This window comes from Mesorhizobium sp. RCAM 06353 (assembly GCF_059683585.1).
This window is the reverse complement of the sequence record NZ_CM185031.1, coordinates 800994-1701902: the sequence shown is the minus strand read 5'-3', so window position 1 is coordinate 1701902 and position 900909 is coordinate 800994. Positions and strand designations below refer to the sequence as shown.

Below are 900909 nucleotides of genomic sequence, written 5' to 3'. Positions count from 1 at the left end.
GCGTCAGCAGTCGGTGGCTGGTGCCATTGCCCCAATCCACGAAGAAGTCAGATTTTTCTACATCAGCCAATTGTCTGGTGAACATGCTTTCTTTCCCTGCCAATACCGTTTGCGGTAGGAGGTTCAAAGATATAGCCGATTTTGATGGTATTTTCGCTGGAAACTCCTAACCGGCCACAGCAATGCCGCAGGATTTCCAGGCGTTCAAATGATTGCTTCTCATCTCATATGTTAGTATATTTGACAGATGGAATATGTCCCGCTGAACGCCATACGCGCTTTCGAGGCTGCTGCGCGGCATTTGAGTTTTTCGGCTGCCGGCGAAGAGCTGCATGTCACGCATCCGGCCATCAGCCACCAGATAAGGCGATTGGAGGAGTGGCTGGGGACGCCTCTTTTCCACCGGGACACACGCAAGGTACGGCTGACGGATGCCGGCGTGATCCTGCAGGCGTCCGCGAGCGGCGCCCTTGCCGAGCTTGGCGCCACATGCCGGCGCATCCGCCGCAACGCGGCATCAGTGACACTGTCCGTAGGCTGCATACCATCCATCGCCAGCCGCTGGCTCGTTCCTCGCCTGCGGGACTTTACCGCCAGTCATCCCGGTATCGGCATGCGGGTCGCTTATGCCAAGGCCGAGGACAGGCTCGGAGATGATGAGAACGACGTGCTGATCACGCTCGGAGCCGATCCGACGCCTGGCGTCACCAGCCTCAAACTGTTTTCACGCCTCAACCGGCCTGTGTGCAGCCCGCATTATCTGGCTGGCAAGGAGTTGCGCACCCCTTCGGGGATCGCCGGCGCGGACCTGTTGCACGACGAGAACCGGCAGGGCTGGAGTGAGTGGTTCTCCGAGGCCGGACTGGCCAATGTCGATGTCGGCAACGGACCCGTCTTCGCCGATTTCAATATCCTCGCAACCGCGGTCATCGCCGGCCACGGCGTCGCGCTTTGTCCCGTCGACGTCTTTCGTGACGAACTGAAGCGCGGCGATCTGGTGGTGCTGTCCGACGTCTCGACCAACCGCGACAAGAGCTATTTTCTGACGATGTCGGTGGATGCCTCATCAGCCGCGCTCACCTTCGCCGACTGGTTTCGCCGTGCGGTCTCGGTCGATGCTGATGATCAGCGGTCCGCCGCTATCACTTGACGACGAAACCATGCGCGAACGGATCGCGGTCGTCGATGAAGATCGTGTTCAGTCCGGTCATGCGTGCCCAGCCGCCGATCGAGGGAATGATCGCCGGCTTGCCCGCGACGGTGACCTCCTTTTCGACCTTACCCTTGAACAGGGAACCGATGATCGATTCATGCACGAAGGCGTCGCCGGCCTTGAGCTTGTCCTTGGCATGAAGCTGCGCCATGCGCGCCGAGGTGCCGGTGCCGCACGGTGAGCGGTCGATCGCCTTGTCGCCATAGAAGACGGCGTTGCGGGCATCGGCCCCCTCCACCGTCGCCTTGCCGGTCCACAGCATATGCGACAGCCGGTTGATGCCGGGGTTTTCCGGATGCACGAAGCTGTATTTCTCGTTCAGCCGCTGCCGCACCACCGGGCTCCAGGCGATGAGGTCGCCGGCGGAATAATCCGCCATGTCGCGATAATTCGCCTGCGGCTCGACGATGGCGTAGAAATTGCCGCCATAGGCGACATCGACGGTGATCTCGCCGAGCCCGGGGCATTCGACCGTCAGGCCTTCTGCATGGAGGAAGGACGGCACGTTGGTGATGCGCACCTCCTCGACATAGTCGCCGACCTGTTTGTACTCGGCGATGACCAGGCCTGCCGGCGTGTCGAGCCTCAGCACACCTGGCGTCTTCGGCTTGATCAGCCCGTGCTCGATGGCCATCGTCACCGTGCCGATGGTGCCATGGCCGCACATCGGCAGGCAGCCGGAGGTCTCGATGAACAGGATGGCGATGTCGCAATCCTCGCGCGTCGGCGGATAGAGGATCGAACCCGACATCACGTCATGGCCGCGCGGCTCGAACATCAGGCCGGTGCGGATCCAGTCATACTCGGCGAGGAAATGCGCGCGCCGCTCCATCATCGTCGAGCCCTCAAGCAGCGGGCCGCCGCCGGCGACCAGACGCACCGGATTGCCGCACGTGTGGCCGTCGATGCAGAAGAAGGATTTCTTGGCCATGTCGTTCCTCGAAAAATTCAAAACCGCGATGAACTCAAAAACGTTGTGGACTGAAAGGGTTCAGATCAACAGGCGGAGTCTGCCCCAGGATGATTTCCCGGATCAACCGTCCGGTTGCCGCCGCCTGGGTCAGGCCGAGATGGCCGTGGCCGAAAGCATAGACCACCGGCCGGCTTCCCGACGCCTTGCCGATGACAGGCACCGAATCCGGCAGCGAAGGCCTGTACCCCATCCATTCGCGCCCGCCCGAGGGATTGAGCCCCGGCAGGAATTTCTGCGCCTTCTGCAGCAGCGCCTTCGACCTGGCATAATTGGGCGGCCGCTCGATGCCGCCGAGTTCAACGGCGCCGCCGACGCGCAGGCCCGTCTCCAGCGGCGTGATGACGAAGCCATGGCCGGAGAAGATCAGCTGCCGCTTCACGTCGAAGGCGCTCTTGGGCAAGGTCGTGTTGTAGCCGCGCTCGGTCTCCAGCGGAATGCGGTCGCCAAGCTGCCGCGCCAGAAGGTGCGACCAGGCGCCGGCGGCGACGACGAGCTGCCTCGCCTGCCTGGTCGTGCCATCTGCCAGTGTCAGTGTCGCGCCGTTCTGGTCCGCCGCGACCCGGTCGATGCGGGCCATTTCAAAGCGGGCGCCCTTGGCCTCGGCGTAAGCCCACACCGCCTTGCCGAGCAGCTTTGGATCGGCGATCGTCTTCCAGCCCGGCACGAAGGTGCCCTTGATGAAGCGCGGCGACAGGCCCGGCTGCAAGCCCGCCAGGCTCTCGCCCTCTGCATGGCGAAAGCCGATACCGAAGCGTTCGCGCGCGGCCCAACCCGGCAGCGCGGCGCGAAACTCGGCCTCGCTCTCGTAGAGTTCGAGCGAGCCGTCCTCGCGCAGCATCGGCCGCGCGCCGGAGCGATCGAGCAGACCCATCCATTCCGCTTCGGCGAGCTTCATCATGCCGGCCTGGGCGGCGAGGCTGGCCTCGTATTTTTCCGGCGCGCCGGCGCGCCAGAAGCGGATCAGCCAGGGCACGAGCTTCGGCAGGTAGGTCGGTGGAATGCTGAGCGGGCCGAGCGGATCGGCCAGCCATTTCGGCAGGTTCTTGATCATGCCCTTATGCGCCAGCGGCAGCACGTCGGAGAAGGCAAAGGCTGCCGCATTGCCAGAACTCGTCTCCTCGCAGATGCCGGTGCGGTCAAAGACCGTGACATCCAGCCCTGCCTCGGCAAGGAACGCCGCCGCGCAGATGCCGATGATGCCACCGCCGATGATGGCGACGTCCTCGCCTTCCCCCGTGAACGGGGAGAAGGTGCCCCAGTGGCGGAGCGTTGCTCCTGTTCCGGGGATTTGGAATTTCCTGGCACGTCGGTGCTGTCCCTTATTCGGCTGCCACCAGTCTGTCCGCCGATAGAGGAGACGTCTGCAGCGGCGGCAGCTTCGGCCGCACCGCCAGCGCATCCCTTATGATCTTCTCCACCGCTTTGCGGCGCTCGCCCGACAGGGGCTGACGCGGCATGCGCACGCGGTCATTGGTATCGATTGCCAGCACTTCGGCAAGCTTGATGTTTTGGACCAGATAGGTCGAGACATCGAGATCGAGCAGCGGCCGGAACCAGCGGTAGATGGCGAGCGCCTCCTCGCGGCGGCCCCGCTTCATCAACTGGTAGATGGCGACGGTCTCGCGCGGGAAGGCGGTGACGAGGCCGGCCACCCAGCCGATGGCGCCGACCGACAGCGCCTCGAAGGCGAGATTGTCGACACCGGTGAAGAGGTCGTAGCGGTCGCCCAGCCGGTTGATGATCTCGGTCGAGCGCCTGATGTCGTCGGAGGATTCTTTGATGGCCACGAAGCGCTTGTCCGATGCCAACTCCTCCATCTGGTCGACGGTGACGTCGACGCGGTAGGCGAGCCGGTTGGAGTAGATCATGACCGGCAGGTCGCCAGCCTCGGCGACCGCGCGAAGTGCGGCGACCGTCTCCTCCGCGTTGGTGTGGTAGATCGGGCTCGGCACCACCATCAGGCCATTGGCGCCTTCCTTGGCGGCGCGCACTGGCGATGCTGGCGGCCTCGCGGGTGCCCGCCTCGTTGACCGTCATCAGCACCGGCTTCTTGCCGGCGACTTTCTGTGCGGTCTTCAGCACTTCGATCTTCTCGTCGGGCGACAGCATCGGCCCTTCGCCGAGCGAGCCGCAGACGATGATGCCGTCGCAACCCGCCTCCATCTGCAGGTTGAAACAGCGCTCCATCTCGGCATGGTCGAGCCGATCGTCGGCGGTGAATTTGGTCGTGACGGCGGGGAAAACTCCAGTCCACATGGTCATTGCTCCATCTGATATATCAGTCGTATATCTGTCAGGAAACCCGCTGTCAATGCGAAATCTGTTATGATATATACAAGATATATCAGGAGACCGCCTTTGATATCCACTGAAGCAGCCATGACGTCCGAGCCGGCGGCGGCCAAGGCTTACCGCGTGCTCGAGCATATGATCGTCACGCTGGAGCTGGCGCCGTCGAGCTTTGTCACCGAAGGGGCGCTCATCGAAAAGCTGGCGCTCGGCCGCACGCCGGTGCGCGAGGCGATCCAGCGGCTGGCCTGGGAAGGGCTGCTGGATGTGCGGCCACGCGCCGGCATCGCGATCGCGCCGCTGCATCCCGGCGACTGGCTGCGCGTGCTCGACGCCCGGCGCGGTGTCGAGGTGGTGCTTGCCCGTTCGGCCGCCCGCTTCGTCACCCGCGAGGCCGCCGACCTGTTTCACGAGGCAGCGCTGGCCATGCAGAAGGCGGTCATCTCGGGCAATGTGCTTGCCTTCATCCAGGCCGACAAGGCGCTCGACGAGGCCCTGGCGCTGGCCGCAGACAACCCGTTCGCCGCCCGGCTGGCCGCTCCCTTGCAGACCCACAGCCGCCGCTTCTGGTTCCGCTACAAGGCGGATACGGGCCTCGCCGAGTCAGCCGAGCATCACGTCGCGCTGATCCGCTCGATCCTCGACGGCGACGAGGAGGCGGCCGCCAAGGACGCCAAGCGGCTGATGGCGCTGCTGCGCGGCCACGCCGAGGTTGCCGCGACGCGCTGACCGGCGATCAGATCCCTTGCCGATTAGATCCCTTGCGCCGTGGTGATGGCGGTATTCTCCCACCCGTCACCGGTCGCGAAAATGCAGCTTCGGCCCTGCACATCGGTCACCAGCATCGACCAGGTCCCACTTGCCGAAACATAGACCTCGACAATGGCGGCCTGACCAACCACACCGTAGCCCATCTGCTTTTGTTGCAGGGCCTTTGCCAACGCCGCAACAAGGTCACTGTGGCCGCCGCAGATGAACTGCGCCTGTGCCGATAGCGTCGACAGCGCCAGCGCTGCGCCGATCGCGGCTATCCTGATCCATCGAAACGAAAATTTGTGTGCCATTTGGCACCTCCTTCGCCTTCGCGTTCCGGCAAAGGGAGGCACATAGGCAGCCTCAATACACCGAAACGCTCCAGGCCGGGTTCGACGTCGTCATCACGTCACTCCTTCTGGTTTCCGGTCTGTCGTCAGGGAACTTTATCATTCCCTGGAATCGATATGGTGAGGCCCCGATCTGAAAACAAGCGCCATTTCGGCCCTTGCGGCGCGTTGCCGGAACGACGATCGGCGTCAGGTTTTCGAGGGTTCACGGAGTGCCGCCCATTTCAGCAAAGCGTCGAGAGCCGGGCACAGCGCCTGCCCCCAATCGGTCAGGCAATACTCGACCTTGGGCGGCACCTGATGATGCACGATACGGCGCACGATACCGTCGGCTTCCATCTGTCGCAGCTGCTGGATCAGCATTTTCTGCGAGATCGCCGGGATAGCCCGTTCGAGATCGGAAAAGCGCAGCACCTTGCCGCCGAAAAGGTGGAAAAGGATCACCAGTTTCCAGCGTCCTTCGAGGATGCGCAGCACATTCTCGACGCCGCTTGCCGCGGACAATGGCGTCAGCGTATCGGGCTTGCTTTCAGACCCAACCTTACTTTCAGGTAAGTACCTTACTTTTTCGTCGGTTCTTGTCATTTCACCAGCATATCGCATTTTAGAAGCCGGACAAGCGCCGCCAGCCGGCGGCAACCCGCACCGGAGACAGGCCATGACAATAGAACTACCTCAGCCGCTGGCGGATTATTTTGCCGCCAAGAATCGCCACGATATCGACCATATGCTCATCCCTTTCGCTTCGGACGCCAAGGTCCGGGACGAAGGCAAGACGCATCAGGGATCAGCCGCCATCCGCGACTGGATGGAGGCAACCACACGCAAATACCGGGTGACCGTCGAGGTCGCCGACGCGACCGTCAATGGCGATACATGGCGGATCGCCGGCATCGTGTCGGGGAATTTCCCGGGCAGCCCTGCGACGCTCCACTACGTCTTCACCCTGGCCGAGGACCGGATCACGCGACTGGAGATCGGCGCATGACCATCGTTCGGAAATTTGCGGTCGACGACCGGGAATTTGCCGGCAAGCGCATTCTGGTCACCGGCGGCACCAAGGGCGCCGGCGAAGCCATCGTTGCCAGGCTCTCGGCGGCTGGCGCGGTCGTTCTCACAACCGCCCGCTCGGCGACCGAAGCATGCCAGCCGAACCTGTTCGTGCAGGCCGATGTGAGTACTTTGGCGGGCACCGAGACAGTGGCCGCGGCCATCATGGAACAGCTTGGTGGCATCGACATCATCGTTCACAGCGTCGGCGGGTCAAAAAGCCCCGGCGGCGGATTTGCCGGACTGACCGATCAGCTCTGGCAGGACGAGCTCAGCCTCAACCTGCTGGCGGCGGTGCGGCTCGATCGCCTGCTTGTCCCGCATATGATCGACCAAGGCGCCGGCGCGATCGTCCACATATCGTCGATCCAGCGCCGCCTGCCGCTGCACGAATCCACGATCGCCTATGCGGCCGCCAAGGCCGCCCTATCGACATACAGCAAGGCACTGTCCAAGGAGCTCGGCCCGAAAGGCATCCGTGTCAACTCAGTGGCACCGGGCTGGATCCACACCAGCGCATCAGAAGCCATGGTGAAGCGGCTGGCCGCCCATTCCGGTTCGGACGAAGAAGCCGCCCGCCAGGGCATCATGGATGCGCTGGGCGGCATCCCGATCGGCCGGCCGGCATGGCCGCAGGAGGTTGCGGAACTTGTGGCTTTCCTTGTCTCGGACCGCGCCTCGGCGATCCACGGCGCCGAATACGTCATCGACGGCGGCACAATTCCGACGGTGTGACGAGGCAAGCGACCGACAAAAACAAAAAAGAGGCGGGATGACCCGCCTCTTCTCATTTTAGAACGTTTCCCGATCAGTTCATCGTCGGGATGACGAATTCCGCACCGTCCTTGATGCCGGACGGCCAGCGCGAGGTCACCGTCTTGGTCTTGGTGTAGAAGCGGAAGGCGTCAGGGCCGTGCTGATTGAGGTCGCCGAAGGACGACGCCTTCCAGCCGCCGAAGGTGTAATAGGCGATCGGAACCGGGATCGGCACGTTGATGCCGACCATACCGACCTGGACACGGCTTGCGAAGTCCCGCGCGGCATCGCCGTCGCGGGTGAAGATGGCGACGCCATTGCCCATTTCGTGGTCGTTGGCGAGCTTGATCGCGCTCTCATAGGTCGGTGCGCGCACCACCGAGAGCACCGGCCCAAAGATCTCTTCCTTGTAGATGCGCATGTCCGCCGTCACATTGTCGAACAGGCAACCACCCATATAGTAGCCATCCTCATAGCCCTGCATCTTGAAGCCGCGGCCGTCGACGACGAGCTTGGCGCCTTCCTTGACACCGGTGTCGACATAGCCCTTCACGCGCTCCAGCGCCTGCGCCGTCACCAGCGGGCCGAAATCGGCGCCCGAATCCGTCGACGGGCCGACCTTCAGGCTCTCGACGCGCGGGACCAGCTTTTCCATTAGCCGGTTGGCGGTGTCGTTGCCGACCGGCACAGCCACCGAGATCGCCATGCAGCGCTCGCCGGCCGAGCCGTAGCCGGCGCCGATCAGCGCGTCGACGGTCTGGTCCATGTCGGCGTCGGGCATGATGATCATGTGGTTCTTGGCGCCGCCGAAGCACTGCACGCGCTTTCCCGCTGCGGTACCGCGCGAATAGATGTAGTGGGCGATCGGCGTCGACCCGACAAAGCCGATGGCCTTGATGTCCGGATCGTCGAGGATGGCATCGACCACATCCTTGTCGCCATTGACGACGTTGAGGATGCCTGCCGGCAGGCCGGCCTCGAGGAACAGTTCGGCGATGCGTAGCGGCACGCCCGGGTCGCGCTCCGACGGCTTCAGGATGAAGGCATTGCCGCAGGCGATCGCCGGCGCGATCTTCCACAGCGGGATCATCGCCGGGAAGTTGAATGGGGTGATGCCGGCGACGACGCCGAGCGGCTGGCGCATCGAATAGACGTCGATGCCGGGGCCGGCGCCATCGGTGAACTCGCCCTTCATCATATGCGGCGCGCCGATGCAGACTTCGACCACTTCGAGGCCGCGCTGGATGTCGCCCTTTGCGTCGGCGATCGTCTTGCCGTGCTCGCGCGCCAGGATGTCGGCCAGTTCGTCATAGTCGCGGGCGACCAGTTCGAGGAATTTCATCAAGACGCGCACGCGGCGCTGCGGGTTGGTGGCGGCCCATTTCGGCTGCGCCGCCTTGGCGTTCTCGACCGCCGCGCGCAGTTCCGCCTGCGAAGCCAGCGCCACCGTGCCGCGCACCGAGCCGTCCATCGGCTGCATGACGTCCTGCTTGCGGCCGCTGGTGCCGGCGACATGCTTGCCGCCGATGAAATGACCGTATTCGATCATGAGGTCTCTCCCTTGTTTGTGATGCCGCATTGTCTGCCTTTGCAGGAGCGATGGCAACGCGAGGGAGAACGCAACCGTTGTGCGTAAATTAGATATCGATTGACGGGCGAGCATCAATTCCCGCAAATAGCGGGTCATAAGCTATCTCCTGGGGATGCCCATGAACTGGGATGACGTCCGCATCTTCCTCGCCGTTGCCCGCGCCGGTCAGATCCTCGGCGCCGCCAAACGGCTGGAGCTCAACCACGCCACCGTCTCGCGCCGTATCGCCGCACTCGAAGACGCGCTGCGCACGAAACTCTTTCGCCGGCTGACCACCGGCAGCGAATTGACGCCCGCCGGCGAGCGCTTCCTCGACATTGCCGAGCGCATGGAAGGCGACATGATCGCCGCGCGTTCGACCATATCGGGCGAAGGCGACGATATCGCCGGCACCGTGCGCATCGGCGCACCTGACGGTTTTGGCGTCGCCTTCCTGGCCCGGCGTCTCGGCGAACTGACGGCGCTGCATCGCGAATTGACGATCCAGCTCGTGCCGGTGCCACGCTCCTTCTCGCTGTCCCGGCGCGAAGCCGACATCGCCATCACCGTCGAGCGGCCGTCCGAGGGCCGGCTGGTGGCGGGAAAGCTGGTCGACTATTCGCTCGGCCTGTTTGCGTCGCGTGCCTACGCCGATGCCAATGGTCTGCCCAAAACAGCGGCCGAACTCGGCCAGCACACCCTCGTCGGCTATGTGCCTGACCTGATCGTCAGCCCCTCGCTCGACTATGCCTCTGAATTCAGCGCCGACTGGCGCACCAGCTTCGCCATTTCCTCGGCGCTCGGCCAGGCCGAAGCGGTGCGCTCGGGCGCCGGCATCGGCATCCTGCACACCTTCGTCGCCCGCTCGATGCCGGAGCTGGTCGCCGTCGATGTGGTGGCGCCCATCCGCCGCGCCTACTGGCTGGTCTATCACGAATCGGTCAGGCCGCTGCGCCGGGTCCAGATCGTCGCCGGCTTCATCACCAAAGCGGTGGAGCGGGAAAGAAGCCTTTTCCTGTAGAATAGAAGCGCCGCGACAATAACACGGACGGGCCAGACACGCCGCCTTTTCCTTGCCACAAAACCGGGCAGTGTGGCATCAGGCATGCGGTCGTCGGCCACGCGGCGAGGCCGCCCGGTGGGGAAATCGTTCAGAAAGCTGGCGCGGATAGACATGCGAGCCGTTCTTGCCATCCTGCCGCTGCTGTTCGTGTCTGCCTGCGCCAACCCATGGACCAAAGTGCCTGAAGCCGAATTGCCCAAGCCGATCCGTTACGCCATGGCGCGCCCCTCGCCCTTCGTCATCGGTAACTACTGCGGTCCCGGCACCCGCACCGGCGATCTGTCGGCCCGACCGGTCGACCGGCTTGACGCGGTGTGCCAGGCCCATGACGCCTGCTATATCGCCCGTCACAATCATTGCGACTGCGACGGCGCGCTCGTCGCCTCGGCCAGGGCAATACGCGACGACAAGACGGCGCCCCGCAAGATGCGCGACGAGGCGGAGCTGCTGATCGCTACCTTCGCTATTCCCGTCTGCAAGGTATTTCCACAGGGCTTCATGCCGCCGCGCGATCCGGCGCAGTTGACCGCCATGAAGGCCGGAGCCGCCGGTTGAACCGCCGCGCATCCATCATCCTTGCCCTCATCGGGCTGGCCGCCCTTGCCGGTTGTACCGGCACAGGCCGCAATGCCTGCGACCTCCTGCCGGGACAGGAAGCCTGCGCGCGGCCCTCTCTGTCGGCAGGCACGCCCGGGCCGCAGGTCGCGGCGTCGCAGTTTTTCGGCGATGCCGGCGCCAGCGACTACGAAAGACGCTTCCTGGCGCTGCTCGCCCACAACCAACTCGGCGCCATGGATCGCGCCAACGGCACCGGCCCATTCGGGCGCAACCGCCGCGACGTGCAGAACAGTGACTTCCAGGCGACCTATTCGACGCTGCAGCAACTGGCAGGACCGGTCGCCAAGCCACATCTGCCGCCGGCCAATGGCGGCAGCGGCGAGGGCCATTTCGAAGGCCGCTGGCGGGTGTCGCGGCAGACGCTTTACATCGATGCGGCTGCGCGGCCCTCGGCCCCCAAGACTTTCGATTTCTCGGGTCTGCAGGCACGCAGCACCGAGATTGTCCTGCGCCAGGCCGGCCAGCAGCCCGCCGACATCGAGGCCACCTGCGACGGTCCTCTGGCGATCCGCGCCGCCGGCGCCTCACGCACCATCGCCGCCGGCGCGGCGTTCCGCTTTCGCCTGTCGGGCGAAGACGACACGGTCAGCCTGTTTCCAAGCGACAGCCTGAACCGCTGCACGGCGAGGATCCGTTCCAGCCTTGCGCCGGCCGGCGCGTCGCTCACCATCCGGCGCGAAGAGATCGCGGATCCGGCACTCGCCAGCTTCGACAGCCGCTACCAGCGCTGCCCGGTCCCCAACAGCACCGGCCTCGACGCGCTTGAGCGCGCTTTCTATGCCAGCCGCTGGCTGTCGCAGACCTGCGCCCTGCCGATCGGCGCGCCCAGGCTGCTGCGCAAGTCGCGCGACGGGTTCAACGCCAAGGTCGAGGCGCTGATGGGCGCGCCGCTGTCCGATGCGGCAATAGACAAGGGCGATCCGGAATTGCCGCTGGATTTCTCCAGGGCGCCAAGGCTGAAGCTGATCTATCTGTCCTCGCTCGAATTCAAGGCCGACTTCTCCGGCCGGATCATCGAACGGCTGATCCGCCATCATGCAGCGCTTGGCACCACGGTGCGCATCATGGTCACCGACGTGCTGGAGCGCGAGAAGGACGATGCCATGCTGCACCGGCTGGCGGCGGAGTTTCCCAATGTCGAATTGCAGGAATATCGCTGGCGCGCCGATCATGGCGCGCCGATCGACGAGCAGATCTCACAATTGCACAAGGTCCTTCACATCAAGATGCTGGCGACGCTGGCTGAGGACCCCGCGCGCTCGCGCGTCATCATCGGCGGACGCAACATCCATGACGGCTTCCTGTTCCATCAGCCGATCGACCTGTCGCGCTATCCGGACCTGCAGCAATACGGCAAGACCGACGGGCTTTCGCTGAACTACTATTCGAACTGGAGCGACTTCGACATCGAGTTCGCCGACAAGGCGACGGTCGAGACACTCGCCGCGCATCTGTCGACGATATGGTTGCGCGACGCCGACACCAATCTGGCGCGCCCCTTCTCCATCCCAGCCTACGGGGATGGCCGCCCCCGAGGCAACGCCCGGCATTTCATCTCCGTGCCTTACGAAGACGACCATGCGCTGGAGGCCTATTTCGTCGAGCTGGTCGACGCCGCCCAGCGCCATATCCAGATCGTCAATCCCTACCTCAATCTGACGCCGAGCCTCGCCCAGGCCGTTGACCGGGCGCTCGCGCGCGGCGTCAAGATCGACATCGTCGGCCGCATCGATCTCAAGGGCGATATTGGCGGCAGGTTCCTCACGGCGCTCAACAAGCTGTTCGTCGAGAAATATGGCGACCGCATCAACATCCGCGAGTTCAAGGCGCCTGACGTGGTGCTGCATTCCAAGATCATGATGATCGACGAGAGGCTGGTCGCCATCTCCTCGGTCAACCTCAACAACCGCAGCTTCTTCCACGATTCGGAGAATGGCATGATGGTGCTCGATCCCGCCTTCTACGTCAGGATGAAGCCGGTTTATGACGACTATCTCGCCCACTCGAACCCGGTTTCCACCAACGTGACGATCCCGTGGGCCTACCGGCTGCTGTTCGACGAGGCCTGGGTCAGGCAGGCGTTCTGACCCCAGCGCTGCCTATTTCAGGTAGCGTTCCTGCGCCAGGGCACGGGCATCGATATCGGGCACCTTGTTCGACATGATGTCGGCCAGCACCTTGGCCGAGCCGCAGGCCATGGTCCAGCCGAGCGTGCCATGGCCGGTGTTGAGGAAGAGATTGGAAAGCTCGGTGCGGCCGATAAGCGGCGGGCCATCCGGCGTCATCGGCCGCAGTCCGCACCAGAAGGTCGCCTCGCGCATGGCGCCGGCGCCCGCAAAGAGATCGCCGACCGAATGTTCGAGCGTGCGGCGCCGCGATTCGTGCAGCCTGAGGTCGAAGCCGGAAATCTCGGCCGTGCCGCCGACGCGGATGCGGTCGCCCAGCCGGGTGATCGCCACCTTGTAGGTTTCATCCATCACGGTCGACACCGGCGCCAAGGCGGCGTCCTTGATCGGCACGGTGATCGAATAGCCTTTGACCGGATAGACCGGGATCGACCGCTTCATCCGGCGCATGAAGCCCGCCGAATAGCTGCCCAGCGCCATCACATAGGCCTCGGAGGCCTTGAAACCCTTACTGGTGCTGATGTTGGAAATGCGGTTGCGGCTGCGGATGACGCGCCAGATCGTCGTGTCGTATTCGAACTTCACGCCACGCGCGACGCAGAGCTCGGCCAGTTTCTCGGTGAAGATCTTGCAGTCGCCGGTCTCATCATGCGGCAGCCTGAGGCCGCCGACGAACTTCTCGCGCACGCCGCCCAGCCCCGGCTCCGCCGCGATGCAGCCGTCCTGGTCGAGGATCTCGTAGGGCACGCCATATTTCTTCAGCACCTCGACATCGCCACCGGTGCCATCGAGCTGCTTTTGCGTGCGAAACAGCTGCAGCGTGCCCTGGGTGCGCTCGTCATAGGTGATGCCGGTCGTCTCGCGCAGCGCCTTCAGCGTGTCGCGGCTGTATTCGGCCAGCGGCACCATGCGCGACTTGTTGATGGCGTAACGCTCGGCCGTGCAGTTGCGCAGCATCTTGACCAGCCACGTCCACATATGCGGATCGAAAGCCGGCCGCACCACCAGCGGGCCATGCTTCATCAACAGCCATTTGATCGCCTTCAGCGGAATGCCGGGTCCGGCCCAGGGCGAGGCATAGCCGGGCGAAATCTCGCCGGCATTGGCGAAGCTGGTTTCCAGCGCCGGGCCTTTCTGGCGGTCGAGCACCGTCACCTCGTGGCCGGCCTCGGCGAGATAGTAGGCCGTGGTCACCCCGATGACGCCACCGCCCAGCACCATGATCTTCATCGCATCACGCTCCACACCGCCACTGCCACCGGGCATGCCATTCCCTGTCTGCCGGATTTTGCGGCGCCCGCCAAGAGGCTGGCCCCAAGGGTTACTCGTTGACGTAGCGCCGGTGAAAGCGCGGCCCGAGACTGGCCAGGATTTCATAGCCGATGGTGCCGGCATGGCCGGCGGCATCGTCGACGCTCTGCGAAGGACCGAGCAGTTCGACCAGATCGCCCTCGCGCAGTTTGCCGGACGGCAGGGCGGAAACGTCGAGAATGATCGAATCCATCGACACACGCCCGAGAAAAGGCAGGCGCACCCCCTCGAACCACGCCGCCGAAGCGGAGCGGCGCAGCCAGCCATCCGCATAGCCGAACGAGATCGTCGCCAGGCTCAGCGGGCCTTCCGCGTGGTAGGTGTGGCCGTAGCCGATGCCGGTGCCCTCTTCGACACGGCGCGTCTGCGCCACCTTGGCTTGCAGCCGCACGACAGGCAGCATTGGATTGGGTTCGCCGGGCGTCGGGTTGATGCCGTAAAGCGCCGCCCCTGGCCTGGCGAGGTCGTAGTGGTAGGGCTGCCCAAGAAAAATGCCGGAAGAGTTGGCGAGCGAGGCGGGCGCCTCGGGCAGCATGGCGCGCAGCCGCTCGAACGCCAGTCGCTGCTGCTCATTGGCCGGATGGCGCGGCTCGTCGGCGCAGGCCAGATGGCTCATGGCATATCTGACGTCGATGCCATCGAACGCGCTGGCATCCCCGGCCAGTGCCTCGACCTCGGCGGGCGCCAAGCCAAACCGCGACATGCCGCTGTCGACCTGGACGGCAGCCGCCAAATCGCGGCTGGCGCTGCGTGCTGCCTCACGCCAAGCCTTCAGCTGCGCGCCACTGCTGATGACCGCGCAGAGATCAGCCGCCACCGCTTCCCGTTCGGAGCCCGGCGGCAGCCCGTTCAGCACGTAAATGTCGGGTCCAGCCCCGATCGCCTTGCGCAGCTTGATGCCTTCGGCCAGCAGCGCGACGAAGAAGATGTCGCAGCCTTCCCGCATCAGCGCCGATGCCACTTGGGCGGCACCGAGGCCGTAGCCGTTGGCCTTGACCACCCCGGCGCAGCGCACGCCCCCCAACCGCATCTTCAGTCGGCGGTAGTTTTCACGGATCGCACCAAGGTCGATGGTGAGGATGGCCCCAGCAGCCGCCTCGCTTGTGGCGGCATCCTCGGGCGATGACCTCTTGGGGGCGTCGTGCATGGCGACCCTTATTGTGGCGGATAGACATCAATAGGGCCGTCGGGCCGGCGCGGCAACCGCGATCGTTTCAGAGGCCGCCGCTCGCCCTGCTATCTCTTTGTTTTAACGCAATTCCCTAGGGAAAGCGCTACGCGCTTTTCCCGGGAAAACCGCTCACACCTTTCCTGGAATTGCTCTATCGCGCCAGATGGCTGAACGCCGCCACCACGTCTTCATAGACCTTGCGCTTGAACGGCACGATCAGGTCGGGCAGCTCCCGCATCGGCCGCCACGACCATTCGTCGAACTCGGCGGTGTGGCCGCCCGGCGGTGGGTTGATCTGGATTTCGCTGCTGTCGCCATGGAAGCGGAAGGCGAACCATTTCTGCGTCTGACCGCGATACCGGCCCTTGAAGGCAATGCCGACGAGATGGTCCGGCAGATCATAGTTGATCCAGTCCGGCGCCTCGGCGAGCAGCGAGACGCTGCGCATGCCGGTCTCCTCATAGAGCTCGCGCTCCGCCGCCTGCAGCGGCTCCTCGCCCTTGTCGATGCCGCCTTGCGGCATCTGCCAGAGCTGCGTCGTGCCGGCAAATTCGCTGTCGGGTTCGGCAATGCGATGCCCGACCCAGACCAGGCCCTCGCCATTGAGGATCATCAACCCGACACAGGGACGATAGGGCAACGTTTCACGATCAACTGTCTTTGTAGCCATCTGACGCTCTCTGGCCGTTCCCTGTGAGTTCATGGCGATCAGCAGATCGCTAGCCTTTTTGCGGGTCGATGGCCACCGCTGAAATCGGCACGATCTCGATGCCGCGTTTCTTGGCCTCGGCAATCCAGGACGACACGGTGTCGACCGTCAGGTCGAAGGCCGAGCCGATGCCGACGGCTGAGCCTTTGGCCCGCGCGGTGGCTTCGAGACTGTCCAGTTTCTTCAGGATGGCGCCGCGATCCTGCACCGCGTCGATCGCCATGTCGCCGGCGACGAAGGGCACGCCGTCCTTCAGCGCCAGGTCGGGTGCCAGGCTGCGCGCCGACGAGCCGTCGTCGATATAGGCAAGGCCGCGTTTGCCGAGCTCGGCCATGAACGGCTCCATCGCCGCCGTGTCGGCGGAAAAACGCGCGCCCATATAGTTCATGACACCGGTATAGTTCGTCGTCCGCGACAGCGCCCAGTGTAGGTTCTTCAGGTTCTCTTCGGCGCTCGCCGCCACGGTCAGCGTATTGCGGCCGGGGTTGACGTTGGGATAGTCGAACGGCTCGAGCGGCACCTGCATGACGATCTCGTGGCCGCTCTGCCTGGCGGCCTGCATCCAGCGGCCGATGCTGTTGCCTTGCGGCGCGAAGCCCAGCGTCACTTCCGGCGGCAGCTTCGCAATGGCCGCCTGGGTACCGGTCTGCGACACCGCAAGTCCGCCGATGACGATCGCCACGCGGGCACCGCGCGCGCCGGACCACGGCCGCGCATAGACATCGAACGGCCGCCGCCCATCGGCGGAGCGCATCGGCAAGGGTCCGGTGTCGCTGGTCTCGATCAGCGCCTTGTCGGGAATATGCGCGATCTTCAGGTTCTGGCCGATGCTCGACGGGTCACGGATGACGATGGCCGTCTGCGGAGGACCATCGCCCTCCTCCTTCTGCACATGGATGATCTGCGGACCACCGGTCTTGGTCGGCGTTTCAACCTTCGGCGCCGCTGCCGGAGCCAATGCGGGCGCCGATGCAGCGGGCTCGGCGGCCACAGTCACTTTCGGCGTCGAAACGGCGACCTCTTGCGGCTTTCGAAACGGCTTTTCCCTGAGCGCGATTGCAGCCGAGACGCCGACCACCGCCAGCACGACAACGGTCGACACGATCACGCCCGCGCTGACCTTGCCGGCAGCGCGCGGCGCCCGGACGGTCTGTCCAAGCGGGCGTTCGATGTCCTTGCCGATATCAGCCAAGCCCTGTCCCCGGGGCGCATGGTTCCGAAGGTGATCCCTTCGGGAGGACATGCGCGAATTCATCAATCCTGGCGCACCCCTGGCGCCATATCTGGAGGCCTCGCCTTGCCTCCCCGAATCAAACTGCCGGAACCTTTCGGTCCCGGCAGCATCGCATTGCTTCGTTCAACCGGCCAGACTGTTGCTGGCTTACTGGTTGAGCACGGCCTTTTCCGGATTGGGCGGGAAGGCCGGATCGGTCTTCTGGCCGCGCAGCAACTGCTCGGCGAAGATCAGTTGCAGATCGTCCTTCGGATCCGGCGGCACATAGGCTGCCGAGCCCGAGCCGGTCGAACTCTCGTCGGCGCCCTTGATGTGACCCTTGAGATCGGATTCACCGCGCGTCAAATCCCTGCCCTGCAGTTCCGGCGGCAGCGGCTGGTCGACCTTGATGTCGGGCGTGATGCCCTTGCCCTGGATCGACTTGCCCGACGGCGTGTAATAGAGCGCCGTCGTCAGCCTGAGCGCACCATTCTCGCCGAGCGGAATGATGGTCTGCACCGAACCCTTGCCGAAGGACTGCGTGCCGACAACCGTGACGCGGCGCAGATCCTGCAGCGCGCCGGCGACGATTTCGGAAGCACTGGCCGAGCCGCCATTGACGAGCACGATGATCGGCTTGCCGTTGACGTCGTCGACCTGCTTCGGCTTGGCGTCGAAACGGGTGACGTCCTTCGGATCGCGGCCGCGCGTCGAGACGATCTCGCCACGCTTCAGGAAGGCATCGGACACGCTCACCGCCTGGTCGAGCAGGCCGCCCGGATTGAGGCGCAGGTCGAGCACATAGCCCTTGAGTTTGTCGTCCGGCACCTGCTTCTTGATGGTGTCGATGGCATTCTCGAGGTCGTCATAGGTCTTTTCGGTGAAGGAGGTGATCTTCATGTAGCCGATGTCGTTCTCGACCCGGAACTTGACCGCCTTGACCTTGATGATGTCGCGCACCACCGTCAGCTCGATCGGCTTGTCGGCGCCCTGACGCAGGATGGTGAGCTTGATCGGTGTGTTGACCAGGCCGCGCATCTTCTCGACCGCGTCGTTGAGCGTCAGCCCGCGAACCTCTTCGCCGTCGATCTTGGCGATATAGTCGCCTGCCAGAACGCCGGCCTTGGCAGCCGGTGTGTCGTCGATCGGCGTGATCACCTTGACCAGGTCGTTCTCCATGGTGACCTCGATGCCGAGGCCGCCGAACTCACCCTTGGTCTGCACGCGCATGTCCTGCGCCTGTTCGGCATTCATGTAGGAGGAGTGCGGGTCGAGAGAGGAAAGCATGCCGTTGATGGCGTTCTCGACCAGCGACTTGTCGTCGGGCGGCGTGACATATTGTGCCCGCACCCGCTCGAAGATGTCGCCGAAGATCGCCAGCTGCTTGTAGGTCTCCGATCCCGCAGCGTTCGCCGACGAGCCAGGAGCGCCATAGACAAGGCTCATGGCGGATGCGCCCATCAGCGCACCGGCAAACAGAAGCGACAGTTTCCGCATCATTTCACGTCCTTCCAGAAAAACGGTCCGCCCACCATGGGGCCGGATCGACGGGTTTTCCATCCTTGCGGAACTCGACATAGAGTTCCGGCGTGGCATTTCCATTCTTCGAAACCGAGGTGCTTGCCACCCGGGCCTCTCCCATCGCGCCGACCGGCTCTCCTGCGAGCACCGACTGGCCGGTCACGACGCTGATTCTGCTCATCCCCGCCAGAACGACATGATAGCCGTCCCCGGCATTCAGGATCAAGAGTTGACCATAGGAGCGAAACGGCCCCGCATAAAGCACATTCCCATCCGCCGGCGCGGTGACGATGGCTCCCGATTGTGTCGCAAGCATGTCTCCAAGCATCACCGCGCCGTTACCGTCATCGGCGCCAAACCTGCGTTTGATGCGGCCGGTAGCCGGCAGCGCGATCTGCCCTTGCAGCGCCGAAAATGGCGCCGTCGCGGTGAGCCTGTTGCCTTCGGGAACCGGCAGTGACGCCAGCGATGCCGTTGTATCGCCGCCAGTCTGATCGTCACCCGTCTTGTCATCCCCTGCCTGGCCCGCGGCGGCCGCCCTGGCGGCATCCGCGGCCTTGCGGGTCTTGTCTGCCTGTGCTTCGAGCGACGCGATCAGGTCCTTCAGGCTTGAGGCCTTGGCCGCCAGCTGCTCGGAACGCTGCTGTTCGGCCGCCATCTGCGCCTGCGTGTCGGTCTCGAGCTTCTGCTTCGCTTCGAGCAGCATGCCGAGCCGCTTCTTTTCCGCCACCTGCTCGCCGACCGCTTCCGTCAGCCGCGCCCGCTCGGCCTCGATCGAGGCAGTTACCCGGGTCTGCTCCTTGAGGTCGGCCAGCAGGCTATCGGTCTGCTGGCGCAATTCCGGCACCACGGCGCCGAGCAGGATGGCGCTGCGCACCGACGACAGGGCGTCCTCCGGCTTGACCAGGATCGCCGGCGGCGGGTTGAGCCCCATGCGCTGCAGCGCGCCCAGCACTTCGGCCAGTACGTCGCGCCGCGCCATGAGCGAGGCGCGGATTTTCTGTTGCTGGCCCTTCAGCCCTTCCAGCTTGGCGCCGATGTCCTCGATGTCCTGGCCGAGCTTCTGCTCGGTCATTGCCGACTGGATCAGTGCGGCGGTGATCGAGGCGTGGTCCTTCTTGACCGCGGCGATATCGGCGGCGAGCTTGGCCAGCCGTTCCGACGACAGCGTAATTTCCTTGGAAACCTGTTCGTATTCGGCGCGGCTCTGGTCGGGATCGGGCGCCATGTCGAGCGTGTTCTCGGCCTGCGCCGCGTGGAACGACAAGAGGACAGCCGCCGCCGCGATGCCGCAGCGCACGCGCCAGGAGCCCGCTGTTGATAAACTCAGTGTCGATTTCCGGCCTTCAGACATTCGCGATCTATACTATCCGCGGCTCGTTAACGAACCATCAACCATGTTTGAACAGCCCGTCCCAGAATGCATGTCGCCCAAAAGTGGTCCCGGTTTTGGGAAAACGACATGCATAAAACTAGAGCTTACGCTGCATTGGGGCGGAAATCCGGGCAACCGGCGACGAATCACAGCTGCCGGCAACTGTAGCGGCAGGCTCACGCGCGATGATAGGGGTGGCCGGAGAGGATCGTCGAGACCCTGTAGAGCTGCTCCCCAAGCATAACCCGCACCAGTTGGTGCGGCCAGGTGAGCGCGCCGAACGACAGCACCAGATCGGCCTGGTCGCGCAGCGACGGGTCGTGACCGTCGGCGCCGCCTATGGCGAGCACCAGCGCCTTGCGCCCGCCATCGCGCAACTGTCCGATGCGATTGGCTAAATCCTGCGAGGAAAGGCTCTTGCCGCGCTCATCGAGCAGGATCAGCGCCGTGCCCGGCTGCAGCTGCGCCTGCAGCCTGGAGCCTTCGTCGCGCTGGCGCTCGGCAGCGCTCTGCGCACGGCCCTCGGCGATCTCGGTTATCCCGGCGAATTCAAGCCCGACTGCTGGCCCGCTCTTGGCAAAGCGCTCGAAATAGCGGTCGGCCAACTCCCGCTCGGGGCCGGTTTTCATTCGGCCCACGGCATGAACTGAAATCTTCATCCTCGCCTCTATAAGCCGCTAATGCGTGTCACCCAAAAGTGGGAAGCGGTTTTGGGACAATGACATGCATAAAAACAAAGGCGGCTTAGTGGAGGGTCTCTTCCTCGAAATCCGGCGCCTGCCACATCTTTTCAAGATTGTAGAATTCGCGGACTTCGGGGCGGAAGACATGGACGATGATATCGCCGGAATCGATCAGGACCCAGTCGGCGCCGGACAGCCCCTCGACGCGCGCCGTGCCGAGGCCGGCATCCTTGAGCGCCTTGAGGAGATGGTCGGCAACAGCCGAGACATGACGGTGCGATCGGCCCGACGCGACAACCATATAGTCGCCGAGGCTCGATTTCCCCTGAATGTCGATTGAGACAATATTTTCGGCCTTGGAGTCTTCCAGACTGGCAAGGACTGTCTTGATGGCACGGGACACGGCGTCGTCTACGCTGATCCTGGCCGGCGAAGGCATGATATCGGCCTTCTTCCGCAGTGCTGTTCTCAGTGTATTTCCTTTCGCAGCAAGAACAACCAAATCACCCCCAAAAGCAGGTGACACCGCTTAGATAGGCAGAGTTCCGTTGCAGTTTCAAGACGCAGCCCCGCCACGCACGAACGTCTTGTTGGTTCTGTGGTTCCGCCGCATCCCCTAAAAGATCGGAACTCAGGCCGCCCACATGGGTTATCGGCTCATCGACCAACCGGGATTCCAGTATGCCGATCGACCCGCAAAATGCTCTTCTTACCGTCCAGGCCAGCCTGGCCCAGCTCAGCACGCTGATCGTCTCCTATTCCTTCTCCGCCATCGGCGCCATCATCCTTCTGGTGGTCGGCTACATCGTCGCCGGCCTCGCCGAGCGCTCGATCTTTGCCGGGCTTGGCCATATCCACGGTTTCGACGCGACGCTGCGGCATTTCTTTTCCAAGATCGTCCGCTACGCCATTCTGGTGCTTGTCGTCATCATGGTGCTCGGCCAGTTCGGCGTGCAGACCGCCTCGATCATTGCGGCGATCGGCGCCATCGGTCTTGCCATCGGCCTGGCGCTGCAAGGCACGCTGCAGAACATCGCCGCCGGCATCATGCTTCTGGCGCTGCGGCCGTTCCGCATCGGTGAATCCGTCGAGGTCGGCTCCATATCAGGCTCGATCGAGGAAATCGGCCTGTTCGCCACCAAGCTCAGGACCGCCGACGGCGTCTATATCCTTGCGCCCAATTCGACGCTGTGGAACCAGCCGGTGCGCAATTTCTCGCGCAATGGCGTGCGCCGCGCCGACATCACGCTCTCGATCGGCTCGTGGAACGACATCGACCGCGCCCAGAAGACGTTGCTTGCCATTGCCGGCGCCGAGAAACGCGTCCGTCGCGAGCCTGCACCGATCGCCTTCGTCGCGACCTTGGGCGACAGCACCGTCTCGATCACCTTGCGCTACTGGACATCATCAGCGGATTTCTTCGCCACCCAGACCGATCTGACCAAGCGCGCCAAGCAGGAGTTCGATAGCGAAGGCATATCGATCCCGCTGCCGCCGCCGGAAGCACCGGCGCCCGAAGCGCGCCGGCAGTAATCAATCGCCCTTATAGCGATCCTGTTCATCCGGGGCATAGGCGAGTTCGACCGGCAATGGCGCCTGCGCCGTCATCGGTGCGAAGCTGCCGGTCTCGGCGGCAGGCACGGCCTGGGTGGTGAACACCCGCAACAGCACGAACAGGCAGAAGGCGCAGGCGATGACGATTGCCACATAGATGAAGGCCTGCGTGCCGAAGACGGCCGACAGTGCGGTGACGATGCCCGGCACGATGAAACCCGACAGCGACCAGGCAAACAGAAGCGAGCTGGACAGCGCCACCATGTCGTCCTTGCCGGCACGGTCGGCGGCGTGCGCGCTGGACAGCGAATAAATCGATTCCGACGCGCCGTCCCACAAGACATAGATCACCAGCAGCGCCGGCAGCGCGCCACCATCGAAGCCGAGCGCGAACATCCCGGCCAACGCGGCAATCGCGGATGCCCCGATCAGCACATAGCGGCGATCGGTGCGGTCGGAAATCCAGCCGAACGGAAGCTGCAGGATCAGCGTGCCGAGCGGCATCACCGACAGCAACAGCGCCACATCGGCCTGGCTATAGCCCTTGGCGGTGGCATGGATCGGCGCAAAGCCGGCAATCGACATCGACAGGCCGCCGACCGCCAGCATGCCGGCAACGCCGACCGGCGAAATCCGCCAGGCCCGGCGCAGCGCCACCGAGGCCGCCTGCGGCGCCGGCGGCTGCGCCAGCCGTGTCATGCCGACGGGCAGGATCGACAGGGCAGTAAAGACGATGCCGATCAAGGGCGCATCCGCCGTTCTGATATCGACCAGCGCCAGCGTCGCATAGCCGACACCGAGCCCTGCGACATAGGCAACGTAGAAGAACGCCATCACCCGTCCGCGTATGGCGTTGGCCACGGCATCGTTCAGCCAGCTCTGCGCGACGATGAACAGGCCGCATATGGCAAAGCCGTACAGAGCGCGGGCAGCGATCCACAGAACCGGATGCGGTCCAGCGCCGACGGCTGCATTGGCAAGCGCAATCAGCGCCGACAGCACCATGAAGGCGCGGGCGTGGCCGACCCGGCGCACCAATGGTCCAGTCAGGATACAGCCTGCGAGGCCGCCGGCCGACAGTCCGGTGATGATCAACCCGGCCCAGGTTGGATCGAACCCTTCTGCGCCGAGCCGGACCGGGATATAGGCAAACATCAGCCCGTTGCCGATGGCGATCAGCGCCATCGACACGATGACGCTGGCAATCGCAATCAGCGGCGTGGGCGCGTTGCCATGCTCCGGCTCGACTGCGAGGGTTTTGGTTTGAGTTGCCATATCTGGTCAGCATCGCCGATCGGCTGGACAAGCGCCGCTGTAAAAACGACATGGCCGGGCAGCTGAAACGCAGCCCCTTCCCCTGGCGGAGAGGCCCTACCCCTTGGCCATTTTCCGGATCGCGCTCGACGACAGCGACGAGCGCGGGCCGTGAATGAAGGTCCAGGCCGGCGCCTTCATGCGGGCGAGCAGCGGCGCGTCACCCTCATCGATACGGGCATAGTCGAAGGTCTTGGCGACGACCGATGACAGGAACGACAGCGTCGCACCCGGCCGGTCGATGACCGCGATCGGGAAGGTCAGCACGATCTCACGCCAGCGTTGCCAGCGGTGGAAATCGCGCAAACTGTCCGCCCCCATGATCCAGACGAACTCGACGCCTGGATTGCGCGCCTTGACCAGCGCCAGCGTGTCGGCGGTGTAGCGCACATGATGCGCCGCCTCGAAGGCGGTGACCTTGATCTTCGGATTCCTGGCGATCTTCTCCGACAGCTGCAGCCGCTCGGCCAGCGCCGCTAATTCGCGCGTGCTCTTCAGCGGATTGCCCGGCGTCACCATCCACCACAACTGGTCGAGCGCCAGGCGCCTGAGCGCAATCTCGGCAACCAGCGCATGGCCAGCATGCGGCGGGTTGAACGAGCCGCCGAACAGGCCGACGGTGAGGCCTTTTTCGGCGTGCGGCATCTTCAGGTAACGGGAGGGGACCGCCGGTTCGGAAGATGCCAGCATCGCCTCAGGCTCTAGCGACGAAAAGCGTCAAGGCCTCACCTGTCCCGACCCGCGCACCCGGTATTTGAACGAGGTCAGTTGCTCGACGCCGACCGGCCCGCGCGCATGCATCTTGCCGGTGGCGATACCGATCTCGGCGCCCATGCCGAACTCGCCGCCATCGGCGAACTGTGTCGACGCATTGTGCAGCAGGATTGCCGAATCGATCTCGTTGAAGAACCGCTCGACGACCTTTGGGTCCTCGGCGATGATCGCCTCGGTGTGATGCGAGGAGAAGGTTTCGATGTGCTCGATCGCACCACCGATGCCGTCGACCAGCTTCACCGCGATGATGGCATCGAGATATTCGGTCACCCAGTCGGCATCGGTCGCCGGTTTGGCGTCGAAAAACACCTTCAGCACCTCGGCGTCGGCATGGATTTCGCAGCCGGCGGCGCGCAGTGCATCGAGGATCGGCACCAGATGGGTGGACGCAACCGCACGGTCGACCAGCAGCGTCTCGGCCGCGCCGCAGACGCCGGTGCGCCGCATCTTGGCGTTGACGGCGATCTTCACCGCCATGTCGAGATTGGCCGACCGGTCGATGTAGAGATGGCAGATGCCTTCAAGGTGGGCGAAGACCGGTACCCGTGCTTCGCTCTGCACCCGCCCGACCAGGCTTTTGCCGCCGCGCGGGATGATAACGTCAAGCGTGCCGCCGAGTCCCTTGAGCATCTCGCCGACCGCGGCGCGGTCGGTGGTCGGCACCAGCTGGATGGCGTCTTCCGGCAGGCCGGCTTCCTTCAGCCCCTCGACCAGGCAGGCATGGATGGCGGCGGATGAATTGAGCGAATCCGAGCCGCCGCGCAGGATCACCGGATTGCCGGCCTTGAGGCACAGCGCGCCGGCATCCGCCGTCACGTTGGGGCGACTCTCATAGATGACGCCGACAACGCCGAGCGGCGTGCGCACGCGCTCGATCCGCAGGCCGTTCGGCCGCTGCCACGCGGCGATCACGTCGCCGACCGGATCCTTGAGTTCGGCGATCTCGCGAATGCCGTCAGCCATGGCACGAATGCGCGCCGGATTGAGCTTCAGTCGATCCATGAAGGAACCGGACAGACCAACTTCCTCGCCATTGGAGACATCAATGGCGTTGGCGTCGAGGATGGCCTGCTCGTGACGCAGGATGGCGTCAGCCATGGCGGTCAGCGCGGCGTTCTTGGCGGCGGTGGTCGCAACAGCCAATGGTCGGGCGGCGGCGCGGGCCTTGCTGCCTATCCTTGCCATCAAACTGGCTACATCTTCGCCTTGGTGTTTGTTCAGCATCTGACCGTTCCGGTAAAGCTTGGTGGATTTACACGCGGCTGGCCCTCGCGGCAATGGCTGCGAATTTGGAGGCAGCATGAAGAGCACCGTAGTCCTCTTTGCATTGGCCACGATGCTGGCGCCCACCGGCCTCCGCGCCGCCGATTACTGTGATGACAAGATCGAGCCCGGCGAGAGCCCGGACGGCATGGCTATGATGATGGTGAGCTTGATGTTGGATCTTGCCCTTGCCGAGCGCTATTGCGGCGCGCCACCTACACCACCTCCCCAGATCGCCGTTGTTGTTGAGGAACTCCATGGTTGCGGGCCGCGTGCCCGACTTGAGACGGAAGTCGAAAAAAGGATGAAGGAAGACGACGGGGCGGCAGTAGCGTCTACCGACGAACTCATCCGCGATATGGTCGCTGGAGAGAACAAGGATATTTCCCAAGCCGAACTGGATCGACAAGCCAAGGCTGCCATCGAAACCGAGTTAGGAGGTTGCGGCGAGCTTCTGAAAATGCAGCAGGACTTTCAGAAGCGATACCGCAATCCGCCCAAATGGCCACCTAGCTCCGACAAGTAACGCGTCTGGAGCCTTGCCTCAGCCGGCCGCGCCGCTCACCACAAGGTCATCGCGGTGGATCATCGCCGAACGCGCTTCGTAGCCGAGCACGGTTTCGATCTCGGCCGTCTTCAGGCCTGCGATCCTTACGGCATCGGCGGCATCGTAGGCAACCAGCCCGCGCGCGATCTCGCGGCCCTCGGGCGACAGGATCGCCACCGTATCGCCGCGCGAAAAATTGCCGCTGACCAGCTTGACGCCGGCCGGCAGCAGCGATTTGCCCGAGGTGAGTGCGCCGACGGCGCCGGCATCGACGGTCAGCCGGCCGGCCGGTTCGAGCTGGCCGGCGATCCAGGTCTTGTAGCCTTTCACCGGATTGATGCTCGGCCGGAAGAAGGTGGCGCGCTCGCCGCGCTCGATCGCCATCAGCGGCGACAGCCGCGTGCCCGATGTGATGATCATCGCGGTGCCGGCAGCGGTGGCGATCTTGCCGGCATCGAGTTTTGTCCGCATGCCGCCGCGTGACAGCTCGGACGCGGCCGCTCCCGCCATCGCCTCGATATCAGGCGTGATGCGGTCGACAACCGGAATGAATTTGGCTTGCGGATCGCGCGCCGGCGGCGCGGTATAGAGCCCATCGATGTCGGAGAGCAGGACCAAAAGGTCGGCGCCCATCATCGTTGCCACCCGCGCGGCCAGCCTGTCATTGTCGCCATAGCGGATTTCGGAGGTCGCCACCGTGTCGTTCTCGTTGATGACCGGCACCGCCTTCATCTTGAGCAGCGTCGAGATCGTCGCCCGCGCATTGAGGTAGCGGCGGCGCTCCTCGGTATCGCCAAGGGTCAAAAGAATCTGGCCCGATTTCAGCGCGCCCTTGCCAAGCGCATCCGACCACGCGCCGGCCAGCGCGATCTGGCCGACAGCGGCGGCGGCCTGGCTTTCCTCGAGTTTGAGCGCCCGCTTGCCCAACCCCAGAATGGTGCGGCCAAGCGCGATGGCGCCGGAGGACACGACGAGGATTTCAGCGCCGCCCTGGGCGAGCAGGGCAATGTCGTCGGCAAGCGAGGCCAGCCAATCGCGCTTCAGCCCGCTCGCGCGGTCGACGAGCAACGCCGAGCCGATCTTGACGGTGATGCGCCGGTATTTTTTCAGCGACTGCATGCCTTACTTTTCCCAGCGCGTCTCGACCACGGGCGCAGCCTCCGCGCGCGCCTCGGCAATCACCCTCATCAGCGCCCGCAGCACCGCCTCCACCCCTTCGCCGGTGACGGCGGACAGAAGCATCGGCGCGCGGCCGGCGGCTCGCTTCAGCGAAGCGACCTTCTTCTTGCGCGCATCGGCGTCGAGCGTGTCGACCTGGGAGAGTGCCACGATCTCCACCTTGTCGGTCAAACCATTGCCGTAGGCGTCGAGTTCGGCGCGCACGGTCTTGTAGGCCTTGCCCGGGTTTTCCTCCTGCGCCGAAACCAGATGCAGCAGCACGCGCGTGCGCTCGACATGGCCGAGGAAGCGGTCGCCGATGCCGACGCCCTCATGCGCGCCTTCGATGAGGCCGGGAATGTCGGCGATGACGAATTCGCGCGCATCGATGCGGGCGACGCCGAGGCCAGGATGCAGCGTGGTGAACGGATAGTCGGCGATTTTCGGCTTGGCCGCCGTGACGGCGGCGAGAAAAGTCGACTTGCCGGCATTGGGCAGCCCGACCAGCCCGGCATCGGCGATCAGCTTCAGCCGCAGCCAGATGTTGAGCTCTTCGCCGGGAAGGCCGGGATTGGCGCGGCGCGGCGCCTGATTGGTCGAGGTCTTGAAATGCTGGTTGCCGAAGCCGCCATTGCCGCCCTTGGCGAGCAGGAAGCGCTGGCCGACCACGGTGAGGTCGCAGATCAGTGTCTCATTGTCTTCCTCGAACACTTGCGTTCCGGCCGGCACTTTCAACGTGACATCGGCGCCCTTGGCGCCGGTCATGTTGCGGCCCATGCCATGGACGCCGGTCTTGGCCTTGAAATGCTGCTGGTAGCGATAGTCGATCAGCGTGTTCAGGCCGTTCACCGCCTCCAGCCAGACATCGCCGCCACGGCCGCCATCGCCGCCATCCGGCCCGCCGAACTCGATGAATTTCTCGCGCCGGAACGACACCGAACCGGCGCCCCCGTCACCGGAGCGGACATAGACCTTGGCTTGATCGAGAAATTTCATGGGATTGCAGTTTCTTTTCTTGGCCTTGCGGCATTGCTCTAAACATTGCGCCTTGATCTAAACCAAGGCGCGGCGAAGGGCGAGGCGTTTTGTGACGAGGCCGCTTGGGGTCGGCCGGAGGAATATCGGTATGAAGCTTGTAACCTACAACATTCAGTACGGCATCGGCCTTGATGGGCACTACGACGTCGGGCGGATCACCGATGCCGTGCGCGGCGCCGACGTGATCGCGCTGCAGGAGGTCACCCGCAACAATCCGCGGAACGGCGGGCGCGACATGGTTGCGGAGATCGGCGAGGCGCTGCCCGACTATTTCGCCGTTTACGGCAGCAATTTCGAGGCCAATATCGGCTCGCGCATCGAGAACGGCCGCGCCATCACCACGACCTTCCAGCTCGGCAACATGATGCTGTCGAAAACGCCCATTCATCTGTCGCGCAACCTGCTGTTGCCGCGCAGCCGCAGCTTCGAGATGATGAACTTCCAGCGCGGCGCGCTGGAGGCACTGATCGAGACGCCGCTTGGCTTCATCCGCTTCTATTCCATCCATCTCGATCACCGCAGCCCGGTCGAACGCGCCAGCCAGATCCAGTTCCTGCGCCGGCGCCTGTTGAACTATGCGCTTGAGGGCGGCGCGCTGTCCGGCGTCGCCGAGATCGGCCTGCCGGAATTGCCGCACCCCGAGGCGTTTGTGGCCTTGGGCGATTTCAACATGCTGGCCGGCTCGCCCGAATATGTCGAACTCGCCGGCCGGCCGGACCACCAATTCGGCATGCCGCTGACCGCCGACTTCGCCGTCGATGCCGCCGTGCGCCTGAACGTCACCGGCGACGATCTCGTCAGCTGGGTCGACCCCAAGGACCCCGCCAACGCCGGTCGCCACAAACGCATCGACTACGTCTTCACCAGCGCCTCGCTTGCCAGATCGCTGCAGCGACTCTGGGTCGACCGGCAAGCAACCGGTTCAGACCACCTGCCGGTGTGGGTCGAACTGGGCTGACGGCTCTTTATCCGGCTGCGTTTTCGCGTTCGACGATCGCCATCATAATCGCATCGCGATATTCCCCATCGATATAAACCGCGTCGCGCTGCACGCCTTCCCTGACAAATCCGACCCTGTCGTAAAGCGTGATGGCGCGGGCATTGTCGGAATGTACGAAAAGCTCGATACGGACAAAGCCGTCCTTGCGCGCTTGCGCCACGGTTGCATTGATGAGCTTCCGTCCAAGGCCACGCCCCCGATAAGACGGGACAATGCCCATCCCAAGCGCGCCGCGATGAGCGTGTATGGGCCGGTCATGGCGAGTGATGTCGCACCAGCCGACAACCTCGCCACGAACAGCTGCTACATAGCCTGGATCGCCTCTTGCGATTCGGTCCATCACAAATCTTCTGGCTTGATCCAGCGGTGGCGCCTCGAGAAAGGACAAGTACTTTCGCTCACGCGAAACGACATCGAGCGCGTGATGAAAGCTTTCGATATGCTCCGGTGCGAACGGCACGATCGCGACCGTTTCAATATCGCTGCGGCCATCAACCATTGGCTTCACCAACGCCACACATCAGAAGTGAACCCAGTTACGCAGGCTGGTCCACGTCTTCCTGTCGAGCCTGTAGCGTTCGACCGGCACCTGGCCGGCGACGATCGAGTTCAGCATGCCCTGGCCGGCATACTGGAAGCCGCACTTGTGGATCACCCTGCGCGAGGCCGGATTGATGACCCGCGTCGAGGCATGCAGCACCTGGATCGATGTCTTCTGGAAGGCGAGGTCGACCAGCGCGTGGGCGGCTTCGGTCGCATAGCCGCGCTTCCAGTGGGGTTCGCCGATCCAGTAGCCGAGCTCCAGCCCGCGATCGGTGGTATTGAGCCCCGCGCAGCCGACGAAGGTGTCGGTGCCGGCCAGCGTCAGCGCATAGACAATGCCGGCGCGGCGCGACTTGGTCATGGCCAGGAAGGCGCGCGCCTCGGCCTCGCCATAGGGGTGCGGCATGCGCGCCAGCATTTCGGCGACATGACGGTTGTCGGCAAGCTCGATCAGTTGCGCGACATCGCTTTCGCGCGGCGCCCGCATCACCAGCCGCTCGGTGACCAGCACCGGACAGTCTATCGCGTAACTTTCGTCTTCTGAGTCTTCCGCTTCGGCAACCATTTGAAGTCCTCCAGGCAAAGAAAAAGGGAGATGGAAACCCATCTCCCCTGATCCTTTTCCTGGCTTTGCCAGACACCGGTCCCCGAGATGGGCGCCGGTGTTCTAGTGCGGAACCGGCTACTCCGCGGCTTTGGCAATCGGGTTGACCGATACGTAGGTTCGGCCATTGGCTTTTTTGTTGAACGTCACGGCGCCGGATTCGAGCGCGAAAAGGGTGTGGTCCGTGCCCATGCCGACATTGACGCCGGGATGCCAGGTCGTGCCGCGTTGACGAATGATGATGTTGCCCGGGATGACGGCTTCGCCGCCGAACTTCTTCACGCCCAGACGCTTGGAATGCGAGTCGCGACCGTTGCGCGACGAGCCGCCAGCTTTCTTGTGTGCCATCTAACTAACTCCGTTGCGCCGCAAGGCGCCTAAAAGGCCTTATGAACGCGTTCGCGTTCCGTTTCAAGTCCGATCCGGCGACCTAATCGCCGGAAAAATTACTTCTTCGCCAGTTCCTTGGCCTGCTCGCGCCAATCCTTGATCTGGTCGGCGCTGAACGGCATGTGCTCGTCGATCTTGGCGACATCCTTGTCGGTCAGCTTGGCGAGCTGGGCGAAGGTGATGATGCCCTGCTCGGCGAGATCCTTGGCAGCGACCGGGCCGATGCCCTTGATCACGGTCAGATCGTCCGGCTCGCCCTTCGGCGCCTTGAACAGCGGCGCGGCGGCCGTCTCAGCCTTCACTTCGTCCTTCGGAGCTTCTGCCTTGGCTTCCTTCTTGGCCTTGGCCTCCTTCGGCGCGGCTTCGGCCTTCGCCTCGGTAGCAACCTCAGCCTTGGCTTCCGCCTTCACGGCAGCCTTCTTGGCCGGCTTGGCGCCACCCAGCAGGATCTCGGCGATCCGCACGGTGGTCAGAAGCTGGCGATGGCCGATCTTGCGGCGCGAATTCTGACGGCGGCGCTTCTTGAAAGCGATGACCGTGCGGTTCTTGCCCTGCTCGACGACTTCGGCGGTGACCAGAGCGCCATCGACGAACGGCGCACCGAACGTGACATTCTCGCCCTCGCCATGCGCGAGCACGTGGCCGATCTCGACGATATCGCCGACATTGGCTTCGACTTTTTCGATCTTCAGGAGATCGTTGGCGGCAACGCGATACTGCTTACCGCCCGTTTTAATGACTGCGAACATTTTTTGCCTTTCGCTGTTCGGTCGGCCTTGATGAACCGCCTGAGGCGGTTCGGCCGTCTTTTTGTCAGTCTGCGGGTTCAAAAAACAAGCGGCGTGGAAGAACCCTCCACGCCGATTGCGCGCTGTCCCTAACCGAAGGTTGAGTGGGAGTCAAGGCAACAGCCGTTGCCGAGACTGTTATTGGCCGGCAAAGACCGGGCGTGTCAACATGGCTGCCCAGCGCCGCCGTGGCCCGAGGCGAGGATGCCTGGCTGGCCCGTGAAACCGCGTGGCCTCGACTGTAAACGCCGACATGAATCCGCCGCTTGTCCGGTAAGCCAAATATCGGCGGATTTGGCCTTGTAACCTGCCCGTTCAGCCGTTATCTAGTGCGCCGCGCCGGCAACGGCCGACCATGACCGCGGAGAGGTGGCAGAGTGGTCGAATGCACCGCACTCGAAATGCGGCATGGGTGCAAGCCCATCGGGGGTTCGAATCCCTCCCTCTCCGCCACTCTTGCGACGGAAGCTACGAAGTAGCGTAGGGTGACCTGCCTCGGTCACTTCCCGCACGACCTTCAACAGCACTCATGCAGGGTCATGACGCGATAAGTTCGACCAGCTGCTTAGGTTCCGGCGTCCGGTTCGCCAATGCCATCTATTTCAATAGATCTGTACGCCAAGCCGCTCGTTTTTCCTCCACCGCACCACGGCGCGATATTCGACACCATCTGCATGGACGTGCAGGACGAACCGCTCGGGAACAACCACGCCCGGCTCCACCCGCAGCTCCGCACCGTGAGCGTGCTGATTTCTGACCGAGCAAGCGATCGTCATATCCTCGGTGATAATGGTTCCATCCTTTAGAACGGCCGTTCGGAGATGTGAGCGCCGTTCAATTGGTGGATCATCGGGGTTGCTGCTCATCTTTTTATTCCTCCCGATAATCTTGCAGCGAAGCGCATGAACTGACCACGACGATCGCGATTCAATTAGCATACGCTAAAATAGTTCCGGAACTTTTACCGCGATGCGAGGTCCGATCGGCGCCGCCCAATAGGCAAAAAGAGCCCGCCCGGAATGGGGACCAAGGGCGGGCCAAGAGGTGGCTAGGGATCAGCCCAGCTTTGGTCAACGAGCGGCGGAGGGGTTGGTTGCTTTGCTCAAGCAGCCAAAGCACTCACGCTGGTTTGACTGCTTGCATTTTAGCTAAATTAGTTGTGTCACTGGTCATGGAATTCCGAGCGGGGGCTCATGACCACAGACCTGTTTCTCACCGCGATCGCGGCATTCGCAATGCTTGTCCCGCTCTATTTCATTCTCAAGTGACAGATAACGATGGGGTCTGCCACAGGGACGCCGGCTAATGTGAAGGCCTACCTGCAGTAGGTTGTGGCCAGCTTATCGGCGGTCGGCTATGCCCCCCGAATTGCTGTTCTTGTACTTCATTCGTATGGCTTTAAGAATATTAGCATGGGCGCATATATTCGCCAGCCCACGGCGCCGTTCTCACAAACCGCCCCGTCGGGTTAGGCCCGGTGTCCTATCTACATCCCAACAAAGAATGCCGGGCCGCTTTCTAAAGTTCCAACACAAAAATCCCGCCGCCCCACTCACAGCAGCCGCGCGTTTGGGCGCGATCTGCGGCAGGCGAAATGAGGGAAAACGCCCGCCGGCTCACGTCAACTCGGCAATCCGCCTGCCGCGGATCACGCACAGCGGCGCCAAGGCGAGGGCTCCAAACAGCCGGTGTGCCGCTACCGTCGGAGAACGGATTCTAAGCCTTGCTGCAATCGCTTGCCCGCGGACGGAGTTCCCGGCAGTGACCCAGCGCGCGTTCATCACCTTGCTTATCCTGCTGGCGGCGGCGGTTGCGCTGTCGGCGACAGCGTTTCCGGGCTCGATGATCGGCTTCCTGTTCGCGATCACGGCAGTTTTCTTCGTGGCGATACCGGGAGCCGCCATCGGCGATGCGCTCAAACAGGGCGGCATCCCGGTAACCGGCGAGCAGCTCCTGTCGGCGCTGGCCGGCCTCTATGCCTTGCTGGCTCTCGGCGCCGCCGTGCAGGCATGGTTGCGGCTCCGGCGACGTGATTTCGACGGAGCCCGATCGGCTGTGCCTGGCACTCCTGCTGGCGCTGCCGCTGATTGCCTGGCTGTCGGTCAATTCGACGCAACACGCCTGGCCGTGAGGGTTGGTCAGGGCTGCCGCGCTTTATCGGAACATCGACCGCCCGCCGGCCTTGCGCCGGTCATTTTTTGGGGCGTCCGCGCATTAAGTTTATTTTCACCGGCTTCGATAGAACAGTAGGCTGAGCCGCCGATTGCCGCATGGGATCGGTATTGCCGTTCCTATGCGCATAGAGGCCAGCTTGAGCATTTTCGAAAGATTTTCCCTGCAGGGACGCGTGGCGCTGATCACCGGCGGCGGACGCGGTCTCGGTTTCGAGATTGCGCGCGCCTTTGCCGAAGCCGGAGCCCATGTCGTGGTGACCGGACGCACGGCCGCCACACTTGACGGCGCCGTCGCCGCCATCACCGGAAATGGCGGCAGTGCGCAGGCTGCGGTCTTCGACGTGGCCGACATCGGGGCGGGCCGCGCGATGATCGCAGAGATCAGCAAGACCCGAGGCCGGCTCGACATCCTCGTCAACAATGTCGGCGCCCGCGACAGGCGGCCGCTTGCCGCCTTCAACGACGACGACATCCTTGACCTGATCAGGACGGATCTTTTGTCGGCGATCTCATTGTCGCGCGATGCGGCGGAGATCATGAAGGCCCAGGGCCATGGCCGGCTGATCGCGGTGACCTCGATCGTCGGCGAGATGGCGCGGCCCGGCGACGCCATCTATCCCGCCGCCAAGCAGGGGCTGACCGGCTTGATGCGCAGCATCGCTGTCGAATATGGCGCCTATGGCGTGACCAGCAACGCCATCGCGCCGGGCATGTTCGCCACCGAGACCAATGCCGCGATGGCGGCAAACCCTGATCTGGTTGCCTTCGCCCGCCAGCGGGTCCCGCTGCAGCGCTGGGGCCGGCCGCAGGAGATCGCCGGCGCCGCGCTTTTCCTCGCCAGCGAAGCGGCGTCTTTCGTCAACGGGCACGTCCTGACCGTCGATGGCGGCATGTCGATACAGATGTGACGATTGCAGGGCCGGCCTTCAGGCCGATCCACCCGCCTGGTGCGCCGCAATGGCGCTCAGAAAAGCCTGGCCGAACTCCTTGAGCTTGGCAGCACCCACCCCATTCACTTCGGCGAAAGCATCAAGGTCGCGCGGGCGGCGTTCGGCCATGTCGATCAGCGTGCGGTCGGAGAACACCACATAGGCCGGCACCTGGCGCTCCTTGGCGAGACGCAGGCGCAAGGACTTGAGCGTGGCCAGCAGCGAAGCATCGACGCCTTCGGCACCAGAACCCTCGGCCGCTCGCATCTTGCGCAAGGCGCGGCTGCGCATCTCGACACGGTAGTGGAACGGGATCTCGCCGCGGCCAAGCGCATGGCCTTTTTCGGCAATGGCGAGCCCGCCATGGCCGCTCGGGTCCGGCTCCAGCAAACCGTTCGCGACGAGCTGCCGGATCAGCGACATCCAGAAATCCTTCTTCTGCGCCGCGCCGCTGCCGAAGCAGGCGAGCCTCTGATGGCTTCTGGCCTGCACCTTCTCCGTCTCATGGCCGATAAGGATGTCGATCACGTGTGCCGCGCCGAAGCGCTCGCCGCTCTGCGCCACGGCCGCCAGGATGATGCGCGCCTCGGCCGCACCATCGGCGCGCGGCACCTGGTCGAGGCAGTTGTCGCAATTGCCGCAAGGCTGCGCCTCCTCGCCGAAATAGCCGAGCAGCACCTGGCGGCGGCACTGCGCCGTCTCGCAATAGCCGATCAAGGTGTTGAGTCGCTGATGCGATCGTTTTTTGTGCTCCGCTGATGCGTCCTCGTCGTCGATGAACAGCCGCCGCATGCGGATATCGCCGAGGCCAAACAGCATATGCGCCTCGGCATCCCGCCCATCGCGGCCGGCACGCCCGATCTCCTGGTAATAGGCCTCCAGGCTGCCCGGCATATCGGTGTGGAAGACATAGGCGACATCGGGCTTGTCGATGCCCATGCCGAAGGCGATGGTCGCCACCATAACGACGCCCGACAGCGTCATGAAGGCGTTCTGATTCGCCTCACGCGCCTCCTTGCTCATGCCGGCATGATAAGCGAGCGCGGTGACGCCGTTCTTCTCGAGGAAGTCCGCCATCTCCTCCGTCTTCTTGCGCGACAGGCAGTAGACGATGCCGCTCTTGCCGGCATGGCGCTCGATGAAACGCAGCAATTGCCGCTTGCTGTCCTGCTTGGATTCGATCGCCAGCTTGATGTTGGGCCGGTCGAAACCCAGCACCAGCGTTTCAACCTGCTCGGCAAACAGCCGGGCGGCGATGTCGCTGCGCGTGCTCTCATCCGCCGTCGCCGTCACCGCGATGATCGGCACGTTGGGGAAGATGTGCCGCAACCGCGATAGGTCCTCGTACTCAGGCCGGAACGCCGGTCCCCATTGCGAGATGCAATGCGCCTCGTCGATAGCGATCAGGCTGACGTCGAGCCTCGACAGCGCCTCGAGCATGCGCTCGGTCATCAGCCGCTCAGGCGCCAGGTAAAGCAGCCGCGTCTGGCCGGACGCCACGCGCCGCCAGGCCGCGACATTGGCCTCGCGGTCGATCGAGGAATTGATCGTATCGGCGCCAACACCCGCCAGCCGCAAGGCGGCGACCTGATCCTGCATCAGCGCCACCAGCGGTGACACGACAAGGGTGAGCCCGCCCAGAACCAGAGCCGGCACCTGGTAGCAGAGCGATTTGCCCGCACCCGTCGGCATCACGGCCAGCACATGGCGCCCGCCGAGCAGCGCGTCCATGACATCGGCCTGGCCGGGGCGGAAATCGTCGAAGCCGAACACGTCCTTCAGGACGCGCCGCTTGGAATCCTCGGCCCGAAGGCTCGCTGTCTGTGCCGACATTACGCAGCCACCTTGATCGGCGGCATATCATAGCCGAACTCGGCGCAGAAGCGCTCGACGTGGATGAGAAATGCCTGCGACAGGTCTTCGAGATAGGTCCGGAAGTCCTCATTCCGTTCCCATTTTCGCAACGAAGCCGCCCGGATCGGATTGTTCGGGTCTTCACTGAAGCGAATCCGCGCCTTCAGCCCAAACCGCTGCGCGATTCTCTCCTGCATGGCATCGGGTCTGCTGATCATGTCTTCATAGCGGACGAAAAAGATCTGTCTGTTCGGTTGTGCTTTCATCAACCGGGTCAGCGCATCGTATTCGGCCAGCCAGCGATCGGGTGTGACGTGGAAGCGGCGCTCCTTGAGTGTTTGCGGATGCGAACTGGTCAGTGTGTCGAATGGATGGCGCAAGCAATAGATCAAGCCAATCGAAGGAGGCAGCTTCGCCAGATGCGCAAAGCTACGCGCATCGCGCTTGACGACGAGGTTAGATTCGGGCCGATCCAGCATGTCCAGGACCGTGTATCGCACCTCGGGCGAGTGGACGAAAATGTCCTCGAAACACCTCATCAGCCGCTGTGTCAGCGTCGTGCCGCTACGCGCGCAACCCGAGATGAAAATTCTGTTGACTGCGGTCTCGCGTGGGTATGTGCGTTTTTGCATCCGTCTCTTCAGGGACAATGGCACGAACCGCTGAAATTCCCTGATAACCCTTTGCGATGCTGCGCCAAGAGCAGTCTCTAGCTTATCAATGCCCGTCATCCGCATCTCCGCCAGTGCAAGGCGGCTCTCGCCGGCGACCGCCTGCAAGGCGTAGCCCGACAAGCTCGCGTGATGCAGAGCCATATAGTCCCGGTCGCATTTGCCGGATGTTCTCCCAAACCCGCCCCCTTCAAAGCCTGATCTCGTCGGCGCGACAACAGGCGCCTTCCCCTACGACGATTTGGTGGTGATTCCTGCCTTGTCGTCTTCGGTAGAACGACATGCATAAAAACGGAAGGTTAAAGCATATGATCTGGTTGCATTCAAACCCGGCGTGCCGATCCGTCGACGCTTCCCGACCTCGACCGGGAACGTCGAACTTGGGCCGATTGAACGCGCCCACAAAGAATGCCTTCCCTCGCGACACCCGCACCCCCGCTGGATTCCTGCGCTCCCGGATGTAAGGTTGGCCGGCAAAAGCCAGGGAGGGCACGATGCTGCAGGTGAGACAGGATGTCCTCGGCGAACGGTTTAAGCTGCAGCGCGCTGCTTTCGAGAAACAGCCCTTTCCCGACTTGGACGTCCGAAAGGACCGCCTGAAGCGCCTGCTGGCCCTGACCGAGCGACACGAAGCTGAGATCTGCGCCGCGATCAACGCCGACTTTGGCAGCCGGTCAACACACGAGACGCGCCTTGCCGAACTGTTTGTCGTGCGCGCCGGCATCCGCCACACGCTGTCTCATCTGAAAGGCTGGATGCGGGAGCGTCGTGTCGCCACCACCTTGCCGTTCCTGCCGGGCCGCAATCGCCTCTTGCCGCAGCCGCTTGGTGTCGTCGGCATCGTCTCGCCGTGGAATTACCCGTTCCAGCTTGCCGTCGCGCCGGTCACGGCAGCGCTCGCCGCCGGCAACCGCGTGCTGGTCAAGCCGTCCGAACTGACACCGGCTTTCTCGGAGTTGCTGGCAAAACTCGCCAGCGAGCATTTTTCGCCCGACGAGTTGAGCGTCATCACCGGCGATGCCGAGACAGGCAAGGCCTTCGTGTCGATGCCGTTCGATCATCTGCTGTTCACCGGTTCGACAGCTGTCGGCCGCCATGTCGCGATGGCCGCGGCCGCCAACCTGACCCCGGTCACGCTCGAACTCGGTGGCAAGTCGCCGGCAATCTTCGATCCCTCCTGCGATCTCGGTGCGGCAACAGCCAGCATCGCCTATGGCAAACTGCTCAATGCCGGGCAGACCTGCATCGCGCCCGACTATCTCCTGGTGCCCAAGGGACAGGCAGGCACGGTCGCCGCCAAGCTCGCAACCGCGGTGGCGCGGCTCTATCCCACGCTGCGCGACAATCCCGACTATACCGCCATCATCAGCGACCGGCACTTCCAGCGCCTGCGCGCCATGATCGCGGAAGCCCGCGATGCCGGCGCCGATGTCACCGAAATCAACCCGGCCGGCGAAGATCTCGGCACCACGAGCCGGAAGCTGCTGCCGACCCTGGTCAGCAATGCCGGCCCGGACCTGCGGCTGATGCGCGAGGAGATTTTCGGCCCGGTGCTGCCGATTGTCGAATATGCCACCGTCGACGAGGCGATCAGCCATGTGAACCAGGCCGACCGGCCACTGGCGCTCTACTGGTTCGGCAACGACAGCGGCAACCGCCGGCGTATCCTGCGCGAGACCGTCGCCGGCGGCGTCACCATCAACGACTGCATGCTGCATCTGGTGCAGGAGAACCAGCCCTTCGGCGGCGTCGGCGCCAGTGGCATGGGCGCCTATCACGGGCAATGGGGGTTCTGCACCTTCAGCAAGCAGAAGCCGGTTTTCCTGCAGTCGCGCCTGAGCGCCGGCGCCCTGCTGCGCCCACCTTACGGCAAGACGTTCGAGCGGCTTTTCGGCCTGCTCCGGCATATCACCTGACCGACGTCGCCGCTTCAATGCCGAAATGACGAGGCGGGGTGGCGGCGATGCAGCTCGGCACCGCCCGCATTATTACGTTCGGCGCATATTCCCTCTGGATTCAGCGGGGAATTGCTGTCTTCTAGGGTCGTGTTCTCAGAAGCTGGCTCCCCTCTCGACGCCATACCCTAACGGATCCGCCTGGCCATGGATTTGCCCGCGCCGCTGCTGATTTTCTACGTCCGCAACGACGCCCTCGGGGACGGGTTGCTGAGAATACCAGCCTTGCGGGCGGCAAGAACGGCCTTTCCACGAAGCCATATCGTCTATGGCTGCCAGGGCAAGTCTTCGCTCATGGGCATGTTGCACAAGCATGCCGCTCCCCTGGTCGACGACTTCAGGATGAAGCCGCTTTCCGACATTCTCGCTGAATTCGCACAGCCTGGCAGACAGAAGACGGTCGTCGACTTCCGGACGGGCGTCCCCGGCCTGATGGTGACCGGGTTGCAGCTTCTCGGCCGCGGCGTTCACTACGAGCCCAACTTTGCCGGCTATCTCCTATCGCTGCGTTGGGGCACCAGATGGACCTGGCGGCCCGAACACAATGCCTGGCGCTACCACCGGCTGATCGAGCGCCTCGCCGGCCGGCACCTGCCATTCGATCACAGGCTCGACGTTCCGCACTCCGCCCGGGCCCTGGCGCGCCGGCTCGTCGGCGCCGACGACCGTCCGCTGGTCCTGCTTGGCGGCAACGCCAGGGGCAACAAGTTCATGAGCGACGACCAGGTATCAGCCGTTGCCCGCAATCTCATCGATGTCGGCTACCGGGTGCTGTATCTGGTCACCCCGGGCAAAGGACCGACGCCACAGAGCCTGGCCGCCCGAGAAAGCCGGCTCACGATGATCGGTCCTGACCTTGGGCTCGATGTCGAGACGTTCGGTGACCTGCTGCTGGCGCTCGGCGAGATGGCCGCCGCCTATGTCGGCATGGAAGGTGGCCTGGGGCACCTGTTCGCCACGGTCATGACGCCGACGGTCATCGTCAACAACGGCGCCAATCTGGAGCGGTGGCGGCCGCTATCGAACATGGTCGAGGTGGTGACGGCGCCGAGACGCGGACGCAGGGCTGACGTCGCCGACGCACCGGTCGAGGCTATTCTCGAGGCCACGCATCGCTTGCTTGCCGCCGGCCGCCGTGACCATGCGGACGCTCGCGCATTCAGGTGAGAAAATCGGCCCTGTGCGGCGTGAAATTGTCGACCAGCCGCCCCGCCTCCAGCGCCTTGACGCCGTGCACCAGACCCGACGGCACGATGAAGCTGCCGCCTGTCCCGAGGATTTCGGTTTGGCCGTCTATTGTCACCTCGAAACGGCCTTCGGCAACGTAGCTTGACTGGACATGCGGATGCGAATGCAGAGCGCCGACGCCGCCCTTGTCGAAACCGAATTCGACCAGCATCAATTCATCGGTGGAGAGGAGAACCCGCCGCCTGTTGCCGTCAGGCGTCGGCGTCCAGGCACCCTCGCCGGCATGCGCGAAGATTTTCGGCTTCGTCATCGTCTTCTCCTCATCGCGGACGGCTGGCCTACGCTGATCGCGCCAGCATGCATCAGAGCCGATAGGCTTTCTTGGCCAGCGTATAGGCCAATTCCCCTGCCAGCTCATGCGCCTCGTCCTCGCGCAGCCGATGCTCGGCGACGAGCCGCGCCAGGAAGGCGCAGTCGACGCGACGCGCCACATCGTGGCGGGCCGGGATCGAGGGAAAGGCGCGGGTGTCGTCGTTGAAGCCGACGGTGTTGTAGAAGCCGGCCGTCTCCGTGGTCATCTCGCGGAAGCGGCGCATGCCTTCCGGACTGTCATGAAACCACCAGGCCGGCCCGAGCTTCAGCGCCGGATAGACGCCGGCCAACGGCGCCAGTTCGCGCGCATAGCTGGTTTCGTCGAGCGTGAAGAGCACAATGGTCAGGTCACGCTCCAGCCCGACGCAGTCGAGCAACGGCTTCAGCGCCGTCACATAGTCGGTCCGGGTCGGAATATCGAAGCCCTTGTCGCGGCCGAATCTCTGGAAAACAGAAGGCGAGTGATTGCGCCAAGAGCCAGGATGGATCTGCATCACCAGCCCGTCGTCCCGGCTCATCTTGGCCATCTCGGTCAGCATCTGGGCGCGGAACAGTTTTCGCTCGCGCTCGTCCTCCGAGCCGTGGCGGATGCGGTTGAACAGCTCCTGCGCCGCCGCGTCGGAAAGGTTGGCGGTCTCCGCCGTCGGATGGCCATGGTCGGACGAGGTCGCGCCAAAACTCTTGAAGAAGGCGCGCCGCTGGCGATGCGCGTCGAGATAGCCGGCCCAGCCGCCGGTGTCGCAGCCGGTTATCTCGCCCAGCCGATCGAGATTGGCTGAAAAACCTTCGAAATCGGGATCGACGACCGCGTCCGGCCGATAGGCCGTGATAACGCGGCCCTCCCAGCCGCTGTCGCGGATCATCTTGTGCCATTTGAGATCGTCGAGCGCGCCTTCCGTCGTCGCGATGACCTCGATATTGAAGCGCTCGAACAAGGCGCGCGGCCGGAAATTCTCCCACTGCAGCAGCGTCGCGATCGTGTCGTAGTGGCGATCGGCCGTCTCGGCACTCAATGGCTCTTCGATACCGAACAGATGCGCAAGCACATGGTCGAGCCACAACCGGGTCGGCGTGCCGCGGAAGAGGAAATAATTTTCGGCAAAACGCCGCCAGATGGTCCTGCCGTCGGCCTCGACTGGTGACCCATCGAGAGCAGCAATGCCGAGATCCTCCAGGCGGACACCCTGGCTGAACAGCATGCGGAAGATGTAGTGGTCGGGCACGATGAGCAGTTGCGCCGGATCCGGAAACGGTTCGTTGAGCGCATACCAGCGCGGATCGGTGTGGCCGTGCGGGCTCACGATGGGCAGGTTCTTGATGCCGGCGTAGAGGTCGCGGGCAAGCGAGCGCGAATGCGCTTTGGACGGGAACAGCAGGTCCGGATCGGTCAACGCGACCATGGGAAAAGCGGCTCCTTCCAATCTGGATATCGGTACGTTCGGGTCAAAGCGATGTCAATGTGTGCTGGCAAAGCGGCATCCTTGCGGCAAGCGCAAACAGGTGTTACGCCGCCTGTCATCCGCCGCTTCCCAAGCCCTCAGCCCCGGTATCGTGATGACCAGAAGCCATCTGTCCGACGCCACGCTACAAAAGCTGCCCGAGGGGACCAAAATCCCCGCATATGACCGCGACAAGGTTGTATCGGGCATCGTGCATCTCGGCGTCGGTGCCTTTCATCGCGCCCATCAGGCCGCTTATGTCGACGACTGCCTGGCGGCGGGCGAAACGGACTGGGGCATCGTCGGCGTCTCCTTGCGCAGCGCCGACACACGCGACGCGCTCTCGCCGCAGGACGGGCTCTACACGCTGGCGATCCGCAGCAGTGGCGAGGAGGAGCTGCGCGTCATCGGCTCGATCCAGTCGCTGCTGGTGGCGCCGGAAAACCCCAGTGCCGTGCTGGCCGCGCTGACCGATCCGCGCACCCGCATCGTTACGCTGACCATCACCGAGAAGGCCTATCTCAGGGCCGCGGGCGGTGGACTGGACGCCACCCATCCCGACATCATCCACGATCTGGCCAATCCGCGGATGCCGAAGACCGCGCATGGTTTTCTGGCCGAGGCGCTTGCCCGAAGGCTGGCCGCGGGAACACCGCCCTTTACCGTGCTGTGTTGCGACAACCTGCCAGCCAATGGCACCACTCTGCACCGGTTGCTGACCGAATTCGCCGCGTTGCGCGATGCCGGGCTCGGCTCAACGGGCGATGCCAACCTCGCCGACCACATTGCTGATCACGTCGCTTTTCCGTCGAGCATGGTCGACCGCATCGTGCCGGCAACGACCGATGCCGATCGGGAGCGGATTGCTGTCGAACTCGGCGTCGAGGATGCCTGGCCTGTGATGACAGAGCCGTTCTGCCAATGGGTGGTAGAGGACAATTTTCCGGGAGGCAGGCCGGCCTGGGAAAGATTCGGCGTCACCATGGTCCGCGATGTCGGGCCCTTCGAGGACATGAAGCTGAGACTTCTCAACGGATCGCATTCGGCCATCGCCTATCTCGGCCTGCTCAGCGGCCACGCCACGGTCGACCGCGCTTTCGCCGACCCGGCGATCCGACAATTCGTCGATGCATTGTGGGCCGAAGCCATTCCGACTTTGCCGGAGGATGCCGGGCTCGATACATCAGCCTACACAGCCGAGCTTACCGAGCGTTTCTCCAACACTGCGCTCGCCCACCGCACCGCCCAGATCGCCAATGACGGCAGCCAGAAACTGCCACAGCGCATCATCGCATCCGCCATCGAGTGCCTCGAAGCCGGAACTGAGTTCGTGCATCTCACGCTGGTGGTAGCGGCCTGGATCGCCGCCTGCGCCGCGCGCGGGAAAACCTTGCCCGAAAACCATTTCACCGATCCGCTCGACGCGGCACTGACGGCGCTTTTGAGCCAGCAGCTACCGGCGAACGAAACGGTCTCGGCCGTATTCGAACTTGCCGGTTTCGCCAGGGATCATGCCGAGCGGCAGACGCTGATTGAACTCGTGGCCGTGCATCTCGTGCACTTGCGACGGGATGGTCCGACACTGGCCTTCGCCGCCTTGGGCATCTAAGACAAAAAAGCGAGGCAGGGCCCCGCTTTTCATCAAGTCATCTAGGCCGAATTTCAGGCCGGCAGAATGGCGCCTTCCAGCGTGGTTAGCTGGCTAAGGAACTGTTCCGCCTTGCTGCGGGTCTGATCGTCCTTGGCGTCGGCGGCATCTTCCTTGGCTTCCTGGATGCGGCGGGCGAGATCCGCACGGTCGACATCCTTCACCGCGACAGCCGATTCCGCCAGCAGCGTGCAGCCGGCCGGGACGATATCGGCAAAACCGCCGAACACGACATAGCGTTCTTCGCCGCCCGACGCGGTCTTCACCGTGACGACACCCGGCTTGATCGTGGTCATGACCGGCGCGTGATGCGCCATCACCGTCATCTCGCCTTCGGCACCCGGAATGACGACGGATTCGACCTGCTCGGAAACCAGCAGGCGTTCCGGCGAGACCAGTTCGAACTTGAAAGCTTCAGCCATGGTGTCTCACAAACTTGGATCGAAGGCAGCGCGGCAGTACCGCGCTGCTGATAAGGGAATTAAGCCGCTTCAGCCGCCAGTCGCTGAGCCTTCTCGACCGCTTCCTCGATGCCGCCGACCATGTAGAAGGCAGCTTCCGGCAGGTGATCGTAGTCGCCGTTGCAGAGGCCCTTGAAGCCCTTGATGGTGTCGGCGAGATCGACCAGCTTGCCCGGCGCGCCGGTGAACACTTCGGCGACGAAGAACGGCTGCGACAGGAAGCGCTCGATCTTGCGGGCGCGGGCCACGGTCTGCTTGTCCTCTTCCGACAACTCGTCCATGCCCAGGATGGCGATGATGTCCTGCAGCGACTTGTAGCGCTGGAGGATCGACTGCACCTGGCGGGCGACGCCATAGTGCTCGTCGCCGACGACCAGCGGGTCGAGCATGCGCGAGGTCGAATCCAGCGGATCGACAGCTGGGTAGATGCCCTTTTCGGCGATGGCGCGGTTGAGCGTCGTGGTCGCGTCAAGGTGGGCGAACGAGGTTGCCGGCGCCGGATCGGTCAAGTCGTCGGCGGGCACGTAGATGGCCTGCACCGAGGTAATTGAGCCCTTGGTGGTGGTGGTGATGCGTTCCTGCAGCGCGCCCATGTCGGTGGCGAGCGTCGGCTGATAGCCGACGGCCGATGGGATACGGCCAAGCAGAGCCGACACTTCCGAACCCGCCTGTGTAAAGCGGAAGATGTTGTCGACGAAGAACAGCACGTCCTGACCCTGGTCGCGGAAATACTCCGCAACCGTCAGGCCGGTCAGGCCGACGCGGGCGCGCGCACCCGGCGGCTCGTTCATCTGGCCGTACACGAGTGCGGCCTTGGAGCCTTCGCCGCCGCCCTTCTTGTTGACGCCGGATTCGATGAACTCGTGATAGAGATCGTTGCCCTCGCGGGTGCGCTCGCCGACGCCGGCGAACACCGAATAGCCGCCATGCGCCTTGGCGATGTTGTTGATCAGCTCCTGGATCAGCACGGTCTTGCCGACGCCGGCGCCGCCGAACAGGCCGATCTTGCCACCCTTGGCGTAAGGTGCCAGCAGGTCGAGCACCTTGATGCCGGTGATCAGGATCTGGGCTTCCGTCGACTGCTCGACATAGGTCGGAGCCGGCTGGTGGATGGAGCGCATTTCGGTCGCATCGACCGGGCCTTCTTCGTCGACCGGCTCGCCGATGACGTTGATGATGCGGCCGAGCATGCCCGGGCCGACCGGAACGGTGATCGGCGCGCCGGTGTCGCGCACTTCCTGGCCGCGCACCAGACCTTCGGTGGAGTCCATGGCGATGCAGCGCACGGTGTTTTCACCGAGATGCTGAGCCACTTCGAGCACCAGGCGGTTGCCGACATTGGTCGTCTCGAGCGCGTTCAGGATCGCCGGCAGGTGATCGCCGAACTGCACGTCGACGACGGCGCCGATGACCTGACGGACCTTGCCGACAACGCCGGTTGCCTTGGTGGCAACAGCCGAAGTCTTGGCCGCAGTGGCCTTTGCGGGCACTGCCGCCGTCTTTGCCGGAGCTGCCTTCGCGGCTGCTGCCGGAGCCTTGGCCGCCTTCGCGGGGGCTGCGGTCTTCGCGGCTGCGGCCTTGGGGGCCGCCGTCTTGGGGGTCGCTGCTTTCGCCATCGTCTTTACCCTTTTTCGTCCTTTGTTTCTCACGCGGTCCGGTCGCGGGTCGATGACCCGCGGACCGCGCCTAGAGCGCTTCGGCGCCCGAAATGATTTCGATCAGTTCCTTGGTGATCTGCGCCTGCCGCTGGCGGTTGTAGGTGATCGACAGCTTGTTGATCATCTCGCCGGCGTTGCGCGTCGCATTGTCCATGGCGCTCATCTTGGCGCCCATTTCGCCGGCGGCGTTTTCGAGCAGCGCCCGGAAAACCTGCACGGAAATGTTGCGCGGGATGAGGTCGGAGAGGATTTCGCCCGGCTCCGGTTCATATTCGTAGACCGCGTTGCCGCCATCCAGCGCCTCGGCTGGAGCCGAAGCCACGCCGGCCGGGATGATCTGCTGCGCGGTCGGGATCTGGCTGATCACCGATTTGAACTGCGAATAGAACAGCGTGCAGATGTCGAAGCCACCCTCGTTGAACAGGTGGATAACCTTCTTGGCGATGGCATCGGCGTTGACGAAACGGAGCGTCTTGACCTCACGCAGGTCGACACGGTCGATGATCATCGATGCATAGTCGCGGCGCAGGATGTCGAAACCCTTCTTGCCGACGCAGATGATCTTGACCTGCTTGCCGTCGGCCAAAAGCCGGCGGATATGGTCGCGGGCCAGACGGGCGATCTGCGAATTGAAGCCGCCGCACAGACCGCGTTCAGCGGTGCAGACGACCAGCAGATGCACGGCATCCTTGCCGGTGCCGGTCATCAGCGCCGGGGCATCGCCGCCGCCGCCGATTGCCTGGGTGATGTTGGCCAGCACGGAACCCATGCGCTCCGAATAGGGGCGCGCCGCTTCCGCGGCCTCTTGCGCACGGCGCAGCTTCGCCGCAGCGACCATCTGCATCGCCTTGGTGATCTTCTGCGTCGCCTTGACCGAGGCGATACGGTTACGAAGGTCTTTTAATGAAGGCATGCTTCAAACCTGATCCCGTCTTGTCGCTTCGCTCAGGCGAAGGTCTTGGCGAAAGCGTCGATCTCGGCCTTCAGCTTGGCGCGCAGATCGTCCGACAGTGCCTTTTCCTTGCGGATGGCGTCGAGAACGTCCTTGCCGGCCGCACGCATGTGGCTGAGCAGGCCATGCTCGAACTTGCCGACCTGGTTGACCGGCAGCTTGTCGAGATAGCCATTGACGCCGGCGAAGATCACCGCGACCTGCTCTTCCGTCTTCAGCGGCGAGAACTGCGGCTGCTTCAGGAGTTCGGTCAGGCGCGATCCGCGATTGAGCAGGCGCTGCGTGGCGGCGTCGAGATCGGAGCCGAACTGCGCGAAGGCCGCCATTTCACGGTACTGCGCGAGCTCGCCCTTGATCGAACCGGCAACCTGCTTCATCGCCTTGATCTGCGCGGCCGAGCCGACGCGGCTGACCGACAGGCCAACGTTCACCGCGGGACGAATGCCCTGGAAGAACAAATTGGTCTCGAGGAAGATCTGACCGTCGGTGATCGAGATCACGTTGGTCGGGATATAGGCCGACACGTCGTTGGCCTGCGTTTCGATGATTGGCAAAGCGGTCAGCGATCCGCCGCCCAGATCGTCATTGAGCTTGGCGGCCCGCTCGAGCAGGCGCGAGTGCAGGTAGAAAACGTCGCCAGGATAGGCTTCGCGGCCCGGCGGGCGGCGCAGCAGCAGCGACATCTGGCGATAGGCGACGGCCTGCTTCGACAGATCGTCGTAGCTGATCAGCGCGTGCATACCGTTGTCGCGGAAATATTCGCCCATGGTGGCGCCAGCGAACGGCGCCAGGAACTGCATCGGCGCCGGGTCGGAAGCGGTGGCGGCGACGATGATCGAATATTCGAGCGCGCCGCGCTCTTCCAGAACCTTGACGAACTGCGCGACGGTCGAGCGCTTCTGGCCGACGGCGACGTAGACGCAGTAGAGCTTTTCCTTCTCGGGGCCGTTGTCATGCACCGACTTCTGGTTGAGCATCGTGTCGAGAATGATGGCGGTCTTGCCGGTCTGACGATCGCCGATGACCAGCTCGCGCTGGCCGCGGCCGACCGGGATCAGCGCATCGATGGCCTTGAGGCCGGTCGACATCGGCTCGTTCACCGACTTGCGCGGGATGATGCCGGGCGCCTTGACGTCGACGCGCTTGCGTTCGGTCGCCTTGATCGGGCCTTTGCCGTCGATCGGGTTGCCGAGCGCGTCGACGACGCGACCGAGCAGGCCCGGACCGACCGGAACGTCGACGATGGCGCCGGTGCGCTTGACGATGTCGCCTTCCTTGATGTCGCGGTCGGCGCCGAAGATGACGACGCCGACATTGTCGGCTTCGAGGTTGAGCGCCATGCCGCGGATGCCGCCGGGGAATTCGACCATTTCGCCGGCCTGGACATTGTCGAGGCCGTATACGCGGGCGATACCGTCACCGACGGACAGCACCTGTCCAACTTCGGAGACCTCGGCCTCCTTGCCGAAATTCTTGATCTGGTCTTTCAGAATTGCGGAAATTTCCGCGGCGCGGATGTCCATCAGCCGACCTCTTTCAGTGCAAGCTTGAGCGAATTGAGTTTGGTTTTGAGCGACGTATCGATCTGACGCGAGCCCATCTTGACCACCAGCCCGCCGAGCAGCGACGGATCGACGGTGACGGAGATGGCCACATCCTTGCCGGCAACGCTTTTCAGCGCGGCCTTCAGTTCTGTTTGCTGGGCCGCTGTCAGCTCATGTGCCGACGTGACATCAGCAGTGGTCTCGCCACGCGCTTCGGCAGCAATCTGACGGAACGCCTTGATCATGCCGGGAATGGCGAACAGCCGCCGGTTCTGGGCGACGACGCGCAGGAAATTGCCGGCGAGGCCGGCAATCCCCGCCTTGTCGGCGATCGCAGCGATAGCCTTGGCCTGGTCCTCGCTGGAGAACACCGGGCTGTTGATCAGGCGGGTAAGGTCGGCGCTGCCTTCGAGCATGGCTTCGAAACTGTTGAGGTCGGCCTCGACCTTGGCGACCGAATTTGCCTGCCGCGCGAGTTCGAACAGCGAACCCGCGTAGCGTTCTGCAACACCTGAGATTGGCGATGACGATTGAGCCACGGACCGTCTTTTCTCTTGTCTGACAGGCCGCAGATTGTTGGCGCGAGCAAAAACTCTGGCTAAATCTTTGACCTTACTGCATTTTTTCAAGCACGGAGGCGCGGCTTCCGCTATCCCCGGCCGAAAGTCGATTGCCGTCTAGCACAGGCATTTTAAGACCGCAATGCGTCGTTCCGCATGGTTTTCAGGCACTATTGTCGCATCCGGCAAAAGAGTCTCGTCTCACACCCCGGAATAGCTAGGGATTCAGGGCACAAAGCCGAAGGCAAAGGCGAGCGGCAATGCCGCCAGGATCAATTCCACCACAATGGAAACCCAATTGAAAGGTGTGTTGGCGCCATCCGACATCATCGACAGCAGCCGGCCGAAGGCGGTGAACAGCCAGGAGAAGCCGAGCGCCATGTAAACCAGCGGCTGCGCCAACAGGATGCAGCACAGCCCGACGCCGAGATAAAAGCCTGACATCCTGCCCCGCCCCTCGGCAATCGCCGCCGCTTTCTCAGGCTTGGCCTGCAAGCGCAGGATGCGGAAGGCGAGGCCAGGCGCCAGAAAAAACAGAAGGCCGAGCAGCACGGTGAAGACAGCGCTCGACCAGGCCAGCCATTCGCCCTGGCTCGTCGGCCATGGTAGCGCAAAATCCATACTGTCCCCTCGAAATGTCTGTTTTGAAATTGCGGGCATTCTAGCGAAGGAAAAGAAGCGCGCCAGATGGTTCAGGGCACTTTAGGAGCAGCGCATCAGCCGAGCGCGAATTCCACCGCCGCCTCGGCATGGATGCGGGTGGTGTCAAAGACCGGAATGTCGAAATCGCCCTGTCCAATCAGCATGGTGATCTCAGTGCAGCCCATGATGATGCTGTCGGCGGCCTCTTCCCGGCGCAGGCGTTCGGCCTCTTGTATATAAGCCGCCTTCGAGACGTCGGTGACGATGCCCTGGCAGAGCTCGTCATAGATGACGCGATGCACCATGTCGCGCCCGGCCGCATCCGGCACCACCGGCGACAGGCCGTATTTGTCGGCGAGCCGGCCCTTGTAGAAATCCTGCTCCATGGTGAAGCGCGTCGCCAAAAGCGCCGGGCGCTGCATGCCAGCACGCTTGATCGCTGCCGCGGTGGCATCGGCGATGTGAATCAGCGGGATGGAGACGGACGCCTGCACCTGGTCGGCCAGCTTGTGCATGGTGTTGGTGCACAGAAGCAGGCCTTCCGCGCCACCGGCCTCGAGCTTGCGCGCCGCTTCGACAAGCAGCACGCCGGCGCCCTCCCAATCGCTATGGTGTTGCCGCTCGGCGATCTCGGCGAAGTCGAACGACCAGAGCAGCAATTTCGCCGAATGCAGCCCGCCGAGGCGCTCGCGCACGATCTCATTGAGCAGCCGATAATAGATGGCCGTCGATTCCCAGCTCATGCCACCGAGCAAACCAAGGGTTTTCATGTGATCTTCCGTTTCTCGCTGGCCTGCAGCGTATCGCCGATATCGCGACCTTACAAAAAGCTCTGCGGGTCGATATCCACCTGCACCCGGACCGAACCGCGCTGTTTCGGTCCGTTGGCCAGCATGGCGCGGATAAACCCTTGCATGTCGGCGCGTCGTTCGCCCTGGATCAGCAGGCGGAAACGATGGCGGCCGCCGAGCAGGGCTAGCGGCGCCTCGGCCGGCCCCAGCACGAACAGGTCTGACGCCTCAGGCGCGGCGCGGCGCAGGCCGCGTGCATGGCCCTCGGCTTCCGCCCGCGTCACCGCGCTGACGATGACGCCGGCTAGCCGGCCGAAGGGTGGCAAGGCCGCCCGCTCGCGCTCGGCGATCTCGCGCTCGTAAAAGGCCTCGGCATCACCGGAGACGATCGCCCGCATCACCGGATGCTCGGGCTGGAAAGTCTGCAGCAAGCCAAGGCTCTTCTTGCCGGTGCGGCCGGCGCGACCGGTGACCTGGCTGAGCAATTGGAAAGTACGCTCAGCTGCGCGCGGATCACCATTGGCAAGGCCGAGATCGGCATCGACGACGCCGACCAGGGTCATATTGGGAAAATTGTGGCCCTTGGCGACGAGCTGCGTGCCGATGACGATATCGGCCTCGCCATCGGCGATTGCCTCCAGTTCCAATCGCAGCCGCCGCACGCCACCCATCAGGTCGGATGACAAGACGATGGTGCGCGCATCGGGAAAATGCGTGACGACTTCCTCGGCAATGCGCTCGACGCCGGGCCCGCAAGCGACCAGATGATCAAGCGTGCCGCATTCCGGGCAGGCTTCGGGGCGGCGCTCATTGTGCCCGCAATGATGGCAGACCAATTGCCCGCGAAAGCGATGCTCGACCAGCCAGGCCGAGCAGACCGGGCAACCGAAGCGGTGGCCGCAGACCCGGCACAGCGTCAGCGGCGCATAGCCGCGCCGGTTGAGGAACAGCAGCGACTGCTCCTTCCTTTCCAGCGTCTTGCGCATATGGTCGAGCAGCACCGGCGACAGGAAGCCGCCCCGCGCCGGCGGCGCGCGCCGCATGTCGATCGACTTCAGCTGCGGAAGTGCGGCCTCGGCGAAACGGGCGGAGAGAACGGCTCTGTTGTATTTGCCTTGGCTCGCATTGACCCGGCTCTCGACCGATGGTGTCGCCGACGCCAGCACGACCGGAAAACTGCCGATATGGCCGCGCACCACGGCCATGTCGCGCGCATTGTAGAAGACCCGGTCCTCCTGCTTGTAGGCCGGGTCGTGTTCCTCATCGACGACGATCAGGCCGAGCTCCCTGAACGGCAGGAACAGCGCCGAGCGCGCGCCGGCAACGACACGCACGCCACCTTCCGCCACTTGCCGCCAGACTTTTTCGCGCATCCTGGGCGGCAGATCCGAATGCCATTCGCCCGGCTTGGCGCCGAACCGCTGCTGGAAGCGTTCGAGGAAAGCATGGGTCAGCGCGATTTCCGGCAGCAGGATCAGCACCTGCTTCCCCTGGTCGAGCGCGGCCGCCACCGCCTCGAAATAGACCTCGGTCTTGCCGGAGCCGGTGACGCCGTCGAGCAGCGCGACATTGAACACGCCGGCCGCGACATTGGCGCGCAGCATCGATGCGGCGTCGCTCTGATCAGGCATAAGCTCAGGCACGGCGTAGCTGGAGTCAGGCGCGGCCACCACCGGGCGCGGCGGGATCATCACCGTCTCGAACACGCCTTGCGCCTTCAGCCCTTCGATCACCGTCGACGACACGCCTGCCGCATGCGCCAGGCCGGACCGCGTCCAGGCCAGACCGCCCTCGGCCGTCTCCAGCACGCGCGCCCGTGCATCCGTCATGCGGTCGGGAACGACGAGCGTGCGCTGCAGCCCCTCGATCCAGGGTTCCGGGTCAAAGGCCTCCGGCGCACGCAGCAGCATGCGCGCCACCATGCCCGGCGCCGACAGCGTGTATTGCGCCACCCAGTCGACGAAGCGGCGCATGGCGCGGTCGATCGGCGGGCAGTCGAAAACCTGTTCGATCGGACGCAGCTTTTTCGCATCGATATTCTCGACCGTTCCGTCCCAGACGATGCCGGCGACCTGGCGCGGCCCAAGCGGCACGCGCACGATCGACCCCGGCACAACACGCATGCCAGCCGGCACGGCATAGGTGTAGGGGCGTTCGGCAGGCATCGGCACCAGCACCGGTGCGGCTGCGACAAAGGGCGAATCTTCGATCATGAGGCGTGACCTTGCCCCGACTTTGGTCTAGATCAAAGAGCAACGCTGAACGTGCCTTCCCAAGCACGACGAAATCGTCAGGAGACCCGCCATGAAATTTTTTGTCGACACCGCCGATATCAAGGATATCCGTGAGCTCAACGATCTGGGGCTGCTCGACGGCGTCACCACCAATCCGTCGCTGATCCTCAAATCCGGCGGCAAGATCGCCGACGTCACCAAGCAGATCTGCGATATCGTCGCTGGCCCGGTCTCGGCGGAAGTCGTGGCGACCGAATACAAGGACATGATGGCGGAAGCCGAGGTGCTGGCCAAGATCGCGCCCAATGTCTGTATCAAGGTGCCGCTGACGCTGGATGGTCTCAAGGCCTGCAAGACGATCCGCACCCAGATGAACCGCATGGTCAACGTCACGCTGTGCTTCTCGGCCAACCAGGCGTTGCTCGCCGCCAAGGCCGGCGCCTCGTTCATCTCGCCCTTCGTCGGCCGCATCGACGACACCGGCTCGGACGGCATGGAACTGATCCAGGAGATCCGGCAGATCTACGACAATTACGATTACCAGACCGAGATCCTGACCGCTTCGGTGCGCACGGTGAACCACGTCAAGCAGGCCGCCCTGATCGGCGCCGATGTCATTACCGCGCCGCCGGCAACGCTGAAGGCGCTGGTCAAGCACCCGCTCACCGACAAGGGCCTGGAACAGTTTCTCGCCGACTGGGCCAAGACCGGCCAGAAGATCGGCTGAGGTCACGCTGCTTCAATGAGAAAAGGCCGGGCAACCGGCCTTTTTTATTACGCGTCGGAAAACGACCGATCGCCGAAAAGGCTTCCGCTCAATCCGCGCCGTCATCGTCGGGTGCGGCTACCGGCGGGCGCCGCCCCATGATGATCTCGCGCTTGCCGACATGGTTGGGCGCGCCGACCAGCCCTTCTTTTTCCATGCGTTCGACCAGAGATGCGGCGCGGTTGTAACCGATGCCGAGGCGGCGCTGGATGTAGGATGTCGAGCACTTCTTGTCGCGCACCACCACCTTGACCGCCTCGTCATAGGCATCACTGTCTTCGGCGGCAACGGAGCCCTTGTCGAAGACCGCGCCCTGGTCGTCTTCGATCTCCTCCTCGTCCTCGTCGGCCGTCACGGTTTCCAGATATTCCGGGCGGCCCTGCGCCTTCAGATGCGCCACGACATGCTCGACCTCCGCGTCGGAAACGAAGGGGCCGTGCACGCGCGAAATCCGTCCGCCACCCATCATGTGCAGCATATCGCCCTGGCCAAGCAGCTGCTCGGCGCCCTGCTCGCCCAGAATGGTGCGGCTGTCGATCTTGGAGGTGACCTGGAAGGAAATGCGGGTCGGGAAGTTGGCCTTGATCGTGCCGGTGATGACGTCGACCGAGGGTCGCTGCGTCGCCATGATCAAATGGATGCCGGCCGCGCGCGCCATCTGCGCTAGGCGCTGGATGGCGCCTTCGATCTCCTTGCCGGCGACCATCATCAGGTCGGCCATCTCGTCGACGATGACGACGATGTAAGGCATCGGCGCGAGATCGATTTCCTGCTGCTCGAACAGCGGCTCGCCGGTGCCCTTTTCGAAGCCGGCCTGCACCGTCATGACGACCGCCTCGCCCTTGTCGCGGGCTTGGGCGGCGCGCTCATTGTAGCCGTCGATGTTGCGCACACCGAGCCGCGCCATCTTGCGATAGCGGTCCTCCATTTCGCGCACCGCCCATTTGAGCGCTGTGACCGCCTTTTTGGGGTCGGTTACGACGGGGGTCAGAAGATGCGGGATGCCGTCGTAGACGGAGAGCTCGAGCATCTTGGGATCGACCATGATCAGCCGGCACTCTTCCGGCTTGAGCCGGTAAAGCAGCGACAGGATCATCGTGTTGATGGCAACCGACTTGCCGGAACCGGTGGTGCCGGCGACGAGCAGATGCGGCATCTTCGCCAACTCGGCGATGACCGGCTCGCCGCCGATCGTCTTGCCGAGGCAAAGCGCCAGCTTGCAGCTGGTTTTGCGAAAACCCTGCGATTCGATCAGTTCGCGGAAATAGACGGTCTCGCGCGTCTCGTTGGGAAGCTCGATGCCGATGACGTTGCGGCCGGGCACGACGGCGACGCGTGCCGAGATCGCCGACATGGAGCGGGCGATATCGTCGGCGAGGCCGATGACGCGGGACGATTTGACGCCCGGCGCCGGCTCGAACTCATAGAGGGTGACGACAGGACCGGGGCGAACGTGGATGATCTCGCCGCGGACGCCGAAATCCTCCAGCACGCTTTCCAGCAGATCGGCATTCTGCTCGAGCCGCTCCTGCGACATGTAGAAGCCCTGACCTTCCGGCGGCTGCTGCAACAGCTCTTCCGAGGGAAGTTCGTACGCCTCGCCTGTCGTGGCCGGCACGATCTTGCCGACCCGAGGCAGTGGCGCAGACACGCGCAGCGCTGGAGTCTGCACGGCCTCCTCCACGCCTTGCGCGACCTGTGGCGGAACGCCGTTGCTGGCAGCAGACGGAATTGCAACCTTCACCCGGGTCCGTTGCGGTGCGCTGCTCGTTGCCGGTTGAACCACGGCTTCGTTCGAGTTGGCCGGGCGGACTTCCGGCAGGGTCGACGGAGCCTGCTGGCCTGGAAGGCATTCGATGATCCGGAACAGCGCGGTCGGATCGCCCGTGGCTGGGTGGATGTCGACCCGTGGGGAGACGACCGGCGCTGCCGGGCGCGAAGCCGGAACCGCCCGCGGCGCCGGCAACGGGCTCTCGATCATGTAAGGCGCCATGAGTTCGAAGAAGACGTGATTCGACAGATAGGGCCAGCGTACGGTTTCGCGGCCTGGTGTTTTGACCGGCGCCGCCATTGCCTGGGCAGACGATGCCGGTGCGGATGCACGTGCCGTCACCGCTGTCCTCGCACCCGCCGGCGCAGCAGCCCGTGCATGTTCGCCAACATGCCTTGGCGCAACTGGTGCCGCAGCCGGTGCTGGCGGCCTCTCAGGCGTCACGGCTCTATTACTGGCAGGCGGCCAGGTGGCCTCCGAAGCGGAGTTCCGGCTTTTCATCGTCGCCGACAATGACGGGGTCGAGACTGCGGAGGACGTCGCGGCCGCAGCAGGCTGTGCGACTGCTTGTCGCGCCGGCAGCGGATGCGGTTCGCCTTGCTCAGAGGCGATCTGGGGTGGCTGGCGTGTGTTGGCGTCATAGTCCGGCGTGCGGGTGAACCGCACATTGGGCGCCAGGAAGAAATAGTCCTGCCAGGCCGGGCTTTCGTTGCCGCCGAGATCGACAGGCGGCGGGGGATTGCCTGATCTGGCCGCGCCGGCCCGCTGGCCATCCACCTTGTTGTTCAAACGCTCACCCTCGGGATTATCGGGCGAAACTGTCAATGAATTGACCCGAGGAAAACGCTTGGATTCCATTCTCAAGACTCACGCTGAACCGTCTGCTGAGCAATAGGGAGCGAGTGGTTAACAGTTGCTTCCCATCAGCACCGTTGGAGCGACCGAAACGTATCTTTCGCAACGATGACGAACGAGCCGGATCGAGCCGGCGATCGTCACCCACGATCATCCACTCATCGACATGCGTGGGGCTGAAAAGGAAGAGCTCTCGGCCAGCGCAAAGCGGGCCGAGATGGCGTCTTTCGTGAAAGGAAAAGTGGCGCTAGCTAGTCTTCTTGCCGTGCCGGACCAGATCCTGGGCGATGGACAGTTGCAGTGCTTCGGCCAGTTCACGCGCCGCACGATTTTCGGCGTCGATCTGCGCCCGGTAGGAGGCAAATTCCTGGCGCGGCCTGTCGAAGGACGAGGTGATCGCGCGCTTGCCGACCGTGACGACGGCGCCGGTTGTCGCATCGGTCAGCGTATAGCTGGCGGTCAGTGTCACCGAACCGGCGGTCGGCTCGTCCTGATCGGTTTGGACCTGCACGAGGGCCGAGGATTCGACGGCCTCGGTCACGGTGAGATCGAGCGAATAAACCGGCGAGGCCGGTTCGCCGGCGCCGCGCCCGAAGCCGAAGATCAGATTGTTTCGCACCTGCTGGGCATAGCGCGTCTTGACCGGCTTGATGGCGATCGACGCCAGCTCGGAATTGGCTGTAGCGTTCGAGCCGGGCGACAGCAGTGCGTTGGAATAGAGCGGCCGCACCGTGCAGGCCGAAACCAGCGCAAGCGAGCCGATCAGGCCGGCAAGCGCGGCGCGGCGCAGCAAACGGCTCAGCTCTGTCTTTTCCCGATCAGGCAACGACATTGACGATCCTCTGCGGCACGATGATCACCTTGCGCGGGGCCTTACCTTCGAGCGCTTTCTGCACGAAGTCGAGAGCCAATACCGCTTTTTCGACCGCACCTTGGTCCGCGTCGCGGGCAATTGTCAAATCCCCCCGCTTCTTGCCGTTGACCTGCACTGGATAGGTCACTTCATTGTCGACGACCAGTGCCGGATCGAAGACCGGCCACGGCCGTTCGGCGACCAGATCGGTGCCGCCGAGCGTCTCCCAGCACTCTTCGGCCAGATGCGGCATCACAGGTGCGACCAGATGCACCAGGATCTCCACTGCCTGGCGACAGGCGCCTTTGAGTGCCGAATCGGCCTTGCCTTCGGCCACCTGGTTGAGCGGCGTGGTCAGCAAATTGGCCAGTTCATAAATGCGGGCGATGGCACGGTTGAAGCCGAGCCTCTCGATGTCCTCGCCGACTGCCTTCAGGATCTTGTGCGTGGCCTTCGAGACCGCTCCCGCCTCACCGGCGTCAGCCGCGGCAGGCTTGACGCCTGCCAGCGTCTCGGCCGCAGTCGCCACCAGCCGCCAGATGCGCTGCATGAAACGATGCGCGCCGGCGGCGCCATCATCGGTCCATTCGACGTCGCGCTCGGGCGGCGAATCCGACAGCATGAACCAGCGCGCCGTGTCGGCGCCGTAGCCATCGGTGATGTCTTCCGGGCTCACCGTGTTCTTCTTCGACTTCGACATCTTCTCGAGCGGGCCGATGGTGACCGCCTCGCCGGTGGCGATGTCGAAGGCGCGGCGTTCGCCGTCGAGGCCCTCCAGCCGCACCTCTGTCGGCGCCAGCCAGCGGCCGTTCGACGCCGAGCCGACACGATAGGTCTCGTGAACCACCATGCCTTGCGTGAACAGGCCCTTGAACGGCTCGGCCAGGTCGACATGGCCGGTCTCGCGCATGGCACGGGTGAAGAAGCGCGAATAGAGCAGATGCAGGATCGCATGCTCGATGCCGCCGATGTACTGGTCGACCGGCAGCCATTCATTGGCCGCCTTGGGATCGGTCGGCTCATGCGCTTGAGGCGCGGTGAAGCGGGCGAAATACCAGGACGAATCGACGAACGTGTCCATCGTGTCGGTTTCGCGACGCGCATCGCTACCGCATTGCGGGCACTCGACGTGCCGCCAGGTCGGATGCCGGTCGAGCGGATTGCCCGGTCGGTCGAAATCGACATCGTCCGGCAGCTTGACCGGCAGGTCGGCCTTCGGCACCGGCACCACGCCGCAAGCCTCGCAATGGATCATCGGGATCGGGCAACCCCAGTAGCGCTGGCGCGAAATACCCCAGTCGCGCAGGCGGAAATTCACCTTGCGCTCGGCCATCGGCCGGTTGCCGATCGTCTTCTGCTCCAGCAGCTTCGCCACCTCGTCGAAAGCCTGGGTCGGCTTCATGCCATCGAGGAAACGCGAATTGATCATCGCGCCATCATCGCCATACGCCACGTCGATGATCTGGAAGGTCGCCTGATTCTCGCCCTCCGGCATCACCACCGGCACCACCGTCAGGCCGTATTTGTTGGCGAAGTCCAGGTCGCGCTGGTCGTGCGCCGGGCAGCCGAAAATGGCGCCGGTGCCGTATTCCATCAGCACGAAATTGGCGACATAGACGGGCAGCGTCCAGCTGTCGTCAAAGGGATGAACGACGCGGATGCCGGTGTCGAAACCTTTCTTCTCGGCCGTCTCCAGCGCCGCCACCGAAGTGCCCATATGGCGGACCTCTTCGATGAACTTCGCCAGTTCTGGATTGTTCTCGGCGGCTTTCTTGGCCAGCGGGTGGTCGGCGGCGATCGCCATGAACGACGCGCCGAAAATGGTGTCGGGCCGCGTCGTGTAGACCTCCAGCTCATGCTCGCCGGCAACGTCCGAGGCCAGAGGCCAGCGGATCAGCAGGCCTTCCGAACGGCCGATCCAGTTCTGCTGCATCAGCTTCACTTTTTCGGGCCATTCGTCGAGGCCGTCGAGCGAATCAAGCAGGTCCTGCGCAAAATCGGTAATCTTGAAGAACCACTGCGTCAGCTCACGCTGTTCGACCAGCGCGCCCGAGCGCCAGCCGCGGCCGTCGATGACCTGCTCGTTGGCGAGCACCGTCATGTCCTCCGGGTCCCAGTTGACCTTGGAGGATTTGCGCGTCACCAGCCCCTTCTCGACGAAATCGAGGAACAGCATCTGCTGGCGGTGGTAGTAATCGACATCGCAGGTGGCGAATTCGCGCGCCCAGTCCAGCGACAGGCCCATGACCTTGAGCTGCTCGCGCATGGTGGCGATGTTCTGATAGGTCCATTCCTTGGGATGGACCTTGTTCTGCATCGCCGCGTTCTCTGCCGGCATGCCGAAGGCGTCCCAGCCCATCGGGTGCAGCACATTGAACCCCTTGGCCCGCTTGTAGCGCGCCACCACGTCGCCCATCGTGTAGTTACGGGTATGGCCGATATGGATGCGCCCCGACGGGTACGGGAACATTTCCAGCACGTAATATTTCGGCTTCGGGTCGTCATTGTGCGCTTCGAACAGCTTCTTGTCGGCCCAGGCCTTCTGCCATTTGGGCTCTGACGCGCGCGGATTGTATCGTTCGGTTGCCATGGGACGTTTTTCACTTAAAAGCAGGCGCGAACCGCGCGCGACTGGCTCGGCGGTTCAGGGAATGTGGTCCGGGTGTTCACCATGGTTTGGCAAACCCGTCAACCATATGGGCATCGCGGTGGCTAAAAACGCGAGTCAAAACAGCGGGATTTGCATATGGGTGACACCGTTCAGCAGTTTTTCGCGGTCAAGGCGAAGATCGCCGCCGCCGAGCAGGAGGCCCGCCGCGAAGCCGGCGTCGTGAAGCTGGTGGCCGTCTCCAAGACTTTTGACGCCGCCGACATCCAGCCGGTGATCGAGGCCGGCCAACGGGTCTTCGGCGAGAACCGTGTCCAGGAGGCGCAAGGCAAATGGCCTGATCTGAAGCAGGCGTTCCCGGATATCGAACTGCATCTCATCGGGCCGCTGCAGTCGAACAAGGCGAAAGAGGCAGTGGCGCTGTTCGACGTCATCGAGACGGTCGACCGCGAGAAAATCGCCGCCGAACTCGCCAAGGAAATTGCCCGGCAGGGCCGCTCCCCAAAGCTGTATGTCCAGGTCAACACCGGCTCCGAGCCGCAGAAGGCCGGCATCGAGCCGCGCGACGCCGTGGCCTTCGCCGCCCGCTGCCGCGATGTCCACGGTCTCGCCATCGAAGGCCTGATGTGCATCCCGCCGGCCGACGAAAACCCCGGACCGCACTTTGCCTTGCTGGAGAAACTTGGGCGTGAGGCCGGCGTTGACAAACTGTCGATGGGCATGTCCGGCGACTATGAGACGGCGATCGCCTTCGGCGCCACCAGCGTCCGGGTCGGCTCGGCGATCTTCGGCAGCCGCTGACAAGCCGCAGGCGTTGGTCCAGTTTGGCGAGGCGGCTGCGCCACCACTAGAAACGAAACGTTCCGTTCCTATTTGTTTTGTGTCATCACAATTCTCCTGGAGCCTTCACCATGCGCTACAACCAGCTTGGCAATACGGGGATGTTCGTCTCCGAACTGTGCCTCGGCACCATGACCTTCGGTGCCGCCGGCGAAAATGCCCAATGGGGCCTGATCGCTAGCCTCGACCAGAAGGGCGTCAACGAGATTGTCGGCCGCTCGATCGCCGCCGGCGTCAATTTCTTCGACACCGCCGACGTCTACTCTTTCGGTCAGTCCGAGCGCCTGCTCGGCCAGTCGCTTAGGGATCTCGGCGTCGCCAGGTCGAGCGTGGTCATCGCCACCAAGGCCCACGGCGCCATGGGCGACGGGCCGAACCAGCGCGGCTCCTCGCGCGGCCACATCATGGATTCGGTCGATGCCAGCCTCGAACGGCTGCAGCTCGATCATATCGATCTCTATCAGCTACACGGCACCGATACGGTGACACCGATCGACGAGACGCTGCGGGCGCTGGACGATCTCGCTGCCAGCGGCAAGGTCCGCTATGTCGGCGTTTCCAACTGGGCGGCGTGGCGTATCGCCAAGGCTCTCGGCATCGCCGACCGCAAGGGCTTTGCCCGCTTCGAGACCATCCAGTCCTATTATTCGATCGCCGGCCGCGACCTCGAGCGCGAGATCGTGCCGCTGATCAACGAGGAAAAGCTCGGCCTGATGGTGTGGTCGCCGATGGCCGGCGGCCTGCTCTCCGGCAAATACGGCCCCGGCGCGCCCGGCAATGGCGAGGGTCGCCGCGCGTCCTTCAATTTCCCGCCGGTCAACGAGGACCGTGCCTGGGCGGCGGTCGCCGTCATGCGCCAGATCGCGAAGAAGCATGATGTCGGCGTCGCCACGGTGGCGCTCGGCTATGTCCTGGCCAAGCCTTTCGTGATGAGCGTGATCATCGGCGCCAGCCGCATGGAGCAGCTCGAGCAGAACCTTGCCGCCACTGAAGTTAAGCTCGACGCGGACGATCTCGCCAAGCTCGATGAGGTCAGCGCACTGCCGTCCGAATATCCCGGCTGGATGCTCGAGCGCCAGGCGGCTGGCCGGCGCCCTGCCCCCTTCGTGCCGAAGGCGTAATCCGTCTCCGGTTCGACGCGATTTTCCGTTTTCCGTAAGCCGCGTGGCCCTTCGGGCGCGCGGCTTTTTCCAAGGCTGCAGGGTCGCCTTGTACCGGACACGGTTTCGCGGCTACCATCATGACGCTGGAGCGGCATGCCGGAATGTCCGAGGGCGACAATGACACCATCAGCCGCCCGGCGATGGGTCGGCTCGGCATCAAAGCGGATTGGCAAAAGTGTTGCAGTCCGCGATCGCTTTTCCGGCAAGGCCCCGATCATACCAGCGGATCCGCTGTTCTGAGGTACCGTACCGCTTTGCCGTCGCATTGGCGGCCTGATCGTCTCCGAGAGATCGCAGCAGGTCCCTGGCCTCAGTCAGATCGGCGTCTTGCAGCAGGTGCTGGTCCCAGACATAGCGGCTCCATAGGCCGGCAAAACAATCGGCTTGGAGCTCCACCTGTTCCGATCGGATGATGGCGGCTTCCTGGTCGCCGGCGGTAACAGCCGTGTGCGGAACGTCAGAGATGTTTTGCACGTGATGCCCAACCTCTCGGGCGACAATCAACGCCTTGGCGAAATCTCCCGTCAAACCGATCTGCCGAACCTCGGGGAACGCCGGATCAAGATAAATTTTGTGGTCCGCCGCACAGTACAATGTCCCTGAAACAGGGCCGCATGCGGTGGCGATAGTGCCGGTATACAGCACCAGCTTGGGCTCCTCATATTTCAATCCGCCGGCTTTGAAGGTGGCGCCCCAGAAATCCTCGGTTTCAGCCAAAGCCACGGAAAGAAGCTGCTTGACATCATCCGGTTGGGCGTTTGGAGCGGGCACCGCAGCTGTCGAGACCTCGGCTGCCTCGGAGATCGTTGGGACATGCAGCCAAGCCGCGACGGCAAGCAGGAATGCCGTGACCAAGCACAAGCGGACCAATTCACGCCTCCCGAATTGCCAACGCCCCGGTGCCTGGGTGAGAGGCGCCTGCGATGACCGGACGAGATTCCATATCCTGACCCTGCTGGGTTGTCGAACGGACCTTGAAAGCCGCGCGTCGTCAGAGCCGCACGGTCTCGGCCAGGAAATCGAGAAAAGCCCGCACCCGCGCTGGCAGGTGCCGGCCCTGACCGACATAGACGGCGTGGGTCGCCTCCTCGTCGCCCGGATTGAAATCCTCCAGCAGCGCCACCAGCCGCCCGGCGGCGATATCGGCCGCCACATGCCAGCGCGCCAGCCGGGCAATGCCGGCCCCGGCCAGTGTCATCAGCCGCATCGCCTCGCCATCGCTGACCAGCGTGTTGCCGGCGATCGGGACCATGACCGCGCGGCCCTCCGCGTCGCGGAACGGCCAGCCGTCGATATGCCTGACGAAGCCGAAGCCCATGCGGTTGTGGCTGTCGAGATCGGCCGGCGTCAGCGGTATGCCATGCGTTTCGAGGTAGGAGGGTGCCGCAACCACGACCACCGGGCTCTGCCCGAGCTTGCGCGCCACCAGCCGTGATTCGCCGAGCGGACCGGCGCGGATGGCGACGTCGGCGCGTTCGGCCATCAGGTCGATGACGCTGTCGGTCAGCACCAGATCGACTGATATTTCGGGGTAGCGTCCGAGAAAACCCGGCAAAAGCGGGATCAGCCGGTGCACCCCGAACGGCACATAGGTGTTGACGCGCAGCCGCCCACGAGGTGCGGCACCCGCCGCCGCCTCGCGCTCGGCCGCCGCCATATCGGCGAGGATGCGCAATCCGCTGTCGTAGAACGCCGACCCTTCCGGCGTCAGCTGCAGCTTGCGCGTCGAGCGGCTGACCAGCCGCGCGCCAAGCCGGGCTTCCAGTCGCGCGATCAGCTTGCTGACGGCCGACGGGGTCATACGCAGCGCACGCGCCGCGGCGGAAAAACTGCCCGCCTCGACGACGCGGACAAAAACTTCGATCTCGCCGGAGCGGTTGATGTCGGATCTCGCCATCTGTGACTCTATTTCACAGAAAATGTGCCCAACGCAAGTCTGGTTCACAGTGCATGGCGACACGATCTTTCGGTTCGGGCGCGGGTTTGGACAAGGCGCTCGTCGCCTTAACGGGCCGTCTTCGAAGTGGAAACCGCCATGCCTCTTGCTCTCTACGCCCTCGCCGCCGGTGCCTTCGGCATCGGTGTCACCGAATTCGTCATCATGGGCCTGCTGCTCGATGTCAGCAAAGACCTCGGCGTCTCGATCTCGGCCGCCGGCCAGCTCATTTCGGGCTATGCGCTGGGCGTCGTCATCGGCGCGCCGCTGCTGACCATCGCCACCGGCAACTGGCCGCGCAAGACCGTGCTGCTGGCGCTGATGGCGATTTTCACCATTGGCAATCTCGCCTGTGCGCTGGCCCCCGACTATTGGACGCTGATGGGCGCCCGCATCATCACCGCCTTTGCCCATGGCACCTTCTTCGGCGTCGGCTCGGTCGTCGCCACCGGCCTGGTCGCGCCCAACAAGAAGGCATCGGCGATCGCATTGATGTTCACCGGGCTCACCATCGCCAACATCCTCGGCGTACCCTTCGGCACCTGGCTCGGTCAGGCCTTTGGCTGGCGCGCCACCTTCTGGGCAGTGACCCTGGTCGGCCTGGCGGCCTTCGCCGTCATCCTCGCGCTGGTGCCGCGCAGCCAGGAGGCACCCGAGAAGAGCGATTTGCGCGCCGACCTCGCCGTGCTGCGCCGCACGCCTGTCCTGCTCGGCCTCGCCACCACCGTGCTTGGCTATGCCGGCGTCTTCGCCGTCTTCACCTATATCGCGCCTTTGCTGACCGAGATCAGCGGCTTCAGGGAAGCCGCCGTATCGCCGATCCTGCTCGTCTTCGGCGGCGGTCTCATCGCCGGCAACCTCGCCGGCGGCAAGGTTGCCGATCGCTGGCTGGTGCCGGCCGTGCTGGGCAGCCTCGTGGTGCTGGCCCTGGTGCTGGCAACTATGAGCTTCGCTATCCACGGCCAGGTCATGGCCGTCATCTATGTCGGCCTGCTCGGAGCCGCCGCCTTCGCCACCGTGGCGCCGCTGCAGATGTGGGTGCTGGAAAAGGCGCAAGGCGCCGGTCAGAGCCTTGCTTCGTCCTTCAACATTGCCGCCTTCAATCTCGGCAATGCAGCCGGTGCCTGGCTTGGCGGCGCGGTCATCGCCCATGGAATGGGGCTGGGTTCACTCACCTGGGTCGCCGCCTTGCTGCCGGTCGCGGCACTTGGCGTGGCGGGACTGGCCCTGCGTCTCGATCGCACCAACGCGCTCGGCGCGCCTGTCTCCGTCCGGCCCTGACGATCGTCGGCGGCCCGAATTTTCGACACCTCTTTCCAAACCACCAGGAGCTAAGAAATGGATTATCGACGTCTCGGCACTTCGGGCCTGAAAGTGCCCGCACTCTCGTTTGGCGCGGGAACCTTCGGCGGCTCCGGCCCGCTGTTCGGCGCATGGGGCAACAGCGATGCCAGGGAAGCGCGGCGGCTGGTCGACATCTGCCTGGAGGCAGGCGTCAATCTGTTCGACACGGCCGACGTCTATTCGAACGGCGCTTCCGAAGAGGTGCTCGGCGAAGCGATAAAGGGCCGCCGCGACGCCGTGCTGATCTCGACCAAGACGTCTTTACCGATGGGCGACGGCCCGGCCGATTACGGCTCGTCGCGCTCGCGGCTGATCAAGTCGGTGGACGCCGCGCTGAAGCGCCTCGGCACCGATTACATCGACCTGTTGCAACTGCACGCCTTCGATGCGGGCACGCCGATCGAGGAGGTGCTGTCGACGCTGGACGACCTCGTGCGCGCCGGCAAGCTGCGCTATGTCGGCGTCTCCAATTTCTCCGGCTGGCAAGTGATGAAGTCGCTGGCGGAAGCCGACAAGCATGGCTACCCGCGCTACGCCGCGCATCAGGTCTACTATTCGCTGATTGGCCGCGACTATGAGTGGGAACTGATGCCGCTCGGCCTCGACCAGGGCGTTGGCGCGCTGGTGTGGAGCCCGCTCGGCTGGGGCCGCCTGACCGGCAAGATCCGTCGCGGCCAGCCTCTGCCGGAAAAGAGCCGGCTGCATGACACGGCAGATTTCGGCCCGCCGGTCGAGGACGAACATCTCTTCCGTGTCATGGATGCGCTTGACGCGGTGGCGCAGGAAACCGGCAAGACCGTGCCACAGATCGCCATCAACTGGCTGTTGCGACGCCCGACCGTTTCCTCCGTCATCATCGGCGCCCGCAACGAGGAACAACTGCGCCAGAACCTCGGCGCCGTCGGCTGGTCGCTGACGCCGGAGCAGGTAAAGAAACTCGACGCCGCAAGCGAAGTTACCGCGCCCTACCCGTACTTCCCCTATCGCCGCCAGGAAGGTTTCGCCAGGCTCAACCCGCCGGCGGTCTGACATCTCCTTGCCTGGGTCGTGTAGCGCACGGCCCAGGCCCCGGAACGCCCTATCCCCAGATCGGCCAAAGTGCCGGCTGGCCGCTGCCGATCAGGGCTATGACGATCAGGCAGACGATCCACAGCGCCGGATATTCCCAGCCACCGCCTGCATTGGTGAACCAGAAACCATTCTTGCCATGAACGAGCACGATTGTGCCCAGCATGAGGGGAATGAGCAGGATAGCCGCCAGCCGCGTGGCAACGCCGAAGATCAGGCCCAGCCCGCCGGCCGTTTCGGCGGCGATGGCGATCAAGCCGAGATAACCGGGCACGCCGAGCGACTGGAAATAGTCGGTTGTGCCCTTGGGCGTGAAGACGAAGTATTTCAGATAGGCATGGGCAAGAAACAGGCCGCCGACGCTAACCCGAAGCAGCAGCGCGGCATAGTCGAAAGCGGTCATGTCCGTTCTCCCGATCGCGGACGCCGCCCTGGGCACCCTGCCTTGCCGCGCCGCCAGCAAAGGATAGCCGACGGCCGCTTTGCTGTCGCCGCACGAGAATGGAAACAGACCGTCTGCGGCAGCGTCAGTGCAGGACGAACTCGCCGTCCACCTTGCGCCATTCATTCGGTGCGATCAGCTTCTGGTGCGTGTAGACGACCGAATGCAGCGGCCCGTCGAGCTTGGCTTTCCAGAATTCGATGAACTTGATCAGCACCGGAAACGTCGGCGCCAGGTCGTAGTCCTGCCAGATGAAGCTCTGCAGCAGGTGCGGATGATCGGGAAAATGATAGAGAATCTTGGCCGTGGTCAGGCCATAGCCTTTGAGCATCAGGTCCATTTCGGAATGGTCGCGCATTTTGGTCCCCTTGGGCGGTCCCCAGGTTGAGTCTCCTTTCCTCCCAACGTCAGATTGTGCGCGCCGTTGCTTAACTGTCTATTGATTTTTCCTGATCGAAACAGGCTTTTCGACGCGAAAACATACAGTTAGCAGCGAGCTGACCTGAGTGCTGACAACGTAGGACAATGCCCCTGCGGCATCCCGCCACGCGAATCCAACGTCTAATGTTGCCGTCACGGCGGAACTGGTAATAATGCCGCCGAATTCGCGGCTGCGTCGCCGCGATCCCGCCGGCGTTTCAAGCCGGCGGATTGGTTCGGGAGGAAAATCAGGAATGTCCGAAGTTCATGTCCATCGCGTCCAGCCGGCGTGGAAAAAGAATGCGCTGATCGACAACGAGACCTACCTGAAATGGTACGCCGACAGCATCAAGAACCCGGACAAGTTCTGGGGCAAGCACGGCAAGCGCATCGACTGGTTCAAGCCCTTCAGCAAGGTCAAGAACACCTCCTTCGACGGCAAGGTCTCGATCAAATGGTTCGAGGACGGGCTGACCAACGTTTCCTACAACTGCGTCGACCGCCACCTGAAGAAGCGCGGCGACCAGACCGCCATTATCTGGGAAGGCGACAACCCCTACGACGAGAAGAAGATCACCTACAACGAGCTTTACGAGCATGTCTGCCGGCTCGCCAATGTGATGAAGAAGTACGGCGTCAAGAAGGGCGACCGCGTCACCATCTACATGCCGATGATCCCGGAAGCCGCCTATGCGATGCTCGCCTGCACGCGTATCGGCGCCATCCATTCGATCGTCTTCGGCGGCTTTTCGCCGGACGCATTGGCCGGCCGCATCGTCGACTGCGAATCGACCTTCGTCATCACCGCCGATGAAGGCCTGCGCGGCGGCAAGGCCATTCCGCTGAAGGAGAACACCGACAAGGCGATCGACATCGCCGCCAAGAACTTCGTCATGGTCAAGAACGTCGTCGTCGTGCGCCGCACCGGCGGCAAGATCGGGTGGGCGCCCGGCCGCGACCTCTGGTATCACGACGAGGTCGCAACGGTGAAGGCCGAGTGTAAGCCGGAGAAGATGAAGGCGGAAGACCCGCTGTTCATCCTCTACACCTCGGGCTCGACCGGCAAGCCGAAGGGCGTGCTGCACACCACCGCCGGCTATCTCGTCTATGCCTCGATGACGCACCAATATGTCTTCGACTATCATGACGGCGATATCTACTGGTGCACCGCCGATGTCGGCTGGGTCACCGGCCACAGCTACATCGTCTATGGCCCGCTCGCCAACGGCGCCACCACGCTGATGTTCGAAGGCGTGCCGAACTACCCGTCGCAGTCGCGCTTCTGGGAAGTCATCGACAAGCACAAGGTCAACATCTTCTACACCGCGCCGACGGCGCTGCGCGCGCTGATGGGCGCCGGCAACGATCCGGTGACGAAGACATCGCGCAAGTCGCTGCGCGTGCTCGGCTCGGTCGGCGAGCCGATCAACCCGGAAGCCTGGGAGTGGTATTTCAACGTCGTCGGCAACGGCAAGGTGCCGATCGTCGACACCTGGTGGCAGACCGAGACCGGCGGCATCCTGATCACGCCGCTGCCGGGCGCCACCGACCTCAAGGCCGGTTCGGCGACGCGGCCCTTCTTCGGCGTCAAGCCGCAGCTGGTCGACGGCGAAGGCAAGGTGCTGGAAGGGGCGGCAGACGGCAATCTCTGCATCACCGATTCCTGGCCCGGCCAGATGCGTACCGTCTATGGCGACCATGACCGCTTCGTGCAGACCTATTTCTCCACCTACAAGGGCAAGTATTTCACCGGTGACGGCTGCCGTCGCGATGCTGACGGCTATTACTGGATCACCGGTCGCGTCGACGACGTCATCAACGTCTCCGGCCACCGCATGGGCACGGCCGAAGTCGAATCCGCACTTGTCAGTCATGACAAGGTCTCGGAGGCCGCCGTCGTCGGCTATCCCCACGACATCAAGGGCCAGGGCATCTACAGCTATGTCACCTTGATGAAAGGCGTGGAGCCGACCGAGGAGTTGCGCAAGGAACTCGTCGCCCATGTCCGCAAGGAGATCGGCGCCATCGCCTCGCCCGACAAGATCCAGTTCTCGCCGGGCCTGCCCAAGACCCGTTCCGGCAAGATCATGCGCCGCATCCTGCGCAAGATCGCCGAGGATGATTTTGCCGCCCTTGGCGACACCTCGACACTCGCCGACCCGGCCGTCGTCGACGACCTCATCGCCAACCGGCAAAACAAGAAGGGCTGATGCGGGACGAGGCGGTATTGGGCTCTGTCACCCAGTTGTGGCGCTATCCGGCGAGTTCGCTCGCCGGCGAGCGTCAGGATGCTGTCGTGGTCGGACCAGCGGGCATGGCGGGCGACCGCATGTTCGGCCTCGTCGATACCTCGGACAACGAGATCGCGCGGCCCGACCGCGAGGCGAAATGGCACACGGTGCCGCGCATCCGCACCCGGCTCACCAATGACCGCGACCTGGAGGTCGCCATCCCCAACGGCGACTGGCTGAGCGCACCCAGTGCGGAATGCGACCACGCCATATCGGCCTATCTTGGCTTCGCTGCCTCGATCCGGCCGTTCGGCCGGGAGAACGCGCCGCCGGCCTATGCCGGTCCGGTCACTGCGGCCCGCTATACCAAGGCGCCGATCCATCTCTTGACCACGGCCTCGCTGGCTCGCTTGAAGGCACTGCATCCGGATGGTGCCGCCGATCCGCGCCGCTTCCGCCCCAACATCGTCGTCGACATGGCAGCGGTCGAAGGCTCGTTTCCCGAGACCGAATGGATCGGCCGCAAGCTCGCCATCGGCGACCTGCTGGTGACCATTTCCGAACCATGCCGCCGCTGCGGCTTCACCATCATCGGCCAGGACGGCTTCGACCACGACCCCGGTATCCTGCGCAACCTGGTGCGCCACAACGCGCACAATCTCGGTGTCTATTGCACGGTAGACCGGCCGGCCCGCGTCGAGATCGGCGCGCCGATGCGCTTCGTCTAAATCATACCGCCGACGCCAGGCCGCGTCGCGGCGGCATGATCCCCGCACCTCGCGGCGGGCTTGGCGCAGCGTGTAATACGCATGACAGAAAACGGCGTCATACAGCCTCGGCGCGATCCGTCTTGCCGCCCGACATCCTGAAATCTCACCGATCGGAGTGCCTATGACTTCCCTGCCCGTTCTTGGCGCCGCCATGACCCTGGACGACCTCGAAAACCATCGCGACTGGCTCTTCGAAAAGCAGCGTGACCTGGAACTGCAGAGCTTCACCGAGGCCAGTGTTCTCAACGGCGACTGGGCACCGCTCGCCGCCCGCGCCAGAAAACTTCTCGACGGGCACAAGGGGCGCCTCGGAATTCACGGGCCTTTCTGGGGCTTCACCATTGCCTCGCAGGACCCCGATATTCGCGATGTCGTCAGCAAACGTCTGGTCCAGGGCATCGAGGTCTGCGCCGCCATCCGCGCCACGCAGATGGTCGTCCACAGCCCCTATACGACCTGGTCCTACAACAATCTCGACAACAATCCCGGTGAGCGCGAGAAGATTGTCGGCTATTGCCAGCTCACCCTGCGCGATGCCGTCAAGCGGGCGCAGGACATCGGCTGCACGATGGTCCTGGAGAACATCGAGGACAAGGATCCGCACATCCGCGTGGCGTTGGCCGACAGCTTCAACTCCCCCGCGGTCGCCGTCTCGATCGACACCGGCCACGCCTATTATGCCCATGGCTCGACCGGTGCTCCGCCGGTCGACTACTATGTGCATGCTGCCGGCAACCGCCTGCAGCACATCCATTTGCAGGATGCCGACGGCTACGCCGATCGTCACTGGAGCCTCGGCGAAGGGACGCTTCCATGGCGCTCGGTCTTTGCCGCCCTCGCGAAACTCGAAAGCAATCCGCGCCTCATCATCGAGATCAGGGACAAGTCCAAGATCCCCGCTTCGGCGGCTTACATCGCCTCGCTTGGCATCGCCGAGTAAGGCGCGAGCGGCTCGCGCTACCGATAAAGGTCCGCCCGCGTCGGCGGCAGGCCGCTCGGGCCACGCGCGCGCTTGGTGACGACGGTCTGGAAAATCTGTGCAGAGCCGCGATCGAAGGTGATCGAACAGCCGGTGAGATAGAGCAACCAGAGCCGCGCCTTCGGCTCGCCGACCTCGGCGATCGCCTCGTCGAAACGGGCCTGCAGGCGCTCGGCCCACAGCCTGCAGGTGCGGGCATAGTGTTCGCGCAGGTTCTCGACATCGGCGATGAGAAAACCGTGCGCCTCGAGATTGCCTGTTGTCATGCCGATCGTGTCGACCTCGCCGCCAGGGAAGATGTATTTGATCAGCGCCTTGTATTCCGCGCCCTTGCGCAAAGTCTTGCGCGTGCCGCCCTTGCCGCGCCTCGTGATGGCGTGGTGCAGATAGATGCCACCCGGCTTCAGCAGCCGGTGGACGGTCGAGAAATAGGTCGCGTGGTTGGCAAGACCGACGGCTTCGAACATGCCGATGGACGAGATCTTGTCGTAGCTGCCGTCGAGCTCGGTGTAGGACTTGATGTCGATGGTGATCTTGTCCTCCAGCCCTTCGGCGCGGATGCGCTCGCGCGCCAGCCGGGTCTGCTCCTCCGACAGCGAGACACCATGGCCGATGGCGCCATAGTACTTGGCGGCATGGATCAGCATCGCCCCCCAGCCGCAGCCAATGTCGAGCAGCCGGTCGCCCGGCTTCAGCCTGAGTTTGCGGCAGATATGGTCGAGCTTGTCCTGCTGCGCCTGGTCGATGCCATTGGCGAAATCGGTGAAATAGGCGCAGGTGTAGACCATGCGCTCGTCGAGGAAGAGCCGGTAGAAGGCGTTCGAAATGTCGTAGTGATGTTCGATCGCCTGCTTGTTCGAACCGCTGACAAAGGGATTGCGGCCGGCCAGATCGGCCCGTTTCGTCATCTGTCGTCGCGAGAACAGGACGGCGGGCAGGTCGCGCAGGATCGCCAGCTTCGGCAACGCCTTCAACCTCAGCTTGCCCTTTGAAGGCAAGGCGTAGAGATCGAACAGCGACCCGTCCTCGACGTCGATGGTCCTGGAAATCCACATTTCGAGCAGCGTCGAGAAATTGGGCCGGCGGGCCAACTGCCAGACGATGTCCTGATCGTTGATGGCAAGCACCGCACCGCTGGCGGGACCGATCCGTTCCCCAGTCCACAGCCTGACGGCAAAGCCCGGCTTCAGCGCCTCGATCACCGTTCGAACGATGCGCGCGGCTCTTTCGGTGGCGTCCATGTCCTTCTCCCACGGCCCGATGGAACGATCTTGTCCGTTTGGGCAGTGGATCGCAAGCCGAAGCACGCGGATGTGGCACGGCGGCATTTTCCGGCAGGGTGCCTTTTTCAGCCAGGCATCTTGTCATTTGCTGCAACGCACCCCATCATGTCTGTGTGTTCAACAAATCGAAAGGAGGTGATCCGATGTCGAGTGATTTCGTTTTCCAGAACGTGGCCTCAGCGGATTGCACTTTCGGGAAGCAGTCTTCCCGTTAAGGCGCGAGATGCGCGGCAGGTAACCCGAAGGGGTTGCCGCCACAGGCCGCGCCACGGACGGAAACACGGAAGGCCGCCGGCTTCGAAAGAAGCGGCGGCCTTTTCCTTTTGACTGACGTCGCCAAGGACCATCTGGCGCTCAAGATTCACTTGGCGATGGTCAGCCGCTCGATGTTCTGCACGATGGCATTGAACGCATCGTTCAACTCGGAACCCGTGGCCGCCTCGTAATAGTGTTTCAGGTTAGAACTGTCCGCGGTCGAGCAATCCTGAAGCACGCTCTTTGCCTGATCCCGCTCGGTCGATGTCATCGACGGATCGTCGAGGTCGAAGCCGATGGTGAATATCTCGATGCCGTCGCGCTTCATGTTGTCGCAAATGCTTTCGGCATTGCTTCGTGACATCTGGCCCGCATTCTGCGATCGGGGCGCGCCGCGCCCGCCGGCAAAAGCCGTGTTGAACTGGCCGTCCGTCATCAGAATCGCGACCTTGCCGACTTTTCTGTTGTCGAAATTGGCGGGACCGGCGCCCAGCCGGGCGTCGACGATGGTCGAGCGCCAGGAGGGTGAAAGCATGTAATAGCCCCATTGCACAGCGATGCCGCCTGCGGTCACACCAGCCGCCTTGAAGCCGGCAATCGTGTCGAGCAGCTTCTGTTTGTCGGCCGACAGCGGAATGAGCTCCGGCTTCGGACAAATCCCCATGCGATCGTCACGATTGACCTTGGCGAGATAGGTCTTGCCCTGATTGTTCAGGCGCGGCGTCGACGGCCCATCGGACGAATAATCCGCATAGCCGTCCTTGTCCTTGCGCTCGGTGGCGCAGTTGTCCGGCCGCGTGGGCACCGATGAGCCCACCGGGATCGGTGTGTCCACTGGTGGCGGCAGATTCGAACCTCCTGCCTGCTCGACGAAAACGCTGTCCGCGAGGCCGCCTGTATTCACCGCTTCGGCATAGGGAACAATCGCCACACGCACACGCGGATTCTTCGGATCGATGTTGTTGTCGAGCAGGTTCTCGACAGCCGTCGAAGCGGCGGCTTGCAGGTCGCCGATCTTGTCGGTCTTTGCCCACCAGTTGGCGGCCATCGATCCGGTCACATCGAGCATCATCGCCACTTCGATGGTCTTGTCGGAATAAAGCGATGTCGTTGACGCGGTGACACGCTTCGTATCGCCCATGCCGAAAATCGGGAAGAACAGGGCGACATCGACATGGGCATCCGCCTGCACCGTTTTGGCGCTCCTGTCGACGATCAGCTTGTCGAGCACGATCTGGTCGGGCTGCAGAATGCCCGCAGTGCTGTTGGCCACGAGAAAGTTCTGCACCGCCTTGTTGGCATCGGCTTCCTTGATGACGCCGGTCGTCAGGTCGCGCGCTGTCGACGTCACCGCGGCGTCGACCACGCCCTGCAGGCTTGATCTGGCGCTGTAGAGTTGCGAGATGTTGACCGAGAAACCGCCCGCTAGCGCCAAGACCGAGGCAGCAAAGCCGAACAGGACCGCGAAATTTCCACCGCGATCTCTGGCGAACCCGCCGACCGCGTGAACAAGACCCCCGTGATTCCGCATCTCCAACTGCCTCCGCTTGCCTCGGCCTCGTCGCCGCAACAGACGCAATGCAGGATTCCAGCCGGATGACGTCGCAGCCCTCACAGGGCAGACGGTTAACAGCTAATGTATTGTTTTTGTTTGGTTCTGGCCTGCAGCAAGGTGAATGACCGGTAAATGCGAAACCATCAACGCAGTTTCGTTTACGAGGCGCTTACCATGTTGGACCCATGGATCGCGACATACCCGACTGCGTCCTGTTGCGGCACAGCGCTTGTGTGCCGAAGCGGACCATCTGTCCCGCAGCCAAAAATGGTGCAGGGAACTGCCGGAGGTGCGTCGAGGATCAGATCAGGCCATTTGCAGACCAGCAATCCCCTGAACATCAACCCACCCTACGCGAGCATCTGCGCGCTGGCCGTCCGGTCGATGCCGTGATGGGGTGGGTTGAACAGATTGCCTTCCTGTTCATATGTCCACACCTTGAACAGGCTGAGCCGGTGCGGGCCGAAGCTGTGCAGCAAAGGCACGTCGGTGGCGTCGCGGCCGCGCGCGATGACGACGCGGCCGGTCCTGGGGTGGTTGTGGCGGGGATCGAACGTGTACCACTTGCCGTCGAGGAAGACTTCCATCCAGGCTGAGAAATCCATTGGCGCCGGATCGACCGGCACGCCGATGTCACCGAGATAGCCGTTCACATAGCGCGCCGGAATGTTCATGCAGCGGCAGAGCGTGATCGCCAGATGAGCGAAGTCACGGCAGACGCCGACCCGTTCCTCATGCGCCTGCGCCGCCGTGCGGGTCGAACGGGCATAGCCGTAGCCGAACGACAGCCGGTTGTGGACATAGTCGACGATCGCCTGAACCCGCGCCCAGCCGGATGGAAGATGGCCAAACAGCTGCCAGGCGAGGTTGCTGAGGTGATCGGTCTCGCAGTAGCGGCTGCCAAGGAGATAGCCAAGCACCTCGTCGGGCAATTCGGCCACCGGCACTTCCCGGGCCAGTGTGTTGACCGCGTCCGTCTCGCCGCTGTCTTCGACCACCGCATCGTAGAGGATGCGGAAGGTGCCGGCAGGCGCGGTGAAGCGGCGGCAGCCATTGCCATGCAGGTCATGGTAGAGCTTGGTCGGCACCGAAGGCGATGTCAGCACCCGCGTCTGCCGCTTGATGTCGGCCTGCCTTTCCTTGTGGATCTCGAGCAGCGAAATCACCGGAGTGGCCTCGATGCATTCGATGGCTATTTCGTAGCCGAGCCGGATCAGCATTGCAGGTCCCCCTTCGATCGTTATGAAAAAACGGTTTTGCTCAAACGTCACAAGGTGGCTGTGGTTCCCTGGACCGCCGCAAAATACGCCTCGTGCCTTTCCATGTCAGCACCTTGACGTTACGGTTGCGCCCTCACTCGACACACTCCCCGGACTTCAAGGAAAATCATGTTTGCTGGCAGAAAATTCGCCGCCTTTCTTTTTGACATGGACGGCACTCTCATCAATTCCATCGCCTCGGCGGAGCGGGTGTGGAGCGATTGGGCACGCCGGCACGGCCTCGACGTCGCGGCCTTCCTGCCGACGATCCACGGCGTGCGGGCGATCGAGACCATCACCAACCTTGCCCTTCCAGGCGTCGACCCGGCGCATGAGGCCGACCTGCTGCTGAAGGCCGAGGCCGCCGATCTGGATGGCATTGTCCCGATTCCCGGCGCCGTGGCGTTTCTCAAGGCGCTGCCGGGCGAAAGCTGGGCCATCGTCACCTCGGCGCCACGTTCGTTGGCGCTTGCACGCATGCAGGCTGCCGGCATTCCTGTCCCTGCGGTCATCGTGGCGGCGGAAGACGTTTCCCGTGGCAAGCCGGCCCCCGACTGCTTCCGACTTGGCGCACAACGGCTCGGTGTCGATGCGCGCGACTGCCTGGTGTTCGAGGATGCCCCGGCCGGCATCGCGGCGGCCGAGGCGGCGCAAGCCGCGGTCATGGTGATCAACGCCACTCACGCGCACCCGATGCAAACGCCACATGCCGCGATCGCGGGCTACGGCAATGTCGGCATCACCATCGACGAACGCGGCTGGCTGGCGCTCGAGCCGCAGCGCAGCGCTGCCTAACGATGTAGGCAACGCCCGTCCAAAGGTGTGTTGAGATTCAGGTCAGGCCGAGTCGAAAGCGATGGTTTCCGAGAACCGGAGCGGAGCGTACTAAAGTACGTGGGCACCGGAAGCGCAGGGAACCAACACTTGCAGGCCGGCTTCACCTGAATATCAACATACCTTAGAAGTCGCTGGTCAGGCCTTTGACTTCCCAGTCGCCATAGCGGCCGGGTTCCTTGCCGCCGCGGCCGCCAATTTCCTTCGGCAGCGCGGCTTCCTTCTCGCGATACGCGGTGCGCCTTGCCTCAGCTTCCGCCAGCGCGCGGCGGGCGGCAAGCGTCAGCTCCTTTGGTGGCGCGTCGTCATCCGGGCCGGCAGGCGTTTTACTGGTTTCGTCGGTCATGCGATATTCCCCGCGGATTGAAACAGGGGCAGGTGTTTCCCATCATATAGCGATGAACCCACGACGATCGACCCCTTTTTGCCACCACAACGACAGGAGCAGACGATGAACACTTTGCGCACCGCCATGCTTCTTGCCGCGATGACGGCGCTGTTCATGGGCGTCGGCTTTCTGATCGGCGGTTCGGGCGGCATGATGATCGCCTTTGTGATCGCCGCCGGCACCAATTTGTTCAGCTATTGGAATGCCGACAAGATGGTGCTGTCGATGAACCGCGCCGTCGAGGTCGACGAGAAGAACGCGCCCGAATATTACGCCATCGTCCAGGCGCTGGCCAAGCAGGCCGGGCTGCCGATGCCGAAAACCTATCTCATCGACAACCCGCAGCCGAACGCCTTCGCCACCGGCCGCAATCCGCAGAACGCGGCGGTCGCCGCTTCCACCGGCCTGTTGCAGCGGCTGACCCATGAAGAGGTCGCGGCCGTCATGGCGCACGAGCTCGCCCACGTCCAGCATCGCGACACGCTGACCATGACCATCGTCGCCACCTTTGCCGGCGCCATCTCGATGCTCGGCAATTTCGCCTTTTTCCTCGGCGGCAATCGCGACAACAATCCGTTTGGCTTTGTCGGCGTGCTGGCGGCGATGATCGTGGCGCCGTTTGCCGCCATGATCGTGCAGATGGCGGTCAGCCGCACCCGCGAATACGAGGCCGACCGGCGCGGCGCCGAAATCTGTGGACACCCGCTGTGGTTGGCATCCGCCCTTGACAAGATCGCCCGTGGAGCAGAACGCATCCCCAACCCCGATGCGGAGCGCAATCCGGCGATGGCGCATCTCTTCATCATCAATCCCTTGCATGGCGAGCGCATGGACAGTCTGTTCTCCACCCACCCGAGCACCGACAACCGGATCGCCGCGTTGCAGGAGATGGCCCGGCAGATGGCAGGCGGCGACACCCGGGCCGCTCCGCGCCGGGCACCCGTGCCGCGGCAGGCCGAGCAACAACAGCCGTCCGGCCCGTGGGGCCAGGCAGCGCAGCCCGAGCAGCCGGCGGAGCCTGAGAAGCCGAAGGCCAATCCGTGGGGTCGCAACCCGACCGGGCCCAAGGGCCGGTGGTCGTGAGCGTGGCGGCACCTCGGCGCACGGGCTCAGGCGATCAGGATCATAGGGACGGCGGCGAATTCGTTGCCGGTCTGGCCGCCCGCAAGGCGGCGGCGCGCCTGCTTGCCGCCGTCATCGATGCCAGGACGCCGCTCGACGGCCTGACCGACCACGAAAACGGCCACCCGCAATACAAGGCGCTCGATTTGCGCGACCGTGGCCTGGTGCGGGCCATCCTGGTCACAGCGCTGCGTTTCCGCATGACCATCACCGGGCTGCTGGCGCGCAGGCTGGAAAAGCCGCTGCCCCCCAACGCCACCGCTTTGTCGCACATACTGCATGTGGCGGCAGCGCAAATCCTGTTCCTCGATATTCCCGACAGCGCCGCTGTCGACCTTGCGGTGACGCATGCCAAGTCCGATCCGCGCACGCAGCGCTTCTCCGGCCTCGTCAACGGCGTGCTGCGGACACTGGCGCGTGCCAAGGACACAGAACTGCCCGCCGCCCTTGCCGCCACCGACGAAGCGCCAAAATGGTTTTCCGACCGGCTGACGGCCACCTATGGCGCTGACAAGGCCAGGCAGATCCTCGAAGCCCATCGCGTTGAGGCGCCGGTCGATTTCTCGGTCAAGGCCGATCCCGAACTCTGGGCCGAAAAACTCGGCGGCATCGTCTTGCCGACCGGCACGGTGCGCGTGGAAAATCTTGCCGGCGCCGTCACCGAACTGCCCGGCTTCGCGGAAGGCGCCTGGTGGGTCCAGGATGCGGCGGCCAGCCTTCCCGCCCGCCTGTTCGGCGATGTCACAGGATTGCGCGTCGCCGATCTCTGCGCCGCGCCGGGCGGCAAGACCGCGCAGCTCATTCTCGCCGGCGCCAAGGTCACCGCGGTCGACACCTCGAAGAACCGGTTGGCCCGGCTTACGCAGAATCTCGAGCGTCTTGGCCTGTCGGCCGACATCGTCCAGGCCGACCTCATCAAATACGAGCCGGAAGAACTGTTCGACGCCGTGCTGCTTGATGCGCCGTGCTCGTCGACCGGCACGGTGCGCCGGCATCCAGATGTGCCATGGACCAAGACGGCCGCCGATGTCGAAAAGCTCGCCGACCTGCAAAAGCGGTTGCTCGCCCGCGCCGTCACACTGGTCAAACCCGGCGGCCGCATCGTCTTTTCCAATTGTTCGCTCGACCCGCTCGAAGGCGAGGAGCTTTATCGCGCTTTCCTCAAAGGGACGCCGGCGGTAGTCGACGATCCGTTGCGGCAAGGCGAGATCGCCGGCATCGATTCGTTCCTGACGGCACAAGGCACGCTGCGTACCACGCCCGCCGATCTCGACCTCGGCGCGCCGGAGCGCTCGGGCCTGGACGGCTTCTTCGCGGCGCGCCTTCGACGAGTCGACTAACGATTTAACCATCCGTATTTGCTGACTTTTTTAGGTAGGGTATGGGGCACCGGACCCCATCCCCGGAATTCGCCTTCGCACGACTAGTTCAATCATGTAAACTCGGCGCCGGGGTAGAGGACGACCAGGAGGGCTTTTGGCACTCGTTGCCAGCAACACGACGCGTCTGTGGACGCTTGTCGCGAAGGAGTTCTGGCGCAAGACGCGCCGGCGCCTGCGTGCCGGGCCGGTCTATCGTTGGCGCTATTCCGGCCGCACGCCCGAACGCGTCCTGATCGCGCCACCGGACCTGCGCCTGGCCGACCCGCAGATCGCGCTCGAGATCTATTACGGCCGCTACCCCCTGTCGGGGCATCTGGTCGAAACCGGCGGCAAGTCGCCTTTCCAGATCAATGTGCCCAATCATGGCTGGCAGAAGACGCTGCATGGTTTTCGCTGGCTGCGCCACATGCGCGCCGCCGGCACCGAGCTTGCCGCCGCCAATGCGCGCGCGCTGGTGTCCGACTGGATCGCCATGCATGGCAACAACATTGCCGGTGTTGCCTGGGAGCCCGGGACGACGGCCAAGCGTATCATCGCCTGGCTGCAGCATTCCTCCGTCGTGCTGCAGGGCGCCGAGTTTCCCTTCTATCGCGCCTTCCTGAAATCGCTGGCCGTCCAGATCCGCTACCTCAGGTCGATGGCACGCGAAATGCCCGACGGCAAGGACCGGCTGCGCGCCCGCATCGCTCTGGCCTTCGCCGCCCTTTCCCTGCCGGCGCCGGCTTCGGCGCTGCGCGGCGCCACCCGCAACCTTGCCGAGGAACTCAACCGCCAGATCCTCGCCGATGGCGGCCACATCTCACGCAATCCTATGGCGGTGCTGGAAATCCTCGCCGACCTTTTGCCGCTGCGCCAGACCTATGCCAACCAGGCGGAAACTCCGCCGCAGGCGCTAATCGGCGCCATCGACCGCATGTTGCCGGCGCTGCGCTTCTTCCGCCACCAGGACGGCAGCCTTGCCCGCTTCAACGGCATGGGCGCCACCATCCATGACCGCATCGCCACGATATTGCGCCATGACGACACCGCCGGCGCGCCGCTGCTGCACGCGCCGCATTCGGGCTATGAACGGCTGTCGATGGGCGGCGTCACCGTCATCGCCGACACCGGCCTGCCGCCGCCTGTCGACGTTTCCAACGCCGCACACGCCGGCTGCCTTGCCTTCGAACTGTCGTCCGGCCGCCAGCACTATATCGTCAATGCCGGCATCGACACTTATGGCGCCGCCGAGTTCCGGCCGCTGGCCCGCGCCACCGCCGCGCACTCGACCGCCACCATCAACGACACCTCTTCGGCACGCTTCAGCCATTCGATACGGGTCAACGACCTGCTTGGCTCGCCGCTGATCGGCGGCCCACAGCATGTGCAGTGCAAGCGCATCGACCAGAAGGGCGTTCACGGCTTCATCGCCCGGCATGACGGCTATGTCCCGCGTTTCGGCTTCCTGCATGAGCGCGAGCTGAAGCTGTCGACGGACGGCAACGTGCTCGCCGGCAGGGACCGGTTCCTGCGCCCCGGCAATGCCGCGATCCGCAACAATGGCCGCGACTTCATCACCGTGCGCTTCCATGTCCATCCCGACATCACCCTTTTGCAGGACGAGCACGACCGCCTGGTGCTGACCGCCGATCAGGCCGACAGCTGGGTGTTCACCGCAAGCGAAGTAGTGCCCGAGGTCGAGGAATCGATCTATTTCGCCGGTCTTGGCGGCCCGCGCCGCAGCCGGCAGATCGTGCTGGCCTTCAAGGCCTCCGACGTGTCCGAAGTCCACTGGCAGCTGACGCGCACCAGCATCGCCGGTTATCCCGAAAACAACTGAGGCGGCCCAGGCTCAGGACCTATTAAAGTTCTCGCGGACGCTGGCAGTGAGACGTATCGATCCGGATCCGGCCAATCTTGGCACCTTGGCAGTCTTTGGCACATCACTCGCAAGGATGCGTTCTTTTTGAGTGATCTGTCTTTCGAACGGCCTGGCCGGAACGTCACGTAAACGTGTATCTGCCAAGCCTTGGCCAAAGGTGTTTGATGCTTTAGCAGTTGTTCATAAGATGAGTTGGGAGGTATTGATGCAACGCTTGGCTATGTTTGGCATTTTACTGGCGGGACTTTTCCCTATGGTGGCAATCGCTCAGACGCCGGCCAGTGACGCCAAGCCTTCGGAGATCCAGCAGCCGCCTTCCTCCGACCCCGCTGCATCAGATATGCGCCCGGTGGCCGTTGGCGATCACTGGACTTATCTCAGTCGGGACAATCTTACCGGCGACCTTATAGGCGAGTTTACCCAGACGGTCACAGACGTTGGAAGCACGGATGTGAGCGTCAGCGTGAAGTGGCTCGGACTGGGGATCCCATCATATAGCGTGTTTGATCGGCTATGGAATGTAAAAAGCACCAATATTGCTAAGTTCGAGCCAAATGACGGAACAGGCGTGAATAGCACTATGAAGATCAGCGATAGATGGAACTCAAAGGCGTCGGATATACGCTCCTCCCGGACGCTGTGGAAGCGGGTGGAGACCTCCAAGGTTACTGGTCAGGAATCTGTTACGACGAGTGCGGGCACATTCAATGCCATCAAATATGAGACGGTGACCAACATTCGCGGTGCTGTTGACCCTTCCCAGAAAGCCACGGTCACGACTACCACCTGGTGGGTGCCAGAGATCAATCATTGGGTGAAGCGCTCCGAGAAAACCTTCAGCGATAAGCAGGTGAAATCAAACTGGACGGTCGAGCTTACCGACTACGGACGGTCTTGAACCTCCCCACTGTGAAAGGTCTATCATGACACCGATCAAGCTATTACTGGCTACGGCGGCGCTCATTATTTCCAGCGAATGTGTATTTTCTCAGGAAACAAATGCGCCGGCGGGACAATCAAAAAATACTACAATCGAAGCGGCGGATACCCAATCTGTAGCAATGCCGCAGGCTGATGTCGGTGATCATTGGAGTTACGACATCGTTGACAACATAACCGGTGGCGTGAAGGAGAGCCGGACATGGTTGGTTACGGATGTTTCTCCCAAGGATATCACTTGCAGAGTAGAGATTTCTGGGGCGACTGCTCCTGAAAGCGTTATTATCTACGATGCTGCCTGGGATATTGTGAAAGACGGCGGAAGCCGCTGGTCGCCCCATAATTTCGGCGGGGTGCAGCTGCCGCTCGAAGTTGGAAAATCTTGGACTTTCAAAGCCAGCGAAATCGATGCGAAGGGGCAAGTCTGGAAAAAGTCAGGCAAGTCGCAGGTGACCGGTAAGGAAGCCGTCGCTACCAAGGCCGGCAGCTTCGATGCCTTCGTTGTCGAAACCAAGTACACCACGCGCAACGGCAATGACGCATCACGCAAGTCAGACTTTACTGTCAAGACATGGTACAGCCCTGTTATAGATCACTGGGTCAAGCGCAGCACGGTCATGAGCCAGGATGGTCATGTCGTGCAAAACGATACTGTTGAACTAACGAGTTATGGCCGACGGAAAACCTAGGCTCAGGACTCATTGATTGAGCCAGAAAATGAAGGTTGCTGCGATACAGATTGCAGATATGAAGGTGTGCGCACAGCGGCTCGATGCGGGCGCATCTGCGCTTCCGACAGCCAGATCAAATCCCCCATGAAAGCGTCTCTTACGCCGCCATTGAATCAACCGATCCCTATCTTCTCAAGCGATTGATAGGTCCTGAGCCCAGGCCGGTTTGATTTCCAGGCGTCATGTGCTACGGCGCGGGCTTGCCCCTCCAGCCGTGAAAGGCCGCCAGCCCATGGCCGTCGCCGCCAAGAACATTCCAGCTCCGGATCTCGTTCCCGTCCGCCGTGCCTTGCTCTCCGTTTTCGACAAGACCGGCCTTATCGACTTCGCCAGGGCATTGGCCGCGGCCGGTGTCGAACTGGTCTCGACCGGCGGCACCGCCAAGGCGATCGCCGAGGCAGGCCTGGCGGTACGCGACGTCTCCGAGCTCACTGGCTTTCCCGAGATCATGGATGGCCGCGTCAAGACGCTGCATCCGTCCGTCCATGGCGCGCTGCTTGGCGTCCGCGACGACCCCGAACACGCGGCGGCAATGCGCAAACACCACATCGAGCCTATCGATCTTCTCGTCTCCAATCTCTATCCGTTCGAGGAAGTCCGCCGCTCCGGCGCCGACTATGCCGCGATCGTCGAGAACATCGACATTGGCGGCCCGGCGATGATCCGCGCCTCGGCCAAGAACCATGCCTATGTCGCCATCGTCACCGACCCAAGCGACTATGCCTCGGTGCTGAATGCGCTGGAGATGAACATCGGCTCGCTGTCGCTGGACTTCCGCAAGAAGCTGGCGGCCAAGGCCTTTGCCCGCACCGCCAGCTACGACGCGGCGATTTCTGGCTGGTTCGCCGAGGCGCTGGAGATCGAGCATCCGACCTGGCGCGCCTTCGGCGGCAGGCTGACCGAGGTGATGCGCTACGGTGAGAACCCGCACCAGAGCGCCGGCTTCTACGTCAACGGCGACAAGCGGCCGGGCGTCGCCACCGCACGGCAGCTGCAGGGCAAGCAGCTCTCCTACAACAACATCAATGACACCGACGCCGCCTTCGAACTGGCCGGCGAGTTCGATCCAAGCCACTCCGCCGCTGTCGCCATCATCAAGCACGCCAATCCGTGTGGCGTCGCCGAGGGCGCTTCGCTCAAGGCTGCCTACGCCAAGGCGCTGGCCTGCGACCCAGTCTCCGCCTTCGGCGGCATCGTCGCCTTGAACCGCCCCCTCGACGCCGAAGCGGCGCAGGAAATCGTGAAAACCTTCACCGAGGTCATCATCGCGCCCGACGCGACCGACGAGGCGGCGGCAATCGTCGCGGCGAAGAAGAACCTGCGTCTGCTGGTTACCGGTGGCCTGCCCGATCCGCGCTCACCCGGCACGACGGTCAAATCCGTCGCCGGCGGCATGCTCGTCCAGGGCCGCGACAACGCCGTGGTCGACGACCTCGAACTGAAAGTGGTGACCAAGCGCGCGCCGACGCCGGCCGAAATGGCCGACCTCAAATTCGCCTTCCGCGTCGCCAAGCACGTCAAGTCGAACGCCATCGTCTACGTCAAGGACGGCGCCACCGTCGGCATCGGCGCCGGCCAGATGAGCCGGGTCGATTCCTCACGCATCGCCGCCCGCAAGGCGCTCGACGCGGCGGAAGCGGCCGGCATGGCCGAACCGCTTACCAGGGGCTCGGTGGTCGCCTCCGACGCCTTCTTCCCCTTCGCCGACGGCCTGCTCGCCGCAGTCGCAGCTGGCGCCACCGCCGTTATCCAGCCCGGCGGCTCGATGAACGACAAGGACGTCATCGCCGCCGCCGATGAGCATGGCATCGCGATGGTGTTTACGGGGGTTAGGCATTTCAGGCACTGAGCGCGTTTACCCTCCCCTCGATGGGGAGGGTCGGTGCGCTCGCTTGCGAGCGCGCCGGGGTGGGGTGATGGCGCTACCCCCACCCCGCTCCGCTTCGCGGATCGACCCTCCCCACAAGGGGGAGGGTAAGGCGCTACTCCACAGGCTGGTCCGCCGGATACGGCGTGCGAACCAAAATCGCCATGCCGATCGCCAGGAACAGGATGATCACCGCCATGCCGAGCCGCGCCGAATCGCTGAGCGCGGTGATGGTCGCCACCATGAACGGCGCCAGGAAGCTGGTCGCCCGGCCAGCCAGTGCATAGATGCCGAAATAGCGGCCGGATTCCGCCGCCGTGACGCTGCGTGCCATGTAGGAGCGCGACGACGCCTGCACCGGGCCGAAGGCCAGCCCGATCAGCAGGCCGTACATGATGTAGGCCTTCTCGGCCGCCGTGCCGAACAGGCCGCCCGAATCGGTGGTCGAGAGCTGGATCAGGCCGAGCAGCGTGAAGCCCGGGCCGGTCGAGACGACGCCGACGGTGGCGATGGACAGCATCACCAGCGAAATCATCACCACCGCCTTGGAACCGAGCGCGGTGTCGAGCCGGGCGGCGATCCAGCAGCCGAAGATGGCGACGACATTGAGGATGATGCCGAACATGCCGATCTCGGTGATCGACCAATGGAACATGCCAGCCGCGAACGTGCCGCCGAGCGCCAGCAGCGCGTTGACGCCGTCCTGGTAGATCATGCGGGCGACCAGGAAGCGGAATATGCCGCCGCGCTTGCGCACCTCGGCCAGTGTCGATTTCAATTCCGACAGGCCCTCGCGCACAGCCGGCCCGATCGGAATGCCCTTGATGGCGTCAGGCGTGAAGAAGAACATCGGCAGGATGAACAGGAAGTACCAGCCGGCCGACAGCGGCCCGGTGGCCCGTGCATCCTCGCCGAGCTTCGGGTCGAGTCCGAACAGCGGGTCGATGCCGATGATCGTCTTGCCGGTCTCTGGTGAGCCGGCGAAACAGGTGACGACGAAGATCAGCGCGATCATGCCACCGAGATAGCCGAGGCCCCAGGCCGTGTTGGAGATGCGGCCGATCTCGCTCTTCGGCACCAGCCGCGGCATCATGGAATCGTTGAACACCGTGGAGAATTCCGCCGCCACCGAGGCCAGCGAGAACAGCGCCACCACCAGGAACAGGTTTGAGCCCGGTGCAGCGAACCAGAGCAAAGCGAGACTGGTGATCTTGATCGCCGCAAAGAAGGCAATCCATGGCTTGCGTGGCCCGGTCTGGTCGGCGATCGAGCCGAGGATCGGCGAAAGTATCGCGATGACCAGTCCGGCCGCGGCAATGCCATAACCCCAGACGGCCTGGCCGGTGTTGGGATCGCTCGCCATGCGCGAAACGAAATAAGGGCCGAAGATGAAGGTGGTGACGACCGTGAAGAACGGCTGCGCCGCCCAGTCGAAGAACATCCATCCCCAGATGCCGCGCCCGGACGCACGCTGCACTGCTGCCTCGGCCATATCCCCTCCACTCGCCTCATGTCGCTGGCGGTTCGCGCCATGTCTGCATGTTTTCCGATGGTCATGCAAACGAACAAGCGTCGCGGGCACCCCCTTGTGGGGAGGTCGGACCGAAGGTCCGGGTGGGGGTCGGCGCCGCCCCCACCCCGCTGCTTCTCAGCGACCGTCCCCACAAAGGGGAGGGTAAGCCTCACATCCCCGTCAGATCGCTCATCAGCCCGGATGCCACCGACAGCCGCGATACGGTGATGTCGCCGCCTTCGGTCAGCGCCTGCAGCCGCTCGCGGATGCGCGCTACGCGCTCGCCACCGGCTTCCAGCCAGGCCGCCACCGGATCCGCCGTCTTGGCATGGCCGGTAAGTGCCGCCACCGCGATGCCGCGCCGTGCAGCACCGATCGTGTCGGTCGCGCGGGACAGAGCGAGCTGGTCATAGTAGTCCGACGGCGTGATCGAGCGAGCGGCGTCCTCGACACGCGGGATGCGGAAGGCATCGCTGACCGCGAAGAACGCCTTGGCAGCGGCGACGATGTCGGCATTTGCCATCCGCGCGGTCAGCGCGATGTCGGGGATCAATTCCGCCACGTCGCTCAGCGCCAGCTGCTCGGCGAGCTTTTCCGGCGCGCCGGCCTTGAACAGCCCGTGGCGCTTCTCCTCGATCCGCTCGCGCGAGAAGGCCGGCAGCAGCGGAACGAGTTTCGGCTCCAGCGCCTTGCGCGCCTCGAGCAGTTCGGCAATGCGCTGGCCGAGCGGTGCCGTGCCGGCATCGTTCTTCAGATACCAGCCGCTGGTGACGTAGATCAGCCGGCTCACCATCTGGTAGAGGTCGAGCTGCACCTGGCCATCGATCTGGTTGTCGAGTGCGTCGATCTCGCGGTAGAGCGCCGGCAGCGCAAAGCCGTCACGCACCACGGCGAAGGTGCGCACCACATCGGCAGCGGTGCGCCCCGTGGCTTCCTGCAGCCGGTTGACGAAGGACGGGCCACCGCGGTTGACCAGATCGTTAGCGACGACGCGGGCGATGATTTCGCGGCGCAGCCGGTGGCCGTTGATCTCGGTGGCGTATTTCTTCGCCATCCGGTCGGGGAAATAGCCCATCAGGTCGCGGTCGAAATGCGCGTCATCAGGCACGTCGCTGGCGACGATATCGGAAAACAGCACGATCTTGGCATAGGCGAGCAGTACGCCGAGCTCGGCCCTGGTCAGCGGCTCGCCACGCGCCTCGCGCTCGGCGAGCGCGGCCGGTGATGGCAGGGTCTCGACCACGCGGTCGAGCAGGCCGCGCGCTTCCAGCGCCGTCATGAAACGGCTCTGATGCGCGATGTCGGCAAGGCCGCGCTTGCGTGCGATCGAAAGCGCCAGCGTCTGCTGATAGTTGTTGGACAGCACCAGCCCGCCGACCTCGTCGGTCATCTCAGCCAGCAGCTTGTTGCGGGCCGGACGCGTCAGCGATCCCTTGCGCATGGCCGAGGCCAGCGCGATCTTGATGTTGACCTCGACGTCGGAGCAATTGACGCCGCCCGAATTGTCGATAGCGTCGGAATTGCAACGGCCGCCATTCATGCCGAACTCGATACGCGCCCGCTGCGTCACGCCGAGATTGGCGCCCTCGCCGATTACCTTGGCGCGCACGTCGAGCGCCGTGATGCGGATGGCATCGTTGGCGCGGTCGCCGACCTCGGCATTGGTTTCTGTGGAGGCCCGCAAATACGTGCCGATGCCGCCGAACCACAACAGGTCGACCGATGCCTTGAGGATGGCAGTCATGATCTCGACCGGCGTGGCGGTCGTTTTTCCGAGGCCGATCGCCGCCGCAGCCGCGGCCGGCAAGGTGATCGACTTCTGGCTGCGCGAGACGATGATGCCGCCTTCCGACAGCTTGCTCTTGTCATAGTCCTGCCAGCTCGAACGGGCGAGAGCGAACATGCGCTCGCGCTCGGCCATCGAGGCCGCCATGTCAGGATCGGGATCGATGAAGATGTCGCGATGGTCGAAGGCGGCGATCAGCCTTGTCTGCGGCGACAACAGCATGCCGTTGCCGAACACGTCACCCGACATGTCGCCGACTCCGACGACGGTGAAGGGCGAGGTCTGGATGTCGCGGTTGATCTCGCGGAAATGCCGCTTGACCGCTTCCCAGGCGCCCTTGGCGGTGATGCCCATCTTCTTGTGGTCGTAGCCGGCCGAGCCGCCGCTGGCGAAGGCGTCGTCGAGCCAGAAGCCATGCTTCTCGGAGATGGCGTTGGCGGTGTCGGAGAAGGTCGCCGTGCCCTTGTCTGCGGCAACGACGAAATAGGGATCGTCCTGGTCGCGCCTGATGACGCCGGCCGGCGGAATGACACCGTCCAGCCCAATATTGTCGGTGATCGACAACAGGCTGGAGACGAAGTTCTTGTAGGCCGACGTGCCCGCCTCGAAGATCGCGTCGCGGCTGCCGCCCGCCGGCAGGCGCTTGGGGAAGAAGCCGCCCTTGGCGCCGACCGGCACGATGACGGCGTTCTTGACCTGCTGCGCCTTGACCAGGCCGAGCACCTCGGTGCGATAGTCCTGGGCGCGGTCCGACCAGCGCAGGCCGCCACGTGCCACCGGGCCGAAGCGCAGATGCAGGCCTTCGACCTCGGAACCGTAGACGAAAATCTCGCGCCACGGCCGTGGCGCCGGCAGTCCTTCGACCGCCTGCGATTCGAGCTTGATCGCCAGCGACTGGCCTTTCTCTTTCGTATCGGCAACGAAATGATTGGTGCGCAGCGAGGCCTCGATCAGGTTGAGGTAGCGGCGGATGATGGTGTCGTCGTCGATGTTGGGCACATCCTCCAGCGCGTCCTTGATCTTGGCCTTGAGGTGCTTTGCCGCCACCACGCCTTCGCCCTCGGCCGTCGGCCCAAGCCTTGCGATGAACAGCGCATGCAGGCCGCGCGCGATGTCGGGATAGCGGTTGAGCGCCGCGGCGATGAAATCCTGGCTTTGCGGAATTCCGACCTGCTGCAGATACCGGCCATAGGCGCGCAGGATGGTGATTTCGCCTGACCACAGGCCGGCGGTCTGGGCAAGGCCGTTATAGCCATCATTGTCGACGTCGCCGCGCCACACCGACAGGAACGCGTCCTCGAACAGCGCGCCGCCATCGCTAAGGTCAATCGGCTTGCCGTAGCTGTTCTCCAACTCCATGTCATGGATGAAGACCATCCCGGACTGCTCGTCGCCGACCTCGAAGGTGCGCTCGCTGATGACGCGGAAGCCGATGTTTTCCAGCACCGGCACGCGCCGCGACAGCGCCACCGGGCTGCCATGGTGATAGATCTTCAGCGCCGCCTGATGCGGCTTTTGCTCGGCATGGCGATAATAGTCGATGGCGATCGGATTGCCGGCGCTGATCCTGGCGATGCGCCCGGCATCGGCAAGCGCCACGGTCGGCGAGAAACTATCGCGATAGCTTTCGGAAAACCGCGCCGCGATCGCCGTCCGTGCGGGATCGGCTCCAGTCTCCGCCGCTGTTTCCCGAAGCGCGTCGTCCCAAGTGCGGACAATGTCGCGGATCGCTTCCTCGATCGTCGTCTGTTCGATTTTCGGTGTCTTGCCGCCGGAGCGGCCGATGATGAAATGCACCCGCGCCAGCCCACCTTCCGGGAAGGCCGGGTAATAGGCCGACAGCCGGCCCTCAAACACGGTTTTCAGATAGGCGCCAATCTTCTCGCGCACGACGCTGTCGTAACGGTCGCGCGGCACGAAGACGAGGATCGAGACGAAGCGGTCGAACTGATCGGCACGCACCAGCGCCCTGACGCGAGGACGCTCCACCAGGCCTAGAATAGCCTCGGCGTGCTTGCGCAGGATCGGCACCGGGACCTGGAACAGTTCGTCGCGCGGATAGCTCTCCAGCACGTTGATCAGCGCCTTGCCGGAATGATCCCCCGGATTGAAGCCGGATTTGGCGATGATGGTTTCGGCCTTCGACCGGAGATACGGTATCTTCATCACCGATCGCGTGTAGGCGGTCGAGGTGAACAGGCCGACAATGCGCAGTTCACCCGACAGCACGCCCTTGGCGGTGTAGGTCTTGACGCCAATGTAGTCGAGATAGATGCGGCGGTGCACGGAAGACTTGGCGTTGGCCTTGGTGACGATCAGCGGCTCCGGTCCGTGCAGGAAGGCGCGGATTTCGGGGGTCGTCGTCACCGCTTCGGTGCCGCGCCTGAGCACCAGCACATCGGGATCGGACAGGATGCCTAGGCCCGGCTTGTCGGCACGCTCCAGCATACCGCTCTTCTCACTGCCGGTGTATTTGAACTCGCGCATGCCGAGGAAGGTGAAGTTGTCGTCGCGCAGCCATTCGAGGAAGGCTATCGCCTCTGTGACGCTGGTCTTGTCGAGCGGCACCGGTGCGTAGCGAAATTCGGAGATCGCCTGGTCCAGGCGGGCCAGCATCGGCTTCCAGTCGGTGACAGCGGCACGCACCTGGCCGAGCAACTTCTTCAGCCGACCCGCCAAGGCCTCGGCCTGGTCGGGAGGCAGCCGACCGATATGGACATGAATCACACTAAGACGGTCGTGGCCGGTGTCGCCCCTGGCGAAGCCGCCGTCGCCGAGGATCTCCTCGACGCCGCCCTTCCCATGCTTGACGACGATGACTGGATGAGTGACCAGCAACGGCTCGCCGGCGCCGTCGGTGATTTCGCCGAGGATGGAATCGAACAAGAACGGCATGTTATCGTTGACGACAGTGATCACCGTCACCGGCCGGCCCTGGCGGACAACCCCGGAATCGACATCTATGGCGACGACGCAGTCACCCTTCTTGTGCCTGGCGACAGCGCGCGCGGCGAGATCGGCGGCGCGCACGAGATCGGCAACGTCATAGGCAGCAATGTCTTCGGCAGGGGCCCGGGCCAGCAGATAGTCGGCTAGCTTGCCAGACTTGTCTTCCCCCCTTGCCGTGCTCTTTCTTTTCGGATTTGCGGCTTTCAAGCTGGCCATGACGCTAATTCCCTCCCGTCACATGCTTTTGCGACTATGGTAGCAGATGACCGCTGTTTGGCGACAAAGGTTTGACGGCTTGCAAAGAAATATCGGAATTCGGCGGCAAGCCACAGCGTGACGAGGAGAAACACCCGATGACCGGCAGGATTACCGCGCTTGACCTTGGCAACGCGGGCCACAGTGACGCAACAAAAACCTATTTCGCCAAATGCGAAGAGAAGCTCGGCCTGGTCCCCAACGTGCTCAAGGCCTACGCCTTCGACGACAAGAAATTGCGCGCCTTCACCGACATGTACAATGATTTGATGCTGGGTGAATCGGGTCTGTCGAAGCTGGAGCGCGAGATGATCGCGGTCACTGTTTCCTCGATCAACCATTGCTACTACTGCCTGACCGCGCATGGCGCGGCGGTACGCCAGCTGTCCGGCGACCCGGCGCTCGGCGAAATGATGGTGATGAATTTCCGCGCCGCCGACCTCTCGCCCAAGCAGACCGCGATGCTCGAATTTGCCGTCAAGCTGACCGAGGAGCCGGCCAAGATCGTCGAGGCCGATCGAGCCGCGCTTCGAAAGGCAGGCTTCAGCGATCGCGACATCTGGGACATCGCCTCGACAGCAGCCTTCTTCAACATGTCGAACCGGGTGGCCGCGGCGATCGATATGCGGCCGAACGACGAATACCACGCCATGGCGCGATAGCGGATCGCAGCTGCTGCTCACCGCGCCATATATATTAGCAATCGCGCATTCCCGTTGCTTCTCCGCCAGTTTGGTCCGATGATCGGCGCGCGGCATGACCGCATGCCGGTTCGATGCCGCTCACCAAGGGAGGAGAACATGGCGAAGTTTCTCTATGTCTATCACGGCTCCGGCAAGATGCCGACGAGCGAAGCCGAGCAAAAGGCGATGACCGACGCCTGGACAGGCTGGTTTGGAAAGCTCGGTTCGGCCGTTGTCGACCCAGGCAATCCGGTCGGCATGTCGAAGACCGTCCTGCCCGGCGGCAAGATAGAAAACAACGGCGGCAGCAACCCGACCGGCGGCTATTCGATCATCGAGGCCAGGGATATCAACGATGCCGCCGAGAAGGCCAAGGGCTGCCCGATGCTGGCCATGCCAAACTGCAATGTCGAGATCGCACCGATCATCAATATGATGGGCTGACGCTTCGCCTCAGGACCGCGCCGCGATGGCCGCCGCGGCACCGGCCATCGTCGTGGCGCTGATCCGGTTGGCGATCTTCATGGCGCGCTTGCTTTTCAAAAGCTTGCGCGCCTGCGAGGCGGCGAGCACCCAGGCGAGATCGATGGCGATCAAAACCACCGCCATGGTCGCCGTCAGCTCGGCCCAGCCGACGATGCTGACCGAAGCGAGATCGATGATGGTCGGCAGCAGCGCCAGGTAAAACATCATGATCTTGGGGTTGCCGAGCGTCACTGCCATGCCGGCAAAAAACAGCTTGATCGCCGAATCCTCGCGCGGCATCTCGCCTTCCTTCGCCTCGACAGGCGCCGTCCACATCTTCCAGGCGAGGTATGCGAGATAGGCGACACCCACCCATTTCATGACAACAAAGGCGAAGTGAAAAGTCTGCGCCACCACAGCCAGCCCGAACACCGCCAGCGACAGCCAGATGCCCTCGCCGATCCACATGGCAAGCAGGAACGGAAACACATCGCGAAAGCCCTTCGAAATGACGCGCGCGACGAGGGCCGCGATCGACGGGCCGGGCGAACCGGCGGCAACGAACAGCGCGGCGGCGAAGATCAGGAGCGAGGTGAGGTGCATGGCACTGCCTTCCAAGCGGTTGAAGGGCGCACGATATCCGATCGACATCTCCGCTTGCAACGTCGGCGCTAGCAGATCCCAGACCGGCTCCGCATTCGGCCATGCCCTTGACTGCCAGGCCTGACTTGCAGTCAGGTTGATCTTGCCGAGCAGGCGGGAGGAGGAGTTTTCGTGGTTGTGCAAAGTTGGCACACGGAGTTTCGACGATTCTCAATGCCGGCTGTCCTGGTAGCCAGCATGGCGCTGAGCGGAGCGCCCCAGGCCGTAGCATCGTCGAGGCAGCCGCCGAAATATGATCACGTCGTTGTCGTGATCATGGAGAACCACACCTTTGAGCAGATTTCTCTGGCGGGACGAGCTGCTCCCTATTTGAACAAGTTGGCAAAAGGCGGCGCCCTGTTCGATCGATCCTATGGGGTCGCTCACCCCAGCCAACCCAATTACTTCGCACTGTTCAGCGGCTTGACACAAGCTGTCCATGACGATGGCATGCACAGCTTCGCAGCGCCCAACTTGGCCGCTCGCCTTCGGGCTCATGGCAAGACATTTGCGGGCTACGTCGAAGCCGGATCGCCGCGAAAGCATAATCCCTGGGAATCGTTTGCGGACGCGAAGGGCTTTGAGAAGTCTTTGGCCCAGTTCCCTCGCGACTATGCGAAGCTACCATCCGTCAGCTTCGTGATCCCCAATCTCGAAAATGACATGCATGATGGCACGATAGCGGCGGCTGACAGCTGGTTGAAAAATCATCTTGGAGGTTACGCCGTTTGGTCGAAGAAGAACCACAGCCTTTTGATCGTGACGTTCGATGAGGACGACTACCATACGGAAAACCATATATTCACTGTATTCTACGGATTTGGAATTGAAGGGGGACGTTACACTGAAAGGATTGATCACTATTCGGTCCTGCGAACCATTGAAGACATAGAGAGCGTACCTCCGTTGGGCGTCAGCGCCATCAGATCGGTGATCGCAAGTGGTTGGAGCCGACGGTAAGTTCCCACGGGCCGTCTCCAAATGATCCTTCCCAAATAAAGCAGGAAGACATCATTCGTTGGAAGTTACCGCCTCCCTTGCCGTCCTCGCCGGCTACGGCTAGAAGACCCGCCGCGAAACAAATTCGAGCTTCACTTTGCCTCAGTAACCGCCGGTCTCGCCAACTCCCCCGACACACTTGCATGGCGCCGCATTCGTGGTGCCTGTTTCATGTTCATGTGTTCTTCTGGGCGGCGGTTCGAGACCGGTTTGGCACTGCTGAACCGCTGTCGCGCGCTTTCCGGCCGCGACACCTGACTTCACAATCTCCGCAGCCTACCGCCACGCCGCGCCCGCATGGGCATCTCGATAGTGCCGACCTGATGAACTTCCCGACGGGAAGGGCTTATCGGCATGTCTTCTACTCTGCGTATCCACTGGGCGATCACGCCTGCAATCGCACCCCAACCGCTGATCAACTGCAATCGTTGCGGCGGCGTGAAGGCCTATCGCTGCAGCGGAAAATTCCGCGTCAACGCCAACGGCAAGCGAATCGACGTCTGGCTGATCTATCGCTGCGTCGACTGCGACAATTCCTGGAATTTCGGCATTCTCGAACGCTGCAACCGCCGCGACATCGAGCCGGCGCTGCTGCAGGCGCTCGAAAGCAACGATGTGGGATTGGCGCGGCGCCATGCCTTCGACATCGTCGCCTTGCGCAACAAGGTGGGGCGTGTCGAGGAGTTTGCCGATGTTGCGGTATGCAAGGCAGTGCTCGGCGGCACCAGGGAAAGCGCGGCGGCCCTGGAACTCCAGCTTGGGCTGGAGATGCCGACATCGCTCCGGCTCGACCGTCTGCTTGCCAATGAACTCGGCATTTCGCGGTCGCGGCTTCAAGCGTTGGAGGAGCGGCGCCTGCTGGTCGTCGATCCGGACGGAGCCAAAGCCCTGCGCAAGCCAGCCCGCGAGGGAATGACGGTTCGTGTCGATCTGGGCGGCGAGCCGGATCACGAAGCCATCATCCAAGCGGCCGGTGGGTGAACGAGAGAGGGGCGAAGCATCAGGTGCTCCGCCCCTCTCTCATACAATCAGAAGTCAGAAAATTACGCCGCGCCGACAACCTTGGCCGACTTCTCGAAACGCTTGCGTTCGTTCGGGTCGAGATAGAGCTTGCGCAGGCGGATGGTCTTCGGCGTCACCTCGACCAGCTCGTCGTCCTGGATCCAGGCCAGCGCGCGTTCCAGCGTCATGCGGATCGGCGGGGTAAGCTTGACCGCCTCGTCCTTGCCGGCGGCGCGGATGTTGGTCAGCTTCTTGCCCTTCAGCACGTTCACTTCGAGATCGTTGTCTCTGCTGTGAATGCCGATGATCATGCCCTGGTAGACCTTGACGCCTGGATCGATGACCATCGGGCCGCGGTCTTCCAGGTTCCACATGGCGTAGGCCACGGCCTCGCCCTGTTCGTTGGAGATCAGCACGCCATTGGTGCGGCCCGGCAATTCGCCCTTGTAGGGCTCATAGGCATGGAACAGGCGGTTCATCACGGCGGTGCCGCGCGTGTCGGTCAACAGTTCCGACTGGTACCCGATCAGGCCGCGTGTCGGCGCATGGAAGACGATGCGCTGACGGTTGCCGCCGGAGGGGCGCAACTCGACCATCTCGGCCTTACGCTCCGACATCTTCTGCACGACGATGCCGGCATGCTCTTCGTCGACGTCGATGACGACTTCCTCGACCGGCTCTAGCAATTCGCCGTTCTCGCCCTTCTGCATGACGACGCGCGGACGCGACACGGCGATTTCAAAACCTTCGCGGCGCATCGTCTCGATCAGCACGGCCAGCTGCAATTCGCCGCGGCCGGAAACGAAGAACGAATCCTTGTCGGGCGATTCCTCGATCTTCAGCGCGACATTGCCTTCGGCCTCGCGCAACAGGCGGTCGCGGATGACGCGGCTGGTCACCTTGTCGCCTTCGGTGCCGGCGAGCGGGCTGTCATTGACGAGGAAGGACATGGTCACGGTCGGCGGATCGATCGGCTGCGCGTGCAGCGCCTCGGTCACCGCCATGTCACAGAACGTGTCGGCGACGGTGCCCTTGGACAGGCCGGCAATGGCGACGATGTCGCCCGCCTGGGCCTCCTCGATCGGCTGGCGCTCGAGGCCACGGAAGGCGAGGATCTTGGAAATGCGGCCGGTTTCGATCTGGGTGCCGTCATGGTGCAGCACCTTGACCGCCTGGTTCGACTTCAGCGTGCCGCTCTCGATGCGGCCGGTGATGATGCGGCCGAGGAACGGGTTGGCTTCCAGGATGGTGCCGATCATGCGGAACGGGCCGGGATGAACGGTCGGCTCCGGCACATGCTTGATGACGAGGTCGAACAGCGGCGCCAGGCCCTGATCCTTCGGGCCCTCCGGGTTCTCGGAGACCCAGCCATCGCGGCCCGAACCGTAGAGAATTGGGAAATCGAGCTGGTCGTCGGTGGCGTCGAGCGCTGCGAACAGGTCGAACACCTCGTTGACCACCTCGACATGGCGGGCGTCCGGGCGATCGATCTTGTTGATGACGACGATCGGCTTCAGGCCGACCTTGAGCGCCTTGCCGACGACGAATTTGGTCTGTGGCATCGGCCCTTCGGCGGCGTCGACCAGCACGATGGCCGAATCCACCATCGACAGGATGCGCTCGACCTCGCCGCCGAAATCGGCGTGGCCGGGCGTGTCGACGATGTTGATGCGCGTGTCCTTCCAGTCGACCGAGGTCGCCTTGGCGAGGATGGTGATGCCGCGTTCCTTTTCGAGGTCGTTGGAATCCATGGCGCGTTCGGCGACGCGCTGGTTGTCGCGGAAGGAGCCGGATTGCCGCAGCAATTGGTCGACGAGGGTGGTTTTTCCATGGTCGACGTGCGCGATGATCGCGATATTACGAATTTTCATGTTCTGGTCTCGGAAGCGTTGCAGGCAGCAGGCCAAAGGCGCTGCCTCTTTCGGTTGCGCGGCTCATACAGGGTTTTTCGCAGTTGCGAAAGAGGACGCGCGACACCAAATACTCATCAAATCTTAAGCATCTGCGTGTGAGATGATTTTGTTAACCAAGGCGGGAACCTTTCAGGGCCCGGGCAGTTCGACCATCATGACCGACAAACTCAACCGATTTTGGCCCCTCATCGCTTCGGTGGCCTTTGCCTTGCTGCTGGCGGCCAACGCCGCACAGTCGGCTGCCTCGACGCAGAAGGGTGCGCGCGCTGTTGCCCAGTCCGACACCCAGACGGCCGAACAGGCCTTTGCCGATGCGCCTGATGGCGTTGACCCTATGGTGACGGGACCGGTCAGCACCGCCTTCAAGCAGAGACAAGCCAGCGCCAACTGCGACAGCGCCGTGTGGCCGAACATTCCGATGGTCTGCTACCCCGACTGAGAATCGCATCGCAGGACTAGCGGCGAGGTCGAAGCTGCTGATCTCCCTCCTTGACGGGGAGATGGCCGGCAGGCCAGAGGGGGTCCTTGCGCGTGAAGTGCCAGCCTCTAGCGTCCGCAGTAAGATTTAAGAGTTGAGCCTGGTCGAACCGACCCCCTCTGTCGCCTTCGGCGACATCTCCCCTCTAGGGGGGAGATTATAGGCCGCGCCTCAAGCGGCCTGCGGCTCCGGGTCGAATGCCGGCCGGCTGGTGTTGATCAGCAGCGAGATACAGGCCGCAGCGATGGCCGTCATGCCGGCAATCAGGAAGGCCAGTTCGTAATTACCCTGCAATTCGCGCATGGTGCCGCCGAAGGCGGCCGCGGCGGCGGCACCTACTTGGTGGCCGGCGACGATCCAGCCGAACACGATCGGGCCGCTGCGGTCGCCGAAGGCTTCGTTGGCGAGCCTGAGCGTCGGCGGCACGGTGGCGATCCAGTCGAGACCGTAGAGCACAGCGAAGATGATCAGGCTGGTCGCCGAGAAGCCGGAATAGGGCAGGTAGATCAGCGCCAAGCCGCGAATGCCGTAATAGACGCCGAGCAGCTTGCGCGGGTCGAAACGGTCGGTGAGCCAGCCCGACAGCGTCGTGCCGATCAGGTCGAAAATGCCCATCAGCGACAGCAGGCCGGCCGCCTGCACCTCGCCGATGCCCATGTCGCCGCAAAAGGAGATGAGATGCGTGCCGACCAGCCCGTTGGTGGTGAAACCGCAGATGAAGAAGGTGGCGAAAAGATACCAGAAGACGCGGGTGCCGGCGGCGCGGCGCAGCGTGTTCAGCGTATGCGCCAGGAAATTGCCTTGCGATGCCGGCGATGTCGGCGGCACATCATCGGCCTCGGCGCCATAACGCACCATGCCGATGGAAGCGGGACGCTCCGGCACCAGCAGCCAGACCAGCGGCAGAAGACAGGCAGTGGCAACAGAGACGGCAATGGCGACCGGCTGCCAGCCGCCGGACTGGGCGAGCGAGGCGAGCAGCGGCAGGAACACCAGCAAGCCGGTAGCGCTGGAGGCAGACATTAGTCCCATCACCAGGCCGCGATTGGTCTTGAACCAGCGATTGACGATGGTGGCGCCGAGCACGGTGGCAACCGCGCCGGAGCCGATACCGGAAAACACGCCCCAGGTGAGGAACAGGTGCCAGGGCTCGGTCATCAGCAGGCTGAGCGCCGTCGAGCCCGACATGATCACCAGCGAGGCAAGCAGCGTGCGGCGCAGACCGATACGCTCCATCAGCGCGGCGGCGAACGGCCCGGTCAGACCATAGAGGAAGATACCGATGGCGGCGGCAATCGAAACGGTGTCGCGCCCCCAGCCGAAGCTGTTGTCCAGCGGCAGCATCATCACGGAGGGCGCCGAACGAAGCCCGGCCGCGATCAGCAGGCAGAGGAAGATGACGCCGACCACGACGAAAGCGTAGCGCTGGCCAAAGGGACGGGATTGAGCTATCATGTTACTGACCGGTACGTTGCAGGGTGAGCCATGTATACGTACCGATCGGTAACACGTCAATCGAGTCACATGATGCCAACGGACAAAAATATTGAACTGACCATCAACGACCGTCATGCGGCGTCGCCGCCCAAGGCTGCCAAGAAGATCCTCGACGTCGCCTATGACCTGTTTTATCGACGGGGCATCAGGGCGATCGGCGTCGACGAGATCGTCAAGCGCGCCGGCGTCACCAAGCCCAGCCTCTATCGCAGCTTTCCCTCCAAGGACCAATTGGCCGCTTCCTATCTCCGGCAATACGATCGTGAATATTGGGAGCGTTTCAACGAGTCGGTGAACGCCCATCCCGGTGATCCGCGCGCGCAGATCAAGGCTTTCCTGACCCGCATCGGCAAGCGCACGCAAGTGGCCGACTATCGCGGCTGCGGCATGACCAATGCCGCGGTCGAGTATCCCGAACACAGCCATCCGGCCCGCGTCGTCAGCGAGGCCAACAAGCAGGAACTGCGCCGCCGGCTGCGCGCCATGGCCGCCGCGATGGGGGCAGAAGATGCCGACACGCTGGGCGACGGGCTGCTGCTCCTCATCGAAGGCGCCTATATCAGCGGCCAGTTGTTCGGCCTCGGCGGTCCGGCGCAGTCGGTCGCCCGCAACGCCGACCTGCTGATCGAAGCGAGCTTGAAGAAATAGCGATTGGCGGTACGCTGCTCCGGCCTGAACCGGAGATGTCCGTCATGCGTGCCATTCTGATCCCGCTTGCCCTCGCCGGTCGCTGCCAGGTGGCACATGCCGGCGGCATATCGAGCGCTTACACCGATCTCGACTGGAAAAAGGACTGCGTGACCTACGCGCAGGCCGGAGAAGGCGACGGCGACTGGGCCGATCTCGCCTGTTCGGGCTATCGCGGCTATCCCGTGTTGATCGCCTACGACGACGCCCGCGAATCGCTGTTCTACGGTTTTCCGCCCGGCGGCGACATGACGTCCGCCTGGGAGAGTTTTTCAGGCTTCAATTCATCCGGCGCCAAGGTCGAATGGCGCATCGAAACCAATGGCGACAAGGCCGTGCCCTTCGCGGTCATCCACCGCCGCTCAATCAGCAATGGCGAGGACGCGAACAAATCGACCGACGTGCTGCTTGTCGCCAAGGTCGGCCAGATGGATGCGCGAGAAAGCTGCACGGTCGGCCTTGTCCTGGCCACCGGCAACCCGCAAGCCAACGACCAGGCGCGAAAACTCGCCGACGAAAAGGCGCGAACCTTCGCCTGCGGCAAGGATCGGCACACCGCCATCGGCAACGTGCCGCCCTTCGGCCGCGTCGATAATTAGCACCTCGGCGATTGGCCGAAGCGCCCATCACTTCGTCATCCACGGGCGAAGCAAGGAGCGTAGCGACGCGGCGCAGACCCGAGGATCCATGCCGCGACATCAACACCGCCGCAACGTTGCGGAATTCTGTTCCGCCCCGCACTTCACCCGGTGTCACGGCATGGATACCAGGGTCTCCGCGACGCCGCTTCGCGGCTGCTCCGCCCTGGTATGACGAAGCTGAGAGGCTTTGCCAAACCTACCTAGCCGTCCGAGGCTCGGCCTTATTTAGCCGCCTTCGCCCGCGCGATCGCGTCGACGATCATCTTCTTGGCATATTTGGAATCGTGCCAGCCTTCGATCTTGACCCATTTGCCGGGTTCGAGATCCTTGTAGTGCTCGAAGAAGTGCTGCACCTGCTGGCGCGTGATTTCGGGCAAATGCGTGTATTCGGTGACGTTCTCGTAGCGCAGCGTCAGCTTCGGTGACGGCACCGCGATGACCTTTTCGTCCTGACCGGCATTGTCTTCCATCACCAGCACGCCGATCGGCCTGACATTGATGACGCAGCCCGGCACCAGTGCGCGCGTGTTGCAGACCAAAACGTCGATCGGATCGCCGTCACCTGACAGCGTGTGCGGCACGAAGCCGTAATTGCCGGGATAACGCATCGAGGTGTGCAGGAAGCGGTCGACGAACAGCGTGCCGGCTTCCTTGTCCATCTCGTACTTGATCGGCTCGCCGCCGATCGGCACTTCGATGATGACGTTGATGTCCTCAGGCGGATTCTTTCCGATGGCTATGGCTTCGATGCGCATGGTTTTGTCCCTCTCTCGGTTGGGGAGGAGATAGCGGGCGGCGCAGAATGGCGCAATGCGGCGAATCGTATTCGCGGACGTCAGGCGAGACACGATGCCATCCGACGCGTTCAATCATCGGCACAAGATGTTTCAGCCTCGTGATTTCACGGGGATACGCGCGGCGTATCGGCTTTGGCCTCCGCGATCATCCCCAGGCGGTCATTCCCAGACGAAGGCGACCTTCTTCAGCGCTTTCTGCTCGAAGATCTCGACACCCTCGGCGACATCGCGGCCGCCGGCGCCGGCATAGAAGGCCAGCGCATTCTGATTGTCTTCCAGTGCCCACACGACCATGCCCTTCAGGCCATGGTCGGCAAGGCGCGCCCTGGCTGCCGAAAACAGGCGCCGGCCGAGACCGATGCCCTGATATTCCGGGCGCAGGTACAATTCGTAGATCTCGCCTTGCTGCTTGAGCTCCCGGGCACGGTTCTTGCCGATCGTCGCATAGCCGGCGATGGTGCCGCCGATTTCAACGACCAGAACGGTGGCGGCGCGGCGAATCGCATTCGCCCACCAATCGGCGCCGCGACGATTGATCATCGATGTCAGCGTGCGGTGCGGAATGATGCCGGAATAGGCGCCGCGCCAGGCTTCCAGGTGCACTTCGGCGATGGCGCCAGCATCGCGCGGGTCGGCTTTTCGGATGTCGATCGTCAGCGTATTCATGATTTGTTAACCATAAACCCGCATCGCCCGATTGCAAGAGTCCGGAAGGCTCGCCGACCGCTTTCTCACAGCCGATCCTGACACTGCTGACATCGACCAGAGACAGTCCGGAAGCAGGCCGGTGGCGCCTGCAGGCAGGCTTTTCAGATTTCGACGAGGTGGTCGTCCAACTCGTTGGTATCGCCTGAGGTGACCGGGAAATGCTCGGCCAGCACCGCCCCCACCTGCTCGATCGCCTTGACGAAACCGTCGGCAAGCCGATCGTCGCTGGCGTGCGCCGTGAGATCACGCACCACACCGTCCCAGACATGCTGGCCGACCTTGGCGTCGATACCCGAATCGGCGACCACCTCGGCGTAGCGCTCTGCGATCGAGACAAAGACCAGCACGCCGGTGCGCGCCGTGGTGCGGTGGACGTTGCGGGCGAGGAACTGCTTGATCGCATTGGCGTGCGCCGCCTGATAGCGCAGCCGCCGTGGCACCATATGGATGCGCAGGCCGGGCAGCGCCCATAACAGGGCCAGCACGCAGGCCAGCGCCAGCAGTTGAGCGATGACGAAATGCGGCAGGCGGATGGTAAGCCACCATGCCTCCAGCCCATAGGCGACGGCGAGGCTGACGACCAGCATGCCAAGCGTCGCCATCAAGGCGGCGGGGGCGAAATAGCCGTCGCTGGCATGCGCCACGACGCAGTAGATCTCGCCATCGGTTTTGGCCTCGGCGGCATGGATCGCATCGGCGATGCGCTCATGATCTTGCGGGCTGATCGGTCGTGTTGCCATTGTCTCACCAGCTTCCTGAAGAACCGCCACCACCGGACGAGCCGCCGCCGCCCGAAAACCCGCCGCCGCTGCTGCTTGACCCGGACGACCAGCCACTGCTGGAGCTTCCCGACGACCAGCCGCCACCCGACGAACCTGACGTCCAGCCGCTGCTGCCAGACGATCCACTCGGCCCCCGGCCGTAACGAAACGTCATGCCCAGCCATCTATAAACGCCCGGCGACAGCTTGGTGCCGAACATCGGCGGCAGGAACGCCATCGCGATGCCGCCGAAGAACATCGTGCCCCACAGGATCAGGAACACCGCGACGATCGGGTCGATAGGCGTGCTGCTGTCGGCGGGATTGCGCTTGCCGCGCGCTTCGAGCTCTTCGGGATTGCCTTCCAGCACCATGACCATGTCGTCGACGGCCTTCGAGATGCCGCCCGAGAAATCGCCAGCGCGGAACGCCGGCACCATGTCGTTTTCGATGATCAGCTTTGTGTGCAGGTCGGTCAGCGTGCCTTCCAGCCCATAGCCGACCTCGATGCGCATCTTGTGATCGTTCTTGGCCACCAGCAGCAGCACGCCATTGTTCTCGCCGGCCTGGCCGAGTTTCCAGAAACGGAACAGCCGGTTGGCATAGGGTTCGATCTCCTCGCCATCGAGGCTGGGAATGGTGGCGACGACGATCTGGTCGGAGCCCTTCTTCTCGAAATCGGCGAGTTTCTGCGTCAGCGCCGCCTTGGTGCCGGCATCGATGATGCCGGCATTGTCGACGACCCGTCCGGTCAGTGCCGGCAACTCGGCGGCGAAAACAGCGAAGCAGGACAAAAGCAGCGCCAGCGCGGCCAGGAAAGCATGGATCGCCGGGTTGAAATGGCCAGGCCTCAACAGGCTGATGGTGCGCGTCGTCATGCCCTCACCAGCTTCCCGAGGAGCCGCCACCGCCGGACGAACCGCCGCCGCCGGAAAAGCCACCGCCGCCACCGCCCGAAGACCAGCCCCCGCCGGAACTTCCAGAAGACCAGCCGCCGCTTGAGGAGCGCCGGCCGGGCTCGAAGGTCATGCCGAGCCAGCGATAGCGTCCCGGCCCGAGCTTCTGGCCGAAGATCGGCGGCAGGATGGAGGCTGCCATGCTGCCGAAGAAGATGATCGCCCAGATGCCGATGAACACTGCGAAGAACAGATTGTCGGTATTGAACGGTGCTTTCTGGTTGCGCTCGCCGCGCGCCACCAATTCCTCAGGATTGCCTTCCAGCACCATGACCATGTCGTCGACGGCCTTGCTGATGCCGCCGGAGAAATCGCCGGCGCGGAAGGCCGGCACCATGTCGTTTTCGATGATCAGCTTGGTGTGCAGGTCGGTCAGCGTGCCTTCCAGACCATAGCCGACCTCGATGCGCATCTTGTGGTCGTTCGGCACGACCAGCAGCAACACGCCATTGTTCTCCTTGGCCTGGCCGAGCTTCCAGAAGCGGAACAGCCGGTTGGCATAGGGTTCGATCTCCTCGCCATCGAGGCTGGGGATGGTGGCGACGACGATCTGGTCCGAGCCCTTGGTCTCGAAGTCGGCGAGTTTTTGCGTCAGCGCAGCTCTAGTCCCGGCATCGATGATGCCGGCATTGTCGACGACGCGGCCCGTGAGCGCCGGCAGGTCGGCGGCGAAGGCTGTGAAGCCGACGAGCAAGACGGCGATGGCCAACAAGGCGGCGCCTGTCAGGGTCACGAAACGGCTGTGCCGGCTGATGATGTAGGCGGTCATGTCGTCACCCGCTGCCTTCCAGCACCATGACAATGTCGTCAACGGCTTTGGAAATGCCGCCGGAGAAATCGCCGGCGCGGAAGGCCGGCACCATGTCGTTTTCGATGATCCGCTTGCTCTGCAGATTGGTGAGCGTGCCTTCCAGCCCGGAGCCGACTTCGATGCGCATCTTGCGATCGTTCAGCGCCACCAGCAACAGGACGCCGTTGTTCTCCTTCGCCTGGCCGAGTTTCCATAGATTGAACAGCCGGGTGGCATAGGGTTCGATCTCCTCGCCGTCGAGGCTGGGAATCGTGGCGACGACGATCTGGTCGGAACTCTTTGTCTCAAAGTCGGCAAGCTTTTGCGTCAGCGCCGCCTCGGTCGCGGCATCGATGATGCCGGCATTGTCGACGACACGGCCTGTGAGCGCCGGGAGATCGGCGGCGAAGGCGGTAAGGGGCAGGAAAAGGATGAGGAGCACAAACGCGAGAACGCGAATGCCGTGCCGCCCCTCATCGGCCTGCAAGATCACGACGTTAGGCTCCGGCTATCACCCGCCCTGCTTCGTGCCGAAATCGACCTTCGGCGGCTGCATCTTGTCTTCGTCGACGGTGAAATTGGCGTAGGGCTCGTTGCTGCGGAACCAGAAGGTCGCCCACAGCACCGACGGGAACGTCTTCAGCGTCAGATTATAATCCCTGACCGCCTGGATGTAGTCGCGCCGTGCCACCGCAATGCGGTTCTCGGTGCCCTCGAGTTGCGCCTGCAGCGCGAGAAAGTTCTGGTTGGCCTTGAGGTCGGGGTAGGCCTCCGACACCGCGATCAGCCGCGACAGCGCGCTGGTCAGCCCGGCCTGGGCATCCTGGAACTTCTTGAGGGCTTCGGGATCCTTCAGCGTTTCCGGCGTCACCGTGATCTGGGTCGCCTTGGCGCGTGCCTCGACCACCGCGTCGAGCGTGTCCTTTTCATGCGAGGCATAGCCTTTGACCGTCTCGACCAGATTGGGGATGAGGTCGGCGCGGCGCTGATACTGGTTCAGCACCTCGCTCCAGGCCGCCTTGGCGTTTTCCTCCGCCGTCGGGATCGTGTTGTAGCCGCAGCCGGCAAGCAGCGGCAGCACGATTGCCATCATCAGGAAGGCGGGCAGCGTGCGGAATGTCGATGGTCGAGCAAGGCGCTGGGCAAGCATGATGGGGTCCCTCGGTAGAAGTTGCATGCGAAGCATTACCACAATCAGCGCGCAAGAAAACGGCCTCGACCTCTGGAGTAGGCCTGGCATCTATTGCGCTGTCGCAAGGCCCTGTGATTGGCCGCGCGTACGCGGTAAGGTCCGGTCGAAACGGGACATCATCATGGCGGAACGCCACGACAGCGAGAGGGAATCGCGCCGCATCCTCGAGCGCGTTGCGCGCGAGACGGATCCGTCCGGCACCTCGTTTGTGGCGCGGACCACGAAAGGCGTGCGCGACCACGTCGCCGCGGCCGATGCCGACCGCGACGATCCGATCGAAGTCTGGGGCACCCGCATTGGCCGAACACTCGGCCTGCTCCTGACGCTGGGCCTGATGGTCTGGCTCGTGCTTTACGTCATCCGGGGCAGTTAGGAATCAAAGAACAATGAGCGCCGAGCAAACCGACGCGCCGCGTGCGGTCATAGTCATTTCCAGCCATGTCGTGCGCGGTTCGGTCGGCAACCGTGCCGCCGTGTTTGCGCTGGAAACGCTGGGCTTTCCGGTCTGGGCCGTGCCCACGGTGACGCTGCCCTGGCATCCTGGCCACGGACGAGCGACCCGCATCGTGCCGCCACTTGACCAGTTCAAGGCGCTGATGGCCGATCTCGAGCGCGCGCCATGGCTGGGCGAGGTCGGCGCCGTGCTGTCGGGCTATCTCGGCGAAGCCGGCCAGGCCGAGGCCCTCGCCTCGCTGGTCGCCGCCGTCAAGGCCAGGACGCGGGATGCCGTCTATATCTGCGATCCGGTGATGGGCGATTCCGGCGGCCTCTATGTGCCCGAACCCACCGCCGCCGCCATGCGCGACCGGCTGATGCCGATCGCCGACATCGCCACGCCCAACCGTTACGAGTTGGAATGGATGGCCGGCGTTCCCTTGCCCGACCTCAAATCAGTGATCTCGGCCGCACTCCATGCCGGACCGTCGACCATGCTGGTCACCTCGGCACAGTCGATGATGATTGATGGTACAGGCAATCTGCTGCTCGACGGCAACCAGGCGCTGCTGGCCGAACACCGCCTGATCGACAAGCCGCCGAACGGCCTGGGCGATCTGACGGCGGCCGTCTACCTCGCCCGCATCCTCTCCGGCCAGCCACCGATCAAGGCGCTACAGTCGACCACGGCGGCGGTCTACGAGATCCTGGCGCGCACCGCAAAACGCGGCGGCGACGAGCTGCAGCTCGAAACCGATGCGCAAAGCCTGTCGCACCCGATGGCCATGGTGCAGCTGCGCCACCTCACACATCCGGGGCGGGACCGCCGGGCGTGACCTCTGACGTCGCGCTTGTCGGCGCCGACGGCTGCAAGGCCGGCTGGATCGCCGTGCGGCGCAACCCCGGCATGGCGCCTTCCGTCGAGGTTTTTGTCAGTTTCGCGGCACTGCTCGCGGCTAATCCCGACGACGCGATTGTCGCTGTCGACATGCCGATCGGCCTGCCGGAGTTTTCGAGCAAGGGCGGTCGCGGACCGGAGGCGCTGCTGCGCCCACTGCTCGGCGCACGCCAATCCAGCGTGTTTTCGATCCCGTCCCGCGCCGCGCTCTATGCCGACACCAGCGACTTCACCACAATCGAAGCCTGGTATGCCGCGCATCGTAGGGCAAGCGAGGTGGCCAGGGCGACATCCGATCCGCCGCGTGGCGTTTCCATCCAGGCGTTCGGCATCTTTTCGAAGATCCGCGAGATCGACGCCTTGCTGATCGCACGCTCCGATCTGCGCCGCCGCATCTTCGAATCGCATCCGGAAGTCGCCTTCTGCCGCCTGAACGGCGACCAGGCCATGCAGCTGCCGAAGAAGATCAAGGGCAGCGTCAACCCGGCCGGCATGGCGGAGCGCAAGGCGCTGCTGTGCCGGCACGGCTATGACATGGACTTCCTCGACCAGCCGCCGCCGCGTGGCGCGGCCGCCGACGATTTCCTCGATGCGGCTGTCATGATGCTGATCGCCGGCCGTATCGCCGGCGGCAAGGCCAGGCCGTTTCCGAATCCGCCGCTCGCTGACGGTTTCGGCATACCGGTCGCCATCTGGGCGTGACAGTGTCGGTCGACGTCGCGCTTTGGCGCATGGCATTTATGGCCAGCCCTCACAATTCTGCATTGCTCGCAGCAGGCTTTTACCGTTAGAGCCTTTCTCGACCGCAAAGAGCTGCCGCCTCCAACCTGGAAAGCTGCCCATGCCTCATCTTCCCGACCACCTCCTCGCCGGCTACCGCAATTTCATGAATGGCCGCTACCTCACCGAAAGCGGCCGCTATCGCGAGCTCGCCCGCGAGGGGCAGGCCCCGGAAACCATGATCGTTGCCTGCTGCGATTCGCGCTCGGCCCCCGAAGCGATCTTCGACGCCGGGCCGGGCGAACTCTTCGTGCTGCGCAATGTCGGCAATCTGGTGCCGCCCTACGAGCCGGACGGCGAGTTCCATTCGACCTCGGCCGCGCTCGAATTCGCGGTGCAGAGCCTGAAGGTCAAGAACATCGTCGTCATGGGCCACGGCCGCTGCGGCGGCATCCGCGCCGCGCTCGACCCGAATTCCGCGCCGCTGTCCCCCGGCGATTTCATCGGCAAATGGATGAGCCTGATCGCGCCGGCTGCCGAAACCGTGTCCTCCAGCACCTTCATGACGGCAACGGAGCGCCAGACCGCGCTTGAACGCATCTCGATCCGCTATTCCATCGCCAACCTCAGGACCTTTCCTTGCGTCTCGATCCTTGAGGGCAAGGGGCGGCTGTCGCTGCACGGGGCCTGGTTCGACATTTCGACCGGCGAACTCTGGGTGATGAACAAGGAGACCGGCGACTTCGAGCGGCCAGTGCTGGAATGAACGGGACAGTGCGCCAGGTGATGAACGTCCGCTCGGTCGTTTTCACTGCGGCCGCACTGCTGGTAGCAATCATTGCCGCCCGCGCCGATGACGGCGCCATCATCAGCCGCTGGTATTCGGCGCTGCTGGTCGCCGACCGCACCGAACTCGCCGACCTGCTCGCCGACGATGTCCGCATCAAGCTCGATGACCTCGGCGTCGTTCAAAGCAAGCAGGAATTCATCGCCTCGCTCGACGAATGGAAAGGTGCCGTTGCCGGTGCTGTGATCCGCCACCGCATCGAGAAGAGTGAGGGCGGCGTCACCACGGTGATCGCCTGCTACGATTTCCCCGGCAATGACATGCTGATGCAGGAAACCTTCGCGGTGGCCAACAACCGCATCACCGCCAGCTCGCAGGCGGCAATCGCCGAAGACTGCGAGGGCTATTGACGAAAACCTGACAGCCGGCGCGGTTGCGCGCGGCAAACCAGCGCCCTACATCGGTGGTGACCCACCCCTTCCCCTCGCCGTCATATCCGAAAGACAACTCATGACTTCAAAAAAAGCCATCGATCTCGCCGCCCACCCGCTGACCACGTGGCAAGGGCCGCTCGGCCTGCCCGACTTTGCCCATATCGGCGACGACGATTTCTCCCCGGTCTTCGACGCGGCGCTGAAGGCACATGAGGCCGAGATCGAGGCGATCGCCGGCAACACGGATGCAGCGACCATCGAGAACACGCTTGAAGCGCTGGAACTCGGCGGCGAGGCGCTCGATCACGTCTCCTCGATCTTCTGGTGCCGCGCCGGCGCCCATACCAACGACGCCATCCAGGCGCTGGAGCGCGACATTTCGCCAAAAATGTCCAGGCACTTCTCGGCGATCTCGATGAACGAGAGACTGTTCGCCCGCATCGACGACCTTTACCAGCGCCGCGACAGCCTCGGCCTCGACGCCGAGACCTTGCGGGTGCTGGAGAAGACCTGGAAGGGTTTCGTCCGTTCCGGCGCCAAGCTCGACGCCGACGGCAAGAAGCGGCTGGCGAAGATCAGCGAGGACCTGTCATCACTCGGCACGACGTTCGGCCAGAACGTGCTGGCCGACGAACGCGACTGGGCGCTGTTCCTCGACGAGGCCGACCTTGCCGGCCTGCCCGACTTCGTGAAGAGCTCGATGGCGGAAGCCGCCGAAATGCGCGGCCAGAAAGGCCGCTACGCCGTCACCTTGTCGCGCTCGATCTACGAGCCGTTCACGACCTTCTCGGAACGCCGCGACCTGCGCGAGATCGCCTTCCGCGCCTTCACCATGCGCGGCCAGAATGGCGGCGCCACCGACAACACGTCAGTCGTGCGCGACATGCTGAAGCTGCGGGCCGAAAAGGCGAAGCTGCTCGGCTACGCCTCCTTTGCCGCGCTGAAGCTCGACGACACCATGGCCAAGACGCCGAAGGCGGTGCACGACCTGCTCGATCCGGTCTGGGAAAAGGCGCTGGAGAAGGCCGCCGCCGACCAGAAGGAATTGGAGCGGCTGGCGGCGGAAGCCGGCAGCAATGAGAAATTCGCCGCCTGGGACTGGCGCTTCTACCAGGAGAAGCTGCGCGCGGAGAAATTCGCCTTCGACGAGGCGGAACTGAAGCCCTATCTGCAGCTCGACCGCGTCATCGACGCCTGCTTCGACGTCGCGACCAAGCTGTTCGGCATCACCTTCGAGGAGAAGAAGGGCATCGCCGCCTGGCACCCCGACGCGCGTGTCTTCGTGGTGAAAAATGCCGATGGCAGCGAGCGCGGCCTGTTCCTCGCCGATTATTTCGCGCGGCCCTCCAAGCGCTCCGGCGCCTGGATGAGCGCGCTGAAGTCCGGCTACAGACTGGGTGGCGGCTCGAAGCCGGTGATCTACAACATCATGAACTTCGCCAAGCCGCCAGCAGGGGAACCCGCACTGCTGTCGGTCGACGAGGCGAAAACCCTGTTTCATGAGTTCGGCCACGCGCTGCACGGCATGCTCACCGACGTCACCTGGCCGTCGGTCGCCGGCACCTCGGTCAGCCGCGATTTCGTCGAACTGCCCTCGCAGCTCTACGAGCACTGGCTGACGGTGCCGGCGGTGCTGGAAAAGCATGCGCTGCATGTCAAGACCGGCAAGCCGATGCCGAAGGCGCTGCTCGACAAGATGCTGGCCACGCGCACGTTCGGCGCCGGCTTCGCCACGGTCGAATTCACGTCCTCCGCCTTGATGGACATGGCCTATCACGCACGGCCGGACGCTCCGGCGGAACCGCTTCGTTTCGAAGCCGAAACGCTCGACAAGCTTGATATGCCCGATACCATCGCCATGCGCCACCGCACCCCGCATTTCGGCCATGTCTTTTCAGGCGATGGCTATTCGGCCGGCTACTACTCCTACATGTGGTCGGAAGTGCTCGATGCCGATGCCTTCGCCGCCTTCGAGGAGACCGGCGATCCCTTCAACCCGGCGCTGGCCGAACGGCTGAGGAAGAACATCTACGCCGCCGGCGGCTCGAAGGACCCGGAAGAGCTTTACACCGCGTTCCGCGGCAAGATGCCTTCACCGGAAGCGATGATGGTCAAGCGGGGGCTGGTGTAGCGCCGGCTAATCTCCCCCTCGAGGGGGGAGATTGTCACTTCCACGGATCCGCCACCCGCGGCCACACCGGCCGCGTCAGCTTCTTGTAATCGGTCACCGCCGGATTGCTCGGATATGAACTCGGCGCCGTGACATAGATGATCTCCGCCGCGATCGGCTCGAAGCCGGCGTAGAAATGATTGGTCGACTTGATCAGCAAGATATCCTTGCTCATCGGATCGACGCCAATGTTGGAAAAGATGTCCGGCTCAAAGGTCTGCGTGCGGTTGGTGTTGAGGATGATGTCGACCTCGGTGCCTTCGATACGAACCAGCGCCGTCGGTCCGAGCGTCACCCGGCTCGGCCCGAAACTCTGCCAGCCCTCCGCAACGGCCTTCAGCACCTTGACCCGGGCGTCAATCGGCTCGCCCGCCAATGGCCCAGCCTTGCCGCCGAAACGCAGGTCGATGACGGCCCCCTCGCCCGCCGCCTGACAGAAGGTCACGGCAATCGGATCCCAGATCGTCGCCACGCCGACATTGTTCAGGCCACGTTCCAGCATGGCGCGCAGCACGACTGTGCCGTCACCGGCAACGCCGCCACCCGGATTGTCCCAGATGTCGGCGATGACCACCGGCTTGTCCTGTTTTTCCGCGCGCACCGCCAATGCGCGATCGATGCCGTCGGCGGTATCCAGCATCGTCATCGCCGTCTTCTCGCGCAGGGCGTAGAGCTCGCGTCCCAGCCGCTCCGCCAGCGCATCGCCCTTGGCCTTGTCATTGTCGGTGACGACCAGGATGCGCGTACCCATCTCGGGCACATCGGCGGCCATGAAGCCGTGGATGACCGAGACCGACAGCACGCCATCCTTGCCATGCAGCGCCTTGATGCGGTCGACGAAGGACCGCATCGGTTCCCGGCTGGTCGGCAGCACCTGGATCATGCGGCAATCGAAGGTCGAGATGACGGGCTTGATCTCGCCGCGCGCCGCCGCCAGGCCAAGCTCGACGACATGCTCGCCGCGCTCGTAGAAATCGGTGTGCGGGAATTCGAGGAAATAGGCCATGACATCGGACGCCGCCACGCGCTTCGGCGTCAGATGGCTGTGCGGATCGAACTCGGAGGCGATCACCACGTCAGGCCCGACAATTCCGCGCACACGTTCCAGCAGATCGCCCTCGCAATCGTCATAGCCTTGCGCCACCATGGCGCCGTGCAGGCCGAGGATGACGGCATCGACCGGCAGAGCCGCTTTCAACTGGTCGAGGATTTCGTCGCGCAGCGCCTCAAAGGTCTGCCGCTGTACCAGGCCGCCCGGCTCCGCCCAGGTGGCGGTGCCTTCGATCACGGTCAGGCCCTCTTTTGCCGCGCGCCGGCGCAAGGCGACGATCGGCGAGGAACACAGCGTCGGCGTCTCCGGATGTTTGCCCGGCCCGGCATAGAACGCCATCTCGAACGAGGCCCGGTCGGTCGGCACCGGCGAGAAGGTGTTGGTTTCCGTCGCCAGCGAGGCGGTGAAGATGCGCATGAAAGCTCCGTGGTGGACTTTTTGTTTTTCGCAATTCCGGGCGGAAAACCGCTTCGCACTTTCCTGGAATTGCTGCGATTGCTATTTGACCGCCCCGAGCGCCAGCCCGCGGACGAGATAGCGCTGCAGCCAGATGAACAGGATCGCCACCGGCAAGGTCGCCAGCAGCGTCGCGGCCATGACGTGATGCCACTCGATCGTGTAGCGGCCGGCGACCAGCGAAAACACCTGGATCGGCAGCGTATAGCTCTCCTGGCTGCGCAGCATGGTCAGCGCGACGACGAATTCGTTCCAGGCGTTGATGAAGGTGAAGATCGCCGTCACCGCGATCGCCGGCAGGCAGAGCGGCAGGAACACTTTGCGCAGGGTCAGCCAGCGGCCGGCGCCTTCCATCCAGGCCGCCTCCTCGAGATCGCGCGGAATGGTGTCGAAATAGCTCTGCAGCATCCACACCGTGAAGGCGACGTTGAAGGCCATGTAGATGAAGCCGAGCGCCGTGGTGCTTTCCACCAGCCCCCAGGCAGCCATCAGCCGGAACAGGCCGAGCACCAGCACGATCGGTGAGATCATCTGCGAGATCAGCAGGAACTGGCGGAAGGCGCCATAGCCGGCAAAGCGAAAGCGCGACATGGCGTAGGCCGCCGGCACCGAGATGAGGATGGCGCCGACGGTGGCGATGATCGAGACGTAAAGCGAATTGGCCAGCGCCTGGCCGAAGCCGGTCGCCACCCACATGTCGGCAAAATTCGACCAGCGGAACTCGCTCGGCCACCAGGTCGGCGACAGCACCTCCTGCCTTGGCTTGACCGCGGTGAGGAACATCACCGCAAAGGGAAAGATCGTCACCACGATCAGCGGCGCCAGCAGCAACCAGGCGATGACAGTGCGCTTCAGTTTGCTTGTCATGCGCGCTGCTCCCGCATGGCGAGGCGAACATAGATCATGGTGAAGACCAGCAATATGGCGAACATCACCAGCGACACCGCAGACGCCTCGCCCAGTTTACCGATGCGGAAGGCGAGCTTGTAGAGGTGGGTGACCAGGATGTCGGTCGAGTTGGCCGGCCCGCCCTGCGTCATCACCCAGATGATCGGGAACGAATTGAAGACGTAGATGGTGTTGAGCACGATGGCGATGTTGATGAACGGTTTCAGCAGCGGAAAGGTGATCTCGCGGAACTGCTGCAGCGCCGTCGCTCCTTCGAGCGCCGCCGCCTCGTAGAGATCGTCCGGGATCGACGACAGGCCGCCGAGGAAGATCGTCGTGGTGAACGGCACCGTCACCAATATACCGATCAACACCTGCATCGGGAAAGCGGTACTGGCCTGCGCCAGCCACTGGATGTTGTGATCGATGATGCCGAGGCCAAGCAGCGCCGAATTCAGCATGCCGCTTTCGCCGCTCAGCGCCCAGCGCCAGACCACCGCCGTCATGGTCAGCGACACTGCCCAGGGCAGCATGATGATGACCCGGGCGATGCCGCGGCCGTAGAAGTCGGTGTTGAGGATCATCGCCACCGGCACCGACAGCAGCAGCGCGCCGCCGACCACCAGCACGGTCCATAGGCCGGTGCGCCAGAGTGCGGCGACGAAGTCGGGATCGGCGGCGAGTGCCGCGAAATTGGCAAGGCCCGAGAACTCGCGCAACTGGCCGAAGCGGTTGACGTCATGCGTCGAAATCTGGATCAGGTCCCAGACCGGCCAGAAGATGACGACCGCCGCCAGGAACAGGCTGGGCAAGGTCAGGAGATAGGGCAAGAAACGATTTTGCATCGGCTGGCCTGCGCCTCGGCGCGTGGATCAGAAGTTTCTATGCGAATTTCGGATCGGGAAACCAAGGGAGTGGCGCGCCCCGCCTGAGTCTGGGGCGCGCCACGGGCGCAGGGAGATACGCCCTATTTGTTGAGCTACTTCTTCAGCACTGCATTGGCCTTGGCCGCCGCGTCCTTCAAGCCTGCCTCGGGGTCGCCGCCGAGATAGATCTTCTGCATGGCGTCCGAGGTGATCTGGGCGACTTCTTCCCAGCCCGGAATGACCGGTGCGAAGCGGGCGTCGGGCAACAGCGCGGTGAACGCGGCCAGATCGGCATTGTTGACGTAGTAATCCATCTTGGCCTCTTCCTTGTTCACCGGCAGGAAGCCTTCGCCTTGCGTGAACTTGGCGCGCTGCTCGGTGGTGAACAGGAAGTCCATCAGCTTCCAGGCCTCATCCTTGTTCTTGGAGTTCTTGAACATGATCATGGAATCGGTGACGCCATAGGTGCCGCGCGCACCGGTCGGGCCGGCCGGAATGGCGGCGACGCCATATTTCAGGCTCGGCGCCTCGTCCTTGATCTGGTTGGACAGGAAGGGCGCGGTGATCATCATGCCGACCTTGCCCTGCTTGAACAGGTTCTGCACGTCCTCGCGGTTGTTGGAGGTGACGCCGGGCTCGGTCAGCCCCTCGTCGATCATCGACTTGTAGAGCTTGGCGGCTTCGAGCGCGCCCGGCGTGCCGAGGCCCGACGTGCCGTCCTTGTTGAGGATCTCGGTGCCCTGCGACCACATCGCATAGTAGTAATAGACGTCGGTCTCGATCTCCTTGCCCTGCAGGCCGAAACCGAAGGTGCCGGATCCCAGCGCCTTGATCTTGCGGGCATCGTCCTGCAACTCGGTCCAGGTCGCCGGCGGCTTGGCGATGCCGGCCTTCTCGAACAGCTCCTTGTTGTAATACATGGCGCGCGCCGAGGCGGCGATCGGCAGGCCGTAGGTTTTGCCGCTCATGATCGAGGGCGACAGGAAGGTGTCGATGAAGCGGCCCTTGAATTCAGGCGTGATGTAGCCGTCGAGCGGCTCGGCGACATCCTGCTGGACGAAGTCGATCAGCCAGCGCGTGCCGATGATCGAGAGGTCCGCATTGGTGCCGGCGGTGATGTCGGTGGTCAGCTTCTGCAAGAGCACATCCCACGGCACGACTTCGAACTTGACGGTGATGCCGGGATTCTTGGCTTCGAATTCCTTCTTCACCGCTTCGAAATACGGGCCGGTCTTGGCGCTGTATTCGGCGACGGTGACGCGCACTTCACCCGCATTCGCCTGCGCCGCGAGGGCCAGCATGCTCATTCCGGCCATCAGGCCGACAGTCCATTTCGCAAGGCTCATCTGATCTCTCCCATTTATTCCCACTATTTGCGCTCCTTGTGCCGATTGCTGGCACAAGATTTATGTGACTTTCCTACATTATCGAGGAATTTACCGCATGCAAGCGGATTATCGTGTTGCTTAATTACATTCCATTCATTAGCCTGCCGACATCTGCCTGACCTGCCGGAGGAGCGAGCGCCGTGGTTTCGAAAGCCGAATTCGAGGGCCGCACTGTCGTCGTCACCGGTGCCGGCGGCGGTCTTGGCTCGGCGATCGTCGCACTTCTGGCCGGGAGGGGCGCGCGGGTGGTCGGCTGCGACCAATCCGAGGAGGCGCTGGCCAGCCCGCACCTCGCATCGCGCCATGTCTTCAACCTTCTCGACCGCGCTTCGATCGAGGCGGGGATCGCAGCCGTGCTCGACAAAGACGGCGTTCCCGACATCCTGATCAACAATGCCGGCTGGACACGCGCCGAGACGATTTCCGCGCTCAACACCGACAAGATCGAGCACGAGCTCGACCTCAATTTGACCGGGGTGATGATTTTCGCCGACCCTCTTGTGAAGGCGATGGCGGCGCGCGGTTCAGGCAGCGTCGTCTTCATCTCCTCCGTCAACGCCATCGCGCATTTCGGCAACCCTGCCTATGCCGCGGCCAAGGCCGGCATCAACGCCTATGCCAAGTCGATCGCCGTCGAGCTCGGCCGCAGCGGCGTGCGCGCCAACGTGGTCTGCCCCGGATCGATCCGCACCGCTGCCTGGGACCATCGGCTGGCCAAGGATCCGGAAATCCTGGGCAAGCTCAAGCGGCTCTATCCGCTCGGCCGCATCGTCAACGCCTCGGAAGTGGCGGAAGCCGTGGCTTTTCTTGCATCGGATCGCGCATCGGGCATAACAGGCGTGGTGATGCCCGTGGACGCCGGGCTGACCGCCGGCTGCCTGCCGTTCATCGACGACATATTGGGAGCGTGACCATGACCGACGTCCTGTTTCGCAACCTGTCGAAATCCTTCGGGCAGCACAAGATTCTCGAGGACATCAGCCTCGACATCAAAAGCGGCGAGTTCGTCGTGCTGGTCGGCCCTTCCGGCTGCGGCAAGTCGACCCTGCTGCGCATGCTGGCCGGCCTGGAGACGATCAGCTCCGGCGATCTGCTGATTGGCGGCACCCGCGCCAACGACCTGCCGCCGCAGCAGCGCAACATCGCCATGGTGTTCCAGTCCTATGCGCTGTTCCCGCACCTCAAGGCATCAGACAATATCGGCTTCGGCCCAAAAATCCGTGGCGAGAACCGCACCGCCATCGATGCAAAGGTCAAGAAGGCGTCCGGCGTCCTCAACCTCTATTCCTATCTCGATCGCTATCCACGCCAGCTCTCGGGCGGCCAGCGCCAGCGTGTCGCCATGGGCCGCGCCATCGTGCGCGAGCCCTCGGTGTTCCTGTTCGACGAGCCGCTCAGCAATCTCGACGCGCAACTGCGCGTGCAGATGCGCACCGAGATCAAGGCGCTGCACCAGCGGCTAAAATCGACCATCGTCTATGTCACCCATGACCAGATCGAAGCCATGACCATGGCCGACCGCATCGTCGTGATGGACCGTGGCCGGATCCAGCAGGTCGGAGCACCGCTCGAGCTCTATGACAAACCGGCCAACAAGTTCGTCGCCGGCTTCCTCGGCTCGCCGTCGATGAGCTTTGTCTCCGGGGCCCTCAAGTCGACGTCTGACAAAAGCTGGTTCGAGTCGGCCGGCGGTGGGCGGCTCGCGCTTGCCGGCAAGGCGGTGCCGGCGGACAGCGTTGTGGAGGCCGGTATTCGGCCTGAGCACTTCATCATCGGTGAAGCCACCGATGCCATGGCAATCAAGGTGGATGTCGTCGAGCCGACCGGCTCGGAAACCCATGTCTATGGCGCCATCGGCACGGATACGGTGCGCGCCGTGTTCCGCGACCGGGTGCCGGTCAGGCCGGGCGATGTGCTGCCGGTCTCGGTCGATCCCGGCAACATCCACCTGTTCGACAAGGCAACGGGTCTGCCGCTATAACGCCTACCCCTGCGAAGGCAATGGCATGAAGACGAAGCGACAAATATGAAGACGCCGGCCGACATCATCACGCGGCTGCAGCTGATGTCGCAGGACGGCACCAAGTCGGACCGCCGGCTGGCGAGCCTTGTGCTCTCCGATCTCGATTTCGCCTCCAAGGCGGCAATCTCCGAGATTGCCGCGCGCGTCGGCGTCAGCGAACCGACGGTCACCCGCTTCTGCCGCAATCTCGGCTGCGAGGGCCTGCGCGATTTCAAATTCTACTTGGCCCAGGCCATCGCCATTGGCGGCCAGTATCTGTCGCCAGAGCCGCTAAGCCGCGACGCGCGCGAGCAGCGCATCGCCACCGCCATCACCGAAGCGGCGATCTCGGCCATCCAGCGCGCCAGCGAGAACCTCGACATGACGACGCTGGTCGCCGTCGCCGAGCGGCTCGCGACGTCGGGCAATGTGCTGTGCATCGGCTCCGGCGGCATCTCCTCGATGATGGCGACCGAGATGCAGAACCGGCTGTTTCGGCTCGGCCTGCCGGTGCTGGCGCAGATCGACGGCCAGTTGCAGCGCATGTACGCCGCCGTCGCCACTCCGGACACAACCGTGGTCGCTTTTTCGGTGTCCGGCTATGCCCGCTCGGTCATCGAGGCGGTGCAGGTTGCCCAGCAATATGGCGCCACCACGGTCGCCATCACCGCGCCCGATTCGGCGCTGGCCAAGGCCGCCGACACAGTCATCCATTTGCAGCCGCTCGAGGACGGCAACATCTACAAGCCGACATCGTCGCGCTACGCGCTGCTGGCGATCGTCGACATGATCGTGACATCGGTTGCCGAGACGCGCGGCCCGAAGGTGCTTGAGAATTTGCGCCGCATCAAGCAGAGCGTCAACACGCTGAAGGTCGATGATCCCAGGCTGCCGTTGGGCGATTGAACTTCAGGCTCAGGATTGAACGCTGAGGGTTTGAATGCTCCGTGCCAGCGCCTCAGGATCACCCGCGACACGCAGCGTCTTGAGCCGGGCCGTGCCGCCGGCGACGACCGAGACGGACGATCCCGGCACGCCAAGCGTCTTGGCGACCAGCTTCTCCAATGCCTGATTGGCGGCGCCGTTTTCCGGCACGGCGCGGACCCGCGCCTTCAAATGGCTGCGTCCGTCCGCCGATGTCTCGACGCCTTCCAACCGTTCCACGGAAGACTTTGGTGTCAGCCGCACGAACAGGTCTATGCCGTTCTCGCGGAGGCGGAACGGCGCGCTCATGCAGTCGTCAGGCGCCCAGCAACAGCGGCGCTATCGTGGTGAGAATGAACTGCCTGAGGAAGAACAGGATCAGGAGCAGGATGATCGGCGAAATGTCGATGCCGCCGAGGTCCGGCATGAATCGGCGGATCGGTCGCAGCGCCGGCTCGGTCAGCCGATAGAGCATGTTGCCGATGCTGCCGACGAACTGATTGCGCGAGTTGACGACGTTGAAGGCGTAGAGCCAGGAAAAGATCGCCGAGGCGATGATGACCCACCAATAGAGGTCGAGCGCCATGACGATGGTTTGAATGAGGGCGAGCATGCCGGTCTCCAATTGTTGCCGACATGTAGCCATTGCGCGCCAAACCGGCAAGGGCCGGCAGCCGACGCGCCACGCAACAAGGATTTCGGCAAAACGCCGCCTTGACAGAAATCCGCCACGCCCGATAAATGCGCCATCCGTTGGACGGGGCTGTAGCTCAGCTGGGAGAGCGCGTCGTTCGCAATGACGAGGTCAGGAGTTCGATCCTCCTCAGCTCCACCATCGGAACAATCGATATTCCACTTTTCTGCCACGCCGCTAGGGCGCTCGCCATCACGATGCGGCGCCGAGCGCCAATGTCATCCCAAAAAAAGCCATAGGCGATTTCGCAGCCTCCGGGGCACGGCAATTGTCAATTGGACTTATGGCGATGGCCGCCCGCTGGATCGGCGCTATTTTTTTTGCAAGCCGTCCCATTAGACTGGCGCTCTCAAATCAGTTTTTTCTGTGTGTTGTGACAAGGCGTTTCGGCTGGGGCGACCGAAGGCGCTATATGGATTCCGAGTCGGAATGAAGCAGTCGCCTGCGAAAGCAAATACGTGTCCATTCGCGAGAACCTCGCTGCAAATCTCAGACGCCTCTGCAAGGACCATGCCTCCGTTAGCGCGGTATGCCGTGAGTTGGGGATCAACCGCACGCAGTTCGAGCGGTACCTGCAGGGGCAGACCGTTCCGAACAAGGCCACGGCCAAACTGATCTGCGACTACTTCCGCATCGATGAAGCCGAACTGTACCAGGACCCCGGTACTCCCGAGCCCACAGCCCCCGGCCTGCCGCCGATTTCCGAAAGCCTGTTCAACCAGATGATCCGCCCACCCGCCCCATCGATCGCGGGCGGCACCTATTTCACCTACTTTTCGATCCCGGCTCGCCCCGACCTGTTGATGCGGTCGGTGACCTTCGTGCGTCGCGAGGCCGAACTGGTCACATTCCGCCGGGTCACCGGATGGTCGGAACGCCGTGGCTCGACATGGGCGCGGGCGCGCGGCAACCACTATGGCGTGGCGATCTCGCGCCTGAACTGGATCTATTTCAGCGGCGTCAACCGTCGCCAGACCGGCGAACCGTCCCTGATCTCCGTGCAGTGGGCTCCCATCTCCGAACCGGTGCTGACGGGCAAGGCCATGCTTCTGACCGAGGCTGGGCCGGCATTCGTATCGGTCATCATGCGGCAGGATATGTCCGGTATCCGGCCACGGCATGCGATCCGCATGGCGCATGTGGTCAGGCTTGACGACCCGGGCATCGATCAACTCGTCGTCAGCCTCGCCCGGGACGGGCTGGGCTGATCCGCTTCGCGTCGCGATGGATGCGGCGACGCCCTTCAGGTCTTTGTCTCTGTGTACGTCGTCTCCCCAAAAGCCGGGGGGCGCCTTTGGGCGACGTGCGCCAGCTGATCGCTTACGCTAAATAAGAATAAGAATATCTCGAAAAAGCGTATGCTAGCGATTGCCTACTCCATATTTGAGCAAAATCGATATTTTAGACTTTACCACCAATAAAGATATTTTAGATCCCATTGGCTTTACTACAATTTTAACAAACCATTAACTCTTCCGACCTTACCTTTCTTCTCGCGGATCCCGGTGTGTGGATCGTTCAACAGATCCCATTGGGGGTCGGGAAAGGGACAAAATGGCCAAGAAAGTGAACAATGCCCCGAAGCTGACGGTTGCAGCGGGCACGCAGACCGTCTTCTTCTCGCAGGGCATGCACTACAACAAGCGCTGAAGTCGTTCGGCGCCGACGGGCTGTCAGCCAGTCGGCGCCTCAAATTCACAAAACGGCATTCAGCATCATGAAAATGCGATCTTCAAAAACGCTTGTCTTCTATCCCGGGACCAACAAGGTCACGGCCTGCAACTTCCTGACCAGAAACGTCTTTGAATGCAGCCCCGAGGTAATCGGCCTTCTTGCATCCTGGGACGAATGGGCCTCCACGGCGGAAATCGCGCGCGCCCACGGATGGTCGAAATCCGACCTCAACGCCGTCGTCCCGCAATTGCTTGATTTTTCCGCCCTGGTCACCGCCGGCTCGCCGCTGGCCGAACAGGAAACAAAATTTTCCGGACAGTGGAGGTGGGGCATCCCGACCGCGCTGATGCATTTCTGCGTCCAGGACGCGGAGTTCATGACTATTGAACAGGCCGAGACACACCAGATCGACCGCGCCGGGCACGTCGCGCAGCCGGATCTCGTGCTCAAGAATGCCATGGGCGCCATTCGGCTGCCGAACGCACTCGACGACAATGAACTTCTGAGCCTGATGGCGCGGCGCCGCACCAACCGCACCGCGGCCGCGCCCACCATCACCGCCCAGCAGCTCTCCGACTGCTTGTTCGCGGGCATGGGCATTACCGGCGAGACCAGCAACTGCGTCGGCGCCCTGCCGCTGGGCATGACCCCTTCGGGCGGCGCCCGGAACCCCTATGAGGCCTATGTGGTTGCGCTTGGCGTCGAGGGGCTGGAGCCCGGCGTCTATCACTATTCCGCCGCCGATCACGATCTTGGCAGGATCTCGGCCAACCATCTGCCGAAGATCTCCGAACTGGTCGGCGGGCAGGAATGGGCTGATGCCATGCCTTGCCTGATCCTGCTTTGTGCCAGGCTCGACCGCACCATGTGGAAATATGAGGATGCCAACGCCTATCGCGTCGTGCTGATCGAGGCCGGCCATATCGGCCAGAACATGATGCTGGCGGCGACCAGGCATGGTCTGTCGGCCTGTCCCACCGCAGCGCTCAGCCATTCGCCGATCAAGCGTCTTCTCGGCCTCGACCGCCTTACCGACGCACCCATCTACGCGTTGACACTTTCAACCCCAGAACCAAGCCCGCATTCGGTGGGTCAGTCGATTAATTAGCCATCTTATAATGTCCAGTGCAACCAGTATGCGTCCCCTGAGTTCCACTAGATGACAGGAGAAGAAACGTGCCAAACCAGACCCTACGTCAGTCAGAGATCGATAGTCTTCAATATATCGCATCGATGAGCAATGAGCTGGTGCAGATGGCCGAAGCAAGCCGTTTTCCCATGATCTCCTATCTCTTGGGCATGGCCTATGCCGAAGCCTTCGATGTCCTGCGCGGCGCGCGGCCGGCAAGGCATGCGCAGCTCAGCGGCAACCCGATGCATCCCAAGGCGAATGCAAAGGAAAGCCACGCTCAGCCAAGGAGAGCGTAGCGAATGCAACCATCAGCCTTATGTGCGCCGGCCGGCTCGCGGCCGAACCGGTGGGAGACCGTCTGTGCGCTGCAAAGCCTGCTGCCGCTCCTGAAAAAGTCCGCCGCCGATCTTGGCCGCGCCGACATGGTCTACTGGTTCGAGCAGGCCGACGCCGAACTCGCCAACATCATCAGGGGTCGGCCATCCGACTCCGCCGCGATCCCCGCCTTGATCGCCCGCAGCCCACAGACTTGAGGGGGACCCGCAATGAACATGATCGCACCCATCAGGAGCGCCGACGCCAGGGAGAGCGTCTTCGGCCGGCTCCAACTCCTGATCGCCAGCCCGCCGGGTTCACCGGATGCGGCGCGCGTCGAGGCCCGGCACCTGATTTCCCTGGCGATGGCCGACACCTGGCAGGCCGACAGCCTTTGGGGCGCGGCGGACGCCTTTCACATCCATTTCGATTTCATGATGCAGACCATCGAAATCAATGGCGCCGACGACCCGAACCTCAGGACGCTGCGTACGAAATGCCGCTTCTACCTGGAGCAGGTCGAAGCGCTGTGCCAGTCGATGAGCTGAACCGCTCTAATCCCGCAAGTTGAACACGAACGGCGCCGTGCGGCTGACGCGCGAGCCGAGTTCCGGCGGCGGCGCCGGCACCGTTGCGCCCTGCAGCACGGCGAGCGCGGCGCGGTCGAGGTCAGCATCGCCTGAAGAACGGGCCACGCGCGCCGACATCACCCGGCCGGAGGAATCCACCGTGAAGGTCACGTTCACATTGCCCTGCGCGCGCCTGGATTTCGCGGCGCTGGGATAGCGCTTGTGCCGATTGATCCATGCCGTCAGCCGGGATTCCCACTTGGCCGGGCTGACGCCTGAAACCCCGGCTGCCGATTTTGGCGCGGCCGCCCTGGCCGCCGGCTTAGTCTGCGCGCTTGCGGTGGCGACCGTCTTTGCCGGCTCGGCCTTTTCCTTCCTTGGCTTCGGTTTGGGCTTTTCGACCGGCCTCTTCGCCTTGGCCTGGACCGGTTTCTTTTCCCTGGGCTCCTCGACCGGCTTTGGCTGCGGCAGCGGAACGACAACCTCTGGCGCCGCGGCCTCGACAACGTCGGGAATGACCTCATCCGAGGGCGGCTGATCGACCGGTTCGGCCTCGGTTGTCTCTGTCGGCTCGGTCTGGTCGGGCGGCACCGTTTCCGGTTGCTCGACAGTCGGTTCGGCTTGTTCGATCACTTTCTCGGGCTCGGCCTCAGTGACCTTTTCGGTCTCCTCGACGGGTTCGGTCTGGTCGGGCATCGCCGCATCCAGCATCGCGGCCTGTTCCGGCACGGCCGGCGTCACCACCATCGCCGCCATTTCGATCACCGGGGCCGGCGGCGGCCCGCCATCCGTCTCGATCGGACTGAAGCTCTGCACCGCGTAGGCGACCGCGACATGCGCTCCAAGCACCAGTGCCGCCGCACCTGTCCACAGGCCAAGATCGCGCCAACCGAAGCGCGACAGCTGTACCGTGGGCAAGGCGGCTAACCGCGTCATGGCGCGGCGGCTCCCGCTGGGGCGGGTGCCGGGGCGTCGGCCGTGGGCGCCGTCTCCAGGCCGACCAGCGCGATCTTCAGGTAGCCGGCGCCGCGCAACAGGTTCATCGCCTCCATCAGGTCGCCATAGGCGACCGCCTTGTCGGCGCGCAGGAAGATGCGCGTCTGCTTGTCGCCCTTGGTCTTGGCGTCCAGCGTGGCGGCAAAGGCCGGGCGCGGCACGGTGTCGTTGCCGATCGCCAGCGTGAGATCATCCTTCAAAGTCAGGAACAGCGGCGTTTCGGGCCGGGGCGCGGGCGTCGCCGTCGAGCCCGGCAGGTCGACATTGACGTCCACCGTTGCCAGCGGTGCGGCGACCATGAAGATGATCAGCAGCACCAGGATGACATCGATGAAGGGCGTGACGTTGATCTCGTGGCTCTCCTCGAGATCGTCGTCCATGGTCTGTCGGAGTCTGCTTCCCATGGCGTCGCTACTCCGCCGCCAGCGCCGTCGCCGGCGCGACCGTGCGGAAATCCAGGTCGCGGCTGACCAGCCTCTCGACGCCAGCCGAGGCATCGGCGAGGATCTGCCGGTAGCCGGCTATCGAGCGGGCGAAGACGTTGTAGATCACCACCGCCGGAATTGCCGCGACGAGGCCCATCGCGGTGGCCAGCAGCGCCTCGGCGATGCCGGGTGCTACGACGGCGAGATTGGTGGTCTGCGCCTGTGAAATGCCGATGAAGGCGTTCATGATGCCCCAGACGGTGCCAAACAGGCCGACGAAAGGCGCGGTGGAGCCGATCGTCGCCAGCACGCCGGTGCCGCGCGACATGCGCCGCGACGCCGCCGCCTCGATGCGCGACAGGCGCGAGGTGACCCTTTCCTTCAGTCCGTCACCGCCGACATGGTCGAGCGCACCGGCCGAAAGTGCGGCCTCTTCCTCCGCCGCCCGCACCAGCAGCGCGCCGGGACCGCCGCTGCGGTCGAGCACGCGGCTTGCCTGCTTCAGCGTCGCGGCCTCGCCGATCGCGCGCACGGCACGGCTGATGCGCAGCTTGCCGCCAAAAATCTCCAGCGATTTGGCCAGCCATATCGTCCAGGTCACGAGCGACGCGAAGGCCAGTCCGATCATCACCGCCTTCACGATGATGTCGGCGGCCATGAACATGCCCCATGGCGACAAATCGTGCGGCAGGCTCAGTTCCATCGCCCCCGCCGCCGCGGCCGGCTGGCCGACTGGCTGCGCCGGTGCCATCGTGGCTGGTGCCGCCGCGGGTGTAGCGGGCGTGGATATGGTGGATACAACGGGCGCCGGTGCGGGTGCAGCAGCAGGTGCCACCGCTGCGGGCGCCACAGGGGCCCCGGTAGCCGGGGCAGCGCCGGCCGGTTGCTCCTGGGCCGTCGCACTGCCCGCGATGCGACCAACGCCGCCAACAAACGAGTTCTAGACAACAGCTTCTTCCTTGTTCTCACAGCGGCGAGCGCTTCCTATTCCGCCACCGCATCAAATCTCGTCACTGCACATAGCCGACGGGTTGGCCGGTGACCGGGTGCGCGAACACGCCCATCTCCACGCCGAAAATGCCCTTGAGCACGTCGCCCCGCATGATTTCGCCGGGCGTGCCGCGGGTCAAAAGCTTGCCGTCCTTCAGCGCGATCAGCTCGTCGCAATAGCGCGCTGCCATGTTGGGGTCGTGCAGCACGACGACGACGCAGAGGTCGCGTTTGCGGCTGAGTTCCTTGACCAGCCCCAGCACCTCGACCTGATGGGCGATGTCGAGCGCCGAGATCGGCTCATCGAGCAGCATGACGCCGGCATTCTGCGCCACCAGCATGGCAAGCCAGGCGCGCTGCCGTTCGCCGCCGGACAATTCGTCCACCAGCCGCTCGGTGAAACCGTCCATGTCGGTCAGCACCAGCGCCTCCTCGACATGCCGCCTGTCTTCCGCGCTGAAGCGGCCAAGCGCGCCATGCCAGGGGTAGCGGCCGAGCGTTGCCAGTTCGCGCACCTTGAGGCCGGTTGCCGCCGGCGTCGTCTGCGGCAGATAGGCGAGCGCGCGCGCGAGTTCGCGGGCACCCCATTGCGGCAGCGGCCGCTTGGCGAAGGTGATGGCGCCCGAGCTTGCCGGCTGCTGGCGGGCCAGCAGCTTGATCAGTGTCGACTTGCCCGAACCATTGTGGCCGATCAGCCCGTAGACGCGCGAGCGCTGCAGCTCGAGCGAGACTGGACCGAGCAGCGTCCGCTCGCCGACGGCAAACCGCACCGCGTCGATATGAAAGGCAGTCTCGGCTCCAGCCACGGTCATGGTTTTCTCCAGGTCGGCCGCCCGCATTTCCGGCCTCGGCAGTCCAATGCCCGGTTGACTATGAAACATGACCTTACTAGTCAACATTTAAGATGACTGCAACAATCAACAAATCGTCGTGGCAGTCGATATCGCGGCGAAATTCGCAAAAGCAGGGGGTGCAGCGGACGATCACTGGACGGCAGCCAAGCTGGCGGATTGGACTTGCGCGCAAAGGCCTGCGCGGCATTTCGAACACCAATGAACCTAAAATCAGCTTTTGCTTTTATGTGCGGGTTTCAAGACTTGGATGCAGGAACTATCAGAATTCAGGACATTTCAGTTTCGGCAATGTCTAGGAGTCGGCGAGAGGTTTCCACCTGCGATAAAATAGCTGGCATCAAACAGCACATGCTGCCGCGTGGTATGCCTCGCCCCAAGATGGAAAGCCCGCCAGCGGAGCCAGCGGGCTTGAGTATGAGGTGTCCATATCAGGGTCAGCTTAGAAACGTCGCCGATGCCGCCAACCTGACAGTCGCGCTATCAGTCGTCACCCCCGCCATCACCGCCGCCTTCTCCACCCCCGCCACCGTCTCCACCACCGCCACCGCCGCCGTTGTCGCCCCCTGTATGGTCGCCGTCATGGTCGTCACTGCCGTCATGACTGGAGTTCTCAGCCTGATCGTCGTCACCCTGTTGCTGGCCGGCGGTGACACTGTCGTCGCTCTGGTCGCCGTTGCTGGCTTCGCTTTCGACCGCATTATCGTCGTTCTGTTCGCCGGTGCTGGCATCCTGGCTTTCATGATTGGATACGATGGCAGTCGCTGGACCACCGTGATCGGAGACCTGATTTGCGAATGCATTCGCCGTCGCGAGAACGCCTAGAACACCGACCGAGGACGCTAACAGCAAGGGAAACGTTTTCATCGATTCCTCCAATATAGCTTCCCACCCCACCGTGACCGATTCGATTTATTGGCCAGCGTATATTGCCAAGCACTTAAGTGCAGAGAAGCAATTTTAGCGACAGCTAAATCTGAGAGTGCATGTCGCGAGCGTGCTCGGGCCCAGCGGGTACCGCTGGCAAGGCTCGCACCAGGACCCGATCCATGTCGACGGCGTCTACCGGCGGCTGCATGACGCCCAGCATCTGGTGTCGGCGCATTGAACGATTATGGTTGGTCGAAACAGAGAACCACCGATGATCAGGGCAACACCGTTCGACTATCCCTATGACGGCAGGCTGGTGGCTGAAAACACCGCACTTGTCGTCATCGACCTGCAGCAGGATTTCCTGTCGACGACGGGTTATTTCGCCAAACAGGGATACGACCCCTCGCCGCTGCGGGTGATCCTGCCCACCGTGAACCGGCTGATATCAGCCGCGCGCAAAGCCGGCGTGAGGGTCATCCACACCAGGCAGGGTTATCGCGCCGACATGGCCGACATGACGCCCTACGAGAAATGGCGCCGCAAGCGCTCCGGTCTCGACGGCACCGACATCCTGCTGCGCTCAGGCGCGGGATTCCAGATCGTTCCGGAGATCGACGTCGCGCCTGATGACATCATCGTCGACAAGACCTGCAACAGCGCCTTCACCTATACGGATTTCGAGCTTGTGCTGCGCGCCCAAGGCATCACGCATCTGATGCTTTCCGGATGCACGACCGATGTCTGCGTCCACACCACGCTGCGCGAGGCCTGCGATCGCAATTTCCAATGTCTGACGATCTCGGATGCTTGCGCCAGCGGCGACAGACAAGCCCACGAGGCGGCGCTTCACATGGTGACGGTCGAGGACGGCGTCTTCGGCGCGTTGGCCGATTCAGCCGCCGTCATCGACGGCCTGTCGCGGCTTGGCGACAGGCGTTAGACTACAGGAGATCGACGGGCTTCAGCCCGTTGCCCGCGTCTCCAGCCCGGCGCGAGGCGAATAGGCCCCCGGCTGGAAGGCATCATGTTCGCGGCGCGCCAGCGAGTTGCGCAGCAGGGCGATCGTTTCCCGGCCGACCGTCGCGATCTCGCGTGCCGTGTCGACGCCGACGATCATGAATTCATCGATCCCGAGCCCGGCATAGGCAAGCAGCGACAGCGCGACCTGAGGCGGCGGCCCCGACAGGTCGACCGCTTTTTGGCCGGTGGCGGCAGTGCCCCGGTGAATCCGCACCGGCAGCGCGAAGCGCAGCTTGCCGGCCCGGCCATGTTCGGCGGCGGCGCCGCGCACGCGCTCCATCAGCTGCCGGACCTCATCGATCGAGCCGGGCGCCAGTTCGAAGACATCGGCATGCCGGCCGGCCACTTTCAGCGCCGTTCCGGACTGTCCACCCATGCGGATGGTCAGGTCTGCGCCGTGCGGACCCTTGCGCGGCACATAGCCGCCCTTGATGCTGTAGAACGCGCCTTCATGATCGAAGGGCCGGTCGTTCGACCACAATCGCTTGAGCAGCACCAGATATTCGTCGATACGCTGCCAGATGACCGTGTGCCCGACCGGCCGTGACTCGGCGTCGTCATCGTTCAACGGCTCGCTGATCATCCTGAGCGCCAGCCGTCCGCCGCTCTTTCGATCCATCGATGCCAGCTGGCGGGCCGCCACGGTCGGTTCGACAACGCCCGCCCAGTGGGTCAGCACGACCTCCAGCGACGCGGTACGATCCAGCACCTGGGCGGCCAGATCCATATTGGTCAGCAGTCCGGCCGAATCGTCGACGACGATCTTCTGGAAGCCGCCGTCCTCGATCAGCCCGAGCTTGGTCGCCGTCTCGGCAAAGTCGTAGAAAAACGGAATGGCGGCATCGGCGGTCTTGCCGGGGACATGGGTGAATTCGATCGGCATTGTCATCTCCTCCATTGCTGGAATCATGGATGCGATAAACTTCGAACCACGGTCGCGCGCAAACGCTCCGGAATCCGGTTCATTCAACTCCGATTACCTGAAATTAAGGGGTAACTAGCCCCAGTCAGCCTGCAGCCTCAGGGAATGAGGCCCAGAACGACTGCCCCGGTGAACACGAACGCAAGGGCAAAGACGAGATAGGCGAAAGCGCCGGCATAGGCCGGGCGAAAAGTCTGGGCATTGGCCAGCCTCTGGCCGCTGCTGTCAGTCTGAGCGTTCTGGATATAGGACATATCGACCTCCGTCTCGCCCGTTAATCTATAAAACTTGTAGACTTTGTCGATTGCTATTTTCGCGCCATAAGCAGAATAATTTTTCCTTATGCGTCGTCTAATTGGTCGTCGATTGCTGAGCGGTCGATTGGAAGAGCCGCCCGCATCACCCTAAGCGCTGAATGAACCAATGGCTTTATATCAAGGTTCCTCGACCCACGGAAAGGGCACTAGGTCTTACCGCTCTTCCCGCCGGAATGGCTTGAGCAGCGCCGATGGCGCCACCGCATTGCGCGACATCACGGCCATCGCAACGATGGTGAAGATGAAGGGCAGCATCAGGAACGCTTCGTAGGGGATATGCCCCAAGCCGCTCGCCTGCATGCGCAGCTGCAGCGCATCGACAAAGGCAAACAGCAGCGCGGCCCCTGCTGAGCGCCACGGGTCCCAGCGGCCGAACACGACCAGCGCGATCGCCACCCAGCCCCGCCCTGACACCACGCCAAAGGTGAAGGCGTTGAACTGTGCCATCGACAGGAAGGCGCCGGCCAGCCCCATCAACGCCCCGCCAAGGATGACAGCCTGGAAGCGGGTGGCAATGACGCTGACGCCAGCCGAGTCCGCAGCGCGCGGGTTCTCGCCGACCATGCGCACCGACAGGCCCCAGGGCGTGCGGTAGAGCACGAAGGCGGCGAGCGGGATGGCGATGATCGCCATGTAGACCAGTGCAAACTGGTTGAACACCGCCGGCCCGAGCACCGGAATATCGGACAGAAGCGGGATCGGCAGCGTCTGGAAACCCTTGATGCTTGGCGGCACCGATTGCTGGCCGAAGATCAGCCGGTAGAGAAAATAGGCAAGGCCCGACGAGAACAGCGTGACGCCGATGCCGCAGACATGCTGGCTGAGGCCGAGCGCCACCGTGAACAGCGCGTGCAGCGCGCCCATCAGCATGCCGGTCAGCACCGCAACCAGCACGCCGAGCCACAGGCTCCCGCTGAGGCTGGTGGCGGTGAAGCCGGTCATGGCGCAGAGCAGCATGATGCCTTCGATGCCGAGATTGAGCACGCCGGCGCGCTCGGAGAACATTTCGCCGAGCGTGGCAAAGGCCAAAGGCGTGGCAATGCGGATGATGGCAGCGAGGAAGCCTACCTGAAAGATTTGTTCGAACACCGCGCTCATCGGGCAGCCCCGACGCGGCGGACGCGATAGGCGGTGAACAGCAGCGCCACCAGCATGGCCAGCAAAGCGGTGCCCTGGATGACGTCGCTGAGGAAGGCCGGAACGCCTGTCGCGCGCGACATCGCCTCGGCGCCGGTCATCACGGCGGCCAGGAAGATCGCCGCCGGCACGACGCCGAGCGGATTGAGCCGCGCCAGCATGGCAACGACGATGCCGGAATAGCCGTACCCCGGCGAGATGTCACTCATCACCTGGAAATGCACGCCGCCGACCTCGCCGACGCCGGCGAGCCCCGCCAGCGCGCCGGACAGCAGCGCGGTGGAGAGCAGCACGCGTTCGACATTGATGCCGCCATATCTTGCAGCTTCCGGATTCTCGCCCGTGACCCTGATCTTGAAGCCGAGCGTCGTGCGCGCGATCAGGAACCAGATCAACGGTGCGGCGATCAGCGCCACGACGACGCCGAGATGCAGCCGCGTGCCTTCGATCAGCACCGGGAAATTGGCTGAATCCTCGATCGGCGGCGAGATCGGGTAGCCGCTGAAGCTGTCCTTCCACGGTCCTTCGATCAGCGCCATCAGCGCGTAGTAGATGACCGAGTTGAGCAGCAGCGAGCTGACGACATCGTCGACCTTGAATTTGACCCGCAGCGTCGCCGGCACCAGCGCGACCACGGCACCGGCGGCGGCGCCGGCGATTGCCATCAACAGCATGGCAAGCGCTCCCGGCATCGGGATGGCGCCGACAAAACAGCTCGCCACCGCGCCGGCCAGCAACTGGCCCTCGGCGCCGATGTTCCAGAACTTTGCCCGGAAGGCGACGGCGACCGCCAGCCCGGTGAAGATCATCGGTGCGGCGCGCACCAGCGTTTCTGTGATGGCGTAGCTGTCGCCGAGCGAAGCCGTGAACATGACGCCATAGGATTCGAGCACGCCCGCACCCGCCAGCGCGATCAGGCCGCTGCATAGGAGAAGAGTCACCGCGATAGCCACCAACGGGAGCGCCAGATTGAACCAGGTCGGCGTCGAGGTGCGGACTTCCAGGCGAAACATCAGCCGTGCCCCTCCGCCCCGGTCATCAGCAGACCGAGCCGCGCGATCGTCGCATCGGCGCTGTCCAGCGTGCCGACGATGCGGCCCTCATACATCACCGCGATGCGATCGCAGAGCACCAGCAACTCTTCCAGATCCTCGCCGATGACGATGATGCCGCAGCCCTTGCCGCGCATGTCGAGGAACTTTTCGTGGATGAAGCGGGCGGCACCGATGTCGAGACCGCGCGTCGGCTGCGAGACGATCAAAACCTTCGGATCGAAAGCGAGTTCGCGCGCCAACAGCGCCTTTTGCAGATTGCCGCCCGACAGCGCCCCGGCACGGGTCATCGGTCCGGGGCACCTGATGTCATAGGCCTTGATCTGTTCTTCGGCAAAGGCGCGGATCGCATCCGGCTTGAGCAGGCCCTTGGCTGAAAAGGCGGCGGTGCCGATGCGCGGCAGCACCATGGAATCGGCCAGCGGCAGGTTAGTTACCAGCCCCGTCGTCATGCGGTCTTCCGGGATGCGGCCGAGGCCCAGCGCCTGCACCTCGCGCGGCGAGAACCGGGTGACCTTCTGGCCGGCAATCGTCATCCGGCCGGTATCGGGCGCACGCACGCCGGAGATCACCTCCGCCAGCGCCCGCTGGCCATTGCCCGACACGCCGGCGATGCCGAGGATTTCGCCGGCACGAACGGCAAGCGACACGTCGCGCAGCACCGTGCCCGAATGTTTTGAAGTGGAAATGCCGTCGAGGGTCAGCACATCAGCACCGGGTGTCGACGGCCCCCTTGCGGGTGGTACGATCTCATGGCCGCACATCAGTTGCGCCATGGCGGCCGAAGTCGTGTTGGCGGGATCATCGACGCGGCCGGCGACACGGCCAAGCCGCAGCACCGTGCAGCGATGCGTCAGGGCCCGCACCTCATTGAGCTTGTGCGAGATGAAGATGATGCCGAGGCCTTGCGCCGCCATCGAGCGCAACGCCGAAAACAGCCCGTCGACCTCGCTCGGCGCCAGCACCGCGGTCGGTTCGTCGAGGATCAGAAGCCTGGCGCCGCGAAACAGCGCCTTGACGATTTCGAGCCGCTGCTGCTCGCCGACCGACAGCGCCGAGACCGGCAGGTCGGGATCGAGCGTCAGCCCATGCTGGCGGCCGATTTCGGCGAGCCGCGCCAACCCGCCGGCGCGATCGATCCGCCCCGATTTGCCCGGTATGCCGATGAGCAGGTTATCCAGCACCGTCAGCCGTGGCGCCAGATGAAAATGCTGATGCACCATACCGATGCCGGCGGCCAGCGCATCGGCCGAACTGGTGATCCGCACCGGCCGGCCCTGGATCAGGATTTCGCCGGCATCCGGCGCATAGGCTCCGAACAGCACGTTCATCAGCGTCGTCTTGCCGGCACCGTTCTCACCCAGCAGCCCGAGGATTTCACCCGGCGCCACGCTGAGGTCGACAGCCTCGTTCGCCTTGACGGCGCCAAAGCTCTTGGTGATGCCGCGCATTTCGATGAGTGGGGCGGGCGTCGGCAAGGATTCTCCTGATCGGAATTGGCTTGCTTACCCTCCCCCTTGTGGGGAGGGTCGGCTTACGATCGCAGCGAAGCGAAGATCGTAAGACGGGGTGGGGGTGCGGCGCCGAAGACCCCCACCCGATCCGCTACGCGGATCGACCCTCCCCACGAGGGGGAGGGTAAAGACCTCAATCCGAAACCGGCGTGTTCTCGTCGACATCCACCCGGAAATTGCCTTCCAGAATCTCGGCCTTCTTCTTCTCGACCAGATCCTTGACCTCCGCCGGCAGCGTCTTGTCGAACTTGTGGTAGGGGGCAAGATAGGAGCCGCCCTTGGCCATGCGCGAGAAATCGCCATAGTCCTGCGCGGTGTAGACGCCGGCCTTGACCAGTTTGATCGCCTGTTCGACCGTCGGGTACATGTCCCAGACCGGGCCGGTGATGACCGTATCGGGGCCGAGGCTCGACTGGTCCGACATGTTGGAGATGGCGAGAATCTTTTTCTCGACCGCCGCCTCGATGACGCCGAAGCGCTCGGCATAGATGACGTCGACGCCGGCATCGATCTGCGCCACCGCCGCTTCCTTGGCCTTGGGTGGATCGAAGAAGGAGCCGATGAAGGCGACCTTCTTCTTGATGTTCGGATTGACCTCCTTGGCGCCGGCGAAGAAAGCGTTGACCAGCCGGTTCACTTCCGGAATGCCCATCGCCGCCACGGCACCGACCGTGCCCGATTTCGACATCTTGCCGGCGATCATGCCGGAGAGATAAGCGGGCTCGTGGATCCAGTTGTCGAAGACACCGAAATTGGGTTCTGCCGGGCCGGCACCCGAGCCGAACAGCCAGGCGGTCTTCGGGAACTGCTTGGCGGTGCGGCGCGATTCACGCTCGGCGGCGAAGGCATCGCCCAGCACCAGCTGGTAGCCGCCTTGCGCATATTCACGCATGACGCGGCTGAAGTCGGCGGTCTGCACCTTCTCGGACCATTTGTAGTCGATGCCGAGTTCCTTCTGCGCCTTCTGCAGGGCGACATGGATCTGGTTGTCCCATGGCTCCTCGATCGGCGTGGCAAAGATCGCCGCCACTTTCAGCTTCTTGTCCTTGGCGAACGCGGCGCCCGGCAGCATCGCCGCCGCGAGACCCAGCGCGCCGAGTTCCAGCACGTTGCGCCGCGAAAGCCCTTCGCGATTTATCTGGAATTTGTTCTTGCGGTTTTCCATTGCATTCCCCTCTGTTCGACAGCCGTGTCGAGCCGGCTGTTCCTAGAAATGTCAGACGGGGAACTATGGAACGGGTGCGGACTTTTGTCCACGTGGTCAAATTTGTCGACACGCCGAATCTAGTCTTGATTCCGGCCGGCCAAAAAGCCTTCTATCAAACCCGTGCGAGGGCGATGGCGATGCCTTGGCCAACGCCGATGCACATGGTGGCCAGCGCATAGCGGCCACCGCGTTCGCGAAGCTCCAGAGCCGCCGTGCCGGAGATGCGCGCACCCGACATGCCCAGGGGATGGCCGAGCGCGATGGCGCCGCCATTCGGGTTGACGTGCGGCGCGTCCTCGGCGATGCCGAGCTGGCGCAACACCGCGATGCCTTGCGAGGCAAAGGCTTCGTTGAGCTCGATGACATCGAACTGTTGTGGCGTCAGGCCAAGGCGCGCGCACAATTTTTGCGTTGCCGGCGCCGGGCCGATGCCCATGATGCGCGGCGCAACGCCGGCGGCGGCGCCGCCGAGGATGCGGGCGATCGGCGTCAGGCCATATTTTTTCACCGCTGCTTCGGAGGCAACGATCAGTGCCGCCGCGCCGTCATTGACGCCAGAGGCGTTGCCGGCCGTCACCGTGCCACCTTGCCGGAACGGCGTCGGCAGTTTGGCCAGTGCCTCGACCGTGGTGCCCGCGCGGGGATGTTCATCCTTCGAGACGACAACCGCATCACCTTTGCGCTGCGGGATGGTCACCGGGGTGATCTCCTTGGCCAGCCTTCCATTGGCTTGTGCCGCGACCGCCTTATCCTGGCTCCGCACGGCAAAGGCGTCTTGATCCGCGCGCGACACGGAAAAATCCTCGGCGACGTTCTCGCCCGTCTCCGGCATCGAATCGACGCCATACTGCTTCTTCATCAGCGGGTTGACGAAGCGCCAGCCGATGGTGGTGTCGTAAATCTCGGCATTGCGCGAAAACGCCGTGTCGGCCTTGGGCATGACGAAGGGCGCGCGGCTCATCGACTCGACGCCGCCGGCGATCATCAACTCCGCCTCGCCGGCCTTGATGGCCCGCGCGGCGATGGTCAGCGCATCCATGCCGGAACCGCACAAGCGATTGACCGTCGAGCCCGGGATTTCCTTCGGCAGGCCGGCCAGCAGCAGCGCCATGCGTGCCACGTTGCGGTTGTCCTCGCCGGCCTGGTTGGCGCAGCCATAGACGACGTCGTCGACCGCCAGCCAGTCGATGCCGGCATTGCGCTCGGCCAGCGCCTTCAGCGGTATGGCGCCGAGGTCGTCAGCACGCACCGAAGACAACGAGCCGCCAAAACGGCCGATCGGCGTGCGGATGTAGTCGCAAATATAGGCCTCGGCCATGTCATGCTGCCTTTGCTTTTCCGGTTCCTTCATGCGCCGCCTTGGTGCGGGCCTGCAGGTCGCGCAATGTCTTGAGTTCGAGTTCGCTTGGTACCGGTGTTTCGTCAAGCGTATCAGTGAACTTAACCACCCAGCCACAGCTCTCCTGCACCTGCTGGCGCGAGACGCCCGGATGCAGCGACACGACGGTGAATTCCTTGGTCACCGGGTCCGGCTTCCAGATGGCCAGATCGGTGATCAGCAGCGTCGGGCCAGCGGTGTCGATGCCGAGGCGCTGGCGATGGTCGCCGCCCTCGCCATGGCCGAAGGAGGTGAAGAAATCGATCTTCTCGACCATGCCGCGCTTGGTCTGCGCCATGGTGATGTAGATCTCCTTCGACGACGTCGCGATCTCCGGCGCGCCGCCGCCGCCGGGCAGCCTGGTCTTCGGGTGGAAATAGTCGCCAATGACGGTGGTGTTGATGTTGCCGAACTTGTCGAGCTGGGCCGCACCGAGGAAACCGATCGAAATGCGGCCGCCCTGCAGCCAGTACCGGAACATCTCCGGCACCGCGACGGTGGTGACGGCGGTTTCGCACAACTCGCCATCGCCGATCGACAGCGGCAGCACGTCGGGTGCGGTGCCGATCGTGCCGCTCTCATAGATCAGCGTGATATCAGGCGCATGCGTCAGCCGCGCTACGTTGCAGGCGGCCGACGGCGCGCCGATGCCGACGAAGCAGACATCGTCATTCCGCAGCGCACGGCTGGCGGCGATCGTCATCATCTCGTTAGGGGTGAAACCCAGCTGATTGTCGCTCATGCCGCTTTCCTCAAATGGTCGACGCGGGCCGCGAAATCGTCGGCGCTCTTCTCGATGACATTCGCCTGCATCCAGGCCTGGAATTTCTCGCGATCGGCGGCGATGTCATCCCATTCGAGGTAGGCGGCATTGTCACGCGGATAATAGCCGTGAGCGTAGGACGGGTGCGATCCGCCGGGCACGACCGAGATCGCCGCGATGGTCCAGCGTGGCAGCACGGTCAGATTGGGATGCAGATCGTCGAAATTGTCGACCACTTCCTCGACCGTCACCACGGCGCGCCTGGCCGCCAGCACCGCTTCCTTCTGGATGCCGATGATGCCCTCGACCAGCACATTGCCTTTTTTGTCGGCCTTCTGCGCATGGATGAAGGTGACGTCAGGCCGGATCGAGGGAACGGCCGCCAGCACCTCGCCGGTGAACGGACAGGTGACCGACTTGATGTTCGGATTGACCGCCGCAAGACCGGCGCCACGATAGCCGCGGAACACAGCGCAAGGCAGGCCGGCCGCGCCCGCCTCATAGGCGTTGGCCATGCCGGCATGGCTGTGTTCCTCGACCTCGAGCGACCGGGGAAACCCGTTCTCGATGGCGTCGCGGGCGCGCCGCAGCAGGCCGACGCCGGGATTGCCGACATAGGAGAAAACGATTTTCTTCGCCATGCCCATGCCGATCATCTGGTCGTAAATCAGGTCCGGCGTCATCCTGATCAGGGTCAGGTCGCGAAATCCCTGGCGGATCGCCTCATGCGCGGCGGCTGTCGGGATCAGATGGGTGAAGCCTTCGAAGGCGACGGAGTCACCATTGTTCAAATTCTCGACCACGGCCTGTTTGAGCGGCAGGAACTTGACCATCGATCGGTCTCCAGATTCAAAAAGTTCGTATTACGAACAATTGTTTTACATGGGATACTTTCTAGGCTATCGTATGGCCCGGAGTCAATCCTGGCGACGATGTCGTTTGGCGGAGGTGAGATGGACGAAGAGGCCGCTTCCCGTGACCATGTCGGCTCGCTTGAGCGCGGCCTTGCCGTCATGGAGATCCTCGCCCGGCATCCCACCGGCATGACGCTGACCGAAATGGCCGAGGAAGCCGGCCTGACCCGCGCCGGCGCCCGCCGCTTTCTGCTGACGCTTGTCGCCACCGGCTATGCCACTCAGGACAGCCGTAATTTCTCGCTGTCGCCACGCCTGCTGACCGTTGCCCGCACCTGGCTCGGTGGCGGCTCGCTGTGGAGCTTCGCCGCACCCATCATGCGCACGGTTGCAGCACAGTTGAATGAGGCCTGTTCGGCGGCGATCCTGTCGGGCCAGGATGTCGTCTATGTCGCCCGCATTCCCGGCCGCCGCATCCTCAGCGTGTCGCTCGATGTCGGCACCAGGCTGCCCGCCTATTGCACCTCGATGGGCCGCATCCTGCTCGCCGGATTGACGCCAGAGGAACTCGACAAATTTCTGCACCAGGCGGCTATCGAGAGACGGACGCCGAAGACGATCACCGACATCAAGCTCCTGGCCGGCGCCGTCGGCAAGGCCAAGGCGGACGGTTTTGCCATCGTCGACGAAGAACTCGAGCTCGGCCTGCGCTCGATCGCCGTGCCGATCCGCGACCGCTCAGGAAGCACGGTCGCGGCAATCAACGTCTCGACCCAGTCGGCGCGGTTCACCGTCGCCGAGATGGAGCGGGAGATCCTGCCGGCGCTGCTTGAGGCCAGGCAGCGCGTCGAGGATTTCTTCGTGGTTTAGGTCGCTTCTCGCGACCTCAATGCTTGATCCTGTCCCGCATCGCGTACCACAGCATGCCGAGCACATAGAGCGGCCCACGCAGCGCCGTGCCGCCGGGGAACGGCATCGGTGTCAGCGTCGAGAAGAGATCGAGCCGTGAGGCGTCGCCGGTGATCGCCTCCGCCAGCAGTTTGCCTGACAGCGTCGACAGGATGACGCCCTTGCCGGAATAGCCATGCGCGAAATAGACCTCGCCATAGTGCCCGACATGCGGCAGCCGCGATGTCGTCACCGACACCAACCCGCCCCAGGCATGGTCGATGCGGCAGCCCTTGAGCTGCGGAAACGTCGCTTCCATGTGCGGCCGCACGAAGCCGGCAATGTCGGCCGGCGGCGACGGCGTGTAGCGCTCGCCGCCGCCGAACAGCAGGCGTCCATCCGCCGACATGCGGTAATAGTTGACGACGAAGCGTGTGTCCGACACGGCGACATTGGCCGGGATGACGTTGCGTTTGCCCTCCAGAGGCTCGGTGGCGACGATGTAGTTGCCCACCGGCATGATGCGGCTGTTGACGCGCGGCTCCAGCCCATTGAGCAGCGCATCGCCCGCCAGCACGACATGCTTGGCCCGGACCGAACCCTTGGCCGTCGAGACCCGGATCGAAGGCTCGCGCTCGAGCTTCACCGCCACCGAGTTTTCGTGGATGACGACGCCGGCGGCCACCGCCGCGCGGGCAAGGCCGAGCGTGTAGTTCAGCGGATGCATGTGGCCGCCAAGCGGCTCATACATCGCCCCATGGTAAAGCGTGTCGACCTTGGTGCGGGCGTCCGCCGCCGACAGGATCTCGACATCGCGGAATTTCATCACGCTTTCGAGGCACTTTGCTTCGTCCTCGAGGTCTTTGAGGTCGGAGCCGTTGACCGCGCCGACCAGATGGCCGGTCAGTCTCAGATCGCAGTCGATGGCGTGACGCTCGATGATGTCGAGCACCAGCCCGCGTGCTTCGAAGGCAAGGTCGAACAGCACCTTCGCCCGCTCGGGACCGTAGAGCTTGACCAATCCCTTGGCGCCCTTGCGCAGGCCGGGGATCATCTGGCCGCCATTGCGCCCCGATGCGCCCCAACCGATCTTGCCGCCTTCGAGCAGCACCACCTTCAGGCCACGCTCGGCGGCATGAAGGGCGGCCGACAGGCCGGTACAGCCGCCGCCGACCACCACCAGATCGGCCTCGACATCGCCGAGAAGCGCCGGATGGTCCGGCGCCGGATTGGCGGTGGCGACATAGTAGGATTTGCCGATATCGAGACCGGAATTGAAACCTGTTGAAGATGCCATGATCACACCTTCAGCAGCAAATGGTCGCGTTCCCAGCTCGTCACCACGCTCTGGAACAGGTCGAGCTCGACGCTCTTGACGCGCAGATAGGTCTGGAAGAAATCTTCGCCAAGCAACTGCCGCACCGGGTCGCACGCCGTGAACCGGTCGAGTGCCTCCTCCATGGTTTTCGGCAGCGTGCTCTTGATCTTGTAGGCATTGCCCGAAGCCTCGGCCGAGCGCGCCAGTTTTTGTTCGACGCCGAGATAGCCGGCGAGCAACGAACCGGCGATCGCCAGATAGGGGTTGGAATCAGCGCCCGGCAGCCGGTTCTCCACCCGCCGCGCGGCGCGGCCACCGGCCGGCACGCGCAGGCCGCAGGAGCGGTTGTCATGCGACCACTCGATGTTGGCCGGCGCGCTGTGGTTCGGCCTTATGCGGCGGAACGAATTCACGTTCGGTGCAAACAGCGGCATGATCTCGGGCACATATTTCTGCAGGCCGCCAATGAAATGGCCGAACATCTCGGTGTCGGCATCGTCATTGCTGGCAAACAGCGCATTGCCCGCCCCATCGACGACAGACATGTGCAGATGCATCGAGCTGCCTGCCTGGGCGGCGATCGGCTTGGCCATGAAGGTGGCGTGCATGCCGCATTGCTGCGCGGCCTGGCGCGTCAGCCGCTTGAACAGCAGCACCTGGTCGGCCAGCGGCAGCGCGTCGCCATGCAGGAGATTGATCTCCAGCTGCCCCGTGCCCGATTCATGGATCAGCGTGTCGAGCGGCAGCCCGGCGGCCGCGGCATAATCATAGACGCGGCGGATCACCGGCTCGAATTCTTCCAGCGCCGCCATGTCATAGGGATGCTGCACGCCCTCCGCACGGCCATTGGCGCCGACCGGCGCGGTCAGCGGCTTGTCCGGATCGGGATTGGGCGCGGTGAGATAGAATTCGAGTTCCGGCGCCACCACCGCACGCCAACCGCGCTGGCGGTAGAGATCGAGCACGGCGCGCAGCACATGGCGCGGCGAGGCCATCCATGGCCTGCCGTCCATGTGGAAGGCGTCGGCAAAGACATAGGCTTTGCCAGCGCCCGCACCCGGCGCCAGGCACAGCGTCGAGACATCAGGCACCATGCGCATGTCCGGGTCCGAATAGGCAAAACCCTCGTCGATCGAGCCGGAATAGCGGCCGTCGATGCTGACCAGGAAGGCGCTGCTCGGCAGATAGAGCGCGCGGTCTTCCAGCGCCTTGACAAATTTGGCCGTCGGCAGCGCCTTGCCGCGCAGCACGCCGTTCATGTCGGGCACCAAGCATTCGACCTCGTTGATGCCGTGCTGTGCCAGCCAGGCCTTGGGGTCGTTGGAGATCGCAGCGTTATTCGTGTTCTTGTCAGGCATTTCGTTCAAGTCCGTATCAGAGAGAGTATGGCTTGCGCGGCCATTTCCGTTCCGGGTTTCAGCGCCATCTCCGCTGCATTTCCCTTCAGGCGGGCGCGCATGGCATCGTCGGCCAGCAGGCCGAGAATAGCCTTCTCCAATACTCCTTCCGTCCAGCCATCACGGCCGATATGGTCGCCGGTGCCGGTCTCTTCGGCGCGGCGCGCATTGTCGTGCCCGTCCCAGCAATAGGGCATGATCAGCGACGGCACGCCGAAGCGCAGCGCCTCGCAAAAACTGTTGTTGCCGCCGTGGTGGATGAACAGGTCCGACTTCGCCACCACCGAGGGCTGCGGAAACCAGGCGTCGAGATAGACATTGTCGGGAACCGCCCGATAGGCATCGCGCAGGCCGCCGACATTGACGATGAAGCGCGCCGGCAGCCGGTCGAAGACGGCAAGCATACGCTCGATCAACCCGACATCCATGGCGCCGAGGCTGCCGAAGGCGACATAGACCAGCGGCCCGCCATTGCGTGGAAACACCGGCACCTCGAACGGCCCTTCCGAGCGCACGCAGCCTTCGAGATAGACGAAGCGTTCGGGGTCGAGCGGCACGGCCCGCTCGCGCCGCACGATCGACGGCGTCAAAAGCAGATTGAGGTCGGGCGAGCTTTCGAGGAACAGGCCTTTGGGCAGCGGCGCCAGGCCGGCATCGACGCGAAAGCGGTTGAAGCGGTCATGCGCCGGCGCCGAGGCAGAGAGATAGCGAGCCTCGAATGCCGCGCGTCGCGGGTCATCCGCACCCATTCCCGAGAGGTAGGGCGGCACTTCGGCGTCGGGCAATTCCGTCTCGGCGCAGGAGACGACACGCACCCACGGGCAGCCGGCGGCGGCGATCGCCGGGAACATGATGACATTGTCGAGCACCACGGCGTCGGGCTTCAGCCGCGCCAGCAATTGACGCAGCGGCGCCTCGGCATTGACGGCTGTATCGACGATCGCCTGCCAGGTCGGCGCGACATAGGTCTCCAGCTGGTCGATCGGGCTCAGCCGGAAATGCGGCAGATGCCGGCGCACGAAGGCCTGCCAGTAACTCTGGCGCTCGCTGTCGCTCAGCGGTTCGTCGGTCGGCAGCTGGTATTCCTGGAAACCATAGTCGGCAAAGACACCGGAGAAACCGGCATGGCAGATGAAGACGGGCCGCGCGCCCTTGGCGCGCAATGCCTGTGCGATGCCGACGCAATTCAACGCCGCGCCGAAGCTTGCTTCGGGGAACAGCGCGATGGTCGGGCTGGCTTTACGCGTCAATTAATCCTCGTCATTCCGGCCGGCTGATCATGCCGAACAGCGCGGGGGCTCCGCGGCTGGCCGCTTGCGGTCGCTGATTGCGGGAGAGCCGCAGGTGGATGCGAAGCAGATCGGCAGCCACCTCATACTGCCGGCTTTCGAGATGGTCGAGTATGTTCAGATGTTCCAGCAAGGATTGCCGCAGCCGGAAGACGTTGACGCCGGCATAGATGCCGGGCAGCCGACGCAGCCTGAGATGATCGACCAGCGCGTCGGCGACGAAACGGTTGGCGCAACCCTCGGCGATCATGCCGTGAAAATCCATGTCCAGCCGCTGGAATTCGCGCGTGTCGAACGCGGCATCCGGCAGCGCCGACAGCGCGTCCATGCCTTGCCGCAACGCCGCCGCCCGCGCGCCGTCCAGCCGAAAGCCAGGTGTCAGGATCGCAGCGGGCTCCAGGAGCAGACGGAATTCGTAGCTTTCGCCTTGCGCTTCCGGATCGTCGGGCGTGCGGCGGAAAAGCCAGGACTGGCCGGGTGCACGGTCCAGCAGATTCTCTTCCGTCAGTTTATTAAGCGCTTTTAGTACCGTCTTTCTCTCGGCACTATACCGCCTCATCAACCCGGCGGCGGTCACTGTCTGGTCCAATCGCCGCGCCGACCGGTCGCGCAGGATTGCCTCGGCGAGCTCGTCTTCCTCGGTGACGGGCAATTCGGCTGATAGGGCCGTCTGTGCGGTAAGGTCGACGGCCAGATGATAGCCGGTATCGGCCTCCCAACGCACGACGCCCCGCTCCGCCAGCAGGCTGAGTGCCGCCCGCACCGGCGTGCGCGAAACATTGCACAGCGAGGCGATCTGCTGCTCCGGAAGACGCGTCCCGGGCTCGAAACCGCGCTGCCGCGCCACATCCAGGATGCGCTGCGCCAGATCGAGATGGTTGGTGCGAGGTCGTCGGGCTGCGGCTTGCATGGACTGGTCTCGGCGGATGGATGGAGCCTTATTGGTTTGGCCGATCGCCGGCACAAGCGCAATCGGTCAGATTCCTCGGTCAGTTGACAAATTATGGATTGACGTACTTTTTTCCGCAATAGTACTGTCTGCGCAATCGGCAACAAAAGACCGAGGGAACGGATCGGAGCAGCGGCATGGGTCGCGCCGGGTCCAAAGACAGAATTCGACGATCAACCGGAATGGGAGTCTGCCATGACCGCTACCAGCCCGCGGCGCCGTGCGCTCAAGGTATCTTCAATCGCTCTCGGCCTTGCCTTGGCGCTGTCGGCGCGGGCTGACGCCGCCGATCTCGTCATCTCCAACTGGGACGGCTACATGGCGCCCGATGCCATGGCCGCGTTCAAGACCGCGACCGGCGTCTCCGGCGAAGTGGTGGTGCACGCCACCAATGAGGAGATCATGGGCAAGCTGATTGCCGCCGGCGGCAAGGGTTATGACGTGGTCTTCGTCTCCTCGCCCTTCGCCGAAGTGCTGAACAAGCTCGGCCTGACCGAGCCGGTGGACCATGCCAAGATCCCCAACCTCGCCAACCTCTACCCGGAAGCGACCAAGCTGCCGCACGATGTCGGCAACACTTTCTCCGTGCCCTACACCTGGGGCACGACAGGCCTCTGCTACCGCTCGGATCTGGTGAAAGTAGCGCCGACGAGCTGGAGCGATCTGCTCGCGCCTTCCGACGCGTTGAAGGGCAAGACCACCATGCTGGCGACCGACCGCTGGCTGCTCGCAGCCGGCCAGCTCGACAAGGGCTTTTCCGTCAACGAGACCGATCCGGCCAAGATGGCCGAGGTCAAGGACCTGCTGATCTCGGCCAAGAAGACGCTGCTCGCCTATGACGACACCACCTTCTATTCCAAGCTGGTGTCCGGCGAGGCGCTGATGGTGCAGGCCTGGGACGGCTGGTGCAATTACGGCATCGCCGAAAAACCGGAGATCAAATACGTCATCCCGAAGGAGGGCTCGGACCTCTGGGTCGACACGATGGTGGTGATGAAGGCTTCCGAACACAAGGACGACGCCTTCAAGTTCATCAACTTCATGCTCGACGCCAAGAACCATGCCTGGGCGGCACAGAACATCGACTACAAGGTGCCGAACAAGCCGGCGATGGAAAGCCTGCCGGCCGATTTCCTGGCCAAATTCCCTAACATGGCGATGCCGGTGGCCGACCTCGTCAAGTTCGAACAGCTACGTGACGTCGGCGAAGCCCAACGCGACTATTCGAAGATCGTCAGCGAGATCAAGGCTGCGCAGTAAGCGGCGCAGACATCACGGCCGGCGGCGCCTCTGCCGCCGGCCCTGAGCGGTACCCGAGAAATTGTCCCAGACCCGACTTCGTTCCTCCCTGCTGATGGCTCCGGCGCTGGTCTGGTTGGCCGCGTTGATGGTGGTGCCGTGCGCGCTGGTGCTGGCGCTCGCCTTCTTCCGGCGCGGCATCTATGGCGGCATCGACTACACCTTCACGCTGGAGAATTTCGGGCTGGTCTTCGACCCGCTCTATGCCGGCATCTTTCTCAAATCCGCGCGCATCGCCGGCACGGCGACGCTGATCGCGGTGGTGATCGGCTATGCCGCCGCCTATGCCATCGCGGCGGCACCGCGCCGGTGGCAGCCGGTGTTTCTGTTCTTTGCCGTGCTGCCGTTCTGGTCCAACTATCTGATCCGCACCTATGCCTGGATCGTGCTGCTCAACCGAGAGGGCCTGATCACGCAGCTGCTGCGCTGGTTCGGCTACACCGGCGAGCCGCCCTCGATGCTTTACACCGAAGGCGCCGTCATCGCCGGCCTCGTCTACAACTACCTGCCCTTCGTCATCCTCGCCTGCTATGCGCCGTTGTCGCGCCTCAACCCGGAACTGGCCGAAGCCTCGCGCGATCTCGGCGCCTCGGCAGCCACCACATTCCGTCGTGTCATCCTGCCGCTGACCGTGCCCGGCATCGCCGCCGGCGCCGTCTTCGTCTTCGTGCTGTCGATCGGCAATTTCGTCACTCCGGCACTGCTCGGCGGCGGCCGCTTCCAGATGATCGGCAATCTCGTCTACGATCAGTTCCTGACCGCCAATGACTGGCCGTTCGGCGCGGCCCTGGCGATGGCCCTGATCGCCATCATGCTTCTGGTGCTGATGGCGCAGGCGCTCGCCGCTGATCGCGCCGCGGGACGTGCGGCTGAGGCAAGAGGTAACGCCGATGGCTGAGCGCTCCCCTGCCACGCGGCGCACGCTCTGGCTCGTGCTCGGCCTCGTCTTCGCCTTCCTCTACATCCCGATCGCCGTGCTGGTCGCACTGTCCTTCAACGAAGGCGGGCTGCCCACGGCGTGGTCGGGCTTTTCGCTGAGATGGTATGTCTCGCTGGCCCACAATTCCGCGATCCTCTCCGCCGCGCTCAACACGCTGGTCGTCGCGCTGGTCTCGACGGCAATCGCCACCTTGCTCGGAACGCTGCTGGCGATCGGCGTCGAGATGCGCCGGCAATATGGCAAGGGCCTCGAAGCCCTGATCTTCGCGCCGATGATCATCCCCGACATCGTGCTGGCGATCGCGCTACTGTCGTTCTTTTCCATGCTCAACCTAACCATGGGCCTGCACACCATCATCCTTGCCCATGTCGTCTTCAACCTTGCCTTCGTCTGCTCGGTGGTGCGCGCAAGGCTGAAGAGTTTCGACTGGTCGATCGTCGAGGCCTCCGCCGATCTCGGCGCTTCGGCCGTCACCACCTTCCGGCGGGTGACCTTGCCGGTGATCCTGCCGGCGGTGATCGCCGGCGCGCTGCTTGCCTTCACGCTCTCGGTCGACGAATTCATTATCGCCTTCTTCACCGCGGGCGCCGGCCGCGCCTCGACGACGCTGCCGATGCAGATCTACGCCATGATCCGCTTCGGCATCACGCCGGAGATCAACGCGCTGGCAACCATCGTCATGGCGGTTTCTATCACCGCGCTGACCCTGTCGCAGCGGCTCAACCGTGGGATTATCGGCCAATGAGCGAACCGCGCACGCTGCTGACCATCGATCATGTGTTGAAGACTTTCGGCCGCGTCACCGCCGTCGACGGCATCTCGCTCGATATCAGGGAGAACGAGTTCTTCGCCCTGCTCGGCCCCTCGGGCTGCGGCAAGACCACGCTGCTGCGCATGCTGGCCGGTTTCGAGACGCCGAACGACGGCCGCATCCTGCTCGACGGCAAGGACATCGCCAGGACCCCGCCCAACAAGCGGCCGGTCAATCTGATGTTCCAGTCCTACGCGCTGTTCCCGCATATGAGCGTCCGCGCCAATGTCTCCTACGGCCTGGAGATGGAGCGTTTGCCGGCGGCCGAGATCCGCACCCGCGTCGACGCCATACTGGCGACGACCGAACTTGTCCCCTTCGCCGACCGCAAGCCGGAGCAATTGTCCGGTGGCCAGAAGCAACGCGTTGCGCTCGCCCGCGCCCTGGTCAAGCGGCCCCGGCTGCTGCTGCTCGACGAGCCGCTCGGCGCCCTCGACAAGAAGCTGCGCGGCGCCATGCAATTGGAACTGAAACGCCTGCAGCACGAGGTCGGCATCACCTTCGTCATCGTCACCCACGACCAGGAAGAATCGCTTGTGATGGCCGACCGCATGGCGGTGTTGAAAGACGGCAAGCTGCTGCAGTGCGACACGCCGCATGCAATCTATGAACATCCCGCCGACCGCTTCGTCGCCGACTTCATCGGTGTGATGAATTTCGTCCCGGGCAGGGCGTCAGCCGATGGCGTGATCGCGGCCAACGGCGCGCGCATTGCCAGCAAAGTTCCCGCAGCGCTTTCGCCCGGTGCTTCCGCTGTCGCGTCGGTGCGGCCCGAACGCATCCGGCTGTTCCCGCCGCCCGAGACCGCGAACCGCACCACCGGCACGGTCGAGGCACTGGCGTACCACGGGCTGGATCTGCAGCTGCACGTCCGCACGCCGCTGTCGCCCAAACCGTTCCTGGTACGCGTCACCGCGGATGCCGCCGACCGCCGGCCGGTGTCATCGGGCGACCAGGTCGAACTCGGCTGGGATGCCGCCGACGTCAGAATTTTTGAGGAATAGAGGAGAAGCCTTATGGCGCAGAAGACGATCGCGTTCTTTCCCGAAGCGGCCTATGGCCCGGCGCTCAATTCCGTCGGCATCGCGCAAGCCGTCGAGGCGCGCGGCCACAAGGCGGTGTTCCTGTCGGACCCCGGCTTCGTCGAGGTCTACAGGGGCTACGGCTTCGAGGCCCATCCCGTGAACCTGTCCGAACCGATGCCACCCGAGCAGATGGCGAAGTTCTGGGAGGATTTCATCAACGGCCACATCCCTAACTTCCGCAAATCGCCCTACGACCAGGTCGACAATTACGTGAAGGATTGTTGGACGGCGATCGTCGACAGCGCCAAATGGGCGCAGAAGGATTTGCCGCGCGTGCTGGCCGCCATCAAGCCCGACGTGATCTGCGTCGACAACGTCATCCTGTTCCCGGCCATCAAACAGTTCGGCAAGCCGTGGGTGCGCGTTATCTCCTGCTCGGAAAACGAGATCGAGGACGAGGACATCCCGCCGCATCTCTCAGGCTGCGGCGAGAACGACCATGCCGGGCACCAGCGCTATCGCGATCATTTCAACGGGGTGATCAAGCCGATCCATGACGACTTCAACGCCTTCCTCACCGCCAACAACGAGGCGCCCTACCCGATCGGCCAATTCTTCGAGGCGTCGCCCTATCTGAACCTGCTGCTCTATCCCGAGGCGGCAAAGTTCAAGCGCCGGCATCCACTCGATCCGGCACAATTCCAGTACCTCGAAGGCTGCGTGCGGCAGGAGAAACCTTACGCTGTACCGACCTTCGCGAAAAACAATGACGGCCCGCTGCTCTATGTCTCCTTCGGCAGCCTCGGTGCCGGCGATGTCGAGCTGTTGAAGCGCATCATCGCGACGCTCGGCAAGACGCGTTACCGCGCGCTGGTCAATGTCGGCGGCTACAAAGACCAGTATACCGACGTGCCCGGCAATGTCATCGTCGAGAGCTGGTTTCCGCAGCCTTCGGTCATCCCGCAGGTTGATGCGGTCATCCACCATGGCGGCAACAACTCGTTCACCGAATGCCTCTATTTCGGCAAGCCGGCGATCATCATGCCCTATGTCTGGGACGGCCACGACAACGCCACCCGCGTCGAGGAGACCGGCCACGGCTTCGGCATGCCGCGCTACGACTGGACCGATGCCGAGCTGATCGCCAAGATCGAAACCTGCCTGACCGACCCGAAGATGAAGGCGAAGCTGGCGAAGACATCGGCACAGATGCATGCGCAGAACGGGCCGGAGAAAGCGGCTGGTTTGCTGGAGGCGCTGCTGTGAGTGGGATGCTTGAGATGTCGAGCCAAGGCACCCCCCTCTGGCCTGCCGGCAATCTCCCCCGCAAGGGGGGAGATTGGCAGCTTCGCCGCCGGTTCTCACTCTGCAATCTTGGTGATTGGCGAAAGCCGAGACGGCATCTGATCTCCCCCCTTGCGGGGGAGATGTCCGGCAGGACAGAGGGGGGTGCCTTGGCGCAACATGCCAACATTAAGCATCGCACCAGCGGAGCACGCCCATGACCTCCTCCGCCCCGCACCTCTACCAGGCATCAACCCGCACCGATCTCGTCGACTGGGGCACCCAGCCTGACGCACTGGCAGGCGCCTCACATTCCACCGGCAAGCTCGTGCATAAGGGTCCAAACAACCAGCCGGAATCCGGCATCTGGGTGTGCACGCCGGGCCGCTGGCGGCTCTCGATCCCGCGCGATGAATTGTGCCATTTCGTCGCCGGCCGCGCGACCTACCGCTCGGATGTCGGCGAAGTGATAGAAGTGTCGGCCGGGACCGTGGTCATGTTCCCCGCCGGCTGGACGGGCGAATGCACCGTGCATGAGACCATGCGCAACGTCTACATGCTGGCCTGACAGATAGGAGCAAGACATGTCGACACCGCAATGGCCAAAAGCCTCGAGCGTGGAACTGGAGGATTGGGGCGCGGGCAGCAACACGCTTGCCGGCGCACCGCGCGCCTCCGGCAAGATCCTGTCGCAGAACCCGGATGGGTCGAGCGAATGCGGCCTGTGGTCATGCACACCGGGCACCCGCAAGGTCACCTTCGGCGCCGACGAGTTCTGCCACTTCCTGTCGGGCAACGGCAGCTATGTTCATGACAGTGGCGAAGAGATTCCGGTCGCGGCCGGCACACTCGTTTTCTTTCCCGCCGGCTGGACCGGCATCTCCATCATCACGCAAACGCTGACCAAAGCCTTCATGTGCCGGTGAGCCTTTTTCAAGGAAATCGATATGACCACGCCAATCATGCAATCGCCGCTCGCCATTACTGACCTGGTCGACTGGGGCGTCATCCCGACCATGATCGAGGGCCAGTCCCACACCTCGGGCAAGCTGCTCCACAAGGGGCCGGAAGGTCGCTCCGAATGCGGCCTGTGGGTCTGCACCCCCGGCAAGTGGCACTGCCACGTCACCCGCGACGAGTTCTGCCACTTCCTTGAGGGCCGCTGCACCTACGTCCACGAATCGGGCGAAGTTATCGAGATCGAGCCGGACACGGCAGCCTTCTTTCCGCAGGACTGGAAAGGCGTCTGCACCGTCCATGAGACGATCAAGAAGGTCTACATGATCCGCTAAGCGGGTCTGAGAGGATGTCCATGCACTTCTCCCCCGAGCGGCCGACCTTCTTCGTCAATCCGGACTACCGGCCGATGGCTGGCGCGAACAAGCCGGTGATCGATCCGGCCACACTCGAAACCGTCGGCGCCATCACTGGCGCCAGCGACGGCGAGATCGATGCCGTGCTCACCGCCGCAACCACGGCGCAAGCCGCCTGGAAAAAGCTCGACGCCAAAAGCCGGGCCAAGCATCTGCACGCCGTGGCCAACGCCATCGAGGCGGCTGACTTCAAGCGCTGCGCCGAACTGATGGTGCGCGAGATGGGCAAGCCCTATCCCGAAGCCATCGGCGAGATCGCCAATTGCGCGCCGATCTTCCGCTACTATGCCGAGATGGCGCGCGACGATGCCGGCAAGATCGCCGGCACGACGCAGGCCGGCTCGTTCCAATATGCGCGCTACGAACCCTATGGCGTCTCCGTCCACATCATGCCCTACAACTTCCCGATCCTGCTGATGTGCTGGACCGTCGCGGCCTCGCTCGCCGCCGGCAATGCCTGCATCATCAAGCCGGCCGAAGCGACGACGCTGTCGACACTGGACTACATGACCGTGTTCCGCTCGTTGCCGGAAGGGCTGGTTTCCTGCCTGCCCGGCGGCGCGGCGACAGCGCAGGCGTTGATCACTTCCAACCGCACACACGCCGTCGCCTTCACTGGCTCGGTCGCCGCCGGCAAGGCGGTGGCGGTCGCTTGCGCCGAACGCATGAAGCCCTGCGTCATCGAGGCCGGCGGCAGCGATCCGCTGATCATCAGTGAGCACGCACCGCTTGAGGTCGCCGCAGCGGGCAGTGTCACCGCCGCCTTCCACCTCACCGGCCAGGTCTGCACATCGGCCGAGCGCTTCTTTGTCGTCGATGCCGTGCATGATCGCTTCGTCGAACTGTTCGCCGAAAGGACACGGGCCCTGCGCATCGGCAACGGCATGGACAAGACCGAGATCGGCCCGCTGGTCAGCGAGGCTGCCCGTGCGAAAGTCATGCGGTTGGTCGACGATGCGATTGCCAATGGCGCCAGGGCAATCACCGGCGGGCGGATCCCGCCCGCGCACAATGTCGGCTGGTTCTACGAGCCCACCATCCTGACCGGCGTCACTCCTGATATGGCCATCGTCCGCGAGGAATGTTTCGGCCCGGTCGCCGCCATCTGCCGCGTGAAGGATTTCGACGAGGCGATCCGGCTTGCCAATGACAGCCCGTTCGGCCTCGGCGCTTCCGTCTTCACCACGGATCTTGCCGAAGCGCATGAGGCGGCCGAACGGCTCGAGGCCGGCATGGTCTGGGTCAACAACCCGCTGATCGACAATGACGCCTTGCCCTTCGGCGGCTGGAAGGCATCAGGCCTCGGCCGCGAACTCGGCCGTCAGGGGCTCGACGCCTTCCGCCGCTCGAAGATGGTGATCATCGACCACAGACCGGCAATCCAGGACTGGTGGTACCCCTACCCCGACGCCTGGTTCCGCGAGACCGGCGGCCGCAAGCACGTGTGAGCAAAGGCCAAGACGCCCCTCAGTCGCGCCCATATTTGGAAGAGCCTGTCGCTGACAACGCGCGAATATGTCGTCGACCTGGTGTTGCAGGGGCACTCCACGGAATCGATCGCCAGAGCCATGCGCATCGTGCCGGGAACGGTGAAGGGTCCATCGCCGCAACATCTACCGCAGCTCAAGATCAAGTCGCAGGCCGGCTGTTCGCGCGCTTCGTCGAGATCATCGACGCGCGGATTCGGGAGAGGGACTTCCAGGCCTCCCGGACCACCGCTTGCTCTTGGCGCTTGATGCACAGGCGGGTTCAGCGGCCGGCACCGGTCTCTCGGTCATTCCATGCAATTTTCGCTGCAATTTCCCGCAGGTTTCGTTGCAGCTTCACGATGTCCGGCACGTGCCTGGCTATCCTCGTCTTCGCTGCTATCGACAGCAGTTCCAAGACGGAGACAACGCCATGATGACGATCGATCACTTCATCGGTGCCGAAGCCGGCCGCGGGCCGCATGCTTCCCTCTCACGGACATTTCGGCTGTATGCGACGGCGAAATGGGCGTTGCTGTGGTTGCCACGCTTCTGGAAGGCGCGCAGCAATCTCGCTCTTCTCGCCGCCATGAGTGAATGCGAGCGCCGCGATATCGGCCTGACGGCCTGCGACATCGAGAGCGCTTTGGCCTTGCCCGTCGACCGCGACCCCACCGTCGTGCTGGCGCGAGTCGTGGAAGACCGTCGCCTTCGCCGCGGACTCTGATCGCCGGCGGAGCCGCGATCATGATATCGCGGATGGTGACGGCCGGGCCGGCTCAGTTCGGCAGGCCTGCCACGCGAAGGCCGGCCACGATCCGTTCCATTGTGCTTGAACCGAAAGGCAGAGCATCGCAAACCTTGGCAATGGTCAGCCCCGGATAGCTCTCAAGCAGCCTGCTGCATTCGCGCCGCGCGTCGTCCCGGCGACCGGCATGAACCATGGCCGTCACCAGCTGGCGCAACGCCCATGTCGCGGCGGGCTGTTGGCTCAGGCCACGCTGGGTCAAGGTCACGGCCTCGTCATAGCGCGAGGCCACGAAATGGGCGGCGCCGATACCGATCTGCGCCATGTAGCCCATCGGGTCGATCGGGCTCAGCCGTTCGAACCGCTCGAACTGCTCGATCGCCGCTGAAGGCCGTTCGCGATAGACATCGAGCCAGGCACTACGCATCCACACCCAGGCCGAATTCGGGTCAAGCGCGCGGGCTCGCTGCAGATGGGCGTCGGCGACATCGTAGTCGCGCGCGAAGGAGTGCGCCGCGCCGAGCACGGCAAGCACCATCGGGTCGTCGCTGGAGAGTGTGGCGGCCTTTTGCGCCAGGCGCAGGCCTTGATTGCGCGCGGAGACCGGCGTCTCGGTCCAGTTGTAGACAGCCCGCTGCTCATGGCACCAAGCCAGCAGCGAAAGCGCCAGCGGATAGGTCGGCTCGATTGCGATCGCCCGGTCGAGCAATGCGCCGGCCGTCTCGTTTTGCGTCTTATCCAGGGACCAGACCAGCGGAAAGGCGCGGAGCACATAGTCGTAGGCGACCAGACTTTCCGGGCGCTTGCGCCGCGAGCGCTCGATCTCGGCCGAGAGGATGGACGGTTGTATAGCGCCGACGACGCTTTCGGTTATGCGATCCTGAAGGTCGAAAATATCGGCCATCTTGCCGTCGTAACGGTTCGCCCAGATGGTCTTGCCGGAGGACGAGTCGATGAGCTGGCCGGTGAGGCGGATATGGTCGCCGGCCTTGCGCACGCTGCCTGTCAGAACGTAGCGTACGCCGAGTTCGTCGCTTACGCGCTTCACCTCGTCGGGACGACCCTTGTAGGCTAGGCTCGAATTGCGCGCGATGACGAACAGCCAGCGCATGCGCGACAGCGCCGTGGTAATCTCTTCGACCATACCGTCGGCGAAATAATCCTGTGCCGGGTCGCCGCTCAGATTCTCGAAGGGCAGAACGGCTATCGATGGCGTGTCCGTCAGGCGATGGTCCTCGATCCGAACGGGTGCCGTTCCGCGATCCTCGACGCGGCGGACACGGTCTTCATCGATCACGTAGCCTCGCCGCATCATGGTGCGGATCAGGCCGTCCGCATCCGGCCCCAGCGCCTTGCGAATGTCCTTCATGCATTGCGTGAGGGAATCGTCGGAGACGGCGATATTGGGCCAGACTGCGTTGACCAGCTCATCCTTGCCGATCACACGGCCGGCATTTTCAAGAAGATAGACGAGCAACGAGAGCGATTTCGGACGAAGGTCGATGTCGACGCCAGCCTTCTGCAGCCTGCCGCGCCGCAGATCGAGTGTGTGGCCGGAAAATTCGAACGTTGTCATGTCGCCCTTCAGAGAAGACGTCAAACCACTTCGAGCGAAGACTACCAACCTATATCAACCAACGCCCTCGCATGTCTGAAGACACCACGCCCGTGCCGTGACATCAAGGCTTGCGCCCACTGAAGATGGCATGGCCGGCGAACAGCCAGGCGCAATCGACACCGACGAGACCAACCTCCGAAAACCACGCCAGCTGTTCGGCCAATGAAGACGGCTTGTCGATCGGTTCGCCATCGGGATTGCGGAAATAGTTCCAGCCCAGACGGTTGAACTCCGCGAAGGCCGCCAGGTCGCCATCGATTGCCAGCGCCCTCGAACGCACGGCCTCGTCCCACTGCCGCGCCGCGATCCCGAGGCCGCTTTCGTTTGGCGGGCGTACGATATCAGCCACGATGAGAATACCGCCGGGACGCAGCGCCGATGCCAGATCGGCGAACAGCGTGCGCTTCTGTTCGCCGTCAAGGTGATGGATGGCAAGCGAGGAGACGATGGCGTGCGGCGGTTCGGGAAAATCGCGCCAGTCGCGATGTTCCAGTTCGAACGCGGCCGTGGTCAGGCGATCGGCCTGGTCGCGGCAGGTTTCCAGCGTCTGCACGCACATACCCGCCGAACCGTCGAGTGCAAGCACGCGGCAGTCCGGAAAGCGTGTGAGCAGCGCATGGCTGAGCAAGCCCTCACCTGGGCACAGTTCGACCAGCAAACTGCCGCTGCGAGGCGGCGGGATCAGGTCGGTGATAATCTCGATCTGGCGTTCGCGCTCTGGAATGAAATAGCGACCGTAATTCAGGAAACTGCGGGAATGGTTTTCGTCCCAATGCTTGATGTCTGCCATGATGTCTGTTCTCGTCCGATATCGGGCGTTGCGGCTCTGTCGCGATGGAAACCGCTTCCATGGCGTGATTCCATCGTGCTTGGATCTCGGCCTGACGTCCTGATCTCGGGCTGAAATTGAGCTGAAATTGGTGTGAGAGCCAGTCGATGTCCAAGCCCCGGCCACTTGCTCATGGGCGGTGATCAGGTGCTTTGAGATTGTCGAAACCCAAGCCGAAACGTTTGGCAAAGGCGTCGACGGTCGGCATATGCCAAGGCACGCCAATTCGCAGATCCATTCTGGGAGTCGAGCGCGATTTCGTGCTGGCAATAGACCGGGGATAGGTGGTCCCTGGCCGCTGCGGCAATCAGGCCCCGGCCTCCCAGGAACCGGTCTCGGCCATCCGCTTCAGCAGCGGGGCCGGCTTGAACACGTCCTTGCCGGTCTGCTGATGCCAATAGTCGAGCCGCTCGATGATCGTGGCCGCACCTTCGAGGCCAGCCCAGAACATCGGGCCGCCCTTGCCGATGGGAAAGCCGTAGCCATTGACCCAGACGACGTCGATGTCGGAGGCGCGAGCCGCTATGCCTTCCCCCAAGATCTTGGCGCCCTCATTGACGAGGGGATAGAGCGTGCGCTCGATGATTTCTTCCGCACCGATCGCGCGCGGCTCGATGCCCTTCTCGGTTGCCTTGTCGCGGATCAGCGCCTCGACCTCGGGATCGGGAACGCCCGCCCGGGCGCCGGCCGCGTAGAGGTAGAAACCCCGGCCCGTCTTCTGGCCAAAACGCCCCTGTTCGCACAGCGTGTCGGCGATCACGGCCGTGAGGCCGCGCGCCTTGCGGTTGCGCCAGCCGATATCGAGGCCGGCGAGATCGCCCATCTGGAACGGTCCCATCGGCCAGCCGAAATCGGTGAAGGCCTTGTCGATCTGGCTGGGCGTCGCGCCCTCCAGCAGAAGCGCCTCCGATTCCGAACCGCGCGCGGCCAGCATGCGGTTGCCGACGAAGCCGTGGCAGACGCCGACGACGACCGCCACCTTGCCGATCCGCCGCGCAAGGTCGACCACGGTCGCCAGCGCATCGGGTGCGGTCTTTTCGGCCCGCACGATCTCCAGGAGCTTCATGACATTGGCCGGCGAGAAGAAATGCAGGCCGACCACATCCTGCGGCCGCGAGATCGAGGCGGCGATCTCGTTGATGTCGAGATAGGAGGTGTTGGTGGCAAGGATCGCGCCTGGCTTCGCCACAGTATCAAGCTTGCCAAAAACCTCCTTCTTCACCGCCATGTCCTCGAACACAGCTTCGACGATCAGGTCGCACTCGGCGAGATCGGCATAGTCGGTCGAGCCCTTGAACTGAGCCAGCCGCTGTTGCTTGGCGTCCTCCGTCATTGAGCCGCGCGAAACGGAGACGGCATAGTTCTTGTCGATCGTGCCAAGTCCGCGCTGTAGCGCTTCCTCGCTGGTTTCCAGCAAGGTGACCGAAAAGCCGCCATTGGCGAAGGCCATGGCGATGCCGCCGCCCATCGTGCCGGCGCCGATGACGCCAACGCGCGCGATCCTGCGCTTGGGCGTGTCCTTGCCGGGAACCTTTGCCGCCTTGCGTTCGGCGAAGAACAGATGACGCTGCGCCCGCGACTGGTCGCTGGCAACCAGCTTCACGAACAGCGCGCGCTCCGCCGCCAGCGCCTCGTCGAAGGGCAGTGTGACGGCATTGCGCACCGCTTGCGCACATGCGATTGGCGCTTCGAGACCACGTGCCTTTTTCGCGAGGTCTGCCGCCTCGGCATCGAAGGCCGCCAAGTCGGTTTCCCCAAGCAAGTCATCGCGATCACGCATCGGCGTGAACGGACCACCCTTGCGGGCGATTTCCCGGGCGAAGTTCAAGGCATGCGTGGCCAGATCGCCTTCGAAGACAGCGTCGACGAGCCCCGCTCCATGCGCCTCGGCAGCGCCGACCGGCGTGCCCGAGACAATCATCTTCAGGGCCTTCACCGCGCCGACCAGGCGCGGCAGCCGGACCGTGCCGCCGCCACCGGGAAGGATGCCGAGCTTCACCTCCGGCAGACCGAGCTTGGCGCCGGCATCGGCAACGCGGAAATGGCAGCCGAGCGCCAGTTCGAGACCGCCGCCGAGCGCGGTGCCGTGGATGGCGGCAACGGTCGGCTTGGCGATGGTTTCCAGGGTCGCAACGATGGCGCGAAGGTCAGGCTGCTGCACCGGCTTGCCGAACTCCGTGATGTCGGCGCCGGCGACAAAAGTCCGCCCAGCGCAGGCGATGACAATAGCCGCGACCGAAGCGTCATCGCGCAAGTCAACGAGCGCCTGCATCAGCGGTTCACGGACATGAAAGCTCAGCGCGTTGACCGGCGGATTGTCGATGGTGACGAGGGCGACGCCATTCTCGTTCACGACGCTGACAGAACTGGACAAGCGGAGCCCTCCCGAGGCCAACTGCGACCGCGGAAGGGTTTACTAGGCCGCGCCGCGAATGGGAACCCGATGTTGGGCTGGCCTAACGATTGTCCGGGAGCCCAGCGTCAACGCGTCGTAATCCTTCACGCTAACGCACCGCCTTTTCCCCACCCGCCGCCGTAATGACCCCGACAATGATCAGTCCGGTCAGCAGCAGCCGCACGCCGGCACTGACCCCAAATGTGTTGAGCATGGTCAGCAACAGCACCAAAAACAGCGCCGCCCCCCAGACGCCCGGAACATTGGCCTTGCCGCCGGCCACCGACGTGCCGCCGATGACGACGACGGCGATCGAGGCCAGCAGATATTCATTGCCGATATCGACATTGGCGCCGCGGAAATAGCCAGCCAGCAGCGCGCCGTCGATGCCGCCGAGCGCGCCCGACAGCGTGTAGGTGAGGAAGCGGATACGGCCGACATTGACGCCGGCGAGCCAGGCGGCGCGGATGTTCTGGCCGATCGCCAGCACCGAGCGGCCATAGATCATGCGCTGCAAGGCGATGGCCGCCCCAATGGTGAACAGCACGGTGAGGATCGCCAGCACCGGAATGCCCAGGACCTGCCAATTGGCGAAATCGGCAAACCCTGGCGGCGGCTTGATCTGCAGCCCGCGGCCATAGCTGATGTCGATCGACTGGATGATGAAGCTCGCCGACAGCGTGGCGATGATCGGTGGAATGCGCAGCGCCCAGATCAGCAGATAGTTGACAGCACCGATCGCAGCACCGCAGGCGAGTGCCGCCAGCAGCCCCACCACGATCATGGAATCGCTGCCGGCCATGACCTTCATGGCGACGGCGCTGGCCAGGCCGATATTGGCCGGCAGCGACAGGTCGACATTGCCCGGCCCGAGCGTGATGACGAACATCTGGCCGACGCCGACGATGACGGTGAACACCGCGAGCGACAAGGCCGCCGTGACCATGCCGCCGGCGCCGTAGCCGCCGGTGAAGGCGATCGTCGCCAGCCACACCAGAAGCGCGCCGACAAACGACCAAATCCAGGGTTTGGTAACCAGCGATCTAACCACTGCCATCGCTCACCTCTCCCTGCGGCTGATCAGCACCCGCGCCGCCAGAACGATGATCAGGATGGCGCCATTGGCCGCCACCTGCCAGTCTGGTGGGATGTGCATGAAGGTCAGCAGCGGCGAAGCCGCCAGCGCCAGAGTCAGCGCGCCGATCACCGCACCGATCGGCGAAACCCGGCCGCCGACGAATTCGCCGCCGCCGAGGATGACGCCGGCGACGGCCAGCAGCGTGTAGCCATTGCCGATATTGGCATCCGCAGAGGTGGTGATGCCGATCAGTGCCATGCCTGACAACACGCCGAACAGGCCCGCCAGCGCAAACAGCACGATCTTGGTCTTCAGCAGCGACCAGCCGGCGCGCTTGAGTGCCGCCGGATTGCCGCCGGAACCGCGCAGGATCACGCCATAGGAGGTGCGCATCAGGCCGAAATGGACGATGAGCCCGATCAGCAGCGCCGCGATGATCGGGAACGGCACGAAAGGCGGCTTGAACGCCGTGAGCCCAAGCAGCCAGTCCGGCGCCTTGCCGCCGGGCTTGGGCAGGACGAGGATGGCGAGCCCCTGCCAGACGAAGCTCATGCCGAGCGTCACCACGATCGACGGCAAATTGCGCAGATGGATCAGCGCGCCGAGCAGCGCATAGACGCCGATCGACCCGAGCAGGATGGCGACACCGATCAGCGGCGCGTCCTTCAGCCAGGTCGCGGTGACGCAGCCGACGAAACCGACGAAGGTGCCGATCGACAGGTCGAGCTCATTGCCTGCTATGACGAACATCTGGGCGATCGTCGCGAGCGCGATCGGGATCGCCAGATTCAGCATCAGGCTGAAGCCGAAATAGCTGATGGCGCGCGGGTTGAGCCAAGCGATGGCGAGCAGCACCAGCGTCAGCGACAGCGCCGGCAGGAGCCCGCGCAACAGGCGGGTGCGGGCCAGTGCGCCACGCTCGGCGGAGTTCTTTCGGCCGGTGTCGAGGCTGGCAGCGGTCATGTCAGGCCGCGTCGCCGAAGGAGGACTGGATGATCTTCTCTTCCGTCAATTCGTCGCGGCGCAGATTGGCGACGATGCGGCCGTTCTTGAAGACATAGACATGGTCGCAATTGTCGAGCTCTTCGGTTTCCGTGGTGTACCAGAGGAAGGTGCGCCCATTGCGCGCCTCTTCGCGAACAAGGTCATAGACCTCAAGCTTGGTGCCGATATCGACGCCACGCATCGGATCGTCCATCAGCACGATTTCCGCATCCGAGCCGAGTGCACGGGCAAACAGCGCCTTCTGCTGGTTGCCGCCCGACAGCGAAAAAATGTTGTTGTTCATGTCGGGCGTGCGGATGCCGATCTTCTTCTGCCAGACCGCGGCAAGTTCGGCCTCGCGTTGCGGCGAGATCAGCAGCCCGTTGCGCAGCCGCGCCAGCGAGCGGATGCCGATATTTTCAGCGATCGACCATTGCGGGAAGATGCCGTCCGACTGGCGGTCCCCGGCGACCAGCGCCACAGGTGCAGTCACCTCGATGCCTGCCTTGGCGCGCGAGGCGCCGCTGAAGATCGCCAGCAGCAGGTCGGTCTGGCCATGTCCCGCCAGCCCTGCAAGGCCGATGATCTCGCCGGCACAGGCGACAAGGTCGGTGCCGTCCTTCTGCGCGGCGGGACGCGCCCGAACCCGCAACGGGCTGGCCGCCGGTTTGGTTGCGGCAATCTCCGCCGCGATTTTCTGGCGTGCTTCCGCGCCGCCCATTGCCGTCACCAGCCGGTCGCGGTCGAAGGCACTTGCCGCGTCGGCGACGACCACCTTGCCGTCGCGCATCACCACGATGCGGTCGGCGTTTTTCAGCACTTCCCCCAGCACATGCGAGATCAGGATGCAGCTTTTGCCACCGGCGACGAAGCGGCGGACAAAGGCCAGCAACTGGCCGGCCGTATGCGCGTCGAGCGACGAGGTCGGCTCGTCGAGGATGACGAGGTCAAGCCGATCCTGCGTCACCGTGAAGGCGCGCGCCACCTCGACCATCTGGCGCCGGCCGATCGACAGGTCGCCGACAATGTCCCAGGCCGAGATGCCGTGGTCCGGAAAGATTTCGTCCAGCTTGGCGGTGATCAGTGCTGCCGCCCTGCGCCGCCAGCCGAAGCCTGAGAGCGAGGCGTGGTTGATGCGTGTGTTCTCGGCGACGCTGAGATTGGGGCACAGCGACAGTTCCTGGAACACGCAGCGTATGCCGAGTTTTTGCGCCCGCGACACCGAGTAATTGTCCTCGATGCCGCCATGCACGCCGATCTTGCCGCTGTCGGGCGTGAGCGTGCCCGCCACCATGTGCATCAGCGTCGATTTGCCGGCGCCATTATGGCCGACCAGGCCGACGCACTCGCCGGGCCCGACGTGGAAATCCACCCCACCAAGCGCGCGAACGGCGCCGAAATGTTTTTCGGCGCCGTTCAGTTTGATGATGTCAGCGTTCCCTTCAGGCATGCTTAGAGATATCCGCGCGATGGTACGAAGGGCAACGCTGCCGTGACACTTACTTGATGTTGGCCTTGATCGCCGCTAGGGCGTCTTCCTGCGTGTATTCGTGGGTGGCGACGCCGCCTTCCTTGATCTTCGGCAGGGCTGCCTCGAAATCGTCCTGGGTGAAGGCGAGATACGGCACCAAGAGATCGTGCGGAATGTCCTTGCGGCCATCAAGCACCTGCTGCGCCACCCAGAAGGCGAGCGACGACACGCCGGGCGCGATCGAAGCCGACCAGGTCTTGTAGCCGTCCTTGTCCTTCTGTTCCTTCCACCACTTCAGCTCATCCTGGCGGTTGCCCATGATGATGGTCGGGCGCGGCTTGCCGGCGGCGGCGAAGGCTTGCGCCGCGCCATAGCCGTCACCGCCCTGGTCTACGATGCCGACGACATCGGGCAGCGAGGGCAGGATGGTGGCGACCGCCTTCTGGGCGGTGGTCTGGTCCCAGTCACCGGTCACCGAGCCGACGATCTTGAATTCGGGATGGGCAGCGACGCCTTCGAGGATGCCGGCATGGATGGCATCGTCGATCGAGGTGCCGGCAAGGCCACGGATTTCCAAAAGGTTCCCGCCCTTGGGCTGGAACTTGGCCATCTGCTCGACTTCCTGCTTGCCCATATCCTTGAAGTCGACGACGACGCGGTAGGCGCAGGGCTCGGTGACGGTGCCGTCGAAGGAGACGACGACGATGCCGGCATCGCAGGCCTGCTTGATGGCGCCATTGAGCGCGTCGGGCGAGGCGGCGTTGATGACGATGGCGTCATAGCCCTGCAGGATCAGGTTCTGCACCTGCGCCGCCTGCGTCGGCACTTCCTTGTCGGCGGTGGTGAAGATGTCGGCCGCGCCGACCACCTTGTCGTCGACCGCCTTCTTGGTGACGATGCCGTAGCTGTCGAGCATCGCCTGCCGCCACGAATTGCCGGCGTAATTGTTTGAGAATGCGATCTTCTTGCCGCTGGTGTCGGCAAGTGCGGTGCCCGAGGCCAACATAGCCGCCAGCGCACCCAGAACGAGCAGTTTCTTCATATGATTTCCTCCCAAAGTTGCTAGTTTCGCCTGATGATCGTTACGCCCAGTCCCTGTTTTTTATCTATTGTCAGACAAATTCAGACGAACCGCAAGCTGTCAACTGCAAAGCTTGGCATGCCTTCGATCAACTTGCGGTGCGATGATTGAAAAAGCTGCCGGCACATGGTCTAGGAGCACGACAGGAGGCCAATTGATGGCAGTGACGCCGACCGTTGCCATAGGCGCGCCCGGAATACCGGCCCGCTGGACATCAAGCGCCAAGAGTGGCGTTGGCACCGCGTTTTCGGCCAAGAGCCCACTCTGGTTCACGATCAGCCACGGCATCTTGAACGAGATCTACTATCCGCGTCTCGACAGTGCCTGCACACGCGACATGGAACTGATCGTCACCGGCCCTGGTGGCTATTTCTCGGAAGAGAAGCGCGACGCCGCCCACGCCATCGCGCCTTTCGAGGATGGCGTGCCGGGCTACAGGCTGACCAACACCGCGACAGATGGCGCCTACCGTATCGAAAAGCGCATCATTACGGATCCGAAACAGCCCGTCCTGCTGCAGGAGATTGCATTCGTACCGCTGAAAGCCTCAGTGGTCGACTACCATGTCTACGCGCTGCTTGCGCCGCACCTCGTCAACGCCGGCATGCGCAACACTGCCTGGGCCGGTGAACACAAGGGCCAGCGCATGCTATTCGCCACCGGGCGCGGCGTATCCCTGGCGCTGGTCTCCTCACTGCCCTGGACTACCTGTTCGGCCGGCTATGTCGGTTTCTCCGACGGATGGCAGCAATTGCAGAACGGCGGTGCATTGGATCCCTCCTGCCAACGGGCGGAAGACGGCAATGTCGCCCTGACCGGCGAGATTGGCTTTTCCGCCGGCAAGACCACGGCCTTGCTGGCGCTCGGCTTCGGCGCGTCGCCGGAAGCAGCCGCCGACCTGGCGCTGGCCAGTCTTAAGCAGGGTTTCGACGCCGCCGCCGCGACCTATGTCGAGAACTGGCGAACATTCCAGGCCAGGCTCGAGAAGCTCGATCGCCACACCGCCTCCGGGCTGAACACCTATCGTGTGAGCACAGCGGTTCTGGCCTCGCATCTCTCGGTCGCGAGACCGGGTGCCGCCGTTGCCAGCCTGTCGATCCCATGGGGCTTCAACAAGGGCGACGACGATCTCGGCGGCTACCATCTGGTCTGGCCTCGCGACCTGGTCGAGACCGCTGGTGGTTTCCTTGCCGCCGGCGACGGCAAACAGGCGCTGCAGATCTTGACCTATCTGCGCTCGATCCAGCAGCCGGACGGTCACTGGCCGCAGAATGTCTGGTCGGACGGCACCGCCTATTGGCCCGGCATCCAGATGGATGAATGCGCCTTTCCGCTGCTTCTGGCAGACGCCTTGCGCCGCGCGGGCCACCTGCCGCGCGCCAGGCTCGCCGATTTCCTGCCGATGATCGAAGGCGCCGCCTCCTACGTCGTACGCAACGGCCCCGTCACCGGCGAGGACCGCTGGGAGGAAGACGCCGGCTACAGCCCGTTCACGCTGGCCGTCGAGATCGCGGCGCTGCTTGCCGCCGCGGACATGCTGGACATCGTCGGAAAGAGTGAGCCGGCAAACTACCTGCGCGAAACCGCTGATTGCTGGAACGATCAAATCGAACGCTGGACCTACGTCACGGGCACTCAGCTCTGCATCGACGCAGGCGTCAGAGGCTATTATGTCCGCATCGCGCCGCCGGACGATGCGGGCGCCGCTTCGCCGAAGGACGGCTTCGTGCCGATCAAGAACCGTTGCGCCAGGCGACACCGACAAGCCGGCGGAAGCCATAATCAGCCCCGACGCCCTGGCCCTGGTTCGCTTTGGCCTCAGGGCGGCCGACGATCCGCGCATCGTCGATACCGTCAAGGCCGTCGATGCCCTGTTGCGTTGCGATCTGCCGCAAGGCCCGGTCTGGTACCGCTACACCAGCGACGGCTATGGCGAGCACGAGGATGGCACGCCTTTCGACGGCACCGGCCGGGGACGCGCCTGGCCCCTGCTCACCGGCGAGCGGGCGCATTACGAGCTGGCGGCTGGCCGCAAGGAGAAAGCCGCGGAGCTTCTCGAAACCTTCGAGCGCTCGGCGGGTATAGGCGGGCTGCTGCCGGAACAGGTCTGGGACAGCCCGGATGTGCCGGATCGCGAACTGTGGCTGGGCAAACCCTCCGGCAGCGCCATGCCGCTGGTCTGGGCGCATGCCGAGCACATCAAGCTGTTGCGATCGCTGCGCGACGGTGCGGTTTTCGACATGCCGCCGCAAGGCGTCGAGCGCTACATCCAGGGCAAGACAAGCTCTCCGCTCAGGATATGGCGCTTCAACAACAAGATCCGCTCCATCCCCACCGGCAAGGTTTTGCGGGTCGAGCTTTCGGCGCCGGGCGTTGTCCATTGGAGCAGCGACAAATGGCTGACGATCGAGGACCACAAGACCAGGGAAAACGCTTTCGGCGTCCATCTGGTCGACCTGCCGGTCGCCGAACTGGAGCAGGGGAGCACCCTGGTCTTCACTTTTTCTGGCCCGATGCGATGCGTTGGGAGAATGTCGACTTCAGCGTCGGCATTGACGCATCATGATTAAAGCAGCCGGGCCGATAGATTTTTTCTTTCCTCAAGCAATCGGGACGAAACCATGCAGATCGGAATGATGGGACTGGGCCGGATGGGCGCCAACATGGTGCGCCGCCTGATGCGCGACGGCCATGAATGCGTCGTCTATGACATCAACGCGGCAAGCGTCGCGGCCCTGGTGAGCGACGGTGCGCTCGGGGCGGCATCCCTGACGGAATTCGTCGGCAAACTCGCCAAGCCGCGCTGTGTCTGGTTGATGCTGCCGGCGGCGATCACCGGCAAGATCATCGATCAGGTCGCGGCCCTGATGGAGCCCGGCGACATCGTCATCGACGGCGGCAATTCCTACTATCATGACGCTGTCGACCAGGCGGCGAAACTGGCCGGCAAGGGCATCCATCTTGTCGATGTCGGTACCAGCGGCGGTGTCTGGGGCCTGGAGCGGGGCTACTGCCTGATGATCGGCGGCCCCGACGTGGCGGTGCAGCATCTCGATTCGGTCTTCGCCACGCTGGCGCCTGGCGCCGATGCCGGCGCGCCGACCCCGGACAAGGCTGGCGGAACCGCGCCCTTCGGCTACCTGCATTGCGGACCGAGCGGCGCCGGCCACTTCGTCAAGATGGTGCACAACGGCATCGAATATGGTGTCATGGCCGCCTATGCCGAAGGCATGAACATCCTGAAATCGGCCAATGCCGGCAAGCGGCAGCGGACGGCGGACGCCGAGACCAGCCCGCTGGAAAACCCGCAATACTACCAGTTCGACATCGACCTTCCCCAGGTGGCCGAGGTCTGGCGGCATGGCAGCGTCATCGGCTCCTGGCTGCTCGATCTCACCGCCGGCGCGCTGAAGAGCGATCCCGGCCTGGCGCAGTTTGGCGGCCGGGTTTCGGATTCCGGCGAAGGCCGCTGGACGCTGAAGGCGGCGATCGACACCGGCGTGCCGGCGCCGGTGCTGTCCTCGGCGCTGTTCGACCGCTTCTCCTCGCAAGGCGAATCCGAATTCGCCGACAAGCTGTTGTCCGCCATGCGCTATGCCTTCGGCGGCCATATCGAGAAGCCGAAGGCCGGCAAGTGACGCCACAGCGGGAGACGCACGCATGAGCCAGGAACGGTCCGATACGCTGGTGCTCTTCGGGGCGACCGGCGACCTCGCCCACAAGAAGATATTTCCGGCGCTGTACCAGATGGTCGCCAAGGGCACGCTCACCGAACCGGTGATCGGCGTCGCCTTCGATGCCTGGGATTTGAAGCAGTTGCAGGACCGCGCCCGCGACGGCATCGTCCATGCGCTCGGCGCCATCGACGAGACGGTGTTCGCCAAATTCGCCTCGCTGCTGCGCTATGTCAGCGGCGACTATCGCGATGGGGCCACGTTCGAGAAGCTGAAGACAGCACTGGGCAGCGCCCAGCGGCCGCTGCACTACATGGCGGTGCCGCCGACCATGTTCGAGACGGTCGTGCAAGGGTTGGAACAGTCGGGCACCGCGCATGGCGCGCGGCTGATGGTGGAAAAGCCCTTCGGCCATGATCTGCAGTCGGCACGCTGGCTGAACCGGGTACTGCATCTGGTGTTCGACGAACAGTCGATCTTCCGCATCGACCACTATCTCGGCAAGGAAGCGATCCAGAACCTGCTCTATTTCCGCTTCGCCAATTCTTTCCTCGAGCCGATCTGGAACCGCAATTACGTCGAGAGCGTGCAGATCACCATGGCCGAGGATTTCGGCGTCGAGGGCCGCGGTAAATTCTATGACGATGTCGGCTGCATCCGGGATGTCATCGAGAACCATCTGCTCAACATCCTGTTGCTGCTGGCCATGGAGCCGCCGGTCGGCCGCTCGGCCGACGACCTGATCGACGAGAAGGTGCAGGTGCTCCGGGCCATCCGCACCTTGACCAGGGACGATGTCGTGCGCGGCCAGTTCACCGGCTATCTCGCCGAGCCCGGCGTTAAGCCGAACTCGCCGGTCGAGACCTTCGCGGCGGTGCGCTTCTTCGTCGACACCTGGCGCTGGCAGGACGTGCCGTTCTTCATCCGCGCCGGAAAGAATATGCCGGTGCATGTCACCGAAGTGGTGGTGCGGCTGAAGCGGCCGCCGCTCGACGTCTTCGACCCTATCAAGCCCGCTGATCAGAATTACGTGCGCTTCCGTATCGATCCGCAGGTGGTGATCGCCATCGGCGCCCAGCGCAAGGCGCCCGGCGACGACATGGTCGGCGAGCAGGTGGAGTTGACGGCGCTCGACGACAGCAAGAGCGACATGCCGCCTTACGAACGGCTGATCGGCGACGCCATGAACGGCAATGGCCAGCTGTTCACGCGCCAGGACGCGGCCGAGCTCGCCTGGCGCATTGTCGGGCCGGTCCTCGGCGACACCACGTCGCCGCATCTCTACGAGCCCAAGACATGGGGGCCTGCTGACGCCATGGCCGGCTTCGGACCGCCCAATGGCTGGATCGACCCAGTGGCATGACTGGAGGGGACGCGATGGCCGAGGCCGCAAAGCAAACAGCATCCGATGCCGAGAAGATCGTGCTGGCGATCGATATTGGCGGCTCGCACGTCAAGATCCTGACCAGCTCCGGCGGTGAGGAGCGCCGGGCCGATTCCGGCCCGGATCTGACGCCGCAGCAGATGATCGCCACGGTGAAGAAACTCGCCGAGGGCTTGTCCTATGACGTCATCTCGATGGGCTATCCCGGCCCGGTGCGTCACAACAAGCCGGTGCTCGACCCGATGAACCTCGGCAAGGGTTGGACCGGCTTCGATTTCGCCGCGCAATTCGGCAAGCCGGTCAAGGTGGTCAATGATGCATTGATGCAGGCCATCGGCAGTTATGAAGGCGGGCGCATGTTGTTCCTTGGCCTCGGAACCGGCCTCGGCGCGGCGATGATCGCCGACCATGTAGGCCTGCCCATGGAACTCGCCCACCTTCCTTACAAGAAGACCAGGAGCTTCGAGGACTATGTCGGCGAGCGCGGCCTGGAAAGGCGCGGCAAGAAGAAATGGCGCGAATCTGTCTTCGACGTCGTCAACCGGCTGCGCGCCGCCCTGCAGCCAGACTATGTCGTCATTGGCGGCGGCAATGTCGACAAGCTCGACGAGTTACCGGCCGACTCCAGGCGCGGTGACAACACACGTGCCTTCGAAGGCGGATTTCGTCTGTGGCGAGACAAGGCCTTGATCGTCTGATAGTATTACAGTTTAGTATAGTTGTTCAAAATAACGTGTGACGCCGCGCTAAATCATTGCGTTATGCAGATTTGCCGACTAGGAATTTCGCGCACTGCCCGCGTGCTCCACTGGATACGCTAAAGACGCTTCAGCATTTTTTGATTTTTGTGCCTCGTCCTTTCGAAAACGATCCCCATTTTCGAGGCCGGGCGCCATAGACGGAGGAAGAATTGACCGACGATAGCAACGACGCTCGCACCGACCTTCTCGAGCTGACCGCCCACATCGTGTCCGCTTACGTTGAGAAGAACCGCCTGCCCGTCTCCGGCCTGGCCGATCTCATCGCCAGCGTCGCCACCTCGATCGGCGGGCTCGGCAAGCCGGTCGTGCCGGTGGCAGCACCGCTGGTTCCCGCGGTCAACCCGAAGAAGTCGGTGACGCCGGATTTCATCATCTGCCTCGAAGACGGCAAGAAGTTCAAATCGCTGAAGCGCCATCTCGGTGTGCATTTCAACCTGACCCCGGACGCCTACCGCGCCAAATGGGGCTTGCCGTCGGACTATCCGATGGTTGCTCCCAACTACGCCGCCTCGCGCTCGCAATTGGCGAAGTCGATAGGCCTCGGCCGCAAGGCCGTCGAAGTGGTGCCCGTCAAGGCCAAAGTCCGCAAGGTCAAGGTTTCGGCCTGAGCAATTCAGTCCTGAGCCAATATTTAGGACGACTGGAACAGAAGCCTGCCGGCGAACCGCCTTGGCAGGCTTCGTGTTTTTGTGGCTTGGATAGACCAGACAAAAGGTAATCTGGGGGAAGCCATGAACTACACCAGGATGGTGATCGAGAAAGAGGCACCGGAGGAATACGGCTACGACCGTATTCGCTACAATCTCTCCGAAAGCTCGATCGCCGACCAGAAACTCTCCGACATCGGCCTGTCCTTGCCTGATCTGACGCTCTTCTATGGCGAGCATCGCGGCGACAAGGGGTTGCGGGCGTTGATCGCGGCGCAGGATGCCGGCGTTTCGCCCGGTGATGTCCTTGTCACCGCCGGGGCCGCCGGGGCGCTGTTCATCATCTCGACATCGCTTCTGTCGGCGAGCGATCACCTCGTCGTCATCAGGCCCAATTACGCCACCAACATCGAAACCCCACGCGCGATCGGCTGCGCCATCAGCTTTGTCGACCTCGCCTTCGACGACGGCTTTGCCATCGACGTGGAGGCCGTCAAGACAGCGATGCGGCCGAACACGAAACTGATCAGCGTCACCTGTCCGCACAACCCGACCGGCACGATGATGAGCCGCGCCGATCTCGACGCGCTGGTGGCGCTCGCGGAGGCCAGCAACTGTCATCTGCTGGTCGACGAGACCTATCGCGACCTTTCCTATGGCAGGCGCCTGCCGTCGGCGGCCTCGCTGAGCAAGAAGGCGATCAGCGTCTCGTCGCTGTCCAAGGCCTTCGGCATTCCCGGCATCCGCATCGGCTGGCTGATCACCAGCGATGCCGCGCTCCAGGAAAAATTCCTCGCCGCCAAGGAGCAGATCGGCATCTGCGGCAGCGTCATCGACGAAGGCATTGCGCGCGGCATGCTGGAGCGCCGGGATGCCTTCTTGGGCGTGCTGCTGCCCGAAATGGCCAGGCGCCGCGACATCGTCCAGGCCTGGATCGACCGCGAGCCGCTGGTCGACTGGATCAGGCCCGAAGGCGGCGTCGTCGGCTTCCCGCGCCTCAACGTCGAACCCGGTTTCGACCTCGACCGGTTCTATGCGAACCTGCTGGAAGACCACGGCACCTATGTTGGACCGGGCCACTGGTTCGAAATGGAAAAACGCTTCTTCCGCGTCGGTTTTGGCTGGCCGACGGAAGCCGAGTTGCGAGGCGGGCTCGAGGCAATTTCGGCCGCGCTGCGACCGTAACTTCCTTGTGCGATCGAAGGAACAGGCTGAAAATCCCTTGATCCAGCCCTGATTTTAACGCACATCCCGCCGCGAACTTTGTTAGACGTTCCATTGGTCGGACCAGCGCCCATCCGGGAAGTGCCCCGCCGATCAATGCCATCGCAACGGGGCCTCTCTCCATGACACCAGTACAAACTTCACCGGAGCAGCGTTACGCCGCCTTCCGGCACAAAGCCTTCCTCAGCTACTGGACGGCGCGCTTCCTCACCACTTTCGCGACCATGATCGTCTCGGTCGCCGTCGGCTGGCAGATCTATGATCTGACGCGCGATCCCTTCGATCTCGGCATTGTCGGCATCGTCCAGTTCCTGCCGTCGCTGCTCTTGGTGCTTGTCACCGGTGTCGTCGCCGACCGCTTCGGCCGCCGCCTGATCATGGCGCTGGCAACGGTGGTCGAGGCGGGCTGCGCGCTCGTTCTCCTTTACTTCACGCTGCGCGGCCTCGTTAGTCCGCTGCCGATCTTCGTCGTTCTGGCGCTGTTCGGCATGGCGCGCGCCTTTTACGGACCGGCCTCGTCGTCGCTGTTCGCCAATCTGGTGCCGCCGGAGGATTTCGGCAATGCGATTGCCTGGAACTCGTCCGCCTGGCAGACGGCGACCATCGTTGGGCCGGTCGCCGGCGGCCTGCTCTACGGCGTTTCGCCGGAGGCTGCATACGCCGTCGCCTCTGTGCTGATGTTGGTGGCCGGCCTGCTGATCTTCACCATTCCCAAGCCTGCCCAGCAGACCGCCACCGACAAGCCGACGATGGAGACGCTGTTTGCCGGCTTTCGCTACATCTGGAGCGAGAAGATCGTGCTCGGCGCCATCTCGCTCGACCTCTTCGCCGTGCTCCTCTCCGGCGCCTCGGCGCTGCTGCCTGTCTATGCGCGCGATATTCTTGAACTCGGCCCCTGGGGCCTTGGCCTGCTGCGCTCGGCGCCCGGCATCGGCGCCATCTGCGTTGCGGTCTGGCTGGCCGGGCACCCGCTTCGCGACAATGCCGGCAAGATCATGCTCGGCTTCGTCGCGGCATTCGGTGCCTGCACCGTATTGTTTGGCCTGTCGACAGTCACCTGGCTGTCGATCGTCGCACTGGCCCTCCTCGGCGCCACCGACATGTTCAGCGTCTACATCAGGGAAACCTTGATCCAGTTATGGACGCCGGACGAGGTCCGTGGCCGCGTCAATGCCGTCAACCAGGTTTTCGTCGGTGCCTCCAACGAGGTCGGCGAATTCCGCGCCGGCACCATGGCGGCGCTGATCGGTACCGTGCCGGCGGTGGTGATCGGCGGCGTCGGCGCCATCGCGGTCGCCGGGCTGTGGGCGTATCTGTTTCCGCAATTGCGCAAGGTGCGCCACCTCAACGGGCGAAACTGACGCTCAGCAAGAATCACCCTGTCACAGGAGCTCCCATGATCACCTGTTACCTGAAATATGTTATCGACCCTTACAAGCTTGCCGAGTTTGAAGAATACGGCCGTCGCTGGATCGGTCTGGTCAATCGCCTGGGCGGCAACCATCATGGCTATTTCCTTCCCAGCGAAGGAGCGAACAATATCGCCTATGCCATGTTCAGCTTTCCGAGCCTTGCCGACTACGAGGACTATCGCAAGCGGATGGCTGCCGACCCGGAATGCCAGGAGGTGTTTGAAACGGAAAAACGCAATCGCAGCATTCTCAGCTATGAGCGCAGCTTCCTGCGGCCGGTGCTCGAACCCTAGAGAAACGCGAAACGGTTCTCCGTCCGGAATTGCCAAGACAAGGAGACGGAGCTATCGCACCGCCGGCCTGCCGAACACCATGCGCAAAAACTCGTCCAGCCAGCGTTTCAGATGCATGTCCCAGATCAGCCGGCCGCCGAGGTGATCGCGGCCGGGCTGCGCGCCCGGCAATTCGAAGCGATGCTCGCCGCGCACCACCCAGCGCTGCATCATCACCCTTGTCAGTTCGCCATGGAACTGGATGCCCCAGGCATTGTCGCCGTAGCGAAAGGCCTGGTTGGGATAGGTATCGGCCGTCGCCAGCAGCGTCGCGTCCCTCGGCAGTGAAAAGCCCTCGCGGTGGAACTGGTAGACCATGTCAGGCCAGTGCATCAGTGCCCTGCCGGCCTCGGTCGCCTTGAGCGGGTACCAGCCGATCTCGACCAGCCCTTCGCCGTGACCCTCGACCTTGCCGCCGAGATGATTGACCAGCATCTGCGCGCCGAGGCAGATGCCGAGACATGGCCGGTTTTCCCTGAGCGGAATTTCCAGCCAGTTGGTCTCGCGGCGGACGAACTCGTCCTCGTCATTGGCGCTCATCGGCCCGCCGAACACCACCGTGCCGGCATGGCCATCCAGCGTTTCCGGCAAGGAATCGCCCAGTGGCGGGCGGCGGATATCGAGCTCGAAACCCTCTTCGAGCAGCATGTGGCCGACGCGTCCGGGGCTCGAATTCTCCTGGTGCAGCACGATCAGGATCTTTGGCTTCGAACTCGTTCTGCGCGGCATCGTCAGGCGAAATCCCGTCTATTCGTCGCTGGACGTTCCACGCGCACCCGGCACCTGCGCCGCCGCCTTGCGGCGCGCCTCGACCCGGTCGTGGCGCTCGACGCCGATCAGCTCGGCGACACGCCAGACCGTATTGTCCTCGAGCTCGTGCAGCTCGCCATCGGCATAGACGATCTCCCACATCAGGCCGATGAAGGCCTTGCGCCCCTCGGCGTCGAGATGGCGCTTGAGCACGCTGGTGAAGGCATAGAGATCGATCGCCTCATTGTCGGCACGCTCGCCGGCGGCGGCGAGCGCTTCGAGTTCGGCACCGCTGATCGAGTAGCTTTCGGAGAGCACCGCCTTGAACCGCTCCCACTCGACATCCTGGCGCACGCCGTCGGCATTCATCACATGGTAGAGCAGCGCCGAGGCCGCGACGCGCGGATCATCCGTGCTGGCATGCGCGCTGGACGCGGCCGGTAAATCCCTGAGAAACGACAGAACGCGTTCGAACATCAATCCATTCCCCAACGGCCCAAGGGCCGGCCCAATATCAAAACAGCCGGAACCGGCGCGGCGACTTTTCCGCTTCCTCGTCCGGATCGACGCCTGGATCGTCCGGCAAGCGCGCCAGTTCTTCCGCCGGCTCGACGGCCTCGGCATCAGCCGGCACCGCTGCGAAGGCAGCGGCCGTGACCGGCGTGACATGATCTTCGCTTCTATCGGTTCCTTTGCCGGTTGCCTCGCTGCCCTGGACAGCATGATCGACGACGTCGACCGGCTTTTCCGACACCGGCCTGGCCGGCGCTTCGATAGCGACAACTGCGGCGTCCGGCACATCGTCACGGCTGTCGATCAACTGGCCAAGCCGTTCCATCGGCGCGCGCCACTCGAAGGCGTCCAGCCGTCCAGTGACCGGCGATACCGGCGCCCAGCGCTCGGAAACCACGCCATCGGCGACCCAGGCCGGATCGCGCGGCGCCCGCACCGCCTTGGACAGCAGCTGCCGCACCTTGCCCTGGTCGCCGGTCTCGGCCTCCTCGATATCGGCCAAAAGCAGATAGGCACCCTCGCGGCGGTCCATCCGGATCGCGGCCTCGGCTTCGCGCCGGGCGGTCAGGAAATCCTGCGCGTCGAGCGCGGCACGCGCCACCGTCATCGACGATTCGGCGTGGTTCTTCTTCATTTCCTGCAGCTTCTTCGCCCTGTTGAGCCGGTCGAGTACGGCATCGCCCGGCCTTGCATGGGTATAGAGCTCGGCAATCTCCGGATGCGGCTCGGCCTTCCACGCGGCTTCGAGGACCTTCGAGCCCTTGCGCACATCGTTCTGCTTGAACAGGGCGGCGGCGGCGGCAACGGCGGCAGGCGCGAAATCCGGCTGCAGCTTGTTGGCTTCGAGCGCCGCCGTCCTTGCCGTGGCAGGATCGCTGCCGGCGAGCGCCTGCGCCTTGGCGGTCAACAGCACGGCGCGGCGGCGGTTGGCGGCGTCGCGTTCGATCTGCCGCGTCGACTTCTGCGCATCGACGAGTTTCAAGGCGCCGTCCCAATCGCCGCGCGCGGTCAGCTCTTCCAGCGTCGATTCGGCTGCCCAGGCCAGTTGCGGCGCCACGGCGGCGGCACGGCCGGCATAGTGCCGCGCGGCGTTGCGGTCGCCGAGCCGTTCGGCTTCGAGATAAAGCCCGCGCAGGCCGAGCAGCCGCATTTCGGGATCGTCGAGCATGCTCTCGAACTTTTGGCGCGCGCCTTCATGATCGCCTTCGAGCAGCGACGCCTGCGCCTCGAGCAGATGGATCAGCGGTTCCTGGTCGGAGCGAATCAGCTTGGCCGCTTCCTTGGTCTTCTTGCGGGCCAGCGCGCCATCGCCGGCGCCGGCCGCGATCATGCCGGTCGACAGCGCCTGATAGCCACGGTCGCGGCGGCGCACGCGGAAATAGCGCGAGATGGTGTAGGGGCTGTTCCACAGCGACTTGACCAGCCACCACAGGATCATCACAGCGGCAACGACGGTGACGACGGCCACCGCCGCCACCATCAGGCTGACCTGATACTGATAGCCGTTGAAGGTGACGACCATATCGCCCGGCCGGTCGGCCAGCCAGGCAAAGCCCAGCCCGAGCGCGAAGACGACGATGAGGAAGGCGAGCAGGCGGATCATAGTGTTGCCCTCATGCCTTCATCGCGCCGGAGATCAGCGCGTCGACCTGGGTTTCGACCTCGATGCGCGCCTTCAGTTTGCCGGCAAAATCGGCGCCCGCCGCCTTCACAGCTTCGGGCAGCGTGCCATATTCGCTGAGCGCCTTGGCATAGTCGCCCTGGGTGACCGCAACCTCCATGCGCGCCACGGTTTCCGGCGCGCCAGGGCCTTCGACGGCACCAATCGGCCGGACCTTGACCAGCGATTCGGCGCTCGACATCAGGTTCTGCAGGAAGCCGGCATTCTCATCGGCCGGCGTTGCGGCGGCGACCATGGCATTGGCGGCGGCATCCATCTGCGAGGCGATCTCGGTGCGGGTGGGCACGCCCTTTTCGGCATAGGGCCGCAAAGTCGCGATCTCAGGCGCATTAGGCGAAATCGCGGCCAGCGTATCGAGTTCGGCCGAGAACGGCGCACCGCGTTCGAGCGCCGACTTCAAAGCCGACGCGGCGATGGCGAGCGCGATCTTCGGCTGTCCTGCCGCCGCCTCGACCTTGCCGGAAAGCTGCGACACCGACTGCTCAAGCGCCGTGAGCCTACCATCCTGCGCCTTCGCCGCCTCGCCGGCGGACTTCACCTGCGCGTCGAGATCGGCCAGCTTTTCGTTGAGCGGGCCAAGATCGACGGGTGCCGCGCTGCCGGCCTTGCCGAGGGCGGCGACCGCGGTTTCGATCTGCTTGACCTTGTCGCCAAGGGCGGCAAGCCCGGCATTGTCGCCTGCGCCGCCCTGTTCGACCGCCGATTTCAGCGCAGCGACATCGGCCTTTACCTGCTCCAGGCCCGAGGAGAGCCCGACCATTTTGGCCTCTGCGTCGTTGTTGCCGCCGCCCTCCTTCAGGCCGGCGATGTCGCTCTTCAGCGAAGCAATCTCGCCATTGACGCCGTCCAGCGAGACACCGGCGCCGGAACCCGGTGCGCCGAGCAGACCGGCAAATTGCAGGCCGCCGGCGCCGACCAGCGCGATGACACCGCCGATGATGCCGGCGGCGACGCCGTTGAGGCCGCCACGCTTTGCCGCAGCAGGTGTTGGCGCCATCTTTTCGTCCCGCGTCTGAGTTTTCGCCTTGCCGTCGTCGCTGCGCTTCGCCGATGCATCCTCGAAATTGTAGTCGGATGCCTTGGTGCGGCTGGTGGGGGGCGTATCCGAACCCGGATAGGGCAGGTCCGGCTCAGCGGCTTTGGCCTCCGCGGATGTGTTTGCTTCGGGCGATGCTGCGGCGGCATCGGTATGCTCCCAAGGCTCGAGATCGGCTTGGTCGGCATGCACCGGCTCTTCAGGAATCTCGGCTTGAGAGGTGGTCTCCACCAGCGCTTCTTCGGCGTCAGACTCCGGCTTGGCGGCATCCTCGTCGACGACGCGCGAGACAGCGCCCGGCTCGAGATCGATGGTCACCGGCTCGCGGCGGCTTTTCGAGTGTCGCATCTTCGGCGTCTTGACCATGCCGGGGCTCCGCAAATTCGCTTCGTCTCAACGCCTGGCGGCGTGTGATGGTTCAGAAAGGGTCTAGCACATCACCAAGCGGTGAAAAGGGGCGGTGTGATGACGCGGCTCAGGGCAGCACCCGCAAAAGTGCCAGCAGCGCCTCCTCGTCGGGCTGTGGGGCAATGCCGATTGCTTTGCCAGCACTGGCGTTGAAAGCAGCGGCGATGCGCGCGGAAAGAGCGAAAAAACGCGCCTTTTCAAAGACCTCTTGCAGAGCCGGCCGTCTGGCCAGAACCTGCATCGCGGCCGCCGCCTTGGCCGAATAGAGCAGCACCGCATCGATCGGTTGGCCGGATAGTCGTGCTAGGACCGTCTCGTCCGAATACCGCATCGGAATCGTATCGTATGTCTCCACGGCACGGACCTGGATGCCAGCCGCAGCCAGTCGCTCCTCAAACACCGGAAACCGCACGCGGCCGCAGAGATAGACGATCGTCTTGTCCCGCAGCTCTGCCACGATGCCGTCGGCCAGCGCCTCGGCATCGCCAGAGCCTTCAATGACGGACGAAAAGCCCATCTTGCGCGCCGCTTCGCCGGTTCTCGCTCCCACGGCATGGCAAGGCAGAGCAGCAAGCGCCGCGATCACCTCTTTTGAAGCAAGGCGCACCGCATTGGCGCTGGTGACGGCAACGGCGACAGCCTCATCTGGAATGAGCCCGGCATCGACCGGCAAGACCACAGTTTCGGTCAAAGGCAGAACAACCGGCTGGAATCCCATGTCCTGAAGCCGCCGCGCCGTGCGCGATGCGCCCGGTTCCGGCCTGGTCACCAGGACGCGAAGCATGTTCAGAGCCAGCCGTCGAAGAATTTTTCGCCGGCCTTGGCCCGCACCGTCCGCGCGGCCTCATCACCGATGCGGGCGGCATCCTGTGCCGGCCCCTGCAGCTCGACCGTGTGCGACTGGATGCCGTCGGGCGAGATGATCAGCCCGGCGAAAGAGAGTTTTCCGGCCTCGATCGCCGCATGGCCGGCGATCGGCGTGCGGCAGGAACCGTCGAGCGCCGCCAGGAAGGCGCGCTCGCAAGCGAGCGCCTGTCCGGTCGGCACGTCGTGGATCGCCATCAGCATCTTTTCGACGCCGCCATCGCCGATGCGGGTCTCGATGCCGATCGCGCCCTGTCCGGGTGCGGGTGGAAAGATGTCGAGCGGTATCAGGTCGGTAACGACATGTTCGAGCCCCAGCCGCTTCAGCCCAGCATAGGCGAGGATAGTGCCGGCGGCGACCCCTTCGTCCAGCTTGCGCAGCCGCGTCTGCACATTGCCGCGGAACATCACCACGTCGAGATCCGGCCGCATGCGGCGGATCAGCGCCTGCCGCCTGAGCGACGACGAGCCGATTTTTGTCCCGTGCGGCAGTTCGGCAATCGTCTTCACCGCCTTGCCGACAAAGGCGTCGCGCGCGTCCTCGCGCGGCAGGAAGGCGGAGAGCTCCAGGCCTTCGGGCAATTGCGTCGGCATGTCCTTCGACGAATGCACGGCGATGTCGATCGCGCCGGCGAGCAGCGCTTCCTCGATCTCCTTGGTGAACAGGCCCTTGCCGCCGGCTTCCGACAGCGGACGATCCTGGATGCGGTCGCCGCTGGTCGAGATGACGACGACCTCGAACGCCTCCGCCGGCAGGCCGTGCGCGGCCATCAGCCGCGCCTGGGTTTCATGCGCCTGTGCCAACGCCAGCGGGCTGCCGCGTGTTCCGATTTTCAAGATTGTTTGCATGGCGCGCGGTCCGTGATAACCCCCGGCTGGCTTTGCGTTTCCGGCATTCTCCCTAACGAGGAACGTACGGCTACACAATCTCTAGGGATAGCGACGAATTGATCCGCGTTCTGGGCATTGAGACGAGTTGTGACGAGACCGCCGCCAGCGTCGTGGCACTGGAGGGCGATGCCGCGCCGAAAATCCTGTCCAATGTCGTGCTTTCCCAGATCGAGGAGCATGCCGCCTTCGGTGGTGTCGTGCCCGAGATCGCCGCGCGCGCTCATGTCGAGGCGCTGGACGGCATCATCGAGGCGGCCCTTGCCGATTCGGGCACGGCCCTTGCCGATATCGATGCCATCGCCGCCACCGCCGGCCCAGGCCTGGTCGGCGGCCTGATCGTCGGGCTGATGACGGCCAAGGCGATCGCCGCGGCGGCAGGCAAGCCGCTGATCGCCATCAACCACCTCGAAGGCCACGCCTTGACGGCGCGGCTGACCGACGGGCTCGAATTCCCCTATCTGCTGCTGCTGGTCTCCGGCGGCCACACGCAGATCCTCGCCGTGCGCGGCGTCGGCGACTATCAGCGCTGGGCCACCACCATCGACGACGCGCTCGGCGAAGCCTTCGACAAGACCGCCAAGATGCTCGGCTTGCCCTATCCCGGCGGGCCGAATGTCGAAAAGGCGGCACAGAGCGGCAATGCCGCGCGCTTTGCCTTTCCCCGCCCCATGAAGGGCTCGGCGCAGCCCGACTTCTCCTTCTCCGGCCTGAAGACCGCCGTGCGCCAGGCAGCAACGGCGATCGAGCCGCTGAGCGACCAGGACGTCGCCGACATCTGCGCCTCATTCCAGGCGGCGGTCGCCGATGCGCTGGCCGACCGCGTTTCGCGCGCGCTGGCACGATTCAGCCAGACATTCCCCGGCACGAGAAAGCCCGCGCTGGTGGTCGCCGGCGGCGTCGCCGCCAACCGCACCATCAAGGCAACGCTGGAGCGGCTCTGCACCGACGCCGGTTTCACCTTCGTCGCGCCGCCGCTTAAACTTTGCACCGACAATGCGGCGATGATCGCCTGGGCCGGCATCGAACGGCTGCGGGAAGGCATGGCGCAGGAGAACGGCTTCGATTTCGTGCCGCGCTCGCGCTGGCCGCTGGACAGCATCTCGGCGCCGATGGTCGGCTCCGGCCGGCGCGGAGCCAAGGCATGACTGCTGAAGCCAAAAACAATCCCGACAAAAGCGGCTGGCGCGTCACCGTGCTCGGCGGCGGCGCCTGGGGCACGGCGCTGGCGCTGGCCATGCTGCGTGCCGGCCATAAGGTGCGCCTGTTCGCGCGCGACCCGGAGACCGTGGCCGCCATCGGCCAAGGCCAGAACCCGCGCTATCTGCCCGGCATCGCCATTGCGCCCGGCATCGAAGCGACATCAGACATCAAGGCAGCGCTCGCTGGCGCCGATTGCGTGCTGGCGGTGACCCCGGCGCAATCCTTGCGGGCGACGCTGGCGGCGGCGAAAGACCATGTGCCTCCTGGCATCCCGCTTGTTCTTTGCGCCAAGGGCATCGAGCGCGACACCGGCGCCTTGCTGTCGGCAATCGTCGAGCAGATCCTGCCGCGAAACCCGGTCGCCGCGCTGTCCGGCCCGAGCTTCGCCACCGATGTTGCCAGGGGCTTGCCGACAGCTGTGGTGGTCGCCGCCGGCGACGAGGCGCTGGCCGCCGACCTTGCCGCCCGCTTCTCCGCCGAAAACCTGCGCTGCTATTCGAGCGACGACCTCATCGGGGTCGAGATCGGCGGCGCCTTGAAGAATGTCTTTGCCATTGCCTCGGGTGCTGTCACCGGCGCCGGGCTTGGTGCCAGCGCCCAGGCCGCCATGGTGACGCGCGGCTTCGTCGAACTGCGCCGCATCGGTGCCGCCTTCGGCGCCAGGCCCGAGACCTTGATGGGGCTTTCCGGCCTTGGCGACCTGCTGCTGACCTGCTCGTCGGCGCAATCGCGCAATTTCGCCTATGGGCTGGCGCTCGGGCAAGGCAAGGCGCTTGCCGGACTGCCGCTGGCCGAGGGCGTGCCGACGGCGGCGATCGCCGCCCGCATCGCCGCCGAGCGCGGCATCGACGCGCCGATCATCGCCGCCGTGGCTGCCATACTGGACGGCACCATCACCATCCGCCAGGCCGTGACCGCCTTGATGACCCGGCCGCTGAAAACCGAAACCAACGATTGATCCCGACCACTTTGATCCCCAAAAACTCGATCCCATCGACCAGGAGAAAGACCATGCTGTTTGCTTTTGTTTGCAAGGACAAGCCCGGAAGCCTGCAGGTGCGCCTCGACACGCGGCCCGTGCATGTCGCCTTCCTCGAAGGCCTGAATGCGGAGAAGAAACTGGCTTTTGCCGGTCCGTTCCTCGATGCCGACGGCAAGCCCAATGGCAGTCTCGTCGTCGTCGAGGCGCCTGACCTGGCGGCAGCGCAGGCCTTGTCGGCCGCCGACCCCTATGCCAAGGCCGGGCTGTTCGAAAGCGTCGAAATCCGCCAGTGGAACTGGACGTTCAACAAGCCGGCGGCTAGTTAATTTCCGATAGCCCGCAATTGGCTCGCAAGGAGGAGAAAGAATGAACTACTGGCTGTTCAAATCGGAGCCTTTCAAGTTCTCCTTCGAGATGCTGAAGGCCAAGGGCAAGGCCGGCACGCAATGGGACGGCGTGCGCAACTACGCCGCCCGCAACAACATGAAGGCGATGCAGATCGGCGATCTCGGTTTCTTCTACCATTCCAATGAGGGGCTCAACATCGTCGGCATCGCCGAAGTCTGCGCCTTGGCCCATCCCGACACCACTTCGGATGATCCGCGCTGGGAATGCGTCGACATCCGCGCCGTCAGGGACGTGCCGAACCCGCCCACACTGGAACAGGTCAAGGCCAACCCAAAACTTGCCGAGATGGCGCTGGTGCGGCTCGGGCGGCTTTCCGTGCAGCCGGTCACTCCGGCGGAATGGAAGGAAGTCTGCCGCATGGGCGGCCTGACGCCTGCTCCGTGACGGCGCTCACCCCACACAGCGCCAAGCAATTCATTCTCGACAACACGGCGCTGATGGCGCCGCCGCATGTGCCGGAGATTGTTCTGCGCCTCGCCGATGAAGCGCACGATCTTTGGCAGCGGACCGAGGACGAACTGGTCGAGATCGGCCTGCCGCCGCCCTTCTGGGCCTTTGCCTGGGCCGGCGGCCAAGGCCTCGCCCGCTATATCCTGGACAATCCCGACACGGTGCGAGGCAATCGCGTGCTCGACTTCGCCTCGGGCTCCGGCCTTGTCGCCATTGCCGCCGCCAAGGCGGGTGCTGCTCAAGTGATCGCCGCCGACATCGACCCGTTCTGCGCCACCGCGATCCGCCTCAACAGCGAGGCCAATGGCGTCGGCATCGAATTCCTCGGCACGGACTGTATCGGCACCGATGCCGGCTGGGACGTGATCCTGGCCGGTGACGTTTTCTACGACAAATCCTTCGCCGATAGCCTGATGCCGTGGTTCGCGACGCTCAAGGCGCGCGGCGCCGCGATCTTCGTCGGTGACCCCGGCCGGTCGTATATGCCCAAAGCCGGCCTGGAGCCGCTTGCGGTCTATGAGGTCGCCGTCACCCGGGCACTGGAGGATTCCCTGGTCAAGCGCACCACCGTCTGGCGCTTTGCTTGACGCCATCGCCGAAGCGCTTGATACAACGGGCATGCAGTTCGTATGGCCTGCATCTGGAGGGGGAAGCTCATGGATTTTTCAGCAGTGAACTGGCTGGCGGTGATCGTCGCCGCCATCGTCGCCTGGTTGTTCGGCGCCGCCTGGTACATGGCGTTGAGCAAGCCGTGGCTGAAGGCCGCCAGGCTCGATCCGGCGACGATGAAGAAATCGCCGCTGCCTTTCATTATCAGCTTCATCGCCGAACTGCTCATGGCCACCATCATGGCGCTGGTTGTCGGCGCCATGACCGGTGGTGAACCGACATGGCTTGCCGGGCTTATCTTCGGCTTCGTGCTTTGGCTGGGTTTTGTCGCCACGACGCTGTCGGTCAACCATCGCTACGAGAATTTCGGCTGGGACTTGACCCTCATCGACGGCGGCCACTGGCTGGGTGTCTTGTTGATCATCGGCGCGGTGATCGGCTGGTTCGGCGCCGTGGCAAGCTGAACGGTACGTTGACGATGGCAGACGGATTTCCACGCGACCTGGTGTTCACCCGGATCTGCCACGTCAAGCAGGGCTATGACGACCGGCGCCGCCACATCGTCCGCGAATTCGAGCGGCGTGGCGTACCGGTCTATTTCTACACGGACTGGGACCGGCCCGATATCACGCCGGAGATCCGCAACGAGCTGGTCGCGCCTGCCTTTACCCACCCGCCGGCCGTCTCGCTGGCGCTGAAGCATGTCGGCATCTGGCGCGACTTCCTCGAGACCGACCTGCCCTATTGCCTGGTCTTCGAGGATGACGTCTTCCTCGCCCGCGACTTCGTCGCCAAGTTCCGGCAAGGGCTGGCTGAGCTCGGCAGCCCCGCGCGCAAGGCCGTCATCTATCTCGGCAATGGCAGCAACTACTACACGCCGAGCTGGAAACTGCGGAAGGGCCAAAGACTCTACCCGGCGCTGCATGCCAGATGCACCGATTCCTACCTCATCACCCGACCGGTCGCCGAAGCCCGTTGTGCCTGGATCGAGCAGAACAAGATCTACACCTCGATCGACCACCAGGTCGAACAGATGGACGAGAAGCTCGGCATTGAAATGCTGTGGTTCGAGCGGCCCATTGTCGAACAAGGCAGCGAGAACGGAGCGTTTCAAACATCCATTTCCGCGAAAAACTACCCGCGTTTGTACAAGAGCCTGAAATGGACGTGGAAGAAATACACTCGCATGATCTTCGGCCACAACGCCCGGTCGTGACCGAAAGACCGGGCTCGGCGCAGCCGGCTCATGCCTCCGTGCCGTGGGTCTTTGCCGCCTCCTCGAGAAGCCATTCGCGAAACGCGACGATGCGCGCGTCGTCCTTCACGGTTTGCGGATAAACCAGGAAATAGGCGAACTCCGGCGCGACCTTGATGCCGAGCTCGAAAGGGCGGACGAGACGCCCCTGCGACAAATCGTTGGCGACCATGGCGAAGTCGGCCAGCGCCACGGCATTGCCGTCGAGTGCTGCCTGCGTGGCATCGGTCGAGGAGCCGAAGACGAGGGTGCGGCTGTCGTCGAAATCGTCGACGCCTGCCGCCTGCATCCACATGCTCCAGTTCGGCCAGGTGACGCCTTGCCGCGACCATTCGATATGCGCCAGCGTGTGCCGGAAGAGGTCGCGCGGTTCATTGAGCGGCGGCCCTGACACCAGCAGCGCCGGGCTGCACACCGGGATGATGATGTTGTCGAACAGCCGATGCGCGCAAAGCCCCGGATACTTGCCGGTGCCAAACCGAATGCCGATATCGACGTCGTCGCGCTCGAAGTCCCTGACATCGTAGGTGATGTCGAAGCGCAACTCGATGCCCGGCCTTTGACGGCGGAAATCGTCGATGCGCCGCATCAGCCATTTTGTCGCGAACTGCGCGTCGAGCGTCACTTTCAAGAGCGCGGTGCCACGCGTCATCTTGCGGGCGCGGGACACCGCCCGGTTGAGCAGGTCGAGCGCGTCGATCGACGCCTCGAACAGCACGTTTCCCGCTTCCGTCAGCCGCATGGTGCGGCTGGTGCGCGTGAACAGCACCAGCTCGAGCTGCTCCTCGATTTCCTTGACCTGGTGGCTGACCGCGGCTGGCGTCAGCCCAAGCTCGTCGGCGGCGCGGGTGAAATTGAGGTGACGCGCGGCCGCCTCGAAGGTCCTCAGCGCACGCGTTCCGGGCAGGAGGCGGGACATCGGATCTCCAAATAAAACTTGATAATCTGAAAAGAACTACTCGTTTCCCGTTTGTTTTTCAATCCAGCATGATTGCGGCATCGAGATACCTTCAAACCGGATTTGATATCCGGAGAAACCGGATAAAGCCATGACCGAGATCGCCCTGAAGTCCCACACCACCCTGAAAGCATCTCTCCCGCAGTGGCTGCGCGCCACGATCGACTGGCTGCGCCAGGCCAACGTCGCCGCCAGGCTTCCCTTGGAACCGGTCGACGGCCTCTCCGACCGTGAACTGCGCGATATCGGCGGCGAACGCCGCGACATCGCCAAGGCGGTGGACCGGGAGCTTCGCGAAATCGGACTGCTGGGTACGGGTTGGCAGAAGCCGGGGCGGCCGAACCTTTGACGTGCGTGGGGCTGTCGAGATTCAGGTCAGGCCGAGTCGAAAACGGTGGGTTCCGAGAACCGGAGCGGAGCGTACTTAAGTACGTGAGCACAGTTCTGCTGCGGCGCAGTAGAACGGGGAAGCGCAGGAAACCGCCGTTTGCAGGCCGGCCTCACCTGAATATCGGCAGCCCCTACCGCACCACCCTCATCACCGTCCTATCCGACAGCAGCGGCAAGAGCCGCTTCATCGTGCGCGCGGTCACCGCGACGCAGCCTTCCGTCGGTGTGAAGCCGGGACGTGCCAGGTGGAAGAAGATGGCGCTGCCGCGTCCCTGCGGCGCGGCGAAATATTCCAGTCGAGCACCAGGCAGGCGTCGTAGAGCCGGTCGTCGCGCCGCATGCGTTCGTGGCTGGCGCCGTAGGGGATCTTGACCGGCCTGTTGTAGTTGCGGTCATCAGGCACTTCGCACCAGCCGAGATCGGGCCCGATCGGCGTCATCGCCAGCCGCGACCGGCGGCCACCGGCAAACTGATCTCCACGAAAATAACCCGACAGGATCCGCATCGAGCCAAGCGGCGTGGCGCCGTCGCCTTCGCGCTTGTCGGCCGAGATGCCGCCGCGCCCCAGCGCGCAGGCAAACACCGCATTTCCGGCCTGCAGCAGGCCCTGGCTGGGGTGGCCAGGCCTTGCCCGCACGGTCAGCACACGCAGCCGTTTCAGCAAAATTGCGCCGGCTGCATTGCGATCGCGTTTTTTCTTGTATGATCGTGCCACGGAACAAATCACTGTGAGAGGCTATTGTGTCGGCCAGCTTCCGCATAAATACGCAGCGGTCAACTGAATTCACTTTTCAAAACAACGGATTGATCCATGACTTCACGCACCATTCTAATCGTTGACGACGATGACGACCTGCGCGGCACACTGGTCGAGCAACTCGCCCTCTATGAGGAATTCGACGTGCTGCAGGAAGCGACTGCGGCAAAAGGCGTCACCGCGGCACGCGGCGGCCTCATCGACCTGCTCATCATGGATGTCGGCCTGCCCGACATGGATGGCCGCGAGGCCGTCAAGATCCTGCGCAAGGGCGGCTACAAGGCGCCCATCATCATGCTGACCGGCCACGACACCGATTCGGACACGATTCTGGGTCTCGAAGCCGGCGCCAACGACTATGTGACCAAGCCGTTCCGCTTCGCGGTGCTGCTTGCGCGCATCCGCGCCCAGCTGCGCCAGCATGAGCAGAGCGAGGACGCCACCTTCTCGGTCGGCCCCTACACCTTCAAGCCCAGCCAGAAGCTGCTCATCGACCCGCGTGGGGGCAAGGTGCGGCTGACGGAGAAGGAAGCCTCGATCATCAAATATCTCTACCGCGCCGACCAGAAGGTGGTGACGCGCGACGTGCTGCTGGAGGAGGTCTGGGGCTACAATTCCGGCGTCACCACGCACACGCTGGAAACCCATGTCTACCGGCTGCGCCAGAAGATCGAGCGCGATCCTTCCAATGCTGAAATTCTTGTGACAGAAAGCGGCGGCTACAAGCTGGTTCCTTAAACATTTCATTATCCAATAAGCGGTCTGGGCGGGGCCGCGTTCGGGTGCGATCCTGTTGGAGGAGATTCAGGATCTGCCCGTGAAGGAGGGATTGGACTGACCGTTCGGGGACGCAGCTAGAGATGGCGTTGGATGACGACATCCGCATCCTGTCCGCCGTGAAGCTCTTCCAGGGTTTCACGCAGGAACAGCTGCGTCTGCTCGCCTTCGGCGCCGAGAACACCCTGCTGCAAGCCAACCACAAGCTTTACCGCGAGGACGATGAGGCCGATTCGGCCTATGTCGTGGTCAGCGGACGCATCGTGCTCTATCGCGAGCAGACCGGCGAGCGCATCCCGCTCGGCACCGCCGGCCCCGGCACCATCCTGAGCGAACTGGCATTGATCGCCGACAGCAACCGGCTGACCAGCGCGTCGGCCGAAATCGATTCGGAAGTGATCCGGCTGAGCCGCAAGATGTTCCGTCGCATCCTGGAGGAGTATCCCGACGTGGCGGTGAAACTGCACCAGCGCATCCTCGACGATTTCCAGGCCATGATCGCCCGCATCGAGAAGCTGGCGCCGCGGTTTGGCGGGTAGGTCTAACTACCGTCTCGAACGGGTTTTGGCCTGAACAGGCACCAGAATGGCTTCCCGGGCGCAAGTTCACCTTGGCCGAGGAGTTGAAACCCGCAGCGCTCATAGAAAGCCAAATTCTTGAGTTGTGCGGTTTCGAGAAACGTCCCTGCCGAGACAGGATCTCTTTCGGCAAGATCGCAATAAGCCGTGATGAGCGCGCCGCCAGCCCCCTTTCCCTGCATCGAGGGGTGAACGCCCAGGACCCCAAGGTAGAAATGCGGTTCCTGCGGCTTGTATTCTTCACTTATGGCGTCTGCCCTCTCGAAGCGCGAAGCCATCGATGCCTGCCTTTGCTGAAGCAAAGCCCATCTCTGCTGGTGCGCCGGAGGCCATTCAGGCCGCTGCGTATCATAGCCCATCACCGCGCCAAGGATGCGACCCTCGCTCTTTGACAGCAGCACAGGCATTCCAAGCGCCAGGCGCGCCGCCATCAGGATCGAGAAGAACTCAGTCACCAGCACCTGACGCTGCGGAGGATCGCCCGAGAAGAAAAAAGCCATCTGCGGATCATCGGCAAAGGCAGCCGCCAGACAGTCGGCCGTCGATGTCACATCCGGCTCTCGTGCTGCCACTATCTCCATTCAACGCCCCTTTGACCGCCGGCCTAGTCCAGATCGAACCGCGCAATCACCGGCACATGGTCCGACGGCCGGTCCCAGCCGCGTGCGGCACGCAGGATGTCGTAGCCGGCAAAGCTGGGCACCAGGTTCGGTGACGACCAGACATGGTCGAGCCGCCGGCCGCGGTTCGACGCTTCCCAATCCTGCGCGCGATAACTCCACCAGGTGTAGAGCTTCTGGTCTGATGGCACATCGTGCCGCATCAGGTCGACCCAGTTGCCGGCGAGCCGCATCGCCTCGAAGTTTTCGGTCTCGACCGGTGTATGGCTGACCACGTTCAGCAACTGCTTGTGCGACCAGACGTCGTGCTCGAGGGGCGCGATGTTGAGGTCGCCGACCAGCACCGAGGCGGACACTTCGCTGTGCTCGGCGCGGATGGCGTTCATCTCGGCGACGAAATCGAGCTTGTGCTTGAACTTCTTGTTGATCTCGGGATCCGGTTCGTCGCCGCCCGCCGGAACGTAGAAATTGTGCACCAGGATCGTCTTGCCGCCGGCACGCACCGTCACCGACAGATGCCGGCTGTCCTCGATCTCGCAGAAGCGACGTTTTTCGACCACCTCGATCGGCCGCCGCGCCACCGTCGCCACGCCGTGATAACCCTTCTGGCCATGGAAGGCGATGTGCTGGTAGCCGAGCCTGCGGAATGCCTTTTCGGGAAACAGCTCATCGGGAACTTTCGTTTCCTGCAGGCAGAGCACATCGGGGGCGTATTCGTCGAGCAGCCGCTCGACGATCGGCATGCGCAGGCGCACGGAGTTGATATTCCAGGTGGCGATGGAAAAGGGCATTGGCAATCCGGAGGCAGCGCACTTCCCAGCCAGGACAGATGGACCCTGACGGAGAAGACGCCTTTTGAGGGAGTCAGTCCGGAAACTGCCAGCCGGGCGCCGCAAAGACAAGCCGGGCTGTGCTTGGAACTTGCTCAGCAGGTGGCCCCAAGCCGCGCTGAGATTCTGGTCAGGCCGAGTCGAGAATGGTGGATTCCGGGGTCGCCCTTGCGACGAGCGGAGCTCACGTTTGGGTACGTGAGCCCCGTTCTACTGCGACGCAGTGGAACGGGGAAAAGCGCAGGAAGCCGCCATTCACAGGCCGGCCTCACCTGAACATCTGCGTACCTTAGCGCGTCTTGGTGTTCAGCTCTCGGTTGGCCGTATAGTCGATGGCAAACGTGTCTGGCGCGAAGCTGACGCCTTCCTTGGTGTTGAAGATCATCACCGTGGTGTCCTTGCCTTGCGCATCGGTGATCGTCCATTGGCGCAGATCATAGGTTTTCGGATCGAACATCATGGTGATCATCGCATTGCCGAACACCGACTTGTCGGCGAGCTTGATAGTGGTGAGGTCGTCTTCTTCCTTGACGCTCTTGACGCGGTCGCCGGAGAGATCGATCCGGTCGTCGAGCAGCAATTTCAGCGGCGTCTTCGACAGCGGATAAAGATCGGAGGTCTTCATTTTCTTGTTGAGGATGACCACCGACTTGCCGTCCGAAATCACCTTGAAATTCGATGACCCGTCATAATTGAAGCGGATCTTGCCCGGACGCTCGAGGAAGAACTTGCCGCCGGTCTGTTCGCCCTTGGGGCCGAACTGCACGAATTCGCCGCTCATCGATTTGACCGAGGAAAAATGGTCGGCGATCTTCTGCGCGGCGGCGGGCACGGCGGCCTGCGCCGAAGCCAGCAATTCGAAGCCGGGTATCACATTGAGGGCGGCTGCACCCACAGCGACAAGGCCAAGGCCAAGCAGCTGGCGGCGGGTGGGAGCAAAATCGCTGAGTGCGGAAAGATCGTTCTTCATGTCGGTCACTCGCTTGGTGGTTCCTGTATCTGTCGCTGTCGTGAACCCCCAGTTGGGCTGAAGTTTGGCGGTAGAGCGGCGCTGCTTCGCCTCAACGCGCCAGAGGGTTCAAAGTTGCCGTGAACTCCCCGCCATCAGAATTTGTCGTCTTCGGTCGGCACCAGGATCTCGCGTTTTCCGGCATGGTTGGCGGGGCCGACAATGCCTTCCTTCTCCATCTTCTCGATGATCGAGGCGGCACGGTTGTAGCCGATGCCGAGACGGCGCTGGATGTAGCTGGTCGAGGCCTTGCCGTCGCGCAGCACCACGGCCACCGCCTGGTCGTACGGGTCGTCGGAATCGTCCAGATTGCTGTTGCCGCCACCGCCGCCGGAACCGCCCTTGCCGGACGGTTCGTCGTCGTCCTCGCCGTCATCCTCGGTGATGGCGTCGAGATATTCGGGCACGCCTTGCAGCTTCAGATGCCCGACGATCTTCTCGACCTCGTCATCGGAGACGAACGGGCCGTGCACACGCTGGATGCGGCCGCCGCCGGCCATGTAGAGCATGTCGCCCATGCCGAGCAGCTGCTCGGCGCCCTGCTCGCCCAGGATGGTGCGGCTGTCGATCTTCGACGTCACCTGGAAGGAGATGCGGGTCGGGAAGTTGGCCTTGATGGTGCCGGTGATGACGTCGACCGAAGGACGCTGCGTCGCCATGATGACATGGATGCCGGCGGCACGCGCCATCTGCGCCAGTCGCTGCACCGCGCCTTCGATGTCCTTGCCGGCGACCATCATCAGGTCGGCCATTTCGTCGATGATGACGACGATGTATGGCATCGGCTCGAGGTCGAGATTCTCCGTCTCGTAGATCGCCTCGCCGGTCTGGCGGTCGAAGCCGGTCTGAACGGTGCGCGAGATCTTCTCGCCCTTCTTGTCGGCCTGCTGCACGCGAGCGTTGAAGCCGTCGATGTTGCGGACGCCGACCTTGGACATCTTGCGGTAACGGTCCTCCATCTCGCGCACGGTCCATTTCAGCGCCACCACCGCCTTCTTCGGATCGGTGACGACGGGTGTCAGCAGATGCGGGATGCCGTCATAGACGGACAATTCCAGCATCTTCGGGTCGATCATGATCAGCCGGCATTCCTGCGGCGTCAGCTTGTAGAGCAGCGACAGGATCATGGTGTTGATGGCGACGGATTTGCCGGAGCCGGTGGTGCCGGCGACCAGCACGTGCGGCATCTTGGCGATGTCGACGATGACCGCTTCGCCGTTGATGCTCTTGCCCAGCGCCAGCGCCAGCTTGGACTTGGTCGTCTCGAAATCGCGGCTGGCCAATATCTCCCGGAGGTAGACGGTTTCGCGCTTGGCATTCGGCAGTTCGATGCCTATCGCGTTGCGGCCGGGAACCACGGCGACGCGGCAAGCGATAGCGCTCATCGAGCGGGCGATGTCGTCGGACAGGCCGATGACGCGCGACGATTTGATGCCGGGCGCCGGTTCCAGCTCATAAAGGGTGACCACCGGACCGGGTCGCACGGCGATGATCTCGCCTTTGACGCCGAAATCCTCCAGCACGCCTTCCAGCAGCCGCGCATTCTGCTCCAGCGCATCCTTCGACAGGCTTGCGTCCTTGGCGACGTTCTTCGGTTCGGACAGGAAATGCAGCGACGGCATTTCGAACGTGTCCGAGCCGATCAGCGAGGTCTGCGCCTCGCGCTGAACGCGCGCGCCCGGCACGGGGCGCGCCGCCGGCGCCTCGACGCGGGTGGCGGCGTCGGAGCGGAACTGCTGCACCTTGGCCGTTGGTGCGGCACGGCGCTGGGTGACGGGCTCGTCATCGAAATCCATGTCCTCGTCATCGCGCTCGAAGATATCGTCATCGTCCGGATCGACGGAAACGCTGCGGTCATTGACCATGGCGGCGAAGAATTCCGGTTCGACACGGGCGCGGCCGTCCTGGCTCATCCGCGACTCGGCGAACTCGGCCGATTCGACCCTTTCGGCGGCGCGGCGCCAGGCGGTGGAACGCTGCTCCATCTGTGGCTCGTATTCGTCCCGTTCCTGCCTGCGGCGCACGGCGCGGCGATGCATCCACGCGCGCAGCGAGAGCCACCAATGGGTGATGGCGCCGAGCGCCAATATGCCCTCGTCGCCCTCATCCTCGTCATTGTCGAACAGAAGATCATCTTCGCGTGGATCGGCGGCGGCAGGTTCTTCCATGACGGCAAAGCCGTTCTTGCGCCCGATCAGCGCCGCGCCATAGGCGAACAGCCAGAGCGTCGGCGCGGCCAGCAGAACGGCAAGCACGCTGGCGATCAGCCCGGTCGGGTAGCCGCCGATGAGCACGCCGGGAATCTTGAGCACCATGTCGCCGAACACGCCACCGAGGCCGGTGGGCAGCGGCCAGGTCTTGGGCGGAACGATGCAGCCGGCGATCGCGGCGGCGAGCAGCGCGAAACCGAACCAGAACAGCCCGCGCTTGGGCAGCCTGTCGACGCCGCGCGCCGAAAACAGCAGATACCCCCAGATGACGGCGGGAACCAGCGCGGCAACCGCGGCGAGGCCGAAGAACTGCATGGCGAGGTCGGAGAACACGGCACCGGCATAGCCCATGGCGTTGGTGACGGTGTTGTTGGTGGCGTGCGAGAAGCTTGGATCGGCAACGTTCCATGTGGCGAGGCTGGCGACCCCGAAGGCGACAGCCAGGAACAGCCCGGCGCCGACCAGCCGGCCGACCTGGCGCCGTGCGAAAGCCTGGATGCCGTGCCCCGTATCGGCCAGCGCGAGCGGTGCTGAAGCCCCTGAACGCATGCTCTTCCCCGTCATATTGCCTGGCCCGAGCGCATGACGCACTCCGGCAGATTCGGAGGTCAGACTAGCCGTGGGAAGGTTAAGGCCGCATTAACCATGGCTTTTTACCAACGCCTCATGAAGACAAAGATGGCGGGCCGTGAATCCCGCCATCGCTGTCTTGAAAACGCCGGTTGGATCAGGCCCCCTCGGGACCCGATCTCGCGCAATCACTTGTGGCCGGCATACATCATCAGATTGGCGCAGAATTCGGCATGAGGCTTGCTCATCGCCGCGTCCTGGCACTCCTTCATCATCGTGTCCTGCTTGTCCTTGGCCGTCGAGGCCCAGGCCGACTTGAAGTCTGCCTCCGACTTCATGGTCTTCATCCCGGCATCGGTGAAGAACGGCGCCATGTTGTCAGGTTCGTCGAGGGCGCCGGCCAATGCAACGCCGCTGACCATGGAAAGCGCGAGTGCCCCGAGGCAGATAGTCTTGAAGTTCATGAGAAGTTCCTTCCCTGTGTTTTTGCGCACGAGCGCCAAAACGACGATCGCATTCACAGTTCGGAACCACGGCGGTCGATGTTTCTTCGAAAAGCCTCTTCACGCGAACGTGATTGCGCGAAGTCGACCTCGATCAGAACGAATTTGCCAAAAAAAGAGGCCCGGATCGCTCCGGGCCTCAATGCGTGAGCCTCTTTCGAGAACGTCACGACGGGATCTCTGGAAATCTGGGACCGGCGGGAGGAGGATCCGCCGGTCCCTTGGCGAGGCTGGCCTTACGGCACCACTTCGCCATGCTGGGAGATGTCGAGGCCTTCGACCTCTTCCTGGGTCGTCGGACGCAGGCCGACCAGCGCCTTGACGATGTAGAGGATCACGAAGGTGGCGACCGCCGTCCACAGGATGGTGAAGGCGATGCCATAGAGCTGCTTGCCAATCGACGCGTCTTTGCCGAGCGCATTGATCGCCGGATCGGCTAGCACGCCGGTCAGCAACGCACCGACCACACCGCCGACGCCATGGACGCCGAAGGCATCGAGCGAGTCGTCATAGCCGAACATATGCTTCACCTTGACCGCGGAGATGTAGCAGACCACGCCGGCGACGATGCCGACGATGAAGGCGCCGGTCGGGTTGACGAAGCCGGAAGCCGGCGTCACCGCCACCAGGCCGGCGACAGCACCCGAGATGATGCCGAGCACGGAAGGCTTCTTGGCGACGATCCATTCGGCGAACATCCAGGCCAGCGCGGCAGCGGCGGTGGCGACCTGCGTGTTGAGCATGGCAGCACCAGCAAGACCGTCAGCCGCCAGTTCCGAACCGGCGTTGAAGCCGAACCAGCCGACCCACAGCAGCGAGGCGCCGATCACCGAATAGACCAGGTTGTGCGGCGCCATGTTGGTGGTGCCGTAGCCTTCGCGCTTGCCGAGAACCAGCGCGCAGACCAGACCGGCGACACCGGCGTTGATGTGGACGACCGTGCCGCCGGCGAAGTCGAGCACGCCAGCCGCGCCAAGGAAGCCGCCGCCCCAGACCCAATGCGCGATCGGCGCATAGACGAACACCAGCCACAGCGCCATGAAGATCAGCAGCGCCGAGAACTTCATGCGCTCGGCGAAGGCGCCGGCGATGAGGGCAGGCGTGATGATGGCGAAGGTCATCTGGAACATCGAGAAGACGAATTCAGGAATGTTCGCCACCCCTGGCAGCCACAGCGTCGAAACGGTGATGCCGTGATGGAAGAATCTCGAGAAGCCGCCGATATATTGGTTCAGGCTGGCGGAATCATTGGTGGTGAAGGCGAGCGAATAGCCGAACATGAACCACAGCACCGTCACCAGGCAGGTGATGGCAAAGCTCTGCATGATGGTGGCGAGCACGTTCTTCTTGCGCACCATGCCGCCGTAGAACAGCGCCAGGCCCGGAATGGTCATCATCAGCACCAGCGCCGTCGAGGTCAGCATCCAGGCGGTGTTGCCGGTGTCGAGCACCGGGGTGGGAGCGGCGGCCGGTGCGGCGGCGGCAGCGGCCGGAGCTGCTTCCTGCGCGAAGGCGGCGACGCTGCCCAATGCTGCGAGAGCAAGCGAGCCCAGAAGGGCCGCCCGTCCCGTCGTCTTCAAGGTGGAAGGAATATTCATTGAACTCTCCATTGGAATACGTGTTCGCCGCTCAGAGCGCGTCGGTGTCTGTTTCGCCGGTGCGGATGCGCACCGCCTGGTCGATGCCGAAAACGAAAATCTTGCCGTCGCCGATCTGGCCGGTCTTGGCCGCGGCGGTGATGGCTTCGACGGCCTTGTCGACCGTGTCGGCACTGACCGCGACCTCGATCTTGATCTTCGGCAGGAAACTGACCGCGTATTCCGCTCCGCGATAGATTTCCGTATGCCCCTTCTGACGCCCGTAGCCTTTGACTTCGGTGACGGTCAGGCCCTGGATGCCGACGGCGGTAAGCGCTTCGCGTACCTCGTCCAGCTTGAACGGCTTGATGATTGCCATCACGATTTTCATAAGGTTTCACCCTTTGCTGTTGCGGTCCCCCGCGTTTGCACGACTTCACCGATCCCAAAGAGCCGGAGAGTGCTCCCAAGAATTCAAGCTTCGTGCCAAGTGCCGAAGCAGCATGTTAACGTGTTGTAAATAAAGGGAATGAAGTGGCCGAGGCCAGCAGGTGCCGAGACCTGTGACACGCCACATGCTCAAAAATTATGCAATTTTTCGAATTTGCCTAATTTGCCGGCTTTGGGCATGGCGCCGAAAAGCGGAGCCCGGTTTTTGGAAATGACTGTGCTCAAACAAGACTCGGAATGCTCAGCGCTTGAGCCGGATCAAGCCTTCCTGAGCCATGGAGGCGATCAGCGTGCCGTCGCGGGCATAGAGCGTGCCGCGGCTGAAGCCGCGCGATCCCGAGCTTGACGGGCTGTCCTGCGCATAGAGCAGCCAGCCGTCGAGTGAATGCGGCCGGTGGAACCACATCGAATGGTCGAGGCTCGCCGCCTGGATGTCGGGATCGAACAGGCCACGGCCATGCGCGAAGGTCGAGGTGTCGAGCAATGTCATGTCGGAGAGATAGGCGAGCAGCACCGACTGCAGCGCGCGATCGTCGGGAACCGGGCCGGCGAGGCGGATCCAGACATTCTGCCGGGGCGGCAGCTTGTCGCGGCTTTCATAGTGTTGGAGATTGACCGGCCTGAGCTCCAGCGGCCGCTCGCGCGCCCAGAAGCGGCGTACCGCTTCCGGCACCCGTTCGGCCCTCTCGAGCAGCTGCCGCTGCGTCTGCAGCCCTTCCGGCGGCGGCACGTCATCGGGCAGCGCGAACTGATGCTCGAGCCCCTTCTCGTCGACCTGGAACGAGGCTTCCAGCGAAAAGATCGCCTGGCCGTGCTGGATCGCCAGCACGCGGCGGGTGGTGAAGGAGCCGCCGTCGCGGATGCGGTCGACCTCGTAGACGATCGGCACCCTGATGTCGCCCGGCCGCATGAAATAGCCGTGCAGCGAATGCACGAAGCGGTCCGGCTCCACCGTCCGCTGTGCCGCCACCAGCGCCTGGGCGATGGTCTGGCCGCCGAACACGCGCTGCCACTCCACCTGGGGGCTGCGACCACGATACAGATTGTGTTCCAGCCTCTCGAGGTCGAGAATGCTCAGAAGCTCGTCCATGGCCGCCGTCATGTTTTGTGACCTCGCCGCAAAATTGCTATGGCGGTTTCCGACAGGAAGAACGAGCCGTCAAGGGCGCAGGCCCGGGCCGGCGCGCAAGGAGCCAAGACGATGGAACGCAAGGCGGACGCCAAGACCAGATCCAGGCTCGATGTCCTCGTCGCCGGCGCCGGCTATGTCGGGCTGGCCACCGCCGTTTCACTGAAGCAGGCGCGGCCTCATTTGGCCGTGGCGCTGGTCGATGCCGCGCCCGCCGGTGCCTGGCAACGGGACGGCCGCGCCTCGGCCATTGCCGCGGCCGCCTGCCGCATGCTCGACCAGCTCGGCGTCTGGGCCGAGATCGCGCCGCAGGCGCAGGCGATCACCGAGATGATCATCACCGATTCGCGCAGCGCCGATCCGGTGCGCCCGGTCTTCCTGACCTTCGGCGGCGAAGTGGCGCCGGGCGAGCCCTTTGCGCATATGCTCGCCAACAGGGCGCTGAACGGCGCCTTGCGCGCCAGGGCCGAGACGCTCGGCATCGACATCATCGAAGGTGTGGCGGTGCAGGGTTTTGAGACCAGCGGCGCCGGCATATCGGTGCATCTGGCCGACGGCGCCGCGCTGACCGCACGGCTGCTGGTCGCCGCCGACGGCGTCAATTCGAAGCTGCGCGACATGGCCGGCATCAAGACGGTGAAGTGGGACTATGGCCAGTCCGGCATCGTCTGCACCGTAGCGCATGAACGCCCGCACAATGGCCGCGCCGAAGAGCACTTTTTGCCGGCCGGCCCCTTCGCCACCTTGCCGCTGAAACCCGACAAGGACGGCACCAACCGCTCGTCGATCGTCTGGGTCGAACGTGCCGAAGATGCAAAAGCGCTGGTGGAGGGCGACGATCTCGTCTTCGAGCATGAACTCGAACAGCGCTTCGGCCTGAAACTCGGCGAGATCCGCGTTGCCGACAAGCCGCGCGCCTGGCCGCTTGGCCTGACCATCGCACGGGCCTTCGTCGCACCGCGCGTGGCGCTTGCCGGTGACGCCGCCCACGGCATCCATCCGATCGCCGGACAGGGCCTCAATCTCGGCTTCAAGGATGTGGCAGCGCTTGCCGAGGTGATCGTCGAGGCCGACCGGCTCGGCCAGGATATCGGCGCGCTCGACGTGCTCGAGCGCTACCAGCAATGGCGCCGTTTCGACACGGTGCAGATGGGCATCACGACGGATGTGCTGAACCGGCTGTTTTCCAACGACATCACCCCGCTGCGCACCGTCCGCGACATCGGCCTTGGCCTGGTCGAGCGCATGCCGCGCTTGAAGGAATTTTTTATCCGCCAGGCCTCGGGACTGTCGGCCGGCACGCCGAGGCTGTTGAAGGGCGAGGCGATCTGAGCGTCTCGCCACACGCCCGACTTCGTCATCCACGGGCGGAGCAGCCGCGAAGCGGCGTCGCGAAGACCCGAGGATCCATGCCGCGACCTAGGCCATAGGTGCAGCGGAAGTGGAATTCTGCACCGTGGCGGCGCTTCCGAGTCCCGGCATGGATCCTATGGTCTGCGCCGCGTCGCTTCGCTCCTTGCTCCGCCGTAGGATGATGACTCAAGGGCGTCTCGCGCCAATCGCCAAGGCCGGCGATCTCAATTCACTTCGAAACCCAGCTTCTGCCGCAGCCGCAGCATGCGCTGGTCGGCGATCTCAAGGCGTTTCTCGCCGCCCTGGGCAGCTCGGTTGACCATTTGCAGCAGGTCGTTTCGCTCGGCGACGTCGAGACGCTCGCGCAGGAATGGCGCGAGCTTGTCGATGACAACCGTGGTGTCGTCGATCTGTGATGCCGCCCATTTGGCGTAGATTACCGCCTCATCGGTCTTCTTCTTGTCGGCGATCTCGGAAATGACAGCGCGGATGACGGCCTCGCGCTGCGGCAGGATCGGCCCGCTCTCGGAAACGATCGATGTAATCAGCGTCGCGGCGGCCACCACCGGATCGTCGATCGCCGTCAGCGGCGACAGGGCCGCCTGCTTGCGCAGCTTCTTGCGTCGGATGTTGCCTTGCACGCGCCCGACGACATCGGCGACCTCGCGCGCGGCATCGTTCATGGCCTTCATCCGGTACCACCAGAACGCCGCCGCTCCGAGCACGCCAAGGATCGCTAACAGGAAAGGCATGTCGACATCCCCCAGGAATCCGCGCGACGATAGGAGAACTGTCGTGTTGCTTCAACACGCAAGAGTTGCCTGCGGCCAGGAAAATTCAATTTGCGGCTGGTGGCGCTTAGGCGATTAAACAAGCCGATGCGCGCTGCCAAAGCCGGGTTCCGCCTATGACCCCGGTACATCGTAGATCGGCCGCACCTCGATCGTGCCGAGTTCGGCCAGCGGAATGCCGGCCGCGATGTCCAGCGCTTCGTCGAGAGTGTCCGCTTCGACCATGACGAAGCCAAGCAGCTGCTCCTTGGTTTCGGCGAAGGGACCGTCGATGACAAGGCGCTTGCCCTCGCGCCGTCGCACCGACTTCGACGTCCTCACCGATTGCAGCGCCTGCGCGATGATCAGCTTGCCCTCTTGGTCCAGGGACCTGTCATAGGCCAGCGAATCGGCGTCGAGCTTGGCCCCCTGATCGGGCGTCAGCGCATAGAGGTCTTTCTCCTCGCCATAGACCAGGCAGACATATTTCATTTCCAGCTCCCTTGCTGCGATGAACCATAGGATGCGGTGACGAGCGTGTCAGCCTTGCCGTCGACCGCGGCCGCATGGTCGAGAAGGCATGCCGCGACACCGATGATGGCAACAGCCGCCAGCAACCTGCCGAGTATGGGTGCCGGCGGATCCAGCCAGAAGTCTTCCTGTCGCTCAGGCCTATCGCCCGGGCGCTTCCACAGTGCAAAAAACAGACTGTCCATGTGAACCTCCATCCGGCCAAAATCCCATGGCCGCCCGCAGGACGGCCGGGCCGGATGGAAGTCGACATTTTTGCGCGAATATTTTTCTGAAAAGCACGAATATTTTTCCGGACGCTCCGGAGGCAATGAGCCGTCATCATGCCGTGGTCTAAACAGCGCAGTGGTCTTCGCGCCCGCCCGCGCTATAGTTGAACGGACGCCGGGGCTCACCCAGGCCAAGTTCACAAGGTCACGACAACCCCAAGTTCACGACAACCAAGGAGGACTTCATGGATCGCACCGCAACAGCCGTCTGGAAAGGCAATCTGAAAGAAGGCAAGGGCACGCTCGACAGCCAGAGCGGGACGCTCAAGGGCACGCCCTATTCGTTCAAGGCGCGCTTCGAGGATGAAAGCGGCAAATCCGGCACCAATCCGGAAGAGCTGATCGCGGCCGCGCATGCCGGCTGCTACGCCATGCAGCTTTCGCACTTCCTGGCCGAGAACGGCACGCCCGCGGCCGAACTCGACGCCAAGGCCGTGGTGACGCTGGTTCCCGGCACCGGCATCACCGGCAGTGCCCTCACCGTGGTCGGCAAGGTGCCAGGCATCGATGCGGCGAAGTTCAAGGAATTGGCCGAGAAGGCCAAGGCCGAATGCCCCGTCTCCAAGGCGCTCGGCGCGATCAAGGTGTCGCTCGACGCCAGGCTCGGCTGAGAACGATGACCTGAAGTGACGAACGCCGGCCTGAGAGCCGGCGTTTTCATGTTATTGCTGGCGGCCTCAACCGCCCAGCGCGTCAAGCCGGGCGCGAAGGGCCGCGACTTCCTGCTCCAGCGCCTCCACTCTCGCTTCCAGGTCGGAGTGAGGCATGGCCGGCGCACTCCGCTGGGCCGAAAGGGCCGCAACATCCACCGGGCCAGCGAGGAGATGCACGTAGCGATCCTCGCGCTGGCCTGGCCCGCGCGGGATTTCTTGGATCAGCGGCGGCCGGCGGCCGATCAGCATGTCGAGTTCAGCGCGCAGGTCTTCGATCGACGAAAACCGCGCCATGCGTTCGGCTCGCGCCAGGAGTTCATGCGCCGTCTGCGGTCCGCGCAGCAAGAGCAGGCCGAGCAAGGCGGTCTGCGGCGTGGTCAGCGAGAAGCGCTGCGCCATCTGATGCTCATAGCGCTCGACGCGTGAGCCGAACATCTGCCGCACCAGCCCCTTCTGCTCGAGCAGCTTCAGACCCCGGTGCACCTCTGTCTGCTCCAGCGCCATGACAGGCTCGCGCGCCGTCTTCTGGTTGGCGGCGGCAAGAGCTGCGTTGAGCGTCAGCGGGTAGACATCCGGCGTCAGCTCCTTCTTCTCGATCAGGCAGCCGAGCACGCGCGCTTCGATCGGGGAGAGGATGGGAAGGTCTTCGCTCATTGGGTTACAATCCTTTCTGAGGCTGGCGGGACAGCGCCCCCCTCTGTCCTGCCGGACATCTCCCCCACAAGGGGGGAGATCGGCAGCTTCGCCGACAGCGCGCTATCCTTCAACCTTGGAGATTGGCGAAAGCCGCAATGACAGCCAATCTCCCCACCCGTGGGGGAGATGTCCGGCAGGACAGAGGGGGGCGCCAAGGATCGCTACGTCCGAAGGTTGCAGCAAACCTGCTCCGCCTAAACCCGCCGCTCCACCATCATCTTCTTGATCTCCGCGATCGCCTTGGCCGGGTTGAGGCCCTTGGGACAGGTCTGCGCACAGTTCATGATGGTGTGGCAGCGGTAGAGCCGGAACGGGTCTTCGAGATTGTCGAGCCTCTCGCCCTTAGCCTCGTCGCGGCTGTCGATCAGCCAGCGATAGGCCTGCAGCAGCGTTGCCGGGCCGAGATAGCGGTCGCCGTTCCACCAATAGCTCGGGCACGAGGTCGAGCAGCAGGCGCACAAAATGCACTCGTAAAGCCCGTCGAGCTTCTCGCGGTCCTCATGGCTCTGCAGCCATTCCTTGGCCGGCTGCGGCGACACCGTCTTCAGCCACGGCTCGATCGAGGCATGCTGGGCGTAGAAGTTGGTGAGGTCGGGCACCAGGTCCTTGACCACTTGCATATGCGGCAGCGGGTAGACTTTCACGGCGCCGGAAATATCGTCGCAGCCCTTGGTGCAGGCCAGTGTGTTGGAGCCGTCTATGTTCATGGCGCAGGAGCCGCAAATGCCCTCGCGGCAGGAGCGGCGCAAGGCCAGCGTCGGGTCGATCTTGTTCTTGATCCACAAAAGCGCGTCGAGCACCATCGGCCCGCAATCGTCCATGTCGACGAAATAGGTGTCGATGCGCGGGTTCTCGTCATCGTCCGGCGACCACCGGTAGATGCGGTATTCCCGCAGATTCGTGGCACCCTCCGGCTTCGGCCAGGTCTTGCCTTGCTGGATCTTCGAGTTCTTGGGGAGCGTCAGTTCGACCATTACCTCAGGTCCTTTCGGATGACGAGCTTCAGCCCGGACCAGATTTCATTGACGGCGGCGACCTTGACGTCGACGAGGTCGCGCTTCAGCGCTTCAGTGCGGACAACACCCTCGGTGACATCGGTCGGCACTTTCGATGCCTTTTTCGGCCAGGACACCCGGACCATGCCATTGCGCTTGATCGCCGCCTCGACGTCGCCAAGGCGATCCTCGATCTCGGCGCGCTGTTTGGTGAAGGCATGGATGGCGTCGTATTTGAGAGCGGCCCCTGCAATGGCAGACCAATCGGTCAGCCGATCGACTTCGGCAAAAGCCACGGCATCGGTCAGGTCGTCGAGCTCCGGTGGCAGCGCTATGAAGGCGGCAGTCATGCCGTCCTTCAGGCCGAGCTTGGCCGGAAGGGGCGTGCCGGAATAGCCTGAGCCCGCCAGCGCCATCATCAGTACACCCTGGCCTTGGGCGCGATCTTGGCGAGGCTGATGCCGCCATCCTTTTCGGCCAGCAGCGGTTCGGTGTGCACGGGCCGGTAGGAGAGCGTCACCTTGCCGTCTTCGCTCAGCCTGGCCAGCGTGTGCTTGCGCCATGTGGCGTCGTCGCGTGCGGAAAAGTCTTCACGGGCATGCGCGCCGCGGCTCTCCTTGCGCGCCTCGGCGCTGTAGACGGTGGTGATGGCGTTGGCCATCAGGTTTTCCAGCTCCAGCGTCTCGACCAGATCGGAATTCCAGATCATCGAGCGGTCGGAGACTTTGATGTCCTTGAGCTCGCCCCAGATTTGCGAAATGCGCTTGCAGCCGTTTTCCAGCGATTCCTGCGTGCGGAACACGGCGGCGTCTTCCTGCATCGCCTTCTGCATCTTCTCGCGCAGCACCGCCGTCGGCGTCGAGCCATTGGCGTGGCGCAGCCCGTCGAAGCGAACCATGATCTTCTCGACCGAGGCTTCGTTGGGCGAAGGGATCGCCGACTTGCGATCGATGACCTGGCCGGCGCGGATCGCCGCGGCGCGGCCGAACACGACCAGATCGATCAGCGAGTTCGAGCCCAGCCGGTTGGCGCCATGCACCGAGGCGCAGCCCGCCTCGCCGACCGCCATCAGACCGGGCGACACCCGGTCCGGGTTCTCTGCCGTCGGGCTCAGCACCTCGCCCCAGTAGTTGGTCGGCACGCCGCCCATATTGTAGTGCACCGTCGGCAGCACCGGGATCGGCTCCTTGGTCAGGTCGACGCCGGCGAAGATTTTTGCTGATTCCGAAATGCCCGGGAGCCTTTCGTGCAAGACCGCCGGGTCAAGATGGTCGAGATGAAGGAAGATATGATCCTTCTTCTTGCCGACGCCACGGCCCTCGCGGATCTCCAGCGTCATGCAGCGTGAGACGACGTCGCGCGAGGCAAGGTCCTTGGCCGATGGCGCATAGCGCTCCATGAAACGCTCGCCCTCGGAATTGACGAGATAGCCGCCCTCGCCGCGCGCGCCTTCGGTGATCAGGCAGCCGGCGCCATAGATGCCGGTCGGGTGGAACTGCACGAACTCCATGTCCTGCAGCGGGAAGCCGGCTCTAGCCGCCATGCCGCCGCCGTCGCCGGTGCAGGTGTGCGCCGAGGTCGCCGAGAAATAGGCGCGGCCATAGCCGCCGGTCGCCAGCACCACCATCTTGGCCGAAAAGCGGTGGATGGTGCCGTCATCGAGATTCCAGGCGACGACGCCGGTGCAGGTGCCGTCCGGCTCCATGATCAGGTCGAGCGCGAAATACTCGATGAAGAACTGCGCATTGTTCTTCAGCGACTGGCCGTAGAGCGTGTGCAGGATGGCATGGCCGGTGCGGTCGGCCGCGGCGCAGGTGCGCTGCACCGGCGGGCCTTCGCCATAGTTCATCATGTGGCCGCCGAACGGCCGCTGGTAAATCTTGCCCTCTTCGGTGCGCGAGAACGGCACGCCATAGTGCTCGAGCTCGTAGACGGCAGCAGGCGCCTCTCGCACCAGATATTCCATGGCGTCGACATCGCCCAGCCAGTCCGACCCTTTGACGGTGTCGTACATGTGCCACTGCCAGGAATCGGGGCCCATGTTGGACAGCGAGGCGGCGATGCCACCTTGCGCGGCCACCGTGTGCGAGCGCGTGGGGAACACCTTGGTGATACAGGCGGTGCGCAGGCCCTGTTCGGCCATGCCGAGCGTGGCGCGCAGACCCGCACCGCCGGCGCCGACCACCACCACGTCGAATTTGTGGTCGACAAAGGTGTAGCCTGCCGTGTTGGCTGATTTCGTGTCCTTGGCCAACTCAGCCTCCGAATGCCAGCTTGAGCAGGGCGAAGATCGAGGCGACGCCAACCGCTATGGTGAAAAATGTGTTGAGCGCGATCAGCGCCAGCTTCATGCCTTCGCCATGCACGTAGTCTTCTATGATCACCTGCATGCCGAGCCGCATATGGATGAGCCCGGAGACCAGCACCAGTATGATGATCAGCGCGACGAATGGATTGGCAAGCGCGGCGCGGACCTCGGCATAGCCGGCGCCGTTGAGCGCGATCAAGAACCCGACGAAGAACAGCGTCAGCGGGATATTTGCGATGGCGGTGAGGCGCTGGCGCCAGAAATGCCCGGTGCCTTCGCGGGCCGAACCCAAACCGCGGACCTTGGCCAGCGGCGTGCGCATGTCGGTCTTGCCAGTGCTCATGGTCAGGCTCCCCGTGCCATATAGCCGGCGATCCAGATCAGCAATGTGAGCAGGATCGACCCGGCAAGCGTCGCCCAGGCGATCTTCGAGGCGGTGAGCTTCTCCAGCCCCGCGCCCGTATCCCAGACCAAGTGGCGCACGCCGCCGAGCATATGATGCATCAGCGCCCAGGTGTAACCGAACAGGATGAGCCGGCCGAGCCACGTGCCGAAAGCCCAGTTGACCCAGTCGAAGGTCGCCTGCGAGCTTGCCGCCGCCATCAGCCAGACGGCGACCAGCAGCGTGCCGAAATAGAGCACCCCGCCGGTGATGCGATGGATGATCGACATCGTCATCGTGATCGGCGGCCGGTAGATCGACAGATGCGGCGAGAGCGGCCGTTCACGTCTGGCGAATTCGCGGGTGGCTGGTGATTTGCTCATGGCTCCCCCAGTTTCGGCGTCTCTGAACCGCAGGTGAAAATGCGGCATTGCCGCTTCCGGTTGCGACTTCGGACAGCCGGTTTCTAATGCTCTTTTTGCACCGCGTCAAAGCCAGAAAATCGTTTTGGAAACGTCATTTAGTCTGACAAAAAGGCAGATCCTGGCTTCAATCGATTAGGGGCTGATGGCCGGCAGCCGGCTCTATATCGCTGCAGTGCAGCATATCTGGTCCAGGGCTCGGCTGCGTTGAGATTCGAACTATCGCTTGCAGGTCTGCGGCGTCGAGCCCCTCTTCATCACCAGCGCCTCACGCCCGTCGATCACGATTGCGTTATGCGTGGCAGCCTCCTGGTAGCGGCTGGACTGGTTGGCGGGCGACGCCACAAACTCTTCGGTCCCGCCACCCGGCTCGATCACACGCAACGACGAGCCGAGATTCTGGATGGTGATCGCACTGCCATTGCCGCATCCATAGGTCGCTGTACCCACAGTGGATCGCGGCGCGGTAAGATCGGTGGTGATCTTGGTCGCCGGTGCTGGAGGCGCGGATGCCGGGGGCGCCACGGCTGCGATGGACTGCTGAGCCGGAGCGGGCGGGACGGTATTGGCCGCCTTCGGCGCGCCATCCTGCGGCACACAGGCAGCGACGATAGCGAGCAATGGGAAAACGGACACCCAAACCGTCCGGCGTAACGCCATATGCTGTCCTCCCATGCGACAAGCTAGCCGCGATGCTTTGCCAAGATCAAGGGCACCCACCGCTGTCGCATTCGGAGCCGGCCGCGATGGTGCGGCCAAGCATGGCCGAATGATGGCCGTCGAGTTTTCCTCCCAGTCGGAAATTAACCATGTTCGACAAGACATCGCCGCGCAACGCGCCAGCCTCTTAACAAAGGTTAATAAAAGGTTAATTTCTGATTCGAGGAGGCTCCTCGAAAAGGAAGACATCATGCGTTCGAACTCTGGCAGATCGCGCCTAGCGGCGCTCATCCTGGCGGCCACGGTCGCCAGCCTGGCGGCGCCCGCACTTGCCGGCGCGCGTCATGAGGATCGCGTCTACGCCGATTCCTTCGGCAATCTCGTCATCGAAAGCGCCGCTGGCTACAAGCGCATCATCGTCGGCGAAGGCAAGCTGGCCAAACAGCTGTCCGACTACACCAGCGCCGGCCAGCCCAAGGTGATCTACCAGAACGAAGCCGACGAAATCTCGGGCTACAGCGATTGCTACCGGCCTCCGGTTTTCGTCAAAGGCCGCAGCTACATGTACGGGCTGTCCGACGGCGAGATGCCCGAACTCAGCCCTTGCCGCTAGAGCAATTCCAGGAAAAGTGTGAGCGGTTTTCCGTCAGGAATTGCGTCAAAACAAAGAGTTAGAGCGGTTCGCCGTTTCCATGAAACGGTGAAACGCTCTAGAGCATGATCCCGAAAAGTGGGAACCGGTTTTCTCGGACAAACGGGTTCCCGTTTGTCCAGAGATCATCCTGATCTAGAGCTCATGACGATCGCGTTGGATGACCATTCGCCTCCCGGTCCGGCCGAGACACGCACGCAGTCGCGCCCGGCATTCTTCGCCAGATAAAGCGCCTCATCCGCGCGCCGCATGAGATCGGCGATGGTTTCGCTAGGATGAAGTTCGGCGACACCGAAACTCGCCGTGCAGCGATTGTCCGCCGGCAGTCCGTCGATGGGCAGCGTGCCGAACGCGCTGCGCGTGCCCTCGGCGAACAGCCGGGCGGCGGCAAGGTTTGTCCCCGGCAGGATGATGGCGAATTCCTCGCCGCCGATGCGGCCCGCGACATGGTGTCCGGCGGCGGCCTCGCGCAGGAAACCGGCGAAGGTCTCGATCACCCGATCGCCGGAGGCATGGCCGAAACTGTCGTTGATGGCTTTGAAATGGTCGAGGTCGGCGATGACCAGCGTGACCGGAACGCCTTGCCGCACGGCGCCAAGCAACGCGTGCTCGGCCTGGCGCGTGAAGGCACCGCGATTGAGCAATCCCGACAGCGTATCGGTCTCCGACCTCGACGTCACTTCAGCCAGCACCTCGAGAACCAGGATGGCCAGTATCAGCAGCGCCAGGGCCAGGGCAAAGACGGTGCCGAGCGATTGCGACACCAGCGCGTAGTTACTTTGTAGATAGGCCTGCGGATTGGCGCCCCAGCCACCGAGCGCATGCGCGATGAACGGCTTTGACGCGAACTGCACACCGCTGGCGGCGAGCACGGCCATCAGGATACGATCGAGCCGGCCTCGCCTTTGCCTCGACAACCAGACGATGGCCAGGCCGACGAATTGCATCACGGCATAGGGAAGCTGGTAGGCCATCATGCGGGCCAGCGACTGGCGCGGCAGGTCCTGGACGAAGTAGACGGCGATGGTGGCGGCGACCAGGAAGAACAGCATCGGCGGCCATGGCGGCGCCACGCCGTATTTGCGGGCCAGCCCGGCATTGAAGGCTATTGTTGCGCCAAGGAAGACCGCAAAGGCGGTGACCACCGGGATCCGGGCATCGGTGAAGACGGGAATGCTGAATTCGATCGCCGAATAGGCCATGCCCAGGACATAACCAAAGGCGAACCAGCGCGCCGGGGCGCGGCCGACATCGTGGAACGCGACCGCCATGAAGGATGCCGCCAGCAGGCCGGCAACCGACAGATTGATCAACAGGATGAAGTTCGCGCCGCTCATCTCTTTCACACCCGTGCCTCAGCTAAGCATCGACGGGCGAAAAAGACGTTAACGTGCGCTAAAATAAGCGGGTGTCAGCCGGTCTTGGACGGCTCCGGCACCAGCGCCATTTCCGGCCGTTCGTAGGAGAGGCGCACGCTGTCGCGGCCATTCTTCTTGGCCTTGTAGAGCGCCTCGTCGGCGCGGTGCATCAAGGGCTCAAGCGCTTCGTCGCCGCTGCGGGCGGCCACGCCGAAACTGGCGGTGACCTTGGTGCCGGGGGGCAGCCCGTCGACGCCGCCTGCAGAGTAGAGCGTGCGTACAGCCTCGGCGAACAGCCGCGCGGCCGCCAGATCGCTCAACGGCAAGAGCACGGCGAACTCCTCGCCGCCGATGCGCCCGGCAGCTCCGCGCGCGCCCGTAGCCGCGCGCAGCTTGGCAGCGAAATCGGCGATCACCCGGTCGCCGGCGGCGTGCCCATGCACATCGTTGAGCGCCTTGAAATGATCGAGGTCGGCCAGCACCAGCGCCACCGGGAACCTGGCCACCGCGCAGTGTTGCAGGAGCTGGGCCGCGCGCTCCTCGAAGCCGCGCCGGTTGAGCAGGCCCGACAACGGATCGGTATGCGTCTCGGCCTTCAGCGCCTGCATGACGTCGAGGGCGGCGGCGGTGAACAGGCAAAGCGCGATCAGCAGTGACAGCAGCGCGTGCGACAGCAGCGCCGTCGTCCAGTAGGAGGAGCCGTAGAACCCGTCATAGCTGGTGAACGGGCCGTGCGCGATGACGACGCCAAGCGTGCGCACGAAGAAGTTCAGGCCCGACAGCAGCGACAGCACGAACAGGATTTTCTCGGTCGGGCCGTTGTTGCGCACCGGTCGCAATTCGGCGGCGACCAGAAGGCTGATGCCGCCAAAAGCAAAATTCATCGCCAGGATACGCCAGGTGAGATCCGGCGCGACGAACAGGAACCAGCAAAACGATGCCAGGCCACCGCCTGCCAGAACGCCGATCCCGACATAGGGCACCTTGCGCCCGTAGCGGGCGACGATGGCGCCCGACAGGCAACAGCCGGCAATGGTGAAGCAGATGTTGGATACCAGCTTGGTCAGCGCCATGCCGATGGGCAAGGTGAAGTACTGGAACAGAAAGCCGGGCGCCGAAACACAATAGCTGAGCGCCAGCATGGCCAGATAGGGCCGATGGCGCTGATAGGTCCATAGCACAAGGAAGGCCGCGCCGAGTGCCAGCGCGATCGTCGGATTGAGCAGCGCTATGAACAGACCGGTGTCCAAAGGACGGTGACTTCCCCTCGCTTGACGTCAGGGAAGAGCTTAGAGCGCAAGCCCAAACAAGCGGTTAAGTCCAGGCGAATATGTGGGCCGCACGAATGAAAAAGACCCCGGAAGCGCAAGGCAGTCCGGGGTCTGGCAATCACAAGGACGTGTAGACGGGACGTTATTTCCAGTCGCGGATGTCGACGAAGTGGCCGGCGATCGCCGCCGCCGCCGCCATCGCCGGCGACACCAGGTGGGTGCGGCCCTTGAAGCCTTGCCGTCCCTCGAAATTGCGGTTCGAGGTCGAGGCGCAGCGTTCATGCGGCTTCAGCCGGTCGTCGTTCATGGCGAGACACATCGAGCAGCCCGGCTCGCGCCAGTCGAACCCGGCGGCGAGGAAGATCTTGTCGAGACCCTCGGCTTCCGCCTGTTCCTTGACCAGGCCGGAGCCCGGTACGATCATGGCGTTGACGCGCGGATTGACGGTCTTGCCCTCGATCACCTTGGCGGCGGCGCGCAGATCCTCGATGCGGCCATTGGTGCAGGAGCCGATGAAGACGCGGTCGAGCGCGATGTCGGTGATCTTGGTGCCCGGCGTCAGGCCCATATAGTCGAGCGCGCGCTGCTTGGAGGTGCGCTTGTTCTCGTCGGTGATATCGTCCGGGTTCGGCACGATGCCTTGCACGGAGACGACATCCTCGGGCGAGGAACCCCAGGAGACGATCGGCGGCAGCTTGGCCGCGTCGAGCACGATCACCTTGTCGAAATGCGCGCCTTCGTCGGACTGCAGCGTCTTCCAGTATTCGAGTGCCGCATCCCAGGCCGCGCCCTTCGGCGCGCGCGGCTTGTCCTTGACATAGGCGAACGTGGTCTCGTCGGCGGCGATCAGGCCGGCGCGCGCGCCGCCCTCGATCGACATGTTGCAGATCGTCATGCGGCCTTCCATCGACAGCGCGCGGATCGCCTCGCCGGCATATTCGATGACATAGCCGGTGCCGCCTGCGGTGCCGATCTCGCCGATGATGGCCAGGATGATGTCCTTGGCGGTGACGCCTTCCGGCAACTGGCCGTCGACGCGCACCAGCATGTTCTTGGCCTTGCGCTGGATCAGCGTCTGCGTCGCCAGCACATGCTCGACCTCGGAGGTGCCGATGCCGTGCGCCAGCGCGCCGAAAGCACCGTGAGTCGAGGTGTGGCTGTCGCCGCATACGATGGTCATGCCGGGCAAGGTAAAGCCCTGCTCCGGGCCGATGATGTGGACGATGCCCTGGCGGATATCGTTTTCGGAATAATATTCGACGCCGAAATCCTTGGCGTTCTTGGCCAGCGCCTCGACCTGGATGCGGCTTTCCTCGTTCTTGATGCCGAACTTGCGCTCGGGCGAGGTCGAGACATTGTGATCGACCACGGCCAGCGTCTTTTCCGGATGGCGGACTTTGCGGCCGCTCAGGCGTAGGCCTTCGAAGGCCTGCGGGCTGGTCACTTCATGGACGAGGTGGCGGTCGATGTAGAGCAGGCAGGTGCCGTCGTCCTGGCGGTCGACGACATGGTCGTCGAATATCTTGTCGTAGAGGGTGCGCGGTGCGCTCATGTGCGTAAATCCGTCGATATGAGAAGGGAAAGAGCAAAGCCGGCAATCACGGGCCGGCGAACGACCTGGACAGGTCGGCCTAGCTAAGTCGGCTGGTCAGCGCACCGCTGACGCGCGCGGAAAAGCGCGACGGCAGGCGTTTTCTGTCCTGCAGCACGAAACCCTTGTAAGCCGGATCGCCAAAAAGCTCTTCCATGGCGTGGCTCATACCAATGTTTTGGCTTTTCGGCAATTGCGGCGTGGCGGTGCGGCTTTCCCTTTCCTTGTGGGAGAAGGGAAGTTGGCGCCGCTCACATCACCTCGAACACAAACGTCTTCACCAGCGCATCCGGTTCGGCGATGGCGTAGCAGCGGAACCACGGGCTCTGTTCGACGAGCCGCCATTTGCCCGCCTGCTCCAGCTCATCAAAAACGCCCTGAAAGCCGCCGCTCTCAAACACCTGGTCGCGCACGGTGAAGATGGCGTGGCCGCCTTTCCCGGTGATGCGCACCAGTTCATGCAGTCCCGACGCCGGCGCATGGCTGATGGTGAACACGCCGGTCGAGAAGAAGGCGCGGAAATGGCCGTCCGGCCATGGCAACGGCCCGCCCAGCATCGCCTGTTTCAGCTCGCTATAGGCGTTGCGGCTGCCAGCGATCTTCAGCATGTCGTCCGACAGGTCGAGCCCCACAATGTCGCCATAGCCGAGCGCCTTCAGCGACGGCCCCGACAGGCCGGTGCCGCAGCCGGCATCGAGCAGCGGCCCTTCACCCGCCGGCACATGGCGCGCCACCCAGGCGGTGATCAGGAACGGCAGCAAATAGCCGAGCGAGGCGGTCTCGCTGTCATAGGTCGCGGCCCAGGCGGCATAGGCCTGCGCCAGCGTTTCCGGCGTGTCGGCGCCGTAGACGGAATCCAGCGCCGCATTGGCCTTGTCGACGATCATGAGACCTCCTCAACGAGATATGCCGGGGATCGTAGCGCCGTCTTCGCCGGAAAACTATTCCTGATGCTGGTTTCGCAGCCGCCGTTCCAGCGCCCTGAGCGCCAGCGACAGGCTGACGGTCAAGATGAGATAGATATAGGCTGTTATCGAATAGGTCTCGAAGAAGCGGAACGAGCCGGCGGCATAGACCTTGCCCATCTGCGTGATGTCGGCGACGCCGAGCACCGAGACCAGCGAGGAATCCTTGACCAAAGCGACGAAATCATTGCCGAGCGGCGGCAATATGGTGCGGATCGCCTGCGGAAAGACGATCAGCCGGAAGCGCTGCGAGCGGCTCAGGCCGAGCGCCTTGGCCGCCTCGATCTGGCCCTTCTCGACCGCCTGGATGCCGGCCCGGAAAACCTCGGAGATGAAGGCCGAATAGCCGATGGTCAGCGCCATGATGGCGCGCCACAACAGCGACACGTCGCGCACCAGGAGCTCGCCGAGATAGCCCGCACTTTGCAGCGGCGCGGTCAGCGCATTCCAGGCCGCGACGAAGGCCGGCGCGCCGGCAAACGCGATCCAGAACAGCAGCACCAGGATCGGCACGCCGCGGATGATCTCGACATAGAAGCGGGCGATCTGCCGCAGCCAGGGCGAGCCCGACAGGCCCATCAGCGCAATGCCGAGACCGATGATCGACGCCAGCGCGAAAGCCACCACGGTGACGAAGACGGTGACGCCGATGCCCTTGGCGACAGTGGCGAAGACCTGGGCATAGAGGTTGCTGGCCGCGATCGACAGGGCCGCGACCAGTGCCAGCGCTGCGGCAACGGCAAGCCACCAAGGGAAGTCGGGTTTGGTGGAGGGCCCCCGCATCAAAAGGATCGCGCCAAGGCACCCCCCTCTTGCCTGCCGGCCATCTCCCCCGCAAGGGGGGAGATCGGCATCTTTGTCGACGGCACTCTTCTTGCAACGTTGGTGATTGGCGAAAGCGGAAGAAACAGCCAATCTCCCCCCTTGCGGGGGAGATGTCCGGCAGGACAGAGGGGGGTGCCTAGGCGCAATGTCAGCGCGCTATCACCCGAGACCCCCACCAAGATCGCTCACTGCCCCATCTTGTAATCAAGAAACCACTTCTTGTTCAGCGCATCAAGCGTCCCATCCGCCTTCAGCGCCGCGATTGCCGCGTTGACCGGCTTCACCAGGTCCGACCCCTTCGGGAAGATGAACCCAAAGTCCTCGGTGCCGAGCGGTCCGCCGATCAGCTTCAGCTTGCCCTCGGACGCATCGACATAGCCCTTGCCGGCGGTGCCGTCGGTCAGCACGACGTCGACATCGCCCGACTTCAATGCCTGCACCGTGGCGCCGAACGTCTCGAACAGCTTGATGCGCGGGTTCTGCTCATTGCCGTCGAGCACGCTGTAGACGGCGGTGTAGAAGGGCGTGGTGCCGGCCTGCGCGCCGATCAACCCGTCCTTGAAGGCGCCGAAGGTCTTGGCGTCGGTGAAACGGCTTTCGTCACCGCGCACCAGCATGAACTGCTCCGAACGCATATAGGGGTCGGAGAAATCAACCTTCTCCTTGCGGTCATCCTTGATGGTGATGCCGGTCATGCCGATGTTGTACTGGTTGTCGGAAACCGCCTGGATCATCGCGTCCCAGGAGGTGTTCTGGTACTCGACCTTGAAATTCAGCCGCTTGGCGATCTCGTTCATCGCGTCATATTCCCAGCCGATCTGTTTTCCGGTCTTGGGATCGATGAACTGCAGCGGCGGATAGGCGTTTTCGGTGACCACCACCACCTTCTTGCCGGCGAGATCGGGCAGCGCATCGGCAGCCCATGCGGCGACGGGCGCAAGCACGAGAGCCAGCAGGCCGGCCAGCAGCAGTTTCGACTTGGTCATGACACACTCCCGAAAATTGAAAGCGCCCGAATATCGGCCGGGCTTACTGGAAAATCCGGCGCCGACTTTAGCTTTCCGCATGCGTCACGCAAGACGGTCCGCTGCGTCAGCGCGCGCGAAAAGGGATTCCAATGCCCTCAATTCAGGGATTTCGGGATGATCTGGTTATGTCGAGCCAGAAACCAGCGCTTCCGCACCTGCCGCCGGATCTTCCGTTACGGCGTTGCGCAGACCGGCAACAAGATGAGTGAGCGTTGCGTGCAGCGCTTTCGCTTCGCCCGGCTCCAGCGGCACGCTGCAGGCAAGTGCTGCGGACACATCCTTGATGCGCGCACGCAGCGCCTGGCCCTTGGCCGTCGGCTCGACCAGCACCCGGCGCTCGTCGGCGGCATCGCGGCGGCGGGTAACGAGGCCGCCTGCCTCCATCCGCTTGAGCAGCGGCGTCAGCGTCGCGGAATCCAGGCCAAGCGCCTGACCAAGCGCGCCCACCGTGCTCGGCGCGTGCTCCCATAGTGCCAGCATGGCCAAATATTGCGGATAGGTGAGACCAAGCGGATCGAGCAATGGCCGATAGAGCTTCGTCATCAGCCCGCTCGCCGAATAGAGCGCGAAACACAGCTGCTGATCGAGCCGCGGCATGGGAAAAGTCCCGGCGGTCTCCGCCGGGACTTCCTTGGCTCTCGTTTCGACTTTTGCCGTCATGCCGCCTTTACCGAAAGCGCCACGTCGATATTGCCCCTGATGGCGTTGGAATAGGGGCAAACCTGGTGCGCCGCTGATACAAGCGCTTCAGCCGCCGCCTGATCAAGGCCTTTCGTTTCCACAGCGAGCGCCAAGCCGAGCTTGAAGCCCTCGCCATTGGGAAGCAGGCTGACGGTGGAGGTTACCCCGGCATCCGTGAGCGGTAGCTTCTGTTTGCGCGCGATGAAGCGGACCGCGCTTTCGAAGCAGGCGGCGTAGCCGATGGCGAAAAGCTGCTCGGGATTGGTCGCGCCACCCGGCCCGCCGAGCTCCTTGGGCATCGCCAGATCGACCTTGAGCAGACCGTCGCTGGTCTCGCCATGGCCGGCGCGGCCGCCGGTGACGTGAGCCTGTGTGGTGTAGAGTGCCATATCAAATCTCCAATTATCTTGTACACGATTATTTAGTACACAAGATGATATGCGTCAAGCCTCTCGCTGCTGTGTGTTTTTGCTACCTTTAAACGACGGCGGGAATCCCGGACTTCGTCATCCTAGAGTGGAGCAGTCGCGAAGCGACGTCGCGAAAACCCTAGGATCCATGCCGTGACGTTCGACACGAGCGCCGCGGTTCAGAATGAGGGTAGCGCTAACCAGCCGGTTCTGCACCGTAGCGGCGCTCAGAAGTCGCGGCATGGATCCTCGGGTCTGCGCCGCGTCGCTACGCTCCTTGCTTCGCCCGTGGATGACGAAGCACAAATGTCTCGGCCAATTGTCAAAGGTATTAGATGTTCGCCAAACGAAAAAAGGCGGCCGAAGCCGCCTTTTTGAATGGGAATTCCGAAATCTTATTCGGCCGGGGTCGCTTCAGCGGCCTTGGCGGCCTCAGCCTCGGCGGCGGCCTTCTTCTCGGCGGCTTCCTTGGCGGCCGTCTCGGCGGCCAGCGCCTGGGCGGCGGCGACCTTCTCGGCTTCGATGCGGGCCTTCTCGGCGTTCAGCGCATCGCGCTCCTCATCGTTGAGCTTGCGGGCGCGCACGCCGGTGTTTTCCGAAATACGGGCCGACTTGCCGCGACGATCGCGCAGGTAATAGAGCTTGGCGCGACGCACCTTGCCGCGACGCACGATCTCGACGCCTTCGACCATCGGCGAGTAGACCGGGAACACGCGCTCGACGCCTTCGCCGTAGGAGATCTTGCGGACGGTGAAATTTTCCTGGAAGCCTGAACCAGCGCGGGCGATGACGACGCCCTCATAGGCCTGGACGCGGGTGCGGGTGCCTTCGGTCACGCGGACCTGGACGCGCACGGTGTCGCCGGGCTGGAATTCGGGAAGCTTGCGCTTGGCTTCGATCTTGGCGGCCTGCTCGGCCTCGAGCTGACGGAGAATATCCATCTCAATAGTCCACTTCTTGTTCTTCCGACAGTCAGAGCGCCCTACGCTCGCCTTGCAGTTCCATTGACCGCTCGGCTATGCCCTTTGTTCGAGAACATCAGGCAGGGGCGACTACACCGTCATTGTTGACGGGTCCGGCAGATTCTTCTTCCGGTTCGGCGGGCACATACAGCTATTTCAGCGCTTTGTCACGCCCGCGCAGGAGTCTTTTTTGCCGGCATGGCACCATCGTAATCGCTTCATGCCGGGTTGCGCCGCTCCCTGGGGCTTTCTAAGCCTGACATAACACAGTTTTCCGTGGCGGCATTGCATGTCTGTTTTCGACGCCATCCTGCTGTTCCTGGCAGGCTTTCTGTCCGGCGCCGCCAACGCGGTCGCCGGCGGTGGCACCTTCATCACTTTCGGCGCCATGACACTGGTCGGCGTGCCGCCGATCGTCGCCAACGCCACCTCCTCTGTCACGCAATTCCCCGGCTACATCACCTCGACATTGGCCTATTGGGACGACATCAGGCATTTCTGGCGCGGCGCCCTTCTTCTTTGCCTGATCTCGGCAATCGGTGCACTGGCCGGCGCGCTGATCCTGCTGGCGCTCGACAACCCATCCTTCCGCGTCCTGGTGCCGTGGCTGCTGTTGGGTGCGACCGCGCTGTTTGCCGCCGGGCCGTGGCTGAAACCAGAGCCAAAACCGGGGCACGAGGCATCGGTCGGCTCGCTCGCCGGTTCGCTGGCGCAGTTCGTCACCGCCATCTATGGCGGCTTCTTCGGCGCCGGCATGGGCGTGATGATGCTGGCGACGCTCGGCCTGACACAGGCCGGCGACTACCATCGGCTGAACGCGCTGAAGAACATGCTGGCCGTCGTCATTGCGGCTGTCGCCATCATCGTCTTCGTCTCGGGCGGCGTCGTCGCCTGGCCGCAGGCGATCATCATGATCCCGGGCGGCGCGCTCGGCGGCTACGCCGGCGTGTGGATTGCCAAGCGCGTGCCGCAGAATGTGGTGCGCGGATTCGTCATCGCCGTCGGCCTGTTTCTGGCTTTCTATTATTTCGGGAAGGGCTGAGCAGCGAACAGGTCGGGCCGCCGCTCTTTGGTCAGCCTCTCAGACTGCTCCCGACGCCATGCAGCGATCTTCTTGTGATTGCCCGAAATCAGCACATCGGGAATCTCCCGGCCCTCGAACTCCTGCGGCCTTGTATAGTGCGGATGCTCGAGCAGCCCATTCTCAAAGCTCTCTTCCTGGCCGGACACCGCGTTGCCCATGACGCCGGGCAACAGTCGCACCACCGCGTCGAGCAGCACCAGCGCCGCCGGCTCGCCGCCCGACAGGATGAAATCGCCGATCGAGACTTCCTCCAATCCCCGCGCGTCGATCACCCGCTGATCGACACCTTCGAAGCGACCGCACAGGATGACGGCACCCAGCCCGGCGGCGAGTTCGCGCACGCGCGCCTGGGTCAGCGGTTTTCCGCGCGGGCTCATCAAAAGACGCGGACGCGCATCGCCCGCCGGCGAAGCATGGTCGATCGCCCTGGCCAGCACATCGGCGCGCATCACCATGCCGGCGCCACCGCCGGCCGGCGTGTCATCGACGGTGCGGTGCTTGTCGGTGGCAAAATCGCGGATCTGGATCGCCTCCAGCGTCCAGGTGCCGGCCTCAAGCGCGCGGCCCGCCAGCGACAGGCCGAGCGCGCCGGGAAACATCTCGGGATAGAGCGTCAGCACGCTAGCCGAGAAACTCACCGGTTGCCTCCGGCGTCGCGCGGTCCGCGCGGCCTGCCCTTCGGGTCGAAATCGTCGTCGCGTGGCGCGTCACCATCCTCGTCCTCGACAAGTCCGGCCGCCACAGGGTCGACACGGACAAACCCGTCGGCGATCGACACTTGAGGCACGGCGGCCTGCGTGAACGGGATCAGCACGCCCTTGCGGCCGGCAAGCGTCACGTCGAGAATGTCGCCGCCGCCGAAATTATGCACCGCGACCACCTTGCCAAGCGCGGTGCCGGTATCGTCCCGAACCTCCAGTCCAACGAGGTCGGCATGGTAGAATTCATCCTCCTCGCCATCGTCGGGCAGCATCGACCGGTCGACGAACAGTTCGGTGCCGGCGAGTGCCTCGGCGGCATTGCGGTCAGCAATGCCTTTGAAGCGCACCACGACAACCGTGTTGGCGGGACGGATGTCGATGATCTGGAAGACGCGGCCGTCCCTGGCATAGAGCGGCCCATAATCGGCCAGCGCCAGCGGCTCGCCGGTGAAGGTCTTCACCCTGAGTTCGCCCTTGATGCCATGGGCGGCGCCGATCACGGCCATCTGGACGGGGTTTTGCGGCTTGCTCATGGCATGAAATCCTTTGGCTTTGCTCTAACCCCAGCCCGGCATCATTTCAATGATCGCCCCTTGTCATTTCAATGGCGGGCTCTTCACCGCTTCCTAACCCGAATACCCGAAAATGGCGCCATGCAGGAATTCCTCATCCCGGCGAAACCCGATCTCCAGGCGGCGCGTGAAAGCTGGCTGAAGATGCTCGCGCGTGAACGTCGCCTGTCACCCGCAACCGTCGAGGCCTATGAGCGCGATACGCGCCAGTTCCTGCATTTCCTCACCGGCCATTGCGGCGGCTCGCCCGGCATTTCGGACATCGCCAATCTGCGCCCGGCCGATCTCCGCGGCTTTCTCGCCGCCCGCCGCAACGCCGGCGCCGGCGCCCGCACGCTTGGCCGCGGGCTGGCCGGCATCCGCTCGCTGCTGCGTTTTCTCGAGCGGCGCGGTCTTGCCAATGCGGCTGGTGCCGCAGCACTTCGCGCGCCGCGCCAGCCCAAATCGCTGCCAAAACCGCTGACGGCGAGCGACGCCAAACAGGTCGTATCGGTTGAAGGCCAACTGGCCGAAGAGCCCTGGATCGCCGCCCGCAATGCCGCCGTGCTGACGCTGCTCTACGGCTCTGGCCTGCGCATTTCGGAAGCGCTCGGCCTCGCCGGCGCCGATCTGGCCTCGGAGGCCGACACCGTGCTGCGCGTCACCGGCAAGGGCGGCAAAACGCGGCTCGTGCCGGTGCTGCCGGTGGCGCTGCGGGCAATCGCCGCATATCGCCGGCTCTGCCCCTACCATCTCGATCCGAAGGGCCTGTTGTTTCGCGGCGCCCGCGGCGGCCCGCTCAACCCCGCCATCATCCAGCGCGACATGGCCAAGCTGCGCTCGGCGCTCAACCTGCCGGACACCGCGACGCCGCACGCGCTGCGCCATTCCTTCGCCACGCATCTGCTGGGACGTGGCGGCGATCTGCGCACCATCCAGGAATTGCTTGGCCACGCCAGCCTGTCGACGACGCAGATCTACACCGGCGTCGACACCGCAAGGCTGCTCGAAATCTACGAATCGGCGCATCCGAGGGCGTGAAGCCTTCAATTTCGCGGTACCAATTAACCGTTTTGCCGCTTTTCGGTCCTAGGAATAGGATCATGAAACGTGTCATCGCCATCGCCGACCGTGCAGCTTCCCTGTCGCTGAAGCTGCTTGTTGCACTCAACGTGCTGTTTTTCCTGTCCTTTCTTGCCGTCCTTTTGTTCGCGGCCGGCAGGGCGCATGCTGAAGTCCCGACCTGCAGCGGCGCCGACATGCTGTCGGCCCTGCAGACGAGCAGCCCCGCCACCTACAGCAAGATCGAGGCGGAAGCCGCCGCCACGCTGAATGGCAAGGGCCTGTTGTGGAAGCTGGAAAAATCAGGCGAACAGCCATCCTACCTGTTCGGCACCATGCACATGACCGACCCGCGCGTCACCACGCTGACGCCGGAAGCTCAGAAGGCCTTTGACGCCGCCGGCACCCTCATCATCGAAACCACCGATGTGCTCGACAAGCAGAAGATGATGACGGCAATGCTGAAAGAGCCGGACCTGATGATGTTCACCGACTCCACGACGCTGTCGTCCTTGCTGAAGCCGGACGAAGCAGCGGCGATGAATGCGGCACTCGACGCGCGCGGCATCCCGCCGGCAACCGTCGCCAAGATGAAGCCGTGGATGCTGTCTGCCATGATGGCGCTTCCGGCTTGCGAACTCGCCCGCCAGTCCGGCGGGGCGCCGGTGCTCGACGTCAAGCTGGCCGAGAGTGCCAAGGCCGCCGGCAAGTCGGTTGAGGGATTGGAGACGGCCGAGAGCCAGTTGCGAGCCATGGCCTCGCTGCCGCTCGCCTTTCACATGAAGGGCCTGGTCGACACGCTGAAGCTGGGCGACAAGGTCAACGACATCAACGAAACCATGATCATACTCTACCAGCGCGGCGACACCGGCATGTTCTGGCCGCTGTTCCGCGCCGCCATGCCCGAAGAGCAGAACGATCCCGCCGGCTATGCCGCCTTCGAGGAAACCATGATCACCAGCCGCAACAAGGTGATGGTCGATCATGCCGAGCCGATCCTGGCCAAGGGCAACGCCTTCATGGCGGTCGGCGCCCTGCACCTTCCTGGTCCGCAGGGACTGGTCGAGGATTTCCGCAAGGCCGGCTACACTGTCACGGCAGTGGGGTTTTAACCCCTATCTGATCAAGACCTGAGCCAGCATCGCCGGAGCGATGATCCGGTGAAACGGCATGATGATGGCAAGATACGTCCGCCCAAGCAGATTGTGTGTCTTCACGATCGTCGACACAGCCACCTGCTGCCGGCCCGCGCCGAGGTCGTCCACCTCCACCAGGAGGCGGAAATCGAGATGCCGGTCGTCCAGGCCAAGGACGACCCTGCCTTGTGCCTGGCTGATGAGCGGAAAGATGCCAATCCTGCTTTCCGGCGGCGTGTCGGGTTCCGCCCCCGCTTTCAGCCCAAATGGCCTCACGGCGAGATTGCGCAGCTGCGTAAGCCGGCCGACCCATCGCGGTGACCGCCCCAGAACACGTTCGGCCGCGCCAATGGCGGTCAGGGCAAGACCATCGGTTGTTAGCACGTATCGGTCGGCGAACTGAGCGCCGGCAAGAGCGCTCTCGGGATCGGGGAAAGTCTGTGCAGTGGGTGTCATACCGGCAACTCCCTCACAACCAACGATAGCATCGGTTGGCTCGGCTCGCTGCGTGGCGAAACGCCGCCGCCCGGCGAGGCACTCGAAATCAAGCTGGCGGAAGGGCCACCTTCCCGGTCCCGCGGGACTGGTGAGGATTTCCGCAAAGCCGGCTATACTGTCATCGCCGTCAATTGAGTCGGATGGCACCGGGGGGAGCAAAACGCCGCGTTTCCGGCGGTTTCCTTCGCTAGCGTGAAACCCATTCAACGGTTGCGCGTTGATGGCTGTTGATTGATCATTTTCATCCACGGAGGACACTTTTATGGCGAATCCATCGAACGACACTCCCAGGCCAAGCGGCGGGGGCGGCAGCCCCTGGCTGATTGCGCTGGTCGTCGTTATCCTGGCGATTGTCGCGTATTACGTTTTCGGCAGAAGCGGCGAACATCCGGCACCCGCCGAGCCGCCAGCGGCCAGCACACCGGCCCCGGCGCCAGCGCCGGCAGAACCGATGAAGCCAGCCGAACCGGCCAAGCCAGCCGAACCAGCACCGGCTCCTGCGCCTGCGCCCGCTCCGGCACCTGCGCCCGCACCGGCACCGGCTCCTGCGCCAGCACCGGCTCCTGCCCCGGCCAACTGATCGGCGCGACATCGAATACGAACGGCCCGCTGAAAGGCGGGCCGTTTTGTTTTGGGCGATGGCACCGCGGTTCGTCATCCTCGGGCTTGACCCGAGGATCCATGCCGCGACATCAACCAAGGAATGCAGCGGAGCAGAACTCTGGACCGCCGCGACGCTCTGAAGTCACGGCATGGATCCCTTGGGCTGCGGAGCAGCTCCAGGGGTCTGCGCCGCGTCGCTTCGCTCCTTGCTCCGCCATGGGATGACGAAGCGTTGGGCGCCTTTAAATGTGGATCGGCTTGAAGAACGTGGCCAGCGCCGCTTCCTTCACCGCTTCCGACATTGTCGGATGCGCGTGGGTGGTGCGGGCAAGGTCCTCCGACGAACCGCCGAACTCCATCAGCACCGCCGCCTCGTGGATCATCTCGCCGGCGCCGAAGCCGACGATGTGCACGCCAAGCACCCGGTCGCTCGCCTTGTCGGCGAGGATCTTCACGAAGCCGTCCGTGTGCAGCATGGCGCGTGCCCGGCCATTGGCGCTGAACGGGAATTTTCCGACCTTGTAGTCGACACCGGCCTTCTTCAGCTCTTCCTCGGTCTTGCCGACCGAGGCGATTTCCGGGCTGGTGTAGACGACGCTCGGAATGACATCGTAATTCACATGGCCGGCCTGGCCGGCGATGGTTTCGGCGACAGCAACGCCCTCGTCCTCTGCCTTGTGCGCCAGCATCGGCCCGGCGATGACATCGCCGATGGCATAGATGCCGGGCACGTTGGTCTTGAGATGAGCGTCGGTCTTGACCCGGCCGCGCTCGTCGACTTCGACACCTGCTTCCTTCAGCCCGAGAGTGTCGGAATAGGCGCGGCGGCCGGTGGCGATCAGCACGACATCGGCGGCGATGGTTTCAGCCGCACCACCCTTCACCGGCTCGAAGGTGACGGTGGCGCCCTTCTTGGCCTTGGCCACGCCTGTCACCTTGGCGCCGAGCTTGAACTCGAAGCCTTGCTTGGAGAGCAGCCGCTGGAACTGTTTTGAGACCTCGCCGTCCATGCCGCCAAGGATGGTATCGAGGAACTCGACGACGGTGACCTTGGCGCCGAGCCGCGCCCAGACCGAGCCGAGTTCGAGTCCGATGACGCCGCCGCCGACCACCACCAGGTGGCCGGGAACCTTCTCCAACGACAGCGCGCCGGTCGACGACACAATGACCTTCTCGTCGATATCGACCTTGACGCCAGGAATGCCGGCGACATCCGAGCCGGTGGCGATGACGATGTTCTTGGTCTCGATCTCCTCGACCTTGCCGTCTTCGGAGGTGACCGAGACCTTGCCCGCCGCGACCACCTTGCCGGTGCCGCGGAAGGAGTCGATCTTGTTCTTCTTGAACAGGAAGGCGACGCCGTTGACGTTGGACGCCACCGTCGCATCCTTGTGCGCCATCATCTTCTTGAGGTTGAGCTTGGGTGCCGCGATCTCGACGCCGAGCGTGTCGAAGGAATGGCCGGCCTCGGCGAACATCTCGGAGGCGTAGAGCAGCGCCTTGGACGGGATGCAGCCGATGTTGAGGCAGGTGCCGCCGAAGGTGGCGTTCTTCTCGACCACCGCAACCTTCAGCCCAAGCTGCGCCGCCTTGATGGCGCAGACATAGCCGCCGGGTCCCGATCCGATGATAACGACGTCATAAGCCATGTTTGTTTCCCTTTGCTTGGCGCTCAGCGGCCGCCGCTGACATTCAGGATCGCGCCTGTCGTATAGGATGCGGCGTCGGATAGAAGATAGAGAATCGCTGCCGCGACTTCATCCGCGGTGCCCGCTCTTTTCATCGGCAGCGAGTCCTGGATCAGCGCCACTCGATCCGGCTGTCCGCCGGAGGCGTGGATATCGGTGTCGATGATGCCCGGCCGCACCGCATTGACGCGGATGCCTTCCGTCGCCACCTCGCGGGCAAGCCCGATGGTGAACGTGTCGATGGCGCCCTTGGACGCGGCATAGTCGACATAATTGTCCGGCGCGCCCAGCACGGCCGCCGCCGAGGAAAGGTTGACGATCGAACCGCCCGAACCGCCATGGCGCGTCGACATGCGCTTGACCGCCTCGCGGGCGCACAGGATGGAGCCGACGACATTGATGCGCATCATGCGTTCGAGCCGTGCCGCGCTCATCTCGTCGACACGCGCCTTGGCGTCGACGATGCCGGCATTGTTGACGAAGGCGTCGAGCCGGCCCCAGCTGCGGTCCACCGCCTCGAAAATGGCCAGGATATCGGCCTCGCGGCCGACATCGCCCTTGACCGCAAACGCTTCACCGCCGGCGGCCTTGATGTCGCCGACCAGCGCGTCAGCGGCAGCCTGGTTCGAGGCATAGTTGATTGCCAGGCGATAACCGGCCTTCGCCCCGAGCCGGCAGACGGCGGCGCCGATGCCGCGACTGCCGCCGGTGACCAGCAGCACCTTTTGCGCCTCGCTCATTCCTGGCATCCCTTCAGCGTAAACACATCCGACGGCACTTTCGAAAATCCGCTGCCGCCATAGGCCAGTGAATGTCGCAATGACGGCCCGAGGTCGGGAAGGATCAGTGTCTTCGGCGCATCGACACCTTCGGCCGGCAACAGCCCGATCGCGCCCTTGTCATCCGACGTATAGATCACACCGTTCCAAAGCGTGCAGGCGGCAAGTTCGCCGCCAGTGACGTCGCCCTCGGGGCATTTGTACATCAAGGAACCGTTCGGCCGCGCTTCACCCGAGCTCCACATCACAATGCCGTTCAGCACCACATTGTTGTCGAGGATCATGCGGAAACTGTTGGTGACAACAGCCGATGGGCCGGTCGGCGTAAAGTCGATCTCGCTGCCGCTTTGGGTATCGCCATAGACGGCAAGTTCGATCGGACAGGCGGCATATACGTTGGCCGCGGTCAGCACCATGCCGCCCGCGACGGTCGAGATCAAAACGTTCCTTGGAAGGCTAAAGGGACGAGTCGTCATCCTGCTGCGCAGATCCCTTCCTCCGGCTTGCAGTGTAAACTCCGGATCAGCACCAACCCCTAGAGATCGAGCACCAGCCGTTCCGGATCCTCCAGGCTTTCCTTGACGCGCACCAGGAAGGTCACCGCCTCCTTGCCGTCGACGATGCGATGATCGTAGCTCAGCGCCAGGTACATCATCGGCCGGATGACGATCTGGCCGCCGACCACGACCGGCCGGTCCTGGATCTTGTGCATGCCGAGAATGCCCGACTGCGGCGCGTTGAGGATTGGCGTCGACATCAGCGAGCCATAGACGCCGCCATTGGAAATCGTGAACGTGCCGCCTTGCATGTCGGCGACCGACAGCTTGCCGTCACGCGCGGCGATGCCCAGCCGGCCGATGTCCTTCTCGATCTCGGCGATCGACATCTGGTCGGCATCGCGCACGACCGGCACGACGAGACCTTTTTCCGTCCCGACAGCGACGCCGATATGGGCATAGTTCTTGAAGATGATGTCGGTGCCGTCGATCTCGGCATTGACCGAGGGGATTTCCTTCAACGCATGGGTGACAGCCTTGGTGAAGAAGCCCATGAAGCCGAGCTTCACGCCATGCTTCTTCTCGAACACGTCCTTGTACTTGGTCCGCAGCGCCATCACCGCTGACATGTCGACCTCGTTGAAGGTGGTCAGCATGGCGGCGGTCGACTGCGCTTCCTTGAGGCGGCGCGCGATGGTCTGGCGCAATTTGGTCATGCGCACGCGCTCTTCGCGCGAGGCGTCGTCACCCGAGGATGGCGCACGCACGGCAATCGGCGCAGGAGCAGCCTTCGGCGTCTCGGCCGGCTGCGACGGCGCGCCCTTGGAGATGGCATCGAGCACGTCGCCCTTCAGCACCTGGCCGCGCTTGCCGGAACCCGAAAGCTGGTCGACCGCGAGATTGTTCTCGGCGATCAGTTTCGCCGCCGCCGGCGCCGGCGGCATGCTGCGCGGCTCGACCGCGCCGGCATCGCCGGCAATCTTGGCGGTCTCGGCCGCGGCCTGCTTGGTGGTCGACGCCGCATCCGGCGACGAGGCCTGCGACACCGCTTGTGGCTTGGTCGCCGGGGCTGCGGCACCACCAGCCGAAATCGAGCCCAGCAAAGCCCCGACAGCGACCGTCTCGCCTTCCTTGGCAACGATCTCGCCCAGCGTGCCGGCGGCGGCGGCAGGCACCTCCACCGTCACCTTGTCGGTTTCAAGTTCAACCAAGGGCTCGTCGACGGCAATGGCATCGCCGACCTTCTTGAACCATTTGCCGATGGTCGCTTCGGTGACGGATTCGCCGAGAGTGGGAACGCGGATTTCGGTAGCCATTGTGCCTGTCCGTTTCTTTCGTTCTGTTATTCGCCCAGATCTTCTCTATTCACCGAGCGCGTCTTCGAGCAAGGCGGCGAGCTGGGCGAGATGTTTCGACATCAGTCCGGTTGCCGGCGAGGCGGCAGCGGGACGGCCGGTGTAGCGCACCCGCTGATGCTTGGCGTCGATATGCGCCAGCACCCATTCCAGATACGGGTCGATGAACGACCAGGCGCCCATGTTCTTGGGCTCCTCCTGGCACCACACCATCTCGGCGTTGCGGAAACGTGACAGTTCGGTGATCAGCGCCTTGGCCGGGAATGGATAGAGCTGTTCGACGCGCAGCAGATAGATGTCGTTGATGCCGCGCTTCTCGCGCTCTTCGTAGAGGTCGTAATAGACCTTGCCCGAACACAGCACGACGCGGCGGATCTTCGAATCCTTGGTGAGCTTGATCGCCTGGTTGGGCAAGAGCTGGGCATCGTCCCACAAGAGCCGGTGGAACGAGCTTTCGCCCGAGATTTCCGGCAGCGTCGACACCGCCCGCTTGTGGCGCAGCAGCGACTTCGGCGTCATCAGGATCAGCGGCTTGCGGAAGTCGCGCTTCAGCTGCCGGCGCAAGATGTGGAAGTAGTTGGCCGGCGTCGTGCAGTTGGCCACTTGCATATTGTCTTCGGCGCAAAGCTGCAGGAAGCGCTCGAGCCGGGCCGAGGAATGCTCCGGGCCCTGGCCCTCATAGCCATGCGGCAACAGGCAAACGAGGCCCGACATTCTGAGCCACTTGCGTTCGCCAGACGAGATGAACTGGTCGAACACCACCTGGGCGCCGTTGGCGAAGTCGCCGAACTGCGCTTCCCACAGGGTCAGCGCCTTGGGTTCGGCGAGGCTGTAGCCATATTCGAAGCCCAGCACCGCCTCTTCTGACAGCATCGAGTTGATGACTTCGTAGCCGGCCTGTGCCGCCGACAGATTGTTAAGCGGGATGTAGCGGGTCTCGTCGCGCTGGTCGTAGAGCACGGAATGGCGCTGCGAGAAGGTGCCGCGTTCGGAATCCTGTCCCGACAGCCGGATCGGATTGCCGTCGAGCAGGATGGCGCCGAAAGCCAGCGCCTCGGCCGTCGACCAGTCGATGCCTTCGCCTGAGTCGATCGCCTCGCGGCGGTTTTCAAGGAAGCGGATGATCGTCTTGTGCGCCTCGAAGCCTTTCGGCACCTCGGTCAGCTTCTTGCCGATTTCCTTCAGCGTCTTGACCGGCACGGCGGTCTTGCCGCGCCTTTGTTCGTCCTGGTTGTCGGCCGTGCGCAGCCCCGACCAGGCGCCATCCAGCCAGTCGGCCTTGTTGGGCTTGTAGTGCTGGCCGACTTCCCACTCGGATTCCAGGTGCGCGCGCCAGTCGGCCTTCATCTGGTCGAGTTCGGCCTGGGTGATTTGGCCCTCGGCGATCAGCCGCTCGCCATAGATCTGCACCGTGGTCTTGTGGGTGCGGATGTTGCGATACATGATCGGCTGGGTGAAGGCCGGTTCGTCGCCCTCATTGTGGCCGAAGCGGCGATAGCAGAACATGTCGACCACAACAGGCTTGTGGAACTTCATGCGGAATTCTATCGCCACCTTGGTGGCATGCACCACGGCTTCCGGGTCGTCGCCATTGACGTGGAAGATCGGCGCCTCGATCATCTTGGCGACGTCGGACGGATAGGGCGACGAGCGCGAGAAGCGCGGATTGGTGGTGAAGCCGATCTGGTTGTTGATGATGAAGTGCAGCGTGCCGGCAACGCGATGGCCGCGCAGTCCCGACAGGCCGAGGATTTCGGCGATCACGCCCTGGCCGGCGAAGGCGGCGTCGCCGTGCAGCAGCAGCGGCAGCACCTTGGCCCGCTCCTCCAGCGGCACGATCTCCTCGCGGCCGCGGCCGAACAGATAGTCCTGCTTGGCGCGCGCCTTGCCCATCACCACCGGGTCGACGATTTCCAGATGCGACGGATTTGCGGTCAGCGACAGATGCACCTTGTTGCCGTCGAACTCGCGGTCCGACGAAGCGCCGAGATGGTACTTCACATCGCCCGAGCCCTCGACCTCGTCGGGAGCGGCCGAGCCGCCCTTGAACTCGTGGAAGATGGCGCGGTGCGGCTTGGCCATCACCTGGGACAGCACGTTCAGCCGGCCGCGATGCGCCATGCCGAGCACGATCTCCTTCATGCCGAGCTGGCCGCCGCGCTTGACGATCTGCTCCAGCGCCGGGATCAGCGCTTCACTGCCGTCGAGGCCGAAGCGCTTGGTGCCCTTGTACTTGACGTCGATGAACTGCTCGAAACCTTCCGCCTCGACCAGCTTCGAGAGGATCGCCTTCTTGCCGGTGGCGGTGAACGAGATCTCCTTGTCGGCGCCTTCGATGCGCGCCTGGATCCAGGCCTTTTCCTCAGGGTCCGAGATATGCATGAACTCGACGCCGAGCGTCGAGCAGTAGGTGCGGGTCAGGATTTCCAGCATCTGCCGGATGGAGCCGAATTCGAGCCCCAGCACATTGTCGAGGAAGATCGGCCGGTCGTAGTCGGCTTCGGTGAAGCCGTAATTCTCCGGTGACAACTCGTTGTAATCCTCGAGCGGCTTGGCGATGCCGAGCGGATCGAGATTGGCGTGCAGATGGCCACGCATGCGGTAGGCGCGGATCATCATGATGGCGCGCACCGAGTCGCGTGTCGCCTGGTGGACGTCGGCATCGGACAGCACGACACCGTTGGTGACCGCCTTGTCCTTGACCTTCTTTTCCAGATGCTTCTCGACGATGCCCCAATTGCCGTCGAGTGCCGAGACCAGCTCGCCATTGGCCTGCAGTGGCCAGGAGGGTTTTGCCCAGGATGCGCCCTTGGCGTTCCTGCGCACATCGCCGGCATCGTCCTTCAGCCCGGCGAAGAACTCCTGCCATTCGGGATTGACCGAGGCAGGATCGTCCTCATAGGCGGCATAGAGCGCGTCGATATAGTCGGCGTTGCCGCCATAGAGGAATGAGGTGAGCGAAAATTGGTCGTTGGCCTGATCTTGTCTTGCCATTTTTTGCCTGCGGAGCCTGGCTCCGTCTCCTTACGTTTGCGGCTGGGCCGCGATAGTGGGCGGTTCACCCGCCCCTCTTGTCCCCTCAAAGCCAACGAACCGTCGTTGGCTCTCATTCCAACAATCAGCGCGCGGTTCAGCCCTTGATGGCTTCAACCAGCGTCGTGCCCAGCCGTGCCGGCGACGGCGAAACTTTTATCCCGGCCGATTCCATCGCCGCGATCTTGTCCTCGGCGCCGCCCTTGCCGCCGGAGATGACCGCGCCCGCATGGCCCATGGTACGTCCGGCCGGCGCCGTGCGCCCGGCGATGAAGCCGGCCATCGGCTTCTTGCGGCCACGCTTGGCTTCGTCCTTGAGGAACTGTGCGGCGTCTTCCTCGGCCGAACCGCCGATCTCGCCGATCATGATGATCGACTTGGTCTCGTCGTCGGCGAGGAACATCTCGAGCACGTCGATGAATTCGGTGCCCTTGACGGGGTCGCCGCCAATGCCGACGGCGGTGGTCTGGCCGAGGCCGACATTGGTGGTCTGGAACACAGCCTCATAGGTAAGTGTTCCCGAGCGCGAAACAACGCCGACCGAGCCCTTGCGGAAGATGTTTCCAGGCATGATGCCGATCTTGCATTCGTTGGGGGTGAGCACGCCCGGGCAGTTCGGGCCGATCAGCCGCGAGGTCGATCGGTCGAGCCGCGCCTTGACCTTGATCATGTCCATCACCGGAATGCCTTCGGTGATGCAGATGATCAGCGGGATCTCGGCCTCGATGGCTTCCAGGATCGCTTCGGCAGCACCCGCCGGCGGTACATAGACGACGGAGGCGTTGGCGCCGGTCTTTTCCTTGCCCTCAGCGACGGTGGCGAAGATCGGCAGGCTCTCGCCCTTCGACCCGGTCCAGGTCTCGCCGCCCTTCTTGGGATGGATGCCACCCACCATCTTGGTGCCGTGATAGGCCAGCGCTTGTTCGGTGTGGAACGTGCCGGTCTTGCCGGTCAGGCCCTGCACCAGCACCTTGGTGTTCTTGTCGACGAGAATGGACATCGGAGCCCTTTTCTAAAAACTGTTGATCGAGGAAGGCGAGACGCGCTTGTAGACGCCGCTCACCATGTCTTGCCAGGCATCGCTGCCGGCAGGTTTGAAATGCAATCGCATGCGGTAGATATCGGCATCGTCAAAAAAATACGTCACGCGCGCCGACCCGCGCGGCGACGACCGCTCCAGAACCAACTCGCTGCCGTTCCAACTGCCCGTGGCCGGCGAAACCGGCACAAAGCCCATCGAATCGAACTGATGCATGGTGACGACGCTGTTCTGCTGGTCGAAGCCGAACACGCTGTGCGCGCCGAACGAGACCGTGCCGTCGCGGCGCTGGCGATAGCGCTGCACCACGAACAGGCCGCCGAACTGAGCCTCCGCCAGCACTTCGGAAGTCGCCGTGCCGCCATCGGCCCATTGTGTGTCCGCTACCTCTTCCTCGCCGCGCCACGCGCCGACCAGCGCCTGCAGGCGCTGGTGATCGGCCGAGAGCGAGGAGAAGGATGCAGCGTTCATGGATCAGAGCCGCTTCAGGTCGGTGACGGTGAGGTCGCTCTTGGCGTTGCCGGTGTTGAGCGTCGTCGCCGGTTCGAACATCAGCACCACGGGCTCCGCGGTCAGCGAGCGCGGCCGGTGCTCGACACCACGCGGTACGACGATGAAATCGCCCTCGCCGAGCTCGACCGGACCGTCGCGGAAATCGATGGCGATGCGCCCGCGCAGCACGAGGAAGGCTTCGTCCTCATTGTCATGCGCGTGCCAGTCGAAAGCCTCGCCGAACTTGGCGACCTTGGCCTGGCTGTCATTGACGTCGCCGGCGATATGCGGATCGAAGACCTTCTTGATCTTCGCGTCCGCCGCCTCGACGAGGTTTATCTTGCGCGGAGGCATGGGCTCGTTCCTGCGTTCGCAATTACGGGGGCTTCAACGCGGCTCATTGTTGACCAACCGTATGGTTTAGAGAGTTCCGGCTAAACCGAAAGGCACCGCTGTAGTTCTCGCCGACCGGTTGATCGCCGATCGTCCACACAAGACGACACTTTCCCTTGAATTCAGCTGAAACCAGGCAGTCTTTGGCCGCAAAATACCGAAGGTAGATCTGGTCTCCTGCGTCAGGGAAAACCTCCTCTCTTGGCACTTCAATCAAGCCCTGCGATTGCACGTAGTTGTAAAACGTCGACATGTGCGCAGTGCTACCAAAAACCTCGCAAACACCGACGAACCTTTTTTCGTCAGGTCTCTCCGACCTCAATATGACCAAGGGGGCCGAGAGGCTTTTCGAGCGATCTCGATTCAAGGTTTTCACGCCGAAATCATCTGAACGGATCGAAAACCCGTTCTCCAGCGCAAACTCTTCGCTTTTCGCAAGATCACCATCAGAGCTGACGCAAATTTTCTCATAGAGTACGACTGCATCTGAAATATCTTCTGCTTGCGACGGAACGGCCAGGCAGCCGAAACCGAGTACACACAGAAGACGGCTGGGTTGCATCCGCTCAGCCCTTCACCGCCGCCACGATCTTCTTGGCTGCGTCGTCGAGATCATCCGCTGACACGACGTTGAGGCCGCTGTCGTTGATGATCTTCTTGCCGAGCTCGGCGTTCGTACCTTCCAGGCGCACCACCAGCGGCACCTCTAGCCCGACTTCCTTGACCGCGGCGATGACGCCCTCGGCGATGATGTCGCACTTCATGATGCCGCCGAAGATGTTGATCAGGATGCCTTTGACCGCCGGATCCTTGGTGATGATCTTGAACGCCGCCGTCACCTTCTCCTTCGACGCGCCGCCGCCGACATCGAGGAAATTGGCCGGCTCGGCGCCATAGAGCTTGATGATGTCCATCGTCGCCATGGCCGGGCCGGCGCCGTTGACCATGCAGCCGATATTGCCGTCGAGCGCGACATAGGCGAGGTCGTATTTCGATGCCTCGATTTCCTTCTCGTCCTCTTCGGTGGTGTCGCGCAGTTCGAGCACGTCCGGGTGGCGGAACAGCGCGTTGTTGTCGAACGACACCTTGGCGTCGAGCACGCGCAGCCGGCCGTTCTTCATGACGATCAGCGGGTTGACCTCGAGCAGGCTCATGTCTTTATCGACAAAGGCCTTGTAGAGGATCGGGAACAGGGTGTTGCCGTCCTTGGCCGCGTCGCCGTCGAGTTTCAGCGCGCCGTTGAGCGCCTTCAGATCGGCTGATGTCACGCCCTTTTCCGGGTCGATGGCGACGGTGATGATCTTTTCCGGCGTGTCATGGGCGACAGCCTCGATGTCCATGCCGCCTTCGGTCGAGACGACGAAGGCAACACGGCCGACCGAACGGTCGACCAGGATCGACAGATAGAGCTCGCGCTCGATGTCGGCGCCGTCCTCGATGTAGAGGCGGTTGACTTGCTTGCCGGCCGGGCCGGTCTGCTTGGTCACCAGCGTGTGGCCGAGCATCTCGTTGGCGTTGGCGACAACGTCGGCGACCGACTTCGCCAGCCGCACGCCGCCCTTGGCGTCGGGGCCGAGTTCAGTGAATTTGCCCTTGCCGCGGCCGCCGGCATGGATCTGGCTCTTCACCACATAGAGCGGACCGGGCAGCGCCTTGGCGGCAGCTTCGGCCTCGCTTGCCTTGAACACCGGTACGCCTTCGGCCACCGGCGCGCCAAAGCTCTTCAGCAGCGCCTTGCCTTGATATTCATGGATGTTCATTGGGAACGATCTCCAGGTCTTTTTTGCCGGGTTGTCTTTTACCGGGGTTCACTTCGAGGCGAGCTGCGGCGCGATCTTGACGCAGGCCTCGGTCAGGCCCTGCACGGTCGCCACCGAACTGTCGAACATCTTCTGCTCGGCCTTGTTGAGGTCGATCTCGATGATGCGCTCGACACCGCCGGCACCGATCACCACGGGCACGCCGACATAGGTGCCCTTGACGCCATACTGGCCGGAGAGGTGGGCAGCACACGGCAGCACGCGCTTCTTGTCCTTGAGATAGGCTTCGGCCATCTGGATCGCCGAGGCGGCCGGCGCGTAATAGGCCGAGCCGGTCTTGAGCAGGCCGACGATCTCGGCGCCGCCATCACGGGTGCGCTGCACGATCTGGTCGAGCTTCTCCTTCGAGGTCCAGCCCATCTTGACGAGGTCGGGCAGCGGAATGCCCGACACCGTCGAATAGCGGATCATCGGCACCATCGAATCGCCGTGGCCGCCAAGCACAAAGGCGGTGACGTCCTCGACCGAGACTTTGAATTCCTCGGCTAGGAAATAGCGGAAGCGCGCGCTGTCGAGCACGCCGGCCATGCCCACGACATGGGTCTTGGGCAGGCCGGAAAACTTCTGCAGCGCCCACACCATGGCGTCGAGCGGGTTGGTGATGCAGATGACGAACGCCTTCGGCGCGTACTTCTTGAGACCGGCGCCGACCTGTTCCATGACCTTGAGGTTGATGCCGAGCAGATCGTCACGGCTCATGCCCGGCTTGCGCGGCACGCCGGCGGTGACGATGCAGACATCGGCACCCTCGATGCCGGCGTAGTCGTTGACGCCGGTCAGACGCGAGTCAAAACCATCGACCGGCGACGACTGCGCGATATCGAGCCCCTTGCCTTGCGGAATGCCCTCGGCAATATCGAACAGCACCACGTCGCCGAGGTCCTTGAGGCCGATCATGTGGGCGAGCGTACCGCCGATCATGCCCGAGCCGATAAGCGCTATCTTGTTGCGTGCCATGTGAGGATGTTTTCCCTTTGTCTGTGACTGCGCCCAAATCTTTGACGACTTGATGACGGCGTCGAGGAAGAGGCCGGAATGCAGCGGAAACCCGCGAGATTTCGCCGCACCCAATAGCCCCGGTGCAAGATAAATTCAAACGATTATTTTGGGGTGAGCATTTTCAATCGGTTAGATGGTTTGGGATTTACGTAAACGTCAAAGTTTGTAAGCCGACTTGCCTGACACTACACAATTAGGGTGGCAATCAGAAGGCTTGAAGAGCCAATGACGCCCTTGTGATGCGGGTCGCCGACGATGTGTTGGACGAGCCCGCCAGGCCGGGTCGATTGCCAGCCTATCTCAGACAGCCAGGCCATTTCATGATCGTGGCCTTGGCTGACGGTCTGGTTGTCGGACAATGCGCGGCGGTGATCCACCGCCATCCCGACAAGGTTGCGGAACTCTACATCGACGAGGTCGGCGTATCGCCCGCCTTCCAACGCCAGGGCATTGCGCGAAAGATGCTCGACGCGATGTTCGCGATCGGCAGGGAGCATGGCTGCGAAGAGGCCTGGGTCGGCACCGAGCATGGCAACGTCCCGGCCCGCGCGCTTTATGAGTCGCGCGATTCGGTGGCCGAGCCGTTCGTGATGTATGTTTACAGGCTCTAGATCATTGCTGTTCGCTTAGCGGCCACGACAACAAGGAGTTAGCCATGACCGAAACAGAACCGCTCATTCTGCGTCGCTGGTCGTCCGTCATCCGCACGCGGGACCGCGCTGCCTATGCCGCCTATGTCGGGAGAACAGGGGGCCTTGATTACGCGGCCACGACAGGCAATCGCGGCTTCCAGATGCTTATGCGTGATCGTGGCGACGACACGACGGAGATCGTGACCTTGAGCTGGTGGACATCAATGGACGCCGTGCGAGGCTTTGCCGGCGACGCACCGGAACTGGCCCGCTACTACCCGGAAGATGACCGCTATCTCTTGGAGAAATCCGAATTCGTCGATCACTACACAGTTGTTGCCGGCAGTTTGCCAACCGCCTGAAGGGTTCAGGCCGTGGCGACGGGAGGCTCGCCGTGCCGGCCTTCCGGTTTGTTCGCCTTCGCCTTCCGCCGCTCCGCCCAGTCCTCCAGCCAGTCGCGGCTCTGCATCTCGATCAGGCGCGACGCGGTGCGTTCGAACTCGAACACTTCGACGCCGCGCTTGGCCACATAAAGCTCTTGCGGCGGCGCCTCCGCGCTCACCACCAGCCGCACGTGATGATCGTAAAGCGTGTCGATCAACAGGATGAAGCGCTTGGCCTCGTTGCGCTTGCCTTCGCCCAGCACCGGGACGTGATCGATGAAGACCGTCGAAAAACGCCCGGCGATGGCCAGGAAATCGCGCGCGCCGAGCGGCTTTTCGCAGAGATCGGCGAAGGTGAACCGCGCCGCGTCGCCGGCGGCGGCCGGGACCACCACTTGCCTTCCCTTCAGCGTCAGCGACGTCGCTTCTGTCGGCGCGCCGCGCGTCATCGTCCGCCAGGCCTCGTCGAGCGCCCGGTCGGCTGCCGCGTCCGCCGGCATGACATAGACCGGCGTGCGGGCGAGCTTTTCCAGCCGGTAATCCTTGTCGCTGTCGAGCGACAGCACCTGCGCGTGCCGTTCCAATATGCTGATGAACGGCAGGAACAGCTGGCGGTTCAGCCCGTCGCGATAGAGATCTTCCGGCGCCACGTTCGAGGTTGCGACAAGCACGACGCCATTGGTGAACAACGCCGAAAACAGCCGCGACAGGATCATCGCGTCGGCGATGTCGGTGACCGAGAACTCGTCGAAGCACAGCACCCAGGCCTGTTCGGCCAGAGCCTTGGCCACCGGCGGGATCGGATCGTCTTCCTTGACGTCGCCATTCTTGCGCGCCAGCCGGTGCTTCTGGATGCGGTCCTGCACGTCGGCCATGAAGTCGTTGAAATGGACGCGGCGCTTGCGCCGGACCGGCAGCAGCTCGAAGAACATGTCCATCAGCATGGTCTTGCCGCGGCCGACGCCGCCATGGATGTAGAGGCCCTTGACGAGATCCCGCGTCTCGCGCTTGCGGGCGAACAGCCAGCCCAGCGCACTGGATTTGTGCGCCAGCCGTTTTGCCGAGATTTCCGAAGTCAGCCGGTCGAGCGCTGCCGCGACGCGTTCCTGCGCCGCATCGCGTTCGATCGCGCCCGTGTCCACCAGATGGTCGTAGCGCTGCCTGACGGTCGCATGGGTCTGGAGGCCGTCACGCAGATGCATCGGTCACGTCGTTTGTTCAGAGCAGGATGCTCCGGGGGACTAGGTGTGTCGAGATTCAGGTCAGGCCGAGCCGAGAATGGCGGCTTTCGAGAACCGGAGCGGAGCGTACTTAAAGTACGTGAGCACCGGAAGCGCAGGAAGCTGTCCTTCGCAGGCCGGCATCACCTGAATATCGACATATCTAGCTTATCTTGTAAGCGAAATCGGCTGCCCGCTGGAAGTCTGGCCGTCGAATTTCGAGCCGCCCGAGGAATAGAGCCGCGCCAGCGAGCCGCCATTCTCGTCGTAAAGCGTCAGCTGCTTGCCGGCGACGTTCCACGACTTGATGCCGTCGATCGGGGCCGGGCAATGCAGCGGCCCGGCGCGGAAGCCGGCGCCGAACTTGGTCTGCGGTGTCGCAATCTTGCAGCTCTGGCCGGAAACGCTGGCGTTCCAGACGCCGGCGACGCTTGCCGCGCTAAGATCCGAGGCGCCGGCGGGCGCCGAGCCGTCCGGCGGCAAGGACGCAACCTGCGTATTTGCCGGCGCGGTCGGGAACTGCGATGGGTCGGTGGTGCCGGGCGAGGCCGGCGGCGGCAACTGATTCGAGCTTACCTGGCCGGCAGGCGCCGGCTGCAATGGCGCCGGCTGCTGGTCGTCCATCGACGAGAAGCGTGAGGTCGAGCAGCCACTCGCAACGAGCGCCGCCAGCGATACGGCCACAAGGCCGTTTTTCGAAAAATTCATTCCAACCTCCGTCGGATCCGGCTGGGGGGACGCCGTCCGCGCAATCTCACCTCCACCAAGATGGAGAAGGTGGCGAAATTTCAACCTGATATGGTTAAAATAGGGTTTGCGGCAAGAATTGTTGCAAATTTATCGCAATACCTGCGGCCAAAGGCCTGCGCCCAAGCGCTCGGGCAACCCTGCGGGCGGGCCAATTGCCGATTCCTGCGCTGGGCTAGCGCGGATCGAACCGGTAGAGCGGTTGCGAAAGCGCTGGAGACCGCAGGAGGTCGACGCATCGGCGGTCCAGCGCGAGCGCCAAATCATGAGCCCGCGGCACTGCCGCCTTCCAGTCGCCGGCGGTTTTCAGCAAGGCCAGTGCATCTGAAGGGCGGTCGGCAGCGATCATGAGCTCTGCCGCGACGATGTGATCTTCCGGAGCGATGGTTTCGCCGGCCTTGAGCTTGACGGCCAATCCGACCCACTTTTCCCAGGGGAAAGCCACGGCGATCTGTCGCGGGTGAGGTGGCGGTTCCGACCCACCGCCTTGCATGAAAGGCGCCAACGTAAACCGCGCCACCGCCCTTTCGGCGAAAGACTCGGCCGTCTCGCCCTGCATTTCGGAGACTGCAAGGCCAGCCAGGATATTCACCCGGTTTCTAATGCCGAGAACATAGTCCAGCCCATCGAGCATGGCTGCCGTGACGGCATCGGGATTGTTGATCGGGTCGAAGTGTTTCGCGGCAATCCGCGCGTTGAGGCCCGCCGCCACCGTGATGCCGACGCGCAGGTCACCGCTGTAGTTTATCACCGGCAGCAGCATCGCGGTTTGCGGAGCATCGGCAACAAGCCGCCCGATCGCCCGCAGAACCGGGCCCATATCATTCTTGCCGTCGATCGCCTGGACCTCTGCTGGCTGTTTGGAAATATCGAACGAAGGACGAAGATCGGCCGCGTAGAGCGCGGCGCGTATGAACTGCCCACGGTCGTCCTTGTTGGAAAGCATGGTGGCTGGAAGGCGATCGAGGGTGGAAACGAAGTCGGCAAGATTGTCCTCCAACGCCCGCACATCGAGGGCCAGCCGCCAAAGGCCTGCATCTTCCGCCCTTTTGGCAAGACGCGACTTTGCCTCATCATCGAGGTCGGCCAATGCCTGCGCAATCCCCGCCACGGCTGCCGACGCATTGTAGGTGTCGGATGTCTGCCAGCGCGCCAGTTCGCCCAGCAGCCAGTCGCCGCCATCCTCGGTGACGAGCGCGCGCCAAGCGGAGGGGCCAAGCTGGGGAACGATCGACTTCGCATTGGGCTGCGGCTGCATGCCGGCAATCATCGCCGCCCGATCCGCTGTTTGGGCATAGGCGAACCTCAGTTCGGCAATGCGCTGCGGCGGATGGCTGCGTTTTTCCAAGTCAGCCAGAAGCGCCGAGCCCTCGGCATAGCTGAGATCGCCATAGCGTATCTTCAGATACGCGGCGTCGTCCCCGAACCGATCGCGCCAGAAATTCGGGAACTGCGCCGGTTCGGCCAGCAGAAAATCGGCCGCCGCCATGATAACCGGCGCGTGGCTGCAGGTGCCGGGCTTGTCTTGCCGTGTCTGCGCCGCGGCCATCGACGACATCGACGCGGTTGCGATGATCACCAGAATTGCCAGCCGCCGCATGGCGAGAACCTCCTTGCGCCTGGCGATGGTACACCGAAAGTTGCAGCCGTCACAGCGCGCGGCCTGCTGCCCATGCGCCGCGACCTTGGAATTCCGGAAAGCAATGCTTGCGCCAACCGACGCAGAACCTATGTCAAGGAGCCGAAACCGCCGGAGCACCGACCTTGGCCGCCAGAAAAAAAGCCGCCAACCGCTATTACAGCGGTCCGCCCAGCGACCATTTCGATGGCACCTTGTTCTTCAATCCCGGCGGCCGGATGCCCGGCCGCTTCACCGATCTGCTGAAATGGCAGTTCAACGGCCAGCGCGCGAAATGGCCGGCGACCAGTCCGAGCCCGTTTCCGCAGGCAAGGCCAGCCGCGCGGGTCGAAGGCTCCGATCTGACCGTGACCATGGTCGGCCATTCGACCTTGCTGATCCAGACGGCCGGACTGAACATCCTCACCGATCCCGTCTGGTCGCAACGCACGTCGCCGTTTTCCTTCGCCGGACCAAAACGCGTCAATCCGCCGGGCATCGCCTTTGACGACCTGCCGCCGATCGACCTCGTGCTGGTCAGCCATAACCACTACGACCATCTCGACCTCGCCACGTTGAAACGGCTGAAGAAAAATCACGATCCGCGTGTGGTGACGCCGCTGGGCAACGATGTGCTGATCGGCGAGGCGGTTCCCCATATGCGGCTGTCGGCGCATGACTGGGGCGACAGGGTTGAGATCGGCAATGGCGTTTTCGTCCATGTCGAGCCGGCGCATCACTGGTCGGCGCGCGGCGCCCGCGACCGCCGCATGGCGCTGTGGGCCGGCTTCGTCATCGAGACCCCAGCCGGAAAAATCTATTTCGCCGGCGATACCGGCTTCCACGACGGCATCAACTACCGGCTGGTGGCGGACAAGCATGGCGGCTTCCGCTTTGCCATCCTGCCGATCGGCGCCTACGAGCCACGCTGGTTCATGGCGCCGCAGCACCAGAATCCGGAAGAAGCGGTGCAAGGCATGAAACTGTGCAATGCCGCCTTCGCCGCCGGCTGCCACTGGGGCACTTTTCAGCTCACCGACGAACCGATGGACGAGCCGGCCCGCAAACTGACCGAGGCGCTCGAGGTCGAAGGCCTGCCGCAGGAGCACTTTCGCGCCTTGCGGCCCGGTGAGGTCTGGAAGGTACCGGAGGTCGAACAAGGCTGAAGTTCTGCATTGGCCATTTACGGCACCATCATTTTCGCCGATGGTCCGGCCAGCAAAAAGGGGGACTTCAGATGAAATCGATCGTTGCAGCTCTGATGGCGCTGGCAATTTCAGCACCTGCGGCTTTCGCGGGTGAAATTACCGATCGCGCGGCCGACGCCGAAAAGGCGATGGAAGCCGGCGATGGCGCCGGCGCGCTGGAGAAATTCCGCAGCGCCGAGGAGGCCTTGTGGCAAGCGATGCCGCTTGCCGTGCAGAACGTCAAACAGGTCGACTCGGCCGGCGGCTTCGGCATCTACAACGAGCGTGCCAATCACGTTTATAAGCCAGGCGAGAAGGTCGTGCTCTACATGGAGCCTGTCGGCTATGGTTACGGCTCGGACGGCCTTGGCAACAGCCAGATCGCGCTTTCCGTCGACCTCACCGTGCTCTCCGAATCGGGTGAATCTCTGGGCACCTTCGAGAAGATTGGCAGCGTCCAGGTTGCCTCCCGCTCGCACAACCGCGAGCTGTTCTTCAAGCTCGACCTGTCCCTCGATGGCCTGCCGGCCGGCAAATACAAGTGCAATTTCCTCATGCATGACCAGAACTCGACCAAGACGGCACCGTTCAGCACGGATATCGAGATCGCCGGCTAGTTTTTACCACGGACATAAGCCTCGCAGCCCACGGAACCCAAGCACGACAGCCGCGTTTTCATGCGGTTTTTAAAATCTGTCGGTTTTGCGAGGCATTCCCATGATCAAATGGATCATCATTCTGCTCATCGTCGCCGCCGCGGCGAGCCTGCTCGGCATGCCGGCGCTGGCCGGAGCCGCCGCCACCGGCGCGCGTATCCTCATCGGCATCGTTCTGGTCATCTTCCTGCTGGTGGTGCTTGGCATTTTCGCCGTCACGTAAAACGCCTGCAGACTGGTAATTCCCGCCCGTTTCCGCCATATAGCGCCAAACGGACATGGAATTTCGTGGAGCTATGGCAAGCACTGCCCCTTTCGCCAAGATGAACGGCATCGGCAACGAGATCATCGTTGCCGACATGCGTGGCCGTGCCGATCAGGTGACGGCGGCGGCGGCGCTGGCGCTGAACGCCGATGCCGCGACCCGCTTCGACCAGATCATGGCGATCCATGATGCGAAGACGCCGGGCACCGCCTACTATGTCGATATCCTGAATTCCGACGGCACCAGTGCGCAGGCCTGCGGCAACGGCATGCGTTGTGTCGTCCAGGCGCTCGCCGCCGAGACCGGGCAGAAGACCTTCACCTTCGAAACCCGCGCCGGCATTCTCAATGCCCGGGAACATGCCGATGGCTCGATCTCGGTCGACATGGGCGTGCCGCATTTCGGCTGGCAGGAGATTCCGCTGGCCGAAGAGTTCCGCGACACCCGCATGATCGAGTTGCAGATCGGCCCGATCGACGCGCCGGTGCTGCATTCGCCCTCCGCCGTCTCGATGGGCAACCCGCACGCCATCTTCTGGGTCGACCGCGATGTCTGGACCTATGAGCTCGAGCGCTTCGGTCCGCTGCTCGAGAACCACCCGATCTTCCCCGAGCGCGCCAACATCACCATCGCGCAGGTCACCTCGCCCGAAACCATGATCATCCGCACCTGGGAACGCGGCGCCGGCCTGACCAAGGCCTGCGGCTCGGCGGCTTGCGCATCGGTGGTGGCCGCGGCCCGCACCAGGCGGACCGGTCGCAGCGTCAGCCTGCTGACGCCGGGCGGCGGCACGCTGCATGTCGAATGGCGCGACGACGACCACGTCATCCTGACCGGTGCCGCCGAATGGGAATTTTCCGGTAGCTTCGATCCCTCGACCGGCATTTGGGCCCGTGACACTGAAAGCGCGGCCTGATGTCGGCTGCTCTGTCCAAGAGCCCGGACTTCGACGGCTCCCTTTCCGAGGCCCCCAGCCGCATTGATGTGGTGACTTTCGGTTGCCGGCTGAACACCTATGAATCCGAAGTGATGCGGCGCGAGGCCGAAACCGCCGGGCTCGGCGCGCTGGAAGGCGGCGCCGTGATCTTCAACACCTGCGCCGTCACCGGCGAGGCGGTCCGCCAGGCCAAACAGGCGATCCGCAAGGCCCGCCGCGACAGCCCGCAGGCGCGCATCATCGTCACCGGCTGCGCCGCCCAGACCGAGCCTGAAAAATTCGCGGCCATGGACGAGGTCGACCTCGTGCTTGGCAATGAAGAAAAGCTCAAAGCGAATTCGTATCGCGCGCTGCCGGATTTCGGCGTCAACGACACCGAGAAGGCCCGCGTCAACGACATTTTCTCGGTGCGCGAAACCGCCGGCCATATGGTCGACGCCATCGAGGGCCGGGCGCGCGCCTTCGTCCAGGTGCAGAATGGCTGCGACCACCGCTGCACCTTCTGCATCATCCCTTACGGCCGCGGCAATTCGCGCTCCGTGCCGATGGGCGCGGTGGTCGAGCAGGTCAAGCGGCTGGCCGGCAACGGTTATGCCGAGATCGTGCTGACCGGTGTCGACATGACGTCTTTCGGCGCCGACCTGCCGGGCGCGCCCAAACTCGGCAAATTGGTGAAGGCCATCCTGAAACAGGTGCCTGACGTGAAGCGGCTGCGCCTGTCCTCCATCGATTCGATCGAGGCCGACGACGATTTGCTCGACGCCATCGCCAGCGAATCCAGGCTGATGCCGCATCTGCATCTGTCGCTGCAATCGGGCGACGACATGATCCTGAAACGCATGAAACGCCGGCATCTGCGCGACCAGTCGATCCGCTTCTGCGAGGATGTACGCAAATTGCGTCCTGGCATCGTCTTCGGCGCCGACATCATCGCCGGCTTCCCGACCGAGACCGACGCCATGTTCGAGAACTCGGAAAAGATCGTCGAGGAATGCGGCCTGACGCACCTGCACGTGTTTCCGTTCAGCCCGCGCGAAGGCACGCCCGCCGCGCGCATGCCGCAGCTGCGCCGCGAAGTGGTCAAGCAACGCGCCGCTCGGCTGCGCGCCGCCGGTGAGGCTGCGTATCGGCGCCACCTGGCCTCGCTGCCCGGAACACGCCAGTCAATCCTGGTCGAGCGCGACGGCCTTGGCCGCACCGAAGGCTTCACGCTTGCCGCGCTCGGCACCGGCATGCCGGGCGAGATCGTCGAAGCGACAATTACTGGCCACGATGGTATCAGGCTGATCGCAGCCCCGCTTGCCGCACGCGCCGCCTGAGAAACGCAAAGCATGGCTGGTTTTTTCAAGAAGATATTTTCGTTCGGCAAGAAAGAAATTGTCGAGGAGCGGATCGACGAGACCGCGCCGCTGCCGCCGATCAAATGGGATCAGCTCGATGCGCTGAAGCCGGCGGCCGAGCAGGTCGTTCCGGAGTTTTTGAAGCGCGACGAGCCTGTGCCAGCGCCCCACCCTCCCCTCGATGGGGAGGGTCGCCACGAAGTGGCGGGGAGGGCTGATGGCGCTGACGCCAGCGCCAGTCACCCCCACCCCCAAGCTTCGCTTGGGACCTCCCCCATCGAGGGGGAGGTAAAGCCAGCGCCGGGGGCAGCGCCTGTCAAGGAACCGGCACCCGAGCCCGTTCCGACCATCCCACCGGTGCCTGAGCCGATCGTTCCGTCTGAACCGGAACCGCTGCCTGAGCCGGCGCCGGTCGAAGAACCGGCACCCGCGCCAAAGCCAGAGCCGCCGGCACCCGAGGAAATTCCGGTGCCACCCGCCGCTCCGGAGCCCGCCCCCGAACCGCAGCCTCAAGAAGTCCCTGCTCCAGCCGAGCCCGAGATTGCGCCGCCGCGTCCGGAGAGGCAGCCGGAACCGGCGCCGATAGAAGTGCCGGCGCCACCCGCCGAGAGTCCGGTCGAGGTGCCGTCACCGGCTGCACCTGTGGTGCAGCCAACTTCGAAGGTTAGCGCCGCGCCGCCTGCCGCGCCGACGCCTCACCCTCCCCACGATGGGGAGGGTCGACGCGAAGCGTCGGGGTGGGGTGACAGCGCCGACGCCAGCGCCAGTCACCCCCACCCCCAGGCTTCGCTTGGGACCTCCCCCATCGCGGGGGAGGTAAAGCGCACGCCGCCCGAAGCCACACTTGCGCCGGTCGCGCCGCAGCCCGTTATTGCCGAGATCGCGCCCGAGCCGCAGCCCATCCCGCCACCTGCCCCACAACCCGTGCCGGAGCCGAAACCCGCTCCCGGCAAGGTGACGGTGGCGAAAAAGTCGAGCAGAAGGCCGAGCCGGTGCAAGCGCCGGAGCCGGCGCCGAGGCGCTCCTGGTTCCAGCGCATGCGGGACGGGCTTGCCCGTTCGTCGCGCGAACTCACCGGCAACATCGCCGGCGTCTTCACCAAGCGCAAGCTGGACGAGGAAACGCTGCAGGACCTCGAGGATGTGCTGATCCGCGCCGACCTCGGCATGGAGACAGCACTTCGTATCACCGACGCGCTGGCCGCCAGCCGCTACGGCAAGGACGTCTCCGATACGGACGTCCGCACCGTCATGGCGGCCGAGGTGGAGAAGGTGCTGACTCCTGTCGCCCGGCCACTGGAGCTCGACCTCTCGCACAAGCCGCATGTCATCCTCGTGGTCGGCGTCAACGGCACCGGCAAGACCACCACCATCGGCAAGCTGGCGGCCAAGCTGACTGATGGCGGCCTGTCGGTGATGCTCGCCGCCGGCGACACGTTTCGCGCTGCCGCGATCGAACAATTGAAGATCTGGGGCGAGCGCACCAAATCGCCGGTCATCGCCTCAAAGATCGGCGCCGATGCCGCGGGCCTCGCCTATGACGCCTTCGAACGGGCAAAAGAAGCCGGCTCCGACGTGCTGATCATCGACACCGCCGGGCGGCTGCAAAACAAGACCGAGCTGATGGCGGAACTGGAAAAGATCGTCCGCGTGCTCGGCAAGCTCGACCCGGAAGCGCCCCACACCGTGCTGCAGACAGTCGACGCCACCACCGGCCAGAACGCGCTCAACCAGGTCGAGATCTTCCGCAACATCGCCGGCGTCAACGGCCCGGTGATGACCAAGCTGGACGGCACGGCGCGCGGCGGTATTCTGGTGGCGATCGCGGCAAAGCACAAATTGCCGGTCTATTTCATCGGCGTCGGCGAACAGGTCGACGACCTCGAACCTTTCTCGGCAAGCGAATTCGCCAGGGCGATCGCTGGAGTGGCGTAACGGCATGATCCCTTTTGAACGGGACCGTGTGTAAGAAGGAAGATCATGAACCCACCCATTCTCGAACGCGATCCGTCCGACCCGCAGAAAGAGAAGAAGGAAGGCGTCAATCCCGTGCTCAAGCTGGTGCTGGAGCTGGGACCCCTGCTGGTCTTCTTCTTCGCCAATGCGCGCGGCGAATGGCTGGTGCAGAAATTCCCGGTTCTCGGTGAATTCGGCGGCCCGATCTTCGTTGCCACCGGCCTGTTCATGGCCGCCACGGCCATCGCGCTGATCGCGTCCTGGCTGCTGACGCGCACCTTGCCGATCATGCCGATGGTGTCGGGCGTCGTCGTCTTCATCTTCGGCGCGCTGACGCTCTATCTGCAGGACGACATCTTCATCAAGATGAAGCCGACCATCGTCAACACGCTGTTCGGCGGCGTGTTGCTCGGCGGCCTCTACTTCGGCAGGTCGCTGCTTGGCTATGTCTTCGATTCGGCCTTCAAGCTCGATGCCGAAGGCTGGCGCAAACTCACCTTCCGCTGGGGCCTGTTCTTTATCTTCCTGGCCATCGTCAACGAAGTGGTGTGGCGCAATTTTTCCACCGACGCCTGGGTTACCTTCAAGGTCTGGGGCATCATGCCGATCACGCTTCTGTTCACCTTCAGCCAGATGCCACTGATCCTGCATCATTCGCTGGACGACAAGGCGAGCGGGGAAGAAAAGCCCGGCAAGTAGAAGCAATTCCAGGAAAAGTGTGAAGCGGTTTCCCTAGGGAATTGCGTCAAACAATAAGGGGAGAGCCATGGAATTCGTCACCACACGCGACGAGCTGAGGACGATCTACAAGACGCCCCGGCCCACCGATGGCTCGATCCGCAAGGAATTGAAGGCACTCGACGGCCATTGCCGCTCCTTCATCGGCAAGAGCCCGTTCGTGCTGATCGGCTCCTCCGACGGCGAAGGCAATGCCGACGTGACGCCGAAGGGCGACAAGCCCGGCTTCGCCGCCATTCTCGACGACCGGACCATCGCCATTCCCGACCGGCCCGGCAACAACCGGCTGGACACGCTGGAAAACATCCTGCGCAATCCCTCCGTCGGCCTGCTCTTCCTCATCCCCGGCATGAACGAGACGCTGCGCGTCAATGGCGATGCCCGCATCACCGTCGACGCCAATTTGCGCGAGCGCCTGGCCGTCGACGGCAAGGAGCCGCAAAGTGTCATCGTCGTCGCCGTCAAGGCCGCCTACATGCATTGCGCCAAGGCCTTCATGCGCTCTGATTTGTGGAAGCCGGAAAGCTGGTACGACCGCGCGACGCTGCCGACGCTCGGCCAGATCCTGCGCGACCAGCTGACACTCGCCGATTCGGTCGAGGCGACCGACAGCTGGCTCGACGAGGAATACAAGAAGACGATGTGGTAGGTTTTGCCGACGACGATTCGTCCTGACTGGCTCCACCTTGCTGAACATCCTTGCCATCTCCGGCAGCCTGCGCGCGGCCTCCACCAATTCGGCCCTCGTCGCGGCACTGGCGCGCAACGCGCCGACCGGCTGCCGCGTCAGCGTCTATGAAGGACTCGGCCGGCTGCCGATCTTCAACCCCGACGAAGAGGGCGAGCGGACGCCGCGCGAAGCGGCGGACCTGATCGACGCCGTCACCAGTGCCGACGGCATCATCGTCTCCTGTCCCGAATATGCCCATGGCGTGCCAGGCGGGCTGAAGAACGCGCTCGACTGGCTGGTCTCGCGCGACGCCGCCGTCGCCAAACCGGCCATGCTGGTCCACGCCTCGCCACGCTCGCTCTTCGCCCGTGCCGCATTGGCCGAGATCATGCGGACGATGTCGTTCGCGATGTGTGAGGACGGATTGGAGATTGCGTTGTTGGGGAAGAAGTCGCCGGAGGTGGAGATGATCCTGGAGGAGGAAGTGAACCAGCAGGCGATGCGCAATGCGCTGGCTGCCTTCGCTGATTTTATCCGCGGGCAAACATAGGGTCGTCATCCTAGGGCGAAGCAAGGAGCGAAGCGACGCGGCGCAGACCCTAGGATCCATGCCGCGACTTTTGCCGGAGAATGCAGCGGTCCAAGAAAGACAGCCAGACGTTGGATACTAGACGGAACCGCGCCGCAGACAGAATTGCACCGCCGCGACGCTCGGAGGTCCCGGCATGGATCCTAGGGTCTCCGCGACGTCGCTTCGCGACTGCTTCGCCCTAGGATGACGAAGGAAACGGGCTTCGCCACTCCTCCAACCTACCCCTTCCGCAACGTCTCGACATCGGTCTTGCCGACATACCAGTCGCGGGCGTTGACCTCTTCGAAAACCACCCAGACATCGTCATTGCCAAGTCCGGTGGCCTCCATGATTGCCGCCGTGACTTTTTTGGCGATGTCAGCCTTCTTGCCTGCCGGATCGGCGGCGATCACTTCCTTGACGATGCGGATGTTGACGAATGGCATGACGTCCTCCCCTTCAAATAGCTAACGCCGCTGAGACCGTTTGGAAATTCGCTCTGGCGAGACATATGATGGTGGTTTCGAGGACCGGAGCGCAGCGGACATTTGGGTCCGTGAGCACCGGAAGCGCAGAAAACGCCTTCAGATGACCGCCAGAGTAGAATTTCCAAACGGTCTCACTCAAAAGGTCTTGGCCCCGTTCACCATCAGCCGCACCGAATAGAGCGAGGTGGTGCCGGCGATGTAGAGGCAGTTCAGCTTGGCGCCACCGAACACGCAATTGGCGGTCACTTCCGGCACCTTGACCTTGCCGATCAGCGTGCCGTCCGGATCGTAGCAATGGATGCCGTCGGCGGCACTTGTCCAGATGCGCCCGTCCGCGTCGAGCCTAAACCCGTCGAACAGGCCGGCGGTGCAGTCGGCGAACACCTTCTCGCCCGAAACCTTCTTGCCGTGCTTGCCGACGTTGAACACCCGCATATGCGCCGGGTTCTCAGCGCCATGCGTGCGGCCGGTGTCGACGACATAGAGCAGGCTCTCATCCAGCGAGAAGGCAAGCCCGTTGGGCCTGACCATGTCGGTGATGACGGCCTCGACCTCGCCGCTATCGGGATCGACCCGATATACATAACAAGCGCCGATCTCGCTCTCGGCCTTGTCGCCCTCATAGTCGGTGTCGATGCCATAGGTCGGATCGGTGAACCAGATCGAGCCGTCGGACTTCACCACCGCGTCGTTGGGTGAGTTCAGGCGCTTGCCCTTCCATTTGGCGGCAATCGTGGTGACCGAGCCATCGTGCTCGGTGCGGCTGACGCGGCGGCCCGAATGCTCGCAAGTGACGAGCCGGCCCTGCCGGTCGACGGTGTTGCCATTGGAATTGCCCGACGGCTGCCGGAAGACGCTGACGCTGCCATCCGTCTCGTCGAAGCGCAGCATGCGATTGTTCGGAATGTCGGACCAGACGACGTAGCGGCCGGCGGCGAACCAGGCCGGCCCTTCCGCCCAGCGGCATCCGGTGAACAGCTTCTCCACCTGCGCGTTGCCGTTGAACAGGCGCGCGAAGCGCGGATCGAGAATTTGGTAATAGTCTTCGGTCGCCATGCATTTCCTCCCGGCATCACGTGACGCCGGATCAAGCCAGCCCGCGATCGATCTGGCAAGTCGGGGCCCTCGCAATTTGCATGACAAAACGGAGAGGAAACAGCCGTGCGACCAGGGCTGTCTCGCCTTAGGACTCGATTAACCGGCTATGCGCTGCGCGCAATGGTGCATTGCAACATCTTCTTTTTGCAATGCACCATTACTATGTCATGTTCCGTATTGACCAAGGGAGGAAGAACCGGCCGCCAGAATGCGGCATAGAAGGAACCCTTGCTATGATCTTCGATCTCATGAACCGCGCTCGCAGCAGCATCGCCAAGCGCAAGCACTACAACCGCCTCGTCGCCGAAATCGACAGCTTCTCCAGCCGCGATCTGGCCGACATGCGCGCCGACCGCTCGGAAATGCTCTACCAGATCCACAAGCAGATCTACGGCTGAGTATTCGGTCGACCTGTCACGTTCGTCATCCTTGGGCGTAGCGACGCGAAGCGGAGCGAAGACCCAAGGATCCATGCCGTGATTTTCGAGCACCGCAGCGGTGCAGAACTTGTTTTGCGATGATCCGTGATCTCGCATAAGCAAACGCACGCTTCGGACCGCCGCATTTCTCTGCGAACGTCTCGGCATGGATCCTAGGGTCTGCGCTGCGTCGCTTCGCTCCTTGCTGCGCCCTAGGATAACGAAGGCGGGAGAGCGCCATCAGTTCGGTGCCGCTAGCGCCTTGTCGATCTGTGGCAGCAAGAGATTCCGCGCCGTCTCATCCGTCAGCGGGCCGACATGCTTGTAGGCAATTTTACCATCCTTGCCGATGACGAAGGTTTCCGGCACGCCATAGACACCCCAGTCGATCGCCGTACGGCCGGCTTCGTCGACGCCGATCGCCTGGAACGGATTGCCGAGGTCGCCGAGGAACCGGCGGGCGTTTTCCGGCCGGTCCTTGTAGTTCAGCGCCGTCATCACGAACCGCTTGTCCTGCGACAGCGCCAACAGCACCGGGTGCTCTTCCCGGCACGGCGCGCACCATGACGCAAACACATTGACCAGCGTGACCTTGCCGGCAAACGCTCTGGAATCGAGCCCCGGCAGGTTTGACCCCTCTAACGCTGGCAGATTGGTCTGCGGCGCCGGCAGCCCGATCAGCGCCGAAGGCACCTCAGAGACATCGCGTCCCGACAAAAGCTGAGACAGGAACAGGCCGGCAAGGCCGAGAAAGACCAGCAACGGCAACAGCACGAACAGGCGGCGACCCCGCGTCGGGGTTTCGGTTTCGCTGCTCACGGCTTCTCAGCCTCCGCCTTGTCGGAACGCCGCCGTACGCCTGCTGCTTCCAGTTCGGCAAGATCCCGCTTGCGCCCCCTTTGGTCGAGCAGAATCCAGCCGATCAGCCCGGCCAGAACGACCGCCGTGATGCCATAGGCGGCCGTGACATAGAGTGCATGCGCACTCATGCCTGTCGCTCCATCGGCGCGCCTCTTTCCAACCTTCTGCCTCGCTTGGCCATGCTTTCCCTTAATGGCGCGCCGGCGGCTTCGCAATCGGCTGCCGTGCCGCAGGCCGCCAACTTATGCGGTCGCCGCGCCACAGCTTTGATGTCGCGCAAATCATGGCCAACCTCGCTCAATCCGTTCCATGTCGCAGCGCCAGCGCCGCCGAGACTGGGCCGAGCACCGCAAGAAACAAGGTCAGCGCGGCAAGAATGAGGAAGGGCTGCAGAAAGGGATCGGGGTTCGCCGTCGCGCCATAGCTTGCCGAAACGCCGAAGATCAGCACCGGAATGGTCAGCGGCAGCACCAGCACCGAGATCAACAGCCCGCCGCGCGGCAGCGCCACCGCCACGGCAGCACCGGCGGCGCCGATGAAGGTGATCGCCGGCGTGCCGACGAGCAGCGTCAGCGCCGTGGCGCCAATCGCGAGCGGCTCCATGTTCATGAACAGGCCGAGCAGCGGCGCGGCGATGACCAGCGGCAGCACGCTGCCCGCCCAATGCGCCAGGCATTTCACCAGCACGGTCAGCGCCAGCATGTGCCGGTCATTGCCGAGCACCAGCAGATCGAGCGAGCCGTCCTCGCGGTCGGCCTGGAACAGCCGGTCGAGCCCGAGCAGGCAGGCGAGCAGCGCGCCGATCCACAGGATCGCCGGGCCGATGCGAGCCAGCAGCTTAAGGTCCGGCCCGACGCCGAACGGAATGGTGGCGATGACGGCGAGGAAGAAGATGACGCCGGTCAACGCCCCGCCGCCGGCGCGCATGTTGAGGCGGATGTCGCGGGCGAAGAGCGCTAGCATGATTTGAGATGTCTGCGCCCAGGCACCCCCCTCTGTCCTGCCGGCCATCTCCCCCGCAAGGGGGGAGATTGGCAGTTCATACGCCTCGCCAGCCTTCGAACGTTGGAGATTGGCGAAGGCCGAGACAACATCCGATCTCCCCCCTTGCGGGGGAGATGTCCGGCAGGACAGAGGGGGGTGCCTCGCACCGTCATCAATCCGTTTCCCCCATTCTCAATTCCCGTGCGCCCTCCAACCCCAGCGGCAAATGCGTCGCCGCGACGATCATCCCACCCCCAGCACAATGCTTCGTCATCAGCCCCGCAAACCGCGCCTCCGAAGCCTTGTCCAATCCCGCCGTCGGCTCATCGAGCAGCCACAAGGGCCTCTGACTCACCAACAGCTTGGCAATCGCCGCACGCCGCCTTTGCCCGGTCGACAAATACCCGAACGGCAGATGACCAATGCCAACCAGCCCGACCGTCGCCAGCGCCTCATCGACGTCGACATCTCCGCCGCCATTGAAGTCGCGCCAGAAGCGCAGGTTCTCCGCCACGCTGAGAGCCGGCTTCATCGCGTTCTGGTGACCAAGGTAGTGACAGGCCGAGGCAACAGACGGAAACGCCTCGCCGCCGCCTTCGATCAGCAGCCGGCCCTCCGCCACCGGCAGCAGCCCGGCAATGATCCTCAGCAAGGTTGATTTGCCCGATCCGTTCGGCCCGGTGACGACCAGCGCCTGACCCTGATCGAGCGCAAAGTCGATGCCGGAAAAAACCGGTTCGCCGCCGCGTTCGCCGCCCAGATTTTCGGCGATAAGCCGCATCGCTCGCCTACCCTGAAAACAATGTTTCGCGAGCGCTGCCGCATCGCACAAATTTGCTCTCCGACTGTCTAGAACTATTCCAGAAAATTCTCTATATGCGGGTCATCCGTGCCAGCGGTCGGCACGGGAACAAGAATTTGCGCCGAACCAGCGCACGCGCCGCCTTGAACGGCTCGGGTTGCTTGGGAACGGACAGCGGAAATGGCCGTACCCGCACCTTTGCGCGTGATTGCATGCCATCGGCGTCCGTTCCCTTTCAGGCTGAACAGACAAGGACGGACCGCACGTGTCAAAATCCCTCGATAGTTTCAATTGCCGTCGCACGCTGACCGCGGGCGGCACCGAATATGCCTATTTCGACCTCATCGAGGCCGAGAAGAACGGCCTCACCGGCATCGCCCAGCTGCCTTATTCGATGAAGGTGCTGCTGGAGAACCTGCTGCGCAACGAGGACGGTCGCTCCGTCACCAAGGAATCGATCCAGGCGGTGGCTGGCTGGCTGACCGACAAGGGCACCGCCGGCGTCGAGATCGCCTATCGCCCGGCCCGCGTGCTGATGCAGGATTTCACCGGCGTTCCGGCAGTGGTCGATCTGGCCGCCATGCGCGACGCCATGGCTTCGCTCGGCGGTGACCCGCAGAAGATCAACCCGCTGGTTCCAGTCGACCTCGTCATCGACCATTCCGTCATCGTCGATGAATTCGGCACGCCGATGGCCTTTGCCCGCAATGTCGAGCTCGAATATGAGCGCAACGAGGAGCGCTACAAGTTCCTGAAATGGGGCCAGCAGGCGTTCCGCAACTTCCGCGTCGTGCCGCCCGGCACCGGCATCTGCCATCAGGTCAACCTCGAATATCTCGGCCAGGTCGTGTGGACCAACACCGAGGATGGCGAAACGACAGCCTATCCCGACACCTGCGTCGGCACCGATTCACACACCACCATGATCAACGGCCTTGGCGTTCTCGGCTGGGGCGTCGGCGGCATCGAGGCCGAGGCGGCCATGCTCGGCCAGCCGGTCTCCATGCTTCTGCCTGAGGTGATCGGCTTCCGCCTCACCGGCAAATTGAAAGAAGGCGTCACCGCCACCGACCTCGTGCTCACCGTCACCCAGATGCTGCGCAAGAAGGGTGTCGTCGGCAAGTTCGTCGAATTCTTCGGCCCGGGCCTCTCCAACATGACGCTGGCCGACCGCGCCACCATCGGCAATATGGCGCCCGAATATGGCGCCACCTGCGGCTTCTTCCCGGTTGATAGCGAGACCATCCGCTACCTCACAATGTCCGGCCGCAGCGAGGACCGCATCGCATTGGTAGAGGCTTATTCAAAGGCACAAGGCCTGTGGCGCGACACCGGCTCCGCCGACCCGGTCTTCACCGACCTGCTCGAGCTTGAGCTTGGCAGCGTCGTGCCGTCGATGGCCGGCCCCAAGCGCCCCGAAGGCCGTGTCGCGCTGGAAGGCATTCCGGCCGGCTTCGCCAAGGCGATGGAGACCGAATACAAGAAGGCGGCCGAAATCTCCAAGCGCTACGCCGTCGAAGGCACCGACCATGACCTCGGCCATGGCGACGTCGTCATCGCCGCCATCACCTCGTGCACCAACACCTCGAACCCGAGCGTGCTGATCGGCGCCGGCCTTCTGGCCCGCAACGCCAACCGCCTCGGTCTCAAGCAGAAGCCCTGGGTGAAGACCTCGCTCGCCCCCGGCAGCCAGGTCGTGGCCGAATATCTCGAAAAATCCGGCCTGCAGAAGGAGCTCGACCAGATCGGCTTCAACCTGGTCGGCTTCGGCTGCACCACCTGCATCGGCAATTCCGGCCCGCTGCCGGCGCCGATCTCGAAAACCATCAACGACAAAGGCCTGATCGCCGCCGCGGTGCTCTCCGGCAACCGCAACTTCGAAGGCCGCGTCTCGCCCGACGTGCAGGCGAATTACCTCGCGTCGCCGCCGCTGGTCGTTGCCCACGCGCTCGCTGGAACCGTCACCAAGGACCTGACCACCGAGCCGCTCGGCGAGGACAAGAACGGCAACCCGGTCTACCTCAAGGATATCTGGCCGAGCTCGGCCGAGATCCAGGAGTTCATCGAGAAGAACGTCACCCGCGAGCTGTTCGCCCGCAAATATGCCGACGTCTTCAAGGGTGACGAGCACTGGCAGAAGGTGCAGGCGCCGGAAGGCCAGACCTATGCCTGGGACGACAACTCGACCTATGTGCAGAACCCGCCCTATTTCGCCGGGATGACCGCCGGATTCGGCAAGATCGGCGACATCAAGGGCGCGCGCGTGCTCGGCCTGTTCGGCGACAAGATCACCACCGACCACATCTCGCCGGCGGGTTCGATCAAGGCCGCCTCGCCGGCCGGCAAATACCTCACCGACCATGGCGTCGGCGTCGCCGACTTCAACCAGTACGGCACGCGGCGCGGCAACCATGAGGTGATGATGCGCGGCACCTTCGCCAACATCCGCATCCGCAACCACATGCTGGGCGAGAATGGCCGCGAGGGCGGCTACACCATCCACTACCCGTCGAAGGAAGAGGAATCGATCTACGACGCGGCGATGGAGTACAAGAAGGAAGGCGTGCCGCTGGTCATCTTCGCTGGCGTCGAATACGGCAACGGCTCGTCGCGCGACTGGGCAGCCAAGGGCACGAACCTGCTTGGTGTTCGCGCGGTCATCGCCCAGTCCTTCGAGCGCATCCATCGCTCGAACCTGGTCGGCATGGGCGTCATCCCCTTCGTCTTCGAGGAAGGCACTTCGTGGGCCTCGCTCAACCTCAAGGGTGACGAACTGGTCGAGATCGACGGGCTGAGCAGCATCAAGCCGCGCCAGACGATGATCGCCAAGATCACCTATGGCGACGGCACGGTGAAGAACGTGCCGATCATCTGCCGCATCGATACGCTGGACGAACTCGACTACTTCAAGAACGGCGGCATTTTGCAATACGTGCTGCGCGATCTTGCTGCCTAAGGCAGCAAGGGAATAGGGCTTGGGCAGTAGGGAATAAGAGGCCCCCTACTGCCTACTGCCTACTGCCTACTGCCTACTGCCTACTTTCGGCGCTCCAAACCGCGCCGTCGCTGCCAGCAGCACCCCCAGCATCAGCCCGTTGAAGATGTGCCACAGGAAGTGCGTGCCGAGCGGAAAGCTGGCGCAGACCATCGGGTCGATCATGCGGCAGATGACGGACACCACGAAGATCGCCGACCCCGCCAGATTGTACCAGCCGGCCCGGTTGCCGCTGACTGTTACCCAGACGCCGAAGAAGGCGAGCGCCAGGAATGGCGGCAGGTAGCCCGTCGTGCCGTTCGACGCCTGGCGCAGCCAGTCCGGCACGGCGAAGGTTATCGCGCCGGCCACCGCATAGAAGACGACAAAGATAGCGATCGCCTTGCCCCAGTCCATGCCGAGGAAGCGGCGCAGATTGAGCAGCGTATAGGCGAGCGTGAAGCCGGCAATCGGCAGGATATCGACCCAGATCGTGCCCCTGGTGGCAAAGGTATGGAAGATCGTCGAGCCGATGCCGATCGCCACCACCCACCAGGCCAGCACCTCGGCGAAGGTGCCGGCCTTGCATCGGCGTACTTCCCGCACACCCCACAATCCCGCGGCAATGAAAGCAAGGTTGGTCAAAGCATTTGTCGGCTCGGCCCAAAGTTCAGGCCCGGTCCGCTCGCAATAGAGATCGACCGGGGTCAGGAGAGTTTGCCACATGGTGATGATGCCAGCCCCGAATCGAACCATGTCGTGAAATGCAGTGTCTCTCCTATTGCGACCTTACCTGCGGCTGCAATGGCAAAATTTCACCGCAACGTGACTTCCCGTTGACTTCCGCTTCTGCCACATATTTCTGACAATCAGGACAAAGCCGGCGCCACCGGCGGGAATTGGAATGGTCATGGCCTGGCGAAGATCACTTTGGCTGGCAGCCTTTGCGCTGGCCTTCTCGGCTTCTGCCGGTGCCGGCCATGCGGGCGAGGCCGAACGAATCCAGGCGGACAAGCCCCAGCAGGACAAGCCGCTCGGCGTGGTCGAACTGTTCACCAGCCAGGGCTGCAGTTCCTGCCCGCCGGCCGATGCCTTCTTCGCCGAACTTGCGACCAAGGAAGACATCGTCGCGCTCTCCTATCACGTCGACTATTGGGACTATCTCGGCTGGAAGGACACGCTGAGCCGCAAGGAAAACACCGAGCGGCAATATGATTACATGCGCGCCTTCGGCAGCCGCTCGGTCTATACGCCGCAAGCGGTCCTCAATGGCCGCGTGCACGTCAACGGCGCCAATCGCGGCGAGGTCGATGGTGCGCTCGCCCGCATGGCGAAATCCGGCGAAGGCATGCATGTCCCCGTCAAGGTCAGCCGCACCAGCGACCGCGTGATCATCGACGCCGGCGATGCCGGCGCCGGTCCGAGCGACGCCCATGTCGTCATCGTCTATTTCGAGCAGCCGCAGACGGTCAAGATCGCCCAGGGCGAGAACTCCGGCCGCAAGATGACCTACTGGAACGCAGTCACCGGCATCCAGACCGCCGGCATGTGGCACGGCAAGGCGCAACGCTATGAATTGCCGATGAGCGAGATCACCAAGAGGGGCGGCTGCGCCGTGCTTCTGCAATCGGTCGGCAAGGACGGCATGCCGGGGCCCATCCTGGGGGCTGCGTTTATTCACAAGCCGTAACGGAATTGCCGAAACGGGCCTGCCTTCGTCATCCTGGGGCGAAGCAGGAGCGAAGCTCCGTCGCGGAGGCCTCGGGATCCATGCCGTGACATTTGCTGCATGTAAAAGCGGTCAAGGGTCGAGCGTTTCTCTCGACTCGGCCTGATCGACAACAACCTTTTGCGACCGCTTATCCTGAACCGCCGCGCTCTTCGGCCGATGTCGCGGTATGGATCCCAGGGTCTGCGCGCCGCTTCGCGGCGTTCCGCCCTGGGATGACGTAGGCTCTGAGCATCACGCTCGACCCGGGCATGAAAAAACCGACGTCAGCTTGCTTCTGACGTCGGTCATTTAGGTTTTGGGATCGTCGCACCCGATTCTTCCGAGGAAAAACCGAGGTTGGTTCGATCCGACGCAGACCCGTGGGCGGGGGGCTTGGGGTTTACGAGCCGGTGCCGGACCGAACCGTCTCAGGCAACGCCGGTAAATTCGTCGGACATTGGGGCATGAGCGCGGATAAAAAATGGCGAGAATGTGGCGAAGCATCACCAATTCCAACATGCCGTTCGCAAACGTGACTGGACGTTACGGAAACGGCGCGCCGCCGCAGGCGCTTCGCCGGCTCTTGCAATTGCGGCGTGAAGGGGCCAATTTTGGTTGGCAAAGATTCATTTTGAAGGATCGAGGCATGACTGACGACAGCGGCGGGACGGGGGATGGTGACGCATCCGCAATATTGATCCCGCTGCACGAGGCGCGACGTGAACGCCTCGACCAGCCGGTGCGCTTCGACCGGCGTGAACTGGACCAGATCCTGAGACTCTACGGACGCATGGTCGCCGCCAATGAATGGCGTGACTACGCCATCGATCATCTCACCGACAGGGCCGTGTTTTCCGTCTTTCGCCGCGCCAGCGAAGTGCCGCTGTTCCAGATCGTCAAGGATCCGAAACTGGCCCGCAAGCAAGGCGCCTTCGCCGTCATCGCCGCCGGCGGCCGCATCCTCAAACGCGGCCAGGAACTCGGCCGCGTGCTTGGTGTCTTCGACAGCAAGCTGAAAGTGGTCGAGGCCTGAGCGGGGGAATTGGAGAACTGAAGAATTGAAGAAAAAAGCTCGGCGCCTGATATAATCGCCGTCTGCTTTTGCTCTTCAATTCCTCAGTCCATTTCCCTCGCGAAATCTCCGCTCCGGCAAAGAAGCCGGATCCGGCGGCAGCGTCGCCCCACCGTTCAGCGACAGCTGCATGAACACCGTGTCCAGCCAGCGCCCGTGCTTGTAGCCGGAGCCTTCGAGCCGGCCTGAATGGCGAAAGCCGAGCTTTTCGTGCAGCCTGACCGAGGCGCTGTCGGCATGGCCGTCGCCGATCACCGCGACGATCTGGCGAAAGCCCGCCGCTTCGGCCGCCGCGATCAAGGCCTGCATCAGCATGAGTCCCACGCCCTGGCCCTTGGCCTCAGGTGCGACATAGACCGAATCCTCGACGACGAAGCGATAGGCGGGGCGCGGCCGGAAAGCGCCGGCATAGGCATAGCCGAGCACGGCGCCGTCCTTTTCCGCCACCAGATAGGGAAAGCCGCCGTCCGTGAGCGTGGCGAATCGCGTGCCCATCTCGGCACGGCCTGGCGGCTCCAGCTCGTAGCTCGCCGTGCCATGTGTCACCGCGTCGGCGTAGATTTCGGTGATGGTGTCTAGGTCGGCCGCGCTGGCCGGCCGAATCACGATATTGCTCATTCTTTATGCAAGCCTTCTGTCTGCCTCTGATAACAGCAAACACCGGCGCAAAAGAAAAGGGCGGCCGTTGGGCCGCCCTTTCCAAACCCTATGGTCCAGTCAGACCATGATGCGAAGCCTTAGCGGCGGTCGCCCATGAACTGCAGCAGAAACATGAACAGGTTGATGAAGTCGAGATAGAGCCTCAGCGCGCCCATGATGGCCTTGCGGCCGGCGACATCCGAAGCATCACCGTCGAAATACATCTCCTTGATCTTCTGCGTGTCGTAGGCGGTGAGGCCGGCGAAGACCAGCACGCCGATCGCCGAAACGGCAAACGACAGCGCCGACGACTGCAGGAAGATGTTGATCACCGACGCGATGATGATGCCGAACACGCCCATGATCAGGAACGAGCCCATCGCCGTCAGGTCGCGCTTGGTCGTGTAACCGAACAGCGACAGCGCGCCGAAGGCGGCGGCGGTGGCGAAGAAAGTCTGCGAGATGCTGGCCGTGGTGTAGACCAGGAAGATCGACGACAGCGACAGGCCGACGAGGCCGGCATAGACCCAGAACGTCGTCTGCGCGGCAGCAACGCTCATCGACTGAATCCTGAACGACAGGAAGAACACGGCGGCCAGCGGCGCCAGCATCACCACCCAGCGCAGCGGCGAGCCGAAGATCGCATAGCCGAAGGACGTCAGCATCTCGCCACTCGGCAACGTTGCGACGGCCGAGGCCGGATCGGTGGTGGTGGCCAGCATGATCGTGCCGACGGCGGCAAGGCCGGTGATGAGGAGGCCAAGCCCCATCAGATTGTAGACCTTGATCATATAGGCGCGCAGACCCTGATCGATGTCGGCGCGGACGCCGGGCACCGCCGACGTCTGATAATTGCGAATGGGATCAGCCATTGGAATCCTCTATTGCTTCTGCCCCGTCCGGTGTCGGGCCTCTTGCGGACCCAGGCGCCGCTGGCGGGGCTCCAGCATGCCTGTGGAGAAATATGATGGTTATTCGCGTCAAGAACAAGACCGTAACCGGATGTAACGATTCGTGAGAGGCCGAAATGCCGATTTCCGGGCTTTCCGGCCGGCATCCTTACCAAGATTTAATCCAGGACGGCGGCTCCGGCCCTGAAATTACAACTCACGCAGCACCGGTGCGGCCTTGTGGCCAAGCACCCGCCAGGTGCCGGCGAGACCGATGCCGACCGTGATCACCAGGGCAAAGACGATGGTTGCCACCGCCACCTCCGGCATGAAATGCGACGGCAGGGTCATGATGCGGGCGACGATGTACCAGGCCGCGATGCCGCCGGCCGCCAGCGCGAAGATGGCGGTGGCCAGTCCGATCAGCATGTACTCGAGAGAGAAGGCCGTGATCAGCGTTCTCCTGGTGGCGCCGAGCGTCTTCAGCACCACCGCGTCGTGGATGCGCGCCCGGTTGCCGGCGGCGAGCGCACCGGCCAGCACCAGAACCGAAGCGATCAGCGCCACGCCGGCCGCCGCGCGGATCGCCGTGCCGAGCTGGCCGACCAGCCGGTTGACGACATCGAGCGCATCCTTGACCCGCACCGTCGTCACCGCCGGGAAGGCGCGGGTGACAGCATTGAGGATGCGCGCGTCATCGGCCGTCGTGGCACTCTTTTCGGTCAGCGTCGCCATCCAGCCATGCGGCGCACCGGCGAATGTGTTGGGTGAGAACACCATGACGAAGTTGATGCCCATCGTCTCCCATTGGACCTGGCGGAAATTGGCGATCCTCGCCGTCACGTTGCGGCCAAGCACATTGACGGTGACGGTGTCGCCGAGCTTCAGCCCGATTTGCTTGCCTTCCACGGCCGAGAACGAAACCAGCGGCTCGCCGGCATAAGTGTCCGGCCACCATTTGCCCTCGGTCAGCGTCGCATTTGCTGGTTGTTTCGCATCATAGGTCAGGCCGCGATCGCCTTTCAGCACCCAGGCGCCTTCGGCCGGCACCTTGACCTTGTCGACATCGACGCCGTTGAGCGCCATCACCCGGCCGCGCAGCATCGGCACCTTGGCCAGTGTTCCCTGTGGCGCTTGCCTGCCGATCAGTGCGGAGAACGCGTCGACATCGCTGCCCTGGATGTCGACGAAGAAGAAATTCGGCGCTCGCTCCGGCAGGCTGCCGGAGATCTGCTGCCGCAGATTGCCGTCGATCAGCGCCAGCGTCACCAGCAGCGTCAGGCCCAGCCCCAGCGACAGCACCACCGATGGCGTCAAGGCGCCCGGCCGATGGATGTTGCCGACGGCGAGCCTGAGCGCCACGAAGCGCACGCGCGGGCTCTTCCTCGCCGCCCATTGCACCAGCGCGCCGACAAGCCGCAGCACCAGGAAGGCGAAGATGGTGGCGCCGACAAAGATCGAGGCAATGCGCTGGTCGCCCGAGAACAGGATGGCCAAAGCCGCCAGCAGCAGCGCGATACCAACGGCCGATGCGACATAGATCGGACGCGGCAGGCCACGGCTTTCCAGACCCATCTCGCGGAACAGCGCGGTCGCGGGCACATCGCGGGCGCGGCCGAGCGGCAGCAGCGCGAAGGCCAGCGTCACCAGCAGGCCGAACAGCGCCGCCATGCCGAGCGCGTCGGGATAGAAACCACCCTCCGCCGGCACCGGGATGACGGACTGCAGTGCGGCACTCGCGGCAAAGGGCATCAGCGCGCCGAGCACCAGACCGAGCACGATGCCGAGTGCCGCGATGATCAGTATCTGCACGAGATAGACGGCAAAGACGAAGCCGCCGGAAGCGCCGAGGCTCTTGAAGGTGGCAATGACGCCGCGCTTGTCGTCAAGATAGGCGCGTACCGCATTGGCGACGCCGACGCCGCCGACCACCAGCGCCGTCAGCCCGACCAGCGTCAGGAATTGCGAGAAGCGTTCGATGTTGGAGGACAGTGCTGGCGCTGCATTGCCGCGCGTGCGGATCGACCAGCCGGCCTCGGGAAAATCTTTCGCCGCCTGGTCCTGGATGGCCTTGAGCCGCGCCTCGTCGGCGTCGGAGGGTAGCCGGACCTTGTAGGCATTTTCGACCAGGCTGCCCGGCTGCACCAGCCCGGTCGCCGCGAGAGCTTCGGTCGAGATCATCAGCCTTGGCGCGAAGCCGAAACCGTCGGACACCGCATCCGGCTCGGTGACCAGCCCGGCGCGCAGCTCGAAAGTGGCTGTGCCGAGCTTCAACCGGTCGCCGGGCTTGAGATGCAGCCGTTCGAACAACAAATCCGGTGCCGCGGCGCCAAAAACGCCGAACTCTTCGCCGAACAGCTCCTGCTTCGACAGCTTCGGCTCGATTTCCAGCGCGCCATAAAGCGGATAGGCGTCGTCGACCGCCTTGGCCTCGACCAGCGCCTGGTCCGAACCGTCGGCCAGACGCGCCATGGAGCGCATGCTGGCAGTGCGCGAAACGGTGCCCAGCCCGTCGAGAAAGCCACGCTCCGCCTGGCTGGCATCGCGCTGGTTGATCTGGAAGCGCAGATCGCCGCCGAGCAGCGTCTGGCCCTGGTCGGCGACGCCGGCGCTGATCGAACGGGCAACCGAATTGACGCCTCCGATCGCCGCGACGCCGAGCGCGATGCAGGCGAGGAAGATCAGGAAGCCGGACAGTCCGCCGCGCATCTCCCGCAGCGAGAAGCGGACAGCAAGCTTCAGCGTCTGCGCAAGCGGCATCAAGCGGTGACTTTCAGCGGCGCCGGCGCTTCGATCCGGCCGGAACGCATCGAGACCTGGCGCGAACAGCGCGCCGCAAGTGCGGGATCATGGGTGACCAGCACCAGCGTCATGCCGCGCTCGGCCGCCTTGGCGAACAGGAGGTCGGCAACCTGCCGTCCCGTCGCCTGATCGAGATTGCCGGTCGGCTCGTCGGCGATGAGAATGCGCGGCGACGGCGCCAGCGCCCGGGCGATCGCCACGCGCTGCTGTTCACCGCCCGAGAGCTCGCCGGGATAATGGGTGACGCGGTCGGAGAGACCCACCGCCGCCAGCTCGCGTGCCGCCACCGCGAACGGATCGGCATGACCGGCCAGCTCCAGCGGCACCGCGACATTTTCGAGCGCCGTCATGTTGGGGATGAGGTGGAAGGACTGGAACACGATGCCAATGTTTCGGCCACGAAACGAAGCAATCTGATCCTCGCTCTTGCCGTTGAGCAGCTCGCCGGCGATTCGTACCGTACCCGAATCGACCCGTTCCAGGCCTGCCAGCACCATCAGCAAGGTCGACTTGCCTGACCCCGAAGGCCCGACGATGCCGGTCGCCTCGCCGCGCGCCACTTCGAGGCTGACGCCCTTCAGCACATGGACGGACGAAGCGCCCTCGCCGAGCGTCAGCGATACGTCTTTCAGCGCGATGACGGCTTCTGTCAAAATGAAAGTGTCCTATATGGAACGTGAAGGCTCTGCTTGCCGGAAGCCGTCGCCGGAAGAGTTTTCTGTCATATGGGGCCTGCCGCATGTCTTTCAAACGCCAGATAGCCGCAGGCCTGATCCTTTTCCTGGCCGTTTGCGGCGCCATTTCGTCGGCGCGGGCCGAGCCCTTCAAGATCGTCGGCTTCGGTGACAGTCTGATGGCGGGCTTTGGCCTCGGGCCGGGCGGGGGTTTCACCGACAAGCTCCAGGCAGCTTTGCGCGCCAAAGGCCATGACGTAACCGTGGCCAATGCCGGGGTTTCCGGTGACACCACCAGCGGTGGCCTGGCACGGCTCGACTGGTCGGTGCCCGACGGAACCCAACTGGTCATCCTCGAACTCGGCGCCAACGACATGCTGCGCGGCGTCGCGCCCGATATCGCTGGGAAGAACCTGGACGAAATGCTGGGCAAGCTCAAACAGCGCAACATCGCGGTGCTGCTGGCCGGTATGCGCGCCGCGCCCAATCTCGGCGCCGACTACCAGACCGCCTTCGACGCCATCTTTCCGGACCTGGCCGCGAAGTACAGCGTCCCACTCTATCCGTTCTTCCTCGACGGCGTCGCCGGGCAGCCTGGCCTGCAGCTCGAGGATGGTTTGCATCCGAATGCCAGAGGTGTCGACCTGATGGTCGAGCGCATTCTCCCCACCGTCGAGAAGGCCATCGCGGCGGTGCCCGGAGGCACATGAGGCCGATCTGGACCCGTTTCCGTTGGGGAAACTTTTTTGCGAGACCTGTGACCAACAAACCTCTTGCCCCGTTTGACTATCGATGATTCGCTAGGGATGACAGTTCGATTCGAGGAAGGGAGGCTCACCATGCCGCGTCTTTTCACCGCCCTCGAAATTCCGCGTGACGCCGCCCTTTCGCTGTCCCTGCTGCGGGGCGGCCTGCCAGGCGCCCGCTGGATCGATGTCGAGAACTACCATTTGACGCTGCGCTTCATTGGCGATGTCGAAGGCCATGTCGCCGACGAGATCGCCAATGCGCTCGACCGCGTCCACCGCCCTTCCTTCTCGCTGACGCTGTCCGGTGTCGGCGCTTTCGGCCAGAAGAAGCCGCACGCTGTATGGGCCGGCGCCTCCGCTTCGCCCGATCTGGCAGCGCTTCAGGCCGAAATCGAGCGCATCTGCCAGCGGCTCGGCATCCCCGCCGACCCGCGCAAGTTCATGCCGCATGTGACGCTGGCGCGCTTGCGCAATTCGACGCCGCTTGATGTCGCCCAATACCTGTCGGCGCGCGGCAATTTCTCGACGCTGCCGTTCCGCATCGGCCGTTTCGTCCTGATGTCGTCGCGCGATTCGGTCGGCGGCGGCCCCTACATCGTCGAGGAAGCCTGGCCGCTGTCGGGCACCGATGCGCGTGCCGCCAGCCGCGTCGCCAGCGCCTCCGACGCCTCGCGGATCATGCGGTAGATTTCGGCAAAGGCCTCCGTCCCGTCATAGTAGGGATCGGGCACGTCGCGCGCCTGTCCATGCGCGAAGTCCAGGAAGAGCTGCACCCGGTCGCGCGCAGCCGCCGGCGCCAGCGCCTTGAGATCGGTGACATTCGAGCGGTCCATGCCGAGGATCAGGTCGAAACGGGAGAAATCCTCCGGCCTGACCTTGCGTGCCCTCTGCCCGGAAATGTCGATGCCGTGACGCACCGCAATCGCGATCGAGCGTGGATCAGGCGCCGAGCCGACCTCCCAGCCGCTGGTGGCGGCCGAATCGAGCTGGATATCCCGGCCCCGGCCATGCTCTGCCCAGACGGCGCGAAAGACGCCCTCGGCCAGCGGCGACCGGCAGATGTTGCCGAGGCAAACGAAAAGAATGGAATTTATCGGCTTTATGCTCATTCGATATGCGCCGTTTGTGCATTTGGGGCCCCAAAACCGCAAAGCACTTCTGGGCGACTTGCTTTATGGTGAGGGTCAAATTCGAGATAGCACGGGAAATCATCATGACGAGAGAAAAACTCAGCAAGGACGCCATCACCGCCGCCCTTGCCGAACTCGGCGACTGGTCGCTCGCCACGGACGGCGCCTCGATCAAGCGCAGTTTCGTCTTCAAGAATTTTTCCGAAGCCTTCGCCTTCATGACCCGCGTCGCGCTGGCCGCTGAGAAGATGGACCATCACCCCGACTGGTCAAATGTCTACAAGACCGTGGACGTGACGCTGAACACCCATGACGCCGGCGGCGTCACGGCGCTCGACATCGAGATGGCAAAGAAGATGAACCGCTATTTCGGCGGCTGAATGTACGCTTGGCCGCAAGCGTCGATCCCAAATCGGCACCCGCATCTTGTAGCTGGCTTCAGCTTTCACCACATTTTCCCTCGCGAGGCATGCGCTGGGATGCGCATGAGGCCCGCAAGGAGTGATTGATGGCGCAACAACCCGGTTTTGATTTCTTCGGCTTTGGCGACAAGCTCGGTGGCGAAAGCGAAGTGCGCGAAAGATTCTGGCGCACGGCCAAGAAGGCCGCACGGCAGATCCCGTTCATGGAAGACGTCGTCGCCGCCTACTACTGCGCCATGGACAAGAACACACCGATGCGTGCCAAGGGCATATTGGTGGCGGCGCTCGGCTATTTCGTCCTGCCCTTTGACCTCATCCCCGACTTCATTTTCGGGCTCGGCTTCACCGACGACATCGCCGTGCTGACTGCTGCGATCACCGCTGTCAGCGCCCACATCACGCCGGCGCATCGCCAGGCCGCCAAGGACGCCATCGCCGACAAGGGCTGAGCGTCTTCATCCGGCACGTATCCCTTGGATCCCAGGCGTTCAGCGGCCGGCGAAAAAGTCAAACTCTTGCCGCTTTCGTGGCCTCCAAGTCGCCGAAGGGACGTCGCGCCGGCCGCTGACAAGGCGGCGGCGCGGAAATGGCGGCGGTTTCCTGGGGTGAGCGTCCTTTTGTTGAGGGAAATTCACCGTTTGGTAACCCAGATTAAATCAAAATGAAGCGACGGCAGGACGCCAAGCGGCCCGCCTCCGCACCATTTGGAATACGGGAAAGACGATGCGCGGATTGATAGCACTGGTTTCGAGTCTGGTCCTGGTGGCCTCGGCAGCGCCTGTTCTGGCGCAGCAGGCGACCAAGATCGGCCAGCACAATGCCTGGGGCACCTACAGCTACCAGGCATCGGGCGGCAAGGTCTGCTACGTGCTCACCGTGCCGACCGACAAGCAACCGCCGACGCTCGACCATGGCGACATGTTCTTCTTCGTCAGCCAGCGGCCGGGACAGCAGGTGTCCTACGAGCCGCAGTTCATTGCCGGCTACACCTTCCAGGAAGGCTCCAAGGCCACCGTCACCATCGACAAGAAGTCGTTCTCGATGTTCACGAAAGGCAAGTCGGCCTGGGTCGAGAACGCCGCCGAGGAACCGGTGCTGATAGCCGCCATGAAGACCGGCACCGACATGAAGGTGACGGCGAAGTCGGGCCGCGGCAATCCGACCTCCTATGTCTTCTCGCTGAAGGGCATTTCGGCGGCGCTGACATCGATCGCCAAGTGCAAGTAAGCACAAGCCGCATTTGAACCGAAGGCCGGGCCACGATCCCGGCCTTTTGCTTTTCAGCCATGGCCCGGCTCTGGTTCCGCCTCCGCCCGCCGCCGCCGGATTGCCTCGGCGATGAAGACGCGCGACAGCGCGTGATAGAGCGGCTCGTGCGAGATCAGGCGCGCCGTGCCATAGCCCAGCATCGAGGCCAGCATCAGTGCAATGACATTGTCGTGATTGCCAGTCATCTCCAGGATGATGACGAAAGCCGTCATCGGCGCCTGCACGACACCGGCGAAATAGCCGGCCATGCCGAGCAGTGCCGCGGCACCGGTGCTGGCACCAAGAATGAGGCCGAGCGAGCTGCCGATGCCGGCGCCGACCGCCAGCGACGGCGCGAAGATGCCGCCTGGAATGCCCGAAATCATCGACAGCAGCCCGGCGACGAATTTTTCGGCAAAGAAGAACCATGGCAGCGGTGTGCCTTCGACGGCACCGCGCGCCTGCGCGTAGCCGGTGCCGAAGGTCAGCCCGCCCGAGGCGATGCCGATCACCGCCACGGCTAACCCACAGACAGCGGCCACCAGCAATGCGCGAGCCAAGGGCTGCTGCGTGTGCCAGCGCCGGATCCGCCGCGTTGTTTTCAGCGCCAGCAGCGAGAACAGCGCACCGAGGCCGCCGCCAATGACGCCGCAGCCAAGCACCAGCGGCCAGTCGGCGGCGAATGCGATCGTCTCCTTCGAGACGCCGAAATAGGTGTAGTTGCCGAGCAGGCTGAGCGAGGCGAGGCCGGCCAGGATTACCGCCGTCAGCACCAGACCGTTGGTACGCGCCTCATAGGTGCGGCCCATCTCCTCGATAGCGAAGACGATGCCGGCCAGCGGCGTGTTGAAGGCCGCCGCAATGCCGGCCGCCGAACCGGCCAGGATCAGGCCGCGCGCCTGCGCCATGCCGCCCCAGCGCGCCCCCTGCAGCATCAGCGAGGCGCCGACCTGCACGGTCGGGCCCTCGCGGCCGATCGAAGCGCCGCAGAACAGGCCGACGACGGTGAGCGCGACCTTGCCCGCCGCCAGCCACAACGAAAGCAGGTGGTCTCGATCATCGTCGTCCCGCAGGTGACGAGCGGCGATCGCCTGCGGAATGCCGCTGCCTTGCGAGCCGGGAAAGAAGGCGGAGGCCAGCCAGGCGCACAGCACGAAACCCAGCGGCGTGACGATGAGCGGCAGATAGAAACGCCAGCCACCGCCGTTTCCTGTCATCAAGTGGAACAGCGCCTGCGCCTTGTCGGCCAGCACCGCAAACAGCACGCTGATCACCCCGATGCCAACCGCGCCGGCCCAGAACACCAGCCGCGGCTGCCAGACGCGCCGGGAACCCCACATCGCCCGCGACCGCCGCAGCATGGGATATTTTCGCGATGTGCCGGCCATGTCTGTCCTCGCAATGGAGGCCCAGCCCTAGCATACACATGACGTCGATCAAGGCTGTCGGATCAAGTCGCTGTCACGCGATTATTTGAATAGGGCCTCGGCCAAACGTCCGCGATCGCGGCTGTTGGCATACGTGGAAGTTTTGGAGGCTAGTCCTGGACACAGCCCGAGGCTCGGCGCCGGCGTCGGTCTTCCGCGCGCAGGATGCTCCCGCCAGCTCCTGCCGGCGGGAGCGGTTCCTGCGGATTCAGATCTCACATGGCCATTTTTTCACATTCGGCCTGGGCCTTCTTGGTCGACGTATCAATCATGTAGGCTTTGCCCTTGGCATCGGTGATCATCATCATGCAGTGCTTGATCGGCTTGGCCATCTTCATCATCTCGGCGCCCATCTTCGCATCTGGCATCATGGTGCCCATATGCCCGTCCGGCATGATCGCCGTCACCTCCCCGCCTTTCATCATGGTCATCGTGCCCATTGCGTCTTCGGCAAAAGCCTGCGGGGTGGAAAGGCCGACGAGGGCGGCAATGACTGCGAGCTTGATCGAGTTCATTCAGCATACTCCCATTTTGCAAGGGCATGGTTGCCCTCTTCAGCCTTCGAAGGCGGCAAGGGAATCGTTACGTCAACACGACTATGTGATCGGCACCCGCGGTGCCGGGAAGATTGAGCGCAAGGTGCCAGTCGGTCGCGGCTTGCTGTCGTGGTGCGACAAACTGATTCATCCGATGAACTCTCGGTTCAGACGCCCAGAGACCGTCTGTCGATCAGAACATTCGCGATCGAAACGCTGCTGCCCACTCGAGGTTGTGTTCGCCACCGCATGACTCCTCTCTCAACCTGTGCTATGCGCCGCGCTTCAAGTTCAGGCACGATGGATGAAATCGGCCGCAAACCGCTTATATCTGTGCAACCATGACCCTTTCCTTCGACCTCACCACTGAAGGTGCCCGTGACGCGTTGCGCGCCCGCGCCGCGCCCGAGAAGCCGTCGCTGATCGGCCTGACCCGTGCCGAGATCGCAGAGGCGCTCGTCGCGTCCGGCATCGTGCCCGAGCGCCAGGCAAAGATGCGCGCCCAGCAGCTCTGGCACTGGATGTATGTGCGCGGCGTCTCCGACTTCCCCGGCATGCTCAACATCTCCAAGGATCTGCGCGCCGAACTCGACAAGCATTTTACGGTCGCGCGGCCCGAGATCGTCGAGGAACAAATTTCTTCCGACGGCACCCGCAAATGGCTGTTCCGCTTCCCGCCGCGCGGCGCCGGCCGGCCGGTCGAGATCGAGACCGTCTATATCCCAGAGGAAGGCCGTGGCACGCTCTGCATCTCCTCGCAGGTCGGCTGCACGCTGACCTGTTCGTTCTGCCACACCGGCACGCAGAAGCTGGTGCGCAACCTCACCGCTGAGGAAATCCTCGCGCAATTGCTCACCGCGCGCGACCGGCTCGGCGACTTCCCCGACCGTGACACGCCGGACGGCGCCATCGTGCCGGCCGAGGGCCGCAAAGTCTCCAACATCGTCATGATGGGGATGGGCGAACCGCTCTACAATTTCGAGGCGGTGAAGAAGGCGCTGCTGATCGCTTCCGACGGCGACGGTCTGTCTTTGTCGAAGCGCCGCATCACGCTGTCGACCTCCGGCGTCGTGCCGGAAATCTTCCGCACCGGCGAGGAGATCGGCGTCATGTTGGCGATCTCGCTGCATGCCACCAATGACGATCTGCGCGACCTGCTGGTGCCGATCAACAAGAAGTATCCGCTCAAGGAACTGATCGCCGCCTGCCGCGCCTATCCCGGACTGTCCAACGCCAAGCGCATCACCTTCGAATATGTGATGCTGAAGGACGTCAACGATTCCATCGAGGACGCCAAGGGCCTGATCAAGCTGCTCAAGGGCATTCCGGCCAAGATCAACCTGATCCCGTTCAACCCGTGGCCCGGCACCAACTACCAGTGCTCGGACTGGGAGACGATCGAGAAATTCGCCGACTACATCAACAATGCCGGCTACGCCTCGCCGATCCGCACCCCGCGCGGCCGCGACATCCTCGCCGCCTGCGGCCAGCTGAAGTCGGACTCCGAGCGCATGCGCAAGGTCGACCGGCTGGCGCTGGAAGCCATGATGATCGCGGGGCACGGCGAGGCGTGAACTCCATCAGGCGATTGGCAGTGACTTCACTCTGTTACGTCCTGGCTGCCTTCACGATATGTCTGGTTTTTTTCCTGGCTGATGGGCTGATGTGGCGGCACACTCCGATGTTCCTCTCCGGCAGTCTGGATAGTTTGTGGCTTTTGCCGATTGGAACGATGGTTGCGGGTATCTACGGTGCGCCGCTGGCCATCCCTTTGGCTATCGCGTCCCGACTTCTTCAAGCCAGACGCTGGACTATGTTCCTCTTCGGGGGAGCATTTGTTGGGGTTTTCATCTTTGCCGTCATGAGCGCCTTCCACCCACGGGTCGAGAGGCCCCCCGGCGTTGACGTGCTGGTGGTCCTGATCATTGCGGGAAGCCTGGGAGGAATTGTCTATCGGCTGGCCGAAAACCAGTTCCAGAAAATGTCCAGACAACCCGCATGAGTCGTCTCGTCGCCGGGCTCAAGCGCTTCGCCATCATAGCCGTCAGCTATATCGCCGGCGTGCTGACCTCAATCCTGGTGCCTGTGCTGCTGATCACCCTTCTGGAAGGGATCGAGTATGGCAATTGGTCCCTGGTTTTCACCTTCGACTGGCTGGGCTCCTTCCCGCTCGCCGTGTTGACCGTGGCGGTCTGCGCGCTGCTGATCGTCGGCCCCGCGATCCTGGTCGCCGAATGGCTGTCGCTGCGGGGATGGTTCTATTTCGCGGTCACGGGCGCGATCACCTCCATCGCCTTTGGCGTTCTTGTCCCGGGCTCGGCCGGAGGCTTTGTTTTCAATCCGGGCTTTCTCGGCTTTCTGGCCACGGCCGGCACCGCCGCCGGTTCGGTCTACTGGCTCCTAGCTGGGCGCAGGTCAGGCCGTCTTATAAAGCGAGAGCCGTGATGGCCCGCTTCGTCTCCTACCTCGTGCGCTTTGCCATGATCCTGTTCGGCTATGCCGTCGCCTCGCTGGCGGCGAGCGCCTTCCTCAACATCCTGTTCCTGGCCTCGCTCGGCTACACGCCTGACCACGCGCACCCGACGGCGACGGCTTCGCTGTATTTCTCGATTCCCTTCGTCGCCCTGTTCGTCGCCTATTTCGCCTTCATGCCGGCGGTGGTCGTCATCCTGGTTGCCGAAATCCTCGGCCGGCGCGACTGGCTGTACTATGCGCTGGCGGGTGCGGTGGTGGCGGCCGTATTCCTCGGCCTGGTCGACCACGCCCAAGAGTCCACCTTCGCGGTCACCGACACCAGCGCCATCATGGCGGTGATCGGCGCCGGCATGGTCGGCGGCATCTTCTACTGGCTGAGCGCCGGCCGCTGGGCCGGAAGCTGGTGGAAAGACGACAACGCTTCTATTTCGCCTGGGCCGTCAGGATCTTGAGCGCGAAGGCCGAGAACACCCCGGCGAAGAGATAGTCGACCACCCGCGTGACGCGCGGGCTGGCCTTCATCGCCGCCGAGAACTTTTCCGCCGCCAGCACCATCGGTGCCGTCACCGGGATCGACAGCACGATGAACATGGCGCCGAGGAAGAACAGCTTTCCGGGCGCGTTCGGATCATGCGCGGAAACGAACTGCGGCAGGAAGGTCATGAAGAACAGGATGATCTTGGGGTTGAGCAAATTGACGCCAAGTCCCGCCGCCCAGCTGCGCAACAGCGAGATCTGCGGACCCGTCTTCTTTTCCGGCGAAAAGGCCGAGCCCTTGGCGATCGCCTGCCAGGCCAGGAAGACGAGATAGCCGGCGCCAAAAATCTTCAGCACGAAGAAGGCCATCGGCGAGGCGACGATCAGCGCCGAGACGCCGACCACCACCAGCGTGGTGTGGATCAGCGTGCCGCACAGCGCGCCCGCCATCGAAGCAAAGCCGGTCGCACGCCCCTGGCTCAGCGTGCGCGAGACGAACAAGGTCATGTCGGGACCAGGCGTTATCGCCAGGATGACCGTGGCGATGGCGAACTGGATCAGTGTGGTGGTGTCGGGAATGAAGGACATGGAAGACCCCGGAGAGACCCGGAGCCTATACAAGATGTTTCGCGCCCGAGCGAGATGCGGGGCTGGCGCCCGGCAGCGCGGTTTCTAAGCCGCCGACTGGTCGAGTTCGGCCAGCACCTGGAGTTCTGCTCCGGTCAACAAAATCTGATCGATCGGCTTGGGGCGGCCCAGAAAATAGCCTTGCGCCTCGTTGCAGCCTTCGACCTGCAGGATGGTGAGCTGGACGTGGGTCTCGACGCCTTCGGCGAGCACGGGAATGTCGAGGCTGCGCCCCAGTGTCAGCACGGCGCGGATGATCGCCTTGGCCTGCGGGCTGCGCTCGACATCGGCCATGAAGGAGCGGTCGAGCTTGATCTTGTCGAACGGGAACGAGCGCAGCGTGTCGAGCGACGAATAGCCGGTGCCGAAATCGTCGATCGCGATCGTCACGCCCAGCGCCTTGATCTGGCGCAGCACATGCAGCGTGCGCACCTTGTCGGCGACGATCGTCGATTCGGTGAGCTCGAGCTCGAGACGCTTCGGCGACAGGCCGGTCTCGATCAGGATCTGATGGACGAGCTTGGCGAGATCGGCATGAGCGAACTGCACCGGCGACAGATTGACCGCGATCTTGTGGCCATTGTCCCACGAGGCCGCCTGGCGGCACGCGGTGCGCAACACCCACTCGCCGATCGGCAGAATGGAGCCATTCTCCTCGGCGATCGAAATGAATTCGGCCGGCGGAACCATGCCGTGCACGGGATGGGTCCAGCGCAGCAACGCCTCGTAGCCGCAGGTGGCACCGGTCGCAACCGAGGTCTGCACCTGATAGTGCAGCGAGAGCTCGCCGCGCTCGATCGACAGGCGAAGGTCGGTGGCCAGCGCGCGGCGCGCCCGCGCCGTCTCGTCCATGGCCGATTCGTAGAAGCAGACGGCCCGCGTCACGTCATTCTTGGCCCGGTACATGGCCAGGTCCGCGTTGCTGACCAGCCTCTCCCGGTCGGCGCCGTCGCGCGGATAGACGGCGACGCCGATGCTGGCGCCGGTGACGGTCTCGAAATCGTCGATCCGCAACGGCTGGAACAATGATTTTTCCAGCCGCGACACCAGGCCAAGCAACTCGTTCTGGTCCTTGAAGCGCTTGATGGCGGCAAATTCGTCGCCGCCGAGCCGGGCGACGAATTCGCCGTCGCCGGCCTGCTTCGCCAGCCTGCGGGCAATGATCTTGAGCGCCTGGTCGCCGGCCGCGTGTCCCCTGAGGTCGTTGATTTCCTTGAAACGGTCGAGATCGATGACGATGACGGCGGTCTTCGTGTCCTTATCCTCGTGCGCCTGCTCGATCTCATGGTCGAGGCGGTCGTTGAAGGAGACCCGGTTGGCAAGGCCGGTGAGCGAGTCGTTCAACGCCAGATGCTGCAGCCGCTCGAAGCTCTCGAGCCGGCCGCGTTCGTCGATCAGATAGCTGGCAAAGCCGGTGGCCGCGACGATCAGGCCGACGACGGCAACCGCGACGGCCATCGCTTCGAGGATATCGGGATTGGTGCCGGTGGTGATGAAGGAGAGTGGCGTCACTGCCACCGCCGCCATCGCCGTGAAATGCAGGCCGACGATCGCCAGCACGAGCAGTCCGATGCCGAGATAGTGCGACCAGCGATACGGCCGGCGCGCCGCCTGGCCGATCGCCGCGGCTGAGAATGCCATCGCGATCAGCACCGAAGCGACGACATAGAAGGCGTCCCACTCGACGATGCCGGCCACGTGATAGGCCATCATGCCGATATAATGCATGGCCGAGATCGCCAGCCCGACGAGGCATCCGCCCCATTCCGGCGCCAGGCCGCGGCCTTTGTCCAGGGCAAGGCCGAAGCCCGCCCCGGTTCCAACCATGGCGATGACCAAGGATATCATGGTCAGCACCGGATCGAAGGTGATCGGCGCGCCGGGCTGATAGGCCAGCATGGCGATGAAATGCGTGCACCAGATCGAGGATCCAGCGGCGACCGCGGTCAGGAACAGCCATCCCCGCATCTGCACGCCAACGGTTTTCCTGGCGCGGTCCAGGAGACCGATCGTCACCCAGCAGCCGGTGACGCACATCAGCGCCGCCAGCAGGACGAGCCACAGATTATGCTCCGTGACGATGCATGATATAACGCGCATCAGGAATGGTCCAAGCCCGAGGACAGCCGCATTGAGCGGACAAAAGCTGCTCCGGCACTTGCGTGGCCGCCACAGCTCTGTCTCGCTGATTTAGCGGCAGGACATGAAAACTTGCTTAAATCCTGGGCATAAATGCAGCCCATGATTGCAGCCGGTTGTTTCCCCAGGACATGATCCCGAACCGAAGGACCGCGCCAGCGAAAAGTGGCAACCGGTTTTCGGAAGAGATCATGCTCCAACAAAGAGCATGATCCCGCCGTCGCACGCTGGATCAGCAGTCTGGGGCCGCGCGCGCTTGCTCGCTTTGCCGTTCCTGCTAAAAGGCGCTCCGACAATCCGTGACGCCCTTGCCTAGGCGTCCGCCATCGACGGAGCAGAAATGTCCAAGACCAAAGACGTCAAGAAAGTCGTGCTTGCCTATTCCGGCGGTCTCGACACATCCATCATCCTGAAATGGCTGCAGACCGAACTCGGCGCCGAGGTCGTCACCTTCACCGCCGATCTCGGTCAGGGTGGCGAGCTGGAGCCGGCGCGCCAGAAAGCCGAGATGATGGGCATCAAGGACATCCGCGTCGTCGACGTGCGCGAGGAATTCGTCTCCGACTTCGTCTTCCCGATGTTCCGCGCCAACACCGTCTATGAAGGCACCTATTTGCTCGGAACCTCGATCGCGCGGCCGCTGATTTCCAAGCACCTCGTCGAGATCGCCAAGGAGACCGGCGCCGATGCGATCGCGCACGGCGCCACCGGCAAGGGCAACGACCAGGTGCGTTTCGAGCTTTCGGCCTATGCGCTGAACCCCGACATCAAGGTCATCGCGCCGTGGCGCGACTGGTCGTTCAAGTCGCGCACGGACCTGATCAACTTCGCCGAGCAGCACCAGATTCCGGTGGCCAAGGACAAGCGGGGCGAGGCGCCGTTCTCGGTCGACGCCAACCTGCTGCACTCGTCTTCCGAGGGCAAGGTTCTCGAAGATCCGTGGAGCGAGCCGCCGGAATTCGTCCACCAGCGCACTGTTTCGCCGATGGATGCACCCGACAAGGTCACCGAGATCGAGATCGAATTCCTGAAGGGCGACCCGATCGCGCTCAACGGCAAGAAGCTGTCGCCGGCGACCATGCTGGCCGCGCTCAACGATCTCGGCCGCGACAATGGCATCGGCCGCCTCGACCTGGTCGAGAACCGCTTCGTCGGCATGAAATCGCGCGGCGTCTATGAGACGCCCGGCGGCGCCATCCTCATCGTCGCCCACCGCGCCATCGAATCGATCACGCTCGACCGGGGTGCAGGCCACCTCAAGGACGAGTTCATGCCGCGCTACGCCGAACTCATCTACAACGGCTTCTGGTTCTCGCCCGAGCGCCTGATGCTGCAGGCGATGATCGACAAGAGCCAGGAAGACGTCGAAGGCACGGTGCGGCTGAAGCTCTACAAGGGCAATGTCATCGTCACCGGCCGCAAGTCGAAGAAGACGCTCTATTCCGACGCGCTGGTCACCTTCGAGGACGACCGCGGCGCCTACGACCAGAAGGACGCCGCCGGCTTCATCCGCCTCAACGCACTGAGGCTGCGCACGCTTGCCGCGCGCAACCGCAAGGGCTGATTGTTCAACAATAAAAACCCGGCCAATGCCGGGTTTTTGATTGAAGAGCCCACTATATCAGCGCTTTCTTGCTTGATCTTTGCAGGGTCTTATCTAGCCTCATCGCAACGGGTTCTGGGGCGATTGATCATGAAGGTCCGATTTTTGACGGTGTCTGCGATGATCGTCGCATTGGCTGGCTGCCAGAGCAGCCAGGAGGCTGTGAAGCAACACCCCAAAGCGGCATTTGGCCGATGCATGGCCAATGTCGCGACTTGGAACATCACGGCCAAACACGAAGCCACCGCTTTCATGGGCGTTTCGGCGGCAAGCATGCCGACCGTCTTCTGTCGACGCCTAGTCGATGCCATGCTTAGCGGGCGGCTGACCCTCTCCGACATAAACAGGCTGCAGACCAACCAATCCACCGACGTTTGGAGGATCATAAAGGGCAAATGACCGTCGCCGCATCGGAACCACCGGTGGGAGTCGGTCTTCTGTGCCCAGCCTTGCTGCGCAATCTCGGCGGATCGCTGACGACGCTGGTTGTTCTAACGAGTCCGGTGACGGCCGTGGCCGAGGATTTAGATCCCGCCTCCCTCGACCTTGCCGCATTGATAGAATGCAGGACCGACGTGCCGGCCTATAATGGCTTTGCCCTGTGGCTGGCCGGCGGACCCGGTGCGGCGGAGACGCTGGGCTGGAAAGAGGTTGCATCAGGCAATCTCTTCCTCGCGCAATATCACCTGCCCGCCCCTGTCCACGTCTTCGGGCGCGAGACGGGAACAATCGTCTTTACCGCGACAGGGCCGATGGCCGTGCTTGACGGCATCGCCGCGCCCGACCTCGCCCGGCAGCTCGACGTCCCGGCGACGGTCTCGACGCCGGACAAATTCCTGGGCGAGAAGATCGTGGCCGAAAGCACCGAGGACACCGGCAGCGTCAGTCTTGCCACGCGCATCACGCTCAATGTCTCGACCGTAGGCACCCACCCCGGCAAGACGCTGGCCGGCTGTTCCTACGCGCTCGACGTTGGCGATTAGCCGGAACATCAATCGCTTCGTCATCCACGGGCGGAGCAAGGAGCGTAGCGACGCGGCGCAGACCCGAGGATCCATGCCGCGACTCCTGAGCGCCGCTACGGTGCAGAATTTCTGCTTCCGCTGCACTCTTCGATTGACGTCCCGGCATGGATCCCAGGGTCTCCGCGACGGAGCTGCGCTCCTGCTTCGCCCTAGGATGACGACGTTGGGAAGGCTGCCGCCAATCGCCGATGTCCGTGGTGCTTCCATCAACAAAAAAAGCCCGGCGCATGGCCGGGCTCTTTCTGTCGAATAGAGCAATTCCAGGAAAAGTGTGAAGCGGTCCGTCCGGAATTGCGAACTGCTCTAAGCTTCAATCAGTCGCCATCGATCGCGGTGGCGATCTGCACGATGGCCTGCTGGTAGACGTTTGCGTCATTCCAGCCGGCAATTGCGCCGATATTGGCCGCAGCGCTGGCACCCCGCCGCCAGCCATGGGCCTTGAGGAAGTTGGCGGTGGAAGCCAACGCAGTGGCCTTGTCGCGCAGGTTTCCGCTACCGACGCCATACTTCAGGACATTCCCGGGCAGGAACTGCGTATGGCCGATCTCGCCATGCGCAGCGCCGACTGACGAGGCGCTCAAAGCCCCGCGATCAACCAGCTTCAGGGCCGCAATGGCATGCGGGTGGAAGAACGCCGGGCGACGGCAATCATAGGCAAGCGTCAAAATGGCGGAAACCGTATTCTGGTTGCCCATCGACGAACCGAAGCCGGTCTCCATGCCCCAGATGGCCAGCAACACACCCGGCGACACGCCGTAGTTGCTTTCGATCTGGCTGAACAGCGCCGCGTTCGACTTCTTCAGCGAACGGCCCTTGGAAATGATCGCCGCCCCGCCACGGCGCTTCATGAAGGCTTCCACCGAGCCACTGAAAGCCTTGTGGATGCCGCGGTCGACCGAGATCGTCTTTGTCGCGTAAGTGGCGCCAGCCAGCGCGGCCAGACCCCTGGCGCCGACACCTTCGGACTTGGCTTCTGCGGCGAACCCCGGCTTCCAAGCATCGAAGCCGGCACCGGTGCTGCCACAACTGGCCGCCGCCTGTGCCCCCGTCGCCAGCCCAAGCACCGCCACCACCGCGGCCGCAAAAATCCTACCCTTGGCAAGAAATGCCATGTTGTTCTCCTGGTTGCCTGATTCACGTCCCATCTGCGAATTTGCCAGCGAAACGCGCACTTGTCACGGTCTGCGGCACAATGCTGGCGAATGCCGGGGAATTTGCCTACGATCAAGTGATTATTGTGGCGGGGTCGAAATAGCCATGGAAGACGTTGATGTCGTCGGCGCCGGCGAATACGTCGCCGGCCCGCTGATCCATACCTGCGGCGGTGCGCGCCTGTCGGGCGAAGCGGTGGCCAGACAGGTCGCCGCCCGGCTTGCGGCGAAATAGTCTCGATGCAATGCGGAACGCTGGCCGGCGGCTCGCGTTTGGCCACGGGCCGCATGCACGCTGTGCCTCTTCTGGCGAATTGAGACCGACATGAAACTCTTCGACTGCCCGCATTGCGGCCACCGTCTCTACTTCGAGAACGCGCAGTGCCTGAACTGCTCCAGCCTCGTGCTCTACGATCCCGAACATGCCCGCTTTGCCTTGTCGGGCGCGGACGGCATCTTTCAGTGCACCAATGCCGATGAATGCGCCTGCAACTGGATGGCCGAACCGGGGCAGGGTTTTTGCCGCGCTTGTGTGCTGAACCAGCTGATCCCCGATCTTTCCGTCGACGGCAACCGCCGCCGCTGGATCCGCGTCGAGGCGGCGAAGAAGCGCGCCATCTATTCGCTGCTCGCCTTCGGCCTGCCGGTAGCGCCCAAGCAGAGCCCGACGGACGAGGTCGGCCTCGCCTTCGACTTCCTCGCCGATCCGATCGGCGGCGGCCCCGGCGGCGAACGCATCCTGACCGGCCATGACAATGGCCTGATCACGCTCAACGTCGCCGAGGCCGATTCAGCCGAGCGCGAAAAGCGGCGCGTCCAGATGGGTGAGAATTATCGGACGCTGCTCGGCCATTTCCGCCATGAGCTCGGCCATTATTACTGGGATCGGCTGATCCGTGACGATCCGCAAAGGCTGGACGCCTTTCGCGCTCTGTTCGGCGACGATCGCACCGATTACGAACAGGCGCTGAAGGCCTATTACACCAACGGCGCGCCACCCGACTGGCAGCAAAACCATATCTCGGCCTATGCCACCTCGCATCCCTGGGAGGACTGGGCCGAAACCTGGGCCCACCATCTGCACATCACCGACACGCTGGAGATGGTCCATGCGCTGAACTTCCCGCTCGGCCGGCTGGAGACGGTGGAGGCCAATGATTTGCCGCAAGGCGACACCGGCGGCGAACTGCAGGCAGCCCCTTCGGAACCTGCCAACACGCCCGAGCCCTTCGAAAAAATCCTTGCCCGCTGGCTGGTGCTGTCGGAAGCCTCCAACTCGATCAACCGCTGCATGGGCCTGCCCGACCTCTATCCCTTCGTCATTTCGGACATGACGGCGCGAAAACTGGCCTTCGTTCACGACCTTTTGACCGCTCTGCCGAACGAGGCGGGAACAAATCGTGAGGTGGCGCCGGCATTTTAGCCGGAACGCATGCGCCGCTGCCCCGTTTTCAAACCCGAGGGACCATGAAAACGGAGAGAAACCCATGAAATCCGTCTTGTTTCCCGCAATCGCAGGGATGATGACCGTGATGTCGGGCGCCGCCTTTGCCGACACCGCCGTCTCGGCCGTCACCGATCTCAACGTGCGCGCCGGCCCCGGGCCACAATATCCGGTCATCGGCGTGCTCGCTGCCGGGCAGTCGGCGACGCTCAATGGCTGCATCGAAAACAGCAAATGGTGCACCATCGCCGAAGCCGGCGGCCAGGGCTGGGTCTATTCCGACTATGTGACCGCCGATTTCAGCGGCAGCCGGGTGGTGCTGACGCAGCGTCCGCACGGCTCCGCCGTTGCCGTCGTCTTGCCGCCGGAAGACATCGGCAATTACTCGACCGACTATACCGGCGCGATCGTCGCCGGCGAGCCGGCCGAGGGTGACTTTCCGCCGCCTCCGGCCGAAATCCGCACCTATGTCGACACGCATCGCCTCGACCCGGTCTATCTCGACGGCGAGGTGGTGACGGGCGCGACCCTGCCCGACACTGTCGAGCTGCGCGAAATTCCCGACTACAACTACCGCTATGTCTATGTGAACGGTCAGCCGGCGCTGATCGATCCGCAGACGCGGCGCATCATGTACGTGGTGCGTTGACGGAGACCAGCGGTCGACAAGGCGGCCGCTGGCGACAATGGGGACAGTCGATCCTGCGGCACCCGGGCTGCGCCTGGGTGCTGTGCGGCGTCTGTCCGCGCCTTGAAACCTGACGAATAGCGATTCCGATTCCCGAGGCCATCAGCTAGATCGAGTGAAGGACTCGGCATGATCCATGACGCGCACCATATCAGCGCATCGCCGTCTCGCCTACGGCTGGGCGGCGAAGGGCAGATCTTCACCTTCTATGGGCTGAGCGGAGCGAGTTATGCTAAGAAGTGCGCGGATTGCCTCGAGTTTCTCGATTGCCAAACCCGCGCAATAGAGAAGAGCGCCCCACGCCATCAGGTTCATAGCGCTGCCAGCTAGCGAGATGAACCCCTTGGGCTCATGCACCACGGTAGAGGCGTACGCTGTAGCCAGCAGGCCTCCGATGCCCACCAATGCATAGAGCATTCCAAATATCCTAATTGCCAACGTCATGACAACCCCAAGCCCATCGAGCACCGACTGATATCAGCCCGTCCCTGATTTGTCGCCGGTTCGTCCAATGTACAATCGCCAAAGGAAAGCTACTTCAATTGATTGATCATCCCATAACCAATGATGCCATCCTGAGAATATTGCATCGCGTTCTCATCGAAATCCGTGCGACCGATAAACTGGACGACGCCCGTAGCCTTGCCGACGCGTTTCATAATGCGCCGGGCATGATTGCATCTGGCCGCGACCCGCAAGATACTTGGGCAAGCATCTTGACGACTGCACGCAGGCTGGAGATGGAGCCCCATATCATCTCGCTGTGGCGCCATGTCCAATCGCGTGGAATTCCGAACTGAGACACCGCCAAAATGGCCCTTGTCTTGACTCCGCGGCCGATTTCCTGTCTACACGCCTCGAATTCCGCGACGAGTATCCCTCCGAGCAAGCCGACCAGGACGCCGAAGCCTCTTTGAGGCCAAGTGCTGTAAATCGATCCTGGAGGCCAACACCCGGCAGCGCTGAGCGCCCCCGGGTGCTTTTTGGCTTTGCGCTTGCACGGGCTTTTGCTTGGACACTTGGCGCGAACGCATTACTTCTCGGATCGAACCCCGAACCGAGATCGAAGGACGATAGATGTTTGAATCGCTGCAGGAGCGCCTTGGCTCCATCCTGAACGGCCTGACCGGTCGCGGCGCGCTGTCGGAGGCTGATGTCTCGGCGGCGCTGCGCGAGGTGCGCCGTGCGCTGCTCGAGGCCGACGTGGCGCTCGAAGTGGTGCGCTCCTTCACCGACAAGGTGCGCGACAAGGCCGTCGGCGCCGCGGTGCTGAAGTCGATCAAGCCCGGCCAGATGGTCGTCAAGATCGTCCATGACGAGTTGGTCGATATGCTGGGCGCCGAGGGCGTCGCCATCGACCTCAATGCACCGGCGCCTGTCGTCATCATGATGGTCGGCCTGCAGGGCTCCGGCAAGACGACCACTTCGGCCAAGATCGCCAAGCGGCTGAGCGAGCGTCAGAACAAGAAGGTCCTGATGGCGTCGCTCGACACGCGGCGTCCTGCCGCGCAAGAGCAGCTGCGCCAGCTCGGCGAGCAGGTCAAGGTCGCGACGCTGCCGATCATTACAGGCCAGAACCCGGTCGATATCGCCAAGCGCGCCGTGCAGGCCGCCAAGCTCGGTGGCCATGACGTCGTCATCCTCGACACCGCCGGCCGCACCCATATCGACGAGCCGCTGATGGTCGAGATGGCCGACATCAAGAAGGTGTCGAGCCCGCACGAAATCCTGCTGGTCGCGGATTCGCTGACCGGCCAGGACGCCGTCAATCTGGCGAAAAGTTTTGACGAGCGCGTCGGCATCACCGGCCTGGTGCTGACCCGCATGGACGGCGACGGCCGTGGCGGCGCGGCCCTTTCGATGCGCGCCGTCACCGGCAAGCCGATCAAGCTGATCGGTACCGGCGAAAAGATGGACGGGCTGGAGGAATTCCACCCCAAGCGCATCGCCGATCGCATCCTCGGCATGGGCGACATTGTTTCGCTGGTCGAGAAGGCCGCGGAGAACATCGACGCCGAGCAGGCGGCGGCGATGGCCAAGAAGATGCAGTCGGGCAAGTTCGACCTGAACGACCTCGCCCAGCAGCTTCAGCAGATGTCGAAGATGGGCGGCATGGGCGGCATCATGGGCATGATGCCCGGCATGGGCAAGATGAAGGACCAGATGGCCGCCGCCGGTCTCGACGACAAGATGTTCGGCCGTCAGCTCGCCATCATCTCGTCGATGACCAAGGCCGAGCGCGCCAACCCGGACGTGTTGAAACATTCGCGCAAGAAGCGCATTGCCGCCGGCTCCGGCACCGACGCGGCCGAGATCAACAAGCTGCTCAAGATGCATCGCGGCATGGCCGACATGATGAAGGCGATGGGCGGCAAGGGCAAAGGCGGCGGCCTCATGCGCGGCATGATGGGCGGCCTTGCCTCGAAGATGGGTCTCGGCGGCATGATGCCCGGCGGCATGGGTGGCCCAGGGGGTATGATGGGCGGCGGCATGCCTGACCTCTCCAAGATGGATCCCAAGCAGCTCGAAGCCTTGCAGAAGCAGGCGCAAGCCGCCGGCCTTGGCGGCATGAAGGGCCTGCCGGCCCCCGGCGGCGGTGGCCTGCCCGGCCTGCCTGGCGGCATGAAACTTCCGGGGCTTCCCGGTCTCGGTGGTGGCGGACTGCCGGGCCTTGGCAAGAAGAAGTGAGGACACCATGAACGAAGAAAAGGACATGGCGGACGCCCGCACCATCCTGGCCGGCTACCGCGCCTCGATCGACAACATCGATGCCGCCCTCATCCACATGCTGGCCGAGCGCTTCCGCTGCACCAAGGCGGTTGGCGTGCTGAAGGCCGAGCATGGCTTGCCGCCGGCCGACCCGGCGCGCGAGCAGCAGCAGATCGCCCGTCTTCGCCAGCTGGCCAAGGACGCGCATCTCGATCCCGATTTCGCGGAGAAATTCCTCAACTTCGTCGTCCGCGAAGTGATCCGCCACCACGAACAGATCGCCGCTGCCAACGGCGTGACGAAAACCGGCTGAATCCCAGCTGAAATCCAATCCAACGAAATCAGAGCTTTTAGGAGAAAAGAAATGGCACTGAAGATCAGACTGGCCCGTGCGGGCTCAAAGAAGCGTCCTTACTACCACGTCGTCGTTGCCGACGCCCGTTCGCCGCGCGACGGCCGGTTCATCGAGTCGCTCGGCTCGTGGAACCCGCTGCTGCCCAAGGACGGCGAGCGCGTCAAGGTCGACGCCGACCGCGTCAAGCATTGGCTGTCGCACGGCGCCCAGCCGACCGACCGCGTGCTGCGCTTCCTCGACGAGGCCGGCATTGCCAAGCGCGACGCCCGCTCCAACCCGAAGAAGGCCGAGCCGGGCAAGAAGGCCCAGGAACGCGCCTCGCTGCTGAAGAAGGCGCAGGAAGACGCTGCCGCCGCCGTTGCGGCCGCTGCCGCAGCCCCGGCCGAGGCGGAAGCCGCCACCGCCGAATAAAGAGTGGATCATCGCATCGACAAAATGGCGGGCCTGTGCCCGCCATTTTGCTATTGTCCGGCAATGCCCATGGCGGCATCAGGCTGGAGTGGATGGGCGAACGGGCAATCACGGAAGAAATCCTGTCCGGTGTCGTTGCCGGAACGCTGTTGCGATGCCCTGGCGCCACGACCGGCGTCGTGGTGTTGAGCGGATCGAGCGGCCGTGTCGACGTCACCCGCGCCCGGCTGTTCGCCGGGGAAGGGGCGGCCGCGCTCGCGCTCCTATGGTTTGGCGGCGAAGGCCAGGTTCCCGGCATCTGCGAAATCCCTCTCGAGACGTTTTTCGCCGCAACAGACTGTCTTGTCGGACTGGGATGCCGGCGCATCGTCTATGTCGGCACCTCCAAAGGCGCCGAGGCATCCCTGCTCACGGCGGCTCATGACCCGCGTATCGACGCCGTGGTCGCAATCAGCCCGACATCGGTGGTTTGGGGAAACATCGGGCCGGGCCGCGACGGCATGAGCTGGCCCGAACGGTCGTCATGGACGCTGAAGGGGGTCCCGCTCCCCTTCGTTCCGACCGACCCGAATTGGAAAGCAAGCCATGTCGATGGCCTCGTGTCCTACAGAGGGCTTTTCCAGCACTGCCTGACAAGCTTAAAGCAGGAAGCGGACAGGGCCGCCATTCCCGTCGAGGTTACCGCGGCGGAGATGGTGCTGGTCGCGGGTGGCAACGATGCGCTGTGGCCATCCCTCGATTTTGCCCAGTCGATCGTCCGGCGTCGAAAACATGCCGGAAGGGTCACCCGCCTCGTTTCGGCACTTGACGCCGGCCACCGCATTCTCTTGCCGGGTGAAACCACGCCACGGTCGGGATCGCACGCCCATGGCGGCAATGATCATGCCGATGCGCGCCTCGGAAGCGAGGCCTGGGGATATATCCGACAGCTGCTATAGTTTATCCATCACACGAAAACGGCGGGCCTGTTGCCCGCCGTTTTGCTATTCAGTCCTGAGCGCCGCTCAATAGCCGTCAGGGCAGCGGTCAACATAGACCCGCCCATGGCGGTCGCGGTACCGGCATTGGCCGCTTTCGCTGGCATGGCCGATGAGCGCCCCGGCCACTGCACCGACAGCGCCGCCGACAATCGCGCCCTGCACCGGATCTCCGGCCACAGCCGCGCCAATCGCTGCGCCGCCAAGGCCGCCCACGGCAGCGCCTTTTTCCGTCTGCGAACAAGCACCAAGCGCCGTCGTCAGCAGCAGAATGGTCAAGATTTTCTTCATTTTCGTTCCTCTCACAGGGGGATCGCCATCGCTCCGCCGAGTGCTTAACTCGCAGACGGCTAATTTGATCCCGCAGAGGATGAAGATCGCGACGCCGCTCGCTCAGGTGACTTCGGGCGAGCGGTGTCCATTCGGATCACGCCTCGGTGTTGCGCTTCAGATTGGCGAGGCCGACCTCGAAATCCCGGCCGATCAGCGTGTCGAAATTCATCCTGAGGCAATTCCACGAAAACAACGAGACTATCGGCTGAACGGGATCAGTGCGCGCACCCTGGGGTCGCGCAGGTAGAGGCCGCCCCACAGCATGATGCCGAGATAGACGCCGAACAGCGTGTGCGAAAAAAGCGGATTGCCGATCCGCGCATTGGTGGCGATGGCGCCGCCCATATAGGCGGTAAGCAGGATGGCGCCGAGCACCGAGGTGCGCGGCCATGCGTAGAGCGCGGTCGCGATCAGGCCGATGACGCCGAGCATGCGCGCGACATTGGCGTCGGCCGGCCAGCCGAGCGGCACCATCGTCTGGGTGACGACATCGAGCGGCGGCAGCTTGATGGCGCCGTCGAAGATCATGAACAGAATGATGACGCCGCTCAGCACGCGGCCGGTCCACAAGGCGGCCGATGAGACGGGCGCGGTTTGAGAAATGCTCATGGGTGTTCCCTCTCCTGATGGTTCGATCCCTTTTCGGCGGGGTCGAACCAAGGACGCGGCATGAGGCAGCAATCCTACAGGGGGCTGGGTTTTTCGATTCGTTCTTGGCCTGCAGTCAAGCCAGACCGGATTCTAGGAGAAATAAAACCGTTCGGCCGCAATCATCTTCGGCGGCGTTTCGCCCAGCGCCTCGAATACGGAGATTTCGCAGACACGGCAGAGACCGTCGAGCGCCAGATCGTTCGCTTCGGTGCCAAACGGGTCCTCGAGCTCTTCCGAAAGCGCGTCGAGGCCGAAGAAGGTGTAGGCGATCAGCGCGGTGAACAATGGCGTCGCCCAGCCGGTGGTCGAGATCAGGCCGATCGGAAGCAGCAGGCAGACTATGTAGGCCGTGCGATGCACCAGCAGCGTATAGGCAAACGGCAAGGGTGTGCCGGCGATCCGCTCGCAGCCTGCCTGAATGGCAGTGATCGATGCCAGCCTCTCATCGAGGATGCGAAAGCCGATCGAATCGACCTCGCCGGCCCGGCGCTGGGCGTTGGCGCGAAGGCCCATACGCCGGACCATCTCGTCGGCCGGATTGGCGAAGTTTGCCGCCGTGTCCGCCTCGGCATCGATGAAGGCGCGGGCGTCTTTCACACTGTCGGTCTTGCGCAATTGCCCGCGCAGGAAGTGACAGAACGCAAGCGCCTCCATCAGCAAGGCGCGCTGCTCGGCCGGGTCGGCGATCAGGCTGGTCGTGGCCCGCGCCAGATTGCGGATCTCGAAGACCAGCGCGCCCCACAGCTTGCGCGCCTCCCACCAGCGATCATAGGCGGCGTTGTTGCGGAAGGAGAGGTAGATCGACAGGGTCACGCCGACCAGCCCGAACGGCGTGATGTTGAAGACGCTGAAGTCGAGATGGAACTGGCGCGCCACGAGAAGGATGACCGCCGAATACAGCGCGAAGCCCAGGATCTGCGGCAGAATGCGTGGCACGACCGAGCCGCGCATGACGAAGAACAGTTGCAGGAATGTCGGGCGCGGGCGAACGATCATCGGGAGCCTCTCAGGTGCCAGCGACGGCCCTCAGCTTTTCTAGTGTGCGACACGACAGGCCAGCAAGCCCAGCCGCCAGCGACATCGCCATGTCGCGCGCAACGTGCAGACTTTCGGTTTCCGTCAGTCACGGATATTGAAAGCCTGCTGACTGCGCCCCTTTCCGACATCAGACATGAGAGCACAAATGACCGGTGAGACCGATCTGAAGACATTGCTGGCATCGATGACCCCGGAATTGCTCGACGGCATTTATGTCTTCGCCACGCTGGCACCCGGCGTGGCCCAGCCGGAAGGCCTGGACCCGGTGATGGTGTTTCGCGAGCGCGAGGGCCTGACGCTGATCGTGACCGATGAAGCGGCAAAGGCAGCCGGACTGACCGCCTCGTTCCGCTGCCGGATGGTCACGCTGAACATCCACTCCTCGCTGGAAGCAGTCGGCTTCCTCGCCGCCATCACCACGCGGCTGGCCAGAGCCGGCATGGGCGTCAATCCGGTTTCGGCTTTCTATCATGATCATCTGTTCGTCCCGGCGGAGCGGGCCGAGGAGGCGATGGAGTTACTGCACCAGCTCGCCAAGGACAGCGCAGGCTGAAACTAGAGTCTGCGGACATACAAGATATCAGGCAGGCCTTCCTCGTTGGTCGTGCCGTCGCCAAACGCTTCCACACGGAACCCATGGCGCTCATAGAAGCGCCGGGCGCCGGTGTTGGCCTGGAAGCAATGCAGTCTCACGACCGGCAGGGCACCGGTCGCGTCCACCAGCAACCGGCTGCCGATGCCTTGGCCCGTCCATGCCGGGTCGAGATAAAGCTGTTCCACCCAATCGCCGCTGACGGCGATGAAGCCGACAATCTCTTCGCCGGCCTCGGCGACCGTCACCTGCTGCCGAGGCAGCACGATATCCCTGATGAAGGCAAGGTCCTCGGCCGGCGTATGGATGACCGGCATCCAGTCGAACGAAGCAAGTGCTGCCCGCATGAGTTTTGCGATGGCAGTGGCGTCAGAACCGATGGCCGGGCGTAGCCTGACTTTGGTGGGATCGTTCAAAGGCGTTTCTCAACAAAGGTCAGCGCCGCCCCTCATCCCCCTGCCGGGACCTTCTCCCGGTATAGTGACGGGGAGAAGGGAGCTAACGGCCGAAGGCCGAGCCCGCGACCGCGGGCCGCCGGTCGTCCGGCGCCCTCGCGGAGGGCCCGCCGCGGCAGCGGCGATACGGCCCGTGAGCGAAAACCAAACCGCCGTCAGGCCGCCTTCTTCTTCGGCTGGATCAGGCCGCGCTCGACCAAAAGCTCGGCGATCTGCACCGCATTGAGCGCCGCGCCCTTGCGCAGATTGTCGGAGACGATCCACATCGACAGGCCGTTGTCGATGGTCGAATCCTCGCGGATGCGCGAGATGAAGGTGGCGTCCTCGCCGGCCGATTCCAGCGGCGTGATGTAGCCGCCGTCCTCGCGCTTGTCCAAGACCTGGCAGCCCGGCGCCTCGCGCAGGATATCGCGCGCCTCGTCGGCGGTGATCGGCTTTTCGAACTCGATGTTGACCGCTTCCGAATGGCCGATGAACACCGGCACGCGCACGCAGGTCGCCGTCAGCTTGATCTTGGGATCGAGCATCTTCTTGGTCTCGGCGACCATCTTCCACTCTTCCTTGGTCGAGCCGTCATCGAGGAAGACGTCGATATGCGGAATGACGTTGAAGGCGATGCGCTTGGTGAACTTCTTGACCTCGACGCCGTCGGCGACGAACACGGCCCGCGTCTGCGTGAACAGCTCGTCCATGCCTTCCTTGCCGGCGCCCGACACCGACTGGTAGGTGGCGACGACGACGCGCTTGATGGTGGCGAAATCGTGCAGCGGCTTCAGCGCCACGACCAGCTGCGCGGTCGAGCAGTTCGGATTGGCGATGATGTTCTTGCGCGTGAACAGCGAGATCGCGTCCGGGTTCACTTCCGGTACGATCAGCGGCACGTCCTGGTCGTAGCGGAAGGCCGACGAATTATCGATGACGACGCAGCCCTGCTTGCCGATCTTCGGCGACCATTCCTTGGAGACGTTGCCGCCGGCCGACATGATGCAGATGTCGGTGTCGGAAAAATCGTACTGATCCAGCGTCCGGACCTTCAGCGTACGGTCGCCGAACGACACTTCCGTGCCCTGGCTGCGCCGCGAGGCGAGCGCCACGACTTCGCTTACCGGAAAGCCGCGCTCTTCCAGTATGTTGAGCATTTCCCGGCCCACATTGCCCGTGGCGCCGACGACTGCAACCTTGAAACTCATAAAGATCTCCTGTCCCTCTCCGCTTGGTTTTGGAGAAAACCCGCCGGCCGATGCGGGTTTCGTCCCCCGGGCCGAACCCGGGAGAGGGTGGTTAGGCCAAGGGAATCACACCGTTTTGGTGGTGGTTTTTTTGGCCGTAGTTTTGCTGGAACGAGGGGACGCGCCGATACGCCCGGCCCAATGATGTGCATTGAGGCTGGGGGCGTCGAATGCAAGAAGAGCCATCAAAAGGCCGCGCATCGAAAAACGATCCCGTTCGAGCGGGCTTTTACGCGGTTTGCGGCAAGAGTCAATTGGCGACGCATCGCCTGGCTTTCAAGGCGCGCCCTGTACAAGAGCGACGGCAGGAAGTACGAACGGCCAAGATTGTTTGGCTGGCGCGGCGCCGGCTCCGGCCTTGTGCTCCATGATGAGCGCAGAACCCTGAATTCCGAAAGAGTGAGATGTCCAACTTCGAAGCTATTGTTCCGGCGCTGGCAAAAGCGCTGGAAAAACGCGGCTATTCCGAACTGACGGCGGTGCAGAAGGCGGTGCTGGATCTCGGCCAGGCCGATGCGCTGGTGTCGGCCCAGACCGGCTCCGGCAAGACCGTGGCCTTCGGCCTGGCGCTGGCGCCGACCCTTCTGGGCGATGCGGAGCGCTTTGCTCATGCCGCGGCGCCGCTGGCGCTGGCGGTGGCGCCGACGCGCGAACTGGCGCTGCAGGTGACGCGTGAACTGGAATGGCTCTACGAAATGACCGGCGCCACGGTGGCGTCCTGCGTCGGCGGCATGGACATGCGCACCGAGCGGCGGGCGCTGGAACGCGGCGCCCATATCGTCGTCGGCACGCCCGGCCGCCTGCGCGACCACATCACGCGCAACTCGCTCGACATGTCGGCGCTGAAAGCCGTGGTGCTGGACGAGGCCGACGAGATGCTCGATCTCGGCTTTCGCGAAGACCTCGAATTCATCCTCGACGCCGCCCCGGCCGACCGCCGCACGCTGATGTTTTCGGCCACCGTGCCGCGCTCGATCGCCACGCTCGCCCAGGGCTATCAGCGCGATGCCATACGCATCTCCGCCGCCGGCGAGGAAAAGCAGCATCTCGACATCGAATACCGGGCGCTGAGTGTCGCCCAGGCCGACCGCGAGAACGCCATCATCAACGTGCTGCGCTTCTATGAGGCGAAGAACGCTTTGGTGTTCTGCAACACGCGCGCCGCCGTCAATCATCTGACCGCACGCTTCAACAACCGCAATTTTTCCGTCGTCGCACTGTCGGGCGAGCTCAGCCAGAACGAGCGCAGCCACGCTTTGCAGGCAATGCGCGACGGCCGCGCAAAAGTCTGCATCGCCACCGACGTCGCGGCGCGCGGCATCGACCTGCCCAATCTCGAACTGGTCATCCACGCCGACCTGCCGACCAATCCGGAAACGCTGTTGCACCGCAGCGGCCGCACCGGGCGCGCCGGGCGCAAGGGCGTCAGCGCTCTGATCGTGCCCAACAGCGCCCGCAAGCGCACAGAACGGCTGCTGCAGAACGCCGGGCTTAAGGCGACATGGGCTAGCCCACCTTCCGCCGACGACGTGATCCGGCGTGACGACGAGCGTATCCTGGCCGACGCGGCCTTCGACGAGCCGGTGAAGGATGACGAGCGCGGCTTCATTGACGCGCTTCTCGCCAAGCATGGCGCCGAACAGGTGGCTGCCGCCTTCGTGCGCCAGTGCCGCGCCAGCCGCTCGGCGCCCGAGGATCTGATGGACGTGGCACCGTTCACGCCTTCGCGTGAAAGACCGGCGGGCGAAAACTTCGCGCGCCGTGACGAGGCGCCCAGCCGCCGCGAAGATTTCGGCGACAGCGTCTGGTTCTCGCTGTCGATCGGACGCCGGCAGAACGCCGAACCGCGCTGGCTGATCCCGATGCTATGCCGTACCGGCAGCATCTCAAAGCGCGAGATCGGCGCCATCAAGATGCAGCCGGAAGAGACCTACGTGCAGATCGCGGCGGACTGGGCCGACCGCTTTCTCGCCGCGATCGGTCCCGACCGCAAATTGCAGGGCAACATCATAGTGAAGCGGCTGGAGGGCACGCCGGATCTGTCGCGCGCCGGCTACCAGCCGCCGAGCCCGGACAAGAAGCCGCATCGCGGCAAGGCGCCATTCGACCCGAACGCGCCGAAGCGCAAATTCGAGAAGCGCGCACCGGCTTCAGCCGACCAGCGCCCGGCAGCCGCGCATGAGGCAAAGCCATGGGCAAAAAAGCCGGGCAAGCCGAAATTCGACAATGCCGGCCCGCCGAAGCACAAGAAGGCGAAGAAGCACCCTTCATAAGACCGCGCTGAGGCCGATCAGCGAGCCTGGCTTTCGGTGTGCCGGCGGGCCGCGCTCTCCTTCAGCCTTGCCTTGATCGCTGCCCAGCTTGCCGACGCAGGCGTCGGCCGGTGGTTTTGGGCGATGCGCTCCGCCAGCGAGGCGCGCCAGGCGTGATCCTCCGCCATCCTTCGGATCGCGGCATACCAGCCGGCCTGATTATTGGAATCGATCGCCGGCATCAGGCCTCCGGTCGCCTCGATCAGCGACGGCGTTGTCGAGACGATGACCGGAACGCCGAAATCAAGACATTCCGAGGCGCCGTAGCCCCAGCCCTCTATATGCGAGGGAAAGACGCCGAAGCTGGCGCTGCGATAATATTGGATGAGCTGCTCGTCGCTGACCAGTCCGGTGAAAGTGACCGACTGGAGCAGTTCGGGATGCGCCTTGAGATAGGCGCGCAGCGGCTCGATCATCCAGCCCCAGCGCCCCGCGCAGACAAGCCTTGGCAGCTTGACGCCCTCTTCCCGTGCCTGCTGCCAGATCCGCGCCAGGAGGATGTGGTTCTTGCGCACTTCGATGGTCGAGCAATAGAGCACGAACGGCTCGCCAGCCTCGATGCGCGAGGTGGTGCCGGCGCGCGATGCATTTGCGTGCAGGATCGAGGGCATCGGAAAGCGGTACACCACGGGCGCGGCAATGCCGGCCTTGCGCATGTGCTCGGTCAGCGTCGCGCCGACTTCGTCGGAGGCGCAGAATGCCGGAGCGCCGGAGCGCACCAACTGTTCGAGATAGGACCCGAAGCGGCGCTCGCTGGTGCCCGAGCCAAGCAGATCGGGGCGCAAGGCCGGGATGATGTCGTGACAGAGGAAGGCAAGCTTGCCGGCGGCCCCCGAGACGGCGGACCGGTCCTCCTGGGCCAGGATGTGATGGCTGATCAGCACCAGGCCGGGTTCCGCCTCGGGGACCTGACTCGGAGCGTCCGGGCGTATGCGGGTCCTCGCCCGATGGTACAAGCGATAGGCGCGGATCAGCAGCCGCGTCGCCTGGTAGGCGATCCCCTTGCGGCCGTTGGTCACCGTCCTGGCCAGATGGCGGTCCGTCTCGCACTTGTCCCAAGGCTGCTTGCGCACCGCCTCGAAAGCCTGCGACAGCGCCGTGCGTCTCCCCGGCCATCGCTTGACACGATGCGGTGAAATCTCGCCCGCCGCGACATGGTCCTGCTCGTAAGCGGCGAGCGGCCGGAACCGGCCCTCTCCTGGTCTGAACGCCACCACCTCCACGCCGGGGTCGGGATCCGCCAGGGCCGCGTTGACGAGAAAACTTTCCACCCGCGGAATACCCGCCAGGCCCATGCCGGGCGGCCAGAACATCAGCCCGGTGGCATCGATGGCCAGTCTCGGAGGTTTTATACCCTCGGTTGCGGCGCTGGCTTCAGAATGCTCGACTGTCATTGTCTGCTTTGGCGAAGAGGCTGCACGTGAAGCCTTATGCTTGATTTGCCGCCAATATGGTAGCCATGTCGCACGGCCCCATCTCGCACGGTCTTGCCCGCAGGCTCGGCCTTGTGCCACACCTTGGCAGGGACGTGGCGACAAAAGGGGGTGGGTGATGCGCGGCGAAGTGCTCCACTATGACGAGGACCAGGGCTTTGGCTTCATCTCCGGAGCCGACGGCAATCGCTACACCTTCACCCGCGAGAACCTTCGTCGGCAAACCGCGATGCCCAAGGGAACGGCGGTCGAGTTCCAGGCCGGCGGCGGCCAGGCGCGTGACGTTTTCTCGATCGCCGCCGCAAGCCCGGCCGCCGACGCCGCCACCAGCGCCGCACCGGTTCAAGCCAACCCCGCACCTGCGGCCGTGTCATCACAGGCGCAACCTTTCGGCCGGTCTTCCGAACCAGCCGAGCCCACCGATCTCTGGAGTTATTTCTGGCGCGGGGTGACCCAAAACTACTTCAACTTCGCCGGCCGCGCCCGGCGCAAGGAATATTGGGGCTATTGCCTGTTCTGGACGATTGCGTTTCTGGTGATCATGGGCGTCGGCGTTTTCGCCGATGTCGAGATGGGCAATTTCGACAACGCCGAGGTGCCGGCGATGACGGTCGGGCTTTTCGGCCTTTTCCTGCTGGCCACCTTTCTGCCCAATCTCGGCATGATCGTGCGCCGTCTGCACGATCTCGGCCTGACCGGCTGGCTCTGCCTGCTCATCCTGATCCCCACCTTCGGCAGCTTGATCATCCTGGTCTTCGCGCTGATCCCGACACAGGGACGCGAAAACCAGTGGGGGCCGGTGCCGGCGGGGGTCAGGATTTAAGGGACGGCGATCGAGCTTCAGCTCTTCCTGTCAACGTCGCGCCGCCCCTCACCTGCCTGCCGGCATCCTCTCCCCGTAGACGGGGCGAGGGACGCTGTCATGGCCGATTTCGCCATTCGCCAGCGTTGCAGGAAGGAGGCCGGCGTTGCGACTGCCTCTTTCTCCCCGTTTACGGGGAGAAATGCCCGGCAGGGCAATGAGGGGCGGCGCCAACGTAGAGGATTGGCTATCCAGAACGCGCGAAATCAGCCCAGGAACTTGGCGATGATCGCATCGCCCATCGCAACCGTGCCGACCTCGGTCATGCCGGCGGACAAAATATCCTTGGTGCGCAGGCCCTGGTCGAGCACGGCGGCGATCGCGCCTTCGAGCTTGTCGGCTTCATCGACCATGCCGAAGGAATAGCGCAGGCACATGGCGAAGGAGGCGATCATGGCGATCGGGTTGGCGATGCCCTTGCCGGCGATGTCGGGCGCCGAGCCGTGCACTGGCTCGTACAGCGCCTTGCGCTTCTTGGTCTTCACGTCAGGCGCGCCGAGCGAGGCCGACGGTAGCATGCCGATCGACCCGGTCAGCATGGCGGCGATGTCGGACAGCATGTCGCCGAACAGATTGTCGGTGACGATGACGTCGAACTGCTTTGGCCAGCGCACCAGCTGCATGCCGCCGGCATCGGCCAGCATGTGGTCGAGCTTGACGTCGGCATAGCGCGCCTTGTGGGTCTGGGTGACGACCTCGTTCCACAGCACGCCCGACTTCATGACGTTGCGCTTTTCCATCGAGGTGACGTGGTTCTTGCGGGTCCGCGCCAGCTCGAAGGCGACGCCCGAAATGCGCTCGATCTCGAACGTGTCGTAGACCTGGGTGTCGATGCCGCGCTTCTGGCCGTTGCCGAGATCGATGATCTGCTTGGGCTCGCCGAAATAGACGCCGCCGGTCAGCTCACGCACGATGAGGATATCGAGGCCTTCAACCACTTCCTGCTTCAGCGAGGAGGACGCTGCCAGCGCCGGATAGCAGATGGCCGGGCGCAGATTGGCGAACAGCTCCATGTCCTTGCGCAGCCGCAGCAGGCCGGCCTCGGGGCGCACCTCGTAAGGCACCGCATCCCATTTCGGCCCGCCGACCGCGCCGAACAGCACCGCGTCGGCCGCCATCGCCTTGGCCATGTCGGCATCGGAAATCGCGGCCCCATGCGCGTCGTAGGCGCAGCCGCCGACCAGGCCTTCATCGGTGACGAAGCCGCTGCCGAGCTTTTCGTTCATGGCCGCGATCAGTTTCTTGACCTCGGCCATGGCCTCGGGGCCAATGCCGTCGCCGGGGAGCAGGAAAAGATGCTTCGTTGCCATGGAGAAACCGTCCCAGAAAGAATGCGTTTCGATTTGCACAGCGTCCTTTGCGCGCCAAGAGGCGCGCGGCGCTGTGCGACCGCGGCCTTGCTAAACGCCAACCGGCCTGCGCGCAAGCCTGCGCTTGAGAAGCGCCATCACCGATGCGAGAGAATGTTGACCAGCCGGCCCAGGGGATCGCGCACATAGAAGCGCCGAACGCCCCAGGGCTCGTCGGCCGGTCCATATTCGATGGCGAAGCCGGCGGCCTTCATGCCTTCGAGCGCTGCGTCGACATCGTCGACCTCGATCGACAGATCCGGCACCGGCGTGCCGGAGCCACCTTGCGCCATGAACGAGACCTGCACCTGCATCTGTTCGTCAGAACCGTAGGTGACGATCCAGCCCTGATCCATCAGCACGTCGAGACCAAGCACATCGTGGTAGAAACGTCTGGCGGCTGCCGTATCCTGCGTCTCGATATTGGCCACGATGCGCCGGACCGTCATGGCTTTGGCCTCCTCATGCTGTCCGCCGCAGCGCCGTCACCTCGATCTCGATCTTCATTTCCGGCTTGTTGAGCTGGCAGACGATCATCGTCGCCGCCGGCCTGATGTCGCCGAACGTCTCGCCGAGGATCGGGAAGACCACATCCACGAAGGCCTGGTCGGTGATGTAGTAATGCGCCCGCACCACGTCGGCCATGTCGAACCCACCGTCGGCCAGCGCCTTGCCGATCGTCGCCAGGCAATTGCGCGTCTGCGCCTCGACCGTCTCCGGCATCGTCATGGTGGCGTAGTCATAGCCGGTTGTCCCCGAGACGAAACACCAGTCGCCCTGGACCACGGCGCGCGAATAACCGGCGGTCTTTTCGAACGGCGAGCCGGTGGAGATGAGTTTGCGCATGGGAGGCCTCGTTGGATTTGCTGAGCGTCCGTCTAGCAGAAGGCCGGCGGTCCGGTCGTGGGCCAAGCCGAGCGGACCGTTGTCACGATGTGGCGATGCGCAACCTCGGAGATTGGCTGAGACATCCCTTCCGTCGTCATCCTATGGCGAAGCAAGGAGCGTAGCGACGCGGCGCAGACCATAGGATCCATGCCGGGACTCCAACGCTCCCGCCACGGTCCAGAATTCTGCTCCGCTGCACTCCACGGCTGAGGTCACGGAATGGATCCTCGGGTCTGCGCGACGCTGCGCGTCGCTCCGCCCGTGGATGACGAAAGCGCGGGGGGCTGCGTGGGGCCGCTCTAATTCGCCGACCCTTGCGCGTCATCGAGCGCCTTCTTGATATCGTCCGGCCAGGTCTTCAGCGGCGGCCAGGCCGCCGGCTGGCCATCGTCGCCCCGTCGCGAGAAGTAGACCTTGTGCTTGGCCGGGTCGACCGCCATGAAACCGTCATTGCCGCCGCAATCATGCGGCACGCAGCCGGTGGCGTAGAAGGCGCCTGAGGCCGTCTTTTCCGTGCCACCGCCGACCAGCAGGCTGGTCGCCATGTCGGGCATGGTGTCGCCGAGCAGCACCTTGGCCGCTTTGTAGACAGCCTCGTTGTGGAAGGCATCGATGATGTTCTCATACTTCGCCGGATCGACATCCTTCCAGTCGGTGCCGGGTTCCGGCGTATAGGCGAGGTTGCCGGAGGTCGTCAGGCCTTCGGTCGGCGACCATTGCAGCGCCGACTTTATCTCGCCGGGCAGCAGGTAAGGCACGAAATAGATGGCGTCGTCGGCGATGGCGGCCGGCGGCGCGCCGCATTCGTCCTGTTCGACCGTCGTGGTCTTGATCTCGCCGTCCTTCGGCTTCCAGACGATGACCTTGGCCGGGCCGCATTGATTGCCGCCGTCGCCGACATCGACCAGCGCCACGTTGACGTCGCCGATCTTCACGATCTTGTCGAAGAAGACATCGTAGTTGCTGGCCAGCTGTTTGCCGTCATAGGCGAGCACCTTCTCGCCATCCTGCTCCGGCTGCGTGATGGTCAGCTGGCCGCCCTCGAACGCTATCGGCGCCTGCTTGTCATCGTCGGCGGGCGCCGCGTCGCTGGTGCCCGACTCTCCTTGGTCGGTCGCTGGCTCGTCGGCCGGCTTCTGGGCTGCTGCGGGTGTCTGCTGCGCGGCAGGCGTCTGCGTTTGCGCAAACGCGCTCACGCTGGGCACCAGCAGCAAAGCCAGCCCGCAAACACCGGCAAGAAGCAAACGTGCCATGACTGTCCCTCCCCTTCAGTCGCCGCAAACCCGGCCTGAAAGGGCCGGGCCTATCCGCCGATGCCGCTCAGGCCCAGGGGCGCTGTTCGGCGTTCTTCTTCTCGAACGAGGCGATGGCGCCGGCCTTCTCCATGGTCAGGCCGATATCGTCGAGGCCGTTGAGCATGCAGTGCCGCTTGAAGTCGTCGAGGTCGAAGGTGACGACGCCGCCATCGGGGCCACGGATTTCCTTGGCTTCGAGGTCGATCGACAAGGTGGCGTTGGAGCCGCGCGAGGCGTCATCCATCAGCTTCTCCAGATCCTCGGGGCTGACGGTGATCGGCAGCACGCCGTTCTTGAAGCAATTGTTGTAGAAGATGTCGGCGAACGAGGTCGAGATGATGCAGCGTATGCCAAAATCGAGCAGCGCCCACGGCGCGTGCTCGCGGCTCGAGCCGCAGCCGAAATTGTCGCCGGCGACGAGAATCTGCGCCTTGCGGTAGGCCGGCTTGTTGAGCACGAAATCCGGGTTTTCCGAACCGTCGTCCTTGTAGCGCATTTCGGCGAACAGGCCGGTGCCGAGCCCCGTGCGCTTGATCGTCTTGAGATAGTCCTTCGGGATGATCATGTCGGTGTCGACATTGACGATCGGCATCGGAGCGGCGACGCCGGTGAGCTTGGTGAATTTTTCCATGGCTTTGGCCCGTGTTTTCGTTGCGGGGGATTTGCTGAAGCTCCGTTTACACAAAGCCGAGGGCAAATAAAAGGCAACTGTTCGTGCGCGCTGGCATAAGAGGCAATGCATGTCGCCCAAAAGTGGTCCCGGTTTTGGGAAAACGACATGCATAAAACAACAGGCACAAAACGCCTTCGAATTCGCCGGCCGATGGTGCAGTCTGACCGACATGGCTGAAAACTCCCACGTCATCTACGCCTGCGAACCAGCGCTCGGCATCGCCGAATTCCGCAAAGTACTGGTGGCATCCGGCCTCGGGGAGACACGGCCTGTCGATGATCCCGCCAGGCTGCAAGCGATGCTGTCCGGCGCCAATCTGGTGCTCACCGCGCGCCTCGACATCGAGGGCAAGCCGCTGATCGGCGTCGTCAGGGCCATGACCGACTTTTCCTGGGTCTGCTACATCTCCGAGCTCGCCGTCTCCCAATCAGCGCAAGGGCTTGGCATCGGCAAAGGCCTGATGGTCGAGGCCCGCCGGCAGCTCGGCCCGTCGATCGCCATCAGCCTGATCTCCATGCCCGACGCCGTCGGCTTCTACGAGCGCATCGGCATGAAACGCATGGCCGACGCCTTCTGGTTCTCCCGCAAGAGCTGATTTTTTCTGCTGTTACCGCTCAGCGGCAAACCGCGCACTCTTGCCGCTTGACATGCAACCAATTGGTTGCATATTAAGGCCATGAGTATGGATGCAGTCTTTCGCGCCTTGGCGGATCCGACACGCCGGCAATTGCTGGACAGCCTCCATGCCCGGAACGGGCAGACGCTGAACGCGCTGTGCGCGGAGATGGCCATGACGCGCCAGGCTGTGACCAAGCATTTGGCGATCCTGGAGGAAGCAAACCTCATCTCCACGCTGCGCCGGGGCCGGGAGAAGGAGCACTACCTCAACCCGGTTCCGATCAACGAGATCGCCGAGCGCTGGATCGGCAAATTCGAGCGCCATCGGCTGGATGCATTGAGTGATCTGAAGAAACGCCTCGAAAGGGAAGACTGATGAGCAACAGCTTCGTTTACGTGACTTACATCCGCACCACGGCCGAAAAGCTCTGGGAGGCGCTGACCGACCCGGGGTTCAACCGGCAGTTCTTCCTCTGCTCCTATCAGGAGAGCGAATGGAAGGTGGGCTCCAGCTGGAAGCTGATCTTCCCCGACGGCCGCGTCGCCGACTCGGGCGAGATCCTCGAGATCGACCCACCGCGACGCCTGGTCATCAAATGGCGCAATGAATGGATGCCGGAGATCAAGGAGGACGGCTACACGCGCTGCACCTTCACCATCGAACCGGACGGCGAGTTGATGAAGCTTGCCGTCACCCACGAGGCAGATGGCCCGCACCGGCTGATCCCGAATGTATCCAAGGGCTGGCCGCTGGTACTGGCCAGCCTGAAGAGCCTGCTTGAGACCGGGAAAGGTTTTGAGCGCCCGCCATCAAAGGGATGAAGGATCATTTCGGTACCGAAACAAACTTGATTGGAGGTATCCATGATGCACGTCCTTGGGGTGCAGAGCATGACCAATGGCGAGACGATCATGGCATCCGCCGAGATCGAAGCGCCGCCGGAGCGCATCTTCACGGCGCTGGTCACGAAAGAAGTCGAGCAGTGGTGGGGATCCGCCGACACCTACCGGATGGCCGACTGGTCGGCCGATCTTCGTGTCGGCGGCCGCTGGACCGTCGTTGTCCGCACAGTTGACGGCGACGACCTGCCGGCCAGCGGCGAGTTCCTCGAGATCGAAGCGCCGCGCCGGATCGTGCAGACGCGGGCCTATGGCTGGGACCACCCGACACTTGGGCGGCGGCAAACCACACTCGCCTGGCTGCTGCAGCCGACCGCCACCGGGACGCGCCTCACCATCTGCCATGGCGGTTTTGCCGGGCTAAGCGATGCGGCGGCCGAGCATGCCGAGAGCTGGGGCCGGGTGCTGGCCTGGCTGCAGGACTATGTCGCGGCTGGGAAGCTGGCGGCGGCTTAGGCGGCGGGTGCCGCCTTGACCCGCACCTCATCTGGTCCACATCCCATGCATGGAAAAGCAGGGATGTTTCATAGGCACGGCCGGCTGGGGAATTCCGACGCGATACAAGGAAGACTTGCCCCAACCCGGCTCGCACCTCGAACGTTATGCCCAGCGCTTCCCGATCGTCGAGATCGACACGTCCTTCTACAAGCCGCATCGCCGCGAGACCTATGAACGCTGGGCAAGCTCCGTGCCGGAGCCCTTCCGCTTTGCCGTCAAGACGCCGAAAGCGATGACGCATGAGCATCGTCTCGTGGATTGCGATGCGCTGGCCGAAGTGTTTCTCCAGCAGGTCGAAGGTCTTGGCGAAAAACTGAGCGTGCTTCTGGTGCAGCTGCCGCCGAGCTCGGCCTTCGAGCCGGACGTCGCCGACGGTTTCTTCGATATGCTGAGCAAGCGAACAAAGGCCAGGCTGGCATGCGAACCGCGCCACCCCAGCTGGTTCGAAGCAGAGGCGGAAGCGCTTCTGGCAAGCCGGCGGATCGCGCGCGTTGCCGCCGACCCGGCTCCGGTCCCGGCTGCAGCGGTGCCGGGCGGTTGGGCCGGCCTCGCCTATTTCCGCTGGCACGGCATGCCGCGCGTCTATTATTCGGACTACGACGCCGCGAGCCTCGCCCGGATCGGCCGGCACGTGCAGGCAGCAGCCGCTTCGAGCGCCGAGGTCTGGGGGATTTTCGACAACACGGCTGCCGGTCACGCGCTTGGCAATGCGCTCAAGGTTGATGCGGTGATACCCCGAACTTCGTCATTCTAGGGCGGAGCAAGGAGCGAAGCGACGCGGCGCAGACCCTGGAATCCATGCCGCGACGTCGATGTGTCGCGACGGATCAGAACTGTTGGACAACGCACGGGCGTTTCATTCTGCACCGCTGGCGCCCTACGGCAGCGGTAACGGCATGGATTCCAGGGTCTCCGCGACGGAGCTTCGCTCCTGCTCCGCCCTGGAATGACGAAGAAACTGGGACGCCTTGGCAAATACCGAAGGTCGTAGCCCGTCTTGCTCAAATCACATTCAATTCCCGAAACGCCCTTCCTTCGGCTATCCGCCCAAAGCCAAACGCCGAGCAATCGATCGTCCGATACCCGCCATGCACCAAGAACTCCGCCAGCGCCTTGCCCACCGCCGGCGCCTGCTGCAGGCCATGGCCCGAAAAACCATTGGCGAACAGGAAATTGCCGATTTCGGGGTGCGGGCCGATCACCGCGTTCTGGTCGAGCGTGTTGTAGTCATAGTGTCCGGCCCAGGCGCGGGTCGCCTTAATTGCCTCGAAGGCCGGGATGCGGGTTGCCAGCACCGGCCAGATCACCTCTTCGAACAGCGGCCAGTCGACATCGAAATCCCCGGGATCGGCCGGGCCGTCGCCCTCTTCCGGTTCGGCGCCGCCGGTGAGGTAGACCGAGCCTTCCGGCCTAACATAAATGCCCGAAGGGTCGACCAGCAGCGGCATGTCGGCATATTTCTCGCGCGCCTCGAAGACGAAGACGTTGCGCTTGCGCGGCTCGACCGGCAGCGCAAGCCCTGCAAGAGCCGCGACCTTGCCGGCATTCGGCCCGGCGGCGTTGACGACGATGCCGGCCTCCAGCCTCTGGCCATCGTCGAGGGAGACGCCGGTGACGCGGTTGCCGTCGCGCGCAACAGCGGTGACCGAGGCGGTGATGAAATCGATCTTCTTGTCGCGCAACGCCTTGCGGAACAGCGTCAGCATCGCATGCGCGTCGAACCAGCCTTCGCCGGTCCGGCCATAGGCGCCGGCGGAAATGCCCTCGGCCGACAGCCGGGCGAAGCGCCGCGTCAGCTGCTCGGCGTCCTCGAGCACGATGTCGGCGCCCTCGGCGATCTGCGCCTCGTGATTAGCCCTGAGGATCGGCAGCCCGGCTTCTCCGGCGAGGATCAGATAGCCGCCCTCGCGGAACCCGATATCGGCATCCGTGCCGAACGTCTCCTTCAGCCGCCGGAACAGCTTCAACGTGAACTGCGACAGCCGGATGTTTTCCGGGATGGAGAATTGCTGGCGGATCGAGGCCATGGACAGCGTCGTTGCCGCATGGGCGAATTGCGGATCGCGTTCGATCAGCGCGATCGAGCCGGAAAACCCTTCCTCGCGCAGATAGTAGGCGATCGAGGACCCGACGATGGCCCCGCCGATGATGACGATGTCGTAGCGCATTTTTTCTCCGATCCGGTCGGCGGCCTGTCTATGCCACCGGCAAAGTGATCTCGAAGCGCGTGCCGCGCTCGCTGTCAACCAGCCGGATCATACCATCATGCGCTTTCAGGAGGGCCAGCACGATGCCGAGGCCCATGCCGGTGCCGCCGGTAGCGCGCCGCGTGGTGAAGAACGGCTCGAAGATGCGCGCCCGGTTGCTCGGCGAAATGCCGTCGCCATCGTCGCCGACCAGCACCGTCGCCTTGCCGCCGGCGCTCGCCGCGGCGATCGAAACCAGCGTCGCGCCGTGCCTGGCTGAGTTGTCGATGAGATTGGCAAGCACGATTGCCGCGTTCTCGGCCGAGATGCGCAAAGCGAGATCGCCGCCCGCCTCGACGCGAACCGCCAGCCTGGTGTCGACGGGCAGCAACGCCAGCACAGCATTGATCGAGGTGCTTTCGCCGCTGGGTGCAAGGTTTTCGGCCTTCGCCAGGTCGAGCAGGCGCCGGACCAGCAGATTGAGCCGCCCGGCATCGGTGACGATATTGTTGGAGAACCGCCGCCGCTCGTCATCGTCCATCGCCGAGCCTGAATCGCGCAGCAGTTCCGCCGCGCCCTGGATCGCCGTCAGCGGCGATTTGAGCTCGTGCGAGACATGGGTGGCGAAAGTCTGGATCGAGTCCGAGCGCGCCTGCAGCTTTTCCGCCATGTCGAGGAAGGCGGCGGACAGCTCGGCCATTTCGTAGGTGCCGTGATGGTCGAGCGGCCGGATCGCGTCACGTTCGCCGGCGGCGATGCGTTGCGTGCGGTCGATCAGCGCGTAGATCGGCCGGCTGACGGTGCGCAGGAAAACGAGGCCGATGAGCAGCGTGCCGGCGAGAATGGCGATCGCTGCCAACGTCACCTTGCCGCGTTCGCCATAGAGATGTTTTATGATGTTGTTGGGCGTCCGCGAGACATAGACCACGCCGGCGACATGGCCGTCGACGGCCACCGGCAGGGCGACGAAAACCCGCACCTTGGTGCCGCGGCTGACCGAATAGAGCGGTGGCGTCGGCTGGTCGGGAATGCGCAGCCTGAGCGCACTGGCATAGCGGCCGGCGAGCGCCTCGCGCACCTCCTCGACCTCGCCAAGCGACTGGCCGACCTCGCCGCGCCCGGCAATGACGACGCCTCGGGGATCAAGCAGCCGGAAGCCGGCCAGCGTGGTTTTCTGCGTCGCGTCGAGAATGCCGGACAGGCGCGTGCCGATGGCGGCAAAGGCGGGATCGGCGGTCGCCGGCGTCGCCGCCGGCCGCGTCGGCAGCACGTAGTCGGAGGCGAGATCGAGGCTCGGCTCGATCGGCCGGTACGGTCCGTCGGGATTGACGCTTCGGCTGGCACTGCCATTGGGCTCCGGCATCGGCGCGCCGAGTTTTTCCGGGAGAATGCCGGCGTCGCGCACATCCTGCGCATAGATGGCGGCGATGGCCGCCCCTTGCGCAATCAGCTCGGCCTCGGTCTGGCGGATCAGCTGGTTCTCGTAGAGGCGGAAGAAGAACAGGCCGACCAGCGGCAGGGCCATAACCAGGATCAGGATGGCGACGACGACGGTGGCAAGCCGTGGCCGCCATTTGCGGCCGATCCATTTGCGCGAAGTCGTCAGCCGCATCGGCCAAGCCGGAAGCCGACGCCATGCACGGTCTCGATGGCGTCAAGGCAGCCTACAGCCGCCAGCTTGGCGCGGATGTTGCGGATATGGCTGTCGACAGTGCGGTCGGCGACATGGATTTTTCCCGCATAGGCAGTGGCCATCACCGCGTCGCGGTCGAGCACATGAGTCGGCCGCGCCAGAAACCCTTTCAGGATCGAGAACTCGATGCCGGTCAGGGCAAGCGGCCTGCCATCGAAGGTGGCCGCGTGGCTGGCCGGCGCCAGTGTGAGCTTGCCATGTGCGAACTGCCGGTCGTCGGCCGGTTCGGGCGCTGCCGGGCGGGCGCGGCGCAGGATGACGTTGACGCGGGCGACCAGCTCGCGCGGGGAAAACGGTTTCGTCACATAGTCGTCGCCGCCCATTTCCAACCCAAGAATGCGGTCGATCTCTTCGTCGCGCGCGGACAGGAACAGCACCGGCACATCGGAAGTGTGGCGCAGCAGCCGGCAGACCTCCAGCCCGTCCATCTCCGGCATGCCGATGTCGAGCACGACCAGATCAGGCGCCCGGCGTCCGATCTCCTGCAAGGCGGCGGCGCCGTCAGCCACTGCATGCGTTTTCATGCCGGCCTTTTCCAGCGCGAAGCAGATCACTTCGCGGATGTGCGGGTCATCGTCGGCGACGAGGATGTGATGCGGCATCAGTCAGCGGCCCGGCATGGAAGGTTGCGAAGGCTGAGGAAGCACGGGCGACCCCTTGCTGTCGAGATATCGCAGCAGGCGCCAGTCGCGAAAGCTCCAGGCCCGCCAGTTCTGCTGGATGCTGCGGTACCAGTCTTCGTCGCTGGCCCGCAATCCTTCCAGTTCGCGGACAGCGCCGGCGGCAGGTGTTTTGCCCTGATGATCGAAGAATCGATCGAGCGCCGGAAACGCGCCCGGGCCGAGCGAGCGCAGATACCAGGCGTCGAGGGGGATGCCCTGGCCGGTCATTTCAAGGGAATGGTCGACATTGTAGTTGGCGATCGTCGCGGCGAAATTGATGAAACAGCAGGCATAAAGCGTCAGGGATAACGTCAGAAGATTGGCGGAGGAGAGCCATTCGTTGGATTTTCGAAGCGCGATGCGGGCGATGATCAGCGTCAGCCCAGCCGCCACCAGCCCCATCCAGACGAAAGCGGCGATGCGCCAGTAGGTCAGCGCATAGATGCCGATATAGAGATCGAGCCGCAGGATCGACGAGATGACCAGCATGATGTTCTGCGCCACCCAGGCATAGACCAGCCGGCGGATGAGCGGATCGGCTGAGGTCTCGCTTCCAGGCCTGAGCGCCGCCAGCACAAAACCGGCGGCAAGCAGCGCGGTGGCAACGAGCGGATAGGCGCCGCGATGCGCATAGGCGGCGTAGCTCAAGCCGTCGGGAAGCGCTGCCCCGCCCCAGAGATAAGTGGCGTCGAGCCCGGTCTGCAGCGCGAACAGCGCGTTGAAGACGATCAGCGCGCGCAGGATGGCTGCTTTGCCGAACACGATGTCTTCGACGACATGCCTTTGCGGATTGATCGCCGGTTGGGCAGCGGCAAGGGGGTTGTTTGGCCGGGAGACGCGCTTCGAAAAACGCGGCAGGCGTGGCCGCAGAAAGGCCCAGACGCCGGCGAGCACGAACAGCCAGAAGGCGATCCTTGCCAGCTGGATGAGATCGAGCAGTTTTACAAGATCGATCAGCGACAGCCAGTATTCGATGACCGGATTGGCGGCGCCGAACAGCGCCAGGAAGACGGCGCCCAGCGTCAGCGGCATCACCCAGACAGCGATCGCCGCCAGCCGCACGCGGCTCCGGCCGAAGCGCCGCGCCGTCTTGCGCCAGCGGATGAAATCTCTGATGAAGCGGAACGGCGCCGCGAGCCCGAACAGCGCGACCTGGCCGGGAATGCGAGCGATGCCGTGCCGCAGGCGTCCGCTCAGCGAAAGCGCGAAGACGACCAGCGCCGCAAGCGCGATCGCGACCGACACGGCGCTGACATTTTCGGCGAGCGGCAGCAGCGCGACAAGCAAAGCCGCAGGCTTGAGCCAGACCCTGATGTCGCTAAAGGCTGTCGGATGCACGGCCACCACGGCGGCGGCGATGAGGATGGCGAACAGGAAGACCGTGATGCCGGCGGGCTGACCATAGAAGAGGAAATCCGCCAGCACGACCAGCAGCACGGCAACACCGAAGCGGCTGCAATAGCTTGGTGCTGCGGTGAAAAACGATGTCATGAGCTGATCTTCCTGATCGCGGCCGGTCGCCATGGCGGCGGGCTCTTGCGGACAAAGGGAATGAGGATGGTGGCGGGATTCGCGCGCGGCGGATCAACCAGCCACCAGCCCTCGCTGCGCAGCCGGTAGGGGAGAGACCAACGGGGTTTTGCTCGCTTTTGCATGCCGCCTGTCTCGCAGGCCGGCGGGGAGACGGCGGGGCGGATCCGAGGAGCTTTTCCGCAGGCCTGTGCAGTTTTTGTGCAGAGGCTGCGCTTCACGGCTGGTGCGCTGCCCGCCATCCTTTCCGAACGTTGGCGCTTTCGCGATTGGCTCGTCTCACATACAGGTCGGACGGCTTGCCTCGATCACCTGCAGGCGGCATAGATCAGGCATGACCGAACCCTACCGCCCGCGCCGCTCGGTGCTCTACGTCCCGGCCTCCAACGATAAGGCGCTGGCCAAGATCGCGCAGCTGTCTTGCGATGCCGTCATCATCGACCTCGAGGATGCCGTCGCCCCGGCCGACAAGATTGCCGCTCGCGACAAGCTGGCCAGAATTTTCGCCAATCGCCCCACCAGGCGCTGCGATATGGTGGTGCGTGTCAATGCGCTGGCCAGCGAATGGGGCGCCGACGATCTGCTGGCCGCGTCAAAATTCGAGCCCGACGGCATCCTGTTGTCCAAGGTCGCCACACCGCGCGATATCCTCGAAGTCGGCGACGTGCTCGACGACAATTTTGCCCCCGACAGCGTGAAACTATGGGCGATGATCGAGACGCCCAGGGCGCTGCTCAACATCGGCGCCATTGCCGAACTGGGCCGCGATCCGGCCTCCCGCCTCAATTGTTTCGTTGCCGGAACGAATGATCTGGCCAAGGACACCGGCGTGCTGGCGACGCTGGACCGGCGCTATCTCGTGCCATGGCTGATGCAGATGGTGCTGGCCGCGCGCGCCGGCGGCCTCGACATGCTCGACGGCGTTGCCAATGATTTTCGCGACCTCGACGCCTTTGCCCGTGAGTGCGCGGAAGGCGCCGCCATGGGTTTCGACGGCAAGACCCTCATCCATCCGGCCCAGATCGACGCGGCCAACCACGCCTTCGCGCCGTCCCCGGAAGCGCTGGCAGAGGCGCGTCTGGTTAAGGACGCCTTTTCACTTGCGGAGAATGCTGGCAAGGGCGTGATCGCGCTGAACGGCAAGATGATCGAACGGCTGCACCTGGCACAGGCCGAAAAATTGCTGGCGAAAGCCGCCGCCATCGGCGCATGATCCGGCTAAGTTTATCACGACAGGACTTGAGACATGAAACTCTACCGCTTTCTGACCGCCCCGGACGACGCCAGCTTCTGCCACAAGGTGACGGCGGCACTGAACAAGGGCTGGCACCTGTTCGGCTCGCCGACCTACGCCTATGACAAGAAAGCCAAGACCATGCGCTGCGGCCAGGCGGTGGTGAAGGATATCGACGGCCAGGAATACGGGCCGGATACCAAGCTCAGCGACTGGTAGGGGACAGCGCTGAGGCCCTCCCCTCTCTTCGTCATCCTAGGGCGGAGCAAGGAGCGAAGCGACGCGGCGCAGACCCTAGGATCCATGCCGTGACGTTGGTCGTAGTATGCGGCGGACCAGAATGTCGCATGTGTGCGCACCAACACTCGCTACACTGAAACCATGACCGGCTATGTCTACATGACGGCGAGCCAGAAACGCGGCACGATCTATATCGGCGTCACCAACGACCTTGGCCGCCGCATGCCTGAGCACAAGGCCGGACAGGGCTCGGGCTTTACCAGTCGCTACAGTGTCCAGCGGTTGGTCTGGTACGAAGAATTTTTCGACATTACAGACGCCATCCAACGCGAGAAGTCGCTGAAGCGCTGGCCACGCCAATGGAAGATCGAGCTTATCGAAAAAGCCAATCCGGAATGGTTCGAGCTCTTTCGCGGAACGGGATGGTGAGCGTTTTGCACCGTTGCAACGCGCCTAGGTCGCGGCATGGATCCTAGGGTCTGCGCGCGTCGCTTCGCTCCTTGCTTCGCCCTAGGATGACGAAGTGTGGCCTACTCGGCTGCCTCTTCGAGCTTCTCCATATCATCATCCGACAGGCCGAAATGGTGGCCGATCTCGTGGATCAGCACATGGGTGACGATGTCGCCCAGCGTTTCTTCGTTTTCGGCCCAGTAGTCGAGCATGGCGCGGCGGTAGAGCGTGATGCGGTTCGGGCCTTCGCCGGTCTGCGGGTTCCAGCGTTCGGCGATGCCGCGGCCCTCGAACAGGCCGAGCAGGTCGAACGGCGTTTCCAGCGACAGGTCGTCCATGATCTCGTCGGTCGGGAATTCGGCGATCTGGATGACGATCTCGCCAGTCAGCTTGCGAAAATCCTCCGGCAGATGGGCGTAGGCCTCCAGGGCCAGGAACTCGAACTCCTCCATCGAGGGCGCGAGTTCGCTATGCCAGGTGCGGGTTTTGTAGATGCGGGCCATGCTTTGTCCTTTGAACCCGGCATATAGGCTTTCGCACCGGTCGAGGCAAATGAAGCGGCAATTCTTGCCGCAGCGCCTTTGCCGTGGCCGGGGAATCGCGTAGGGGTCGGTTCCGGCCATCTCTCAGGAGTTCTCATGCCGGACCTTTCCACCATCGGACTTTTTGCCATTGCCTGCCTCGCGCTGACCGCAACGCCGGGGCCGGACATGCTGTTGATCGCGTCCCGCAGCGCCAGCCAGGGGCGCGCATCGGGCCAGGCGACCTATGCCGGCATCGCCGCCGGCACCTATTGCCACGCGCTGGCTGCCGCCTTCGGCCTGTCGCAGCTGTTCCTGGCGGCGCCCATCGCCTACGACATCGTGCGTTATGCCGGCGCGGCCTACCTCGCCTGGCTGGCCTGGAAAGCGTTCCGGTCCGACGGAACGGCGTTTGCCCCTATCGCCGGACTGCCGCGCTATTCACGCGGCCGGATTTTTCGGCAAGGCCTGCTGACCAATCTGCTCAACCCGAAAATGGCGCTGTTCGTGCTGGCGCTGTTCCCACAATTCGTGCGCCCCGAGGCCGGTTCCGTCGCCGGCCAGATCCTGCTGCTGGCGACCGTGCTCAACCTGATCGGGCTGCTAGTCAACGGCCTGGTCATCCTGACCGCCAGCCGGATCGGTGTCGCCTTGTCGAGGCGCACGCGCTTCCGGCGGGCGCCGCAGATTCTGCTCGGAACCGTATTTGCCGGACTGGCTGCACGGCTGGCTCTTGGTGGCCAGCGCTAGTCTCCCGGCGAAGCATTGGCGAGCCGAGCGCCTTGACGATTGACGAAGAAACGCCCCATCGCTTCGTCATTCTGGGGCGGAGCAAGGAGCGTAGCGACGCAGCGCAGACCCCAGAATCCATGCCGTGATCTGAGAGCGCCGCTACGGTGCAGAGTTCTGCTCCGCTGCACTCCACGGCCAAGGTCGCGGCATGGATCCCAGGGTCTCCGCGACGCCGCTGCGCGGCTGCTTCGCCCTAGGATGACGAAATCACGGGATGCTGCGACCCACCCATATACTGGGCTCGTGACTCCTCGCTGAGGAATAAATTCCTTATGACTCTGCTTGACTCTTCCGTCACCCTCTGGAATCTATAGGAACATAACAGGAACAATTGTGAGTGGACACTGACCGTCATGGCGATATCAGCCGTGGCGCGGGAGACTGTTTTTGCCCTGCGCCGCCAGATCGCGAAAATCGAGGGAACGCTGCCCGAGCGCCTGCAGGCGCCGGCTGGCGTGCCGCTTGATGCCGACGCCAGCGCCGATCTCACGATCATCCGGCGCGGCATTGCAGCGGCCTTGCCGGATGCCTTCCTGCCCGTCGGCGTCGAACGGCTCGATGCCGCCCTGAGCGGCGGCCTGCCGAAAGCCGCGCTCAGCGAAATCCATGGCCTGGAAACCCGCGATGCCGGAGCCGTCGCCGGTTTCGCTCTGTCGCTTATCAGCCTGATCCTCAAGCAGGCGCAAGGGCTGCCCATCTTATGGATCGGCACCACGGAAATCTTCCGCGAGGCCGGCTTTCCCTATGCCAGGGGGCTGCAGGCCTCGTTCGGCATCGAGCCGGAGCAATTGCTGTTTTCCGAGGCGCCAAAGCTCGTCGATGCGCTGTGGGTCGCCGAGGAGGCGGCCAGGATGACGGCGCTCGCCGCCGTCATCCTGGAAATCCGTGGCAACCCGCAGCGGCTGGACCTGACCGCGACGCGCCGGCTGCATGCGCGGGCGCAGGCCGCCGGTCGGCCGGTGTTCCTGCTGCGGCAGGCGGCCGCGCCCGAACCGACCGCGGCGCCTGTCCGCCTCATCGTCTCGTCGGCGCCGGCAACGCCACGTGACACCATCGCCGGGCCGCTCGCCGGTTCGATCGGCCGCCCCGCCTTCACCATCACCATCGGCAAGAGCCGCACGGCCCTGCCTGGACAATTCACACTGGAGTGGAACCCCGATGAACGCGCATTCGACGAAAGAAGAGGCGAGGAAAAACGGGAACGGGCAAAGGATCCTGTCGCTGTGGTTTCCCTATCTGGCAGCCGAAAGGATCCTGCGGCAGCGTCTGGGGCGGTCCTGGCGTTCCCGGCCGTCAGCTCATCCGCCACTGGTGGTCAGCCACCGCCAGGGCAACGCGCAACGCATTTCGGCCCTCGACGAGCGGGCTGAGGGGCTGCACCTGAAGCGCGACATGGGCATCGCCGATGCGCACGCCATGCATCCGTCGATCGACATCGTCGAAGCCGATCCGGAGGCCGACCGCCGCCTGCTCGAAGGCCTTGCCGACTGGTGCGACCGCTACACCCCGCTGGTGGCGCTGGACGGCGTGGACGGCCTGTTCCTCGACGTCACCGGCTGCACCCATCTGTTCGGCGGCGAACGCGCCATGCTGGACGACATCCTGTCACGCTTCTTCCATCAAGGCTTCGATGTCCGCGCCGGCCTTGCCCCGACACCGGGGGCGGCCTGGGCGGCGGCCCGCTTTTGCGGCGACCGCATCGTCGATGGCGGCGACGAGGAAGCCCTGCTGGCACCCTTGCCGCTCGCCGCACTGCGCATCGACCCGGCGACCCGCGCCAGCCTGGAAAGCGTCGGCCTGCGCACGGCGGGCGCCGTCATGGCCGCACCCCGTGCGCCGCTCGCCCGCCGCTTCGGCGCCACCTTGCTGCTGCGTCTCGACCAGGCACTTGGCCGTCTCGACGAGGCGGTCTCGCCGCGCCTTCCCGTGGCGCCGCTTTCGGTCGAACGCCATCTTGCCGAGCCCATCACCTTGACCGAGGACATCGAACGGCTGGTCGGCCTGCTGGCGACGACCTTGAAGACCGATCTCGAGCGCCGTGGCGAAGGCGCCCGGACGCTGGCGTTGCTGCTCTTCCGTGTCGACGGCGCCGTCAGCCGCATTGCGCTCGGCACCTCGCGGCCGCTGCGCGACCCCAGGCTGATCCAGAAACTGTTCCATGAAAGGCTGGCGGCGCTCGAGCAGGACATCGATGCCGGCTACGGCTTCGATCTGGTGCGGCTGTCGGTGCTGGCCGCCGCCGCCTTCGACATGGCGCAGGCCGATCTGACCGGCGACGTGACCGACGATGGCGCCGACATCGCGCTGTTCGCCGACCGTATCCGCGCCCGGCTCGGCGAGGGCGCCGTGCTGCAGCCGGTCGCGGTTGAAAGCCATCTGCCGGAGCGTGCCGTCGCCATCATCCCGTTCAGCGAAGTCCCGCGCCGGACGACACCGCCGAAGAAGCCGGGCAGACTGCAGGCGCCCAAAACCATCTTCCCGCCGGAACGGCCGATCCGGCTGTTCCGCGCGCCCGAACCCATCGAGGTGCCGGCGACCGAAATGCCAGAGGGTCCGCCGCTCAATTTCCGCTGGCGGCGCGCGCTCTACCGCGTCACCCGTGCCGAGGGTCCCGAACGCCTCGCCGCCGAATGGTGGCGCGAGGCGTCAAGCGATCCGGTCACATCGACCCGCGACTATTTCCGCATCGAGGATGTCGACGGCCGCCGCTACTGGCTCTACCGGCAAGGCCTTTACGGCAACCCGCAGGTGCCGCCGCGCTGGTTCATGCATGGGGTCTTCGCATGAACGCACTGACCGTCATCCCCTATGCCGAGTTCGGCATCCAGTCGAATTTCTCCTTCCTGCGCGGCGCCTCCAAGCCGGAGGAGTTGGTGGTCGCGGCCAAGCTGATGGGCTTTTCCGCGATCGGCCTTGCCGACCGCAACACGGTGGCCGGCGTGGTGCGCGCCTGGCAGCAGGCCAAGGTCGAAAAGCTCGCCTATCACCCCGGCTGCCGGCTGGTTTTTGGCGACGGCACGCCGGATATTCTCGCCTATCCCAGCGATCGCAAGGGTTGGGGGCATCTCTGCCGCATGCTGACCCAGGCCAACCTGCGCGAAGAGACCGAAAAGGGCGCCACCCTTCTTCTGCGCAGCGACCTCTTGGAATGGGGGGATTTGATGTCGCTGGCGATCCTGCCCGATCTGGCGGCGAACGCTGAAGACAGCCTTGCTTTGCTCCGCCAGCTCAAGGACCGCTTCGGCAGGGCCCTGCGGCTTGGCGTCTCGCCCTGTTATGCCGGCCATGACCGTTTCAGGATCGAGCAGGCGGCGGCGCTGGCCGAAATTACCGGCATCCCGCTGATGGCGACCAACGATGTCCTCTACCACACGGCCGAACGACGCCCGCTGCAGGACGTGCTGACCGCGATCCGCCTCAACACACCCGTCGCCGAGGTCGGGCTGGAACTCACCGCCAATGCCGAACGCCATCTGAAGCCGCCACTGGAGATGGCCCGCCTGTTCCGCCGCCATCCCTGGGCGCTGGCCGAGACTTTGCGTTTCGGAGAAGAATTGACCTTCTCGCTCAGCGATCTCCAGTACAATTACCCCGACGAGCCGACGGAATCGGGCCTTGGCCCGCAGGCCGAACTGGAAAGACTGGCGCGGGAAGGTGCGGCCAGGCGCTTCCCAGGCGGTGTCCCGGCCAGCGTCATAAAACGCATCGAGGAAGAGCTCGCTCTGATCGAACGTCTCAACTACGCGCGCTACTTCCTGACCGTCTACGACATCATCAAATTCGCCCGCAACCAGAACATCCTCTGTCAGGGCCGCGGCTCCGCCGCCAATTCGATCATCTGCTTCTGCATCGGCATCACCGAGGTCGGGCCGGACAAGATCGATACGCTGTTCGAGCGCTTCATTTCCGAGGAGAGGAACGAGCCCCCGGATATCGACGTCGACTTCGAGCATGAGCGACGTGAAGAGGTGATGCAGTACATCTATACGAAATACAGTTCCAAACGCACCGCGCTTGCCGCCGCCGTCATCAGCTATCGCGGCCGCTCGGCGCTGCGCGAGGTCTCCAAGGCCATGGGTTTGTCCGAGGATGTCCGGGCCTCACTTTCCGGCTCGATCTGGGGCTGGTCGACCTCGGAGCTCGGCGAGAAGGAAGCCCGCGCCGGCGGCCTCGACCGCAGCGACCCCACATCGCGGCATGTGATGGAACGGGCCAACGAGATCATGGGCTTTCCCCGCCACCTCTCCCAGCATGTCGGCGGTTTCGTCATCACCCGGGACCGGCTCGACGAGATCGTGCCCATCATCAAGACGGCGATGGACGAGCGCAAGATGGTCGAATGGGACAAGGACGATCTCGACTCGGTGAAGATCCTGAAGGTGGACATCCTGGCGCTCGGCATGCTGACCTGCCTCCAGCGCGCCTTCACCTTGCTTACCGACCACTATCCGAAGGCGCGGGACCCATACGGGCAACCCTATGTGCTGGCCACTCTCCCGGCAGAGGACCGACGTGTCTATGACATGATCTGCCGCGCCGATACGCTCGGCGTCTTCCAGATTGAGTCGCGCGCACAGATGTCGATGCTGCCGCGGCTCCAGCCGCGCGATTTCTATGACCTTGTCATCGAGGTGGCGATCGTTCGGCCTGGCCCGATCCAGGGCGATATGGTCCATCCTTATCTGCGCCGCCGGCAAGGCAAGGAGAAGGCTGAATATCAGAAGGCTGAATTGAAAGAGATCCTCGGCAAAACGCTCGGCGTGCCGCTGTTCCAGGAACAGGCGATGAAGATCGCCATCGTCGCCGGCGGCTTCAAGCCGGGCGAGGCTGACGAATTGCGCCGCGCCATGGCCACCTTCAAGCGCACCGGCACCATCGGCAATTACCGCGACCGTATGATCAATGGCATGGTCGGCAAGGGCTACACCAAGGACTTCGCCGAGCGCTGCTTCAAGCAGATCGAGGGTTTTGGCGAATACGGCTTTCCCGAAAGCCACGCCGCTTCCTTCGCCCTGCTCGTCTATGCCTCGTGCTGGTTCAAGACCTTCTATCCCGACGTGTTCTGCGCCGCGATCCTGAACGCGCAGCCGATGGGATTTTACCAGCCGGCGCAATTGGTGCGCGACGCGCGCGACCATGGCGTCGACATCCGCGACGTCGACGTCAATTTCTCCGCCTGGGACTGCACTTTGGAAAAAGCGCCTTTCGACCCGGCCCGCATCCTGCCGCGCCATGCCGACATGCGCGGTGTCATCGAGACGTCCCATGCGCTGCGGCTCGGCTTCCGGCAGATCAAGGGTCTTTCCAAGGAACGCATGGAGGATTTCGCAAAGCGGCGCGGTGCAGGCTACGAAACCGTCCGGGACGTCTGGCTGCGCTCCGGCCTCTATGTCGACGAGATCGAGCGGCTGGCGCAGGCCGATGCCTTCCGCTCGATCGGCCTCGACCGCCGTGCCGCACTTTGGGACGTGCGCGCGCTGGGCGCCAAGAGTGCAGCCGAAAAGCTGCCGCTGTTCGACCAGCCGGCGTTGCGCCTGCGCGAGCTGGAGCCCGAGACGAAGCTGCCGAAAATGCCGCTCGGCGAGCATGTCATCCACGACTACCGCTCGCTCGGCCTGTCGCTGAAGGCACATCCCGTCGCCTTCCTGCGCGAGCGGCTCGACCGCGCCGGCGTCACGCCCAATGCCAACCTGCCATCGGTACGCGACGGCAGGCGGGTTTCCGTCGCCGGCCTGGTGCTGGTGCGGCAGCGCCCCGGCAAGGGCAACGCGATCTTCCTGACGCTGGAGGACGACAAGGCCGTCGCAAACGTCATCTTCTGGGAGAGAACCTTCGACCGCTTCCGGCCCATCGTCATGGGCGCGCGGTTCGTCAAGGTCAGCGGGAAATTGCAGTCGGAATCGGGTGTGATCCATATCGTCGCCGAGAAGATCGAGGACCTGACACCCTGGCTGACCGTGCTTCTGGAGAAGGTCAGCGGGGCGGCGCCGTCGGGCGCCGGGTCTCTCACGGCAAGCCAGGACCGCGACGGCCAACCCGCGATACGCAACGCGCCGATCGCGCAGGACATTGCCATGCTGTCGGAAGAGGCGGAACAGGTCATGCCCAAGGGCCGCAATTTTCAGTAGGCGGGGCCTTTGCTCTTCGTCATCCACGGGCGGAGCAGGAGCGAAGCTCCGTCGCGGAGACCCGAGGATCCATGCCGCGACATCTCCGGCGTCGCAGCGATGCAAACCTTGACGCCGGCGGGACAGCACCCCCCTCTGTCTTGCCAGACATCTCCCCCGCAAGGGGGAGATTGGCAGTTTCAGCGCCTTGCCAGTTCCTGCAACGCCCGAGATTGGCGAAAGCCGCTGAGCGCGTAATCTCCCCCTTGCGGGGGAGATGGCCGGTAGGCCAGAGGGGGGTGGGGTCCCGCCAACCTCGGCAGCGTCTGCGCCCAGCGGCGCCCGAATTTACGACGGCCCACTCAGCCTCGGCGGCGGCGCCAGCACATCCTCCGCCGACAATGTCCGCGCCTCCGAAGGCAGCATGATCGGAATGCCGTCCCGCACTGGATAAGCCAGCTTGGCGACCCGCGAGACCAGCTCGCCACGCTCCGGATCCCAGGCCAGCGGCCCCTTGGTCAGCGGGCAGGCCAGGAGCTCCAGCAGCTTGGGATCGACATTGATCTTCTTTCCGTCACGCCCATCCGCCGCCATCGCACCCTCTTACTGTAGACTAGAACCAAAATCCTCATTCTCGCGCGCCAGCGCCATTTCGGTGATGGCGATCAGCGTTTCGGCCCGCGTCTTCAGGTCCGCCGCCTCGAGCAGCGCCTGTTTCTCGGCCGGGCCGTAGGGCGCCATCATCGACAGCGCGTTGACCAGCATGGCATTTTCGGCGCGGCTGACGCTTTCCCAGTCGGCTTCGAGATCATTGGCCTGCAGATAGGCGCGAAATGCCTTCAGCAACGCCGGCCGATCGATCTCGTTCGCCGCCGGATCGTCATCGAGATCGGCGAGGAAGGGCGACGGCTTGGCCTGGCGAAACGGCGTCTTGACCGTCAGCTCATGGGCGATGCGGAAGCGGAACACGCCTTGCAGCGAAATCAGGTAACGGCCGTCGCCGGTTTCGGAAAAGGCGATGATGCGGCCGGCGCAGCCGACATTGCAGAGCTCCGGCTCGCCATCGTCGCGCAGCGCGCCGTCGAGACGGGGCTGGATGACGCCGATCAGCCGCGAGCCGGCGACCGCTTCATCCACCATCTGCAAATAGCGCGGCTCGAAGATGTTGAGCGGCATGCGGCCGCCCGGCAGCAGCAGCGCCCCCTCGAGCGGAAAGATCGGGATCGTCGACGGCAGATCCTTGGCGAGCCGGTAATGCGCGTTTCCCGCTTGCACCTCATTCCTCCGATCGACTTCTTCCGCCCGCCACAGGGAACATCGGCCTGCCGAAGTCAGCTACCTAATCTGGCGCGGCCACCGCCGACGCCAAGCCCGTGCGACGAAACAACCGCCGGCTCAAGAAAACAAGAGCGCCGACAATTTGCGCCGCGCGGCCAGCGTCGCCTCGTCGGTCATGCCCCAGGCCTCGAACAGCTGCAGCAATTGTGTCCTGGCGCCATCCTCGTTCCAGGCGCGGTCGGCCTTGATGATGGCCAACAGATTGTCGGCTGCCGCCGTGCGCTCGCCCCTGGCGTTCTGGATCATGGCCAGGTCGAAACGCGCCTGATGGTCTTTGGGATTCTCAGCCAGGCGCCGCTCGAACTCGGCCGGATTGCCAAGCGCTGCGGCTTGCGCGGCCAGCGCCATCTTGGCGCGCAGGGCGGCGAGAACAGGCGCATCCTTCTTGGCCTCCGGTGCCGTCGCCAGCAACGCCTCGGCGCCTTCCGTGTCGCCGGCCTCGAACAACAGGTCGCCCAGCCCGGCGATTGCCTCGATCGTCTCCGGCGCCTGCGCCAGGACGGCGTCGAAAATGTCGGCGGCGGTCTGCATGTCGCCGGCGTCACGCGCTTCTGCCGCTGCCGCCAGTGCGTCGGCCACGGCTGGGGCGCCATTGCCCTTGCCGCCGACCTTGGTGATGAATTCGTTGATCTGGCTCTCGGGAATAGCCCCCATGAAGCCGTCGACCGGCTGGCCGTCCTTGAAGGCGATGACCGCCGGAATGGACTGGATGCCGAGCTGGCCGGCGATCGAGGGGTGATCGTCGATATTCATCTTGACCAGCTTGACCTTGCCGCCGGCGGCCTTGACCGCCTTTTCGAGCTGCGGCGTCAGCTGCTTGCAAGGCCCGCACCATGGCGCCCAGAAATCGACCAGCACCGGCTGGCGGCGCGATTCCTGGATGACGTCGGTGGCAAAGGCGGCGGTCGTCGTGTCCCTGATGACATCACCGGCGGGCGCGGCGGCCGGCACATCGCCAAGCGCGACCTTTGCCGGCGCGGGGGCGGTTCCGCCATACTGTACGGTGGTGGCATACTGGCCGCCATTGCTGCCGAATGACCCGCCAAACGGCTTGTTGTCGCTCATCTCGTCACCCTTTCGGTCGCGCCGCCGGTCCGCAGGTCGGCGCCATGTCATTGGAAGTCGGTTTCGCCATGCATGTGGCGATCATGCCGAGACTTTCAAGATAGCAGCATCATGCCCGGTTGCCTCGACGAATCTGATGAGATCGGCCGCCGCGATCGATGTCGTCGCCTCATTGGTCAGCGGATGCGCGTTGATGACGGCATGTTCCATCAATTCCTTGTCGAGCACCAGCTTCACACGCTTTGCCGTGTCGTTGATGACGCCGAAGACGGTGACGGCGCCCGGCGAAACGCCCAAAAGCTCCATCAGCATTTCCGGTTTGCCGAAGGAAACCCGGCTGGCAGCGCCGATCAGCTGGTGGATCTGCTTGAGATCGACGACCGCATCCTCGCCGACAGTGACCAGGAAGAAATTGTCTTTCTTGTCCTTCAGGAACAGGTTCTTCGTGTGCCCGCCGGCGATTTCGCCGCGCAGTGCCTGCGAATCGGCCACCGTATAGAGCGGCGGATGGCGTATCGTCGAAACGGCAATGCCGCGTTCGGCAAGAAAGGCAAAAAGTTCGGCTTCGCTCTTCGGCATCGATCTTTCTTCTCGTCCAATTCCTGCCTTGCCGTTTACGGCCAATGCGGTGGCCGACACAAGACCATCGCGCAGCGGCGTGGCAAAATCCGCCCGGCGCGGGCGGTTTGCCGGCGTCGCTTGGCGTGTTGCAAAAACCCTGCGATTTCCCTGTTGCAATCGCCGCGCTCTTCAGCCATATAGGCCCGGCTTGCGGCCAAGACGCCGTGTGAGCGGGTGTAGCTCAGGGGTAGAGCACAACCTTGCCAAGGTTGGGGTCGAGCGTTCGAATCGCTTCACCCGCTCCAATTTCCTCCAGGGAAATCAAGCATCGAAAACGGTCGCCTTAGGCGGCCGTTTTGCGTTTGGAGGCTACAATCTGGTCGTCCCCAGCCACCCGATACCATTGCTCAGCGTTTGATCCGAATGCCGATACCCATGACTCTGTCGGAACTGGAGTGATACAAAAATTCATAGAAATCGGCGCGTCCCAACTCCTTGATCTTTAGCTCCCTCCAGAATTTCGGAACGGTCTCGTCTCCACATAATCGATCGTTTATATCGTGAAACATGCAGAGGCGCGCCCGCCGACCCACATTTTGGTAGTCGCGGGCAACCCATTCGTAGGAGTGATTTCCATCGATAAGAACGAGATCAAATGCTTCTTCGGCGAATGCGTCCGACGTCTTCCCGGCTAGAAACTCGACGGGTGTCTTGAAGACGATGCGCGCGCAAGCCGGAAGAGAGGCAGCGATATCGATCGTCGTCGCTTTCAGGCCGGGATTTTGTCTCGACAGACATGCCGCCATGAAGGAAAATGTGAAGCCGTCGCAAGTTCCCACCTCAAGAAAGCTGACAATCCGTTGGCTGGCCAACAGTACCATGGCTTCCGCCAGTTGCCTCGGAATCTGCCACAAACCAGGCGCATGGAAATTCATGTCGCTGACATCATCTCCATACAGTCCACGCCGGTCATGGCGCAGGCCAATCTGGCGGATTTTCGTTTCGAGAAAAGTGCCATCCGAAAGCGCTTCCACTTTCACATCTTCAATTTCGCGAACAACGCGTTCTAGCCTGCTGATCGCGAAACGCGAACTGAGTGCATAAATCGGCTTTCTGACAAGTCGCTTGAGTGAGGGCATTTTCAGGTCGCGATCCCCGGGAGCCTCGGATGCATAGCAAGCCGCAGGGTCCGGCAAGACCAGGCAGCCTCTCCTTCGCTGCTTGAACCCAGCGAAATCACCGCTTCCGGCGCGACATCACGCCGCCGGCCGCCGCTACCCCGCCTTGCGCAGCGATGCCTGGTGTACCAGCGAGGTCCAGCTGTTGGTCGAGGCGAGGTGGCAGTAGAGCAGGCCGAGCGCGCCGGATTTCCTCAGGTCGAGGAAGGCCTCGTCGCTCAATTTGTTGAAGGCCGGCTCGTCGATCACCTGGAAATCGGTGAGATTGAGCACTTCGCCGCCTTCCAGCGTCACCTTGCTCTGGCGCGGTGCAAACAGGCCATGCGCGTCGATCTTGTCGATCATCTCGCGGGTGGCGCGGAAGTCGATCTGGAACTGGTTGCAGAAGGCGAGCGCCTGCTTGGTTGCTTCGGTCGGCTCAGTGCCGCTGAAGAACGGTGCGATCTTGTCTTCGCGAAATGGCGCCATGAGCTGGTCGATGACCCGCTCGCTTGCCCTGTCGACGCACAGCGTCAGCCGGCCTGATGTGGTCGGGTCCTCGGCAAGGATGAAGGGGTAGCGGCGGACATAGGCGGGAATGTAGTGGGGTGCCGTCCACCGGCCGTCGGCATCGACGAACAGGTTCTCGCCCTGGCGCACGCCAGTGATGATGACAGGGGATTTGGCCGGGCCGATGAAGACGATCGGGTAGGAGCGCATCGCCGCCGGCATTTCCGACGCCACCACCGGGATGGCATGCGCGGTGCGGGCGAAGGCAAAGTCGCCGCGCGCGGTCAGGCCGAGCGAGCCGTGCCGCGCCGGGTTGAGCGCCTCCGGCTTCGAATAGAACAGCGGCATCGCCTCGGCCGCCGGCGCCGCTTCCGTTCTTGCCCCGTTGTCAGCCATGGTCCGTCCCTTTCTCCCGCCAGCCGATTGGGCCGGTTGCTGCGCATCAGACCCAAGACTGGCATCTGCTCTTGTTGCGCTGATCTTGGCTGGACCAAGACTCCGGCGCAGGAACAAAGTACTACAGTGTCCGTCTCGCGCATAAAAGCACGACCGTTGCGGTATTTTGCGCTTTGCCCCGACGAATTGTCTCGCCCATCGCTCAGGCTGGCTGCCAGGCCTATGGACAGCCTGCCGCGAACCGGCGAGATTGCACCCGGCAGCAAGCGGAGCGATGGCATGGCGTCGGTAACGGATTTCGAGCACGGGCAGGTGTTCACCGTCGAGGCCGGCGGCAAGCCGGTCTCGCTGGAACTGAACGCGGTCAAGCCCATCGTCGCTAGCCCGCGTCCGGGCGGGGGTTTCTCGCTGGTGTTCCGGGGCCCGCGCGAAACGCTGCTGCCGCAGGCGACCTATCGCTTTACGGGTCATGGCGGGGAGCACGAGATATTCATCGTGCCGATCGCCGCCGACGCGGCCGGGCGGCTTTATGAGGCGGTGTTTAATTAGGCGTCGCTGGTATTCCATCGGAAACCCGGAGATTTGCCGAAGCCTCCCCAACGTCGTCATCCTAGGGCGGAGCAGCCGCGCAGCGGCGTCGCGGAGACCCTAGGATCCATGCCGCGACCTTAGTCGAAGGGCGCAGCGGAGCAGAATGTTTGAACCGTGGCGGCGCACAGGAGTCCCGGCATGGATCCTATGGTCTGCGCCGCGTCGCTTCGCTCCTTGCTCCGCCATAGGATGACGAAGCGATTGATGTTTGCGCCAGTCGCCAAGGTATGAGGTCCATCAGCAAACGGTGTTCCTGCCTGCGGGTCTCTGCCCGTCACGACCCAACCGCCCCACCCCCAGCCGGCACACACGCCATCAAATCATAAACGCCCTTGTCCTCGACCACCGTGAAGCCGAGCTCGACATAGAGCAGCCTGGCCGGATTGTTCTTCTCGACATGGATCGACGCTGATTTGCCGGCTAACCATGCCTCGTCGATGAGGTCGCGCAGCAGCGCCGAACCGTATCCCCTGCGGCGATGGGCGGGCAGAAAGGCGATGTCGATGATGCGGTGCTGGCTTGGCCAGCGCTCGATATAGAGGCGGCCGATGTCCTGCCCGGCCCGCTCCACCACCAGCCAGTCGGCCTCGGGGTAGTGTTTTCTGTAGTGCGCGTGCTGCGCCTGGAACTGCATGTCAAGGAAGGCGGTCTTCTGGGCCTCGCTCCACGACGTCACTGCGAGCTCTTCCAGGCGCGTCGAGGCGTAGAGCCGCGACAGGAACGGCAGATCCGCCTCCGTCGATGCACGGAAGCCGAGCCCGGCCTGCCGCGACCGCGACCAGACCGGAGAAAGCTGTACCAGGCCGGAGTCCGCCACGCTGTCTGCGCGTCAGACCGGCGGCGTCAGGTCGCGCACCACGACGATCTGCTTGAGGTTGTCGTTGGTCAGGTTCGTCCAGGCATATTCCCATTCGGAGCTATCGATGCCCATCTGGTTGATGGTCCACAGCCCGTTGGTGCCGTCTGGCATGATCATCAGGCTGAACAGAGCGAGCCGCCCGTCGGCATTGTAGTTGAGCGTCAGCCGTGTCGCGTAGAGGGAGTTGGCGAAATCGCGCCATCCCGACCAGTTCTGCGTATAGGCATCCCATTGCGCGTTGAATTCGTGGACACGCTGCTGGTCGGAGGAAACCAGCACGATGTCGCCGTCGCCCTGAATGCCGGCGGCGAGCGTGTATTTGGGCACCCTGGAGTAGCCTGTCGTCGCCCATTGCGTCCATGTGTCAGAGCCGGCGGGCTGCTGGCGGGTGTGCAGCACCTGGCCGTTCTGGGTCAGGGCGAACAGATTGGTGGCGCCCAGCGGGCCGATTGCGGGCGCCATCTCGGTGAAACCGCCGGTCTGCGTGGTGTCGATCTGCACCCAGCCCGTCCAGTCGGCGACCTTCAGCGCCTGAGCCTTCGCCTGCTGGCAGCGGTAGAGATGCAGGCCCGAATTGATGCCGAACAGCGCGATGCGGCCGTCGCCCTGGCGTATGGCGGTGACGGTCACCAGCTGACCGGTCAGCTGCTGCCAGTCGCTCCACGGCTTGACGGGCGGTGCGAGCACATCGACGGTGACGACGATCGGCGTCGAGGAGCCGGGCGGCGTGATGGTTTTCTGCACCTGCACGATCTGGTCCGGATTCTGGTAGATCCACCAGATGCGACCCTGATTGTCGGTGAGGAAGATTTCGATGCGGCCGTCGGCGTCGTTCGCCATCGTCAATTTCTGGTAGGACGCGGCGCCGGGCGGCGCGCCGATACCGACCGGCGGGTTCCATTTGTCGATCGGGCCGACCTGGTTGGCGTCCTCGGTGATGAAGGACAGATTGGTGGTGCCCGACGGCTGCCCGACGACCGCCACACGGCCATCCTTGGTCAGGCCGGCGGTCATGATCACCCAGGCGCCGGGCGCGATGATCTGCCAGGCATCGGGCCACGAACCGTTGGGCGCGTCCTGGGCTTTCTGGATCAGGCGTCCGGCGGCGGAATCGATGCCCACCACCATCAGCCGCGACAGTTCGAAGAACGACGCCCCGGCCGGCATGCTCTGGTAGACGGGCGCGGGACCGGACCGCACCGGGCCGCCCTCCCTGACTTTGGAAGCCGTCCTGGGCACTGGCGCCGTCTTCTTCGCCGCAGGGGCTTTCGACTTCGGTTCTGCGTTCTTGGCCATCGTTTTGGTCCTGCCCTGTTGGCTCGGAATTCAGGTTCTCGGCGGGAAAACGCCTTGCAGCGCGATGCAGAAGTAACAGGTGAGGTAGGGCTGCAGATTGTTGTGCGGCTGGCCGCCGCCGACGGGCGCTATGGTCTGGCCCGACAGCTGCACCAAGCTGCCTGGCGTGACATACACATTTCCCTGGCTCGACTTGGCGAATGCGTTGCCGGGGGCGATGTTGCTGTCGCCGCTGACGATCGAAGGAGCAGCCTGGACGAAATGGGTATGCATCGGCATCTCGGACTCCAGCAGCGACACGGTTTCCGAACCGCCGGTTTCGCCGAGATCATGCAGCGACAGGCCAGGGCCTTGGCCCGGATGCATCGGCGATCTGCCTTGCAGATCCGGCAGTGCGAAATTGGACTTGCCGTTGCCGCCATAGGTGGTGCCGAGCAGGGAGAACAGCGCCGTGTTCTGCGACAGCGGCAGCAACTGGCCATCGCACCAGGCCCAACCCCTGGGCGCGAAGTTGAACGGAAAGATGCGGATTTCGGCGACGAACGGATCGGCCATGACGGTCCTCTTTAAGTCTGCGACGGGAAGATGCCGAACAGCGAGATTATGAAGTCGACGCAGAGATAGGGCTGGAAATTGCTGTGCGGCTGGCTGCCGCCGACGCTGCCGAGAAACTGGGTGGCCATTGCCACCGATGGACCGGCATTGATAAACGCGTTGACCTGACCCGATCTGGCGATCACGCTTTGGCTGGGATTGGGCTGATTGGCGATATCGTTCGATGCCAGCAAGCCGTGACTGTGCGCCGGAATCTGCTGGATTGTCAGCGTGATGTCCTCCACGCCCCCCGTCTCCGCCAGGGTGAACCCATTGCCTTGGTGGATGGGAAGACGGCCCCGCAGATCAGGCAGCGCGAAGGTGCTCTGGCCGTCACCGCCATAGGTGGTGCCGATGAGGTTGAACAGGGTCTCGTTCTCGGAGATGGGCACAAGCTGCCCTTCGCAGAACATCCAGCCCGCCGGCGCGAAATTGCCGGCAAACATACGTATTTCACCAACATAGGGTTGTGCCATGATCGCGTTTCCTCAGGTCGGCGACGGGAAAATGCCCTGCAAGGCGATGCAGAAGCTGAGCGTCAGGAAAGGCTGCATGTTGAGATGCGCCTGACTGCCGCCGATATCGGTGACAGTGCCGGCAACCATGGCGCCGAGGTTCTGCACCGGACCGTAGAGGGTGTTTGGCGTGCTGTTGCCAAGCAGGTTGTTGGCCGGAAGATTGGTCGCGCCCGTAACAGACGATGCGTTGGCGGCGTGGACATGCGTGGGCATTTCCGCGATCGACAGCGTGTGGGCCTGCTCGCCGCCGCGCTCGCCCAGCGTATGGCCGTTGCCGACGTGGATAGGCATGCGCCCGCGATAGTCGGGGAGCGCAAAATTCACCCGGCCGTCGCCGCCGAAAGTGGTGCCGAGCAGCGAAAAAAGCCCCTGGTTCTGGTTGATGGGGAGCAGCTGGCCGTCGCAGAGTGCCCAGCCTTTTGGCGGGAACACGAACGACATGATTCTGATTTCCGACAAGAACGGTTCAGCCATACGCCCTCTCCCTGAACTGCTTATACTGACATTAAGACAATTGAATTAGCAAGTCGACAGGAATCTCCAAGAAAATGGTACGCTCTCTACTCCACCCATCATGCCTAATGCTTTATAAACGTATCCGCGCCAGGATCAGTTAGTCGGCACAAGAACCAGCCCGCCATTGTGTGCGCCCGGCACCGCGGCGTAAGGCAGCGCGCCTCCAACATCGACCGCAACCGCCGAATTCGTCGGCGTATTGCCGCCGGCGTTCCAGGTAGCGACGGCGCTGGCCGAGTTGTTGGCGCCGCCGACGAAATTCTGGAAATACAGATGCGAGGTCGTGCTGCCGACACGTGATAGGAAGGCAGCGTCATCGGCGGGCTGGCCGAGGGTCACGGCGTTGCCGCTGATATTGAGATAGGTCGTTGTAAAGTCGTTGCTGTTGGAACCCGAATGCACCTCGATGGCAGCAACGCCACCGCCCGGCGTGCCGCTGCCAGACGTTGTGATCGTGTTGTTCTTGATCGTCAGGTCCAGCGAACCGTTGTCGGTGCTCGGACCGGCGCCGTCGCCATGCGGTGTGACAAGGATCGCGGCATCATTGCCGGTCTTGCTGATGGTGTTGCCGATGACCTCGATGACGCCGGTCGAGGCGTCTTCAGGATGGATGAAGATCGCCGAGCCGGTCGAGCCAACGCCGCCGCCCTGGATGTCGGCATTGTTGTTGATGCGGCCCATGATGACGGCATTGTTGATGCCGAACACGTTGATGACCGGACCGCCATTACCATAGATCTTCTTGTTGTTGAGGATCTTGAAGTTCAGGTGCGCGGTATCCTCGGCGTTGAGGCCGATGGCGCGGCCGAGGCCGCCTTGCGGATCGAACGTATTGCCGTTGCCGGCCGTGCCGTCGCCGATGTTGACGTTCAGTGTCGAGGTGTCGCGTGCGAAGGCCTCGACGCCGGAGGTCTTGAGGCTAAGGAAGTTGCTGTTCAAGATATTCAGCGTCGCGTTGGCGGAGCCGAAGGCCTCGAAGTTCAGACCTTGCGCGCCGTTTGCCGAAAGTTTCGTGTTGCTGAAAGTGCTGCCGCTGATGTTCAGCGTCAGGCTGGTGCCCGAGTCATTGCGGATATCGACCAGATTGTCGCCGCCAGCGCCGGCCGCGAAGCTGAACGTGGAATTCGTGATCGATGACGTGCCGGTGAGGTTGTAGAACCGCATGGCGCCTTCGAAGACGGCGTCGCCGAAGCCGGTTACCGTGGTGTTGGCGATCGTCAGATCCGACACGTTCTGGCCGTTGATGCCGACCTGGACGCCGCCGTTCAGATTCAAATTGGTGAACGCTGCCGTCGCCAAGCCACTCATGTTGATGGCGGCCTGGGCGGCGCTGTTGAATGTCGGGCCGTCGATATTGTTCAGCGTGCCGTTGCCGGTGTTGGCATTGGTGAAGTTCATGTTCGACAGTGACAGGTTCTTCGTCGACGTGAACAGCGCGCCTTGCGCCGTGTTCTGGATTGTGCCGCCGGAACCTGCCGTAACGCCGGTGCCGGTGACCGTCAGCCCGCCATTGCCGGCGGCGAGGCCGGTGTTGTTGAGCACGATGCCGTTGGTGCCGCCATTCGCCGAAATGCTCTGGAACGTCAGGCCCGGGCCCCCGATTGTCGTGTTGACGACGTTGAGAGCGGTGCCGGTCGTCGACGTTATGGTGTTGCCGGTGCCTTGCACCGTCACCGTGCCGCCGCCGGTGGCGTTGAAGCCGGTGCCGCTGGTGGTGTTGATGACCAGCCCGCCGGCAGTGAAGTTGATTGTCGCGCCGGTGTTGCTGGTCAGGTTGACGGCGGTGTTGGCTCCGGTGGTCAGCGTCTTGCTGGTACCCGAGAAATTGATCACCGCCGTGCCGGAATTGCCGCTGACGTCGATGCCGTTGGCGACGGCGCCAGTGGCGCTCAGATTGCCGCTGAAAGCAACGGTTCCGGCTGTGCGGCCACTGACCTGGACGATGTTGCCGGCCGTGGTCTTGGTCACCGACACGGCAATAGTGACGGCGCCCGTGCCGCCATTGATGTCGACGCCGACGCCGGTCGGGTCGTTGGTCGCTCCGATCGAGCCGCCATTGACGTTGACCGCATTGGTGTTGTTGTCGATCCTGATGCCGGCCAGGGTCGTGTTGTCGATTGTCACCGTGGTGAAGGTCACCGCGCCGTTGGCGCCGCTGAGCAGGATGCCATTGCCGGCGGTCGCCGAGATGCTGGCGGAGCCAAAGTTGAATGTGGCGCTGGAGCCGTTGATCTCGATGCCATCGCCGCCACCGGACGTGCCGGCAACAGTAACGGCGCCACTGATGAATGTGCCGCCGCTGACATTGGTCAGGTTGATCGGGTCGGCAGCGACCGAGGCGGTGGACTGCAGCGTGGCGAAGGTGACGCCGCTGCCGCCGATGGCGACGCCGTTCCAGTTCAGGATCTGCCCTGATGACGTCTGGATGGTGTTGCTGGCGCCCGCGACATTGATCGTACCGCCACCGGTCGCGTTGAAGCCGATGGCGCTGGTGGTGTCGATGTTGAGGCCGCCGCCGATGAAGTTGACCGTCGCGCCCGTGTTGTTGGTCAGGTTGACGGCGGTGGTGGTTCCGGTGTTCAGCGCGCTGCCAGCGCCGGAGAAGGTGATTGTGCCGCCGGTGTTGTTGCTGACGTCTATGCCGTTGGCGGTGCCGACACTCTGGTCCGCGCTCAGGGTTCCGCTGAGTGTGACGGTTCCAGCGGTACGGCCGCTGATCTGAACGACGTTGTTGGCAACGGTTCCCTTCGACACCGACGCCGCGATGGTGATGTTGCCGGAGCCGCCATTGATGTCGATGCCGATACCCTGGACAGCGCCGAACCCGCCGATCAGACTCGTGTTGTCGCTGATCGTGACCGCGCCGGTGTTGTTGTCGATCCTGATGCCGCCGCCGGTGGCCGTGCCCGTCTGATCCGCGATCGTCACCTTGGCGAAGTTCACCGTTGCGCTGGTGCCGTTGAGGAAGATGCCGTTGGAGTTGGTGCCGCCTGGGACGCTGAGCGTGCCGCCATTGAAGGTGCCGCCGCCGACATTGGTCAAATTGACCGCATCGCCGCCGGTGACTTTGGTGTCCGCTGTCATCGTGCTGAACGTTGCGCCGCTGGCGCCGACCGTCATGCCGTTCCAGACCAGCAGCTGGCCGCCCAAGGTCGTGTGGATCGTGTTGGTGCCGGTAACGTTGATCGTGCCGCCGCCGGTGGCGCCAAAGCCGAGGCCGGAGCTGGTGGTGATGCCCATGCCGCCGGCGAAATTAATGGTGGCGCCGGTGTTGGTATCCAGATTGACCGCAGTGTTGACGCCTGTGGAAAGCGTCATGGCGCCGTTGAAATTGAAGGTGCCGCCGGTGTTGCCGTGGACATAGATGCCATTGTCGCTGGCGGTGTTGGCGCTGAGATTGCCCGACAACGTGACCGCGCCGCCGGTGACGCCGGAGATGTCGACGATCTTGCCTGCGGTGGTCTTGGTGAGCGAGGCGACGACGTTCAAAGTCGCGGCGCCGCCGATTACCTGGACGGCGGAGCCGGTCGGGTCGTTGGTCGCGCCGATCGAACCGCCATTGATGTTGATCGTGCCGGACGTGTTCTCGACGCGCACGCCGGCGTCGCCCGTATTGTCTATCGTCACCGTGCCGATGGTGACCGGGCCGGTGACGGTGTTGATGACATAGACGCCGACGGCGGCAGCCGAACTGACGACCACGCTGTCGAAATTGACCGTTGACGACGTGCTGTTCTGAACGATCAGGCCGTTGTTGCTTGCGCCGGCTACAGACAGGGCGCCGCCGTTGAAGGCGCCGCCAGAGACAGTGGCGAGCTGCACGCCGGCGCCACTGCTGACGGTTCCCGTCGCCTTCAGCGTGTCGAATTTCATGCCCCCGGCACCGATCACGGCGGTCTGCAGCGACAGCACCCGGCCTGTCGCCGTGGTGATCGTGTTGCCGGTTCCGCTGACGGTGATCGAGCCGGCGGCGATGCCGAGGAAGCCGTCGCCGCTGGTGGTGTCGATGGTCAGGCCGCCGGTGAAGCTGGTGCTACCGCCTTCCTGGAAGACGCCTTTTCCGCTCGTCGTGTCGATGTTGGCGAGACCAGAAACGTTGAGCGTGCCGGTCTGGACATGGATGCCGCCGCCGGTCGTAGCGGTGTTGTTCACCGTCACGGTGTTGAAGTTGAAGGTGCCGGTGTTGGTGTTGATGGCATCGATGCCGAAGCCCGTCGTGTTGGAAATGCTCGTCGCGCCGGTGACGGTGAAGGTGCCGGCCACGCCGTCGAAGATGATGCCGCTGGCGCTGCTGTTGGCACTCACGCTGCTGAACGTCATGTTCACGGTCAGCGGATCGAGGTTGAACGCCGTGCCGCCGTTGGTGGTGACCACGCCGGCACTGCTGTTCAGCGTGAAGACCGTGCCGGCGCCCTTGGTGTTGACCAGGACGCCGGTGCCGCCGGTATTGGCGAGGTTGAGCTGGCCCAGATCAAAGGTGCCGCTGGTATTGGTGAAGCTCAGGCCATTGCCCTGGATCCGCGCACCGGGAGTGCCCATGGCGAGCGTGCCGGCGCTGACGGTGCCGCCGGCGCCATCGGAGTCGAACCGGACATTGTTGAAGGCGATGCCGCCGCTTCCAGCACCGCCGGTCACTTTGTTGCCGGCAAACGACCTGATCGCGATCGAATTGTCCGTCGCGCTGATGTTCTGGCCAGAGAAGGACGCAGCCAGCCCGGACGCGGTCGACCTGAGCGTGTTGCCGTCGATGGAAAGCAGAAGCGTATTGGCCGGCGCGCCGGTCGTGGAGAAGTCGAGTGCATTGCCTCCGGCGGCGATGTCGTTGTTCCTGAGGAAGAAACTGGAGGCGCCCGTCGCATTGACGGCGACGCCGGCGCCGCTGCCGATATTGCGGACGATCAGGTTTTCGATGCCTCCGGTGAAGACGCCGGTGCCGCTGGTCGCGAAATTGATCACCGAGGTGGCGTTGTTGCTCTGCAGGATCGGCCGCAGCGTATCGATGCCACCAGGCGCCGAGATGATCGGCGAATTCTGTACTGTGGTGAAGTGGAAGGCCGCGGATGCGCCGCTGCTGGTGTCGACGCCGAGCTGCGAGACATCGACGGCCGCATCGCCACTCTTGAAGGCGAGCAGCACCTGCCCGTCATCGAGGTTGAACGTGGTGCCGCTCAGGTCGACGGTCTCCTGGGCGCCGTTGACGTTCTGGTCGATCAGCACCACGACATTGGCCGTGGACGCCTGCGCGCCGACATAGCTGCCCGGATTGGCGAGGCTGCCATCGCCGGTGCCGCCCGCCGTGACATAGTAGACGCTGATCGACGCCAGGTTCGCGGTGTCGCCGGTGAAATTGACGTCGTTGAAATTGTAGTCGCCATTGGTCGGCAAACTATCGGTGGCGTGGATGACCTGGCCGCCGGTGGTCGCGATCGAGGATTCGGCAGGGCCCTGGCCGTCGCCAAACACCAGCTGGGCGTTGGTGGCGCTGGAGAACTGCACGCCATAGCCGACATTGGCGATGGTCGAGGTCTGGCCGGCCGGGTTGTTGTTGACGGTGTCACCGAGCTGGATCGTACCGGTGGTGCTTGTGGTGCCGGCCATGTCGATGCCGATCGTGCCGGCGAAGCTGCCGCCGTCGACGTCGAAATCGCCCGCCGTGATGTTACTCGCACCGAGCGCCGCGCCGTTGAGGTCGAAGCCGACCGCATTGGCGGCATTGAGCCCGACCTTCAAACTGGTGAAGTCCAGCGTCGAGCCAAGCGTGCCGGAAATATCGACGCCGCGAGAGGTGATGCCTTCCAGGTCGTCCGCGCCGAGACTGAGCGTGCCGCCGCTGACATTGTTGAGCGAGATGCCGGTCGCCGCGCCGTTGACCGAGATGGAATCGAAGTTGATGCCGCCGGCGCCGACCGTCGCACCGTCGAGGTCGAGCGCGGTGCCCGTGCCGGTGGTGATGGTGTTGCCGGTGCCGCTGACGCTGACCGTGCCGGCGCCGAAGGTGCTGGCGGTGAAGCCGGCGCCGCTCGAGGTGGTGATGACCAGACCGCCATTGGTGAAGGCGAGCGTGCCCGTGCCCTGGGTCGGGCCGATGCTGGGGGCCTTGACGATGGCGTCGTTGGTGCCGCTGCTGGTGTTGAAGATCTTCGACGCGCCGGAGAAGGTGGCCGTTCCCTCGGACGATCCGTCAAACAGCACGCCGATGGCGCTGCCGGTATGATCGATCGTGCTCGAAATATTGTAGACGCCCTCGGCGTTGCCGCTGAAGGTGAAGACCGCTGTCCCCGGCAGTGCTACCGCCGAGGTCGAAACGACCGAGCCGCTCATGTTGAGCGCGCTCCAGTCGCCGCCGCCGGCCTGCAAGACGCTGCCGGCGCTGACGCTGATCGAGCCGTTGTAGTTCAGTGTGGCGTGGACAAGGTTGTTGCCGCCGGCGAGAGTGATCGCTGAACCGGTGGTGCTTGTCGTCGCGCCGATGCTGGCGCTGCCGCCATTGCCGCCAACGTTGACGGTCCCGCCCGAGGTCGTCAATGCGATACCGACCTCAGCGCCATCGATGGTCAGGGTGGATCCGGCGACATTGGCGATGTTTATGGTGCCGACCTGCGGCCCACCGATATCGAACCCTCTGTAGCTGACGTCGAGATCGGTCGTGCCGGTGAAATTCACCACGCCGGCGCCGCCCAGGCCGGCCAGCGAGGCGCCGAGGTAGCCGGTATCCTTCAGGCCGCCAATGTTGACGTCGCCGGCGAGATTGATACCTCCAAGCAGAACACCTGCGCCGGCATTGGTGGATACGGCCGAGACGCTGTCGAAGGTAACCCCGCCAGCACCGACATTGGCGCCAAACAGGATAAGGCCGTCGGCGCCGGAATTGATCTTGTTGCCCGCGCCGGTGACGGTAACGGTGCCGGTGGTAAAATCGCCGAAGGCGATGAAGCCGGTGCCGGTCGTCGTCTTTATGTCGAGACCGCCGCCGGTGAAATTGATCGCGGAATTGGTGTTGGGGGTCGGCGTACCCGCCGGGAAATTGCCAACCATGCCCAGGCTGACGGCGTCGGTGGCGCCCGAGCTGATCACCTTGCTCAAGCCCGAGAAGGTGATGGTGGCCGAATCGTTGCCGGCAATGACGATGTTGCCGCCGGCCGCAGCATTGCTGTCGGTCAAATTGCCCGACAGGGTCACCGAGCCGCCGGTCATGCTCTGGATCGAGACCGCGGCGCCCGCGCCGTTGGTGGCAATCGTGCCGCCATAGGACATGGCTGCAGTGCCGCCGCTGGCGGCGGTGGTCGAACCGACGTTGAATGACGTGCCCGCACCGCTGTTGGTCAGCGTGCCGGTGCCGAAGCTCGCCGTGCCGCTCACATTCTGCAGGTCGATGCCGTTGCCGGTGGCGAATGTCGCGCTGGTCGTGGCGAAATTGATGCCGGCCGTGATGCCGTCGAGCGCTGCCGCTTGTGCCAACGTGGCGTTGATCGTGCCGGTTGTGACATTGACCGTGCCGCCACCCGTGGCGCTGAACGCCGTCGTGCCATTCGTGGAGATGTCAAGATCGGCGAAGGTGACGGTGGAGCCGGTGTTGTTGGTGAGCGACACACCATCGCCGGTGACTGTCACCTTGTCGGTGAAGTTGACTAGGCCGCCGGTGCGGCTTGCGATGCTGACGCCACCGCCGGTCAGCGTCCCTGCCGTTGCGCTGTTCGGCAAGGTGCCGCGGGTGATCGTGACGTTGCCGGTCCCACCAGTGACTTTGAGCAGCGTGCCCGCAACGTTGATATTGTTGTTGGTGATCGACAGGTTGGTGTCGAGGCTGGTGACATTGAACGCCAAGCTGCCGGTGGCGACATTGCTGACCGTGACGCCTTCGATGACGATGCCGCCGGCATTGTTGAAGCCGCCGGCATTCTGGTCGACGGTGAAGACCGCGCCGCTGGCGCCGTTGAAGTCGAAAGCGGTGTTGCGCACCTGGTTGCCGCCGAGCAGGTGCAGGAAGTCGCCGGTGCCGGTGACCACGCCTTCATTGCCGGTGACGTTGCCGCCGGTGGCGCCGAGATTGCCCTGGACATTGACCGGCTGGATGGTGCCGGAGGTGAGGATGGAGGTGCCGTTGCCGAAGCCGGTGATCGACTGTCCCGAATCGAGCGTGAATGGCGTGCCGCTGAGATCGACGGTGCCGACGAAGGCGAAGGTCTGCGTGCCGGCCATGGCATCGGCGGCGGCGACAGAGATGGTCGTCACCGCGGCGCTGAGCCCGTCCGTGCCGGCGGCGATCACGCCCCCCGACTGCGAGACCATGATGACGCCGCCGACAGCGCTGGCCAGATTGGCGGGGCCGGTGAAGGCGACATCGTCGAAATCATAATTGCCGAGCGTCGGATCGAGCCCGATCGTGTTGACGGTGTAGCCGCCGGCTGCCGCGGTGATGAAGGACTCCAGCCCATCGCCCGCATTGCCGTCGCCGAAGGTGAAGTTGGCGTTGGCCGAGGTCGCCGTGGTGCCGCCCGACGACAGTTCGACGCCGACGCCGACATTGGAAATGCTGGAGCCTTGCAGGAAGGTGATGGTCTTGTCGCCTTGCGTCGACGACAGGTCGATGCCGCGCGAAGTCAGATCACCGGTGCCGGTGATGGTCGTCAAGCCGAAATCGGCCGTCGTGGCCGATACGCTGAAGTCGATGCCGGTCTGGTTGGCGCCGACATTGCTGACGGTCGTTGTGCCGAAGGTGATGTCGGCATTGTTGCCGTCGAAATTGATGCCTGCCGTGTTGGCGGCCGAGCCCAGCGTCACATTGGTCGTACCGAAGGTGACAGCACCATTGGTGTCGCCGTTGCCACCAATGTCGATGCCGTTGCCGCCGGCGCCCGACACGGTCACCGCGCCAAACGTGGCGCTGCCGCCGGCGGCGACGTTGGAGACCGACACGCCGTTGCCGGTCGCATTGGTGACCGACAGCGGCGCCGAGGCATTGAATACCGAGCCATTGCCGATGCTGGTTATGATAGCGCCACCGCCGCCGGTCGCCGTCAGCGCCGAGCCCGTGAAGCTGATCTGGGTGTTGGCTGGCGCGCTGCTGAAGCCGATGTCGAAGAGATTGCCCGTGCCGGTCGAGGTGACCGCGCCGCTGAAGGTCACCGAGCCACCGGTGGTGGCGTCGACCTTGACCGCCGTGCCACCCGTGGTGGCGGAGCTGTTGATGGCGGCGCTGATGGTGATCGCGGCGGTGCCGCCGGAGACGAAGACGCCGTCGCCGGTGCCCGAATTGCTGATGGTGCCGCCGATGCCGATCGTGCCGGTGTTGTTGGTCAGGCTGACATCGGCGCCGGACACACTGGTGGTGACGAGATTGTTGACGCTGACCGTCGCGGCGCTGTTCTGAACCACGAAGCCCGGGCCCGGACCGCCGACTGTAGCGATGGTGGTGGTGCCGTTGAACGTATAGGTGCCGCTGGCGACATTTGTCAGCCGGATGGCATCGCCATTGGCACGGCTGATATCGACGGCGCCGAAGGTGACATTGCCGCCGCTGGTGTTCTCGATAAGGATGCCGGTCGGCACCGTGCCGCCGGAGCCATCGACGGTAACACTGGCGAAGGTAACGCCCGCCGCGCCGATGGTGAGACCGCTGGCGCCGCCGAGCTGGATGCCCTTTTCCGTCGCGCCGGCGCCGGTGTTGACCGTATTGCCCGCCCCGGTCACCGTCAGCGTGCCGCCATTGATGGCGCTGAAGGCGAAGCCGCCGTCCGTGGTCAGGTCGAGACCACCGGTGAAATTGATCGCGCCGCCGGCATTGCCGGTCAGGTCGATCGCATTGGCCGCACCCGTGCTGGCGGTGATCTTGCCGCCGAAAGTGGCGCTGCCGCCGGTCATGGCGTTGATCTTGACCGCGCTGTTGGCGCTCGTCTGGTTGATCGTGCCGTTATAGGTCAGGTTCGGCGTCGAGCTATCGATGTTGAACGCCACGCCGGTCGTGCCGGCGATCGAGCTCGCCGCATCGAACGTCAACGTGCCGGTGGTGCCGCCGGTGATGCTGACGCCGGTGCCGGCGCTGGTGACGTCGAAATTGTTGAAGGTGCCGGTGCCGCTGAAATTGTTGAGCGACAGGCCGGTGGCGACGCTGCTCACCGTCACGCCCTGGACGGTCAGGCCGTTGACGCCGGAGGCGCTGATTCCAGCGCCGGATCCGCCGGAAATATTGAAGTCGAGTAGCGAGTTGCCATTGGCCGCCGTCACCACGGCGCCGGCGCCGGAATTGGTCAGCGTTGCCGCGCCGCCCGGGTCCGAGACAACCTGGTCATGCTCGACATTGTCGCCGGTGACATTGATTGGAATGCCGCCAAGCGAGAAGGAGCGGCCATTACCGAAGGACGCCAGCGTCTGTCCGTCGCTGAGCGAGAAACCGCCCGACGCATCGATCGGCGAGCCTCCATTGACCAGCACGAAGATCGCGGTGCCGTCCGTATCGAGGTCGGCCTGGTCGATTGCAAGCAGGCTCGACGTCGAAGAGCCATCGCCCGATGATCCGACGGCGCCGACGAAAATCACATTCTGCTGGTCGAACAGCTGCGGGCCGCTGAAAGTGGTCGAGCCGAACGCATAGTGGCCGAGCGTCTGATTGAGGCCGCGGGCGTCGAGCGAAGCGGTGATGCCGGCGATCGAACCGCCGCCGAAGCTGAATTCGGCGTTCGCCGAATGAGCCAGCGAACCGGTAATGCCAAGGCGCACGCCGGTGTCGACGCCCGAAATGGAACCGCCATTGGTGATGATGATCGTGGCGTCGCCGGTGGTGTCGGCAAGGTCGATGCCGATGGTGCCGGCAGCATTGGAGCCGGTGATGTTGAGCGACTGCGCGGTGAAATTCGTCTGGCTGCCGGAGAAATCGAGGCCGGTGCCGACGCCGAGGCCGGAAATGACGATGTTGCCGGCCACCACCGCCGCGTTGACGCCGGCAAACGACATGCCGTCGGCGCCGGGATTGGTGATGTTGATGTCGCCGAAGCGGATCGTCGCCGGCGAATCGGTAATGGCGATCGCCGGTCCCGTCGTGTTGGAAATCGTCGTCGCGCCATTGACGGTGAAGCTGCCCGAAACATGGTTGAGCACCACACCCGACGTGCCGCCGGTCTGGGTGATCGAATCCAGCACCACATGGGCGGTGATCGGGTCGATGAAGACGCCGACGCCGCCATTGCCGGAGATGGTGCCGCCTGTGGTGGTGAAGCTGCCACCGCTCGACGTGCCCTGCACGGTTATGCCGCGGTCGGTATTGTTCAGCGCATTGACGACGGCGAAGGTGTAGGTGCCCTGGCCGGTGATATCCAGACCGTCGTCGAGATTGCTCTGCAGCAATGTCGTGCCGGTAAAATTGTAGGTACCGTTATCTTCGATGTGCAGGCCGTCGAGGCCATTGCCGGTCGCGGTGAAATTGGACGCGCTGACGTTGGTTGAATTGCCCTTGAATTCGGCGCCGTTGCCGCCGGCGCCCGTCACCGTGACATTGGTCAGCTTCGTGCCGGTGACGTTGTTGCCGAAAATGCCATCGGCGCCGCCGGTGATGGTGATGCCGTTCACCGTGTTGCCGTTGCCGAGCGTGATGACGTTGTTGGCGACGTTGGTGCCCTGGATCGTGCCGTCGCTGCCGCCGAGATTGAAGGTCGCGGTGCTGCCGTTGAAAAGTTTGGCGGTGACGCTTTCGCCGCCACCGATGACGGTCTGGCCGTTGGCAAGCGTCACGCCGGCCGTCGTCAGATTGCCATTGCCGCCGAGCGCCACGACAAAACCGCCGCTGCCGGCCTTGGTAACCGCGTCGTCCAGCGTCGTCGGGTCGGCCTGCGTACCGGCTCCGGCCAAGCCGCCATCCGCAAAATAAAACTTGCCGAAGGCCGCATTGGTGGCGGCGTTGATGGCGACGCGCGTCGTCGAGCCGCCGGTCAACTCCTGCGACTGGATCCTGACGCCGATATCGCCGCGCACCCGCTCGTTGACGCGCTTGCGCAGGCCTTCGCTGACCGGATAGATCGGGTCCGTGTCGATGGCCGCGGTCGTGTCCGAGCCATGGCCGGGGTTGAATGGAATGTTCAGCCGCACGCTGCCGGCGAACTGGGTGTGGTCGCGATTGTCGTCGCGGACCTCGCCGGCAAGCACCAGTTCGGTGCCGCTGCCGAAGACATCGCCGATCGTGTATTCGAAGCCGGCCTTGGCCCCGGTGACGCTGCCGTCATCACCGTGCGGATCCTCGAAATGATAGCCGCCAATGTCGAGCCGCAGCGAATGCTTGTCGGGCAGGTTGATCGGCACCTTTGCGCCGATCTCGCCTTCGATGCCCCAGGCCGCGTAGTCGCGGTGGTCGAGCACCGATATCTGTTCGATCAGCTGGTTGCTGACCATCGACAGCGACGAGCTGGTCGAGTGGTCGGTCGAGTCGCCCTTGATCGGCACGAAGACGTTCACATGCGCGTCGAAATTCGGCGTGATCGCCTCGACGCCCAGCGTGCCGGCGGTGAACTGGGTGCTGTTGTAGTTCTCGACGTTGATATAGGCGTAGCCGCCGAGCATCAGGTCGGGATTGACGATGCGGCGAATGCCGAGGCCGATATCCTGGCCGGAAGCATCCTTGAAATCGTGCTTGGCCCTGACATCCAGGAACAGCACCGATTCGGCCGTCTGCTTGACCGGGATGAAGCCTTCGAGCGCGGCATTGCCGCCATTGTTGTCGGCGCCGACGATGGCGCGGATCTGCGGCTGCCAGAGCCCATCGGGGTCGCCATGGGCAACCACGCCTGAAAGGCCGAGCGCCAGCGTCGTCAGTGCCGTCGTCTTCCACAGATGCCTTGCGATACGCGAACGGCGATAACCGGCGCGCACGTGGAAACCCTCCCCGCGCGCTGCCATCTCACCAACTTGCCGAGACTTCTCGGTAGTTCCCATCCCTGGCGAGTCCTTCTGAGGACTACACGTCCCGCGTTTATTTCTTACGCGAATTCTATTGTATAGCGAGTCCGGAATGTTGTGACTGTTGTTGTCGACTCCCAAACTTCTGCCCTGTGGCGATATTGCCACAGTAGATTTGCCGGCTTGCTTGGCCGGGAAGTCGACTTCAGGAGCAGTCGCCATTGCGGTATCAAGCCTTTTCCAGGAGAATACCTGCCGGAGCAAGGAAAACTGCGGGACGTGAAGAACATGGCAACTATTTTAGCTGGGACTAATCTATTCCGCATAGTCGCGGCATCGGCTGCTCTGTGGCTGCTGGCGGCTTCTGTTGGCCCGGCGCTTGCCGAGGACGCCGCCAAAGAATCCCAATCCAAACAGCCTCAATCCAAAGAGGCCGGACCCAAGCCGGCTGACGCCAATCCATGGGCCGTGAACTGCTCCAGCGGCTCGGCGACCGGCGAGCTTCAGTGCCAGGTGTCGCAGAACCTGACCGAGGCCAAGACAGGCCAGCGTGTGCTGACGGTGACCGTGCGCCGCGACAGCAGCAATGGCAGCCTGGCCATGCTGCTCGCGCTGCCGCACGGCCTGTTCCTGCCGTCCGGCGTCAGCTATCAGGTCGACCAGGGCCAAAAGGTCGTCATCGCCATCCAGACCAGCGACCAGAATGGCGCCTACGCCGCCACCCCGCTGTCGCCGGAACTGGTCAAGACGATGAAGTCGGGAACGACGCTGAACATCGGCATGGAATCGGTGACGCGCAAGCCGGTGACCATCCCGGTGTCGCTCGCCGGCTTCACTGCGGCCGTCGCCAAGCTGGAATCGATCAAGTAGCGGATTTCGCCGTTCGTCTGGGTCGACTGCCTGCCTCCACGGATCGGATGCCTCGGCAATTGGCGAGCGCGCCACCTGTCACCTCGTTGGAGAGGCATCACAGAACCCGCTTGATTGTCTCCACCTGCAATGCTCCGTTGCCGCCTTGGACATACGGAGAAACCCATGACGGGCTTTGTCGACCGCCAGCGCACCGCGCATGTGATGCAACGCGCCGGCATCGAAGCACTTGTGCTCTCGGCGCCCGAGGCCTTCCACTATGCGACCGGCGCGTGGATCGGCCCGGCCGGCCTGTTCCGGCGCGCCGGTGGCGGCTTCGTCGTCATCCCGGCCCGGCAGGACCTGCCGATCGGTGTCGTCGTCGCCGACTTCAACGCGGCGCAGCTGCGGCTGGCCGCGCCAGAGGCGGTCGTGCGTTCGCATCCGATCTGGATCGAATCCGCGCCGGTCGATACATCTCACGGACTTCCCCTGGCCGAGCGCATCGAGGCCGGCCTCGCCTCGCTTGGCCGCACGCCGGATTTCTCGCGGCCCGCGACCTTCGACCTCGCCGGTTCGGTGCGCCAGTTGCAGGCCTTGCTGGACGAGTTCGGACTGGCGCACGCAACGCTCGGCATCGACCTCGACTTTGTTCCAGCCGCCGATTTCGCGGCCATCCAGACGCTGCTGCCGCACTGCCCGATGGTCGACGGCTCACCCGTGCTGGACAGGCTGCGGGCCATCAAGTCGCAGCGCGAGATCGATCTGCTGCAGCAAGGCATTTTTCTCTCGGAGGCCGGGCTGGAGCGGCTGCAGGTGGACGCGATGGCCGGCATGCGCCAGGCCGATCTCGTCGCGCTCTACCGCAAGGGCGTCGCGGACGCGGCCGCCGGTCTGTCACATCCGGTCGCGTCAGCCGAATATGTGACACTGGGCGCGCGGGCCAAGGGCGCCGATGCCAGGGCCGTGGCCGGCGATCCCTTGAAATGCGACATGGTCTGCACGGTCGGCGGCTACGCCTCGGACATGTCGCGCAATTTCATCTTCGGGCCGCCTTCCGCCGACCAGGCCGAACTGCATGCGATCGCCGAGCGCGCCTTCGAGGACGGGCTGGCGGCGCTGATCCCCGGAAACACGCTCGCTCATGTGCATCGCGTCACCACCGACAGCCTGGCCCGGCAAGGCCTGCGCTCCTACCGCCGCGGCCATTTCGGCCACAGCGTCGGCCAGTCGGTCTTTTCAGAACAATGGCCGTTCATTGCGGCCGACAGCGAAGTCATGATCGAGGCCGGTATGGTGCTGGCCTTCGAAATCCCGCTCTACATAGACGGCCTCGCCAGCTTCAATCTTGAGGACCAGTTCCTGATTGCGGCGGATGGACCGAAGGCGATGAACCGGCTGCCGAGGCGGCTGGAGATGGTTGGGTAAATGGCATCTCGGCACCGAAACTGCGACGCGCTGTTGGACTACACGCCATAGGATGTGTTGAGATTCAGGTCAGGCCGCGCCGAAAGCGGTGGTTCCCGAGAACCGGAGCGTCGCGTACTTAAAGTACGTGAGCACCGGAAGCGCAGGGAACCGCCGCTTGCAGGTCGGCATCACCTGAATATCAGCACATCCTAACCACTCACCGCCGGCCGCCGATCCCTCCACGGCATCTCCTGCTCGAGCTGTGCCGACGCCGCCAGCACCGTCGCCTCGTCGCCATAGCGGCCGACCAGCTGCACGCCGATCGGCACGCCGTCTTTCGACCAGCCGAGCGGCAGCGAGATCGCCGGCTGTCCGGAAATGTTGAAGGGGAAGGCGAACACCGCATCCGCCCATTTGGCATTGTAGCGGTCGAGGTCGGTTTCCGACATGTCGTAATGGCCGAATGGGCGCGGCAACTGCGTCAGCGTCGGCGTGATGAAAAGATCGTAGGCATTGAGATCGCCGACAATGTCGCGGCCGATTTGCCTGAGCTGCTCGACATCGGAGATGTGCCTGACGCCGCTGGTGGCGCGACCGCGCTCGATGATCGCCCAGGTCACCGCCTCGACATCCCCCGGATGCACCGGCCGGCCGATCACGGTTTCAAGATAATCGAAGGTCGCCGCCGTCTGCACGCAGGTCATGTTGGTGTAGGTCGCCCAGACGCCATTGGCGTCGAGCGGCATGTCGTGCTCCTCGACATTGTGTCGCAACCGCTCGAGTGCCGCCACGGTGGCCAGCACCGCCGCCTTCACCTCCGGGTCGATGTCGGTGCCGTTGGGCGGCGTGACGGTGAAGCCGATGCGCAGCTTCTTCGGCGCCCGCGCCGACAGGTCGAGCCAGGAGGTGTCCGGCACCGGAGGCGTATAGGGATCGCCCGGCAGCGCGCCGGCCACGGCATCGAGATAGGCCGCGGTGTCGCGCACCGTGCGCGAGCAGCAGAGGACATAGGCACCGCCATACCAATAGTCGCCGAACGGCGCGAGGCTAACACGGCCGCGCGACGGCTTCAGGCCGACAATGCCGCAGCACGAGGCCGGAATGCGGATCGAGCCGGCGCCGTCGCTGGCCTCGGCGATCGGCACCATGCGCGAAGCGATGGCTGCCGCCGCACCACCGCTCGAGCCACCAGGCGTGATGCCGCCCTTCCACGGATTCTTGGTCGTTCCGTAGAGTTTCGGCTCGGTCGTGATCGACCAGCCATTTTCGGGCGCGTTCGACTTGCCGACCAGCACCAGCCCCGCCGCCTTCATGCGGCGCACGACTTCGGTGTCAAAGTCGGCGACGACGTCTTTCAGGTAGAAAGAAGAATTGGTGTTCGGCGCCCCGGTCCAGGACGAGGCCAGTTCCTTGAGCAGGAACGGTACGCCGGCGAAGGGCGCCGATCTGTCGACCGTCTCAGCCTGCGCGCGCGCCATGTCGTACAGGCGATGGACAACCGCGTTGAGCGCCGGATTGAGCCGCTCGACCAGCGTGATCGCCGCCTCGACCAGCTCGGCCGGTGAAACCTGGCCGCCGCGCACCAGCCCGGCAAGGTCGAGTGCATCGGAGTCCGCGCAGGTTTTCAGCAGACTGTCGGTGACAGCGGCCATGTATTGCTCCTTTTATGTCTGATCTGAGTGACTCCCCCTCACCCAGCCTCCGCTTCGCTCGGCTGCCCTCTCCCTGAGGGGAGAGGAGATTACGAGCGCCAGCGCTTCCCTCTTCTCCCCCACGGGGTTCCGAAGGACGGGCGAGGCCCGTGACTCGCCCCGGCACAGGTGGCCGCGAAGCGGCCGGATGAGGGGGCTGGCGCCGACGTCAGGCCAGCTCGACAGTCCGCCCCAGTTCGATACTCTGTTCGGCGGCGAGCACGATGCGCAGGCTGTTGACCGCCGCATCCATCTGCTCGGTCAGATCGAGATCCTCGCGGATGGCGCGCAGGAAGAAGGCCTGCTCGCGGTCGCAGAGTTCCTGGTGGCCGGGTTCGTCCTCCATGCTGACGATCTCGTCAGGCTTGGAGAAATTCTTGTCGCCGTCGACCTGCGCGTAGTGGATCTTCAGCGCATCGGTCTTGGTGTGGCGGTCGATGTCGGCCGAATTGGAAACCTCGGCGTCCTTGTCATTGCTCGCCGTTTGGCCGGCGACGATCGACACCGCGCCCTTCGGGCCGACCACGTCCTTTACGAAATAGGCCGTTTCACTCATCATCGGCCCCCAGCCGGCCTCGTACCAGCCGACCGAGCCGTCATCGAAGGTGACGTGCAGATGGCCGTAATTCTGCTTGTCGGCCTCCGCCCACAATTTGGCGCCGATGCCATGCACCCGCACCGGCTTGGCGCCGGTCAGCTGGCACATGACGTCGACATAGTGCACGCCGCAATCGACGATCGGGATCAGCGAATCGATCAGGTTCTTGTGCCAGTGCCAGGCGCTGCCGCTGCTCTGCTGGTTGAGGTTGAGGCGCATCACCAGCGGCTTGCCGAGCGTCTTGCCGACCTCGATGAATTTGATCCACGAGGGGTGGACGCGCAGGATGTAGCCGAGCACCAGCTTGCGGTTCTTGGCCCGCGCCGCCGCCACGACCTTTTCGGCATCCTCGATGTTGGTGGCGAGCGGCTTTTCCATGAACACATGGCAATTGGCCGCGATCGCCTTCAGCGCATATTCGGCGTGCGTGTTCGGCCAGCTGTTGATCGAGACGGCGTCGGGCTTGGTGTCCTTCAGCGCCAGGTCGAAATCCTCATAGAGCGGATAGGAGGCCAGCTCCGCCGGGATCTTGGTGTTGCTTTTGATCGAGCGGCTCATGATGCCGACGATCTCAAAACCCTCGGAGCGGTGATAGGCGCTGGCGTGCGACGCACCCATATTGCCGAGACCCACCACCAGCACTTTTACCTTGTCGGCCACCGCCACCTCCCACGCTTTCTTTAAGGGATTGCGGGCGGCAATCGTGTTGCCGCCCGGTTCTGTTGCCGGCTTACTTCACCGCCGAATCGAACAGATGCGCCTTGATCTTCTCGACATCGAGCGCGGCAAAGCCTTCCGACAGTTTGACGCCATCGGCGTCGGCCTTGACCTTGGCTTTGTCGAAGTCATTGGCCGCCGGGATCAGGTCGTTGGTGCAGACGTCCTCGGCCTTCACCGGATTGGTGATCTGGCCGATCTTGTGGATCTCGTCGAAGAAACCCTGCCAGCTCGCCATGTCGTGCGAGCCCCAGCCGCCGCGCTTGTCCATGTCGCCACGGAAGACGTTGATCTGCTGCAGGATCGAGGTGGTGCCGAGTTCCGGCCCGAGATTCTTGGCCAGCGTCGGGAACTGTTCGAACACCGCTTCGACAGCCGCGCGCGGATTCTGGTAGCCGAATTCGAGACCCATCGCCCAGTCGCGCAGGTATTTTTCCAGGAACGCCTTCTTGTCCGGATCCTCAAGATCAGCGGCGCGCACGACAAAAGTGTTGGCCGGCAGCTTGGAATTCTTCACGCCGAGCCAGTATTCGAAGTCGAGGCCCTTGGCGATCCATTCGGCGCGCAGCCCCTCCCATGACAGGGCCGCATCACCCTGGCCGCCGGCAAGTGCGGTACCCCAGGTCGGCCAGCCGGCCTCGACATATTTCACCTTCTTGATGTCGACGCCTTGCGCGGCGAGCAGCGGATCGGTGATCGACTGCCAGGCGGCGGAGCCGAGCAGGATGGTCTTGCCTTCGAGCTTCTTCAGATCGTTCGATCCCTCGCCCTTGCGGAAGGCGATGCTGAACGTGTCGCGGGCGCCCATGTGGAACACCGATTTCAGCTTCATGCCGTTCTGGATGGCGAAGGAGAACACGCCGGGCGACGGGAAGCCCATATCGGCCTGGCCGACATCGACGAACTTCACCGTCGCCGTGCCGTCCGACGGGCCGGGCTGCATGTCGGTGTCGAGCCCGTCGAAATAGCCGGCCTTCTTGGCCGCCCAGTAGGGATAGTCATCGAGCACTTCGAGCGTGCCGCGCGGCGAGATCCAGGTGAATTTTCCATAGGCCTCGGCTCTGGCCTTGAGGCCGGTGGCGCCGAGCGCGGTCGCCGTCACCAGGCCGGCGCCGGTCACCTGCAGGAAATAACGGCGGCTGATGCCCGCCTGGTTCATCGAATTGTCTTTGGTCATCGCTTTCCCCTTTTTGTTTGACGTCGGTCTGCCGCCCGCCTCCCGGGCGTCTTGCTTCAAATCTTCAAGCCTCCCAGCTCGCCCACTTCTTGCCGATCAGGAAGAACAGCACGTAGATCAGGATGCCGAGCGTCGACAGGATCAGCACCACGGCGAAGAACTGCGGCATCTGGATCATCGACGAGTAGGTGGTCAGCCGGTTGCCGAGGCCGAAGCCGCCGCCGACCATCTCGGCGCCGACGGCGGTCAGCAGGCCGAAAATGGCGCCGATCATCAGCCCGACCAGGATCATCGGCAGCGCCATCGGCGCCCGGATCTTCCAGAAGATCTGCAAGGTGCTGGCGCCATAGGACCGCGCCAGCGCGATCTTGGCGCTGTCGACACGGCGAAAGCCGGTGGCGGCGTTGATCATCACCATCGGCCCGGCGGCCAGCGCCACCGCGATGATGCGCGGCGTGTAGCCGAAGCCGAAGCGCAAGATGAGCAGCGGCACCAGCGCGAGCATCGGCGTAGTGACGAGCAGCAGGATATAAGGCGCGACGATTTTTTCAGCGAAGGGGAACTGGGTGATGACGGCGGCCAGAACCAGGCCGACGACGGCGCCGATGGCAAAGCCGGACACCAGCTCGACCAGCGTGTAGCCGAGATGCGGCGCGATCAGCGGGAACTCGTCGAACAGCGCATAGGCGATCGAGCTTGGCGGCGGCATGATGTAGAGCGGCACATGGAACAGCCGCAAGGCCAGTTCGATGCCGCCGATGATGACCACGGCAACGGCGATGATCGCCGCGACTTCCTTGCCCGACTTGATGCCGGGACCGCTGGCGAAGGCCGACAGGTTGGTCAGGCTGACATCCTTGCCGTCGCCGGACTTGGCACCCGATTTGGATTTGGAAAATTCCGGGATGGCGTCGCTCATGGCCTGATCCTCACGATCTCGGCGCTGGTGCGCTCCGGTGCCGTCGGTCTGGTACGCTCGCCGACGATGTCCATCTTGATCCGGTTGGTGAGATCGAAAACCTCTTTGGTCGCCATGATCTCCAGCGAGCGTGGCCGCGGGAACGGCACACGGTATTCCTTGGCGACGCGGCCCGGCCGCGCACTCAGCACCACCACCCGGTCCGAGAGAAAAATCGCTTCCTCGATCGAGTGGGTGATGAAGACAATGGTGGTCTTGGTGTCGAGCCAGATCTCCTCGACCAGCCGGTTCATCTCCTCGCGGGTAAAACTGTCGAGCGCGCCGAACGGCTCGTCCATCAACAGCACCGAGGGTTTCAGCGCCAGCGCCCGCACGATCGCCGCGCGCTGCTGCATGCCGCCCGACAGCTCGCGCGGAAACTTTCCGCCGAAACCGTCGAGGCCAACGCGGTTGAGCAGATGCGCAATCCAGGCGCGGTCCGGCTTCTCGCCCTTGATCTCGAAGGGAAAGCGGATGTTGGCGTCGAGATTGCGCCAGGGCAACAGATTGGCTTCCTGGAAGACGATGCCGATATCGGGATGCGGCCCGGTGATCTTGGTACCGTCAAGCCGGATCTCGCCGCTGGTCAGGCTGTGCAGGCCCGACATCGACCACAGAAGCGTGGTCTTGCCGCAACCGGACGGGCCGACGATCGAGACGATTTCATTCGCTCTGACATCGAGGCTGCAGCGGTCCAGCGCCAGCAGGTCGCCGGACGCCGTGTGATAGATCTTGGTCGCTGCCTGCACGCCAAGCTTCGGCGTTGTTATCTCGCCCGCGTTCATCCGCCCCTCGGAGATTGCGTGATGATCCAGTAGGTCATCAGACTGCCAGAAATCAGTCTGTAACTATCCTACTTTGCTGTCAAGCGCTCGCGGTGGTACCCTTATCATCAAAATCCCATATTGGCATTATCGCTTTGTTTTGACTGCATTTTATCTGCCTTGAAATGTGTGTTGCTTTCCTACATACTCCGCCAAAGAGACGTGGGATACCCTCGCGGCACGCGGCGGCTGCAGCGTGGCCGGGCGCATGGAACGACAGCGTGCAAACATGATAAGAGGTCAGGTCGAAAAGGGCAGGGAAGACCGACTTCATGACCGAAGCTGACAGCCAGACAGGCAGCGCCTTGAACAGCGATCCGGAAGCGCGCGACCTCAGGCGCATCCCCGACATCATCTCGCTGGTCAAGGATTCCTACAGCGAGTTGAGCCCGGCCGAACGCCGCGTCGCCGATGTCGTGCTCGACGATGTCAAATACGCCGTCGACGCCTCCAATGCGGCGATTGCCGAACGCGCCGGGGTCAGCGAACCGACGGTGACCCGGTTCTGCCGCGCCATCGGCTGCGAGGGCGTGCGCGATTTCAAGCTGAAGCTGGCGCAGAGCCTCGTCGTCGGCGCGCTCTATCTGGCCAAGTCGCCGGCCATCAGCAACGACAATGGCATGCCGTTCTGGAACGCCGTTTTCGGCGAGGCGCGCCGGGCCTTGCAGGAGGCCGAGCGTCAGCTCGATCCGGGTGAGCTGCAGAAGGCGGCCGAACTGATCGCCAAGGCGCGGCAGGTTACGGTCTTCGGCCTTGGCGGCAGTTCCTCGGCGCTGGCGCAGGAAACCCAGTATCGGCTGTTTCGCTACGGCATCACGGTCAGCGCCCAGTGCGATCCCTATCTGATGCGCATGACCGCCTCGACGCTGAAGCCGGGCGACCTGGTGATCGCCATTTCGGCGACCGGGCGCACGCGCGAAGTGATCGAGGCTGTCGAACTGGCCAAGCACTACCGCGCCAACGCCATCGCCGTGACCGCACCCGATACCGACCTGGCCCGTGCATGCGACGTCAGGCTGACGGTGGCGGTGCCCGAATATCCCGACACGCTGAAGCCGACCGCCTCGCGCTATGCCTTCCTGATGATGATCGACCTTCTGGCCGTGGCTTCCGCCTACAAGCTCGACGGCTCGGCGCGCGAGACGGTCCGCCGCATCAAATACAACGCCCAGATCCACCGCACCGGCAAGGAGATGGAGCCGCTCGGGGATTAGCTCTCTTCTCCCCGTTCACGGGGAGAAGGTGCCGGCAGGCGGATGAGGGGCAGCTCCGGGTTCGACAATTACCGTCCCAATACAAATTGGGCATCGCAGCAAAGAGGGAAAGAATGCTCGAGATCGCACCGACGAAACAGGCAGCCGCATGGCTCGAATCCCTGGCACAGGCACTCGCAGCCGGCGACGTGGCGGCGGCAAGCAACCTGTTCGTCGATGATTGCTACTGGCGCGATCTTCTGACCTTCACCTGGAACGTCACGACCATGGAAGGCCGTGAGGCCATCGCCGACATGCTCAAGGCAACGCTGGCGACGACAAAACCCACCGCATGGCAGATCAGCGGCGAGGCGACCTCGGACGAGGGCACGATCGAAGCCTGGTTCACCTTCGAAACCGGGGTGGCCTCCGGCCAAGGCATCCTGCGCCTGCGCGACGGCCGTTGCCGGACATTGTTCACGGCGATGACCGACCTCAAGGGATTCGAGGAGCGCAAGGGTTTGGCGCGGCCGCTTGGCGTGCGCCACAAGGCCGACCCCGAGCGCGAGACCTGGTCGGAGGCGCGGGCGCGCGAGACGCGTGACCTCGGCGCCTCCGAGCAGCCCTATTGCCTGGTCATCGGCGGCGGCCAGGGCGGCATCATGCTCGGAGCGCGGCTCCGGCAGCTCGGCGTGCCGACCATCGTCATCGAAAAGAACGCCAGGCCCGGCGATTCCTGGCGCAACCGCTACCGCACGCTCGTGCTGCACGACCCGGTCTGGTACGACCATCTGCCCTACATCCCGTTTCCGGAAAACTGGCCTGTCTTCACGCCCAAGGACAAGATGGGCGACTGGCTGGAAATGTACACGCGCGTCATGGAGCTCAACTACTGGGTCGCCACCAAGTGCCTCAGCGCTTCCTATGACGAAACCGAGAAGGAATGGACCGTGGTGGTCGACCGCGTCGGCCGGCAGATCACGCTGAAGCCGAAGCACATCGTCTTCGCCACCGGCGCCTATGGGCCGCCACGAAAGATCGACCTGGCCGGCGCCGATGCGTTCAAGGGCGAGCTGCTGCATTCCAGCCAGTATGCCAGCGGCGACAAATTCCGTGGCAAGAAGGTTGCCGTCATCGGCGCTGCCAGCTCCGGTCATGATGTCTGCGTCGATCTCTGGGAAAGCGGCGCCAACGTCACCATGATCCAGCGCTCGCCGACCACCGTGGTCAAGTCGGACACGCTGATGGAGGTCGGCTTCGAGATCTTCTCGGAAAGCGCCCTGGCGCGCGGCATCACCACCGAAAAGGCCGACATGATCGTCGCCTCGACGCCTTTCGCGCTGGTGCCCAAGGGCCAGCGCGCATTGTACGAGGTGATCAAGGCACGCGACGCAGGCTTCTACGATCGGTTGCGCGCTTCGGGCTTCGCCATCGATTTCGGCGACGACGAGACAGGCCTGCTGATGAAAGCCTACCGTACCGGCTCCGGCTACTACATCGATGTCGGCGCCTCGGATCTGATCATCGACGGCAAGATCGGCATCCGCAGCGGCGTCGCCATCAAGTCGCTGACGGCGAAAGGCATCCTGTTCGAGGACGGGAGCGAACTCGAGGCGGACGCCATCGTCGCCTGCACCGGCTACCAGTCGATGAACGAGAATGTCGCCGCACTTGTCTCGCGCGAGGTCGCTGACAAGGTCGGTCCCTGCTGGGGTCTCGGCTCGGGCGTCAAGGGCGATCCCGGCCCATGGCAAGGCGAGCTGCGCAACATGTGGAGGCCGACGGCGCAGGAGGCGCTGTGGTTCCATGGCGGCAATCTGGCGCTGTCGCGTTTTTACTCCAAATATGTGGCGCTGCAGATCAAGGCACGGATGGAAGGCATCACCACACCCGTCTACGGGAAGCCGAGCAACGCCTGACCGGACAACGCAAGTATCGGTGGGCCACTACTCTAAATTGCTTGCGAAGTTTTCGGATACGGTGAGTAATCCTCCCCCAGTATTGCCTGGCATTCTGGGGAGGGAAGCCGGTGGGACTGCTGAGAGGGCTGCGCATAAAGCTTGGACTGAAGAAGGACCCGTTGCCGCCACTGCCTGGTGTCGAGATCGGTCGTCATACCTACGGTCTCAAAAAGGAATCGTTCTTCGTTCCACACAAGAACGTGCCGGTGCGGATCGGTTCGTTCTGTTCGATCGGGCCAGATGTTCTCTTCATCTGCGCGGCCGAGCATCGCGTCGACACCGCGACCACCTATCCGATCCAGTTCGTGGACGGAAAGATCCGCAATGCGCCCGGCACGGTCGGCAAGGGTCCAATCACGGTCGGCCATGACGTGTGGATCGGTGCCCGCTGCACCATCCTTGGCGGCGTCACCATCGGCAATGGTGCGGTCATTGGCGCCGGCAGCATCGTCACCCGGGACATTGCGCCTTATGCCGTCGCGGTCGGCAATCCGGCCCGTGTATTCCGATATCGTTTCGCGCCCGAAATTATCGAACGCTTGCAGTCCCTGGCATGGTGGAACTGGAGCGACGATCTGATCCGCGAGCGCGTCGAGCTTTTGACGACCGCCGGGGTCGAGCAGTTCCTGAGCGCCGTCGGGCCCGCGCCCCGCGCCTCGCACAACCTCACTCGTGACGATGCCCAAAATGCCGGGCAGCAACCTCGACATGCGTATGGTCGGCATGCGCCTCGAAAAGCTCGGTCTCGCTCAGATCGTTGACCGCCTCGTTCGGCCACCAGGTGCCGCCGATGACAATGCCTTCCGACACCAGCCGCTGATCGGCGACCAGCGCGGCGCCGACCGCGTCGACGAAGGTGAAGCGGCCCGACCGCTGGCGAAGGACGGCTACGTCGCCGACAGTACCGACCTCCAGCGTGCCGAGATCCGGCCTTGCGATTGCCCGCGCCGGCCCTTGCGTTGCCGCGCGTAAAACCTCGACAAGCGGCATGCCGAGCGCCATCAGCTTCGACATGCAGACCAGTATGTCGAAGGCCGGCCCGTCGACGCAGTAAAGATGCACGTCGCTCGAGATCACGTCCGGCGCCAGCCCCTCGGCCAGCATGGCGCGGGCGACTTCGAAATCGAACGAACCCATGCCATGGCCGAGATCGAAAATGACGCCGCGCTCGCGCGCCAGCCGCATGTCGGGCCGCACCGCGCCGGAGGCAAATACCGGCGCGTTGGGGAACGGACGGAAGCAATGGGTGAGGATATCGCCCTTGCGCAGGCGCGGCAGCACTTCCGAGCGGCCGGGCGGCGGCTCGTCAATATGCGCCATCAGTGGCAGGCCGGCTTTGTCGGCCGCCTCGAGCGCCAGATCGACCGGCGCGATGCCGCTGGTGCCGCCGGCATGCTTGCCGGAGCGGACTTTCACGCCGACGACGACGTCGGCGTGCTCGCGCGCGGCGGCAACCACCTCGCGCGGTTCGCAGAGCCTTAGATCGCTGCATTCGCCGACCGACACCGTCTGCGAGAAGCCGAAGATGCCGGCAAAGGAAATGTTGACATAGGCCAGGATGCGCACCTTCGAGCGCTCCATGACATGGCGGCGGAAGCCGAGGAAATTGCCGGCTCCCGCACTGCCCGCATCGATGAAGGTGGTGGTGCCGCTCTTGGCCGCCAGCCGGTCGGCATCGACGCCGAGCGAGGTGCCACCCCAATAGACGTGGCTGTGCAGATCGACGAGGCCGGGCGCGACGATGCAGCCCGTCGCGTCAACAATTTTGGCGGCTCGATCCGCCGGAATATCGGCGTCGATCGCGGCGACGCGGCCATTGGCGATAGCGACATCGCGCGGCGCGTCGATGCCCGACGCCGGATCGATCAGCCGTCCGCCCTTCAGCAGGAGGTCGAATTGCATGGGGGAACCTCCGCTTCGTTATCGCTTGTCAGACCGGTCTGTACGCGACGGCCTCGACCTCGATCTTGATGTCGATCATCAGCCGCGATTCGACCGTGGTGCGGGCCGGCGGGTTCTTCGGGAAGTGCCTGGCATAAACCGCGTTGAACGCGCCGAAGTCGCGCGCGTCCTCCAGCCACACGGTGGTCTTGACCACATCGTCCAGGGTACAGCCGGCGAGCGCCAGTGCCGCCTTCACATTGGCAAGCACCTGCTCGGTCTGTTCGGTAATACCGCCCTTGACCACAATGCCGTCGCTGCCGACCGGAACCTGGCCCGAGACATAAACGAAGTCGCCGGCCCGCACGGCGGGCGATAGCGGCACATGGGATGTTCCAAAAGTCTGCTTGGGCAAGGCATGCCTCCTCTGATCGCACGGGCAGGGCCCGCTTCGGCGCAGATTTACCGCGATCGGGGCGGTCCCGATAGGGCCCTTGTTGGAAAGCAACATTCTTCGAAATCCGTGTTGCTTTATTACAAGAGCGCTTGCATCGTGCGCGCCTGTCGGACGGCTTTCAAGCCGCCGCGGAACGATGCCTATGCGAGAGCGGAGAAACCGAGAATGACCTTCGACAAGAACCCGTTTCCCTCAGGCGACGCCGATCGCCACGCGCTGTGGGAGATGCTGGTACGCCGCGACATCGACGCTTTTATCGGTCAGGACTGGTCGATGGTCGAGCATGATTTCATTGCCGAAAGCTTCTTCGGCATGCATGCGCATTTTCTCGCCAACGCCGATGCCTGGCGGCTGCAATTCCCCCGGCTGGAGATCTATCGCGACGAATGGCTGCGCCAGGCCAGGGAGACGGCGGCGACCAAATTCGCCGAGCCGCTGCGCGAGGCGATTTTCCGCGTCACCAATCTGCGCGACATCGATGTCGACGGCGACCGCGCCGTGCTGCACAAGAAGTTCGACGGCACCATTGCCAAGGCGGATGGCAGCGTCGACCGGCTGAAATGGCAGACACTGTATTTCTGCAGGAGGGTCGAAGGCAGCTGGAAGATCGCCGGCTTCGTCGGCTACATGCCGTATCCGCTGGGAGCCTAGCGCGTCCGCGACGCGCCCGGCCCAACCAGCACCGCCGCCCTGTAGGCCGGATTGCCGTACCAGGCCATCCGGTCGAGCTCCACCGCCATCACGGGCAGGTCGACAACGTCCATCATCTGTTCGAAACGGTCCGGCTCGATCCAGGGGTCGTTGAGGAAATAGACCCCGCCGCCATGGCCGTGGACGAGCACCCAGTGCGGGCAAGTGTAGCCCATCATCGGTGCCTGATCGATCAGCACCAGCGCCGAGAAGCCGCGATCGAGTGCCTGGCCGATCTCTTCGACGGCAAACGCGCGGAGCTCGATCGGCACTGACGCGGCTTCGACGTCGCGCTTGAAACCGGCCTGCACGAAACGCATCAGGCCGCGCCTTTCCTCCGAGGCGGCGCGGTCGAGGAAGATCGGGTCCGCAGTGCTCATGAACACTTCTACCCGCCGCCCGCGCCGGTATGCCGCCAGCGCCAGGCCATAGGGATCGCAGCCGCCCGGCCCGCTCGGGCCGATGATGGTGGTGGCCTCGCGCCAGAGTTCGACCTCCAGTGCCCGGTCCGGCCGGAAGGCCGGGTCGAGGCCGGCCATCGCCATGGCCAGCGCGGACGGCCCGCAGGTGAAGCCCGCCGTCTGCGGCCAGGACGGCGGTAGGCGCTCCTGGCGGCGGATCGGCTCGATGCCGATCCAGCGTTGCAGAAAACCGTCGCGGCGCTCCCACTGGCCGCCGATGTGCTGCACCATGTCCTCGTCGGCGCGCAGGCAGAGCGCATCTTGCGCAAGCGCCTCCTTTTCCAGCGCCTCCAGCAGGTGCGGGCCGCTGATGAAGCCGGCGGCAGACCAGAACAAAGCGAGGCGCATCATTGCCGCCGCCGGCCGGCGCTGGCCGATCACGATCGCCTCGGCGCGGCCATCGCTGTATTGCGCCACGCCGGTGACGCCAGCGATTTTTTGCAGGGCGGCCAGACGATCGCCGATCACCGCCGGCACCGCCGCCATCAGGTCCGCCCAGACGGATGCATCTTCGGCTGCGAAGATTGTCGCACTCGCCCTGCCGGTCAGCAGCGAAGCTGGCATGGGGTCATCTCCGTTCAAACCAATGCCGGCCGGGCTTCCGGCACCGTCATGATTTAGCGGCAGCAGGCCTTAATGATCAGTAGAGCGTGACGAGGGCCGGGAACAGCATGCCCGTCTCGCGGAAATACTCGACCAGCTCGATGGCCGGGAAGATGGCGAGGAAATAGAGCCCGTCATAGAAGGTGCGCTTCAGCGCCCGCGTTGAGAACTGCAGCTCATCATTGTCGCGGTAGATCAGCGGGTTCGGCCAGAACCTTGGCGTTCTCTCGATGTAGGCAAGGTAAGCCGGGCCGAACTTGCCCAGCAGATATTCCGCTTCCTTGCGCGCCGTAACGCGGAAGATCAAGAAGCTGGCGAGGCCGAGCGCCAGGGCGGCGAAAGCCGAGCCGTAGAGCAGACCGATGCCGACCGCCCCGACCGTCGAAAAGAAATAGAGCGGGTTCTGGCTCATCGAGAACGGCCCCGTCGAAACCAGCTCCTCATTCTTCTTGCCGCCGACATAGAGGATGCTCCAGAGCCGGCCGGCGACGCAGGCGAGCACGAGGCAGAAGCCGAAGAATTCGAGCGTTTCGTGACCGTTCGAGCCCTCGGCGAGCGCCGGCTTGGTGAGGAACAGCAGCAGCACCGCCAGCACCGCCGCCGCCCGCACGAAGATCAGCCGCTTGCGTTGAACGAACGCATTCGAAACCGGCTTGAGCGAAGCGTAGGTCATTCGTGTTTTCCCTGGGGCATGCGGGTTCGGCACTGGGACACGCCATTGATGGCCGATACAAGGCGGCCACTTTCTATCAGCGCAGCGCGAGAGGTTCGTAAAGGGCTTTTGCGCCAACTAGGCCCTTCCTTACCAATTTGTATACCGCCGGACAGGCTGGCGTGAAGTCGCACGCCTAGTGTCGAGATGCCGGATCGCTTCCGCACGGCCGCAACCATCGACCTCGGGACAGTCATGCTCGCTCCCAGCACGTACCCCGCCGAACCGGACCACAACAGGGTTCCGGAGGTCACCCTCGATTTCTGGCTGATCAAGCTGATGGCGGTCACCATGGGCGAGACGGCGGCCGACTATCTCGCCGTCAATCTCGGGCTCGGGCTGACCGTCACCTCGCTGATCATGACCGGCGTGCTGATTGTCGCCCTCATCCTGCAGTTCGCGCAGAAACGCTACGTGCCCTGGGCCTACTGGCTGGCGGTGGTGCTGATCAGCGTCGTCGGCACGCTGATCACCGACAATCTCGTCGACAATTTCGGCGTGCGCCTGCAAACGACGACGATTGCCTTTTCGGTCGCGCTCGCGGCGACGTTCGCGGTCTGGTACGCCAGCGAGCGGACGCTGTCGATCCACACCATCTTCACGACGAGGCGCGAGATCTTCTACTGGCTGGCGATCCTGTTGACCTTCTCGCTCGGCACCGCCGCCGGCGATCTCGTCGCCGAGAGCTTCGACATGGGCTATCTCACCACGGGCCTCATGTTCGGCGGCGTCATCGCGCTGATCGCGCTCGCCTACTGGCTGCTGCATCTCGACGCCATCCTGGCCTTCTGGCTCGCCTACATCCTGACGCGGCCGCTCGGCGCCTCCTTCGGCGATCTTCTGTCGCAGCCGGCCGAATATGGCGGCCTCGGCTTCGGCACCACCTTCACCAGCCTGATCTTCCTCGGCTGCATCGCTGCGCTGGTTCTCTACATGACGCTGAAGAAAACGGCCGACGATGCCGACGAAATCCTGCTGGAGTCGGACTGAGTACCGGGCGGATGCGCTAGCGTTGACAATTGCCGAAAACCCCACCGCTTCGTCATCCACGGGCGGAGCAAGGAGCGAAGCGACGCGGCGCAGACCCGAGGATCCATGCCGCGACTCCAACGCGCCGCGACGGTGCAAAATTCTGCTCCGCTGCACTCCGCGGCGAAGGTCGCGGCATGGATCCTCGGGTCTCCGCGACGCCGCTGCGCGGCTGCTCCGCCCTAGGATGACGAAGGTAGGGAACGCACCACCCCGCCAAAGCCATCCTGCCATCCTAGGAACAGCCCCGTGCCGGTGATAGCCTGTCCCCAATATCGGCAATCAACCGGAACAGCGATGCGACTTCTTCTCGTCGAGGACGACCACAGGACGGCGGACTATATCGTCAAGGGACTGACCGAGGCCGGTCATGTCTGCGATCTCCTGCGCAACGGCCATGACGCGCTTTTCGCCGCGACCAGCGGCGCCTATGACGTGATCGTCGCCGACCGCATGATCCCGGGTCTCGACGGCCTGTCGATGGTCAAGGCGGTGCGCGCGGCGGGCGTGCGCACGCCGGCGATCTTCCTCACCTCCGTCGGCGGCATCGACGACCGTGTCGAGGGCCTTGAGGCCGGCGGCGACGACTATCTGGTCAAGCCCTTCGCCTTTTCCGAGCTGCTTGCCCGCATCCATGCGCTCGGCCGCCGGCCGGCGGCGCAGGAGCAGAAGACCGTGTTGCGGGTCGGCGACCTCGAAATGGACCTCATCATGCGGCGCGTTGTCAGGCAGGGCCAGCCGATCGACCTGCAGCCGCGTGAATTCAGCCTGCTGGAGGTGCTGATGCGCGGCGAGGGCCGCGTGATCACCCGCACCATGCTTCTGGAGCGCGTCTGGGACTTCCATTTCGATCCCAAGACCAGCGTCGTCGAGACGCATATCAGCCGGCTGAGGGCCAAGATCGACAAGCCGTTCGAAACCCAGCTCATCCACACCGTCCGCAACACCGGCTACAGCCTGCACGCGCCGCTCGCGCCATGACCGGAACCTCGGCTCGCCTGCTGCGCAGCACGCCGTTCCGGCTCGCGCTGACCTTCGCCTTCCTGTTCATGCTGGCCTTCGTGCTGTCGGGCGCCATCGTCTATCAGATGATGAGCGCCGATCTGGCCGAGCAGCTCGACGACACCATCAAGGAAACGTACGCGGTTATCGCCGCGACCTATGCCGACAGTGATCCCAAGGAGCTGGTGGAGACCGTTGATAACCACTCCATGCGCAGCCCGAAGAAGGAACAGCTGTTTTCGTTGACTGACACCGCCGGCAACCGTCTGGCCGGCAATTTCACCGCGGCGGGCCTTCCCGACGGCTTTTCAAATTTCGGCGCCGAAATGCCCGGCCTGCCCAAGGGTACCGAATACCGCGCCTATTCCGGCGCGGTCGGCGGCAACACGCTGACGATCGCCATCAGCCTCTCCGAGACGGAGGAACTGGAGACGATCATGCTGATGAGCTTCGGCTGGGCCACCTTGATCATCACCGGGCTGGCGGTCACCGGCGGCGCGCTGCTGGCCTCGCGCGTCCAGCGCCGTCTCGACGGCATTGCCGCCACCATGGTCGATGTCTCGCATGGCCGGCTCGATGCCCGCATTCCGCTGACCGGCAAGGGCGACGACATCGACATCGTCTCCAGCCAGGTCAATGCGGCGCTCGACCGCCTGTCCGGCCTGGTCGACGGCATGAAGCAGGTCAGCGCCAACATCGCGCATGATTTGAAGACGCCGCTCAACCGGCTGCAGATGATCCTGGAGGGGGCGGCCGACAAGGCCGCGCAGGATCGCGACGTTTCCGGCGACCTGGCCGATGCGCGCGCTGAAGGCCATCAGATCAACGAGACTTTCGACGCGCTGCTACGCATCGCGCAAATCGAGGCCGGCGCGCGCAAGGCGCGCTTCACCGATGTCGATCTGGGCCTGATCCTGCAAACCATCGCCGAGATCTACGCCGACGTGGCCGAGGATGACAGCAAGTCGCTGTCGTCGGTGGAGCTGCATCAGACCGCCGACCGCATTCACGGCGACCCGGAACTGCTGACGCAGATGTTCGCCAATCTGGTCGAGAATGCGCTGCGCCATTGCCCACCCGGCACGACGATCAAACTGTCGGTGGCGCGCCGGGGCGATCGCATGCTTGCCGGCGTCGCCGACAATGGGCCGGGCATTCCCGCCGACGAACGTGAAAACGTCTTCCAGCGGCTCTACCGGCTCGACCACAGCCGCTCGTCACCCGGCAGCGGCCTCGGGCTGAGTCTGGTCAGGGCCATCGCCGATCTGCACGGGGCATCGATCACGTTGGAGGACTGTCAGCCTGGCCTCGCCGTGGTGGTGGGCTTTCCCCTGGCGGCTGATTAGCCGGCAAATGCGTCACCTTACCCGTCCGTAAGGCGGCCGGAGCGCTCGCCTGGCGCCCACTGCGGCAAGATCACCAGATCCAGAACAGGTAGGAGCGCTCGTCGACGACCGTAGGATACCGGGACAGGATCAGCAGCAAGCAGACCATGGCCAGCAGCGCCGCGGGCATGGCGACACGGATCCAGTAGGCTGAGGAATGGCGACGACCCTGCATGACGAACTCCCTACGCGACGGGCTTTTGACGCCGGGGATCCAGGCTGCCGCAGCATGTCATGGGCGACTATGCCTGATGGAGAATACTGCCGCCTTGCCGGGGCTATACAAATCGGTAGGGGCCCTGGCATTCAGCGGTCGATGCGCGTCGACAGGATGATCGATGACGAGGTCCGCTCGACCCCGTCCATGGCGCCGATCTGGTCGAGCAACGCGTCGAGGTCGCGGATCGACGGCGCGTCGACGATGACGATCATGTCGAAATTGCCGCTGACGGAGTGCAGTGTCCTGACCGGCGGCAGCGCCTGCAACGCCCGCACCACCTTGTCGGCAAGCTTGGGCGTGACGGTGAGCAGCACATGCGCCTTGACCAGCCCCTGCTCATAGTCCGCGGAGAGCTTGACGCCGTAACCTGATATGATGCCGCGCTGCTCCAGCCGCTCGATCCGGCTCTGCACCGTCGTGCGCGAGACGCCGAGCTGCCGCGCCAGCTCGGCCGTCGAGGCGCGGGCGTTGGACCGCAGCAGGGAAAGCAGCGCTTGTTCGGCTTCACTGAGCATTTCGACGAATCCCTTCGGCAAATCGACTAGAAATAGGGTTCACTCTGCAGGATTTCACGCTTCCTTTCGACAGGCAAGCTGCGATGATTCCGCTAAATCGAAATTGGCAGGGGTATTTGACCATGAACAACATCGTTATCGTCGGCGCCGGCAAGATCGGCTCGACCATCGCCGGGATGCTTGCCGCAACGGGCGACTACCGCGTCACCCTCGTCGACCGCTCGGCGGCGCAGCTTGCCGCGGCCGAAGTGCCCGCCGGCGTCGAGACGCTCGAACTCGACATCGCCGCAGCCGGCACCCTCGAGGCAGCGCTCGCCGGCAAATTTGCCGTGCTCAGCGCCGCCCCCTTCCACCTGACCACGCGCATCGCCGAGGCTGCAGCCAGCGCCGGCGTGCACTATCTCGATCTGACCGAGGACGTCGTCTCGACCCGGCGCGTCAAGGAACTGGCCCGTTCGGGCAAGAGCGCCTTCATTCCGCAATGCGGACTGGCGCCGGGCTTCATCTCGATCGTCGCTAACGATCTCGCCAGCCGCTTCGACTCGCTGGAAAGCGTGCGCATGCGCGTTGGCGCGCTGCCGCAATACCCGTCCAATGCGTTGAACTACAATCTGACCTGGAGCACCGACGGCGTCATCAACGAATATTGCGAGCCGTGCGAGGCGATCGTCGAGGGCGAGCTGATCGAAGTGCCGCCGCTGGAAGAGCGCGAGGAGTTCTCGCTCGACGGCGTCACCTATGAGGCGTTCAACACCTCGGGTGGGCTGGGCACTTTGGCCGAGACGCTCAAGGGCAAGGTGCGCACGCTGAACTACCGCACCATCCGCTATCCCGGCCACGCCGCGATCATGAAGGCGCTGCTCAACGACCTTGGCTTGCGCCACCGCCGCGACGTGCTGAAGGACATTTTCGAAAGCGCCCTGCCGGCGACGCTGCAAGACGTCGTCATCGTCTTCGTCACCGTCTCGGGCCGCCGCAACGGCCGCCTGCTGCAGGAAACCTACGCCAACAAGATCTATTCGCAGCGCGTTGGCAACCAGGTCCGCAGCGCCATCCAGATCACCACCGCATCCGGCATCTGCGCCGTGCTCGACATGCTGGCCGACGGCAGCCTGCCGGCCACCGGCTTCGTCAAGCAGGAAGACATCGCCCTCGACGCCTTCCTCGCCAATCGCTTCGGCCGCGCCTATGCGCAGCATGAGATGGTGAGCCGGCTCGCGAGCTGAGCTTTTCACCCTCCCCTTGTGGGGAGGGTCGGCTCGCAATCGGAGCGAAGCGGAGATTGCGGGACGGGGTGGGGGGTGAGCGCCGACGGTCGGTGAAGACCCCCACCCCGCTCCGCTTCGCGGATCGACCCTCCCCACAAGGGGGAGGGTAAGCGCTCTAAATATGCAGCGCGTGCCCGAGCGCCTTCAGCGCCGCTTCCTGGAACCCCTCGCCTTGCGTTGGATGCGCATGGATCGTTCCGGCGATGTCCTCCAGCCGCGCGCCCATTTCCAGCGCCAGGCCGAACGAAGCCGACAGTTCCGACACGCCCTGCCCGACCGCCTGGATGCCAAGCACCAGATGGTTGTCCGCACGCGCCACGACGCGTACGAACCCATCCTCGCCCAACTTGGTCATCGCCCGCCCATTGGCGGCAAACGGGAACAGGCCGATCTTTATCTCGCCGCCAAGCGCCTTGGCCTCTTCCGGCGACAGCCCGGCCGTCACCAGCTCCGGATCGGTGAAGCAGACGGCGGGAATGGAGCGCTTGTCCCAGCTGCGCTTGTGGCTGGCGACGATCTCGGCGACCATTTCGCCTTGCGCCATCGCCCGGTGCGCCAGCATCGGCTCGCCGGTGACGTCGCCGATGGCAAAGATGCCGCGCATCGAGGTGCGGCACTGGTCATCGATCTTGATAAACTTTCCGGCTCTGTCGAGGTCGATCTGGTCGAGGCCCCAGCCTTCGGTCACCGGCTTGCGCCCGACCGTCACCAGGATCTTGTCGGCCGCGACCTTGGCGCTCTTGCCGTCCGCTGTCTCGACCAGCAGCGCGTTGCCGTTTGTCGACAGCCCCTTGGCCTTGGCGCCCAGCATCACCTCGATACCGAGCGCGGCGAGCCGCTTGACCACCGGCCGGGTCAATTCCGCATCATACTGCGCCAGCACGCGGGGCAAGGCTTCGACCACGGTCACCTTCGCTCCCATCTTGGCGAAGGCCATGCCGAGTTCCAGCCCGATATAACCGCCACCGACAACAGCCAGTTTTTGCGGCACTTCGTTCAACGCCAGCGCTTCGGTGGACGAGATGACAGGCCCGCCAAAGGGAAGAAAAGACAGTTCAACCGGCGCTGAGCCGGTGGCGATGACGATCGCTTCGGCACGGATCACCTGGCTTCCCGTCTCGGTCTCGACCTCGACGGTCTTGCCGTCATGGAACGTCGCCCAGCCATGAACCGTCTTCACGCCGGCCTTCTTCAACAGGCCGGCGACGCCGCTGTTGAGCCGGCTGACAATGCCGTCCTTCCAGGCGACGGTTTTGCCGAGATCGAGCACGGGTGCTGAAACCGAAATGCCGAGCGGGCTCTTGCCGCCGGCCATGTGCACGACCTTCTCGAACTCCTCCGCCGCATGGATCAGCGCCTTGGAGGGAATGCAGCCGACATTGAGACAGGTGCCGCCAGGCTTGCCGGCCTCGACGATGACCGTATCGACGCCGAGCTGGCCGGCACGGATGGCGCAGATGTAGCCGCCCGGACCGGCGCCGATGACGAGCAGCTTGCAGGAGATTTCTTTCATGTTGGCACGCTCTTTTTGGTGAAGGCCCCCTCATCCGGCCGCTTCGCGGCCACCTTCTCCCCGCTGGGGAGAAGAGACTGGCGCCGGCGTCGACAACCTCCTCTCCCCTCAGGGAGAGGTCGGATTGCCCCGAATTGCCTTGGCAATTCGGTTGGCAATCCGGGTGAGGGGGACTTTGCGACCGTTCTCATCACCCTCAATCCACAAAGATCAGCGCCGGCGTTTCCAGCAGCGCCTTGATCCGCTGCACGAACACCGCCGCATCCCAGCCATCGATCACCCGGTGGTCGAAGCTCGACGACAGGTTCATCATCTTGCGAGGGATGAACTGGGTGCCGTCCCACACCGGCCGCACCATCATCTTGTTGACGCCGATGATCGCCACTTCCGGATGGTTGATGACCGGCGTCGTCGCGATGCCGCCCATGGCGCCGAGCGAGGTGATGGTGATGGTCGAGCCGGACAGCTCGTCACGTGTCGCCGTGCCGGACTTGGCGGCTTCAGCCAGCCTGTTGACCTCGGCCCCGCAATCCCAGATGTCGCGCGCCTCGGCATGCTTGACGACAGGCACCACCAGCCCCGACGGCGTCTGCGCGGCGATGCCGATATGGATGCCGCCATGCTGGTGGATGATGCCGGCCTCGTCGTCGAACAACGAATTGAGCTGGGGCTGCTCGCCGATTGCCTTGACCATAGCCCGCATCAGGAACGGCAGCAGTGTCAACTTCGGCCTGTCTGCGCGCTTCTCCTTGTTGAGCGCGGCGCGCAATTCCTCAAGTGCTGTGACGTCGATCTCCTCGACATAGGTGATGTGCGGGATGCGCGACTTGGACAGCGTCATCTTCTCGGCGATCTTGCGCCGGAGCCCGACCACCTTGATGTCCTGTACCGTATCGTTGCGGGCGAGACCCGATACCTTGGCGACCTGCGGCCCGAGCGCCAGGAACGCCTCGATATCCTCATGGCCGATGCGGCCGGCCGGGCCGCTTCCCGCAACTTGCCTGAGATCGATGCCGGCCTCTTTCGCCCGCAGGCGCACGGCCGGCGACGCCAGCGGCTTTTCGCCTTCGGGGCGCGGCGCGCCGGAGACGGATGTCTGCCCGGCGCTTTTCGAAACGGCCGGGGCGGGTTTCACGTCCGGCACGCTGACCTTTGCCGGGGTCTTCGCGGCCGGCGCGGCGGTTTCGGGTTTTGGTGTCGGCAGCTCGGCCGGAGGCTCGGTCGGCAGCTCGGCCGGAGGCTCGGTCGCCACCTCGGCCTTGCTGCCGCCCTGCGGCTTCACATTGCCCTCGCCCGCCACTTTCAGCCGCACGATCGGCGAGCCGATCGCCACCGTGTCGCCGATCTCGGCGCCCAGCCACAGGATCTCGCCATCGACGGGCGAAGGAATCTCGACCGTCGCCTTGTCGGTCATCACGGCGGCAAGCACGGTGTCCTCGCGCACGATATCGCCGATCTTGACGTGCCATTCGACCAGTTCGGCCTCGGCGACGCCTTCGCCGACATCGGGCAGCTTGATGATGTGCTCGCCCATGTCAGGCCTCCATGGTTTCGATGAGGGCGCGGCCGACGCGGGCGGGACCGGGAAAGTAATCCCATTCCTGCGCATGCGGATAGGGCGTGTCCCAGCCGGCGACCCGCGCCACCGGCGCTTCCAGATGGTAGAAACAATTTTCCTGCACCAGCGCCGACAGCTCGGCGCCGAAGCCCGAGGTCAGCGTCGCCTCATGCACGATGACGCAGCGCCCGGTCTTCTTGACCGAGGCGACGATCGTGTCGAGATCGAGCGGCAGCAGTGTCCTGAGATCGATGATCTCGGCGTCGATGCCGGTCTCTTCGGCCGCGGCCTGGGCGACATAGACCATGGTGCCGTAGGCCAGCACCGTGACCGCCGAGCCCGCCCGGCGGATCGCCGCCTTGCCGAGCGGCACGGTGTAATGGCCATCGGCGACTTCGCCGAGTTCATGCTTCGACCACGGCGTCACCGGTCGGTCGTGATGACCATCGAAGGGGCCGTTGTAGAGGCGTTTCGGCTCGAGAAAAATCACCGGATCGGGATCCTCGATCGCCGCGATCAAAAGCCCCTTGGCGTCATGCGGGTTGGACGGCACCACCGTCTTCAGCCCCGACACATGGGTGAACAAAGCCTCCGGGCTCTGGCTGTGCGTCTGGCCGCCAAAAATGCCGCCGCCGGTCGGCATGCGCACCACGATCGGGCAGGTGAAATCGCCATTCGAGCGGTAGCGCAGCCGCGCCGCTTCCTGGGTCAGCTGGTCGTAGGCCGGATACATGTAGTCGGCAAACTGAATTTCCACGCAGGGCTTCAAACCATAGGCCGCCATACCGATGGCCGACCCGACAATGCCGGATTCGTTGATCGGCGCATCGAAGCAGCGGCTCTTGCCGTATTTGGCCTGCAAGCCATGGGTGACGCGAAAGACGCCGCCGAAGAAGCCGACATCCTCACCGAACACGACGACTTTGTCGTCACGTCCCATCGACACATCCATGGCATCACGAATGGCCTCGATCATGGTCCGTCTCGGCATGGCTCAGACTCCCGCCTGCTGGCGCTGGCGTCTGAGATGCGGCGGCATCTCGGCATAGAGGCCCTCGAACATGTCGCGCGTCGACGGCTTGCCGCCGGCATGCAGCGTGCCGTGGCTCTCCGCTTCCTTCTGCGCCGCGATCACCGTGTCGAGGATTTCGGCCTCGGCCTGCGCATGCCGCTCGTCCGACCAGACGCCGAGGCCGATCAGATGGTTCTTCAGCCGCACCACCGGGTCGCCGAGCGGCCAGTGCGTCGGACTCGGTTTTCGGTCGGTAGGCGGAGGGATCATCCGAGCTCGAATGGGCGCCGGCGCGATAGGTGACATATTCGACCAGTGTCGGCCCAAGATTGCTGCGCGCCCGCTCCGCCGCCCATTTGGCCACCGCATGCACCGCGAGATAATCATTGCCGTCGACGCGCAGCGACGGAATGCCGAAGCCGAGGCCCCGCGCCGCGAACGTACCGGAGCCGCCGCGCGCTATGCCCTGAAAAGTCGAGATCGCCCACTGGTTGTTGACAACATTGAGCACGACCGGCGCCTTGTAGGTGGAAGCGAACACCAGCGCCGAATGGAAATCGGATTCCGCCGTCGAGCCGTCGCCGATCCAGGCAGCCGCAATCTTCGAATCGTTCGAGATCGCCGAGGCCATCGCCCAGCCGACCGCCTGGATATACTGCGTCGCCAGATTGCCGGAGATCGAGAAGAAGCCGTGCTCCTTCGAGGAATACATGATCGGCAGCTGCCGGCCCTTCAGCGGATCGGCCTCGTTGGAATAGATCTGGTTCATCATCGTGACCATCGGATAGCCGTCGGCGATGAGCAGTCCGGCCTGGCGATAGGTCGGGAAATTCATGTCGCCCGGCGCGAGTGCCTTGCGGAAGGCGCAACTCACCGCCTCTTCACCGAGATGCTGCATGTAGAACGAGGTCTTGCCCTGGCGCTGCGCCATCTGCATGCGGGCATCGAAGGTCCTGAGCGTCATCATGTGGCGCAGGCCTTCCAGCAGCTCCTCGCTGGACAGCAGCCCGGCCCAGGGCCCGACCGCCTCGCCATTGCGGTTCAGCACGCGGATGATCGAGAACGCCATGTCGCGGATGGTGCGCGGATCGACTGATATGTCGGGACGCGGCACCGAGCCGGCCTCGGCGATGGTCACATTGGAAAAGTCGGGCGTGCCGCCCGGCCGCACTTCCGGCTCCGGAACGTGGAAACGCAACATCCCAGCATCGGCCATGACCTTTGTCCTCCAATGTTGCCTGGCCGGGATATTTGCATATCTGCGCCGCCAGACCAGTGCGAATTCGTCGGGCAAGGCGAACGCATCGGGCCGACCGCGCCGGCCGATCCAGCCTCCCGCCCACAGGATGTAGATATGTCCGCGAAATTTCTTGTCGATGTTTCGGTGCGGTGCGCAATTAGGCGCAAGGTTGAGCAGGAGTTTCTGCCAGATAAGGCGATTCACTGTCGGGCGCTGCGGTTGAAGCTGCCAATCTCCCCCCTCGTGGGGGAGATCGAACTCTGTTCACCTCGTCCCTTGGCCATGCTAACCACCCTCCATGGCACAGAAGAAAGCGTTCGAGGTCGATTCGTGGCTCGCGAAGCCTGACCCGCGCGTCTCGATCGTCCTGCTTTACGGACCAGACCGCGGCCTCGTTTCCGAGCGCGCAAAGGCCTTTGCCGAAAAGACCGGCCTGCCGCTCGACGATCCGTTCTCCGTGGTTCGGCTCGAGGGCTCGGAGGTCGACCGCGACGAAGGCCGGCTGCTCGATGAAGCCCGCACCGTGCCGATGTTTTCCGACCGGCGCCTGCTCTGGGTGCGCAATGCCACCGGCCAGAAGGCGCTGGCCGACGACGTCAAGGCGCTGACGGCGGAGCCGGCGCGGGATGCCATCATCCTGATCGAGGCCGGCGATCTCAAGAAAGGCGTCGGGCTGCGCGCCGTCGTCGAGGCTGCGGACGGTGCCATGGCGCTGCCCTGTTACGCCGATGAGGCCCGCGACATCGACACGGTCATCGACGACGAACTGCGCAAGGCCGGCATGTCGATGACCATGGAAGCGAGACAGGCGCTGCGCCGCAATCTCGGCGGCGACCGGCTGGCTTCGCGCGGCGAGATCGAAAAGCTCGTCCTCTACGCCCACGGGCAGAAGGACATCGGCCTGGAAGAGGTCCGGGCGATGTCGGGTGACGTCTCCGGCGCCTCCTTCGATGACGCCGTCGACGCGCTGCTCGAGGGCAAGGTCGGCGACTTCGACACTGCCTTCACCCGCCACTGCCAGTCCGGTGGCCCACCCTTCCTGGTATTGTCTTCCGCCATGCGTCAGTTGCAGCAGATCCAGATCATGCGCGGCCAGATGGACTCAGGCGGCCGCAACGCCGCGTCGGTCGTTGCCGGCGCGCGCCCACCGGTTTTCTTCTCACGGCGCAAGCTGGTGGAGAAGGCGCTGGATCGCTGGAGCAGCGATGCGCTCGGCCGCGCGCTGACCCGGCTGCAGACGGCCGTGCTTCAAACGCGGCGGCGGCCCGATCTGGCTGTGGCGCTGGCACGCCAAGCGCTGCTGGGGATTGCGGTGGAGAGCGCGAGGCTGGGGCAGCGCGGGTAATCTCCCCCTCGAGGGGGAGATGTCGCCAAAGGCGACAGAGGGGGTCGCCACACGTAGACGCCGACCTTTTCTTCGTCTCGGCAGGACGCCGGCGCTTGATGGAGGCGACCCCTCTGGCCTGCCGGCCATCTCCCCCTCAAGGAGGGAGATCAGCAGCTTCGGCGATTTCGCCAATCACCAGCGCTGAAGAGGGCCAGCGTAGCGCTTAGCCCCTGCGTTCCCCATTTTCTGTCAGGACTCGGCTCAGAGGTTATATATCACCGATATATCAGCTACAAACCTGACCTTAACCCAAGCCGCTCAACGCGCTACCGCTCCTGCTTCAACCGCCGGCACAGCTCGTCCAGCTGCTCCAGCGAGCGATACGAAACCCGCAACTCGCCGCCCTTGCCCTTGTGGTCGATGGCCACGATCATGCCGAGCGTATCGGTCATCAGCTTTTCCAGCGCCAGCGTGTCGGTATCCTTTTCCGGCGCGGCTTGTGCCTGCTTCGGCTTGGCCGGCGTGGGACCGGCCGGCATCTGCGCCAGCGCTTCGGCCTGACGCACCGAAAGCCCCTCTTCGACGATGCGCTTGGCAAGGCCGGCCGGATCCTCGGCCGTCACCAGCGTGCGGGCATGGCCGGCGGACAGCGCGCCGTCGACCAGCATGTCGCGGATCACATCCGGCAGTTTCAGCAGCCGGAGCGTGTTGGCGACATGGCTGCGGCTCTTGCCGATGACGTTGCCGAGATCGGCCTGGGTGTAGCCGTGCTCGTCGATCAGCTGCTGGTAGCCCAGCGCTTCCTCGACTGCGTTGAGGTCGGTGCGCTGGACGTTTTCGATGATCGCCAGTTCGAGCGCGGTGCGATCGTTGACCTCGCGGATGATGACCGGGATTTCGGTCAGCCCGGCGCGCTGCGCCGCCCGCCAGCGTCGCTCGCCGGCAATGATCTCGTAGCGCCCCGCCTGCGTCGGCGACGACCGTGCCACCACTGGCTGGACCACGCCATGTTCGCGGATCGACTGAGCAAGATCGGTCAGTTCGGCATCGCCGAAATGCCGGCGTGGATTTTTCGGGTTCGGGCTGAGGAACTCGATCGGCACCTTGCCGTCGGCGCTCATGCCGGGCTTTTCCGGTGCGGCCGGGCGATCGATCTCGCCGATCAGTGCGGCCAGCCCACGGCCTAGTCTTTTTCTCGAAAGGTCTTCGCTCATAACAATTCCAATTGAGATCGTTTCGGTATCGAATCGGCTGCTAATTATGCATCCGGCCTAATCAAGCGGCGCGCAATTTACGCTCGCGGCGGATCACTTCCGAGGCCAGCTGCAGGTAGGCCTGGCTGCCCGAGCACTTCAAATCGTAAAGGATCGCCGGCTTGCCGTAGGACGGCGCCTCGGACACCCGCACATTGCGCGGAATGATGGTCTCGTAGACCTTGTCGCCCATATGCGCCCGCACATCCTGCACCACCTGGTTGGCTAGGTTGTTGCGGCCGTCATACATGGTCAGCACGATGCCCTGGATAATAAGGTCCGGATTGATCGAGCGGCGCACCTGCTCGACAGTTTCCAGCAACTGGCTGAGGCCTTCGAGCGCGAAGAACTCGCATTGCAGCGGCACAAGAACTGAATCCGCCGCGGCCATTGAATTCAAAGTCAAAAGGTTGAGCGAAGGCGGACAATCGATCAGCACATAATTGAACGGCGCCCCGCGCTCGGTCGCGGCGCGCAGCGCATTGCGCAGCTTGAGCACCCGGTCAGGCGCCGAGGCGATCTCCATTTCGATGCCGAGCAGATCGAGCGTCGACGGCACGATCGACAGGCCGGGCACAGCCGTCGGAATGGCCGCGGCTTCCAGATCCAACTCGCCGGTCAGCACGTCATAGGACGAGACGGTGCGGTCCTTGCGGTCGATACCGAGACCGGTGCTGGCGTTGCCTTGCGGGTCGAGATCGACGATCAGCACCTTTTCGCCGATCGCGGCGAGCGCGGTGGCCAGATTGATGGCGGTGGTCGTCTTGCCGACACCGCCCTTCTGGTTGGCTACGGTGATGATTCGGGGGCCGTTTTTCATCATGGATCTATGCCAGAAGTTCATTTTTGGGTCGCCAAATAACCCGACACGTCGAAGCTCAGACAGGCCTGATGTCGGACAGTTCGAGGATGACGCCATGAGGGTCGGTCACACTGGGATGTTCTACCAGATCGAAGGCCCATCGGTTAATGCTTTCTTGCACTTCGGCGCGATAATCCCGGCCTTTGTGGAACAGCCCGCGTGCGCCAGACGTCAGCCAGGGCGCCGACAGTTCGAGCAGGACCGAAAGCGAGGCCAGGGCTCGCGCCGTGACGATTTGTGGCGTCGAAACAAGCGCATGGCTGTCCTCGATCCGGCGCGCCACGACCCGCGCCGGCAGGCTGAACTGGCCGATGACAGTCTGCAGGAACGACGCTTTTTTGCGGTTGCTTTCCACCAGATCGATGCTGGCCCCCGAACGCTCGGCGAGCAGGAAAGCCATGACAAGGCCCGGAAATCCGCCACCCGAGCCGATGTCGACCCAACGCGTGGCACTGGGTTCTATGCGTGCCAACTGCGCGCTGTCCAATATATGGCGCTGCCAGACATCGCCCGCTGTCGACTGCGCCACCAGGTTGATGCTGCGATTCCATTTCTGGAACATCTCTTCGAACGCCACCAGGCGATTGAATGTTTCACGTGAAACCGGGCCGGCCGCATCCTGCAGGCTCTCTAGGGAGAAAGAACTCACGCAACGTCTCTCTGCGCACTCTCATGGTGCCGGACATGCGCGACAATGATGGCCAGCGCCGCCGGCGTCATGCCCTCCATGCGCTGGGCATCAGCAACGGAGCGCGGCCGCCGCGCCTGCATCTTCTGCTTCAATTCATTGGACAGTCCGGGCACGCCGCCGAAATCGACCGTCTCGGGGATCAACCGGCCCTCTTCATGGCGGATCTGCGCCACATCCGTCTTCTGGCGATCGAGATAGACCGAATATTTCGCTTCCGTTTCGAGCCGCTCGGCGGTCTTGGCATCGATCGCAGCAAATTTCGGCTCGACCCTGGCCAGCCAGGCGACATCGACATCAGGGTAGGCCAGCAGCTCATAGCCGGACCGGCGCACGCCATCCCTGTTGATCTCCAGCCCATGTCGCGCCGCTTCATTGGGCGTCATCGCCAGCGACTTCGCCAGCTGGCGCGCCTCGTCGAGCCGCTGCACCATGTCGCCGTAGCGCTGCATCCGTTGCGTCGAGGCGATCCCCAGCTTCGCGGCGAGAGGCGTCAGCCGTTCATCAGCGTTGTCGGCGCGCAGCGACAGCCGGAATTCGGCCCGCGAGGTGAACATGCGGTAGGGTTCGCTGATGCCGCGACTGGTGAGGTCATCAACCATCACGCCGATATAGGCCTCCGTGCGGCTGAGCACGATCTGTTCGCCGCCTGCCGCGCGGCGCGCGGCGTTGAGCCCGGCGAGCAGGCCTTGTCCTGCAGCTTCCTCATAGCCGGTCGTGCCGTTGATCTGCCCGGCGAGAAAGAGGCCGCCGATGCGCTTGGTCTCAAGCGTCTGATTCAGCTCGCGTGGATCGACGTGGTCATATTCAATGGCATAGCCAGGCTGCAGCATAGTCGCGCGCTCCAGCCCCGGGATGGTCTTCAGGATGTCCAACTGCACATCCTCAGGCAGCGAGGTGGAAATGCCATTGGGATAGACGGTATCGTCGTCGAGCCCTTCCGGTTCGAGAAAGATCTGGTGGCCGTCCCGGTCTCCGAACTTGACGATCTTGTCCTCGATCGACGGGCAATAGCGCGGTCCTACCCCTTCGATCGAGCCGGAATACATCGCAGAGCGGCCGAGATTGAGACGAATCAACTCATGCGTGGCTGCGGTCGTGCGCGTGACGCCGCACTCGATCTGCGGTGTTTCGATGCGATCGGTCATCAGCGAGAACGGCACTGGATCCGCATCCGCCGCCTGGCTTTCCAGCAACGCCCAATCTATGGTTTTTCCATCCAGCCGCGGCGGCGTGCCGGTCTTCAGCCGTCCGAGCTTGAAACCCGCACGGTCCATCGTTGCCGACAGCCCAAGGCTCGCCTGCTCGTTCATGCGGCCGGCGACGATCTTCTTTTCGCCGATATGAATGAGCCCACGCAGGAAGGTTCCGGTGGTCAAAACCACGGCGCCGCAGGCGAGCCGACGGCCATCGGCCAGCACAACGGCGGCAATTCGCGCCTCGACGATTTCGAAATCCAGGACTTCGCCCTCGACCACTTCGAGATCGTTCTGCTGCCGAATCGCTTCCTGCATGGCAAGGCGATAGAGTTTTCTGTCGGCCTGCGTGCGCGGGCCGCGCACCGCCGGACCCTTGCGGCGGTTGAGCAGGCGGAACTGAATGCCGGCCGCATCCGCCACCCGGCCCATCAGGCCGTCCATGGCGTCGATCTCGCGAACCAGATGGCCCTTGCCGAGGCCGCCGATCGCCGGATTGCACGACATCACGCCAATCGTGTCGAAGCGCAGCGTCACCAGCGCGGTTTTGGCACCGGCGCGCGCGGCCGCACTGGCCGCCTCGCACCCAGCATGGCCGCCGCCCACCACAACCACATCATAGTGATCGGTCATTTCCAAATCCTGGACTCAGTAGAGATTGAGGGACACATGTCCCCGCGGGGCGAAGCTGTCAAGAAAACTTCGCTGCAAGTTTCACGTGAAACAGGGTGAGAGGCCTGTCCGGCGATGTTTCACGTGAATCATCGCCTGTTGCACCTGTTTCACGTGAGTCACAGCCAGGGACTGCCGAGGCGTCCCCAACGTCGACATCCTCGGGTCTGCGCTGCGTCGCTACGCTCGTTGCTCCGCCCATGGATGACGAAGGTAGGAAGCACTAGCTAGTCAATACGGTACGCACCGCCACCAAACATCCCGAGGCACATTCCACAAGTGACTGTTTCACGTGAATCATTTGCCGATGCAGAACTGCCCGAAGATCACATCCAACATGTCCTCGACATCGATCGCACCGACGATCCTACCCAGACGATCCGCCGCCAGCCGTAACTCCTCTGCGCGTAGTTCCTGGCCCGTAGCGTGGCCTTCTACCGCTCCAATCAGGTGGCGATTGGCATCGTGGAGCAATTCAACATGGCGGAGGCGTGACGGCAGGACATCGCCAACATCGCCGGCCGCATCTGCCGCGCGCTGGCCGATCTCAGCCAAAAGCGCTTCCACACCAGTCCCCTTAAGAACAGAAATGACGAGGTCATACAGGATGGACGCATCCCGGGCGGCCTGCTCATCCAGCAAATCAACCTTGGTGCCAACGCGCAACAAAGTCGCCGTATCCGGCAACGGACCGACATCCGTGGGAGCCAGAATGTCTTCCAGCAGCAGCAAGAGATCGGCGCGGTCCGCCTTGGCCCGCGCCTTCCCGATGCCAATCGCCTCGACCCTGCCTGGCGCGTCACGCAATCCGGCCGTGTCCGTCAGCCTGACCCGCAGCCCATCGAGATCCAGCGTCACCTCGAGCAGGTCACGAGTCGTGCCCGGCTCATCCGTTACAATAGCTGCATCGCGCCGCGCCAGGGCGTTGAACAGACTCGACTTACCGGCATTGGGCGCACCGAGAATAACCACCTCGAATCCATCGCGGATGATTTCGGCCGCGTGAAATCCGGCGATGTGACGATCGATCTCGCCGATCATCGCCCTCACATCAGACCAGACCGTATCCGAAACGGATCCGGGCACATCGTCTTCATCGGCAAAGTCGATCTCGGCCTCGATCATGGCGCGCGCATGGATCAGCCGGCGACGCCAGCCGAGATAGAGCTCGCTCTGGACGCCCTCGGCGTTCTGGATGGCGAAACGCCGCTGCGCCTCAGTTTCGGCATTGACCAGGTCAGCCAGCGCCTCCGTCTCCACGAGGTTGACTTTGCCGTTGAGAAAGGCGCGGCGAGTGAATTCACCCGGTTCAGCATGCCTGACGCCATCAAAACCACCGATCGTCTCCAGCATCCGGGCCACCACGGCGCGCCCGCCATGGACATGGAACTCGGCGACGTCCTCGCCGGTAAAGCTCGCGGGGCCCGGGAAGAAGAGAACCAGGCCGTTGTCGAGCACGCCGCCGTCCGGCGCCCGCAGCTGGCACAGGGTTGCAACCCGGTCCTTAACCAAGCCGCCCGCAATTGTTTCGATTACGAATCGAGTCTGTGGGCCGGAAATGCGGATGACGGCGACGCCGGCGGGAAGCCGGCCACTCGACAACGCAACGATGGAACCGCCTGAATTCATTTGCCCGCTCAACCGAACCGCCCTAGCTTCCGCCAACACTGTGAACCGAGTTTCCCGATTGTGACATTGCCCGCGCAAAACCTGCTTGCCGACGAAGCCAGCCCCTATCTGCAGCAGCACAGCGGCAATCCCGTCCATTGGCGGCCCTGGTCGCCGGCGTCTCTGGACGAAGCAAAGACGCTCGATCGACCGATCCTGCTCTCCGTCGGCTATGCCGCCTGCCACTGGTGCCATGTCATGGCGCATGAAAGCTTCGAGAATGACGGCGTCGCGGCCGTCATGAACCGTCTGTTCGTCAATATCAAGGTCGACCGCGAGGAGCGCCCGGACATCGACCAGATCTATATGGCCGCGCTCTCCTCCATGGGCGAGCAAGGCGGCTGGCCGCTGACCATGTTCCTGACACCGGACGGCAAGCCTTTCTGGGGCGGCACCTATTTTCCGCGCGAGGCGCGTTATGGGCGGCCTGGATTCATCCAGGTGGTGGAAGCGGTCGACAAGGCCTGGCGCGAGAAGCGCGACAGCCTGCATCAGAGCGCCGACGGCCTGACCTCGCATGTCGAAGCGCGGCTGTCAGGCACGCATGCCAAGGAAAGCCTTGATCGCGGCACGCTCACCGACCTTGCCGGCCGCATCGACGGCATGATCGACCGCGACCTTGGCGGCCTGCGCGGCGCACCGAAATTCCCCAGCGCGCCTTTCATGCTCACGCTCTGGCTGTCCTGGCTGCGCGACGGCAACACCTCCCACCGCGACGACGTGCTCATCAGCCTCGAACAGATGCTGAGCGGCGGTATCTATGACCATATTGGTGGCGGGCTCAGCCGCTATTCGACCGATGCGGAATGGCTGGTGCCGCATTTCGAAAAGATGCTCTACGACAATGCCGAGCTGATCCGCTTCTGCAACTGGGCATTCGCTGCAAGCGGCAACGGTTTGTTCCGGGTACGAATCGAAGAGACTGTCGACTGGCTGCTGCGAGAAATGCGCGTCGACGGTGGCGCCTTCGCCGCCAGCCTTGATGCCGACAGCGATGGCGAGGAAGGGCTTTTCTACACTTGGAGCAAGGATGAGATCGAGGCCGTCCTTGGTGACGATTCTGCCTTGTTTTTCAGATACTTCACACTCTCCAGCCCGCATGGCTGGGAAGGCAAGCCGGTTGTCCACCAGACCCGCGCCCAGCAAGCCCAAAGCGTGGCCGATCGCGAACGGCTGATCCCGCTCAAAGCCCGGCTTCTCGCTGCCCGGGAAGATCGGGTCAGGCCAGGCCTCGACGCCAAGACCCTGACCGACTGGAACGGCCTGATGATCGCAGCACTGGCCGAGGCGGGGCGATCGCTCCGGCGGCCCGACTGGATCGAGGCCTCGGCCAAGGCCTTTGCCCACATTTCCGGAGCCAGCCGCGACAGACGCTTGCCGCATTCCATGCTCGGCGCCAGGAAACTGTTTCCCGCTTTGTCGATCGACTACGCCGCGATGGCCAATGCGGCGATCTCGCTGTTCGAGGCATCGGGCGATTGGAATTATATCGACCAGGCAAAGCAATTCATCGAGCAGCTCGACCAATGGCACGCCGACGTCGCGGGCACAGGCTATTATCTGACGGCTTCGGACAGCACCGATGTGCCGATCCGCATCCGAGGCGATGTCGACGAGGCCATTTCGTCGGCCACCAGCCAGATCATCGCAGCGCTGGTGCGGCTCGCTTCCGTTACCGGCGACCTCGGCCTGCAGGAAAAGGCCTGGAAGGTCGCCGAGCATGCGGCCGGCCGCGCGGCGCACCAGGCCTATGGCCAGGCCGGCATCATCAACGCCTGCGCGCTTGCCATCGAGCCGCTGAAGCTGGTCCTGATTGACGATTTGGTGAATCCCAGGCTTGTTCCGGTTGCGAATCGAAACCCTGACCCGCGCCGCGTGGACATTGTTGTCGCAATCGGTTCGGAAACGAATCGACCCTTGCTGCCAGGGGGGATTCTACCGCCGACAGCGAAGATGGGCGCCTGGCTTTGTACAGGTCAGGTCTGCCTCCCCGTCGTGACCGATCCGGACGAGCTCGACCGGCTCCTGCGTCGTCCGTAGCATCACGGTGCGTCTGCAAGAGCCTCCGCTTGCCGTGGCTTGAACAAAAGATCCTTGGCGGCGGTCACCGCTCCGATCGTGATCAGAACGCAGGCAAGTGCCACCGACCAGTGGAAGACGCCAAATCCGGCCAGCAGCAGCACCATCACGGAAAACAGCGGCGCGGCGTAAGACAGCGCGCCGAGGATCATGATGTCCCCGTGCTTGCAGCCATAGTCCCAGGCGTAGAAACCGGCGCCGAGAGGAATTGCGCCCAGGACGACGATCGCGGCCCATTGCGTCATCGTCTGCGGCCAGACCGTGGTTTCCAGCGTCAGGTGCAGCGCGAAGGCGACCGCCGCGGTGATAAAGCAGTAACCGGCCACGACATCGGTCGGCACCTGGCCGAAGCGGCGCGACAGAACGGAATATCCGGCCCAGATGAAGGCGCAGAACAGCGCGATGACATGGCCCTTCATCACGCCATTGGCGAGGCCGATAGTGCCGCCCTTGGTGATGACGACGATCGCGCCGGCGAGACCGAGAACGACGCCGACAACATGGTGAAGCTTCAGCCTTTCCCCCGGCAGGAAGGCGGCAAAGACCACGATCAGCAGCGGCCAGAGATAGGCGATCAGGCTGACCTCGACCGGCGGCGCCGACTGGATCGCGAAGAAATAGGCGCAATGATAGATGCATAGCCCCGCAACTCCGGTCGCCCAGACTTTCCATGGCTGCCGCAGCGAACGGATCGCGCCCGGACGGAAAATCCAGCTGCCCGCGCCGACCAGGGATCCCAGCAGGAATGTCATGGCGGCCAGCTGAAAGGGCGGTATCGGGCCGGCGGCCGTCGAAAGCAACGCCAGAAAGGACCAGGTCAGGATGGCCGAAAAGCCGATCAGTGTCGGGATGGTTTTCTCCATGCGGCCTTTTCCAAGCTTCAGTGCAGGATCAATCGCACGAAGCCGGATATTTCCGCCGCCGGCCATGGCCGCGCGCTATCGGGAATGCGACCCAGACAATGAAAAGCCCCATCCCGGTTTCTCGGAATGGGGCTCCAATGTAGGCCGGAAAACTCCGGACAGGCCGTTACGTGTTCATCGAGTCGAAGAAGTCGCCATTGGTCTTGGTCTGCTTCAGCTTGTCGATCAGGAACTCGATCGCGTCGGTGGTTCCCATCGGCGCCAGGATGCGGCGCAGCACGAAGATCTTCTGCAGGTCCGAGCGCGGGACCAGCAGGTCCTCTTTGCGGGTGCCGGACTTCAGGATGTCCATGGCCGGATAGATGCGCTTGTCGGCAACCTTGCGGTCGAGCACGATTTCCGAGTTACCCGTACCCTTGAACTCTTCGAAGATGACTTCGTCCATGCGGCTGCCGGTGTCGATCAGCGCGGTGGCGATGATGGTCAGCGAGCCGCCTTCCTCGATGTTGCGGGCGGCACCGAAGAAACGCTTCGGCCGCTGCAGCGCGTTGGCGTCGACACCGCCGGTCAGCACCTTGCCGGATGACGGCACCACGGTGTTGTAGGCGCGGCCGAGACGGGTGATCGAATCGAGCAGGATGACGACGTCGCGGCCATGTTCGACCAGGCGCTTGGCCTTCTCGATGACCATTTCGGCGACCTGGACGTGTCGCACCGCCGGTTCGTCGAAGGTCGAGGAGACGACCTCGCCCTTCACCGAGCGCTGCATGTCGGTCACTTCTTCCGGACGCTCGTCGATCAGAAGCACGATCAGATAGCATTCGGGATGGTTGGTGGTGATCGAGTGGGCGATGTTCTGCAGCAGAACGGTTTTACCCGTGCGCGGCTGCGCGACGATCAGCGCGCGCTGGCCCTTGCCGAGTGGCGCCACCAGGTCGATGACGCGGGCCGAGATGTCCTTGGAGGTCGGAACCTCCATTTCCATCTTCAGCCGCGACGTCGGATAAAGCGGCGTCAGATTGTCGAAGTGGATCTTGTGGCGGATCTTTTCGGGATCGTCGAAATTGATGGTGTTGACCTTGAGCAGCGCGAAATAGCGCTCGCCCTCTTTCGGGCTGCGGATCGGCCCTTCGACCGTATCGCCGGTCTTCAGCGAAAAGCGCCGGATCTGCGACGGCGAGATGTAGATGTCGTCGGGACCTGGCAGATAATTGGCGTTGGCCGAGCGGAGGAAGCCGAACCCGTCCTGGAGCACTTCGACCACGCCGTCGCCGATGATCTCGACATCCTGGGCGGCAAGCTTCTTCAGGATCGCGAACATCAGCTCCTGCTTGCGCATGACGCTGGCATTCTCGACCTCGAGCGATTCGGCATAAGCGATCAGCTCTGGCGGTTTCTTGTTCTTGAACTCGGCGAGTTTCATTTCTTGCATAAACGGACCTTGAATAGATGGAGTCTGGGCAGGCTTTGGGAGGATATCGACGGGATGCGACAAATGCCGGGCGCGGCCGAAAGCAACGAGGGGCGGCGCATGACGGGAAGGAAGACCCGTCTTTTATCGTCGGTCGGGTGAAAGAGCAAGCCGCGTTTTGCGGAGACGGAAAAGCCTCAAAACGGCTTGACGACAACCAGGATCACGATTGCGATCATCAGCAATGTGGGGATCTCATTGACGATTCGCCAGTGCTTCGCGGGCCTTTCATTGCGGTCCTCGGCAAATTTCCGCACCGCTCCGGCCAGATAGCCATGAACCGCGGACAGCAGAAGCACCAGGCCGATCTTGGCGTGCAGCCATCCGCCCTGGAATCCGAAAACCTTCCAGGCGAGCCACAGCCCGAACACCCAGGTTATGATCATTGCCGGATTGATGATGCCGCGCAGCAGGCGCCGCTCCATCACCTTGAAGGTCTCCGACTGCACCGAGCCTTTCGCGGCATCGACGTGATAGACGAACAGGCGCGGCAGATAGAGCATGCCGGCCATCCATGAAATGACGGCAAGGATATGGATCGCCTTAGCCCAGGGATAGAAACTTTCCGGCGCGAAAAAAAACAGAAGTGCCGTCAGCACAACCAGCACACCGATGCCAATGGTCATGCGTATCATCGCCTGGCCTGTGCTGTTCGTGTTGCCAGCGTCTTTCGTGTTTTTTGACTGAGCCATCAGCGTATCGCGCTCCGAACTTGTTTCACCATCGCCTCGACATGGGCAATCGGTGTCTCCGGCGTGATGCCATGGCCGAGATTGAAGATCAGCGGTCCATCACCAAGCGCTCTCAGGATTGTCTCGACGCCATCGGACAGGGCCTTGCCGCCAGCCACGAGGCGCAAGGGATCGAGATTGCCCTGGACGGCACCCGAGCGCTGCAAGTCCTTCGCTGCTGCCAGCGGCACCGTCCAGTCGATCCCCAGGGCCGTTACACCGGTCTTCTGGCGATAGGTGCGGTAGCGAGCGCCTGCGCCCTTGGGAAAGCCGATGATCGGAACATCGGGATAGACGGCGCGAACCTGCCTGACGATCTCGGCCACCGGCCAAACGCAAAACTGGTCGAACGACGCATCGTCGAGCACGCCGGACCAGGAATCGAAAATCTGCACAACATCGGCACCGGCCTCGATTTGGCGGATCAGATAGGCAGCCGAATAGTCGGCAAGCACCTTCAGCAGCTGCAGGAACGCCTCCGGCTCACGATAGGCAAACAGCCGCGCCGGCGCCTGGTCGGGCGTTCCATGGCCGGCAATCATATAGGTCGCCACCGTCCAGGGTGCGCCGCAGAAGCCGATCAGCGTGGTTTCATCAGGCAATTTCGCCCGCAACCGCCGGACCGTCTCATAGACCGGTTCGAGATTCACGTGAAACACATCGCTTTCCAGAGCCGCAATCTCGGCCACGGAGATCGGCGTCAAAAGCGGTCCTCTTCCCTCTTCGAAGCGCACGTCGCGGCCAAGCGCATGCGGAACAACAAGGATGTCCGAGAACAGGATCGAGGCGTCGAAGCCGAAGCGCTCGATCGGTTGCAGCGTCACTTCGACGGCAAGGTCGGGATCATAGCAAAGGTCAAGGAACGAACCGGCGCGCCTGCGCGTCTCCCGATACTCCGGCAGATAACGTCCGGCCTGGCGCATCATCCAGAGCGGAGGCGGAAAATGAGCTTCGCCCTTTAGGACGTCCAGCATGATCCGGCTTTTGGGCATCGAGCTCGCCTCTCCCAGCCTGCCTATAATCTTAAAGATTCTTATATCTAAGATTCTTCTGATTCTAAGAGTCTGTTGGTTGTGGTGGTTGTCACCTGTCCCGCTTTGCCTCGAAAAACACCAGCAAGCATATTGTCGCGCGCTTCGTTCTCCCGGATGTAGGGTTCTGGGGACAGTTTGGAATCCTCCACTGGAGTCAAAGCCTTAGGATGCCGCGGGAAAAGTCGGCCCTGTGGACAGAAGCCGGGCAAGAAAACTGGTCCCCAGACTTGTCCCCAGACGCCCGACGAGACTGACAGCACAGCGAATTGTGGACAACCTGCCATCTGATACAGTCGCCTCCGACCGGCCTCTCTTTCTGTCCCGGTTTATCCACACAAGCCCACAGCCCCAGGTGATCCCTGTGAACAAACCCCAGAGCTTCTTTCACCTGCACCTGATTTCCGACGCGACCGGCGAAACGCTGCTCGCCGCCGGGCGCGCGGCTTCGGCGCAATACAAGGATGCGCGCGCCATCGAGCACATCTACCCGCTCATCCGCACCGAAAAGCAGGTGGCCAAGGTGTTCGAGGATATCGAGGAAGAGCCGGGCATCATCCTCTATACGGTCGTCGACCAGAAGCTGGCGCGCGGTATTGACGAGCGCTGCGCCACCATGGGCCTGCCCTGCGTGTCGGTGCTGGAGCCGGTGCTCACCGTCTTCCAGTCCTATCTCGGCACGCCGGCCGGCCGCCGCGTCGGTGCCCAGCATGTTCTCGATGCCGAATATTTCCGCCGCATCGATGCGTTGAACTTCACCATGGAGCATGATGACGGCCAGCTGCCGGCCAATATGGACGATGCCGATATCGTGCTGATCGGCATTTCACGGACATCGAAGACACCAACCAGCATCTATCTCGCCAACCGCGGCATCAAGACCGCCAACATCCCGATCGTGCTCGGCGTGCCGGTGCCCGAAAGCCTGGTCAGCGCCTCAAAGCCGCTGATCGTCGGGCTGATCGCCACCGCCGAGCGCATCTCGCATGTCCGCCAGAACCGTATTTTGGGCAACAGCAGCGACTATGAGGCTGGCGACTATGTCGACCGCGCGGCGATCACCGAGGAGCTCGCCTACGCCCGCCAGATCTGCACGCGTCATGGCTGGCCGATGATCGACGTCAGCCGCCGCTCGATCGAGGAAACGGCTGCGGCCATCGTTGCCCTGCGGGGGAAGACGCGCTAGGGCGGAGCGCCAACCCTGGTAAACAACCATGACCGAAAAAATCATCCTCGCCTCGGGCAGCCCGTTCCGCAAAGCGATGCTTATCAATGCCGGCATCGATGTCGACGCGGTTCCCGCCAAGGTCGACGAGCGCGCGCTCGAGGCACCTTTGCAGCACAGCGGTGTTTCGCCCGAGGATGTCGCTTTGGTCCTGGCCGAGGCCAAGGCCACCGAGGTCAGCGAGCGCAGATCCGGCGCGCTGGTGCTCGGCTGCGACCAGACTTTGTCGCTCGGCGACGAGGTGTTCCACAAGCCGGCCGACATGGAAGGCGCGCGCCGTCATCTCTTGGCGCTGTCCGGCAAGACCCATCAGTTGAACAGCGCCGCGGTTCTGGTCCGTGACGGCCAGGTTTTGTGGCGCCATGTCGGCATCGCCTCGATGACCATGCGCAAGCTTGACCCCGCCTTTATCGGCCGCCATCTCGCCCGCGTCGGCGCCAAGGTGCTGGCCAGCGTCGGCGCCTACCAGATCGAGGGTGAAGGCATCCAGCTCTTCGAGAAGATCGAGGGCGACCATTTCACCATTGTCGGCTTGCCGCTTTTGCCGCTGCTGGCGGAACTGCGCACGCTGGGGGCGATCGATGGCTGAGGCGACCAAAAAGGCTTTCGTCACTGGCCATCCGATCAAACATTCGCGCTCGCCGAAGATCCATGGCCACTGGCTGGCCAAACACGGCATCGACGGCAGCTACGAAGCCATCGACGTGGCGCCGCAGGATTTTGCTGAATTCATCGCGACATTGCAGGCGGCCGGCTATCGCGGCGGCAATGTCACCATTCCGCACAAGGAGGCCGCCTTCGCGCTGGCCCACCGCCGCGACCAGGCCGCGGAAGAAATCGGCGCTGTCAACACGCTATGGTTCGAGGACGGCGTCCTGTGGGGCGGCAACACCGATGGTCACGGCTTTGCCGCCAATCTCGATGATTACGCGCCGGGCTGGGCGAACACGGGCCCGGCGGTCGTGCTCGGCGCAGGCGGCGCGTCGCGCGCCGTCATCCAGTCGCTGAAGCAGCGCGGTGTCAGCGATATCAGAATCGTCAACCGCACACTCGCCCGGGCGCAGGAATTGCGCGATCGTTTCGGCGCCGGCATCTCGGCGCATGGCACGGCGGCGACCAACGAACTGCTGGCCGATGCCGGCCTGCTGGTCAACACCACGGCGCTTGGCATGGTCGGCAATGAAGGCCTCGCCGCCGATCCGGCCCTGCTGCCCGACCACGCCATCGTCACCGACCTCGTCTATGTGCCGCTCGAAACCCCCTACTCGCCGCGGCGCGCGCCAGGGGGCTGAAGACGGTCGACGGTCTCGGCATGCTGCTCAACCAGGCCGTGCCCGGCTTCGAACACTGGTTCGGCGTCAGGCCGCAGGTGACGGCCGAGCTGCGCGCGATCATCGTTGCCGATCTGGTGCCGAAATCATGATCGTGCTCGGCCTCACCGGCTCGATTGGCATGGGCAAATCGACGACGGCGAAGATGTTTGCCGAGGCGGGCGTGCCGGTCCACGATTCCGACGAGACGGTGCATCGCCTCTACTCCGGCGTGGCGGCGCCGTTGGTTGAAGCCGCCTTTCCCGGCACCACTGTTGCGGGCGTGGTCGATCGCGCCAAACTTGGGGCACGCGTGCTCGGCGATGCCGCCCCGCTGAAGCGGCTGGAAGCCATCATTCATCCGCTGGTGCGCGCCGATGCCGATGCCTTTCTGGCCAGGCATCGTAACGCCGGCGAATCGATCGCGGTGCTCGACATTCCGCTGTTGTTCGAAACCGGCGGCCGTGGCCGCGTCGACAAGGTCGTCGTCGTCACCGCCTCGCCTGAAGTCCAGCGCCAGCGCGTGCTGGCGCGGCCGGGCATGACGGAAGAAAAGCTGGCGGCGATCCTGGCCAAACAGGTGCCCGATGCCGAGAAGCGCAGGCTGGCGGATTTCGTCATCGACACCGGCCACGGGCTGGACGCCGCGCGGGCGGCTGTTGCGGCGATCATTGCCGAACTCCGGGGATAAGTCCGGCGAAGCCGGTTACTGACGCCACCGTGTCAGCATTGCCCATTGCCATTTTGTTCCGGTGTCCCGATTCTGCTCCCCAGGAGCACCTGATTCGATGCGCGAGATCATCTTCGATACGGAAACCACCGGCCTTGATTCGCGCGACGACCGCGTGATCGAGCTGGGTGGCGTCGAGCTGGTCAACCGCTTCCCGACAGGCCGCACCTTCCACCACTATATCAACCCGCAAGGCCGTGCGATCCATGCCGAGGCGCAGGCTGTGCACGGCATCAGCGCGGCGGATCTCGCAGGCAAGCCGACCTTCGCCGACATCGCCGAAGAGTGGCTGAACTTCACTGACGGCGCCAAGCTGGTTGCCCACAACGCCACCTTCGACATCGGCTTCCTCAATGTCGAATTCGGCCGGCTCGGTCATCCCAATGTTGATCCCGGCCTTGTCGTCGACACGCTGGCGCTGGCGCGGCGCAAGCACCCGATGGGTCCCAATTCGCTCGACGCGCTGTGCCGGCGCTACGGCATCGACAACACGAAGCGCACCAAGCACGGCGCCTTGCTCGATTCCGAACTGCTGGCCGAGGTCTATATCGAGCTGATCGGCGGCAAGCAGGCGGCGCTCATCCTCGACAGCGCCACCGCGCCGGCGCAGGGCGAAAATGTCAGGCACATCGAAATCATCGTCGCCCAACGCCCGAGGCCGTTGCTGCCGCGCCTGACCGAAGCGGAGCGCGCGGCGCACGCCGCCATGGTCGCCACGCTCGGCGAAAAGGCACTGTGGCTGAAAGCTTCCTCATAGATACGGCCACTCGCTCCGCCCCAGCGCCGCAACCGCCGCGATGATGCGGTCAAAAGCTTCCGCAGCAGCCGGCACGGTCGTGCGGGCGCGCAGGAAGCTGTGCACGAGACGGGGCTCCTCATGCCACCACGCCTTGCCGCCGGCCGCAGCAATGCGGTCGCGATAGGTCTCGCCATCCGACGACAGCGGGTCACACTCGGCCGTGATGATCACCGTCGGCGGCAGGCCGGAAAAGTCGCGGTCGCGCAGTGGCGAAAAGCTCGGATCGTCAGGCGATTGCCGCTTGGCCGAGCGGACGTCGCGGTAGAAGGCGATGTCGCCGACGGACAGCAGCGGCGCCTCGCCATGCTCGACATAGGAACCCTTACTTTCGTCGCCGCCGAGGCCGGGATAGATCAGCACCTGGCCGATCGCTGCCCTGATATGCCGGCGCGTCGCCTGCGCCACCGTAGCCGCGAGGTTGCCGCCTGCACTCTCGCCGCACAGCACCAGCGGTAGGTCGCTGGCCGCCGCCGCCCATGCGAAAGCGGCCATCGCATCGTCGAAGGCAGCGGGATGCAAATGTTCCGGCGCCAGCCGGTAGTCGACCGACAGCACGTCGAAGTCGGTGCCGGCGCAGAGCTCGGCGCAGATGTCGTCATGGCTGTCGAGCCCGCCGAGGATGAAGCCGCCGCCATGGAAGTACAGCACCATCGCCCGCGCGGCCTTGCCGGCAAGCTGGTAGTGGCGGATCGGAATGCCGTGGCCCGAGGCAGCGACCAGGCCATCGCTGGCCTTGACCCCGGCGGGGCGGCCCCGGTGGAAGGCCCGGCACATCCGGTCATAGATTTCGCGCTGCTTGTCGATCGGCAGGCCAATGATCTCGGGCGGATACCAGGCGTTGACGCTGTCTATATACGCCCACAGGGCCGGGTCGAGCCGTGTTTCGTATTTGCCGCGGCCGCTCATGTCGTCTGCTCAACCTGTCATAGATCGGCGTAGAGCGCGGCCGCATTGTCGAAGCTGAAGCGCAGCGGCACCGAGCCCTCGACCTGCCAGACGGTGACCGTCTCGCCGGCCAGCAGCCGGCAGGCGCCATCCGTGTCGGTGACGGCGCCGCCATAGAGCCGGTTGGCAAGGTTGAGGATGCCGGTCTGGTGCATGGCCGCGCTGCCGCTGCCACAGGCATCCTTGACCAGAAGCACGCGAAATCCTTTTGCCACCGCGTCTTTCACGGTGGCGTCGATGCAGGCCTCGGTCCAGACACCGGCAACGACCAGCCATTCGATGCCGGAAGCCTTGAGCCGATCAGCCGCCGGCCCCGAGCGGAAGGCGCTCGCCTCGGCCTTGATCAGCAGCATCTCGTCCTTGGCCGGCGCCACCTCATGGCAGATCTCGGTCAGCGGATCGCTCTTGTCCGAAAAGGCCGACTTGCCGTCGGCATCGAGCGGGTGAAAGGGCCGATCCTGCTTGTCGAGATCGACGATATAGGCCCAATGCTGGAGCGGCACATGGCTTTCGCGCGCCGCCGCCTGCAGGCGCTGGACGTTGGCCAGGATTCCGGCAAAGCCCTCGACCAGATAGCGCTTATCCTGCCGGTGTTCTTCCTGCAGGTCGATGAAGACAGCGGCCACCGTGCCGCGTTTGATGGTGATGGGGCTTTTCATGCGGATGGGCCTGTGTCGGCAGCCAGCGTCGTTCCGTTCAGCGAGTTGGCGCTAGCGTTGGCTATTGGCCGTCGCCTCTCCACCTTCGTCATCCACGGGCGGAGCAGCCGCGAAGCGGCGTCGCGGAGACCCGAGGATCCATGCCGTGACGTTGATCGAATGGTGCAGCGGAGCAGAATTCGGACCGTTGCGGCGCGCCGAGATCGCGGCATGGATCCTAGGGTCTGCGCTGCGTCGCTGCGCTCCTTGCTCCGCCCTAGGATGACGAAGCGGTGGGAGGCTGCGCCAGCCGCAAAGGTCACGTCACCGAGCCGGGCAATGGGCATCAAACCTGCTTCTCCAGGAACTCATCCTCATAGGGAAAGCGCGACAGCAGCTCCGTACCCGTCTCGGTGATCAGGATCTCGTCCTCCAGCTTGACGCCTTCGCGGCCGCCCTTCTCGCCGATATAGCTTTCCACGCTCACCACCATGCCTGGCACGATATGGCCGTCGCGGCCATAGGTCTCGTAATCCATGGCATGCGCGATGAACGGTGTCTCGCCATGCATGCCGACGCCGTGCATGACCGAGGTGTAGCGTTGGTCGACAAAGCGGTCGGGGATTGTCCACGCCTTCTCGGCGATCTCGCGGAACGCCATGCCGGGTTTGACGATCGAAATGTTGTGCTGCACCTGGTCGTGCGCCATGCGGTAGAGCGATTTCTGGTAGGGCGTCGGCTTGCCTGGCCCGCAACGGAAGGTGCGCGAAAAATCGGAATAGTAGCCGTAGCAGCCGATCGTGTCGGTATCGAGCGCCAGCAATTCGCCCGGCCGGATTTTTCGCCCGCTGGCCTCGTTGAACCATGGATTGGTGCGCTGGCCTGAGGTCAAGAGCCGCGTCTCGATGAACTCGCCGCCCTGGCGGATCACCTCGCCATACATGATGGCGAAGAGGTCGTTTTCAGAGACGCCGGGCTTGATCGCCTCGCGCACGGCATAGACGGCGGCCTCGGCGCCGGCCATCGACACCTGCAGGCATTTCACCTCCTCCGGTGTCTTCACCGCGCGCACGGCAAGGATTTCGCCCTGGCAATCCCGAACGTCACAGCCGCGCTTTTCGAGCGCCAGCGCCTGCAGATGGCTGCAGCGGTCGAGCCCGAGTTTCATCGAGCCGCCGCCATGTTTCTTGAGAAGCTCGGCGATCTCGTCGGCGAACGGGCCGGCGGTTTCGTCGTCGCGGCCGGAGACCGACGACCAGACCAGCTTGGAAGGCCGCGCCTCGTCGATCGTGTCGAGCACCATCGAGACATGGTAGCTCTGCGGATATTCGAACAGCACGATCGGCCCTTCGGTGGGGATGAAGAAATAGCGGGTCGAGTTGCGCAGGAAATAGCCGAACATATTGCGCGAGCCGGTGGCGTAGCGCTGGTTGTAGGGGTCGAACAAAACGACGCCGCCATAGCCCGCCTCACGCATCCAGCCGCGCAATTTGGCCAGCCGACCTTTGCGCAGCGCATCCGCATCGATGAAGGACGGCTCGGTGTCCGACAGCCACATGCCGCCCGCCGGATCGGCGGCGGCCGGGTGGCGCATGCGGTCCTTGAAGTCGACGTCCTCGGTGCTGTCGGGGTCGAATACGACGATGCTCATGGGGTGCTTGGCCTTGGGTCTGTTGCAAGGTCAGACCATGGCGCAGGAGGCGTGGAAGGATTGTGCGGAAAACCGCGTGTGTTGTGCGGGATACCGCTAGCCAAAAAGTTGCGCCGCGATCCTTCGCGCCCCCCTCTGCCCTGCCGGGCATCTCCCCCACGAGGGGGGAGATCGGCAGCTTGGGAAGCCGCATCCTCGTTTTCAACGTTGGAGATTGGCGAAAGCGGCGATGACAGCCAATCTCCCCCCAAGTGGGGGAGATGTCCGGCAGGACAGAGGGGGGCGCTGTCCCGCCAACGTCTCATCGCGTCAGCGCGCCTAATGCCGGCGCGCCAGTTTCGGCGGATGCCCGTGCTCCTCGCGAAAGGCCCGGGCGAAGCTCGACATCGAGGCAAAGCCGCAGGCCAGCGCCACGTCGCGCACAGCGAGCGTCGAATGCGCCAGGAGATCCGCGGCGCGCTTCAGCCTGAGCCGCCGGTAGTAGCCGTTGGGTGAGATATCCAGTTCGGATCTAAAACTGCGCTCCAGCTTGTCGGAGGAGACGCCGAGCCGCGCCGTCAGTTCGGCCATGCCGAGCCGTTCCTCGACCGCGTCTTCCATAATGGCGATGGCCGACAGCACGAGCTCGTTCTGCACGCCGGTGCGCAGGCGCAGCGGCATCAGCTTGCGGTCGACGCTGGAGCGCAACTGGCTGTGCACGAACCATTCGGCGACGCCGGCGGCAAGCTCGGCGCCGTAGTCGCGGGTGATGATCTCCAGCATCATGTCGAGGCTGCCGACGCCGCCGGCCGAGGTAAAGCGCTTGCGGTCGATGACATAGAGGTCGCGCCGGAGCTCGATTGTCGGAAACGCCTCGGTGAAAGCGGCCTGGCTGGTCCAGTGCAAGGTGCAGGCATGGCCGTCGAGCAGGCCGGCGCGGGCGAGGAAGAAGGCGGCGTCCGCCACCGCGCCGATATGCGCGCCATTGCGCAGGCTTCTGCGGATCCAGCTTGCCGCATCCTCGGCGACGAGATGATCGGCATCGCCGCCCGAGCAGACGACGATACGGTCGACCTTCGGCGCGTCCTCCGCGTAAAAACCCGGCTGGATGACGACGCCGTTCGAGGCCTCGACCGCACCTTTTGTGCCGCCGACGATGATCCAGCGATAGCACGGCCGCTTCGCCAGGATGTTGGCTGCGCGCAGCGGCTCGATGACGGAGCTGAACGCCATCATCGGAAAGCCGGGGAAGACCAGCACCGCGAAGGTCAGGGGTTCGGTCGGGTTTTCGGGTTCGCGCGTGGCCATGGGCGCTACATCTCGGGCGAATAGCGCGCTAGGTCAATCGGGCTGATGCTTGAACCTGGACCGCCAGCGCCGCCCCTCACCTGCCTGCCGGCATCCTCTCCCCGTAAACGGGGCGAGGGACGCTGTCATCGCCGCTTTCGCCAATCACCGGCGGCAGTGGTTAGCCTCTTTCGCCCCGTTTACGGGGAGAAATGCCTGGCAGGGCAATGAGGGGCGGCGCCGACTTCGACAGTTGCCTCCGACCAATTGAACGAGCGTATTTTCAGCCCCCCAGCGCCTGCTCCAGATCGGCGATCAAATCATCGCCATCCTCAATCCCCGCCGACAACCTGACCAGCGAGTCCGACATCCCGATCTCCGCCCGCTTTTCCGCCGGAATAGACCCATGCGTCATCAGTGCCGGGTGTTCGATCAGGCTCTCCACCCCACCGAGGCTTTCGGCCAGCGTGAACAATTGCGTGCGTTCGAGGAAGCGTTTGGTCCCGGCGAGGTCGCGGTCGAGCACAGCGGTGATCATGCCGCCGAAGGCATGCATCTGCTGCACGGCGATGGCATGCTGCGGGTGGCTGGCGAGGCCGGGATAGATCACCCGGCGCACGTCCTTGCGGGCTTCCAGCCACTGCGCGATCTTCAGGCCGTTCTCGGAATGGCGCTCCATCCGGAGCGCCAGCGTCTTCAGGCCACGCAAGGCGAGGAAACTGTCGAACGGCCCTGAAATGGCGCCGATGGCGTTCTGCAGGAATTTCAGCTGGGCGGCCAACTCCTTGTTGTCGCCGACCACGGCGACGCCGCCGACCATGTCGGAATGACCGTTCAGATACTTTGTCGTCGAGTGGACGACGATGTCGATGCCCAGCTCCAGCGGCCGCTGGATATAGGGGCTGCAGAACGTATTGTCGGCGACCGACAGGATGCCCTTGCGTTTGGCGAGAGCCGCGACGCCTTCGAGGTCGACGATGCGCAGCAGCGGGTTGGTCGGAGTCTCGACCCACAGCAGTTTGGTGTCCGGCCGGATCGCCGCCTCGACTGCCGCAAGGTCGGTGAAGTCGACGAAAGAGACCTGGAGACCCGCCGAGCGCTTGCGCACCCGCTCCATCAGCCGGAACGAGCCGCCATAGATGTCGTCGGTGGCGACGATGTGGGCGCCGGAATCGAGCAGCTCCAGCACAGTCGAGATCGCTGCCAGGCCGGAGGCGAAGGCGAAGGCGGCCGTGCCGCTTTCGAGATCGGCCACGGCGCGCTCGAAGGCGAAGCGCGTCGGGTTCTGGCTGCGCGCGTATTCAAAACCCTTGTGCACGCCGGGCGACTGTTGGGCAAAGGTCGAGGTGGCGTAGATCGGCACCATCACCGCACCGGTCAGCGGATCGTGGCTCTGGCCGCCATGGATGGTGCGCGTCGAAAAGGCCAGGCGGTTCTTGCCGGCTGGCGGTGTGTGTTTGGTCATCGTGCGCGCCTCAGATGGTTGATCAGATCGATGCGGGTGATCAGGCCGACGAACTCGTCGCCGTCGAAGATGATGGCGACCTCGTTGCGGTCGAACACCGGCAGCAGCGCATCCAGCGTCTGGCTGGCCTGCAGCGTGTGCAGATTGGAGGTCATCGCCGTGCGCACCGGGCCGTTGAAGCGTTCCCAGCGGCCGTCATGCGGGCCCTCGACCTTGGCCAGGATGTCACTTTCGTCGACGATGCCGACGAGCTTGCCATTGTCGAGCACCGGCAGCTGCGACACATCGGAGCGGCGCATGCGGCCATAGGCGTTGAGCAGGCTTTCGTCCGGCCCGACGGAGACCGTGTCGCCGGTGCGGTGCGAGCGCATCACCAGGTCACGCAGATCGCCATGATGTTCCTGCTCGGCCAGCCCTTGTTCTGCCAGCCAGAAATCGTCGAACACTTTTGACAGATATTTGTTGCCGCTGTCGCAGACGAAGGTGACGACGCGCTTCGGCGACGTCTGCTCGCGGCAATAGCGCAGGGCGGCCGACAACAGCGTGCCCGAGGACGAGCCGGCCAGGATGCCTTCCCGGGACAGGAGATCGCGCACCGCCAGCATGCTTTGCTTGTCGGTGATGGAGTAGGCCTTCTTGACCAGCGACAGATCGGCATTGGGCGGTACGAAATCCTCGCCGATGCCTTCCACCGTCCAGCTGCCGGCCTCTTCCATCTTGCCGGTCTTGATCAGCGGCGCCAGCACCGAGCCGACCGGATCCGCCAGCACCATTTCCGTCTTCGGCGACACTTTCGCAAAGTAGCGGCCAAGCCCGGTCAGCGTGCCGCCCGAGCCGACGCCGACGACCACCGCGTCGACATTGCCGTCGAGCTGCGAAAAGATCTCCGGACCGGTGGTCGTCTCATGCGCCAGCGGGTTGGCCGGATTGGCGAACTGGTTGGCATAGAAGGCGCCGGGCACTTCGGCCGCGATCTTCTCGGCCATGTCCTGGTAATATTCGGCATGGCCCTTGCCGACATCGGAACGCGTCATGCGCACTTCCGCGCCGAGTGCGCGCAGATGCTGGATCTTTTCACGCGACATCTTGTCGGGCACGACCAGTACGATGCGATAGCCCTTGGGAATGCCGACCTGGGCAAGGCCGAGGCCGGTATTGCCGGCCGTCGCCTCGACGATCGTGCCGCCGCGCTTGAGCTTGCCCTCTTTCTCGGCCGCGGCGATCATCGACAGCGCGATGCGATCCTTGATGGAGCCGCCCGGGTTCTGGCTTTCCAGCTTGATGAACAACCGGCATTTGCCGGTGTCGAACTTCGTCAGCTCGACCACCGGCGTCTGGCCGATCAGGTCGAGAACCGACGCATAGGGCGGCCGCAGGCGGGATAATGGGCCATCCGAGGGGGTGCTGCCTAGCGCAGCTGTTCCGTGCTCGCTCATATCGAAGCTCCCTGATCAAGCGACCGGCTCGGGGGCGGAGCGGCAGCGTAGCCTCTTTTCCAGCCGTTTGTCGCGGGAAAGAAGATAGATCATGCCAATCAGCCGGCCAGACGAGGAATGAAATTCCAAGAGGCGCCTAATCTCCCCCCTCGAGGGAGATGTCGCCGAAGGCGACAGAGGGGGTCGCCTCACGTGAAGCGCCAACCTCCTTCTGCAGCAGGTAGGCCGAGCCCGGTCGAACCGACCCCCTCTGGCCTGCCGGCCATCTCCCCCTCGAGGGGGAGATTATGCTTCAATCGCCGCCTGCCCCTCGATCTCGATCAGGAAATCCGGATTGGCGAGGCCGAGCACGCGTATGCCTGTCACCATCGGCGGCGGCCCGCGATCTGCCCAGAACGCCATCCAGACGCCGAAGGCCGGCCCGATGTCGGCATCGCCGACAATGTAGATCGACAGGCGCACAAGGTCTTCCGGCCTGGCGCCGCCGGCTTCGAGCACCATCGCCAGATTGGCGAGCGCCTGCGCGGTTTGCGCGGCGATATCGTCCTTGCCGACGATCTGGCCGTTGGCGTCGATGCCGTTCTGGCCGCCGATCAGCACGATGCGGGCCGAGGCCGGCAGCGCCACGCCTTGCGAATAGGCCGGGTTGCTGTGCATGCCCTTCGGGTTCAGCCGCTCGATAGTCATTCTCTGTCTCTTCCTCCGAAGAAATGCCGCGCCACGAAAGGGCAATCGGTCTCCGCGTTCAACGAACCATCTCGTTCGTTGAAGCCGCCATTTTCATCATGCTAGCCGAACGGGATGCCAGCCGAAACAAGCGGGCCGCGCGATCCTGACATCTCTGGCGGAGACAGCCGATGAAGATCATTGCCTATTCGCGAGTGTCGCCGCTTGAGGAGACAGCTCGTCGATGCGCCGTACGACAAAGGCTCTGCCCTTCGTGCCGACCGAAATTCACGTCAGTACGGTCGAGGATGAGAACGGCGTTCTAGGCATCCTTTCGATCCAGACGACGGAGGGCATTTTGGATTTGGCCCTCGACCTCGCGAGCGCTAACGCCATTGCAAGCGGCGTCAAGGAAATCCGGTCGAAATTGGCCGCTGAAAGTTAAAAAGAAAGCCCGGTTTCAAGCCGGGCCTGGAGGCAGATTGGGAACACCGAAGGCGGGAGATCACACCCCTTTTGGCATGCCAAATTACATCACCATCATGTCGGTTGTATGAAGTCGCGCTTATATGCTGAATAGCTAAAGTACGGAACGTCCAATGGACGAGTACAGAACGTTCGCAGGCCCCCCGGACCTTTGCCTGTCAGGGCGCAAGACTTTAGTCCTGCCACCTTATAGTTAAGAACGGAAGTTGTTCGGCACGGATATAGGGCCGTGCCGGATCAATACCAGATCGCACCCAGCCGAATATGGTGCGATCACGCAAGGCGCTCTCGGGTCCCGCCTCGGAATTGCCCTACCCCAGCAATTGCTTGCTCAGCCTTGCACACTGGATGCGGATGTCGGGAATGGCGTCGATCTCGAAGAAGGTGCCGCGCGTCAGCGGGCCGACGGCGAGGATCTTTCGCGACACCGTGCCGTCGCCGGCGATGATCTCGCAATTGGCCGACACGTCGAGGCCGATGCGCATCGGATCCGGCCGCCCGAGCCCGCGGTCGACCAGCGAGCGCACCACGCTGTTCGACGAGGTCGAGATGTCCCGCACGATGCCCGAGCAATCATAGATACGGGCGACGTCGAAAGTCTCGACGAGCTGGCTGTGGCGCGACTGGACGTCGACGCTGAAAGCCTCGCCCGGCGTGATGCCGACGACGCGGCCGGCGACAAGCCGGATGCGGCCGGATTGCACGGCTTGCGTCACCTTGGCGTAGACTTCCGGGGCCATGCGGTGGCGATGGATGTCCCACCAGGCCTTGGTGTGTTCGACGAAGCGGCGCTTGGCCGAAGCCGGCCAGTTCTGCCAGATCTTCTGGTTGAACGGCCGCAGGCCGTCGACCACGTCGCGCCAGTCGATGCCGGCCTTCTGGTTCTCGCGGATCAGGTCGCGGAACCAGCCGACGAAATAGGAAAGCTGGGTGCCGAGCGGGATGTCGGCGACATCGAGCTTAATCGGATTGCCCTTGCGGTGCGGCGACGGCAGCAGGCCACGCCGGGACACGGCGACGATCTTGCCCCTGTGGCCGCGCTGTTCCAGCGCCAGGAACGCATCGACCATACTGAGGCCGGTGCCCAGCACGATGACAGGGCTGTCCGGATCGAGCGCGGTGTCGGCTTCCGAGCCCATGCGGACCGCATGGCCTTGCGCCGGCTGCTCGTCATGGCCGGTGGCCAGTATGGCCAGATGGGCAACGACGCTGGTACCGTTGGCGAGCGCCACCTCGACACCGGACGCGGTCGGCGTGATCGACAGGCTCTCTTCATGGATCAGGCGCAGCCGCCCGGTCGGCTGCTCCTGCGCTTCGAGTTCGTCGAGCAGCTCGCCGAGGTAGCGGGCATAGATGCTGCGCGGCGCGTAGAAGGGTGTTTGTGGCGTCTGCTCCGGGCTCACCAGGCCACGCCCCTGTAGCCAGCGCCAGAAATTGCCGGGATCGTCGGCATAGGCGCTCATGCCGGCAGCACTGACATTCAGCACATGCGCCGACAGCAGCGTCGAATAGGCGATACCCTGGCCGAAATGCGGGCGCTTTTCGATCAGCGTGACGCGCAGATCCGGATTGGGTGATTTCAACAGATGCGCGGCCATCACGACGCCGCTGGCGCCGCCGCCAACAATGATAATGGAATTGGCGCGCCCGCTCATGCGCGCCTCCGCGCAGTGCGAGGCGTCAGGCCTGGACCTTCACCGTGACCGGAAGCTCGTTGATCCCCCTCGCGACCGTAAGGTCGTCGAGGACGATATCGCGCATTTCGGCGAGGCTGCGCTGATCGAGCACCTCGGCGATCGCCTGCCGGACCTCGAGCATCAGATGTCGGACTTGGCATGTCGCCTCGTTGCAGTCTTCACAGCGCTGATATTGTGTGCGGCTGGCGCAGGGAATTGGCGCCAGCGGCCCGTCGAGGACGCGCACGACATGGCCGACCTTGATCTCGTCGGCCGGCCGCGCCAGGCGGTAGCCGCCATCCTTGCCCTTGCGGCTCTGGACGAAACCGGCATTGCGCAGCTCGCCCAATATGGCGTCGAGAAATTTCTTCGGAATGTTGTTGCCGGTCGCGATATCGCCAACGAAAGCGAGCTGCCCTGCCGGCATGTACGCCAGGTGGACCAGCGCCTTGAGGCCGTACTTGCCTTTTTTGGTGAGCATAGACCCAACGTTTCTCTGTTATGCGATGGCCGGGCCATCCCTGCGAAACGCCTGGCGAGCCTCCCCGCCGCGTCCAAGCATGCATGACACATAAATTCTAGTGACATGATATACAAGCCGAGAAACGTTGAATTTGCTTCGTTTTCAAGCCGCTGCAGCCATTTTGTCAGGCCTTTGTGCCATTAAGAGCACAGAAATGCGCTGCGATGGCGACAAGGCGACAAATGGTTTCCCGCAGGACTGCCGTGTCGCGTGCCGACTCGCGCGGGATCGAAAGCCGGTGCATGCCGCGAGCGATCATGGTGCTGGGTGGTCGCTCATCATCGCCTCCAATTCGCTCATGTCGATAAGGATACTATACTTACCCTCGAACACGCGAAACGGCTTGTCAATTCCGCAGCTGTTCGAGGCATGGTTTTTGCCTGGTGTCGACCAAATAGGAAATTTTCGTTCGCAACCGGACGCGATCAGCAAACCCGGCCGATCTCTCGACGTCGTCACCGTCCTACTCGTCTTATCCAACCAAATGGTGGAGATGCATGGGCTCGTGACCGGCCGGCCGCCGCATCGCATGATCGCGCAGCCCTACCAGCCGCGATATTTCGCTCCGTCACAGCGGCGATGCCAGGGATGCGACAAGCCGGACAAGGTCGACCTGGCGCCGGACGTCCGTCTTCTCGAAAACATGGAGAAGGTGCGTCTTCACCGTGGCGCTGGCCAGACCAAGCGATTTCGCGATCTCTCGCTGGGTGCGGCCGGCGACGATCATTTCGACGATTCTGACCTCGGCGGGAGTCAGGCCATAGAGGGCCGCGAAGGCATCGAATGGAAGACTTATCGGCCTGTCGACCGGGGCGATGAAAAGAGCCGCTGTCGCCCGCCGGAACAGGCCGGGACGGCTTTCTCGCCTTTTCAGCGGCAGGACATGAATGATGCGAGGCTCGCCCGAGAGGCCACGCGTCGGAAACCCGGTGCCGCCGCGCCGCCCGAGCGCTGCCTCGTCGCCGGCCGCTTGGGCGACCGCATCCTCTATCGCCGACGAGATCGCGGGCGAGGCATCCGAGACGACAACGCGGCCATTGCTGACCTTGATCGGTTCCTTGCGGGCCAGCATGGACTCGGCGACCGGATTGGCATGGATCAGGGCCATCAGTTCATCGACAAGCACGACGCCGACCGAGAGGCTTTCCAGCACGGATGTCACGTTGGCGGCGGCAATCGATTGCAATTCGAGCATCTGGCCGATGGCGATGGCGCGCCGGAAGTGCGGAGCCAAAAGACGCAAGGCGTCAAGTTCCCCATTGCCGACAATGCCGGCCGTCTCGTGTCGGCCGAACGAAAGCGTGGAGACCATGCGCGCATTACGCTCCAATCCGATCGCAACCGCGTCGACCACCCCTTGCGGCTGGGCCCATTCGAGAAAATAGCGGCTGGCGACAAGTGCGGAATCCGGCACGGCCCGGGACTGCGCGATCGGCTCCTCGAGCGGATATTGTTTGACCCTGACGTCGCCACCCCAGAGGTCGACCAGGTCCTGGCCATAGGCGGGAAGCTCGCCGAGCTTCACCGAATCGATGCCTGTCGCGACGCCAAGCGTAACTTCGCCGCCCGGAAGCGGATACACCCCCAGAACCGCATAACAGAACTCCAGCTCCCGTCGAATGGTGTCGACGACCGATGGCCATCGGCTGGGATCGAGGACGCAATCGTAGATGGTGCCAATGAGTTCTGAAATGCGCTCCGCCGGATAGGATCGGTCAGTCATGCTGACCAACATGGGCTGGCGGCCACGGTCAGACATCGCGTGCTGCTGCGCCGATATCGCTTCAACGGGATCAATCCTCGTTCGACTTCGCGACTTGTATGTCTGGAGTCGACATCGAGGTGGGGGGCGCACCGAAAGCCAACTGAAAGTCAGTAGAAAAAAATAGAAGCTGGGTGTCAAGCCTAATCCAAATGGTGGACGCCGCGCCGACCATTTCATGATTGGGTGCGCCGGCCTGAGTTTGGACTGAGTTCAAAGCATGTGACGCGCATCAGGAGAATTCTAGATTTTCTCCGCCGCCAGTGAATGCGCCGGCACATCGGTCACGTCTTCATCTCACGGGAAAAACGGCGTCTCTGTAGCGCGAGACGGAATATTACATTTCGCTAATACTTGGAGAAATTCAAGACGACTTGCTTGTCAGCCCCGCCAACGGCCGTCCCACCGGAAGAATGTCGAAGCAACTCACGAAAGCGGGTGACCGTTGCCAGCCACGGTTGGCATCTGGCCCAGGTGTGGCCTGGCCGGGTCCCCGACGACGTGCGGTCAAAGGAAGATCTGTCAGCATGTCGGGCACGTCGGAACTCCTCCTCAACATGATGCGGGGCGCCTTGCTGGGGTTTGCGGTCGCCGCGCCCATCGGTCCCACCGGGCTCTTATGCGTGCAGCGCACGATCGCCGGCGGCATCGTACCCGGTCTGGCGACCGGCTATGGCGCGGCGACCACACATTCGGTCTATGCCTCCGTTGCTGCCGCGGGGCTCGGGGCGGTGGCGCACATGCTGATGGGCTGGCACATGCTGCTGCAACTCTGCGCCGGTATGTTCCTGCTCTACATGTCGGTGATGGCGGCGCGGCTGACACCGTCGCTGGACACGTCCCTGCAGCGCCGCATGCCGTCGGGCCGGGCCTATCTGACGGGGCTGATCTGGACGCTGGGCAACCCGATGACGCTGCTTGGTTTCCTCACGCTAACGCCTGGGATCCTGGGGGCCGGCTTGCCGTCCTGGCAAACCCTGGCGCTTGTCTCGGCCGGCGTGCTGATCGGTTCGGCGAGCTGGTGGACAACGCTGACGCTGGTCACCAACCTCTTGCGCAAGCGGCTGAGCGCGCGCGGGCTGCGCGCCGTCAATCTTGTCTTCAGTTCGGGCCTGTTCGTCTTCGCGCTGTCGCTGCTGGCCAGCGCCCTGCGCCTGGAGTTGCTGTCGTAGGGGCGGCTGAACGCGCATGTCGCTTCAAGGTTTTGCTGCCTTCTTCGGCTGCACGGCCATCGAGGGCGCGTCAGGCGGCGGGGCCGCATCGTCAGGCTTGGATTGCTCGGCGACGGGCGTGTCGGGCGCTACCGGTGCTCCCGAGGTGAGGTTGACCGACACGCCGTAGATTTTCCACTGCCGGTTCGCCGGCTCGAACAACAGCTCGAAATTGACCTGCATTGGCACCGACGGGAAAAACCCGGCCATGTGCAGCATGCCGTTCGGCTCGATCTGCGGCAAAAGGGTCAGTTGCGGATCGAGCACTGCGACAGCGCCGAAGTCGAGCGCCTGCTTGCGCTGGTTGGCAAAGATGTCGCCGAGCCCGGCTGCGCTGTTGGCCTGGAAATTCGGTGAGCCGAGATCGCGCAGCACCGTGTAGTTACCGGTCTTGTTGGCCTGGTCGAGCGCCAGCAGCGTGCCGCGGATCAGGATCAGCACGCCGTTGCGGTCGATGTTGGCCGGGCGGGCGGCATGGACCTTGTCGCCCTTTTCAGTCTTCTTCGTCTGCGCCACCGCGACGCCCAGGGATAGTGCCATCAAGCCGGCCGACAGCAAAGCGGTCACCGCGACTTGCGTCATCCACCTTGTCGATGAAGATTGCTGGCGCTTCATGTGGCCTCTGGAGTTTTATCGGAAATCGAGCCTCCGGCAGGCGGGACAGGCGGCCGCGTCCGTGGGTGGAACGCGGCCGCCAGCGGCTCTTTCAAGCCAGCCCCCTCGCACTCCGGATCACGCTGGCCGCCTCAATTCAGCGTCCATGATGCGCCGACGCTGACGCCGACATCGCCTTGGTTGGTGGTGGCCGACAAAGCGGCGTTGAGGCGGAAATCCTCGCTGGTGTTGTAACCAAGGCCGAGCGCCAGGCCCGATTGTCCCTTGAAATAGCCAAAGCCGCCGGCCAGCGACAGTTTTTCCGGCCTGTCGTCGTAACGCAGCCCCGCCGTCGCCAGCGCCAGCGCGGTGCCGGCACGGGCTTCCGTGCGGTTTTCGCTGATCTGGTCACCCAGGCCCTGGAAGCCGGCCTCGAGCGCGCCGACGCGGCCGTCGAGTTGGGTGATGTTGGTGGTGTTGGTGGTCACCCTGGTGTCGAGGTCCGCGATCTCGATGGTGTGCACCGCAATCGCGTTGGTGTTGTTGGTGATACGCGTCTCATGGTCGGCGAGTTCCGTCGTATGGTTGCTCACCGTGGTGTTCAGATTGCTGATGGCACTGCTGTTCTGGGCGACCTGTGCCGGCAGGTTCGCAAGCGTGGCGACATCGAATGTCGACGCCGCCAGATTGCCGGTGCTGTCCGTCGTCATCAGATAGGTCGGGCCGACCTGCGCAGCCTTGCTCGCCGCCGAAGCAACACCGGTCAGCGTGTAGGTGGCGAGGCCACCGCCAATCATGACCTGATTGTCGCGCGTCGTCGTCGTGCCCACACCGATGGCGATGGAGTTTTCATAGTTGGCCGTCGTATCGGCGCCGATGGCAACGGCGTTCAACGCATTTGCGTTGGCCGCGTTGCCAAGGGCCGTGGCGTTGCCGCCATTCGCCTGGGCCGAGCTGCCAAGGGCCGTGGCTTCTTTGGCGTTCGCCTGAGCCTCTGTGCCAAGGGCCGTGGCACCGTCCTGGTTCGCCCCGCCGGCGCCGGCCTGGGCCCCGTTGCCGATGGCCGTTGTATTGGCATTGTTATAGTCGGTGGTCAGGCCGCCCGCGTTCGGGTCAAAAACAAGCCCACCGGCGCCGGCGTTGACGCCGAGCGCCACGCTGTTGTCACCGAAAGCGCCCGCGCCATTGCCGACCGCAACCGAGAGAGTGCCATTGCTATTGGCGGATCTTCCGCATGCCGTGCCGCCGGTTGACGTCTGGGCGAAAGCCGCTCCACCATCCGCACCATTGAAATCCTGGCAGATGACTCCTGCCGCGCGCGCTGGACTTGGCGCGAAGGCGACAAAGCTGTTGGCCGCGACCGCCACGAATACCACTGTCCCGAGAGCCGGCACTTGGGAGGATGCCAGCCCACCGAAAACCGCCGTCGCGGCCGATCCGATGCCTTTTCGCACTTGGCGCCTAATCGCGATTGTTCTGCTTTTTGTTCCAGCCCCAGCGTCTTCCGATATGCTCACGCATCCAACCGTTTCTGCAATCACGCTCAAAGCCCTCGCTTCATTGTCAATTGATCGACCCCTGCCGGCGGCTGGCGGTCCCGCACGATGGCCGGGCCGGGCGGGAGGTGCTCCGGCCATGGCTGGGCTGACAATCAAGCAGTTGCGCACTCGGCGGTTGTGCTGCCGTCCCCGAACCGCACTCGCCTTGCAAACACCGATGTCCCCGAATTCCGCGCAGGACCGCAGCACCCGACGGGCGCAAACGAACACAAAGAAAATGCGGCGTCTTCCACCATTCGGTGGATAGCGACTGCCAGAGTTCGATGGTACCGCCCAAGGCTGTATCTCCATCTTCGGGAGATGATGGGGCTTGCCCAATCCGGGTCATGTGTTCATTTTGTTGCGATGCAACAAAGATTTTGTTGCCGTGCGGCAAGGGTATGGTGCGATGCGATCTCCTCTCTCCATGGCTCAGTTGTCCGAACTGATCGGGCTGATCTACGACGCCGCGATCGATCCCGCGCGCTGGCCCGTCGCGATCGAGGAGATGCGCATCGCGCTTGGCTTCGGGACCGCCGCCATCCGCCTGCAAGCGTTGCCGTCGGGCGAGTTGCTGGTCAACGTAACCAGCAACATTCCGCAGCCCTATGTTGAACGGATGGTCAGCTACGGCGCTGAAGTGCTCGAGCTATGGGGTGGCATGGCGGTGGTAGGCGCGCTGCCGATGGATCGGCCGGCGGTGTTGAGCCAGCTCAATCCCGATCTAGACACCACGACGAACCGCTATTTTGTCGAGTTCGGCAAACCGCAAGGCATGGTCGATTCCCTGGCACTGCCGCTCGCGCGGGATGGGCGTGGTCTCGGCTCGCTGTCCTTCAGCCGCCATGTAGATGCCGCTCCCATCAACGATCTGCAGATCGAGGCCGCCCGATTGTTGATCCCCCATCTCCAGCGCGCCGCGACGATCAACCGGCTGCTCGACATGGCGGCGATCGCCCGGTCGACCTTCCAGACGGTGCTCGACACGCTGACGGCGCCGATCTTTCTCACCACCGCCGATCTGCATGTCGTGCATGCCAATCCAGCGGCACGTGATCTCGTCGCCGCAGGCGACCTCCTCAACATCCGCAACGACGTTCTCAGCGCCAACGTCGCCGCCGTGTCCAGCGCGCTGGCCGTCGCGGTGTCGCAGGCGGCGCAGGACGAGAGCGCGATCGACCGCAAAGGGCTGGGGGTTCCGATACGCTGGCGCGACGGCTCGGCCGGGGCCTTGCATGTCCTGCCGCTGCGCCCGGGACGGGGGGCGTTCGATGCCAGCGTGGTCGCGGCGGTGTTTGTGGCACGCGCGGATACGCCCTTCGTCGCGCCGACCGCGCTGGTCGCGGCATTGTTCAGCCTGACGCCTGCCGAGGCACGTGTCTTCGAGCAGATCGCGGCGGGCCGCACCGTGGAGGAGACGTCCGACGCTCTCGACATCGGCCGCAGCACGGTCAGAACGCATCTGCTGCGGCTGTTCGAGAAGACCGGCGTGCGGCGGCAGGCCGAGCTGGTTCAGCTTGCGGCGTCGCTCGCGTCGCCAGTAGCCGCCAGCATTGGATAGCGTACGGCAAAGGTGTGGTGCGATGCGTTCTGCTCTCTCGACGGCTCAGTTGTCCGAACTGATCGGGCTGATCTACGACGCCGCGATCGATCCCTCGCGCTGGTCCGTCGCCATTGAAGAGATCCGCATCGCGCTCGATTTCGAGAATGCAGCCCTCAACCTGCAAGCGTTGCCGTCGGGCGAAGTGCTGCTCAACGTGACCAGCAACATGCCGCAGGACTACGTCGACCGGATCGCGGACTACGCCGTTGATGTTATCGACCAGTGGGGTGGGCTGGCGGTGCTGCTGGCGCTGCCGATGGATCAGCCTGCGGTGATGAGCCGCGTCAATCCAGAGGCGAGTGCGACGAACCGCTACTCGCTGGAGTGGGCCAAACCGCGGGGGTTGGTCGATGTCATGGGACTGGGGCTCGCTCGCGACGAGCGTGGTTTTGGGTCGCTGGGCCTTGGCCGTCACGAGAGCGCGGAGCCGATCGGAGACTATGAGATCGAGGCCGCTCGATTGCTGATCCCCCATCTCCAGCGCGCCGCGACGATCAACCGGCTGCTGGATATGGCGGCGATCGCCCGGTCGACCTTCCAGACGGTGCTCGACACGCTGACGGCGCCGATCTTTCTCACCACCGCCGATCTGCATGTCGTGCATGCCAATCCAGCGGCACGTGATCTCGTCGCCGCAGGCGACCTCCTCAACATCCGCAACGACGTTCTCACCGCCAGCGTGTCGGCCGTGTCCAGCGCGCTGGCCGTCGCGGTATCACAGGCGGCGCAGGACGAGAGCGCCATCGGTCGCAAGGGATTGGGAGTTCCAATACGCTGGAAGGACGGCTCGGCCGGAGCCTTGCACGTCCTGCCGTTGCGTCCGGGGCGCGGGGCGTTCGATGCCAGCGTGGTGGCGGCGGTGTTCGTGGCGCGGGCGGATACACCCTTCGTCGCGCCGACCGCACTGGTCGCGGCATTGTTCGGCCTGACGCCGGCCGAAGCGCGCGTCTTCGAGCAGATCGCGGCCGGCCGCACCGTGGAAGAGACATCCGATGCTCTCGACATCGGCCGCAGCACGGTCAGGACGCACCTGCTGCGGCTGTTCGACAAGACCGGCGTGCGGCGGCAGGCCGAACTGGTTCAGCTCGCCGCGTCGCTGGCGTCGCCCGTAGCTGGCATGGCGTAACCCTATGAGCTGACCCGGGAAGAAAAGACCGCGCCGCGCGCGAATTTCAGCTTGGCAATCCAATCCGCAAGCCAACTTGCTCGATCACGCTGGCAAGCGATGCCTTCTTGATCCGTAGCGAAATTTTCGTCCTCGCGAGTGCAGCCGGAATGAACAATTCCCCTTCACAGAACCGGCTCAAGAACTCCGCCACCATCGACAATTCGGCGTTCTTCACGCAAATGTCCACGATGCTGTCCGCCGATTTCTTTTTAAGCCGTTGAGGCGGTTGAACCCGTGGCGGACCGCAGAAACACGTGCACGTATCCTCTTCGTAGTCATACGCACAGAGACAACCACGTCCTCGTCTCGCGCACTGTACACTGCATATGCATTCATCCTCGATCGACAAGCATCTTCTCCAGTAATTGATTTCTGCCGTGGGACGACGACCGTTTCATTCCTTCAAGGGAAACGATCACGAAGCGGCGACGGCGTCATCCACCGTTCGGTGGACAGTGACGGTTCCGGCGCAACGATTTCTCGACCCGAGACCGCGCAGCATGTGAGGCCGGGCCTGCCACAGCCGCCCTATCCGCCTTGGCTCGCGTCATCGGTGGCTTTTTTCTACCAAACCCGCCTTCGTTGGAAGGATTTAACTCTACAAGAACGATAGAATTAGCTGACTATTATAGGGCAATCCGGTTTTCTCTGTTTTCATGGAGCCCTTTGATGTTCACGATTTCGCGACGCATTCTCCTTCTGTCGTCGGCCGCCCTTGCCGGCGCCGCCTTCCTTAGCCCGGCCCTGGCCGATGATTTGAAGATCACCATCGGCTACCAGACGGTGGTCGAGCCTTCCAAAGTGCCGCAGGCCGACGGCGTCTACGAAAAGGCGACCAAGGCCAGTATCGACTGGCGTAAATTCGATTCCGGTGCCGATGTCATCGCTGCGGTCGCTTCCGGCTCGGTCGATATCGGCTATGTCGGATCGAGCCCGCTGGCGGCCGCCGCCAGCCGCGAGCTGCCGATCCAGACCATCTTTGTCGTCGGCCTGATCGGGCCGTCCGAAGCGCTGGTCGCCCGCAACGGCGCCGGCATCGAGAAGGTCGCCGACCTTGCCGGCAAGAAGGTCGCCGTGCCCTTCGTCTCGACGACGCATTACAGCCTGCTTGCCGCGCTGAAGCATGAGAATGTCGATCCGAAGTCTGTCCAGATCCTCAATCTCAGGCCGCCGGAAATCGCCGCCGCCTTCGCCCGCGGCGACATCGATGCGGCTTACGTCTGGGATCCGGCGCTCGGCCAGATCAAGACGACGGGCAAGGTGGTGCTGGATTCCTCGCAGGTTGCCGCCTGGGGCGCGCCGACCTTCGACGCCTGGATCGTGCGCACCGACTTTGCCGAGAAGAACCCGGAAGCGGTGCGCGACTTCGTCAAGGTGACGGGTGCCGCCTATGCCGAGTACCTCGCCAAGCCCGACGCCTGGTCGGTGTCCTCGCCGCAGGCCGGCAAGATCGTCAAGCTCACCGGCGCCAAGCTGGAAGAGGTGCCGGAATTGTTGAAGGGCTATGTCTTCCCGACGCTCGAAGAGCAGGCCTCCGACAAGTTCCTCGGCGGCGGCACGGTCAAGGCGGTCGCGGCGGCATCCGCCTTCCTCAAGGAGCAGGGCAAGGTCGACGCCGTGCTGCCGGACTATTCGAAATATGTGACATCGAAATACGTCACCGAGGCGCTGGCCTCGAACTGAGCGCCTGACGTGTGTCTTGACGGACACGCACAGCTCCAAGACCCGCGCGTCCTTCCCTGACGCCGTGCGTGCTGTCCCGGAACTGCTGACGAGGAGCCGTTCCGGGGCAGTCGGATTTCAACAGACCTCCTGCGAGGGCTCATGCCGCATCTCGTGCTCGACAAGATCTCGATCCAGTATGACGGCCAGCCGGCACCGGCCGTCGAGCGTGTGTCGATCGACGTCGACAAGGATGATTTCGTCGTCCTTGTCGGTCGTTCCGGCTGCGGCAAGACCTCGTTGCTCAACGTCGCCGCCGGCCTGGTCACGCCTTCGCGCGGCAGTGCCACGATCAATGGCCAGCCGATCACGGCACCCGGCTCGGATCGCGCCGTGGTGTTCCAGAACGATGCGCTGTTTCCCTGGCTGACCGCGCGGGAAAACGTTGCCTTCGCGCTGCGGCTGCGCGGTGTCAGGCCGGCCGAACGGGCGCGCCGCGCCGACGAGCTTCTGGCGGTGGTCAAGCTTGACCGTGCCGGCGACAAGCGCATCTGGGAGCTGTCCGGCGGCATGCGCCAGCGTGTCGGCCTTGCCCGCGCGCTCGCTGCCGAACCGCAATTCCTGCTGCTCGACGAACCGCTCGGCGCGCTCGATGCGCTGACGCGCGAGCGCATGCAGACGACGCTGCTCGACCTCTGGACGGCAAGCCATGCCGGCGTGCTGATGGTCACGCACGGCATCGAGGAGGCGCTGGTGCTCGCCACCCGCATCGTCGTGCTGGCGCCAGGCCCGGGCCGCGTGGTGCGGACCTTCGAGCCCGGCTTCTCCAGGCGCTACGCCTCGGGCGAGGCCATCCGCGCGATCAAGGCCGACCCGGCCTTTGCCGCGGCGCGCGGCGAACTGACCGACGCCATCTTCGAGGGAGAGGCGGCATGACCATTTCCTCTTACACCGAGCGGCCCGGCTCCAGCACCGAAGAGACCGACGGCCTGTCGGTGCCGTGGTCGCGGCCGAGCCCGAAACGCCGGGGCGTTTCGGCGCGCATGATCAGCGCGGTCACCATACTGGTGGTGCTGGCGGCGTGGGCGCTGTCGGCCCGCTTGCAACTGGTGTCGCCGGTGTTCCTGCCCTCGCCGGTCGCGGTGTGGAACAAGTTCATCGTGGTTATCAGGGACGGCTTCGTCGACGCGACGCTGCTGCAGCACACTGTCGCCAGCCTTGGCCGCGTGTTTGCCGCGCTCATGGCGGCGCTTCTCATCGGCGTGCCGGTGGGTCTGGCCATCGGCATCAGCACCATCGGCCGCGGCATTTTCGATCCGCTGCTGGAGTTCCTGCGGCCGATCCCGCCGCTCGCCTATCTGCCGCTGGTCATCATCTGGTTCGGCATCGGCGAACCGTCGAAAATCCTGGTAATCGCCATCGCCATGCTGGCGCCGGTGGCGCTGTCGACGGCGTCCGGCGTTCGCGGCGTCTCGCAGGAGCGCATCAACGCCGCGCGCTCGCTCGGCGCGACGCGCACGCAAGTCGTTCGCCATGTCATCCTGCCCAGCGCGCTGCCGTCGATCCTGACCGGCCTGCGCATCGCGCTTGGCGCCGGCTGGTCGACATTGGTCGCGGCCGAACTGGTGGCGGCGACGCGCGGGCTTGGCTTCATGATCCAGTCGGCGGCCCAGTTCCTGGTCACCGACGTGGTGATCATGGGCATTCTGGTGATCGCGGCCATCGCCTTCGTGCTCGAATTCATCATCCGCCGGCTCGAGCGCGTGCTCGTCCCGTGGGCGGGACGCGAGTGATCAAACCAAGCGCAGGAGAATGACGATGACCCATTCCACCGCCGTGCTGTTTGCCCATTTCGGTGCCTGGCTGCTGGGCCTTGCCTCCGACGACAATGCGCCAAGGGACGACAGCCCGCGATCACCAACGCCGGTGCAATTCCAGGCCGGCCGCGACCGCCTGCCGCCACGCGACGAGAGTTTTTACTGGGCCTGGCAATACTGGTCGCAGTGAGGGGGTGGCTCGACTTTGCGCCAGCCCCCCGCGTCTTCGTCATCCTAGGGCGGAGCAAGGAGCGAAGCGACGCAGCGCAGACCCTAGGATCCATGCCGCGACGGTGATGCTATGCTCCGGCGGTGAAGAAACCGAGCCCCGACCATCCGGTTCCACGAAAGAGTTCGAACCACTCGGGATTCGCCTTCTCGATCAACTCGATCTTCCATTGGCGTGGCCAGCGTTTCAGGGACTTCTCACGTTGGATCGCATCAGTGATGTCGAAATACTCTTCGTACCAGACAAGGCGTTGCACGCCGTAGCGACTGGTGAAGCCTGAACCTTGGCCGGACTTGTGCTCGGGTACACGGCGGCCGAGGTCGTTGGTGACGCCGATGTAGATGGTGCCACGTTTCTGGCTTGCGGTCATGTAGACGTAGCCGGTCATGCTTGAAGGGTAGCCGGGGTAAGTGGGCGTGCAACCGCCATTTCTGATCCGCTGCACCCTACGACCAATGTCACGGCATGGATCCTAGGGCCTGCGCCGCGTCGCTTCGCTCCTTGCTCCGCCCTAGGATGACGAAGGTATGGGTTGCCGTAGAAAACAAATCCGCCCGTCACACTCATCTCGCAAAATCATTCCTCTACTAAATTTATAGAATTACCTAGCCTGATCCCTCATCCACCGGCGAGGACATTTTCCCGGCGCCGATCCGCAGCGAAGGAGAGGGATCATGTTCAATCTGACGAGACGCGTTTTCGGCATCGGCCTTGTGGCCGCGACGCTTGCCCTGCCGTTCGGCGCTTCGGCGCAGGAGCTGAAGCAGCTCAGCATCGGCTATCAAAAGACCAGCCTGCCGGTGATCGCCAAGCAGCAGCAGGTGATCGAGAAGGCGTTTGCTGGCGTCACCGTGAAATGGGTCGAGTTCACCGCTGGCCCACCGCTGGTCGAGGCCCTCAATGTCGGCGCCATCGACGTCGGCTGGACCGGCGACGCGCCGCCGATCTTCGGCCAATCGGCGGGCGCCAACATAGTCTATGTCGCGGCCCTGCCGTCCAATGGCGACGGCGAGGCGATCTTCGTCAAGCCGGCCTCGCCGGTCCAGTCGGTCGCCGACCTCAAGGGCAAGCGCGTCGGTGTCGGCAAGGGCACTTCCGCGCACAATCTTCTTGTGGCGGCGCTGGAGAAGGCCGGCGTTCCGTTCGACCAGATCACGCCGATCTATCTCAGCCCCGCCGATGCCGCCGCCGCCTTCGCCAGCGACCAGATCGATGCCTGGGCGGTCTGGGATCCGTTCTTCGCCATTGCCGAGACGCGCTACCAGCCGCGCGTGCTCGCCCGCTCCAGCGAGGTGCTCAAGGTCAACACCTATTTCCTCGCCAACAAGGATTTCGCCAAGGCGCATCCCGAAACCATCACCACGACCGTCGCCGCGCTTGGCGAGGCGGTGAAATGGGCCGATCAGAACCGCGACAAGGTGGCCGAGGCGCTGCATGAGGTGACCGGCGTGCCGCTCGACGCCCAGATCATCGCCGCCAACCGCAGCAAATTCGGTATCTTTCCGATCACCGACGAGATCGTCGCCAGCCAGCAGGCGACCGCCGACCGCTTCTTCAAGCTCGGCCTGATCCCGAAGGCGGTCCGCATCTCCGACGCGGTGTGGACCGCGCCAGGCAATTGATCTTTTGTCTCGCGGCGCCGGGTGAGAACGCCCGGCGCCGTAGCCGTTTGTGCCTGCATCTCCAGGAAGTACGACATGACCACGCCAGCCAGCACCGCGCCACTCGATTTCTTCTGGTTCATCCCGACGCATGGCGACGGTTCCTATCTCGGTTCCGAACAGCAGCAGCGGCCGCCGGAGTTCGGTTATTTCAAGGAGATCGCCCAGGTCGTCGACCGGCTCGGTTTTCCCGGCGTGCTGCTGCCGACCGGGCAGAATTGCGAGGATTCCTGGATCACCGCGACGGGCCTTGCGACGCTCACCGAAAAACTCAAATTCCTGGTGGCACTACGGCCCGGCGTGACGCTGCCGACCTTCGCCGCGCGCCAGACGGCGGCACTCGATCGGTTGAGCAATGGCCGGCTGCTGCTCAATGTCGTGGTTGGCGGCAATCCGACCGAGCTCGCCGGCGACGGCGTCTTCCTGCCGCATGACGAGCGCTATGCGCAGGCGCATGAGTTCCTGACCATCTGGCGCGCCCTGGTCTCCGGCGAGCGCGTCAATTTCGATGGCAAATATTACCGCGTCGAGAATGGCCGCCTCGACCTTTTGCCGAGCCAGGAGCGGCCGCCGCTCTATTTCGGCGGCTCGTCCAACGCCGGCCAGGACCTCGCCGCCGATCTCGTCGACATGTACCTGACCTGGGGCGAGCCGCCGGCGCAGGTCGCCGAGAAGCTCGCTTCGGCGCGCACAAAGGCGGCGCTGCGCGGCCGAAAACTGCGCTTCGGCATCCGGCTGCACTTCATCGTTCGCGAGACCGAGGACGAAGCCTGGCGCGCTGCCGACCGGCTGATCAGCCATGTCACCGACGCCCAGATCGAAAATGCGCAGGCGCGCTTCCTCAACCAGATGGATTCGGTCGGCCAGCGCCGCATGGCCGAACTGCATGGCGGCCGCCGTGACAAGCTTGTTGTCTCGCCCAATCTGTGGGCCGGCGTCGGCCTGGTGCGTGGCGGCGCCGGCACCGCACTGGTCGGCACGCCGGAGCAGATCGTCGAGCGCATCCGCGAATACCAGGCAATCGGCATCGATACAATCATCGGCTCGGGCTACCCGCATCTCGAGGAAGCCTACCGCGTTGCCGAGCTGTTGTTCCCGAAGCTCGGGCTCGGCACCAGGCGTCAGCGGGCGCATGAGAACATCGCCAATGAATTCTCGGTCGGCTTCCATGGCGCCGCCCGCCTGCAGGCCTCGTCATGAGCTTTTCCGCGCGCCTGCACGCAAACGCCATCGGCTGGGTGCTGCCGGTGCTGGTCATCGCCGGCTGGGAGATTGCCAGCCGCGCGGGCGTCATGCCGGCCAATGTGCTGCCGGCGCCAAGCGCGGTTGCCGAGGCCTTCTGGCGGCTGACGCTTTCGGGTGAACTGATCCGCAACATCGGCGTTTCCACGGCGCGCGCGCTTGCCGGCTTTGCCGTCGGCGGCTCGATCGGCTTCGCGCTCGGCCTCGCCAACGGGCTGTCGCGGCTCAGCCGCGGCCTGACCGACACCACGCTGCAGATGATCCGCAACATTCCGCATCTGGCGCTGATCCCGCTCGTCATCCTGTGGTTCGGCATCGATGAGGAAGCAAAGCTGTTCCTGGTGGCGCTTGGCGTGTTCTTCCCGATCTACGTCAACACGCTGCTCGGCATCCAGAGCGTCGATCCGCAACTGGTCGAGATGGGTCGCGTCTACGGCATGGACCGCCGCGCACTGTTCTTCCGCGTCATCCTGCCCGGCGCGCTGCCGGCGATCTTCGTCGGCTTGCGCTACGCCTTGGGCATCATGTGGCTGACGCTGATCGTCGCCGAGACCATCTCGGCCAGCTCCGGCCTCGGCTACATGGCCATGCAGGCGCGCGAATTCCTGCTGATCGATGTCGTCGTGCTGTCGATCCTGATCTACGCGCTGCTCGGCAAGCTCGCCGACAGTCTCGCCCGCCTGCTCGAGCGGCTGTCGCTCGGCTGGCATCCCGCCTTCCAGAACGGATGAGTCTTCGATGCCAGCTGCCAGCCTGACCTCCGTCCGTTCCTTCGTCGCCTCGCCCGCGCCGCCGCGCCCGGCGATAGCGGTCGAAGGCCGCCGCGCCTTCGCCTTCAAGGGCGTGGAAAAACGCTTCGGCGACAAGATCGTGCTCGACGGCATCGACCTCGACGTGCCGGCCGGGCAGTTCGTTGCCGTCATCGGCAAGAGCGGCTGCGGCAAGAGCACGCTGCTCAGGTTGCTGGCGGGTCTCGACCGGCCGACATCGGGATCGCTGACGCTGGGCGCCGAGGAAGAGGGCCACAGCCGCACCCGCTTCATGTTCCAGGAGCCGCGCCTGTTGCCCTGGGCCAGCGTGGTGAAAAATGTCGAGGTCGGGCTCACCGGCATCGCCGCCGGCGCGGATGCAAGGCAACGCGCGCTCGACATTCTGGGCGAGGTCGGCCTCGCCGATCGCGCCGATGAATGGCCCTCGGTGCTGTCCGGCGGCCAGAAGCAGCGCGTGGCGCTCGCCCGCGCATTGGTCGGCCAGCCGCAGATCCTGGCGCTTGACGAGCCGCTCGGCGCGCTCGACGCGCTGACCCGCATCGAGATGCAGCAATTGCTGGAGCGCATCTGGCTCGCCCAGAGATTCACCGCCGTGCTGGTCACCCACGATGTCGCCGAAGCGGTCGCGCTCGCCGACCGGGTGGTGGTGATCAGCGCAGGCCGGATCGCGCTCGACCTGGAGGTGCCGGTGGCCCGGCCACGCCGGCGCGGCTCCGCCGAGCTCGCCCGCCTCGAAGGCACGATCCTGGACCGGTTGTTCGGCTAGGGCTTGCGGCGGCGGCGGGAACCTCGAGAAGTCGGCGGGACAGCGCCCCCCCTCTGCCCTGCCGGGCATCTCCCCCACAAGGAGGGAGATTGGCAGCTTCGGTCTCGCTACCTTTCTTTCAACGTTGGAGATTGGCGAAAAGCAGACCTGATGGTTGATCTCCCCCCTTGTGGGGGAGATGTCCGGCAGGACAGAGGGGGGCGCCCACGCTCGTTCTGCAACGCAGTCTAGCGCCACTCACCCCCTACCGGTTCGCCCAAACCAGCCCGGCTAGGCCGACAAGCATGGCGACGAGACCGATATAGAGCCATTGCGACTGGCCGGTCATGAAGCTGCCGCCGACGACGCCGATGCCTTGCAGCGACCACAGCGCGCCGATGGCCAGCACAATCAAGGCCAGCAGATTTTTGGTCAGTTTCATTGACGGATCTCGCTTTTCAAGTCGATCGTATGCGGCGCTGTGAGCGTGATGAAAGAGCCAAAGGAAGGGACCCAATCACGCCGGATTCTACTTGGATATTAATCCGATATCTTGTCAAAGCGATCTAAAAATATCGGCCCGAAGATCATCGAGAATTGATCAGATATCGCGGAAAATCCCTGACAGACTGTTACCCGCTGACTCCAAACGTGTGATCTCGCCACGGAACGGACAGATGCTTGCCGCATTTCCTGCCTTATTCGCCACCTAACGGCTGGGGTCTGTCAAAAACGGAGCCACCCCCTAAAGATGAAGAACCTAAACCAGACCGCGCTTGTCGCGGTAACGATCGCTGCTGGCCTGATGGTCGGTGCCTCTGCTACCTCGGCAACCGCCGCCGCCGGCCAGTGTGGCCGCGCCTCCTGGTACGCGCTGCACTCGAAGACCGCATCGGGCGAGCGCATGAACCCTTCGGCGATGACCGCCGCCCACCGCACTCTGCCTTTCGGCACCAAATTGCGGGTCACCAACCAGCACAACGGCCGCAGCGTCATCGTGCGCATCAATGATCGTGGTCCTTTCATCAGGGGTCGCATGCTCGACCTGTCGAAGGGTGCCGCCGGACAACTTGGCTTTATCAGCTCCGGCCAGACCGCCGTCTGCGTCGCGCGCGTCTAAGCTACTCCTGTGTCGGGCAACAGGGCCGGACACATTTCCTACACATTTCGGCACTGCACATTGAGCCGGCTCGGCCATTGCAGGCGGATTTGCAAGCCTTTGGACGAAAGAACCATTGGTCACGCCACGTGACGTATTGCGTCGCAGCAATTAGTTGTTAACCTCGCCGCGAGACATTTAAGGCTCGGCGCTGCTCGTCGTCCCTTCGGTCGAGGCAGCAGCGGGGTTCTTGATGTTCTACCAACTCTACGAAATGAACCACGCCGCCTTGCAGCCTGCGCGCCTCTATGCCGACGCGGTGCGCATGTTCTACTCCAACCCGCTCAATCCGATCTCGCACACGCCCTGGGGCCGTTCGATCGCGGCGGGCGCCGAACTGTTCGAACGCACCACGCGCCGCTATGGCAAGCCGGCCTTCGGCCTCGACAAGACCGTCGTCGACTGGAAGAGCGTCGCGGTCACCGAAAAGACCGTCTGGTCGAAGCCGTTCTGCAATCTCGTCCGCTTCGAGCGCGCGGTGCCTGCTGGCCGCAAGCCGGATCCGAAGCTTCTGATCGTGGCGCCAATGTCGGGCCACTATGCCACGCTGCTGCGCGGCACGGTGGAAGCCATGCTGCCGTATGCCGATGTCCACATCACCGACTGGGTCGACGCCCGCATGGTGCCGCTGGCCGACGGCAGCTTCGATCTCGACGACTATATCGACTACATCATCGACATGTTCCACGCGCTCGGGCCCGACACCCATGTGATGGCGGTGTGCCAGCCTTCGGTGCCGGTTCTGGCGGCGGTGGCGCTGATGGAGACCAAGGGCGACCCCTTCGTGCCGTCGACGATGACCCTGATGGGCGGCCCGATCGACACCCGCCGCAACCCGACCGCGGTCAACCTGCTGGCGCAGGAAAAGGGCATCGACTGGTTCCGCGACAATGTCATCATGCACGCGCCCTGGCCGGTGCCGGGCTTCGGCCGCGAGGTCTATCCGGGCTTCCTGCAGCTGTCCGGCTTCATGAGCATGAACCTCGACCGCCACATCATCGCCCACAAGGACTTCTTCATGCACCTTGTGAAGCATGATGGCGACAATGCCGAGAAGCATCGCGACTTCTATGACGAATATCTGGCTGTCATGGACCTGACTGCGGAGTTCTACCTGCAGACCGTCGACACCGTCTTTGTCCGTCAGGCCTTGCCGAAGGGCGAGATGACGCATCGCGGCACGCAGATCGATCCCTCCATTATTCGTAACGTCGCTCTGTTCACCGTCGAGGGCGAGAACGACGACATATCGGGCCTTGGCCAGACCAAGGCGGCGCACGATCTGTGCCCCAACATCCCCGCCGACAGGCACGCGCACTATATGCAGCCGGCGGTCGGCCACTACGGCGTCTTCAACGGCTCGCGCTTCCGCTCCGAGATCGTGCCGCGCATCGTCGACTTCATCACCAGCTACGGCCGCCAGAACCGCGTCGCCGTGAAGCCGAGGCTGGTCCGCACCGCCAAGCGATAAGTAATTCCGGAATAAAATCGGCCGCCGGCCCGATTCTGTTGCACAATAGACGCTGTCCCTCGCCGCGGGTAACCATGCTGCAAATCAGGCCGTCGCCGTAATTGACACGGACTGTCAATCGCCCTTAACGTTTCGTTAACAACAGGGTGAGCGGGGACAATGAATTCCTCAACAATGGCGAGAAGGCTGCGCTTGTGCGCGGCTGCGGCCGGTCTGGCAGCCACGGGAGCCTGGATGGCACCGGCAATGGCTGCCGGAGCGATGGCGACCGGGGGCATCACCTCGCAGCCGATCGGCCACTATGATTTCTGCAAGCTCCACCCCGGCGAATGCTCGATCCGTCCGAGCAATCTGGCACCGGCCAGGATGACCAATGGGCTGATGAGCAAGCTCGCCGGCGTTAGCGCCAGGGTCAACGCCGCCGTCAAGCCGATGAGCGACATGGACATCTACGGCAAGGACGAGGTCTGGGCCTATCCCGACAAGGGCGTCGGCGATTGCGAGGACTATGTGCTGGAAAAGCGCCGCCGGCTGTCCCACATGGGCATCTCGCTTGCCGATCTTCTCATCACCGTGGTGCGCAAGCCCGATGGCGAAGGCCATTCCGTGTTGACGGTGCGCACCGACAAGGGCGACTACGTGCTCGACAATCTGACCGACAAGGTCAGGGCCTGGGACCAGACCGGCTACCGCTTCCTCAAGCGGCAGGCGATCGACAACACCGGCCGCTGGGTCTCGATCCGCGGCGGCCAGCAGGTTCTGGTCGGGTCGGTGGAATAGGGGACTGGGGCTGCGATTTTAGAGGCGCGGCCGTTCTTGCCAGTCCCGTGGGCTCTGTCGGCCAGTCTAGCAGAGGTTAGCGCCGCCCCTCATTGCCCTGCCGGGCATTTCTCCCCGTGAACGGGGAGAAAGACGCCGTCATCACTGATTTCGCCAATTATCAACGTCGTAAAGCAAGCGCCAACGGCGCGGCTGTTGCCCTCTCCCCGTTTACGGGGTGAGGCGTGGTCCGCGCAGCGGACGAAAAGCCAATTGCTTGGCTTTTCGAACAACGAACGCCCGAAGCGACAGCGAAGGGCCGGCGTGCCCGAAGGGCGGATGAGGGGCAGCGCCGACGTGGCCAGCCGTGCACCTCGCGCATCCCTCCGAAAATTTCTTCGCATCTCCATGAACCATTTCCGTCCGCCCGGCGACACACAGCCGTGAATGACGAAACCCAACCATGGAGACTTCAAATGACTGCTTTCCTGCGCAATACCCTTCTCGCCGTCGCCGCCGTATCGGCCATGGGCGGATCCGCAATGGCCGACCAGACGGTCAGCTGCTCCCACACCAACCTTAATGACCTTTGGGCCGGCCGTTGTTGCGGCACTGCAGGCGCCTCGGACTGCCTGGGCGGCGGCCACGACCGCGACCATCATGACAATGGCCGTCCGGGCACCAAAGGCGGCAACCCCAACGGCAGCACGGCCGGCAAGTATTGATCCTCACCACAGCTGCCCGCTGGCGGTTCGCCGGCGGGCACTGTTTTGCAATGAGCGGATGCTCGGCCGTCGCGAAATCCGCGTAAAAGCCGTTACTTCAGCCGGCCAAGTGCCGCGCGGATCGCGGCGGTGATGCGGCGCAGTTCCGCTTCGTCCAGCTTTTCGATGTTCTCGGCCAGCAGATTGGCGAGCTCGGTGGCGGTGGGATTGAGGCCCGACGTATCGAGTTTTACGCGTGGATGCGAGGCTTCGGCCAGCCGCGCCAATTCCTCGGCATCGTCCCAGATGATGTTGAAATAGCCGATGATCTTCTGGATCAGCGTCCAGGTCGGCGCGCCGCGCCGGCCATGTTCGAGCGCCGAGAGATAGGCGGCGCTGACGCCGATCGCCGCCGCCATGTCCTTCTGGCTGACCCCGCGCTCGGTGCGCAGTGCCCGCAGCCGCTCGCCGAACGGCGTCATGCGCCCGGCCTCCTCATGACCGTGCCCGCCGCAGCCGTATATAGAGCGCGCCCGAGCCGCCATGGTTGCGGGCGGCATGGTCGTGGCTGGAGACCAGCGGCCGGAACGCCGGCGTCGACAGCCAAGCCGGCACCGCACGCCGCAACACACCATCACCACCGGAGGACGACCCCTTGCCGGTGATGACCAGCACATAGCGGATGCCGCCGGCATGCGCCCGGTGCAGGAAGGAGAACAGCAGCGAATAGGCCTCGTCCTGCGTCATCCCATGCAGGTCGACACGGCCCTCGATCGGCAGCCGGCCCTTCGACAATTTGTCCAGCGTCGGCTCGTCGAGCCGGTGCGTGACATGCTGCACCTTCGGCTTTGCCGCACCCGGCGCACTGGCGGCGGGCTGCGCCGTCTGCGGCGCCGTCGGCTTGGCCTCGATGGCCAGATCGGGGATGTCGACCGAAATCCTGCCCTTCAGCGGCTTGGCCGTGCGCGCCACCAGGTTCCACAGCACCCGGTCGTCTTCGCTCAGCCTGTCCGGGCGCTTGCTCATCACGCGCCCCCGGCTAGCGCGCGCGGCACCAGCGCGTAGAAATCGGCGGCATTGCGCACCACGCCGGCGATTTCGCCGGCGGCATCGCCCGAACCGGCGAACAGATCGCCTCGCGCCGGCCCGGTGATGGCCGAGCCGGTGTCCTGCGCGATCATCAGCCGCCGGAACGGTCTTTTGTCGAAGGCGGTCAGCGTCGGCGCGTCGATATAAAAAGGCGTGCCGAATGTGTGCAGCAGCCGGTCGACGGCGACCGAGCGGCCTGGCGTCAGCGGCACCTTGGCGGCGGCGATCGGGCCGAGGGCTGCGTTCTCGACATCGGCCTCGCGGAAGAAGATGTAGGAGCGGTTCTGCCACAGGATCTCGTCGATGCGCTCCGGATGCGCCTTGAACCAGGCGCGGATCGACTGCATCGTCACCTCTGCCAGCGGGATTTCCCCCAACTCGCTCAGGATTTTGCCCGGCCCGGTGAAACGCTGGCCGGACTTGGCGGCGTAGGTGACGCGGCAAAGCCGGCCATCGGTCATGGCGAGGCGTGCCGCCCCTTGCACATGGACGAAGAAGGCATCGACCTTGTCGGCCAGCCAGGCGATCTCAAGTCCTTGGCCGGCCAGCGCGCCGCGCTCGATCGTGCCGCGGTCTGGATATTCAGCCAGTCCATCCGGCAGCCTGCGTGCGAAGGCAAGATAAGAATCCATCCCTTGCGGCCGGTTGGCGTCGTCGACATCGGCGAGATCGGCCGGCCGCGACAAAAGCGGCACGGCAAACCGCTCCGTCCGCACCGGCGATGCCTCGACTTGCGGCTCGTAGAAGCCGGTAACCAGCCCGGCGCCGGTTTCGGCGCGGACCAGCATGGGGACAAAATGGCGCTCGAAAAAGGCGCAAGCTTTCGACCGGCTCACGGAAGAGGCAGCGCGCGCCGCCGCATAGGCATCAGTGAAGGCGCCGAAATCGACGCCGAGCGAACCGCTGCGATAGGGTTTTACCAAGACATGGAAGGCGGAGCGGCGAAAAGCCTCGAAGGCCGGAAAATGGTCGTCGTCGCCCCAGCCGGGGAGATCATCGAAAGACTTTGCCAACAAGAGAGGCGATAGCGACACCGGAGCCCCGCTCTGTCTGGGCTCAGTCTTCTTCTTCGGTGGCGACGAGCTTCCAGTTCGGATCGCGCGAGCGCGTGTCGCGGGCGAAGGTCCAGACATCCTTGACCTCGGCCACGGTTTCCGGATCGCCGTCGATGACGGCGCCGGCCTTGTCGCGCGTCGCCGAAATCAGTTCGCTGATGATGCGCAACGTCACATGCGCCTCGCCGCCCTTCATCTCGGCCGAAACGATATCGGCCTTGTCGATGCCGACGAAGGAGGACTGGATCTTTTCCGCCTTGGCCTCGCGTTCGCCGATCGCGGCGACAAAACCGTCGAACACCTCGCGCGACAACAGGTTCTTCAGCGTTTTGCGGTCGCCGTCGGCATAGGCCATGACGATCATCTCATAGGCCATCTTGGCGCCGTCGACGAAACCTTTCGGATCGAAGGACGGGTCATTGTCCTTGATCGTGCGCAGGCCCTTGTTGAGGTCGGTGTCGGGCTTGGCGAAGGCATCGATCGCGGTATAGGCGTCGGCCGGCGCCGGCTCGCCCGGCAGCCGCTTGCGCGGCAGCGAAACGACATTCTCGGGCTTCTGCGTGGCGTCCTTGTCGGTGCGCGCCGCCGTGTAGGGATCGAAGGGCGGCCGCTCGCTACCGGTCCGACGGCCCAGCACGTTGCGCAACTGGAAGAAGATCACCACCGCCGCGATCAGGAAGAAAATCGTGCCGAAGTCGAAGAATCCCATATCTTCCGCCAATCAATCCCTGCCTCGAGGCCGGACCATCCGGCCCAACAGCCGCGGTCGCATAGCGTTCAACATTCAAAGCATATAGAACGCAAGGTGCAATCATTCAAATCAATGGCAGGCATACCTATCTAACAGCCTCAGTGCCAGCGGCGATTGGCCGCCGATGGGCCAAAACAATCGAAACGACCAAAACGACCGAAAAGGTTGCCCAAGGAAAAGGTTGCCAAGACTTGCGCATTTCGCTGCTTCCCTTTTTCTTCTCGCCCTGCCGCTGCTGGAAATCGCCGGTTTCGTCATCGTCGGCCGCGAGGTCGGCGCGCTGGCGACGGTCGGCCTGGTGCTGGCGTCGAGCATTGCCGGCGTGCTTCTGCTCAGGCACCAGGGTTTCGGCGTCATGGCGCGGGTGCGCGCCGAGATGGACGCCGGCCATGATCCCAGCCGCCATCTTGCCCACGGCGCCATGATCGTGGTCGCGGCGATCCTGCTGATCATCCCCGGCTTCATCACGGACATTATCGGCCTGCTGTTGTTCCTGCCGCCGGTGCGCGACCTCGCCTGGCGCCGGTTCAAGGGCCGCATCGTCGTCGCCACCGATTTCTCGGCCGGCGGTTTTCGCGGCCGGAGCCGCGACAAGGTCATCGACCTCGAAGACGGCGACTATTCGCGCGAGGACGATTTCAAGCGCGGACCGGATCACAACTCGCCCTGGCGGCGTCTCAAGGACGATTAGGTCGGCCATCCGTCGCTTCGTCATCCTAGGGCGGAGCAAGGAGCGAAGCGACGCGGCGCAGACCCTAGGATCCATGCCGCGACCTCTGAACGCCGCTACGATGGAGGATATTCACCCCGCCGCGCGGTTGTGAGCATTGAGCCGCTGCACCTGTCAGCAAGGTCGCGGCATGGATCCCAGGGCCTCCGCGACGCCGCTGCGCGGCTGCTTCGCCCTGGGATGACGACATGAGGAGCCGCAAGGCGGCAAACCTTGTCTTGTCCTGTCGGCCATGCTAGCCAACGCCCGATTTCAATTCGGTCAGCAACGCTGCCCAGGGGAAAAGGAAACGGCTCATGGCCAGCAATGATGACGCGCCAGCCGGCGCGGCCAACGGAAACGGCAACACGGCGGCGCAGCCGTCGCTCAACGTGCTGGCCCAGTATGTGAAGGACCTGTCCTTCGAAAGCCCCGGCGCGCCGAACTCGCTGCGCGGCCGCGACAAGGCCCCCGGCATCGCCATCAACGTCAATGTCAACGCCAACCCGCTCTCCGACAAGCAGTTCGACGTCAATCTGACGCTGAACGCCAAGGCCTCCTTCGACCAGGAAGTGCTGTTCAACGTCGAGCTGATCTATGGCGGCGTCTTCGCCATTTCGGGCTTCCCGCAGGAGCACATGCTGCCGATCCTGTTCATCGAATGCCCGCGCCTTTTGTTCCCCTTCGCCCGCCAGATCATCGCCGAAGCCACCCGCAATGGCGGCTTCCCGCCGCTGATGCTCGACCCGATCGACTTCGCGCAGATGTTCCAGCAGAAGATCGCCGAAGACCAGGCCGCGGCCTCGAAGGTCCAGGTGAGCTGATTTCAGGCTGAACGGATGTTCTGAAAAACCCGGCCTTGCGCCGGGTTTTTTTATTGGGGGCGTCACCCCGTCCCTTCGTCATCCTAGGGCGTAGCAAGGAGCGAAGCGACGCGGCGCAGACCCTAGGATCCATGCCGGGACTCCTAAGCGTCGCTACGGTCCAGAATTCTGCTCCGCTGCACCTGTCAGCAAGGTCGCGGCATGGATCCTAGGGTCTCCGCGACGGAGCTACGCTCCTGCTCCGCCCTAGGATGACGACGTTAAGAGGCCTGCGCGCCCTCCCCGCCAACCGCCCGCTCACCCCTGCGGAGCACCGCACAACTCCTGCGGATTCCAGAACACTCCCCAGCGCCACCCAGCCCTATCATCGGCCGCTCAGGCAAAGGCGTCCCGGCGGTCGCAGCCGCCCCCGCGTTGGCGATTCGTCGGGACGCCCAACAAAGAGGGAACGACGATGAAATTCATGCTGACCGACCGCAAACTGCATCCGCGGGCCAAGCCTGTCGCCGACGATTTCAAGAAGGGCGGCATCAACCGCCGCGAATATCTTGCGCTGATGGCCGGCCTCGGCGTCAGCGCCGCCGGCGCGCTGGCGCTTGGCGGCCTCGCCCCGACTCCGGCCCGCGCCGCCGAGCCCAAGAAGGGCGGCACCTTGCGCGTCGCCATGAACGTCAAGGGGTTCAAGGACCCGCGCACCTTCGACGGCGTCGAAATGTCCAACGTCGCCCGCCACTGCAACGAATATCTGGTGCGCTGGAACACCGATTTTTCCTTCGAGCCCTGGCTGCTCGAAAAATGGGAGATGAGCGACGACGCGAAAACGCTGACGCTGCATGTGCGCAAGGGCATTTCCTGGTCGAATGGCGACGCCTTCAACGCCGACGATGTCGTCCACAACCTCACCCGCTGGTGCGAGGCCGGTGTCGCCGGCAATTCGGTCGCCGCGCGCATGGGCGCGCTGGTCAATGCCGACACCAAGAAGGTGGTCGATGGCGGCATCGAGAAGGTCGACGACTTCACCATCAAGCTGAACCTGCCGAAGCCCGACATTTCGTTGATCGCCGGCATGGCCGACTATCCCGCTTTGATCATGCACCGCTCCTATGACGGCGATGGCGATCCGATGAAGGCGCTCGCCATCACCACCGGTCCCTGCGAATTGGTGAAATGGGACGCCGAGACCGGCGCCGAGGTGAAGCGCAAGGACAAGCCGTGGTGGAAGGGCGAATTCTGGCTCGATGGCATCCAGTGGATCGACTACGGCTCCGATCCCAACGCCATGCTGTCGGCCTTCGAATCCGGCGAGATCGACACCGACCACGAAACCGCCTCCGATGCCGTCTCGCAGACCGACAAGATGGGGCTGAAGAATTCCGAGATCGCCACCGGCTCCACCATCGTCGCCCGCTTCAACATCGGCAACGCGCCCTATGACGACGTCCAGCTGCGCCGCGCCGCCCAGCTCGCCGTCGACAATGCCGCCGTGCTGAAGCTCGGCCTCGACGGGCGCGGCAAACCCGCCGACAACCACCATGTCGGCCCCATGCACCCCGAATATGCCGATATCGGCCCCGCAAAACGCGACGTGGAGGAGGCGAAAAAACTGCTCGCCGCTTCCGGCAAGGCGGATCATGAATATGAGCTGATCTCGGTCGACGTCGAATGGCAGAAGAGCACCGCCGACGCCATCGCCGCGCAGATGCGCGAGGCCGGCCTCAAGATCAAGCGCACCGTGCTGCCCGCCGCCACCTTCTGGAACGACTGGAGCAAATATCCTTTCTCGTGCACCGAATGGCTCGGCCGCCCGCTCGGCGTCCAGGTGCTGGCGCTCGCCTACAAATCGGGTGCGGCCTGGAACGAAAGCGCCTACGCCAGCAAGGAGTTCGACGACCTCCTCGACAAGGCGCTCGCCACCCCCGACGCCAAGGCGCGCAAGGAGATCATGGCCGGCATCGAGAAGAATCTGCGCGATTCAGGCATCATCATCCAACCCTACTGGCGCTCGGTGTACCGGACCTATCGCAAGGGGGTTGAAGGCTGTGAGCAGCACCAGGCGCTCGAGCAGCATTTCGAGAAGGTTTGGATGGAGGGGTGAGGCTCAGGCGAGGGCGCCGCTGAGGCACGGTAAGGGCATCTTTGTAAAAGTTCGCGCTGCCCCTCATCTGGCTGCCGCCACTTCGTCGTTCGAAAAGCCAAGCAGTTGGCTTTTCGTCCTCTGCGCGGACCACTCCTCAACTCCCCGTAAACGGCCAGCGTCGCGGAAAAGGCGCCGGCATTGCGCCAGCTTCTTTCGCCCCGTTTACGGGGAGAAATGCCCGGCAGGGCAATGAGGGGCGGCGCCGACGTTCGCCTTCCTTGCTCCCCGGGAGAAGGCAAGGCGCCCTACTGCATTGGCATCGCCAGCCCCAACATTTCATGTACGACGCAAAGCGTGCGACGCCGGGCGGTGGACCGCCGCCGCCGCAGGGCGCATGGTTGCGCTGTCGCTGGCCACTCAATGGGCGCTGGTGCTTGAGAGTGTCAGCGTACTCCCGCCCCTGTCGGGAGCAAATGCAATGGAAGACCCCACCGGGCCGCCGCTCACTTTCCATGCGTTGCGCAGGGCGTTCAAGGCATCCATCGCCGAACACCTCATCCCTGAGGCGCAATGGGCGGACCACTGCACGGCCCTGCTGCGCGAACTCACGCGCAAGGCGCATGTCGACAGCGGCCTGGTCAACTGGATTGTTCGCGGCGAGATCACCGGGCGCATGCAGCGGCAGGGAAGTGGCCGGCGCGCATGCCGGTGAAGACAATTGCCTGAGTCCCGCGCCGGCCACTGGCGACCTGATAAAAGGTCCGCCGCCCGATTTTTGTAGCTGGCGATAGGGGCCTGATCAACCAAGCCGGGATGCTTGGTACGGTTTCGTACAAAACTTGCTGTGGTGGCGGGAGAGCGATTGGCGATGACGGGCTGGAAGCATCGGCAAAAATGGCGCCAGGGCCGCACCTGATCTGAATAAGGGGCGGACAATTGCCTGAGTCAGCGCTGCCCCTTACTGTCCTGCCGGACATCTCTCCCCGTAAACGGGGCGAGAGAAGCTGGCCGCAACGCCGGCGCTCTTTCTCAATGTTTGCGATTGGCGAAAGCGGTGATGACAGCCTCCCTCGCCCCGTTTACGGGGAGAGGATGCTGGCAGGCAGGTGAGGGGCAGCGCCAACGCCTGAAATAAGGCGCTGCGCCCTCACCGCCCATCCCTCAGCAGCGTCCAGATCCAGCCAACAAAAGTCAGCACCAGGAACGGATAGCCGGCGGCGGGCAGTGGCGCCGAGGTCGGCAGCAAGGGCGCGCCCCAGATAATCATGCAAGCCGAGACGACAAACAGCACGGCGGCCACGAGCGCGGTGAGCCGCACCCACAGCGCAAAAGTCTTCGGCGCGCTGACCATGACCAGTGCCACCGCCCAAAGCGTGATGCCGCCGACATAGGAGGGCACGCTGGCCTGCAAGCCGGCCGCATTGCCGGCCAGCAGCAGCGTCTCGCCGGCGAGGAAGGTCAGGAAGCCCGCGGCGACGCAGTCATTGCCCAGCCGCTGGTATTTCATGGTGAGCAGCGCGGTGGCTACGACGAGTGCCGCGCCATCGATCGTCCAGAGCGTTTCGCGCAGTGGAGCGCTGGCGACGAAGGTGCCGGCCAGGCCGAAGGCACCGCCGATGGCGAGGCCGAGAGAGGCGACGGTGTCTGATGTGGTGCGCATGTGAACGTTCATATTCAGGCCTTAACAGGCAACTCAGATATCGCTTGGCCCACCGCAGTAGCGATCCGCTCCAGCTCCTTCAGCGACGAGGGCAGGGAGGTTGTGAAAGCGAGGAACGAACGGCCGAGTTCTGTCGAAGTCCTTCTATCGTCTATAGATGCTACGTCCTTCACAGCCGATTTGGCTTTGTCCATCGCTTGGGTCAGATACTTTCCTCTACCTGTCCTATTAGACGCAGCTGAAACGACATAATTCAGATCGAATCTGATTTCATTATTAACTATCCACATCTGCGCTGACACGCCTGACTCAGTAGTCGCTCTAAAAATGTCCGTATTTCTGCCAACTCGTAGGTTGGTTTGGCCTCCAAATATACGTTGGCTCACCTCTTCCAGAACCGAGTTGGGATCAAATGGGTAAATACCCGAATGAACATCCCTTATTATATCGAGTTCATCCATCACTTCCTGCAGGGACGGTCTTCTAACCTGATCTTCCATTGTAGTCGAGATAATCAAATCAAACATACGAGCCACAGTTGATTTCCAATTTTGATTATAACATTTGCGTGCGGCTGTTTCGACACGCTCATGCCAGTCAACCCTAGTTGATGCGTTGGCCAAGGGTACGTCAATCGACAAAATAAAGTATAGCAACATGCCGACGCCATAGACGTCGACTAGCGCACTTCTCGTGCTAAAAGGAGAGTTTCTATTCAACTGCTCTGGAGCCAGGTAACCTAGTGCTTGGGCTGCATTCATGTAGAACTCTGACCCAGATGCGCCCTTATACCAAGATAAGTCGAAATCTAGAATGTTAATTTGTTCCTTCGTTACTTCATCCCAATAGTCGCCAGATATCATTACGTTACTCGGGCGCAGGTCGCGGTGAAGAACGAACTGCTTCTGTGTATGGCAGCTAAACAAAATCTCGCAGATCCATTTCATAATGTTTATCTTACTAACTACAGGCGTATAGAAATAATCTATAGCATATTTCTCGAAATCGATGCCTTGGACAAAGTCCATTATTATGCTCGGAGGCAGTTCGGATGCACCTCTTATACCCACTACTCCAGCAATGCGGCTCTCCGTCAAAATCCGCATCGACTCAACTCCCCGCCGAAAACTATCCAGCATGACCTCGTCATCGCGGACATCAGGGTGGGCAACTTTGATGGCGATTTCCTGGCCTGCGGTATCCTGAGCTGAGAAAACTCGGCCAAAGTTACCCTTCCCTAGCTTCGAAATGACCGTGTTGCCGAGCCACTTGTTATTCGGCGGACCAATAGTAACTCTAGTCGCTAAATGTATAGCGCTATCGTATTTATTGCAGAACGCCCGATAGCTGTCATAATTAAATACGTCGCTATGGTAGAATCTATTGGTTGCAGAGCTCAGCGAAATTCTAATTTGATCGGGACTCTCCGAAACGAGCTCTTCTGGGGAAGGTATCACAGCGAATGATGTGGGTTCAGCGCGAACAGGTTTTGGTTCTGCGTCAATTGCTTTGAAAGCGGTGAGCTGAGATACTAGCTGAGAGAACCCTGCCTCCCACGTTAAGTCCTCGTTCAAGTAAATAATCTGTATGCCGAACTTCTGAATGATATCCCAGTCGTTCTCCTCTTCCGACCGTTTTATTAAAAAGTAGTCTCCATTCGCATAGTTTATGCTTCTTAGGTAACTCAGCTGTCCAGATACTGAAATGTCATCTACGGATATTCCATAGAATACCACCGTGTTGGAAGACAGAGTTTCTCTTAAAAACTGTATATATGCTGGATTGTCCAACAGTCGCTCTTTATTCTCTGTGGTCAAAACCCAAGACGCCGGAGTATCTATATTTCCATGAAGGTCAACTATGAGCTCTCGTTGACCACCGATCGTAAACCTACTTTCACTTATGGTCGATCCGAGAAGGTAATCTGCGGTAACTCCTGTCCTGAGTCTGTCGTATGACTTCCTAGAAAACCCATCTAAGTTTACACTAAGCATAATATCGGGGTGTAGTTTCCAAGATTCGTTATAGAATGTGGGAATTGTGTCGCTAAAACTTTCAAGTATATTTCTTACGGCAATTGGAAAGAAGGACTGCATATGTAGATGAAGAATGTCAACTTTCTTCCATGGATCAGGCTCGGCATCGAGGCTCTTTTTTACCTCGGATACGTAAGCATCACCAAGGCCAGATGTGGCGCCCTGTTGATATTGATCGAATAGGCGGCTGATGAAGGTGTTCCAATCCGGAAGACCAACCTCGCGAGATGCGCCGGCACCGGAAAACACGACGAGCCGACGAATGCGCTGCGCCAACATGTTGGCCAAGCGCTGAAATGACTGTTGATTTTCGAGAGGAATCTTCATTGACAGGCGGCCTCATTTTTGCGGCGAACCTACAACTATCAGCAGTTGCTGAATTGTCTCAATACCCTAGAGGCTAGTCCGCCATGTTCTTCAAGAGAATAGAAAACCGAGATTAGCCCTGCTAGCGGGCTGGCACTCGGCCCGCTCTCAATCGCCCATCTTCAAGGCCTGAATAAACGCCTCCTGCGGGATATCCACCTTGCCGAACTGCCGCATCCGCTTCTTGCCTTCTTTCTGCTTGTCCAGCAGCTTGCGTTTGCGCGAGACGTCGCCGCCGTAGCATTTGGCGGTCACGTCCTTGCGCAGCGCCGAGATGGTTTCGCGGGCAATGACCTTGCCGCCGATCGCGGCCTGGACCGGGATCTTGAACAGATGGTTGGGGATCAGCTCCTTCAGCTTCTCGACCATCTGCCTTCCGCGCTTTTCCGCCGCCGTGCGGTGCACCAGCATGGACAGCGCATCGACCGGCTCCTCATTGACCAGGATCGACATCTTCACCAGGTCGCCCTCCTTGTAGTCGGTCAGGTGGTAGTCGAACGAGGCGTAGCCCTTGGAGATCGATTTCAGGCGATCATAGAAGTCGAAGACGACTTCGTTGAGCGGCAAATCGTAGGTCAGCATGGCGCGCTTGCCGACATAGGACAGGTCGAACTGGATGCCGCGCCGGTCCTGGCAGAGCTTCAGGATACCGCCGAGATAGTCGTCGGGGGTCAGGATGGTGGCGCGGATCCACGGCTCCTCGATCGACGCGATCTTCACCACGTCGGGCATGTCGGCCGGGTTGTGCAACTCCTTCTCCGTGCCGTCATTGAGCTGCAGCCGGTAGACGACGGATGGCGCGGTCGCGATCAGGTCGAGATTGAACTCGCGCTCCAGCCGCTCCTGGATGATTTCCAGATGCAGCAAGCCAAGGAAGCCGCAGCGATAGCCGAAGCCGAGCGCGGCACTGGTTTCCATTTCATAGGAGAAAGAAGCGTCGTTGAGGCGCAGTTTGCCGACGGCGGCGCGCAGATCCTCGAAATCGGCGGCGTCGACCGGGAACAGGCCGCAGAACACCACCGGCTGCGCCGGCTTGAAGCCGGGCAGGGCCGTTGCCGTCTGGCGCTTGTCCTCGGTGATGGTGTCGCCGACGCGTGTGTCGGCCACTTCCTTGATCGAGCCGGTGAAGAAGCCGAACTCGCCGGGGCCAAGCTCGTCGACATTGATGCGGGCGGGCGTGAACACGCCGGTGCGCTCGACCAGATGCTTGGCGCCGGTGCCCATCATGCGGATGGTCTGGCCCTTCTTCAGCACGCCGTCGATGACGCGCACCAAAACGATGACGCCGAGATAGGCGTCGTACCAGCTGTCGACCAGCATCGCCTTCAAGGGTGCTGTCGCATCGCCTTCGCGCGGCGGCGGCAATTGGTGGACGATCGCTTCCAGCACATCGGGAATGCCAAGCCCGGTCTTGGCCGAGATCAGCACCGCGTTGGAGGCGTCGATGCCGATAACCTCCTCGACCTGCTCGCGGATGCGCTCCGGCTCGGCGGCCGGCAGGTCGACCTTGTTCAGCACCACGACGATCTCGTGGTTGTTGTCGATCGCCTGGTAGACATTGGCCAGCGTCTGCGCCTCGACGCCCTGGGAAGCGTCGACCACCAGCAGCGAGCCCTCGCAGGCGGCGAGCGAGCGCGACACTTCGTAGGCGAAGTCGACGTGGCCGGGCGTGTCGATGAGGTTGAGGATATAGTCCTCGCCATTGTTGGCGCGGTATTTCAGCCGCACCGTCTGCGCCTTGATGGTGATGCCGCGCTCGCGCTCGATGTCCATCGAGTCCAGCACCTGCTCCTTCATGTCGCGCAGCTCCAGCCCGCCTGTGGACTGGATCAGCCGGTCGGCGAGCGTGGATTTGCCATGGTCGATATGGGCGACGATGGAGAAATTGCGGATGTGGTCGAGGGGCGTGCTCATCCGCGCGCTTTAGCAGGGGCGGAAAGCTGCGGCAAGCGGCGGCCTTTGCCGACCATTTCGGCCGAATTGCAGGAAGATCGATAAACTTTAACCAAATGCGTTAGAGCATAATTTCACACCCGTATGTTAGCTCTGCCGGATGTTACGTTTAAAGGGGCAGGAAATGCGGGGGATTGCAGTCAGGTTCCTGGAGTCGCGCAGCGGCTCGATAATGCCGTTGTTCTTTCTCACCATGCTGCCGATCATATCCGCGGTCGGCTTCTCGGTCGACTATACCAGCGCGATCCAAACCCGGTCCAACCAGCAGCAGGCGCTGGATGCCGCGCTGCTGTCGATCACCACCATGGACACCACCTCGACGCTGGCGCAGCGCCAGACGGCGCTGCAGGATTCCTTCATCGCCAATGGTGGCCAGGGCACCGCGACGCTGAACAGTTTTGTGGCTGGTACCACCACCGCCGCCGCCACCGGCCAGGCCACGGCAAGTTTCTCCATGCCGACCATTTTCATGAAGATCGCCAGGATCGACTCCGTGCCGATTGCCGTCGTGTCGGCGGTCAGCAAGCCGCCGGCGCTGGTCAATGCGACCTTCAAGATCTCCAAGGTGTCGGGCTGGTGGAACAAGACGATGACGCTCTACGGCACCCAATTTGGAGCCACGGCGGCCAAGCCGCTGATGTCCATCGAGTATGCCTATAACGGCTTCGGGGATCCGAAGGGCTACGGCACCACGAACGTGTACACGATCACCAACAATGGTGGCGCAGACATCAAGACGCTCGTCCAGTCGCAGGTTTGCACCACCGCCAAGGTGAACAATTTCAACAATCTCCCCGCCGGTGCGATCACGCAGACCAGCGGCAGCAACAAATATCTGACAACCTGCGTCGACACCATGTATCCGGCCAACGGCTCCGGCGCGGCGATCGATGTCAGCCAGATGGGTGGCCTCTCTCTGCAGATGTACGTGCCATCGGGCAACCCGCAATACCTCAAATCGGACGATGCGAGCACCTCCAACCGACTCTATAGCGGGGTGGACGCGAACTCCCTGATCGAGACCGCGACCGGGACGAAGGTCGACATCTTCGCCATCGTGCCTTGTGGCGTCACCAGCTATCAAGCCTGGGAAGACGGTGGCACAACGGTGCCGACTCCGTCCTCGAATGCCGACTTTTTCTACAACGTCACCGGCAAGTGCGACTTCAACAAGCGGCCCTCGGACACAGCGCTGACGCAGTAAGGCCGGAACTGCCGATCGCCCCCCTCGAGGGGGAGATGTCGCCGAAGGCGACAGGCGCCGCGCGTAGAGCGCCAGCCTCCATTTGCCGCAGGAGGTCGCACCCAGTCGGCCCGACCCCCTCTGGCCTGCCGGCCATCTCCCCCTCAAGGGGGAGATCAGCTATCATGGCGGCCTCAGGAGGAAGAACGCCATGTCAGACCCCGTGCTGCGTGTGTCCATCTTGCGTTGCGATGCCCCGAAGTTCGCTCTGTTGCGAGCGATGATGCTGGAGGCGGAGACAGCGCTTCGGCCCGGCATCGAGGCCATGCCAGGGCTGCTCACCTTCTACGCCGGCGCGGACGAGGCGACACTGTCGCTGATCAACACCAGTGTCTGGGACACGCTGGAGCACGCCAGGCAGCTCGATACTTTCCAGCCCATGCTCGATGCAGGAAAGCGATTTGTCGCGGAAGGCGCAATTTTTGAGCGGCCGATCATGCACTACACCTCACTGTGGCGTTTTGGGCCGCGCGCATAAGTCTGGCGCCGTGATCACAAACCGGTGAGCGCTGTAACGAAGCGGCAAACGGCAGCGAAGTGGGGGAATGACAGGCGCATCTGAGCGCCTTCCCACACGGAGCCAGCCGATGCCGAGAGCCAGAAAATTCGCCGCATTGTCCAGCCTGGGCGCAATCGCGCTCGCCGCCTCGCTCGGTGCCGCTGCCGCGCAGCCGCTCAGCGTCGTCGAGCTGTTCACCAGCCAGGGCTGCTCGTCCTGCCCGCCGGCCAACGCCAACCTGATCAAGGTCAAGGACCAGCCCGGCGTGCTGGCGCTGTCCTTCAACGTCACCTACTGGGATTATCTCGGCTGGAAGGACACGTTCGGCAAACAGGAATTCACCCAGCGCCAGGTTTCCTACGAGCCGCCGCTCGGCCATGACGGGCCGTTCACGCCGCAAGTCGTGGTCAACGGCCATGCCGATGTCGTCGGCGCCGCACCCGGCGAGATCGAGCATCTGATCGCGGCGACGGCCAAGACCGGCGGCCCCTCGCTGTCGCTCGAGGGCGGCAAGGTCGTGATCGGCGCCGGCCCGGGCGGCAAGGCCGATGTCTGGCTGGTGCGCTACACCAAGGGCGTCGTCCAGGTGCCGGTGGCGCGCGGCGAAAACACCGGCCGCACCCTGCCGCATGCCAATGTCGTGCATGCGCTGACCAAACTCGGCAGCTGGACCGGCGACGCCACGGCCTATGCGCTGCCCGCCGCGTCCGGTGGCCTCAGCACCGCCGTGCTGGTGCAAGCACCGGGCGGTGGACCGATCCTGGCCGCCGCGACCAACTGATCATCCCTTTTATCGCGCGGGGCCGTGGAACGCGGCAACGCATCACCCGGCCCGCTTCCGCGCGCCAAAACCCAAGGAGACTCTCATGACCAAGTACCTGACCCTGCCGGCGCTCGCCTTCGCCCTTTCGGCCGCCGTTTTCGTCGCCGGCGCCCGCGCCGACGACACGACCAACGCGATGAAGCCCGCCAACGCCATGGCCACCGACGCCATGAAGCCGGCGACAGATGCCATGAAGCCGGCGGATGCCATGAAGCCCGCGACCGACGCGATGAAGCCCGCCGACCCGATGGCCACCAATGCGATGAAGCCCTCCGCTGATGCGATGAAGCCAGCGGCGGACGCCATGAAACCGGCGACCGATGCGATGAAGCCGGCGGATGCTATGGCTCCTGCGAACTAGGCTCGATCCCGGCGGCGCAAATGGCGTGCGACCATGCGGTCGCACGCGAATTTGAGCCACCGCCGCAACTCGCGCATCGCGCTATCGTAGCTGATCCAATAGACTGATCCCAAATGGAAGCCATGAGGAGTGCAACCATGACCAATACCAAGAACCGTTCAACCGGCTTTGTCAGAGGCGCGCTGGCGGCGATGGCCCTTGCTGCCGCGGGCGCTGCTTTCTGGCTGACACCGGCCGTCTCGGCGGAAGACGCCGTCGTCATCCCGCCGCCGGCGCTCGACGAAAAGGCAGCCCCGGGCAGCGAGACGGCGATCTTCGCCGGCGGCTGCTTCTGGGGCGTCCAGGGCGTGTTCCAGCACGTCAAGGGCGTCAGCCAGGCCGTCTCCGGCTACACCGGCGGCGCCAAGGATGACGCCGTCTATGAGACCGTCGGCACCGGCCGCACCGGCCATGCCGAATCCGTCGAGATCACCTATGATCCCTCGAAGGTGACCTATGGCCAGCTGCTGCAGGTCTATTTCTCGGTCGCCCACAATCCGACGCAGCTGAACTACCAGGGTCCGGACTCCGGCACCCAGTACCGCTCGACGATCTTCGCCGAAAACGACACGCAGAAGAAGATCGCGCAGAGCTACATCGACCAGCTCGACAAGGCCAAGCTCTATGCGGCACCGATCGTCACCACGATCGAGACCGGCAAGACCTTCTATCCGGCCGAGAACTACCACCAGGACTTTTTGACGCTGAACCCGACCTATCCCTACATCGTCTACAACGATCTGCCCAAGGTGGCGAACCTGAAGCAGCTGTTCCCGGCGCTGTACAGCGACAAGCCGGTGCTGGTGCTTTCGGCGAGCAATTGAGTTTCGAGGCCGCGTAATCTCCCCCTCGAGGGGGGAGATTCGCGCCTCGGTTACATGGCCTTCATCGCGTCGCACGACACATCGGGATTCATGTCGGCGAACGTGCCGGTCGGGTTCTTCTTCCAGGCCCAGACATGCAGCTCATAGAAGGCGCCCAGGCCATAACGGTTGGGTGTGCTGTTGAAGTTGAACAGCTGCCCCTCGAGCGAGGCCGGGCCTTTCGAGGTGATGTACTCCACCGCCACCAGCTTCTGCGTGCCGTCCGCCATCGGCTCGTACATCACCGCTTCCGGCTTCGCCAGATCGACGGCATCGTCTTTCAAATAGGCCGCGTTGACATAGTGGATGCCCATTGCGCCGCCGGTGATGCCGCTGGCGCACGGGATAGGCGCATAGCCTTCGGCGGTGGCCATCGCCACATTCTCGAAACGGCTGTTGGCCGCCCGCACTTTCTCATCCAGCGCGCCCGTATCATGGGCATTCGCCGCCGTGGCCGCGATCGACAGGATCGACAGGTTGATGAGGTGCTTGGTCCACACATGGATGTTCATTTTCTCTCCTCGTTGTTGATTCAGCGGAAGCAGCCGCTCCCGCTGCGAAGTCGATGGCTGTCAGTGGTACCGGGTGAAGTCCCAGTAGTGCGGCAGCTCCCCGCGCCCCGGCAGGCCGATGTCGCGTCTTAGATAGTCGTCCTGCGGAGGCAACCGGCGCCGACTGTTGCGCAATGGTGCGAACAGCAGCGAGGCAAACCGTCGGAGAATCCGGCCCAGTAGCGGGCCTCGTCCGACTGGTCTCGAAGCCGCCGACACCGCGCTGGACGCGTTGTCAGGCAAGCCGCCACCGCCGCGAAGGGCAGTTGGATGGTCATGGTCGGGATCAACGGTAAAAGTAAGGGTCAAGAACCCGCACCTCCGTGATCTTGTCGACAGGCAGCGCGTTCTTCTGGGCGGTGCTGCGGATCGCTTCCGGCGACGGCGCATCATAGATGCAGAAGCTCTGCTTCTTGTCGGGCGAGACGAAGGACTGCACCCAGGTCACGCCTTTTTCGGCGTTGCGCATGATGACGCCGCCCAGCGCATCGGCGCCGGCATCGTTCATCGGCACGCTGAGGCCATTTGGAAATGTGCGTTCAACTACATAGCGAGGCATATCGGGTTTCCCTTTGGTGTTGATTCACGCTCGATCTGAGCGCGGCTGGACATTGATCACGCTCGCAAAGGGCGCACATCGGAACCTTTCCCTATATTTTGTGTGGAAGATTCCCTATATTGGCGGCGTTATGTGGAGAATGGCACCGGAATGTGTGGAGGGTCACATTTCCGGGCAAGCGCCTAGGACAGTCGTGGCGGATGTCCAGCGCAGCGGTGAAACCAACCCCATTTGAGCGATGACGATGCTTCTGGAACGGCAGGCGCAGCTGGCGCAACTCAACGAACTTTTGGCGGAAGCCGGACGCGGACGTGGACGCGTCGCGGCGTTGTCGGGCGAGGCCGGCGCCGGCAAGTCGGCGCTGGTCGAAGCCTTCATAGGCGATGCCGATCCGGGCGCGCGCATCTTCCGCAGCGCTTGCGAGGATCTGTCGATACCCGACCCGCTCGGGCCTCTCTACGATCTGGCGCGCGAGGCGCAATGGGCGATGCCGCAGGCGGTCGACGCCCGGCGGGGGCAGCGGCTGCCGCTGTTTTCCGATGCGATGGAGGTTTTCGAGGCAAGGTCGGGGGCGACGCTGCTGGTGATCGAGGACCTGCACTGGGCCGATGACGCGACGCTCGACTTCGTCCGCTTTCTCGGCCGCCGCATCGCCAGCACCCACATCCTGCTGCTGCTGACGGCGCGCACCGATCGCAGCGAGGGACAGGCGCGTGTGCGCCGGGCCCTGGGTGAAATCCCGTCGGGCAGCGTTGCGCGCATCGACGTGCCGTTTCTGAGCGAAGCGGCGGTGGTGTCACTCGCCGCCGCCGTCGGCCGCGACGGCGACGCCATCTACCGGGCGACGGCCGGCAACGCCTTTTTCGTCACCGAATTGCTGAGCGCCGAGAATGAAACGGCACTGCCGGCCAGCGTGCGCGACGCCGTGGTCGCGCGCGCCGACCGCCTGTCTGCCGGTGCCCGCTCGATGCTCGGTGCGGTGTCGGTGTTTCCAAGGCGCGCCGACGCCTGGGCCTTGCAGGGCCTGTGCGGCGTGGCCGCCGCCGGCCAGCTCGCGGAATGCGTCTCGAATGGCCTGCTCGACGATCTCGGCGATGCCTACGCCTTCCGGCACGAGATCGCCCGCCGCGCCATCGAGACGATGCTGACGACAAGCCAGCGGCGCGAGTTCAACCAGCGCGCCCTTTCCGCGCTGCTCGAACGGGGCGAAGTCGCCACCGCCCGGCTGGTCCATCATGCGGTGGGCGCGCACAATCTGGAGGCGGTGCGCCAACTGGCGCCGGTCGCCGCCCGGGAGGCTTCCCGCGTCGGCGCCCATCGCGATGCCGCAGGCCACTACGAGGTCGCGCTGCGCCACGCGGAGACCCTTTCGGCCGAAGAGCGCGCCTCGCTGCACGAGCACTACGCGTTTGAATGCCACCTTATCGGCCGCATCGCCGAGGCCATCGAGGCTCAGCAGCAGGCGCGTACACTGCAGCGCGCCCTCGGCAACACGCTGAAGGAGGGAGACAGCCTCAGATGGCTGTCGCGGTTCGCCTATCTGATGGGCGACCGTCAGGCCGCCGACCTGTTCGGCGCCGAGGCCGTCGCGTTGCTGGAAACCGCGCCGGCCGGACCGGAGCTGGCCATGGCCTATTCCAATCTCTCGCAACTGGCGATGCTGGCCGAACGGCTCGACGAGGCCCTGTCGCTGGGCGCCAAGGCGATCAGGCTCGCTGAACAGGTGGACCGGCCCGACATCGTCTGCCACGCGCTCAACAATCTCGGCTCTGCCGAGCAGTGGCTGGACGTGGCCAGCGGCCGGCTGCACCTTGCCCGCAGCCTTGAGATCGCGCTCGAGCAGAATTTTCAGGAACACGCGGCGCGCGCCTTCACCAATAGCGCCTGCAGCGAAATGAACCAGCTGGACTACAGCCAGGCGCAAATCTTTCTCGATCGTGGGATCGACTATTGCGTCGAGAACGATCTCGCGACCTGGCGCGACTATATGCGCGGCGTGCGGGCGCAGTTGCTGCTGCGTTATGGACAATGGGACGAGGCGGCGGACGAAGCGCTCGAAGTCATCACCAGCAGCCAGGCGGCCGCGCTGGTGCGCTATCCCGCTGTTGTGGCGCTGGCGAAATTGCGCTTGCGCCGCGGCGATCCCTCGGCCGAGCCGCTTCTGGCGGAAATGGCTCGGTTTCTGGAGAAAGGAGCCGAACTGCAGCGGCTGTTGCCCTATGCGGCTGTCATCGCCGAGCAGGCATGGCTTGGGGCGGCAAAAAAGGACGAGGCGTTGCGATTGATCGATCTGGCCGAGACCTTGTCACCGACGCGCGGAGCCTTTGCCGAACTGGCCTGCTGGCGGCAGCTGCTGGGCCCTTCCATAGACCCCGGCGACACATCGGACATGGCTGCTCCCTACCGGATGCTGCTGGCCGGCGACTGGCAAGGGGCGGCGGATGTCTGGGCCGGCATTGGCGCTCCCTTCGAGCGCGGCCTTGCCCTGGCCCAGGGCGACGAGGCGGCGCAGCGTTCGGCGCTGGAGATATTCGAAAGCCTTGGCGCCCAGCCGGCTGCCCAGCATGTGCGCGAGCTCATGCGGCGAAACGGCATCATTCACATCGCCCGGGGACCGCGACAGACCACCCGTGCCAACAGCGCCGGCCTGACCCAGCGCCAGATGGAAGTGCTGCAGCTGATCGAGCGCGGCCTGTCCAACAAACGGATCGCCGAACATCTCACCATTTCGCCGAAGACGGTCGATCACCATGTCTCGGCGGTTTTGGGCAAGCTGGATGCGGTCTCGCGAGGAGAGGCCACCGCCGCCGCGCGCGATTCCGGATTGATCTGAAAACAGCAATTCCAGGAAAAGTGGGACCCGGTTTTCAGTCCGGAATTGCGTCAAAACAAAGAGGTCAGTCGTAAGTCAGGTCGGTCGCCTTGCCGCCGAACACCCGGTAGGCATAGAAGGAATAGAAGATGATGACCGGCAGCACCACGACCGTGCCGGCCAGGATGATGGCCAGGCTTTCGGTCGCCGACGCCGCCTGCCAGATGGTCAATTTATCCGGCACCACATACGGGTAGAACGACCAGGCGAGACCGGCAAAGCCGAGCGCGAAGATGGCTGCCAGGGTCAGGAACGGCGTCAGCGCATGGCGGTCGTCGGGCTTCGGCAGATGGAAGGTCTGCCGCCACAGCCACAGGAACAGCAGCGCCGACAGGATCGGCAGCGGCGAGAGATAGAGCATCTGCGGCCAGACGAACCATTTGTCGAAGATACGCGGGCTGGCGAAGGGCGTCGCCAGCGATACCGCCGCCATGCCGAGCGCGGTCAGCACCAGCGCGGTGCGCAGCCAGAGCACGGCCTTCTTCTGCAATTCCCCCTCGGTCTTGTAGATCACCCAGGCGGCGCCCATCGCCGCGTAGGCCGCGGCCAGGCAGAACGCCACCAGCGCGCCGAACGCCATGCCGCCAAAGCCGACATCGAGGCCGAGCACGTAGACGCCCAGCATATAGCCCTGCGCCAGCGAGGCGATGACGGAACCCAGGAAAAAAATGCGGTTCCAGCGGTGCTTCTTGCCGCTCGGCACCTTGGCACGGAAATCGAAGGCGACGCCGCGCAGGATCAGCCCGACCAAAAGCACGAAGACCGGAATGTAGAGTGCGGTCAGGATGACGCCATGCGCCAGGGGAAAGGCGACCAGCAGCAGGCCGACGGCCAGCACCAGCCAGGTTTCGTTGGCATCCCAGAACGGGCCGATCGCCGCGATCATCGTATCCTGCTCGGCATCTTCGGCGACCGAGAACAGGATGCCGATGCCGAGATCGAAACCGTCGAGAATGACGTAGATCAGAATGGCGAGGCCCATCAGGCCGGCGAAGATGAGGGGGAGCGCGGTTGGCCAGTCGAAAGTCATGTCACTCTCCCGCCGCCGGCTGCGACATGGCTGCCTTCATGACACCCGGCAGCGGTGAGGTGTCGCCATCCTTCGCCGCCTTCAGCGCCAGATGCACCAGCACGCCGAGATAGGCGATCAGCAACAGCACGTAGAGGATGAGATAGATGGCGAGCGTCAGCGCGACATGGCTGCCCGCCACCGGGCCGACGGCGTCCGCGGTTTTCAGCACGCCCGTCACCAGCCAGGGTTGGCGGCCGATTTCGGTCGTGTACCAGCCGGCCAGCGTCGCCAGCCAGCCCGACAGCGCCATCGGCACCATCAGCATCGCGAGCGGCTTCGGCAGGCTGTGGCGGCGCTTGAGGAAGAAGGCGGCCGTCCACGAGACGGCGAGCATCAACAGCCCGGTGCCGACCATGATGCGAAAGCTCCAGAACAGCGGGAAGACCGGCGGATGGTTGCCGGGATAGTCGTTGAGCCCCGGCACCACGCCGCTGGTCGAGTGCCGCAACACCAGGCTGGCGCCGTCGGGAATGGCAATCTCGAATTTGTTTTCCTTCGCCGCCTCATCGGGCAGCGCAAACAGCACCAGCGGCACGTTGGGACCGGTGTTCCAGTTGGCCTCCATGGCGGCGATCTTTTGCGGCTGGTGTTCCAGCGTGTTCAGCCCGTGCTGGTCGCCGGCAAAGATCTGGATCGGGATCAGGACGGCGGCGGTGAAGACGCCGGTGCGCAGCGCCTTCCACATCGATTCCGAGCGGTCGCCATTGAGATAACGCAGCGCCGACAGGCCCGATATCAGGAACGATACCGTGAGACCCGAGGCGAGCAGCATGTGCACCAGCCGGTAGGGCATGGACGGGTTGAAAACGATCGCCCACCAGTCGATGGCGTGCGCCACGCCATCGCGCATCTCGAAGCCGGCCGGCGTCTGCATCCAGGAATTGAGCGCGATGATCCAGAAGGCGGACAGCGTGGTGCCGCCGGCGACCAGCACCGTCGCGAGCGTGTGGACGCGGTTGGAGACGCGACGGAAGCCGAACAGCATGATACCGAGGAAGGCTGCTTCGAGGAAGAAGGCGGTGAGGATTTCGTAGGCCAGCAGCGGCCCGGCAATGTTGCCGACCTTTTCCATATAGCCCGGCCAGTTGGTGCCGAACTGGAAGCTCATGGTGACGCCGGAAACCACGCCCATGGCGAAAGACAGCGCAAACACCTTCACCCAGGTGAAATAGGCGCGCATCCAGGCGGAATCGTTGGTCGCGTTGTAGCGCAGCTTGAAGAACAGCAGCACCCAGCCAAGTGCAATGGTGATCGTCGGAAACAGAATATGAAACGAAATATTCGCGCCGAACTGGATGCGCGACAGTATGAGCGGGTCCATGGCGGGCTCCGGCTGCTGCAAGTACTCGGGAAGGATAGGCCCGAAACCAGGTCAGGTCAAAGCGGCGTCCTGCCGCGAGGCTGAACGCCACAGGACAATTTTACCGGTTCATACGGCACATCTCCAGCCGTTCCTTGCAACCGCTGTCCAGAACTGTCAGCAGCGCCATTGACTTCCGGTTGCACGCTCCGACATTCGGCCTATATCAGGGGACCTCTTTCAGGCAGCCGTTTTCAGCCATGCCCTCCATTCTGTCCATTTCCGGGGTCTCCAAGACCTACGCCACCGGTTTCACCGCGCTCAAGGAAGTCAATCTCGACATCCAGCGCGGCGAGATCTTCGCGCTGCTTGGGCCCAATGGCGCCGGCAAGACGACGCTGATCTCGATCGTCTGCGGCATCGTCAACCGCTCGACCGGCACAGTCACCGTCGACGGCCACGACATCAACAAGGACTATCGCGCCGCGCGCAGCCTGATCGGCCTGGTGCCGCAGGAACTGACCATCGACGCCTTCGAGAGCGTCTGGGCGACCGTCAGCTACAGCCGCGGCCTGTTCGGCAAGCCGGCCAACCCGGCCTTTGTCGAGAAGGTGCTGCGCGACCTGTCGCTATGGGACAAGAAGGACGCCAAGGCGATCACGCTGTCGGGCGGCATGAAGCGCAGGCTGATGATCGCCAAGGCGCTGTCGCATGAGCCGCGCATCCTGTTCCTCGACGAGCCGACCGCCGGCGTCGACGTCGAGCTGCGCCAGGACATGTGGGAGATGGTGCGCCGGCTGCGCGAGGATGGCGTCACCATCATCCTCACCACCCACTATATCGAGGAGGCCGAGGCGATGGCCGACCGCGTCGGCGTCATCAACCGCGGCGAAATCATCCTGGTCGAGAACAAGGCCGAACTGATGCGCAAGCTCGGCCGCAAGCGGCTGGTGCTGGAACTGCGCAATCCGCTGACCGCCATTCCGGAAGCCTTTTCGCGCTACGCGCTGGAGCTGTCGCCGGATGGCGGGCAATTGACCTACACCTATGACAACCAGGCCGAGCGGCCGGGCGTCGCGTCGCTGATCCGCGACCTTGAGGCCGGCGGCATCCAGTTCCGCGACATCGACACGCAAAACAGTTCGCTCGAGGAGATCTTCGTCAATTTGGTGAGGAAAGACGCATGAACCTGCGTGCAGTCTGGGCCATCTACCGGATGGAAATGGCACGTGCTTTCCGCACCCTGCTGCAGAGCATCGTCTCGCCGGTCATCTCGACATCGCTCTATTTCGTCGTCTTCGGCTCGGCCATCGGCTCACGCATCACCGAGATCGACGGCATCAGCTACGGCGCCTTCATCGTGCCGGGGCTGATCATGCTGTCGCTGTTGACGCAGTCGATCTCCAACGCCTCCTTCGCCATCTACTTCCCGAAATTCGTCGGCTCGATCTACGAATTGCTGTCGGCGCCGGTCTCCTACCTGGAGATCGTCATCGCCTATGTCGGCGGTGCGGCCACCAAGTCGATCATCCTCGGCCTGATCATCCTCGCCACCGCCTCGCTGTTCGTGCCGCTCACCATCCTGCATCCGTTCTGGATGGTCGCCTTCCTGGTGCTGACGGCGGTGACCTTCAGCCTGTTCGGCTTCATCATCGGCATCTGGGCGAAAAGTTTCGAACAGCTGCAACTGGTGCCGCTGTTGATCATCACGCCGCTCACCTTCCTCGGCGGCAGCTTTTATTCGATCAACATGCTGCCCGGTATCTGGAAGACGATCACGCTGTTCAATCCGGTGGTGTACCTGATCAGCGGGTTCCGCTGGAGCTTTTATGGCAAGTCCGACGTCTCGGTCGGCATCAGCCTCGGCATGACCGTCGTCTTCCTGGCCGTCTGCATCGCGATCGTCGCCTGGATCTTCAAGACCGGCTACCGGTTGAGGAACTGACGCGGCAAAGGCACGCTGACACGCCGACGAGATCTGTTGAGATTCAGGTCAGGCCGGCCTCACCTGAATATCGGCAGATCTAGATCGCCTTGACCAACCGCAGCAACCCCAGCATCTCGATATAGGTCCCCTGGCGGAAGGCGATGTAGACCGGCTCTTCCATGCCGTGGAAGCGGCGCTTGAAGGCCGCCTGGCCCTGCAGGTTGAACCGGCGGCGGTTGACCCATGGTGAATCATAGGCGCGCTGAAAAGTGTTGCGCCAGAAGTCGCTTTCGGCAAATCCGCTGGGGGCGACGTCGACGAGCGGCGACAGGCCAAGCGTGACCACCTCCATGCCCTCTTCGCGAAACCGGTCGACAGCGAATTTGGTCAGGCCGATCTCGGCGTGCGGCGAGGCATCGATGTGCTTGCGCTTGAAGGCGGTGGTGTAGCCGATGACCTTGCCGTCGCGAAAAATCGGATCGAAATCGAGCAGGGCGATCAGCTCGCCATCGGGACCATGCAGGACGAAGCGGCGCATGTCGGTGCCGAGCTGATCGTAGAAGGGGCGGTTGAGGAAGCCCATCTCCCAGCGCCTGACGATGCGGTCGCCGCGCCAGTTTTCGGACAGCCGGGCGATTTCGTCTAGGTGGACCGTGCGTTTGTCTTCCTCAAACGAAAAGCCTTTCTTCAAGAGCCAGCGCTCGGAATAGCGCACAGTCTCGTTGCGCTTGCCGGAAAAATCATGCTCGGGCAGCACGAGGCTTGTGTCGATGCCCAGCCGGTTGACCCTGTAGCCGAGCCCGGCCAGCACGCGCGCCGTCTCCTCGCCGATCTGCACGAACCACGGGTCGCCGGCGGTCTCGACGAAGCGCCTGATGTAGTTGGCCCGCATGGCCGGCGCCGCCACCGGGTCGCCAAGCGCGAAATGGTGCTTCATCTTGGTGCCGAAGGCGATGTAGCCGTCGGCGTCGCCAAAATAGGAAAGCTTCTGCTGTACAGCGGTGGAATAGGCGAGCGAGAAATCGCCATGGCGGCGGACAATCGCCAGCCGTTCGACATGCGTCAGCGCCTGGCGCTCGACCTTGGGCGAGGCGCCCTCAAGGATTTTGTCGAAATAGATCCGCAAGGAGGGCATGGTCGAGATTCCGCGTGCCGTCTGTGGCGCGACGTGCCTTTCGACACGCTAGACGCGCCACGGCGTCCTGATTTTTCGCGGGAAGCCAAAATCGCTGCGATTTCGAATTCCTGCGTCGGTAACGAGATCCGCCAGCCCCCGGAGCTCGAATCAATCACATTGCCGCGACCTGATTATCGCCGATGCCGCGGATATGCCATATAGGGCTGCATGGTTTCGGACAGAAGCGGGCATCCCGCGTCATGTCGTTGTTTTGGCCGCATTTCTGCGATGGAAGTTGTTTCCGCTTGGCGGCGCAATGCTCTGGAGCGCAAGCGCGGCCCGGCGCGCGGCCTCGGCAATCGGTACCGATCCGCTGCATGGGTTTGCGCGCGATCAAACGGTTACAGCGTCCTGCGAACCTGTCGGGATGCTGCGGCGGTTGAATGGGTTTTGAGAGTGAATGGCTGATACGACGACCAGACCGATGGTGGAGCAGTTGGTGACGATCGAGCCGGTGATCGTCATTGGCGCCGGTGCTGCCGGACTGGCCGTCGCCCAGGCTTTGATCAAGGCCGGCGTGCCGGCGGCGATCCTGGAAAAGGAGAGCCGGCTGGCCGAGCCCTGGCATCGGCGGCACCAGCAACTGCATCTCAACACCCATCGCGATCTCTCGGCACTGCCGGGCCTTTCCTATCCCGGGGATACGCCAGCCTTTCCACCCAAGAACGTCGTTATCCGCCATATGAACGATTTCCGGGAGGCGAACCGGCTGCCGGTGGAGTTCGGCGTCGCCGTCGAGACCATCGTGTTCAGGGGCGACCACTGGGCCGTGCGCACCAGCGCCGGCTCGCGCCTGGCGCGTCATGTCGTCGTCGCCACCGGCCGCGACAAGGAGCCGTTCACGCCGCAATGGAAGGGCGTGGAGGCCTTCGCGGGCCGGATCATCCATTCGGCGGATTTTGGCGACGCCAAGTCCTATGCCGGCAAGAAGGTGCTGGTCGTCGGCGCCGGCAATTCGGGCTTCGACGCCCTCAATCATCTGGCTGGCGTGGATGTGGCTGCTCTCTGGCTGTCGGCCCGCAATGGCCCCGCCCTGCTGCCCAAGCGGATCGGCAAGATCGCCGTGCATAGGCTCTCGCCGCTCATGGCGCGCCTGCCGCTGCGCGTCGCCGATGCGGCGATCGCCGCGACGCAGCGCCTGGTTTTCGGCGATCTGACCAAATTCGGCCTGCCGCCCGCACCGTCGGGCGGCGCCAGCCGCCTGACCTCCGACTACACCGCGATCGCCGCGGACGACGGCGCCGTCGACGCCATCAAATCGGGCAAGATCACCGTCGTGCCGGCGATACGCGAGTTCAGCCGCGACGGTGTGGTCCTGGCCAATGGCCGCCTGATCGATCCCGATATCGTCATTGCCGCAACCGGCTACCGCACCGGGCTGGAGCGCATGGTCGGCAGTCTCGGCGTGCTCGACAGCAAGGGTGTCCCGCTCTTCAACGGCGGCGACGCCGATCCGAAACTGCCCGGCCTGTGGTTCACCGGCATGCGGCCGAGCATTCGCGGCTGCTTTGCCAATGCCGCCATATTGGGCAAGGCGATCGCCAAGCGGATCGCCGGCTCCTCTCGGCCCTCGGGTGGCTCACGCTGATTTGAGCGAAGACGGCTTTGACTCGTTCCTTGCCGTATTATATAACATGTTATAGATTAAGGGACAGATTGATCATGGAAGACGTTGTCCGGTCTCTTGGCTATCTCTGCTTGGGCAGCAGGCTGAAGCGCATCGGCGAACAATTGCAGGCCGACGCGCAGCATCTGCTCGACGGCCTGGAGGTCCCGCTTCAATCGAGCCAGTACCCGCTGCTTGCCGCGCTCGACAGGCTGGGGCCCTTGGCCGTCGGCGAACTGGCGCAATCGCTCGGGCTGACCCAGCCGGGCGTGACGCGAAGCGTGTCGCTGCTGGCCGAGTTGGGGCTGGTCGAAGCCGTCCAGTCGGATGGCGACCAGCGCCGCAAGATGGTCTCGTTGACAGGCAAGGGCCAGCGCCTGGTCGACGTGGCGAAGCGGGACGTCTGGCCGCGCATCGAGAGCGCCGTCGCGGATCTGTGCCGGGACCTCTCGGGGCCGCTTCTCGATCAACTCGCCGCTATCGAGGACGGCCTCGCCGCCGCTCCACTCGATCGCCGTGTGAAAAAGGCTATCGCGCAATGAAACATGTTCTCGACCGGCCCATCTGGAGCGCGCTTGCGACGCGTCATCAAGCCCTCGCGCAAGGTGGTGAGCTCGCCAGGCGCTATTCGCCGTCATTCGCCCTTTTCGCCGCCACCGCCGCCGACGATGCCGAAAGCCTGCGGGCTTTCGCGGACCTTGTCGGCCCCGGTGACAGCGTCATCATGGCTCAGGCCGACCCCATTGCCCTTCCGGCCGGGCTCTCGGCAATCTCGCAAGCCGCGGCCGTGCAGATGGTTGCCGAGGCGCCGTTACAGCTGGTGTCGGATGAACGGGTGCAACGCCTGACACAGGACGATGTGGCGGATATGGTAGCCCTGGCGTCGCTCACCAAGCCCGGCCCATTCACGTCTGGAGCATTGAGCCTTGGCGACTTCTGGGGCGTGAAGGCCGGCGGCCGGCTGGTGGCGATGGCCGGCGAGCGGATGAAACAGCCTGGCTACAGCGAGCTCAGCGGCGTCTGCTCGCATCCGGATGTCCGCGGCGGCGGCCTCGGCCGGCTGCTGTCCGTGTTCGTGGCCAATCAGATTTTCGCACGCGGCGAGGTACCCTACTTGCACGCCTACGCCACCAACGCCGGCGCGATAAAGCTGTACGAATCCATCGGCTTCAAATTGCGAAGCGCGATCAATGTGGCCGTGGTTCAGCGCACCGGATAGCGGCTGGAAGCGGCTCTTCGATCTCAGGCTGATTTCGGCTCCAGCCGGCGGAAACCGACGGCGTCTGTCAGCATCTCCTCGTCGACCATGCCGGCATTGTGGAGGGCGAGCAGGGTCAGGGCGATTTCGCGCGCTTCCGGTGAATCGGGGTGTGCTTCGCGCTTGAGGCAGGCTTCGTCAAAGACGCGCTGCAGCCTGGCGATGTCGCCGGGCTTGAGCAGGCCACGATCATAGACGGACTTCGACATGGCGGTCTCCTGAAGGAGGAGTTAGGGCGCCACCTGTAAATTGCCAATCTTTCCCGGAGCTTGAATGGGCTTCATGCCGCGAAGGAGGGGCGTTCGGGAACCGAAACCCCTCCCAAGGCTGCAAACTGGCGCCGAGATCAGACCGCGATCTTGCCGCCGCCCTGCCTGGTGATGGCGACAACCGACGGCCGCACCGGCATGTCCGGCTTGAAATCCGGCCAGCGTGTCGACAGGTCCTCATAGTAGGACGGGCGGCCAAAACCGTCCCAATCCTCGCCGCCATCGCCCGGATGCTGGACGGCGACGAAGGCGGTCTGGTCGTCGGGCGCAAACAGCGGGCCGCACATTTCCGCACCGATCGGCACGCGGAAGAACAGCTTTGACGTCGCCCGTGCCGCCCCTTCCGTGTCGACCGCCCACAGGCCGTCGGTTCGCCCCGTGGCCTTCGGTCCCTGGCCGTCGGTGGCGACCCACAGGCGACCGGCCGAATCGACCGCGCAATTGTCGGGCATGCCGAACCAGCCATTGCTCGTCGTCGCCGTCGAGAAGGTAGCGCCGACATCGGCAACCGAGGGATCGCCGCATTTCAAGAGCACTTCCCATTTGCCCTTGGTGGAAGTGAAATCGCCATCGGTCTCGGTGATCTCGATAATGTGGCCGAAGGCATTTTCGGCGCGCGGGTTGGCGGCATCGACCTGGTCGGCCTTGCGCTTCGAATTGTTGGTCAGCATGACATAGACCTTGCCGTTGACACCATTGGGCTGGATGTCTTCGGGCCGGTCCATCTTGGTGGCGCCGAGCAGATCGGCGGCGCGCCGCGTCTCGATCAGCACGTCAGCCTGGCCGGCAAAGCCGTTTTCCGCCGTCAGCGGCCCCTGGCCGAAGACGATCGGCAGCCAGTCGACCGTGCCGTCCTCGGCGAATTTGGCGACATGCAGCGTGCCTTCGTCGAGCAGGTCCTTGTTGGCCGCACGATCGTTGGCATTGAACGTGCCCTTGGTGACGAACTTGTAGACATAGTCGAAGCGCTCGTCGTCGCCGAGATAGAAGACGACGCGGCCGTCCTTGGCGACGATCGATTCGGCGCCCTCATGCTTGAAGCGGCCCATGGCAGTGCGCTTCATCGGCGTCGAGGTCGGATCGTTGACGTCGACCTCGACGATCCAGCCGAAGCGATTGGGCTCGTTGGGCTCCCTGGCGAGGTTGAAGCGGTCGTAATGCGCGCCCCATTCATAGGCGCCTTCCGGAATGCCGAGCCGCTTGTAGTTGGCGGCTTCCTTGTGGCCTTCCGGCAGTTCGCCGGAGAAATAGCCGTGGATGTTCTCCTCGGCCATCACATAGGTGCCCCACGGCGTGACGCCGCCGGCGCAGTTGTTGAAAGTGCCGAACACTTTCGTGCCGGACGGATCGGCATTGGTCTTGACGCGGTCATGGCCGGCGACCGGGCCCGACAGCGCCATTTCGGTGGTGGCGGTGATGCGGCGGTTGAGCTTGCCGTCGCGCACCACTTGCCACTTGTCGCCCGCCTTGCGGATTTCGACGATGGTGCCGCCATGCGCCGCCATTTCGACATCGACCTGCTCCTTCGAGAGCGGCGCGACCTCGGCCTTCTTCTTCCCGTCCTTCTCGACGATCGAAACAATGCCCGGGAACATCAGATGCGGGTTGGTGTATTCGTGATTGACCACCAGCAGGCCGTGCTCGGCCGAGCCGTCGATCGCGATGTAGCCGACATAGTCGTTGTTGTAGCCGAACTGCCTGGCCTGCGCCTGCGCCGACTGCTTGGTCGGATCGAACTCCGGTGAATCGGCAAACAGCGGATCGCCCCAGCGCAACAGCACGTCGGCGTCATAGCCCGGCGCGACATGATGTTTGTCGTCGATGCCGGCCTGGAGCTCATCGAATTTGAACGCTGAGCCTTCCGCGGCGCGGGCATCGTCTGCGGCGATCATGGCCAGCGGACTGACTGTGGCGGCGATCGCCGAGACGGCGAGCGATCCCTTCAGGAAACCCCGGCGCGAGAACCGCGCGGCGATGATTTCGCCCATGGTGCGGTTGTCGGTGGGGTTGATGGCCGGTCCTTCGTTTTCCTCGAGCAGGCTGGTGCGGAATCGAGCGTCGGGGGAACGATGTTCGGTCATAAGGGGCCTCTGGCTTTGGAGTGGCTGGAGCTTGTTGCCTGTTCGACCCCTTAAGCCAGGCCGATCACATTTTCGTGACATCATACAAGCTCCAATACCGGGGGCGAGGCGACTTGCTCACGCGCACCTCAGACTTTGGTCCAATCTTGCGCTGGCAAAGGTCCTGGAGGACAACCGCAACGGTCGGAGGTCGCTTCCGGTCACCACATGTTTCGGCGATGTTGCTGGTTGCAACGTTGGGGTGGGCGCGCCGGCTCAATCGACGGAGAATCAGGGATGCACGGATCGATCACGGCCCGTTGTCGCCGGCTGACGCTCGTTTCGGCGGCTGCTCTGGCGCTGACCATCGTCCCCTATCGAATTTCCCTGCACGGCTCCGCCCCCGGAATCGACGCCGTCACCGCACAGGCCGGCAAGGGCGGCGGCGGGAATGGCGGCGGCAACGGTGGCGGTAATAGCGGTGGCAATGGCGGCGGCAACAGCGGCGGCAATTCCGGCAATGGCAACAGCGGGAACGGCAATGGCAATAGCGGGGACGGTAACGGCAATAGCGGGAACAGTAATGGCAATAGCGGCGGCAATTCCGCCGCTTCCGGCAACGGCCAGAGCGCCAGTCATGTCAACGCTACGACCGGCGACAAGGTCGACATTGACGGCAACAAGATCACGGTCGAGCACCCAGACGGCTTGACGGAAAAGGTCGAGAACGGCCGTTTCAGGATGCAGGATGCGCTGGGTCGTACGATCATAGACCGCCAGGCCACGCCGGCCGATGTCAGCCGTCTGAAGGCTATGTGAGGCTGGTCAACAGGCAACGACCAGCTTCGCATGTCACCTCCGCCGCCCCCGGCGGAGGTGACCTCTCTTTGTCTGGCCCTCGTGCGGGTTCAAGTTGGCCTACGAGCGGTTCCGGTCCTGGTCGCGAAACTCGCGCATCATGAGAGCCGCTTCAGTGCGGTTTCGCACATTGAGCTTCGACAGCACCCCGGTCATGTGATGCTTGACCGTCTTCTCCTGCAGCTCCAGGCGCAGGGCGACCTCCTTGTTGCTGAGCCCTTCCGCCACCAGCCGCAGGATTTCCGTCTGCCGTTCGGTCAGTTGCCGCAGCCGGTCCGCCAGGCCATTGGCAGGCTGCGGGGACTGGAGATCCGAAAGCAGCCGCGCCGACAGGGCCGGCGTAAGATAGCTCTCGCCGGCCGCCACGTTGCGCAGGATGTCGGCGAGCGCGCGCGATCCGACACCCTTCAGGATATAGCCCTGCACCCCGGCGTTCAGAGCTTTGGTTACGTCGGCATTGGCCTCCGAAACGGTCAGCATGACGATCTTCTGGGTGGGATGGTCGCCAAGGATGGTTGCAACCGCCGCCAGGCCGCCGCCCGGCAGGGAGATGTCGAGCAGCAATAGGTCGGGCCGCACCGTCGAGGCGATGCGTTCGGCATCCTGCGCCGTCGCACCTTCGCCGACGATCTCGAAGCCTCCGAGCTCCGACAGGCTGCGTGTCACGCCTTCGCGAAAGAGCGGATGGTCGTCGACAATAGCGATGCGAATGGCGTTAATCATGCTTGCTCCTCGACCGACAGGCTGATCACCAGCCGCGTGCCTTGCGGTCCAGTCCGGGTTTCGAACTGGCCGCCAATGCTTTCAACCCTATCCCTGAGACCAGCCAGCCCCAATCCTTCGACCCGTGCCGCTGGATCAAAGCCTGGCCCGCCGTCCGATACTTCGACGAAGAGCCTGCCACCTTTCATTTCGGCACGCACCGCCTGGTCCTTGCCCCGCCCGTGGCGATAGGCGTTGTTCAGCCCTTCCTGCACGAAACGATAGATGCTGATCTTCTCGGAGGCTCCGGGTTCGGGCAAATGCCTGGGCAGCGTGAGCATCACCGACGTTCCCGTCCGGCGCTGGTGTTCGTCGACCGCCAGCCGCAATATGTCCATTGCGGCAGCCGTCTCTATCTGCGGCAACACGAGACCGGTGCAGATGCCGCGTATTTCGCGCATCGCATCCTCCAGCGTCTTGCGGATCATCGTAACCTCGGTCGAGCGGCTTTCGCCCCAATTGCCGTCGCCGGAAAATACCGGGCTGTCCATGCGCAGCGCCGCCAGGGCGACGAGTTGCGCCGGTCCGTCATGAAGGTCGGCGCCGATCCGGCGCAAATATCGTTCGTTGAATGCGGTGGCGCGGCGGGACGCCCGCTGCACACGCTGCCGCAAGGCGCTGTTTTGCGTCACCAGGCCCTGCAGCTCCGACACCTGCCGGCGCAGCGCCCCGCGCTGATCGTCGATGGTGCGGCTGGCACGCAGCACGATGCCCGACAAAAGCAGAAAAGCCATCAAGGTGGTGCCGGCCACGATCAGCCAGCTCGATAAGAGAGCGGAAGCCAGCGTGGCTTTGAAATCGCTGGCGACCTCAAAGAATTCGGTGACGGCCACCACCTCGCCGGACCAGGGTTCGCGCACGGGATTGTAGATCTCAAGCAGCGGGACGCCGGCGGCCTGCTCCTTCTCTTCGTCTCCGTCGAACGTATCGAATTGGGCGGTGACGCTGCCCTGGAAGGCGGACCGCAGATTGTCGGTCAGGTCGAAGCGGCGGCCGATCAAGGCTGAGTCTTTCGCGTAGAGCACGGTACCGTCGCGGCGCCACAGCCTGAACGAGACCAGGCGTTTGCCGAGCGCGCCCTGGCCGAGCGTCTCGTCGAGCGCTTGCTTGACGGACTCGCTGAGTTCCTCGCTCTTGCGCAGGTCGGGCAGCAGCGGCGCAATCACGCTGTCGACATAAAGTGCCGTGGTGGCGGCCGAATTGCGGGTGACGCCGTCCCGGATCTGCGACGTCACCCAGGCGCCCACAACCAGCATGACGGCCAGAAGGCCAAAGCCGCCGGCAACGAGGAATTGCAGGGCAAGGGAAAGCTCGCTCCAGCGTCGCGCCAAGTTCTGCAGAATACGAATCATGTGCCCCTGACCGCCCTTCCATCGACAGCCGGGCGACATAAGCACATTGAGCCTCAGTCTTGCCGTTGCCAAGACCTTCGTTAGAACGAGGTTACTTGACGTCTCGGCGTGCTTCGGAAACAAGGTCCGCGGCAGATGCCGCCAGAGCCGCTTCGAGGGGACGGGACGTTGAGTTTTTCGGGACTGCTGCAGCTCGGCTTTTCGACGGTGATCTTCCTTCTGGCGGCGACCGCCGCCAAGCAATGGGGGCTGGCGCCGAGCCTCGGCAAGATCCTTTTGACGCTCGCGCTCTATTCGCTGGGCAATCTGATCATGCTGCGGCTGATCCGCGAATTCGGCATGTCGGTGTCGTTCAGCCTCTCGGCGGTCATCCAACTGGTGTCGGTCAACGTCGTGGCGCTGGTGTTCTTCGGCGAGCGCGTCAACGCGCTGCAGGCCAGCGGCATCGTGCTGGCGATCGCCGCGGTGGCGCTGATCACGCTTGGGCCCTATCTGCAAGGGCGTTGATAGAATGAAGGCTGCGACACCGATCCGATGAAAGACACCGCAAGCACCCTGCTCAACCGCATCGAATTCCCGGTCCTGCTGGCCGGCCTGGTCATTGCCGGTGGGCTGTGGGGTTTTGAGGAGTTGATGGAGGTGGCCCGGGCCACCTCGCCGCACGCCTTCGACAGCGAAATCCTGCTCGCTTTCCGCCAGGCGGGCCAACCCGGCGTTCCGATCGGCCCGCTATGGCTGGAAGGGGCGATGCGCGACATCACCAGTCTCGGCAGCTCAGCCGTGCTGGTGCTGATCACGACGGCAACGATCCTCTATCTGCTGTTGATCCGCAGGCCGGGGACCGCGCTCCTCATCTTCGTTGCCGTCGCCGGCGGCCGGTGCTGTCGAGCCTGCTGAAGCTCGGCATCGACCGGCCACGCCCGGAACTCGTTTCGCATCTGGTCAACGAGACGTCGCTCTCGTTCCCGAGCGGCCACGCCATGCTGTCGGCGGTGACCTACCTCACCCTCGGTTCGCTCGCGGCGCGCTTCCTGCATGGGCGGGCGACGAAGATATACGTCTTGTCGCTGGCCGTGCTGGCGACGGTGCTGGTCGGCGTCAGCCGCATCTATCTCGGCGTCCACTGGCCGTCGGATGTGCTCGCCGGCTGGTGCGCCGGCTTCGCCTGGGCGATGCTATGCTGGTTGGTGGCGCGGATGTTGCAGCGGCGCCATGTGGTGGGTGACGATGATGACGGCGCCTGACCGCGCGTTCAGGCTTGCCTCAGATCAATCTGTTGATCAGGTGCCCACCACAGCCTGCCAGTGCCAGAACCGTCGACAGCAAGCATGCCGATGTCATCAAAGCCTTGAAAATAGTCAACCGCGTTACCCCTGCCTCGGATGGACGAAACCCTAGCTCGTATTCCTCGGGAAGTATCGCAAAATGGACAATTAGGCGATGCGGCTTACGCCTCAGACATTCATATTGATGCTTGAAACATCATGGTAAGGGTATTATACGTTATTTCAGCAGACTCAGACATGGGTTCCGACCGATGATCACTGCCGCGCAGATGCGCGCCGCAAGGGCGCTGGCCGGCATCGATCAGAAGACGCTCGCCGAACGCGCAGGCGTTTCGCTTCCAACCATCCAGCGCATGGAAGCGAGCGACGGCGTGGTCCGGGGCGTGGTCGATACGCTGATGAAGGTCATCCAGGCGCTCGACGAGGCCGGGGTGGAGTTGATCGGCGAGAACCAGGCCAGCGAGCGCGGCGGCAGAGGCGTGCGCCTCAAGCCCGCGGTGCCGCCAGATCCCAAGGCTGAGCCGGCATAAGTCGCGACGGCGACCGCCGACAGTCCTGCCGACGATCCCGCCGCCTTTCAGCTTCGGAAGGCAGTCCATGGATCAGGCCCGTCAGGCAGTGCATCAACCGGCCCATAAGGCAGCACACAAATCGGCCCATGGGTCGGCCCAAAAGTCGGCCCAGGGGTCGGCCCAGGGGTCGGCAAAGCCGACATTTGCCGAACTGTTCACGCCCAAGCTGGTGACGGTCTGGCGCGAGGGCTACCACCTGCCGCAGTTCAAGGCCGACTTCATGGCCGGGCTGACCGTCGCCATCGTCGCGTTGCCGCTGTCGATGGCGATTGCGATAGCTTCGGGCGTGACGCCGGAGCGCGGGCTGTTCACCGCCATCGTCGGCGGCTTCATCATATCGGCGCTCGGCGGCAGCCGCTTCCAGATCGGCGGCCCGGCCGGCGCCTTCATCGTGCTGGTGGCGGCAACCGTCCAGCGCGAAGGCGTCGACGGACTGCTCCTGGCAACGATGATGTCCGGCCTCTTCCTGCTCGCCATCGGCTACCTCAGGCTCGGCACCTACATCAAATTCATTCCCTATCCGGTGACGGTCGGCTTCACCGCCGGCATTGCGATCATCATCTTCTCCGGCCAGATCGTCGAATTGTTCGGGCTGAAACTTGCGGGGCCGGAGCCCGGGCCGCTGCTGCCGAAACTGATGGCGATCGGGCAGGCAGCCGGCACGGTGAACATCTCGGCGACACTGGTGGCGGTGCTGACCATCGCCACCATTGTCGCGGTCAAGCGCTGGCGGCCGGGCTGGCCGGGCATGCTGATCGCCGTCGGGCTCGCCTCGCTGGTGGTGGCGCTGCTGGCACTGCCGGCGGAAACCATCGGCACGCGCTATGGCGGCATTCCGCGCAGCCTGCCGTTTCCGGCGCTGCCGGCGCTCAGCCTGGGCAAGGTGGTCGCGGTGCTGCCGGATGCCATTGCCTTTGCCTTGCTCGGTGCCATCGAATCGCTGCTGTCGGCCGTCGTCGCCGACGGCATGACCGGACGGCGGCATCGCTCCAATTGCGAACTGGTGGCGCAAGGCTTTGCCAACATCGCCTCGGCGCTGTTCGGCGGCATCTGCACCACCGGCACCATCGCCCGCACCGCCACCAATGTGCGGGCCGGCGCGCATGGGCCGGTCTCGGGCATGCTGCACTCGCTGTTCCTGCTGGTCTTCATGCTGGTGGCGGCACCGCTGGCCAGCTACATCCCGCTTGCCGCTCTTGCCGGCGTGCTGGCGGTGGTCTGCTGGAACATGTTCGAGAAACAGGCCTTTGCCACGCTGCTGCGTGCTTCGCGCGGCGACGCGCTGGTGCTGTTGGCGACCTTCCTGATCGTCGTCTTCCGCGATCTGACTGAAGGCATCGTCGTCGGTTTCGCGCTGGGCTCGATCCTGTTCATCGACCGCATGGCCAAGTCGATCGCGGTGGAGGCGGATGTGCCGCTGGTGCAGGACGATGTCGCCGACAGCAGTGGCCGCGCCTATGATGCCAGCGAGGCAAGCGACACCGACACCGTCGTCTACCGTATCTCGGGCGCCTTCTTCTTCGGCGCCGCCTCGACCGTCGGCAGCGTGCTCGACCGCATCGCCGACCAGCGCAAGAATTTCATCCTTGACTGTTCCGCCGTGCCGCTCTTCGATTCGACGGCCGCCAATGTCATCGAAAGCGCGGCTCACAAGGCCAGCCGCGCCGGCGTGCGCTTCATCATAGCGGGCGCCTCGCCGCAGATACGGCGCACCCTGATCAACCACGGCGTCAAACGCCCGCTGGTGACCTACGCCGCCTCGATCAAGGACGCGCGGGCGCAGCTGGCGGGGAAACTGGAGGCGGGGTAGCGTCCAGTTTCATTTCGATGCGTCTGGCCGTCTCTCATTGGTTGAGCGATCTCGGACCGCTGACGAACGGGCTGCCCCTGACATAAAATCGCAGCGGCCGGTCGGCATCCTTCGAAATGCCGATCCTGATGCCTTGCCCGATCTCGCCGGGCTCAAAGTCACCGCGCGCGAGCCATAGCGGGCCTTTCCGGCAGAGGTCGATCCCGTCGAGCGAACGATCGATCCGCAACGCCGTGGCCAGCCGTCCCGGCCCGCGCGCCAGGTCACGCAAACGCTCGACGCCGCGATTCCGCCGCATGATGGCGATGCCTTCGAGCGGCTCAAGCGCCCGGATCAGCACGCCTGTTCCGATGCCTTCCATCTCGCTCGAAACATTCAGCATCATGGAGATGCCATAGGCGAGATAGACATAGGCGTGGCCGCGCTCGAGGAACAGCGAACGGTTGCGCGGGGTCATCCCCCGATAGCCATGCCCGGCGGCATCGCCGACGACATAGGCCTCGGTCTCGACGATGCGGCCGCTGACGATGCCTTCGGGCAAGTCGCGCATCACCAGCATGCCGATGAGGTAACGGGCGAGAGCGGCCGTATCATCAGGCAGCTCCGAACGAGCGATCGGCGGATGGTCGTCCCCGTGGCTCACGGTATCCGCTCGGCCCATTGCGCGCGCGACGGTCCCGGCTCGAACGGGTCGCTGAAATACTGGGTTTCGCGGGCCACCCTGCCGTCGAGGAGCTCCATGATGCTGACCGTGTAGGACGGCAGCCCGTCATAGGTCAGGACATATTCGGTGACCCAGAGGTCTCCAGCGCCGGTGATCCGCCGCACGCTGAAGCGCTTGCGGTTCGGTTGCGCGGCGCGCGACGACTGGATGTTGCGCCGCCCGCGGATGCGCTCGCCCGATTGCGGATAATCGAGCACCGCATCCTCCCGGTAGATCTCATGCTCGGCCTCGAAGTCGCCGGCATCGGAGGCAGCCCAGTGGCGATCCAGAGCGGCGCGAATCTCTCGATCGTCCATGGCAAACCTCCTCGACCATCACCGTGGGATGGGCCGTCCTAGCACGGCCCATCCCAAGGCTGTTAGTCAGGGGTCGCGCGGGATCGGCCTGAAGCGACCGACTCAATCGAGCTTTAGCGCCGCGACCTCGCCCTCGTTCATCAGCGGCACGTAGAGCATCGACTTGCCGTCGGTGCCGATGTCGGCGCTGCCCGGCTTGAAATGCGCCACCGCTTCCGGCGCACCGCCGGCTTTGTAGCGGTAGAGCGTGCCGGTCATGTAGGCGGTCGCATAGATGGTATCGCCAATGGCGATGACGCCGTCGAGGTCGGCGAATTTCTGCGCCCCGGGCAGCGGCGAAACCACCTTGCTGGCGAGGTCGACGGCCAGCAGCCCGCCCGGCTCCGCCGTGCTGAAGTCGGGCTTGATGCCCTTGCCCCAGGAGGCGACGATCAGCCGGTTGCCATCGGCGAATACGCCGTTGGGCGAGGCCAGCAAAGCATCCCTAGCGAACAGCTCCGGCCTGTCGCCGTCGATGCGGTAGATCGTGTCGGCCAGCATGTCGGTCACGTAGACCTTGCCTGACGCGTCGGCGGTCATGTCGTTGAGGAAGACAGCATTCGGCACCACGATGCTGGCGACGAGCTTGCCGCTGGCGAGATCGACGACGCGGACCTTGGTGATGTCGGCGACATAGAGCTTGCCGCCTGATATCGCCATGCCCTTTGGCGCGTCCATGCCGTCGGTCCAGTGCTGGGTGATCGTCTTGCCGTCCAGGGACAGCACCGAGAGATAGCCGTTGCCGTCGGCATCGCCCGGGTTGCCGACGATGTTGGACACGATGATTCGATTGTTGGCAGCGTCGAACAGCGCCGATTCCGGTTGTTCGAGGCCCGTGGCGCGCCAGAGTTCGCCGGCCTGGGCGGCCGGTGCGGCCGCAATACCGATGCTGGCGGCAAAGGCTGAGATGATGAGGCGTTTCATGGCTGTTCTCCTGTGATGACGGGCGGAGAGCTAGGATTTCCGATACTTTTCGGGAAGCCCGATTAGCGCTAGTATCGAATATCGATACGAAACTGCGGGTAGGAGGTGCACGCCATGAACGGTCTGATCTTCGAGGCGCTGAAGCGGACGCTGAAGGCGAAGGGTGTCACCTATCGCGAGCTTGCCGAACGCATGGGCGTTTCCGAGCCGACGGTGAAGCGCATCTTCCACGAGCGCAACTGCAAGCTCGACCGGTTGATCGAGATCTGTGCCGCTGCCGGCGTCGAACTGGAAAACGTGCTCGGCTCGATGAACCGCGGGCCGGGGCCGGTCAACCACATTGCGCCGGAGATCGAGCGCCGGCTCGCCGGCCGGCCGGCGCTGCTGTTCATCTTCGTCATGCTGTCGGAGAAGTTCACGCCGGAAGGCATCATGCGCTCGCAAGGTTTGAGCGAGGCCTCGATGTTCCTCTATCTGCGCGACCTCGAGGAACTCGGCCTGATCGCGCTCGGCCGGGGTCTGACGGCAAGATTGCTGGTCGAGACGCCGATCCAGTGGAATTTCGAAGGGCCGCTCAGGCCACTGTTCGAGATGACCAACAAGAATTTCATCGGCTGGGCCATCACCCATATCGAGAAGGAGGCGACCTTCGTCAGCTTCTCCAGGCGGATGCGGCCGGAGACGGCGGAGATGGTGCGGCGCGAGGCGGAAGATCTGGCCGAGCGCGTGAAACTTCTCGCCCATCACGACCAGCATACCACGCCCGAGGACGGACTCACCGGTTACAAATTTACGTTTGCCTTCGGGGCGACGCCGTTTCCCGCGATCATGCCGATCGGCCCGCACCCGCGTGATGCCGGTGCGCGGGTGGGCGGGCCGCGTATGCCGGCATAGCGATTGGCCGGCCGAAGGCTCGACGGCCTCGGTGTCTCGGGGCACCGCCCTTGGGTTGGAGTCGCGCTCCAGCGTCGGCGATGGCGAAAGCGGTGGCGGATGGGTACAAGATCTTCTGGCGTAAGGGCGGATTGCGCTGAATCATAGAGACACGATTCGCAATACCTTCGGCCACTCTCATTCCTGAAAGAACCTTGCTCTTGCCCTTCCTTGTCGCTGCCTCCGCATTCATTGGCGCCTGGATAAGCCTGGTCCTGCATGAGTCTTCTCATGCTCTCGCCGGACATCTGGCAAAATTGCAAATAAGAGAAATTCATCTCGGCTTGGGACCAACAACACTCCACACCCGCTTGCTGAGAATGGAGGTCCACGTACGGACTATCCCGCTAGGAGGCTGGACAAGAACGTTTCCTCAATTATCCTTTTCGAAGCCCGCTAACCTGTTTTTTGTGGCCGCAGGGCCGATTATGGACATTGTTTGGTTGGGTGTTCTGAGCGGCGCAATGACTATCTATCGCGGCACAGAACTTGTAGGCACTATCTTGGCGCCGGCCGTTGTAGTTCAGATGATGATAGTCATCGGCAACGGTTTTCCGCGTCGTTCCAAGGTCGACGGCCAGCGACTGCCCAACGATATGCTGGCCTTGTGGAAAATTGCCCGAGGTCGCGATCCGTTCGAGGTGCTCCGGCAGCACTATCTGAACCGCTTGCGGCCGTATATGAGTCCGGACGATCCGACGTGGCACCCCACGGGTCAGTCGGATCGCGTCGCTTTCTATGTGTTCAAACCTGACCTGACGGACGAGGACATTACAGCGCTCGAAGATGAGCTGACCCACACGGCGTCCGCAAGCGAGCGACTTCTCCTCATTGACACCGCCGCCACGAAAATCCTCGCTCAACCCACCCAGCCGAACTCTCGTCTCGATGCTTTACTCGACCGCTTGACGGAAAGTGCCGTGGCCATGTCTCCGGAGCTCCCTACGCTGAAAGGCACACGTGGCGCGGCGCTCGCCCGATTGGGGCGCCACGAGGAGGCGCTGAATGTCCTTGCGCAGGCCGATGACTCCAACGACTTCAATCGCTGCTTGAATGCGGCCTTCCGGACATTGGCGCATTCCCACGCCGGTCGAAAAGAAATGGCCGCCGCCGAGCTTGAGACATCCATCGCCATCTTGCGATCTCACGACTGGGCGGGCGGGATCGCCCATAAAGTAGTAAGCGCTGTCTGCGTAGAAGCCGGATACCCCACTCCCTAAGAGTGCGAAACGCCGAAACCGTCTGCAGAAGACGGTCCACCTCCAAGCCAAGGCACGAGCAACGAGGCAAGGCCATGATCAGGCCGCGTTCGCATCTTCCTGCCGCGCGGCAATGTCATCGCGCGCCTTGCGGGCCAGTTTTTTCGTCGAGCGCTTGGGGCTGTCGCCGAACAGCTCGGCGGCCTCGGCAAGCCAGGATTTTCTCAGGCTCCTTTCCGAGCGCTTCAAGAGCTTGCCGAGAAGCCTTGTGTCCTCGCGCGGTCCCAGCGGCGCACTGCTCCGGCGGCGCCGGCTGCCGCCATTCGCCACCAGCTTGCCGCCCGGACCAGCCATGCGACCAGCGATGCCGACCGCGCCTGTAGGGCGCGTTGGGATAGAACAGATCCGGCACCTCATGATAGAATTCGCACACTGATTTGCCAGACTGTAGAGGGCGGGTTTGCCGAATGCGTGACACGTCCCCGTCAAATCGAAGTGATCCTATGCCGACCGCACCAACGCTTGAACTTCGCCGCTATTCGCGCCTGAAAAATTTGCGGGCGCGCGCAGAACGCCAGGGCGCTGCATTGCAGTTCTGGGCGCGTACGGCATCGCTCGCTGTGATCTCCTGCTTCTTTTCATTGATCAGCCGCTGGGATGCCTCACTGCTCTTCGTGCTGGCGGGCCTCGTGCTGTTCCAGCTCGTCGGCCTGATCCAGTTTCTCTTTGCGCGCCGTCGCACGGCGCCATGGTGGATCGGCTACCTCGTCGGTACGCTGGACATCATTCTGTTGACCATTCTGCTGGTAACGCCCAACCCGTTTTCCCAGGAGGTCGCGCCGGCCGCGATGCAACTGCGCGAGGGCAGCTTCAAATTCCTGCTGATTTTCGTATGCCTTGGCGCGCTGACCCTTTCGACACGATTGGCGCTCTATCTCGGCGCGCTCGCGGCCTTGACGTGGACAATCGGGGTGGGATGGGTGATTTCTCACCCAGGAACCGTCATTCCGGCGACGAACCTCTATTCGCTGCCGGTGACAGAGCGACTGAACCTCTATCTCAACCCCAATTTCGTCGATACATTCGCGCAGGCGACCAACGTGTTGGTTGTCCTGATTATCGGCGCGATCATGGCGCTGGTCGTCTTTCGTTCCCGACGTCTGTCGGAAGACTATGTCAAGGCAGAGCGCGCCCGCGCGAATCTCGCCCGGCATTTTTCACCCAACGTCGTCGACCAGCTCGCCACGGATGACGAGCCCTTCGGCCCGGTCCGCCGGCAGGATATCGCGGTGCTGTTCGCCGACATCGTCGGCTTCACACACTATTCCGAGGATCATCCGGCCGAAGCGGTGTTCGAACTTCTGCGTCAGTTCCACCGTCGCATGGAGCAGGTCGTTTTCGACCACCATGGCACTGTCGATAACTATATCGGCGATTGCATCATGGCGACATTCGGGGTTCCGCTAGCCAGCCAGGACGACGCGACTCGCGCTATCCAGTGCGCTGAAGCGATGATCGCCGCTCTCGAAGACTGGAATGTGCAGCGTGTGTCCAGGGGATATCCGCCGCTGGACGTTCGCATCGGCGCACAATATGGCGCAGTCGTCATCGGCGCGGTCGGCAGCGAGCGCAATCTGTCCTTCGCGGTGGTGGGCGACACCGTCAACGTCGCCAGCCGTTTGCAGGCGCTCTGCCGTGAGCTTCAGGCGAATATTTGCTTTGGATCACGACTGATTGAGGCCGCGAAGGCGGAATCGCCCACCACGCGGTTGAATGCGCGCGATCATGGACCGGTGAGCATCCGCGGCCGGGACGAACCAGTCCACGTCTGGGTCGAACGCAGAGCCGAAAACCAGGGCGCTGTTGCGGTTTCGGCATGATGTAGGCCGCCATGTGAGACGCCTGCACCTCGGCCGGATAGGCCGCGCTATAGGGCATGTCCTGACCCAGGCCGAAGCCATCATGTGTCTGAGGCGATTGCTCCAGCCTTTGCGGCTTCGGCGTCTGTGCTTGCCTTGTCGTCCCAGGTCACCGCCCTGTAGTCGAAACCATATTCCAGCGTCGGCTTGACGATGCGGAAATAGGGCGACAGGTCGAAATCGCGCGGCGTGTACAGCGAGTGGTGGCGAATGTGCAGGATTTCCTTGCGCGAATAGTTCGACTGCGCCGAGGCGCGGCCGGGCGCGCGGGTGATCTCGGGCAGGATCGGATAGCGGATCTGTCCATAGGCCTCGGCAATCAGCGTCGAGCAGATGGCGCGCGTCGGGTCGCCGGAGCCGAAGGCCAGCATGCGGCGGCGCCAGCGCACCGGCACCGGTGGCGTCGGCAGGAAATAGCGTAACATGTCGAAGATGTTCTTGAGGTCGTATTTCAGGCCGAGCTTGCCGACCATGAAGCCGACGACCTTGTCGCGGTCCTCAGGTGTCAGGCCATTCGCCCGGCAGATACGGGTGTTGTAGGTGCGGTAGCGCGACAATGGCACCGCCACGCAGCCTTCGCCGATCGTGACCTCGATCAGCCGCGGCCGCTCCGAGCCGTCTTCCGGCTCGGGCAAGGTGTCGCCGACATAAAAGGCCGCGTGCGACCAGGTCGACTGGGTAAGATACTTGATCGCCGCCGAAATCTTCTGGTTGCCCTCGATCAGCAAGATGTCGCCGGGTTCCAGCGTCCGGCGCAGCGTTTCAGGGTCCGACGGGGTGTAGGGTTCATAGCCGGAGGACTCTTCCTGCAGCCGGCCGGCGAGCCAGCGGCCAAGTCGGTCCAGGAGCGTGTCGCTGGGCTCGGTCATGATGCAGCGTGACTAGCACAGGCCGGCGGGGAAGCGCTAGCGCGCCGGCAGTCGCTTCCCTTCTCGCCCTCGTGCGAGAAGATGAGGCATCAGTTGGCCGCGGCAGCCGAATCCTCCGCCGACGCAGCGCCGGCAAGATCATCGCGCGCCTTGCGGGCCAGCTTCTTCGTCGAGTGCTTGGGGCTGTCTCCGAACAGCTCGGCCGCCTCGGCAAGGCAGGATTTCCGCAGGCTTTTTTCCGAGCGCTTCAAGAGCTTGCCGAGAAGCTTTGTGTCCTCGTGCGGCCCCAGCGGCTCGTCGTCCGCCTCGAGCAGCGCGCGCATGACGAACAAATCATGCAGTTCGCCGAGCCGCTCGCCCAACTCGTCGACCGCCTTGCGCCGCGCCTTGATCGGCGTCGGCCAGAGCCTGCCCAGCAGCGACAGGTGCATGCCATGCGTCTTGGCCGCCTTGCGCAAATCGTGGAAATCATTGGCCTCGCCGCGCGCGCCGGCCCTGTCGAGCGCCTTCCTGGCACGGCGCAAGGTGACACGGGCGCCTTCGGCAAGCACGTCGGCCGCGTGTTCCGGCTGGTCGGGCAAGGCGAGGCTCTCGATCCGCTTCATGCCGTCTTCGCAGGCTGCGGCCGCCGCGCCGATCGCCGCTTCGAGGCCGGCGCCTTCATGCAGATCGTGCTGACGGGCGATCAGCCTGTCGCGCACGGCATCGAGCCCGCCATCGGCGCTCTCCTTGGGAAAAGCTGCCGCCAGCCGGTCGACGGTCTCGATCAGTGCCGTCGCCTCGCGCGGTCCGGCAAGCAGCGCCGCCACGTTGCGATAGCACTGGTTTTCTGTCGTACAGAATGTTTCGTCACCGGAATGAACTAGGCGCAGCAAGGCACGCGCGCTCTTCAGCCGCTTGCGGCATTTGTGCAGCCCCTGTTCCGGCCGGCTGCGCGCCGCATCCAGATGCAGCAGTGCCTTGCCGATTTCCGCGGCAAGGATGCGCCTGACCTCGCCGGTCAGCGGCAGGCGCGGGTCGATGCGAAAGCTCATGCGGCGATCTCCGGTATCCCCCCGAGGGCGAGCGACGCGTTGTAGAATTTCTGCTCGCCGGTCACTTCACGGCCGAGCCAGTCAGGCAGCATTTCGTCCGGCACATCTTCCGGAGTCTCGAGTTCGGCCACCACAAGTCCCGCGAGTGCACCGCCAAAGACGTCGACTTCATAGAGATAGCCGCGATGCCTAACATGGTGACGTGTCTTCTCGATGACACGTCCGATGGCGAAGTCCAGCATCTCCACCGCCTCGGCAAGCGGGATCGGATATTCGAATTCGTCACGCTCGCGCGCGGCACGGCCGAATTTGAGCGTCAGTTTGGCGGACGCGCCGTCGCTGATGCGGATGCGGACGGTTCGCCCAGGTGCCGTGGCGAGATAGAACTGGAGAATGCGGATATCCGCCTCGACCAGGCCCCGCCATGCGGTGCTGGAGACCAGGAACTTGCGCTCGACTTCCTTGCCCATGGCCGCGCACTAAAGCGTTTGCCGAAGCCGATGGCAAGACAGCCGCGTACACAAGTTGACTTTAATCAATCGATTGATTAAAGTGCGATCATGATCAAACCGCCTGATGCCAAAAGTCCACGCCGCGAGACCTCCCCGGCGGATCTAACGCGCGCCGCACTCGTCCGCGCCGCGCTGAAACTGTTCGGGCGGCAGGGTTTCGACGGCACCTCGACCCGCGAGATCGCGGCGGAGGCGCAGGCCAATATAGGTTCGATCGCCTATCATTTCGGCGGCAAGGAAGGCCTTCGCGCCGCTGCCGCCGACTATATCGTCGAAACCGTCCAGACGATTGCCGGCCAGGCGCTGGGCAGTGGCCCGGCCGCCGCGGCACCCGATCCGGAGGCGGCACGTTTGCTGCTGTTCGCGGCGTTGGAGCGGATGGGCAGCTTCATCCTGGCGCAGCCGCAGGCCGGCGAGATCGTGCAATTCGTGCTGCGCGAGATGTCGCATCCGACGGCCGCGCTCGACCGTATCTATGACGGCGTGTTCGAGCCGACGCATCGCCGGCTATGCCTGCTTTGGGAGCAGGCGACCGGCGAGCAGGCCGAAAGCGAGCGGACCCGGCTCACCGTGTTCACGCTGATCGGCCAGGTCATCTACTTCCGCATCGGCCGCGAGGCGGTGATGCGCCGCATGGGCTGGCACGACATCGGCGCCGCCGAGGCGGCCAAGGTGGTGTCCGCTGTTTCAGACAATCTCAGCGCCATACTGGCCGCCCGAACGGGATCAAAACCCCCAATGGGATCAAAAAAATGAGTTTTCTCTGCTCCTTGCCGCTTGCCGCTCAGCTCTTCGGTGCCTGTGCGCCCGCCGCGCCGCTCGCCGTCGGCTATGTCGAAGGCGACTATGTGCTGCTGGCGCCCATCGAGGTGGCACAGGTCGACACGGTTACCGTGAAGCGCGGCGACCGCGTCACGCCGGGCACGCCCGTGGTGACATTGGAAAGCGCCGACGCCAGGATCGCGGTGGCACAGGCCGAAGCCGGCCTCGCCCAGGCACAGGCGCAACTCGCCGACCTGCAGGTCGGCAAGCGGCCGGAAGAGATCGCCGTGCTCAAGGCCGAGGTCGATATGGCGAGAGCCCAGGCCGCCGACGCCAAGCGCAAATACGACCGCGCCGCCGATCTGTTCAAGCGTGGCGCCGGCACGCAGGCCGACTACGACACCGCCTCGGCGACGCTGGAGACAGCCAACGCCCAGGTTGGCCAGGCCGAGGCCAATCTCGCCGTCGGCGGGCTGCCGGCGCGGCCCGAGACGATCAAGGCCGCCGACAACCAGGTCAAGCAGGCGCAGTCCACACTGGAGCAAGCGCAGTGGCGATTGTCGAAACGGGTGTTGGCGGCGCCTTCGCCGGGCCGCGTCAACGACGTCATCCGCAATCCCGGCGACACCGCCGGCCCGACCGCGCCGGTCATCTCGATGCTGCCTGACGGCGCCGTGAAGCTCAGCGTCTACATACCGGAGGCCGCCTTCTCCTCGGTCAAGATCGGCAGCCTGCTCAGCGTCCATTGCGACGGCTGCGGTCCTGACGTGAAGGCGCGCGTCAGCTATGTCTCGCCCGATCCCGAATTCACCCCGCCGGTGATCTATTCGCTCGAGAACCGGCAGAAGCTGGTCTATCTCGTCGAGGCACGACCGGAGGGCGATGCCGGCCTGCTGCAGCCCGGCCAGATCGTCGATGTCGATCTTGCGGAAACGACAAAATGAACGCCATCGACGTTCATGGCCTCGTCAAGCGCTTCGGCGACAAGACCGTCGTCGACCATGTGACGATGTCGGTCGCCGAAGGCGAGATCGTCGGCTTCCTCGGCCCCAACGGTTCGGGCAAGACCACAACCATCCGCATCATGTGCGGCCTGCTGACGCCGGACGAGGGCGAAGGCACGGTGCTGGGTTTCAACATCCGCACCGACTCGCTCAGCATCAAGCGCGAAGTCGGCTACATGACGCAGAAATTCTCGTTCTACGAAGATCTGACCATCGGCGAAAACCTCGAATTCGTGGCGCGGCTCTACCAGTTGAAGCCGGTCGGCGAGTATGTTGCGAGGACGCTGGAAGAGCTCGGCCTGACCTCGCGCCGCAACCAGCTGGCCGGCACGCTGTCCGGTGGTTGGAAGCAGCGGCTGGCGCTCGCCGCCTGCATCATGCACAAGCCGAAGCTGCTGCTGCTCGACGAGCCGACGGCCGGTGTCGATCCAAAGGCGCGGCGCGAGTTCTGGGACGAGATTCATCGCCTCGCCAGCGGCGGGCTGACCGTGCTGGTCTCGACCCACTACATGGACGAAGCCGAGCGCTGCCACCGGATCAGCTACATCTCCTACGGCAAGATGCTGGCCACCGGCACTGTCGCCGAGGTGGTCAGGAATGCCGGCCTGACCACCTTCGTGGTGCAGGGTCCGCAGCTGGCCAAGGTGGCCGAGGAGCTGCAGGCCCGCCCCGGCGTCGACCAGGTGGCGCCGTTCGGCGCGACGTTGCATGTCGTCGGTTCCGACAGGAAGAAGCTCGAAGCAGCGCTTGCCGATGTCGAGAAGGAGCATAAGGGCGTGACCGTGGCGCCGGGCGAAACCAGCCTGGAGGACGTCTTTATCCAGTTCATGTCGGGGTCGAAGGACAATATGGCATGAACAGCGTCTTCTCCCTTGCCAGGCTCGGCGCGCTGCTGATCAAGGAGTTCATCCAGATGCGGCGCGACCGCATCACCTTCGCCATGATGCTGGGCGTGCCGCTGCTGCAGCTGGTTCTGTTCGGCTTTGCCATCAACAACGATCCGAAGGGCCTGCCGACGGCGCTGGTGGCGATGAGCAACGACCAGTATACGCGCGCCATGGTCTCGGCGCTGCAGGTGACGGGTTACTATCGCTTCGACCATGTGACCGCGAGCGCCGAAGAAGCCGAATTCCTGATGGCGCGCGGCGACGTCTCCTTCGTCGTCACCATCCCGGCCGACTTCGCCAGCCGAGTCGAGCGCGGCGACAATCCGCAGATCCTGATCGAGGCGGACGCGACCGATCCGTCGGCGGCGAGCGGCGCCATTTCCACGCTGAGCACGGTGGCGAGCCAGGCGCTGCTGCGCGCCCAGGGCATGCAGGCGGCCGCCGCCGAGGATGCCAGGCAGCAGCTGCAGGTGGTGGTGCACCACCGCTACAATCCCGAAGGCATTTCGCAGTACAACATCGTGCCCGGCCTGCTCGGCGTCATCCTGCAGATGACCATGGTGATGATGACGGCCATGGCGCTGACCCGCGAAACCGAGCGCGGCACGATGGAGAACCTGCTCGCCATGCCGTCCAGCCCGGCCGAGATCATGCTGGGCAAGGTGCTGCCCTTCCTTGTCGTCGGCGCGGTGCAGGTTGCTGTGGTGCTGGTGGCGGCGAAGCTTCTGTTCGATATCCCGTTCGTCGGCAGCCTGACGCTGCTGTTGTCGTCGGTGCTCGTCTTCGTGCTGTCGCTGGTGCTGCTTGGCTACACCATCTCGACCATGGCCCGCTCGCAGATGCAGGCGATGCAGCTCACCTTCTTTTTCTTCCTGCCGTCGCTGCTCTTGTCGGGCTTCATGTTCCCCTATCGCGGCATGCCGGGCTGGGCCCAGGCGCTGGGCGAAATCTTCCCGCTGACGCATTTCCTGCGCATCACCCGCGCGGTGATGCTGAAGGGTGCCGACTTCCATGCCATCGCCACCGAGATCGGCTGGCTGGTCGTGTTCGTGCTGGTGTTCGCGGGCACAGCGCTTTTGCGCTTCAGGCGCACGCTGGATTAGAGTCCAAACTTAAATGAGCCGGCAGGCAAACGGCCGAGGTACGTGGACAGCCTACATTCGGCCACTAGGTCCAAACTTCCGTTCCAGCCGGGATATCGCGTTGCGCGACACCCCCGAGGAGACAACCCCAACGAGGCTCCTTTGGACTAGGCGTCTGACGGAGAAACTCTAGCGTCAATGTTGCTCTCATTTCTTCGCCGTCGGGGAGTACCAGCCTGACGGATAGCTGGCGAGGACCGTTATATTCAGAAAGGAGCGGCCCGGGGGTCACCAAAACGCCGCGTCCGGTAATTGTAAAAACGTCCTCAATAGTAAGCAGGTGCTTTGACATTGCCTTACTCAACCCTGCGGATCGGCGAGCGCCCCGGGACTGGCGACGCCTTATGCGGCCGCCATGATTTCGGCATAGGTGCCGAAATCGACATTGCCGCCGGACAGCACCACGGCGACACATTTGCCGGACAGCTCGATCTCGCCCGATGACAGCGCCGCCAGCGCGACGCAGCCGCCGGGTTCGACCACCAGCTTCAGATAGGCCATGGCGTCGCGCATCGCCTGCGCCGTCGCTCCGTCGGAAACGGCAATGGCGCCGGCGAGGTTTTTGCGGTTGATCTCGAAGGTGATGGCACCCGGCTCGGCGGTCAGGATCGCGTCGCAGATCGAGCTGTAGCCCGGTTCGTTGGAAACCCGGGCGCCGGCGGCGAGCGAGCGGCGCGTGTCGTCGAAATGCTCGGGCTCGACCGCCCAGACGTCGGTGCCGGGCGAGGCATCCTTGACCGCGACCGAAATGCCGCTCGACAGGCCGCCGCCACCGCAGGGAATGACGACAGCGTCGAGGTTGACGCCGAGCGCCTTGGCCTGGCGCATCAGTTCGAGGCCGATCGTGCCCTGGCCGGCAATGATGGCCGGATCGTCGAAGGGCGGCACCAGCACCATGCCCCTTTCGATATAGGGGCGAACCACGGTCATCCTGTCGTCGCGAAAACGGTCGAACGGCACCACCTCCGCGCCCATCTTGCGGACATTGCCGATCTTCATCGCCGGCGCGTCCGCTGGCATGGCGATGACCGCCTTGACGCCGAACATGGCGGCGGAAGCGGCGACGCCCTGCGCATGATTGCCCGAGGAGAAGGCAACGACGCCGCGGCCGCGCTCCTCCTCGCTCAGCGACGACAGCTTGTTGTAGGCGCCGCGGAATTTGAACGAGCCGGTGCGCTGCAGCGTCTCCGGCTTGAACAGGATACGCCCGCCGAAGCGCTTGTTCAGCTCAGCCGATTCGATCAGGGGTGTTTCGACGATCAGGCCGGAAAGCCGCGCGGCGGCGGCGTGGATGTCGGCGATGCCGGGAGGGGTGGTGGCGGTCATGCGGGGTCCAGCAAGAGAGGGTGCATCCTCTCATGATGCCCGCAAAGGCATGGTGCGCACCAATGAAAAAATGTGACCGTTACAAAGTTGGCGATGTGAGCGAGGTACTTGCCGTCACGGCCGTCGCACCCCTCTCTGCCCTGCCGGGCATCTCCCCCTCAAGGGGGGAGATTGGCAGTTCATGCGTTGCACCAGCTTTGAGACGTTGCAGATTGGCGAAGGCCGAAGCGACATCCGATCTCCCCCCTTGCGGGGGAGATGGCCGGCAGGTCAGAGGGGGTGATGCCCCGCTGACATCTCTAGTTTCACCCCAGCAAAGTCCTTTGCCTCGTGGACCCACCCAGCTTGCGCCAATTGTTGAAGCGGTGGCTAGCGGCGGCGAACGAGATCTTCATCTGCTGGGCGACCGAATAGCGCGACTTGCCTTCGTCGAACATGCGGTAGCAGCACTCGACGCCTTCCTCGGTCAGCTTGCCGTCCGGGGCCTTGTTGTGCGGATTGGCGGGGTCGAATTTCTCGACCTGCTGCTCGACCAGGCCCTTCAGACGCTGCAGATCGGCCTCGATGCTGGCGATGAGGTCGAGAACGGGTTTTGGATCATAGCTGTGCGGGGGCTGTTTTGCCGTCATCTGCGGATTCCTTTCTCTCGGGGTCGGTCAATATATAGGTGAACATTAGCTGATAATGAAGGGCGCCTTTGGCGCCCTGGCTTCAACAATTCTTGACCCCGCGACCTCTGCGCGGTTGACCCGGAGCATGCCAAACCCTAGTTTAGAACTGTTCTAAACTAGGGTGATTTCCTCATGCTTTCCCGTGTTTTCGGCTTCGGCCGCCGCCCCTTCGAGACGCTCTCCGAACAGGAGATCCTGGCACTGGCCATTTCATCCGAGGAAGATGACGGGCGCATCTACCGGGCCTATGCCGACGGGCTGGCGGAAAGCTTTCCGCAATCGGCAAAAGTGTTCGAGGAGATGGCCGAGGAAGAGGATGGCCATCGCGACGCGCTGATCGAGCTGTTCCGCAAGCGTTTCGGCGAGCGCATCCCGCTGATCCGGCGCGAACATGTGAAGGGCTATTATGAACGCAAGCCCGACTGGCTGGTGAGGCCGCTCGGCGTCGAGCATGTCCGCCGCCAGGCCGAGGCGATGGAGCGGCAGGCCTACCTGTTCTACGTCGAAGCAGCAAAGCGCACCACCGATGCCTCGACGCGAAAACTTCTCGACGATCTGGCGATAGCCGAACAGGGCCACGAGACACTGGCGCAGCGGCTGGAACAGAAACATGTGCCGGGCGCAGTCAAGGACGAGGAGGCCAGCGCCGAACAGCGTCAGTTCATCCTCACCTACGTGCAGCCAGGCCTGGCCGGGCTGATGGACGGCTCGGTGTCGACGCTGGCGCCGATCTTCGCCGCCGCCTTCGCCACCCACGATACCTGGCAGACGCTGCTGGTCGGTCTTGCCGCCTCGATCGGCGCCGGCATTTCGATGGGCTTCACCGAAGTCGCCTCCGACGACGGCAAACTGTCGGGCCGCGGCTCACCGATCAAGCGCGGCCTGACCGTCGGCATCATGACGACGCTTGGCGGCCTCGGCCACGCACTACCCTATCTCATCCCGAGTTTCTGGACGGCGACGGCTGTTGCAGCAGTCGTGGTGTTCTTTGAATTGTGGGCGATCGCCTTCGTCCAGAACCGCTACATGCAGACACCCTTCCTGCGCGCCGCCTTCCAGGTGGTGCTGGGCGGCGCGCTGGTGTTCGCCGCGGGGGTATTGATCGGCAATGCGTGAGGCTCCCCCTCACCCAGCTTCCGCTTCGCTCGGCTGACCTCTCCCCGAGGGGAGAGGAGACTACGAGCGCCAGCGCTTCCCTCTTCTCCCCAGCGGGGAGAAGGTGGCCGCGAAGCGGCCGGATGAGGGGGACTAGCGCGACGATGTCACCCATTCGCCGCCCGGCTGTCCGCCGGTGCCTCATCTCTCTCGGTCAGCCCATAATCCCGCACCACGTGGGCAATCCGCAAACGATAGCCGGCAAAGATACCGCTGCGACCGGCCTGCTGCGCCTGCCGGTGTTCTTCCGTGTTTCGCCAGGCCTTCACCGCTTCCTCGTCACGCCAGAATGACAGCGACAGGATGCGGTTGGGATCGGCCAGGCTCTGGAAGCGCTCGATCGAGATGAAGCCGTCAATGCCATCGAGCAAGGGACGCAGCTTGGCGGCGATGCCGAGATAGGCATCGCGTTTGCCCTCCGCCGGCTGGACCTCGAAGATGACGGCGATCACGGCAGCACCAGTTTCGCGTGCGGTCCGGAGACGTGTTTCAGGAACATGCGGTCCTCCTTGAGGATGAATCGTTCGCGCTTGGCGAACTCATAGTTTGCCTTGCCGGCGGGATCGGCGGCAAGCCGGGCGCGATAGGCTTCATAGGCGGCCAGGCTCTCGATGTTGTAGGCGGCGTATGCCGTCGTCGCCGAGCCCTCATGCGGGGCGTAATAGCCGATCAGATCGGCGCCGCAGCGCGGAATGGCCTGGCCCCAGTTGCGGGCATACTCCTCGAAGGCGGCCTTGCCGAACGGGTCGATCTCATAGCGGATGAAGCAGGTGATGGTCATGGTCGTCTCCTTGAGGGTTGTGGTTTCGCGTCGATGGTTCGAGCGGCGTCGAAACGTCGTGCCGCCCGATCTGCTAGGCAATTGCCTTCCGGGTCATGCCTGCCAGAACGACTTTGCGCATTCGCGGCGCACATCTTCCGGCGTCAGGCCAAGGTCGCGCAGCAGGTGGTCGTCGATCTCCGAGAGGTCACGGCGCTGCTGATGGCGGTCATACCAGCGGGCCAGTAGCCGTGAGCGGACCCAGCTGATGAACGGAAATGATTGGCGGCCGGGGAACGGTACGGGGGTGAATGTGGTTCTTGCGGTCATCGTCGTCTCCTTGATCTGACCGGAGAATAGTGGTTATCTGACAAGAATGCTTCGATGAGGAACGAACTATGCGTGAAGGACCTGACATCGCCCGCATCGCCAGCCTGGTCCGCGACCCGGCCCGCGCCAACATGCTAAACGCGCTGATGGGCGGCACGGCGCTGACGGCGAGTGAACTGGCACTGGAAGCTGGCGTGTCGCTGCCCACCGCCTCCTCGCATCTGTCGAAACTGATGGAGGGCGGGCTGCTGACCTTGGCCAGCCAGGGCCGCCATCGCTATTACGGCCTCGCCGGTCCGCAGGTCGCAGGCATGATCGAGGCCATCACCGGTGTTGCGGAAACCGTTGGCCCGAAGCGCGTGCGGCCAGGCCCGCGCGACGGCGCCATGCGCGTGGCGCGTGTCTGCTACGATCACCTCGCCGGCGAGCAGGCAGTGGCGATGCTCGATCGCCTTGTCGAGAAGGCCATTCTGCTGCGTGACGACCAGGAGATCAGGCTCGGGCCGTCGGCGGCATCGCATTTCGCCGCCATCGGCATCGATGTCGGTTCGAAGCCGCGCCGCCCGGTCTGCCGCGCCTGCCTCGACTGGAGCGTGCGCCGCTCGCACCTCGCCGGCACGCTCGGTGCGGCGATCCTCGACAAGATTCTGGTGGAGAAGTGGGCGCGCCGCGAAAAGGACAGCCGCGCGGTGGTGTTTTCGCCACCGGGCAAGCAGGCGTTCGAGAGGGTGTTTTTGAGCTGAGGTTTCGCCGGCGACAGTGGAGAGAGGTCGGCGGGACAGCACCCCCCTCCGCCCTGCCGGGCATCTCGCCGCAAGGGGGGAGATTAAGCTCTTAGCCGCTTTCGCCAATCTACGACGTTGCGGGAGAAGCGGCTCGCCGAAACAGCCGATCTCCCCCCTTGCGGGGGAGATGGCCGGCAGGCCAGAGGGGGGTGCTGTCCCTCGGCGCTGAAAACTACCCCCGCTTCAACACCTTCCCCCGCTCGAAAAACTCCACCCACGGATCGGCTTCCGCCAACTTCGCCAGCGTCGTCTTGTCGCCAATCGGAAATGCATTCGGCGCCAGGCCGGCCTCGATCTCGGCCCAGGTCACCGGCATCGACACGGTCGCGCCCTTCTTGGCCCGCGAGGAATAGGGAGCGACTGTCGTCGAGCCCCTGCCATTGCGCAGATAGTCGACGAAGATTTTTCCGGTGCGAGCCTTCTTCGACAGCGTCGCCGTGTAGCGGTCCGGGGCACCTTGTTCGAGCGCCTTGGCGAAATCATGGGAGAAGGTCTTTACCGCGTCCCAATCCGCCGAAGGTTTCAGCGGCACCAGCACATGATAACCCTTGCCGCCCGACGTCTTGACGAAGTTCGGCAGCGATAATTCGTCGAGCTTGCCCCTGATATCGAGCGCCGCCTCGCGCACCGCTTTCACCTCGACGCCTTCATCGGGATCGAGATCGAAGATGATCTGGTCCGGCTGCTCCAGCTTGTCGATCGTGCAGCCCCAGATGTGGATTTCGACCACGCCATATTGGACGAGCGCGGCTACCCCGTCGAAATCCCTTATGAACAGGATCTCTTCGCCATCGTTTGGGTCCTTCATGCGGGCGATTTTGTCGCTCATGCCAGCCGAGGCGTGTTTCTGGAAAAAGCGCGGGCCGCCGACGCCGTCCGGCGCTCGCACCAGGCTGAGTGGCCGGTTGACGACGAACTGCTCCATGCGCGGCCAGACCTGCGCGTAATGGTCGAGCAGGCCCTGCTTGGTGATCTTTTCCTCCGGCCACAGCAGCTTGTCGGGATGGGAGAGTTTGACCGTGGTCGTCATCGCTCCGGCGGATGTGCCGGTGCCGCTTGACGCTGGCTTGTCCTTGCCTGTCGATGCCTTGGGCTTTTCCTGCACCACATCCTCCGCCGGCTTGTCCTCGCGCAGCCCCTCGAACGAGGCATGGCGTATTATACGGTCCGAGGTCCAGCTGCGAAACTCCACTTCGCCGACAAGCTCCGGCTTGACCCAGACCAAACCCTTGCCTTTCGGCACGGTCTTGTCGAAAGGCGAGTCCGTCGCCTTCAGCGCATCGAGTTTTTTCTTGAGCTCGGTGGCGCCCTTGGCGGAGAAACCGGTGCCGACACGGCCGGCATAGTGCAGTTTGCCGGCCTCGTAATAGCCGACCAGCAGCGAGCGCAGCCCGCGCCCGGTTTTGTCCGACGGCAGATAGCCGCCGATGACGAATTCCTGCCGCGCCGTGCATTTCGACTTCACCCAGGACGGACCGCGCCCGCTGCGATAGGGTGCGTCGGCACGCTTCGAGACGACGCCTTCCAGCCCCATGCGGCAGGCATGCTCCAGCATGATCTTGCCGGGCTCGGAAAAGTGGTCGGAGAAACGCACCGCCGCATTTTCCGGTTGCTTGCCGAGCAGATCCTGCAAGGCCTGCTTGCGTTCGACCAGCGGCTCGCCGCGCAAATCCTTGCCGTCGAGGCGCATCAGGTCAAAGACGTAGTAGATGAAGCGGTTGGTGCGGTTAGCCGACAAATCCTGCTGCAGCAGCGAGAAAGAAGAAACGCCGCTGTCGGCCAGCACGACAATCTCGCCGTCGAGGATGGCATCGCTGCATTTCAGCGCTGCCAACTCAGCAGTGATTTCGCTGACGAATTTCTCCGTCCAGTCGAGGCCGGTCCGGGTCAGGAGCCGCACATCAGTGCCGGCGATCTGCGCCTGCATGCGATAGCCGTCGAATTTCACTTCGTGCAGCCAGTCCTTGCCGCCGGGTGCATCCCGCTCCAGCGCCGCCAGTTGCGGTTCGATGAAATCGAGTTTCCGGGCCGCCGCCTTCACCTTGCCGACGGCCGGCTTGTTGGAATGCCAGACCTTCGGCTTCTCGCCTTTGGCCGCCTTGCCTTCGCCGACCTCTTCGATCGTCAGGCCGGATTTCACCGATTCCGGCGCGTCCTTCAGAATATCCTCGCCCGGACGAGCCGCCGCATCGTCCGACTTGATCAGCAGCCAGTTGTCGCGCTTCTCGCCCGCACGCGGCTTCAGCTGCACCAGATGCCACAGCCCATGCAGCTTGTGGCCCTTGAGCTCGAAGCTGATATGGCCTTTATTCATCGCCTTGGCCGGGTCGATCTCGGGCACCCATGTGCCCTCGTCCCAGACGATGACCGAGCCGCCGCCATATTCGCCCTTGGGGATCGTGCCCTCGAAGGAGGCATAGTCGATCGGGTGGTCCTCGACATGCACTGCGAGCCGCTTTTCGTGCGGATCGAGGCTCGGGCCGCGCGTCACCGCCCAGCTCCACAGCACGCCGTCATGCTCGAGGCGAAAATCATAGTGCAGTCTCGTCGCGGCATGTTTCTGGACGACGAAGATGCCGCCGGCTTTCGCGCCGCGAACAACCTTGCCGGCCGGCTCCGATGTCTTCTTGAAATCGCGCTTGGCGTGATACGGCTCAAGGCTTGCCATGGCTTGGTGTCCTCAGGCCGATTTGCGCTTGGGCGCGGCGGCTTTCGCCTTGGCGCGTTTGGTCGCCGGTTTGGCTTTCGCCGACGAAGACGGTGTCGATGACCCGGAGTCCGACAGGCTCTTCTTCAGCGCGTCGAACAGGTCGACGACATTGGATGGCTTGGGCGCCGCCTTGGCCTTCGGCGCCTGGTGGCCGGCCTTCTTGGCCCGGATCAGCTCAAGCAGGGCGTCCTCATATTTGTCGTCGAATTTCGAGGGGTCGAAAGTGGCTTTCTTCTTGTCGATGATCAGTTCGGCCAGATCGGTCATCTCCTGGTCGGTCTTCACCGCCTTGATCTCGCCGAACACGCTGTCCGGCTGGCGAACCGTATTGTCGTAGCGCAGCGTCGTCAGCACCATGCCCTTGCCGAGCGGCTCGATCACGACGGGGCGCTCTCGGCTGTAGAGCACGATGCGGGCAAGCCCGGCCATCTTCTTGCCTGCCATGGCATCGCGGATGACGGCAAACGCCTCCTCCGAGACCTTGTCGGCCGGCGCGACATAATAGGGCGTGTCGAGATAGATCTGCTGGATCGAGGCCTTGTCGACGAAACCGTCGAGGCTCATCGTGTGCGAGGATTCGATCTGCACCGCCTCGATCTCGTCCTCATCGATATGGACGAAATCGCCATCGTCCAACTCATACCCCTTGATCTCGTCGCCATCGCCGAGCGGCTTGCCCGTTTGCGCATCGACATAGATGCGCTTCACCGTGTTGCCGGTCTTGCGGTTCAGCACCCGGAACGAAACCTTTTCGGTATGGGTGACGACATTGGTCAACTCGACCGCGCAGGTGACCAGCGACAGCTTCAAATAACCCTTCCAGGCTGGGCGTGGCGCCATGGCAATTTCCCTTCAGCAATCAGATGAAGGTGAGAACGGATTGGGCTCGCTCCAGTTCCGCCCGCGCTTGCATCAGTTATGCCAAGGTGCGCCCGAGCCATTTGCAGCGGCCCGAACGGAAATTTCACGGGCGCGCCAGAATTTGAAACAGAACCGCGCGCAGGCGACATTCAAACGAAACATATGTGATGCAAAAGTCACACTGGGCGGAATGGCGACAAAGAGCACGGAAACACCCCGAATCAGCCGCATTCCGGCCACGAAGCAACGGGTTTTCGACCAGATATTAACATCGTGTTCACCGACTATTCACGCCTCGGCGCTATGATGTCCGTCAATCGGAAGGGACATCCGAAAATCGGGACAGGGACAGGGTAAATGAACTTCCTCACGCACCTCATCGGCTATGCCGCCGCCATCCGCGAATTCGTCGCGCCGACCTATCGGCCCGAGCGCTACTACATGCGCGGCCCCGGTCCGGCTTGCGCCCGTCGCGGCACATCGCTGGGCGCACACTGACATGACCTTCGAGAGCCGCCACAACAGCCGTATCTGCAGGCCGGGTTCCGACTCCCGCGCCACCACCTATCGCTCCGAGCGCCCGGCTCTGAGCGACAGGCGCCGTGCGACATCGCCACGTCTTTGATCCTGCCTCCGGCTGGCCTAGTGTCCCAGGACACGAGCAGCCGAGGCCCGCGTGACCGACCGTCCCCAGTCAAGTCTGCCCCCACCACGTCTGGCCAAGTCAAATCTGGTCAAGCCCAGTCCTCCCGCTGAACCATCTTTCGATACCAGCCATCCGCTGATCGTCTTCGACGGCGTCTGCGTGCTGTGCTCCGGCTTCGTGCGCATGGTGGTCAGGCTCGACCGCAAAAGACGCTTCCGCTTCGCCACCGCGCAATCGTCCTTGGGCGAAGCGCTGTTCCGACAACATGGCCTGCGGACCGACAGTCATGAAACCAATCTCGTCCTTGTCGACGGCATTGCCTTCACACAGCTCGACAGCTTCGTTGCCGTGATGTCGGAACTCGGCTGGCCGTGGCGGGCGACCAGGGCGCTGCTGCTGCTGCCGCGCCCGCTGCGCGACTGGCTGTACAATCGCATCGCTAAAAATCGCTATTCGCTCTTCGGCAGGAAGGACAGTTGCGACATTCCTTCCGCCGAACTGAGGGAGCGGTTCCTTGGCTAAATGTTGCTCCAGGGGGAGCAGCGCATGAAGCTTCTCATCGTCGGCGGCTACGGCACCTTTGGCGGACGCATCATCCAACTGCTGGAGAACGAACCGCGCCTGACGGTGATCGTTGCCGGCCGCTCTTTGACCAAGGCCGAGGCCTGGTGCGGAAGCCGTGGTGCGGTCGCCGCGCAATTGATGCCGGCAGCGTTCGATCGGAATGGCGATTTCGCCGCGCAACTGGCGTCGCTGCGTCCTGACACGCTGGTCGACGCCAGCGGCCCGTTCCAGGCCTATGGCGAGGGCCGTCATCGTCTGATCGCGGCCTGCATCGAGCAAGGCATCAACTACCTCGACCTCGCCGACGGCTCGGCTTTCGTCGCCGGCGTGCCGGCCTTCGATGCGGCCGCCAAGCGAGCCGGGCTGTTCGTGCTGTCCGGCGTCTCCAGCTTTCCCGTGCTGACGGCGGCCGTGGTGCGCCGGCTGTCCTGCGACATGGCGCGGATCGACACGATCAAAGGTGGCATCGCGCCGTCGCCCTATGCCGGCGTCGGCGAAAACGTCATCCGCGCCATAGCAGGCTATGCCGGTCAGCCGGTCGAACTGGTGCGCGACGGTGGCAAGGCGCAAGGTCATCCGCTGACCGAGCAGATGCGCTACACCATCGCGCCGCCCGGCCGCGTGCCGCTCAAGAACACGCTGTTTTCGCTGGTCGACGTGCCGGACCTGCGCGCGCTGGCACAATTGTGGCCGCAGGCGAAAACGATCTGGATGGGAGCGGGGCCGGTGCCCGAAATCCTGCATCGCGCCTTGAGCGGCCTTGCCTGGCTGGTGCGCATCGGGCTGGTGCGCTCGCTGTCGCCGCTCGCCCCGCTGATGTATTGGGCAACCAACCGGCTGCGCTGGGGTGAGCATCGCGGTGGCATGTTCGTCGCGGTCGCAGGTGCCGACCAGACCGGCAGGCCGCTCAAGCGCTCATGGCATCTGCTGGCCGAAGGTGATGACGGTCCGTTGATTCCGTCGATGGCGGTCGAGGCCTTGGTGCGCAAGGCGCTCGACGGACGTCTGCCGGCGGCCGGTGCCCGCGCCGCCGTGAACGATCTCGAGCTTGCCGACTACGAGGCCCTGTTCGCGGGCAGGACGATCTATCCCGGCTTTCGCGACGACACTGCCGGCGGCCCGCGCAAACCGCTCTATGCGGCTCTGCTCGGCGACGCCTGGCAGGGCTTGCCCGAAAAAATCCGTGCCATGCATGACCGCGCGAAAATGGCGGAAGGCCGCGCCAGTGTCGAGCGCGGGTCAGGTATCTTTAGCCGGATAACGGCATGGCTGGTCGGCTTTCCCAAGGCGAGCGCCGATATCCCAGTGCAGGTCCGCTTCGACGTCGACAAGGACGAAGAAACCTGGACGCGGACATTCGGCACAGACAGCTTCTCCAGCCGCCAGTTCGCGGGCCGGGGACGCTCTGAGCGCCTGTTGTGCGAACGCTTCGGCCCGCTGACCTTCGCCATGGCGCTGGTGACCGGGGAGGGCAGGTTGTCGCTCGTCCTGCGCGGTTGGAGCGTTCTTGGCCTGCCCTTGCCGATGTGGCTCTGCCCGCGCTCGACCTCCTCCGAGACGGTCGAGGATGGCCGCTTCCGCTTCCATGTCGAGATATCGCACCCGCTCACCGGCTTGATCGTGCGCTATCGCGGCTGGCTCGAACCGGTGGAATAGCACTGGTGCGAGCTCTCCGCTTGCGCCATTCCCGATCAAGGCCGAAAGATTTTTCCTGCGCCCTGTCGAAATCGGTTGCCGCCGCGCGACATACGTCTGGCCCGCAAGGACGCGGCCTTCGAACCACGGGAGAAGACCCATGCGATACATGATTTTGATCAACAGCGACGAAGCCGCGCTGGCGAACACGCCGATCGAGAAGGCTCAGCAGATGAGCGCGGCCTATGCCGCTTATACCGAAGCGTTGAAGAAATCCGGCGCATGGCTCGCCGGCGAACGGCTGCGCCCGAGCCAGGCGACCACCTCGGTGCGGATCACCGACGGCAAGACCAACGTGATTGACGGCCCCTATGCCGACACCAAGGAGCAGCTTGCCGGCTTCTACATGATCGAGGCGGCCGACATCGACACCGCCATCGAATGGGCGGCACGCTGTCCGGCGGCCAGCACCGGCACGGTCGAGTTGCGGCCGATCTGGGAGATGGCCGACTACATGCCCAAGAAATGACGATGTGCCCAGAAATGACGACGTAATGGACAGTCGCCCGGAGATCGCCCGGGCGGCCGCCGAGGCCGCCGCCCGGCAGAGCTATGGCAAGCTGGTCGCCTGGCTTGCGGCGCGCACGCGCGACGTGGCCGCCGCCGAGGACGCGCTGGCCGATGCCTTTGCCGCCGCGCTCGAACGCTGGCCGAAGTCAGGCGTGCCTGAAAAGCCGGAAGCCTGGTTGCTGGCGGTGGCGAGGCGCCGCCGCGTCGATGCGGTGCGGCGGCGGCTCACCCGAGAGGCGGCCCGCGATCATCTCCAGCTGATCGCCGAAGAGATGGAGGCGCATATGACCGAGGAGGACCTGCCCGACGAACGGCTGCGGCTGATGTTCGCCTGTGCGCATCCGGCGATCGAGCCCGGTGTGCGGGCGCCGCTGATCCTGCAGACCGTGCTTGGCTTCGATGCCGCGACGATCGCCTCCGCCTTCCTCGTCTCGCCCGCAACGATGGGCCAGCGCCTGGTGCGCGCCAAGACGCGCATCCGCGAAACCGGTATTCCGTTCCGCGTGCCGGAGCGGGCCGAACTCGGCGAACGTCTGGACGCGGTGCTGGAGGCGATCTATGCGGCTTTCGCCGAAGGCTGGTCCGATCCGGCCGGCACCGAGACTAGGGCGCGCAACCTTGCCACCGAAGGCATCTGGCTTGGCCGCCTGGTGGCCACGCTGATGCCGGAAGAGCCGGAAGCGCTTGGCCTGCTTGCGCTGATGCTGTTTGCCGAGGCACGCCGCGCAGCGCGGCGCAGCGCCGAAGGCGACTTCGTGCCGCTGGCCGAACAGGATTGCGATCTATGGGACCGCGCTCTCATCGATGAGGCGGAGGCGCTGCTTTCCCATGCCGCGGCGAGCGGCGTCATCGGCCGCTACCAGCTGGAGGCGGCCGTGCAGTCGGCGCATGCGGCGCGGCGGCTGACCGGCCGTACCGACTGGCCGGCGATCCGGGCGCTTTACGACGCGCTGGTTTCGATCGTCGGATCGCCGGTGGTGGCGATCAACCGCGCGGTGGCACTCGCCGAGACGGAGGGCGCCATGGCGGGGCTGGCAGCGCTTTACGTGCTGGGCGACGACAAACGGCTCAATGAGTATCAGCCCTATTGGGCGGCGCGGGCGGGTCTCCTGGCCAGGCTTGGTCAGGTGCCGCAGGCAACCGAAGCCTATGATCGCGCGATCGGCCTCGAGCGCGATCCGGCGGTGCGCCGGTTCCTGCAAGGTAAAAGGGCTGCGCTGCGAAACTGACCTTCAGCCCGGCCACATCTCGTGCGAAATGTTGAGTTTCTTCATCAGCGGGTGGCCGCGCAACTTGGCCCATAGCCGTTCGATATTCGGCCACGCCGCCCGCGCTCTGTCGATGTCAGGATGCCAGGCAATGAGCATGACGAGATAGATGTCGGCCACCGACATGGTCTCGCCGACCAGCCAGTCACGGCCTTGGAGAGCGGTATCGAGAACAGCGAAGCCTCGGTCCATTTCGGCGATTGCCGCCTGCTTGACGGCTTTCGTGCCGTCGGCGTCGGCCGTGTAGCGATGGGCGTAGTACAGCCGCAGCACCGCCGGATAGAGCACCGACGACATGAAGGCCATCCAGCGCAGGAACGCGGCGCGGGCCGGCGCGTCGACCGCCGGTGCCAGGCCGGCCTGCGGATGGCGTTCGGCAAGCAGGATGCATATCGCCGCGGATTCGGTCATCGAGCTTCCGTCCGGCAAGGTCAGCACCGGCACCTGGTTCAGCGGGCTGATGTCGAGGAAGGCCGGATCGGGCCGGTCGGATTTCGGCACGTCGATCTGCTCGAACGGTGCATTGGCCAGTGCCAGCGCGGCCTCGACGACGAAGCCGCCGCTGCCTGGGCGGGTATAAAGCTTGTACATGAAATCCTCCCCTGGCCCGAACAGAGCGGGCCGGGGGCGATATGAACCGGAAGCAGCGCCTCGCTCAAGCCGCCAGCGGTCGCCACCAGCGGTTTTTCAGCGGGCCAGCAAATGCCGCGGTTCGTCGAGGCTGTGGAACTACGCCCCCAGCCCTTCGAACAGGATGGTCGACAGATAGCGTTCGGCGAAATCGGGGATGACCACGACCAGGGTTTTGCCCTTGTTCTCCGGCCGCGAGCCGACGACGATTGCCGCTTGCAGGGCAGCACCCGACGAGATGCCGACCGGTACGCCTTCGAGGCGAGCGACGAGGCGCGCATTGGCGACGGAATCCTCGTTGGAAACCTTGACGATCTCGTCATAGATCGTGGTGTCGAGGATCTTGGGCGCAAAGCCGGCGCCGATGCCCTGGATCTTGTGCGGGCCGGGCTGGCCGCCTGAGAGGACCGGCGAGGCTTCCGGCTCGACGGCAACGACATGCACGGATGGCTTGAGTTTCTTCAGCACCTGGCCGACGCCGGTGATGGTGCCGCCAGTGCCTATGCCGGCAACGAAGATATCGACCTCGCCCTGGGTGTCGTTCCAGATCTCCTGGGCTGTCGTCTTGCGGTGGATTTCCGGATTGGCGGGGTTTTCGAACTGCTGCGGGATGACGGCGTTGGGGATCGTCGCGGCCAGTTCGTCGGCCTTGGCGATAGCGCCTTTCATGCCTTTCGGGCCTTCGGTCAGCACCAGTTCGGCGCCGAGCAGCGCCAGCATTTTTCTGCGCTCGACCGACATCGTCTCGGGCATGGTCAGGATCAGCTTGTAGCCCTTGGCGGCGGCGGCGAAGGCAAGCGCGATGCCGGTATTGCCCGAGGTCGGTTCGATCAGCGTCGTTTTGCCGGGCGAAATCTTGCCGGCCGCCTCCAGCGCCTCGATCATCGCCACGCCGATGCGGTCCTTGACCGAGGCGATCGGGTTGAAGAATTCGAGCTTGGCGACCAGATTGGCGACGATGCCCTTCTCCTTGGCGAACTTGTCGAGCCGTACCAGGGGCGTGTCGCCGATCGTGTCGGTGATGGAACTGTAGATGCGGCCGCGGCCGGGGACGCGGGCGGAGGTGACGGGCTTGTTCATTGGTTTCGCTCCCAGAATTTCAGGCAAGTGGAGAATTTCAGGCAAGTGGCATTGCAGCCGGCAAGATAAGGCTTTCAGCCGCGCAACATAAGCTGTCGGCCGGAAATATCCGAGTGGGGCCTGTGTCTAAAACGCCCTTGTCCCGGAAAAGCATTTCGCGGGGAAGCCTGGGGCCGGAATGTTTTGGCTGAAAGGGTGCTACTGGCGGGCCGCGATCGCTGCTGCGGCGCCGACCATGAAGCCGGCGGCGGTGCGGTTCAGCACTTTCAGCGCGCGCGGCGATTTCAGGAACCAGCGCGCCTTGGCGGCGAGCGCCAGATAGGGCACCAGCACGACGAACAGCACGACAACCGTCAGCGCGACGAGAATGCCGTAATCGGCCAGCGTGATCGTCTTCAGGTCGACGATGGTCGGCGTGATGGCGAGGTAGAAGATCATCGTCTTCGGATTGCCGAGCGTGACGGTGAGGCCGGCGACAAAGCTCGAAACCAGTCCGCCCTTGCCCTTCCGGGATTCGACGGTTTCGGGCGTGATGCCGGCGGTCCAGAAGCGCCAGCCGAGAAATGCAAGATAGGCGACACCCAGCCATTTGATGGCCAGGAACACCATGCCGAAGGTCTGCGCGACAAAGGCGAGGCCAAGCACCACGGCGGTCAGATAGGTGAGGTCGCCCAGCATCAGGCCGAACGACATGGCCAGCGACGAGCGAAAACCGGAGCCGAGCGCCCGCGCGACAAGCGCGGTGACGCCTGGGCCGGGAATGGCAGCGGCGATGCCAAGGGCGGCACTGTAGGCGAGGAAGCCGGTGAGGGTCATGGATGGGGACCGCTGTTTGGGACGGCGCCTTGTCGCACAAAGTCAGGCTCGCGGGAATTCCCTGACGCCGGATTCGATTGCACCACGCCGAAATGCGGTCAGGACCGCCCGCCGCCATAGGTCACGCGCCAGATCGTGCCGTTGCCGTCCTCGGTCATGATCAGCGCGCCGTCGGCCGCCACCGCCACGCCCACCGGCCGGCCCCAGACCTCGCCATTGGAGACGACGAAACCGGTCATGAAGTCCTCGTATTCGCCGGTCGGCTTGCCATCCCTGAACAGCAATCGGACGACCTTGTAGCCGGTCCTGTTGCCGCGATTCCACGAACCGTGCAGGGCGACAAAGGCGTCGCCCCGGTATTCCCTGGGAAAACCGGTGTCGGCCGCAAAATCCTTGCGGTCGTAGAAGGTGATGTTGAGCGGCGCCGAATGCGCCTGCATCAGCACGTCGGGAATGGTCGCTTTGCCAGCGAGATCGGGGCGCGCGCCCTTGTAGCGCGGGTCCTCGTGGTTGCCGATATAGTACCAGGGCCAGCCGTAAAAGGCGCCGTCCTTGACCGAGGTGGCGTATTCGGTGGGCACATTGTCGCCGAGCGCGTCGCGCTCGTTGACGACGCACCACAGCGCGCCGGTCGCCGGCTGGACGGTCATGCCCGAACAGTTGCGCAGGCCGGTGGCGACGATGCGGCCGTTCTTGCCGTCCGGGTCGAAGGCCAGCACGTCGGCGCGGCCTTCTTCGGAGCCCCATGCAGCGCCCAGCGGCTTCGCCTTGACCCACGCGTCGAGGCCGCCATCCGGCGCCTTGCCCATATCCTCGGCGACATTCGAACCCGAGCCGACCGACAGATAGAGCGTCTTGCCGTCAGGCGAAAAAACGATGTCGCGCGTCCAGTGATGGTTCGAGGGAATGTTGTCGACGATGGTTTCCGGTTCGTCCGATGCCTTCAGGTCGTCCTTGCGGTAGGCAAAGCGCACGATGCTGTCGCTGTTGGCGACATAGACCCATTGCGGGTCATCGCCCGGTGGATAGAAGGCAATGCCATAGGGCTGGTTGAGATTGCCGGCGAAGATGCCGTCTTCGGCGGGCTTGGCGCTGTCCTTGGCCAGGCGGTAGACACGGATCTGGTTGGCCTCGCTGTCGGCCACGAACAGGTCGCCGTTCGGGGCGATGCGCACGACGCGCGGATTGTCGATGCCCGAGGCGATCAGCTCGGCCGAAAAGCCGGGCGGCAATTGCGGTTTGGTGTCCGCGGGCCTTTCGGCAAGGCCGGCGCTGTTAGAGGCGGACTTGGTGACATAGGGCTTCGGCAGGTCTTCCGGCTTGATCAGGCGGCGCACGCCGGGCTTGTCGGCGCGCCAGTCGCCGAAGGCGGCCGCGCCCTTCAGCACCGGCTGGTCCGCCTGCTCTGCGAATGCCGCGCCTGTGAGCAAGAGGGCGGGAAGCACCAGTCCGGCCAATCGGATCATTTTGTCCTCCATCGGATCGCGAAGGAAACCAACGACCGGTCTGTCCCGGGGTTCCGCCTCGCGCGACGGCTGGAAGCGAAAATCTGTTTCCGGTCTATGTCCCGGCAGCTAAAAAATCGTCGTCTAGGCGTTTTTCCAGCGCGACCAGATCCGCCGGCAACGGCAGGCCCATGGCACGCATTTCCTGCAGTTTTTCGCGCAACTGTTCCTGGATCTCGTGCTGGTCTTCCGGCTGGTTGACCATCTCTTCGAGCAGCAGACTGATCCGGGCCTTGAGTTCTTCGAGCGCCATTCTTTTTCTCCTCAGCAGCCTATTCTTCGATTTGGCATCTAGGTGTGTTGAGATTCAGGTCAGGCCGCGCCGAAAATGGTTGATACCGAGAACCGGAGCGGAGCGTACTTTTCGTACGTGAGCACCGGAAGCGCAGGTATCAGCCATTTGCAGGCCGGCCTCACCTGAATATCAATGCACCTAGCGTAGCATGCGCGATATGAGCTGCGCCGTATAATCGACCATCGGCACGATGCGGGCATAGTTGAGCCGGGTCGGACCGATGACGCCGAGCGCGCCGACGACGCGGGCATCCTTGTCGCGATAGGGCGCGACCACCAGCGACGAGCCCGACAGCGAGAACAGCTTGTTTTCCGAACCGATGAAAATGCGCACGCCCGATCCCTGCTCGGCGAGATCGAGCAGCTGGATCAGCCCGTCCTGCGTCTCCATGTCCTCGAACAGATGGCGCAACAATTCGATATCGGCCTGGGCGGTGACGTTTTCGAGCAGATTGGCGCGGCCGCGCACGATGAGCCGTGCCGGCAGGCCGCTATCGGCGCCCGCCCATACCGCCAGGCCTTTCTCGACGAGGTCCTGCGACAGCGTGTCGAGAGCGGCTCTCGTCTCTTCCTTGATGCGGGCGATCTCGACCCGCGCCTCGGCCAGCGTACGGCCGCGAATATGCGCGTTGAGGAAATTCGAGGCCTCGTGCAGTTGCGAGACGGTGATGCCGGCGGGCAGCTCGACGACGCGGTTTTCGACATCGCCATTCTGCGACACCAGCACGGCAAGCGCCTTGGTCGGCTCCAGCTGGATGAATTCGATATGCTTCAGCGCCACCTCGTTCTTGGCGGCCAGCACCAGGCCGGCGCCGCGCGACATGCCCGACAGCATCTGGCTGGCCTCGGTCAGCATGTGCTCCAGCGTGGCGCCCGAGCCGGAGGCCCGCACCTGTGCCTCGATGGTACGTCGCTCCTCGTCGGAGAGGTCGCCAAGCTCCATGAAGGCATCGACAAAGAAACGCAGGCCGGCCTGCGTCGGCAGCCGGCCGGCCGAGATGTGCGGCGCATAAATCAGCCCGAGATGCTCAAGGTCGCTCATCACATTGCGGATGGTGGCCGGCGACAGCGAGGAGGGCAGGATGCGCGACAGGCTGCGCGAGCCGACGGGCTCGCCATCCCTGAGATAGGAATCGACGATGCGCCGGAAGATGTCACGCGAGCGCATATCCAGCGATTGCAGAGCGGGTGACAGCAAACTGGGTTCGGCGACTGCTTTGGTCATGTGGCCAAAAACCTCCGGTCTCAAGATATAGACCTACGCCGGGGCCGCGCAACCCGGTGTCTGTGTTAGATCACCCGGTGTCTGTGTCAGATCGTCAGGCCATTTTCCTTTGCGCCATAGGCCTCATGCAGCTACAAGCCGGCCAAGATTTCAAAAAGTGACAAGAAAGTAGCCTGAATGCGCCCCTCCAAACGCCAATTCGACGAAATGCGCGCCATCTCCTTCGAGCGCGGCGTCTCCAAGCATGCCGAAGGCTCGTGCCTGGTGAAGTTCGGCGATACCCATGTCCTGTGCACCGCCAGCCTTGAAGAAAAGGTGCCGGGCTGGATGCGCAATTCCGGCAAGGGCTGGGTGACGGCCGAGTACGGCATGCTGCCGCGCTCGACCGGCGAGCGCATGCGCCGCGAGGCTTCCGCCGGCAAGCAGGGCGGCCGCACGCTGGAAATCCAGCGCCTCATCGGCCGTTCGCTGCGTGCCGTGGTCGATTTGCAGGCGCTGGGCGAACAGCAGATCACCGTCGATTGCGACGTCATCCAGGCCGATGGCGGCACCCGCACCGCCTCGATCACTGGCGGCTGGGTGGCGCTGTATGACTGCCTGCGCTGGATGGAAGCCCGGCAGATGGCCAGCGTCGCCAAGGTGCTGAAGGACCATGTCGCGGCGATTTCCTGCGGCATCCATGACGGCCAGCCGGTCATCGACCTCGATTATCTCGAGGATTCCTCGGCCGGCACCGACGCCAATTTCGTCATGACCGGCAAGGGCGGCATCGTCGAGATCCAGGGCACCGCCGAGGGCGAGCCTTTCTCGGAAGACCAGTTCGCGGAATTGATGGGCCTGGCCAAGAAAGGCATCCAACGCCTGGTCAGCCTGCAGCAGATGGCGGTGGCTTAGGATTTAAATGCCGAGCTTGAACACCCCCTCTGCCCTGCCGGGCATCTCCCCCGCAAGGGGGGAGATCGGCTGTGTTCGCGAGTTTCGCCAATCACCAACGTTGCAAGCCATGAGCCGGCGTTGACGCTGCCAATCTCCCCCTTGCGGGGGAGATGGCCGACAGGCCAGAGGGGGGTGCCTCGTGATCCCCTCAGCTATTCTTGAGTCCGCTCTCTACGTCACAGACCTGCAGGCGGCGGAAAGCTTCTACACCGACATCCTGGGTCTCGACTTGCTCGGCAAGGTCGACGGCCGGCATCTTTTCTTCCGCTGCGGACCCGGCGTGCTGCTCATCTTCAATGCCGAAGCGACCAGGATCCCGCCGGCACCCGATGCCCGGCTGCCGGTGCCGCCGCACGGCACGGTCGGCGAAGGCCATCTCTGCTTTGCGGCGACCACCGACGAAATCGCCGGCTGGAAAGCGCATCTGGGGGCAAAAAGAATCGCCATCGAAAGCGAATTCGAATGGCCGCAAGGCGGCCGTTCGATCTATATACGCGACCCCTCGGGCAATTCGATCGAGTTCGCCGAGCCGAGAATCTGGGGCCTTTGATGCATACTCTTGATGGCAAGAAGATCGTCGTCGCCAGCCACAATGCCGGCAAGCTGCGCGAATTCGCCGATTTGATGGGGCCGTTCGGCTTCGAAGCGAAGTCGGCCAAGGACTATGGCCTGCCGGAGCCCGACGAGACCGGTACCACTTTCGAGGAAAATGCCTACATCAAGGCACTGGCCGCCGCACAGGCGACCGGCCTGCCGGCGCTGTCGGACGATTCCGGCCTCTGCGTCGACGCGCTCGATGGCGCGCCCGGCGTCTACACCGCCAACTGGGCCGAAGCCCCGGACGGATCGCGCGATTTCGCCATGGCCATGCAGCGCACCGAAGTGGCGCTGCAGGAAGTCGGCGCCGCCTCGGCCGACCAGCGCAAGGGCCGCTTTGTCGCCGTCATCTGCCTCGCCTTCCCCGATGGCGAGGCCGAATATTATCGCGGCGAGGCCAAAGGCACGCTGGTCTGGCCGCCGCGCGGCGAGCTTGGTTTCGGCTACGATCCGGTGTTTTTGCCGGATGGGTTCGAAAAAACGTTCGGCGAGATGAGCGCCGAGGAAAAGCACGGCTGGAAACCCGGCCAAGCCACGGCACTCTCACATCGCGCCCGTGCTTTCCAGAAATTCGCCAAAGCAAGATTGGGCTCGGCATGACTGGATCCGGCATCACCATGCCGCTGGATCGCAGCCCCGGCTTCGGCGTCTACATCCATTGGCCGTTCTGCGCGGCCAAATGCCCCTATTGCGACTTCAACAGCCATGTTCGCCACCAGCCGGTCGACCAGGAGCGCTTTGCCGCCGCCTTCGAGGCGGAACTGGCGACCATGCGTCAGCGCACCGGGCCGCGCGAGGTGACCAGCATTTTCCTCGGCGGCGGCACGCCGTCGCTGATGAAGCCGGAAACCGTGGCCAGGGTGCTGGACGCGGTGGCCAAGAACTGGACGGTGCCCGATGGCATCGAGGTGACGCTGGAGGCCAACCCGTCCTCGGTCGAGGCGGAACGGTTTCGCGGTTACCGGGCGGCCGGCGTCAATCGCGTTTCGCTCGGCGTGCAGGCGTTGAACGACAAGGATTTGCGTTTCCTCGGCCGGCTGCACAATGTCGAGGAAGCGCTGCATGCCATCGGCCTGGCGCGAGAAATCTTTCCACGCCTGTCCTTCGACCTGATCTATGCCCGCCCCGGCCAGACGCCGGAGGCTTGGGCAGCGGAGCTCGAACAGGCGATCGGCCACGCCGCCGACCATTTGTCGCTCTACCAGCTGACCATCGAGGAAGGCACGCCGTTCCACGCGCTGCATGCGGCGAAGAAATTCATCATCCCCGACAACGACCATGCCGCCGACCTCTATGCGTTGACGCAGGAAATCACCACGGCGCACGGCCTGCCGGCCTATGAGATTTCCAACCATGCCCGGCCGGGCGCCGAAAGCCGGCACAATCTGACCTATTGGCGCTATGGCGAGTATGTCGGTGTCGGCCCTGGTGCGCATGGCCGCTTCGTCGAGAATGGCCGGCGCACCGTGACGATCGCCGAAAGAATGCCGGAAACCTGGGCGAACCTCGTCGAAGCCAAGGGCCATGGCGTCACCGGCGGCGAAATCCTGACGCGCTCGGAGGAGGCCGACGAGTTCCTGCTGATGGGGTTGCGTCTGGCGGAAGGCATAGACCTGTCCCGCTACGAAGCGTTTTCCGGCCGCGGCCTGTCGACGGCGCGGCTGTCGATGTTGCAGGGCGAGGGGCTGGTGGCGCCGATCGGCAATGCGCGGCTGCGCGCTACGCCGGCCGGCATGATCGTGCTCGACGCCGTGGTGGCGGATCTGGCGCGGTAGGCCCACGGGCCAAATGGCTTTAACCGAGGCGGACAATTTATCGACTCGCACAAGGATGATAGAAGTTCGGCTTGTTCAGCCGAAGGCGCGTTGCACGCCGCATCCAAGATGGGTCCTGCGATGAAGTTCTTGATCCATGAGACACTGCGGACATTGAACACGGATGATGTGTTCGAGTTTGGGCTAGGCGAGATCTCCAAACCTTCGGAGGATGAAGATTTCTACGAGGCAGAGGTGATTTTTATCAAGAATGGAAAGGTCCTGACCAAGGGAAAGACGGGCAATCTGAGCGAATTCAGCGTCGTAACCAGCTTTATCACCTTCATAGGAATCAGGCTTAGAGCGGTCGCCAAGGACGATTCGATAGAGTTCGACCTGAATGGACTTACCATGGATCAGTACATCCCTTTGACCAAAAAGATACGAGAGATATGGGATGAGTAATTGTGTGCGGTCGAGGGTTACCGGTCGTAGAAATAAGCGAACTGAAGATCGAAGCTTTTGAAAAACGTCCTCTTTGTCTGCAGCCAGAACCGCTTGCGCAGCCCGACCGCCGAGCAGGTGTTTTCCGCGCGCCGGGATATCGACGTTGCGTCGGCGGGGACCAACCATGACGCCGACACGCCGCTGACGCATGAGCTGGTCGCCTGGGCCGATATCATCTTCGTCATGGAAAAGATGCACCGCACCAAACTGCAGAAGAAATTCAAGACGAGCCTGAAGAAGGCCCGGGTCATCTGCCTCGATATACCGGATAACTATGAATTCATGGATCTGGAGCTGATTGAGCTTCTGAAGGCGCGCGTTTCACGCTATCTGGCGTGATCCAGACCTTCGCCGTCGTTGGATACACGCCGCATCGCCCCATCTCCGTCCGCGATGAGCGAGAGCAGTCACGCAGGTCGCGCTTGTCAGGCGTCGTGTTTGAAACGCCGCTTGCCGCGATCTTTCTCGGCATGCGCCTCTCCGGTCCGGGCCGGTTTGGCATCGGCCTTTTCGCGGCGAACGCTGTGCTGGTCGTTCATCGGATGCGTCGGCACGCCTTCCCTGGCGGTTTTCGTTTCAAGGCGGGTGATGAATATATCGAAGCGATTGGGCATCGTACGGTCAGTGCTCCGTCGTGCTGTCGGGTTCGTTGTCGGAAAGCCTGACATTCGTCGGCAAGGCGGTTGTCGCCCGCCTGGTCAGGCTGGTGTCGGTCTTGGAGCGCTTGTCCCTGGGTGCGGCAACGCGCTTGCGGCCGGCATAGTAGGGTTCGAAAGCGTCCTGTATCTTCAGGCTGTCCATCCTGTCCTCCTCCGGAATCAGGGGCTAAATCTGCCAATTCCGGTTTGGTTCCCCACTGTGGCGAAGGCATGGCGATTGCCTTACATCGGCGTGAGCTTTTGCAAGCCGGCACCAGCCATGCCAAACAAGATTTGGCAGGCCGAACAGGGCTGAACGGAGACGGCATCAGTGACCGATGAGACGGGCAAGCGCAGCTATGTGGTCGGGCAGACCGAGATCGCGGCCCGTCCGCTCGAGCCGGCGCTCTATCTGGTGGCCACTCCGATCGGCAATCTCGCCGACATCACGCTGCGCGCGCTGGAGACGCTGGCCGCCGCCGACATCGTCGCTTGCGAGGACACAAGGGTGTCGCGCGTGCTGCTCGACCGCTACGGCATCCGCCGCCGCACCACCGCCTATCACGAGCACAATGCAGGCGAGGCCGGGCCGAAGCTGATATCAGCCCTCCAGGCTGGCCAGAGCGTGGCGCTGATTTCCGATGCTGGGACGCCGCTGGTGTCCGATCCCGGCTATCGCTTGGTCGGCGAGGCGATCGACCATGGCATTCGCGTCGTGCCGATCCCCGGCCCATCGGCGCCGCTTGCCGCACTGACGGCATCGGGCCTGCCCTCCGACGCCTTCCTGTTCGCCGGATTTTTGCCAGTCAAATCAGGCCAGCGGCTGACGCGGCTGGAAGCCCTGAAAGCCGTGCCGGCGACGCTGATCTTTTTCGAATCGCCGCGCCGGTTGGCCGAATCGCTCGCCGCCATGGTCGAGGCCCTCGGCGGCGAACGCAAAGCCGCCATCGGCCGCGAATTGACCAAGACCTTCGAGGAAATGCGCATCGGAACGTTGTGGGCGCTGGCCGACCACTATGCGGCGGCCGACACGCCGAAGGGCGAGATCGTCGTCTGCGTCGGCCCCGCCGAGGCCAAGCCGGACGAGCCGGCCGATATTGACCGCCTGCTGTTGTCGCTTGCCGCCGAAATGCCGGCGTCCAAGGCGGCTGCGGAGGCCGCCAAAATGACCGGCGGCCAGAAACAGGCGCTGTATCGGCGGCTGCTGGAGCTCAGGGAAGGCGACGGTGGCTGAGCGGCCGAGCGCCAGCCGCCAAAAGGCCTATCGGCGCGGCCATCGCGGCGAATGGCTGGCGGCGGCCGCGCTGATGCTGAAGGGCTACCGCATTCTCGCGCGCCGCCACCGCACCCGCTTCGGCGAGATCGACCTGATCGCGCGGCGCGGCGACCTCGTGCTGTTCGTCGAGGTCAAGGCGCGCCGCTCCTTGATGGAAGCGATGGAGGCAATCGGCCACGAATCGGAGCGTCGCATCGAGGGCGCCGCTGATATCTGGCTGTCGCGACAGCCGGACTACGGCAAACTGTCAATGCGTTTCGACATGGTCGCGGTGCTGCCCTGGCGCTGGCCGGTGCATGTCGAGAACGCATTTTATGGACGGAATTAGAGGGGTTACCCTCCCCCTTGTGGGGAGGGTCGGCGAGCCAGCGACGCAAGGCGTCGTTGGCGAACCGGGGCGGGGGTATGGCGCCGACTCCCACCCCGATCCGCTTTGCGGATCGACCCTCCCCACAAGGGGAGGGTAAGCTCACCCCCAGATAAACAACGCCACCAGTCCGACAATCCCCACCACCAGCCGCCACCAGCCGAACAGCGAGTAGCCGTTGCGCGAGACGTAATCGAGGAGGTAGCGCACCACGATCAGCGCCGCGATGAAGGCGGCGACGAAGCCGATGGCGATGATCGGCAGATCGGCGCTGCTCAGCACGTTGCGGTTCTTGAACAGATCGAAGGCAAAGGCGCCGACCATGGTCGGGATGGCGAGGAAGAACGAAAATTCCGCCGCCGCCCGCTTGTCGACGCCCAGAAGCAGCGCGCCGACGATGGTCGAGCCGGAGCGCGAGGTGCCGGGGATCAGCGACAGGCACTGGAAAAGCCCGATCTGCAGGTAAAGCCGGGTCGGAAAGCGCTCGACGTCGCGGTAGACCGGCTTCAGGTTCATGCGGTCCACCGCCAGCAGGATGACGCCGCCGATGATCAGCATGACGCAGATCAGCCGTGGCGATTCGAACAGCACCGTCTTGATGAAATCATGCGCCAGCGCGCCGATGATCGCCGCCGGCAGGAAGGCGATGAGGATGCCGATGACGAAATGCCGCGTCAGCCGGTCATGCGGCAGGTCGAGCAGCATCTGCCACAGGCGGCGGAAATAGACGCTCAAAATCGCCAGTATGGCGCCGAGCTGGATCAGGATCTCGAAGGCCTTGCCGGTCGAATGGAAGCCGAGGAAATGGCCGGCGAGCAGGATATGGCCGGTCGAGGACACCGGAATGAACTCGGTCAACCCCTCCAGCAGGCCGAGCAGCAGGGCTTCGACGATGGTCTGGCTTTCCATGGCTACCTCGGCTTTGCGCGACGGCTAACAGAACGGCTTGCTTGTCATGGCGTTGAAGTCCCCCTATAGGTCGCAACACCCTGACGGCCCGCTAACCGGGCGGCCAAGACTTACCGGTGCGCCCGGCGATTCGCCAGTGCGCTTTATCATCGCGGAACCATGCTGACGCTTTTCCATCACCCCATGTTCGCCACCTGCCGCTTCGTCCGCCTTGCCTTTGGCGAGTATGGCGAGGAGCTGGCGCTGATCGAGGAAAAGCCGTGGACCCGGCGCAAGGAGTTTTTGGCGCTGAACCCGGCCGGCACGCTGCCGATCCTGCTCGCCGAGGGCGACGTCCCGATCGTCGGCGCGACCGTCATCGCTGAATATCTCGACGAGACGCGCGGCGTCTTGAAGCGCGACAAGCGGCTGTTCGCCGAAGACCCGATGCAGCGCGCCGAAATCCGCCGGCTGACCGACTGGTACCTCAACAAGGCCGAAAGCGAAGTGACAAGGCATCTGGTGCGCGAACGCGTGCTGAAGCCGGTCATGCCGGAAACGGCGGGCGGCGGCTCGCCCGATTCGGGCGCCATCCGTGCCGCGCGCGCCAACATCCGCCAGCACATGAAATACACCAACTGGCTGGCCGGCACCCGCCACTGGCTGGCCGGCGGCAGGGTCACCTATGCCGACCTCGCTGCCGCAGCCACGCTGTCGGTGCTCGACTATCTCGGCGAGATCGACTGGCGCGAACATGCCGCGGCGCGCGAATGGTACACGCGGGTGAAGTCGCGGCCCTCGTTTAGGCCGCTCTTGACCGACCGCGTGCGCGGCCTGTCGCCGGTGTCGCATTATGCGGACCTCGACTTCTGACGCCGCAAAACTGCGCGCGCTGATCGACGCGGAGGCGCATCGCGCCGGCTTCGATGCCATCGCCGTCACCTCTCCCGATGCGATCCCGCTGGCCCCGGCGCGGCTGGCCGAATTCGTCGCCGACGGTTTTCACGGTTCGATGGACTGGATCGCCGAGACGATTGCGCGACGCAGTGAGCCTTCCACGCTTTGGCCTGACGTGCGCTCGATCGTCGTGCTGGCGATGAATTACGGCCCCGACCACGACCCGCGTGCGCTGCAGGCCAGGCACGACCGGGGCGCGATCTCGGTCTATGCGCAAAACCGCGACTATCACGAGGTGATGAAGGGGCGGTTGAAGGAAATCGCCGGCAAGATCGTGGCGCGCGCCGGCGGCGACGTGAAGGTGTTCGTCGACACCGCACCGGTGATGGAAAAGCCGCTGGCGGAAGCCGCCGGCCTTGGCTGGCAGGGCAAGCACACCAATCTGGTCAGTCGCGAACACGGCTCCTGGCTGTTCCTCGGCACCATCTTCACCACGGCCGAACTTGCGCCCGACCGCGCCGAGATCGACCATTGCGGCTCCTGCCGTGCCTGCCTCGACGCCTGCCCGACCGATGCTTTTCCGGCACCCTACCGGCTCGATGCGCGGCGCTGCATTTCCTACCTCACCATCGAGAACAAGGGACCGATCCCGCATGAATTCCGCGAAAAGATCGGCAACCGCATCTATGGCTGCGACGATTGCCTGGCCGCCTGCCCCTGGAACAAGTTTGCCCGCGCCGCCTCCGAGGCAAAACTCGCCGCGCGCGACGATCTGCGCGAGCCAGCGCTCGCCGAGCTGCTCGAACTGGACGACGCAGCCTTCCGGTCGTTTTTCTCGGGTTCGCCAATAAAACGCATCGGCCGCGACCGCTTCGTCCGCAACGTGCTGATCGCCGCCGGCAATTCCGGCGAGGCCTCGTTGACCGATACCGTGCGCGCCTTGCTCGGCGACGCCTCGCCGCTGGTGCGCGGCGCGGCAATATGGGCGCTGGCGCGGCTGGTGCCGGATGCCGAATATTCCGAACGGGCCGCGACCGGCCTGATGACCGAGAATGATGCGGCGGTGCGTGACGAATGGCGCCTGGCGCGGCCAACCAGGGCAGATGCATGAGCGAACAGCAGATTTTCATCTTCGGCGCCGGCTACTCCGGCAAGGCTTTTGCCCGCGCCAATCCGGGCGCCGCCAACATCCTGGGCACGACGCGCTCGCCCGACAAATTCGAGGCGCTGCGTCAGGCTGGTATCGCCCCGCTGCTGTTCGACGGCGTTCTGACTGGTGAAATCGCCGAAGCGCTAAACAAAACGACGCATCTGCTGATTTCAATCGCCCCGGAAGAGGCGGGCGATCCCGTGTTGAATGCTGCCCGCGCCGCGATCACCCAAATGCCGGCGCTGGAATGGATCGGCTATCTCTCGACCGTCGGCGTCTATGGCGATTATGGCGGGGCCTGGGTCAACGAAAAGACCACGTGCCGGCCGGTATCGAAACGCTCGGTCATGCGGGTCCAGGCCGAGCAGGCGTGGCGGAAGCTCGGCGAGGAGATCGGCCGGCCGCTGGCGATCCTGCGCCTGTCCGGCATTTACGGGCCTGGCCGCAATGGGCTGGTCAATCTGGAAAACGGCACCGCGCGGCGGCTGGTCAAGCCCGGCCAGGTGTTCAACCGCATTCATTGCGACGACATAGGCGGTGCTCTCTGGCAGCTGATCAAAGGCAATACAGGTGGCATTTTCAATGTCACCGACGATGAGCCGGCGCCGCCGCAGGACGTCGTCGCCTACGCCGCATCGCTGATGGGCGTCGAGCCGCCGCCCGAAATTCCTTTCGACACCGCCCAACTTTCGCCCATGGCGCGGTCCTTCTATGGCGAGAACAAGCGGGTCGCCAATGCGGCGATCAAGGCGGCGGGCTATCGCTTTCGTTTTCCGAACTACCGCGCCGCCTTCGACCACATGTGGGCAAGCGACGACTGGCGCGACGGCGAGGCGCGCAGCCCGATGAAGCGCTGACGATCGAAACGTCATGCGTTGCGTGCTATGATTTGGGCTGAGATTGCGGTGGGGATCCGGTTTCATGAAGACAGCGACGCGGTCATCCTTGTGCAGGAAATCGCTGCTGGCGGCACTTGGCCTGGCCGGTCTCGCCTTGCAGCCTGCGATGGCCGAGGAACGGGCAAAGGACCTGTTCGGCGCGGAAAAACTGCCGACCGCGACAGCGGCGCAGTCGATCGGCTTTTATTCCAAGGGCTGTTTTGCCGGTGGTGTCGCCATTCCCATGGATGGCCCGACCTGGGAAGTGATGCGGCCCTCGCGCAACCGCCGCTGGGGTCATCCGGCGATGATCGCCTTGATCGAGAAACTGTCGCGCGCCGCCGCCGCCGATGGCTGGCCGGGCCTGCTGATCGGCGACATCGCGCAGCCGCGCGGCGGCCCGATGCTGACCGGCCACGCCTCGCACCAGATCGGGCTTGATGCCGACATCTGGCTGACGCCGATGCCCAGCCGTCCGCTGTCGATGGCGCAGCGCGAATCGATGAGCGCCACCTTGATGGTCGACGAGAAGACGCATCTGGTGAAGGATGCGCTGTGGAAGCCGCAGCATACCGCACTTCTGAAGCGGGCGGCGAGCTACCCCGAAGTCGAGCGCATCCTGGTCAATCCCGGCATCAAGAAAAAGCTCTGCGACACCGTCAAGGGCGACCGCACCTGGCTGCGCAAGATCCGGCCGTTCTGGGGCCACGACTATCATTTCCACATGCGCATCGGCTGCCAGCCGGGTTCGCCCAATTGCAAGGCGCAGGAAGCGACGCCCGATGATGATGGCTGCGGCAAGCCGCTGGCCTGGTGGTTCACGGAAGAACCGTGGCGGCCCAACAAGAACCCGGATGCGCCGAAGGCGCGCGATGTGATGACGATGGCCAACCTGCCCAAGGAATGCCGCGCCGTGCTCGACGCGCCGGGCCCGGCCTCGGCCGAGGCCGCGACCTATCACGGCGGCGCCATGCCGGTCGTGGTCGCCGCACCCGAGCCGGAAGCGCCGCCCCAGCCTGCCGCCACGGCCAGTGGCGGCGATTTGCCAAGCGCGGCAAATGCTTTCGCCGCGACGCCCAGAATGGGCGCGCCCGTTCCTCGGCCCCGGCCGCCCGTGAACTGATCGCCGCTGCACATCACTAGGCTCAATCGGTTTAGCGGCCCGTTTATGCGAAACAGTGGCCGTTTGGCCGCAGAACCTCACTGCGCGCGCTGCCGGGTTCGAAAACCGTTTCCCTTTTCAAACTCATGCGCTAGTCAACGGAAGAACGGCGAGACGCCGTAGGGGGCGCCGGGGACGGACGAGAGCATGCCAAGCGTAAGCGATACCGACACGTCGTTGCGGTTTCCGATCCTGATCGGCGACATTGGCGGCACCAATGCACGCTTTTCGATCGTGCTCGACGCCAATTCCGAACCGACCGAGCCGCAAATCGTCCAGACGGCCAATTTCAACACCATCGATGAGGCGATCCAGGCGGCGGTGCTCGACCGCTCGTCGGTCCGCCCCAATTCGGCGGTGCTGGCGGTGGCCGGTCCGGTCGACGGCGACGAGATCGAACTCACCAACTGCCCGTGGGTCGTCAAGCCGAGGCAGATGTTTGCCAGCCTGGGCCTGAGCGACATTGTCGTGCTCAACGATTTCGAGGCGCAGGCGCTGGCCGTCGTCGCGCTCGGCGAAGAGCATATGGAAAAGATCGGCGGCGGCACGCCGGAGCCCAATGCCGGCCGCGTCGTGCTCGGGCCCGGCACCGGTCTCGGCGTCGCCGGGCTGGTCTATGCCTTGCGCCACTGGATTCCGGTGCCCGGCGAGGGCGGCCATATGGATATCGGCCCGCGCACGCCGCGCGATTTCGAGGTTTTCCCGCATATAGAGAAGCTCGAGGGCCGCATTTCCGGCGAGCAGATCCTGTGCGGCCGCGGTCTCGTCAACGTCTACCGCGCGGTGGCCAAGGCGGACGGCAAGCCGTCACCCTTCACCACGCCGGCCGAGGTCACCGGCGCGGCCTTGGCCAAGACCGATCCGGTGGCTGAGGAAGCGCTGGAAACCTTCGTCACTTGCCTCGGGCGCACTGCCGGCGATCTGGCTTTGGTGTTCATGAGCCGTGGCGGCGTGTTCTTGACCGGCGGCATCGCGCAAAAGATCGTGCCGGCGCTGAAAGCAGGCAATTTCCGCGCCGCCTTCGAGGACAAGGCGCCGCACAGCGCGCTGATGCGCACCATGCCCGTCTATGTCATCACCCACCCATTGGCGGCACTTCTCGGGCTTGCCGCCTATGCCAAGAACCCATCGCTGTTCGGCGTCCAGACGGCGGGCCGCCGCTGGCAGGCCTGAAAGCCAGCGCGACGCGCTCGCGCCCCCGCGACGAAGTTAATCAGGTGCGGGCATAGGCAATCGGGCCGCAGGGCGTTAAGAGGGGTGCCGAATTTGCAGCCCCGGTCCCACGAGGCGGAAAACCACAAAGCGCTCCCGATTTGACACTTCAAGCTCCAAACAAACAAAAAGCCCGGCCCGGCGAGGTCACAGCGGTGCTCCGCCGCATCCTCGCTGAAAACGGCAATGAGTATCGCTGGACCTACGTCGTTGCCGTCACCTGCTTGCTGATCGTTTCCGGCACCACTGCCTTCACGGCGTGGATCATGGCCCCGATGATCAACCAGATCTTCTACGAACGGCGCGGCGATATGCTCTGGCTGATCTGCGCCGGTTTCATGGGAGCCTCCCTGCTGCGCGGCTTCGCCGGTTACGGCCAGGCAGTCGCGTTGGCCAGTATCGGCAACAATCTGGTCGCGCGCTACCAGAAGCGCAGCTTCGACCATCTGATGAAGCTCGGCGTCAACTTCTTCAACGATACACGCTCCGGTCGGCTGGCGGCACAGGTCAGCGAGAATGTCGGCGGCGTTCGCGATCTGCTGTCGCTGACGCTGACCTCCATCAGCCGCGACGCGGTCACGCTGGTCGCTCTCGTCGGCGTCATGATCTACCAGGATCCGGTGTTGTCGCTCAGCTCGCTGCTGATCGGCCCTCCACTGATCTGGGCCGTCGTCTACATCACCCGCCGACTGCGGCGGATCAACCGGGAATCCGTGCTGATCAATTCGCGGCTGAACGGGTCCGTGCAGGAGGCCACGCAAGGCATCGCCATCGTCAAGGCCTTCACCCTGGAGGCCGAGCTGGCGCGCCGCATCGGCATCATGGCGGACACGGCCGAGCAGCGTAACAACAAGATCGCCCGCGTCTCGGAGCGGCTGTCGCCGATTTCCGAGATTCTGGGCGGTCTCGCCATCACCTCCGTGCTTGCCTATTCCGGCTACCGGGCGCTGTATCTTGGGCAGCCGCCGGGCGCGGTGTTTTCCTTCATCACCGCGCTGATCATGGCCTACGATCCGGCAAGGCGCCTGGCGCGCACGCAGGTGGGCATGGAACGGGCGCTGGTCAACGCGCGCATGATTTACGAGTTGCTGGACCTGGAGCCGAGACAGGGCGACGCGCCCGATGCTGTCGAGGCCAGGATCACCACCGGCGAGGTGCGCTTCGACAATGTGACGTTCAGCTACAACACCGACATGCCGGTGCTGAGGGATCTGAGTTTCACCGCCGCCGCCGGCAAGGTCACGGCCATCGTCGGTGCGTCGGGCGCCGGCAAGTCTACGCTGGTGGCGCTCTTGCAGCGCTTCTACGACGTGGACCAGGGCAGCATCGAGGTCGATGGCCAGGACATCGCGAAGGTGACCAAGCATTCGCTGCGGCAGTCGATCGCCTATGTGGCGCAGGCGCCCTATCTGTTCGAGGGCACGATCCGCGACAACATCCGCTACGGCCGCCTGTCGGCCACCGACGCCGAGATCGAGCAAGCGGCGAAACAGGCTGCAGCCGACGAGTTCATCCGCCAGCAGCCGCAAGGTTACGACACGCCGGTCGGCGAAGGCGGCTCGACCCTTTCCGGCGGCCAGCGCCAGCGCGTCTCGATCGCCCGCGCCATCGTGCGCCAGGCACCGATCCTGCTGCTCGACGAGGCGACCTCGGCGCTCGACAACGAGGCGGAGGCCCGCGTCCAGGAAGCGCTGACCCATGTCATGCAAGGCCGCACGACCATTGTCATAGCGCATCGGCTGTCGACGGTGGTCAATGCTGACCACATTATCGTGCTGGAAGAGGGACGGTTGGTCGAGGAAGGCACCCATGCGACGCTGATGGCCGACCCGGACAGCATCTATTCCCGCTTCCACCGCATCCAGGGCAAGAAGGGGCTGGGGCTTGTCGATGACAGCAAGCCGATCCAAACTCCGGTCCGGGCCACGCGTGCGAAGAAGACTGCTGTGAGGAGCACATGAGCGAAGCAGGCGATATGGGCCTGGTGGTGGTCGGCGCTGCCGGCCGCATGGGCCAGACGCTGATCCGCGCCATCCACACCATTCCGGGCGCCCGCGTCATCGGCGCCGTCGAGCGTGCGGATTCGCCCCATCTGGGCAAGGATGCCGGCGAGCTGGCCGGCATCGGCATCATCAATGTGCCGATATCAGGCGATCCGTTACCGGTCTTCGCCAAGGCCGACGGCGTGCTCGATTTCACCACGCCGGCCTCCACCGTCGAATTCGCCGGCTATGCGGCGCAGGCGCGCATCGTCCATGTCATCGGCACGACCGGCTGTTCGGCCGACGACAATGCCAGGATCGCGGCGGCAGCGCGCCATGCGACGATCGTCAAGTCGGGCAATATGAGCCTCGGCGTCAATCTGCTGGCGGTGCTGGTTGAACAGGCGGCGCGCGCGCTCGACGCCGATGATTTCGACATCGAGATCCTCGAAATGCACCACAAGCACAAGGTCGACGCGCCGTCGGGCACCGCACTGCTGCTCGGCGAAGCCGCCGCCACCGGGCGCGGCATCGCGCTGGCCGGCAACGATGTGCGTTCACGCGACGGCCATACGGGCGTGCGAAAGACCGGCTCGATCGGTTTTGCGACGCTGCGCGGCGGATCGGTGGTCGGCGACCACAGCGTGATTCTCGCCGGCACCGGCGAACGCATCACGCTGTCCCACCATGCCGAGGACCGCGCCATCTTCGCCCGCGGCGCCGTCAAGGCGGCACTGTGGGCCCGTGGCAAGAAACCGGGATTGTATTCGATGCGGGACGTGCTCGGCCTGAGCTGAGGCGTGCCATCCAAATTTTGAAGGAGCAGACATGTCGAGAACCCTCGTGCTCGTGCGCCATGGCCAGAGCGAATGGAATTTGAAGAACCTGTTCACCGGCTGGCGCGATGTCGACCTGACCGAGCAGGGCCACGCCGAGGCCAAGGCCGCCGGGCAAAAACTCAAGGCGCGCGGGCTGAAATTCGACATCGCCTTCACCTCGGCGCTGACCCGGGCGCAAAAGACCTGCCAGCACATTCTCGACGCGGTTGGCCAGAGCGACCTGAAAACCATCCGCGACCAGGCGCTCAACGAGCGCGACTATGGCGACCTCTCCGGCCTCAACAAGGACGATGCCCGCAAGAAATGGGGCGAGGAGCAGGTGCATGTCTGGCGCCGCTCCTATGACGTGCCGCCGCCCGGCGGCGAGAGCCTGAAGGACACCGGCGCCCGCGTCTGGCCCTACTATTTGCATGACATGCAGTCGCACGTGCTGGGCGGCGGCACCGTGCTGGTCGCCGCCCACGGCAATTCGCTGCGCGCGCTGATCATGGCACTGGACGGCAAGTCGGGCGAGGAGATCGTCAAGCTGGAACTCGGCACCGGCGTGCCGGTCATCTACCAGCTCAACGCCGATTCGACCGTGGCGTCGAAGGAAGTGCTGGAGAGCTGAGCCGGCAAGCGGCGAACCGCTTTGAAAAAAGCGCGTTGACAGCCATCGCTTGCCCGCTTACATGAGCCCGCACCAGCCCAGATGGCGGAATTGGTAGACGCGCACGGTTCAGGTCCGTGTTCCGCAAGGAGTGGAGGTTCGAGTCCTCTTCTGGGCACCAAATTCCCGTTTCGAACCGTTCGATGGTTCAGAGACTACAGAGAAAAAGCCCGGTTCGTCCGGGCTTTTTCTTTTTGAAACGGCCTCCCCTCGCGGCTAGGCAACAAACAAACCGCTTCAAACTGCGCGGCTGCTTCGCTACGCTCGCGGCCATGTCCCAGTCCAGCACTGCAATCTTCGGCGCCCGTCGCGACCAGGCCTTCCCCACGCTGAGTGAGGCTGACATCGATCACATGCGCCGGTTCGGCGAGGCCAGCTTCTATGCCGCCGGCGAGCACATCATCAAGGCGGGCGATGTCGCGCCAGGCCTGATCGTCGTGCTGTCGGGCAAGGTCGATATCACCCAGGATGGCCTTGGCCGGCGCGAGACGATCGTCACCCATGGTCCGGGCAGCTTCGTCGGCGAGCTGGCGCAGCTTTCGGCCCGCCCCTCGCTGGTCAATGCCGAGGCCGCCGAGCCGGTCGAGGCCTTCGTTGTCCCCTCGCAGCGGGTGCGCGACCTGATGGTGCAGGAGGCCAATCTCGGCGAGCGCATCATGCGGGCGCTGATCCTGCGCCGTGTCGGGCTTTTGGAAAGCGCCACCAGCGGGCCGATCATCATCGGACCATCAGGCAATGCCGACGTGTTGCGGCTGCAAGGGTTTCTGGCCCGCAGCGGCCAGCCGCACCGCGTGCTCGATTCCGGCAACGACCCCTGCGCGAAAACCCTGGTCGAGCGCTTCGACGTCGACCCGCATCATCTGCCGGTGGTGCTGTGCCCCAACGGTCGGCTGCTGATGAATCCCGGCGAGAAGGACCTCGCCCGCTGCATCGGCCTGCTCAGGCCGATCGATGCCGACACACTGTATGACGTGGCGATTGTCGGCGCCGGCCCGGCGGGGCTGGCGGCCGCCGTCTATGCGGCCTCCGAAGGGCTGTCGACCATCGTGCTCGATTGCCGGGCCTTCGGCGGACAGGCCGGCGCCTCCTCGCGCATCGAGAACTATCTCGGTTTCCCCACCGGCATCACCGGCATGGCGCTGATGGCGCGTGCCTACAATCAGGCCCAGAAATTCGGCGTCGAAATGGTCATCCCGGACGAGGCGAAGCTGCTGAGTGCCGCGACCGACAATTCAGGCGCCCGCTACCTGCTCGATGTCGGCGATGGCGAAACGGTGCGGACGCGCAGCGTGGTCATCGCCAGTGGCGCGCGCTATCGGCGCCTCGATGTCGCCAACCTGTCGCAGTTCGAGGGAACGTCGGTGCATTATTGGGCCTCGCCCATCGAAGGGCGGCTTTGCGCCGGGCAGGAGGTGGCACTGGTCGGCGCCGGCAATTCGGCCGGCCAAGCGGCCGTCTACCTCGCCAGCCATGCGCGCAAGGTGGCGCTGCTGGCGCGCGGCGGCAGCCTCGATGCCTCGATGTCGCGCTATCTGGTCGAGCGCATCAAGGCGCAGCCCAACATCGAGGTGCTGACCGAGACCGAAATCGAGGCGCTGCAGGGCGAGGACGGCAATCTTGCCACGGTGCGCTGGCGCAACCGCGTCAGCGGCGAAGAAACGACGCGCCCGATCCGGCATCTCTTCCTGTTCATCGGCGCCGACCCGAACACCGACTGGCTGGCGCAATGCAACGTGGCGCTCGACGCCAAGGGGTTCATCCGCACCGGATCGGAGCTGGGGCCGGAACACGGCCTGATGGAGACCAGCCGTAGCGGCGTGTTTGCCATCGGCGATGTGCGTTGCGGCTCGGTCAAACGCGTCGCGGCGGCCGTCGGCGAGGGTGCCCAGGTGGTCGCGGCACTGCATGCCTATCTCGCGCGGGACGGTGGCCAAACCCAACTGGTAAGGAGAGTGTGATGGCGGACGAATGCAAGCATGCGGCTGGGATCAAGGACGTCACGCCGAGCGCGCTTGGCTGCGAGGAATGCCTGAAGAGCGGCTCATGGTGGGTGCATCTGCGGCTCTGCCGCACCTGCGGCCATGTCGGCTGCTGCGACGACTCGCCCAACCGCCACGCGACAAAACATTTTCACGCCACCAGCCATCCCGTCATCGAAGGCTACGATCCGCCGGAAGGCTGGGGATGGTGCTATGTCGACGAGGTCTTTCTCGACCTCGGCGATCGCACCACGCCGCAGAACGGCCCGATCCCGCGCTTCTATTGAGGGGCGCCGAGAGATCCGAAGAAAAGCCCGGTTCGTCCGGGCTTTTCTCTGGGCGACGCATCGTGCCATCCGATGCCCTGTTGTCAGCGAACTGACAGGTTGCCTGTTCCAGTCTCCACCGAATCACGATCATCACAGCCCGGCCATTGGACGTTCTCTTCAAAAAGGGGTTCGTCCCCGAACAAAGCTTTGACATGATCGCGGCTAGCTTAGAAACGTTCAAAACTGGAAGCTCGCATGCACCCCACCTACACAAGCTCGCAGAAAGCCATTCACTGGGCAGTGTTCCTGCTGGTCATCGGCCTTTATGGCTTGACCTATGCCGAGGAGGTTTTTCCGCGCGGCGATCCGGGGCGGGCGCTCGTCTGGTGGCTGCATATTTCGTTCGGCTTGCTGCTTTTCGCACTGGTCGTCATCCGTGTCGGCCTGCGGCTGACGCTGGGGACGCCCGGCCTGCCGCAGGAAATGTCACCGCTCGAACGAACTGCGGCCAAAGTCGCGCATCTCCTGCTTTACGCCCTGCTGGTGGCCATTCCCGTGCTCGGCATCGTGCTGACCTGGTACAGGGGCGATGCCCTGAGTTTCTTCGGTCTCTTCACCATCCCGGCCCCGGTTTCGCCGGATCGTGACACGGCCCGGTTCATCAGGGAGCTGCACAGTCTCTGCGCCAATGCGATACTCATTCTTGCCGGAGTCCATGCCGCCGCGGCGCTGTGGCACCATTTCATCCGCAAGGACGACGTGCTCATGCGCATGCTGCCGGAAAGCACGCCCTGACAGGCGCACGCCATCTTCCTTCGATCAGTCACGCTTTGGAGTAGGCATGGGTGTCGGATTATCGACGCTGTGCTCATTCACCTGGAAGGCCTTGCCATCAACCTTCTTTTTCCTGAGATCGTCGCCGGTCTCAGGCTGCGGCGGGCGCTTGGGCTTTTGCTTGCTGTTGTCGTTGATGTCGAAAGCTCTGGTCATCATGTCCTCCAGGGGCTGTCCTGGAAGACAATGTTCGACGGCGCGCGGGGTTCCGCCGGTGAAGGCTCGACTATTAGTGCCGGGTAGCCGCTGGCGGATGGTTTATCGCACCGACCCGGTGACCGTCCGGTCGACGTCGGGAACGGATTTGCGGTCGTTGCCGGCAAGGGCGGCGATGATCAGCAGGCTGGCGACCACCGGGACGAACAGGATGGCGACGCGGGCCTGTATATAAAAAATGGCACGCCATTCGCTGCGCTTGTCGGGGCTATCGCTCATCATACTCACTTTGCCATGGACCCCCCGGGAGGTCACATAGAGGTGAACTGTTAAGTAACTCCTTCCGACTTCGTTAACGGGTGGAATTCAGGCGTGAAATCAGCCGAGCCCGATCCGTCTGGCGCCTTGTCGGAACAGCGCCTCGGCATCGGCTTCGAAGCGGAACGTGCCGATGAAATCGTCGGCGCGGTAATCCGGCAATGTCTTGCGGATGGCGGCGGCAAAGCCGCGTGCCTCGTCGAGCCGGCCGGCCAGCGCCAGGCAGTGCGCGGCGATCGCCAGGATGATGGTATGGGCATTCGGCCGCGCCGCAGCCTTCAGCGCCCAGTCGGCCGCCTCTTCGAATTGGCCGAGCCGGACATGCGACATGGCGCGCGCTCCCAGCATGCCGAACAGCAGCGGGTCGAAGGGGCTGAGATGCCGCGAATGGTCGGAGGAGCTTATCGCCGCCTGCGGGTCGCCTGACTGCGAATGCACGAAAGACAGCGCGTAGTGGCCGAGCGCGAAATTGGGGCTGAGATCCACCGCCCGTTCCAGTTCGGAGAGAGACCCGTCCTGCTCGCCGCGCAGCCACAGCGCCCGGCCCATCGCCCAATGCGCCGCTGGATTGTGGTCGTCGACCAGCAGGCTGTGGCCGGCGCTCTCATAAGCCAGGGCGCTTTCGCGGTCACGGTCGCCCCAGCGCTGGAAGGCATTCTGCCAGTGGGTGAAGGACAGGCCGGCATAGGCGCGGGCAAAGGTCGGGTCGAGCTGCAAAGCCCTGTCGAAGAAATGCCGCGCCTGCTCGTTCTCGGCCTGGGTGAAGCGGTACATGTGCCAGAGGCCACGATGATAGGCCTCCCAGGCATTGAGCGAGTTGGGTGCTTTCAGCATGGCGCGGTTGCGCTCGACGGTTTCGATCTCGACCGAGATCGACGACACGATGCTGTCGCCGATATCGTCGAGCACGGCAAAGAGGTCGTCGGGCTGGCGCTCGAACGTGTCGGCCCAGACGATCCTGGCCGTGCGCACCTCGATCAGTTCGACGCTGACAATCAGGCGGCCGGCCGTGCTACGCACCGTGCCGGTGGCGACATAGTCGACATTGAGTTTCCTGCCGGCCTCCTCCGGCGCGATGGTCTTTTCGGCCAGCGCGAACACCGACCCGCGCGCGATGACGAAGAAATCGCGGAGCTTGGCAAGACGGGTGATGATGTCGTGGGTGAAACCGTCGGCCAGCCCGCCGCGCGCACCGTTTTCGTCGACAAACGGCATGACGGCCAGGGAAGCGTGACTCGGCTCGACGGGGCCGGCATCGCCTGATGTGGCCACCGGAGGCGATATTGTGGACAGGCAGGCCGGCTGCGCCTGCGAGGCTCGTTGGTCGCGGATCGCCCGCCAGGCCTGGCGAAGCGGCGCGAAATCCAGGTCCTCCGACTGAAACAACCGTTCCGCCGAAGCCAGATGCTGCTCGGCCGCGGCGATTTCGCCGCGCTGGGCGAGACTGGCCAGCAGTGCCGCATGCGCACGTCCATCGAACGGCGCCAGTTCCACCCATGTGTCGAGATGGGCGACAGCCTCGTTGCCATCCGCCGGCAGGCTGGCGACAAGCTGTTCCAATATGGCGGCGTGACATGCGTGAAAACGCCGGCGCTGGGCGATCAGCCAGCTGTCGAAAAGCGGGCTGCGCTCGAGCTCCAGCCCGTCGAGCAGATCGCCGGCGAAGTTTCCAGCCAGCGCTCGCAGACGCTCCACATCAAGCGTGCCGATCCCTTGCGCGGCGACACGGCTGATCTCCAGCGCGTCGACGAAACAGCCGTCGAGATCGAGCGCGACCGTATCGCCTTGTGTGGAGACCCGGCGCCGGTCCGCCGTGTCGAGGGCGCCGCGCAGTTTGCTCAGGCACCAGCGCAACTCGCCGCGGGGATCGTTGGGCACATCCCACAGCAATTCGCACAGCCGACCGCGGCCAACTGGATGCGGCGCCAGCGCCAGATAGGCAAACAGCGCACGCAGCTTGCGCGAGGCCGGCAGCATCACCGGCACGCCGTCACGCACGATGTCCAGCCGTCCGAGCAGGCGTACGGACAGGCGCTGCCTGTCGCCGTCCGGCCTTGATGGTGCGGATTCCACGTCCGTTTCCACGCCTGCTCCCACGCTGGCCTGTCGCCCGTTGCTCTATCACCAAACACGACACGGCGCATCCGGCGGCGAATTTCGCGCCGGCAGCGGCTGTTGCCGCATCGCCGGCACGTCAGTCCTAGCGTGGCAAGGTCTCGAAACCTCGCCGCCCAAGCCGCCGGTTTGTAACCGGCCTGTGAAGATGAACACGATCGAGGAGATCAAAGATGTTGAACAAGCAGAAGATCAGGACCACGGCCGGGCGCGGCCATCTGTTCGACAGCATTCTGGACACTGTCGGCGACACGCCGGTGATCCGCGTCAACAATCTCGCACCGGCCCACGCGACGATCTACGTCAAGGCCGAGTTCTTCAATCCGGCTGCATCGGTGAAGGACCGGCTGGCGCTCAACATCATCGAGGAAGGCGAGCGTAGCGGCACGCTGAAGCCCGGCCAGACCGTGGTCGAGGCGACCAGCGGCAACACCGGCATTGGCCTCGCCATGGTCTGCGCGCAGAAGGGCTATCCGCTGGTCGTCACCATGGCCGACAGCTTTTCGGTCGAGCGCCGCAAGCTGATGCGCATGCTGGGCGCCAAGGTGGTGCTGACGCCGCGCGCCGAAAAGGGCTTTGGCATGTACAAGAAGGCGGTGGAACTGGCCGAGGCCAATGGCTGGTTCCTCGCCCGCCAGTTCGAGACCGCGGCCAACGCCGCCATCCACGAAGCCACCACGGCACGCGAGATCGTCAATGATTTCGCCAACTCGCGGCTCGACTGCTTCGTCACCGGCTATGGCACCGGCGGCACCGTCGTCGGCGTGGCGCGCGTGCTCCGCCGCGAGCGGCCGGAGACCCGCATCGTGCTCTCCGAGCCGGCCAACGCGCAGCTGATCGGCAGCGGCAAGGCGCAGCAGCGCGGTCCCGGTGGTGCTCCCGCCGCCAGCCATCCGGCCTTCGAGCCGCATCCGGTCCAGGGCTGGACGCCGGACTTCATCCCCAACGTGCTGCAGGAAGCGATCGACGCCAGCCTCTATGACGAGGTGATGCCGATTGCCGGACCCGAAGGCATCAAATGGGCCAAGGCCCTGGCGCAGAAGGAAGGCATCTTCACCGGCATTTCCGGCGGCGCCACCTTCGCCGTGGCGCGGCAGGTCGCGGAAAAGGCGCCGGCCGGATCGGTGATCCTGTGCATGCTGCCCGATACCGGCGAGCGCTACATGTCGACGCCGCTGTTCGATGACGTCGAGGCCGAAATGGATGCCGACGAGATGGCGCTGTCGCGCTCGACGCCCGGCTGCCAGTTCCCGGCGGCTTGACGGGAGGATGCCATGGATATCGCGCAGGAAACCCTTGGGCTGGTGGCCGAGGAAACGCTCGACCCCGCCGACTGGGCCACTGTCCAGGCCCTGTCGCACCAGGTGATCGACGATGCCGTCGACTATCTCAGCGATATCAGGGACCGTCCGGTCTGGCGGGAGATGCCGGCGGAGGTGCGAGAAGCATTAGCGGCACCCCTGCCGCGATCGCCGGCGCCGCTGGCCGCTGTCTATGACCAGGTCTCGCGCACCGTGATGTCCTACCCGATGGGCAACATCCATCCGCGCTTCTGGGCCTGGTATATGGGGTCGAGCAACTTCACCGGCGCGCTCGGCGACTTCCTGGCGGCAATCCAGGGCTCCAACCTCGGCGGCGGCAACCACGCCGCCGGGCTGATGGACAGCCAGGTGGTCAACTGGTGCAAGCAGATGCTGGGCTTTCCGGCCTCCGCTTCCGGCACGCTGGTCAGCGGCGGCTCGATGGCCAACATCATCGGGCTGACGGTTGCGCGCAACACCAAGGCCGGCATCGACGTGCGCGAGCACGGCGTTGCCGCCATCGAAAAGCCGCTGCGCTTCTATGGCTCGGACCAGATACACTCCTGCCACCGCAAGGCGATGGAAGCGCTCGGCCTCGGCAACCGGGCACTGCGCCGCATCCCGACCGATGCCGATCTGCGCATCGACATACCAGCCTTGCGCGCGGCGATAGCAGAGGATCGCTTGGCCGGTTTCAAACCCGCCTGCGTCATCGGCAATGCCGGCACGGTCAACACCGGCGCGATCGACGATCTGCGGACGCTCGCCAAACTCGCACACGAGGAAGACCTGTGGTTCCATGTCGACGGCTGCATCGGCGCGCTGATCGCGATTGCGCCTGATAATGCGCATCGCGTTGCCGGCATCGAATGGGCGGATTCCGTCGCGCTCGATCCGCACAAATGGCTGCACGCGCCGTTCGAGGTCGGCTGCGCCCTGGTCAGGGACGCCGTCGCACATCGGCGGACCTTCGCGGTGACACCGGAATATCTGGAATCGACCCCGCGCGGCCTTGCCTCCGGCGAATGGCTGCATGATTATGGCCTGCAGACATCGCGCGGCTTTCGCGCGCTGAAAGTGTGGATGGCGCTGAAGGAACATGGCGTCGACAAATTCGGCCGCCTGATCGACCAGAACATCGCGCAAGCCTTCTATCTCGCCGGGCGGATCGAGGCCGAGCCGTCGCTGGAGCTGGCAATACAGCCGACCATCAACATCGTCTGCTTCCGCTACCAGCCGGGTATCACCGGCGAGGCGCTGAAGGCACTCAACACCGAGATCATGCTGCGGCTGCAGGAGCAGGGCATTGCCGCCCTCTCCGACACCACCGTGCATGGCGAACACTGGCTGCGCGTGGCGATCGCCAACCATCGCACGCGGCGCGACGATCTCGACCTTCTGGTCGCGGAGACGGTGCGGCTGGGGCGGGAGATCGTGGCCGAAGGCGCTTCCGTGAAATAGGTCAGAAGGCGAGCGACAGGCATGGGCGGCCATGCGATTCTGCGGCGGTGATTCGGGAGGTCCGACCGTGACGCTGTTTCGTATGGCCGTGCTTGCGGCTTTGGTCTGCACCAATTCGGCCGAGGCCGCCGACATGGCCTTCTTCGTCAAGAACCTGCGCAAGGAAGCGGTTGCGGTCGAATTGTTCAGCCGCGACCGCGAGACCGTCTGGCCGGGCAATGGCAAGGTGTTCATGATCGACCCGAATTCGCAGAAATCGGTGCCGCTGTCCTGCAATTCCGGAGAGCGCATCTGCTATGGCGCCTGGGTCGACGGCAACGACCAAATCTCCGCCGGCGTCGGGCCTGATAACGATCAGCCTTGCGACACCTGTTGTTTTATCTGCGTGGAACACACGACCGAGACGATCGATCTGGTGCCGTGATTGGGGCCTCGGCGCCCGCGCAGCAGGTCACTCCGGAAGCCCGGCCTTGCGAAAGCCATCGACGAAATGATCACGCATCGCGGTGTCGCGGAACGGCTCCGTCCAGACCCAGTAGCCGGTCGTGAAATGCGGGTTGCCGATGAGGAACAGTTCGACCTCGGCGCGCGCCTCTTCGAGCCGGCCGAGTTGCGCCAGGCTTGCCGCCAGGAAACGGCGTGAGCTCGTCCGATAGGTCTCCTCCCGGCGCAGTGTCTCGACGGCGGCTTCGTAATCGCGCGCCGCATACTGCGCCTCGCCGAGCGTCAGATAGTACCAGCTTGCCGGATAGGGATTGAGCCGGAACGCCTTGCGGATATGCTCGAGGCCTTCCTCGACCCGTCCAGCCAGCACAGCGATGTCGGACAATGTCGCCCAGGCGTCGGCCTCGTTCGGGTCGAGTTCGAACGCTTTGGCGAATTCGGCGTCCGACTCTTCGAAGCTGTGCTCATAGGCAAGCAGATTGCCGAGCACCCAGCGGCAGCCGGCATCGTTGGGATCGATCGCCACGGCCTTGCGCGCCAGTTCCAGCGCGATGCGCCGGTTGGGGTCGACCGGCTCGCCCCAATGCACCCATCCCATCCAGTGGTTCATGGCAAGCCAGCGATGAGCCTCGGCATAGTCCGGATCGAGGGACACCGCGCGCGTCAGCAGCAGATGCGCTTCCCGCGCCGTCTGCGGGGATTCCTCGATCAGCTTGCGCGCCCGCACGCACAGATCGTAGGCCTCGAGATTTGTCGGCCGGTTGCGTGGCGGCGGCGCGCGCAGTCGGCCGAGCAGCGCCTCGACGATCTTGGCCGTGGCCTCGTCCTGAACGGCGAAAATATCGTCCAGGCCGCGATCGAAGCGTTCGGCCCACAGATGCTCGCCGCTCTTGGCGTCGACCAGCTGTGCGTTGATGCGCACGCGCCCTGCGGCGCGTCTGGCGCTGCCCTCCAGCAGATAGCGCACGCCAAGCTCCTCGGCGATCGCGCGCACGTCCATCGCCTTGCCCTTGTAGGCAAAGGTCGAGTTGCGGGCGATGACGAACAGGCCCGGGGCCCGGGACAGGTCGGTGATCAAATCCTCGGTCAAGCCGTCGGCGAAAGCCTCCTGCTCGGGGTCGTTGCTGAGGTTGACGAAAGGCAGCACCGCTATCGATGGTTTGTCGGGCAGCGGCAAGGGTTTGCGCTTCGCACGATCGAGCTGTTCGATGGCGCCCGTGAAGCGGTAGCCGACGCGCGGAACCGTCGATATCCATTCACCGCCATCGGCGGGCGGACCAAGCAGCTTGCGCAGCTGCGCGATCTGGACGGTGAGGTTGCCTTCCTCGACCGCTGTCCCTGGCCACGCCGCGTCCATCAGCTCGGCTTTCTCAAGGATTTCGCCGGGCCGTCCGACGAGTGCGGCAAGCAGCTTCAGCCCGCGATAGCCGACGGCAACGGGATCGTCGTTCCGAAGCAGCGTTCCCGCACCCGGATCAAACACGAACGGACCAAAGGCAAAGCGCGATCTCTGCATAGGCGCATCTATAGAGCAATTCCGGGAAAAGTGTGAGGCGGTTTGCCGGGAAAAGCGTGCAGCACTTTCCCCTGGGAATGACGCCAAAACAAAGAGTTAGGGCCCGTTTGGAACTTTTGAGAACTATTTGGCAGGGCTTAATTACGGCGCCCTCCATATCCTGCAGAATTCAACCTCATTCATCAAGGGCGGCCCATTCTCAAGTCTGTGGGCGCCAAACCACATGGAGGTTGTCATGACCAATATTTTTGCATCGGCCTCGCATCAGGCGCGGCGGGGAATGTGTGTGGGGCAGACATCGCGCCGGCGCTACAGTCTTGCCACCCTACGAAATACCATCGCGGCCTGGCGTGAGCGGACCCACTATCGCTGGGACCTCAAGCGGATATCGGAGGTCAATCCGCATCTGATCGACGATATCGGCCTGACCAGGCGGCAGGTCGATGAAGAAATCGCCAAGCTGCCCTTCTGGCAGCGATAGGACGAAGCCTGCAATGACTTAGGTTCGCCGGCTTGCGCATGCGATTATATTAGGGATTGCCGTTATCATCCCTTTAGCGCCCGCCCATGGCATGGCATGATCCCCTCAATCGGCCGTGGGGGCCGATTCTTCATCGGGGGTTTCCATGTCTTTCACGTCCGGGCGCCGGCTAGCCGCCGCGTTTTCGCTTGCCGTCCTATTTGCACCAGCCGCCCATGCCGGCGACGTCACCTTCACCGTCAAGAACAGCCATCCCAACGCCATGCGCCTTGAGCTCTACAGCCAGGACCGCGACTATGTCTGGCCGGGCGAAGGCAAGGACTTCTACCTCGACGACGGCGAGACCAAGTCGTTGCCGATCTCCTGCAACGAGGGCGAATCGATCTGCTACGGCGCCTGGGTCGATGGCGACGAGGGCACCTATTGGGGCGTCGGTCCCGGCAACAAGGAAAAATGCGAGGATTGCTGCTACACCTGCAGCGGCGGCGAGACCGAGGAGATCAATCTCGTCCCCTGACCGGTTTGCCAGCTTGACGGTTTTCCCATTCGAGCCATAGCCTGCCCGAACACCCAAGGCACGCCACGTCTGCCCAGTCAGTCGCGGGCGTGCCCCAGGCAACAGGAGCACCGCGATGGCCGGCATGGTCGAAAGCGACAAGATCGACGTCGGTTTTTCCGGCAAGCGCTGCATCCATTCGCGCAATTGCGTGCTCGGCGATCCGCATGTCTTCGTGCCCAACGCGCCGGGCCAATGGATCCATCCCGATGCGGCCAGCGTCGAGAAGGTGGTGGCCATCGCCGAAAGCTGCCCGTCCGGCGCCATCACCTATGTCAGGAAGGATGGCGGGCCGCAGGAACAGCCGCCGGCGGTCAACACCGTGCGGCTGCGCGAAAACGGCCCGCTCGCCGTTCACGCCGAGATCGTGCTCGACGGCGAAACCTCCTATCGCGCCACGCTCTGCCGCTGCGGCGCTTCGGAAAACAAGCCGTTCTGCGATGGCAGTCATACCAAGGCCGGCTTCACCGCCACAGGCGAACCGGCGCTGAAGGACACGCCGGCGCTGGAGGCGCGCGACGGCCCGCTGAAAGTGACGCCGACCACCAACGGCCCGCTCAAGCTCGAGGGCAATGTCGAGATCGTGACCGGCACCGGCCACACGATCGACCGCACGCAACGCACCTTCCTCTGCCGCTGCGGCCACTCGGCCAACAAGCCGTTTTGCGACAACACGCATAAAAAGATTGGCTTTGTGGCATGAAAGGCCATTCGGCAACGTTAGTGTAGGATGAGGGTTCGCGCTCGGGAGGAAATCCACTATGCGCACCATGCTTGTACTTGCCCTGCTTGCCTTTGCCATGCCCGCCTATGCCGCCAATCATGCGGTCCAGATCAAGGGCATGAAATTCAACCCTTCGAAAATCTCGGTCGCCGTTGGTGACACCATCACCTTCACCAATGCCGACTCGATGACGCACACCGCCACCGCGCTCGATGGCTCCTTCGACACCGGCCATCTCGCCACCGGCAAGAGCGCCAAGGTCAAGGTATCAGTTGCCGGCGCACATCCATTCCATTGTGCGATCCACAGCTCGATGAAGGGCACTGTCACGGCCAAATAGCGGCATCCTCGCCGCGTTGTGGCCAACGTTGCCGATCTCCCCTCTCAAGGGGGAGGTCGGGCTCGTATCACGGTCATCGCGTGTTGGCCCAGCGCTCGCGGCTTTATCGGCGGGCCCGTATCGGATAAGGGCGGGGAAGTAAAATTCCCTACCGTCCGGATCCCCCAAGAATGACCGCCAAGACCAAGCCAAAACCACTCTTCCTCGGCATCGACACCGGCGGCACCTATACCGATGCCGTGCTGTGGTCTGAAACCGAAGGCCCACAGCAGGGGCCGAACAAGGGCAAGGTGCTGGCCAAGGCCAAGGCGCTGACCACCAGGCATGATCTTGCTGTCGGCATTTCCGGGGCCGTCGACGCGGTGCTCGAAAAGGCCGGCACCGATCCGGCCGCGATCAAACTGGTGTCGATGTCGACGACGCTCGCCACCAATGCGTTGGTCGAGGGCCAAGGCGGCCGCGTGGCTCTCATCATGATCGGCTTTTCCGAAGCCGACCTCGCCCGCGATGGGCTGAAGACGGCACTCGGCACCGATCCGGTGGTGTTTTGCCCGGGCGGCCACGACGTCCACGGCAATGCCGCCAAACTCGATCTATCAGGACTGGAAGCGGTCCTGCCGGAACTCGGCGCCTCGGTGTCCGGCTTTGCCGTCTGCGCCTATTTCGCCACCCGCAACCCGGCGCACGAGATCGCCACCCGCGAGCTGATCCGCGACAAGACCGGCCTGCCGGTCACGGCAAGCCACGAACTGTCGGCCAAGCTCGGCGGCCCGCGCCGCGCGCTGACGACGCTGCTCAACGCCAGGCTGATCTCGATGATCGACCGGCTCGTTGCGGCGACCGAAGGGTTTCTGGAGGCCCGCAACATCGCGGCTCCCTTGATGGTGGTGCGCGGCGACGGCGCGCTGGTCTCGGCGGCGTTCGCCCGCCAGCGGCCGATCGAGACGATCCTCTCCGGCCCCGCAGCCAGCCTGGTCGGCGCCCGTCATATGACCGGGCTCGACAATGCCGTGGTCTCCGACATTGGCGGCACCACCACCGACGTTGCCGTGCTCGACAAGGGCCGGCCACGGCTTGATCCGGAAGGTGCCACCGTCGGCGGTTTCCGCACCATGGTCGAGGCCGTCGCCATGCGCACCTTCGGCCTCGGCGGCGATTCCGAAGTAGCGCTGGAGGATGGCGCGCTCAACCCGAAAATCCTGCTTGGGCCGCGCCGCCCGGTGCCGCTGGCGCTGGCCGGCATGGCGCATGGTGACGCCGTCAGATCGGAACTCGAACGCCAGTTGCGGGCGCCCAACCCAGGCCGCATGGATGGCCGCTTCGCGGTGCGCACCGGCGTGCCGGACAGGCTAGCCGCCGGGCTGACCGCTCCCGAGGCGCGGCTCTACGAGGCGATCGGTGCGACCCCGCTTGCCCTCGACAGGCTGCTGACGTCGAATGCCCAGAACGCCACTTTGAACCGGCTGGTCTCGCGCGGGCTGGTGCACATTTGCGGCTTCACTCCGTCGGACGCGGCGCATGTGCTGGGCAAGCAGGCCAACTGGGACGCCGCCACCGCCCGCCTCGGCGCCGAATTGTTCGCCCGCAAGCGGGACGGCCGTGGCCAGCCCATTGCCGCCTCACCGGAGGTGGTCTCGGAGCGCGTGCTGGTGACGCTGACGCGCTGGTCGGCCGAATACATCCTCGAAACCGCCTTCGCCGAGGACGGCCTCGATGGCGCCGCGACGGTCGCGCACGCGCTGGTGCAGCGCGCCGTCGATGCCCACCCCGGTATTGCGCGGCTGAGCGTCGCGCTCGACCGTCCGGTCATCGGCCTCGGCGCCTCGGCGCCGCTGCACTATGCCGGCCTGGCGCCCCTGGTCGGCAACGAGTGCGTGGTGCCGGAAGACACCGATGTCGCCAACGCGCTTGGCGCCGTCGTCGGCCAGGTCAGGGTTTCCGCCGAAGCGCGGGTCAGCCAGCCCAAGGAAGGGCTGTTCCGCCTTGCCTCGGGCGAGACGGTGCGCGATTTCCTCGACGAGGCGGCGGCGATCGCGGCCGCCGAGGCGGATGTGCGGGCGATTGTCGCCCAGAGGGCCAAGGACGCCGGCACCGACAGCGCCGAGATTGATGTGGCGACCGAGTTCAGGGTCTCGACCGTCGAAGCCCAGCGCATGTTCATCGAGGCGCATGTGGTTGCGGTGGCCTCGGGAAGGCCAAGGATCGCGGTGTAGCGGCTGATCTCCCCCCCCTTGAGGGGGAGATGTCGCCGAAGGCGACAGAGGGGGTCGGTTCGACCGGACGCGACCTCTTGCTTTGAAAAGAGGGGGCTAGCGCCTTATGTCCGGCGACCCCCTCTGGCCTGCCGGCTATCTCCCCCTCAAGGGGGAGATCGGCGCTTCGCCAACCTTGCCTAAACGCCCCCTTCACCTTAAGCCGAATTGACCCTGCAAACCCGACATGTCAAAGGCGCCCCGAGCCTTTCGTCTGGAGACAAGCTGATGACCGATCGCATCGAGATCGCCGGATTGCGGATTGCCCGCGCGCTGCATGATTTTGTGGCTGGCGAGACCTTGCCCGGCACCGGGATCGCCGCCGATGCGTTCTGGGACGGTTTTTCGGCCATCGTCCATGACCTCGCCCCAAAAAACCGCGCACTGCTGGCAAAACGCGACGCCATGCAGGACAAGCTCGACGGCTGGTATCGCGACAATGGCGCGCCGATCGACATGGAAGCCTACAAGGGCTTCCTCAGGGAGATCGGCTATCTCGTTCCCGAGGGGCCGGCCTTCAGCGTCTTGACCGAGAATGTCGATCCGGAAATCGCCGTCGTTGCCGGGCCGCAGCTGGTCGTGCCTGTCATGAATGCGCGCTATGCGCTCAATGCCGCCAATGCGCGCTGGGGTTCGCTCTATGATGCGCTCTACGGCACCGACGCCATTCCCGAAACCGGCGGCGCTGAAAAGGGCAAGGGTTTCAATCCGGCGCGCGGCGCCAATGTCGTCGCCTGGACGAAGACTTTTCTCGATGAAGCGGCCCCACTCACCTCAGGCAAATGGGCTGGGGTGAACGGCCTGTCGGTGGCCAATGGCGCGGTGAAGCTCAGCGCCGGCGCCGGCTCGACGACGCTGGCCGACCCGAGGCAATTCGTCGGCTATCGCGGCGATGCCGCCAACCCGCAAGCCGTGCTGCTGGTCAAAAATGGCCTGCATATCGAGATCGTCATCGACCGCGCCAACCAGATCGGCCGCACCGATCCGGCGGGCATCGCCGACGTCATCCTGGAATCGGCGCTGACCACCATCCAGGACTGCGAGGATTCGGTCGCGGCGGTGGATGCCGAAGACAAGGTCGTCGTCTACCGCAATTGGCTCGGCCTGATGAAGGGCGATCTGGCGGAAGAGATCAGCAAGGGCGGCAAGAGTTTCGTCCGCAAGCTCAATCCCGATCGCACCTACACAGCGCCCGCAGGCGGCGCGCTGACGGTGCCCGGCCGCTCGCTGATGCTGGTCAGGAATGTCGGCCACCTGATGACCAATCCGGCGATCCTGGACCGCGACGGCAACGAAGTGCCGGAAGGCATCATGGACGCGGCGCTGACGGCGCTGATCGCGTTGCACGATGTCGGAGCGAAGGGGCGGCGGATGAACTCCCGCGCCGGCTCGATGTATGTGGTCAAGCCGAAGATGCACGGGCCTGAAGAGATCGCTTTCGCGGTGGAAATTTTCGACCGCGTCGAAGCGCTGCTCGGCATGGCGAAAAACACCATCAAGATGGGCATCATGGATGAGGAGCGGCGCACCACCGTCAACCTCAAGGAGGCGATCCGTGCCGCCAGGGCGCGCGTGGTGTTCATCAACACCGGCTTCCTCGACCGCACCGGCGACGAGATCCACACCTCGATGGAGGCCGGCCCGATGATCCGCAAGGGCGACATGAAGCAGGCCGCCTGGATTTCCGCCTACGAGGCCTGGAATGTCGATACCGGGCTCGAATGCGGGCTGGCCGGCCATGCCCAGATCGGCAAGGGCATGTGGGCGATGCCGGACCTGATGGCGGCGATGCTGGAACAGAAGATCGCCCATCCCAGGGCGGGCGCCAACACCGCCTGGGTGCCGTCGCCGACGGCGGCGACGCTGCATGCCACGCACTACCACAAGGTCGATGTCCATGCCGTGCAGGCGGTGCTGAAGAGCCGGCCGAAGGCGAAGCTCGACGATATCTTGTCGGTACCGGTGGCCGTGCGGCCGAACTGGACGCCGGACGAAATCCAGCGCGAGCTCGACAACAATGCGCAAGGTATCCTGGGCTATGTCGTGCGCTGGATCGACCAGGGCGTCGGCTGCTCGAAAGTGCCCGACATCAACGATGTCGGCCTGATGGAAGACCGCGCCACGCTGCGCATCTCCTCGCAGCACATCGCCAACTGGCTGCGCCACAAAGTGTGCTCGGAAATCCAGGTGCGCGATTCCCTGCAGCGCATGGCGGCAATCGTCGACCGCCAGAATGTCGGCGATCCGCTCTACCGGCCGATGGCGCCGGACTTCGACACGTCCATCGCCTTCCAGGCCGCCTGCGACCTAGTGTTCAAGGGCACCAGCCAGCCCAACGGCTACACCGAACCGGTGCTGCACGCGCGGAGATTGGAACTGAAGGCGCGAGCCCTGGCTCTCTGAGAATTCGCAGCGGCCGTGCTTTACGGATGCGCTGCTTCGACGGCGCCAAGAATAGGCGCGCCGTTAAGGCGTCATGCCGCGCATCCCGAGGTGCGATCATTTCAAAGAGAAGTGGATGTGATCGCACCGGCGGACAGAGATGAAGCGTCGTGGACGGCCGCTCACCGGGGATGCCCGTAGACGCGCGACAATTACGCGTTCGCTGGGGCCACCGTGGCGTCCTGGACCGCCTCGGGGCGGGTGTGACGCGGCTTCAGCCTTAACAGCGGTTGTTCCAGCATACGGTAGCTCAACGTTGCCAGCAGAATGCAGTGTGCCAGGCCCGCCAGGCAGGTCGTGGCGTAAGTTTCCGGAATGTGAACCAACCCCAGCAGGACCTTGCCTTCTTCGAATGACCAGGGGTGGAAAACGTAGGGGCCGAAGGAAATCATTCCAAGGTATGCCAATGGCGGCCAGCGAAGCAGGCTGGCGAGGGTTTGCGCATACAGCGCCAAATGCAGCAACGAACCGGCAAAAATACCCGCCAGGAGAAAGACATAGACCGGTCCGCCAGGGGTCTGGTCGTGCGGAAGGAAGACAAGGCCGATGCCGCTTGCCAGGAACGCGGCGGCAACCATCGGCAGGGGGAATTTTCTGGTCAGGCCCATCGCGACGAGAATCCCGACAATTGTCGATTCAGGCCGCAGAAGCGGTGTCATGTCGATCATCTGAAACGACAGCCCGCTCAGGACGAATGCCGCTCGCCCAAGCAGGCACAGGGGCAGAATGCAGAGCAGGCCCGTGGCAAGGGCGCGCTTGCCGACCTTGAGGTACAGGAGGAACAAAAAGGGCAGAAACAGATAGATCTGGAATTCATAGCACAGCGACCAAAGCTGCCCTGTGTATCGGAGCGACCATCCGACCTCCGGAAACCAGTAGATATAATTGCCGACAAACGAGGCCACGCCGAGAAGCCATCCATAGGCGGCAGGGTTGTCCGCGCCGTAGATGAGCAGCATGGCAAGCGGGAACAGCACCATCAGCGGATAGATGCGCAACAGCCTGCGTATGAAGAATTGCGAGATGGAAATGGTTCCAGTCCGGGCCTGCTCCTGTTCGAACAGCCGGAAGAGCAAGAAACTGGACAGGGCAAAGAATATTTCGACCCCAACCCACCCCTGCGTCTGCATCATGACAAGTGTGGTATAGCCGGCAGACGCCTTGAAATGGAAGAAGAACACCATCAAGAACGCCAGACACCTCAAGCCGTCAAGCTGGTCTGTTCGAAGTCCGCCAATGTTGCTTCTCGAGGCCGACATGTTCCAGGACCTGCGACAGATTGAACGACGAATGGGCTCCAACCGGCAACATCAAGCGCCGGCAATTGGTGGCTAGCACAAGTTCGATAATTAACCTTTACAGTGCGCGGAGAGGCGGTACGGGAGATCGGTGCCATCGAGCACGGGACACCGGCGCGGTTTCGATCGGCCGCGCCGCGACATGCCGGCAAGGGCTCAACGCCACGCGCTTCAAGCAGCCTGCGCCATCCGCTCCGAACTCATGCGATAGGAGATCGCCTCGGCGAGATGGATGCGGCCGACGGTTTCGCTGGCGTCGAGATCGGCGAGCGTTCGCGCGACCTTCAGCACGCGGTGATAGGCTCGCGCGGAAAAGGCGAGCTTTTCGCTGGCGTCCTTGAGCAGCGACAGGCCAGCGGCATCGGGCATGGCGATGTCTTCGATCACCGCCGGCGCGCAGTGCGCATTGGTGGTGGCGCTGGTCACGCCGAGCCGCTCGAAACGCTCGCGCTGGATGGTGCGCGCGCGGGCGACGCGCAGCGCAACGGCTGCACTCTTCTCCGCCCGGTCGGGCCGGATCAGGTCGCTGGCCGAGACCGCTGGCACTTCGATCCTCAGATCAATGCGGTCGAGCAGCGGACCGGAAATGCGCGCCTGGTAATCGGTGCGGCAGCGTTCGCCGCGCAGGCAGCGATAGCCCGGTTCGCCCGCCATGCCGCAGCGGCAGGGGTTCATCGCCGCCACCAGCTGGATGCGCGCCGGATAGGTGACGCGGTGGTTGGCGCGCGCGATCATGCAGTCGCCGGTCTCCAGCGGCTGGCGCAGCGCATCGAGCGTCTGCGGTGTGAATTCGGGGAACTCGTCGAGGAACAGCACGCCATGATGCGCCATCGACACTTCGCCTGGCCTCGCCCGCAACCCGCCGCCGACCATCGCCGCCATCGAGGCCGAATGGTGCGGCGCGCGGAACGGTCGCCGGTCGGTCAGCTTGCCTTCGCCGAGCTCGCCCGCCACCGAGGCGATCATCGAGACTTCGAGCAGTTCCTTCGGCGCCAGCGGCGGCAGGATCGACGGCAGTCGTTGCGCCAGCATCGATTTGCCGGAGCCTGGCGGGCCGACCATCAGCAGATTGTGGCCGCCGGCCGCCGCCACTTCCAGCGCCCGCTTGGCCGTCTCCTGGCCCTTGATGTCGGCAAGGTCGGGCAGGTCACGCGCCGAGGCGTGGATGCCGGCCTCCGGCCGCGACAGCACTTGCGTGCCACGAAAATGGTTGGCGATGGCAATCAGGCTGCGCGGCGCCAATATGTCGAAATCCTTGCCGGCCCAGGCCGCTTCCGGCCCGCAGGCGAACGGGCAGATCAACCCTTTGCCTTCGGCATTGGCGCCGATCGCCGCCGGCAAGGCACCGGCAACGGCGGCAATCGTGCCGTCGAGCGAGAGTTCGCCAAGCACGACATAGCCGGCCAGCATGTCGCCCGGAATGGCGCCAAGGGCGGCCATCAGGCCAAGCGCGATCGGCAAATCGTAATGGCTGCCTTCCTTGGGAAGGTCGGCGGGCGCCAGATTGACCGTCACCTTCTTCGACGGCATCGACAGGCCGGACGCATGAAGCGCCGCCTGCACGCGCTCGCGGCTCTCGGCCACCGCCTTGTCGGCCAGGCCGACGATATGCATGTTGACCTTGCCGGGCGCAATCATCACCTGCACGTCGACCGGCACGGCCTCGATGCCCTGGAAAGCGACCGTGCGAACCCGCGCCACCATTTCTTGCCCCCAGGCCGCAACCCACGCGATTGGCCAAGATTGGCCCTTCGCGGAGACAATCACAATTCCCCGGTCAAATCAAGAACATTACGGGAACGAGCAATCGCAAGGGTTGCAGCCGGATTGTGATCGGTTGAAAAAGCGGAACATGGTTAATACGAAATGAAAACGGCTACTTCCGCTTTCTCTCAACCGCGTTGAGAGGGCGACCAGTTCCTCCGGCAATCTGAGGCTGTTGCCGTCTAAGCGGTGACGAAGGCATCGACTGCACCGGAAAGGGATCGATCGATTGCGATCTGCGGTGGAAGCCACTCCATGACAGGGTATCGGAAAGGCCAAGGCATGGCGATCCGGTGCAAGGAGCCGCTTTCGAGAAAAATCTCATTTACAAGGTCTATGAATCGCTCGCGGTCTCGTTCAACTCGTTTCAAAGTTTGCGAACGAATATAAGCCCGGGGAATTCGTCGCTCTTTAAGCGCCAAGACAGCCTCCGCGATGGATCGAGGATCGGGCGGAACTGTAAGCGAATACTCGTCATCCAGATAAAGGTCTCGGCCGCCAAGGTTCGGCGTGGTGACCACAGGAAGCCCCGCGAGAAGATATTCTGTGCTGGCGAACATTGGTCCCTCCACTTCAGAGAGACAAATTCCCACGGCTGCACGATTTAGATGCGTGTTCACGTCAGCTGATGTCAATCGGACAGGCTTGCCGGTGCCGTCAAACGCGTTGATAAAGACGTGATGCGGCGCGAGCTCCCTGTGCCGATCTATTCGTGCTCTCTCCGATTCCTTCGTAGAGGACTCGTTTGAATCTCGATAAAAGACAAATGCGCAACGCGGTATGCCAAGAGACAAGTCATGCCGCTTCCACGGAGCCAGTTGCGCATTGTAGATTGCATCAAATTCTACAGGGACGTCTTCGAGAGGCCTGAATATGTGTTCGGAGGTTGTTGAAGTCTTGTTGTGCAGGACGGCGGCCTCGCCGGACTGATTCAACAGATCGGCCTCGGCTTGCGTGTTGGACAGGAAGATGAGCGAGTGACGTGGGTTCCTAAGCCTATGCAGAACGGCATAGGTCCGGATTGTTTTGACGCTAGAACTGTGTTCGATGGACCAGGTTGGCGAGATGAGAAACCAGGCGCGGTGGCTGCGTGGAAGACGAGGCATATGACTTGCTAATCCGAGGGGCGTACCGGACATTCCCGAATAGGATATGAACGGATCGTCTGATAGCAAACTTGCCTGAAGAGCAGGTTGCGATTTCGCGGAAGGGTGCCCTTTTCTGAGGTTGCGGCCATGACGCAGCATAGCTCTGACAATCTCTAATCTGGTAGGAGGGCGATACCCGTGCTTTAGAGTCAACATGCGGCAATTGCGATCATGAGTACGGAAGAAAACTCGCTTCGGCAGTGAGAAATTTGGCAAAGAAAGCATCGCCATCTGATCGACTGAATATCTCAGGCGATCAAATTTGGTGTACGGAGGAGCGCCTGGTGAAAGAAAGCATCCTCCCAAGCGGGGCTGATTCTCACGTCGCACTACCAACCGTATCCGTTTGCATAGGCTGTTTCAATCAAGAGGCATTCATCGACACTGCGATCCGATCCGTAGCGGCGCAGACCTACACTGCGTTCGAGTGCGTGGTGGTCGATGATTTTTCGACCGACGGTTCCCGCCGAAGGATTGAAGAGTGTCTGTCCCAGCTTGGTGACAGTCGTTTCCGCTTTCTGCCCCGACCGCAAAATGGAGGGCAGTTGGCAACAATAATGGCCGGGCTTGACGCGACAGCCGGACCTCTAATCTCCTTTCTTGACGGTGACGATGCCTGGCATCCTGACTTCATAGAATGCCATGCGACAGCCCATCTCAGTCACACGCGTATCGCAGCGATCTCGAGCTCCGATGAGGTCTTGATAGATGCGGCCGGCAATCTGCTTGCTGGCGGTCATCCCGTATTCCACATGAATGACCCGCGATCGATGCCGAAAATGAGCGGCTACCTGCATGTCGATACGGAAGCTGACCCAACATTGTTATTTATTGATCGAGGTACTGTGGGTTGGTTTTGGTCAACCACATCGGGGATGATGTTTCGTCGAGCTCCGCTTGAAATCATGCGTCCGTCTGATCCGGACGAAATAAGGATGTGTGCCGACGGCTATGTGGCTCGTGCTGCCCATATGATTGGGGGAACCGTGAGGATTGAACGGGTTCTTGGCAGTTATCGACTTCACGGCGGCAATAGCTGGGCGGACGGGCGCGTCCTGGGAGGCGGAGTTGACCTCGGTAGGATGTCGCCTGATACCGAAAGAGCAATACGGCGGGCACTGGCCAATCGTTGGTGCGAAGTGGCGCCGGGACTGGAGCATTTAATCTCCCGCCACTCAATGCGCAGGACCTTGGTCGACTTGATCGGACTGTCTGCGGCTTTTGCGTTGCTGGAAGAGAACGCCGATGCGGGTTTTCTGCTGAAAGACTGGGCAACACCACGGCGAAAATTGCAGACGAAACTTATCGGTCTCCTTCCCCCGAAACTGAGGCCTCGGAGCTTCCGGGACAGAGTTTGATGTGATGAGCCGCTTGCTCAGCAGTCCTTTTCGCTAAAGAGCATCTTTCGCTGCTTCTCTGGGCTCACCGAAGTCCTCCGTAACAACGCACCTTACGCGGCCGACTTCCGCCGCTTCTCCTCCACGCAATCCCAGAACAGGCTAGCGATGTCGGCGCCACCGAAACGGGCGACTTCGCGCACGCCGGTCGGCGAGGTCACGTTGATCTCGGTCATGTAGTCGCCGATGACGTCGATGCCGACCAGGATGAAGCCACGTTCCTTCAGCGACGGCCCGATGCGGGCGCAGATCTCGCGCTCGCGCTCGGTCAGCTCGGTCTTTTCGGCGCGGCCGCCGACATGCATGTTGGAGCGGGAATCGTGCTCGGCCGGCACCCGGTTGATGGCGCCGACCGGCTCGCCGTCGATCAGGATGATGCGCTTGTCGCCCTTGCGCACCTCCTTCAGGTAGCGCTGCACGATATAGGGCTCGCGGAACATCTGGCCGAACATTTCGAGCAGCGAGGCAAGGTTGCGGTCGGCCTCGTGCAGATGGAAGATGCCGGCGCCGCCATTGCCGTAGAGCGGCTTGATGATGATGTCGCCGAACTCCTTGCGGAAGGCGGCAACCTCGAGCGGATCCTTGGTGATCAGCGTGTCCGGCATCAGGTCGGAAAACTCGGTGACAAAAATCTTTTCCGGGCTGTTGCGCACCCAGGCCGGGTCGTTGACGACCAGTGTCTTCGGGTGGATGCGCTCGAGAATGTGGGTGGTGGTGATGTAGTTCATGTCGAAGGGCGGATCTTGGCGCAGCAGGACGACGTCCATCTCCGCGAGATCAGTGCGCACCTTTTCGCCTAGCGAGTAATGGTTGCCCTTCTCGTCGCGCACCTGCATCGCCTCGATGCGGGCGAACACCTTGCCGTCGCGCAGCGACAGCCGGTCGGGCGTGTAGTGGAACAATTGGTGGCCGCGCCGCTGCGCTTCCAGCGACAGTGCGAACGACGTGTCGCCGGCGATCGACACGGTGGAGATGTGGTCCATCTGGACGGCGATTTTCAGCTTCATGGCGGGTCCCCAGCGCAGTCGACGAGAGCGATATAAGGCTCGCGGCGCCTTCTGCCAATCGGGCCAGAGCTTTAACGGTCGAAGACCAGCCTGGAGTAACCGAGGAAGGACAGCGTCATGGCGACCAGCGAGGCGACGGCGAGGGCCGCTAGCGGCGGTGCTGCCGGCAGTGCGAACAGGGTGGCGCAATAGACGAGATAGTTGACGATGCTGGTGACGATGCCGACGCTTCCATAGCGCGCGCCTTCCTGTGCTAGGCCACGGCGCGACGGCGAGAAGGTCAGATGCCGGTTGAGCTGCCAGGTGACGCAGAGCGCGAAGCCGATCGACGGCACGCGGGCGGTGAACGGCCCGAGCGGCGTGACGGCGAGCAGCAGCCAGAGCGCTGCCGCATCAGTGACGAAACCGATGCCGCCGGCGAAGACAAAGCGGACGAGCCGTTGCATCGTTCAGGCCGCGCGCGGCGTCTTGCCCGGCTGCGGTTTCACCACCACGTCGCTAGCGCGCCGCTCGACCCGGCCCGAAGGCATCGAGAGATAAAAAATGCGCTTCTGTTCGGCCCGGCCGCGTGAGACGGAATCGAGGATCAGCCCCGTTACCGCCGCCAGCATCGACAGCAGCAGCAGGCCGACCGACAGCACCCAGGTCGGCATGCGCGGCACGAGGCCGGTTTCGGCGAACTCGACCAGAACCGGCGCCATAAGCAACAGGCTCGATGCCAGGAAGAACAGCGAAAAGGCACCGAAAAAGCGCAGCGGCTGCGTCTCCTTCATCAGCATGGCGAACATCCAGAGAATTTTTGCGCCGTCGCGGAAGGTCGACAGTTTCGACGCCGATCCCTCCGGCCGGCGGCCATAGTCGAGGGCGATTTCGCTGACCGGCAATTTGAGCTGCGAGGCGTGCACCGACATTTCGGTCTCGATCTCGAAGCCGCCGGAGACGGCGGGAAAGCTCTTGACGAAACGCCGGGTGAAGACGCGGTAGCCGGAGAAGATGTCGGTGAAGTCACTGCCGAACAGCCATTTGTAGAGGCTGTTGAAGACACGGTTGCCGAAAGCATGGCCGGCCCGGCCGGCATCGTCGGTGACGCCGCGCCTTGTGCCCACCACCATGTCCGAGCGTTCGGTCAAAAGCGTGTTGATCAGCTGCGGCGCGTCCTCGGGCGCATAGGTGCCGTCGCCGTCGGCCATCAGATAGATGTCTGCGTCGATGTCGGCGAACATGCGCCGCACCACATTGCCTTTGCCCTGGCGCGGCTCGCGCACCACGATGGCGCCGGCCGCGCGGGCGCGAAGCGCCGTCAGATCCTTCGAATTGTTGTCATAGACATAGATGGTGGCGGCCGGCAGCGTCTCGCGGAACCGCCGCACCACCTCGGCGATGGTCAGCTCCTCATTGTAGCAAGGCAGCAGCACGGCGATGACAGGTTCTTGCGGCATTTTCGTCTCCGAAAGCCTATCGACCACACGGTCGCGCGCCGGAAACCGGCCTCGTTCAGGCGGTTTTACTATTTATTGAAGCCGTTAAGGCTAGGTTTAGAACCGACTTCATGAGTGTCGATTGGCCTGGAAAGGCCCGGCATTCCCGCCAAGGGCGATCGGGATGGGCACAGCAAGGGACGGGACTTCCACCTGGAGGTCCGATATCGCATTTGCGCTGCTTGCCGCCTTGCTGCTGCTGGCGCTGAATGCCCATGCCGGGTTCCCGCAACTGGCCAATCCGGCGGGCGACAATGACAGCCTGCTGCAACTGGTCGAAGTCCGCGACCTCATAGGCGGCCAGGGCTGGTTCGACCTGCATCAGTACCGAATGGGGCTGGAGGGCGGCTTCGTCATGCACTGGTCGCGGCTGCTCGACGCGCCGCTGGCGCTTGCCATCCTTGCCGCATCGGCCCTGACCGGCAGCACCGCCTTGGCCGAACAAATCGTGCAAATACTCTGGCCCGCGCTGCAATTCTGGCTTGCTGTCTTCTTCATCATCCGTGCCGCGCGCGCTTTCGCCGGCCCGCACGCAGTGCTGCCCGCTGCCGTCGTCGGTGGCGCGGCCCTGTATTACATCGGTATTTTCTCGCCCGGTGCGCTCGATCACCACAACGTCCAGCTGATGCTGACGTTGGCGAGCCTCGCTCTGCTGCTCGAGGCGCCCGCGCGCCGGCCGGCTGCCTTCATCGCCGGCATCTGCGCCGCGCTGACCCTCGCCATCGGCATGGAAAGCGCTCCCTATGCCGGCACCCTGGGCGCCGTCGTCGCGCTGTTGTTTTTCGCGAGGGGTGACGGCGAAAGGCTGATCGCCAGGGATTTCGGCCTCGGCGTCGCCGGCGTCTCGGCGCTCGTCTTCGTCACCTCCGTTCCGGTGTCATCCTGGGGCCAGGCCCAATGCGACACATTCTCGATCGTGCAGTTCGCTGTCACCGGGCTCGCCGGCGCTGGACTGACTGCCATTGCCTCGCTGAGACTCGCCAATGCCACGGCCGCCCGGCGCCTGATGGCGCTTGGCGTACTTGCCGTCACCCTCGCTCTCGTCGTGGTGCTGCTGTTCCCGCAATGCCTGGCGGCGCCCTATGCCCATCTCGACCCGCGCCTGCAGCAGATGTGGCTCGGCTATATCGAAGAGGCGCAGTCGATCATCCAGCTTGTCGCCGATGATCCGGCAAGGGCGGTGGCGCGCTTTGCCACGCCGCTGGTGGCGATCGTCCTGATGGCGCTTCACTTTAGCCATGGCGGCTGGCGGCGGCAGGACAGCCTGGTCGGCGCGCTGCTGGTGGTGGCGGTCCTGGTCAGCGCCTGGGAAGTGCGCGGCTCGACTTTCTCCATCGCCTTCGCGGTGATCCCGCTTTCGGCCTGGATCGCCAAATGGCGGCAGCGGGCCGAGGCCAGCCCGTCCAGCGGCTCGGTGTTCAGGATGGCAGCGGCCTGGTTGATCTCGGTGAACTCAATCTGGTCGGGCGCCGCCGAGGCCGCGTCGAACGCTTTCGAGGCCGGCGCACCTGTCAAGGACGCCAGCATCGATGCGCCTTGCAACAGCAAGGCATCGTTCGCCGCACTTGGCGCGATCGCCCCCACCACGGTGCTTGCCATCTCCAATCTCGGCTCGCCGATCCTCGCCTTCACCGGGCATCGCGTGTTCGCCGGACCCTACCATCGCAACGTCGCCGGGAACCTGCTGGTGTTCGACGCCTTGCTGGGCTCTGCCAGCGACGCCAAAGCCATCGTCGAAAGCCACCATGTCGGCCTTGTCGCGCTCTGCCGCGGCAACACCGAAAGCCGGCTGTTCGCGGCCAAGGCGCCGGACGGTTTCCTGGCCGGGCTGATGCGCGGCAGCGTACCCGGCTGGCTGGAGCCGGTGGCGGAGACGCGCGGCACTCCGCTCGAGCTCTATCGCGTCAAGTCAAACGGCTGAAGATCGGTCTGAAAACAAGGGGTTGACCCCAGTTGCATCGACCTTCCCCAAGGCAATGCATTTTACCCGCGAATAATCGATTTGGGGATACGTTTCCTAAAGGGTTTGCTGCCAGTCTGGAAAGAAATCCGACGTCGCAAACAGGGACACCGATGCAAACTTCGTTTGGCACCGGTCAGGCAAATAGGGAAAGCACGGATCTGGCATTCACCGATCCGTTGACCGGGCTTGGCAACCATCGCCGCTTCTTCGACAAGGTCGATCGCCTGATCAGCGACCGTGCTGACGATCCCGCACCCTTCACCGTCGGCATTCTCGACCTCGACGGCTTCAAGCCGATCAACGATCTGTTCGGCCACAAGGCCGGTGACGACATCCTGATCCAGGTCGCCATGCGGCTGCGCGCCTCGATGGACGGTCATTCCACGGTCTGCCGCATCGGCGCCGACGAATTCGCCTTCCTCTATCCGCTGGTGTTCTCCGAGGAGGCGGCGGCGGAAAAATCCCGCATGCTGATCGAGATCCTGTCGGCGCCCTACGATGTCGGCGAACGCACCGCCGGGCTGTCGGCCTCGGTCGGCTGCTCGCTGTTTTATTCCGGCGACGAGACCACCGAAATCCTCGTCAACAAGGCCGAAACCGCGCTCTACCACGCCAAGCGGTCAGGCCGTGGCCGGGTCGTCGTCTACACCCGCGAAATGGAAGAGGCGGCCAAGCGCGTCACCCGCATCGAGCAGGCGCTGCGCCGCGCCGTCTCGGCCGGCGAGGTCGAGCCGCACTTCCAGCCGATCGTCGACCTCAATACGCGCCGTACCATCGGCTTCGAGACGCTGGCGCGCTGGACCGATCGCGACCTCGGCGCGGTACCGCCGACCGTCTTCATTCCCATCGCCGAGGAACGCGGCATCATCGGCCCGCTGTCGCAGCTGGTGCTGCGCAAGGCGACCGAGGCGGCGAGGAGCTGGCCGAAGGATTTGTTCCTGTCCTTCAACCTGTCGCCCTCGCAGCTCGTCGACCAGAACACCGGCCTGCACATATTGGCGATCCTCGACCGCACCGGCTTCGATCCGCGCCGGCTCGAGATCGAAATCACCGAAACCGGCCTGATGAACGACCCGGCCTCGGCCGCGCAGATCGTCGACGATCTGCGCCGCGTCGGCATCCGCGTCTCGCTCGACGATTTCGGCACCGGCCAGTCCTCGCTCGGCCGCTTGCGCGAATTCCATTTCGACAAGCTCAAGATCGACCGCGCCTTCGTCTCCTCCATTCTCGACGACCGTCCGTCCGAACACATCATCCGCGCCATTCTCGCAATGTGCGAGGGGTTGGGCATGGATGTGGTCGCCGAAGGCATCGAGGAGGAAGCGCAGGCCGACCGCCTGGTCCAGTTCGGCTGTGCCGGCGGACAGGGTTATCTGTTCGGCAGGCCGGTCGATGCCGACGCCACGCTCGGCTATCTCCGCGATTCCTTCCGCGGCGCCTTGCGCGCCAAGGCGATCTGACCGGCCATTTTGGCGCCGCCCATCATCGCGACTTTGCGCTGCGTGCGGCGCATTGTCGTTTTGTCTGACATATGCCCGCAAATCCGACGTTTCGCCCTTGCCCGCGCGACTTGCGTGGCTAGGATGCGCGCCGATTGTGCTGGGAGAGAAAAGACATGATGCCATCGGCGGATTTTGCCGACCTCAAGGGAGCCTCGGTGCTGATCACCGGCGGCGGCTCCGGGATCGGCGCGGCGCTGACCGAGGGTTTTGTCCGCCAGGGCGCCAATGTCGCCTTCATCGACATCGCCGATGGCCCGAGCACGCTGCTCGCCGACCGCATCGAGAAAGAATTCGGCCGTCGGCCGCTCTACCTCAAGACCGATCTGCGCGACATCGAGGCTTTGCGCGCCTCGGCGGCCAAAGCGGCAGAAGTGCATGGCGATGTCACGGTGCTGATCAACAATGCCGCCTGGGACGAGCGTCACGCCATCGAGGATGTGACGGTGGAGTTCTGGGACAACAACCAGGCCATTAACCTCAGACCGCATTTCTTTACCGCCCAGGCGGTGGCGCCGGGCATGAAGCGGGCCGGCGGCGGCTCGATCATCAATTTCACCTCGACATCCTACCTGATCAACCATCCCGACATGCCGGCCTATACCGCCGCCAAGGCGGGCATCCTCGGCCTGACCAAGGGTCTGGCCGGCAAGCTCGGTCCCGACCGCATCCGCGTCAACGCCGTCGCGCCCGGCTGGGTGATCACCGAACGGCAGCAGGAACGCTGGGTGACCGAAGGGGCGCTTGAAGCCCATGTCGCCAAGCAGTGCATCAAGGAAATCATGCGCCCGGACGACATGGTCGGCACGGTGCTGTTCCTGGCCTCGGACGCCTCGCGCATGCTGACGGCGCAGATGCTTGTTGTCGACGGAGGCTTCCTGTGAGCCAAGCCAGCAACTCTCCGGCGGTAGCAGCGCTCGATTGGGGAACGACCCGGCTCCGGGCATGGCTGATCGACGGCAGCGGCAAGGTGATTGCCGAGCGTCGCGGCGATGACGGCCTGATCACCGCGCGCGAAAAAGGGTTTTCGAACGTGCTGGAAGGTCATTTGGTCGCCATGGGCGCGCCGGAGACACTGCCCGTCATCATCTGCGGCATGGCTGGCTCCCGTCAGGGCTGGATCGAGGCGCCCTATGTGACCGTTCCGGCGCCGCTCAGTGCCATCCTCGGCGGTGCCGCCCGCGTGGCTGATCAGAAACGCGACATCCGCATCGTGCCGGGCCTCGCCCAGCGCCTGGCCGATGCGCCCGATGTCATGCGCGGTGAGGAAACGCAGCTTGCTGGCGCTGGTTTGCCGGCAAAGGGGCGACATCTCGCCTGCATGCCTGGCACGCATTCGAAATGGGTCGTGGTCGAGGATGGCGCGGTTGCCGGCTTCGGCACATGGCCGACCGGCGAACTGTTTTCGGTATTGGCCGCGCATTCGATCCTCAAGCATTCGCTGGGCGAGCATCCGGCTCCGGTGGCGGCGGACAATCCGTTCTTCCGGCAATGGTGCGAACGCGCGCTTGGCGAGGGCGGCGATGTCACGTCGAAGCTGTTTGCCATCCGCGCCGCCGGGCTCCTGCAGGACCTGAAGGCGGAGGATGCGGCGGCCTGCCTGTCCGGGCTTTTGATCGGCGGCGAGATCGCCTCGGCGAAGCGCCGCTATGGCGCCGGCGATGCGCCGGTCGTGCTGATCGCTTCCGGCGCGCTGGCTTCGCTCTATTGCGCCGCACTCGACCTTGCGGGGCTCGCCTTCCGCGCCGTCGACGCGGATGAAGCGGTGCGCGCCGGCCTCATCGAAGCCGCGCGCGAAAACGGCATGATCGCCAGAACCGGAGCCTTGGCATGACCGAGACCGCAGCCTTCCCGAAACTCAAGCGCGGGCTGGTCGCCATCCTGCGCGGCCTGAAGCCTGCCGAGGCAATCGCCATGGGTCAGGCGCTGTTCGACGCCGGCATCGAGGCGATCGAAGTGCCGCTCAACTCGCCCCAGCCATTCTCGTCGATCGCCAGGATTGTCCAGGTGCTGCCGAAAACAGCCCTGGTCGGCGCCGGCACGGTCCTGACAGCGGCCGATGTCGACGGCCTGCACCAGGCGGGTGGGCGGCTCCTGGTCAGCCCCAACATCGATGCCGAGGTAATGGCGCGCGCCATGCATTACGGCATGGTGACCATGCCCGGCGTGTTTACGCCCACAGAGGCCTTCCAGGCGATCCGGCTTGGCGCCTCGGCTTTGAAATTCTTTCCGGCGAGCGCGCTGGGTGCATCCGGCATTTCCGCCATCCGGGCGGTGCTGCCGGCGCAGACCTTGGTCGGCGCAGTCGGCGGCGTTTCGGAGAAGGATTTTGCCGGCTACAAGGCGGTCGGGGTCACGGTCTTCGGCCTCGGCTCCAGCCTGTTCAAGCCGGGGATGAGCGTCGACGATGTCACGGCCCGCGCGCACGCGGCGGTCGCTGCCTGGGATGCGGTGTTCGGAGACGCATGATGAGCGAGGTTTCGGTTTTTTCCGATCACATCTGCCAGCTCGGCGAAGGGCCGAGTTACGATCCAGCCACCGATGCGCTGTTCTGGTTCGACATCGTCAACGGCCAGCTCCTCGAAAAACCGGTGGCCGGCAGCGCGCTGAAGATCCATGAGCTTGGCCAGATGGCGAGCGCCATCGCCATCATCGACGAACAGCGCCAGCTGATCGCTACCGAGACCGGGCTTTTTGTCCGCGACGTCGCGACCGGCAAGCAGACGCTGCACACGCCGATCGAGGCCGACAACCCGCTCACACGCTCCAACGATTCGCGTGTCCATCCCTGCGGTGCCTTTTGGGTCGGTACCATGGCCAAGGACGAGAGCAAGGGCGCGGGCTCGATCTACTGGTTTTTCAAGGGTGAGCTGCGCACGCTCTACACCGGCATCACCGTGTCGAACTCGATCTGCTTTTCCGAAGACGGGACGATCGCCTATTACACCGACACCGCGACCGGCCTTTTGATGCGTACCGCCTGCGATCCGGCGACGGGCTTACCGGTTGGCGAGCCAAAGGTGTTCGTCGACCATCGCTCTTCGAAGGGCTACGTCGACGGCTCTGTCGTCGACCGCGAAGGCGTGCTGTGGAACGCTGTCTGGGGCGGCAAGGCGGTGAAGGCCTATTCGCCCGATGGCACATTGCTGCGCGAAATTCCCATGCCGGTGACGCAAGCGTCCTGTCCGGCCTTTGTCGGTGCCAAGGCCGACAGGCTGGCGGTAACCTCGGCCTGGAAAGGCAAGGACGACAAGCAGCGCCAACTCGATCCGCAGGCGGGCATGACCTTCCTCATCGACATTCCGGTCAATGGCCGGTTCGAACCGCGCGTGCTGATCGCCTGACCAGAGCAGATCGCCTGAACAGGCTGGGGGCGATAGTCGCCGCCCCTATCCAGAGCGCTGCTGTCACGCAGGCGTCCGGTCAGGGTCGGTTTCGCGAAAGCCGTTTGCGTCGGCCGTGCGATGGTAGGCGATCGCACCGCCGGGAACCGTTCATCTCATGTCGAGCCACAAGCCAAAGCTGATCCTTGTCTATGAGCCGGAAAAGGCTTGCTTCGACCGTTTGATCGCCGAAGGCTACCCACCACAGCGCGCCACCGAAATCTCGTCCTACCTCGCACAGTCAACGGATATCGCCCCCGATTTCTCGGCACTTACCGCCGCCTGCGAGGCGCGCGGTCTCGCCTTTGCACCGGTGGCGCTCGACGATGCCGCTGTGGCGCTAGAGGGTACGGATGCGCAGAGCACGCTGGTCTGGACGCTGTCCGACGGCATCGCCTATTTCCGTGGGGCCGCGGCCCCGGCGCTGGCCCGGCTCAAGGGATTGAGGACGATCGGCGCCGATGATTCGCTGTTCGCGCTCTGCCAGGACAAGTTCCGCTCCGGCGCCGTGCTTGGCGCGCTCGGCCTGCCGGTGCCGCAGGCCGGCCTTGCCCGGGATGGCAAATGGCTGGTCGAGCCGCCGGCCTCCGCTGCCGGCTGGTTCGTCAAGCCCAACCGGCTTGGCGCCAAGATCGGCATCTGGCCGGATTCCCGCAGCAGCGACCTCGGCCACGCACTGGAGCTCAGCCGGCGCGTCTTCGCCGCCTATCGCGACGATGTCGTCGTCCAGCCCTATGTCGCCGGCCGCAACGTTCGTGCCAGCTTCCTCGGGTTGACACCGCAAGTCGGGGTCGAAGCGCTCGGCGTCGCCTTTGTCGATTCCGGTGCCGATTTCCAGACCATGGCCGACAGTATGGCGCTCTACGGCGAAACCGGCGAGGCCGCGAAGGCGGCAGGAGATTATGTCGAACCGGAGCTCGTCGCGGTTGCCGACGTTCAGCCGATCGCGGACGCCAGGATCAGGGCGATCGCCAGCCGGCTGATCAGCGGGCTCGGCCTGCGCGACGTGTTTTCCGTCGACCTGCGTATCGAGGCCGACGACACGGTCCATCTCATCGAATTCGAGGTCTGCCCCGGCCTGCCTTGCTTCGATTTCCGCGCCTATTGCCGGTCGCAATGGGACCTGGAGCTTGCCGACGCGATGGCTGAGACCGCCGCCAGCCGGCTTACCGGCCAGCGCCGCAGCGGCTAGGCGCGCTTGGCAGCTTGCGGCTCCGGTCGCCCGCCTTGACGCTGTCTGTCCTGTCTCTAGTGTCGACTTGACGACCTCAAGCCGAAGGCCGCACGATGAACACCACGCCCGTCAACCCGGAAGCTCTCCATCATCATGTGAGGCGCATGGTGGGGCGCGATCCGCATGAGGGGCATCGTGTCGCCACCCCGCTCGAACTTCTGTTCGACCTGACCTTTGTGACGGCATTCAGTTTTGCCTCCTCGCAGCTCGCCCATGCGCTGGCCGAAGGCCATTACACGGCCGCCTTGCTCGGCTTCGCCTTCGCCAGCTTCGCCATCTGCTGGGCCTGGATCAACTTCTCCTGGTTCTCCTCGGCCTATGACACCGACGACTGGGTTTTCCGCCTCGTCACCATGGTGCAGATGATCGGTGTGCTGGTGCTGGCCATCGGCCTGCCGCGCATGTTCGCCTCCATCGAGCATGGCGAGCATCTCGACAATTCGGTGATGGTGTTCGGTTATGTGATCATGCGGGTGGCGATGATCTTCCAGTGGCTGCGTGCCGCGAGACAAGACCCCGCCCGGCGCCGCGCCTGCCTGACCTATGTCATAGCCATAGCCATCGCCCAGATTGGCTGGGTGGTGCAGATCGTCGTCGATTTCCCGGTCGGCACCAGCATCATACTGGCCGTCATTCTCGGCCTTATCGAGCTGGCCGGGCCGGTGGTTGCCGAACGCAGCGATGGCGGCACGCCCTGGCATGCGCACCATATGGCGGAGCGCTACAGCCTGTTCGCCATCATCGCGCTGGGGGAAGGGGTTGTCGGTACGCTCGCGAGCCTGTCGGCCGTGGTCGAGGAGCAGGGCTGGACCGTGGATGCGGCCCTGGTCTGCATCGCCGGCACCGGGCTCACCTTCGGCATGTGGTGGGTCTATTATGTGCTGCCCTCCGCGCCGATATTGCATGCCCACCGCAATCGCGCCTTCGTCTGGGGCTATGGCCAGATGCTGATCGTCGCGGCAATCGTCGCGACCGGTGCCGGCTTGCATGTCGCGGCCTATTTCATCGAGCACAAGGCGCATGTTGGCCCGCTTGCCACACTGCTTGCCACCGCAATACCCGTCAGTGTCTTCCTGGCGGCGATCTATGCGCTCTACACCTATCTTGTCAGGCGCTTCGACCCGTTCCACATCTGGCTGCTGGTCGCGACTGCGGCGGTCGTGGCGGTTGCCATCCTCGCCGCGTCCGCCGGCGTCGACATGGCGGTCTGCCTCGTCATCCTGATGCTGGCGCCGGCCGTCACCGTCGTCGGCTACGAAACGCTCGGGCATCGCCATCAGATCGAAGCGCTCGCCGGCGACGAGCCCTCGACACGGCATTAGCCGGCCTATCCCCGCGATTGCTGGATCGGCCGCGCGCCGGCCATGTACCTGATGTTGTCGAACGGCTCCGGCCGGTTGTCGGCCAGGCTCCACAGCTGGCGGTCGGTGCCTGGCAGATCCCCCAAATAGACATGCAGGGCGCCGGAGCGGGCGCTGCCGGTATTGGCCACCGAGTGAATGGTGTTGGAAGACATGTGCACCAGCGCCGGTGCCGCAAAATCCTGCCGCTCCGGCTCGTCGACCTGATCGTCGGTGAGCTTGTAGATGAAATTGGTCTCGCCGCCCCAATAGATGCCGATCAAGGCGTCCATCAAATGGTTGTGCGGCGGATACTGCACCCCGGGCGAAAGCGTGATGTGGTAGATCGTCAGTTCAGGACTGGCATGCAGCAACAGCTCGTCCTCATCCTCCTCGTGAACCAGCCCGCCGAGCGCATGGAAGCGATTGGTATAGTCGTTCAAGGTGGCCTTGACCTCATCGAAGGCATGGGGGCCTGCCGCCGCGTTGACGATATCCTTGATCGCGGGGTAGAGAGGGGAGTCGGCGGATAGAGGCATACCACAGCTCCTGTCTGAGATGCTCAGTTAGAATAGCTAAGATGACCAATGTCAAGGCCGATGCAAAGCGAGAGAAGCATGAAGCCGACAAAAGCCACGCCATCGAAATCGGCCGCGTCCCCCGGCGGGACAACGGCGCTATCGACGGCGGATGTGCTGCGCAGTGAACAGGCCTACGAACAGTTGAAGAGCGATATCGTCGCTTGCGTCCTGTCGCCCGGTGAAGCGTTGACCGAAAAGCAGATCGAGGCGCGCTACGGCATCAAGAAGGCGACGATCCGCTCGGCACTGGCCCGTCTCATGCAGGAGGGACTGGTCAGAAGCGAGCCGCGCCGCGGCTATGTCATCACCACGCTGACCCTGCGCGACGTCAACGAGATCTTCGATGTCCGCAGCCTGATCGAACCCGAAGTGTTCCGGGTTGCCACCACTGATATCACCAAGCGTGGATTGGAGGAAATCAGGCTGGCGGCCAGGAAGGTCCTGAAGCCCGAGACGCTGCGCAGCCCTGTTGCCTTCCTCGCAGCCGATCGTGCCTTTCGCCTGGCGATTGCCGAGCTTTCCGGCAATCTGCGGCTGGCGCAGTTGCTGAGCCAGATCCTCGACCAGTCGGAGCGGACGCTGCATCTCGGCTTCAAGTCGCGCGATTTCATGCCGCTGATCATCGAACAGCAGAAGCAATTGCTGCTGGCCTGCGAGAAGAGCGATGTCCCGGCAGTCGTGAAGCTTGCCCGCTCGCAGTGCCTTGCCCTCAAGCACCAGCTGGTCGGCGCCCTGCTTGGCGGGGCAAAGCTGCGCGACGTGAATCTTCAGGACTTCGTCTGAGAAATCTCGGGCCCTTGCCTCGGGACAGACGTCAGGCGCCTTCGACCAGCACGATCTCGCCGTCAGCGACCTTCTGGCGGATGGCGACCGCGTGCTGATATTCCGGCGAGTGATAACAATCATGCGCCGCGGCGAGCGACGGAAACTCGATGATGACGTTGCGGGCCCGGCCTTGCCCTTCGGCAAACTCATGCTCGCCGCCGCGTGCCAGGAATTTCACATCGAATCGGTCGAACGCAAGCTTTGCGGCGGCGACATACTCCTTGTAGCCTTCGGCGTCGCGCACATCGACACGAGCGATCCAGTATCCCTTGGGCATGCTTTTCTCCGTTATTTCTATTGTGGCCGTTACGCCGAGCGCATTTCGTCGAGGATCGCCTGAGCTGCCGCCCGGCGGTCGCTTGCCGCGACGATCGGTCGGCCGACAACGAGATGGCTGGAGCCGTTGCGGATCGCTTGGCCCGGTGTCACCACGCGCTTCTGGTCGCCATGGTCGCTGCCCGTGGGCCGGATGCCCGGCGTCACCACCGCCATGTCGGGCCCGGCGATCCGGCGCACGGCCTGTGCTTCTTCGGCCGAGCAGACGATGCCACCCATGCCGGCATGCAGCGCCTGCTCCGAGCGCCTCAGCACCAGCGTATGTGGGTCGTATTCATAGCCTGCGTCGATCACGTCCTGCTCGTCCATCGAGGTCAGCACGCTGACGGCGAGCAGGCAAAGCTCGCTGCCCCTGGCCGCTTCCACCGCCGCCTTCATCGCCTTCGGATAGGCGTGGATGGTCAGCATGGTCATGCCCATCTTGACGATGTTCTCGACGCCCTTGGCCACCGTGTGGTCGATGTCGAGCAGCTTCATGTCGAGGAAGATTTTTGTCCCGCCGCTGGCCAGTTCCCTGGCGAAGTCGAGGCCGCCGGCAAAGGCCAGCTGATAACCGATCTTGTAGAAGGAGACGACGCCATCGAGTTCGCGCACCGCCTGCTCGGCTTCCCGCACGGTCGGCACGTCGAGGCCGACGATCAGTCTTTCCTTCATGGAGTGGGCCTGCATGGAGTGGGGCTGCATGGTTGCGGCGATCACGCCTCGATCCGGATCGACAGCATGCGCGAGGTTTCGATCAGCGTGCGGCATAGGTGCTCCATCGATTTATTCAGTCTTTCGTCACGGAAATTGCCGCCTTCGTCGAAGGCCTCGCCGCCGTCCGGCACCGAGCATTCCGGTGTCACCACCTCCATCTGGCAACGCACCAGCACGGCGCGCAGATGGTTGATGCAGCGTATGCCGGCAAAGTGGCCGTTGGAGGACGAGCACAGGCCAACGACCTTGCCGGCAAGCGGCCTGACCGTCCGTCCGCCGTCCCTGCGCACCCGGCTCACCCAGTCGATCGTGTTCTTGAGCAGCGGCGGAATGGAGCCGTTATATTCAGGCGTGGCGATCAGCAGCCCGTCATGGGCGATGATCAGCCGCGCAAGCTTCTGGGCGCTTTCGGGGACACCCTTCTCCTTCTCCAGATCCCCGTCGAGGATCGGCAGGGGATAATCGGCGAGCGAAATGCGGGTCACCTCGGCGCCCTGCACCGCAAGTTCCTTCTGCGCCACGTCGGCGGTCCTGCCGCTATAGGCGCCGCTGCGCACCGAGCCGGCGAAGACGAGGATTTTCGGGATCACTGCCATTGGCCACCCTTGTTCCCGGACAGGTACAGCCAAGGCCCGTTCAAATCAACGCGCCGCCGCCGAAAAATCGAAACCGATTTGAGGGCAACGGCTGAAGGGTGTGCTGAGATTCAGGTCGGGCCGAGTCGAAAATGGTGGCTTCCGAGAACCGGAGCGGAGCGTACTTTTCGTACGTGAGCACCGGAAGCGCAGGGAGCCGCCATTTGCAGACCGGCCTCACCTGAATATCGGCACACCCTAATGCGCTTCGCGGCGGTAGATCCACAGCTGCGTCGGCGGGATGTTGCGGAAGATGAAATCGAAATGTTTGACCGTGTAGTCGCCGCGGCCGGCCGGGATCGGCGACATCGGACCATAGGTCAGCTGCACGATCGGACGGCCCGCCGGGATGCGGTCGAGCAGGCTTTCGATGTAGGCAATGCGCTGGGCGACGGGGAAATTGAGCAGCGGCACGCCGGAGACGACGGAATCGAAGATCATCCCGCTTCTCTCGCCAAGCGTGGCGTTGAGGTTAAAGGCATCGCCCTCGATGACGTTGACGCCGGGATAGAGCCCGCGCAGGTGGCGCACGAAATCCGTGTTGTATTCGACGGCATAGAGGTTTTCGGGCCGCACGCCCTGGGCGAGGATGGCACGCGTGATGACGCCGGTGCCGGGACCGACCTCGAGCACCGGCAGGCCGGACCTGGGATTGACGATCGAGGCCATCTTGCGCGCGGTGATCGAACTCGTCGGAACGATCGAGCCAACCGTCTTCGGCTTGTCGATCCAGCCCTTGAAGAATTTGAGCTCGTCGTCGAATTTCTCGGCAAGCGCCTTCCGCAGTCCGGGACCACGTGTCATGCAAGCTCTCCTCAGCGGTCCCCCAGGGTTACTTAACACCTGAGCAGCGCAAGGCAAGGCAAGACCCTGCCGATGTCGTGGATAAGATAGATTTGGTCGTGTCCCGGGATGCGGCGCGTTTCATCGGATCACGCGCCCTTCCCTGCTCTGTCAGCGTTCGCCGAAGGATTCGAAGAAATCCTTCATGCGGGCGAAAAACCCGCTCGATTGGGGCGAATTCTCCTGCGAAGAGAGCTGTTCGAACTCTTCCAGCAACTCGCGCTGGCGCCGGGTGAGGTTCTGCGGCGTCTCGACGGCGGTCTGGATGTAGAGATCGCCGACATTGGGCTGGCGCAGCACCGGCATGCCCTTGCCCTTGAGGCGGAACTGGCGTCCGTTCTGCGTGCCCTCGGTCACCTTCACCTTGGTCTGGGTGCCGTCCAGCGTCGTCACCTCGAAGGAGCCGCCAAGGGCTGCCGTCGTCATCGAGATCGGCACCTTGCAGTAGAGATCGGCACCGTCGCGCTGGAAGAATTCATGCGGCTTCACCGCCAGGAAAATATAGAGGTCGCCCGAAGGCCCGCCGCGCAGGCCGGCCTCGCCCTCATTGGCCAGCCGGATGCGGGTGCCGTCCTCGATGCCGGCCGGAATGTTGACCGACAGCGAGCGTTCCTCGGTGACGCGGCCCTGGCCGGCGCATTTCGGGCACGGATCCTTGATCGTCTGGCCGCGGCCCTGGCATTGCGGGCAGGTCCGCTCGATCGAGAAGAAGCCTTGCGTGGCGCGCACCTTGCCGTGGCCGTTGCACATCGAGCAGGTCACCGGCTGGGTGCCCGGCTTGGCGCCACTGCCGGAGCATTCCGAGCACGAGATCGAAGCCGGCACGCGGATCTGCGCGGTTTTGCCGGCAAAAGCCTCTTCCAGCGAGATTTCCATATTGTAGCGCAGATCGGCGCCGCGCTCGCGGCCGCCGGAAGAGCGGCGCTGCCGCCCGCCCATCATGTCGCCGAAAATGTCCTCGAAGATGTCGGCGAAGCCGCCGGCGCCAAAGCCTTGCGCACCGCCATTCATGCCGCCCTGTTCGAAGGCGGCGTGGCCGAAACGGTCATAGGCCGCGCGCTTCTGCGGGTCCTTCAGCGTTTCGTAGGCTTCGTTGATTTCCTTGAACCTGTGCTCGCAGGAATGGTCGCCGGGATTGCGGTCGGGATGGAACTGCATGGCGAGCTTGCGGAAAGCGCTCTTGAGCTCCTTCTCGTCGGCGCCCTTTTGCACGCCCAGCGTTTCGTAGAAATCAGCTTTCATTTTTTCCCGCTGTCCGGATGCTCAACGTCTTGATGCATTGTTGCGTCGTTTGCCGGCATGTCGTCTCGATTTAGGATCGGTGCCGCCCGGATGCCAGTGCTGGCGTGCGTCTGTCCGGGTTTTTCTGTCGTTTTTTCAGGAAGGTTCCGCATTTTTTCAGCAAGGGTTGCAAAAAAGCCCGGCTCTACGCCGGGCTTTTCGCTTTATCTTGCCGTCAGGCGGCTCAGGCCGACTTCTTCTTGTCGTCGTCCTCGTCGATTTCCTCGAAATCGGCATCGACCACGTCAGAGTCCTTGGCGGCGTCTGCCTTGGCGTCGGCTTCCGCCGCTTCCTTCTGCGAGGCCTCGTACATGGCCTGGCCAAGCTTCATCGAAGCTTCGGCAAGCACCTGGCTCTTGGCTTCGATGTCGGCCGCGTCGTCGCCCTCGGCCGCGGTCTTCAGCGCCGCGATCGCATCGGAAATCGCCGTGCGCTCGGCTTCCGAGACCTTGTCGCCATATTCCTTCAGCGACTTCTCGGAAGAATGCACCAGCGCCTCGGCCTGGTTGCGGGCCTCGACCACCGCACGCCGCTTCTTGTCGCTCTCGGCATTGGCTTCGGCGTCCTTGACCATCTTCTCGATGTCGGCGTCCGAAAGACCACCCGAGGCCTGGATGCGGATCTGGTGCTCCTTGCCGGTGCCCTTGTCCTTGGCCGAAACGTTGACGATGCCGTTGGCGTCGATGTCGAACGTGACCTCGATCTGCGGCACGCCGCGCGGGGCCGGCGGGATGCCGACCAGGTCGAACTGGCCGAGCGCCTTGTTGTCGGCGGCCATTTCACGCTCGCCCTGGAAGACGCGGATGGTCACGGCCGACTGCGAATCCTCAGCCGTCGAGAACACCTGGCTCTTCTTGGTCGGGATCGTCGTGTTGCGTTCGATCAGCCGGGTGAACACGCCACCCAACGTCTCGATGCCGAGCGACAGCGGCGTCACGTCGAGCAGCAGCACGTCCTTGACATCGCCCTGCAGCACGCCGGCCTGGATGGCGGCACCGAGAGCAACAACCTCATCCGGGTTGACGCCCTTGTGCGGCTCCTTGCCGAAGAACTGCTTCACGATCTCCTGGATCTTGGGCATGCGGGTCATGCCGCCGACCAGGACCACTTCGTCGATCTCGCCAGCCTTCAGGCCGGCATCCTTGAGCGCAGCCTTGCAGGGCTCGATGGTGCGCTGGACGAGATCCTCGACCAGGCTTTCGAACTTGGCGCGGGTCAGCTTCAGCGTCAGGTGCTTCGGGCCGGTCGCGTCGGCGGTGATGAAGGGCAGGTTGATTTCGGTCTGCGTCGTCGACGACAGCTCGATCTTGGCCTTTTCCGCAGCCTCCTTGAGGCGCTGCAAGGCAAGCTTGTCGTTCTTCAGGTCGATGCCCTGTTCCTTCTTGAACTCGGCCGCCAGATACTCGACCAGGCGCATGTCGAAATCCTCGCCGCCGAGGAAGGTGTCGCCATTGGTCGACTTCACCTCGAACACGCCGTCGCCGATTTCGAGCACCGAAATGTCGAACGTGCCGCCGCCAAGGTCATAGACGGCAATGGTCTTGCCTTCCTTCTTGTCGAGGCCGTAGGCCAGTGCCGCCGCGGTCGGCTCGTTGATGATGCGCAGCACTTCCAGGCCGGCGATCTTGCCGGCGTCCTTGGTCGCCTGGCGCTGGGCGTCGTTGAAATAGGCCGGAACGGTGATGACCGCCTTCTCGACCTTCTCGCCGAGATAGGCTTCCGCCGTTTCCTTCATCTTCTGCAGGATCATGGCCGAGATCTGCGAGGGCGACTGCTTCTTGCCGCCGGCTTCGACCCAGGCATCGCCATTGTCACCCTTGACGATCTTGTAGGGGACAAGCTTCTTGTCCTTCTCCGTCACCGGATCGTCATAGCGGCGGCCGATCAGGCGCTTGACCGCGAAGATGGTGTTTTCAGGATTGGTGACCGCCTGGCGCTTGGCCGGCTGGCCGACGAGACGTTCGCCGTCGCCCGAGATGGCGACGATGGAAGGCGTCGTGCGCGCGCCTTCCGCATTTTCGATCACCTTCGGTTCCTTGCCATCCATGATGGCGATGCAGGAGTTGGTGGTGCCGAGATCGATACCGATTACTTTTGCCATTTTTCTAGTCTCTCCGCTAAGCAGGCTTTCAGGACCCATGAAGGCGTTCCAACGAAAGCCCCTGTTCATAAGAAATCCCGTTCGGCAACCGGTGTTCCGCTGCCGCACGGCTTGGCGCGTATATAAGAACAGGCAGCATCGGGCGCAAGCATTCTGCGCAAGGCTTCCATGAACCTTTCCACCTCCGTGCGCGACTGACGTCCAGGTGCCGCATGGTGCGGCCCGGAAAGGAAGCCCCCATGACCAGCAACCCAGAGGCTCTGCGGTCTCCGGGAACAACAGGAGCTCGGCGCGACCACCGCCTTCGGGACGGGGTCGATGCGCTGGGCTTTCCGCTGATTCCGTTGACCCTGCGTAAGAGCAGGCGTATCGTGATTTCGAGGAAAGCAGACAATTCGATCAGGGAAGAACGAGCCGGACCGCCGCGCCTTGCCCTGATTTGCGCGGCGGCCCCGGAAGTTTCTCCCCTGGACTACGGGGGTAGTGTCATGTCTCGCATTCGCGGCTCGTTCGCATCGTCTCTCTATGGCTATTTGAGCCGCACCGCCCAGGCCAGCGGCGGATTGCTGGCGTTGGCACTCGCCGCCGGCCTTTGGCTTGCCGGCGCTGCCCAGGCGCAAGACACCCAGATCATCTATCCCGGCTCGATGGCGGTCACCGGCTTTCCCGGGACCGTCATTCCCAATTTGGATGAGGGCCTGCCGCCCGGTGTCGATCCGGTCGACGAAACCTTCATAGACACCACACGCGCCACCTTGCGCGTGTTCGACGTTTCGCACCTGGGTGGGCCGGCCTCGGGCCAGCTCGTCTTCACGCCGCCGCCTTTCGAGGTGACATCAGGCCAGATCGGCGAAGTGTTCGGCCTTACCTATGATGACGGCGTGCGCGATGGTGTGCCGTCCGGCATTCCCAACCTTTACGCCGCCGCCACCTCGCTGCACGGCATAGAAATCGTCACGCCGGACGCCGACAGTGACGGCAGGCCGGAGCGGCAGCGCCGCGGCACATCAGGCGCCACCTTCATGGAAGGCCAGTTCGGCACCGAAAACGGTGGCGGGCCGGGCACCATCTGGAAGATCGACGGCATCACCGGCCAGGTCGCCAAATTCGCCGACATCGACACCAACAGCGGTCCCGGCATCGGCAATATCACCTTCGATCCCAACCACCGCCAGTTCTTCGCCTCCGACCTCGACACCGGCCTGATCCATCGCATCGACGCCAACGGCGGACTGATCGACACCTTCGATCATGGCGTCGCCGGGCGCCCGGCGCATGGACTGGCTCCCGTCGCCGACGACGGCGCGGTGATGGACATACAAGGTGCCGCTTTCGACACGGAAGATCCCGAGACCTGGGGCTACACCCAGGACGAGCGCCGCGTCTGGGCGGTTTCCTATCATGGCGGCCGGCTCTATTACTCGGTCGGCGAGAAGTCTGAGATCTGGTCGGTGGGCATCGCCCGCGACGGCACCTTTGCCGGCGACCCGCGTTGGGAACTGACGGTCAAGGCCGACAAGGATTACGCCGTCACCGACATCGCCTTCGACAACAGCGGCTTCATGTACCTGGCTCAGCGCGGTCCGGTCGAAAACCGCTATGATTACAGCCGCTTCGCCGATTCCGGCAAAGGGGAGGTCATTCGCTACTGGCGTGAGAATCCCGACGATCCGGCAACGGAATCGGTCTGGGTTGAAGTGCCGCAGGAATATGCGGTCGGCTTTCCCCAAGGCAATCGGCAATCGGCCGGCGGTCTCGACCTGCAATATGGCTATGACGCCGACGGCAATCTCGACACTTCAGTGTGCACGCAGACGCTGGTCAACACCGGTGACAAATTGCGTGACAATCCAACGCTTGCCGAGCAACTCGCCGCTGGCGGGCCACTTGCCGTGCATGGCGTGCAGATCACGCCCAAGGATCTGGTCAAGCCGGCCAACGTGCCGCCTTTCGGTTCCTGGTTCGTCGATTTCGACGGCTATTTCGAGGATCCGGAAGTGGAAGGCCATGTCGGCGACGTCGCCGTCTGGCATCCCTGCGAGGGCCGTGCCGGCTATTATGAAGAAATCCCGGGCGGCTATCTGCCTCCCTTCTATCCGCCGGACTTCCCACCGCCCGGCAATCTGCCTCCCTGTCTCGATGTCGACGACGTCCAGTACTACTGCACGCCTTCAGGCCTCGAGGCTGATCTCTATCTCCATGACCATGCCGGCTTCGGCGGCGATTCGATCAAGGCCCAGTCCAGGACGCCAGGCGTCGGGGTGACTTCACCCATGTCGCATGCGCCGGGCAAGCCCTACACGATCAACATCACCGGCCACGATCCGGGCGACAGAGTGGATGTTGGACTTTGCTTCTACAGGAAGTCCGACAAGGACAAGGGTGGCTACTACCCTTGCTGCAAGATGACCTTGCCGCTCCGCACCCCAGCCGTCAGCTGCGAACGTTGAGGAGGGGAAGATGAAAAATCTCGCACTCTCCCCGCTCGCGGAAAACAACTCAACCGACAAGCAGTCAACCGTCATGGAGACGATCATGAAACCCCTGTCATACGCCAGGCGCGGCGCGCGCTGGCTGATGGCGGCCGGTATCGCGGTCGCCATGCTCACCCCTGTGGCAAGCCACGCGGAAGACGCCGCTCCGATCACCCCGGAACTGAAGCTCGACCTCGAAGGTTCGAGTATCGTCACTCCGAGGCCGGATCGGGCCGTCCCGTTCTTCACCAAGAAAGGAACCCAGAGAGGCTGCGACTATGTCGTCTACTCCCTGAGCTTCGGCCTGCGCGGTGATCCGCAGGGCTTCGCCGACCCAAGCCTTGCGGCCAGGCTGAGCAAGCTCAAGCTCGATTTCAAGGACCAGCTCCCGCACGGCCTTGAGATCGTCAACGTCAATGTGGCCGGCGACGGCACGGATTCGTCCGGTGGGCCGCTGCCGGGCGCTTCGATCAGCACCTCGGCAAATCCCAACGATACGGCCACGGTGTCCGATTTCCGGCTCTCCGCCGCCGATCTCGACGGCGCCGGTGCTCCGAACGAGCGCGTCATCACCTTCCAGATCACCGCCAAGATCGACCACGCGGCGTTTCCCTCGCCGACGATCGTCGACAACCAGGGCATGATCAAAGCGACCAATGGGGTCGGCACGGGGGCCATCATCCCGTCGCAGGATCCGAGCAAGCCCGACGATGGCGACTTCAAGACCGGCGTCAAGACCTCGATCAAGATCGATGTCACCAAATGCAACCCGCCACCGCCACCTCCCGGCAAGGAATGCTTCAAGGTGGAACGCGGCACGGTCGATTGCGTGCCCGGCGGCGGCGCCTTCATCTACCACATGCCGGTTGGCCCGGAGATGGGTGGCAAATGGGTGCAGGTGTCGACGACGACACCCGGCATCACCATCATCCCCGACACGCAGCTGGTGCCTCCGGGCGGCGGTGTTCTCAACTGGAAGATCGTCGGCGCGTCACCTGGCGACGTCATCCACCTCATCGTCACCGGCATCGAGACCTATGCCGGCCCGAAGGAGGGCTGGGGCCTGTGCTGCACGCAGACCATCGATATCGTCATCCCGCGTGACCAGCGGTGCCCGCCCAAGGACAAGGAGCCTGATCTCAAGGTCGAGAAACGCGCCGATGTCCCGCGCTGCACCATGGCCGGCGGCTGCGACTTCACCATCAGGGTCACCAATGTCGGCACCGCGCCCTACAACGGCAAGATCGTGCTCGACGAGGTGACGCTGCCGGCCGGCTCGACGCTGAGTTCAGGGCCCAATCCGCCCTGGGTCTGCGTACCCGGCACCACCCCGATGACCTGCACCTATCCGGTGACCACGCTCAATCCGGGCGCCTTTGTCGACCTCAAGCTCGGCTTCAAGCCGGCCGGGGGCTGGCAAGGCAAGGTGCTGCGCAACTGCGCCACCTACAATTATCCGGCAAGCGGCAAGCCGCTGTTCGGCAGCCAACAAAACGACAGGGGCTGCGCCTCGATCCCGATCTGCCGCCGTGGCGATCGTGACCGCGACTGCCAGCCGCCGGTCGAGAAGAAGGTCGACTTGATCCTGAAGAAGCGCGCGCGCATTCCGGTCTGCACGCCGGACGGCGTCTGCTACTTTGTGATCGACATCATCAACAACGGCACATCAACCTATAACGGGCCGCTGACGGTGGTCGACAACTACCCCGGCGGCGCCCCGGCCTCCTCGACCTTCGGCCCAAGCCCGCCCTGGACTTGCGGTCCGAACGGCCCCGGCCAGTTCCGCTGCGACAATGCCGGCATCTCGCTGCCTGCGGGCGCCTCGACGCCGATCTTCGTCAGGGCGGTGATGCCGGCCGGCTACCAGTCGGATACGGTCGAAAACTGTGCCGCGGTGAAGGCCATTCCCGGTGAGGTCGACCTCACCAACAACAAGGCCTGCGCCAAGGAACGCATCCGTCATCCCAATGGCGGCAAGCCGACCCTGCGCATCACCAAGGTCTGCAACGGCTCGCTGGCCGGTGCCGCGGTCATCTCTTGCCGCATCACCGTCATCAGCCTTGGCACCGCTGCCCCCACCGGCCCGGTGCGGGTCAACGATGCCGCCACGCTGGTATCGGGCGGCGCGCCCGTCCAGATCCAGACCGTCACCCCTGACGGCGCGGAGTGGGCATGCGGACCGGTTCCGGCCAATGCGCTGTCGTGCCAGATTCCCGGCGCCGTCATGACGCCCGGAACCAGCCGCCACTTCGACGTGACGGTCTCGGCCAATGGCGAGTTCGAGAACTGTGCGCGCGGCTCCTATGGGCCGGCGCCCGGCGACGACGTCGTCTATCCGATCGGCCAGGCCTGCGCCAAGGGCGGCGGTACTTCGACCATCCGTGTCGAAAAGACCGGCGACCGCGAATGCCGGCTCGGCCAGCCCTGCTCGTTCGACATCACCATCACCAATGATGGGACGAGCCCCTTCTCCGGTCCGGTTCGCATCGGTGATGCGATCGGCGTGGAAGGTCTCGGCCGGCTGGACGGTGTTGCGATCACCTCGATCGACCCGCCCTTCGGCTGCTCGCCGGAGCCGACGACACTGCCGGCCTCCTGCATCGCCAACCTGACGCTCGGCGCCGGTGAAAGCCAGTCGCATCACGTCACCGTGGTCATTCCCGACGACGGGCGTCTCGCCAATCTGCAGGGCAACGTCAACGGCCAGAACTGCGTCGGCGTCCTGTCTCCCGACACACGGGTGCAGGGCGGCGGCGACGTGCTGGGCGGTGACCAGACCAACGTTCAGGGCGATCGCGGCAAGGCCTATGCGTGCCACCCCTTCATCATCACCCACGAGGAGAAGAAGGAGTGCTCGCCAGGCTTCGTCATGAACGATGCCGGCCGCTGCGTCTGCCCGGAAGGCACCACCTTCCGCAACGGCCAGTGCACCGGCGGCGGCACCAACATTCTGCCGACACCACCGCCGCCGAAGCGCTGCGTGCTGCTCGAAGGCCAGATCCGCACCGAGGACGGGCGCTGCATCTGCCCGCGCGGCACGGCGCTGGAGAACGGGAAGTGCGTCAGGACCGACAGGCCCGAGCAGTGCACCATCCGTGGCCAGATCCACAATGCCGATGGCGATTGTGTCTGCCCACAAGGGACCGAGGTGCGCAACGGCGCCTGCCGCCCGATCCGGCCGAAGCCTGAGCAGTGCACCATCCGTGGCCAGATCCACAATGCCGATGGCGATTGTGTCTGCCCACAAGGGACCGAGGTGCGCAACGGCGCCTGCCGCCCGGTCCGGCCGAAGCCTGAGCAGTGCACCATCCGTGGCCAGATCCGCAATGCCGATGGCGATTGCGTCTGCCCGCAAGGGACCGAGGTGCGCAACGGTGCCTGCCGTCCGATCCGGCCGAAGCCCGACCAGTGCACCATCCGTGGCCAGGTCCACGACGCCGACGGCAATTGCGTCTGCCCGCGGGGTACCGAGGTGATCGACGGCGCATGCCGGCGCAAGCAGCCGCAACTGGAGCAGTGCGACATACGCGGCCAGGTCCACAACAAGCGCGGCGAGTGCGTCTGCCCGCGTGGGACCGAGGTGATCGACGGCGCGTGCCGCAAGCCCAGGCAACAGACGGAATGCGCACCGGGCTCGCAGATGGTCGATGGCCAGTGCCAGCCGATCTTCAGGCGGCGCTGCCCGGAAGGCACGATTGGGCGCTATCCCAACTGCCGGCCGATACGCGGGCAGCCATCCCTGGAGCTCAACCCGGGCCTGCTGCTGCAACAGGTCTTGCCACGGCGTCAGCCACAGGTCGAACAGCAGCAGGATCCGGCCAGGATCCTGAAGCTCCAGCAGCAATAACGATCTGCTCGACGCCAGACCAGAAACCCGCCGGAGCAATTCGGCGGGTTTTTCTTCACCCACCACCCAAGCCTGTGGAGCCGCCCTGTCCGCACCCTCGACAAGTCAGCCGCCGCGCATTAGGCAGTCGGTTCAGGGTGAGCGGTATGAAAAGCGCGCCCGGAAAGGCCGCGAGATGAGCAAAAAGACCTTGATCGCACCTTCGGTGCTGGCTTCGGACTTTTCGAAGCTCGGCGACGAGGTCGAAGCCGTCGCGGCCGCTGGCGCGGACTGGATCCATCTCGATGTCATGGATGGCCATTTCGTCCCCAACATCACCTTCGGTCCGCCCGTCATCAAGGCGATCCGTAACCGCACCAAGGCTTTCTTCGACTGCCATCTGATGATTGCACCGGCCGATCCCTATCTCGCCGCCTTCGCCGAGGCCGGCTGTGACGGCATGACGGTGCATGCGGAGGCCGGGCCGCATCTCGACCGCTCGCTGCAGACCATCAGGAACCTCGGCAAGAAGGCCGGTGTGTCGCTCAATCCGGCGACGCCGGAAACGATGATCGAATATGTGCTCGACCGGCTCGACCTGATCCTGATCATGACCGTCAACCCGGGTTTCGGCGGCCAGGCTTTCATCCCGGCGATCGTCGACAAGGTGAGAAGGGTCAAGGCGCTGATCGGCGACCGGCCGATCCGCATAGAGATTGACGGCGGCGTTTCACCCGAAACAGCCCCCTTGGTGACATCGGCCGGCGCCGATGTGCTGGTGGCAGGTGCCGCCATCTTCAAGGGCGGCAGTGTCGAAGCTTACCGCGCCAACATCGAGGCGATCAGGACAGCGGCCGACAAGGCCGCCGGCTAAACTCACCGCGATCATCCCGTTTCAATCCAACAGGTCGGCAAAGAGCCGTTGTGCGGACGCGGCTCTTTCAGGGTACGCCCTGCCCGAATCAGATTCGCTGAGAAGGCCTGATTCGGGCGAACCATCCGCTGTCTTTGCGCGCGATAGAAAAGATACACGCGTGGGCACACAAGAAACAGATGATCCTGCGTGCATACCAAACACGTTAAGTTTCTACTGGTTGTAGAGACACACAAATTTCCTCGATCAGGTGCAGATCGGGCTATATTCCTTTGTGCTTAAGTACAATAGCGCTATGTTGTGCTTGAGCCTGCGGACGCGATCACTGTATGGTACATGTACGGAAGGACTCTTTTCGGACTCGAATTGCCCGGACAAAAATGGGGACAAGGAGTCAACTTTGACATATGGAGCTGCCAACCTGAACGACGACGGCACAGGATCCAAGAGCACACTTGCCAGTACGGTCTATCACCAATTGCGTGATGATCTCCTCGGCGGGGCTCTTGAAACCGAAAGCAAGCTGCGGGTCGAGTGGGTTGTTTCCAAATATGGCGCCGGCGCTTCCCCGGTTCGTGAAGCTCTCAATCGCCTTGCCTCCGAAGGACTTCTTGGTCGTCACGATCAGCGTGGCTTTTTCATCATGCCGGTCACTGCGGCGGAGCTCGAAGAGCTGACGCGCACCCGCTGCTGGCTCGAGGAGCGGGCGCTTCGCGAATCCATCGCTCACCGCTCCGCCGAATGGGAAGAACAGCTGGTGCTGGCGCTGCATCGCCTGGGCCGTGCCTCACGTCTTTCGCCGCAAAATGCCACGTCGCTCGACCCGGATTGGGAGAAATTGCACCGCACCTTCCATCGGGTGCTGATCTCGGCCTGCCGGTCGCACTGGCTGGTGGGCTTCTGCGATCAGCTTTCCGATCACGCCTATCGCTATCGGCAAATGGCCAATGACGGCGAAAGCATCCAGCGCGACGATTTCGCTGAACACCGGCTGATCGCCGAGTGCGCGCTGGACGGCAATGCCGACGGCGCCGTGCAGGCCTTGATCGATCACTACCAGCTGACCGCTGCCATGTGCATGGAACGCTTCAAGCAAGGCGAAATCGCAAAAAAAGCCGCCGTCGCGGCCGAACGCGCCCGACGGTAACGATTATTCCCTCTAGCGGCCCTTGCCGCGATCATCAGCGACCCCGTGGCAGACGTGAGGCGCTGGAACCGCCGTTTGCGGTCTTGACGGCGCGGCTGGGAAACGCGAACTCTTCGCCGGCGGCGCATGCCGCCTGAAAAGCGTGCCCGGCGCCGCCATTGCCGCCACCCCAGGGGAGACTTCATGAGCAATCATCTGTTCGATGCGTTCCGGTCCCGGATGCCGGCGCCCGGGCGTCTGTTGATGGAGACAGATGATGGGCGCTCGCTCAGCTATGGCGACATGCTGGCGCGGTCGGCACAGCTCGCGCACGCGCTGCTGCAACTGGACGTCGAGCCCGGTGACCGGGTCGCCGTGCAGGTCGAGAAGAGCCCGGAGGCGCTGCTGCTCTATCTCGCCTGCGTCCGCGCCGGGGCCGTCTTCCTGCCGCTCAACACCGCCTACACGCTGACCGAGCTCGGCTATTTCTTTGGGGATGCCGCACCGCGGGTCATCGTCTGCGACCCGGCGAAGTCGGCCGATATCGGCCGCATGGTCGAGCCATCCGGCGCCGTCGTGGTCACACTCGATCGCAATGGCCGGGGATCGCTGGCGGACCAGGCATCGCGACAGGCGTCCGATTTTCACGATGTCGAGCGGGGCGCGGATGATCTTGCCGCAATCCTCTACACGTCGGGAACCACCGGCCGGTCGAAAGGCGCCATGCTCAGCCACGAGAACCTGGCCTCGAACGCGCGGGTGCTGGTCGAGCAATGGCGCTTCACCTCGGGCGATGTGCTGATCCACGCGCTGCCGATCTTTCATACGCACGGCCTGTTCGTCGCCACCAATGTCATCCTGATGGCCGGCGCCTCGATGCTGTTCGAGCAGAAATTCGATCCTGCGCGCATCATCGCGCTGCTGCCGCGTGCCACCGCGCTGATGGGCGTGCCGACCTTCTATACCAGGCTTTTGCAGCAGGACGGTCTGGACCGTGAGACGGCTAAGAATATCCGCCTGTTCGTATCCGGCTCGGCGCCGCTGCTGGCCGAGACGCACAACGCCTGGCGCGAGCGCACCGGCCACGCCATCCTCGAACGTTACGGCATGACCGAGACCAACATGAACACCTCCAACCCCTATGAGGGTGAACGGCGCGCCGGCACGGTCGGCTTCCCCTTGCCTGGCGTGTCGCTGCGCATTGCCGATCCCGACAGCGGCAAGCCTCTGGCACAGGGCGAGGTCGGCATGATCGAGGTCAAGGGTCCGAACGTGTTTGGCGGCTACTGGCGCATGCCGGAAAAGACCAAGGCGGAACTCCGCGCCGACGGTTTCTTCATCACGGGCGATCTCGGCATGGTCGACACCCAAGGCTATGTCCACATCGTTGGACGCGGCAAGGACCTGATCATATCAGGCGGCTACAACATCTATCCAAAGGAGCTTGAAAGCGAGATCGACGCGCTTGCAGGGGTGAGCGAGAGCGCCGTCATCGGCGTCGCCCATCCGGATTTCGGCGAAGGCGTCACCGCTGTCGTCGTGCGGGCGCCGGCGTCGCGGATCACCGGCGCTGAAATTCTCAGCGCCATCGCCGGCCGCGTGGCAAAATACAAGCATCCGAAGCAGGTGATCTTCGTCGACGAATTGCCGCGCAACACGATGGGCAAGGTGCAGAAGAATCTTCTGCGCGATACCTACAAGGACCTCTATGCGTCCTAGCCAGTTCGTGCGCCCCCTTACTTCAGCCTACGCGGCCTTTCGATCCTCGTACCGGAACCCCACAAGGCGCGCTGGATCAGGTTGCGTTTGCGGTTGCGCGGCGCCAGGTCGATGTCCCCGACCAGCTTTGCGCCACCCTTGCGCCGCTCGAGCGTGATCTTGCGGGTGTGGAAGGCTTCCAGTTCGGCGCGGTGCGCCACGCTGACGATGGTGACCTCGGGCAATTCGTGGATCACCGTTTCCATCATCTGGTCCTGGCTCTTCTCGTCCAGCGCCGAGGTTGCCTCGTCCAGTACGACGATGTCTGGGCGATGCAGCAAAAGGCGCGCGAAGGCGATTCGCTGTTTTTCGCCACCCGACAGGGTCTGGTCCCAGGGCGCTTCCTCTTTGATCCGGCCAGTGAGGTAGCCCAGGCCGACCTTGTCGAGGGCGGCCTTGATCTGTTCGAGCTTCCAGCGGTTGGCGGCCGCGGGGTAGGCGACCACCCGGCGCAGCGTGCCGGAAGGGATGTATGGCCGCTGCGGCAGCATGAACAAACGTTTGTCGGGATGGAAATTGACGCTGCCGCTTCCCCATGGCCACAGGCCTGCGATCGCCCGCACCAGTGTCGACTTGCCCGAACCGGATTCGCCGGACACCAGCAGGCGCTCGCCCGGTTCGACCCCGACTTCTGTTTCCTTGACCACGGAAGTGCCGTCGTCGAGCGTCACGGAGAGATTGTCGAGGGAGAGCATCGTATCGCCCTTGGTCTCGCCGTGAAGGATGCGCCCCAGTTCGTTGCTCTGCTCGGCGCGCTCCAGCCCGTCGAGCGACATCATCAGTGAGGCGATGCGCCGGGCAGAGGCGTTCCAGTCGGCAAGGCGCGGATAATTGTCGACCAGCCAGCCGAACGCGCCCTGCACGATGGCGAAGGCGGAGGCAGCCTGCATGACTTGGCCAAGCGACATTGAGCCTTCGAGAAACTTTGGCGCGCACAGCAGCACCGGCACGACCGGCGCGAACAGGCTCGAGCCCTGCGAGACCACCGCCGTGCGCATATGCTGGCCTGTCAGTTGCGCCCATCGCTTCAGCACGCCGGCAAAGGTCCTGTCGATGCCGCTGCGTTCCTCCTGCTCGCCGCCGAGCAAGGCGATGCTCTCGCCGTTTTCGCGCACGCGCGTCAGCACATAGCGGAATTCGGCTTCCGTCTGGTTCTTCTCTTCGGACAGCCGCACGAAATTGCGCCCGATAACGAACATCGAGGTGGAGGTGATCGCGGCATAGATCACCGCCGTGATGACGAGGAAGCCGGGCACGGTGAAGGTCGAGCCTCCCAATGTGAAGCTCAAGGCTCCGCCGATCGTCCACAGCACCACGATGAAGGTCGAGGCCGACAGGGTGGCGACAATCACGCCGGCGACGAAGTCGACGGGCGCCTCGGTGGCGACCCGCAGATCTTCCGAGAGGCGGGCCTCGGGGTTCTGGTGGTCGCCCTGCACCAGGTTCAGCTGGTAGTAGCGGCCGTTGGCGAGCCAGCGCGCTATCACCGAGGTGGTCAGCCAGGAGCGCCAGCGGCGCTGCATGGTCATGCGCAGATACACCTGCGCGACGACGAGGCTGATGCTGCCAAGCACGAGCGGCACGAACACCGCGCTCAGGAAATAGACGCTGTGGGCGTCGCGCTTCTCGATGGCGTCGAAGATCGAGCGGTTCCAGACATTGATCCCGTACTGGAAGCCGACATTGATGCCGATCAGGATCAGCAGTCCGATCGTCAACGGCCAGCCGAGCCTGTCGCCGTGCCGGCCCCAATAGCCGCGGCCGCTGATCCAGAACCGCTTCAGCAGGTACTTCTTGCGCACCTGTTCGGTCTGCTCTGGCGTCAGCTCCGGATCGGGTTCGACAGCTTCCGGCGGCGGGGTCTCGCCGACTATCTCGGAAGTTGCCGCTTCGACGGTAGAAGCCTTCTTGCGTGGCTTCTTTTCGCGCGGCTCATGATCGCGCGGAATCTCGTCACGCGGCCTCTGTCGTCGCAGTTTTCCTCGACGTGGCTTCGGAGTGCCGTCCGGTTTGATGCCGTCGGCCGGTTTCGATCTGGGTTTCGCGTCGGACATACGCCCTGACAACGGCTTCAAAATCAAAAGGTTTCATGATGTTCGCTTGAGACGACAACGCCCGACGGCACTGTCATTTCCGGTCCAGCAGGTCGACGACATGGTCGGCGATCGCCAGGCTTGCCGTCAGGCCGGGGCTCTCGATGCCGAACAGATTGACGATCCGCCCGGCGCCATGGTCGGCCGGCCCCTGCACCATGAAATCGGCGGTCGGCTGGCCCGGGCCCGACAGTTTCGGCCTGATGCCGGCATAGGCCGGCTGCAGGGTGCCGTCGGCAAGATCGGGCCAATAGCGCCGGATCGCGTCGTAGAAGACGGCGCTTCGGCGGGGATCGACGGTGTAATCGACATGGTCGATCCATTCGACATCGGGCCCAAAGCGCGCACTGCCGCCAAGGTCGAGCGTCAGGTGGACGCCAAGGCCGCCTTCGACCGGGACCGGATAGATCAGCCGCGAAAACGGCGACCGGCCCGGAAGCGCGAAATAGTTTCCGCGCGCCAGCCACTGCCGGGGGATGAGATCCCTTGGGAAGCCGTCGATGCGGCCGGCCACCGTTTGCGCATCAAGGCCCGCGGCATTGACGAAGGCGCCTGTCTCCAAGGCGAAGGTCTCGCCATTGGCATCGCGCGTGTCGATCCGGATCCCGTCGGCGTCGATCGTCGCCCCGGCGACCGAGGTGAGGAAAGCGAAAGATGCGCCGGCGGCTTCGGCGTCGCCGCGCAGCGACAGCATCAGCGCATGGCTGTCGACAATCCCGGTCGATGGCGACAGGAGCGCGGCGCCACATGTCAGCGCCGGTTCCAGGCTTTCGGCCTCGCCCCGCGTCAAGAACTGGAGATCGTCGACCCCACAGCGTCGCGCATTTTCCTGGATCTTCCGCAACCCGTCCGTCTGGCCTGGCTCGCTGGCAACGATCAGCTTGCCGGTGCGGGCATGGGCGACGTTGTGGTCCGTGCAGTAGGCGTAGAGTTGCCGACGCCCATCGACGCAGAGCCGGGCTTTCAGGCTCCCCGGTGCATAATAAAGCCCGGCATGGATGACTTCGGAATTGCGCGAGCTGGTGACCGTGCCGATCGCGTCCGCCTGCTCGACCACCACCACCTCGCGGCCCGACACGGCAAGCGCTCTGGCAATGGCAAGCCCGACGACGCCTGCTCCGGCGACGACACAATCGATTGTCTGCATGGCCTCGCTTTCAGCGTGAAGCGCCGGCCTCGAACACCTTGTCGCCGCCGATCCAGACGCTTCCTATGCCAAGATCGTCCGACAGCGCAACGACATCCGCCGCCGTACCATTGGCCAGGCGGCCAAGCCGATGCGACTGGCCGATCGCTTGCGCCGGGTAGAGCGAGGCCATGCGCAAGGCCTCGGACAGATCGATGCCAACGACATTGCGCATGAAGCGCACGGCCGAGATCATGTCGAGATCAGCGCCCGCCAGCGTGCCGTCGGCAAGCCTGAGACTGCCATCCCGACGGTAGATGGTGCGGCCGTTCAGCGTGAACGAGGTCATGTCGGTGCCGATCGTCGCCATCGCGTCGCTGACCAGCACGATCTTGCCTGGCCCCTGCTTGGCATCGAGCGCGATCCTGATGGTCGCGGGATGGACATGGATGCCGTCGGCGATCAGCCCGGCGGACAAGGTGCCGATGTCGATGGCCGTGCCGGCCAGGCCCGGTTCGCGATTGCCGATCTGGCTCATCGCGTTGAACAGATGGGTGACCAAGCCGGCCCCGGCTTCGGCGAAGGCCTTTGCCGTGGCGTAACCGGTGTCGGAATGGCCGAGGCTGACGACGACGCCGGCCTTGACCAAGGCCGCAACGCGCGCCGGTTCGACGGATTCCGGCGCGATCGTGGTGAGCAGCACCGGCAGCTTCTGCCGCGCGGCGATCAGCATCGCTTGGTCTTCATCCGTCATCGGCCGGATCAACGCCGGATCATGCGCGCCCTTGCGCGCGATCGACAGATGCGGCCCTTCGAGATGCAAGCCGAGGAAACCAGGGACCTTTTGCAGCGCGGCTGCTTCGCCGGCAGCGACGGCGGAAGCGGTGATATCAGGCGTGTCGGTAATCAGCGTCGCCAGCAGCGCCGTCGTTCCGAACGGCGCGTGCGCCTTGCAGATGGTTTCGATCGAGGCGACATCGGGGTGGTCGTTGAGCATGACGCCGCCGCCGCCATTGACCTGGATGTCGACGAAGCCCGGCACCAGCATCCGGCCACCAGTGTCGACAGCGCGGATATCCGCGGGGATGGCGCCGGTGGGCACAATAGCCTCGACCAGACCGTCGCGCACGACAAGTGCCGCGTCTTCGTGCCAGTCGTCGCCGTCGAAAATGCGGGCGCCGGTCAGGGCAAAGCGATCGCTCATACCGTCTCCGTCACCTTGCGAAGATTGCGCGGCGTGTCCGGGTCGAGGCCGCGGTGGCGCGCGAAAGCCTCGACGAACACGTAGAAGGAGACGATCAGCGTCAGCGGATCGGTCAGCGGGTGACCGGTGGCGACGTGCGGCAGGCGCGTGGCGCGATTGGCAAGCGCTGATGTGACGAACACCGGTGCCCCCTTGGCCGCCAGGCCGTCTGCCGCCTCAGTGATGGACGGTTCGGATGCATCGCGCGCGGCCAGCGCCAGCACCGGGAAATCGGGGCCGATCAGCGCCAGCGGGCCGTGCATGACTTCGGCCGCACTGTAGGCCTCGGCATGCATGCCGCAGGTTTCCTTGAATTTCAGAGCCGCCTCGTTGGCCATTGCCGCCGACGGTCCGCGGCCGAGAATGAACAGCGACTTCTGCTTCTCGATGGTTTCGGAGAGCAGGCTCATCCAGTCGCAGGCGATCGCCTTGCCGAAATGCTCGGGCAAGCGGGCAAGCGCTGCCAGAAGCGCTTCGTCGCCGGTGGAATGCGCCATCAGCGCGAGACCGGCGACGGCGGAATTGACGAAGGTCTTGGTCGCCGCGACGCTGCGTTCGGGCCCCGCCAATATGTCGATCGCATAGTCCGAGGCGCGCGCCAGCGGCGAATCGGCAGTGTTGGTGACGGCGATGGTCAGCGCACCGCCGGCGCGTGCGGTTTCGGCCATGGCGACGATGTCCGGGCTCTTGCCCGACTGCGAGATGGCCAGGCAGGCCGAGCCGCCAAGCCGGAGTTTACGGCCATAGATCGAAGCGATGGAGGGGCCGACTGAGGCAACCGCAAGGCCCGCGGTCAGTTCGACGGCATATTTCATGAAGGTCGCGGCATGGTCGGACGAACCGCGCGCCACGGTGACGACAAACTGCGGGTCGCGTTCCCGGATGCCGCGCCCGGCTTCCGCCAGCACGGCGCCGGAGCCATCGAGCAGGCGGGCGACGGCCTGCGGGATCTCCTCGATCTCGCGCTGCATATGGGTGGTGTTGGAGATCATGGTCGGCCCTCTTCGCTCGGCCCTGTCAGCCGCAGTTCGGCGACGAAATCATAAGCGTCGCCTCGGTAGATGGAGCGGGTGAATTCGATCACCTTGCCGCTCGCCAGATAGGAAATGCGTTCGATGTGCAGGCCGGCAATGCCCGGCGGCACTTCGAGCAGGCGCGCATCGCTGTCGCCGAGATTGGCGGCCGAGATGCGCTGCACAGCCCTCACCGGGCGATTGCCGGTCAATTCGAGTGCCGCATAGAGCGAGGAACCGATGCCCGCCGGGTCGGGCAGCACGCTGGCAGACAGCGAGGCGCGTTCGATCGCCAGCGGCGTGTCATTGGCGATACGCAGGCGGGCCACGCGCGCCACAAGCTCATTTGACGACAGGCCGAGCACCATCATCTCGTCGGGCGAGGGCGCGTAGAGGCCGCGGTCGAGCCAGGCCGAGCGCACCGCCATGCCGCGTCGCGCCATGTCTTCGGTAAACGAGGTCAGCCGCGACAGCGACTGCTCGACGCGCTCCATGCGCGGAGCCACGAACGTGCCGGAGCCATGACGCTGCACTAGGATGCCGCCCTTGACCAGGTCCTGCACGGCCTTGCGCACGGTGACGCGGGAAATGTCGGCCTTGGTCGCGATGTCGCGCTCGGAAGGCAGCGCGTCGCCCGGCCCGATCAGGCCGCGATTGACAGCGTCCTCGATGCTCTTGCGCAATTGCAGATAAAGCGGCGCGCCGCTTTGCGAGGATTGCTTCAGCGTGGCGAAGATCTGGTCGGCGGCGTCGCTCATCGAGCCGCCTCCGCTGGTTTGGCGAACAGACGCGCCGCCATCTGCACCGCCCCACCCAGCGCGTCGTCGAGCGGCGGCTTCAGCAGCGCCTGGTAGCGTGCCGACAGGCGCGGCGCATAAAGTGGTGCCAGTCCGCCGAGCAGGCAAAGCGGCGCATCATCCGGAAGGCCGAGCGCGCCGAGCGAAGCTTCGACATCGCTGACCGCCTTGTCGACGATCCAGTTGGCGACGGCATCGCCCTTTTCGGCATGCTCGAACACTTTGGGCGCGAAGCCGCCGAAATCGCCGGGCTTGGCATTGGTGGTGAACTCGACCACGTCTTCCGGATTGTTGCGGAAGGTGGCCATCATGGCGTCGGTCAGTGGCGAGCGCGCGCGCACGCCGTCATGGGCCAGCAGGGTCTGTTCCAGGAGATCGCGGCCGATGCGGGCGCCGCTGCCCTGGTCGCCGACCTGAAAACCCCAGCCGCCGATGGCGCGCGACTTGCCATCCTTACGCGCCATATAGGCGGTGCCGGTGCCGAGGATCGCCATGGCGCCGTCACCGGAGCCGACGGCGCCCTCGAGCGCGATCTCGGCGTCGGTCTCGACGCGGCTGGTGCTGAACGGCAGGATCGCTTCGAGCTGCTGCCGGTAGGTGCCGACATTGGCGCCGGCAAGGCCGAGAATGGCCGGCGTTTGCGGGATCAGTTCGGGATCCTGTCCGGCGGCGATGAATGCCTGCCGTGCGGCGTCGACAATGTTCGAGCGCGCCCCGGTGAGGTCGGTGCGGATGTTGGCGGCGCCGCTCTTGGCACGGCCAATAACCGTACCTTCAACCGTTGCCAGGGCGGCCCTGCAGCTGGTGCCGCCGCCATCGATACCGAGCACGAATTTCACGCGATTTCTCCTCCGGGCGGATAATACCAATAAAATACCAATAGCCAAGGGTTAATTTCCGTTTCAAAAAGATTAAGCCGTATTTTATTGAAAATCCTCAGCATTTCGTCGGCTCAGCAATTTCCTCTCCGCGAATTCGTTAATGCATGTGGACAAGTGGTATTTTTTTGGTATTGTTCTGGTATTGGAGGAACGCGGATGGCTGAAACGCGCACCGAAGCGCTTCACAGGAATGCCGAGGGGCTGGATATCCAGGCTCCGGAAGCCATCCTTGTTTCGCTGGTCGATGCGCAGATCGAAGCCGCCAAGGCCGTCCGCAACGCCATCCCCGCCATCGCCAAAGCAGCCGAAATCATCGCCGGCCGGTTGAACGGCGGCGGCAAGCTAGCCTATGCCGCGGCCGGCAGTTCCGGCCTGATGGCGCTGGCCGATGCCCTGGAACTGCCCGGCACTTTCGGCATTCAGCGCGACCGCATCGCCATCCTGATCGCCGGCGGCGACGAGGCTTTCCACACGCTGGCCGGCGGCCCCGAGGATGATGCAGAGGAGGCTGCGGCGGCGGTCGCCAATGCCGGCATCGGCGCGGGCGATTGCCTGATCGCCCTTTCCGCCAGCGGCACGACACCTTATGCGGTACGCGCCATCGAGGAAGCCGCCAGCCGCGGTGCGGCCACCATCGGCATCGCCAACAACCGGGACTCGGCCCTGCTTCGCAAGGCCGAAACCGCCATCCTGCTCGAAACGCCGCCGGAAGTGATCGCCGGCTCGACGCGCATGGGCGCCGGCACCGCCCAGAAGATCGCGCTCAACATGCTGTCGACCTTGACCGCCGTCCATCTCGGCCACGTGCATGACGGCTACATGGTCAACCTCATGGCCGACAACATCAAGCTGCGCGACCGCGCCGCCCGCATCGTCGCCGCCATCAGCGGGCGCAGCACGGACGATGCGGCCCGGCTGCTCGAAAAGAGCGGCGGCGCGGTCAAGACCGCCATTCTGCTCGCCGCCGGCGCCGACAGCGCCGATGCGGCGCAGAAGATACTGGAAGAGGCCGGCCAGAAGCTGCGGCCGGCCCTTTCCGCGCTGGGGCATGATCCCGAAAAAGATCATGCCCGGACAAAGAAGTAGGGCTTGTTTCATCCCGATTTCCATCGGGGTGAAACGGGCTCGCGAGGGGAGCAAGGGGTCAAAAGCCTCTGTTCTCATCAAAACCGAACCTGAAAAAGGTCAACAGGGAGACTGAGCATGACAACGAAACTACTGACGGCACTGCTTCTGGGCACCAGCATTCTCGGCTCGGCCGGGATGGCTTCTGCCGCGGACGTAACGCTCAACATCGAAAGCTGGCGCGGTGACGACCTTGCCATCTGGAAGGACAAGCTGATCCCGGCTTTCGAAGCCAAGAACCCCGGCATCAAGGTGGTGTTCGCACCATCGGCTCCGACCGAATATGATGCCGCACTCGGCGCCAAGCTCGCCGCCGGCTCGGCGGGCGACCTGATCACCTGCCGCCCGTTCGACAAGTCGCTTGAACTCTACAAGAAGGGCAACCTTGCCGACCTGTCGGCGCTGCCCGGCATGGAGAACTTCTCAGCCGTTGCCAAGTCCGCCTGGCAGACCGACGACGGCAAGGCGAGCTTCTGCGTGCCGATGGCCTCCGTCATCCACGGATTCATCTACAACAAGGACGCCTTCGACAAGCTCGGCATCAAGGTACCGACGACCCGCGACGAGTTCTTCGCCGCGCTCGACAAGATCAAGGCCGACGGCACCTACATCCCGATGGCGATGGGCACCAAGGATCTCTGGGAAGCCGCGACCATGGGCTACCAGAACATCGGCCCCAACTACTGGAAGGGCGAGGATGGCCGTGCGGCGCTGATCAAGGGCGACCAGAAGCTGACCGACAAGGACTGGGTCGCTCCGTATGAGGAACTGGCCAAGTGGAAGCCGTATCTCGGTGACGGCTTCGAAGCCCAGACCTATCCGGATAGCCAGAACCTGTTCACGCTCGGCCGCGCCGCCATCTACCCGGCCGGCTCGTGGGAAATCGGCCTGTTCAACACCCAGGCCCAGTTCAAGATGGGCGCTTTCCCGCCCCCGGTCGAGAAGGCCGGCGACACCTGCTACATCTCCGACCATACCGATATCGGCATGGGCCTGAATGCAGCTTCGAAGAACGCCGACGCCGCCAAGACCTTCCTGTCGTGGGTGGCCTCGCCGGATTTCGCCACCATCTACGCCAACGCGCTGCCGGGCTTCTTCAGCCTGAACTCCTCGCCGGTGAAGATGGCAGACCCGCTGGCGCAGGAATTCGTCTCCTGGCGCGGCAAGTGCAAGTCGACGATCCGTTCGACCTACCAGATCCTGTCGCGCGGCACGCCGAACCTCGAAAACGAGACCTGGGTTGAATCGGCCAACGTCATCAATGGCACCGACACCCCGGAAGCCGCGGCCAAGAAGCTGCAGACCGGTCTCGACAGCTGGTACAAGCCAGCGAAGTAAGAGCTCAGGCAACGGAGCCGGCCGGGCGCATGCCTGGCCGGTTCCGAATACCCTGTTCTCAGAAGTGCATCCGTTCAGATAGCGATTGTCGGCACCGCCTAGCGGCCTTACCCTTGATCACTTGGGGAAAGGCTGGCTGATCAGTCGCAGGCCTTCGTCCTTGCTGCATTGGGCAAGGATGTCTGGGCCGTGCATCGAGGCATCATCTAGCATCAACATCGTCTGGAACCGAGAGACGGCGGGGACCGAACTCATGGCCGCAGAAACACGACCGAAAAGACCGACCCGCTGGCACATCGGCGTCTTCCTGGCGCCGGCGCTGCTCGTCTACACGGCGATCATGATCCTGCCTTTGGCCGGCACACTGCAGCTGTCGCTGTTTCGCAACATCGAGCAGCACCAGATCTTCGTCGGGCTGGCGAACTTCCGCACCCTGTTTGGCGATCCCAACTGGTCCGTCGGCTTCTGGAACGCGCTCAGGAACAACACCTGGTTCTTCATGATCCACATGCTGGTGCAGAACCCGATCGGCGTCATGCTGGCGGCGCTTCTGTCCAGCCCGAGGCTCCGGTTTGCCGCTTTCTACCGCACGGCGATCTTCGTGCCGACCATCCTGTCCTTCGTCATCGTCGGCTTCGCCTGGAAGCTGATCCTGTCGCCGCTGTGGGGCGTGGCGCCGCATATGATGGATTTGGTCGGCCTGAAAAGCCTGTTCACGCCCTGGCTCGGCAAGGAACAATACGCGCTGACCGCGCTCAGCCTGATCTCTGTGTGGCAGTTCGTCGGCATTCCGATGATGCTGATCTACGCGGCGCTATTGTCGATCCCCGAAGAGGTGATCGAAGCGGCCGAATGCGACGGCATCACCGGCCTGTCGCAGTTCTGGAAGATCAAATTGCCGCTGATCCTGCCGTCGATCGGCATCATCTCGATCCTCACCTTCGTCGGTAATTTCAACGCCTTCGACCTGATCTACACCGCGCAAGGCGCGCTCGCCGGGCCGAATTATTCGACCGACATTCTCGGCACCTTCCTCTACCGCGCCTTCTTCGGCTTCCAGCTGCAGGTCGGCGATCCCAACATGGGTGCGGCGATCGCCACGATGATGTTCCTGATCATCCTCGGCGGCGTCTGCGTCTACCTCTTCCTCGTCCAGACGCGCCTGCGTCGCTACCAGTTCTGAGGGGCAAGAGATGAGCACCGCCACCCATTCGCTGCCCCGCACCATCGGCGCCCACGCGATCCTGCTGACCTACACGGCGATCGCGCTGTTCCCGGTGATCCTGGTGATCATGAACTCGTTCAAGTCCCGCGCCGGCATTTTTGGCGCGCCGCTGACGCCGCCGACGCCAAAGACGTTCGACCTGATCGGCTACACCACCGTCATCGGCCAGGGCGACTTCATCCACTATTTCCAGAACAGCCTCGTCGTCACCGTCGCCTCGCTGTTCTTCGTGCTGCTGTTCGGTGCGATGGCTGCCTTCGCGCTGTCGGAATACCGCTTCCGCGGCAATTCACTGATGGGCCTCTACCTGGCGCTCGGCATCATGATCCCGATCCGGCTCGGCACCGTCGCCATCCTGCAATTGATGGTGGCAAGCGGACTGGTCAACACGCTGACCTCGCTGATCCTGGTCTACACCGCGCAGGGCCTGCCGCTGGCCGTCTTCATCCTGTCGGAATTCATGAAGCAGGTGTCCGACGATCTGAAGAACGCCGGCCGCATCGACGGGCTGTCGGAATACACCATCTTCTTCCGCCTGGTGCTGCCGCTGGTGCGGCCATCGATGGCCACCGTCGCCGTCTTCACCATGATCCCGATCTGGAACGATCTGTGGTTCCCGCTGATCCTGGCGCCTTCGGAAGAGACCAAGACGGTGACGCTCGGCGCCCAGCTCTTCCTCGGCCAGTTCGTCACCAACTGGAACGCCATCCTGGCCGCACTCTCGCTGGCGATCATGCCGGTGCTGATCCTCTACGTCATCTTCTCGCGGCAACTGATCCGCGGCATTACGTCCGGAGCCGTCAAGTGAGCGGAGCCCTACAAATCTCTGCTGGAGCCTGCACCCCACCCGGCGCTGCGCGCCGACCTCCCCATCAAGGGGAGGTAGAAGGTCGCGGCTTCATTCACGACCTCAAACGGGCACCTTTCGGAGAAGCTTCTTTGGCAGTGGGGTGTTCGCGCCAACGTCCTACCTCCCCTCGATCGGGAGGTCGGCGCGCAGCGCCGGGTGGGGTGACACCCTCTCAAGAAGAAACTCGAATATCTGGAGTGGCTAGGTGAGCTCTAAATCGCCTCTTCGTGTCGTCGTCGCCGGGCTGGGCAATATGGGCCGCAGCCATGCGCTGGCCTACCACACCAATCCGGGCTTCGAGATCGCCGCACTCATCAACCGCTCCGACGTGCCCCTGCCGGACGGGCTGTCGGGCTATGGCATCAGGCGCTCCTTCGACGATGCGCTGCGCGAGGAAAAACCCGATGTCGCCTGTATCGCCACCTATTCCGACAGCCATGCCGACTATGCGGTGAGGGCGTTTGAGGCCGGCTGCCACGTCTTTGTCGAAAAGCCGCTGGCAACGACCGTCGCCGACGCAAAACGCGTCGTCGCGGCCGCCAAGGCCAACGGCAAAAAATTGGTGATCGGCTATATCCTGCGCCACCACCCGTCGTGGATCAGGCTGATCGCCGAGGCGCGCAAGCTCGGCGGCCCCTACGTCTTCCGCATGAATCTCAACCAGCAATCCTCAGGCCATACCTGGGAGACGCACAAGCAGCTGATGCAGACGACGTCGCCGATCGTCGACTGCGGCGTCCACTATCTCGACGTCATGCTGCAGATCACCGACGCCAAACCGGTCGAGGTGCGTGGCATGGGCGTGCGGCTGACCGACGAGGTCGCGCCCTCCATGTACAATTACGGCCACCTGCAGGTTCTGTTCGATGACGGTTCGGTCGGCTGGTACGAAGCCGGCTGGGGTCCGATGATCTCGGAAACGGCGTTCTTCGTGAAGGATGTCATCTCACCCAAGGGCTGCGTGTCGATCGTCATGAAGGAAGGTGTGAAGTCGGACGACATCGACACCCACACCAAGACCTCGACCATCCGCCTGCACAGTGCGGCGACCGGCGCGGACGGCAAATTCGCTAGGGAAGATGAAATGCTGTCGATGGCAGGCGAACCGGGTCATCAGGATCTCTGCGACCTCGAACAGGCCTTTGTGCTGAAGGCGATCCGCGAGGATCTGGATCTTACCAAACACATGGACGACGCGGTGAAATCGCTCGCCGTCTGCCTTGCCGCCGACGAGAGCGTGCGCAGCGGCGCAGCCGTCAAACTCTAGAGCTAGGAACAAATATTGTGGGCTCGCTGAAGATCGAGAATGTGAAGAAGGCCTTCGGGCCGGTCGAGGTGCTGAAGGGCATCAACCTCGAAGTGAATGATGGCGAATTCGTCGTCTTCGTCGGCCCGTCGGGCTGCGGCAAGTCGACCTTGCTCAGGGTCATCGCCGGGCTTGAGGATTCGACCTCTGGCCGGGTCGTCATCGACGGCGCGGATGTCTCGGCCACGCCGCCGGCCAAGCGCGGCATCGCCATGGTGTTCCAGACCTATGCCCTCTACCCGCATCTGACGGTGAAGAACAATATGGGCCTCGGCCTCAAGCAGGCCGGCACGCCTTCGGCCGAGATCGAGCGCCGCATCGGCATCGCCTCATCGATGCTGTCGCTGGAGCCCTATCTGGAGCGGCGGCCGGCGGAACTCTCCGGCGGCCAGCGCCAGCGCGTCGCCATCGGCCGCGCCGTGGTGCGCGAGCCAAAACTGTTCCTCTTCGATGAGCCGCTGTCGAACCTTGATGCAGCACTTCGCGTCAACACGCGTCTGGAAATCGCGCAGCTGCACCGCCGGCTGAAGGCGACGATGATCTACGTCACCCACGACCAGGTCGAGGCGATGACGCTGGCCGACAAGATCGTCGTGCTCAATGCCGGCCGGATCGAACAGATCGGCGGTCCGATGGAGCTCTACAATTCGCCGGCAAACGAGTTCGTCGCCGGCTTCATCGGCTCGCCCAAGATGAATTTCATCGATGGCGCGCGTCTTGGCGAAACGGCCAAGACCATCGGCGTGCGGCCGGAGCATCTGACGGTCGATCCGAGGTCAGGTGCCTGGAAAGGGACAGTGGTCCATGCAGAGCATCTTGGCGCCGACACCAATCTTTATCTCGATTGCGAGAAGGCGGGGCTGATTACTGTGCGCATCTTTGGCGTTTATGACGCCGAGCCGGGTGCCACGCTCTATGCGACGCCGGATCCGGCGAAGACGTATCGGTTTGGCGCGGATGGGAAGACGATCAAGTAGATACGTCGCCGCTGCCCCTCATTGCCCTGCCTGGCATTTCTCCCCGTAAACGGGGAGAAAGAGGCTGGCCGCAGCGCCGTCGCCTCCATTTCAGCGTCCTTCTCCCCGTTCACGGGGAGAAGATGGCGGGAGCCAGATGAGGGGCGGCGCAGGCCTATCTGGCCTACACGTCCGCCTTGAACGTCTGCTTCTGCTGGCCCAGGCCCTCGATGCCCAGCTCCACCACATCGCCAGCCTTCAAGAACACCGGCGGCTTCATGCCGAGGCCAACGCCGGGCGGTGTGCCGGTGGAGATGATGTCACCGGGGTGCAGCGACATGAACTGGCTGAGATAGGACACCAGGAAGGCGACGCCGTAGACCATGGTCTTGGTCGAGCCGTTCTGCATGGTCTTGCCGTTGACGGTCAGCCACATTTTGAGGTTCTGCGGGTCGGCGACTTCGTCCTTGGTCACCAGCCATGGGCCGGTCGGGCCGAACGTGTCGCAGCTCTTGCCCTTGGTCCACTGGCCCTGGCGTTCGGCCTGGAAGGCGCGCTCGGAGACGTCGTGGGCAACGGCATAGCCGGCGACATAATCGAGCGCGTCGGCTTCGCTGACATATTTCGCCGTCTTGCCGATCACCACGGCGAGCTCGACTTCCCAGTCGGTCTTCTCGGAGCCGCGCGGGATCAGCACGTCATCGTCCGGGCCGACAATGGCCGAGCTTGCCTTCATGAAGATGATCGGCTCCGGCGGCACGGTGGCGCCGGTTTCGGCGGCGTGGTCGGAATAGTTGAGGCCGATGCAGATGAACTTGCCGGTGCCGGCGACGCAGGGGCCGAGGCGAGGCTTGCCGGAAACCGGCGGCAGCGACTTCGCATCGATCTTGGACAGCATCTCCAGCGAGGCCGGATGAAGCACCGTGCCGGCAATGTCGGCGACATGGGCGGAGAGATCGCGGATCGTTCCATCCGCATCGAGCAGGCCGGGACGTTCGCTCCCCACCTCGCCATAGCGCAGCAGTTTCATAGAATGCTCTCCTCAGTCAGATTGGTTCAGATCGACCAGCCGCCGTCGATATTATAGGCCTGTCCGGACGTATAGGTGGCGCCGGCCAGATAGACGGCAAGATCGGCGATTTCTTCCGGCGTGCCGAGCCGGCCCATCGGCTGGCGGGCGATAAAGGCGGCGCGGGCGGCTTCATAATCGCCTTGCGCATGCATGCGGTCCTGCAGCGACGGGCTCTCGACCGTGCCGGGGCAGATGGCGTTGCAGCGTATGCCCTTGCTGACATAATCGGCGGCAATTGCCTTGGTCAGGCCGATGACCGCGGCCTTGGTGACGCCATAGGCGAAGCGGTTCGGCACGCCTTTGCCGGCGCCGGCGACCGAAGACATGTTGATGATCGATCCATCGCCGCGCTCCAGCATGCTGGGCAGCACCGCACGTATGGTGCGGATCATGGCGCGGACATTGAGGTTGAAAGCGAAATCGAGATCGCCATCCTTCATTTCGAGGATCGAGCCGGAATGGACGAAACCGGCGCAGTTGAACAGCACGTCGACGCGGCCGATTTCGGCGAAGGCGGCGTTGACGGCCTCGTCGTTGAGCACATCCAGCTTGCGGGTCTTGATGTCAGACGTCTTGGCGAGTTCGGCGAGAAGCGTCTCGTTGATATCGGTGGCGTAGACGGTGGCTCCAGCCTTGGCGAAGGCCAGCGCGCTCGCCTTGCCGATGCCTTGCGCCGCTGCCGTGATGACAACGACCTTGCCTGCCAGATCCGCCATATCTTTCCTCGCCTGCTTTGGGCCAACTGCCTTTATCGGCGACCGGCGAAGGCGTCATGTGCCAGTCAGGCGCTGTTGTGCGGCCTGTGTCGCAGCCAGTTCACTGATAAAGATGTTTTTTCTCGTTAAAGAACATGTGTCCGGGCGTCAAGCCCGAACACGATCACCATTGCAACAGCCTGGAAATGTCAGTCGCCGTAAGGCACCCAGACATTCTTGACCTCGACGGCGCGGCGCAGGAAAGCATCGCCAGCCGCTTCGTCGGATGCCCAATCGAGGCTACGGCCGTTGCCGCTCCAGACGCGCTTGAGGTTGCCGATGGAGTCGGCCTCCGCCTTGGCGCAGGTCTCGGCATCGGCGAACACCCAGAGCCCGTCGACATCGTCATGCTTGGCCAGAACGCCGGCAAGCTCCGCCGTGCGGCCGGTGACGATGTTGATGGCGCCGGCCGGAACGTCGGAATATTCGATCACCTGGTAGAGATCGGTGGCCAGCAGCGGATAGCGCTCGGACGGCACCGCGACCACCGTGTTGCCCATGGCCAGCGCCGGCGCGATCAGCGAGATCAGGCCAAGCAGCGGCGACGCGTCCGGTGCGACGACGCCGACGACGCCGACCGGCTCGTGCAGTGCCAGCGTCACGGCACGGGCCGGCGGCTGGTGCACGCGGCCCTCGAACTTGTCGGCAAGACCGGCATAGAGGAACAGCCGTTCGATCGTTTGGTCTACCTCTTCCCGCGCGGCCTTGGGCGTAGCGCCGGTCAACTCGGTCAGACGCGCGGTAAACTCGTCGGCACGGCCCGAAAGGTTCTCCGCCAGATAATAAAGCACCTGGGAGCGGTTGTAGGCGGTGGCCTCTGGCCAGGCCTTGCAGGCACGGGCGGCCGAAACCGCGTCACGGATATCCTTGCGGCTGCCGAGGCCAACTTCACCCGCTAGCTTGCCCTTGGCGGTCGCGACCGCCAGCGAGTAATTGCCATCCGGCCGCACCTGCTTGCCGCCGATGAACAGTTTTGCCGTGCGGTCGATGGCCGCGCCGTCGCTCTGTTCCACGGGCTGCGCCGGGAGCGTCGCCGGCTTGATGACCGGGCCGAGCGGCAGTTTTGCCGTGAGATATTCGAACATGCCTTCGCGCCCGCCCTCGCGGCCGAAGCCGCTCTCGCGACAACCACCAAAACCGCAGGCGGCGTCGAACATGTTGGTGCCGTTGACCCAGACGACGCCGGCCTTCAGCTGCGGCGCGACATGGAGCGCGAGGTTGACGTTCTCGCTCCACACGCTCGCCGCAAGGCCGTAGCGCGTATTGTTGGCAAGCTCGATCGCTTCCTCGGTGTTGCGGAAGGTCATGGTCGCCAGCACCGGTCCAAACACCTCTTCCTGGGCAAGAATATTAGCCGGCGAAACACCAGTGGCGAGTGTCGGCAGATGGTAATAACCGGAGGACGGCAGCACCGCATCCGGCTGCCAGCAGACGGCGCCCTGTTTCGCCCCTTCCGCGACCAGACCCTTGACGCGGTCGAGCTGGCTGATGTCGACCAGTGGGCCGATATCGGTATTCTTGTCGAGCGGGCTGCCGACGCGCAGCCGGCTCATCCGCGTCTTGACCTTGGCGATCAAGGCTTCGGCGATGCCTTCCTGCACCAGGAGCCGCGAGCCGGCGCAGCAGACCTGGCCCTGGTTGAACCAGATGCCGTCGACCAGGCCTTCAACGGCGCTGTCGAGATCGGCGTCCTCGAAAACGATGAAGGCCGACTTGCCACCAAGCTCCAGCGACAGTTTCTTGCCCGACCCGGCGGTTGCCTTGCGGATGATCTTACCGACTTCCGAAGAGCCGGTGAAGGCGATCTTCTGGATACCGGCATGGTTGACGATGGCCGCACCCGCTTCCGGTCCGCCCTGCACGATGTTGACGACGCCCTTCGGCACGCCCGCGCGTTCGCAGATCTCGGCGAACAGGATGGCGGTCAGCGGGGTGAACTCGGCCGGCTTCAGCACCACCGCGCAGCCGGCGGCAAGGGCCGGCGCGATCTTCCAGGCCAGCATCAGCAGCGGGAAATTCCACGGGATGATCTGGCCGACGACGCCGACACCCTTGTGGCCGGGAAAATCCTTGTCCAGCGCCTGTGCCCAGCCGGCATGGTGGATGAAATGGCGGATCGCCAGCGGCACGTCGATGTCGCGGCTTTCGCGGATCGGCTTGCCATTGTCGATCGATTCCAGCACCGCGAACAGGCGCTGGTGCCGCTGCATGGCACGGCCGATGGCATAGAGCACTTTTGCCCTGGCGTAGCCCGAGGACGCCGCCCATTTCGGCAGCGCCTTGGTGGCGGCCGCAACCGCCGCGTCGATATCGGCCGCACTGGCGTCGGACACCTTGGCCAGCAGCTTGCCGGAGGATGGTTCGCTGGTGTCGAAAGTCTTGCCGCCGGTGGCGGCTTTCCAGCCACCGTCGATGAACAGCGCCTTGCCGAAATCGCGCGCGGCAAGCCACGCATCGGCCTCGTTGCGGGCTTCCGGGGCCGGGCCGTACTCCATGGCGTGATAGCAGTCGAGAATGTTCATGGGGTGCCTCCTTTACCCTCCCCCTTGTGGGGAGGGTCGATCGGCGAAGCCGATCGGGGTGGGGGTAATTGGGTGCTCAAGCCATTGCGTGGCGGTGATTGGCCGAATAGTGACCGGTCAGATGGTGCTCGAGTTGCCGCTCGATGTCGGTCAAAAGGCTCGACGCGCCGAAGCGGAACAGCTCCGGCTCCAGCCATGGCCGGCCGAGCTCTTCCTTCATCAGCACCAGCCAGTCGAGCGAGGCCTTTGCTGTGGAAATGCCGCCGGCGGGCTTGAAGCCGATGAGATAGCCGGTTTCCTCGAAATAGGCCCTGATGGCGCGCACCATGGCGAGGCCAACGGGCAGCGTCGCATTGACGCTTTCCTTGCCGGTCGAGGTCTTGATGAAGTCGGCGCCCGCCATCATCGCCACCATCGAGGCCAGCATGACATTGCGCAAAGTGGCGAGGTCGCCGGTGCCCAAAATGACCTTCAGATGCGCGTCACCGCAGGCCGCGCGCATCGAGACGATTTCATTGTAGAGTTCCCGCCATTTGGCGCCGAATACCAGCCCGCGCGGAATGACGACGTCGATCTCGTCGGCGCCGTCGCGCACCGAGGCCTCGATTTCCTGCAGGCGGGTCGACAGTGGTGCCAGGCCATGCGGAAAGGCGGTGGAAACGGCGGCGACATGGATGCCGGTGCCGCGCACGGCGTCGACGGCCGTGGCGACGAAGGGATGATAGACGCAGACGGCGGCCGGGCGGATGGTTTCGCCCGCAATGCCCAGTCTTTCGACGATGTCGCGGCGGAATGGATTGATCGCCTTGGCGCAGAGCCGGCGCACGCGTTCCTCGGTGTCGTTGGAATTCAGCGTCGTCAGATCCATGCAGGCGACGGCGCGCAGCAGCCAGGCCGCCTGGTTGTCGGCCTTGATCGAGCGCCGCTTGGTCAGGCTGACAACGCGGCGCTCGAGCGCCGAGCGGTTGACGCTGCGCACCGATTCCATGAAGCCGAGATCGAGCTTCATGCCGGGATTGCGCGCGATGCGATGGTCCAGCGGAACTGGTGTGTTGGCGGCGGCGCGGGCCGGCAGCGGCGTCACCTTGGACGCGCTGGTGCCAGGCTCGGCTTCGCGGATCGTGTTGCTCATTTCCTGCCCTTTCTCGTTCAATGCATGTCGCCCAAAAGTGACCTCGGTTTTGGGGGAACGACATGCATAAAAACAAAAACCTAGAGCGCGTTGCGTGAATCCGTTTCGACGCGACGCGCTTTAGGGCGATACTTACACGATCGTTTCGGTCGAGGCCACAAGCCTGTCCTGTCTGATGCCGACCTTAATCGTTGAGGCAGCCTACTCGGCCGCCAGCTTGCGCGCAGGCTGGCCGATTTCAGCCTCCATAGGCTCGGGTTCACTGTCATCTTGCTCATGTTTGCGAAATGAGGTGAGCCAATGAGAGAGGTCGTCGAGGTAGAGATAGATCACCGGCGTGGTGAAAAGCGTCAGCGCCTGGCTGACAAGCAGGCCGCCGAACATTGTGTAACCGAGCGGCTGGCGGATTTCCGCCCCGGTGCCGTTCTCCAGCATCAGCGGCAGCGCGCCCAGCATGGAAACCATGGTGGTCATCATGATCGGCCGGAAGCGCAGCAGACAGGCCTGGCGGATTGATTCCAGCGAGCTGAGATGCTGGTCCCGCTCGGCCGCGATGGCGAAGTCGACCATCATGATACCGTTCTTCTTGACGATGCCGATCAGCAGGATGACGCCGATCAGGCCGATCAGGTTGAATTCCATATGGAAGACCAGCAGCGTGCCCAGCGCGCCAAGCCCGGCGGAGGGCAGCGTGGAGAGAATGGTCAGCGGGTGGACGTAGCTTTCGTAGAGGATGCCGAGGATCAAATAGACCACGACCAGGGCGCCGAGGATAAGCACCGGCACTGAAGACAGCGACTGCTGAAAGGCCTGCGCCGTCCCGGTGTAGTTCGTCTGGATGGTCGCCGGCAGCCGCATCTCGGCGGCGGCCCTGTCGATCGCCGCGGTGGCCTGGCCGAGCGCGACGTTGGGCGCCAGGTTGAAGCTGATCGTCACCGACGGGAATTGGCCTTCGTGGTTGATGACCAGCGGCTGCACCGGCTTCGTCGTCCATTTGGCGATCGCCGAGAGCGGAACCTGCGAACCGCTCGACGTCGTCAGATAGATCTGGTTGAGCGCCTTGAGGTTGCCGCGCAGCGATGGCAGCACCTCCAGGATCACGTCATAGGTCGAAAGCTGCGTGAAGTACTGGGCGATTTGACGCTGGCCGAAGGCGTCGTTGAGCGTGTTGTCGACATCGTTCGCCGTCAGGCCGTAGCGGGCGGCCTGGTCGCGATCGACCTGCAGCGTCAGCGTTGTGCCGGAGCTCATCTGGTCGGTCGAGACGTCCCGCAATTCGGGCAGGCGCTGCAAGGCCGTCAACAGCTTGGGCGCCCAGTCGTCGAGCGTGTCGAGGTCGCTGCTTTCCAGCACGTACTGATATTGCGACGCCGACAGCCCGGCGCCGACGCGCACGTCCTGCGAGGCCTGCATGAACAGGCGCGCGCCCTGGACGACCGAGAGCTTCGGTTGCAGCCGCCGGATGATCTGGTCGGCCGAAACATCGCGCTCGTCGCGCGGCTTCAACTGGATGAACATGCGGCCGGTGTTCTGCGTGTTGCCGCTGCCGCCCGTCGATGCGGCGAAATGCGCCACCGCCGGATCCTTGGAGACGATCCCGGCAAATTGCGCCATGTAGGACTGCATCTGGCCGGTGGAGACATCCTGGCCGGCGATCACCTGGCCGAAAATCAGGCCGGTGTCCTGCTGCGGGAAGAAGCCGCTTGGAACCAGCGTGAAGAAATAGCCGGTCAAGCCCACGCAGGTCAGGAACACCAGCAGCGTGATGAAACGATGTCCAAGCGCCCGATCGAGGCCGCGCTCATAGGCGCGCAGCATGCCATCGAAGACGCTTTCGCTCCACCGGTAGAGCCTGCCGTGATGTTCCTCATTGGCGGGCTTGATGAAACGCGAGGCCAGCATCGGCGTCAGCGTCAGCGAAACACAGGCCGAAACCAGGATTGTCATGGCCAGCGTCACCGCGAACTCCTTGAACAAGCGGCCGATAATGCCGCTCATCAACAGCAGCGGGATCAGCACGGCCACCAGCGAAATCGAGATCGACATGATGGTGAAGCCGATCTCGCTGGCGCCGCGGATCGCGGCATCCATAGGTTTCTCGCCGTGCTCGATATAGCGGACGATGTTCTCCAGCATGACGATCGCGTCGTCGACGACGAATCCGATCGAGATCGTCAACGCCATCAGCGACAGATTGTCGATGCTGTAACCGGCGGACCACATCAGGGCGCATGCGCCAAGCAGCGCCAGCGGCACGGTGAAGGCCGGGATCGCCGTCGCCCAGACATTGCGCAGGAACAGGAAGATCACCATCACCACCATGCCGATGGTGAGCATCAGCGTGAACTGCACGTCCGCCACCGAGGCGCGGATGGTCTGCGTCCGGTCGGAAAGCACCTGCAGCTTCAGCGAAGCCGGCATCGAGGCGGTCAGCATCGGCAGCTCCGCCTTGATCTTGTCGACCGTGTCGATGATGTTGGCGCCGGGCTCCTTGAAAATGACGAGGACGACGCCGCGTGTCGTGTCGGTCCAGCCGGCCTGGGTGTAGTCCTGCGCGTCGAGCACGGCCCGGCCGACATCCTTGACCCGCACCGGCGCCCCATCGCGATAGGCGATGATGGCGTTGTTCCAGTCATCGGCGGCGGTCATCTGGTCGTTGGAGAAGATGGTGAAGGAGCGCACTTCGCCCTGGATGTTGCCCTTGGGCAGGTCCACCGTGCCGATCGACAGCGGGGTGCGCACCGCTTCCAGCGACAGGCCCCTTGCCGCGAGCTTGGCCGGATCGAGCTGGACACGGATCGACGGTGTCTGCTGGCCGCCGACCAGCACCTGGCCGACGCCGTCGACATGGCTGATCACCTGCGCGAGCTTGGTGTAGACGTCGTCGCTCAATGTCGTCAGCGGCAAGTCGGTCGAACTGGCGCCGATCAGCATGATCGGCGAATCGGTCGGGTTGACCTCCCTGTAGGTCGGTGGATTGGGAAGGTTCTTCGGCAGCTGTCCGCCGGCGGCATTGATGGCCGACTGCACCAGCCCGGCGGCCGATGCGATGTCGACGTCGAGCGCGAATTGCAAGGTGATCTGGCTGGAACCCGACAGGCTGCTCGACGTCATTTCGGCAACGCCCGGAATCTGCGCGAACTGCGTCTCGAGCGGCTGGGTCACCGACGATGCTATGGTGATCGGGTCGGCGCCCGGCAGGCTGGTCGACACCTGGATCGTCGGAAAGTCGACGTTCGGCATCGCCGCGACCGGCAGGTTGAGATAAGCCACCACGCCGACGAACAGCACGCCGATCATCAGCAGCGACGTGGCTACGGGATAGCGGATGAAAGGCGTGGAAACACCGATGGCTGCCATCAGCTTGCACCTCCGGCAGCGCCGTTCTGCGCCTGCCCCGCACTTGGAGCCGGCGTTGGATCGACGCTTGCGCCGTCAACCACGCGGTATTGACCACCAACGACGACAATTTGCCCCTGGCTGAGGCCGTCGGTGACGACCGTTTCGCCGCCGTCCGAAGGACCTGTCTTGACGGTCTGACGACGGACCTTGCCGTCGTCGCCGACGACATAGGCGAAGAGCCCGTCAGGGCCATGCTGGACGGCTTCGTCCGGCACCACGATCGCGCCTGCCATCGTGCCGATATGGATGCGTGTGTTGACGGACAGGCCCGGCCATAACGCATCGTCCTGGTTTGCGAATGTCGCCCTGAGCGAAATCGTGCCGGAAGCCTGGTCGACTGCGTTCTGGACAGCTTCCAGCTTGCCGCTCGCCAGCACGGTCTTCATGTCCGCGCCCAGCGTGTCGATCGAAACCGGGCCGGAAGCGAAAACCTTGTTGATGGTCGGAACGTTGTCCTGCGGTTCCGTGAACGCCACATAGATGGGCTGAAGCTGTACGACTGTGAAAAGCCCGGGGCTTTGACCAATCTGCACGATGTTGCCGGGGTCGATGGTGCGGAAGCTGGTCTTGCCGGTCAGCGGCGCCGTGATGCTGGTGAAATCGAGGTTGAGCTGCGCCGCCTCGATGGCGGCCTTGTCGCCCTCGATCGTGGCCGCGGTGGAGTTGACCACAGCCTGCTGGTTGTCGACGTCCTGCTGCGTCTCGAAGGTCTTTTGCAGAAGGGTGGAAAGGCGTTTGAGGACGACCTGCGCGTTCTTGAGCGTCGCTTCGTCCTCCGCCTCCTTGGCCTTCGCCTGGTCGAGCACCGCCTGATACGGGCGAGGGTCGATCACGGCGAGCAGGTCGCCCTGCTTGACCATCTGCCCCTCCTCGACCGGAACCTGGGTGACGACACCGGCGACACGGCTTGAGATGCTGACATTGTTCAGCGGCGTCACCGTTCCGAGCCCGTAGAGGTAAAGCGGGAAATCGGTTTTTTGCACGGTGGCCACGGTGACCGGGACCTTGGGCGCGGGTTGCGCCGATTGAGTGGCGGTGGCAGCCCTTGCCGCTCCGTCGGCGTGGTTGCGCCATATTCCGTAGCCGCCGCTCAAGACGAGGATTGTGGTCAATAGGACGATACGCCGAGAACGCATGGGTCGGTTTCGCCTGACTTGCTGTGTTGTGGAAATGGTCATGATGCCGTCCACCTGCGGGCAAGAATATCAAGCCTTTTCAGGATGGTTGGGGGTTAGGACCGACCGTGTCGATCACCGGGAGAGTAGTCCCGATGAGCCAGCCCTGTCAGGTTACAAGTCGGTCATGTTGCGCTGCGGCATTCAACGATGCGTGAGGCCACCTCGAATGCTGCATCGCAATAAAGTGACTTCTATGGTGCGCCTGAGCGAAGGCTCGAGGAGCGCCTCAACCGTCGACGGCTATGCCGGCCCGGTCGACGCGGCAGACGTCGTCGGTGCGGTTCCAGGGTAAATCTTGCCTGACTGGAAATCGGAATGGCGGGTGGGCGGCGACAGGCGCACGCTTGCCGTGTTTTCGGTTGGGATGGGGTAGCCCGAGCTATTGCAGCAGCCTATCCAGACTTGAGTATTCGCCTGGAAAGGCAGCATGTTCCGGGCAGCAGGTCTCAGCCGACGAAGGCGCGCTCGACCACGAATGTCGCCGGATGGCTGAGCGAGCCTTCCTGGAAGCCGAGGCTTTCGGCGAGTTCCTTGACGTCCTTGAGCATATGCATCGAGCCGCAGATCATGATGCGGTCGGTCTCGGGATTGAGCTTCTCGATGCCGAGGTCGGCATAGAATTTTCCGGAGCCGATCAGCGCGGTGATGCGGCCCATGCAGGCCGACTCTTCGCGGGTGGTCGAATTGTAGAGCGTGACGCGCCCGGCGGTCAGCTCGCCGATCAGCGGGTCGCTTTCAAGTGCTGCCACCAATTCCTGGCCATAGGTCAGCTCGGCATTGTCGCGGCAGGTATGGGTCAGGATCAGCTGATCGAATTTCTCATAGGTGTCGGGATCGCGCAGCAGGCTGGCGAAAGGCGCGATGCCGGTGCCGGTCGAGATCATGAACAGCCGCTTGGCCGGCGTCAGCGCGTCGACCACCAACGTGCCGGTCGACTTCTGGCGCATGATGACGGTATCGCCGACCTGGATCTTCTGCAGTTCCGAGGTCAGCGGGCCGTCCGGCACCTTGATCGAGAAGAATTCCAGCTCTTCGTCCCAGGCCGGGCTGGCCACCGAATAGGCACGGTAAACCGGCTTTTCGGCATTGGGCAGACCGATCATGACGAACTCGCCGGAGCGGAAGCGCAGCGACTGCGGACGGGTGATGCGGAACGAGAACAGCCGGTCGGTGTAGTGCTTCACCGACACGACGGTCTCGGCATAGACATTCGCCGGAATCGGAAACTGCAGCGGGCGGGCGCCGGCGGTGTTGAGAGCGGATGTGGTGTTCATCAAATCCAACTTTCTGGCCCAACTGCGGATGCGGGCGCCAAACTTTCACCTGCGCGCCCGGACCGTTCAGGTCCCGGCGTGCTGTTCGCACACTCCAAAGCGGTAAGCTCTTGTGTCCGGAATTTATTAGTATACAAACGATATTTGCGTCAAGATGCTACCTTAAAACACCTTTCCAAACTGACGCATATCCGTAGTCTCAGCATTTCGGGTTTCGACGATGAAAGAGAATTTTCCAGCGCAAGCGCGCGATTCCCTGGGAAATGTCGTTGCCGGCATCGATGTCGGCGGAACCTTCACCGACCTGCTTCTGATCGACGGCAAGGACGGTGGCAAGGTGCATATCGCCAAGACCCCGACCACGGTCGACAACCAGGCGTTCGGCGTGGTTTCGGCACTTGGCGCCACCGGATTTGCGATCGACGGCATCGACCTCATCGTGCATGGCACGACCACCACCACCAATGCCGTTCTGGAGCGCCGGCTGGCCAGGACCGGCATGATCACCACGCGCGGCTTTCGCGACGTGATCGAGCTCGGCCGGCGCACGCGGCCGCAACCCTATGGCATGACCGGCAGCTTCGTCCCGATCATCCCGCGCAATCTCCGGCTCGAAGTGTCGGAGCGCGTCGAGGCCTCGGGTGCGGTGCGCACGCCGCTCGACGAAGCCGAAATGCGCGAGGCGGTGAACGCGCTGATCGCGGCCGGCTGCGAATCCCTCGTCATCCATTTCCTGCATTCCTACGCCAACCCGGCGCATGAGCGGCGCGCCGCCGAAATCGCCGCCGAGCTCTGGCCGAACAGCTACATCACCACAGGACACGCTTTGCTGTCGGAAGCGCGCGAATTCGAGCGCGGGGTGACGGCTTCCGTCAACGCTTCTGTGCAGCCGATCCTCGAGCGCTACGTCGAGCGGCTGCGCAAGGAATTGGCGGCCAAGGGCTATGCCCGCGACTTCCTGATCATGAACGGCAATGGCGGCATGATCTCGGCCCGCTTCGTTACACGTGAATCGGCTAAGACCGTGATGTCCGGCCCGGCCTCGGGCGTCATCGCCGCCGCCTATACCGGCAAGCGCGCCGGCTTCGAAAATCTCGTCACCTACGACATGGGCGGTACCTCGACCGATGTGGCGCTGATCCGCAACGCCGAGCCCGCCGTCTCGAACGAGATCGAGATCGAATATGCCATGCCGATCCACGTGCCGATGGTGGCGGTGCACACGGTCGGCGCCGGCGGCGGCTCGATCGCCCGCGTCGATGCGGCCGGACTGATCCAGATCGGCCCGGAAAGTGCGGGCGCCAATCCCGGCCCGATCTGCTATGGGCGCGGCGGCCTGGAGCCGACCATCACCGACGCCAATCTGGTGCTCGGCCGGTTGGCGCCGAAGAAGCTGCTGGCCGTCGAAAACCCGGTCACATCGGAGCGCGTCACCGGCATTTTCGAGGACAGAATAGGCAAGGCGACCGGCCTGTCCGGCGTCGAGGCAGCGGGTGCGGTTCTGCGGCTCGGCAACATGAAGATGGCCGGCGCCATCCGCATGGTCTCGGTGTCGCGCGGCCATGACCCGCGCGATTTTGCGCTATTTGCCTTCGGCGGCGCCGGGCCGCTGCATGCGACCGCTTTGGCGCGCGAACTCGGCCTGCCGCGTGTGCTGGTGCCGGCGCGTCCCGGCATCACCAACGCGCTCGGCTGCGTCGTCGCCGATCTGCGCCACGACTTCGTCAACACCATCAACCAGCCGGTGGCAGTGCTCGATGAGGCCCAGCTTCACGCGGTATTGGAACGGCACCGAAACGAAGGCGAAGAGCTCATCGGCAAGGAAGCGGTGAAGCCGGAGACGATCCGCGTCACCCATTCCGCCGACATGCAGTTCGTCGGTCAGACCCATATCATCAACGTGCCGCTGCCGTCCTCGTCCGTGACCCGGCAGGAATTGCAGGCGCTGTTCGAAAAAGCCTATTTCGCCCGCTTCAAGGTCGAGCTGCCGGAGATCCGCGCCAACCTCGTCAACCTCAACACCTCGGTCACCGGCGTACGCCCCGCGATCGATCTTTCACGACTGATCGACCCGGCCGGACGCGCGAAGACGCTCGATGAGGCACGACGCGAGATTCGGCCCGTCTGGTACGCGGGCCAGTGGCACGACACGCCGGTGTATGCGCGCGAAAAACTGCCGCTCGACGCGGTCATTGAAGGCCCGGCGATCCTCGAACAGATGGACGCCACCACCGTGCTCGAACCCGGCGACCGCGCAAGATCCGACGCCGACGGCAACATCATCATCGACATTGGCGAGGCCTGAGATGCCTGACATTGATATGGCAAAGCTCGACGCCATCACGCTTTCGGTCCTTCAGGCTGCTTTGCAGCAGGTCTGCGACGAGATGGACCTCACCTTTTCCCGCGCCGCCTTCTCGCCTGTTATCGCCGAGGCCAATGACCGGTCCGACGGCATCTATTCGGCTGTCGATGGGTCGCTGATCGCGCAAGGCAGCCAGGGCTTGCCGGTGTTCGTCGGCGTCATGCAGTATTCGACCAGGACGGTGATCGAGATGATCGCCGACGGTCGCTGCCTGCCGCCGGAACCCGGCGACATCTACATCGTCAACGACCCCTATCTTGGCGGCACGCATCTGATGGATGTGCGCTTCGCCATGCCGGTTTACCGGGGGGAAAAATCTTCTGCTGGCTGTCCAACACCGGCCATTGGCCCGACATTGGCGGCTCTGTGCCGGGCGGCTTCTCGGCCTCGGCGACCGCGGTCGAGCAGGAAGGCCTGCGGCTGCCGCCGGTCAAACTGTTCAAGAAAGGCGTGCTCGATCCCGAGATCTACGCCATCATCTGCTCCAACATCCGCGTCGCCGACCAGCGCATCGGCGACATCAGGGCGCAGGCTGCCGCACTGCTGATCGGCCAGGACCGGCTCAATGGAATCCTGGATCGTTACGGTGACGAAACAGTGGTCGAGGCGATCGCCGAACTGCGCCGCCGCGCCGCCGAGCAGATGCGCGCCAACATCTCCGCCATTCCGGACGGCACCTATCATTCCAAGGCCTTTGTCGATTCCGACGGCGTGGTCAACGAGCCGCTGACCATCGCGCTCGCGGTGGAGAAGCAGGGCGATACGCTGACCTTCGATTTCACCGGCTCATCGAAACCTTGCGCCGGACCGATGAACAGCGTGCTGGCGACGACCCTGTCCTCGGTCTATCTCGCCATGCGCCACATCTTTCCGGATGTGCCGATCAGTGCCGGCGCTTTCGAGCCGCTGATCGTCAAGCGGCCGGAAGGCACCTTCCTCGACGCGAAGTATCCACGTCCGGTATCGGGCTGTGCGGCCGAAGTGTCGCAGCGCATCGCCGAGGCAGTGTTCGCGGCAATGGTGCAGGCGTTGCCGGACAAGGTGACGGCGGCTCCCGCCGGCTCCAGCGGCAATTTTGCTCTTGGCGGCAACGATCCGGCGCGGGGCCGCGACTACGTCATGTACCAGATCTCCGGTGGCGGCTATGGCGGCAATTCGGGCCATGACGGCCTGACCAATGGCTGCTCGACCATCGGCATCTCCAAATCGCCGCCGGTCGAGATCATGGAGCAGGCCTTTCCCGTCCTTTATCGCCACTACGCCTTGCGCGAAGGCTCCGGCGGCGCCGGCAAGCATCGCGGCGGCTTTGGCCTCGCCTATGAGGTCGAGATCCTGCGCGGCGACGCCCGCGCCTCCTTCGTCATGGATCACGGCCGTTTCGGCCCGCAAGGCGCGCTTGGCGGCAGCGATGGCGCGGTCAACACGGTTACTGTTTTCCGCAATGGCGAGGAACATGTGCCGCCCCACCTCTCCAAGGAGCAGGACATCCCGCTGAAGGCCGGCGACCGCGTGCGCGTCGGCACGCCGGGCGGCGGCGGCTATGGCGATCCGCGCGAGCGTGACGCCGATCAGGTGCAGCGTGATGTGGCGCTGGGGTACTACACCTCAGAGGAAGCCAGCGACAAATTCGGTGTCATCTTGTCGGCCGACGGTCTCACAATTGACCGCAAGGCAACGGACAGGCAGCGCGCCGGCTAAACACCGCCATTCGCCATGGCGCGGATCGTTCACCGCGCCGTGATCGCCGCAGCACATGTCGTTTCCGTCTCTGCCGCACGCATGGAAGCCCGTAGACTTCTCGTCCTCAACGGGGATCTGGAACATGCGTCTTTTCGGTCGTTTCGTGCTTGCCGCTTCCGTCGCCCTCACATTTGCCACCGGTGCCGCTTCCGCTCAGGACAAGAAGCTCAGGATCGGCACCGAGGGCGCCTATCCGCCCTTCAACTACGCCAGTGCCGACGGCACGCTGGGCGGCTTCGACATCGATCTCGGCAAGGCGCTGTGCGCTGAGATGAAGGCCGAATGCGAATTCATCGTGCAGGATTTCGACGGTTCTATTCCCGCACTCCAGGCCGGCAAGTTTGATGCCATCATCAACATCACCATCACGCCGGAGCGAGCCGAGAAGGTCGAGTTCACCCACAAATACTACCAGACGCCGCCGGCCATCGCCGTGCCGAAGGACTCGACCATTGCAGGCACCTCGCCGGACGATTTGAAAGGCAAGGCGCTCGGCGTGCAGACCGCCACCATCCATCAGAAATTCGCCGAGCAGAAATATGCGGGCTCGACCGTCAAGGCCTATCCGACCGGCGATGACGCCCGCACCGACATGGCCAATGGCCGCCTCGATGCGATGATGGATGGCTCGATCATCCTGACCGAATGGCTGAAGAAGCCCGACGGCGCCTGCTGCAAGTTGCTAGGCACGCTGAGGGCCGATCCGGCCATTCACGGCCCCGGCGTCGGCATCGCGCTGCAGAAGGGCAATAAGGAACTGGCCGACAAGTTCAATGCCGCCATAGACGCGCTGCGCGCCAGCGGAAAATACAAGGAAATCAACGACAAGTATTTTGCGTTCGACGTCTACGGCAACTGAGACCGACAACAAATGCCTTCCGGCAGCGCTGCTTGGCGCTGCCGTTTTCATGAATGATGGAGACCTTCTTGGCTGAGCGGCGTTCCCCCTTCTACAGCAGCATCGTCAGTCTCGGCGCGACCATGGGTCGGGTCGGCGGCGATTTCATCTCGGCCAAATACTATTCCGGCATCGCCGACGAGCACCTGAACACCCGCGAAAATGTCGGCGTGCAGGACCTCAGCACCATGGGCAAGATGGACATTAAGGGGCCGGACGCCGAGGCGCTGGTCAACCATGTCATCGTCAACGATGCCGCCGCGATGAAGCCGGGCCAGGTCCGCTACTCCACCATCTGCCGCGAGGATGGCGGCATCATGGACGACCTCACCGTGTTCCGGCCGGCGCCGGAGCATTTCATGCTGGTCACCGGCTCGGTCAATCGCCTGAAGATGCTGCCCTGGCTGCAGCACCATGCGGAAGGGCGTAAGGCCTATGTCACCGACATCACCGCCGCCGTTGCCTTCCCGACCATCCAGGGCCCGCGCTCGCGCGACCTGTTGAAAGCGCTGGTCAGGGATGCCGATCTCGACGGTTTGAAGCGCTGGGCGTTCACCTCAGGCCAGATCAACGGCACAAGGGTGCTGATCTCGCGCACCGGCGTGACCGGTGAACTCGGCTTCGAACTCTTCGTACCGGCCGACGAGGCGGCCTCGGTGTGGGATGCACTGATGCGGGCCGGCAAGGACTTCGGCCTGAAACCCTATGGCGTTCTGGCGATGTTCACGCTTGGCCTGGAGAAAGCCTATCCGGCGCACGGCATCGACATGGACGAGACCCGCACGCCGTTCCATGTCGGCCTCGACCGCTGGATCAAGTTCGACAAGGGCGATTTCATCGGCCGCGAAGCCCTGCTCAAGATCCGCGACAAGGGCCTCGACGAGCGCTGGACCGGGCTGATCTTGGACGGCGACAAACCAGCTGAAACGGATGCGCGCGTGCTGGCCGATGGCGAGGATGCCGGTGTCGTCACCTACAGCGACCACGGCTATTCGCTCGGCAAGGTGCTGGTCACCGCACATCTGCGGCTACCGTTCACCGCTGTCGGCACCGAGCTGAGCATCGCTGTCGATGGCAAGCCGACGCGTGCGGTCGTGGCGCCGATGCCATTCTTCGATCCGGAAGGGGCGAGGTTGCGGGCTTAGCTCGGTTTGCTCCAACGGGCCGTATGCCTCGATAATTAGCCGAAACACCCACCGCTTCGTCATCCACGGGCGGAGCAAGGAGCGAAGCGACGCGGCGCAGACCCGAGGATCCATGCCGCGACTCCAACGCGTCACGAGGGTGCCGAATTCTGCTCCGCTGCACTCTTCGGCCCAAGTTGCGGCATGGATCCTCGGGTCTCCGCGACGCCGCTTCGCGGCTGCTACGCCCGTGGATGACGAAGTTGAGGGTGGCCCGTCTAACCTCAAATATTCAGCCGGGCCTCACCCCCGCCGGTCCAACCTCGCCACCAGCCGGTCACCCACCCACTGGATGCCGCAGACCAGGATGATCAGCACGATCACCACCGCCACCATCACCGATGTCTCAAACCGCTGATAGCCGTAGCGAATCGCGAGATCGCCCAACCCGCCGGCGCCGATGGCTCCGGCCATGGCCGAGGCGCCGATCAGCGTCACCAGCGTCACCGTGAAGCCGGCGACGATGCCGGGCAGGGCTTCCGGAACCAGCACCTCGCGGATGATCGTCCAGCGGTTGCCGCCCATGGCGCGCGCCGCTTCGATCAGGCCGTGGTCGACCTCGCGCAGCGACACTTCGGCGATGCGCGCATAGTAGGGCGTGGCCGCGATCGACAGCGGCACGATGGCCGCCCATGTGCCGATCGACGTACCGACGATCAGCCGCGTCAGCGGGATCAGCGCCACCAAAAGGATGATGAACGGCACCGAGCGGAAGCCGTTGATGATTGCCCCGAGCGCGCGGTTGACCCACAGGCTTTCGGCGATGCCGCCGCGTTCGGTTGATATCAAGGCCAGCCCGAGCGGCAGGCCGAAGACCAGCGAGATCAGGCCGGAGGCGGCCGTCATCAGCACCGTCTCCCAGATCGAACGCAGCAGAAGTTCAAACAGGATTGGCGACATGGCCAAGCACCTCCACCCGCGCCTGGCGGGCCTTCAGAAATGTCACGATTTCAGCGAGATGGCTTGCGTCGCTGCCGGGAACGGAGAGAAAAAGCGTGCCGACGGGCTGCTGCTGGATATGGTCGATGCCGCCATGGACGAGGCGGAAGGCGCCCGGAACGGCCACGGCAAGGTCGGACAGCAGCGGGCCGCTTGCCGCGTCGCCGGCAACGTCGATGCGCAGGATCGTCTCCGCCCCGGCTTCCGGCAGCAGCCGCGCCGCAAGCTCGGCCGGCAGTTGTGGCCTAATAGCGCCGAGCAGGCTTTTGGTGATGTCCGACTGTGGGTTGGCAAACACCGACCAGACAGGCCCCCCCTCGACAATCCGTCCGGCATCGATCACCGCAACGCGGTCGGCGATCGAGCGGATCACCTCCATCTCGTGGGTGATCAAAAGGATGGTCAGGCCAAGCTGCCGGTTGATGCCTTTCAGCAAGGCAAGAATGGAGCGCGTCGTCTCCGGGTCGAGCGCCGATGTCGCTTCGTCCGACAACAGCAGCGCCGGCCGGGCAGCAAGCGCCCGGGCGATGCCGACGCGCTGCTTCTGGCCGCCGGACAGCGATGCAGGATAGGCTTCTGCCTTCTCCGACAGCCCGACAAGCTCGAGCAGCTCTGCCGCCCGTGCCAGCCGCTCTGCCTTCGGGCGCCCCTCGATCTTCAGCGGCAGCGCCACATTGTCCTTGACCGTCTTGGCCGACAGCAGGTTGAAGTGCTGGAAGATCATGCCGATGCGCCGGCGCAGCGGTTGCAGGTCGCGCTCGCCGAGTCGGCTGATCTCGCGGCCCTCGATGAACACCTCGCCGGAATCCGGCCGCTCCAGTCCGTTCAGGCAGCGGATCAGCGTCGACTTGCCGGCGCCGCTGCGGCCGATAATGCCAAGGATCTCGCCCTTGCGCACAGTCAGCGAGATGCCGTCGATCGCCGGTGTCTGGCCGAAACGGCGTTTCAGATCGACAAGGCGCACCACGTCCTGCGACGAGTCGGGCCGGGCGTGGCTGGGATCGGCGATCTCCTGGGATGCCGTGATATGCTGGTTCATGCGGTTCCCTGTTCTCGCCATCCGAAAACGCAATTGCGGCCCGCGCTCAGACGCGGACCGCTACTGCTCTCGAACTGGACGTCCGGCGGATCAATAGGCGCTGAGGCCGGTGCCCTTGTAGACCTTGTCGAACTCGGCCTTCACCGCCTCGTTCTGGTAAGAAGCCACCAGCGTCTTCACCCAGGCTTCGTTCTCATTGCCGACTTTCACGGCGATGAAGTTGCGGTAGGGATTGTCGGCGATTGGCTCCTGCGCGATGCGGTTGTCCGGCGTCAGGCCGCTTTTCAGCGCCCAGTCGGTGTTGACCACGGCGGCATCGAGATCCTCTACAGAGCGGCCGACGATGCCGGCGTCAAGCTCCTTGATCTCGACCTTCTTGGGGTTTTCCGCGATGTCGGCGGTGGTGGCCAGAATGCCGGTGCCGTCCTTCAATTTGATCACGCCCTCATTTTGCAGCACGCGTAGCGCCCGGCCTTCATTGGACGGATCGTTCGGCACGCCGATGACCGCGCTCTCGGGCAGGTCGGCGACTGCTTTGTACTTCTTGGAGTAGAGGCCGATCGGCCAGACGCCGGTATAGCCGACGCGCACGATGTGATAGCCCTGCGTCTTGATCTGGTTGTCGAGATAGGGCTGGTGCTGGAAGGCGTTGGCGTCGATCTCGCCGCGCTCCAGCGCCTCGTTCGGCTGGGTGTAGTCGTTGAACACCACGGTCTCGATGGTCAGGCCCTTTTCGGCCGCCTGCGCGACCACGACCCGCCAGACATCCTCGTCCTCGCCGCTGATGATGCCGACCTTGATCGCCTTCTTGTCCTCGGCCAGGGAGGCCTGCGGCGCCATCAGGCTGCCGACCACGACCGCAGATGCGAACAGCAGTGCCAGGCCACTGCGCCGGTTCAGGGTTGACCAAAGGGAAGATGGCAAAGTGTTCTTGACGTCGGACATGGTTTGATCTCTGCGGTTGTGAAGTCATGGCAGCCGGGCGGATTGCCTAGGCTTGGTCACATCGTCAGGAATTCTATCGATTTTATCAAAGAACGTGTTTCGCCTTTGCCCCCGATGCCGGGAATATTCTCTCAAAAATTTCAAGACATGGAGCACAAGACGGCGCCGGACCGACCGCGGCGGGCCGCGGTCCGATCCTGCATGCCTTGGATGGGAAGATCAGATTCCGCGAAAGCCCAGCATCGCCGCCGGTCTCAAAGCGCGATCCACGCCGTCTTCAGCTCGAGGTATTTCTCCAGCGCGTGCGGCGACTTGTCGCGGCCGAAGCCGGACTGCTTGACGCCACCGAGCGGCACGGTGATGTCGGCGCCGCCATAGGTGTTGACGTGGACGACGCCGGCATGGATGGCGCGCACCATGCGATGCGCGGTGGAGAGGTTTGATGTCCACACCGCCGAGGCGAGACCGTAGACGGTGGAATTGGCAAGCCGCACGGCTTCCTCCTCGGTCTCGAAACGCATGACGCCAAGCACCGGCCCGAACACTTCTTCGCGCGCAAGCTGCATATCCTGCGTGACGTTCTCGAAGATCGTCGGCGCCATGTAGCTGCCGCCGGTCTCGGCCAGGATCCGTTCGCCGCCGGTGACCAGCCGGGCACCTTCTTCCGTGGCCTTGGCGACGAAGCCGAGATTCTTGTTCAGTTGCTCAGCGCTCGACACCGCGCCGACATCGCTGGCGAGATCCAAGGGATCGCCGACCTTCAGCCGCGTGGTCGCTGAGACAAGCTCCTCCATGAAGCGGTCATAGACCGAGGACTGAACGAGCAGGCGCGAACCGGCAACGCAGACCTGGCCGGAATTGCGAAAAATGCCGTTGGCCGAGACGACCGCGGCCTGCTTCAGGTCCGGAGCATCGGCAAAGACGATGTTGGGCGACTTACCGCCGAGTTCGAGGAAGACGCGTTTCAAATTGGAGCGTGCCGAGTATTCGAGCAGCCGGCGGCCAACCGGCCCCGAGCCGGTGAAGGCGATGGCGTCGACATCCATATGCAGGCCGAGCGCTTCGCCGGTGACGGCGCCCCGGCCGGTGACGACGTTGAGCACGCCGGCGGGCAGGCCGGCCTCGGCGGCGAGCTCCGCCAGCCGCAGCAGCGTCAGCGAGGCGATTTCCGGCGGCTTGACCACCACGCAATTGCCGGCGGCAAGAGCCGGCGCGATCTTCCAGGCACCGATCATCAGCGGAAAATTCCACGGCACGATGACGCCGACGACGCCGAGCGGTTCCTTGTGGATCAGCCCCAGAACATTCTCGGCCGTCGGCGCGATCTCGCCATAGACCTTGTCGATCGCCTCGGCGTAGTAGCGGATGGTGCCGGCGGCAGACAGCGGCTCGGCCTTGTAGGCCATGCCGATCTCGGTGCCGTTGTCGCGCACGCCCAGAACCGCCAGTTCGTCGACATGCTTTTCGATCAGTTCGGCGAGCCTGGTCAGCACCTTCTTGCGGAAGGCGGGGGCGGCACGCGACCAGGAACCTTTCTCGAACGCCTTGCGCGCCGATTTCACCGCGCGGTCGATATCGGCGGCATTGCCATCGGCGATGCTGGCGAAGGCGCGGCCGTCGATTGGCGAAATGACAGGCAGCGTCGCGCCGGTTATTCCCTGGGATTGTTCGCCATCGATGAACAGGCCGCGCGCGCCGATCTCCGTCTTGCGCAGCGTGTCGATGGCATTTTGACTGATCATGGGGAACCGGCTCCGAAACTGACATGCAATGTGGTTGGCGCCCGGAACTCCCAGCCGCGGAACACCGGTTCCTTGCCGGGCACCAGGCCAAGATCGGGGAATCGCTCAAGCAGCAGCCTTACCGCGAGGCACATCTGCTCGCGCGCGAAAAACCGGCCGGAACAGAAATGATGGCCGAAGCCGAAAGCGGCGTGGTTGCCTTCGTCGCGGTTGATGTCGAAGCGGTCGGGATCGGCAAAGCGGCTCTCGTCGCGGCTGGCGGAGGGGACCAGTGCGGCCACCGGCGCGCCGGCGGGGATCGTCGCCCCGCCGATCTCGACCGCGCGTGTCGTTTCGCGCGTCTGCGTTCCGATCGGCGCCACCCAGCGCAGGCCTTCATCGACAGCTTTGGGCACGAAGGTCGCGGGGTCGTCGAGCACCTGCCGCAACTGGTCGGGGTTCCGCAGCAGGCCGACAAGGATCGAGCCGGCGCCATGGCCCGGCTCCTGCATGCCGCCGAGCAGGATGACCTTGATGGTCGGCATCAGGAAGTCGATCGGGCGCGTTTTGCCGTCCGGCATGCCGTCATGCAGCATGTGCGACAGCGCGGAATCGTCAGGCTCGCGGGCGAGCCTTTCCAGCGTCGGCGTCACGGCATCGCCGACCTCGGCGCCGATAGCGTCGGCGATCTCCTGCCGCTTCGGGTCCTTCTCGAAATTGATGGCGCCCTGGGCGAGGCCGTAGAACCAGCGGCGCAGCGTCGGCATGTCGATATCGGCAAGGCCGAGCGAGCGGGCCAGGCTGAGCGTCGACACCGGCTCGAAATAATCGGCCATCAGTTCGGCAGAGCCTTGGCTGGCGATCGCGTCGAGATAGGGCTCGGCGATCGAACGCACGAGATCGCCGGCATAGGAGGCGACGGTGCGTGGCCGGTATTTCGGGTCGACGCCCTGGCGAAGGTGCCTGTGGACCTCGCCATCGCTGGTCAGTATCGTCGGCTTGCCGAAGGAACGCTCGACGGGCGACACGCCCGCTCTGACGATTGCCGAGAAGATGTCGGGCGACTTCGCCACCAGTTCTACATCCTTCCAGCGGGTGACGAACCAGAGATTGACCGAGGGCACGAAGGCGACCGGCTCGCTGCGCCTCAGTTCGGCATAGATCGGGTAGGGATCCGCCTCCAGCGCCTCGACGGTGATATCTTCGGCAAAGCTCAAAGCCGCCACTCCCTTCACGGTGAGAAAGGCGGCGTGGCACGCCGCCCTCTCTCATCAAGTGTCTTGCTCAATCCTTCAGCGGCAGGCCGAGGCTTTCGAAGGCGACCGGGTCGCGGCTCCGTAAGGCGCCCGCCAGCAGCAGGCCGATCACCGCCGCGATCAGCACCAGCCCCGGCAGGAACACGCCGAGGAAGCCGCCGGCTCCCGACAGGCTGCCGAAATTGATGACGATCAGGTAGATGATGACGACAAAGGCGATGAAGGTCAGTCCCGGCAGGATGGTGGTCTTCACCGCGTTCTCTTGGCTGGACGGGTTGGCGCGGAAGTACATCACCACCGCAAGCGAGGCGACAGCCATCATGACGATGACGCCGAGCGTCGCGACATTGGTCAGCCAGGAAAACAGCGCCAGCACCGGGTCGAGGCCGAGCACGGCGAACAGGCCGACGACGACAGCCGCCAGCACGCTCTGGATCACCGAGGCGACATGCGGGCTCTGGTGCGCCGAATGCGTCACGCCGATCGACTGCGGCAAAAGCTTCTCGCGGCCCGAGACGTAGATGTAGCGGGCAACCGCATTGTGGAAGGCCAGCACGCCGGCAAACAGGCTCGACACGAACAGGATGCTCATCGCATGCGTCAGCAGCGTTCCGGCATAACGGTCGGACAATCCGAACAGGAAGGTCGTCGGGTCCTGCAAGCCTTGCAGCGACGGCAGCAATTTGTCGACGCCGGCGCCGACCGCCATCAGCCAGGCAGTGACCATGTAGAACACGCCGATCAGGATGACCGAGAAATAGGTGGCGCGCGGAATGGTGACCTTGGGGTCACGGGCTTCCTCGGCATAGATCGTCGTCGCCTCGAAGCCGATGAAGGCGGCAAAGCAGAACAGGATGGCGATGGCCGGCGCGCCCGACGTGATCTGGCTCCAACTGAACGGGGCGGCCGACAGGCCGCTGTCGCCGCCGGTCTTGAGGATCGTCAGATCGAGGATCAGCACCACGGCATATTCGCAGAGAACCAGCACCGTCAGGATCTTGGCCGACAGGTCGACCTGGCGGTAGCCGAGCACGGCGACAATGGCGATGGCGATGAAGCTCCACACCCACCAGGGCAGGTTGATGCCCCAGCCGGCGAACAGCCCGGAGGTCGCGGCGCCCAGCAAACCCATGACGCCGATCTGCATGGCATTGTAGGACAGGATGGCGATCAGCGCCGTGGCGCCGCCGGCGAGACCACCGAGGCCGCGCGCGGCATAGGCATAGAAGGCGCCGGCATTGCCGACATGGCGCGACATGGCGACATAGCCGACGGCGAACAGAAGCAGCAGCACCGTCACGATCAGATAGGTGCCGGCAAAGCCGGCGCCGTTGCCCATCAGCATGCCGAGCGGCGTGCCGCCGGCCAATGCCGTCAGCGGTGCCGCCGCCGAGATCACCATGAAGGTGATGGCGCCGACGCCAAGACTGTTCTTGCGCAGCCTGTTGGCCGGCGCCTGTTCCGAAACTGCGGTCATTGGTCCCTCCTGTTCGCGAACACCGTCGTCCGCCGGCCTCTTGGCCTGTCCCATACGCTCTGGATGTTGGTTCATTATTTGAACCATTATTTTGAATATAGACTTGCAAACAAAGCGGCTTCCTGTCAAGTTAATTCACACGTTAATTGATTGACCCGCGCTGGGAGGCAAATATGGGCACGGTCGGCAAAGCGATCTCGCTTCTGGAGCTGTTCACCGCGGCCGAGCCCGAGCTCGGTCTGACCGATCTGGCGCGCCGCTCGGGCTTCGACAAGGCGACGACGCGGCGGTTGCTAGTCGCCCTGACCGGCCATGGCTTTGTCGAGCAGGACGCCGGCACGCGGCATTACCGGCTGGGCGCCGGCCTGTCGCGGCTGGCGCGCATCCGCGAGGCCCGCTTCCCCTTCCTGCAGACCGCTGTGCCGCTGGTGCGGGATCTGGCCGGCATAACGGCCGAGACCGTACATCTGTCGGAATTCGGCACCGACAGGCTGGTTACCGTCCATGTCGAACATCCCGCCTGGGCAAATCGGGTCAACATCGATATCGGCCAGCTCCTGCCCCTGCATTCGACTGCGTCGGGCATCGCCTATCTGGCCTTTGCTAGGGATGAGGCCGTCCAGACATGCCTGGCGGGTCCGCTCGAAGCCTTCACGACGCATACGCTGATCGAGCCGGCCGCCATCTCCCGCTCCATGGCCGAGGCGCGTGAGCGCGGCTATTCGATCTGCGATCAGGGCCTGGAAGAAGGCGTCATCTCCGTCGCGGCGGCGATCCTCGCGGCGGACGGCTTTGCGCTCGGCACCATCGCCGTGGCGGCGCCGAAGGCCAGAACGACGCCGGCCGACATCACGCAACGAGGGCTTGCGGTCATGGCCACGGCACGGGAGATTTCGATGCGCCTCAATGGCGACAATTTGCAAACACTGAGGAGGCAGGCCTGATGTCTGCACAGACAACGCCCCGCATCCTGGTCATCGGCACCGGCGACACCAAGGCCGACGAACTGCTGTTCATGAAAGCATGCATCGAGGCATCGGGCGGCAGCGCCGTGATGATGGATGTCAGCGTTCTCGGCAATCCGCCCTACAGCCCCGATCACGACAAGCATGCCGTGGCGCGGGCCGTCGACGTGACAATCGAGGAGATCGTCACCAGCGGCGACGAGAACACCGCCATGACATTGATGGCCGGCGGCGCCGTGCAACTGGTGCGCAAGCTGCACGGGTATGGCGAGATCGACGCCTTCATCGCCATAGGAGGTTCGATGGGCACCGACCTGGCGCTCGACGTGGCGCTTTCCCTGCCGCTCGGCGTGCCGAAATTCGTCGTCTCGACCATCGCCTATTCGCACCTCATCCCGCCCGAGCGCGTCGCGCCGGACCTGATGATGATCCTCTGGGCCGGTGGGCTCTACGGTCTCAACTCGATCTGCAAGCTGGTCCTGTCTCAGGCTTGCGGCGCGGTTGTCGGCGCGGCCAGGATTGTGCTGGAGAGCCGCGCTTCGGCGCCGGTAACAGGCCCGACCATCGGCATGACTTCGCTCGGCAGTTCCTGCCTGCACTATATGAAGACGCTGAAGCCGGCGCTGGAGCGGCGCGGCTATGATGTCGCTGTCTTCCACACCACCGGAATGGGCGGCCGCGCCTTCGAATCGATCGCCGGCCAGGACCATTTCTGCGCCGTCTTCGACTTCAGCCTGCAGGAGATCACCAATCATCTGGCCGGTTCCGTCGTCAGCTCCGGCGCCGACCGCCTGGAAAATGCCGGCGCCCACGGCATCCCGCAGATCGCCGCGCCCGGCGCGGTCGACATGGTCGACCTGCCGACCTGGCAGGATTTGCCGGCTAAATTTTCCGAACGCCCGTTCCACGCCCACAACAGGCTGATCGCCTCGGTCACCGTCGATGCCGATGACCGCCGCAAGGTGGCCAGGACTATCGCGGCCAAGCTCGGCGCCTCGAAAGGGCGCTCCGCCTTCATCCTGCCTTCCCGGGGTATCCAGGAATGGGACATGCAGGGTGAGCCGCTCTATGAACCCGAAGCGCTTGCCGCCTTCGTCGATGAAATGCGCGAGGCCATTCCCGCCGGCGTCGAGTTCCACGAGATCGACGCCCACATCAACAGCGACGATTTTGTCAGCAAGGCGCTGGAAATCTTCGACCGCTGGGTCGAGGAAGGCATCATTCCGCGTGGCATGCCGGCCAAGGGAGTGGCCGCGTGAGCGCTCCCGTGGCCCAGGCGCTTGTCCTAGATTTCGGCGGCGTCGTCACCCGCACGCTATTCGAAACCCATGCCTTGACCGAACAGGCGCTCGGCTTGAAGCCCGGCACGCTGCAATGGCGCGGGCCGTTCGATCCGGACAGCGACCCGCTGTGGCGCTCCATGCAGGCCGACGAGATCAGTGAACGCGACTATTGGCGCAGCCGCACCTGCGAGGTCGGCCGGCTCGTCGGCGAGGACTGGCAGGCGATGGAAACCTTCGTCCAGCGCGCGCGTGGCGCCGAGCCGGACAAGGTGGTGCGGCCGGAAGCCGACCATGCTATCCGCGCCGTCCATGCCGCCGGCTTTCGGCTGGCGATCCTGTCCAACGAGCTCGATCTGTTCTACGGCGCCGGCTTTCGCCAAAAACTGCCGCTGCTCGGCCTGTTTCACCTGATCGTCGACGCCACCTACACCGGCATCCTCAAGCCCGATCCGCGCGCCTATGCCTTCGTCACCGAAGCACTCGGCTTGCCTGCCGGTGCCTGCGTGTTCGTCGACGACCAGCAGCGCAATGTCGATGGCGGCCGTGCCGCCGGCATGCGCACGGTGCATTTCGACGTCGCCCGGCCGGCGCTCTCCTATGCCGAAGCCCTTGCCCATTTCGACCTCGTCCCAGTTGCCTGAGACCATTTGCGGAGCCTTGTCATGCGCGACATCAATTTCCTCACCGAGACCAACGCCAAGCCGATCTGGCATCCGATGGCGCATCCGGCCGAGATGCGGGCCAATCCGCCGAAGGTGATCATGAAAGGCGAGGGCGTCATGGTCACCGACATCGCCGGCAACACCGTGCTCGACGCCGTCGGCGGCCTGTGGAACGTCAATCTCGGCTACAGCTGCGACCCGATCAAGAAGGCGATTGCCGACCAGCTTGGCGCGTTGCCTTACTATTCCGGCTTTCGCGGCACCTCGACCGGGCCGTCGATCGAGCTCGCCTACGAACTCGCCGAATGGTTCGCGCCGGAAGGCATGGTGCGGACCTTCTTCACCTCGGGCGGCTCGGATTCGGTCGAAACCGCGTTGCGGCTGGCGAGGCAATATTGGAAGATACGCGGCCAGGGCGACCGGACAAAATTCCTGGCGCTCAAGAAAGGCTATCACGGCACCCATTTCGGCGGCGCCTCGGTCAACGGCAACGCCAATTTCCGCCGCAACTACGAGCCGCTGCTGCCCGGCGTCTTCCACATTCCAGCCCCCTGGACCTTCCGCAATCCGTTCGACGAGACCGATCCGGCGCGGCTGGCCAAGCTCTGCGCCAAGGCGCTGGAGGACGAGATCGCCTTCCAGGGCGGTGACACCATCGCCGCTTTCATCATGGAGCCGGTGCTCGGCGCCGGCGGCGTCATTGTTCCGCACGAAAGCTTCATGCCGCTGGTGCGCGAGATCTGCGACCGCCACGAAATCCTGCTGATCGCCGACGAGGTGGTTACGGGCTTCGGCCGCACCGGCGCCTGGTCCGGTTCGCGGCTGACCGGCGTGAAGCCGGACTTCATGACCATCGCCAAGGCGATCACCTCGGGCTATTTCCCGCTCGGCGCGACCTTGATCGGTGGCAAGGTTGCCGACGTCTTCGAGGCCGACAAGACCAGTTTCGGCGCCATCGGCCATGGCTATACCTATTCCGGCCATCCGGTTGGTTGCGCGGCGGGTTTGGCGGCGCTCGCCGAGACCAAACGGCTTCGCCTGAACGAGAACGCCGTGGCACGCGGTGTCGAACTGGCGACCGTGTTGGAGGGGCTGAAGGCGAAGCACGCCATCGTTGGCGATGTCCGTTACAAGGGCCTGATGGCGGCGATCGAGCTGGTCTCGGATCGCGCGACGAAGAAACCCGCCGACAAGAAGACCATGGCCGTGGTTTCGGAAGCTGCCTACGAAGCCGGCGTCATGCTGCGCGTCTCCGGCAACAATATCATCCTGTCGCCCCCGCTGATCATCAGCGCCGCCGATGTCGCGAAGATCGGTGAGGCGATCGGTGCAGGCCTGGCGAAGGTCTGACGAGCCGGCCGATACAACGAGGTTTTGGGATCGACAGATGACACAATCGCAGAAGAAAATGACCGAGGAAGCGCTGGTTAGCCGGCGTTCCCGCCTGTTGGGTGCGAAATCGCAATTGTTCTATGACGAGCCCGTGCACCTGGTGCGCGGGGAAGGCGTCTGGCTCTACGATGCCGATGGCCGCAAATATCTCGATGCCTACAACAATGTCGCCCATGTCGGCCATTGCCACCCGCATGTGGTCGACGCCCTGTGCCGGCAGGCAAGCCTGCTCAACACCCACACGCGCTATCTGCACACCGCCATCCTCGACTATGTCGAGCGGCTGACCGCGAGTTTCGACGCCAGCCTGTCCACCGCCATCCTCACCTGCACCGGCAGCGAGGCCAACGATATCGCGCTGCGCATGGCGCAGGCGACATCAGGCCAGATGGGCATTATCGCCACCGACGCCACCTACCACGGCAATACCACGGCGGTTTCGCAGCTCTCAACCCGCATGCCGCCGGTCGGCGGCCGCGCTCCCTATGTCAGGCTGGTGCCGGCGCCCGACAGCTATCGCCATCCCGACGCGATGGCCAACGGCAAGGCGTTCGGCGACGCCGTGCGCGAAGCCATCGCCTCGCTGGCCAAGGACGGCATCGGCCTGTCCGGCATGATCCTGTGTCCATTGCTTGCCAATGAGGGCTTCCCGACGCTGCCCAGCGGCTTCTTCGACGACGCAGTGGCGGCCGTGCGCGAAGCTGGAGGGCTGGTCATCGCCGATGAAGTGCAGCCGGGCTTCGGCCGCACCGGCAGCCATTTCTGGGGCCATCAGCGCGCCGGCTTTGTTCCCGACATCGTCACCATGGGCAAGCCGATGGGCAACGGTCACCCAGTCGCCGCCGTCGTCACCACCACGGAAATCCTGGCGACCTTCCGCAACGCCTTCCGCTACTTCAACACCTTTGGCGGCAATCCGGTTTCCTGCGCCGTGGCCGACGCTGTCCTCGATGTCCTGGAACAGGAAAACCTTGTCGCCAACGCGCGAGATGTCGGCGCCTATGCACTCGGCCTGCTGCGGCCGCTGGCCGATCGCCATGACTGCATCGGCGAAGTCAGGGGCGCCGGCCTGTTCTTCGGCGCTGAGCTGGTCCGCGATCGCGAAACACGCGAACCCGCGCCTGATATCGCCGGGCGCGTCATCAACGCCATGCGTGACCGTGGCGTGCTGATGGGCAAGACCGGCATTCATGGCAATGTGCTGAAGATCCGCCCGCCCATGCCGTTTTCCCGCGCCAATGCCGAGCTGCTGATCGGCACGCTCGACGAAGTGCTTGGTGAAGTCGCCGGAGTGACGACGTGAACGCAGTGTCCGCGCGATCCGAGCCTGAGACGGCGGCTGACGTCACCAAGCTTGCCCGGCATGCGCTCGCCCATTGGGGCGTCCGCAACGCTGAACCGGAGCTGCTCAAATACCGCGAAAATGCGGTCTTCCGCGTCCGCTTGGCCGATGGCCGGCCGGCAGCCATGCGCATCCATCGGCTTGGCTATCACACGGATGCCGCGCTGCGCTCGGAACTGCAATGGATGGCCTTCCTGCAATCGGCCGGTGTCGCCACGCCATCCCCGGTCCCGACATTGAGCGGCGATCTGTTCGTGCCGGTCGGCATCGGCCCTGACACGCCGCGTCAGGTCGATTGTCTGAGCTGGCTCGAAGGCCGCGCCGTCGGCGCGCGCGGCGTGCCGCTCGGCTATTCGCCGCAACGGGCAAGGGACGTCTTCACCGCCATCGGCCGAACCATAGCGCGCATGCACAATGCCGCCGCCAGCTGGGCGCCGCCGCCGGACTTTGCCCGCCATGCCTGGGATTTCGACGGTTATTTCGGCCCGAACCCGACATGGGGCCGTTTCGAGACCTGCCCGTTTCTCGACAATGCCAATCGCGACCTGGTCCACCGTGCCCACAAGAAGGCGGTCGAAGCACTGTCACGGCATGAGCGCAGTGCGCGCAATTTCGGCCTGATCCATGCCGATCTGGTGCGCGAGAATGTGCTGCTCGACGGCGACAGTATCCAGATCATCGACTTCGACGATTTCGGCCACGGTTGGCACGCCTACGATCTTGCCGTTGCGCTCTACCAGAACCGCGAGGAGCCGATCTATCCGCTGATCGAGGCGGCGCTGCTTGACGGCTACCGGCGGGAGCGGGAACTGACGCAGCAGGATCTCGCGGCCTTGCCGCTGTTTTCCGCGTTGCGCGCCTTTGCGTTCCTTGGCTGGGTGCAGAGCCGCGTCGAGGGCGACATTACGAGGGATGCCGGCATGCGCATCTCGACCATCGCCGCCGGCGTGATGGCGGCCTATCTGCGCGGCGCGTGAGTTGCCGAACCGTCAGCTCTTGGCGAAATGGATGCTGACTGTCCCTGAACTGCCGAAATCGGCGACGATCGTATCGCCCGGCCGCGCCTCGACCGGACGCACGAAGGATCCCGACAGCACCACCTCACCGGCCGCGATCGACATGCCGTAGCGGGCGAGCCGGTCCGCCAGCCAGGCGATGCCCATCGCCGGATGATTGAGCACGCCGGCGCCGAGCCCGGTCTCCTCGACCTCTGCATTGCGCGAAACGATGGCGCCGATCCAGCGCATGTCGGCTTCATCGGGCCGCTGCGGCCGGCCGCCGATGACGATGCCGGCATTGGCGGCGTTGTCGGAAATCGTGTCGAAGAAGCTGCGCGCCTTCTTCGTCTCGGCATTGACGCGCTCGATGCGCGTATCGAGGATTTCCAGCGCCGGCGTGATGTAATCGGTGGCGTTGAGCACGTCGAAGATGGTCACGCCGGGACCTTTCAGCGGCGCCTTCATGATGAAGGCGATCTCGGCTTCGACGCGTGGCTGGATGAAGCGGCCCGCGGCAATCGTCGCGCCATCGTTGAAGAACATGTCGTCGAACAGCACGCCGGAATCCGGCGTGTCGATGGCCAGCGCATATTGCATCGCCTTGGAGGTCAAGCCGATCTTCCAGCCCTTCGGCTTCAGCCCGGCATCGGTCTTGCGTTTGACCAATGCTGCCTGGACGCGATAGGCGTCCTCCATGGTCGCCTCGGGAAAATCGAGGCTGAGCAGCCGGATCTGGCGGCGCGAACGTTCGGCCTCGAACAGCCGCGTCGCGGCGTCTTCCACCTGCTCAGGGGTCATGCCGCTGCCTCGTCGACGACACCGTTTCTGAGCACACCGATGCCGTCCGCCTCGACCTCGATGACGTCGCCGGGCTTCAGCCAGATCGGCGGGTCGAAGCGGGCGCCGGCGCCCGTCGGCGTGCCGGTGACGATGATATCGCCAGGCACCAGCGTGGTGAAGGTCGAGATGTAGTTGATGATCTTGCGGAAGGAAAAGATCATCCGGCTGGTGCGATCCTGCTGGCGGATTTCGCCATTGACGCGCGTGGTCAGCGCAATGTCGGCGATCTGCGCCTCATCCGTGAACGGCACCAGCCATGGGCCGATCGAACCGGTGCGGTCGAAATTCTTGCCTTGGGTGACGTTGAACTTGGCGTGCCGCACCCAGTCGCGGATGGTGCCTTCATTGCACAGCGACAGCGCCGCAATGTGGCCGAGCGCATCCGCCTCGGCGATGCGCCGCCCACCCTTGCCGATGACGATGACGATCTCGCCCTCATAGTCGAGCTGCGGTGATTCCGGCGGCCGCAGCAGTGCAGCGCCATGGCCGACGAAGGAACGGGGGAAGCGGATGAAGAGCGACGGGTTAGAAGGGGCCGCCTGCCCGTCCTTGTACTCCTCGTTGCGGTCCGGATAGTTGACGCCGACGCAGATGATCTTTTCCGGCGACGGGATCGGGATGTCATAGGCGATGGCGTCGAGTGGGAAATCGACGGCAAAGGCCTCGGCCTCTTCCGCCAGCCGCCGCAAGGCGCCGGCCTCGATCACCTCGCGTAGGGTCGGCCACTGGCTGTGGCGGGCCGACAGGTCGACGACGCCCTTGCCGGTGACCGCGCCATAGCGCGTCTTGCCGTTGATGGTGAAGGTGGCGAGCCGGTTCATGGTGCTGCTCACGGCGCAATGATCGGCGATGCCGTCAGATCCGGCTGGCGTGCGGTGGCACCCGCAAAGGTGCTGCCTTCCTCGAACCAGCTTTTTGGCGCCGGCGCGCCCCACAGTGTCTGCCGCTGCGGATCCTTGAGGTCCCATTTGATCGGCTCGAGGTCCGGATCGACCGTCTGGTAGTCTGAGCAGTAGATCTCGATGCGATGGTTGTCCGGGTCTCTGACATAGAGGAAGAAGGCGTTGGATATGCCGTGCCGGCCGGGACCGCGTTCGATGTTCGGCAAATAGCCGGTCGTGGCCATCAAATCGAGCAGGTCGATGATGTTGAGCGGCGTCGGCACCCAGAAGGCGACGTGGTGCAGGCGCGGGCCGACGCCGTTGGTAAAGGCGATGTCGTGCACGCCGCCCTTGCGGTGCGTCCATGCCGCCCACAGCTTTCCGCTCGAGGCATCCTCGGTGTACTCGGTCACCCGGAAGCCGAGCTCGTTGTAAAAAGCGACCGACTCGTCGACATTGGGTGAGAAGCAGTTGAAGTGGTCGATGCGCAGCGGCTTGACGCCCTTGTAGAGTGCGTATTTTTGGTGGATTGGCGGCAACCGCTCCATCTGAGCGTAGAATTCGAGCGGAATGCCGTGCGGGTCACGCGTGCGGAAGGTGCGCGACTGGTAGGGCCGCTCGACCCATTCCACCGGCAGGCCCTTGCCCTGGAAGAAATGCTCGGCCTTGTTGAGGTCCTCGTCCGAAAACACCTTGAAGCCGAGGTCGCGCGCTTCTGGCGTCGTCGCCTTGCGCAGCACGATGCAGTGATGGCCGCGCTCCTCCATGGCGCGCAGGTAGATGGCGCCTGAGGTTTCGTCGGTGACCTGCAGGCCGAGCGTGTCGACATAGAAGGCGCGGGACTTGGCAAGGTCGGTCACCGCCAGCTCGACATGGCTGAGGCGCACGATGTTGAAGGCGGGATAGAGGTTGGGCTTGGGCAAGGGCATCTGATTTCCTCCGTCAGCCGCCGAGTTTCTGGATCGCGTGCGCCGTCGTCGCAAAGGCGACGTTCTTCGTCTCCATGTAGAAGTCGAAGGAATGGTCGCCGCCGTCACGGCCGATGCCGGAATTCTTGACGCCGCCGAACGGCGTCGGCAGATGCCGCACATTCTCCGAATTGACCCAGATCATGCCGGCCTCGAGCGCATCGGTGAAGCGGAAGGCACGGGTCACATCAGAGGTCCAGAGATAGCCGGTCAGGCCGTATTGTGTATCGTTGGCGAGCGCCAGCGCCTCCGCCTCGTCCTTGAAGGCGATTGCCGTCAGCACCGGCCCGAAAATCTCTTCTTGGGCAATGCGCATCTTGTTGGTGGCGCCGGTGAACAGCGTCGGGCTGACATAGCAGCCGCCGCCCGGCCCGGCGAACTTGCCGCCGCCGGCGGCAACAACCGCGCCTTCCGATCTACCGATCTCGATATAGGACAGCACCTTTTCCTCGTGCACCGGATGGATCAGCGGTCCGACCACCGTTTTCGGGTCGAGCGGATGACCGATCTTGATGCGCTTTGCCTTCTCCGCCACCAGATCGGTGAATTTGTCGTAGACCGAGGCTTCGACCAGCAGCCGCGACGACGAGGTGCAGCGTTCGCCATTGAGCGAGTAGATCATGAATACGGCCGCATCGGCCGCGCGTTCGAGATCGGCGTCGGCAAAGACGATCACCGGGTTCTTGCCGCCGAGTTCGAAATGCACGCGCTTCAGCGTGTCGGCGCCCTGGCGCATGATCATCGAACCGGTGCGGCTCTCGCCGACGAAGCCAATTGCCTTGATGTCGGGGTGCTCCGTCAGCGCCTTACCGGCATGTTCTCCTAGCCCGTTGACCAGGTTCCACACGCCTTTCGGCAGGCCGGTCTCCTCGGCGATCTCGACGAGCAGGCGAGCGGTCAGCGGTGAAAATTCAGCCGGCTTATGAACGACGGTGCAGCCAGCCGCCAACGCTGGCGCGATCTTCCAGGTCGACAGCATGAACGGCGTGTTCCACGGCGTGATGATGCCAACCGGGCCGATCGGTACGCGGGTGGTGATGTTGACCTGGCCTGTCGTTCGCAGCGTCTCGCCGTCACGCGCTACGGGCGCACGGTCGGCGAAGAAGCGGAAATTCTCGGCGCCGCGCAGAGCCGCCTTGGCCATGAATTTCAGAGCCTGGCCGGTGTCCATGCATTCGACGAAGGCGATCTCCTCGGCGCGCGCCTCGATCGCATCGGCTATTTTGTGCAGCAGCTTCTTGCGTGTCTCGCCCGGCATGGCGGCCCAGGCCGGGAACGCCGCCTTCGCTGCCTTGGCGGCGCGGTCGATATCGGCGGCGCCACCGCGCGCGACCTTGGCCAGCGGCTTGAGGTCGACCGGCGACAGCGTCTCGAAGGTAGAGCCGTCGGCAGCCGGCACCGCTTCGCCGCCGATCTGGTTCAGCACGCCGTTGGTCTTGAAGCGGGCGAGATAGGCCTCGGCCTTTTTCAGATTGCCTTCGAGATCGGACATGTCAGCTTTCCGTCACTTGCCGCGCAGCCGCGGGTGGATTGCATTCTTCTTCCAGCTCAGCACCGGATCGATTTCCCTGATCTCCAGCGACAGAGCGAAATGCGGGGTCTCGAACAGCGTTGCCAGGTGTTCGCTCACCGCCGCGAAGATGGCCTCGCCGGTCCGCTTCTTGTCCTCGGCGCTGCGGCCGGTGCCGATGCGAAACGACATGTCGAGAAAGGCGTTTTCCGGCAGATTGTCGGCAATGGCGTAGGCCTTGGCGCGGAAGGCCCGCACCCGCACCGCGCCCGTCTCGAACAGCCCGGTGTCGAGCACCGTGTGCAGCACCAGCGCACACAATTCGCCCATGTCGACCTTGGCATCGAGATTGGCCGAATACTCGATGGAGAAGTGAGGCACGGCGTTTCGTTCCCAGGATCATTGCATTGTTGTAGTTAACGCGTTAATTACATGCGGTATCGCCGAAGTCAAGTCTTGCATCGGGCTTGAGGCGACGATACGGGATGGAAAGGTCGGGTTTGGCGTTGTCCATATCGGGTTAGATTCGACTGACAACCGCATGATTGGGGACGCTGATTCTTGCTGCCTGAAAACACTCGTCGTTCCCTGCCAATGGCGCTGCTTCACGCCCGCGAAGCGGTGATGGCGCGGTTTCGCCCGATGCTTGCAGCGCATGACGTGACCGAACAGCAATGGCGCGTGCTGCGCGTGCTGAGCGAAGCCGGCTCGGTCGAGGCAACGGAGCTTGCCGATCGCGCCTCGGTGCTGCCGCCCAGCCTGACCCGCATCATCAAGGCGCTCGAGGGCCGCAAATTCATCACCCGCAACAAGGCGGAAGGCGATGGCCGTCGCGTCATCCTGACCATCGCGCCAGCCGGCTCCGCTTTGATCGACGCCCTGTCGCCCGAGCGTCGTGTCATCTACGACGACATCGAGCGCCGCTTCGGCCACGAGCGGCTGGAGCAGTTGCTCGACCTGCTGGAGACGCTGATCGACGGCGAGAGCTGATCTCTCTTCAGTCCGTCGCTTCGCCTCACCCGCCAAAACTCCCCAGCCGCGTCGGTTGCGTATAATTCCGGTCGACATAGAGCAGCGCCGAGCCGCCGCTGCCGTGCCTGACATCGATGACACGGCCGATCATCACATTGTGCGTGCCGACGATGTGCACGTCCTCGATCTCGCAATCGAAATTGACGATCGCGTCAGACAGTGCCGGCGTGCCTGAGGTCAGCGTCTGCCAGCGTGCCGCCGAATAACGCGCCTCCATGTCCCGTGTCGCGCCGGCAAACTTTCCGGCCAGATGCATATGGTCATGCGTCAGCACGTTGACGCAGAAGCGACGGTTGGCGAGGAACATGGCGGCCTGCGTCGAACGCCCGTTCATGCACACCAAGAGCGTCGGCGGTTCGTCGGAGACGCTGCACATGGCGGTGGCGGTGAAGCCGCCGCGCCCTGCCGGACCATCGGTGGTGACGATGTTGACCGGTGCGCAGACCCTTGCCATGGCGTCGCGGAAATCGGTCTTCGAAATCTGCGTGGCCATCTGAGTTCACCCAACCGGCGAAGCAAGTGGATTGAGCCAGGTATCATCAGTCCAGCCGTTCTCATCATAGTCGGCCATGCAAGAGTCGACGAGTTCCTCCATGGCCTTCAGCCGGCCGCCGCGTTCGGCGCCCTTCAGCACCTGCAGCCGTACCTCTTCCGGCGCGCCGGCATAGTTCAACTCGTAGAGCGCGTGCCTGCCGCCGAACTCGGTGCCGGTCGCGTCCCACAACAGCTTCATGATCTTGATGCGCTCGATATGGCCCATATCGTTGGAGCCGCGCACATATTGCGCCAGGTACTTGTCGATCTCGGGATTGTTGAAGTCGCGCACCGATGACGGCAGGTAGATCAAGCCCGACGCAATCACCCGGCGCACCGTGTCGATGACGCGCGGGTAGGCTTCCGACATGAAGGTCCGGTAGGCGAGCGCCGCGTCGAGATTGGGCAGCACCGCGCCATTCGCCCACGGAATCGGGTTGTAGGCCATGGCGTTGGAAAAGCTCCAGAACATGTGCCTGAGCGCGATGACCTCACCCAGCGCCGCCTGGTTACCGCGGAAGGCATCGCCGCCGGTGGCGCGCAGCGCCTTGGCCAGCAGGCCGGCGAGGAAATCTAGCTTGACGGCAAAGCGCGTGCAGCCCTGGAAACAATAGCCGTGCATGAAGCCCGACGCTGGATGGAAGGACAGGATTTTTTGCGCGTCGCGCAGCACCAGCACGTCCTCCCAGGGGATGAAGACATTGTCGAGCACCAGGATGGCGTCGTTCTCGTCGAAGCGCGACGACAGCGGATAGTCGAACGGGGCGGCCACCGTGTTGGCGGTCTGCTCGTAGGAGACGCGGCAGAACATCTTTATCCCCGGCGCGTTCATCGGCACGATGAACATCACCGACAGCGACGGATCCTCGGTGACCGTCGCCGACCCCTGCGCCAGGAAATTGTAGTGCGTCAGCGCCGACGACGTCGCCACCACCTTGGCGCCGGAGACAAAGATGCCGGCATCGGTCTCCTTGGTGATGTGGACGAAGACATCCTTCACCTGTTCGGCCGGCTTGTGGCGGTCGATCGGCGGGTTGACGATGGCATGGTTCATGAACAGCACGGCTTCCTGGGCACGTTTGTGCCAGGCGAGTGCATTGTCCTTGAACGGCCCGTACCAGTCGGCATTGGCCCCGAGCGTGTTCATCAGCGCCGCCTTGTAGTCGGGCGTGCGCCCCATCCAGCCATAGGACATGCGCGACCACTCGGCGATCGCCGTCTGCTGCGCCGCGAGTTCGCCGGAAGATTTGGCGACGCGGAAATATTTATGGGTGTAGCCGCCCGATCCGGTGTCAGTGGCCGAGGTCAGCGTGTCCCGCCGTTTCGGATCATGCAGCGCATCGTAGAGCCGTGCCAGCGACCGCACCGAATTGCGCATCGCCGGGTGCGTGGTGACGTCGGCGATGCGTTCGCCGTTGATATAGACCTCGCGGCCGTCGCGCAGGCTCTCCAGATACTCGGCCCCGGTGAACGGGCGCGTTTTGTCGGCACGGAAATCTTCTGACCGCATGATACTCCTCCACTGATAACGCCGATCCTAGCGCCTGGGCCACAGATCGGTTATGGACGGAACGGCAAAACCGATTGGACTTTTTCCGGCGCCATGAGCCAGAATTCCATTCCCGACTTCTTCGTCTATGGTGAGCCGGTGCGGCCGCTCGATGTCGGGTTCCTGCATGTCGAGACAGTGCTTGCCCGCAGCAACATCCATCTCGGCCAGGTCGCGGCGCACAAGCATCCGCAGATGGGCCAGATCACCTACTGGACCAGCGGCTCCGGCACCTACCGCATCGAGGACCAATCCTGGGACTTTTCGGCGCCCGCCGTCAGCTTCGTGCCGAGCACGATCGTGCATGGCTTCTCGATCGGGCCCGGCACCGACGCCATCGTCGTTTCCGTCGCCGACGACGCGCTTGCCGCGATTGCAGGCCACAGCCTGCTGCCATTGGACAGGCCGGTCTTCGCCGACGGCCTGCCGCAGCAGGCTGCATGGAAAAGGCTGGCGGCGGTGCTGGAGATGATCGCCGCCGAATACACCGAGGCGCAGGCCGGCAATGACAAGGTCCTGCCGGCGCTGATCGCCGTCGCGCTCTCCCACATTGCGCGTCTCGCACCGGCGACAATTGCCTCCGCGCCGTCTTTCGATTCATCGCTGGCGATAGGCTTGCGCCGTCTCGTCGATGCCCATTTCCGCGACAACTGGCCGGTCGACCGCTACGTCGAGGTGTTGGCCACCACACCGCATCTTCTCGACAAGGCCAGCCGTGCGGTGCTGGGCAGCGGCGTCAAGCGGGTGGTCAGCGAGCGCCGGTTGCTGGAGGCCAAGCGGCTGCTGCTGTTCACCGTGCGCACCGTCGAGGACATCGCCTACGAGATCGGTTTTGATGATCCCGCCTATTTCTCACGCTTCTTTCGCGAACGGACAGGCGAGGCACCCGCCGCCTGGCGTCGCAAGCAACTGCAAGGGCACTGATCGCGTGTTGGGGGATGCGGGCCTCGTGGCCCGCATCCAGTTTGCGGCGGGCTAACGCCCCTGCTGCTGGCGCGCTTCCCGCTTCTTGCGCCACGGCGCGTTGGCTTCCCAGTCGCCGGCCATGATGCAACCATAGGGCAGCACCTCGTCGACGACCTCCGCCAGACCAAAGTGCTCGATCTGGCGGCGCATCGAGGCCGCGTTCTTGTAGGCGCTCGGCAGTTCCGAAATATCCGTCACGCCGGAGAAGAAGCGGGCATCGATGCCTTTCGTCTCCTCAGCGAAGATATCCTCGTTGCTGCGTCCGGCCTGCATGCGCCGGTGCTGGGTGCGCGAAAAGTTGCGCCCGGCGCCGTGCGGCGAGAAGCCAAGTCCATGCGCCGCGTTCTTGCCGCGCACGATCAACACCGGCTCCGCCATGTTGAGCGGGATCAGCGTCAGATCGGTCGCGTCGTCGGCCCAGTTGTCGAAGGCCGGCGTGGCGCCCTTGCCGTGGTAGAACAACCCGTCCGGCGGAAGACGAAGTTGTGCTCGTTCCAGAACCGGTCCGACACCTTCGCCGCCAGCTTTTCAGCCGCCAGGTCGTGGATGAGCATGTGGTTGCCCTTGGTCCATTTGCGGATCGTCTGCAGGGCCTCCCAATAGTCATCGCCTTCCCGTGTATCGGCCGGAATCCAGGCGTTCTGCGGCAAGGTCTCCGGCGACAGCGTCTTGCGGACGCCCTCGGCGATCTTCATGCCCTTGCTGTAGAGCCGCGCGCCCGGCGAGCGCGAGCCGTGGTGGGTGACCAGCGCCGTCTCGCCGCTCGACTTCAGCGTGCCGACATAGGCGAAATGGTTGCCGTCGCCCTGCGTGCCGAAATGCTCGATCGCGGCACTGCTCAGGTCGCGCAGCAAGGGGTTGGCCTCGAAACGCTCGAAGACCTCCTTGGCGGGACGGATCTGCTGGCCGCGCGGACGCCCGCCCGGTCCGAAATGGGTGACCCCATGCACGGCATCGAGCAACGCGGCCGGCGCCACGCCAGGGAACACCGAGATCGCCATCGAGCAGCAGATGTCAGCCGAATGCATGCCGGGGTGGATCGCCTCCGACACTGCGACGCCGCCGACCGGAATCGTGCCCGACGGACCGGCCGGGCAGGCGTCCGGCATGATGGCGCCGGCGCGGATCACCGGCGTGCGCATCAGCTCGGCCATGCTGCGCGTGACCGCTACGACATTGGCGGCCTCGTCTGGCGTTTCGGCCTCGATGTTGAGATGCAGCGGCATCGAGGAGGCGGCATGCAGCTTCATGGCCGGCGGCGGCGCGAAAGCACGCGCAGCCTCCAGCGCATCGCTCTGCGATCCGCCGCTTTCCAGCACCGCATTGGCGGCGACGAGCGCCTTGCCGAACCACTTGCCCTGCGGCAGGCCGGCGTCGATCAAATCCTGTCCACTCAAAATCTTGGTCATGTCATTCACTTTCGATGCAAGCACTGCGTATTGCGGACGGACGACAAGAGAATGCGAGACATCTTTTCCGCCACTTCGCGAAGATGCGAAGGAGGGACACGAACCCTCACGCCTTTCGGCACCCGCTTGCCTGAAGCGAGCCGCGTCTACCTGTAGTCTCGCAGGCTTTCGTCCTATTCATTCGGTCTGGCGACAAGGGTCGGCAAGACAATTACTGAGCTACTTTCCATCCGGAGACGGAAGGGATGGTTTGAACATCCGACCTTCCGCGACTTTCGTCGCGGACGCTCTATCCCTGTAGTCCTGCCTGCATTCGCCATTCATGTTCCTTCTCCGGCGGGCGACAAGTCGATGCGAGAAACCGATCGATCAACCGACCGACGGGCGGATTCGAACCGCCAGATGCCAATGTATTCCCGCAGGTATTCGCCCTGTTCAAACGGCTGGCGACAAGGATCGGCAAGACGACGCTTGACTGCGCCACCCCGCTCAGCAGAGCGGGAGAGTGATTTGAACACCCGACCTCCCGTCTTTCGACGGGCGCGCTACCTGTAGTCCTGCCTGCATTCGCCATTCTATTACCTCGCCGCGGCGACAAGGGATGATGAAACACCGGGAGTCCCGCTCGTGCCAGAGAGCGCCTGCAAGGTGAGGAGTCGAACCTCACGGAGCATCCCGTTCATGTTGCTGTAGTTCCATCCGGCATTCGCCGCGGCTGTTGTTGCGGGGTGACGACAAGTCTGTTGTGAAACTGCCTTTCTGCTCTACCGACTGAGCTACGGAGCCGATTGGCAGCTCCGGCAGGAATCGAACCCGCGACCCGAAAGTTAGGATGTAGTTCCACAGGCATTCGTCACGCCTTGTGTTCAGTTCCTTTCTGTCCAGTTGCGACCGAAGCCGCGCAAAAGCCGTCGGGCATGACGACAAGGTTTGACGAAACGTCCCGCTCTACCGCTGAGCTACGGGTCCATAGTTGCGAACCCGACGGGACTCGAACCCGCGACCTGGAGGGTAACAGCCTGTAGTTCCATCGGCATTCGTCATGCCAAGAAAATTTGTTCCGGTGGTCCCGGCGGACGCACCGCCGGGACCTCTTTGTTTGACGCAATTCCGGCCGGAAAAGCGCTCACTTTTCCTGGAATTGCTTAGAGTTCGACCGCCTCGATCGTGCGCACCCAATGGTCCGGGTCGCCGCTCGAGGACAGCATCGTGCCCACCACGTCGAAGACGCGGTCGGAGAAACCACCGACATTCAATATGTCGGCCTGCGGCTTGGCCTGCGTCGTCGCATAGGGCTGGATGTCGATGCAGACCAGCTTGGCTTTCGGGTTCAACCCCTTCAGCTTCTGCCATTCCTGCATCGTCGCCGTCCCCTGATGCGCATGCGCCGTCGCATCCACCCAGGACTGGTTGTCCGACACGAATACAACAAGGTCGACATCAGCCTTCTCGCGCACCAGCCGTGCCAGCGGAGCCGAACAGTTGGTTCCGCCACCACCGATGGCGGCAAGCTTCGCGGCGTTGGTCATCACCGTATCGCGAGCGTTGAGGCGGATATCCACCACATCGTTCTCGAACGGCAAGACCCTGGCCGTCGGGTTGCGTCGCAGCACCGCGGCGGCCACCAGGGCAGCCACGTCGATGCAACGCACGGCAGACGTCGCGCCCTTGCGGTAACCGGTCGCCGGCGAGCTCATCGAGCCCGAAACGTCCAGACACACGACCACCTTGCCCTTGATCCTTGGCACGTTGCCGAGCGCTACTTCCATCGCGTCCTGCAGCGCGTCCCTGACCACGCCAGGCACCTCCGCTCCGGCCATGGTGAACGCCACCATGAGCTGATACGGGAACACCCGGGCGCGCCGGATCTCCTGCGGATCACGCAGTCGCGCCGCCAGTTTCTCGCCGAACCCGTCCACTTCAAACACGCCGTTGCGGGCGAAAGTGTTCAGGTTCTGGCGCAGCATCTGCCATCCGGCCGTCGCCGCGATCTGTACCCAATGCTCGCGCGAAAGCGGCATCGAGGTCAGCATCTGGAACGGCACTTCAGGCACGGGCAGCGACGGATCGCGCTTGAACGCTTCGAATGCCTTGACCACGTCCGGCAGGGCCGCGACTTCATGAGGCTTGCCGATCAGGTAGCCATAAAGCGCTTCACGCGACGCCGACTTCGGCTTCGGGTGAACCATCTTGATGACATCGGCCAGCGACGGATCATTGCCGACCGCCGCCCGCATGATCTCGAAGTCGGCCGCCTGCTCAAGCCACGCCTGGACAAGCCGCTTCGGCCGCGTGCCGAGCGACTTGCGCCCTGTGGCGCCGGAGCGCATGACCTGCACGAAGTTGCGCAGCATCTTGCCGTTCCTGACGATGCGCCCGAACGCACGGTTGAACTCGTCGCCCTGCATCGAGGAGAGAACCGCCAGCAGCAGTGCCGGCATATCCTTCATGTAGCCCTGCTCGAAAGCGCGGACGGCGGTGCGCGCCAGGAATCCCGGCTCGACCTGCCAGGCTAGCTTCAGCACCTCATCCAGCTGCTCGCGCGGCTCGGCATAGAAGGTCGCGTTGAACGTGCCCGTCGCCGCCAGCTGCGCAAGAGCCTGATGCGGCGACAGGCGGTAAGCCCCGGCACCTTCACGGTTCTTGGCGTCAGCCGGCGGGAGCAGCTTTCCTGCAATCGTCGCAAACACGGATTTGTTCGCCATTGTTCTCATCCTTTATTTTCACACCAGCATCTTTGCAGGCCGCGTGCCAGTTTGAAGAATCAGCGCGTGCTGATCCGCTCAAATTCAGCTAGTGGTTTGATTTGATACGGAAATAAAAAACAAGCCGACGGTCGCGCACCTCTGGCCTCGTTCAAGGCAGAGCCTGTATAGTGATCTAAGAAACTCGGAACTTATACCATAGGATAAAATGAAAAGACGCGTCGCGATTGGCATTCTCGGCACAACGCTTGATGCGGGCCGTACGGATGACCGTTGGCGGAAGTGGCGGCCAACGGTTGCGTTGTGCCAGCAGCCGGGGCTTTTCATCGATCGGTTGGAACTCATCCACGGGACTCAGTCACGGCAGTTGGCCACGCAGGTCATCGCGGACATCGAGCAGGTCTCGCCTGCCACCGAGGTCAGGCCTCATCTGATCAGCATGCGCGATCCCTGGGATTTCAGCGAAGTCTACACCGGCCTGCGCGATTTCGCCCGCGCCTACACATTCGATCCCGAGAAGGAAGACTATCTCGTCAACATCACCACCGGCACCCACGTCGCGCAGATATGCTGGTTCCTGCTCACCGAGGCGCACTTCATTCCAGCGCGGCTGCTGCAGCTTTCGCCGCGCAGGGAGGGACGTGACGAGGATGTCTCCGGCAGTCATTCGATCATCGACCTCGACCTGTCCCGCTACGATGCGATCGCCACCCGCTTTACCGCCGAGCGCGACGAGGCGACGTCGTTCCTGAAATCGGGCATCGCCACCCGCAATCCCGCCTTCAACCAGATGATCGATCAGATCGAGAAGGTGACGATCCGCTCGCGCGCGCCGGTGCTGCTGACGGGGCCGACGGGGGCGGGCAAGTCGCAGCTGGCCAGGCGTATCTACGAACTCAAGAAAGCACAGCGGCAGGTTTCCGGAGCCTTCATCGAGGTCAATTGCGCGACGCTGCGTGGCGACCAGGCGATGTCGACCCTGTTCGGCCACGTCAAGGGCGCCTTCACCGGCGCCCAAAACGAGCGCGCCGGGCTGATGAAATCGGCCAACAAGGGCGTGCTGTTCCTCGACGAGATCGGCGAACTCGGTCTCGACGAACAGGCCATGTGCCTCAGGGCAATCGAGGAAAAGCGTTTCCTGCCGGTCGGCGCCGACCAGGACGTGATGTCGGATTTCCAGCTTCTCGCCGGCACCAATCGCGATCTGTCGATCGGCGTGAAGGAGGGCAAGTTCCGCGAGGATCTTTTTGCACGCCTGAACCTGTGGACGTTCCAGTTGCCTGCGCTGCGCGACCGCAAGGAAGACATAGAGCCGAACCTCGACTTCGAATTGCGCCGCTTCGGCGAGCGTGAGGGACAGAACGTCACCTTCAACAAGGAAGCGCGCGACCTCTACCTGAAATTCGCCGTGGCGCCGGAGGCAATGTGGCGGGCCAATTTCCGCGATCTCTCGGCCTCCATCACCCGCATGGCGACATTGGCCCCGCTTGGCCGCATCAACGAGGAAACGGTGCGTGACGAGATCGATCGCCTGACGGTCTTGTGGCGCGCCGGGAATGCCGACGACCGCGACGCCATCCTGCAAGAGATCCTTGGCCCTGAACGGCAAAGCCAGATCGACATCTTCGACCGGGCGCAGCTTGCCACGGTGCTTGAGGTTTGCCGCGACAGCAATTCGGTCAGCGCCGCCGGGCGGAAATTGTTTGCCGTCTCGCGACTGCAAAAAACCAGCGGCAACGACGCCGACCGGCTGCGCAAATACCTCATGCGCTTCGACCTCAGCTTCGAGGACATCGTTCGAAAATGATCGAGGTCACCCCGATCCCGCCGTCAGGCGCCACACACTTTCCCGCTTGACTGACCGGCGGGACCGAATACGCTAGGACGAAATACCGGCCCTGATCGCCGGGCGGCAAGAATGCCTCGTATGCCTCGCCCTTGCGGCGCTGGCTGCGGGGCATTGTCATTTCTGGGGTTCTGTTTGAAACGGCGCATCGAGATCGGCATCCTCTATTCCCGTTCGGGGAGCTATCAGCTCGTCTCCGATGCGTGCCGCATGGGCGCCATGCGCGCCATCGCCGACATCAATGCCGACCGGAACTCCGGCATCGAGCTGGTGCCGGTCGAGCGCGACCCACAAAGCAATGCCGACCGCTACGCGACGCTCTGCGAGGACATTTTCAAGACCAGCAGTGCCCGCCATGTCGTAGGCTGCGTCACCTCCTGGAGCCGCAAGGAGACGATCCCGGTGCTTGAGAAGGCCGGCGGCATGCTCTGGTACGCCTGCCCCTATGAAGGCTTCGAGGCCAACGAGCATGTCGTCTACATGCACGCTTGCCCCAACCAGCACCTCGTGCCGCTGATGGCCCATGTCGTGCCGCGCTTCGGCGCCAACGGCTTCCTGCTTGGCTCGAACTATATCTGGGGCTGGGAGATGAACCGCGTCGCGCGTGACCTGATTGCGGACGCCGGCGGCAAGGTGCTGGGCGAGCGCTATCTGCGCATCGGCGAGACCGACGTGTCGCGCCTGATCGCGGAAATCCGGGCGACGCGGCCGAGCTTCATCCTCAACAATCTGATCGGTACCTCCTCCTACGCCTTCCTCGCCGCCTATCGTGATTTGGGCCGTGAAGATTCCGCCTTCAGCCCCGAAAGCTGCCCGGTCATCTCCTGCAACCTCACCGAGGGTGAGCTGCCGGCCATCGGCGAGACGGGCAAGGGGCATCTGTCGGTCGGACCGTATTTCGCACCGCGACCAGCCGCCTTCGCTTCGTCCTTCGAGGCCTCCGCCTATGCCTCCGTGCAGGTGATGGCCGACGTGCTTTCGCGCGATCCTGACGCCGGTCCGGCGGAATTTTCCAAGGCGTTCGCCGAACGCCGCTTCTCGACCCGGCTTGGGCCGATCGCCATCGACGCCCACTCCCAGCACGCCACGTTGCCGGTGATCATCGGCCGGATCGCGGACGGCTTCTTCGAGGTGGTCAGCCGCGAGGATGAGGTCGCGCCGGACCCCTATCTGTCGCGCTACGATCCGGCAAAAACATTTGGCCGGCCGCGCCTGCGGGTGGTGTCGTGACCAGAACGCCGCGCATCCCCAATCTCGGCGGCGCCAGGGCCTTCATCCTGCATCGCCCGCATCCGACGGTGCAGGCGATCACCGGGCAATTGTCGGCGATCGGCCTGATCGCGCTCGACTGCTGGCCGGAACTGCCGCCGGAGGCGCTGGCCGCCGATTTCGTCTTCTTCGACGCCGATCTCGGTTTCGACGAGCAATTTCCGTGGAAGCCGGGCGAAGCGCCGATGCCGCTGGTGGCGCTGATCGGCTCCGAGGCGCCCGGCCGGATCGAATGGGCGCTGTCGCACAAGGCCGATGCACAACTCCTGAAGCCGGTCGGCAATGCCGGCGTCTACAGCGCGCTGCTGATCGCCAGGCAGAGTTTCGAGGCGCGAAAACACTTAGCTGGCGAGATTGCCTCGCTGCGCCAGCGCGTCGCCGAGCGCCAGACCATCGTGCGCGCGGTGACGGCCTTGTCGAAAGGCACGGATGACGAGCGCGCCTATGCGCAGCTGCGCTCGCTGGCCATGAGCTGGCAGATCAGCGTCGAGGATGCCGCGCGCCGGATCGTGGCAATGACGGATGGGGAAGGCGGCGATGACCAGTCCCATCGCGCCTGATCTCACGGCGCCTGCGCGCATGCCGGCCAAGCCGCGCCCCGGCGTCTGGCGCCGGCTGGTCAGGCGTCGTCTGGCACTGCTTGGCCTGGTCATCGTCGCCATCGTCGTCGCCGGCGCCGTGCTCGCGCCCTGGCTGACCGGCTACGATCCCAATGAGCAGATGTTCGATGGCCTCACGATCGAGGGCTCGCCTCTGCCGCCGGATGCCAAATTCTGGCTCGGCACCGACCTGCTCGGCCGCGACCTGCTGACCCGCATCCTCTACGGCGCCCGCACCTCGCTGATCATCGGTATCGTTGCCAATGGCGTGGCGTTGTTCATCGGCACGCTGGTCGGCGTCACCGCGGGCTATTTCCGCGGCTGGATCGGTAGCGCACTGATGCGCTTCACCGATTTGATGATGGCGTTTCCGGCACTGCTGCTCGCCATTTGCCTGGCGGCGGTTTTCCAGCCTAGCCTGTGGATCGTCGCCATGGTGATTGCGCTGGTCAACTGGGTGCAGACCGCTCGCGTCATCTACACCGAAACCTCATCGCTGGCCGAGCGTGAGTTCATCGACGCCGAGCGCACCATCGGCGCCGGTGCGCCACGCATCCTGTTTCGCCACATCCTGCCGCACCTTCTGCCGACCATCATCGTCTGGGGCACGCTTGGCATTTCGACCACGGTGCTGCTCGAAGCGACGCTCTCCTTCCTTGGCATCGGCGTGCAGCCGCCGACGGCCTCCTGGGGCAACATCATCTTCGAGAACCAGACCTATTTCCAGGCGGCACCCTGGCTGGTGTTCTTCCCCGGTGCCGCGATCCTGGCGCTGGCGCTGGCTTTCAACCTGATCGGCGATGCGCTGCGCGACATCCTCGACCCGACGCAAAGGGGTAGGGCATGATCGCCTATCTCGGCCGCCGGCTGATCCAGTCGCTGCTCATACTGCTCGGCGTCTCGCTGATCACCTTCGCGCTGCTCTATCTCCTGCCGGCCGATCCGGTGCGCCAGATCGCCGGCCGCAGCGCCACGCCGCAGACGGTCGAGAACATCCGCCAGCAACTCGGCCTCGACCAGCCCTTTATCGTCCAGTACTGGCGCTACCTGACCAAGCTCATCAGCGGCGATCTCGGCCGCTCCTATATCCAGCGCTCCGAAGTCACCGAGCTCATCGTCTCACGGCTGCCGGCCAGCCTGCTTCTGATGGTCGGCGCCATCCTGTGCGAACTGCTGATCGGGCTCTCGATGGGGCTGATCGCCGCCGTCAAGCGCGGCACCGCCACCGACCAGACGCTGATGGTCGCCTCCTTCGTCGGTGTTTCGGCGCCGCAATTCGTCGTCGGCTTGTTGCTGCTCTACGTCTTTGCCGTGCGGCTGAGCTGGTTCCCGATCGGCGGCTACGGCACCTGGCGCCATCTCGTGCTGCCCTCGCTCACCATGGGCATTCTCGGCGCCGGCTGGTACGCGCGCATGATGCGCTCGTCGATGATCGATGTGTTGCGCCAGGATTACGTGCGCACCGCACGAGCCAAGGGCCTGGCGCGCAGCGCCATCATCTTCCGCCATGCTTTGCCCAACGCCATCCTGCCGGTCATCGCCATGATTGGCATCGACATCGGCATCTTCATGGGTGGCATCGTCGTCGTCGAAAGCGTGTTCGGCTGGCCGGGCATCGGCCAACTCGCCTGGCAAGCCATCCAGCGCGTCGACATTCCGATCATCATGGGCGTCACGCTGGTCTCGGCCTTCGCCATCGTGCTCGGCAACCTGCTCGCCGACATCATCGCGCCCTTCATCGACCCGCGCATCAAGCTCAGATGAAAATGAAAACCGAACAGAGAAAGGGAACATAACAATGAAGAAGTTTCTCGCATCCACCGTCGCGGCATCGGCGCTGGCGCTGATGCTCGGCATGACGAGCGCCCGCGCCGAAGATGTCATCGATCCCAACGCCAAACAGGGCGGAGAGATCATCGCCACCTACAAGGACGACGTCACCACGCTCGACCCTGCCATTGGCTATGACTGGCAGAACTGGTCGATGATCAAGAGCCTGTTCGACGGGTTGATGGATTACGAGCCGGGCACGACCAAGCTCAAGCCCGACCTTGCCGAGAGCTACGAGATTGCGCCGGACGGCAAGACCTTCACCTTCAAGCTGCGCCACGGCGTCAAATTCCACAATGGCCGTGAAATGACCGCCGACGACGTGAAATATTCGCTCGACCGCGTCACCAACCCGAAGACACAGAGCCCGGGCGCCGGCTTCTTCGGCTCGATCAAGGGCTATGACGATGTCGCGGCCGGCAAGGCGGACAGCCTCGCGGGTGTCACCGTCGTCGACCCCTACACCGTCAAGTTCGAACTAAGCCGGCCCGACGCCACCTTCCTGCATGTCATGGCCATCAATTTCTCGCATGTCGTGCCGAAGGAAGAGGTAGAGAAATACGGTGCCGATTTCGGCAAGCATCCGGTCGGCACCGGCGCCTTCAAGCTCGCCGAATGGACACTCGGCCAGCGTATCGTCTTCGAGCGCAACCCGGATTATTGGCACAAGGGCCTGCCGCATCTCGACAAGATCACTTTCGAGGTCGGCCAGGAGCCGATCGTGGCGCTGCTGCGCCTGCAGAAGGGCGAGATCGACCTGCCCCTCGACGGCATTCCGCCGGCAAAGTTCCAGGAGGTGATGTCCGACCCCGAACAAAAGGCGCGCGTCGTCGAGGGCGGCCAGCTGCACACCGGCTACATCACCATGAACACCACCATGGCGCCCTTCGACAATGTGAAGGTGCGCCAGGCCGTTAATATGGCGATCAACAAGGCGCGCATCATCCAGATCATCAATGGCCGTGCCGTGCCCGCCAACCAGCCGCTGCCGCCGTCGATGCCGGCCTACGACAAGGCGTTCACGGGCTATCCCTATGACGTTGCCAAGGCCAAGGCTCTGCTTGCCGAGGCTGGGCACCCGGATGGTTTCGACACCCAGCTCTTTGCCATGAACACCGACCCCAATCCGCGCATCGCACAGGCCATCCAGCAGGATCTGGCGGCCATCGGCATCAAGGCCAGCATTCAGGCGCTGGCCCAGGCCAATGTCATTGCCGCCGGTGGCGACAAGGCCGGCGCGCCGATGATCTGGTCGGGCGGCATGGGCTGGATCGCGGATTTCCCCGATCCGTCCAACTTCTACGGACCGATCCTCGGTTGCGCCGGCGCGGTGCCGGGCGGCTGGAACTGGTCGTGGTATTGTAACAAGGATCTCGATGCCAAGGCCGCCGAAGCCGACTCGATCGTCGATCCGGCGAAGTCCGATGAGCGCTATAAAATGTGGAGCGACATCTACGCCAAAATCATGGCGGATGCGCCGTGGGCGCCGGTCTTCAACGAGCAGCGCTTTACCATGAAATCCGCGCGCATGGGCGGCGCTGACAACCTCTATGTCGACCCGGTCCACGTTCCGATCAACTATGACAATGTGTACGTAAAAGATGTGCAATAACTGCGACTACACCATCCACGGACGCCACCACCATTTCGGCTGGGACAATTCGTTTGTCCCGGCCGAGCGGGTGGCGCCCGGTTCGACCATCGAGTTCCAGTGCCTCGATGCTGGGGGCGGCCAGCTTCAATCCGACAGCACTGTCGCCGACGTCGCCAAGCTCGACTTCGCCAAGGTCAACCCGGTGACCGGGCCGATCTTCGTCGAGGGCGCCGAGCCGGGCGACGCGCTGAAGGTGACGATCGAGATGTTCAAACCGTCCGGCTTCGGCTGGACGGCGAACATTCCGGGTTTCGGCCTGCTTGCCGACGACTTCAAGCAGCCGGCGCTGAACATCTGGAAGTATGACGCCGCCTCGCTGGAACCGGCGCTGTTCGGCAAGAATGCGCGTGTGCCGCTGAAACCCTTTGCCGGCACCATCGGCAATGCGCCGACTGAGATGGGCCATCACTCGGTCGTGCCGCCCCGACGCGTCGGCGGCAATCTCGACATCCGCGACCTCGCCGCCGGCACCACGCTTTACCTTCCGGTGGAAGTGGCGGGTGCGCTGTTTTCGGTCGGCGACACCCATGCCGCCCAGGGCGACGGCGAAGTCTGCGGCACAGCGATCGAAAGCCCGATGGACGTCGTGCTCAAGCTCGACCTGGTCAAGGACGCCAGGCTGAAGACGCCGCGCTTCACCACCTCAGGGCCGGTGACACGCCATCTCGACGCCAAGGGCTATGAGGTGACGACCGGCATCGGCCCCGATTTGATGACTGGGGCCAAGGAAGCGGTGGCGCAGATGGTCGACCTGCTCGCCGGTCGCTACCAGATCGATCCGGTCGAGGCCTACATGCTGGCCTCGGTGTGCGGCGATCTTCGCATATCGGAAATCGTCGACATGCCGAACTGGGTGGTGTCATTCTACTTCCCGCGCTGCGTGTTTGAATGAACGCAGGCGTGGCCAGAAAACGGACCGGGGCGGCTGCCCCGGTGGCGGCGGGAGCGATCCTCGACATCGCCAACCTCTCCGTCAGCGTGCGTGGCGAAGACGGCGAGCGCGAGGTCGTCTCCAACCTGTCGCTGACGCTCGCGCGCGGCGAAACGCTTTGCATTGCCGGCGAATCCGGGTCCGGCAAATCAATGACTGCGCTGGCGATCATGCAGCTTCTGCCGCAGCCAGCCGCACGCATATCGTCAGGCGCAATCCACCTCGGCGACACCGACCTGGCAATCCTCGACGAGCGCCGGATGCGCCGCATTCGCGGCGACCGCATCGCCATGATCTTCCAGGAGCCGATGACCTCGCTCAATCCGGTGCTGTCGATCGGCCGGCAGCTCACCGAATCGATCGAGGCGCATACCAGCCTGTCACCGGCTGAGGCGCGTCAACGCGCCATCGAGGCGCTGAAGGCGGTGCGCATTTCCGAAGCCGAAAGCCGGCTAAAGCAGTTTCCGCATGAACTGTCCGGCGGCATGCGCCAGCGGGTGATGATCGCCATGGCACTGGCGCTCGAACCGGACGTGCTGATCGCCGACGAGCCAACGACAGCACTCGATGTCACCGTGCAGGGCGAGGTGCTGGAACTGTTGCGCGACCTACAGCGCCAGCACGGCACCAGCGTCATCCTCATCACCCACGATATGGGCGTGGTCGCCGAAATGGCCGACCGCGTCATCATCATGCGGCACGGCCGCATGGTCGAGGAGGGCAAGACATCAGACATTTTCGCCCGCCCGCAGGCCGACTATACGCGTGAACTGCTCGCCGCTGTGCCGCGCATAGGCAGCGGCGTCGGCCGCCAGAAATCCAGGGATGCGGCCGAAGCCTCAAAGCCGGCCAACGTCGCCGATGTCAAAGACCTGCATGTCCGCTTCGATCTGCGCGGTGGCGTCTTCGGCCGGGTCAACGCCAGAGTCCACGCCGTCGAGGGCGTCAGCTTCTCGATCGCACCCAACGAGACGCTGGCGCTGGTCGGCGAATCCGGTTGCGGCAAGTCGACCACTGCCAAGGCGCTGGCCGGACTGGTGCCGTATAGCGGCGACATCGTCATTGGCGGGCGCAATCTCGCTGGTCTCGGTCGCGACGAACGCAAGGCCGTGCGCCGCGACGTGCAGATGATTTTCCAGGACCCCTTCGCCTCGCTCGACCCGCGCATGCGTGTCGGCGACCTCGTCGCCGAGCCGCTGGTCATCCACGGCATCACCCCGAAGGACGAGCGCAGCCAGCGTGTGGCGGCGCTGTTCGAGCGCGTCGGCCTGTCGGCCGATCAGATGGAGCTCTATCCGCACGAATTCTCCGGCGGCCAACGCCAGCGCGTCTGTATCGCCCGGGCCCTGGCACTGCGGCCAAAGCTGATTATCGCCGATGAAAGCGTGTCGGCGCTCGATGTCTCGGTGCAGGCCCGTGTGCTCGATCTGTTGAAGGAATTGCAGCGCGAATTCGGCGTCGCCTATCTCTTCATCTCGCATGACATGGCGGTGGTCGAGAATATTTCCGACCGTGTTGCCGTCATGTATCTCGGCCAGATCGTCGAGATGGGCACGCGCGACCAGGTCTTTTCCGACCCGCGTCACCCCTATACGAAACGGCTGATCGAGGCTGTGCCGGTGCCCGATCCGGCACAGCGCAGAAGCCGCTTCGCCCGCCTCGACCAGGAAATCCCGAGCGCCACCCGCAGGATCGGCGAGGCACCGCTGAAACTGGCCTTGCAGGATGTCGGCAACGGCCACCTTGTCGCCGCCGGCAACTAGAGCAATTCCAGGAAAAGTGTGAAACGGTTTTCCGTCCGGAATTGCGTCAAAACAAGGAATTCGCGCAGCCAGCTCACCTCGCCGGCTCACGCCGCCGGGGAAGTGCTCTCCGGTGGTCTCGCAGGGAACTCGCCCAATGCCTTTAGCGAATACAAGCTTTCCATCTCTTCCGCCGGGCGCCCGGGGAACTGCCGGTTCCAGAGCTGTACGACATATTCGGCCATTTTCAGCTTGATGGCCAAATCCGTCCCGTATGTGCGCAACACATGGTGATGGATCACCTGCCGTGTGCGCAGCAGGGCCTCTGAATGGGAAGTAAAGATGAGGCTGGTTACGCTGTCCCTGTGCCGACGGTGATGGTTGAGCAATGCGGACTCGTAGGCGACGGAGCCGTTACGGATTGCCTCGAGGATAAAGTACCAATCGCCGCTCGTAGGCAGGGACAGGAGGTGCTCAGCGAAATCTGTCGTGATTTCAAACTTCCGAAAAACCGCCGCACTGATGTTGAAGACGGTATTCTTGACGCCCAGCCCGTCGTTGACTTCCTGTTCCGCCGAGACCTGGTAGCTGCGTTTCCATTTGAAATTGGAGAGATCACTGAGGTACGGGCTGGACGGATAGTCGCCGACGATCTCGCTTCGATCGTTGATGATCTTCGATGCGCAATAAGCAAACTTCACGCTTGGATCGCGGAACAAGGGCACGAGGGTTTCAAGGAAACTAGGGTCGGATACGTCGTCGGCTTCGGCGATCCAGATCAAATCGGCCCTTGCGAGCGTTATACCCTTGAACCACTGAGGATAGGGCGATCCGGAATTGCTTTCATTGGCGATGACATGGGTGCCATGGACGCCAGCATAATAATTCAGAATCGATTGGCTATCGTCCGTCGATGCATCATCCAGGATGATGAGCTCGAAATCCTGGAAGGACTGCCCCAGAATACTGTCCATGCGCTCGTGCAGATAGCGGGCGTAATTGTAGTTCGGCACGATGATCGATACAGCGGGCGGCTTGTTTGCGACCTTCCGCATCGTCGACAGCAAGCGTGGAAAGACCCGATCGGTGGAATAATGCCGCCTCGCCTTGGCGCTCGCCTGTTTGCCGAGCTGCATCCGCAACGGCTTGTCCCGGATCAGTTTCAGCGTCGCATCGGCCATCGCGGCGGGATCGGCCCATTCGACGATGATGCCAGCATCGTCTTCGACGAAATCCGGCGCCCCGCCGCTGCCTGCGAAGCAGATCACCGGCAATTCGGCAAATGCCGCCTCCAGCATGACACGGCCGAACGGCTCTTCGCGGGAGGTCAGAAGAAACAGATCGGCAGCCAGAAGATGGCCGCGCACATCCTCGACATCGCCCAGAAACGTGACCTTTTCGTCCAATCCCTCCGCCTGCAACCTGTCGAGTTGCTGCGACCACGTACCGAGAGCCTCATCCCGTTCCCGGTGCGGCAACGAGCCGAGCCAGTAGAAATGATAGTCTTCAACCCCGCGTGCCCGAATAATGCGGGCCACCTCGATAAAGAGGTCGGCACCCTTGCGGAATGGCATTCCGAGGCCGGATCCCAGCACGATGGTTTTGTCCACCGGCCAGCCGGCGCGTTGGCGACTTTCAAGGCGCTGGATTTCCGTACGACTGTGATCGGCGCCGGTTTGAGGAACCGCACTTGGAATGACGTCTATGGCGTTCGTTTCGACCTTGTACTCGGTTGCCAGATAATCCCGGACACTTGGGGAACACGCTATGAATCTGCGCGTGTGGGAAACGACATCGCCCATGTCGTCCTTGGCGTATCGGGCGATGCTCATTGCCAATTCCCTGGCATGCGTCAGGATAGGAATGCCCAGTTCACCAAGCAGCGCGTGCACCCGGCCGGTGGCCAGACTGTTGCAGTAGATGAGGTCCGGTCTGCCACCGTACCAATCGGTGATGCGGGCCAGCCTCGTGGCGGTCGTCTCGGTATGCGAAACCAGATCATCCAGAACGACGGTATCGACGATGCGTCGAAACTGTTCGAGCCGTTGGCCACCCGCTAGGCACAGCACCTTGATCTCCAGGTCTGTGTGCGCCTGGAGCCACTGCGTGATGTCGATCAAAGATGACTGCGCGCCACCGACATCCGCATCGTGCGACACGAACAATACGCGCCAGGAAGGGTCCTTGCGCAATTTGCCAGCGACTGGCGGAGCCGTCAGAACGTCCCGCGTCTCCTGCAGATAGGCGTAGCCGTAGCGCGCATCAGGTTCGAGATAGGCTCCCTCCGCCCACTCGTTCCAAGCATTGACGAAGATCAGGCGGCTGTCGAAATCGGCGAATCGATCGCATGTATCGACGACCGCGTTGGCGAGCCATTCTCCATAGCGGGATGGCGATGCATTCACCAGAATGCGGGCGGCCTCCATTCTCCGCGCCGTGTTGTCCCAGGAAGGGCAAAGTCCGCGAAACAGCGTGTAGGGAACCTGCGGATAGGCGCGGCTGCGATTGGCAAGCTCCGCCCAGTCATAGATCCTCCCCGTGAAGCCGCTGTCGAGCGTCGGGATAGAGGCGCTGATTTCGGGGGATCTTCCAAGACTCGGCGGAAACTCGATGGCGGCGTCGAATCCGAATTCGGCAGGATCGACCATGTCGAATGACTGCGGATAGGCGAGAAAAATCTCGCCGATGCCGGCTTCCAGGCAATAGGCTCTCCAGCGCTGTGCCGTTTCAGCTGCTGACGGAAACAATCCGGGCCGGTAGATCATAAGCAGTGGCTTGCCGCCGATACGGATGTAGCGCCGGTCTCGAAAATAGCCGGCTACATATTCGATGAAGGCCAGGTCGTCCTCGGGCGAGTGTGATTGCGGAATCAACACTTCCTGCTCGCGCCCATCCCAGCGGCGGCTCCAGTGCTCGTTTGCCCAATTGATGCAGAAGCCCAGTTCGTGCGCATCGTTTTCGACGAATTGGGTGATCGGCATCTCGAGCAGGCGCCTGCCGTTGAACCAGTAGAAGTGGAAACAGAACCCCGAGACACCGTATTGAAGGGCAATCTCGATCTGCTCCTTCTGGATGTCCTTCACCCGCAAATCATAGAAGCCGAGGTCCGCCGGCAGCCTGGGTTGATAATGACCCGCGAACAGCGGCACCGCGCGCGTTACGTTCGTCCATTCCGTGAAGCCCTTTCCCCAAAAGGCATCATTTTCGGGGATCGGGTGGAACTGCGGTAGGTAGAAGGCGATGACGCGCGCCCGCAAATCGGCAGGTCGCTTCTCGCTCGATCGCGGCACATAGGTGTCGGGTCTTTGGATTGAGCCACTTGCGGCCATGGACAGATTCATGGCCGCGGCACGGGTTTCGCGCTCTTCACTCTTGCCGAAGCGAATGTAGTGATCCAGCGGATTCATCGCCGCCAAAGCGACGTCGCGATGCCTGGCCAGATAGTACTCGGTGTCGAAATCCGCATTCGGGTTCCGGAACTCGGCGACGCCATGATCGATATAATGCAGGATCGGGTCGACCCCGCTCGCTGCTACATCCGGATTTTGAGCCAGATACCATGGTTCATCGAACTGTCCGCTGGCGCGAATTCGTTGCCAAATCCGAAATCTCTTCCACCGTTTCCTGCTGGTGCTCGATCTTACAAAGACCATCAAGTCGGATCTATTCAATCGGGTCTGCCTCGCGGGGATCAGGCTGCATTTTCATCGTCCCAGGCCGTTCCGGAGATCTTCGTGCAGATCATTCCGAGTATCCGCTCGAGCGCATGCTGCAATGTGCCGTCTTGCTGACCTGCCTCGCTGGGAAATGACGCCAGGGACAGATCAAGCTGCTTGAGGGGTTCCAGTGCGTCGCGCCGAACCCAGAACATCGTTCCGGCAAAGAAGTCGAGGCGACAGTCGGTCGCCACCCCCATCGTCTCCAGCAAGTTGAGGATCATCGCCTTGTTCTTGCCCCACGCGGCCTCCTCGCTCTTCCATTCATTGGGCAATCGAAAGCGACGGGACCCGATCATCTCAGTGTCTGGCGAACGTTCGAACTCGGCAATGATGCGGTCGACCACGGCGCGGGATCCGACCAGATCAAAGACACTCGCCTGGCGCCAAACCTCACCAAGGATCATCCGCGGTCCACTCAGATCCGACTTCTTGCCATGCAGTTTGCAGATGAGATCGAAGGGATCCAGCCGCCCTTCGCGGAGCAATTGGATGAAGGGACCGACGTCGCGACCGCGATTGTCATAGACAATGATCTCGGCGTTCCGAAATCGTGCCTGGACGCGCTGCGCGAGTGCCGCATCGGGTCGGGTCAGTGTGAGGATGAGATGGAACGGACGACCGATCGCCTCCAGCAGCGCCTCGAATTCGGGCCAGAGATCGGGATAATGCAGATGCAACGCAACGGCGATCTTCGGTTCGGCGATGGGCGGGCGTTCCGAAAGTCGGGTCGAGGGGCCTTCAAAGTGCCGCGACAGGGTCTGCTGCAGATTGCTACTTGCCACCCCAAAGCCCCAGGCGGCGATGCTCTTGAGCGAATGGGTCAAATCGCGCCCTTCCGGTCCCGCAATATGCAGGAGAGGGCGCAGCACAATGCCTTGGCCCAGCGGCAGTTCAAATCGTTTCTGGCGACGGCGGCGGCGCAACACTGTGCCAAGATCCCTGATCGTCAGCGGACGGATGCTTGCGGCAACTATGTCGCTTCTATCGAATTGCAACACCAGGCCGCCTTCGCTGCTTTTGAGCAGATAGGACGTCCGCTTGGTAACCGGCACATAGACGACCCTGTCCGGATGTCGAGGGCGGCGAACAATGAGCCGGAGAAACGGCATCCGCCTGTCTGTCGGCGAAAGCTCGACGAAGTAGCGTCCCGGCGCGTCGATGTGGATTTCGCTCACGTCACTGCTTCGGCCGACGCCCCATGCCTCCTCTTTTCGCGGCTCGCGGGGCAGGACATCGGGCAAGGCAACTCTGGTGTCGGCAGCGTCAGGCGACATAGCCGCTGTTCCGATTCGCGTGCGATCGGTCAAGGATGCTGTCAAATATACCTATCAGTCGGCCCAGGGAATTGATCAGTCTGTTTCGATTAAGCGTCAGGCAGTAGAAGCCTATTTTGGTCGAATAGCGCAGTATGTCCACGAATGGGCTATAGGCGATGCCGTATTTTTTGCGCAAGTGGATTTCCGAGCGCATCTTCGACCGATACCGGAAGATCCGTGACCGGGTTGATTGCGCAACCGAAGTGCCGACGTCGTGGACAGCATGCGCGCTGCTGACCAGGATCATCGGCTCGTCACGCTGCAGCAGGCGATGCGAGAGGTCGTCATCTTCGAAATACAGAAAGATATCCTCATCAAACCCGCCCGTATCGAGGAACAGCGTTCGTTTGATCATGAACACGCCGCCATTGACGAAGCGGACGCAACAATCCCCCCACACCTGCCGGATACGTGTGGGCAGCGACACGCCGGAAAGGCGATCGATTTCGCTCTGCTCGCGAAACCACAGCCGCCCATCCACCGTGTTTGTGCGCGGCACGAAGACGCCGCAATTCGGGTAGCGTTCAGCCGCCTGCACAAGCGCATCGACGGCGTCCGTCCCAAGACGCACATCGGGATTGATGAACAGCAGATACTCCCCCGATGCCGCCGCCGCGCCGATGTTGCAGGCATGCCCGAAGCCGAGATTTACAGCATTATCGATACGATGAATTGAAAAGCCCGACAGGGCAGCGGAAAGATCGTCTGTACTTGCATTGTCGACGCATATGATCTCCAGCCCTGGAGGCAGGCGAGCGAGCGCACCACGCACGGTATGCGCGCTGTTATGCGTCACGGTAATAGCGGTTATCGACCTATTCATTGCCAAGCCATTCCTGATATCTCAGTTGGCTTCCCCGTGGAAGGCTAGCGATCCATACGCAATCTAGGCGCTGCCACTCTGGTGGTCGAGTCAATACTCCTGACTAAGATAGGGGGTAATGGGCGCGCCGTGCCGCCGGTCACGGTTCACATCGCCGTGCTGCGTCCCTGGCTTCCGGCTGGCGCGATCTAGCCGATCGGCTCGGCTGCCCGCCTTGCGGCGGTAAACTCCCGGCGAGGAAGGGCTGCTTCGAACATGAAATCCGCAACGGCCCCTTGCCGTTCATGCTCATCTTGCTCATGTTCAATACCGTTTGCTGATGATCGTTGGGGGACGGTCGCATTCACAATGGGAGGAAGTTGACCATGAAGGCATGCTATTTCGTTTCCGCCGCGCTTCTCGCCGCGGCTGCAGTCCCCGCCTCGGCCGCCGAAATTTCCGATGGGAAAGTCAAGATCGGCATCCTCAACGACCAATCCGGCGTCTATGCCGATTTCGGCGGCAAATGGTCGGTCGAGGCAGCCAAGATGGCGGTCGAGGATTTCGGCGGCAAGGTTCAGGGCGCGCCGATCGAGATCATCAGCGCCGACCACCAGAACAAGCCCGATATCGCCTCCAACATCGCCCGGCAGTGGTACGACACCGAACAGGTTGATGCCATCATGGAACTGACGACCTCCTCGGTCGCGCTCGCCGTCCAGGGGATTTCCAAGGAAAAGAAGAAAATCGATATCGTTACCGGTGCGGCGACCACCGAGCTGACCGGCAAGCAATGCTCGCCCTACGGCTTCCACTGGGCCTACGACACCCATTCGCAGGCGGTGGGAACCGGCGGCTCCCTGGTGCAGCAGGGCGGCGACAGCTGGTTCTTCGTCACCGTCGACTATGCCTTCGGCTATTCGCTCAAGGAGCAGACCGCCAAGTTCGTCGAGGCCCACGGCGGCAAGGTGCTGGGTGAAGTGCGCTATCCCCTGGGGGCGACCGATTATTCATCCTTCCTGCTGCAGGCGCAGTCGTCGGGCGCCAAGGTCGTCGGCCTGGCGAATGCCGGCCTGGACACCTCCAATTCCATCAAGCAGGCGGCCGAATTCGGCATCGTCCAGGGCGGCCAGCGCCTTGCGGCACTTCTGTTCACGCTGGCCGAGGTGCATGGGCTGGGTCTTCAGGCAGCGCAGGGCGTCGTGCTGACCGAGGGCTATTACTGGGATCGCGACGACAAGAGCCGCGAATTCGGGCAGCGCTTTTTCAAGCGCACCAACCGCATGCCGAACATGATCCAGGCGGCGACCTATTCGGCGGTGACTCAGTATCTGAAGGCGATCGACAAGGCAGGTACCGACGAGACCGAGGCCGTCGCCAAGCAATTGCATTCAATGCCGGTGGACGACGCCGCTATGACCAACGGCAAGGTGCAGGCGGACGGCAACATGGTCCACGACATGTATCTCTACCAGGTCAAGGCGCCCAGCGAGAGCACCAAGGATTGGGACTACTACAAATATCTCGCCACCATCCCCGGCAACGAGGCCTTCCTGAGCGAGAAGGACAGCGGCTGTCCAACGGCGGCCCAGTGATCGGCGCGGCCCATGGCGCCGCCTGACCTCAACGCGAACGACCAGTTTGTGGTGCTGTCCGCCCGCGGGCTGCGGCGCGACTTTGCCGGCTTCGTCGCCGTGAGGAATGTCGATCTCGATGTCCGCCACCGCAACATTCATGCCCTGATCGGACCCAACGGCGCCGGCAAGACGACCGTTTTCAACCTGCTCACCAAGTTCCTGGCGCCGACCAGCGGCCGGATCGAACTGCTCGGCCACGACATCACCCGCACCTCGCCGGCGAAGGTGGCGCGGATGGGGCTGGTGCGCTCGTTCCAGATATCGGCGATCTTTCCGCATCTCAGCGTGCTCGACAATGTGCGCGTCGCGCTGCAGCGGCCGGCTGGCCTCGGCGTCCAGTTCTGGCGCTCGCTGGCCGCGCTGGATCGGTTGACGCCGCGCGCCGTGGAGCTCTTACGCTCCGTCGGCCTCGACGATGCCAGGAACAGGCTGGCCAGCGATCTTTCCTATGGCAGGAAGCGCGTGCTCGAGATCGCCACCACCCTGGCGCTCGATCCGAAAGTGCTGCTCTTGGACGAGCCGATGGCCGGTATGGGACATGAGGACGTGGCCACGGTTTCCGCCATCATTCGTTCGGTCGCCAGCAACCGCGCGGTTCTGATGGTCGAGCACAATCTAACCCGAAAAATTCACGGCGGGTTGGCGGATGTGGCGCAAGCCGTTGAAATGACGTAGGATTTGGTTGCTAAGGCCGATCCGAATCATTTCCCGGAGACCACACCCGCCATGAATGATCTTACCCTGCCGCTGAGCGGTTTGTCATCAGTGGGCGGCAAGTCCGTCGTCGCCCGTTTCGACGGCGGCATGTTGTCCTCCAACTGTGGCGTTCTGGTGCTGGCCGAGGTGGAAAAACGACTGCGGGTGGCCGACCGTCTGGCGCGTTGCATCGATGATCCGCGCTGCCCGGACCAGGTGGTCCACAGCCTGGCGGACATGATCGGCTTTCGCATGAAGATGATCGCCGCCGGCTATGAGGATGGCAACGACGCCAACCGGCTGCGCTCCGATCCGGTCTTCAAGATGGCCCAGGATGCGCTGCCGTCGGGTCGGGATCTGGCCTCGCAATCGACGCTGTGCCGGCTGGAGAACCTGCCCGGCGTGCGGGAGCTGGTCGCCATGGGGCGGGCGATGGTCGACCTCTATTGCGCTTCCTTCCGGCAGGTGCCGAAGCGGATTGTGCTCGACATCGACGACACGTTTGACGCCGTACATGGCGGCCAGCAATTGCGCCTGTTCAACGCGCATTACGACGAATACGGCTTCCAGCCGATCGTAGTGTTCGACGGTGCGGGCCGGTTCGTCAGCGCGATCCTGCGACCGGCCAGGCGGCCGCGCGGGGCTGAGATCTGCCCCCACCTGCGCCGCCTCGTGCGGGCGATCCGGAGCAATTGGCCGAACACACGGATCCTGATCCGGGCCGACAGCCACTACTGCGGTCCGCAGGTCATCGACTGGTGCCGCGCCAACGGTGTAGACTTCATCCTCGGCGTAGCGCCGACCACGACGCTGCGCGAGCATGTCGCGGACCTGGAAGCCCGCACGACGGCGCGCTTTGAAGCGTCGGCGAAATCGAACAAGGTCCGCCGCTTCAAGGAGTTCTTTGACGGCGCCGCCAGTTGGAGCCGCGTCGAGCGCATCATCGCCCGCGTCGAGGTCGGCGCCAAAGGAGCCGACACCCGCTTCATCGTCACCAATCTGACCAGTGGCAAGGCCAAGGCGCTCTACGAGGACCTCTACTGCCGGCGCGGCGCAGCCGAGAACCACATCAAGTCCTGGAAGACGCATCTTGCCGCCGACCGCACATCCTGCACAAGAGCGACGGCCAACCAGTTCCGGCTCTTCCTGCATGCCGGCGCCTACTGGCTAATGTGGGGCCTGCGCGCTGCGATGCCGAAACGCTCGAGCTTTGCCGTCGCCCAATTCGACACGCTGCGATTGCGCCTCATCAAAATCGCCGCGCGGGTGGTCGAGATCAAAACGCAAATCCGCCTGCACCTGCCGACATCCTGCCCCGACCAGCGTATTCTGCGCATCGTCCTCGACCGCATCCCGCGGCTCGCGACATAACCGCAGGGGCGCAGACGCCCCGAAACGAACCCGCCGACCGCAACCTGCAAACCCCGCCTGCCATCACGACGGATCACCGCCGCCGCCCGCCCAGGCTTGTCAAAATGCACCCACATCGCGACCAAATCGTCGCTTCAGGCCGCCGAAAACTCATCGCTGTGCATCAAGGCGGCTAACTGTCGTTGCCGATCTCTGCGACTGGATAACGGTCATGCAACGCGGCGAGGTGCTTGCGGCCGGCGACTACGCCACCGTCAGCCGCGATGAACGTGTGAAGGTCGCCTATATGGGCACCGCCGATGACTAGCGCCACGCCCCTGCTTGCGGTCCGCGGTCTCAACGCCTGGTATGGCGAGGGCCATGCGCTGCACGGCGTCGATCTTGAGGTGTCTCGCGGCGAGACGGTGACACTGCTCGGTCGCAATGGCGTCGGCAAGACGACGACGCTGCGCGCCATCATGGGGCTGATCCGCAAGCGAACCGGCGAGGTCGTCTTCGATGGCGCGGACCTGATGCGGTTGCCGCTGCATCGCACCGCGCATCAAGGCATCGGCTTCGTGCCGGAGGAGCGCGGCATCTTCGCGACACTGACGGTCGACGAGAATCTGGTCCTGCCGCCCGTTGTCGCCGAGGGCGGCATGAGCGTCGCCGAAATATTCGACCTCTTCCCCAATCTGAAGGAGCGGCGCAACAGTCCCGGCACGAGGCTGTCGGGCGGCGAACAGCAGATGCTGGCGATCGCCCGCATGCTGCGGACCGGCGTGAAGATGCTGCTTCTCGACGAGCCGACCGAGGGCCTCGCTCCCGTCATCGTCCAGCGCATCGGCGAGCTGCTGGTGACGTTGAAGAAGCGTGGCATGACGATCCTGCTGGTCGAGCAGAATTTCCGCTTCGCCAGCCGTGTAGCCGACCGCTTCTACCTGATGGAGCACGGCAAGGTCGTGGCCGGGTTCCCGGTCGGCGAACTGGCTGACCGCATGACGCAGCTCCACGAGGTTTTGGGGGTATGAGGACGCCATGACGATGATCTTCGGAATCCCTGTCCAGGCGCTCCTCGGCCAGTTGCTGGTCGGCCTGATCAACGGCTCCTTCTACGCCATGCTGAGCCTGGGTCTGGCCGTCATTTTCGGCCTGCTGCGCGTAATCAATTTCGCCCATGGCGCCCAGTATATGCTCGGCGCCTTCGTCGGTTATCTCTTGCTCACCTATCTCGGCATCGGCTATTGGCCCGCTCTCATCCTTGCGCCGCTGATCGTCGGCCTCTTCGGCATGGTGGTCGAGCGCCTGGCGCTGTCGCGGCTTTACGACACCGATCCGCTCTACGGCCTGCTCTTCACCTTCGGTCTCGCGCTCGTGCTCGAGGGTATATTCCGCTACTATTACGGCGTGTCGGGAAATCCCTACGCCGTGCCGTCGCTGCTTGCGGGCGGCACCAATCTCGGCTTCATGTTCCTGCCCAATTATCGCGGCTGGGTCGTGGTCGCCTCTGCGATCGTCTGTTTCGGAACCTGGGCGCTGATCGAGAAGACCAGGCTCGGCTCCTATCTGCGCGCGGCAACCGAGAATCCCCGTCTCGTCCAGGCCTTCGGCGTCAACGTGCCGTTGCTGCTGACGCTGACCTACGGCCTCGGCTCCGCCCTTGCCGGCCTTGCCGGCATTCTGGCCGCGCCCATCTATCAGGTGAGCCCGCTGATGGGATCGGATCTCATCATCGTCGTCTTCGCGGTCGTCGTGGTCGGCGGCATGGGATCGATCCTCGGCGCGATCGTCACCGGCTACATGCTCGGCCTCGCCGAGGGCCTGACCAAGGTCTTCTATCCCGAAGCCTCCAACCTCGTGGTCTTCGTCATCATGGCGATCGTGCTTTTGGTCCGGCCGGCCGGTCTGTTCGGAAGGGAAGCCTGACATGTCGGAAGGGACATCTGACATGGCAGGGCTGACGCTGCGCGAGACATCGGCCAGAACCTCGGGCTGGCTTGAATGGACGCTGGTCGGGCTCGGCATAGCGGCGCTGCTGGCGGCGCCATTTCTGGTCTATCCGATCTTCCTGATGAAGATGCTGTGTTTCGCGCTATTCGCCTGCGCGTTCAATCTCCTGCTCGGCTATACCGGCCTGCTGTCGTTCGGCCACGCCACCTTCTTTGGCGGCGCCGCTTATTTCACCGCGCATGCCGTCAAGGTGTGGGGCTGGCCGCCGGAAGCCGGCATCCTGCTCGGCATGGCGGGTGCGGCTTTGCTCGGCCTTGTCATGGGCTTCTTCGCCATTCGCCGGCAGGGCATCTATTTCGCCATGATCACGCTGGCGCTGTCGCAGATGTTTTTCTTCTTCTGCGTTCAGGCGCCCTTCACGCAAGGCGAGGACGGCATTCAGGGAGTGCCGCGCGGCATGCTGTTCGGCGTCCTCGACCTGAACGTCTCGCTGAACATGTATTATTTCGTGCTGGCGGTGGTCCTCATCGGCGTCTTCGCCATCTGGCGCATCGTCAATTCGCCCTTCGGCATGATCCTGCGCTCGATCCGCGAGAACGAGAACCGCGCGATTTCGCTGGGCTATTCCGTCGCCAATTACAAGCTCGGCGCCTTCGTCATGTCGGCGGCGCTGGCCGGGCTGGCGGGTTCCCTCAAGGCCATCGTCTTCCAGTTCGCCACGCTGACCGACGTCACCTGGCAGATGTCGGGCGAGGTGATCCTGATGACGCTGCTCGGCGGCATCGGCACGATGGTCGGGCCGATCATCGGCGCGAGCCTGGTCGTCGGGCTGGAAAACACGCTTGCCACCTCCGGCTTCCCTGTGACCATCGCCACCGGGCTGATCTTCATGGTCTGCGTGCTGGTCTTCCGGCGCGGTATCGTCGGCGAACTTTACGCGCGGCTTCTCAAGCGGCCCGGCAAAGACTGATCAGTTCCAGATCGACTGCGCGCGATTGAGGGGATCGCCAGGGAACGACGCGTCTGTCTACGTGGGTATAGACGAGTTCACTCATGCGCAATATGGATAGAGATGAGGCTGCTGTGGCGCTCGGGGGATCTGATCAATGACCGACAACAAGCCGGACGTTACCAAGGATTGGCAAGCGACGCAGGGCCAGAAGTCTTCCGCCACGCGTCTTCGCCTTTTCGCCGCACTCTCGTGGATCGTCGCCATTGGCGGCGAGATCTACGGGATTATTTTGCTTCGCCAAGGCAAATTCGACCAGGCACACCTGCCCTTGATCATCGGCCTTCTGGTCGGCATCGCGATTTTCGCGATCGCCGGCAACTTTCTGTGGAAGGCGGCCAACAGGCACGACCCGGCCCGCGCATCCGATACGGCCCGGTTCTTCTTCCAGAACCAGCTCGGCGCGATCATCACGCTGATCGCCTTCGTGCCGCTGGTCTTCCTGATTCTCTCCGACAAGAACATGGACCCGCAGACCAAGAAGGTTGCCGGTGGCCTCGGTGCTGTACTGGCCGTGGTCGCCGCGATAACGGGGGTCAGTCTCAAGCCTCCGTCTGTCGAGCAGTACACCCAGGACATGAACGCGTGCGCGACCCAGATCAAGACGGGGCAACCGACCACGGCCTGTTCGCCCGACGTCGCCGCCCAGGCGCAGCAGATCGCGACGGACTCGGCCGCGGTGACGGCCGCGACCCAGGATGCGAGCCACCCCGCCGGTCAGGATGTCGTCTACTGGATCGCGCCCGAAAACGGCGCCGCGAAGTCCTCTGAGCCGCATGTTTTCCACCTCTGCGCAGGCGTGAGTCCGCTGAAGGACAAGACCGTGAATAGCGGCTCCGTGACGGAGGCCTACGCACAGAACGCCATCCGCATCACCAAGCAGATCGATATGGAACAGAAGCAGTGCGGGTTTACCACCAAAGCCAGCACCAACTGAAACGCCCGCGATCGTCGGCGCCTCCAGCATCATTGTGCCAGCAAGCGCTCCGGGGTGCATTTGTGGGTATGTGGTCCGTCCGCCTCTGGCGGGCGGGCACAAGAACGCGATGTGACTGCCCAGAATCGAGCGATTGCGCCGTAAGCCGCTGAAATCCTTAACGTGATTTTCACCCCGCTAGCCTAGCTACTTGCCCCTATGAGGCACTCCGAGCAGCCTGTTCAAGGGTCCGCCCCTCAGGGGCAGGGTGAATCCGTGGAGGCCGGGATTCTCCGGGATCAGTTGACTGATCTGCGGACCGGGATCTTCATTTCGATGCCCATCGGCACGGTCCTCTCGGCCCTGATCCTGGCCGTGCAGATGCTTTCGGGCGGCGGCCTTGCCGCGGTGCTGTGGTTTGCGGCGGTCGGCGCAATAAATTGCGCACGCATAGCACTTGCTCTCTCTCAATCGGACAAGATCGACAGCCGGCTGAAACCGGTCGGTGCACGGCTTTCCGCCTATGGGTTGCTGGCTCTGGCGTCGGGCATCGCCTGGTCTTTTCTGGCGGTGCTGACCGATGGCTACACCACGCCCCAGGCGCCGATCTATCTGATCGTTCTCGCCGGCGCGTCGGCCGGTTCCGTCACCTACGGAACATCATACGCCCCGTCCTCGATCAGCTTCATGACGCTGCCGCTTTTGATCACCATCGGTTGCCTCTCAGCAAAGGGCGGTGTCGAGAATTATATTCTGGCTTTCACAGTCCTGCTTTTTCTCGCTGGAATGATCAGAAGCGCGCTTCTTGGACAAACCCGCTTCCGCGAGGCGAGCCGCCTCAAATACGAGGCGAAGGCGTTCGCCACCGAGATGGAGCGAAACTCCAGGCGGGATCCGCTGACGAATTTGCTCAACCGGTACGGGCTCGAACAGGCAATCCGCCAGCTCGGACTTGCCGACGGTCCGTTCGTGGCCATGCTGATCGACCTGGACGGCTTCAAATCCGTCAACGACACCTATGGTCACAATATCGGCGACGATTTGCTGGTCAGGGTTGCACGCCGAATAGAGAACCATGCGCCGCCAGGGGCAACCATTTCGCGCATCGGCGGAGACGAGTTCGTGCTGCTCTTTCCCGCCGGCAAATCCGTGCAGTCAACCGACGAACTTGCATCCTCGATCATCGCGGCCATCGCAAATCCGGATCCGGCGTTGAATTCGGTGCGCGTCGGCGCTTCGATCGGCATCTATGTATCGGAGAGACCACAATTGACGGAGATGCTGCTGCGGGCAGACTTCGCGCTTTATGCGGCCAAGCGCAGTGGCAGGAATGAATACCGTCTCTTCGATGCCGGGCTCGATCGCGGGCTCGAACGCAAGCACTGCATCGAACGCGATCTGCGCGGGGCCATCGAAACAGGCACGCTTTGCTCATGGTTCCAGCCCATGGTGCGACTGGACACGAATGCCGTCGTCGGCTTCGAGGCGCTGCTGCGCTGGCGGCACCCGGTTCATGGCCCCATTTCTCCGCCTGAGGTCGTCACCGCGGCGCGTGAAACCGGGCTGCTTTCCCTATTGACGGAAACCGTGTTCCTCAACTGCTGCGCCATGATTGAAGAGCTGGTGAGAAACGGGCGTCAGCATGTCCGGGTCGCGATGAACCTCTCGCCGCGCGAGCTCGAGGCAGGCAATGTCGATGAAATGATCCTCGACAGCCTCAAGACGAAGAATGTCCCTGTGTCGATGCTCGAGATAGAGATCACGGAAGAAGCGCCCGTGGATCGCGACAGAGTTGACGAAAAGCTGGAACGCCTGGCGGATGCGGGCCTATCGATTGTGCTGGATGATTTCGGCACCGGTTTTTCGACGCTGGTTTCGCTGAAGGACAGCCGAATCCGCAAGATCAAGATCGACAAGGACTTCGTTCGCGATCTCGCCAAATCCGTGGAAGATCAGGCCCTGGTCAAGGCAGTCATCGATCTCGGGCGAACGCTGGGAATGGAGGTGGTCGCCGAGGGGGTCGAAACGGACGCTGACCGTATGATCCTACGGTCGCTCGATTGCATGATCGCGCAAGGGTTTCTCTTCGCGCCAGCCCTTCCCATGCAGGATGCGCTGGCCTTCGACGCAGGCCGCCTCGACAGCTCCACCGCCGCCTTCTTTGATCCGGCAGTGGGCTTGCTGCGCAAATCCCAGACCGGCACCGTGGCTTAAGCAATAGCCGCACGCCGGCCGGCGGCAACCGGCGTCTCAATCCAGGCACAGATTCTCAACCTGTTGAAGGACCGGCAGCAGGAGACATGCTGTTCATCGGCCACGATCTGCCTGTGGTGGGCCGCGACCGGATCGCCGTGATGAGGGCGAAATCTGCGAACTGGGCCCGGCGGAGGAACTTGTTCGAGCTGCCGCGCCATGCCTGTAGGGGCGAGCCGCTGAGGCTGATCTTGAGGCTTTTAGTGGGAGTGGGGCGCGGCGGCAGGCATCTACGAGCGACCGAATAGTCGACGCGTATCAAGCTCGGATTGTTGAGACACATTCGGCAGCTTCCGCTTTGGATACGATAGGCGCCGATGTGCAGACGTCTCGAGGTGGGCCGGAAGCGGACGGTCCGGTTCTGGGACGAACCAGCCAGAAAAAGTGCCATTCCGCTGGCGCCCCATCTTGGCCGCTAGATCGCGACTGGCTTTAGCCCGGTGGCGGGGCAGCCACAGGATGGACATTTCAGCCCACATGGAAAATGATCATGTTGCCATGCACAACACTGCCGTGCTCTGATCTCGACGAGAAGCCTGAGCGTAGAAGCGTATCAACCGACCTCCGGGTCCAGCGAGCGGGGACGCAAATGGACACCCCAGGGAATGGGCAATTGCATCGCGACGCGGGCGGGCGACCCCATCGATCGGCCGGCTGGCTTGCCCGCGCCGCCGTGTCGGCGGCATTCCTGCTCGGCATGGCTTTCAGCAGCACAGCGTTTGCGCAGGACCAGCAGCTACCCGTGGTGACGGCGGCCAAGCCGGTGGTCCGTGAAATCGTCGAAGACGACGAGTTCGTCGGGCGCTTCGAAGCCGTCGACCAGGTCGCCATCCGTTCGCGCGTCAGTGGCTATCTGGACAAGGTCAGCTTCCATGACGGCGCACTGGTCAACAAGGGCGACCTGCTCTTCACCATCGACCAGCGTCCGTACCAGGCGGCTTATGATGCCGCCAAATCGCAAGTGGACGTCGCCAAGAGCCTGCTCGAATTCTCCAAGATGCAGCTGGATCGCGCCGACGAACTCGCCAAGACCGGCAATATCTCAACCGCGACGGTCGACGACCGGCGGCGGGAATACCTTTCGGCGCAGGCGCAGATGCAGGGCGCGACGGCTGCGCTGACGACGGCCAGCCTGAACTTGGAATTCACCGAGATCAAGGCGCCCTTGTCCGGCCGCATCGACCGCCGGCTGGTGTCGGTCGGCAACCTCGTGCAGCCGGATTCCACCTTGCTGACGACCATCGTCACGCGCGATCCGATCGACTTCTATTTCGACGTCGATGAGCGCCTGTATTTCAGCTACGCCCGCGACGCGAAGGCGCGTGGCGGCAGCATGCAGGAAGGCGCCGGCGGGCTCGATGTGGTGGTTCGCGTCGCCGACCGCGCGGAGGCAGTATTCAAAGGCAAGCTCGATTTTGCCGAGAACCGGATCGACAACGCGACCGGCACCATGCGGGTGCGGGCTACGTTTCCCAACGCCGACGGCGTTCTCCAGCCAGGCATGTTCGGGCGTATCAACGTGCCGGGGTCGCTGCCGCATAGCGGCGTGCTGGTGCCTGACGAGGCGATCGGCGCCGATCAGGATCGCCGCATCGTGTTCCTGGTGGATGAGGCCGGGATGGTGTCGGCGAAGCCCGTGCGCACCGGCCCGCGTCTCGACGGCTACCGCGTGATCCGCGAGGGCCTGACCGGCAACGAGACGATCATCGTCAACGGGCTGATGCACGCCAGGCCCGGCACCAAGGTGAAGGTCGAGATGGTGACGTTGCCGCCCAAGGCCGAGACCGCCGAGTTGCAGCAATGAGGTTCGCACATTTCTTCGTCGACCGTCCGATCTTCGCATCGGTCGTTTCGATCGTCCTGCTGATCCTCGGCGGGATTGCCTATACCCAGCTGCCGGTCGCGCAATATCCCGAGATCGCGCCGCCGACCATCGTCATTCGCGCGCAGTATCCGGGCGCCGACGCCGAGACGGTCGCAGCGACGGTGGCAACGCCGATCGAGCAGGAGATCAACGGCGTCGAGGGCATGCTCTACATGTCGTCCTATTCGTCGGGCGACGGGGCGATGGCGCTGACGGTCACCTTCAAGCTGGGCACCAATCTCGACCAGGCGCAGGTGCTGGTGCAGAACCGCGTGTCGGTCGCCGAGCCGCGCCTGCCCGAAGAAGTCCGCCGCCTCGGCATCACCACCACCAAGAGCTCGCCCGACCTGATGATGGTCGTGCACATGCTGTCGCCCGACAATACCTACGACCAGCTCTACGTCTCGAACTACGCCCGCTCTCGGGTGCGCGACATACTGCTCAGACTCGACGGCGTCGGCGACCTCATCATCTTCGGCGAACGCGAATATTCGCTGCGCATCTGGCTCGATCCGGAAAAACTGTCCGCCCTGGGGATGACCTCGGGCGATGTGGTGCAGGCGCTGCGCGACCAGAACGTCCAGGTGTCGGGCGGCTCGATCGGCGCGCCGCCGACCAACAGCGGCACGGCGTTCCAGTACACGGTCACTACGCAAGGCCGCTTCAACGACGCACGCGACTTCCGATACGTGATCGTCAAATCGACCGACGACGGGCGCCTGATCTCGCTGCAGGACGTGGCGCGCATCGAACTCGGCGCCAAGGATTACGTCACCAACTCCTATCTCAACGGCAAACCGGCGGTGGCGCTCGCCATCTTCCAGCGGCCGGGCACCAACGCGCTCGCCGCAGCCGCGGAGATCCAGGACAAGATGAAGGAGCTTTCCCGCGACTTCCCGAAGGGGTTGAGCTACGACATCGTCTACAATCCAACCGAGTTCGTCGCCGAGTCGATCCACGAGGTCTACAAGACGATCCTTGAGGCGATGTTGCTGGTCATTATCGTCATCATCGTCTTCCTGCAATCGTGGCGCATGGCGATCGTGCCGATCGTGGCGATCCCCGTGTCGCTGATCGGCACGCTGGCGGTGCTTTACGCCGCCGGCTTCTCGCTCAACATGCTGACGCTGTTCGGCCTCGTGCTGGCGATCGGCATCGTCGTCGACGATGCGATCGTCGTGGTCGAAAATGTCGAGCGCAATATTGCCGGAGGGCTGGCGCCCAATCCGGCGTCGCACCTGACCATGAACGAAGTCGGAACGGCCATCATCGCGATCTCGCTGGTGCTGATAGCCGTGTTCGTACCGACAGCCTTCATCCCCGGCATTTCTGGGCAGTTCTACCTGCAGTTTGCGATCACCATCGCCGTGTCGACGGCGATCTCGGCATTCAATTCGCTGACGCTTTCGCCGGCGCTGGCCGCACTGCTGTTCAAGCCGCACCACGCCGCGGCGGCGCCGCCGCGCTTTTTCCTGGCGCGGTTCGGACGGGCGCTCACCGACGGCTTCAATCGCGGCTTTGACAGGGTCGCCCATTGGTATTCGAGCATCATCCGCGTGCTGGTCGGCTCGCGGATAGCGATCACCGCCATGCTGGCCGTTTTCGCCGCCCTCATCTACGCCACGGTCTACATGGTGCAGACGGTGCCGCGCGGTTTCATTCCGTCGCTCGACCAGGGCTATGCGATCGTCGTCGTCCAGTTGCCGGACGGCGCCTCGCTGTCGAGGACCGATGCGGTCATTCAGCAGGCGTCACAGATCATCCAGAAAACGCCGGGCGTCGACTACGCAGTCGCCTTCGCCGGCTTCTCCGGCGCAACCTTCACTAACGCCAGCAACCAGGGCGTGATCTTCGCCAGGTTCAAGCCGTTTGACGAGCGACTGAAAGCCGGCCAGTCGGCGACCCAGGTCATCGGCAATCTGTTCGGTAGCCTGCAAAGCATCAAGGAAGCCTTCATTATCGCACTGCCGCCGCCGCCGATCCGCGGCGTCGGCAACGCCGGCGGCTTCAAGCTGCAGATCCAGGAGCGCAACAGCGCCGACATGCGGCAGATCCTGGCGCTTGCCTACGAAATCGCCGGCAAGGCCAACAAGACGCCGGGGCTGGCGGGCGTATTCACCACGTTCTCCGCGTCGAGTCCGCAATTCTTCCTGGCGATCGATCGCGACAAGGCGCGCATCCTGAACGTGCCGATCCCCAACATCTTCGAGACGCTGTCGATCAATTTGGGCACCGCCTACGTCAATGACTTCAACGCTTTCGGGCGCGTCTACCAGGTGCGGGCGCAGGCCGACCAGGCGTTCCGCCTCGATCGCGCCGACATCTTGAAACTGAAGGTGCGCTCGGCGACCGGCGCGCTGGTTCCGCTCGGCACGTTGATCGAGATCCGCGACGTCACCGGCCCGACGCTGGTCCAGCGCTACAACATGTACGTCTCGGTACCGCTGCAGGGCAACGCCGCGCCCGGCGTTTCCACCGGCGACGCGCTGGCATTGATGGAAGGGATCACGGCAAAGACGCTGCCGGCCGGTACCTCCTATGAATGGACCGAGCTGGCCTATCAGGAGCGCAACACCGGCAATGCCGCTGTCTATATCTTCGGACTGTCGGTGCTGTTCGTGTTCCTGGCTCTGGCGGCGCAATATGAAAGCTGGGTGCTGCCGTTCGCCATTGTGCTGGTGGTGCCGCTCGGCGTGCTCGCGGCGTTGCTCGGCGTGTCTTTCCGAGGGCTGGACAACAACATCCTCGTGCAGATCGGCCTCATCGTGCTGATCGGGCTTGCCGCCAAGAACGCGATCCTGATCGTCGAATTCGCGCGGCAGGCGCAGGAACGTGGCCTGTCGGCCGCCGAGGCTGCCGTCGAAGCCTGCCGGCTCAGGCTGCGGCCGATCCTGATGACCGCCTTCGCGTTCATCCTGGGCGTCGTGCCGCTGATGATCGCAACGGGCCCGGGCGCGGAAATGCGCCAGTCGCTCGGCACCGCGGTGTTCTCCGGCATGCTCGGCGTTACCTTCGTCGGCCTGTTCCTGACGCCGGTGTTCTACGTCACGCTCAGGTCGCTGTTTTCACGGCGCAAGCCCCGTGCCGCGGCCGAGCCTTCGGGGCCGGCAGAGGCACCATCCGAGACGGCCGCCGAGTAGGGTTACGAATTCGCCGCGTCGGGCGCGGCTTATCACTCCAGAAAATCGGCGCGATGCGGCAACGGCCACAATCTGCGCGACCTCGGCGTCGAGGTGCGGCGGAAACCCTGCTCGGTCTGATTCAGCCCAACAGCCGCATCCAGTTCAGCGGGACGATGCCGGGCGGCGAGGCCATTACGATCTTCTATCTGGTCGACAAGGCGGGGCTTGAGGGCGGCTGACCTCGTCGTTCCAGGGATTGTTTCGACGAGTTCGAGCAGTACCCGCCGGTCAATGATTTTGTGCAGGCAGCCCCACATGGCTCAGTCTGCCCCCCTCACCCATAACACCCGCTCTCCACCGCCAGCCGCCTTACCAGCGCCAGCACCGCATCGATCGTCGGTGTCGGCTTGTCCGTCAGCCGGCCAAGTTCCTGCACGGCTGTCACCAGCGCGTCGATCTCCATCGGCCGCCTGCGCTCCAGGTCCTGCAGCATCGAGGTCTTGTGTTCACCGACATCGCCGGCGCCCTTGATGCGCCGGTCGACCCCTATGGGAAAGCGTACGCCGAGGCTTTCGCCGATCGCTTGCGCTTCCAGCATCATGCTGCGGGCAAGCTGGCGGGTGCCGTCGTCGGCGACGATCGCGGCCAGCGTGGAGCCGGTCAGCGCCGAGATCGGGTTGAAGGAGAGGTTGCCCCACAGTTTTACCCAGATTTCGCTTCTGATGTCGTCGCGCACCGGTGCCTGCAGGCCGGCCTTGACCATTTCCTCAGCAAGTCGCGTCACCCGTTCGCTGCGCGCGCCCGAGGGTTCGCCGAGCGAGAAGCGTTTGCCTTCGACATGGCGGATGAGGCCGGGCGCATCGACCTCGATGGCGGGGTAGACGACCGAGCCGATGACGCGCTGCGGCCCGATCCGTTGCCAGATCGCACCGCCCGGATCGACCGCGTTCAGCCCGGTGCCTTCGAAGGACCCGCCAACGCCATGGAAATACCACCATGGCACGCCGTTCTGCATGGTGACGACGGATGTGTGGTCGCGGAGCAACGGCGCGATCTGGTCCAGCGCCGGGGTCAGCGAATGGGCCTTCAGCGCCAGCACGACGATGTCCTGCACGCCGAGTTCCTCGGCCTTGGCGGCGGCCCGGACGGGCGCCACCGATTCCTGGCCATCCTCGATCAGGCGAAGGCCGTCTGTCTGGATCGCTTCGAGATGCGCGCCGCGCGCGACGATCGACAGGTCGGTGCGGCCGGCGATCGCCAGCTTGGCGGCGAGATAGCCGCCGATCGCGCCGGCGCCAAAAATGGTGATCTTCATCGTCAAAGCCCGAGTTTGGCGGCAAGTCCGATGCGCTGCAGCTTGCCCGTCGCGCCCTTGGGGATCTCGTCCAAGATCAGCACCTTGCGCGGCACCTTGAAGTCGGCAAGCCGGGTCGCGGCATAGGCGCGGATGTCGTTCTCATTGGCGCTCATGCCTTCGCGCAGCACAACCGCTGCCGCCACCTCCTCGCCAAGCTTGTCATGCGGCATGGCGAAGGTGACGACCTGCGCAACCGCCGGATGGTCCATCAGCACGTCATCGACCTCGAGCGGCGAGATCTTTTCGCCGCCACGGTTGATGATCTCCTTGAGCCGACCGGTGACCCTGAGATAGCCGTCCTCGTCGAGCACGCCCTGGTCGCCGGTGTGGAACCAGCCATGCGCGAAGGCCGTGGCGTTGGCATCCGGGTTTTTTTCGTAGCCTGCCGTGACATTAGGCCCGCGAATGACGATCTCGCCGGTCTCACCGGCTGTCAGCAACCGCCCATCCGGTGCCATCACCGCCACGTCGGGGCCGGCGCCAGCGCCGACACTGCCCGGCTTGCGCAGGCCCGGCGGCAGCCGGTTCGAGGCCATCTGGTGCGCGGCCTCGGTCATCCCGTAGGATTCGATCACCGGGCAGCCGAAGGTTGCTTCCAGTTCGCCCATCACTTGCGCCGGCAGCGACGCCGAGGACGAGCGGATGAAGCGCAGGCGCGCGGACTCCAGAACCTCCGCATTGCGGGCCGCACGGGGCAGGATCGCCTGGTGCATGGTCGGCACCGCCGTGTACCAACTCGGCTTAGCGTCTCCCAGCCACTGGAAGAAGCGCAGCGCGTTGAAGCCCGGCGTGCAGTAGATGCTGCCGCCCGCTGCCAGCGACGACAGCACCGCCGCGATCAGGCCATGAATGTGGAACAGCGGCATGATGTTGAGGCAGCGGTCATCGGCGGTCAGGCCGAGGGTTGCGCCAATATGGGCTGATGAGGCCGCGATGTTGGCATGGCTGAGCGGCACCAGTTTTGGCCGCGATGTCGTGCCCGATGTGTGCAGCAGAAGCGCCACGTCGTCGTCCAGCGCCATATCGGGCGCTGCCTGCGGGCCGATTGCCGCGCCCTCGATGGTGAAACTGCCGGCAGGGGTATCGGGCGAAACGACAAGCCGCAGCACGCCGATGCCGAGCCGTTCGGCCACCGCCACCGCCGGACCTGCCTCGTTCTCCGCGACAAGGATCGCCTTGGCGCCGATGTCGGTCAGGTAGAAATCGAGTTCATCCGCGCGGTAGGCAGGATTGAGCGGCGCCGTCGAGGCGGCGGCGGCCACGGCAACAAAAGCGGCGGCCATCTCCGGCCCGTTCGGCAGCACGATCGCCACCCTGTCGCCCCGGCCGATGCCGAGCGCATGCAGCCGCTCCGCCGTGGCCGCGATCAGGCGGCGCAGTCCGCCATGGGTGAGGGGGGCTCTGTCGGGCGCCAGGATCGCCGGAGCGTCATCGACGCCGGCGGCGAGACGGCGGGAAAGGTCTGGGTGGGTTTCAGTCTGGGTCATGGTCACCGACTATGTTTCAAACGACTGCTTCTAGAAAGCCCAGGACACGATACGGTCCGGACAATTGTCGACGTTGCGCTGCCCCTCATCCACCCTTCGGGCACCTTCTCCCCGTGAACGGGGAGAAGGAAAGATGGACGTGCCGCCGGCGCCTTTTTTTCCAACGCTAGGAGTTGGCGAAACGGTCGGCGTCAGCTCTTTCGCCCCGTTTACGGGGAGAAATGCCCGGCAGGGCAATGAGGGGCGGCGCCGACGTTCGGGAATTTCTCCCGGCCACCATCAATATCCCAGCGCCATCCCATCCTTGCGCGGATCGGAAGCGCCGGTGAGCGTGCCTTTCTCCCAGTCGATCAGCACCACTTGCCCGCCGCCAAGCGGGTGATGCGGCTCGGCGATGCGATGGCCGCGCTTGCGCAGGCCTTCGATCGCCGCGGCGGGAACGCTGCGCTCGGCCTCCACAGTGTCATCATTGTAGAACACACGCGGCGCATCCAACGCCTGTTGCGGGTCCATGCCGAAGTCGATCATGTTGGTCAGGAGATGGACATGGCCGAACGGCTGGTAGCCGCCGCCCATGACGCCGAACGGCATCACCACGCGACCGTTCTTCGTCGCCATGCCGGGCATGATCGTGTGCATCGGCCGCTTGCCGGGCGCGATCGCGTTCGGATGCGCCGGGTCGAGGCGGAAGCTCGAGCCACGGTTCTGCAGCACGATGCCGGTCGTCGGACCGACGACGCCGCTGCCAAAGGAATAATAGGTCGAGTTGATGAAGGAGACCGCATTGCGGTCGCGGTCGACGATCGAGATGTAGACCGTGTCGCTGCCCGGCAGGTCCAGGCGCGGCAGATGCGTCATGGCGCGGTCGCGGTGGATCTCGGCGCGCAGCCGGTCGGCATAGGCGCCGGAAAGGAGCTGTTTTGTCGGCACATGAACCCGGTCCTGGTCGCCGACGTAGCGGTCGCGGTCTTGATAGGCCAGGCGTCCGGCCTCGATCTCCAGATGCAGGCGCTCGGCGCCATTGGGGTCGAGCCCGCCGAGCTTGAAGCCGGACAGCACGTTCAGCATAAGCAGCGCCGTCAGCCCCTGATTGTTCGGCGGCATCTGGTGGATGTCATGGCCGCCATAGGCGGTGCTGACCGGCGCAACATAGTCGCCCTTGGTCGCGGCGAAATCCTCGTGCGAATGCAGTCCGCCCAGTTCCTTGAGCCGGCGCACCATGTCGTCTGCGACAGCGCCTTCGTAGAAGCCGGCGCGGCCCTGTTTGGCGATCACCCGCAAGGTGGCGGCGAGTTCCGGCTGGCGGTGGACATCGCCGGCCTTCGGCGCTTGGCCGCCTGGCAGGAAGATGCGCGATGCATGTTCGTCGGCCGACAGGTCGGTTTCCGGTTCGGCCCAGTCGAAGGCGACGCGGTCATGCACGACATAGCCATTCTCGGCATAGTGGATGGCCGGCGCCAGCACCTCGGCCAGGCTCTTGCGGCCATGGTCTTCCAAGAGCCGGCTCCAGGCATCGACCGCGCCAGGTACCGTCACCGCATGCGGCCCCTGTTTCGGAAGCTCGCTGAAACCCTTGTCCAGATACCAGTCGACGGTGGCGCCCGCGGGCGCGCGGCCCGAACCGTTGAAGGCCAGGACCTCGCCTTGTCCTCCGGGCGAATAGAGGACAAAACAATCGCCGCCGATGCCGGTCGATTGCGGCTCGACCACGCCTTGCACTGCGGCGGCGCAGACGGCGGCATCCATGGCATTGCCGCCGGCGCGCAGCATGTCGATCGCGGCAAGGGTCGCAAGCGGATGCGAGGTCGCGGCAAGCGCTTCTGTGGCACGAACCGGCGAGCGGCCGGGAAACTGGAAATCACGCATTCTGTCTTTGTATCCCTTGGTCTGATGGATGCGACGTTGCCGCCATGGCGTAACACGACACGGCAACGGATCGCTTCGGCTTCTCGACACTGCGCATTTTTGCCAATTCTCCTCGTTACGCCAGACGCGTATCAGGCTCGGACCCGATAAGGCGTTAGCCAGGTTTCCAGCGCGTTCAGTGCCGAGATGATCGTGAAATTGATGGTGAGATAGATCGCACCCGCGGCCACGAAAACCTCTACGGCGCGATAGGTCTGCGAAATAAGCCCCTGGGCGATGCCCGTCACTTCCATCAGGGTGACGATCGATGCAAGCGACGTACCCTTTACCATGAGGACGATCTCGTTGCTGTAGCTCGGTATGGCTTGGCGCAGCGCCAAAGGCAGAACCACGAGGCGCAGGGTCTGGAGCCGTGTCATGCCGAAGGCAGAGGCCGCCTCGACAAGGCCGCGCGGCACACCCTGTATCGCACCCCGCAGGATTTCGCTGCCATAGGCCGCGGTGTTGAGACTGAGCGCGATGATGGCGCACCAATAGGGCTCGCGAAACAGCCACCAGAGCCCAACTGCCTGAAGTGTGGGGCGGAACTGGCCGAGGCCGTAATAGATGAGGAATATCTGGACGAGCAATGGCGTGCCGCGAAAGACGGCAACGAAGGAGCGTATGGGCCAGACCAGCATCCGATGGTTTCCCTGCTGCGCCAGTGCGAGCAACAGGGCCAAGGCAAAGCCTATTCCGATCGACAACCCCGCAAGTTGCAAGGTCAACGGCAAGCCGGAGAGAAGGGTGGGAATGATCTCGACAAAGAAGGCGAAGTCGATCATGCGTGGACCATGCCTCGCCACGCCCGTGCCTCGCCATAGCGGAAGACCGATCCGGTCGCGGTAGCGATGAGGAAATACAGCGTCGCGGCTGCTACATAGAAGACGAAGGGCTCCCGCATCGATCCCGCGCCGATCTGAGATTGCCGCATCAATTCCACCAAGCCGATCACGGAGATCAAGGCCGAATCCTTGAGCACAAGCTGCCAGACATTTCCGAGGCCCGGCAGGGCGTGCCGCATCAGTTGAGGCACGATGACGAGACGCAGCAATTGGAACCGGGACAGGCCGAGCGCCTTGCTAGCCTCAAACTGGCCGAGATCGACGGCGAGATACGCTCCGCGATAGACCTCGGCTTGATAGGCGCCCGAAATGATGCCGATCGCCAGGACGCCAGTCGCAAATGTCGGCAGCCCGACGAAGCCTGCGCTGCCGAAGAATTTACCGATCTCAGTCAATGCTATGCTGCCGCCGTAGTAAAGCAGGTAGATCGTCAACAGATCGGGCACACCCCTGAACACCGTGCCATAGCCCTTGGCGACCCATGACGGTAAGGCTCTCGTGGAGAGCCGGCCTCCTGCTGCAACCGCGCCGAAGAGAGCGCCGAGCAGGAAGCCGAGGACTGACAGCGCAAATGTCACGCCAGCTGCCAGCAGCAGGGCTCCGCCCCAGCCGCCCTTGCCCACGGAAAGGATATGGAGTGCGTCCGTCATGTGAAACCTGATCGTTCAGCGCGGCACCCGGCCGATCGGTTGGTACCAATCGGCCGGACAGAATACACACGTGGCTACTTGACCGGTGTCACGTCCGTTTTCACCCATTTTTCCGAGATGCTTTTGATGGTCCCGTCGGCAATGGCGGCGCTGATCGCGTCGTTCAGCATTTCCTTGAGCTTGGCGTCTTCCTTCCTGAGTCCCGCACCCGTTCCCGCGCCGAACAAGCCGCCGACAAAGCCCGGACCTGCAACCGTGAAGCCCGAGAATTCGGGCTTTGCGAGCGTCGCGGCGAGCGCTGTCTTCTGAGCGAATATTGCATCGATGCGGCCCGCGGCCAGATCGAGATCGTGCTGCTCGGTCGTCTTGTATTCGCGAATCTCCACCGTGTCGCCGAAGTATTTCTTGACGAATTCGAGCATGGCCGTGGCCGCCTGGACACCGACTACCTTGCCCTTCAGCAGGGGCTTCAACTTGTCGATCGCGGCCTTGGAAGCCGCCTCATCGTCCAGTTTGAATTTCTCGGTCGAAGCGCCGAGCTTCCCCAGGTCGCTATCCTTGGCGGCTGCGAACCCGCCCGGGTCGATCGCATAAGGCTGGGTGAAGTCGATGGTCTCGAGGCGTTTCGGCGTGATGAACATGCTGGCCATGATCACATCGAACTTGCCGACCTTCAGCGAAGGAATAAGTCCGTCCCAGTCCTGAGCGATGATGGTGCATTTGACCTTCATCCGCTCGCAAAGATTGTTGGCGAGTTCGATCTCCAGTCCGTCGAGCTTGCCGTCTGCGTTGGTGAAGTTCCACGGCGCGTAGGCGCCCTCCGTGGCGATGGTTATGGCCTTGGGCGCGTCCTCGGCCAATGCGGTGTGCATGAAGCCGAACATGCTGAGTGCGGCCGCAACTGCGGCCAAACGACAAACTTTCATGTGGTTCCCCTTTTTTGATAGGCTGATCGAGCTGTTCCTACGTCCGGCCGCATTGCCGGTTCGAGGCCATTCTTGTCCGGCCGGCGTTCGTCACCGGCTCGGACTCACGAACTCGGCCAGCATCGGTGCTGTGCTGAGAATGTGATCCTGCATCACCTTTTCCGCGTGAAGTTCGTCGCCTGAACGCAAGGCCGCGATCACGGCGGCATGCTCCTCGCGCGCAGAATGCGGCTTGTCACAGTCGTCGAACCAGATGCGCATGTAGGGCTCTATCACCACATGCAGCGCCGATATCTGGTGGATAAGCTTGGGCCTCCGGCTTAGCGCACAGATACGGCCATGGAATTCCTGGTGACGGACCACCCAGTCGCTGCTCCCGCTCTGACCCGCGCGTTCCATGCGCTCGAGCAGGCGATCGAGTTCCTCGAACTCCTCCTCATCGATCCGGGGCATCGCCAGCCTTACGGCCAGTCCCTCCAGAACCGAGCGAATTTCGAAAATCTCGTAAAGCTCATCGACCGTCAGGCCTGCGACCACGCATCCACGATTGGGCCGCAGAACCACCAGCCCGTCCGAGGCCAGGCGCCGAAAGGCTTCCCGCACCGGCATGCGACTCATGCCGATCTCGGCGGCAATCTCCTCCGGAATAAGCCTGTCGCCCGGTTTGTAGCGGCCGAGGCGAAGGGCTCTATGAACGTGCCTGTACGCCTCTTCCTCAGCAGTGGCGGACATCTGTGGCTCTGCCGAAAAGGCTGCTGGCACGGGGCACCTGAAAGTATTTTTGTATCCACGTATTATCAAATCCACATTTTATCTCATCGTCAAGACCCCGGTGCCGACGTTCAGAAGCCGATACCGGTGCCGTGCACCACCGGCACGATTTGTTTCGGGTCGGGCGAGTCTTCGGGATGGTTCCAAACTGGCGGCGGCCGCCGCGACCGAGAAGGACAAGACCCGGCTGCGCGCTATGCTGGCCAAATGCGAGCGGCTGGCCGCCATTCCGGACCGCACCACGCGGGAAAAATTCCAGGAACTGGAAGTCGGCATCGACCTGCACCGCGTCATCGCCGAGATCAGCGGCAACGTCATGCTGTGCGGCATCCTCGACAAGTGCCAGCACTATGTCTGGACCGAATTGTTGTGGCTCGACGAATGGAAGATCGCCCGCGATGAGCATGCCGAGATCGTCGAAGCGATCTGCGTCGGCGATGCCGCCCGCGCCGGCGCCCTGGCCCGCGCCCATGTGCGGAACTCGCGCGACAACGTGCTGCGCCTGCTGCAGGCGAAGTCGGATTATCAGAGCTTTCTGGCGAAGGCCTCGTGAGCAGAACCTTGCTCCAAGCGACCGCGGCGGCGGTGTGGTGCCGGACCGCGCTCCAACGAACGCGTCATGGCGACGGTCGATAAGTAGAAAGTGCCCTCACGGCAGCATTGCCAGCTTTGCAGCGTTGCGAATAGCTTTGACGGCGTCGGGGTTCGTCACCGGATAGCCGGCGATAAAGCGTTCGACCGAAAAGCTGGGGAATTCAGCCTTCAGGCGCGTAGCAATCCTGGTCACCTCGCCGGCCTCGCCTATGACCGCGTGCGCTAGCGCTAGGAACATCAACACATTCGGAGAGTCCGGTGAACTTCTGCGCAGCGCAGCGATGGCTTGCCTGTGGCTGCCGGCGGCGAACAGGATGCGACCTTGCATGCCGAAATACCAGGGCGGCGCCAATGGGTTGAGGCGCATGGCGCGCTCCATCAGCGAGATCGCGTCGGACGGATCGCCGGTGACAAGCGCCCTGCTGCCAGCCAGCAGCGCCAGCGTGTCGGCATGGTTGGAGCCGAATTCGAAGGCTCGCCGGTAAGCGCGCTCCGCTGCCTCGAAATCGCCCAGGCATCCCATGAGATCGCCGAGGCAAGTCTGGACGCTGCTATCCATTGGGTCGAGCCGAAGTGCATTTTCGACCGCTGCCCGCCATCTCTCGGTCGCTCCCTTCAGATCGCCGCCGAAACCGTTGCAGTACTCGATCGAATAGGCGTAGGCGAGCTCGACCCAGGCTCTGACCAAGGTAGGGTCGAGTTCAAGCGCGCGTGAAAACAGCCGAATTGCCTCTGCGTTGCCGGAGCGGCTGAACGTGTTGTGCTGTTCGCCGCCAAGCAGATAGAGGTCATAGGCGCGCAGGCTTGCGGGCGGCTTGCGGCGAATGGCGTTGCGGCCGACGATGGAGATCGCCCCGCCGCATCCGGCCAGCACGTTGATGACGCTGTTGGTCAGCCTGTCCTGCAGGGTGAACACGTCCTCTAGCGGGCGCTCGAAGCGATCTCTCCACAGGCTGACGCCGTTCAGCGCATCAGCCAGTTCGATCGTTAGCCGAACCCGCCGGTCGTCGGCTCGCAACTGGCCCGAGACGATGTAGGTGGCGCCCAGCGCCTTGCCGTCGGACGCAAAGTCTGTGGGCTTGCTGCCCAGTGCTTTCATCGTGTGAAAAGCGATGACTGGCAGATCCGCGTAACGCGCCAGGTCGATGCTGATGTCCGACGACAGGCCGTCGGCAAAGCGGCGCCAGCGCTCCTCTGAGTTGAGGCTCTCGATCGGGAATATCGCAAGCACTGGCGAGGCATCAGGCAAGGATGGAAGTGCGCCGGGCTGTGCGGAGCCAGGGCCGTTGAAGTGCGATGCAAGCGCTATCTTGTTGTTGACGCCAAGCTTGTCATAGATCGCGGCGAGATGGGTGCGGACGGTCGAAGGGGCGATGAACAGCGCCTCGCCGATTTCGCGATAAGTCAGGCCCGAGGCAAATTTTTCCGCCACCGCGCGTTCGCGGTCCGATAGCGCGTCAGCCGGTGAAGACGTCGCGATGCGGTTCATCGAGAAGCTTCCTGCCATCGGATAGGCACGGTTTCAACCAGTACCGCCGCAAAATACTACAAATGCGGGAGGCAGAATACTGCACCTGCCCGATCCCTCCGCAGGCACACGCGATGCAAGGTCACGGCCTGCAGCAACGCGCTGCAAATCAGCCAAGCGAGGTTCCGATGCGTCCTGTTGCAATGGTGCTGGCCTGCGCGATCCTGGGTTTTCCCGCCCTGTCGCCGTCTTTTGCAGGCGGATGCAGACAACTGCTGGAGTCGGATGTGAAAATCGCCAGCATGGTTGCCTATGCCAACATCCTGGCCAATGCTGCTCGCAACGGCTGGGATTACACGCCTGAATCGATCGTCAGCGGCTCAAAGCGGCATTTCGAGGAGTTGAAGGTCCAATTGATCGCCGTCGGCTATGAGATCGTCCCTGTCGGCGCTCACCCGTATTGCGCCCGGCTGAATAAGCTGGCCGCCGGCTAGCTGGCAACTGGCGATCCACCTTTGCAGCGCGAGGCTTGTTGGCGCAAAGCATCGTCCTGGTCGCAAACCCCTGCGCCTTCAGGATGCGAAGCGCTTCGTCATAGCCGAACTTCTCGAAGTCCCACGACCTGACGTCCTCGACCGGCACGATACCGGGGCGTCACCTGAACTGGTGCATGGCCTCGACATAGGCCTCCCGCTCGGCCGGCCTTCAGCCCTTGTGCTCCTGAAGGCTGTTGCCGCCGTCGACCACCAAAAGCGCGCCGTTGACATAGCTGGCCCCTTCGGACGCCAGGAACACCACGGCCGCGGCCACTTCATCCGGCCGCCCCGCCCGCGCCGGCGGCGTATGCAGGGCCGCCATCCGTTCCATCTCGCTCGACGAGCCCGTTGCGATCCAGCCGGGCGCCACCGCGTTGACGGTTATGCCGTGTCTCGCCACTTCGAGTGCCAGCGTGCGCGTCAGGCCGACCATGCCGGCCTTGGCGGCGGAATAGGCTGATGTGCCCACGAAGGACACCAGCGGCCCGGTGACCGACGCCACATTGACGATGCGCCCATAGCCCGCTTCGACCATTCCCGGCAGGAACGCATGGGTGACCAGAAACGCCGTCTTCAGGCTGACCTCGATGCCTTGATCCCAGTCGGCCTCGGTCATCGCAACAAAAGTCTTGTCGACCGAGGGTGACGCCAGCGAGCCCATGCCGGCATTGTTGACCAGTATGTCGACGGCGCCGACCTCAGCCCGCAGCCGCGCGACATCGGCGGCCTTGGTGAGATCGGCGACCACGGCCTTGGCAGCGATGCCCTCGGCACGAAGCTTGGCGGCGCGATCAAGCACGCGCGCGCTGGCGCCGGTGAGGAACACGGCATGGCTGGTGTGACCGAGCTGGCGGGCAATGGCAAAGCCGATGCCGTCGGCGGCTCCGGCTCCGGTGATCAGGGCGCGCTTGATGTTGGAGGAAGTCATGGCTCAAGTCAGCTCCGCTGGTTCCGCCTGTCGCTCTCAGTCAGACAGCAGCGGTCGCAATCGCCGAACCATATAATCCATGGAGTGAGATTTGGCGCGCCCGAAGAGATTCGAACTCCTGACCCCCAGATTCGTAGTCTGGTGCTCTATCCAGCTGAGCTACGGGCGCGCATCAGGCCATGTTTTCAACGGCCCCGCGATCCGATCCCAAGGACCGGCCGCGATGTGTGCAGTTCCCTAACGACTGAATTTGCGAAAAGCAAGTCGATCCGGCAAAAGTTTTGTCGTGAGTGTGTCATCCAGCGATGACAGCCCCGATCCCAAGGCTTTGAAGCTGCCAGGGAGCCGGCTCGATTTCAGGCTGAGAGGGGAAGTCTCGGGGAAGGCTACGGAAAAGCGGCAGGTCTTGAAGGGCAACAGCCTCAGGAAACAGCGGTCAGGCCGTTTACGCCGGGCGGCGCAGGCTGCCGCGGGCCTGGTCGAGCCGCACCGGCTGGTCGGGGATGGTGACCGCGAAAGTGGTGCGCCCGCCAATCGACTCGACCAGTTCCACTGTGCCGCCATGCGCGCGGATCAACTCGTGCGCGATCGCCAGGCCAAGGCCGGTGCCGCCGCTGCGCGCCGAGCCGCGAAATGCCGCGAACAGGTTTTCGCGCGCCTTCGGCGGCAGGCCGGGGCCGGTGTCGGTGACGGCGATGCGGCTGACGCTGCCCAGGCGCACGGCCGATACGGCGAGCCGCCGCACCACGGCGGTCTCGGTGTCCGCCGCCATTGCCTGCACCGAGTTGCGGCACAGATTGGTGAGCACCCGGAACAATTGGTCGGAATCGGCGTCCACCTCGAAAGCCGCCTCGACGGCATTGATGAACTCGATGCCCTCTTCGATGTCGAGCAGGCCGTGGACGTCTTCGACCAGCTGGCGCAGCCGCACCCGGCGGCGCGAAGGCGGCGGCTCCTGTGTGCGGCCATAGTGAAGCACCCCTTCCGAATAGGAGACGGCACGGTCGAGCGCGCGCAAAAGCTTCGGCGCGAAGGCCTGCACGGTCGGATCCCTGACCTGGCGCAGGCGGTCCGACATCAGCTGTGCCGAAGCCAGGATGTTGCGCATGTCGTGATTGATCTTCGAGACGGCCAGGCCGAGATCGGCAAGGTGCTTCTGCTCGGAGAGCATTTTTTGCAGCCGCTCCTGCATCTGCGACAGCTCGCGTTCGGCAACGCCGATCTCGTCGGCGCGGGCGGCGGGATGGATGATGCGCCCGGGGTCGTCGGGGGCTTCGGAGAAGGACAGCATCGAGCGCGTCATGGTGCGGATCGGCCCGATCATGATCAGGTCGATCGCGGCATAGACCAACATGGCCGTGAACAGCGAGATCAGTAGCGAGACGAAGGCGACGTTGCGCGAATAGATGAGCATCGCCTTGCGCAGCGAATAGTCCGGCATGATCAGCTCGAACTCCTTGTCGCTGTCGCCGACCGGCCCGAAAACACGCAGCATCCGGTCGCCGCCGAAGAACAGCGTGTCGAGCGCGCCGGTCATGCCCTTGACCATGCCGACACTGGCGAGGTCGATATGCTCGTCGACCTGCGGCGGCATGTCGGCCACCACCAGAAGCCGCGAGACGCCGCCATCGCGCACCGCGATCGCCTTGGCGCCGATCGCCATCAGCACATCATTCTGGGCCGTGCGCGACAAGGAAGTGGACTCGCCCTGTACCAGCACGATCGACACGGCGGCGGCCGTGCTCAGCCGCTCCTTGAGCCAGCTCAGCCGGTAGCTGGCGATCCAGGGCAGGAAGATGAGCACTTCGGCCAGAAGCACGAAAACGATGGTCAGGAGCAGCAGTTTTGTCGACAGGCCGCGCGACAGCGGCACGCTGCGGACGGCGGCGGGCGCCGTGCCGATCCCTTCCCCCGCTTGGCTGATTTCGCTCATGCGACTCTGTCTTCACAATCACTTGATCAGCCAAGATTAGGTCATTACGGCATTTTTGCCAATTTCATCCTTTGGCTGGAACATTAAATTACCGTCATAAAGCCTGCATCCTTGGCGCGACGACCCCGGATTGACTTCCAAAACCCTTCTTTCTATAAGCCCGCTCACGCTCGGGCCATTCGTCCCGGCGCGGTTTCGATCGCGCCAAGCCGGCCTGGCAAAGCTCCTGTTACAAAGTGACAGAATCAAGAAGGGCCGCAACTCCGCGGTATTAAAACAAATGAAGCGTACCTACCAACCGTCCAAACTCGTCCGCAAACGTCGGCACGGCTTCCGTGCCCGCATGGCCACCAAGGGTGGTCGTGGCGTCGTCGCAGCTCGCCGCAACCGCGGCCGCAAGCGGCTCAGCGCCTAAGCGAGACGATATCGTTGCCCGCAACCGGCAAGCCAGTGGGGCAAAATCCCAAGCGGCTTCTGAAACGCGCGGAATTCCTGGCCGTCCGTCGTGGTGAAAAGCGACGCGGACGGTTTTTCCTCGTCGAGGTCCTGGACCGCGGCGATGGCGGCGTGCCGCGCGTCGGCTACACCGTCACCAAGAAGGTCGGCAACGCTGTTGTGCGCAACCGCGTCAGGCGGCGGCTGAAAGAAGCCGTCCGCGTCCATGCCGCAGATGACATGGTGCCCGGCAATGATTATGTCATCGTCGGGCGCGATGACGCACTGCGCGCCCCGTTCGGCCAGTTGAAGGCCGAACTCTCCCGCCGACTTCGCGGAACACGATAGGCCAAGGGCTCTCGATGGAAAACAACCGGAACTTCTTCATCACCATCGCGCTGTCGGTGCTGATCCTGACTTTGTGGCAGGTTTTCTACATGAACCCGCGCGTCGAGCAGCAGCGCGAGGCCGCCAAGATCGAGCAGCAGCGCGTGGAGGAGCAGAAGAAGGCGGCCGAAGCGGCCAATCCGGGTGCTGCAACACCGGCGCCGGGCACCATTCCCAGCGCGCCCGGCGGTGATGCCGTCACCGCGGCCAGCCGCGACCAGGCGCTTGCCGCATCGAAGCGCGTCAAGATCGACACGCCGAGCCTCGAGGGCTCGATCAACCTGACCGGCGCGCGCCTCGACGACCTCAAGCTCAAGCACTACACGGAAACTGTCGACAAGAATTCGCCCGAGATCGAGCTGCTCAACCCGCAGGCGCTGCCCACCGGCTATTTCGCCGAGATCGGCTTCGTCGGCAACGACAAGACCGGTGCGGTGCCGGGCGCGGAAACGGCTTGGAGTGTCGACGGCAATCCGACGCTTACCCCGTCGACGCCGGTGACGCTCACCTACACCAACGACAAGGGCCTGACCTTCAAGCGCACGTTCTCCGTCGACGCCAACTACATGTTCACGGTGTCGGACACGGTGCAGAATTCCGGCTCGAGCGCGGTTTCGCTGTTCAATTACGGCCGCGTCACCCGCTACGACAAGCCGGCCGTCGCCAGCACCTATGTGCTGCATGAAGGCCTGATCGGCGTCACCGGCACCGAGGGTCTGGCCGAATACAAATACGCCAAGATCGAGTCTGAAAAGCAGGTCACGCCAGGCAAGTCGACCGACGGCTGGCTCGGCATCACCGACAAATACTGGGCCGTCACGCTGGTGCCGACCGAAAAGCAGCCTTTCCAGCCGCGCTATGCCTTTTTCGAGGATGGCCGCCACCGCTACCAGTCCGACTTCCTCACCGATGCGATCAATGTCGATGCCGGCCAGTCCGCGACCGTCGAGACAGAGATCTTCGCCGGCGCCAAGGAAGTCGCCAAGATCAACGCCTACGAGGCGGACCGTCATATTCGCCAGTTCAATCTGGTGATCGACTGGGGCTGGTTCTATTTCATCACCAAGCCGATGTTCTGGCTGATCGACACGCTCTACAAACTCTTCGGCAATTTCGGCCTGGCGATCCTCGCCACCACCGTCATCGTCAAGGCCCTGTTCTTCCCGCTCGCCAACAAGTCCTACGCGTCGATGGCGAACATGAAGAAGGTGCAGCCCAAGATGCTCGAGATCCGCGAGAAATACGCGGACGACAAGATGAAGCAGCAGCAGGCCATGATGGAGCTGTACAAGACCGAGAAGATCAATCCGCTTGCCGGCTGCTGGCCCGTGGCGCTGCAAATCCCGGTCTTCTTCTCGCTCTACAAGGTGCTCTACATCACCATCGAGATGCGCCACGCGCCGTTCTTCGGCTGGATCCAGGATCTGGCCGCGCCCGATCCGACTTCGATCTTCAACCTGTTCGGCCTGGTTCCGATCACACTGCCGCATATGCTGATGATCGGCGTGTGGCCGCTGATCATGGGTGTCACCATGTTCCTGCAGATGCGCATGAACCCGACGCCGCCGGACCCGACACAGGCCGCGATCTTCACCTGGATGCCGATCATCTTCACCTTCATGATGGCGGGTTTCCCAGCCGGTCTCGTCATCTACTGGGCCTGGAACAACTCGCTGTCGATCCTCCAGCAGGGCGTCATCATGAAGCGCCAGGGCGCCAAGATCGAACTGTGGGACAATCTGGTCGCGCTGTTTCGAAAGAAACCGTCGCCGGCGGAGTAGCCGCCCTTCTTCTGCAAAGGCGGAATAGAAGTTCTCTCGTCGCGAAGAGCCCGGTTCGTCCGGGCTTTTTCTTTGCGCGGATAGTCGTTCACGTTCCCGTGATCGACGAAACTGCCAGCCGCCGCGAGGCGTGACTGCGTGTGCATTTCCAAAGGCTATCAATTCCGATCAGCCCTCACCCGGAGGAAGACCACATGCGCTTGCCGTCATTCAGGACCATCGCCTTTTCCGCACTCGTCGCCGGCGTGGCGATTGCCGCGCCCGCCTACGCCAAGAACCCGAATGTCGGCGGCGCGCCGATGTACACCACCAAGAACATCGTCGAGAACGCCGTCAATTCGAAGGACCACACGACGCTGGTCGCCGCCGTCAAGGCCGCCGGCCTGGTCGACACCTTGCAGGGCGCCGGCCCGTTCACCGTCTTTGCGCCCACCAACGAAGCTTTCGCCGCGTTGCCGGCCGGCACCGTCGACACGCTGCTCAAGCCCGAGAACAAGGACAAGCTCACCAAGGTGCTGACCGCGCATGTCGTGGCCGGCAAGATCTCGGGCGCCGAGATGATGAAGAAGGCCAAGGCGATGGGCGGCAAATACGAGATGAAGACCGTCTCGGGCGACACCCTCACCGCCGAGGTCAAGAAGGGCAAGCTCTACATCATGGACGAGTCCGGCGGCGAGGCGAAGGTGACGATCGCCGACGTCAACCAGTCGAACGGCGTCATCCACGTCGTCAACAAGGTGCTGTTGCCGAAGTAACGGCTTCCGGCGAAAGGGGGCAATGGCAGCTCGTTGGGCTTTCTCGGCCTGCCATCCCCGCCTCATGGCGAGGTCCATGTTTCCTGGGGAAGCCGTATCGGCGAGGCCGGGGTCCTGTGGTCCCTCACAGGACCCCGGTTTCTTTTGAGGGACAGGTGCGTGTCCGGTCCGGCCGCATCAGCGGTCCGGACAAACATCACTCCATCACGGCGCTGTGGTCGACCTTGGCCGGCGTTCCCGGCTTGCGCAGCAGGAGCACCAGCGGGATGGCGGCCAGCGACAGGATCATCATCAGCTTGAAGTCGTTCATATAGCTGATAACAGTCGCCTGCAGCGTCACCACCCCGTCGAGTGCTGCGCGACCGGCGGCGGTGTAGGGGTTCATCGCTTGCGCGATCGCCGGATTGCCGAACGCCTGGTTGAAGGGCGTCACATAGGTGGCGATGTTGGCATGGTTGATCTGCACGTTCTGCGTCAAGAGTGCGGTGACCACCGATATGCCGACGCTGGAGCCGATGTTGCGCGACAGATTGTAGAGCCCGGTGCCTTCGGCGCGCCGCTCCGGCGCCAGCGTGGCGAAGGTGATGGTGGTCAGCGGCACGAACAGGAAACCTAGGCCCGCGCCCTGGATGAAGCCGGTGCTGATGATCGTCCATTGCGAGACGTCAGGGGTCCAGCCCGTCATGTCGTACATCGCCCAGGCGGTGACCAGCAGGCCGGTCAGCAGCAGCCATCGCGTATCCACCTTGCCGATCAGCCTGCCGACCAGGAACATGCACGCCATCGTGCCAAGGCCGCGCGGGCCCATGACGATGCCGGCCGTCACCACGGGATAGCCCATCAGCGTCTGCAGATAGGGCGTCATCAGCGCCAGCGAGGCGAGATAGGTGATGCCGATGATGAAGATGAAGATCATGCCGACCGCGAAATTCCTGTCGAGGAAAAGGCGCGGATTCACGAAGGTGTTTTTGGCAGTGAAGATGTGGACGAGGAAGATATAGAAGGCCGATGCGCAGATCAGCGCCTCGACGATGATCTCGGAGGACGAGAACCAGTTGAGCTGTTCGCCGCGGTCGAGAAACATCTGCAGCGCCGCGATGGTGATGCTGAGCATGCCGAAACCCAGCCAGTCCAGCCTTGCCTTAATGTCCAGCTTGGTTTCCAGGACGAACAGGGAGACGCCGGCGAAAGCCAGCGCGCCGATCGGCACGTTGATGTAGAACACCCAACGCCAGCTGATGTTTTCGGTCAGCCAGCCGCCGATGACCGGCCCGAGCACCGGTCCGACCATGACGGAAATGCCGAACAGCGCCATCGCCGAGCCACGCTCTTCCACGCTGTAGATATCGAGCAGGATGCTCTGCGACAGCGGCACCAGCGCCGCGCCGAAAAAGCCCTGCAGCAGGCGGAAACCAACGATCTGCGGCAGAGACTGGGCGAAACCGCACAGCACAGAGGCTACCACGAAGCCGGTGATCGAGGTCAAAAGGATGCGCTTGCGGCCAAAACGATTGGCGAGGTAGCCCGAAGGCGGCGTCATCACCGCCGCCGCGACGATGTAGGAGGTCAGCACCCAGTTGATCTGGTCGGCGCTGGCCGAAACGCTGCCCTGGATATAGGGCAGCGCCACATTGGCGATGGTCGTGTCCAGCGCCTGCATGATGACGGCCAGGATCACGCAGGCAGTGATGGCGCCGCGATTGGCGACCACCGGCGTGGCACCTGTCGCGGCTGCGCTGGTCATGACTTTTGTCCGAAGCGGTTCAGGAGGTTGGTGACGAAGTCCGGCAGGCCGCGCGCATGGCCCGTCTCGACATCGACCACGACGCTCATCCCGCCACGCAGCGGCGGCTTGCCCTGGGGATCATCGACCGTCACGCGCATCGGGATGCGTTGCACGACCTTGACCCAGTTGCCGGTGGTGTTCTGCGCCGGCAGCAGCGAGAAGCTCGACGACGAGGCCGGGCTGATCGAGGCGACGGTGCCGTGCCACACGGCGCCCGGATAGGTGTCGACGCTGATCGTCGCCGTCTGTCCCGGCCGCACATAGGTCAGTTCGGTTTCCTTCGGCTCCGCCTCGATCCACAGATCGGTCGACGAAATCAGGCTGAAGGCCGGCTGCGAAGCCGGCAGATACTTGCCGACCTGAAGCGCGTCGACATTGGTGACGACACCGTCGAACGGCGCCTTGACCACGGAATCGCCGAGGTTGCGCTGCGCATCGTCGACGCCCGACTGGGCCTGCAGGTAGAACGGGTTCTTTTCCACCGGCTGGTCGGGATCGCCGCCCAGCTGGGCAAGCATGGCTTGCGCCTGCGCTTTGGCGACGAACACTTTCTGGCGCGCGGCGACGAGGTCGTGCTGGGCGCTGTCGAAAGTCGCCTTGGAGGCTGTCGAGGTCTTGAGCAGGTCCTGCTGCCGCTGGAAGGCGGCCTCGTAATAGGGAATGTCGGCCTGCGCCTGTTCGATCTGCACCAGCGATTGCTGGTAGCTCGCCTGCAAGGTCAGCACCTGGTTGCGCACGGTCCCGAGCTGCGCCTGGGCGGCGGCGAGAGCCGTTTCGAAGGAGGCCGGCCGCAGGCGAAAGAGCACGTCGCCCTTCTTCACCGCCTGGTTCTCGTGCACGTCTATTTCCTGCACGGTGCCGGAGACGTCGGTGGAAACGCCGAGCGACTGCGCCTGGATGTAGGCATTGTCCGTCGACATCACCTGGCCGCCGGTCACGTAGTAATAGCCGCCAACCACCAATGCGACCGGAAGCAGGGCAAAAAGCACCGGCCGCGTCACGCTGCGCTTCGGCTTGACCGCGGCGGCCGCAGGAGGAGCAAAGGCGGCAGGCGCCTGCTGCGGCTCCTTGGTAGGAGCCTCGAGTGCCGCCGGCTCCAGCGCAACCGGCGCTTCGAGCTCGTCATTGTCGATGACGACATTGGCGCGCCTCTGTTCGCGTTCGCTGTCGAGCCGGATGATCTGGTCGCCGGTGCGACCCGTTGAAGGGTCGTCTTCGGCAGGCTTCTTGGGGGATGTTGATTCAGCCATGTACTTTCTCCCGGTCGACGGCTGGCTGGGTGCAAGCCGCGAGCAGATTGGATTTGATCAACCTTGGGGTTTGCAGCAGATGCTGCTGTGCATCGGACGAAAGGCCAGTGAAGGCTTCGTCCCGTGTTTTCTGGCCGTTGCGGCGCATGATCTCGAGCAGTGGGTGAGCCTGCGGGGTCAGGTAAAGCAGCGAGGCCCTGCGATCGGCGGGGTTGGGCTGGCGCTCGATAAAGCCGCGTGCCTCCATCTTGTCCAGCAGCCGCGCAAGCGTGATCGGCATGATCTCGATGAGGTCGCCCAGTCTGTCCTGGTGGATGCCTTCATGCAGGCTGAGATAGGCCAGCACCTGCCATTGGGCGCGGGTCGGCCCCGACGTGCGCGAACGCTGCTCAAACCGCTTTCGAAGCAGGCGCGCGACGTCGTGCAGCACGAAGCTGATATTGGGCGAGGAGGACATGGGAGGTGATCAGGATCTAGCGACAAGCTTTCGTGAGCATGCTTATTATCATCATGCACATAATCCTGCTGGACGGCGCGCGCAAGACGGGCTAAGCCGCCAAAAAGAGGAAATTGCATGGGCCACGACACCGAAGACGCGCCTAGCGGGGGCAATTTCCCGGCGAGGATTTGACGATGAATTGGATCAAGATCGCAGCTGTCGCGGCTCTCCTGGGTTGCCCCGGTAACGCGTTTGCAAACGAGGCGGTCAGCTGCGGTGGCGCCGCCATGCTCGGTGGCGCGCAGTTGAACTGCAGCCACGTCAAACCCGCGGCACCGCCGCAATTCTGCACCTTTAGCTGGGATCTCCACACCACGTCGGGCGATCAGAAAGTCGTCGAAGGCAGCTTCCTGCTGCCGCCCGGAGCCTCGGACGTCACCGTCTACCAGGCCAGCGGTTTCGACAGTGCGCTGTCCAATCCGATCGTCATCTGCCGTGGCAACAAATAAGCTTGTCGCTAAGGGAAGACTCGCTCCCCAGCCGATTGGTGCTATAGGGCGGATCACGTTATTTTGACCAGGCGCGCTCCGGTTGCGGATGCGCCTGTCTGCCAATTCCCGGACGAACCGAAATGGACGGACCCAACCGCGGCATCAAGCACCCGATCCCGATGCACACGCGCGTCGGCTTCCTGAAGCCGCTGGTGACGGAGCCGAATATCGAGATCGGCGACTTCACCTATTATGACGACCCGGACGGGCCGGACAAATTCGCGCAGAAATGCGTGCTGCACCACTATCCCTTCATCGGCGACAAGCTCATCATCGGCAAGTTCTGCGCCATCGCCGAAGGCGCGCGCTTCATCATGAACGGCGCCAACCACGCCATGTCCGGCTTTTCGACCTATCCGTTCAACATTTTCGGCCATGGCTGGGAAAAGGGCTTTGACCCGGCGACATGGTCGAAGGAGGTACGCGGTGACACGGTGGTCGGCAGCGATGTCTGGATCGGCATGGAGGCGGTGATCCTGCCCGGCGTGGAAATCGGCCATGGCGCCATCATCGCCGCCAAATCCGTGGTGACGCATAATGTGCCGCCCTATGCGATCGTCGCCGGTAACGCGGCGAAGATGGTGAAGTTGCGTTTCGACGACAGGACGATCCGGCGGCTGCTGGCTTTGGCATGGTGGGACTGGCCGGCGGACAAGATCGGCCGCAATCTGGACGCCATCAGGGGCGCCGATATCTCTCTTCTGGAGGCAGCAGCTTGAACGCTCTGAACAGCACCGTGATCACCACCGACCTTTTCACGCGGGGATGGATCTTCATCCGTGGCGTGCCGGCCATGAAATTCCTGCCGCCGGAAGGGCCGCCGGAAATCGCCTTTGCCGGCCGCTCCAATGTCGGCAAGTCGTCGCTGATCAACGCCCTGGTCAACCAGAAGGGGCTGGCGCGCACCTCCAACACGCCCGGGCGCACGCAGGAGCTCAACTATTTCGTGCCGGATGGATTTTCGGGCGAGGGCGCCGACCTGCCACCAATGGCGCTGGTCGACATGCCGGGCTACGGCTACGCCACCGCGCCCAAGGAGAAGGTCGACGAGTGGACCAAGCTGGTCTTCGACTATCTCAAGGGCCGCGTGACCCTGAAGCGCGTCTATGTGCTGATCGATGCCCGCCACGGCATCAAGGCCAAGGACGACGAGGTGCTGTCGCTGCTCGACAAGGCGGCGGTGTCCTACCAGATCGTGCTGACCAAGACCGACAAGATCAAGGCCGCCGGCGTGCCGCGGCTGATCGAGGAGACGCTGGCCAAGATCAAGAAGCGCCCGGCGGCATTTCCGTTCGTCCTGGCGACGTCATCGGAAAAGGGCGAGGGGCTGGAGGAATTGCACGCCGCAATCGTGCTGGCCGCCAATGGCGGCTAGAGCAATTCCAGGAAAAGTGTGAAACGGTTTTCCCGGGAAAAGCGCATAGCGCTTTCCCTTGGGAATTGCGTCAAAACAGGAGATAGAGCGGTTCGCCGTTTCCGTGAAACGGTGAACGACTCTAAGCCTTTGCCTCCAGGGCAATCATCGCGTGGCTTTCTTCCTCGGCAAGCGCTTTGGTGCCGTAGGCCGTCAGGAACATGCTGACGCCCGACCTGACGATGTGGTCTATCTCATCCTGGCTCGGGGCCTTGGTACGGTAGGCGAATATGCACTGCCGGAAGAGGCCGGCCAGGCACAGGTCGGTAAACTGATAGGCGGCCAGATCGACGTCATCGATCCGCAAAAGGCCACGCTCGATGGCGGCGTTGAAAAATTCCATCGTCTTGTCATGGCCGCGTTTGGGGCCGCGTTCATAAAACCGCGCGCCAAGCTCGGGCATCCGGTCGGTAACACCGATCACTGTGCGCTGCGCCTGGATGACTTTGGCCGACGTGATCTTCAGGGCAAGCACCTTGCCGTACTTCACCAGCGTCTCACGCAGATCGTCAGCGTTGTCCAGCAGGTCATACATGTTCTTGAAGATGGTGCCGCGCTCTTCCTCGATCAGCGCTTCGAACAGCTCTTCCTTGTTGGCGAAGTAGACATAGATCGTGCCTTTGGAGACACCGGCCTCGCGCGTGATGTCATTCATGGAGGCGGCTTCGAAGCCTTTCTCGATGAAGACACGGCGGGCACCTTCGATGATCTGGCTGCGCTTGGCCGGATCCTGCCCTGCGGCAGGGCGGCCGCGGCGGATGCTGTCGAGCAAATCGCAGGGGTCTCTGGTCAGGGTTTCGGCATTGGGTAAGGTTTCGGCCATAGGGTGACACCTCGAAAATAATTCGAACCAACCGGTTCGATTGCCTCTTGATATGGTCCTCTTTTCACGCTATGTCAACGGCCGGATCGAACCGAACGGTTCAGTATTATTACTTTAGAGAGATGTCATGTCCTCGAACGCGCCCACCACTGCCGAAGTCCGCCCTTTCCCCAACGCCAAGGTCGCGCCGGCGACCGAAGTTCCGGAAATTCCCGTCCAGCCGGTCGCACCGCCGCTTGCGGCTGAGGCTCCGGCCAAGAAGAAGCGCTCGGTGCGTTCCTTCCTGCTGCCGATCATCGGCCTTGCCCTGCTCACCGGCGGCGCCTGGTACGGTTACGACTACTGGACCACGGGCCGCTTCATGATCTCGACCGACGACGCCTATGTCCAGGCCGATATGGCGTTCGTCTCGCCCAAGATTTCCGGCTACGTCGACCAGGTCAAGGTGAGCGAAAACCAGTTGGTCAAGGCCGGCGACCCGCTGCTGACGATCGACGATGGCGACTACAAGATTGCCGTCGCCCAGGCCGAGGCGCAGATTGCCACGCTGGCGAAGACGCTCGACCGTATCGACGCGCAGACCAAGGCCGCCCAGGCCTCGCTGCAGCAGGCCCAGGCACAGAAGGTCGCCGACCAGGCCGCGGCCGACAATGCCGCCCGTGGTCAGCAGCGCGCCGCACAGCTGGTCAAGACGCATGTCGGCACGCAGGCGCAGCTCGACGACGCGCAGACCGCGCTCGACCAGGCCAATGCCGCTCTGGTTGGGGCCGATGCCCAGATCGCCGCCGCACAGGCCAATATCGGCGTGTTCGAGGCACAGCGCGCCGAATCGGCAAGCACGCTCGCCTCCTTGCAGCTTAGCCGCGACAAGGCCACGCGCGACCTGTCCTTCACCGTGCTCAAGGCGCCCTATGACGGCGTCGTTGGCAACCGTTCGGTCGAGCAGGGCGACCTCGTCAGCCCCGGCCAGAAGCTCGCCGTCGTCGTGCCGATGGACAAGCTCTACGTCGTCGCCAACTTCAAGGAGACGCAGCTTGCCCGGCTGGTTCCCGGCGAAAAGGTCAACATCTCGGTCGACGCCATCGACGGCCATCCCATCCAGGGAACAGTCTCGTCGCTGGCGCCGGCTTCAGGGGCGGTCTTCTCGCTGTTGCCGCCGGAAAATGCCACCGGCAACTTCACCAAGGTGGTGCAGCGCGTCCCGGTCCGCATCGACGTCCCGGCCGATGCCCTGAAGACCGGCAAGCTGCGCGCTGGCCTCAGCGTCATCGTCAACGTCGACAGCCGCACCGCACCTGCCGCGACGACCAACTAAGCGCTTTCGGAGGGCGGCTCGGTGGCTGATTGAGCACCGCGCCGCCCGGCCTGCCTCAAGGAGGCCCATGCAATGGCAACCGCAACAATCACCGCAGGAGCGCCGCCGGCACAGCCGGCTGTTCCTGATACCATCTCGACGCGGCGCGTCATCGCCTTCCTGGCGATGGTGTTCGGTATGTTCATGGCGATCCTGGACATCCAGATCGTCTCGGCCTCGCTTTCCGAGATCCAGGCGGGCCTCAGCGCCAGCTCCGATGAAATTCCGTGGGTGCAGACAGCCTACCTGATCGCCGAGGTGGTGATGATCCCGCTGTCGGGCTTCCTCAGCCGCATGCTGTCGACGCGGGTGCTGTTCACCATCGCCGCCGCCGGCTTCACCGCGGCCAGCGCGCTGGCCGCGACCGCCACCAATATCGACCAGATGATCGTCTACCGCGCCGTCCAAGGCTTCATCGGCGGCGGCATGATCCCGAGCGTCTTTGCCGCGGCCTTCACCATCTTTCCGCCCTCGCGCCGCGCCATCGTCTCGCCGATGATCGGCCTGGTGGCGACGCTGGCGCCGACCATCGGGCCGACCGTCGGCGGCTATATCAGTCACGCTTTTTCATGGCACTGGCTGTTCCTGGTCAATGTCGTGCCGGGCATCCTGGTGGCGACCGCCGCCTGGTCACTGATCGATTTCGACAAGCCCAATCTCAAGCTGTTCAACAAGTTCGACTGGTGGGGCCTCGCCGGCATGGCGGCGCTCCTCGGCTGCATGGAATATGTGCTGGAAGAGGGTCCGAACAATGACTGGCTGCAGGACCAGGGGGTGTTCATCTGTGCCATCGTCATGACCGTCGGGGCGGTGATCTTCTTCTGGCGTGTCTTCACCGCTGAGGAGCCGATCGTCGACCTGAGAGCCTTCAGCAACATCAACTTCGCCTTCGGCTCGCTGTTTTCCTTCGTCATCGGCATCGGCCTCTACGGCCTGACCTACCTCTATCCGGTCTTCCTCGGCCGCATCCGTGGTTACGATTCGATGATGATCGGCGAAGCGCTGTTCGTCAGCGGCCTGGCTATGTTCATTACCGCGCCGATCTCCGGCATTCTGTCGAGCAAGATGGATTTGCGGCTGATGATGATGATCGGCTTCTTCGGCTTCGCCACCGGCACATGGTGGATGACGCATCTGACAGCCGACTGGGATTTCTATGAGCTGCTGATCCCGCAGATCCTGCGCGGCTGTTCGATGATGCTGTGCATGGTGCCGATCAACAACATCGCGCTCGGCACCTTGCCGCCAGACCGACTGAAGAATGCGTCCGGCCTGTTCAATCTCACCCGCAACCTCGGCGGTGCCGTCGGCCTTGCCCTTATCAACACCGTGCTGATCGACCGCAATGCCTTTCACTATGCAAGGCTCGCCGAGCATGTGCAGTGGGGCAGTGCTGCCGCGCAGACCAAGCTGCAGAACATGACGCTCAATTTCGAGCAGGTCACGGGTCTCGATGCCACCAGTGCCGCGATCTCCAAGCTGTCGGGCATGGTTCAGCAGCAGGCGGCGCTGCTGTCCTTCATGGATGTGTTCTACATGCTGACGGTGCTGTTCGCGACGCTCGGCCTGTTCACCATGCTGATCAACAAGCCGGCCGCGCCAGGTGGCGGCGGAGGCGGCGGGCACTGACAGAAGAACCATACGCGGCGGTTTCGGGAAGCTCCTCCAGTCCACGCCCGAAAAGATCCGACCGCGCAAAAAAACTCCGGGCCGCAAGACCCGGAGTTTTTTGCTTTATAGCTGGGTTCAAGCCGTGGCGGGCTTGAAGGTCAGCGCCACGCCGTTGATGCAATGGCGCAGGCCGGTCGGCGCCGGGCCATCGTCGAAGACATGGCCGAGATGGCCGCCGCAGCGGCGGCAATGCACCTCGGTGCGGGTCATGCCGAGCGACCTGTCCTCGGTCTTGCCGATGCCATTGGCGATCTCCTGCCAGAAGCTCGGCCAGCCGGTGCCGGAATCGAACTTCGTCTCCGAGGGATAGACCGGCAGGTCGCAGCCGGCGCAGGCGAAAATACCCTTGCGGTGTTCGTTGAGCAGCGGGCTGGTGCCTGGATATTCGGTGCCTTCCTTGCGCAGCACGTCGAAGGCGGCCGGCGACAGGATGGCTTTCCATTCATCGTCGGTCTTGGTGACCTCGAATTTTTCGGCGGCCTGTGCGGGCTGCGGGCTGCCCATGCGCAGCATGGTTGCCGCGGCCCCGACCACGCCGAGGACGGCGGCACCGCTCAAAAGAAGATCGCGACGGTTCATGACCAGTTCCTCCTGTCGTTTCTTTGCCAAACTATACCGCCACGCGAAAATCAAAAAGCCGGTGACGGTTCCCCTCAACGACACTCCGCGCCGGTCCACGGTTGACCGTGGGCGGCGCGGAGCACGCGTGTCGTTTGCAGGTCACGGCAGCGAGACTATGCAATCGACGGAGGGCTCTTGCTGCAGGTTCGTCGCGGCAAGCCCTTTGTTACATTTTCGCGCCGATCACATCTTCGGGAGCAAAACCTTGTCGATGACGTGGATGACGCCGTTGGACTGTTCGACGTCGGCGATCGTCACGTTGGCGACGTTGCCGTTCTCATCGGTGACGGTGACCTTGCCGCCCTCGGCCTTCAGCGACAGTTCGCAACCGCCGACGGTCTTGACCTTGTGCGTGCCGCCGTCAGCCTTGGCCATCGAGGCGACGTCCGCCCCCATCGCCTTGGCGCCGATGACGTGGCAGGCCAGGATCTTGGTCAACTTGTCCTTGTTCTCGGGCTTGAGCAGCGTGTCGACCGTGCCGGCCGGAAGTGCCGCGAAGGCCTCGTTGGTCGGCGCGAACACGGTGAACGGCCCGGCGCCCTGCAAGGTCTCGACAAGGCCGGCAGCCTTGACCGCGGCGACCAGCGTCGTGTGGTCCTTCGAATTGACGGCGTTCTCCACGATGTTCTTGTTGGCAAACATGGCGGCGCCGCCGACCATCGGGTTTTCGGCATAGGCAGCGGTGGCGAGCGCGGAAACGGCAATCGTACCGGCGAGCAAAAGGGTGGTGAATTTACGCATGATGTCAAAACTCCTCGGGTTTTCTCTTCCCATTTCTGGGGACGCGAGGAGATACGGAACACAAACGCGCGAGTTTCAGAATATTTTCGGATTTTTAAATTTACCGCTCGGCGAAGAGATTTATCGTGTGCAACGGTCTGCCGGCTCACATGCCTATTTAGACATGCGTGATACAAGATAGATTGAAATTATTCTGGTGTCGGTTCCGCGGCAAGAAGAAGCGGCTCAGATGCTCTTCAGGTCGCCCGCGGCCACCACCGGTCCGGTCGGCTGCCCCGTCGGCGAACCGCCGGCAGGCTCAAGACTGACGGCCAGCACCGCGCCCTGGGCGAGCTTCTGCTGGGTGGCGGGCGAGACCCCGATATGCGCGGTCGCACCGGCCGGGATGACGCCCATCGAGACCGGGGCGTTCTTGCCCTCGATCATCCAAAGTTCGAAGTCCTTGCCGGAAGCCAGCGTGCCGGAAACATGCGAAAGGCTGACCTCATGCCGCTCGGAATCATAGACGGCGAGATATTTTACGTCGCTGCCGTCGGCGGCCAGCGAGGCGACAAGCCGCGCCTGCGGTTGTTCTGCGGGCCGATTGACGTAGGGCACGGCGACATAGAGAGCCAGAGCGGCAACAGCCGCCACGGCAAGGCCGCGCCAGAAGGCAAGACTGGACCAGAAGCCGGCGCCTGCCTCGGCTGATGTGGCCGCGGTCGATGCAAACAGCCGGCGATCGACGGCCACCTTCACTGAAGGCGGCGGCTCGACCTCAAGATAGGCGGCGGCCAGCGGCGAAAGGTGAACCTCCCAGCCATCGACGAGCCGCGCGAAATCGGTCTCGGTGTCGATGCGCCTGGTCGCGATCTGCCGCTCTTCCACCGGCAGAACGCCGAGAACGTATTCGGCGGCGAACAGGTCGTCGCCCCCACGTTCCGGTCCATTGTCCTCTGCCAGTGTCATCTTTCCAGACATTCTCTGAGTTTCATCAGGCTGCGGCGCAGCCAGGTACGCATCGTGTTCAGCGGCACGCCGTGGCGCTCCGCCAGTTCGGCATAGCTTTCGCCCTTGAGATAAGCGCCCCGGACGGCCGCCGCCCGGTCTTTCTCCAGCTCTTCGAGACAATGATGGATGCGCTCGGATTCGTCGCCCGCCACCACCATCGCTTCAGGTCCCGGTGCCGGATCGGCCACGTCGAGCGCGGCATCGATATCGGCGGCAGGCTTACGCCGCGCCCTGACGCGATCGATCGCGTGGTTGCGTGCGATTGCCACCAGCCAGGAGATCGGGCTCAGATCGGAGACAGCAAAACGATCCGCCTTCGTCCATATCTTGACGAAGACCTCTTGCAGCGCTTCTTCCGCATCTCCCCGGTCGTTCAATACACGAAGGCAGACGCCGAAAAGTTTCGCGCTGGTCTGCCGGTACAGCAGATCGAACGCAGCCCGATCCTTCATCGAAGTCCGGACGATCAGCTTGGTGATGTCCTGCGGCGTCATGCGGGTCAAATTAGGCGATTACGCTGTATTTGCAACGTCGGAAATATTCCATGCACCTAAAGTTCCGGCCTCCGGGCGCAGGCTTCGATTGCCAAGGGAATCGCCGCTGGCTAGCTTGGCGGGAGTGGGAGAGCGCTGATGTCGGTCGAACGGATCCTGTGGGAAGAAGACGCGACCGGCCTCGCCGGTCTGGTGCGCAAGGGCGAGTTGTCGGCGATCGAACTGACCGAAGCGGCGATCGCGCGCGCCGAGGCCACGCGGCCTGAAATCAATGCCGCGGCGGAGCCGCTCTATGACGCTGCACGGGCGCGGGCGAAATCCGTCGACCGCTCGCTGCCGCTGGCCGGTGTGCCCTTTGCCATCAAGGATCTCGGCATCGCCATCAAGGGCGTGCCGTCGCATGGCGGTAGCCGCATTCCCGCCTCGGTGCCCGACGTCAATTCGGTGATGACCGAGCGCTATCTCGCTGCCGGACTGATCCCGATCGTCACCTCGACATCGCCGGAACACGGGCTGCGGCTGATGACCGAATCCAAGGCTTTCGGCATCACCCGCAATCCCTGGAACACCGGCCACACCAGCGGCGGCTCGTCGGGTGGTGCGGCAGCCCTGGTCGCCGCCGGCGTCGTGCCGGTGGCGCATGCCTCGGATGGCGGCGGTTCGATCCGGGTGCCTTCCGCCTGCACCGGGCTTGTCGGCCTCAAGACCTCGCGCGGCCGCATCCCGCTGACGCCGCTGGTCAGCGAGAGCTGGTACGGCATGGTGGTCGATCACGCCGTCACCCGCTCGGTGCGCGATTGCGCATTGCTGCTCGACCTCACCCACGGTCCCGACGCCTTGTCGCCCTATGCGGCACATCAGCCGAAGGGCACATTCGCCGCCGCCGCGGCGCGCGATCCCGGCAAGCTCCGGCTGGCCGTGTACCGCAAGTCGCCGCTTGGCCTGCCGATCTCGGCCGAGACAATGAAAGCGCTGGACACGGCGGTGGCGCTTGCGCGCGAGGGCGGCCACACGGTCGAGGACATCGACCTGCCCTTCATCGGCCGTGATTTCTTTGCCGACTTCTGCAGGACGGTTGCATCCGCCGTTGCCGGCACGCTGCGGGCGGAAGCGTTGCGCGTCGGCCGTTCCGTTACCGGCGACATCGAGCGTGCCACGCGCGTGCTTGGCCGGCTGGGTGAAATGGTTTCGGCCGGCGAGATCTATGCCGGCCTGCAGCGGCTGCATGCCGCCTCGCGGCGGATGATCGAGGAAACCGCGCAGTATGATGCCGTGCTGATGCCTGTTATCGCGCATCCGCCGCTCGCCTGCGGCGCCATGGATCCGAAAGGCGCCGATGAGCTGATCGAAAACCTGCTCGACAAGCTTCACCTGACGCCCTTGCTCAAGCTGAAGCCACTGTTCGGCCAGCTGATGGACAAGAGCCTTTTTTTCACCCATTGGCCGGCGATCCACAATGTCAGCGGCCAGCCGTCGATCGCGCTGCCCGTTCATGTCACCGACGCAGGCCTGCCGCTCGGCATACAGGCCGCCGGCCGCCCGGGCGACGAGGAGACGCTTTTGTCCTTCGCCGCGCAGATGGAGAAAATCTCGGGTTGGCTGAAACGGCGGGCGCCGCTAATGGTGCCGTCATGATGACGAGGCCGTGAACTCGGCGAATATGACAGCAATGCCATTTGCCCCCCGCGTCAATTCCCGCTAAGACGCCGCCGTCCTTTCCAAGTGTATGTCGCCCAAAAGTGCCCAGCGGTTTTGGGACAACGACATGCACAAATCAAAAGCCGGGAACCACGCCGATGACGGAGATAACCGCCACCGCCGAAATGCAGGCCGCCCTGCTTTCACGGGCGCTGCCCTACATGCAGCGCTACGAACACAAGACCGTCGTGGTGAAATATGGCGGCCACGCCATGGGCGACCTCGAGCTAGGCAAGGCCTTCGCCCGCGACATCGCGCTGCTCAAGCAATCCGGCGTCAACCCGATCGTCGTCCATGGCGGCGGCCCGCAGATCGGCGCCATGCTGGCCAAGATGGGCATCGAATCCAAATTCGAAGGCGGTCTGCGCGTCACCGACCAGAAGACGGTCGAGATCGTCGAAATGGTGCTGGCCGGCTCGATCAACAAGGAGATCGTCGCGCTGATCAACGCCGAGGGCGAATGGGCGATCGGCCTGTGCGGCAAGGACGGCAACATGGTGTTCGCCGAAAAGGCGCGCAAGACCATGATCGACCCCGATTCCAACATCGAGCGGGTGCTCGATCTCGGCTTCGTCGGCGAGCCGGTCGAGGTCGACCGCACGCTGCTCGACCTTCTGGCACGCTCCGAGATGATCCCGGTGCTGGCGCCAGTGGCGCCCGGCCGCGACGGCCACACCTACAACATCAATGCCGACACGTTTGCAGGAGCCATTGCCGGCGCTTGCCAGGCAACACGCCTTTTGTTCCTCACCGACGTGCCCGGCGTGCTCGATAAGAACAAGAAGCTGATCGACGAGCTGACCGTTGCCGAGGCCAAGGCGCTGATCAAGGACGGCACGGTGTCGGGCGGCATGATCCCCAAGGTCGAAACCTGCATCGAGGCGATCGAGCGCGGCGTCGAGGGCGTCGTCATCCTCAACGGCAAGACGCCGCATGCGGTGCTGCTCGAACTCTTCACCGAACACGGCGCCGGCACGCTGATCGTGCCGTAGTCGATTGTCAGCCGGCTAATCGTTTTGCTGGCAGCTCGTGACTTGTGACGACAGAGGACGCCGGCTTTCGTGCCGGGCGTTGAACGATCATCGATTCCTCCTCGGCGTCCTGCGGCGCACCCCAGAATTCGGCAAGTGTTGGGCCGTCTTTCACCCTGATATCGCGGGCCAGAAAGCCCCAGACCTCGCGGAACCAGACCCGGCGGCCCATTTTGGTGTACCAGCGCATCGAATGCCGCTGCTCGGGATCGGGGTGGAACAGGATGCGCGCCAGCGCCTTCGGTCGCGATTGCACGGCGACCTCGATCAGCTTGACGCTGAAGAACAGCATCCAGGGCTTCAGCCGGGTCATCTGCAGGACCTGGTGCTTGTAGTCCCACAGCCGGGCATCTTTTTGGATGACCTTGCGGTCGCGGGCGATGCGGAAGAACGGTGTCCAGCGATGCGGCGTCACGTAAAGCGCCTGGATCTGGTCGGGGTCATAGGCGATGAGCTGGCGAAAGCCGCGCCACAGGTCGCGAAAGCCCTCATCCTCGAAGCCCGCTACCCAGGTCGCCATCGACAATATGCCGTGCTTGCGCAGCAGCCTGATCGCCTCGCGGTCGGATGAGGTGCTGCCGCCCTTGCGGATCAATTGCAGCGTCTGTTCGTCGGTGTTTTCCATGCCGAGCAGCCAGCGGATGACGCCCGCCTTGCGGTAGAGATGCAGGATGTCGGCATCGCGCACGATGTCGTCGGCGCGGGTCGAGCCGACGATCAGCACCGGCACATTCTCGGCGATCAGGGCGTCGAGAAAGGCGCGCCAGGCCTTCTTCGAAACTGTCGGGTTCTCGTCGGCGAGGTTGATCAGCTCGACACCATGCTCGCGGTGCAGCCAGGCGATTTCCTGCGCGAATTTTTTGGGATCGCGATGCCGCCAGCGGGTCCAGAAACCGCGCTGGCCGCAATAGTTGCACAGATGCGGGCAGCCGCGCGAAAATTGCATGACCACCGCGCGCTTGCCGCCCCAGTAGCTGTATCTGCTGTGGTCGATCAGCTCCCAGCCGACGCGGTAGGCGTCGAGCTCGGCAATGGTCATAGCCGCCTGCGTGGCGAAGGGGCGGCGCAGGTCGTCGCGAAAGGCGATGCCGGCGACGCTCGCCGCCGGTTGGTGCATTTCCAGCGCCTCGACCAGCGCCACGACGGTCGCCTCGCCTTCGCCGCGCACGATGAAGTCGAAGACGTCGGTAGCGGCGAGGATGTCGCGCCAGTGATAGGTCGGGAAAACGCCGCCATAGATGATGATGGTCGCCGGTTCTTGCTCCTTGATCATCCCGGCGATCAGCAAGGCGGTCGGGTGCGCCGAGGTCGAACCGGAATGGCCGATCAGGACGAAATCCGGAAAGTCGTCCAATGCGTCGCGCACGACCCTGTCGAGCGGCATCGGCCCAAACTCGGCATCGACCAGCCGCACGTCGTGGCCGGCATCGATCAGCGGGCCGCCGATCGCCAGCAGGCCAAGCGGCGGCAGATGATCGTCCGGCACGCGGCTGCCGATGGCGGTGTGCTGTGGATTGATCAGGACGATTTTCATGGCGGACCTCATGGGAAGTTGGTCCGCGTATGCTGGTCGGCGAAGTGGACAGGCGCTTGGCCCGTTTCAGCAGTTTGCGTGCAGCTTTTGCTCAGGAACGCCGGGGATGCGCGTCACTTCCGGAGATGCGCGAGCGGCACGTGGCCTGGCCCCTTGATGTTCTGCAGCACCAGCTGCGTGTGGACGTCGCGCACGCCACCGAGCCGCATCAGCCGGTGCATGACGAAGGCGTTGAGCTCGTCGACCGACGGCACCATGACATGCAGCAGGAAGTCGTGGTCGCCGGTCATCGTCCAACATGACGACACCTCGTCCATGCGCTGCACCGCGGCAATGAAGCTTTCGGGCGAGCCGTCGCTGTGGCTGACCAGCCGCACCTGGATGAACACCTCAACCATCAAGCCGACGGCGCGCCGGCTGATCACCGCCGCAAATCCCTTGATGATGCCGGCATCCTGCAGCGCCTCGAAACGCCGCGCGCATGGCGTGGTCGACAGGCCGATCTCCTGCGCCAGCTCGGAGACGGGCTTGCGGCCGTCGCGCTGCAGGACGTCGAGCATCTTGATCTCGAAATCGTCGAATTGAGGCATTTTCACTCCTTCCATGCGGATTGGGAGTGAATGCTATCTCGAATATTTTCGGAGCGCTACCATCAAAACCAAATTGCCTCCGCAAATCCGGTTACGCTTCGGGCACGTCAGCGATTGATGATTTGCGAGGAGAAAGACCATGACGACGATGAGCGTTGCCGAATATGCCCGCGATTGCGCGGCGCAGGGGTTGCGCGGCGACTATTCGGTCTGCCGTTCCGATTTCACCGTGGCGCAGGGTTATGACTACAGCGCCGAGGAACAGGCGGTGTGGCGCACTTTGTGCGACCGCCAGACCAAACTGACGCGCAAGCTCGCTCACCATTCCTACCTCGACGGTGTCGAAAAACTCGGCCTGCTCGACCGCATCCCCGATTTCGAGGATGTCAGCGCCAAGTTGCGCAAGCTGACCGGCTGGGAGATCGTCGCTGTGCCGGGTCTCATTCCGGCCGCCCCCTTCTTCGATCATCTCGCCAATCGCCGCTTCCCGGTCACCAACTGGCTGCGCACCAGGCAGGAGCTCGACTACATCGTCGAGCCGGACATGTTCCACGATTTCTTCGGTCACGTGCCGGTGTTGTCGCAGCCGGTGTTTGCCGACTTCATGCAGATGTATGGCAAGAAGGCCGGCGACATCATCGCGCTCGGCGGTGACGAGATGATCACCCGGCTCTACTGGTACACGGCCGAATACGGCCTGATGCAGGAGGCCGGCCAGCCGCTGAAGGCCTTTGGCGCCGGCCTGATGTCGTCCTTTACCGAACTGCAGTTCGCCGTCGACGGCAAGGACGCCCACCATGTGCCCTTCGATCTCGAGACGGTGATGCGCACCGGCTACGAGATCGACAAGTTCCAGCGCGCCTATTTCGTGCTGCCGTCCTTTGACGCCTTGCGCGATGCCTTCCAGACCGCTGATTTCGCGGCGATCGTCGCCCGGCGCAAGGGCCAGCCGGCGCTCGACCCGGCAACGGTCTGATGCATGCATAAAAACAAAGACCTGAAGCGCGTCGCATGAATCCGTTTCCAACGCGACGCGCTTCAGACGCTTCGATCCCGACAGGCTATTGCATAGCGGCGGGGTTCATCCACAGGAACTCCCAGACGTTGCCGTCGGGGTCTTCGATGTGGCGGTTGAACATGAAACCGAGATCCTGCGCAGGGTTGGGATCGGCGCGGCCGCCTGCCGCCACACCCTTGTCGATTACAGCATTGACCTCGTCCTTGCTGTCGGCGGTGAGTGCGATCAGCATCTGGCTGTCACGCTTGGCATCGCCGATCTGCCTCGCCGTGAATTGGCTGTAGTGCCCATGCGTAAGCAACATGACTCCGATCGAGTCCGAGAACATGATCGAACTGGCCTGGTCGTTCGAGAACTGCGGATTCAGCGTGCCGCCGATCGCGAGATAAAACTTGGTCGCTGCCTGCAGATCGCGCACCGGTAGATTGACGAAGATCATTTTGCTCATCGGTTTAAGCCCTGCTTTCGTTGACGGGTACTAGTCAGTCTAGTACTGTTGTTGTGACTATCATGCGGGAACGGTACCGTCTAGTACTGGTCAGGAGGATTCCATGGAAATCGACGGTGAGACCAGATCAGCCCGCAAGGATCGTGAAATCATCCAGGCGGCCACCGCGGCGTTCATCGGCAAGGGCTATGATGGAACCAGCATGGAGGAAATCGCCACCAAAGCGGGGGCTTCCAAGCAGACCGTCTACAAGCATTTCACCGACAAGGAGACGCTGTTCTGCGAAGTCGTTCTGTCAACCGCTAACCAGGTCAATGACATCATCGAGTCCGTGACGACGCTGCTTTCCGAGGCGAAATTCATGGAAGGCGGCCTGCAGCAGCTTGCCCGACGTCTGATAGCGGTTCTCATGGATGAGGAGTTGTTGAAGCTGCGGCGCTTGATTATCGCCAATGCGGATCGAATGCCGCAACTTGGCCGCAGCTGGTACGAAAAGGGCTTCGAGCGCATGCTTGCCTCGACGGCGTCCTGCTTTCAAAAGCTCACCAATCGAGGACTGATACAAACCGGTGATCCCTATCTGGCGGCCAGCCATCTTTTTGGAATGCTTCTTTGGATCCCCATGAACGAAGCCATGTTCACGGGCAGCAACCGACGTTCCAAGGCCGAACTTGAACAGCACGCGGATGCCTCGGTGGAGGCGTTTCTTGTCGCCTATGGGGTCCAGCCGAAATAGTCCCGTTCCCTGCCGACTTTTGCAGTAGCGCCACGACCACATCGCATCCCTATTGCCCGGGGCTGTCCGATCCCTCGGCCTTCAGCCGCATAAGCTGGGCGCGCTGCAGGTCGAGCGCGGCGTTGACGAAGCGCGATATGGTCGCGAGCTCGGCGTCGCTGAAGGTGGCGATGACCTTTTCGCCTTCCCGCGCGATGGCGCCGTAATAGCGTGCCGACAGCTCCCGCGTCGCCTCGGTCGCCTCGATCACCACCTTGCGCCTGTCCTCGAGACTGCGCGTGCGCGTGAGCAGGCCGCGCGCTTCCAGCCGGTCGATCAGAGCCGTCACCGCCGCCGGCGTCAGCCCGGTCGCGGTCGCGACCGCACCAGCTGATTGCGGGCCGCCATGGAGCAGCCCGATACAGTGGCGCTCGGCCATGTTCAGTCCGAGCCTCGTTCCCACCGCCTCGTCATAGGCCTGCGTCGCGTCCTGCCACTCCATGATGGCAAGGCCGATGGCCTTCGTCATGTCGTCACGATTCTCGCTTGACGAATTTATTTCTATCATCTAACTATCAATCTGTCTAACATTTAGATCATTACAGCAATATGCGGCTCTGGCTCGGACAAGGCAAGAGCGAGCCGCCGACCAGGAGTGAAAAATGAGCTTGATTCAACAGCGGCCGCCGCTCTCACACGAGGATGAGTTCAAATACGCCAAGCTGGCGATGGAATGGTATGGCTGGGGTTCCCCCATCGGCCTCGGCATCCTGCTCGTAGCGCTTGCCGCCGCGGCCGTGCTGGTGCGCATCGCCATCTACGGCTTTTGAGCTTTGCCGCGCGTCTGCCGGCGCCGTGGACTGGCGCCGGCAGACGCCGCAGCGGAATCGTCAGACCGAGACCACCTTGCTCAGATGATCTCCCAGCCGGCAGGCCAGCGCGGTGATCGTCGTCGTCGGGTTGGCTTGACCCGAGGTGCAGAACACCGAGGAGCCGCCGACATAGAGATTGTCCATGCCGTGCACCTTGCAGTTGGCGTCCACCACGCTCCTGGTCACGTCGGTGCCCATGCGCGTGCCACCCATGTGATGGTGGCCAGCGGTCTCCTCGTTGGTCGGATAATCCTCGCCATTGGCAATCCAGTCCATCAGACGGACACGGCCGAGATCCTTCTCGATCAGTGTCGTGCCGAACAGCTTCAGGCCTTCGACCAGCGTGCGCCGTTCGAGCGCCGATTTCTTCCAGTGCAGCTCGATGCGCGGCACACCGGCATGGTCGACATCTGTCTTCGACAGTTCGATCTGGTTGGACGCCAGCGGCGCCTGTTCCCAGGCGACGTAGAGCTGGGCCGCGCAGCGCAGGTTCTGGCTGAGCTGATAGGCAACCCATTCGGCCATGTCGGGCGCCGTGCAGGCGAGGTCGGCAATCACATGCTTGACGCCGGCATAGGGCGTCTCGATCAGCCTGATGCCGAAATTCATGATCTGCAGGCGCTCCATCGCCGCAAGCGTCGGCGAGAAGAAGGCCTCGTTGACGGCATCGACCTCGAACTCGCTGTAGTCGGCCAGGATGGCATTGCCGCCCTCGAAGGTCGGGTGCTCCATCCAGTAGCGGCCAAGCGCCGCCGCGTTCGGCACGACGCCGCCGTTGGAGCGCTGGTTCGACCACAAAAGCAGCCGCGAATTCTCCAGCCCGCCGGTGCAGACGATGAAATAGTCGGCGCTGAACGAGCCGGCGTCCTGGCCGTTGGACCACAGTTTGGCGCCGGTCACCCGTTTGCCGTCGCCGGCGAGCTCGGTGGCATAGGTGTTTAGCACGACGGCGACGTTGCGGCTCTTGTCGAGCTCGTCGGCGAATTTCTCGGCGAAGCGCACCGCCGGGCTCTTGATCAGCTGCACCCAGCGTATGTCGTCCGAGATCGGCACGTCGGGCCGGAAATCGGGAAGTTCGAGGATATCGTGCACCTCGGGCAGATAGGGCTCGATGTCGGCACGGCGGATCGGCCAGCCGGTGTCGGGTGCCCACGCCTTCGGTTCGAAATCCTGCTTGTCAAGCACGCGGCACCAGCCGGCCCAGTGGTTGGAGCTGCCGCCCATGAACCGCAGCCGGGTGATGTCGAGGTCGAAATAGAAATCGCCAACCGTGGTGCCACGGTAGAAATCCTGCGACTCGTCGCTGAAGTCCCGCGAGCCGGCCTCCAGCACCACGACCGGGATGCCGGCGGCACCCAGCTTGCGGGCAATGGTGGTGCCGGCCGGGCCGGAACCGAGGATGCAGACCTTGGGTCTGAAGTTGGCGGCGCGATACGCCTCGTAGCTGTCGAAGATCATGCCAGGTCGCTCCGCTTCAGGATCCAGCCATTGACCTCGACGATCTCATTTGGATCGGCGTGGGATGGACCGGTTTGAGCTGCGCCGGCTTTAGGCAGCTTGCGGAACAGGGACAGGGCAGGCAGTGCGATCATCGCCCGCACCAGCGTGCGGCGGGACATTTTTCTGAAGAAACTCATGACAGGTCTCTCGTACAGGGGCTTCGATGCGCGCACGACATTCCCCGAATGGCACACGCATCGTCATAGAGGCCAGTATCGTGCCAAGCCTGGTCTCAAGGCAGTGAAAAGACGGCCAAGCGGCACAACCGAATGCAAACAGAGTTAGAAATTCCTTAACGGGCAGGGTGTGCCGGACCGACCGGCTCACGCGGCCGCGGAAATGTCCGTATCGAGGATCGTCAGGTTGCGGCCGCGATGCTTGGCCTGGTAGAGGCGCCGGTCCGCGGCGCGCATCAGGTCCGACACGTTGACATCCTCGCCGCAGACGGTGCCGCCGATGCTGACGGTCAGCGGAATGGTCCGTTCGTCGACCGGCCGGAAGCGGATCAGCTCGACCTCGCGGCGAATGCGCTCGGCCACACGCTTGGCCTCCTGCTCGGTGGCCCCTAACAGAAACGCGCCAAACTCCTCGCCGCCGATGCGGCCGAGCACATCGCCGCTGCGCACGCCGCGCTCGATGGCGCTGGCGATCAGCAGCAGCGCGTCGTCGCCGGTCAGGTGGCCGAAACTGTCATTGATCTTCTTGAAATGATCGGCGTCGATGATCAGCAGCGCACCACGGTCGGACTTGCGCCGGGAGCCGTCCAGCGCGGCAAAGAAACTTTCCCGGTTGAGCATGCCGGTCATATCGTCGCGGCTCGCCTTTTCTGCCAGTCGGCGGTGCGCCGCGGCAAGCTGGGCGTGTGCCCGGGCAAGTTCGCGGTGCGCGTTTTTCAGCCTGTCGCTCTGCCAGAAGGTGCTGGCGCAAGCCACCCATGCAAGCACCAGCGGACAGAGTGTGGAGGTCAGCCAGATCGTTCGGTTGATCGGGAATCCCAGGGCCGGAACGATGATCAGCGTCAGAAGGAGAGAGGCGGCGACGGAGGCGAAAGCGATAGCGGCGGATTTCAGAATGATGCTGTTCATCGCGGGCTCCCCACAGGACTGTCTCTGTGCCAGCAAGCCCTGAAGGCCACCTTTCCCGGTTGCTTAAAATTTGAATCGTGCGGCCATTTCTGCCACTGAAAGCGCGTGGAAGTTGTGGATAAGTCTCTTTCAGATTCCCCGTTTCATGCCATAAGGAGCACATGACCACGCTGCCTGATCCCGCTCGCTTCGCCCATGTCACCGACTGGGTGTTCGACCTCGACAACACGCTCTATCCGCATCATTCGAATCTGTTCTCGCAGATCGACGTCAAGATGACCGCCTATGTCGGGGAACTGCTGGCGCTGCCGCGCGAGGAGGCGCGCAAGCTGCAGAAGGAACTCTATCTCGAATATGGCACGACGCTGAACGGCCTGATGACGCGCCACGGCATCGACCCCGACGATTTTCTCGAGAAGGTGCATGACATCGACTATTCATGGCTCGTGCCCGACCCTGTTCTCGGCACTGCCATCCGCCAGCTTCCCGGCCGCAAGTTCATCTTCACCAATGGCGACCGCAGGCACGCCGAGCGCACCGCGCGCCAGCTCGGCATCCTCGACCATTTCGACGACATCTTCGATATCGTCGCCGCCGGCCTCAATCCCAAGCCCGCGCGCCAGACCTATGAGAAGTTCGCCGCACTGCACGCGGTCACCGGCCACAATGCGGTGATGTTCGAGGATCTCGCCCGCAACCTGGAGGTGCCGAAGTCGCTGGGCATGACCACCGTGCTGGTGGTGCCGCGCAATTTCGAGCCGACCTTTGCCGAGATATGGGAGCGCGACCCCGCGCAGGAGGATGACGTCGACTACGTCACCGACGACCTCGCCGGGTTTCTGACGGGGATAGTCGCAGGAGCGGAAGGCAGTCGGGAATAGGCAATAGGCAGTAGGGGAAATTGACTTGGAAGCAGAGGCCGCAAACGCCTTATTCTCCTACTACTGCCTACTGCCTATTCCCCTAATTTGTAGAAGCGGCTGATGATCCCCCAGGCCTCATCCGCGGTGTCGACGAAATCGATGATATCCTGGTCGCCGGGGCTGATCGTGCCTTGCTCGGCGAGGAAGTCGAGGTCGATCGCTCGTTTCCAGAACGACTTGCCGAACAGGATCACCGGCACGCGCTCCATGCGTCCGGTCTGGATCAAGGTCAGCGTCTCGAAGAACTCGTCCATCGTGCCGAAGCCGCCGGGAAACACCGCCACCGCCTTGGCGCGCATGACGAAGTGCATCTTGCGGATGGCGAAATAGTGGAAGTTGAAACACAGCTCCGGCGTCACATAGATATTCGGCGCCTGCTCGTGCGGCAGCACGATGTTGAGCCCGATCGACGGCGCGCCGACATCGTCGGCACCGCGATTTCCCGCTTCCATCACGCCGGGGCCGCCGCCGGTCACCACTACATATTCGCGGTAGTAGGAGGCGGCCGACTGCTGCGAGCAGAGGCGAGCGAATTTGCGCGCCTCCTCGTAATATTTGCTGTTTTCCTCGAGGTTCTTCTTTTGCGTCTCGTTCTTGGCCGCCCAGGCCTCGCCGCCAGGCTCGGGCAGGCGCGCACCACCAAATAGAATCACCGTCGAACGGATGCCGCGCTCGGCCAGGATCATTTCCGGCTTCAGCAGTTCAAGCTGCAGGCGGACCGCTCGCAATTCGCGCCGCGTCATGAAGTCGGGGTCGTTCCAGGCAAGCCGGTAGGTCTCGGCCCGCGTCTGCGGCGTGTCCGGCACGCTTTTCGAGCGCTCCAGATCCTCGTCCGAATGCGGCAGCGGCGTCCACCCCGCCTTTTCCATAGGAGTCATAATTTGCCTTACCCGTCCAAATTCTTCACATGCGCCGTCCCATGGCGCAGCTGCGATTGACCCCCATTGAGCCTTAACATAAGCAGGTTCCGCAAAAGTGTGCGGCGGTTTTGCGACAAGAACCTGCTACATGCAAAGACCCGGGCAGGCAAAGCCTGCCCGGGGTCCGCGCGACTTTCAAAACAGGTTAAGGCTCAGGCCCTTAACAGCTTGGTAATGGAGCGAATTCATGTCGAAGCCCGATCTGGCGAGCCTCGAAAAGACCATCGAGAAGGCCTTCGAGGAGCGCGACACGATTTCGACCGCGACACGCGGCGAAACGCGCGACGCCATCCAGTCGGCGCTCGACCTGCTCGACCACGGCACCGTCCGCGTCGCCGAGCGCCAGGCGGATGGCAAGTGGCATGTGAATCAGTGGCTGAAGAAGGCCGTGCTGCTCTCCTTCCGGCTCAACCCGATGGCGATCATCAAGGGTGGCCCGGGCGAAGCCGTCTGGTGGGACAAGGTGCCGTCCAAGTTCGATGGCTGGAGCGCCGTCGATTTCGAGAAGGCGGGCTTCCGCGCCGTGCCGTCGTCGATCGTGCGCCGTTCGGCCTATGTCGCGCCGGGCGCCGTGCTGATGCCGTCCTTCGTCAATGTCGGCGCCTATGTCGATACGGGCACCATGGTCGACACCTGGGCCTCGGTCGGCTCCTGCGCCCAGATCGGCAAGAACGTGCACCTGTCGGGCGGCGTCGGCATCGGCGGCGTGCTGGAGCCGATGCAGGCCGGCCCCACCATCATCGAGGACAATTGCTTCATCGGTGCGCGTTCGGAAGTCGTCGAGGGTTGCATCGTGCGTGAAGGCTCGGTGCTCGGCATGGGCGTCTTCATCGGCCAGTCGACCAAGATCGTCGACCGCGCCACCGGCGAGGTCTTCTATGGCGAAGTGCCGCCAAATTCCGTCGTCGTCGCCGGCTCGATGCCCGGCAAGCCGTTTCCAAACAACGAGCCCGGCCCCAGCCTCTACTGCGCCGTTATCGTCAAGCGGGTCGACGCCAAGACCCGCTCCAAGACCTCGATCAACGAATTGCTGCGCGATTGATCTTTCCGCAAAGCGGGCGCACCTTCCGCCGGCGCGACAATCCGTCGCGCTGGTTCAACATGGAGGGGTGACATGGACTGGAAATATCTGCTGACCAGCTATGAGGGTCGTATCAACCGCGCCAAATTCTGGGCTTGCGTGGGTGTCATTTTCGTTGGCGCGGTGATCGCGATGATCCTCGACAACATACTGGGCACGACATTCAACCAAATGCCTTATGGCTTTATCTATGTGCTTTACTCGCTCGCCATGCTCTATTCGATCTTCGCAGTCTACGCCAAGCGCTGGCATGATCGAGGCAAGTCCGGCTGGTGGACCCTGATCATCCTGGTGCCTTTTATCGGCGCGATCTGGTTTCTGGTGGAATGCGGCATTCTCGAAGGCGCCAAGGGTGCCAATCAATACGGACCGGACCCGCTTGCCTGACAGTTCAAATCTTACCTGGCTTTTCTTCAAGACATCGGGCCGCGTTAGCCGCGCGGCCTATTTTCTTGGTGGGTTGCTGGTTGCCATCATCCAGGCGTTCCCGCTCTACCGCTTCACGCTGGTGCCGGAAGGCTCGGCCGAGAGCAACATGTGGTCGTTCATCTTCTTCATCGCCTTCATTGCCTCGCTGTGGTCGAACATCGCGCTGGCGGTGAAACGCCTGCACGACCTCGACAAGCCGGGCATTGCCGCACTGATCCTGTTCGTACCGGTCGTCTCGATCGTCGCCTTTCTTGTGTTGTGCCTTTTTCCAGGGCAGCCTGGGCCCAACCGTTATGGCCGGCGCACCAACGAACCGGCGCAACCCTGAGGACCGATCGGACATGCGCTACCGCACGCTTGATCCGAAACTGATCATCGAGACCGCCGAACGGCTTGAGGAGCGCGTTGCAGAACGGTTTCCCCAGGCCGGTCTGCGTGGCGTCGCCGCCGAACTGGTGTCGCTGTCGCGCGATCTCGCCAAGGCGGCCCAGGCGCTCGAAGCGCCGATCTGGTGGCTGCGCGGGCTGATCATCGCCGCCGTCGTCGCCGGCGCGCTGATCTTCCTGTTCGTCGGCACCATCCTGCCGCTTATTCACATCTCCCAGGCCGACGATGCGGTGCAATCGGTGCAAGGCATCGAAGCCACGATCAACATGATCATCCTCGCCGTGCTCGGTCTGCTGGCGCTGATCCGCACCGAGGAGCGTATCAAGCGCAAGCGGGTGTTTCGCCAGCTGCACGGCCTGCGCTCGCTGATCCATGTCATCGACATGCACCAGCTGACCAAGGATCCGGCAGCGCTTTCGGCCAATTTCAGGCCGACGGCGCATTCACCCGCCCGCATCACCAATGCCGCCGACCTCGCGCGCTACCTCGACTATTGCTCCGAAATGCTGTCGATCACCGGCAAGATCGCCGCGCTCTTCGCCCAGTCGGTCAATGATGATGTCGTCATCGACGGCGTCAACGATATCGAGAATCTGGCGTCCAACCTGTCACGAAAGATCTGGCAGAAGATCACGCTGATCGAGAACCACCCCGCGGCGCTACCTGTTCCGGCGCCAGGCCCGGCGAGCCCAGCCGCGCCGCTTCCGCCGCGCGCACCAAAGCGGTAACGCTTTTCAAGAGCGGGGCCTGCGTACCCGATTTTTCGGCAAGGCCGATCACCGCCCCCTGCAGCTCGTCGATTTCTGTCGGCCGGCCGCGCTGCAGATCGTCCCACATCGACGAGCGGGCCTGAGGGTCGATCGCCAGCATGCGCCGCGCCAGCAGTTTGAACAGCCAGTCCGGCAGCCGGAGCACCTTCGGCAGCAGCGTGGGCCGCAGCCCGGCGATCCGCGCCGGCTCGATGCCGGAGGCTTTCATCGCCAGCAAGGCCTCGTCGATCTGGCCGGCCAGGATCAGCCGCCAGCGGCGATCGGCGAGTTCACTGGCCAGCGGCAGGCCCGACAGCGCCACCAGCGCGTTGTTGAGATTCATCAGAAGCTTGCCCCACAGCACGGCCTTCATGTCGCCATGCGTCTCGACCGCCAGCCCTTCGACATCGAGAAGGCCGGCAAGGCCGGCGCCGCCGTCCTCGATCATCACCTTGCCGTCGCTGGCGCGGTGGACGCGCAGCGGCAGGTCGCCGTCCGGCGATTGCACGACATTGAACGGCACCATGCCGGCCAGCACGGTTCGCGGGCCAAGCCCGGCGCGCAGCCTGTCGGCATTGTCGACGCCGTTCTGCAGGCTGATCACCACCGCATCGGGGCGGGCATGGGCGTTGATCAGCGCCGCCATCTCCTGCGTCGCGCCGCTCTTGACGGTGACCAGGATCACGTCCGCCTTCGGCAAGGCGGCGGACGGATCGGCGGTGATCCCGAACCCGTCCGGCTTGATCAGGCGATCGCGGCCTTCAAGGTCGCTGATGCGCAATCCGCTTTGCCGCAGCGCGGCCTCGATGCGCGGCCGGGCGAGCAGAATCACCTCCCGCCCGGCAAGCGCCAGGCAGCCGCCGACATAGCAGCCTATGCTGCCGGCGCCGGCGATGACGATCCTCTTTTCACCGTCTGCCATCTCTTGCTCCGCACCGGCCTGACTATACGACATGCAAACCATAATGTTGGCGGTATCGTGGACCATGGGGCTGGCCTCTATGTCGGGCCGTGACAGACCCTCAGCTTTCGACTATCGCTTTTGCCATGACGCTGCCGACCGACCCCGCCGAAAACCTTGCCGCCCTCATCCGTTGCGCCTCGGTGACACCCGCCGAAGGCGGTGCGCTGAGCGCGCTGGAAACGATGTTGAAACCGCTCGGCTTCCTGGTCGACCGGCCGGTGTTTTCGGAAGACGGCACGCCCGACATCGAGAACCTCTATGCAAGGCGGTCCGGCAACGGGCCTCATCTGATGTTCGCCGGCCATACCGATGTCGTGCCGGTCGGCGACGAAGCCGCCTGGACGCATCCGCCTTTCGCCGCCGAGATCGCCAATGGCGAGATGTATGGCCGTGGCGCGGTCGACATGAAGGGTGGCATTGCCTGTTTCATCGCGGCGATAGCGCGCCATGTCGAGACGCATGGCGGCCCCAAGGGTTCGGTCTCGCTGCTGATCACCGGCGATGAGGAAGGCCCGGCCATCAACGGCACGGTCAAGCTGCTCGAATGGGCGGCTTCCAGGGGCGAGAAATGGGATGCCTCGATCGTCGGCGAACCGACCAACCCGGATGCGCTCGGTGACATGATCAAGATCGGCCGCCGCGGCTCGATGTCCGGTTCGGTCACCGTCAATGGCCGCCAGGGCCATGCCGCCTATCCGCAGCTTGCCGACAATCCGGTGCGCGGCCTGATGAGCCTGGTCGACGCTTTGCTGCATCCCGTCTTCGACAAGGGTACCAAGGATTTTCAGCCGACCAATCTGGAGGTGACCTCCATCGATGTCGGCAACCTGGCCACCAATGTCATCCCGGCAAAAGCGACTGCGACCTTCAACATCCGATTCAACGATACCTGGACGGCAGAGACCGTGCAGGCCGAAATTCACAACCGGCTCGACCAAGCGGCGAAGCGCAAGAAATACCGGCCTGGCAAGAAGACGCCGGTCGACTATGACCTCATCTGGCGTGACCAGCCGAGCCATGTCTTTCTGACCCGTGACGACAAGCTTATCGACACGCTTGCCGGCTCGATCAGGGCGGCGGTCGGCAAGGAACCGACGCTGTCGACCTCGGGCGGCACGTCGGATGCGCGCTTCATCAAGGATTACTGCCCGGTGGTCGAGTTTGGCCTGGTCGGCAAGACCATGCACATGGTCGACGAGCGCGTCGCCATCGCCGATCTCGAAACGCTGACGCGGATCTACCAGCGCTTCATCGAAGACTGGTTCGGACAGGGCTGAGCAGCATGCTTACGGCGGACGAGACCCAAGCTTCGCTGACCGGCGCCTGGCGACTGATGCTCGGCAAGGCCGACGGCCTGCGCCTGCTCGACCTTTCGGCCGACGGCTTCTGGAATTCCTTTTTCGCCATCGTTGTTGCCGCGCCAGCGCTGATCGTCGGCTGGGTCGGCATCGCCAACGAGATCGGCGATCCCGATGCCTTCGCCGGCCGCTTCAGCATGCTGATGCGCCTGGCAACGGTCGATATCGGCTCCTGGGTGCTGCCTCTGATCGCGCTCGCTTTGGTCGCGCCGCGCGCAGGCATTGGCGGGCGCTTCGTCCACTATGTCGTCGCCAGCAACTGGGCCTCGGCCATCACCGCCTGGCTGATGCTGCCTTCGGCTCTGATCCGGCTTTTCCTGTCTTCGGCGAGCCAGGTCTCGAGCCTTGTGTCGCTGCTGCTGTTTGCCCTGTCGATGGTGCTGACGTGGCGTATGACCAACGCCACGATCGGCAAGGGCGCGGCAGTAGGCACTGCCGTTTTCGCCGGCATGTTCATCGCTTCGTTGTTGGTGCTGTTCGGGTTGCAGATGCTGCTTGGCATCACCGTCCCCGACGATATAGGGGCTCAGAGCCTTTCCGGACTGTCCCCGGGGTAGAGCCTCCAAACTCTATTCGGAATAGAGCCTTCGTCTCTATTCCGAATAAAGCCTCCGGACTTTATTCAGGGATAATCGACACCAACGAGAAAAAGCCCGTCGGGCGGCGCCACCTGGCCGCAAGCGGCGCGGTCGCGCGCTTCAAGTGCTGCCTTGAGGTCGGCGTCGGTCCAGCCGCCATCGCCGACTCGCTTGAGCGAGCCGACCATGGAGCGCACCTGGTTGTGCAGGAAGGAGCGCGCCGAGGCCCTTACCTCGATCAGGTCGCCGTGCCGGCTCACATCGAGCCGCTCCAGCGTCCGGATCGGACTGTTGGCCTGGCACTGGGTCGAACGGAAGGTGGTGAAGTCATGCCGGCCAAGCAGGATTTTCGCCGCCTCATGCATGGCGCCGGCGTCCAGCCGCTTCGGCACCCACCACACCTTGCCCTTGTCCAGGGCCGCGGGCGCACGCCGGTTGAGGATGCGGTAGAGATAGTGCCGGCCGGTGGCCGAGAAGCGCGCGTCGAAATCGTCCGGGACGATTGTCGCCTTCAGGATGGCGACATGCGCGTCGGCCGCCTGCAGATGGGCGTTGATGGCATCGCGCACCTTGTCTTCAGGCCAGGCCTTGGCAAGGTCGACATGCGCCACCTGGGCGGTGGCATGCACGCCGGCATCGGTGCGGCCAGCGGCACGCATCCGCACCGCCTCGCCGCTGAATTTTTCGATGGCCTGCTCGATCGCCTGCTGTACCGAAGGCTGATCGGCCTGATGCTGCCAGCCGGCGAACAGGCTGCCGTCATATTCGATGTCGAGGCGAAAACGCGGCATTTGCGACTAGAGCTCTCGCCTCGAGCAATTCCAGGAAAAGTGTGAAACGGTTTTCCGTCCGGAATTGCGGTAAAACAAAGAGGTAGAGCAGGTCACCGTTTCCATGAAACGGTGGACTGCTCTACGCGGCGAGAGCGGTGAAGGCGGAAGCGTAGACCAACTTGCCGGCCTCAGGAGCGTCGCCCCAGGCCAGCGCCTGCAGCGCCTCGCCTTGGTATTCGCTCTCGAACTTTTCAGCCAGCGCATGGCTGTAGCCGAAACGGCCGTAATAGGCCGGGTCGCCCAGAACCACGGCCAGCGCCTCGCCGGCGTCCCTGAGACGGATATGCGCCTCGCGGATCAGCGCGCCGCCAATGCCGCTGCCATGAAACGAAGGCTCCACCGCCAGCGGCGCCAGCGCCACGGCCGCAAAGCTCTTGCCGCCATTGCTGACGAACAGCCGCGAAAACAGGATGTGGCCGACCACCTGGCCGTCTTCTTCCGCCACCAGTTCGACGACGGCGTCGCCGCCGGTCACCAGTGCGTCGACCAGCCCGGCCTCCGCCTGCTGGCCGAAAGCGTGTTCCTCGACGAGGCGAATGGCCTCGCGATCCCGCGGTGTCGCCGCGCGTATCGACATCATGCTCATGAGAACTTCATTCCTTTTACGATCTTGGCTCCGCGCAGGAATTCCGACGCGGCGGCGGGCTTTCCGCCCGCACGTTGAACTTCGACCAACCTGACCGCGCCTGCCCCGCAGGCGACCGTCAGCCGGTCATCGAGAATTCCTCCCGACTCGCCCAAATCTTCCGAAAGCGACAGGCCTTCGGACAGCGTCGAGCGAAGCAGTTTCAGCCGTTCCATGCGGCCGCCAATGTCAATTTCGGACCAGGCGCCGGGAAAGGGCGACAGGCCACGAAGATGGTTATGGACCACGGCAGCAGGCCGCGTCCAATCCACATGCGTCTCGGATTTATCGATTTTTCTGGCGTAAGTCACCCCTTCCGCCGCTTGCGCGGTAAATGTCAGAGTGTTCCTTTCCAGTCGCGCCAGCGCTTTCACCATCAGGGCAGCACCGACGCTCATCAACCGATCATGCAGATCGCCGGCTGTCATATCGGGTTCGATGGCGCATTTTTCAAGCAATCCCACCGGTCCGGTGTCCAGGCCCTCTTCCATGCGCATCACCATCATGCCGCTTTCCGGGTCTCCAGCCATGATGGCGCGCTGGATGGGGGCGGCACCGCGCCAGCGTGGCAGAAGTGACGCATGGCCGTTGATGCAGCCAAGCCGGGGTGCGTCGAGAACAGCCTTCGGCAGCAGCAAACCATAGGCGACGACCACGGCGATATCGGCTCCCAGGGCGCTGAAAGCGGCTTGCTCGGCTTCGCCCTTGAGGGATGTTGGCGTCCGCACCTCGATGCCCAGCCGGTCGGCCTCGCGCTGTACCGGCGACGGCGTCAGCTCCAGCCCGCGCCGGCCGGCGGCGCGCGGCGGCTGCGTGTAGACGGCGGAAATCTCATGTCCGGCCTCGGCGATGGCACGCAGCGTCGGCACCGAAAACTCCGGCGTGCCCATGAAGATGACGCGAAGGGGCATTTTCCCCTATCCCACCAGCTTGCCCGGCGCCTTGTCCTTGGCGAGCTTCTTGAATTTCTTCACCACCATGTCGCGCTTGAGCTTCGAGATGTGGTCGATGAACAGCACGCCGTTGAGATGGTCGATCTCATGCTGCAGGCAGGTCGCCATCAGGCCCTCGGCCTCCATCTCCTGCAGCTTGCCGTCGCGGTCGAGATACTTCACCCGCACCGAAACCGGGCGTTCGACCTCGGCGTAATAGTCGGGGATCGACAGACAGCCTTCCTCGTAGACGGAGCGCGCCTCGGCGCTTTCCAGGATTTCCGGGTTGATGAAGACATGCGGCGCCGGCGTTTCGTCTTCCTTGGCGAGGTCGATCACCAGCATGCGCAGTGGCTCGCCGATCTGGATCGCCGCCAGCCCGATGCCGGGCGCGTCATACATGGTCGCCAGCATGTCGTCGGCCAGTTTGCGCAAAGGCGCGTCGACGCGCTCCACCGGCTTGGAAAGCTGGCGCAGGATGGGATCGGGAAGGATGATAAGCGGCTTGATCGGCATGGCGTCCCACGTAAGACGTCCAGCGAAAAGCGTCAACCGGGACATCCAAGCCGTGTTCTTGTTTTGATCTGTGCGATCAAGCCGAATCGGCTATGCTGTCCACATGAATGATCTGAGTAGCATCCTTTCGCAGCCCATCGCACGGCTTGGCGCCTCGACAATCACGCTCGGCCATGCGCTGGCCTTCGGCGCCTTGCTGTTTCTCGGCCTGTTCGTGGCGCTGGTCATCGCGCTGTGGCGGTCGGCCAAGGCGCGCGCGGTCGCAGCCGCGGAAGCCGCCGACCTTGCCCGTGACGCCGAGGCACGGATGGCCGGCATATTGCAAAGCCAGGCCGAAATGCAGGGCCGCATGGGCGCCATCGCCGAAGTGTTCGGCGCGCGCCAGGCCGAGCTGACGCAGTCGATCGGCCAGCGGCTCGACGCCATGACCGGCCGCCTCGGCCAGACCATGACCGAGCAGACCAAATCCACGCATGAGAGCCTGGCCAAACTGCAGGAGCGGCTGGCGATCATCGATGTCGCGCAAGGCAACATCCAGTCGCTTGCCGGCCAGGTCGTGCAGTTGCAGGCCATCCTCTCCAACAAGCAGACGCGCGGCGCCTTCGGTCAGTCACGCATGGAGGCGATTGTCGCCGACGGCCTGCCGATGGGCGCTTACGAATTCCAGGCGACCCTGTCGAATGGCAGCCGGCCGGATTGCCTGGTCAAGATGCCGAACGGCGCGCCGTCGCTGGCCATTGATGCCAAGTTCCCACTGGAGGCGTGGAATGCCATCCGCGCTACCGATGGAGCCGACCTGCAGAAGGTCGCCTCGCAGGCATTCCGCCGCGACATCGAGATCCATGTCCGCGATATCTCGGAGAAATATCTGATCCAGGGCGAGACGCAGGACACCGCCTTCATGTTCGTGCCGTCGGAATCGGTCTTCGCCGAGATCCACGAGAATTTCGAGGCAATCGTCCACAAGGCACACCGCGCCCGCATCGTCATCGTCTCGCCGTCGCTGCTGATGCTGTCGATCCAGGTCATCCAGGCGATCCTCAAGGATGCCCGCATGCGCGAACAGGCGCACCTGATCCAGGGCGAGGTGATCCGGCTTATGGAGGATGTCGCGCGTGTCGATGAGCGCGTGCGCAAGCTGCAGGTCCATTTCGGTCAATCGGCCAAGGACATCGACGACATCCTTGTCTCGACATCGAAGGTGACCAAGCGCGGCCAGAAGATCGAGGCGCTGGAGTTCGGCGTGCAGCCCGATGGCGATGCCGCAGCGGAGACACCGTCACGGGCACCGGCCGCGAAACTCGAACCCGGCCCGCGTGTTGCCGATTCAAAGACCGGGCAGCTCAGGCTGCGGGTCGTCGAAGGCGACGACTGAAACAGCTAACTGCCTAGGCTACAGCCACGATGACATGTGCCTGGATTTTTGCGGCGACCGCGCCGCTGCCATGTCTGGCCGCAATCGCGGCTGCGGCATAGTCCGTTGCAGCGTCAAGCGTGCCCGGATCCCGGCCTTCGATTTCGGTGCGGAGCACGGTTCCCTGGCAATAGGCAACGGCCGGAATGCGCGGTGAGGGCGCCCGGCTTTGTTCGGCCCTCGTCTCGATCGCCACACCGGAGAAACCTGCCTCCTTAAGGTCGCTGCGGATCAATGCCGTATCGTGGTAGCCGTGCGGCGTGCGGGCGAGAAAGCGTGGCGGATCGTTCGGAAAAATCCTGGCCAGGGCATTCGTCACATCATCGGCAAACACGTTCTCTTCGATGCGATCCCATACGTTGAACAGAAAATGTCCGCCGGGCTTCAGCACCCGCCTTGCTTCGCGATAGGCGGAGGGCCGGCTGGGAAAGAACATCGCGCCGAACTGGCAGCAAACGAGATCGAAGGCCGCATCTTCAAAGGGCAGCGCCATGGCATCGGCCTGGCGCCATCGGATGCGATTGTCGGGCGCTTGTCGCGAAGCGGCGTAGTCGAGCATCGGCTGGTTGAGGTCGGTTACGACATAGCTTGCGTCAGGGGATAATTTTGGCGCCAGGGCGCGGGTGACGACCCCGGTGCCCGCGGCGACTTCCAGGACGGCGCTGGGCGAGAAGGACGCGGCTCTGCGTGCAAGGTCCGCGGCGAACGGCTCGAAAATCAACGGCACCATATAGCGGTCGTAGTTTTCCGGGATCGAGCCGGCAAACAACTTGTCCGTTTCCAACATCGTGATCACCCGCCCGTTTGATGTGAGCGAGGCTAGCACATAATTGCGTGTCCTGGGCGGCTTTCGACCCTAGAGGCAGGGGCTACTGCTCCTCCACGGTCGCCATGCCTTCGAATTCCGGAAGCCAGTGCAGAGCCGATCTGTGCCACTTCTGTTGTCTTGGGGTCAAATCCTGGCGTTGCCGCGCGGTGCCGACCCTGATTCCATAGATTTTCGGGCCATCGCCGACCGACGTCGCGTAAAGATGCGAACCGCAGTCGGCGCAGAAGGCCTGAACGCGCTTGGCGCCGCTCGGTACGGTTTTGATATAGACTTTCGGGGTCCCCCGGGTGATCCGGTAGTGTTCCTCAGGCGCGGGAACGGTGACGCGAAACGCTGTTCCTGTCAGTTGCTGGCAGTCCGTGCAATGACAGATCAAGGTCTTTGCCGGGTCGACCTCCGCTTCGTAGGTGATGGCGCCGCAATGGCACCCGCCATCGATCTTCATGCTTGTTCCTCCGAAATCCATAGAATGATCTTAGCGGGACCACGCGGCAGGGCAACGGCGCAGTGCTGGTCCAGGGCTAGTTGGAGGCGGCATCAATCAGCTTGCGTCGCTGTTCCCAGGTGCCCGTGGTCTGCGGCTTGACGAACAGTCTGGTGATCTCCGGCATCTCCTTCTTGAGCAGCGCCTCGATCCGTTCGACACAGGCTTCGATCTCCGGCGCTGTCAGATGGTCCTCGAACTCGATGCTGAGCCCGGCAACGATCTCCTGAGGTCCCATGTGGACGGTCAGGACGCCGTTGGCCCGCTGCACCGCCGGATCCTGCTGGGCGATCGCCAGCACCTTTTTCTGCACCTCGGGCGAGGCCGGCTCGCCGATGAGCAAGCCCTTGCTTTCGCGGGCGAGGAAGATCGCCGTCGCGCCGAGGATCAACGCGATGCCGATCGAGGCGGCGCCGTCGAGCTCCGGCATCTCCAGCAGCTCCGCCGCCATTATGCCGGCAAAGGCGACGATCAGGCCAAGAAGCGCCGCGCTGTCTTCGAACAGCACGGTATAGACGCTCGGGTCCTTGCTCGATTGCACGGCCTGCAGCCAGCCCTGCTTGCCCTTCTCTCGGCGGAATTCCTTCAGCGCCACCATCCAGGAGCTGCCTTCGAACAGGAAGGACAGGCCAAGAACGATATAGTTCACCTTGCCGTTGGCGACCGGCTCCGGCGCCATAATGTGGATGATGCCCTCGTAGAACGACACGCCGGCGCCGAGCGCGAAGACCAGCAGGGCGACGATGAAGCTCCAGAAGTAAAGTTCGCGGCCGTGGCCGAGCGGATGCGTGCGGTCGGCCGGGCGCGCGGCCCGGTGCATGCCGTAGAGCAGCAGGCCGCCATTGCCGGTATCGACCAGCGAGTGCACGCCTTCCGACAGCATCGCCGAACTGCCGGTGAAGAAGGCGGCGGCGAATTTGGTCAGCGCGATCGCCAGATTGCCGGCGAGCGCCGCGTAGATAACCGTTTTCGAGCCGCCATGCCCGGCCATGCAGTCATGTTCCTTCTGTGCCCATTGTAACGGCCCTGCCGTCGAAGCTCCACAGGCAGCACAACGCGCGAACCGTCCAGCCGTTCAGACGGTTGAGGACTTGCGGGCAGGAGCGCCTTCTATTCGACGATCTCGTCGGTCCACACCTTGAAGCCGGCGAGCGTCCCTGGTCCGAAAATATGGGTCAGCGGCACATCCGCAGCGTCACGGCCCGAGGCGATCAGGATGCGGCCGATGCGCGGTGCATTGTTGCGCGGGTCGAAGACGTGCCAGCGGCCGCCGAGATAGACTTCCATCCAGGCTGCGAAATCCATGCTCGACCACGGCTTCGGCATGCCGATATCGCTGATGTAACCGGTGCAATAGCGTGTCGGGATGTTGAGCGCCCGGCAGAAGGTGACGGCGAGATGCGCGAAGTCGCGGCACACGCCGCTCTGCTCGCGATAGGTTTCCGCCGCGGTGCGCGTCGGCCTTGCGTTGCCGTAATTGAAGACGATGTGGTTGTGGACGAAATCGCACACCGCCTGCACGCGCGGGATGCCGAGCGGCGTATGGCCGAACAGCCGCCACGCTTCATTGGCTAGAAGGTCGCTCTCGCAAAACCGGCTGGGCAGCAGGAACAGCAGCGTTTCGGCCGGCAGGTCGCGCACCTCGTGCTGCCAGGCCATCAGTTCGCTCATCTCGAATGTGCCGGGCGCGCGGATGACCGCATCGGTGCCGAATGTGAATCGGCCGGGGGGAGCCACGAAGCGGTTGCACCAATTGCCGAAACTGTCGCGATAGCTCTCGATCGGCACCGGCGGGTTCGAAGTCAAAAAATCCGGGCGCTCGAGATCGGAGGCGCGGGAATAGTGGACATTGAGCATCGCGATAAGCGGCGTTTCCTGCGGGAAGTCGAAACTCATCTCGCAGCCGATGTGGATCCGCATTGTCGTCCTGACCGGCCTGCCTGACGATCACCCGGCGAATGCGCGGGTCGATGCTGCAGTGCGAAGATGAGAATGGCACGGACCGCCGTGGTTTACGAGTAAATTAGAAACCGGTTGAAAGCAGCCGGCCGGCAGCCGCGACAGAAGCTGCCCTCTTGCGGCAAAGCGTTTCTCTTGTTTCACTTCACTCCCAGCAACTGGAGGAACGAATCATGGCTAAAGGTGCGATGAAGGCAGGCAAGGAAGCCCGCAAGCCGAAGAAGGATGCCAAGAAGCCGGCACCCGCTCCCGCCCTGAAGGCGCCGCCGGTCAAGGCGATGCGCATCAAGGAAAAGTAGGCCTCGGCAAGTCAGGCGCGACGAAATCCCATCGGCGGTTTCAGATAATGCCGCCGGTTGATTGGGCGTTTGGACAATCCTATATTTCATGGCGCGGGGACGACCCCGCGCCTCCCCGAAAATTCGGTCGGGACGACCCGCCATTACGATCAGCATCCGAGGAGCGGATTTGTCTCCGGCTCGATGCTGGATGGAGCGTTCCCGATGTCATGGATTCTTCTGTTTTTCGCTGGCCTGTTCGAAATCGGCTGGGCGATCGGCCTCAAATACACCGATGGTTTCTCGAAACTGGTGCCGACGGTCCTGACCGTCGCCTCGATGATCGTCAGTCTGACCTTGCTTGGCCTGGCGCTGAAGGTGCTTCCCGTCGGCACCGCCTATGCGGTGTGGACCGGCATCGGCACCGTCGGCACGGCGCTGCTCGGCATCTGGCTGCTCGGCGAGCCTACCACCGCGATCAGGCTGGCCTGCATCGCGCTGATTGTCTGCGGCATTATGGGGCTGAAGTTCGCGGCCTGAGCGCATGTCGCCCAATGCAAAGCAGTTTTGGCACAAGGCAAACGCCTTCAGGGCCGCTGCAAGGCGACCCTGATTCCAAATTTCGAAGCTTGGCCGCTAAGGCGTTAGCGGGCTGAGAAGCCTGGAGGCGTTCTGCCGGTACGCTGCTTGCGCGCCGCATAGCGTGCGTCGCGTTTCGCTTTGCGTTCGGCTTCGTCGGCCAGCAAACGGGCGATGCGCTCGTTCTCTTCGGCTTCCTTGATCTTCGCTTCGGCCTGTGCTGCCTCTTCGGCCGCAATGCGCGCCGCTTCGGCCGCTGCCTCGCGCTCGGCCTTCTCGACCGCCTCGCGTGCCAGCTTTTCCTGCTTCAGCCTTGCCTTTTCAGCTTCGCGAATCTCGCGGGCCTCGAGGATTGCCTTGCGTTCGGCCTGTCGCGCCACGACTGCAGGATCATCTGCCGCCGGCTTCGACTTGAAGCGCTCCAGAAGCGCCTTCTTTGCCTCGTTCGCGGCATTGCGCCGCTCGAAAATGTCTTTTTCCCTGTAGATAGCCAAGTCCACTTCCCTGAAGTCAATTCGCGACGCTTACATACGCGCGAATGCCGAGAGTTCAAGCGCCAAAACGGTATGCCAGCCATGAAATTCCGCGATGTTGCGCGCGGGAGACGCCTTTTTCATCAAATCGACATGCACTGTTCACTGTCCGCGCCTCTGGCGGCGAGGCAGGTCGCTCGCTACTTCAGCGGTTCACCTTTCGGTGAACCGCTCTTTCTCTTGCTTTGACGCAATTCCGGACGGAAAACCGTTTCACACTTTTCCTGGAATTGCTTCTAGCGCCAAAACCCAACACCAGGATGACATCACATGGAACTCGGTCTCTACACCTTCGCCGACGTCAGCCCGCAGCCGGGTCCCGGCGCCGTCGGCCCGCACGAGCGCTTGCGCAACCTGATCGAGGAGGTCGAACTGGCCGACCAGGTCGGTCTCGACGTCTTTGGTCTGGGCGAACATCACCGGCCCGATTATGCCGCCTCCGCGCCGGTCGTGGCCTTGGCGGCGGCCGCCGAGCGCTCGAAACGCATCAAGCTGACCAGCGCGGTCACCGTGCTCTCCTCGGACGATCCGGTGCGCGTCTTCCAGCAGTTCGCCACGCTCGATCTTCTGTCGGGCGGCCGTGCCGAGATCATGGCCGGGCGCGGCTCATTCATCGAATCCTTCCCGCTGTTCGGCTACAATCTCGAGGACTATGACGAGCTCTTCGCCGAAAAGCTCGACCTGCTGCTCGCCATCCGCGATCAGGTGAAGGTCACCTGGTCCGGCAATCTGCGCGCGCCGATCAACGATCGCGGCGTCTATCCCCGGCCCTTCCAGGACAGGCTGCCGGTCTGGATCGCCATTGGTGGCACACCACAGTCTGCCGCCCGCGCGGGCGCGCTCGGCCTGCCGCTGGCGCTTGCCATCATCGGCGGCGAGCCGGCACGCTTCGCGCCGCTGTTCGACCTTTACCGCGAGGCGGCCAAACGCGCCGGCAGTGACCCGGCGGGTCTTGCCACCAGCATCAACGTGCATGGCTTCATTGCCGAGACGACCGAGCAGGCGGCCGACGACTTCTACGGCCCGCAGGCCGAGGTGATGAACCGCATCGGCCGTGAGCGCGGCTGGGGCCCGACATCGCGGGCGCATTTCGACCAGTCGCGTGGTCCCAACGGCGCGCTGTTCGTCGGCGGTCCGGAGCAGGTGGCCGAGAAGATCGTCGCCCAGCACAGGGTCTTCAACAATGACCGCTTCCTGCTGCAGATGGCGATCGGCACCATGCCGCATGCCAAGATCATGAAGGCGATCGAACTCTACGGTACCAAAGTGGCGCCGATCGTGCGTAAGGAAACCGCGAAATCCACGCCGGCGGTGGCGGCACCCGTAGCATGAGTCTGAGCAACGGCAAGGCCTGCGGACGCGGGCCTCGCCGGCTAACGGAACCTTGAGGCCGCGCCAGCGTTTTCGCTCAACGGTTTGCGCCAATTGCGGTGCGCCGCTGAGGGACCGTGATGAAAGCCGAACCCGACGCGTTGGGCGCTGGCGTTGCCGAGGCCGAAGACGCGCGAACCGAGACGCGTGCCGACACGCATCTGATGCGCTCGCTGCTGGTCGGCATCTTCATTTTCATGACTATCTACGCCCTCTATTTCGCCCGCGCTTTCTTCATGCCGGTCATCCTGGCCTTCCTGCTGGCGCTGACTTTGACGCCGATCGTGCGGCTGCTACGCAAACGCGGCATTCCCGAAGTGGTGTCGGCGACCTTGCTGGTGCTGCTGTCCATCTGCGTCGTCGCCAGCGCCGGCTATTTGCTCTCAGGCCCGGTCATCGATCTCCTCAACAACAGCTCGTCGATCGGCCAGCAGCTCACCGAGCGACTGGCGCAATTGCGGCGTCCTCTGGAAAGGATCATGCAGGTCTCGCATCAGATCGAGCAAATGACCGAGACCTCGCAGGAGCCGGGCATCCAGAAGGTGGCGGTCGCCCAGTCCGGCATCCTGTCGGCGGCGGCCAGCAACGTCCTGTCGGCGGGCACGAGCCTCACCATCATCTTCGTGCTGTCGCTGTTCCTGCTCGCCTCGGGCACGATGTTCTACGAGAAGATCATCCAGTCCTTCGCCAGTCTCAGCGAGAAGAAGCGGGCGCTTCGCGTCGTCTATGACGTGGAGCGTGAAATCTCGCACTATCTGCTCACCGTCACCATGATCAATGCCGGTCTCGGTGCGGTCATCGGCCTTGGCCTGTGGGCGCTTGGCATGCCCAACCCGCTGGTCTGGGGCGTCGCCGCCGCCCTGTTCAACTTTCTGCCCTATGTCGGCGCGCTGCTGACCATCGTGCTGGTCGCTGTGATGGCGCTGATCAGCTTCGACACCATCTCCTACGCGCTGCTGGCGCCGGCCTTCGTGCTGTTGTGCGATATCGTCGAAGGCCAGTTCGTGACACCGATGGTGGTCGGCAGGCGCCTGGAGATCAACGCCGTCGCGATCTTCATCGCCATTGCCTTCTGGTCGTGGCTGTGGGGTTTCGTCGGCGCCCTGATGGCGGTGCCGCTGCTGGTCGTCATAAAAGTGTTCTGCGACCATTTCGAGGGGCTCGGCCATGTCGGCAATTTCCTCGCTGCGCAGCAAACCGCCGTGGTGGAGGACGAACCCGTCGAAGAGAACGGCAAGGCCGCGGCGTAACCGGCGGGCCGTGTTTGCGGCGCGCGGATCGAATGCCTATATCCGGCCGGACAACGGCCGGTGCCCCTTCCCGATGAACGACGTTCCCTTCGACCTCGACGCCTATCTCGCTCGCATCGGTTACGCCGGTTCGCGGGACCCGTCGCTGGATGCGCTGAAGGCACTGCATTTCCTCCACCCGCAGGCAATACCGTTCGAGAACATCGATCCTTTTCTTGGCCACCCGGTCCGGCTCGACCTTGCCGCGCTGCAGGACAAGATCGTCCTTGGCGGGCGTGGCGGCTATTGCTTCGAACACAACCTCCTCCTCATGCACGCGCTGAAAGCGCTTGGCTTTCAGGTCGGCGGCCTAGCCGCGCGTGTGCTTTGGGGCCAACCGCAAGACGCCATCACCGCGCGCAGCCACATGCTGCTGCGCGTCGAGCTTGATGGCTGGACCTATGTCGCCGATGTCGGCTTCGGCGGCTTGACGCTGACCGCGCCGCTGCTGCTGGATCCCGCCGCGGAGCAAAAAACCCCGCACGAGGCATTTCGCATCGTCGCGGCCGACGATCATTTCCGCCTGCAGGCCGCCATCGGCGGCGACTGGCGCTCGCTCTACCGCTTCGATCTGCAGCCGCAATACGAGGTCGACTATTCCGTCACCAACTACTTCCTGTCGACCAGCCCGGCATCGCATTTCCTGTCCTCCGTCATAGCGGCTCGCGCTACGCCCGACCGGCGTTACGCATTGCGCGGCAACCGCCTGTCGATCCATCACCTTGGCGGCCGCACCGAGCAGACAGAGATAACCACCGCCGTCCAACTCGCCGACACGCTGGAAGGCCGGCTCGGCATCATCATTCCCGACCGCACGGCCTTCGAGGCCAAAGTGCGTGAGAAGAAGATCGTGGAGACCAACGCATGACCGAACTGTCCGTTCTCGACCTGTCGCCGATCGTCGAAGGCAGCAATGCCTCGCAGTCGCTGGCCAACTCGCTCGATCTCGCCCGCCATGCCGAACGGCTGGGCTACAAGCGCTACTGGCTGGCCGAGCATCACAACATGCCGGGCATCGCCAGCGCCGCAACGGCCGTGGTCATCGCCCATGTCGCCGGCGGCACCAAAACCATTCGCGTCGGCGCCGGCGGCATCATGCTGCCCAACCATGCGCCGCTGGTCATTGCCGAGCAGTTCGGCACGCTGGCTGCCCTGTTTCCCGGCCGCATCGATCTCGGCCTCGGCCGGGCGCCCGGCACCGACATGAACACCGCGCGCGCCCTGCGCCGCAACCTCGAGGCCGGCGTCGACAACTTTCCGCAGGATGTCGTCGAGCTGATGGGCTATTTCCTGCCGGCCGAGGAAGGCCAGCGCCTCAGGGCCGTGCCGGGCGAGGGCCAGAACGTGCCGGTCTGGATCCTTGGCTCCAGCCTCTATGGCGCCCAACTCGCCGCCATGCTCGGCCTGCCCTATGCCTTCGCCTCGCATTTTGCCCCGGCCGAGCTCGACCACGCACTGGACATCTACCGCTCGCGCTTCCAGCCGTCGGAACAGCTCGACAGACCGCATGTCATGCTCGGCCTCAATGTCTTCGCCGCACCAACCGATGCCGAGGCGCGCCTGCTGTTCACCTCGCTGCAGCAGGCCTTCGTCAACCTGCGCACCGGCCGGCCGGGACGATTGCCGCCGCCGGTCGAGAACTATGACAGGGATCTCGACCCGATGGCCAAGACCATGCTCGGCCAGGCGCTGTCCTGCGCCGTCGTCGGCTCTCCCGAAACGGTCCGCCAGGGCATCGACGCCTTCGTGCGCCGCACCGGGGCGGATGAACTGATGGTCACCGCGCAGATCTTCGACCACGCGGCGCGGGTGCGGTCGTTCGAGATCCTGGCCGACGCGCACAAATCGCTGTCGCAGGCGGCCTGACGTTTGTGTCTCGCGGGGACCTTTTGCCGGTAGCGATGCTCTGCTAAGTGCGGAGCCTCCAGAGGCAAGAGCGAGCTTTCCCGTGACACATGATCTTGACGCCCGCACGCAGTTCGCCATCGACCTGGCGCGGCGGGCCGGCGAGCTCGGCCTCAGATATTTTCGCGACCTGGAAAGCCTGACCATCGAGAGCAAGGGCCATCAGGACCTGGTCTCGCAGGCCGACCGCGAGGTCGAGCTGTTCATCCGCGCGGCCATCGCCGCCGACTACCCGCAAGACGGCATCGTCGGCGAGGAACATGCTTCGGTCACTGGTTCGACCGGCTATGTCTGGGTCATCGATCCCATCGACGGCACCGCCAATTTCGTGCGCGGCATTCCGGCCTGGTGCGTGGTGATCGCTTGTGCACGGGACGGCGAGACGGTCGTCGGCGTCATCCACGAGGCATCGACCGGCGAGACCTTCCACGGCAGGCTCGGCGGCGGCGCCTTCGTCAACGGCAGGCCGATCAGGACGAGCGTGGCGACCAGCCTGGAAGAGGGCTCGGTGGGCACCGGATTCTCAAACCGGGCCGAGGCCGAGAACATCGCCGTGCTGATCAGCAGGATCCTGGCCGAAGGCGGCGTCTTCTTCCGCAACGCGTCCGGCGCCCTGATGCTTGCCTATGTGGCCTCGGGCCGACTGCTCGGCTATGTGGAAGAGCATATGAACGCCTGGGACTGCCTGGCCGGCATGCTGTTGATCGAGGAGGCCGGCGGCACCGTTCTGAAGGCAGATCCAAAGACAGTGTTGCAAAGCGGGACACAGGTCATATCGGGCGGCAAGGGTGTCTTTTCGAAAATGCAGGCGCTTTGTTCAGGCGTGTTCGCGGCTTAAGCGCTCACGCTCTACGCTATTGCCGCGACCGGTCGGCACGAATTGCGGATCACCAATCGGCCCTACGCCAGCTTCGCCAGCAGCTTCGTGAAGGTGGCGATCTCCTTGGCCGAGAGCGGCGCCAGCGTTTCCCTGGTGATCTCGCGCGCCAGCGGGATCAGGCGCTCGATCGCATCGCGGCCTTCGGGGGTCAAATTGACCAGCAGCCGCCTTTTGTCGACCTCGTGCTTGGAAAGCTCGACCAGGCCGCGCGCCTTCAGGCGGTCGATCACTCCCTTCACCGTTGCCGCATCCATGGCGATCAGCGTGCCGAGCTGGTTCTGCGAGGTCTCGCCGACATCGCGTAGCTTGGCCAGGGCGGCGAATTGCGGCGGTGTCAGGTCGCCGATGTGGGCGGCGAAAATCGAGACATGGCGCTGGTGCGCCTTGCGCAGGATGAAGCCGACCTGCTCCTGCAAGAGGTAATCCTGATCGTCCGGCGCCTCGACCTCGACCAGCTTGAGCAGATTGTCCTCGCCGCTCACCGCAGCCCGTCCCAAGCCTTGATGCCGTCGGCGGCAAGGCCGCCCATGCGATTATGGATGCGCGGGCCGCAGGTCATGGCCAGACAAAAAGAATCTCGTCGGGGCGCGGGCCGTCGCTGATGCCGACTTCCATGGCGTCGAAATGGCTGCGCACATAGGCGGCGTTGATGTGGCCGAGCGGCACGTCGAGCTTCGAGCCGAAGGCGCCGACCTTCTTGGCCGAGGGCACGATCGCCTTGGCATCGCCGAGCCGCTCGCGCATGGCGTAACCGCCCGGCACATGCCAGAGCGCGCCGTGCTCCAGTTCACCCGCAATGCCGACAATAGCGCCCTTGCCGTAGCCGTCGATCTGCTTGACGTCGCCGCCCAACGCGACGATGAGCTTGTCGGAAAGCAGCAGGCCAAGCGGCTTCAGGTCGTCCATGGCGCTCTGCAAATCCTCGACATAGCGCCCGGCGAACGGGTTCCTGACAACAGCCATGGCCGCGGCCCGCCGGCGCGGCACGTCGGCGACCGGCCCGCCCTCGTGAAAGATTTCTTCGCTCAGCACCGCGATCTTGCGGATAGGGAACTCAGGCATGGGCAACTTCCTCCCTCGAATTTTTGTTGGGCGCGGCAAGCGCCACCGAGCCACTGATGCGGGCCTCACCGCCAAGAAACAGCGCCGATCCGGCAATCAGCCCGCGCCGGCGAAAATCTTCGGCGACGGCAAGGCCATTGTCCAGCGCCCGCGCCACTTCTCCAAGTGCAAGCGTGCCGACGCCTTGCGTCACCAGCCGCTCGCCGAGATCGCTGTCAGCCGACAGTTCACGTGCGGGAATGCGCTTGATGGCGGGATTGCCGGGCAGGTCTACCGCGTTGGCAATGAGCGTCGCCGCCGCATCGGCCTCGGCGCCGGTCCGCGCCAGCACGGTGACGGCGTCGGCAATGCCGAGTGAAAACGAGCGGCCGCGCCAACCGCTGGTGGCGACGCCGCCAACGCCATCTTCGGCGCGGATCGTGATCCGGTCGGCCATGCCGTTGCCGGTGCCGGCGACCGCCAGGCCCATCGACTGGCCCGTGTCGATATGGAGAGCGCTGTCGCCGCCATTGTTGACATAGGCGCGATCAAGCTTGCGGCCGGCAAGCAATGCGGCGAGCATTTCGTCGGCTACTGATCCGGCAACGGCGGCCATCGGTGTTATGAAGCATTCCGCCAAAGGCATGACGGCAGCTTCCATGCGGCGCGCCGTCGGGCCGGCAAAGGTGCGTGGTGCCAGGAAAAACGCCGGGAGCCGCAATTCGGGAAGCTCCTCGACCAACTCGATCAGGATCGTCTGGAAGCGTGCAACCGCCTGCTCATAGGCCAGCTGGCGTTCGTGCGCCTCGCCAAAGGCCTCGACGATCAGGTCGATCGGCCCGTGGTTGAGATGCAGCCGCTTGCCATCCTGCAGCCAATGCGCTTGCGGGCCGTCCATCATCCGGTCCCGTTCGACGCGGCGCGCCGCAACTGTGCCAGCGGCGGCCAGGGATTACTGGTCGGCGCGCCGGTGCCCTGGCGAGGGTTGAAGTATTCGCCGCCCTTGGCGACGATATCCTCGACGCTGCGGATTTTGGCTTCATAGCCGCCGAGCCTGATATAGTCGTCACGGCGCAAGGTGAACTCGATCGGCGCCACCAGCGCCGGCGTCGGCACATAGCCGAAGGCGCCTTCAGGCACGCGCGTGACATCGACCATCAACGTGATGCCGCCGCCCGGCCAGACATAGACCGGCGCGCCACCGACCGTGACATAGGTCTTGAGGCCTTGCACCGAACGGGTGAGGTTGACCGGGTTTTCAGTGACGCCGGCGCGCAGCGAACCACCGGCACCGCCGATGAACAGCACGGTGCACAGCGCCGGTTCGCAATTGTCCTCGATCAGATTGACCGACTTCTGCAGTCGCTCCGGAAACGGCTTTTCCACGGGCTTCAATTCGTCGTCGAGCTCGTAATAGGCGAACTGCTCGCCGGTGGTCGAAACCATCAGCAGCGACAGGCCCGGCCGCGCGCCCTTCTTGGCGTTCCACTCACCGAGGATCGACAGCGGGTCGGAAATCGAGGTGCCGCCCCAGCCGAGGCCGGGCTCGGAGACCTTGAAATAGCGGCCCGGCGTCGAACGTCTGCCGATGATTTTTATGCCTGTATCCTGCCAGCCCAGAACCTTGCCGGCCTGGTGCTCGGAAACCACGCCGGTGATGTGGTCGTCGACCACCACCACCTCGTCGACCAGCCCGCGCCATTGCGTGGCGAACATGCCGATGGTCGCCGAGCCGCAGCCGACGCGCATGCGGTGTTCTTGCTTGCCGTCGATGACCGGTGGCTTGCCGGCTTCGACGATGATGGTGGCGCCGCCGTCGATGGCGAGCTCCACCGGCTTGCGGTTGCACAGATTGAGCAGCGCATCGCAGGTCGCGCGTCCCTCGGCCTTGGAGCCGCCGGTCAAATGATGCACGCCGCCCAGCGACAGCATCTGCGAGCCATATTCGCCTGTCGTGACATGGCCGATCGCCTCGCCTTGCGAGCGCACGATTGCCGTCTCGGGGCCGAGATGACGGTCGGTATCGATCTTCACCTTGACGCCGCAATACGAAAAAATGCCTTCGGTGACGACGGTGACGAGATCGACGCCCTCGACTTCCTGGCTGACGATGAATGGCGCCGGCTTGTAGTCGGGATAGGTGGTGCCGGCGCCTATTGCGGTGACGAAGCGACGCCCGGTGTTGAGCAACTCGCCATCCCACGCCTCGCCCTCGGCGATGAAGGGCACCATGGTGGCGCCAGTCTCGGCCGCATGGTCGAGGATGGTCAGCGGGTCCATGCGCACGATCTTGCCGCCGGAATTGCCGTAGCGGTCGCAGGCGCCGGTGCGGCCATCAGCGATGTAGCACATGACAGGGCAGGCATCGCAGCGGATCTTCTCCGCCACCAGCTTCTCGCCGGGATCATGGGTTTCGAAACGTTCGGCAAGCTCGCTCATTGGCGTGCCTCCTTCTCGCGAATGGCGGCACGGATACGCGTCGGCGTCGCCGGAACCTTGGTGACCAGCACGCCGGTGGCGTGGCGGATGGCGTTGAGGATCGCCGGCGCCGTCGGGATCAGCACATGCTCGCCCAGCCCCTTGGCGCCGAACGGCCCCTCGGGATCGGGAACCTCGACCAGAATGGTCTCGATCGGCGGAACGTCGCCGATGGTCGGGATGAGATAATCGTGCAGGTTTTCGGTGCGGCCGGGAATGTATTCTTCCATCAGCGCCATGCCGATGCCTTGCGCGATGCCGCCTTCGATCTGGCCTTCGACCAGCAGCGGGTTGATCGCCTTGCCGACATCATGCGCGGCGGTGATTTTCAGCAGCTTCACCGTGCCGAGCTTGAGATCGACCTCGAGCTCGGCGATCTGCGCGCCGTAGCCATAGAGGGCATAGGGCTTGCCCTGGCCCTTGGCATCGAGCGGCAGCGTCGGCGGATCATAAGTCTCCTCGGCGCGGAAGACGAAGCCGTCGGCATCCGCGTCGAGTGAGGCGAGATCGATGCGGCGTGTGGCCTCGCCCTCGCGAATGACGATCGCCGAGCCATTCAGCTGAAGCGAGGCTTTCTCGGAGACGTTAGCAAAGCGCAGGATCTTTTCGCGCAAGGCGCGGCCGGCCTTTTCGGCCGCCTTGCCGGTGACAAAAGTCTGGCGCGAGGCCGAGGTCTTGCCGGCGTCCGGGCTGATCGCCGTATCGGCGCTCTTCAGTCGGAACCTTTGCAGCGGCAGGCCAAGTGCATCGGCGCAGATCTGGGTGATGACGGTGTTCGAACCCTGGCCGATATCGACGGCGCCCTGGTGCAGGATGACGTCACCCGAAGCCACGATGCCGACGCGGATGGTCGACGGGTTGGGCAGCGAAGTGTTGCCGCAGCCGTACCAGCAGGACGCGACGCCAACGCCGCGCTTTTTGTCCACATGAGCACTGTTGAAAGCATCTGCGTCAGCCTCCGCGCGTGCCCAATGCGGCTGCAGCGCCTCGAGGCATTCGGCAATGCCGACGCCGGACTCAAGAAGCTGGCCGGTAACCGTTTCGGAGCCGTTCCGAAGGCAGTTTTTCAGACGAAAATCGAGCCGGTCGATGCCGAGCTTGCCGGCCAGCTCATCATAGAGCGTCTCCTGCATGATGGTCGCCTGCGGCACGCCGAAGCCGCGGAAGGCGCCGGAGATCGGCCCATGCGTATGGATGGCGCGGCCCTCGGCGCGGTAGTTGGGCGTCGCATAGGGGCCGGATGCATGCACCGGCACGCGGTTGGCCACCGTCGGCCCCCAGCTGGCATAGGCGCCGGTGTTGAAATCGCCGGCAAAGATCATGCCGGTGACAAGGCCGTCGGCATCGGCGCCGATGGTCGCCCTCATCTCCGAGGGATGGCGCTTGGTGGTCGACATCATCGATTCGTTGCGGGTGTAGGCAAGTGCCGCCGGACGCCCGGTCTTCAGCGCCACCAGGCCGATCAGCGGCTGCAGCGAGACATCGAGCTTGGAGCCGAAGCCGCCGCCGGTGGCGGTCGGCACGATACGCACCTTGTCGACCGCAAGGCCGAGCACTTTCGCCGTGTCGTCGCGGTCCATATAGGGTGCCTGCGTGCAAGCGACGACGACCAGCGTGTCGCCGTCCATATAGGCATGGCCGGCCTCCGGCTCGATATAGGCGTGCTCGACATAGGAGGTATCGATTGCGCCGGAAACCGTGATGGCGGCGGCAACAAGGGCCGCCTCGGGATCGCCGCGCTCGACAAAGCCGGAGGTCAGCAGGTTCGAGGGGCGATTTGCATGAATCAGTGCGGCGCCGTCAGCCTGGGCTTCGGCAGGTTGCAAAAAATGCGGCAGTTCGGTCCAGCGGATAGGAAAATCCGACAAATCGAGATCGAGCATCGCCTCGCGCTCGCCGGCGACCAGCGCCACCGCCTCGCCGCGCAGGCGCGCAAACCCTTCGGCGAGCGCCGGCTGGTCGGCGAACGGGCCGATCACGCCAAAGCAGTTTTTGCCCGGAATGTCGGCCGCGGTGAAGACACCGGCGATACCGGGATGCGCCTTGGTCCAGCCGTCGAGATCGCCGAAGGCAAAGCTGGCGTGATAATGCGGCGAACGGACCACCAGCACCGCCAGCGCATCGGCCGGGAACGAATCGCCGCCGAATTTTTCGCCGCCGGTGACCTTCGGCACGCCGTCGAGCCTGACGGGTGACGCGCCAACGGCGTGGCCGGACTGGGGCAGGCAGAAATCGAGGCTTGCTGCCTGCTGAGAAGCCTCCATCACCGCCGCGATGATCTTCCGGTAGCCGGTGCAGCGGCACAAAATACCGCCCAGCGCATCCTGCACCTCGGTCTCTGTCGGTCGGGGTTTGGTGTCCAGCAGCGCGGTTGCCGCGACCAGCAGCGCCGGCGTGCAGATGCCGCATTGCGCCGCGCCATGAGCGAGAAAGGAGGCTTGCAGCGCCGAAAGCCGGCCATTGGCCAGCCCCTCGACGGTCGTCACCGATGCACCGGCGGCGGAAGCCGCCGACATCAGGCAGGCGCAGACGGGGTCGCCGTCGACCAGCACCGTGCAGGCGCCGCAATCGCCGGCGTCGCAGCCGACCTTGGTGCCGGTCAACTGCAATTCATCGCGCAACACCTGGGATAGCCGGCGCAGCGGCGGCACATTGACCGAGATGGCCGCGCCATTGACCTCGAATGCGATCTCGGTGCGTTCAGGGCCGAGGCCAAATGAAACTCTGCTCGGATCGAGCAGGGCGTCATCCACTTCAGGCAGAACCTGGCTCATGCTGCCACCATGTGGTCGTTTGTTGGGCCGGCGGCCGTCAGCACGGCCCGGCCAACTATCTCGCGCACGGCGTCGAGCCGGTATTCGGCGCTGCCACGCACATCGGCGATCGGCGACAGCTCCGTCATTGGTGCGGACTGGATCGCAGCGGCGAGCCCGTGATTGGCCGGCAACCCGCGTATCGCGGCCTCGACGCCGGCAAGCCGCCTGGCGACAGCCGAACACGATCCCACGGCAATTGCTGCTTCAATGACAGTGCCGTTCTCCACGGCCAGACGCGCCGCCACCATGGCAATGGAAATGACGAGGTAGCGCCGGGCGCCGAGCTTGACGAAGGCGGACGTGCCGTTGGCGGCAGGTTTCGGCACGCGGATAGCCGTCATCATTTCGCCAGGCTGCATGGCCGTGCGGCGGTTGCCGAGAATGAAATCCGGCAAAGGCAGATGGCGCGTCGTCGTTGCCGAACGCAGTTCGACCTCGGCGTCAAGCACGAGCAGGCCAGGCACGCCATCGGCGGCCGGCGAGGCGTTGCAGAGATTGCCGGCGACGGAAGCGACGTTCTGGATCTGCGGCGACCCAACCTCGCGCGCCGCCTGTTTCAGCGCGTCGAAAGCCGGCGGCAAGGGATGGCGAATGATGTCGGTCCATGTCGTGCGCGCGCCGATGACAAAATGGTCATCCGTCTCGGTGACGCCGCGCAGCGCCGCCAGGCCGTTGATGTCGAGGACATTGTCGCGGAACGGTTTCGCGCCCTGCGCCGGATAGAAATCCGTGCCGCCGGCAAGGATGCGCCAGGCGCCCTCGCCAAGCAGCGCGAGCGCTTCGTCGACCGTGGTGGGTTTCGCGTAACGGATCACGCTTTGCCTTCCCAGAGATGGGGCCTTCCCCGAATTTGGCCCTCCCAGGGCGTTTACCCCGGGATCGTCTTGCCGGTTTCTGACCGGAAATTCATTCGTATGCAAATGATATCAAGCCGGAGAAAATTGTCAAAGCCAGAGTTTGGGCTTTCGTCTCAGCCGGGTGCATGCAACGAGATTGTTACGCCTTCGGCGGTTGACGCGGCCGGCCATCTGGTCAAGTTTCTGCCTCCGGTCGCGTTCGCGGCATTTTCCACTGGAGCATGACGTACAGAAGAGGGAAGCCCATGGCCGACGAAGCGCTTATTGTCATCGATCTGCAGAACGACTTTTGCCCGGGCGGCGCGTTGGCCGTGACCGGCGGCGACGAGATCGTGCCGCTGGTCAACGATATGATCCGCCACGCCGACCATGTCGTGCTGACGCAGGACTGGCATCCCGCCGGCCATTCCAGCTTCGCCTCCAGCCATCCGGGCGCACAGCCCTTCACGATGATCGAGATGCCCTATGGCCAGCAGACTTTGTGGCCGGACCATTGCATCCAGGGCAGTCTCGGTTCGGATTTTCATTCCGGCCTTGCCTGGACCAAGGCCGAACTCGTCATCCGCAAGGGATTTCGCCCCGCCATCGACAGCTATTCGGCCTTCTTCGAGAACGACCACACGACGCCGACCGGCCTCGGTGGCTATCTCAGGGAGCGCGGCATCGACACCATCACCCTGGTCGGCCTGGCGACCGATTTCTGCGTCGGTTTTTCGGCGCTGGACGCCGTCAGCCAGGGTTTTAAAACCACCGTCCGGCTCGATGCCTGTCGTGGCATCGATCTCAACGGCTCACTCGATGCCATGCTGCAGCGCATGCGCGATGCCGGCGTGACGCTCGAAGACCAGTTGTCGGACTGAACGGACGGTGGGGCGTCAGGGGGGCTTTTCGCGGATCACCGCAGGCGTGATGGCGGGCGCTGCCATCGCCGTCGCGATGCTGGTCCCGGGAGCAGCCTTCGCGGCCGAGGGACACGCGCTGCCCGGCGCCTCGATGTCGCTGTGGTGGGCGCTGCCCTTTGCCGGCCTGCTACTGTCGATCGCCACCGGGCCGCTGCTGTTCCACCATGTATGGGAACACCACTACGGCAAGATCGCGGCCCTATGGGCGGCGCTGGTGATTGTCCCGCTGGCGCTTGCCTTCGGTGTCCCCTCGGCGACCGAGGCGGTGCTGCATGCGCTGCTTACCGAATACATGTCGTTCATCATCCTGCTGTTTGCGCTGTTCACCATTTCGGGCGGCATCCTGGTCGCCGGCAATATCCACGGCACGCCGCTGGTCAATGCCGGGCTGCTGCTGGTCGGCGCGCTGCTGGCCTCGGTCATCGGCACGACCGGCGCCTCGATGATCCTGATCCGGCCGATCATCCGCGCCAACGACAACAGGCCGTTCAACGCCCATGTCGTCGTCTTCTTCATCTTCATGGTTTCCAACATCGGCGGCTCGCTGACGCCGCTCGGCGACCCGCCGCTGTTCGTCGGCTTCCTGCGCGGCGTCGACTTCTTCTGGACGACCGCCAACCTCTATCGCGAGACGCTGTTCGTCGGCGGCCTGGTACTGGCTGTGTTCCTGGCGGTCGACATCATCCTGCATCGGCGTGAGGCCGGCGCGCCGAAGATCAAGGACCCGACACCGGATTCCAAGGTTCGCATCCGCGGCTTGCCCAACATTCCGCTGCTGGCCGGCGTCATCGCTGCCATCCTGCTGTCGGCGACATGGAAACCGGACGTCACCTTCTCCATTCAAGGCGTGACGCTGGAACTGCAGAACCTGGTGCGCGACGCCATCATCCTGGCGCTGGCCTTCGTGTCACTGGCGGTTTCGCGCCGGGAATATCGCGAGGCGAACGGCTTCAACTGGGGACCGATTGCGGAAGTGGCAAAATTGTTTGCCGGCATCTTCATCTGCATCGTGCCGGTCATCGCCATCCTGAGGGCCGGTCATGAGGGTGCGCTGGCGCCGCTGGTCGCGCTCGTCACCTCGGCGCAAGGCACGCCCAACGACCTTGCCTATTTCTGGCTGACCGGGGCGCTGTCGTCCTTCCTCGACAATGCGCCGACCTATCTGGTGTTCTTCGAGCTGGCCGGCGGCGATCCACACCACCTGATGACGGAGTTTGCCTCGACGCTTGCCGCGATCTCGGCCGGCGCCGTGTTCATGGGCGCCAACACCTATATCGGCAATGCGCCCAACTTCATGGTCTACGCCATCGCCCGGCAGCGTGGCGTCGAGATGCCCGGCTTCTTCGGCTATATGCTGTGGTCCGGGCTGGTGCTGATCCCGACCTTTTTGATCGCGAGCTTTCTGTTCTTCGGCTGATCAACCAACGCCGACATAGCGCCTGACAGCCGACGGGTCGGCGCGCAGTTCCTCGACATCGACCGTCTCGCGGTTGCGGCCATTTTCGATGAACGAGACCCGGTCGGCCACCGACAGCACCGCATCGACGCGCTGCTCCACCAGTATGGTCGAGACGCCCATGTCGCGCAGCTTCGCCACCGTCTCGCGGATTTTTGCGATCATCGACGGCATCAGACCTTCGGTCGGTTCGTCGAGCAAAAGCACTTGCGGTTCGAGGCAGAGCGCCCGCGCCATGGCCAGCATCTGCTGCTCGCCGCCGGAGAGTGTGCCCGAGCGCTGCCGCAGCCGCTGGCGCAGCAGCGGAAAGAGGTCGAGGACGGCTTCGCGTGTCGTCTTGCCCTTGCCGCGCGCCATCAGCCCGATCTCGATGTTTTCCGCCACCGTCATCTCGGCGAACAGCCGCCTTCCCTGAGGCACATAGGCGACCCCGGCCTTCGGCACTTCGTGCGCCGGCAGGCCGGTCAATTCCTGGCTGGCGAGTTTGATCGAGCCGGCACTTGAAGCAACCAGTCCCATGATCGCCTTCAGCGTCGTCGTCTTGCCGGCGCCGTTGCGGCCGAACAGGCACAGCACCTCGCCCTTGTTCAGCACGAGGTCGAGGCCGTACAGCACCTGGACCTCGCCATAGAAGCAGTCCAGTCTCGAGATGGTGAGTGCTTGAGCCTTCGCCTCGGTCGTCTTTGTTTCAATCATGGGGCGGTCCCCAGATAGGCTTCCTGAACCGCTGCGTTGTCGCGGATCGCCTCCGGCGTGCCTTCAGCCAGGATCCTGCCGGCATTGAAGACGGTGATGCGGTCGGCAAGCTGCATCACGACAGGCATGTTGTGCTCGATCAAAAGCACGGTGGCGTTTTTCGCGATCTCGCGCACCAGGGTGATGAAATTGTCGATCTCGCTGTCGGCCAGCCCTTGCGTCGGCTCGTCGAGAATCAGCAGACGCGGCTTCAGCGCCAGGCCCATCGCCACTTCGAGCAGACGCTGGTGGCCATAGGACAATTGCCCGGCCGGCATATGGGCGCGGTCGGCAAGGCCGGTGCGTTCAAGCGCCGACATGACGCCGGCCCTGACCGCGCCTTTCGAGCGGCCATCGCTCAGCGTCCGCTGCACCGGCAGGGCCACATTGTCGTAGGCGCTAAGGTTGGCGAAGACGCTGGTGATCTGGAAGGTGTAGGCGATGCCCTCGCGCACCCTGACATAGGCCGGCAGGCCGGTGATGTCGGCGCCGTCGAAGACGATCGCGCCCGAAGACGGTTGGATGCGGCCGCTGACCAGGCTGACGAAGGTGGTCTTCCCCGCCCCGTTGGGGCCGATCACGGCGCGGATCTCGCCCGGCATCAAGGTGAAGTCGACGCCGTCGACGGCGCGCAGGCCACCGAAATTGCGTGACAGGCCTTTCGTCGTCAAAAGCGGCGTCATGGCAGCCACCCGAGCCAGCGCTGGCGAATGCTGCCCAAAATGCCTTTCGGGAAAAACAGCACCAGAAGGATGAGCGCTATGCCGACGATCAGCAGGTAGGCCGAGGTGTAGCCGCTGGTGACGTCGATGACATAGTACATGAAGACCGTGCCGATCAGTGGCCCGAGCGTCGTTGCGGCACCGCCGAGCAGGACCCACAGTAGCGGCAGGATCGAATATTGCACCGAGGCGAAGCTCGATCCGACATAGCCGAACAGCAGCGCATAGGCGGCACCCGACGCCGCGCAGATGGTGCCGGAGACGACCACGGCTATGAGCTTGTTGGAGAAGGTGTCGTAGCCCAGCATCTTCGTGCGTTCCTCGTTCTCGCGGATGGCGACCAGAACCCGGCCATATCGGGAGCGAACGATGGCCAGGATGATCAGCAACACGAGCGAGAACAGCGCCAGCGCGCTCATGTAGCGCACCGTCGGATTGGTGAGATCGAGCGAGGTCGCACCGAAAGCGAGGACGCGCGCCGGCTGCGGCACGACCATGCCCTGGTCGCCGCCGGTCCAGGTCGCGAAATAGAGGATCAGCAGATAGAACACCTGCGCGAACATCATGGTGACGATCATGAAGGCGACACCCGTGGTGCGCAGCGCCAGCAGGCCAATGATCAAGGAAAGAACGGCACCGCAGGCAATTCCAGCGGCGAATGCGGCCGGGACGCTCCAACCGAGCTGGATGATGGCAAGGCCGGCGCCGTAGAGCCCGGCGCCGAAGAACATGGCATGGCCGAGGCTGAGCAGGCCGACATAGCCAAACAGCACGTTGTAGCCCATGGCGAACACCGCCAGCACCATGATGCGGGCGAGCAAGCCGTGATAATACTCCGGCAAAAGGAAGCTCAGCACGAAGAGCAGCGCGATGGCGCCGAGATGCAGGGCATAGGCTTTTGCCGGCGAAGCTTCGCTCATCGCGATGCCGTTCCGAACAGGCCTTGCGGCCGGAACACCAGCACCATGGCGACCAGCAGCGTGGCGATGATCTTGGCCAAGGTCGGCGAGAAGAACATCGAGATGATACCGTCCGACATGCCGATCAGCACGGCGGCGACGACTGTGCCGCGCAGTGAACCGAGACCACCGATGATGACGACGATGAAGGAGAGCAGCAGCGGATCCTGCCCCATCAGATAATGCGCCTGGCTGATCGGCACGATCAGCACCGCGGCGATGGCCGCCAGCATGGCGCCAAGCGCGAAGACGCCGCCATAGACGCGGCCGATCGGGATGCCGAAAGCCTGCGCCGTCTCGCTGTCATACTGCGTGGCGCGCATGACGAGGCCGATCCTGGTGCGCGTCAGCACCAGCCAGGTGGAGATCAAGAGGAGCGCGGAAGCGGCAATGATCGACAGTTTGTAGCCGGAATAGCCGAACCACGGCAAAAGGATGCGGTAGTTGAACGGCGGCTCGACGGGCCGCGCCTCGGGACCATAGAAGGTCAGCGCCAGCTGCTGTATGATGTAGAGCATGCCGATCGTGGCAACGATGGTGGCTTCCGGATTGTAGTTGAGCCGGCGCAGCACCAGCCGCTCGGCGACCAGCGCAATGGCACCGACGATCAGCGGCGCGATCATCAGCGCCGCCAGAAAACCGAGCGTAGGATGTCCGCCGATTGCCGTGGTGATCGCCCAGGCGAGCACGGCGCCCAGCATAAAGAACTCGCCATGCGCGACATTGACCACGCGCATGACGCCAAACACCAGCGACAGCCCAAGCGCCGTCAGCGCCAGCACGGCCGAGGTGACGAGGCCTTCGAGGGCGGCGAGGAGAAGGTGGGGTCCGAAGTGCATTCAGGGGCGCCCTTACCCTCCCCCTCGTGGGGAGGGTGACCGCGAAGCGGTCGGGTGGGGGGTGGGGCATGGGCCGTCGCGGCCCCCACCCCGTCTCACAGGCTTCGCAAATGCGAAGCCTGTCCGCCGACCCTCCCCACAAGGGGGAGGGTGAGGCCTCACAGCGCCTGCGTCGTATAATCCCCTTCGGCCTCGTAAAGCCCGTCTTCGATCTTGGTCTTGTGCACGACCTTCAGCTTGCCGCCTTCGACCTTGGAGATGTTCTGGATGCCGAAGCACTGGTGGATCTTGCCGTTGAAGGTTTTCGCACCTTGCGGATGCTCCGGACCCTCGGCAAAGGCGGTCAGCGCTTCGGTCGCCTCGACCAGCTTGGCGCGGTCTTCCGGACCCTTGTAGCCGGCGTCTTCCATCGCCTTCTTAACGACGTAGAGCGTTTCCCAGCAGCCGAACATGTGCGACGCGGTCGAGACGTCCTTGGGATCGCCGACGGCGGCGCCATTGTCGTCGATGCCGACCGCGGCGCGATAGGCCTTTTGCGCGGCGCTATCATCGGCCTGCGCATAGCGCGGCGAGCCTTCCCAGAAATGGCTGCCGTCCAAAAATTCGAGGCCGGGGCTGTTGATGTCGGTGGCTTCGAGCGAATCCATGAAACCGAACAGCTGCGGCCGGTTGGAGCCGTAGAACTCGCCGAGTTCCTTGACGAAGGTGAGCACCGCCGGGCCGACCATGACGTGATAGATCACCTCGGTCTCGGCCGGAATTTGCGGAAAATACTTGGTGAAGGACGATTCCGTCGGCGGGATGGCGATCTGCGCGATGACCTCGGCGCCTTGCGCCTTCAGCGCCGGCGGCAGGTAGTCGCGGTGGTCGTAACCAAAGGCGAAATCGGGGAAGATCTGCGTCACCTTCTTGCCCGCATTGGCAGCGATCCATGGCGCCATCGACTGGATCTGGCTCTTCACATCGGTGATGCCGGGCTGGAAGACGTAGCGGTTGAGCTTGGTCGAGGCGACGTGGTGGCCTTCGCTGACGACAAAATAGGGCATCTTGTTTTCGCCAGCGGCGGGCGCCGAGCCGATGACGACATGCGAGAACAGCGTGCCGAAGACGATGTCGGTCTTGTGCTGGGTGGCGAACTTGCCGACCACTTCGGCGCCACGGCCGGGATCGGTGCCGTCATCCTCGATGATGACCTCGACCTGACGGCCATTGATGCCGCCGGCGGCGTTGATCGCCTTGACCGCGGCAGCGGTGGTCTTCTCGTACCAGCGGCCATAGGCGGCGCCGATGCCGGTGCGGTGCGACTGGAAGCCGATCTTGATCGGTGCCGAGCTCTGCGCCTGGGAGTAGCGGACGAAACCTGGCGCGACGGCAAGGCCAGCGCCGGCGGCCAGCCCCTTCAGCGCCGTGCGGCGGGTAAGGGTCGTCTTGGAGAGGTCGAAAAATCCGTTCTTGTCAGCCATGTTCGTTCCCCTGTTTTTCAGTCTTGACCAACGATAAGGCGGCTTCGGCATCCTCGCTCGGAGGAGGCGAAAAATTGCATGTATACAAACTAAATCACCAAAGCCTCGATGTGGCAAGCGAGCTTTCCCCAACGACATCGGGGCCGCCCTTTTCTCATCCGGCGGTCGGTGTGGCAAGCAACCAGAGGCCGAACACCGTATAGGCGATCATCAGCAGCGTGAGCGGGAACAGGCTGAGCGCGGCACGGGCAGGCTGCGGATGCAGGCGCCAGGCAAAGCCGTGGGCGACGAGGACCGCAAGCACATGGCCCAGGATGATGGCGCCGGCCTGGATGTTCCACAGCCACCAGGCCGACTCCGCCCCGGCCACGATGCCGGCCTCGATTGGCATGTCGGCGGTGCCGAACAGGTTCCAGCCCAGCGCGAACGGATCGGACAGGGAGGCAAGCGCATATTGGCCATCGACCAGCAACGCCGTCAGATAGTGCGCGACATGATAGGCGAGCGCGATCGGCACGATCGACCACACCAGCAAGTCGGCCGCTTGGCCGAATGGCTGAGTGCTGCCGGCAAGACGCTGGCCGAGCCAGACGGCGAGAAGGAACACCACCGCCAGCAGAACGAATGTCAGCACGAGCCCGAAAGTGCCGCTGCCGATCACGGCGGTGCGGCCGGGGAATTCGAGCGGATTGACGCCGAACAGGCCGAGCCAGAAGAACGTTTTCGACAGGCCGTCGAAGGAGACCGAGGACAGGGCCAGCAGCAGGAAGGCGATGCCGCTCGCCGGCAACGGCTCGGCGGCGAGCAGTTTGGCGCCTGGCCAGCACAGCGCAAGCCGGCCTTCCGCATCGCGTTCGACCGGCGCGAAGCGCGCCACCATTGAGAAGAAGATGGTGAGGAACTCGCCGCTGCGGCTCCAGCCGCGGTAGCCAAAGATTAGCATGGCCAGGAAAGAGAACAGCCAGTAGAGGCCGGCGGCAATGGCAAGCCGTGCCGGATCGTCGGGCGCCGGATCGATGAGTTCGAACCAGGCAAAGGCGAAAAACAGGATGACGGCAGGCCAGCAGCCGAGCCATCGAGGGAGGCGCCATGATCCCTCATCGCTTGCGCTAAACAGGCGAGTGACGAGGCGCCATGGCCCGTACCATGGATTGAGCCACGACCAGAGATCGCCGAACACACCTTGCAGCAAGGTGAGGCCGGCCCACAGCAGCGTCCAGATCACCAGCGGCAGCGGGTTGGAGAGCGGGTCGCGGCTGCCGAAAAAGCCGGCGGCAATGAGAATTGCAAAGCCGGCAAAGGATAGCAAGCTGAGGGTGGTGCGGGAGCTGTCGCCGAGGGTGAACAGCGGCAGGCGCCGACGCCAGAATGTGTCGAGGGAAGCTGCCGGCAGCAGCGCTAGCACGAGGAAGCTGACGGCCACGGCGAAGGCGCCGCCGATTATGTAGTAGCCGGTGGGCAGGAGCAGAACGTGGCCACGGTCGGAGGCGTGGGCGAAGGCGGGGGTGGGGGCGAACCACAGGGCGGCAAGCAACAAGGCCAACGACAGGCGACAGCGCTCTACGGCGCCCCCCTCTGTCCTGCCGGACATCTCCCCCACGAGGGGGGAGATCGGCTGGCCAAGCGGTCGGCGTGCTTCTAGCAACGTTGGAGATTGGCGAAAGCGGAGATGACAGCCAATCTCCCCCCAAGTGGGGGAGATATCCGGCAGGACAGAGGGGGGCGCCAAGGCACTCAGCCTATCCAACTTTGCGGTCTCGTATGGCGATGCCGGAAGCACCGGTCGCCTCTCACACCTTGACCAATTGCTCCACGCGGTCCTTCTCGCCAAAAATCCTGATGTAGCGCTCGATTTCCTTGTCGTCCCCCGTCGCCTTGGCGGGGTTGTCGGAAAGCTTGACCGCCGGCCTGCCATTGGCCTCGGTGACCTTGCAGACCAGCGATATCGCATCGAGGCTGTTGGTTTCCGTCGGCGCGCAGCCTTCGAAATCATTGGTGAGGTTGGTGCCCCAGCCGAACGACATGCGCACCTTGCCCCTGAAGTGGCGGTAGGTCTCCTCGATGGTTTCCACCTCCAGCCCGTCGGAGAAGATCAGCAGCTTCTGCTTGGGGTCCTTGCCCTTCTCGCGCCACCACGACAGGATTTTTTCGCCGCCTTCGATCGGTGGCGCGCTGTCGGGACGGAAACCGGTCCAGTCGGCCACCCAGTCCGGTGCGTCGCGCAGGAAGGAGGCGGTGCCGAAAGCGTCGGGCAGCACGATCAAAAGGTTGCCGCCATAGTAGCGCTGCCAGTCCTGCAGCACCTTGTAGGGCGACTGTTTCAGCTCCTTCTCCGAATTGGCGAGTGCCGCGAAGACCATAGGCAGCTCATGCGCGTTGGTGCCGAGCGCTTCGAGGTCGTTGTCCATGGCCAAAAGCACGTTGGAGGTGCCGGTGAAGGCTTCGCCGATGCCTTCCTTGAGCGCCTCGACGCACCAGCGCTGCCACAGGAAGGAATGCCGCCGGCGCGTGCCGAAGTCGGAAATGCGGATGCCGGGCAATGCCTTCAGCCGCTCGGTCTTGGCCCACATCTTGGCCTTGGCGCGGGCATAGAGCACATCGAGCGCGAACGGCCCGAAGGCCCGCATGGCCGCGCGGGAGCGGAGCTCGTTGATGATGGCGAGCGCCGGAATCTCCCACAGCGTGGTGTACATCCACGGGCCGCTGAAGGTCAGCTCATATTGGCCGTCGCGCTTCGACAACTCATAGTCCGGCAGCCGGAAGCCTTCCAGCCAGGCGAGGAATTCCGGTTCGAAGATCTGCTTGCGGCCGTAGAAATTGTTACCGCCGAGCCAGATCATCTCCTTCTTGGAGAAGCGCAAGGTGCGGGCATGGTCGAGCTGTTCGCGCAACTCGCCCTCATCGATCTCGTCAGCCAGGTGCACGGAAGTGGTGCGGTTGATCAGCGAGAAGGTGGTGTCCACCTTTGGGTACATGCCCCAGATCATCTGCAGCATCAAAAGCTTGTAGAAGTCCGTGTCGAGCAGGCTGCGCACGATCGGGTCGAGCTTCCAGGTATGGTTGTAGACGCGCCGCGCAATATCGGTCTTTGCCATGTCTGGTTACCCGCCTTCGCTGCCTGCCACCCACAATCGCGACAGGCCTCATAGCATCGAATTGGCCAGAACGCTGCCCGCTTTCAAGCTGGCCCGACAAAAAGAACGGCCTGCATATGGCCATGAGCATGCCGGTTTCAGCCCGCTGCCTTGGCGCCGATGACCTTGAGTTGCGGACGCTTGCGGCGGCTGATGATGCGGCCGGCGACCGGAGCGTCGGCGCGGCCGTCATCCCCGGCCTTCTCGGCGAACAGCCAGTCGATAAACACCTGCACGATCGGCGTCGTGCGCATTTCGTTGCGGCAGACGATGTAGAATTCATCGACCGCCGGCACCGACAGGCTGAACGGCGCGACCAGCATGCCCCTGGCCAGCAGCGCGCTTGCCGTCACGGAATCGCCCAGCGCCACGCCATGGCCGTGCACCGCGGCCTCGGTCGCCATGCGTGCGTCACCCAGATAATGGCGGCGGCCGCGCTCGAGATCCAGCGCATCGGCGGTTGCCAGCCAGGTATGCCATTCGCGGCCGTCATCGCCATGCAGGAAGACGTGGTCGGCAAGGTCCCTGACGCTGCGGATCGGCCGGTTGTTGATCAAGGTCGGGCTGACGACGGGGAACAGTTCGAGCCCCGACCATTTGCGCATCCAGCAATCGGCCCAGCTGCCATTGCCATAGTGCACGCAGACATCGATATGCGGCGCGCGGATATCCCTGGGATCGTTGGAGGGGATGAGCGTCAGCTGGATGTCGGGATATTGCGCGGTGAAGCTTCCCAGCCTCGGCGTCATCCACAAAAGCAGCAATGCCGGCACGCAGGACACCGACAGCGCGCCGCTGCTGGCCGGCCGCGTCAGCCGCTGCGTGGCGGCGGCGATGCCGTCGAAGGCTGTCGACACCGCCGGCAAGAGCTCGGCGCCATGCGGCGTCAGTTTGACCCGCTGGCCGACACGCTCGAACAGCTTTACGCCGAGCGACTGTTCAAGTGCCTTGATCTGGTGGCTGATGGCGCCATGCGTGACATTCAGCTCACCCGCGGCCTTGGTCAGCGAGCCATGGCGCGCCGTAGCCTCGAAGGCACGCAGCGGGTTCAGCGGTGGCAGGCGCTTGGCCATGATGCTCCACTTCTTTGTGAGATTTTCTCACAGAAAACACCCTAACAATATCAATTGATTTTTCAATGCGGCTGCCGGACACTTCAGCTCGGAACAGCATCAAGACGTGAAATCTGCAGGCAGCCAGCGGGACATCGCCGGCCGGATGACGGCCAATTCGCTCGAGGTCGCCGACGGGTCGCACTGCATCAGCCAGGAGGAACGGATATGGGTTACGATCGCGGCAAGCTCGACGCGTTGCGTCGCAAGTATGGCGAGAGCCATGGCGGCGAGATGTTCGACCCGAAATTCCGCAAGGTCGCCGACAAGATCTTCTCCAAGAGCGGCACCAGGCTGGCACCCTATTCCGGCATCCCGACCTTCCTCGCCGCGCCCTACCGTGAAATCGCTGCGGAGAACCCGGATTTCGGCGACCTGCAGGTGGCCATCATCGGCGTGCCGATGGACCTTGGCGTCACCAACCGGCCGGGCTCGCGCTTCGGGCCGAGGGCACTGCGCGCCATCGAGCGCATCGGCCCCTACAATCACGTGCTGGAATGCGCCCCGACGCATGAGCTTCGGGTGGCCGACATCGGCGACACGCCGTTTCGCAGCCGCTACCGGCTGGAGATCAGCCATGAGGATATCGAGCGCCGCACCAACCAGATCGTCGATGCAGGCGTCATTCCACTGTCGGTCGGCGGCGACCATTCGATCAGCCATCCGATCCTGAAGGCCGTCGGCAAGAAGGCGCCGGTCGGCCTCATCCATATCGACGCCCATTGCGACACCAGCGGCCTGTTCGACATGACCAAGTTCCACCACGGCGGCCCGTTCCGCAACGCGGTGCTCGACGGCGTGCTCGATCCGACCCGCACCATCCAGATCGGCATCCGCGGCTCGGCCGAATATCTGTGGGAGTTCACCTACGAGTCCGGGATGACCGTGGTGCACGCCGAGGAGGTGACCGGGCTGGGGATCCCCGCCATCATCGAGAAGGCGCGCAAGATCGTCGGCGACGGCCCGACCTATGTGTCCTTCGACATCGACAGCGTCGATCCGGCCTTCGCGCCGGGCACCGGCACGCCGGAAGTCGGCGGGCTGACGACGCGCGAAGTGCTTGAACTGCTGCGCGGCCTCAAGGGCCTCAACATTGTCGGCGGCGACGTCGTCGAGGTGGCGCCGCAATATGACGCCACCACCAACACCGCGCATGCCGGCGCCCAGGTGCTGTTCGAGATATTGAGCCTGATGGTGTTCAGTCCAGCCATCACCGGCAAGGGAGCCTGACACCTAACAGAAAAGGCGGCCGCCGCGCTGGAGCCGACGGCCGACCCAGACAATCAAAAGCTTCCAGAAGGGGAATAACAATGACAATCCAAAAGACACTGAAATCATCCATCGCCGCCATCCTGGTACTGGGCGCCGCCGGCCTCGGTATCGCCACGCAGGCCGCCAATGCCGACGCGCTGGCGGATATCACCAAGGCCGGCACGATCAATGTCGGCGTCTTTGCCGACTTCCCGCCCTTCTCCTCGGCCAGCGCCGATATGAGCCTCAAGGGCTATGACATGGACGTCGCGCAGTACATCGCCGACACGCTCAAGGTGAAGCTCAACCCGGTCGCCGTCACCGGCCAGAACCGCATCCCCTATCTCAACGACCATCGCGTCGACATTCTGATGAGCGTCGGCTACTCGAAGGAGCGCGAGCAGGTCATCGACTTCGCCGCCGCCTACGCGCCCTATTACATCGCGGTGATCGGACCGGCGGCGATGACGGTCAAAGGCAAGGAAGACCTTGCCGACAAGTCGATCGCCGTCAATCGCGGCACGCTCGAGGACACCTCGCTGACCGAGGCCGCACCCGCCTCGGCCGACATCAAGCGCTTCGACAACTACAATTCGGTGATCCAGGCCTTCATCTCCGGCCAGACCCAGCTGATGGTCGTCGGCAATGATGTCGGCGCCCAGGTGCTGGCCAAGCAGGATGCGCTGAAGCCGGAGCAAAAATTCCAGCTGCTGACCTCGCCCTCGCATATCGGCCTCAACAAGAATGAGGACGGGTTGAAGAAGGCGGTCAATGACGCCATCGCCCAGATGCTGGCCGACGGCAAGCTGGATGAAAGCTCGAAAGCCTGGCTGAAGACGCCGCTCAACCCCGACAACCTCAAGGATTGAGTTACCGTGGCCTTTGCCTGGCTTCCAGGTGCTGTGGGCGACATCGCGCACGGCGCGGTGACGACGATCCTGTTGATCGCCGTCACCACGCTGGCCGGCACGCTGCTCAGCATCCTCGGCGCTGCCGGGAGGCGAAACGGCCCCGTGCTGCTCAAGCGGGCCATCGCCTGGTATGTCGAGGTGATGCGCAACACGCCGTTCCTGGTGCAGTTGTTCTTCATCTTCTTCGGCCTGCCCAGCCTCGGCATCAGGCTCGACCCGATCCTGGCCGCCATGCTGGCGATGACGCTCAACATGGCGGCCTATACGATCGAGATCGTCGGCGCCGGGCTTGACGCCGTGCCGGGCGGACAGACGGAAGCCGCCCTGGCGCTGGGCTTGAGGCCCCGCCAGGTGTTCATCAAGATCGTGCTGCCGCAGGCGCTCAAGATCATCTATCCGGCACTGACCAGCCAGATCGTCATCATGATGCTGGAGTCGGCCGTGGTCTCGCAGATCGCGGTGCGCGAGCTGACCTATGAGGCCGACATGTTGCAGGCGCGCACCTTCCGGTCCTTCGAGACCTATTTCGTCGTGACACTGGTCTATCTCGCTCTGTCGATGGCCTTGCGACGGCTGCTGGTCACCGGCGGGCGCCGCGCGCTCGGAGCTGGTGTGTCATGATCGAGTTCACCTTCTGGGACATCGTGCGCAACCTTCTGCTCGCCGCCCGCTGGACCGTGCTGCTGTCGCTGGCCGCCTTCGTCGGTGGCGCGGTGGTTGGGATGGTCGTGCTGTTCTTCAGGATCTCCAAGAATATATGGAGCCGGCGTATCGCCTCCGGCTACATCGCCCTGTTCCAGGGAACACCGCTGCTGATGCAGCTCTTCCTGATGTTCTTCGGCCTGCCGATGCTCGGCCTGCGTATCGAACCGTGGACGGCCGCGGTGCTCGGCCTGACCTTCTTCGCCAGCGCCTATCTCGCCGAAATCTGGCGCTCAGGCGTCGACGCCTTGCCGCGCGGCCAGTGGGATGCCGGCGCCAGCCTCGGCCTGCACTATCTGCAGGAACTCAGGCTGATCATCCTGCCGCAAGCCTTCTCGATCACCCGCGCGCCGACGGTCGGTTTCCTGGTGCAGCTGATCAAGTCGACGGCGCTTACCTCGATCATCGGCTTCGAGGAACTGGTGCGAACCTCCAACGCCATCAACAACGCCACCTTCGAACCGTTCAAGGTCTACGGGCTGGTGGCGCTGATCTTCTTCGTCATGTGCTTCCCGCTGACGCAATACGCCCGTTCGCTCGAGAAGCGCGCGGCAGCCCGCTAGCCGGTCCCTCTCGTTTCGCCACGCAACCGTGATTTGCGGTAAGCTGGCGCTCGCCTCACTGTGAGCATAACGGCTTTCGGGAGGAGGGCGCTTCGGCGATGCAGGCGAAATATCTTGTCGCTCTCGCGGGCCTGTTTGCCCTTTGGATGGCTCAGCCGGCTGCGGCCGCTGACCAGGCACCCGATCGCGTCAGCATTCCGGCCGACGGCAAGAACGAGCCGGCGACGCTGGACGCAATGCTGCTCAAGCCGCAAGGACAAGGGCCGTTTCCGGCGATCGTGGCCATGCATGGCTGCAGCGGCCTGTGGAGCAGCAAGAACAAGACGGAACTCAGCCCGCGCCATGCCGATTGGGGCCAACGCCTGGCCGCTCTCGGCTACGTCGTGATCTTTCCCGACAGCTACGGCTCGCGCGGACTGGGCCCGCAGTGCAAGAATGGCGACCGCGAGGTCGAACCGTACCGTGAGCGGGTGGAGGACGCCAACGCCGCCCGCCGCTATCTGCAGACGCTGCCCTATGTGAATTCAGCCGCCATCGCCTTGCTCGGCTGGTCGAACGGCGGCTCGACCGTGCTCTACACGGTTCGGCCGAAGGACCGGCCAAAGGCTGGCTCGCCTGACTTCCGAGCTGCGGTCGCTTTCTACCCCGGCTGCACGGCTTCGGTCGAAAAAGGCGATTGGGCGACCCGTGTGCCGCTGCTCATTGTAATGGGCGAGGCGGACGACTGGACTCCGGCCGCGCCGTGCAAGAAGCTGGCGGACGCCAATCGCGACAGGGTGAAGCTCATCCTCTACCCCGGCGCCTATCATGATTTCGACAATGAGGCGCAGAAACTGCACGAACTGCATGGGTTGGCCTTCACGGCCAACGGCGACGGAGTTGCGCACACAGGATTGAACCCGGCAGCCCGTGCGGCGGCGCTCAAGGACGTGCCCGATTTCCTCGCCGTGCTGAAGCAGTAACCTCGCGAAAGCAGTCGTCGCGCCTGTGATCAAGCCAAAACTCGACGACAGTTCGAGTCTCGCCCGGCGCGCCATTTGTGAACAAAACTGGAAGTCCTGCCGGAGCCGCCACGCCGCCCATCGCCAGACCTTCCAGATACCAGCTTGGTCGTGGTCAATCGACGACTTCTGCTTCCAGATCGTCCCCTTGCCTCTGGCCACCCTCAGAGCGGCGAACTGCTCGATAACGGCCAGGCGATAGGCCGTGATGTCGATGGAACAGCTTCGAAAACGCGGCCGCGGTCTCGTAGCCGACACGGGTCGCAATCCGTGCAATCCCTTCGTCGCTGGTTTCGAGCAGAAACGCGGCCTCCGACATCCGGCGTGCGATCAGATAGCGGTACATGGACTCGCCAACGAGCTTGGTGAAGCGAGCCGAAAACGCCGAACGACCAAGTCCCACGCTTTGCCCGAGGTCGCCAAGCGTCCAGGGCCGCTCCGGCCGTTCGTGGATCAACTGAAGTGCCGGTCCTATGTGCGGGTCCGCCATCGCCCCCAGCCACCCGCCTTCTCCGGGGCCGAGCGACTTGATCCAGCTTCGCAAAACCTCGACGAAGAGCACTTCAGTCAGACGTGAGAGCGCGACGCCTTGTCCGGGACGCTCGAACGCCGCCTCGCTCACCATGCGTTGCAGAATCGCCTCGAGCCATCCTCCGTCCTCCGTCGGCTTCAGGAGAAGCAGGGGCGGAAGCAATTCCAAAACGCTACCGCGCGAGGGCCGTGCCACAGTGAAATTACCGCAGATCATCGTCGCGAGCGGCTGCTCGCCGCCATGGCGAATGAGGCCAAGACGGCCGGCTAATCGATCGATATCGAGAATCGGCAACGGCTCCGTCCGGCTATCCGAGTAGATCACATGGGGCTCGCCACGCGTGACGACAACAAAGTCGCCCTCGGTCATGTGGATCTCGCGCCCGTGTTCGAGCGCGAGGGTAGCCGAACCACGGCTGAGATAGTGGAACAGGGCATAGGGGCGCTTTGGCAACGCGAGATTCCAGGGATGGCCGAGCTCGAAGTGGAACAGCAAGCTTCCGCCAAGGCGAACGCGATCGAGCACTTCAGCGAGGATGTCCATCTTTCCGATGTTAGTACGACGGACGGTCAGACACAATATTCGGACGATTGAGGCCTAACGTCCAAATGCTCCACGTACTAGTTGATCACAAGTCGAGCCAACAGGTCGCGCGACAACCATCACCCGAACGGCAGATGGGAGAACGGCGACTGTTACCGACACGCCTGCCCTTCCTCGGACGTGCGTTGTCCGTTATCCCAACAGGAGCAATCCATGCGAAATCTTCTACTTTCAGTCGCCACCGTCCTCATGGCCGGAGCAACAATTGCCGCACCCGCCCAATCGGCTCAACTGCCCAAGGGGGCGGCTCGCAATATCGTGCTCGTCCATGGCGCTTTCGTCGACCAGACGAGTTGGAAGCCGGTTGCCGATATCCTCGCGAAGAAGGGCTACAACGTAACGCTCGTCGAAAATCCGCTCACCTCCCTCGCAGCGGACGTCGATGCCACCAAACAGGCGCTCGCGAAACAGAACGGCAAGACCGTTCTCGTTGGCCACTCCTGGGGCGGCGTTGTCATCACGCAGGCAGGTGACGACCCGAAGGTCTCGGCGCTCGTCTATGTCTCCGCATTCGCGCCCGACGTGGGACAGTCTCTGGCGATCCTGGCCAAGAGTGGTCCGGCAACCGAAGGCGGCGCGGCTATTCATCCCGACGAAAAGGGCGACCTCTACATTGATCCCAAAGTGTTCCCTTCGGCCGTCGCGGCCGACCTTCCTCCAGAGATCGCCGAATCCCTGGCAAACCATCAGCTCCCGTTGAACCACACCGCATTCGAGGCTCCGGTCGATACGGCAGCCTGGCACGATAAGCCGACGTTCTATGTGATCAGCACGAAGGACAAGGTCATCGCCCCCGAGGTCCAGAAGATGTTCGCCAACAGGATGAAGGCCCAGACGACGGAGGTCGCCGGCAGCCATGCTTCCCTCGTCGTCCACGCGAAGGAAGTCGCCGCGGTGATTGAAAAGGCCGCACTCGTGAAGTGACGATACCGCTCCCGGTACCTTCGTGCCGGGAGCATCGCGCGTGCTCGGCGGACTACGCAATGCCTTGGACCACGAGCGGCTCAGACCTGGCCAAAACCGCACCAGCTACTCTCACCCAATTATTTCATGCCAAGCATCCGGAGGATGACATGACTGAGTTCGACACCGCGAGCCAGGACGACGCCACGCTAGAAACGGCGCCCACCCGTTACATCGAAGGTGGCGGAATCCGCTTTGCCTATCGCCGCCTCGGCCCATCGACCGGAACGGCGCTGGTTCTCCTGCAGCATTTCTCGGGCAACATCGACGCGTGGGACCCCGCCGTCGTGAATGTCCTGGCAGCCGATCGACCGGTGATCGCTTTCGATAACGCCGGGGTCGGCCGCTCGACAGGCCAAACGCCCGACAATATCGAGGCAATGGCCCGAGACGCGGTCGCCTTTATCAATCTGCTCGGCCTCTCCGAAGTCGACCTTCTGGGGTTTTCTCTCGGCGGATGCGTCGCCCAGCAGATCGCCGCCGAGCACGGAACGCTGGTTCGCAAGCTCATCCTCGTCGGCACCGCTCCAAAAGGCGGAGAGGAACACCTATTGGCGGTTCTGCAGGACGCGTTTTCCCAAACCGAGGCGCCGGACCCCCGCCTGCCGCTGTTCTTCACGAAGTCGTCCGCCAGCCAGTCGGCCGGCCTGGCGTTTCTGAAGCGGGCGAAGGTGCGTAAGGAAGATCGGGATACCGATAACGGCAGCACGGTGACCGATCCGCAAGCCAAGGCGCTGATTACCTGGTGCGCCACTCCTGATCCCGAGCACGCCACTCTGCGCGCCATCCACCAGCCCGCCCTTGTGGTCAGCGGCAGCCACGACACCATGCTGCCGGCGGACAACGCCTACGCAATGTTCAAGGCTCTAAGCAATGCCCAGCTGGTCCTCTATCCCGATTCCGGCCACGGCGCCCTGTTTCAGTACCCCGAATTGTTCGTCAGCCACGTCCGGACCTTCCTGGACGTGTAGTCGGCGGTGGCACAATCCCGGCGTGATCGGTCGCACCTTATTCTTGAGAGCTGTTGCGGAGAAAGAAATGACAATCGCAAAGGTCGAGGTTGAGCGTTTCAGCCTGACGTGTTCCAAACCATTCGACGCCGTTGTGGCCGCGCTCAAGTCAGCGGTCGGGCAACCTGACATGGTCGAGTTTTTCAAGGCGACGAGGGCTGCAAATTCCTTCTCGGATTTGGAGCGCGTCGTGCAAAACGGCATAGGCCGCACAGGTCTCATGCTTTTCGCGGAATTCGACCTGGGCGCCATTCTACGCCGCGAAACTGGGCTCGATACTCCTAAAAGCATGCGGTTTTTGGTGGGCAATCCACTCATTATGAAAGAAATGGTCAAGCACGTTCCCGATGCGGGATCTTACGCCCCAGTCACAGTCCTTCTTGATCAACGTCCCGATGGCGTGCATGTCTCCTATGACAAAATGGAGAGTTATCTGTTATCTTATGGTAGTTTGGAGGCCCTTGCTGTCGCCCGCAATCTTGATGCGAAAATCACAACCTTGTTACGCGAATGCGCAAGCTAAACTCTCCTGATGACGCTTCAAACGGATGGAAGTAAGAGTCCGCCCCGAAAACGCATGGGCGCGGCGACCACCACTTCGAACGACCGGCATGCGGCGCAAAGCAGACGTTTGGTGGGCCGACATGAAGGCTCCATTCAATGAGCCGCAACGTCAGACATGACGGCCGCCAAACCGGCGGCTGTTCTACTTCAATGTCCAAACGCCAGCGGCGGCGCGATGCGATCCCGCCGCAGCCAGCGTGCCAGAAGCAGGGCCGCCACCACGGCCAGCCCTGTCGACAGGCCCATCCATATGCCGACGCCATGGAAACCGAAATGGAAGGCGAGCAGCACGCCGAGCGGTAGGCCGACGCCCCAATAGCCGATCGCGGCGTAGATCATCGGCACCTTGGTGTCGTGCAGGCCGCGCAGCATACCGGCGGCAACCGCCTGCGCGCCGTCGAAGACCTGGAACAGTGCTGCAAACATCAGGAACGACACGGCTAGCGCGATCACCCTGGCATTGGCCGGGTTGGCGAGATCGATGAAGGCGCTGATCAGCGGATGCGGCCACAGGATCATCACCAGCCCCATCAGCGCCATGAACGAGACGCCGATGACAAAGGCAGTCCAGCCGGCGCGCGACACGCCTTCAGGATTGCCAGCGCCATGGGCAAGCCCGACGCGCACCGTCACCGCCTGGTTGAGGCCGAGCGGCACCATGAAGGAGATCGAGGCGATCTGGATGGCGATGGCGTGCGCGGCGAGCGAATCCGCATCGATCAGGCCCATCAGCAGTGCCGCCGCGTTGAAGATCGTCACCTCGAAAGCCAGAATACCGGCGATCGGCAAGCCAAGCCGCAGCAGCCCCTTGAAGCGCGGCCAGTCGGATCGCCAGAAGCGGCCGAACAGATGATAGCGCCGGAACTTCTTTTCCAGCATCACCACGACCGCCATGCCGACGAACATCAGCGTGCTGGACAGCGAGGTGGCCAGGCCAGAGCCGGAGATGCCCATGGCCGACACGCCGAGATTGCCGAACATGAACACCCAGTTGAAGAAGACGTTGCAGGCGACGGCGACAAAGACGATGACCAGCGCCCAGCCGGGACGCTCCAGCGCCGAGATGAACGAGCGCAGCACGATATAGCCGTAGAAAGGCAGCACCGCCCATTCGAGCCAGCGCAGATAGATGCCGGCCTGGTGCGCCAGTGCAGGCTCCTGGCCCATCGCCAGCAAGATCGCCTCGCCGTGCCAGAGCACGAGCCAGATCGGGATTGAGATCAGGATCGCCAGCCACAGACCCTGGCGCACGGTGCGGCGCAGGTCACGCACGGAATAGCGGCGGCGGCCAAGCTCGGTCGCGATCATCGGCGAGGTCGCCAGCATCAGGCCAAGCCCGAAGATCAGCGGCATGAAATAGAGGTTCGCGCCAAGCGCGCCGCTGGCCAGCGTATCGGCTCCGAGACGTCCCATCATCATGACATCGGTGGCCGTCATCGCGGTCTGGCCGAGATTGGTCAGCACCATCGGCCAGGCCAGCGCCAGCGTCGCCCTGATTTCCTGACGCCAAAGATTTTCCGGCGCGCGAGCGCCGGCTTCGATCGCAGACATTGTTCCGCTCTTTCCAGATACGGCACGTCGGCAAATCGCCGGAAGCCGCATGTCAAACGGCAAAACCTTCGGTTTCGCGGCGTTTGCGCCAGCTTTTGGACGAAACGCGACATGAAGGCAAGGGAGGAGGAGCGGGCACCGATTGAGCCAGCGCCCTTCCAGGGAGGCCGTTGCCTCGTTCCCTTGCCGGCAATGGGCTGTTACGGATTGCCTTGGAGATCGGCAGCCAGCGGACCCGCCGGGAGGAATGGATGGCGTTCAGACAGCGGAAAAACCCGGCCGCGATCCCGCGGACAGTGCCGGCTTTCGAACATATCGTCACCGAGGCGAGCGACAGTTTTCTGTGGCGGCTCGACGACTACCCCTGGGAACGCAATGTCTGGAACTTCCATCCGGAGTATGAAATCCACCTGCTGCGAAAATCCTCCGGCGTTGCGCTTGTCGGCGATCATATCGGCGAATTCGGTCCGGGTTATCTCTCCATCGTCGGCGGCGGGCTGCCGCATGACTGGGTGACGGCGGTGCAGCCAGGCGAGCTGATCGAAGGCCGCGACATCGTCCTGCAATTCGATGCGCAGCGGCTGCGCGGCTCGGCGGGCCTGCTGCCGGAATTGCGCGAATTGGAGCCGTTCCTGGAGCGGTCGTTGCGCGGCATGGTCTTTCACGGAAGCACCGCGTTGGAAGGTGCGGCGCTGATGGAGCGGATGGGAACGGTGCATGGGCTCGCCCGCCTCTGCCTGTTCCTCGAACTGGTCGACCTCCTGGCCAGGACCGACGAATACGAGCTCTTGTCGTCGCCGGATTTCTCGCCGGCTCTCGACGCCGCTTCGCTCGACATCATCCAGCGCACGCTGACCTATCTGTTCCAGCATTTCGCCGAGGATCTGAAGCTGCCCGACGTGGCCGAACTTGCCGGAATGACCGAGAGCACATTCTCGCGTTTCTTCCAGAAGAACACCGGCAACTCCTTCAGCGACCACCTCGCCAAGCTCCGGCTTTGGCAGGCCTGCAAGCTGCTGGCCGACACCGATGTTGCGATCACCGACATCTGTTTCCAGGTCGGCTACATGAACATTTCCAACTTCAACCGCGCTTTCCTGCGCAAGCACAAGATGACGCCGTCCTCCTATCGCAAACTGTCGCGCCAGCGGCTGACGATGCGCGCTTAAGCGCGGCCTAAAATCAACGGCTTAGGTAGGATCGATACTCGTGTGAACGACATCGCCACGGGGGGCCGTATTTTGCGCTGCACAATGCATAAAAGTACAGGTTTTCTGCAACGGGGCTTCTAGCTTAGCCCATCGCAACTCCGCATTTTGGCGATGGGTGGCATGTCACTCGGGCAATGGTGAGGATCGCATAACCCGAGGACGCGCGCTTCCTGCGAAATATTCCTGGAGGAGAAAAGATCATGAAACCAGTTAGGCTCGCTGCCAGCCTTGGCGCAGCTTTTATGCTTTCCGCTACCGTTTCAACCATCGCCCTGGCACAGGCGCCGGTCTGCTCGGCGCCGGTCAAGGTGCTGGCGCAGCCACGTGACGGCCTGACGCTTCTGGAGGACTCCAAGGCCGAGTTCCAGAACCTCGCCGGCGCCAGCTTCCAGATCGACTATCTCAACGAAAACGACCGCCGGGCCAAATCGCGCGCCGATGCGTCCACCGTCGGCAACTACAATGTCTACTATGTCGACGAAGCCAACGTCGCGCTGTTTGCCTCGTCGAAATGGATTGTGCCGCTGACCGATTATTATCCGGCTGACTATGATTATGCCGACTTCGATCCCGGCCGCCAGAAGGTCGCCACCTATGACGGCAAGGTCTGGTTCGCGCCGCTGACCGGCGGCGGCGACCTGATGGTCTACCGCAAGGACGTGCTCGAGGCCGCCGGCATCCAGCCGCCCAAGACGCTGGACGAGCTGATCGCCGACGTGCCGAAGCTGACCAATGCGGACAAGGGCATGTACGGCATCGCGCTGCGTGGCGCACGCGGTTCGGGCGCCAATGTCTGGCGCTGGATGCCCTTCTTCAAGGCCTATGGCGGCAAGTGGTTCGACGGCGACAAGCCAGCCTTCAATTCGGAAGCGGCCGTCAAGGCGACCGAGACCTATCTGAAGCTGTTCAAGGATTCGGCCCCCGGCACGCAGACCGGTAGCTGGGATGAATCGACCGGCGCCTTCCTGTCGGGCCAGGTCGCCATCCTGGTCGAATCGACGCCGCTGTCGGGCATGGCGGTCGACCCGAAGACTTCGCAAGTGGTCGGCAAGATCGGCTTCCTTCCTCCGCCGTCACCGCTCACCGGCGGCGGCTATGGCCATGGCCTCGCTATCGCAGCAAAAGCCAATGCCGACGACGCCTCGAAGAAATGCGCCGGCCTGTTCATAGCCTGGGCGACGTCGAAGGAAAACGAGAAGCGCCGGCTCGACGCCCATCAGTTCGGCGAGCTGAACCGCACCAGCATCCTGTCCAGCAAGGAATTCGCCGACATCTATGGCGCCGATCTCGGCCAGGCACTGGCCGAAACCGGCAAGGTCACGGCGGTTAACTTCTGGCAGGACCCGCGCTGGCCGGATCTCGGCGACCGCTGGGGCATTATCCTCGAGGAACTGGTCACCGGAACCCGCACCGACGTCAAGGGTGGCCTCAACGAACTCGAGGCCTATGCCAACGAGCTGGTGAAGAAGAAATAGAGCCATCCTCCCGCCCGTGACGCGCGGTCCGCGGCATTGCCTGCAATGCCGGGACCTGCGCGCCACGGGACCGTTTGCTCCCTAGAGCAATTCCAGGAAAAGTCTGATCGGTTTTCCGTCCGGAATTGCGTCAAAACAAAGAGTTAGAGCAGTTCACCGTTTTCCTTAAACGGTGAACTGCTCCAGGAGAAATCATGACGACACGATCGACACGCAAGCGAGGATAGATGCCAATGGCCCGACGCACGTCGCTCCCTGTCACCTTCGTCGTTCCGACCATCGCCATCCTCTTGGTGCTGTCGATGGTGCCGACGCTTTACGCCATTGTCATCGCCTTGCAGAATCGCGAGTTGAGCACGCCTGATTATTCCTGGGTCTGGCTTTCGAATTTCACCGACCTGTTCCTCGACCGCCGCTTCCTCAACGCGGTCTGGGTGTCGGTGAAATGGGAGATCGTCACCGTTGTCGCGACCATGGTGGTGGCGATCGGCCTCGGTGTGCTGATGTTCGAAGTCGCCAGCCCACGCCTGCGCAACGTCTACTGCTTGCTGTTCATCATCCCGGTGCTTTTGCCGCGCGTCTCGGCGGCCTTCGTCTGGAAATTTGCCTACCATCCGCTCTACGGCATCGCCACCTACCCGTACCGGCTACTGACCGGCGGGCTGATCTTCGATCCGCTGTCGAAGCCGGCGACGGCCTTGTTCGCCGTCGCGTCGGTCGACGTCTGGCAATGGGGCCTGTTCTTCGCCGTCATCGTGCTGAAGCTCCTGGAGACCCTGCCGCCGCAGCCGATCGAGGCGGCGCGGCTTGACCATGCCCGGCGCTGGCAGATCCACGCCTATGTCACCTTGCCGATGCTGAAGGCGCCATTGATCAGCCTGATGTTCGTCAAGATGATCGAATCGCTGCGCTCCTTCGACCTGATCTATGTCATGACCCGCGGCGGGCCGGGCGTGGCCACCGAAACGCTCGACATGTACGCCTTCTCGCAAGGCTTCATCGAATCCGGAAAGGTCTCCTACGCCTCGGCCATGGCCGTGCTGATGATGATCGCCACCGTCATCACCTTCACCATGCTGTGGAAGCGGGTGCAGGCATGAGAGCGGGCCGTCTGATCGGCAGGATCGTGCTGGCATTTGCCGGCTTCATGGCGGTGTTCCCGCTGCTGTGGACGGCGCTCAATGCGCTCAAGAACAATGTCGACATCATCACCCGCGTGCCGCGCCTGGTGTTCACGCCGACATTGGCCAACATCAGCTACATCATCGGCCGCGACAGCGTGCTCACCGGGCTCTACAACTCGGTCGTCGCCTGTGGCTCGGCCGTGCTGATCGGTGTCGTGCTCGGACTGCCGGCGGCTTATGCCGTCGCGCGCTATCCCAACCGCTGGGCCGGCGACATCCAGTTCTTCGTGCTGTCGCTGCGCTTCCTGCCGCCGGTGGCGGTGGCCATTCCGCTGATGGTGATCTGGCTGCAGATCGGCCTCTACGACACTTTGCCGGCGCTGATCATCACCTATTCGCTGCTCACCATCTCGGTGATCATGTGGCTGGCCATTCCCGCCTTCCAAAGCGTGCCGAAGGAGATCGAGGAAGCGGCCTTCGTCGACGGCTACGGCGCCTATTCGGTGTTCTGGCGCATCGCGCTGCCTGTCGCCGCCCGCTCTTTGGCAGGAGCGGTCGCCTTCAGCTTCGTGCTGGTCTGGAACGAGTTCCTGATCGCGCTGATGCTGTCGAGCTCCAACGCCAAGACCTTGCCGATCGTCGCCTCCGAGCTGTCCCAGCAAGGCATGAATGTGCCCTGGGGCATTCTCAACGCCTCGGTCGTGCTGCTGTCGCTGCCGCCGCTGCTGTTCCTCGGCGTGCTGAGCGGCTTCCTGAATTCCGTTTTCCGGCAAAAAAAGACTTGATGCGAGGATTACCCGATGCGGGCACTGGTGCTTGAGAAAAAAGGCGAACTGTCGCTGCGCGAGATCGCGTTGCCGCTCGATGTCGGGCCGGACGACGTCAAGATCGCCATCCACACGGTCGGCGTCTGCGGCAGCGACGTCCATTATTACACGCATGGCGCCATCGGCAGCTATGTCGTGCGCGCGCCCATGGTGCTCGGCCACGAAGCCGCGGGAACTGTGATCGAGACCGGCGCCAATGTCGAGACGTTCAAGGTCGGCGACCGCGTCTGCATGGAGCCGGGCGTGCCGAACCTGTCGTCGCGCGCGACAAAGCTCGGCATCTACAATGTCGACCCTGACGTCAGTTTCTGGGCGACGCCGCCGGTGCATGGCGTGCTCGCGCCCTACGCCGTGCATCCAGCCGCCTTCACCTACAAACTGCCGGACAATGTCTCCTTCGCCGAGGGCGCCATGGTCGAGCCCTTTGCCATCGGCATGCAGGCGGCAAGCCGTGCCCGCATCGTTCCGGGTGATGTCGCCGTCGTCGTCGGCTGCGGCCCGATCGGCATCATGATCGCCCTTGCCGCCCTTGCCGGCGGCTGCTCGAAGGTGCTGATCTCCGATTTCTCCGCGCCCAAGCTGAAGATCGCCGCGCAATATGCCGGCATCGTGCCGGTCAATATCGGCGAGCAGTCGCTGGCCGATGCCGTCGCTGCCGCGACCGACAATTGGGGTGCCGATATCGTCTTCGAGGCCAGCGGCAGCCCGAAGGCCTTCGCTAACCTGTTCGATGTCGTGCGGCCGGGCGGCGCGGTGGTCCTGGTCGGCCTGCCGGTGGAGCCGGTGGTCCTCAATGTGCCGGCGGCGATCTCGAAGGAAGTGCGCATCGAGACGGTGTTCCGCTACGCCAACATCTTCGACCGTGCCTTGCAGCTCATCGCTTCCGGCAAGGTCGACCTCAAGCCGCTGATCACCGGCACCTATGATTTCTCCGACAGCATCGAGGCATTCGAGCGGGCTGCTCAAGGCAGGCCGGAAGACGTCAAGCTGCAGATCCTGCTCACCGGCGAGAAGGGATAATCATGTCCGCGATCGTTTGCTCCCATGTCGACAAGGCCTATGGCGCCACCACGGTCATCCGCGACCTCAACCTCTCGATAGAGGAGCACGAATTCGTCGTGTTCCTCGGCCCGTCCGGCTGCGGCAAGTCGACCTTGCTGCGCATGCTGGCGGGGCTGGAGGATATCAGCGGCGGCGAGGTCTCGATCGGCGGCAAGGTGGTCAACGACCTCGATCCGGGTGATCGCGGCATCGCCATGGTGTTCCAGAACTACGCGCTCTATCCGCACATGACGATCTTCGACAACATCGCCTTCGGGTTGCGGCGGCAGAAAGTGCCGGCGGCCGAGATCCGGAAACGGGTCGAAGCGGTGTCGGGGACGCTCGGGCTGGAGCCCTATCTCGGCCGCAAGCCGGCCGAGCTGTCCGGCGGCCAGCAGCAGCGCGTCGCGATCGCGCGGGCGATGATCAAGACGCCAAAGGTGTTCCTGTTCGACGAGCCGTTGTCCAACCTCGACGCCAAATTGCGCAACCATATGCGCGTCGAGATCGCGCGCCTGCACCAGTCGTTGAAGACCACCACCGTCTACGTCACCCATGACCAGCTGGAGGCGATGACGCTCGCCGACCGCATCGTGCTGCTTAAGGAGGGTGTCATCGAGCAGATAGGCTCGCCGGCGGAAATCTACCGTCGGCCCGGCAATATGTTCGTGGCCGGCTTCATCGGCACGCCGAACATGAATTTTGTCGAGGTCGCCGTCAGCCGGGCCGGCAACGGCTGGACACTGACTGGCGCCGGAACGGTGCTTTCGATAGACGGCTCGGGCTTTCATCTCGAGGCAGGCCACCGCGCCGTGCTGGGCATCCGGCCGCCGGACCTGAAGACGGCCGGCGCCGGGGTCGCAGGCATATTGCAAGGCACTGCCGATCTCATTGAATTCCACGGCAATGACGCACTGGTGACATTTGGCTCCGGCGGCAAGGAGGTCAGCGCGCTGGTTCCGGCACGCGAATGCCCGGTGCTGAATGCCCCTGTCCGCTACACGTTCGAGGAGGAAAGCATCCACCTTTTCGACGCTACGTCGGGCGCGTCACTGCGCAAGCAATAGCGCAAAAAGCCTAGAGCGGTTCACCGTCTCATGGAAACGGCGAACCGCTCTAACTCTTTGTTTCGACGCAATTCCTGACGGAAAACCGCTCACACTTTTCCTGGAATTGCTCTAGCGGATCGCGTCCAGTGCCTGCCGCTGCCGGTGCATCTCCAGGAAAATCCGGTAGTCGCGATCGAAGCGGGCGCCGGCGGCCGGGTTGGCAGCGCGCGTCTTGCCGCCCTGCTGCATGGCAAGGCAGGCGGCGTTGAGGTCGGGGAACAGCCCGGCGGCTGTGGCGGCGACCATGCCGGTGCCGAGCAGCACCGCCTCGTCGGCCAGCGGCTCTACCACCGTGCAGCCGGTGGCGTCGGCGTAGAGCTCCATCAGCAGCGGGTTCTTTGTGTGGCCGCCGGTGACGTGCAGCGTGTCGATCAAATAGCCATTCTCGTTCAATGCCTCCAGCACATGGCGCACGCCGAGCGCGATGCCGACGGCGGTGCGCCAATAGAGCTTGCACAGGCTGTCGAAGGAGGAATCCAGCGTCAGCCCGCTGACCACGCCAACGGCATGCGGGTCGGCGAGCGGCGAGCGGTTGCCGTGAAAGTCAGGCAGCACATGCAGGCGCGCGGCGAGGTTCTCGCCCTCGGTGGCGCGCAGTTCGGCGACACGCCCGGCGATTTTTGCATGCATCGCGGCGTCCGGCTCGCCGCCGGCGCCGTGCCAGCGGATGATGTGGTCGAGCAAGGCGCCGGTGGCCGACTGGCCGCCTTCCGACAGCCACAGCTTCGGCAGCGCCGCGCCATAGTAGGGGCCCCAGACGCCGGCGAAAGGCTGCGGGTCCGGCGACATCGCCATGACGCAGCTCGATGTTCCGGCGATCAGCGCCAGATGGCGGCCGATATCCTGCTCATCGCCGGCAAAGCCGCCGAGCACGCCAAGCGCGCCGGCATAGGCATCGATGACCCCGGCGCCGACCCGGCAGTCTTCCGTCAGGCCGAGCTCTGCCGCCGCTTGCGCCGTCAGTGGACCAATGTCGGCGCCGACCGGACTGGCGCGCTCCGGCAAATTGCCGTGCTCAAAAAGGTCGCCGAGGCCGACGATTTCGAAGAAATCGCGCTGCCATGCGCTTTCCTCATGCGCCAGATAGGTCCACTTCGCCGTCAGTGTGCATTGCGAACGGGCCAGCGAGCCGGTTGCCTGCCAGGTCAGGAAATCGGTCAGGTCGAATAGGTAGCCGGCTTCATTCCAGGCCTCGGGCAAATTGCGCTTCAGCCACATCAGCTTCGGCGTCGCCATCTCCGGCGACATGACGCCGCCGATATAGTTGAGCACCTCGTGGCCGCTCGCCGTGCATTCGTCGGCTTCCGCAATGGCGCGGTGGTCGAGCCAGACGATGGTGTCCCAGCGCTTGTCGCCCGAGGTCGAGACGCTGAGCTGATCGCCCTGCCGGTCGCGTACCACCAGCGAACAGGTGGCATCAAATGAGATGCCGACAATATCTTGCGCCGCAACGCCGGCTTTTTCACGGGCGGCTCGCACCGCGATGCAGACCGCCGACCAGATATCGCGCGAATCATGCTCGGCATGATCGGGCTTTGGCTGGTTCATGGCGATCGGCCGGTCGGCACGGCCGAGCAAGCTACCACTGGCGTCGAGAATGCCCGCGCGAGCGCTCCCGGTGCCGACATCGACCGCGCAAACAAACTGTTTCGTCAAGATGCTCTAACTCTCGCTCCCAGGCCTGCAATCAGATCGGGCAATTGCAGCATGTCAGCGAATATAAAGTCCGGTTCGGTCGACGCAAGCCGCGCTTTCAAGGCCGGGTTGCCGGCATGCGAGCCGCCGGTGAAGGCAAGGACGCGCATGCCTGCCGCACGCGCCGCCGCGACGCCGGCCGGACTGTCCTCGATGACGAGGCATTTGCGCGGATGCGTCCGCATGGTGGCAGCCGCGTGGAGGAAAAGATCCGGCGCCGGCTTTCCCTTGGCCACCATGGCGGCGCTGAACAGATGTGGCTCCATCAGCCGCAGCAGCCCGGTGACGTCGAGCGCATACCGGATGCGTTCCAGCGTGCCTGAGGAGGCGACACAGAATGGCAGGCCGAGCTTCGGCAACATCTCCTTGACGCCGGCGATCGGCTTCAGCTCCTCACGGAACTTGCGCATCAGGTCGACGCGCATGGCGGTCAGATGCTGATCGGTGATCTCCAGCCCGAAGTCGTGGCCAAGGATCTCGCGCACGCTTTTCATGCTCTTGCCAAGGAAATGCTCGTAGGCGGTGTCCTCACCGACACTGCCGCCGGCAAGTTCGATCATGCCGAGCAGCGCCGAGACGGAGAGCGCTTCGCTGTCGACCAGCACGCCATCGCAGTCGAAGATGACCAGTTCAGGCGTCATGATGGCTGATAGCTCTCAGAGCTTGCCGGCGATGTAGCGGGTCAGCGTGGCGCGCGCGCCGTTCGCCCACAACACGTTGAGCGCATGGGCGAAGGCCTCGACAAAGGCCGTGGCGCGGCCGACATCGCCATAGATGTCCTCCATGGCGAGCCAGGCGGCGGGCGCATCCTTTGCCGCCTTTGCCGTCGCTTGCAGCCGGTCCCAGCTCGGGTCGTTGGGCTCGATGACGGCGTCGCTGTCGGTCGTGCCGAAGCAGTAGCGGCACCACAGCGCCGATTCCAGCGCCAGGCCGGCGACACTCTTTCCTGCCTTCAGGCGGTCGGCGATGGTCGGGATGATGAATTTCGGCTGGCGGTTGGAGCCGTCGAGACAGAGCCGGCGGATGGTGTCGCCGATCTTGGGGTTGGAGAAGCGCTTCTCGATGAGCTGGTAATACTCCTCCAGCACCGTGTCCGGCACCGGCGGCACCGTCGGGATGATCTCGTCATGCTCGAGCTTGTCGAGAAAGCCGCGCACCAGCGGCTCCTGCATCGCTTCATGGACGAAATGGATGTCCATCAGCCCGGCCGGATAGGCGATGGTGGCGTGGCCGCCATTGAGGATGCGGATCTTCATCAATTCGTAGGGCGCGACGTCCTTAACGAACTGAACGCCGACCTTTTCCAGTGGCGGCCGGCCGTCGGTGAAACGGTCCTCCAGCACCCATTGCCGGAACGGTTCGCAGAACACCGGCCAGTTATCCTCGACGCCGAAATCCTTGGCCAGGATGCCGCGCTCGCGATCGGTGGTGGCAGGCGTGATGCGATCGACCATGCCGTTCGGGAAGGCGACGTGGTCGCTGACCCAGTTCGCCAGATCCTCGTCGATCAGTCGCGCCAGACCAATGACGCCGTCAGACGTGACATGGCCATTGTGAGGGATGTTGTCGCAGGACATCACCGTGAACGGCACGGTGCCCTCGTTGCGCCGGCGCACCAGGCCGGCCAGGATGATGCCGAACACCGTCTTTGGGGTGGTGCCCGGTTGGGCGTCGGCGACGATGTCGGGATGGGCCGGGTTGAAGACGCCCGACGCAGGGTCGATAAAGTAGCCGCCTTCGGTGATGGTCAATGAGACGATCTTGATCGCCGGGTCGGCCAGGCGTTCGATGATGCCGGCCGCATCGCCCGGCATCAGGAAGTCGATCATGGCGCCGGTGACACGGGCGCTCATATGGCCGTCATCCTGCTCGACCACCGTGGTCAGCCAGTCCTGTTCTTCCAGCTTGCCGCGGCCGATCTTCTCGCCGTCGAACACACCGGCGCCGATCAGCGCCCAGTCATGGCCGATGCCTGCATTGAACAGATCGTCGAGATAGACCGCCTGGTGCGAGCGATGGAAATTGCCGAGGCCGAAATGCACGATGCCGGCCTTCAGCCTGGCACGATCGTATTTCGGGCCCGCGACCTTGGCGGGGAGGTTGGCGAGAGTGGCGGAAGAGAGTTTCACGGTCATCTGTTTTACCCTTTGGCCGGGCTACGGCCTCTTTAACTCCGCCTCTCCCCGTCCTGTCGGGAGAGGGTAAGGGACGGCACATGCCTCTGATGTTGGCCTCTGCTCCCCGCGGAGGAACGAGGAACAGAGGCCGGCCCCCTCAACTCATCCACTGGCCGCCATCGACATTGTAGGTCTGGGCGACGATGTATTCGGCGTCGGTGCTGGCCAGGAACACCGCCATGCCGGCGAGGTCCTCCGGCTTGCCCATCCGACCGTAAGGCACGCCCTCGCCAACCAATCTCTTCTTCTCGCCCTTTGGCCGGTTCTCGTATTTGGCGAACAGCGAATCGACCTCATCCCACATATCGCTGTCGACGACACCGGGTGCGATACCGTTGACGTTGATGCGGTGCTTGATCAGGTCGAGCCCCGCCGACTGGGTCAGCGAAATGACCGCGGCCTTTGTGGCGCAGTACACAGCCACCAGCGGCTCGCCACGCCGTCCGGCCTGGCTTGCAATGTTGATGATCCTGCCGCCCTTGCCCCGCGCGATCATCGAGCGCGCCGCGGCCTGCAGCATGAACAGCGTGCCGGCGACATTGACGGAGAACAGTTTTTCGTAGCTAGCCCGCGATATCTCGACGATCGGCGCCAGGTCGAACAAGGCGGCGTTGTTGATCAATATGTCGAGGCCGCCGGTCCTAGTTTCCACCGCCTTCACCACCGCGTCGATCGATGCCTGATCCGTGACGTCGAGTTTCACGGCGTAGGTTTTGCCGCCGATCTCGCCCGCCGTCTTTTCGGCAGCCTCGAGATTGATGTCGGCAATGGCAACGGTGGCACCTTCGCGCGCATAGGCCTCGGCAAACGCTTTGCCGATGCCACGGGCCGAACCCGTGATCAGCGCCGATTTGCCGGCCAAGCGCATGCTCACATCGCCTTTCCGTCGGCACCGAAGCGATGCAGCTTGGCCTTGTCGGGTGTCAGATAAATGGTGTCGCCGTGATGGACGGCCAGCTCGCCATCGGCACGCACCGTCAGCGGCCCGACGCCGTCAGCCTGGACGTGCAGGAACGTGTCGGATCCGAGATGCTCGGCAACGCCGACGGTGGCCTTCCATTCGCCCGCCGTGGTCGAGATCCCCAAATGCTCGGGGCGGATGCCGATGGTCTTGGCGTCGTATTTGGCCGCCGGTGCACCTTCGATCAGGTTCATCTTCGGCGAGCCGATGAAGCCGGCGACGAACAGGTTCTTCGGCGTCTTGTAGAGCTCCATCGGCGAGCCGACCTGCTCGATGTTGCCGGCATTGAGCACGACGATCTTGTCGGCCATGGTCATGGCCTCGACCTGGTCGTGGGTGACGTAGATCATCGTGGTCTTGAGCTGATGATGCAGCTCGCTGATCTCCAGCCGCATGGTGCCGCGCAGTGCCGCGTCGAGGTTGGACAGCGGTTCGTCGAACAGGAAGGCGGTCGGCTGGCGCACAATGGCGCGGCCGATGGCGACGCGCTGGCGCTGGCCGCCGGAAAGCTGGCCGGGCCGGCGTTCGAGATAATTGGTGAGGTTGAGCACCCGCGCCGCGTCGGCCACCTTCTTGTCGATGGTGGCCTTGTCCTCGCCGGCCATCTTCAGCGGGAAGCCGATGTTCTTGGCCACCGTCATGTGCGGATAGAGCGCATAGGACTGGAACACCATGGCGAGCTTGCGCTTGGCCGGCGCCTCGCCGGTGACATCACGGCCGTCGATGTTGATGCTGCCGCCGCTGGTGTCCTCCAGCCCGGCGATCAGCCGAAGCAGCGTGGACTTGCCGCAACCCGACGGGCCGACGAAGACGACGAACTCGCCATTCTCGATCACCAGGTCGAGGCCGGGGATGATGGACGTCGATCCAAAGGACTTGGAGACGTTCTTGAGCGTGATGTTTCCCATGGTTTCCTCCCCGAGGGGTTATTGTCCGTCGTCGGTTGCGTGCGGCGGTATTTATTTCACGGCACCAAATGTCAGGCCGCGCACCAGCTGCTTCTGGCTGAACCAGCCCATGATCAGGATCGGCGCGATCGCCAGCGTCGAGGCTGCCGAAAGCTTGGCCCAGAACAGGCCTTGCGGGCTGGAGAACGAACTGATGAAGGCGGTCAGCGGCGCTGCTTCCGTGGTGGTCAGGCGGATGGTCCAGAACGCCTCGTTCCAGGCCAGGATGATGTTGAGCAGCATTGTCGACGCGATGCCAGGCACCGCCATCGGCGTCAGTACATAGATGATCTCGTTCCACAGCGAGGCGCCGTCCATGCGCGCCGCTTCCAGGATCTCGCCGGGGATTTCGCGGAAGTAGGTGTAGAGCATCCACACCACGATCGGCAGGTTGATCAGCATCAGCATGATCATCAGGCCGATGCGGCTGTCGAGCAGGCCGGTGTCGCGGAAGATCAGGTAGATCGGGAACAGCACGGCGACCGCCGGCATCATCTTGGTGGATAGCATCCACATCAATATGTCCTTGGTCCGCTTGGTCGGCGAGAACGCCATCGACCATGCCGCCGGTATGGCGACGAGCAGGGCCAGAATGGTCGAACCGACCGAGAGCAGCACCGAATTGAAGAAGAACTTGAAGTAGCCGCTCTGCGCCTGAACCTCGGTATAGCTTTCGAATGTTCCCGACGGGATCAGGTTGAAGCCCTGGATCGCCTCCTGTTCCGACTTGAACGAGGTGATGATCGTATAGAGGATCGGGAAGAAGATCAGCAGAGCGACGATCCAGGCCGCGGCCGTCGCGATCGTCTTGTGCTGGGTGGTGACTGCACGGGCCATCTTGTCCTCCCTTACTTGTCGAGGTTCTTGCCGACTGCGCGCATGGCGAAGAAGGCGACGATGTTGGCGAGAATGACAGCGATGATGCCGCCCGCGGATGCCTGGCCGATTTTGAACTCCAGCAACGCCTTCTGGTAGACGAGGAAGGGCAGGTTGGTGGAGGCGTAGCCGGGGCCGCCATTGGTGGTGACGAGGATCTCGGCATAGACCGAGAGCAGGAAGATCGTCTGGATCAGGATGACCACGGTGATGGCGCGCGACATATGCGGCAGCGTCAGATAGATGAAGCGGCTGACGAAGCCGGCGCCGTCCATTTCCGCGGCCTCCTTCTGTTCGCCGTCGAGTGATTGCAGCGCGGTCAACAGGATCAGCGTCGCGAAAGGCAGCCACTGCCAGGCGACGATGATGATGATCGCCAGCATCGGATGCTGCCCGAACCAGTCTATCGGTTGCGCCCCGAAGAACCGCGCTATGTCGGCGAACACCCCGTATTGCGGGTGCATGATCATGTTCTTCCAGACCAATGCGGCCACCGGCGGCATGACGAAGAACGGCGAGATGACGAGGATGCGCACGATCCCCTGTCCCCACATCGGCTGATCGATCAGAAGCGCCAGCAGGATGCCGCCGATCACCGTGATCAACAGCACGCTGCCGACGAGGACAAGCGTGTTGAGGATCGACTGCAGGAAGGCCGGGTTGGAATAGAACAGCGCGTAGTTCGAGAACCAGACGAACCCATCGCGGGCCGGGTTGAGCGGATTGTACTGCTGGAAGGAGAACCAAAACGTGAGTGCCAGCGGCACGATCATCCAGACGAACAGCAGCACAACGGATGGCGCCATCATGAAACGGGCAAGCGAACGGGTCTGCTGAGTAGCCATGACGGTCACCCTCCAAGTTCAGCTAGATTTTTAGAGTTGTGCCAGATTTTCCAGGATTGTGAAGATGGCCGCCCGAACTGGGACTCGGGCGGCCATTGCCGGTCATGGTGTGCGGCCGGCATTCGGCACCGGGAGGAGCCTTACTTGATATAACCGCCTTCGGTCATCGCCGCGGTGGCGGCGTCCTGCGCCTGCTTCAGCGCGTCGTCGACGCTCGACTGACCGGCAAGAGCCGCCGAGAAGAGCTGGCCGACAGTGGTGCCAAGGCCCTGGAACTCAGGGATGGCGACGAACTGCACGCCGACATAAGGCACCGGCTTGACGGTCGGATGCGTCGGGTCGGCAGCGTTGATCGAGTCCAGCGTCATCTTGGCGAACGGAGCCGCCTTCTGGTACTCGGCATTGGCGTAGAGCGAGGAGCGCGTGCCCGGAGGAACGTTGGCCCAGCCTTCCTTCGAAGCGACGAGCTCGGCATAGTGCTTGCTGGTCGCCCAGGACACGAACTTCTCGGCGGCATCAGCCTTCTGCGTGCCGGCCGGAATGGCCAGCGACCAAGCCCACAGCCAGTTGCCGCGCTTGCCGAGCCCGTTGTCGGGAGCGAGCGCATAGCCAACCTTGTCGGCGACGGTCGAGTTCTTCGGATCCGAAACGAAGGACGCCGCGACCGTGGCGTCGATCCACATGCCGCACTTGCCCTGCTGGAACAGCGCCAGGTTTTCGTTGAAGCCGTTGGAGGACGCGCCCTCAGGACCGTCGGCCTTCATCAGGTCGACATAGAACTGCAGCGTGTTCTTCCATTCCGGCTGATCGAACTGCGGCTTCCAGTTCTCGTCGAACCAGCGGGCGCCGAAGGAGTTCGACATGGCGGTCAGGAAGGCCATGTTCTCGCCCCAGCCGGCCTTGCCGCGCAGGCACACGCCGTTCACGCCATTGGCGCGGTCGGTCATCTTGTCGGCGGCCTGCTTGATGAAGTCCCAGGTCGGCGCGTCGGGCATCTTCAGCCCTGCCTTTTCCATCAAATCCTTGCGGTACATGACGAAGGAGCTTTCGCCGTAGAAGGGCGCGGCATAGAGCTTGCCGTCGACCGAAAGACCGCCGGCGATGGCCGGGATGATGTCCTTGGCGTCATAGTCGTCGCCGAGCTTGTCGAGCGGCAGCAGCCAGCTCTGCTTGGCCCAGATCGGAACCTCGTAGGTGCCGATGGTCATCACGTCATACTGGCCACCCTTGGTGGCGATGTCTGTGGTGACGCGCTCGCGCAGCACGTTCTCTTCAAGTGTGACCCAGTTGAGCTGGATGTCGGGGTTAGCCTTGGTGAAGTCTTCGGTCAGCTTCTGCATGCGGACCATGTCGCCATTGTTGACGGTGGCGATGGTGATGGATTCGGCATGTGCGGCAAAAGCGAGAGCGCTGGCCGACAACAAGCCCAGGGTGAGCGTGCGCAGTTTCATCAAATTCCTCCCATGAACCAAGATGAGCATTTGCCTTGGCTTTGAGCAATTACTCACTTGGCGTGAATTATGTCAAGCCGGATTCGATGCTGCAGCGCAGCACTCGGCCTTCCCGGCGCCCGACAGAGGCATGGAAATTGGGGCGGCAAACCACGCCCGTGCCGGATATCAGGCGACGGGACAGGAAGGCGTGGAGGCCTGAAGCGGGTGCGCTGCGCCTGTCAGCAAGCGATCTCGGCCAGCAACCAGTCGCGGAAGGCGCGGATCTTCGGCACGTTGCGGCGCGCTTCGGGATAGACCAGCCAATAGGCATGGCCATCGTCGCCGACCAGGTCGAAGGGTTGGATCAGGCGACCTTCGGCGAGTTCCGCCTTGAACAGCGCCCTGGTCAGGATCGCCACGCCATGACCGGCGATCGCCGCATTGGCCTCATAGGCCTGCGCGCCCATGCTGCTGCCGGGCCGCGTGGCAAGGTCGTGCGCATGCACGCCTGCCGTCTCGAACCATTGCGTCCACCAGACGTCGCCCGGATCGAGGATCGGCAGCCGCAACAGGTCTGCCGGCTCCTTGACGCCGCCGATGCTCGCCGCGAGCTTCGGGCTCAGCATCGGCGTGAAGTCGGCGTCGAGCAGCTTGTGGGATTCCAACCCCGGCCATTTGCCGCCGCCCGAGCGGATGGCGATATCGGTATCCTCACGCGCGAAATCCGTCAGCCGGCTCGATGTCTCCAGCCGCACGGCAAGCGCCGGATGCGCGAGTTGGAACGAGCCCAGCCGGTGGGCCAGCCAGTTCGAGGCAAAGGTCAGCACCGTGGTGACGCACAACAACCCGTCCGCGCCGCCGCGCGCCGCGGCATAGGCCTGGCCAAGAATGGCAAAGGCCTCGCTGACGGCGGGTGCGAGGCGCTGTCCGGCTTCGGTCAATTCGATCTGCCGCGGCCGGCGCAGGAACAGGGGTGAACCGACGCGCTCTTCCAGCACCTTGATCTGATAGCTGACGGCAGCCTGTGTCATGCCGAGTTCCACAGCGGCCTTGGTGAAGGAAAGATGCCGCGCCACCGCTTCGAACACCCGGATCGCTTGCAGCGGCGGGAGTTGCGAAAGCTGTGGTGAGCTCAGATCGGGCATAAGGCCTCCTTATGGGTCCTTATCGACGTTCGATTGGCAAAGTTGGCCGGCGAGACCGACATTCAGTGTCAACCCGTCATTTGGGTTCAGGATAGCGAAGGTTCACGATCATGACCATGGCGCAGCAAAAATGCACTCCCGCTCCGGATCACCGCTGGATTTCTTGGCTAACGGACGGATTCGGCTGGTTCGCGATCAGAAAAAGGGCGCTCCTCGACATCAGGGACCTGTCGCCGCATCTGCAGCGCGACGTCGGTTTCCTCGATGGCAACGACCCCTTTGGCAGGCACAGATAGACTTGTTGGCTTTATCGCAAAGCAGCGGCCGCACCCGACGAGCGGTCGCGATTTCGGATCAGATGCTGGCCAGCAGGGCGGTCGCCGTCCGCTCATCGGTGATGAGCCCATTGACCAGCCGGCGATTCACGGCCGCCAGGATTCCCGGCAGCTTGCGCTCGCCCATGGCCAGCGCAATGACCAGTGACTTCTCGCGCGACGGCAGCGACGCCGACGACACCCGGTCGTTGGTGATGCCCTCGATCATGCGGCCTTCCCTGTCGAACACCCAGCCGACGATCTCGGCGATGCCACCTGCCTTCTGCAAGGCTTTCAGCTCGCTTTCCGAAATGAAGCCGTCCTCATAGAGCGGCGCCTTGGGACCGAGATCACCGATGCCGATGAAGGTGACGTCGGCTTCCGCCGCCAGCGCCAGCGTCGGCTGGATCATCGGCTGGTTGAGCAGCATCTCGCGCTCTTGCGGCGAGGAGGCGATGACCGGCAACGGCATCGGGAAGGAGCGCGCCTTGACCCGGTCGGCCATGGTGAAGATGACGTTGTAGTAGGCGGCCGAACCGTCCGGCGAGATGTTGCCGGTCAACGACACCACCTTGTGCTGTGGACACTCCATTGGCGGCAATTGCTCGATCGCCGCCTTCAGCGTGCGTCCGGTGCCGATGCCCATGACGATCGGCGTCGGCGAGCGCAGCCGCCGCTCGATCTCGGCGGCCGCCGCCTCGGCGATGCCGATGGTGGTGGAGGATGAATTGGGATCGCTTGGCACCACCTCGACCAGGTCGAGCGCGAAACGCGATTTCAGCCGGGCCGCCAGGTCAAGGCAATTGGCGATCGGATGGTCGACACGAACCTTGATCAAGCCTTCCGACACCGCCAGCGACACCAGTCGCTGCGCCGTTTGCCGCGAAATGCCGAGCGTGGCGGCGATCTGGTCCTGTGTGTGGCCGGCAACATAATAGAGCCAGCCGGCGCGCGCCGCGTCGTCCAGCCTGTTGCTGCCGCCGTCCTGCCGGGTATTCACGTCCTGCCTCCCAAGGCCGCCGGTCATCAAGGCGGTCCGCTCTTAGTTTCGCAGGGAACGGCAGTCTGCGCAATTGTCAATCTCAAGGGCAATTGTTTGCTTGTGCGCGACTGGGATTTTCCCGCGGACAATCTCTGACCGCACAGACGAGGGCGGCTTTGGTTCCGGTCGCAGTCACCTTCTGTGATCCCGACGGTTTATCTCCCGGCGCAAACCCTTTAAGGGGATCGCAAAAGGAGCGCTGCATGACACCGAAGGCGGTTTTCTGGGACATGGACGGTACGCTGGTCGACAGCGAGCCACTGCACGAGGCAGCCCTGGTGGCGGCGATGCGCAATGTCGGCCTCAAGCCGCCCGCCGACCTGCATGAGCGCGTGCTCGGCGTCGCCGCCTGGCCGGTCTATGAAATGATGCGCGACGAATTCGGCCTGGACCTGCCCTTCGACGATTGGATCATGCGCAAATACGAGCACTATCTGCCCCTGGTCGAGGGCTTGAAGCCGCGCCCCGGCGCCATCGAGGTCTTCAACGAATTACGTGCGCTTGGCGTGCAGCAGGCGGTGGTCTCCAATTCGGACCGGATGATCGTCGACGCCAATCTGCGCATGGTCGGCCTCTTCTATCCTGGCATGAAGACGATCAGCCGCAACGATGTGCGCGATGGCAAGCCGCACGCCGAACCCTTCCTGCGCGCCGCCTATCTGGCCGATGTCGATCCCGCACACGCGGTGGCGGTCGACGACAGCTGGCCGGGCGCCATGGCGGGTCTGGCAGCGGGCATGAAGACGATCTTCTGGCCGGAAAAACCGATGGAAGGACCAGCCGGCGCTGTCGTCATCAACAGCGCCGAGGAATTGCGCGCCGAGCTCGGTCTTTAATTCCGGTACACGGGTTCCTGCTCGTCGAGGATCGCCTTCAACTCGGCTAGATGACGCTCGGCCTGGCCCGGATAATCATCCATTTCGCTCGCCGCCTTCTCGGCGATCGCGTCGGACAGTGTGCGCAGCGGGCGTCCGGTCCACAGCGCCTTGATGTAGGTCTCGGCGGCGCGCTCGAAATAGAACATGCGGTTGAAGGCGTCGGCGACTGTGTCGCCGATAACCAGCACGCCGTGATTGCCCATCACCATCACCTTGACCTTGGGGTCGGTGAGGAGCTGCGAGCAGCGCTCGCCCTCTTCCTCGAAGGCCAGCCCGCCATAGTGCGCGTCGACGACATGGCGGTTGAAGAACATCGCCGAATTCTGGTCGATCGGCGGCAATGTCGAGTCGGCGAGCGATGCCAGCACCGTGGCATGGATCGAATGGACATGCATGACGCAGCGCGCATGCGGCACGTTGCGATGAATGGCGCCGTGCAGGCCCCAGGCGGTCGGATCGGGCGCATCGGGGCCGGAAAGCGTGTTCGGATCGTTGGCGTCGATCATCAACAAGTCGCTCGCCTTGATGCGCGAGAAATGCACCTGGTTGGGGTTCATCAGGAACTGCGTGCCGTCGTCGTTGACCGCCAGCGAGAAATGGTTGGCCACCGCCTCATGCATGTTGAGCCGCGCCGTCCAGCGGAAGGCACAGGCTAGATCGACGCGCTCTTCGTAGAAGGGCAGGTTGGTCAGCGGCTCTTTCTGCAGGCGGGCAATGCTCATCTCGAAAATCCTCCGGTTTTGGCGAGAATGCCGTGACCGGCGGCTGCCCGCAACGGGTTTCGGTTGGTGCAGGGAGAAGCTGCTGGCTGTCAGGCGGCCGTGCTGGCGGCAGTGACGGTCCTCAGCCCACCATGCTCGACGATGAAGTCGATGACCTCCTGCAGTCCCTTGCCGCGCGACAGGTCGGTGAAGCCGAATGGACGCTTGCCGCGCATGCGGCCGGCATCGCTCTCCATGACATCGAGGTTGACGTTCACATAGGGTGCCAGGTCGCTCTTGTTGATGATCAGGAAATCGGAGCGGGTGATCGCCGGCCCGCCCTTGCGCGGGATCTCCTCGCCCTGGCAAACCGAGATGACATAGAGCGTCAGGTCGGCAAGGTCCGGCGAGAAGGTGGCGGCAAGGTTGTCGCCGCCGGATTCGATGAAGATGATGTCGAGATCGGGGAATTTCCGGTTGAGTTCGGCGATCGCCTGCAAATTGATCGAAGCGTCCTCGCGGATGGCTGTATGCGGGCAGCCGCCGGTCTCGACGCCGACAATGCGGTCTTCCGGCAGCGCCTGCAGCCGCGCCAGCATCATGGCGTCTTCCCTGGTGTAGATATCGTTGGTGACGACCGCGATCGAGAATTCGTCGCGCAGCGCCTTGCAGAGTTTTTCGGTGAGCGTCGTCTTGCCGGAACCGACAGGGCCGCCAATGCCGATGCGAAGTGGGCCGTTAGCTTGAGTCATGTCGGGAACTCCATGATGGCGAGGATGGCGAAGCCGAGCCCGATCAACAGGCAGAGCGGCGAATAATAACTGGTATCGAGCCGTGCGAAAGGCTGCTCGGGCGCCAGCCGCCGCCACCACGGCGTGAAGCCGGCAATACCGCGCCCCAGGAACACCAGCCCAATGAGCAGCGCGGTGGCGGCAAGGCCTTCCCTGGGGAAGGGCGAGGCAAAGAAGCCGATGAGCGCCAGCGGCCACAGCGTCGCCAGGCCGAGACAGGCGGCAACCGCGAAACTGGCGAACGGCGTCGGCATTTCATCGACGCCGCGAAAACCGACAACGGCGTGGGCGCAGGACGCTGCATCCCTGCCCGGCCAGATGCCGCCAATGCCCCAATAGACATGCAGCGCCGTGATCAGCAGCAGGACAATGGACAGCGCGAAGGCGAGGAGGATCATGAGCGAAACAGCCGCGAATACTGGGTTTCGTGCTTCATCGCCACGACGTCGGATACGAAGGCACAGCCGCCGAGATCGTCCAATGTCGAGCGGGACGCGCGGGCGGCGGTCGAGAGCGCCAGCGGCTCGAAGCCGGCCAGAAGTGTGGTGGCCTCGCTTTGGCCGACGACACCGAGCCTGATCGCCGCCTGGACGAGATTGGAGAAGAAGGTTTGCAGGAAGGCGGACAGCGCATCCTGCAGTGCAATGCCATTGCCGCCGGCAATGGAGCCGACCGCGACGCAATAGGCGCATTCGGCCGGCAAGCGCTCCAGCACGGGATTGGGCCAGGCGGCGGCAGCCTTCAGGAAGGCTGAACCTTGCAGCGTGGTCTCGGTGTGGCGCTCGCGTGAGCCGGCGAGCGCCTCGGCCAGTGCGGCGACGTCGTCGTGATCGCCGGCGTTGCGTGCACAGCGCCAGCTCTCGGCAAACAGCACCGCATCGTTCCAGCCCGAACCCATTTCAACCAGCGTTTCCAACCAGCCGGCAAGGCCGGCGGCATCGGTCACCAGCCCGTCATGCACCGCGCGCTCCAGCCCATGGCTATAGGCAAAGCCACCGACCGGGAAGGCCGGCGACAGCCACGCCATCAGCCGCAGCAGGGCGATGTTCGAAGGCTGGTCAGTCATGATCGTGGTGGTGGCCGTCGTGCGAATGGCTGTGTGCGTGAGAATGCGATTCACTGTGCGAATGGGAATGTGCCTCACCATGGCTATGCGCGTGCGCGTCGGCATGGCTATGATCGTGGCCATGGTCATGACCATGCCCACCACCATGACCGGAATAGGCGCCGCGCACCGGCTTGAACGGCTCGGAAACCTCGCGCACCGTGGCGCCGAGCCCCTCAAGCATCGCCTTGATGACGTGGTCACGCAGGATGACGATGCGATCCGCCTCGATGCCCGCGGCAAGATGGCGGTTGCCGATGTGCCAGGCAAGCTCGGTCAGATGCACGCCGTCGCGGGCGCGGATGTCATAGACCTCTTCCGGCGCCGCAAGGATCTCGACATGACGGCCATCCTCCAGCACCAGCCGGTCGCCGTCATTCAAGGCAACAGGCTCGGGCAGGTCGACCAGCACCTTGCTGCCGTCTGACAGTTCGATGGCGCGGCGGCGCAGATGCCGCTCGTCATGAGGGAGAACCGCTTGGCCGGAGGGTGCCGTGGATCCCACACCACCAGCGGGCAGCACGGAGACGGCGCGCGGGAATTTGGTGAAGTCGGTGTTGAGGTTGAGTTTCATTTCATGGCTCCGCCATTGGCTTGTGCCCGCGCGCGGGCAGGGCGCGAAAGCACCCTGTCGAAATAGGCGTTGACGCGCTCGGACTCGATCGGAAATTTTCCGGCGCGGGCCCAGCTGCCCATGTCGCCGAGCAGCACGTCGACGGCGGAAAACCGCTCGCCGAGCGCAAACGGCTTGTCGCCAAGCCGGCGGTCCAGCGCTTTGGCTTCCGAAGCGAAATCATAGGCCGCCGCGGGGCCGACATCGACCCGCACTTCCCTCGGCAGCAGGAAGCGGTGGCGCAATTTGTTCCACAGCGGCGCCTCGAACTCGCTCTGGGCAAAATGCATCCAGGAATCCATCTCGGCCCGACCGGCGACGCCCGGATTTGCACCCATGCCTTTGTCCGCGTGCTTGTCGGCCAGATAGACGCAGATCGCCGCCGAATCCGTCACCGTCAGCTCGCCGTCGATCAGGATCGGCACCTTGCCCGATGGGTTGAGCGCATAGGCTTCCGGCGAGCGCAGTTTCACTTCGACGAATTCATAGGGCTGCCCGAGTTCCTCGAGCATCCAGAGAACGCGGCTGACCCGGGATCCGCGCGATCCGATGGCCCTGTACATGGTAAAGCCCTGCCTTTCCCGCGACTCTAGACCATCCGCTATAGTCATACGATCGTGTCGAAGAGCCGCAGGATGAACGATATCTGATAGATCAGCGTGCCGGCGACGAAGGCGATGTGAAACCGGCGGTCGCGCACCAGGATGGCGGCAATGCACAGCGCGACGAAGACCGGGGTGCGAAACAGATATTCGTTGCCATAGCGGGCAAAGTGCTCGGGCCCCTTCAGCAGCGTGTCGACCACATCGAGCAGATAGGTCGCGGCCAGCAGGCCGAAAAACCAGGCGCGGCGCGAATAGAAGAAATCCTCGTAGCTGGTGTAGTCGAGCATCGAATCCGGAAACAGCAGCGCACACAGCAGGAACAGCGTGATCGCGTAGAAGATGAGGAACAGGTACTTGCCAAAGGTCCAGGTCTCGATGGCGTAGAGGCCGAACTCCCACCACCAGAAATGCACCAGCAGCAACAGCATGGAGGCGACCCAGGCCAGATGCACGGGATAGAGCCGGTACTGGCCGGGATGCTGGACGATGCGGGCTAGCCCCGATAGCAGGCGGGTGACGCCAAGCCCGATCACCATGCCCATGACGATGCGGATATGCGGGAAGATGTCGTGGGGGGAGGCTATTTCGCTGGCCATAACCAATCACGCGGGTTTCGCTGAGCCGCATATTGGGGCGTCGCCGACCGGGTCGCAACGGATTTTGGCGGATCGATCGAATCGCCCTTCACATCAAAACAGAAAATACCGCTGCGCCATCGGCAGCACCGTTGCCGGCTCACAGGTGAGCAATTCACCGTCGGCACGCACTTCATAAGTTTCAGGATCGACCTCGACATGCGGCGTGGCGTCGTTGAGCACCATCGAATGTTTGCCGATGCCGCCGCGGGTGTTTTCGACGGCGACGAACTGCTTGTCGACGCCAAGCCGGCCATGCAGGCCCGACTCAAGTGCTGCTTTCGAAACGAAGGTCACCGACGAATTGGTTCTGGCCTTGCCATAGGCGCCGAACATCGGCCGGTAATGCATTGGCTGCGGCGTCGGGATCGAGGCGTTGGGGTCGCCCATGGGGGCTGCGGCGATCATGCCGCCGATCAGCACCATCTCCGGTTTGACACCGAAGAAGGCCGGGTTCCACAGCACCAGGTCGGCGCGTTTGCCGACGGCGATCGAGCCGATGTCTTTCGACAGCCCATGCGCGATGGCCGGGTTGATGGTGTATTTGGCGATGTAGCGGCGGACGCGGAAATTGTCGTTGTTGCCGGTCTCCTGCGGCAGCGAACCACGCTGGCGCTTCATCTTGTCGGCGGTCTGCCAGGTGCGGATCGCCACTTCACCGACACGGCCCATGGCCTGGCTATCCGACGAGATGATCGAGAAGGCGCCGATGTCGTGCAGGATATCCTCCGCCGCGATCGTCTCCTTGCGAATACGGCTTTCGGCAAAGGCGATGTCTTCGGGGATCGACGGCGACAGATGATGGCAGACCATCAGCATGTCGAGATGCTCGGCCAGCGTGTTGACCGTGTAGGGACGCGTCGGATTGGTTGACGACGGGATGACGTTGGGCAGGCCGCAGACCTTGATGATGTCGGGCGCATGGCCGCCGCCGGCGCCTTCGGTGTGGAAGGCATGGATGGTGCGGCCCTTGATCGCCGCCACCGTGTTTTCGACGAAGCCGGATTCGTTCAGCGTATCGGTGTGGATCATCACCTGCACGTCGTACTCGTCGGCGACCGACAGGCAGCAGTCGATGGCCGCCGGCGTCGTGCCCCAATCCTCATGCAGCTTCAGCGAGCAGGCGCCACCCAGCACCATTTCTTCCAGCGCTGCCGGCAGCGACGCGTTGCCCTTGCCCGACAGGCCGATATTCATCGGGAAGGCATCGAAGGACTGGATCATGCGCGCCATGTGCCAAGGGCCTGGCGTGCAGGTGGTCGCCAGCGTGCCATGCGCCGGGCCGGTGCCGCCGCCGAGCATTGTGGTGATGCCGCTCATCAGCGCTTCCTCGATCTGCTGCGGGCAGATGAAGTGGATATGCGCGTCGAAGCCGCCGGCGGTCAGGATCTTACCTTCGCCAGCGATGATTTCGGTGCCGGGACCGATGATGATGGTGACGCCATCTTGCGTGTCCGGATTGCCGGCCTTGCCGATTGCGGCGATGCGGCCATCCCTGAGGCCGATATCGGCCTTGAAGATACCGGCGCTGGCGTCGATCACCAGGGCGTTGGTGATGACGGTATCGACCGCGCCCTGGGCGCGGGACACCTGGCTCTGGCCCATGCCGTCGCGGATGACCTTGCCGCCGCCGAATTTTACCTCTTCACCGTGAATGGTGAGGTCCTTTTCAACCTCGATGAAGAGTTCGGTGTCGGCCAGCCTGACCTTGTCGCCGACGGTCGGGCCGTACATCTGGGCGTAGGCGGCGCGGGTGATTCTGGCCATCAGCGATTGCTCCCGAAATGCGACGTGATTGAGCTGCACATTGCCGCCATCCAATGGTCACGCAATGACCCGCTGGGCGACACCTTCTGATCCGATTTGGCGGTTGAGGTTGACAGGTCACCCGAAAACGACCGTTTGCCAAATCGATGGAAGGAAAATCCATGCGCAAAACGATAATTCTTGTAGCCGCTGCCAGCCTGATGCTGCCCGGTGCCGCCAGTGCCCAGCGGCAACCTGCTCCGGCCACGCCCGCCCCCAGCGCGACCACGCCCGCTCCCGGCGCTCAGCAGGCGGCGCCGGCGATCCAGAGCGTCAACATTGTCGACATCACCGAGCTGCCAAAGAACACCCAGACGCAGGTCAACCAGGTCATCGCCCAGCGTGGCGACGAAGGCCTGCAGAAGCTGCGCAGCTCGATCGACGCCACTCCCAAGGTGAAGTCCGCGCTCGAAGCCAAGGGGCTGACCTCGGCGCAAGTGGTCGCGGCCAGCATGGAGCCCAACGGCGCGCTGACCCTGATCACCAAGAAGGCCAGCTGACGAAGCGGCGCGGCGGGCCGGTATCCGGTCCGCCGGCCGTATCGCGAAGGGAACCGTGGCAGGTCTGGAGTCGTTTCGCTTCCTGATTGTTGAAACAAACCGCGAAAGCGAATGATGACCCTCACCGCTCTGCCCGACGTCCGATGGCCGCATGCCATTGCGGCGGCCGCGTTTCTGGCCGCGAGCTTGCCCCAGGCCGCGCTGAATGCGCAGGGTCTTGAAAGTCCGGAGACCGTCGACCGCATCGTCGGCTCGCAAATCAACGAGGAACAGGCCAAGACAACAGCCGAAATCGGAAAAGTCAGTTCGGCGATCGACCGCACGCGTGACAACATCAGCACGGTGCGCAAGACCTCCAAACTCGACAAGGTCGATATCGTGTTCCTGACCGACTCGGCGCGCAGCGAAGGCGGTCCGCCGGCAATCATCCAGAACAAGGTCCGGCAGCATCGGGACGATGTCGCGGAATTGCGCAAGGAGATCGAGGCCAACGCCCTGCTCTTCAACGCCATCGATTCGCGGCGCGTGGCTGCGCAGGACATTCTCGCCGTCGCGTTCGACGACCCCGGAAAGATCGTCATCTATGCGGCCGCCAAGCCGTCGGACTGAGCCGAAAGCACCGCCTGCTTTCAGGCTTGCCTCGAAGCCTATCGCCATCCTTGCACGCCACGCATGAGACACCACCGGTCTCACAGCTTGCCCATCACCTTCTGCTGGAATCCATAGACCTCGCGCTTGCCGCCGAGCGGCACCAGCGTGACGTCGCGTTCCTGTCCCGGCTCGAAGCGCATGGCGGTGCCGGCGGCGATGTCGAGGCGCATGCCGCGCGCCTGTTGGCGGTCGAACTTCAGCCCCTCATTGGTTTCGAAGAAATGGTAGTGGCTGCCGACCTGGATCGGCCGGTCGCCAGTGTTGGCGACTTTCAGGGTGACGGTCGGCAGGCCCTTGTTGAGCTCAATGTCGCCTTGAACGGGGATGATTTCACCGGGGATCATCTGAGATCACACGACGCCGAAGGCGAGGCCGACGCCGGTCGCCGCGCAGGCCGCACCCGCGACACGCGCCAGACCACGGAACCTGAGACCGAGGCCTAGGCCGGCGGCGATGCCGGTGGCATGAAGCAGCGCCGTGGCGACGGCAAAGCCGGCCATGTATTCAAGGCCGCCGGCGTTTTCCGGCACTTCGGTGCCATGGGCGTGACCGTGGAATAGCGCGAACAGGCCGATAATGGCGACGCCGGCCGAGACGGGCAGATCGATGGCCAGCGCCACCAGCAGGCCAAGCGCCACGACGGAGGCCAGTATGCCAGGCTCGACGAAGGGCACCGGCACATGCGCCATGCCAAGGGCCGCGCCGCCCAGCATGACGCCGACAAAAGCCGCGGGCCACGCCCAGATCGCCCTGCCGCCCTTGAGGGCCGCCCACAACCCGACCGCGAGCATCACGGCCATATGATCAAGGCCGGACAGCGGATGCATGAAGCCGGCCGTGAAGGACGACGTCGTACCGATGCCGACATGGGCGTAGGCGGGCATGGCCGCGGCCAGAAACAGGATCGCCGAGAGGGACAGTCGTTTGGCAGGGATCATTTCTATTTGCCTTCCGTTTCCAGGGTCACGGTATTCACGCGGCTTTGCGCGGGCCGCAGCCCTCGGCCTTGAGGACGCGCTTTGTCGAAGCCGGATATTTCTTCAGCATCGCGGCGGGACGGATCGGCCGGGCCGAAAAATTGCCACCGCAATTGGGGCAAACGCCGTCCAGCACGTGTTCCACGCAATCGGAACAGAAGGTGCACTCGAAGGTGCAGATCAACGCATCCGCCGCCTCGGGCGGCAGGTCCTTGTCGCAGCACTCGCAGTTGGGGCGCAGGTCAAGCATCCGGGTCTCCTCACCTGATGGGCTCGTGCACGGTCACCAGCTTGGTGCCGTCTGGAAAGGTCGCTTCCACCTGCACATCGTGGATCATTTCGGCGATGCCCTCCATCACCTGCGCGCGGGTGACGACATGGGCGCCGGCCTCCATCAGTTCGGCCACCGGGCGACCGTCACGGGCGCCTTCGACGACAAAATCGGTGATCAGCGCGATCGCTTCCGGATGGTTGAGCTTGACGCCGCGCTCCAGCCGCTTGCGCGCCACGATCGCCGCCATGGCGATCAGCAGCTTGTCTTTTTCCCTTGGCGTCAGGTTCATGCGGTTTCCAAAGATGAGGCAGACAGAATCACAGTGACCATAATTTGGGCAGTCCCGCCCTTCCGTTGAGCAGTCCGACGAGCGGAACCAGCCGCTGGCGCAGTTGGTAGCCGTCCTCGGCGTAAAGCCTCGCAAGAAGCTTGCCAGATGCCTTCACGCTCCAGGCGCTGGCGCCGCCCTGGTCGCCGACGATCTCCCGGACCGGGTCGAGCAAAGCCTCGGCCCGTGGCGACACCAGCAGCAGCGTTGCCACCGCGATTGCGCCGCCGGCGGTGGCCGCGCGTGCCAGGGCACCAGTGATGTCGGGTCCGATGCGGAAATCCTCGGCATGGATCAGGAAACCATCCTGGCGAACACGCCAGCGGTCGTGAAAAGTGCCTTGCGCGGCGCGTTCGCCCATGGCCAGGCGACCGAAAACGGTGGCCTCCAGCACCAGCGCCTCGGCCCCCGCGGCAAGCTCGACATCCAATGTGCGGGCAAAGGCCGCCCGGTCGAAGACGATGGTTTCCTGCGGCAGCCAGGCGATGCGGCCGTTTTCGCCGACGCTCAGCCTGACCCGCACCTGGGCATGGTCGGATGCGGCGCGGTAGATCTTCTCGCAGGCCTGGGTCGTTATCGACGCCGAGGCTTCTGCGCCGACATTCACATCCCAGCCGATGCGGTCGCCGCCGGTCAATCCACCGGCGGTGTTGATCAACACCGCCTCCAGCGGATCGGCCGAAACCGCCGGCAGCCTTATCTTGGCGGAGCCGTCCTGGTAGAGGCGGCGCAGCCTTGTGCGGCCGTCCGCGCTGGCGCAGCCCAGCTGCGCCAGACCTGCGGCGCGCTGGGCCAAAGGGGCCGAAAACTTGGTATATTCGATCGTATCCACGCCGTCAGGTTAAGCACTGTGGCGGTTTTGTCGATATATAGCTTGTTGCTTGATAGCGTTTCCGTTTCTATAGAGGGAGCCACCTCGGTACGGTCAGGCGATGCTTGGCGGGGGTAGAAGGCGACGATCGCGGCCTGATATCGAGGACAAGAAGGCGCTGTTCAGTTGGCGTCGGGAAACGACAAAGTGGGGAAGAGACCGAATGGCTGACCAACTGGCAACGGATATCATCGAGAAGATCAAGGCCCATGCCGAGCCGGGCGGTGAGGAAATCACCACCAGCACCGAATTGACGTCGCTAGGCATCCATTCGCTCGAGTTGACGGAGATCATCTTCGACCTCGAGGAGCAATATGGCATCGAGATCGAGATGAACACGGTCGATGCCTGGAGCAATCTGAAGAATGTTGGCGACATGGTCGAGGCCGTTCGCGCGCTGATCGCGAAAAAAGCCTGACCGAATGCTGAAACGCGTCGTCATCACCGGCCTTGGCGGGCTATGCGGGCTCGGCACCAATGTGCCGGCAATCTGGGGTGAGATGCGCGCTGGCCGTTCGGCCATAGGCCCGATCGAAAATCATTCCCTGCACGATCTGAAGGTCAGGACCGGCTGCGAGGTCAAGGTGCTGCCCGATCACGGCATCGAGCGCAAGCAGCTGGTGTCGATGGATCGCTTCAGCTTGCTGGCGGTGATCGCCGCCCGCGAAGCCATGCAACAGTCCGGATTGGCCGCTCATGCCGACAACACCTATCGCATGGGAACCATTGTCGGGGTCGGCGTCTGCGGCTTCGAGACGGTCGAAGAGAATTATCGCGCCATCCTGGTAGAGGGCAAGAATCGCGCCGGCATCTTCACCGTGCCTAGGGTCATGCCGGGCGCCGCCGCCGGCCAGGTCAGCATGCACCTTGGCCTGCGTGGGCCGGTGTTCGGCGTCACTTCGGCCTGCTCGTCGGCCAACCACGCCATCGCCTCGGCTGTCGACCAGATCAGGCTCGGCCGCGCCGATGTCATGGTCGCCGGCGGCACCGATGCGCCACTGGTCTGGGGTGTGCTCAAGGGCTGGGAGGCATTGCGCGTGCTGTCGCCCGATACCTGCCGGCCTTTCTCGGCCGACCGCCAGGGCCTGGTGCTCGGCGAAGGCGCCGGCATGGCGGTTCTGGAAAGCTACGATCACGCCATGGCGCGTGGCGCCACCATCCTCGCCGAAATCGCCGGCGCCGGCCTTTCGGCCGATGCCTCCGACATCGTTGCCCCGACCATCGAGGGACCGGAAGCCGCCATGCGCTTCTGCCTCGCCGATGCCGGCCTCAATCCCGAGGACATCGATTATCTGAACGCCCATGGCACCGGCACCAAGGCCAACGACCAGATCGAGACCGTCGCGATCAAGCGCGTCTTTGGCGAGCATGCGCGCTCGCTGTCGATCTCCTCGACGAAGTCGATGCATGCCCATTGCCTGGGCGCGTCGGGCGGGCTGGAGATGATCGCCTGCGTCATGGCCATCCGCGAAGGCCTCGTGCCGCCGACCGCGAATTACCGCGAACCCGATCCCGATTGCGATCTCGACGTGACGCCCAATGTCGCGCGCGAACGCAAGGTGCGCGCCGCGATCAGCAACGGTTTTGCTTTCGGCGGCACCAACGCGGTGCTGGCGTTCAAGGCAATTTGATCCCGGGCGGTTACTACCTGCCCGGGCGGTCACCACCGCCCCGGGGCGGTTGCTACCTGCCCGGCGAACGGTCACATCTCCCCCGCGCTCGATTCGATTGACTGTCCGTGCGTGGCGAAACTGTCGCCGCCATATTGATCACGTCGTGTCGTGCGCCTAATTCTTGGCCGACCCGCCAACACCGCGCCGTTCGGCGCAAATCCCCCGCTCAGGAGTTTCTCGATGGCCGACCTGTCCGCCTTTCCGATCACCACCCGTTGGCCGGCCAAACATCCCGACCAGATCCAGCTCTATTCGGCAACGACGCCGAACGGCGTGAAGGTATCGATCGCCCTGGAAGAGATCGGCCTGCCCTATGAGCCGCATCTGATCAACATCGGCAAGGATGAAAGCTGGACGCCGGAGTTCCTGTCGCTCAATCCCAATGGCAAGATCCCGGCGATCATCGATCCCAATGGCCCGGATGGCAAGCCGATCGGCCTGTTCGAATCCGGCGCCATCCTGCTCTATCTCGCCGAAAAGACCGGCCTGCTCATGCCCGTGGACGCGGCGCGGCGCTACGAGACGATCCAGTGGGTGTTCTTCCAGATGGCGTCGGTCGGGCCGATGTTCGGCCAGGTCGGCTTCTTCCACAAATTCGCCGGCCGCGAGATCGCCGACAAACGGCCGCTGGAGCGCTATCGCGACGAATCGCGGCGTCTGCTCGGTGTGCTTGACCGCAGGCTCAAGGGCCGCAAATGGATCATGGACAATGACTACACCATCGCCGACATCTCGCTGCTCGGCTGGGTGCGCAATTTGATCGGCTTCTACGAAGCACGTGACCTCGTCGGTTTCGATGATTTCGCCAATGTCGCGGCATGGCTGGAGCGCGGCCTGGCGCGGCCGGCGGTGCAGAAGGGCCTGACCATTCCGGCAAGGGGCTGAAAGCCCTCGCGGTGGGGCGATTGCTTTGGCGGGCCCACTCTGACGAAGCAGCCTGTGCTACTTCGCCTTGGCTTTCGAACCGCCTCTGCCCATCACGGAGGCTGCGAGCGAAGCAGCGCCGCGCGCGGTTGCGACCACGGCGCCGGCTGCAATATTCGCCGCCGTCCGAACGGCACCGGGCTTGGCCGCTGCCTGTTTGCGCGGACTGGCGGTCTTCGCGGCCGGTACGACCTTTCTAGGTGCGGCCTTGCCGAAAGCGCCCTTGGCGTCTTTCGAGCGTTCAGCAATCGCTGGGCCAGCACCGGCTTTCGCTTGGGTTGCCTTCACAGGCCTTGTCTTCACGGGTTTTTTTGCCTTGGTAGCCATCGGAAAATCCCTTACGCCGAACAAACGGGTTGTCTGGCATAACGGCGTGAAACTCTTAAGGTTCCCGTCAAAAAATACCGAAAATTAAGAGTGTTAACCAATGACCAGGTCGGCGGCCCGGCGCCGGGCCAGCACGCGTTCGATGTTGGGCATGTCGTTGGAGGCGATCCAGGCGCGCGCATCCTCGTCGGAACGGCCATGGCCGTGCCAGCGCTCCATCAGGCGGCGCTCGAGCTCATTGCGCGGCACGTCGACGAAGATCGAGAAATCGAACAGCGGCGCCAGCCGCGACCACGGCTCCTCGTCGAGCAGCAGATAATTGCCTTCGACCAGGATGAACTTGGTCTCGGTGCCGACGATTGCCGCTGCGGCGCGCGACAGTTCCATGCTGCGGTCGAAGACGGGAATGGCGATGTCGGGTTCGCCGGCCCGGATTCTGCTTCATCAGGGCTTCGAACCCGGCGAAGTCGAAGGTCTCCGGCGCGCCCTTGCGCGCCCGCAGCCCGCGCGCGTTGAGCACGATATCGTCATAGTGGAAGCCGTCCATCGGCACGACCTCCACCGCCCCTTCCGGCAAAAGGTCATGCAGGCCTGCCGACAGCGTCGACTTCCCCGACCCCGGCGGCCCGGCAATGGCGACGATGAAGCGCTTTGCCTTGCCGGCGCGCTTGAAGATGGTGGCGGCGAGGTGGGCGATTTCGGACATGGGAACCTCACTTGCCCTGATGACAGGCATGATGTTTCCGCCGCATCTTGGCGGCAGTCGGTGGAAATTTCAAACCCCGCGCTCGCAAACCCCGCTCAGGCGGCAACAGGCTGACCGATGCGCAGGAACGCGCTGTCGAACGGCACGTCCCTGTTGGAGCCGCCGGCCGAGAGCCGCATCTGGCCGTCGGCGGTGGTGATTTCCTGCGGCGGTTGGCCACCGGAGAAAGGCACGGCGCCGATGACGTGGCGGAACGAAAAGCTGTGGCCTTCGCCGAGCGCAAAGGCGGTCGCCACGCCTTCGCGCTTCAGCCAGTTGTCGCCGATCGAGGCGGCATGGCCGACGGCGGCACGGCCGTCCTCGATGCCGAGCACGCCGAGATGGCGGCCGCTCCACGGCGCGTAGTCGCGCCCGCCATTGCTGAGCCACAGCATTGTGATCGGCAGCTCTGCCGGGTTTTTCAGCACCAGCACCAGATCGTGCTCGGCCTGGCGCGCCAGCGCCGTCCAGCCCGGACCGCCATGGTCGGCCTCGACCAGGGTGATGAAATCCTCGCGCCGGTCGTCCATGCGATAGTCCGTCAGGTCCGCCGTGCCGCCGCCGGCGGCAGGAAAATGGCCGAGATCGGTCGACCGCGCCGGATAGGCCAGCATGAAGCGGCCGCGCGCGGGGTCCGGCTCCAGCGGATCGGCGGGCGTTGCAGCAAACCGCTTCGGCGAAAAGGCCAGCCTGCCGCCGCCTTTCATCGCCGTCATCGGGTGATGGGCGACGGAAATCGCGCCGGACCCGCCGGAAAACACATGTTCCTGATAGAGAAAAGGATGGTCGTTGCGCAGCGTGAAAATCTTGTCGACGCTGGCGCCCATGACCTTGTGCCGCAGCCGGAAGACCGCGCGCCATCCGCCATCCGTCGCGCCGCTCTCGGTGACATCCCAGGCGCTGTTGGCAGTCCAGCCATGCAGCGGCGCCTCCTCGACATCGCTGCGCGAAAACGGCGCGCAGAGGAAATCGCCGGACAGCCGAACCGTGCCTTGCGGCAGGTCCTTCGGTAGCGTCTCGCCTGCGTCGACCCAGGGCGCACGGTGCAGCGGCTTCAACTGGCGTCCGTCGCTCTCGACGGTCATGTCGGCGATGTGGCCGACGGTGAGGTCGAGCGAAACCGAAATGCCTCTGGCCTTGATCGTGCTGATGGTCATTGCGCTCTCACCGAATCTGAAGCGCAAACAGAAGCCTTTCGGCGCGGCTTGCGCAAGCTGGATGTCGGGCATTTCGCATCAGGAGTTCCTTCACCCTCCCCCTTGTGGGGAGGGTCGGCGAGCGGTCGAAGCGAAGCGGAGATCGTTCGACGGGGTGGGGGTCTGGCGCCGGCGTTCCCCCACCCCGATCCGCTATGCGGATCGACGTGCCGGGGTGAGCCACGGGTCTCACCCGTCCTTCGGACCCCCACAAGGGGGAGGGTAAGCAGACCTACTGCCGCTTGTATTCCCGCACCGGCGATTTCGTGCCGTCGGTGTAGGTGACCTGCACCGACATCGATTTCACGCTGTCGGCGACCTTGAAATAGCCCTTGGCGTCGTAGGGGATGGCGTAGGGGTCCTTCTTGTCGCAAGGCGGTATCTCGAGCGACTTGTCGAGGGCGGCACCGTTCAGGCTGTAATGCACCTCCTTGATGGCGCAGCGGTAGGACAGCATCTGGGTGTAATAGACCAGGCCGTGATTGCCGCCGGAGTCGAAGGCGATCCACGACGTCCAGAACTGGTCGAGGATCTGCTTGTCACCTTGCTGCAGGGCGGCATCCGGATCGAAGCGTATGTCGAACGGGCCGGTCTCGCGGCCCCTAATGTCGAGATATTTTATCGCGATCGTGGTCGCCGTCGTGCTGTCGGGCAGTTCAAAGCTCGGATTGGCCATCGGCTTGCCGGTGGTCTGGTCGTTCATCGCCAGGAAGCCGGTGTCGGTGAAGGGACCGCTGCTGCCGAGACGCCAGGAAATCGCGGTCGCCGGCTCGGGCAGCGAAATGGTCATCGACCAGCCCTGGTTGGAGCGCATCGGCGTCAGCGAAGGCGCAAAGCGCGCGGGGTCGAGCACGTCGCCAAGTGCTGCCAGCCGGCTGCGGCTGCGGTCCAGCCAGTCGGCCAACTGCGTCTGGTCGACGAAATATTTGAGCAGCCCGCCATCCTTTTCATAGGACACGAATTTGGTCAGCGCCTGGGCTTCGTTGCGCTTGTCGGCCAGCGTCTGGCTGCCGAGGCGGTCTTCCGAAAACTCCTGCGCCTTGAGGTAATAGGCCGGCGCGTAGTCGGGATTGGCCGCAATGAAGGCATTCAGCTTGTCGAGCCGCTGGGCATCGTCGAACTGCAGCAGGTGGACCAGCTTGATCGACGGCGCCTTGGCCTTATCCGCCAACTGGCCGAACACTTCGCGGGCGCCAGCTTTGCCGTCCTGCACCCGAAGCAGCGTGGCAAAGCGCGTATAGGGGTCGATGGCGTCGACATCGAAGCCGGCAAAGGCGAGGTAGGAGCGCCGCGCATTGAGCATGTCGCCCGACAATTCGTAGACGCGGGCATTGTGGTAGAACTCGTCCGGCCGCTTCGGCTCGGCGATCGCCCCGCCCTGCGCCGCGAGCTGGGCAAACCCCTTGGCGATGGTGTCGATCGAGGCGGCGATCTGTTCGGTGGTCGCCTGCAGCTTTTCCGTTTGGGCCTGCTGCTGTTGCTGGCCGGCGGCGAGCGTCTCGGTCGTCTGCTTGACCGCCTCGACGGTCTTTTGCGTCTCAGCCCCCTGCTGCGTCTGCTGCTGCTGGGCGGACGCGATCTGGTCGGTCTTCTGCGCCACAGTGTCGGTCGATTTCTTGACCTCTTCGACGGTCTTCTGCGTCTGCGTGACCGTCTGCTCGATCTTCGCCACCTTTTCGGAGACGATGCCGATCGACTGCTGCAGCTGCGCGATTGCCGGCACGAGGCCGGCGATCACCCCGTTCTGCGAATTGGTCTCCTGCTGCACGGCATAGACACCCCCGGCGACGGCCGCCGCACTGGTGGCGAACACCAGCGCCGGCAGCGCCTTGGCCGCCAACACCAGCCTGAGCACGATGGCAATGGCGATGATGGCCGCCGCGACCGCCGCGACCAGCGCGATATAGGCGGCGAACGGCGCCAGCGGATTGAGGACGTCGCCAACGGCGCCGCTGATGAAAGCGACGCTGCCGGCCCATTTGCCGGTGCGGCTGAGCGATGCCTTGATAAGCGAGGGCGCTGCGCCCCCGGCCCCGATATCCGTCATGCCACCCCCCAAGCCAGCCAATGCCACGCCCCTTCCCACAGGAAACGCGGCTTTGGCAAGGAAAGACACAGAAACAGGCGTTTTCGGGGCGGGCTGGCAAGCTTGCGAAGGCTCGACAATCCTGGGACTAACAGCCATTAACCAAATGGACGCATCAAGCGCGTTACGTTAGCTTCGCCTCATCTCAGCAACAGCATCGCCAGAACAGTCCCGCCCTTGTCCAAATTGCGTCCCTTCCCGCTCCTCCAGAGAGTTTTCGTCGCCCTTGGCATGTTGCTGCTGGTCGCCGGCTGCTCGACCACGACCCCGCCGGACTCCGTGCTGGCCGTGCCGGCGCCGCCGCAGAAGTATGCGGCCATCGTCGTCGACGTCAGGACCGGCAAGCAGATGTTCGAGGTCAACTCGACGGCGCAACGCTATCCGGCCTCGCTGACCAAGATGATGACGCTCTATCTCCTGTTCGAGGCGATGGAGTCCGGCCGCGTGACCAAGGAAACGCAGATCCCGGTCTCCGACCATGCCGCCTCGCAGCCGCCGACCAAGATGCGCTTCCGGCGCGGCGAGACGATCGATGTCGATTCCGCCATCCGCGCCATCGTCGTCAAATCGGCCAATGACGTGGCGGTGGCGGTCGGCGAATATCTCGGCGGCTCGGAGGACCAGTTCGCCGCCATGATGACCTCGAAGGCGCGCTCGCTCGGCATGTCCAGCACCACCTTCCGCAACGCGTCGGGCCTGCCCGACGACAGCCAGATGACCACGGCGCGCGACATGGCGGTGCTCGGCATGGCGCTGCGCCAGCGCTTTCCCCAGCATTTCCACTATTTCTCCGAAAGCGATTTCATGTTCCGCGGCAGGCTGGTGCGCGGCCACAACGACATGCTCGGCCGCGTGCGCGGTGTCGACGGCATCAAGACCGGCTACATCAGGGCCTCCGGCTTTAACATCGTCACCTCCTACAATGCCGATGGCCGCCAGCTGATCGTGGTGGTGATGGGCGCCGACTCGGCCCGCCAGCGCAACGACCATGTCGAGGCGCTGATCCAGCGCAGCCTGTCGCCGAGCATGGACGGCACGAAGACCAGGCTGATGTTCGCCGAACAGCAGTGAGAAGTGAGCAGTGAGGAGCGAAGCCACCCCTCGCTTCGTCATCCACGGGCGGAGCAAGGAGCGCAGCGACGCGGCGCAGACCCGAGGATCCATGCCGCGATCTCAAAGCGTTGCCACGGTGCAGAACTCCGCTCCGCTGCACTCTACAGTCAACGCCCCGGCATGGATCCTCGGGTCTTCGCGACGCCGCTTTGCGGCTGCTCCGCCCGTGGATGACGAAGTTGGGGACGCCTCGGCTAATCTCGAATGTCTCAGATGATGCACCGCCTTGAGCCGCGAAGCACTGCTAAAGCTCCGCAGCCGGCTATTGTTTCACGACTGTCACGCAATCGTGCGGAAGCCATGGCATAGGCTGCGAAATCCGACGGTGGATATGCCCCGCCACCTCGGCGTATCCTTGAATTCCAGCGCCACAGCAGGAGCCCGCACCATGAGCACTGTCCCCAAAACGCCAGAGCAGAAGGCGGCGGCCAATGAGAATGACAGCGGCGGCGAATATTTCGAGGCGCCGACCACTGAAGAAGACCTGCACGAGGTTTCCGACGAGCATTTCGACACGCCCGAAGTGCCGGACTCCGAACCGTCCGGCCCCGGCGCGTCGCGGATAAAGCCCAGGAAAAAACCGTCGGCGATCTCAGGCCGCAAATTCCGCAAGCGCGACCTCGTGCGCATCGACACGCTGCGCCCGAGCCTTGCCGACCGCATTCACGCCGACCACCCGGACCTGCCCAGGGGCGCCCGCATCAGCCGCGAGGAGCTCGGCCGCTACCGCATGCGCTACATGGAGGAGCTGCTGCAGCAGGAGCACGGCGAATTCTCCGAACTCGACCGCCAGGTGGTGGAATCGATCGCCAGGCAGGACACGATTTCCGAAAACTCGGAGGAGGAATTCGAGGAGCACCGCACCTTCCCCGACCGCGTCTCCGACAACATGGCCGCCTTCGGCGGCAGCTGGTGGTTCCTGATCTCGTTTGCCAGCGTGCTGCTGGTCTGGATCGGCATCAATCTGTTCGAGGGTTTGAATGGCGCCTTCGACCCCTATCCCTTCATCCTGCTCAACCTCTTGCTCTCTTGCATCGCCGCCATCCAGGCGCCGATCATCATGATGAGCCAGAAGCGCCAGGAGGTGAAAGACCGCCTGCGCTCCTTCAACGAATACCGCGTCAACCTCAAAGCCGAGCTCGAAGTGCGCCACCTGCACGAAAAACTCGACTACCTCATCTCCCGCCAATGGACGCGGCTGGCGGAGATGCAGCAGATGCAGCTCGAGGCCATGCAGGAGCTGACGGGTGCCAAGAAGGTGAAGCGGGCGGTTCGTGGGGTGCGGAAGCGGACGGTGAAGGGGGAGGCAGGGCAGTGAGCGCCCGAGGTCAGGGAGCCCGCAAAGGACCGGATGCGATCATGACAGCAAGCTCGCGATCGGTTGCCCGGTGACGGCAATTATGCTATAAATTCGCCCATGGTGCTGATTTGCGCCAGCGACCCGCCGCCGAGGCGGGTTTTCCGTTTCAGGCGCCATCTTCCGGCAGGCACCCTGGCTTCTCGGATTCTTCGGGGGCTTGATCAATGGACGTCCATGGCGTCAGGATCCCGAAAGCGCGTTAATCTCAGTTCGCGGCCCTGCAGCCCGCCAATTGCCCGTTGAAGCCCGCGCCGGCTTCCGCTAAGAAGCCGTGACTTGCCGGTTCACCGGCTGGTTCGTTTTCCGGAACACCGGGAAGCACCCGTAGCTCAGCTGGATAGAGCGCTGCCCTCCGAAGGCAGAGGTCACAGGTTCGAATCCTGTCGGGTGCGCCAATAAATTCTACGAACTTTAACTTCGCGATTGCGTTTGACATCCTAGTCGATGCTGCGGACGCGGGCGTGTCCTGTCCGCATTGCCGATAGCCAGCAGCGTATTGGTGATATAAGCAGCCCATGACCACTGCGCGATGGTCATAGCGACACAAACATGTCTGTCAGACAAATGCCTATCTGCAACAACCTAGTTATCGGCGGCGAACCGTGAACAGCCAGAAGCTCCTTTATCTAGCTTGCCCATATACCCATGCCGATTCCGCAATCAGAGCGCAGCGCTTTGAGGCAGCAACAAAAGCGGCCGCTGCTCTCATAAAACAGGGGCATATCGTCTTTAGCCCTATAACGATGACGCATCCAATCGACGTGGTCTTGGCCGGAGCAGCAAACACACTTGGTTCCGAATATTGGGTGGATTTTGACACGGTTTTCATGGACCGGTGCGACGAGATTGCTGTGTTGAAAATTGACGGCTGGCAGCAAAGTTCAGGTGTACAGAGGGAAATCAGCTATTTTCGGGAGCAGGGCAAACCAGTTTGGTCTCTTAGCGAGACGATGCAATTGTCCGTCTATGAGCCTGCATGACGGCCCCAGACTCCAGCAATCGTGAATAGCGTTCCCGCTGTAAGCAATCTTCTGATCATCGGGAAACCTCGCAAATCGCCTTCTTTATATGACGCACTGGCGGCAACTGATACTCGGCACATTCTACATGCTGGCGACCTACGTGCTGTTCTACCTGATGACGACCTTCTCGCTGAGCTATGGCCGGGCTGCGCCCACCGGCGCGGTTCCGGGCCTCGGCTACGACTACACGACCTTCGTGCTGATGATGATCATCGGCGTGGTGTTCTTCGGCATCTTCACCCTGGTTTCCGGTCCGTGGGCGGAGCGTTGGGGACGGCGCAGGACGCTGATCGCGATCACGCTCGGCATCATCGTCTTTGGCTTGCTCTGGGTTCCCATGCTGGCGGCCGGCACCGTCGGTGTCATGGCCTGGCTCATCATCGGCTTCACCCTCATGGGCATGACCTTCGGGCCGATGGGCGCCCTGCTGCCGGAACTGTTCCTGGCCAGCGTCCGCTATACGGGCTCGGGCATCGCCTACAACGTCTCCTCGATCCTTGGCGCCGCCGTCGCGCCGTTCATAGCGGTGGCGCTGTGGCGCGTCGGCGGCGGCAGCCCGTTCTGGGTCGGCGTCTATCTCTCGGCGATGGCCGTGCTGACGCTGATCGCGCTGCTGATCGGGCAGGAGACCAGGGATATCGACATCGATAAATAGCTCTGCCCGGGTCCCGTGCCGACCGCGTGTTCAGCATCGCGGCCAGCCGCTAGAGCAGTTCACCGTTTCACGGAAACGGCGACCCGCTCTAAGTTATTGTTTTGACGCAATTCCCAAGGGAAAGCGCTACGCGCTTTTCCCGGGAAAACCGTTCACACTTTTCCTGGAATTGCTCTAACGCTCACCGCTTGCGCACGAACTCCGTGCGAAGGACGAGGCCCTTGATCGCCTCATGCCGGCAATCGATTTCATCCGGATTGTCGGTGAGCCGGATCGACTTGATCAGTGTCCCCTGCTTCAGCGTCTGACCGGCGCCCTTCACCTTGAGGTCCTTGATCAGGATCACCGAATCCCCGTCGGCAAGAACATTGCCGGCGGCATCGCGCGGCACAATGCGCCCCGCCTCGGCGGAGGCAGCGATCTCCGAGGCCGGACGCCATTCACCGGTGGCCTCATCGTAGATGTAGTCTTCGTTTTCGTCGGCCATGATCGCCTCTGTCGCTCGCGTTGGACACCTTCCGACCCGATACGGCGGTCTGGCGCGAGCCATCTATATCAGGCGCGGCCTATTCTCAACCGTGGCTCCCGGGTCCATGCCGGCAACCGCGGACCGCAGGGGGGCGCCGATGAGCACGCCGGGATCGACGGTCAGCCTTCTCGACCCGTCACGGCTCCGGCCACCGCCCGCACACTCTCCCTTTCCACCAAGGGGCATTCCAGCTTGGTGATGGGATAGCGCCCCTGCCCGGGCGCCGCCGGCGCCTCGAGTTGCTCGATCGCCCATTGGCCCATCGCCATATGCGGCAGGATCGAGGTCGTCAGCGGCGGGAACAGATGCCGGGCGATTTCCTCATCGTCATAGCCGACCACGGAAATGTCCTGGGGGATGTGCAGGCCGGCTTCCTTCAGCGCTTCGTAGCAGCCGATCGCGGTGCGGTCGTTCTGGCAGAAGATCGCGGTCGGGCGGTCTTTTAGGGCCAACAGCTTCACCGTCGCGGCATAGCCCGCGCTGGCCGACCAGTCGCCCTCGACCACCAGCTCCGCGTCGAACGGGATGTCGGCGGTGGCAAGCGCGCGGCGGTAGCCCTTCAGCCGGTCCTGTGCCGCCTGCATCCACGGCTCGCCGGTGATGGTGGCGATGCGGCGGTGGCCGTGGCTGATCAGATGCCTTGTCGAGCTCTGGCCGCCGGCGATCTCGGAAGGCACCACGGCGGGAAAGGCGTAGTCGGCCGTGTAGCAATTGAGCAGGATCACCGGAATGTCGAGGCTGTAGAGGAAGTCGGGCGCCGTGATCTCGCGGGTGAAGATGGTCATGTAGATCAGCGCCGAAATGCCCCGCCTGGTCAGCGCCTGGATGGCGCGCGGCTCCATCACGGCGTCGCCCATGGTCTGCGCCACCAGCAGCACATTGCCGGCATTCCACGAAGCCTGGCGCGCGCCTTCGATGGCGACCACAGCCTCCGGGCTGGTCGCCAGCTGGTCGACGGCGAAGCCGATCACCCCGTCAAGGCCATCGAAGGCGGCAACAGGCTTGCGCAGTGCCGAGAAGGCGGGGGCGCTGTAGCCCAGCGCCCGTGCCGCCTCGATCACCCGCTCGCGGGTCTGCTGCGACAGCTTGATCCCTGGCGAATTGTTGAGCACGAAGGAAACAGTCGCCTGCGAACAGCCGGCGGCCCTGGCGATGTCGGTCATGGTGACCCGCCCCTTGGGCTTCGCCGGCGCCTTACGCCGCTTCGCGGTCTCGATGGCCGGATCCCTGGTCTCGCTCATTGCATTCGTGTCCCCAATCGCCAGCCTGTCTAGCGGCAGCCTGCCGGGCCGACAAGATGACGCGACAGCGTCGATTTATAGAAGTCGACACTGAATTTATATCTATTAGCAGGTTGCTGATCCATTGGTCATGTGGCTCCGGGCATCAGAAAGGCAGGAATAGCAAGGCATGGGCTGCCGCGCTGGCAAGGCAGTTCATCGTTGGCAGATCAATTGCGATGCCGAGCCGATGTGTCCAGGCACGGCAAGAACTAATACTGTTTACTAATACAAAGATGCGCTGTAACGTCAATCCGTCGCATCCGGCCCGATGGATCCTGGGTGCGGTGGGAGTGCTCGTGAATGGTCCGATGGTGAGCGGATATAGCCTCCGCGAGCCTTGTAGCAGATATGTGATATGTCAGACAAATCGGACTATTTACGAATGAGGGATGAGTCTCTAAAGTCCATGACCGTGGCTGGACGACGCCATTCTTTCCGTGCCGGGAACCCCTGAGGAGGAGGGGGCGTCCAAGCCACAAACGGCAAATCCAGGTGAGCAGGCAATTCTAGTGAGCAAGACCGGTCAGCCCGAAGGCTGGACCAAAACGGGAGGTTGAACATGAAATCCTTGATACGCAATGCATCCGTGGCCGCCGCGGCCCTGGCCGTCGGCCTGACGGCGACGGCCATCGCACGCGCCGACGACAAGCCGACGCTGGCCTTCGTCGTCAACGGCGCTTCCGATTTCTGGAAAGCGGCCGAAGCCGGCGTCAAGAAGGCGCAAGGCGAACTGCCCGACTATACGCTCGAGCTCAAATATCCCGAGCAGTCCTCGGTCGCCATCCAGCAGCGGCTGATGGACGATCTGGTGACGGCCGGCGTCAAGGGCATCATGGTCTCGGCCGTCGATCCCAAGACCTCGACCGATGGTCTGAACAAGATCGCGTCGGAAACCGCGCTGTTCACCACCGACAGTGACGCTCCGCAGACCAAGCGCGTCGCCTATATCGGCTCGTCCAATGTCGACGCCGGCAAGCAGGCGGCGGAAATCGCCAAGAAGGCGATGCCGAACGGCGGCAAGTGCCTCGGCTTCGTCGGCCTGCTCGGCGCCGACAATGCCAAGGAGCGTATCCAGGGCATGAAGGATGGCCTCGGCCGGCACCAAGATCGAGCTCGTCGACGTGCGCGGCGACGACATCGACCAGGCGCGTGCCAAGAAGAATGTCGAGGACGCGCTGGTCGCCAGCCCCGACGTCACCTGCATGGTCGGCTTCTACTCCTACAACACGCCGCGCATCTATGAAGCGCTGCGCGATGCCGGCAAGCTCGGTGCGATCACGGTCGTCGGTTTCGATGACGATCCGATCACGCTGGGCGGCGTCAAGGAAGGCACCATTGCCGCCACCGTCGTGCAGCAACCCTTCGAATGGGCCTATCAGGGCATGAAGCTGATGGCCGCCTATCTCAAGGGCGACAAGTCGGGCATCCCGGCCGGCAACCTCATCATCATCCCGACCAAGATCATCGGCAAGGATGACGTCGACGCCTACGCCGCCAATCTGAAGGCGATGTCTGGAAACTAAGACCACAGGCAGTTCAGCCGGCTCAACTTTGCTTGAGCCGGCTGCTCGCATTGACGAAGCCTGCTGAGACCGTCAGTCTGCGGATGGGTCAGCTCGCCAATCGCTGTCAGGCATGATGAATTATTCCGACACATCCATCGCCGCGACCACCCCGTTCCTCAGCCTCGAGAACGTGCGCAAGACCTATCCGGGTGTTGTCGCGCTCGATGGTTTTTCGATGGAGGTGAGGCCGGGCGAGGTCATCGGCCTCGTCGGCGAAAACGGCGCCGGCAAGTCGACGCTGATGAAGATCCTTGGCGGTGTCACCACGCCGGACACCGGCACGATCACGGTCGACGGCACCGCCCATAAAGGCCTGAGCGTCGAAGGCAGCCTCGGATCCGGCATCGCCTTCGTCCACCAGGAACTCAATCTGTTCGAAAATCTCGATGTCGCCGCCAACATCTTCTTTGGCCGCGAGCCGCTGCGCGCCGGGCCGCTCAAGCTCGTCGACCGCACGAAGCTGCGGGAAATGGTGGCGCCGCTGCTCAAGCGCGTCGGCGCCAATTTCACCGCCGACGCGCAGGTCGCCGACCTGTCGCTCGCCCAGCAGCAGATGGTCGAGATCGCCAAGGCACTGTCGATCAAGGCAAGGCTGGTCATCCTCGACGAGCCGACATCCAGCCTGCCGCTCGCCGAGACCGACAAACTGCTCGACGTCATCAAGGCGCTGAAGGCCGACGGCATCAGCGTCATCTTCATTTCGCACCGTCTGCACGAGGTCGAGCGTGTCGCCGACCGCGTCGTCGTGCTGCGCGACGGCATGCTGGCCGGCACGCTGCAAAAGCGCGACATCGGCCACGACCAGATGGTCAAGCTGATGATCGGCCGCATGCTGAAGGAGCGCGAGAAGGCCTCCGAGTCCGCGCGGGCGCCGGGCGCCGTCGCCCTTGCGGCCAAGGCCATCCGCACCCCCACCTATCCCAGCCGGCCAGTTAGCCTCGATGTCAGGCGCGGCGAGATTCTCGGCCTTGCCGGCCTGGTCGGTTCCGGCCGCACCGAACTGGCGCGCGTGTTCTTCGGCATCGACGGCAGCCTTGGCGGCACGCTCGAGCTCGACGGCAAGACGCTTGTGCTGGGCTCGGCGGCCGACGCCGTCGCGCATGGCATCTTCCTGGTGCCGGAAGACCGCAAGCTGACCGGCATCCTGCTCGATTTGTCGATCGCCCAGAACATCTCGCTGCCCAATTTGCCGGCGCATGCCAGGCGTTCACTGGTGTCCGCAAGTGCCGAAACGGCAACCGCCGAAAAGCAGAAAAAAGATCTCGGCATCAAGGCGCCCTCGGTGCAGACGCGCACCGGCACGCTGTCGGGCGGCAACCAGCAGAAGGTCGTGCTCGGCAAGTGGCTGGCCATGAACCCGAAAGTGATGATCCTCGACGAACCGACGCGCGGCATCGATATCGGCGCCAAGGCGGAAATCTACGGGCTGATGCGGGCGTTGGCCGACGCCGGCGTCGCCGTGCTGATGATCTCCAGCGACATGGAAGAGGTGATAGGCGTGTCCGACCGCATCGCCGTCATGCATGAGGGCCAGATCTCGGGCATTCTCGACAAGGACCAGTTCAGCCAGGAAAACGTGCTGCTGCTGGCGGTGGGCAAGCAGCCGAAATAGTTTTTTGCCGGGAGCTCGCGCAAGCGCGATCCGCTCAGGCAGGCATTGGGGAGACGACGATGAGCAAGAAAGATCTCGGCCTGCTGATCCTGATCCTGGTGGTAGGCGCAATCGTTGCCATCATCAATCCGCGCTTCCTCTTGCCGATCAACCTCGCCAACACCTCGAACCTGATCGGCCTCTTCGGCATCCTGTCGATCGGCCAGGCCTTCGTCATCATCACCGGCGGCATCGAATTGTCGGTCGGCTCGGTGGTGGCGCTGCTGGGAACACTGTTCATCGACTTCATTGCCGTGCGTGGCATGGGATGGCCGGTCGCCTTCGTGCTCATCCTGGTGCTCGGCGCCATCATCGGCCTGGCGCATGGCTGGCTGATCACGCGGCTCAAGCTGCAGCCCTTCGTCGTCACGCTCTGCGGCCTCCTGATCTATCGCGGCGTGGCGCGCTTCTACACCGGCGACGGCACCGCCGGCTTCGCCTTCGGCCAGAACTTTCCCGAACTCGAATTCCTCACAGCGGGGCGCTCCTATGGCGTGCCCAACAGCTTCATCGCCCTGATCGTCATCGCCATCATCATGTGGGTGGTGCTGCACCGCTCGGTGTTCGGCCGCTATCTCTACGCCATCGGCAAGAATGAGGAGGCGGCGAAATATTCCGGCATCCGCACCGGCCGTATCGTCATGGTGGCTTACGTCATCTGCGGCGTGCTGACGGCGCTGTCGGCGATCTATTTCGCCATGTACACGCGCTCGATCTCGCCAGCCAGCCACGGCCAGTTCTATGAGCTTTATGCGATTGCCGCCGCCGTGCTCGGCGGCTTCTCGCTGCGCGGCGGCGAGGGGTCGCTGATCGGCGTTGTGCTGGGCACGGTGCTGCTGCAGGAGCTGCAGAACCTCGTCAACCTGCTCGGCATCCCGTCCTCGCTCAACTTCGCGGTGATGGGCGGCGTCATCCTCATCGGCGTGCTCGTCGACCAGCAATGGGGCGTGTTCCGCGCGCGACGTCTGATGATCGATGCGGCCCGCAAGAACGTCGCCGGCGCGCCGGCTGAATAACGCCTTGCTGCGGCGCAATTGCTTGTCCGCGCCTTGAGAATATTATAATAGCATAACCCGAAATAGGTCGGGGGGCGGACGGGGCATGCGCTGCGATTTGCGAGGCAAGGTAGCGCTGGTCACGGGGGCCGCCGGGGCCATCGGCAGTTCCATCGCCAGACGGCTGTCCGACAATGGCGCCGCGGTCGTCGTTGCCGACATCAACGGCGAGGGCGCAAGCCAGGTCGCGGCCGGGCTGAGCAACGCCACGGCCTGCACCACCGACATCCGTGATCCCGCATCGGTCGACAGCGCGATCGCCGCGATCATGGAGCGGTATGGCCGCCTCGACATCCTCATCAACAATGCCGGCGTCAACACGCTGGCGCACCGCGTCACCATTGATGAATTCCCGGCCGAGGAATGGGACCGCATCACCGGCATCGATCTCGATGGCCTCTACATCATGAGCCGCGCGGCACTCGGACCCATGCTCGCCGCCGGCAAGGGCGGCCGCATCGTCAACATCGCCTCGGTGGTCGGTCTCGCCGCCATGCGCCTGCAAAGCCCGTTCGTCGCCGCCAAGGCCGGCATCATCCATCTGACGCGGTCGATGGCGATCGAACTCGGCGCCAAAGGCATCCTGACCAATGCGATTGCACCGGGCTCGGTGATGACGGCGCTGACCGCCAAGCTGTTCTATGGCGAGGACGGCAAGTTCGCTGGCCGCACTCAGGAATTCTTGGCCCATGTGCCGCTCGGCCGCCCGGCTGAGCCGCAGGAGATCGCCGAGGCGGTGCTTTTCCTGGCCTCGCCGGCCGCCAGCTACGTCAACGGTCAGGTCCTTGCCGTCGATGGCGGCTGGACGGCGGGATACATGATGTGAGCGACGCGATGGAAATCGATCTCAATGGCGCCACGGTGGCCCTTGACGGCGACAGCAACCCGGTCGCCGAAGCAGCGATCACGGCGTTGCAGGCCAATGGCGGGGTTTTTGTCGAGGGCTCCGACGCGCGGGGAACTGATATTCTGCTGATGTCCTGTCCACTGCGGCCCGGAACAGCGGCGGGGGATCCGAGATTGCTCTACGCCGATGCGCGCAAGATGGCGGTCGCCATGACAGAGCGCGGCAGCGGGCGCGTCATCTTCCTGCTGTCGGCGACCGCCGGCATGCCGATGCGCCGCCATCCGCGCTTCTCCATGGAGAATGCCTCGATCCTCGCCGGCATGCGTACGCTGGCCATGGAGTTCGGTCCAAGAGTGCTGGTCAACGCCGTCGGGGTCGGGGCGGTCGAGGATGAGACCATGGTGTCAGGCGACAAGGCGATGCTCAGCCACACACCGGTCGGCCGCGCCGGCAGCATCGAGGAAGCGGTTGCGGCCGTGCTGTTCTTCTGCGATCCACTCAACACCTACACGACGGGCCAGATGCTGGGCGTCGACGGTGGATGGATGGCAGGCTATGGGCGCAATTTCTGAACCGGTGACGCTCGGTATCCGCGCCGGACCCCTCGCTGGAAAGCGTCCGCCACAACCGCTATGAGTGGACGTTTACGGCGTGATCCGCAGGGCATTGTCTTGCTGGATCGCGCTCTCTTGGAGCATGGTGATGGTCGACAAGCCGCCGGCGGGCGAGAAGAAGCCGCAACGCCTCGGCGTGCGCGAGATCGCCAAGCGCGTCGGCGTGGCGCCGATGACGGTGTCGCGCGCCCTGTCCAACCCCGACATGGTCTCGCCGGAAACCCGCGCCAAGGTGCTCGAGGCCATCGAGCAGGCCGGCTTCGTGCCCAACCGGCTGGCCTCCAGCATGCGCGGCAATGGCCGCATGATCGGCACGGTGGTGCCGCTTCTGATCAATTCGGGCATCGCCGAACAGGTGCAAGGCATGTCCGACGAATGCCATGAGAGCGGCTATTCGATGCTTCTGGTGCAGGGCGAATTCACGCAGGAAGCCGAGGAGAAATCGATCCGCAATCTGCTTGGCTGGCGCCCGGTCGGCATGATCCTGCAGAGCTTCGTGCAGAGCGAAACGGCGCGCGCGCTTCTGAAGAGCAGCGGTGCACCGGTGGTCGAAATATCAGAGATCAAGGGCCGCAAGCCGATCGACATGGTGGTCGGCGTCTCCAATTTCGAGACCGCCTACGCCATGACCATGCATCTGGCGGCCAAGGGCTACAAGCGCATCGGCTTCGTCTCGACGCCGATCCACGGCAATGACCGCTTGCAACAGCGCCGCACCGGTTATCACGCGGCGCTCACCGAACTCGGCATCAAGAACCATGCCGACATGGAGGTCGAGGTGCCGATCACCGCACAGGGCGGCGCCGAGGCGCTGGTGACGCTGACCACTCGCCACAGGGACATCGACGCCATCTTCTTTTCCAGCGACACGCTGGCCGTTGGCGCCGTGCAGGAGTGCCATCGGCGCCGCTGGGCGGTGCCGGGCAAGATTGCGATCGCCGGTTATGGCGACATGGATCTGGCAGCCCAGCTCTATCCGCCGCTGACCACGGTCAAGGTCAATCGCTACGAGATGGGTCGCCGTGCGGTGCGGCAGCTGCTGGCAAGGCTCGGCGGCGACACCAAGGTGCCGACCATCACCAGCCTCGGCTTCGAGATCGTCGACCGCGAAAGCGCGTGATCAGCTTTTTCGCTTCGGCCTCGCCACCTCTTCGCGCCGGCCGAGGCGTTTTTCCCAACCTTCGGCATGGACGTTGAGATAGGCATTGGGATCATAGGGATGATCCTTGATCACATCGATGTTGAGATCGATGCCGAGCCCTGGCGCGTCCGGCAGCGACAGATGGCCGTTCTTTGCATTGACCGTTGGATGCCAGGTCACCAGCTCTCGTGTCCACGGGTCGTTGAAGGCGTCGAAATGTTCCTGAATGAGGAAGTTCGGCACCGCCGCCGCCAGTTGCAGGCACACCGCCGTCGCCACTGGTCCGCCGCTCTGGTGCGGTGCGATGTAGCTGCCATGGGCGAGCGCCAGATTGGCCACCTGCATTGATGGCGCAATGCCGCCGAGCGACATCGGCTCGGGCTGGAAGATGTTGACGCCGCCGCCGGCGGCCAGCGCGTAGAACTGCCCGACCGTGTCATACATCTCGCCGGTCGCCACCGGGATCGGCGAGCGATGCGCCACTTCGTGCACCGTCTCCTGCCGGTCGCGCGAGGTCGGTTCTTCCCACCAGTAGATATCCAGATCGGCGAATTTTTGCGCCGCCTGCAGTGCCGCGATCTCGGTGAAGCGCGCATGCACGTCGATCAGGATCAGCGTGTCCTTCGGCAGCTTGTCACGTAACGTTCGGCAGATGGCATAGGAGAGGTCCAGTTCCTCGCGCGAGATGAAACCTTGCGCCGTGCCGAACGGATCAAGCTTGAACGCCTTGAAGCCCTTGGCCAGCGCTGCCTTGGCGGCCTGGAGGAAGGCTTCGGGCGTGCGCTCGGTGCGGTACCAGCCATTGGCGTAGCCGAGCACGCTGTCGCGCACCTGGCCGCCGAGCAATTGGTGGATCGGCACGCCCAGGCTCTTGCCCAGTAAGTCCCAGCAAGCGACCTCGATCGCCGCGATGACGGTACGGTGGATGTGGCCGCCATCCAGCGAGACGCTGTCTAGCATGCGCTTGGCCAGCGCATTGATGCGGCGCGGATCCTGACCGATGGCGAGGTGCTTCAGCTCATGCACGCCGGCTTCCGTGGTCTTGATGAAGCCGTTCAGCGTGCCTTCCCCGATGCCATGGGTGCCGCTGTCGGTATGGACTTTGACGAACAGCCAATTCTTCCAGCCGGCGCCGACGGCAAAGGTCTCGATCTCGGTGATCTTCATGCGATAGCCCTAACTCAGCGCAGCGATCGTCGCGATGACGGCCTCGGTCGTCAGGCCATATTTCGCCTGCAAGGTCGGCACCGCTCCGCATTCGATATAGCGGTCTGGCAGGCCGATGCGCGTCACTGTCTTCGTAATACCGGCATCGAACAAGGTCTCGACGACAAGGCTCGCCAGCCCACCGACCACGACATGGTTTTCCGCCGTGACAACACGGCCAACTGAGCCGGCAAACTCGGCCACCGCTTCGGCATCGAACGGCTTTATCGTCGGCACATGCAACACACCTGCTGAGATGCCTTGTTTGCGCAAAGCCTCCGCCGCGTCGAGCGCCCGCTCGGTCATGAAACCGGTCGAGATGATGCCGACATCTGAGCCCTCACGCACGTGCCGCGCCTTGCCGATCTCGAAGATGTAGCCGGGCTCGAACACGACAGGCACGCTGCCGCGCAGCAGCCGCATGTAGACCGGTCCCCGATGCTCGGCGATCGCCTCGGTCGCTGTCTCGATCTCGGTCGCATCGCAGGGATCGATGATGGTCAGGCCGGGGATCATGCGCATCAGCGCCAGGTCCTCGATCGCCTGATGCGTGCCGCCATAGCCGGTCGTGAGACCCGGCAGGCCGGCGACGATCTTGACGTTCAAATTGGAATGGGCGACCGCGATGGCGACGAAATCATAGGCGCGCCGCGTCGCGAACACGCCATAGGTGGTGGCGAACGGCACCTTGCCGGTGCGCGCCAGCCCGGCGGCGACGGCGATCAGGTTCTGCTCGGCCATGCCGACATTGAAGAAGCGGTCGGGAAAGGCATCGCGGAACGGCAATATGTCGGTGTATCTGCCGAGATCGGCGGTCAGCCCGACAATGTCGGGCCGGCTCTGGCCGAGACGCGCCAACGCCTTGCCGAACGGCGCTTCCACGCTTTGCCGTCCGCCGCCAATTGCTTCGTCCTGGCCCATGGCCAGCGTGCGCCCGGCCTCCATCGCCGCGCCGCTCATTGGGCTGCTCCCGCACTTTGTTCGAACTCGGCGATGATGCCGTCCCATTGCGCCACGTCGACGCGGAAGAAGTGCGATTTCTCAGAGATTTCGATGCGCGGCACGCCTTTGCCCGGCAGCGTGCGCAGCACGATCGCTTTCGGCTTGCCGTTGCGTTCGCGGGCATCGGCCAGCGCGCCGACCACGGCCGTCATGTTGTTGCCGTCGATCTCCGCTGTCTGCCAGCCGAAGGCACGCCATTTATCGGCCACGGGCTCCATGTCGAGCACCATAGGCCCGTCGGCCTGGATGCCGTTGCAGTCGATCAGCGCCACCAGCCCGTCGAGCCTGAAATGGCTGGCCGACATCGCCGCTTCCCAGGTCGAGCCTTCCTGCATTTCGCCATCGGACAGCTCGACGAAGACGCGCGCGTCGGATTTGTCGATACGCAGGCCCAGCGCCTGGCCGACGCCTTGCCCGAGACCATGGCCGAGCGAACCGCCGATCATTTCGACGCCTGGCGTGGTGTCGAGCGTCGACATCTCCAGCCGGCTGTTGTCGGCGCCATAGGTGATCAATTCCTCGACCGGGATGATGCCGGCCTCGGCCAGCGCCGCCCAGAGCGCGATCGAATAGTGGCCGGTCGACAGCAGGAAGCGGTCGCGGTCGGGCCAGGCCAGATGGTGCGGGTCGTAGCGCAGTTCGTGGAAATAGAGCGCCGCCAGCGCATCGGCGATGCCGAGGCCCTGGCCGATATAACCTTGGCCCTGGCCGCGCGCCATGGTCAGCATATGGCGGCGCAATTGCGCTGCCTTGCGTTCGAGCGCGCCGATATCGGCACCGCCGGGTGGAGAGTTTCGCAGCATTGGATCAGTCCTTGTCGAGCCCGCCCGACATGTTGAGCCGCTCGGCGGTCATGTATTTCGGCGCGTCGAGACAGAGCCAGATGACGGCTTCGGCCACCTCGGAAATCTCGGCGCGGCGGCCGAGCGGGATACGGCGCGTGCGCTCGTCAAGGAAGGCCTGCAGATCGTTGCGGCCATTGGCGCGGGCGAGGTCGATTTCGGTCGAGCGCTGCATCTCGGTGTCCATCATGCCGGGCGCCAGGCTGTTGACCAGCACGCCATAAGGCGCCAGCGCCACGGCGGCGGCGCGGGTGATGGAATCGACGCCGGCCTTGCTTGCCGTGTAGGCGGTGTAATCGGGCAGCGCCATGCGCGAGCCCGGCGAGGTGATGTTGATAATGCGCCCGGAGCGCTGGTCGCGCATCACCCGTCCCGCCGCCTTGCAAGCCATGGCAAGCGCGGTGACGTTGAGCGCCAGCGTGCGTGTCCAGGCTTTGTAGGTGGCGTCGAGGAACGGTTCGATCACGCCATAGCCGGCATTGTTGACGAGGATGTCGATGCCGCCCCAGCGCGCTACGACTTTCTCGACCGCTGCTTCCGGCGCGCCCTCGAGCGTGAAATCGCCTGTTATGATTTCGGTTTCCGCACCGGTTTCCTTGATCTGTCGGGCCGTGTCGGCCAGTCCCTCGCCATTGATGTCGGTGATCGCGACTACACAGCTACGCCGGGCCAGCTGGACCGCCACCTCGCGGCCGAGGCCGCCGGCGGCGCCGGTGACCAGCGCTCTCTTTGGTGTCGTATTTTGATTTTCGGCAGGCAAGCGAGCACCCTCCCGATGGCCATCTTGACGGGATTGATACCGGTACCATAAATGGCTGTCAACGGCGATGTGCTATTGTCCCATCGGCCGTGCGATCGGTTGGAATGGGGAGGAAAGAGATGAAAGTCGTTGCGCTCGAAACGCTGCAGCTGGCCGAGTTCCCGTTCCTGTTCTGGCTGCGCGTCCACACCGATGCCGGCCTCATCGGCACAGGCGAGACTTTCTGGGCGCCGGGGCCGGTCGCCTCCTACATCCACGACAATGTCGCGTCCTATCTGCTGGGCAAGGATCCGCGCGACATCGAGCTGCATGACCGCACGCTGGGCAGCGTCTATGTCGGCGCGCGCGATTCCGGCGCCGAGGTGCGTGGCAATTCCGCCGTCAATATCGCGCTGTGGGATATCTATGGGCAGGTGCTTGGCGAGCCGGTCTGGCGGCTGCTTGGCGGGCGCACCCACAAGACCGTGCCGATCTACAACACCTGCGCCGGCTACAAGCATGTGCGCGCCACCAAAAAGAACGCGCTGTTCGAGCGCGGCGAGGACTGGTCGCTCAAATCAGGCGATTCCAACGAAGGTCCGTATGAGGACCTGCTCGCCTGGCGCTACAATGCCGGCGACCTTGCCAAAAGCCTTAAATCGGAAGGCATTGGTGCCATGAAAATCTGGCCGTTCGACATCGCCGCCGAGGCCTCGAACGGCACCCGGATATCGCTGGCGGATCTCGACAAGGCGCTGGAGCCCTTCCAGAAGATCCGCGACGCCGTCGGCCGCGACATGGAGATCATGGTCGAGCTGCATGGGCTATGGACCTTGCCGCCGGTGCTGCGTATCGCCGAGGCGCTGAAACCCTACGACGTCGCCTGGCTGGAGGAGCCGATCCGCTACAACGAGCTCGACGCCATGGCCGAGCTGGCCCGTCACACCTCGATACCGATCGCCGCCAGCGAGCGGCTGGCCTCGCGGCAGATGTTCAGGCAACTGATCGACAAGCGCGCGGCTAGCGTCATCATGATCGACCTCGCCTGGTGCGGCGGGCTCTCCGAAGCACGCAAGATCGCCAATATGGCCGAGGCCAGCGAATTGCCAGTCACCTTGCACGATTGCACCGGGCCGATCGTCTATGCCGCCAGCTGCGCGCTGTCGGCCACCTTGCCGAACGTCAATTACCAGGAAGCGGTGCGGGCCTATTTCACCGGCTGGTACACCGAGATCGTCGCCGACATTCCACCGGTCAAGGACGGCCATGTCGCGCCGCTCGAAGGGCCGGGCCTCGGTCTCGGCCTGCGCCCGGAGCTGTTTCAACGGCCCGATGCGACCGTGCGGATCACGAAAATCTAACCCCCCGCATGCCTCTGTTCGGAGCCAGTAGACATTATGCTATTATAATCTATGATGCGCCAAAGCGAGTGACCAACAAGCTCGCCGCCGGCGCTTTGCCGCCCGGCGCCAGACGCATTCAGGGAGGCTTGGTGGCAATGTCTGCGGCGCGCGCACGCGAGGAGTCCAGGGGTGCGCCAAACCTCCCCGACCGGAAGATCCTGCTCGATCTGTTCGAGCGCATGGTGCTGTTGCGCCGCTTCGAAAGCATCGCCCAGATCGCGTGCCGCAAGGGCGAAACGCCGGGCTTCCTGCATCTCTATATCGGCGAAGAGGCGACCGGCGTTGGCGTCTGCGCGCATCTGCGGCCAACAGACTGGGTCACCTCGACCCATCGCGGCCACGGCCATGCGCTGGCCAAGGGCGCCAATCCGAGCCGGGTGATGGCCGAGCTGTTCGGCAAAGTTGACGGCATATGCGGCGGCCGCGGCGGCACCATGCATCTCTACGACCGCTCGGTCGGCCTGTTCGGCACCAACGGCATCGTCGCCGCCGGCATCGGCCATGCCGTCGGCATCGGCATGAGTGCACGCCAGCAGGGGCGGGACGACATCGGCGTCGCCTTCTTCGGTGATGGTGCCGCCAACCATGGCGGCTTCCATGAGGCGCTCAACTTCGCCGCCGTGCAGCGGGCGCCTGCGGTCTTCATCTGCGAGAACAACCTCTACGCCACCGCCACTCCGCTGAAGTCGATCACGCTCAATCCCGAGATCGCCACCAAGGCGGCGTCCTACGGCATGCCCGGCGTCGCCGTCGACGGCAATGACGTGTTCGCCGTCTGGCTGGCCATGAAAGAAGCCACCGAACGCGCCCGTTCCGGCAAGGGGCCGACGCTGATCGAGGCCAAGACCTATCGGACCGTCGGCCACCACGAAGGCGATCCGGTCATCGGCACCTACCGCACGCAGGAAGAACTCGACGCCTGGATCAAACGCGATCCCATCGACATGTTCCGCAAGAAGCTGATCGAGGACTATGGCATCGCCGATGCCGACGCGCTGGCGGCCGTCGAGGCGCGGATCGAGAAGGTGGTCGAAGACGCGCTGGCCTTCGCCCGCAACTCGCCCGAGCCCGATCCGGCCACCGTGCGCCTGCATGTCTTTGCCGATCCGATCAATCCGTCCGCCGCTTTGCAGCCGCGCGCCGTCGGCGAGATGCGCACGCAGGGCTGGCTCGAAGCCGTGCGCGACGGCATCGCCGAGGAAATGCGCGCCAATCCGGCGATCCTCTATTTCGGCGAAGGCACCGGCGAACGCGGCGGCAGTTTTGCTCACACCAGAAACCTCTGGCAGGAGTTCGGCGCCGAACGCATGGTCGACACGCCGATCTCCGAGCAGGGTTTTACCGCTGCCGCCGTTGGCGCCTCGGCCACCGGCGCCCGCACCGTTTCGGACCTGATGTTCGCCGACTTCGCTTTCGAAACCGCTGGGCAGATTTTTCTGCAGGCGGCCAAGCTGCGCTACATGACCAGCGGCCTGATGAGCGCGCCGATGGTGGTGCGCGTCGGCGCCGGCGCGCTGCGGAGTTCCGGTCCGCATCACAGCGGCATCTATCATCCTGTCTTCGCCCATATGCCCGGCCTCATCGTCTGTGTGCCTTCGACCCCAGCCGATGCCAAGGGGCTGATGAAGACGGCGCTGCGGGCCGGCGATCCCGTCATCATGCTCGAACCCAAGGCGCTGTTCGCGTCCAAGGGCGAGGTGCCGGTGGGCGAGCATTTTGTCCCGTTCGGCGTCGCCCGCGTCGCCAGGGCAGGCACCGACATCACCATCGTTGCCGCCGGCCAGATGGTGCAGCGCGCGCTGGAGGCTGCAGAGACGCTGGCGGCCGAAGGCGTCGAAGTCGAGGTCATCGATCCGCGCACCATCATGCCACTCGACATCGACACCATTGTCGCCAGTGTCAGGAAAACCCATCGCCTGCTCGTCGTCGATGAGGCCTGGGCGATGTGCGGCCTTGGTGGCGAGATCGCCCAGGCCATCAACGAGCTCGCCTTCGACGAACTCGACGCACCGCCCGGCAGGCTGCACACGGCGCCAACCTCGCATCCATTCGCGCCGGTTCTGGAGCGCGCCATGCTGGTCGACACCGCCCGCATTGTCCAAGGCGCTCGCGATGTCATTGCCGGCAAGCCACCGGTGCCGGATCACTGGTACACGGTCGGTCTGAAAGGCGCTGCGCCGGCTAAGTCGGTACCCGCTCCGATGAAGCCGCAGCCCGCCGTGCCGGCAGTTGCGGCACCGGCTACTGCCGGCGACGACGAGCCGATAACGATGCCGTTTGGCGATCTCACCGTCAGCGAAGGCACCGTCATCAAATGGCTGAAGGCCGTCGGCGATGTGGTGAAGGAAGGCGAGCTCATCGCTGAGATCGAGACCGACAAGGCCGTGGTCGAAATCGAAGCGCCGATCAGCGGTAGGTTAAGCGCAATCGACCAGCCAGTCGGTGCCGTGGTGCCGATGGGCGGCCGCATCGGCGGCATCAAGAAATAACCACCATACCCATGAAATTCGAAGGGCCAGCATGAAGATCCTGTGCGCCAACTGGCAAGCCACCGACGAGGCCGAACTCGAGCGGCAGCATTATCTTGACATCGCGTTCATCCTCGCCCGCTCGACCAACGACAGGGCCGCGCCACTCGATCCGGCAATCTGCGAAACGGTCGACGCCGTCATCAACTATTCGCCTACGCACAATGTCGCCGCCGCTCCGACCGCGTTCCCCAAGGCGCGGATTGCGGTGCGCTCCGGCGTCGGCTTCGACAACATCGACACGGCGGGCTGGGGCGCGCGCAAGATCCCGGCCTGCAATGTTCCAGACTATGGCACCACCGAGGTTGCCGACCACGCCATCGGCCTGATGCTGGCGCTGACGCGCGGCACCTCAGCCTATGGCGCGGTGCTTTCCGGCCACGGCGCCGAAGGCTGGCATTTTTCGAAAGCGCCGCTGGTGCGCAGGCACAAGGGCGCCACCTTCGGCATTGTCGGCCTCGGTCGCATCGGCCTCGCCGCCGCACGTCGTGCCGCTGCCTTCGACATGAAGGTGGTGTTCTATGATCCGCATCTTCTGTCCGGCGTTGATCTATCGACCGGCTATGAGCGTGTCCATTCGCTGGATGAATTGATGGGGCGGGCGGATGTCGTCAGCGTCCACACACCGCTGAGCGAGGAAACCCGCAAGCTGCTCGGCGCCGCCGCCTTCGCCGCTGCCAAACCCGGCCTCGTGCTGATCAACACCGCACGCGGCCCGATCGTCGATCTCGACGCGCTCGAGGCTGCCATGCGCGAGGGCACCGTCGCCGGCGCCGGATTGGACGTGCTGCCGAACGAACCCGGCGATCTCGATCATCCGCTGCTCGCCGCATGGCGGCGCCGCGAGCCGTGGATCGCCAATCGCCTGATCGTCACCCCGCACGCCGCCTTCTACAGCCCGGCTTCGATGCGCGACCTTCGGCTGAAATCGATCGAGGTCGTGCACGCCTATCTCACGGAGGGACGGCTGACCAACTGCGTGAATTCCGAGTTCCTGAAATGAATGCAGCCGTTGCGCAGACAAGGCGTCTTGCGGTTTCGCCCTATGCGCGCCGTTTGGCGCGAGAACGCGCGCTGCCGCTTGAAACGCTTCGCGGCAGCGGCCCGGGTGGGCGCATCCTGGCCGCCGATGTGCAGGCCTTCGTTCCGGTTGCCGCGCCGGTCGTTGCGTCTGATGTCATCGCCCCTACGGCGGTGCCTTCCGCGGCCGCGTCGCGTATCGCTGCCTTTACGACGTCCGTCGCGCTAGGCGCGCTGCAAGACCTGCTGGCGGCGCTTGAGAACTCGGGAAATGTGCTCGCTATCGACGATGTGCTGCTGCGCGCCGCCGGTCGAGCATTTGCCGAGGTGCCGGACGCCGCCAAGGTTGGTGGCGGTTCCGTGGCGCTGGAATTGACGGGCTGGCAAACCGTGTTCGCCATGATCACCGAAATGTCCCTGACATCGCTGCGCGCAATACGGCTTGCGGCATTGGCTGACAGTCGTGATGAAACGGAAACCCCGGCGGACCTGTCGCTGCGGCTGCTGCCGGCGAGCGACGTCAGGCCGGTGATGATGCCGCTCCTTGCCGGCCGCGCCATGCGCCTCACCGTCTCGCTCAACACGGCGGGCGACCATGCCGAATGCCTGCTGACGGTGGATGCGGCAAGCGTCGATGAGGCCACCGCTGCCGCTTGGCTGGCGAGCCTGAAATCGGCGATCGAACACCCGCTTCGGCTCTTTGTCTGAGACGGTCGATCGTCAACAGCCTTGCCTAGCCTCGGGCGCAGGAAGCTATTATAAAAGCTTCGACACAGGCGCGACGAGGCACATGGACCATCCCACCATCGACAGTCTTCCCAGGCGCACGCTCGGCCGCGCCAACGGCCCGCTTTACCGCCAGCTCGCCGATCTTCTGCGCGAGCCGATCGGCAACGGCACCTTCCCCGTCGGCGGCGAGCTGCCGAAGGAAGCGACCATTGCCGAGCATTTCGGCGTCAGCCTGATCACGGTTCGCCAGGCGCTGCGCGATCTCGAGGCCGACGGCCTGATCCGGAAGCGTTCGGCCAAGCCGGCGGTGGTCGCGGCGCGCAGCCCTTCGGTCAATCTGAGCTGGAAGTTCAAGAACTTCGCCGACATGGCGGCCTTCACCAAGGACGCTGAACTGACGGTGAAATCCTACCGCAAGGAGGTTTCGCCCGTGCTCCAGCGCCATTTCGGCATGGGCAAGGACGAGGCGGGCTATTGCCTGCGCAGCGTGCTGTCGATCGGCGAACAGAGGAAGGCGCAGATCACTACCTATTTCCCGCCCGACATCGGCGCTCGCCTGAAGCGCGAGGATTTTTCCGATGTGCTGATCTTCCGTTCGGTGCAAAAACATCTCGGCCTGCGGCTCGATGTGGCGCATGTCACGGTGCGCGCCGAAATCGCCGACGAGACGGTTGCCGCCGACCTTGGCATCACGCTCGGCAGTCCGGTGCTGACGGTGGAGATGCTCTACCAGTCGGCGGACCAGCGCAGCATCGAATTCTCGGTTGCCCGCCACCCCGCCGATATTTTCAGCATCACCTACGACGCGCCCAACGACCTGTCCTGAGGCTGGCCAGCGGCAGCATTGGCGTCCGCCGATTTCCTGGTCTTGGTCATGGACAGCCTTATAAAATTATAATAGCATCATAGCTAAGATGAAGGCTGCGCGGAGGACCACGATCGAACGTGGATGCGGAGCCTCATCCGACGCTGAGCATTTGCCTGGTGCATGTCAGCCAGGATGCGCAGCGGTTCTGGGATAACGGCATGCACAAGAACAAGGTCTGTCCACAAGGGCCTCGAAGGCACTCGATAGACGGCGGCGTCCGCGCGGCCGACACAAACACGGGAGGAGGAAATCATGAAAGCAGGCGTATTTTTCGCCGGCCTTGCGGTGATCGCGACGACGTTGCTGTCGGTCGAAACCGTGCCGGCCAATGCACAGGACAAGAAGCCCTACACCATTTATCTCTCGAACAATTTCGTCGGCAACGACTGGCGCCAGCAGATGCTGCGCAGCGCCGACATCGCGGTGAAGAAGCCGCCGCTTGCCGGTCGCGTCGACCTCAAGGTCGAGGTGGTCGAGACGACGGTCCAGGCGCAGATCAATTCCCTCAACAACATCATTCGCAACAAGCCCGACGCCATCGTGATCGATGCGGGTTCCGGCGAGGCCCTCAACCCGACGATTGAGAAGGCCTGCAAGGCCGGCATCGTGGTGATCGCCTTCGATCAGATCGTCAGCGCGCCTTGCGCTTATACGATGGAGTCCGACTGGGGCCGGGCGCCGCGCGTCGAGGCCGAGTGGCTGGTCAAGAAACTCGGCGGCAAGGGCAAGATCCTCGTCGACCGTGGGCTTGCCGGCGCTCCGATCTCCGCCCAGCTGCAGGGTGGGTTCGAGGAAGTCATCAAGAAATACCCAGGCATTGAAGTGGTCGGCTATTTCAACGGCGACTATGCATTGGGGCCGGAACAGGCGGGGGTCGCCAGCCTTTTGGCGGCGCATCCACAGGTCGACGCGATCTTCGTCCAGGGTTACGGCGCCGGGGCAATCAAGGCGCTGCAGGATGCCGGGCGTCCGATCGTTCCCATCACCGGCAGTCCTTTCAACCTGACGACGACGACCTGTGCCCAAACCCAGGGCGCCCAGTGCATCCTTGCACCCAACCCTGCCTATCTGTCGGCCGAGGCCTTGAAGCTCGCGGTCGAGATACTCGACGGCAAGAAGCCGGCGGAGAAGAAGATCCTGCTGCGCAATGCCTTCCTCACCACCGATCCGGTCCCGTCGGAATTGTATCCCGATGCGAACATGCAGAAGATAGAGGTTGGCAAGAATGCCTTTCCGGACATGGCGCCGGGACTGTTTCTTCCGGTCAGCCCGGATTGGGTTGAAATCACCCCGGCCGAGGCCGCTGGCTCGAAATAACGATGCCTGCCGATGGCGGCGAAAATGGTCGCTCCAGGCCTCTCCAATGCGCCTTGGCTCAAATTGACAAGGCGCATTGGTACCGGTATCAATTTACACGCAGCACCCACCAAGATGGCGAAGTCCGTCACCGGCTGATGCAGGAAACACCAAGGAGGAGAGACCATGAAACTCAAGACAGTTTGCGCCGGATTGGCAGCCCTTGCCATCTCCGCGATTGCCGTCGGCATGGCGCCGAGCCACGCCGAGGACAAGAAGCCCTACACCATCTATCTCTCGAACAATTTCGTCGGCAATGACTGGCGCCAGCAGATGGAGCGTGTTGCTACCGTCTCGGTCAACAAGGGGCCGCTGAAGGGTCGCGTCGACCTCAAGATCGAGAATGTCGAGAACACCGTCCAGGCGCAGATCAACTCGCTGAACAACATCATCCGCCAGAAGCCGGACGCCATCCTCGTCGATGCCGGTTCGGATTCAGCACTCAATCCGACCATCAAGAAGGCCTGCGACGCCGGCATCGTCGTCATCAGCTTCGACCAGGTGGTGACCGAGCCCTGCGCTTTTGCCGTTGCCTCCGACTGGGATCGTATCCCTTCGGTGATGGCCGAATGGATGGCGACGCAACTCGGCGGCAAAGGCAACATCATCCTTGATCGCGGCCTCGCCGGCGCGCCGATCTCGGCGCAGCTGCAGGGCGGCTATGAGAAGGTGCTGGCCAAATATCCCGACATCAAGATCGTCGGCTACTACAATGGCAACTATGCGCTCGGTCCGGAGCAGTCAGGTGTCGCGGCCCTGCTTGCTGCCAATCCGAAGATCGACGGCATCATGACACAAGGCTACGGCTCCGGCGCCATCCAGGCGCTGAAGGATGCCGGCCGGCCGATCGTCCCGGTCGTCGGCTTCTCCTACAATGTCGCCGCCGTCACCTGTGCGCAGACGCAAGGCGCCAAGTGCATCCTTGGCTCCAACCCGGCCTATCTCTCCTCGGAAGCGATCAAGCTGGCGGTCGACATTCTCGACACCGGCAAGAAACCGGCCGAGCGCTCGGTTTCGGTCAAGGGTGATTTCGTCACCACCGATCCCTTCGAGTCCAAGCTCTATCCGGGCACCAAGATGATCAAGATCGCGATCGGCGAAAATGCCTTCCCCGACCAGGCGCCGGGCCTGACGCTGCCGATCACGCCCGACTGGGTCGAGATCACCGCTGCGGAAGCCGCCGGTAGCAAGTAACATCCTGTGACCACGACCCTGTCTCCCGGCATCGCAAGATGTCGGGAGAGCTTTTCGAAGGCGCATTCATGGACCTTGTCACCGTCAACGGCCTGTCCAAACGCTATGGCGGCATCGTCGCGCTGAGCGAGGCGACATTCAGCGCCCGCGCCGGCGAAGTGCACGCGCTGCTCGGGGAAAACGGCGCGGGCAAAAGCACCTTCATCCAGATCCTGTCTGGGGCCGTGCAGCATGATGGGGGCTCGATCCTCGTCGACGGCCAGGATTATCGCCCGGCCAATCCAGACGCGGCCCAGGCGCGCGGCATTGCCGCCGTCTTCCAGGAACTGTCGCTGATCCCTGACCTCAGTGTCGAACAGAACATCTGGTTTCGCCATGAGCCGCGCACGCTGCTGCGCACCGTCAATCGCGCGGAGATGCGTCGCAAGACGCTGGCGCTTTTGGAAAAGTACAATTTCCCGGCGCTGCGCCCCGACCACGAGTTGCGGCGGCTGACGCTGGCCGAACGGCAGATCGTCGAGATCGCCAAGGGCCTGGCCAAGGACCCGCGCATCCTGATCCTCGACGAGGCGACCTCGGCGCTGCCGGCGCGAGAGGCCGAATGGCTGCTCAAGCTCACCCGGCAACTGGCGGCCGAAGGCCGGCTGGTCATTTTCATCTCGCACCGCATGGCCGAAGTGCGTGCCATCGCCGACCGGCTGACCATTTTCCGCAATGGCGCTACCGTGGCCGCGCACGAGGCCAATGCCGTCTCCGACAACGAGATCGTCACCCAGATGATCGGCCGGCATCTCGACCGGCTCTACCCCGAGCGTATTGCCACGGCCACCGATCGCATCGCGCTGAGCGTCAAGGGGTTTTCGAGCGGCAGCCGACTGTCCGGCGTCGAGTTTGCATTGCGCGAGGGCGAAGTGCTGGGCGTCGGTGGCTTGCAGGGTCATGGTCAGCGCGAACTGTTCCAGTCACTGTTCGGCGCCACCAGGGCGAGCGGCACGATCGAACTGTGGGGCAAGCCGGTCTCGATCAACAATCCGCGCCAGGCGCTGACCGGCAAGGACGGCATCGCCCTGGTGCCGGAGGATCGGCGCGGGCAGGGCCTGCTCTTGACCAAGAGCGTGCGCGAGAATTTGACGCTGTCGGTCATCAAGCGCTTTACCGAAAATGGCTTGCTCAGCCGGCAAAAGGAAGCCGCCCTGGTCAAGGAAATGGTCGATTTTCTGCGCATCAAGGCAGGCACGTCAGAGCAGCTTGCCGGCACTCTGTCCGGCGGCAACCAGCAGAAGGTGATCTTCGGCAAGATGCTGCTGACGCAGGCGCGCGTGCTGCTGCTCTATGATCCGACGCGCGGCGTCGATGTCGGCACCAAGGGCGAGATTTTTCAGCTGATGCGCGACCTTGCGGCCAAGGGCTATGCGATCCTGTTCCATTCCAGCGACATGCCGGAGCTCGTCCATGTCGCCGACCGCGTGCTGGTCATGCGCAACGGCCGCATTGCCGCGACGCTGGAAGGAGATCACATTTCCGAGGAGGAAATCCTGCGCGCCGCCATGCTTGAAACCAAGGCGGCCTGAGGCATGGTGATGTCCGCGGAGCACCCTATGGAGATGGCGCAAAGGCCGGCCGAAACCAAGCCCACCAAGCTGGCCATCGACTGGCGCGGCCGCTTGCTCGACCGTGCGCCGTTCCTTGTCGCTTGCCTGATGCTGGCCTTGATCGTTGCCATCTACGGCAGCCTGCAGTCCGGCGTCTTCACGCTGGACGAACTCAACCTCGACACGGCGGCGGCGATGACGCTGATGCTGGCGGCGACCGGGCAGACCATCGTGCTGGTGCGCGGCGGCATTGACCTGTCGATCGGCGGCATGATCAGCCTCGGCACGGTGATCGCGGCAACGCGCTTTACCGATGATCCGTCAACCGTCGCGCTCTGGACGCTGGTCATTCTGGCGCTTGGCTTCCTGATCGGTGCGCTCAACGGTCTGCTGATCTCGCTGCTCAAGCTGCAGCCCTTCCTGGTGACGCTCGCCACCTGGTCGATCCTCAACGGCGTCGCCATGATCATCCTGCCGACCGATGGCGGCAGCGTTCCCGGCTGGTGGGTTGGCTTTGCCTCCAGCCAACTTTTCGGCCTGACGAGCCCGGTCTGGATGCTGCTAGCGCTGCTACTGTTCTGGTGGTGGTTTCGCGCCACCCGAGTCGGCATCGCCATCCAGGCAACCGGCTCTAACGAGAAATCGGCCTTCCTGTCCGGCGTCTCGATCACTCGCGTCAACCTCATCACCTACGGCCTGTCCGGCCTGTTCGCGGCCGGAGCGGCGCTGTTTCTGGTGACGCAGACCGGCGCCGGCTCGCCGACCATCGGCAAGGATTATATCCTGCCCTCGGTGGCTGCGGCGGTCATCGGCGGCGTCAGCCTGTTCGGGGGCGGGGACACCTCGCCGGCACGCTGATCGGCGCTTTCGTGCTGACCCTGATCGGCAACCTCGTCTTCGTCCTGCACGTATCGAGCTACTGGCAGCCGGTCGCGTCCGGCGTCATCCTGCTGCTTTCGGTGCTGGCCAGTTCCGTTGCCGAAAAGGCCGCAAGGAACCGTGTCCAATGAGCGCCTTCCTCGCCCGCAACCGGCTCATCGTGCTTGGCTATGCCGGCATGGTCGTGCTGCTCCTGGTCACGGCCTTGTTCTCGCCGGGCTTCCTGTCCGTTTCCAACATGCGCTCGACTGTGGTGCTGGCGGCATTCGTCGGCATCGTCGCGCTCGGCCAGACCTTCGTCATCATCGGCGGCGGCATCGACCTGTCGGTGCCATGGGTGCTGAATTCAGCCGCCATCATAATGGCGCTGCTGTGCGGCGGGCAGGATCTGCCGCTGGTCTGGGTCATGCCGCTGCTGCTTGCCGGCGGTGCCTTCATCGGGCTGGTGAATGGCGTCGGTGTCGCTCAGTTCGGTGTGCCGCCGATCATCATGACATTGGCCACCAACGTCATCCTGCAAGGCTTGATCCTGGTGCTGACCGGCGGCTCGCCGACCCCCTCGGCGCCGTCCCTGATCCAGTTCCTGTCGGTTGGTCGCGTCGGCGGCTTCCCGGTGATTGCGCTGATCTGGCTGGCGCTGACGCTGGTGGCGACGCTGCTGCTCTCCAAGGCGGCGTTCGGCCGCCATCTCTATGCGCTCGGCACCAGCGCCACGGTCGCCGAATTCTCCGGCGTGCCGACGGCGCGCACCACCATCCTCACCTATGTCATCTCGGGGCTCACCGCCGCCTTCGCCGGCATGCTTTTGACCGGCTATTCCGGCCAGGCCTATCTCGGCATGGGCGACGCCTATCTGTTCACATCGATCGCGGCGGTCGCCATCGGTGGCGCCTCGATCCTTGGCGGCAGCGGCCATTATCTCGGCACTGTCGCCGGCGCCATGGTGCTGACCATCCTCACCGGTCTTTTGCCGGCGCTGAACCTGTCGAGCGGCGCGCTGCTCATCGTCTATGGCGCAGTCATCCTGCTCACCGTGTCGATCGGCAGCGAAACCTTTGCCGGGCTTGGCGGCAGGCTGCGCAGAAAAGAGAGCTGACCATGGTCGAAATCACTTGCGTCGTCGATGCCAGGGCCGAACTCGGCGAAGGCACGCTGTGGGACCCGCAAGCCGGTGTGCTGTGGTGGATCGACATCTGGAAGAAGCTGATCCACCGCTACGATCCCGCGACCGGCAAGGACGAGACGTTCGAGACGCCGGAATATCTCGGTTGCCTCGGCCTGCGCGAAAAAGGCGGCCTGGTGCTGACGATGACCAACGGCTTCCATTTCTTCGACCCGGCGACCGGCAAATTCGAGGCGATCGTCGATCCGGAATCGCATATGCCGGAAACCCGCTTCAATGACGGCAAGCCGGACCGCCAGGGCCGCTTCTGGTCGGGCTCGATGTTCGAAGTGCCCGGCGAGCCGATCGAATTCGTCGGCGCTCTCTACCGGCTCGATCCCGATCTCTCCGTCCACAAGATGATCGACGGCATCGGCTGCTCCAACGGGTTGGCGTGGAGCCCGGATTCGAAGACCATGTATTTCTCCGACAGTCATGCCGGCGCGGTGTGGGCCTATGATTTCGACCCTGGCACCGGCGACATCGAGAACCGCCGCACCTTCATCGACATGACGGTGACCGGCGGCGTCGCCGATGGCGCCACGGTCGACGCCGAAGGCTGCTACTGGGTGACCATCCCGGTGACCAGCAAGGTCTGCCGCTACGACCCCGACGGCCGGCTGATGCAGACCGTGCTGCTGCCGACCGACCTGCCGACCTGTTGCGAATTCGGCGGCAAGGATCTCGACATCCTCTATGTCACTTCCGCCGTGCTCAAGCGTCCCGACAGCCATTTCATCGGCCAGAAAAACCCGGGCGGATTGTTCGCGCTCGACGTCGGCGTCAAGGGCCTGACCTTGCCGGCGTTCAAGGGATAGCCAGCGTTCCCCGCGACGGCAGGAACGTTCCGCCAATTTCCGACGTGGGCCGACATCACCAACGGCTATTCGATCTTGGGCATCTTTTCGGTTACGAAACGATCCCCAAGCCGGTGCGCCCGCCGCTACCGCTTGATCGCACGTGCGGCGCGACGAACGCTTTGCAGCAGGATGGCGAGACAGCCGACCAACAGAAGCGCGCCGCCGAGCAGCGGCGGCAGTGCGAGCAGCTTCACCGCTGCCATGACGGCGGCCACCAGCACCAGCGCCAGCAGCGCCAGATTGCCGTCATCGACGAACATCCCGAAGAATTCCCTGGCAACAAGACGAATGGCGTTCATCGGGCGAGCCCTCCGGCGGCTGCGGGGTAGGTGTTGCGCAGCCAGCGCACCATGGCAAAGGACGCCAGCGCGACGATGGCGAAGATGGCGAGCAGAGCGAGATCGGCGCCCGGCCAGTCGGCACCGATGCCCTCGCCGGTCCAGAAGATGCCGAAGCTGGTCAGCATCAGCCCAACCACGAATTTGAGCGCATTCTCCGGCACGCGCGCCAGTGGCCGATGAACCGCCAGGCCGATGAGCATCACCAGGATGAAGGCCGCCAGCGCGCCCAGGCCGGCGTAAAGCGTTTGCCCGTGGGCAGCGCCGACGGCAATGACGATGAACACCACCTCGACACCCTCGAGCAGCACTGCCTTGAACGACGCCAGTCCTGCGAGATAGTCGGCGCGGCGGTCATTGGCCTGCTGGTGCAGGGCGGCGGTCTCTTTGGAGAAGGCCGCCTCCTCGTCATGCAGCGCAATAACGCCGACGCTGCGCAGGATGGCCTTTCGCAGCCAGCGCATGCCGAACAGGATCAGCAGCACCCCGACGACGAACTGCAGCGTGGTGATGGGCACCAGCGCCAGCAGCGGTCCGAACGCCAGCACCAGGGCCGCCAGCACCGCCAACGCCAAGGCGGCACCCGTCAGTGCCGGGCGCCAACTGCGCGTCACGCCGACCGCAAGCACGATGGTGAAGGCTTCGACGACCTCGACGAAAGAGGCGAGAAATGCAGCCGTGACCGTCGAGAGGATGGGCGTCAGCGTCTGCATCAAGGCTTCCTGTCCTGTCGTTCGCCCCGGACCTTCTGGGCGGCTTCCCGGCAAGCGTGGTCCAGAATCACATGTGTGGCCAGCACCACATAGCGCTCCGGAGGCGTCGGGAAAGCAAGTGGAGCGCCAACGGGGCGGCGCCTTGGGCCGATCGAGCCGCACGCGACGCGGCTCGGGACCTAAGAAATCAGATCAGGCCCGACATGTCGGAGAAGGCCATCGCCTTGCGCAGGATTTCGGCGAAGCGCTCGCCGGCCACCTCGCGCGGACCGCTATTGTCGATCGAGGTCACGCCAGCGCCGGTCAGTGTCACATTGGCGCTGCGCGCCAGGCGTGCCAGCACTTCGCCGCGCGACTCGCGGCCGCGCATCGCCAGCCGCTCGGCCAACACATCAGGCGAGGCGGTGATCTCGACAATGGCCAGATTCGCATAGCGCTCGCGCAGCACCGGAATGATCGCGCGCGACACATTGGCAATGGCAACATGGCCGTTGGCGACCGACCAGTCGACATCGGCAGGCAAGCCATAGCGAAGGCCATGCGCCTCCCAGGACACGGCGAAGGCGCCGTCGGCCTCGGCCTCGACAAAAGCGGCGTCGGCCAGCGTGTCGTGATCCTCGCTTGCCGCATCGCTCGGCCGGGTGATGACGCGGCGGACGAACTCCAGCCGGCTTTCGTCGGCGAAGAGCGCGCGGGCGTAGCCGATCACCGTGTCCTTGCCCGCACCGCTTGGGCCGACGACGGCGACAAAGACGCCATGGCGGATCGGAAACGTTTCAGCGGATAATTCACGCTCGATCAAAGCCGACACCATCATGCGACCCGGCGCCCCTGCCGCCAGACGGTGCGCACCACCGGAACATGGTCGTCGACGCGCACGCGCACCAAATCGGCCCTGCGGCCCTGCTCGATGATGCCGCGGTCGTTGAGGCCAACCGCTTCGGCCGGGTTCTTCGACACCATGGCGACTGCCTGCGGCAGCGATATGCCTTCGACCATATCACCGAGGAAGAAGGCGGACTGGATCAGGCTGAAGGGAATGTAGTCAGACGACAAGATGTCGAGCAGGCCGTCGCTGGCCAGCGTACGTGCCGAGACATTGCCCGAATGCGAGGCGCCGCGCATGACGTTGGGGGCGCCCATCAGCACGCCCAAGCCCGCAGCCTTCGAGGCACGCGCGGCTTCCTCGGTGGTCGGGAACTCGGCGACCCGCACGCCTTGCTCGATCGCCTCGTCGACATGGCCCGACGTGGCATCGTCATGGCTGGCCAGCACGATGCCTCGCTCATGGCAGGCGGCGGCGATCACCCTCCGGTTCGGCGCTGAATTGCGCGCCGATTCCGCCATCCGCTTCTCGCAGAACAATTTGAAGTCGCGGTCGGTCAGCTTCAGCTTGCGCTGATAGTAGTAGGCATAGGTTTCGAGATTGACGAACTGGCGCTGGCCCGGCGCATGGTCCATCAGCGATGCGAGCTTGACCCGGTCGTCCTGATCGAAATTGGCGAAGGCCTGCAGGCAGTCCGGCGCCGAAACCTCGCAGCGCAGATGAATGAAATGATCGGCCCGCAACCGGTCCTGCGCGACGCTGTCCTCGATCGCGTCGGCCAGCTTGCGGATGTCGGCGGAGGTCAGATCGGCGTCTTCGTCCATGCCGACGCGCAAGGCATCGAGCACGGTGGTGATGCCGGCCGTCGCCACCTGCGCGTCATGGGCAAGCACCGCGGCGATCGGGTTCCAGCGCACTTTCGGCCGTGGCGCATAATGGCCCTCGAGATGGTCGGTGTGCAGTTCGACCAGCCCGGGAATGACATAGTCGCCGCCCATATCCTCGCCAGTCCGGCCAGAGCCTGCATCGATGCCGGCGATAAAGCCGTCACGCAGCACCAGCGAACCCTCGACGATCTCGTCGGCAAGCACGATGCGGGCGTTGGAAAGAACGGTCTCGGCGGTCATTTCGGGCAGTCCTTGATTATCCGGGGCAAAGCAGGTTCAGGCGATTTTTCTGGCGGGGCGCCGTCCCAGCGCGTGCTGAGAAAGCACCATGAACGGCGCACCGGGTTCGGTTTCGACAAACAGCGTCAGCGCATCCACCAGCACCGGCTGCCGCAGCACGTCGGCGAACAGGCTGTCGATTGCTGCGCGCAGACGAGGGCTTTCCTGTGGCCCTGCCCGGCCGGACAGCGTCATGTGGAAACGAAAAGTCTCGAAGACATAGGGGTAGCCCCATTGGCAGAGATTGCGGAACTCGGCCGGCTTCAGCGAATCCGGGCTGCGCCGCTCGATCTCGGCCTCGGTCAGCGGCGCGCGAAAGCGGTCGAAATCGCGTACGACGTCGTCGGCGAAGCGGTTGAGTGGTGGCAGTGGACCTTCCGGCACCAGTGCGAAGAAGCTGTCGATCTGGCTGACAACGAGACGCGGGATGGTCGCAACAGGCGTTGCTTCGGCAAAATGGTCGAGCCCCGCGCGTAGCGAGGTCTCGGTCTCATTGGCAGCCAGGCGGAAGGGGGCCTTCAGCGTCGCGTGGAAACCATAACGGCGCGCCGATGCGGTGTGGAAAGCAACTTCCGCCGCCGACAAATCGGCCACGGCCTCAACCGGCCTTGTCGCCGCGCCGAACGGGTCGCGGCCCAGCCAGTTGGCGGCGATCCGCGCCAGCGGTTCGTCCTGCCGGGGGGTGAAGTAGATGGCATAACGCATGGGAAGTCCTCGTCGGTCCCGCTGCCATAGGTGATTTCCATGACGGATTGACGAAGCTTTGACGGGTTTTCGAAGGCAAATCGACCCGGGAAGTCCTTAGCCGACGATTTTTCCCAGCTGGACCAATAAGTTCAGCCGGAATCTCGAACCGGTCAGGCCTTCATCAACCATTCGTGCTCGGGCGCATTGTGGAATTTCCACGTCCGCTTCGGCCCGGCCATGACGTTGAGATAATAGAGGTCGTAGCCATGGCAGGCGGCGCAGGGATGATAACCCTTGGGCACCAGCACCACATCGCCATCCTCGATCGCCATTGCCTCGTCGAGCGCGCGATGACCATCCTTGTCGGCGTCGGTGTAGACCCGCTGGAAGGCAAAGCCCTGCGGCGGGTTGAGGCGATGGTAATAGGTCTCTTCGAGATAGGATTCCGCCGGCAGATTATCCTGGTCGTGCTTGTGCGGCGGATAGCTCGACGTGTGGCCGCCGGGCGTGATGACCTCGACCACCAGCAGTGAATCGGCTGGCTTGCCCTCCGGCAGGATGTTGGTGACGTAGCGGGTATTGGTGCCCTTGCCGCGCACCTCCTGGCCAAGATCGTCCGGCCCGATTACCCGAACCGGCAGCTCGCCGCCGAGGCCCGGCGCCGAGCAGACCGCGAGTTCGAGCTCCGTATCGGCTGTCACCGACCAGTCCGATCCCTCAGGCACATAGACCGACCACGGCTTGCCTTCGAAGGGCGACATGCGCTCGCCGAGCAGGCCGAGATCCTTGCCGCCGGCTTTCGCGGTGCCCTTGCCGGTGACGAACACCAGGCAGATCTCGCGCTCCTCCGTCTCTCCCGAGGCGCTTTCGCCGGGCTTCAGCCGATGCAGGTCGAAACCGACATAGGTCCAGCCGGCGCTTTTCGGCGTCACATGGGCAACGCGGCCATGGCCCTTGTCGGCCTTCACCAGCAGCTTCGACATCGGGTTACTCCTTCGGTTCGGCCTCGGCCGTTGCCTTGCTCTCATCGGCCGGCTTGTAGAGATAGAAAAACTGCCAGACGGCATAACCGGCAAAGCCGAGCGCGATGACGCCCCAGAACGGCGTGCCGGTGGCGAATTCGATGATCGACCAGATGACGCAGACCGCGACGACGGCGACACGCCGCCATAGCGGGCGGAAGAAGGGGTGCTCGTAATCTTTCATCGGGCCAATCTACAGCAACCTGGCTCGCCGTGAACCCATCGCATCAGGCATTCGGGAAGCCTTGCGTCTCGACCGTGTAGCCGGCGGCGGTCATCACACGCATCAATTCCTTGTGGCCGACCTGCGCCATCTTGAGTGGCGGGTTCTTCTTCGGGTCCTGCTCGGCCTCGACCACGAACCAGCCCTCATAGCCATGGTCGGCGAAGCGTTGCACGATGGCGCCGAAATCCAGCGAACCGTCGCCCGGCACGGTGAAGGCGCCGAGCGCCACGGCGTCGAGGAAGGACTGCTTCGTGCGGTCGAGCTTGTCGATCACGCCCATGCGCACATCCTTCACATGCACATGGCTGATGCGCTTGTGGTGGTTGTCGATGGCGCGCAGCACATCGCCGCCGGCGAAGGCCAGATGACCGGCATCGAGCAGCAGCGGAATGCCTTCGCCGGAATGGCGCATGAAGGCATCGAGTTCCGGCTCGGTCTCGACCACAGCCGCCATGTGATGGTGGTAGGACAAAGGCATGCCTTGTTCGGCGCACCATTCGCCGAACTCGGTCAGACGCCTTGCATAGGCCTTCATCTCGTCGCCAGAAAGTTTCGGCTTGGTGGCGAGCGGCTTCGAACGGTCGCCCTGGATCGAACGGCCGACCTCGCCATAGACGATGCAAGGCGCGTTGACCGCCTTGAACAGGTCGACCATCGGCTGGATTCGATCCTTGTTCTTGCCCATCTCCTCATCGACCAGCGTGCCCGAAAACCAGCCGCCGCACAGCGTCACATCGGCCGCCTTGAGGATCGGCAGCATGACAGCGGGATCGTTGGGAAAACGCCGGCCCATCTCCATGCCGGTGAAGCCGGCCGACCGCGACTGGCGAAGGCATTCTTCCAGCGACACGTCATCGCTGAGTTCGGCAAGATCGTCGTTCCACCATGCAATGGGGGACATGCCCAGTTTGGCTTTCAAGTCGTCACTCCGGTTTCTTGTTCACCCTCCCCCTTGTGGGGAGGGTCGCTGCGAAGCAGCGGGGTGAGGGTGCGGCGCCAGACCCCCACCCGGACCTTCGGTCCGACCTCCCCACAAGGGGGAGGTAGGGGGCGGCGCTGACTTAGCATCAATCGCCGATGGTCTGCATCTGCCGCTTCTCGTCATAGGCCTTGCGTGCCGCGTTCACCTGCGGCCGCGCCGACACTTCCGGCACCGCCACATCCCACCAATGGCCGCCGGCGTCGGTGGAAACCAGCGGATCGGTGTCGATGACCAGCACGGTGGTGCGGTCGTTCTTCTTTGCCTTCTGCAGTGCGTTTTCCAATCCGGCAATCGACGGCACTTTCTCGGCGATCGCGCCCATGCTCGCCGCATGCGCGGCAAAGTCGATATCGGGCAGGATCTCGTGGCGCGAGTCCTTCAAGAGATTGTTGAAGTTGGCGCCGCCGGTTGCCATCTGCAGCCGGTTGATGCAGCCATAGCCACGGTTGTCGAGCAGCACGATGGTCAGCTTCAGACCGAGCATCACCGAAGTGGCGATCTCGGAATTCAGCATCAGGTAGGAGCCGTCGCCGATCATGACGACGACCTCTTTGCCGGGCTTCGCCATCTTGGTGCCCAGCCCGCCGGCAATCTCGTAACCCATGGTCGAGAAACCGTATTCGGCGTGATAGGAGCCCGGCGCGCCGGCCTGCCACAATTTGTGCAACTCGCCCGGCAGACCGCCGGCGGCATGCAACAGCGTCACGCCGGAGCCCATAGCGCGCTGCACGGCGCCGATCACCTGCGCATCCGATGGGAAGGCGGCGTTGGTCGATGCCGTCACCTTGGCCGCGTCGGCCTGCCATTCCTTCTTGCCGGTGGCCGCATTGTCGATCCAGGCGGCAGGCGCCTTCCAGCCCTTCAGCGCGGCACCGAGTTCAGCCAGTCCTTCGGCTGCGTCGGCGACCAGCGGCAGCGCGCGGTGCTTGCCGGCGTCGAAAGGCTGCACGTTGAGCCCGATGATGGTCTTGCCGGAATTCTTGAACAGCGCCCATGAGCCGGTGGTGAAATCCTGCAGACGCGTGCCGATGGCGAGCACGACGTCGGCCTCTTCCGCCAGCCGGTTGGCGGCCGAGGTGCCGGTGACGCCGACCGCCGCCATGTTGAGCGGATGATCGTCGGGCAGCGAGGATTTTCCGCCTTGCGTCTCGCACACCGGAATGCCGGCGGCTTCGACGAATTTGGCCAGTTCGTCCGAAGCCTGTGAATAGAGCACGCCGCCGCCGGCGATCACCAGCGGCTTCTTGGCACCCTTGAGCGCTGCCACCGCTGCCGCAAGTTCGTGGCGGTCCGGGCGTGGCCGGCGCTGGTGCCAGACCCGCTCGGCGAAAAAGCTCTCGGGATAGTCGTAGGCCTCGGCCTGCACGTCCTGGCACAGCGACAGCGTCACCGGGCCGCACTCGGCCGGATCGGTCAGTACAGCCATCGCACGGCTCAGCGCCGGGATGATCTGCTCGGGCCGGGTGATGCGGTCGAAATAGCGCGACACCGGACGGAAGCAGTCATTGACCGTCGCCGTGCCATCGGAAAAATCCTCGGCCTGCTGTAGCACCGGGTCGGGGATGCGGTTAGCAAAGACGTCGCCGGGCAGAAACAGCACAGGCAGCCGGTTGACATGCGCAAGTGCTGCCGCCGTCACCATGTTGAGCGCGCCGGGGCCGATCGAGGAAGTCGCCGCCATGAAGCGGCGACGGAAATTGGCCTTGGCATAAGCGATTGCCGCATGCGCCATCGCCTGTTCATTGTGGGCGCGGAAGGTCGGCAGTTCGTCGCGCACCTGGTAGAGCGCCTCGCCGATGCCTGCGACATTGCCATGGCCGAAGATCGCCCAGACACCGCCGAAAACAGGCACTGTCTTGCCGTCGATCTCGGTCATCTGGCGACTGAGGAAGCGGGTCAGCGCCTGGGCCATCGTCAGGCGGATTGTCTTGCTCATGGTGGGTTCCTCCGCAGTCCTTATGCCGCTTTACGGCCGCGCGCGGCAAGCCACGCCTCGGTCAACTGTTCGAAGCGCGAGGCCATGTCGGCGACAGCCTCGTCATCCGACATCCTGCCGGCCAGCCACTCTTCGGCCGCGTGGACGAAGATGGTGCGGCCGACGGCAAAGCCCTTGACAATCGGCGCCTTGGCGGTGGCGGCGAAGGCCGCTTCCAACTCGTCCTGCGGCGCTTCCAGGCCAAGCAGCACGATGCCACGGCACCAGGGATCGTGCTTCAAGATCACCGCTTCGATCTTGGCCCAGGCGCCGCTCGACGCCTGCGGCTCGAGCTTCCACCAGTCGGGCTTGATCCCAAGCGCATAGAGTTCCTCCAGCGCGCGCGGAATGGTCGTGTCGTCGAGCTTGCCGTGCTTGCCGGCGATGATCTCGATGAGAAGTTCCCGGCCGACTTTGCGCGCGGCCTCAAACAGCGCGCGCAGCTTCTGCTGCTGTTCTTCCTTGAGCGCCGCCGGATCGTCGGGGTGGTAGAAGCACAGGCATTTGATGCAGTGATCGACGGGCCATTCGGTGAGCTGCGAGCCGATGTCCTGCGAGAATTCGAAGCGCAGCGGCCGCGAGCCCGGCAGTTCGACCGGCCGTCCAAGCCAGGCGAAAGGGTGGCGGGCGAACTCGAACATCGCCTCGCGGCCATGTTTCTCGTCGATCAGCATGCCGTAGCCGTCGCGGCCGGCGGCAACGCTTGCGGCGGCCTTGACCGCCAGCACCTTGAAATCGCGGATGCGTGCCGGATCGGCACCGGTCTTGGCCGCGACGTCCTCGAGTTGCACACGGTGATCGCAGGCGAGCGCCATCATCGAAGGAATGTCGCGCCGGCGGGTGGTCGCCCAATGGATGTGGTTGATCGCCTCGTCCTTGCGCAAGGCGAGATGTTTGCTGCCGTTCTTGAGGAAGAACTGCAACTCCTCGAAGGTCGGATATTCCGGCGCGCAGAGCAGCCGCGAAACGGCGAAGGCGCCGCAGGCATTGGCCCAGGTCGCGGCCGTCGCATGATCTTCGCCACCCAGCCAGCCGCGCAGGAAGCCGGACATGAAGGCGTCGCCGGCACCCAGCACATTGTAGATCTCGATCGGAAAACCCTTGCCGACGACACCGTCCTCGAGATCGTCGCTGATCGGTCCGTCAAAGACGATGCAGCCCATGGCGCCGCGCTTGAGTACGATGGTCGCCGAAGACAGCGAGCGGATCGTCTTCAGCGCGCTCAGACAGTCGTCGGCGCCCGAGGCGATCATGATCTCTTCCTCGGTGCCGACGATGAGATCGCAATCGGGCAGCACGGTCTTCAACTGGGACGAGACCCGGTCGGATTTGACGTAGCGCTCGAAGCCCTCGGCATGGCCGGCGAGACCCCACAGGTTCGGCCGATAGTCGATGTCGAAGACAACCTTGCCGCCCTTGGCTTTCATGATGCGGATCGCCTTGCGCTGGGCGGCGTCGCTGTTGGGGCGCGAAAAATGCGTGCCGGTGACGACGATCGAGCGGGCCGAGGCGATGAAGGCCTCGTCGAAGTCTTCCGGCGCCAGCGCCATGTCGGCGCAGTCGCTGCGATAGAAGATCATCGGCGAAACGCCTTCGCTCTCGACCGACAACAGCACCAGCGCGGTCAGTCGTTCCTTGTCGGTCTTCAGCCCGTCGGTGTTGACGCCTTCACGCTTCAGCTGCTCACGGATGAAGCGGCCCATCTGCTCGTCGCCGACGCGCGTCAGCAACGCTGAGCGCAGCCCAAGTCTCGCCGTGCCGACCGAAATGTTGGCCGGGCAACCGCCGACCGACTTGGCGAAAGACGTGATGTCCTCCAGCCGCGAGCCGATCTGTTGGCCATAGAGGTCGACAGAAGCACGACCGATGGTGATGACGTCGAGCGGCGCCTGTTTCGCGTCCACGGCTTCGCTCATTGGAACCTCCCGTCAGTCTTGTTGTCAGGAACAACATTGTTTGGGTAACACGCGCGAGCGGCAGCGTGGTGCCGGCAATATGAAATAATAATTCCAATCCATAGTCAATATGGAATGAGCGTTCCCGAGCCGATTTTGCTTTTTGCGGGCGCTTGCTCAGGCCTTGCGTTTGCGACCTGCGTCGCGCCGTTTCTCGCCGACGCCGACGGTCAGCGCCATGGCGAGCGCCATCGTCGCCGACAGCGAACGGAAGCCGGCGAAGTCCGCCTCGGCAACCTCGAACCAGACCTTGGCGAACTGGGCAAGCGGCGAAAACGAGCTGTCGGTGATGGCGACGATCGGCACGCCCTGCTCCGAAATGGTGCGTGCCTCCTCGATGGTGGCGGGCGCATAAGGTGAGAAGCTGATGGCGATGACGGCATCCGCCGGCGTGGCGAAGCCGATCATTTCGGCATTCAGCCCGGCAGCCGATTCGATCAGCTGGTTGCGGATCTTCAGCTTGCCCAGCGCATAGGCGATGTAGGACGCCACCGGGTAGGAGCGTCGCTTGGCCAAGACATAGATGGTCTGCGCCTTTGCCAGCAGCGAAATCGCGTCTTCCAGATGCGCGTCGTCCAGCGTGCGGGAAATGTCATTGAGCGAGGTGCTGGCGGCAGCGACGAAGCCGTCGAAGATGGCGCGATGGCCGGCGCCGCCCTCGGCCTTGACGCGCAGCGCCTGCAACCGTTCGTCATAGGACGAGTTGCGCTCGCGCAGCCGTTCGCGAAACACCTGCTGCAGGCTGGTGAAGCCGTCGAAGCCAAGCTGCTGGGCAAAGCGGATCAGGGTCGACGGTTGTACGCCGGCCGAGGCGGCGATGCTGGCGGCGGTGCCGAAGGCGATGTCGTCGGGATTGTCGAGCGCGTAGGCGGCGATCTGGGCAATGCGCTTGGGCAGGCTTTCGCGCCGATCGAGGATGGTGGCGCGCAGCGTCTCGAAGTCGCGAGGTACCCGTTCGTCCATCGTCGGCCCGTCCAAGCTCATCGGTGAAAGCGTCCTCTCTGCCCCATCATAGCGAGCCTGCGCAAGAACGCCATTAAAAATGAGGCAGACATTCCATTCCAAAGAAAAATGGACTAATTCATCCACGCAGCACTTCAGGGAATGGAGAAAAGGGAAGATGGTCGGCGTAGGTCTTATCGGCACGGGCTTCATGGGCAAATGCCATGCCATCGCGTGGAGCGCCGTCGGCGCCGTCTTTCCCGATGTCGCCAAGCCAAAGCTCGTCCATCTCGGCGAGGTCAATGCGGAGTTGGCCCAGCGCAAAGCCGGCGAGTTCGGCTTCGCCAAGGCCTCCGGCGACTGGCGCGCCGTCGTCAACGACCCGGAGGTCGATATCGTCTCGCTGACCACGCCCAACCAGTTCCATCCGGAAATGGCCATCGCGATTCTCGAAGCCGGCAAGCATCTGTGGTGCGAAAAGCCGATGGCGCCGAGCTTTGCCGAAGCCGAGGCGATGGCCGCGGCGGCCAAAAAGTCCGGCAAGATCGCCGCACTTGGCTACAATTACATCCAGAGCCCGGCCATCCGCCACATCGGAGCACTGCTCAACGAGAAGATCATCGGCGAGGTCAACCATCTGCGCATCGAGATGGACGAGGATTTCATGGCTGATCCTGAGGCGCTGTTCTTCTGGAAGCACGAGGCCGCTTCCGGCTACGGTGCGCTCGACGATTTCGCCGTCCATCCGCTGTCGCTGGTCTCGGCGCTGTTCGGCCGCGTCGCCAGCGTCATCTGCGACATGGCCATGCCCTATGCCGACCGCAAGCTGGCTGGCGGCGGGCGCCGCGCGGTCGAAACCTATGATATCGCCAGCGTCTTGATGCATCTGGAAAACGGCATTGCCGGTACGCTGCTGGTCAACCGCTCGGCCTGGGGCCGCAAGGGCCGCATCGCCATCCAGATCTTCGGCTCCAAGGGCTCGATCCTGTTCGACCAGGAGCGGATGAACGAAATCCAGCTCTATCTCACATCGGATCGCCCGACCGAACAGGGTTACCGCACCATCCTGATCGCGCCGCAACACAAGCCCTACGATGCCTTCCTGCCGGCACCCGGGCACGGCCTCGGCTTCAACGACCTCAAGATCATCGAGTGCCACGAATTGCTGACGCGGCTTGCCGGCAGGCCGGCACGGCTCATCGAGTTCGCCGAGGGGCTGGAGATCGAGCGCACCGTGCACGCAATGGCGCGCTCCTTCGAGGACAAGCGCTGGGTGGACGTGCGGTAATACCCCTCAACCAGCGGCGGCATTAATCTCCCAGCCGTTCACCCAGACCTGCCGCAGCCGGTCGCCTTCGCCCTTGAAGCGTAGTCCGGTCGGCTGGCAATGCTCGATACGGTCGCTGCGGAAATTGCGGATTGCCTGGCGCAGCTCGCACCAGGCGACGATGTTGGCGGTCTCGGCATAGTAGATCAGCGCGATCGGGCGGATGAGGCGCTCGGAGGCGCGGCCCATTTCGTCGCGATAGGAGAGGTCGAGCTTCTCTTCGTCGCGGATGGCGCGGCGCACCAGCGCCAGGTCCATCGTACCGGCCGACGGCGCGGCGAAACCCCAGGCATGCAGCGCATTGGCTTCGAATGTCTGGCGCAAAGGCTGCGGCACGGCGCCGGCGATCTTGGCGCTGACCCGCTTGGCCGCCTGCTTGAGCTCGTCGTCCCCCGTGCGCTCCAGCAGCGCCAGCGACAGCACGATCGCCTCCATCTCCTCGATCGAAAACATCAGCGGCGGCAGGTCGAAGCCTGGGCGCAGGATGTAGCCGATGCCGCGCCCGCCCTCGATCGGCACGCGCATCGCCTGAAGTGCGGCGATGTCGCGATAGATCGAACGTATCGTCACTTCCAGCCGCTCGGCGATCATGGCCGCCGTCACCGGCTGTCGCGCCAGCCGCAGGATCTGGATGATCTCGAACAGGCGTGACGCCTTGCGCATTTTTCTCACCCGATGCCGATCACAACTGACACACCATCGTCAGTTGGGTTGACCTATAGGATCGCCTATCGAATTGAAAATCAACAGGTTCCGCTGCGGCTTGGCGGAGCGAGGCGGCAGGCAACTGACATGGGTTACGCGGAAAATCTCTGGCTTTTCTTTATCCTGCTGTTCGGCATCATCGTCGTTCCGGGCATGGACATGCTGTTTGTTCTGGCCAATGCGCTGACCGGCGGGCGCGACAGGGGACTGGCCGCGACCGGCGGCATCATGGTCGGCGGCATGGTGCACACGCTGAACGGCGCCATCGGCGTCGGCCTGCTGATGCATTTCGTGCCGATCCTGTTCACGCCACTGCTGATCGCCGGAGCCGCCTACATGGCCTTCATCGGCATCACGCTGATGCGCAGCTCCATCACTGTCGGTCAGGACGGGCCAGCCGGCAGCCGCTCCGCCTGGAAGGCATTTCGCCAGGGGCTGGTGACCTGCCTGATCAACCCGAAGGCCTATTTGTTCGTCCTTGCCGTCTATCCGCAGTTTCTGAAGCCGGACTACGGCCCGATCTGGGCGCAGGCGACAATCATGGGCCTGATGACGGTCATCACGCAGGCTGGCATCTATGGCGGACTCGCGATCACTGCCGGTCGCAGCCGCAAGCTTTTGATCGCCAATCCGCGGGCAACCATACTCGCCGGCCGGGCGGCCGGGCTGCTGCTTTTTGCGGTCTCGGTGTTCACCGCTTGGGAAGGGCTAAGGGCGGCGTAGTTCCCGTTAACGCCGCCCTTCCGACATCGCCATCGTATCAGGCGGCGCCCTGCCGGCTTTCCAGCATGGCGCGGCGTGCCGACCGGCGCCACTCGACGGCACCGGCAAGGCCGTGCAGCACGGTCTCGGTGGTCGCCCAGTCGATGCAGCCATCGGTGATGCTCTGGCCGTAGACGAGCGGCTTGCCGGGCACCACGTCCTGGCGGCCGGCAACGAGATTGCTCTCGATCATGAGGCCGATGATGCGCTCGTCGCCCGCCGCCACCTGGCCTGCCACGTCGGCCGCGACCTTGGGCTGGTTCTCCGGCTTCTTGGCTGAGTTGGCGTGGCTGACATCGATCATCAGACGGGGCGCGACTCCGATACGGGCGAGTTCCACGCTAGCCGCTTCGACGCTTGCCGCGTCGTAGTTGGGCTGAACGCCGCCGCGCAGGATGACATGGCAGTCCTCATTGCCGGTGGTGGTCGCGATGCCGCTGCGTCCGCCCTTGGTCACCGCCATGAAATGATGTGGCTGGGCGGCGGATTTCACCGCTTCGGCAGCAATCCTGAGATTGCCGTCGGTACCGTTCTTGAAGCCGACCGGGCAGGACAGGCCCGATGCCAGTTCGCGATGGATCTGGCTTTCGGTGGTGCGCGCGCCGATGGCGCCCCAGGCGACGAGGTCGGCAATGTATTGCGGCGTGGTCATGTCGAGGAATTCGGTTGCCGCCGGCAGGCCGAGATTGTTGACGGCCGACAGCACGTTGCGCGCCATCCGCAGCCCCTTGTCGATGTTGAAGCTGCCGTCGAGATCGGGATCGTTGATCAGGCCCTTCCAGCCGACCGTCGTGCGCGGCTTCTCGAAATAGACCCGCATGACGATCTCGAGCCGGTCGGACAGGGTCTCGCGCAGCGCCGCCAGACGGCTGGCATAATCAACGGCCGCGACCGGATCGTGGATCGAACAGGGCCCGACGACGACAAGCAGCCGGTCATCGGTCCCGTTGAGGATGGCGTGGATGGCGTTGCGTGAGGCGCTCACGGTGCGCGTCGCCGTCAGCGTGCGCGGAATCTCCCGCATCACCTGGTCCGGTGTACTCAGTTCTCGGATTTCCTTGACCCGAAGGTCGTCTGTGGTGGTCAACACGGCTTTCTGCTCCTGGTTAGGAGACCTGCCGGCTGAAACAAAAAAGCCGCCAGGTCTGGCGGCTGTTCGGATCTTGTTGCTGCAATCTTCAGATCGAGCGCAATCCTCCCGCCGCCAGCGAGCTCCTAAAGTACCAATACGTGGCGGACAGGTTGATCATGCGGCTCATATAGTCGAAGCGGAGGCGTTTGTCACGCCCCTACTCGCCGACCACCCCGGCGATGTTCTGGTCGTAGTCGACCAGCGATCCGGTCATGACACCGGCCTGCGGGCTGATCATGTAGGTGATCAGTCGGGCGAGTTGTGCCGGCTTTACCAACTGGCCCATCGGTTGCGCGGCTTCGGCCTTTTCCAGCCAGTCATCCGGCGCGTCATGCCACTTCTTCTGCACGATCGCCTCGCCCTCAGTGTCCATCCAGCCGGGCAGCACGGCGTTGCAGCGGATGCGGTTCTTTCGATACGAGCTGGCGACATTCTTGGTCAGCGTCATCAGCGCGCCCTTGCTGGTCGAATAGGGCGTCAGGAAGGACTGGCCGGCATGCGCCGACATCGACAGCACGTTGACGATCGAGCCCGGCGCCTTGCGCTCCAGGAGATGCGCCACCAGCCCCTGCATCAGGAAGAACGGCCCGCGCACATTGGTGTCGAAGATCTGGTCGAAAAGCTCCTCCGAGGTGTCGACCAGCGAGCCGCGCGCCGACGTGGCGGCGGCGTTGACCAGCGCGTTCAGCGTGCCGAAATGCGAGAGTGCTGTCGCCACCGCGCGCTTGCAATCGGCCACCTTTGAAACGTCGGCGCTGATGAAGATGGCGTCGACGCCTGACTTCTTGAGGGTGGCGACAGCCTTGTCGCCCTTCTCCTGCGAGCGGCCGATGAGCGCCAGCGCCCTGCAGCCCTCGTCGGCCAGCGCCTCGGCGACGGCAAAGCCGATGCCCTGCGCACCGCCGGTAATGATGGCGCGCGTCTGTGAATTGCGATCGGCGGATGCGCTCATCGCTCTGCTCCTGTGTCTTGGGTCCGGTTCTTACTTGTCGAGGCGCACTGTCTTGCCTGTCGTCGCCGACTTCAGCGCCGCATCCGCCAGCTTCAGCGCCACAAGGCCGTCGGCGCCGCTCGGTGCTGCCTTCTTGCCCGAGGTTGCAGCTGTGATGAAAGCAGCGATCTCATTGGCATAGGCGTCGAGATAGCGGGTCATGAAGAAGTCGTGCAGCGGCGGGCGGGTGTAGCCTTTGTCGTTCGCTACTTCGATCGACACCGGCCGCTGGTTCTCGGCAGCTACCATGCCTTTCGAGCCATGCACCTCGATGCGCTGGTCATAGCCATAGGTGGCGCGGCGCGAGTTGGAGATGACCGCCTGTTTGCCGGAAGCGGTTTCGAGGATGACGCTGACCGAGTCGAAATCGCCGGCAGCACCGATCTTCTTGTCGACCAGCACAGACGCATGCGCGCTGACCGCCACCGGCTCCTCGCCGAGCAGGAAGCGCGCCATGTCGAAATCATGGATGGTCATGTCGCGAAAAATGCCGCCCGAGCGGGCGATATAGTCTAGCGGCGGCGGGCCGGGATCGCGCGAAGTGATGGTGACCATCTCGACGGTGCCGATGGCGCCGTCGTCGATCGCCTTGCGCACGGCGGCGAAATGCGGATCGAAACGCCTGTTGAACCCGACCATCAGCGTTGCCTTGGCCTTCTCGACCACGGCCAGGCATTTTTCGACGCGCTTGACGCTGAGGTCGATCGGCTTCTCGCAGAAGATCGCCTTGCCGGCTTTGGCAAAGCGTTCGATCAGATCGGCATGGGTGTCGGTCGGCGTGCAGATGACCACGGCGTCGATATCTTCGGATTTTTCGATGGCGTCGATCGTACGCACCTCGGCGCCATAGGCCGATGCCAGTTCCTTTGCCGCCTTCTCGAAGGCGTCGGCCACGGCAACCAGTTTGGCCTGCGGGTTGGAACCGACGGCGCGGGCGTGGACCTTGCCGATGCGGCCGGCACCGAGGAGGGCGAAGCGGAGAGTCATGGAATGTCCTTTGAAGGTGGTTCGAAACTGTCGGCGCCGGTCATGGGCGCGGGTGATTTTCCGGTCAAGATGACATCGACAGTGAGGCGATGACCGCCGCCTCCACGCCCGGCTTTAGGCCGCGAGTTCCGCCTCTCCGGTCTTGGCGCCGGTGATGTAGGAAACGATATCCTGGCCGTCGGTGTTCTCCTTGCGCAGATTGGCGACGATGCGGCCGCGCCGGAAGACGACGATACGGTCGCAAAGGTCGAACACCTGGCGCATATTGTGGCTGACCAGGATCAACGATTCGCCATTGTCCTTCAGCGTGCGGATGATGTTCTCGACCTGCGCCGTCTCCTGCACGCCGAGCGCCGCCGTCGGTTCGTCCATGATGACGAGCTTGGAAGCGAAGGTCGCGGTCCTTGCAATCGCCACGCACTGCCGCTGGCCGCCCGACATGTGGCGGATGGTGTTGGACAGATTGGGGATTTTCACCGCCGTGCGGATCAGCGCCGCTTCGGTCGCCTTGCGCATGTATTTGCGGTCGAGGATCGAGAACGGTCCGAGATTGAACAGCACCTTTTCGCGGCCGAGAAACAGGTTCGACGGCACGTCGAGGTCGTCGGCCAGCGCCAGGTTCTGGAACACGGTCTCGATGCCCGCCGTGCGGGCCTCGATCGGCCCGGCAAAATTCACTTCCTTGCCGTCAAACCAGATCTGGCCGCTGGTGCGTTGTTCGACAGCGGTGATCTGGCGCACGAAGGTCGACTTGCCGGCGCCATTGTCGCCCATGATGGCGACATGCTCGCCTTTGCGCAGCTCGAAATTGGCGCCTTCCAGCGCATGCACGCCGCCATAGCGCTTGGTCAGGTTTTCGGTCTTCAGGACGATGTCTGACATGGTCAAGCCCTCAATGCCCGCAGGCGTTGGCGCCACTGGTCGAGAACGACCGCACCGACGATGATCACGCCCTTGACCATCTCCTGGTAGTAGGCGTCGAGGCGCAGGAAGGTGAAGCCGGAGATGATGACGCCGAAGATCAGCGAGCCGATCACCGTGCCGACGATCGAACCACGACCGCCCGACAGCGAAACGCCACCGATGACCGCCATGGCGATGGCGTCGAGTTCATACATCACGCCCATGCCGGACTGTGCGGTGAGATTCTTGGAAGAGAGCACCACGGCGGCGAGCGCGGCGAGTATGCCGGCGATGACGTAGACGAGGATCTTGTGGTTGGCGATCTTGATGCCGGACATGCGCGCGGCGTCTTCGTTGGAGCCGATCGCGTAACAATGCTTGCCGTACCTTGTGTAGGTCATGATCAGCTGGAACAGCACCGCCAGCGACAGGAAGATGATGACCGGCATTAGGCCCTTGCCGATCGCCGCGAAACCGTCGGTGGGAAACGAGATCGGCTGGCCCTTCGACCACCATTTGGCGATGCCACGCGCGGTGACCATCATGCCGAGCGTGGCGATGAAGGGCGGAATGCGCGTATAGGCGATCAATGAGCCATTGACGAGGCCGGCGAGCAGGCCGCAACCGATCGCCACCAGCACCGGCACGATGACGGGGAGGTCGGTCCAGCCTTGCGCCAGGAACATTGCCTTCGGGTTGGGATTGCCATTGACGGTTGCCACCTGGGCGAAACTCATGGCGATCATCGCGGTCGCGCCGACGATGGAGCCGGAAGACAGGTCGATACCGCCGCAAATGATCACCTGCGTCACGCCGATGGCGATGATGCCGACGATCGACACCTGTAGGATGATGATCTGCAGCCGCGCCTCGTTGAAGATGCCGGAGACGTCGCTGCGGGTGTTGAACAGGAAACTGTCGCCGAGAAAGATGCGGCCGATCAGTTCGAAGATGACGACGAGGATGACGAGCGCCAGGAAGACGTTGAATTCGGCCGGCCATGTCCGCTTCTTCGCGTCATAGCTGACTCCGCCAACGCCATGGGATGTCTGTGACAATCTTCTATCCTCCGTCAGCCGCGGTTGTCCCTCAGCGCCCGGAGGCGCTGAGGGAAAGAAGAACGGCGCTGTCTTTTGAGCGAGAGCGCCGCTCCTTGATGTCCGTGGCTCAGTTCTTCTTCAGGAACTTGTCGATGTTGGCAGGGGTGACGAGCTGGAAGGGGATGTAGACCTTGTGGTCGACCTTCTCACCCTTGGCCAGCTTCAGCGCTGCATCCAGCGCGCCTGCGCCCTGGCCGGCCGCGTCCTGGAACACGGTCGCGTCGAGGTCGCCCGCTTGCATTGCCACCAGTGCGTCCTGGGTGGCGTCGACACCGCCGACGACGACAGTCTTCATGTCGATGTTGGCGGCCTTCATCGCCTGGATGGCACCGATCGCGCTCTCGTCGTTGTTGGCGATGACGCCATCGAACTTCTTGCCGGTCGACAGCCAGTTGGTCATCAGGTTCTGCGCTTCGTCGCGGTTCCAGTTCGACGTCTGCTTGTCGATGATCTTGATGAAGCTGCAATCCGGCGTGGCGATCACGTCGTCAATGTCCTTGGTGCGCTGCACGGCGGCCTGGTTGGAAAGCTCGCCCATGATGACATAGACATTGGCTTCCTTCTTGCCGGCTTCCTTGAACAGGCGGCAGACTTCCTTGGTTTCGAGCGTGCCGGAATCGGCTTCGTTCGAGGCGACGAATGCTTGATTGTCCGGCAGCGTGTCGACATTGACCGGCTGGCGATTGACGTAGACCAGCGGGATCTTGGCGGCAGCGGCAGCGTCCGACATCGCCTGCGTGGCCGAGGTGTCGACCGGATTGACGATGATCGCGTCGACGCCCGAAGCGGCGAAGTTCTTGATCTGGTCGAGTTGCTTGGCAACATCGTTCTGCGCGTCTTCGACCTGCAGCTCAACGCCGCTTATGCCCTTGGCCTGCGCGATCATGCCGTTGCGCAGCACGGTGAGGAAGTTGTCGTCGAACTTGGCCATCGACACGCCGATCTTGGCGGCCATGGCCGATGAACTCATCAGCGCCGCGAAGGCGACGCCCAAAAGCAGTTTCTTCATTGTATCTCTCCTCCACTTTTGGTGTCCGGTTGCACCGATCTATCCGGAATCCCCGATCTCCCCGGGGAATCTCTCCCTGATATCGTTTCGCTCCGCATTCCCTGCGTCTGCTGGAACGCCCAACTCTCTGTTTGAAACAGACGTTCCGGAACGAAAGAACCAAAATGTACAGCTAGTGAAATATTTATTCCATTTCGCCACGAGGCGTCAAGGGCGATTCCAAAACCGGATGCGCGATTTCGGCCGATGCGGGGAAGCGGCGTCGAAGCGGGTGAGCGAATGTGCGCTGTGCCAGCGCCGGCCCAACCGAGGCAAGTCTGGGAATATCAGCGATGGGACAGTGCGTGCGGCCTAGAAGTGCCAGATGTCCCGCTGCATCAACAGGTCCAGCGGAGCCCGCCAAACTCTGTATTTTGCCGCTTGCTCTATCTGCTGATCTGCACTGAGATGGCTGACGCGCTCGAAAAAGGCTTCGATGCGCTGCCTGGCAAATAGCTTCCGACCCCTGGTGTTGTAGTTGCGAAGGGGTAGCCAGTGTCCGCTTATGGAGCGCCCGCCTTGTGACAGCGCCACGCCAATGCAGAACTGTTCGGACGTGTGTGCTCTGACCACGCCAATCATCTGCTCGATGGCTTGGTAAGCGTCAGTCAGTGCCGGAAGATTGGAATTGTGGACACCGACCACGCCGCTATTCCACATCGGCTCACGTCCCGATAGCCGCTGGTCGCCAAGCAAGAATCCCTTATCCCCGATTGTCCGATAGGCGGCCGCCTTTGGCGTCCCCTCACACTTTCTCATAATCGAGTGCGTAGGGGAGATTTTGCCGAAACATCTCGAAATATCGCCGACGGGGTAAATGTCGGTATCCATGAAAAACAGCCGCTCGCAACGCTGCAGTAGTTTGATAATGCCGGCAGCCTTGATGCCAAACATGTACCGATCGCCAAAAGACATCTCGGTCATTTGTTTGGCGGTAAGCTCGATCGCTTCGATTGGATAGCCGTTGAAAACGCCTGGTCGGTCGGTCAGGACCGAAATTTTGGCTCCAGGTGTGTAATGCAACAGCCGAAGCGCGCTGAAGAGCGCCCCGCGAGCATAGAGGTCGTCCTTGCCGAACGCGATGTACCCGAACCCATCCACACCCATCAGCGGTCTATATTGGTGACCGGATTCTGCGTCAACTCAACTGAGCGATGCCTGAAAGCGCAAAAAACCATCGTTAGATATTCTCAGGCAGATAGATGTCGAACGGCAGGAAGGTCTGGCCGGGCGCGTTCGCGGCACCTGTCTCGATGGCATGGGCCATCAGGTCGACCAGTTCGCGGCAAAGGGCCGCCAGCGGTGTGGAGATCACCATCGTCAGGATGCCGTCGGCCAGCGCCGAGCGCGAGACCGCCGTGATCTCGTTGCAGATAACCGCCGGCATCTCGGCCGGCCTAGCTTGCCGCAGCGCCGCGACCGCGCCTTCCATGCCGCCGCCGGCGACATAGCAGCCAACCAGATCCGGATGGCGGTCGAGAAGCTCGAGCAGCGTGTCCTGCGTGATCTGGTTGGCTTCCAGATTGACCAGCGTTTCCAGCAAGGTGAAGTCCGGCGCCTGCTCGCGAAAGAAGGAGCGGAAGCCGATTTCGCGCAGCTCGTGGCCGTGGAAGCGGTGGCTGCCGACGAACAGCGCGACCTTGCCTGGCCGTTTTGCCGCCTTTGAGATCATCCAGGCCGCGGTACGGCCGACCTTGCGGTTGTCGAGGCCGACATAGCCTTCGCGAATGCCGGCGGCGAAGTCGGACAGCAGGGAAAACACCGGCAGTCCCTTTGCCTTCATCTCCTCGACCGCGACCGTCAGTGTCGGGTGATCCGGCCCAACCAGCGCCACGGCCCGACACTTGGCCGCCAGTTTGCGCGCGCGCTCGACGATCTCGTCGGGCACCAGCGAGTCGGCAAAGTCGATCATGGCGACGCCGCGAAAACGCGGCGATCGCGACATGGCCAGTTCAAGCTCGCGGGCGAACTCGCTGTAGAAGACATAATTGCCTCTCAGCAGCAGGAAGCCGAGCCGATATTCGGGCAATTCATGGCGCATCCGCTGCTTGATCAGGCCTGCCGCGTGGTAGCCGATCTCGGTCGCTGCCTCATAGACGCGGCGCGCGGTGTCCTCGCGCACCGGCAGGCGGCTGTTGAGCACGCGGTCCACCGTGGCAACACTGACCCCGGAGATGCGCGCCAAATCGGTGATGGTCGGCCGTTTCGCCATGCTCGCCTCAATGCAGTGTTCGAGCCTTCCTACATCATTCTGATAGGAAATGATAGAAACTATCTTTGTGATGTTGAGTCTATCATTCGCTCGCGCTATTTCTGAGCCTCAAGGTAAAGGGCTAGCGGGCATTTGCTCAGGCTGATGCTCTTGCCGAGGGAGGCAATCATGTCCACAACGCCGTCCCGGCGTGACTACAGCCTGATAGGCCGCGACGCCAAGCTCGCCGTCGAGAACGGCCTGTCGGCCGCCGAGTGGTACCACACGGACATTCCCCGCAAGCAGATGAAGGAGCTGATGCAGCGCTCCGACGGACCGGCGATGCGCGACACGGCGATCTGGATTGCCGCGCTGGCCGTCAGCGGCGCCGGCGGCGCCTGGTTCTGGGGCAGCTGGTGGTGCGTGCCGTTCTTCTTCGTCTATGGCGTTCTCTACGGCTCCTCCACCGATTCACGCTGGCACGAATGCGGCCACGGCACGGCATTCCGGACGCAGTGGATGAATGATGCGGTCTATCAGATCGCCTGCTTCATGATCATGCGCAATCCGGTTACCTGGCGCTGGAGCCACACGCGCCATCACACCGACACCATCATCGTCGGCCGCGACCCGGAAATCTCGGTCATGCGGCCGCCGGACCTGGCTCGTGCCGCCCTCGGCTTCGTCGGCGTGCTCGATGCCTGGCATGCGATGTCGGACATGCTGCGCGACGCCGCCGGCAACATCAGCGCGGCGGAAAAGACCTTCATTCCCGAGCAGGAACAGGGCAAGGCGATCCGCATTGCCCGCATCTGGACCGCGATCTATGCCGCAACCATCGCGCTGGCGCTGTACTTCGGTTCATTCCTGCCCTTGATGCTGGTCGGTCTGCCCAGGCTCTATGGCGCCTGGCATCACGTCATGGTCGGCCTGCTGCAGCATGGTGGTCTGGCCGACAATGTCCTCGACCATCGGCTAAACAGCCGCACCGTCTACATGAACCCGATCAGCCGCTTCATCTACTGGAACATGAACTACCATGTCGAGCATCATATGTTCCCGATGGTGCCCTATCATGCGCTGCCGAAGCTGCATGCGCTGATCAAGCATGATTTGCCGGCGCCGACGCCGTCGATCCTGGCCGGCTACCGCGAGATGATCCCGGTCTTCCTGCGCCAGCTGCGCAACGAGGATTATTTCCTCAAACGCGAACTGCCGCCGACCGCCCGGCCTTACCGCGAGGAATTCCACAACGACGCCGTCGCCGCCGCGGCGGAATGATCGGACGATCTGATTTCCATGGGAGGACTGAATGAGCGACTGGGTTGAGGCCTGTGCCGCCGGCGATATCGACGAAGAGGATGTCATGCGCTTCGATCATGGCGGCCGCACCTTCGCCATCTATCGCAGCCCGGACGACGAATTTTTCGCCACGGACGGGCTCTGCACACATGAGAAGGTGCATCTCGCCGACGGTCTGGTGATGGACGACATCATCGAATGCCCCAAGCACAATGGCCGCTTCAACTACAAGACGGGCGATGCCCGCGGCGCGCCGGTCTGCATCAACCTGAAGACCTATCCGGTCAAGGTCGACGCCGGCAAAGTCCTCATTCAGATCGGGTGACGGATATGGCGCGGGGCATGGTCATCATCGGCGCTGGCGAATGCGGCGGGCGGGCAGCGCTCACGCTGCGCGATCTCGGCTATGACGGGCCGGTGACGCTGGTTGGCGACGAGCCGCATCTGCCCTACGAGCGGCCGCCTCTGTCCAAGGACGCGATGATCAGCGATGCGCCTGAAATCAAGGCGATCGCCAGCGACGCGATCCTGGCCGAGAAATCGATCCGCCATATCCATTCCGTCCAGGCCGTGGCGATCAATCGCGCGGCGCATACGGTGCGCCTGTCGGATGGTTCGGTCCTGCCCTACGACAAGCTGCTGCTGGCCACCGGCTCGACCCCGCGCAAGCTACCGATGCCCGGCCTTGGCGCGCGCTGCGTCTATCTCCGCACCTTCGCCGATGCGCTGGCCATTCGCGCCCATCTCAGCCCCGGCAACCGCATTGCCGTCATCGGCGGCGGCTTCATCGGCCTCGAGCTTGCGGCAGCGGCCCGCAAGCTCGGCGCCGCCGTCACCATCATCGAGGCACAGCCCCGCATCCTGATGCGCGGCGTCCCGGCCGAAATCGCCGAAATCATCCATGAGGCGCATGTCGCCGAAGGTGTCGACATCCTGTGCGGCGACGGCATCGCTTCCATCGCCGACAACAGCAGGCAAGTGCGCGTGACGCTGGCCGGCGGGCGCGAAATATCAGCCGATCTGGCCATCATCGGTATCGGCGCGGTGCCGGTGACCGGGCTTGCCGCCGAAGCCGGCCTGGCGATCGACAATGGCATATCAGTCGACGCCGAGCTGCGCAGCAGCGATCCCGACATCTTTGCCGCCGGCGACTGCTGTTCGTTCCCGCTCGCCGTCTATGGCGGCCGTCGTGTACGTCTCGAAGCCTGGCGCAATGCGCAGGAACAGGGCGTGCTTGCGGCGAAAAATATGCTCGGAGCCGGCGAAGCGCATGCGGCGGTGCCGTGGTTCTGGTCGGATCAGTATGGCCTGTCGCTGCAGATCGCGGGGCTTTCGGACGAAGGCAAAAGCACGGTGCGCCGCGACCTCGACGACGGCGCCTTCATCCTTTTCCATCTGGATGAGGACGGCAGGCTGGTGGCGGCCAGCGGCATCGGCCCCGGCAATGCGGTCGCCCGCGACATCCGGCTGGCCGAAATGCTGATCGCCAAGCGGGCGAAGCCGTCGGCGGAGGCGCTGGGCTCGCAGGCTGTGAAGCTGAAGTCGTTGCTGGCGGCCTGAGCTTACCCTCCCCCTTGTGGGGAGGGTCGCTGCGAAGCAGCGGGGCGGGGATGCGGCGCAGACCCCCACCCGGACCTTCGGTCCGACCTCCCCACAAGGGGGAGGGTCCCAGCCCTAAAACAGCGTCTTCAGCTCCGGCAGCTTGTCGTTGACCAGCCAGCCGTAATAATTCTCCTCCGGCAGTTTTTCCGGCTCGCCAGCGGCGCGGCGCTTGTCGTTCTCCGCCTTCAGCGCATAGGCGCGCTGCTCCGGATTGCCGACATTGTAGAGCGTGGCGGTCACCCCCGGATTGCCGGAAATGTCGAAGCCGGCAATGCTCTTGTAAGCATCGATCGATTTCCTGATCGTCGCGGCGACATAGGGCAAGGTCAGGTCCGGATCCATGATGGTCTTGTAGACCGAATTGGGGTCGCCGACATCGAGCTTCGGTAGGCCCGACACCTTGTGCACGAGATCGCTCATCTGCAGGGCGGTGAGCGGGTTCAACTGGCCAAGCCCAAAAGTCTGGCCGGCATAGTAAGGCTGGAAGAAGGTGGCACCGAAACGGTCGTCGGGAAAGCTTGTCCCGCCGACGGACTTGCCGCGGAACGAATGGTTCCACACCTGTTCGCGGCATTCCCACAGATCGTAACTGTCGGACATTGCAGCGCATTTCTTGAATTCCGGGCGCTGCACGAAATCGGTGATGTCCTCGCCATCATAGGCGAAGGACAGCCTGCTGGAGAGGTAGGAGATCGCCTTGACGTAGTAGGTCTGCAGCCGGTCATAGGCGTCGACATTGTAGGTGTGTTCACCGACAATGGCACCGACGATGTGCATAGGATCGATGCCATAAGCGGATGCGGCTTTCTTGATCTTGCCCCGCAGATCCGCGTCGTTCTGCAGCAATGCATAGACCTTGCGGTACTTCGCCTGGAAGGTGGTGTTGGTCGCCTGCGTGCGCCGGCTCGAGGCGCCGGGAATGTCGGGTTGCTCGGCATTGCGGTTTCCCGGCGGCACCAATGTCGCCGCATCGGCAGCGATCAGCGTCGCCGCCAGCGTCAAGCCGAGAATGACCAGAATGAGTTTTTTCATGCGCCGCCGCCTGCAAATCTTGCGGGCAAACTAGGGTAGTGCTCAGGGTTGAGTCGAGAGCGCCCCTTGCCCGGCAAGACGAAAGGTGGCCAGATGGTACCATCTGGCCACACATGATTGTTTTGCCGGAAGGCGTTGCCAGAACCGGCGCCGGACCAGCCGGCGCCGTTCTTTAAAGGATAAATCGCGACAAATCTGTGTTTCGCGACAGGTCGCCGACATGCTTTTCCACATAGGCGGCGTCAATGGTGACGCCCGTGCCGTTGCGGTCGGGTGCGTCATACGAAATCTCGTCCAGCACCCGCTCCATCACCGTCTGCAGCCGCCTGGCGCCGATATTCTCGACGCTGGCATTGAGATCGACGGCGATGCCGGCGAGCGAGATCGATGGCGTCGTCGGTGAAGGTCAGGTCGACACCCTCGGTCTTCATCAGCGCGATATACTGCTTGATCAGGCTGGCTTCCGTCTCGGTCAGGATGCGAACGAAATCGTCCTTCTCCAGGGCACGCAACTCGACGCGGATGGGCAGACGGCCCTGCAATTCCGGCAACAGGTCGGACGGCTTCGAGACATGGAAGGCGCCGGACGCGATGAACAGGATGTGGTCCGTCTTCAATGGTCCGTATTTGGTTGCCACCGTCGTGCCTTCGATCAGCGGCAGCAGGTCGCGCTGAACACCTTCACGAGAAACGCCGGCACCCATGCCGCCTTCACGCGACGCGATCTTGTCGATCTCGTCGAGGAAGACGATGCCGTCATTCTCCGTCGCATCGAGCGCCCGGCGCACCACTTCGTCCTGGTCGAGCAGCTTGTCGGACTCATCGTTGACCAGCAGCGCGTAGGACTCCTTGACGGTCGTCTTGCGCGATTTGGTCTTCTTGCCGCCCATCGCCTTCGACAGCATGTCGTTGATATTCAGCACACCGATATTGGCGCCCGGCATGCCGGGAATCTCGAAGCCGGGCATGCCGCCATTGCCGGTGTCGGCCACTTCGATCTCGATCTCCTTGTCGTCGAGTTCGCCGTCGCGCAGCTTCTTGCGGAAACTATCGCGCGTCGCCGGGCTCGCCGTCTTGCCGACCAGCGCTTCAAGCACGCGTTCCTCGGCGTTGATGTGGGCACGCGCCTTGACGTCCTCGCGCATCTTTTCGCGCACCAGGCCGATGGCGATCTCGACCAGGTCGCGGATGATCTGCTCGACGTCACGGCCGACATAGCCGACTTCGGTGAACTTGGTCGCCTCGACCTTGACGAAAGGCGCACCGGCCAGACGCGCCAGGCGGCGCGAGATCTCGGTCTTGCCGACGCCCGTCGGCCCGATCATCAGGATGTTTTTCGGCATCACCTCTTCGCGCATCTGGCCTTCCAGCTGCTGGCGGCGCCAGCGGTTGCGCAAGGCGATGGCCACGGCGCGCTTGGCATCCTTCTGACCGATGATAAAGCGGTCTAGTTCCGAAACGATTTCGCGGGGAGAAAATGTCGTCATAATCTAAATTCCACTTTGCCACTGCTTGATGGCCTCGAACGGATGCAGCAGCATGATCACGTTGAGTGTCAGATTGTCCCGGATGAGGTAGCCGGTACCCAGTTCGAAAAGGATGGCGAGGCTGACGATCACCCATATAGGTAGCCTTCGCGCCATCACAAATCCCAGCACCATGGCCAGTGTGTCGGACACCGAATTGATGATGCTGTCGCCATAATAGTCGAGCGAAATGGTGCCCGCGCGGTAGCGCTCGATGATGAACGGGCTGTTCTCCAGCAGCTCCCAGCCACCCTCGATGAGCACGGCGAAGGCCAGCCGTAAGCCGATCGGCGAACGCGGGAACAGGAACCGCGCCAGCGCGTAGAACAGGAAGCCGTGGATGATGTGCGAGAAGGTGTACCAGTCGGCAATGTGCTGGGAATTCTCCGAACTGTTCACCACGCCATGCCAGAGTTTGACGTAGCCGCAGGTGCAGATCGGCGTCCGGCCCATGCCATAGAGAGCCCCGGCCTGGAAGATGAGCAGGCCAAGGACGAGCAGAAGACCCATGCGCCAGCTGTCTTCATAGGCCGAATAGCCATCGTCCGCGCCTGGTTTGCTCATCTGGTTATTCCCCCATTTGCCATTTGCTCATCGTCGGCATCGATCGCCATCAGCACGACGTCGCCATAGACCGATTGCCTGCGGTCTATGGCCCGGAATCCGGCCTTTTCATAGGCCCGGATGGCCCTGAGATTGGCCGGATCGGGGTCAATGATGACGCGCGGCACGCCTTCCTCGAACAGATCCTCGACGAACTGCCGCACGATTGCCGAGCCATGGCCGATACCGACCAGCTCCGGCCGGCCGATCGATAGGTCAATGCCGAGCGTGCCGAATGGCTGGTCGGCATAGGGATGGTCGTCTTCCAGATGCGGGTCGTAGCTCTGCAGATAGGCGATCGGCTTGCCGTCGAGTTCGACGATCAGCGGCTCGACCGAAATCGAGTCGATATGATCGCGAATCTCGGCGATTTCCGTCTCCGGATCGTCCCACCATTCGGCGACATGCGGCTCGGTGAGCCAGCCGGCGATCATCGGCAGGTCTTTTTCAGTGACCGGCCGAAAATCATAGAGCACCACCTTCTCAGGCGGCATCGAGCGTTTCGATGACGAAATTGTTGTTGGTGTAGACGCAGATATCGGACGCGATCTGCATCGCCTTGCGGGCGATCTCCTCGGCATCCTTGTCGGTGTCCATCAGCGCACGTGCCGCGGCCAGCGCGTAATTGCCGCCCGAGCCGATGGCCATGACGCCATATTCGGGTTCGAGCACGTCGCCGGTGCCGGTCAGTGCCAGCGAGATCGACTTGTCGGCGACCAGCATCATCGCCTCCAGCCGGCGCAGATAACGGTCGGTGCGCCAGTCCTTGGCGAGCTCGACGCAGGCGCGCGTCAGCTGGTCGGGATATTGTTCGAGCTTGGCTTCCAGCCGTTCCAGCAGTGTGAAGGCATCCGCGGTGGCGCCGGCGAAACCGGCGATCACATTGCCGCCCTTGCCGATGCGGCGGACCTTGCGGGCATTGCCCTTCATGATGGTCTGGCCGAGGCTGACCTGGCCGTCGCCGGCGATCACCACCTTGTTGCCCTTGCGCACCGTCACGATGGTCGTGGCGTGCATGGTCAGTTCATTTGACATTCCTGGCTCCGATTCGCGCGATCCCAAAGAGGCGATTGGCGCGGTACGAGTAACTTCGATCGGCCATATGTATGCATGGGACCAATGATTGCAAACCGCTCGATAGCGGCCGGGATGGCAACTGGCAATCGCCGGATCATGCTGCTAGAAGGCTTTCGTTTTCAAGCCGGTGAATGCTCGAAGCTCGTCTCTCGAGCTTTGAACCCCTGAGACAAGGACAAGGTCATGGCGCCCCGTTCCGCCGAAGCCAGCCGCAAGACCAAGGAAACCGACATCTCGGTGTCGGTCCATGTCGACGGCTCGGGCAAATCCGATATCGCCACGGGCGTCGGCTTCTTCGACCACATGCTGGACCAGCTGTCGCGCCATTCCCTGATCGACATGACGGTCAGGGCCAAGGGCGACCTGCACATAGACGACCACCACACGGTCGAGGATACCGGCATTGCGCTCGGCCAGGCGCTGACCAAGGCGCTGGGTGAGCGGCGCGGCATCATGCGCTATGCCTCGATCGACCTTGCCATGGACGACACGCTGACGCGCGCCGCGATCGACGTGTCCGGCCGGCCGTTCCTGGTCTGGAACGTGTCCTTCTCGTCGCCCAAGATCGGCACCTTCGACACCGAACTGGTACGGGAATTCTTCCAGGCGCTGGCGCAGAACGCCGGCATCACGCTGCATGTCACCAACCATTATGGCGCCAACAACCACCATATCGCCGAGACCTGCTTCAAGGCGGTGGCGCGCGCGCTGCGCGCGGCACTCGAGCACGACCCGCGCCAGCCGGACGCGGTTCCCTCCACCAAGGGATCGTTGAAGGGATAGCGCCATGGCCGCCTATGTCGTGATGGAACCGCCCGGCCGCAGCGAGAAGGTCGACACAACGGCCTTTGTCCGCGATGGCTTCACCTGGCTCGGCCTGCTGGTGCCGCCGCTATGGTTCGCCTGGCACCGGTTGTGGATCGAAGCCGGGATCGCCTTCGTCGTCATGGCCGCGCTTTCGATGCTTGGCGAAACGGCCGGTCTGGGGCTGGCCAGTTCGCTGCTGTCGCTGCTCGTCTCGCTCTATGTCGGCGTGGAAGGGCAGGGCTTGCGCATCGCGGCCCTTCGCCGGCGTGGCTGGCACGAATGGGGCGTGGTTCAGGCAGGCACGCTTGACGACGCCGACATACGCTATGCCCACGAGGTCGAGGGGCAGGCGAAGGAAGCCGCACCGGCGCCGCGCATCGTCCCCGATGCAGCCCTGGCCCGCCCGGCGCAGCCCGGCATGGCGCTGGGCCTGACCCACATCCCGGGACGGCCCTGACATGCGGGTAGCAATCATCGATTACGGCTCGGGCAATCTGCGCTCGGCTACCAAGGCCTTCGAGCGCGCCGCGCGCGAAGCCGGCATATCGGCTGAGATCGACCTGACGGCCGATGCCGACCGGGTGCGCACGGCCGACCGCATCGTCCTGCCCGGCGTCGGCGCCTATGCAGACTGCGCGGCCGGCCTGCGTGCCGTCGACGGCATGTGGGAAGCGGTCGAGGACGTGGCCATTGCCAAGGGCCGGCCGTTCCTCGGCATCTGCGTTGGCATGCAGCTGATGTCCGAGCGCGGCCTAGAAAAGACCGTCACCAACGGCTTTGGCTGGATATCAGGCGACGTCAAGGAGATCACGCCGGCCGATCCGGCGCTGAAAATCCCGCAGATCGGCTGGAACACGATCGAGCTTAGGCGCGAGCATCCGCTGTTTGCCGGGATTCCAACTGGCGCGGCGGGGCTGCACGCCTACTTCGTCCATTCCTACCATCTCGACGCGAGGAAGCCGGACGAGGTTCTGGCTGTCGCCGACTATGGCGGCCCGGTGACGGCCACCGTCGCCCGCGACAATCTCGTCGGCACCCAGTTCCATCCCGAAAAGAGTCAGGCCCTGGGTCTTGCCCTGATCACCAATTTCCTGAAGTGGAGGCCCTAGAGCATGATCCCGAAAAGTGGCCACCGGTTTTCGGAAAAGATCATGCTCAAACAAGGGGATGGCTCATGAGCAAGAAGGGCTACTGGATGGCGATGATCGATGTCCGCGACCCCGAATTGTACAAGCAGTACATCGAGGCCAATGCCGCCGCCTTCACCAAGTACGGCGCGACATTCGCGGTGCGCGCCGGTCGCCATGAGAATCCGGAAGGGCCGACCGGCAACCGGCACGTCCTGGTCGAGTTCGAATCCTACGACAAGGCGGTCGAATGCTATCATTCGCCTGAATATCAGCATGCCTCGAAGTTCCGGCTTGCGGCCTCGACGGGCCATTTCGTCATCGTTGAAGGCGCCTGAATCGTGATCCTGTTTCCTGCTATCGATCTCAAGGACGGTAAATGCGTGCGCCTGAAGCACGGCGACATGGCGACCGCGACCATCTACAACGATGACCCTGCCGCACAGGCAAAAGCCTTCGAGGACCAGGGTTTCGAATGGCTGCACGTCGTCGATCTCAACGGCGCCTTCAAGGGCCAGAGCGTCAACAGCGCGGCGGTCGGCGCCATCCTCAAGGCGACGAAGAACCCGGTGCAGCTCGGCGGCGGCATCCGCACGCTGGAACAGATCGAGGACTGGCTCGACCGCGGCCTCGCCCGCGTCATCCTCGGCACGGTGGCGGTTCGCGATCCCGACCTGGTCAAGCAGGCCTGCAAGGCCTTTCCGGGCAAGGTGGCCGTCGGCATCGACGCCAAGGGCGGCAAGGTCGCCGTCGAGGGCTGGGCCGAGGCGTCCACCCTTGGCGTCATCGAACTGGCGAAAAAGTTCGAGGGCGCGGGCGTCGCCGCCATCATCTACACCGACATCGACCGCGACGGCGTGCTGACCGGTATCAACTGGGACGCCACCATCGACCTCGCCGACGCGGTATCGATCCCGGTCATCGCTTCGGGCGGCCTCGCCTCGATCGCCGACATCGTGCGCATGACCATGCCCGACGCACAAAAGCTCGAAGGCGCCATCTCGGGCCGCGCGCTCTATGACGGCCGCATCGATCCGACTGAGGCGCTGGCGATCCTGCAGGGCAAACCGGCAATGGAGTCGCGTTCGTGAAGCTCACTATCATCCTGGCCTCCTATGACAGCGGCCACTATCATGGCGGCATGGGCCAGGGCCCGGACGCGCTGATCGCAGGCGGTCTCGTCGACGCCCTGACCATGGCCGGCCACGATGTCGCCGTCGAGGATATCGGCAGGGTCGGCCCCGACCAGGAGCGCGAGATCGCCACCGGCTTTGCCGTCTGCAACGCCGTCTCGGGCGAGGTCCGCATTGCCATCGACAGAGGGCGCTTTCCCATCGTGTTGGCCGGAAACTGCCTGACGTCAGCCGGCGCGGTCGCCGGCGAGGGGGCCGACGCGATCATCTGGGCCGACCAGCATGGCGACCTTAATACGCCCGAGACATCGGTATATGGCTTTCTCGACGGCATGGCGCTGGCGACCGTGCTCGGCCAGTGCTGGCGCCCGATGGCAGGAGCTATTCCCGGCTTCAAGCCGATCGATCCGTCGCGCTGCGTGCTCATCAATGCCCGCGATCTCGATCCGGCGGAGGAACAGCTTCTCAAGACCTTGCCGATCATCCGCACGGAATGTCCGGGTGTGGGACCAGCAACCGAAAAGCTGAAAGCCGTAGGCGCCAAAAGCGTGCACATGCATCTCGATCTCGACGTGCACGACCCCAAGGCGCTGCAGGCCAACCGCTATGTCACGTCAGGCGGGCCGAGCCCCGAACAGTTGCGCGACGCGGCCTGTGCCATGGCGCTTGCGGTGCCGGTCGTCGGCATCACCGTTTCCGCTTACGATCCAGCTTTCGATGCCCAGGCCAACGTGCCGCCGGTGGTCGGCCAGTTGCTCAACGATCTCATCGCCACGATAGAGGGCCGCTAATGCTGAAAGCCCGCGTCATCCCCTGTCTCGACGTCAAGGACGGCCGTGTCGTCAAGGGCGTCAATTTCGTCGATCTCATCGATGCCGGCGACCCGGTCGAGGCGGCCAAGGCCTATGACGCCGCCGGTGCCGACGAGCTCTGCTTCCTCGACATCACGGCCTCGTCCGACAACCGTGAAACCATCTTCGATGTCATTGCCCGCACCGCCGAACAATGTTTCATGCCGCTGACCGTCGGCGGCGGCGTGCGCCAGGTCGCCGACATCAGGAAGCTGCTTTTGGCCGGCGCCGACAAGGTGTCGATCAACACGGCGGCGGTGAAAAATCCGGATTTCGTCGCCGAAGCCGCCGACAAGTTCGGCAACCAGTGCATCGTCGTCGCCATCGACGCCAAGAAAGTCTCCGGTGCCGGCGAGGCCGACCGATGGGAGATCTTCACCCATGGTGGGCGCGAGAAGACCGGCATCGATGCGGTCGAATTCGCGCGTCAAATGGTCGATCGCGGCGCCGGCGAGATACTTTTGACCTCGATGGACCGCGACGGCACCAAGGCCGGCTACGACATCGCGCTGACGCGCGCGATCGCTGATGCGGTGCGCGCCCCGGTCATCGCTTCGGGCGGCGTCGGCACACTGGATCACCTGGTCGAAGGCATTCGCGACGGCCATGCCGGCGCCGTGCTGGCCGCCTCGATCTTCCATTTCGGCACCTACACCATCGCGCAGGCCAAGGCGCATATGGCTGAGGCCGGCCTGCCGATGCGGCTGGACTCCTCAGGTGATCGGCCCTAGAGGCTGTCCGGCTAAGAAAAAGGCTCTCAGGCGCCATGGCTGAATTTTCGTTCTCCGATCTGGAGACAATCATCAGAGACCGCGCCAACTCCGGCGATCCGGACTCATGGACAGCCAAGCTGTTTGCGCGCGGCATCGACAAGGCGGCGCAGAAGCTTGGCGAGGAGGCGGTCGAGACCGTGATTGCCGCCGTCAAAGGCGACACACAGGGCCTCGTTTCCGAAAGTGCCGATCTTATATATCATTGGCTCGTCGTTCTCGGCCTTTCGGGTGTGCCGTTGAGCGACGTGCTCAAGGAGCTCGAAAGCCGCACCGGGCGTTCGGGCATCGCCGAGAAGGCGTCACGGCCCAAGGGCTGACCGCGAGGGAGGGCAGGTATCTCGATGGATCAGCTCGCGCCAACCGAGAAATATTCCCCCTTTCGTTTCTTTTCGGCCGAGCAATGGTCACGATTCCGTGCCGACACGCCGCTGACGCTGAGCGATGACGAATTCCGCCGCCTGCGGTCGCTCAACGACCCGGTTGACCTCGAAGAGGTCAAGCGCATCTATCTGTCGCTGTCGCGCCTTCTGTCCGCCCATGTCGAGGCGAGCCAGCTTCTGTTCCGGCAGCGTCAGGCCTTCTTCAACGCCGTCGATATCGTCAAGACGCCGTTCATCATCGGCATCGCCGGCTCCGTTGCCGTCGGCAAGTCGACCACGGCGCGCGTGCTGAAGGAGCTGCTGGCGCGCTGGCCGTCGAGCCCCAAGGTCGATCTCATCACCACCGACGGTTTCCTGCTGCCCAACGAGGTGCTGCGCCGCGAAAACCTGATGGAACGCAAGGGCTTTCCCGACAGCTACGATGTCGGCGCGCTGCTGCGTTTCTTGTCAGGCATCAAGTCGGCGCTGCCCGATGTCCGCGCGCCGGTCTACTCACATCTCACCTATGACGTCATTCCCGGTGAATTCGTCACCATCGACCGGCCCGATATCCTGATCTTCGAAGGCATCAATGTCCTGCAGCCGGGCAAGCTGCCGCAGGACGGCAAGATCGTGCCTTTCCTGTCCGACTTCTTCGACTTTGCCATTTACATCGATGCCGACGAGAAGCTGATCCACGAGTGGTATATCTCGCGCTTCATGCGGCTGCGCGAGACCGCCTTCCGCAATCCGGACTCCTTCTTCCACCGCTATTCGCAGCTGTCGGAGGATTCGGCGCGCGCCATCGCCGAAGGCCTGTGGACCAACATCAACCTGAAGAATTTGCGTGAGAACATCCTGCCGACGCGCGCCCGCGCCGACTTGATCCTGCGCAAGGGCGCCGACCACCTGATCGAGGAAGTAGCACTGCGCAAGCTCTGAGGGTCAGGCAGCGTTCAACCGCCAGTTAGAACGCCCTTAACTGCCTGTTTGCTAGATATCCTGCTCGACTGCTGCTTTGGTGGTGAGGATAGCTGGCATGGACGCGCCATTCGTTGCTTCCGACGAACCGGCGGGGTTGCGTTCCGTCACGGCCGCGACTGCCCTTCGGCTCGGCTGGCCTGTGGCCGCGACGCTGCTGATTGCCGCCTATGCGATCATTGTCTCGTTGCTTGTCATGCCCGGCAATGTCGACGTGTCCTGGCTGCTGACCATCGGCGAACGCGTGCTCGACGGTGAACGCCTCTCGGTCGACATCATCGAGGTCAATCCGGCCTTTTCCGCCTGGCTCTATTTGCCCTTCGTGCTGCTCGAGCGGCTGACCGGGCTTTCGGCGGAATTCTGGGTGAGCATCGGCGTGACCACGCTGGCGATTGCGTCGGTCTGGTTTTCAGCCCGCATTGCCGCGCGGGCGGACGAAACGCCGAAACGGCATCTCTGGATGCTGCCGGCCGCGGTATTCTTCGTGCTTTTCCTGTTTCCGATCGATTTCGGCCAGCGCGAACAGATAGCCGTCATCGTCCTGCTGCCGTGGCTGGCCCTGTTTTCCGCACGCGACAGGACTGTCGATTTCAAGGCCGGCAGCGTGGCCGAGCGGATCATCGCCGGCGTCGGCGCCGGTATCTTCGTCATGATCAAACCGCCCTACAGCGTGCTCGCCCTGGCGGTGCCGGCCCTGGTCATTGCGCTGCAGCGGCGCTCGCTGCATCCGCTGTTGACGACAGAGAATGTGATCGGCGCCACGCTCACCGTCGCCTATTTGATTGCGCTAGCCGTCTTCATGCAGCCTTTCTTCACCGACGTCATGCCCTTGCTGCGTCAGGTCTATCTGCCGATGCGCATGCCTGTGATTGACGTGCTGATGCTGTGGCAGGTCACGATGTTCGTGGCCATGGCGGTCGCCACGCTGGCGATGGCCTCTCCCGGCCGGCTCGATCGCGACGCCAGGACAATGCTGCTGGCCGGGGCCGCCTATGTTCCGGCTTTCGTCATCATGGGCAAGGGCTGGACCTATCAGGCACTGCCCTTCCTGACGCTCGGCGTCCTGGCATTGATGCTGCAATATGTCAGGCTGAAGCCGTTGCGAAGCCAGCCGCTGCCGGTCAAGGCTGGTGCCGCGCTCGGCGTGTTTTCGATCGTGCTTTTGACGGCGTTGCAGCAAGGCATGGCCTTCGCCCAGTCGCGCCGAGATCTGGATGCCTCGACAGCGGCGATCGTGCGCGCCGTCGATCATCCGACGATGATGTCGATCGCGTCGCAATTGCAGTTCAGCAACCCGCTCGCCCGCATGACCGGCGCCCGCTTCGTGGCACGTCAGCAATCGGGCTGGATGGTCAATGACGCGGGCATATTGATGGGGCTGGAACAGGATCCCGCGAGACGCCAGGATCTGGCCGCCCTCAGGGAAAGATACACGGCGTCTATCGCAGGCGAACTTGCCGCGAAACGACCTGACATCATCGTCGATGACGGCACAAGCGGACCGCGTGCGCCGGTGTTGCTGAACATAGAGAACCAGCACCCTATGCCGCCCCTGCACGATGCGCCTGGGATTGCCGAGGTGCTGCGCAACTACCGCATTTTGCATCAGGATGCTTCGGTGACGGTGCTCATCCGCGCCGATATTGCCGCTAGCGACTAAGGCGCTCCGGCGCGGCCAATCCGCCACCCCCTGGCAACAGACCGGCCGCATCCGCATTTCATGTCCGCGCGGCGTCTCAGCCGTTGGCGAATGGCACAGCGACATAGATCTGGCCGCCGTCGCGTTCGACCAGCAGCAGCACCGATTTGCGGCCCGACTTGCTGGCCTGGGCGATCGCTTGGGTGACCTGCTTGGCGCTCTTCACCGGAACCTGGTTGACCGCAGTGATGATATCGCCCGGCTGAATGCCGGCAGCCGCCGCAGCCTTGTCGGGATTGACGCGCGCAACCACCGCGCCATGCTCGTCGTCGGCAAGGTTCATCTGCTGGCGAATGTCTGATGTAATGTCCATCAGGCCGAGGCCGATCGCCGGTGCGCGCGAGCCCTGTTCGGTGCTCGGCGCGCTGGAGTCATCCGTCGATGCGGTCTTCACATCGTCGCTGTTTTGCCCGACATCGACGGAAATCTGCATGGCCTTGCCCTTGCGCCAGACGTCAAGCGGCTCCTTGGCGCCGGGCGCCACATCGGCGACAGCCCGCGACAGGTCCTTGGGGTCCTTCACGTCCTGTCCGGCGAAGCCAGTGATGACGTCACCGGTCTCGACGCCGGCGCTCGCCGCGGGCGAGCTGTCATTGACCTTCGAAACCAGCGCGCCGCCGGGATGATCGAGTCCAATGGCGCTGGCCACATCCGGCGTCACCGGTTGGATCTCGACGCCGAGATAGCCGTATTGGATGGAGCCATCCTTCATCAGCTTGGCGACGACCTTCTGGGCCTGGTCGGACGGGATGGCGAAGCCGACACCGACACTGCCGCCATTGGGCGAATAGATCGCCGCGTTGATGCCGACGACATTGCCATTCACGTCGACCAGCGGGCCGCCGGAATTGCCGTGGTTGATCGGCGCGTCGATCTGGATGAAATCGTCGAACGGTCCGCTGTGCAGATCGCGACCGCGTGCCGAAACGATGCCCGCTGTAACGGTGGTGCCGATGCCGAACGGATTGCCGATCGCCAGCACCTGGTCGCCGGTCATCAACTTGTCGGAGTCGCCCCATTTGACCGTCGGCAAGGGCTTGTCGGCTTTGATCTTGAGCACGGCAAGGTCGTTCTTGGCGTCACGGCCGACGAGTTTGGCGGGAAGTTCGGTGCCGTCATCGAGCGTCACCTTGATCGAGGAAGCGCCGTCGACAACGTGGTTGTTGGTGACGATCGTGCCGTCGGCGTCGACAATGAAGCCGGAACCGAGTGCCTCGGCGCGTTGCGTCTGTTGCGGTGGTGTCTGCGGAGCGGGCATGCCCTGGTCACCGAAGAACTGGCGGAAATATTGGTCGAACGGCGAGTTGCCGAGAGGCATCCCGTCATCGGCGCTTGCCGGCTGTGCTTTCATGACGGTGGTAATCGTCACCACCGCAGGCTTGTCGGCCGCTACGATCGGCGCAAAGGAGCCGTTGGGGGCGGTGATGCCGGCGACAGGGGTCTGGGTCGTCGCGACAACGTTGCTCACGCCTGTATTGCCGGCACTTTGAGCGAATGAGACGACGAAGGGGGAGATGATGAGGGCGGCGCCCAGCAATGCGGCGACGCGATGTCTGCGAAGGATGTTGGGAGATGACATGGTCGTTTTCCGTGCGAGACATTGGGTTCGGCGCCGTGGCCTGTCTGGGGAGGGGAGCGGCCCATTCGGCGTACCGGCCGTCGCGGCTGCCTGTCTCGCTTCATGCGGCGGCCGTTCGGGTCGATGAAACCGGAATCTAGGACGCGGATGCGGGCAAATTAGGTTTTTTCGGTTATATTACAAAGATTTAATTCTTTGTGAGCGGGTGAGCATCCAACTGTCTTGCGATCATCCCCGCCAGCGCACGGTCTTCGCGAAGTTCAGATATCGCCGGTTTGCCTGATGTAAGCCGTTGCAATCTCACGCATACGTTTGCCGTCGAAGCTTGGTCCGTGGCCGCCATGGCCGACGCGGATCGGCAGGTCGAGCAGGCGCTGCATGGTGCTGATATAGGCGGCCCGGTCGGAATCCGGCAGCGAGTCGATCAGTGTGTCGTCGTAGATGGCATCGCCGCTGAAAAACAGGCCGTCGGCCTCGTCGAACAGCGCGATCGAATCCGGCGAATGCCCGGGCAGATGCAGGACGCGGAATTGCCGGTCGCCGAGATCGATCACGTCGCCCTCATCGAGGGTCCGTGTCAGCGGTGCAGGCGGGATCTTGTAATCCGCCGACTTCCAGCCCGGCGCCGGCAGTTTCGACACGGCGCCTTCGAGATCGTGGAACATGTAGGCGTAGGTCGCCGCCTCATCCATGCTGTCGAATTGCGCGGCGCTCATCCGCGGCCCGGCCCGCCAGGAAAATTCGTGCAGCGAGCCGACATGGTCGAGATGGATATGGGTGGCGACGACCAGCAGCGGCTTGCCCTGCGGTGTCTCGATCTCCGGCGCCAGCGGACAGATGCCCATGCCGGTATCGACCAACAGGTCAGCGTCGCGGCCGCGTAGATGCCAGATGTTGGCGCGCACATAGTCATGCACGAACGGTTCGGTCAGCATCGTCGTCTTGTCGTCAACAATGCTTCTGCTGAACCACTCCATTAGACGAACGGCTTCCCGACCTTGTATTTCTCCGGCACCAGCCGCTTGAGATAGGCCATGCCGGACTCGGACAGCTGGCTGACGTCGGGTTTCATGAAATCGTCCGGCATGTGGCGGGTCTTGCCGGCGACATTCTTCAGCGGCACCTTTTTCAGCACCGTCTTTGAGCCATCATATTGCAGCGCCACCGAGCCGCCACCCTGTTCGGCGACGGAGACGGCGAAGGCGCCGGCATCGAAGGCCTCCTGTGCGTCGACCGCACTGATGGCGCCGATATAGCCGCGCGGCATGTAGCCAAGCGCGTCGACGCGCGCCCGCTTGCCCGGCAGGCCCTCGGCCAATGCGCGCTCAAGTGCGGCCGGCAGGTCGCTGCCCGACAGCTTGACGTTACCATGCGCGTCGCGTTCGAGTTTGTCCGGCGGCACCAGGCTTTCGACCAGCGCCTTGCCGTCGGCGGTGCTCACCCCTTCCGACACGGCAACGATGCAGCGTTTGTGGCGGTCGAGCGTGGCGCGGACGTCGTCGATGAAGCCGGCCGCCGAGAATGGCCGCTCCGGCACGTAGACGAGGTGCGGGCCGCTGTCGGGGTCGAGTTGCCAGGCCGCGGCCGCGGCGGTCAGGAAGCCGGCATGCCGGCCCATGACGATGCCGACATAAATGCCTGGCAGGGCACGAAAATCGAGATCGACGGACAGGAAAGCGCCGGCGACGAATTCGGCCGCCGAAATGAAGCCGGGCGTGTGGTCGTTCTCCTCCAGATCATTGTCGATCGTCTTCGGCGCATGGACAAAAGCGATGGAGCCGCCGGCGGCATCGGTCAGGATCTGCTGCGTGCCCGACGTGTCGTTGCCGCCAATATAGATGAAGGCATCGGCACCGGCCTTCTTCAAGCCGTTGAGGATCACATCGCAATAGGCCGCATCCGGCTTGTCGCGCGTCGAGCCGAGCGCTGCACTCGGCGTCCCGGCAATCAGCCGCAGCCGATCCTCCGGAATGGCGGAAAGGTCGACATAATTGCCGTCACGGATGCCGCGCACGCCATGGATGGAACCCAGCACCTTGGCGCCGGGATGCCGCTTGCGGATCTCCAGTGTGGCACCGACCACGGTCTGGTTGATGACGGCGGTCGGGCCGCCGCCCTGCGCGATGACAAAAGTTCCGGCCATTCCTGACGTCTCCCGAGGCGATGGTTTTCAAGGCACCTTGGCCTGTCTTGCCGCATCGCGCAACGGGAGAAACGGGAGGATAAACGATCACATGACGACGACCGGGTTTTTCTTCGAAACGCGGCTGTAGAGATCGATGATGTCCTGGTTGATCAGGCGCACGCAGCCCGACGACATCGCCTGGCCGATGCTCCACCATTCGGGCGAGCCGTGGATGCGGTAGCCGGTGTCCTTGCCATCCTGGTAGATGTAGAGCGCACGCGCCCCGAGCGGGTTGGTGAGGCCGCCGGGCTGGCCGCCTTGCCACTTCACCAGTTCGGGCTTGCGCTGGATCATCTCCGGCGGCGGCGTCCAGACCGGCCATTCCCTGCCATACTGGATGTTGGCGCGGCCGGACCAGCGGAAGCCGTCCTTGCCGATGCCGACGCCGTAGCGGATGGCGTCGCCGCCCGGCTGGACGAGATAGAGCATGCGCTCCTTGAGATGCACGACGATGGTGCCGGGCGCCTCGCCGGTGGTGTCGACAACGATCTGGCGGCGGAATTCCGGCTTGACCTTGAGATAGGGCACTTCCGGCACGTTGAAGCCGTTGTCGGTCAACGCGGCATACATGACATCGGCGCTGGTGATGTTCTTGTCGACGCTGATCGCGGGCCGCATCGGCGGCACCGAACCGGTGACCGTATTGTCGAGCTGGAGCATCGGCATACCGCCGTCGCCCGAGGTCGAACAGCCGGCGGCGCTGAGCAGTGCCAGCGCGCCTGCCCCGGACAGGATGGCGCGGCGGGAAAGATGATGATCGGTTTCGATCGCGTCGCCGTTTCGTGGCGGCGTCAGACCTTGCGGCAACTCACGCATATACCCAAACCCTACGCTGTCGGCGGGAAGCACGGTCCGGCCGGATGGTGGGCATTTTCATCATTCATGGTTGATAAAGCGTGAATGCCTTGCGCTGCCTGCATTTGCGCGGTTCCTGGCGGCATCAGGCCGTGCTGGCTCACCGCCACGAGCGTTCCTGCACAAAAAATACCTAGGTCGGGTCATAATCCCGGCACCGGCCTCTCCTACCCATCAGGCGATCAGCGAGGGGCCTCCATGTGCAAGACGTTAAAAGCCGACATCAAGCTTTTCGGCGCTGCCATTGTCGCGGCCGCATTGGTTCTCGGTGCCGATGTGAGCCTCGCCGATATAGTGAGCACGCTGAGCGGCGCGAACTGACGCCAACCTGCCTTTGGCGCAATTGATAGCGCGGCAATTCCAGGAAAGGCGTGTGGCGGTCTTCCGCCCGCAATTGCGTAAAACAAAAAATCAGGCCTCTTTACATTCTCCCGGGGTTCAGGATTTATCCTTTTCCTTAACCCAAGGGAGAACAGACATGTCCTTCGAAAACTGGGCCGCTTTCGCCGCCGCTTCGACCATCCTCCTCATCATTCCGGGTCCGACCATCCTGCTGGTCGTGTCCTATGCGCTCGGCCAGGGCTGGCGCACAGCCTTGCCGATGGCGGTTGGCGTGGCGCTCGGCGACTTCACCGCCATGACCTTGTCGATGCTCGGCATCGGCGCGCTGCTTGCCGCGTCGGCTGGTGTCTTCACCGTCCTGAAGCTGATTGGCGCCGGCTATCTGATCTATCTCGGCGTCAAGCTGTTCCGCGCCGGCGGCGCGCTGAAGGCAGAACCGCGCACCGATGCGGTGTCCTCGGCCAAGATGATGGCGCATGCCTGGCTGGTCACCGCGCTCAACCCGAAAAGCATCACCTTCTTCGTTGCCTTCCTGCCGCAGTTCCTCGACCGGCATGCCGATTTCTGGACGCAGATGCTGATCTTCGAGACGACCTTCCTGGCGCTCGCCTTTGCCAATGCCTTCGGCTATGCGCTGGTCGCCGCGCGCGCCCGCAACGTCGTGCGCAATCCCAAGGCGATCCGCATCTTCAACCGCACCGGCGGCACGCTGCTGGTCGGCGCCGGCATCGCCACGGTGGCGATGCGTTCGGGCAATTAGCCGCCTGTCTTCCATCCGAAACCGGTTTCCGGTTTCGGATGGTGGTTCACCACTTCACGCTGAAGCCCAGATTGCCCTCGAGAATGCGGCGCTTGTCGCCGCCGAGATTGGTGGTGTAGTCGCCGGTGGCGAAGATGCTGACCTTGTCCGTCACCTTGGCCACGACGCCGCCGCCGAACTCGAACGAGGTCGATCGGCCCTCGGTCGAAATGTCGGTGGTGTCGAAGCTGACAGTGTCGGTACCGCCGAAATCATGCCAGATGTTGGCCTTGAGATAGGGCTGCAGCGCCATACCGTTGATCGTTGTCTCGCCCTGCAGCCGCACACCCAGCCGGCCGCTAACGCTGTCGTCGGTACCGAAGGAAACCGACGAGAAGCGGTCATTGGTGTCATCGAGTGACAGATGCTGCCAGACCAGTTGCGCCTGCGGTTCGAGCGTCCAGCCCTGCGCCAGCGCAATGGGATAGCCGCCTTCCAGCGAAGCGGTGACGCCGGTGCCGCCGACATCGATGCCGATGTCGCGTGACGACGCCGCGTTGCCGCCGAAGAAGGTCGCCATCAAGACGCCGTCCAGGTACCAGCCGCTTTGGCCGATGCGGGTCCAGTAGCCGCCAACGCTGGTGCCGTTGATGTCGAGCTTGCCGACGGACAGGTCGTTCTGTCCCAGCGCCTGGCCGCGTACGTCGCCGCGCATGCTGCCATAGGCGACGAACAGGCCGGCGCGATCGATTCCGCCCGCGGCGGTCTCGCGTCCGAGCAGGTCGAAGCCCGCCTGGAGACCGAACAGCGTGCCGTCGAAGGAGGGCGACACCGTTCCCGACCAGCCCATTTTGGCGTCCTGGCCAAAAATGCGGCCCCAGACCGGTGACATCTCGTTGTCCGACAGCAAGCTCTGCTCGCCACGCCGTTCATGGAAGGTGCCGAGCGTCGTCATCGCCAGGTGCTCGGCCACCGGCGGTAAGGCCGAATAGACCGGAACCTCGATACGGTAGAGCAGAATCTGCTCACCGGGTGCCGGAGTTGGCAAATCCGGCACGGCGGTCGGCACCACCGGTGGAGGTGGCGGCGGGTCCGCGGGTGGCGCCGGTGGTGGTGGTGGTGGCGGCTCGGGTTGCGGGTCGCTGGCCTGTACCGGCGGTGTCGGATCGACCGGCGGATTGTTGATGTCGCCCTCTGTCGGCACTGGCACCGGCGGAAGCTCGAACGGTGGCGGCGGCGGTGGCTCGGCCGCAGGCGGTTCGGGTTCCGGCTGCGGGGTGGGTTCCAGCGCTGGCGGAGCGGCTGCCGGCGTCGCCGGCGTATTCAGCGTCGAGCGCAGATACCAGTTCTCGTCGCTGCCGGCGCTGACGCCGCCCTTGAACAGATAATATTCGAAGGCACCCGCCGCGACCGGCGCGTCCAGGGCAAAGGCGCTCGCGCTGGATGTGGCGCCGTTGGTCGCCTGCACGACCATGATACCGTCGGCGGTGGTCTGTGCGCCGGCGCCACCGACATTGACCACCGCAATGCCGGTCGATCCGGAGGCGGTCCCGCCCGACAGGACGAGCCGGTCGGAAGCCGAGTTGTCGTCGCCAAGCTCAGTCTGGATGAGCAGCAGGCCGCCAAGCCCGGTGTAATTGCCCGATATGGTCAGCCGGTCAGTGGCGCCGGTTGTGCCGTTGGTGAGGTCGATGCGGCCGGCGTTCATCACTTCGGCCATCTGGCCTGCCGTAAAGCCGCGGATCTCGGCGTTGAAGCCGCCGCCATAGAGCGTGCTCGCAGAGTCGACATTGAGCGTACCCGTGCCGGTCCCGCTGTCGCCGAGCACCAGATTGCCGTCCAGCGTCAGTTCGGTGTCATTGTCGGCGTTGATGGTTTCCCAGTTCTGGACCCTGGCAATGCCGTCCAGCTTGACGTTGTCGAAGGTGAGCGTGTCGGTACCCGCGCCGCCGGTGATCGCGTTGGTGTCGCCGAGATTGGCGTTGGTGAGGTTGCTGAGCTTGGCGGTGTCGTTGTCGCCGCCGAGGTCGACGGAACCATAGATGATGCCGCCGCCATTCCAGACGAAATTGTCGGCGCCAAAGCTCATCAGCACATCGCCGCCGACGGTGCCGCCGGTGATTGTCACGCTGTCATTGCCGCCGCTGACACTGATGTTGCCGCCGATCGTGCCGCCGGAGAGGATGATGGTGTCCTGATCGAAGCCGGTGACGAGGTTGCGGTCGATGGTGCCGCCGGACATGTTAAAATAGTTCTTGTCGAGCTTCATGTTGACTCGGCCGATGCGGCCGCCGGTCATCACCGCATGATCGCCATCGTCGAAGAAATCGACGATGCGCCCGCCCGTCATTGTGAAGGTGTCGAGCCCGTCGCCCTGGTTGAGCGATCCAATCTGGCCGCCGCTCATGTTGAAGTCGTCGATGCCGGCGCCTTGCTGGACATTGCCGGCGACCGTGCCGCCACCGATGGTGAAGAAATCCGTGCCGTCGCCCTGGTCGACCGTGCTGGTGATGGTGCCGGACTGCATGTTGATGCGGTCCGCGCCCACGCCGAAGGTGACGCTGCCGCTTATCTGGCCGGTGCCGCCGGCGGGAAAATTCAGCGTGTTGTCGCCGCTGGTATCGGTGAGGCTGCCGCCCGAATCGCCGCTGTCGCAGGTGAAGGTCGTATTCCCCGCCGACGGAACCAGCGCGCAGGCCGCCAAGGCCGCGGAATTGGGCAGCAACGCCAGCGCTGTAGTTGCAAGTAAGCTAATAAACCATGGATGGATTTGCCGCGACCTTCGCCGCAACAAAGCAATCTCCTCGCCAACGTACTCCGAACGGCTGCTCGGAAGCTGTATTTCAAAATGCCGCATCGCGTCCCCTCTCAGATCGCGATTACAAGCCCTCCGCCGCGCCGCAATGAAGCCACAATTCGTTCACTTTTACAAAGCCTAATCTGCCAGTCATGGTTGATGAACTGAAAAGGCTACTGGGATAGACCTTGTATAGTGCGTGATTGGCACGTCCGTGGCCCATGCGTTAAGATCGCTTTGGCCCGAAGGGTCTGGGGCTTTGTCGCAGGCAGATCAAAGGACATTGCATGCCAATCAAGGACACATTCGGCCTGGCATTTTCGGGCGCGACGGAAGCGGGGTTCACGCTCTACAGCCAGGCGGTGAGCCAGTTGCAGTGCTTCATCGGCGACCCCGTAGCCTCCGTCGACCGCGCCATCGCGGAGAACCCCGGTTTCGTCATGGCGCATGTCTTCAAGGGCTATCTGTTCGGCCTCGCCACCGAGCGTGACGCGACGGCGGTGGCCAGGGCTTGCCACGAGGCGGCCCTGCCGCTGGCCGCGACGACGCGCGAGCAGGCGCATGTCTCAGCGCTCGGCCACCTCGCCAATGGACGCTGGCATGACGCCGCCAGGATTCTTGAGGATATCGCCATCGAGAGCCCGCTCGACGCCGTGGCGCTGCAGGTCGGGCATCAGGTCGACTTCTTCACCGGCAATGCCCGCATGTTGCGTGATCGCATCGCCCGCGCCTTGCCGTCATGGCAGAACGACATGCCGGGTTATCACGCCATGCTCGGCATGCAGGCCTTCGGGCTAGAGGAGATGGGCGAGTACGCATTGGCCGAAAAGCTCGGCCGCACGGCGGTCGGAATCGAGCCGCGCGACGGCTGGGCGCAGCACGCCGTGGCGCATGTGATGGAAATGCAAAGCCGGCAAAGGGATGGCATCGCCTGGATGCGCGCCGACCCTGAGGCGTGGACGAGGGACAGTTTCCTCCAGGTGCACAATTGGTGGCACCTGGCGCTGTTTCACTACGATCTTGGCGAGACCGACGAGGTGCTGGCGCTCTATGACGGGCCGATCTACGGCACGCCGTCGGCGATGGCGCTGAACATGGTCGATGCCTCGGCGATCCTGTGGCGGCTTTATCTCGGTGGCGTCGATGTCGGTGACCGCTGGACGGTGCTCGCCGCCAACTGGCCAAAGGTTGGCGCCGGCAACTATGCCTTCAACGATGCGCATGCGATGATGGCCTTTGTCGGCGCCGGGCTCGACGCCCCGGCCCGCACCTTGCTCGAGGCGCAACGCGAGGCCATGCGCGGCAATGACGACAATGCCGCCTTCACCCGCGATGTCGGCCATCCCCTGACGCTGGCCGTCAAGGCTTTCGGCGCGGGCAATTACAGCGAGGCCATGCGCCTGATCCAGCCGATCCGGGCGATCGCCCATCGTTTCGGCGGCAGTCACGCACAGCGCGATGTCATCGATCTGACGCTGATCGAGGCGGCCTTGCGGGCCGGTGACGGCGCGCTCGCCAGGACGCTCACCGCCGAGCGTTCGATGGCGCGGCCCGACAGCCCACTGTCGGCGCTGTTCTCACGGCGCGCAGCCGATTTGTCAGAGAATTGACCGCAAGCCGATCTTGCCTTAAAAACTGGCTCGGCCAGATTTTTTCGGGATCCGAAAAAATAAGGACGTGGGAGGAAAACATGTATCTCGGCCTCGACCTGGGCACGTCGGGCGTCAAGGCGCTGCTGATCGATGCCGGACAGACCGTCGTCGGTTCCGGCCATGGCGCGCTTGATGTCTCGCGGCCACATCCCGGCTGGTCCGAGCAGCATCCGTCCCACTGGATACGCGCCTGCGAAGACGCGATCGCCGAACTCAAGGCCTCCCATCCCAAGCAGTTCGCGGCGGTGAAAGGCATCGGCCTGTCGGGCCAGATGCATGGCGCCACCTTGCTCGATGCGGCCGATCATGTGCTGCGCCCCTGCATCCTGTGGAACGACACGCGCAGCCATGTCGAGGCGGCCGCACTCGACGCCGATCCGCGCTTTCGCGCGCTGACCGGCAATATCGTTTTCCCGGGCTTCACGGCGCCAAAGCTCGCCTGGGTGAAGAACAACGAGCCCGCCGTCTTCGCCAAGGTGGCGAAAGTCCTGCTGCCCAAGGATTTCCTGCGGCTTTGGCTGACCGGCGAACACATTTCGGAAATGTCCGACTCGGCCGGCACGTCCTGGCTCGATGTCGGCAAGCGCCGCTGGTCGCCGGACCTGCTCGCCGCCACCTCCCTTGACGAGAGCCAAATGCCGTCGCTGGTCGAGGGCACTGAGAAGGCCGGCGGGCTGCGTGCCGAGCTGGCGTCGAAATGGGGCGTCGAGGCCGGCATACCGGTTGCCGGTGGCGCCGGCGACAATGCGGCTTCGGCTTGCGGCATGGGCACGGTCGGCGCCGGCCATGCCTTTGTCTCGCTGGGCACATCGGGCGTGCTGTTTGCCGCCAACGCGTCCTATCTGCCCAACCCGGCCAGTGCTGTCCACACTTTCTGCCATGCGCTGCCCAACACCTGGCACCAGATGGGGGTCATCCTGTCGGCGACCGATTCGCTCAACTGGCTGTCGGAGATCACGGGCAAAGGCGCAGGCGAATTGACATCGGAACTCGGCGATACGCTGAAGGGGCCGACCGGCGTGTCGTTCCTGCCTTATCTCTCGGGTGAGCGTACGCCGCACAATGATTCCGCCATCCGTGGGTCCTTCACCGGGCTCGCGCATGAATCGAGCCGCGCGGTGTTGACCCAGGCCGTCCTCGAAGGCGTCGCCTTCGCCTTCCGCGACAGCCTCGAAGCCTTGAAGACAGCCGGCACGACATTGACGCGCGTAACGGCGATCGGCGGCGGTTCGCGCTCGCGCTACTGGCTGAAATCGATCGCCACCGCGCTGCAGGTGCCGGTGGATATTCCGGCCGACGGCGATTTCGGCGCCGCTTTTGGCGCGGCCAGGCTCGGCCTGATCGCGGCGACGGGCGCCGATCCGCTGGCCGTATGCACGGCGCCGAGGACGGATGCTACGATTGAGCCGGATGCCGCGCTTGGCGGTGCCTATGCGCACGCCTATCAGCGTTACCGGGCGCTGTATCCTGCGATCAGGGCTGTAACCGAGTGAGTTGGCGCGAGGCACCCCCCTCTGCCCTGCCGGGCATCTCCCCCGCAAGGGGGAGATTAGCAGCGTTGACGGCTGTGCCAGTCCTGCAAGGTGGATGATTGTCGAAGGCGCTGGTGCCAGCCAATCTCCCCCCATGCGGGGGAGATGGCCGGCAGGCCAGAGGGGGTGCCTCGCACCGCCCTTACCCAGCTAGCCTCATTGCGCCGGGATCTTGTCGAGGAAGCCGGTGACGCTCTTCAGGCGGCCGTTCTCGATGACGCCGATATCCGTGCCTTCGATGACCGAAGGAACGCCCTCCGGGCCGAGATTCCAGGAAAAGCGGATCTTGTCGGCAAAGCCGTCCGGCGTGCCCTTCAGCGAGAACCGGAAGCCGGCAAAGCGCTGCTGCACACCGTCGATCAGCGCGGCGACGCCTTCATGGCCATCGCCCTGCATGAGCGGATCGCGATAGCTGACGTCCTCGGTGAAGGTTGCCTTGAGCAATTCAGCGCGACGGGCGGCATCGCTTTCGTTCCAGGCGGTGATGTAGCCCTCGGCGATTGTGTTGAGGTCGGTCATGGTCTGTCTCCTTTGTTTGACGGCTTTGACATCCGCCTTTTCGACCAGCCCAAGACCGAAACCAATTACGCCTGAGGTAATCAGGGCGAACTATTCGAGAGAGGACAGAAATCATGAGCAGCGGATTTTTCGGCGACATCCAGAAGATCAAATATGAGGGGCCGGATTCAACCAATCCGCTGGCCTACCGGTTCTACAATCCCGACGAGGTGGTGGCCGGCAAGCGGCTGGAAGACCATCTGCGCTTCGCCGTCGCCTACTGGCATTCCTTCGCCTGGCCGGGCGGCGATCCCTTCGGCGGCCAGACCTTCGACCGTCCCTGGTTCCCGAAGGCCGGCGGCATCGACACGATGGAACTGGCAAAACTCAAGGCCGACGTCGCCTTCGAGATGTTCTCGCTGCTCGGCGCCCCCTATTTCTGCTTCCACGACGCCGATGTCCGGCCCGAGGGCAAGGATTTCTCCGAAAGTGCGGCCCGTCTCGACGAGATCGCCGACTACTTTGCCGGCAAGATGAAGCAGACCGGCGTCAAGCTGCTCTGGGGCACGGCCAACCTGTTCTCCAACCGCCGCTTCATGTCGGGTGCCGCCACCAACCCCGATCCGGATGTCTTTGCCTATGCGGCGGCGACGGTGAAGAGCTGCATCGACGTCACCAAGCGGCTGAAGGGCGAGAACTACGTGCTGTGGGGCGGGCGCGAGGGCTATGAAACGCTGCTCAACACCGATCTTGCCCGCGAGCAGGAACAGGCCGGCCGCTTCCTCAGCCTCGTCGTCGACTACAAGCACAAGATCGGCTTCAAGGGCACCATCCTGATCGAGCCGAAGCCGCAGGAGCCGACAAAGCATCAGTACGACTACGATGTCGCCACGGTGTACGGTTTCCTCAAGCGCTTCGGCCTGGAGAAGGAAGTAAAACTCAACATCGAGCAGGGCCATGCCATCCTCGCCGGCCATTCCTTCGAGCACGAACTGGCGCTGGCCAATGCGCTCGGCGTCTTCGGCTCGATCGATATGAACCGCAACGACTACCAGTCCGGCTGGGACACCGATCAGTTCCCCAACAACGTGCCGGAAATGGCGCTGGCCTACTACCAGGTCCTGCAGGCCGGTGGCTTCAAGACCGGCGGCACCAATTTCGACGCCAAGCTGCGCCGCCAGTCGCTCGACCCGCAGGACCTGCTGATCGGCCATATCGGCGGCATGGATTCTTGCGCGCGCGGTCTGAAGGCTGCGGCTCGCATGGTCGAGGACAAGGCACTGTCGGGTCCGCTGGCCGAGCGCTATGCCGGCTGGAACAGCACCGAGGCCAAGGCAATGCTGTCGGGCAAGCGCACGCTGGAGGACATCGCCGAACGCGTGGTGAAGAAGAAGATCGAGCCGCAGCCGCGCTCCGGCCGCCAGGAATTGCTGGAAAACATCGTCAACCGCTACGTCTGAGGGCGGAAAGCCGATTCGTATTGCTCGAAGGGCGGCGGGATAACACTCCTGCCGCCTTGGAACGGCCTCGCGCCAAAGGGCGCATCCGGCGACAAGGTTTTGCCCCTTCGCGCCCCTCAATCACCTCGCTCTTGCCTTCAAACAGCCGTCACGTATCTCGTATAAGAGTGACCTTGTGGCGGGTGAAAAGGAAGGAGGCGAACGATATGCAGCACGAACGCGAAATCGACGCCCTACTGTCACCCGGCGAGACCGGATCGATCATCGACCGGCTGATGGCGCTGCCGCGGCCGACCGACAATGTGAAAAACGAATGGGATCGGGCTGTCAGCAGCCGGTTTGAAGTCCGCCTGGCAAGGCAGATGCGCTCGCAGATGGACGCCGGCAGCGAGCGACAGAACGCCGCCTAATCCCCTGGATATGATTATCCTCGGCGCAGCCTGACCGGGGCTTCGCCAAAAGCTCTTGAAAACGCTCTGGAAAATGCTGCGGCGGACGAGAATCCCGTCCGCCCGGCAATATCCGCCATGGCCACACGCGTGTCGACCACCAGCCGGCGTGCCGCACCGAGCCGCAGCCTGAGATAATAGGCGCCCGGCGTCTCGCCGATCGACTTGCGAAAGATGCTTTCCAGGGTCCGTGCCGTCACCCCGGCACGCTTGGCGATGGCCTCTATGGTCAGTGGCTGGTCGACATGAGCCTCCATCAGCCGGATGGCCTGCGCCAGGCGTGGATCGTAGCCATCGAGCCGGCCGAGCGAGACCAGCGGCTGCGCATCGGTCGCCACGCGCGCCTGGTCGTAAATGAACGCGCTTGCCACATCCAGCGCCACGGCCATGCCGAGCCGGGTGCGGATAAGGTGCAGCATTAGGTCCAGGGTCGGCGACGCGCCGCCCGTGGTGAACACTGGCCCATCGATGATGTATCGATCGGGGCGCACGTCGACACCGGGAAAGGCCGACGAAAAGTCCTCCATGTCCTCCCAATGGGTGGTGGCGCTGCGCCCTTCCAGCAAGCCGGCGCGCGCCACCAGCCATGTGCCGGCCTCGACGCCGCCGCAGGCGCGGGCCGAGCGCGCCGCCCGGCGCAGGCCGGCGAGCAAGGCAGACGTGGCATAGTTCTGCGTACCGAAGCCCGCAACGACGACAAGAACATCGGTTGGTTCCGTCGCATCGAACCGGCCGCTGACCGCCACGGGCAGGCCGCATGTCGTGACAGGCGCCTCCCCGGTCACCGAAACCAGTTTGAAGTCGAACAGGGTTTCGCCGGCGATGCGGTTGGCGGCGCGCAGCGGATCGACCGCGCATGCCACGCACATGATGGACGCCCCGGAAAACACCAGCAACGTCACCTTCAGCGGCGATTGCTCTGAGCGAAAGATTGTCATCTTTTCGTTTTTTATCATGTCGTCTTCGTAAAGCGCAAAGCAACCTCCCGCAAGTCGCGCAATGCTGTGCTCTCTGTTTGATTAGGAGGAGAATTCCATGCCGCTTGCGATGAACCGTGAGGTTTTCATTACCTGTGCCGTGACCGGGTCCGGCGGCTCACAGGATCGCTCTCCGCATGTGCCGCGTTCGCCCAAGCAGATCGCCGATTCGGCCATCGACGCGGCCAAGGCCGGTGCGGCGATCGTCCACTGCCATGTGCGCGATCCAGAGACCGGCAAGCCCAGGCGCGATGTGCATCTCTACCGTGAAGTGACCGAGCGCATCCGTGACGCGAACGTCGATGTCATCCTGAACCTCACCGCCGGCATGGGTGGCGATATGGTGTTCGGCTCGCCCGAGGCTCCGCTGCCGCTCAACGAAAAGGGCACCGACATGGGCGGTGCCACCAACCGCATGGAACATGTGCGCCAGTGCCTGCCGGAAATCTGCACGCTCGACTGCGGCACCATGAACTTCGCCGAGGCCGACTACGTCATGACCAACACGCCCGGCATGCTGCGCGCCATGGGCGGCATGATGACGGCGCTCGGCGTCAAGCCGGAGATCGAGGCCTTCGACACCGGCCATCTCTGGTTCGCCAAGCAGCTGGTCGAGGAAAAGGTGCTGAACCCCGACGCACTGGTGCAGCTCTGCATGGGCGTGCCGTGGGGTGCGCCTGACGATCTCAACACCTTCATGGCGATGGTCAACAACGTGCCGTCGACCTGGAACTGGTCGGCCTTCGCCATCGGCCGCAACCAGATGGCCTATGCCGCGGCTGCAGTGCTGGCCGGCGGCAATGTCCGCGTTGGTCTCGAAGACAATCTCTGGCTCGACAAGGGTGTGCTCGCCACCAACGCGCAATTGGTCGAACGCGCCGCCAGCATCGTCACCAATCTCGGCGCCCGGATCCTGGGGCCCGAGGAAGTGCGCAAGAAGCTCAACCTGACCAAGCGGGCGCCGATCGCAGCCGCGGCGTAAGGCGGGAGTTTGGCGATGGCTGATACCGTCAAATTCACCGCGATGAAGGACGGCGACAGGGACGACTACGAGTTCCTGACCGCCCATGAAATCGACTATGCCGCCAAGACCGGCGATCGCCTGCTCGACGCGCTGGTACAGCTCGACGAGGGCCTGTCGGGTTACAAGATCACCCGGCTCGGCCATTCGCTGCAGGCGGCGACGCGTGCCTGGCGTGACGGCGCCGACACCGACTGGATCGCCTGCGCGCTGCTGCATGACATCGGCGACATCTACGCGCCCTACAATCACGACGAATACGCCGCTTCGATCCTGAAACCCTTCGTGCGCGAGCAATGCACCTGGGTGGTGGAAAAGCACGGCGACTTCCAGCGGTTCTATTACGCCCATCATCTCGGCGGCAACCGCCACGCGCGTGACCGCTTCGCCGGCCACGCCTATTTCGACGATTGCGACCAGTTTTGTGAGCGCTGGGACCAGTCGAGCTTCGATCCCGATTATGAGATGCTTCCGATCGCGTTCTTCCGGCCCTTCGTGCTCGAGGTTTTCGCTCGCAAGGCCTACGACCCCTCGGTGATCCGCGCCGGCGAGCGCGTGCCTCTCATCGACCCCGAAACAGCCAAGACAAGAACCGGAGCTTCCGCATGAGCATCATCAACAAGGCAGCCGCCATCGGCGGCGGTGTCATCGGCGCCGGCTGGGTGGCGCGCCTGCTCTTGAACGGCATCGACGTGTCGATCTTCGACCCCGATCCGGAGGCCTCGCGCAAGGTCTCGGAAGTGATGAAGGGCGCGCGCCGCGCCTACAAACAGATGGTGCCCGGCGGCTTGCCGAAAGAGGGCAAACTGACCTTTGCCAAGACGATCGCCGAGGCGGTGGCCGATGCCGATTTCATCCAGGAGAGCGTGCCTGAGAGACTCGACCTCAAGCACCGCGTGCTGGCCGAGATCGACGCCCATGCGCCGGCCAATGCCATTGTCGGCTCGTCGACATCAGGCATCAAGCCGACCGACATGCAGGTGGCGATGAAGAAGCATCCCGAGCGGTTGGTCGTCGGCCATCCGTTCAATCCCGTCTATCTCTTGCCGCTGGTCGAGATCGTCGGCGGCGAGCAGACCTTCCCCGAGGCGATCGAGGTCGCCAAGGAGATCTACGCCTCGATCGGCATGAAGCCTGTCGTCATCCGCAAGGAGATCGAGGCCTTCGTCGGCGACCGTCTGCTCGAGGCAGCGTGGCGCGAGGCGCTGTGGCTGATCAAGGACGGCATCTGCACGGTCGAGGAACTCGACGATATCATGCGCTACGGCTTCGGCCTGCGCTGGGCGCAGATGGGCATGTTCCAGGTCTATCGCGTCGCCGGCGGCGAGGCCGGCATGCGCCACTTCATGGCGCAGTTCGGGCCGTGCCTGAAATGGCCGTGGACCAAGCTGATGGACGTGCCGGAATTCAATGACGAGCTGGTCGACCTGATCGCCACCCAGTCGGACGACCAGGCGCATGGCCTGTCGATACGCGAGCTGGAAAAGATCCGCGACGACAATCTGGTCGCGATCATGGATGCGCTGTCGAAGCAGAACAAAGGCAAGGGCTGGGGTGCCGGCGCGCTGCACAAGGACTATACCAAGCAGCTCGCCAAGCTGGCGGCGAAGAAGCCGGCGGCCTCCAAGGCTGCTGAGAAGGCCAAGGCCTCCAAGCCGGTGAAAAAGGCGGAGAAGCCAAAGAAAAAGAAGAAAGGCTGAGACCATGGATTTCGGTCTTTCGGAGGAACAAAAACTCATCGTCGAGACGACGCGCGCCTTCGTCGAGAACGAGCTTTATCCGCATGAGCGCGAGGTCGAACGCACCGGTGTGCTGCGCCGCGAGCTGATCGAGGAGATCAAGGCCAAGGCGATTGAAGCCGGGCTCTATGCCGCCAACATGCCGGCGGACGTCGGCGGCGCGGGCCTCGATACGGTGACATGGCTGCTCTACGAGAAGGAACTCGGTCGCGCCAATTATGCGCTGCATTGGACCTGCGTGGCGCGCCCCTCCAACATCCTTTTGGCCGGCACGCCGGAGCAGCGCGAAAAGTATCTGTTCCCCTGCATCCGTGGCGAGAAATGGGACTGCCTGGCGATGACCGAGCCAGGCGCCGGCTCCGATCTGCGCGGCATGAAGGCGACAGCTGTGCAGGATGGCGACGATTGGGTGCTGAACGGCACCAAGCACTTCATCAGCCATGCCGACCTCGCCGATTTCGCCATCGTCTTCATGGCGTCGGGCGAAGAGGATTCGCCGCGCGGAAAACGCAAGAAGATCACCGCCTTCTTCGTCGACAAGGGTACCAAGGGTTTCACGGTGCGCGACGGCTATCGCAACGTCTCGCATCGCGGCTACACCAACGCCATCCTCGAATTCGACGACTGCCGGCTGCCTGCAAGCCAGGTGCTTGGCGAAGTGCACAAGGGCTTCGACGTCGCCAATTCCTGGCTGGGCGCCACCCGGCTGCAGGTTGGCGCCACCTGCCTCGGCCGCGCCGAGCGGGCGCTTGGCCATGCGGTTGAATATGCGGCGCAGCGCCAGCAGTTCGGCCAGCAGATCGGCAAGTTCCAGGGCGTGTCGTTCAAGCTCGCCGACATGGCGACCGAACTGAAAGCCGCCGACCTGATGGTCTTCGAAGCCGGCTGGAAGTACGATCAGGGCACCGTCACCGACCAGGACATGGCCATGGCCAAACTGAAGGCCACCGAGATGCTCGCTTTCGTCGCCGATGAAGCCATCCAGGTCCATGGTGGCATGGGGCTGATGGACGACCTGCCGCTGGAGCGCATCTGGCGCGACGCCCGCGTCGAGCGCATCTGGGAAGGCACTTCGGAGATTCAGCGACATATTATTTCGCGGGCGCTGCTGCGTCCGTTCGGCGCTTAGAGCATGATGCGCCAAAGTCTGGATCCGTCAGACACCGCGCTCAAACGAAAAGATCACCATGCATAAACTCGAACGTCTCCTGCGCCCGAAATCGATCGCCGTCTTCGGTGGCGTGCAGGCCGCCGCCGTCGTGGCGCAATCGATCAAGATGGGTTTTGCCGGCGAAATCTGGCCGGTACACCCGACCAAGGACGAGGTTGCCGGACGCAAGGCCTATCGTTCGGTAGCCGACCTGCCCGGCGCGCCGGATGCCGCCTTCGTCGGCGTCAACAGGCACCTGACCATCGAGGTGATCAAGGCGCTGGCCGAGCGTGGCGCCGGCGGCGCCGTCTGCTTTGCCGCCGGCTTCCTCGAAACCGAGGCCTATGACGATGACGGCGAGCGCCTGCAAGCCGAACTGGTCGCCGCTGCCGGCCAGATGCCGATCATCGGGCCGAACTGCTACGGCCTGATCAACTATGCCGACGGCGCGCTTCTGTGGCCGGACCAGCATGGCGGCATCAGGCTGGAGGAAGGCGGCAAGGGCGTCGCCATCATCACCCAGTCTTCCAACATCGCCATCAACATGACGATGCAGAAGCGCGGCCTGCCGATCGCCTTCCTGATGACCGCCGGCAACCAGGCGCAGACCGGCCTCTCCGAAATGGCGCTCGGCCTGATCGAGGACGATCGTGTCACATCGCTTGGCCTGCACATTGAGGCTTTTGACTCCGTAGCCGGCTTCGAACGGTTGGCCGCCAGGGCGCGCGAGCTGAAAAAACCGATCATCGCCATGAAGGTCGGCCGCTCCGAGCAGGCCAGGCAAGCGACCGTCTCGCACACCGCTTCGCTGGCGGGCTCGGATGCGGCTTCCGGCGCTTTCCTGAGGCGGCTTGGCATTGCGCGCGTCGATTCCATTCCTGCCTTCATCGAGGCGCTGAAGCTTCTGCACATCACCGGCCCGCTGCCCGGCTATCGACTGTCGTCGATGAGCTGCTCAGGCGGCGAGGCCTCCGTCATGGCCGACAGCGCCGAAGGCCGCGGGGTCAATTTCCCGGTTCTGACGGAAACGCACCGGGCCCATGTCAAATCGACGCTCGGGCCGCTGGTCGCGGTCGCCAACCCGCTCGACTACCACACCTTCATCTGGAACAACGAGCCGGCAATGACCGCCACCTTCACCGCCATGGTGTCGGGCGGCTTCGACCTCAACATGCTGGTGCTCGACTTTCCGCGTCCCGACCGCTGCTCGGTCACCGACTGGTGGGCGACGCTGCGCGCCTTCGAATCGGCATTGAAGACCAACAAGGCGCATGGTGCCATCGTCTCCTCGCTGCCGGAGAACCTGCCGGAAGAATACACCGCCGAACTGATGGCTCGGGGCATGGTGCCGCTGTTCGGCATTTCCGAGGCGATGGATGCCGCAGGCGCAGCAGCCTTCATCGGCTGGGCGTGGGCTGAACCGCAGGCGCAGCCGATCGACACCTCTGCTTCCGGCGCTGCCGGCGGCGAGCATGTCACGCCTGACGAGGCCGAGGCCAAGGCGCGGCTGATCAAGGCCGGGCTTCCCGTGCCGAAAGGCGAGCGCGCCGGCAATGCGGTCGAGGCGGTGATCTCGTCGATGGCGCTCGGCTTTCCTGTTGCGCTGAAGGCGCTCGGTGTCGCCCATAAGTCCGAGGTCGGCGCCGTCAGGCTCAACCTCAAGGACGCAGAATCCGTGACCACGGCGGCGCATGATCTGCTGCCGCTCGGCACCGGCCTCTATGTCGAGCGCATGGTGCGCGACGGTGTCGCCGAATTGATCGTCGGCTTCACCAGGGATCCGATGTTCGGCGCGGTGATGACGCTCGGCACCGGCGGTGTACTGGTCGAATTGCTGCGCGACAGCGTCACGCTGATGCTGCCGGCGACGCGCGACGACATTGAGGCCGCACTGCGCGGCCTCAAACTGTTCCCGCTGCTCGAAGGTTATCGCGGCCGGCCGAAGGCCGACGTCGCGGCAGCCATCGACGCCATCGCGGGCATTGCCGGATTCGTGCAGAAAAATGCCGGCGAGATCGAGGAACTCGACATCAACCCACTGATCGTCTGCGTCGAAGGCAAGGGCGCCTGGATCGCCGACGCGCTGCTGGTGCTGGGAGAGAACAAGAATGTCTGACGTCATTTCGACCCGCCGCGAAGGCTCGATCCTCGAGGTCACGCTCGACCGACCCAAGGCCAATGCCATCGACCTCAAGACCTCGCGGTTGATGGGCGAGACCTTCAAGGCGTTCCGCGATGATCCGGAATTGCGCGTCGCTATCGTCAAGACCGCCGGCGACAAGTTCTTCTGCGCCGGCTGGGACCTGAAGGCTGCTGCCGGCGGCGATGCGGTCGACGGCGACTATGGCGTCGGCGGCTTCGCCGGCCTGCAGGAACTGCGCGATTTGAACAAGCCGGTCATCGCTTGCGTCAACGGCATGGCGGTGGGCGGCGGCTTCGAGCTGGCGCTGTCCTGCGACCTCATCTACGCCTCCGATCATTCCTCTTTCGCGCTGCCCGAAATCCGGGCCGGCACACTGGCCGACGCGGCGACGATCAAGCTGCCGAAGCGCATCCCCTATCATGTCGCCATGGACCTTTTGCTCACCGGCCGCTGGATGGATGTCGCCGAGGCGCATCGCTGGGGCCTGGTCAACGAGGTGCTGCCCAAGGAGAAGCTCGAGGACCGCGTCTGGGAGATCGCCCGCCTGCTCGCCAGCGGCCCGCCGCTGGTGTTTGCGGCGATCAAGGAGACGGCGCGCGTGGCCGAAGCGCTGACCTTCCAGGACGCCATGAACCGGGTGACGCGCCGCCAGTTGGCGACGGTCGATGCGCTCTATGGCTCCGAGGACAACATGGAAGGTTTCCGCGCTTTCGCCGAAAAGCGCGATCCGGTGTGGAAGGGTAAGTGACTCTGCGGAAATGATAGCGCGAAGCACCCCCTCTGCCCTGCCGGGCATCTCCCCCTCAAGGGGGGAGATCGGATGTCATCTCTGCTTTGGCCAATCACCAGCGTCGCAAGAAAAGCGCCGCGACCAAAGCTGCCAATCTCCCCCCTTGCGGGGGAGATGTCCGGTAGGACAGAGGGGGGTGCCTGGGCTCAACCTTCGAAGTCGATCCAGACACCATGACCGACTACAAAACCCTCATCGACGCCGAGACCTGGGCTTTCATCGAGCGCACCAATTCCTATTATCCGCCCGATACGATCGACTACACGATCACCCAGCAGCGCGCGATCTACGACCGCATGTGCCGGGAATTCTTTGTCGGCTACCCCCAAGGTGTCGCGGTCGAAACCTCTTCCATAGCAACACCCACTCACAACATCCCGATCCGCATCTATCGAACCGCCCCGCAACCAGCCGCAACTGTGCTCTACATCCACGGCGGCGGCTTCATCCTCGGCGGGCTGGACAGCCATGACGATGTCTGCGCCGAGCTCTGTGCCCGCACCGGCTACGAGGTTGTCTCGGTCGATTACCGGCTGGCGCCGGAGCATCTGCATCCGGCCGCTTTCGACGATGCGATGACCGCCTTCGCATGGGCTGCGTCCACCCGCGACCATCCCATCCTGCTCTGCGGCGACAGCGCCGGCGGCAATCTCTGCGCCGCCATTGCTCACGCCACACGCGGCCCCGGGAAACGGCCGGTTGGTCAGGTGCTGATCTATCCCGGCCTTGGCGGCGACCGCTCGAAGGGTTCCTATCTCACGCATGCCGAAGCGCCGATGCTGACCATGCGCGATCTCGAATTCTACAAGCATATCCGCACCGGCGGCGCGGACCGGACCGGCGACGTAACACTCTCGCCGCTGGCCGACACCGATTTCGCCAATCTGCCGCTGACGGTGCTGATTACCGCTGAATGCGACCCGCTGTCGTCCGACGGCGAGACCTATCGCGACCGGGTGATCGCGGCGGGCGGGCAGGCTACCTGGTTCGAAGAGCCGGGTTTGGTGCATGGCTATCTCAGGGCTCGGCACACGGTCGCCCGCGCCCGCGAAAGTTTCACGCGGATCGTCGACGCGGTGAGAGCGCTGGGGAAGGGCACATGGCTGTGGTGAGCTTTTTCCTATGCTGTGAGTTGGGCATGATCGGATAGGACCGCGTAATGCAGGTGCAATGCAGGCGGTGCAGACCACGCTGGGTTTGACCGACAGCAGGACATCACAGACATGACCAGGCTTCGAAGCGCGTTGGCGCTCATCATCTGCGCCGCTACGCTCAGCGCATGCGTCGATACGGACGATTATCGCGACCGCCCCTGGCGCGACCACCATTGGCGCGACCGTGACCACCGACCGGATAGGCCGTGGCGACCTGACAGGCCCTGGCGCCCCGATAGGCCGGACAGGCCGGATCGCCCGGACCGGCCCGATCGACCCGACAGGCCAGACCGGCCTGATAGGCCGGACCGTCCCGATTGCGGCGGACCTGCAATCGATTGTGCGCCACGGCCGGACATGCAACCCGGCGGCCCGGACTGCGCTGGCGGCCCGGCGACGACGCCGTCGCCCGACTGTATCGAGCCGCGCCCGCGCCGGAATCTCTGATCGTGGGTGGCGCCTATGCGGCCTTTATATCTAAGGCCAAAACCTACTCTCGAATTCCTATGCAGCCAGCGACTATGTAATTCCGGGCCGCCGTTTGACTGGCGGCCCGACCGACAAACTGGCTTCAGACGACCATGAAATCACATTCAGGCTGGCTGACCTCCGGCCTCAGCCACAGGGTTCCGACGGAGTATTTCGTCTTGGCAAACCTCAGGGAGCAAGGCGCAATTATCGGCCAGCTCGCCGATCACCCGATCGCCGATACCGTCGTCGATGCGAGCGGACTGCAATATCATTTCGTCGGCGTCGCACCGCGTGACCGCACGGGGCGCTTCGATGTCGAAACGCTCCGCACTGGTGAATGGATCGTCCAGCCGGGGCTGGTTTACGCCGTCGACGGCAAGGCGCCTCCGTCAAAGCCGCCACGGCGTGGGCGAGGCAGGCACCGATCCTGATTGCAAGACGCCGGCACTACCGCCATTCAGCGTCAACATGGCCTCGCGTATCGCGGCCTCGGTTTCAGGGCGAACAGCGGTCAGCGGCAAGCGGACATCCGGGCTCAGCCCCAGCGCCAGGCTGAGCGCATATTTGACCGGCACCGGATTGCTCTCCAGTTCAAGCGCCGCGATCAGCGGCCGCAGGCGATGATGGATCGCCCGCGCGGTGTGATGGTCGCCCTGCCGGCAGGCGTCATGCATCTCGACGCACAGTCGCGGCGCGACATTGGAGACCACCGAGATCGTTCCGCGCCCACCCATCGTGTTGAAGCCGAACGACGTCGCGTCGTGGCCGGAGAGGCAGATGAAGCGGCGCCTGAGCACGGCCGGAAGCGAGGATAGCCGGCTCACATCGCCGGTAGCGTCCTTGATGCCGATGATGGTCGGGATTTGCGCCAGGCGCTCGATCGTCTCCTCGGACAGGTCGACCCCGGTTCGTGCCGGCACGTTGTAGACGATGATCGGTATCCTGACCTTGGCTGCGACCGCTTCGAAATGACGAAAGATCCCTTCCTGGCTCGGCCTGTTGTAGTAGGGCGTCACGATGAGGGCGGCGTCGGCGCCAAAGGCCTCGGCGGCTGTCGAAAAGGCGATCGTCGTCTCGGTGCTGTTCGTTCCGGTGCCAGCGATAACTGGCACGCTGCCGCCGGCGATCTTCACGCACAGCGCAATGATGTCCAGGCGCTCCTCCCACGACAGCGTCGGGGCTTCACCGGTGGTGCCGCATGGGACCAGCCCGTTGATCCCCTGTTCGATCTGCCAGCGCAACAGCGCGGTCAGCTGCCTCAGATCGACCTCGCCGTCGGTGAACGGCGTTACCAGTGCGGTCATCGCTCCGGTCAGGCGCATTCGGGCTTGTTCTGGTGTCATGGCAATCAGAGTCTCCTGAGTGAATTCTTGGACGCACCGTCTTTTCGAGGTGCGAGGAAAGCAGGGCCGACAGCAGTGCGGCAGCCAGATCCACATGGTCTGCTTCGATTGTGGCGACCCCGGCCTTTGTTTCTACGGACGTGATTTCAATGGAGCAAAACCAGCGCTCGCCGATCTTGCCGATGGCCGATACCGAACGCTCCGGCTTCGACGAAGAGACCAGCAGGAGGACGGCGTCTAGGATGGCGCCGGCCTCCATCAGACCGGAAAATCGCCGGCCCTGCCGGGACGATCTGTCGAGCGACAGGGCGTGTGCCGCCTGCCAAAGTTGGTGCTCGAGCAGCCGGCCTACATGCCGCAGGCGATCAAGCAATCCGGCGAGATCGGCGCTGTTTGGCCCGGCAATGTCGTTGGAATTGTCCATGGCCAGATCGTTCCGACAGCGCGGAACCGGGCGCGGCTCAGTTGAACAGGGAAAGCCGCACGCTTGCCGGCGCGAAGCGTATTGCTCCGGCGCGATGGCCGCTTTCCATGGTGGCGAAACGGACAGCGGAATTCCTGTCGGCAAAAACGCCGCCGGTCAGGCCTTCTTCGTCGCGGGCGATCCAGTGGCCTTCGCCATCGCGTCCAACGATAAAGCGGTGAAGGGCGTTTCCGTCGTGAGGAATAGGGGAGCTTTGCATGGTCATCTCCTGCCTTTCAGGACAGCTGGGCAGCGATCGCGGCGGCGGCCAGCAAGGCGCCGACGACCAGGAGCCACCATGTCAGTGTGAACGGCGCGACCAGGCTGACCGGCTGGCGATTGCTGTTCGCAGCACGCCTGATCTGTTCGACCTGCGACGCCGGCAAGGGGCGATGGGTGGGCAAATAAAGCCCGTCTGAGAGGAACATCGAAGACTTCCTTCTTTCCGCCGCCACGAGGTGGCGGTTGCCTGCAGCGGCTCAGCACCGGCTGCACTCAGAAAGATAAAAGCATCGGCATTTGTATTCGAGGCGGGCGAAATCTGAAAAATATAAAAAAGTCATATGTTTATCGCCCGGGCATATAGGACCCCAAGCGCCAGCGATGGCTTCGTTTCACGCCACCGAGCGTGCCGCCGCCCGACCGGCGCTACGGCCGGAAAAGATGCAGCCGCCAAGGAACGTGCCTTCCAGCGCCGCATAGCCATGCACGCCGCCGCCGCCGAAGCCGGCGGCTTCGCCCACCGCATAAAGCCCCGGCACCGGCTGGCCGTCGGCGCTCAGCACGCGGCTGTCGAGATCGGTTTGCAGGCCGCCCAGCGTCTTGCGGGTCAGGATATTGAGGCGCACCGCGATCAGCGGCCCATTTGCCGGATCGAGCATCTTGTGCGGCTTGGCCGTACGGATGAGCTTGTCGCCGAGATAGGCGCGGGCGCCGCGCAGCGCGGTGATCTGCATGTCCTTGGAGAACGGATTGTCGAGTTGCCTGTCGCGGGCGCGGATCTCGCGCTCCACCTGGGCGAGATCGAGCAGCGGCTCGCCGCCGGCCAGCGCATTCATCCGGGCAACCAGCTTGGAGAGATCGGCCTCGACGATGAAGTCTTCGCCCTTCTCCGTGAAGGCCTTCACTGGACCCGGAATGCCTGAGGTGGCGCGACCGAGCACCCGGCGCCAGCTCTTGCCGGTCAGGTCCGGGTTCTGCTCGGAGCCCGACAACGCGAACTCCTTCTGGATGATCTTCTTGGTCAGGATGAACCAGGAATAGTCGAAGCCGGTGCTCATGATGTGGCTGAGCGTGCCCAGCGTGTCGAAGCCGGGATAGAGCGGCACCGGCAGGCGTTTTCCCCTGGCATCGAGCCAGAGCGAGGACGGGCCGGGCAGGATGCGGATCGCATGCTCCGTCCAGATAGGCGACCAGTTTTTGATGCCTTCGACATAGTGCCACATGCGGTCGCGGTTGATGATCGAACCGCCGGCCTGTTCGGTGATCGCCAGCATGCGGCCGTCGACATGATCGGGCACGCCGGTGATCATGCGCTTCGGTGCGGCACCCAGCCGCTTGGGCCAGTTTTCCCGCACCATCTGATGGTTGGCGCCGATGCCGCCGGAGGCGACGATCACCGCTTGCGCTTGAAGCTCGAAATCGCCGGCGACATCACGCGAGCTCTTGCGGCCGCGCTCGGCCGTGCTCGGCTCGAGGATATCGCCGCGCACGCCAGTCACGACAGCACCCGTCCGCGTCAGTTCATTGACCCGGTGGCGGAATTTGAAGCTGACCAGTCCACGCTTCTGCGCCTCACGCACGCGCAGGACAAAGGGCTCGATCACCCCCGGGCCGGTGCCCCAGGTGATGTGGAAGCGCGGCACCGAATTGCCATGGCCGATGGCATTGCCGCCGCCGCGCTCGGCCCAGCCGACCACCGGAAAGAACTTCAGGCCGCGCTGCAGGAGCCAGGAGCGTTTCTCGCCGGCGGCGAAGCCGACATAGGCTTCCGCCCATTTGCGCGGCCAGAAATCCTCCGGCCGGTCGAAAGCCGCGGTGCCCATCCAGTCCTCGAGCGCCAGATCATGCGAATCGCGGATGCGCATGCGCCGCTGCTCGGGCGAATCGACGAGGAAAAGCCCGCCGAACGACCAGAATGCCTGACCACCCAGCGACTGCTCCGGCTCCTGGTCGACGATGATGATTTTCTTGCCGGCCTCGGCAAGCTCGGCGGCGGCAACCAGCCCGGCAAGGCCGGCGCCGACAATGATCACGTCCGCGTCGTCAGCCATCTTTCCTCCCAGAATTAGCCGGCTATTTTATTGCCGAGAGTTAGACGGCTTCCCAGCCGTCCTTGCCGCCGGCGCGGAAGATGGCGTCGATAACCTTCTGGTTGAGCACGGACTCCTCCAGCGTGAAGACGCGTTCCTTGCCGCCCTGTGCGGCGCGCGCAAAAGTCTCGACCTCCAGCCGGTATTGCTGGGTGCCGGGAAAGCGGAACACCTGCGCTTCGGTGTGGTTCTGGTTGTGCAGTTCGACGCGGTGATGGTCGTAGAGCCCGGCATTGAAGGGCGAAAACACCTCGATGAAACCCTTCTCGCCGTGGAACACCATCACCTGCCGCGCCGCCATCTGCGTCGACAAATAGAACGACAGTTCGAAGTCGCCGAAATCGGCGCGGATCGAGGAATAGATGTCGGTGCCGAATTTCTTGTCGCGCTCGATCGTCGCCTGGACACGGCTAGGCTCCTTGCCGGTCGAGAATCGCGTCGACACAGTCGGATAGACGCCGATATCGGGCAGCGCGCCGCCGCCGAGGTCAAGCTGGTTGCGCATGTTGTTGGGGTCGACATTGTAGTAGGAGAACGCACCCTGCACATGGCGCAGCCGGCCAATGGCGCCGCTGGCAATAAGGTCGCGCACCTTGATCCATTGCGGGTGGTAGATGACCATGAAGGCTTCGCAGACCAGCACCTTCTTGGCGTCGCGCAGCTTGATCAGCGGCGCGATGTCCTTGGCGTCGAGCGCGAGAGGCTTCTCGACCAGCACATGCTTGCCAGCTTCGATGGCTTTCGCCGTCCATTCGACATGCTGCGATGTCGGCAGCGGAATGTAGACGCCGTCAATGTCCTTGGAGGCCAGCAATTCCTCATAGGAGCCGAAGGCATGGCGAGCGCCAAACCGCTCACCCAATGCCTTGGCCTTCGACAGGTCGCGGCTGGCGATCGCCGACAGCACGCCGTTCTCCGCCTCGACGATTGCCGGCAACAACTGCTCGCGGCCGATCTTGGCCGTCGACAACACACCCCATCGGAACATCACGCATCTCCATGTCGATTATATCAGACGAGGTTTGCCCGAAATCGATGGAAAAGCCAATGCGGAGTGCCGTAGCAGGGGCAGCGACCTACGAGACCCCCACCCCGATCCGCTACGCGGATCGACCCTTCCCACAAGGGGAGGATGGTCGCGCTTCAGCCACTCACCTTGAAAAAATCGACAAACGCCCTCAGTGCCGGCCGCATCTGGCGGTGGCTGGGATAATAAACGAAGAACCCGTCGAAAGGGGGGCACCAGTCCTCCAGCACGCGGATAAGCCTGCCGTCGGCGAGCGGGGCGCGGACATAGGGCTCGAAGACGAAGGCGAGCCCGGCGCCGTCGACCACAGCTTGGGCGATCAGATGGTCTTCATCGAGGATCAGCGGCCCCTGCGCGGCGATCTCGATCTCCTCGCCGTCCTTTTCAAATTCCCAACGGTAAAGTTCGAGGCTGCGGCGCACGATGTCCTCGGATCGTCGGACCCGCGCTTCGATATGGATTCCGACGAGCGCTGGATGGCGGCCGTTCGCGGCATCCACCGGGACCGCAAAGGATGCCGCTGGAGAAGCGGAAGCGGATGCAGCGATGGTCGGCAAGATCGCGCGGGTGGTGCGGCTTGGGATTCGCTTCGAAATAAGATGGCGCGCCGACCACCGCGCCGCGAAGGTCCGGCCCGATGCGCACCGCGATCATGTCGCGCTGCAGGCTCTCGCCGAGCCGCACACCGGCATCGAAACCGCCCTCGACGACATCGGTGAAGCGGTCCTCGATGACGATCTCCAGCACGATGTCGGGATAGGCCCGGGCAAAGGCGCCGAGCCGTGGCGTCAGCACCAGATGCGCTGCCGTGCGCGGCACGCTGAGCCGCAGGTTCCCGGCCGGCCGGTCGCGCGACTCGACCGCCGTCTCCAGCGCCAGGTCGATCTCGGAAAGCGCCGGCCGCAATCGCTCCAGCAACTGCGCGCCTTCCTCGGTCGGCGCAACGCTGCGCGTGCTGCGTGCCAGCAGTCGCACGCCAAGCCGCGCCTCTAGGCTGGACACCGCATGGCTGACCGCCGATGGCGCGATGGCCAATTCCCTGGCCGCGCCGCGAAAGCTGCCGCACTGGGCAACGGTTGCCAGCACCGCCAGCTGCGAAAGATGTGCTCGATTCATTGGTCTATTTCTTAGAACAGCCCGTGCACAGATGAGCCGATTATCGAACATAAGGCAAGACGCTATCTCTTGCTGCATGTCGCCCAAAAGTGCTCCGCGGTTTTGGGGCAACGACATGCACGAAGCCAAAGACTTAAAGCGCGTTGCAGACGCGCTCTAAGCATCACAACAAGGAGACGCGTGATGCAAACCCGCAAGCTAGGAACTGAACTGAACGTCTATCCCGTCGGCCTCGGCTGCATGGGCATGAGCTTCGCCTATGGCGGCCAGCCGGAGGCCGAGGCGATCGCCACGCTGCATCGCGCCGTCGAGATCGGCGTCAACTTCTTCGACACGGCGGAAGTCTATGGCCCTTACGAAAACGAGATCCTGCTCGGCAAGGCGCTGAAGTCGGTGCGGAACAAAGTGACGATTGCCACCAAATTCGGTTTCAAGATTCTGGAGAAAGGCACGGGCCTCGACCGCATGGCCGGCGTCGACAGCCGCCCCGAGCACGTCAAGGCGGTGGCCGAAGCCTCGCTGAAGCGGCTGGGCACCGATGTCATCGACCTCTACTACCAACACCGGGTCGACCCCAACGTGCCGATCGAGGATACGGTCGGCGCCATGGCCGAGCTGGTGCGCGAGGGCAAGGTGCGTGCGCTCGGTCTCTCGGAGGCCAGTGCCGCCACCATCCGCCGGGCGCATGCCGTGCATCCGATCGCGGCCGTGCAGAGCGAATACTCGCTGTGGAGCCGTGACCCGGAAGACGAGGTGTTCGCCGTCTGCCGCGAACTCGGCATCGGCTTCGTCCCCTACAGCCCGCTCGGCCGTGGCCTGTTGACCGGCACCATCGCCAAGCCGGAAACGCTTGACGATGGCGACTGGCGCCGGACCTTGCCGCGCTTCCAGGCCGAGGCCATGGAAGCCAATGCCAAGGTTATCGCGACGCTGGAAAAGCTGGCGGCGGAGAAGGGCGTGACCTCGGCCCAGCTGGCGCTGGCCTGGGTGCTGCACCAGGGTGATTTCATCGTCCCGATCCCCGGCGCGCGAAAGATACGTCATCTCGAGCAGAACACGGCGGCGGCCGGGGTTGAGCTGAGCGCAGCCGAGGTGGCGGCGATTGGCGATGCGCTGTCGCCGGATAAGGTGATGGGCAAGCGCTATACGGAGGAGTTGCTGGCGCTGGTGAATGGGTGAGCGTCACAACTGCGGAAACAACAACGAGATGCTTCGGTGCCCCTTTCCGAGCGCCGCGCAGTGCCAGACGTTGGAGACGCTGGCGGGACAGCGCCCCCCTCTGTCCTGCCGGACATCTCCCCCGCTTGGGGGGAGATTGGCAGCTTTGGCGCTGTCGCTTTGCCTTTCAACGTTGATGATTGGCGAAATCGGCGGTGACATCCGATCTCCCCCCTTGTGGGGGAGATGGCCGGCAGGCCAGAGGGGGGCGCTGTCCCGCCGACATTTCTTACCACGGCACCACCGTGATTTCCGGCCAGTTGGCCTTCGCACGGGCTCCCTTCGTCTCATGCGTGCGTTGGTTGTCCATCACCCGGTTCGGCGTGATGCGGAACGAGAAGACATCGTCGAGCCCGAACGGTGCGACCAGCTCCAACTGCCCGCCTGCGTCGTAGCGCACCCCGACCGCATGCGTCTTTGAGGCGAAATAGCTGATGGATTGGCTTGAACTGGTGTAGCACGGGCAGGGCTGGCCAAACTTCTGCGGATACCACAGATGCACCCGCGCCTGGTTGCGCACCTCGACCGGCAGCGCCAGCCCCTCGAAATGCCGCGCTGCCCGGCAAATGACCGCATCCTCGGCCTCGTAGGACAGGTCGCTGTCATCGAAATAGAACAGGTCGACGTCTTTGATGCCGTAGCCCGACGGCTTCCCGGTCAGATGGTTCCAGACGGAATTGTAGAGCGCGCCGGAAACCACCAGCCAGCCCGGAAGGTCGAGCGTATAGGCACGCGCCAGCGCTTCGCGAACCAGCGCGTCTGCCGACACGATGTCGAGAAACGCTTGGCGTTGTACTTCGAACGGCAGCCCGGAATATCGCAGATGGTCCATCACCCTTTGGAGGGCGATTCGCCACCTGCCGGCAATCCCTTACGTCCTCAGCACGCCACCCGTCTGCTTGCCGACATTCTCGACGATGCGCTTGGCCAGCGCCTCGAAATCCTCGTCGGTCAGCGTCTTTTCGACCGGCTGGATCGACACTTCGATGGCGATCGATTTTTTGTCAGCGCCGAGCGACGCGCCTTCGAAGATGTCGAAGACCGAGACGCCCGTGATCAGCTTCTTGTCGGCGGCAAGTGCCGCGCGCACCAGCGTGCCGGCCTCGACCGTCTTGTCGACGACGAAGGCGAAGTCGCGCTTCACCGCCTGGAAGGCGGAGAGCTCCAGCTTCGGCTTGGTCTTCGTCGGCTTGGCCTTCGGCTCGGGCACGGCATCGACGAACACTTCGAAGCCGCACAGCGGTCCGGAGACATCGAGCCCTTCCATCGTCTTGGGATGGAACTCGCCGAACGTGCCGAGCACGGTCTTCGGCCCGAGCTTGATCGTGCCGGAACGGCCGGGATGATACCAGGCCGGGCCGCCCGCCTCGATCTGCAGACGGTCGACCGGCGCGCCGCAGGCTTCCAGTGCGGCGATCGCATCGGCCTTGGCATCGAACACGCCGACCGGACCTGAATTGCCGGCCCAGTTGCGGCCGGAGCCGTCGAGCTTGGCGGTGCCACGGCGCACGCCGGCGGCGACGCGCCGCTGCTGGTCGGCGCCGTCGCCCTCATAAGTGCCCGAGACCTCGAACAGCGCCACGTCGCCAATGCCCTTGTCGGCATTGCGCTGCGCGGCGGCGATCAGCCCCGGCAGCAGCGACGGCCGCATGTCGGACATGTCGGCGGCGATCGGGTTGGCAAGCTTCAGCGCCGTCTGGCCGCCGCCGAACAGTTCGGCATGTTTGGCCGGGATGAACGACCAGGTGACGGCTTCCATCATGCCGCGCACGGCGAGCGCCCGCTTGGCGGTGCGGGTGCGGACCTGCAGTGTGGTCAGGATCTTCGAATTGACCGCATCATGCGCACCGAGCGGCTGCGGCGCGATGTTGTCGACGCCATGGATGCGCATCACCTCTTCGACCAGATCGGCCTTGCCGTCGACATCGGGACGCCAGGAAGGCACCTTCACCTTGACGATGTCACCCGAGCCCTGCGGCTCGAAGCCGAGGCGGGTGAGGATGTCGAGGCTTTCCGCCTTCGGCACCTCGATGCCAGTCAGCCGCTTCACTTCCGACAGCGGGAAGGACACGATCTTCGGCTTGTGCCCGGCATAGCCGGCCACTTCCATTTCCGTAGGCGTTCCGCCGCAGAAATCGAGCACCAATTTGGTCGCGAGTTCAACGCCCGGCACCATGAATTCGGGGTCGACGCCACGCTCGAAGCGGTAGCGGGCGTCGGTGATGATGCCGAGCGCACGGCCGGTGCGGGCGGTTGCGATCGGGTCCCACAGCGCCGATTCGATCAGCACGTCGGTGGTGCTCTCATCGCAGCCCGAATGATCGCCGCCCATGATGCCGGCGATCGATTCGACGCCATTGTCGTCAGCAATCACGCACATCTCAGGCGTCAGCGTGTATTCGCGGCCATCCAGCGCCAGCACTTTTTCGCCGTCCCTGGCGCGGCGCACCACGAGGTTGCCGGCCACCTTAGCGGCGTCGAACACATGCAGCGGCCGGCCGCGGTCGAAAGTGACATAGTTGGTGATGTCGACCAGGGCGCTGATCGGCCGCAAACCAATGGCGATCAGGCGCTGCTGCAACCATTTTGGTGACGGGCCGTTCTTGACGCCACTCACCATCGTCAGCGCGAAGCCCGGGCAGAGTTCCGGCGCCTCGATCGTGACCTTCACGGGGCACAGCCCCTCGCCGACATGCGGCATGATCGCGCCACCCACAAGCCGTCCGAGCCCGCTCGCCGCCAGATCCCTGGCAATGCCGTAGACGCTGGTGGCATCAGGCCGGTTCGGCGTCAGATTGATCTCGATGACCGGATCGTCGAGATGCGCATAGGATGCAAAGCTGGTGCCGACCGGGGCGTCGGCCGGCAGGTCGATGATGCCATTGTGCTCGTCAGACAGTTCCAACTCGCGCTCGGAACACATCATGCCATGGCTCTCGACGCCACGGATCTTGCCGACCGTCAGCGTCACATCGATGCCGGGCACATAGGTGCCTGGCGCGGCGAAGGCGCCGATCAGGCCTGCACGGGCGTTGGGTGCCCCGCACACCACTTGCACAGGTGCCTTGCCGTCGCCGGTATCGACGGTCAGCACGCGCAGCCGGTCGGCATCCGGGTGCTGCACCGCCGTCAGCACTTTGGCGATGACGAAGGGTTTCAGGCTCGACTTGTCGTCGACATGCTCGACTTCGAGGCCGATCGACGTCAGCCGCTCGACAATCTCGTTGAGCGAGGCGTCGGTCTCGAGATGATCCTTGAGCCAGGAGAGGGTGAATTTCATGGGACTGTTCCGTCTGGTCTTTTGACGCTTGATTTCAGATGTCTCGGCAGGTCGTCGGATATATGCAGGAAAGGAAGCTGCTCGCTGACATAGGCATGCAGCGTCGGCTCGAAATCGGCCGGCATGTCCATGGCGCCGAGCATGAAGTAGATGTCGTCCTCCAGCCGCTCGTCGACATAGGCGATAGGCGAGCCGCAGACGCCGCAGAATGAGCGCGTCACCGGGCCGTTCTCATACATCTTCAGCGCCTTGCCGGTGAACGCCACCTGGTCGACCAGGAAGCCGACAAAGGCCGATACCGGCGCGCCGCTCGCCCGCCGGCAATCGCCGCAATGGCAATAGCTGACATGATGCGGTTCAGCTGAGACCTCGAACCGCACGGCGCCGCAGCGGCAGCCGCCGATGTGGGGCGCTGTCATGCGGTCAACCCGCCGAACAGCGTCGGCATGTCGAGCGGCCGGAAGCCGTAATGCGACAGCCAGCGCACATCCGCGTCGAAGAAGGCGCGCAGGTCCGGCATACCGTATTTCAGCATGGCGATGCGGTCGATGCCCATACCCCAGGCAAAGCCCTGGTATTCATCGGGATCGAGGCCGCCGGCGCGCAGCACGTTGGGATGCACCATGCCGCAGCCGAGGATCTCCATCCAGTCGGAGCCTTCGCCGAAGCGCACTTCGCCGGGCCGCGAGCGGTCGCACTGGATGTCGACCTCGAGGCTTGGCTCGGTGAACGGGAAGAAGGACGGCCGGAAGCGCATCTTGACCGAGGGCACCTCGAAGAACGCCTTGCAGAACTCTTCCAGCACCCACTTCATGTTGGCGACGTTCGCCGTCTTGTCGATCACCAGACCCTCGACCTGATGGAACATCGGCGAGTGGGTGGCGTCCGAATCCTGGCGATAAGTCTTGCCCGGAATGACGATGCGGATCGGCGGCTTCTGCTTCTCCATGGTGCGGATCTGCACGGGCGAGGTGTGGGTGCGCAAAAGCTTGCGCTCGCCCTTCTCGTCCGGCTGGAAGAAGAAGGTGTCGTGCATCTCGCGCGCCGGATGGCCTTCCGGGAAATTCAGCGCGGTGAAATTGTAATAGTCGGTCTCGATATCCGGACCTTCGGCGATGGCGAAACCGAGATCGCCGAAGATCGCCGCAATCTCGTCGATGACCTGGCTGATCGGATGGATGCGACCGCGCTCGGCCGGCGACTGCCGCACCGGCAGCGTCACGTCGACCTTTTCGGCGGCCAGCCGCGCGGCGATCGCGACGTCCTTCAATTCGGCCTTGCGCGCCGTCAGCGCCTCGGTGACGCGGTTCTTGAGGCCGTTGATGACAGGGCCCTTGAGCTGGCGCTCCTCGGCGGTCATGGCGCCAAGCGTCTTCAGCATCTCGGACACGGTGCCCTTCTTGCCGAAGGCAGCGATGCGCACGGCCTCGATGGCCGGCTCGTCGGCGGCCGATGCGATGTCGGCCAGAAGTGAGCTTTCAAGCGTATCCAGGCCGGTGGTTGCGTCGTTCACGGTCAAACTCGCTACGTTGGAAATCTGCGCTAACGTGAAAGTCACGTTCAAGTTGGGTATTCAGGCATAAGAAAAACCCGCGCCAGCCGTGCCAGCGCGGGTTCCCCAAATCAGAATTGCGAATGCTTGGGAAGCGCTGGTCTTAGGCGACAGCGCTTTCAAAAGCGTTCGGCGTGGTGTTCTTCAGATATTCGAGCGCCACCTTGGCCTTGGCGACCAGGGCTGCGAAAGCCTGCGGCTCATGGATGGCCATGTCCGACAGGATCTTGCGATCGATCTCGATGCCCGACTTGTTGAGCCCGTCGATGAAGCGGCCATAGGTCAGGCCATGCTCGTGCGTCGCGGCGTTGATGCGCTGGATCCACAGCGCGCGGAACGAGCGCTTGCGGTTCTTGCGGTCGCGATACGCGTACTGCATCGACTTTTCCACCGCCTGCTTGGCGATGCGGATGGTGTTCTTGCGGCGGCCGTAGAAGCCCTTGGCGGCTTTCAGGACCTTCTTGTGCTTGGCGTGCGAGGTGACGCCTCTCTTTACGCGTGCCATGTCATGATCTCCTTAAAACGCTGTCCAGACCGAATGCTCAGAGGCCGTTCGGCAGAAAATTCTTGATGACCTTCTTGCCATCCGGTTCAGCCAGAACCATCGTGCCGCGGGCATTTCGAATGAACTTGTTGGAACGCTTGATCATGCCGTGACGCTTGCCGGCCGCAGCCGACAGGACTTTACCCGTACCTGTGATCTTGAACCGCTTTTTGGCGGCGGACTTGGTCTTCATCTTGGGCATTTTGCTACTCCGTCTAGTTGGCGCACTATCGCGCTTCTTGTTCGCTTCGGGCCGACCAAAGCCCGAAAAGCAAATGAAACCGCCACGGCATGCCCTGCCGGGCGGTTTTCTTGAACGGCGGTCCTATACGTCAAAGACGGCTTGTACGCAACACCTGACGCCGTGCGACGCTCTGTCCCCGGTCAGGGCAGCGTGAACCACACCGGCAGCATGCCGGACTGCTGCGCGCCGTCGATCAGTTCGAAGGCCGGCAGCGCGATCAGGAAAACCAGACCGTCGAGCAGCGTGGTCAACAGCAGGCGCGGCTTGAAGCTGCCGGTATCACCCTCCTGGTAGAGGGAAAGCTTCGGGAAGAAGCGCGGCACCCGCGCCAGATAGGCCGCATAGGGCGCGCCGAGCGCTTCCTTCAGGAATTTCTCCTCGCGCAGGATGACGATGTGGAAGGCGCCGGCGCACAGCAGTGCAAACAGGATGATGCCCGAGAACGAGCCGATCTGCGCGCCAACGCCGGCCGCGGCCACGGTCGAGAACACATAGAGCGGATTGCGGGTGATCGAGTAGGGGCCGCCCGTCACCACTTCGGAGGATTTGCGCCCGCCTATATAGAGGGTCGACCAAAGGCGCCCGACGATGCCGAGGAAAATCAGCAGCACGCCGAACATCTCGATCGTTTCATGCACCGGCGTGTCGGGCGGGAAGGTCGACTGACCAAACAGCAGCGCCAAAAACAGCACCACCACGAGCACGGCAAGCACCATCCGGCGCATCTGCTGGTAGTTACCCAGCCCGTATTTGAGTTCGTTGTCCAAGGGGGAATCCGATCGTCGAAGAGCTTAGCCGGCGATCGCAGCTTTAGCCGAGAAACAGGCGTCCCGCCAATCGCCGGGACGCTCTGCAAGACAATTCAGGCGGATTTGGAGCGCTGGCCACGCCTGACTTTATCGTGATCTAAGGTGTGTTGATATTCAGCACACCTTAGCGCGGCGCCAACACCATCATCATCTGGCGGCCTTCGAGCTTCGGCTCCGCCTCGACCTTGGCGATGGTTGCCACTTCCTCGCGCACCTTGTTCAGAAGCTGCATGCCGAGTTCCATATGCGCCATCTCGCGACCACGGAAGCGCAGCGTCAGCTTGACCTTGTCGCCTTCCTCGAAGAAGCGGCGCACCGCCTTCATCTTGGTCTCGTAGTCATGGCTGTCGATGTTCGGGCGCATCTTGATCTCCTTGATCTCGATGACCTTCTGATTCTTGCGCGCCTCGGCTGCCTTCTTCTGGTTGGCGTATTTCAACTTGCCGAGATCGAGGATCTTTACGACGGGGGGCACCGCGTTGGGCGATATCTCGACGAGATCGAGCCCGGCCTCTTCGGCGAGCAGCAATGCGTCGTTGATGGAAACATCGCCGCGGTTCTGGCCTTCGGCGTCGATAAGCTGGACCCGGGGAACCCGGATGTCACGGTTGGAGCGCGGCCCATCCTTGGTCGGCGCCGCTGCTTTGAAAGGTCTGCGAATGGTCGTGGTCTCCTTGGCCGTTTCGTTCAGGATTTGTCGGTCTTGATGCGTGGACGCGCCAATGTGGTGAGCGCGCGGGCGGAGTCAATAGCACAGCATTGACAGAAAATCACCCTGATCACTGGCCTGCACCAAACAAAGAAACAACGCGAGCACTTTTCGCCGCGCCTGTGGCTGTGCCACAAGAACCCCGAGCCAAAAAGAGGGCCTGAGGAAGAAGCCATGACCGTCACGCCCCCAACCTTTCTCGATGTCGATGGGTCGCGCATTGCCGTGCGCCACACAGCAGGCTCGACGCCAGGCATCGTCTGGCTCGGCGGCTACAAGTCGGACATGCTGGGCACGAAAGCGCAGACGCTTTCGGACTGGGCGGCCAAAGAGGGACGCGCCTTCCTGCGCCATGACTATTCCGGCCACGGCGAATCCGGTGGCGCCTTTGCCGACGGCACGATTTCGACATGGCTGTCGCAAAGCCTTGCCGTGTTCCGCCATTTCACCAAGGGCGATCAGATCCTGGTCGGCTCCTCGATGGGCGCCTGGATCGCGCTGCGCATGGTGCAGGAATTGCGCAAGGCGGGTGACGCAAATGTCGTCGGCCTTGTGCTGCTGGCCCCGGCGCCGGATTTTACCTCTGAGCTGGTCGAACCGGTGCTGACCGAAGCGCAGAAGCGCGACCTCGCCGAAAAGGGGTTCTTCGCCGAGCCGTCGGACTATTCGACGGAGCCGTACATCTATACGCGCGCGCTGATCGAGGACGGCCGCGACAACCGGATCATGACAGGCCCGATCGACACGCATTGCCCGGTCCACATCCTGCAGGGCCTGGCCGATCCGGACGTGCCGTCGAGCCATGCGCTGAAACTGGTCAGCCTGCTGCCGGCCGACGATGTCACGCTGTCGCTGATCCCTGACGGCGATCATCGCCTGTCGCGGCCACAGGATCTCGACATGCTGCTGCGGGCGGTCGGTGACATGGCCGCGCGGAGCAGGTGACGATGCGCCTTTCCATCCCGATCTCGGCCTTTGTCGCCGCCATCGTCGGCTTTGGCGGCACGCTCGCCATCGTCATTGCCGCTGCCCACGCGGTCGGCGCGACGCAAATTCAGACGGCGAGCTGGGTGACGACCATTTGCCTTGCCATGGCGATCGAAAGCCTGTGGCTGTCCTGGCGCACGAAAATGCCCGTCATCACCGCCTGGTCGACGCCGGGCCTGGCACTGATGGCGGCATCGAGCGGGTTTTCGATCAATGAGGCGGTTGCTGCCTTCATCGTCACCGCCATCCTGTTGATCGCCACCGGTCTGTTTCGGCCGTTGACGCAGCTGATCTCGAGGATACCGCCCTCGGTCGCTTCCGGCATGCTGGCCGGCATCGTCGTCACCTTCGCCCTCAATGCGGTCAAGACCATTCCCGTCGACCCCTGGCTGATCCTGCCGCTGATCGCGGTCTTCTTCGTCATCCGGCTGTTCAACCCGGCGCTGTCGGTGCTGGCGGTGCTGATCGGCGGTGGTCTCGCGGCCTTCCTGACGGGCCGCGTCGGCGGCCTCCCGACACCCGAACTGTCGACGCTGACGCTGATTGCTCCCGATTTCACCGCCAAGGCGATGATTGGCCTGGCGCTGCCGCTCTACCTCGTCACCATGGCTTCTCAAAACCTCTCAGGCCTCGCCGTGCTGCGCGCCGCCGGCTACCACCCGGAGCCCGGCCCGCTGATCGGCGTCACCGGCTTGTTTTCGCTGCTGTCAGCGCCGTTTGGCGGTTCGACCACCAATCTGGCGGCAATCTCGGCGGCGATCTGCACCGGGCCGGACGTCCATCCCGATCCGGCCGAGCGCTGGAAGACCGGCCCGTTCTATGCGCTTGCCTATCTCGTCTTTGCGATTTTCGGTGCGTCGCTGGTGGCGATCTTCGCCGTCCTGCCGCAGAGCCTGATCGTGCTGGTGGCGGGTCTGGCGCTGATGGCGTCGCTTGCCAATGCGCTGGCGATCGCGCTGAAGGACGAGGGTGACCGGATGGCCGCCACTGTCACCTTTGTCGTCACCGCTTCCGGGCTGACGCTGTTCGGCGTCGGCGCCGCCTTCTGGGGACTGATCGCCGGACTGGTCGTGCTTTTCCTCGACATGCTCAAAAAGCGATAATCATTTCAAACCCTTGTCCGGTTTTGGCCGACATTGTCTTGAATCGCCGTTTTTGCCTTCCCATTTCGAATCCACGCAGCCGGTTCTGGCTGTCTCCAACCGAAGGAATGGGAGAAAATGAACACATCTGCATTGATCCGCCCGGCCTGGACGCCGGCAACCATCGCGTTGATGGTGATCGGCTTCATGGTGTTCTGGCCGCTCGGCTTCGCCATGCTCGCCTACATCATCTGGGGCGACCGGCTCGACGGCTTCAAGCGTGACGTCAACCGCGCCACCGACGGCATCTTCGCCGGCTGCCGCCGCGGTTCCGACAAGGCGGCGCGCTGGGGCAATGGCTCCGCCCGCACCGGCAACGTCGCGTTCGACGACTGGCGCGAAAAGGAGCTTGAGCGCCTGAACGAAGAGCGCCGCAAGCTCGACGAGATGCTGACGCAGTTCGACGAGTACGCCCGCGAATTGCGCCGCGCCAAGGATCAGGACGAGTTCGATCGCTTCATGGCGAACCGCAACAAGTCGACTGCGCCTACCAAGACCGATCCGAGTACCGGCACGACCCCCACCAAGCGTGGCAAAGGCTCGAACCTGCTTGACGACTGAGGCCTAGCGACAGGGCCAAGGTACGATGACGGCGTCGCGCGAGCGGCGCCGTTTCTTTTTTGTTCTAGTCGTTTTTCTCGAATCGCGTATCGTCCCGCCATGACCCTCGGATTCTTTCGCAATCTGACGAAGCCCAAGCCCACGCCCGTCGTGGAGCGAGAATATTGCGTCGCCGGCCGCACGCTGCCGCTCAAGATCGTCGAGAGCGCCCGGGCGCGGCGCCTGACGCTGCGCATCGATTCCGGCGGCCAAGGCCTGCGCATCACCGTGCCGCCGGGCTTGCGCCGGGGCGAGGTGGACAGGTTCCTCGACCGCCACCAGGACTGGCTGGAACAGCGGCTGGCCAAGGTGCCGACCCGGCCGCAGGTGCGGCCGGGCATCAAGATTCCGGTGCGCGGCGTGCCGCACCGAATTGTCCATGAACCGTCAAAGCGCGGCACTGTCACCATATCGCGTGACGAGCGCGGCCCGCTGCTGGTCGTGCATGGCGACCGGATCCATCTGCCACGTCGCATCGCCGATTTCCTCAAGCGCGAGGCCAAGAAGGAGATCGAGAAGCTGGTGATCAAACACACCGAGGCGCTCGGCAAGCGCGCCAAGGCTATCCGCTACAAGGACACCTCCAGCCGCTGGGGCTCCTGCACCTCGGAGGGAAACCTGTCCTTCTCCTGGCGCATCATGATGGCGCCGCAGCCGGTGATAAACTACCTCGTCGCGCATGAGGTGGCGCATCTCAAGGAGATGAACCACGGTCCGAAATTCTGGAAACTGTGCGAAAAACTCTGCCCCGACACCGACCGCTGCAAGGATTGGCTGAAACGCAATGGCGGGGCGTTGCAGGCGATTGTGTTCGAGTAGTCAATCGTCGTTGGCAGCATTGAGTTCATCCGGCCGAAGCCCTTCATCGCCATGATGCGGCCAAGGCAAAAAATTGCCGTCGAATTCATCGCCGCCGAAATAATCCAGCGCCCGGTGCGCTTCGGCGCCGTTGAAGGCGGCCTTGTCCATCAGATGCGTGATGACCTCGCGCGCCTGGGCGATCTTCTGTCTGAGTTCGGCAACGGTTCTGTCGGCCATGATCTTTCTCCCGCCTGGCAAGCTGTCCATCCATAGGTAGCGCCTTTGGCCGTGCCGGCAAACAGCATGCTTTTTCTCGACTCTTGGCGCGTTTCATGCCAATTCCCGCGCCATGGCGCTCGACATCAAAATCTGCGGCTTGAAGACCGACCAGGCAATGGCCGCGGCCCTGGCTGGCGGCGCCAGCCATGTCGGCTTTATTTTCTTTGCCAAGAGCCCGCGTTACGTCGAGCCGGTGGAAGCCGGGCGTCTGCGCGAAGCGGCGCGCGGCAAGGCCTTGGCGGTCGCCGTCACAGTTGACGCCAGCGACGCCTTCCTGGACGAGATTGTCGAAAAGATGCAGCCCCACATGCTGCAGCTCCACGGCTCGGAAACACCTGAGCGCGTGGCTGAGGTCAAGGCCCGCTATGGCCTGCCGGTGATGAAGGCGCTGCCGCTCAGCGAGGCCGCCGATCTCGACCGGATCAAGCCGTTCATCGGCGTTGCCGACCGGTTCCTGTTCGACGCCAAGCCGCCAAAGGGCTCCGTATTGCCGGGCGGCAATGGCGTCGCCTTCGACTGGCGCATCCTTGCCGGCCTTGACGCCGGCGTCGATTACATGCTTTCCGGTGGGCTCAACGCCGCCAACATCGGCGATGCCCTTCGCCTTGCCAACCCGCCCGGAATAGACATTTCCTCAGGCGTGGAAAGCGCGCCGGGCGTCAAGGATCCGGCGCTGATCGAACAGTTTTTCCGGGCCGTCCGGGCAGCACGCGACGACCGCGCCGCCTAAAGCCTTAAATGAGAGCATGTCCCGGAAAAGTGGGAACCGGTTTTCCGACAAGGACATGCTCAGACATCAAGATGCAGGAGATCGGCGATGAACAAGCCGGCGACACCCAATTCCTTCCGCACCGGACCCGACGAGCAGGGCATGTTCGGCATTTTCGGCGGTCGTTTCGTCGCCGAAACGCTGATGCCTTTGATCCTCGACCTAGAGCGGCACTGGAACGAGGTCAAGAACGATCCGGACTTCAGGGCTGAGCTGACCGATCTTTCGACCCACTATGCCGGTCGGCCGTCCAAGCTCTATTTCGCCGAGGGCCTGACCAAACATCTCGGCGGCGCAAAAGTCTATTTCAAGCGCGAGGACCTGAACCACACCGGCTCGCACAAGATCAACAATTGCCTCGGCCAGATCCTGCTCGCCAAGCGCATGGGCAAGAAGCGCATTATCGCCGAGACCGGCGCCGGCCAGCATGGCGTGGCATCCGCCACCGTCGCCGCCCGCTTCGGCTTTCCCTGCGTCGTCTATATGGGCGCGACCGACGTCGCCCGCCAAAGCCCGAACGTCTTCCGCATGAAGCTGCTCGGCGCCGAAGTGCGGCCGGTCACTGCCGGCCACGGCACGCTGAAGGACGCCATGAACGAAGCCCTTCGTGATTGGGTGACGAATGTCGAGGATACCTACTACCTGATCGGCACCGCCGCCGGCCCGCATCCCTATCCGGAACTGGTGCGCGACTTCCAGTCGGTCATTGGCATCGAGGCGCGCGCGCAGATCCTCGAACAGGAAGGCCGGCTGCCCGACACCATCATTGCCGCTGTCGGCGGCGGCTCGAATGCCATCGGCCTGTTCCACCCCTTCCTTGATGACAAGGATGTCCGCATCATCGGCATCGAAGCCGGCGGGCGTGGCCTCGACGGCATCGAACATTGCGCCTCGATGAATGCCGGTGCGCCGGGCGTGCTGCACGGCAATCGCACCTATCTGCTGCAGAATGCCGACGGCCAGATCATGGACGGCCATTCGATTTCGGCCGGTCTCGACTATCCCGGCGTCGGCCCGGAGCATTCCTGGCTGCGCGACTCCGGCCGCGTTGAATATGTGCCGATCCTCGACGACGAAGCGCTGGAAGCCTTCAAGCTGACGACGCGCGTCGAAGGCATCATCCCGGCACTGGAATCCGCGCACGCCATTGCGCATGCGGTGAAGATCGTGCCGGAAATGGACAAGGACCAGATCGTCATCGTCAACCTGTCTGGCCGTGGCGACAAGGACGTGCACACGGTGGCCTCGATGCTGGGCATGGAGATCTGATCATGACGACCCGCATCGACCGCCGCATGGCGAAGCTGAAAAACGAAGGCCGCCCGGCGCTCGTCACCTATTTCATGGGCGGCGACCCCGACTACGACACCTCGCTGTCGATCATGAAGGCGCTCCCCGGCGCCGGCGCCGACATCATCGAGCTCGGCATGCCGTTTTCCGACCCGATGGCCGATGGCCCGGCGATCCAGGCGGCGGGCCTGCGGGCGCTGAAAGGCGGCCAGACACTGGTCAAGACGCTGAAGATGGCGGCCGAATTCCGGACCAGTGACAATGAAACCCCGATCGTGCTGATGGGCTATTACAACCCGATCTACATCTACGGCGTCGACCGCTTCCTGAAGGATGCCATTGCCAGCGGCATCGATGGCCTGATCGTCGTCGACCTGCCGCCGGAAATGGACGAGGAACTCTGCATTCCGGCGCTCAAAGCCGGCATCAATTTCATCCGCCTGGCGACGCCGACCACCGACGACAAGCGGCTGCCCAAGGTGCTGCAGAACACGTCCGGCTTCGTCTACTACGTGTCGATGACCGGCATCACCGGCTCGGCGCTGGCCGACACCGGCAAGGTCGCCGCCGCCGTCAAGCGCATCAAGGGCCATACGGACCTGCCGGTCTGCGTCGGCTTCGGCGTCAAGACCGCCGAGCAGGCGCGTGTCATCGGCGCCAATGCCGATGGCGTCGTCGTCGGCACCGCGATCGTCAATGCGGTTGCCAATGTGCTGGGGCCGAAGGGCGAAAAGACCGCAGACCCGGCCGAGGCCGTCGCCACGCTGGTCAGCGGCCTGGCGCAAGGCGTGCGCTCGGCCCGCCTTGCTGCTGCCGAATAGTCTTCCTACGTCTTTACCCAACTCTTCGTCAGGACAGGAGCCGAAGCGATGAACTGGATCACCAATTACGTTCGCCCGAAGATCAATTCGATGCTCGGCCGGCGCACCGACATGCCCGAGAATCTCTGGATCAAGGATCCCGAGACCGGCGAAATGGTGTTCCACAAGGATCTGGAATCCAATCAGTTCGTCATCCCGTCTTCCGGCCACCATATGAAGATTTCGGCCAAGGAGCGGCTGAAATTCTTTTTCGACGACGGCAAATACGAGACCCTGGACAACCCCAAGGTGGTTCAGGATCCGCTGAAATTCCGCGACGAGAAGCGCTATGTCGACCGGCTGAAGGACGCCAAGGCCAAGACCGGCCTCGAAGACGCCATCATCAACGCGCTGGGCACCGTCGAGGGCCTGCCGGTGGTGGTGACAGTGCAGGATTTCGCCTTCATGGGCGGTTCGCTCGGCATGGCCGCGGGCGACGCCATCGTCCACGGTTTCGAAGCGGCCCTGCAGCGCAAGCGGCCGCTGATCCTGTTTGCCGCCTCCGGCGGCGCCCGCATGCAGGAAGGCATTTTGTCCCTCATGCAGCTGCCGCGCACCACGGTCGGCGTCGACCGGCTGAAGGAAGCCGGCCTTCCCTATATCGTTGTGCTGACCAACCCGACCACCGGCGGCGTCACCGCCTCCTACGCCATGCTGGGCGACGTGCACATTGCCGAACCGGGCGCACTGATCGGCTTTGCCGGCCCGCGCGTCATTGAACAGACCATCCGGGAAAAGCTGCCGGACGGCTTCCAACGCTCCGAATACCTGATGGAGCACGGCATGGTCGACATGGTGGTCTCGCGGCTGGAGATGCGGGCCACGATCGCGCGGCTGCTGAAGATGCTGCTCAAGATGCCGGAAGAGCAAAAGCCGCTGGAGCCGGAAATCCTGCCGCCGGCGGTGATTTCTGCCGAAGCGAGGCCGCAGGTCTGACGCGACACCGCGAACAGCGATTGCGTCATGTCCTTGGCGCGCTGTAGCCTTTTGATTGCCATGGCCATTCCGGGATTGATTCTGGTCCTCGGGCCATGCGCCGGGATTTTGCCATGACAACGCTTGCCGCCGACCGCGAAATCGAAGCCCTGATGGCGCTTCACCCGAAAGGCTTCGACCTTTCGCTCGACCGCATCACGCGGCTTCTGGAGCGGCTGGGCAACCCGCAGGATTTGCTGCCGCCGGTCATCCATATCGCCGGCACCAACGGCAAGGGCTCCTGCGCCGCCTTCTCGCGGGCATTGCTTGAGGCTTCAGGCCGTCTTGTCCACGTCCACACCTCGCCGCACCTGGTCAGCTGGCACGAGCGCTACCGGCTCGCCGTCGAGGGCGGCGGCAGGCTGGTCGACGACGATGTCTTCGCCGAGGCCATCGCCCGCGTCGCCAAGGCCAATGATGGCCAGAAGATCACCGTCTTCGAGATCCTCACCGCCGTAACCTTCATCCTATTTTCGGAACACCCGGCTGATGCCGCCATCATCGAGGTCGGCCTCGGCGGCCGCTTCGACGCCACCAATGTCGTCGCGCGGCCCGCCGTGTCGGTGATCATGCCGGTGTCGATGGACCATGAGGCCTATCTCGGTGACCGTGTCGAACTGATCGCGGCTGAAAAGGCCGGCATCATGAAGCGCGGCTGCCCGGTGGTGATCGGCGCGCAGGAAAGCGAAACGGCGCTGCAGGTGCTGATCGAAACCGCCGAGCGGCTGGAGTGCCCGACCTTCGTCTACGGCCAGGATTTCCTCGCCTTCGAGGAAAACGGCCGCATGGTCTACCAGGACGAGGACGGCCTGATGGACCTGCCGCCACCGCGCCTGCCGGGGCGCCACCAGTTCGCCAATGCGGCCGCCGCAATCGCCGCGGTCAAGGCGGCCGGTTTCGAAATCACCCACCGCGCTGCCGAGAAAGCGATGACCAATGTCGCCTGGCCCGGCCGCATGCAGAAACTGGCGCAGGGCCGGCTGGCGGATCTGGCGCCGAAAGGCGCCGACATCTGGCTCGACGGCGGCCACAATCCCGGCGCCGGCCTGGTCGTCGCCGAAGCGCTGGCCGAGCAGGAGGAAAAGAACCCGCGTCCGCTCTTCCTCATTTCGGGCATGATCAACACCAAGGACCAGAGCGGCTATTTCCGCGCCTTCAAGGGCCTCGTCCGGCATGTCTACACGGTGCCGGTGAGCCTGAGCGACGCCGGAGTTCCAAACGACGAACTGGCGATCCGCGCCACGGAAGCCGGGCTGAGCGCCGAGCCGGTCAGTTCCGTCGCCAGCGCGCTGATGCTGCTGCGCGACACCTGGGATGGCCCGCCGCCGCGCATCCTGATCGGCGGGTCGCTGTACCTGGCCGGCGCGGTTCTGGCCGAGAACGGCACGCCGCCGACCTGAGGTGCCTGACGGCCAACGTGGGAGCCTGTGATGATTGAGGTAAAGCAGCTCGCCCATGTCTGCATCTTCGCGCATGATCTGGAAGCGACGCGAAGCTTCTACCGCGACGTGCTCGGGCTGGACACACGGTTCAACTTTCTACGCGCCGGCAGGATTTTTGGCTTCTACCTCGATTGCGGCGGCCGCAGCCATGTCGAGGTGTTCCAGAAGGACGCTGCCGCCTACAGCGAACTCAACCAGATCAACCATTTCTGCCTGGAAGTCGAAGACATCGACGCCGCGATCGCCCATATCGGGTCGAAAGGCATCGACGTGACCGCAAAGAAGCACGCCTGCGACGACACCTTTCAGGCCTGGATCCGCGATCCCAATGGCGTGAAGATCGAGCTGTTCGAATACACCGCAAAAAGCGCGCAGTTCACCGGCGGGGACCGCATCGCCGACTGGTGACTGCATTCCCGGGCACACTAGGCTGTAGTGACAAATTAACGGCTTGGGATTCCCATCGCGAGGCAAATCAGATTCAAGGCTGACTTTTGGAGGTCGGCTTTGGAAGGTGAGGTTCTACGCGACGATCAGTGGGAGCAGATCAAGCCTTTTGTGCCGGGTGGGCGCAAGGGCAAGCGGGGTCCGCGTAGCGATGGTGGGCGCTTCTTCGATGCGCTTTTATGGATCGCTCGGTCAGGCGCGCGCTGGCGCGACCTGCCGGAGCGGTTCGGCCCATATCAGAGGGCAAAGCGACGTTACTACCGCTGGATCGAAGCGGGCGTGTTCGACCGGCTGTTCGAAGCCATCAGCAGGCATCCAGATATGGAATGGCTGATGATCGACGCGACCGTTATCCGCGCTCAGGCCCAGGCTGCTGGAGCCCGGCGTAAAAGGGGGATCTGAAGCCCAGGCTCTCGGCCGCTCGCGTGGTGGGTTCGGCACCAAGCTCCATGCCGTCATAGATGCGCTCGGCCTACCGGTCCGCTTCGAGATCGGCCCCGGCCAGCAAAACGACATGGCAGCGGCCTGCGGTCTGATCGAGGGGATTGCAGCAGGCCAAGTGATCGCCGACCGCGCTTATGATGCCGATCGACTGCATGATGTGATCCTCGACCAAGGCGGTGAACCGGTCATCCCGCCGCGGCGCCATCGCAGATACCAACACAGCTATGACAAGATCGCCTACAAAAACCGCTGGGGCATCGAGGCCTTCTTTGCAAAGCTCAAGCAGTGGCGGCGCATCGCAACGCGCTACGACAAAATCGCCGCCAACTTCCTCGGCTTCGTCAAGCTCGCAGCCATCATGCTCTGGCTCAAATGATTAAATTGTCACTACAGCCTAGGCCGTGCACGGCCTTGGCGGATTACTTCAGCTCGATCTCGATGAAAGCATATTCGCCTTCGTTGGCGCTGATGACGTCGTGTTCGACGCCCTCCTTGCGGAAATACGGCGCGCCTTTCTTCATCTCGGCGAAAGTTTCGCCATCCTTGGTCACCAGCTTCAGCTTGCCGTCCATCAGCGGCACCACGACGTAGTCGTGGTCGTGACGATGCCAGCCGGTGTTGTCGCCCGGCTGGAAGCGGTACTCGGTGACGATGACGCGCTCATTGTCGATAAAGACGGTGGCCTTGGCGGATCCGGTCATGTCGCTCTCCCTGTTTCTGCGCCCCAGCAGAAGACATGGCGTGCCTTGATGTGAGGGCCAGAGCGGGCCAGCAATGACGCCAACAAAAAGCCCGGCGCAACGGCCGGGCTTTGAGGTTAGGAATTCAGTTGGATCAGGCGAGGCTGCCGTTGATCCAGTGCGACAGCGCGGTCTTGGGCGCGGCACCAACCTTCATGTCGGCCACTTCGCCGCCCTTGAAGATCATCAGCGTCGGAATCGAGCGCACGCCGAACTGGGCGGCGAGCTCGGGATTCTCGTCGATGTTGAGCTTGGCGATCTTGACCTTGGCACCGAGCTCGGTGGCAATGTCCTCAAGCGCCGGCGCGATCATCTTGCACGGGCCGCACCATTCGGCCCAGAAATCGACCACGACCGGTACGTTGGCGTTGAGCACGTCGGCCTGGAAATTGTTCTTGTCGACCTTGACGGTGGCACCCATGCGGAAATCCTTTCGAGAGTTCTTTGTCGCACCAAATGTGGTGGTTATCTAGCCCTTCTTCAAGCAGGTCTTGTGTCACGCTCCTGTGAGTCGAGCAAGAGCATCATCCATGGCCCGGGCCGGCAGTTCGATCAGCCGTGGCGCTTCGGTAAACAGCAAGGCCGCCTTGACCTCGCGCCCCGGATAAAGCGGCTGCAAGAGGGCGCGATAGAGTGCCAGCTGCAGCAGATAGGCCGATGGAACCTCGGCCAGCGAGGCGGGCGCCGGCCGGTTGGTCTTGTAATCGACGATCGACACCGCATCCGCTGTCACCGCCAGCCGGTCGATCTTGCCCGAAATCGAGCGCATTTTGCCCCTCACCTCAAGGCTGCCCATGATCGCCACCTCGGCGCGCGACGATGGCGCGAACAATTGGCCGAGACGCGAGTCGGCGAGGATGGCGATGACCGATGCCAGGGCCTTGCCCCGTTCTGACGCGGGCCAATCTGCACCGACCCGCGCCAGGTAGCGCTCGGCCGCGCCGTGGCGAACATCCTCGGCAATGCCGGGCAACATCTGCAGCAGTTTGTGCAGGGCGAGCCCGCGCAGCACGGCAAATCCGGGCTCGGCCTCGGCGTCCAGCACCGGCGAAGCCTTGTCGACCACCGCTTCCTTGCCTTCGTCGATCAGCGCCGAGGCGCCGGATGGCGACAGCGGCCGCGGCAGGTCCTCGAACGGCGGCAGGGGCCGGAATAAGGTCGCCGGCAACGGGCCGAAAGCATCGGCTTGCCGCGCCTGTTCACTGACGCCTGGCGCGACGGGCGGCAAGTTGGTGACATGGAAACGATACACCGGCTCGCCGCCGGTGGGGTGCGGACGCTGCTCGCTTTCCGGCGCACCGATCAGCGCGCGGCTGACGATCGAATGCCAGGTGCCGGCATTCGGCGCCCGCTTGCCATGATAGCCGCAAACGATCAGCCGGTCCTCGGCACGGGTCATGCCGACATAGAGCAGCCGGCGGTATTCGTCGTCGGCAAGTTCCCGTGCCCGTGACGCCGCCGCCTTCGAAAAACCGTTGGCGACATCGCTGGCCGAACGCCAGAGATAGCCTTTGCCGTCAAAGTTCCGGCCCGAGCCGTCGAAGGGCATCAGCCGCGGCAGATGCTGGTCGCTGAATGGGGCCGAGCCGCCATCGACCAGGAACACCACCGGCGCCTCCAGCCCTTTGGCGGCGTGCACGGTCATGACGCGAACCTCGTCGCGCGTCTGGTCCATCTCGCGCTTGATCTCGGGGCCGGCATTTTCCAGCGTCGACAGAAAAGCTTCCAGCCCGGGCAGGCCGGTCCGTTCCTCGGCCAGGCAGAAACTCAGGAACTCATCGAGAATATCGCCGGCTTCCGGCCCGAGCCGCGCGACCATTTTCCGGCGCACGCGATCGCGTGCCAGCAAGCCGGCATAGAATTCGAACACCGGCTTGAAGGCGGCCTCATCAGCCCAGAGATCAAGCTGGGCAACGACCCTTGCGAGGGCTTCGTCGTCGGCGGCATGCTGGCGCAGCGACGCGGCCAGCGACACGCCGGGTGGCCTCTGCGCGGCGAGCGCGAAAAGCGTCTCCTCCGGCAGGTCGAAAATCGGGCTGCGCAGCACGGCGGCGAGCGACAGATCGTCCTGCGGCTGGATCAGCAGATGGCCGAGCGCAATCAGGTCCTTGACAGCGATATGGCCGGGAAGGCTCAGCCGGTCGGCGCCCGCGACCGGAATGTCGCGGCGTTTCAAGGCACGGGTCAGTGCATGGACAAAACTGTCGCGCTTGCGCACCAGCACCAGCACATCGCCTGGCCGCAACCGCTTGCCACGGCCCTCGATGATTTCGCTCTTGCCGATCCAGTCGGCAATGGTCGCCGCCACATTCTCCGCAACGCGCACCGCCGGTGCGTGAGCATGGTCGATCGCTTGCGTCCAGTCGTCGGGCTCATCGACCACATCGGCGCCGATCGATGGCCAAACTTCGACATAGCCCGGCGCATCGGTGCGGATCGCCTTGTGGCTCAGCGGATCGGGATCATGGCTGATGCCGCGCCGCACGATCGGATCGGCAAAGACGCGGTCGACGGCGGCCAGCACGTCGTCGGTCGAGCGGAACGACCAGGTCAGCTTGAGGTCGGCGAAGGACGCCTCGGCATCGCGCACCCTGCCGGCGAACAACAGCCGGCTGTCGGCGAAGGAATCCGGGGCCGCCCCCTGGAAGGAATAGATCGACTGCTTCTCGTCGCCGACGGCAAATACCGTGCGGTGAACCCGGTCACGCGCGCCGAAGCCGGCGAAAAATTCTTCCGCCAGCCGTTTCACCACCTCCCATTGATCCGGGCTGGTATCCTGCGCCTCGTCGAGCAGGATGTGGTCGATGCCCTGGTCGAGCTTGTATTGCACCCAGGGGCCGGCATCGGGCCGCGCCAGAAGGTTGACCGTGCGGGTGATCAGATCGTTGAAGTCGAGAAAGCCGCGGCTGCGCTTCAGCACTTCATAGCGGGCGATCAGCCAGTCGGCGATGGTCAGTGCGGCGCGCGTGCCTTCCAGCATGCGGAACAGGGCAAGCCGGTCCACGGTTTCGATGATGGCGCTCGACGCCGAGAGATAGCGCTCGGCGAGATCCGGCAACCGATCGGTCAGGGCTTTCTTGAAGGCCTTTGACGGATCGTAGGGATCGCCATCGGTCTTGAGGAAGGCTCTGGCGAGCAGTTGCAGCCGGCGAACGGGATCGCTCTCGGCGAAAGCCTGACGCGCATAGGGCAGGATGTTGTTCAGCACCGATCTGGCGTCGGTGGATTCGGCGGCCTGGGCGAAGCCGGCGAAATAATCGGGTAGGAAGCCTGGCAGTGGCCACACCGATGCCGCCAGCCCTTCAGCGGTCTGGCCGGGGTGGAAATGGAATTCATCGAACAAAGGCTGGAAACCGTCACGCCCGACCGCGTCGAGGAACTGGCGCAGCCCGTCGCGCTTGCGCACGATCTCCCCAAGCAAGGCGTCGAGACCGGCCTCGCCGCCACGTTCCAGCACAGTGGCGAAGGCGTCGGCCAGATCCGCGTTGCCGGCAGCCGTGCCCGAAATCATCTCGCGGCGCGCCGAGGCGAACAGCGAGGCCTCCATCTGGCTGTCGAGCAGTTCGAAATGGGCCGGGATGTTGGCCTCCAGCGGGAACTGGTGGAGCACGGATTCGCAGAAGGCGTGGATGGTCTGGATCTTCAGCCCGCCGGGCGTTTCCAGCGCCTCGGCGAACAGACGCCGCGCCCGCCGCATGGTGTCACGGTCGGGCCGCCGTCCTTCCAGCGCCTCGATTTTCACGGCCAGTTCGGCGTCGCCGAGGACCGTCCAGTCCGACAGCGTGGAAAACACCCGGTTCGACATGTTGGCGGCGGCGGCGCGCGTATAGGTCAGGCACAGGATCTTCGACGGATCAGTGCCGTTGAGCAGCAGCCGGATGACGCGCTGGGCCAGCACATGGGTCTTGCCGGAGCCGGCATTGGCCGACACCCAGGCGGAATTCTGAGGATCGGCGGCGCGGGCCTGGCTGGTCGCTGTATCGCTCGGGATGGGATAGGCCTTCTTCATGCCTCCCCTCCCTCGTCACTGGCGTCGCCGCCGGCGGACCATTCGAGCACGCGGGCGAGATGGTCGTAGTCACCATCGGTCTCACCTTCGCGAAACGGCAGCGCGCGCGACAGATAGCCGGTCGCCGGATCGGCATAGTGGATCAAAAGCTTCTCCAGCCGTGCCCAGGCCTCTTCGGCAAGATCGGCGGCGGTCCTTGGCTGGCGGTTGTGCTCGAGAATGGACTCCTCGAATACCTCGCCATTCGGCTTCAGCCTGATGAAGGCCAGTTGCGACGGTTCGCGCGCACCCAAGTCCTTGAAGGCGCCGCGCCTCAGCAGCGCGCCTTCCAGCGCTAGCTGTGGCGCCAGCAGCGTGTGCGCCTGCGCCTTGGAGGGCGAGGAGCCAGTCTTGTAGTCCAGAATATCGGCCATGCCGCCGGCCAGCAGGTCGACTCGGTCGGCGTAGCCGGACAACGTGACGCCGGACTGTCCGACAGTGGTCTTCCCCGCCCTCTCCTCGGCATGCCGTTGGACCACCGCGTCGGCCCGCGTGCGCTCCCACCCGATAATGTTGGTGGCGAGTTTTTCGAAACGTGGCCACCACACCGCCTCGACATCGGCCGGAAGGGAACTTTCGGCAAAACAGGCGCGGCCGGCGGCAATGAGGCTGGCCAGTGCGTCAGGCGCGCGCGGGTCGGCAACGCGTGACGAGAACAGGTGAAGAATGGCGTGAAACAGTGTGCCGCGCTCGGCAGCACCGGGATCACGAATGACCGGTTCAAGCGCCATCAGCCCGAGGATGCGTCTTGCGTAGACGGCGTAGGGATCACGGCGCAACGTCTCGATCTCGGTGACCGAGAAATGCGTTGGGCGCACTGCCAAAGGCGGTTTCGGCTGCGGCCGCGGCGCGAAATCCTGTTTTGGACCGGTATCGAGCGCGCGCGCCCAGGCGAGCAGCTCGTCGCCGCGCCGGCGCAGGGTTGCCGCCTGGTCGTTGCCGATGAAGGTCAAGAGGCGCTGCAGCCAACGTGACGGCACGGCAGGTGCATCGCCGGAACGCGCCGAACGGGCCAGCACCACATGTCTCGCGCCCATCGCCATCTGGAAATCATGCGCGGCCAGGCCGATGCGCCGTTCGGGCGGCTCGAGATCGATGCCGGTCTTCATCAGCCGCGACATGAAACGGTCGCTCTCCGGCTTGCGCGGCCAGACACCTTCGTTGAGGCCGCCGATGACCAGCGTGTCGACGTCCTGCAGCCGCGCTTCCAGCGCACCCCAGATGGCGATGTTCCTGTCGGTGCCCTGCGCCGGCTTCACCGTCTCGGGCGCGATCAGCGCGTCTATCACGTCAGGCCATTCGCTCGTGGCGAACGACAGCGAAGCCGAAGCCGCGACCAGCCCGCGCAACAATTCGGCGAGCTTTTCGCCGGCATCACCCGCATAGAGTTCGCCCAAGCCGCCATCGGCGGAACGGCCGAGATTTTCCAGGACTACGACGCTGGCTTCGACCAGTGCGGCAAGATCGGCACCCGCCTGGCCGCGAAAGGCGGAAAGCGGCGCCAGCGCTTCTGCCAGGCGTGCGAGGAGGTTACGCGAATCCTCGATGGCACGCACGGTCAGGCGGGAAAACCAGAAGGGCGGCCGGCTGTCGTCGCCCAGGCCGGTCAGACGAGTTTCGAAAAGATCAGGCAGCGAAACGATGTCGGGGCGGCCGGTGCCGCCACGCAGCGCCACCAGTTCGACCAGTCCGGCCGCGTTGCGCACATCGGCGCGTTCGAGGCCGAGGCCGAGCAGCGGATGCTTGAGCAGCGACAGCAGGCCGACCGGATCGCCCGGCCGGAACACTGCCTCGAGCGCCAGGCGGAGCAGGCTGGCCGCCGGGCTGTTGGCGAGCGGCGTGCCGCCGGAATCGTCGGCAACGACGCCGAAGCGCTGGAGTTCGACCGAGACGCGCCGCGCCAGCGCGCGGTCGCCGGTGACAAGAGCCGCCCTTTGGCCGGGCTGTTCGACGGCCTGCTTCAGCGCGACGGCGATGGCGACGGCCTCATCGCGTTCGTTGGCCGCCTCGAGCAGCGTGACGTCGGCGAAGGCGCCGGCAATATCGGTCGGCGAAAACCCGCTGCGCGTCTCGGCCCACAATTCGGTGGTCTCGGCCGGCCGCAGCGCTTCGCCGACAAGGGCGGCGCGTAGCGCCAGTCGCGGTTCGGCCGCGCCGACCTCCTCGACATCCGAGCGCAGCACGCCGATCTTGCCGATCAGCCTGGCCGAGGCCATATTGCGGGTGGCCAAGCACGGCCGGCCGCGCGCCGGGTGCGACGAGCGCCTGGAAAGAGGCTTCGTCCAGCGTCCGGTCGAGCCCGGGCAGCACGATGGCGCCGGCAGGCAAGCGGGCGATCGCCGCAAGCAGTTCAGCCGTGGCGGGGATCGAACCGGTCGATCCCGCGGCGATGACCGGCCCGGCCGGCGGATTGCGCCGCAGCCGCGCCGCCTCGGCGCGGATCAGCGCGCTGCGATGCGCGGCCGGGTTGGAGCGGTCGCTCTCGCTCAGGAATTTCGGCCAGGCATCGGTGACGATACCGAGGAATTCGAGCGTCACCTGCCACCAGCCGGCAAGGCTGCCGGTCACCAGGTCCTTGAGCTTCGCCCAGTCGGTGCCTTCCGTCTCGATCTCGTCCATCAGCCCGGCAAGATCGCGCGCCAGCCAGATCGCGTCGGCGGTGGAGGCGGGGATGACGATTTCCTCCGCGAAAAGCTTCACCACATGTTCCGGCAACCGGCGTTTCCAGGCGCGCACCAGCGGCGTCAGCAGCAACAGCCGTTCGGTCGCCGAGATCGGCGGCGCAAGATCGATTGCCGCCGATGGTTCGGCGTCGAACAGGGCTTCGTCCTCGTCGAACTCGCCGAGCGGACGGATAACCGGCAGGATCGCCGAACCGCCACCGCCGCGTGCTTTCAAGCTGTCGACGAAGACACCGCGCAGGGCGCGGGCGGCGCGGCGCGTCGGCACATAGATGGTGACATCGGCCAGGGCGAGCGGGTCGCCGTCGAAACGAAATCCGGGAATCAGGCGGCCGGCAAGCAGCGCCTCGGCAAGCGTCGGCAGGAACGGCGCTCCGGGGGGAATGGAAAAAACGCGGCTCGAGCCGCTCATTGCGACTCGGTTAGCGCGCCGGCGACGGCTTCTTCCGCCAGCGGGATGGCATCGGGCGTGCCGACGGTGATCCAGTGGCCGTGCATCGGCATGCCGAACAGCCGGCCTGCGGCTATTGCCGTGTCGAAATAGGCGTTGAGCGAATGCGGTTCGGCCGGGGCATCCTTGAACAGGCGCGGATGGATGATCGCCGCGCCGGCATAGATCAGGCCAGCCGGATCGCCCTTTGAACGCCGCAAGGCACCGTCCGGTGCAACCAGGAAGTCGGTTGAGCCGCAGTGTCCGGTCGCCTGATGGAGATCCGCCAGCATCAGCAGAATATCCATTTTCGCGGCGTCCCATGCAAGGGCGAGGCGGCCAAGATTGAGCGGACCGTGGTCGATCCAGAACGTGTCGGCGTTGAGGATGTAGAAGGGCTGCTCGCCCAGTTCCGGCAGCGCCTTGACGATGCCGCCGGCGGAATCGAGCAGCCGGTCGCTCTCATCGGAAATGATGATGTGGGGTACATGGCGTGCGGCGACATGGGCGACGATCTGTTCGGGCAGATAGTGGACGTTGACCACGGCCTTGGCGACGCCGGCAGCGGCGAGGCTGTCGAGGCCCCAGTCGAGCAATGTCTTGCCGGCGATCCTGACCAGCGGCTTGGGGATGGTGTCGGTGATCGGCCGCATGCGCTTGCCAAGCCCGGCGGCGAGTACGATGGCAGTGTCCGGTCTTGCTGTCACAGCGTTCGCTCCTCAAGCAGCCCGTGCGCGTTGTAGAAATCCCGCAGGCTGGCGAGCGCCGGGTGGGACAGCGCCCGGCGCAGATAGTCGCGGATGCGCGGCAGGTGCTTCAGATAATAAGGTTTGCCGTCGCGCTTTTCGAGCCGCACAAAAATGCCGAGGATCTTGGAATTGCGCTGTGCGGCCATGATTGCGTAGGCTTCCAGAAAGCTTGGCTCGTCGAAAGCGCCAGCTGTATGACGCGCCGCAATATAGGCGTCGAGCGTCCGCTTTTCGATTTCGGGCGATAGGGTGACGCGGGCATCCATGGCCAGTGAAGCCACGTCATAGGCTGAAGGCCCGATCAGCGCATCCTGGAAATCGACGATGCCCAGCCGGTCATGCCCAGCGCGATCCTCGCGCCAGACAATGTTGGGCGAATGGAAGTCGCGCAGCATCAGCGTGTATTCGCTGCCTTGCAGCCGGTCGAAAAGCGCGTCCCATTCCCTGGCGTAGCCAGTGCGCAGATCGTCGCTGGCCGGGCTGCCCGATATCGCCGGCACATACCAGTCGACCAAAAGGTCGGCTTCGATCATCATCGCATCGCGGTCGAAGGGCGGCACCTCGTGGAAGCTGCCGGGTCCGGCTTGCAGGCGCTGGGGCCAGGTCTGGCCGTGCATCATGGCCAGCAGCTCGGCGGCGGCGGCGTAGCGTTCCGCTATGGGCTCGCCGTCCTTGCCGAGAAATCCTTCAGCACCGAGATGCTCGAGCAGCAAAAAACCCTGGTCTTGGTCCTCGGCATGGATTTCGGGGACACTGACACCACCGGCCTTCAAAGCCCGGTCGATGGCGACGAAGGCGGAGACCGACTGGGCGGTGTGGGCGATCACCGCATAGGGTTTGCCGTCGCGCACCGGCGGGCCGAGCACCAGCCGTGGCGAGTTCATCAGCACACGCGGCTCCTGGCCGGCGAGTGTGACGATCTCATAGGAGCGGGCCGAGGCGTCGCCGATGAAATGGCGCCGCAGCGCTTCGCCCCAGCCGGCATCTTCCAGAAAGCCGCGCATGGCCAGCGACCGCGCCGCGCGGTCGAAGGTCGCCCCATGCCCTGACAACCGCGCCAGCCGGCCTTCGCCATGCTGGACGAGTTCGATCGAGAGCGTTGTCTTCGGCAGATAGCCTTCGGCCCGCTCGGGCCATTCGACCAGGGCGGCACCTTGCGTCAGCGCTTCGTCGAAGCCGAGCTCGTCGAGCTCGCTTGCCGAGGACAGGCGGTAGAGATCGAAATGATGGACCGGAATACGCGTGTCGTAGCTCTGCACCAAAGTGAAGGTCGGGCTTGGCACGTCGAGGCTGGTGTCGTCCGCCAGCGCCCGGATCAGCGCCCGTGCGAGAGTGGACTTGCCGGCGCCGAGATCGCCCTTGAGCGCCAGCACGTCGCCGGCACGCAATGCCAGCGCCAGATCTTCGCCCAATCGCGCTGTCTGTGTCTCATTGGTGAGCAACCGCTCCAGCACCAAGCCCGTCATCGAGCGCGCTACTCGGCCGCGGCGCGGATGCCCGGCATGTCGGGGAAGGTGCAGATGACGGTCGTGCCCTTGTCCTTGCCGGTTTCGATGCGAACGTGGCCGCCATGCAGTTCGACAAAGCTCTTGACGATCGACAGGCCGAGGCCGGCACCGCGCCGGCGGCCGCCATTGGTACGCGGTTCGAAGCGGCGGAACACCGAATCCAGAACATCCGGCGGCATGCCGGGACCGTCGTCATGCACCGAGAATTCCACCCCGTCCGCCAGATGGCGGCAGGCGAGACGGATGGTGCTGGCTTCCGGCGCGTAGTTGGCGGCGTTGCTGAGCAGATTGTAGAGGATCTGGCGGATGCGGATCTCGTCGCCGTGGAACGTCTTCGGCGCAGCCGCGGCATCGACCTCGAGCCGGATCGAATGCTCCTGCAGCCGGTCAGCAACGAGTTCCGCAGCCGCCGCGATGGTGCGGTCGACATGCACCTCGGAAATGTCGAGCTGCATGATGCCGGCGTCGACTGTCGCGAGGTCCAGTATATCATTGACGATGGTGAGCAGGACCGAGGAGGACGAGCTGACATGCTCGACATACTCACGCTGCTTTTGATTGAGCGGTCCGGTCGTCGGCAACGAGAGCAGTTCGGTGAAGCCGATGATATTGGTCAGCGGCGAACGCAGTTCGTAGGACACGTGCTGGACGAAGTCGTTCTTGAGCTGGTCTGATTTTTCCAGCGCCTCGTTCTTGTCCTTCAGCGCGCGTTCGACATTCACGCTGTCGGTGACGTCGACGAAGGTCATCATCACTTGCCCGTTGGGGAGCGGAATCACGGCGTAGCGCAGCACGATGCCGTTGTTGAGCTCGGTCTGGCCATGGCGTTCGCGGCGCTCGTCGTCGAACCCGGTGATGGCGGCAACGAAGCCAGGCCAGGGACTGTCGACCGCCTGCCGGTCGCTAAGATCACGGATCGTCGAGACGTGCACATTGGGCTTGGCAGCGTCGCCACTCAATCCCCAGAGCGTGGCAAAGGCCGGGTTCGACAGGCGGAGCCGACCATCGGGCCCGAACACCGCCACGCCTTCGGCGAGATTGTCGAGCGTCTCGCCCTGGACCCGCACCGCTGTGCGATAGCGGCTTTCCAGGTCCATCTTCTCGGTCAGGTTCTCGAACACCCAGGTGACGCCGCCCTTGGGCTGCGGGTTGGCGACGACGCGGATGGTCTTGCCGTCAGGCAGATGCCACCAATGTTCCTGCGATTCCACCGCGCGATAGGCGCCGAGCAGGCCTTCCTTCCAGCGGCGCCATTCGGGCTGCTCGGCGATCTTGCCTTCGCTGCGCAGCCGGTCGAGCAGAAGCGCGTTGTCAGGCGCGCTGTGCAGGAAGCCGCTGTCGAGGCCCCACAGTTTCTGGAAGGCCTGGTTGAAGAAGCGCAGCTTCTCGTCGGTGTCGAAGATGGCGACGGCTGTGTTGAGCTGGTCGAGCGTGTCGGCGTGGCTGCGCACCGTGCGCTCATATTCGCCGCGAATGGTCTCGATGGCGCTGGTGTCGCAGGCAAGGCCGGCCGAACCGTCGGCGCCGGCGAAGTCGGTCACCGCGAACACCCGGCGGTCGCCTTCGATCACCGTGGAGAGCGATTGCTCGAAGACCGGATGCAGTTTGTGCTGAGCGCCGATCGCCTCGCGTGCCTGGCCGCCGAGGAATTCCTTGGCGTCGCGGACGGCGGCTTCGGCGCTTTCGGCCTCGACCGCGTCGGCATAGGCGCGGTTGACCCATTTCAGGCGTCCGTGCTCGTCGCGCAGCCATGCCGGCATCTTCAGCGCTTCGAGCAGGCCGATCATCGTGTCATGGTCGGCGGCTAGCCGCTGGTTGTCGATCTTCAGCCGGGCCTGGCTGCGCTGTGTTTCGGAAAGCGAGACGAACCGCACCAGGATGTGCGCGGCGCTCTTGCGGCCATGGACCTCGAGCGGAGCGCCGGCCTGCGATTCGATGACCAGGTCGAACGGCCTCGCCTTTTCGCGCAAGCCCGCGATGGCATTCTCGAGCGCTGCCGCCGAGCGCGGCATCAGCCAACGGCCGAAGGCCAGAAATGCCGCCCGCTCCTCTGGCGCGCCGCTTTCGACCGGCAATGTACCGATGAGTTCGGGTTTCTTGTTTTCCGAGGCCCAGACGACCACACGCTGGTCGCGCAGATTGAGCAGCGCTTCCGAACGGCGCAGTGCCGCGTTGACGTCGGCGACGCGGCTTCTCAGTTCGACATTCTCCGCCGAGGTGCGGCCCCTTTCGCGGATGAGAACGATGGCCGACAGCAATGCCGCGCCTGTCACGCCGACGAACACGGCAAGCTGCATGACTTCGACCGTGTTGATCGACAGCCCGGCGGTCGCGACAGCGGCGTTCTCGGCATGCGCCACAGCGCTGGCCAAGGGACCGGCCAGCGCGGAGCTGGCCAGGAACAAGCCCGCGCGGGCACGCCATGAAAGGCGCCCGCGCTGGATGGCCGAGCTTACGGTCCCCGAATCGTCTTGGCCGCCGGAAACGGCCGATCCCGCTCCGTGCGGGTTTTGCCCCGGCATGTCTTGGTCCTCTCCGCCGCCTGAATGCAAGACCGCCCTGATACGCGCCTCTCTGATCCCCTCTCGGGCCGGAAGCGTCGCGAATCACCTGACAATAAACCCTCGCCGAATCGCCGTGAAGGCGATTGCGCGCAAAAATAAAGCCGGGCGAAAAGTCAATCGCCCGGCGTCAATATCTGGTAGTAAATTTAGCTTTGGTTAATAGCGGTAGTGTTCCGGCTTGAACGGACCCTGCGGCGTGACGCCGATATAGGCGGCCTGCTCACCCGACAATTCGGTCAGACGGGCACCGAGCTTGTCGAGGTGCAGGCGCGCGACCTTCTCGTCGAGATGCTTGGGCAGGACATAGACCTGGTTCTGGTACTGCTCACCCTTGCTGAACAGCTCGATCTGGGCCAGCACCTGATTGGTGAAGGATGCCGACATGACGAAGCTCGGATGGCCGGTGGCGTTGCCGAGATTGAGCAGGCGGCCTTCCGACAAGAGGATCATCCGCTTGCCGTCCGGGAAGGTGATCATGTCGACCTGCGGCTTGACGTTGGTCCATTTCAGATTGCGCAGCGACGCCACCTGGATCTCGTTGTCGAAGTGGCCGATGTTGCCGACGATCACCATGTCCTTCATCGACCGCATATGGTCGAGGGTGACGACGTCCTTGTTGCCGGTGGTGGTGATGACGATGTCGGCGGTCGGAGCCGCGTCTTCCAGCGTGACGACTTCAAAGCCGTCCATCGCCGCCTGCAGGGCGCAGATCGGGTCGACCTCGGTGACCTTGACGCGGGCGCCGGCGCCCTTGAGCGAGGCCGACGAGCCCTTGCCGACGTCGCCATAACCGCAGACGACCGCGACCTTGCCGGCCATCATCGTGTCGGTGCCGCGACGGATGCCGTCGACCAGCGATTCCTTGCAGCCATACTTGTTGTCGAACTTCGACTTGGTGACCGAGTCGTTGACGTTGATCGCCGGAAAGGGCAGCAGGCCCTTCTTCTGCAACTGGTAGAGCCGGTTGACGCCCGTGGTCGTCTCTTCGGTGACGCCGCGGATCGCCGCCTTCTGCTTGGTGAAGAAGCCGGGCGAAGCCTTCAGGCGCTTCTTGACCTGGGCATAAAAATATTCCTCTTCCTCGCTCTGCGGGTTGGACAGCACGTCCTCGCCGGCCTCGGCGCGGGCGCCGATCAGGATGTACATGGTGGCGTCGCCGCCATCGTCGAGGATCATGTTGGACAGGCCGCCGTCGGTCCACTGGAAGATCCGGTCGGTGTAGTCCCAATACTGTTCGAGGCTCTCACCCTTGACGGCGAAGACCGGAATGCCGGCCTCGGCGATCGCCGCGGCGGCGTGGTCCTGGGTCGAGAAAATGTTGCAGGAGGCCCAGCGGATATCGGCGCCGAGCGCCTTCAGCGTCTCGATCAGCACCGCGGTCTGGATGGTCATGTGCAGCGAGCCGGTGATGCGCGCGCCCTTCAGCGGCTTCTTGGTGCCGAATTCCTCGCGGCAGGCCATCAGGCCCGGCATTTCAGTTTCGGCGATATCGAGTTCCTTGCGGCCCCAGCCGGCAAGCGAGATGTCGGCGACCACATAATCCTTGCTACCCGTCATGGCAGTGCTCCGATGCGAATTGTTATGCTGCGAATTGGTTGCGGACGCGCCCGCGCCGGTCGGCGCGTCGAAGGGCGCGAATTGCCGGCCTGACTAGCAGATCGGCATCGAGACGACAATGGGATATAAAGAAATCTTTATCCCTGCATGTCTCTCGGGCATGCTTGGGCGGTATGCGAGATCAGCATTCCTCGCCGAACCGGGAGGCGACAAGCTGCTCCAGCGCGTCCATGACCTCGAGCGCCTCGGGGCCGCTGGCGGTAACGCGGATCGAGTAACCCGGGCTGGCGGCAAGCATCATCAGGCCCATGATCGATGTGCCGCCGACCTTGACGCCGTCCTTCTCGACATGGACCGCGGCGTCGAAGCCACTGGCGAGCTGGACGAATTTGGCCGAGGCGCGTGCATGCAGGCCGCGCTGGTTGACGATCGGAAACTCCCGGGTGATCTGATCTTTGGCGATCTGTTCCTTTTCCGGGGATAGCGCGTTCATTTGGTGCTCAGGAGCTGGCTGGCGACATTGATGTATTTGCGGCCGGCGGCCTGCGCCTCGTCGAGCGCGGCGGCCATGTTGTCGCCCTTGCGGATCGAGGACAGCTTGATCAGCATCGGCAGGTTCATGCCGGCGATCACCTCGGTGCGGCCGGACTCCATCACCGAGATGGCGAGGTTCGACGGCGTGCCGCCGAACATGTCGGTCAGCACGATGACGCCCGCTCCGGTATCCACACGGGCGACAGCGTCGACGATGTCGCGGCGACGCTGTTCCATATCGTCGTCGGCACCGATCGCCACGGTTTCGAAATTGTCTTGTGGCCCGACGACATGTTCGACGGCATGTCTGAACTCGGTGGCCAGTTGACCGTGCGTTACAAGCACGAGTCCGATCATTCTTTGGTGGCTCCCGTCATCGCCGCTTCACAGGCGCATTTTATGCTCGCCAGCCATTCCAGGCGGCGGGAGCGCTATCTTGTCGACGCGCGGCCCGTTGACAAGCCCAAAATTGCGCCGGCCCATGCCATTTTGACGCATTGCAGCAAAAAACCCCGGGCGGATCATAGAAAAGGCATGATGGACAGCCGCGCCATCACGGCGGGCAGGGCCGCCTGGACATTGCGCTCGGCCAGATCGATCCGCGGCACCGCGCACCCGGCGATCTCGTCGCTGGCGTCCTGCTGGAAGCGTGCGATTTCGCCGGCCGGCAACAGGCGTAGATGCAGGTCGACGACGCAGGCCGGTTCGAACGGCAGCTTCCGTGGCCCGAGCCCCGGCACCTCGGCGAGACCTTGTATGGTGGCCGGCGCGCGGCACACCAGCCGCCCCGCATGCGCCTCGACGAAGAGCTGATCGTCGCCGACCAGCCGCGCAAACGATCCGCGCTGGCGGCAATGGTCGATGAGCGTCAGCGCCAGCGTCGTCTTGCCCGAACCGGATGCCCCGCTGACCAGAAGGCCGCGCTCGCCAATGAGGATCGCCGTTGCGTGAATGTTTTCAGGCTTCACGGCCGGCAATCATGCTTCGGCCGGCAGCGTCACGACGAAGCGCGCGCCCTTGATCTCGCCGGGCTTGGTGCCGGGGATGTTTTCGGCGGTCAGCGTGCCGCCATGGGCCTCGACGATCTGCCTGGAGATCGACAGGCCAAGGCCCGAATTCTGGCCGAACGCCTCGCCGGCCGGCCGGTCGGTGTAGAAGCGCTCGAAGATGCGGTCGATGTTGTCGGCACGGATGCCGGGACCATTGTCATCGACGGTGAGGATGTTGAACTTGCCGGCGCGCGCCAGCGACAGGCTGATGTGGCCATGGTCCTCGGGAACGAAGGAGCGCGCATTCTCGATCAAATTGGTGACGACCTGGCCGATGCGCAGATCATGGCCGACGACGATATAGCCTTTGACGCCCTGCGGCAGCTTGGCGACCTTGAGCTCGATCTCGACCGCCTTCTTGTTGCGCGTGGCTTCACGCGACACCGCGACCAGATCGGTGATAAATTTCTTCAGGTCCACGGTTCCAGCGTCTTCGCGCGCAAGTTCAGCGTCGAGACGGGAGGCGTCGGAGATATCGGTGATCAGCCGGTCCAGCCGCCGGACGTCATGCTGGATGATGTCCATCAGCCGGCTGCGTGAATTGTCGTTCTTGGCCAGCGGCAAGGTTTCCACCGCGCTGCGCAGCGACGTCAGCGGGTTCTTCAACTCATGCGACACATCGGCGGCAAAACTTTCGATTGCCTCGATGCGCGCATAGAGCGCGTTGGTCATGTCGCGCACGGCGACCGACAGGTTGCCGATCTCGTCCTGGCGGTCGGAGAAATCAGGTATTTCCTCGCGATTCTTGACGCCGCGCCGCACACGCACCGCCGCCGCCGACAGCCGGCGCAGCGGATTGGCGATGGTCGAGGCCAAAAGCATCGACAGGATGGCGGTGACGAGTGCCGCGATGCCGAACACGCGCAGGATCGCCTTGCGCTCGGCGGCGACGATCTTGTCGATGTCGCCGCCTTCGGTCGACAGCATCAGCACCCCCAGAACGGCGCGGAAGCGCTGGATCGGCACCGCCACCGAAACGATCTGCTCGCCCTGTTCCGAGACGCGCACGATGGTCGACGGGCTGCCGGTCAGCGCCTTGACCACTTCCGGAAAAGCCGCGCCATTGCCGCCCGGCTGCTCGTGGTAGACCGGCAGGTCGGTGTTGCGGAAGAAGTCGAAGATGAATTTCTGGACGCGCTCCACGAGATCGGGCTCTTCCTCGTCGACCGGCGGCAGGTCGTAGCGCAGGATCTGGCCGCGCGAATAGAGATGGCGCGAATCGAGCAGCAGATTGGCGTCGCGGTCATAGATGCGGGCCCGCGTCCGGGTCGGCGAGATCAGCCGCCGCAGCACCGGCGCGACACGCTCGGGATTGATCGGAAAATCCAGATTGTCGAGCTGGTCCGAGCCAGGTCCAAGGCTTTCGCCGGCCTGCAGCTCAAGCAGCTTTTCCGGATCGATGCTGATCGAATCGGTCTCGACCGTCGCCGATGCCGCGATTGCGCCGGCGATGATCTCGCCCTGCGTCATCAGGCTTTCGACGCGGGCATCGATCAGCCCGTCGCGGAAGGTGTTGAGGTAGAGGATGCCGGTGACCAGGACAGCCAGGCCGGCAAGGTTGAGGAACAGGATGCGCCGCGTCAGGCTGGAAAAGATGTGATGGCCAAGGAAGCGGCGCATCGGCACCGTGATTTTCGACACGAAGGACGGCATGATACGCGACGGCCGCCTGGCGGCGCCCGTCGGCCTGCTTCGTTGTGCTTCCACTGCCATCGAATAGCAGTCCCTGCTCAGTCTTCGGTTTGACGCATGTCGCAGCCCCTAGCCCGGGACCGCGTTTGCTCGACATACATCAAATTGCGCTTCGCGGAACCGGTATCCGACTCCGTAAAGGGTTTCGATCATCTCGAAGTCGTCGTCGACAGCCTTGAACTTCTTGCGCAGTCGCTTGATGTGGCTGTCGATCGTGCGGTCATCGACATAGACCTGCTCATCATAAGCCGAATCCATCAGAGCATCACGGCTTTTTACGACACCGGGACGCTGCGCCAGCGAATGCAGGATCAGGAATTCGGTGACGGTGAGCGTCACCGGTTCGCCTTTCCAGGTGCAGGTATGGCGTTCCTGGTCCATGACGAGCTGGCCTCGCTCGAGCGATCGGGCCTGCTGGCTGGGCGCCTTTGCCGCAGCCTCGCGGGCACTGGCGCGGCGCAGCACGGCGCGCACCCGTTCGACCAGCAGGCGCTGCGAGAACGGTTTGCGGATGAAATCGTCGGCGCCCATCTTGAGGCCGAACAATTCATCGATCTCGTCGTCCTTGGACGTCAGGAAGATCACCGGCAGGTCGGACTTCTGGCGCATCCGGCGCAGAAGCTCCATGCCGTCCATGCGCGGCATCTTGATGTCGAGAATGGCAAGATTCGGCGGACGTGCCGCCAGGCCTTCCAGCGCGGACGCACCATCCGTGTAGGTCTCGACGCGATATCCCTCGGATTCGAGGGCGATCGACACCGACGTCAGAATGTTGCGGTCGTCATCGACAAGCGCGATTGTTGCCATTTCAAGCGGCTCCCTCATGAGCTGTCCCTTCTTTCGTAGAGAAGGGGCTTTTGCAGGACAAATTAGGTACAAAATGTGGCATAGGCCGTGTCCGCTGTCACGCGCGGGGTGCCGCCGGCCACAATTCAACCTCGGCATGGATTGGACGAACGAACATCGCCAATCCTTTGGGCAACCGTGAAACTTTTCGCATATATAAACGATTTAAACAACTTTCAAAATATTTAAATCGATTAATGATTTGATATCATTTGGCTTTTCTGGTTTTGACCATCTGAGCCTGCGCAGTGGGCGTGCCGGAAAGACGCCGGCAAAGATGCGGAAAATCGAAGAAGGGACACCAATGTCGGAAGTCGGCAAACGCAATCCTGCTTGCCCGATCGATCGTATCGGCCTGAAAACCACCGGCATGGTGCGCTACAATTTCGGTGCGGCCGCCCTCTACGAGGACTCGATCCGGCGCGGTGAGGCCCGGCTGACCGCGCATGGCGCGCTGGTCGCCGAGACCGGCCAGCACACGGGCCGTTCACCCAAGGACAAATTCGTTATCCGCGACACCGCCACCGAGTCTGAAGTCTGGTGGGACAACAACAAGGCGATTTCGCCGGCCCAGTTCGAAACGCTGTTCGCCGATTTCCTTGCCCACGCTGCGAACAAGGATCTCTATGTTCAGGATCTGGTCGGCGGCGCCGATGCCAAGCTGAAACTGCCGACGCGCGTCATCACCGAGTTTGCCTGGCACTCTCTGTTCATCCGCAATCTGCTGATCCGCCCCGACAAGGGCGAACTCGAACAGTTCGTGCCTGAGATGACGATCATCGACCTGCCGTCCTTCCGCGCCGATCCTGCCCGCCACGGCAGCCGCACCGAGACGGTGATCGCCGTCGATCTCACCCGCAAGATCGTGCTGATCGGCGGCACTTCCTATGCCGGCGAGATGAAGAAGTCGGTGTTCACCATGCTCAACTACCTCCTGCCGCAGAAGGGCGTGATGCCGATGCACTGCTCGGCCAATGAGGGGGCGGCCGGCGACGCCGCCATCTTCTTCGGGCTCTCCGGAACTGGCAAGACGACGCTGTCGGCCGATCCGTCGCGCACGTTGATCGGCGACGACGAACATGGCTGGGGCCCGCATGGCATCTTCAACTTCGAAGGCGGCTGCTACGCCAAGACGATCAAGCTTTCGGCCGAAGCCGAGCCGGAGATCTTCGCCACCACGCAGCGCTTCGGCACGGTGCTGGAAAATGTCGTGCTCGACGCCGATGGCGTGCCGGACTTCAACGACGGCCGTCTCACCGAAAACACCCGCTGCGCCTACCCGCTCGACTTCATCCCCAATGCCTCGAAGACCGGACGCGCCAGTCACCCCAGAAACATCATCATGCTGACCGCCGATGCCTTCGGCGTGATGCCGCCGATAGCGCGGCTGACCCCAGCGCAGGCGATGTATCATTTCCTCTCCGGCTACACGGCCAAGGTCGCTGGAACCGAAAAGGGCGTCACCGAGCCCGAAGCGACGTTCTCGACCTGTTTCGGCGCCCCGTTCATGCCGCGCCATCCGTCGGAATACGGCAATCTGCTGCGCGAGCTCATCGCCAGCCATGGCGCCGATTGCTGGCTGGTCAACACCGGCTGGACCGGCGGCGCCTACGGCATCGGCAAGCGCATGCCGATCAAGGCGACGCGCGCTTTGCTTGCCGCCGCACTCGACGGCTCGCTGAAGACAGGTGAATTCCGCACCGATGCCAATTTCGGCTTCGAGGTGCCGGTGGCCGTGCCTGGCGTCGACAGCGCCATTCTCGATCCGCGCTCGACCTGGGCCGACAAGCCTGCCTATGACCGCCAGGCGGCAAGACTGGTCGGTATGTTCGCCGTCAACTTCGAGAAATTCGAGCCGCATGTCGATGCAACCGTCATGGGTGCGGCGCCCCGTATGCAGGAAGCGGCGGAGTAATAGCCAAACTGCTTGGCATCGTTGCCGCTCGGCACCAGTGAAGGCCCGGTTTCGATCGGGCCTTTTCTTTTTCACGCCGCCGCGCCATGACTGCGGCATGCCGATCGACGACAACATCATCATTGCGGACGAAGCCGTGATCCACCCTGGCGACCTGCACGAGGATTTCATCCGCTCGTCGGGTCCCGGCGGCCAGAACGTCAACAAGGTGGCGACCGCCGTGCAACTGCGCTTCGATGCGGCCAACGCGGCCGGCCTGTCGGAACGCGTGCGCGCGCGCACGATCAAGCTTGCCGGCCAGCGCGCCACCAAGGATGGCGTCATCGTCATCGAGGCCGGGCGCTTCCGCACCCAGGAGCAGAACCGGGCCGATGCCCGGGCAAGGCTCACGGCATTGGTCGCCAAGGCCGCCGAGCCGCCGCCACCGCCACGCAAGAAGACACGGCCCTCGAAAGGCTCGGTGGAGCGGCGGCTGAAGAGCAAGGCGGGGCGCGGCACCATCAAGAAGCTACGCGGCCGGGTGGATAACGATTAAGCACCAGACCAAGCGCGTGCTCGACCATGTCTGACAAGAGCATTTGCCCGTCCAGGAGACGCGCAAAAACAGCAGGGCTTACCACCTGCGCTTCAGCGAAGCCGTGATGTTGCGGCCTTGGCCCAAATAGCAATAGCCGCTGTTGCACACGACAGGACGTTCATCGGCGATGTTGCGGATGGCGAAGGCAGCGGAAACACCTTCATATTTGTTGTCGATGGCGCCGAAATCATAGGACGCCGAGGCGTCGAGATAGAGCGCGGCATCATTCTTGGCGGTGTTGGTGGTGTCGGTGTAGGTCGCGCTCTGCAGCCTTGCACCCGCACCGACCGAAAGGCCTGGGGCGGCACTGCCTTCGTCGAACTTGTAGTTGGCCCAGAGGCTGGTGACATGCGCGGGCGTGACGGCCGGAACCTTGCCGATCTCCGCAGCCGCGCCGTCAGTGATCTCGGCGTCGTTGTAGTTGTAGGCAGCGATCAGATCGAGCCCATCCGTAATGCTGGCGCGCGCCTCGAGTTCAAGGCCATTGCTGGTGACTTCACCCAACGCTCGGTACGTTCCCGCATTGGGATCGACCACGACCGGCTTGTTCTTCTCGATGAGATGATAGGCGACTGCCGACAGCAGGATATCGGTCCCCGGCGGTTGATATTTGACGCCCAGCTCGAACTGCTCCCCCTCCGTCGGCTTAAGGATTTCGTGTGACGCAGTTTGGTTCGTGACCGGCTCGAACGAGGTCGCATAGCTGGCGAACGGCGCAATGCCATTGTCGAACAGATAGAGGGCGCCGGCCTGGACGCTGAAGGCGTTCTTGTTCAAGCCTTCGGAACTGCCGTTACCATATTCACGCGTCTGCTCGACCCAGGTCTGCCGGCCGCCGAGCGTGAAGCGCCATCTGTCGAGTTCGAACTGATCCAGCGCATAGATGCCGGTCTGGCGCAGATCCGCGTCGGAAGTCGTGAAATTGTAGTCCGGCGTCGGGCCGGAAACGCCATAGGTCGGATTGGCGATGTCGAAATCATAGGCAGGATTGACGGGACCTATCCCATAGCCGAAGGACGAGGTCAGGTTGGTGTAGTCGAGGCCGAGAAGCACAGTGTGGGCGAGCGCGCCGGTGTCGAACTTGGCTTCGATCTGGTTGTCGGCCTGGAATACGTTCATTTCGTCGCGGATCGAATTCGCATAACGATGTGCGACGGTGCCCGTCCAACTCGCGACCGCAAGGTAGCGCGACCTCAGGTCGAGATGGGAATACCGAACGTTCTGGCGGAACGTGATGCCGTCGCCGAAATCGTGCTCGAATTTGTAGCCGATCTGCTGCTGCCGGATCTTCTGATAGTCGTAGTCCGGATCGCTTGAGCGCAAAGCGTGGACCTTTCCCGACGGATCGGTGATCGCGGCGACACTGGTATCCGTCTCGTCAGCCTGCACCAGCCCGTAGATGGTGAAGGAGGTCGCGGCATCGGGGTTCCAGGTCAGCGATGGCTGCAGGAAATAGCGGTCGTCGGCGATGTCGAAATTGGTGTCGCCGTTCCGCGCCAGGCCGACGATCCGGTAGAGGAACTCGTCGCTGCCTTCCTTGACGGGGCCGCCGAAATCGAAGGCCGCCTGCGCCCTGTCCTTCGTGCCATAGAGCAACTGGACTTCGCGTATCCTGTCCTCGGTCGGCAGCTTGGGCACCTTGTTGACGATGCCGGCCGGCGTTCCCGCGCCGTAAAGCACCGACACCGGTCCCTTGATCACCTCAACCCGTTCGAGCGAATAGGGGTCGGTGCGGAAGGTGCCGTAATTGATGTAGGGCTGGCGCAGGCCATCCTTGTAATCGCCGAGCGTCGTGGCGTCGTAGCCCCTGATATAGATCTGGTCGAAACGCGGATCGAAGCCGTAGGCGCCGGTGCTGACGCCCGCCGCGTAGCGCACCGCCTCGATGATGTCCTGCACGCCGCGCTCGTCGATTTCCTTGCGCGTCACCACCGAGACGGAGCGCGGCGTTTCGATGAGCGGCGTATCCGTTTTGGTCGCGCCGGAGCTGCGCTTGGCGGCCACCGTCTTGTCGTCCCCGGACGTGACCCGGCCGCCCTTGCCGCTGACCGTGATCGGTTCGAGCGTGCCATCTTGTGGCTGGATGGCGGCTTGCTGCGCGTGCGCCTGATGAGCACCGAGCAGCGTCACAAGGCACGTCGTGGCGAGCAATCCCCGGCACCAAACCCCGCCACCCCTGAGCATGTCAAACCCCTCATGAAACGTCACGTCGATATGCCTCGCTCGTTGCCATTTGCTGCCGGCGACCTCTCCCTCTCGCCGGCATCAAAATTGTTGCGTCAAATACTCAAGTTAAAAACTTGACTATAAAATTCATATTTCTCCGTCAACCGCCTTTCGCCGCGCCTGGGGATGAATTCACCGCCCATCTCCACATCGACGACCGCAATAAGATCGGCGACGGCTTTCGGGTCGCCGTTTTCCTTCGATGGTGGCATCTTGCGGGCCCGAACCATCTCGAGGTGCGCAATTCCATGCTCGTTCTGCCCAACGGTGTCCGCCACATGCCGGCCTACCTCTCCCGCACTGTTCAGGAGGCGCTGGTCGAGGCGGTGAGGGGCATCGTCCAGCAGGCGCCGCTGTTCGTGCCGGCCATGCCGCGCACCGGCAAGGAGATGAGCGTGCGCATGACAAATTGCGGCCCGCTCGGCTGGGTCACCGACAAGGAGCGCGGCTATCGCTACCAGCCGACGCATCCGCTGACCGGGGAACCATGGCCACCGATCCCGCAGGGTCTGCTCGATTTGTGGCGGCAGGTGTCGGGCTATCCGAATCCGCCGCAGGCCTGCCTGATTAATTTCTACACGGCCGACGCCAAGATGGGCCTGCACCAGGATCGCGACGAGGCCGATTTCTCGGCACCCGTCGTCTCCGTCTCGCTGGGCGATGATTGCCTGTTCAGGGTCGGCCAGGCGACGCGCGAGGGCGCCACCAAGTCGTTCAGGTTGAAGAGCGGAGACGTCGTCGTGCTCGGCGGCGAGGGCCGCCTTGCCTTCCATGGCGTCGACCGCATCTATCCCTCGACATCGGCACTGCTCAAGAACGGCGGCAGGATCAATCTGACGCTTCGGCGAGTGACGAAACCGCACGAGAGCCCCGTATAGCCGATCTTAACGCCCATCCCTTATCAATGCTGCCAGGGTCTTGGAAAACAGCACAATGACACCGGTCAATCAGACTGCCCGCAATCGATCCGATCTCCGTTTCGCGGCCCTTGTGCTGTGCACCGGGATTTTGGTCGGGCTGCGCTACCACCTTGCTTTGTGGACCTTCGACGAGCACGGCTTCTCCGAACTCAGCGACCGGCTGCCCTACTGGGATTTCACCAATCTGTGGGCTGGCGGGCGCATGGCGCTCGACGGCCATGTCGCCTGGCTGTTCGACGTCGACACCTATCGCGCGGCCTTGCGGCGGATGTTCTCGTCCGATCTTCCCAATCAGGAATGGAGCTACCCGCCCAGCATCCTCATCTTCGGCGCGCCGCTGGCGCTGCTGCCGATCTTTTCGGCCTATTTGATCTGGACCTTCGGCACCGTCTTCTGCCTCTGGCTGGCGGTGTGGCCGCTGAAAATGGGCACGCTTGCCGAAGCGGCCATCTGTGTGTGTCCGGCCGTATTCGTCAACGCCATCTTCGGTCAGAACGGCGCCTTGACCACGGCTTTCCTCATCGGTGGATTGGCCGTCGCGCCAAAGCGGCCGATCCTTGCCGGGCTGCTGTTTGGGCTGCTGACGGTCAAGCCGCATCTCGGCATTCTGGTGCCGTTCTGCCTGCTGGCCAGCGGCAACTGGCGCGCCATCGTCGCCGCGGCCCTGTCATCGGCAGCTCTGTTCCTTTTGACCGGCGCCTCGCTCGGCTTCGACGTCTGGCACCTGTTCTGGACGCAAACCCGCCCCTTGATGACGGCGATACTGGAAGCGCCCTATCCGCAACCCTACCAGGCCAATGCCGCGACCATGTTCTTCCTGGCGCGCGCCTGCGGCGCGGGGCTGACGGTCGCCTATGCAATGCAGGCCATTGCGACGATCGCCGCCATCGCCGCCGCCATCTGGGTCTGGCTGCCCTGGCGGCAGGTCCAGCATGGCGAAAGAGTGGTTCTCACCGCCGTGCTGGCAACTGTTGCGACGCCTTATGGCTATAGCTACGACACAGTCGGTCTTGCCGTCGCCGTCGCCTACCTGTTTTCGACGCGTGCCAACGTACCTCGGATTTTCCTGGCGCTGGTCTGGCTCTACCCTGCCATCGCTCATCTGGTGAACTTTGTCGGGCTTGGCATCGGCATTTTGGTGCCATTGTCCCTGTCGGCGTGGATGCTTGCCGACATAAGAGCCCGCGAACGCGGCCCCCTTGTTTCCACGGCGATAGACGGCCAGACATCATAGCCTCAGAGCCGCGCGATTCTCAGCGCAGCGGCGAAAAAATCGCCGAGATTAGATGGAAGGGCAGTGCGCCATAGGCCGCTACTGTCGCGTCATCGTCCCATTGGCGGAATTGCCGGGAAGGTCGCGCCTCCAGCGTCACGGCGTGCCTTTGCCCGTCAAGCGTCACCTTGCCGCGAAAATGCAGCACCCGTTCGCCACCGGACCGGCTGATGGCCATGGCGCGCAGGCGCGCAATATGGTCGTCATCGGCATTGATCTCCATTTCGATGCGGCGGCGGACCGGTGGAACACTGATCCTGACCGTGATGTCCAACATCACGTCCCCCGCCGTTCGCGGACAAGGTATGGCCTGTGAGAACACCGGTGGCGGCAGCGTTTGCGATGGCTCGTTGCGGGCTGGCTTGCCACGCCAGGCCTTGGCTGGCGGCTCCTGCCGCAGCCGGCCGCTCTTGCGCCTCAGCCGCAACTGCTTGGCAAGGCCGCGCGACAGCCAGACCAGCCTGCCGAAATCGGTCCGCGGCTTGGCCTGCAGCACCGCCGACCAGCGCGAGAGACCACCGCGGTCGGCCATGTCAAGCACGCGCCCCAGCACCTTGTCCGGCACCGCCACGCCTGTTTCAAGCGCCAGATAGGAGAGCGCCACCGCCGCGGCAACGGCAAGGCCGCGCCTGGCGACAACATCGAGGAACACGTCCCAGTCGACGTCGCCGCCGCGAATAGCCACAGCGCAATCGACCAGCCAGTCGCTGTGGGTGTGGGCGTCGAGCCCGCCATGCGCGATGGCGAGCGCGATGCGGTCGGCGGGCGACGGCACCAGCACGCCGACGCCGCTGAATTCGGCGCTATCAGCCCGTTGCCAGATGGCCAGGTCGTCTTCCTCGCTGCGCTGCGAACCGTCATAGGCGAGCTGGTGCAGGTCGATGTCGCCAAGGTTGCCCTTGAAGAAGTTCATCGAGCGCAGCGACGCCAGTCTCGTCCGCAGATATTGCGGGCTGACGCCGGTGGCGATCTGCCAGTTGCCGTCACGCAGCACGTCGAAGGCCGTTTGCATGTCCTGCGGCCGCACCAATATGTCGATGTCATGTGCCACTCGGCCGCGCTGTGCGGACGCGTTCAAGGCGATGCGGCTGGCGCCCTTGATCAGCATCACCCTGCAGCCGGCGTCGGCCATCGCCTTCAGCGCCGGTTCGGCTTCGCGCATCGCCATGCGCGATTTGGTCCACAGCATCTTCTGCAGGCCGACGAGGCGCGGATAAGCGGAATGACCGGCCAGCTTCCTGCCGAACCTGTCGGAGATCGCGGCCAGCAGCCGGTGCTCGCGGAACGAGACGTGATCGATATCGTTCTCGTCCAGCCAGCGCCCGGCGCAAGCGGCGGCAGCGTCCTCGTCGGGAAGAAGTGCGGCCTTGAGCAACTGGTCGAGCCCGCCCGTTGGCCATGACCAGCCATAGTCCGGGAAGCGACGCTCGATACGGC

Annotated in this window: 853 protein-coding genes, 6 tRNA genes and 21 pseudogenes (2 of these 880 running past the window's edge); 413 read left to right on the top strand and 467 right to left on the bottom strand. The window is 63.7% G+C overall.

The features are described 5' to 3' along the window. Positions 1 to 85 carry the 5' portion of an ectoine synthase gene (locus tag AC56QX_RS07955; RefSeq protein WP_497115040.1) on the bottom strand. It extends 302 nt beyond the left edge of the window, so only the first 85 of its 387 coding nucleotides appear in the window; its start codon is at positions 83 to 85; its stop codon lies off the left edge, out of view. Positions 86 to 247: 162 nt separating this feature from the next. Here AC56QX_RS07955 and AC56QX_RS07950 point away from each other — a divergent pair, with 162 nt between their 5' ends. Then, positions 248 to 1150, top strand: coding sequence for a LysR substrate-binding domain-containing protein (locus AC56QX_RS07950; protein ID WP_497115038.1), 903 nt, complete (start codon positions 248 to 250; stop codon positions 1148 to 1150). Here AC56QX_RS07950 and AC56QX_RS07945 read toward each other — a convergent pair. The 3 genes and pseudogenes from AC56QX_RS07945 to AC56QX_RS07935 form a co-directional block, all read right to left on the bottom strand. Then, positions 1143 to 2144, bottom strand: a complete 1002-nt coding sequence (locus tag AC56QX_RS07945) for a 4-hydroxyproline epimerase (protein WP_497115036.1) — start codon at positions 2142 to 2144, stop codon at positions 1143 to 1145. The two genes, AC56QX_RS07950 and AC56QX_RS07945, sit on opposite strands and share 8 nt — an antisense overlap. Positions 2145 to 2178: 34 nt before the next feature. Continuing rightward, positions 2179 to 3491: pseudogene (locus AC56QX_RS07940) on the bottom strand (NAD(P)/FAD-dependent oxidoreductase). A 14-nt stretch (positions 3492 to 3505) separates the two neighbouring features. Further along, positions 3506 to 4442 (bottom strand): annotated as a pseudogene (locus AC56QX_RS07935) (dihydrodipicolinate synthase family protein). A 69-nt stretch (positions 4443 to 4511) separates the two neighbouring features. Here AC56QX_RS07935 and AC56QX_RS07930 point away from each other — a divergent pair. Beyond that, positions 4512 to 5204, top strand: coding sequence for a GntR family transcriptional regulator (locus AC56QX_RS07930; protein ID WP_497115035.1), 693 nt, complete (start codon positions 4512 to 4514; stop codon positions 5202 to 5204). A gap of 23 nt (positions 5205 to 5227) precedes the next feature. Here the strand turns inward: AC56QX_RS07930 and AC56QX_RS07925 are convergent, their stop codons facing one another. Together AC56QX_RS07925 and AC56QX_RS07920 are read right to left on the bottom strand one after the other, a co-directional pair. Then, positions 5228 to 5539, bottom strand: coding sequence for a hypothetical protein (locus tag AC56QX_RS07925; RefSeq protein WP_497115033.1), 312 nt, complete (start codon positions 5537 to 5539; stop codon positions 5228 to 5230). 228 nt (positions 5540 to 5767) lie between these two features. After that, positions 5768 to 6091, bottom strand: coding sequence for a winged helix-turn-helix transcriptional regulator (locus AC56QX_RS07920; RefSeq protein WP_475460241.1), 324 nt, complete (start codon positions 6089 to 6091; stop codon positions 5768 to 5770). A gap of 145 nt (positions 6092 to 6236) precedes the next feature. Here AC56QX_RS07920 and AC56QX_RS07915 point away from each other — a divergent pair, with 145 nt between their 5' ends. Together AC56QX_RS07915 and AC56QX_RS07910 are read left to right on the top strand one after the other, a co-directional pair. Further along, positions 6237 to 6566 (top strand): nuclear transport factor 2 family protein, encoded by a 330-nt coding sequence (locus AC56QX_RS07915; RefSeq protein WP_497115031.1) that lies wholly within the window; start codon positions 6237 to 6239, stop codon positions 6564 to 6566. Continuing rightward, complete coding sequence (locus tag AC56QX_RS07910; protein ID WP_497115029.1) at positions 6563 to 7363, top strand: SDR family oxidoreductase; 801 nt, start codon at positions 6563 to 6565, stop codon at positions 7361 to 7363. The genes AC56QX_RS07915 and AC56QX_RS07910 overlap by 4 nt, the downstream gene beginning before the upstream one ends. Positions 7364 to 7436: 73 nt before the next feature. Here the strand turns inward: AC56QX_RS07910 and AC56QX_RS07905 are convergent, their stop codons facing one another. Further along, positions 7437 to 8933, bottom strand: coding sequence for a CoA-acylating methylmalonate-semialdehyde dehydrogenase (locus AC56QX_RS07905; protein WP_497115027.1), 1497 nt, complete (start codon positions 8931 to 8933; stop codon positions 7437 to 7439). 160 nt (positions 8934 to 9093) lie between these two features. Between AC56QX_RS07905 and AC56QX_RS07900 the strand changes: the two genes are divergently transcribed. The 3 genes from AC56QX_RS07900 (at position 9094) to AC56QX_RS07890 (ending at position 12722) form a co-directional block, all read left to right on the top strand. Next, positions 9094 to 9975, top strand: a complete 882-nt coding sequence (locus AC56QX_RS07900) for a LysR family transcriptional regulator (RefSeq protein WP_497115025.1) — start codon at positions 9094 to 9096, stop codon at positions 9973 to 9975. A 153-nt stretch (positions 9976 to 10128) separates the two neighbouring features. Further along, complete coding sequence (locus AC56QX_RS07895) at positions 10129 to 10572, top strand: phospholipase A2 family protein (RefSeq protein WP_497115023.1); 444 nt, start codon at positions 10129 to 10131, stop codon at positions 10570 to 10572. Beyond that, the gene (locus tag AC56QX_RS07890; RefSeq protein ID WP_497115021.1) at positions 10569 to 12722 is read left to right on the top strand and encodes a phospholipase D-like domain-containing protein; all 2154 of its coding nucleotides are present in this window, start codon (positions 10569 to 10571) and stop codon (positions 12720 to 12722) included. Before AC56QX_RS07895 ends, AC56QX_RS07890 begins: the two co-directional genes overlap by 4 nt. Before the next feature lie 12 nt (positions 12723 to 12734). Here AC56QX_RS07890 and AC56QX_RS07885 read toward each other — a convergent pair whose 3' ends face one another. The 8 genes from AC56QX_RS07885 to rsfS form a co-directional block, all read right to left on the bottom strand. Continuing rightward, positions 12735 to 13991 carry a D-amino acid dehydrogenase gene (locus AC56QX_RS07885; protein WP_497117710.1) on the bottom strand — a complete coding sequence of 419 codons (1257 nt, stop codon included), beginning with the start codon at positions 13989 to 13991 and terminating at the stop codon, positions 12735 to 12737. Between the two features lie 91 nt (positions 13992 to 14082). Further along, positions 14083 to 15219, bottom strand: a complete 1137-nt coding sequence (alr, locus tag AC56QX_RS07880) for an alanine racemase (RefSeq protein ID WP_497115019.1) — start codon at positions 15217 to 15219, stop codon at positions 14083 to 14085. Between the two features lie 175 nt (positions 15220 to 15394). Continuing rightward, the gene (locus tag AC56QX_RS07875; RefSeq protein ID WP_497115018.1) at positions 15395 to 15913 is read right to left on the bottom strand and encodes an RNA pyrophosphohydrolase; all 519 of its coding nucleotides are present in this window, start codon (positions 15911 to 15913) and stop codon (positions 15395 to 15397) included. Positions 15914 to 15962: 49 nt separating this feature from the next. Then, on the bottom strand, positions 15963 to 17144 hold the full coding sequence (locus tag AC56QX_RS07870) for a divergent polysaccharide deacetylase family protein (protein ID WP_497115017.1): 1182 nt from the start codon (positions 17142 to 17144) through the stop codon (positions 15963 to 15965). 189 nt (positions 17145 to 17333) lie between these two features. Further along, positions 17334 to 18665, bottom strand: coding sequence for a S41 family peptidase (locus tag AC56QX_RS07865; RefSeq protein ID WP_497115015.1), 1332 nt, complete (start codon positions 18663 to 18665; stop codon positions 17334 to 17336). A gap of 1 nt (position 18666) precedes the next feature. Next, the gene (locus tag AC56QX_RS07860; RefSeq protein WP_497115014.1) at positions 18667 to 20040 is read right to left on the bottom strand and encodes a murein hydrolase activator EnvC family protein; all 1374 of its coding nucleotides are present in this window, start codon (positions 20038 to 20040) and stop codon (positions 18667 to 18669) included. Positions 20041 to 20237: 197 nt separating this feature from the next. After that, the gene (rlmH, locus tag AC56QX_RS07855) at positions 20238 to 20720 is read right to left on the bottom strand and encodes a 23S rRNA (pseudouridine(1915)-N(3))-methyltransferase RlmH (protein ID WP_475456152.1); all 483 of its coding nucleotides are present in this window, start codon (positions 20718 to 20720) and stop codon (positions 20238 to 20240) included. Positions 20721 to 20805: 85 nt separating this feature from the next. Further along, on the bottom strand, positions 20806 to 21183 hold the full coding sequence (gene rsfS / locus AC56QX_RS07850) for a ribosome silencing factor (RefSeq protein WP_497115012.1): 378 nt from the start codon (positions 21181 to 21183) through the stop codon (positions 20806 to 20808). A 242-nt stretch (positions 21184 to 21425) separates the two neighbouring features. Between rsfS and AC56QX_RS07845 the strand changes: the two genes are divergently transcribed. Beyond that, positions 21426 to 22277: a mechanosensitive ion channel family protein gene (locus AC56QX_RS07845; protein WP_497115010.1), complete on the top strand. Its 852-nt coding sequence runs from the start codon at positions 21426 to 21428 to the stop codon at positions 22275 to 22277. Here the strand turns inward: AC56QX_RS07845 and AC56QX_RS07840 are convergent, their stop codons facing one another. The 3 genes from AC56QX_RS07840 to AC56QX_RS07830 form a co-directional block, all read right to left on the bottom strand. Continuing rightward, the gene (locus AC56QX_RS07840; protein WP_497115008.1) at positions 22278 to 23573 is read right to left on the bottom strand and encodes an MFS transporter; all 1296 of its coding nucleotides are present in this window, start codon (positions 23571 to 23573) and stop codon (positions 22278 to 22280) included. Between the two features lie 96 nt (positions 23574 to 23669). After that, on the bottom strand, positions 23670 to 24257 hold the full coding sequence (locus AC56QX_RS07835; RefSeq protein WP_497117709.1) for a nicotinate-nucleotide adenylyltransferase: 588 nt from the start codon (positions 24255 to 24257) through the stop codon (positions 23670 to 23672). 72 nt (positions 24258 to 24329) lie between these two features. Further along, the gene (locus AC56QX_RS07830; protein WP_497115007.1) at positions 24330 to 25610 is read right to left on the bottom strand and encodes a glutamate-5-semialdehyde dehydrogenase; all 1281 of its coding nucleotides are present in this window, start codon (positions 25608 to 25610) and stop codon (positions 24330 to 24332) included. A gap of 76 nt (positions 25611 to 25686) precedes the next feature. Between AC56QX_RS07830 and AC56QX_RS07825 the strand changes: the two genes are divergently transcribed. Beyond that, complete coding sequence (locus AC56QX_RS07825) at positions 25687 to 26175, top strand: hypothetical protein (protein WP_497115006.1); 489 nt, start codon at positions 25687 to 25689, stop codon at positions 26173 to 26175. A gap of 18 nt (positions 26176 to 26193) precedes the next feature. Here the strand turns inward: AC56QX_RS07825 and proB are convergent, their stop codons facing one another. Beyond that, a complete protein-coding gene (gene proB, locus AC56QX_RS07820) occupies positions 26194 to 27315 on the bottom strand; it encodes a glutamate 5-kinase (RefSeq protein WP_497115005.1) in 1122 nt (373 codons plus the stop codon). A gap of 3 nt (positions 27316 to 27318) precedes the next feature. After that, on the bottom strand, positions 27319 to 28350 hold the full coding sequence (obgE, locus tag AC56QX_RS07815; protein ID WP_475456142.1) for a GTPase ObgE: 1032 nt from the start codon (positions 28348 to 28350) through the stop codon (positions 27319 to 27321). 130 nt (positions 28351 to 28480) lie between these two features. On the opposite strand from obgE, the gene AC56QX_RS07810 reads away from it, so the two are divergent. Further along, positions 28481 to 29350: an endonuclease/exonuclease/phosphatase family protein gene (locus AC56QX_RS07810; protein WP_497115004.1), complete on the top strand. Its 870-nt coding sequence runs from the start codon at positions 28481 to 28483 to the stop codon at positions 29348 to 29350. Positions 29351 to 29357: 7 nt separating this feature from the next. Here the strand turns inward: AC56QX_RS07810 and AC56QX_RS07805 are convergent, their stop codons facing one another. The 4 genes from AC56QX_RS07805 to AC56QX_RS07790 form a co-directional block, all read right to left on the bottom strand. After that, positions 29358 to 29891 (bottom strand): GNAT family N-acetyltransferase, encoded by a 534-nt coding sequence (locus tag AC56QX_RS07805; protein WP_497115002.1) that lies wholly within the window; start codon positions 29889 to 29891, stop codon positions 29358 to 29360. 21 nt (positions 29892 to 29912) lie between these two features. Continuing rightward, positions 29913 to 30500: a GNAT family N-acetyltransferase gene (locus AC56QX_RS07800; protein ID WP_497115000.1), complete on the bottom strand. Its 588-nt coding sequence runs from the start codon at positions 30498 to 30500 to the stop codon at positions 29913 to 29915. A 117-nt stretch (positions 30501 to 30617) separates the two neighbouring features. Next, entirely contained in the window at positions 30618 to 30887 is a 270-nt protein-coding gene (gene rpmA / locus AC56QX_RS07795; RefSeq protein ID WP_095771984.1) for a 50S ribosomal protein L27, read from the bottom strand. A 98-nt stretch (positions 30888 to 30985) separates the two neighbouring features. Next, the gene (locus tag AC56QX_RS07790; protein WP_497114998.1) at positions 30986 to 31678 is read right to left on the bottom strand and encodes a 50S ribosomal protein L21; all 693 of its coding nucleotides are present in this window, start codon (positions 31676 to 31678) and stop codon (positions 30986 to 30988) included. Positions 31679 to 32080: 402 nt separating this feature from the next. Between AC56QX_RS07790 and AC56QX_RS07785 the strand changes: the two genes are divergently transcribed. Continuing rightward, positions 32081 to 32170: transfer RNA gene (locus AC56QX_RS07785), tRNA-Ser, on the top strand. A 149-nt stretch (positions 32171 to 32319) separates the two neighbouring features. Here the strand turns inward: AC56QX_RS07785 and AC56QX_RS07780 are convergent. After that, positions 32320 to 32583, bottom strand: a complete 264-nt coding sequence (locus AC56QX_RS07780; RefSeq protein ID WP_497114997.1) for a PilZ domain-containing protein — start codon at positions 32581 to 32583, stop codon at positions 32320 to 32322. Positions 32584 to 33286: 703 nt separating this feature from the next. On the opposite strand from AC56QX_RS07780, the gene AC56QX_RS07775 reads away from it, so the two are divergent. Together AC56QX_RS07775 and AC56QX_RS07770 are read left to right on the top strand one after the other, a co-directional pair. Then, positions 33287 to 33967: a hypothetical protein gene (locus AC56QX_RS07775; RefSeq protein ID WP_497114995.1), complete on the top strand. Its 681-nt coding sequence runs from the start codon at positions 33287 to 33289 to the stop codon at positions 33965 to 33967. A 61-nt stretch (positions 33968 to 34028) separates the two neighbouring features. After that, positions 34029 to 34799 (top strand): SDR family oxidoreductase, encoded by a 771-nt coding sequence (locus AC56QX_RS07770; protein WP_497114993.1) that lies wholly within the window; start codon positions 34029 to 34031, stop codon positions 34797 to 34799. 18 nt (positions 34800 to 34817) lie between these two features. On the opposite strand, the gene recQ is transcribed toward AC56QX_RS07770, so the two are convergent. Next, positions 34818 to 36653, bottom strand: coding sequence for a DNA helicase RecQ (gene recQ / locus AC56QX_RS07765; RefSeq protein WP_497114991.1), 1836 nt, complete (start codon positions 36651 to 36653; stop codon positions 34818 to 34820). Further along, positions 36653 to 37489 carry a sulfotransferase family protein gene (locus AC56QX_RS07760; protein WP_497114989.1) on the bottom strand — a complete coding sequence of 279 codons (837 nt, stop codon included), beginning with the start codon at positions 37487 to 37489 and terminating at the stop codon, positions 36653 to 36655. Before AC56QX_RS07760 ends, recQ begins: the two co-directional genes overlap by 1 nt. 350 nt (positions 37490 to 37839) lie before the next feature. On the opposite strand from AC56QX_RS07760, the gene AC56QX_RS07755 reads away from it, so the two are divergent. Continuing rightward, the gene (locus AC56QX_RS07755; protein WP_497114987.1) at positions 37840 to 39261 is read left to right on the top strand and encodes a coniferyl aldehyde dehydrogenase; all 1422 of its coding nucleotides are present in this window, start codon (positions 37840 to 37842) and stop codon (positions 39259 to 39261) included. A 186-nt stretch (positions 39262 to 39447) separates the two neighbouring features. Next, entirely contained in the window at positions 39448 to 40467 is a 1020-nt protein-coding gene (locus AC56QX_RS07750) for a glycosyltransferase family 9 protein (RefSeq protein ID WP_497114985.1), read from the top strand. Here AC56QX_RS07750 and AC56QX_RS07745 read toward each other — a convergent pair. Together AC56QX_RS07745 and uxaC are read right to left on the bottom strand one after the other, a co-directional pair. Beyond that, positions 40460 to 40798 carry a cupin domain-containing protein gene (locus AC56QX_RS07745; RefSeq protein WP_497114983.1) on the bottom strand — a complete coding sequence of 113 codons (339 nt, stop codon included), beginning with the start codon at positions 40796 to 40798 and terminating at the stop codon, positions 40460 to 40462. The two genes, AC56QX_RS07750 and AC56QX_RS07745, sit on opposite strands and share 8 nt — an antisense overlap. Positions 40799 to 40850: 52 nt before the next feature. Beyond that, entirely contained in the window at positions 40851 to 42260 is a 1410-nt protein-coding gene (uxaC, locus tag AC56QX_RS07740; protein ID WP_497114981.1) for a glucuronate isomerase, read from the bottom strand. 154 nt (positions 42261 to 42414) lie between these two features. On the opposite strand from uxaC, the gene AC56QX_RS07735 reads away from it, so the two are divergent. Beyond that, positions 42415 to 43908: a mannitol dehydrogenase family protein gene (locus AC56QX_RS07735; protein WP_497114979.1), complete on the top strand. Its 1494-nt coding sequence runs from the start codon at positions 42415 to 42417 to the stop codon at positions 43906 to 43908. A gap of 53 nt (positions 43909 to 43961) precedes the next feature. Here the strand turns inward: AC56QX_RS07735 and AC56QX_RS07730 are convergent, their stop codons facing one another. The 8 genes from AC56QX_RS07730 to AC56QX_RS07695 all read right to left on the bottom strand — a co-directional run bounded on the left by AC56QX_RS07730 (position 43962) and on the right by AC56QX_RS07695 (position 52768). After that, complete coding sequence (locus tag AC56QX_RS07730; protein ID WP_497114977.1) at positions 43962 to 44369, bottom strand: F0F1 ATP synthase subunit epsilon; 408 nt, start codon at positions 44367 to 44369, stop codon at positions 43962 to 43964. A gap of 59 nt (positions 44370 to 44428) precedes the next feature. Continuing rightward, complete coding sequence (gene atpD, locus AC56QX_RS07725) at positions 44429 to 46024, bottom strand: F0F1 ATP synthase subunit beta (protein ID WP_497114975.1); 1596 nt, start codon at positions 46022 to 46024, stop codon at positions 44429 to 44431. Between the two features lie 70 nt (positions 46025 to 46094). Continuing rightward, positions 46095 to 46979, bottom strand: a complete 885-nt coding sequence (locus AC56QX_RS07720; protein ID WP_497114973.1) for a F0F1 ATP synthase subunit gamma — start codon at positions 46977 to 46979, stop codon at positions 46095 to 46097. Between the two features lie 32 nt (positions 46980 to 47011). Next, complete coding sequence (gene atpA, locus AC56QX_RS07715; RefSeq protein WP_172222567.1) at positions 47012 to 48541, bottom strand: F0F1 ATP synthase subunit alpha; 1530 nt, start codon at positions 48539 to 48541, stop codon at positions 47012 to 47014. Continuing rightward, positions 48541 to 49101: a F0F1 ATP synthase subunit delta gene (locus AC56QX_RS07710; protein ID WP_258588733.1), complete on the bottom strand. Its 561-nt coding sequence runs from the start codon at positions 49099 to 49101 to the stop codon at positions 48541 to 48543. The genes atpA and AC56QX_RS07710 overlap by 1 nt, the downstream gene beginning before the upstream one ends. A gap of 246 nt (positions 49102 to 49347) precedes the next feature. Then, the gene (locus AC56QX_RS07705; protein WP_027043024.1) at positions 49348 to 49743 is read right to left on the bottom strand and encodes an AGROH133_08824 family phage infection protein; all 396 of its coding nucleotides are present in this window, start codon (positions 49741 to 49743) and stop codon (positions 49348 to 49350) included. A gap of 95 nt (positions 49744 to 49838) precedes the next feature. Continuing rightward, positions 49839 to 50534: an aspartate/glutamate racemase family protein gene (locus AC56QX_RS07700; RefSeq protein ID WP_497114970.1), complete on the bottom strand. Its 696-nt coding sequence runs from the start codon at positions 50532 to 50534 to the stop codon at positions 49839 to 49841. Between the two features lie 50 nt (positions 50535 to 50584). Next, positions 50585 to 52768 (bottom strand): primosomal protein N', encoded by a 2184-nt coding sequence (locus tag AC56QX_RS07695; protein WP_497114968.1) that lies wholly within the window; start codon positions 52766 to 52768, stop codon positions 50585 to 50587. A gap of 91 nt (positions 52769 to 52859) precedes the next feature. Here AC56QX_RS07695 and fsa point away from each other — a divergent pair, with 91 nt between their 5' ends. Then, positions 52860 to 53516: a fructose-6-phosphate aldolase gene (gene fsa, locus AC56QX_RS07690; RefSeq protein ID WP_475437232.1), complete on the top strand. Its 657-nt coding sequence runs from the start codon at positions 52860 to 52862 to the stop codon at positions 53514 to 53516. Positions 53517 to 53604: 88 nt separating this feature from the next. Here fsa and AC56QX_RS07685 read toward each other — a convergent pair whose 3' ends face one another. The 3 genes from AC56QX_RS07685 to leuS form a co-directional block, all read right to left on the bottom strand. Next, on the bottom strand, positions 53605 to 56184 hold the full coding sequence (locus AC56QX_RS07685) for a DNA translocase FtsK (protein ID WP_497114966.1): 2580 nt from the start codon (positions 56182 to 56184) through the stop codon (positions 53605 to 53607). A 244-nt stretch (positions 56185 to 56428) separates the two neighbouring features. After that, positions 56429 to 57013, bottom strand: a complete 585-nt coding sequence (locus AC56QX_RS07680; RefSeq protein ID WP_497114964.1) for an LPS assembly lipoprotein LptE — start codon at positions 57011 to 57013, stop codon at positions 56429 to 56431. Next, the gene (gene leuS / locus AC56QX_RS07675) at positions 57000 to 59624 is read right to left on the bottom strand and encodes a leucine--tRNA ligase (protein ID WP_497114962.1); all 2625 of its coding nucleotides are present in this window, start codon (positions 59622 to 59624) and stop codon (positions 57000 to 57002) included. Before leuS ends, AC56QX_RS07680 begins: the two co-directional genes overlap by 14 nt. Positions 59625 to 59780: 156 nt before the next feature. On the opposite strand from leuS, the gene AC56QX_RS07670 reads away from it, so the two are divergent. Both AC56QX_RS07670 and AC56QX_RS07665 read left to right on the top strand, forming a co-directional pair. Further along, positions 59781 to 60443, top strand: a complete 663-nt coding sequence (locus AC56QX_RS07670) for a YggS family pyridoxal phosphate-dependent enzyme (protein WP_497114960.1) — start codon at positions 59781 to 59783, stop codon at positions 60441 to 60443. Positions 60444 to 60553: 110 nt separating this feature from the next. Further along, positions 60554 to 61603: an aldo/keto reductase gene (locus tag AC56QX_RS07665; protein ID WP_497114958.1), complete on the top strand. Its 1050-nt coding sequence runs from the start codon at positions 60554 to 60556 to the stop codon at positions 61601 to 61603. A gap of 198 nt (positions 61604 to 61801) precedes the next feature. Here AC56QX_RS07665 and AC56QX_RS07660 read toward each other — a convergent pair whose 3' ends face one another. Both AC56QX_RS07660 and AC56QX_RS07655 read right to left on the bottom strand, forming a co-directional pair. Continuing rightward, positions 61802 to 62500, bottom strand: a complete 699-nt coding sequence (locus AC56QX_RS07660; RefSeq protein ID WP_497114956.1) for a neutral zinc metallopeptidase — start codon at positions 62498 to 62500, stop codon at positions 61802 to 61804. A 136-nt stretch (positions 62501 to 62636) separates the two neighbouring features. Continuing rightward, complete coding sequence (locus AC56QX_RS07655) at positions 62637 to 63542, bottom strand: LysR family transcriptional regulator (RefSeq protein ID WP_497114954.1); 906 nt, start codon at positions 63540 to 63542, stop codon at positions 62637 to 62639. Positions 63543 to 63680: 138 nt separating this feature from the next. Here AC56QX_RS07655 and AC56QX_RS07650 point away from each other — a divergent pair, with 138 nt between their 5' ends. Together AC56QX_RS07650 and AC56QX_RS07645 are read left to right on the top strand one after the other, a co-directional pair. Continuing rightward, on the top strand, positions 63681 to 64862 hold the full coding sequence (locus tag AC56QX_RS07650; RefSeq protein ID WP_497114952.1) for an MFS transporter: 1182 nt from the start codon (positions 63681 to 63683) through the stop codon (positions 64860 to 64862). A gap of 57 nt (positions 64863 to 64919) precedes the next feature. Next, the gene (locus AC56QX_RS07645) at positions 64920 to 65954 is read left to right on the top strand and encodes an aldo/keto reductase (RefSeq protein WP_497114950.1); all 1035 of its coding nucleotides are present in this window, start codon (positions 64920 to 64922) and stop codon (positions 65952 to 65954) included. Between the two features lie 49 nt (positions 65955 to 66003). Here the strand turns inward: AC56QX_RS07645 and AC56QX_RS07640 are convergent, their stop codons facing one another. Beyond that, complete coding sequence (locus AC56QX_RS07640) at positions 66004 to 66396, bottom strand: DoxX family protein (protein WP_497114948.1); 393 nt, start codon at positions 66394 to 66396, stop codon at positions 66004 to 66006. Between the two features lie 124 nt (positions 66397 to 66520). Beyond that, on the bottom strand, positions 66521 to 66793 hold the full coding sequence (locus AC56QX_RS07635) for an usg protein (RefSeq protein ID WP_497114946.1): 273 nt from the start codon (positions 66791 to 66793) through the stop codon (positions 66521 to 66523). Positions 66794 to 67109: 316 nt separating this feature from the next. Between AC56QX_RS07635 and acs the strand changes: the two genes are divergently transcribed. From acs to AC56QX_RS07620, 3 genes are all read left to right on the top strand, one after another. Beyond that, positions 67110 to 69065 carry an acetate--CoA ligase gene (gene acs / locus AC56QX_RS07630; protein ID WP_497114944.1) on the top strand — a complete coding sequence of 652 codons (1956 nt, stop codon included), beginning with the start codon at positions 67110 to 67112 and terminating at the stop codon, positions 69063 to 69065. Further along, positions 69065 to 69814: an MOSC domain-containing protein gene (locus AC56QX_RS07625; protein WP_497114942.1), complete on the top strand. Its 750-nt coding sequence runs from the start codon at positions 69065 to 69067 to the stop codon at positions 69812 to 69814. The genes acs and AC56QX_RS07625 overlap by 1 nt, the downstream gene beginning before the upstream one ends. 163 nt (positions 69815 to 69977) lie before the next feature. Continuing rightward, positions 69978 to 70796, top strand: coding sequence for a sugar phosphate isomerase/epimerase family protein (locus AC56QX_RS07620; protein WP_497114940.1), 819 nt, complete (start codon positions 69978 to 69980; stop codon positions 70794 to 70796). A 17-nt stretch (positions 70797 to 70813) separates the two neighbouring features. On the opposite strand, the gene AC56QX_RS07615 is transcribed toward AC56QX_RS07620, so the two are convergent. The 3 genes from AC56QX_RS07615 to AC56QX_RS07605 all read right to left on the bottom strand — a co-directional run bounded on the left by AC56QX_RS07615 (position 70814) and on the right by AC56QX_RS07605 (position 75148). After that, positions 70814 to 72076, bottom strand: a complete 1263-nt coding sequence (locus tag AC56QX_RS07615; RefSeq protein ID WP_497114939.1) for a class I SAM-dependent methyltransferase — start codon at positions 72074 to 72076, stop codon at positions 70814 to 70816. A gap of 403 nt (positions 72077 to 72479) precedes the next feature. Further along, positions 72480 to 73904, bottom strand: coding sequence for a TadE/TadG family type IV pilus assembly protein (locus tag AC56QX_RS07610; RefSeq protein ID WP_497114937.1), 1425 nt, complete (start codon positions 73902 to 73904; stop codon positions 72480 to 72482). Positions 73905 to 74278: 374 nt separating this feature from the next. Continuing rightward, a complete protein-coding gene (locus AC56QX_RS07605; RefSeq protein WP_497114935.1) occupies positions 74279 to 75148 on the bottom strand; it encodes a transglutaminase-like domain-containing protein in 870 nt (289 codons plus the stop codon). A gap of 168 nt (positions 75149 to 75316) precedes the next feature. Between AC56QX_RS07605 and AC56QX_RS07600 the strand changes: the two genes are divergently transcribed. Further along, positions 75317 to 75982, top strand: a complete 666-nt coding sequence (locus AC56QX_RS07600; protein ID WP_497114934.1) for an HAD-IA family hydrolase — start codon at positions 75317 to 75319, stop codon at positions 75980 to 75982. A 163-nt stretch (positions 75983 to 76145) separates the two neighbouring features. Here the strand turns inward: AC56QX_RS07600 and AC56QX_RS07595 are convergent, their stop codons facing one another. Next, entirely contained in the window at positions 76146 to 76367 is a 222-nt protein-coding gene (locus AC56QX_RS07595; protein WP_497114932.1) for a DUF1674 domain-containing protein, read from the bottom strand. A 105-nt stretch (positions 76368 to 76472) separates the two neighbouring features. Between AC56QX_RS07595 and htpX the strand changes: the two genes are divergently transcribed. The 6 genes from htpX to purH all read left to right on the top strand — a co-directional run bounded on the left by htpX (position 76473) and on the right by purH (position 84293). After that, positions 76473 to 77492, top strand: a complete 1020-nt coding sequence (gene htpX, locus AC56QX_RS07590; protein WP_497114931.1) for a zinc metalloprotease HtpX — start codon at positions 76473 to 76475, stop codon at positions 77490 to 77492. Then, complete coding sequence (locus AC56QX_RS07585; RefSeq protein WP_497114929.1) at positions 77489 to 78871, top strand: RsmB/NOP family class I SAM-dependent RNA methyltransferase; 1383 nt, start codon at positions 77489 to 77491, stop codon at positions 78869 to 78871. The genes htpX and AC56QX_RS07585 overlap by 4 nt, the downstream gene beginning before the upstream one ends. A 136-nt stretch (positions 78872 to 79007) precedes the next feature. Further along, positions 79008 to 80732, top strand: a complete 1725-nt coding sequence (locus AC56QX_RS07580; RefSeq protein ID WP_497114927.1) for a heparinase II/III family protein — start codon at positions 79008 to 79010, stop codon at positions 80730 to 80732. A 130-nt stretch (positions 80733 to 80862) separates the two neighbouring features. Beyond that, on the top strand, positions 80863 to 81672 hold the full coding sequence (locus AC56QX_RS07575) for a hypothetical protein (RefSeq protein ID WP_497114925.1): 810 nt from the start codon (positions 80863 to 80865) through the stop codon (positions 81670 to 81672). A 25-nt stretch (positions 81673 to 81697) separates the two neighbouring features. Further along, entirely contained in the window at positions 81698 to 82402 is a 705-nt protein-coding gene (locus AC56QX_RS07570) for a hypothetical protein (RefSeq protein WP_497114923.1), read from the top strand. Between the two features lie 274 nt (positions 82403 to 82676). Continuing rightward, positions 82677 to 84293 carry a bifunctional phosphoribosylaminoimidazolecarboxamide formyltransferase/IMP cyclohydrolase gene (gene purH / locus AC56QX_RS07565; protein ID WP_497114921.1) on the top strand — a complete coding sequence of 539 codons (1617 nt, stop codon included), beginning with the start codon at positions 82677 to 82679 and terminating at the stop codon, positions 84291 to 84293. A gap of 133 nt (positions 84294 to 84426) precedes the next feature. Here the strand turns inward: purH and AC56QX_RS07560 are convergent, their stop codons facing one another. After that, a complete protein-coding gene (locus tag AC56QX_RS07560; RefSeq protein WP_497114919.1) occupies positions 84427 to 85803 on the bottom strand; it encodes an MFS transporter in 1377 nt (458 codons plus the stop codon). Between the two features lie 190 nt (positions 85804 to 85993). Further along, on the bottom strand, positions 85994 to 90775 hold the full coding sequence (locus AC56QX_RS07555) for an NAD-glutamate dehydrogenase (protein WP_497114917.1): 4782 nt from the start codon (positions 90773 to 90775) through the stop codon (positions 85994 to 85996). Between the two features lie 137 nt (positions 90776 to 90912). On the opposite strand from AC56QX_RS07555, the gene AC56QX_RS07550 reads away from it, so the two are divergent. Then, on the top strand, positions 90913 to 91476 hold the full coding sequence (locus tag AC56QX_RS07550) for a peroxidase-related enzyme (protein ID WP_497114915.1): 564 nt from the start codon (positions 90913 to 90915) through the stop codon (positions 91474 to 91476). Positions 91477 to 91614: 138 nt separating this feature from the next. Next, positions 91615 to 91941, top strand: coding sequence for a YciI family protein (locus tag AC56QX_RS07545; protein ID WP_095204347.1), 327 nt, complete (start codon positions 91615 to 91617; stop codon positions 91939 to 91941). Positions 91942 to 91950: 9 nt separating this feature from the next. On the opposite strand, the gene AC56QX_RS07540 is transcribed toward AC56QX_RS07545, so the two are convergent. Next, the gene (locus AC56QX_RS07540; RefSeq protein WP_497117708.1) at positions 91951 to 92565 is read right to left on the bottom strand and encodes a LysE family translocator; all 615 of its coding nucleotides are present in this window, start codon (positions 92563 to 92565) and stop codon (positions 91951 to 91953) included. 237 nt (positions 92566 to 92802) lie between these two features. Here AC56QX_RS07540 and AC56QX_RS07535 point away from each other — a divergent pair, with 237 nt between their 5' ends. Together AC56QX_RS07535 and AC56QX_RS07530 are read left to right on the top strand one after the other, a co-directional pair. Continuing rightward, positions 92803 to 93564: an alkaline phosphatase family protein gene (locus tag AC56QX_RS07535; protein ID WP_497114913.1), complete on the top strand. Its 762-nt coding sequence runs from the start codon at positions 92803 to 92805 to the stop codon at positions 93562 to 93564. Between the two features lie 393 nt (positions 93565 to 93957). Beyond that, entirely contained in the window at positions 93958 to 94584 is a 627-nt protein-coding gene (locus tag AC56QX_RS07530; RefSeq protein WP_497114911.1) for a DUF1062 domain-containing protein, read from the top strand. Between the two features lie 62 nt (positions 94585 to 94646). Here the strand turns inward: AC56QX_RS07530 and typA are convergent, their stop codons facing one another. Further along, positions 94647 to 96476 carry a translational GTPase TypA gene (typA, locus tag AC56QX_RS07525; RefSeq protein WP_172222479.1) on the bottom strand — a complete coding sequence of 610 codons (1830 nt, stop codon included), beginning with the start codon at positions 96474 to 96476 and terminating at the stop codon, positions 94647 to 94649. Positions 96477 to 96672: 196 nt separating this feature from the next. Here typA and AC56QX_RS07520 point away from each other — a divergent pair, with 196 nt between their 5' ends. Next, on the top strand, positions 96673 to 96957 hold the full coding sequence (locus tag AC56QX_RS07520) for a hypothetical protein (protein ID WP_497114909.1): 285 nt from the start codon (positions 96673 to 96675) through the stop codon (positions 96955 to 96957). Positions 96958 to 97167: 210 nt separating this feature from the next. Here AC56QX_RS07520 and AC56QX_RS07515 read toward each other — a convergent pair whose 3' ends face one another. After that, the gene (locus AC56QX_RS07515) at positions 97168 to 98451 is read right to left on the bottom strand and encodes an MFS transporter (protein WP_497114907.1); all 1284 of its coding nucleotides are present in this window, start codon (positions 98449 to 98451) and stop codon (positions 97168 to 97170) included. A 72-nt stretch (positions 98452 to 98523) separates the two neighbouring features. Here AC56QX_RS07515 and AC56QX_RS07510 point away from each other — a divergent pair, with 72 nt between their 5' ends. Then, complete coding sequence (locus tag AC56QX_RS07510) at positions 98524 to 99141, top strand: TetR/AcrR family transcriptional regulator (protein ID WP_497114905.1); 618 nt, start codon at positions 98524 to 98526, stop codon at positions 99139 to 99141. A gap of 44 nt (positions 99142 to 99185) precedes the next feature. Then, positions 99186 to 99779 carry a hypothetical protein gene (locus AC56QX_RS07505; protein WP_497114903.1) on the top strand — a complete coding sequence of 198 codons (594 nt, stop codon included), beginning with the start codon at positions 99186 to 99188 and terminating at the stop codon, positions 99777 to 99779. Between the two features lie 263 nt (positions 99780 to 100042). On the opposite strand, the gene ppa is transcribed toward AC56QX_RS07505, so the two are convergent. The 7 genes and pseudogenes from ppa to AC56QX_RS07470 all read right to left on the bottom strand — a co-directional run bounded on the left by ppa (position 100043) and on the right by AC56QX_RS07470 (position 104982). Further along, positions 100043 to 100576 (bottom strand): inorganic diphosphatase, encoded by a 534-nt coding sequence (ppa, locus tag AC56QX_RS07500; protein WP_475456018.1) that lies wholly within the window; start codon positions 100574 to 100576, stop codon positions 100043 to 100045. A gap of 201 nt (positions 100577 to 100777) precedes the next feature. Beyond that, positions 100778 to 101284, bottom strand: coding sequence for a GNAT family N-acetyltransferase (locus AC56QX_RS07495; RefSeq protein ID WP_010912199.1), 507 nt, complete (start codon positions 101282 to 101284; stop codon positions 100778 to 100780). 143 nt (positions 101285 to 101427) lie between these two features. Next, positions 101428 to 102066, bottom strand: a complete 639-nt coding sequence (locus AC56QX_RS07490) for a TPM domain-containing protein (protein WP_497114901.1) — start codon at positions 102064 to 102066, stop codon at positions 101428 to 101430. Between the two features lie 4 nt (positions 102067 to 102070). Beyond that, on the bottom strand, positions 102071 to 102964 hold the full coding sequence (locus AC56QX_RS07485; RefSeq protein ID WP_497114899.1) for a TPM domain-containing protein: 894 nt from the start codon (positions 102962 to 102964) through the stop codon (positions 102071 to 102073). A gap of 4 nt (positions 102965 to 102968) precedes the next feature. Then, positions 102969 to 103811 carry a TPM domain-containing protein gene (locus tag AC56QX_RS07480; protein ID WP_497114898.1) on the bottom strand — a complete coding sequence of 281 codons (843 nt, stop codon included), beginning with the start codon at positions 103809 to 103811 and terminating at the stop codon, positions 102969 to 102971. A gap of 10 nt (positions 103812 to 103821) precedes the next feature. Next, positions 103822 to 104292: pseudogene (locus tag AC56QX_RS07475) on the bottom strand (TPM domain-containing protein); the annotation flags it as partial. A 51-nt stretch (positions 104293 to 104343) separates the two neighbouring features. After that, positions 104344 to 104982 carry a LemA family protein gene (locus AC56QX_RS07470; RefSeq protein WP_172222459.1) on the bottom strand — a complete coding sequence of 213 codons (639 nt, stop codon included), beginning with the start codon at positions 104980 to 104982 and terminating at the stop codon, positions 104344 to 104346. A gap of 163 nt (positions 104983 to 105145) precedes the next feature. On the opposite strand from AC56QX_RS07470, the gene AC56QX_RS07465 reads away from it, so the two are divergent. The 6 genes from AC56QX_RS07465 to AC56QX_RS07440 all read left to right on the top strand — a co-directional run bounded on the left by AC56QX_RS07465 (position 105146) and on the right by AC56QX_RS07440 (position 110429). Then, positions 105146 to 105397 (top strand): hypothetical protein, encoded by a 252-nt coding sequence (locus tag AC56QX_RS07465; protein WP_497114896.1) that lies wholly within the window; start codon positions 105146 to 105148, stop codon positions 105395 to 105397. A gap of 13 nt (positions 105398 to 105410) precedes the next feature. Beyond that, positions 105411 to 106295 (top strand): pyridoxal kinase PdxY, encoded by an 885-nt coding sequence (gene pdxY / locus AC56QX_RS07460; protein ID WP_497114895.1) that lies wholly within the window; start codon positions 105411 to 105413, stop codon positions 106293 to 106295. Beyond that, entirely contained in the window at positions 106292 to 107059 is a 768-nt protein-coding gene (locus tag AC56QX_RS07455) for a DUF429 domain-containing protein (protein WP_497114894.1), read from the top strand. The genes pdxY and AC56QX_RS07455 overlap by 4 nt, the downstream gene beginning before the upstream one ends. Before the next feature lie 139 nt (positions 107060 to 107198). Further along, positions 107199 to 107843 (top strand): carbonic anhydrase, encoded by a 645-nt coding sequence (locus AC56QX_RS07450; protein ID WP_027060457.1) that lies wholly within the window; start codon positions 107199 to 107201, stop codon positions 107841 to 107843. Then, a complete protein-coding gene (locus tag AC56QX_RS07445; protein WP_497114892.1) occupies positions 107840 to 108274 on the top strand; it encodes a nuclear transport factor 2 family protein in 435 nt (144 codons plus the stop codon). The genes AC56QX_RS07450 and AC56QX_RS07445 overlap by 4 nt, the downstream gene beginning before the upstream one ends. A gap of 100 nt (positions 108275 to 108374) precedes the next feature. Beyond that, complete coding sequence (locus AC56QX_RS07440; protein ID WP_497114890.1) at positions 108375 to 110429, top strand: M3 family metallopeptidase; 2055 nt, start codon at positions 108375 to 108377, stop codon at positions 110427 to 110429. Between the two features lie 34 nt (positions 110430 to 110463). Here the strand turns inward: AC56QX_RS07440 and AC56QX_RS07435 are convergent, their stop codons facing one another. From AC56QX_RS07435 to AC56QX_RS07420, 4 genes are all read right to left on the bottom strand, one after another. Then, positions 110464 to 111936 (bottom strand): M81 family metallopeptidase, encoded by a 1473-nt coding sequence (locus AC56QX_RS07435; RefSeq protein WP_497114889.1) that lies wholly within the window; start codon positions 111934 to 111936, stop codon positions 110464 to 110466. A gap of 81 nt (positions 111937 to 112017) precedes the next feature. Beyond that, the gene (locus tag AC56QX_RS07430) at positions 112018 to 112842 is read right to left on the bottom strand and encodes a carbohydrate ABC transporter permease (protein ID WP_172222440.1); all 825 of its coding nucleotides are present in this window, start codon (positions 112840 to 112842) and stop codon (positions 112018 to 112020) included. Then, positions 112839 to 113708, bottom strand: a complete 870-nt coding sequence (locus tag AC56QX_RS07425; RefSeq protein WP_027042973.1) for a carbohydrate ABC transporter permease — start codon at positions 113706 to 113708, stop codon at positions 112839 to 112841. Before AC56QX_RS07425 ends, AC56QX_RS07430 begins: the two co-directional genes overlap by 4 nt. Before the next feature lie 134 nt (positions 113709 to 113842). Continuing rightward, a complete protein-coding gene (locus AC56QX_RS07420) occupies positions 113843 to 115075 on the bottom strand; it encodes an ABC transporter substrate-binding protein (protein WP_497114887.1) in 1233 nt (410 codons plus the stop codon). Positions 115076 to 115257: 182 nt separating this feature from the next. Here AC56QX_RS07420 and AC56QX_RS07415 point away from each other — a divergent pair, with 182 nt between their 5' ends. From AC56QX_RS07415 to AC56QX_RS07405, 3 genes are read left to right on the top strand one after another with little or no spacing between them, the layout of a single operon-like run. After that, the gene (locus AC56QX_RS07415) at positions 115258 to 116028 is read left to right on the top strand and encodes an SDR family NAD(P)-dependent oxidoreductase (RefSeq protein ID WP_497114885.1); all 771 of its coding nucleotides are present in this window, start codon (positions 115258 to 115260) and stop codon (positions 116026 to 116028) included. A gap of 2 nt (positions 116029 to 116030) precedes the next feature. Beyond that, a complete protein-coding gene (locus AC56QX_RS07410) occupies positions 116031 to 117098 on the top strand; it encodes an ABC transporter ATP-binding protein (protein ID WP_497114883.1) in 1068 nt (355 codons plus the stop codon). 45 nt (positions 117099 to 117143) lie between these two features. Next, positions 117144 to 118025, top strand: a complete 882-nt coding sequence (locus tag AC56QX_RS07405) for a MurR/RpiR family transcriptional regulator (RefSeq protein ID WP_497114881.1) — start codon at positions 117144 to 117146, stop codon at positions 118023 to 118025. 9 nt (positions 118026 to 118034) lie between these two features. On the opposite strand, the gene AC56QX_RS07400 is transcribed toward AC56QX_RS07405, so the two are convergent. Then, on the bottom strand, positions 118035 to 118352 hold the full coding sequence (locus tag AC56QX_RS07400; RefSeq protein ID WP_497114879.1) for a DUF167 domain-containing protein: 318 nt from the start codon (positions 118350 to 118352) through the stop codon (positions 118035 to 118037). A 7-nt stretch (positions 118353 to 118359) separates the two neighbouring features. After that, positions 118360 to 118656, bottom strand: a complete 297-nt coding sequence (locus tag AC56QX_RS07395; protein WP_497114878.1) for a YggT family protein — start codon at positions 118654 to 118656, stop codon at positions 118360 to 118362. A 146-nt stretch (positions 118657 to 118802) separates the two neighbouring features. On the opposite strand from AC56QX_RS07395, the gene AC56QX_RS07390 reads away from it, so the two are divergent. The 6 genes from AC56QX_RS07390 to AC56QX_RS07365 all read left to right on the top strand — a co-directional run bounded on the left by AC56QX_RS07390 (position 118803) and on the right by AC56QX_RS07365 (position 122406). Then, positions 118803 to 118878: transfer RNA gene (locus AC56QX_RS07390), tRNA-Ala, on the top strand. A 317-nt stretch (positions 118879 to 119195) separates the two neighbouring features. Then, a complete protein-coding gene (locus tag AC56QX_RS07385; protein ID WP_497114876.1) occupies positions 119196 to 119945 on the top strand; it encodes a helix-turn-helix domain-containing protein in 750 nt (249 codons plus the stop codon). Between the two features lie 515 nt (positions 119946 to 120460). Continuing rightward, on the top strand, positions 120461 to 121519 hold the full coding sequence (locus AC56QX_RS07380) for a SagB/ThcOx family dehydrogenase (protein WP_497114875.1): 1059 nt from the start codon (positions 120461 to 120463) through the stop codon (positions 121517 to 121519). A gap of 68 nt (positions 121520 to 121587) precedes the next feature. Beyond that, entirely contained in the window at positions 121588 to 121839 is a 252-nt protein-coding gene (locus tag AC56QX_RS07375) for a hypothetical protein (protein WP_497114874.1), read from the top strand. Positions 121840 to 121842: 3 nt separating this feature from the next. Next, positions 121843 to 122076: a hypothetical protein gene (locus AC56QX_RS07370; protein WP_497114872.1), complete on the top strand. Its 234-nt coding sequence runs from the start codon at positions 121843 to 121845 to the stop codon at positions 122074 to 122076. Positions 122077 to 122088: 12 nt separating this feature from the next. After that, positions 122089 to 122406: a hypothetical protein gene (locus tag AC56QX_RS07365; protein ID WP_497114870.1), complete on the top strand. Its 318-nt coding sequence runs from the start codon at positions 122089 to 122091 to the stop codon at positions 122404 to 122406. A gap of 6 nt (positions 122407 to 122412) precedes the next feature. Here the strand turns inward: AC56QX_RS07365 and AC56QX_RS07360 are convergent, their stop codons facing one another. The 4 genes from AC56QX_RS07360 to AC56QX_RS07345 form a co-directional block, all read right to left on the bottom strand. Further along, positions 122413 to 123363 carry an energy transducer TonB family protein gene (locus AC56QX_RS07360; protein WP_497114868.1) on the bottom strand — a complete coding sequence of 317 codons (951 nt, stop codon included), beginning with the start codon at positions 123361 to 123363 and terminating at the stop codon, positions 122413 to 122415. Next, a complete protein-coding gene (exbD, locus tag AC56QX_RS07355) occupies positions 123360 to 123827 on the bottom strand; it encodes a TonB system transport protein ExbD (protein ID WP_497114866.1) in 468 nt (155 codons plus the stop codon). Before exbD ends, AC56QX_RS07360 begins: the two co-directional genes overlap by 4 nt. Before the next feature lie 7 nt (positions 123828 to 123834). Next, entirely contained in the window at positions 123835 to 124761 is a 927-nt protein-coding gene (gene exbB, locus AC56QX_RS07350; RefSeq protein ID WP_497117706.1) for a tonB-system energizer ExbB, read from the bottom strand. A 97-nt stretch (positions 124762 to 124858) separates the two neighbouring features. Beyond that, on the bottom strand, positions 124859 to 125650 hold the full coding sequence (locus AC56QX_RS07345; protein WP_497114864.1) for an ATP-binding cassette domain-containing protein: 792 nt from the start codon (positions 125648 to 125650) through the stop codon (positions 124859 to 124861). Between the two features lie 204 nt (positions 125651 to 125854). Here AC56QX_RS07345 and AC56QX_RS07340 point away from each other — a divergent pair, with 204 nt between their 5' ends. Both AC56QX_RS07340 and AC56QX_RS07335 read left to right on the top strand, forming a co-directional pair. Then, positions 125855 to 126514, top strand: coding sequence for a hypothetical protein (locus AC56QX_RS07340; protein WP_497114862.1), 660 nt, complete (start codon positions 125855 to 125857; stop codon positions 126512 to 126514). Positions 126515 to 126830: 316 nt separating this feature from the next. Next, positions 126831 to 127502: a cysteine hydrolase family protein gene (locus tag AC56QX_RS07335; RefSeq protein WP_497114860.1), complete on the top strand. Its 672-nt coding sequence runs from the start codon at positions 126831 to 126833 to the stop codon at positions 127500 to 127502. A 21-nt stretch (positions 127503 to 127523) separates the two neighbouring features. Here AC56QX_RS07335 and AC56QX_RS07330 read toward each other — a convergent pair whose 3' ends face one another. From AC56QX_RS07330 to AC56QX_RS07290, 9 genes are all read right to left on the bottom strand, one after another. After that, a complete protein-coding gene (locus tag AC56QX_RS07330) occupies positions 127524 to 128465 on the bottom strand; it encodes an LLM class flavin-dependent oxidoreductase (RefSeq protein ID WP_497114858.1) in 942 nt (313 codons plus the stop codon). Positions 128466 to 128602: 137 nt separating this feature from the next. Then, a complete protein-coding gene (locus AC56QX_RS07325) occupies positions 128603 to 128758 on the bottom strand; it encodes a hypothetical protein (protein WP_010912229.1) in 156 nt (51 codons plus the stop codon). Positions 128759 to 128974: 216 nt separating this feature from the next. Next, on the bottom strand, positions 128975 to 129919 hold the full coding sequence (locus AC56QX_RS07320; RefSeq protein WP_497114856.1) for an ABC transporter permease: 945 nt from the start codon (positions 129917 to 129919) through the stop codon (positions 128975 to 128977). Then, positions 129916 to 130971 carry an ABC transporter permease gene (locus AC56QX_RS07315; RefSeq protein ID WP_497114854.1) on the bottom strand — a complete coding sequence of 352 codons (1056 nt, stop codon included), beginning with the start codon at positions 130969 to 130971 and terminating at the stop codon, positions 129916 to 129918. Before AC56QX_RS07315 ends, AC56QX_RS07320 begins: the two co-directional genes overlap by 4 nt. Further along, a complete protein-coding gene (locus AC56QX_RS07310; protein ID WP_497117704.1) occupies positions 130971 to 132461 on the bottom strand; it encodes an ABC transporter ATP-binding protein in 1491 nt (496 codons plus the stop codon). Before AC56QX_RS07310 ends, AC56QX_RS07315 begins: the two co-directional genes overlap by 1 nt. Before the next feature lie 196 nt (positions 132462 to 132657). Beyond that, a complete protein-coding gene (locus AC56QX_RS07305) occupies positions 132658 to 133689 on the bottom strand; it encodes a BMP family protein (protein WP_497114852.1) in 1032 nt (343 codons plus the stop codon). Between the two features lie 154 nt (positions 133690 to 133843). Continuing rightward, a complete protein-coding gene (gene pcaF / locus AC56QX_RS07300) occupies positions 133844 to 135049 on the bottom strand; it encodes a 3-oxoadipyl-CoA thiolase (protein ID WP_497114849.1) in 1206 nt (401 codons plus the stop codon). Position 135050: 1 nt separating this feature from the next. Next, a complete protein-coding gene (locus AC56QX_RS07295; RefSeq protein WP_497114847.1) occupies positions 135051 to 135851 on the bottom strand; it encodes a CoA-transferase subunit beta in 801 nt (266 codons plus the stop codon). Further along, complete coding sequence (locus AC56QX_RS07290) at positions 135848 to 136705, bottom strand: CoA transferase subunit A (RefSeq protein ID WP_497114845.1); 858 nt, start codon at positions 136703 to 136705, stop codon at positions 135848 to 135850. The genes AC56QX_RS07295 and AC56QX_RS07290 overlap by 4 nt, the downstream gene beginning before the upstream one ends. Positions 136706 to 136825: 120 nt before the next feature. Between AC56QX_RS07290 and AC56QX_RS07285 the strand changes: the two genes are divergently transcribed. Continuing rightward, a complete protein-coding gene (locus tag AC56QX_RS07285) occupies positions 136826 to 137596 on the top strand; it encodes an IclR family transcriptional regulator (protein ID WP_497114842.1) in 771 nt (256 codons plus the stop codon). A gap of 16 nt (positions 137597 to 137612) precedes the next feature. Here AC56QX_RS07285 and AC56QX_RS07280 read toward each other — a convergent pair whose 3' ends face one another. Genes AC56QX_RS07280 through AC56QX_RS07265 form a run of 4 tightly spaced genes read right to left on the bottom strand, consistent with a single transcriptional unit; the run spans position 137613 to position 142528 of the window. Further along, positions 137613 to 138911 carry an NAD(P)/FAD-dependent oxidoreductase gene (locus AC56QX_RS07280; RefSeq protein ID WP_497114840.1) on the bottom strand — a complete coding sequence of 433 codons (1299 nt, stop codon included), beginning with the start codon at positions 138909 to 138911 and terminating at the stop codon, positions 137613 to 137615. A gap of 2 nt (positions 138912 to 138913) precedes the next feature. Then, positions 138914 to 140290 (bottom strand): glutamine synthetase family protein, encoded by a 1377-nt coding sequence (locus tag AC56QX_RS07275; RefSeq protein ID WP_497114837.1) that lies wholly within the window; start codon positions 140288 to 140290, stop codon positions 138914 to 138916. 5 nt (positions 140291 to 140295) lie between these two features. Further along, a complete protein-coding gene (locus tag AC56QX_RS07270) occupies positions 140296 to 141579 on the bottom strand; it encodes a glycosyltransferase (RefSeq protein ID WP_497114834.1) in 1284 nt (427 codons plus the stop codon). A 10-nt stretch (positions 141580 to 141589) separates the two neighbouring features. Further along, a complete protein-coding gene (locus AC56QX_RS07265; RefSeq protein WP_497114831.1) occupies positions 141590 to 142528 on the bottom strand; it encodes a GntR family transcriptional regulator in 939 nt (312 codons plus the stop codon). Between the two features lie 234 nt (positions 142529 to 142762). Between AC56QX_RS07265 and AC56QX_RS07260 the strand changes: the two genes are divergently transcribed. The 11 genes and pseudogenes from AC56QX_RS07260 (at position 142763) to AC56QX_RS07210 (ending at position 151492) form a co-directional block, all read left to right on the top strand. Beyond that, the gene (locus AC56QX_RS07260; RefSeq protein WP_497114828.1) at positions 142763 to 143827 is read left to right on the top strand and encodes a polyamine ABC transporter substrate-binding protein; all 1065 of its coding nucleotides are present in this window, start codon (positions 142763 to 142765) and stop codon (positions 143825 to 143827) included. A 94-nt stretch (positions 143828 to 143921) separates the two neighbouring features. Then, positions 143922 to 144764 carry an ABC transporter permease gene (locus tag AC56QX_RS07255; RefSeq protein ID WP_497117702.1) on the top strand — a complete coding sequence of 281 codons (843 nt, stop codon included), beginning with the start codon at positions 143922 to 143924 and terminating at the stop codon, positions 144762 to 144764. Continuing rightward, complete coding sequence (locus AC56QX_RS07250) at positions 144757 to 145551, top strand: ABC transporter permease (RefSeq protein ID WP_497114826.1); 795 nt, start codon at positions 144757 to 144759, stop codon at positions 145549 to 145551. The genes AC56QX_RS07255 and AC56QX_RS07250 overlap by 8 nt, the downstream gene beginning before the upstream one ends. Next, positions 145548 to 146621: an ABC transporter ATP-binding protein gene (locus tag AC56QX_RS07245; RefSeq protein ID WP_497114824.1), complete on the top strand. Its 1074-nt coding sequence runs from the start codon at positions 145548 to 145550 to the stop codon at positions 146619 to 146621. Before AC56QX_RS07250 ends, AC56QX_RS07245 begins: the two co-directional genes overlap by 4 nt. A 12-nt stretch (positions 146622 to 146633) precedes the next feature. Then, positions 146634 to 147908, top strand: a complete 1275-nt coding sequence (locus tag AC56QX_RS07240; protein WP_497114822.1) for a glycosyltransferase — start codon at positions 146634 to 146636, stop codon at positions 147906 to 147908. Between the two features lie 235 nt (positions 147909 to 148143). Then, positions 148144 to 148494, top strand: a complete 351-nt coding sequence (locus AC56QX_RS07235) for a cupin domain-containing protein (RefSeq protein WP_497114819.1) — start codon at positions 148144 to 148146, stop codon at positions 148492 to 148494. A 16-nt stretch (positions 148495 to 148510) separates the two neighbouring features. Further along, positions 148511 to 148852, top strand: a complete 342-nt coding sequence (locus tag AC56QX_RS07230; RefSeq protein ID WP_497114817.1) for a cupin domain-containing protein — start codon at positions 148511 to 148513, stop codon at positions 148850 to 148852. Between the two features lie 21 nt (positions 148853 to 148873). Continuing rightward, positions 148874 to 149218, top strand: a complete 345-nt coding sequence (locus AC56QX_RS07225; protein ID WP_095202811.1) for a cupin domain-containing protein — start codon at positions 148874 to 148876, stop codon at positions 149216 to 149218. 20 nt (positions 149219 to 149238) lie between these two features. Continuing rightward, the gene (locus AC56QX_RS07220) at positions 149239 to 150747 is read left to right on the top strand and encodes an aldehyde dehydrogenase family protein (RefSeq protein ID WP_497114814.1); all 1509 of its coding nucleotides are present in this window, start codon (positions 149239 to 149241) and stop codon (positions 150745 to 150747) included. Between the two features lie 33 nt (positions 150748 to 150780). Further along, positions 150781 to 150919 (top strand): annotated as a pseudogene (locus tag AC56QX_RS07215) (LuxR C-terminal-related transcriptional regulator); the annotation flags it as partial. Positions 150920 to 151198: 279 nt separating this feature from the next. Beyond that, positions 151199 to 151492 (top strand): hypothetical protein, encoded by a 294-nt coding sequence (locus AC56QX_RS07210; protein WP_497114811.1) that lies wholly within the window; start codon positions 151199 to 151201, stop codon positions 151490 to 151492. A 52-nt stretch (positions 151493 to 151544) separates the two neighbouring features. Here the strand turns inward: AC56QX_RS07210 and AC56QX_RS07205 are convergent, their stop codons facing one another. From AC56QX_RS07205 to AC56QX_RS07175, 7 genes are all read right to left on the bottom strand, one after another. Next, entirely contained in the window at positions 151545 to 153089 is a 1545-nt protein-coding gene (locus tag AC56QX_RS07205; RefSeq protein WP_497114808.1) for a winged helix-turn-helix domain-containing tetratricopeptide repeat protein, read from the bottom strand. Positions 153090 to 153192: 103 nt separating this feature from the next. After that, on the bottom strand, positions 153193 to 153921 hold the full coding sequence (locus AC56QX_RS07200) for a class I SAM-dependent methyltransferase (protein WP_497114806.1): 729 nt from the start codon (positions 153919 to 153921) through the stop codon (positions 153193 to 153195). A gap of 346 nt (positions 153922 to 154267) precedes the next feature. Next, positions 154268 to 156334 carry a 3-hydroxyacyl-CoA dehydrogenase NAD-binding domain-containing protein gene (locus AC56QX_RS07195; protein WP_497114804.1) on the bottom strand — a complete coding sequence of 689 codons (2067 nt, stop codon included), beginning with the start codon at positions 156332 to 156334 and terminating at the stop codon, positions 154268 to 154270. Between the two features lie 130 nt (positions 156335 to 156464). Continuing rightward, complete coding sequence (locus tag AC56QX_RS07190) at positions 156465 to 157412, bottom strand: ABC transporter permease (RefSeq protein ID WP_497114801.1); 948 nt, start codon at positions 157410 to 157412, stop codon at positions 156465 to 156467. Positions 157413 to 157415: 3 nt separating this feature from the next. Then, on the bottom strand, positions 157416 to 158396 hold the full coding sequence (locus AC56QX_RS07185; RefSeq protein ID WP_497114799.1) for an ABC transporter permease: 981 nt from the start codon (positions 158394 to 158396) through the stop codon (positions 157416 to 157418). 1 nt (position 158397) lies between these two features. Beyond that, on the bottom strand, positions 158398 to 159867 hold the full coding sequence (locus tag AC56QX_RS07180; protein WP_497114796.1) for a sugar ABC transporter ATP-binding protein: 1470 nt from the start codon (positions 159865 to 159867) through the stop codon (positions 158398 to 158400). A 49-nt stretch (positions 159868 to 159916) separates the two neighbouring features. Beyond that, the gene (locus AC56QX_RS07175) at positions 159917 to 160930 is read right to left on the bottom strand and encodes an ABC transporter substrate-binding protein (protein ID WP_497114794.1); all 1014 of its coding nucleotides are present in this window, start codon (positions 160928 to 160930) and stop codon (positions 159917 to 159919) included. A 196-nt stretch (positions 160931 to 161126) separates the two neighbouring features. Here AC56QX_RS07175 and AC56QX_RS07170 point away from each other — a divergent pair. The 8 genes and pseudogenes from AC56QX_RS07170 (at position 161127) to AC56QX_RS07135 (ending at position 170364) form a co-directional block, all read left to right on the top strand. Continuing rightward, positions 161127 to 163535, top strand: a pseudogene (locus AC56QX_RS07170) (glucan 1,4-alpha-glucosidase). 55 nt (positions 163536 to 163590) lie between these two features. After that, positions 163591 to 164607, top strand: a complete 1017-nt coding sequence (gnd, locus tag AC56QX_RS07165; protein WP_497114792.1) for a phosphogluconate dehydrogenase (NAD(+)-dependent, decarboxylating) — start codon at positions 163591 to 163593, stop codon at positions 164605 to 164607. Positions 164608 to 164629: 22 nt separating this feature from the next. Then, a complete protein-coding gene (gene zwf / locus AC56QX_RS07160; RefSeq protein WP_497114789.1) occupies positions 164630 to 166006 on the top strand; it encodes a glucose-6-phosphate dehydrogenase in 1377 nt (458 codons plus the stop codon). A 14-nt stretch (positions 166007 to 166020) separates the two neighbouring features. Further along, the gene (locus AC56QX_RS07155) at positions 166021 to 166725 is read left to right on the top strand and encodes an ROK family protein (protein ID WP_497114787.1); all 705 of its coding nucleotides are present in this window, start codon (positions 166021 to 166023) and stop codon (positions 166723 to 166725) included. 212 nt (positions 166726 to 166937) lie between these two features. Further along, complete coding sequence (locus AC56QX_RS07150; protein ID WP_497114785.1) at positions 166938 to 167396, top strand: Ros/MucR family transcriptional regulator; 459 nt, start codon at positions 166938 to 166940, stop codon at positions 167394 to 167396. Positions 167397 to 167519: 123 nt separating this feature from the next. Continuing rightward, positions 167520 to 168620 carry an aminotransferase class I/II-fold pyridoxal phosphate-dependent enzyme gene (locus tag AC56QX_RS07145; RefSeq protein ID WP_497114783.1) on the top strand — a complete coding sequence of 367 codons (1101 nt, stop codon included), beginning with the start codon at positions 167520 to 167522 and terminating at the stop codon, positions 168618 to 168620. Positions 168621 to 168781: 161 nt separating this feature from the next. Beyond that, on the top strand, positions 168782 to 170020 hold the full coding sequence (locus AC56QX_RS07140) for an MFS transporter (protein WP_497114781.1): 1239 nt from the start codon (positions 168782 to 168784) through the stop codon (positions 170018 to 170020). 35 nt (positions 170021 to 170055) lie between these two features. Next, entirely contained in the window at positions 170056 to 170364 is a 309-nt protein-coding gene (locus AC56QX_RS07135) for an NIPSNAP family protein (RefSeq protein WP_477235193.1), read from the top strand. A 51-nt stretch (positions 170365 to 170415) separates the two neighbouring features. Here the strand turns inward: AC56QX_RS07135 and AC56QX_RS07130 are convergent, their stop codons facing one another. The 6 genes from AC56QX_RS07130 to hemC form a co-directional block, all read right to left on the bottom strand. Further along, positions 170416 to 171132: a glutamine amidotransferase gene (locus tag AC56QX_RS07130; RefSeq protein WP_497114779.1), complete on the bottom strand. Its 717-nt coding sequence runs from the start codon at positions 171130 to 171132 to the stop codon at positions 170416 to 170418. Positions 171133 to 171150: 18 nt separating this feature from the next. Beyond that, positions 171151 to 171630 (bottom strand): tellurite resistance TerB family protein, encoded by a 480-nt coding sequence (locus AC56QX_RS07125; RefSeq protein WP_497114777.1) that lies wholly within the window; start codon positions 171628 to 171630, stop codon positions 171151 to 171153. A 37-nt stretch (positions 171631 to 171667) separates the two neighbouring features. After that, positions 171668 to 173269 (bottom strand): heme biosynthesis protein HemY, encoded by a 1602-nt coding sequence (locus AC56QX_RS07120; protein ID WP_497114774.1) that lies wholly within the window; start codon positions 173267 to 173269, stop codon positions 171668 to 171670. Between the two features lie 10 nt (positions 173270 to 173279). After that, entirely contained in the window at positions 173280 to 174749 is a 1470-nt protein-coding gene (locus AC56QX_RS07115) for a COG4223 family protein (protein WP_497114772.1), read from the bottom strand. A 109-nt stretch (positions 174750 to 174858) separates the two neighbouring features. Beyond that, positions 174859 to 175575, bottom strand: coding sequence for a uroporphyrinogen-III synthase (locus AC56QX_RS07110; protein WP_497114770.1), 717 nt, complete (start codon positions 175573 to 175575; stop codon positions 174859 to 174861). Between the two features lie 2 nt (positions 175576 to 175577). Next, on the bottom strand, positions 175578 to 176504 hold the full coding sequence (gene hemC, locus AC56QX_RS07105) for a hydroxymethylbilane synthase (protein WP_497114767.1): 927 nt from the start codon (positions 176502 to 176504) through the stop codon (positions 175578 to 175580). Positions 176505 to 176605: 101 nt separating this feature from the next. Here hemC and tsaD point away from each other — a divergent pair, with 101 nt between their 5' ends. The 7 genes from tsaD to AC56QX_RS07070 all read left to right on the top strand — a co-directional run bounded on the left by tsaD (position 176606) and on the right by AC56QX_RS07070 (position 181411). After that, the gene (gene tsaD, locus AC56QX_RS07100) at positions 176606 to 177691 is read left to right on the top strand and encodes a tRNA (adenosine(37)-N6)-threonylcarbamoyltransferase complex transferase subunit TsaD (protein ID WP_497117701.1); all 1086 of its coding nucleotides are present in this window, start codon (positions 176606 to 176608) and stop codon (positions 177689 to 177691) included. After that, a complete protein-coding gene (locus AC56QX_RS07095) occupies positions 177688 to 178704 on the top strand; it encodes an NAD(P)H-dependent glycerol-3-phosphate dehydrogenase (RefSeq protein WP_497114765.1) in 1017 nt (338 codons plus the stop codon). The genes tsaD and AC56QX_RS07095 overlap by 4 nt, the downstream gene beginning before the upstream one ends. A gap of 53 nt (positions 178705 to 178757) precedes the next feature. Further along, on the top strand, positions 178758 to 179054 hold the full coding sequence (locus AC56QX_RS07090) for a YciI-like protein (protein ID WP_027042903.1): 297 nt from the start codon (positions 178758 to 178760) through the stop codon (positions 179052 to 179054). A 40-nt stretch (positions 179055 to 179094) separates the two neighbouring features. Further along, entirely contained in the window at positions 179095 to 179520 is a 426-nt protein-coding gene (locus tag AC56QX_RS07085; RefSeq protein WP_497114763.1) for an EVE domain-containing protein, read from the top strand. Continuing rightward, on the top strand, positions 179475 to 180173 hold the full coding sequence (locus AC56QX_RS07080; RefSeq protein ID WP_497114760.1) for a class I SAM-dependent methyltransferase: 699 nt from the start codon (positions 179475 to 179477) through the stop codon (positions 180171 to 180173). The genes AC56QX_RS07085 and AC56QX_RS07080 overlap by 46 nt, the downstream gene beginning before the upstream one ends. Before the next feature lie 69 nt (positions 180174 to 180242). Beyond that, entirely contained in the window at positions 180243 to 180659 is a 417-nt protein-coding gene (locus tag AC56QX_RS07075; protein ID WP_497114759.1) for a DUF1761 domain-containing protein, read from the top strand. Positions 180660 to 180673: 14 nt separating this feature from the next. Continuing rightward, positions 180674 to 181411: a glycosyltransferase family 25 protein gene (locus AC56QX_RS07070; RefSeq protein ID WP_497114757.1), complete on the top strand. Its 738-nt coding sequence runs from the start codon at positions 180674 to 180676 to the stop codon at positions 181409 to 181411. 28 nt (positions 181412 to 181439) lie between these two features. Here AC56QX_RS07070 and gcvA (AC56QX_RS07065) read toward each other — a convergent pair whose 3' ends face one another. Continuing rightward, the gene (gene gcvA, locus AC56QX_RS07065; protein ID WP_497114755.1) at positions 181440 to 182369 is read right to left on the bottom strand and encodes a transcriptional regulator GcvA; all 930 of its coding nucleotides are present in this window, start codon (positions 182367 to 182369) and stop codon (positions 181440 to 181442) included. Positions 182370 to 182499: 130 nt separating this feature from the next. On the opposite strand from gcvA (AC56QX_RS07065), the gene AC56QX_RS07060 reads away from it, so the two are divergent. Beyond that, positions 182500 to 182757, top strand: coding sequence for a hypothetical protein (locus tag AC56QX_RS07060; RefSeq protein ID WP_497114753.1), 258 nt, complete (start codon positions 182500 to 182502; stop codon positions 182755 to 182757). A 172-nt stretch (positions 182758 to 182929) separates the two neighbouring features. On the opposite strand, the pseudogene AC56QX_RS07055 reads toward AC56QX_RS07060, so the two are convergent. Beyond that, positions 182930 to 183465, bottom strand: a pseudogene (locus AC56QX_RS07055) (L,D-transpeptidase family protein). Positions 183466 to 183609: 144 nt separating this feature from the next. Here AC56QX_RS07055 and AC56QX_RS07050 point away from each other — a divergent pair. Together AC56QX_RS07050 and AC56QX_RS07045 are read left to right on the top strand one after the other, a co-directional pair. Continuing rightward, entirely contained in the window at positions 183610 to 184293 is a 684-nt protein-coding gene (locus AC56QX_RS07050) for a response regulator transcription factor (RefSeq protein ID WP_010912284.1), read from the top strand. A gap of 122 nt (positions 184294 to 184415) precedes the next feature. Then, on the top strand, positions 184416 to 184871 hold the full coding sequence (locus AC56QX_RS07045) for a cyclic nucleotide-binding domain-containing protein (RefSeq protein WP_497114750.1): 456 nt from the start codon (positions 184416 to 184418) through the stop codon (positions 184869 to 184871). Positions 184872 to 184873: 2 nt separating this feature from the next. Here AC56QX_RS07045 and AC56QX_RS07040 read toward each other — a convergent pair whose 3' ends face one another. From AC56QX_RS07040 to tesB, 8 genes are all read right to left on the bottom strand, one after another. Further along, a complete protein-coding gene (locus tag AC56QX_RS07040) occupies positions 184874 to 185491 on the bottom strand; it encodes a GNAT family N-acetyltransferase (protein WP_497114747.1) in 618 nt (205 codons plus the stop codon). A gap of 23 nt (positions 185492 to 185514) precedes the next feature. Further along, complete coding sequence (locus AC56QX_RS07035) at positions 185515 to 186321, bottom strand: exodeoxyribonuclease III (RefSeq protein ID WP_497114744.1); 807 nt, start codon at positions 186319 to 186321, stop codon at positions 185515 to 185517. Positions 186322 to 186649: 328 nt separating this feature from the next. Then, the gene (locus AC56QX_RS07030) at positions 186650 to 187330 is read right to left on the bottom strand and encodes an outer membrane lipoprotein carrier protein LolA (protein ID WP_497117700.1); all 681 of its coding nucleotides are present in this window, start codon (positions 187328 to 187330) and stop codon (positions 186650 to 186652) included. Between the two features lie 134 nt (positions 187331 to 187464). Beyond that, positions 187465 to 190128 (bottom strand): DNA translocase FtsK, encoded by a 2664-nt coding sequence (locus tag AC56QX_RS07025; RefSeq protein WP_497114741.1) that lies wholly within the window; start codon positions 190126 to 190128, stop codon positions 187465 to 187467. Between the two features lie 209 nt (positions 190129 to 190337). Next, positions 190338 to 190613, bottom strand: coding sequence for a hypothetical protein (locus tag AC56QX_RS07020; RefSeq protein ID WP_497114738.1), 276 nt, complete (start codon positions 190611 to 190613; stop codon positions 190338 to 190340). Between the two features lie 275 nt (positions 190614 to 190888). Further along, positions 190889 to 192250 (bottom strand): ammonium transporter, encoded by a 1362-nt coding sequence (locus AC56QX_RS07015; protein WP_497114735.1) that lies wholly within the window; start codon positions 192248 to 192250, stop codon positions 190889 to 190891. 31 nt (positions 192251 to 192281) lie between these two features. Beyond that, positions 192282 to 192620, bottom strand: a complete 339-nt coding sequence (locus AC56QX_RS07010) for a P-II family nitrogen regulator (protein WP_010912291.1) — start codon at positions 192618 to 192620, stop codon at positions 192282 to 192284. A gap of 300 nt (positions 192621 to 192920) precedes the next feature. Then, positions 192921 to 193781 (bottom strand): acyl-CoA thioesterase II, encoded by an 861-nt coding sequence (gene tesB, locus AC56QX_RS07005; RefSeq protein ID WP_027042889.1) that lies wholly within the window; start codon positions 193779 to 193781, stop codon positions 192921 to 192923. 99 nt (positions 193782 to 193880) lie between these two features. Here tesB and AC56QX_RS07000 point away from each other — a divergent pair, with 99 nt between their 5' ends. Next, positions 193881 to 195140: a ubiquinone biosynthesis hydroxylase gene (locus AC56QX_RS07000; protein WP_497114732.1), complete on the top strand. Its 1260-nt coding sequence runs from the start codon at positions 193881 to 193883 to the stop codon at positions 195138 to 195140. A gap of 245 nt (positions 195141 to 195385) precedes the next feature. Here AC56QX_RS07000 and AC56QX_RS06995 read toward each other — a convergent pair whose 3' ends face one another. From AC56QX_RS06995 to AC56QX_RS06985, 3 genes are all read right to left on the bottom strand, one after another. After that, complete coding sequence (locus AC56QX_RS06995) at positions 195386 to 195913, bottom strand: hypothetical protein (RefSeq protein WP_497114730.1); 528 nt, start codon at positions 195911 to 195913, stop codon at positions 195386 to 195388. 153 nt (positions 195914 to 196066) lie between these two features. Continuing rightward, a complete protein-coding gene (locus AC56QX_RS06990; protein WP_497114728.1) occupies positions 196067 to 196423 on the bottom strand; it encodes a YciI family protein in 357 nt (118 codons plus the stop codon). Continuing rightward, positions 196420 to 196647 (bottom strand): hypothetical protein, encoded by a 228-nt coding sequence (locus AC56QX_RS06985; RefSeq protein WP_497114726.1) that lies wholly within the window; start codon positions 196645 to 196647, stop codon positions 196420 to 196422. The genes AC56QX_RS06990 and AC56QX_RS06985 overlap by 4 nt, the downstream gene beginning before the upstream one ends. Positions 196648 to 196916: 269 nt before the next feature. Between AC56QX_RS06985 and AC56QX_RS06980 the strand changes: the two genes are divergently transcribed. Further along, the gene (locus AC56QX_RS06980; protein ID WP_497114725.1) at positions 196917 to 197342 is read left to right on the top strand and encodes an OsmC family protein; all 426 of its coding nucleotides are present in this window, start codon (positions 196917 to 196919) and stop codon (positions 197340 to 197342) included. Positions 197343 to 197408: 66 nt separating this feature from the next. Here the strand turns inward: AC56QX_RS06980 and AC56QX_RS06975 are convergent, their stop codons facing one another. The 7 genes from AC56QX_RS06975 to AC56QX_RS06945 all read right to left on the bottom strand — a co-directional run bounded on the left by AC56QX_RS06975 (position 197409) and on the right by AC56QX_RS06945 (position 202847). Continuing rightward, complete coding sequence (locus tag AC56QX_RS06975; RefSeq protein ID WP_497114723.1) at positions 197409 to 198038, bottom strand: YceH family protein; 630 nt, start codon at positions 198036 to 198038, stop codon at positions 197409 to 197411. A 236-nt stretch (positions 198039 to 198274) separates the two neighbouring features. After that, positions 198275 to 199054 carry a succinate dehydrogenase iron-sulfur subunit gene (locus tag AC56QX_RS06970; protein ID WP_322417065.1) on the bottom strand — a complete coding sequence of 260 codons (780 nt, stop codon included), beginning with the start codon at positions 199052 to 199054 and terminating at the stop codon, positions 198275 to 198277. Next, a complete protein-coding gene (locus AC56QX_RS06965) occupies positions 199054 to 199491 on the bottom strand; it encodes a DUF3052 domain-containing protein (RefSeq protein ID WP_497117699.1) in 438 nt (145 codons plus the stop codon). The genes AC56QX_RS06970 and AC56QX_RS06965 overlap by 1 nt, the downstream gene beginning before the upstream one ends. Positions 199492 to 199493: 2 nt before the next feature. Next, positions 199494 to 201329 (bottom strand): succinate dehydrogenase flavoprotein subunit, encoded by a 1836-nt coding sequence (gene sdhA, locus AC56QX_RS06960; protein ID WP_497114720.1) that lies wholly within the window; start codon positions 201327 to 201329, stop codon positions 199494 to 199496. A gap of 1 nt (position 201330) precedes the next feature. Continuing rightward, a complete protein-coding gene (gene sdhD / locus AC56QX_RS06955) occupies positions 201331 to 201726 on the bottom strand; it encodes a succinate dehydrogenase, hydrophobic membrane anchor protein (RefSeq protein WP_497114717.1) in 396 nt (131 codons plus the stop codon). Between the two features lie 2 nt (positions 201727 to 201728). Then, positions 201729 to 202148, bottom strand: a complete 420-nt coding sequence (gene sdhC, locus AC56QX_RS06950; protein WP_497114714.1) for a succinate dehydrogenase, cytochrome b556 subunit — start codon at positions 202146 to 202148, stop codon at positions 201729 to 201731. A 258-nt stretch (positions 202149 to 202406) separates the two neighbouring features. Continuing rightward, a complete protein-coding gene (locus AC56QX_RS06945) occupies positions 202407 to 202847 on the bottom strand; it encodes a hypothetical protein (RefSeq protein WP_497114712.1) in 441 nt (146 codons plus the stop codon). 250 nt (positions 202848 to 203097) lie between these two features. Here AC56QX_RS06945 and AC56QX_RS06940 point away from each other — a divergent pair, with 250 nt between their 5' ends. Then, a complete protein-coding gene (locus AC56QX_RS06940; RefSeq protein WP_497114710.1) occupies positions 203098 to 203460 on the top strand; it encodes a hypothetical protein in 363 nt (120 codons plus the stop codon). Between the two features lie 164 nt (positions 203461 to 203624). Here the strand turns inward: AC56QX_RS06940 and AC56QX_RS06935 are convergent, their stop codons facing one another. The 9 genes from AC56QX_RS06935 to rplS form a co-directional block, all read right to left on the bottom strand. Beyond that, complete coding sequence (locus tag AC56QX_RS06935) at positions 203625 to 204836, bottom strand: GGDEF domain-containing protein (protein WP_497114709.1); 1212 nt, start codon at positions 204834 to 204836, stop codon at positions 203625 to 203627. 74 nt (positions 204837 to 204910) lie between these two features. Next, the gene (locus AC56QX_RS06930) at positions 204911 to 206107 is read right to left on the bottom strand and encodes a GGDEF domain-containing protein (protein ID WP_497114708.1); all 1197 of its coding nucleotides are present in this window, start codon (positions 206105 to 206107) and stop codon (positions 204911 to 204913) included. A 163-nt stretch (positions 206108 to 206270) separates the two neighbouring features. Continuing rightward, a complete protein-coding gene (leuC, locus tag AC56QX_RS06925; RefSeq protein WP_497114706.1) occupies positions 206271 to 207680 on the bottom strand; it encodes a 3-isopropylmalate dehydratase large subunit in 1410 nt (469 codons plus the stop codon). 290 nt (positions 207681 to 207970) lie between these two features. Further along, the gene (locus tag AC56QX_RS06920) at positions 207971 to 208606 is read right to left on the bottom strand and encodes a class I SAM-dependent DNA methyltransferase (protein ID WP_497114703.1); all 636 of its coding nucleotides are present in this window, start codon (positions 208604 to 208606) and stop codon (positions 207971 to 207973) included. Between the two features lie 54 nt (positions 208607 to 208660). Beyond that, complete coding sequence (locus tag AC56QX_RS06915) at positions 208661 to 209467, bottom strand: amino acid ABC transporter permease (protein ID WP_497114701.1); 807 nt, start codon at positions 209465 to 209467, stop codon at positions 208661 to 208663. 227 nt (positions 209468 to 209694) lie between these two features. Then, positions 209695 to 210495 (bottom strand): transporter substrate-binding domain-containing protein, encoded by an 801-nt coding sequence (locus AC56QX_RS06910; RefSeq protein WP_477221483.1) that lies wholly within the window; start codon positions 210493 to 210495, stop codon positions 209695 to 209697. A 165-nt stretch (positions 210496 to 210660) separates the two neighbouring features. Next, the gene (locus AC56QX_RS06905) at positions 210661 to 211197 is read right to left on the bottom strand and encodes a MarR family winged helix-turn-helix transcriptional regulator (protein WP_497114700.1); all 537 of its coding nucleotides are present in this window, start codon (positions 211195 to 211197) and stop codon (positions 210661 to 210663) included. Then, entirely contained in the window at positions 211194 to 211607 is a 414-nt protein-coding gene (locus AC56QX_RS06900; RefSeq protein WP_497114698.1) for an organic hydroperoxide resistance protein, read from the bottom strand. Before AC56QX_RS06900 ends, AC56QX_RS06905 begins: the two co-directional genes overlap by 4 nt. A gap of 416 nt (positions 211608 to 212023) precedes the next feature. Next, positions 212024 to 212569 (bottom strand): 50S ribosomal protein L19, encoded by a 546-nt coding sequence (gene rplS, locus AC56QX_RS06895; RefSeq protein ID WP_027042867.1) that lies wholly within the window; start codon positions 212567 to 212569, stop codon positions 212024 to 212026. Positions 212570 to 212879: 310 nt separating this feature from the next. Here rplS and AC56QX_RS06890 point away from each other — a divergent pair, with 310 nt between their 5' ends. Continuing rightward, complete coding sequence (locus tag AC56QX_RS06890) at positions 212880 to 213632, top strand: sulfite exporter TauE/SafE family protein (protein WP_497114696.1); 753 nt, start codon at positions 212880 to 212882, stop codon at positions 213630 to 213632. Here AC56QX_RS06890 and trmD read toward each other — a convergent pair. Then, a complete protein-coding gene (gene trmD, locus AC56QX_RS06885; protein WP_497114694.1) occupies positions 213614 to 214312 on the bottom strand; it encodes a tRNA (guanosine(37)-N1)-methyltransferase TrmD in 699 nt (232 codons plus the stop codon). The two genes, AC56QX_RS06890 and trmD, sit on opposite strands and share 19 nt — an antisense overlap. Beyond that, positions 214309 to 214908: a ribosome maturation factor RimM gene (gene rimM, locus AC56QX_RS06880; RefSeq protein ID WP_497114692.1), complete on the bottom strand. Its 600-nt coding sequence runs from the start codon at positions 214906 to 214908 to the stop codon at positions 214309 to 214311. The genes trmD and rimM overlap by 4 nt, the downstream gene beginning before the upstream one ends. Before the next feature lie 120 nt (positions 214909 to 215028). Here rimM and AC56QX_RS06875 point away from each other — a divergent pair, with 120 nt between their 5' ends. Beyond that, positions 215029 to 215967: a tyrosine recombinase XerC gene (locus AC56QX_RS06875; RefSeq protein ID WP_497114690.1), complete on the top strand. Its 939-nt coding sequence runs from the start codon at positions 215029 to 215031 to the stop codon at positions 215965 to 215967. A gap of 62 nt (positions 215968 to 216029) precedes the next feature. Next, positions 216030 to 217100: a TraB/GumN family protein gene (locus AC56QX_RS06870; protein WP_497114688.1), complete on the top strand. Its 1071-nt coding sequence runs from the start codon at positions 216030 to 216032 to the stop codon at positions 217098 to 217100. 3 nt (positions 217101 to 217103) lie between these two features. On the opposite strand, the gene AC56QX_RS06865 is transcribed toward AC56QX_RS06870, so the two are convergent. The 13 genes from AC56QX_RS06865 to mdh all read right to left on the bottom strand — a co-directional run bounded on the left by AC56QX_RS06865 (position 217104) and on the right by mdh (position 230278). Next, positions 217104 to 217871, bottom strand: a complete 768-nt coding sequence (locus AC56QX_RS06865; protein ID WP_497114686.1) for a DUF2867 domain-containing protein — start codon at positions 217869 to 217871, stop codon at positions 217104 to 217106. Positions 217872 to 217960: 89 nt separating this feature from the next. Continuing rightward, on the bottom strand, positions 217961 to 218305 hold the full coding sequence (locus AC56QX_RS06860; RefSeq protein ID WP_497114683.1) for a hypothetical protein: 345 nt from the start codon (positions 218303 to 218305) through the stop codon (positions 217961 to 217963). A 162-nt stretch (positions 218306 to 218467) separates the two neighbouring features. Then, positions 218468 to 219874, bottom strand: a complete 1407-nt coding sequence (gene lpdA, locus AC56QX_RS06855; protein ID WP_497114681.1) for a dihydrolipoyl dehydrogenase — start codon at positions 219872 to 219874, stop codon at positions 218468 to 218470. A 23-nt stretch (positions 219875 to 219897) separates the two neighbouring features. Then, a complete protein-coding gene (locus AC56QX_RS06850; RefSeq protein WP_497114678.1) occupies positions 219898 to 220653 on the bottom strand; it encodes an SDR family oxidoreductase in 756 nt (251 codons plus the stop codon). Continuing rightward, positions 220650 to 221108, bottom strand: a complete 459-nt coding sequence (locus AC56QX_RS06845; protein ID WP_497117698.1) for a hypothetical protein — start codon at positions 221106 to 221108, stop codon at positions 220650 to 220652. The genes AC56QX_RS06850 and AC56QX_RS06845 overlap by 4 nt, the downstream gene beginning before the upstream one ends. Before the next feature lie 119 nt (positions 221109 to 221227). Beyond that, positions 221228 to 222505, bottom strand: coding sequence for a 2-oxoglutarate dehydrogenase complex dihydrolipoyllysine-residue succinyltransferase (gene odhB / locus AC56QX_RS06840; protein WP_497114675.1), 1278 nt, complete (start codon positions 222503 to 222505; stop codon positions 221228 to 221230). Positions 222506 to 222550: 45 nt separating this feature from the next. Next, on the bottom strand, positions 222551 to 225538 hold the full coding sequence (locus tag AC56QX_RS06835) for a 2-oxoglutarate dehydrogenase E1 component (RefSeq protein WP_497114672.1): 2988 nt from the start codon (positions 225536 to 225538) through the stop codon (positions 222551 to 222553). 136 nt (positions 225539 to 225674) lie between these two features. Beyond that, the gene (sucD, locus tag AC56QX_RS06830; RefSeq protein ID WP_027042853.1) at positions 225675 to 226577 is read right to left on the bottom strand and encodes a succinate--CoA ligase subunit alpha; all 903 of its coding nucleotides are present in this window, start codon (positions 226575 to 226577) and stop codon (positions 225675 to 225677) included. A 12-nt stretch (positions 226578 to 226589) separates the two neighbouring features. Continuing rightward, on the bottom strand, positions 226590 to 227087 hold the full coding sequence (locus AC56QX_RS06825) for a DUF1579 family protein (RefSeq protein WP_497114669.1): 498 nt from the start codon (positions 227085 to 227087) through the stop codon (positions 226590 to 226592). Between the two features lie 3 nt (positions 227088 to 227090). Next, positions 227091 to 227462: a cupin domain-containing protein gene (locus AC56QX_RS06820; protein ID WP_497114666.1), complete on the bottom strand. Its 372-nt coding sequence runs from the start codon at positions 227460 to 227462 to the stop codon at positions 227091 to 227093. Between the two features lie 43 nt (positions 227463 to 227505). After that, positions 227506 to 228063: a hypothetical protein gene (locus AC56QX_RS06815; protein WP_497114663.1), complete on the bottom strand. Its 558-nt coding sequence runs from the start codon at positions 228061 to 228063 to the stop codon at positions 227506 to 227508. Between the two features lie 4 nt (positions 228064 to 228067). Then, the gene (gene sucC, locus AC56QX_RS06810; protein WP_497114660.1) at positions 228068 to 229261 is read right to left on the bottom strand and encodes an ADP-forming succinate--CoA ligase subunit beta; all 1194 of its coding nucleotides are present in this window, start codon (positions 229259 to 229261) and stop codon (positions 228068 to 228070) included. A 48-nt stretch (positions 229262 to 229309) separates the two neighbouring features. Next, entirely contained in the window at positions 229310 to 230278 is a 969-nt protein-coding gene (gene mdh / locus AC56QX_RS06805) for a malate dehydrogenase (protein WP_477224384.1), read from the bottom strand. A gap of 281 nt (positions 230279 to 230559) precedes the next feature. Here mdh and AC56QX_RS06800 point away from each other — a divergent pair, with 281 nt between their 5' ends. Both AC56QX_RS06800 and AC56QX_RS06795 read left to right on the top strand, forming a co-directional pair. Next, the gene (locus AC56QX_RS06800) at positions 230560 to 230931 is read left to right on the top strand and encodes a GNAT family N-acetyltransferase (RefSeq protein WP_497114657.1); all 372 of its coding nucleotides are present in this window, start codon (positions 230560 to 230562) and stop codon (positions 230929 to 230931) included. 44 nt (positions 230932 to 230975) lie between these two features. Next, positions 230976 to 231314 carry a hypothetical protein gene (locus AC56QX_RS06795; protein ID WP_497114655.1) on the top strand — a complete coding sequence of 113 codons (339 nt, stop codon included), beginning with the start codon at positions 230976 to 230978 and terminating at the stop codon, positions 231312 to 231314. 5 nt (positions 231315 to 231319) lie between these two features. Here the strand turns inward: AC56QX_RS06795 and zapE are convergent, their stop codons facing one another. From zapE to AC56QX_RS06780, 3 genes are all read right to left on the bottom strand, one after another. After that, a complete protein-coding gene (gene zapE, locus AC56QX_RS06790) occupies positions 231320 to 232537 on the bottom strand; it encodes a cell division protein ZapE (RefSeq protein WP_497114652.1) in 1218 nt (405 codons plus the stop codon). 186 nt (positions 232538 to 232723) lie between these two features. Next, positions 232724 to 233263, bottom strand: a complete 540-nt coding sequence (locus tag AC56QX_RS06785; RefSeq protein ID WP_497114649.1) for a protease inhibitor Inh/omp19 family protein — start codon at positions 233261 to 233263, stop codon at positions 232724 to 232726. 214 nt (positions 233264 to 233477) lie between these two features. Further along, positions 233478 to 234902 carry a hypothetical protein gene (locus AC56QX_RS06780; RefSeq protein ID WP_497114647.1) on the bottom strand — a complete coding sequence of 475 codons (1425 nt, stop codon included), beginning with the start codon at positions 234900 to 234902 and terminating at the stop codon, positions 233478 to 233480. Between the two features lie 164 nt (positions 234903 to 235066). Here AC56QX_RS06780 and AC56QX_RS06775 point away from each other — a divergent pair, with 164 nt between their 5' ends. The 9 genes and pseudogenes from AC56QX_RS06775 (at position 235067) to AC56QX_RS06735 (ending at position 243218) form a co-directional block, all read left to right on the top strand. Beyond that, complete coding sequence (locus AC56QX_RS06775; RefSeq protein WP_497114644.1) at positions 235067 to 236086, top strand: MBL fold metallo-hydrolase; 1020 nt, start codon at positions 235067 to 235069, stop codon at positions 236084 to 236086. A 71-nt stretch (positions 236087 to 236157) separates the two neighbouring features. Further along, the gene (locus AC56QX_RS06770; protein ID WP_497114641.1) at positions 236158 to 236724 is read left to right on the top strand and encodes a hypothetical protein; all 567 of its coding nucleotides are present in this window, start codon (positions 236158 to 236160) and stop codon (positions 236722 to 236724) included. Between the two features lie 100 nt (positions 236725 to 236824). After that, on the top strand, positions 236825 to 236986 hold the full coding sequence (locus AC56QX_RS06765) for a DUF1328 family protein (protein WP_010912345.1): 162 nt from the start codon (positions 236825 to 236827) through the stop codon (positions 236984 to 236986). A 73-nt stretch (positions 236987 to 237059) separates the two neighbouring features. Then, on the top strand, positions 237060 to 237944 hold the full coding sequence (gene dapF / locus AC56QX_RS06760; protein WP_497114637.1) for a diaminopimelate epimerase: 885 nt from the start codon (positions 237060 to 237062) through the stop codon (positions 237942 to 237944). Next, positions 237944 to 239284, top strand: a complete 1341-nt coding sequence (gene mtaB, locus AC56QX_RS06755) for a tRNA (N(6)-L-threonylcarbamoyladenosine(37)-C(2))-methylthiotransferase MtaB (RefSeq protein ID WP_497114635.1) — start codon at positions 237944 to 237946, stop codon at positions 239282 to 239284. Before dapF ends, mtaB begins: the two co-directional genes overlap by 1 nt. A 12-nt stretch (positions 239285 to 239296) precedes the next feature. Further along, positions 239297 to 241239, top strand: a pseudogene (ftsY, locus tag AC56QX_RS06750) (signal recognition particle-docking protein FtsY). A 45-nt stretch (positions 241240 to 241284) separates the two neighbouring features. Continuing rightward, a complete protein-coding gene (locus tag AC56QX_RS06745) occupies positions 241285 to 241959 on the top strand; it encodes a septation protein A (protein ID WP_497114633.1) in 675 nt (224 codons plus the stop codon). Positions 241960 to 242026: 67 nt separating this feature from the next. Beyond that, on the top strand, positions 242027 to 242647 hold the full coding sequence (locus tag AC56QX_RS06740) for a pyridoxamine 5'-phosphate oxidase family protein (RefSeq protein WP_497114630.1): 621 nt from the start codon (positions 242027 to 242029) through the stop codon (positions 242645 to 242647). Positions 242648 to 242684: 37 nt separating this feature from the next. Further along, on the top strand, positions 242685 to 243218 hold the full coding sequence (locus AC56QX_RS06735) for an NADPH-dependent FMN reductase (protein ID WP_497114628.1): 534 nt from the start codon (positions 242685 to 242687) through the stop codon (positions 243216 to 243218). Between the two features lie 260 nt (positions 243219 to 243478). On the opposite strand, the gene AC56QX_RS06730 is transcribed toward AC56QX_RS06735, so the two are convergent. Then, complete coding sequence (locus AC56QX_RS06730) at positions 243479 to 243685, bottom strand: tautomerase family protein (RefSeq protein ID WP_010912352.1); 207 nt, start codon at positions 243683 to 243685, stop codon at positions 243479 to 243481. A 177-nt stretch (positions 243686 to 243862) separates the two neighbouring features. Continuing rightward, entirely contained in the window at positions 243863 to 244783 is a 921-nt protein-coding gene (locus AC56QX_RS06725) for an SMP-30/gluconolactonase/LRE family protein (RefSeq protein ID WP_497114625.1), read from the bottom strand. Between the two features lie 275 nt (positions 244784 to 245058). Here AC56QX_RS06725 and AC56QX_RS06720 point away from each other — a divergent pair, with 275 nt between their 5' ends. After that, complete coding sequence (locus tag AC56QX_RS06720; RefSeq protein WP_081850415.1) at positions 245059 to 245223, top strand: hypothetical protein; 165 nt, start codon at positions 245059 to 245061, stop codon at positions 245221 to 245223. Positions 245224 to 245484: 261 nt separating this feature from the next. Here AC56QX_RS06720 and AC56QX_RS06715 read toward each other — a convergent pair whose 3' ends face one another. The 4 genes from AC56QX_RS06715 to ccmA form a co-directional block, all read right to left on the bottom strand. Continuing rightward, positions 245485 to 246063: a DsbE family thiol:disulfide interchange protein gene (locus AC56QX_RS06715; protein WP_497114622.1), complete on the bottom strand. Its 579-nt coding sequence runs from the start codon at positions 246061 to 246063 to the stop codon at positions 245485 to 245487. Further along, positions 246060 to 246233 (bottom strand): heme exporter protein CcmD, encoded by a 174-nt coding sequence (gene ccmD / locus AC56QX_RS06710; protein WP_172347884.1) that lies wholly within the window; start codon positions 246231 to 246233, stop codon positions 246060 to 246062. The genes AC56QX_RS06715 and ccmD overlap by 4 nt, the downstream gene beginning before the upstream one ends. Before the next feature lie 169 nt (positions 246234 to 246402). Continuing rightward, positions 246403 to 247068: a heme exporter protein CcmB gene (gene ccmB / locus AC56QX_RS06705; protein ID WP_497114620.1), complete on the bottom strand. Its 666-nt coding sequence runs from the start codon at positions 247066 to 247068 to the stop codon at positions 246403 to 246405. Positions 247069 to 247261: 193 nt separating this feature from the next. After that, positions 247262 to 247870, bottom strand: a complete 609-nt coding sequence (gene ccmA / locus AC56QX_RS06700; RefSeq protein WP_497114618.1) for a heme ABC exporter ATP-binding protein CcmA — start codon at positions 247868 to 247870, stop codon at positions 247262 to 247264. A 286-nt stretch (positions 247871 to 248156) separates the two neighbouring features. Here ccmA and acnA point away from each other — a divergent pair, with 286 nt between their 5' ends. Further along, positions 248157 to 250847, top strand: coding sequence for an aconitate hydratase AcnA (acnA, locus tag AC56QX_RS06695; protein ID WP_497114615.1), 2691 nt, complete (start codon positions 248157 to 248159; stop codon positions 250845 to 250847). Between the two features lie 66 nt (positions 250848 to 250913). Here acnA and AC56QX_RS06690 read toward each other — a convergent pair whose 3' ends face one another. After that, positions 250914 to 251591 carry a ceramidase domain-containing protein gene (locus AC56QX_RS06690; RefSeq protein WP_497117696.1) on the bottom strand — a complete coding sequence of 226 codons (678 nt, stop codon included), beginning with the start codon at positions 251589 to 251591 and terminating at the stop codon, positions 250914 to 250916. Positions 251592 to 251769: 178 nt separating this feature from the next. Between AC56QX_RS06690 and AC56QX_RS06685 the strand changes: the two genes are divergently transcribed. Both AC56QX_RS06685 and AC56QX_RS06680 read left to right on the top strand, forming a co-directional pair. Continuing rightward, entirely contained in the window at positions 251770 to 252555 is a 786-nt protein-coding gene (locus AC56QX_RS06685) for a DUF1223 domain-containing protein (RefSeq protein WP_497114612.1), read from the top strand. A 667-nt stretch (positions 252556 to 253222) separates the two neighbouring features. Then, entirely contained in the window at positions 253223 to 253609 is a 387-nt protein-coding gene (locus AC56QX_RS06680) for a DUF2794 domain-containing protein (RefSeq protein ID WP_475455719.1), read from the top strand. Between the two features lie 75 nt (positions 253610 to 253684). Here AC56QX_RS06680 and AC56QX_RS06675 read toward each other — a convergent pair whose 3' ends face one another. The 4 genes from AC56QX_RS06675 to AC56QX_RS06660 form a co-directional block, all read right to left on the bottom strand. After that, positions 253685 to 254266 (bottom strand): GNAT family N-acetyltransferase, encoded by a 582-nt coding sequence (locus tag AC56QX_RS06675; RefSeq protein ID WP_497114609.1) that lies wholly within the window; start codon positions 254264 to 254266, stop codon positions 253685 to 253687. Positions 254267 to 254385: 119 nt separating this feature from the next. Next, complete coding sequence (locus AC56QX_RS06670) at positions 254386 to 255159, bottom strand: Bax inhibitor-1/YccA family protein (protein ID WP_027059369.1); 774 nt, start codon at positions 255157 to 255159, stop codon at positions 254386 to 254388. 228 nt (positions 255160 to 255387) lie between these two features. After that, positions 255388 to 257937, bottom strand: a complete 2550-nt coding sequence (locus AC56QX_RS06665; protein WP_497117695.1) for an ABC transporter permease — start codon at positions 257935 to 257937, stop codon at positions 255388 to 255390. Then, positions 257937 to 258632: an ABC transporter ATP-binding protein gene (locus tag AC56QX_RS06660; RefSeq protein WP_497114605.1), complete on the bottom strand. Its 696-nt coding sequence runs from the start codon at positions 258630 to 258632 to the stop codon at positions 257937 to 257939. Before AC56QX_RS06660 ends, AC56QX_RS06665 begins: the two co-directional genes overlap by 1 nt. An 86-nt stretch (positions 258633 to 258718) precedes the next feature. Here AC56QX_RS06660 and AC56QX_RS06655 point away from each other — a divergent pair, with 86 nt between their 5' ends. Together AC56QX_RS06655 and thpR are read left to right on the top strand one after the other, a co-directional pair. Next, the gene (locus tag AC56QX_RS06655; protein WP_497114603.1) at positions 258719 to 259363 is read left to right on the top strand and encodes an arylesterase; all 645 of its coding nucleotides are present in this window, start codon (positions 258719 to 258721) and stop codon (positions 259361 to 259363) included. A gap of 129 nt (positions 259364 to 259492) precedes the next feature. Then, on the top strand, positions 259493 to 260089 hold the full coding sequence (thpR, locus tag AC56QX_RS06650; RefSeq protein ID WP_497114602.1) for an RNA 2',3'-cyclic phosphodiesterase: 597 nt from the start codon (positions 259493 to 259495) through the stop codon (positions 260087 to 260089). On the opposite strand, the gene AC56QX_RS06645 is transcribed toward thpR, so the two are convergent. Continuing rightward, on the bottom strand, positions 259993 to 260511 hold the full coding sequence (locus AC56QX_RS06645; RefSeq protein WP_497114600.1) for a low molecular weight protein-tyrosine-phosphatase: 519 nt from the start codon (positions 260509 to 260511) through the stop codon (positions 259993 to 259995). The two genes, thpR and AC56QX_RS06645, sit on opposite strands and share 97 nt — an antisense overlap. 104 nt (positions 260512 to 260615) lie before the next feature. Between AC56QX_RS06645 and AC56QX_RS06640 the strand changes: the two genes are divergently transcribed. From AC56QX_RS06640 to AC56QX_RS06630, 3 genes are all read left to right on the top strand, one after another. Next, positions 260616 to 260912: a 4a-hydroxytetrahydrobiopterin dehydratase gene (locus AC56QX_RS06640; RefSeq protein ID WP_497114598.1), complete on the top strand. Its 297-nt coding sequence runs from the start codon at positions 260616 to 260618 to the stop codon at positions 260910 to 260912. Positions 260913 to 261040: 128 nt separating this feature from the next. Next, on the top strand, positions 261041 to 261403 hold the full coding sequence (locus AC56QX_RS06635; protein ID WP_475455705.1) for a YkvA family protein: 363 nt from the start codon (positions 261041 to 261043) through the stop codon (positions 261401 to 261403). 274 nt (positions 261404 to 261677) lie between these two features. Continuing rightward, positions 261678 to 262181: an invasion associated locus B family protein gene (locus tag AC56QX_RS06630; RefSeq protein WP_475455703.1), complete on the top strand. Its 504-nt coding sequence runs from the start codon at positions 261678 to 261680 to the stop codon at positions 262179 to 262181. 53 nt (positions 262182 to 262234) lie between these two features. Here the strand turns inward: AC56QX_RS06630 and AC56QX_RS06625 are convergent, their stop codons facing one another. Both AC56QX_RS06625 and AC56QX_RS06620 read right to left on the bottom strand, forming a co-directional pair. Continuing rightward, entirely contained in the window at positions 262235 to 263590 is a 1356-nt protein-coding gene (locus AC56QX_RS06625; protein ID WP_497114595.1) for a chloride channel protein, read from the bottom strand. A gap of 254 nt (positions 263591 to 263844) precedes the next feature. After that, on the bottom strand, positions 263845 to 264144 hold the full coding sequence (locus tag AC56QX_RS06620) for a hypothetical protein (RefSeq protein WP_172222101.1): 300 nt from the start codon (positions 264142 to 264144) through the stop codon (positions 263845 to 263847). A 362-nt stretch (positions 264145 to 264506) separates the two neighbouring features. Here AC56QX_RS06620 and rlmN point away from each other — a divergent pair, with 362 nt between their 5' ends. The 4 genes from rlmN to AC56QX_RS06600 all read left to right on the top strand — a co-directional run bounded on the left by rlmN (position 264507) and on the right by AC56QX_RS06600 (position 267092). Then, positions 264507 to 265739 carry a dual-specificity RNA methyltransferase RlmN gene (rlmN, locus tag AC56QX_RS06615; protein WP_497114593.1) on the top strand — a complete coding sequence of 411 codons (1233 nt, stop codon included), beginning with the start codon at positions 264507 to 264509 and terminating at the stop codon, positions 265737 to 265739. Positions 265740 to 265846: 107 nt separating this feature from the next. Then, on the top strand, positions 265847 to 266167 hold the full coding sequence (locus AC56QX_RS06610; protein WP_497114591.1) for a hypothetical protein: 321 nt from the start codon (positions 265847 to 265849) through the stop codon (positions 266165 to 266167). Beyond that, a complete protein-coding gene (locus AC56QX_RS06605; RefSeq protein ID WP_497114589.1) occupies positions 266164 to 266610 on the top strand; it encodes a hypothetical protein in 447 nt (148 codons plus the stop codon). Before AC56QX_RS06610 ends, AC56QX_RS06605 begins: the two co-directional genes overlap by 4 nt. Continuing rightward, positions 266610 to 267092, top strand: coding sequence for a hypothetical protein (locus AC56QX_RS06600; protein WP_497114586.1), 483 nt, complete (start codon positions 266610 to 266612; stop codon positions 267090 to 267092). Before AC56QX_RS06605 ends, AC56QX_RS06600 begins: the two co-directional genes overlap by 1 nt. On the opposite strand, the gene AC56QX_RS06595 is transcribed toward AC56QX_RS06600, so the two are convergent. Further along, on the bottom strand, positions 267064 to 267705 hold the full coding sequence (locus AC56QX_RS06595; protein ID WP_497114584.1) for a LysE family translocator: 642 nt from the start codon (positions 267703 to 267705) through the stop codon (positions 267064 to 267066). The two genes, AC56QX_RS06600 and AC56QX_RS06595, sit on opposite strands and share 29 nt — an antisense overlap. An 84-nt stretch (positions 267706 to 267789) precedes the next feature. Then, entirely contained in the window at positions 267790 to 269844 is a 2055-nt protein-coding gene (locus AC56QX_RS06590; protein WP_497114581.1) for a putative bifunctional diguanylate cyclase/phosphodiesterase, read from the bottom strand. A gap of 379 nt (positions 269845 to 270223) precedes the next feature. On the opposite strand from AC56QX_RS06590, the gene AC56QX_RS06585 reads away from it, so the two are divergent. Genes AC56QX_RS06585 through AC56QX_RS06575 form a run of 3 tightly spaced genes read left to right on the top strand, consistent with a single transcriptional unit; the run spans position 270224 to position 272469 of the window. After that, positions 270224 to 271447, top strand: a complete 1224-nt coding sequence (locus tag AC56QX_RS06585) for an argininosuccinate synthase (RefSeq protein WP_497114578.1) — start codon at positions 270224 to 270226, stop codon at positions 271445 to 271447. After that, on the top strand, positions 271448 to 271885 hold the full coding sequence (locus tag AC56QX_RS06580; RefSeq protein ID WP_497114576.1) for a hypothetical protein: 438 nt from the start codon (positions 271448 to 271450) through the stop codon (positions 271883 to 271885). Further along, entirely contained in the window at positions 271882 to 272469 is a 588-nt protein-coding gene (locus AC56QX_RS06575) for a hypothetical protein (protein ID WP_497114574.1), read from the top strand. Before AC56QX_RS06580 ends, AC56QX_RS06575 begins: the two co-directional genes overlap by 4 nt. A gap of 356 nt (positions 272470 to 272825) precedes the next feature. Here AC56QX_RS06575 and AC56QX_RS06570 read toward each other — a convergent pair whose 3' ends face one another. Beyond that, positions 272826 to 273623 (bottom strand): lytic murein transglycosylase, encoded by a 798-nt coding sequence (locus tag AC56QX_RS06570; RefSeq protein ID WP_475455681.1) that lies wholly within the window; start codon positions 273621 to 273623, stop codon positions 272826 to 272828. 145 nt (positions 273624 to 273768) lie between these two features. Here AC56QX_RS06570 and AC56QX_RS06565 point away from each other — a divergent pair, with 145 nt between their 5' ends. The 3 genes from AC56QX_RS06565 to AC56QX_RS06555 all read left to right on the top strand — a co-directional run bounded on the left by AC56QX_RS06565 (position 273769) and on the right by AC56QX_RS06555 (position 275755). Further along, on the top strand, positions 273769 to 273897 hold the full coding sequence (locus AC56QX_RS06565) for a hypothetical protein (RefSeq protein WP_497114572.1): 129 nt from the start codon (positions 273769 to 273771) through the stop codon (positions 273895 to 273897). A 90-nt stretch (positions 273898 to 273987) separates the two neighbouring features. Continuing rightward, a complete protein-coding gene (locus AC56QX_RS06560) occupies positions 273988 to 275085 on the top strand; it encodes a zinc-binding metallopeptidase family protein (RefSeq protein ID WP_497114571.1) in 1098 nt (365 codons plus the stop codon). Between the two features lie 64 nt (positions 275086 to 275149). Next, entirely contained in the window at positions 275150 to 275755 is a 606-nt protein-coding gene (locus AC56QX_RS06555) for a DUF1236 domain-containing protein (RefSeq protein ID WP_497114569.1), read from the top strand. Positions 275756 to 275965: 210 nt separating this feature from the next. Here AC56QX_RS06555 and AC56QX_RS06550 read toward each other — a convergent pair whose 3' ends face one another. Beyond that, entirely contained in the window at positions 275966 to 276211 is a 246-nt protein-coding gene (locus AC56QX_RS06550) for a hypothetical protein (protein WP_497114567.1), read from the bottom strand. 125 nt (positions 276212 to 276336) lie between these two features. Between AC56QX_RS06550 and AC56QX_RS06545 the strand changes: the two genes are divergently transcribed. The 5 genes from AC56QX_RS06545 to AC56QX_RS06525 all read left to right on the top strand — a co-directional run bounded on the left by AC56QX_RS06545 (position 276337) and on the right by AC56QX_RS06525 (position 280207). Next, entirely contained in the window at positions 276337 to 276594 is a 258-nt protein-coding gene (locus AC56QX_RS06545; RefSeq protein ID WP_497114564.1) for a hypothetical protein, read from the top strand. A 277-nt stretch (positions 276595 to 276871) separates the two neighbouring features. Next, the gene (gene ffh / locus AC56QX_RS06540) at positions 276872 to 278482 is read left to right on the top strand and encodes a signal recognition particle protein (RefSeq protein ID WP_497114562.1); all 1611 of its coding nucleotides are present in this window, start codon (positions 276872 to 276874) and stop codon (positions 278480 to 278482) included. Positions 278483 to 278489: 7 nt separating this feature from the next. Beyond that, a complete protein-coding gene (locus tag AC56QX_RS06535; protein WP_019862096.1) occupies positions 278490 to 278816 on the top strand; it encodes a chorismate mutase in 327 nt (108 codons plus the stop codon). Positions 278817 to 278867: 51 nt separating this feature from the next. After that, positions 278868 to 279269 carry a 30S ribosomal protein S16 gene (gene rpsP / locus AC56QX_RS06530; RefSeq protein WP_497114559.1) on the top strand — a complete coding sequence of 134 codons (402 nt, stop codon included), beginning with the start codon at positions 278868 to 278870 and terminating at the stop codon, positions 279267 to 279269. 92 nt (positions 279270 to 279361) lie between these two features. After that, positions 279362 to 280207: an acyl-CoA thioester hydrolase/BAAT C-terminal domain-containing protein gene (locus AC56QX_RS06525; protein WP_497117694.1), complete on the top strand. Its 846-nt coding sequence runs from the start codon at positions 279362 to 279364 to the stop codon at positions 280205 to 280207. A 66-nt stretch (positions 280208 to 280273) separates the two neighbouring features. On the opposite strand, the gene AC56QX_RS06520 is transcribed toward AC56QX_RS06525, so the two are convergent. The 3 genes from AC56QX_RS06520 to AC56QX_RS06510 all read right to left on the bottom strand — a co-directional run bounded on the left by AC56QX_RS06520 (position 280274) and on the right by AC56QX_RS06510 (position 282226). Next, positions 280274 to 280537 carry a YMGG-like glycine zipper-containing protein gene (locus tag AC56QX_RS06520; RefSeq protein ID WP_172222063.1) on the bottom strand — a complete coding sequence of 88 codons (264 nt, stop codon included), beginning with the start codon at positions 280535 to 280537 and terminating at the stop codon, positions 280274 to 280276. A gap of 240 nt (positions 280538 to 280777) precedes the next feature. After that, the gene (locus AC56QX_RS06515) at positions 280778 to 281188 is read right to left on the bottom strand and encodes a DoxX family protein (RefSeq protein WP_497114556.1); all 411 of its coding nucleotides are present in this window, start codon (positions 281186 to 281188) and stop codon (positions 280778 to 280780) included. Positions 281189 to 281320: 132 nt separating this feature from the next. Beyond that, positions 281321 to 282226, bottom strand: coding sequence for a bestrophin family protein (locus tag AC56QX_RS06510; protein ID WP_497114554.1), 906 nt, complete (start codon positions 282224 to 282226; stop codon positions 281321 to 281323). Between the two features lie 187 nt (positions 282227 to 282413). On the opposite strand from AC56QX_RS06510, the gene AC56QX_RS06505 reads away from it, so the two are divergent. Further along, the gene (locus AC56QX_RS06505; protein ID WP_497114551.1) at positions 282414 to 282821 is read left to right on the top strand and encodes an ACT domain-containing protein; all 408 of its coding nucleotides are present in this window, start codon (positions 282414 to 282416) and stop codon (positions 282819 to 282821) included. Positions 282822 to 282823: 2 nt separating this feature from the next. Here AC56QX_RS06505 and AC56QX_RS06500 read toward each other — a convergent pair whose 3' ends face one another. Continuing rightward, the gene (locus tag AC56QX_RS06500) at positions 282824 to 283276 is read right to left on the bottom strand and encodes a GNAT family N-acetyltransferase (RefSeq protein ID WP_497114548.1); all 453 of its coding nucleotides are present in this window, start codon (positions 283274 to 283276) and stop codon (positions 282824 to 282826) included. A 194-nt stretch (positions 283277 to 283470) separates the two neighbouring features. Further along, the gene (locus tag AC56QX_RS06495; RefSeq protein ID WP_027059343.1) at positions 283471 to 284505 is read right to left on the bottom strand and encodes an aspartate-semialdehyde dehydrogenase; all 1035 of its coding nucleotides are present in this window, start codon (positions 284503 to 284505) and stop codon (positions 283471 to 283473) included. Positions 284506 to 284948: 443 nt separating this feature from the next. Between AC56QX_RS06495 and AC56QX_RS06490 the strand changes: the two genes are divergently transcribed. After that, complete coding sequence (locus AC56QX_RS06490; RefSeq protein ID WP_497114546.1) at positions 284949 to 286817, top strand: DEAD/DEAH box helicase; 1869 nt, start codon at positions 284949 to 284951, stop codon at positions 286815 to 286817. A 17-nt stretch (positions 286818 to 286834) separates the two neighbouring features. Here the strand turns inward: AC56QX_RS06490 and AC56QX_RS06485 are convergent, their stop codons facing one another. Next, on the bottom strand, positions 286835 to 288250 hold the full coding sequence (locus tag AC56QX_RS06485; RefSeq protein ID WP_497114543.1) for a glycosyltransferase: 1416 nt from the start codon (positions 288248 to 288250) through the stop codon (positions 286835 to 286837). A gap of 157 nt (positions 288251 to 288407) precedes the next feature. Between AC56QX_RS06485 and AC56QX_RS06480 the strand changes: the two genes are divergently transcribed. Beyond that, positions 288408 to 289112 carry a DUF805 domain-containing protein gene (locus AC56QX_RS06480; RefSeq protein ID WP_497114540.1) on the top strand — a complete coding sequence of 235 codons (705 nt, stop codon included), beginning with the start codon at positions 288408 to 288410 and terminating at the stop codon, positions 289110 to 289112. Between the two features lie 245 nt (positions 289113 to 289357). Here the strand turns inward: AC56QX_RS06480 and leuB are convergent, their stop codons facing one another. The 5 genes from leuB to leuD form a co-directional block, all read right to left on the bottom strand. After that, the gene (leuB, locus tag AC56QX_RS06475) at positions 289358 to 290461 is read right to left on the bottom strand and encodes a 3-isopropylmalate dehydrogenase (protein ID WP_497114537.1); all 1104 of its coding nucleotides are present in this window, start codon (positions 290459 to 290461) and stop codon (positions 289358 to 289360) included. Between the two features lie 137 nt (positions 290462 to 290598). Further along, a complete protein-coding gene (locus AC56QX_RS06470) occupies positions 290599 to 290949 on the bottom strand; it encodes a VOC family protein (protein ID WP_497114534.1) in 351 nt (116 codons plus the stop codon). 13 nt (positions 290950 to 290962) lie between these two features. Beyond that, positions 290963 to 291346: a RidA family protein gene (locus tag AC56QX_RS06465; RefSeq protein ID WP_172222025.1), complete on the bottom strand. Its 384-nt coding sequence runs from the start codon at positions 291344 to 291346 to the stop codon at positions 290963 to 290965. A 341-nt stretch (positions 291347 to 291687) separates the two neighbouring features. After that, the gene (locus AC56QX_RS06460; protein ID WP_497114531.1) at positions 291688 to 292641 is read right to left on the bottom strand and encodes an Ivy family c-type lysozyme inhibitor; all 954 of its coding nucleotides are present in this window, start codon (positions 292639 to 292641) and stop codon (positions 291688 to 291690) included. Between the two features lie 67 nt (positions 292642 to 292708). After that, complete coding sequence (gene leuD, locus AC56QX_RS06455; RefSeq protein WP_172222019.1) at positions 292709 to 293314, bottom strand: 3-isopropylmalate dehydratase small subunit; 606 nt, start codon at positions 293312 to 293314, stop codon at positions 292709 to 292711. A gap of 211 nt (positions 293315 to 293525) precedes the next feature. Here leuD and AC56QX_RS06450 point away from each other — a divergent pair, with 211 nt between their 5' ends. The 5 genes from AC56QX_RS06450 (at position 293526) to AC56QX_RS06430 (ending at position 296126) form a co-directional block, all read left to right on the top strand. Further along, positions 293526 to 293951: a GNAT family N-acetyltransferase gene (locus AC56QX_RS06450; RefSeq protein ID WP_497114528.1), complete on the top strand. Its 426-nt coding sequence runs from the start codon at positions 293526 to 293528 to the stop codon at positions 293949 to 293951. 81 nt (positions 293952 to 294032) lie between these two features. Next, on the top strand, positions 294033 to 294350 hold the full coding sequence (locus AC56QX_RS06445) for an ArsR/SmtB family transcription factor (protein WP_497114526.1): 318 nt from the start codon (positions 294033 to 294035) through the stop codon (positions 294348 to 294350). After that, positions 294350 to 294796 carry an SRPBCC family protein gene (locus AC56QX_RS06440; protein WP_497114525.1) on the top strand — a complete coding sequence of 149 codons (447 nt, stop codon included), beginning with the start codon at positions 294350 to 294352 and terminating at the stop codon, positions 294794 to 294796. The genes AC56QX_RS06445 and AC56QX_RS06440 overlap by 1 nt, the downstream gene beginning before the upstream one ends. A gap of 42 nt (positions 294797 to 294838) precedes the next feature. Continuing rightward, positions 294839 to 295330 (top strand): SRPBCC family protein, encoded by a 492-nt coding sequence (locus AC56QX_RS06435; protein WP_497114522.1) that lies wholly within the window; start codon positions 294839 to 294841, stop codon positions 295328 to 295330. A 49-nt stretch (positions 295331 to 295379) separates the two neighbouring features. Beyond that, positions 295380 to 296126, top strand: coding sequence for a DUF72 domain-containing protein (locus tag AC56QX_RS06430; RefSeq protein WP_497114520.1), 747 nt, complete (start codon positions 295380 to 295382; stop codon positions 296124 to 296126). A gap of 247 nt (positions 296127 to 296373) precedes the next feature. Here the strand turns inward: AC56QX_RS06430 and AC56QX_RS06425 are convergent, their stop codons facing one another. The 4 genes from AC56QX_RS06425 to AC56QX_RS06410 are packed head-to-tail and all read right to left on the bottom strand — an operon-like array spanning position 296374 to position 301404. Continuing rightward, a complete protein-coding gene (locus AC56QX_RS06425; RefSeq protein ID WP_497114518.1) occupies positions 296374 to 297540 on the bottom strand; it encodes an NAD(P)/FAD-dependent oxidoreductase in 1167 nt (388 codons plus the stop codon). Positions 297541 to 297568: 28 nt separating this feature from the next. After that, positions 297569 to 299170 carry an ATP-binding protein gene (locus AC56QX_RS06420; protein ID WP_497114516.1) on the bottom strand — a complete coding sequence of 534 codons (1602 nt, stop codon included), beginning with the start codon at positions 299168 to 299170 and terminating at the stop codon, positions 297569 to 297571. Beyond that, positions 299161 to 299853 carry a response regulator gene (locus tag AC56QX_RS06415; RefSeq protein WP_497114513.1) on the bottom strand — a complete coding sequence of 231 codons (693 nt, stop codon included), beginning with the start codon at positions 299851 to 299853 and terminating at the stop codon, positions 299161 to 299163. Before AC56QX_RS06415 ends, AC56QX_RS06420 begins: the two co-directional genes overlap by 10 nt. Before the next feature lie 3 nt (positions 299854 to 299856). Next, positions 299857 to 301404, bottom strand: a complete 1548-nt coding sequence (locus AC56QX_RS06410) for a DUF4153 domain-containing protein (protein WP_497114511.1) — start codon at positions 301402 to 301404, stop codon at positions 299857 to 299859. Between the two features lie 373 nt (positions 301405 to 301777). On the opposite strand from AC56QX_RS06410, the gene AC56QX_RS06405 reads away from it, so the two are divergent. From AC56QX_RS06405 to AC56QX_RS06395, 3 genes are all read left to right on the top strand, one after another. Continuing rightward, a complete protein-coding gene (locus AC56QX_RS06405; RefSeq protein WP_497114509.1) occupies positions 301778 to 302656 on the top strand; it encodes an HpcH/HpaI aldolase/citrate lyase family protein in 879 nt (292 codons plus the stop codon). 33 nt (positions 302657 to 302689) lie between these two features. Next, entirely contained in the window at positions 302690 to 302896 is a 207-nt protein-coding gene (locus AC56QX_RS06400; protein WP_027046018.1) for a DUF1737 domain-containing protein, read from the top strand. Between the two features lie 162 nt (positions 302897 to 303058). Then, positions 303059 to 303346, top strand: coding sequence for a GIY-YIG nuclease family protein (locus AC56QX_RS06395; protein WP_497117692.1), 288 nt, complete (start codon positions 303059 to 303061; stop codon positions 303344 to 303346). Between the two features lie 101 nt (positions 303347 to 303447). On the opposite strand, the gene AC56QX_RS06390 is transcribed toward AC56QX_RS06395, so the two are convergent. Next, the gene (locus AC56QX_RS06390) at positions 303448 to 303870 is read right to left on the bottom strand and encodes a metallopeptidase family protein (protein WP_172221986.1); all 423 of its coding nucleotides are present in this window, start codon (positions 303868 to 303870) and stop codon (positions 303448 to 303450) included. Positions 303871 to 304005: 135 nt separating this feature from the next. Here AC56QX_RS06390 and AC56QX_RS06385 point away from each other — a divergent pair, with 135 nt between their 5' ends. The 4 genes from AC56QX_RS06385 (at position 304006) to AC56QX_RS06370 (ending at position 310808) form a co-directional block, all read left to right on the top strand. Then, positions 304006 to 304638, top strand: coding sequence for a LysE family translocator (locus AC56QX_RS06385; protein WP_497114505.1), 633 nt, complete (start codon positions 304006 to 304008; stop codon positions 304636 to 304638). 395 nt (positions 304639 to 305033) lie between these two features. After that, entirely contained in the window at positions 305034 to 306050 is a 1017-nt protein-coding gene (locus tag AC56QX_RS06380) for an ImuA family protein (protein WP_497114503.1), read from the top strand. Further along, entirely contained in the window at positions 305992 to 307467 is a 1476-nt protein-coding gene (locus AC56QX_RS06375; protein ID WP_497114500.1) for a DUF6504 family protein, read from the top strand. The genes AC56QX_RS06380 and AC56QX_RS06375 overlap by 59 nt, the downstream gene beginning before the upstream one ends. Then, the gene (locus AC56QX_RS06370) at positions 307464 to 310808 is read left to right on the top strand and encodes an error-prone DNA polymerase (RefSeq protein WP_497114497.1); all 3345 of its coding nucleotides are present in this window, start codon (positions 307464 to 307466) and stop codon (positions 310806 to 310808) included. Before AC56QX_RS06375 ends, AC56QX_RS06370 begins: the two co-directional genes overlap by 4 nt. Before the next feature lie 327 nt (positions 310809 to 311135). On the opposite strand, the gene AC56QX_RS06365 is transcribed toward AC56QX_RS06370, so the two are convergent. The 4 genes from AC56QX_RS06365 to AC56QX_RS06350 form a co-directional block, all read right to left on the bottom strand. After that, positions 311136 to 311381 (bottom strand): Trm112 family protein, encoded by a 246-nt coding sequence (locus tag AC56QX_RS06365; RefSeq protein WP_202352161.1) that lies wholly within the window; start codon positions 311379 to 311381, stop codon positions 311136 to 311138. A gap of 9 nt (positions 311382 to 311390) precedes the next feature. After that, on the bottom strand, positions 311391 to 312062 hold the full coding sequence (locus tag AC56QX_RS06360; protein WP_497114494.1) for an LON peptidase substrate-binding domain-containing protein: 672 nt from the start codon (positions 312060 to 312062) through the stop codon (positions 311391 to 311393). Positions 312063 to 312182: 120 nt separating this feature from the next. Next, entirely contained in the window at positions 312183 to 313190 is a 1008-nt protein-coding gene (gene trxA, locus AC56QX_RS06355; protein WP_497114491.1) for a thioredoxin, read from the bottom strand. An 81-nt stretch (positions 313191 to 313271) separates the two neighbouring features. Then, on the bottom strand, positions 313272 to 313769 hold the full coding sequence (locus tag AC56QX_RS06350; RefSeq protein WP_497114488.1) for a prolyl-tRNA synthetase associated domain-containing protein: 498 nt from the start codon (positions 313767 to 313769) through the stop codon (positions 313272 to 313274). 212 nt (positions 313770 to 313981) lie between these two features. On the opposite strand from AC56QX_RS06350, the gene AC56QX_RS06345 reads away from it, so the two are divergent. Then, positions 313982 to 314056: transfer RNA gene (locus tag AC56QX_RS06345), tRNA-Gly, on the top strand. A 102-nt stretch (positions 314057 to 314158) separates the two neighbouring features. Here AC56QX_RS06345 and AC56QX_RS06340 read toward each other — a convergent pair. Then, positions 314159 to 314890 carry a class I SAM-dependent methyltransferase gene (locus AC56QX_RS06340; protein WP_497114485.1) on the bottom strand — a complete coding sequence of 244 codons (732 nt, stop codon included), beginning with the start codon at positions 314888 to 314890 and terminating at the stop codon, positions 314159 to 314161. A 135-nt stretch (positions 314891 to 315025) separates the two neighbouring features. Then, the gene (locus AC56QX_RS06335) at positions 315026 to 315814 is read right to left on the bottom strand and encodes a SapC family protein (RefSeq protein WP_497114482.1); all 789 of its coding nucleotides are present in this window, start codon (positions 315812 to 315814) and stop codon (positions 315026 to 315028) included. A 222-nt stretch (positions 315815 to 316036) separates the two neighbouring features. On the opposite strand from AC56QX_RS06335, the gene AC56QX_RS06330 reads away from it, so the two are divergent. Continuing rightward, a complete protein-coding gene (locus tag AC56QX_RS06330; protein ID WP_497114480.1) occupies positions 316037 to 316363 on the top strand; it encodes a DUF6916 family protein in 327 nt (108 codons plus the stop codon). A gap of 316 nt (positions 316364 to 316679) precedes the next feature. On the opposite strand, the gene AC56QX_RS06325 is transcribed toward AC56QX_RS06330, so the two are convergent. The 6 genes from AC56QX_RS06325 to AC56QX_RS06300 all read right to left on the bottom strand — a co-directional run bounded on the left by AC56QX_RS06325 (position 316680) and on the right by AC56QX_RS06300 (position 333070). Then, positions 316680 to 317222 (bottom strand): GNAT family N-acetyltransferase, encoded by a 543-nt coding sequence (locus AC56QX_RS06325; RefSeq protein ID WP_497114477.1) that lies wholly within the window; start codon positions 317220 to 317222, stop codon positions 316680 to 316682. A 12-nt stretch (positions 317223 to 317234) separates the two neighbouring features. Next, positions 317235 to 318560: a DUF8189 domain-containing protein gene (locus tag AC56QX_RS06320; RefSeq protein ID WP_497114474.1), complete on the bottom strand. Its 1326-nt coding sequence runs from the start codon at positions 318558 to 318560 to the stop codon at positions 317235 to 317237. A gap of 30 nt (positions 318561 to 318590) precedes the next feature. Further along, the gene (locus tag AC56QX_RS06315) at positions 318591 to 319115 is read right to left on the bottom strand and encodes a phage tail protein (RefSeq protein ID WP_497114471.1); all 525 of its coding nucleotides are present in this window, start codon (positions 319113 to 319115) and stop codon (positions 318591 to 318593) included. Between the two features lie 11 nt (positions 319116 to 319126). After that, on the bottom strand, positions 319127 to 319630 hold the full coding sequence (locus tag AC56QX_RS06310) for a phage tail protein (RefSeq protein WP_497114468.1): 504 nt from the start codon (positions 319628 to 319630) through the stop codon (positions 319127 to 319129). Positions 319631 to 319642: 12 nt separating this feature from the next. Next, on the bottom strand, positions 319643 to 320146 hold the full coding sequence (locus tag AC56QX_RS06305) for a phage tail protein (protein ID WP_497114465.1): 504 nt from the start codon (positions 320144 to 320146) through the stop codon (positions 319643 to 319645). 135 nt (positions 320147 to 320281) lie between these two features. Next, complete coding sequence (locus AC56QX_RS06300) at positions 320282 to 333070, bottom strand: beta strand repeat-containing protein (RefSeq protein WP_497114462.1); 12789 nt, start codon at positions 333068 to 333070, stop codon at positions 320282 to 320284. Positions 333071 to 333538: 468 nt separating this feature from the next. Between AC56QX_RS06300 and AC56QX_RS06295 the strand changes: the two genes are divergently transcribed. Then, complete coding sequence (locus AC56QX_RS06295; protein WP_497114460.1) at positions 333539 to 333940, top strand: invasion associated locus B family protein; 402 nt, start codon at positions 333539 to 333541, stop codon at positions 333938 to 333940. Between the two features lie 165 nt (positions 333941 to 334105). Then, positions 334106 to 335347: a M24 family metallopeptidase gene (locus AC56QX_RS06290; RefSeq protein WP_497114457.1), complete on the top strand. Its 1242-nt coding sequence runs from the start codon at positions 334106 to 334108 to the stop codon at positions 335345 to 335347. 191 nt (positions 335348 to 335538) lie between these two features. Here the strand turns inward: AC56QX_RS06290 and AC56QX_RS06285 are convergent, their stop codons facing one another. The 5 genes from AC56QX_RS06285 to AC56QX_RS06265 form a co-directional block, all read right to left on the bottom strand. Continuing rightward, the gene (locus tag AC56QX_RS06285) at positions 335539 to 336981 is read right to left on the bottom strand and encodes an amidase (protein WP_497114455.1); all 1443 of its coding nucleotides are present in this window, start codon (positions 336979 to 336981) and stop codon (positions 335539 to 335541) included. Between the two features lie 208 nt (positions 336982 to 337189). Next, positions 337190 to 338278, bottom strand: coding sequence for a Gfo/Idh/MocA family protein (locus AC56QX_RS06280; protein ID WP_497114452.1), 1089 nt, complete (start codon positions 338276 to 338278; stop codon positions 337190 to 337192). Between the two features lie 70 nt (positions 338279 to 338348). Then, the gene (locus AC56QX_RS06275) at positions 338349 to 339512 is read right to left on the bottom strand and encodes an ABC transporter substrate-binding protein (RefSeq protein ID WP_497114449.1); all 1164 of its coding nucleotides are present in this window, start codon (positions 339510 to 339512) and stop codon (positions 338349 to 338351) included. 64 nt (positions 339513 to 339576) lie between these two features. Then, on the bottom strand, positions 339577 to 340431 hold the full coding sequence (locus tag AC56QX_RS06270; RefSeq protein WP_477223920.1) for an ABC transporter permease: 855 nt from the start codon (positions 340429 to 340431) through the stop codon (positions 339577 to 339579). Continuing rightward, positions 340428 to 341255: an ABC transporter ATP-binding protein gene (locus tag AC56QX_RS06265; RefSeq protein ID WP_258588466.1), complete on the bottom strand. Its 828-nt coding sequence runs from the start codon at positions 341253 to 341255 to the stop codon at positions 340428 to 340430. The genes AC56QX_RS06270 and AC56QX_RS06265 overlap by 4 nt, the downstream gene beginning before the upstream one ends. 311 nt (positions 341256 to 341566) lie before the next feature. On the opposite strand from AC56QX_RS06265, the gene AC56QX_RS06260 reads away from it, so the two are divergent. The 3 genes from AC56QX_RS06260 (at position 341567) to AC56QX_RS06250 (ending at position 345209) form a co-directional block, all read left to right on the top strand. After that, positions 341567 to 342508: a MurR/RpiR family transcriptional regulator gene (locus tag AC56QX_RS06260; protein ID WP_497114446.1), complete on the top strand. Its 942-nt coding sequence runs from the start codon at positions 341567 to 341569 to the stop codon at positions 342506 to 342508. A gap of 113 nt (positions 342509 to 342621) precedes the next feature. Further along, positions 342622 to 344406 carry a flavin-containing monooxygenase gene (locus AC56QX_RS06255; protein WP_497114444.1) on the top strand — a complete coding sequence of 595 codons (1785 nt, stop codon included), beginning with the start codon at positions 342622 to 342624 and terminating at the stop codon, positions 344404 to 344406. 110 nt (positions 344407 to 344516) lie between these two features. Next, positions 344517 to 345209 (top strand): CatB-related O-acetyltransferase, encoded by a 693-nt coding sequence (locus AC56QX_RS06250; RefSeq protein WP_497114441.1) that lies wholly within the window; start codon positions 344517 to 344519, stop codon positions 345207 to 345209. On the opposite strand, the gene AC56QX_RS06245 is transcribed toward AC56QX_RS06250, so the two are convergent. Beyond that, positions 345115 to 346350, bottom strand: a complete 1236-nt coding sequence (locus AC56QX_RS06245) for an amidohydrolase/deacetylase family metallohydrolase (protein WP_497114439.1) — start codon at positions 346348 to 346350, stop codon at positions 345115 to 345117. The genes AC56QX_RS06250 and AC56QX_RS06245 overlap by 95 nt on opposite strands. A gap of 28 nt (positions 346351 to 346378) precedes the next feature. Continuing rightward, positions 346379 to 346744 (bottom strand): RidA family protein, encoded by a 366-nt coding sequence (locus AC56QX_RS06240; protein WP_027047560.1) that lies wholly within the window; start codon positions 346742 to 346744, stop codon positions 346379 to 346381. A 207-nt stretch (positions 346745 to 346951) separates the two neighbouring features. On the opposite strand from AC56QX_RS06240, the gene AC56QX_RS06235 reads away from it, so the two are divergent. Next, positions 346952 to 347437 carry a hypothetical protein gene (locus tag AC56QX_RS06235; RefSeq protein ID WP_497114436.1) on the top strand — a complete coding sequence of 162 codons (486 nt, stop codon included), beginning with the start codon at positions 346952 to 346954 and terminating at the stop codon, positions 347435 to 347437. On the opposite strand, the gene AC56QX_RS06230 is transcribed toward AC56QX_RS06235, so the two are convergent. Next, the gene (locus AC56QX_RS06230) at positions 347434 to 348501 is read right to left on the bottom strand and encodes a peptidase C39 family protein (protein ID WP_497114434.1); all 1068 of its coding nucleotides are present in this window, start codon (positions 348499 to 348501) and stop codon (positions 347434 to 347436) included. The genes AC56QX_RS06235 and AC56QX_RS06230 overlap by 4 nt on opposite strands. A 76-nt stretch (positions 348502 to 348577) precedes the next feature. Continuing rightward, positions 348578 to 349213, bottom strand: coding sequence for a methyltransferase family protein (locus AC56QX_RS06225; RefSeq protein WP_497114432.1), 636 nt, complete (start codon positions 349211 to 349213; stop codon positions 348578 to 348580). A gap of 234 nt (positions 349214 to 349447) precedes the next feature. Between AC56QX_RS06225 and AC56QX_RS06220 the strand changes: the two genes are divergently transcribed. From AC56QX_RS06220 to AC56QX_RS06210, 3 genes are all read left to right on the top strand, one after another. Then, positions 349448 to 350242, top strand: a complete 795-nt coding sequence (locus AC56QX_RS06220) for a COG4705 family protein (protein ID WP_497114430.1) — start codon at positions 349448 to 349450, stop codon at positions 350240 to 350242. 336 nt (positions 350243 to 350578) lie between these two features. Then, the gene (locus AC56QX_RS06215; protein ID WP_497114428.1) at positions 350579 to 351262 is read left to right on the top strand and encodes a winged helix-turn-helix domain-containing protein; all 684 of its coding nucleotides are present in this window, start codon (positions 350579 to 350581) and stop codon (positions 351260 to 351262) included. Beyond that, entirely contained in the window at positions 351259 to 352629 is a 1371-nt protein-coding gene (locus AC56QX_RS06210) for a sensor histidine kinase (RefSeq protein WP_497114425.1), read from the top strand. The genes AC56QX_RS06215 and AC56QX_RS06210 overlap by 4 nt, the downstream gene beginning before the upstream one ends. 70 nt (positions 352630 to 352699) lie before the next feature. Here the strand turns inward: AC56QX_RS06210 and AC56QX_RS06205 are convergent, their stop codons facing one another. Then, the gene (locus AC56QX_RS06205; protein WP_488478501.1) at positions 352700 to 352843 is read right to left on the bottom strand and encodes a hypothetical protein; all 144 of its coding nucleotides are present in this window, start codon (positions 352841 to 352843) and stop codon (positions 352700 to 352702) included. Between the two features lie 131 nt (positions 352844 to 352974). Further along, complete coding sequence (locus AC56QX_RS06200) at positions 352975 to 353403, bottom strand: Lrp/AsnC family transcriptional regulator (RefSeq protein WP_183464419.1); 429 nt, start codon at positions 353401 to 353403, stop codon at positions 352975 to 352977. Between the two features lie 122 nt (positions 353404 to 353525). Here AC56QX_RS06200 and AC56QX_RS06195 point away from each other — a divergent pair, with 122 nt between their 5' ends. After that, a complete protein-coding gene (locus AC56QX_RS06195; RefSeq protein WP_497114421.1) occupies positions 353526 to 354629 on the top strand; it encodes a saccharopine dehydrogenase family protein in 1104 nt (367 codons plus the stop codon). Between the two features lie 157 nt (positions 354630 to 354786). Here AC56QX_RS06195 and lpdA (AC56QX_RS06190) read toward each other — a convergent pair whose 3' ends face one another. The 4 genes and pseudogenes from lpdA (AC56QX_RS06190) to AC56QX_RS06175 form a co-directional block, all read right to left on the bottom strand. Continuing rightward, positions 354787 to 356184, bottom strand: coding sequence for a dihydrolipoyl dehydrogenase (lpdA, locus tag AC56QX_RS06190; RefSeq protein WP_497114419.1), 1398 nt, complete (start codon positions 356182 to 356184; stop codon positions 354787 to 354789). A 196-nt stretch (positions 356185 to 356380) separates the two neighbouring features. Next, positions 356381 to 357718 carry a dihydrolipoamide acetyltransferase family protein gene (locus AC56QX_RS06185; protein ID WP_497114418.1) on the bottom strand — a complete coding sequence of 446 codons (1338 nt, stop codon included), beginning with the start codon at positions 357716 to 357718 and terminating at the stop codon, positions 356381 to 356383. 1 nt (position 357719) lies between these two features. Then, positions 357720 to 358733, bottom strand: coding sequence for an alpha-ketoacid dehydrogenase subunit beta (locus AC56QX_RS06180; protein ID WP_027046082.1), 1014 nt, complete (start codon positions 358731 to 358733; stop codon positions 357720 to 357722). Between the two features lie 3 nt (positions 358734 to 358736). Beyond that, positions 358737 to 359970, bottom strand: a pseudogene (locus tag AC56QX_RS06175) (3-methyl-2-oxobutanoate dehydrogenase (2-methylpropanoyl-transferring) subunit alpha). 322 nt (positions 359971 to 360292) lie between these two features. Between AC56QX_RS06175 and holA the strand changes: the two are divergent. Then, positions 360293 to 361339, top strand: coding sequence for a DNA polymerase III subunit delta (holA, locus tag AC56QX_RS06170; RefSeq protein ID WP_497114416.1), 1047 nt, complete (start codon positions 360293 to 360295; stop codon positions 361337 to 361339). 308 nt (positions 361340 to 361647) lie between these two features. On the opposite strand, the gene AC56QX_RS06165 is transcribed toward holA, so the two are convergent. The 5 genes from AC56QX_RS06165 to mnmE all read right to left on the bottom strand — a co-directional run bounded on the left by AC56QX_RS06165 (position 361648) and on the right by mnmE (position 367621). Next, a complete protein-coding gene (locus AC56QX_RS06165; protein WP_497114414.1) occupies positions 361648 to 362535 on the bottom strand; it encodes a ParB/RepB/Spo0J family partition protein in 888 nt (295 codons plus the stop codon). 61 nt (positions 362536 to 362596) lie between these two features. Continuing rightward, the gene (locus AC56QX_RS06160; protein ID WP_080680871.1) at positions 362597 to 363397 is read right to left on the bottom strand and encodes a ParA family protein; all 801 of its coding nucleotides are present in this window, start codon (positions 363395 to 363397) and stop codon (positions 362597 to 362599) included. A gap of 55 nt (positions 363398 to 363452) precedes the next feature. Further along, positions 363453 to 364085, bottom strand: a complete 633-nt coding sequence (rsmG, locus tag AC56QX_RS06155) for a 16S rRNA (guanine(527)-N(7))-methyltransferase RsmG (RefSeq protein ID WP_497114412.1) — start codon at positions 364083 to 364085, stop codon at positions 363453 to 363455. Further along, a complete protein-coding gene (mnmG, locus tag AC56QX_RS06150) occupies positions 364082 to 365953 on the bottom strand; it encodes a tRNA uridine-5-carboxymethylaminomethyl(34) synthesis enzyme MnmG (protein WP_497114409.1) in 1872 nt (623 codons plus the stop codon). The genes rsmG and mnmG overlap by 4 nt, the downstream gene beginning before the upstream one ends. A 336-nt stretch (positions 365954 to 366289) precedes the next feature. Next, positions 366290 to 367621 (bottom strand): tRNA uridine-5-carboxymethylaminomethyl(34) synthesis GTPase MnmE, encoded by a 1332-nt coding sequence (mnmE, locus tag AC56QX_RS06145; protein ID WP_497114407.1) that lies wholly within the window; start codon positions 367619 to 367621, stop codon positions 366290 to 366292. A 60-nt stretch (positions 367622 to 367681) separates the two neighbouring features. On the opposite strand from mnmE, the gene AC56QX_RS06140 reads away from it, so the two are divergent. Next, positions 367682 to 369700, top strand: coding sequence for a thioredoxin domain-containing protein (locus AC56QX_RS06140; protein WP_497114404.1), 2019 nt, complete (start codon positions 367682 to 367684; stop codon positions 369698 to 369700). Between the two features lie 2 nt (positions 369701 to 369702). Here the strand turns inward: AC56QX_RS06140 and yddG are convergent, their stop codons facing one another. From yddG to hemE, 4 genes are all read right to left on the bottom strand, one after another. Continuing rightward, entirely contained in the window at positions 369703 to 370602 is a 900-nt protein-coding gene (yddG, locus tag AC56QX_RS06135; protein ID WP_497114401.1) for an aromatic amino acid exporter YddG, read from the bottom strand. A gap of 166 nt (positions 370603 to 370768) precedes the next feature. Further along, positions 370769 to 372034, bottom strand: a complete 1266-nt coding sequence (gene rho, locus AC56QX_RS06130) for a transcription termination factor Rho (protein ID WP_027041130.1) — start codon at positions 372032 to 372034, stop codon at positions 370769 to 370771. A gap of 176 nt (positions 372035 to 372210) precedes the next feature. Then, complete coding sequence (gene hemJ, locus AC56QX_RS06125; protein ID WP_497114398.1) at positions 372211 to 372765, bottom strand: protoporphyrinogen oxidase HemJ; 555 nt, start codon at positions 372763 to 372765, stop codon at positions 372211 to 372213. Beyond that, positions 372765 to 373796 carry a uroporphyrinogen decarboxylase gene (hemE, locus tag AC56QX_RS06120; protein WP_497114396.1) on the bottom strand — a complete coding sequence of 344 codons (1032 nt, stop codon included), beginning with the start codon at positions 373794 to 373796 and terminating at the stop codon, positions 372765 to 372767. Before hemE ends, hemJ begins: the two co-directional genes overlap by 1 nt. 403 nt (positions 373797 to 374199) lie before the next feature. On the opposite strand from hemE, the gene AC56QX_RS06115 reads away from it, so the two are divergent. The 5 genes and pseudogenes from AC56QX_RS06115 (at position 374200) to dnaQ (ending at position 377857) form a co-directional block, all read left to right on the top strand. After that, positions 374200 to 375021 (top strand): pyruvate, water dikinase regulatory protein, encoded by an 822-nt coding sequence (locus tag AC56QX_RS06115; RefSeq protein WP_497114393.1) that lies wholly within the window; start codon positions 374200 to 374202, stop codon positions 375019 to 375021. Positions 375022 to 375049: 28 nt separating this feature from the next. Continuing rightward, positions 375050 to 375649: a Maf-like protein gene (locus AC56QX_RS06110; protein WP_497114391.1), complete on the top strand. Its 600-nt coding sequence runs from the start codon at positions 375050 to 375052 to the stop codon at positions 375647 to 375649. Beyond that, positions 375642 to 376483: pseudogene (locus AC56QX_RS06105) on the top strand (shikimate dehydrogenase). The gene AC56QX_RS06110 and the pseudogene AC56QX_RS06105 overlap by 8 nt, the downstream one beginning before the upstream one ends. Beyond that, the gene (gene coaE, locus AC56QX_RS06100; protein ID WP_497114388.1) at positions 376480 to 377061 is read left to right on the top strand and encodes a dephospho-CoA kinase; all 582 of its coding nucleotides are present in this window, start codon (positions 376480 to 376482) and stop codon (positions 377059 to 377061) included. The pseudogene AC56QX_RS06105 and the gene coaE overlap by 4 nt, the downstream one beginning before the upstream one ends. Positions 377062 to 377158: 97 nt before the next feature. Then, positions 377159 to 377857, top strand: a complete 699-nt coding sequence (dnaQ, locus tag AC56QX_RS06095) for a DNA polymerase III subunit epsilon (protein WP_497114385.1) — start codon at positions 377159 to 377161, stop codon at positions 377855 to 377857. On the opposite strand, the gene AC56QX_RS06090 is transcribed toward dnaQ, so the two are convergent. The 7 genes from AC56QX_RS06090 to AC56QX_RS06060 form a co-directional block, all read right to left on the bottom strand. Further along, complete coding sequence (locus tag AC56QX_RS06090) at positions 377852 to 378805, bottom strand: alpha/beta hydrolase (RefSeq protein WP_497114381.1); 954 nt, start codon at positions 378803 to 378805, stop codon at positions 377852 to 377854. The two genes, dnaQ and AC56QX_RS06090, sit on opposite strands and share 6 nt — an antisense overlap. Before the next feature lie 17 nt (positions 378806 to 378822). Further along, the gene (locus AC56QX_RS06085; RefSeq protein WP_497114379.1) at positions 378823 to 379503 is read right to left on the bottom strand and encodes an isochorismatase family protein; all 681 of its coding nucleotides are present in this window, start codon (positions 379501 to 379503) and stop codon (positions 378823 to 378825) included. A gap of 325 nt (positions 379504 to 379828) precedes the next feature. Continuing rightward, positions 379829 to 381133, bottom strand: coding sequence for a M24 family metallopeptidase (locus AC56QX_RS06080; RefSeq protein ID WP_497114376.1), 1305 nt, complete (start codon positions 381131 to 381133; stop codon positions 379829 to 379831). Positions 381134 to 381451: 318 nt separating this feature from the next. Then, on the bottom strand, positions 381452 to 382420 hold the full coding sequence (locus tag AC56QX_RS06075) for a GlxA family transcriptional regulator (RefSeq protein ID WP_497114374.1): 969 nt from the start codon (positions 382418 to 382420) through the stop codon (positions 381452 to 381454). Positions 382421 to 382682: 262 nt separating this feature from the next. Further along, positions 382683 to 383864: a trans-sulfuration enzyme family protein gene (locus AC56QX_RS06070; protein ID WP_497114372.1), complete on the bottom strand. Its 1182-nt coding sequence runs from the start codon at positions 383862 to 383864 to the stop codon at positions 382683 to 382685. Then, positions 383861 to 385300, bottom strand: coding sequence for a pyridoxal-phosphate dependent enzyme (locus AC56QX_RS06065; RefSeq protein ID WP_497114369.1), 1440 nt, complete (start codon positions 385298 to 385300; stop codon positions 383861 to 383863). Before AC56QX_RS06065 ends, AC56QX_RS06070 begins: the two co-directional genes overlap by 4 nt. Positions 385301 to 385585: 285 nt before the next feature. Beyond that, positions 385586 to 385987 carry a RidA family protein gene (locus tag AC56QX_RS06060; protein WP_497114367.1) on the bottom strand — a complete coding sequence of 134 codons (402 nt, stop codon included), beginning with the start codon at positions 385985 to 385987 and terminating at the stop codon, positions 385586 to 385588. A 223-nt stretch (positions 385988 to 386210) separates the two neighbouring features. On the opposite strand from AC56QX_RS06060, the gene AC56QX_RS06055 reads away from it, so the two are divergent. Continuing rightward, positions 386211 to 386411 (top strand): hypothetical protein, encoded by a 201-nt coding sequence (locus tag AC56QX_RS06055; RefSeq protein WP_497114365.1) that lies wholly within the window; start codon positions 386211 to 386213, stop codon positions 386409 to 386411. Between the two features lie 352 nt (positions 386412 to 386763). Here the strand turns inward: AC56QX_RS06055 and AC56QX_RS06050 are convergent, their stop codons facing one another. The 3 genes from AC56QX_RS06050 to AC56QX_RS06040 form a co-directional block, all read right to left on the bottom strand. Continuing rightward, positions 386764 to 388107: an FAD/NAD(P)-binding protein gene (locus tag AC56QX_RS06050; RefSeq protein ID WP_497114362.1), complete on the bottom strand. Its 1344-nt coding sequence runs from the start codon at positions 388105 to 388107 to the stop codon at positions 386764 to 386766. A gap of 25 nt (positions 388108 to 388132) precedes the next feature. Continuing rightward, complete coding sequence (locus tag AC56QX_RS06045; RefSeq protein ID WP_497114360.1) at positions 388133 to 388609, bottom strand: RrF2 family transcriptional regulator; 477 nt, start codon at positions 388607 to 388609, stop codon at positions 388133 to 388135. 610 nt (positions 388610 to 389219) lie between these two features. Beyond that, the gene (locus AC56QX_RS06040) at positions 389220 to 390374 is read right to left on the bottom strand and encodes a helix-turn-helix transcriptional regulator (protein ID WP_497114358.1); all 1155 of its coding nucleotides are present in this window, start codon (positions 390372 to 390374) and stop codon (positions 389220 to 389222) included. Between the two features lie 566 nt (positions 390375 to 390940). Here AC56QX_RS06040 and AC56QX_RS06035 point away from each other — a divergent pair. Next, on the top strand, positions 390941 to 391585 hold the full coding sequence (locus AC56QX_RS06035) for a LysE family translocator (protein WP_497114356.1): 645 nt from the start codon (positions 390941 to 390943) through the stop codon (positions 391583 to 391585). A 24-nt stretch (positions 391586 to 391609) separates the two neighbouring features. On the opposite strand, the gene AC56QX_RS06030 is transcribed toward AC56QX_RS06035, so the two are convergent. Together AC56QX_RS06030 and AC56QX_RS06025 are read right to left on the bottom strand one after the other, a co-directional pair. Beyond that, positions 391610 to 392206, bottom strand: a complete 597-nt coding sequence (locus AC56QX_RS06030) for a hypothetical protein (RefSeq protein ID WP_497114353.1) — start codon at positions 392204 to 392206, stop codon at positions 391610 to 391612. A gap of 164 nt (positions 392207 to 392370) precedes the next feature. Further along, complete coding sequence (locus AC56QX_RS06025) at positions 392371 to 393585, bottom strand: YadA-like family protein (RefSeq protein ID WP_497114351.1); 1215 nt, start codon at positions 393583 to 393585, stop codon at positions 392371 to 392373. 502 nt (positions 393586 to 394087) lie between these two features. Between AC56QX_RS06025 and AC56QX_RS06020 the strand changes: the two genes are divergently transcribed. Beyond that, a complete protein-coding gene (locus AC56QX_RS06020) occupies positions 394088 to 395317 on the top strand; it encodes a helix-turn-helix transcriptional regulator (protein ID WP_497114349.1) in 1230 nt (409 codons plus the stop codon). 22 nt (positions 395318 to 395339) lie between these two features. Beyond that, on the top strand, positions 395340 to 396485 hold the full coding sequence (locus tag AC56QX_RS06015; protein WP_497114346.1) for a helix-turn-helix transcriptional regulator: 1146 nt from the start codon (positions 395340 to 395342) through the stop codon (positions 396483 to 396485). A 46-nt stretch (positions 396486 to 396531) separates the two neighbouring features. Here AC56QX_RS06015 and AC56QX_RS06010 read toward each other — a convergent pair whose 3' ends face one another. Further along, positions 396532 to 396702, bottom strand: a complete 171-nt coding sequence (locus AC56QX_RS06010) for a hypothetical protein (protein WP_497114344.1) — start codon at positions 396700 to 396702, stop codon at positions 396532 to 396534. A 494-nt stretch (positions 396703 to 397196) separates the two neighbouring features. Here AC56QX_RS06010 and tauA point away from each other — a divergent pair, with 494 nt between their 5' ends. The 4 genes from tauA to AC56QX_RS05990 all read left to right on the top strand — a co-directional run bounded on the left by tauA (position 397197) and on the right by AC56QX_RS05990 (position 400196). Then, entirely contained in the window at positions 397197 to 398210 is a 1014-nt protein-coding gene (tauA, locus tag AC56QX_RS06005; protein WP_497114341.1) for a taurine ABC transporter substrate-binding protein, read from the top strand. A gap of 141 nt (positions 398211 to 398351) precedes the next feature. Then, positions 398352 to 399125: a taurine ABC transporter ATP-binding protein gene (locus tag AC56QX_RS06000; RefSeq protein WP_497114339.1), complete on the top strand. Its 774-nt coding sequence runs from the start codon at positions 398352 to 398354 to the stop codon at positions 399123 to 399125. After that, positions 399122 to 399982 carry an ABC transporter permease subunit gene (locus AC56QX_RS05995; RefSeq protein WP_497114337.1) on the top strand — a complete coding sequence of 287 codons (861 nt, stop codon included), beginning with the start codon at positions 399122 to 399124 and terminating at the stop codon, positions 399980 to 399982. Before AC56QX_RS06000 ends, AC56QX_RS05995 begins: the two co-directional genes overlap by 4 nt. 25 nt (positions 399983 to 400007) lie before the next feature. Beyond that, complete coding sequence (locus AC56QX_RS05990) at positions 400008 to 400196, top strand: hypothetical protein (protein WP_497114335.1); 189 nt, start codon at positions 400008 to 400010, stop codon at positions 400194 to 400196. A gap of 109 nt (positions 400197 to 400305) precedes the next feature. On the opposite strand, the gene AC56QX_RS05985 is transcribed toward AC56QX_RS05990, so the two are convergent. Then, positions 400306 to 400623, bottom strand: a complete 318-nt coding sequence (locus AC56QX_RS05985) for a GIY-YIG nuclease family protein (RefSeq protein ID WP_497114333.1) — start codon at positions 400621 to 400623, stop codon at positions 400306 to 400308. A gap of 286 nt (positions 400624 to 400909) precedes the next feature. Here AC56QX_RS05985 and AC56QX_RS05980 point away from each other — a divergent pair, with 286 nt between their 5' ends. From AC56QX_RS05980 to AC56QX_RS05965, 4 genes are all read left to right on the top strand, one after another. Further along, positions 400910 to 401857, top strand: coding sequence for a sulfonate ABC transporter substrate-binding protein (locus tag AC56QX_RS05980; RefSeq protein WP_497114331.1), 948 nt, complete (start codon positions 400910 to 400912; stop codon positions 401855 to 401857). A 75-nt stretch (positions 401858 to 401932) separates the two neighbouring features. Further along, positions 401933 to 403096 (top strand): FMNH2-dependent alkanesulfonate monooxygenase, encoded by a 1164-nt coding sequence (ssuD, locus tag AC56QX_RS05975; RefSeq protein ID WP_497114328.1) that lies wholly within the window; start codon positions 401933 to 401935, stop codon positions 403094 to 403096. Further along, a complete protein-coding gene (locus AC56QX_RS05970) occupies positions 403093 to 403869 on the top strand; it encodes an ABC transporter permease subunit (protein WP_475436973.1) in 777 nt (258 codons plus the stop codon). The genes ssuD and AC56QX_RS05970 overlap by 4 nt, the downstream gene beginning before the upstream one ends. Before the next feature lie 7 nt (positions 403870 to 403876). Next, complete coding sequence (locus AC56QX_RS05965; RefSeq protein WP_497114325.1) at positions 403877 to 404674, top strand: ATP-binding cassette domain-containing protein; 798 nt, start codon at positions 403877 to 403879, stop codon at positions 404672 to 404674. Between the two features lie 244 nt (positions 404675 to 404918). On the opposite strand, the gene AC56QX_RS05960 is transcribed toward AC56QX_RS05965, so the two are convergent. Continuing rightward, positions 404919 to 405095 carry a hypothetical protein gene (locus AC56QX_RS05960; RefSeq protein ID WP_497114322.1) on the bottom strand — a complete coding sequence of 59 codons (177 nt, stop codon included), beginning with the start codon at positions 405093 to 405095 and terminating at the stop codon, positions 404919 to 404921. Between the two features lie 309 nt (positions 405096 to 405404). Between AC56QX_RS05960 and AC56QX_RS05955 the strand changes: the two genes are divergently transcribed. From AC56QX_RS05955 to AC56QX_RS05940, 4 genes are all read left to right on the top strand, one after another. Further along, positions 405405 to 405773 carry a septal ring lytic transglycosylase RlpA family protein gene (locus tag AC56QX_RS05955; protein ID WP_095205058.1) on the top strand — a complete coding sequence of 123 codons (369 nt, stop codon included), beginning with the start codon at positions 405405 to 405407 and terminating at the stop codon, positions 405771 to 405773. A 232-nt stretch (positions 405774 to 406005) separates the two neighbouring features. Beyond that, positions 406006 to 407283: a polyhydroxyalkanoate depolymerase gene (locus AC56QX_RS05950; RefSeq protein ID WP_497114319.1), complete on the top strand. Its 1278-nt coding sequence runs from the start codon at positions 406006 to 406008 to the stop codon at positions 407281 to 407283. A gap of 159 nt (positions 407284 to 407442) precedes the next feature. Beyond that, positions 407443 to 408063: a transglutaminase-like cysteine peptidase gene (locus tag AC56QX_RS05945; protein ID WP_497114317.1), complete on the top strand. Its 621-nt coding sequence runs from the start codon at positions 407443 to 407445 to the stop codon at positions 408061 to 408063. 455 nt (positions 408064 to 408518) lie between these two features. After that, positions 408519 to 408767, top strand: a complete 249-nt coding sequence (locus AC56QX_RS05940; RefSeq protein ID WP_497114314.1) for a hypothetical protein — start codon at positions 408519 to 408521, stop codon at positions 408765 to 408767. A gap of 92 nt (positions 408768 to 408859) precedes the next feature. Here AC56QX_RS05940 and AC56QX_RS05935 read toward each other — a convergent pair whose 3' ends face one another. Genes AC56QX_RS05935 through AC56QX_RS05920 form a run of 4 tightly spaced genes read right to left on the bottom strand, consistent with a single transcriptional unit; the run spans position 408860 to position 411599 of the window. Further along, positions 408860 to 409228, bottom strand: a complete 369-nt coding sequence (locus AC56QX_RS05935; RefSeq protein ID WP_497114312.1) for a helix-turn-helix domain-containing protein — start codon at positions 409226 to 409228, stop codon at positions 408860 to 408862. A 13-nt stretch (positions 409229 to 409241) separates the two neighbouring features. Next, complete coding sequence (locus AC56QX_RS05930; protein ID WP_497114309.1) at positions 409242 to 409772, bottom strand: Smr/MutS family protein; 531 nt, start codon at positions 409770 to 409772, stop codon at positions 409242 to 409244. Next, positions 409772 to 410869, bottom strand: a complete 1098-nt coding sequence (gene mltA, locus AC56QX_RS05925; RefSeq protein WP_497114307.1) for a murein transglycosylase A — start codon at positions 410867 to 410869, stop codon at positions 409772 to 409774. Before mltA ends, AC56QX_RS05930 begins: the two co-directional genes overlap by 1 nt. 22 nt (positions 410870 to 410891) lie before the next feature. After that, on the bottom strand, positions 410892 to 411599 hold the full coding sequence (locus tag AC56QX_RS05920) for a Tim44/TimA family putative adaptor protein (RefSeq protein ID WP_497114306.1): 708 nt from the start codon (positions 411597 to 411599) through the stop codon (positions 410892 to 410894). A 223-nt stretch (positions 411600 to 411822) separates the two neighbouring features. Between AC56QX_RS05920 and AC56QX_RS05915 the strand changes: the two genes are divergently transcribed. The 4 genes from AC56QX_RS05915 to AC56QX_RS05900 all read left to right on the top strand — a co-directional run bounded on the left by AC56QX_RS05915 (position 411823) and on the right by AC56QX_RS05900 (position 415963). Beyond that, positions 411823 to 412332 (top strand): FxsA family protein, encoded by a 510-nt coding sequence (locus AC56QX_RS05915; RefSeq protein ID WP_497114303.1) that lies wholly within the window; start codon positions 411823 to 411825, stop codon positions 412330 to 412332. A gap of 335 nt (positions 412333 to 412667) precedes the next feature. After that, entirely contained in the window at positions 412668 to 413174 is a 507-nt protein-coding gene (gene secB / locus AC56QX_RS05910; RefSeq protein WP_497114302.1) for a protein-export chaperone SecB, read from the top strand. Positions 413175 to 413628: 454 nt separating this feature from the next. Then, positions 413629 to 415269, top strand: coding sequence for an ABC transporter substrate-binding protein (locus AC56QX_RS05905; RefSeq protein ID WP_497114299.1), 1641 nt, complete (start codon positions 413629 to 413631; stop codon positions 415267 to 415269). 460 nt (positions 415270 to 415729) lie between these two features. Then, entirely contained in the window at positions 415730 to 415963 is a 234-nt protein-coding gene (locus tag AC56QX_RS05900) for a hypothetical protein (protein WP_497114296.1), read from the top strand. Positions 415964 to 416398: 435 nt separating this feature from the next. Here AC56QX_RS05900 and AC56QX_RS05895 read toward each other — a convergent pair whose 3' ends face one another. The 3 genes from AC56QX_RS05895 to lepA form a co-directional block, all read right to left on the bottom strand. Beyond that, positions 416399 to 416911 carry a hypothetical protein gene (locus AC56QX_RS05895; RefSeq protein ID WP_497114293.1) on the bottom strand — a complete coding sequence of 171 codons (513 nt, stop codon included), beginning with the start codon at positions 416909 to 416911 and terminating at the stop codon, positions 416399 to 416401. A 14-nt stretch (positions 416912 to 416925) separates the two neighbouring features. After that, positions 416926 to 419274: a protein kinase domain-containing protein gene (locus AC56QX_RS05890; RefSeq protein ID WP_497114291.1), complete on the bottom strand. Its 2349-nt coding sequence runs from the start codon at positions 419272 to 419274 to the stop codon at positions 416926 to 416928. Positions 419275 to 419421: 147 nt separating this feature from the next. Beyond that, positions 419422 to 421227, bottom strand: coding sequence for a translation elongation factor 4 (gene lepA, locus AC56QX_RS05885; protein WP_497114288.1), 1806 nt, complete (start codon positions 421225 to 421227; stop codon positions 419422 to 419424). Between the two features lie 163 nt (positions 421228 to 421390). Between lepA and AC56QX_RS05880 the strand changes: the two genes are divergently transcribed. From AC56QX_RS05880 to msrA, 5 genes are all read left to right on the top strand, one after another. Beyond that, positions 421391 to 422470 carry a TadE/TadG family type IV pilus assembly protein gene (locus AC56QX_RS05880; protein ID WP_497114285.1) on the top strand — a complete coding sequence of 360 codons (1080 nt, stop codon included), beginning with the start codon at positions 421391 to 421393 and terminating at the stop codon, positions 422468 to 422470. A gap of 190 nt (positions 422471 to 422660) precedes the next feature. Beyond that, positions 422661 to 422987: a hypothetical protein gene (locus AC56QX_RS05875; protein ID WP_497114283.1), complete on the top strand. Its 327-nt coding sequence runs from the start codon at positions 422661 to 422663 to the stop codon at positions 422985 to 422987. 109 nt (positions 422988 to 423096) lie between these two features. Further along, positions 423097 to 423789: a DUF1223 domain-containing protein gene (locus AC56QX_RS05870; RefSeq protein ID WP_497114281.1), complete on the top strand. Its 693-nt coding sequence runs from the start codon at positions 423097 to 423099 to the stop codon at positions 423787 to 423789. A gap of 85 nt (positions 423790 to 423874) precedes the next feature. After that, positions 423875 to 424192, top strand: coding sequence for a hypothetical protein (locus AC56QX_RS05865; protein ID WP_497114279.1), 318 nt, complete (start codon positions 423875 to 423877; stop codon positions 424190 to 424192). Positions 424193 to 424329: 137 nt separating this feature from the next. Continuing rightward, positions 424330 to 425055, top strand: coding sequence for a peptide-methionine (S)-S-oxide reductase MsrA (msrA, locus tag AC56QX_RS05860; RefSeq protein WP_497114278.1), 726 nt, complete (start codon positions 424330 to 424332; stop codon positions 425053 to 425055). A gap of 50 nt (positions 425056 to 425105) precedes the next feature. On the opposite strand, the gene AC56QX_RS05855 is transcribed toward msrA, so the two are convergent. Together AC56QX_RS05855 and AC56QX_RS05850 are read right to left on the bottom strand one after the other, a co-directional pair. Next, the gene (locus AC56QX_RS05855; protein ID WP_497114277.1) at positions 425106 to 425606 is read right to left on the bottom strand and encodes a hypothetical protein; all 501 of its coding nucleotides are present in this window, start codon (positions 425604 to 425606) and stop codon (positions 425106 to 425108) included. Positions 425607 to 425931: 325 nt separating this feature from the next. Further along, positions 425932 to 426204, bottom strand: a complete 273-nt coding sequence (locus AC56QX_RS05850; protein ID WP_095202994.1) for a DUF4242 domain-containing protein — start codon at positions 426202 to 426204, stop codon at positions 425932 to 425934. Positions 426205 to 426442: 238 nt separating this feature from the next. On the opposite strand from AC56QX_RS05850, the gene AC56QX_RS05845 reads away from it, so the two are divergent. Continuing rightward, positions 426443 to 429037, top strand: coding sequence for a helix-turn-helix transcriptional regulator (locus AC56QX_RS05845; RefSeq protein ID WP_497114276.1), 2595 nt, complete (start codon positions 426443 to 426445; stop codon positions 429035 to 429037). A 64-nt stretch (positions 429038 to 429101) separates the two neighbouring features. Here AC56QX_RS05845 and AC56QX_RS05840 read toward each other — a convergent pair whose 3' ends face one another. Both AC56QX_RS05840 and AC56QX_RS05835 read right to left on the bottom strand, forming a co-directional pair. Next, complete coding sequence (locus AC56QX_RS05840; RefSeq protein WP_497114274.1) at positions 429102 to 430106, bottom strand: cytochrome d ubiquinol oxidase subunit II; 1005 nt, start codon at positions 430104 to 430106, stop codon at positions 429102 to 429104. Position 430107: 1 nt separating this feature from the next. After that, the gene (locus AC56QX_RS05835) at positions 430108 to 431469 is read right to left on the bottom strand and encodes a cytochrome ubiquinol oxidase subunit I (protein ID WP_497114273.1); all 1362 of its coding nucleotides are present in this window, start codon (positions 431467 to 431469) and stop codon (positions 430108 to 430110) included. 239 nt (positions 431470 to 431708) lie between these two features. Between AC56QX_RS05835 and AC56QX_RS05830 the strand changes: the two genes are divergently transcribed. Together AC56QX_RS05830 and AC56QX_RS05825 are read left to right on the top strand one after the other, a co-directional pair. Continuing rightward, on the top strand, positions 431709 to 432635 hold the full coding sequence (locus AC56QX_RS05830; protein ID WP_497114271.1) for an ABC transporter ATP-binding protein: 927 nt from the start codon (positions 431709 to 431711) through the stop codon (positions 432633 to 432635). Beyond that, complete coding sequence (locus AC56QX_RS05825) at positions 432632 to 433393, top strand: ABC transporter permease (protein WP_497114269.1); 762 nt, start codon at positions 432632 to 432634, stop codon at positions 433391 to 433393. Before AC56QX_RS05830 ends, AC56QX_RS05825 begins: the two co-directional genes overlap by 4 nt. A gap of 79 nt (positions 433394 to 433472) precedes the next feature. Here the strand turns inward: AC56QX_RS05825 and AC56QX_RS05820 are convergent, their stop codons facing one another. Next, a complete protein-coding gene (locus AC56QX_RS05820; protein ID WP_497114267.1) occupies positions 433473 to 434510 on the bottom strand; it encodes a phosphatidylglycerol lysyltransferase domain-containing protein in 1038 nt (345 codons plus the stop codon). A gap of 442 nt (positions 434511 to 434952) precedes the next feature. Between AC56QX_RS05820 and AC56QX_RS05815 the strand changes: the two genes are divergently transcribed. The 3 genes from AC56QX_RS05815 (at position 434953) to AC56QX_RS05805 (ending at position 437377) form a co-directional block, all read left to right on the top strand. Next, on the top strand, positions 434953 to 436140 hold the full coding sequence (locus AC56QX_RS05815; protein ID WP_497114265.1) for a flavin-containing monooxygenase: 1188 nt from the start codon (positions 434953 to 434955) through the stop codon (positions 436138 to 436140). A 74-nt stretch (positions 436141 to 436214) separates the two neighbouring features. Then, entirely contained in the window at positions 436215 to 436700 is a 486-nt protein-coding gene (locus AC56QX_RS05810) for a MarR family winged helix-turn-helix transcriptional regulator (protein ID WP_497114263.1), read from the top strand. Further along, a complete protein-coding gene (locus tag AC56QX_RS05805; protein WP_497114260.1) occupies positions 436697 to 437377 on the top strand; it encodes a GNAT family N-acetyltransferase in 681 nt (226 codons plus the stop codon). Before AC56QX_RS05810 ends, AC56QX_RS05805 begins: the two co-directional genes overlap by 4 nt. Before the next feature lie 23 nt (positions 437378 to 437400). On the opposite strand, the gene AC56QX_RS05800 is transcribed toward AC56QX_RS05805, so the two are convergent. Together AC56QX_RS05800 and AC56QX_RS05795 are read right to left on the bottom strand one after the other, a co-directional pair. Beyond that, positions 437401 to 437625, bottom strand: coding sequence for a hypothetical protein (locus AC56QX_RS05800; RefSeq protein ID WP_475455337.1), 225 nt, complete (start codon positions 437623 to 437625; stop codon positions 437401 to 437403). Positions 437626 to 437762: 137 nt separating this feature from the next. Next, positions 437763 to 439766 carry a PhoX family protein gene (locus AC56QX_RS05795; protein ID WP_497114258.1) on the bottom strand — a complete coding sequence of 668 codons (2004 nt, stop codon included), beginning with the start codon at positions 439764 to 439766 and terminating at the stop codon, positions 437763 to 437765. A 276-nt stretch (positions 439767 to 440042) separates the two neighbouring features. Between AC56QX_RS05795 and AC56QX_RS05790 the strand changes: the two genes are divergently transcribed. After that, positions 440043 to 440564 carry a hypothetical protein gene (locus AC56QX_RS05790; RefSeq protein WP_497114254.1) on the top strand — a complete coding sequence of 174 codons (522 nt, stop codon included), beginning with the start codon at positions 440043 to 440045 and terminating at the stop codon, positions 440562 to 440564. A 99-nt stretch (positions 440565 to 440663) separates the two neighbouring features. Here AC56QX_RS05790 and AC56QX_RS05785 read toward each other — a convergent pair whose 3' ends face one another. Further along, positions 440664 to 441326 (bottom strand): response regulator, encoded by a 663-nt coding sequence (locus tag AC56QX_RS05785; RefSeq protein WP_497114251.1) that lies wholly within the window; start codon positions 441324 to 441326, stop codon positions 440664 to 440666. Beyond that, positions 441323 to 442717, bottom strand: coding sequence for a sensor histidine kinase (locus AC56QX_RS05780; protein WP_497114249.1), 1395 nt, complete (start codon positions 442715 to 442717; stop codon positions 441323 to 441325). Before AC56QX_RS05780 ends, AC56QX_RS05785 begins: the two co-directional genes overlap by 4 nt. A 168-nt stretch (positions 442718 to 442885) precedes the next feature. Between AC56QX_RS05780 and AC56QX_RS05775 the strand changes: the two genes are divergently transcribed. From AC56QX_RS05775 to AC56QX_RS05760, 4 genes and pseudogenes are all read left to right on the top strand, one after another. Beyond that, on the top strand, positions 442886 to 443224 hold the full coding sequence (locus AC56QX_RS05775) for a hypothetical protein (RefSeq protein ID WP_027054900.1): 339 nt from the start codon (positions 442886 to 442888) through the stop codon (positions 443222 to 443224). 27 nt (positions 443225 to 443251) lie between these two features. Continuing rightward, positions 443252 to 443961, top strand: a pseudogene (locus tag AC56QX_RS05770) (phosphatase PAP2 family protein). Between the two features lie 293 nt (positions 443962 to 444254). Beyond that, positions 444255 to 444533, top strand: coding sequence for a helix-turn-helix domain-containing protein (locus AC56QX_RS05765; RefSeq protein ID WP_013528670.1), 279 nt, complete (start codon positions 444255 to 444257; stop codon positions 444531 to 444533). Positions 444534 to 444600: 67 nt separating this feature from the next. Beyond that, the gene (locus tag AC56QX_RS05760) at positions 444601 to 446385 is read left to right on the top strand and encodes a SulP family inorganic anion transporter (protein ID WP_497114246.1); all 1785 of its coding nucleotides are present in this window, start codon (positions 444601 to 444603) and stop codon (positions 446383 to 446385) included. Positions 446386 to 446419: 34 nt separating this feature from the next. Here AC56QX_RS05760 and AC56QX_RS05755 read toward each other — a convergent pair whose 3' ends face one another. The 3 genes from AC56QX_RS05755 to AC56QX_RS05745 form a co-directional block, all read right to left on the bottom strand. Beyond that, positions 446420 to 447046 (bottom strand): DNA-3-methyladenine glycosylase, encoded by a 627-nt coding sequence (locus tag AC56QX_RS05755; RefSeq protein WP_497114243.1) that lies wholly within the window; start codon positions 447044 to 447046, stop codon positions 446420 to 446422. Continuing rightward, complete coding sequence (locus tag AC56QX_RS05750) at positions 447025 to 447405, bottom strand: nuclear transport factor 2 family protein (protein WP_497114242.1); 381 nt, start codon at positions 447403 to 447405, stop codon at positions 447025 to 447027. The genes AC56QX_RS05755 and AC56QX_RS05750 overlap by 22 nt, the downstream gene beginning before the upstream one ends. Positions 447406 to 447507: 102 nt before the next feature. Continuing rightward, on the bottom strand, positions 447508 to 448368 hold the full coding sequence (locus AC56QX_RS05745) for an SMP-30/gluconolactonase/LRE family protein (RefSeq protein ID WP_497114241.1): 861 nt from the start codon (positions 448366 to 448368) through the stop codon (positions 447508 to 447510). A gap of 114 nt (positions 448369 to 448482) precedes the next feature. Here AC56QX_RS05745 and AC56QX_RS05740 point away from each other — a divergent pair, with 114 nt between their 5' ends. Continuing rightward, entirely contained in the window at positions 448483 to 449262 is a 780-nt protein-coding gene (locus tag AC56QX_RS05740) for a helix-turn-helix domain-containing protein (RefSeq protein WP_497114240.1), read from the top strand. A gap of 194 nt (positions 449263 to 449456) precedes the next feature. Beyond that, positions 449457 to 450521, top strand: coding sequence for a site-2 protease family protein (locus AC56QX_RS05735; protein WP_497114239.1), 1065 nt, complete (start codon positions 449457 to 449459; stop codon positions 450519 to 450521). 78 nt (positions 450522 to 450599) lie between these two features. On the opposite strand, the pseudogene AC56QX_RS05730 reads toward AC56QX_RS05735, so the two are convergent. Further along, a pseudogene (locus tag AC56QX_RS05730) lies at positions 450600 to 450791 on the bottom strand (CHAD domain-containing protein); the annotation flags it as partial. A 212-nt stretch (positions 450792 to 451003) separates the two neighbouring features. Between AC56QX_RS05730 and AC56QX_RS05725 the strand changes: the two are divergent. Then, complete coding sequence (locus AC56QX_RS05725) at positions 451004 to 452380, top strand: adenylate/guanylate cyclase domain-containing protein (protein ID WP_497114238.1); 1377 nt, start codon at positions 451004 to 451006, stop codon at positions 452378 to 452380. An 80-nt stretch (positions 452381 to 452460) separates the two neighbouring features. On the opposite strand, the gene AC56QX_RS05720 is transcribed toward AC56QX_RS05725, so the two are convergent. The 3 genes from AC56QX_RS05720 to AC56QX_RS05710 all read right to left on the bottom strand — a co-directional run bounded on the left by AC56QX_RS05720 (position 452461) and on the right by AC56QX_RS05710 (position 454792). Next, positions 452461 to 453288 carry a YiiX/YebB-like N1pC/P60 family cysteine hydrolase gene (locus AC56QX_RS05720; RefSeq protein WP_497114236.1) on the bottom strand — a complete coding sequence of 276 codons (828 nt, stop codon included), beginning with the start codon at positions 453286 to 453288 and terminating at the stop codon, positions 452461 to 452463. A gap of 89 nt (positions 453289 to 453377) precedes the next feature. Then, the gene (locus tag AC56QX_RS05715; RefSeq protein WP_497114234.1) at positions 453378 to 454322 is read right to left on the bottom strand and encodes a CHAD domain-containing protein; all 945 of its coding nucleotides are present in this window, start codon (positions 454320 to 454322) and stop codon (positions 453378 to 453380) included. After that, positions 454319 to 454792, bottom strand: coding sequence for a CYTH domain-containing protein (locus tag AC56QX_RS05710; RefSeq protein WP_497114232.1), 474 nt, complete (start codon positions 454790 to 454792; stop codon positions 454319 to 454321). The genes AC56QX_RS05715 and AC56QX_RS05710 overlap by 4 nt, the downstream gene beginning before the upstream one ends. Positions 454793 to 454882: 90 nt before the next feature. Here AC56QX_RS05710 and AC56QX_RS05705 point away from each other — a divergent pair, with 90 nt between their 5' ends. From AC56QX_RS05705 to AC56QX_RS05690, 4 genes are read left to right on the top strand one after another with little or no spacing between them, the layout of a single operon-like run. Continuing rightward, positions 454883 to 455590 carry a DUF1956 domain-containing protein gene (locus AC56QX_RS05705; RefSeq protein WP_497114229.1) on the top strand — a complete coding sequence of 236 codons (708 nt, stop codon included), beginning with the start codon at positions 454883 to 454885 and terminating at the stop codon, positions 455588 to 455590. Beyond that, positions 455587 to 456540 (top strand): HlyD family secretion protein, encoded by a 954-nt coding sequence (locus AC56QX_RS05700; protein WP_497114227.1) that lies wholly within the window; start codon positions 455587 to 455589, stop codon positions 456538 to 456540. The genes AC56QX_RS05705 and AC56QX_RS05700 overlap by 4 nt, the downstream gene beginning before the upstream one ends. Next, a complete protein-coding gene (locus tag AC56QX_RS05695; protein ID WP_497114225.1) occupies positions 456537 to 457457 on the top strand; it encodes an ABC transporter ATP-binding protein in 921 nt (306 codons plus the stop codon). Before AC56QX_RS05700 ends, AC56QX_RS05695 begins: the two co-directional genes overlap by 4 nt. Further along, the gene (locus AC56QX_RS05690) at positions 457454 to 458590 is read left to right on the top strand and encodes an ABC transporter permease (RefSeq protein ID WP_497114223.1); all 1137 of its coding nucleotides are present in this window, start codon (positions 457454 to 457456) and stop codon (positions 458588 to 458590) included. Before AC56QX_RS05695 ends, AC56QX_RS05690 begins: the two co-directional genes overlap by 4 nt. A 381-nt stretch (positions 458591 to 458971) precedes the next feature. Here the strand turns inward: AC56QX_RS05690 and AC56QX_RS05685 are convergent, their stop codons facing one another. Together AC56QX_RS05685 and AC56QX_RS05680 are read right to left on the bottom strand one after the other, a co-directional pair. Further along, entirely contained in the window at positions 458972 to 459955 is a 984-nt protein-coding gene (locus AC56QX_RS05685; RefSeq protein ID WP_497114221.1) for a threonine/serine dehydratase family protein, read from the bottom strand. A 305-nt stretch (positions 459956 to 460260) separates the two neighbouring features. Next, entirely contained in the window at positions 460261 to 460584 is a 324-nt protein-coding gene (locus AC56QX_RS05680; protein WP_497114219.1) for a hypothetical protein, read from the bottom strand. Between the two features lie 174 nt (positions 460585 to 460758). Here AC56QX_RS05680 and mbfA point away from each other — a divergent pair, with 174 nt between their 5' ends. After that, the gene (gene mbfA, locus AC56QX_RS05675) at positions 460759 to 461742 is read left to right on the top strand and encodes an iron exporter MbfA (RefSeq protein WP_497114216.1); all 984 of its coding nucleotides are present in this window, start codon (positions 460759 to 460761) and stop codon (positions 461740 to 461742) included. A gap of 146 nt (positions 461743 to 461888) precedes the next feature. Here mbfA and AC56QX_RS05670 read toward each other — a convergent pair whose 3' ends face one another. The 3 genes from AC56QX_RS05670 to AC56QX_RS05660 form a co-directional block, all read right to left on the bottom strand. Beyond that, positions 461889 to 462233 carry an antibiotic biosynthesis monooxygenase family protein gene (locus AC56QX_RS05670; RefSeq protein ID WP_497114214.1) on the bottom strand — a complete coding sequence of 115 codons (345 nt, stop codon included), beginning with the start codon at positions 462231 to 462233 and terminating at the stop codon, positions 461889 to 461891. After that, positions 462230 to 462562: an NIPSNAP family protein gene (locus AC56QX_RS05665; protein WP_095776169.1), complete on the bottom strand. Its 333-nt coding sequence runs from the start codon at positions 462560 to 462562 to the stop codon at positions 462230 to 462232. Before AC56QX_RS05665 ends, AC56QX_RS05670 begins: the two co-directional genes overlap by 4 nt. 93 nt (positions 462563 to 462655) lie before the next feature. Then, on the bottom strand, positions 462656 to 462871 hold the full coding sequence (locus AC56QX_RS05660; protein ID WP_497114212.1) for a DUF1127 domain-containing protein: 216 nt from the start codon (positions 462869 to 462871) through the stop codon (positions 462656 to 462658). A gap of 68 nt (positions 462872 to 462939) precedes the next feature. On the opposite strand from AC56QX_RS05660, the gene AC56QX_RS05655 reads away from it, so the two are divergent. Then, a complete protein-coding gene (locus tag AC56QX_RS05655; protein WP_497114210.1) occupies positions 462940 to 463614 on the top strand; it encodes an ArsR/SmtB family transcription factor in 675 nt (224 codons plus the stop codon). Between the two features lie 214 nt (positions 463615 to 463828). Here the strand turns inward: AC56QX_RS05655 and ligD are convergent, their stop codons facing one another. Then, positions 463829 to 466324, bottom strand: a complete 2496-nt coding sequence (ligD, locus tag AC56QX_RS05650) for a DNA ligase D (RefSeq protein WP_497114209.1) — start codon at positions 466322 to 466324, stop codon at positions 463829 to 463831. 12 nt (positions 466325 to 466336) lie between these two features. Then, positions 466337 to 467206 carry a non-homologous end joining protein Ku gene (gene ku, locus AC56QX_RS05645; RefSeq protein ID WP_497114208.1) on the bottom strand — a complete coding sequence of 290 codons (870 nt, stop codon included), beginning with the start codon at positions 467204 to 467206 and terminating at the stop codon, positions 466337 to 466339. 378 nt (positions 467207 to 467584) lie between these two features. On the opposite strand from ku, the gene AC56QX_RS05640 reads away from it, so the two are divergent. The 5 genes from AC56QX_RS05640 (at position 467585) to AC56QX_RS05620 (ending at position 471871) form a co-directional block, all read left to right on the top strand. Then, positions 467585 to 467725, top strand: a complete 141-nt coding sequence (locus AC56QX_RS05640) for a hypothetical protein (RefSeq protein WP_013892047.1) — start codon at positions 467585 to 467587, stop codon at positions 467723 to 467725. 232 nt (positions 467726 to 467957) lie between these two features. Next, the gene (locus AC56QX_RS05635; protein WP_497117691.1) at positions 467958 to 468395 is read left to right on the top strand and encodes a thiol-disulfide oxidoreductase DCC family protein; all 438 of its coding nucleotides are present in this window, start codon (positions 467958 to 467960) and stop codon (positions 468393 to 468395) included. A 24-nt stretch (positions 468396 to 468419) separates the two neighbouring features. Next, positions 468420 to 470093 (top strand): saccharopine dehydrogenase family protein, encoded by a 1674-nt coding sequence (locus tag AC56QX_RS05630; protein WP_497114206.1) that lies wholly within the window; start codon positions 468420 to 468422, stop codon positions 470091 to 470093. 139 nt (positions 470094 to 470232) lie between these two features. After that, positions 470233 to 470601 carry a YciI family protein gene (locus AC56QX_RS05625; protein WP_497114204.1) on the top strand — a complete coding sequence of 123 codons (369 nt, stop codon included), beginning with the start codon at positions 470233 to 470235 and terminating at the stop codon, positions 470599 to 470601. 25 nt (positions 470602 to 470626) lie between these two features. Further along, positions 470627 to 471871: an RNA polymerase sigma factor gene (locus AC56QX_RS05620; RefSeq protein WP_497114201.1), complete on the top strand. Its 1245-nt coding sequence runs from the start codon at positions 470627 to 470629 to the stop codon at positions 471869 to 471871. 3 nt (positions 471872 to 471874) lie between these two features. Here AC56QX_RS05620 and AC56QX_RS05615 read toward each other — a convergent pair whose 3' ends face one another. The 6 genes from AC56QX_RS05615 to hrcA form a co-directional block, all read right to left on the bottom strand. Continuing rightward, the gene (locus tag AC56QX_RS05615; protein WP_497114199.1) at positions 471875 to 472501 is read right to left on the bottom strand and encodes a glutathione S-transferase family protein; all 627 of its coding nucleotides are present in this window, start codon (positions 472499 to 472501) and stop codon (positions 471875 to 471877) included. 138 nt (positions 472502 to 472639) lie between these two features. Then, positions 472640 to 473620 carry a cysteine synthase A gene (gene cysK, locus AC56QX_RS05610; protein ID WP_497114196.1) on the bottom strand — a complete coding sequence of 327 codons (981 nt, stop codon included), beginning with the start codon at positions 473618 to 473620 and terminating at the stop codon, positions 472640 to 472642. Between the two features lie 198 nt (positions 473621 to 473818). After that, a complete protein-coding gene (locus AC56QX_RS05605) occupies positions 473819 to 474436 on the bottom strand; it encodes a LysE family translocator (RefSeq protein ID WP_497114195.1) in 618 nt (205 codons plus the stop codon). 98 nt (positions 474437 to 474534) lie between these two features. Beyond that, positions 474535 to 475902, bottom strand: a complete 1368-nt coding sequence (locus AC56QX_RS05600) for a PQQ-dependent sugar dehydrogenase (protein ID WP_497114194.1) — start codon at positions 475900 to 475902, stop codon at positions 474535 to 474537. A 94-nt stretch (positions 475903 to 475996) separates the two neighbouring features. After that, positions 475997 to 476194: a hypothetical protein gene (locus tag AC56QX_RS05595; RefSeq protein WP_095202875.1), complete on the bottom strand. Its 198-nt coding sequence runs from the start codon at positions 476192 to 476194 to the stop codon at positions 475997 to 475999. Between the two features lie 180 nt (positions 476195 to 476374). After that, a complete protein-coding gene (gene hrcA / locus AC56QX_RS05590) occupies positions 476375 to 477460 on the bottom strand; it encodes a heat-inducible transcriptional repressor HrcA (protein WP_172221674.1) in 1086 nt (361 codons plus the stop codon). Positions 477461 to 477637: 177 nt separating this feature from the next. On the opposite strand from hrcA, the gene rph reads away from it, so the two are divergent. From rph to AC56QX_RS05560, 6 genes are all read left to right on the top strand, one after another. Beyond that, a complete protein-coding gene (gene rph / locus AC56QX_RS05585; protein ID WP_497114191.1) occupies positions 477638 to 478354 on the top strand; it encodes a ribonuclease PH in 717 nt (238 codons plus the stop codon). Positions 478355 to 478535: 181 nt separating this feature from the next. Beyond that, positions 478536 to 478946 (top strand): VOC family protein, encoded by a 411-nt coding sequence (locus AC56QX_RS05580; protein ID WP_497114189.1) that lies wholly within the window; start codon positions 478536 to 478538, stop codon positions 478944 to 478946. Continuing rightward, positions 478946 to 479593 (top strand): RdgB/HAM1 family non-canonical purine NTP pyrophosphatase, encoded by a 648-nt coding sequence (gene rdgB / locus AC56QX_RS05575; RefSeq protein WP_497114186.1) that lies wholly within the window; start codon positions 478946 to 478948, stop codon positions 479591 to 479593. Before AC56QX_RS05580 ends, rdgB begins: the two co-directional genes overlap by 1 nt. Continuing rightward, entirely contained in the window at positions 479590 to 480768 is a 1179-nt protein-coding gene (gene hemW, locus AC56QX_RS05570; RefSeq protein ID WP_497114184.1) for a radical SAM family heme chaperone HemW, read from the top strand. The genes rdgB and hemW overlap by 4 nt, the downstream gene beginning before the upstream one ends. A 120-nt stretch (positions 480769 to 480888) precedes the next feature. Further along, positions 480889 to 481212 (top strand): hypothetical protein, encoded by a 324-nt coding sequence (locus AC56QX_RS05565; RefSeq protein WP_497114182.1) that lies wholly within the window; start codon positions 480889 to 480891, stop codon positions 481210 to 481212. 57 nt (positions 481213 to 481269) lie between these two features. Continuing rightward, the gene (locus AC56QX_RS05560; RefSeq protein WP_497114179.1) at positions 481270 to 481593 is read left to right on the top strand and encodes a low molecular weight protein tyrosine phosphatase family protein; all 324 of its coding nucleotides are present in this window, start codon (positions 481270 to 481272) and stop codon (positions 481591 to 481593) included. Between the two features lie 86 nt (positions 481594 to 481679). Here AC56QX_RS05560 and AC56QX_RS05555 read toward each other — a convergent pair whose 3' ends face one another. Both AC56QX_RS05555 and AC56QX_RS05550 read right to left on the bottom strand, forming a co-directional pair. Beyond that, complete coding sequence (locus tag AC56QX_RS05555; protein ID WP_497114178.1) at positions 481680 to 481868, bottom strand: hypothetical protein; 189 nt, start codon at positions 481866 to 481868, stop codon at positions 481680 to 481682. Positions 481869 to 481875: 7 nt separating this feature from the next. Next, positions 481876 to 482055: a hypothetical protein gene (locus AC56QX_RS05550; protein ID WP_497114175.1), complete on the bottom strand. Its 180-nt coding sequence runs from the start codon at positions 482053 to 482055 to the stop codon at positions 481876 to 481878. 168 nt (positions 482056 to 482223) lie between these two features. Between AC56QX_RS05550 and rsmI the strand changes: the two genes are divergently transcribed. Next, complete coding sequence (gene rsmI / locus AC56QX_RS05545; RefSeq protein WP_497114172.1) at positions 482224 to 483126, top strand: 16S rRNA (cytidine(1402)-2'-O)-methyltransferase; 903 nt, start codon at positions 482224 to 482226, stop codon at positions 483124 to 483126. Then, the gene (locus AC56QX_RS05540; protein WP_497114170.1) at positions 483119 to 483496 is read left to right on the top strand and encodes a YraN family protein; all 378 of its coding nucleotides are present in this window, start codon (positions 483119 to 483121) and stop codon (positions 483494 to 483496) included. Before rsmI ends, AC56QX_RS05540 begins: the two co-directional genes overlap by 8 nt. A gap of 141 nt (positions 483497 to 483637) precedes the next feature. Here AC56QX_RS05540 and AC56QX_RS05535 read toward each other — a convergent pair whose 3' ends face one another. Then, the gene (locus tag AC56QX_RS05535; protein WP_497114169.1) at positions 483638 to 484444 is read right to left on the bottom strand and encodes an undecaprenyl-diphosphate phosphatase; all 807 of its coding nucleotides are present in this window, start codon (positions 484442 to 484444) and stop codon (positions 483638 to 483640) included. 159 nt (positions 484445 to 484603) lie between these two features. Between AC56QX_RS05535 and AC56QX_RS05530 the strand changes: the two genes are divergently transcribed. From AC56QX_RS05530 to AC56QX_RS05475, 12 genes are all read left to right on the top strand, one after another. After that, positions 484604 to 485296: a glutathione S-transferase family protein gene (locus AC56QX_RS05530; protein WP_027055582.1), complete on the top strand. Its 693-nt coding sequence runs from the start codon at positions 484604 to 484606 to the stop codon at positions 485294 to 485296. Then, positions 485277 to 486431 (top strand): tRNA epoxyqueuosine(34) reductase QueG, encoded by a 1155-nt coding sequence (gene queG / locus AC56QX_RS05525; RefSeq protein WP_497114166.1) that lies wholly within the window; start codon positions 485277 to 485279, stop codon positions 486429 to 486431. Before AC56QX_RS05530 ends, queG begins: the two co-directional genes overlap by 20 nt. After that, a complete protein-coding gene (locus tag AC56QX_RS05520) occupies positions 486428 to 487327 on the top strand; it encodes an SDR family oxidoreductase (protein WP_497114164.1) in 900 nt (299 codons plus the stop codon). Before queG ends, AC56QX_RS05520 begins: the two co-directional genes overlap by 4 nt. Positions 487328 to 487391: 64 nt before the next feature. Further along, positions 487392 to 488471, top strand: a complete 1080-nt coding sequence (gene mepA / locus AC56QX_RS05515) for a penicillin-insensitive murein endopeptidase (RefSeq protein ID WP_497114163.1) — start codon at positions 487392 to 487394, stop codon at positions 488469 to 488471. A 186-nt stretch (positions 488472 to 488657) separates the two neighbouring features. After that, entirely contained in the window at positions 488658 to 489683 is a 1026-nt protein-coding gene (locus AC56QX_RS05510; RefSeq protein WP_497114161.1) for a glucokinase, read from the top strand. A 140-nt stretch (positions 489684 to 489823) separates the two neighbouring features. Beyond that, positions 489824 to 491683 carry an ABC transporter ATP-binding protein gene (locus tag AC56QX_RS05505; RefSeq protein WP_497114160.1) on the top strand — a complete coding sequence of 620 codons (1860 nt, stop codon included), beginning with the start codon at positions 489824 to 489826 and terminating at the stop codon, positions 491681 to 491683. Beyond that, complete coding sequence (gene dapB, locus AC56QX_RS05500) at positions 491680 to 492501, top strand: 4-hydroxy-tetrahydrodipicolinate reductase (protein WP_497114158.1); 822 nt, start codon at positions 491680 to 491682, stop codon at positions 492499 to 492501. Before AC56QX_RS05505 ends, dapB begins: the two co-directional genes overlap by 4 nt. Before the next feature lie 31 nt (positions 492502 to 492532). Then, positions 492533 to 493153, top strand: a complete 621-nt coding sequence (locus AC56QX_RS05495; RefSeq protein WP_475455223.1) for a 2,3-bisphosphoglycerate-dependent phosphoglycerate mutase — start codon at positions 492533 to 492535, stop codon at positions 493151 to 493153. A 75-nt stretch (positions 493154 to 493228) separates the two neighbouring features. Further along, positions 493229 to 493313, top strand: a tRNA-Leu gene (locus AC56QX_RS05490). A gap of 151 nt (positions 493314 to 493464) precedes the next feature. Further along, positions 493465 to 495150, top strand: coding sequence for an FAD-dependent oxidoreductase (locus AC56QX_RS05485; protein WP_497114157.1), 1686 nt, complete (start codon positions 493465 to 493467; stop codon positions 495148 to 495150). Beyond that, positions 495150 to 495458 (top strand): UBP-type zinc finger domain-containing protein, encoded by a 309-nt coding sequence (locus AC56QX_RS05480; protein WP_015314705.1) that lies wholly within the window; start codon positions 495150 to 495152, stop codon positions 495456 to 495458. Before AC56QX_RS05485 ends, AC56QX_RS05480 begins: the two co-directional genes overlap by 1 nt. A gap of 237 nt (positions 495459 to 495695) precedes the next feature. Beyond that, complete coding sequence (locus AC56QX_RS05475; protein ID WP_497114156.1) at positions 495696 to 496235, top strand: cytochrome b; 540 nt, start codon at positions 495696 to 495698, stop codon at positions 496233 to 496235. Positions 496236 to 496259: 24 nt separating this feature from the next. Here the strand turns inward: AC56QX_RS05475 and AC56QX_RS05470 are convergent, their stop codons facing one another. The 3 genes from AC56QX_RS05470 to AC56QX_RS05460 form a co-directional block, all read right to left on the bottom strand. Then, the gene (locus AC56QX_RS05470) at positions 496260 to 496430 is read right to left on the bottom strand and encodes a hypothetical protein (RefSeq protein ID WP_497114155.1); all 171 of its coding nucleotides are present in this window, start codon (positions 496428 to 496430) and stop codon (positions 496260 to 496262) included. Between the two features lie 102 nt (positions 496431 to 496532). Further along, positions 496533 to 496709 (bottom strand): hypothetical protein, encoded by a 177-nt coding sequence (locus AC56QX_RS05465; protein ID WP_497114153.1) that lies wholly within the window; start codon positions 496707 to 496709, stop codon positions 496533 to 496535. 99 nt (positions 496710 to 496808) lie between these two features. Further along, positions 496809 to 498821, bottom strand: coding sequence for a BTAD domain-containing putative transcriptional regulator (locus AC56QX_RS05460; protein ID WP_497114151.1), 2013 nt, complete (start codon positions 498819 to 498821; stop codon positions 496809 to 496811). 215 nt (positions 498822 to 499036) lie between these two features. Between AC56QX_RS05460 and AC56QX_RS05455 the strand changes: the two genes are divergently transcribed. From AC56QX_RS05455 to AC56QX_RS05445, 3 genes are all read left to right on the top strand, one after another. Then, the gene (locus tag AC56QX_RS05455; RefSeq protein WP_497114149.1) at positions 499037 to 500125 is read left to right on the top strand and encodes a PLP-dependent cysteine synthase family protein; all 1089 of its coding nucleotides are present in this window, start codon (positions 499037 to 499039) and stop codon (positions 500123 to 500125) included. Between the two features lie 12 nt (positions 500126 to 500137). After that, positions 500138 to 501625 carry a pyridoxal phosphate-dependent decarboxylase family protein gene (locus tag AC56QX_RS05450; RefSeq protein WP_497114147.1) on the top strand — a complete coding sequence of 496 codons (1488 nt, stop codon included), beginning with the start codon at positions 500138 to 500140 and terminating at the stop codon, positions 501623 to 501625. A 67-nt stretch (positions 501626 to 501692) separates the two neighbouring features. Further along, positions 501693 to 502049 (top strand): hypothetical protein, encoded by a 357-nt coding sequence (locus AC56QX_RS05445; RefSeq protein ID WP_497114145.1) that lies wholly within the window; start codon positions 501693 to 501695, stop codon positions 502047 to 502049. Positions 502050 to 502076: 27 nt separating this feature from the next. On the opposite strand, the gene AC56QX_RS05440 is transcribed toward AC56QX_RS05445, so the two are convergent. Further along, positions 502077 to 503585, bottom strand: a complete 1509-nt coding sequence (locus AC56QX_RS05440) for a winged helix-turn-helix domain-containing tetratricopeptide repeat protein (protein ID WP_497114143.1) — start codon at positions 503583 to 503585, stop codon at positions 502077 to 502079. A gap of 235 nt (positions 503586 to 503820) precedes the next feature. Here AC56QX_RS05440 and AC56QX_RS05435 point away from each other — a divergent pair, with 235 nt between their 5' ends. From AC56QX_RS05435 to AC56QX_RS05410, 6 genes are all read left to right on the top strand, one after another. Next, complete coding sequence (locus tag AC56QX_RS05435) at positions 503821 to 504066, top strand: DUF1127 domain-containing protein (RefSeq protein WP_497114142.1); 246 nt, start codon at positions 503821 to 503823, stop codon at positions 504064 to 504066. A gap of 145 nt (positions 504067 to 504211) precedes the next feature. After that, entirely contained in the window at positions 504212 to 504583 is a 372-nt protein-coding gene (locus AC56QX_RS05430; RefSeq protein WP_497114141.1) for a hypothetical protein, read from the top strand. 115 nt (positions 504584 to 504698) lie between these two features. Continuing rightward, a complete protein-coding gene (locus AC56QX_RS05425; RefSeq protein WP_497114140.1) occupies positions 504699 to 505325 on the top strand; it encodes a CDGSH iron-sulfur domain-containing protein in 627 nt (208 codons plus the stop codon). A 58-nt stretch (positions 505326 to 505383) separates the two neighbouring features. Beyond that, positions 505384 to 505686, top strand: a complete 303-nt coding sequence (locus AC56QX_RS05420; protein ID WP_172221595.1) for a cupredoxin domain-containing protein — start codon at positions 505384 to 505386, stop codon at positions 505684 to 505686. 170 nt (positions 505687 to 505856) lie between these two features. Next, a complete protein-coding gene (locus AC56QX_RS05415) occupies positions 505857 to 507899 on the top strand; it encodes a hydantoinase/oxoprolinase N-terminal domain-containing protein (RefSeq protein WP_497114138.1) in 2043 nt (680 codons plus the stop codon). Between the two features lie 267 nt (positions 507900 to 508166). Then, complete coding sequence (locus AC56QX_RS05410) at positions 508167 to 510341, top strand: malate synthase G (RefSeq protein WP_497114137.1); 2175 nt, start codon at positions 508167 to 508169, stop codon at positions 510339 to 510341. A 191-nt stretch (positions 510342 to 510532) separates the two neighbouring features. Here AC56QX_RS05410 and AC56QX_RS05405 read toward each other — a convergent pair whose 3' ends face one another. The 3 genes from AC56QX_RS05405 to AC56QX_RS05395 form a co-directional block, all read right to left on the bottom strand. Then, the gene (locus AC56QX_RS05405; RefSeq protein ID WP_497114135.1) at positions 510533 to 511564 is read right to left on the bottom strand and encodes an acyltransferase family protein; all 1032 of its coding nucleotides are present in this window, start codon (positions 511562 to 511564) and stop codon (positions 510533 to 510535) included. A gap of 285 nt (positions 511565 to 511849) precedes the next feature. After that, the gene (locus tag AC56QX_RS05400; RefSeq protein WP_497114134.1) at positions 511850 to 513382 is read right to left on the bottom strand and encodes a YifB family Mg chelatase-like AAA ATPase; all 1533 of its coding nucleotides are present in this window, start codon (positions 513380 to 513382) and stop codon (positions 511850 to 511852) included. A 242-nt stretch (positions 513383 to 513624) separates the two neighbouring features. Continuing rightward, positions 513625 to 514689, bottom strand: a complete 1065-nt coding sequence (locus AC56QX_RS05395) for a glycosyltransferase (RefSeq protein ID WP_497114132.1) — start codon at positions 514687 to 514689, stop codon at positions 513625 to 513627. A gap of 110 nt (positions 514690 to 514799) precedes the next feature. Here AC56QX_RS05395 and AC56QX_RS05390 point away from each other — a divergent pair, with 110 nt between their 5' ends. Beyond that, positions 514800 to 515948, top strand: coding sequence for a glycosyltransferase family 2 protein (locus tag AC56QX_RS05390; protein WP_497114130.1), 1149 nt, complete (start codon positions 514800 to 514802; stop codon positions 515946 to 515948). Positions 515949 to 516040: 92 nt separating this feature from the next. Here AC56QX_RS05390 and gshB read toward each other — a convergent pair whose 3' ends face one another. The 3 genes from gshB to AC56QX_RS05375 form a co-directional block, all read right to left on the bottom strand. After that, a complete protein-coding gene (gene gshB / locus AC56QX_RS05385) occupies positions 516041 to 516994 on the bottom strand; it encodes a glutathione synthase (protein WP_497114129.1) in 954 nt (317 codons plus the stop codon). 71 nt (positions 516995 to 517065) lie between these two features. Continuing rightward, positions 517066 to 517440: a GtrA family protein gene (locus tag AC56QX_RS05380; RefSeq protein WP_497114128.1), complete on the bottom strand. Its 375-nt coding sequence runs from the start codon at positions 517438 to 517440 to the stop codon at positions 517066 to 517068. A gap of 3 nt (positions 517441 to 517443) precedes the next feature. Next, the gene (locus AC56QX_RS05375) at positions 517444 to 518433 is read right to left on the bottom strand and encodes a glycosyltransferase (protein ID WP_497114126.1); all 990 of its coding nucleotides are present in this window, start codon (positions 518431 to 518433) and stop codon (positions 517444 to 517446) included. A 163-nt stretch (positions 518434 to 518596) separates the two neighbouring features. On the opposite strand from AC56QX_RS05375, the gene AC56QX_RS05370 reads away from it, so the two are divergent. The 8 genes from AC56QX_RS05370 (at position 518597) to AC56QX_RS05335 (ending at position 527873) form a co-directional block, all read left to right on the top strand. After that, positions 518597 to 520393: a GtrA family protein gene (locus AC56QX_RS05370; protein WP_497114125.1), complete on the top strand. Its 1797-nt coding sequence runs from the start codon at positions 518597 to 518599 to the stop codon at positions 520391 to 520393. A gap of 152 nt (positions 520394 to 520545) precedes the next feature. Next, positions 520546 to 521895: a putative bifunctional diguanylate cyclase/phosphodiesterase gene (locus AC56QX_RS05365; protein WP_497114124.1), complete on the top strand. Its 1350-nt coding sequence runs from the start codon at positions 520546 to 520548 to the stop codon at positions 521893 to 521895. A gap of 155 nt (positions 521896 to 522050) precedes the next feature. Further along, positions 522051 to 522818, top strand: coding sequence for an SDR family NAD(P)-dependent oxidoreductase (locus AC56QX_RS05360; RefSeq protein WP_497114122.1), 768 nt, complete (start codon positions 522051 to 522053; stop codon positions 522816 to 522818). After that, positions 522815 to 523768, top strand: a complete 954-nt coding sequence (locus tag AC56QX_RS05355) for a 2-dehydro-3-deoxygalactonokinase (RefSeq protein ID WP_497114121.1) — start codon at positions 522815 to 522817, stop codon at positions 523766 to 523768. The genes AC56QX_RS05360 and AC56QX_RS05355 overlap by 4 nt, the downstream gene beginning before the upstream one ends. Next, a complete protein-coding gene (locus AC56QX_RS05350; protein WP_497114120.1) occupies positions 523765 to 524403 on the top strand; it encodes a 2-dehydro-3-deoxy-6-phosphogalactonate aldolase in 639 nt (212 codons plus the stop codon). The genes AC56QX_RS05355 and AC56QX_RS05350 overlap by 4 nt, the downstream gene beginning before the upstream one ends. Next, on the top strand, positions 524403 to 525278 hold the full coding sequence (locus tag AC56QX_RS05345) for an SMP-30/gluconolactonase/LRE family protein (RefSeq protein WP_497114118.1): 876 nt from the start codon (positions 524403 to 524405) through the stop codon (positions 525276 to 525278). Before AC56QX_RS05350 ends, AC56QX_RS05345 begins: the two co-directional genes overlap by 1 nt. A gap of 157 nt (positions 525279 to 525435) precedes the next feature. After that, entirely contained in the window at positions 525436 to 526509 is a 1074-nt protein-coding gene (locus AC56QX_RS05340) for a D-alanine--D-alanine ligase family protein (protein ID WP_497114117.1), read from the top strand. Positions 526510 to 526604: 95 nt separating this feature from the next. Then, positions 526605 to 527873: a low temperature requirement protein A gene (locus tag AC56QX_RS05335; protein ID WP_497114116.1), complete on the top strand. Its 1269-nt coding sequence runs from the start codon at positions 526605 to 526607 to the stop codon at positions 527871 to 527873. 5 nt (positions 527874 to 527878) lie between these two features. Here the strand turns inward: AC56QX_RS05335 and AC56QX_RS05330 are convergent, their stop codons facing one another. Continuing rightward, complete coding sequence (locus AC56QX_RS05330; RefSeq protein ID WP_497114115.1) at positions 527879 to 528430, bottom strand: autotransporter; 552 nt, start codon at positions 528428 to 528430, stop codon at positions 527879 to 527881. A 78-nt stretch (positions 528431 to 528508) separates the two neighbouring features. On the opposite strand from AC56QX_RS05330, the gene AC56QX_RS05325 reads away from it, so the two are divergent. After that, positions 528509 to 529255 carry a GntR family transcriptional regulator gene (locus AC56QX_RS05325; RefSeq protein ID WP_497114113.1) on the top strand — a complete coding sequence of 249 codons (747 nt, stop codon included), beginning with the start codon at positions 528509 to 528511 and terminating at the stop codon, positions 529253 to 529255. A 31-nt stretch (positions 529256 to 529286) separates the two neighbouring features. Here the strand turns inward: AC56QX_RS05325 and AC56QX_RS05320 are convergent, their stop codons facing one another. The 6 genes from AC56QX_RS05320 to dnaK all read right to left on the bottom strand — a co-directional run bounded on the left by AC56QX_RS05320 (position 529287) and on the right by dnaK (position 535189). Then, positions 529287 to 529574: a DUF1330 domain-containing protein gene (locus tag AC56QX_RS05320; RefSeq protein WP_497114112.1), complete on the bottom strand. Its 288-nt coding sequence runs from the start codon at positions 529572 to 529574 to the stop codon at positions 529287 to 529289. Positions 529575 to 529603: 29 nt separating this feature from the next. Further along, the gene (pyrF, locus tag AC56QX_RS05315; protein ID WP_497117689.1) at positions 529604 to 530317 is read right to left on the bottom strand and encodes an orotidine-5'-phosphate decarboxylase; all 714 of its coding nucleotides are present in this window, start codon (positions 530315 to 530317) and stop codon (positions 529604 to 529606) included. 11 nt (positions 530318 to 530328) lie between these two features. Continuing rightward, positions 530329 to 530925: an NADPH-dependent FMN reductase gene (locus tag AC56QX_RS05310; protein WP_497114111.1), complete on the bottom strand. Its 597-nt coding sequence runs from the start codon at positions 530923 to 530925 to the stop codon at positions 530329 to 530331. Between the two features lie 237 nt (positions 530926 to 531162). After that, positions 531163 to 531768, bottom strand: coding sequence for a phospholipid N-methyltransferase PmtA (gene pmtA, locus AC56QX_RS05305; protein ID WP_497114110.1), 606 nt, complete (start codon positions 531766 to 531768; stop codon positions 531163 to 531165). Positions 531769 to 531918: 150 nt separating this feature from the next. Further along, positions 531919 to 533049, bottom strand: a complete 1131-nt coding sequence (gene dnaJ / locus AC56QX_RS05300; RefSeq protein ID WP_497114109.1) for a molecular chaperone DnaJ — start codon at positions 533047 to 533049, stop codon at positions 531919 to 531921. Between the two features lie 223 nt (positions 533050 to 533272). Then, a complete protein-coding gene (dnaK, locus tag AC56QX_RS05295) occupies positions 533273 to 535189 on the bottom strand; it encodes a molecular chaperone DnaK (protein WP_258588255.1) in 1917 nt (638 codons plus the stop codon). A 212-nt stretch (positions 535190 to 535401) separates the two neighbouring features. Between dnaK and AC56QX_RS05290 the strand changes: the two genes are divergently transcribed. From AC56QX_RS05290 to AC56QX_RS05270, 5 genes are all read left to right on the top strand, one after another. Further along, positions 535402 to 537639: an NHL repeat-containing protein gene (locus AC56QX_RS05290; protein WP_497114108.1), complete on the top strand. Its 2238-nt coding sequence runs from the start codon at positions 535402 to 535404 to the stop codon at positions 537637 to 537639. Positions 537640 to 537649: 10 nt separating this feature from the next. Further along, positions 537650 to 541510: a DUF7929 domain-containing protein gene (locus AC56QX_RS05285; protein ID WP_497114106.1), complete on the top strand. Its 3861-nt coding sequence runs from the start codon at positions 537650 to 537652 to the stop codon at positions 541508 to 541510. 175 nt (positions 541511 to 541685) lie between these two features. Beyond that, positions 541686 to 542363 (top strand): ribulose-phosphate 3-epimerase, encoded by a 678-nt coding sequence (gene rpe / locus AC56QX_RS05280; RefSeq protein WP_497114105.1) that lies wholly within the window; start codon positions 541686 to 541688, stop codon positions 542361 to 542363. A gap of 400 nt (positions 542364 to 542763) precedes the next feature. Further along, positions 542764 to 543510: a GntR family transcriptional regulator gene (locus AC56QX_RS05275; RefSeq protein WP_497117688.1), complete on the top strand. Its 747-nt coding sequence runs from the start codon at positions 542764 to 542766 to the stop codon at positions 543508 to 543510. A 183-nt stretch (positions 543511 to 543693) separates the two neighbouring features. Continuing rightward, the gene (locus AC56QX_RS05270; RefSeq protein WP_497114103.1) at positions 543694 to 545208 is read left to right on the top strand and encodes a malonate--CoA ligase; all 1515 of its coding nucleotides are present in this window, start codon (positions 543694 to 543696) and stop codon (positions 545206 to 545208) included. 17 nt (positions 545209 to 545225) lie between these two features. Here the strand turns inward: AC56QX_RS05270 and AC56QX_RS05265 are convergent, their stop codons facing one another. The 6 genes from AC56QX_RS05265 to AC56QX_RS05240 form a co-directional block, all read right to left on the bottom strand. Next, a complete protein-coding gene (locus AC56QX_RS05265) occupies positions 545226 to 547301 on the bottom strand; it encodes an ABC transporter ATP-binding protein/permease (RefSeq protein ID WP_497114102.1) in 2076 nt (691 codons plus the stop codon). Positions 547302 to 547374: 73 nt separating this feature from the next. Further along, positions 547375 to 548487 carry an NAD(P)/FAD-dependent oxidoreductase gene (locus AC56QX_RS05260; protein ID WP_497114101.1) on the bottom strand — a complete coding sequence of 371 codons (1113 nt, stop codon included), beginning with the start codon at positions 548485 to 548487 and terminating at the stop codon, positions 547375 to 547377. A gap of 10 nt (positions 548488 to 548497) precedes the next feature. Further along, a complete protein-coding gene (gene nagA, locus AC56QX_RS05255; protein WP_497114099.1) occupies positions 548498 to 549670 on the bottom strand; it encodes an N-acetylglucosamine-6-phosphate deacetylase in 1173 nt (390 codons plus the stop codon). Further along, a complete protein-coding gene (locus AC56QX_RS05250; RefSeq protein WP_497114097.1) occupies positions 549667 to 550701 on the bottom strand; it encodes an SIS domain-containing protein in 1035 nt (344 codons plus the stop codon). Before AC56QX_RS05250 ends, nagA begins: the two co-directional genes overlap by 4 nt. After that, on the bottom strand, positions 550698 to 551480 hold the full coding sequence (locus tag AC56QX_RS05245) for a GntR family transcriptional regulator (RefSeq protein ID WP_027040955.1): 783 nt from the start codon (positions 551478 to 551480) through the stop codon (positions 550698 to 550700). The genes AC56QX_RS05250 and AC56QX_RS05245 overlap by 4 nt, the downstream gene beginning before the upstream one ends. Next, positions 551477 to 552358, bottom strand: a complete 882-nt coding sequence (locus AC56QX_RS05240) for a glucosamine kinase nucleotide-binding domain-containing protein (protein WP_497114095.1) — start codon at positions 552356 to 552358, stop codon at positions 551477 to 551479. The genes AC56QX_RS05245 and AC56QX_RS05240 overlap by 4 nt, the downstream gene beginning before the upstream one ends. Positions 552359 to 552556: 198 nt before the next feature. Here AC56QX_RS05240 and AC56QX_RS05235 point away from each other — a divergent pair, with 198 nt between their 5' ends. The 6 genes from AC56QX_RS05235 to AC56QX_RS05210 all read left to right on the top strand — a co-directional run bounded on the left by AC56QX_RS05235 (position 552557) and on the right by AC56QX_RS05210 (position 559221). Further along, the gene (locus AC56QX_RS05235) at positions 552557 to 553486 is read left to right on the top strand and encodes an N-acetylmuramic acid 6-phosphate etherase (RefSeq protein WP_497114093.1); all 930 of its coding nucleotides are present in this window, start codon (positions 552557 to 552559) and stop codon (positions 553484 to 553486) included. A 117-nt stretch (positions 553487 to 553603) separates the two neighbouring features. Continuing rightward, positions 553604 to 554863, top strand: a complete 1260-nt coding sequence (locus AC56QX_RS05230) for an ABC transporter substrate-binding protein (protein WP_497114091.1) — start codon at positions 553604 to 553606, stop codon at positions 554861 to 554863. 253 nt (positions 554864 to 555116) lie between these two features. Beyond that, positions 555117 to 556046: a carbohydrate ABC transporter permease gene (locus AC56QX_RS05225; protein WP_497114090.1), complete on the top strand. Its 930-nt coding sequence runs from the start codon at positions 555117 to 555119 to the stop codon at positions 556044 to 556046. A gap of 10 nt (positions 556047 to 556056) precedes the next feature. Then, positions 556057 to 556896: a carbohydrate ABC transporter permease gene (locus AC56QX_RS05220; protein ID WP_477442276.1), complete on the top strand. Its 840-nt coding sequence runs from the start codon at positions 556057 to 556059 to the stop codon at positions 556894 to 556896. Positions 556897 to 557143: 247 nt separating this feature from the next. Continuing rightward, positions 557144 to 558205 (top strand): Gfo/Idh/MocA family protein, encoded by a 1062-nt coding sequence (locus AC56QX_RS05215; RefSeq protein WP_497114089.1) that lies wholly within the window; start codon positions 557144 to 557146, stop codon positions 558203 to 558205. Positions 558206 to 558222: 17 nt separating this feature from the next. Beyond that, the gene (locus AC56QX_RS05210; RefSeq protein ID WP_497114088.1) at positions 558223 to 559221 is read left to right on the top strand and encodes an ABC transporter ATP-binding protein; all 999 of its coding nucleotides are present in this window, start codon (positions 558223 to 558225) and stop codon (positions 559219 to 559221) included. Between the two features lie 163 nt (positions 559222 to 559384). Here AC56QX_RS05210 and AC56QX_RS05205 read toward each other — a convergent pair whose 3' ends face one another. From AC56QX_RS05205 to AC56QX_RS05175, 7 genes are all read right to left on the bottom strand, one after another. Beyond that, positions 559385 to 560230 (bottom strand): fumarylacetoacetate hydrolase family protein, encoded by an 846-nt coding sequence (locus tag AC56QX_RS05205; protein ID WP_497114086.1) that lies wholly within the window; start codon positions 560228 to 560230, stop codon positions 559385 to 559387. Positions 560231 to 560256: 26 nt separating this feature from the next. Then, the gene (locus AC56QX_RS05200; protein WP_497114085.1) at positions 560257 to 560988 is read right to left on the bottom strand and encodes an SDR family oxidoreductase; all 732 of its coding nucleotides are present in this window, start codon (positions 560986 to 560988) and stop codon (positions 560257 to 560259) included. A gap of 188 nt (positions 560989 to 561176) precedes the next feature. After that, positions 561177 to 563549, bottom strand: a complete 2373-nt coding sequence (locus tag AC56QX_RS05195) for an aldehyde dehydrogenase family protein (protein WP_497114084.1) — start codon at positions 563547 to 563549, stop codon at positions 561177 to 561179. 76 nt (positions 563550 to 563625) lie between these two features. Next, positions 563626 to 564681, bottom strand: coding sequence for a deoxyribose-phosphate aldolase (gene deoC, locus AC56QX_RS05190; protein WP_497114083.1), 1056 nt, complete (start codon positions 564679 to 564681; stop codon positions 563626 to 563628). Between the two features lie 201 nt (positions 564682 to 564882). After that, positions 564883 to 568041: an efflux RND transporter permease subunit gene (locus tag AC56QX_RS05185; protein ID WP_497114081.1), complete on the bottom strand. Its 3159-nt coding sequence runs from the start codon at positions 568039 to 568041 to the stop codon at positions 564883 to 564885. After that, positions 568041 to 569219, bottom strand: coding sequence for an efflux RND transporter periplasmic adaptor subunit (locus AC56QX_RS05180; protein WP_497114080.1), 1179 nt, complete (start codon positions 569217 to 569219; stop codon positions 568041 to 568043). Before AC56QX_RS05180 ends, AC56QX_RS05185 begins: the two co-directional genes overlap by 1 nt. Before the next feature lie 488 nt (positions 569220 to 569707). Continuing rightward, positions 569708 to 570535 (bottom strand): ferredoxin--NADP reductase, encoded by an 828-nt coding sequence (locus AC56QX_RS05175; protein ID WP_497114079.1) that lies wholly within the window; start codon positions 570533 to 570535, stop codon positions 569708 to 569710. Between the two features lie 220 nt (positions 570536 to 570755). On the opposite strand from AC56QX_RS05175, the gene AC56QX_RS05170 reads away from it, so the two are divergent. The 4 genes and pseudogenes from AC56QX_RS05170 to AC56QX_RS05155 all read left to right on the top strand — a co-directional run bounded on the left by AC56QX_RS05170 (position 570756) and on the right by AC56QX_RS05155 (position 576683). After that, positions 570756 to 572840, top strand: coding sequence for a hydantoinase/oxoprolinase family protein (locus AC56QX_RS05170; protein ID WP_497114078.1), 2085 nt, complete (start codon positions 570756 to 570758; stop codon positions 572838 to 572840). A 16-nt stretch (positions 572841 to 572856) separates the two neighbouring features. Further along, positions 572857 to 574598, top strand: a pseudogene (locus AC56QX_RS05165) (hydantoinase B/oxoprolinase family protein). Positions 574599 to 574722: 124 nt separating this feature from the next. Next, positions 574723 to 575499 carry an ABC transporter substrate-binding protein gene (locus tag AC56QX_RS05160; RefSeq protein WP_497114077.1) on the top strand — a complete coding sequence of 259 codons (777 nt, stop codon included), beginning with the start codon at positions 574723 to 574725 and terminating at the stop codon, positions 575497 to 575499. A 53-nt stretch (positions 575500 to 575552) separates the two neighbouring features. Beyond that, positions 575553 to 576683 (top strand): aminomethyl transferase family protein, encoded by a 1131-nt coding sequence (locus AC56QX_RS05155; RefSeq protein ID WP_497114075.1) that lies wholly within the window; start codon positions 575553 to 575555, stop codon positions 576681 to 576683. Positions 576684 to 576965: 282 nt separating this feature from the next. Here AC56QX_RS05155 and AC56QX_RS05150 read toward each other — a convergent pair whose 3' ends face one another. The 6 genes from AC56QX_RS05150 to AC56QX_RS05125 form a co-directional block, all read right to left on the bottom strand. After that, on the bottom strand, positions 576966 to 577622 hold the full coding sequence (locus AC56QX_RS05150) for a methionine ABC transporter permease (protein WP_497114073.1): 657 nt from the start codon (positions 577620 to 577622) through the stop codon (positions 576966 to 576968). Next, on the bottom strand, positions 577603 to 578700 hold the full coding sequence (locus tag AC56QX_RS05145) for a methionine ABC transporter ATP-binding protein (RefSeq protein WP_497114072.1): 1098 nt from the start codon (positions 578698 to 578700) through the stop codon (positions 577603 to 577605). Before AC56QX_RS05145 ends, AC56QX_RS05150 begins: the two co-directional genes overlap by 20 nt. Positions 578701 to 578790: 90 nt before the next feature. After that, positions 578791 to 579645, bottom strand: a complete 855-nt coding sequence (locus AC56QX_RS05140) for a MetQ/NlpA family lipoprotein (RefSeq protein WP_497114071.1) — start codon at positions 579643 to 579645, stop codon at positions 578791 to 578793. Positions 579646 to 579899: 254 nt separating this feature from the next. After that, the gene (locus AC56QX_RS05135) at positions 579900 to 581387 is read right to left on the bottom strand and encodes an aldehyde dehydrogenase (RefSeq protein ID WP_497114070.1); all 1488 of its coding nucleotides are present in this window, start codon (positions 581385 to 581387) and stop codon (positions 579900 to 579902) included. After that, the gene (locus AC56QX_RS05130; protein WP_497114069.1) at positions 581384 to 582583 is read right to left on the bottom strand and encodes a cytochrome P450; all 1200 of its coding nucleotides are present in this window, start codon (positions 582581 to 582583) and stop codon (positions 581384 to 581386) included. The genes AC56QX_RS05135 and AC56QX_RS05130 overlap by 4 nt, the downstream gene beginning before the upstream one ends. A 67-nt stretch (positions 582584 to 582650) precedes the next feature. After that, positions 582651 to 584099, bottom strand: a complete 1449-nt coding sequence (locus AC56QX_RS05125; RefSeq protein WP_497114068.1) for an APC family permease — start codon at positions 584097 to 584099, stop codon at positions 582651 to 582653. A 173-nt stretch (positions 584100 to 584272) separates the two neighbouring features. Here AC56QX_RS05125 and AC56QX_RS05120 point away from each other — a divergent pair, with 173 nt between their 5' ends. From AC56QX_RS05120 to AC56QX_RS05095, 6 genes are read left to right on the top strand one after another with little or no spacing between them, the layout of a single operon-like run. Next, a complete protein-coding gene (locus tag AC56QX_RS05120) occupies positions 584273 to 585043 on the top strand; it encodes an IclR family transcriptional regulator (RefSeq protein WP_497114066.1) in 771 nt (256 codons plus the stop codon). Then, positions 585043 to 586323 carry a Tm-1-like ATP-binding domain-containing protein gene (locus AC56QX_RS05115; RefSeq protein WP_497114064.1) on the top strand — a complete coding sequence of 427 codons (1281 nt, stop codon included), beginning with the start codon at positions 585043 to 585045 and terminating at the stop codon, positions 586321 to 586323. Before AC56QX_RS05120 ends, AC56QX_RS05115 begins: the two co-directional genes overlap by 1 nt. Before the next feature lie 8 nt (positions 586324 to 586331). Continuing rightward, positions 586332 to 586988: an HAD family hydrolase gene (locus AC56QX_RS05110; RefSeq protein WP_497117687.1), complete on the top strand. Its 657-nt coding sequence runs from the start codon at positions 586332 to 586334 to the stop codon at positions 586986 to 586988. A 21-nt stretch (positions 586989 to 587009) separates the two neighbouring features. Then, the gene (locus tag AC56QX_RS05105; RefSeq protein WP_497114063.1) at positions 587010 to 588359 is read left to right on the top strand and encodes an aminotransferase class III-fold pyridoxal phosphate-dependent enzyme; all 1350 of its coding nucleotides are present in this window, start codon (positions 587010 to 587012) and stop codon (positions 588357 to 588359) included. Between the two features lie 37 nt (positions 588360 to 588396). Further along, positions 588397 to 589704 carry an aminotransferase class III-fold pyridoxal phosphate-dependent enzyme gene (locus AC56QX_RS05100; protein ID WP_497114062.1) on the top strand — a complete coding sequence of 436 codons (1308 nt, stop codon included), beginning with the start codon at positions 588397 to 588399 and terminating at the stop codon, positions 589702 to 589704. After that, positions 589701 to 590720, top strand: a complete 1020-nt coding sequence (locus AC56QX_RS05095) for a phosphotransferase enzyme family protein (protein ID WP_497114061.1) — start codon at positions 589701 to 589703, stop codon at positions 590718 to 590720. The genes AC56QX_RS05100 and AC56QX_RS05095 overlap by 4 nt, the downstream gene beginning before the upstream one ends. A 12-nt stretch (positions 590721 to 590732) precedes the next feature. Here the strand turns inward: AC56QX_RS05095 and hpaH are convergent, their stop codons facing one another. Genes hpaH through AC56QX_RS05070 form a run of 5 tightly spaced genes read right to left on the bottom strand, consistent with a single transcriptional unit; the run spans position 590733 to position 595321 of the window. Then, on the bottom strand, positions 590733 to 591539 hold the full coding sequence (gene hpaH, locus AC56QX_RS05090; protein ID WP_497114059.1) for a 2-oxo-hept-4-ene-1,7-dioate hydratase: 807 nt from the start codon (positions 591537 to 591539) through the stop codon (positions 590733 to 590735). Then, the gene (locus tag AC56QX_RS05085; RefSeq protein ID WP_497114058.1) at positions 591536 to 592402 is read right to left on the bottom strand and encodes a fumarylacetoacetate hydrolase family protein; all 867 of its coding nucleotides are present in this window, start codon (positions 592400 to 592402) and stop codon (positions 591536 to 591538) included. The genes hpaH and AC56QX_RS05085 overlap by 4 nt, the downstream gene beginning before the upstream one ends. Positions 592403 to 592410: 8 nt before the next feature. After that, on the bottom strand, positions 592411 to 593391 hold the full coding sequence (gene hpaD / locus AC56QX_RS05080) for a 3,4-dihydroxyphenylacetate 2,3-dioxygenase (protein ID WP_497114056.1): 981 nt from the start codon (positions 593389 to 593391) through the stop codon (positions 592411 to 592413). A 13-nt stretch (positions 593392 to 593404) separates the two neighbouring features. Continuing rightward, positions 593405 to 594922, bottom strand: a complete 1518-nt coding sequence (gene hpaE, locus AC56QX_RS05075) for a 5-carboxymethyl-2-hydroxymuconate semialdehyde dehydrogenase (protein ID WP_497114054.1) — start codon at positions 594920 to 594922, stop codon at positions 593405 to 593407. A gap of 12 nt (positions 594923 to 594934) precedes the next feature. Further along, positions 594935 to 595321 carry a 5-carboxymethyl-2-hydroxymuconate Delta-isomerase gene (locus AC56QX_RS05070; protein ID WP_497114052.1) on the bottom strand — a complete coding sequence of 129 codons (387 nt, stop codon included), beginning with the start codon at positions 595319 to 595321 and terminating at the stop codon, positions 594935 to 594937. Between the two features lie 213 nt (positions 595322 to 595534). Here AC56QX_RS05070 and hpaR point away from each other — a divergent pair, with 213 nt between their 5' ends. Further along, positions 595535 to 595930 (top strand): homoprotocatechuate degradation operon regulator HpaR, encoded by a 396-nt coding sequence (gene hpaR, locus AC56QX_RS05065; RefSeq protein ID WP_477442230.1) that lies wholly within the window; start codon positions 595535 to 595537, stop codon positions 595928 to 595930. Between the two features lie 25 nt (positions 595931 to 595955). On the opposite strand, the gene AC56QX_RS05060 is transcribed toward hpaR, so the two are convergent. After that, positions 595956 to 596465, bottom strand: a complete 510-nt coding sequence (locus tag AC56QX_RS05060; RefSeq protein WP_027040919.1) for a flavin reductase — start codon at positions 596463 to 596465, stop codon at positions 595956 to 595958. A 6-nt stretch (positions 596466 to 596471) separates the two neighbouring features. Next, positions 596472 to 598016 (bottom strand): 4-hydroxyphenylacetate 3-hydroxylase N-terminal domain-containing protein, encoded by a 1545-nt coding sequence (locus AC56QX_RS05055; RefSeq protein WP_497114049.1) that lies wholly within the window; start codon positions 598014 to 598016, stop codon positions 596472 to 596474. A 93-nt stretch (positions 598017 to 598109) separates the two neighbouring features. Here AC56QX_RS05055 and AC56QX_RS05050 point away from each other — a divergent pair, with 93 nt between their 5' ends. After that, positions 598110 to 598979, top strand: coding sequence for a helix-turn-helix domain-containing protein (locus AC56QX_RS05050; RefSeq protein WP_497114047.1), 870 nt, complete (start codon positions 598110 to 598112; stop codon positions 598977 to 598979). A gap of 51 nt (positions 598980 to 599030) precedes the next feature. Here AC56QX_RS05050 and AC56QX_RS05045 read toward each other — a convergent pair. Then, positions 599031 to 600430 (bottom strand): annotated as a pseudogene (locus AC56QX_RS05045) (RtcB family protein). Positions 600431 to 601575: 1145 nt separating this feature from the next. Then, a complete protein-coding gene (locus tag AC56QX_RS05040) occupies positions 601576 to 603135 on the bottom strand; it encodes a vWA domain-containing protein (protein WP_497114045.1) in 1560 nt (519 codons plus the stop codon). A gap of 208 nt (positions 603136 to 603343) precedes the next feature. Here AC56QX_RS05040 and rtcR point away from each other — a divergent pair, with 208 nt between their 5' ends. From rtcR to AC56QX_RS05000, 8 genes are all read left to right on the top strand, one after another. Beyond that, entirely contained in the window at positions 603344 to 604942 is a 1599-nt protein-coding gene (gene rtcR / locus AC56QX_RS05035; RefSeq protein ID WP_497114043.1) for an RNA repair transcriptional activator RtcR, read from the top strand. Positions 604943 to 605116: 174 nt separating this feature from the next. Beyond that, on the top strand, positions 605117 to 606211 hold the full coding sequence (locus AC56QX_RS05030) for a transporter substrate-binding protein (protein WP_497114041.1): 1095 nt from the start codon (positions 605117 to 605119) through the stop codon (positions 606209 to 606211). Beyond that, positions 606208 to 606810, top strand: a complete 603-nt coding sequence (locus AC56QX_RS05025; RefSeq protein WP_497114039.1) for an ANTAR domain-containing response regulator — start codon at positions 606208 to 606210, stop codon at positions 606808 to 606810. Before AC56QX_RS05030 ends, AC56QX_RS05025 begins: the two co-directional genes overlap by 4 nt. Next, the gene (locus tag AC56QX_RS05020; RefSeq protein ID WP_497114037.1) at positions 606788 to 607696 is read left to right on the top strand and encodes an ABC transporter permease; all 909 of its coding nucleotides are present in this window, start codon (positions 606788 to 606790) and stop codon (positions 607694 to 607696) included. Before AC56QX_RS05025 ends, AC56QX_RS05020 begins: the two co-directional genes overlap by 23 nt. Then, positions 607693 to 608613, top strand: coding sequence for an ABC transporter permease (locus tag AC56QX_RS05015; RefSeq protein WP_497114035.1), 921 nt, complete (start codon positions 607693 to 607695; stop codon positions 608611 to 608613). Before AC56QX_RS05020 ends, AC56QX_RS05015 begins: the two co-directional genes overlap by 4 nt. 34 nt (positions 608614 to 608647) lie before the next feature. After that, positions 608648 to 610291: an ABC transporter substrate-binding protein gene (locus tag AC56QX_RS05010; protein WP_497114033.1), complete on the top strand. Its 1644-nt coding sequence runs from the start codon at positions 608648 to 608650 to the stop codon at positions 610289 to 610291. Then, on the top strand, positions 610281 to 611225 hold the full coding sequence (locus AC56QX_RS05005) for an acetamidase/formamidase family protein (protein ID WP_497114031.1): 945 nt from the start codon (positions 610281 to 610283) through the stop codon (positions 611223 to 611225). The genes AC56QX_RS05010 and AC56QX_RS05005 overlap by 11 nt, the downstream gene beginning before the upstream one ends. Then, positions 611222 to 613027: an ABC transporter ATP-binding protein gene (locus AC56QX_RS05000; RefSeq protein ID WP_497114029.1), complete on the top strand. Its 1806-nt coding sequence runs from the start codon at positions 611222 to 611224 to the stop codon at positions 613025 to 613027. The genes AC56QX_RS05005 and AC56QX_RS05000 overlap by 4 nt, the downstream gene beginning before the upstream one ends. Before the next feature lie 86 nt (positions 613028 to 613113). On the opposite strand, the gene AC56QX_RS04995 is transcribed toward AC56QX_RS05000, so the two are convergent. The 3 genes from AC56QX_RS04995 to AC56QX_RS04985 are packed head-to-tail and all read right to left on the bottom strand — an operon-like array spanning position 613114 to position 618864. Further along, positions 613114 to 616659: a glycoside hydrolase family 99-like domain-containing protein gene (locus AC56QX_RS04995; RefSeq protein WP_497117686.1), complete on the bottom strand. Its 3546-nt coding sequence runs from the start codon at positions 616657 to 616659 to the stop codon at positions 613114 to 613116. Between the two features lie 38 nt (positions 616660 to 616697). After that, complete coding sequence (locus AC56QX_RS04990) at positions 616698 to 618032, bottom strand: rhamnan synthesis F family protein (RefSeq protein WP_497114027.1); 1335 nt, start codon at positions 618030 to 618032, stop codon at positions 616698 to 616700. Continuing rightward, the gene (locus tag AC56QX_RS04985) at positions 617989 to 618864 is read right to left on the bottom strand and encodes a glycosyltransferase family 2 protein (RefSeq protein WP_475455013.1); all 876 of its coding nucleotides are present in this window, start codon (positions 618862 to 618864) and stop codon (positions 617989 to 617991) included. Before AC56QX_RS04985 ends, AC56QX_RS04990 begins: the two co-directional genes overlap by 44 nt. Before the next feature lie 365 nt (positions 618865 to 619229). Here AC56QX_RS04985 and AC56QX_RS04980 point away from each other — a divergent pair, with 365 nt between their 5' ends. The 11 genes and pseudogenes from AC56QX_RS04980 (at position 619230) to AC56QX_RS04930 (ending at position 633658) form a co-directional block, all read left to right on the top strand. Continuing rightward, complete coding sequence (locus AC56QX_RS04980; protein WP_497114025.1) at positions 619230 to 620438, top strand: ABC transporter substrate-binding protein; 1209 nt, start codon at positions 619230 to 619232, stop codon at positions 620436 to 620438. Between the two features lie 12 nt (positions 620439 to 620450). Continuing rightward, the gene (locus AC56QX_RS04975; protein ID WP_497114023.1) at positions 620451 to 621155 is read left to right on the top strand and encodes an ABC transporter ATP-binding protein; all 705 of its coding nucleotides are present in this window, start codon (positions 620451 to 620453) and stop codon (positions 621153 to 621155) included. 51 nt (positions 621156 to 621206) lie between these two features. Beyond that, on the top strand, positions 621207 to 622547 hold the full coding sequence (locus tag AC56QX_RS04970) for an IS1380 family transposase (RefSeq protein ID WP_497112851.1): 1341 nt from the start codon (positions 621207 to 621209) through the stop codon (positions 622545 to 622547). A gap of 172 nt (positions 622548 to 622719) precedes the next feature. Beyond that, positions 622720 to 622854 (top strand): annotated as a pseudogene (locus tag AC56QX_RS04965) (ABC transporter ATP-binding protein C-terminal domain-containing protein); the annotation flags it as partial. Continuing rightward, positions 622847 to 623557 (top strand): ABC transporter ATP-binding protein, encoded by a 711-nt coding sequence (locus tag AC56QX_RS04960; RefSeq protein WP_497114021.1) that lies wholly within the window; start codon positions 622847 to 622849, stop codon positions 623555 to 623557. The pseudogene AC56QX_RS04965 and the gene AC56QX_RS04960, both read left to right, overlap by 8 nt. Positions 623558 to 623564: 7 nt before the next feature. Beyond that, complete coding sequence (locus tag AC56QX_RS04955) at positions 623565 to 624452, top strand: branched-chain amino acid ABC transporter permease (protein WP_497114019.1); 888 nt, start codon at positions 623565 to 623567, stop codon at positions 624450 to 624452. A gap of 22 nt (positions 624453 to 624474) precedes the next feature. Then, complete coding sequence (locus AC56QX_RS04950; protein WP_497114017.1) at positions 624475 to 625446, top strand: branched-chain amino acid ABC transporter permease; 972 nt, start codon at positions 624475 to 624477, stop codon at positions 625444 to 625446. Positions 625447 to 625582: 136 nt separating this feature from the next. Next, positions 625583 to 626422, top strand: a complete 840-nt coding sequence (locus tag AC56QX_RS04945) for a hypothetical protein (protein WP_497114015.1) — start codon at positions 625583 to 625585, stop codon at positions 626420 to 626422. 315 nt (positions 626423 to 626737) lie between these two features. Then, a complete protein-coding gene (locus AC56QX_RS04940) occupies positions 626738 to 628615 on the top strand; it encodes a putative bifunctional diguanylate cyclase/phosphodiesterase (RefSeq protein ID WP_497114013.1) in 1878 nt (625 codons plus the stop codon). A 736-nt stretch (positions 628616 to 629351) separates the two neighbouring features. Then, positions 629352 to 630458 (top strand): efflux RND transporter periplasmic adaptor subunit, encoded by a 1107-nt coding sequence (locus AC56QX_RS04935; protein ID WP_497117684.1) that lies wholly within the window; start codon positions 629352 to 629354, stop codon positions 630456 to 630458. Beyond that, positions 630455 to 633658, top strand: a complete 3204-nt coding sequence (locus AC56QX_RS04930) for an efflux RND transporter permease subunit (protein ID WP_497114011.1) — start codon at positions 630455 to 630457, stop codon at positions 633656 to 633658. The genes AC56QX_RS04935 and AC56QX_RS04930 overlap by 4 nt, the downstream gene beginning before the upstream one ends. 32 nt (positions 633659 to 633690) lie before the next feature. On the opposite strand, the gene AC56QX_RS04925 is transcribed toward AC56QX_RS04930, so the two are convergent. The 8 genes from AC56QX_RS04925 to AC56QX_RS04890 all read right to left on the bottom strand — a co-directional run bounded on the left by AC56QX_RS04925 (position 633691) and on the right by AC56QX_RS04890 (position 641572). Then, positions 633691 to 633957 (bottom strand): hypothetical protein, encoded by a 267-nt coding sequence (locus tag AC56QX_RS04925; protein WP_497114009.1) that lies wholly within the window; start codon positions 633955 to 633957, stop codon positions 633691 to 633693. A 17-nt stretch (positions 633958 to 633974) separates the two neighbouring features. Then, the gene (locus AC56QX_RS04920) at positions 633975 to 634955 is read right to left on the bottom strand and encodes a 2-dehydropantoate 2-reductase (protein ID WP_497114007.1); all 981 of its coding nucleotides are present in this window, start codon (positions 634953 to 634955) and stop codon (positions 633975 to 633977) included. A gap of 2 nt (positions 634956 to 634957) precedes the next feature. Next, positions 634958 to 636484 (bottom strand): acyl--CoA ligase, encoded by a 1527-nt coding sequence (locus AC56QX_RS04915; RefSeq protein WP_497114005.1) that lies wholly within the window; start codon positions 636482 to 636484, stop codon positions 634958 to 634960. 279 nt (positions 636485 to 636763) lie between these two features. Beyond that, positions 636764 to 638350 (bottom strand): gamma-glutamyltransferase, encoded by a 1587-nt coding sequence (gene ggt / locus AC56QX_RS04910; protein WP_497114003.1) that lies wholly within the window; start codon positions 638348 to 638350, stop codon positions 636764 to 636766. A 131-nt stretch (positions 638351 to 638481) separates the two neighbouring features. After that, positions 638482 to 639174 carry an ABC transporter permease gene (locus AC56QX_RS04905; protein ID WP_497114001.1) on the bottom strand — a complete coding sequence of 231 codons (693 nt, stop codon included), beginning with the start codon at positions 639172 to 639174 and terminating at the stop codon, positions 638482 to 638484. Next, positions 639171 to 639884 (bottom strand): ABC transporter permease, encoded by a 714-nt coding sequence (locus AC56QX_RS04900; protein WP_497113999.1) that lies wholly within the window; start codon positions 639882 to 639884, stop codon positions 639171 to 639173. Before AC56QX_RS04900 ends, AC56QX_RS04905 begins: the two co-directional genes overlap by 4 nt. A 74-nt stretch (positions 639885 to 639958) precedes the next feature. After that, the gene (locus AC56QX_RS04895; protein WP_497113997.1) at positions 639959 to 640810 is read right to left on the bottom strand and encodes a transporter substrate-binding domain-containing protein; all 852 of its coding nucleotides are present in this window, start codon (positions 640808 to 640810) and stop codon (positions 639959 to 639961) included. 90 nt (positions 640811 to 640900) lie between these two features. Then, on the bottom strand, positions 640901 to 641572 hold the full coding sequence (locus AC56QX_RS04890; protein ID WP_497113995.1) for a GntR family transcriptional regulator: 672 nt from the start codon (positions 641570 to 641572) through the stop codon (positions 640901 to 640903). Between the two features lie 205 nt (positions 641573 to 641777). Between AC56QX_RS04890 and AC56QX_RS04885 the strand changes: the two genes are divergently transcribed. Continuing rightward, positions 641778 to 642134: an FCD domain-containing protein gene (locus AC56QX_RS04885; RefSeq protein WP_497113993.1), complete on the top strand. Its 357-nt coding sequence runs from the start codon at positions 641778 to 641780 to the stop codon at positions 642132 to 642134. 96 nt (positions 642135 to 642230) lie between these two features. Here the strand turns inward: AC56QX_RS04885 and AC56QX_RS04880 are convergent, their stop codons facing one another. Then, complete coding sequence (locus AC56QX_RS04880) at positions 642231 to 643664, bottom strand: LuxR C-terminal-related transcriptional regulator (protein WP_497113991.1); 1434 nt, start codon at positions 643662 to 643664, stop codon at positions 642231 to 642233. A gap of 62 nt (positions 643665 to 643726) precedes the next feature. Here AC56QX_RS04880 and AC56QX_RS04875 point away from each other — a divergent pair, with 62 nt between their 5' ends. Beyond that, positions 643727 to 644137: a hypothetical protein gene (locus tag AC56QX_RS04875; RefSeq protein WP_497113989.1), complete on the top strand. Its 411-nt coding sequence runs from the start codon at positions 643727 to 643729 to the stop codon at positions 644135 to 644137. Positions 644138 to 644348: 211 nt separating this feature from the next. On the opposite strand, the gene AC56QX_RS04870 is transcribed toward AC56QX_RS04875, so the two are convergent. From AC56QX_RS04870 to AC56QX_RS04860, 3 genes are all read right to left on the bottom strand, one after another. Further along, positions 644349 to 645107, bottom strand: coding sequence for an SDR family NAD(P)-dependent oxidoreductase (locus AC56QX_RS04870; protein ID WP_497113987.1), 759 nt, complete (start codon positions 645105 to 645107; stop codon positions 644349 to 644351). A gap of 92 nt (positions 645108 to 645199) precedes the next feature. Beyond that, positions 645200 to 645276, bottom strand: a tRNA-Arg gene (locus AC56QX_RS04865). A gap of 276 nt (positions 645277 to 645552) precedes the next feature. Continuing rightward, positions 645553 to 647040 (bottom strand): ATP-binding protein, encoded by a 1488-nt coding sequence (locus AC56QX_RS04860; RefSeq protein WP_497113985.1) that lies wholly within the window; start codon positions 647038 to 647040, stop codon positions 645553 to 645555. Positions 647041 to 647320: 280 nt separating this feature from the next. Here AC56QX_RS04860 and rpmH point away from each other — a divergent pair, with 280 nt between their 5' ends. The 4 genes from rpmH (at position 647321) to AC56QX_RS04840 (ending at position 650398) form a co-directional block, all read left to right on the top strand. Next, a complete protein-coding gene (gene rpmH, locus AC56QX_RS04855) occupies positions 647321 to 647455 on the top strand; it encodes a 50S ribosomal protein L34 (protein WP_008833937.1) in 135 nt (44 codons plus the stop codon). Positions 647456 to 647469: 14 nt separating this feature from the next. Further along, positions 647470 to 647823 carry a ribonuclease P protein component gene (gene rnpA, locus AC56QX_RS04850; protein ID WP_027040889.1) on the top strand — a complete coding sequence of 118 codons (354 nt, stop codon included), beginning with the start codon at positions 647470 to 647472 and terminating at the stop codon, positions 647821 to 647823. A 14-nt stretch (positions 647824 to 647837) separates the two neighbouring features. Beyond that, the gene (gene yidC, locus AC56QX_RS04845) at positions 647838 to 649643 is read left to right on the top strand and encodes a membrane protein insertase YidC (RefSeq protein ID WP_497113982.1); all 1806 of its coding nucleotides are present in this window, start codon (positions 647838 to 647840) and stop codon (positions 649641 to 649643) included. Between the two features lie 194 nt (positions 649644 to 649837). Further along, positions 649838 to 650398: a fasciclin domain-containing protein gene (locus tag AC56QX_RS04840; RefSeq protein WP_477442159.1), complete on the top strand. Its 561-nt coding sequence runs from the start codon at positions 649838 to 649840 to the stop codon at positions 650396 to 650398. A 196-nt stretch (positions 650399 to 650594) separates the two neighbouring features. On the opposite strand, the gene AC56QX_RS04835 is transcribed toward AC56QX_RS04840, so the two are convergent. From AC56QX_RS04835 to AC56QX_RS04825, 3 genes are read right to left on the bottom strand one after another with little or no spacing between them, the layout of a single operon-like run. After that, on the bottom strand, positions 650595 to 652142 hold the full coding sequence (locus AC56QX_RS04835; RefSeq protein ID WP_497113980.1) for a DHA2 family efflux MFS transporter permease subunit: 1548 nt from the start codon (positions 652140 to 652142) through the stop codon (positions 650595 to 650597). Continuing rightward, positions 652139 to 653434, bottom strand: a complete 1296-nt coding sequence (locus tag AC56QX_RS04830; protein WP_497113978.1) for an HlyD family secretion protein — start codon at positions 653432 to 653434, stop codon at positions 652139 to 652141. Before AC56QX_RS04830 ends, AC56QX_RS04835 begins: the two co-directional genes overlap by 4 nt. Beyond that, entirely contained in the window at positions 653427 to 653891 is a 465-nt protein-coding gene (locus AC56QX_RS04825; protein ID WP_497113976.1) for a MarR family winged helix-turn-helix transcriptional regulator, read from the bottom strand. Before AC56QX_RS04825 ends, AC56QX_RS04830 begins: the two co-directional genes overlap by 8 nt. Positions 653892 to 654067: 176 nt before the next feature. Here AC56QX_RS04825 and AC56QX_RS04820 point away from each other — a divergent pair, with 176 nt between their 5' ends. The 3 genes from AC56QX_RS04820 (at position 654068) to yihA (ending at position 655799) form a co-directional block, all read left to right on the top strand. Then, positions 654068 to 654382, top strand: coding sequence for a hypothetical protein (locus AC56QX_RS04820; protein WP_497113974.1), 315 nt, complete (start codon positions 654068 to 654070; stop codon positions 654380 to 654382). 122 nt (positions 654383 to 654504) lie between these two features. Further along, positions 654505 to 655143 carry a CatB-related O-acetyltransferase gene (locus AC56QX_RS04815; RefSeq protein ID WP_497113972.1) on the top strand — a complete coding sequence of 213 codons (639 nt, stop codon included), beginning with the start codon at positions 654505 to 654507 and terminating at the stop codon, positions 655141 to 655143. Further along, entirely contained in the window at positions 655140 to 655799 is a 660-nt protein-coding gene (gene yihA, locus AC56QX_RS04810; protein ID WP_032937353.1) for a ribosome biogenesis GTP-binding protein YihA/YsxC, read from the top strand. Before AC56QX_RS04815 ends, yihA begins: the two co-directional genes overlap by 4 nt. A 121-nt stretch (positions 655800 to 655920) precedes the next feature. Here yihA and AC56QX_RS04805 read toward each other — a convergent pair whose 3' ends face one another. Next, on the bottom strand, positions 655921 to 656661 hold the full coding sequence (locus AC56QX_RS04805; RefSeq protein ID WP_497113969.1) for a TetR/AcrR family transcriptional regulator: 741 nt from the start codon (positions 656659 to 656661) through the stop codon (positions 655921 to 655923). Positions 656662 to 656788: 127 nt separating this feature from the next. Here AC56QX_RS04805 and AC56QX_RS04800 point away from each other — a divergent pair, with 127 nt between their 5' ends. Both AC56QX_RS04800 and AC56QX_RS04795 read left to right on the top strand, forming a co-directional pair. After that, complete coding sequence (locus tag AC56QX_RS04800) at positions 656789 to 657976, top strand: HlyD family secretion protein (protein ID WP_497113967.1); 1188 nt, start codon at positions 656789 to 656791, stop codon at positions 657974 to 657976. A 72-nt stretch (positions 657977 to 658048) separates the two neighbouring features. Next, entirely contained in the window at positions 658049 to 659644 is a 1596-nt protein-coding gene (locus tag AC56QX_RS04795) for a DHA2 family efflux MFS transporter permease subunit (RefSeq protein WP_497113965.1), read from the top strand. 117 nt (positions 659645 to 659761) lie between these two features. Here AC56QX_RS04795 and msrB read toward each other — a convergent pair whose 3' ends face one another. From msrB to AC56QX_RS04775, 4 genes are all read right to left on the bottom strand, one after another. Continuing rightward, on the bottom strand, positions 659762 to 660265 hold the full coding sequence (msrB, locus tag AC56QX_RS04790; RefSeq protein WP_497113963.1) for a peptide-methionine (R)-S-oxide reductase MsrB: 504 nt from the start codon (positions 660263 to 660265) through the stop codon (positions 659762 to 659764). 225 nt (positions 660266 to 660490) lie between these two features. Beyond that, the gene (locus tag AC56QX_RS04785; RefSeq protein ID WP_497113961.1) at positions 660491 to 661048 is read right to left on the bottom strand and encodes a fasciclin domain-containing protein; all 558 of its coding nucleotides are present in this window, start codon (positions 661046 to 661048) and stop codon (positions 660491 to 660493) included. A gap of 225 nt (positions 661049 to 661273) precedes the next feature. Continuing rightward, the gene (locus tag AC56QX_RS04780; protein ID WP_497113959.1) at positions 661274 to 661996 is read right to left on the bottom strand and encodes an anti-sigma factor; all 723 of its coding nucleotides are present in this window, start codon (positions 661994 to 661996) and stop codon (positions 661274 to 661276) included. Next, a complete protein-coding gene (locus tag AC56QX_RS04775; protein WP_095203779.1) occupies positions 661993 to 662532 on the bottom strand; it encodes a sigma-70 family RNA polymerase sigma factor in 540 nt (179 codons plus the stop codon). Before AC56QX_RS04775 ends, AC56QX_RS04780 begins: the two co-directional genes overlap by 4 nt. Before the next feature lie 138 nt (positions 662533 to 662670). Between AC56QX_RS04775 and AC56QX_RS04770 the strand changes: the two genes are divergently transcribed. Both AC56QX_RS04770 and argB read left to right on the top strand, forming a co-directional pair. Next, positions 662671 to 664167 (top strand): amidase, encoded by a 1497-nt coding sequence (locus tag AC56QX_RS04770; protein WP_497113957.1) that lies wholly within the window; start codon positions 662671 to 662673, stop codon positions 664165 to 664167. A 161-nt stretch (positions 664168 to 664328) separates the two neighbouring features. Continuing rightward, positions 664329 to 665222 (top strand): acetylglutamate kinase, encoded by an 894-nt coding sequence (gene argB / locus AC56QX_RS04765; RefSeq protein WP_497113955.1) that lies wholly within the window; start codon positions 664329 to 664331, stop codon positions 665220 to 665222. Positions 665223 to 665229: 7 nt separating this feature from the next. On the opposite strand, the gene bchE is transcribed toward argB, so the two are convergent. Next, positions 665230 to 666795 (bottom strand): magnesium-protoporphyrin IX monomethyl ester anaerobic oxidative cyclase, encoded by a 1566-nt coding sequence (gene bchE / locus AC56QX_RS04760; protein WP_497113953.1) that lies wholly within the window; start codon positions 666793 to 666795, stop codon positions 665230 to 665232. 113 nt (positions 666796 to 666908) lie between these two features. Beyond that, complete coding sequence (locus AC56QX_RS04755; RefSeq protein ID WP_172221304.1) at positions 666909 to 667385, bottom strand: Lrp/AsnC family transcriptional regulator; 477 nt, start codon at positions 667383 to 667385, stop codon at positions 666909 to 666911. Positions 667386 to 667524: 139 nt separating this feature from the next. On the opposite strand from AC56QX_RS04755, the gene phhA reads away from it, so the two are divergent. Continuing rightward, a complete protein-coding gene (phhA, locus tag AC56QX_RS04750; RefSeq protein WP_497113951.1) occupies positions 667525 to 668361 on the top strand; it encodes a phenylalanine 4-monooxygenase in 837 nt (278 codons plus the stop codon). 85 nt (positions 668362 to 668446) lie between these two features. Here phhA and AC56QX_RS04745 read toward each other — a convergent pair whose 3' ends face one another. Beyond that, positions 668447 to 668851, bottom strand: a complete 405-nt coding sequence (locus AC56QX_RS04745) for a VOC family protein (protein ID WP_497113949.1) — start codon at positions 668849 to 668851, stop codon at positions 668447 to 668449. Between the two features lie 103 nt (positions 668852 to 668954). On the opposite strand from AC56QX_RS04745, the gene AC56QX_RS04740 reads away from it, so the two are divergent. Next, the gene (locus AC56QX_RS04740) at positions 668955 to 669587 is read left to right on the top strand and encodes a TetR/AcrR family transcriptional regulator (RefSeq protein ID WP_497113947.1); all 633 of its coding nucleotides are present in this window, start codon (positions 668955 to 668957) and stop codon (positions 669585 to 669587) included. 49 nt (positions 669588 to 669636) lie between these two features. Here AC56QX_RS04740 and AC56QX_RS04735 read toward each other — a convergent pair whose 3' ends face one another. After that, the gene (locus AC56QX_RS04735; protein WP_497113946.1) at positions 669637 to 670134 is read right to left on the bottom strand and encodes a MarR family winged helix-turn-helix transcriptional regulator; all 498 of its coding nucleotides are present in this window, start codon (positions 670132 to 670134) and stop codon (positions 669637 to 669639) included. 94 nt (positions 670135 to 670228) lie between these two features. Between AC56QX_RS04735 and AC56QX_RS04730 the strand changes: the two genes are divergently transcribed. Further along, positions 670229 to 670396 (top strand): hypothetical protein, encoded by a 168-nt coding sequence (locus AC56QX_RS04730; RefSeq protein WP_167335231.1) that lies wholly within the window; start codon positions 670229 to 670231, stop codon positions 670394 to 670396. A gap of 60 nt (positions 670397 to 670456) precedes the next feature. On the opposite strand, the gene AC56QX_RS04725 is transcribed toward AC56QX_RS04730, so the two are convergent. The 3 genes from AC56QX_RS04725 to AC56QX_RS04715 all read right to left on the bottom strand — a co-directional run bounded on the left by AC56QX_RS04725 (position 670457) and on the right by AC56QX_RS04715 (position 673023). After that, positions 670457 to 671896 (bottom strand): GMC oxidoreductase, encoded by a 1440-nt coding sequence (locus AC56QX_RS04725; protein ID WP_497113944.1) that lies wholly within the window; start codon positions 671894 to 671896, stop codon positions 670457 to 670459. Continuing rightward, on the bottom strand, positions 671893 to 672075 hold the full coding sequence (locus AC56QX_RS04720; RefSeq protein ID WP_497113942.1) for a hypothetical protein: 183 nt from the start codon (positions 672073 to 672075) through the stop codon (positions 671893 to 671895). The genes AC56QX_RS04725 and AC56QX_RS04720 overlap by 4 nt, the downstream gene beginning before the upstream one ends. 186 nt (positions 672076 to 672261) lie before the next feature. Next, the gene (locus AC56QX_RS04715) at positions 672262 to 673023 is read right to left on the bottom strand and encodes a GGDEF domain-containing protein (RefSeq protein ID WP_497113940.1); all 762 of its coding nucleotides are present in this window, start codon (positions 673021 to 673023) and stop codon (positions 672262 to 672264) included. Between the two features lie 161 nt (positions 673024 to 673184). Between AC56QX_RS04715 and AC56QX_RS04710 the strand changes: the two genes are divergently transcribed. Further along, complete coding sequence (locus AC56QX_RS04710; protein ID WP_497113939.1) at positions 673185 to 673904, top strand: pyrimidine 5'-nucleotidase; 720 nt, start codon at positions 673185 to 673187, stop codon at positions 673902 to 673904. A gap of 74 nt (positions 673905 to 673978) precedes the next feature. On the opposite strand, the gene AC56QX_RS04705 is transcribed toward AC56QX_RS04710, so the two are convergent. Then, complete coding sequence (locus tag AC56QX_RS04705) at positions 673979 to 674824, bottom strand: LOG family protein (protein WP_421915140.1); 846 nt, start codon at positions 674822 to 674824, stop codon at positions 673979 to 673981. Between the two features lie 229 nt (positions 674825 to 675053). On the opposite strand from AC56QX_RS04705, the gene dapD reads away from it, so the two are divergent. The 4 genes from dapD to AC56QX_RS04685 all read left to right on the top strand — a co-directional run bounded on the left by dapD (position 675054) and on the right by AC56QX_RS04685 (position 677491). After that, positions 675054 to 675908, top strand: coding sequence for a 2,3,4,5-tetrahydropyridine-2,6-dicarboxylate N-succinyltransferase (dapD, locus tag AC56QX_RS04700; protein WP_497113937.1), 855 nt, complete (start codon positions 675054 to 675056; stop codon positions 675906 to 675908). A 72-nt stretch (positions 675909 to 675980) separates the two neighbouring features. After that, positions 675981 to 676334 (top strand): DUF805 domain-containing protein, encoded by a 354-nt coding sequence (locus AC56QX_RS04695; protein WP_475454894.1) that lies wholly within the window; start codon positions 675981 to 675983, stop codon positions 676332 to 676334. After that, positions 676327 to 676704: a DUF805 domain-containing protein gene (locus AC56QX_RS04690; protein WP_010912753.1), complete on the top strand. Its 378-nt coding sequence runs from the start codon at positions 676327 to 676329 to the stop codon at positions 676702 to 676704. The genes AC56QX_RS04695 and AC56QX_RS04690 overlap by 8 nt, the downstream gene beginning before the upstream one ends. 13 nt (positions 676705 to 676717) lie before the next feature. Further along, on the top strand, positions 676718 to 677491 hold the full coding sequence (locus tag AC56QX_RS04685; RefSeq protein WP_497113934.1) for a hypothetical protein: 774 nt from the start codon (positions 676718 to 676720) through the stop codon (positions 677489 to 677491). Here the strand turns inward: AC56QX_RS04685 and AC56QX_RS04680 are convergent. Beyond that, positions 677394 to 678434 carry a 2-dehydropantoate 2-reductase gene (locus tag AC56QX_RS04680; protein ID WP_497113932.1) on the bottom strand — a complete coding sequence of 347 codons (1041 nt, stop codon included), beginning with the start codon at positions 678432 to 678434 and terminating at the stop codon, positions 677394 to 677396. The genes AC56QX_RS04685 and AC56QX_RS04680 overlap by 98 nt on opposite strands. A 125-nt stretch (positions 678435 to 678559) precedes the next feature. On the opposite strand from AC56QX_RS04680, the gene dapE reads away from it, so the two are divergent. Continuing rightward, on the top strand, positions 678560 to 679753 hold the full coding sequence (gene dapE, locus AC56QX_RS04675; RefSeq protein WP_497113931.1) for a succinyl-diaminopimelate desuccinylase: 1194 nt from the start codon (positions 678560 to 678562) through the stop codon (positions 679751 to 679753). A gap of 5 nt (positions 679754 to 679758) precedes the next feature. Next, complete coding sequence (locus AC56QX_RS04670) at positions 679759 to 680391, top strand: transporter (protein ID WP_497113930.1); 633 nt, start codon at positions 679759 to 679761, stop codon at positions 680389 to 680391. Positions 680392 to 680456: 65 nt separating this feature from the next. On the opposite strand, the gene truA is transcribed toward AC56QX_RS04670, so the two are convergent. The 4 genes from truA to def all read right to left on the bottom strand — a co-directional run bounded on the left by truA (position 680457) and on the right by def (position 683318). Continuing rightward, a complete protein-coding gene (gene truA / locus AC56QX_RS04665; protein ID WP_497113928.1) occupies positions 680457 to 681203 on the bottom strand; it encodes a tRNA pseudouridine(38-40) synthase TruA in 747 nt (248 codons plus the stop codon). Between the two features lie 121 nt (positions 681204 to 681324). Then, the gene (locus AC56QX_RS04660; RefSeq protein ID WP_497113927.1) at positions 681325 to 681831 is read right to left on the bottom strand and encodes a GNAT family N-acetyltransferase; all 507 of its coding nucleotides are present in this window, start codon (positions 681829 to 681831) and stop codon (positions 681325 to 681327) included. Further along, the gene (gene fmt / locus AC56QX_RS04655; protein WP_497113926.1) at positions 681828 to 682781 is read right to left on the bottom strand and encodes a methionyl-tRNA formyltransferase; all 954 of its coding nucleotides are present in this window, start codon (positions 682779 to 682781) and stop codon (positions 681828 to 681830) included. Before fmt ends, AC56QX_RS04660 begins: the two co-directional genes overlap by 4 nt. 6 nt (positions 682782 to 682787) lie before the next feature. Then, positions 682788 to 683318: a peptide deformylase gene (gene def / locus AC56QX_RS04650; RefSeq protein WP_497117682.1), complete on the bottom strand. Its 531-nt coding sequence runs from the start codon at positions 683316 to 683318 to the stop codon at positions 682788 to 682790. A gap of 103 nt (positions 683319 to 683421) precedes the next feature. Between def and AC56QX_RS04645 the strand changes: the two genes are divergently transcribed. Then, complete coding sequence (locus tag AC56QX_RS04645) at positions 683422 to 684693, top strand: DNA recombination protein RmuC (protein WP_497113925.1); 1272 nt, start codon at positions 683422 to 683424, stop codon at positions 684691 to 684693. 13 nt (positions 684694 to 684706) lie between these two features. On the opposite strand, the gene AC56QX_RS04640 is transcribed toward AC56QX_RS04645, so the two are convergent. The 4 genes from AC56QX_RS04640 to AC56QX_RS04625 all read right to left on the bottom strand — a co-directional run bounded on the left by AC56QX_RS04640 (position 684707) and on the right by AC56QX_RS04625 (position 687965). Then, positions 684707 to 685519: a class I SAM-dependent methyltransferase gene (locus AC56QX_RS04640; protein ID WP_497113924.1), complete on the bottom strand. Its 813-nt coding sequence runs from the start codon at positions 685517 to 685519 to the stop codon at positions 684707 to 684709. 82 nt (positions 685520 to 685601) lie between these two features. Then, positions 685602 to 686006: a GFA family protein gene (locus tag AC56QX_RS04635; RefSeq protein WP_497113923.1), complete on the bottom strand. Its 405-nt coding sequence runs from the start codon at positions 686004 to 686006 to the stop codon at positions 685602 to 685604. Between the two features lie 76 nt (positions 686007 to 686082). Beyond that, positions 686083 to 687036: a cation diffusion facilitator family transporter gene (locus AC56QX_RS04630; protein WP_497113922.1), complete on the bottom strand. Its 954-nt coding sequence runs from the start codon at positions 687034 to 687036 to the stop codon at positions 686083 to 686085. Between the two features lie 119 nt (positions 687037 to 687155). After that, positions 687156 to 687965: a transglutaminase-like domain-containing protein gene (locus AC56QX_RS04625; RefSeq protein ID WP_497113921.1), complete on the bottom strand. Its 810-nt coding sequence runs from the start codon at positions 687963 to 687965 to the stop codon at positions 687156 to 687158. A 212-nt stretch (positions 687966 to 688177) separates the two neighbouring features. On the opposite strand from AC56QX_RS04625, the gene AC56QX_RS04620 reads away from it, so the two are divergent. Both AC56QX_RS04620 and sugE read left to right on the top strand, forming a co-directional pair. Next, complete coding sequence (locus tag AC56QX_RS04620; protein ID WP_013891842.1) at positions 688178 to 688303, top strand: hypothetical protein; 126 nt, start codon at positions 688178 to 688180, stop codon at positions 688301 to 688303. Between the two features lie 204 nt (positions 688304 to 688507). After that, complete coding sequence (sugE, locus tag AC56QX_RS04615; RefSeq protein WP_497113920.1) at positions 688508 to 688822, top strand: quaternary ammonium compound efflux SMR transporter SugE; 315 nt, start codon at positions 688508 to 688510, stop codon at positions 688820 to 688822. Between the two features lie 104 nt (positions 688823 to 688926). Here the strand turns inward: sugE and AC56QX_RS04610 are convergent, their stop codons facing one another. Then, positions 688927 to 689355 carry a DUF6481 family protein gene (locus AC56QX_RS04610; protein ID WP_258588129.1) on the bottom strand — a complete coding sequence of 143 codons (429 nt, stop codon included), beginning with the start codon at positions 689353 to 689355 and terminating at the stop codon, positions 688927 to 688929. Between the two features lie 309 nt (positions 689356 to 689664). On the opposite strand from AC56QX_RS04610, the gene AC56QX_RS04605 reads away from it, so the two are divergent. The 5 genes from AC56QX_RS04605 to AC56QX_RS04585 all read left to right on the top strand — a co-directional run bounded on the left by AC56QX_RS04605 (position 689665) and on the right by AC56QX_RS04585 (position 694797). Further along, a complete protein-coding gene (locus AC56QX_RS04605) occupies positions 689665 to 690726 on the top strand; it encodes an LLM class flavin-dependent oxidoreductase (RefSeq protein ID WP_497113919.1) in 1062 nt (353 codons plus the stop codon). 119 nt (positions 690727 to 690845) lie between these two features. Beyond that, positions 690846 to 692015 carry an AI-2E family transporter gene (locus tag AC56QX_RS04600; protein WP_497113918.1) on the top strand — a complete coding sequence of 390 codons (1170 nt, stop codon included), beginning with the start codon at positions 690846 to 690848 and terminating at the stop codon, positions 692013 to 692015. Positions 692016 to 692088: 73 nt separating this feature from the next. After that, the gene (locus AC56QX_RS04595; RefSeq protein WP_497113917.1) at positions 692089 to 692922 is read left to right on the top strand and encodes an arylamine N-acetyltransferase family protein; all 834 of its coding nucleotides are present in this window, start codon (positions 692089 to 692091) and stop codon (positions 692920 to 692922) included. Beyond that, on the top strand, positions 692919 to 693920 hold the full coding sequence (locus AC56QX_RS04590; RefSeq protein ID WP_497113916.1) for an LLM class flavin-dependent oxidoreductase: 1002 nt from the start codon (positions 692919 to 692921) through the stop codon (positions 693918 to 693920). Before AC56QX_RS04595 ends, AC56QX_RS04590 begins: the two co-directional genes overlap by 4 nt. Positions 693921 to 694002: 82 nt before the next feature. Beyond that, entirely contained in the window at positions 694003 to 694797 is a 795-nt protein-coding gene (locus AC56QX_RS04585; protein ID WP_497113915.1) for an inositol monophosphatase family protein, read from the top strand. A 62-nt stretch (positions 694798 to 694859) separates the two neighbouring features. Here AC56QX_RS04585 and AC56QX_RS04580 read toward each other — a convergent pair whose 3' ends face one another. The 6 genes and pseudogenes from AC56QX_RS04580 to AC56QX_RS04555 all read right to left on the bottom strand — a co-directional run bounded on the left by AC56QX_RS04580 (position 694860) and on the right by AC56QX_RS04555 (position 701989). After that, positions 694860 to 695321: a MarR family winged helix-turn-helix transcriptional regulator gene (locus AC56QX_RS04580; protein WP_172221215.1), complete on the bottom strand. Its 462-nt coding sequence runs from the start codon at positions 695319 to 695321 to the stop codon at positions 694860 to 694862. Continuing rightward, positions 695318 to 695901: pseudogene (locus AC56QX_RS04575) on the bottom strand (amino acid synthesis family protein). Before AC56QX_RS04575 ends, AC56QX_RS04580 begins: the two are co-directional and overlap by 4 nt. Then, a complete protein-coding gene (locus AC56QX_RS04570) occupies positions 695894 to 696778 on the bottom strand; it encodes a UPF0280 family protein (protein ID WP_497113914.1) in 885 nt (294 codons plus the stop codon). Before AC56QX_RS04570 ends, AC56QX_RS04575 begins: the two are co-directional and overlap by 8 nt. After that, entirely contained in the window at positions 696778 to 698319 is a 1542-nt protein-coding gene (locus AC56QX_RS04565) for a 6-hydroxynicotinate reductase (protein ID WP_497113913.1), read from the bottom strand. Before AC56QX_RS04565 ends, AC56QX_RS04570 begins: the two co-directional genes overlap by 1 nt. Further along, positions 698316 to 701132 carry a molybdopterin-dependent oxidoreductase gene (locus tag AC56QX_RS04560; protein WP_497113912.1) on the bottom strand — a complete coding sequence of 939 codons (2817 nt, stop codon included), beginning with the start codon at positions 701130 to 701132 and terminating at the stop codon, positions 698316 to 698318. Before AC56QX_RS04560 ends, AC56QX_RS04565 begins: the two co-directional genes overlap by 4 nt. Then, positions 701129 to 701989, bottom strand: a complete 861-nt coding sequence (locus AC56QX_RS04555; protein WP_497113911.1) for an FAD binding domain-containing protein — start codon at positions 701987 to 701989, stop codon at positions 701129 to 701131. Before AC56QX_RS04555 ends, AC56QX_RS04560 begins: the two co-directional genes overlap by 4 nt. Positions 701990 to 702276: 287 nt before the next feature. On the opposite strand from AC56QX_RS04555, the gene pncA reads away from it, so the two are divergent. Beyond that, positions 702277 to 702891, top strand: a complete 615-nt coding sequence (gene pncA, locus AC56QX_RS04550; RefSeq protein ID WP_497113910.1) for a bifunctional nicotinamidase/pyrazinamidase — start codon at positions 702277 to 702279, stop codon at positions 702889 to 702891. 49 nt (positions 702892 to 702940) lie between these two features. Beyond that, positions 702941 to 704350, top strand: a complete 1410-nt coding sequence (locus AC56QX_RS04545; RefSeq protein WP_497113909.1) for a sodium:proton antiporter — start codon at positions 702941 to 702943, stop codon at positions 704348 to 704350. Here AC56QX_RS04545 and AC56QX_RS04540 read toward each other — a convergent pair whose 3' ends face one another. From AC56QX_RS04540 to gcvA (AC56QX_RS04505), 8 genes are all read right to left on the bottom strand, one after another. After that, entirely contained in the window at positions 704351 to 705085 is a 735-nt protein-coding gene (locus tag AC56QX_RS04540) for an ABC transporter ATP-binding protein (protein WP_497113908.1), read from the bottom strand. Beyond that, complete coding sequence (locus AC56QX_RS04535; RefSeq protein ID WP_497113907.1) at positions 705082 to 705807, bottom strand: ABC transporter ATP-binding protein; 726 nt, start codon at positions 705805 to 705807, stop codon at positions 705082 to 705084. The genes AC56QX_RS04540 and AC56QX_RS04535 overlap by 4 nt, the downstream gene beginning before the upstream one ends. Continuing rightward, positions 705804 to 706766 carry a branched-chain amino acid ABC transporter permease gene (locus AC56QX_RS04530; RefSeq protein WP_497113906.1) on the bottom strand — a complete coding sequence of 321 codons (963 nt, stop codon included), beginning with the start codon at positions 706764 to 706766 and terminating at the stop codon, positions 705804 to 705806. Before AC56QX_RS04530 ends, AC56QX_RS04535 begins: the two co-directional genes overlap by 4 nt. Continuing rightward, positions 706763 to 707644, bottom strand: coding sequence for a branched-chain amino acid ABC transporter permease (locus tag AC56QX_RS04525; RefSeq protein ID WP_497113905.1), 882 nt, complete (start codon positions 707642 to 707644; stop codon positions 706763 to 706765). Before AC56QX_RS04525 ends, AC56QX_RS04530 begins: the two co-directional genes overlap by 4 nt. A gap of 158 nt (positions 707645 to 707802) precedes the next feature. Next, a complete protein-coding gene (locus tag AC56QX_RS04520; RefSeq protein ID WP_497113904.1) occupies positions 707803 to 709107 on the bottom strand; it encodes an ABC transporter substrate-binding protein in 1305 nt (434 codons plus the stop codon). Between the two features lie 154 nt (positions 709108 to 709261). Then, positions 709262 to 710698: a hypothetical protein gene (locus AC56QX_RS04515; RefSeq protein WP_497113903.1), complete on the bottom strand. Its 1437-nt coding sequence runs from the start codon at positions 710696 to 710698 to the stop codon at positions 709262 to 709264. 199 nt (positions 710699 to 710897) lie between these two features. Then, complete coding sequence (gene pncB / locus AC56QX_RS04510) at positions 710898 to 712202, bottom strand: nicotinate phosphoribosyltransferase (RefSeq protein ID WP_497113902.1); 1305 nt, start codon at positions 712200 to 712202, stop codon at positions 710898 to 710900. A gap of 137 nt (positions 712203 to 712339) precedes the next feature. After that, positions 712340 to 713314: a transcriptional regulator GcvA gene (gcvA, locus tag AC56QX_RS04505; protein WP_497113901.1), complete on the bottom strand. Its 975-nt coding sequence runs from the start codon at positions 713312 to 713314 to the stop codon at positions 712340 to 712342. Between the two features lie 207 nt (positions 713315 to 713521). Here gcvA (AC56QX_RS04505) and speB point away from each other — a divergent pair, with 207 nt between their 5' ends. From speB to AC56QX_RS04480, 5 genes are all read left to right on the top strand, one after another. After that, complete coding sequence (gene speB, locus AC56QX_RS04500) at positions 713522 to 714583, top strand: agmatinase (protein ID WP_027040816.1); 1062 nt, start codon at positions 713522 to 713524, stop codon at positions 714581 to 714583. 80 nt (positions 714584 to 714663) lie between these two features. Next, positions 714664 to 715473, top strand: a complete 810-nt coding sequence (locus AC56QX_RS04495; RefSeq protein WP_497113900.1) for a transporter substrate-binding domain-containing protein — start codon at positions 714664 to 714666, stop codon at positions 715471 to 715473. A 6-nt stretch (positions 715474 to 715479) separates the two neighbouring features. Next, the gene (locus tag AC56QX_RS04490) at positions 715480 to 716136 is read left to right on the top strand and encodes an amino acid ABC transporter permease (RefSeq protein WP_027040814.1); all 657 of its coding nucleotides are present in this window, start codon (positions 715480 to 715482) and stop codon (positions 716134 to 716136) included. Further along, complete coding sequence (locus AC56QX_RS04485; protein ID WP_497113899.1) at positions 716133 to 716780, top strand: amino acid ABC transporter permease; 648 nt, start codon at positions 716133 to 716135, stop codon at positions 716778 to 716780. Before AC56QX_RS04490 ends, AC56QX_RS04485 begins: the two co-directional genes overlap by 4 nt. Positions 716781 to 716878: 98 nt before the next feature. Next, positions 716879 to 717742: a dienelactone hydrolase family protein gene (locus AC56QX_RS04480; protein ID WP_497113898.1), complete on the top strand. Its 864-nt coding sequence runs from the start codon at positions 716879 to 716881 to the stop codon at positions 717740 to 717742. Positions 717743 to 717896: 154 nt separating this feature from the next. On the opposite strand, the gene AC56QX_RS04475 is transcribed toward AC56QX_RS04480, so the two are convergent. Next, positions 717897 to 718856 carry a cupin domain-containing protein gene (locus AC56QX_RS04475; protein WP_497113897.1) on the bottom strand — a complete coding sequence of 320 codons (960 nt, stop codon included), beginning with the start codon at positions 718854 to 718856 and terminating at the stop codon, positions 717897 to 717899. Between the two features lie 213 nt (positions 718857 to 719069). Here AC56QX_RS04475 and AC56QX_RS04470 point away from each other — a divergent pair, with 213 nt between their 5' ends. The 3 genes from AC56QX_RS04470 to AC56QX_RS04460 all read left to right on the top strand — a co-directional run bounded on the left by AC56QX_RS04470 (position 719070) and on the right by AC56QX_RS04460 (position 721412). After that, positions 719070 to 719840 (top strand): alpha/beta fold hydrolase, encoded by a 771-nt coding sequence (locus AC56QX_RS04470; RefSeq protein WP_497113896.1) that lies wholly within the window; start codon positions 719070 to 719072, stop codon positions 719838 to 719840. Positions 719841 to 719989: 149 nt separating this feature from the next. Next, entirely contained in the window at positions 719990 to 720850 is an 861-nt protein-coding gene (locus AC56QX_RS04465; protein WP_497113895.1) for an alpha/beta fold hydrolase, read from the top strand. A 67-nt stretch (positions 720851 to 720917) separates the two neighbouring features. Continuing rightward, positions 720918 to 721412 (top strand): DUF302 domain-containing protein, encoded by a 495-nt coding sequence (locus AC56QX_RS04460; RefSeq protein ID WP_497113894.1) that lies wholly within the window; start codon positions 720918 to 720920, stop codon positions 721410 to 721412. Between the two features lie 188 nt (positions 721413 to 721600). On the opposite strand, the gene AC56QX_RS04455 is transcribed toward AC56QX_RS04460, so the two are convergent. After that, a complete protein-coding gene (locus AC56QX_RS04455) occupies positions 721601 to 723004 on the bottom strand; it encodes an MATE family efflux transporter (protein WP_497113893.1) in 1404 nt (467 codons plus the stop codon). A 251-nt stretch (positions 723005 to 723255) separates the two neighbouring features. Between AC56QX_RS04455 and AC56QX_RS04450 the strand changes: the two genes are divergently transcribed. The 6 genes from AC56QX_RS04450 to AC56QX_RS04425 all read left to right on the top strand — a co-directional run bounded on the left by AC56QX_RS04450 (position 723256) and on the right by AC56QX_RS04425 (position 729749). Then, positions 723256 to 724173, top strand: coding sequence for an AraC family transcriptional regulator (locus AC56QX_RS04450; protein ID WP_497113892.1), 918 nt, complete (start codon positions 723256 to 723258; stop codon positions 724171 to 724173). 242 nt (positions 724174 to 724415) lie between these two features. Continuing rightward, entirely contained in the window at positions 724416 to 725690 is a 1275-nt protein-coding gene (locus AC56QX_RS04445; protein WP_497113891.1) for an ABC transporter substrate-binding protein, read from the top strand. A gap of 233 nt (positions 725691 to 725923) precedes the next feature. Beyond that, positions 725924 to 726790: a carbohydrate ABC transporter permease gene (locus AC56QX_RS04440; RefSeq protein ID WP_497113890.1), complete on the top strand. Its 867-nt coding sequence runs from the start codon at positions 725924 to 725926 to the stop codon at positions 726788 to 726790. Then, the gene (locus AC56QX_RS04435; RefSeq protein WP_497113889.1) at positions 726787 to 727599 is read left to right on the top strand and encodes a carbohydrate ABC transporter permease; all 813 of its coding nucleotides are present in this window, start codon (positions 726787 to 726789) and stop codon (positions 727597 to 727599) included. Before AC56QX_RS04440 ends, AC56QX_RS04435 begins: the two co-directional genes overlap by 4 nt. A gap of 15 nt (positions 727600 to 727614) precedes the next feature. Next, positions 727615 to 728661 carry an NAD(P)-dependent alcohol dehydrogenase gene (locus tag AC56QX_RS04430; protein ID WP_497113888.1) on the top strand — a complete coding sequence of 349 codons (1047 nt, stop codon included), beginning with the start codon at positions 727615 to 727617 and terminating at the stop codon, positions 728659 to 728661. 2 nt (positions 728662 to 728663) lie between these two features. Continuing rightward, on the top strand, positions 728664 to 729749 hold the full coding sequence (locus AC56QX_RS04425) for an ABC transporter ATP-binding protein (RefSeq protein ID WP_497113887.1): 1086 nt from the start codon (positions 728664 to 728666) through the stop codon (positions 729747 to 729749). Positions 729750 to 729860: 111 nt separating this feature from the next. On the opposite strand, the gene AC56QX_RS04420 is transcribed toward AC56QX_RS04425, so the two are convergent. The 9 genes from AC56QX_RS04420 to gcvA (AC56QX_RS04380) all read right to left on the bottom strand — a co-directional run bounded on the left by AC56QX_RS04420 (position 729861) and on the right by gcvA (AC56QX_RS04380) (position 739870). Beyond that, entirely contained in the window at positions 729861 to 731447 is a 1587-nt protein-coding gene (locus AC56QX_RS04420) for an FGGY-family carbohydrate kinase (RefSeq protein ID WP_497113885.1), read from the bottom strand. After that, positions 731444 to 732127, bottom strand: a complete 684-nt coding sequence (locus AC56QX_RS04415; protein WP_497113884.1) for an HAD family hydrolase — start codon at positions 732125 to 732127, stop codon at positions 731444 to 731446. The genes AC56QX_RS04420 and AC56QX_RS04415 overlap by 4 nt, the downstream gene beginning before the upstream one ends. Before the next feature lie 15 nt (positions 732128 to 732142). Continuing rightward, positions 732143 to 733621 carry a mannitol dehydrogenase family protein gene (locus AC56QX_RS04410; protein WP_497113883.1) on the bottom strand — a complete coding sequence of 493 codons (1479 nt, stop codon included), beginning with the start codon at positions 733619 to 733621 and terminating at the stop codon, positions 732143 to 732145. 139 nt (positions 733622 to 733760) lie between these two features. Further along, complete coding sequence (locus AC56QX_RS04405) at positions 733761 to 734531, bottom strand: L-iditol 2-dehydrogenase (protein ID WP_497117680.1); 771 nt, start codon at positions 734529 to 734531, stop codon at positions 733761 to 733763. Between the two features lie 2 nt (positions 734532 to 734533). Further along, the gene (locus AC56QX_RS04400; protein ID WP_497113882.1) at positions 734534 to 735532 is read right to left on the bottom strand and encodes an ABC transporter ATP-binding protein; all 999 of its coding nucleotides are present in this window, start codon (positions 735530 to 735532) and stop codon (positions 734534 to 734536) included. 51 nt (positions 735533 to 735583) lie between these two features. After that, entirely contained in the window at positions 735584 to 736408 is an 825-nt protein-coding gene (locus AC56QX_RS04395) for a carbohydrate ABC transporter permease (RefSeq protein WP_497113881.1), read from the bottom strand. Positions 736409 to 736419: 11 nt separating this feature from the next. Further along, positions 736420 to 737292, bottom strand: a complete 873-nt coding sequence (locus tag AC56QX_RS04390; RefSeq protein WP_497113880.1) for a carbohydrate ABC transporter permease — start codon at positions 737290 to 737292, stop codon at positions 736420 to 736422. Between the two features lie 140 nt (positions 737293 to 737432). Next, positions 737433 to 738743, bottom strand: a complete 1311-nt coding sequence (locus tag AC56QX_RS04385; RefSeq protein WP_497113879.1) for an ABC transporter substrate-binding protein — start codon at positions 738741 to 738743, stop codon at positions 737433 to 737435. Positions 738744 to 738964: 221 nt separating this feature from the next. Further along, positions 738965 to 739870, bottom strand: a complete 906-nt coding sequence (gene gcvA / locus AC56QX_RS04380; protein ID WP_497113877.1) for a transcriptional regulator GcvA — start codon at positions 739868 to 739870, stop codon at positions 738965 to 738967. Positions 739871 to 739980: 110 nt separating this feature from the next. On the opposite strand from gcvA (AC56QX_RS04380), the gene AC56QX_RS04375 reads away from it, so the two are divergent. Continuing rightward, positions 739981 to 740166 (top strand): hypothetical protein, encoded by a 186-nt coding sequence (locus tag AC56QX_RS04375; RefSeq protein WP_497113876.1) that lies wholly within the window; start codon positions 739981 to 739983, stop codon positions 740164 to 740166. Between the two features lie 58 nt (positions 740167 to 740224). Here AC56QX_RS04375 and AC56QX_RS04370 read toward each other — a convergent pair whose 3' ends face one another. Continuing rightward, entirely contained in the window at positions 740225 to 741184 is a 960-nt protein-coding gene (locus AC56QX_RS04370) for a sugar-binding transcriptional regulator (protein ID WP_497113875.1), read from the bottom strand. Between the two features lie 245 nt (positions 741185 to 741429). Here AC56QX_RS04370 and AC56QX_RS04365 point away from each other — a divergent pair, with 245 nt between their 5' ends. Continuing rightward, positions 741430 to 742062 (top strand): HAD family hydrolase, encoded by a 633-nt coding sequence (locus AC56QX_RS04365; RefSeq protein WP_497113874.1) that lies wholly within the window; start codon positions 741430 to 741432, stop codon positions 742060 to 742062. On the opposite strand, the gene AC56QX_RS04360 is transcribed toward AC56QX_RS04365, so the two are convergent. From AC56QX_RS04360 to ureC, 8 genes are all read right to left on the bottom strand, one after another. Next, the gene (locus AC56QX_RS04360; protein ID WP_497113873.1) at positions 742059 to 742826 is read right to left on the bottom strand and encodes a class II aldolase and adducin N-terminal domain-containing protein; all 768 of its coding nucleotides are present in this window, start codon (positions 742824 to 742826) and stop codon (positions 742059 to 742061) included. The two genes, AC56QX_RS04365 and AC56QX_RS04360, sit on opposite strands and share 4 nt — an antisense overlap. 89 nt (positions 742827 to 742915) lie before the next feature. Next, on the bottom strand, positions 742916 to 743557 hold the full coding sequence (ureG, locus tag AC56QX_RS04355) for an urease accessory protein UreG (RefSeq protein WP_497113872.1): 642 nt from the start codon (positions 743555 to 743557) through the stop codon (positions 742916 to 742918). Further along, positions 743554 to 743994 carry a DUF3995 domain-containing protein gene (locus tag AC56QX_RS04350; protein WP_497113871.1) on the bottom strand — a complete coding sequence of 147 codons (441 nt, stop codon included), beginning with the start codon at positions 743992 to 743994 and terminating at the stop codon, positions 743554 to 743556. Before AC56QX_RS04350 ends, ureG begins: the two co-directional genes overlap by 4 nt. Further along, positions 743991 to 744662: an urease accessory protein UreF gene (locus AC56QX_RS04345; protein ID WP_497113870.1), complete on the bottom strand. Its 672-nt coding sequence runs from the start codon at positions 744660 to 744662 to the stop codon at positions 743991 to 743993. Before AC56QX_RS04345 ends, AC56QX_RS04350 begins: the two co-directional genes overlap by 4 nt. Further along, the gene (gene ureE, locus AC56QX_RS04340; protein WP_497113868.1) at positions 744655 to 745275 is read right to left on the bottom strand and encodes an urease accessory protein UreE; all 621 of its coding nucleotides are present in this window, start codon (positions 745273 to 745275) and stop codon (positions 744655 to 744657) included. Before ureE ends, AC56QX_RS04345 begins: the two co-directional genes overlap by 8 nt. Further along, positions 745272 to 745877: a glutathione S-transferase family protein gene (locus AC56QX_RS04335; RefSeq protein WP_497113867.1), complete on the bottom strand. Its 606-nt coding sequence runs from the start codon at positions 745875 to 745877 to the stop codon at positions 745272 to 745274. The genes ureE and AC56QX_RS04335 overlap by 4 nt, the downstream gene beginning before the upstream one ends. Positions 745878 to 745921: 44 nt before the next feature. Continuing rightward, positions 745922 to 746515, bottom strand: a complete 594-nt coding sequence (locus AC56QX_RS04330) for a hypothetical protein (RefSeq protein ID WP_497113865.1) — start codon at positions 746513 to 746515, stop codon at positions 745922 to 745924. A gap of 93 nt (positions 746516 to 746608) precedes the next feature. Then, complete coding sequence (gene ureC / locus AC56QX_RS04325) at positions 746609 to 748321, bottom strand: urease subunit alpha (RefSeq protein WP_497113864.1); 1713 nt, start codon at positions 748319 to 748321, stop codon at positions 746609 to 746611. A gap of 161 nt (positions 748322 to 748482) precedes the next feature. Between ureC and AC56QX_RS04320 the strand changes: the two genes are divergently transcribed. Then, positions 748483 to 748860, top strand: coding sequence for a hypothetical protein (locus AC56QX_RS04320; RefSeq protein ID WP_497113863.1), 378 nt, complete (start codon positions 748483 to 748485; stop codon positions 748858 to 748860). A 114-nt stretch (positions 748861 to 748974) separates the two neighbouring features. Further along, entirely contained in the window at positions 748975 to 749469 is a 495-nt protein-coding gene (locus AC56QX_RS04315) for a hypothetical protein (protein ID WP_497113862.1), read from the top strand. 80 nt (positions 749470 to 749549) lie between these two features. Here the strand turns inward: AC56QX_RS04315 and AC56QX_RS04310 are convergent, their stop codons facing one another. The 5 genes from AC56QX_RS04310 to AC56QX_RS04290 are packed head-to-tail and all read right to left on the bottom strand — an operon-like array spanning position 749550 to position 751922. Further along, positions 749550 to 749855: an urease subunit beta gene (locus AC56QX_RS04310; protein WP_497113861.1), complete on the bottom strand. Its 306-nt coding sequence runs from the start codon at positions 749853 to 749855 to the stop codon at positions 749550 to 749552. A gap of 6 nt (positions 749856 to 749861) precedes the next feature. Next, entirely contained in the window at positions 749862 to 750449 is a 588-nt protein-coding gene (locus tag AC56QX_RS04305; RefSeq protein WP_497113860.1) for a HupE/UreJ family protein, read from the bottom strand. Positions 750450 to 750483: 34 nt separating this feature from the next. Beyond that, positions 750484 to 750738 carry a DUF1272 domain-containing protein gene (locus AC56QX_RS04300; protein WP_497113859.1) on the bottom strand — a complete coding sequence of 85 codons (255 nt, stop codon included), beginning with the start codon at positions 750736 to 750738 and terminating at the stop codon, positions 750484 to 750486. A gap of 10 nt (positions 750739 to 750748) precedes the next feature. Then, complete coding sequence (locus tag AC56QX_RS04295) at positions 750749 to 751051, bottom strand: urease subunit gamma (protein WP_023693076.1); 303 nt, start codon at positions 751049 to 751051, stop codon at positions 750749 to 750751. 28 nt (positions 751052 to 751079) lie between these two features. Continuing rightward, complete coding sequence (locus tag AC56QX_RS04290; RefSeq protein ID WP_497113858.1) at positions 751080 to 751922, bottom strand: urease accessory protein UreD; 843 nt, start codon at positions 751920 to 751922, stop codon at positions 751080 to 751082. Between the two features lie 202 nt (positions 751923 to 752124). Here AC56QX_RS04290 and AC56QX_RS04285 point away from each other — a divergent pair, with 202 nt between their 5' ends. The 3 genes from AC56QX_RS04285 to AC56QX_RS04275 all read left to right on the top strand — a co-directional run bounded on the left by AC56QX_RS04285 (position 752125) and on the right by AC56QX_RS04275 (position 754519). Then, positions 752125 to 752379: an acyl carrier protein gene (locus AC56QX_RS04285; protein WP_010912831.1), complete on the top strand. Its 255-nt coding sequence runs from the start codon at positions 752125 to 752127 to the stop codon at positions 752377 to 752379. A gap of 4 nt (positions 752380 to 752383) precedes the next feature. Next, positions 752384 to 753592 (top strand): beta-ketoacyl-[acyl-carrier-protein] synthase family protein, encoded by a 1209-nt coding sequence (locus tag AC56QX_RS04280; protein ID WP_497113857.1) that lies wholly within the window; start codon positions 752384 to 752386, stop codon positions 753590 to 753592. A gap of 222 nt (positions 753593 to 753814) precedes the next feature. Beyond that, on the top strand, positions 753815 to 754519 hold the full coding sequence (locus tag AC56QX_RS04275) for a glutathione S-transferase family protein (RefSeq protein ID WP_172221049.1): 705 nt from the start codon (positions 753815 to 753817) through the stop codon (positions 754517 to 754519). A 57-nt stretch (positions 754520 to 754576) separates the two neighbouring features. Here AC56QX_RS04275 and AC56QX_RS04270 read toward each other — a convergent pair whose 3' ends face one another. From AC56QX_RS04270 to AC56QX_RS04255, 4 genes and pseudogenes are all read right to left on the bottom strand, one after another. Further along, positions 754577 to 754885: a hypothetical protein gene (locus AC56QX_RS04270; RefSeq protein ID WP_497113856.1), complete on the bottom strand. Its 309-nt coding sequence runs from the start codon at positions 754883 to 754885 to the stop codon at positions 754577 to 754579. Between the two features lie 93 nt (positions 754886 to 754978). Further along, positions 754979 to 755591, bottom strand: a pseudogene (locus AC56QX_RS04265) (nucleoside triphosphate hydrolase). A 95-nt stretch (positions 755592 to 755686) separates the two neighbouring features. Continuing rightward, positions 755687 to 756787 (bottom strand): hypothetical protein, encoded by a 1101-nt coding sequence (locus AC56QX_RS04260; protein WP_497113855.1) that lies wholly within the window; start codon positions 756785 to 756787, stop codon positions 755687 to 755689. A 271-nt stretch (positions 756788 to 757058) separates the two neighbouring features. Then, positions 757059 to 758873: a methyl-accepting chemotaxis protein gene (locus tag AC56QX_RS04255; protein ID WP_497113854.1), complete on the bottom strand. Its 1815-nt coding sequence runs from the start codon at positions 758871 to 758873 to the stop codon at positions 757059 to 757061. A gap of 216 nt (positions 758874 to 759089) precedes the next feature. Here AC56QX_RS04255 and AC56QX_RS04250 point away from each other — a divergent pair, with 216 nt between their 5' ends. The 5 genes from AC56QX_RS04250 to AC56QX_RS04230 all read left to right on the top strand — a co-directional run bounded on the left by AC56QX_RS04250 (position 759090) and on the right by AC56QX_RS04230 (position 763062). Then, positions 759090 to 759983 (top strand): D-alanyl-D-alanine carboxypeptidase family protein, encoded by an 894-nt coding sequence (locus AC56QX_RS04250; protein WP_497113853.1) that lies wholly within the window; start codon positions 759090 to 759092, stop codon positions 759981 to 759983. 430 nt (positions 759984 to 760413) lie between these two features. Continuing rightward, entirely contained in the window at positions 760414 to 761343 is a 930-nt protein-coding gene (locus tag AC56QX_RS04245) for a DUF1003 domain-containing protein (protein WP_497113852.1), read from the top strand. A gap of 360 nt (positions 761344 to 761703) precedes the next feature. Then, positions 761704 to 761780, top strand: a tRNA-Arg gene (locus AC56QX_RS04240). 207 nt (positions 761781 to 761987) lie between these two features. After that, complete coding sequence (locus AC56QX_RS04235; protein ID WP_497113851.1) at positions 761988 to 762365, top strand: DUF1937 family protein; 378 nt, start codon at positions 761988 to 761990, stop codon at positions 762363 to 762365. A 127-nt stretch (positions 762366 to 762492) separates the two neighbouring features. Beyond that, entirely contained in the window at positions 762493 to 763062 is a 570-nt protein-coding gene (locus AC56QX_RS04230) for an MFS transporter (protein WP_497113850.1), read from the top strand. A gap of 181 nt (positions 763063 to 763243) precedes the next feature. Here the strand turns inward: AC56QX_RS04230 and AC56QX_RS04225 are convergent, their stop codons facing one another. Beyond that, positions 763244 to 763549, bottom strand: coding sequence for an alkylphosphonate utilization protein (locus tag AC56QX_RS04225; protein WP_464612817.1), 306 nt, complete (start codon positions 763547 to 763549; stop codon positions 763244 to 763246). 161 nt (positions 763550 to 763710) lie between these two features. After that, positions 763711 to 764832, bottom strand: a complete 1122-nt coding sequence (locus AC56QX_RS04220) for a LacI family DNA-binding transcriptional regulator (RefSeq protein ID WP_497113849.1) — start codon at positions 764830 to 764832, stop codon at positions 763711 to 763713. A 601-nt stretch (positions 764833 to 765433) separates the two neighbouring features. Here AC56QX_RS04220 and AC56QX_RS04215 point away from each other — a divergent pair. The 6 genes and pseudogenes from AC56QX_RS04215 (at position 765434) to AC56QX_RS04190 (ending at position 771726) form a co-directional block, all read left to right on the top strand. Next, positions 765434 to 766397: pseudogene (locus tag AC56QX_RS04215) on the top strand (sugar-binding protein). A gap of 115 nt (positions 766398 to 766512) precedes the next feature. After that, positions 766513 to 768051 carry a sugar ABC transporter ATP-binding protein gene (locus AC56QX_RS04210; RefSeq protein ID WP_497117678.1) on the top strand — a complete coding sequence of 513 codons (1539 nt, stop codon included), beginning with the start codon at positions 766513 to 766515 and terminating at the stop codon, positions 768049 to 768051. 59 nt (positions 768052 to 768110) lie between these two features. Beyond that, positions 768111 to 769106 carry an ABC transporter permease gene (locus AC56QX_RS04205; RefSeq protein ID WP_497113848.1) on the top strand — a complete coding sequence of 332 codons (996 nt, stop codon included), beginning with the start codon at positions 768111 to 768113 and terminating at the stop codon, positions 769104 to 769106. Positions 769107 to 769191: 85 nt separating this feature from the next. Then, positions 769192 to 769971, top strand: coding sequence for an SDR family NAD(P)-dependent oxidoreductase (locus AC56QX_RS04200; protein WP_497113847.1), 780 nt, complete (start codon positions 769192 to 769194; stop codon positions 769969 to 769971). After that, positions 769968 to 770564: an SDR family oxidoreductase gene (locus AC56QX_RS04195; RefSeq protein ID WP_497113846.1), complete on the top strand. Its 597-nt coding sequence runs from the start codon at positions 769968 to 769970 to the stop codon at positions 770562 to 770564. Before AC56QX_RS04200 ends, AC56QX_RS04195 begins: the two co-directional genes overlap by 4 nt. A 130-nt stretch (positions 770565 to 770694) precedes the next feature. Further along, complete coding sequence (locus AC56QX_RS04190) at positions 770695 to 771726, top strand: substrate-binding domain-containing protein (RefSeq protein WP_497113845.1); 1032 nt, start codon at positions 770695 to 770697, stop codon at positions 771724 to 771726. On the opposite strand, the gene AC56QX_RS04185 is transcribed toward AC56QX_RS04190, so the two are convergent. Genes AC56QX_RS04185 through AC56QX_RS04170 form a run of 4 tightly spaced genes read right to left on the bottom strand, consistent with a single transcriptional unit; the run spans position 771727 to position 775557 of the window. Beyond that, complete coding sequence (locus tag AC56QX_RS04185) at positions 771727 to 772914, bottom strand: mandelate racemase/muconate lactonizing enzyme family protein (RefSeq protein WP_497113844.1); 1188 nt, start codon at positions 772912 to 772914, stop codon at positions 771727 to 771729. It lies immediately after the preceding gene. Positions 772915 to 772923: 9 nt separating this feature from the next. Next, complete coding sequence (locus AC56QX_RS04180) at positions 772924 to 773913, bottom strand: transketolase family protein (protein WP_497113843.1); 990 nt, start codon at positions 773911 to 773913, stop codon at positions 772924 to 772926. Further along, a complete protein-coding gene (locus AC56QX_RS04175) occupies positions 773910 to 774758 on the bottom strand; it encodes a transketolase (RefSeq protein ID WP_497113842.1) in 849 nt (282 codons plus the stop codon). The genes AC56QX_RS04180 and AC56QX_RS04175 overlap by 4 nt, the downstream gene beginning before the upstream one ends. A 4-nt stretch (positions 774759 to 774762) precedes the next feature. Then, positions 774763 to 775557 carry an SDR family NAD(P)-dependent oxidoreductase gene (locus AC56QX_RS04170; protein ID WP_497113841.1) on the bottom strand — a complete coding sequence of 265 codons (795 nt, stop codon included), beginning with the start codon at positions 775555 to 775557 and terminating at the stop codon, positions 774763 to 774765. Positions 775558 to 775676: 119 nt separating this feature from the next. On the opposite strand from AC56QX_RS04170, the gene AC56QX_RS04165 reads away from it, so the two are divergent. The 12 genes from AC56QX_RS04165 (at position 775677) to AC56QX_RS04110 (ending at position 789085) form a co-directional block, all read left to right on the top strand. Further along, a complete protein-coding gene (locus AC56QX_RS04165; protein WP_497113840.1) occupies positions 775677 to 776897 on the top strand; it encodes a mandelate racemase/muconate lactonizing enzyme family protein in 1221 nt (406 codons plus the stop codon). 137 nt (positions 776898 to 777034) lie between these two features. Then, on the top strand, positions 777035 to 779428 hold the full coding sequence (locus AC56QX_RS04160; RefSeq protein WP_497113839.1) for a thiamine pyrophosphate-dependent enzyme: 2394 nt from the start codon (positions 777035 to 777037) through the stop codon (positions 779426 to 779428). Positions 779429 to 779459: 31 nt separating this feature from the next. Next, on the top strand, positions 779460 to 780470 hold the full coding sequence (locus AC56QX_RS04155) for a C-terminal binding protein (protein WP_497113838.1): 1011 nt from the start codon (positions 779460 to 779462) through the stop codon (positions 780468 to 780470). Next, entirely contained in the window at positions 780467 to 781195 is a 729-nt protein-coding gene (locus AC56QX_RS04150) for an E3 binding domain-containing protein (protein ID WP_497113837.1), read from the top strand. Before AC56QX_RS04155 ends, AC56QX_RS04150 begins: the two co-directional genes overlap by 4 nt. Before the next feature lie 82 nt (positions 781196 to 781277). Continuing rightward, positions 781278 to 782042: a GntR family transcriptional regulator gene (locus AC56QX_RS04145; RefSeq protein ID WP_497113836.1), complete on the top strand. Its 765-nt coding sequence runs from the start codon at positions 781278 to 781280 to the stop codon at positions 782040 to 782042. A gap of 294 nt (positions 782043 to 782336) precedes the next feature. After that, positions 782337 to 783401 carry a sugar ABC transporter substrate-binding protein gene (locus AC56QX_RS04140; RefSeq protein ID WP_497113835.1) on the top strand — a complete coding sequence of 355 codons (1065 nt, stop codon included), beginning with the start codon at positions 782337 to 782339 and terminating at the stop codon, positions 783399 to 783401. A 165-nt stretch (positions 783402 to 783566) separates the two neighbouring features. Then, complete coding sequence (locus tag AC56QX_RS04135; protein ID WP_497113834.1) at positions 783567 to 784634, top strand: substrate-binding domain-containing protein; 1068 nt, start codon at positions 783567 to 783569, stop codon at positions 784632 to 784634. A 68-nt stretch (positions 784635 to 784702) separates the two neighbouring features. Beyond that, the gene (locus AC56QX_RS04130) at positions 784703 to 786205 is read left to right on the top strand and encodes a sugar ABC transporter ATP-binding protein (RefSeq protein WP_497113833.1); all 1503 of its coding nucleotides are present in this window, start codon (positions 784703 to 784705) and stop codon (positions 786203 to 786205) included. Positions 786206 to 786208: 3 nt separating this feature from the next. Next, positions 786209 to 787084, top strand: coding sequence for an ABC transporter permease (locus AC56QX_RS04125; protein WP_497113832.1), 876 nt, complete (start codon positions 786209 to 786211; stop codon positions 787082 to 787084). A gap of 11 nt (positions 787085 to 787095) precedes the next feature. Further along, positions 787096 to 787236 (top strand): hypothetical protein, encoded by a 141-nt coding sequence (locus AC56QX_RS04120; protein ID WP_497113831.1) that lies wholly within the window; start codon positions 787096 to 787098, stop codon positions 787234 to 787236. Continuing rightward, positions 787233 to 788201 (top strand): ABC transporter permease, encoded by a 969-nt coding sequence (locus tag AC56QX_RS04115; protein WP_497113830.1) that lies wholly within the window; start codon positions 787233 to 787235, stop codon positions 788199 to 788201. The genes AC56QX_RS04120 and AC56QX_RS04115 overlap by 4 nt, the downstream gene beginning before the upstream one ends. A 2-nt stretch (positions 788202 to 788203) precedes the next feature. Continuing rightward, complete coding sequence (locus AC56QX_RS04110) at positions 788204 to 789085, top strand: SMP-30/gluconolactonase/LRE family protein (protein WP_497113829.1); 882 nt, start codon at positions 788204 to 788206, stop codon at positions 789083 to 789085. A 125-nt stretch (positions 789086 to 789210) separates the two neighbouring features. Here the strand turns inward: AC56QX_RS04110 and AC56QX_RS04105 are convergent, their stop codons facing one another. From AC56QX_RS04105 to AC56QX_RS04055, 11 genes are all read right to left on the bottom strand, one after another. After that, positions 789211 to 789426 (bottom strand): hypothetical protein, encoded by a 216-nt coding sequence (locus AC56QX_RS04105; RefSeq protein WP_497113828.1) that lies wholly within the window; start codon positions 789424 to 789426, stop codon positions 789211 to 789213. Continuing rightward, the gene (locus AC56QX_RS04100) at positions 789423 to 790178 is read right to left on the bottom strand and encodes a COG4280 domain-containing protein (protein ID WP_497113827.1); all 756 of its coding nucleotides are present in this window, start codon (positions 790176 to 790178) and stop codon (positions 789423 to 789425) included. The genes AC56QX_RS04105 and AC56QX_RS04100 overlap by 4 nt, the downstream gene beginning before the upstream one ends. Positions 790179 to 790365: 187 nt before the next feature. Beyond that, positions 790366 to 790995 carry a phosphonate metabolism protein/1,5-bisphosphokinase (PRPP-forming) PhnN gene (phnN, locus tag AC56QX_RS04095; RefSeq protein ID WP_497113826.1) on the bottom strand — a complete coding sequence of 210 codons (630 nt, stop codon included), beginning with the start codon at positions 790993 to 790995 and terminating at the stop codon, positions 790366 to 790368. Continuing rightward, the gene (locus tag AC56QX_RS04090) at positions 790992 to 792131 is read right to left on the bottom strand and encodes an alpha-D-ribose 1-methylphosphonate 5-triphosphate diphosphatase (RefSeq protein ID WP_497113825.1); all 1140 of its coding nucleotides are present in this window, start codon (positions 792129 to 792131) and stop codon (positions 790992 to 790994) included. The genes phnN and AC56QX_RS04090 overlap by 4 nt, the downstream gene beginning before the upstream one ends. A gap of 36 nt (positions 792132 to 792167) precedes the next feature. Beyond that, entirely contained in the window at positions 792168 to 792875 is a 708-nt protein-coding gene (locus AC56QX_RS04085) for a DUF1045 domain-containing protein (RefSeq protein WP_497113824.1), read from the bottom strand. 152 nt (positions 792876 to 793027) lie between these two features. Further along, entirely contained in the window at positions 793028 to 793840 is an 813-nt protein-coding gene (gene iolB, locus AC56QX_RS04080; protein WP_497113823.1) for a 5-deoxy-glucuronate isomerase, read from the bottom strand. 4 nt (positions 793841 to 793844) lie between these two features. Continuing rightward, entirely contained in the window at positions 793845 to 794063 is a 219-nt protein-coding gene (locus AC56QX_RS04075; RefSeq protein WP_172221008.1) for a DUF3329 domain-containing protein, read from the bottom strand. Between the two features lie 43 nt (positions 794064 to 794106). Beyond that, a complete protein-coding gene (iolE, locus tag AC56QX_RS04070) occupies positions 794107 to 795024 on the bottom strand; it encodes a myo-inosose-2 dehydratase (protein ID WP_497113822.1) in 918 nt (305 codons plus the stop codon). Between the two features lie 148 nt (positions 795025 to 795172). Beyond that, positions 795173 to 797023 (bottom strand): 3D-(3,5/4)-trihydroxycyclohexane-1,2-dione acylhydrolase (decyclizing), encoded by a 1851-nt coding sequence (gene iolD / locus AC56QX_RS04065; RefSeq protein ID WP_497113821.1) that lies wholly within the window; start codon positions 797021 to 797023, stop codon positions 795173 to 795175. Positions 797024 to 797043: 20 nt separating this feature from the next. Further along, on the bottom strand, positions 797044 to 798978 hold the full coding sequence (locus AC56QX_RS04060; protein ID WP_497113820.1) for a bifunctional 5-dehydro-2-deoxygluconokinase/5-dehydro-2-deoxyphosphogluconate aldolase: 1935 nt from the start codon (positions 798976 to 798978) through the stop codon (positions 797044 to 797046). A 156-nt stretch (positions 798979 to 799134) separates the two neighbouring features. After that, the gene (locus tag AC56QX_RS04055) at positions 799135 to 799980 is read right to left on the bottom strand and encodes a MurR/RpiR family transcriptional regulator (RefSeq protein WP_497117676.1); all 846 of its coding nucleotides are present in this window, start codon (positions 799978 to 799980) and stop codon (positions 799135 to 799137) included. Positions 799981 to 800137: 157 nt separating this feature from the next. Between AC56QX_RS04055 and AC56QX_RS04050 the strand changes: the two genes are divergently transcribed. After that, complete coding sequence (locus AC56QX_RS04050) at positions 800138 to 801247, top strand: Gfo/Idh/MocA family protein (RefSeq protein ID WP_497113819.1); 1110 nt, start codon at positions 800138 to 800140, stop codon at positions 801245 to 801247. A gap of 6 nt (positions 801248 to 801253) precedes the next feature. Here AC56QX_RS04050 and AC56QX_RS04045 read toward each other — a convergent pair whose 3' ends face one another. Further along, the gene (locus AC56QX_RS04045) at positions 801254 to 801949 is read right to left on the bottom strand and encodes a helix-turn-helix transcriptional regulator (protein ID WP_497113818.1); all 696 of its coding nucleotides are present in this window, start codon (positions 801947 to 801949) and stop codon (positions 801254 to 801256) included. Between the two features lie 129 nt (positions 801950 to 802078). Between AC56QX_RS04045 and AC56QX_RS04040 the strand changes: the two genes are divergently transcribed. After that, complete coding sequence (locus AC56QX_RS04040) at positions 802079 to 802714, top strand: LysE family translocator (RefSeq protein ID WP_497113817.1); 636 nt, start codon at positions 802079 to 802081, stop codon at positions 802712 to 802714. A gap of 37 nt (positions 802715 to 802751) precedes the next feature. Here AC56QX_RS04040 and AC56QX_RS04035 read toward each other — a convergent pair whose 3' ends face one another. From AC56QX_RS04035 to AC56QX_RS04000, 8 genes are all read right to left on the bottom strand, one after another. Then, on the bottom strand, positions 802752 to 803843 hold the full coding sequence (locus AC56QX_RS04035; RefSeq protein WP_477441581.1) for a 3-deoxy-7-phosphoheptulonate synthase: 1092 nt from the start codon (positions 803841 to 803843) through the stop codon (positions 802752 to 802754). Between the two features lie 199 nt (positions 803844 to 804042). Next, the gene (locus AC56QX_RS04030; RefSeq protein WP_497113816.1) at positions 804043 to 804837 is read right to left on the bottom strand and encodes an SDR family oxidoreductase; all 795 of its coding nucleotides are present in this window, start codon (positions 804835 to 804837) and stop codon (positions 804043 to 804045) included. A 30-nt stretch (positions 804838 to 804867) separates the two neighbouring features. Continuing rightward, entirely contained in the window at positions 804868 to 805863 is a 996-nt protein-coding gene (gene iolG, locus AC56QX_RS04025) for an inositol 2-dehydrogenase (RefSeq protein WP_497113815.1), read from the bottom strand. Between the two features lie 114 nt (positions 805864 to 805977). Beyond that, on the bottom strand, positions 805978 to 806745 hold the full coding sequence (locus tag AC56QX_RS04020; RefSeq protein WP_497113814.1) for an ATP-binding cassette domain-containing protein: 768 nt from the start codon (positions 806743 to 806745) through the stop codon (positions 805978 to 805980). A 2-nt stretch (positions 806746 to 806747) separates the two neighbouring features. Continuing rightward, entirely contained in the window at positions 806748 to 807824 is a 1077-nt protein-coding gene (locus tag AC56QX_RS04015) for an ABC transporter permease (protein WP_497113813.1), read from the bottom strand. A gap of 109 nt (positions 807825 to 807933) precedes the next feature. After that, on the bottom strand, positions 807934 to 808875 hold the full coding sequence (locus AC56QX_RS04010; protein ID WP_027032509.1) for a sugar ABC transporter substrate-binding protein: 942 nt from the start codon (positions 808873 to 808875) through the stop codon (positions 807934 to 807936). 351 nt (positions 808876 to 809226) lie between these two features. Further along, positions 809227 to 810021, bottom strand: coding sequence for a hypothetical protein (locus AC56QX_RS04005; RefSeq protein ID WP_497113812.1), 795 nt, complete (start codon positions 810019 to 810021; stop codon positions 809227 to 809229). Positions 810022 to 810094: 73 nt separating this feature from the next. Next, positions 810095 to 811126, bottom strand: coding sequence for a LacI family DNA-binding transcriptional regulator (locus AC56QX_RS04000; RefSeq protein ID WP_497113811.1), 1032 nt, complete (start codon positions 811124 to 811126; stop codon positions 810095 to 810097). Positions 811127 to 811294: 168 nt separating this feature from the next. On the opposite strand from AC56QX_RS04000, the gene AC56QX_RS03995 reads away from it, so the two are divergent. From AC56QX_RS03995 to AC56QX_RS03985, 3 genes are read left to right on the top strand one after another with little or no spacing between them, the layout of a single operon-like run. Next, positions 811295 to 812386 (top strand): fatty acid desaturase family protein, encoded by a 1092-nt coding sequence (locus AC56QX_RS03995; protein ID WP_497113810.1) that lies wholly within the window; start codon positions 811295 to 811297, stop codon positions 812384 to 812386. A 31-nt stretch (positions 812387 to 812417) separates the two neighbouring features. Beyond that, on the top strand, positions 812418 to 812732 hold the full coding sequence (locus AC56QX_RS03990; protein WP_497113809.1) for a Rieske (2Fe-2S) protein: 315 nt from the start codon (positions 812418 to 812420) through the stop codon (positions 812730 to 812732). A gap of 5 nt (positions 812733 to 812737) precedes the next feature. Next, complete coding sequence (locus tag AC56QX_RS03985; RefSeq protein WP_497113808.1) at positions 812738 to 813967, top strand: NAD(P)/FAD-dependent oxidoreductase; 1230 nt, start codon at positions 812738 to 812740, stop codon at positions 813965 to 813967. A gap of 114 nt (positions 813968 to 814081) precedes the next feature. Here the strand turns inward: AC56QX_RS03985 and AC56QX_RS03980 are convergent, their stop codons facing one another. The 5 genes and pseudogenes from AC56QX_RS03980 to hslV all read right to left on the bottom strand — a co-directional run bounded on the left by AC56QX_RS03980 (position 814082) and on the right by hslV (position 818205). Beyond that, a complete protein-coding gene (locus tag AC56QX_RS03980) occupies positions 814082 to 815041 on the bottom strand; it encodes a DUF1402 family protein (protein WP_497113807.1) in 960 nt (319 codons plus the stop codon). A gap of 172 nt (positions 815042 to 815213) precedes the next feature. Then, positions 815214 to 816528: pseudogene (hslU, locus tag AC56QX_RS03975) on the bottom strand (ATP-dependent protease ATPase subunit HslU). Positions 816529 to 816531: 3 nt separating this feature from the next. Beyond that, positions 816532 to 817131 carry a DUF2585 domain-containing protein gene (locus AC56QX_RS03970; RefSeq protein WP_095203106.1) on the bottom strand — a complete coding sequence of 200 codons (600 nt, stop codon included), beginning with the start codon at positions 817129 to 817131 and terminating at the stop codon, positions 816532 to 816534. Next, positions 817128 to 817664 carry a GNAT family N-acetyltransferase gene (locus tag AC56QX_RS03965; protein ID WP_497113806.1) on the bottom strand — a complete coding sequence of 179 codons (537 nt, stop codon included), beginning with the start codon at positions 817662 to 817664 and terminating at the stop codon, positions 817128 to 817130. Before AC56QX_RS03965 ends, AC56QX_RS03970 begins: the two co-directional genes overlap by 4 nt. After that, positions 817654 to 818205, bottom strand: coding sequence for an ATP-dependent protease subunit HslV (gene hslV / locus AC56QX_RS03960; RefSeq protein ID WP_497113805.1), 552 nt, complete (start codon positions 818203 to 818205; stop codon positions 817654 to 817656). Before hslV ends, AC56QX_RS03965 begins: the two co-directional genes overlap by 11 nt. A gap of 225 nt (positions 818206 to 818430) precedes the next feature. Between hslV and hisB the strand changes: the two genes are divergently transcribed. The 10 genes from hisB to AC56QX_RS03910 all read left to right on the top strand — a co-directional run bounded on the left by hisB (position 818431) and on the right by AC56QX_RS03910 (position 825938). Continuing rightward, positions 818431 to 819030, top strand: a complete 600-nt coding sequence (gene hisB / locus AC56QX_RS03955) for an imidazoleglycerol-phosphate dehydratase HisB (protein WP_497113804.1) — start codon at positions 818431 to 818433, stop codon at positions 819028 to 819030. A 4-nt stretch (positions 819031 to 819034) separates the two neighbouring features. Continuing rightward, complete coding sequence (locus AC56QX_RS03950; protein ID WP_497113803.1) at positions 819035 to 819511, top strand: DUF2628 domain-containing protein; 477 nt, start codon at positions 819035 to 819037, stop codon at positions 819509 to 819511. Position 819512: 1 nt separating this feature from the next. After that, positions 819513 to 820163: an imidazole glycerol phosphate synthase subunit HisH gene (gene hisH, locus AC56QX_RS03945; protein WP_497113802.1), complete on the top strand. Its 651-nt coding sequence runs from the start codon at positions 819513 to 819515 to the stop codon at positions 820161 to 820163. A 65-nt stretch (positions 820164 to 820228) separates the two neighbouring features. Continuing rightward, the gene (locus AC56QX_RS03940; RefSeq protein ID WP_497113801.1) at positions 820229 to 820519 is read left to right on the top strand and encodes a DUF1330 domain-containing protein; all 291 of its coding nucleotides are present in this window, start codon (positions 820229 to 820231) and stop codon (positions 820517 to 820519) included. Between the two features lie 3 nt (positions 820520 to 820522). After that, a complete protein-coding gene (gene hisA, locus AC56QX_RS03935; protein ID WP_497113800.1) occupies positions 820523 to 821272 on the top strand; it encodes a 1-(5-phosphoribosyl)-5-[(5-phosphoribosylamino)methylideneamino]imidazole-4-carboxamide isomerase in 750 nt (249 codons plus the stop codon). After that, the gene (locus tag AC56QX_RS03930) at positions 821269 to 822105 is read left to right on the top strand and encodes an arginase family protein (protein ID WP_497113799.1); all 837 of its coding nucleotides are present in this window, start codon (positions 821269 to 821271) and stop codon (positions 822103 to 822105) included. Before hisA ends, AC56QX_RS03930 begins: the two co-directional genes overlap by 4 nt. Next, on the top strand, positions 822105 to 822896 hold the full coding sequence (hisF, locus tag AC56QX_RS03925; RefSeq protein WP_497113798.1) for an imidazole glycerol phosphate synthase subunit HisF: 792 nt from the start codon (positions 822105 to 822107) through the stop codon (positions 822894 to 822896). The genes AC56QX_RS03930 and hisF overlap by 1 nt, the downstream gene beginning before the upstream one ends. Positions 822897 to 822931: 35 nt before the next feature. Then, positions 822932 to 823255, top strand: coding sequence for a phosphoribosyl-ATP diphosphatase (locus tag AC56QX_RS03920; RefSeq protein WP_497113797.1), 324 nt, complete (start codon positions 822932 to 822934; stop codon positions 823253 to 823255). Between the two features lie 24 nt (positions 823256 to 823279). Further along, positions 823280 to 824239, top strand: a complete 960-nt coding sequence (gene coaA, locus AC56QX_RS03915; RefSeq protein WP_475454582.1) for a type I pantothenate kinase — start codon at positions 823280 to 823282, stop codon at positions 824237 to 824239. A gap of 97 nt (positions 824240 to 824336) precedes the next feature. Further along, positions 824337 to 825938 (top strand): hypothetical protein, encoded by a 1602-nt coding sequence (locus AC56QX_RS03910; protein WP_497113796.1) that lies wholly within the window; start codon positions 824337 to 824339, stop codon positions 825936 to 825938. A 76-nt stretch (positions 825939 to 826014) separates the two neighbouring features. On the opposite strand, the gene AC56QX_RS03905 is transcribed toward AC56QX_RS03910, so the two are convergent. From AC56QX_RS03905 to AC56QX_RS03890, 4 genes are all read right to left on the bottom strand, one after another. Then, complete coding sequence (locus AC56QX_RS03905; RefSeq protein WP_497113795.1) at positions 826015 to 827556, bottom strand: DegQ family serine endoprotease; 1542 nt, start codon at positions 827554 to 827556, stop codon at positions 826015 to 826017. A gap of 260 nt (positions 827557 to 827816) precedes the next feature. Further along, entirely contained in the window at positions 827817 to 828533 is a 717-nt protein-coding gene (locus tag AC56QX_RS03900; RefSeq protein ID WP_497113794.1) for an MBL fold metallo-hydrolase, read from the bottom strand. Continuing rightward, positions 828533 to 829699 (bottom strand): diphosphate--fructose-6-phosphate 1-phosphotransferase, encoded by a 1167-nt coding sequence (locus AC56QX_RS03895; RefSeq protein ID WP_497113793.1) that lies wholly within the window; start codon positions 829697 to 829699, stop codon positions 828533 to 828535. The genes AC56QX_RS03900 and AC56QX_RS03895 overlap by 1 nt, the downstream gene beginning before the upstream one ends. An 87-nt stretch (positions 829700 to 829786) precedes the next feature. Beyond that, entirely contained in the window at positions 829787 to 830557 is a 771-nt protein-coding gene (locus tag AC56QX_RS03890) for a L,D-transpeptidase (RefSeq protein WP_475454572.1), read from the bottom strand. 237 nt (positions 830558 to 830794) lie between these two features. Here AC56QX_RS03890 and AC56QX_RS03885 point away from each other — a divergent pair, with 237 nt between their 5' ends. Together AC56QX_RS03885 and AC56QX_RS03880 are read left to right on the top strand one after the other, a co-directional pair. Next, entirely contained in the window at positions 830795 to 830917 is a 123-nt protein-coding gene (locus AC56QX_RS03885; protein ID WP_497113792.1) for a hypothetical protein, read from the top strand. Between the two features lie 157 nt (positions 830918 to 831074). Further along, a complete protein-coding gene (locus tag AC56QX_RS03880; protein WP_497113791.1) occupies positions 831075 to 831698 on the top strand; it encodes a LysE family translocator in 624 nt (207 codons plus the stop codon). Between the two features lie 46 nt (positions 831699 to 831744). Here AC56QX_RS03880 and AC56QX_RS03875 read toward each other — a convergent pair whose 3' ends face one another. Further along, the gene (locus AC56QX_RS03875) at positions 831745 to 834534 is read right to left on the bottom strand and encodes an autotransporter family protein (protein ID WP_497113790.1); all 2790 of its coding nucleotides are present in this window, start codon (positions 834532 to 834534) and stop codon (positions 831745 to 831747) included. 227 nt (positions 834535 to 834761) lie between these two features. On the opposite strand from AC56QX_RS03875, the gene AC56QX_RS03870 reads away from it, so the two are divergent. Continuing rightward, positions 834762 to 836084, top strand: coding sequence for a tetratricopeptide repeat protein (locus AC56QX_RS03870; protein ID WP_497113789.1), 1323 nt, complete (start codon positions 834762 to 834764; stop codon positions 836082 to 836084). A gap of 80 nt (positions 836085 to 836164) precedes the next feature. Next, entirely contained in the window at positions 836165 to 837619 is a 1455-nt protein-coding gene (gene xylB / locus AC56QX_RS03865; protein WP_497113788.1) for a xylulokinase, read from the top strand. A gap of 195 nt (positions 837620 to 837814) precedes the next feature. On the opposite strand, the gene AC56QX_RS03860 is transcribed toward xylB, so the two are convergent. Beyond that, positions 837815 to 838177, bottom strand: a complete 363-nt coding sequence (locus AC56QX_RS03860; RefSeq protein ID WP_497113787.1) for a nuclear transport factor 2 family protein — start codon at positions 838175 to 838177, stop codon at positions 837815 to 837817. Between the two features lie 113 nt (positions 838178 to 838290). Here AC56QX_RS03860 and xylA point away from each other — a divergent pair, with 113 nt between their 5' ends. Continuing rightward, a complete protein-coding gene (gene xylA / locus AC56QX_RS03855) occupies positions 838291 to 839616 on the top strand; it encodes a xylose isomerase (protein WP_497113786.1) in 1326 nt (441 codons plus the stop codon). Between the two features lie 206 nt (positions 839617 to 839822). Further along, positions 839823 to 840026: a hypothetical protein gene (locus AC56QX_RS03850; protein WP_497113785.1), complete on the top strand. Its 204-nt coding sequence runs from the start codon at positions 839823 to 839825 to the stop codon at positions 840024 to 840026. A gap of 14 nt (positions 840027 to 840040) precedes the next feature. Here AC56QX_RS03850 and AC56QX_RS03845 read toward each other — a convergent pair whose 3' ends face one another. Continuing rightward, positions 840041 to 841021: a GlxA family transcriptional regulator gene (locus tag AC56QX_RS03845; RefSeq protein ID WP_258587981.1), complete on the bottom strand. Its 981-nt coding sequence runs from the start codon at positions 841019 to 841021 to the stop codon at positions 840041 to 840043. A gap of 79 nt (positions 841022 to 841100) precedes the next feature. Between AC56QX_RS03845 and bcoG the strand changes: the two genes are divergently transcribed. The 8 genes from bcoG to AC56QX_RS03805 all read left to right on the top strand — a co-directional run bounded on the left by bcoG (position 841101) and on the right by AC56QX_RS03805 (position 849941). Continuing rightward, on the top strand, positions 841101 to 842024 hold the full coding sequence (gene bcoG / locus AC56QX_RS03840) for a 3-dehydrocarnitine:acetyl-CoA trimethylamine transferase BcoG (protein ID WP_475436700.1): 924 nt from the start codon (positions 841101 to 841103) through the stop codon (positions 842022 to 842024). 15 nt (positions 842025 to 842039) lie between these two features. After that, entirely contained in the window at positions 842040 to 842672 is a 633-nt protein-coding gene (locus AC56QX_RS03835; RefSeq protein ID WP_497113784.1) for an HD domain-containing protein, read from the top strand. Next, positions 842669 to 843763 carry a carnitine 3-dehydrogenase gene (locus tag AC56QX_RS03830; protein WP_497113783.1) on the top strand — a complete coding sequence of 365 codons (1095 nt, stop codon included), beginning with the start codon at positions 842669 to 842671 and terminating at the stop codon, positions 843761 to 843763. The genes AC56QX_RS03835 and AC56QX_RS03830 overlap by 4 nt, the downstream gene beginning before the upstream one ends. Before the next feature lie 4 nt (positions 843764 to 843767). Continuing rightward, positions 843768 to 844931, top strand: coding sequence for an acyl-CoA dehydrogenase family protein (locus AC56QX_RS03825; protein WP_475454552.1), 1164 nt, complete (start codon positions 843768 to 843770; stop codon positions 844929 to 844931). Between the two features lie 58 nt (positions 844932 to 844989). Further along, positions 844990 to 847068 carry an acetate--CoA ligase family protein gene (locus AC56QX_RS03820; RefSeq protein WP_497113782.1) on the top strand — a complete coding sequence of 693 codons (2079 nt, stop codon included), beginning with the start codon at positions 844990 to 844992 and terminating at the stop codon, positions 847066 to 847068. Next, positions 847061 to 847843 carry a carnitinyl-CoA dehydratase gene (locus AC56QX_RS03815; protein ID WP_172220876.1) on the top strand — a complete coding sequence of 261 codons (783 nt, stop codon included), beginning with the start codon at positions 847061 to 847063 and terminating at the stop codon, positions 847841 to 847843. The genes AC56QX_RS03820 and AC56QX_RS03815 overlap by 8 nt, the downstream gene beginning before the upstream one ends. 215 nt (positions 847844 to 848058) lie before the next feature. Beyond that, positions 848059 to 848997, top strand: a complete 939-nt coding sequence (locus AC56QX_RS03810) for an alpha/beta hydrolase (protein WP_497113781.1) — start codon at positions 848059 to 848061, stop codon at positions 848995 to 848997. 623 nt (positions 848998 to 849620) lie between these two features. Further along, the gene (locus tag AC56QX_RS03805) at positions 849621 to 849941 is read left to right on the top strand and encodes a hypothetical protein (protein WP_497113780.1); all 321 of its coding nucleotides are present in this window, start codon (positions 849621 to 849623) and stop codon (positions 849939 to 849941) included. Here AC56QX_RS03805 and dapA read toward each other — a convergent pair. From dapA to AC56QX_RS03765, 8 genes and pseudogenes are all read right to left on the bottom strand, one after another. Then, a complete protein-coding gene (gene dapA, locus AC56QX_RS03800; protein ID WP_497117674.1) occupies positions 849900 to 850805 on the bottom strand; it encodes a 4-hydroxy-tetrahydrodipicolinate synthase in 906 nt (301 codons plus the stop codon). The two genes, AC56QX_RS03805 and dapA, sit on opposite strands and share 42 nt — an antisense overlap. After that, entirely contained in the window at positions 850693 to 851277 is a 585-nt protein-coding gene (locus AC56QX_RS03795; RefSeq protein ID WP_497113779.1) for a hypothetical protein, read from the bottom strand. The genes dapA and AC56QX_RS03795 overlap by 113 nt, the downstream gene beginning before the upstream one ends. 37 nt (positions 851278 to 851314) lie before the next feature. Further along, positions 851315 to 851536: a hypothetical protein gene (locus tag AC56QX_RS03790; protein WP_497113778.1), complete on the bottom strand. Its 222-nt coding sequence runs from the start codon at positions 851534 to 851536 to the stop codon at positions 851315 to 851317. Between the two features lie 16 nt (positions 851537 to 851552). Continuing rightward, positions 851553 to 851744, bottom strand: a complete 192-nt coding sequence (locus AC56QX_RS03785) for a hypothetical protein (protein ID WP_497113777.1) — start codon at positions 851742 to 851744, stop codon at positions 851553 to 851555. A 186-nt stretch (positions 851745 to 851930) separates the two neighbouring features. Next, on the bottom strand, positions 851931 to 853589 hold the full coding sequence (locus tag AC56QX_RS03780; protein ID WP_497113776.1) for an FAD-binding dehydrogenase: 1659 nt from the start codon (positions 853587 to 853589) through the stop codon (positions 851931 to 851933). Positions 853590 to 853629: 40 nt separating this feature from the next. Then, positions 853630 to 854616: a Gfo/Idh/MocA family protein gene (locus AC56QX_RS03775; protein WP_497113775.1), complete on the bottom strand. Its 987-nt coding sequence runs from the start codon at positions 854614 to 854616 to the stop codon at positions 853630 to 853632. Positions 854617 to 854771: 155 nt separating this feature from the next. Beyond that, positions 854772 to 855059 (bottom strand): annotated as a pseudogene (locus AC56QX_RS03770) (LysR substrate-binding domain-containing protein); the annotation flags it as partial. Between the two features lie 109 nt (positions 855060 to 855168). After that, a pseudogene (locus tag AC56QX_RS03765) lies at positions 855169 to 855771 on the bottom strand (LysR family transcriptional regulator); the annotation flags it as partial. A gap of 183 nt (positions 855772 to 855954) precedes the next feature. Here AC56QX_RS03765 and AC56QX_RS03760 point away from each other — a divergent pair. Continuing rightward, entirely contained in the window at positions 855955 to 856950 is a 996-nt protein-coding gene (locus AC56QX_RS03760) for an aldo/keto reductase (protein WP_497113774.1), read from the top strand. Between the two features lie 268 nt (positions 856951 to 857218). Here the strand turns inward: AC56QX_RS03760 and AC56QX_RS03755 are convergent, their stop codons facing one another. The 8 genes from AC56QX_RS03755 to infC all read right to left on the bottom strand — a co-directional run bounded on the left by AC56QX_RS03755 (position 857219) and on the right by infC (position 864079). Further along, positions 857219 to 857821 carry a nucleotidyltransferase family protein gene (locus AC56QX_RS03755; RefSeq protein WP_497113773.1) on the bottom strand — a complete coding sequence of 201 codons (603 nt, stop codon included), beginning with the start codon at positions 857819 to 857821 and terminating at the stop codon, positions 857219 to 857221. 39 nt (positions 857822 to 857860) lie between these two features. Next, positions 857861 to 860269 (bottom strand): phenylalanine--tRNA ligase subunit beta, encoded by a 2409-nt coding sequence (gene pheT, locus AC56QX_RS03750; protein WP_497113772.1) that lies wholly within the window; start codon positions 860267 to 860269, stop codon positions 857861 to 857863. Then, entirely contained in the window at positions 860266 to 860688 is a 423-nt protein-coding gene (locus AC56QX_RS03745) for a GFA family protein (RefSeq protein WP_497113771.1), read from the bottom strand. The genes pheT and AC56QX_RS03745 overlap by 4 nt, the downstream gene beginning before the upstream one ends. Beyond that, positions 860685 to 861782 carry a phenylalanine--tRNA ligase subunit alpha gene (gene pheS, locus AC56QX_RS03740; RefSeq protein ID WP_497113770.1) on the bottom strand — a complete coding sequence of 366 codons (1098 nt, stop codon included), beginning with the start codon at positions 861780 to 861782 and terminating at the stop codon, positions 860685 to 860687. The genes AC56QX_RS03745 and pheS overlap by 4 nt, the downstream gene beginning before the upstream one ends. Positions 861783 to 861924: 142 nt before the next feature. Beyond that, entirely contained in the window at positions 861925 to 862326 is a 402-nt protein-coding gene (gene rplT, locus AC56QX_RS03735) for a 50S ribosomal protein L20 (RefSeq protein ID WP_023672281.1), read from the bottom strand. A gap of 37 nt (positions 862327 to 862363) precedes the next feature. After that, complete coding sequence (gene rpmI, locus AC56QX_RS03730) at positions 862364 to 862567, bottom strand: 50S ribosomal protein L35 (protein ID WP_006201248.1); 204 nt, start codon at positions 862565 to 862567, stop codon at positions 862364 to 862366. 182 nt (positions 862568 to 862749) lie between these two features. Then, positions 862750 to 863376, bottom strand: a complete 627-nt coding sequence (locus tag AC56QX_RS03725) for a methyltransferase family protein (protein ID WP_497113769.1) — start codon at positions 863374 to 863376, stop codon at positions 862750 to 862752. A gap of 166 nt (positions 863377 to 863542) precedes the next feature. Beyond that, the gene (infC, locus tag AC56QX_RS03720) at positions 863543 to 864079 is read right to left on the bottom strand and encodes a translation initiation factor IF-3 (RefSeq protein WP_010912915.1); all 537 of its coding nucleotides are present in this window, start codon (positions 864077 to 864079) and stop codon (positions 863543 to 863545) included. Positions 864080 to 864301: 222 nt separating this feature from the next. Here infC and AC56QX_RS03715 point away from each other — a divergent pair, with 222 nt between their 5' ends. The 4 genes from AC56QX_RS03715 (at position 864302) to AC56QX_RS03700 (ending at position 867675) form a co-directional block, all read left to right on the top strand. Further along, on the top strand, positions 864302 to 865072 hold the full coding sequence (locus tag AC56QX_RS03715) for an alpha/beta hydrolase (RefSeq protein WP_497113768.1): 771 nt from the start codon (positions 864302 to 864304) through the stop codon (positions 865070 to 865072). A 2-nt stretch (positions 865073 to 865074) separates the two neighbouring features. Next, on the top strand, positions 865075 to 866217 hold the full coding sequence (locus tag AC56QX_RS03710; protein WP_497113767.1) for a benzoate/H(+) symporter BenE family transporter: 1143 nt from the start codon (positions 865075 to 865077) through the stop codon (positions 866215 to 866217). 117 nt (positions 866218 to 866334) lie between these two features. Further along, positions 866335 to 866817, top strand: a complete 483-nt coding sequence (locus AC56QX_RS03705; protein ID WP_473467027.1) for a DUF2852 domain-containing protein — start codon at positions 866335 to 866337, stop codon at positions 866815 to 866817. Positions 866818 to 866916: 99 nt separating this feature from the next. Then, the gene (locus AC56QX_RS03700; protein WP_477441484.1) at positions 866917 to 867675 is read left to right on the top strand and encodes a M48 family metallopeptidase; all 759 of its coding nucleotides are present in this window, start codon (positions 866917 to 866919) and stop codon (positions 867673 to 867675) included. Here AC56QX_RS03700 and AC56QX_RS03695 read toward each other — a convergent pair whose 3' ends face one another. Beyond that, the gene (locus tag AC56QX_RS03695) at positions 867676 to 867894 is read right to left on the bottom strand and encodes a hypothetical protein (RefSeq protein WP_477218631.1); all 219 of its coding nucleotides are present in this window, start codon (positions 867892 to 867894) and stop codon (positions 867676 to 867678) included. A 112-nt stretch (positions 867895 to 868006) separates the two neighbouring features. Here AC56QX_RS03695 and AC56QX_RS03690 point away from each other — a divergent pair, with 112 nt between their 5' ends. The 7 genes from AC56QX_RS03690 (at position 868007) to AC56QX_RS03660 (ending at position 874539) form a co-directional block, all read left to right on the top strand. Further along, positions 868007 to 868666: a phosphoribosylanthranilate isomerase gene (locus AC56QX_RS03690; protein ID WP_497113766.1), complete on the top strand. Its 660-nt coding sequence runs from the start codon at positions 868007 to 868009 to the stop codon at positions 868664 to 868666. 87 nt (positions 868667 to 868753) lie between these two features. Beyond that, the gene (gene trpB, locus AC56QX_RS03685; RefSeq protein WP_497113765.1) at positions 868754 to 869974 is read left to right on the top strand and encodes a tryptophan synthase subunit beta; all 1221 of its coding nucleotides are present in this window, start codon (positions 868754 to 868756) and stop codon (positions 869972 to 869974) included. A gap of 2 nt (positions 869975 to 869976) precedes the next feature. After that, positions 869977 to 870816, top strand: a complete 840-nt coding sequence (gene trpA / locus AC56QX_RS03680; RefSeq protein ID WP_497113764.1) for a tryptophan synthase subunit alpha — start codon at positions 869977 to 869979, stop codon at positions 870814 to 870816. Positions 870817 to 870864: 48 nt separating this feature from the next. Further along, positions 870865 to 871791: an acetyl-CoA carboxylase, carboxyltransferase subunit beta gene (gene accD, locus AC56QX_RS03675; protein ID WP_497113763.1), complete on the top strand. Its 927-nt coding sequence runs from the start codon at positions 870865 to 870867 to the stop codon at positions 871789 to 871791. A gap of 113 nt (positions 871792 to 871904) precedes the next feature. Next, on the top strand, positions 871905 to 873230 hold the full coding sequence (locus AC56QX_RS03670) for a bifunctional folylpolyglutamate synthase/dihydrofolate synthase (protein ID WP_497113762.1): 1326 nt from the start codon (positions 871905 to 871907) through the stop codon (positions 873228 to 873230). A gap of 30 nt (positions 873231 to 873260) precedes the next feature. Beyond that, the gene (locus AC56QX_RS03665) at positions 873261 to 873680 is read left to right on the top strand and encodes a VOC family protein (protein WP_497113761.1); all 420 of its coding nucleotides are present in this window, start codon (positions 873261 to 873263) and stop codon (positions 873678 to 873680) included. A gap of 99 nt (positions 873681 to 873779) precedes the next feature. Beyond that, positions 873780 to 874539 (top strand): IS5 family transposase gene (locus AC56QX_RS03660; RefSeq protein WP_497113760.1). Its coding sequence is split into 2 segments (ribosomal slippage): positions 873780 to 874108 and positions 874107 to 874539, totalling 762 coding nucleotides; the frame shifts between segments, so codons are not numbered across the junction. A 43-nt stretch (positions 874540 to 874582) separates the two neighbouring features. Here AC56QX_RS03660 and AC56QX_RS03655 read toward each other — a convergent pair. From AC56QX_RS03655 to AC56QX_RS03595, 13 genes and pseudogenes are all read right to left on the bottom strand, one after another. Then, positions 874583 to 874864 (bottom strand): cupin domain-containing protein, encoded by a 282-nt coding sequence (locus AC56QX_RS03655; protein ID WP_497113759.1) that lies wholly within the window; start codon positions 874862 to 874864, stop codon positions 874583 to 874585. Positions 874865 to 874997: 133 nt separating this feature from the next. Further along, positions 874998 to 875324: a thioredoxin gene (trxA, locus tag AC56QX_RS03650; RefSeq protein ID WP_172220777.1), complete on the bottom strand. Its 327-nt coding sequence runs from the start codon at positions 875322 to 875324 to the stop codon at positions 874998 to 875000. A gap of 75 nt (positions 875325 to 875399) precedes the next feature. Beyond that, complete coding sequence (gene addA / locus AC56QX_RS03645; RefSeq protein ID WP_497113758.1) at positions 875400 to 878912, bottom strand: double-strand break repair helicase AddA; 3513 nt, start codon at positions 878910 to 878912, stop codon at positions 875400 to 875402. Next, positions 878909 to 882044, bottom strand: a pseudogene (addB, locus tag AC56QX_RS03640) (double-strand break repair protein AddB). The gene addA and the pseudogene addB overlap by 4 nt, the downstream one beginning before the upstream one ends. After that, positions 882041 to 882769 (bottom strand): nucleotidyltransferase family protein, encoded by a 729-nt coding sequence (locus AC56QX_RS03635; RefSeq protein ID WP_497113757.1) that lies wholly within the window; start codon positions 882767 to 882769, stop codon positions 882041 to 882043. Before AC56QX_RS03635 ends, addB begins: the two are co-directional and overlap by 4 nt. Beyond that, on the bottom strand, positions 882766 to 884277 hold the full coding sequence (tsaE, locus tag AC56QX_RS03630) for a tRNA (adenosine(37)-N6)-threonylcarbamoyltransferase complex ATPase subunit type 1 TsaE (RefSeq protein WP_497113756.1): 1512 nt from the start codon (positions 884275 to 884277) through the stop codon (positions 882766 to 882768). Before tsaE ends, AC56QX_RS03635 begins: the two co-directional genes overlap by 4 nt. Before the next feature lie 8 nt (positions 884278 to 884285). Then, a complete protein-coding gene (locus AC56QX_RS03625; protein ID WP_497113755.1) occupies positions 884286 to 886841 on the bottom strand; it encodes a sensor histidine kinase in 2556 nt (851 codons plus the stop codon). 198 nt (positions 886842 to 887039) lie between these two features. Then, positions 887040 to 888440 carry an adenosylhomocysteinase gene (gene ahcY / locus AC56QX_RS03620; RefSeq protein WP_497113754.1) on the bottom strand — a complete coding sequence of 467 codons (1401 nt, stop codon included), beginning with the start codon at positions 888438 to 888440 and terminating at the stop codon, positions 887040 to 887042. Positions 888441 to 888621: 181 nt separating this feature from the next. Beyond that, complete coding sequence (locus tag AC56QX_RS03615; RefSeq protein WP_497113753.1) at positions 888622 to 888933, bottom strand: HPr family phosphocarrier protein; 312 nt, start codon at positions 888931 to 888933, stop codon at positions 888622 to 888624. Next, the gene (locus AC56QX_RS03610) at positions 888930 to 889331 is read right to left on the bottom strand and encodes a PTS sugar transporter subunit IIA (RefSeq protein WP_497113752.1); all 402 of its coding nucleotides are present in this window, start codon (positions 889329 to 889331) and stop codon (positions 888930 to 888932) included. Before AC56QX_RS03610 ends, AC56QX_RS03615 begins: the two co-directional genes overlap by 4 nt. A 164-nt stretch (positions 889332 to 889495) precedes the next feature. Further along, on the bottom strand, positions 889496 to 889942 hold the full coding sequence (locus AC56QX_RS03605) for an HPr kinase/phosphorylase (RefSeq protein WP_497113751.1): 447 nt from the start codon (positions 889940 to 889942) through the stop codon (positions 889496 to 889498). Between the two features lie 9 nt (positions 889943 to 889951). Next, a complete protein-coding gene (locus AC56QX_RS03600; protein WP_497113750.1) occupies positions 889952 to 891736 on the bottom strand; it encodes a sensor histidine kinase in 1785 nt (594 codons plus the stop codon). 48 nt (positions 891737 to 891784) lie between these two features. After that, on the bottom strand, positions 891785 to 892522 hold the full coding sequence (locus tag AC56QX_RS03595; protein WP_497113749.1) for a response regulator transcription factor: 738 nt from the start codon (positions 892520 to 892522) through the stop codon (positions 891785 to 891787). A 343-nt stretch (positions 892523 to 892865) separates the two neighbouring features. Between AC56QX_RS03595 and AC56QX_RS03590 the strand changes: the two genes are divergently transcribed. Beyond that, positions 892866 to 894476, top strand: coding sequence for a phosphoenolpyruvate carboxykinase (locus AC56QX_RS03590; protein ID WP_497113748.1), 1611 nt, complete (start codon positions 892866 to 892868; stop codon positions 894474 to 894476). A gap of 97 nt (positions 894477 to 894573) precedes the next feature. Continuing rightward, positions 894574 to 895011: an alternative ribosome rescue aminoacyl-tRNA hydrolase ArfB gene (gene arfB, locus AC56QX_RS03585; RefSeq protein WP_497113747.1), complete on the top strand. Its 438-nt coding sequence runs from the start codon at positions 894574 to 894576 to the stop codon at positions 895009 to 895011. Between the two features lie 78 nt (positions 895012 to 895089). Here arfB and AC56QX_RS03580 read toward each other — a convergent pair whose 3' ends face one another. Together AC56QX_RS03580 and AC56QX_RS03575 are read right to left on the bottom strand one after the other, a co-directional pair. Continuing rightward, positions 895090 to 897237 carry a TonB-dependent siderophore receptor gene (locus tag AC56QX_RS03580; RefSeq protein ID WP_497113746.1) on the bottom strand — a complete coding sequence of 716 codons (2148 nt, stop codon included), beginning with the start codon at positions 897235 to 897237 and terminating at the stop codon, positions 895090 to 895092. Positions 897238 to 897332: 95 nt separating this feature from the next. Then, positions 897333 to 897557 (bottom strand): hypothetical protein, encoded by a 225-nt coding sequence (locus AC56QX_RS03575; protein WP_497113745.1) that lies wholly within the window; start codon positions 897555 to 897557, stop codon positions 897333 to 897335. Here AC56QX_RS03575 and AC56QX_RS03570 point away from each other — a divergent pair. Both AC56QX_RS03570 and AC56QX_RS03565 read left to right on the top strand, forming a co-directional pair. Continuing rightward, complete coding sequence (locus AC56QX_RS03570; RefSeq protein ID WP_497113744.1) at positions 897528 to 898157, top strand: alpha-ketoglutarate-dependent dioxygenase AlkB family protein; 630 nt, start codon at positions 897528 to 897530, stop codon at positions 898155 to 898157. The two genes, AC56QX_RS03575 and AC56QX_RS03570, sit on opposite strands and share 30 nt — an antisense overlap. A gap of 55 nt (positions 898158 to 898212) precedes the next feature. Continuing rightward, complete coding sequence (locus AC56QX_RS03565) at positions 898213 to 899433, top strand: glycosyltransferase family 87 protein (RefSeq protein ID WP_497113743.1); 1221 nt, start codon at positions 898213 to 898215, stop codon at positions 899431 to 899433. A gap of 19 nt (positions 899434 to 899452) precedes the next feature. Here AC56QX_RS03565 and AC56QX_RS03560 read toward each other — a convergent pair whose 3' ends face one another. Further along, positions 899453 to 900909: the 3' portion of a nucleotidyltransferase family protein gene (locus AC56QX_RS03560; RefSeq protein WP_497113742.1), read on the bottom strand. The gene runs 13 nt beyond the window's last position; only the last 1457 of its 1470 coding nucleotides appear in the window; the start codon falls outside the window, past its right edge; the stop codon is at positions 899453 to 899455.

What these genes read in the sequence shown, in the direction of transcription:
- ku (WP_497114208.1), bottom strand. Translation starts at nt 467,206, where the DNA reads ATGGCGCCACGCCCAGCCTGGAAGGGTTATTTGAAGCTGTCGCTGGTC.
- AC56QX_RS05160 (WP_497114077.1), top strand. Translation starts at nt 574,723, where the DNA reads ATGCGTCTTTTCGGTCGTTTCGTGCTTGCCGCTTCCGTCGCCCTCACA.
- AC56QX_RS03565 (WP_497113743.1), top strand. Translation starts at nt 898,213, where the DNA reads ATGACACCGGTCAATCAGACTGCCCGCAATCGATCCGATCTCCGTTTC.
- AC56QX_RS06720 (WP_081850415.1), top strand. Translation starts at nt 245,059, where the DNA reads ATGATCTTCGATCTCATGAACCGCGCTCGCAGCAGCATCGCCAAGCGC.
- AC56QX_RS05740 (WP_497114240.1), top strand. Translation starts at nt 448,483, where the DNA reads ATGAACGGTCTGATCTTCGAGGCGCTGAAGCGGACGCTGAAGGCGAAG.
- AC56QX_RS07200 (WP_497114806.1), bottom strand. Translation starts at nt 153,921, where the DNA reads ATGGCAGACATCAAGCATTGGGACGAAAACCATTCCCGCAGTTTCCTG.
- AC56QX_RS05565 (WP_497114182.1), top strand. Translation starts at nt 480,889, where the DNA reads ATGAAGTTCTTGATCCATGAGACACTGCGGACATTGAACACGGATGAT.
- htpX (WP_497114931.1), top strand. Translation starts at nt 76,473, where the DNA reads ATGAACACTTTGCGCACCGCCATGCTTCTTGCCGCGATGACGGCGCTG.
- trxA (WP_172220777.1), bottom strand. Translation starts at nt 875,324, where the DNA reads ATGGGTGCCACCGTCAAGGTCGACAAGAACAATTTCCAGGCCGACGTG.
- AC56QX_RS05920 (WP_497114306.1), bottom strand. Translation starts at nt 411,599, where the DNA reads ATGGGATTCTTCGACTTCGGCACGATTTTCTTCCTGATCGCGGCGGTG.
- odhB (WP_497114675.1), bottom strand. Translation starts at nt 222,505, where the DNA reads ATGGCTACCGAAATCCGCGTTCCCACTCTCGGCGAATCCGTCACCGAA.
- AC56QX_RS05440 (WP_497114143.1), bottom strand. Translation starts at nt 503,585, where the DNA reads ATGCAGAGATCGCGCTTTGCCTTTGGTCCGTTCGTGTTTGATCCGGGT.
- AC56QX_RS04245 (WP_497113852.1), top strand. Translation starts at nt 760,414, where the DNA reads ATGAGCACTGTCCCCAAAACGCCAGAGCAGAAGGCGGCGGCCAATGAG.
- AC56QX_RS05400 (WP_497114134.1), bottom strand. Translation starts at nt 513,382, where the DNA reads ATGGTGGCGCGGGTTCGCACGGTCGCTTTCCAGGGCATCGAGGCCGTG.
- AC56QX_RS05005 (WP_497114031.1), top strand. Translation starts at nt 610,281, where the DNA reads ATGTGCAATAACTGCGACTACACCATCCACGGACGCCACCACCATTTC.
- AC56QX_RS05640 (WP_013892047.1), top strand. Translation starts at nt 467,585, where the DNA reads ATGAACTTCCTCACGCACCTCATCGGCTATGCCGCCGCCATCCGCGAA.
- AC56QX_RS06635 (WP_475455705.1), top strand. Translation starts at nt 261,041, where the DNA reads ATGGCGCAACAACCCGGTTTTGATTTCTTCGGCTTTGGCGACAAGCTC.
- AC56QX_RS07610 (WP_497114937.1), bottom strand. Translation starts at nt 73,904, where the DNA reads ATGCGGAATCACGGGGGTCTTGTTCACGCGGTCGGCGGGTTCGCCAGA.
- AC56QX_RS06270 (WP_477223920.1), bottom strand. Translation starts at nt 340,431, where the DNA reads ATGAGCGACGCCATCCCGGAATTTTCCAAATCCAAATCGGGTGCCAAG.
- AC56QX_RS03700 (WP_477441484.1), top strand. Translation starts at nt 866,917, where the DNA reads ATGACCCTCGGATTCTTTCGCAATCTGACGAAGCCCAAGCCCACGCCC.
- AC56QX_RS04400 (WP_497113882.1), bottom strand. Translation starts at nt 735,532, where the DNA reads ATGGGAAACATCACGCTCAAGAACGTCTCCAAGTCCTTTGGATCGACG.
- AC56QX_RS06410 (WP_497114511.1), bottom strand. Translation starts at nt 301,404, where the DNA reads ATGACATCGTTTTTCACCGCAGCACCAAGCTATTGCAGCCGCTTCGGT.
- AC56QX_RS07335 (WP_497114860.1), top strand. Translation starts at nt 126,831, where the DNA reads ATGATCAGGGCAACACCGTTCGACTATCCCTATGACGGCAGGCTGGTG.
- AC56QX_RS07550 (WP_497114915.1), top strand. Translation starts at nt 90,913, where the DNA reads ATGACCGGCAGGATTACCGCGCTTGACCTTGGCAACGCGGGCCACAGT.
- AC56QX_RS03655 (WP_497113759.1), bottom strand. Translation starts at nt 874,864, where the DNA reads ATGACCGGATCCGCCAAGGCCACCGTCTTTATCGACAATGAGCGCGTC.
- AC56QX_RS07760 (WP_497114989.1), bottom strand. Translation starts at nt 37,489, where the DNA reads ATGGCTCTGCATCACGCGAGCTTGTCGGGCTACGCCTTGCAGGCGGTC.
- AC56QX_RS07900 (WP_497115025.1), top strand. Translation starts at nt 9,094, where the DNA reads ATGAACTGGGATGACGTCCGCATCTTCCTCGCCGTTGCCCGCGCCGGT.
- AC56QX_RS04815 (WP_497113972.1), top strand. Translation starts at nt 654,505, where the DNA reads ATGGACGGACCCAACCGCGGCATCAAGCACCCGATCCCGATGCACACG.
- AC56QX_RS06975 (WP_497114723.1), bottom strand. Translation starts at nt 198,038, where the DNA reads ATGAGCGAAGACCTTCCCATCCTCTCCCCGATCGAAGCGCGCGTGCTC.
- AC56QX_RS03830 (WP_497113783.1), top strand. Translation starts at nt 842,669, where the DNA reads ATGAGCATCATCAACAAGGCAGCCGCCATCGGCGGCGGTGTCATCGGC.
- AC56QX_RS03990 (WP_497113809.1), top strand. Translation starts at nt 812,418, where the DNA reads ATGAGCGACTGGGTTGAGGCCTGTGCCGCCGGCGATATCGACGAAGAG.
- AC56QX_RS03670 (WP_497113762.1), top strand. Translation starts at nt 871,905, where the DNA reads ATGACAACGCTTGCCGCCGACCGCGAAATCGAAGCCCTGATGGCGCTT.
- AC56QX_RS05535 (WP_497114169.1), bottom strand. Translation starts at nt 484,444, where the DNA reads ATGGAAAGCCAGACCATCGTCGAAGCCCTGCTGCTCGGCCTGCTGGAG.
- AC56QX_RS07705 (WP_027043024.1), bottom strand. Translation starts at nt 49,743, where the DNA reads ATGGATTTTGCGCTACCATGGCCGACGAGCCAGGGCGAATGGCTGGCC.
- AC56QX_RS05330 (WP_497114115.1), bottom strand. Translation starts at nt 528,430, where the DNA reads ATGCCTCTATCCGCCGACTCCCCTCTCTACCCCGCGATCAAGGATATC.
- AC56QX_RS03795 (WP_497113779.1), bottom strand. Translation starts at nt 851,277, where the DNA reads ATGGACAATTCCAACGACATTGCCGGGCCAAACAGCGCCGATCTCGCC.
- AC56QX_RS06690 (WP_497117696.1), bottom strand. Translation starts at nt 251,591, where the DNA reads ATGTGGCAAACTCTCCTGACCCCGGTCGATCTCTATTGCGAGCGGACC.
- AC56QX_RS06495 (WP_027059343.1), bottom strand. Translation starts at nt 284,505, where the DNA reads ATGAGTTTCAAGGTTGCAGTCGTCGGCGCCACGGGCAATGTGGGCCGG.
- hemW (WP_497114184.1), top strand. Translation starts at nt 479,590, where the DNA reads ATGACTGGATCCGGCATCACCATGCCGCTGGATCGCAGCCCCGGCTTC.
- AC56QX_RS06080 (WP_497114376.1), bottom strand. Translation starts at nt 381,133, where the DNA reads ATGAGCATCGTCGTATTCGACCCCGACAGCACCGAGGACGTCGACTTC.
- AC56QX_RS05120 (WP_497114066.1), top strand. Translation starts at nt 584,273, where the DNA reads ATGGGCACGGTCGGCAAAGCGATCTCGCTTCTGGAGCTGTTCACCGCG.
- AC56QX_RS05375 (WP_497114126.1), bottom strand. Translation starts at nt 518,433, where the DNA reads ATGCCGCAAGAACCTGTCATCGCCGTGCTGCTGCCTTGCTACAATGAG.
- AC56QX_RS04525 (WP_497113905.1), bottom strand. Translation starts at nt 707,644, where the DNA reads ATGCACTTCGGACCCCACCTTCTCCTCGCCGCCCTCGAAGGCCTCGTC.
- AC56QX_RS05135 (WP_497114070.1), bottom strand. Translation starts at nt 581,387, where the DNA reads ATGATCAGTCAAAATGCCATCGACACGCTGCGCAAGACGGAGATCGGC.
- coaA (WP_475454582.1), top strand. Translation starts at nt 823,280, where the DNA reads ATGGATCAGCTCGCGCCAACCGAGAAATATTCCCCCTTTCGTTTCTTT.
- hpaD (WP_497114056.1), bottom strand. Translation starts at nt 593,391, where the DNA reads ATGCCCTTGCCCAAGCCCAACCTCTATCCCGCCTTCAACATCGTGCGC.
- AC56QX_RS06290 (WP_497114457.1), top strand. Translation starts at nt 334,106, where the DNA reads ATGACGGGCTTTGTCGACCGCCAGCGCACCGCGCATGTGATGCAACGC.
- AC56QX_RS05480 (WP_015314705.1), top strand. Translation starts at nt 495,150, where the DNA reads ATGGCGGACGAATGCAAGCATGCGGCTGGGATCAAGGACGTCACGCCG.
- AC56QX_RS04230 (WP_497113850.1), top strand. Translation starts at nt 762,493, where the DNA reads ATGCTGGCGACCTACGTGCTGTTCTACCTGATGACGACCTTCTCGCTG.
- AC56QX_RS04295 (WP_023693076.1), bottom strand. Translation starts at nt 751,051, where the DNA reads ATGAACCTGACGCCAAGGGAAAAAGACAAGCTGCTGATCGCCATGGCG.
- AC56QX_RS05085 (WP_497114058.1), bottom strand. Translation starts at nt 592,402, where the DNA reads ATGAACCGGCTCGCCACCTTCACCATCAACGGCAAGACGCGCTATGGC.
- AC56QX_RS07800 (WP_497115000.1), bottom strand. Translation starts at nt 30,500, where the DNA reads ATGGTTGCCGAAGCGGAAGACTCAGAAGACGAAAGTTACGCGATAGAC.
- AC56QX_RS06215 (WP_497114428.1), top strand. Translation starts at nt 350,579, where the DNA reads ATGCGACTTCTTCTCGTCGAGGACGACCACAGGACGGCGGACTATATC.
- AC56QX_RS05905 (WP_497114299.1), top strand. Translation starts at nt 413,629, where the DNA reads ATGAAATTCATGCTGACCGACCGCAAACTGCATCCGCGGGCCAAGCCT.
- AC56QX_RS05265 (WP_497114102.1), bottom strand. Translation starts at nt 547,301, where the DNA reads ATGTCCGACGCGAAACCCAGATCGAAACCGGCCGACGGCATCAAACCG.
- AC56QX_RS06255 (WP_497114444.1), top strand. Translation starts at nt 342,622, where the DNA reads ATGCTCGAGATCGCACCGACGAAACAGGCAGCCGCATGGCTCGAATCC.
- mnmG (WP_497114409.1), bottom strand. Translation starts at nt 365,953, where the DNA reads ATGACCGATCACTATGATGTGGTTGTGGTGGGCGGCGGCCATGCTGGG.
- AC56QX_RS04620 (WP_013891842.1), top strand. Translation starts at nt 688,178, where the DNA reads ATGGCTAAAGGTGCGATGAAGGCAGGCAAGGAAGCCCGCAAGCCGAAG.
- AC56QX_RS07155 (WP_497114787.1), top strand. Translation starts at nt 166,021, where the DNA reads ATGGCCGAGGCCGCAAAGCAAACAGCATCCGATGCCGAGAAGATCGTG.
- ffh (WP_497114562.1), top strand. Translation starts at nt 276,872, where the DNA reads ATGTTTGAATCGCTGCAGGAGCGCCTTGGCTCCATCCTGAACGGCCTG.
- AC56QX_RS04130 (WP_497113833.1), top strand. Translation starts at nt 784,703, where the DNA reads ATGGACCTTGTCACCGTCAACGGCCTGTCCAAACGCTATGGCGGCATC.
- AC56QX_RS04115 (WP_497113830.1), top strand. Translation starts at nt 787,233, where the DNA reads ATGAGCGCCTTCCTCGCCCGCAACCGGCTCATCGTGCTTGGCTATGCC.
- AC56QX_RS07430 (WP_172222440.1), bottom strand. Translation starts at nt 112,842, where the DNA reads ATGACAAGCAAACTGAAGCGCACTGTCATCGCCTGGTTGCTGCTGGCG.
- AC56QX_RS07505 (WP_497114903.1), top strand. Translation starts at nt 99,186, where the DNA reads ATGCGTGCCATTCTGATCCCGCTTGCCCTCGCCGGTCGCTGCCAGGTG.
- AC56QX_RS04640 (WP_497113924.1), bottom strand. Translation starts at nt 685,519, where the DNA reads ATGTTGGAAACGGACAAGTTGTTTGCCGGCTCGATCCCGGAAAACTAC.
- AC56QX_RS07085 (WP_497114763.1), top strand. Translation starts at nt 179,095, where the DNA reads ATGAACTACTGGCTGTTCAAATCGGAGCCTTTCAAGTTCTCCTTCGAG.
- AC56QX_RS04405 (WP_497117680.1), bottom strand. Translation starts at nt 734,531, where the DNA reads ATGCGCTTGGCCGGCAAATCGGCGCTGATCACGGGTTCGGCCCGTGGC.
- AC56QX_RS05750 (WP_497114242.1), bottom strand. Translation starts at nt 447,405, where the DNA reads ATGGACGATCGAGAGATTCGCGCCGCTCTGGATCGCCACTGGGCTGCC.
- AC56QX_RS05430 (WP_497114141.1), top strand. Translation starts at nt 504,212, where the DNA reads ATGTCTTTCACGTCCGGGCGCCGGCTAGCCGCCGCGTTTTCGCTTGCC.
- rlmN (WP_497114593.1), top strand. Translation starts at nt 264,507, where the DNA reads ATGACCCTTTCCTTCGACCTCACCACTGAAGGTGCCCGTGACGCGTTG.
- AC56QX_RS07410 (WP_497114883.1), top strand. Translation starts at nt 116,031, where the DNA reads ATGACCGACGTCCTGTTTCGCAACCTGTCGAAATCCTTCGGGCAGCAC.
- AC56QX_RS04100 (WP_497113827.1), bottom strand. Translation starts at nt 790,178, where the DNA reads ATGCAGACGCTGACGCCCATCCTCTCGACGGTCACGGCTGCATTTCTC.
- AC56QX_RS05310 (WP_497114111.1), bottom strand. Translation starts at nt 530,925, where the DNA reads ATGGCAGTGATCCCGAAAATCCTCGTCTTCGCCGGCTCGGTGCGCAGC.
- AC56QX_RS06575 (WP_497114574.1), top strand. Translation starts at nt 271,882, where the DNA reads ATGACCGTCGCCGCATCGGAACCACCGGTGGGAGTCGGTCTTCTGTGC.
- AC56QX_RS07285 (WP_497114842.1), top strand. Translation starts at nt 136,826, where the DNA reads ATGGACGAAGAGGCCGCTTCCCGTGACCATGTCGGCTCGCTTGAGCGC.
- AC56QX_RS04945 (WP_497114015.1), top strand. Translation starts at nt 625,583, where the DNA reads ATGACCGACAACAAGCCGGACGTTACCAAGGATTGGCAAGCGACGCAG.
- AC56QX_RS05660 (WP_497114212.1), bottom strand. Translation starts at nt 462,871, where the DNA reads ATGACCGCAAGAACCACATTCACCCCCGTACCGTTCCCCGGCCGCCAA.
- AC56QX_RS06485 (WP_497114543.1), bottom strand. Translation starts at nt 288,250, where the DNA reads ATGACAGTCGAGCATTCTGAAGCCAGCGCCGCAACCGAGGGTATAAAA.
- rph (WP_497114191.1), top strand. Translation starts at nt 477,638, where the DNA reads ATGCGCCCCTCCAAACGCCAATTCGACGAAATGCGCGCCATCTCCTTC.
- AC56QX_RS05600 (WP_497114194.1), bottom strand. Translation starts at nt 475,902, where the DNA reads ATGATCCGATTGGCCGGACTGGTGCTTCCCGCCCTCTTGCTCACAGGC.
- fmt (WP_497113926.1), bottom strand. Translation starts at nt 682,781, where the DNA reads ATGCCCCTTCGCGTCATCTTCATGGGCACGCCGGAGTTTTCGGTGCCG.
- pcaF (WP_497114849.1), bottom strand. Translation starts at nt 135,049, where the DNA reads ATGGCCGAGGCCTATATTTGCGACTACATCCGCACGCCGATCGGCCGT.
- AC56QX_RS04285 (WP_010912831.1), top strand. Translation starts at nt 752,125, where the DNA reads ATGGCTGACCAACTGGCAACGGATATCATCGAGAAGATCAAGGCCCAT.
- AC56QX_RS07320 (WP_497114856.1), bottom strand. Translation starts at nt 129,919, where the DNA reads ATGAGCGCGGTGTTCGAACAAATCTTTCAGGTAGGCTTCCTCGCTGCC.
- AC56QX_RS04825 (WP_497113976.1), bottom strand. Translation starts at nt 653,891, where the DNA reads ATGTCCTCCTCGCCCAATATCAGCTTCGTGCTGCACGACGTCGCGCGC.
- AC56QX_RS06055 (WP_497114365.1), top strand. Translation starts at nt 386,211, where the DNA reads ATGCGCCGTACGACAAAGGCTCTGCCCTTCGTGCCGACCGAAATTCAC.
- AC56QX_RS03845 (WP_258587981.1), bottom strand. Translation starts at nt 841,021, where the DNA reads ATGATAAAAAACGAAAAGATGACAATCTTTCGCTCAGAGCAATCGCCG.
- ahcY (WP_497113754.1), bottom strand. Translation starts at nt 888,440, where the DNA reads ATGACGGGTAGCAAGGATTATGTGGTCGCCGACATCTCGCTTGCCGGC.
- AC56QX_RS04155 (WP_497113838.1), top strand. Translation starts at nt 779,460, where the DNA reads ATGAAGATCCTGTGCGCCAACTGGCAAGCCACCGACGAGGCCGAACTC.
- accD (WP_497113763.1), top strand. Translation starts at nt 870,865, where the DNA reads ATGAACTGGATCACCAATTACGTTCGCCCGAAGATCAATTCGATGCTC.
- AC56QX_RS04720 (WP_497113942.1), bottom strand. Translation starts at nt 672,075, where the DNA reads ATGAGTTTCTTCAGAAAAATGTCCCGCCGCACGCTGGTGCGGGCGATG.
- ureG (WP_497113872.1), bottom strand. Translation starts at nt 743,557, where the DNA reads ATGACTCAAGCTAACGGCCCACTTCGCATCGGCATTGGCGGCCCTGTC.
- AC56QX_RS06555 (WP_497114569.1), top strand. Translation starts at nt 275,150, where the DNA reads ATGAAATCCGTCTTGTTTCCCGCAATCGCAGGGATGATGACCGTGATG.
- AC56QX_RS05455 (WP_497114149.1), top strand. Translation starts at nt 499,037, where the DNA reads ATGTTGAACAAGCAGAAGATCAGGACCACGGCCGGGCGCGGCCATCTG.
- AC56QX_RS07650 (WP_497114952.1), top strand. Translation starts at nt 63,681, where the DNA reads ATGCCTCTTGCTCTCTACGCCCTCGCCGCCGGTGCCTTCGGCATCGGT.
- AC56QX_RS07560 (WP_497114919.1), bottom strand. Translation starts at nt 85,803, where the DNA reads ATGGCCGAGGCAGCAGTGCAGCGTGCGTCCGGGCGCGGCATCTGGGGA.
- leuS (WP_497114962.1), bottom strand. Translation starts at nt 59,624, where the DNA reads ATGGCAACCGAACGATACAATCCGCGCGCGTCAGAGCCCAAATGGCAG.
- AC56QX_RS06990 (WP_497114728.1), bottom strand. Translation starts at nt 196,423, where the DNA reads ATGAAATATGTCTGCCTGGTCTATGGCGAGGAGAAAGACCTCTATGCG.
- AC56QX_RS07395 (WP_497114878.1), bottom strand. Translation starts at nt 118,656, where the DNA reads ATGCTCGCCCTCATTCAAACCATCGTCATGGCGCTCGACCTCTATTGG.
- AC56QX_RS07245 (WP_497114824.1), top strand. Translation starts at nt 145,548, where the DNA reads ATGAGCGAACCGCGCACGCTGCTGACCATCGATCATGTGTTGAAGACT.
- AC56QX_RS06165 (WP_497114414.1), bottom strand. Translation starts at nt 362,535, where the DNA reads ATGAGCGAAGACCTTTCGAGAAAAAGACTAGGCCGTGGGCTGGCCGCA.
- AC56QX_RS07425 (WP_027042973.1), bottom strand. Translation starts at nt 113,708, where the DNA reads ATGCAAAATCGTTTCTTGCCCTATCTCCTGACCTTGCCCAGCCTGTTC.
- AC56QX_RS04730 (WP_167335231.1), top strand. Translation starts at nt 670,229, where the DNA reads ATGAGCTTGATTCAACAGCGGCCGCCGCTCTCACACGAGGATGAGTTC.
- AC56QX_RS07090 (WP_027042903.1), top strand. Translation starts at nt 178,758, where the DNA reads ATGCTGTTTGCTTTTGTTTGCAAGGACAAGCCCGGAAGCCTGCAGGTG.
- pmtA (WP_497114110.1), bottom strand. Translation starts at nt 531,768, where the DNA reads ATGACACGTGGTCCCGGACTGCGGAAGGCGCTTGCCGAGAAATTCGAC.
- AC56QX_RS05230 (WP_497114091.1), top strand. Translation starts at nt 553,604, where the DNA reads ATGACAACGAAACTACTGACGGCACTGCTTCTGGGCACCAGCATTCTC.
- AC56QX_RS05930 (WP_497114309.1), bottom strand. Translation starts at nt 409,772, where the DNA reads ATGAGCAAGCGCCCGGACAGGCTGAGCGAAGACGACCGGGTGCTGTGG.
- AC56QX_RS05175 (WP_497114079.1), bottom strand. Translation starts at nt 570,535, where the DNA reads ATGAACACCACATCCGCTCTCAACACCGCCGGCGCCCGCCCGCTGCAG.
- AC56QX_RS06450 (WP_497114528.1), top strand. Translation starts at nt 293,526, where the DNA reads ATGGCTGAAAACTCCCACGTCATCTACGCCTGCGAACCAGCGCTCGGC.
- AC56QX_RS05395 (WP_497114132.1), bottom strand. Translation starts at nt 514,689, where the DNA reads ATGCTGCGTCATGGCCGCAACCTCAGAAAAGGGCACCCTTCCGCGAAA.
- AC56QX_RS05055 (WP_497114049.1), bottom strand. Translation starts at nt 598,016, where the DNA reads ATGCGGTCAGAAGATTTCCGTGCCGACAAAACGCGCCCGTTCACCGGG.
- AC56QX_RS05900 (WP_497114296.1), top strand. Translation starts at nt 415,730, where the DNA reads ATGGAAGACCCCACCGGGCCGCCGCTCACTTTCCATGCGTTGCGCAGG.
- AC56QX_RS07190 (WP_497114801.1), bottom strand. Translation starts at nt 157,412, where the DNA reads ATGGCAGTGGTTAGATCGCTGGTTACCAAACCCTGGATTTGGTCGTTT.
- AC56QX_RS05530 (WP_027055582.1), top strand. Translation starts at nt 484,604, where the DNA reads ATGCTGACGCTTTTCCATCACCCCATGTTCGCCACCTGCCGCTTCGTC.
- msrB (WP_497113963.1), bottom strand. Translation starts at nt 660,265, where the DNA reads ATGAACCGTCGCGATCTTCTTTTGAGCGGTGCCGCCGTCCTCGGCGTG.
- AC56QX_RS04000 (WP_497113811.1), bottom strand. Translation starts at nt 811,126, where the DNA reads ATGGCGAAACGGCCGACCATCACCGATTTGGCGCGCATCTCCGGGGTC.
- AC56QX_RS06335 (WP_497114482.1), bottom strand. Translation starts at nt 315,814, where the DNA reads ATGGCTGACAACGGGGCAAGAACGGAAGCGGCGCCGGCGGCCGAGGCG.
- AC56QX_RS03880 (WP_497113791.1), top strand. Translation starts at nt 831,075, where the DNA reads ATGTCCTTCGAAAACTGGGCCGCTTTCGCCGCCGCTTCGACCATCCTC.
- AC56QX_RS06655 (WP_497114603.1), top strand. Translation starts at nt 258,719, where the DNA reads ATGTCTTTCAAACGCCAGATAGCCGCAGGCCTGATCCTTTTCCTGGCC.
- AC56QX_RS07180 (WP_497114796.1), bottom strand. Translation starts at nt 159,867, where the DNA reads ATGCCTGAAGGGAACGCTGACATCATCAAACTGAACGGCGCCGAAAAA.
- AC56QX_RS04335 (WP_497113867.1), bottom strand. Translation starts at nt 745,877, where the DNA reads ATGTACAGGGCCATCGGATCGCGCGGATCCCGGGTCAGCCGCGTTCTC.
- AC56QX_RS07030 (WP_497117700.1), bottom strand. Translation starts at nt 187,330, where the DNA reads ATGAAGAACGATCTTTCCGCACTCAGCGATTTTGCTCCCACCCGCCGC.
- AC56QX_RS03905 (WP_497113795.1), bottom strand. Translation starts at nt 827,556, where the DNA reads ATGTCATCTCCCAACATCCTTCGCAGACATCGCGTCGCCGCATTGCTG.
- AC56QX_RS04060 (WP_497113820.1), bottom strand. Translation starts at nt 798,978, where the DNA reads ATGAGCGAAGCCGTGGACGCGAAACAGGCGCCGCTCGACGTCATCACC.
- AC56QX_RS03850 (WP_497113785.1), top strand. Translation starts at nt 839,823, where the DNA reads ATGCAGCACGAACGCGAAATCGACGCCCTACTGTCACCCGGCGAGACC.
- AC56QX_RS07265 (WP_497114831.1), bottom strand. Translation starts at nt 142,528, where the DNA reads ATGCAAGCCGCAGCCCGACGACCTCGCACCAACCATCTCGATCTGGCG.
- AC56QX_RS06015 (WP_497114346.1), top strand. Translation starts at nt 395,340, where the DNA reads ATGCGTTCTGCTCTCTCGACGGCTCAGTTGTCCGAACTGATCGGGCTG.
- AC56QX_RS05830 (WP_497114271.1), top strand. Translation starts at nt 431,709, where the DNA reads ATGCCCTCCATTCTGTCCATTTCCGGGGTCTCCAAGACCTACGCCACC.
- AC56QX_RS05050 (WP_497114047.1), top strand. Translation starts at nt 598,110, where the DNA reads ATGAGCCAGAATTCCATTCCCGACTTCTTCGTCTATGGTGAGCCGGTG.
- AC56QX_RS05825 (WP_497114269.1), top strand. Translation starts at nt 432,632, where the DNA reads ATGAACCTGCGTGCAGTCTGGGCCATCTACCGGATGGAAATGGCACGT.
- AC56QX_RS05700 (WP_497114227.1), top strand. Translation starts at nt 455,587, where the DNA reads ATGAGTTTTCTCTGCTCCTTGCCGCTTGCCGCTCAGCTCTTCGGTGCC.
- AC56QX_RS04450 (WP_497113892.1), top strand. Translation starts at nt 723,256, where the DNA reads ATGGCGTTCAGACAGCGGAAAAACCCGGCCGCGATCCCGCGGACAGTG.
- AC56QX_RS07025 (WP_497114741.1), bottom strand. Translation starts at nt 190,128, where the DNA reads ATGCGTTCAGGGGCTTCAGCACCGCTCGCGCTGGCCGATACGGGGCAC.
- AC56QX_RS06260 (WP_497114446.1), top strand. Translation starts at nt 341,567, where the DNA reads ATGACCGAAGCTGACAGCCAGACAGGCAGCGCCTTGAACAGCGATCCG.
- phhA (WP_497113951.1), top strand. Translation starts at nt 667,525, where the DNA reads ATGACGACGATGAGCGTTGCCGAATATGCCCGCGATTGCGCGGCGCAG.
- lpdA (WP_497114681.1), bottom strand. Translation starts at nt 219,874, where the DNA reads ATGGCTTATGACGTCGTTATCATCGGATCGGGACCCGGCGGCTATGTC.
- AC56QX_RS05680 (WP_497114219.1), bottom strand. Translation starts at nt 460,584, where the DNA reads ATGACGGCAAAACAGCCCCCGCACAGCTATGATCCAAAACCCGTTCTC.
- AC56QX_RS06625 (WP_497114595.1), bottom strand. Translation starts at nt 263,590, where the DNA reads ATGGCCGGCACATCGCGAAAATATCCCATGCTGCGGCGGTCGCGGGCG.
- AC56QX_RS07240 (WP_497114822.1), top strand. Translation starts at nt 146,634, where the DNA reads ATGGCGCAGAAGACGATCGCGTTCTTTCCCGAAGCGGCCTATGGCCCG.
- AC56QX_RS06890 (WP_497114696.1), top strand. Translation starts at nt 212,880, where the DNA reads ATGTCTGTTTTCGACGCCATCCTGCTGTTCCTGGCAGGCTTTCTGTCC.
- AC56QX_RS04315 (WP_497113862.1), top strand. Translation starts at nt 748,975, where the DNA reads ATGACCCTCACCGCTCTGCCCGACGTCCGATGGCCGCATGCCATTGCG.
- AC56QX_RS06305 (WP_497114465.1), bottom strand. Translation starts at nt 320,146, where the DNA reads ATGGCTGAACCGTTCTTGTCGGAAATCAGAATCATGTCGTTCGTGTTC.
- AC56QX_RS05370 (WP_497114125.1), top strand. Translation starts at nt 518,597, where the DNA reads ATGGGCACAGCAAGGGACGGGACTTCCACCTGGAGGTCCGATATCGCA.
- AC56QX_RS03580 (WP_497113746.1), bottom strand. Translation starts at nt 897,237, where the DNA reads ATGCTCAGGGGTGGCGGGGTTTGGTGCCGGGGATTGCTCGCCACGACG.
- AC56QX_RS07015 (WP_497114735.1), bottom strand. Translation starts at nt 192,250, where the DNA reads ATGAATATTCCTTCCACCTTGAAGACGACGGGACGGGCGGCCCTTCTG.
- ssuD (WP_497114328.1), top strand. Translation starts at nt 401,933, where the DNA reads ATGACCACGCCAGCCAGCACCGCGCCACTCGATTTCTTCTGGTTCATC.
- AC56QX_RS07810 (WP_497115004.1), top strand. Translation starts at nt 28,481, where the DNA reads ATGAAGCTTGTAACCTACAACATTCAGTACGGCATCGGCCTTGATGGG.
- AC56QX_RS04350 (WP_497113871.1), bottom strand. Translation starts at nt 743,994, where the DNA reads ATGATCCTCCTCGCCTTCGCGCTGTCCATTGTCCTGCTGCTGATCACG.
- AC56QX_RS05695 (WP_497114225.1), top strand. Translation starts at nt 456,537, where the DNA reads ATGAACGCCATCGACGTTCATGGCCTCGTCAAGCGCTTCGGCGACAAG.
- AC56QX_RS05890 (WP_497114291.1), bottom strand. Translation starts at nt 419,274, where the DNA reads ATGAAGATTCCTCTCGAAAATCAACAGTCATTTCAGCGCTTGGCCAAC.
- fsa (WP_475437232.1), top strand. Translation starts at nt 52,860, where the DNA reads ATGAAATTTTTTGTCGACACCGCCGATATCAAGGATATCCGTGAGCTC.
- AC56QX_RS04740 (WP_497113947.1), top strand. Translation starts at nt 668,955, where the DNA reads ATGGAAATCGACGGTGAGACCAGATCAGCCCGCAAGGATCGTGAAATC.
- AC56QX_RS07655 (WP_497114954.1), bottom strand. Translation starts at nt 63,542, where the DNA reads ATGGCGAGATCCGACATCAACCGCTCCGGCGAGATCGAAGTTTTTGTC.
- AC56QX_RS06920 (WP_497114703.1), bottom strand. Translation starts at nt 208,606, where the DNA reads ATGATCGTCGACAAGGCCAATGCGGCGCTGGATTCCGTCTACGGCGCC.
- obgE (WP_475456142.1), bottom strand. Translation starts at nt 28,350, where the DNA reads ATGAAATTTCTCGATCAAGCCAAGGTCTATGTCCGCTCCGGTGACGGG.
- AC56QX_RS03920 (WP_497113797.1), top strand. Translation starts at nt 822,932, where the DNA reads ATGGCTGAATTTTCGTTCTCCGATCTGGAGACAATCATCAGAGACCGC.
- AC56QX_RS07020 (WP_497114738.1), bottom strand. Translation starts at nt 190,613, where the DNA reads ATGAACTTCAAGACTATCTGCCTCGGGGCACTCGCGCTTTCCATGGTC.
- AC56QX_RS06765 (WP_010912345.1), top strand. Translation starts at nt 236,825, where the DNA reads ATGATCAAATGGATCATCATTCTGCTCATCGTCGCCGCCGCGGCGAGC.
- AC56QX_RS07040 (WP_497114747.1), bottom strand. Translation starts at nt 185,491, where the DNA reads ATGGAGATAGTGGCAGCACGAGAGCCGGATGTGACATCGACGGCCGAC.
- atpA (WP_172222567.1), bottom strand. Translation starts at nt 48,541, where the DNA reads ATGGACATCCGCGCCGCGGAAATTTCCGCAATTCTGAAAGACCAGATC.
- AC56QX_RS05550 (WP_497114175.1), bottom strand. Translation starts at nt 482,055, where the DNA reads ATGGACAGCCTGAAGATACAGGACGCTTTCGAACCCTACTATGCCGGC.
- AC56QX_RS07440 (WP_497114890.1), top strand. Translation starts at nt 108,375, where the DNA reads ATGACTTCAAAAAAAGCCATCGATCTCGCCGCCCACCCGCTGACCACG.
- AC56QX_RS07540 (WP_497117708.1), bottom strand. Translation starts at nt 92,565, where the DNA reads ATGCACCTCACCTCGCTCCTGATCTTCGCCGCCGCGCTGTTCGTTGCC.
- AC56QX_RS07490 (WP_497114901.1), bottom strand. Translation starts at nt 102,066, where the DNA reads ATGGCAACACGACCGATCAGCCCGCAAGATCATGAGCGCATCGCCGAT.
- AC56QX_RS03950 (WP_497113803.1), top strand. Translation starts at nt 819,035, where the DNA reads ATGGCCGCCTATGTCGTGATGGAACCGCCCGGCCGCAGCGAGAAGGTC.
- AC56QX_RS04565 (WP_497113913.1), bottom strand. Translation starts at nt 698,319, where the DNA reads ATGAGCGAGCTTGCCGAACGTTTCGAAACCCATGATCCCGGCGAGAAG.
- AC56QX_RS06945 (WP_497114712.1), bottom strand. Translation starts at nt 202,847, where the DNA reads ATGGCGTTACGCCGGACGGTTTGGGTGTCCGTTTTCCCATTGCTCGCT.
- AC56QX_RS05790 (WP_497114254.1), top strand. Translation starts at nt 440,043, where the DNA reads ATGCACGGATCGATCACGGCCCGTTGTCGCCGGCTGACGCTCGTTTCG.
- bchE (WP_497113953.1), bottom strand. Translation starts at nt 666,795, where the DNA reads ATGAAAATCGTCCTGATCAATCCACAGCACACCGCCATCGGCAGCCGC.
- AC56QX_RS04225 (WP_464612817.1), bottom strand. Translation starts at nt 763,549, where the DNA reads ATGGCCGACGAAAACGAAGACTACATCTACGATGAGGCCACCGGTGAA.
- AC56QX_RS04540 (WP_497113908.1), bottom strand. Translation starts at nt 705,085, where the DNA reads ATGATTGAAACAAAGACGACCGAGGCGAAGGCTCAAGCACTCACCATC.
- AC56QX_RS07845 (WP_497115010.1), top strand. Translation starts at nt 21,426, where the DNA reads ATGCCGATCGACCCGCAAAATGCTCTTCTTACCGTCCAGGCCAGCCTG.
- AC56QX_RS06620 (WP_172222101.1), bottom strand. Translation starts at nt 264,144, where the DNA reads ATGAACTCGATCAAGCTCGCAGTCATTGCCGCCCTCGTCGGCCTTTCC.
- rpmI (WP_006201248.1), bottom strand. Translation starts at nt 862,567, where the DNA reads ATGCCCAAGATGAAGACCAAGTCCGCCGCCAAAAAGCGGTTCAAGATC.
- leuC (WP_497114706.1), bottom strand. Translation starts at nt 207,680, where the DNA reads ATGAGCGCACCGCGCACCCTCTACGACAAGATATTCGACGACCATGTC.
- AC56QX_RS05485 (WP_497114157.1), top strand. Translation starts at nt 493,465, where the DNA reads ATGTCCCAGTCCAGCACTGCAATCTTCGGCGCCCGTCGCGACCAGGCC.
- AC56QX_RS07520 (WP_497114909.1), top strand. Translation starts at nt 96,673, where the DNA reads ATGACCGACAAACTCAACCGATTTTGGCCCCTCATCGCTTCGGTGGCC.
- trxA (WP_497114491.1), bottom strand. Translation starts at nt 313,190, where the DNA reads ATGAGCGACAACAAGCCGTTTGGCGGGTCATTCGGCAGCAATGGCGGC.
- AC56QX_RS06365 (WP_202352161.1), bottom strand. Translation starts at nt 311,381, where the DNA reads ATGGCGGCGGATGGGCGTGACGGAAAGAAGATCAATGTCGATCCCAAG.
- rdgB (WP_497114186.1), top strand. Translation starts at nt 478,946, where the DNA reads ATGCATACTCTTGATGGCAAGAAGATCGTCGTCGCCAGCCACAATGCC.
- rpmA (WP_095771984.1), bottom strand. Translation starts at nt 30,887, where the DNA reads ATGGCACACAAGAAAGCTGGCGGCTCGTCGCGCAACGGTCGCGACTCG.
- AC56QX_RS06160 (WP_080680871.1), bottom strand. Translation starts at nt 363,397, where the DNA reads ATGATGAAAAACGGCCCCCGAATCATCACCGTAGCCAACCAGAAGGGC.
- AC56QX_RS03785 (WP_497113777.1), bottom strand. Translation starts at nt 851,744, where the DNA reads ATGTTCCTCTCAGACGGGCTTTATTTGCCCACCCATCGCCCCTTGCCG.
- AC56QX_RS06110 (WP_497114391.1), top strand. Translation starts at nt 375,050, where the DNA reads ATGACCGAAAAAATCATCCTCGCCTCGGGCAGCCCGTTCCGCAAAGCG.
- ccmA (WP_497114618.1), bottom strand. Translation starts at nt 247,870, where the DNA reads ATGCGGCTTATCGCCGAAAATCTGGGCGGCGAACGCGGCGGCGAACCG.
- speB (WP_027040816.1), top strand. Translation starts at nt 713,522, where the DNA reads ATGGGTTACGATCGCGGCAAGCTCGACGCGTTGCGTCGCAAGTATGGC.
- AC56QX_RS05420 (WP_172221595.1), top strand. Translation starts at nt 505,384, where the DNA reads ATGCGCACCATGCTTGTACTTGCCCTGCTTGCCTTTGCCATGCCCGCC.
- AC56QX_RS07535 (WP_497114913.1), top strand. Translation starts at nt 92,803, where the DNA reads ATGGCGCTGAGCGGAGCGCCCCAGGCCGTAGCATCGTCGAGGCAGCCG.
- AC56QX_RS07450 (WP_027060457.1), top strand. Translation starts at nt 107,199, where the DNA reads ATGCCTCATCTTCCCGACCACCTCCTCGCCGGCTACCGCAATTTCATG.
- AC56QX_RS04165 (WP_497113840.1), top strand. Translation starts at nt 775,677, where the DNA reads ATGAAAGTCGTTGCGCTCGAAACGCTGCAGCTGGCCGAGTTCCCGTTC.
- AC56QX_RS06590 (WP_497114581.1), bottom strand. Translation starts at nt 269,844, where the DNA reads ATGCGCGTTATATCATGCATCGTCACGGAGCATAATCTGTGGCTCGTC.
- AC56QX_RS04085 (WP_497113824.1), bottom strand. Translation starts at nt 792,875, where the DNA reads ATGCGTTATGCCATCTACTTCACCCCCCGGCAGGACGAACCGCTGGCG.
- AC56QX_RS05995 (WP_497114337.1), top strand. Translation starts at nt 399,122, where the DNA reads ATGACCATTTCCTCTTACACCGAGCGGCCCGGCTCCAGCACCGAAGAG.
- cysK (WP_497114196.1), bottom strand. Translation starts at nt 473,620, where the DNA reads ATGAACAAGCCCGTCACCTCCGCCCGCGTCCCCGGCCGCGGCCGCATC.
- AC56QX_RS07865 (WP_497115015.1), bottom strand. Translation starts at nt 18,665, where the DNA reads ATGATGCGGAAACTGTCGCTTCTGTTTGCCGGTGCGCTGATGGGCGCA.
- hisH (WP_497113802.1), top strand. Translation starts at nt 819,513, where the DNA reads ATGCGGGTAGCAATCATCGATTACGGCTCGGGCAATCTGCGCTCGGCT.
- AC56QX_RS07280 (WP_497114840.1), bottom strand. Translation starts at nt 138,911, where the DNA reads ATGGCATCTTCAACAGGTTTCAATTCCGGTCTCGATATCGGCAAATCC.
- AC56QX_RS05935 (WP_497114312.1), bottom strand. Translation starts at nt 409,228, where the DNA reads ATGACGCCGTTCGGCGAGCGGCTGCGGGCACTGCGCACCGAGCGCGGG.
- mnmE (WP_497114407.1), bottom strand. Translation starts at nt 367,621, where the DNA reads ATGAATTCAGGCGGTTCCATCGTTGCGTTGTCGAGTGGCCGGCTTCCC.
- mbfA (WP_497114216.1), top strand. Translation starts at nt 460,759, where the DNA reads ATGCTTTCCCGTGTTTTCGGCTTCGGCCGCCGCCCCTTCGAGACGCTC.
- AC56QX_RS06385 (WP_497114505.1), top strand. Translation starts at nt 304,006, where the DNA reads ATGCCGGACCTTTCCACCATCGGACTTTTTGCCATTGCCTGCCTCGCG.
- AC56QX_RS05805 (WP_497114260.1), top strand. Translation starts at nt 436,697, where the DNA reads ATGAAACATGTTCTCGACCGGCCCATCTGGAGCGCGCTTGCGACGCGT.
- AC56QX_RS06730 (WP_010912352.1), bottom strand. Translation starts at nt 243,685, where the DNA reads ATGCCATTCGTCAACATCCGCATCGTCAAGGAAGTGATCGCCGCCGAT.
- AC56QX_RS06340 (WP_497114485.1), bottom strand. Translation starts at nt 314,890, where the DNA reads ATGCCCTCACTCAAGCGACTTGTCAGAAAGCCGATTTATGCACTCAGT.
- AC56QX_RS04970 (WP_497112851.1), top strand. Translation starts at nt 621,207, where the DNA reads ATGAATGATCTTACCCTGCCGCTGAGCGGTTTGTCATCAGTGGGCGGC.
- AC56QX_RS04875 (WP_497113989.1), top strand. Translation starts at nt 643,727, where the DNA reads ATGCGGGAGGCAGAATACTGCACCTGCCCGATCCCTCCGCAGGCACAC.
- hrcA (WP_172221674.1), bottom strand. Translation starts at nt 477,460, where the DNA reads ATGACCAAAGCAGTCGCCGAACCCAGTTTGCTGTCACCCGCTCTGCAA.
- AC56QX_RS07205 (WP_497114808.1), bottom strand. Translation starts at nt 153,089, where the DNA reads ATGACAACGTTCGAATTTTCCGGCCACACACTCGATCTGCGGCGCGGC.
- phnN (WP_497113826.1), bottom strand. Translation starts at nt 790,995, where the DNA reads ATGATGGTGTCGGCTTTGATCGAGCGTGAATTATCCGCTGAAACGTTT.
- AC56QX_RS07730 (WP_497114977.1), bottom strand. Translation starts at nt 44,369, where the DNA reads ATGGCTGAAGCTTTCAAGTTCGAACTGGTCTCGCCGGAACGCCTGCTG.
- AC56QX_RS07260 (WP_497114828.1), top strand. Translation starts at nt 142,763, where the DNA reads ATGACCGCTACCAGCCCGCGGCGCCGTGCGCTCAAGGTATCTTCAATC.
- AC56QX_RS05225 (WP_497114090.1), top strand. Translation starts at nt 555,117, where the DNA reads ATGGCCGCAGAAACACGACCGAAAAGACCGACCCGCTGGCACATCGGC.
- AC56QX_RS05840 (WP_497114274.1), bottom strand. Translation starts at nt 430,106, where the DNA reads ATGACTTTCGACTGGCCAACCGCGCTCCCCCTCATCTTCGCCGGCCTG.
- AC56QX_RS06230 (WP_497114434.1), bottom strand. Translation starts at nt 348,501, where the DNA reads ATGCCAGCTTCGCTGCTGACCGGCAGGGCGAGTGCGACAATCTTCGCA.
- AC56QX_RS03965 (WP_497113806.1), bottom strand. Translation starts at nt 817,664, where the DNA reads ATGCCGCCTGAGAAGGTGGTGCTCTATGATTTTCGGCCGGTCACTGAA.
- AC56QX_RS04820 (WP_497113974.1), top strand. Translation starts at nt 654,068, where the DNA reads ATGAATTGGATCAAGATCGCAGCTGTCGCGGCTCTCCTGGGTTGCCCC.
- AC56QX_RS06445 (WP_497114526.1), top strand. Translation starts at nt 294,033, where the DNA reads ATGAGTATGGATGCAGTCTTTCGCGCCTTGGCGGATCCGACACGCCGG.
- AC56QX_RS06665 (WP_497117695.1), bottom strand. Translation starts at nt 257,937, where the DNA reads ATGCCGCTTGCGCAGACGCTGAAGCTTGCTGTCCGCTTCTCGCTGCGG.
- AC56QX_RS03805 (WP_497113780.1), top strand. Translation starts at nt 849,621, where the DNA reads ATGAAATCACATTCAGGCTGGCTGACCTCCGGCCTCAGCCACAGGGTT.
- hemJ (WP_497114398.1), bottom strand. Translation starts at nt 372,765, where the DNA reads ATGGCTCAGTCAAAAAACACGAAAGACGCTGGCAACACGAACAGCACA.
- hemE (WP_497114396.1), bottom strand. Translation starts at nt 373,796, where the DNA reads ATGCCCAAAAGCCGGATCATGCTGGACGTCCTAAAGGGCGAAGCTCAT.
- yddG (WP_497114401.1), bottom strand. Translation starts at nt 370,602, where the DNA reads ATGGAGAAAACCATCCCGACACTGATCGGCTTTTCGGCCATCCTGACC.
- AC56QX_RS04560 (WP_497113912.1), bottom strand. Translation starts at nt 701,132, where the DNA reads ATGAGCCAGGTTCTGCCTGAAGTGGATGACGCCCTGCTCGATCCGAGC.
- AC56QX_RS04210 (WP_497117678.1), top strand. Translation starts at nt 766,513, where the DNA reads ATGAATTATTCCGACACATCCATCGCCGCGACCACCCCGTTCCTCAGC.
- AC56QX_RS04390 (WP_497113880.1), bottom strand. Translation starts at nt 737,292, where the DNA reads ATGGCTACTCAGCAGACCCGTTCGCTTGCCCGTTTCATGATGGCGCCA.
- dnaJ (WP_497114109.1), bottom strand. Translation starts at nt 533,049, where the DNA reads ATGAAAGCTGATTTCTACGAAACGCTGGGCGTGCAAAAGGGCGCCGAC.
- AC56QX_RS06510 (WP_497114554.1), bottom strand. Translation starts at nt 282,226, where the DNA reads ATGATCGTTCGCCCGCGCCCGACATTCCTGCAACTGTTCTTCGTCATG.
- AC56QX_RS04465 (WP_497113895.1), top strand. Translation starts at nt 719,990, where the DNA reads ATGACTGAGTTCGACACCGCGAGCCAGGACGACGCCACGCTAGAAACG.
- AC56QX_RS04020 (WP_497113814.1), bottom strand. Translation starts at nt 806,745, where the DNA reads ATGTCAGACATCGTCCTGAAGACCGAAAACCTGACCAAGCGCTATGGC.
- AC56QX_RS05630 (WP_497114206.1), top strand. Translation starts at nt 468,420, where the DNA reads ATGAAGCTTCTCATCGTCGGCGGCTACGGCACCTTTGGCGGACGCATC.
- AC56QX_RS07175 (WP_497114794.1), bottom strand. Translation starts at nt 160,930, where the DNA reads ATGAAGAAACTGCTCGTTCTGGGTGCGCTGGCGGCTATGTTGGCCTCG.
- queG (WP_497114166.1), top strand. Translation starts at nt 485,277, where the DNA reads ATGCGGACCTCGACTTCTGACGCCGCAAAACTGCGCGCGCTGATCGAC.
- AC56QX_RS07295 (WP_497114847.1), bottom strand. Translation starts at nt 135,851, where the DNA reads ATGAGCGACAATCAGCTGGGTTTCACCCCTAACGAGATGATGACGATC.
- AC56QX_RS07405 (WP_497114881.1), top strand. Translation starts at nt 117,144, where the DNA reads ATGAAGACGCCGGCCGACATCATCACGCGGCTGCAGCTGATGTCGCAG.
- AC56QX_RS06815 (WP_497114663.1), bottom strand. Translation starts at nt 228,063, where the DNA reads ATGCAACCCAGCCGTCTTCTGTGTGTACTCGGTTTCGGCTGCCTGGCC.
- AC56QX_RS04695 (WP_475454894.1), top strand. Translation starts at nt 675,981, where the DNA reads ATGGACTGGAAATATCTGCTGACCAGCTATGAGGGTCGTATCAACCGC.
- AC56QX_RS04680 (WP_497113932.1), bottom strand. Translation starts at nt 678,434, where the DNA reads ATGGCAGACGGTGAAAAGAGGATCGTCATCGCCGGCGCCGGCAGCATA.
- AC56QX_RS04430 (WP_497113888.1), top strand. Translation starts at nt 727,615, where the DNA reads ATGCGGGCACTGGTGCTTGAGAAAAAAGGCGAACTGTCGCTGCGCGAG.
- AC56QX_RS06525 (WP_497117694.1), top strand. Translation starts at nt 279,362, where the DNA reads ATGGGCGAACGGGCAATCACGGAAGAAATCCTGTCCGGTGTCGTTGCC.
- AC56QX_RS05980 (WP_497114331.1), top strand. Translation starts at nt 400,910, where the DNA reads ATGTTCAATCTGACGAGACGCGTTTTCGGCATCGGCCTTGTGGCCGCG.
- AC56QX_RS07680 (WP_497114964.1), bottom strand. Translation starts at nt 57,013, where the DNA reads ATGTCGTTGCCTGATCGGGAAAAGACAGAGCTGAGCCGTTTGCTGCGC.
- AC56QX_RS04050 (WP_497113819.1), top strand. Translation starts at nt 800,138, where the DNA reads ATGGTCGGCGTAGGTCTTATCGGCACGGGCTTCATGGGCAAATGCCAT.
- AC56QX_RS05345 (WP_497114118.1), top strand. Translation starts at nt 524,403, where the DNA reads ATGAGCGAGGTTTCGGTTTTTTCCGATCACATCTGCCAGCTCGGCGAA.
- AC56QX_RS04900 (WP_497113999.1), bottom strand. Translation starts at nt 639,884, where the DNA reads ATGACGGACGCACTCCATATCCTTTCCGTGGGCAAGGGCGGCTGGGGC.
- AC56QX_RS03615 (WP_497113753.1), bottom strand. Translation starts at nt 888,933, where the DNA reads ATGAACGCGCTATCCCCGGAAAAGGAACAGATCGCCAAAGATCAGATC.
- AC56QX_RS07555 (WP_497114917.1), bottom strand. Translation starts at nt 90,775, where the DNA reads ATGGCCAGCTTGAAAGCCGCAAATCCGAAAAGAAAGAGCACGGCAAGG.
- AC56QX_RS03910 (WP_497113796.1), top strand. Translation starts at nt 824,337, where the DNA reads ATGGACGCGCCATTCGTTGCTTCCGACGAACCGGCGGGGTTGCGTTCC.
- AC56QX_RS03815 (WP_172220876.1), top strand. Translation starts at nt 847,061, where the DNA reads ATGTCTGACGTCATTTCGACCCGCCGCGAAGGCTCGATCCTCGAGGTC.
- AC56QX_RS07420 (WP_497114887.1), bottom strand. Translation starts at nt 115,075, where the DNA reads ATGAGCCTTGCGAAATGGACTGTCGGCCTGATGGCCGGAATGAGCATG.
- AC56QX_RS07380 (WP_497114875.1), top strand. Translation starts at nt 120,461, where the DNA reads ATGCGATCTTCAAAAACGCTTGTCTTCTATCCCGGGACCAACAAGGTC.
- AC56QX_RS06900 (WP_497114698.1), bottom strand. Translation starts at nt 211,607, where the DNA reads ATGGCACTCTACACCACACAGGCTCACGTCACCGGCGGCCGCGCCGGC.
- AC56QX_RS05940 (WP_497114314.1), top strand. Translation starts at nt 408,519, where the DNA reads ATGACTGCTTTCCTGCGCAATACCCTTCTCGCCGTCGCCGCCGTATCG.
- AC56QX_RS05380 (WP_497114128.1), bottom strand. Translation starts at nt 517,440, where the DNA reads ATGCAACGGCTCGTCCGCTTTGTCTTCGCCGGCGGCATCGGTTTCGTC.
- AC56QX_RS06430 (WP_497114520.1), top strand. Translation starts at nt 295,380, where the DNA reads ATGGAAAAGCAGGGATGTTTCATAGGCACGGCCGGCTGGGGAATTCCG.
- AC56QX_RS03890 (WP_475454572.1), bottom strand. Translation starts at nt 830,557, where the DNA reads ATGCGTGAGTTGCCGCAAGGTCTGACGCCGCCACGAAACGGCGACGCG.
- AC56QX_RS06350 (WP_497114488.1), bottom strand. Translation starts at nt 313,769, where the DNA reads ATGCCGAAGAGCGAAGCCGAACTTTTTGCCTTTCTTGCCGAACGCGGC.
- AC56QX_RS06605 (WP_497114589.1), top strand. Translation starts at nt 266,164, where the DNA reads ATGAGTCGTCTCGTCGCCGGGCTCAAGCGCTTCGCCATCATAGCCGTC.
- AC56QX_RS07235 (WP_497114819.1), top strand. Translation starts at nt 148,144, where the DNA reads ATGACCTCCTCCGCCCCGCACCTCTACCAGGCATCAACCCGCACCGAT.
- AC56QX_RS06035 (WP_497114356.1), top strand. Translation starts at nt 390,941, where the DNA reads ATGTCGGGCACGTCGGAACTCCTCCTCAACATGATGCGGGGCGCCTTG.
- AC56QX_RS06910 (WP_477221483.1), bottom strand. Translation starts at nt 210,495, where the DNA reads ATGACCAAGTCGAAACTGCTGCTGGCCGGCCTGCTGGCTCTCGTGCTT.
- AC56QX_RS07140 (WP_497114781.1), top strand. Translation starts at nt 168,782, where the DNA reads ATGACACCAGTACAAACTTCACCGGAGCAGCGTTACGCCGCCTTCCGG.
- AC56QX_RS03870 (WP_497113789.1), top strand. Translation starts at nt 834,762, where the DNA reads ATGCCAATCAAGGACACATTCGGCCTGGCATTTTCGGGCGCGACGGAA.
- AC56QX_RS05105 (WP_497114063.1), top strand. Translation starts at nt 587,010, where the DNA reads ATGCGCGACATCAATTTCCTCACCGAGACCAACGCCAAGCCGATCTGG.
- AC56QX_RS07225 (WP_095202811.1), top strand. Translation starts at nt 148,874, where the DNA reads ATGACCACGCCAATCATGCAATCGCCGCTCGCCATTACTGACCTGGTC.
- AC56QX_RS07925 (WP_497115033.1), bottom strand. Translation starts at nt 5,539, where the DNA reads ATGGCACACAAATTTTCGTTTCGATGGATCAGGATAGCCGCGATCGGC.
- AC56QX_RS06285 (WP_497114455.1), bottom strand. Translation starts at nt 336,981, where the DNA reads ATGGCCGCTGTCACCGACAGTCTGCTGAAAACCTGCGCGGACTCCGAT.
- AC56QX_RS06985 (WP_497114726.1), bottom strand. Translation starts at nt 196,647, where the DNA reads ATGGACAGTCTGTTTTTTGCACTGTGGAAGCGCCCGGGCGATAGGCCT.
- AC56QX_RS05880 (WP_497114285.1), top strand. Translation starts at nt 421,391, where the DNA reads ATGCGGGGGATTGCAGTCAGGTTCCTGGAGTCGCGCAGCGGCTCGATA.
- AC56QX_RS04935 (WP_497117684.1), top strand. Translation starts at nt 629,352, where the DNA reads ATGGCTTTCAGCAGCACAGCGTTTGCGCAGGACCAGCAGCTACCCGTG.
- AC56QX_RS04745 (WP_497113949.1), bottom strand. Translation starts at nt 668,851, where the DNA reads ATGAGCAAAATGATCTTCGTCAATCTACCGGTGCGCGATCTGCAGGCA.
- AC56QX_RS05625 (WP_497114204.1), top strand. Translation starts at nt 470,233, where the DNA reads ATGCGATACATGATTTTGATCAACAGCGACGAAGCCGCGCTGGCGAAC.
- AC56QX_RS06400 (WP_027046018.1), top strand. Translation starts at nt 302,690, where the DNA reads ATGAAACTCTACCGCTTTCTGACCGCCCCGGACGACGCCAGCTTCTGC.
- AC56QX_RS04895 (WP_497113997.1), bottom strand. Translation starts at nt 640,810, where the DNA reads ATGAAAGTTTGTCGTTTGGCCGCAGTTGCGGCCGCACTCAGCATGTTC.
- AC56QX_RS03760 (WP_497113774.1), top strand. Translation starts at nt 855,955, where the DNA reads ATGCAAACCCGCAAGCTAGGAACTGAACTGAACGTCTATCCCGTCGGC.
- AC56QX_RS05205 (WP_497114086.1), bottom strand. Translation starts at nt 560,230, where the DNA reads ATGAAACTGCTGCGCTATGGCGAGGTGGGGAGCGAACGTCCCGGCCTG.
- AC56QX_RS03690 (WP_497113766.1), top strand. Translation starts at nt 868,007, where the DNA reads ATGGCGCTCGACATCAAAATCTGCGGCTTGAAGACCGACCAGGCAATG.
- xylB (WP_497113788.1), top strand. Translation starts at nt 836,165, where the DNA reads ATGTATCTCGGCCTCGACCTGGGCACGTCGGGCGTCAAGGCGCTGCTG.
- AC56QX_RS06685 (WP_497114612.1), top strand. Translation starts at nt 251,770, where the DNA reads ATGGTCATGGCCTGGCGAAGATCACTTTGGCTGGCAGCCTTTGCGCTG.
- AC56QX_RS04375 (WP_497113876.1), top strand. Translation starts at nt 739,981, where the DNA reads ATGACCATGGCGCAGCAAAAATGCACTCCCGCTCCGGATCACCGCTGG.
- AC56QX_RS04770 (WP_497113957.1), top strand. Translation starts at nt 662,671, where the DNA reads ATGTCGGTCGAACGGATCCTGTGGGAAGAAGACGCGACCGGCCTCGCC.
- AC56QX_RS03715 (WP_497113768.1), top strand. Translation starts at nt 864,302, where the DNA reads ATGACCGTCACGCCCCCAACCTTTCTCGATGTCGATGGGTCGCGCATT.
- pncA (WP_497113910.1), top strand. Translation starts at nt 702,277, where the DNA reads ATGGCCGACGAAGCGCTTATTGTCATCGATCTGCAGAACGACTTTTGC.
- AC56QX_RS06560 (WP_497114571.1), top strand. Translation starts at nt 273,988, where the DNA reads ATGAAACTCTTCGACTGCCCGCATTGCGGCCACCGTCTCTACTTCGAG.
- atpD (WP_497114975.1), bottom strand. Translation starts at nt 46,024, where the DNA reads ATGGCGAAAGCAGCGACCCCCAAGACGGCGGCCCCCAAGGCCGCAGCC.
- AC56QX_RS07325 (WP_010912229.1), bottom strand. Translation starts at nt 128,758, where the DNA reads ATGTCCTATATCCAGAACGCTCAGACTGACAGCAGCGGCCAGAGGCTG.
- AC56QX_RS07135 (WP_477235193.1), top strand. Translation starts at nt 170,056, where the DNA reads ATGATCACCTGTTACCTGAAATATGTTATCGACCCTTACAAGCTTGCC.
- AC56QX_RS07755 (WP_497114987.1), top strand. Translation starts at nt 37,840, where the DNA reads ATGCTGCAGGTGAGACAGGATGTCCTCGGCGAACGGTTTAAGCTGCAG.
- AC56QX_RS04755 (WP_172221304.1), bottom strand. Translation starts at nt 667,385, where the DNA reads ATGCCTCAATTCGACGATTTCGAGATCAAGATGCTCGACGTCCTGCAG.
- AC56QX_RS04455 (WP_497113893.1), bottom strand. Translation starts at nt 723,004, where the DNA reads ATGTCTGCGATCGAAGCCGGCGCTCGCGCGCCGGAAAATCTTTGGCGT.
- AC56QX_RS07070 (WP_497114757.1), top strand. Translation starts at nt 180,674, where the DNA reads ATGGCAGACGGATTTCCACGCGACCTGGTGTTCACCCGGATCTGCCAC.
- AC56QX_RS04645 (WP_497113925.1), top strand. Translation starts at nt 683,422, where the DNA reads ATGAATGATCTGAGTAGCATCCTTTCGCAGCCCATCGCACGGCTTGGC.
- AC56QX_RS06075 (WP_497114374.1), bottom strand. Translation starts at nt 382,420, where the DNA reads ATGGCCACGCGCGAACCCGAAAACCCGACCGAACCCCTGACCTTCGCG.
- leuD (WP_172222019.1), bottom strand. Translation starts at nt 293,314, where the DNA reads ATGGAAAAATTCACCAAGCTCACCGGCGTCGCCGCTCCGATGCCGATC.
- AC56QX_RS04940 (WP_497114013.1), top strand. Translation starts at nt 626,738, where the DNA reads ATGCCCATCGGCACGGTCCTCTCGGCCCTGATCCTGGCCGTGCAGATG.
- AC56QX_RS06440 (WP_497114525.1), top strand. Translation starts at nt 294,350, where the DNA reads ATGAGCAACAGCTTCGTTTACGTGACTTACATCCGCACCACGGCCGAA.
- AC56QX_RS06785 (WP_497114649.1), bottom strand. Translation starts at nt 233,263, where the DNA reads ATGAATTTTTCGAAAAACGGCCTTGTGGCCGTATCGCTGGCGGCGCTC.
- AC56QX_RS05865 (WP_497114279.1), top strand. Translation starts at nt 423,875, where the DNA reads ATGACCAAGTACCTGACCCTGCCGGCGCTCGCCTTCGCCCTTTCGGCC.
- AC56QX_RS05710 (WP_497114232.1), bottom strand. Translation starts at nt 454,792, where the DNA reads ATGGGCAAGGAAGTCGAGCGCAAGTTCCTGGTCTCCAGCACCGCATGG.
- AC56QX_RS05000 (WP_497114029.1), top strand. Translation starts at nt 611,222, where the DNA reads ATGAACGCAGGCGTGGCCAGAAAACGGACCGGGGCGGCTGCCCCGGTG.
- AC56QX_RS06195 (WP_497114421.1), top strand. Translation starts at nt 353,526, where the DNA reads ATGAACAACATCGTTATCGTCGGCGCCGGCAAGATCGGCTCGACCATC.
- AC56QX_RS07465 (WP_497114896.1), top strand. Translation starts at nt 105,146, where the DNA reads ATGGCGGAACGCCACGACAGCGAGAGGGAATCGCGCCGCATCCTCGAG.
- AC56QX_RS05780 (WP_497114249.1), bottom strand. Translation starts at nt 442,717, where the DNA reads ATGATTCGTATTCTGCAGAACTTGGCGCGACGCTGGAGCGAGCTTTCC.
- AC56QX_RS03710 (WP_497113767.1), top strand. Translation starts at nt 865,075, where the DNA reads ATGCGCCTTTCCATCCCGATCTCGGCCTTTGTCGCCGCCATCGTCGGC.
- AC56QX_RS05185 (WP_497114081.1), bottom strand. Translation starts at nt 568,041, where the DNA reads ATGGCAGCCATCGGTGTTTCCACGCCTTTCATCCGCTATCCCGTAGCC.
- AC56QX_RS07435 (WP_497114889.1), bottom strand. Translation starts at nt 111,936, where the DNA reads ATGCGCATCTTCACCGCCTCGCTGGCGACGGAAACCAACACCTTCTCG.
- AC56QX_RS07110 (WP_497114770.1), bottom strand. Translation starts at nt 175,575, where the DNA reads ATGCTTCGCGTCCTGGTGACCAGGCCGGAACCGGGCGCATCGCGCACG.
- gnd (WP_497114792.1), top strand. Translation starts at nt 163,591, where the DNA reads ATGCAGATCGGAATGATGGGACTGGGCCGGATGGGCGCCAACATGGTG.
- AC56QX_RS05715 (WP_497114234.1), bottom strand. Translation starts at nt 454,322, where the DNA reads ATGAGCTTTCGCATCGACCCGCGCCTGCCGCTGACCGGCGAGGTCAGG.
- rlmH (WP_475456152.1), bottom strand. Translation starts at nt 20,720, where the DNA reads ATGAAGATTTCAGTTCATGCCGTGGGCCGAATGAAAACCGGCCCCGAG.
- AC56QX_RS07720 (WP_497114973.1), bottom strand. Translation starts at nt 46,979, where the DNA reads ATGCCTTCATTAAAAGACCTTCGTAACCGTATCGCCTCGGTCAAGGCG.
- AC56QX_RS05705 (WP_497114229.1), top strand. Translation starts at nt 454,883, where the DNA reads ATGATCAAACCGCCTGATGCCAAAAGTCCACGCCGCGAGACCTCCCCG.
- AC56QX_RS05595 (WP_095202875.1), bottom strand. Translation starts at nt 476,194, where the DNA reads ATGGCGCTCGAAGAACTCAAGGCCCGGATCAGTCTGCTGCTCGAAGAG.
- AC56QX_RS06245 (WP_497114439.1), bottom strand. Translation starts at nt 346,350, where the DNA reads ATGCAATTCGACCTCCTGCTGAAGGGCGGACGGCTGATCGATCCGGCG.
- AC56QX_RS04310 (WP_497113861.1), bottom strand. Translation starts at nt 749,855, where the DNA reads ATGATCCCCGGTGAAATCATCCCCGTTCAAGGCGACATTGAGCTCAAC.
- AC56QX_RS05855 (WP_497114277.1), bottom strand. Translation starts at nt 425,606, where the DNA reads ATGAACATCCATGTGTGGACCAAGCACCTCATCAACCTGTCGATCCTG.
- AC56QX_RS05270 (WP_497114103.1), top strand. Translation starts at nt 543,694, where the DNA reads ATGAGCAATCATCTGTTCGATGCGTTCCGGTCCCGGATGCCGGCGCCC.
- dapD (WP_497113937.1), top strand. Translation starts at nt 675,054, where the DNA reads ATGTCGAAGCCCGATCTGGCGAGCCTCGAAAAGACCATCGAGAAGGCC.
- AC56QX_RS07470 (WP_172222459.1), bottom strand. Translation starts at nt 104,982, where the DNA reads ATGCTTGCCCAGCGCCTTGCTCGACCATCGACATTCCGCACGCTGCCC.
- rho (WP_027041130.1), bottom strand. Translation starts at nt 372,034, where the DNA reads ATGCAAGAAATGAAACTCGCCGAGTTCAAGAACAAGAAACCGCCAGAG.
- AC56QX_RS05010 (WP_497114033.1), top strand. Translation starts at nt 608,648, where the DNA reads ATGAAGAAGTTTCTCGCATCCACCGTCGCGGCATCGGCGCTGGCGCTG.
- AC56QX_RS03665 (WP_497113761.1), top strand. Translation starts at nt 873,261, where the DNA reads ATGATTGAGGTAAAGCAGCTCGCCCATGTCTGCATCTTCGCGCATGAT.
- AC56QX_RS04960 (WP_497114021.1), top strand. Translation starts at nt 622,847, where the DNA reads ATGACTAGCGCCACGCCCCTGCTTGCGGTCCGCGGTCTCAACGCCTGG.
- AC56QX_RS03610 (WP_497113752.1), bottom strand. Translation starts at nt 889,331, where the DNA reads ATGATCGGACTCGTGCTTGTAACGCACGGTCAACTGGCCACCGAGTTC.
- AC56QX_RS04520 (WP_497113904.1), bottom strand. Translation starts at nt 709,107, where the DNA reads ATGGCTGACAAGAACGGATTTTTCGACCTCTCCAAGACGACCCTTACC.
- AC56QX_RS05690 (WP_497114223.1), top strand. Translation starts at nt 457,454, where the DNA reads ATGAACAGCGTCTTCTCCCTTGCCAGGCTCGGCGCGCTGCTGATCAAG.
- AC56QX_RS07860 (WP_497115014.1), bottom strand. Translation starts at nt 20,040, where the DNA reads ATGTCTGAAGGCCGGAAATCGACACTGAGTTTATCAACAGCGGGCTCC.
- AC56QX_RS07930 (WP_497115035.1), top strand. Translation starts at nt 4,512, where the DNA reads ATGATATATACAAGATATATCAGGAGACCGCCTTTGATATCCACTGAA.
- AC56QX_RS03980 (WP_497113807.1), bottom strand. Translation starts at nt 815,041, where the DNA reads ATGAAAAAACTCATTCTGGTCATTCTCGGCTTGACGCTGGCGGCGACG.
- AC56QX_RS04030 (WP_497113816.1), bottom strand. Translation starts at nt 804,837, where the DNA reads ATGAGCGCATCCGCCGATCGCAATTCACAGACGCGCGCCATCATTACC.
- trpA (WP_497113764.1), top strand. Translation starts at nt 869,977, where the DNA reads ATGACGACCCGCATCGACCGCCGCATGGCGAAGCTGAAAAACGAAGGC.
- AC56QX_RS04515 (WP_497113903.1), bottom strand. Translation starts at nt 710,698, where the DNA reads ATGTCCGGCAGGACAGAGGGGGGCGCCGTAGAGCGCTGTCGCCTGTCG.
- AC56QX_RS04075 (WP_172221008.1), bottom strand. Translation starts at nt 794,063, where the DNA reads ATGAAAGATTACGAGCACCCCTTCTTCCGCCCGCTATGGCGGCGTGTC.
- holA (WP_497114416.1), top strand. Translation starts at nt 360,293, where the DNA reads ATGGCACAGAAGAAAGCGTTCGAGGTCGATTCGTGGCTCGCGAAGCCT.
- proB (WP_497115005.1), bottom strand. Translation starts at nt 27,315, where the DNA reads ATGCAGTCGCTGAAAAAATACCGGCGCATCACCGTCAAGATCGGCTCG.
- AC56QX_RS06825 (WP_497114669.1), bottom strand. Translation starts at nt 227,087, where the DNA reads ATGAACGCTGCATCCTTCTCCTCGCTCTCGGCCGATCACCAGCGCCTG.
- AC56QX_RS05250 (WP_497114097.1), bottom strand. Translation starts at nt 550,701, where the DNA reads ATGATCTCCAACACCACCCATATGCAGCGCGAGATCGAGGAGATCCCG.
- AC56QX_RS06490 (WP_497114546.1), top strand. Translation starts at nt 284,949, where the DNA reads ATGTCCAACTTCGAAGCTATTGTTCCGGCGCTGGCAAAAGCGCTGGAA.
- AC56QX_RS03895 (WP_497113793.1), bottom strand. Translation starts at nt 829,699, where the DNA reads ATGGCCGGAACTTTTGTCATCGCGCAGGGCGGCGGCCCGACCGCCGTC.
- AC56QX_RS07780 (WP_497114997.1), bottom strand. Translation starts at nt 32,583, where the DNA reads ATGAGCAGCAACCCCGATGATCCACCAATTGAACGGCGCTCACATCTC.
- AC56QX_RS05170 (WP_497114078.1), top strand. Translation starts at nt 570,756, where the DNA reads ATGAAAGAGAATTTTCCAGCGCAAGCGCGCGATTCCCTGGGAAATGTC.
- AC56QX_RS04535 (WP_497113907.1), bottom strand. Translation starts at nt 705,807, where the DNA reads ATGACGCCGCTTTTGACGACGAAAGGCCTGTCACGCAATTTCGGTGGC.
- AC56QX_RS07445 (WP_497114892.1), top strand. Translation starts at nt 107,840, where the DNA reads ATGAACGGGACAGTGCGCCAGGTGATGAACGTCCGCTCGGTCGTTTTC.
- AC56QX_RS07125 (WP_497114777.1), bottom strand. Translation starts at nt 171,630, where the DNA reads ATGTTCGAACGCGTTCTGTCGTTTCTCAGGGATTTACCGGCCGCGTCC.
- AC56QX_RS04590 (WP_497113916.1), top strand. Translation starts at nt 692,919, where the DNA reads ATGACCGAACTGTCCGTTCTCGACCTGTCGCCGATCGTCGAAGGCAGC.
- AC56QX_RS07625 (WP_497114942.1), top strand. Translation starts at nt 69,065, where the DNA reads ATGCGGGACGAGGCGGTATTGGGCTCTGTCACCCAGTTGTGGCGCTAT.
- AC56QX_RS07570 (WP_497114923.1), top strand. Translation starts at nt 81,698, where the DNA reads ATGACACCGATCAAGCTATTACTGGCTACGGCGGCGCTCATTATTTCC.
- AC56QX_RS04985 (WP_475455013.1), bottom strand. Translation starts at nt 618,864, where the DNA reads ATGAATAGGTCGATAACCGCTATTACCGTGACGCATAACAGCGCGCAT.
- AC56QX_RS03600 (WP_497113750.1), bottom strand. Translation starts at nt 891,736, where the DNA reads ATGGCAGTGGAAGCACAACGAAGCAGGCCGACGGGCGCCGCCAGGCGG.
- AC56QX_RS07665 (WP_497114958.1), top strand. Translation starts at nt 60,554, where the DNA reads ATGCGCTACAACCAGCTTGGCAATACGGGGATGTTCGTCTCCGAACTG.
- AC56QX_RS07750 (WP_497114985.1), top strand. Translation starts at nt 39,448, where the DNA reads ATGGATTTGCCCGCGCCGCTGCTGATTTTCTACGTCCGCAACGACGCC.
- AC56QX_RS04410 (WP_497113883.1), bottom strand. Translation starts at nt 733,621, where the DNA reads ATGACCGTGAAACTCTCTTCCGCCACTCTCGCCAACCTCCCCGCCAAG.
- AC56QX_RS04125 (WP_497113832.1), top strand. Translation starts at nt 786,209, where the DNA reads ATGGTGATGTCCGCGGAGCACCCTATGGAGATGGCGCAAAGGCCGGCC.
- AC56QX_RS05365 (WP_497114124.1), top strand. Translation starts at nt 520,546, where the DNA reads ATGCAAACTTCGTTTGGCACCGGTCAGGCAAATAGGGAAAGCACGGAT.
- AC56QX_RS04180 (WP_497113843.1), bottom strand. Translation starts at nt 773,913, where the DNA reads ATGAGCGGCGCGGCGATGGAGGCCGGGCGCACGCTGGCCATGGGCCAG.
- yidC (WP_497113982.1), top strand. Translation starts at nt 647,838, where the DNA reads ATGGAAAACAACCGGAACTTCTTCATCACCATCGCGCTGTCGGTGCTG.
- AC56QX_RS07915 (WP_497115031.1), top strand. Translation starts at nt 6,237, where the DNA reads ATGACAATAGAACTACCTCAGCCGCTGGCGGATTATTTTGCCGCCAAG.
- AC56QX_RS06420 (WP_497114516.1), bottom strand. Translation starts at nt 299,170, where the DNA reads ATGCGGCTGACGACTTCGCGCAAATGGATCGGCCGCAAATGGCGGCCA.
- AC56QX_RS03790 (WP_497113778.1), bottom strand. Translation starts at nt 851,536, where the DNA reads ATGCAAAGCTCCCCTATTCCTCACGACGGAAACGCCCTTCACCGCTTT.
- AC56QX_RS04435 (WP_497113889.1), top strand. Translation starts at nt 726,787, where the DNA reads ATGAGAGCGGGCCGTCTGATCGGCAGGATCGTGCTGGCATTTGCCGGC.
- AC56QX_RS04145 (WP_497113836.1), top strand. Translation starts at nt 781,278, where the DNA reads ATGGACCATCCCACCATCGACAGTCTTCCCAGGCGCACGCTCGGCCGC.
- AC56QX_RS04805 (WP_497113969.1), bottom strand. Translation starts at nt 656,661, where the DNA reads ATGGCCGAAACCTTACCCAATGCCGAAACCCTGACCAGAGACCCCTGC.
- thpR (WP_497114602.1), top strand. Translation starts at nt 259,493, where the DNA reads ATGCCGCGTCTTTTCACCGCCCTCGAAATTCCGCGTGACGCCGCCCTT.
- AC56QX_RS06770 (WP_497114641.1), top strand. Translation starts at nt 236,158, where the DNA reads ATGAAATCGATCGTTGCAGCTCTGATGGCGCTGGCAATTTCAGCACCT.
- AC56QX_RS04445 (WP_497113891.1), top strand. Translation starts at nt 724,416, where the DNA reads ATGAAACCAGTTAGGCTCGCTGCCAGCCTTGGCGCAGCTTTTATGCTT.
- AC56QX_RS04625 (WP_497113921.1), bottom strand. Translation starts at nt 687,965, where the DNA reads ATGCGGATCCACATCGGCTGCGAGATGAGTTTCGACTTCCCGCAGGAA.
- AC56QX_RS06435 (WP_497114522.1), top strand. Translation starts at nt 294,839, where the DNA reads ATGATGCACGTCCTTGGGGTGCAGAGCATGACCAATGGCGAGACGATC.
- AC56QX_RS07115 (WP_497114772.1), bottom strand. Translation starts at nt 174,749, where the DNA reads ATGGTCAAGACGCCGAAGATGCGACACTCGAAAAGCCGCCGCGAGCCG.
- hpaR (WP_477442230.1), top strand. Translation starts at nt 595,535, where the DNA reads ATGGCGCTGCTTCACGCCCGCGAAGCGGTGATGGCGCGGTTTCGCCCG.
- AC56QX_RS04395 (WP_497113881.1), bottom strand. Translation starts at nt 736,408, where the DNA reads ATGGCCCGTGCAGTCACCACCCAGCACAAGACGATCGCGACGGCCGCG.
- AC56QX_RS06000 (WP_497114339.1), top strand. Translation starts at nt 398,352, where the DNA reads ATGCCGCATCTCGTGCTCGACAAGATCTCGATCCAGTATGACGGCCAG.
- AC56QX_RS04010 (WP_027032509.1), bottom strand. Translation starts at nt 808,875, where the DNA reads ATGAAGAAACTGCTTTTGGGCGTCGCCTTCGCGGCGCTGATGAGTTCA.
- AC56QX_RS07910 (WP_497115029.1), top strand. Translation starts at nt 6,563, where the DNA reads ATGACCATCGTTCGGAAATTTGCGGTCGACGACCGGGAATTTGCCGGC.
- AC56QX_RS06320 (WP_497114474.1), bottom strand. Translation starts at nt 318,560, where the DNA reads ATGGCCAAGAACGCAGAACCGAAGTCGAAAGCCCCTGCGGCGAAGAAG.
- AC56QX_RS05100 (WP_497114062.1), top strand. Translation starts at nt 588,397, where the DNA reads ATGACACAATCGCAGAAGAAAATGACCGAGGAAGCGCTGGTTAGCCGG.
- AC56QX_RS06380 (WP_497114503.1), top strand. Translation starts at nt 305,034, where the DNA reads ATGGCGATATCAGCCGTGGCGCGGGAGACTGTTTTTGCCCTGCGCCGC.
- dapE (WP_497113931.1), top strand. Translation starts at nt 678,560, where the DNA reads ATGACGCTGCCGACCGACCCCGCCGAAAACCTTGCCGCCCTCATCCGT.
- ligD (WP_497114209.1), bottom strand. Translation starts at nt 466,324, where the DNA reads ATGGCAAGCCTTGAGCCGTATCACGCCAAGCGCGATTTCAAGAAGACA.
- AC56QX_RS03780 (WP_497113776.1), bottom strand. Translation starts at nt 853,589, where the DNA reads ATGGCTGACGACGCGGACGTGATCATTGTCGGCGCCGGCCTTGCCGGG.
- AC56QX_RS07250 (WP_497114826.1), top strand. Translation starts at nt 144,757, where the DNA reads ATGGCTGAGCGCTCCCCTGCCACGCGGCGCACGCTCTGGCTCGTGCTC.
- AC56QX_RS05605 (WP_497114195.1), bottom strand. Translation starts at nt 474,436, where the DNA reads ATGACCCTCACCGGCTTCCTCGCCTACAGTGCCGCCCTTGGCATCGCC.
- sdhD (WP_497114717.1), bottom strand. Translation starts at nt 201,726, where the DNA reads ATGAGCACTGGCAAGACCGACATGCGCACGCCGCTGGCCAAGGTCCGC.
- AC56QX_RS04870 (WP_497113987.1), bottom strand. Translation starts at nt 645,107, where the DNA reads ATGACTTCCTCCAACATCAAGCGCGCCCTGATCACCGGAGCCGGAGCC.
- AC56QX_RS05765 (WP_013528670.1), top strand. Translation starts at nt 444,255, where the DNA reads ATGATCACTGCCGCGCAGATGCGCGCCGCAAGGGCGCTGGCCGGCATC.
- AC56QX_RS07950 (WP_497115038.1), top strand. Translation starts at nt 248, where the DNA reads ATGGAATATGTCCCGCTGAACGCCATACGCGCTTTCGAGGCTGCTGCG.
- AC56QX_RS07210 (WP_497114811.1), top strand. Translation starts at nt 151,199, where the DNA reads ATGATGACGATCGATCACTTCATCGGTGCCGAAGCCGGCCGCGGGCCG.
- AC56QX_RS07330 (WP_497114858.1), bottom strand. Translation starts at nt 128,465, where the DNA reads ATGCCGATCGAATTCACCCATGTCCCCGGCAAGACCGCCGATGCCGCC.
- AC56QX_RS04495 (WP_497113900.1), top strand. Translation starts at nt 714,664, where the DNA reads ATGACAATCCAAAAGACACTGAAATCATCCATCGCCGCCATCCTGGTA.
- AC56QX_RS04920 (WP_497114007.1), bottom strand. Translation starts at nt 634,955, where the DNA reads ATGAAGATCACCATTTTTGGCGCCGGCGCGATCGGCGGCTATCTCGCC.
- rimM (WP_497114692.1), bottom strand. Translation starts at nt 214,908, where the DNA reads ATGAGCAAGCCGCAAAACCCCGTCCAGATGGCCGTGATCGGCGCCGCC.
- AC56QX_RS07670 (WP_497114960.1), top strand. Translation starts at nt 59,781, where the DNA reads ATGGGTGACACCGTTCAGCAGTTTTTCGCGGTCAAGGCGAAGATCGCC.
- AC56QX_RS05410 (WP_497114137.1), top strand. Translation starts at nt 508,167, where the DNA reads ATGACCGATCGCATCGAGATCGCCGGATTGCGGATTGCCCGCGCGCTG.
- def (WP_497117682.1), bottom strand. Translation starts at nt 683,318, where the DNA reads ATGCCGATCAAGCCGCTTATCATCCTTCCCGATCCCATCCTGCGCCAG.
- AC56QX_RS06585 (WP_497114578.1), top strand. Translation starts at nt 270,224, where the DNA reads ATGTCCAAGACCAAAGACGTCAAGAAAGTCGTGCTTGCCTATTCCGGC.
- AC56QX_RS07805 (WP_497115002.1), bottom strand. Translation starts at nt 29,891, where the DNA reads ATGGTTGATGGCCGCAGCGATATTGAAACGGTCGCGATCGTGCCGTTC.
- AC56QX_RS07080 (WP_497114760.1), top strand. Translation starts at nt 179,475, where the DNA reads ATGGAAGGAAGTCTGCCGCATGGGCGGCCTGACGCCTGCTCCGTGACG.
- AC56QX_RS06180 (WP_027046082.1), bottom strand. Translation starts at nt 358,733, where the DNA reads ATGCCGAGACGGACCATGATCGAGGCCATTCGTGATGCCATGGATGTG.
- pdxY (WP_497114895.1), top strand. Translation starts at nt 105,411, where the DNA reads ATGAGCGCCGAGCAAACCGACGCGCCGCGTGCGGTCATAGTCATTTCC.
- AC56QX_RS04440 (WP_497113890.1), top strand. Translation starts at nt 725,924, where the DNA reads ATGGCCCGACGCACGTCGCTCCCTGTCACCTTCGTCGTTCCGACCATC.
- AC56QX_RS04385 (WP_497113879.1), bottom strand. Translation starts at nt 738,743, where the DNA reads ATGAAACTGCGCACGCTCACCCTGGGCTTGTTGTCGGCCAGCGCTCTC.
- AC56QX_RS05820 (WP_497114267.1), bottom strand. Translation starts at nt 434,510, where the DNA reads ATGCCCTCCTTGCGGATCTATTTCGACAAAATCCTTGAGGGCGCCTCG.
- AC56QX_RS04995 (WP_497117686.1), bottom strand. Translation starts at nt 616,659, where the DNA reads ATGGTCTTTGTAAGATCGAGCACCAGCAGGAAACGGTGGAAGAGATTT.
- AC56QX_RS06085 (WP_497114379.1), bottom strand. Translation starts at nt 379,503, where the DNA reads ATGAAAAGCCCCATCACCATCAAACGCGGCACGGTGGCCGCTGTCTTC.
- AC56QX_RS07620 (WP_497114940.1), top strand. Translation starts at nt 69,978, where the DNA reads ATGACTTCCCTGCCCGTTCTTGGCGCCGCCATGACCCTGGACGACCTC.
- AC56QX_RS04860 (WP_497113985.1), bottom strand. Translation starts at nt 647,040, where the DNA reads ATGAGCGAAATCAGCCAAGCGGGGGAAGGGATCGGCACGGCGCCCGCC.
- AC56QX_RS04045 (WP_497113818.1), bottom strand. Translation starts at nt 801,949, where the DNA reads ATGCGCAAGGCGTCACGCCTGTTCGAGATCATCCAGATCCTGCGGCTG.
- AC56QX_RS05195 (WP_497114084.1), bottom strand. Translation starts at nt 563,549, where the DNA reads ATGAACATTCTCGACTGCTATCACGCCATGGAGTACGGCCCGGCCCCG.
- ccmD (WP_172347884.1), bottom strand. Translation starts at nt 246,233, where the DNA reads ATGAGTGCGCATGCACTCTATGTCACGGCCGCCTATGGCATCACGGCG.
- AC56QX_RS06870 (WP_497114688.1), top strand. Translation starts at nt 216,030, where the DNA reads ATGAAACGTGTCATCGCCATCGCCGACCGTGCAGCTTCCCTGTCGCTG.
- AC56QX_RS06200 (WP_183464419.1), bottom strand. Translation starts at nt 353,403, where the DNA reads ATGCTCAGTGAAGCCGAACAAGCGCTGCTTTCCCTGCTGCGGTCCAAC.
- AC56QX_RS04600 (WP_497113918.1), top strand. Translation starts at nt 690,846, where the DNA reads ATGAAAGCCGAACCCGACGCGTTGGGCGCTGGCGTTGCCGAGGCCGAA.
- AC56QX_RS05965 (WP_497114325.1), top strand. Translation starts at nt 403,877, where the DNA reads ATGCCAGCTGCCAGCCTGACCTCCGTCCGTTCCTTCGTCGCCTCGCCC.
- AC56QX_RS05115 (WP_497114064.1), top strand. Translation starts at nt 585,043, where the DNA reads ATGTCTGCACAGACAACGCCCCGCATCCTGGTCATCGGCACCGGCGAC.
- sdhC (WP_497114714.1), bottom strand. Translation starts at nt 202,148, where the DNA reads ATGAGCAAATCACCAGCCACCCGCGAATTCGCCAGACGTGAACGGCCG.
- AC56QX_RS07895 (WP_497115023.1), top strand. Translation starts at nt 10,129, where the DNA reads ATGCGAGCCGTTCTTGCCATCCTGCCGCTGCTGTTCGTGTCTGCCTGC.
- AC56QX_RS07530 (WP_497114911.1), top strand. Translation starts at nt 93,958, where the DNA reads ATGTCTTCTACTCTGCGTATCCACTGGGCGATCACGCCTGCAATCGCA.
- AC56QX_RS07130 (WP_497114779.1), bottom strand. Translation starts at nt 171,132, where the DNA reads ATGCCGCGCAGAACGAGTTCGAAGCCAAAGATCCTGATCGTGCTGCAC.
- AC56QX_RS05950 (WP_497114319.1), top strand. Translation starts at nt 406,006, where the DNA reads ATGTTCTACCAACTCTACGAAATGAACCACGCCGCCTTGCAGCCTGCG.
- AC56QX_RS07885 (WP_497117710.1), bottom strand. Translation starts at nt 13,991, where the DNA reads ATGAAGATCATGGTGCTGGGCGGTGGCGTCATCGGGGTGACCACGGCC.
- AC56QX_RS04175 (WP_497113842.1), bottom strand. Translation starts at nt 774,758, where the DNA reads ATGCTGCGAAACTCTCCACCCGGCGGTGCCGATATCGGCGCGCTCGAA.
- AC56QX_RS05335 (WP_497114116.1), top strand. Translation starts at nt 526,605, where the DNA reads ATGAACACCACGCCCGTCAACCCGGAAGCTCTCCATCATCATGTGAGG.
- AC56QX_RS07595 (WP_497114932.1), bottom strand. Translation starts at nt 76,367, where the DNA reads ATGACCGACGAAACCAGTAAAACGCCTGCCGGCCCGGATGACGACGCG.
- AC56QX_RS04135 (WP_497113834.1), top strand. Translation starts at nt 783,567, where the DNA reads ATGAAACTCAAGACAGTTTGCGCCGGATTGGCAGCCCTTGCCATCTCC.
- AC56QX_RS07685 (WP_497114966.1), bottom strand. Translation starts at nt 56,184, where the DNA reads ATGGAATCCAAGCGTTTTCCTCGGGTCAATTCATTGACAGTTTCGCCC.
- AC56QX_RS07230 (WP_497114817.1), top strand. Translation starts at nt 148,511, where the DNA reads ATGTCGACACCGCAATGGCCAAAAGCCTCGAGCGTGGAACTGGAGGAT.
- AC56QX_RS05040 (WP_497114045.1), bottom strand. Translation starts at nt 603,135, where the DNA reads ATGGCGAACAAATCCGTGTTTGCGACGATTGCAGGAAAGCTGCTCCCG.
- AC56QX_RS06425 (WP_497114518.1), bottom strand. Translation starts at nt 297,540, where the DNA reads ATGCGCTACGACATCGTCATCATCGGCGGGGCCATCGTCGGGTCCTCG.
- AC56QX_RS03570 (WP_497113744.1), top strand. Translation starts at nt 897,528, where the DNA reads ATGCTCGTTCTGCCCAACGGTGTCCGCCACATGCCGGCCTACCTCTCC.
- nagA (WP_497114099.1), bottom strand. Translation starts at nt 549,670, where the DNA reads ATGAGCGATCGCTTTGCCCTGACCGGCGCCCGCATTTTCGACGGCGAC.
- AC56QX_RS03970 (WP_095203106.1), bottom strand. Translation starts at nt 817,131, where the DNA reads ATGAGCAAACCAGGCGCGGACGATGGCTATTCGGCCTATGAAGACAGC.
- AC56QX_RS05835 (WP_497114273.1), bottom strand. Translation starts at nt 431,469, where the DNA reads ATGGACCCGCTCATACTGTCGCGCATCCAGTTCGGCGCGAATATTTCG.
- AC56QX_RS05235 (WP_497114093.1), top strand. Translation starts at nt 552,557, where the DNA reads ATGGCTGAAACGCGCACCGAAGCGCTTCACAGGAATGCCGAGGGGCTG.
- AC56QX_RS07635 (WP_497114946.1), bottom strand. Translation starts at nt 66,793, where the DNA reads ATGCGCGACCATTCCGAAATGGACCTGATGCTCAAAGGCTATGGCCTG.
- AC56QX_RS05555 (WP_497114178.1), bottom strand. Translation starts at nt 481,868, where the DNA reads ATGCCCAATCGCTTCGATATATTCATCACCCGCCTTGAAACGAAAACC.
- AC56QX_RS07255 (WP_497117702.1), top strand. Translation starts at nt 143,922, where the DNA reads ATGGCTCCGGCGCTGGTCTGGTTGGCCGCGTTGATGGTGGTGCCGTGC.
- secB (WP_497114302.1), top strand. Translation starts at nt 412,668, where the DNA reads ATGGCCAGCAATGATGACGCGCCAGCCGGCGCGGCCAACGGAAACGGC.
- zwf (WP_497114789.1), top strand. Translation starts at nt 164,630, where the DNA reads ATGAGCCAGGAACGGTCCGATACGCTGGTGCTCTTCGGGGCGACCGGC.
- AC56QX_RS07480 (WP_497114898.1), bottom strand. Translation starts at nt 103,811, where the DNA reads ATGACCGCCTACATCATCAGCCGGCACAGCCGTTTCGTGACCCTGACA.
- AC56QX_RS06570 (WP_475455681.1), bottom strand. Translation starts at nt 273,623, where the DNA reads ATGGCATTTCTTGCCAAGGGTAGGATTTTTGCGGCCGCGGTGGTGGCG.
- AC56QX_RS05245 (WP_027040955.1), bottom strand. Translation starts at nt 551,480, where the DNA reads ATGAGCGACGCCGCCGACCAGATCTTCGCCACGCTGAAGCAATCCTCG.
- tsaE (WP_497113756.1), bottom strand. Translation starts at nt 884,277, where the DNA reads ATGACGGGCTTGGTGCTGGAGCGGTTGCTCACCAATGAGACACAGACA.
- AC56QX_RS05620 (WP_497114201.1), top strand. Translation starts at nt 470,627, where the DNA reads ATGGACAGTCGCCCGGAGATCGCCCGGGCGGCCGCCGAGGCCGCCGCC.
- AC56QX_RS05875 (WP_497114283.1), top strand. Translation starts at nt 422,661, where the DNA reads ATGTCAGACCCCGTGCTGCGTGTGTCCATCTTGCGTTGCGATGCCCCG.
- AC56QX_RS05425 (WP_497114140.1), top strand. Translation starts at nt 504,699, where the DNA reads ATGGCCGGCATGGTCGAAAGCGACAAGATCGACGTCGGTTTTTCCGGC.
- AC56QX_RS05360 (WP_497114122.1), top strand. Translation starts at nt 522,051, where the DNA reads ATGATGCCATCGGCGGATTTTGCCGACCTCAAGGGAGCCTCGGTGCTG.
- gcvA (WP_497113877.1), bottom strand. Translation starts at nt 739,870, where the DNA reads ATGCCCGATCTGAGCTCACCACAGCTTTCGCAACTCCCGCCGCTGCAA.
- AC56QX_RS06745 (WP_497114633.1), top strand. Translation starts at nt 241,285, where the DNA reads ATGAACCCACCCATTCTCGAACGCGATCCGTCCGACCCGCAGAAAGAG.
- AC56QX_RS04630 (WP_497113922.1), bottom strand. Translation starts at nt 687,036, where the DNA reads ATGGCCGGGCATGGCGGCTCGAAAACGGTTATCTACGCGGCGCTCGCC.
- AC56QX_RS07495 (WP_010912199.1), bottom strand. Translation starts at nt 101,284, where the DNA reads ATGAATACGCTGACGATCGACATCCGAAAAGCCGACCCGCGCGATGCT.
- AC56QX_RS03875 (WP_497113790.1), bottom strand. Translation starts at nt 834,534, where the DNA reads ATGCGGCATTTTGAAATACAGCTTCCGAGCAGCCGTTCGGAGTACGTT.
- AC56QX_RS05015 (WP_497114035.1), top strand. Translation starts at nt 607,693, where the DNA reads ATGATCGCCTATCTCGGCCGCCGGCTGATCCAGTCGCTGCTCATACTG.
- iolB (WP_497113823.1), bottom strand. Translation starts at nt 793,840, where the DNA reads ATGTCGAAGCTGCTGGTGAAGGCCGACAAGGGCCATGGCCGCGTTGCC.
- AC56QX_RS06915 (WP_497114701.1), bottom strand. Translation starts at nt 209,467, where the DNA reads ATGCGGGGGCCCTCCACCAAACCCGACTTCCCTTGGTGGCTTGCCGTT.
- AC56QX_RS05615 (WP_497114199.1), bottom strand. Translation starts at nt 472,501, where the DNA reads ATGTACAAGCTTTATACCCGCCCAGGCAGCGGCGGCTTCGTCGTCGAG.
- AC56QX_RS06220 (WP_497114430.1), top strand. Translation starts at nt 349,448, where the DNA reads ATGCTCGCTCCCAGCACGTACCCCGCCGAACCGGACCACAACAGGGTT.
- AC56QX_RS05895 (WP_497114293.1), bottom strand. Translation starts at nt 416,911, where the DNA reads ATGCGCACCACATCAGACACCGTCGCCTCTCTCGGCCTCGCCATCGGC.
- AC56QX_RS04320 (WP_497113863.1), top strand. Translation starts at nt 748,483, where the DNA reads ATGCGCAAAACGATAATTCTTGTAGCCGCTGCCAGCCTGATGCTGCCC.
- mdh (WP_477224384.1), bottom strand. Translation starts at nt 230,278, where the DNA reads ATGGCACGCAACAAGATAGCGCTTATCGGCTCGGGCATGATCGGCGGT.
- AC56QX_RS06395 (WP_497117692.1), top strand. Translation starts at nt 303,059, where the DNA reads ATGACCGGCTATGTCTACATGACGGCGAGCCAGAAACGCGGCACGATC.
- hisB (WP_497113804.1), top strand. Translation starts at nt 818,431, where the DNA reads ATGGCGCCCCGTTCCGCCGAAGCCAGCCGCAAGACCAAGGAAACCGAC.
- AC56QX_RS06405 (WP_497114509.1), top strand. Translation starts at nt 301,778, where the DNA reads ATGACCGAACCCTACCGCCCGCGCCGCTCGGTGCTCTACGTCCCGGCC.
- AC56QX_RS06515 (WP_497114556.1), bottom strand. Translation starts at nt 281,188, where the DNA reads ATGAGCATTTCTCAAACCGCGCCCGTCTCATCGGCCGCCTTGTGGACC.
- AC56QX_RS06595 (WP_497114584.1), bottom strand. Translation starts at nt 267,705, where the DNA reads ATGTCCTTCATTCCCGACACCACCACACTGATCCAGTTCGCCATCGCC.
- AC56QX_RS07185 (WP_497114799.1), bottom strand. Translation starts at nt 158,396, where the DNA reads ATGACCGCTGCCAGCCTCGACACCGGCCGAAAGAACTCCGCCGAGCGT.
- ppa (WP_475456018.1), bottom strand. Translation starts at nt 100,576, where the DNA reads ATGCGCATCGAAGCCATAGCCATCGGAAAGAATCCGCCTGAGGACATC.
- AC56QX_RS04905 (WP_497114001.1), bottom strand. Translation starts at nt 639,174, where the DNA reads ATGATCGACTTCGCCTTCTTTGTCGAGATCATTCCCACCCTTCTCTCC.
- AC56QX_RS04685 (WP_497113934.1), top strand. Translation starts at nt 676,718, where the DNA reads ATGCGCTACCGCACGCTTGATCCGAAACTGATCATCGAGACCGCCGAA.
- AC56QX_RS05325 (WP_497114113.1), top strand. Translation starts at nt 528,509, where the DNA reads ATGAAGCCGACAAAAGCCACGCCATCGAAATCGGCCGCGTCCCCCGGC.
- AC56QX_RS06460 (WP_497114531.1), bottom strand. Translation starts at nt 292,641, where the DNA reads ATGGCACGTTTGCTTCTTGCCGGTGTTTGCGGGCTGGCTTTGCTGCTG.
- hslV (WP_497113805.1), bottom strand. Translation starts at nt 818,205, where the DNA reads ATGTCAAATGAACTGACCATGCACGCCACGACCATCGTGACGGTGCGC.
- AC56QX_RS05800 (WP_475455337.1), bottom strand. Translation starts at nt 437,625, where the DNA reads ATGTCGAAGTCCGTCTATGATCGTGGCCTGCTCAAGCCCGGCGACATC.
- alr (WP_497115019.1), bottom strand. Translation starts at nt 15,219, where the DNA reads ATGCACGACGCCCCCAAGAGGTCATCGCCCGAGGATGCCGCCACAAGC.
- AC56QX_RS06565 (WP_497114572.1), top strand. Translation starts at nt 273,769, where the DNA reads ATGGAAGACGTTGATGTCGTCGGCGCCGGCGAATACGTCGCCGGCCCG.
- AC56QX_RS06520 (WP_172222063.1), bottom strand. Translation starts at nt 280,537, where the DNA reads ATGAAGAAAATCTTGACCATTCTGCTGCTGACGACGGCGCTTGGTGCT.
- AC56QX_RS04570 (WP_497113914.1), bottom strand. Translation starts at nt 696,778, where the DNA reads ATGGACGGCCCGCAAGCGCATTGGCTGCAGGATGGCAAGCGGCTGCAT.
- AC56QX_RS04545 (WP_497113909.1), top strand. Translation starts at nt 702,941, where the DNA reads ATGGCGGGCGCTGCCATCGCCGTCGCGATGCTGGTCCCGGGAGCAGCC.
- AC56QX_RS06995 (WP_497114730.1), bottom strand. Translation starts at nt 195,913, where the DNA reads ATGCCTTTCCTGTTAGCGATCCTTGGCGTGCTCGGAGCGGCGGCGTTC.
- AC56QX_RS04925 (WP_497114009.1), bottom strand. Translation starts at nt 633,957, where the DNA reads ATGTGGGGCTGCCTGCACAAAATCATTGACCGGCGGGTACTGCTCGAA.
- AC56QX_RS05260 (WP_497114101.1), bottom strand. Translation starts at nt 548,487, where the DNA reads ATGCAGACAATCGATTGTGTCGTCGCCGGAGCAGGCGTCGTCGGGCTT.
- AC56QX_RS05450 (WP_497114147.1), top strand. Translation starts at nt 500,138, where the DNA reads ATGGATATCGCGCAGGAAACCCTTGGGCTGGTGGCCGAGGAAACGCTC.
- AC56QX_RS04930 (WP_497114011.1), top strand. Translation starts at nt 630,455, where the DNA reads ATGAGGTTCGCACATTTCTTCGTCGACCGTCCGATCTTCGCATCGGTC.
- AC56QX_RS06390 (WP_172221986.1), bottom strand. Translation starts at nt 303,870, where the DNA reads ATGGCCCGCATCTACAAAACCCGCACCTGGCATAGCGAACTCGCGCCC.
- AC56QX_RS06800 (WP_497114657.1), top strand. Translation starts at nt 230,560, where the DNA reads ATGCGGGTCGCCGACGATGTGTTGGACGAGCCCGCCAGGCCGGGTCGA.
- AC56QX_RS04270 (WP_497113856.1), bottom strand. Translation starts at nt 754,885, where the DNA reads ATGGCTACCAAGGCAAAAAAACCCGTGAAGACAAGGCCTGTGAAGGCA.
- AC56QX_RS06415 (WP_497114513.1), bottom strand. Translation starts at nt 299,853, where the DNA reads ATGCCGCATCACATCCTCGTCGCCGACGATGACCCGCACATCCGCGAA.
- AC56QX_RS03590 (WP_497113748.1), top strand. Translation starts at nt 892,866, where the DNA reads ATGTCGGAAGTCGGCAAACGCAATCCTGCTTGCCCGATCGATCGTATC.
- rtcR (WP_497114043.1), top strand. Translation starts at nt 603,344, where the DNA reads ATGAAAAGACGCGTCGCGATTGGCATTCTCGGCACAACGCTTGATGCG.
- mtaB (WP_497114635.1), top strand. Translation starts at nt 237,944, where the DNA reads ATGTCGGCTGCTCTGTCCAAGAGCCCGGACTTCGACGGCTCCCTTTCC.
- AC56QX_RS05470 (WP_497114155.1), bottom strand. Translation starts at nt 496,430, where the DNA reads ATGACCAGAGCTTTCGACATCAACGACAACAGCAAGCAAAAGCCCAAG.
- AC56QX_RS05350 (WP_497114120.1), top strand. Translation starts at nt 523,765, where the DNA reads ATGACCGAGACCGCAGCCTTCCCGAAACTCAAGCGCGGGCTGGTCGCC.
- purH (WP_497114921.1), top strand. Translation starts at nt 82,677, where the DNA reads ATGGCCGTCGCCGCCAAGAACATTCCAGCTCCGGATCTCGTTCCCGTC.
- AC56QX_RS05985 (WP_497114333.1), bottom strand. Translation starts at nt 400,623, where the DNA reads ATGACCGGCTACGTCTACATGACCGCAAGCCAGAAACGTGGCACCATC.
- iolG (WP_497113815.1), bottom strand. Translation starts at nt 805,863, where the DNA reads ATGACTCTCCGCTTCGCCCTCCTCGGTGCCGGCCGCATCGGCAAGGTC.
- AC56QX_RS06780 (WP_497114647.1), bottom strand. Translation starts at nt 234,902, where the DNA reads ATGCGGCGGCTGGCAATTCTGGTGATCATCGCAACCGCGTCGATGTCG.
- rpmH (WP_008833937.1), top strand. Translation starts at nt 647,321, where the DNA reads ATGAAGCGTACCTACCAACCGTCCAAACTCGTCCGCAAACGTCGGCAC.
- AC56QX_RS05510 (WP_497114161.1), top strand. Translation starts at nt 488,658, where the DNA reads ATGCCAAGCGTAAGCGATACCGACACGTCGTTGCGGTTTCCGATCCTG.
- AC56QX_RS06185 (WP_497114418.1), bottom strand. Translation starts at nt 357,718, where the DNA reads ATGGGCGAGCACATCATCAAGCTGCCCGATGTCGGCGAAGGCGTCGCC.
- AC56QX_RS05815 (WP_497114265.1), top strand. Translation starts at nt 434,953, where the DNA reads ATGGCTGATACGACGACCAGACCGATGGTGGAGCAGTTGGTGACGATC.
- dnaQ (WP_497114385.1), top strand. Translation starts at nt 377,159, where the DNA reads ATGCGCGAGATCATCTTCGATACGGAAACCACCGGCCTTGATTCGCGC.
- AC56QX_RS04840 (WP_477442159.1), top strand. Translation starts at nt 649,838, where the DNA reads ATGCGCTTGCCGTCATTCAGGACCATCGCCTTTTCCGCACTCGTCGCC.
- AC56QX_RS05415 (WP_497114138.1), top strand. Translation starts at nt 505,857, where the DNA reads ATGACCGCCAAGACCAAGCCAAAACCACTCTTCCTCGGCATCGACACC.
- dapF (WP_497114637.1), top strand. Translation starts at nt 237,060, where the DNA reads ATGGCAAGCACTGCCCCTTTCGCCAAGATGAACGGCATCGGCAACGAG.
- AC56QX_RS05145 (WP_497114072.1), bottom strand. Translation starts at nt 578,700, where the DNA reads ATGAACCAGCATATCACGGCATCCCAGGAGATCGCCGATCCCAGCCAC.
- AC56QX_RS06030 (WP_497114353.1), bottom strand. Translation starts at nt 392,206, where the DNA reads ATGACGCAAGTCGCGGTGACCGCTTTGCTGTCGGCCGGCTTGATGGCA.
- trpB (WP_497113765.1), top strand. Translation starts at nt 868,754, where the DNA reads ATGAACAAGCCGGCGACACCCAATTCCTTCCGCACCGGACCCGACGAG.
- msrA (WP_497114278.1), top strand. Translation starts at nt 424,330, where the DNA reads ATGACCAATACCAAGAACCGTTCAACCGGCTTTGTCAGAGGCGCGCTG.
- AC56QX_RS06505 (WP_497114551.1), top strand. Translation starts at nt 282,414, where the DNA reads ATGACCGGTGAGACCGATCTGAAGACATTGCTGGCATCGATGACCCCG.
- AC56QX_RS04605 (WP_497113919.1), top strand. Translation starts at nt 689,665, where the DNA reads ATGGAACTCGGTCTCTACACCTTCGCCGACGTCAGCCCGCAGCCGGGT.
- AC56QX_RS07275 (WP_497114837.1), bottom strand. Translation starts at nt 140,290, where the DNA reads ATGCCTGACAAGAACACGAATAACGCTGCGATCTCCAACGACCCCAAG.
- rsfS (WP_497115012.1), bottom strand. Translation starts at nt 21,183, where the DNA reads ATGCCTTCGCCGGCCAGGATCAGCGTAGACGACGCCGTGTCCCGTGCC.
- coaE (WP_497114388.1), top strand. Translation starts at nt 376,480, where the DNA reads ATGATCGTGCTCGGCCTCACCGGCTCGATTGGCATGGGCAAATCGACG.
- AC56QX_RS07745 (WP_497114983.1), bottom strand. Translation starts at nt 40,798, where the DNA reads ATGACGAAGCCGAAAATCTTCGCGCATGCCGGCGAGGGTGCCTGGACG.
- AC56QX_RS05665 (WP_095776169.1), bottom strand. Translation starts at nt 462,562, where the DNA reads ATGACCATCACCTGCTTCATCCGCTATGAGATCGACCCGTTCGGCAAG.
- rpe (WP_497114105.1), top strand. Translation starts at nt 541,686, where the DNA reads ATGAGCAAAAAGACCTTGATCGCACCTTCGGTGCTGGCTTCGGACTTT.
- AC56QX_RS07365 (WP_497114870.1), top strand. Translation starts at nt 122,089, where the DNA reads ATGAACATGATCGCACCCATCAGGAGCGCCGACGCCAGGGAGAGCGTC.
- typA (WP_172222479.1), bottom strand. Translation starts at nt 96,476, where the DNA reads ATGAAAATTCGTAATATCGCGATCATCGCGCACGTCGACCATGGAAAA.
- AC56QX_RS03595 (WP_497113749.1), bottom strand. Translation starts at nt 892,522, where the DNA reads ATGGCAACAATCGCGCTTGTCGATGACGACCGCAACATTCTGACGTCG.
- AC56QX_RS06070 (WP_497114372.1), bottom strand. Translation starts at nt 383,864, where the DNA reads ATGACCAAACACACACCGCCAGCCGGCAAGAACCGCCTGGCCTTTTCG.
- AC56QX_RS05405 (WP_497114135.1), bottom strand. Translation starts at nt 511,564, where the DNA reads ATGGTGTTCTTCTTCCATTTCAAGGCGTCTGCCGGCTATACCACACTT.
- AC56QX_RS04365 (WP_497113874.1), top strand. Translation starts at nt 741,430, where the DNA reads ATGACACCGAAGGCGGTTTTCTGGGACATGGACGGTACGCTGGTCGAC.
- dnaK (WP_258588255.1), bottom strand. Translation starts at nt 535,189, where the DNA reads ATGGCAAAAGTAATCGGTATCGATCTCGGCACCACCAACTCCTGCATC.
- AC56QX_RS04470 (WP_497113896.1), top strand. Translation starts at nt 719,070, where the DNA reads ATGCGAAATCTTCTACTTTCAGTCGCCACCGTCCTCATGGCCGGAGCA.
- AC56QX_RS05220 (WP_477442276.1), top strand. Translation starts at nt 556,057, where the DNA reads ATGAGCACCGCCACCCATTCGCTGCCCCGCACCATCGGCGCCCACGCG.
- AC56QX_RS04785 (WP_497113961.1), bottom strand. Translation starts at nt 661,048, where the DNA reads ATGCGTAAATTCACCACCCTTTTGCTCGCCGGTACGATTGCCGTTTCC.
- AC56QX_RS06670 (WP_027059369.1), bottom strand. Translation starts at nt 255,159, where the DNA reads ATGGCTGATCCCATTCGCAATTATCAGACGTCGGCGGTGCCCGGCGTC.
- AC56QX_RS04635 (WP_497113923.1), bottom strand. Translation starts at nt 686,006, where the DNA reads ATGAAGATCGATGGCGGGTGCCATTGCGGCGCCATCACCTACGAAGCG.
- AC56QX_RS07000 (WP_497114732.1), top strand. Translation starts at nt 193,881, where the DNA reads ATGGAACGCAAGGCGGACGCCAAGACCAGATCCAGGCTCGATGTCCTC.
- AC56QX_RS03940 (WP_497113801.1), top strand. Translation starts at nt 820,229, where the DNA reads ATGAGCAAGAAGGGCTACTGGATGGCGATGATCGATGTCCGCGACCCC.
- AC56QX_RS07515 (WP_497114907.1), bottom strand. Translation starts at nt 98,451, where the DNA reads ATGATAGCTCAATCCCGTCCCTTTGGCCAGCGCTACGCTTTCGTCGTG.
- AC56QX_RS04885 (WP_497113993.1), top strand. Translation starts at nt 641,778, where the DNA reads ATGCTGGCCAAATGCGAGCGGCTGGCCGCCATTCCGGACCGCACCACG.
- lpdA (WP_497114419.1), bottom strand. Translation starts at nt 356,184, where the DNA reads ATGAAAGAAATCTCCTGCAAGCTGCTCGTCATCGGCGCCGGTCCGGGC.
- AC56QX_RS03820 (WP_497113782.1), top strand. Translation starts at nt 844,990, where the DNA reads ATGCATAAACTCGAACGTCTCCTGCGCCCGAAATCGATCGCCGTCTTC.
- AC56QX_RS04880 (WP_497113991.1), bottom strand. Translation starts at nt 643,664, where the DNA reads ATGAACCGCATCGCGACGTCTTCACCGGCTGACGCGCTATCGGACCGC.
- bcoG (WP_475436700.1), top strand. Translation starts at nt 841,101, where the DNA reads ATGCCGCTTGCGATGAACCGTGAGGTTTTCATTACCTGTGCCGTGACC.
- AC56QX_RS05810 (WP_497114263.1), top strand. Translation starts at nt 436,215, where the DNA reads ATGGAAGACGTTGTCCGGTCTCTTGGCTATCTCTGCTTGGGCAGCAGG.
- AC56QX_RS04275 (WP_172221049.1), top strand. Translation starts at nt 753,815, where the DNA reads ATGGCCGACCTGTCCGCCTTTCCGATCACCACCCGTTGGCCGGCCAAA.
- AC56QX_RS04305 (WP_497113860.1), bottom strand. Translation starts at nt 750,449, where the DNA reads ATGATCCCTGCCAAACGACTGTCCCTCTCGGCGATCCTGTTTCTGGCC.
- AC56QX_RS07835 (WP_497117709.1), bottom strand. Translation starts at nt 24,257, where the DNA reads ATGCCGCACGCCGAAAAAGGCCTCACCGTCGGCCTGTTCGGCGGCTCG.
- AC56QX_RS04950 (WP_497114017.1), top strand. Translation starts at nt 624,475, where the DNA reads ATGGCAGGGCTGACGCTGCGCGAGACATCGGCCAGAACCTCGGGCTGG.
- AC56QX_RS03985 (WP_497113808.1), top strand. Translation starts at nt 812,738, where the DNA reads ATGGCGCGGGGCATGGTCATCATCGGCGCTGGCGAATGCGGCGGGCGG.
- AC56QX_RS04795 (WP_497113965.1), top strand. Translation starts at nt 658,049, where the DNA reads ATGGCAACCGCAACAATCACCGCAGGAGCGCCGCCGGCACAGCCGGCT.
- AC56QX_RS04040 (WP_497113817.1), top strand. Translation starts at nt 802,079, where the DNA reads ATGGGTTACGCGGAAAATCTCTGGCTTTTCTTTATCCTGCTGTTCGGC.
- AC56QX_RS04190 (WP_497113845.1), top strand. Translation starts at nt 770,695, where the DNA reads ATGGTCGACAAGCCGCCGGCGGGCGAGAAGAAGCCGCAACGCCTCGGC.
- AC56QX_RS07905 (WP_497115027.1), bottom strand. Translation starts at nt 8,933, where the DNA reads ATGATCGAATACGGTCATTTCATCGGCGGCAAGCATGTCGCCGGCACC.
- AC56QX_RS05970 (WP_475436973.1), top strand. Translation starts at nt 403,093, where the DNA reads ATGAGCTTTTCCGCGCGCCTGCACGCAAACGCCATCGGCTGGGTGCTG.
- acs (WP_497114944.1), top strand. Translation starts at nt 67,110, where the DNA reads ATGTCCGAAGTTCATGTCCATCGCGTCCAGCCGGCGTGGAAAAAGAAT.
- AC56QX_RS04975 (WP_497114023.1), top strand. Translation starts at nt 620,451, where the DNA reads ATGGCGCCGCCTGACCTCAACGCGAACGACCAGTTTGTGGTGCTGTCC.
- AC56QX_RS04595 (WP_497113917.1), top strand. Translation starts at nt 692,089, where the DNA reads ATGAACGACGTTCCCTTCGACCTCGACGCCTATCTCGCTCGCATCGGT.
- AC56QX_RS04055 (WP_497117676.1), bottom strand. Translation starts at nt 799,980, where the DNA reads ATGGACGAACGGGTACCTCGCGACTTCGAGACGCTGCGCGCCACCATC.
- AC56QX_RS07790 (WP_497114998.1), bottom strand. Translation starts at nt 31,678, where the DNA reads ATGTTCGCAGTCATTAAAACGGGCGGTAAGCAGTATCGCGTTGCCGCC.
- AC56QX_RS05850 (WP_095202994.1), bottom strand. Translation starts at nt 426,204, where the DNA reads ATGCCTCGCTATGTAGTTGAACGCACATTTCCAAATGGCCTCAGCGTG.
- AC56QX_RS05435 (WP_497114142.1), top strand. Translation starts at nt 503,821, where the DNA reads ATGACCAATATTTTTGCATCGGCCTCGCATCAGGCGCGGCGGGGAATG.
- AC56QX_RS05155 (WP_497114075.1), top strand. Translation starts at nt 575,553, where the DNA reads ATGATGGAGACCTTCTTGGCTGAGCGGCGTTCCCCCTTCTACAGCAGC.
- AC56QX_RS07400 (WP_497114879.1), bottom strand. Translation starts at nt 118,352, where the DNA reads ATGAGCGCGCCGTTCCGCCTCCGCGAGAACGGCATAGACCTGTTCGTG.
- AC56QX_RS05340 (WP_497114117.1), top strand. Translation starts at nt 525,436, where the DNA reads ATGTCGAGCCACAAGCCAAAGCTGATCCTTGTCTATGAGCCGGAAAAG.
- leuB (WP_497114537.1), bottom strand. Translation starts at nt 290,461, where the DNA reads ATGGCAACGAAGCATCTTTTCCTGCTCCCCGGCGACGGCATTGGCCCC.
- AC56QX_RS07370 (WP_497114872.1), top strand. Translation starts at nt 121,843, where the DNA reads ATGCAACCATCAGCCTTATGTGCGCCGGCCGGCTCGCGGCCGAACCGG.
- zapE (WP_497114652.1), bottom strand. Translation starts at nt 232,537, where the DNA reads ATGCATCTGCGTGACGGCCTCCAGACCCATGCGACCGTCAGGCAGCGC.
- AC56QX_RS07875 (WP_497115018.1), bottom strand. Translation starts at nt 15,913, where the DNA reads ATGGCTACAAAGACAGTTGATCGTGAAACGTTGCCCTATCGTCCCTGT.
- AC56QX_RS04220 (WP_497113849.1), bottom strand. Translation starts at nt 764,832, where the DNA reads ATGAGCGAGACCAGGGATCCGGCCATCGAGACCGCGAAGCGGCGTAAG.
- AC56QX_RS03775 (WP_497113775.1), bottom strand. Translation starts at nt 854,616, where the DNA reads ATGTTCCGATGGGGTGTGTTGTCGACGGCCAAGATCGGCCGCGAGCAG.
- hemC (WP_497114767.1), bottom strand. Translation starts at nt 176,504, where the DNA reads ATGCAAACAATCTTGAAAATCGGAACACGCGGCAGCCCGCTGGCGTTG.
- AC56QX_RS04955 (WP_497114019.1), top strand. Translation starts at nt 623,565, where the DNA reads ATGACGATGATCTTCGGAATCCCTGTCCAGGCGCTCCTCGGCCAGTTG.
- AC56QX_RS07615 (WP_497114939.1), bottom strand. Translation starts at nt 72,076, where the DNA reads ATGGACGCCACCGAAAGAGCCGCGCGCATCGTTCGAACGGTGATCGAG.
- AC56QX_RS03835 (WP_497113784.1), top strand. Translation starts at nt 842,040, where the DNA reads ATGGCTGATACCGTCAAATTCACCGCGATGAAGGACGGCGACAGGGAC.
- AC56QX_RS06060 (WP_497114367.1), bottom strand. Translation starts at nt 385,987, where the DNA reads ATGACTATCGAGCGGCTGAACCCGAAGGGCATGCACAGCAACCCGGCC.
- AC56QX_RS06940 (WP_497114710.1), top strand. Translation starts at nt 203,098, where the DNA reads ATGCGTTCGAACTCTGGCAGATCGCGCCTAGCGGCGCTCATCCTGGCG.
- AC56QX_RS06050 (WP_497114362.1), bottom strand. Translation starts at nt 388,107, where the DNA reads ATGAGCGGGCGCGCCAATTCCATTATCATTGTTGGCGGCGGCGCCAGC.
- AC56QX_RS07145 (WP_497114783.1), top strand. Translation starts at nt 167,520, where the DNA reads ATGAACTACACCAGGATGGTGATCGAGAAAGAGGCACCGGAGGAATAC.
- AC56QX_RS06550 (WP_497114567.1), bottom strand. Translation starts at nt 276,211, where the DNA reads ATGCTCTATGCATTGGTGGGCATCGGAGGCCTGCTGGCTACAGCGTAC.
- AC56QX_RS06935 (WP_497114709.1), bottom strand. Translation starts at nt 204,836, where the DNA reads ATGAGCGGCGCGAACTTCATCCTGTTGATCAATCTGTCGGTTGCCGGC.
- AC56QX_RS03860 (WP_497113787.1), bottom strand. Translation starts at nt 838,177, where the DNA reads ATGACCGACCTCAACACAATCGCCGAGGGCTACATCACCGCCTGGAAC.
- dapB (WP_497114158.1), top strand. Translation starts at nt 491,680, where the DNA reads ATGAGCGAAGCAGGCGATATGGGCCTGGTGGTGGTCGGCGCTGCCGGC.
- gcvA (WP_497114755.1), bottom strand. Translation starts at nt 182,369, where the DNA reads ATGTCCCGCCTCCTGCCCGGAACGCGTGCGCTGAGGACCTTCGAGGCG.
- lepA (WP_497114288.1), bottom strand. Translation starts at nt 421,227, where the DNA reads ATGAGCACGCCCCTCGACCACATCCGCAATTTCTCCATCGTCGCCCAT.
- gcvA (WP_497113901.1), bottom strand. Translation starts at nt 713,314, where the DNA reads ATGGCCAAGCGCCTGCCACCGCTGAACCCGCTGCGTGCCTTCGAGGCT.
- AC56QX_RS05475 (WP_497114156.1), top strand. Translation starts at nt 495,696, where the DNA reads ATGCACCCCACCTACACAAGCTCGCAGAAAGCCATTCACTGGGCAGTG.
- AC56QX_RS04980 (WP_497114025.1), top strand. Translation starts at nt 619,230, where the DNA reads ATGAAGGCATGCTATTTCGTTTCCGCCGCGCTTCTCGCCGCGGCTGCA.
- AC56QX_RS05495 (WP_475455223.1), top strand. Translation starts at nt 492,533, where the DNA reads ATGTCGAGAACCCTCGTGCTCGTGCGCCATGGCCAGAGCGAATGGAAT.
- AC56QX_RS03900 (WP_497113794.1), bottom strand. Translation starts at nt 828,533, where the DNA reads ATGGAGTGGTTCAGCAGAAGCATTGTTGACGACAAGACGACGATGCTG.
- AC56QX_RS05945 (WP_497114317.1), top strand. Translation starts at nt 407,443, where the DNA reads ATGAATTCCTCAACAATGGCGAGAAGGCTGCGCTTGTGCGCGGCTGCG.
- AC56QX_RS06330 (WP_497114480.1), top strand. Translation starts at nt 316,037, where the DNA reads ATGGACAGCCTGCCGCGAACCGGCGAGATTGCACCCGGCAGCAAGCGG.
- AC56QX_RS07640 (WP_497114948.1), bottom strand. Translation starts at nt 66,396, where the DNA reads ATGACCGCTTTCGACTATGCCGCGCTGCTGCTTCGGGTTAGCGTCGGC.
- AC56QX_RS06600 (WP_497114586.1), top strand. Translation starts at nt 266,610, where the DNA reads ATGGCCCGCTTCGTCTCCTACCTCGTGCGCTTTGCCATGATCCTGTTC.
- AC56QX_RS06795 (WP_497114655.1), top strand. Translation starts at nt 230,976, where the DNA reads ATGACCGAAACAGAACCGCTCATTCTGCGTCGCTGGTCGTCCGTCATC.
- AC56QX_RS06465 (WP_172222025.1), bottom strand. Translation starts at nt 291,346, where the DNA reads ATGCGCAAACTCATCTCCACCGGCTCGCCGTTCGAAAAGACCGCCGGT.
- AC56QX_RS07825 (WP_497115006.1), top strand. Translation starts at nt 25,687, where the DNA reads ATGAAGAGCACCGTAGTCCTCTTTGCATTGGCCACGATGCTGGCGCCC.
- ccmB (WP_497114620.1), bottom strand. Translation starts at nt 247,068, where the DNA reads ATGCTAGCGCTCTTCGCCCGCGACATCCGCCTCAACATGCGCGCCGGC.
- AC56QX_RS06045 (WP_497114360.1), bottom strand. Translation starts at nt 388,609, where the DNA reads ATGCTCACCAAAAAAGGCAAGTACGGCCTCAAGGCGCTGGTCCACCTG.
- AC56QX_RS04735 (WP_497113946.1), bottom strand. Translation starts at nt 670,134, where the DNA reads ATGATAGAAATAAATTCGTCAAGCGAGAATCGTGACGACATGACGAAG.
- AC56QX_RS04710 (WP_497113939.1), top strand. Translation starts at nt 673,185, where the DNA reads ATGACCACGCTGCCTGATCCCGCTCGCTTCGCCCATGTCACCGACTGG.
- AC56QX_RS04140 (WP_497113835.1), top strand. Translation starts at nt 782,337, where the DNA reads ATGAAAGCAGGCGTATTTTTCGCCGGCCTTGCGGTGATCGCGACGACG.
- AC56QX_RS04255 (WP_497113854.1), bottom strand. Translation starts at nt 758,873, where the DNA reads ATGACGGATATCGGGGCCGGGGGCGCAGCGCCCTCGCTTATCAAGGCA.
- sugE (WP_497113920.1), top strand. Translation starts at nt 688,508, where the DNA reads ATGTCATGGATTCTTCTGTTTTTCGCTGGCCTGTTCGAAATCGGCTGG.
- AC56QX_RS03825 (WP_475454552.1), top strand. Translation starts at nt 843,768, where the DNA reads ATGGATTTCGGTCTTTCGGAGGAACAAAAACTCATCGTCGAGACGACG.
- AC56QX_RS03810 (WP_497113781.1), top strand. Translation starts at nt 848,059, where the DNA reads ATGACCGACTACAAAACCCTCATCGACGCCGAGACCTGGGCTTTCATC.
- AC56QX_RS05655 (WP_497114210.1), top strand. Translation starts at nt 462,940, where the DNA reads ATGCGTGAAGGACCTGACATCGCCCGCATCGCCAGCCTGGTCCGCGAC.
- AC56QX_RS05795 (WP_497114258.1), bottom strand. Translation starts at nt 439,766, where the DNA reads ATGACCGAACATCGTTCCCCCGACGCTCGATTCCGCACCAGCCTGCTC.
- gshB (WP_497114129.1), bottom strand. Translation starts at nt 516,994, where the DNA reads ATGAAGCTGAAAATCGCCGTCCAGATGGACCACATCTCCACCGTGTCG.
- hisF (WP_497113798.1), top strand. Translation starts at nt 822,105, where the DNA reads ATGCTGAAAGCCCGCGTCATCCCCTGTCTCGACGTCAAGGACGGCCGT.
- AC56QX_RS05285 (WP_497114106.1), top strand. Translation starts at nt 537,650, where the DNA reads ATGAAAAATCTCGCACTCTCCCCGCTCGCGGAAAACAACTCAACCGAC.
- AC56QX_RS06820 (WP_497114666.1), bottom strand. Translation starts at nt 227,462, where the DNA reads ATGCCTCCGCGCAAGATAAACCTCGTCGAGGCGGCGGACGCGAAGATC.
- AC56QX_RS03755 (WP_497113773.1), bottom strand. Translation starts at nt 857,821, where the DNA reads ATGGACCATCTGCGATATTCCGGGCTGCCGTTCGAAGTACAACGCCAA.
- AC56QX_RS07830 (WP_497115007.1), bottom strand. Translation starts at nt 25,610, where the DNA reads ATGCTGAACAAACACCAAGGCGAAGATGTAGCCAGTTTGATGGCAAGG.
- AC56QX_RS07945 (WP_497115036.1), bottom strand. Translation starts at nt 2,144, where the DNA reads ATGGCCAAGAAATCCTTCTTCTGCATCGACGGCCACACGTGCGGCAAT.
- addA (WP_497113758.1), bottom strand. Translation starts at nt 878,912, where the DNA reads ATGAAGAAGGCCTATCCCATCCCGAGCGATACAGCGACCAGCCAGGCC.
- AC56QX_RS04775 (WP_095203779.1), bottom strand. Translation starts at nt 662,532, where the DNA reads ATGACGCCGCAGGACATCACCAAGCTGATCGTCCGGACTTCGATGAAG.
- AC56QX_RS03625 (WP_497113755.1), bottom strand. Translation starts at nt 886,841, where the DNA reads ATGCCGGGGCAAAACCCGCACGGAGCGGGATCGGCCGTTTCCGGCGGC.
- AC56QX_RS06640 (WP_497114598.1), top strand. Translation starts at nt 260,616, where the DNA reads ATGACGAGAGAAAAACTCAGCAAGGACGCCATCACCGCCGCCCTTGCC.
- AC56QX_RS06965 (WP_497117699.1), bottom strand. Translation starts at nt 199,491, where the DNA reads ATGGCGCTGGCGGGCTCAGGCTATTCCGGCACGCCCCTTCCGGCCAAG.
- AC56QX_RS04660 (WP_497113927.1), bottom strand. Translation starts at nt 681,831, where the DNA reads ATGAGCATGATGTCGATACGCGCGGCGACACCGCGGGATCGCGAGGCC.
- tesB (WP_027042889.1), bottom strand. Translation starts at nt 193,781, where the DNA reads ATGACGGCGGCCATGGACGAGCTTCTGAGCATTCTCGACCTCGAGAGG.
- AC56QX_RS06970 (WP_322417065.1), bottom strand. Translation starts at nt 199,054, where the DNA reads ATGGTCGAACTGACGCTCCCCAAGAACTCGAAGATCCAGCAAGGCAAG.
- AC56QX_RS07645 (WP_497114950.1), top strand. Translation starts at nt 64,920, where the DNA reads ATGGATTATCGACGTCTCGGCACTTCGGGCCTGAAAGTGCCCGCACTC.
- AC56QX_RS03885 (WP_497113792.1), top strand. Translation starts at nt 830,795, where the DNA reads ATGTGCAAGACGTTAAAAGCCGACATCAAGCTTTTCGGCGCTGCCATT.
- AC56QX_RS07060 (WP_497114753.1), top strand. Translation starts at nt 182,500, where the DNA reads ATGACCGAGATCGCCCTGAAGTCCCACACCACCCTGAAAGCATCTCTC.
- pyrF (WP_497117689.1), bottom strand. Translation starts at nt 530,317, where the DNA reads ATGCAGCCCCACTCCATGCAGGCCCACTCCATGAAGGAAAGACTGATC.
- AC56QX_RS04105 (WP_497113828.1), bottom strand. Translation starts at nt 789,426, where the DNA reads ATGAACGCCATTCGTCTTGTTGCCAGGGAATTCTTCGGGATGTTCGTC.
- AC56QX_RS06065 (WP_497114369.1), bottom strand. Translation starts at nt 385,300, where the DNA reads ATGAGCGAGCACGGAACAGCTGCGCTAGGCAGCACCCCCTCGGATGGC.
- AC56QX_RS07360 (WP_497114868.1), bottom strand. Translation starts at nt 123,363, where the DNA reads ATGACGCGGTTAGCCGCCTTGCCCACGGTACAGCTGTCGCGCTTCGGT.
- AC56QX_RS07045 (WP_497114750.1), top strand. Translation starts at nt 184,416, where the DNA reads ATGGCGTTGGATGACGACATCCGCATCCTGTCCGCCGTGAAGCTCTTC.
- AC56QX_RS04530 (WP_497113906.1), bottom strand. Translation starts at nt 706,766, where the DNA reads ATGAGCGAAGCTTCGCCGGCAAAAGCCTATGCCCTGCATCTCGGCGCC.
- AC56QX_RS07485 (WP_497114899.1), bottom strand. Translation starts at nt 102,964, where the DNA reads ATGACGACGCGCACCATCAGCCTGTTGAGGCCTGGCCATTTCAACCCG.
- AC56QX_RS05990 (WP_497114335.1), top strand. Translation starts at nt 400,008, where the DNA reads ATGACCCATTCCACCGCCGTGCTGTTTGCCCATTTCGGTGCCTGGCTG.
- AC56QX_RS06205 (WP_488478501.1), bottom strand. Translation starts at nt 352,843, where the DNA reads ATGCAGGGTCGTCGCCATTCCTCAGCCTACTGGATCCGTGTCGCCATG.
- AC56QX_RS06040 (WP_497114358.1), bottom strand. Translation starts at nt 390,374, where the DNA reads ATGACTGACCGATCCTATCCGGCGGAGCGCATTTCAGAACTCATTGGC.
- hpaH (WP_497114059.1), bottom strand. Translation starts at nt 591,539, where the DNA reads ATGACCCCTGAGCAGGTGGAAGACGCCGCGACGCGGCTGTTCGAGGCC.
- AC56QX_RS06235 (WP_497114436.1), top strand. Translation starts at nt 346,952, where the DNA reads ATGACCTTCGACAAGAACCCGTTTCCCTCAGGCGACGCCGATCGCCAC.
- AC56QX_RS07305 (WP_497114852.1), bottom strand. Translation starts at nt 133,689, where the DNA reads ATGGAAAACCGCAAGAACAAATTCCAGATAAATCGCGAAGGGCTTTCG.
- AC56QX_RS07840 (WP_497115008.1), bottom strand. Translation starts at nt 23,573, where the DNA reads ATGGCAACTCAAACCAAAACCCTCGCAGTCGAGCCGGAGCATGGCAAC.
- AC56QX_RS07735 (WP_497114979.1), top strand. Translation starts at nt 42,415, where the DNA reads ATGACCAGAAGCCATCTGTCCGACGCCACGCTACAAAAGCTGCCCGAG.
- AC56QX_RS05955 (WP_095205058.1), top strand. Translation starts at nt 405,405, where the DNA reads ATGAAGAACCTAAACCAGACCGCGCTTGTCGCGGTAACGATCGCTGCT.
- AC56QX_RS04915 (WP_497114005.1), bottom strand. Translation starts at nt 636,484, where the DNA reads ATGACCCAGACTGAAACCCACCCAGACCTTTCCCGCCGTCTCGCCGCC.
- AC56QX_RS04835 (WP_497113980.1), bottom strand. Translation starts at nt 652,142, where the DNA reads ATGACCAGCGCAGCCGCGACAGGTGCCACGCCGGTGGTCGCCAATCGC.
- AC56QX_RS04205 (WP_497113848.1), top strand. Translation starts at nt 768,111, where the DNA reads ATGAGCAAGAAAGATCTCGGCCTGCTGATCCTGATCCTGGTGGTAGGC.
- xylA (WP_497113786.1), top strand. Translation starts at nt 838,291, where the DNA reads ATGAGCAGCGGATTTTTCGGCGACATCCAGAAGATCAAATATGAGGGG.
- AC56QX_RS07310 (WP_497117704.1), bottom strand. Translation starts at nt 132,461, where the DNA reads ATGCGCGGCATCACCAAGAGCTTTGGCGCCGTCAAGGCGAACGAGGCT.
- AC56QX_RS06905 (WP_497114700.1), bottom strand. Translation starts at nt 211,197, where the DNA reads ATGACGGCAAAAGTCGAAACGAGAGCCAAGGAAGTCCCGGCGGAGACC.
- exbD (WP_497114866.1), bottom strand. Translation starts at nt 123,827, where the DNA reads ATGGGAAGCAGACTCCGACAGACCATGGACGACGATCTCGAGGAGAGC.
- AC56QX_RS07035 (WP_497114744.1), bottom strand. Translation starts at nt 186,321, where the DNA reads ATGCCCTTTTCCATCGCCACCTGGAATATCAACTCCGTGCGCCTGCGC.
- hpaE (WP_497114054.1), bottom strand. Translation starts at nt 594,922, where the DNA reads ATGTCCGATCTCGAAGGCAATCTGAAAAAGGCCGAGGCCTATCTCGCC.
- AC56QX_RS06725 (WP_497114625.1), bottom strand. Translation starts at nt 244,783, where the DNA reads ATGGCGACCGAAGACTATTACCAAATTCTCGATCCGCGCTTCGCGCGC.
- AC56QX_RS05720 (WP_497114236.1), bottom strand. Translation starts at nt 453,288, where the DNA reads ATGACCGAGCCCAGCGACACGCTCCTGGACCGACTTGGCCGCTGGCTC.
- truA (WP_497113928.1), bottom strand. Translation starts at nt 681,203, where the DNA reads ATGCCGCGTTTTCGCCTCGACATCGAATATGACGGCAGCCTGTTCGCC.
- AC56QX_RS07315 (WP_497114854.1), bottom strand. Translation starts at nt 130,971, where the DNA reads ATGTTTCGCCTGGAAGTCCGCACCTCGACGCCGACCTGGTTCAATCTG.
- AC56QX_RS05870 (WP_497114281.1), top strand. Translation starts at nt 423,097, where the DNA reads ATGCCGAGAGCCAGAAAATTCGCCGCATTGTCCAGCCTGGGCGCAATC.
- AC56QX_RS05180 (WP_497114080.1), bottom strand. Translation starts at nt 569,219, where the DNA reads ATGCGTTCTCGGCGTATCGTCCTATTGACCACAATCCTCGTCTTGAGC.
- rplT (WP_023672281.1), bottom strand. Translation starts at nt 862,326, where the DNA reads ATGGCACGCGTAAAGAGAGGCGTCACCTCGCACGCCAAGCACAAGAAG.
- AC56QX_RS06265 (WP_258588466.1), bottom strand. Translation starts at nt 341,255, where the DNA reads ATGAACGCGGGCGAGATAACAACGCCGAAGCTTGGCGTGCAGGCAGCG.
- AC56QX_RS05125 (WP_497114068.1), bottom strand. Translation starts at nt 584,099, where the DNA reads ATGACCGCAGTTTCGGAACAGGCGCCGGCCAACAGGCTGCGCAAGAAC.
- AC56QX_RS04715 (WP_497113940.1), bottom strand. Translation starts at nt 673,023, where the DNA reads ATGAACAGCATCATTCTGAAATCCGCCGCTATCGCTTTCGCCTCCGTC.
- AC56QX_RS06225 (WP_497114432.1), bottom strand. Translation starts at nt 349,213, where the DNA reads ATGACCTACGCTTCGCTCAAGCCGGTTTCGAATGCGTTCGTTCAACGC.
- AC56QX_RS04345 (WP_497113870.1), bottom strand. Translation starts at nt 744,662, where the DNA reads ATGACTGACCAGCCTTCGAACATCGCCCTGCTGCGGCTGATGGCGTGG.
- tauA (WP_497114341.1), top strand. Translation starts at nt 397,197, where the DNA reads ATGTTCACGATTTCGCGACGCATTCTCCTTCTGTCGTCGGCCGCCCTT.
- AC56QX_RS04830 (WP_497113978.1), bottom strand. Translation starts at nt 653,434, where the DNA reads ATGGCTGAATCAACATCCCCCAAGAAGCCTGCCGAAGACGACCCTTCA.
- AC56QX_RS04800 (WP_497113967.1), top strand. Translation starts at nt 656,789, where the DNA reads ATGTCCTCGAACGCGCCCACCACTGCCGAAGTCCGCCCTTTCCCCAAC.
- AC56QX_RS05020 (WP_497114037.1), top strand. Translation starts at nt 606,788, where the DNA reads ATGACCAGTCCCATCGCGCCTGATCTCACGGCGCCTGCGCGCATGCCG.
- AC56QX_RS07345 (WP_497114864.1), bottom strand. Translation starts at nt 125,650, where the DNA reads ATGACCGTGGCTGGAGCCGAGACTGCCTTTCATATCGACGCGGTGCGG.
- AC56QX_RS07600 (WP_497114934.1), top strand. Translation starts at nt 75,317, where the DNA reads ATGTTTGCTGGCAGAAAATTCGCCGCCTTTCTTTTTGACATGGACGGC.
- AC56QX_RS04160 (WP_497113839.1), top strand. Translation starts at nt 777,035, where the DNA reads ATGTCTGCGGCGCGCGCACGCGAGGAGTCCAGGGGTGCGCCAAACCTC.
- AC56QX_RS07220 (WP_497114814.1), top strand. Translation starts at nt 149,239, where the DNA reads ATGCACTTCTCCCCCGAGCGGCCGACCTTCTTCGTCAATCCGGACTAC.
- AC56QX_RS05465 (WP_497114153.1), bottom strand. Translation starts at nt 496,709, where the DNA reads ATGAGCGATAGCCCCGACAAGCGCAGCGAATGGCGTGCCATTTTTTAT.
- deoC (WP_497114083.1), bottom strand. Translation starts at nt 564,681, where the DNA reads ATGAGCAACACGATCCGCGAAGCCGAGCCTGGCACCAGCGCGTCCAAG.
- AC56QX_RS06675 (WP_497114609.1), bottom strand. Translation starts at nt 254,266, where the DNA reads ATGAGCAATATCGTGATTCGGCCGGCCAGCGCGGCCGACCTAGACACC.
- AC56QX_RS06835 (WP_497114672.1), bottom strand. Translation starts at nt 225,538, where the DNA reads ATGGCAAGACAAGATCAGGCCAACGACCAATTTTCGCTCACCTCATTC.
- AC56QX_RS04110 (WP_497113829.1), top strand. Translation starts at nt 788,204, where the DNA reads ATGGTCGAAATCACTTGCGTCGTCGATGCCAGGGCCGAACTCGGCGAA.
- AC56QX_RS03745 (WP_497113771.1), bottom strand. Translation starts at nt 860,688, where the DNA reads ATGACAGCGCCCCACATCGGCGGCTGCCGCTGCGGCGCCGTGCGGTTC.
- AC56QX_RS06210 (WP_497114425.1), top strand. Translation starts at nt 351,259, where the DNA reads ATGACCGGAACCTCGGCTCGCCTGCTGCGCAGCACGCCGTTCCGGCTC.
- AC56QX_RS05760 (WP_497114246.1), top strand. Translation starts at nt 444,601, where the DNA reads ATGGATCAGGCCCGTCAGGCAGTGCATCAACCGGCCCATAAGGCAGCA.
- AC56QX_RS07605 (WP_497114935.1), bottom strand. Translation starts at nt 75,148, where the DNA reads ATGCTGATCCGGCTCGGCTACGAAATAGCCATCGAATGCATCGAGGCC.
- AC56QX_RS05960 (WP_497114322.1), bottom strand. Translation starts at nt 405,095, where the DNA reads ATGAAACTGACCAAAAATCTGCTGGCCTTGATTGTGCTGGCCATCGGC.
- AC56QX_RS04460 (WP_497113894.1), top strand. Translation starts at nt 720,918, where the DNA reads ATGACAATCGCAAAGGTCGAGGTTGAGCGTTTCAGCCTGACGTGTTCC.
- AC56QX_RS06740 (WP_497114630.1), top strand. Translation starts at nt 242,027, where the DNA reads ATGGAATTCGTCACCACACGCGACGAGCTGAGGACGATCTACAAGACG.
- AC56QX_RS04005 (WP_497113812.1), bottom strand. Translation starts at nt 810,021, where the DNA reads ATGGGTGTGGATGGGTTCGGGTACATCGCGTTCGGCAAGGACGACCTC.
- AC56QX_RS05845 (WP_497114276.1), top strand. Translation starts at nt 426,443, where the DNA reads ATGACGATGCTTCTGGAACGGCAGGCGCAGCTGGCGCAACTCAACGAA.
- pheT (WP_497113772.1), bottom strand. Translation starts at nt 860,269, where the DNA reads ATGAAATTCACCCTCTCCTGGCTCAAGGATCATCTCGAGACCGACGCC.
- AC56QX_RS06300 (WP_497114462.1), bottom strand. Translation starts at nt 333,070, where the DNA reads ATGGCAGCGCGCGGGGAGGGTTTCCACGTGCGCGCCGGTTATCGCCGT.
- AC56QX_RS06370 (WP_497114497.1), top strand. Translation starts at nt 307,464, where the DNA reads ATGAACGCACTGACCGTCATCCCCTATGCCGAGTTCGGCATCCAGTCG.
- AC56QX_RS06875 (WP_497114690.1), top strand. Translation starts at nt 215,029, where the DNA reads ATGCAGGAATTCCTCATCCCGGCGAAACCCGATCTCCAGGCGGCGCGT.
- AC56QX_RS04475 (WP_497113897.1), bottom strand. Translation starts at nt 718,856, where the DNA reads ATGGACATCCTCGCTGAAGTGCTCGATCGCGTTCGCCTTGGCGGAAGC.
- mepA (WP_497114163.1), top strand. Translation starts at nt 487,392, where the DNA reads ATGAAGACAGCGACGCGGTCATCCTTGTGCAGGAAATCGCTGCTGGCG.
- AC56QX_RS04260 (WP_497113855.1), bottom strand. Translation starts at nt 756,787, where the DNA reads ATGACCATCAGCACGATCAAGGCCAGAGGCATTTCGGTTTCGCTCGAC.
- AC56QX_RS06310 (WP_497114468.1), bottom strand. Translation starts at nt 319,630, where the DNA reads ATGGCACAACCCTATGTTGGTGAAATACGTATGTTTGCCGGCAATTTC.
- AC56QX_RS05785 (WP_497114251.1), bottom strand. Translation starts at nt 441,326, where the DNA reads ATGATTAACGCCATTCGCATCGCTATTGTCGACGACCATCCGCTCTTT.
- AC56QX_RS04485 (WP_497113899.1), top strand. Translation starts at nt 716,133, where the DNA reads ATGATCGAGTTCACCTTCTGGGACATCGTGCGCAACCTTCTGCTCGCC.
- AC56QX_RS04705 (WP_421915140.1), bottom strand. Translation starts at nt 674,824, where the DNA reads ATGACTCCTATGGAAAAGGCGGGGTGGACGCCGCTGCCGCATTCGGAC.
- AC56QX_RS04415 (WP_497113884.1), bottom strand. Translation starts at nt 732,127, where the DNA reads ATGACGCCTGAACTGGTCATCTTCGACTGCGATGGCGTGCTGGTCGAC.
- AC56QX_RS06535 (WP_019862096.1), top strand. Translation starts at nt 278,490, where the DNA reads ATGAACGAAGAAAAGGACATGGCGGACGCCCGCACCATCCTGGCCGGC.
- AC56QX_RS07120 (WP_497114774.1), bottom strand. Translation starts at nt 173,269, where the DNA reads ATGATCCGCCTGCTCGCCTTCCTCATCGTCGTCTTCGCGCTCGGGCTG.
- AC56QX_RS07695 (WP_497114968.1), bottom strand. Translation starts at nt 52,768, where the DNA reads ATGATCGAAGATTCGCCCTTTGTCGCAGCCGCACCGGTGCTGGTGCCG.
- AC56QX_RS07075 (WP_497114759.1), top strand. Translation starts at nt 180,243, where the DNA reads ATGGATTTTTCAGCAGTGAACTGGCTGGCGGTGATCGTCGCCGCCATC.
- AC56QX_RS06470 (WP_497114534.1), bottom strand. Translation starts at nt 290,949, where the DNA reads ATGACGGTCCGGCGCATCGTGGCCAATATCGAGACGCAGGATACGGCA.
- ureC (WP_497113864.1), bottom strand. Translation starts at nt 748,321, where the DNA reads ATGGCCAGAATCACCCGCGCCGCCTACGCCCAGATGTACGGCCCGACC.
- AC56QX_RS06610 (WP_497114591.1), top strand. Translation starts at nt 265,847, where the DNA reads ATGTTCCTCTCCGGCAGTCTGGATAGTTTGTGGCTTTTGCCGATTGGA.
- AC56QX_RS06480 (WP_497114540.1), top strand. Translation starts at nt 288,408, where the DNA reads ATGCGCGGCGAAGTGCTCCACTATGACGAGGACCAGGGCTTTGGCTTC.
- AC56QX_RS06860 (WP_497114683.1), bottom strand. Translation starts at nt 218,305, where the DNA reads ATGGATCCTCGGGTCAAGCCCGAGGATGACGAACCGCGGTGCCATCGC.
- ggt (WP_497114003.1), bottom strand. Translation starts at nt 638,350, where the DNA reads ATGCGTGATTTCCAGTTTCCCGGCCGCTCGCCGGTTCGTGCCACAGAA.
- AC56QX_RS06980 (WP_497114725.1), top strand. Translation starts at nt 196,917, where the DNA reads ATGGATCGCACCGCAACAGCCGTCTGGAAAGGCAATCTGAAAGAAGGC.
- AC56QX_RS05745 (WP_497114241.1), bottom strand. Translation starts at nt 448,368, where the DNA reads ATGAAACGCCTCATCATCTCAGCCTTTGCCGCCAGCATCGGTATTGCG.
- sucD (WP_027042853.1), bottom strand. Translation starts at nt 226,577, where the DNA reads ATGTCCATTCTCGTCGACAAGAACACCAAGGTGCTGGTGCAGGGCCTG.
- AC56QX_RS06850 (WP_497114678.1), bottom strand. Translation starts at nt 220,653, where the DNA reads ATGAGCGAGGCGCAAAAGGTGCTGCTGGTCACCGGCGGCAGTCGCGGC.
- AC56QX_RS06630 (WP_475455703.1), top strand. Translation starts at nt 261,678, where the DNA reads ATGCGCGGATTGATAGCACTGGTTTCGAGTCTGGTCCTGGTGGCCTCG.
- AC56QX_RS04670 (WP_497113930.1), top strand. Translation starts at nt 679,759, where the DNA reads ATGCTTACGGCGGACGAGACCCAAGCTTCGCTGACCGGCGCCTGGCGA.
- AC56QX_RS06680 (WP_475455719.1), top strand. Translation starts at nt 253,223, where the DNA reads ATGACTGACGACAGCGGCGGGACGGGGGATGGTGACGCATCCGCAATA.
- AC56QX_RS03695 (WP_477218631.1), bottom strand. Translation starts at nt 867,894, where the DNA reads ATGGCCGACAGAACCGTTGCCGAACTCAGACAGAAGATCGCCCAGGCG.
- AC56QX_RS06275 (WP_497114449.1), bottom strand. Translation starts at nt 339,512, where the DNA reads ATGACCAAAGACAATTCGATGAACCAGGCGGGCATCAGCCGCCGTTAT.
- rplS (WP_027042867.1), bottom strand. Translation starts at nt 212,569, where the DNA reads ATGGATATTCTCCGTCAGCTCGAGGCCGAGCAGGCCGCCAAGATCGAA.
- AC56QX_RS05725 (WP_497114238.1), top strand. Translation starts at nt 451,004, where the DNA reads ATGCCGACCGCACCAACGCTTGAACTTCGCCGCTATTCGCGCCTGAAA.
- recQ (WP_497114991.1), bottom strand. Translation starts at nt 36,653, where the DNA reads ATGTCGGCACAGACAGCGAGCCTTCGGGCCGAGGATTCCAAGCGGCGC.
- pncB (WP_497113902.1), bottom strand. Translation starts at nt 712,202, where the DNA reads ATGGCAAAGACCGATATTGCGCGGCGCGTCTACAACCATACCTGGAAG.
- argB (WP_497113955.1), top strand. Translation starts at nt 664,329, where the DNA reads ATGACGGAGATAACCGCCACCGCCGAAATGCAGGCCGCCCTGCTTTCA.
- arfB (WP_497113747.1), top strand. Translation starts at nt 894,574, where the DNA reads ATGCCGATCGACGACAACATCATCATTGCGGACGAAGCCGTGATCCAC.
- AC56QX_RS05685 (WP_497114221.1), bottom strand. Translation starts at nt 459,955, where the DNA reads ATGACCGCCACCACCCCTCCCGGCATCGCCGACATCCACGCCGCCGCC.
- ureE (WP_497113868.1), bottom strand. Translation starts at nt 745,275, where the DNA reads ATGAAACTCAACCTCAACACCGACTTCACCAAATTCCCGCGCGCCGTC.
- uxaC (WP_497114981.1), bottom strand. Translation starts at nt 42,260, where the DNA reads ATGGTCGCGTTGACCGATCCGGACCTGCTGTTCCCGTCCAAAGCGCAT.
- AC56QX_RS06845 (WP_497117698.1), bottom strand. Translation starts at nt 221,108, where the DNA reads ATGGTGCTGACCGCGGCCAACGTATATGCCGCCTGTCCGATCGAACTT.
- AC56QX_RS04185 (WP_497113844.1), bottom strand. Translation starts at nt 772,914, where the DNA reads ATGAAGATCACCGAGATCGAGACCTTTGCCGTCGGCGCCGGCTGGAAG.
- AC56QX_RS05150 (WP_497114073.1), bottom strand. Translation starts at nt 577,622, where the DNA reads ATGTCGCCAATCCTGTTTGAACTTCTGCTGCGTTCGATCTGGGAGACG.
- AC56QX_RS06090 (WP_497114381.1), bottom strand. Translation starts at nt 378,805, where the DNA reads ATGAGCGGCCGCGGCAAATACGAAACACGGCTCGACCCGGCCCTGTGG.
- AC56QX_RS07700 (WP_497114970.1), bottom strand. Translation starts at nt 50,534, where the DNA reads ATGAAAACCCTTGGTTTGCTCGGTGGCATGAGCTGGGAATCGACGGCC.
- rpsP (WP_497114559.1), top strand. Translation starts at nt 278,868, where the DNA reads ATGGCACTGAAGATCAGACTGGCCCGTGCGGGCTCAAAGAAGCGTCCT.
- AC56QX_RS04330 (WP_497113865.1), bottom strand. Translation starts at nt 746,515, where the DNA reads ATGGCCAGCGAAATAGCCTCCCCCCACGACATCTTCCCGCATATCCGC.
- iolD (WP_497113821.1), bottom strand. Translation starts at nt 797,023, where the DNA reads ATGAGCAAGACAATCCGCCTGACGATGGCCCAGGCGCTGACCCGCTTC.
- AC56QX_RS05755 (WP_497114243.1), bottom strand. Translation starts at nt 447,046, where the DNA reads ATGGGCCGAGCGGATACCGTGAGCCACGGGGACGACCATCCGCCGATC.
- AC56QX_RS03705 (WP_473467027.1), top strand. Translation starts at nt 866,335, where the DNA reads ATGAACACATCTGCATTGATCCGCCCGGCCTGGACGCCGGCAACCATC.
- AC56QX_RS03995 (WP_497113810.1), top strand. Translation starts at nt 811,295, where the DNA reads ATGTCCACAACGCCGTCCCGGCGTGACTACAGCCTGATAGGCCGCGAC.
- AC56QX_RS05290 (WP_497114108.1), top strand. Translation starts at nt 535,402, where the DNA reads ATGGTGCGGCCCGGAAAGGAAGCCCCCATGACCAGCAACCCAGAGGCT.
- AC56QX_RS05140 (WP_497114071.1), bottom strand. Translation starts at nt 579,645, where the DNA reads ATGTCCGACGTCAAGAACACTTTGCCATCTTCCCTTTGGTCAACCCTG.
- AC56QX_RS04200 (WP_497113847.1), top strand. Translation starts at nt 769,192, where the DNA reads ATGCGCTGCGATTTGCGAGGCAAGGTAGCGCTGGTCACGGGGGCCGCC.
- AC56QX_RS04480 (WP_497113898.1), top strand. Translation starts at nt 716,879, where the DNA reads ATGCAGGCGAAATATCTTGTCGCTCTCGCGGGCCTGTTTGCCCTTTGG.
- AC56QX_RS04150 (WP_497113837.1), top strand. Translation starts at nt 780,467, where the DNA reads ATGAATGCAGCCGTTGCGCAGACAAGGCGTCTTGCGGTTTCGCCCTAT.
- sucC (WP_497114660.1), bottom strand. Translation starts at nt 229,261, where the DNA reads ATGAACATCCATGAATATCAAGGCAAGGCGCTGCTGAAGAGCTTTGGC.
- AC56QX_RS06315 (WP_497114471.1), bottom strand. Translation starts at nt 319,115, where the DNA reads ATGGCCGATCCGTTCGTCGCCGAAATCCGCATCTTTCCGTTCAACTTC.
- AC56QX_RS07290 (WP_497114845.1), bottom strand. Translation starts at nt 136,705, where the DNA reads ATGGTCAAGTTCCTGCCGCTCAAACAGGCCGTGGTCGAGAATTTGAAC.
- AC56QX_RS05520 (WP_497114164.1), top strand. Translation starts at nt 486,428, where the DNA reads ATGAGCGAACAGCAGATTTTCATCTTCGGCGCCGGCTACTCCGGCAAG.
- AC56QX_RS07095 (WP_497114765.1), top strand. Translation starts at nt 177,688, where the DNA reads ATGACTGCTGAAGCCAAAAACAATCCCGACAAAAGCGGCTGGCGCGTC.
- AC56QX_RS04780 (WP_497113959.1), bottom strand. Translation starts at nt 661,996, where the DNA reads ATGACACTGGCAGAGGACAATGGACCGGAACGTGGGGGCGACGACCTG.
- AC56QX_RS04725 (WP_497113944.1), bottom strand. Translation starts at nt 671,896, where the DNA reads ATGATCTTCGACAGCTACGAGGCGTATCGCGCCGCCAACTTCAGACCC.
- AC56QX_RS07510 (WP_497114905.1), top strand. Translation starts at nt 98,524, where the DNA reads ATGCCAACGGACAAAAATATTGAACTGACCATCAACGACCGTCATGCG.
- AC56QX_RS04090 (WP_497113825.1), bottom strand. Translation starts at nt 792,131, where the DNA reads ATGACCGCCGAGACCGTTCTTTCCAACGCCCGCATCGTGCTTGCCGAC.
- AC56QX_RS05320 (WP_497114112.1), bottom strand. Translation starts at nt 529,574, where the DNA reads ATGCCCAAGGGATACTGGATCGCTCGTGTCGATGTGCGCGACGCCGAA.
- AC56QX_RS04300 (WP_497113859.1), bottom strand. Translation starts at nt 750,738, where the DNA reads ATGCTTGACCTGCGCCCCAACTGCGAGTGCTGCGACAAGGACCTGCCG.
- AC56QX_RS07010 (WP_010912291.1), bottom strand. Translation starts at nt 192,620, where the DNA reads ATGAAAATCGTGATGGCAATCATCAAGCCGTTCAAGCTGGACGAGGTA.
- AC56QX_RS05200 (WP_497114085.1), bottom strand. Translation starts at nt 560,988, where the DNA reads ATGGCGGATCTGGCAGGCAAGGTCGTTGTCATCACGGCAGCGGCGCAA.
- AC56QX_RS04425 (WP_497113887.1), top strand. Translation starts at nt 728,664, where the DNA reads ATGTCCGCGATCGTTTGCTCCCATGTCGACAAGGCCTATGGCGCCACC.
- AC56QX_RS04280 (WP_497113857.1), top strand. Translation starts at nt 752,384, where the DNA reads ATGCTGAAACGCGTCGTCATCACCGGCCTTGGCGGGCTATGCGGGCTC.
- AC56QX_RS05060 (WP_027040919.1), bottom strand. Translation starts at nt 596,465, where the DNA reads ATGGCCACGCAGATTTCGAAGACCGATTTCCGCGACGCCATGGCAAGG.
- AC56QX_RS04360 (WP_497113873.1), bottom strand. Translation starts at nt 742,826, where the DNA reads ATGAGCATTGCCCGCCTGCAGAAAGAGCCGCTGACCAACCTGCCCTTC.
- AC56QX_RS07050 (WP_010912284.1), top strand. Translation starts at nt 183,610, where the DNA reads ATGACTTCACGCACCATTCTAATCGTTGACGACGATGACGACCTGCGC.
- AC56QX_RS07545 (WP_095204347.1), top strand. Translation starts at nt 91,615, where the DNA reads ATGGCGAAGTTTCTCTATGTCTATCACGGCTCCGGCAAGATGCCGACG.
- AC56QX_RS06645 (WP_497114600.1), bottom strand. Translation starts at nt 260,511, where the DNA reads ATGAGCATAAAGCCGATAAATTCCATTCTTTTCGTTTGCCTCGGCAAC.